The organism is Nocardioides pantholopis (assembly GCF_003710085.1).
Taxonomy (GTDB): Bacteria; Actinomycetota; Actinomycetes; order Propionibacteriales; family Nocardioidaceae; genus Nocardioides; species Nocardioides pantholopis.
Genome location: NZ_CP033324.1, coordinates 679270 through 1588138, shown reverse-complemented (window position 1 = coordinate 1588138; position 908869 = coordinate 679270). Strand labels below are relative to the sequence as shown.

Below are 908869 nucleotides of genomic sequence, written 5' to 3'. Positions count from 1 at the left end.
CCGAGCGCCGCGCCCGGCGGCGTACGTCGCTGCGGATCCAGCACCTCGGCGACGGCACCGCGCTGATCAAGGCCCGGGTGCCCGACGCGGTCGCGCTGCGGCTCACGACCTCGCTCGAGGCATTCACCAGTCCCCGTCGCTCCGGAGACGGCGCGGAGAAGCAGCCCTACGACCGCCGCATGGGCCAGGCGTTCTGCTCCCTGCTCGAGGTCTTGGATCCTGCGAGGCTGCCGCTGCACGGCGGCGACGCGACGACGATGATGATCACGATGGACCTCGAGGCGCTGACCACCGGCCTCGGGACCGCGGCCCTGGCCGACGGGTCCCGGATCACGGCCGGCGAGGCGCGTCGGATGGCGTGCACGGCGAACCTCGTCCCGGCCGTCCTGGGGACCCGGTCGGTGCCCCTGGACCTGGGCCACACGGCGCGGCTGTTCACGCCCGCGCAGCGCAAGGCGCTGGCCCTGCGGGACCGGGAGTGCCGCGCTGATGGGTGCTCGATCCCCGCGGCCTGGTGCGAGGCACATCATCTGCAGCCCTGGCTCCTCGGCGGGCGGACGGACCTCGCGAACGGGATCCTGCTCTGCTCCCGGCACCACCATCTGGTCCACGACGACCGCTACCTCCACGACCGCCTGCCCAACGGCGACGTCCGGTTCGCCAGGCGGCGGTGAGCCGGAACTCCAGATCATCGGGACGACGGCAGCACGGCGGTGGGCCGCGCCTCGGGCTAGGTCTCTCACGCGAACACGGCGTGGATTACGTGATCCTTTCGAAGACCATCGTCGCCTGAATCCGATCACCGCCACCGAAGCCCTTGCTGCCGGAAGACGCCGACGGCCCCGCAGCTCCGGGCTACCGTCCACCCAGGGGCGTAGTGATTGCTGAGCGACCTACCCCCGTCGGGGTACGACGGTCGCGACCGTGGGTGGATCTGGAACGCCCGTCGAGATTCCTAGCCTTTCCGAGCGTGAGCCCCTCCTCGCTGCGTGCCGTCCATCCCCGCAGACCCGGCCAGCCGTCCGTCGTACCGGGCGGCACACGCGTCGCCTGGGCGCTCGGTGGTCTCTTGGCGCTCTTGTCCGCAGCGACCTCCTTCGCGCGCGACGACCTGTATGCGTCCGTGGCCGCGGCTGCGTCCGGCTCGGAGTGGGAGGCAGTCGTCGGCATGGTCGCCGAGGTCGGTGTGCTCGCTCTGGTCGGCAGCGCTGCTGTGCTGGCTGCCTGGAGTTGGCTGCGAGATCGGCGCGCGTTCCTGACACTCGCGAGCGCGGGTGTGGGCGTCGCTGGGGCCTATGCCACCAGTGAGCTGGTCAAGCTCCTGGTCGAGCAGCAGCGTCCGTGTCGAGCCGTTGACGTCCAGACGGTCCTGGCCTGCCCTGGGGTGGGCGACTGGTCATGGCCGTCCAACCACGCAACGATCGCCGCCGCCATCGCGGCCGCCTGCTTCTTCACACTCCCCCGCAGCGCATGGTTCGTGGTACCGGTTGCCGCGCTCATCGCTGCCTCGCGGGTCGCGGCCGGCGTCCACTACGTCCACGACGTGCTCGCCGGCCTGGCCCTCGGCCTGGTGGGGGTCACGATCGCCGTCGCCCTGCTGCGGCGCATCTGCGATCGGCTCGTTCACCGGGCTCCGTCTCAGCGACCCTAGTGTCGAGGAGATCCAGCGGATCGGCGGCCCTGCGCGCTCCCACCAGGACTCGGCCCCGTGCTCCCGCTCAGGTGCTGGGCTCGAACGGCCCGACCCGCAGCGTGGTGAGCATGCCGACATCGAGGTCGGCCTCCCCTTCCGGGACACCGGTGATGCTGGCCGGCACCCGGACCGGGACCTGGCCGGCGGCCAGCTGGACCACCAGGAGCGACGCGCGCTCGGCGTCGTGGCCGGCGAGCTCGCCGGTCCACTCCACGAGCGCCTGCGCCTCCTCGCCCGGATCGAGGTGCACCGGTCCGGTGGAGCCCGAGACCGACGTGCCCGGCTCGACGGTCAGGGTGAAGCGGTGGCCCCAGCTGCCGCGCGCCCCGACGCCGGGCACCCCCTCGACGATGCACGCCCGCGACGCCGTGTTCCTCACCACCAGCGTGGTGTAGCGGTGACCGAGCGCAGCGTCGATCCCCGACAGCCGGGCAGCGACGTCCCCGGGGCCGCAGCTCCGGGCGCCGTCCGCCGACGAGGCGCGACTACGCAGCAGCTCTCTCAGCGCGGCGTCGGGAAGGTCGGAGTCAGGCGTCGGCGGCGGGCCGTCGGGCGTCTCGTCCCAGCCCGGCGAGAGCTCCTCCTCGCTCGGCGGACCAGCGCTGAGCGGCGGCTGCGTCGGCGCCGATGTCGCCCTCCCCGCAGGCGCAGCAGGATCGTCGACGCCACAGGCGCTCACAGCCAGCGCCGCGCCCAGCACGGCGGCCGCCAGGACGCCATGAGACACGGCGGCCGCCAGGACGCCATGAGGCACGGCGGCCGCCAGGACGCCATGAGATCCGTGTTCGAACACGCCTGCGACCCTAGAGCAGGGTGTGGGGATCGGGCAGGAACAACCGGAAGGCGTCACGTTCCGATCACGGTGGAATGGGGCAGGTCGAGAAGGCGCCGCCTGCGACATGAGTGTGCCGACCGCTCAGTCGTCGGCATGGACCACGCGAAACTCGTTGCCGGCCGGGTCTGCCCAGGTGTTCTCGTCGACCTGGCTGGCTCCGAGCGAGAGCAGCCTCTCGATCTCGCTTCCGGCGTCGCCGTCGGTGATCGTGAGGTGGAGCCGCTGTCTGGGGGGTGTCACGGGAGGGCTCGTGGACGGACCTCCCCACGCGATCTTGGTGCCCCCGAATGGGGACTGGATCGCAGTCTCCTGATCCTGGTCCCACACCAGTGGCCAGCCCAGCGCCTGGCTCCAGAACAGGCCCGCCTCCCGGGCCCCGTCACATGCGAGCTCACCGAGAAAGCCGCAGCCGGCCAGGAAGGAGCTGTTGGGCGGGATCACGCAGAACTCGTTGTCGCCTGGGTCAGCGAGGACGACGTGCCCCTCTTCGGGTCGCTGGCCGACGTCGAGGTGGCGGGCACCGAGGCCGAGCGCCTTGTCGACTGTGCGCTGCTGGTCGGCCTCGGTGGTACTGGTGAGGTGGAGATGCGCACGGTTCGGTTCGGTCGTCTCGATGTGGCAAGGAGCGAACCCGAGCCCGAGCTGCGCGCCGTCGCCTCTGAGGAGTACGCCGCTGCTCGTCTCGACGACGTTCCGATCGAGCATCTCGGCCCAGAAGCGTGCCACCCCGGCCGGGTCCCGAACATCGAAGGTCACCGCCAGCAGGCTCGGACGCATGGCACCCACGATAGGGCGTGTTGAGCCCTACGACGTCCGGCTTTTCTCTCCGTCGCCACACACCGCACGCTCGCTGAGCATGGTCAGGCACGTCCCCCGTAGCCGCCTGCCCCAGCCGCCCGCCGTACTCCGCGCGGAGTACGGCGAGGTGTCTGCCGTGGCCAGACGCGTCAGCCCGGCCGGCTTGACAGCGTGATCGCCATGACTACTCAACTAGCGGCGCCCGACCACACCGGTGCGGACCAGAGACCGAAGAGATCACGGACGAAGACCCTGCTGCCCTGGCTCATGGTGGCCGTGTGGGTCGGGCTGGTGGTGGGCGGCTACTCACTCGCCGGCAAGCTCGACTCGGTGACCCGCGATGGGCAGGCCGACTACCTGCCGGCCAGCGCCCAGTCGACCAAGGTGCTCCAGGCCGAGGCCGGCCTGCCCGGCGGCGAGAACGGCCTGCTCATGGTCGTGTACGAACGGCCGGGCGGCCTCCAACCGGGCGATCGGGAGGCGGTCGAACGCGGCCAGGCCGAGCTGGCGGAGCGATTCGGCAACGACACCGACGCACTGCCCGAGATCGTCGACTCCGACGACGGCACGGCAGTGATGTACGCGCTTGCGCTCGACCGTGATGCGGTCGCCGAGGAGGCCGGCGCCACCGCGGATGCGCGTGCCCTTCTCGACGACCGGCCGAGTGGCCTGAACGCCTATGTCACCGGTCCGACCGCCCTGGGGGCCGACATGGACGAGGTCTTCGACGCCGTCGACGCGACGTTGATGCTCGCTACTGCCGTGGTGGTGGCGCTCCTGCTGATCCTGACGTACCGCAGTCCGCTGCTGTGGCTGGTCCCCCTCGCCTCGGTCGGGGTCGCGGCGATCACGTCGATGGGCACCGTCTACGCACTCACCCAGATCTTCGACTTCACCATCACGAGCATGAGCTCGGCGCTGCTGATCGTGCTGGTCTTCGGCGCGGGCACCGACTATGCATTGCTTCTCGTGTCTCGCTACCGCGAGGAGTTGCACCGACACGTTCGACCGATCGACGCGATGCTGCCGGCGCTGCGTGGCGCTGGCCCGGCCATCCTCGCTTCGGCGGCGACGGTGGTCGCCGGCTTGTTGTGCCTGTTGGCCGCGGATCTCAACAGCATCAGCAGTCTCGGCCCGGTGGGTGCGGCGGGCATCGGGGCGGCACTGCTGGTCATGCTGACGCTTTTCCCGGCCTTGCTGGTGGTGCTCGGGCGCCGGGTCTTCTGGCCGTTCGTTCCGCGACTCGGGGGTGAGGCACACCAACCCCGTTCTGGGTGGGCTCGACTCGGCGAGCTGGTCGCGCGCCGCCGCGTCGTCAGCTGGGCGGCTCCGCTGGTGATCCTGGGCGGTCTCGCGCTGGGCACCGTGGGTGCCAGCGGCTCGCTTCCGCAGCTGGACCAGTTCGCCCGGTCGACACCGGACTCGGTGACCGGGGCGAAGCTGATCGAGGCGCGCTACCCCGACGAGAGCGGTCAGCCGCTCACCGTGATGAGTCGGCCGGACCAGAGCCGCGAGGTCCTGGCCGCCGTCGAAAGTACGCCGGGGGTCGCCCAGGCCGAGATCGGCCGGGCCAGCGACGACTGGGTGGAGATCTCCGTGCTCCCGGTCGACTCTCCAGACAGCGCGGGTGAGACGGCAACGATCGAGCAGCTGCGGGAGAACGTGCACGAGGTCGCCGGTGACGCCGCGCTGGTCGGTGGTACGAGTGCCGAGAGGCTCGACGAGGCCGAGACCAACAAGACCGACCGCAATCTGGTGATGCCGCTGATCCTGCTGGTGGTGCTCGCCATCCTCGGGCTACTGCTGCGGGCGATCGTGGCTCCGCTGGTGCTGGTCGCCACCGTCGTGGTGTCGTACTTCGGAGCCCTCGGACTGTGCAACCTGTTGTTCGACCAGGTGCTCGGATTCGCCGGGTTGGAGCCGTCAGTGCCCCTGATCGGGTTCCTCTTCCTGGTCGCGCTCGGTGTCGACTACAACATCTTCTTGATGACCCGGGTGCGTGAGGAGGCCGTCCGGCACGGCACTGTCGCTGGCACGAAGCGCGGCCTCGCGGTGACCGGTGGCGTGATCACCTCGGCCGGCGTCGTGCTGGCGGCGACGTTCGCGGTGCTCGCCTCGCTGCCGCTGGTCATGCTCGTCGAGATCGGGATACTGGTCGCCGTCGGCGTGCTCATCGACACCTTGCTGGTGCGGTCCATCGTGGTTCCCGCACTGACGATGTCGCTGGGTTCGCGGATCTGGTGGCCCAGCAAGCTCTCGCGGGCGAGTGAGGACAGTGTCGATGACCGTCTGTGAACGATGAGGGCGCTCCGTCCGTCAGTGGCCGATTGGCTGCTGGCGGCGGCGGCGTTCGTGCTCGGCGTCGTCGTCGCGATCACGCTCGAGGCGGTCGATTTCGACGGCGAGCGAAGCGTGGATCTGTGGGCGATCGCGCTCCTGGGCGCGATGTCGGCGCCGTTGCTGGCCCGCCGGCGCTGGCCGATCCTCGTCGTCCTCGCGGTCCTCGCCGTGTCGACGCCGTACCACCTCCTCGACTATCCCCATGAGGCCACGATGCCGGCCTCGCTGGTGGCGGCGTTCGCGGCGGCGCGCTACAGCCAGCCACGGCGGCGGGCAGCCGCCGCCCTGGTGGCGGTGGCCGCGGTGACCGTGCCGGTCCTCGCCGACGAGGCGTCGGGGGCACCTGGAGATGCTCTCCTCGGCGTCGGCTGGCTGTTCATGGCCTTCTTTGCCGGGCTGGCGGTCCGCTTCCATGAAGCCTGGAAGGCCGCCGTCACCGCGCGGCTCGAGCAGGAGCGCGCCGACGAGGTCGAGCGGCGGGTCGCCGAGGAGCGGGTAGTGATCGCTGCTGAGCTGCACGACGTCCTGGCGCACGGCCTCGCGGTCGCGAACGTCCAGGCGTCCGTCGCTGCGCACCTGATCGACCAGCTGCCCAGCCGCGGGGACTCCTCACTGCGGGAGCTGTCCAGCACGCTGCATCACCTGGCGGACACGAGCCGGGCCACACTCCATGAGCTGCGTGCCGTTCTGGACGTGCTGCACGGTGGCGAGGCCGAGCCGACCGAGCCAGCGCCCCACCTCGGCGAGCTGCAGCGTCTGGTGGAGATGGCCGAGGCGGCTGATGTCCGGGTCGACGTGGAGGCTGACGGGCTCCCGGACGAGCTACCGTCCACGGTGTCCATCGTGGCCTATCGGATCGTCCAGGAGTCGCTCACCAATGTCGCTCGACACTCGATGGCCAAGCACGCGACCGTCCGACTCGACCAGAACGGCCACCGGCTCCGGATCGCGGTCCTCGATGACGGGCCCGCGCGACCGGACTCGACCGTGACACCGGCCGGCTTCGGGATCGCCGGGATGACAGGGCGAGCACAGGCCGTCGGTGGTGAGCTGTCCGCCGGGCCGAGCGAGTCCGGAGGATTCGAGGTGCGGGCAAGCCTGCCGCTACCGGAGATCTGGGGGGTGCCGTCGTGATCCGGGTCCTGCTCGCCGACGACCAGACTCTGGTGCGCGGCGCGCTCGCGCTGCTGGTCAACTCAGCTGCTGACATGGTGGTTGTCGGAGAGGCCGGCACCGGCGACGAGGCGGTGACGCTGACCCGGGACCTACGCCCCGACGTCGTCTTGATGGACATCAGGATGCCGAGCACCGACGGCATCGAGGCGACTCAGCAGATCTTCGCTGCCGATGGACCGAGCGGCAGCAAGGTGCTGATCCTGACCACGTTCGAGACAGACACCAACGTGCTGCGCGGCCTTCGCGCGGGGGCGTGTGGGTTCCTGCCCAAGGACACCCGTCCGGACGCGCTGCTGGACGCCATCCGCACCGTCGCGGCCGGGGAGGCGCTGCTGTCGCCCGGCGCGACCAGGGCGGTCATCACCCGTGCCCTGAGTCGCCCGGACGCGCCTGCGCCCGAGCGGCTGGCCAGCCTGACGGCGCGCGAACGCGAGGTGCTTCGGCTCATCGCCGCGGGCCGAAGCAACCAGGAGATCGCGGACGAGCTGGTCGTCAGCCCGCTGACTGCCAAGACTCACGTGGCCCGCATCCTCGCGAAGATGGGCGCTCGCGACCGGGTCCATCTCGTGATCGCCGCGTACGAAGCCGGGCTCCCCTAGGCGCTTCGCCGAGCATTGACCCGCCCGGGCGAGTCCGGAGATCTCACCCCGCGTCGAGCACCTCGAGGCTCCGGCCGTCGGCCGTCGGCCGTCGGCGGTCGTGCCGGTGGTGGTCAGGACCGCCCTCCTCGGCGGCTCCCCCGCAGCCGCTCGACGACGCCCGCGGCCGCGTCCCGGGCCTCCCTCGCCGAGCCGGCGGCCCCCTCGGCCTCGGCGCGGGCCTCCTCCGCCTCCGCGAGGTCCTCCTCGACCTCCTCGGCGCTCGTCTCGAGCTCGGCCAGCCGGCGGCGTACCTCGTCGAGCTCGGCCGCGACCTGGAGCTCGCGGGCCCGGAGGTCGTCGACCGCGCTGGCGACGATGGCCAGCGACTCCTCGGCCGCCGCGACCTCCGCGTCGGCCTCCGCGAGCCGCTCCTGCGCCGCGGCCAGCGCCTTGGCGTCCGCGTCCGGGTCGGGTACGACGCGCAGCTCGGGCCGGGCGGCGGGCTCGGCCGCCCGGGGCTTGGCGGTGAAACCGAGCGCGGCGGGCAGCGCGACCGACTTGGTCAGGTCCACCTCGTCGACGCCGGTCGCGGCGAGCGGCGCGACCAGCAGGCCGCTGCGGACCGCGGCGGCGCAGTCGGCGTCGACCATCGCCGCGGTCAGCGTGGCCTCGACCTGGTCGGCGACCGCCTCGGTCACCCGGACGCCCGCGTCCCGGGCCACCGCCCGGGCCGTGGTCGTGACCGCGGCGGTGAGCTGGCGGCGCTGCCGGGTCAGCGCCCGCAGGTCGTCGGCCGACATCGTCGCCTGGGCCTCGCGCAGCGCGGCCCCGAGCGCGAGCACCTGCTCGACCTGCTCGCTCTCCCGCCGCACCAGCAGGTTCACCACCCACGCGGCCGTCGACGGCTTGCGCAGCTTGCGGACCGGGGCGGCGAGGTCGGTGCCCTTGAGCTCCTTGGCCCGGGCGTCCCGGGCCGGTGTGAACTCCCCGAGCCCGAGCCCGTAGACCTCCTCGGCGATCTTGAGGATCCCGGCGGGATCCTCAGTCGGCATCGAGGCCCCGCTCGATCGCCCACCGGGTGAGCTCGACGCGGTTGTGCATCTGCAGCTTGCGCAGGGTGTTCTGCACGTGGTTCTGGACCGTGCGGTGCGAGAGCACCAGCCGCTCGGCGATCTGTCGGTAGCCCAGCCCCTTGGCCACCATCTTCAGCACCTCGGTCTCGCGCGGGGTCAGCTCCGGGTGGTTCGGCTCGCCGCCCGGCTCCCCCAGGCGCCGGTACTCGCCGAGCACCAGGCCCGCCAGCCCAGGGGTGAACACGGTGTCCCCGGCCGCGACCCGGCGTACGGCCGCGACCAGCTCGGCCCGCGACGCGGACTTCACCAGGTAGCCGGTCGCGCCGGCCTTGACCGCCTCCAGGACGTCGGCCTGCTCCCCGGACGCGGAGAGGATCAGCACCCGGGCGGCCGGGTCCTGGCGCAGCACCTCGGCGGTCACCGCGACGCCGTTCGGCTCCGGGATCTGCAGGTCCAGCACCAGCACCTCGGGGCGTACGGCGGGAAAGCGGGCCAGCGCCTGGCGCCCGTCCGCGGCGACCCCGACCACGTCGAAGCCGGCCTCGGCGAGGTCCCGCTCGACCGCGTCGCGCCACATCGGGTGGTCGTCGACCACCATCACCCGGATCCGCGGCTCGTCCATGGCGGGACCCTAGGGCATGTCCTCGACCGGCCGCCGGTAGCGACCGCGGCGGTGCTCCAGCGGCTGCGCCTCCTCACCGACGACGACCTCCTCGATCGTGCAGGTCAGCAGGGTGGACCAGCCGGTGGGCCGCGCCGACTCCAGGCGTACGCCGGTCCAGGTGCTGGCCGTGGCGAGCCGGGGCCCCCAGGGGGTCTGCTCGAACTCCGCCTGCCGGAACAGCCCGCCGGGCGCGGGAGCCGTCCCGGCGAACATCTCGGCCAGGTCCCGGTCCGGCCAGGAGAGCAGCTGGACCACCGCGGCGCCGGTGCGCTCGACGGCCTCGGCGAGGTCGGAGTCCGGGTCGACCAGCCCCAGGAGCCGGGCCGGCTCGCCGTTCGCCACCATCACCGAGCTCAGCGTGAGCCCCGCCCGGCCCGCGCCCTCCCCGGCGGTCCACAGCGACACCGCGCCGCCGAGCCGGCCGCGCAGCCGGCGCACCGGGTCGTCGTCGGTGGGGAACGGGTGCCCGGCGTGGATGGTCACGGCCGCGAGCCTACGCAGCCGGCGCCCCGGGGCACCGTGAGCTCCCACTCGGTCCCGAAGGGCCCGGTGCTGAGCTCGGCCGTCCCGCCGAGGTCGGCGATCCGGCCCCGGATCGAGCCGGACACGCCGAGGCGCCCCTCGGCCTGGGCCTGCTCGAGGCGGCCGGGCCGGATGCCGGGTCCCTCGTCGCGGACCGCGACCGCGATCCGGTCGCCGACGGCCTCGAGCAGCACCCACGCCGGCGCCTGGGGGCCGACGTGGACCGCGACGTTGTCCAGGCAGGCCCGGACCACGGCGACCAGCTCGGTCGCGACGGGCTCGGCGACCTCGACGACGGTGCCCGGCCCGGCCACGGTGACGGTGGCCGACTCCAGGGCGCCGAGCGCCGCCGCGAGGTCCACCACACCGCCGGGCGTCTCGGGGTCGACGGCGTCCTGGGCCCGGATCAGCCGGCGCAGCGACGCCTCCTGCTCCCCCGCCAGCCGGCCCAGCTCGGCGGCCTCGCCGCCGAGCTCGCTGCCGCGCCGCTGCACCAGCGAGAGCACCTGGAGCACGCCGTCGTGGACGGCCCGGCCCAGCCGGGCCCGCTCGGTCGCCGCGGCCGCCGCCCGCTCGGCCCGGTCCCGCTCGACGGCCATGGCCCGCAGCGAGGAGGCCATGAAGCCGACGATCGGGCCGCCGATCAGGATCAGGAAGACGTTGCCGTACTGGGCCTGGCTGATCCCGTCGCGGATCAGCAGGTCGGTGGCCCCCAGGCAGACGCTGGCCGCCAGCCCGCCGAGCACGCCGTACTGGACCGCCCAGGCGAACAGCGCCGCGGCGACCCAGAACCCCGGGACCGTGGCGTTGAACCCGTCGCCCTTGAGCAGCGGCGAGGAGGCCATCGCGGCGACTGCGACCGCGAGGTCGGCGACCAGGAGCCACCGGGTCCGCCGGGCGGGGTCGGCGTAGGCGTAGGTGGCGAACGCCGTCCAGCCCACCATCGCGGCCACCACGAGCGCCCCGGCGAGCGGGCGCTGGAAGTTCTCGGCCCGGTAGAGGTTCATCGCGACCGCGTTGAGCAGCACGACGATGCGCAGCACGGCCAGGGCTGCGAAGAGCCGGTCGCCGACGGTCGCCCCGGGGCGGCGCCAGTCGACCGGAGGAGTCAGGATGCCTTCTTCTGCTCGCCGGGCTCGCCGGGCTTGCGGGGCTGGTCGACCCCGTCCCCCGAGCCGTCCGCGGCCGCCTCGGCCTTGCGGGCCGCCCGGGCGTCCTCCTTAGCCTGGCCTGCGTAGACGTCGACGTACTCCTGGCCGGAGAGCCGCATGATCTCGTACATGATCTCGTCGGTGATCGAGCGCAGGATGTAGCGGTCGTTCTCCATGCCCTCGTAGCGGGAGAAGTCCAGCGGCTTGCCGAACTTCACCAGCGGCTGGTGGAAGCGGCCGAACTTCTTGCCGGGCGGGGCCACGACGTCGGTGCCGATCACCGCGACCGGGATCACCGGGGCGCCGGACTCGAGCGCGAGCCGCGCCACGCCGGTCTTGCCGCGGTAGAGCCGCCCGTCGTGGGAGCGGGTGCCCTCGGGGTAGATGCCGAACAGGTGGCCCTCGTCGAGGATCCGCTTGGCCGCGCTGAGCGCGCCCTCGGCCGCCGAGCCGCTGGTCCGGTCGATCGGCACCTGGCCGGAGCCGCCGAAGAAGCCGCGCTGCAGCCAGCCCTTGACGCCCTTGCCGGTGAAGTACTCCGCCTTCGCCACGAACGTGACCCGGCGCGGCAGGCGCAGCGGCATGAACAGCCAGTCGGCGTACGAGAGGTGGTTGCTGGCCAGGATCGCCGGCCCTTCGGCGGGGACGTTCTCGGCACCCTCGAGCCGGGGCCGGAAGACGAGCTTGAGCCAGGGGCCCAGCGCCACCCACTTCAGGAACCAGTACAACACCGCAGCACCCTCTCCGAACACGACCGAGTCACCGGAACTCTAGACCTACAGTGCACCCATGACGGCACCCATGACGATCCATCCGCTGGCCGCCCCGCTCTCGGTACCCGCGCAGCCCGACCTGACCGGAGGCCGGCGCGTCGGCGTGCTGCTCAGCCACGGCTTCACCGGGCAGCCGGCCTCGATCAAGCCCTGGGGCGAGCACCTCGCCGGCCTGGGGTACGCCGTGGAGGTGCCGCGGCTGCCCGGGCACGGCACCAGCTGGCGGGAGATGAACGCCACCACCTGGGAGGACTGGTACGGCGAGCTGGCGCGGGTCTTCGACGGGCTGTGCCTGGACAACGACGCAGTGGTCGTCGGCGGCCTGTCGATGGGCGGGGCGCTCGCCCTGCGGCTGGCCGCCGAGCATCCCGACCGGGTCGCCGGGGTGGTCGTGGTGAACCCGGCGGTGGCCACTCGGCGCCGCGACATCAAGCTGCTGCCGGTGCTCAAGCACCTGCTGCCCTCGATGCCCGGGATCGTCAACGACATCGCGCTCGAGGGCGCCGACGAGCACGGCTACCCCCGCACCCCGCTCAAGGCCGCGCACTCGATGGTCCGCGCCTGGCCGGACCTGGTGGCCGCGCTGCCGCGGGTGACCGCGCCGCTGCTCTACCTGCGCTCGACCGTCGACAACGTCGTCGACGACCTCTCCGAGCCGCTGATCACCGGCTCGGTCTCCTCCACCGACGTCGAGGTCGTGCGCCTGGCGCGGAGCTTCCACGTGGCCACGCTCGACCACGACGCGCCCCGGATCCACGAGGAGAGCGCCCGGTTCCTGGCGCGGGTGCCCGCCCACCCGGACGGGTTGCCGCGCGACGCCGTCCCGGGCACCAGCAACTAGGCTCGTCCTGTGCCGCGCGAGGAGGACGACGAGGCCTGGAAGGCCATCGTCGAGAACTACGGGGACCGCCCCGCGATCGACCCGACCCCGCAGCCCGAGCCCGAGCCGCCGGAGCCGTTCGCGGCGTACCTGGAGGGCCCCGCCGAGGAGCCCGCGGAGGCGTTCGTTCCGCCCGAGCCGCTCCCGGTCCCCCGGCCGAGCCGGGACCGGCTGCTGGCCTGGCTCGGGGTCTTCGGGGCACCGGCGGTGCTGCTGGTCTGCCTGGTCCTCGGCATCGACCTGCCGCGGCTGCTCTCCTACGCGCTGGTCGTCGGGTTCGTGGGCGGCTTCCTCTACCTGGTCTGGAGGATGCCCGGCGGCCCGCGCGACCCCTGGGACGACGGCGCCCAGGTCTGACCCGGCCCAGGCGACCCAGCTCAGTCGACCCAGCTCAGGCGACCCAGCTCAGTCGACCCGGCTCAGGCGGCCCGGGCCGCCGCGGCGCGGGACAGGTCGGCGGCGCCGACCACGCCGGCCTCGGGGCCGAACCGGGCCCGCACCAGCCGCGGAACCTCGCGCTGGGCCGCGCCGACCAGGCTGCTGCCCAGGGCTTCGCGGGCCGGGCCGAGCAGAAGCTCGCCGGCGGCGGAGACCCCGCCGCCGACCACGACCAGCTCGGGGTCGAAGGCCGCGACGAGGTTGGCCACGCCGACCCCCAGCCAGTGCCCGACCGACGCGAACGCGGCCAGCGCCACGGGGTCGCCCGCCTCGGCGGCGCGGGAGACCATCGGCCCCACGACCCGGTCCGGGTCGGCGCCGCACAGGTCCCGCAGGACGCCCGGCCCGGAGCCGAGGTGGGCGCGCGCGTGCCGGACCAGCGCGTTGCCGCTGGCGTACTGCTCCCAGCAGCCCCGGCGGCCGCACTCGCAGGGCTGTCCGTCCGGCACCACCTGCATGTGCCCGAACTCCCCGGCCATCCCGTTGCGTCCGCGGTGCATCGCGCCGGCCAGCACCACCGCGCCGCCGATGCCGGTGCCCATCGTGACCACCAGCGCGTCGGTCGCGGCCCGCGCGACCCCGAAGCGCAGCTCCGCACGCGCGGCGCAGTTCGCGTCGTTGTCCAGCGCGACCGGGTGGCCCCACAGCTCCTCCAGCCGGGCCCGCACCGGTTCGCCCGCCCAGGGCAGGTGCGGTGCGAACATCACCCGCTCGCCGGCGGCGTCGACGAAGCCGGCGGCCGCCAGGCCGACGCCGGCGACCGGGCGCCCGCCCGCGACCTCGCGGACCGCGTCGGTCAGCGCCTGCTCGACCAGCGCCACCTCGACGCGCCGTCCCGGCGTGGACCGGCGCGCCGTACGACGCACGGTGCCGTCCGCGTCGACCTCGGCGGCGAGCACCTTGGTCCCGCCGACGTCCACGCCGATGTGCAGCGCCGTCGTGGGCGGTGCCGGGTGCCGGTCCGTCACGGCTACCGCCGGGCGAGGTCGGCGGCGCCGATGAGCCCCGCCCGGTTGCCGAGGGTCGCCCGGCGGATCTCCAGGGCGGGCCGGTAGCCGCGCCCGGTCAGCTGCTCGCCGAACGCCCTGCGCACCGGGTCCAGCAGCAGGTCGCCGGCCTCGCTGACGCCGCCGCCGAGCACTGTCACCGCCGGGTCGACCACGGCCGCCAGGGAGGCGATCGCCTCGCCGAGCCAGGTGCCGATCTCGGCGAACCGATCCCGGGCGAACGGGTCGCCGGCCCGGGCCGCCTCGTGCACCATCGGGCCGGTGATCAGCTCCGGGTCTCCCCCGGCCAGCTCGAGCACCGGGCGCGCCGCCGGGTCCCCGTCGCGGGCCCGCTCGCGGGCGTCGCGCACCAGCGCCGAGCCGCTGGCGTACTGCTCCAGGCAGCCGAGGTTGCCGCAGCCGCACAGCCGGCCGTTCGGGACCAGGCGCAGGTGCCCGATCTCCGCGCCGACCCCGAAGGCGCCGCGGTACAGCTCGCCGTCGAGCACCAGGCCGCCGCCGACGCCGGTGCCGATCGTGAGCATCAGCAGGTCGTCGATGTCGTGCGCGGCGCCGTAGCGGAACTCGCCCCACGCCGCGGCGTTGGCGTCGTTCTCGATCACGAACGGCAGGTCGACGCGCTCCTCGAGCTCGGCCTTCAGGTCGACGTCGCGCCAGGCGATGTTGGGCGCGAACAGCACCCGGGCCCGGTCCTTGTCGATGTAGCCGGCCGCCCCGACGCCCACCGCGGAGATCTCGTGGCGGGTCCGCAGGGTGCGCACCAGGTCGGTGATCGCGTCCTCGATGGCCTCGACGTCGGTGGCCGGCGACTCCACGCGCAGCTCCTCGACGACGGTGCCGTCCTCGTCGACGACGCCACCGAGGATCTTGGTGCCGCCCACGTCGACCCCGCAGGCCAGGCTCATGCGTCCGCCCCCGGCTCGTCGTTCTGGTCCGGCTCGTCGAGGTCGATCTTCTCCACCTTGGAGGCCCTGGGGGGATTGCCGGTCCCGCGGCCGGAACCCGGGGCGGGGTCCGCGACAGTGGTGGCCAGCAGCCCCGCGGCGGCCTGGAGCAGCGACGAGGCAGCTGTCGCGAGGTGCGCGCGGACCTCCGGGCTGGTCCGGCGTACGACGTGCGCGGCGCGGCACACCGGGCACCAGGCGCAGTCCTCGCCCGCCCCGGTCCCCTCGGGCCCGGTCCCCTCCGGCCCGGCACCGTCGGGTCCCGGCCGCGCCAGGTGCTCCTGGGCCTGCCCGACCCGGCCGGCGGCCTGCGCGAACAGCCCGGACAGGCCGGAGCCGAGACCGGCCTGCTGCTGACCGGCGGCGTCGGCGAGCGCGCCGAACAGCTTGGCCGCCTCCTCGGCGACGCTGCCGACCGGCTCCTCGGCGTGCCCGTCCTCCGGGCGGTTCTGCGACCCGCTCACTGCTGCTCCTCACGTCCGTCCCCGGCGAACCGTACTTGGAGCTCCCCCGCGACCACCCCCGCGCCCGCCACCGAGAGCCGGGCCAGCCCGGCCGGCAGCGTCAGCAGCCGACGGTGCGCACCCAGGGTGACGACCAGCTCGTCGCCGGCGCGGGCGACGTCGACGTCGGCCCGCTCGACCAGCGGCAGGGCGAGGTGCAGGGTCGCCCCCGACCCGCCGCGGGTGATCCGGAACGGACCGGCGCCGGCGGGCGGCGCCAGCGGGTCCGCCCCGGCGTACAGCTGGGCGGCCATCGTGCTCAGCGCCTCGAGGCCGACCGGCTCCTCGGGCCGGTAGACCGAGCGCCAGACCGGCAGCCCGACGAACGACTCCTCGACCTGGGCCAGCACGGTGGCCTGGGCCCGCACCCAGCCCGCGCGCCAGTCGTCGGCGTCCTCGGCCGGGAAGACCCGGTTCGCGACGACGCCGTCCACGCGGTAGCCGTACAGCGACAGGTTCGTCCAGGAGCGCCGGGCCTCGGCCAGCACCACCTGCTCGGGGGTGAGCACCAGCCGCACGCTCGCCCCGGGGCCGGTCAGCAGCGCGCGGACCTCGTCGAGCTCGGCGTGCAGGCGCTCCACGGCGTCGAAGAACGTGTCCCCGGGCATCGGCACGCCGACCGAGCGCGACAGCACCGGGCGCAGCGCCTTGACGATCCGCCGTTCGGCCGGCAGCACCCGCTGCATGTACCAGCCCAGGGCCTCGGGGAGCGCGAGCAGCCGCAGCGTCTCCGCGGTGGGCGCGCAGTCCACGACGACCACGTCCCACTCCCCGGAGAGCACCCGCAGCCGCAGCTCGAGCAGGGCCAGCACCTCCTCGGCGCCGGGCAGCACCGTCAGCTCCTCGGCCGCCACGGCGTCGACGCCCACGGTGTCGAGGACCGAGAGCAGGTAGCCCTGGATGTCGGCCCAGGACTCTTGGAAGCGCCGCTGGGCGTCGACCTGCTGCACGAACAGCAGCGGCGCCACCTCGGTCGGCTCCGGCCCCACCGGCACCCCGAACGCGTCCGCGAGCGAGTGCGCGGCGTCGGTGGAGAGCACGAGCGTGCGCTGTCCCAGGGCCGCGGCCAGGGCCGCGGTCCCGGCCGAGACCGTGGACTTGCCGACGCCGCCCTTGCCGGTGAACAGCAGGATCCGCACGCTGGTCAGCGACCCGTCAGCCGAGCGACTCGACGCGCTTCTTCAGGCCCTTCAGGGCGGTGTCGATGAGGATCTTCTCGCCCTTGCGCTTGAGCATGCCGATCAGCGGGATCGAGACGTCGAGGACCAGCCGGTAGGTCACCTCGGTGGTGCCGTCGCCGAGGTCGCGCAGCACGTAGGCGCCGTCGAGGGCGCGCATCATCTTGCCCTCCACCAGCGTCCAGGTGACCTCGTCGGTGCCGTCCCACTCGTAGGCCAGCGTGTACTCGTCCTTGATCGGCGCGACGTCGAGGACGAAGGAGACCTGCTCGGCCCAGCCGTCCTCGTGCTCGGAGAGCACCTCGACGCGCTGCATCCCCTTGGCCCACTCCGGGTACGCCGGGAAGTCGCCGATCACGGCCATCACGTCGGCCGGTGCGGCCTCGATGACGATCGAGGACGTGGTCTGCTCGGCCATGGACTGCCCCCTCGGGCTCGGGCGTGCGGGCGGGTGGTCAACGGCTGGGAGCGTACCGGATGCGAAGGCCACCCGAACCCGGCGGTAACCTGCAGGAAATGTGTCCGTTCCGGACCGTAACAGGAGGAAAGACGTGCGGGAGTTCTCCAGCCCGGTGACCATCGAGGTGCCGACGACCGGCAACCTGACCGACGACGTGGTGACGAACGCCCGGGAGGCCGGTCAGTACGTCGCGTTCAGCCGCCAGGGCCCCGAGGGATGGCAGGACGTCACCGCGGCCGAGTTCCTCGCCGAGGTCAGCGCCGTGGCCAAGGGCCTGGTGGCGGCCGGCATCGAGGTCGGCGACCGGGTCGCCCTGATCTCGAAGACCCGCTACGAGTGGACGCTGCTCGACTACGCGATCTGGTTCGCCGGCGCGGTGTCGGTGCCGATCTACGAGACCTCCTCGGCCTCCCAGATCGCCTGGATCCTCAAGGACTCCGGCGCCCGCGGCGTGGTCGCCGAGACCGCCGACCACGTGGCCCGGGTCGCCGACGCCCGCAGCGAGCTCCCCGAGCTCAACCACGTCTGGTCGATCGGCGACAACGCCATCGACGTCCTGTCCCGGCTGGGCGAGGACATCTCGGACGACGACCTGGAGAAGCGGCGCACCGCGGCCGGTCCCCAGGACCTCGCGACGCTGATCTACACCTCCGGCACCACCGGGCGGCCCAAGGGCTGCATGCTCACGCACGCCAACTTCATGGTCGAGCTGGGCGTCGCCGTCGACGAGCTCGAGGTGATCTTCAAGGGCAAGGACGCCGCCACGCTGCTGTTCCTGCCGCTGGCCCACGTGTTCGCGCGGATCCTCCAGATCGGCGCGATCAAGGCCCGGGCGCGGATCGGGCACACCCCCGACACCAAGAACCTGCTGCCGGACCTGCAGAGCTTCAAGCCGACGTTCATCCTCGCCGTCCCGCGGGTCTTCGAGAAGGTGTTCAACACCGCCTCGCAGAACGCCGCGGCCGACGGCAAGGGCAAGATCTTCGACCGCGCCGCCGCCGTCGCGATCGCCTACTCCAAGTCCCTCGACGAGGGCCGCGTCCCGCTCGGCACCCGCCTGCAGCACGCGGTGTTCTCGAAGCTGGTCTACGGCAAGCTGCTGACCGCCCTCGGCGGCCAGTGCGAGTACGCGATCTCCGGCGGCGCCGCGCTCGGCGAGCGGCTGGGGCACTTCTACCGCGGCATCGGCCTGACCGTGCTGGAGGGCTACGGCCTCACCGAGAGCACCGCCGCCCTGTCGGCGAACATGCCCGGCGCCATCAAGATGGGCACGGTCGGCCGACCGTTCCCCGGTGCCGCGGTCCGGGTCGCCGGGGACGGCGAGCTGCTCTTCAAGGGCGGCCAGGTCTTCCGCGGCTACTGGGCCAACGACCCGGCGACCGCCGAGGCGTTCGACGAGGACGGCTGGTTCTGCACCGGCGACCTCGGCGAGGTCGACGACGAGGGCTTCATCAAGGTCACCGGGCGCAAGAAGGAGATCATCGTGACCGCTGGCGGCAAGAACGTCGCCCCCGCGGTCCTCGAGGACCGCCTGCGCGCCGCAGCCCTGGTCAGCCAGTGCATGGTCGTCGGCGACGGCCGCCCGTTCGTGGGCGCGCTGGTCACGATCGACCCCGAGGTCTTCCCGGTCTGGGCCCAGCAGCACGGGAAGTCCCCCGACATCGCGGCGAGCCTCACCGACCCGGACCTGCACGCGGCGGTCCAGCTCGCTGTCGACGAGGCCAACGAGGCCGTCTCCAAGGCCGAGTCGATCCGCAAGTTCCGGATCCTCGCCGAGGACTGGACCGAGGAGGACGGACTGCTGACCCCGAGCCTGAAGCTCAAGCGGCACGTGGTCCTCGCCCAGTTCCGCGACGAGGTGGACGCGCTCTACAGCTGACCGGTCACGGCCGGCCGCTCCCGACCGGGGCGGCCGGCCGGCTACCGGTCCAGCCGCTCGGCGACCCGCTGGGCCAGCGCGATCCGGTCCAGCCCGGTCGGGTGGCTGCCGAACCAGAACTGCGACCACGCGTACGGCGTGGGGTCGGCCAGGGAGCGCAGCATCAGCTGACGCTGCATCTCCACGAAGGCGGCGGGGTCGCCGGTCGTCTCGAGCGCGTCGACGTCGGCGCGGGTCTCGATCTGGCGGCTGACCGTGTTCTCGACCGGGCTGGCCAGCAGCGAGCCGACCGCGAACAGCGCGAGCAGGACCGGGACCACCGCAGGGTCGGCCATCGACCAGGTCCGGCCGCCCCGGCGCCCACCGAGGGCGAGCACCACGGCGAGCAGCCCCACGGCCAGCCCGCCGCCGAGCGCTCCGAGAACCGAGCCGACCAGCACGTCGTCGTGGCGGGCGTGGGCCAGCTCGTGGGCCACCACCGACAGCGCCTGCTCCGGGGGCAGGTCCTCGACCAGGTTGTCGTAGACGACCACGCGCCGGGTGCCGCCGAAGCCGGACACGTAGGCGTTGAGCGTCGTCGTACGCCGCGAGGCGTCCGCGACGAGCACCTCGTCGACCTCGACGCCCTCCTTGTCGGCCAGGTCCAGGATCTCGGTGCGCAGCGACCCCGCCGGCAGGGTCTCGAAGGAGCTGAACAGCGGCTCGACGAGCACCGGATAGGCGAAGGACCCGGCCAGCACCAGCGCGGCCACCAGGGAGCCGGCGACCGCCGGCCACCACCGCCGCCACCGGCGCGCGCAGGCCATCACCACGAGCACTGCGAGCGAGGTCACCACGATGTCGAGCGCCTCGCCCTTGAGCAGGTCCAGGGCGTAGCCGGCCCAGGACTGGGTGGAGAGCCCGTACCCCCGGAGGTGCTGGCGGTGGGCCAGCCCGAGCGGCAGCGTGACCAGGCGCCCTGCGACGGTGAGGACCGCGACGGCCTGCACGACCCGCAGCCACCACGGCCCGCGCTGGAACCGGGCGACGACGGCTCGGCCGCGCCGGCTGAACCCGAACCAGCACGCGAGGAGGGTCGAGACCGCGAGAGAGCTCCAGCTCCAGACCCGGGCCCACCGGGAGAACTCCTCGGCACGCTCGACCTGCCCGGCCGTGAAGACGCTGAGCGGGTCCGGCGGCACCAGCGGCCCCCCGGGCACCGGGTCCCACGGGACCAGGAGCGCACCGAGGACGACCAGCGCCGTGCCCGCGACCAGGGTCACCCCCAGGCCGACCCGCAGCGCCGCGCCGGACGCCGGGTTTGGGCTCGGGTCCGGGCTCGCGGCGCCGGTCATGACGCCACCTCGCGCAGCCGGTCGCGCCAGGCCGCCACCAGGTCCGCCTCGGACCAGCCGAACAGGTCCGTCAGCGCCTCGCCCAGGGGCTCGCCCCGATCCGCGCGCTCGTAGAGCTCGACCAGCGCGTCCTCGCCGCCCCGCTCGACCAGCACCGTGCAGGCCAGCCAGGCGCTCTCGTAGACGGCGCCGAGGTGCGGCCCGCCGACGTCGAACTCCGCGGCCCCGGGAAGCGCCGCGGGCGGGCCGTCGCGGCGTACCTGGCGGATCACCTGGGCGGCCGTGCGGCGCAGCGGCAGGTCGACGTCGCGCAGCGCGACGTGGTCGGCGAAGCCCTCGAGCAGCCACAGCGGCACCGGGCTGGTCGCCCCTCCGGTCGCCAGGTGGGTGACCTCGTGGCTCATCACCACCCGGGCGCCGACCGCTCCGAGCGAGGCGAACTCCTCGGGGTTGGCCAGCACGTGGACCGGCGCGTCGTCGTCGACCGAGCCGTCGACGGTGGTCGTGACCGCCGCGATCGCGGCGTAGGTGCCGGGCTCCGCGGCGAGGGCCCGGTCCAGCTCCGCCGCGGAGCGGGGCACCTCGAGGACGAGGGCCGGACGCCAGCGCGACAGGACCGCCGACACGACCGGGACCGCCTCCAGCGCGAGCCGCTCGAACCGCCGGGCGACCGGCGCCCCGCCCGCGGCCAGCACCAGCGTCTGCGGGGTACGCCGGACGGCGACCGGCCCCGCGAGCCACAGCGGCGTGCGGTGGGCGCCGCCGCCGATCGTCGTGATCCGCACCTCCCCATCGTCCTGCACGAACCCGAACCGGACCTCGGCGGAGGCGGGGGTCGCGTCCATCCCGGCGAAGCGCCAGGTGGTGGCGACGCTGGCGGTCCAGGCGCCGGCCCGGGTGGGCCCGGCATCGGCGTCGACGTAGCGCAGCGAGAAGTCCGCCAGCCGCAGCTCGGCGGCGTTGGCGACGACCGCCGTCAGCAGCGAGCCGGCGTCGGCATCGCCGGCGAGCGCCGCGGCCGCGTCGGGGTCGCGCTCGCGCACCGCCTCCTGCAGCGCCCGGACCGCACCGGCGGCGCCGGCGGCGCCGGCGGCTTCCGGGCGCGGGGCGCGTCCGGGCGGCGCGGTGGCGACGTACGGGTCGTCGGTGAGGACCAGCCAGGCGACGACCCCCGCGAGGAGCGCCAGGAACGCCGAAAGGCCGGCCACCCACCAACGGGGGCGACCGGCCTTCGTGGTCGGTGCGTCAGCCAGGGCGGACGGCGCCGACGTACGGCATGGAGTGCAGCGCGCCGGTCACGACACCGGTGCCGGGGTTCGCGGCGTGCACGATCATCCCGTTGCCGATGTACATGCCCACGTGGCTGATCGGGCTGTAGTAGAAGACCAGGTCGCCGGGCTGCAGGTCGGACTCCGCGACCCGAGCGCCGGAGGAGAACTGGGCGCTGGAGGAGTGCGGCAGCGACACGCCGGCCTGCGCCCAGGCCATCATCGTGAGGCCGGAGCAGTCGAAGGCGCTGGGCCCGGCCGCACCGTAGACGTAGGCGTCGCCGACCTGGGCCATGGCGTACTGGATCGCCGCGCCGGCCCGGCCGGAGGCCGCGGGGGCCTTGACCTCCGTGGGCGTCCGAGTGGTGCCGCGGGACAGGATCGACTCGCGCTCCTCCGCCTTGAGCCGGTCCAGGAGGCCCTCGGCCTCCTCCTTCTTCTTCTCGATGGCGGCCTGCTCGGCGGCCATCTGCTCCTCGGTGGCGCTGACCTGGGCGACGCGCTTCTCGGTGGCCTCGCGACGGATGTCGAGGGCCTCCAGCTCGGTGCCGTAGGTGCCGAGCAGCTCGCCCTGCAGGTCGTTGTAGGCCGACATGGTGGTCAGCTGCTCGAGGAAGGACCCGGGGTCGTCGGAGACGAGCACCTGGCCCGCCGCCGAGACACCCTGCCCGGTGTACTGGGAGACGATCGAGTCGGCGACGTCCTCGCGCACCGAGGCCAGCTCGCTGCCCTGGCGGCGCTCGTCGGCGCGCAGCGCCTTGAGGTCGCGCTCGAGGTCGGCGAGCTCCAGGCGGGCGTCGTTGTAACGCTCCGAGGCCTGCTCGGCCTGGTGGAAGAGCCGGTCCACCTGGGCCTGCACGTCGTCGATGTCCGGCTCGGCCTGGGCCGGGGAGGAGGGGACGATTCCGATGGTTCCCGCGAGCGCGAGCCCGGCGAGGCCAGTGACGATTCGCTTTCGGCCATTCAGCACGTGCGAGCGGTCTCCTTGGTGTCGTACGCCTGCCGGGTGAGCTGACGGATTCGGGCACGACCTGCCCTACGCCCGCTCCTCGGCGACACCTGCGTGCCGCCGCCTTGCGGGAGATTCACCCCAGAAAAGAGTTGGTTCCCCGGCTCCCGGGCCACCCGGAGGCGACTCGGAACTCAGCGCGGCGCCCGCGCGGACCGGCTGGTCCACTCCCACGAGCACCTGAGCCAGTCACGATAGTCGCGCCGGTCGCCGCCCGCCAAACCTCTGGCACATTCGGTGCAGAAGTTCTGCGCCGGGGTCTCAGGCGGACTCGACCTGGGGCGGGTCGAGCTGCTGGACCAGGCGCAGCGGCGGCACCAGGCCACCGGACGCGAGCACCTCCAGGGCGCGCCGCTCGTCGTCATCGAAGGTGAGCTCCGGGGGCGGCCCCAGCAGCACCGTCACCACGCAGTCGTGGCAGGCCAGACCCCGCACCACGCAGCTGTCGCAGTCGATTCTCGTCGTCATGGCGGGAACGCTCGCACCGGCCACCGACATCGGCGCCCGCGACGGGCCGGTCCGGCGTGTCGCCCGCAGTTCCGCCCGCGGTTCCGCCCGCAGCTCCGCCCGCACGCCGCAGGAACTCAGCCGGTGCGGGTGAGCAGCTCGACCAGCGTCTGCGCCGGTACGCCGCGGGCGCCGGCGCGCACGACGTCCTCGACGACCGCCCGGTCGCTGGTGACCACCACGGTGGCCCGCCCCGGCGGCTCGGCGGCCACCAGGTCGCGGATCACGTCGTCGGCGATCACGCCCGGCGGGCTGAAGAGCACCTTGACCCCGCGCGGCGCGGCCACCACGGGCCGGACGCTGGCGGCGGCGGCGTCGAAGACGACGGTGGTCTCGGCACCGCTGCGCGCCACCACGGGCGCCAGCGAGTTGAGCAGCCGGATCCGCTGGGCCTCGAGGGAGGACTCGGGCCACGCGGTCTTGCTCACGTTGTAGCCGTCGACCACCAGCCGGGCCCGCGGCATCGAGAGCAGCTGCTCCAGCATCGCCGGGCTCAGCCGGCCCGCGACGCCGGCGGCCGCCGGGCCGCACGTCGCGGCGACCGCGGCCTCGACCCGGTCCCCCGGCGCGCCGGTGAGCGGCGGCAGCCCGAGCTCGCGCTGCAGGCCGGCCGCCGCCTCCAGGACCGTGTCGAGCAGCACCCGGGCACGCAGGCCGGCCTCCTCCCGCTCCACGCGCCGCCCGGCGCGGTCCGCGCTGCGGGCAGCCGCCAGCTCGCCCTCCAGCTGCGCGACCTGGCCGCGCAGCCGGCGCAGCTCCTTGTCCTGGGTCGCCGCGAGCGCCTCGGCGGCGGCCCGGGCGCCCTGCGCCTCGCGCAGCGCGTCCTCGTCACCGGCGCGGGCGGTGCGCGACTCCCCCAGCTTGCGCCGCAGCGTCGCGACCTCCGCCTTGTACTCCTCGACCGCGGCCCGGTGCGCGGCCCGCTGCTCCCGGGTGGCCTGCTCGACCTGCTCGAGCCGGTGGCGCAGCCGCTCCACCTCGTCCCCGGCGCGCAGGTCCTCGGGGACGGGGAGCTCCTCGACCACCTCGGCGAGCCGGTCCTCCCAGCCGGCCGGCCGGAGCAGCCAGAGGCGGACCGCCTCGTCGACCGGGTCCGGGTCGGGCTCCGCGGCGGCCGCGGTCCCCAGCTGCACCGACGCCCGGTCCCGGAAGTCGTCGTCGGCCAGGGCCGCGAGGATCGCCCCGGCCCCGAGCCGGGCCCGCCGGGCCGGCGCGAACGACGCCACCCGGCGCAGGGCGGGCGGCAGCCGCGGGACGTCGGGCAGCGCTGCGGCCACCCGCGCGACCAGGCGGGACCGGACGGGCGCGGGCAGCGCCTCGACGCGCTCGAGGCGCGTGCGGGCGGGGTCTCCGGCACTCGTGGTCACGCCTCCACCCTAGGCCGCGCCCGCGGTGGGCCCGGGTCACGTTCCGCGCGTGCCTGCCGGGAGATGTCGGTGCGCCGCTCTACCTTCGCCCCATGAGCAGTGCCGCCAGTGCCCTCGGGGGGCGCCGCACCCAGTGGGAGTCCCAGCGCAGCTTCGACGAGCTCGGCCGGCCGCTGCGCGACGTCACGTTCTGCGTGGTCGACCTGGAGACGACCGGCGGCTCGGCCGCGGGCGGCTCGATGATCACCGAGATCGGCGCGGTCAAGGTGCGCGGCGGCGAGGTCCTCGGCGAGTTCCAGACCCTGGTCAATCCGCACACCGCCATCCCACCGTTCATCGCGGTGCTCACCGGCATCAGCAACACGATGGTCGCCGACGCCCCGAGCATCGAGTCCGCGCTCCCCGCGTTCCTGGAGTTCGCCGCCGGCTGCGTGCTGGTCGCCCACAACGCGCCGTTCGACGTCGGGTTCCTCAAGCACTTCGCCGCTGCCCAGGAGCGGCCGTGGCCGGCCTTCGAGGTCGTCGACACCGCCCGGCTGGCCCGGCGGGTGCTGACCCGCGACGACACCCCCAACTGCAAGCTCGCCACGCTGGCCCGGGTCTTCGGGGCCGCCACGACGCCCAACCACCGCGCGCTCGCCGACGCCCGCGCGACCGTCGACGTGCTGCACGGCCTCACCGAGCGTTTGGGCGGGCTGGGCGTGCACACGCTGGAGGAGCTGCAGACCTTCTCCTCCCGGGTCAGCACCGCCCAGCGCCGCAAGCGGCACCTCGCCGAGGCGCTCCCCCACGCGCCGGGTGTCTACCTCTTCCGAGACGACGGCGACCGGGTGCTCTACGTCGGCACGTCCCGCGACCTGCGCACCCGCGTCCGGTCCTACTTCACCGCCTCGGAGACCCGGTCCCGGATGGGCGAGATGGTGGGGCTGGCGACGTCGGTGACCGGCATCGAGTGCGCGACCACCCTGGAGGCGCAGGTCCGCGAGCTCCGGCTGATCGCCGAGCACCAGCCGCGCTACAACCGGCGCTCGCGCAACCAGGCCAAGGTGACCTTCCTCAAGCTCACCCGCGAGACCTGGCCGCGCCTGTCCCTGGTCAAGCGGGTCCTCGACGACGAGGCCGACTACCTCGGCCCGTTCTCCTCGCGCCGGACCGCCGAGAAGTGCCTGGCCGCGCTGCACGAGACCTTCCCGATCCGCCAGTGCTCCGGCCGGCTGCCCCGGCTGCCCTCGCGGGCGCCGTGCGTCCTCGCCGAGCTGGACCGGTGCCTCTCACCGTGCGACGGCAGCGTCGACGAGACCGCCTACGGCTCGGTCGTGCGGCAGCTCCGCGACGCGCTCGTACGTCGCCCCGACGCGGTCGTCGAGGCGATCAACCAGCGGATGTCCACCCTCGCCGCCGACGAGCGCTTCGAGGAGGCCGGCGCCCACCGCGACCGGCTGGCGGCGTTCGTGCGCGCCGCGTCCCGGACCCAGCGGCTCTCCGCGCTCTCCCGCTGCCCGGAGGTGGTCGCGACCCGCCGCGAGGACGACGGCCGCTGGGCGGTGCACGTGGTCCGGCACGGCCGACTCGCCGCGGCCGGGGTGATCCCGCTCGGCGCCGACGCCCACCAGTACGTCGCCCAGCTCCGGGCCACCGCGGAGACCGTCGCCGACGCACCGGGCCCGGTCCCCGCCGCGAGCGCCGAGGAGACCGAGCAGGTGCTGCGCTGGCTGGAGGCGCCGGGCATCCGCCTGGTCGACATCGACGGCGAGTGGGTCTGCCCGGTGGCCGGGGCCACCCGCCACCTCGCCCTGCACGACGCGGTCGCGCAGTCCCGGCGCGACCTGGTGCCGTTCGACGAGCGCCGGGAGCTCACGCCGGTGCACCGTCCGGTGCGGTGACCGGCAGAGCGCGCCGACCGGTGCGCTGACCGGCAGAGCGCACCGTCCGGTGCGCTGAGCGGCCCGCGATACCGTCGCCCCATGATCACCGCCATCGTGTTCGTCAAGGCCGACGTCGCTCGGATCCCCCAGGTCGCCGAGGAGATCGCTGCGCTCGCGGGCGTCAGCGAGGTCTACTCCGTGACCGGCCAGATCGACCTGATCGCGATGGTCCGGGTGCGCGACCACGACGACGTCGCGTCGGTCGTGGCCGACCGGCTGAACAAGGTGCCCGGCGTCACCGCCACCGAGACCCACATCGCGTTCCGGGCCTACTCGCGCCACGACCTCGAGGCCGCGTTCTCGCTCGGGCTCGACTGACCCGCGTGCCCGGGCGGCCGGGCCCGGCTCAGGAGGCCTGCGAGGCCGCCACCCACCGGTCCAGGACCGCGCGGGCGGCGCCGGAGTCGATAGCGGTCCGGGCGCGCTCGATGCCGGCGGCCAGGGCGACCTCGGGCTCCTCGCCGGGCGCGTCGTAGACCGCGAGCGCCGCGCCGGCGTTGAGCAGCACGGCGTCGCGCACGGCGCCGTCCTCGCCGTCCAGCAGGCGCCGGACGACGCCGGCGTTGTGCCGGGCGTCGCCGCCGCGCAGCGCCTCCAGCGGGGCCCGGTCCAGGCCGAGGTCCCGAGGGTCGACCGAGAACGTCGTGACCGCGCCGTCCCGGACCCGCCACACCGAGGACGTGGTCGAGAGCGTGAGCTCGTCGAGCCCGTCGTCACCGCGGAACACCCAGGCGTCGGTGCCGCGGGAGGCGAGCACGCCCGCCATCTGCGGGGCCATCGCGGCGTCGGCACAGCCGACCGCCTGCACCTGGGGGCGGGCCGGGTTGGCCAGCGGGCCGAGCAGGTTGAACGTGGTCGCGATGCCGAGCTCCCGGCGCGGGGCCGCTGCGTGCCGCATCGCGGGATGGAAGGCCGCCGCGAAGCAGAACGTGATGCCGACCTCCTCGACGATCGCGGCGACCCGCGAGGCGGGTAGGTCCAGGCGGATGCCGAGCTCCTCCAGCACGTCGGCCGAGCCGGACTTCGAGGACGCCGAGCGCGAGCCCTGCTTGACCACGCGCGCCCCGGCCCCGGCCGCGACCACCGCCGACATCGAGGAGATGTTCACCGAGAACGAGCGGTCGCCCCCGGTGCCGACGATGTCGAGGAGCCGGCCCGGTACGTCGAACGGCGTCGCCGCGGCGTACATCGCGTCGACCAGCCCGGTGATCTCGGCGATCGTCTCGCCCTTCGCCCGCAGCGCGACCGCGAAGCCGGCCACCTGCGCGGGACTGGCGGCGCCGGCGAGGATCTCCCCCATCGCCCAGGCGGTCTGGTCGCCGTCCAGGTCAGCTCCGGCCACGAGCGCTCCGAGCACCTCCGGCCAGCTGGACCCGGGCGCGGACGTTCCGCTCACGCGCTCCTCGCTCAAGACACGGCCGGGACGCGCTCGCGCAGCAGCGCGACCACTGTCTCGGCGAGCTGGACGGGGTCGATCGGGTGCGGGACCGCGGCCTCCGCACGCGACCAGGTCGCCAGCCAGGCGTCCTGGGGCCGTCCGGTCAGCACCAGCACCGGCGGGCACTGGTAGATCTCGTCCTTGAGCTGCTTGGCGATGCCCATGCCGCCGGCCGGGACCGCCTCCCCGTCGAGGATGGCTAGGTCGATGACGCCGGCGTCCATGTTCGCGAGGACGACCGGCTCGGTCGCCACCTCGACGTACTCGACCTCGGGAAGGTCCGGGTGCGGACGCCGCCCCAGGGCGAGGATCACCTGCTGGCGGGTGTTCACGTCGTCGCTGTAGACGAGCACCTTCAACGGAGCGGTCTTCGAGTCGGTCACGGTCGCGATGCTAACGCCTCGACTCCTCGGGCGGAGCGGCCGTCGCCGCTCGGGCAGCCCGCGCCTCCAGGAGGTCCAGACGGCGGTCCTCCCGCTTGGCCTCCTTCATCGACGAACGCACCCACTGGACGAAGAGCACCCCGAAGAAGGCCAGCGCGATCAGGTCCCCGGAGCCCCACAGGATCCCGCCGGCCAGGTGCTGGTCGTCGATGGCGGGCGGCAGCCAGGACGCCATCGGGCCCTCGCGCAGCTCCTGGTAGTGCTCGGCGCCGATCAGCTCCTCTTGGCCCATGATCGTGACGCCGAGGAACGCGTGGAACGGCAGCGTCAGCGCGACCAGCAGCATCCGGGCCGGGTAGCCGACGCGGCCCGGGACCGGGTCCACGCCCATCAGCGGCCAGAAGAACAGCGCACCGACGAGCACGAGGTGCAGGTGCATCATCTCGTGGACGTACGTCGAGGCCAGGGAGGCGTCGTACCAGCCGGTGAAGTACAGCGCCCACGGCGAGATGACGTAGAGCACGAAGGCCAGCGGCGGGAACGACAGCACGCGGGCGAACCGCGAGTGCACGACGGCGAGCAGCCAGCGCCGCGGCGTACCGGGCAGCGTGCGCAGCGCGAGGGTCACCGGCGCGCCCAGCGCGAGCGCCAGCGGGACCAGCATCGAGAGCACCATGTGCTGGACCATGTGCACGCTGAGCAGCGTCGTGTCGTAGGCGCCGAGGCCCGAGGCCGTCGCGACGTAGAACGAGCCCATGCCGACGACCACGAACGCGATCGTGCGACCGATCGGCCAGTGGTCCCCGCGCCGGCGCATCTGGGCCACGCCGAGCAGGTAGAGACCCGCCACCCAGACCGTCACCACGAACGAGAACGGGGCCAGGGACCACTCGCTGAAGAACGACTCCAGCGTGAACCGGGGCAGTACCTCCGCATCGCCGGCAGCGCCGGCGGAGATGGTGGTCAGGAGGGAGAACGTGGGGCTGGAGGACACCCGATGAAGTCTAGAACTCGCCTGGGAGGGGACCCGGGGTGGCCATGACAACCAGCCGCGACATAATGCTCTGGTGGCCACAGCAGCTTCCATCCCGGCATCCCGACTTCACGGGCACCACGACCGTCCGAGCATGGTCAGCGTGGGGACGATCATCTGGCTCTCGAGCGAGTTGATGTTCTTCGCGGCACTGTTCGCGTCGTACTTCACGATCCGATCGGTCGGTCCCGACCTGTGGGACCAGAACACGGTGCTGCTGAACGTGCCGTTCGCCTCGATCAACACCACGATCCTGGTGCTCTCCTCGGTGGCCTGCCAGCTCGGCGTCTTCGCCGCCGAGCGCGGCCAGGTCGGACGCACCGGCTCGATCTTCAAGGTCAAGGGCTGGGGTCTGCGGGAGTGGTTCATCCTGACCTACCTCATGGGTGCGGTCTTCGTGGCCGGCCAGGCGGTCGAGTACGCCGTTCTCGTCCAGGAGAACGTCACGATCCAGGCCTCCGGCTACGGCACGATGTTCTACCTCACCACCGGCTTCCACGGGATCCACGTGATCGGCGGTCTGATCGCGTTCCTCTTCGTCCTCGGGCGCACCTACATGGCCCGCCGCTTCACCCACGAGCAGGCCGTCAGCGCCATCGTCGTCTCCTACTACTGGCACTTCGTCGACGTCGTCTGGATCGGCCTGTTCGCGACGATCTACCTCATCAAGTAGCCAGCCCGCCCCCCGCAGACTCGATTAGGACTTCCACCGTGCGTCTTCTCAACCGCTCCGCCGGTCGACTCTCCCGCCACCGTCGCGGGCCGGTCGCCGGGCTGGTGCTGCTGCTGCTCGGCCTGGTGCTCTCCGGAGGCCTCTACGCCGCACTGTCCCCGGCTCAGGCCGAGAACACCGAACCCACCGCCGCCCAGGTCGAGAAGGGCCGCGAGCTCTTCCTGGTGGGCTGCGCCTTCTGCCACGGGCAGAACGGCCAGGGCATCTCCACCAAGGACGGCGACAACCAGCTCGGCCCCTCGCTGGTCGGCGTGGGCGCGGCGGCCGTCGACTTCCAGGTCAGCACCGGCCGGATGCCGATGACCCAGCCGGGCGCCCAGGCCCCGCGCAAGCCGGAGGTCTACACCGACGAGGAGGTCGACGCCCTCGCCGCGTTCGTCGCCTCGCTCGGCCCCGGCCCGGCGATCCCCGACGAGCAGGACTACAGCACCGCTGACCTCAGCGACGAGGAGCGTCAGGAGGCCATCGTCCGCGGCGGCCAGATCTTCCTGACCAACTGCACCGCCTGCCACAACTTCGACGGCTCCGGTGGCGCCATGCCGCGCGGCGGCTACGCGCCGACCATCCGGGGCGTCGACCCCAAGCACATCTACGAGGCCATGCTGACCGGCCCGCAGAACATGCCGACGTTCTCCAACGGCAACCTGACCCCGGACGAGAAGCGCGACGTGATCGCCTACCTCGAGTCCACCGACGAGGAGCCCAGCTACGGCGGGTTCGGCCTCGGCGGGCTGGGCCCGGTCTCCGAGGGCATGTTCGCCTGGCTGCTCGGCCTCGGATCCCTCGTGGCCTTCGCCATCTGGATCGCCGCCCACACCACCCGTACGACGAAGAAGAAGGTGGAAGCGTGAGCGACCACGACAAGCTCCCGGCGACCCCGGTCGCCCAGGAGCCCATCGCGGACCCGGGACTCCCGGAGCACACCTGGCGGCCGACTGACGTCGACCCGAAGGCGGAGCGGCGCGCCGAGCGACAGGTCGCCACCTTCTTCGGCCTCTCGGCCGTGTGCGCGGTCCTGTTCGTCGTCGCCTACTTCGTCCTCGACGTCGGCGCCAACCACGACACGATCGGCTACATGGGCGCCTCCACCGTCGCCCTCGGTGTGCTGCTCGGCCTGGCCACGCTGCTCATCGGCATCGGCATCATCCAGTGGGCCCGCAAGCTCATGTCCGACCACGAGCTGGTCGAGATGCGGCACCCGATCCGCTCCTCCGACGAGGACCGGGCCGCCACCCTGGCGGCCCTCGACGAGGGCCTGGCCGACTCCGGCATCGCCCGTCGCCCGCTGGTGCGCAACTCGCTCCTCGGTGCGGTCGGCATGCTCGGGCTGCCCGCGATCGTGCTGATGCGCGACCTCGGCGACCCCGACATCAAGGCGCTCTCCCGCACCATCTGGGCGCCCGGCATGCGGCTGGTCCGCGACGTCGTCGGCACCCCGATCCGGATCAGCGACTTGGAGATCGGCGACCTGGTCAACGGCCTGCCCGAGGCGCTGTTCCCCACCGAGGAGAACGGCTACCCCGAGGACGAGGCCCACGGCGTCAAGCTCCAGATCAACAAGTCGAAGACGGCCATCGTCATCGTCCGCATGGAGCCCGACGAGATCATCCCCGCCAAGGGCCGGGAGAACTGGACCGTCGAGGGCATCACCTGCTACTCCAAGATCTGCACGCACGTCGGTTGCCCGATCTCGCTGTACGAGCGGACCACCCACCACCTGCTCTGCCCCTGCCACCAGTCGACCTTCGACCTCGCGGACTCGGCGCGGGTCGTCTTCGGGCCGGCTGCTCGTGCCCTCCCCCAGCTCCCGCTGGCGGTGGACGAGGACGGCTACCTGATCGCACAGAGCGACTTCACCGAGCCGGTCGGACCTAGCTACTGGGAGCGTGGCTGATGAGCATCGACACCAGCAAGGTGGCGTCGAGCAACGGCAAGGACGCCGCCGTCGCCAAGAAGCCGGGCAAGGCGGGAGTCGTGGCCAACTGGGCCGACGAGCGCACCGGCCTCGCCTCGATGATGAAGAAGAACCTGCGCAAGGTCTTCCCCGACCACTGGTCCTTCATGCTCGGCGAGATCGCGCTGTGGAGCTTCGTGGTCCTGCTGCTCTCGGGCGTGTTCCTGACCCTGTGGTTCAAGCCCAGCATGGCCGAGATCGAGTACATGGGCTCCTACGACCAGTTCCGTGGGCTGCACATGTCGGAGGCGTTCGCCTCCACCCTGGACATCTCCTTCGACGTCCGCGGCGGCCTGCTCATGCGGCAGATGCACCACTGGGCGGCGATGCTGTTCATCGCCTCGATGATGGTCCACCTGCTGCGCGTGTTCTTCACGGGCGCGTTCCGCAAGCCGCGTGAGATCAACTGGGTCATCGGCGCGCTGCTGCTGCTCCTGGGCACGCTGGAGGGCTTCACCGGCTACTCCCTGCCCGACGACCTGCTCTCCGGCACCGGCGTCCGCGCCGCTGACGGGTTCATCAAGTCGATCCCGGTCGTGGGCAGCTACCTGTCGTTCTTCGTCTTCGGTGGCGAGTTCCCCGGCGACGACATCATCTCCCGCTTCTACATCGTGCACGTGCTGCTGCTCCCGGGCCTGCTGCTGGCCCTGATCGCCGCGCACATGCTGCTGCTCGTCTACCACAAGCACACGCAGTGGCCTGGCCCCGGCCGGACCGAGCAGAACGTGGTCGGCTTCCCGATGCTCCCGGTGTACGCCGCCAAGGCGGGTGGCTACTTCTTCATCGTGTTCGGTGTCAGCGCGCTCATGGGTGGTCTGATGACCATCAACCCGGTGTGGAAGATGGGTCCCTACGACCCGACCAAGGTCACCGCCGGCTCGCAGCCCGACTGGTACATGGGCTGGCCCGACGGCGCGCTGCGGATCATGCCCGGCTGGGAGACCACGCTCTGGGGCTACACGATCCCCTGGAACGTGTTCCTGCCGATCATCGTCCTGCCCGGGCTGATGTTCACGATCCTGCTGCTGCTGCCGTTCCTGGAGGCCTGGATCACCGGCGACAAGCGCGAGCACCACCTGCTGGAGCGCCCGCGCAACGCGCCGACCCGGACCGCCGTGATGGTCTCGCTGATGACGTTCTACGGGCTCATGTGGGCCGCAGGCGGCAACGACATCATCGCGATCGCGCTGGATCTGAGCATCAACCAGATCACCTACTTCCTCCGGGTAGCGGTGTTCGTGGGTCCGGCCATCGCCTTCTTCATCACCCGACGCTGGTGCATCTCGCTGCAGCGTCAGGACGAGGAGCGGCTGCTCCACGGCTACGAGACCGGCATCATCATGCGGTCGCCGGAGGGTGGCTACAGCGAGCGGCACCTGCCGATCTCGGAGGCCGAGGCGTACACGCTCACGGCCCGGGACCGCGACGAGATCCACGCGATCGAGGCGCCGGCCGACGCCAACGGCGTACCGGCTCCGCAGAGCCGCAAGGAGCAGCTGCGCGCGAAGCTGTCCACGCTGTGGTTCGCCGACAACGTGCAGAAGCCGACGGCCGAGGAGCTCGAGGCGGCCCACCACCACGCCGAGGAGGAGCACGAGCTCGAGGCGGCGCTGGACGGGCACGCGGCGGACGGCCACCAGTTCGACGGCGTGCACGCGGTCGAGGGCGAGCCGCTGCGCGAGCACTGAGTCACCGCACCACACAAGCCCGTGGGCCCCGGACATCGTCCGGGGCCCACGGGCTTTTCCGTCCTCTCCCCCGCCCACCCCTCATGACGCCGACCCGGCACTTCTGGTCGCCAGGAACACGCCGACCCGGCACTTCGGGTCGCGAGAAAGACCTCGACCCGGCACTTCTGGTCGCGCGAGCGCGACCATTCCTGCCGGGTCGGCGGCGTGGGCGCGACCATTCCTGCCGGGTCGGCGGTGCGGGCGCGACCATTCCTGCCGGGTCAGCGCAGGGCGGATCCCCGGCGGTACTGGGCGAAGTCGACGTTCCAGTCGCCGTAGCCGTTGTCGAGGGTCATCTGACGGTCGGTGCCGGTGTACTCGACCACGTCGCCGCGGCGGCTCAGCTCGTAGAGCCAGCCGGCGTCCTCGGTGCTCAGGCCGGTGCAGCCGTGGCTGACGTTGTCGCGCCCCTGGGAGCCCACCGACCAGGGGGCGGCGTGGATGAACTCCCCCGACGTGGTCAGGCGCATGGCCCAGCGGACGTCGTCGATGTCGTAGGCGTCCGCGCTGCCGGCGGCGATGCCGACGGTCTCCGAGCTCATCCGGCGGGTCTCGTCCTTGCCCATGATCACCTTGGTCCCGGACCGGGTGGTGAACCCCTCCTTGCCGAGGGTGACCGGGATGGTGCGGAGGAGCTCGCCGTTGGCGAAGACCTTCATCTGGTGGCTGCGGCCGTCGACGCGGTAGATGTGGGCGTCGCCGACACGGAAGGACAGGCTCCGGCTCTCCTGACCGTAGATCCCGTTGCCGGCGGCGACGCCGTTGATGCCCAGGTCGACCTGCACGCGGGTCCCCGGCTGCCAGTACGCCTTGGGCCGCCAGTGCACCTCGCTGTCGGAGAGCCAGTGCCAGCTGCCGCGCTGTGCCGGGGTCGAGGTGACCTCGAGGTGCTGCTCGAACGCGGCCCGGTCCGTGACCGGCCGGTCGAACGTGACCGCGACCGGCATGCCCACGCCCACGGTCTCGCCGTCCAGCGGCGCCACCGAGGCGTAGGTCTGCTGGTCCAGCGTCAGGTCGGCGGTGCTGAACCGGGACCTGAGCACGGTGCGCTCCCCCTCGGCGCCGAGCGCCACCGCGCGCACGCGGTACGTCGTACCCGGCTCGAGCAGGTCCGCGGCGGTGAAGCGGGTCCCCTCCAGCGCACCGGCGAGGTCGCCGGCGGGCGAGGTGATCTCGACGGCCTTCAGCTCGCCGTTCCTGGCCGATGCCGTGACCCGGGTGTCGACCGGGACTCCGCTGGCACCGCGGCGCACGTTGAGGTCGATCGTGGGCGCCGGGCCGGCGCTCTCCGGGGCGCCGGAAGCCTCCCCTGGTCCGTCGCCCGGACCGTCGCCGGAGCCGGCGCCGGTGCTCCCGCTGCAGCCGAGCAGCGTGAGGGCCAGGACGGCGGTCGAGCCCGCCGCGAGCAGGGGGCGGGTGGCGGTCTTTCCGGCGCGGGAGGTGCGGACGCGGCGTGCGGACATGCTTCAGCTCCAGGTGGGACGACGGCGCCCGGACCTGTCCGGGCGCCGAATCAGAGTAACGGCGCGCCGGCGGAGACGACGAACCCCCGCGGGCAGTGCCCGCGGGGGTTCGGATGTCGAGCTCGTGCGTGCCGACTCGCGTCGGCCGCCCGGTGGGTCAGTGGGCGTACTCGCCCCGGTAGTACTCGAAGACCAGGCCGCACACGGCGACGAAGCCGAGCGCCGCACCGATGATGGCGAGCCACCACGCGCCGAGCGCGATGCCGGTGACGACCACCGACGCGGTGGCGGCGCACCACAGCGGCCACCAGGAGTACGGCGGGAAGAAGCCGAGCTCCCCGGCGCCCTCCACGATCTCCGCCTCCTTGCGGTCCTCCGGCCGCGGGTCCATGCGCTTGGCGTGGAACCCGAGGTAGAGGGTGACCATGAACGCCAGCAGCGAGGTCATGGCGAGCGCGGACGTGCCCGTCCAGTCCGCGCCGGTGCTCCCGGCGTCGGTGATCAGCCAGTACGCCGGCGTCACCAGCACGAAGAAGATCGTGCACGCCGCGAAGATCCAGGCTTCGGCCTTCATCAGGACCTACCCTCCGGGTTGTCGGTGCTGGTGCCGGCCGCCGGGTCGTCGGTGCGCTCGGCGAGGAGCTCACGACGCCCCTCCATGTCGGGCGCGTCCGCGCCGTCACCGTCGCGGGCGGCCTGGTTCTGCTCGAGCTCCATCGCCGCGATCTCCGGGTGGTGGAGGTCGAAGGCGGGCGACTCCGAGCGGATCCGCGGCAGGCTGTGGAAGTTGTGCCGCGGCGGCGGGCTGCTGGTGGCCCACTCCAGGGAGCGGCCCCAGCCCCACGGGTCGTCGGTGCCGACCATCGGGCTGCGCAGGGTGATGTAGATGTTGTAGAAGAACGGCAGCATCGAGAGGCTGAGCAGGAACGCGCCCACCGTCGAGACCTGGTTGAGGAAGGTGAAGCCGTCCTCGGGCAGGTAGTCGGCGTAGCGACGCGGCATGCCCTCGACCCCGAGCCAGTGCTGGACCAGGAAGGTCATGTGGAAGCCGACGAACAGCAGCCAGAACTGGATCTTGCCGAGCCGCTCGTCGAGCATCCGACCGGTGAACTTCGGCCACCAGAAGAAGAACCCGGCGAACATCGCGAACACCACGGTGCCGAAGACGACGTAGTGGAAGTGCGCGACCACGAAGTAGGAGTCGGTGACGTGGAAGTCCAGCGGCGGGCTGGCCAGGATGATGCCGGTCAGGCCACCGAACAGGAAGGTCGTGAGGAAGCCGATCGTCCACAGCATGGGAGTGTCGAACGATAGGGACCCTCCCCACATTGTTCCGATCCAGTTGAAGAACTTCACTCCTGTTGGCACCGCGATCAGGAACGTCATGCCGGAGAAGAACGGCAGGTCGACCGCGCCGGTGACGAACATGTGGTGGGCCCACACGGCGACCGAGAGGATCGCGATGCCGAGCGTCGCGCCGACCAGGCCGACGTAGCCGAAGATCGGCTTGCGGCTGAAGACCGGCAGGATCTCGGTCGCGATGCCGAAGAACGGCAGCGCGATGATGTAGACCTCCGGGTGGCCGAAGAACCAGAACAGGTGCTGCCAGAGGATCGGGCCGCCCGTGGCGGTGTCGAAGACGTGCGCCCCGAGCTGCCGGTCGGCCTCCAGGGAGAGCAGCGCGCCACCGAGGATCGGGAACGCGATCAGCACCAGCAGGCTGGTGATCAGCGCGTTCCAGGTGAACAGCGGCATCCGGAACATGGTCATGCCCGGCGCCCGCATGCAGATGATCGTGGTGATGAAGTTGACGGCACCGAGGATCGTGCCGATACCGGCGAGGTAGAGGCCCATGATCCACAGGTCGCCACCCACGCCCGGGGAGCGCACGGCGTCGGAGAGCGGCGTGTAGGCGAACCAGCCGAAGTCGGCAGCACCCTGCGGGGTGAGGAAGCCGGAGGCCGCGATCAGCCCGCCGAACAGGTACAGCCAGTAGCTGAGCATGTTCATCCGCGGGAACGCCACGTCGGGCGCGCCGATCTGCAGCGGCATGATCACGTTGGCGAAGCCGAAGAACAGCGGCGTTGCGAACAGCAGCAGCATGATCGTGCCGTGCATGGTGAACAGCTGGTTGTACAGCTCGTCGTTGACGACCTGACTGCCCGGGAACGCGAGCTCGGTGCGGATGACCAGCGCCATGACGCCGCCGATCAGGAACCAGATGAACGCAGTGCCGAGGTAGAGCTTGCCGATCAGCTTGTGATCGGTCGTCGTCATGATCTTGACGAGCTCTCGGCCCAGCGGCTTACGCGCCGGGACGGAGACGACTCGTGCTGCCGTCGTGGTCAATTACCTTCTCCCTCAGGGTCTTCCTCGGTGACGAGACCCGTCTGCGTGTCGGAGTTCTCTCCTCCGAGCAGCGGGCCGTCGCTCACTCGCTGCGCGGCGAGGCTCTCGACGTACGCGTCGTACTCCTCGGGGCTCACGATCTCGACGTTGAACAACATGCGCGAGTGGTAGACACCGCACAGCTCGTAGCACTTGCCGGCGTAGGTCCCCTCGCTCTTCGGGGTGATCTCGAAGTGGTTCACCCGGCCGGGGATGACGTCCATCTTCATCAGGAACCCGGGCACGCCGAAGTCGTGGATGACGTCGGGCGAGTGCAGGTTGAACCGGATGGTCTCACCGACGGGCAGGTAGAGCGTCGGGATGGTCGAGGCGTCCCCGACCACGCTGGCGTACTCGGCGTAGGGGAACTTGTCGTCCGCCGGGTCGTCGACGTTGGCGTAGTCGATCTTGCCGACGCCGTAGTTGAACGTCCACGACCACTGCTGGGCGGTGACCTCGATGACGTTGTCCGGCTCCGCGGACTCGTGGAGCACCTCGTTCTGGGTCTTGATGGTGTGGGAGAAGAACACCACGACCATCAGGATCGGGGCGATCGTGTAGAAGATCTCCAGCGGCAGGTTGTAGCGCGTCTGGACCGGGATCTCGTCGGCGCGGCGGCGCCGGTAGCGCCAGACCACGAAGAAGATCAGGCCCCAGACCAGCAGGCCGACGAGGAGCGCGGCGGTCCAGGCTCCCTGCCACAGGCTGAGGGTGTGCTCGCCCTGCTCGGTGGCAGGCTCGGGCATCGCCAGCCGCTCCCACTCGCCTCGGGACTGCGATGAACAGCCGGCGAGCGCGAGGGCGCCGGCGCCGAGCGCAATGGGCAGGAGGACCCGGCGTACGGCACCGGTGGTTCCGCGCCTGGGGGATTGCAGACTCACCGTCTGAGCCTTCCTCTTGGACGAACTCGAATAGGCCCAAACACTATCGCGCGCTGGCGTCGCGATCGGGGGCGGGTCGCCCGGGAGGTTCCCGGTGTGACAAATGCCGCGGGCCCCGACCAGGTACCCCGCGCACCGGCCCGGGAGACCTGTCTCGACGCCGCCTCGGCGGAGCCGCTGCACCCGGCCGCGCGCGAGGTGCTCCTTGCTGCGCTCGGCCGGGTCCGGGTGCCGGAGCCGGTGACTACCTGGTGTGGCGGCTCAGCTGAGCGCGTTCAGGTGCGGCGCGACGTCCTGGGCCGCCTCGGCGCCGTAGGAGTCCTCGAGCCGGGCCAGGAACTGCTCGGCGGTGAAGACGTACTCCTGGGTGCCGACGGTCTCCACGACGTACGCCGCGAGCACGCAGCCGACCTGGGCCGCCCGCTCCAGGCTGACGCCCCAGGTGGCGGCCGCCAGGTAGCCGGCCCGGAACGCGTCGCCGACGCCGGTGGGCTCCACGGCCGTCACGTTGCGGGCGGCGGACAGCACGATGTCCGGCTCGCCGGCGCGGCGCACGCGGACTCCGTCGGCTCCCAGCGTGGTGACCTGGACGCCGACCCGGGCCAGCACCTCGTCGGCGGACCAGCCGGTCTTCTGCTCGATCAGGTGCGACTCGTACTCGTTGGAGAACAGGATCGCGGCCCCGTCGACGAGCTGGCGGATCAGCTCGCCCTCCCCGAACGCCAGCTGCTGGCTGGGGTCGGCGATGAAGGGGTAGCCGCGCTGACGGCACTCCTCGGTGTGGCGCAGCATCCCGTCGGGGTCGTCCGCGCCGATCAGGACGTAGGTGGGCTCGCCCGCCTCGGCGACGATCGGGCCGAGCTCGATCAGCCGGGCCTCGCTCATGGCACCGGGGTAGAACGAGGCGAACTGCGCCATCGTCGCGTCGGTCGTGCACACGAAGCGCGCGGTGTGCTTGCTCTCGGAGATCCGCACGTGCGCGCAGTCGACCCCGTGACGCTCCAGCCAGGAGCGGTAGTCCGCGAAGTCCTCACCGGCCGCACCGACCAGCACCGGGCGCAGCCCGAGCCGGGCCAGACCGAAGCACATGTTGGGGGCGACGCCGCCGCGGCGGATCTCCAGGTCGTCGACCAGGAAGGACACCGAGAGCTTGTGCAGCTGCTCGACGACGAGGGAGTCCTCGAACTTGCCCGCGAAGGTCATCAGGTGGTCGGTCGCGATCGATCCTGCGATCAGGAGTGACATGGTCGCGAAGACTACCGGTCGGTACCGCTGGGGCTACCTCTCGGTAGCCCTTAGCGTCGTCCCCATGACCGATCGAGCACCCGTGTCGGCCCCCTCCGGGCGCCTCGCGTACGACGACCTGAGCAGCCCGCGCGACCTGCACGCCGACTGCGAGGCCGTGGGCCGCGAGCTCCGGCTCGAGCGGGTTCGGCGGGCCGTGCGCCGGCCCGCTCCGAGCATCCGGTTCGAGGACTACCCCCGAGATGTCCCCAAGCGCGAGATCCGGGTCTCGGCCGCCGCCCAGCGGCTGGCCAACGCCCTGCACCTGCACCTGGACTGACCGTCCGGCTGCACCGAGTTCGGCGGCCCATCCCTCCCAGTTCGGGCCGTTCGACGACAACAGCCCCCGCCTCTCGGCGGGGGCTGTTGCGTTGTTCGCGAGGTTGCCAGGCTGCCAGGTTGCTACGGCTGCCGGACCCGGATCGGGTCCTCAGGGCTCGGTCCTAGTGGAAGGAGTCCCCGCAGGCGCAGGAGCCGGTGGCGTTGGGGTTGTCGATCGTGAAGCCCTGCTTCTCGATGGTGTCGACGAAGTCGATCATCGCGCCGTTGAGGTACGGGACGCTCATCCGGTCGACGACGACGCTGACGCCGTCGAAGTCGGTGACGACGTCACCGTCGAGCGTGCGCTCGTCGAAGAAGAGCTGGTAGCGCAGGCCGGAGCAGCCGCCGGGCTGCACCGAGATGCGCAGCTGCAGGTCGTCCCGCCCCTCCTGCTCGAGCAGGGTCCTGACCTTGGTCGCGGCCACCGTGCTCAGGTTGATCTGGTCGGAGCGACGCTCCGTGGTCGTGTCCACCTGCTCGGTCATGTGCGTGCTCCCCAGGAAGAATTGGTTGGTCCGGGGTCAATCGTCGCACACCCGCGGTTATTCCGGACCGCGGTCCGGCGTGGGCCGCGGAGGCTCAGCGCGACCAGGTGCGCGCCACCCGGGCGGCCAGATCGGCCAGGGCACCGGACGGGTCGGCCAGCGCCCGCTCCTCCCCCACCAGGTCCACCAGCGAGTACGCCGACTCCACGCCCAGGACCCGCATCTCCCGGGCTCCGACCAGGACCTGGCCGGCCAGGGCGAGGCAGGGCCGCATGGCCTCGGCCGCGACCGACGCCACCCCGTAGGGGACCTTGCCCGCGCCGCTGGAGAAGTCGAAGGCACCCTCGCCGGTGACCACGAGGTCCGCGCCCCGGGCCCGGTCCGCGAGCCCGACCACGCCCGCGACCAGCTCGAAGCCGGAGCGCCGCTGCGCGCCGAGGCACAGCAGCGCGTGGCCGAGACCGCCTGCGGCGCCGGCGCCCTTCGCGAGCGCTGTGCGTCGGTCCGTGGCGACGGCGAGGTCCTCCAGGGCCGCGTCCAGGGCCACCAGGCGGTCCTCGGCGATCCCCTTCCGGGCGCCAGCGGTCTTGGTGGCCCCGAACAGCCCGGTCAGCGGGCCGACCACGTCGCTCGCGGCGACCAGGCTAACCCCGGCGACCCGGTCCGCGGCCGCGGTGAGCTCGACCCGGCGCACCCCGGCCAGGGCGGCCCCGCCCCGGTCCAGCGGCACGTCGGCGCGGGCGCCCAGCGCCGCGAGGAGGCCGGCTCCGCCGTCGTTGGTGCCGCTGCCGCCCAGGCCGAGCACGACAGTGGTCGCGCCGGTCTCGAGAGCGGCGAGCAGCAGGTCGCCGACCCCGGCTGTGGAGGCCTCCTCGGCCCGCTGGGCGCCGGTCAGGTGCAGGCCGCACGCCTGGGCCGTCTCGACGTACGCGACGTCGCCGACGCGCAGCACCGCGCCGGGCACCGGGTCGCCGAACGGGCCGCGCACCGTCACCGCGCCGAGCTCGCCGCCGAGGGTCGCGTGCAGGACGTCGACGAAGCCCGGGCCGCCGTCCGACATCGGCGCGAGGTCCAGCTCGTCGTCGGGGGCCTGCCGGCGCCAGCCCGCGGCCATCGCCGCGGCCGCCTCCACCGCGGTGAGCGTCCCCGCGAACTTGTCGGGGGCGAGCAGGATGCGCATGGGCCACACCTTAGGGTCGGCGGTGTGGTGAACAGGCAGGCCGTTGTGGACATGGCGAATCCGATCGACCTGGCGGACCCGATAGGCACGGCGTACCCGGTAGCCACGGCGAACCCGGTAGGCACCGATGGCGTGGCGATCCGGCCGATGCGGGCCGAGGACGTGGCGGTGGCGGAGCAGATCAGCGACCAGGCGTTCCACGTCCTGGACCTGCGCCAGCACCGGCCCGACCGGCCCGAGCCGCAGTCCCGGTCGGCGGAGCAGTCCGCGCGGTGGATCGCCCGCACGGCACGGTTCCTCGACACCGACCCCGGCGGGTGCTGGGTCGCCGAGGACGAGACCGGCGTGCTCGGGTTCGCCACCTCGGTGGTGCGCGAGCAGGTGTGGGTGCTGGTGACGTTCGCGGTACGCCCGGGTCTCCAGGGCCGGGGCCTCGGCGCCCGGCTGCTCGCCGCCGCCACGGCGTACGGCGCCGGCTGCCCGCGAGCGATGCTCTCCGCCTCCGACGACCCCGCGGCGCTGCGCCGCTACTGGAGCGCCGGCTTCGCGCTGCACCCCCAGCTTCTGCTGCACGGCCCGCTGGACCGCTCGCTCCTGCCGGCGGTGCCCGGGCTCCGCGACGGGACCTCGGAGGACCTGGCGTGGATCGACGACCTGGACCGGCTGCACCGCGGCGGCCCGCACGGCCCCGACCACGAGTCGCTGCTGGGGATGGGCCGCCTGGTCGTCGCGGCCGACCGCACCGGCTACGCCTACGCCGGCCCGACCGGACCCGCCCTGCTCGCGGCCCGCTCGGAGGAGACCGCCTGCTCGCTGTTGTGGGAGTGCCTGGCCTCGGTCAGCGGAGAGGTGGAGCTGGGCCACGTCACGGCGGCCAACCGGTGGGCCGTGGACCTCGGGATGCGGGCCCGGCTGTCGCTGGCCACGGCCGGCTTCCTCGGGGTCCGCGGCCTGGAGCCGCCCACGCCGTACCTCCACAACGGCGCGCTGCTCTGAGGTGAGGACGGGGCCGGCGCCCTCCGACCCGGTCCTGGTGGCGCGCGCCGGCGCCGCGACGGACGCGCTCGGTCACCCGGACTTCGCTGAGCGCCGAGTAGTGCTGGTCGCCCTGCAGCGGATGCTGGCGGCTCAGAGGCCGGGGGCGCCCCAGACGGCCAGCCAGCGGGAGAGGTCCTGCTCGATCGGCAGCTCCGCCGCGAGCAGGTCGCGCAGCTGGAGCTCGAGCAGGTTGTCGCGCTGCTGCCGCCCGCCCGGCGCCGGCGCGAACGGGTAGAACGTGCCCTGCTTGTAGAGGTAGACCAGGCCCACGCGGCGCCCGGTGGGGTCCTCGAAGCCGACCAGCGTGCACAGCAGCGCGGGGCCGAAGCCCTGCGCCTCCAGGCCGGTGTTGACCGCGTGCAGGCCGGTGCACAGTCCGTCGACCGAGGAGCCGGGCTCCCGGTCGACCTCGATCCAGGTGAAGCCGTAGTCGTCCTGGGTGACCCGCACCTGCGGGCTGTCCCCGGTCGAGCGGAGCAGGTCGAGGACCTCCTGCTGGGTGTTCGCGAACGCCGGTCCGGCGGCGGCCCGGTAGCAGACCGAGCCGTCCCCGGTCGGCCGCAGCCCGAGGGAGGCCTCGAGCGTGACGGCGGCGCTGGGCACGGAGAACAGCGCGTCGAGGTTGGCCTGCTTGGGCTTGGTGCGCCCCAGGACCGAGTCCCAGAATCCCATCGTCGCCCCGCTCAGACCGACGGCCGGCCGAGCTCGGCCTGGATCCGGGCGAGCTGCTCGAGACGCTGCTCCAGCGACGGGTGGGTGGAGGTGAGGGTCTTCAGCGAGACACCCTTGACCGCCGGCGCGATGAAGAACGCGTTCATCGACTTCGAGGCGCGCAGGTCGTTGGTCGGGATCGTGTTCATCTCGCCGGTGATCTTCTGCAGCGCGGAGGCCAGGGCCTGCGGCTTCATGGTCAGGTAGGCGCCGGCCCGGTCGGCCGAGAGCTCCCGGTAGCGGGAGAGCACCTTGATCAGCAGGAAGCTGATCACGTAGGTGACCACGCTGACCAGCAGGATCAGCAGCCAGACCGGCAGCGCGCTGTTGTTGTTGTCGCGCCGGCCGCCGCCGAACATCGCGCCGTACTGCGCGCCCTGGGTGAGCATGCCGGCGACGATGCCGGCCGAGGAGGCCGCGGTCATCACCAGGACGTCGCGGTGGGCGACGTGGGAGAGCTCGTGGGCGAGCACGCCCTCGAGCTCCTCGGCGGTCAGGGTGTTCAGGATCCCCGTGGTCACGCAGACCACCGAGCGCTCGGGCGAGCGGCCGGTGGCGAACGCGTTGGGGATCGGCATGTCGGCGATGCCGACCCGCGGCTTGGGCATGTCGGCGAGGGCGCAGAGCCGGTCGATCATGCCGTGCAGCTCGGGGGCCTGGGCCGGGGTGACCTCCCGGGCCCGCATCGCCTTCATGGCGACGGTGTCCGAGGAGTACCACTGGTACCAGACGATGCCGAGGCCGACCAGCCCGATGACGATGCCGAGACCGGGGCTGCCGGACTGGGCGAAGATGCCCATCACCGCCGCGATGAAGACGACGAAGAGGAGCCCCAGCAGGAACATCACCAGGGTCATCCGGGCGGTCAGCCCGCGGTCGGGCAGGAAACGGCTACGGCTCATGGCCTCATTGTCCCGTGCGCTGCCAAGAGGAACCTGAGCACGCTCAACCGGGGATCAGACCCTCGTCGCCGAGAATCGCCCGCACCTCGTCGATGGTCGCGTCGGCCGGCGGCAGGATCAGGTCCGAGGGATCCAGCGCGTCGAGCTCGTGGAGGGCGCCGTGGGAGCGGACCGCGTCCAGGAGCGCGGCGAGCGCGGTCTCGAAGGCTGCCTGGTCGCCGTTCTCGACGGCGGTCTCCACTGCCGTGTCGAGCTCGTTGAGCCAGTCGAGGTCGGCGTCGGTGAGGTCGAACTGTCCCTCACCCAGAATCCTGACGATCACGCCTGGCCCTCCCGGTTCTCGGTCGCCTTCTGGGCCTCCGGGGAGAGGATGTCGCCGCCCTCGATGGCCTGGGGCTGGCTCGGCTGGGAGAGACCCTTGAGGGCGGCCAGCTCGGCCTCGACGTCGGCCTGGGAGCTCATCGACTCCAGCTCGCGGCTGATGTCGTCGCCGCGGTTGAGCGAGCTCGCGTCGTCGAGGGCACCGGAGGCGATCAGCTCGTCGATGGCGCCGGCGCGGGCCTGCATGTTCGCGGTCTTGTCCTCGGCGCGCTGGATCGCCATCCCGACGTCGCCCATCTCCTCGCCGATGCCGGACATGGCCTCGCCGATCTTGGTCTGCGCCTCGGCCGCGGTGTAGTTCGCCTTGATCGTCTCCTTGCGGGTGCGGAAGGCCTCGACCTTCGCCTGCAGCCGCTGCTGGGCGAGGGTGAGCTTCTCCTCCTCGCCCTGGAGCTGGGCGTGCTGCGCCTTGAGGTCGGTGATCTGGCCGGTGAGGCCGGACTTGCGAGTCAGGGCCTCGCGGGCGAGGTCCTCGCGATTCATCGAGATCGCCTTCTGAGCCTGGTCGCTCAGCTTCTGGGACTGCTGCTCGAGCTGGTTGACCTGCAGCTCGATGCGCTTGCGGCTGGTCGCGACGTCGGCGACGCCGCGGCGGACCTTGGACAGCAGGTCCAGCTGGCGCTGGTAGCTGTAGTCGAGGGTCTCGCGGGGGTCCTCGGCCCGGTCGAGTGCCTTGTTGGCCTTCGACTGGAAGATCAGGCTGATGCGCTTCATCATGCTCATGCGGTGCGGTCCCTCTCGGACTTCGGTGTTCCTGCGGCGACGTCTCTCACTCTAGGCCACGGCGGGCAACCACGGTCTGGACCGACACCGCCGGTAGACTCGGGCCGTCCCGAGTTCCGCACGTCAGCAGCAAGAAGGCCGCCTTGTTCCGTCGCACGAAGACCGAGACCGCCCCGCCTCAGCCCGTCGAGGTCAAGCCGGGCGGGAAGGGGCGACCCACCCCCTCGCGCAAGGAGGCGGAGGCAGCAGCGCGGGCCCGCGCCAAGGGCGCACCGCGCAACCGCAAGGAGCAGGCCCGCGCCGATCGCCTGGCCCGCGCGGAGTCCAGCCACAAGGTCCGCCAGGCGATGAAGACCGGCGACGAGCGCTACTACATGCCCCGCGACAAGGGCCCGGTGCGCCGGTTCGTCCGCGACTTCGTCGACTGCCGGTTCTCGTTCATCGAGCTGCTCATCCCGCTGCTGCTGTTCTCGATGATCCTCGGCTACTCCGGCAACCCGACCCTCGCCAACCTCAGCAGCCTGGTGCTGCTGGCCTCGATCGTCGTGATCGTCCTGGACATGGTGTTCCTGCGGATCCGGCTGCGCCGCGAGCTCGCGCGCCGGTTCCCCGGCGAGAGCACCAAGGGCACCACCTACTACGCGATCACCCGGGCCCTGCAGATGAAGTTCATGCGGCTGCCGAAGGCCCAGGTCAAGATCGGGCAGCGCCTCCCCGACACCTACCGCTGAGCGCCTGGTGACCTCCGACCAGGTCTGGGGCCTGGCGGCCGCGCTCGGGAGCGCGCTCGTCTTCGGGCTGGCCGCGGTCGCGCAGGCCCACGGCGTACGCCGGGGGCAGGTGCCGGTGCACAGCCTGGTGCGGTTCGTGGCCACCTCGGTGCGCGACCCGTGGACCTGGGCGGTGCTGGTCGCCTACCTGGTGGGGTTCGTCCTGCACGCGGTGGCGATCTGGTGGCTGCCGCTCTACCTGGCCCAGGCGACGATCGCGATGTCGCTGCCGGTGACGGCGCTGGCCTCACGGCGGATCGCCGAGCGCCTGGACCGGCGCGCCTGGGGCTCGGTCGGCCTGGTCAGCGTCGGCCTGGTGCTGCTCGCGGCCGGCTCGGGCAGCGCCGGCGCCGTGGTCACCGACCGCGCCTTCGTGCTGAGCCTGTGGGCCGGGGTCGTGCTGCTCGGACTGGCCTCGCTGGCCGGCGGACGCCTCGGCGGCGGCGGCCTGGGCGCGCTGGCCGGCCTCGGGTACGCGGGCTCGGCCATCGCGGTCCGCGGCGTCGGGACGCCGGTCGACGGCGACGTCGTCCTGGCCGCCCTGGCCGTCCCCTCCTTCAGCCTGGTGGCGTTCTGGATGTACTCCCGCGGCATGCAGAGCAGCGCCGTGTCGGCCGCGACCGCCCCGATGATCGTGGGCCAGACGTTCATCCCGGCCGTCGTCGGCGTGGTCCTGCTCGGCGACGGGGTGCGTACCGGCTGGGAGTGGTCGATCGTCCTGGGGCTGCTCGTCTCCACGCTGGGCGCGGTCCGGCTGGCCCGCACCCAGGCCATCGAGCCCGCTCCCCCGGTCCCCACGGCGGGGTGAGCGGGCCCGCCCCGCTCAGGTGGCGGGGCGCGGCGGGGACTTGGTGAGCGCCGGGTCGCGGGTGACGACCGGGCCGACGGCCTCGTCGATCGCCGCCAGCACGTCGGCCTCGAGCCGGACCCCCGCCGCCTTGACGTTGTCGCTGACCTGGTCGGGGCGGCTCGCGCCGATGATCGCCGAGGACACGTTCGGGTTCTGCAGCACCCAGGCCACCGCGAGCTGCGCCATGGACAGCCCCAGGTCCGCGGCGATCGGCGCCAGCAGCTGGACCCGCTCGAGCACGTCGTCGCGCATCCAGCGGCCGATCATGTCGGCGCCGCCCTTGTCGTCGGTCGCACGCGAGCCCGCGGGCGGCGCCTGGCCGGGCCGGTACTTGCCGGTCAGCACGCCCTGCGCGATCGGGGACCAGACGATCTGGCCGAGGCCGAGCTCCTCGCAGGTCGGGACCACCTCGTCCTCGATGACCCGCCACAGCATGCTGTACTGCGGCTGGTTCGAGACCAGCGGCACGTGCAGCTCGCGGGCGAGCTCGGCGGCGGCCCGGATCTCCTCGGCCCGCCATTCCGAGACGCCGATGTAGAGCGCCTTGCCGGCCCGGACGACGTCGGCGAACGCGAGCATCGTCTCCTCCAGCGGCGTCTCGTGGTCGAAGCGGTGCGCCTGGTAGAGGTCGACGTGGTCGGTGCCCAGCCGGGTCAGCGAGCCGTCGATGGCCTCCAGGATGTGCTTGCGCGAGAGCCCGTGGTCGTTGTGCCCGCCCGGCCCGGTCGGCCAGAACACCTTGGTGAAGATCTCCAGGCCCTCCCGGCGCTCGCCGGCCAGCGCCCGGCCGAGCACGCTCTCCGCCGCGGTGTTGGCGTAGACGTCGGCGGTGTCGAAGGTCGTGATGCCCTCCTCGAGGGCGCGGTGCACGCAGGCGGTCGCCGCGTCCTCCTCGACCTGGGAGCCGTGGGTGAGCCAGTTGCCGTACGAGATGGCCGAGATCTTCAGGCCGCTCGCACCGAGGTTGCGGATCTCCATGGGGGTGAGGCTAACGACCGCCTGGGCGGCGCCTGCGAGGATGCCGCCCATGACCTCTCCGAGCGCCGACGTCTCCGTGCGCATCGCCTGGGCCGACGACGCCCCGGCGGTCGCCGCGGTCCAGCTCCGCGCCTGGCCCCAGATGTACGGCGACCTCGTCCCCGCCGACGCGTTCCCGTCCGGGCCGGAGGCCGAGGCGGCGGTGGCCGAGGCCTGGCGGGCGACGCTGGGCCGACCGGGGGACGCACGCCAGCGCGTCCTGGTCGCCCTCGAGCGCAACCTGGTGGTGGGCTACGCCCTCACCGCGCCCGCGGCCGACCCCGACACCGACCCGGTCGCCGACGCGGAGCTGAGCGACCTCACCGTCGACCCGGGCGCCCGCGGGCGCGGCCACGGCTCGCGGCTGCTCCAGGCCGCCGTCGACACCGTGCGCGCGGACCGCTTCACCCGGGCGGTGCTGTGGGCGGTCAGCACCGACGACGTGCTGCGCTCGTTCCTGGTCGCGGCCGGCTGGGCGCCCGACGGCGCGCACCGCGAGCTGGACCTCACCGGGGACGCCACCACCGTGGTCCGCCAGGTGCGGCTGCACACAGCGCTGGGCTGACCGGAACTGGGCGACCGGAACTGGGGAGCGGACCGCCGCGGCGGCGACGTAAGGTCCCAGCGTGCCGAGCGACTCCGACACCCTGCCCGCGGCGGAGCGGGCCGCGATCGTCCGCGACAGCCTCGGCGTCGGGGTCGCCACCGGCGTGTACGGCGTGTCGTTCGGCGCGGTCTCGGTCGCCGCGGGCCTTGACGTCTGGCAGACCTGCGCGCTCTCGCTGCTGGCCTTCACCGGGGCCTCCCAGTTCGCCCTGGTCGGCGTGCTGGCCTCGGGCGGGGCGCCGCTGTCCGGGGCGGCCGCCGCACTGCTCCTCGGCACCCGCAACACCCTCTACGGGCTCCGGGTGGCGGGCCTGCTGCGCTGGACCGGGTGGCGCCGGGCTGCCGCCGCCCACCTGCTGATCGACGAGTCCACCGCGATGAGCGTGACCCGCGGCACGACGCCCGCGGCCCGGCTGGGCTTCCTCACCACCGGCGTCACGATCTTCGTGCTGTGGAACGTGTTCACGCTGCTGGGCGCGATGGCGGGCACTGCCATCGGCGACCCGCGCAGCTACGGCCTCGACGCCGCCGTCGGCGCGGCGTTCCTGGCACTGCTCTGGCCCCGGCTGCGCGACCGGCGCGCGCTCGTGGTCGCGCTCGCCGCGGCCGCCGTCGCCGTCGTCGCCGTGCCGCTGAGCCCGGCCGGCGTACCCGTGCTCGTCGCGGCCGCCGTGGCCCTGCTGGCCGGCCTGCTCGGGGAGCGCCGATGACCTGGGTCGCGGTGCTCGTGGCCGCCGGCGGCTGCTACCTGCTGAAGCTCGGCGGGCTCTCGGTGCCGCCGCGGGTGCTGGAGCGGCCGCTGGTGAGCCGGGTGGCCGACCTGATCCCGGTGGCGCTGCTGGCGGCGCTGGTGGCCGTCCAGGTCTTCGCGGACGGCCGGCACCTGGTGCTCGACGCGCGGGTCGCCGGGCTCGCCACGGCAGTGGTCCTGCTCCTGCTGCGCGCGCCGTTCCTCGTGGTGGTCTTCGGCGCGGCCGCCGTCGCCGCCGGGCTGCGGCTGCTCTGAGGCCGGCCGGGGAGCCGGGCCAGCCCGACCCGGGCCCGGGCCGGCGGCGGCCTCAGGCGATCTTGCCCCGGCCGCTGCCGTCGACCCGCTTGGCCTCCAGCGGCTGACCCGCGGCGTCGACCGGGACGATCTCCGCCTCGAAGCCGATCGGGGAGCCCGGCTGGTACCGGAAGTTGTGCGCGATGGAGTAGGTCTCGCCGGTCCCGAACGTGAACACCGGCGGCTCGCTGAACTTGGTGTAGTCGATCGCCTCGACCGTCAGCCCGTGCTCCTCGTACAGCGCGGTGTCGAAGCTGCCCTCCATGCCGATCAGCTGCTCCCAGTCGTCGTAGCGCTCGGTGATCTTCACCAGGTTCGGCCCGAGGTCGACCGGGGCGCCGTTGTTGGTGACGACGTAGTTCACGAACACGAGCTCGTCGCCCTTGGCCAGCAGCGGCTCCTTGGTCTCGGAGTCCACGAAGGTGCCGTCGTCGGTCGCGATGCTGGTGCCGACCTGGTAGGCCTCGATGGTCACGTCGCCGACCGTGAAGGTCGAGATCAGGTCGCCGTCGGTCTTCGCCGGGAGCGCCCACTCGGGCTGCCCCTCGACCGGCGCGGACTCCGACTCCTCCTCGGACGGCTCCGCGGCCGGGACCTCGGACTCGGTCTCGCTGGTCGTGGCCGACTTCGGCTCCTCGTCCTCGGAGCAGGCGGTGAGCGAGAGCAGGCCGGCGCAGGCGAGCGCAGCGACGGACAGCCGGACGGAACGTGCGAGGCTCATGGAGATCTCCCGAGAAGTGGGAAGGTCGCGACCCGACGGCGCCGGGAGCTCACCGACCTTCGCCGAACTGTCTGCCTCGCCCCGGGCCGCGACAAACGCCTCCGGACCCGAGTGTGACGCGCCCAACACGCCGGTCGCCGCCGGTCGCCGCCGGTCGACGCTGGCAGCCGCTGGCAGCCGCCGGTCGAGGGAGGTCCGGCTCAGGGCAGGTCGAGGACGTGCTCGAGCCCGACCGTCAGGCCGGGGCGGTCGACGACCGCGCGCAGGCCGGCGAGCACGCCGGGCGTGAACGAGACCCGGTCCAGGGAGTCGTGCCGGACGGTCAGGGTCTCCCCCACCCCACCGAGCACCACCTCCTGGTGCGCCACGGCCCCGCGGATCCGCAGGCCGTGCACCCGGATCCCGTCGACCTCGGCCCCGCGGGCCCCCTCGAGCCCCGTGGACGTCGCGTCCGGGACCGGCCCCGCGCCGGCCGCGCGGCGCGCCTCGGCGACCAGCTCGGCGGTACGCCGGGCCGTGCCGCTCGGCGCGTCGACCTTGTCGGGGTGGTGCATCTCGACGATCTCGACCGACTCGTAGAACGGGGCCGCGGCGGCGGCGAAGCGCATCATCAGGATCGCGCCGATCGAGAAGTTCGGGGCGATCAGCACCCCCGTCCCCGGCGCCTGCTCGAGCCAGCCGCGCAGCGTGGCGAGCCGCTCCTCGTCGAAGCCGGTGGTGCCGACGACCGCGTGGATGCCGTGGCGCAGGCAGAACTCCAGGTTCCCCATCACCGCCTCCGGGCGGGTGACGTCGACCACGGCCTGGGCGCCGGCCTCGACCAGCTCCTCGATCCGGTCACCGGAGCCGATCCGGGCGACCAGGTCGGTGTCCGGCGCCGTCTCGACCGCCTCGCAGATCACCGAGCCCAGCCGTCCACGGGCGCCGAGGACTCCGACCTTGATCACGTCTGCCACGGGTTCACCCTAGGAGGTAGCCCCTTGGAGCGATCCGGTCGCCCCACCGGGTGCGGGCGTCTGGCAGGCTGACCCCATGGTGGTGCAGACAATTCCTGCGCGGATCCGCTGGGCGGTGGAGTTCATGGACATCCAGCCGTCGGACCATGTCCTGGAGATCGGGTGCGGGCCGGGGGCCGGCGCCGAGGCGATCTGCTCCCGGCTGACGAGCGGCAAGCTCTTCGCGATCGACCGCTCGGAGTCGGGGGTCGACCGGACCAAGCGCCGCAACGCCCGCTTCATCCAGGCCGGTCGGCTGACCGTGCGGCAGATCGACCTCGCGACGCTGCGGGTCCCGGTGAAGCGGCTGAACAAGGTCTACGCGTTCAACGTGAACCTGTTCTGGGTCCGCGACTGCGCGGACGAGGTCGCGCTCCTGCACGAGCGGGTGGTGCCCGGAGGAGCTGTCTACCTGTTCTTCGAGGCGAAGTTCCCCGAGCAGATGCCCACCGTGATCGAGAAGGCGTCGGCGGCCCTGGCCGACGGCGGGTTCCGGGTCTCGGTGGTGGAGCAGAAGAATCCGGCCGTCGTGGGGATCATCGGCCGACGGTAAGGCCAGGACCTAATACTGGTCTCCTATAAGGTGATTTCCTGATGTAGCCTGAGCATCAGGAAATAGCCGAGAGGAGAGCACATGGCCGTCCTGGTGCTCACCGTCGACCAGCGCGACAGCCGCCGCAGCCCGGACCGGGTGCCGGCCGCGCTGGAGCTGCTCGACGACGTCCCGGCCCTGCGCGGCTTCCAGCGCACCGCCGGCGACGAGTTCCAGGGGGTGCTGGACGACCCGGCGTCCCTGCCGCGGGCGGTCGAGCCGCTGCTGCGCGCGCAGGCCTGGAGCATCGGGATCGGCATCGGGCAGGTCGACCTGCCGCTGCCCGAGCACGCCCGGGCCGGTGGCGGGCCGGCGTACCTGCACGCCCGCAGCGCGGTCACCGCCGCGAAGACCGGCCCCTGGCACCTCCGCGTCGTGGGCGACTCCCCCGACGCCCGCCAGCTGGAGTCCGCGCTCTGGCTGTGGGCGGCCGTCCTCGGACGCCGCACCCTGCGCGGGTGGGAGGTCGCCGACCTCGTGGACGCGGGCCTCTCCTACGAGCAGGCCGGCGCCCGACTCGGGATCAGCCAGTCCGCGGTCAGCCAGCGGGCCCAGGCCGCGGGCATCGTCGAGGGACGGCGCGCCCGGGAGCTCGTCACCCACCTGGCCGTCGGCGCCCTGCGGCAGGATGAGGCGCCGTGAGCACCGACACCGCGGGTCTCGTCGTCCTGGTCCTGCTGGGCGCCACCCTCGTCGCCGCCGCCCTCGGCTGGACCCCCGCCGGGCGCCGGGTCTGGGTGCCGTTCTCGGCCGGCCTGCTCGCCGTCACCGCCGTCACCGCCGCCGCCGTGCCGGAGGTGCTGGTCGACGGCCGTGGCGGGACCACCCTGCTGATCCTGCTCGCCGGGCTGGTCGCGGTGATCGGCGGCGGCCCCGCGACCACGCTGGTCTTCGCCTGGGTGGACCGGGAGGACCACCCGGCCACCGGCGACCAGCAGCCGCTGCGGTCGGCGGCCGAGGTGCTGCGCGGCGGCGCCTGGATCGGGGCCCTGGAGCGCACCGCCGTCTTCGTCAGCCTCCTCGCCGGATCGGTCGAGGGGCTCGCCGTCGCGCTGGCTCTCAAGGCCCTGGGCCGCTATCCCGAGCTGCGCAGCGGCCAGTCCGCGGGCGCCGCCGAGCGGTTCATCATCGGCACCTTCACCAGCGTGCTGTGGGCCTGCGCCTGCGCCGGCATCGTCCGGCTGGTCCATCCGGGCTGAGCACGGGCCGGCGTGCCGGTGGCTCAGGCCGGGCCGACCACCGCGAGGATCTCGCGGCGCCCGAACACCTCGGCCGCCACCTGCGCGACCTCGTCCAGGGTCACGGCCTCGATGCGTCCCAGCACGTCGTCGATGCTGAGCAGCTCGTCGTGCACCAGCTCGGCCTTGCCGAGCCGCGACATCCGGGACCCGGAGTCCTCCAGGCCCAGCACCAGCCCGCCGCGCAGCTGTCCCTTGCCGCGGGACAGCTCGTCCTCGGTGATGCCGCCGGAGGCGACCCGGGCCAGCTCGGCGCGGACGACCTCGAGCACCTCGTCGACCTTGGCCGGCAGGCAGCCGACCGAGACCCCGACCAGGCCGGAGTCCGCGTGGTGGCTGGCGAAGGAGTAGACCGAGTAGGCCAGTCCGCGCCGCTCCCGGACCTCCTGGAAGAGCCGGCTGGAGGTGCCGCCACCCAGGGCGGTGTTGAGCACGCCGAGGGCGAAGCGACGCTCGTCGTTGCGGGCCTGGCCCTCCATGCCCAGCACCAGGTTGACCTGCTCGAACGGGCGGGTCGCGCGGACCACGCCGGGATGGACCCGCCGACGGGTGCCGCCGGCGCGCGGGGGCGCCGGAGCCTCGTCGCCGTCCAGGAAGCCGTTGCGCCCGAAGGACTCCTCGACCTGGCGCACCAGGCTGGCGTGGTCGACGTTGCCGGCGACCGCGACGACAGTGGTGGCCGGGCGGTAGTGGCGCCGGTAGAAGCGCCGGATCTGCTCGCGGCTCAGCGCCGAGATGGACTCGACGGTGCCGGCGATCCCGCGGCCCAGCGGCGAGGTCGGGCCCCAGGCCTGCTCGGCGAAGAGGTTGTGCACGACGTCGTCGGGATCGTCGTCGTGCATGGCGATCTCGTCGAGGATCACGTCGCGCTCGGCCTCGACGTCCTCGGCGCTGAGGACCGAGTCGGTGATCATGTCGCCGAGCACGTCGACCGCCAGCGCCAGGTCCTCGTCGAGGACCCGGGCGTGGAAGCAGGTGTACTCCTTCGCGGTGAACGCGTTGACCTCCCCGCCGACGGCGTCGAGCTCGATGGAGAGGTCGAAGGCCGATCGGCCGCGGGTGCCCTTGAAGAGCAGGTGCTCGAGGAAGTGCGAGCAGCCGTGCAGCTGCGCGGACTCATCGCGCGAGCCCACCCCGACCCAGACCCCGATGCTGGCCGAGCGCACCCCCGCGAGGTGCTCGCTGACCACGCGCAGCCCGCCGGGCAGCACGGTACGGCGCACCTGCGAGGTGATCTGACCGTCGGCCCCGCGCACGGTCTGCAGGGTGCGGGTGGTCCCGACCTCCTGCTGGGACGCGGAGTGCTGGGCGGGAGCCGGGGTGTGGGAACGGGACGACCGGCCAGCAGCGAGCTGCTGGCCGGTCGTCTCGATGGCTGGAGCCACGTTGGAGGTCAGTCCTCCTCGGTGGTGGCCTCGGCCGACTCGGCCTCCGCGGAGCCCTCGGACTCCTCGACCACCGGAACCAGCGACAGCTTGCCGCGGTCGTCGATCTCGGCGATCTGGACCTGGATCTTCTGGCCCACCGAGACGATGTCCTCGACCGCGTCGACCCGCTTGCCGCCGGCGAGCGGACGCAGCTTGCTGATGTGCAGCAGGCCGTCCTTGCCGGGCATCAGCGAGACGAACGCACCGAAGTTCGTCGTCTTCACGACCGTGCCGAGGTAGCGCTCGCCGATCTCGGGCATCGTCGGGTTGGCGATGGCGTTGACAGCGGCGCGGGCGGCCTCGGCGGCCTCCCCGTTGGACGCACCGATGTAGACGGTGCCGTCGTCCTCGATGGACAGGCTGGCGCCGGTGTCGTCCTGGATCTGGTTGATCACCTTCCCCTTCGGGCCGATGACCTCGCCGATCTTGTCCACGGGCACCTTGACCGAGATGATGCGCGGCGCGAACTGCGACATCTCCTCGGGCGCGTCGATGGCCTCGGCCATCACGTCGAGGATCGCGTGGCGGGCGTCGCGGGCCTGCTGGAGCGCGGCGGCCAGGATCTCGGCGGGGATGCCGTCGAGCTTGGTGTCGAGCTGGAGCGCGGTCACGAACTCGCGGGTGCCGGCGACCTTGAAGTCCATGTCGCCGAACGCGTCCTCGGCGCCGAGGATGTCGGTCAGCGCGACGTACTTCGTCTGGCCGTCGACCTCGCCGGAGATGAGGCCCATCGCGATGCCGGCCACCGAGGCCCGCAGCGGGACACCGGCCTGCAGCAGCGAGAGGGTCGAGGCGCAGACCGAGCCCATCGACGTCGAGCCGTTGGAGCCCATCGCCTCGGAGAGCTGACGGATCGCGTAGGGGAACTCCTCGCGGGTGGGCAGCACCGGCAGCAGCGCGCGGCGGGCCAGCGCACCGTGGCCGACCTCGCGGCGCTTGGGCGAGCCCACGCGGCCGGTCTCGCCGGTGGAGAACGGCGGGAAGACGTACTTGTGCATGTAGCGGCGCGACTTCTCCGGAGAGAGCGTGTCGAGCTGCTGCTCCATCTTGAGCATGTCGAGGGTGGTGACGCCCAGGATCTGGGTCTCGCCGCGCTCGAACAGCGCCGAGCCGTGCACCCGCGGGATCACGTCGACCTCGGCGTGCAGCGGCCGGATGTCGGCCAGGCCGCGCCCGTCGATGCGGACCTTGTCGCGCAGCACCCGCTCGCGCACGAGCTGCTTGTTCACGGCGCGGAACGCGGCGCCGAGCTCCTTCTCGCGGCCCTCGAACTGGGCGCCGAGCTTCTCCAGCACGGCGGCCTTCAGCTCGTCGGTGCGGGCCTCGCGCTCCTGCTTGTCGCCGATCGTCATCGCGGCGGCCAGGTCGGCCTTGACGGCCGACTCGACGGCGGCGTACGCGTCGTCCTCGTAGTCGAGGAAGATCGGGAACTCCTGGACGGGCTTGGCCGCGACGTTGGCCAGCTCGACCTGCGCCTCGACCAGCTGCTTGATGAAGGGCTTCGCGGCGTCCAGGCCGCTGGCCACGATCTCCTCGTTCGGCGCCGCGGCGCCGTTCTGGACGAGGTTCCAGGCCTGCTCGGGCGCCTCGGCCTCGACCATCATGATCGCGACGTCGCCGGAGTCGGTGACCCGACCGGCCACGACCATGTCGAAGACGGCGTTCTCGAGCTGGCTGTGGCTCGGGAACGCGACCCACTGGCCCTCGATGAGCGCCACCCGGACGCCGCCGACCGGGCCGGAGAACGGCAGGCCGGAGAGCTGGGTGGACAGCGACGCCGCGTTGATCGCGAGCACGTCGTAGGGCGCGTCGGGGTTGAGCGCCATGACCGTGATGACGACCTGGACCTCGTTGCGCAGGCCCTTCTTGAAGGTCGGGCGCAGCGGGCGGTCGATGAGGCGGCAGGTGAGGATCGCGTCCTCGCCCGGGCGACCCTCGCTGCGGAAGAACGAGCCGGGGATCTGGCCCGCGGCGTACATCCGCTCCTCGACGTCGATCGTCAAGGGGAAGAAGTCGAAGTGGTCCTTGGGGTGCTTGCCGGCCGTGGTGGCCGAGAGCAGCATCGTGTCGTCGTCGAGGTAGGCGGTCACCGAGCCGGCGGCCTGCCGGGCCAGCAGCCCGGTCTCGAACTTGACGGTGCGGGTGCCGAACTTGCCGTTGTCGAGAACGGTCTCGACGGCGCTGATGATCGGATCAGTCAAGGGGTGTCCTTGTTCTGTCACGGAGCGACCTGCTGCGTCCCGCTGCGGTGGCGGGCCTCAGGTCCGAGTGCCCGCCGGTGACCTCCGCCATGGGTGCGGAGGGGCCGGTCTTCGATCGAGGCCCGCAGATCCGTAAGGATCCTGAGAGCCACTACCGAGGACCGGGCCGGAACGCGCGGTCGCTCCTGGAGTGGACTTGCTTCGGTGGTGCGATTCAGTTGTGCCGGCCGGTCGCCCGGCCGTTGGTGCCGAGCCTAGCGAAGAGACCGGGAAATACGACGAACGGCCGCCCCGTGGGGCGGCCGTTCGCCCGTGTCACGGGGACGTCAGCGACGCAGGCCGAGGCGCTCGACGATCGAGCGGTAGCGCGCGATCTCGGTCTTCTGCAGGTAGTTCAGCAGACGACGGCGCTGGCCGACGAGCAGCAGCAGACCACGACGGCTGTGGTGGTCGTGCTTGTGCTGCTTGAGGTGCTCGGTGAGGTGCGCGATGCGGTGGCTCAGCAGCGCGATCTGCACCTCGGGCGAACCGGTGTCGCCCTCGGTCGTGGCGTACTCGGCGATGATCTTCTTCTTGGTCTCCGCGTCGGTACCGATCGACATGCGGGCTCCTTCCGGCCCTCGCGGGCACTCTCGCTGCGCGGCGCGCCGGGGCCTGTTCTCCCGGGCACTCTGGATCCGCGGCCGTTGTACGGCAGATGACTCAGCTGGGTGCTGCCCGTCGGTGAGCACGAGATGTGCTCCGGGCAACCGGCAGAGCGTATCGCGAGCCGGGTCCGCCCCCCAAATGCGGCGGGGCGGACCCGGGAGCACCTCAGGTCAGGGCGTACGCCGGATCGTGCTCCTCGACCTGCTCCCCCGCCGGCCGGTCGGGACGGCCCGGCCACCAGGCATGCTCCCCCAGCAGGATCAGCGCGGCCGGCAGCAGGACCAGGCGGACCAGCGTGGCGTCGAGCAGGATCGCGGCCGCGAGGCCGACGCCCATCATCTTCATCTCCAGCATGCTCAAGGTGGCGAAGATCGAGAAGACCGACACCATGACGGCCGCGGCGCTGGTGACGACGCCAGCGGTCTCGGCGATGCCGCGCTCGACAGCCACCCGCGTCGGCAGGCCCCGCGCGACGTGCTCGCGGATCCGGCTCACCACGAAGACGTGGTAGTCCATCGAGAGACCGACCAGCACCACCAGCACGAACAGCGGGATCCACTGGATCACGAACCCCGGCGAGGTGAAGTCCAGCGCACCGCTCCCCCAGCCGTGCTGGAAGACCAGCGCGAGCATGCCGAACGCGACGCCGACGGAGGCCAGGTTCAGTGCCGTCGAGACCAGCGCGAGCGGGACGCTCCGGAACGCCGAGAGCATCATCAGCATGGTCAGCAGCAGCACCGTGCCGATCACCAGCGGGAGTGCGAACCTCTGGTCCTCGTCGTAGTCCAGCCCCTCGGCCACGCCCCCGCCCACGACGTACTCGCCCTCGAGGCCGGCGAGGGCGGCCGGGGCCAGCGACTCGCGCAGCTCGGTGACCGCGGCACCCGCGCGCGCGTCGGTCTCGGCCCAGGGCATGCCCAGCTCCAGGACGGCGGTGCTCCCGTCCTCGGAGAGGCGGGTCTCGCCGGCCCCGGTGAACGCCCCGGCCTCGAGCGCGTCGGCCTCGAGGCGCTCCAGGGCACCCGTCAGCGCCGTCTCGCCGTCCGGGGAGGCGACGACGACGCGCGCCGAGGCCCCCTCGGTCGGGAACTCCGCGCCGATCGCCTTCATCGTCGCGACCTCGGGGATGTCGGCCGGCAGGGTCTCGAGGTCGGCCCAGCCGGTCTTCATGCCGAGCGCCGGCACGGCCAGCGCGGCGACGACCAGGCCCGAGGCGACCAGGGCGACGAGCGGGTGCCGGACCACCGGCGCGAGGACCCGGCTGCTGATACCGCCGCGGCCGATCCGCGCGTTGAGCCGCCACAGCAGCGGCAGGCGGGGCCGGTCCACGAAGCGCCCCAGCTTGGCGAGCAGCGCCGGCAGCACCGTGATCGAGCCGAGCACCGCGACGGCCACGACGACGATCGAGCCGGCCGCCAGGGAGTTGAAGGTCGCGTCGCCCATCACGAACAGGGCGGCCACGGAGGCGATGACCGCGCCCCCGGAGACGAGGATCGAGTGCCCGGAGGTCTGGGCGGCGATCTCGATCGCGTCGAGCGTGGTCCGTCCGGCCGCCCGCTCCTCGCGCTCCCGCTTGAGGTAGAACAGCGAGTAGTCGACCCCGACGGCCATCCCGATCAGCACGATCATGCTGCCGACGGTCGCCTCGGTCGGGACCAGGTACGACAGCGGCGCCATCAGCCCCATCGTCGCCGCGACGCTGGTGCCGGCCAGCAGGACCGGCAGTCCGGCGGCGATCAGCGCCCCGAACGCGAGGAGCATCAGCAGCAGCGTCACCGGCACGCTGATCAGCTCCGCGGAGCCGAGGTCGTCGGCGACCCGCTCGTTGATGGCCTCGTCCAGGGTGTGGTCACCCGCCTGGCGGACCTCGAGGCCGGCGTGGTCGGCCCGCACCGAGGCGGTGGCGTCCGCGAGCCCCTCCGCGAGCCCGGCGGAGACGCCCTCGGCGTCGTCCTCGAGCTCGATCGAGACGAGGGCCGCCGTGCCCGCCTCGCTCCACTGCACCGGCGAGACCGCCGTGACGCCGCTGAGGGCGTCGGCGCGCCGGGACAGCTCGGCGGCCGCGGCGTCGACCTCGGACCGGTCGAGCGGGCCCCCGCCCCGGGCGGTGAGCAGGACGTGCTCGGTGTCCGGGGCGCCGAGGTCGGCGGCCTCGACGAGCTCGTCGGCGCGCCCGGACTCGCCGACGCGGTAGTCGGCGTCCGAGGTCTCCTGGGCGGGGATCAGAACGGCGAGCCCGACGGCGACGACCACCAGGGCGAGCCACCCGAGGATCGCCCGCCACGGGTGGGCGGCGCTCCAGCGGGCCGCCCGCATCGGCACGGCGGTGAGGGGGTTGGACATGGCTGGCTCCTGGCTCCTGGGACTGACGGGATCGGCGACCTCCAGCCTCGCGAGCGCCTCCCCGCCGGTCAGGGGCGCGCGCACCCGTCTGCGGGTGGTGCCAGCACCACTGCCGCAACGGCGCGGATCGGCGAGGATGGGGCGGTGAGCATGCTGACCGCCTCCGGTGCGACGCCGGCCGAGCCACCCGGCCGCCTGCGGCTCACGGCGTACCCGGCCGCACAGGTGCTGCTCGCGCTCCCGGCACTGCTGGTCCTCGTGCTGCTGGTCCTCGGCAGCGCCCTCACCGTCGTGTGGATCGGGCTCCCGGTGCTGCTGGTAGCGGTCCCCGCCTGTCGATTGCTCGCCAACCGGCACCGCCGGATGGCCGGCGAGGTCCTGGGCACGCCGATCCCCGACCAGTACCGGCCCACCGACGCACGCGGCCCCGTGCGCCGGGTGCTGGGCTGGGCGGCCGACCCGATGACCTGGCGGGACCTGGTCTGGCTGCTGTGGACGACCACCTTCGGGCTCGTGCTGTCGCTGGTCGTGGTGCTGCTGCTGGTGCTGGTGGTGACCGGTGGGCTGTGGTACTTCGGCACCGAGCCGCTGATGCGGGCCCGCAGCATCGTCGACCGGTGGCTGCTCAGTACCGGTCACACCGAGCTTCTCGAGCAGCGGGTGCAGGTCCTCACCGAGACCCGGGCCGAGCTGGTCGACCACTCCGCGGCGGAGCTGCGCCGGGTCGAGCGGGACCTCCACGACGGCGCCCAGGCCCGTCTGGTCGCGGTCTCGATGAACCTCGGCCTGGCCGAGTCCGCGCTGGCCACGGACCCGGAGGCCGCGCGCCGACTGGTGGCCCAGGCGCGGACCTCGGCGTCGACCGCGCTCGGCGAGCTGCGCTCGGTGGTGCGCGGCATCCACCCGCCGGTGCTCGCCGACCGCGGCGTGGCCGGTGCCGTCGCCGCGCTGGCGCTGGACATGGCGGTGCCCGTACGGGTGGACGCCCACCTGCCCGGGCGGCCGCCGGCCCCGGTGGAGTCCGCTGTCTACTTCGCCGTCGCCGAGTGCCTGGCGAACATCGGCAAGCACGCGGCCGCCCGGCACGCCTGGGTGGAGCTGCGGCACGTCGACGGCGCGCTGCGGGTGCTGGTCGGCGACGACGGGCGCGGAGGCGCCGACCCGTCCGCCGGGAGCGGGATGCGGGGGGTAATGCGTCGTCTTGCCGCCCTCGACGGCACCATGATGGTCTCGAGCCCGGTCGGCGGGCCGACCCTCGTGACCCTGGAGGTGCCGTGCGTCTTGTCCTCGCCGAGGACCATGCACTCCTCCGGGCCGGCCTGACCCAGGTCCTGGAGGCGCACGGCTTCACCGTCCTGACGGCCGTCCAGGACGAGGGGTCACTGACCGCGGCGCTGCGCGACCCGCGCGCCGAGGGGGCCGTGCTCGACGTACGCATGCCGCCCACGCACACCGACGAGGGCCTGCGCGCGGCGGTCGCGGTCCGCGCGACGCGGCCGGGCTTCCCCGTGATGGTCCTCTCCCAGTACGTCGAGCAGCTCTACGCCCGCGAGCTGCTGGCCAGCGGCGAGGGGGCGGTCGGCTACCTGCTCAAGGACCGGGTCGCCGACGTGGCGGACTTCGTCGAGGGGGTGCGCCGGGTGCTCGCCGGCGGCACGGTCCTCGACCCCGAGGTGGTCGCGAGCGTGATGGCCCGGCACCGCGACGAGCCGCTGGACCGGCTCAGCCCGCGGGAGCGGGACGTGCTCGCCCTGATGGCCGAGGGCCGGTCCAATGCCGCGATCGCCACCGCGCTGGTCGTCACCGAGAAGGCGGTGGCCAAGCACATCAACAGCATCTTCACCAAGCTCGACCTGCCGCAGGACACCGACGCCCACCGGCGGGTCCGCGCCGTGCTGACCTGGCTGCGGGTCTGAGCACGACTCCCGTCCGGGCGCCTACGCCTACGCGTACGCATCACACCTGGGCCACCGTCACCGGGTGCCGGACGACGGCGTCGAAGAGGTAGCCGGCGTCGTTGAACGGCGTGGTGTCGGGCTGGGTGCGGCCGGCGGCGTCGGTGGCGCGGGCCAGCAGCTCGTGCGGCCCGGCGGCCGGCCGGCGCCACTGGTAGGACCACCGGGTCCAGGACCGGTCGCGATGGCCGCGGCGTCCGAGTCCGCCGTGGCGCTGCGCTCCCCGAGCCGAATGCCGGTCCTGGAGGTCCGCGGCCCGCCAGGTCGCGCCCCCGTCCACGCTGACGTCGACGCGCACGATCGGCGCCGCCCCGCTCCAGGACCGTCCGGTCAGGGTCACCGAGCGGGCGGCCGGGAGCACGGCGTCCCAGTCCAGCTCGAACGCGGAGCGCACCGGGTTCAGCGTCAGCGGCGGGGCGTCGGCCGGGTGCTCGCCCCCGGTCATCCGGTACCACTTGGTGCTCCACGGGGAGCTCAGCTCGGTGGTCGAGATCTCCAGCGAGCCGAGCCACTTGATGCTGGCGATGCCCACCCAGCCCGGGAGCACCAGCCGCAGGGGGAAGCCGTGGTCGGGCAGCAGCGGCTCGCCGTTGGCCGCCCAGGCCAGCAGCGCGTCGTCGAGTGCCTTGCGGACCGGGAACGGCCGCCGGACCCGGCCGTAGTCGACGCCGCCGGTCACGTAGGGGTCGTCGAGGCCGGTGGCCAGCACCGAGACGGCGTCGCGCCGGATCCCGACCCGGGCGAGCAGGTCGCGCAGCAGCACGCCCTCCCAGCGGACCGCCCCGACCGCGCCCAGCGCCCACGGCGTCCCCGCGGCCGGCGTGCCCTGCTGGTCGGCGAAGAACCGCCGCCCGTTCCCGGTGCACTCGTGGGTGGCGGTGATCGTCGTGCGCGGCAGCCGCCTCAGGTCGGCCAGGCGGAGCGTCAGGGCCTCCTGCTCACCACGAGGCCGGGCCAGCCCGTCCCCGTGGACCCGCAGCGTGTACGTCGCGGCGTCGAGGACCGGCGTGCGGGTGTGGTTGCGCACGAATAGGTCGGCCTGTGGGGTCAGTGCGGCCCGGGCGCGGACCGAGCCCCACCGCATCTCCGCGTTCGTGCCGTGCACCACGAACCGGTCCAGCGGGAGCGGCTTGAGGATCGGTCCGGCCGGGACGGCGGCCGGGACCGGCGCCCGGCCCGGGGCGGACGGGGCCCGGGTGCCGCCGGCGGCCGGGGCGGCGCTGAGCACCGGCGCCACGGCGGCGGTGGCGAGGGACAGCTTCAGGACGGCGCGGCGGCTCGTGGGCCGCTCCGGGATCGGAGTCATGGCCCCTTAATATCAGTAATTCGCTGGACTTAGGAAGACCCGGCTGCCGTGTCGAGCGCCCGCGCCGCCGCGGCCCGGGCGGCGGCAGGATCGGCGGCGGTGAGCGCGACGGCGGCCGCGGACGCGCAGGCGTCCAGGTCCACCGCGGCCAGCCGGGCGCCGACGGACCGGGCGGCGGGGGCGGCGAGCGACAGCGACGTCGCACCCAGACCCACCAGCACGCAGGCGAGGAGCGGGTCGGCGGCCGCCTCGCCGCAGACCCCGACGGGCTTGCCCGCCCGGCGGCCGGCCGCTGTCGCCATCGCAACCAGCCGGAGCACCGCCGGCTGCCAGGGGTCACACAGGTGCGCGAGGTCCGGCGCGTTGCGGTCGGCCGCCATCGCGTACTGGGCCAGGTCGTTGGTGCCGATCGAGAGGAAGTCGACGACCTCGAGCATCCGGTCGGCCAGGAGGGCAGCCGCCGGCACCTCGACCATCACCCCGGGGCTCAGGCCGCGACGGCGGACGGCCGTCGCGAACCAGGCCGCCTCCGCGACCGTCGCCACCATCGGGGCCAGCACCCACGCCTCGGTCCCGGTCCTGGCCGCCGCGGCGGCCACCGCGTCGAGCTGCCGCTCCAGCGGCCCCGGGTCCACCAGGGACCGGCGCAGCCCGCGCACCCCGAGGGCCGGGTCGACGTGCTCGGCGCCCGGCGGGTACGCGACCGGCTTGTCCGGCGCCGCGTCGAGGGTGCGGACGACCACCCGCCGGCCGCGGAACGGTCCGAGCACCTCGGCGTACATCACGGCCTGCTCGGCGACTGTCGGCTCGACCCGGTGCCCGGCCAGGCACAGCTCGGTGCGGAACAGCCCGACGCCCTCGACCGGCTCCCGCGCCGCCCGGGCCGCGGACGCGGCGTCGGAGACGCTCGCCAGGAGCGGCACCGGCGTCCCGTCCGCGGTCCGGCCGGGACCGGTCCACGCCGCCGCGGCCGGCCGGCCGGAGTCCGCCCGCCGCTGCTCGTCCTCGCCGGGGGCGACCAGGACGACGCCCGCCGTCGCGTCGAGGAGGACCGGGGTGCCCGCTGGGATGCGGGTGGCCCCGGCGACGCCGACCAGGCACGCGATGCCGAGCTGCCGGGCCACGATCGCGGTGTGCCCGGTCGGGCCGCCGCGCTCCAGGACCAGCCCCACCACCAGGTCCGGGTCGAGCCCGGTGGTGTCCGAGGGCGCGAGGTCGTCGGCGACCAGGACCACCGGCCCGGACGGACGCGGCGCCGCCGGCTCGGGGGCGCCGACGAGCCGGGCCACCACCCGCCGCTCGATGTCGCGCAGGTCCGCGACCCGCTCCGCCGTCGGTCCCCCGCGTGCGGTGAGCGCCTCGGCGAGCTCGCCGACCGCGCCCGAGACCGAGGGCAGCACCGGGGCGCCGGCGCGCAGCCGGGCCCGGACCGCCTCCCGCAGGGCCGGGTCCGTGGCGAGGACCGCCCCCGCCCGCAGCACCTCGGCGGCCGCCCCGGTGGCACGCTCCGCCCGGCCGGACAGGTCGGCGGCCACGCCGGCCGCCGCCGCGTCGTACGCCGCGAGGGCCGCGGGGACGTCCCGGTGGCCGCCGTCGCCGTACGCCGCCAGCGCCTCGGCCGACACCTCGGCCCGGCCCGAGGAGCCGGCGAGCAGCACGGGGCCGCGCGCGACGCCTGGCACGACCGGGATGCCGGTGAGGACCGACGGTGACGCGGTGGTGTCGGTCATGACCGCAGTAGACGCTGCGGTGCCTTGACGGTCAACCGGCCCGGGCATAGAACTGCACCACCGCCGATCGCGACCAGGAGGCCCGATGGACGCCCACGAGCCTCGTCCGACCGGGCCGCCCGGACCCGGGCCCGGCTGAGCCCGTGCCCACCCGGTCCGCACTGGTCGGCTCGGCAGTCGGCCTGCACGCCCGGCCCGCGGCGATCATCTCCGAGGCCGTCCGCGAGCTCGGGGCCGAGGTGCGCATCGGACTGCCGGGCGCCCCGCCGGTGGACGCGGCCTCGGCGCTGCTGATCCTGACCCTGGGCGCCGGCCCGGGCAGCACCGTGGAGATCTCGGGGGCCGACCAGGGGGCCGTGGACCGGATCGCCACGCTGGTCGAGCGGGATCTCGACGGCTAGCTACCCGCCGAGCGCGGCGTCCCTCTCGCGCAGCGCGCGGTAGACCGCCCGCACCCCGACGGCCCGCTCCATCTCCCGCATCACGCTGCCGAAGAACTGCTCGCGGTAGGTCTCGTCGGTCACCGTGGAGACGGTGAGATAGAGCGCGGAGAACGCGGCGAGGAACGTGGAGACCTGCAGCAGCGGGACCGAGACCCGGTCCAGCAGCGGGGCGGCGTCGACCTCCCCCGGCTCCAGGCCGATCCAGGAGGCTTGCACCTCGATCCCCATCACGAGGCCGCCGAAGACGAGGAAGAACGCGAAGACGCCCGCGGCCATCAGCGCCACCTGGACGCCCTGGATCACCACCAGGACCAGGATCAGGTTCCAGCGCTCGAAACCGCGCACCTCGGCGTACGCCGCCGGGTCGGCGTCCGGGTCCGCGACCAGGTCGCGCGCGGCGTCCGCCAACGGCGTGCCGGTGCTGGCCCGGAGCAGGAAGTCGTCGTCGACGGCGTCGTCGACCCTGTCCACCTCCTCCGGGAGCCGGACCAGCAGGAAGCCGGTCGCGAGGAGCGCGAAGAGGAGCACGGTGAGCCACAGGGTCCCGGTGGACAGACCGGCCGCGACCTGCCAGACCTCGGCGTTGATGAACAGGAAGGTCACGAACAGCAGCAGCAGCGGCAGCGCGCGGCTCATCATCGGCAGCAGCGTGCGCAGGCTGCCGAAGGTCCGGGCCAGCGCCCAGCGCAGGATCGGCCGGGCGCGCAGCGCGGTGAGCGCGTAGCCGAGCACCGCGACCATGCCGGCCGAGATCATCAGGGCCGGCGCGACGCTGGGCTGGCCGGTGAGCCACGCCAGCGCTGCTCCGAGACCGGCGGCCACGGCCCCGAGCAGCAGCGCGAGCGGCACCGTGCGGCGCCCGCGCAGCGCCTCGCGCGCTCCCCGGCGCTGCTCGGGCACGAAGTAGGAGAGGCCGTGGGTGAGGAACCAGGCATCGGTGGCCGCCAGCGGGTCGCCGGCGACCGCAGGTGCGCCCACCGGTCAGCCGCCGAGGATCTCGCGGGCGCGGCGCACGTCGTCGGCCATCTGCTCGACCAGCGCGTCGGCGGAGTCGAACGCCACCTGGCCACGCTGCCTGTGCACGAACGAGACCTCCACCTCGACGCCGTACAGCTCCAGGTCGGTGCGGTCCAAGACGTGGCTCTCCACCCGCCGGGCGCGGACGCCGTCGAAGGTGGGGTTGGTGCCGACGCTGATCGCGGCCGGGTACCGCTCCCCGGTGTCCAGCCGACGCAGCCAGCCCGCGTAGACACCGTCCGGCGGGACGGCTGTCATGCCGTCGGTGGGCACGTTGGCAGTCGGGTAGCCGAGCCCGCGGCCGCGCTGGTCACCGCGGACCACGACGCCGCGCACGGCGTACGGGCGCCCGAGGGCCTGGGCGGCGCCCGCGACGTCGCCCGCGGCCAGGCAGGTGCGCACGTAGGTGGAGGACCAGACCATCGGCCCGCCGTCCAGCGGGATGCCCTCGGCGGTGAAGCCGTGCCGCTCCCCCGCCTCCCGCAGGGTCGCCACGTCGCCGGCGGCGCGACTGCCGAACCGGAAGTTGGCGCCGACCACGACGACAGCCGCACCGAGGGCGTCGACGAGGATCCGCTGCACGAACTCCTCCGGCGACCAGCCCGCGACCCCGCGGTCGAACGGCACGGCGAGCACGGCGTCCGCGCCGGCCTCCCCGAGCAGCTCCGCGCGGGCCTCCACGGTGGTCAGCGTCGTGGGCGCGTGCTCGGGCCGCAGCACCGCCATCGGGTGCGGGTCGAAGGTGATCGCGACCAGGGTCAGGCCCTGCTCGTCCGCGAGCGCCCGGGCCCGGCTCAGGACCCGCCGGTGCCCGAGGTGGACGCCGTCGAAGTTGCCGATGACCACGGCAGTGCGGCCGAGGTCGGACGGCACCTCGTCGAGCGTTCGCCAGATCTGCACGCGAGCACCCTACTCAGGGCGGCCTCAGACGAAGACGGCGACCGGACGGGAGCGGCCCTCCCGGGTCTCGTAGAGGGCCAGGAAGGCGCCGTCGGGATCGAAGACCGCTGTCAGCCCGGGGAGCGCGACGTCGAGCGGACGACCGACGCGGACGTCGGCCGCCGCCTGCTCGTCGAGGTCGACGGCCGGGAACGCCGCCCGCGCCGCGTCGGCGATCGGCAGCATCGCGAACTCCTCGCCGAGCTGGTCCAGGGTGCGCGCCACGGAGAGGTCGTAGGGCCCGACGGCGGTGCGCCGCAGCGCGGTCAGATGACCCCCGACGCCGAGCCGGGCACCGGCGTCGCGGGCGATCGCCCGGACGTAGGTGCCGCTGGAGCAGCGCAGCGAGATGTCGACGTCCAGCGAGTCGCCCGCGGGCCGGACGTCGTGGACGACGAGCTCGTGGACGGTCACCGGCCGCGCCTGGAGCTCGACCTGCTCGCCGTCGCGCACCCGCTGGTAGGCGCGCTTGCCGTCGACCTTGATCGCCGAGACGGCGGTCGGGACCTGCTCGATGTCCCCGACGAACTCGCCCAGGACCTGGCGCACGGTGGCCTCGTCGATGCCGGCGGCCGGCGTGGTCGCGAGCACCTCGCCCTCGGCGTCGTCGGTGCTGGTCGCCACCCCGAGCCGCACCGTCGCGTCGTACGCCTTCTGGGTCAGCATCAGGTGCCCCAGCAGGCGGGTGGCCCGGTCCACGCCGAGCACCAGGACCCCGGTCGCCATCGGGTCCAGGGTGCCGGCGTGGCCGACCTTGCGGGTGCCGGCGAGCCGCCGGACCCGGGCCACCACGTCGTGGGAGGTGATCCCGGCCGGCTTGTCGACGACGACCAGGCCCGGTGCGGGACTCACGCCCCGGTGCGACCGGTGTCGTCGGCCTCGCCGCTGATGTCGGCCGCTGTGTCAGTGTCGGTGTCAGTCTCGGTGTCGGACTCGATGTCGGTGCCGGACTCGAGGTCCGGCTCGTCGTCGGGGATCTCGCGGGGCTTCTTGTACGGGTCCTCCTCGGAGGCGTACGACGCGCCCTCGCGGGCCGCGGCCACCTGCTCGTCGGAGAGCCGTGCCTTGGCCAGCACCTCGTCGAGGTGGCGGGCGGTCTCGGGCAGCGCGTCGTGGACGAACGCCAGCGTCGGCGCGGTGCGCATCTGCAGCTGCTTGGCGACCTCCGAGCGGATCAGCCCGCGGGCCGACTCCAGCGCGGCGGCGGTGCCGGCCATCTCCTCCTCGCCGCCGAGCACCGTGTAGAAGACAGTGGCCTGCTGGCTGTCCCCGGTGACCCTGACGTCGGTGACCGTGACGAAGCCGAGCCGCGGGTCCTTGATCCGGCGCTCGAGCATCTCCGCGACGATCACCTGGATCCGGTCCGCGATCTTGCGCACCCGTGGGTTGGTCATGGCTTCCTTCCTACCGTTTCTGTGGTGACCCGTCACAACTGGTCCCCCAGAGACGGGCGACCCGTCACTCCTGGTCGCTCAGGGCGACCAGGAGTGACGGGTCAGCGTGCTTGTCCCGACCATTCCTGCCGGGTCGGCGAATCAGCTGCGCGGGATCTCGCGCATCTCGAAGGCCTCCACGACATCGCCTTCCTTGATGTCCTGGAAGTTCTTCAGCACGAGGCCGCACTCGAAGCCCTCGCGGACCTCCGACGCGTCGTCCCGCTCCCGCTTCAGCGAGGCCAGGTCGAGGTTGTCGGCGATCATCTTGCTGTCGCGGATGATCCGCACCTTGGCGTTGCGGCGGAGCAGGCCCGAGGTGACCATGCAGCCGGCGATGTTGCCGATCTTCGAGGAGCGGAAGATCGCCCGGATCTCGGCCTGGCCGAGAACGGCCTCCTCGTACTCCGGCTTGAGCAGACCCTTGAGGGCCGCCTCGATCTCCTCGATGGCCTGGTAGATGACCGAGTAGTACCGGATCTCCACGCCCTCCTTCTCCGCCATCTGGCCCGCCTTGCCCTGGGGCCGGACGTTGAAGCCGATGATGATGGCGTCGGAGGCGGCGGCCAGGTCGACGTTGGTCTCGGTGATCGCACCGACACCGCGGTCGATGACCCGCAGGCTGACCTCGTCGCCGACGTCGATCTGCGCGAGGGCGTCCTCGAGAGCCTCGACCGAGCCGGACACGTCGCCCTTGAGGATGAGGTTGAGCTCCTGGCTCTCGCCCTTCTCCATGGAGGCCATGAAGTCCTCGAGGGTACGGCGCACGCGACGCTTGGCCTGCATGGCCGCACGCTCGCGGGCCTCGCGCTTCTCGGCGATCTGGCGGGCCATCCGGTCGTCGTCGACGACCAGGAAGTTCTGACCCGCACCGGGCACCGCGCTGAGGCCGAGCACCATCGCCGGACGCGCCGGGGTGGCCTCGGTGAGCTCGGTGCCGAACTCGTCGAGCATCGCCCGGACCCGGCCGTGGGCCGGACCGGCGACGATCGAGTCGCCGACGCGCAGCGTGCCGCGCTGGACCAGCACCGTGGCGACCGGACCGCGACCGCGGTCCAGGTGCGCCTCGACGACCAGACCCTGGGCGTCCTGCGTGGGGTTGGCCCGCAGGTCCAGCGACGCGTCGGCGGTCAGGACGACCGCCTCCAGCAGCTTGTCGAGGTTGAGCTCGGACTTCGCGGAGACGTCGACGAACATCGTGTCGCCGCCGTACTCCTCGGGGACCAGGCCGTACTCGGTCAGCTGGCCGCGCACCTTGGTCGGGTCCGCGTCCGGCTTGTCGATCTTGTTGACCGCGACCACGATCGGCACGCCGGCGGCCTTGGCGTGGTTGAGCGCCTCGACCGTCTGCGGCATGACGCCGTCGTCGGCCGCGACCACGAGGATCGCGATGTCGGTCGCCTGGGCACCACGGGCACGCATGGCGGTGAACGCCTCGTGACCCGGGGTGTCGATGAAGGTGATCCGGCGCTCCTGGCCGTCGACCTCGGCACCCACCTGGTAGGCGCCGATGTGCTGCGTGATGCCACCGGCCTCCTTGGCGACCACGTTGGAGCTGCGCAGCGCGTCGAGGAGCCGGGTCTTGCCGTGGTCGACGTGACCCATGACGGTCACGACCGGCGGCCGGACCACGAGGTCGCTCTCGTCGCCCTCGTCCTCACCGAACTCGATGTCGAAGGACTCCAGCAGCTCGCGGTCCTCGTCCTCGGGCGAGACGATCTGAACGTCGTAGTTCAGCTCCTCGCCGATCAGCTCGAGGGTCTCGTCGTTGACCGACTCGGTCGCGGTGACCATCTCGCCCAGGCTGAACAGCATCTGCACGAGCTGGGCGGCGTCGACGCCGATCCGCTCGGCGAAGTCGGTCAGCGAGGCACCCCGCGGCAGGCGGACGGTCTCGCCGTCACCCTTGCGGACCCGCACGCCACCGATCGTCGGGGCCTGCATGGCCTCGAACTCCTGGCGACGGGCGCGCTTGGACTTGCGACCGCGACGCGACGGTCCACCGGGGCGACCGAAGGCGCCCTGGGTCTGACCGCGCTGGCCGGGACGACCGCCACCGGGGCGACCGCCGCCGGACGGGCCGAACCCACCGCCGGGACGACCCGGGGCACCGCCACCGGGACCACCGCGACCGGGGGCACCGGGGCGACCCGGGGCTCCGCCGCGAGCGGGGGCACCCGGACGACCGGGACCGCCACCGGGGCGGGCACCGAACGCGGCTGGGCTCTTCGGCATCATCGCCGGGTTCGGACGCGGCGGCATGCCGGGGCGCCCGGGGGCACCGCCGTCACGCGCGGCCGGGGGCCGCGGCGGACGGTTGTCACCGGCGCCGGCACCAGCACCGGCGGCCGGGCTACCGGTCTCGCGCGGCGGGGACGGACGCCGGCCCATGCCCTGGCTGGGTGCGAACGGGTTGTTGCCCGGACGCGGCGAGCCGCCACCGGGGCGACCCACGGGTCGCGGAGCCGGGGTCGGGGCCTTCGGCGCCGGAGCCTTGGGGGCAGCGGCGGCGGGTGCCTCGGGAGCCGGCGGCTCCTCGGCAGCGGGCTTCGGGGCGGACGGACCGGGCCGGGGGCCGGGTCGCGGGGACGCCTTGGCGGGGGCGGCAGCCTCCGCGGGAGCGACAGCCTCCGCGGGAGCGGGCTCGGCGGGCGCCGGTGCCTGCGCAGCGGGCTCGGGGGTCGTCTCCGGCGCCGCAGCGGCCGGAGCCTCGGCAGCGGGAGCCGACGGGGCCGGGGCCGACCTCGGGCCGGGCCTGGGGGCCGGCTTCGCAGCCGGCTTCGCGGACGCCTCGGCCGGGGCGGAGCCCTCGGCGGTCTTCAGCTTCTCGCCGTACTCCTTGCGGAAACGCATCTCCGCAGGCAGCTCTACGGTGGAGCTCGCCGACTTGACGAACTCCCCCATCTCCTTGAACTTCTCGAGAACAAACTTGCTCTCGACGCCGAACTCCTTGGCGAGTTCGTGAACTCGGGTCTTGGCCACGCTTCTCCTTCTGGCCTCGAGACCCGGTTCTGGGTGTCTCTCGAGACCGTTAGTGGTTGTGCAAACTCATCGGGAAGTACTCATCGAGTGCTCATGAGCTGCTGCTCCAGTTTCTGTCGGTCGAGTACGTCTGGTCGGTGCTCGGGTTGGTGCTGTTCTGCAGCAGGTACGCCCCCACCGGCTCGGTGGAGAGCCCCGGCGCTCCCCCGGTGGTCCGGAGGGCACGGGCGAAGGCTCTTCGCCGCACCGCGAGGTCGTAGCACTCGGTCGTGGGATGCAGGTGCGCCCCGCGACCGGGAGCGGTGGCCACCGGATCGGGCACGACGGCCGGTCGGCCGTGCGGGTCCGAGCCTGCGGTCACCCGCAACAACTCGCTCTTCGTGGCCCGCCGCCGACATCCCACGCAGGTCCGGACCGGTCCTGGGACGGAGTCGGTGCCGGGGTGTGCGGAGGAGATGCGTTCGCGAGCCACTGGTGGTCAACCTTACCCGCTACGGGCCCCGGTTATCGAACCGGGGCGCGTGCGCGGCCGCCGTTGCGGCCGGCCGGAGCGGGCTCAGGCCTCCGCGGCCGGCTCCTCGTCGGAGCGGATGTCGATGCGCCAGCCGGTCAGCCGGGCGGCGAGCCGGGCGTTCTGGCCCTCCTTGCCGATGGCCAGGGAGAGCTGGAAATCCGGCACGACGACGCGGGCCGAGCGGGCCGCCTCGTCGAGCACCTCCACCGAGGTCACCCGGGCCGGGGAGAGCGCGTTCGCCACCATCCGCGCGGAGTTCTCCGACCAGTCGACGATGTCGATCTTCTCGCCGGACAGCTCGGCCATCACGTTGCGCACCCGCTGGCCCATCGGGCCGATGCAGGCGCCCTTGGCGTTGACGCCGGGAACGGCCGAGCGGACCGCGATCTTGGTGCGGTGACCGGCCTCGCGGGCTATCGCGGCGATCTCGACGGTGCCGTCGGCGATCTCGGGCACCTCGAGCGCGAAGAGCTTCTTGACCAGGTTCGGGTGCGAGCGCGACAGCGAGATCTGGGGGCCGCGCATGCCCTTGCGCACCGAGACGACCAGGCACTTGATCCGGGTGCCGTGGGAGTAGTCCTCGCCCGGGACCCGCTCGCCGACCGGGAGCAGCGCCTCGATCTTGCCGAGGTCGACCAGCACGTCGTCGGGGTTGCGGCCCTGCTGGATGACACCGGAGACGATGTCGCCCTCCTTGCCGGAGAACTCCCCGAACCGGATGTCGTCCTCGGCGTCGCGCAGCCGCTGGAGCATGATCTGCTTGGCGGTCGTCGCGGCGATCCGGCCGAAGCCCTGGGGGGTGTCGTCGTACTCCTCGCCCTCCGGCTTGCCGTCCGCGTCGGCCTCGCGGGCCAGCACGCTGACGTGGCCGCTCTTGCGGTCCAGCACGACGCGCGCGTGGTCCTGGGCACCGGGGGACTTGCGGTACGCCGTGAGCAGCGCCTGCTCGATCGCCTCGACGAGGACGTCGAAGGAGATCTCCTTCTCGCGCTCCAGCATCCGCAGGATGCTCAGGTCGATGTCCATCAGGACTCCTCGTTCTTCCGGTTGAACTCGATCTGCACGAGCGCCTTGACGACCTCGGGGTAGGGGATCTCGCGACGGGAACCGGCCTCGTCGAGAACGGCGCCGTCCTCGTCGGACTCCAGGATCCGTCCGGTGACGACCGTGTCGTCGCTCAGCGTCACCTTGACCAGCCGGTCCTGGTTGCGCCGCCAGTGCCGCGGCAGCGTCAGCGGCCGGTCCACGCCCCGGGAGGTGACCTCCAGGGTGTAGGGGTGCTCGCCCATGACGTCCGAGTCGTCGAGGACCCGGTTGATCTCGCGGGTCGCCTCGGCCACGTCGTCGAGGGTGACCCCGCCGTCGGTGTCGACGGCGATCCGCAGCACTCGGCGCTTGCCGGCAGGAGTGATCTCGATGGCCTCGATGTCGAGTCCCAGCACGCCCAGGGGATCGACGAGCACAGCCTCGATCTGCTCCCGGACGGCGTCCTGGCTGGATCCGGTCACAGCTGGTCGACCTCCCTGTTCTGTTGTCTCTGTTGTCCGATACGACGGTGCATCCCAACGTCTCGGCACACGATAGCCGCTGTCGCGGGTGTCCTCATCCGCCGCGGGCGGGCCCGGTAAGGTCACGCCGTGCCTGCCCGCCTCCCCACCACCCGCCGCGCCGCGCTGGGCGGCACGCTGGCGGGCGTCACGGCGCTCGCGCTAGGCACCGCGGGGTGTGACGTCGACGACCTCGACCCGCGCTCGCAGCCATCCACCGAGTCCCCCGCGGCCCCCGATCCGCCCGACGCCGCGCTGGTGCGCGAGGTCGCCGGCTCGGTCCGGGAGACCGCGACCCTGGTGCACGCGGCCGGGCCCGAGCGGTCCGCGGCGCTCGCCGGCCTGCTCGCGCTCCACGAGGCGCACCTGCTGCTGCTCGAGACCGAGGGCGGCGACCAGGATGCCGGGGAGACCGGCGCCCCCTCCCCCTCTGATCCGTCGGACCCGTCGGGCCGGCCCGCTCCCGCGCAGCGGCAGGTGGTGGCCGCCGAACAGGCGCTGCAGGGACAGCTCGCCGACGCCGCCCTGCGCGCATCCAGCGGCGAGCTCGCCCGGGTGCTCGCCGCGATGTCCGCAGCTGTCGCCCAGCAGCTCGCGACCCTGTCCGGATTGCGGCCCGCCCCGGCCGGTGAGCCCGGATGAGGGCCGCGACCGAGCTCGAGGCGCTCCAGCAGACCCTCGCCGCCGAGCACGCCGCCGTGCACGTCCTCGGCGTGCTGGGCGCCCAGACGTCCCGCTCGGCCACGCCCGCGCTGGCGAGCGCGGTCGGGGCGGCGTACGCCGCGCACCGCGGCCGGCGCGACCAGCTCGTTTCGGTGGTCCGGGCCGCGGGGGGCACCCCGGTCGGGGCCGAGCCCGCCTACCGGCTGCCCGAGGACCTCGGCACGACCGGCGACCCCGCGGCCGCGGTGACCCGGGAGGCCCGCCGGGTCGAGGCGGACTGCGCTGCGACGTACGCCTGGCTGGTCGGCACCACCACCGAGCACCGGGCCTGGGCGGTGACCGCCCTGACCGACGCCGCGGTCCGCGGTCTCGGCTTCGGCGCGACCGCCGAGACCCTGCCCGGGGTCACCTCGGGCAGCCCCACCACCTGAGCCGGGCCGGCCCGGGACCGGACATGCGGCGGCCCGTGCACACGACGGGCGCGGGGAGCTCCGAGGTGCTTCCCGCACCGACGTGCGCACGGGCCGCCGGTGGCCTGGACACGAGGCCGGAGGACCGTCAACTGAGGGTGGGGGACCGACGGAACCTCGTTCCTCAGGATGCCGCACCGCACCGGCGCGCCGGCCCCTCACGTTCGTGCACTGCACGAACCTGCAGCCCAAGCGCGTGACCCGACGGCGGGACGGCTCAGGCCCAGGCGTCGAGCACGTCGAGGAGCTCGGAGAGCGAGCCCACGACCGCGTCCGGCTCGCCCTCGGTGTGGCCGACCTGGTCGGCCGGGATCGTGCTGTGCGGGACGTGGACCGCGCGCAGCCCGGCGTTCCGGGCACCCCACACGTCGTCGTAGAGCCGGTCCCCCACGTAGACGCAGCGGGCCGGGTCCGTGGCGCCGACGGCGTCCATCGCCGCGCGGAACGCCAGCGGGGACGGCTTGGTCCACGGGATCTCGCTGGTGTAGACGTCGCCGTCGATGAGGTCCGCGACGCCGTCGCGCTCGAAGAAGCCGACGTGCCAGGCCCGCGGCCAGATCGTGTTCGACAGCACGCCGACCTTGACCCCCGCCGCCCGCAGCGCCTCCCACAGCGGACGCACCTCGGGGTCGGTGGCGGTGTGCGGCTCCCAGAACTCGTAGTACGCCGCGAGCAGGTCCGGGTCGTGGTCCAGGCCGGCCTCGGTGAACAGGTCGGCGATCGTCGCGCTGCGCTGGTGGTCGCGGCTGCGTCCCCAGATCACGCTCCCGGCCCGGTGCAGGCGGGCGGCGTGGGCGTGGTGGTCGTCCTCCCGGGTGGGCGTGGCCAGCACCGCCTGGGCCAGCGCCACCGACTCGGCGTGGAAGTCCACGTCGTGCCAGCGGGTCAGCGTGCCGCCCCAGTCGAAGATCACCGCCTCGACCGGCCCGGCCCCGCTCACATGTGTCCCGTCTCGAGGTAGCGGGCGTGCCACGACAGCGCCTCGGTGAGCAGGTGCGGGGTGTGCCGGGCCGTCGGGCGGGCGACCTTGGCGCGCTCGACGTAGTCGGTGAGCGCGTCGCGGTAGTCCGGGTGGGCGCAGTTGGCGATCACCCGCTCCGCACGGTCGGTCGGCGAGAGCCCGCGGAGGTCGGCGAGTCCCTGCTCGGTGACCAGCACGTGCACGTCGTGCTCGGTGTGGTCGACGTGGCTGGCCATCGGCACGATCGCGGAGATCGCACCGTCCTTCGCGGTCGACGGGGAGACGAAGAAGTTCAGGAACGCGTTGCGGGCGAAGTCGCCGCTGCCGCCGATGCCGTTCATGATCGCCGAGCCCATGACGTGGGTGGAGTTCACGTTGCCGTAGATGTCGGCCTCGATCATCCCGTTGATCGCGATCACCCCGAGCCGGCGCACCAGCTCGGGATGGTTGGAGATCTCCTCGCTGCGCAGCAGGATCTTGCCCTTGTAGGCGCCCACGTTGTCCAGGAATCGCTGGACGCCGGTGGGCGAGAGCCCGAACGAGGTCGCCGAGACCGAGCGCAGCGTGCCGCTGTCGATCAGGTCGAGCATCCCGTCCTGGATCACCTCGGTGAACGCCGTGAGGTTCTCGAACTCGCTCACGCGCAGGCCGGCCATCACCGCGTTGGCGACGTTCCCGACGCCGCTCTGCAGCGGCAGCAGGTCGGCCGGCATCCGGCCGCGCTTGACCTCGTGGCGCAGGAAGTCGACCAGCAGGTCTGCCATCGCACGCGAGGCCTCGTCGGGCTCCTTGAACGCGGAGTTGCGGTCCGGGGCGTTGGTCTCGACGACCGCCAGCACCTTCGCCGGGTCTACGCGCAGGTACGGGTCGCCGATGCGCTGGAAGGAGTGGGTCAGCTGGAGCGGGAACCGGTGCGGCGGGAGCGCCGTGCCGTAGTAGATGTCGTGGAAGCCCTCGAAGTCGCGGGGCTGCCAGCTGTTGACCTCGAGGATGACCCGGTCGGCCTGGTCCAGCCAGGTCTTGTTGTTGCCCACCGAGCTGCCGGGGACCAGCAGCCCGTTCGGCAGGATCGCGGCCACCTCGACCACCGCGACGTCGAGGTTGCCGTAGAAGCCGAACCACATGTGCTGCGCGGAGTGGCTCAGGTGGGAGTCGACGTAGTCGACCTCGCCGGAGTTGATCAGCGCGCGCAGCGTCGGGTCGGAGTTGTAGGGCAGCCGCTTGTCGATGCCGTGGACCTCGGCCAGCGCCCCGTCGACCTCGGGCGCGGTGGAGGCGCCCGACCACAGGCCGACCGTGAACTCCTCGCCCCGCGCGTGGGCGGCCTCAATGCGCCGCGCCAGGGCAGCCGGGACTGCCTTGGGGTAGCCGGCGCCGGTGAAGCCGCTGATGCCGACCGAGTCTCCGGGCCGGATCAGCTCGGCCGCCGCCTCGGCGGTGGTGACCCGGTCCGCGAGCACCGGGCAGGTGATCCGGGGCATCTGCCCGTGCTCAGCCACGGACCCGACCCACCAGGTGAGCGACCACGTGGTCGGCGGGCACCTCGGTGCGCTCGCCGCTGCTGCGCTCGCGTACCTCGACGGTGCCGGTCTCGGCCAGCGCCTTGCCCACCACCACGATCGTGGGCACGCCGATCAGCTCGGCGTCCTTGAACTTCACGCCGGGGCTGATCCGGCCGGCCCGGTCGTCGAAGAGGACCTCCACCCCGGCCGCGGCCAGCTCGTGGGCGATCCGCTCCGCGGCGGCCACGACCGCCTCGTCCTTGCCGGCGGCGACGAGGTGCACGTCGGCGGGGGCGACGTTGCGCGGCCAGGACAGGCCCATCTCGTCGAGGGTGCCCTCGGCGATCGCGGCCACGGCCCGGGTGCAGCCGATGCCGTAGGAGCCCATCGTGACCGTGACCAGCTTGCCGTTCTCGTCGAGCACCCGCAGGTCCAGCGCCTCGGCGTACTTGCGGCCGAGCTGGAAGATGTGCCCCATCTCGATGCCGCGGGCCGTTCCGAGCACGCCCTGCGCGCAGACGGGGCACGGGTCGCCGTCGCGGACCTCCGCGGCCTCGATGGTGCCGTCGGGTGTGAAGTCACGCCCGGCGACCAGGTCGAGGACGTGGCTGCCCTCGGCGTCGGCGCCGGTCACCCAGCGGCTGCCGGTGACGACCCGGGGGTCGACGACGTAGCGGATCCCCGAGGCGTTCTCCTCCCCCAGCACGCCGGGGCCGATGTAGCCCTTCACCAGGCTCGGGTGGTTCTTGAACTCCTCGTCGCCGAACGGCTCGACCTCGATCGGCTCGAGCTGGCCCTCGAGCCGCTTCGCGTCGACCTCCCGGTCGCCGGGCAGGCCGATCGCCAGCGGCTCCCGGGTGCCGTCGGGGTGCTTGAGCACCACCAGGACGTTCTTGAGGGTGTCGCCGGCCGTCCAGGGCCGGTCCGCCCGCGGGAGCTCCCGGTTGAGGTGGTCGACCAGGGACTCGATCGTCGGGGTCTCGGGGGTCGCCTCGGCGTGCGCCGCGGGCGCGTCGTCGTACGGCACGGCCTCGGGCGGGCGGACCTGGACGGCCTCGACGTTCGCGGCGTAGTCGCACGAGCTGCAGCTGACGTAGGTGTCCTCGCCGACGGCGGCCTTGGCGAGGAACTCCTCGGAGCGCGATCCGCCCATGGCGCCGGAGGTGGCCCGGACGATGACGTACTCGAACCCGAGCCGGTCGAAGATCCGCACGTAGGCGTCGCGGTGGGCCTGGTAGCTCTCGTCCAGGCCGGCGTCGTCGACATCGAAGGAGTAGGAGTCCTTCATCGTGAACTCGCGCCCGCGCAGCAGCCCCGCACGGGGGCGCGCCTCGTCGCGGTACTTGGTCTGGATCTGGTAGATCGAGAGCGGCAGGTCCTTGTAGGAGGAGTACAGGTCCTTGACCAGGAGCGTGAACATCTCCTCGTGGGTGGGGCCGAGCAGGTAGTCGGCACCCTTGCGGTCCTGGAGCCGGAAGATGTTGTCGCCGTACTCGGTCCAGCGGTTGGTCGCCTCGTAGGGCTCGCGGGGCAGCAGGGCAGGGAAGCTCACCTCCTGCGCGCCGATCGCGTCCATCTCGTCGCGGACGATGCCCTCGACCTTGCGCAGCACCTTCAGGCCCAGCGGCAGCCAGGTGTAGATGCCCGGCGCCGCGCGGCGGATGTAGCCCGCGCGCACCAGCAGCCGGTGGCTGGGCACCTCGGCGTCCGACGGGTCGTCGCGCAGGGTGCGGAGGAACAGCCGCGACATCCGCAGGATCCGCGGACTGCCGGCACTCCCGGTGACCGAGTGGCTGGAGCGTGCGGTCCCGTGCGTTGAGCTCATGCGGGCCAGCCTAGGGCGGGCCGGCCGCGGGCTCGCAACCGACTAGGACCGAGAGCCCCGGCCGCGGGCCGAGCTCAGAACATCACCGTCGAGAACCGGGCGGTCTCCCGGAACCCGACCGCCTCGTAGGCCCGACGCGCGGGGGTGTTCCACTCGTTGACGTAGAGCGAGACCACCGGCGCGATCTCGCGGCGCACCAGCTCGGCCACCGCTGCCATCCCGCGCACGGCCAGACCCTCGCCCCGGCGGTCCGGCGGCACCCAGACCCCCTGGACCTGGGCGGCGTACGGCGACGCGCAGGCGACCTCGGCCTTGAAGACGAGCCGGCCCCGGTCGAACCGGGCGAAGGACCAGCCCCGCGAGACCAGCTGCGCGACCCGGGCCCGGTAGAGCTCTCCCCCGCCGCCCTCCTCGGGCGAGACCCCGACCTCCTCGGTGTACATCGCCACGCACGCCGGGAAGAGCAGGTCCAGGTCGGACCGCTCGGTGACCCGCACCTCGGGGTCGGGCTCGACGAGCGACGGGCCGTCCAGCTCCAGGTGCGGCTGCTCCCACCGGGCCTCCCGCGGCGGGCCCCAGGTCGGGCCGACGCCCTCCCAGAAGGCGCGCACGGCCTCCTGTGGCCCCACGATCGTGGAGATGCTGCGGGTGCGGGAGACGGCACGCTCGGCGAAGAGCCGGGCGTCGTCGTACGTCGTGCCGACCGGCACCAGGTTGGCCCCGACGTGGCAGGCCGAGACGAGCTGGCCGTCGGCGAAGCGGCCCCACATCTCACCGCCGAGCCAGCGCGGCTCGAGGTTGGTGGTGCGGGCGCGGTACTCGGCGAAGACGTTGACGACCGGGTCGCGGGCGGTCAGCTCCAGGAACGCGCCGAGATCCGGGGCCCCCAGGGGCCGCACTCCGTGGCGCGTCGTCAGCACGGTCGCAGCCTACGTCGGTCCGGAGCGGGACGCGTCGCGCTCAGGAGACCGTGACCTGGGCGGCGGCGCCGTCGACGGCCTCCATGCCCTCGGCGATGCGCATGGCCTCCTCGATCAGCGTCTCGACGATCTGCGACTCGGGCACGGTCTTGATGACCTCGCCCTTGACGAAGATCTGGCCCTTGCCGTTGCCCGAGGCGACGCCCAGGTCGGCCTCGCGCGCCTCGCCGGGACCGTTCACGACGCAGCCCATGACCGCGACCCGCAGCGGCACCTCCATGCCCTCGAGTCCGGCGGTCACCTGCTCGGCCAGCGTGTAGACGTCGACCTGGGCGCGCCCGCAGGACGGGCACGAGACGATCTCGAGCTTGCGCGGGCGCAGGTTGAGCGACTGCAGGATCTGGATGCCGACCTTGATCTCCTCGACCGGAGGTGCGGAGAGCGAGACCCGGATGGTGTCGCCGATGCCCTTGCTGAGCAGGGCGCCGAACGCGGTAGCGGACTTGATGGTGCCCTGGAAGGCGGGGCCCGCCTCGGTGACGCCGAGGTGCAGCGGCCAGTCGCCGCGCTCGGCGAGCATCTCGTAGGCGCGCACCATGACCACCGGGTCGTTGTGCTTGACCGAGATCTTGAAGTCGTGGAAGTCGTGCTCCTCGAAGAGGCTGGCCTCCCAGACCGCGGACTCGACCAGCGCCTCCGGCGTGGCCTTGCCGTACTTGTCCATGATCCGCTTGTCGAGGGAGCCGGCGTTGACGCCGATCCGGATGCTGGTCCCGTGGTCGCGAGCGGTCCGCGCGATCTCCTTGACCTGGTCGTCGAACTTCTTGATGTTGCCGGGGTTGACCCGCACGGCCGCGCAGCCCGCCTCGATCGCGGCGTAGACGTACTTGGGCTGGAAGTGGATGTCGGCGATGACCGGGATCTGCGACTTGGTGGCGATCGCCCGCAGCGCCTCGGCGTCGTCCGCGGACGGGCAGGCGACCCGCACGATGTCGCAGCCCGACGCGGTGAGCTCGGCGATCTGCTGAAGGGTGCTGTTGATGTCGGCGGTGAGCGTGGTCGTCATCGACTGCACCGAGATCGGGTGGTTGCTGCCGACGCCGACCGATCCGACCTGGATCTGGCGGGTGGGGCGGCGGGGGGCGAGCACCGGCGGCGGGGCCTCGGGCATGCCCAGGTTGATCTCGGTCATGGGTGAAAGGCTACTTCCCGGCCCCGGCGGCCGGTCACAGCACCTGGATGGGGACCACCAGGTCGCCGACGATGAGGACCAGCCCCATCACCAGCATCGCGGAGGCCACCACGTAGGCCACCGGCAGCAGCTTCGCCGCGTCGACGTAGCCCGGGTCCGGGCGCCGGCGCACGCGCGCGGCGCCGCGGCGCACCGCCTCCCACAGGGCGCTGGCGATGTGGCCGCCGTCCAGCGGCAGCAGCGGCACGAAGTTGAACATGCCGATGAAGAAGTTGAAGCCCGCGATCAGCCCGACCAGGAACACTGTCTTCTCGACGACCGGGATCTCCTCGTGGGAGGTGGTCTCACCGGCCAGCCGGCCGCCGCCGACGATGCTCATCGGCCCCTCCGGGTCGCGCTCCTCCACGCCGACGACGGCCTGCGCGACGTCCCAGACCTTGACCGGCAGCGTGGCCAGCGCCTCGACCGTGTCGGCGGCCATGTGCCCCATCTGCCCCAGGGTGTAGAGCGGTCCGCCGGTCGTCACCTCCACATGGGTGGCCGGCACCACGCCGAGGAACCCGACCTCGCGGACGGCCTCGCCCTCGGAGTCGGCCGGGCGCGCCTCGACGGTGGTGCTGGTGGTGCCGCTCAGCTCGCGGCCGTCGCGCAGGTAGCCGATCACCGCCTCGCCGTCGGAGTTCTCCCGGATCAGCGAGCGCAGCTGGTCCCAGCCGGTGATCTCGACGCCGTTGAACGACGTGATCGTGTCGCCGGGTCGCAGGCCGGCCTCGGCGGCGGGGCTGGGCGGGTCGTCGGCCGTGCAGGCGCGGCCCTCCTCGGCGTACGGGATCACGCACTCGGAGACCGAGTCGATGACCGGGCGTCCCTCGTCGGCGACCGCCTCGCGGGTGCCGTAGGTGCCGAAGATCACCCAGAACAGGAAGAACGCGATGAGGATGTTGACAGTGGGGCCGCCGGCCATCACGACGACCTTCTTCCACCAGGTCATCTTGTAGAACAGCCGGTCGGAGTCCTCCGGCCCGACCAGCTCCCACTCGGCGGCGCGGGCGTCGGAGATCAGCTGGGTGAACATCCCGGTGTTGGACTTGCGCACCCGGGTGACCTGGGTGCCGTCCTCGTCGTAGGTCACCTCGTCGGCGACCGCCGTCGCCCCGGGGGGCAGCATCCCGACGATCTTGACGTAGCCGCCCAGCGGGATCGCCTTGACGCCGTACTCGGTCTCGCCGACCCGCTTGCTCCAGACCGTGGGACCGAACCCGATGAAGTACTGGGTGACCTTGCCCCCGAACCGCTTGGCGGGGATCAGGTGGCCGAGCTCGTGCAGGCCGATCGAGACCAGGATCGCGACGACGAAGACGACGACACCGAGGAGGTAGAGCAGGGCGGTCATGCGGTTCCTTCGACGATCGTGCGGGTGGCCTCGGCGCGCGCCCAGGTGTCGGCGGCGAGCACGTCGTCGACCGTGAGCGACACCATCGAGGGTACGTCGTGCCTGCGAAGCACGGCCTCGATCGTGGGCACGATGTCGACGAAGCGCATCCGGCCGTCGTGGAACGCCGCGACGCAGACCTCGTTCGCGGCGTTGTAGACAGCGGGCGCCGTCCCGCCGCGCTCGCCGGCCTCCCGGGCGAGCCGGACGGCGGGGAACGCGTCGTCGTCGAGCGGCTCGAAGCGCCAGTCGGAGGCCCGGGTCCAGTCGACCGGGGTCTCCGCGTCGGGTACGCGGTCGGGCCAGGCCAGGCCCATCGCGATCGGCACCATCATCGTCGGGAGGCCGATCTGCGCGACGACGGCGCCGTCGACGAACTCCACCATCGAGTGGATGAACTGCTGGGGGTGGACGACCACGTCGATCCGGTCGAACGGCACGTCGAAGAGCAGATGCGCCTCGATCACCTCCAGCCCCTTGTTCACCAGGGTCGCGGAGTTGGTCGTGATGACCGTGCCCATCGCGAAGTTGGGGTGCGCCAGCGCCTGCTCGGGGGTGACCTCGCGCAGCTGGTCGGGGGTCCGGCCCCGGAACGGCCCGCCGCTGGCGGTCAGCACCAGGCGACGCACCTCCGCTGTCCGGCCGGCGCGCAGGCTCTGCGCGATCGCGCTGTGCTCGCTGTCGACCGGGACGATCTGCCCGGGCCGGGCGCGCTCGCGCACCAGGGGCCCGCCGATGATCAGTGACTCCTTGTTGGCCAGCGCGAGCACGTTGCCGGCGTCCAGCGCGCTCAGCGTGGGCCGCAGCCCGACCGCGCCGCTGACTCCGTTCAGCACCACGTCGCAGGGCCGTGCGGCCGCCTCGACCGAGGCCTCCTCCCCCAGCCCGGACCAGGCGGGGGCGAACTCGGCGACCTGCTGCTCGAACAGGTCCGGGTTGGACCCGCCGGCGGTCAGCGCGACGACGCGGAACCGGTCGGGGTTGCGCCGGACCAGCTCCAGGGCCTGGGTGCCGATCGAGCCGGTGGAGCCGAGGATGACGACGTCGCGGATGCTCACCGGGGCATTCTCCCCCGGCAGCGGCCCGGGCCGGGGATCGGGCCGGGCCGTGGTCCGGAGCCGGCCTAGAGACCGTTCGCCGCGGTGCGGGCCGGGCGGGCGGGGGTGCGCAGCCAGGCGTCGAAGAACCCGTCGAGGTCCTCGCCGGAGACCTGCTCGGCGAGCGCGGTGAACTGCGCGGTCGAGCCGGTGCCGCCGGCACCCCGGGCCACCCAGGTCCGCAGCAGCGTCGCGAAGTCGGCGGCGCCGATACGGGTGCGCAGCGCCTGGAAGGTCATCGCCCCGCGCAGGTAGACGGCCTCGTCGAAGATCCGGGCCGCTCCGGGGTCGTCGATGCGCAGCCTCCAGAACGTCGACTCCGCGGGCTCGACGTCGTAGGCCGAGGACAGCCACTGCGCCGCGCTCGGACCGCCGTGGGTCTCCGCCCAGAGCAGCTCGAAGAAGGTCGCCGCGCCCTCGTTGAGCCAGATGTCGCGCCAGGCGTCGACCGCCACCGAGTTGCCGAACCACTGGTGGGCGATCTCGTGCACGACCGTGGGCACCGCATCGGCGCCGAGGACGGGGTAGGTCGGCCGGGTCTGGTTCTCCAGGGCGAACCCGGGCTGGAGCGCGGTGGTCAGCCCGCCGGTGCTGGAGAACGGGTACTCCCCGAGGATCGAGGCCGCCCAGGCCGTGATCGGCGCCGAGCGCCGCATCAGCCGCATCGACCGGGTGCGCTGCCTGGCCGGCAGCTGCCGCGACACCGCGGCGTACCAGGACACGCCGGCGGTGCGCCCGCTGTCGACCTGGAAGGGGCCGGCGGCGAAGAACGCGAGGTAGGGCGCCATCGGCTCCCGCGAGCGCCAGCGGGTGGTGGCCAGCGCGCCGTGGACCCGGCGACCGACGAGCTCGCCGTTGGCGACCACCCGCCGCGCCCGGGGCACCGTCACCGAGACGTCGACCTGCGCCTTGTCGCTGGGGTGGTCGTTGGCCGGGAACCACCAGGGCGCCATGTGCGGCTGGTTCATCGTCACGACCTCGCGCTCGTCGGCGAGCCAGTTGCGCTCCCCCGCGTAGGCGATGCCGGCCGGTCGGCCGGCGTACCGGACGGTGACCGTGAACCTGCTGCCGGCCGCGATCGGGCGCGCCGGCGAGACCTGGAGCTCGTGGCGGCGGGGCTTGCGGAACGACGCCGGGCGGCCGTCGACCCGGACCTCCTCGACCGGCAGCAGCAGGTCGAGGTTGAACCGGGCGAGCGCCCGGGTGGCCCGCACCGTGAGCACGGCGCGGCCGGTCAGCCGGCCGGTGTCGAAGTCGTACCCGACGTGGATGCGGTAGCGCCGCACGTCGATGCCGCCGTTGCCGTCGAGCGGGAAGTACGGGTCGCCGATGCCGGAGGAGCCCGCGACCGGGCCGGCCCGGTCGGCGCTCAGGTCGGCGCTCGGGGCGGCGCTCGGGGCGGCCGGCGCCGGGCCCGCCAGGAGCGCGAGGGGCAGGGCGGCGAGGAGCCCCGCGAGGAGCATGGCGCGGAGCATGGCGAGGACCGGCGCGCGGCGCGCGGACCGAGGCAGGCGGAGCATCGGGCGACCGTAGCCCACCGGACGGGGGTCCGGAGGCGGTCCGCCGATCCCGGCCGCGCAGATGGCCGACGCCGTCCGGGCGGCCACCACGCCGCCGGAGGCCGGCCGTGGCGGCGCCGTGGTAGGAACGCCGGATGATCGAGACCCCATCTCCCGCCGGCATCGAGCAGGCGCGCGCGCTGGCCGAGCGCTGGCTCCCGGCCTTCCTCCAGGGGCGCCGCGCCGAGGAGGACGTGTACGCCGACGGCGTCAGCACCTGGCACAACATCGGTGAGCGGGAGACCGAGATCCAGCGCACCCCCTCCCGGACCCGCCAGGTCCAGGGCGGCGCCGACCTCCGGGTCGAGGACGTCCGGCTGCGGGTCTTCGACGGCGGCTGGGTCGTCCAGGCCACGACCACCGGCACCGGCCCGGCCGGCGGTCCCGTGCGGGTCCCGTCCTGCGTGGTGGTCACCCTGCGCGAGGGCCGGATCGCCCGGTTCGAGGAGTACGCCGACTCCCGCGCGGCCGAGGCGCTCTTCCCCCCGGAGGCCTAGCCCCTCGGGCCATCCGCCCCAAACCGGTTGCCCCCGGGCGAGCGCGTCCCCGATCGTGGGACGAGATCGCGTCGGCAGCGTCGCCGGTGCCCGTCGAGAGGAGCGTGACATGTCCAGGACTGTCGTCGGCCTGTCCGCAGACCGCGCCCCCCTCTTCCGATGGAGCACCGACCGCGATGACGCACGACCGCACCGCACCGCCCGCCGAGGAGCACTCCTCCCCTGAGCACCCGGCCCCCGACCCGGGCCCCAGCACCGACCCCGGCACCGACCCCCTGGACGGGATCGACGACGCCTTCGTCATCGACTTCCGGGCCTACGACGATCTGGCCGAGGGCCAGCGCTGGAGCACCTGGCCCGACGTGGAGCCGCTCTCCCGAGGACCCGAGCCGCGGCCCGACTGGGTGGTCACCTCCCGCGGCGCGGTCGACACCGAGCTCGGCATCCTGGAGACCGGCAAGGAGGCCGAGGTCTTCCTGCTCGAGCGCGGCGACCCGCACCAGCCGGAGGCGGCGGTCGTGATGGCCGCGAAGCGCTACCGGAGCCCGGAGCACCAGGCGTTCCGCCGCGCCGCGACGTACGCCGAGGGGCGCAGCACCCGGCGCTCGCGGGACCGGCGCGCGGTCCAGCGCCGCTCCACCTTCGGCCGCGAGCTCGCCGCGACCCAGTGGGCGCTGGCGGAGTGGGAGGCGCTCACCCGCTGCTGGTCCGCCGGGCTCCCGGTCCCCTACCCGGTGCAGATCGACGGGACCGAGCTCCTGATGGAGTGGATCACGGTCGAGGACGACGAGGGCGTGCGGACCGCACCCCGGCTGGCCCAGACCCGGCCCGCGCCCGACCTGCTGGCGGCGTGGTTCGAGCAGCTCCGCGAGGCGCTGGCCACGCTCGTCGGGCTGGGCCTCGTCCACGGCGACCTGTCGGCGTACAACATCCTGGCCGCGGGCGAGCGGCTGGTGATCATCGACCTGCCCCAGGTCGTCGACCTGGTGGGCAATCCCCGCGGGACCGAGTTCCTGATGCGCGACTGTGCCAACGTCTGCGCGTGGTTCCGGGCCCGGGGGCTGCCGGCCGACGAGCAGGAGCTGATCGGCGACCTGCTGGCCCACGCGTTCTGAGCCGGTGCGGCTACTCGCTGGCGGCGAGCTGCCCGCAGGCGGCGTCGATCTCGTTGCCGCGGGTGTCGCGGATGGTGGTGCTGATGCCCTTGGCCTCCAGCCGCCTGACGAACTCGTCCATGTCCTCGTCGCGGGACCTCGTGAACCGGGACCCCCGCACCTCGTTCAGCGGGATCAGGTTCACGTGCACCCACCCCCAGTCGCCGCGCATCAGTACGTCGCCGAGCAGGTCGGCCCGCCAGGCCTGGTCGTTGATGTCGCGCATCATCGCGTACTCGATCGAGACCCGCCGCTTGGTCCGCTGGGCGTACTCGAAGGCAGCGTCGACGGTCTCGGCCACCGAGAAGCGGGTGTTGATCGGGACCAGCTCGTTGCGCAGCTCGTCGTCGGGGGCGTGCAGGCTCAGCGCGAGCGTGACCGGGATGCCCTCCTCGGTCAGCTGCCGGATCCGCGGGACCAGGCCGACGGTGGAGACCGTGATGCCGCGCGCGGACATGCCGAGGCCGTCGGGCGTCGGGTCGGTCATCCGGCGTACGGCGCCGATCACTGCCTTGTAGTTGGCCAGCGGCTCGCCCATGCCCATGAACACGACGTTGGAGACCCGGCCGGGACCGCCGGCCACCTCGCCGCGGGTCATGGACCGCTGCGCGGCGACGACCTGCTCGACGATCTCGGCGGTCGACATGTTGCGCTGCAGGCCGCCCTGGCCGGTGGCGCAGAACGGGCAGGCCATCCCGCAGCCGGCCTGGCTGGACACGCACACGGTGGCGCGGTCGGGGTAGCGCATCAGCACCGACTCCACCAGCGCGCCGTCGAACAGCTTCCACAGCGTCTTGCGGGTGGTGCCCTTGTCCGCCTCGAGCGTGCGCAGCGGCGTCATCAGGTCCGGCAGCAGCGCGGCGACCAGGTCGGCGCGCTGACCGGCCGGGAGGTCGGTCATCTGCTCCGGGTCGTCGACCAGCCGGCCGAAGTAGTGGGTCGAGAGCTGCTTGGCCCGGAAGCCGGGCAGCCCGTGGCTCTCCAGCAGCTCCTTGCGGCCCGCGGGGTCGAGGTCGGCGAGGTGCCGCGGCGGCTTCTTGCGCCCCCGGGGCTCGTCGAAGACCAGGGGCAGGGTCGCGGCGCCGGCGGGGGCGGTGGGCGTGGGGGGCGTCTCGGACATCAGGAGGCCCATTCTCCCACCCGCCGCCAGGCGGGGCGAAAACGACGAGCGGCCGGGGCTCAGGACTCGGTGGCGTAGAGGTACCAGAGGACCAGCGCGGCCGAGCCGACCACCACGACCGCTGTCGTGAGGATGCCGATCAGCATGTAGCGGCCGAACCGGCGGGTGCTCGGGGCCGCGGTGAGGCCCAGCGGAACGGCCAGCGAGACCAGTACCAGGGGGAAGAGCTGCTCGGCGGTGTCGTTGTCGACGAAGACCCGCAGCAGCGCGGCGTACGTGCCCGGCACCAGGATCACGAAGGCCAGGCCGGTGAAGAACCCGGTGAGGGCGGTGAACGTCGTGTGCTCGCCGCCCGGGGACCGCTCGGCCCCCGGCCCGGTCGCTGCTGACGCGTCGACGGCGCCGCCGACCTGCTCCTCCGCGCTCACCGTTCCGAGGCTAGCGGCTCCGGGAGCGTCAGGACGTCTGGCGTGCCGAGGACGGGCACCGGATCCAGCCCCGGCGCCAGGTCCCGCAGGACCGCCTGCCAGGTGCCGGGCTCACCGACCAGCACCACGTCCTCCCCCGGATGGCTGTCGAGGACGCCGCGCACGCCCCGCAGCACCCGCTGCCGGGCCGTCTCGGCGTCCTCGCGGGCCGGGCCGTGCCCGTGCAGGTGGGCGGCGATGCCGACCTCGCCCTCGGTGAGGAGCTGGCAGGTGGCGACGGCCGCCGGGTGCGGCGTGCAGAACCAGGCAGCCCCCTGGGGAAGCCGGTCGCGCAGGGCCCACACCTCGTCGAAGCCGGCGGGGTCGAGCTCGGCGCCCGCCGCGGAGCCGACGAGCCGGCCGTGGGTGACCAGGAAGAGGGCCACCGGGTCAGAAGACCGCGTAGTGCAGCAGCAGCCAGACCGGCGCGATCGTCGCGAGCAGCGAGTCCAGACGGTCCATCAGCCCGCCGTGGCCCGGGATCACCTGGCTCATGTCCTTGATCCCGAGGTCGCGCTTGATCACCGACTCGCACAGGTCGCCGAGCGTCGCCATGACCACCGCGATCAGGCCCAGCGCCACCCCGACCCACCAGTCGCCCTCGAGGAGGTGGACCACCAGCAGGACGCCCGCGACGATCGTGAACACCAGCGAGCCGGCGAACCCCTCCCAGGACTTCTTGGGCGAGATGACCGGCGCCATCGGGTGCTTGCCGAACAGGACGCCGGCGGCGTACCCCCCGGTGTCGGAGGCGACCGTGACCAGGATGAAGGTGAGGATGCCCTTGACGCCGGCGTCGTCGAGCCCGCCGCCGGTGGTGCCGCCCTCGGCGAGCATCAGCGCCACGAACGAGCCCAGGAACGGCACGTAGATGACGCTGAACACCGCCGCGGTGGCGTTCATGACGTAGCCGTCGATGCCGCGGCGCAGCAGCCACAGCATGATCGCCAGACAGGTGACGGCGGTGGCCGTGACCAGCGCCGGGGCGCCCCAGAAGTAGGCGACCAGCACCATCACGGCGCCGCCGAGCATCATCGGCTGCTCGGGCAGGTCGATGCCGCGGGTGGCGAAGGCGCGCTGCAGCTCCCACACCGCCACCAGCACCGCGGCGACGACGACCAGCATGAACGCGGTCTTCTCGAAGGCGAGGCCGAGCGCGACGGCGGCGAGCAGCACGAACGCGGACGCGAAGGCCGCCGGCAGGTCGCGGCCGGCGCGACCGTGGTTGCGGGGCGGCGCCGATTGGGTGGACGACATCGACGATAGGAGCGAAGGAGGCCTCAGACCTCGATCAGCTCGGCCTCCTTGTTCTTCAGCATCTCGTCGATGGCGTCGGTGTGCTTCTTGGTGATGCCGTCCAGACGCTTCTCCGCGCCGGTGACGTCGTCCTTGCCGACCTCGCCGTCCTTCTCGAGCTTCTCGAGGTTCTGCTTCGCGGTGCGCCGCAGGTTGCGGACCGCCACCCGACCGTCCTCGGCCTTGCTGCGCGCGACCTTGATGTACTCCTTGCGGCGCTCCTCGGTGAGCTCGGGGAACACGCACCGCACGACCTTGCCGTCGTCGGCGGGGTTCACCCCGAGGTCGGAGTCGCGGATCGCCTGGACGATGTTCTTCATCGCGCCCTGGTCGTAGGGCGCGACCAGGATGACCCGGGCCTCGGCGGCCGTGAACGAGGCGAGCTGCTGGATCGGCGTCGGCGTACCGTAGTAGTCGACCATGATCTTGGCGAACATGCTGGGGTGGGCGCGCCCGGCCCGGATCGCCGCGAAGTCCTCGCGCGTCGCCTCGACCGACTTGGCCATCTTCGCGTCGGCCCCGTTGAGGATGTCGTTGATCACGGCTGCTCCTGGTCTCGTTGCTGGGTGGTGCGGTGGGTGCTGTGCCGGCCCGGTGGGGCCGGCGGGGTGCGTACGTCGCGCCGGTGCGCGGCGGGCCTCAGCCCGCGCTCACCAGCGTCCCGATCCTCTCACCCTCGACCACGCGCAGGATGTTGCCCTCCGGCTCCATCCCGAACACGACCATCGGCAGCTTGTTCTCCCCGCACAGGGCGAACGCCGTCTGGTCCATGATCTTCAGCCCGCGGGAGATCGCCTCGTCGTAGGTGAGGTCGTCGAACTTGGTGGCGCTCGGGTCGACGTTGGGGTCGGCGGTGTAGACGCCGTCGACGCCGTTCTTGGCGACCAGGACGACGTCGCACCGGCTCTCCAGCGCGCGCTGGACCGCGACGGTGTCGGTGGAGAAGAACGGCATGCCCATCCCGGCGCCGAAGATCACGACACGGCCCTTCTCCATGTGCCGGATCGCGCGCCGGGGGATGTAGGGCTCGGCCACCTGGCCCATGGTGATGGCGGTCTGGACCCGGGTCTCGATGCCGAGCTTCTCCAGGAAGTCCTGCAGCGCCAGGCAGTTCATCACGATGCCGAGCATGCCCATGTAGTCGGCGCGCACGCGGTCCATGCCGCGCTGCTGCAGCTCGGCGCCGCGGAAGAAGTTGCCGCCACCGGTGACGACCGCGACCTGGACGCCGGCGCGGGCGACCGCCGCGATCTCGCGGGCCACCTTCTGCACGACGTCGGGGTCGACCCCGACCTGCCCGCCGCCGAAGACCTCGCCCGAGAGCTTGAGGAGCACACGCTTGTAGCCCGTCATGCCGGGTCCTTCCGTGGGTGGGTGTTCGTGACGAAGGCCGGTCCGATGGTCATCGTCTGATCCATCGAACCGGCCTCCTTCGAAGTGCTTGCCAGCAACCTAGCGGCTCAGGCGCCGACCTCGAAGCGGGCGAAGCGACGCACGGTGGTGCCGGCCGCGTCCAGGACCGCCTTGACGTTCTTCTTGCTCTCGGTCACCGACGGCTGCTCCAGCAGGACGACGTCCTTGAAGAAGCCGTTGAGGCGCCCCTCGGTGATCTTGGCGATCGCCTGCTCGGGCTTGCCCTCCTCGCGGGAGGTGGCCTCGGCGATCTCGCGCTCCTTGGCGACCACGTCGGCGGGCACCTCGTCGCGGGTGAGGTACTTCGGGCGCATCGCGGCGACCTGCATGGCGGCGGCCCGGGCGGCGTTCTCGTCGCCCTCGTAGGCCACCAGCACGCCGACGGCCGGCGGCAGGTCGGCGGCACGGCGGTGCAGGTAGACGACGACGGGACCGTCGAAGTAGGCAACCCGGCCCAGCTCGATCTTCTCGCCGATGGACACGGCGAGCGCCTCGACGATCTCGCCGACGGTCTTGCCGTCGAGCTCGACCGCCTTGAGCGCCTCGGTGTCGGCCGCCTGGGCGGCGTTCGCGGCGTCGGCGATCTTCTGGGCCGTGGTGACGAACTGCTCGCCCTTGGCCACGAAGTCGGTCTCGCAGTTCAGCTCGACCAGCGCGCCACCGGAGGTGGCGACCAGGCCGGCGGAGGCCTCGCGCTCGGCGGCGCGCTCCGCCATCTTCTTGCCGCCCTTGATCCGCAGCAGCTCGGCGGCCTTCTCGAAGTCGCCATCGGCCTCGGTCAGGGCCTTCTTGCAGTCCATCATGCCGGCGCCGGTGAGCTCGCGGAGCTTCTTGACGTCGGCGGCAGAGATGTTAGCCATGGTCCTACTTCCCTGTATCCGGTCGGGGGGAGTCAGTGGTGCGTGGGACGGGCCGGGGCCCGGCGCGCAGCGGACCGCGGGCCGAGGCCCGCGGTCGCTGCGGCGTGGTGCTGGCTCAGGCCTTGGCCTGGTCCGCGGCGGGCTCAGCGGCCTCGGGAGCAGCCTCGGCCTCGGGAGCAGCCTCGGCCTCGGGAGCAGCCTGGGCCTCGGGAGCCGGCTCGGCGGCCTCGGCGACCTGGGCCGCCTCCGCACCCTCGGTGGAGGCGCCGGTGGCCTCGGAGGCCGCGGCGCCGTCCTCGGTCGAGGCTCCGGTCGCGGTCTCGGCAGCCTTCTCCGCGTCGCCGGTCAGGAGCTCGCGCTCCCACTCGGCGAGGGGCTCGGCCGGAGCGGCGGTCTCGCCCTCACCGGTCTTCGCCCCGGAGCGGGAGATCAGGCCCTCGGCGACCGCGTCGGCGATCACGCGGGTGAGCAGGCCGACGGCGCGGATCGCGTCGTCGTTGCCCGGGATCGGGAAGTCGACCTCGTCGGGGTCGCAGTTGGTGTCCAGGATGCCGATGATCGGGATCCGGAGCTTGCGCGCCTCCTCGACGGCGAGGTGCTCCTTCTTGGTGTCGACGATCCACACCGCCGACGGGGTGCGGCCCATCTCGCGGATGCCGCCCAGGGTCTTCTCCAGCTTGTCGCGCTCGCGACGCATCTGGAGGAGCTCCTTCTTGGTGCGGCCCGAGGCGGCGACGTTGTCGAAGTCCAGCTCGTCGAGCTCCTTGAGCCGGTTGATCCGCTGGTGCACCGTCTGGAAGTTGGTGAGCATTCCACCGAGCCAGCGCTGGTTGACGTACGGCATGCCGACGCGGGTCGCCTGCTCGGCGATCGCCTCCTGCGCCTGCTTCTTGGTGCCGACGAACATGATCGTCCCGCCCTTGGCGACCGTCTCCTTGATGAAGGCGTAGGAGCGGTCGATGTAGGCCAGCGACTGCTGCAGGTCGATGATGTAGATGCCGTTGCGCTCGGTCATGATGAAGCGCTTCATCTTCGGGTTCCAGCGACGGGTCTGGTGTCCGAAGTGGACGCCGCTCTCGAGGAGCTGGCGCATGGTCACGACTGCCATGAGGTTCTCTTCTCCTGTGTGGAGGCACCCACCGTGCCGTGGCCCTTGACCTGCTCGCGCAGGAGGACGCACCGGGGGTGTCTCCGGCTGTTTTCAGTTCCGTGCGAGCCGACGGGTGCCGGTCGCCCTGACGCCTGCGCGCGACCCCACCCGAGGTTCCGGGACCGAGGGTCGTCGCCCGCGAGGAGCCGGGGCCCGGAGGAGGGCCCCGTCGCGGAGAGCCGACGTGCGATGTCAGCCGGGGTGCGGACACACCGACTGCATCGGTCAGCCTACGCGACCGGCGGCCCGGTGGGCCAATTGCGCTCCCGGTCCCGGCTCGCGGACCGGCTCCTCGTGCGGTGGGCGGCGGGCCGGTCGCCGTCCACAACCGCGTCTCGCGCAGGCCCCGTCCCCAGCCGGGCGACCGACGGCCGCCCGGGCGGGCGCGCCGGGCCAGGCTCTCTGCCATGCCCCGATCCCCACGCATCCGGTCCCGCAGACGGTCCGGCCGCCCCGCGGGTCGCCTCCGAGCCGGCCTCGCGGGCCTGGTGCTCGGCCTCGCCCTGACCGCAGCGGTGCCGGTCGCGGCGAGCGCGGACGAGACCGACCCCGTGGGCGTGTGGCCGCTGGTCCCCGAGCCCCCGGTGGTCGCCGGCTTCGACCCGCCGAGCGACCCCTGGGGTGCGGGCCACCGCGGCGTGGACCTCCGTGGCCGACCGGGGCAGCCGGTCCGCGCCGCCCTGCCCGGGACCGTCACGTTCGCAGCCAGGCTGGCCGGGCGAGGCGTGGTCGTCGTCGACCACGGCTCCACGCGCACGACGTACGAGCCGGTGGCGGCGTCGGTGGCCGTCGGCGACGCCGTCGGCGCCGGCGCCCGGCTGGGGTCCCTGGAGTACGCCGGGTCCCACTGCCCGCCCGCCGCCTGCCTGCACTGGGGCTGGATCGAGGGCGAGCGCACCTACCTGGACCCGCTGCGGCTGGTCGGCGGCGGGCCGGTGCGGCTCCTCCCGCTCTGGCGCGCCGAGCCGGTCGGCGGGCGTGGTGCCGAGTCGACGCGGCCCGGCGCACCGCTGCCCTGGCCGGAGCCCTTCCTGCTCGCGCGGGCCGCCGCCCTCGCCGGGCCGCCGACGTGTGCCCTCCCGGGCCCTCAGGCGCGGGGGTGGGCCTGCCGATAGGCCCGCCGCAGCCGGTCGGTGGTCACGTGGGTGTAGCGCTGGGTGGTGGCCAGGGAGGCGTGGCCGAGGAGCTCCTGGACCGAGCGGAGGTCCGCGCCACCCTCGAGCAGGTGGGTGGCGGCGCTGTGCCGCAGCCCGTGCGGTCCGATGTCGGGGGCTCCGGGCACCTCGGCGATCCGGCGATGCACCAGGGTGCGCACCGCCCGCTGGTCGATGCGACCGCCGCGGGCCCCGAGGAACAGCGCCGGACCGGAGCCGGCCCGGAGCAGCTGCGGCCGCCCCTGGCGCAGCCAGAACTGCAGCGCCCGGGCAGCGGGCCGGCCGAACGGCACGGTCCGCTCCTTGCGTCCCTTGCCCAGCACCCGGAGCACCGACCGGTCGTGGTCCAGGTCGTCGACGTCGAGTCCGACCAGCTCTCCCACCCGGATCCCGGTGGCGTAGAGGAGCTCGAGCATCGCGACGTCGCGCAGCCCGGTGGCGCTGCCGTCGTCGGCCAGCTCCGTCGCCCGGGTGATCAGGTCGCGCGCCTCGTCGGCCCGCAGCACCGCGGGCAGCTGGCTGTGCGCCTTGGGCGAGCCGAGGCTGGCACCGACGTCGGCCGGCAGCCGGCCGGTGCGGGTCAGCCAGGCCGTGAAGACCCGGGCCGCGGTGGCCCGGCGGGCCAGCGTCGTCCGGGAGCGGCCCAGGGTCTGCTGCTTGGCCAGCCAGCTGCGCAGCGTGCGGAGTTCGAGCTGGCCCGCGTCGGTGCCGCCGAGCCGGGCGGCGTGCTCGAGCAGGCCGGCGATGTCGGCCACGTAGGCCCGCACGGTGTGGGGAGTCAGGTCGCGCTCGGAGACCAGGTGCCGCTCGTACTCCCCCAGCAGCCGCGCCATCGGCTCGGGGAGCTCGGGCTGCTCGGGGGCGTCCGGCGGGTCGGCAGGCACTGGGGACTCGGACACATGCGGAGTCTAGGAAGCCCGGGTCGCCTCAGTCGTGAGCGAGGGCGGCGAGCCGCCACCCGTCCTCGTCCTGGTCGACGTACCCGCTGCGCTGCAGGGCCGCCAGGGCGGAGCTGACCTCCAGCAGACTCAGCCCGGCGGTGCGGGCCACGGAGTCCGCGCCCGCGCCGCGGGCGAGCGGCACCGCCTCGAGGACCCGCTGGTGGCGGCGGCTGAGCCGGTCGCGGGAGCGCTCCCGGCCGCGGGGCTCGTCCAGGAGGTGCTCCCCCGCGGTGCCGAGCACCTCGAGCACCTCCTGCCCACTGGTCACCAGCGTCGCCGCACCGGTGCGGATCAGCTGGTGGACACCCGCCGAGGGGGCGCTGGTGACCGGGCCCGGCACGCCCATCAGGTGCCGGTGCAGGCGAGCGGCCCAGTTGGCGGTGTTGAGGGCTCCGCTGCGCACGGCCGCCTCGACCACCACCGTGCCCTGGGTGAGGGCGGCGATCAGGCGGTTGCGGCTGAGGAACCGGACCCGGGTGGGCGCGCCGCCCAGCGCCGCCTCGGAGACCACCGCACCCTCGCGCGCCAGGAAGTCCAGCAGCTGGCGGTGCGCGGCGGGATAGATCCGGTCCGCCCCGCAGGCCAGCACCGCGACGCTGGCACCTCCGGCCGCCACCGCGCCGCGGTGCGCTGCCTGGTCGATGCCGAACGCGGCCCCGGACACCACGCACAGGCCCTCCCGGGCGGCGGTCGCGGCGAGGTCGGAGGCGACCGCGCCGCCGTAGGTCGTGGCCGACCGGGAGCCGACCACGGCGACGGAGCGGCCCAGCTGGTCCAACCGCAGCGGCCCGCGGACCCAGAGCCCGAGAGGCGCGCCGCCGAGGGCCTGGAGCGGCTCGATCGCCGCCAGGTCCGCGAGCGAGGCGGGCCACTCGGAGTCCCCGGGGACCACGAACCGGATGCCGAGCTCGTGGGCCCGCGCCAGCTCGCGGTCCGGGCCGCACCCGGGCAGCCGCACCGCGAGCTCGGGCAGCAGGCCGTGCAGGTCCCGTCCGGCCCGGGCATGGGCGTAGACCTCCTCGGCCCCGAGCTCCGCGACCAGGGCCGCGACCCGGGGGTCCCCGGGCTCGGTGAGCCGCGAGAGCGCCGCGCGCGCCACCCGGTCGGCACCGTCCGCGGTCCCGCTCATCCGGCCCGCTCCCGCAGCGTCGCCAGCGCCAGCGGCTCACCGGTCCGCAGCTGGAGCGCGACCACGGCCTGTGCCGCTCCGGGCCGGACCTCGTCGCTGCCGGGAGCGGCGAGGTCGAGCAGCGTCATCGCGAGCCGGTGCACCCGCACCGCGCCACGGGAGGTCAGCCGGCCGTCGTAGACCTGCCGGTCCACGACCTCCCGGCCCTCGTCGGTCCACGGCCACCGCTCCCGCAGGACGGCGCTCGGCACCTGGGCGTTGAGGCGCCACGGGCAGCCGGCGTACCGGGCGGCCTGACGGGCCCGCGCCGCCGCCACGCGCTCGCGCACCGCCGCCGAGGACTCCCGGCACGCGAACGGGTCGCGCCCCTCGTGCGGCCGATGTGCCTCGACGTGGCGCACCACGTCGACCCGGTCGCCGACCGGGCCGGTGATCTTGCGGCGGTAGTCACGGCGCTTCACCTCCAGGCACTGGCAGCGGTTGCTGCGGGCGTCCGCCGTGAACTCGCCGCAGGGGCAGGGGTTGCAGGCCAGGACGACCATTCCCCGCGCCGGCAGCCGGACCTGCTCGTCGGTGCGCGCGATCACCACCTCGCCGTTCTCCAGCGGCTGGCGCAGCGCCTCGATCACGTCGTGGCGGAACAACGGGAACTCGTCGAGGAACAGGACGCCGGCGTGGGCCAGGCTCACCGCTCCCGGACGCACCTGGCCGGACCCGCCGCCGATCAGGCTGGCCTTGCTGGCGTCGTGGTGCGGCGCGACGAACGGGGGCCGCACCAGCATTCCCTCGGCCGGGTCCAGCACCCCGGCCAGCGAGTGCAGGGCGGTGAGCTCGAGGGCCTCCTCGGCGTCGAGATCGGGCAGGATCGTCGGGATCCGCTCGGCGATGCTGGTCTTGCCGGACCCTTTCGGGCCCGAGAGCAGCAGGTGGTGGCCGCCGGCGGCCGCGACCTCCACGGCGAAGCGGGCGTCGTCCAGGCCGATCAGGTCGGCGAGGTCCACCTCCTCCAGGCGGTCCTCGCCGCGCCAGGAGAGCAGCCGGCTGCTCGAGGACGCGGCCACCGGCGCCGCCTCCGGCACCTCGTCGCCGCGCAGCAGGGCGACCACCTGCCCCAGCGACCGGACGCCGAGCACCGCCATGCCGGGCACCATCGCGGCCTCCCGCGCCTGGGGCTCGGGCACGAAGACCTGGCGGATCCCGCGGTCGGCGGCGGCGAGGACCATCGGCAGGACGCCGGTCGCGGGGCGCAGTCCCCCGTCGAGGCTGAGCTCGCCGAGAAACGCGACGCCGTCGAGCGCGGCGCCCGGGATCCGCCCGTCGGCCGCCAGGACCGACACAGCGATCGCCAGGTCGAAGTGGGTGCCGCTCTTGAGCAGGTGGGCCGGTGAGAGCAGTACCGTGATCCGCTTGGTCGCGGGCCAGGTCAGCCCCGAGTTGATGATCGCCATCCGGCAGCGGTCCCGGGACTCGTTGAGCGAGACGTCGGGGCGCCCCACCAGGGTGGTGCCGACCATCCCCGGCGAGACGTCGCTCTGCACGTCGATCAGGTGGCCCAGGGCGCCCCGCAGCGAGACCGTGCGGGCGGTGGCGAACGGCATCAGCCGACCCCCACCACGTGGTCGAGCACCGAGGGCCCGCGCGGCGGGCGCAGCACCGCGACCAGGTCGACGCGGACCTCGACCGGACCCAGCCCGTGGGCCTCGCGCCAGCGCTCCGCGAGCCGGCGCAGGCGGTCGAGGCGGGTGGCGTCCACGGCCTCGTGCGGGACGCCGCACCCGGTGCTGGACCGGGTCTTGACCTCGCAGGCCACGAGCACGTGGCCGTCGCGCAGTACCAGGTCGAGCTCACCGACCTCGCAGCGCCAGTTGCGGTCGAGCAGGATCATCCCGCCCGCGGTGAGGTGGCGGGCCGCGAGGGACTCCCCGTAGCGGCCGAGGGCCTGGCGGTGTGCTGCAGTCGTCGTCATCGGCTGACCTCCTGGAGGCCAGCGTCGGGGACGGTGCCGACGCCCGGGGCGGCCGCGACGCCACCTGTGGACAAGCAGTCAGCGGGCCCCGCCTGTGGACGGCAGGTGGCCCGAGCCGCGTCAGGAGGGCTTGGGCGGGTCGATCTCGGAGGGCTGGAGCTCCTCGACGTTGACGTCCTTGAACGTGAGCACCTTGACGTTCTTCGCGAACCGGGCCGGGCGGTACATGTCCCAGACCCAGGCGTCGCTCATCGAGACCTCGAAGAAGACCTCGCCCGCCTCGGTGCGGGCCTTCACGTCGACCTGGTTGCACAGGTAGAAGCGCCGGTCGGTCTCCACGACGTACTTGAAGATGCCGACGACGTCGCGGTACTCGCGATAGAGCGTCAGCTCCATCTCGGTCTCGTACTTCTCGAGGTCCTCGGCGCTCACGCGCTCGACTCTAGCGGCGTCTCCAGCCCGGCGGCGCGGCGCACGTTGACGAACCGCATCCGGTGCACCGGCGAGGGTCCGTGCTCGAGCAGCGCCGCCGTGTGCACGTCGGTGATGTAGCCCTTGTGGGTCTTGAAGTCGTACGCCGGCCACGCGGTGTCGAGCTCGGCCATGATCCGGTCCCGGGTCACCTTCGCGAGCACCGAGGCCGCCGCGATGCAGGCGGCCACCCGGTCGCCCTTCCAGACGGCCAGGCCGGGCACGCCGAGGCCGTCGACGGGGAACCCGTCGGTGAGCACGTACGCCGGGGGCACGTCGAGCAGCGCGACCGCGCGGCGCAGCGCCTCCACGTTGGCCACGTGCATCCCCAGCCGGTCGCACTCCTCGTGGGAGACCACCACCACCGACCAGGCCACGGCGCGGCGCACGACCTCGTCGTAGCACCGCTCGCGGGCCTTCGCGGTGAGCAGCTTGGAGTCGGCCAGCCCCGGCACGATGCCGGCCTTGCCGGCGGGCAGGATCGCGGCCCCGGCCACCAGCGGGCCCGCACAGGCGCCGCGGCCGGCCTCGTCCACCCCGGCGACGGGCTCGATGCCGTGGCGGCGCAGCGCGCGCTCGTAGCCGTAGAGCCCGGCGTCGCGCCGGACCGCGGCGCCGCGGGGCAGCTCACTCACGGGGTGCCTCCGGGGCGTCGGGGACGGCGTCGAAGGTCCCCGGTCGGTGCAGGAGCCGCGCGTGCCCGGCCGGCCAGGCCAGCGCGACCACCCGGCCGACCACCAGGTCGGCGGGAACGAACTCCTCACCCGGCGCGCACCCGGCGCCGGTCCCGGTTCCGGTCTCGGCTCCGGTCTCGGGGCACAAGTGCATGGTCGAGTCGTCGGAGTTGCTGCGGTGGTCGCCCATGACGAAAAGATGGCCCGCAGGCACCGGTCCGGCCGACCAGGAGCAGGTGCGGGTCATCGGGCCCGCGCATGGGGCGCCGTCGAGGCGGGTGTAGCCGGACTCGTCGAGCGGCTCGCCGTTGACCGAGATCCGGCCGCGGTCGTCGCAGCAGACGACGACGTCGCCGGCGACGCCGACCACCCGCTTCACCAGGTGCCCGCCGCCGGGACGCAGGCCGACCTTCTCCAGGGCCCGGCCGAGCGCACCGGGCGCGGGCTCGGGGAGCAGCCAGTCGCCGGGGTCCTGGAAGACCACGACGTCGCCGCGCCGCGGGCCCCGGTCGCCCCACGAGCTGACCTTCTCGACCACGATCCGGTCGTCCTTGACCAGGCCGGGCTCCATCGACGCCGACGGGATGTAGAACGCCTGCAGGAACAGCGACTTCACGACGACGGCGAGGGCCACGGCGGCGCCGAGCAGCAGCACGCGTGCGCGCCATCGCCGCGTGCCCGGAACGTGCAAGGACCGCGACCCCGGCTGCTCGTCGACGGGGTCGACGGTGCTGGGGTCGCGGTCCTCGGTGCTCACGCGAGTGAGTCTAGGAAACGCCGGGGCGTCTCAGCTCTCGCGGCGCTCCTTGATCTTGGCGGCCTTGCCGCGCAGGTTGCGCAGGTAGTACAGCTTCGCGCGGCGCACGTCACCGCGGGAGACGATCTCGATCTGCTCGAAGATCGGGGAGTTCAGCGGGAAGGTGCGCTCGACGCCGACGCCGAAGGAGACCTTGCGGACCGTGAAGGTGCGGCCGACGCCGGAGCCCTGCACGCGGATCACGACGCCCTGGAAGATCTGCACGCGGGAGCGGGTGCCCTCGATGACCTTCACGTGGACCTTGACGGTGTCGCCGGCGCGGAAGGCCGGGACGTCGTCGCGCTTGATCGCATTGCCGAGCTCGGTGATGACGTTGTTGGTCATGTCTCTCCTCACGGGTGCCACAGGTCAGCCGTGGTACTGGATGGGTGTTCCGGTGTGGCCAGTGCTCCGCGCGGAGGCGAAGATGGTCGGCGGCGCAGGACTCCCCCTGTGGCAGGGGCCCGACGCGGGTCCTCCGTGCGATCCTCGGAGCGACCCTTCGACCGACTGGCCGGTGGCCAAGTCTGCCACAGCCGGCTCAGCGCCCAGAAATCCGCTTGCCGAGCACGACGGCGCCCGGCGGCGCCTCCCGGTCCGGGCGCGGCCGGAACCCGGCCTTGCGGTACATCCGGATGTTGTCGGCACTGCCGGCCCCGGTGAACAGCACGCAGCTGCGGGCGTCGGGGTGCGCGAGGGCCTCGGCGTGCTCGAGCAGCACCCGGCCCAGGCCGCGGCCCTGGAGGTCGGGGACGACCATCAGCCGGCCGATGTCCCACTCCCCGTCCTGCAGCCGGCACCGCACGCCCGCGACGAGCCGGCCCGCCACCCGGACGACGTACCAGTCCCAGGTCTCGAGGTCGCGCAGCACGTCGTCGAGGGACTCGTGCAGCGCGGGGATCGCCAGCGACTCGTTGGCGATCGCCTCCTGCACCCAGCAGGCGCGCTGGAGGACCAGGATCTCGGGGGCGTCGGCGCGGGTGGCCGGGACGACCGACCACTCCCCCGCGACCGCACTGGCGTGCAGCAGGTCCGGGCGGCGCTCCGCGGTGCGGCGTACCGCCTGGTCCCGGCGCCACCGCGCGATGGCGCCGTGGTTGCCGCCGAGCAGCACCTCGGGGACCGACAGCCCGCGCCAGCTGGCCGGCTTGGTGTAGACGGGGTACTCCAGCAGCCCGTCCTCGTGGGACTCCTCCACGAGCGAGTCGGCGTTGCCCATGAACCCGGGCAGCAGCCGTACGACGGCCTCGGTGACCGCCAGTGCGGCGACCTCGCCGCCGTTGAGCACGTAGTCGCCGATCGAGACCTCGCGGACCTCGGTGCGGGAGCCGGCGTGGTCGAGCACCCGCTGGTCGATGCCCTCGTAGCGCCCGCACGCGAAGACCAGCCGGGAGCGCGTCGACAGCTCCCGGGCCAGCGCCTGGGTCAGCGGCTCCCCCGAGGGGGTCGGCACGACCACTGTCGCGTCCTCGATCCCGAGGGCGTCGAACGCCTCGCCCCAGGGCTCGGGCCGCATCACCATCCCGGCGCCGCCGCCGTACGGCGTGTCGTCGACCGTGCGGTGCCGGTCGTGAGTGAAGTCCCGCAGGTCGTGGACCCGCACCTCGATCAGGCCCGAGGCGGCGGCCCGGCCGGGCAGCGAGAGCTGCAGCGGCGCGAGGTACTCGGGGAAGATCGTCAGGTAGTCCAGGCGCACGTCAGTCGGCGTCCTCGGGCAGCGGAGCCACCAGCCCGGGCCGGTCGGCGACGACGACCCGGCCGGCGGCCAGGTCCACCTCCGGCACCAGTGCCTTGACGAACGGCACCAGCGTGTCCCGGCCGTCCACGGCCCGGACGGCGAGCAGGTCCTGGGCGCCGCCGTGCACGAGGCCGGTGACAGTCCCCAGCGCGGTCCCGTCGACGTCGTGGACCGCGAGCCCGACCAGCTGGTGGTCGTAGAACTCCTCGGGGTCCTCGGGCGTGGCGTCCGCCGGGATCGTCGCGTGCAGCACGATGCCGCGGGCGGCCTCGGCGGCGCTGCGGTCGCCGAGCTCCTCGAACGTCACCAGCAGCACCGACTGGTGCCAGCGGGCGCGGGCGACCGTGAGGCTGCGCAGGGTCGAGGCCGACCCCTGGGGCGGCTGGGCGCGCAGCACCGCGCCGGCGGCGTACCGACGCTCGGGCTCGTCGGTCCGGACGTCGACGGTGACCTCGCCCCGGATGCCGTGCGGCTTGCCGATGCGCCCGACCACGAGCTCGATCGTCTCCACCTAGTTCTCCTCCACCAGAGCCGAAACGGGTGCCGCCCCGAGGGGCGACACCCGTGTCAAGCGGTTGACGCGTTGGCTGGGCTCAGCGACGCCGGTCGACGTCGACGAAGTCGACCCGGGCGCCGTCCTTGCCCGCGAGGGCCGAGACGACGGTCCGGAACGCCGAGGCGGTCCGGCCACCGCGGCCGATCACCTTGCCGAGGTCGTCGGGGTGCACGCGCACCTCGAGGACCGAGCCCCGGCGCAGCTCCTTGTCGCGCACCCGCACGTCGTCGGGGTTGTCGACGACACCCCGCACGAGGTGCTCCAACGCGTCCGCGAGCATGGTGCTCAGGCCTCGGTCTCGTCGGCCGGCTTCTCGGCGTCGGCAGCGGGCTCGCTGGTCGCCTTCGGGTTGCCGGTCTCGGCGGCCTCGGCCTCCACGACGGCGGCCTCGGGGCTTTTACCAGCGGTCACCTCGGCCTCGCCGGACTTGTCAGCCTGCTCCGACTTCTCGGCCTTGTCAGCCTTGTCGGACTTCTTGGCGGCGGCCTTCTTCGTGACGGCCGCGCCCTTCAGCTCGCTGTGCGCGTCCTTGAGGGCCTCGTTGAAGGCCTCCAGCTTGTCGCGCTTGGCCTCGGCGTGCCGCAGGGTGCCCTCGGCACCCGGGAGGCCCTTGAACTTCTGCCAGTCGCCGGTCACCTTGAGGATGGCCTCGACGGCCTCGGTCGGCTGCGCGCCGACGCCCAGCCAGTACTGCGCCCGCTCGGAGGTGACGTCGATGTACGACGGGTCCTCCTTCGGGTGGTACTTGCCGATCTCCTCGAGGACCTTGCCGTCGCGCTTCTTGCGCGAGTCGACGACGACGATGCGGTACTGCGGCACCCGGATCTTGCCCAGGCGCTTCAGACGGATCTTGACGGCCACGTTTGTGGTGTCTCCTTGGATTCGTGGTGGGTGAGGTCCGCGCCGACCAGGTGGGGAACACCGGGAGACGGGCCTCGATGGGCTCTGCGACGCCCGGCTGAGAGGGTCCGGGCGCACAGGACTCAGCCGCCCATGATGCCAGACGTCCGCGCGCCGGTCGAAATCGGGCGTGCGAGGCGGCGGCCGGGGTCCGACCAGACTAGGCCCGGCCGGTTCCGCGGCTGCCCGGCGGGCGCCCAGACTGGCACCCCGACTGGCACCGAGTGGCGGGCGACACGGTCCGCACGACGACCCGTATCCGCATTTCCACGCCGCCCCGTCCCGGGATTTGTGAAGATTCTCCGGTGCCCACCGACCAGGACCTCCCCGTGCGGGCCGCCGCCCCCAGCGGGCTGCCGCTCGCGCTCGTGGTGGAGGACGACGAGGATGTCGCCTACCTCCTCAGCGTGGTGCTGACCCAGGCCGGTTTCGACGTCGTCACCGCCCGCGACGGCCTGGAGGGCACCCGGATGGCGCGCGAGCACGACCCGGTGCTCACCACCATCGACATCGCGATGCCGAACCTGGACGGGCTCGAGACCACCCGGCGGATCCGCGAGTTCAGCGACAGCTACATCGTCATCGTCAGCACCCGCTCCGACGAGCTGGACATCCTGGCCGGCTTCGACGCCGGGGCGGACGACTACGTGCCCAAGCCGATCCGGCCGCGCGAGCTGCGAGCCCGGCTGACAGCTGTCACCCGCAGGCCGTCCCTGCGGCTGCCGTCCACGCCCGTGCCGCCCGAGCAGGAGGGCGCCGCCGATCCGGGGCCGCCCGAGCAGCCGGTGCAGCCGGTGCAGCCGGTGCAGCCAACGCAGGCAGGCCAGCCCGGGGAGGAGGCCGCCGCCTCCGAGCCGGCGCAGGGCCAGGAGCCCGGCACCGAACCCGGCACCGAGTCAGGCACCGAGCCCGGCACCGAGTCGGAGGAGCAGGCAGCCGATGAGGGCGAGGACGGCAAGGCCGGCATGCTCCGCGTCGGCATGCAGTTCGTCGGCAGCTGGATCGAGTTCCGCGGCCTGCGGATGAACCCCGCCCGCGGCCTCGTGGTCGTCGACGACCGGCTGATCGACCTGCACCCGCAGCACCTGCAGCTGCTCGAGCTGATGCTCTACTCCGGCACCCGCACCCGCACCTCGCGGGAGCTGGCCCTGGGGCTGCGCGCCGAGACCGAGGAGGGCGCGACCTCCAGCGCGTCGCAGGACGCGGCGTGGGTGGAGTCGCTGATGCTCAGCATGCTCGGTCGCCTCGACGAGCTCGCGCGGCCGGTGCCGCGGTGGATCGACGCGATGCCCAACGGCCGGTTCCGGCTGGTCCGGCCCGAGTAGCGGGCGACCCGCTCAGGCCACCACGCGACCGCGCAGCACCACGCGGCGCGGCTCGTAGAGCACCCCGAGGTCCGCGCGCGGGTCGCGGTCGTAGACCACGAAGTCGGCGGGCGCGCCCTCGTCGAGCCCGGCGTTCCAGCCCAGCCACGCCCGGCCCCGCCAGGACGCGGCGGCCAGGACGTCGGCCGACGGGAGCCCGATCTCGGCCATCGCCAGCGCCTCCCCCGCCAGGTGCCCGTGCCGCTGTGGGCCGCCGCCGTCGCTGCCGACGTACATCGCCACCCCCGCCTCGTGGGCGCTCATCACGACCTCGCGGCGCCGGGCGTAGAGCTCCTCCATGGTTCCCGAGTACGCCGGGAACCGCGCCCGCCCGTCGGCGGCGAAGCCCGGGAACTTCGCGGTCTGCATCACGGTCGGCACCAGCGCCACACCCGCCGCGGCCATCTGCTCGACCTGGTCGGTGCCGAGGCCGGTGCCGTGCTCGATGCAGTCGATGCCGGCGTCGAGCAGGGGCTGCAGAACCTCGCGGCCGAAGCAGTGCGCGGTCACCTTCGCCCCGTGCTCGTGCGCCACCCGGATCGCCTCGGCGAACACCTCGGGCGGGAACGACGGGGCGAGGTCGCCCTTCTGCCGCGAGATCCAGTCGCCGACCAGCTTGACCCAGCCGTCCCCGGCCCGGGCCTCCTGCGCGACGTACGCCGGCAGCTCCTCGGGCTCGATCTCGTGACCGAAGTTGCGGATGTAGCGACGGGTCCGGGCCAGGTGCCGGCCCGCCCGGATCAGGCGCGGGAGGTCCTCGCGCTCCTGGACCCAGCGGGTGTCGGCCGGGGAGCCGCAGTCGCGCAGCAGCAGCGCTCCGGCGTCGCGGTCCGCGACCGCCTGGCGCTCGACCTCGTCGTCGTCGACGGCTCCCCCGTCGTCGAGCCCGAGGTGGTTGTGGGCGTCGACCAGGCCCGGGACGATCCAGCCGGTCGCTGCCGTCTCGGCGCCCGCGGGCCGCTCGTAGGTGATCCGGCCGTCGACCACGAACACGTCACGGTGCTCGCCCTCGGGCAGCACGACTCCGGGAAACCTGAGCGCCGTCATGGCCCGGACGTTATCGCGCCCGGGCCACGACGGCGTTCCTCAGCGGTGCTGGCGCCGGGTGGTCAGCCCGAAGCCGTAGCGGTACAGCGGGTCGTAGTCCTCGTCGCCGATGTTGACCGGCTCCTGGTCGACCGTCCGCGGCCAGCTGACCGGCAGCCGGCCGGTGAACGGGCGGCGCCCGAAGAGCACGTCCGCGACGCCCCTGCCCTCGCTGCCCGGCAGCCAGGACGCGACCAGCGCGTCCACCCGGCGCAGCAGGTCGGGCGCCAGGGCCATCGGCCGGCCGGACACGACCACGACCGTGCAGCTGCGGGCCTGGGCGCACACCGTGCGCACCGCCGCCTCGTCGGCGTCGGTGAGCTCCATCGTCTGCGGCGGCCGCAGCACCCCGTTGTCCCCGGGGTCATAGCCCCAGCGCGGTCCGCCGACGTCGCCGAAGCCCTCGGCGTACGGCGTCTCCCCGACGACCACGACCCCGTCGGCGCCACGCGGGACCCGCGCGGTCGCGGTCTCGCTGAAGGTCACCCGCGCGCGGGAGGCCCCCCGGATCCCGTCCAGGATCGTGTCCCCGGGGATCACGTTGGTCGAGCCGCCCTGCCAGGTGAGCGTCCAGCCGCCGGCCTGGTTGCCGATGTTGTCGGCGTTGCTGCCCGCGACGTACACCGGCCGCGCGCCGTGGCGGTGACCGCGACGCCCGTGCTTGACGTGCTTGCCGTGCTTGCCGGGCTTGAAGTGCTTGCCGGGCCTGCCGTGGTGGCGGCCGCCCAGCGGCAGGGTCCGCTCCCGGTTGCGCAGCAGCACCTGGGACTCGGCGACGGCCTGGCGGGCCACCGCCCGGTGCCCACGGCTGCCGATCTCGTCGAGGTTGCGCCGGTCGGTGAACGGCCGCTCGAACAGCCCGAGCTCGAACTTGGCGGTGAGGATCCGGGAGACCGCCTCGTCGATGCGGCCCTGGCTGACGGTGCCGGCCTCGACCAGCCCGATCAGCGTCGGGACGAACTCGCGCCAGGCGGGGTCGGTGCCGGAGGCGGGCTCCATGAACATGTCCACGCCGGCGTTGACCGAGGTCGCGACCTGGGTCGCGAGGTCACCGGGGATCTGGTGGATCGCGCGCCAGTCGGAGATCACGAACCCCTCGAAGCCGAGGTCACCGCGCAGCACGTCGGTGAGCAGCTCCTCGTGGGCGTGCATCTTGACCGGGTTGCCGAGCCCGTCCTCGGTCCAGTCGACGCTGGAGAAGGACGGCATCACCGACCCGGCCGCGTCCCGGCCGCGGACCACGGCGCGGTACGGCGCGAGGGCGAGCTCGTCGAACTCCTCGCGGCTGGTCTGGGTGATGCCCTGGTCGATGGTGTAGTCGCCCTCGCCGGTGCCGAACGTCGTCAGCCCGTCCCCGGCGTAGTGCTTGGCCGTCGCCAGCACCCGGTCGGGGCGGTCCAGCTGGCCGCGCGGGCCCTGGAGCCCGCGGACCGCGGCGGCGCCGAGCACGGTGGCCAGGCGCGGGTGCTCGCCGAAGGACTCATAGGTCCGGCCCCACCGGTCGTCGCGGGCCACGCAGACGCAGGGCGCGAAGTTCCACTGCGGGCCGCTGGCCCGGGTCTCGGCGGCGGTGATGTGGGCGATCCGCTCCACCAGCCGGGCGTTCCGGGTGGCACCGAGACCGATGTTGTGCGGGAAGACGGTGGCCCCCTGCAGGTTGGCGTGCCCGTGCACGGCGTCCACGCCGTAGAGCAGCGGGATCCCCAGGCGGGTGTCGAGGGCGGCCCGCTGGAAGGTGTCGACCATGTCGGCCCAGCCCTCCGCGGTGTTGTTCGCGGGCACCGAGCCGCCGCCGGACAGCACGCTGCCCAGGCCGTACTCGGTGATCAGCGACGGGTCGGCCGTCACGTCGGCGCGCTCGGCCTGGGTCATCTGGCCGACCTTCTCGGCGAGGGTCATCCGGCCGAGCAGGTCGGCGACGCGGGCGGCGGTCGGAAGGGAGGCGTCGCGGTAGCGCGGGCCGGTCTGGGCGGCGGCGTCCGCGCCGCGCTCGAGCGCGGTCGCGCCCGGTGGCGCGGCGGCGGGGGCCGCGACCAGCGCGGCGGTGAGCGCGACGCCGGCGAGCCGCCGGCCGCGCGAGCTGGGAAGCAGGATCATCTGGACCTCCTTGGCCAGGATCAGGCTGCGCGGGCCGGGTGGCCGGCGCGGAACGGCCAGCCGTCCCGCTGTCACCCTCGGCCGGGGTTCTGCCGGGGTCAATGCGCAACCGGCGCGCCCCGGCGGCCTATTTACTCCGCAGCCCGCACATAACTACGGTCCGACCATGGCACCCGGCACGCCTCCCGGGCCGCTCTCGGGGATGCCCCGGGTCGCGGCCCCGCGGCCCGCCCGAGCGGGCCCGCTGGACCGGGTCCGCGCGGCGAACCGGCGCGCGGTGCTGGCCCTGCTCGTCGGCGGTCCCCAGAGCCGGGCCGACATCTGCCGCGGAACCGGGCTGTCGCGCTCCACGGTCTCCGGGCTGGTCGCCGAGCTGCTCGCGTCCGGACACCTCGCCGAGAGTGCCGCCCGCGGGACCCCGCACAAGGGCGGCAGCGGCCGGCCGCCGGTCCTGGTCGCCCTGGCCACCCCGCCCGGGCTGGTCGCCGGGGTCGACGTCGGCCACCACCACGTCCGCGCCGTGCTGGCCGACCGCTCCGGGCGGGTCCTCGCCCAGCAGCACGCCGAGGTCGACGTCGACGCCAGCGGCCGCGGCTCGCTCGACGTCGCCGCCGACCTGGTACGCCGCACGCTGGCCGGGTCCGACCGCACCGCCGGTCCGGAGCACCGGCTGCTGGTGGCGGGGATGTGCGTGCCGGCCCCGGTCGACCGGCGGTCCGGGACCGTGCGGGGCGGGATCCTGCCGGGCTGGCGCGGGCTGGCCCCGGCCCAGGAGCTGACCCGGCGGCTCGGGGTGCCGACGGTGGCCGACAACGACGCCAACCTCGGGGCGCTCGCGGAGCTGCACCGCGGCGCCGCCCGCGGCCTCACCGACGTCGTCTACATCAAGCTGGCCGGCGGGCTCGGCTCCGGGATCGTGCTCGGCGGCCGGCTGCACCGCGGGGCGACCGGGAGCGCCGGGGAGATCGGCCACGTCCAGGTCGCCGAGGACGGCGAGGTGTGCCGGTGCGGCAACCGGGGCTGCCTGGAGACCCGGGTGGCCGCGCCGCGGCTGCTGCGGCTGCTGCGGCCGGCGTACGACGAGGAGCTCGACGTGGCGGGGGTGCTGCGCCTGGACCGCGAGGGCGACTCGGGGGTGCGCCGGGTGCTCGGCGACGCGGGCCGCACCATCGGGCGGGCGCTCGCGGACCTGTGCAACAGCCTCAACCCGCAGGCCGTCGTGGTCGGTGGCTCGCTCGGGTCCTCCCCCGCCCTGGTGGCCGGCGTGCGCGAGGCCGTCACCCGCTACGCCCAGCCCGACACCGCCACCGCGGTGCAGGTGCTGCCCGGGCAGCTCGGCGACCAGGCCGAGGCGCTGGGTGCCGTCGCGCTCGGCACGGCCCGGCTCGCCGCCACCTGAGCCGACCCCGGGCCGCTCAGAGCTGGTCGAGCAGCCAGGACGGCCCGAGCGCCACCGCGCCGGCCCCCTGGACCCGGGCCTGGAGCATCCGGTCGGCGGTCACCACGGCCACCCGCTCGCCGCGCGCGATCGCGGCCCGGGTCTCGGCCACGATCGTCGCGTCGCCGTCGGCCTTGGCGTGCACGGTCACCACGTGGGCGTCCCGGCCCGGCCGGGCGCCGCCCTTGGCCGCACCCTCCAGCACCAGCACCACGACGTCGTACGGGACGTCGGCGACCAGCAGCTGCTCGTGCAGGCGCCGGGCCGCGCCGGCCCGGTCCTTCCACCAGCCGTCGGGGCGGCTGCCGACGACGTTGGCCCCGTCGACGACCAGCGTCGTGCTCACGCCCGCCGCCCCGAGGCAGGGACGAGCGGGCTCACTTGAGGAACTTGGAGAAGTCCTTGGGCAGGTTCAGCGCCGCGGCGGCCTGCTCGTAGTCGAGGTCCGCGCCCGGCGTGGCGAAGGGGTTGGCGGGCTCCGCCTTCGACCCAGCCTGGGCCGACTTCGCCTGGGCGGCCTTCGCGGGGTTGCCCGAGACCCGCTTCTTGCCCTTCTTGGCCTGCTGCTTGGCCTTGCCCTTCTTGCCGGGCCCGCCGCCCAGCCCCGGCATCCCGGGCATCCCCGGCATGCCGGGCATTCCGCCGCCGCGGGCCATCTGCATCATCATCTTGCGGGCCTCGAAGAACCGGTCCACGAGCTGGTTGACGTCGGAGACCTGGCGGCCGGATCCCCGGGCGATGCGGGCGCGGCGGGACCCGTCGATCAGCTTGGGGTTGTCGCGCTCGGCCGGCGTCATCGAGCGGATGATCGCCTCGATGCGATCGATCTCGCGCTCGTCGAACTGGTCGAGCTGCTCGCGGAACTGGCCCATCCCGGGCAGCATCCCCATGACCTTCTTCATCGACCCGAGCTTGCGGATCTGCTGCATCTGCTGCAGGAAGTCGTCGAGGGTGAACTCGCCGCCCTGGCCGCTGAGCTTCTGGGCGGCCTTGAGGGCCTCCTCCTGGTCGAAGGCCTTCTCGGCCTGCTCGATCAGGCTGAGCATGTCGCCCATGTCCAGGATCCGCGAGGCCATCCGGTCGGGGTGGAACAGGTCGAAGTCGGTCATCTTCTCGCCGTTGGAGGCGAACATGACCGGACGGCCGGTGAGCGAGGCGATCGACAGGGCGGCGCCACCGCGGGCGTCACCGTCGAGCTTGGTCAGGACGACGCCGTCGTACCCGACCCCGTCGAGGAACGCCTGCGCGGTCGAGACCGCGTCCTGGCCGATCATCGCGTCCACGACGAAGAGGACCTCGTCGGGCTGGACGGCGTCGCGGATGTCCGAGGCCTGCTTCATCAGCTCGGCGTCGACGCCGAGCCGGCCGGCGGTGTCGACGATGACCACGTCGTACAGCTTGCGCTTGGCCTCCTCGATCGACTCCCGTGCGACCCCGACCGGGTCGCCGACGCCGTTGCCGGGCTGCGGCGCGAAGACCGGGACGCCGACCCGCTCGCCGTTGACCTGGAGCTGGTTGACAGCGTTGGGGCGCTGGAGGTCCGCGGCCACCAGCATCGGGCTCTTGCCCTGGTCCTTGAGCCACAGCGCGAGCTTGGCCGCCAGCGTGGTCTTGCCGGCGCCCTGGAGGCCCGCGAGCATGATGACGGTCGGCCCGGACTTGGCGTAGCGCAGCCGCCGGGTCTCGCCGCCGAGGATCCCGACGAGCTCCTCGTTGACGATCTTGACGACCTGCTGGGCCGGGTTGAGGGCCCCGCTGACCTCCTCGCCGCGGGCGCGGTCCTTGACCGCGGCCACGAACTCCTTGACCACCGGCAGCGCGACGTCGGCCTCGAGCAGCGCGATGCGGATCTCGCGCGCCGTGGCGTCGATGTCGGCCTCGGAGAGCCGGCCCTTGCCCCGGAGGTTCTTGAAGGTGTCGGCGAGCCGGTCGGAGAGTGTGGCGAACACAGGTGGCGTCCGTTCGTGGAGTCGTGCGTGCGTGGACCAGCAAATCCTAACCGGCCGCCGCGCCGCATCCCTCGCCCCCGCGTCGTGAGCACCCTGGCGCGCCGGGCGCTCTCGGCCGATGCTGTGACGTACGCCGCACGCCCGGTGCGACGCTCGGCCCAGGAGGACCTCGATGGCGACCACCACCCGTACTCCCGGAAGTCCCGGACCAGCGCCCTCGCGCGGGCGGCCGCGCGCGGTCTCGATCGCCGTCTGGTCGGTCGTGGCCCTGGTCGGCGCCGTCTGCTGGGCGGTGCTCGCGCTCTCCCGCGGCGAGGAGGTCTCCGCGCTGTGGATCCTGTTCGCCGCCCTGTGCTCCTACGCGATCGCCTACCGGTTCTACTCGCGGTTCATCGCCCGGCGGGTGCTCGGCGTCGACGACACCCGGGCCACCCCCGCGGAGCGGCTCGGCGACGGCGTCGACTTCGAGGTCACCGACCGGCGGGTGCTCTTCGGCCACCACTTCGCGGCGATCGCGGGCGCCGGCCCGCTCGTGGGCCCGGTGCTCGCCGCCCAGATGGGCTACCTGCCCGGCACGATCTGGATCATCGTCGGCGTCATCCTGGCCGGCGCGGTCCAGGACATGATGGTGCTGTTCTTCTCGATGCGCCGCGACGGCAAGAGCCTGGGCCAGATGGTGCGCGAGGAGATCGGCGTGGTCGGCGGCACCGCCGCGCTGATCGCGGTCTTCGCGATCATGATCATCATCCTCGCGGTCCTCGCCCTGGTCGTGGTCAACGCGCTCGCCGAATCGCCGTGGGGCGTGTTCTCGATCGGCCTGACCATCCCGATCGCGCTGTTCATGGGCGTCTACCTGCGCTTCCTGCGGCCCGGCCGGGTGCTCGAGGTGACCGCGATCGGGGTCGTGCTGCTGCTGCTGGCGATCATCGGCGGCGGATACGTCGACGGCACCGCGCTGGGCGACTCGCTGACGCTCTCCCCCGAGACCCTGACCCTCTGCCTGGTCATCTACGGGTTCATCGCCTCGGTGCTGCCGGTGTGGACGCTGCTGACCCCGCGCGACTACCTCTCGACGTTCATGAAGGTCGGCGTGATCGTGCTGCTGGCCGTCGGGGTGCTCATCGCCCAGCCGACGCTCTCCGCGGAGGCGGTGACGAGCTTCGCCACCGACGGCGACGGCCCGGTCTTCGCCGGCAAGCTGTTCCCGTTCGTGTTCATCACGATCGCCTGCGGCGCGCTCTCCGGCTTCCACGCGCTGATCTCCTCGGGCACCACCCCGAAGATGCTCGCCAAGGAGAGCCAGGTCCGGATGATCGGCTACGGCGGCATGCTGATGGAGTCCTTCGTCGCGATCAGCGCGCTGATCGCCGCCTGCGTCATCGACCAGGGCATGTACTTCGCGATGAACAGCCCCGCGGGCGCCACCGGCGGGACCTTCGCCTCCGCGGCGGAGTACGTCAACGGACTGGGCTTCTCGGTCACCGCCGACGAGCTCGCGAGCGCGGCGGCGGCGGTCGAGGAGCAGACGCTGGTCTCGCGCACCGGCGGGGCCCCGACGTTGGCGTTCGGGATCTCCCAGATCTTCGAGTCCGCCTTCGGCGGCGGGCTCGCGGCGTTCTGGTACCACTTCGCGATCATGTTCGAGGCGCTGTTCATCCTCACCGCCGTCGACGCCGGCACCCGGGTGGGCCGCTTCATGCTCCAGGACACGATCGGCAACCTGTGGCCGCGCTTCGGCGACACCTCGTGGCGCCCGGCCGCCTGGGGCGCCAGTGCCGTCGTGGTCGCGGCCTGGGGCTACATGCTCTACGTCGGGGTCACCGATCCGCTGGGCGGGATCAACCAGCTCTTCCCGCTCTTCGGCATCGCCAACCAGCTGCTCGCCGCGATCGCCCTGTGCCTGTGCGTCACGCTGCTGCTCAAGCACGGCAAGCTGCGCTGGGTGTGGGTGCCCGGGGTGCCACTGGTCTGGGACCTCATCGTCACGATGACCGCGAGCTGGCAGAAGGTCTTCTCCGACAACCCCGCCATCGGGTACTTCGCGCAGGCCGACCGCTACCGCGACGCCCGGGACGCCGACGAGCTGCTCCCGCCCGCCGCGGACGCCGGTCAGATGGACCAGGTGGTCAGCAACTCCACCCTCAACGGCGTCCTCCAGCTGGTCTTCGCCCTGCTGGTGATCGTGGTCGTCGCGAACGCCGCCGTGGTGTGGGTGCGCGCGATCCGGGCGGGCGGCCTGCCGACCACCGAGGTGCCGCCCACACCGTCCCGGATCGTGGCACCCGCCGACTTCTTCGCCACCGCCGAGGAGAAGGCGGCGGTCCGCGAGTGGGAGGAGTCCCAGCGGCTCACGACCGGAGGCCGCCGATGAGCGCGACGAGCGTGCCGGGACCCGTGGCCCGGGCCGTCGCCGGCGTGCGGTGGTACCTGCACCAGATCAGCGGCGAGGCCCGCTGGGAGGAGTACGTCGACCGGTGCCGGGAGGACGGGCGGGAGCCGATGAGCCGCCGGGCCTACGAGCGACACCGGGCCGACGTACGCGAGCACCACGCGTCCTCAAGGTGCTGCTGAGGTGCTGCTGAGGGCCGCTCAGCCGTCCGCGCCGGAGAGCGCGGCGCGGACGGCGTGGGCGGCGTCGGCGGCCCGGTGGTCGGAGAGGGCGCCCGCGCCCGACTCCTGGAGGTAGAACACGTCCACGGCCTGCGGCCCGAGGGTGTCGACGTGCGCGGAGCGCACCGCGACGTCGAGGCGGGCCAGCGCGGCGCAGACCAGGTAGACCACCCCGGGCCGGTCGGCGGTGCGGACCTCGAGGACCGTCGCCTGGGTCGAGGCCCCCGGCCGGACCGCCACGCTGGGGGCGAGGGTGCGGGCGTCGGCCGGGGCCAGCCGGGCCGCGGGATCCAGCCGGCCGGCCAGGATCGCGTCGTAGCGCTGCCGCACCACGGCCGGGTCCACGGCGGCGCCGAGCTCCCACACCGAGACGCCGTACTGGTCCTGGGACCAGGCCCGGGCCGCCCGGACCGGGAGCCGCATCAGCGCGTAGGTCGCGGCGAGGTCGGCCAGCAGGCCGACCCGGTCCGGGGCGAGCGCCGTCACCCGGGCCCCGTCCGCGACCGGCTCGACGTCCAGGGCGAGCCCGCCACGGCGGGCCTGGGTCGGCACGGGCAGCTCCTCGGCGACGACCGGTGGCGCCGGCTCGCCGCTGTCCAGGGCGGCCCGGACCCGGCGGACCAGGTCGCCGACCAGGCCGGCCCGCCACGACGACCAGGCCTGCGGCGAGGTCGCCCGCGCGTCGGCCTGGGTCAGCGCCGCGAGCAGTGCCAGCGCCTCGGGGCTGCCGACCCGCGAGGCGACCAGGTCCACGGTGGCGGGGTCGTCGGGGTCCCGCGTGGTCGCGGTCTCCGAGAGCAGCAGGTGCCAGCGGACCAGCCGGGCCACCAGGTCGACCGCCTCGGCGTCGAAGCCCATCCGGGCGGCGACCCGCCGCGCGATCGGCTCGCCGGCCACGCTGTGCTCGGTGAGGCTGCCCTTGCCGATGTCGTGGAGCAGAGCGGCGACCATCAGCACGTCGGGACGGGCCACGTCGCGGATCAGCGAGCCGGCCTCGATGCAGGTCTCGACGACGTGCCGGTCGACGGTGAACCGGTGGATCACCGACGCGTGCGGCAGCAGCCGGATCCGCTCCCACTCGGGCAGCAGCAGCCGGGTGGCGCCGGTCTCCTCGAGGGTCTCCCAGACCGGCAGCAGCCCCGGCCCCGAGGCCAGCAGCCGGACCAGCAGGTGCCGTGCCTCGTCGGGCCACGGGTCCGGCAGCGGCGCGCTCTCGCGGGCCAGCCGGGCAGCGGTCGGCGGGGCCAGGACGGCGTCCCGCTCCGCGGCGACGGTCGCGGCCCGCAGCAGCAGCACCGGGTCGTCGGCGGGCCGCGCCCGGCCGTCCAGCACGACCTCCGCCCCCGAGAGCGCGACGCCGGGCGCCAGCGGCGTCAGGGCCGGGCGCCGGGCGCCGACGCTGCGCGGACGGGCCAGGCGGTCCTCGACCCGGCGCCAGGTGAGCCGGGACAGGTGCGTGATCCGGCGGCCCAGCTCGCGGACGTGCACCTGGGCGCTGCGCGCGTCGGGCAGCTCCAGGCCGGTGGCGAGGTCGCTCCACAGCTCCGGTGCGATCCGGTCGGTGCCCCGGCCCGCGGCCTCGTGCAGCAGGTCGCGCACGTCCAGCAGCGCCAGGCGGCTCTTCTCCAGCTCGACGTGCGGCACGTCGACCAGCCAGGTGGCGACCAGCGCCTTGAGGGTGGTCGCGTCCCGCAGGCCGCCGCCCGCCTCCTTGAGGTCGGGCACCGAGAGGTGGGCCAGCTCGCCCACGCGGCGGTGCCGCGCGCGCACCATCTCGTGCAGGTCGGGCAGCCGCTCCAGTGCGGTGCGGCGCCAGTGGGCGAGGACCGTGGCGCGCAGCCGCAGGGTCAGCCCGGGGTCGCCGGCGAGGTGCCGGACGTCGAGCAGGCCGAGCGCGACCCGGAGGTCCTGCTCCGCGGCGGCGAGCACCTGCGGCAGGGACCGGACGGCGTGGTCGACCTGGGCGCCGGAGTCCCACAGCGGGTACCACAGCCGCTCGGCCACCTGCCCCAGCTCGACGCCCTCGTCGCCCACGAGGAGCACGTCGAGGTCGGAGCGGGGCGCGAGCTCCCCGCGGCCGTAGCCCCCGACGGCGACCAGCGCGGCTCCGCTCTCCGGCCCCGCGCACCCGTCGTACGCCGCCGCGCAGAGCCGGTCCGCCTCCGCCGTGCGGTGCTGCCGCTCCTCGGCGCTCACGCCGCGCTGCCTCCCGTGGCCGGGCTCCCCGCGTCTGGCTCGATCCCGTTCCCCCGAGGTGTCCGCATGGGTCCGCATCCTGCCCGACGTACGGCGACGGCCCGGCCCCCCACCCCGGGGAGCCGGGCCGTCGCCGGCCTCACAGCGCTGCTTCGTCGCGGTCGCCGGTGCGGACCCGCACGACCGTCTCCACGGGACTCACCCAGACCTTGCCGTCACCGATCCGGCCGGTCTGTGCGGTCTTGACGACGATCCCGACCACGTCGGTGACGTCGCCGTCGTCCACGACGATCTCGATGCGGATCTTCGGCACCAGCGCGATGTCGTACTCCGCGCCCCGGTAGACCTCGGTGTGGCCCTTCTGTCGGCCGTAGCCGCTGACCTCGCTCACGGTCATGCCGGTGACGCCGAACGTCTCGAGGGCCTCCCGGACGTCCTCCCACTTGTGCGGCTTGATCACCGCGGTGACGAGCTTCATGCGTTCGCTCCTTCCGTGCTCTTGGTCGCCGTCGCCAGGACCCCGGTGCTGCCGCTCGGCGAGAGGCTGGTGTGCAGGTCGTACGCGGACTCGCCGTGCTGGTCGAAGTCGATGCCCTCGACCTCGGCCTCCTCGGTGACGCGCCAGCCCAGGGTGAACTTGATCGCCAGTGCGATGACGGCGGTCAGGATGCCCGAGTAGGCGATCGCCACCAGGACGCCGAGGGTCTGGTCGACCAGCGAGTCGACGCCACCGCCGTAGAAGAGCCCGTCGATGCCGCCGGCGCCCGCGGAGGTGGAGAACAACCCGATGAGGACGGTGCCGATGATGCCACCGACCAGGTGGACGCCGACGACGTCGAGCGAGTCGTCGTACCCGAGGCGGAACTTCCAGCTGACCGCCCAGGCGCACACGGCGCCGGCGACGACGCCGATGGCCAGGGCGCCGCTGATGTTGACAGCGCCGGCCGCCGGGGTGATGGCGACCAGGCCCGCGACGATGCCGGAGGCCGCTCCGAGCGAGGTGGCCTTGCCGTGCAGGAGCCGCTCGATGATCAGCCAGCCGAGGATGGCGGCCATCGTGGCCATGGTGGTGTTCGCGAAGGTGCGCCCGGTCTCGGAGAAGAACTGCGCCATGTTCTCCTCGTCGTTGGAGCCGGTGAACACGATCGAGCCGACGTTGAAGCCGTACCAGCCCATCCACAGCATCCCGGCGCCCAGCATGGTGAGGGTCAGGTTGTGCGGACGCATCGGCTCGCGGCGGAAGCCCAGGCGCTTGCCCACGACCAGCACCAGCACCAGCGCCGCGACACCGGCGTTGATGTGGACAGCGGTGCCACCGGCGTAGTCCTGCGCGCCGATCTTGGTGCAGATGAGCGCCTCGTCGGTGCAGCTGAAGACCATGTGGGCCATCGGGAAGTAGACCAGGAACGCCCAGATGGGCAGGAAGAGCAGCCAGGCCGAGAACTTGACCCGGTCGGCGATCGCGCCGCTGATGAGAGCGGCCGTGATGACCGCGAAGGTCATCTGGAACATCACGAAGATGTAGTCCGACGTCGCGACGCCGTCGAGGGCGAAGAGCTCGAACGGGTTGGCGAAGAACACGCCGTCGCCGCCGAAGCCCATCGACCAGCCGACCAGCACGTAGAGGATGCCGACGATGGCCGCCGAGACGAACGACATCATCATCATGTTCAGCACCGACTTCGAGCGGGACATGCCGCCGTAGAAGAGTGCCAGCGCAGGAACGGTCATCATCAAGACCAACAACGTGGCCACCAGCATGAAGGCGTAATAGCCGTCCACGAAACCTCCAGGGTTTGCTCTCGGAAGGCCGTCCGCACGTGGTTGACGTCGCTGTCAGGTACGGGGCGGCCGTTGTCGAGAACCCTCGGCGGCCGAGGTTTCGCCGTCCGCCATGGTGTGTTGCCGTCAGGAAACGAGTCCTGGAGTTTTGTTGCGTCCGGGTTACGCGGGTCGGGTGTCCGGCGCCGGCCCTAGCCCGGTCCTAACCCGGCCCGGTCCTAGCCCAGCAGCGCGTCGACGAACGCCTCGGCGTCGAACGGCGCCAGGTCGTCGGCACCCTCGCCGAGGCCCACGAGCTTCACCGGGACGCCGAGCTCGCGCTGGACGGCGACCACGATCCCGCCCTTGGCGGACCCGTCGAGCTTGGTCAGCACGATGCCGGTGACGTCCACGACCTCGCTGAAGACGCGGGCCTGGATCATCCCGTTCTGGCCGGTGGTGGCGTCGAGCACCAGCAGGACCTCGGTGACCGGGGCCTGCTTCTCGATGACCCGCTTGACCTTGCCGAGCTCGTCCATCAGCCCCGCCTTGTTCTGCAGCCGGCCGGCGGTGTCGACGATGACCGTGTCGACCTCGCGCTCGGTCCCGTCCTTGACGGCCTCGAAGGCGACACTGGCCGGGTCGGTGCCCTCCGGACCGCGCACGACCTCGACGCCGACCCGCTCGCCCCAGGTGGCCAGCTGCTCCACGGCGGCGGCGCGGAAGGTGTCGGCCGCGCCCAGGACCACGCTGCGGTCCTCGGCGACCAGGATCCGGGCGATCTTGCCGACAGTGGTGGTCTTGCCGGCGCCGTTCACGCCGACGACCAGGACCACGCCCGGCTTCCCGTCGGCGCCGCTCACCTGGAGCCGGCGATCCATGGTCGGGTCGACCAGCGCGAGCAGCTCCTCGCGGAGCACGGCGCGGGCCTCGCTGCCGCTGCCCTCGACCCGCAGCCGGTCCCGGAGCCGGCCGACCAGCTCCTGGGTCGGGGCGACGCCGATGTCGGCGGTCAGCAGCGTGTCCTCGATCGACTCCCAGGTGTCCTCGTCGAGCCGGTCCCGGCTCAGCAGGGCCAGCAGCCCGCGGCCGAGCGTGCCCTGCGAGCCGGCGAGGCGCTGACGCAGCCGCACCAGCCGCGACGCCGTACCCTCCGGCCGCTCCAGGACCGGGACGGCCTCCGCGTCGGGCTCGATCGTCGCCGGCGGCGAGCTGAGCTCGACCGGCGGGGCGTCGGGGTCGGCCGGCGGGGTGCCGAGGACGTCGGTGTGGGTGTTCGGCAGCGGCTTGGGCTTGCGCCGGCCGGTGGCCACCAGGCCCGCGACCACCGCGACCAGGGCGATGCCGACGGCGGCGATGATCAGGATCAGCAGGGCCACGGTCTCCATGGGAACCATCCAACCAGAGCCCTCCGGCGCGCGGTCCCCGGCCACCCGGGAGCCCCGGCCCAGCTCGCGACGGGCGGCACTCCTCGGCCACCTCCCGCGCTTCTAGGGCCGTGCAAGGGCCGAGAAGCGCGGGGATCCCCGGTGCGCCGGGGATCCCCCGGCGGCGGGGTCAGCTACCGGCGATCCCGGCGGCCGGGGTCAGCGGTTGGTGTCGCGGCGCAGCGACTCGGAGAGCAGCGGGCCGTGCCCGTGGTCGCGGTGCTCCTCCTCGGGCAGCACCGGCGCGGCGTCCGCGGCCCGGCCCATCGCCTCGCCCAGCCACGGCACCGCCGGGACCTTGCGGCCCCGGTGCGGGTAGGCGGCGTAGACCACGACGGCTCCGGCGACCAGCAGGATCACCACCATCGAGATGACGATGTAGACCACGTTCCAACTCACTTCCCGAGACTGACGACACAACAGCGTTCCGAGCGTGGCAGATCAGGCACCGGAACCGCCGCACCGTACCCGCGCGGCGGGTCGCCGACCCAGCCGGCGGCGCGCCGGGCACGCCCGACACGACCGCGCCCGGTCAGGGACGCGCGGGGCGCAGCAGCGGCTCGACGGCGGCCCGGATGACGTCGGGCATCGGGGTGACCGGGCGGGCCGGGTCCTCGTCGTCGACGTAGACGTGGACGAAGCGGCCCTCGGCGGCCGCCTCCTCCCCCGGCCCCTGGAAGAGCCCGATCCGGTAGACCACCGAGGAGGTGCCGACCCGGTCGACGACCAGGCCGGTCTCGACGGGGTCGGGGAAGCCGATCTCGCGGAAGTAGCGGCACGAGGTCTCCGCGACCACCCCGATCTGGCGCAGCCGGCGCACGTTGGTGCCGGTGGCCTCGAACAGGTGGGCGTTCACAGCGGTGTCGAACATCTCGTAGTAGGTCGCGTTGTTGAGGTGCCCGTACGCGTCGTCGTCGCGCCAGCGGGTGGTCACGGTGCGCCAGGCCACGTAGTCGGCCCGGGTCGGGCGCTGACGATCGGTGCTCACGCCGGCGCCTCCCGCAGCCGCTGGCTGATGACGGCCGAGACGCCGTCGCCGCGCATGGTCACGCCGTAGAGCGCGTCGCCGACCTCCATCGTCCGCTTCTGGTGGGTGATCACGAGCAGCTGGGAGTTCTCGCGCAGCTCCTCGTAGATCTCCAGCAGCCGGCCCAGGTTGGTGTCGTCCAGCGCGGCCTCGACCTCGTCGAGGATGTAGAACGGCGAGGGTCGGGCCTTGAACAGCGCCACCAGGAAGCAGACCGCGACCAGGGAGCGCTCGCCGCCGGAGAGCAGCGAGAGCCGCTTGACCTTCTTGCCGGCGGGCCGGGCCTCGACCTCGATGCCGGTGGTGAGCATGTTGCCGGGATCGGTGAGCACCAGCCGGCCCTCGCCGCCCGGGAACAGCCGGGTGAACGTCGCGTCGAAGGCCCGCTCCACGTCGGCGTACGCCTCGGTGAACACCTGCTCCACCCGGGTGTCGACCTCGCGGACGATGTCGAGCAGGTCCTTGCGGGTCTTGCGCAGGTCCTCGAGCTGCTCGGTGAGGAACTTGTGCCGCTCCTCCATCGCCGAGAACTCCTCGAGCGCGAGCGGGTTGACCTTGCCGAGCTGGCTCAGCGCGCGCTCCGCGCTGCGCAGCCGCTTCTGCTGCTCCTCGCGCACGAACGGGACCGGGGCCGGCTCGGGGTCCTCCTCGGTGGGCGCCATCGGCACCGGCTGGTCCGGCCCGTACTCGGCGACCAGGGCCTCGGCGGCCAGCCCGAGCTCGTCGAGGGCGCGCTCCTCGAGCTGCTCGACTCGCATCCGCTGCTGGGCCCGGGCCAGCTCGTCGCGGTGGACGGTGCTGACCAGCTCGTCGTGCTCGCGGCCGAGCTCGCGCAGCTGGGTGCGGACCGCGAGCAGCTCCTGCTCCCGCGCGGCCCGGGACCGCTCGACCTCGCTGCGGGCCTCGGCCGCTCGCTGGACCGAGACCTCCAGGCGGGTGAGGACGTGGGCGACGGCGATCCCGACCGCCCGCGCTGCCCGCCCCTCGCGCAGCAGCCGCTCCCGGCGCGCGGCGGCCTTCGCGCGGGCCTCCCGCTCGGCCCGGGCGGTGCGCATCAGCGCGTCGGCGCGGCCGTGCATCGCCCGGGCCCGCTCCTCGGAGGTGCGCAGCGCCAGCCGGGCGTCGGTCTCGGCCTGGCGTGCCGTCCTGGCCACCTCGACCAGCCGCTCCCGCTCGCCGGTGTCGGGCTCCTCCTCGGGGGCCTCCTCGGCCCCGGCGAGCCGGGCCTCGAGGTCCGCGAGCCCGGCCACCGCCTGCTCCCGGGCCGCCTCGGCCTTCTCGATCGCCTGGGCCAGCCGGTCGGCCTCGCCACGCGCGGCCCGCGCCTGCGAGCCGTGCTGACCGAGCTCCTCGGCGACGGCCGCGAGGGTGGCGTCGGACTCGTGCAGGCGGGCCAGCGCGACGTCGGCCTCCTTCTGCGCCTCCAGCCGCTCGGCCTCCAGGCGACTGGTCTCGAAGGCCAGCCGCTCCCCCGCCGCGGTCGCCTCCGCCAGCTGGGCGGCGGCCTCGTCGACGGCGGCCTGCACCTCGATCAGGCTGGGCTGGCTCCCGGAGCCGCCCGCGGCGAAGTGGGTGCCGAGCAGGTCGCCGTCGCGGGTGACTGCGGTGACGTCGGGGACGCGGTCGAGCAGGTCCCGGGCGGCGTCGAGGTCCGGCACGACGGCGACCTTGAACAGCAGCCGGGCCAGCGCCGGGCGGAGCTCGGCGGGGCAATCGACCGCGTCCACGGCGTACGCCGGGTCGCCGGGGACCGCGCCGAGGGACGGCCAGTCGGCGCTGCCGGTGCCCGACCCGGGCCCGGCGGCGTCCCCGAGCAGCATCCCGGCGCGGCCCAGGTCCTCGTCCTTGAGGTGCCCGATCGCCGCGACGGCGGCGTCGGCGCCGGTCACCGCGACCGCGTCGGCGGCCGACCCGAGCGCGCTGGCGACCGCCGTCTCGTAGCCGGCGCGGACCGAGACCAGCGCGGCGACCGAGCCGAGCAGGCCGGAGAGCTCGTCGCTGGCCGCCAGCAGCGCGCCGGTGCCGTCCTTGCGGCTCAGGCCCATCTCCAGCGCGTCCTTGCGGGCGGCCAGCGCCGAGCGGTCGCGGTCGGCCTGCCGGGCCGCGTCGCGGACCTTGGCGAGCCGCTCCTCGATGTCGTCGAGGGCCTGAACGGCGGCCTCGTGCGCCGCGTCGAGCCCCTCCTCGCCGGCGTCCAGGCCGGCGACCTTCGTCTCCAGGGCGGTGAAGTCCCGCAGCGCCCGCTCGGCGCGCGCCTGCGCGTCCTCGCGGGCGAGCCGGAGCCGGCCGACCTCGTCGTCGGCCGCCGCGGCGCGCGAGCGCAGCGCGTTCACCTGGCCGTGCAGCCGGGCCAGCCCCTCGCGCCGGTCGGCGGCCGCCCGCTGCAGGCCGGCCACCCGGCGCTCCTCCTCCGCGGCGGCGTCCTCGGCGGCCTTGCGCGCGGTCACCGCGTCCTCCAGCGCCCGCCGGTGGGCGTCGACCTCGGCGCCGATCTGCTGCTCGCGCTCCCGGGCCTGGGCGGCCTGGGCCTCGAGCTCGTCGGGGTCCCGGCCGGAGCGGGCCTCGGCCTCGCTCGTCCCGGCCGCGTTGCGGACCCGCTCCGCGGCCAGCGACTCGGTGCCGCGCAGCCGTTCGCGGAGCCCGGACAGCGCGAACCAGGTGTCCTGAGCCTGCGACAGCGCCGGGAGGTCCTCGCGCAGCGCCGCCTCCAGGGCGGACTCCCGCTCCCGGGTGAGCCGGACCTGCTCCTCGACCTGCTCGCGGCGCTGCACCAGCAGCGTCTCGTCGGCCAGCTCCTGCTCGAGGGTGGTCCGGACCGTGACGAGCTCGTCGGCCAGCAGCCGCGCGCGGGCGTCGCGGACGTCGGCCTGGACCGTCGCGGCCCGCCGGGCCACCTCCGCCTGCCGGCCCAGCGGCTTGAGCTGGCGGCGGATCTCGCCGAGCAGGTCGTGGAGGCGGTTGAGGTTGCCCTCGGTGGAGTCCAGCTTCCGCAGCGCCTTCTCCTTGCGCTTGCGGTGCTTCAGGACGCCGGCGGCCTCCTCGATGAAGCCGCGCCGGTCCTCGGGGGTGGCGTGCAGGATCGCGTCGAGCTGGCCCTGGCCGACGATGACGTGCATCTCCCGGCCGATGCCGGAGTCGGAGAGCAGCTCCTGGACGTCGAGGAGCCGGCAGCCCTGGCCGTTGATGGCGTACTCCGAGCCGCCGCTGCGGAACATCGTCCGGCTGATCGTGACCTCGGCGTACTCGATCGGCAGCGCGCCGTCGGAGTTGTCGATGGTGAGGACCACCTCGGCCCGGCCCAGCGGGGGTCGCCCGGAGGTGCCGGCGAAGATGACGTCCTCCATCTTGCCGCCGCGCAGCGACTTCGCGCCCTGCTCGCCCATCACCCAGGCGAGCGCGTCGACGACATTGGACTTGCCGGAGCCGTTGGGCCCGACGATGCAGGTGATGCCGGGCTCGAGCTGGAGGGTCGTCGAGGAGGCGAAGGACTTGAAGCCCCTCAGGGTCAGGCTCTTGAGGTACACCGTGGGCCTCCCGGACCGTCGGACACCGGTGCTGGGCACCGGGCTGGCTCCTCGCAGGGCGCGCGCGGGGAGGCCAGCGCGTGCAGCGTACCGGCCGGGGCGCGCCGAGACCGGGAACCGCGGCGGCGGGGGCAGTCCGTCAGGCGGGCTGCATGTCCTCGGACTGCATCGTCACGTCGAGGTCGAGGAGGGCGGCCGCGCGGGAGGCGAGCTCGTCGTTCTCCTGGGAGAGCCTGAGGACGAGGGCCTCGAGCTCGCCCACCCGGGTCCGGAGCCGCCGGTTCTCGGCCGCCAGGTCGGCGGTCGCTCGCAGGTCGCTGTTCAGGTAGCCGATCAGCGCCTTAGCCATGAGGTGCCTTCCGATGCGTGGAGTGAGCTGGACAGAGTCGGTGCGACGGGTGGTGCATGGAGCCGAGTCCCGCAGCGGGACCATCTACCAGAGTCCCACCGGCGGCGAACAGGGTCAATCTGGGAGCGGCATCCCGCCGACGGGCGCGTCGGCGACCGGGGTCGGACGGGCGCGACGCCGCCGCGGGGCGGGCTGGCAGACCGGGCAGAAGTACGACGAGCGGTTCATGAACGCCACCCGTCGCATCGGGGTCCCGCACCGCTCGCAGGGCTCCCCCTCGCGGCCGTAGGCGTGCAGCGAGCGGTCGAAGTACCCGGACTCCCCGTTGACGTTGACGTAGAGGGCGTCGAAGGAGGTCCCGCCCTGGCCGAGAGCCTCGGTCATCACGTCCCGGGCGTGGCCGAGCAGGTCCCGGACCTGCGCCGCGCCGAGCCGGTCCCCCGGACGCTCGCCGTGGATGCGGGCGCGCCACAGGGCCTCGTCGGCGTAGATGTTGCCGACACCCGAGACGAGGTTCTGGTCGAGCAGCTGGCGCTTGATGCCCGAGCTGCGACGGCGCACCCGGCGGACGAACTCGTCGTCGTCGAACTCCTCGTCCAGCGGGTCGCGGGCGATGTGCGCGATCTCCGGCGGCAGCTCCGCGCCACCGGTGGAGACCGACAGGCCGCCGAACATCCGCTGGTCCACGAAGCGCAGCTCCCGGTCCTCGGCCGCGCCGTCGAGCGCGATCCGGACGCGCAGGTGCCGTTCCGCGGGGGCGCCGGGCGGCTGCACCAGGAGCTGGCCGCTCATCCCGAGGTGGGCCAGCAGCGCGTCACCGTCGTCCAGCGGGAGCCAGAGGTACTTGCCGCGGCGCCGGGCGCCCACGAACCGGCGGCCCACCAGCGCCTCCGCGAAGCCGGCGGGGCCCCGCAGGTCACGCCGGACCGGCCGCTCGTGGAGCACGTCGACCCGGGTGATCCGGGCGCCGAGGACATGACGCTCGAGTCCGGCGCGGACCACCTCGACCTCGGGGAGCTCGGGCATGAACGCTCAGCCGGTGGGGTCGGTGCCCGCGCCCACGTGCGCGAGGATCTCGCCGTACGCCGTCTCCGCGGCGGCCTGCTCGGCCTCCTTCTTGGAGCGGCCCACGCCGTTGCCGTAGAGGCGCTCGCCGACCCGGACCTGGGCCCGGAAGGTCTTCAGGTGGTCGGGACCCTCGTCCTCGATGACGTACTCGGGGACGCCGAGGGAGTGCTCGGCGGCGATCTCCTGCAGCGAGGTCTTCCAGTCCAGCCCGGCGCCGAGGCCGGAGGCGGCCTCGATCATCGGGTCGAAGAGCAGATGGACGACGGCGGCGGCCGCCTCGAGCCCGCCGCTGAGGTGGACCGCCCCGATGACCGCCTCGACAGTGTCGGAGATGATCGAGGCCTTCTCGCGCCCGCCGGTGGACTCCTCGCCACGGCCCAGCTTGACGTGCTCGCCCAGCCCGATCGCGCGCCCGACCTCCGCCAGCGCACGGGCGTTCACCACGGCGGCGCGCAGCTTCGCCAGCCGGCCCTCGGAGAGGTCCGGGTGGCGCAGGTAGAGCGTCTCGGTGACGACCACGCCGAGCACGGAGTCCCCGAGGAACTCCAGGCGCTCGTTGGTCGGCAGCCCGCCGTTCTCGTAGGCGAAGGAGCGGTGGGTCAGGGCGCGCTCGAGGAGCTCGGCATCCAGCTGGGGATCACCGAGCGCCTCGCGCAGCCCCGGGTAGTCGGTCCGTGGACCGCTGCCCGTCGACCTGAGCGTGCTCAGAGGACCTGGCGGCGCTCTGCGCGGGCGCCGTACTGGCCGCACGAGCCGCACGCACGGTGCGGGAGGTGCTTGGCGCCGCAGGCGGGGTTCGCGCACGTCACCAGGGTCGGCGCCACGGCCTTCCAGGCCGAGCGACGGTGACGCGTGTTGCTGCGCGACATCTTCCGCTTCGGGACAGCCACAGTTCTCTCCTCATGCCGTGACCGGATCTGATCCGGCCATCGTGGTGGTCGGCGCCGGGTGGATCACCCGGCGTCGGGGTCTTCGTCCTGCTTCAGCTCAGCCAGCTCTGCCCAGCGCGGGTCGATCGCAGCCTCGTGCTGGTGGTCCGGGTCGTCCTTGAGCCGGGCCCCGCAGTCGGGGCACAGTCCGGGACAGTCGTCCTCACACAAAGGCTGGAACGGCAGTGCAAGCACCACCGCGTCCCGCAGCACAGGCTCAAGGTCGAGCAGGTCGTCCTTAAGCATGCTGACCTCGTCGTCCTCCGCGGCGATGTCGCTGTCGCGGGAGTCGTCGTAGACGTACAGCTCCTGGAGTCGAACCTCGATCTCGTCGCGGATCGGCTCCAGGCACCGTGCGCACTCGCCCTCCAGCACGGCTCGCGCCGTACCTGTGACCAGGACACCCTCCATGACCGCCTCGAGGCGCAGGTCCAACTCGACCGGCGCACCCTCGGGGACACCAAGGACTTCGATGCCAAGCTCTGCGGGCGCCGGAACCGTCAGCGACCCCTGTCGTTGGGACCCCGCGCGTCGGCCGAGCTCGCGGGTGTCGAGCACGAGCGGCGCTCTCGGGTCCAGGCTGAACAGGTCAATCACTCCCAGCTCCGGGCACAAACAGAACGTCGGAATCGTAACGGTCGCGGGACCTGACGGCCAAACCAGGGCGTCCGCGCGCGGGCTCAGCCTTCGGCGCGGGCGGCAGCCCGCTCCGCGAGCCGGGCCAGCAGCCGGTCGTGCACCGCGGGCGGCACCAGCCCGGTGACGTCGCCGCCGAAGGCCGCGACCTCCTTGATCAGGCTCGAGGAGACGAACGCGTTGCGGGTCGCCCCGGGGACGAACACGGTCTCGACGTCGGTGAGGTGGGAGTTCATCTGCGCCATCGGAAGCTCGTACTCGTAGTCGGTGGCGCCGCGCAGGCCCTTGACGATCGCCACCGCGCCGATGTCGCGGCAGAACTCCACGATCAGGCCCTGGAACCCGGCGATCCGCACGTTCGGCAGGTCCGCCATCGCCTCGGTGAGCATCTCCAGGCGCTCCTCGGGGGCGAAGAGCCGGCTCTTGGAGACGTTGGTCCCGACGGCGACCACCACCTCGTCGAAGAGGCGGGCCGCGCGCCGCACGATGTCGACGTGCCCGTTGGTGACCGGGTCGAAGGACCCCGGACAGACCGCTGTGCGCACGTCACTCCCCCTCTGGTGGTCCGGCGGCGGAACCGTACCAAAGCACCGTCTCGCCGTAGCTCTTGCGCCGGACCCCGGTGATCTCGTCCGGCCAGGACGGCTCGGGGCTGCGCGCGGAGCGCTCGACCACGACCAGGGCCCCCGGCACCAGCCAGTCGTGGTCCACCAGGGCCCGCAGGTCGGCGCCGAGCGCCTCCTCGGTGAGCGGGTACGGCGGGTCGGCGACGACCACGTCGTACGGCGCGGCCGGCCGGCGGGCCAGCGTGGTCGCCACGCTGGCCGCCACGACGTCGGCACGGGCGAAGCCGATGGTCCGGGCGTTGGTGGCGATCAGCGCGGCGGTGCGCCGGTCGGACTCCACGAGCGTGACGACGCCGGCCCCGCGCGACCACGCCTCGAGGCCGATCGCCCCGGACCCGGCGTACAGGTCCAGGAACCGCAGGCCGCGCAGGGACCCGCACCACGACTCGATGGCGGAGAACAGCGCCTCGCGCACCCGGTCGCTGGTGGGGCGGGTGGTGGTGCCACGGGGCGTCGCCAGCCGCCGGCCGCCGGCGGCCCCGGCGATGATGCGCGTCATCGGACCCTCACGACTTCTCCAGGTAGTCCGACTGCGCGGACTCTTCCATCTCGGCCACCGCCGCCGCCAGCGCGGGCGCCGTGGCCAGCTCGGGGTCGGCGTCGAGCAGGTCGGTGGCGGCCTGGCGAGCGGCCAGGATGGTCTCCTCGTCGCGCAGCACGCGGAGGTTCTGGAGGCTGGAGCGATAGCCGGACTGCGACTTCCCGAGCACGTCGCCCTCGCGCCGCTGCTCCAGGTCGACCCGGCTCAGCTCGAACCCGTCGGTCGTGGCGGCGACCGCGTCGAGCCGCTCCCGGGCCGCACTGCCGGGCTCGGCCTGCGAGACGAGCAGGCACAGCCCGGGGTGACCGCCCCGTCCGACCCGTCCGCGCAGCTGGTGGAGCTGGGAGACGCCGAACCGCTCGGCGTCGAGGAGCACCATCGCCGTGGCGTTGGCGACGTCGACGCCGACCTCGATGACGGTGGTGGCCACGAGGACGTCGACCTCACCGGCAGCGAAGGAGCGCATCACCCGGTCCTTCTCGTCCGGGGGCAGCTTCCCGTGCAGCGCCGCCACCCGCAGTCCGGCCAGCGGCCCGGCGCTCAGCTCCGCCACGACGTCCTCGACGGCGCTCAGCGCCCCCGGCGGCCGGAGCGGGTGGCCGGCGCCGTCGAGGTCGAGCTGGTCGCTCTCCCCCTGCTCGAGGACGTCGCCGCTGATCCGCGGGCACACGACGTAGGCCTGATGGCCCTTGCCGACCTCCTCGCGCACCCGCTCCCAGACCCGCTGCACCCAGCCGGGGTGCTCGGCGAGCGGGACGACGTTGGTCTGGATCGGCGCCCGCCCGGCGGGCAGCTCGCTGAGCGTGGAGGTCTCCAGGTCGCCGAAGACCGTCATCGCGACCGTGCGCGGGATCGGCGTGGCCGTCATCACCAGCACGTGCGGAGGGCTGCCGGCCTTGTCGGTGAGCGCGGCGCGCTGCTCGACGCCGAAGCGGTGCTGCTCGTCGACGACCACCAGACCGAGGTCGGCGAACTGGACCTTCTCCTCCAGCAGCGCGTGGGTGCCGACCACGATGCCGGCCTCGCCGCTGGCCAGCCGGCTCATCGGCGCGGTGCGCTGGGCCTTGGTCATCGAGCCGGTGAGCAGCTCCACGGCGGTCGCCTCCGGAGCCCCGCCGAGCATCCCGCCGGACGCCAGGTCGCCGAGCATCGCGGTGATCGAGCGGTGGTGCTGCTGGGCGAGCACCTCGGTGGGCGCGAGCAGGGCCGCCTGGCCACCGGAGTCCACCACCCGCAGCATCGCGCGCAGCGCGACCAGTGTCTTGCCGGACCCGACCTCGCCCTGCAGCAGCCGGTTCATCGGGTGGTCCTGGGCCAGGTCCTGCTCGATCTGGGCACCGATCTCGACCTGGCCGGCGGTGAGCGTGAACGGCAGCCGGGCGTCGAACGCGGCCAGCAGCGAGCCGTCGGCGCCGGCGCGCGGACGCGCCCCGAGGGCCCGGACGGCGCGGCGCCGGCGACCGAGGACCAGCTGGGTGACCAGCGCCTCCTCGAACCGGTAGCGCTGCTGTGCGCGGGTCACCTGTCCGTAGTCGGCCGGGGCGTGGATCCAGTCCAGGGCGGTGCGGGCGTCGACCAGCCCGTGCGCGCGGCGTACGTCCTCGGGCAGCAGCTCGGGGATCTCCTCGACGATCGTGCGGGCGAAGGTGATCGCGCGCTGGAGGTCCCAGGACTCGACGCCGGCGGTGAGGGGATAGATCGGGTAGAGCTCCCCGATGGCGTCCACGCTCAGCTGCGCGGTGTCGGCGTCGCTGTCGCCGAAGAGCACCATGTCGGGGTTGGTCAGCTGCCACTGGCCCCGGAAGGTGCCGGCCTTGCCGACGAAGATCCCGCGGCGCCCGACCGCGAGCCGGCGCTCCTGCCAGTCCACGACGTGCTTCTGCTTGGCGAAGAACGACATGGTCAGCGACGGCCCGTCGGTGCGCAGCACCACCTCGAGGCGGTAGGACAGCCCGCCCCGGCGCTTGTCCCCGAAGGTCGCGACCCGGCTCTTGACGATCTCGCCGACCAGGACCAGCTGCTCGCCCTCGCGGAGCTGGCCGAGCTCGGTCAGCTCCCCGGTCTTGACGTAGCGCCGGGGGTGGTGGTGCAGCAGGTCGCCGACCGTCACGATGCCGAGCCCCTGGCCGATCTTGTCGACCTTGTTCTTCTTGGCGTCGCCGAGCACCGTCGCGACCGGCGAGTCGAGGTCGATCACCACCGCTGTGCCTCTCCTGTCCAGCGCCCCGTCCGGCGCCCTCCCCAGCCCCCGGCCCGGCCGCGGGTCCTGCGCGCGCTCACTCCACCGAGACCAGCAGCGGGTAGCGCTCCTGGCCACCGTCGTACACCACGACGTCGACAGCGGGGTGCCGCCGCTCGACGTACCCGGCGCATCGGGTCGCGAGCGCCCCGTCGGCGTCGTCGGTGCCCGCGACGATCGTGACCAGCTCACCGCCGCCGCCGAGCAGTCGCTCGAGGACCTCGGTCGCGACGGCGTACAGGTCCTCCCCGACCACCGCGAAGTCGCCCGCGATCACGCCGAGGGCGTCGCCGGGCTCGCATGGCCCCGCCATCGTCATCGCCCGGCGAGCGGCCACCGTGACGGCACCGTGGCGCGCGTGCCGGGCGGTGGCGGTCATCTCCAGCACGTCCAGCTCGAAGGCGCGGCCCGGCTCGTGGACGGCGACCGCTGCCAGACCCTGGACCTGGGCCTGGGTGGGGATCACCGCCACCCGGATCCCGGACAGGTCGGGGTCGCTCTCGGCCGTCGAGGCCGCGACCTGCGCGACCCGCACGGACTCCGCGTCGTTGGGCAGCAGCACCACCTCGCAGGCGCCGCAGCCCGTGATCGCGTCCAGGACCTGACCGGCCGAGGGGCTCCGGCCGGGGCCGCCCGGCACCACCACTGCGCCGGCCTCCTCGAACAGGCGCCGGAGCCCGGGCCCGGCCGCGACCGCGACGATTCGGCGACCGCTGCGGCCCGCCTGCCGCTGCTGGGCCTCCCCCACCTGCTCGGCGAAGTGCGTCACCCGGATCCGGCTGGGCCGCCCGGCCTCGATGCCGGCCTCCACGGCCGCGCCGACGTCGTCGACGTGCACGTGCACGTTCCAGAGGCCGTCGCCACCGACCACCACGAGGGAGTCCCCCAGCTCACCGAGCCGCTCGCGCAGGGCGGGCACCCGGTCGTCCGCCGCGTCCAGCAGGTACATCACCTCGTAGGCGGGCCCATCGGCCGTGAGGTCCTGCCCGTCCGCGGCGGCCGACGGCACGTGCGGGACCGGGATGGTCCGGGTGCCGATCCGCGTGGTCACCGGCACCGGCCGCCGTCCGGTGAGCACGTGCTCGGCAGCGTCCAGGATCACGCTCAGGCCGCGGCCGCCGGCGTCGACCACCCCGGCGTCGCGCAGCACCGCGAGCTGGTCGGGGGTCCGGGCCAGGGCGGTGCGGGCCGCCGCGGCGGCGACCGCGAAGACGTCGCGGGCCCGACTGCCCGGTCGTGCGGCGCGCTCCATGGCGGCGTCCGCGGCGTCGCGCAGCACCGAGAGCATGGTGCCCTCGACCGGCACGCCGACCGCGGCGTACGCCGCATCGCTCGCCTGGCGCAGCGCCTCGGCCATCACCACGGCGTTCGACTCCTGCTCATCCGCCTGCGCGATCCGCCGGGCGATCGCCCCGAGCATCTCGCTGAGGATCACCCCGGAGTTCCCGCGCGCGCCCAGCAGCGCTCCGCGCGCGAACGCCGCGAGCGCCGCGGGCAGCTCGGCCGCGCCGTCGCGGGCCGCCTCGCGGATGGCCTCCCGCGCCGCCGACACGGTGAGGTACATGTTCGTCCCGGTGTCGCCGTCGGGCACCGGGTAGACGTTGAGCGCGTCGATCTCCTCGCGCGCGCCCGCCAGCGCGTCGGAGGCGATGTCGACGAACCGCAGCACGACGTCCAGTGAGATGCTGGCGCTGCGCGGTACCTCCATCGCTGTCCTCTCGCGGGTCCGGCCGGTCAGGCGAACAGGCTAGGGCATGGTGCCGAGCCGCCGGCGGGGTTCCCGATTGGCCCCGGAAGTACGGCGTCGGCTATTCTTCTTCGGTTGCCTGGCGCGTCCGGGCCCCACAGTTCCCAGTTGTTCAACAACCTCGATCCACAGGAGTTCACGGTGGCTGCCGTCTGCGACATCTGCGCCAAGAAGCCGGGCTTCGGCAACAACCGACCCTGGTCGCGCAAGATCACGAAGCGTCGCTTCGACCCCAACATCCAGCGCGTCCGTGCCAAGGTCAACGGCACCCCGAAGCGCATGAACGTGTGCACCGGCTGCCTGAAGGCCGGCAAGGTCACCCGCTGACCCGCTGAGATCCGTCCCGACGGCCGCCGTCCCCTCGTGGGGCGGCGGCCGTCGGCATTTCCGGGGACCGGAGACCGGCCGGGCCGGAGCACTGCCGCCGGCTCCGGCCGGTCCGCCTCAGAAGTGCGACCACCCGGTCGGGCCGTCGTACGGCGCCCCGTCCACCGTGACCGCCGGCTCCCCCGCAGCCACGGACCCGACCACCTGCCACCCCGCGGGCACCGAGGCGTCGTCGGGGAACGTCGCGAGCAGCGCGTGGTCGTCGCCGCCGCCGAGCACGAACTGCAGCGGGTCGACGTTGAGGGCCGCGGCGACCGCGTGCAGCGGCTCGGCCAGCTCGAAGGCCCCGGTCCGCACGTCGATCGCGACACCGGAGGCGCGCGCCAGGTGGCCGGCCTCCGAGAGGAGACCGTCGGAGATGTCGATCATCGAGGTCGCCCCGGCCTCGGCGGCGACCCGTCCCTCGGCGTACGGCGGCTCGGGGCGGCGGTAGGCCTCCACGAGCGCGCGCGGCGAGCGGAACCCCCGCCCCAGCACCGCGAGCCCGCCGGCGGCCCAGCCCTGCCGGCCGGCGAGCGCGAGCACGTCGCCCGGCCGCGCCCCCGAGCGGAGCACCGGCGCCTCGGTGCAGGCGCCGAGCACGGTGACGGCGACCACCACCTGGTCGGCGGTCGTGAGGTCGCCGCCGACCACGCTGGCACCGACCAGCGCGCACTCCTCGGCGAAGCCGCGCGCGAAGTCCAGCGCCCAGCGCACCGGCAGGTCGGGCGGCGCGGCCAGGCCGACGGTGAGCGAGGTGGCGGTGCCGCCCATCGCGTTGATGTCGGAGAGGTTCTGCGCGCCGGCGCGGTGGCCGACGTCGGCGGCCTGCACCCAGTCGCGGCGGAAGTGGCGTCCCTCGACCATCAGGTCGCTGGACACCACGACGTGACCGGTGCGGATCCGCAGCACTGCCGCGTCGTCCCCCGGGCCGACCAGCACGTGCTCGCCCTGGGGGAAGAGCGCGGTCAGCTCGGAGATCAGGCCGAACTCCCCGGCGTCGGCGAGGGTGGCGTCGGGTGCGAGGCTCATGCGACCAGTCCATCAGATGCGCGGCCCGGGGTCGCCGAGCGCCCGCCCTATCCGGCCTGCCGCGGGCCACGGTAGGTTGAGCGACGCACGCTGTGCGGCAACGCAACCTGACACGAGGGAGAGCCCGATGGTCGTCCAGGCCTACATCCTGATCCAGACCGACGTCGGCAAGGCCGCCGAGGTCGCTCGGGCCATCGGCCAGGTCAAGGGCGTCACGCTCGCCGAGGACGTCACCGGTCCCTACGACGTGATCGTCCGCGCCGAGGCCCGCAACGTCGACGAGCTGGGCAAGCTGGTAGTCGCCAAGGTGCAGACCCTGGAGGGGATCACCCGGACGCTGACCTGCCCGGTCGTCCACATCTGAGTGGCACCACCGCTGCTGCGTCGACGCCCCGGGTCCGGTCGGACCCGGGGCGTCGCGCCGTCCACCGCCCTACTCCCCGCGGTGCTGGCCGTGGTGCTGGCGACCGCCGGATGCGGCGGTTCGGTCGAGCTGGCCACTCCCGACCTGTCCCCCGGCGAGTCCCGCGCGTGCGCGGCGCTGGTGGCGGCACTGCCGGACACCCTGGCCGGGGAGTCGGCGACCGAGACCGAGCCCGAGGGCGCCCCGGGCGCCGCCTGGGGCGACCCGCCGCTGGTCCTGCAGTGCGGCGCGCCGATCCCCGAGGAGTTCGTGGAGACCTCCGAGTGCCTCGTCGTCGACGACGTCGGCTGGTTCGTGCCGCCCGAGCAGGAGGCCGACCCGGATGCGGACGTGGAGTTCACAGCCGTCGGCTACGAGCCCGCCGTACGCCTGAGCATCCCGGCCGAGCACCGCGGCGCGACCAGCGCCGCCGCGCTCGCGGAGCTCGCCGCGCCGGTGACCGAGCACCTCGAGCTGGTCCAGCCCTGCCTCTGAGGTCCGGGCGCCGGGGCGGGTGTGGGAATCTGGTGCCATGACGATCGAGGACTTCGCAGGACCCGTGGCGGTCATCGCCGGCGGCCTCAGCCATGAGCGGGACGTCTCCCTGGCCAGCGGCCGGAACCTGGTCCGCGAGCTGCGCGGGCTCGGGGTCGAGGCGCACGCCTACGACTTCGACCGCAACCTGCTGCACGCGCTGGAGCGCGACAAGGTCGTCGCGGCGCTCCCGGCCCTGCACGGCCAGTTCGGCGAGGACGGCGAGATCCAGACCCTGCTGGAGCTGATCTCGATGCCGTACGTCGGCACCCGCAGCCGCTCCTGCCGGCTGGCCTACGACAAGGGCACCTCCCGCGAGCTGCTGCGCCGCGCCGGCATCCCGGTCCCCGACAGCGTCGGCCTCTCCGCCCAGACCTTCCGCGACATCGGCGCGACCGCGCTCATGGAGCACGTCATGGAGCGCCTCGGCACCCGCGTCGTGGTCAAGCCGGCCCAGGGCGGCAGCGCGCTCGGCGTCACCGGCGTCGACGGGCTCGCCGCGCTCCCCTCGGCGCTGGTCGGCACCTACGCCTACCACGAGGACGCGCTCATCGAGCGCTTCTACGACGGCCTCGACGTGAGCGTGGTGTGCCTGGAGAATGACGAGGGCCTGGAGTCGCTGGCGCCGATCGCGATCGAGTACGAGAAGGGCCACGAGTTCGACTTCAGCGCGCGCTACACCGCCGAGTTCGTCTCGCTGCACCAGCCGGACCTGCCCGCCGAGCAGCTCGCCCGGCTCGGCGAGGTGGCGCGCGAGGCGCACCGGGTGCTCGGCCTGGACGACGTCTCCCGCTCGGACTTCATCGTCTCCACCGACGGCAGCTTCGTGCTGCTGGAGACCGCGATCACGCCGGGGACGACCGAGACCTCGGTCTTCCCCTACGCGTGCACCGCGAGCGGGACCTCGCTGGGCGAGGTGGCCCGCCGGCTGCTCGTCCGCGCGGTCGCCGCCGGCTGAGCCCAACCAGCGGGGCCCAACCAGCGGGGCCCAACCAGCGGGGCCCAACCGGCAGGGCTCGGCCGGCCGGGCTCAGCGCAGGCCGGTGGGTCGCTCGAGGGCGAGCTGGATCAGCTCGTCGATGAGCTCGGCGTAGGGCAGCCCGCTCGCCGCCCACAGCTTGGGGTACATCGAGATCGGCGTGAAGCCCGGCATCGTGTTGATCTCGTTGAGGACCACCTCGCCCTCGGGCGTCACGAAGACGTCGACGCGCGAGAGACCCTCGGCGCCGACCGCCTCGAAGGCCCGGATCGCCAGCTCCCGGACCCGCTCACCGACCTCGTCGGGCAGGTCGGCCGGAGCCTCGGTGCGGCTGTGCGAGCCGCTGAGGTACTTCTCCTCGAAGTCGTAGAACGCCGCGGCCTCGTGGTCGACCACGACCTCGCCGGCGACCGAGGCGCGCGGCGGCCCGCCGGCGCGCCCGCCGAGCACCGCGCACTCGATCTCCCGCCCCTCGATGCCCTGCTCCACGAGCACCTTCGGGTCGTGGAAGCGAGCCTCCTCGATGGCGTCGGCCAGCGCGCCCACGTCGTCGACCCGGGTCACACCGAGGGAGGAGCCGGCACGCGCCGGCTTCACGAACACCGGGAACTTCAGCTCCAGCACCCGGTCGACCACCTCGGCCCGGTGCTGCTCCCACTCCCGCGGCTGCACCACGACGTACGGCCCGACGGGCAGGCCGTGGCCGGCGAAGACCAGCTTCATGTACTGCTTGTCCATTCCGACCGCGGAGGCCAGCACACCGGCGCCGACGTAGCGCATGCCGGCGACCTCGAGCATGCCCTGGACCGTGCCGTCCTCGCCGAAGGGGCCGTGCAGCAGCGGGAAGACGACGTCGACCTCGCCCAGGTCCGGGAGACCGACGAGCTCCTTGCCGGACTCGGGGGTCACCTCGGCCAGGCCCCCCGCGGTGAGCTCCCACCGGCTCGCGTCGCCCGAGGTCAGCACCCACTGCCCCTCGCGGGTGATGCCGACCGGGACGACGTCGTACTTGTCCTGGTCGATGGCCTTCATCACGCCGGCCGCGGTGGCGGCGGAGACGCCGTGCTCGCCGGAGCGGCCGCCGAACAGCAGGGCGACCCGCACCTTCCGGGAGTGCTGGACGGGGGGCTCGGGGGAAGCGTCAGACACGGTGGACCACCCTACTGAAGGGCTGCGGCGACCTCGTCGAGGCGCGCCCCGCGGGACGCCTTGAGGAGTACTGCGTCACCCGGACCGACGTGCTCGCGGAGCCAGGCGACGGCCTCGGCGTTGTCGGCGACGAAGGTGGTCGCCGGGTGCCCCCGGCCGGCCAGGCCGCGCTGGATCCCGCGTGCGGGCTCGCCGACGACCAGCACCTGGGCGATGCCCCGGTCGGCGGCGTGCTCCCCCACGGCGACGTGCTCGTCGTCGCTGGTCGCGCCCAGCTCCCGCATCTCGCCGAGGACCGCGATCGTACGGCGCACCGCGGGGTCGGCGCCGATGGCGGCCAAGGCGTCCAGCGCCGCCCGCATCGAGTCCGGGTTGGCGTTGTAGGAGTCGTTGAGAACCGTCACGCCGCTCGCGAGCTCGCGCAACTCCATCCGCCACTGCGACAGCGTCGTGACGGCGTCGAGCGCCCTCCCGACCTGCGCGGGGAGGACGCCGAGGGCGAGCGCCGCGGCCGCGGCCGCGGCGGCGTTGAGCGCCTGGTGGGCGCCGACCAGCTGGAGCGTCACCGGCACCCGGTCCTCCGCGGTCGCCAGGACGAACGACGGCCGGCCGAGCCGGTCCAGCCGCAGCTCCTCGACGCGCACGTCGGCCGGCTGCTCCCGCCCGAAGGTGACGACGCGCTCCCGGGTGCGCGGGGCCATGGCGACGACCCGCACGTCGTCGGCGTTGAGCACCGCGGAGCCGCCCTCGACGACCGCCTCGACGAGCTCGCCCTTGGCGAGCGCGATCGCCTCCTGGGACCCGAACTCGCCCAGGTGCGCCTGCCCCACGTTGAGGACGACCCCGACGTCGGGCGGCGCCAGCCGCGTCAGCTCGGCGATGTGACCGGCGCCGCGGGCGCCGAGCTCGAGCACCAGGAACCGGGTGTGGGCCTCGATGCCCAGGGCCGTCAGCGGCATGCCCAGTTCGTTGTTGAACGATCCGCGGGTCACCACGGTGGGACCCACCTGACCGAGCACCGCGCCGAGCAGGTCCTTGGTCGAGGTCTTGCCCTGGGAGCCGGTGATCCCGACGACGCGCAGCGCCCCGGCTCGCCGCACCTGGGCGACGACGTGCGCCGCGAGCCGCTGGAGCGCACCGCGGACGTCGTCCACCACCACCGTCGGGAGCGAGGTCGGCCGGCTGCCGAGCACCGCGACGGCGCCGAGCCCCGCCGCCTGCTCGGCGTGCTCGTGGCCGTCGCTGTGCTCGCCGACGAACGCGGCGAAGAGGCTGCCGGGCCGCGCCTCGCGGCTGTCGATGACGACCGGGCCGGTGACCCGGACGGCACCGTCGCCGACCACCTCGCCGGAGACCACGTCGGCGATCTCCGCCAGCGTCAGGGCGATCACAGCGACACGCGACGGGGCAGACTGGGCAGGCAGGGGAAGGGCACCACGACCTCGCTCATGGGCGCCCACCTTAGTCTGTGGTCCATGGCAGACCACCGCTCGCCCGCCACCGTCGCCGTCCACGCCGGCCGCCCGCCGCACGAGGCCGACGAGCCTCTCAACACCCCGATCACGATGGCCTCCACGTTCGTCGCCGGCGGCGACCGGGAGTACGGCCGCTACGGCAACCCCACCTGGCAGGCCTTCGAGGAGGCGCTCGGCGCGCTCGAGGGCGGGTCGGCGCTGGCGTTCTCCTCCGGCCTGGCCGCGGTCTCGACGGTCCTGGACCTGGTCGGGCAGGGCATGAAGGTCGTCGCGCCGCGACACGCCTACAACGGCACGGTGCTCCAGCTGGCCGACCTGGAGGCGCGCGGGCGGATCACCACCGAGCTCGTCGACGTCGCGGACACCGACGCCGTCGTCGCGGCCTGCCAGGACGCGGCACTGGTCTGGCTGGAGTCCCCCACCAACCCGGCCCTCGAGATCGCCGACATCGAGACCATCGCCACCGCCGCCCGGGACGCCGGCGCCCACGTCGTGGTCGACAACACCTTCGCCACCCCGCTGCTGCAGAAGCCGCTGGAGCTGGGCGCCGACATCGTCGTGCACTCCGCGACCAAGTACCTCGCCGGCCACAGCGACGTGCTGCTCGGCGCGATCGTCGTGGCGGACCCCGAGCTGCTCGGTGTGCTCAAGGGACGCCGGGACCTGATCGGGGCGGTGCCGGGCACCTTCGAGGCGTGGCTCGCCCTGCGCGGGATGCGCACCCTGCACCTGCGCGTGGAGCGGGCCCAGGCGAACGCCGCCGAGCTCGCCCGCAGGCTCGCCGAGCACCCGGCGATCGGGGAGGTCCGCTACCCCGGCTTCGGCGCGATCGTGTCGGTGGTCGTCGCCCAGGGCGCGCTGGCCGCGGACCTGTTCACCCACGGCACGGCCCTGTGGGTCCACGCCACCAGCCTCGGCGGGGTGGAGTCCACCCTGGAGCGGCGCCGCCGCTGGAAGGGCGAGCCCACGACCATCCCCGAGGGCCTGGTCCGTCTCTCGGTGGGCATCGAGGACGTCGAGGACCTCTGGGCCGACCTCGCCCAGGCGCTCGACACCATCCCCTGACCCAGGGCCGACCCGGCAGTTCTGGTCGGCGAGACGGGCGCGACCCGGCGGTTCTGGTCGGCCAGGAGCGGGCGAGCCGTCACGTCTGGTCGGTCAGTCGGTCTCGGCCTTGGTCTCGCGGGCGATGAAGGAGTCCATCATCTCGTTCGCGGTCATCCGGCCGGCGACCACGTCGTCGACGTGCTGGGCGATCGGGGCGTCCACGCCGTGCCGCTCGGCGAGCTGCATCAGCGAGACGCAGGACTTCGCCCCCTCGGCGACCTGCCGGGTCGAGGCGTAGATCTCCTCGGTGGTCATGCCGCGGCCGAGCTTCTCGCCGAAGGACCGGTTGCGGGAGAGCGGCGAGGAGCAGGTGGCCACCAGGTCGCCGAGCCCGGCGAGCCCCATCAGCGTCATCGGGTTCGCACCCAGGTGCATGCCGAGGCGGGCGGTCTCGGCCAGCCCGCGGGTGATCACCGATGCCGTGGTGTTGTCCCCGAAGCCCAGCCCGACCGCCATCCCGACGGCGAGGCCGACCACGTTCTTGTAGGCGCCGCCCAGCTCGCAGCCGAGCACGTCGACAGAGGTGTAGGGGCGGAACGCCGGGGCGTGGCAGCGGGCCTGGAGCATCCGCGCGACGTCCTCGTCGGCGCACGCCACCACGGAGGCGGCCGGCTCGCGCCGGGCGATCTCGCGGGCGAGGTTCGGGCCGCTGATCACCGCGATCCGCTCCGGTCCCGCGCCGGTGACCTCGCCGATGACCTCGCTCATCCGGCTCAGCGTGCCGAGCTCGACGCCCTTCATCAGCGAGACCATCACCGCACGGTCGGGCAGGTACGGCGCCCACTCGGTGAGGTTCTCGCGCAGCGACTGGGACGGGACCGCCAGCACGACCACGTCGGCGTCGGCCATCGCCTTCTCGGGGTCGTGGGTCGCGGTCACCGTGCGCGGCAGCTCGACGCCGGGCAGGTAGTCGGCGTTCTCGTGCTGCTCGTTGATCGCGGCGCACACCTCCTCGCGGCGGCCCCAGATCGTCACGTCGTTGCCGGCGTCGGCCAGCACGATCGAGAACGCCGTCCCCCACGAACCCGCTCCCAGGATCGCGACCCTCTGCTCGCTCACGACGGGTCCTCCCCCGGTTGGTGACGTTGCGGGTTGCCGATCTGTCGGACCCCCGCCTTCCTCGGGTCGAACCGCTCCGCCGGAGCCGGCTCGTCCCTGATCTGTGCCACGAGGGCGGTGATCGCCGCCATGATCCGGTCGGTCCCCTCCTTGACCCGCATCGGGTCCTGCTGCTGGCCGACGAGGTCGGAGAGGTCGACCGGGTCGCCGACCACCATCCGGATCTCCTTGCGCGGGAACGGGTGCAGCCTGGTGGTGTACGGCGCGAGCAGCGCCTGCGCGCCCCACTGGCCGATCGGGATCACCGGGCAGCCGGTCGCGAGCGCGATCCGGGCCGCCCCGGACTTGCCGACCATCGGCCAGCCGGCCGGGTCGCGGGTGATGGTGCCCTCGGGATAGACCACGACGCACTCGCCGTTGCGCACTGCGGCCACCGCCGCGTCGTACGCCCCGGCGGCGTTGGCGGAGAGGCGCTCCACCGGGATCTGGCCGGCGGCGGTCAGGAAGAACCGCAGCGCCCGGTTGCGGAACAGACCGGACTTCGCGAGGTACCGCGGGATCCGGCCGTGGTCCCACACGATGTGGGCGGCCGTGAACGGGTCCACGTGGGAGACGTGGTTGAGCACGATGATGCAGCCACCGGAGGCCGGGATCTTCTCGCCGCCCACCCACCTGCGCTTGGTGGTGGCGAGCAGCACCGGCTTCACCAGGAGAACGGCGACGTGCCAGGCCCAACCCCGCTTCTGCTGCAGCTTGCGAACCTTCACGTTCCTCCTCCCCTCCCGGTACCCGTGCGCCGCGACGGCTCCAGTGATCGATCGACATGATCCGATCGACACAGATCGATCGACCGCAGGCTACTCGTTCCCGCCGCGACCACGGACCCGACGGCGCGCCGGACAGGCCCGCGTCCCGGCCGGGGACGGACCTGAGAGAATCACCGCGATGTCCACCCCCGACGCCTCCAGCCCCCGCGGGTACGCCGTGGTGGTGCCGGTCAAGCCCCCCGCGCGCGGCAAGTCACGGCTGCTCGGGCTGACCGACGACCAGCGCCGTGCCCTGGCGGAGGCGTTCGCGCTGGACACCCTGGCCGCGTGCCGGGCGGCGAGCCGCGTGGCAGCCGTGCTGGTGGCGACCGACGACGCCGGGCTCGCCGCCGCCCTGGCGGCCCTCGACGTCCCGGCGGTGCCGGACGGCGCCTCCGGCGACCTCAACGCGAGCCTGCAGCAGGCCGCGGCCGAGGCCGGACGCCGGTGGCCCGACCTGCAGCCGGTGGCGCTGTGCGCCGACCTGCCGGCGCTGCGCCCCGCGGACCTGGACGCGGCGCTGGCCACGGTCAGCGCGCGTGGCGACCAGCCGGCGTACGTCGCGGACGCTGCCGGCAGCGGCACCACGCTCTACACCGCTCCGCTCGCGCAGTTCGCCCCGCGCTTCGGTCCCGAGTCCGCCGCCCTCCACGACGAGGTCGCGCTGGCCGTCCGCGGGGAGCTCGCGTCGCTGCGCCACGACGTGGACGACCTGGCGGACCTGCGGACGGCGCTGACCCTCGGCGTCGGCCCCCGGACCGCCGCGCTCGCCGCCCGGCACGGCCTCCCCGCCGGGGCCTGAGCAGCGCTGCTCCCCGAACCAGGGGCTAGCCCGACTTCTTCGCGGACTTCTTGGCCGCCGCCTTCTTGGCGGTCTCGGCCGCCCGGGTGACGGTCTCGGCGGTGCGCTCGGGCAGCTTCCTGGCCCCGGACACGACGTTCTTCAGGTCCGCCCCGGGTGTGAACTTCGGGACCGCCTTCTCCTTGGCCTCCATCTGGTCGCCGGTCTGCGGGTTGCGGACCATGCGCGCGCCGCGCACCCGCTTCTCGAAGGAGCCGAAGCCGGTGATCGCGACCTTCTCCCCGCGCGCGACCTCGCGGGTGATGGTGTCGAGGACGGACTCCAGCGCGTGGGCGGCAGCCTTGCGGTTGCCCTCGTAGCGCGTCGCCAGGGCGTCGATGAGCTCAGACTTGTTCACGTGCTTACCTTTCCGACGGACCGAGACACCCGGGAACCCCCGGGCCCCTGCGAGGCACGCTAGGCACTTGTGGCGCGCGCCACAACGGCGCGACGGCCCGATCCCACGGATTTGTCGTCCGCGGGACCGGGCAGTCGGCTCAGGCAGTCGGGCTCGAGCAGTCGGCTCAGGCAGGTTGGGTCGTGGCCTTCCAGCTCGGCCGGCCGGCCTCGTACGCCGTGATGTCGGCCTCGTGGCTCAGGGTGATCCCGATGTCGTCGAGCCCCTCCATCAGCCGCCAGCGGGTGTAGTCGTCGATGTCGAAGGAGTCCTCGATGCGGTCCTCCCCTACCCCGGCGCTGACCGTGCGCGCCTCGAGGTCGACCGTGACGCTCGCCCCCGGGTTCGCGTCGAGGTAGTCCCACAGGCGCTGCACGACCTTCTCGTCCACGCGGGCCGTGAGCAGGCCGGCCTTGCCGGAGTTGCCGCGGAAGATGTCACCGAACCGCGGGGAGATCACCGCCTTGAAGCCGTAGTTCTGCAGCGCCCAGACGGCGTGCTCGCGCGAGGAGCCGGTGCCGAAGTTGGGGCCGGCGACCAGGACGGTGCCCGCGGCGTACGGCGGCTGGTTGAGCACGAACGTCGGGTCGTTGCGCCAGCTCGAGAACAGCCCGTCCTCGAAGCCGGTGCGGCTGACCCGCTTGAGGTACTCGGCGGGGATGATCTGGTCGGTGTCGACGTCGCTGCGCCGCAGCGGGACGCCGACGCCGGTGTGGGTGGTGAACTTCTCCATCAGGTGCTCCGATCAGACCGTGGCCGGCGCGAGGTCGGCCGGGGACGAGAGGGTGCCGCGCACGGCGGTGGCCGCGGCGACGGGGACCGAGACCAGGTGGGTGCGGCCGCCCTTGCCCTGGCGTCCCTCGAAGTTGCGGTTGGACGTCGACGCGCTCCGCTCGCCGGCCGCGATGGTGTCGGGGTTCATGCCCAGGCACATCGAGCAGCCCGCGCCGCGCCACTCGGCGCCGGCGTCCTTGAAGATCACGTCGAGGCCCTCCTGCTCGGCCTCGAGCCGGACCCGGGCCGAGCCCGGGACGACGAGCATCCGGGTCCCGTCGGCGACCTTGCGTCCCTTGATGACCTCGGCGGCCGCGCGCAGGTCCTCGAGGCGGCCGTTGGTGCACGAGCCGACGAAGACGGTGTCGATCGCGACCTCGCGCAGCGGGGTGCCGGGCTCGAGACCCATGTAGCGCAGCGCGTTCTCGGCCGCGGTCCGCTCGGTGGCGTCCTCGAAGTCGGCCGGCGACGGGACGGCCGCCCCCAGCGGGGCGCCCTGGCCGGGGTTGGTGCCCCAGGTGACGAACGGGGTGACGTCGGCGGCGTCGACGACGATCTCGGCGTCGAAGACCGCGTCGTCGTCGGTGACCAGCGTGCGCCAGTGCGCGACGGCGGCGTCCCACTCGGCGCCCTTCGGCGACTCCGGGCGGTCCTTGAGGTAGGCGAAGGTCGTCTCGTCCGGCGCGATCATGCCGGCCTTGGCGCCCCACTCGATGCTCATGTTGCACACGGTCATCCGGGCCTCCATGGAGAGCTCGCGGATCGCCTGGCCGCGGTACTCCACGATGTAGCCCATGCCCGCCCCGGTGCCGGTGCGGGTGATCAGGTGCAGGATCAGGTCCTTGGCGGTGACGCCCTCGGACAGGGTCCCGTTGACCGTGACCGCCATCGTCTTCGGCTTGGCCTGCGGCAGGGTCTGGGTCGCCAGGACGTGCTCGACCTCCGAGGTGCCGATGCCGTGGGCGATCGCGCCGAAGGCACCGTGGGTGCTGGTGTGGCTGTCGCCGCAGACGATCGTCATGCCGGGCTGGGTCAGACCCAGCTGCGGGCCGACGACGTGCACGATGCCCTGCTCGATGTCGCCGAGCGAGTGCAGCCGGACCCCGAACTCCTCGCAGTTGCGCCGCAGGGTCTCCACCTGGGTGCGCGAGATCGGATCGACGATCGGCTTGTCCCAGTCCAGGGTCGGGACGTTGTGGTCCTCGGTGGCCAGAGTGAGGTCGGGACGGCGGACTCCCCGGCCGGCGAGGCGCAGGCCGTCGAAGGCCTGCGGCGAGGTCACCTCGTGGATGAGGTGGAGGTCGATGAAGAGCAGGTCCGGCTCCCCCGGGGTCGACCGGACGACGTGCTCGTCCCACACCTTCTCCGACAGTGTCCTGCCCATGATCACTCCCTTGTGACGTGTCGCGCTCGTGCGCGAGGCCCCACACTAACCGGACAATCCCATCATCTGAGACTCGCGTCCTGCATCGCGAGACAAACGTCGGCCCGATGTCAGATGCGCCACACGGCTAGGGACTTGCATCCCATGATCTGAGACGCAAGTATTGCCATATGGACAACTCCAGCGGCGTGGGCGTTCTCGACAAGGCCGCCCTCGTGCTCACCGCCCTCGAGTCCGGACCCGCGACGCTGGCCGGCCTGGTCGCCGCCACCGGACTGGCCCGACCCACCGCGCACCGCCTCGCGGTCGCCCTGGAGCACCACCGGCTGGTCGCCCGCGACATGCAGGGCAGGTTCGTCCTCGGGCCCCGGCTCGCCGAGCTCTCCGCCGCCGCGGGCGAGGACCGACTGCTCGCCACGGCCGGTCCGGTCCTCGCCCGGCTGCGCGACATCACCGGCGAGTCCGCGCAGCTGTGGCGTCGCCAGGGCGAGCACCGCGTCTGCGTCGCCGCCGCGGAGCGCCCCAGCGGGCTGCGCGACACCATCCCCGTCGGCTCGCAGCTGACGATGCGCGCCGGCTCCGCCGCCCAGGTGCTGCTCGCCTGGGAGGACCCGGAGCGGATGCACCGCGGGCTGCAGAACGCCGCCTTCTCCGCCGCCGCACTCTCCGGCATCCGCCGCCGCGGCTGGGCCCAGTCCGTGGGCGAGCGCGAGCAGGGCGTCGCCTCGGTCTCCGCGCCGGTGCGCTCCCCCAGCGGCAAGATCATCGCCGCGGTCTCGGTCTCCGGCCCGCTCGAGCGGCTCTCGCGCCAGCCCGGCCGGATGCACGCGCCCGCCGTGCTCGCCGCCGCCGAGCGGCTCTCGGAGTCGCTGCGGCGGGCGGCCGCCGACTCGGCCTGAGTCCCGGCCTCAGAACAGCGCCGGCTGCTCCAGGGACAGCAGGGTCTGCTTGCGCTCCAGGCCTCCGGCGTACCCGGTGAGGGTGCCGTTGGCGCCGATCACCCGGTGGCACGGGATCACGATCGGGATCGGGTTGCGGCCGTTGGCGAGGCCGACGGCGCGGGAGGCCGCGTTGGTCATGCCCAGCCGCCGCGCGATCTCGCCGTACGACGCGGTGCGCCCGAACCCGATGCCGGTCAGCTCGGCCCACACCCGCCGCTGGAAGTCGCTGCCGACCGGGGCCAGCGGCAGGTCGAAGTCGGTGAGCTCCCGGGCGAAGTAGGCGCGCAGCTGACGCACCGCCTCCACGAGCACCGGGTCCGCGTCGTCGCGGTCGCCGACGACCCGGCCGTCGCGGAAGGGGGCGAACTCGATGACGGTGATCGCGTCGTGCTGGGCGACGAGCCGCAGCTCGCCGACGGGACTGTCGATGACTGTCCACATGTCAGGTCTCCTTCTCGGGTCCCGCTGAGGGTCCACGCGGGGCCGGGTGGGGCATCAGGGTGTTCCACAGGTGCATCAGGGCGTAGGAGCGCCACGGGCGCCAGTCCTCGGCCCGAGGGATGGTCGTCGCCGGGTCGTGGCCGAGCCGGGTGAGCGCGTTGCGCACCCCCACGTCGGTCGGCAGGAAGACGTCGGGGTCGGCGAGCGCGCGCATCGCGACGTAGTCGGCCGTCCACGGGCCGATCCCGGGCAGCGCCAGCAGCGCACGGCGTACGCCGTCCCGCTCGGGCCCCCGGTCCAGGGCCAGGTCCCCCGCGGCGAGCGCCACGGCCAGGCCGACCAGGGCCCGCCCCCGGCTGCGCGGCATCGGCAGCGCGGCCGGGTCGAGGGCCGCGAGCGTGACGGCGTCGGGGAAGAGATGGGTCAGGCCGGGGATGTCGGTCGGGACCCGCCGGCCGTGCGCGGCGACCAGCCGTCCGGTCACGGTGCAGGCGCCGGCCACGCTGACCTGCTGCCCCACCACGGTCCGGACCGCGACCTCCGCGCCGTCGACCTGCCCCGGCACCCGCAGGCCGGGGGCGCTCCGGGCGAGGGGTCCGATCACCGCGTCCCCGGCGAAGTGCTCCCCGACCGCGAGCGGGTCGCAGTCGGCGTCGAGGAGGCGCCGGGTGCGCTCGACGGCCGCGCCGACGTCGCGCAGGTCGTGCAGCACGAAGCGCGCCTCCACGCGTGCGGTCTGGCCCGCGCGCAGGTCGTCGGCGAGGTCCATGCGCACGGTCCCGGGGCCGTGCGGCAGGTCGAGCGTGCGGGCGTACCAGCCCGCCCCGGTCGCGTCGACGCCGGCCACCTCGACCCCGGGGATCAGGTGGTGGGCGAGGAACGCCAGCAGCGCCCGGCCGGCGAACGGCGTGCGCACCGCCAGGCGCATGGTCACCGACCCGGCGGCGGACCGAGCCGCCCGGGTCCCCCGCAGCTGGGTCGGGCTCGCGGCGTACACCTCGCGGACCGTGTCGTTGAACTGCCGGACGCTGGCGAACCCGGCGGCGAACGCGAGGTCGGCGAAGCCGAGGTCGGTGGTCTCGATGAGCACCCGGGCGGTCTGCGCCCGGCGGGCCCGGGCGAGGGCGAGCGGACCGGCGCCGAGCTCGGCGGTGAGGATCCGGCCGAGGTGGCGGGGGGTGTAGCCGACCCGCCGGGCCAGCCCGTCGACGCCCTCGCGGTCCACGACGCCGTCGGCGATCAGCCGCATCGCCCGGCCCGCCGCGGTCGCGGCGACGTCCCAGTCGGGGCTGCCGGGCGTCGCGTCGGGCAGGCAGCGCTTGCAGGCGCGGTACCCGGCGGCCTGGGCGGCGGCCGCGGTCGGGTGGAAGGACACATTCGCGTACGCCGGGGTGCGCGCCGGGCAGCTCGGCCGGCAGTAGATCCCGGTGGTGCGCACCGCCGTGTAGAAGACACCGTCGAAGCGGCGATCGCGCGACTTCACCGCGCGGTAGCACGCCTCGGGATCGAGCAGCGGCGTCGTCATGCGTCCATCCTGACCCATCCGCGGGCGCCCGGCTCGCGGGTATCGGACACGGCGGAGGACGGCGCCGGCGGAACGCCCGAGCACCGGTGACGCAACCTCCCGAAATCGCGCCGAGGCCCTGCGACGATGAGGCGTGCCCGCAGAGCAGCCGCCGGGGACCCGCCCCCGCCGTACCGTGCTGAAGGTCGTGATCGCGACCCAGCTGGTCCTCGCGCTGCTCACCGGCACCCTGGTCGCGGTGGCCTACCACCGGCTGAACGGCAAGATCGGTCCGGGCGCGCAGATCGAGCACGAGGTGCACAAGAGCGCCGGCGCCGAGGGGAAGCGGGAGCCGCTGAACATCCTGCTCCTGGGCTCCGACACCCGCGAGAACGGCAACGCCATCGACGACGAGGGCGGCGGCGGCTCGGACCTCACGATCCTGCTGCACGTCTCGGCGGACCGCTCCTCGGCGTACGGCGTGAGCCTGCCGCGGGACGCGATGGTGGCCCGGCCCGACTGCGAGGTCGACGGCCGGACCGTCCCGGGCGAGGACCCGGTCATGTTCAACACGGCGTACGCCGTCGGCGGCCCGCTGTGCAGCGTGCGGACCGTGGAGAGCCTGACCGGGATCTACATCGATCACTTCCTCGCCCTGGAGTTCGGCGGCTTCGTGGACATGGTGGACGCGGTCAAGGGGGTCACCGTGTGCCTGCCCCAGGAGGTCGACGACCCCGAGCACGGCATCTTCCTCGACGCCGGCACCCAGGAGCTGGACGGGCAGGACTCGCTGAGCTACGTGCGCGAGCGCACAGTGCTCTCGGCGACCGGCGACATCGGCCGGATGAAGCGGCAGCAGGCGTTCCTCGCCTCGCTGGTCAACAAGGTGATGTCGGCCGGCACGCTGACCCGGCCGACCCGGGTCTACGACTTCCTCGCCGCGGTCACCGAGTCGATCACCGTCGACGAGGACCTCGACTCGGTCAAGGCGCTGGCCGACCTCGCGATGCAGTTCCGCGACACCGGGATGTCGCGGATCCGGTTCGTCACGGTGCCGTTCGAGGAGTACCCGTCCGACCCGAACCGGCTGCAGTGGAGCCCGGCCGCCGACGCCCTGTGGCGGCGGATCATCGCGGACCGGCCCCTGGGCCGGGAGCTCGGCGAGGACAGCATCAACGCCGGCCAGCCGCCCAACACGGGGCCTCCCACCGGGCGGGGTGCCGGATCTGCGACATCTGGGTCTCCCAGGTCTCCCAGGTCTCCCGGGTCTCCCGGGCCGACCGAGGACGAGCGCGCCGAGGCCCTGGCCAACGGGCTGTGCGCCTGAGCGGCGCGCCCCGGCGGTGAGCCTGCCGCCGTTTTCGACGTCAGTTCGGTGGCCAGCTCACCGCTGACCCCGGGGCTGCTGACCCCGGGGCGAACCGGCGCCGGCGGGCTTGCCGTGCCGGTGCCGGGGTAGCGCCAGCGCGGGCAGGATGATGAGTGCGGTGAGACCGAACGCGAACCAGAACGCGTACCCGTAGGAGTCGGCCAGGAGCGGCCCGACGACCGGCATCTCGCTGGCGGGGATCGAGTGCAGCTCGGTGGCACCACCGCCACCTCCCCCGGTGTCCAGGCCGCGCGAGAGGAGCTTGGCGGTGAGCTGGTGGGTCAGCACGGTGACCAGGACGGCGCTGCCGAGGGAGGCACCGACCTGCTGGATGGCCGACAGGGTGGGGGCGGCCCGGGACGCCTGGTCCTTGCTGAGCGTGGTGTACGCCGCCGAGATGGTCGGCATCATCACCGACCCGATCCCGATGCCGCGCACGAACAGCGCCAGGCAGAGCCACACGTAGGACGTGTCGACGCCGACCTGGGTGAACGGGAACGTGCCGGCGAGCGCGAGCACGACGCCGACCGGTACGACGTACCCGGCGCCGATGCGGTCGGTGAGCCGGCCGGTGAGGAGCACGGCCACGATCGCGCCGAGGCCCTGGGGCGCGAGCAGCAGGCCGGCGTCCAGGGCGCCCTGACCGCGGACGGTCTGGTAGTACAGCGGCAGCAGCAGCATCCCGCCGAACATGCCGATCGCGACGAGGAACACCGCCACCGTGCTGCTGGCGAAGACCCGGTTGGCGAGCAGCCGGACGTCGATGATCGACGCCGGCCCGCGGGCCAGGCTGTACCCGGCGTACAGCGCCAGCCCGACGCCGCCGCCGATCAGCCAGCCCAGCACGCCCCGCTCGTCGAACCCGCCCCGGGAGCTCGCCTCGGAGAGGCCGTAGAGGAGGCTCGCGAGGCTGCCCGAGAGCAGGACGAGCCCGACGACGTCGAGCCGCCCGGGGTCGTCGGCAGGCGCGCCGGCCGGCAGCTTCCAGACCGCCAGCGCGATCGCGACGATGCCGACAGGGACGTTGACCACGAAGATCCAGTGCCAGCTGGCGTACTCCACGAGCAGGCCGCCGAGCACGGGGCCGAAGACCGGGCCGAGCAGCATCGGCACGCCGAGGATGGACATGGCGCTGCCCATCCGGTCCGACCCCGCTGCGCGGGCGATCATGGTCTGCCCCGCGGGCAGCAGCATGCCGCCGCCGAGGCCCTGGACGATGCGGAACCCGATCAGGCTCTCCATGTTCCAAGCGGTCGCGCACAGGGCGGAGCCGAGCATGAACAGGGCCACCGCCAGGATCCAGATCCGCTTAGACCCGAAGCGGTCCATGGCCCACCCCGTGATCGGGATGACCATGGCGACCGAGAGCAGGTAGCCCGTGACGACCCACTGCGTCTTGTTCAGCGACGAGTCGAGGTCCGAGCTCAACGTGTCGAGCGCGACGTTCACGATCGTGGTGTCCAGGACCGACATGAGCATGCCGGACACGATCACCAGGCCGGTCACGATCACCGTGCGGTCGAGCTTGCCGGAGCCCTGCGGGTCGACGTCCGGGTCGACGTCCGGATCGGCGCCGGCGACGGGATCCGGCTTCGCGTTCGGGGTGGTTGCCACGGCTGGCTCCAGTCACTGGAGGTTCCGAAGGGGGGACACCGGACCGAGCTCGGCCATGGTCACGCACGAAGGACCCCGTCCACGGTAACGGCCGGGGGCGCGGTGGCGAGAAATGCAGCAGGGCCCGGATCCGTGCGGATCCGGGCCCTGCCGAGACGTACCCCCGACCGGATTCGAACCGGCGCTACCGCCTTGAGAGGGCGGCGTGCTAGGCCGCTACACAACGGGGGCGTGCTCATGACCGTTCGTCCCAGACCCTCGCGGATCCGCTCCGAACGACCTGCGAAACCATATCTTTTGCCTGGCTTCGCACAAAATCGGGGCCTGCCGGCCTCGATCTCGCTGGGATACTAGGACTCGAACCTAGACTAACTGGACCAGAACCAGTCGTGCTGCCAATTACACCATATCCCAATTAATCCCACTGACTTAACAGTGTTCGAGCCCACCGCCGTGCTGGCCGGGGGCACGATCGAGAACCTTACACGCGCACTTTGCGGGCCGCCAAAACGGCCCCGTTCGTCGTGGTCCGCAGCCCCAGCAGCCGGGCCGCGCCGAGGACCAGGAGCAGGAACGAGAGCGACTGGGTGAGCGTGGTCGGCAGGCTCCACCAGCTGCCGCCGACCGGGTTCAGGACCGAGGACATGTCCCCGAAGGCCAGGGCGATGCCGAAGGCCAGCCAGTTGTTGAGCACGTGCATCGCGATGCCGGCCTCCAGGCCGCCGGTGAGCACCACCAGCAGCCCCGAGACGACGCCGAACGCGAACCGGTCGACGAAGACCGGCGGGTCCTGCGCGCCGTGCGCGAGCGCGAAGAGCAGCGCCGGGCCGAGCACGGCCAGCCAGGGCGAGGAGACCAGGCCGCCGAAGGCCTGGGTCAGGTAGCCGCGGAAGACGTACTCCTCCCCCGCCGCCTGGAGCGGGGTGAGTAGCACGACGATCAGCACGAAGTCGCGCACGGTGGTCGTCCACGGGTTGAGCCCGGCGTCCATGTCGGTCGACTCCCCCTGCTGGGGCAGGAAGACGGCCACCACCAGGGTCAGGACCAGCGCCAGGAAGGCGATCCCGAAGCAGACCAGCAGCCACCGCCACCGGATCCGGGGGCGCACCGAGGCGAGCCAGCCGGGGCGCAGCCCGTGCAGGACCCGCGCCAGCAGCCAGGTGACCGGGATCAGCGCCGCGATCGAGACGTTGAGGTACGCCAGCGCCAGCGGGGTCACCTCGTCGGTGTCGACCATCCGCTCCATGGCGCTCGGCACGTCGGCGCCGCTGACGGCGAGGCCGACCGTGAAGAGGACCAGCACCCCCAGCGGCACCACGAGCAGGAACGCGACGAACAGCACCAGCACGCCCACGACCGGACGCCACCAGGACCAGTCGCCCCCGCGCTGGATCCGGTGGTACGGCAGCCCTGGGCCGGGCCCGCTCACCGAGCGCCCGTCAGCCGACCGCGCCGAGCAGGCGCGCCAGGCTGCGCTCCCGACCGAGGAGCTCGAGGGACTCGAAGAGCGGCGGCGAGACCCGCCGCCCGGTCACGGCCACCCGCACCGGGCCGAACGCGACCCGCGGCTTGAGGCCCATCCCGTCGACGAGCGTCGCCTGGAGGGCCTCCTGGATCGACGCCGTCGACCAGTCCGGCAGGGCGGCCAGCGCGTCGTGCGAGGCCTGCACGACCGCGCGGCCCTGCTCGTCGAGGAGCTTGGCCGCGTCGGCCTCGTCGCGGGTGAAGTCGGCCTCGTCGACGAAGAGGAAGCCGAGCATGTCGACGGCCTCGGTGAGCTTGTTGATCCGCTCGCCGACCAGGGGCATCGCCAGCTCGAGCAGCTGGGCGTCGGCGTCGCTGACCGGGTCGGAGACGACGCCGGCGGCCTTGAGGAACGGCAGCACCCGGTGGGTGATCTCGTCGACCGGCAGCATCCGCATGTGCGCGCCGTTGATCGCGTCGGCCTTCTTCAGGTCGAAGCGGGCCGGGTTCGGGTTCACGTCCTTGATGTCGAAGGCCTCGACCATCTCCTCGAGCGTGAAGACGTCGCGGTCGGCGGCGATCGCCCAGCCCAGCAGGGCCAGGTAGTTCAGCAGGCCCTCGGGCAGGAAGCCCTGGTCGCGGTACATGAACAGGTGGGCCTGGGGGTCGCGCTTGGAGAGCTTCTTGTTGCCCTCGCCCATGATCAGCGGCAGGTGCCCGAACTGCGGCACCCCCTCGGAGATGCCGAGCTCGACCAGCGCCTGGTGCAGCGGGATCTGGCGGGGCGTGCTGGAGAGCAGGTCCTCGCCGCGGAGCACGTGGGTGATCCGCATCAGCGCGTCGTCGACCGGGTTGACCAGCGTGTAGAGCGGGTCGCCGTTGGCGCGACAGAGGGCGAAGTCCGGGACGAACTCGGTCTCGAAGGTCACCTCGCCGCGGACCAGGTCGGTCCAGGTGATCGAGCCGTCGGGCATCCGGAACCGGACGACCGGCTTGCGGCCGTCGGCCTCGAAGGCGGCCCGCTGCTCGGCGGAGAGGTCGCGGCAGAATCCGTCGTACCCCTGCACCTTGGAGCCGCTCGCCTTGCGCCGGGCGTCGACCTCCTCGGTGGTGCAGAAGCAGTCGTAGGTGAACTTGGAGTCGCGCAGCTTGGCCAGCACGTCGACGTAGATCTCGGTGCGCTCGGACTGCAGGTAGGGGCCGTAGGGCCCGCCCTTGCCCGGGCCCTCGTCCCAGTCGAGGCCGAGCCACCGCATCGACTCGACCATGGCGTCGTAGGACTCCTGGGTGCTGCGCTCCTTGTCGGTGTCCTCGATGCGGAACACCAGGGTGCCCTGGCCGCCGTTGAGCCTGGCGTGGCGGGCGAAGACCCAGTTGTAGAGCGCCGCACGGGCGAAGCCGACGTGCGGGGAGCCCGTGGGCGAGGGACAGAAGCGGACGCGTACGTCGGTCAACGGGTTGCCACCTTGTTCGTCAGAGTGCCGAGGCCGGCGATCGAGATCTCGACCTCGTCACCGTCCTTCATGGGACCGACCCCTGCAGGGGTGCCGGTGAGGATCACGTCGCCGGGCAGCAGCGTCATGCTGCTGGACACGTGCGCGATCAGGCTGGGGATGTCGAAGACCAGGTCGGCGGTCGTGCCGTCCTGGACCACATCGCCGTTGAGGAAGGTCTGCAGCTGCCGACCGTCGGCGAAGTCCTGCGGGTCCAGATCGGTCTCGATCCAGGGACCCAGTGGGCAGAAGGAGTCGAACCCCTTCGCGCGGGTGAAGTGCCCGTCGCGGCGCTGGAGGTCGCGGGCCGTGACGTCGTTGGCGATCGTGTAGCCGTGGATCACGTCGGTGGCTTTCTCGGCCGGGACGTCGCGGCAGATCCGGCCGATGACCAGCGCAAGCTCGCCCTCGTAGTGCACCTCCGCGCTCTGCGGGGGCAGGAAGATCGAGTCGTTCGGACCGATCACGCTGGTGTTGGGCTTGAGGAACATCAGCGGCTCGGTCGGCAGCTCGTTGCCGAGCTCCGCGGCGTGCGCCGCGTAGTTGCGCCCGATGCCGACGACCTTGCTGCGGGGCAGGACCGGCGCGAGCAGCCGGACGTCGGCGAGCCGGTACTCCTGCTCCAGCGGCTTGACGCCGACGTAGAGGGGGTCGCCCGCGAGGGCGACCACCACACTGTCCTCGTCGGGCTGGCCGAACTCGTCGAGCTCGCCCGTCACGACGCCATAGAGGGGGTCCTCGCCTGTGGTGAACCTTGCGATGCGCACCTCACGAGCCTATCGGCCCGTTCGGCGCCGCCCGACCGGGAGACCTACGATCTCCGGTGTGGAGGTGCTGGCGGCGGCGGACTGGCAGGCGCGCGCGGCGGCGCACGCCGAGCGCGTGGACGCGTTCGTGGCCCCGCACCTCGCCCGCCGGGAGGCGCGGGTCAAGCACCCGGTCCACGACTTCCTGTTCACCTACTACTCCCAGCGCCCGGCCCAGCTGCGCCGCTGGCACCCCGGGTACGGCGTGGGGCTGGCCGGGGCGGAGGCGCAGGCGGCCTACGCCGGCCTCAAGGGCTACGCAGGCGACGGCGACACCGTCGCCGTCACCCGGGACTTCGTGGACGCCCAGCGACCGCTGCTCGAGGCGACCCGGCGGCTGCTCGCGGCGACCGCCGGCCGGGCGCCCAACTTCGGCTGCTTCGGCCTGCACGAGTGGGCGATGGTCTACCGGCTCGACGAGGACGAGACCCGGCACGCGGACTGGCCGCTGCGCCTGGGCCCCGAGGGCACCGACGCGGTCGTGGAGTCGCACCGGGTGGCCTGCTCCCACTTCGACGCCTACCGGTTCTTCACCGGCCCGGCGCGCCCGCTCAACCAGCTCTCCCCCACGGCGTCCGACCGGCCGGCCTTCGAGCAGCCGGCCTGCCTGCACGCGGGCATGGACCTCTACAAGCACGCCTTCCGGCTCACCCCGATGATCGACTCCGACCTGGTCGCCGACTGCTTCGAGCTGGCCCGCGACATCCGGGTGCTCGACATGCGCGCCGCGCCGTATGACCTCACCGGCCTCACCGACCACGACGGCTCGCCGTTCACCCCGGTGCGGATCGAGACCGCCGCAGGCAAGGCGGAGTACGCCGCCGCGCAGCGCGGCTTCGCCGAGCGCGGCGCCCCGCTGCGGGCCCGGCTGGTCGGCGAGTGCGAGCGACTGCTGTCGCTCGCGCGCGACGAGCAGGTCACTCCTCTGCGGGCGCACGATCCCCATAGGTGCGCCTGACCTCACCCATCAGCAGACTTCCAAGACCGATGACACTCCAGGCGAGTCGCTCAGCGTCCGCCCGATCCTGCACTCCGTGGCGATGTCCGTTCCCAATCGCCTTGACGAGCCCCTGCCCGAGATCGTGCCAGCCCTCCTGCTCGCTCAGATCCGACCCAAGCGTCAACGCACCGCCGGGACGCAGGAGCTCGGAGAACAGGCCGCGGCCATACAACTTGCCGCCACTCTTGTTGGACGGGTTGCCTCCTCGACTCCGGAACCAGTGCTCGACGAAGGTGACGACGACGGCCGGAACCTTGTCCCACATCCGACCTTCAACCAGGCCCTCGATATGCGCCCAGAGTTCAGGGTCGCAAGGAGGCGACATACTCGCCTGGGCCTCCCCAGACCCGATTAGCGCCACTGCGGCATTCAGGTACCCGCAGAACTGATCGACTGGACTGCCTTGTCGATATCTCCCCGTGGCGGCGAACGGCGTCCATTCATCCAACTTGGCGACCAGGTAGTGCTCGCGCCCAAGACATGACGCGACCAAGGCCGCGGCCTCGACCCGGAGGCCCTCCGAGTGCGAGCCACTCATCAAGGAGATGCCACCGTCACTCCGGGCCATCCAGGCGATCTCACCCAGACGCTCAACAGCCGCATGTGAATCCATCACCCGATGCACCTTCATTCGTCCCGACCGATGTTCCTCGGCCTCGATGGCGCGAGTCTCCCGGCGAGGATCGGTCGCAGCGCAAGAACGGCCGACCAAGGGACGTGACACGCTCAGGAAACTGATCCGCCCGCGCCTATTCGGGCACGCTCGGCCACCGAATCCGAGCGACCACCCGGGATGCAAGGAGAGGCCGCGACGACGGCGCCGTGCAATTGAACGCTCCGACCTCGTGGCCCACCGTCTCGCACGCACGGAAACTAAACAGCCCCCGGGTCACCGCCGCCGCGCGAATCGAATATCGCCATTCGGCAGACGGTCGTGGAGATATCGGTCGTCGTGGATCAGATGATGGTGACGAGAGCAGAGCAGGACCGCGTTCGCCAGGTCGGTCCTGCCGCCACGGGACCAGGGCTCGAGGTGGTGCGCCTCGGTCCAGGTCGAGGGGATTGAACAGCCCTGGGCGCGGCACTCCCGATCCCGGAGGGCGAGGGCCTTGCGCTGCCCGGGACTGAACAGCCGGGCGGTGCGGCCCAGGTCGAGCGGCACCGACCGGGTGCCGAGCACGGCCGGGACGAGGTCCGCGGTGCAGGCCATCCTCCGGGCCTCTCTGGCGGTGATCCTCGACCCGTCGGCCAACGTCGCGGCCCCGAGCCCCTCGACCAGGGCCGCGAGATCCATGGTGATCACCAGCGTGGTCGCGTCACCCCCGTGCAGCGGCAACCGGGCCGGATCCAGGCACTCCAGCAGCGAGCAGAAGGCCTCACCCAGCCGCCGGTCGTAGGGCACCGTCTCCCCGTCGGAACCGCAGCGACCCTCCGCGCGGCGTGGATTCGTGAACGCCTCCAGCGAGGTCGTGAGCCGCAGCGCCACCGACTCCGGAACCCGGGCCCTGATCAGCGCGGTCCCGTCGCCGAGGTGCTGGATCCGCAGCGAGGTACGCCGCCGGGCGCGCCGCTCGGCGGCCTCCAGCTCCTTCTCCTCCAGCTGCTCGGCCAGCTCAGGGGCCACGACCGCGAGGATCCGCTCCCCCAGGCGCCGCAGCTCACGAGGCCCGAATTCCGCGGCCTGCTCCACCAGGTGCGCCTCGGCGAGCGCCAGGACCCGGCCCCACTCCTCGGCCCCGACGTCGACCAGAGTGGCGGCCGCCGCCAGGTCGTCCAAGGCGGCCACGATCACGTGCCCCTGGTCCACGTCCACACAACCGGTCACCAGGACGCGGCCCAGGTGCTGCCAACGCCGGTCACACGCATCACCGAGCCGCTGCGCCCGACGACCGGCCGCCAACGAGGCATGGGAGCGGTGCGCCAGCCACGCGGCCACGTCACGGTGCCCGTCCGCCTCCGCGACCCCACCCGCGGCCGCCATCAGCATCGCCTCCATCGCCAGCGCCCGCGACGCGACCGCCCGCATCACCTGCAGGGCGCGACGCTGGTCGGCCTCCGGCAGGAACGCCGGCTGCAGATCGACCATCGAGTCCAGGACCGCCACCAGCGACTCGGCGCCCGCCAGATAAGGGTGATGAGCCAGCTCCGTCACTGCGGCCCCCGAAGGTCACCAGGCGTGACAACCATTGCCGCGAAACCCTAATCGTACACCTGTTCGAATTGCACAAAAAGCAGTCAGAGCCTTTTTCTTGAATCTGTGGATAACGATCAGCAGGCAGGCGCGGGGCCCGACAGGCGCCCCTTGGTCGACATCACCGACCAGGCGTCCTCGCTGATGTACGCCGGGACCCTGGTCAACCCGGTGGCGGACGCCTGAGACCCTGGGCCCATGAGCTGGCCCGGACATCCCGTGCTCCAGGTGCCCGTGCCGCCGCTGGAGCCGTTCGTCCGGGCCCGCACCGCCCACTACGACGCGGCGTACCTGTCCGCGGCGCCCTGCCACGTGCACGCCCACGTCACCGCGCTCGGCCCGTTCCTCCCCGACCCCGACGAGGAGGACCTGGCGCTGGTCGCGAAGGTCGCGGCCTCGGTCGAGCCCTTCGACTTCGTGCTGGACCGGCTCGCGACCTTCCCCGACGGGATCATCCACCTGGCGCCGGAGCCGGACGCGTCGTTCCGGGAGCTGACCCGGCGCCTGGTCGAGGCCTTCCCGCAGTGCCCGCCGTACGGCGGGGCGTTCGGCCGGGTCGAGGACGTGGTGCCGCACCTGACAGTGGACGCAGCCTCGAACGCCCCGGGGGCGGCGGTCACCCAGGCCTCCACCCGGCGGCTGCTCGGCGACCTGGTGCCGGCCCGGTGCCGGGCCGAGCGGCTGGACCTCGCGTGGTACGAGCCGCACCGCTGCCGGGTGCTCGCCTCCTGGCCGCTGGGCGGCTGACTCCCCGCCGGCCCGCGGGCGGATCGGGCCCGCGCCGGACTAGCGCGCCGGGGCGCCGAGCAGGGCCCGGATGCCGTCGACGACGATCGCGAGCCCCAGCTCGAAGTCCGAGCCCTCCCGGGGCCCGTCGGCGATCGCGCCGGCGCTGCCGGCCTGGAGGTGGATCTGCTCGTCGGTCGCGTGCCCGAGCACGAAGTGCAGCAGCGTGCCCGCCGCGGTCGCCGCCCGGTCCGGGGGCAGGCCGGCGCCCGCCAGCTCCCGCACCAGCGCGTCGTACGGCGCGGTGGCGCCCAGGCCGAACGCGCGCACGGTGGCGACCAGCTCGGCGCCGTCGCGGTAGGCCAGCATCGACTCGCGAAGTCCGGTGCACACCGCACTCACCCGCTGGTCCCACGACCCGGCCGGGACCGGCCGGGCGCCCCGGGCCAGCAGCTCGTCGGCGACCGCGGCGAGCAGCGTCTGCTTGTTCGCGAAGTGGTGGTAGAGCGCGCTGGGCTGGACCCCGAGCTCGGTGCCGAGCCGGCGCATGGACAGGTCGGCCAGACCGTGCCGGTCCAAGACGTCGAGGGCCCGCTCGACGACGTCCTCGCGGCGGTTGCGCATCCGGTCCTCCTGGTCCACGGTCGGCCGGGGCGGCATTGACCTGCGGCGACGCCCACCCTAACCTGAACGCCGTTCAGCTGACCACCGTTCAGGTCCGACCCCGAGGACGCCCGATGACGACCACCGCCCGGCCCGTGACCGCCCCAGCGCGGCGCCGCCTCAGCACCACCGACCTGGCACTGGTGGCGGCCTTCGCCGCGCTGATCGCGGCCTGTGCGGTGGTCGGCGGCATCCCGGTCGGGGGCGCGGGCGTCGACATCACCTTGCAGGGCTTCGGGGTGCTGCTGGCCGGCTGCGTGCTGGGCCCGCTGCGCGGGTTCCTGGCCGTGGCCCTCTACCTCGGCCTCGGCGCGATCGGCCTGCCGGTCTTCTCCGACCACGCCTCCGGGCTGGGTCCGTTCACCGGCGTCAGCGCCGGCTACCTGTGGTCGTTCCCGCTGGCCGCGGCCCTGGCCGGCTTCCTGGTCACGCACGTCGCGGGGCCGGCCCGCAAGACCCGCGCCCTGTTCGTGTTCGCCTGCGCGATCGCCGCGAGCGTCCTGGTCGTCCACACCCTCGGCATCGCCGGCATGAAGCTCTACCTCGATGTCTCCTGGGGCGACGCGCTGCGCTTCGACATGCCGTTCTGGCTCGGCGACGTGGTGAAGATGGCGCTCGTGGCACTGGTCGCCGCCGAGGTGCACCGCGCGTTCCCGCAGCTGCTGCACGGCCGCTGAGCGTGCCCGTCATCGAGCTCCAGGACGCCGGCGTCGCCGTCGCCGCCCCGGACGGCGAGCGCACGATCCTCGCGCCGACCACCCTCACCCTCACCGAGCACCGGGTCGGCCTGATCGGCGGCAACGGTTCGGGCAAGTCCACCCTGGCCCGGCTGCTCAACGGCCTGGTGACCCCGTCCTGCGGCCGGGTGCTCGTCGACGGGCTGGACGTGGCCCGCGCCGGCGCCCGGGTCCGGCGCCGGGTGGCGTTCTCCTTCACCGACCCGGCTGCCCAGCTGGTGATGCCGACCTGCGTGGAGGACGTCGAGCTCTCGCTGCGCCGCCAGGTCCGCGATTCGCGCGAGCGTCGTCGGCGCGCACTGGAGCTCCTCGACCGGCACGGCCTCGGCGCCCACGCCGACGTCTCGGTGCACGCGCTCTCGGGCGGCCAGAAGCAGCTGCTCGCGCTGGCCGGCGTGCTGGCCACCGAGCCCGCGCTCCTGGTCGCCGACGAGCCGACGACGCTGCTCGACCTCGCCAACACCCGGCGGGTCGGCGACCTGCTCCTCGGGCTCCCCCAGCAGCTGGTGCTGGTCACCCACGACCTCGACCTGGCCCGCCGCTGCGACCGGGTGCTCGTGGTCGCCGACGGCGCGGTGACCTACGACGGCCCGGCCGCGGCGGCCGTGGACCACTACCTGGCGACGGCGGGCGCGTGAGCGGCCCCCTGCTGATCGGCGTCTACCAGCCGGGGGCCACCGTGCTGCACCGGCTGCCGGTCGGCCCCAAGGTCGCCGGGCTCGCGGCGTTCAGCCTGGCCGTGGTGCTGGTGCGCAGCATGCCGGCGTCGTTCTGCTGGCTCGCGCTGGCCGCGCTCGGCGCCGCGCTGGCCCGGGTGCCGCTGGCCGCGCTGGTCCGCTCGGCGCGCGCGATCCTGCTGGTCGCCGTCGTCCTCGCCGCCCTGCAGTGGTGGCTGGAGGGCCGGGGCAAGGCGGTCGAGACCCTGGTCGACCTGCTGGCGCTGGTGCTGGCCGCCCTGGTCGTCTCCGCCACCACCCCGGTGCACGCGATGCTGGACGCGATCGTGCGCTGGCTGGGGCCCGCGCGGCGGCTGGGAGTCGACCCCGACCGGGTGGCGCTCACGTTCTCCCTGGCCATCCAGGCCCTCCCCGGCACTGTCGCGCTGGCCGTGGAGACCCGGGACGCGGCCCGCGCCCGCGGCCTCGGCCGGCACCCGCGGGCCTACCTCACCCCGTTCGTGATCCGGGTGGTGGCCCGGGCCCACGAGACCGGCGACGCCCTGCACGCCCGCGGCCTCGGCGACGAGGACCCCGACGAGGGGCTCACCACGGATCGCCGTCGCGCCAGTCGCAGGTGAGCGGGGCGTCCAGGTCGAGCGGCACCGTCCCGGGCCGCACCAGGACCGCCCCGTCGTCGTCCGGGGTGGGGCGGATGCCGTCGGGGGTCAGCACCGAGGTCGGCCCGCGCCAGGGCAGCCAGCCGCGGGCGGCGTACAGCGGCAGGCCGGCGTCGGAGGACCCGAGCGCGAGCAGCTCGTAGGCCGAGGACAGGCCCTCGAGCGCGGTCAGCACCGTCGAGCCGTGGCCACGGCGCCGGTGCTCGGGGTGCACGGCGACCGCCTCGACGTACCCGCAGCGCAGGGCGCGGCCGCCGTGGAGTAGCCGGCGCAGCACCAGCGACCCGTGTGCCAGGACGTCGTCGCCGTCGACCACGAGCGCGTGCATCCCGCCGAGCGCGTGGTCCCAGTCGGTGTCGTCGAAGCCGCCCTCGGCGGCGGGGAAGGCGCGGCCGAGCAGGCCCCGGACCGCGGCGAGCTCGTCGCCCGCGAGCTCCCCGGAGTGGGCCATCACCAGCCGGCTCACCATCCCGGCGCCGTCCGTCCGGCCCACGGCGCCGCGGCCTCGATCTGCGCCGAGAGCGCGAGCAGCAGCTCCTCCTCGGCCGGCCGGGCGGCCAGCATCACCCCGACCGGCAGCCCGTCCGTGGTCCAGTGCAGCGGCAGCGAGATCGCCGGCATCCCGGTCACGTTCCATGCCGAGGTCCACGGCGTGAACGCCATCTGCGCCCGGAAGTCCGCGGCCGGGTCGGCGTCGTCGCGCAGCGCCCCCACCGGGACGGGCGGGGCCGCGAGCGTGGGCGTCAGCACCACGTCGTACGGCGCCAGCGCGGCCAGGGCGGTGGCGGCGAAGCGCCGCATCGCCCCGATGGCCAGCCCGAACTCGGGGCCGGTCGCGGCCCGGCCCCGCTCGGTCAGCCACCGGGTGAGCGGGCGCAGCTGGTGCTCGCGGCCCTCCGGCGCGGTGGACAGCGCCGTGAGCACCGCCCAGCAGGTCTCGAAGACCGGCACCGCCTCCGGCGGCAGCGGGACGGCGACGTCCTCCACGTCGTGGCCGAGCGACTCCAGCAGCTTGGAGGCGTCCTCCCAGGCCTCGACGCAGGCGGGGTCCACCGCCACGTCGGCGAGGATCGGGGTGACGAACCGGGCCACCCGCAGCCGCCCGGGCTCCCGGTCGCAGGCCTCCAGGAAGGTGCCCGGCGGCGCCGGCGCCCAGGAGGGGTCCTCCGCGCGGCGCCCGGCCAGGACGTCGAGCAGCGCGGCGGTGTCGCGGACGGTCCGGGCGATCGGCCCGGCGGTCGCCAGGCCGATCGGGTCGCCGTACAGCGGGAACCCGCTGACCCGGCCCCGGCTGGGCTTGAGCCCGACGAGCCCGCAGCACGACGCCGGGATCCGGATCGAGCCGCCGCCGTCGGAGCCCTGCGCGAGCGGGACCAGGCCGGCCGCCACCGCGGCCGCGGCGCCCCCCGACGAGCCGCCCGCGCCGCGACTGCGGTCCCACGGGGTCACCGCCGGTGGCGCGATGTCGGGCTCGGTGTAGCAGGGCGAGCCGAACTCGGGCGTGTTGGTCTTGCCGAGGCTGACCAGCCCGGCCGCCTCCATCGAGAGCACCACCCCGTCGGAGACCCGCGGCACGAAGTCGTCGTACGCCGCGGACCCCAGGGTGGTCCGCACCCCGGCGGTCAGGTTCAGGTCCTTGATCGCCGTGGGCACCCCGTGCAGCGCCCCCGCCCCCGGCGCGGGACCGAGGGCGGCGGCGCGCTCGCGGGCCAGCTCGGGGGTGAGCGTGACGAACGCGCCGACCGAGTCGAGTCGGTCGGCGCGTTCGAGGTAGTGCTCGGTGAGCTCCAGCGGCGAGACCTCGCGGCGCCGCACCAGCTCGCCCTGCTCGAGGGCCGTCAGGTCGTGCAGGTCGGTCATGGGACCGACGCTAGGGCATCAGGCCGCGGTGGAGGGCGTGGCGTCGTACTCGACCAGCGAGCGCAGCGCGCCGCGGAACTTCTCCTGGACCTCGGCGTCGGCGAGGACGTCGACCTCGACGCCCGGCTGGGAGACCGTGACGTCCTCGAGCACGACCGCGCCGGCGATGTTGGCCGAGCGGGCGGCGTCCGCGTGCGCCCAGCGGCCGCCGTACGGCGTGGGGGTGGTGCCGATGACCGCGACCGGCTTGGCGGTCAGGGCGCCGGCGCCGTACGGGCGGGAGAGCCAGTCGATGGCGTTGTTGAGCACGGCCGGCATCGTGCCGTTGTACTCGGGGGTGACGATCAGGACCCGGTCGGCGCCGGCGACCCGCGCGCGCAGCGACGCGGCGGCCGCGGGGACCTCGTCGGCGTCGAGCTCCTCGTTGTAGAACGGCAGCTGGTCGAGGCCGTCGAGAATCTCCACCGAGACTCCCTCGGGCGCCTCGGCTGCGAGCCGCTCGGCGATCCGGCGGTTGACGGAGTCGGCGCGGAGGCTGCCGAGCAGCACGGCGACGCTGGTCTGGGACATGGGTGCTCCTGGGGGTCGGGACGAAACAGGTTCGCGAGGTGAACCGGACCATAGTCCGCTTCTATTCCCGCGCCGCCCGCAGACGTTCCCCCTACGCTGGGCCCACGATGTCCGAGCCCCTCCTGCTGCCGCTCCTGGGCGACCAGCCGCCCGAGCGCAGCGATGCCGCGCGCAACCGGGAGCGGCTGCTGCGCGCGGCCCGCGACCTGATCGGCGTGCACGGCATCGACGCGGTCACGATGGAGGCCGTGGCCGCCCGGGCCGGCGTCGGCAAGGGCACTGTCTTCCGCCGCTTCGAGTCCCGCGAGGGCCTGATGGCCGCCGTCCTGGACCACTCCGAGACCGAGTGGCAGGCAGCGGTCCTCTCCGGCCCCCCGCCGCTGGGCCCCGGCGCCCCCGCCCTGGAGCGGCTGCTCGCCCTGGGTCGCACCCGGCTGGAGTCCACGCTGCTGCACGCCGACCTGATCCGGGCCGCCGGCCGGGCCGGCTCCCGCTCCTACGCGGCGTACTCCTTCACCGCCATGCACGTGCGCCTGCTGCTCTCCGAGCTCGGCGTCATCGGCGACCTGCCGCTGCTGAGCACCGCCCTGCTGGCCCCGCTCGAGCTCGCGATCGTCGAGCAGCAGGTGCGCATCGAGCACTTCCCCGTGGACCGGGTCTACGTCGGGTGGGTGGACCTCGTGCACCGCGTGATCGGGCCCGCCGCGCGCGGCGACTGAGCCCCCGATCCGGGTGCGCGGATCAGCGGACCGACTGGAAGGGCCGGGCGTCGTCGGGACGCCAGTCAGTGCCGTGCTGGTCGACCTGCCAGCCCAGGGCACCGACCAGCGCCACCAGGACCACCAGCGCGACCAGCCAGCGCCGCCCGTCCCGGGCCAGCGGGTTCACCACGCGGGACAGCGGGGACCGGACCCGGCTGCTGCCGGGGCCGCACCACAGCGCCACCGCGAGCACGACGCCGCAGCAGCCGAGCGCCACCGGCAGCGTGGTCGCCACGGCGTAGCAGACCAGGGCCCCGGCCGTGGCCAGGCCGGCGCTCCACAGCACCAGCAGCGCGGTGGTCGGCACCGAGCGGACCAGGTGCCAGGGCGCGCCGAGCAGGAACTGCGCGCCGTCGTACCAGCGCCGGCCGCGGCGCAGCCGGCGGTCGCCCGCGGCGCTGGCCGCCAGCGAGCCGCTGCGCAGCAGCCAGACCGCCAGCACCACCAGCACCGCCACGACCCAGGGGTACGCCGCGAGCCCGGCGCCGACCGCGAGGGCACCACCGGCCCAGAGCACCGCACGGGCGGCACGCTCGGCCATCCCCGGGGCGGCCGGCCCGGCCGGGAGCGGCTCGGGGGCGAGCTGCCACGGCAGCGCGCTGGTGGCGGGCTCGGGGTCGTACTGGGTCTCGTACTCGGGCTGGTAGCGGGTCGGTGTCTCGTCCGCCACCACGTCCCGGGCGTCGACGGGCGCGCCGGTCCAGTGGTCGGTCGGCTCCACGGCGGCGGCCAGCGCGGCCGCGGCGAACGGCTGGGTGTGCACGTCCTCGGCCTGCGGGGGCGGCGGGACCGGTCGGTCGACCCGGGTGGTCTGCGGGCGCAGCCAGCCCAGCAGCTCGGCGAGGGTGGGGCGCTCCGCCGGCTCCGGGTCGAGGGCGAGGTCGACGACCTCGCGCAGCCGGCCGGGCAGGCCCTCGAGGTCGTGCTCGCCGCGCCGGACCCGGTCCATGATCGCCATCGCCGGACCCCGACCGAAGGGCGGGCCGCCGGTGCCGGCATAGGCGACCGTGGCCGCCCAGGAGTGGATGTCGGAGGCGGCGGTGGCGTCCTCGCCGTACAGGATCTCCGGCGCGAGGTAGCCCGGCGTCCCGAGCAGCCAGCCGGTGTGGGTGAGCCGGGGGTCGTCGGCGACCCGGGCCAGCCCGAAGTCGATGAGGATCGGGGTCCGACCCTCCATCAGCACGTTGGAGGGCTTCACGTCACGGTGCAGGACGCCGACCTCGTGCACCGAGGCCAGCCCCTCCGCCAGGCAGGCGGCGAACCAGAGCAGGTCGCGGCCCGTGATCGGGCCCTCCTCCACGACGTGGTCGTGCAGGGAGAGGCCGGGGACGTACCGGGTGGCGACGTAGGGCACCTCGGCCCACGGGTCGGCGTCGATGATCTCGGCGACCCAGCGGCTGCGGATCCGCTCCAGGGACCCGACCTCGCGGGCCAGCCGGGCGCGGGCCTGGTCGTCGCCCACGATGTGGGGGCGCAGCACCTTCAGGGCGACCCGGGAGCCGTCCTCGTGGCGGGCGAGGTGGACCACGCCCATGCCGCCCTCGCCGACCTTGGTCAGCAGCGTGTAGGGCCCGACGGTCCGGCCGGCGCCGACAGGGCGCGAGGGACGGGAGACCGGAAGCTCGGACACGGGACGAATCTACCCGGGTCCGCCGGTTTCCCGCCCCTCGCGGCGCGGTACGGCGCGGCTCAGCGGGCGCCCTGGGTGGCCGTCGCGAGGGACTCGACGAACGTGTCGAGGCCCCAGGTCAGCGACAGCGCGGTCGGCGGGGAGACCGAGGAGACGATGTCCTCGCCCACGACGTTGGCCACGGTGCCGGCGCGGAACTGCTCCATGGCCGAGAAGGTCTTGTCGCCCTCGATCTCGGCGAGCCGCTCCTCGTTGGGCACGTAGGAGAGCAGCACGTCCGAGGTCAGCTTATCGACCTCCTCGGTGCTGATCGTGTAGAAGAACGTGTCCTCCTCGGTGTCCAGCTCGCCGACGCTCGGCGCCAGCGTGAAGCCGAGGTCCTCGAGGAACTGCACGCGCGGGTCCGCGGCGCGGTAGACGTAGAAGGCGCTGGGGTCGATCGCGACCGCGGCGATGGTCTTGCCCTCGAACTCGGGGTGGTCGGTGGCGGCCTGCGCGACCTCGCCGTCGATCTCCTCGAGCAGGGTGTCGGCCTCCTCGGACTTGCCGAGGGCGTCACCGACGGTGGTGATCACGTCGCGCCACGGGGTGGCCCACGGCTGGTCGGGGTAGGCGACGGTGTCGGCGATCTTCGAGAGCTTCTCGTAGTCGGCCTCGGTGATCCCGGAGTAGTTGGCCAGGATCAGGTCGGGGTTCGCGGCGGCGATCTCCTCGAACGGCGGCGCCTCGGCGTCGGTCAGCAGCGTCGGCTCCTCGTCGCCGGAGGCCTCGATGGCCTCCTTCTGCCAGGGCATGTAGCCCTCCTCGGTGGCGCCGTAGGAGTTCGTCGGCATCGCGACCGGGGTGACGCCGAGCGCGAGGGCGGCGTCGGCGCTGCCCCAACCCCAGGTCACGACCCGCTCGGGGCGCTCGTCGATCTCGGTCGTGCCGAAGACGTGGTCGATGCTGACCGTCTCGAACGACCCGGCGTCGCCGCTGCCGGCGTCGTCGTCGGAGTCGTCGGAGCCGCAGCCCGCCAGCGGAAGCGCGAGCAGCAGCGCGCCGAGCGGCAGCGCGAAGCGGCTCAGCCGACGGCGCCGGGCGGGGTGGGAGCGAAGGGGCGACACGGAGTCTCCTCGGGTGCGGGACCGGCGGGCCGGTCGGTGTTAGGCAAGCCTAACCTACACCTACCCTCAGGCTGGGTCCATGCCCCGGACCCCGGGGCCGGAATAGCGACCGACCGGCACGACGAGCGGGCGCCCGGTGACCGGGTCCGGGATCACCCGCGCCTCCAGCCCGAAGGCCGCCCGGATCTGCTCGGCGTCCAGCACCTCGGCGGGCGGCCCCTCGCAGAGCACCCGCCCCTGCGCCATCACCACGAGGTGATGGGCGTAGCGGGCGGCGAGGTTCAGGTCGTGCAGCACCATCACGACGGTGGTGCCGCGGGTCTCGTTGAGCTCGGCGAGCAGATCCAGGACGTCGACCTGGTGGGCGATGTCGAGGTAGGTCGTGGGCTCGTCGAGCAGCATGATCCGCGGGTCCTGGGCGAGCATCATCGCGACCCAGACCCGCTGCCGCTGGCCGCCGGAGAGCTCCTCGACCCGGCGGGTGGCGAGCTCGTGGGTGTCGGTCAGCGCGAGCGCCGCGGCGACCGCGTCGGAGTCGGTGCTGCTCCAGCGCCGGAACGCGCCCTGGTGGGGGTGCCGGCCGCGCCCGACCAGGTCGGCGACCGTGATCCCCTCGGGGGCCACCGGCTGCTGGGGCAGCAGGCCCAGCACCGCGGCCACGTCCCGCGGGCGCAGCCGCTGGAGGTCCTCGCCGTCGAGCTCGACGGTGCCGCCGACCGGCTTGAGGATCCGACCCAGACCGCGCAGCAGCGTGGACTTGCCGCAGCCGTTCGCCCCCACGATCACTGTCACCTCGCCGGCGCGGACGTCGAGGTCGACGCCGTGCACCACCGTGCGCTGGTCGTAGGCCAGCTGCACGCCGCAGGCGCGCAGCGAGACCGCACGGGGCTGCTCGCCCGCACCGGCTGTCCGGTCGGCCGTCAGGGTCATCCGCACGTTCCTTCTCACGTCCCTACCCACGTTCCTACTCACGTCCCTGGTCACGCGCTCGTCACGTCGGCTCACCTCGGCGCTGCCGGTCCGGTCAGCTCGCCCGGGGCCGGGCGCTGACCATCAGCCAGATCAGGTACGGGCCGCCGATCGCGCCGGTGACGACCCCGACCGGGACGGACAGGTCGGCCGGCAGCAGGTGCTGGGCCACCACGTCGGCGCCCACCACCAGCACCACGCCGACCAGCGCGGACTGCACCAGCGCCAGCGCGCCGTCGCCGAGCAGCCGCCGGGCGACCGGGGCGGCGATCAGCGCCACGAACGCGACCGGGCCCGCAGCCGCGGTCGCGACGGCGGCCAAGGCGACACCCAGGGCGACCACGACGCCGCGGGCCAGCTCCGGTCGTACGCCGAGGCTGCCGGCCTGCTCGTCGCCGAGCAGCAGCAGCCCCAGCGACCGGGCGACCAGCGCCACCATCGGCACCAGGACCACCACCGCGACCGCGAGCGTGCGCACCAGCTGCCAGTCGGCCTGCGCCAGGCTCCCGGTCATCCACCGCAGCGCGGTCTGGGCCTCCTTGACGTCACTGCGGGTCAGGAAGTAGCCGATCGCGCTGGTGCACACGTAGGCCACGCCAATGCCGGCGAGCACGAAGCGGTTGCCGGTCATGCCGCCGCGCCAGGCGACGGCGTACAGCAGGAGGCCGACGGCGGCGCCGCCGCCCAGCGCCGAGAGCGAGACCCAGGTGCCGCTGAGCCCCCCGGCGAGGATCGCGGCCACGGCCGCGGCGCTCGCACCCTGGGAGATGCCGATGATGTCGGGGCTGGCCAGCGGGTTGCGCAGCACTGACTGGAACAGGGCCCCGGCCAGGCCGAAGGCGGCGCCCACCAGGACGCCGAGCAGGAGGCGCGGCAGGCGCAGGTCCCGGACGATGAAGCCGGCGGCGCCCTCGTCGCTGCCGGCGAGCGCGCCGAGCACCTCGCCGGCCGAGAGCCGGTAGTCGCCGAGCATCAGCGCGGTCACGGCCAGCGCGCCCGCCACGGCGAGGAGCACGGCGGTGACCGTCGCCCGACGGCGGCGGCGCCGGCGACGCGAGTCGCGCAGCCCGGCCCCCGCGACCGCTGTCCGCTCGGCCGGCGAGAGGACGGTGGCGCTCACGCGGTCACGCTCCGGGAGCGGCGCACCAGCACGAGCAGGACCGGGGCGCCGACCACGGCGACCACGAGCCCCGCCTCGAGCTCGGCGGGGCGGACGACGAGCCGGCCGACGAGGTCGGCGGCGAGCAGCAGCACGGGCCCGGCCAGCGCCGAGAGCGGCACCAGCCATCGGTAGTCGGGTCCGACCACTGCCCGCGCGAGGTGGGGCACGACCAGGCCGACGAACGCGATCGGGCCGACGAGCGAGACCGCCGAGCCGCAGAGCAGCACGACCGCGGCCACCACGAGCAGCCGCCCGCGGGTCACGTCCTGACCCAGGCCGCGGGCCACGTCGTCACCGAGCGCGAGCGCGTTGAGGACCCGGCCGGCGGCCAGCGCCAGCACCAGCCCGACGCCGGCGAACGGCGCCACGGTCGCGAGCACGTCGAGGTCGCGGTTGGCCAGCGAGCCGACCTGCCAGAAGCGGTACTCCCCCAGGGTGTGCCGGTCGCTGAGCAGCACCACGGTGATCAGCGAGGTCGCGGTCGCGGTGAACGCCGCCCCGACCAGTGCCAGCTTCACCGGGGTGACGCCCTCCCAGCCCAGCGACGCGGCGCCGTACACGACCAGCGCGGCGACCGCCGCTCCGGCGAACGCGAACCACAGGTAGCCGCCGACCGAGCCGACCCCGAAGCCCGCGATCGCCACGACGACCGCCAGCGAGGCGCCGGAGTTGATGCCGAGGAGCCCGGGGTCCGCGATCGGGTTGCGGGTGACGCCCTGCATCAGCGCTCCCGCCGCGCCCAGAGCAAGACCGGCGACCAGGCCGATCAGCGTGCGCGGCACCCGTTGGTCGCGGACCACCAGGTGGTCGTTGTCGCCGCCGACCGGCGACCACAGCGCGTCCCACACCGTGCCGGCGGGGATGTCGCGGGCGCCCCACATCAGGCTGGCCAGCGCGCAGGCAGCGATCAGGAGCAGCAGTGCGGCCGCGGCCGTCGCACCCCGCAGGCCGACCCGGCTGCGGGCCGGTGCCCGCGGCGACCTGGCGGTCGGCCCCGCGGGGTGATCGAGCACCGAGCTCACCAGCCACCTCCCGGATCGGTCCGCCACGGCGCGACGAACAAGGGGCCGGCATGAGGGACGGCGCCGGCAACTTAGGTGAGCATAACCTCAGTCACGCACCGCGCGGTCAGACGATGCGGTGCATCCAGCCGAACGGGTCCTCGGCGCGGCCGTACTGGATGTCCACAAGGGCCTTGCGGATCGCCATCGTCACCTCGCCGCCCTCGTGGGCGCACGGCACCTCGCCGCCGTCCCACTTCAGGCTGCCGACCGGGGTGACCACCGCGGCGGTGCCGCAGGCGAAGATCTCGACGATCTCGCCGCTGGTGACGCCCTCGCGCCACTCCTCGATGCCGAACCGGCGCTCCTCGACCGGGTGTCCCATCTTCTGGGCCAGCTCGATGATGCTGGACCGGGTGATGCCCTCGAGGATCGTCCCGGTCGCCGGAGTGACGATCCGGCCGTCCGCGTAGACGAAGTACATGTTCATCCCGCCGAGCTCCTCGACGTACGTGCCCTCCTGGGCGTCGAGGAACACGACCTGGTCGCACCCGTGCGCCGCGGCCTCCTGCTGGGCGACCAGCGAGCTCGCGTAGTTGCCACCGGTCTTGGCCGCGCCCATGCCGCCGCGGCCGGCGCGGGTGTACTCCTCGGTCAGCCACAGCGAGACCGGCTTCAGGCCGCCCTTGAAGTAGGAGCCGGCCGGGCTGGCGATGACCATGAACGTGACGTGCTGGGAGGGCCGCACGCCGAGGAACTTCTCCGAGGCGAACATGAAGGGCCGCAGGTAGAGGCTCTTCTCCCCCGCGCCCGGCTCGGTGGTGTCGGGCACCCAGCGCTGGTCGATGCGGACCAGCTCCTGGACGGCCTGGAGGAAGTCGGGGACCTCGAGGACCGGCAGCGCGAGCCGGTGGCTGGAGGTGACCATCCGCTCGGCGTTGGCCTCGGGGCGGAAGGTCCAGATCGACCCGTCAGCGTGCCGGTAGGCCTTCATGCCCTCGAAGGTCTCCTGGGCGTAGTGCAGCACCGCTGTCGCGGGGTCCAGGGTGAGCGGGCCGTACGGCTCGATCCGGGCGTCGTGCCAGCCCGCGTCGGGGGTCCACTCGACAGTGAACATGTGGTCGGTGAAGTGGTTGCCGAAGCCCGGGTCGGCCAGGATCTCAGCGAGCCGCTCGTCGCTGACCGGGTGGGTGTTCACGGTGGCGCTGATCTGCATGGGATTCACGGTAGTCCTCTCGCTGGCGACCTCGCCAAAAGGGGCCAGGGGCCAACGGGGTCAAAAGGGACGGCGCCGGGCACCCGTGGGGTGCCCGGCGCCCGGGGAACGGGTGCGGGCCTCAGCCGGCTACTCGCGCGGCGATCGCGTCGCCGACCTCGCTGGTACGCCGGGGGGCGCCCGGCGTGCGGGCGGCGAGGTCCGCGACCACCGCGTCGTCGATGGCCCGCGCGGCCTCGGGGTGGCCGAGGTGGTCGAGCAGCAGCGCCGCGGAGAGGATGGCCGCGGTGGGGTCGGCCTTCTGCTGGCCGGCGATGTCGGGCGCGGAGCCGTGGACCGGCTCGAACATCGAGGGCGCGGTCCGGTCCGGGTTGACGTTGCCGGAGGCGGCCAGGCCGATGCCGCCGGTGATGGCGGCGGCGAGGTCGGTGATGATGTCGCCGAAGAGGTTGTCGGTGACGATCACGTCGAAGCGCGACGGGTCGGTGGCCAGGAAGATCATCACCGCGTCGATGTGCAGGTAGTCGGTGGTGACCTCGGGGTACTCCGCGGCCACCTCGTTGAAGATCCGCCACCACACCGAGCCGGCGTGGACGAGCACGTTGGTCTTGTGGACCAGTGTGAGCTTCTTGCGCGGCCGGCGCTGGGCGCGGGCGAACGCGTCGCGGACGACCCGCTCCACGCCGTACGCGGTGTTGACCGAGACCTCGGTGGCGACCTCGGCCGGGGTGCCGACCCGCAGCGCGCCGCCGTTGCCGGTGTAGGGGCCCTCGGTGCCCTCGCGGACCACCACGAAGTCCACCTCGCCCGGGTCGGCGAGCGGCGAGACCGCACCGGGATAGATCTTGGAGGGGCGCAGGTTCACGTAGTGGTCGAGGTCGAAGCGCAGTCGGAGCAGCAGGCCGCGCTCGAGCAGGCCCGGCGGCAGGTTCGGGTCGTTCGGCTTGCCGCCGACGGCGCCGAGCAGGATGGCGTCCTGCTGGCGGATCTCGGCCAGCACGGAGTCCGGGAGCACCTCGCCGGTCGCGAGGTAGCGCTCGGCGCCGAGCTCGTAGTGGGTCTGCTCGAACTTCACGCCGCTCGGGGCGGCCGCCTCGAGGACCTTGAGGGCCTCGGGGGTGACCTCCTGGCCGATGCCGTCGCCGGGGACGACCGCGAGCCGGACGCTGCCGGACGCGGGTGCTGGGGTGCTCGAGCTGCTCATGGGGTCAACGCTAGTTGTCGTCGGGACGCTGGCCGCCGTTGTCCCGCAGGTCGAGCGAGCGCTGCACAGCGACCCGGACGTTCTCGTGGCTGCGCGGGTTCTCGGGGTGGTGGCTGGCCGGTCCCCACTCGGGATACATGTCGTACATCGTCTTCTCCCCTGTCCTGTTCCGGCGTCCGGACCTGGTGTCGCGGACGGCTCGCGGGTCGTGCTCGGCGGGTCTGGACACCGCCGGCAGATGTCCCGCGGAGGGACGGACCGCCCGGGGATCGCCCGGGTCGGGGATGCGTCAGAGGCTGCGGATCGCGCGTGCTGCTGAGGGCGTACCGCCGCGGAGACATCTGCCGATGTGCCGAGAGGCCGCCCAACGCCGAACACCGCGGCGAGGTGGCCTCTCGATCAGCAGGTCTGCTGCTGGGCCTCGCCGCGGCACTCGATAAGTACGAGGACGCTCCGCATGATGGCCGCGACCCTACGCCGCTCCCCCGCCCCGTGGCGCGGGGTTTCACGGATCGTCCGCGATCCGAGACCGGTGGCCCGGGGTGGAACACTCGACCCATGAGTGCTCCGCCCGACCTTCCCGACGTGGTCGCCCGTGCGTTCGACGTCTCCCGCAAGGCCGGGTACGTCTCGTTCTGCCGCAACGAGACCGGTCGGCTGCTGGCCACCCTGGCCGCGACCCGCGGCGGCACGATGGCCGAGTTCGGGACCGGCTGCGGGGTCGGCACCGCCTGGCTGCGCTCCGGCGTACGCGGCACCGGCACCCGGATCCTGACCGCCGAGCTGAACCCGAAGCTGGCCCGGGCCGCCGCCGACATCTTCACCGACGACCCGCAGGTCGAGGTGCTCGCCGCCGACTGGTCGACGCTGCTCGACAAGGGCCCGTTCTCGCTGCTGTTCCTGGACTCCGGCGAGCCCACCGAGGTCGGGGTCGACGCGATCGCCGACCTCGTCGAGCCGGGCGGGATCGTCGTGCTCGACGACTTCACCCCCTGCGAGGTGTGGCCCCCGGTCGCCTACGGCCGGGTCGACACCCTGCGCGAGCAGTGGCTCACCGACGAGCGCTTCACCGCCGTCGAGGTGATGGTGGCCTCCGACGCGGCCACGGTCATCGCCACCAAGCACTGAGGCTCCCGGGGATACCCACGCCGCTGGCGGCCCCGCCCCACGTGGGGCCGCCAGCGGCGTACTCCTCGGGCAGCTCCCGCGCTTCTCGGCCCTGGCAAGGGCCGAGAACCCTGGATCCCCGGTGTACCGGGGATCCTCGGGGGGCGGGTCGGCCGCCCTCAGATGTCGGTGGGCATCAGGTTGGTGCCTGACTTCATCCGCTCCCGGAAGCTTCCCGTGGGGAACTCGCGGTCCTTGAGCTTCTCCATGAAGCCGCGCAGGGTCCGGGTGCCGTACGCCGGGGCGACGTGGTCGACGACCGACCAGTACTTGGCGGCCTCGAGGTAGTAGGCGACCGGCTTGAGCTGCTTGCTGATCCTGCCCATCCGGGTGAGGCGGGCGATCTTCTTGTCCCACGAGGCCATCGTGACGACGTTCCAGCTCTCCGGGCGGCCGGTGACGTCGAACATCATCTGCCCGGCGCCCTTGAGGGTCACCACGTTGTCGTCGGTCCACGGTCCACCGACCGGCAGCACCCGGCCGTAGGACTCCTCGCGCAGTACGTGGTTGACGATGAACTCCGCCAGGTCCTCGCGGGCGATCGGGTTCACGACGCTGTACTCGCCGTGGTCGAAGATCCGGTAGGGCTCGCCGTTCTTCACGTCGCCGAAGGTCATCGCCAGGTAGGGGAAGTACGACGTGGGACGGATGATCGTCCAGTCCAGGGCGCCGTGGTGCTGGCCCATCAGCTCGCCCTCGACCTGCAGCTTGTAGACCTGCGGGATCAGCTCGGGCCGGTAGGCGCCGAAGTCGCTGATGTGGACGAACTGCTGCACCTCGTGGGCGACCGCCGCCTGGATGCCGTGAACGATCGCGTCGTGGTCGACGAGCCGGCACTCCTCGGCGTCGTTGGGCCGGCGGCCGCTGAGCAGCGAGATGACCACGGCGGTCGGGGCGGCGGCGACAGCATCCAGAACATCCTGGGCGCGGGTCGGGTCGCCGACCACGATCTCGGCGTCGGCGAACTCGGCGTCGTTCTTGGCCTCGGCGTTGCGGGCCAGGACGGCGGGCCGGTAGCCGCGGCGGGCCAGCTCGGGCACCAGCGCCCGGCCGATGTAGCCGGTGCCGCCCAGGACCAGCACGCGCTCGCCGTTCCCGGTGCCGTCGGCCCCGGTCGTGTACGTCGTGGACGTCGAGGTGAGCAGCCGGGAGCGGAGCTCGGAGCTGTGCCGCTGGGCCGCCGCGACGTCGAGGTCGGTGATGGTGCTGAAGGCCATGGGGGCTCGTTCCTCCGTCCGGGCCGACCACACCGATCGACCTGGACTAGATCATATATCTTCTGCCCCGACTTGTCTCTCAGGCCCGGCCGCGACAGCGCGTCGACCCCCGCGGTGGCCGACAACTCGGATGCGGCGGTCGCCGCCGCGGCGTACCGTCGACGGCGTCCCAGCCCCGTCCGTAGGCAGGTCCCGTTGCTCCACTGAGGTCGCCGCCCCACCCGCACCTCACCTCGGAGCACAGCTATGCCCGCGACCCCTGCTGTCCTCAGCTTCTCCTCGGTCGGCTTCTCCTGGCCCGACGGGTCACCGGTCCTCGCCGACCTCGACCTGCTGCTCCCGCCCGGCCGGGCCGGCCTGGTCGGCGCCAACGGCGCCGGCAAGTCGACAGTGCTCCGGCTGGCAGCCGGTGTCCTCGCCCCCACCAGCGGCCACGTGCAGGTCGGCGGGGAGGTCGGCTACCTGCCCCAGGACCTGACCCTGGACGTGGCGCAGCCGGTCGAGGAGTTCCTCGGCATCGCACCGGTGCGCCGCGCCGTCCGAGCGATCGAGGCCGGATCGGTCGACCCGGCCGACTACGACACGGTCGGGGACGCCTGGGACGTCGAGGAGCGCGCCGTCTCCGAGCTGGAGCGCCTCGGCCTGCCCGGCGAGCTGCTCGACCGCCGGCTCGGCGAGGTCTCCGGCGGCGAGGCCGTCCGGCTCGGGCTCGCCCGGCTGCTGCTGGCCCGCCCCGACGTCCTGCTGCTCGACGAGCCGACCAACAACCTCGACGCCGCGGCCCGCGCCCGGCTGTACGACGTCGTGGCGAGCTGGCCGCGGACGCTGCTGGTCATCAGCCACGACCGGGAGCTGCTCGAGCGGGTGGACCGGATCGGCGAGCTGCGGGCGGGCGGGGTGCGCTGGTACGGCGGCGGCTACCGGGCGTACGCCGAGCAGGTCGCCGCAGAGCAGTCCGCCGCCGCCCAGGCCGTGACCGCGGCCCGGTCCGACCTGCGGCGCCAGCCCGCGGACCGGGTCGAGGCCGAGCGGGTGCTGGCCCAGCGGCGCCGGTACGGCGCGAAGATGAACGCCACCAAGCGCGAGCCCAAGATCGTCATGGGTGCCCGCAAGCGCTCCGCCCAGGAGTCCGCCGCGAAGTACCAGCGGGTCCACGAGGCGCGCCTGGTCGAGGCGCACGAGCGGCTGGAGTCCGCCGAGAGCCGGGTGCACGAGGACCGGACGATCCATGTCGACCTCCCGGCCACCGCGGTCCCGCGCGGCCGGGAGGTGCTGACGACGCGGTCCCTGGTCCTGCGCACCGGCGCCGCCGTCGACCTCGACCTGCACGGCCCGGACCGGGTGGCGGTGGTCGGACCCAACGGGTCCGGGAAGACGACGCTGCTGGAGACCGTCGTCGGCCATCTCCCGCCGGCGTCGGGCTCGGTCCGCGTCCACGTGCCCGTCGGGTACCTCGCCCAGCGCCTGGACCTGCTCGACGACGACCGCACGGTCTACGAGAACGTTGCGGCCCGCGCCCCGCAGGCGGACCCGACGGCGGTCCGGGCCCGGCTGGCCCGGTTCCTGTTCCGGGGCCGGGTCGCGGACCGTCCGGTCGGGGCGCTCTCCGGCGGCGAGCGGTTCCGCGCGACGCTGGCCGCGCTGCTGCTCGCGGAACCGGCCCCGCAGCTGCTGCTGCTCGACGAGCCGACCAACAACCTCGACTTCGCCTCCTACGACGCGCTGGTCGCCGCGCTCGCGGCGCACCGCGGCGCGCTGGTCGTCGTCAGCCACGACCCGGTGTTCCTGGCGGACGCCGGCGTGGACCGGGTCGTCGACCTGGGACCGGGTCAGGACACCGAGGGCCAGATGTAGGGCAGGTCGTCGGGGTCGTCGGGGAACCGGGGCCGGTAGAAGTCCGGGTCCTTGCGCAGCAGCGAGGAGCGGTGGCTGCGGTGGAAGTCCTCGTCGCCCAGCCAGGGCGGCAGCGCGGCGGCCCGCGCGAGCTCGGCCTGGGTGCGGATCCTGTCCACGCCCGCGGCGGCGAGATCGGCGGTGATGGTGGCGGCACACGTGTCCGCACGCCCCGCCTCGACCCAGACCTCGCAGCAGGTCAGCGCGTAGCGGCCCAGCGCCTCGACGTACCCCAGCCACATCTTCACCGCGGGGTGGTGGCGCCAGCCGTAGCCCGGCACGATCTGACCACGGATCACCTGGATCCCCTCGACCCGCTGCTTGCCGAGCCGGCGGGGGTCCAGGGCGCGGGCGGAGGCCTCGAAGTCGGGGAAGGGCAGGAAGGTCTGCACGGACATCCGGTGTCCCACCGGCGGCGTTCTCACCGGCGCTCCGGCGTCCATCCGGGTGCGTCGGGACGGCTTCGGTGGCAGGCTCGGGGGGTGGACATCCGCACCGAGCGCCTGCGCATCCGGCCCTGGCGCCACGACGAGGCACAGCGGCTGCTCGACATCCAGAGCCGCGTGGAGGTGATGCGCTGGCTCGGCGACGGGGAGCCGGTGCTGATGCGGGACCTCGATCAGGCGCACACCCGCATCGAGACCTACGCCGCGCGCAGCGTGGTGCCGCCGCTGGGGGCGTGGGCGGTCGAGGTCCTCGAGACCGGGCAGGTGGCCGGGACCGTGCTGCTGCTGACGGTGCCGAACGCCGAGGCCGGCGAGGTGGAGATCGGCTGGCACCTGCACCCCGACTCGTGGCGGCACGGCTACGCCACCGAGGCGGCCGGCGCCGTCCTCGGCCACGGCTTCGGGTACGGCCTGCCCGAGGTGCTCGCGCTCACCCACCTCGACAACGGGCCGTCCCAGGCCGTGGCGCGGCGCCTGGGCCTGCGCTCCCGGGGCGTGGTCGACAAGTGGTACGCCGGCCCCTCGGCGCTCTTCGCGATCACCGCCGAGGAGTGGCGGGCCGCCCGCTCGTGAGCACCCGGGCCGCCACCTGCACGGTCCTGCGGGCCGACGGGACCGCGCTGGTCGCGCGGGTGGAGGCGGTGCCGCTGGCCGACGGGCGGGTGGGCTTCCGGGTCGGGCCGGACGGCGACCTCGGTGAGCTGGCCGCGCTCGTCGGGGCCGGTCGCCCGGTCGCGCTCGGCCCGGGCAGCCCGCGCCCGGCCCGGGTGGTGCGCTCGGGCCGCTGGCACGCCGAGGTCCTGGACCGCAGCAGCCGCTCCCTCGGACCGCTGGGGCGCTGGCCCCGGCGCGACCAGGATCCGGTGGTGCTGGTCGACGCCGGCTGAGCCGCCCAGGGGCGGCCCCCGGTCGGGCGCCGGATCAGACCGCGCAGCCGTCCGGCCCGCAGGCCGCGGCGTCGTCGCCGCCGGCCATCTGCAGGACCGGGTGCGAGGCGGCCCAGGCCTGCTCGAGCGCCTGGGTGAACACCTCGACCGGCTGGGCGCCGGAGATGCCGAAGGCGCCGTCGAGGACGAAGAACGGGACGCCGGTCGCGCCGTAGGCGCGGGCCTGGGCGGCGTCGGCGGCTACCTCGTCGGCGTACTCCTGGCCGGCGAGGACCGCGTCGACCCGGTCCCCGTCGAGGCCGGCCTCGAGGGCGACGGACCGCAGCACGTCGGGGTCGCCGACGTTCTCGGCCCGGATGAAGTACGCCGCGAGCAGCGCCTCCTTCAGGTCGCGCTGGAGCGCCGGCCCGCCGGCGTCGAGGGCGAGGTGCAGGAGCCGGTGGGCGTCGACGGTGTTGGTGTGCACGTTCTCGAAGATCCGGAACGCCAGGTCCTCGCCGGCGGCGGCGTCCACGACGCCCTGCATCATCTGCCGCATCTCGTCCTCGCTGCGGCCGTACTTGCGGGCCAGCGAGACGACCGTCGGCTCGGTGCCGTGCCGCGGAGCGCTGGGGTCGAGCTCGAAGGAGCGGTAGACCACCTCGACCTGGTCGGCGTGCTCGAAGCCGTCCAGGGCCCGCTCCAGGCGGCGCTTGCCGATGTAGCACCACGGGCAGACGACGTCACTCCAGATCTCGATGCGCATGCTGGTCGAACCAGGCGCCGGGACCCGGCATTCCCCCGACCCGGGCCTCGGGGTCCCGGGGTCACCCGTCGGGGTCCCCTCAGGGGCGGGTTCAGCGGCTTCCCCGATGTGCCCGGGCCGGCTGCGACGGCACGCTCGTGGTCATGATCACAGTCGAGTCACTCACCAAGAGGTACGGCGCCTTCACCGCCGTCGATGACGTGTCCTTCACCGCCGAGCCCGGCCGGGTCACCGGCTTCCTGGGGCCGAACGGCGCGGGGAAGTCCACGTCGATGCGCGTCATGGTCGGCCTCACGCCGCCGACCTCCGGCCGGGCGACGATCGCCGGGCGCCCGTACGCCGCGCTGCCGAACCCCGGCCTGGAGGTCGGCGTCCTCCTCGACGCCTCCGCCCAGCACGCCGGCCGCACCGGACGGGAGATCCTGACCATCGCCCAGCAGACGATGGGGCTGCCCCGCAGCCGGGTCCAGGAGATGGTCGACCTGGTCAGCCTGACCGGCACCGAGGCCGACCGCCGGGTCCGCAACTACTCCCTCGGGATGCGCCAGCGGCTCGGCATCGCGACCGCCCTGATCGGCGACCCCGAGGTGCTCGTCCTCGACGAGCCGGCCAACGGGCTCGATCCCGCGGGCATCCGCTGGATGCGCGACCTGCTGCGCGACTACGCCAATCGCGGCGGCACCGTGCTGCTCTCCTCGCACCTGCTGCACGAGATCGAGGTCATCGCCGACGACCTCGTCGTGATCGGCAACGGCCGGATCGTCGCCCAGGGCACCAAGGCCGAGCTGCTCGAGGCGGCGGGGACCGTCGTCCGCGCCGCCGACCCGGCCCGGCTGGAGCGGGCCCTGCACGGCTCGGGGATCGCCGCGACCGCGTCCCCCGACGGCGCCTTCCGCACCGACGCCGACACCGACCTGGTCGGCCAGGTCGCCCTCGCCGCCGGCATCGCGCTGACCGAGCTGCGCAGCGCCGACGGCGCCGGCCTCGAGGAGATGTTCCTCGAGCTCACCGCAGAGACCCAACGAGAAGGAGCAGCGGCATGAGCGCCGTCACCGCCACCACCGCCACCGACCCGGCCGACCAGGCCGCCCCGGCCACCGCCGGCCGGGCCACCCCGAGCCCGATCCCGCTCTCCCGCGTCGTCGGGGTCGAGCTGCGCAAGATGTTCGACACCCGGGCCGGCTTCTGGCTGCTGGCCAGCATCGGCATCCTCTCGGTGCTGGCGACCGCGGCGACGATCCTGTTCGCTCCCGAGGAGGAGCTGACCTACGAGGCGTTCGCCTCCGCCATCGGGTTCCCGATGGCGGTGATCCTCCCGATGATCGCGATCCTCGCGGTCACCAGCGAGTGGAGCCAGCGCAGCGGCCTCACCTCGTTCACGCTGGTGCCGAACCGCAGCCGGGTGATCCTGGCCAAGGCGATCGGCGCGGTCGCGATCGGCGTCGTGTCGATGTTCGTGGCGCTGGTCATCGGCGCCCTCGGCAACGTGGTCGGCACCGCGATCACCGGCACCGACGTGGTCTGGGACGTCTCGGTCACCGAGTTCGCGTTCATCGTGCTCGCGAACGTCCTCGGCCTGATGGTCGGCTTCATGCTCGGGGTGCTGTTCCGCAGCTCGGCGGGGGCGATCGTGGCGTACTTCGTCTACTCGCTGCTGGTGCCCACGCTCGCCGAGCTGCTCTCCTCGATGCAGGACTGGTTCGCCGACCTGCGCCCGTGGGTGGACTTCAACTACGCCCAGGGCCCGCTCTTCGAGGGTGTCGTGTCCGGCGAGCAGTGGGCCAACCTCGCCGTCACCGGCGTGCTGTGGCTGGTCCTCCCCCTGGCCGCCGGGATCGCCCTGGTGATGCGCTCCGAGGTCAAGTGATCCCTCCCCCGGACCCCGGACGCAGCGAGCCGGCACGGACCACTGGTCCGTGCCGGCTCGTCGTACGTCGTGCGGCTGGGATCAGCGCGCGGCACTTATTTGCTCCGCACTTGCGGGGCTCGGCTCCGGCACACCTCGCTACGCTCGGCGTACCTCCGCCTCACTCCTCAGCGCGTCGCGGTGCCCTCGGTGTAGTCCGAGTCGTGGCTCTTCACCCAGGCCATCAGCTTGCGCAGCTCGCGCCCGGTCTTCTCGATCGGGTGCGCCTCGCCCTGCTCGCGGAACTTGGTGAACTCGGGGTTGCCGTTGTCCATGTCCGCGATGAAGCGGTCGGCGAAGGCGCCGGACTTGATGTCGGCGAGCACGGCCTTCATGTTCTCCTTCACCTCGGGGGTGATCACCCGGGGGCCGGAGACGTAGTCGCCGAACTCGGCGGTGTCGGAGACCGACCAGCGCTGCTTGGCGATGCCGCCCTCGTACATCAGGTCGACGATCAGCTTCAGCTCGTGCAGGCACTCGAAGTAGGCGACCTCGGGCTGGTAGCCGGCCTCGGTCAGGGTCTCGAAGCCGTACATGACCAGCTGCGAGGCGCCACCGCAGAGGACCGCCTGCTCACCGAACAGGTCGGTCTCGGTCTCCTCGGTGAACGTGGTCTTGATGCCGCCGGCACGCAGGCCGCCGATGCCCTTGGCGTAGGACAGCGCGAGGTCCCAGGCCTTGCCGGAGGCGTCCTTCTCCACCGCAACCAGGACCGGCACGCCGCGGCCGTCGACGTACTCGCGACGGACCAGGTGGCCGGGGCCCTTCGGGGCGACCATGAAGACGTCGACGCCCTCGGGCGGGGTGATGTAGCCGAAGCGGATGTTGAAGCCGTGGCCGAAGACCAGGGTGTCGCCGTCGTTGAGGTTCGGGGCGATCTCCTCGGCGTACAGCTTCCGCTGGTGCTGGTCGGGCGCGAGGATGACGATGACGTCGGACTCCGCCGCCGCCTCGGCGGGGGTGAGCACGCGCAGGCCCTCGGCCTCGGCCTTGGCGCGGCTCTTCGAGCCCGGCTGCAGGCCGACGCGGACGTCGACGCCCGAGTCGCGCAGCGACAGCGCGTGGGCGTGGCCCTGGCTGCCGTAGCCGATGACCGCCACGCTCTTGCCCTGGATCAGGGACAGGTCGGCGTCGTCGTCGTAGAACATCTCAGCCACGGGGGCTTCTCCTTCTGGTTGGTTCTCTCGAGGGGTGGAGCTGTGGTGCGGGTGTTTCGGACGGTACGCCGTCAGCCCGCGGCCGGCGGGGCCGGGATCGCGACCGGACGCAGGCTGCGCTCGGAGACCGAGCGGGCTCCGCGGCCGATGGCGACCATCCCCGACTGCACCTGCTCGCGGATGCCGAACGGCTCCACGATGCGCAGGAAGTCGGCCAGCTTGCCGGCGTTGCCGGTGATCTGGATGGTCAGGGCGTCCGGGGCCACGTCGACCACCTTGGCCTTGAAGAGCTGGACGGTGTCGAGGACCTGGCCGCGGGTGTCCGCGGTGGCCGCGACCTTGACCAGGAGCAGCTCGCGGTGGACCGAGGCCCCCGACTCGAGCTCGACGATCTTGATGACCTCGACCAGCTTGTTGAGCTGCTTGGTGACCTGCTCCAGCGGAGAGTCCTCGACGTTGACCACGATGGTCATCCGGGAGACCTCCTCGTGCTCGGTCGGGCCCACGGCCAGCGACTCGATGTTGAAGCCGCGCCGGCTGAACAGCCCGGCGATGCGGGCCAGGACGCCGGGCTTGTCCTCCACGAGGACCGAGAGGGTGTGCCGGGTCATCAGACGTCGTCCTCGTCGAAGTCGGGCGCGAGGTCTCGCGCGTACTTGATGTCGTCGTTGCTGGTGCCGGCGGCGACCATCGGCCAGACCATGGAGTCGCGGTGCACCCGGAAGTCCACGACCACCGGGACGTCGTTGATCTCCATCGCCTTCTCGATGGTCAGGTCCACCTCGGCGGGGTTGTCGCAGGACAGCCCGACGCAGCCGTAGGCCTCGGCGAGCTTGGGGAAGTCCGGGATCCGCACCGGACCGCCGTGGCGCTGGAGGTTCGTGTTGGAGTAGCGCTCGTTGTAGAACAGCGTCTGCCACTGGCGGACCATGCCGAGCGAGTCGTTGTTGATGACCGCCACCTTGATCGGGATGCCCTCGATCGCGCAGGTCGCCAGCTCCTGGTTGGTCATCTGGAAGCAGCCGTCGCCGTCGATGGACCACACGGTGGAGTCCGGCATGCCGACCTTGGCGCCCATCGCGGCCGGGACCGAGTAGCCCATGGTGCCGAGGCCGCCGGAGTTCAGCCACGTGTTGGGGCGCTCGTAGCCGATGAACTGCGCCGCCCACATCTGGTGCTGGCCGACCCCGGAGGTGTAGATCGCCTCGGGGCCGGCGATGGCGCCGAGCCGCGAGATGACGTGCTGGGGGGCGAGCGAGCCGTCCGCGGGGCGCTCGTAGTCCAGGGCGTACTTGGCCTTCACCCCGGACAGGAACTGCACCCAGCCCTCGTAGTCGCCGGTGCGGCCGGCGTCGGCCTCGACCTTGAGCGCGACGACCAGGTCGCTGATCACCTCGCGGCAGTCCCCGACGATCGGCACGTCGACGGCGCGGTTCTTGCCGATCTCGGCGGGGTCGATGTCGGCGTGGATCACCTGGGCGTGCGGGGCGAACGAGTCCAGGTTGCCGGTGACCCGGTCGTCGAAGCGGGCGCCGAGGCTGATGATCAGGTCGCTCTTCTGCAGCGCGGCCACCGCGGCGACGGTGCCGTGCATCCCGGGCATGCCCAGGTGCTGGGGGTGGCTGTCCGGGAACGCGCCGCGCGCCATCAGCGTGGTCACGACCGGGATGCCGGTCAGCTCGGCCAGCACCCGCAGCTCGCGGTGCGCCGCGGCCCGGATCGTGCCGCCGCCGACGTAGAGGACCGGACGGCGCGCCTCCAGCATCAGCCGGGCGGCCTCACGGATCTGCTTGGCGTGCGGCCGGGTCACCGGGCGGTAGCCGGGCAGGTGCAGCTCGGTCGGCCAGGCGAAGCTCGTCATCGACTGCAGCGCGGACTTGGCGATGTCGACGAGGACCGGGCCGGGCCGGCCGGTGCTCGCGATGTGGAAGGCCTCGGCGATCTTCTGCGGGATCTGCGCCGGATCGGTGACCAGGAAGTTGTGCTTGGTGATCGGCATCGTGATGCCACGGATGTCGGCCTCCTGGAAGGCGTCGGTCCCGATCAGCGAGGAGCCGACCTGGCCGGTGATCGCGACCAGCGGGACCGAGTCCATGTGGGCGTCGGCCAGCGGGGTGACCAGGTTGGTCGCGCCGGGTCCGGAGGTGGCCATGCACACCCCGACGCGGCCGGTCGCCGCGGCGTACCCCTGCGCGGCGTGGCCGGCGCCCTGCTCGTGGCGGACCAGGATGTGGCGGATGCTGGAGTCCATCAGCGGGTCGTACGCCGGGAGGATCGCGCCGCCCGGGATGCCGAAGATGTGCTCCACCCCGGCCGCCTCCAGCGACGTGACCAGGCTCTGCGCGCCGGTGATCTGCTCGCTCATTCCTTGCTTTCCCTATCCCGAACCCGTGCTGCACGGGGATCTGCTCGAGGTCTGCGTGGCAACAAAAAACCCCTCGGTTGCGTGGGCAACGAGGGGTGACGCGCTGGCTGACGGAGGTGGTGTCAGCGGGCGCGTCGCGTGCGTACAAGAAGGTCCTGGCGCATGCTCACCACCGTAGCCGGTCGGGCTCGGTCCCGTCAGCCCAGTCTCCCATGTCGTCCCAGCATCCGGGACGCGGGTCCCATCATGTGGCCATCCACCGGCCGTTCCCGCCGCTCACGGGGCGTCGCGGCCCTGCCAGGTCGTCAGGCACACCCGGTTGCCCTGGGGATCGGCCAGCACCCAGAACCGGGGCGCGTCGGCGTCGCTGACCAGGACGCCGCCGGCGGCCAGCGCGGCCCGCATCCGGGGAGCGACGACCTCGGGCGGCACCCGCAGGTCCAGGTGGAAGCGCTGCGCCGGGACCTCGGCGTCCCGCTCGGCCTCCTGGAACCACAGCGTCGGCAGCACGCCGAGCGGGTCGGTGAGCTCGACCGGGTCCGTGGCGGACGGCTCCAGGCCCAGGACCGCCGCCCAGAACGGCAGCACCTCGCCGCGGTCGGCGGTGTCCAGCGCGATCTCGAGCACGCTGAGCGCCTCGGGGGTCGCGGTGGCGCCGTGCCGGGCGGCGATGTCGGTGGTCGCCCGGGCCAGGCGCACGTCGCGAGCGGTGACGCCGCCGACGTCGTGGCTGGACACCCGCACCCGCACCTGCCCCCAGGACAGGTCGAGGTCAGGGTGGTGGTCCAGCTCGTCGGCGACGGCGCCGACCTCGGTGACGATCGCGAGCGCGGTCGCGAAGTCCGGCGTGCGGTAGCGCGCGTGCAGGCGGCCGAACAGCACCCGCCAGTCGGCGAGCCCCGCGGCCTCGATCTCCGGCCCGCTCAGGAGCCGGCGGTCCTCCTCGCTCGGTCGGCCGCTCACGGGAGCACCTGCCGGCCGATCGGCCCGGGGTTGGTCGCGATCTCCCAGCGGTAGCCGTCGGGGTCGGCGAAGTACCCGGTCCAGCCGCCCCACTCCCGCCGCTGGGCGGCCTGGACCGGATCGGCGCCGGCCGACCGGGCCAGGGCCAGCACCTCGTCCACCTCCGCCTCGGTCCGCACGTTGTGGGACAGCGTGAACGGCGCGACCCCGGGGCCGGACGCGATCGGTCCCACCTCGGCCTCGAAGTGCGGGCGGGCCCACAGCGAGAACACCAGCCGCTCCCCCGCAGAGATCATCAGCACCTCACCGGGGACCAGCAGCGCCGGCTCCCAGCCCAGGCCGTCGACGTAGAAGGACCGGCTGGCGTCCAGGTCGGCGACGGCGAGGGTGACAAAGCTGATCCGCTGGTCCATCGTGACAGCGTGGCAGAGCCCGCCGACAGCGACCACCTGCCGGCGCCCGGCGCGCCGGGTCGCCGGATCGACCCACCCTGTTTGTGCCGATCCGGCCCGCCACCGCGCCGTGCCGCCTAGAGTTCCCGCCGTCATGAGCCCCGCGACCCCGAACCGGCCCCCGGACCCCGTTCCGGCGACCGCGGGCAGCGAGCCGGACCTGACCGCGGCGCTGGCCGAGCTGGTCGGCCGCTACGTCGGCGCCGAGCCGCGGGTGGTGCTGCACGCCGAGCCCCTGGGCCGGCTGGACCCGGCGGTGGCGGCCGCGGCGTACGACATCGCGGGCGAGGCGGTCGCGAACGCGGTGCGCCACGCCGGCGCCGAGGTCTGCGACGTCAGCGTCCGGCTCACCGGCGACAGCCTGGTCGTCGAGGTCTCCGACGACGGCGCGGGGCTGCCGCAGCCGGCGGTCGCCGGGGGCGGCACGCGCACCATGCAGGCGCACGCCCTCGACCGCGGCGGCCGGCTCGAGGTCCTCCCCTGCGCCGGCGGCGGCACCGTCGTACGCGCCGTGCTGCCGCTGCCGCCCGCCCCGCGCGGCTGAGCCGGCCCGACCTCAGCCCGCGGCGCCCCGGCGGCCGGCCGGTGCCCGCAGCGGCTCGCGCTGGCGCCCGTCGGCGTCGAAGTTCGCCGGGTCCAGCCAGCGCTCGTGGGCCGCCCGGACCTCCGGCCACTCGTGGTCGAGCAGCGAGAACCAGGCGGTGTCGCGGGCGCGGCCCTTGATCACCAGGTGCTGGCCGAAGATCCCCTCGTGGGTGAAGCCCAGGCGCTGCGCCGCCCGGCGCGACGGCTCGTTGAGCGCGTCGCACTTCCACTCCACCCGGCGGTAGCCGAGGTCCTCGACTGCATGGCGCAGCATCAGGTGCAGCGCCTCGGTGGCGGCGGCGGTGCGCTGGAGGGTCCGGGCGAACAGCACCCCGGAGATCTCGATGACCCCGTGCTCCGGCTCCACCCGGGAGTAGGTCACCAGTCCCTCCGCGGCGCGGCCGTCGGGGACGATCGCGAACCCCACCTGCCCGGTCGCCCCGGCCAGCGGCGCGACGACGTCGCGCGCCATCCCGGTCACGTCCGCGGGCTGCCGGTCCGGGCGGTAGGTCCACAGCCCGGCGTCGGCCGGATCGCCCAGCGCGGCGTGCAGCGGCTCGGCGTGCCCGGCCGCCACCGGCTCCAGGCGCACGTAGCGGCCCGTCAGCTCGACCGGCGCCGGCGGCTCGGCGCCGTGCCAGTCCGACAGCTCCGGCCCGACCGGCTGACCGTGCTCGTTGCGGGACCCGGCAGCCCCCGTACTGGCGCCCGTGTTGGTGCTGGTGCTCATGGCCACTCCTGGGTCAGCTCGGCGCGGTCCGCGTCGACGACCACGTGGCCGAGGGCTCCGTTGACCATGGGCAGGTAGGGCCAGACGTGACCGAAGTCGACGTCGACCACGAGGGGGACGTCGAGGGGACCGAGGGCGTCGACGACGGCCTCGCGCTGACTGTAGCCGGGCGAGTCCGGGGCGCTGGTGCGGCCGACCAGGACCGCGTTCGCCTCCTCGAACCAGCCCGCCAGCCGCATCCCGTGCAGGGCGCGGCCGATGTCGAAGGCGTTCGACTCCGCGGCCTCCAGGTAGACCAGCAGCCCGTCGTCGGTCAGCGAGCGGCCCAGCGCCGGCACGTCGGCGTACGGCGTCCCGACCAGCGGCGCGAGCACCTCGATGCAGCCGCCGACCAGGCGGCCGGTGAGGTCGATCCCGCCGCCGCCGACCACCTCCCAGCGGCCCGGGGTGTCGAGGTCCCGCGCGGTGACGCCGGGCTCGGCCTCCCAGTCGTCCCAGCTGCCCGAGCGGAAGCGCCCGGGCGAGCGCTGGGCGACCCGGCCGCCTGACTCGAGCACGTCGAGCCAGTGCGCCAGCCCGTCCGGCTGGGCGTAGGGCGTGTCCATCAGGTTCGCGCCGTGCAGCGAGGCCCAGCCGAGCCGGGTCGCCAGCGGAAGCATCAGCGTGGTCAGGTCGCTGAATCCCACCAACCAGGTCGGCTCGGCGGCCGCGATCGCGTCCCAGTCCAGGTGCTCGAGGACCTGGATCGCCAGCTCGCCGCCCCACGGCGGCACCACCGCGCGGATCTCCGGGTCGACGAGCATCGCGGTCAGCTCGGCGGCCCGCTGCCGCGCCGGGCCGGTCACGCCACCGCCCTCCACGACGTTGCACTCACCGAGCCGGGTCTCGTAGCCGCGCGCACGCAGGTGCTCGCGGGCCACCTCCAGCCTGGGCAGGTAGGACGGCGCGATCCCCGAGGACGGGGAGGTGACGCCGATCGTGTCGCCGGGACGCAGGGGGCGGGGGAATCGCATACCGGTCAGGGTGTCAGGTCCCGCATCGTGTCGCGAACCACGTCGAGGCCGCGCGCGACCTCGGCGTACGACGTGGACAGCGGGGAGAGCCCCAGGCGCAGGCCGCCCGGGTCGCGGTAGTCGGGGACGACGTCGCGGCGCCACAGGGCGGCGGCGACCTCGCGCATCAGCGGGTGCTGGAGCGTGACGTGCCCGCCGCGGCGCTCGGGGTCGCGCGGTGAGGCGAGGGTCACGCCGAGGGGCCCCAGCAGGTCCTCGGCCACCTCGACGGCGTACGCCGTGAGGCCGCGGGACTTGGCCCGGACCGCGTCGATCCCGACCTCCCCGAGCAGCGCCAGCATGTCCTGGAGCGCCAGCATCCCGAGCACCGGCGGGGTGCCGGAGAGCATCCGGCGGATCCCGGGGGCGGGCTGGTGCTCCGGACCCATCGCGAAGGAGTCGGCCGTGCCCATCCAGCCGCGGATCGGCTGGACGACCTGGTCGAGCAGCCGCGCGGCGACGTACCCGAAGGCTGGCGAGCCGGGGCCGCCGTTGAGGTACTTGTAGGTGCAGCCGACGGCCAGGTCGGCGCCCCACGCGTCGAGCTCGACCGGGACCGCCCCGGCGGAGTGGCACAGGTCCCACAGCACCAGCGCGCCCGCGTCGTGGGCGATCCGGGTCAGCTGCGGGGCATCGGCCAGCCAGGCGGAGCGGTAGGCGACGTGGCTGAGGACCACCAGCGCCGTGTCCGGCCCGACGGCCTCGGCGAGCTGGTCGGCGGTGACCCCGGCGGCCCGGTCCACCTCGATCCAGCGCAGCCGGAGCCCGCACTCCTCGGCGACCCCGGCGGCCACGTAGCGGTCGGTCGGGAAGTTGTCGCGGTCCACGACGATCTCGCGGCGGTCCGGGCGCAGCGCCACCGCGGCGCGCATCGCCTTGTAGAGCAGCACGGTCGTGGAGTCCCCCACGATCGTCTGCCCGGCGGCCGCGCCCAGGCAGGTGCGGCCGAGCTCGTCGCCGATCGACTCCGGGAGCGCCAGCCACCGCTCGTCCCAGGCCCGGATCAGCCGACCGCCCCACTCCTCCTCGACGAACCGGGCCAGCCGCGGGCCGGTCTCGCGCAGCGGGCGGCCCAGCGAGTTGCCGTCGAAGTAGACCAGCGGGGTCTCGGCGCCCACGAACCGGTCGCGGTACGCCGCGAGCGGGTCGGCGGCATCGAGGGCCGTGGCGTCGAGGTCGGTGGGCGTCACGTCCGCCTTCCTACCGCACCGGTGGCTGACCGACGCCGGCTCGGGTCAGGTAGCCGATGACCAGGCCGACCGCCACGCCGATGACGGTCTCCAGGCCCCGGTCCAGCAGCAGAGCCTGCCGGTCGCCGCCGGCGACCAGGTAGACCATCAGCAGCGCCAGCGGGGTGACGCAGGTCAGCGCGAGCGCGTAGTTGCGCCCGATCAGCAGCTCAGCGCCGACCTGGAGCAGCGTGACCAGCGCGATCAGGGCCAGCGCCGGTGGGTCGACGGCGAGGACGACCGCCGCGACGGCCAGCCCCAGGGCGGTGCCGACCAGGCGGTGCAGGCCGCGCACCAGCTGGTCGCGGAACTCGCGGGCCACCAGCGGCACCACCGCCGAGACCATCGCCCAGTAGGGGTGGCCGATCCCGACGCCGGTGGCGACCGTGCCGGCGACGAGCACGGCCAGCCCGCTGGGCAGGACGTGCCAGCCCAGGCTCGCCGCCCAGTCGCCGCGCCGCCACGGGGTGCGGCCCTCGCGGTCCCGGGGCCGGCGGCGGGCGCGCCAGAACGCCCCGAGGTTGCCGACGACCACCGCGAACGCCGCCGCGGCGGCGGCGACCGCCAGCGCGACCGGCACGTCGCGGGGCTGCGCCGGCAGGGAGGCGCAGGCGGTGAACGCGAACACCGGGAACAGCGCCCCGGGCGGGTGCCAGTCCTGGACGTCCGAGAGCAGGGCGGCCCCCGAGGCCAGCAGCGCGGCCAGCGGCACCGCCAGCCAGGCCCGGTGCTCGCTGGTGCCGACCAGCACCCCGCCGGCGGTCACCAGCGTGAGGAGCACCCCGACCTGGACCTGCAGCTGGAGCCGCGGGACGTGCACCCGGTTGCGGCCGTAGAGCGAGGTCATCGCGCCGAAGACCGCGAAGATCGACCAGGTGAGGTGGCCGGTCGCCCAGAGCACCAGCAGCGGGACCAGGACGCAGATCCCGGCCCGCAGCGCCACCCAGTGGGCGTCGCCGTGGGGCCGCACCGTGAGCAGGTCGCGGGCGAGCCGGTCCCGGCGGGACGCGCTCGGTGCCGCCCCGCCCCCGGTCACTGGTAGCTCACGAAGCCGACCCGGGGCCGGATCCGGTGCACCGCAGGCGCGCCCATCCGGCGCACGTCCTCGTCGTAGAAGACCTTCATGCCGAGCCGGAACTGCCGCGGGCGGGCGACGGCCCGGAAGGTCGCCATCTTCTCGGTGCGGGTCCCGAACCCGTCGACGTGCTGGACCGCCGCCAGGCCCGGTCGCTGCCGGATCCGCTCGATGTCGGGCAGCATCGCGGTCCGGAACTGGTGGAGCACGAACAGCTTCTCCGGCAGGTCGTGGCGCCGCACCAGGCGGGCCAGCCAGGCCGAGGTGCGGTTGACCTCCGCGGCCCGAACGTGGCCGATCACCTGACCCGGGTCGGTCCCCCGCGGCATCCGCCACTCGGGGTCGAGCGCGAGTCCGACGTACGGGTCGCGCAGCGCCCAGGCCCAGCGCTTGGCGACCTGGAGGAAGTCGGCACGGCCGGGCTGGATGTCGAGCAGCAGCAGCGCGCCGTGGCGGTGGGCGGCGCGCAGGTAGCGGCGTACCTCGGCCCGGGCGAGGTCGTGATTGTAGTCGCCGTCGCGGCCGGGCGCCCGGTCCGCGATCGTGACGATCAGCTCGTAGACCGGCTGCACCGGACGGCCCGGCCGGGCGTACGCCGCGGCGGTGCGGCGCAGCCGGCGATCCATGACCGCGGGCCGGTCCTCGCCGAGCACCCCGAGCGCGCCGGACCCGGCCGTGCCGTAGTAGGCCACCAGGAACCGGCCGTCCTCGAAGACCCGGCGCCCGCCGTGCGGCAGCGTGGTCGGCCCCGGGGCCTCGGGTGCAGCGTCCGGCGCGTCGTCCGGCGCCGGGGCGGGAACCTCGGCGGCCGACTCGGTCGGCCCGCTCGGCTGAGTCGCCTCGGCGGCCCCGGCCGGCGCGCCGACCCTCGGGCCGTGGGCGCCCGCGCCCCACGCGACCACCAGCAGCCCGACGAGGGCGAGCAGGAGCAGGGTCAGCACCGGCCCGCGCTGGTCCGCCGGCTGCGGACTCACGCGGGCACGGGGTCGCCGTACGGCCGCCCCACGGCTCTCAGCTGGTGACCGCGCCGTGCGCGGCCGACTGCACGGTGCGGGCGTACTTGCCGAGCACGCCGCGGGTGTACTTGGGCGGGTTCGGGACCCAGCCGTCCTGGCGGCGCGCCAGCTCGTCGGCGTCGATCTCCACCTCGAGGGTGCGGTTGAGCACGTCGAGAGTGATCGGGTCGCCGTCGCGCACGAACGCGATCGGCCCGCCGTCGACGGCCTCGGGCGCGACGTGGCCCACGCACAGGCCGGTCGTGCCGCCGGAGAAGCGGCCGTCGGTGAGCAGCAGCACGTCCTTGCCGAGGCCGGCGCCCTTGATCGCACCGGTGATCGCGAGCATCTCGCGCATCCCCGGGCCGCCCTTGGGGCCCTCGTAGCGGATCACGACGACGTCGCGGGCCTGGATCTGCCCGGCCGCGAGGGCGTCCATCGCGGCCCGCTCGCCGTCGAAGACGCGGGCGGTGCCGGCGAAGACGGTGTCGTCGAAGCCGGCCGACTTCACGACCGCGCCGTCGGGGGCCAGCGAGCCCTTGAGGATGGTCAGCCCGCCGGTGGCGTGGATCGGGCGGTCGAGCTTGCGGATCACGTCGTCGTCGAGGTCCGGCGGGGACAGCTCGGCGAGGTTCTCGGCCATCGTCTTGCCGGTCACCGTCAGGCAGTCGCCGTGCATCAGCCCGGCGTCGAGCAGGGCCTTCATGACCACCGGGATGCCGCCGATCTTGTCGACGTCGTTCATCACGTAGCGGCCGAACGGCTTGAGGTCGGCGAGGTGCGGGACCTTCTCGCCCACCCGGTTGAAGTCGTCGATGGTCAGGTCGACCTCGGCCTCGCGGGCCATCGCGAGCAGGTGCAGCACGGCGTTCGTGGAGCCGCCGAGCGCCATCACGACGGTGATGGCGTTCTCGAACGCCTCCTTCGTCATGATCTGCCGGGCGGTGATGCCCTTGCGCAGCAGGTTGACCACTGCCTCGCCGGAGCGCTCCGCGAAGCCGTCGCGGCGCCGGTCCACCGCCGGCGGGGCGGCCGAGCCGGGCAGCGACATGCCGATCGCCTCGCCGACCGCGGCCATCGTGTTCGCGGTGTACATGCCGCCGCAGGCGCCCTCGCCGGGGCAGATGTTGCGCTCGATCTTGTCGACCTGCTCGCGGCTCATCTTGCCCGCCAGGCAGGCGCCGACGGCCTCGAAGGCGTCGATGATCGTGACGTCGTTGCCGTCCACCTGGCCCGGCAGCGTCGAGCCGGCGTACAGGAAGACGCTGGAGAGGTCCAGGCGCGCGGCGGCCATCATCATGCCCGGCAGCGACTTGTCGCAGCCGGCCAGCAGCACCGAGCCGTCGAGGCGCTCGGCCATCATCACGGTCTCGACCGAGTCCGCGATGACCTCGCGGGAGACCAGCGAGAAGTGCATCCCCTCGTGGCCCATGGAGATGCCGTCGGAGACCGAGATCGTGCCGAACTCCATCGGGAAGCCACCCGCCGCGCTCACGCCCCGCTTCGCGGCCTTGGCCAGCCGGTCCAGGGAGAGGTTGCAGGGGGTGATCTCGTTCCAGCTCGAGGCCACGCCGATCTGGGGCTTGGCGAAGTCCTCGTCGCCCATGCCTACCGCGCGCAGCATTCCTCGCGCGGCGGCCTTCTCGAGGCCGTCCGTGACGTCGCGGGAACGGGGCTTGATGTCGGGCTCGGTCATGGCTGCAGCGTAATCCCGGCCCTCGCCGCTCCCGGGACGGGTCTCATGGTCCGCGGCTGGTCACCACCATGCCGACCCGGCACTTCTGGTCGCCGGCAACCGGCCCATCCGGCACTTCTGGTCACCCAGAACTGCCGGGTCGGCGCCTTTCGCACGACCAGATCTGCCGGGTCGGCGCCTTTCGCACGACCAGAACTGCCGGGTCGGCGTGAAGGGGGCGGCGGATCAGATGGTGGCGGCGCGGACCACCATCACGTCGGGGAGGTTCGCGACGACCTGGCGCCAGGTCGCCCCGGAGTCGGGCGATGCCCACACGGCGCCGTTGCGGGCGCCGACGTACACACCGGCGGAGGGGTGCTGGTCGGTGCACATCGCGTCGCGCATCACCCCGACGTAGAACCAGTCCGGCAGGCCGGCGCCGAGCTCCTCCCAGCTCTCCCCCGCGTCGCGGGAGCGCCACACGCGGGCCCGGCCGTCGGTCGGATACCGGCCCTCGCCGGCGTTGAGCGGGAAGAGGTAGACGGTGTCCGGCTCGTGCGGGTGTACGACGACCGGGAACCCGAAGTCCGCGGGCAGGCCGGCGGCGATCGAGTCCCACGAGGCGCCGTGGTCCTCGGAGCGGTAGACCCCGCCGTGGTTCTGCAGGAACAGCCGCTCGGGCCGCGCGGGGTGCCGGGCGACCTTGTGCACGCACTGGCCGAACTCGGGGTACTGCTCGCCCTCGGGCAGGAACTCCGCGCGGATCCCCTGGTTCCGCGGCTCCCAGGACTTGCCGCCGTCCGCGGTCTGGTAGACCCCGCCGGTGGAGATCGCCACGGTCACCGAGCCGGCGTCGCCGGGATGCGGCAGGATCGTGTGGAAGGCCTGGCCGCCGTAGCCGGCGCCCCACTGCGGCCGGTGCGGGTGGTTCCACAGCCCCTCCTCGAGGGCGAAGGTCTCCCCGCCGTCCACCGAGCGCCACACGGCCCCCGGCTCCGTGCCGGCCCAGACCTCCCCGGGCCGGGACCCGGCGGCCAGCTGCCAGACCCGCTCGACCGACGCGTCGTATCCCTCCGGGAAGCGGACGGCCCCGGACGGCGACTCCTGCCAGGTGCGCCCGAGGTCGACCGAGCGGCGCACCTGCGGGCCCAGCCAGCTCGAGGAGGCGCCCGCGAGCAGGACGGGTACGTCGCCTCGGGTGTCGACCAGGCAGGAGTAGACCTCCTCCATGTCCATGTGCGGACCGGTGAACTCCCACTCCTCGCGGGCGTCGTCGGACGTCCCCACCCACAGGCCCTTGCGGGTCCCCACCATCAGCACCGTGCCCATCCGCCGCTCCCATCCTCGTAACCGGGTGCGTCCGACCCGGTCCGGTCTCCTACATTGACCCCGTGACAGCCGCCAACTCATCGGTCCGGCTGCTCTCGCCGGTGTGGCTGGTCCTGGCCGGCATCGCCTCGGTCCAGCTGGGCGCCGCCATCGCCAAGAGCCTCTTCGACGAAGTCGACCCGACGACGGTCGTGTGGCTGCGCCTGATGACCAGCGCGCTGGTGCTGGTCGCCCTGGCCCGGCCCCGGCTGCGCGGGCGGACCCGCCACGACTGGCTCGCGATGCTGGCCCTCGGCGCGAGCCTGGGTCTGATGAACTGGGCGATCTACCAGTCCTTCCAGCGGATCCCGCTCGGCGTCGCGGTCACGATCGAGTTCGCGGGACCCCTCCTGATCGCGGTCCTGGGATCGCGGCGGGTCCGGGACCTGCTCTGGGTGGGGCTCGCGGCGCTCGGCGTGCTGCTGCTCGGCTTCGAGCGGACCGAGCTCGACCCGGTCGGCGTGCTCTTCGCCCTGGTCGCCGGCGCGGGCTGGGCGGCGTACATCCTGCTCAGCGCGGAGACCGGACGCCGCTGGCCAGGCCTGGACGGGCTCGCACTGGCGAGCGTGGTCGCCGCGCTGCTGCTCACCCCGCTGGCGCTGGGCCGGCACGCCGACGAGATCGCCGACGGCCGGATCCTGCTGCTCGGCGCCGCGGTCGGGCTGCTCAGCTCGGTGATCCCCTACGCGTTCGAGATGGTCGCCCTGCGCTCGATGCGCCCCGCGGTGTTCAGCATCCTGATGAGCGTGGAGCCGGCCGCCGCCGCACTCGCCGGCATCGTCGTGCTCGCCGAGTTCCTCTCCCCGGTGCAGTGGGTGGCGATGGCCTGCGTGGTCGTCGCGAGCGTGGGCGCCACCCGCTCCGGTCGGGCGCTCGCCGAGCCGGCACCGGACTGACCCTCGGGCCGGACTCCGTGCACCGCGATGTTGACCGCGATGTTGACCGCGGTGTTCACCGCGATGTCACCTGGCGGTGATCGCCACGAGCCGGTCCGCACCCTAGGCTCGCAGCTCCCGCGACAGTCCTGGAGCCTCACCATGACGCTGCCCCGTACGACGCGCGCCCCCCGCGTGCCCCGCCCCCGCGACCTCCTCCGCCCGGTCCTGGCCTGGCCGGTCACCGCCCAGGCCACCGCCTGCCGCAACGCCCTGGGAGCCACCACCGTCCTCGCCCGCGAGCGCGCCGAGCGGGAGGAGGTGGAGGCGCTGCTCGCGGCCCTGCATGCCGAGCGGGCCCGGGCCTGATCCGTACCCTCGGAGCATGACGTCGTCGGCGCCGCGGCTAGCGGCCCTGCTCCTGGCCGCCCCACTGCTGCTTGCCGGCTGCTCCTCCGACGACGGCGGCGGCGGCGAGGAGAACGACGCGCGCGCCACGCCGAGCACGACCCCCGATCGGTCCGACCCACCGGCGCCGACCACCGACGCACCGTCCACCCCGGCCGACACCCCGGCCGGGAGCGCGACCACGGTCTCGGGCCCACCCCGGGTGGTCGACACGATCGCGACCGGGCTCGAGGTGCCGTGGGGCCTGACGTTCCTGCCCGACGGCGACGCGGTGGCCACCGAGCGCGACTCCGGCCGGGTCCTGCGGATCGCCCCCACCGGGCAGATCACCGAGCTCGGCACCGTCACCGAGGCCGCGCCGGAGGCCGAGGGCGGACTCCTCGGGGTGGCGGTCTCCCCCGACTTCGCGACCGACCAGCGGCTCTTCCTCTACCTGACCACAGACACCGACAACCGGGTCGTGCGGACCACGCTGCGCGACGACCGCCTGGGCGACCTCGACCCGATCCTGACCGGCATCGTGAAGGGGCCCATCCACGACGGCGGCCGGCTCGAGTTCGGCCCGGACGGCTACCTCTACGTCTCCACCGGCGAGGCCGGCGAGCCGGACCGCGCCCAGGACCGCGACGACCTCGGCGGCAAGATCCTGCGGATCACGACCGACGGCGACCCGGCGCCCGGCAACCCGAACGGGTCGCCGGTGTGGTCCTGGGGGCACCGCAACGTCCAGGGCCTGGCCTTCGTCGGTGACCAGCTGTGGGCCTCGGAGTTCGGCGACTCCGACTTCGACGAGCTGAACCGGATCGAGCGTGGCGCCAACTACGGCTGGCCCGAGGTGGAGGGCACCGGCGGCCCCGACGCCGCAGCGGCCGGGTACGTCGACCCGCTGGCCACCTGGGACACCGACGAGGCCTCCCCGTCCGGCCTGGCGTACGCCGCCGGCCACCTGTGGATGGCCGCGCTGCGTGGGGAGCGGCTGTGGCGGGTCCCGGTCGACGGGGACCGGCTGGGCCGTCCCGAGTCGTTCCTGATCGGCCGCTACGGCCGGATGCGCACCGTGGCGGTCGCCCCCGACGGCCGGCTGTGGCTGACCACCAGCAACCGCGACGGGCGCGCGGAGCCGAAGGACGGGGACGACCGGATCCTGCTCATCGCTCCCTGACCGGGTCGGTCCCCTCGACCGTCCGGTCGATCCGGGCCCGGCGCGAGGCCCGGCGCAGCGTGCTCAGCACGGCCGGGCCGAGCAGCCCGATCGCGAGCGCGTTGGTGATCGCCCGGCCGGTGTCCCAGCCACCCGTCGAGGTGAGCAGCGTGTAGATGCCGAACCGGTGCAGGTTCTCGGTGAGCGGGGCTCCGGCGACGTAGGACAGCTCGGTCTCGGTGTGCCCCGGCACCGCGATGCCGAGCACGAACGGCCAGCCCCACAGGTTCATCAGGATCCCGTAGGCGTAGGCCGCCAGGATCCCGTAGCCGATCAGTGCGGCCAGCTCGGCGCGGCCGGTGAGCCGGCGCGGCAGCAGTCCGGCACCCAGCCCCACCCAGCCGGCCACCAGCATCTGGAACGGCAGCCAGGGCCCGACCCCGGCGGTGAGCAGCGCCGAGGCCAGCAGCGAGGTGCACCCCAGCACGAAGCCGAAGCCCGCTCCGAAGACCCGGCCGCCGAGGATCAGCAGGAAGAAGACCAGCTCGATCCCGGCGGTGCCGGCGCTCACCCCGCGCAGCACCCCGTTGATCGCGCTGAGCACGCCCAGGATCGCCAGCACCCGGGCGTCCATGCCGCCCTCGCTCATCTCGGCGAGCACCACGCCCAGCACCAGCGGCAGCAGCAGCAGGAACAGGAACGGCGGGTCGGCGCGGGTGCCGTCCCCGACGTCGAGGAACAGCGGCCAGCAGATCATCACCAGCCCGATCACCGACGCGGCGCCGAGCACCAGCCGGGACCGGCGGCCCAGCGGCAGCGCGGCGCCGTACGCCGCAGCCCGCCCGGCGCTCATGCGGTCGGCTCCAGCGCGGCCGCCACCTCGTCGACCCGCAGCCACGCCGGGCCGAGGACCTTGGTCACCTGCGGCGCGAACGACGGCGACTCCGCGACGACCCGGCGCACCGGGCCGTGCGAGACCACCTCGCCCTCGGCGAGCACCACCACGTCGTCGGCGACCTGGGCGACGAACTCCACGTCGTGGGTCGCCACCAGCAGCGCGTGCCCGTCGGCGGCGAGCGCGGTCAGGGCGGCGGCCAGCTCCCGCTTGGCCGGGTAGTCCAGCCCGCGGGTCGGCTCGTCGAGCAGCAGCACCGGCGGCCGGGCGGTCAGCACCACGGCGACGGCCAGGGCCAGGCGCTGGCCCTCGGAGAGGTCGCGGGGGTGCATCGGGCCCGGGATCCCCGGGGCCAGCCGGTCCAGCAGCCCCCGGCAGGTCCCGCCCGCCGCCGCGACGGCCCGGTCGGCGGCGGCGCACTCCTCGGCGACCGTCTCCAGGTAGAGCAGGTCCGCGGGGGTCTGCGGCACCAGGCCGGTGTGCTCCCGCCGCTCGGCCGGCTTGAGCCGGGCCGGGTCCTCCCCGGCCACCCGGACCGTGCCCTGCGCGGGGGCGTGGCGGCCCTGGAGAGTCCACAGCAGCGTCGACTTCCCGGAGCCGTTGCGGCCCATCAGCGCGGTGACCCGGCCGGGGTGCAGCGTCAGGTCCACCCCGCGCAGCGCGACCCGGCGGCCGTGGGCGACCACGACCCGGCTGGCCGTGACCACCGGCGGGGCGGGCGCCGGCGCGGGCGGCGCCGCCGGCGGCGTGACCCGGGCGGTCAGCTCGCCAGCGCGCCGGCGCGCGTCGCGCACGGTCAGCGGCAGCGGCCGCCAGCCGGCGAGCCGGCCGAGGTCCACGATCGGCGGCGCGATCGGCGAGTCGGCCAGCACCTCGGCGGGGTCGCCGACGACGAGTCGGCCGCCCCGGCCGAGCAGGCACATCCGGTCCGCGAACGGGACGACCCGCTCAAGGCGGTGCTCGGCGACCAGCACGGACAGGCCGAGGTCGTGGACCAGCCGGGTCATCGTCGAGAGCACGTCCTCGGCGGCCGTGGGGTCCAGCGCGGAGGTCGGCTCGTCCAGGACCAGCAGCCGGGGGTGGGCGGTCAGCACGGACCCGAGGGCGACGCGCTGCTGCTGGCCGCCGGAGAGCGTGCGCAGGTCGCGGTGGCGCAGGTCGGTGATGCCGAGCAGGTCCAGGGTCTCCTCGACCCGGCGCCGCATCGTGCCCGGCTCGAGGCCGAGCTGCTCCATCGCGTAGGCGAGCTCCTCCTCGACCGTGTCGGTGACGAACCAGGCGGCGGGGTTCTGGCCGACGTACCCCACGACGTGGGCCCGCTCGCGGGCCGGCGCCTCGATCACGCTGGCGCCGTCGAGCAGGACGTCGCCGCGCAGCGCCCCGCCGGTGTACGCCGGCACCAGCCCGGCGAGCACGCCGAGCAGCGTGGACTTGCCGACGCCGGTCGGGCCCGCGAGCAGGACCAGCTCGCCGGGCTCGATGGTGAGGTCGACGTGGTCGAGGACCGGGGTGTCCCCGTAGGAGAAGCAGATGTCGCGCAGCTCGATCATGCGGCGGTCCTCTCGGCGACGGGGTCCTCGACCGGGGCCGGGTCGGGCTCCCGGGAGGCGGCGGTCAGGGGCGGCGGTGAGGTCAGGGCGGGCACCAGGGCGAGCAGCACCACCGCCAGCGCGATCAGGCTGACGGTCGGGGCGTCGACGACCCCGGGGTGGGCCACCCGCTGGTCGGAGCGGCCGACGTACCAGGTCCCGAGGGCGACGAGCAGGCCGCTGAGGATCGCGGCCGCCTCCGGGGCGCGCCACGGGTCCGGCCGGTAGCGGGTCCGCTCGACGCGCCGGCCGGCGGAGACCAGGCCGAGCACGGCCAGGGCCACGCCGAGCCCGAGCATCGGGCCGGCGAGGTAGCGCGGCGCGGTGCCGTCCAGGACCGCGTAGGCGCCGACGCAGATGCCGATCAGCCCGACCAGCATCAGGGCGCCGGTCCCCCGGCGGCGCGCCGCGGTGAGGCCGCCGGTCCGGCCGTAGCCGCGCGCGTCCATGCCGGCTGCCATCGCCAGCGAGCGATCCAGCGCGTCCTCCAGGATCGGCACCAGCAGCCGTCGCAGCCCGCGGACCCGGCCGCCGGGGCCGCCCCGCAGCTGCTGCGCCGCCCGGACCCGGCGGGTGCTGTCGACCAGCTGCGGCAGCACCGTGATCGCGACCACCAGCGAGGTGCCGATCTCGTAGAGCGCGGGCGGCATCGACTTCATCAGCCGCTTCGGGTTCGCCAGCGCGTTCGCGGCGCCCACGCAGATCAGCAGGGCCGCGAGCCGCATCCCGTCGTAGAGGCCGGCGAGGAGCGCCTCGCGGGTCACCGGCCCCAGCAGCGTGATGCCGGCCGCGAACGACGGCAGCGGCACCTCGGGCAGGCTGAGCAGCACGTGACCGTCCGGCACGCCGCCGAGCACGACCCGGAACAGCACCCGGATCACCACCACGGCCAGCCCGACCCACAGGTAGAGCCGGAACGCCCCGGACCACGGCTGGTCGGAGCGGCAGGCGACGACCACCAGCCATGCCGAGGCGACGAGCAGCGCGAGCAGGAGCGGGTTCGTCGTCATGCTGGCCGCGGCGCCGAGCCCGACGGCCCAGCACCACCAGGCGACCGGGTGCAGCTCCCGGGGGATCCGCACCCGGCCCCTGGCGGCGCTCACGGCGCGCTGCGCCGGCGTACGGCGACCACGGCACCCGCCCCGAGGACTGCCACCACGAGCGCGACCGCGAGCCAGGCGGGCACGCCGCCGTCCTCGTCCGGGGTGTCCGCGGACTCCGCGACCCCGTCTGGCGGCGGGCCCTCGGTGATCTCCCCGATGCCCGGCACGTCGGTGCTGCTCGCCGCCGCGGACGGCGACCCACCGGCCGGGGCCCCGGGTGCGGCGGGTGCGGCGGATGCCGACGGAGCAGCGGGCCCGCTCGTCGGGGCGTCGGGGTCGGGCGTGCCGGCCGGCGGGAGGGTCGAGCCGGTCGCCGGCTGGCTCGGCGAGGCCGCCGGGGCCCGGGTCCCCGCGGTCCGCCCGGGCCGGGCCGGCTGGCCGGGTGCCGTGGCCGGAGGCTCGGCCGCGGCTCCGGACGGCTTCGCCGGCTTCGCGGGCTTGGCGGGCTTGCTGGTGGTCTTGGTCCGCGGGGTGGGGGCGACGTCCGGCCCGGTGGCACGGCCGGAGCCCTCGTGCCAGGCGAACGCGACGTATCCGCCGTCGGGGACCTTCAGGCCGCTGACGCCCATGCTGGCGTAGGTCCACGTGCCCGACTTCCCGTCGGACCACCACAGGCTCCAGTGCCGGTCCGAGGGGGCGGTGTCGGTGCACGGGTCCGCCGCCGGCACGCCGCTGACCCGGCACACGAACCCCGGCGAGCGCTGGGCGTAGGCCAGCGGAAACCCGGCGTCCGGGAACAGGCTGGAGGCCCGGTCGCCCCCGCCGCCGGCCACGCAGCCGGCCTGGAGCCCGTCGCCGAGCTCGTTGTAGTCCACGACCACGCTGACGCCGGTGGCGGCCGAGCAGCCGGCGGCGTACGCCGGGGCGGCGCCCGGGCCGAGGACGGCGAGGCCCGCGGCCAGGGTCGTCACGAGGGCGGCGAGCAGGCCCGCGGCGGGCCGTGCTGCACTCATCGGCCGGCTCATCGGACCCGGAACGACGTCGTGGCGGACCGGTGCGCGAACTGGCCGGTGACGCGGACCTTGACCGCACCGCGCCGGGCGCCGACCCTCGTCGCGTCCCGGAACGTGCCGGCCCTGGTGGCCCGGCCCTTCGCCACGACCCGGCCGCGCAGGGCGACCCGCACCGACTCCCGGGGCGCCAGGCCCCGGACCGTGACGACCTGCCGGCCGCCCGGCCGGACGGCACGGACCCGCAGGGCGACCTGGAGCCGCTTCCTGCCGAGCGCCTGGACCGCGGTGGTGGCCGAGCCGTCGGCGGTCGAGACCCGGACCGTCCGGTTCCGGGTTCCGCCGGGCACCGTGACCCGGACCTTCGCGGCCGCGCCGCTGCCGAGGACGGCGACCCGTCCGGCCCCGGTCACGCAGGCCCGCTCGCCGGCGGCCAGACCGCGCACGGTCAGCACCTGCCGCGATCCCGCCCGGACGTAGCCGCGCGGCGCGGCGATCGACCGGGCGGCGGTCGGGGCCGGGGCGGCGAGCAGGGCGGGCAGCGCCTGCACGGTCGCGCCGACCCACGGGGTCCGGTCCAGCGGGTCGGCCAGGCCGTAGGTCCGCGCAGCGCTGATGCCGGCGTCGTCGTAGGCCACCGCACCGGCCTCGCGGGCCAGTCCGGGCTCGCACTCCCCGGCCAGCTGGCGGGCCCGCAGCCAGGTCGCGGCCCGGGTCGCCGCGGCGTCGGCGCCGAGCACGTCCAGCGCCCAGCCGGCCAGGCCCGTGGTGTTGGCGTTGACGCCGTTCTGGGGGTCCGCGAACGACCCGTCCGGGCGCTGCTGCGCGAGCAGCCAGGCCTCGGCGCGGTCCAGCGCGCCGGCGATCTCCGCGTCGTTCCCGGCGAGGTCGGCCAGTTGCAGGGCGACCAGCGCGGTGGTGTCGGCGGCCTGGTCGGTGGGCAGCGCGGGGTCGGCGCCGTCGCAGGTCTGGTCGGCCGCGGTCTTCTCCGCGAAGTAGAGCCGGAAGAAGCCCGCGCCGCACTGCTGGTCGAGGAGGTAGCCGGTCACCTCGTCGGCGAGCCCGCTGCCGGTCTGGGTGAGCGCCCGGGCCGCGAACGCCTGGCCGATCGTGTTGGCGTAGTCCGCTGCCCACTCGCTCGTCGGGTCGTAGGCGTCCTGGAGCCGGCCCGCGAGTCCGGGCTCGGTGGAGACCGTGCCCTCGACCAGCTCCAGCAGGTCGGTCCCGCCGCGCACCGTCGGCGGGGTGCGCCCCTCGTCGACCAGCAGGGCCAGCGCCTTGGCGGCCGACCCGGAGTAGACGTCGGTGGCCGTCGGCGCGGCGTACGCCGCGATGCTCGCGCCGATCGCGTCGGTGATCCTGGCGACCGTGGCCTGGTGGCCCCCGACCGCGCGCAAGGCGTTGGCGGCGTCGATCGAGCCGCCGTAGGAGGGGCCCTCGTAGCGCTCGCCGGCGTACTCGCTGGTGGTGTGCAGCAGGCCGTCGGCCTGGATCTCGCCGACCAGCCAGCGGGCGGAGAGCGCGGCGGATCGCGGATCCGAGGTCGCCGCGGTGGCGGGCGCGGACGGCCCCGCCAGGGTGAGCCCGGAGGCGACGAGGACGCCGCCCGCGAGCAGGGCGCCTGATCGGCGCCGACGTGGGGTGCTCATGGATTCCTTCCAGCTGCACAGCGGAAGGGAGACAGACCCCGAACCGCTGCATTCCTCGGCAGCATGTGTTCTGGAAAACGCATCCGACAGGTGTTCCGGCTCGCCCTCCCCAGCACGACGGGGACGGCCTACGGTTGCGGGTCAGCGCCGGACTTGGACCGGCTTCCCCTGCAGGGCGCGTGTTCAAATGTGGTGCTCCCGCGTGGGAGCCTGCTCAATCTAACAGTGCCCCGGCCCGGCGGCGGCGCCGGCGAGACTGCACCGCCGGCGAACGGCACCGCCGGCAGCGCCGGCGAAACAGGTGGTGTCGGGAGGATTCGGCGCCCCGATCCCGGCCCGTCCCCACCCGTTCTTCCGATCGGCCGGTCAGACCCACCCGTTTTCTCGGATCGGCCTGCGGTTCAGCCGGGAGGCCGGCGGTTCAGCCCGGGTCAGCCGGCGGCCGACACCGGCACCTCGCCGGCGAGCCGACGCAGCACCAGATCGTCGGAGCCGGGGCCCTCGACGGGCACCTCGACCTCGGACCCGGCGCCCTCGACGGGTACCGCGATCCCGGGTCCGACGACGCAGCCGCGCTCGCCCTCGTCGAGGCCGCGGACCAGCACCGTGTCGCCGGTGCGCTCCGCGGTCACGCTCGCCGCCGGCTCCCCGGTTCCGGCGAGCACGGCGACGGCCTGGGCCGTCGCCCGCAGCCACTGGCCCCGGTCGGCCGGCTCGGCCAGGTCCCGCGCGGCGAGCGCGGCGTCGTCGTACGCGACGGCACCGGTCTCGGGCGTGGTCCCGGCCTCACAGCCCAGGTCGGTGAGCTGCCGGGCGGCCAGCCACCGGCCCGCGCGCTCGGCCTGCTCCTGGTAGCCCACCTGGAGCAGTGCCTGCCCGGCCAGGCCGGTGCTGTTCGCGTTCTCCACCTCGGTGCCCTCGGCGCCGGCGAAGCCGCCGTCCTCGCCCTGGGTCCGCGCCAGCCAGGACACGGCATCGTCCACGACCTGCTCGTGGCCGGGCACGCCGTCGAGGGCGGCCACGGCGAGCGCCGTCACGTCGGTGTCCGGGGGGTCGTCCGAGCCGCAGCCCTGGTCCGCGGCATCGGCCGGGGGGAAGTACAGCCGGAACCAGCCGTCCGGGCACTGCTGCTGCGCCAGGTACGCCGCGGCGGGGTCCGCCTCCGGCGAGTCCGCGGCGGCGAGCGCCTGGACGGCGTACGCCTGGCCGAGCGCGTTGGCGTAGTCGGTCCCGCCGGGGTCGCTCAGGCGGTCCGCGAGCCGCCCGGCCGTGGGCCCGTCGTCCGTCACCAGCTCCTCGAGCTGGGCGACCAGGTCGGTGCCGCCGACATCGGCGGGGTCCGTCCCGGCGGCCTGGGCCAGCACTGTCGCCTTGGCCACCGGGCCGGCGTACACGTCGTCGGTGCCCATCGCGGCGCCGGTGGTGTAGGTGTCCAGGTCCGCGGCGACCGCGGCGCCGATCGCGCGCACCGCCTCCGCCTGGCCCGGGACGCCGGCGAGGCCGAGGGCGGCGTCGATGCTCAGGCCGTGGTCGGGCCCGTACTCCCCCACCAGCAGCCCGTCCTGGAGCTCGCCCGCGAGCCAACCCGCCGCGCCGAGACCGGCCGCGGACGGCCCCTCGGCCGCCTCGGGACGCAGCGGCGGACCCTCCTCCCCACCGGAGCAGCCGGCGACCAGCGTCAGCAGCAGGGCACCGGCGGCGAGGCGAAGCGGGGTCAGGACAGCTTCTCCAGGATCAGCTCGCGCACCCGGCCCGCGTCGGCCTGGCCGCGCATCTCCTTCATCACCGCGCCGATGAGGGCGCCCGCGGCGGCGACCTTGCCGTCGCGGATCTTGTCGGCCACGTCGGGGTTGGCGGCGATCGCCTTGTCGACGGCGGCGGAGAGCGCACCCTCGTCGGAGACGATGGCGAGACCGCGCTTCGCGACGATCTCCTCCGGGGTGCCCTCGCCGGCGAGCAGGCCGTCGAAGACCTGGCGCGCCAGCTTGTCGTTGAGCGAGCCCGCGTCGACGAGCTTCTGCACCCCGGCGACGTCGGCCGGGGTGACTCCGAGCGCGGTCAGCTCCACGCCGGCGTCGTTCGCCCGGCGCGCCAGCTCCGAGAGCCACCACTTGCGGGCGGCCTGGGGAGCCGCCCCGGCGGCGATGGTCTCCTCGACCAGGCCGAGCGCGCCGGCCCCGACGGTGTCGCGCATCTCGAGGTCGGAGAAGCCCCACTCGGCCTGGAGCCGGGCCCGCTTCTCGGTCGGGTTCTCCGGCAGCGTGCCGCGCAGCTGCTCGACCCACTCCCGCGACGGGGCGACCGGCACCAGGTCCGGCTCGGGGAAGTAGCGGTAGTCCTCGGCGTCGGACTTCTCCCGGCCGCTGGTGGTGACCCCGGTGTCCTCGTGCCAGTGCCGGGTCTCCTGCAGGATCGTGCGCCCGGAGTCCAGGATCGCCGCGTGGCGCTGCATCTCGTAGCGCACCGCCCGCTCGACCGAGCGCAGCGAGTTGACGTTCTTGGTCTCGGTGCGGGTGCCGAGCACCCCGGAGCCCTTCGGCGCCAGCGAGAGGTTCACGTCGGCGCGGATCGAGCCCTGGTCCATCCGGGCGTCGGAGACGCCGAGGGCCACGATCAGCTCGCGCAGCTGCGCGACGTACGCCTTGGCGATCTCGGGTGCCCGGGCCCCGGCGCCGACGATCGGCTTGGTGACGATCTCGATGAGCGGGATGCCGGCCCGGTTGTAGTCGACCAGCGAGTGCGAGGCGCCGTGGATGCGGCCGGTGGCGCCGCCGACGTGCAGCGACTTGCCGGTGTCCTCCTCCATGTGGGCGCGCTCGATCTCGACCCGGAAGGTCTCGGTCCCGCCGGCGCCGTCGTCGACGCTGACGTCCATGAAGCCCTCGAACGCGATCGGCTCGTCGTACTGGCTGGTCTGGAAGTTCTTCGGCATGTCCGGGTAGAAGTAGTTCTTCCGGGCGAACCGGCACCACTCCGCGATCTCGCAGTTCAGTGCGAGACCGATCCGGATGGCGGACTCCACCGCGCGGCCGTTGACCACCGGCATCGCGCCGGGCAGGCCCAGGCAGGTGGGGCAGACCTGGGTGTTCGGCTCGGCGCCGAACTCGGTGGGACAGCCGCAGAACATCTTCGTCGCGGTGTTGAGCTCGACGTGGACCTCCAGGCCCAGCGCCGGGTCGTACGCCGCGAGGACGTCGTCGAAGGCGACGAGGTTGTCGCCGGTGGTGGTCGCGGTCATGCCGTCGCTCCCTCTCGGTCCAGGTTGTCCAGGCTCGGGGCGCGGTCCAGCAGGGGCCCGCCCCACTTCCGCTCCAGCGCGGCCTCCAGCGCCGCACCGACCCGGTAGAGCCGGTCGTCGGCGAGCGCCGGGGCGAGGACCTGGAAGCCGGCCGGGAGGCCGTCCTCGTCGGCCAGGCCGCTGGGCACCGAGATGCCCGGCACGCCGGCCAGGTTGGCTGGGATCGTCGCCAGGTCGTTGAGGTACATCGCCAGCGGGTCGTCGAGCTTCTCCCCCAGCTTGAACGCAGTGGTCGGCGAGGTGGGCGAGACCAGCACGTCGGCGGACTCGAAGGCCTTCTCGAAGTCCCGCGTGATCAGCGTGCGGACCTTCTGGGCGGTCCCGTAGTAGGCGTCGTAGTAGCCGCTGGACAGCGCGTAGGTGCCGAGGATGATCCGGCGCTTGACCTCGTCGCCGAAGCCGGCGTCGCGCGAGGCGCGCATGACGTCCTCGGCCGACGGGTCGTCGATCCCCTCGGGCAGCACCCGCAGGCCGTAGCGCATCGCGTCGAACTTGGCGAGGTTGCTGGACGCCTCGCACGGCATGATCAGGTAGTAGGTCGCCAGCGCGTGCACGAAGTTCGGGCAGGACACCTCCACGACCTCGGCGCCGGCCTCGACCAGCAGGTCCAGCGACTCCTGGAACCGGGCCAGCACGCCGGCCTGGTAGCCCTCGCCCTGGAGCTCGGTGACCACGCCGATGCGGACGCCGGAGAGGTCGCCGGCCGCGCCCTGGCGGGCCGCGGCGACCAGGCCGCCGACCGGCTGGTCGACCGAGGTGGAGTCGAGCGGGTCGTGGCCGCCGACAAGCTCGTGCAGGAGCGCGGAGTCCAGCACGGTCCGGGTGACCGGGCCGACCTGGTCCAGGCTGTTGGCCATCGCGACCAGCCCGTAGCGGGAGACCCCGCCGTAGGTGGGCTTCACGCCGACGGTGCCGGTGACCGCACCGGGCTGGCGGATCGAGCCGCCCGTGTCGGTGCCGAGCGCGAGCGGCGCCTCGAAGGCGGCGACCGCCGCGGCCGAGCCGCCCCCGGAGCCGCCCGGGATCCGCTCCTGGTCCCAGGGGTTGCGGGTCGGGCCGTAGGCGGAGTGCTCGGTGGAGGAGCCCATCGCGAACTCGTCCATGTTGGTCTTGCCGAGGATCGGCAGGCCGGCGCGCTTGAGGCGCGCGACCACCGTCGCGTCGTACGGCGGGATCCAGCCCTCGAGGATCTTCGACCCGCAGGTGGTCGGCAGCCCCTCGGTGGCCAGCACGTCCTTGACGGCGATCGGGACCCCGTCGAGGTCGGAGGCCGGGGTGCCGGCGGCGCGGCGGGCGTCGGACTCGCGGGCGGCGGCCAGCGCACCCTCGGCGTCCACGTGCAGGAACGCGTGCACGCCGGACTCGGCGCTGCCGTCGACCTCGGCGATGCGGTCCAGGTGGGCCTGGGTCAGCTCGACCGAGGTGACCTCGCCCGCGGCGAGGGCGTCGGCCAGCGCGGCTGCGGACCGGCGGGTCCAGTCGGTGGTGCTCACTGCTCGTCCCCCAGGATCCTCGGCACGGAGAAGCGCTGCTGCTCGGACTCCGGCGCCCCGGCGAGCGCCTGCTCGGCGGTCAGCGACGGGGTCACCACGTCGTCGCGGAAGACGTTGGTCAGCGGCAGCGGGTGCGAGGTCGGCGGCACGTCGTCGCCGGCCACCCCGCTGATCGAGGCCACCGACTCCAGGATCACCGACAGCTGCGGTGCGAGGTGGTCGAGCTCGGCGTCGGACAGGTCGATCCGGGCGAGATCGGCCAAGTGCGCGACCTCGTCTCGGGAGATCTCAGGCATGGGCTCATCCTAGGTGCCGGGCCGCCCCACCCGGTGAGTTGGGGCGTGCGGAGGGCCCGACCCGGCCGGGAGCGGGACCCGGTCCTCGTAGGCTGAGCCGGTGCCGAGCCTGCCCGACGCCCCCGCTCCCCCGCGGCGGGTGCTGGTGGCCGGCCTCAGCGGCTCCGGCAAGACCACCCTGGGTGGTCGGCTGGCGGCCCTGCTCGGGGTCCCGCACCTCGAGCTCGACGCGCTGCACCACGGACCCGAGTGGACCCCGCGCCCGGAGTTCCTCGCCGACGTCGACCGGCTCACCGCGGGCGGCGGCTGGGTGGCCGAGTGGCAGTACGCCGCCGCGCGGCCGCTGCTGGCGGCGCGCGCCGACCTGCTGGTCTGGCTGGACCTGCCGTTCCCGCTGACGCTCGCGCGGCTGGTCCGGCGTACCGTCCGGCGCCGGGTGCGTCGCGAGGTGCTGTGGAACGGGAACGTCGAGCCGCCGCTGCACACGATCTGGACCGATCCCGAGCACGTCGTGCGCTACATGGTCGCCCACCGTCACCGGTACGCCGAGATCGTCCCCGTCGCCCTCGCCACCCACCCCGGGCTGCGCCTGGTCCGGCTCCGCTCGCCCCGCCAGGTCGAGTCCTGGCTGGCCGACGTCTCGGCTCAGCAGCTCACAACGCGTCCGGACCGCCCTCGAGGAGGGTCGTGAAGCCGGCCTCGTCGAGGATCCTCAGGCCGAGCTGCTCGGCCTTGTCGGCCTTGGACCCGGCGTTCTCGCCGATCACGACGTAGTCGGTCTTCTTCGAGACCGAGCCGGACGCCTTGCCGCCCCGCGCCAGGATCGCCTCCTTGGCGGAGTCCCGGCTGTAGCCCTCCAGCGAGCCGGTCACCACGATGGTCAGCCCCTCCAGGGTGCGTGGCGTCGACTCGTCGCGCTCGTCGGCCATCCGGACCCCCGCGGCCGTCCACTTGTCCACGATCTCGCGGTGCCAGTCCACGCCGAACCACTCGATGACAGCCTCGGCGATCGTCGGCCCGACCCCCTCGGCAGCTGCCAGCTGCTCCTCGCTGGCCGCCCGGATCGCCTCCATCGAGCCGAACTCCTGGGCCAGCGCCCGGGCCGCGGTCGGGCCCACGTGGCGGATCGAGAGCGCGACCAGGACCCGCCACAGCGGGACCTGCTTGCGGGCGGCGAGGTTGTCCAGCAGCTTCGCGCCGTTCGCGGTCAGCTGCGGGCCCTCCTCCCCCTTCTTCGGGGCGCGGGTGAACAGCGGGGCGGCGACGATCGCCGCGGCGTCGAGGTCGAAGACGTCGCCCTCGTTGTCGATCACGCCCGCCTCGAGCAGCGCTGTCGCGGCCTCGTAGCCCAGGCCCTCGATGTCGAAGGCGCCGCGGCCGGCGACGTGGAAGACCCGCTCGCGCACCTGGGCCGGGCAGTGCTGGTGGTTCGGGCAGCGCAGGTCCTTGTCGCCCTCCTTCTGCTGCACCAGCTCGGTTCCGCAGGCGGGGCACGCGGTCGGCATCACCCACTCCGCGAGCCCCTCGGGCCGCAGCGGCAGGACCGGACCGACGACCTCCGGGATCACGTCGCCGGCCTTGCGCAGCACCACCGTGTCGCCGGGACGGACGTCCTTGCGGCGCACCTCGTGGGCGTTGTGCAGGGTGGCCATCTCCACGGTGGAGCCGGCCACCCGGGTCGGCACCATCACGGCGTACGGCGTGACCCGGCCGGTGCGCCCGACGTTGACCCGGATGTCCAGCAGCTCGGCGTTGACCTCCTCGGGCGGGTACTTGAACGCGATCGCCCAGCGCGGGGCCCGGCTGGTCGACCCGAGCCGCCGCTGGAGCGTGACGTCGTCGACCTTGACCACCACCCCGTCGATCTCGTACGGGACGATCGAGTGGCGGTGGCTGCCGGCGTTCTCGATGAACGCCTCGACCTCCTCCAGGGAGGCGACCACCCGGGTCTGGGTGGAGGTCGGCAGGCCCCAGGCGGCGAGCGCCTCGTATGCCTGGGACTGCGCCTGCGGCTCGAAGCCGCGCCGCTCCCCGATGCCGTGGCAGACCATGTCGAGGGCGCGGGTCGCGGTGACCCGCGGGTCCTTCTGGCGCAGCGAGCCGGCAGCGGCGTTGCGGGGGTTCGCGAAGACCGGCTTCCCGGCTCCCGTCATCGTCTCGTTGAGCCGCTCGAACGCCTCGACTGGCAGGAACACCTCGCCGCGCACCTCGATCAGCGCCGGGACCGGGAACTCCTCGCTCGCGCGCAACCGGTGCGGGACCGACTCGATGGTCCGTACGTTGGGCGTGACGTCCTCGCCGGTGCGACCGTCGCCGCGGGTCAGGGCCCGGACCAGCCGGCCGTCCTCGTAGAGCAGGTTGATCGCCAGCCCGTCGACCTTGAGCTCGCAGAGCAGTGCCGGGTCGCTCACCCCGTCGCGGCCCAGCCGGGAGTACCACGCCTCGAGCTCCTCATAGGAGAAGGCGTTGTCGAGGCTCTCCATGCGCCGCAGGTGGTCCACGGCCGTGAACTCGGTCGAGACCGCGCCGCCGACCTTCTGGGTCGGGCTGTCCGGGGTGCGCAGCTCGGGGAACTGCTCCTCGAGCTCCTCGAGCCGGCGCATCCGCTGGTCGAAGTCGGTGTCGGAGAGCGTCGGGGAGTCCAGCACGTAGTAGCGCCAGCGCGCGTCATCGATCTCCTCGGCGAGCCGGCGGTGCTGCTCGCGGGCCTCCTCGGTCGCGGGCGTCGGGTCGGTCATGGCGGCAATCTTGCCTGCTCCCGCCGACGCCCGCGCCGCCACCCGGCCGGCGGCCCGGGCCTCGCCCGGACGGTCCGCGGACGGAGCAGAAAAACCCGTTGGCGGATCGAGACCCGAGACCTACGCTGGACATCGATGAAACGAAACGGTTCCGTTTCATCACGCGACCCCGCTGGAGTGCAGATGACCCCGACCGAAGCCGGCACCTGCCGGCCACGCGTGGAGGGCATCCGCGAGCTGGAGATCCTGACCGCCACGCTCGAGGTGCTCGCCGACGTGGGCTACGACCGGCTCACGATGGACGCCGTGGCAGCGCGCGCCAAGGCGTCCAAGGCCACGCTCTACCGGCGCTGGTCCAGCAAGGTCAGCCTGGTCATCGAGGCCCTCTCGCACGCCAAGGGGCCGCACGAGGCGCCGGACACCGGCAGCCTCCGCGACGACCTGGAGGCGGTGTTCTGCGGAATCGGCGGACTCACCGACTCCAACGGCGTCGCCACGTTCGGCGCGATCCTCACCGCGCTGACCCGCGACCCCGAGTTCGCCGAGGCCTTCCGCCGCGACGTCCTCGGCCCCAAGCTCGAGGCCTCCCGCGCCGTCTGGCAGCGGGCTGCTGCCCGCGGTGAGCTCCGCGACGGCCTCGACCTCGACCTCTTCGAGCCGGCCCTGGTCGGCATCGTCCTGCACCGCGTCTTCGTCATGGGCGAGGCGCCCGACCCCACCCTGGTCGGCCGCGTGATCGACCAGATCATCGTGCCCGCAGCGACCCGCTAAGCCCCACCAGGTCATCGGGCCACAGCGACGCTGTGAGCCCGACCGGATCCGCGCGCGCCCGCAGCACGCCTCTGCATCCTCAGCACCCCCTCAGCACCCCCTCTGCAGCCCTCGGGGTGCCCGACCCGACCGTCCCGGCAACCCCGGAAACCAGAGAAGGAAACCGTCCATGACCGACACCACGCGCATTCCGGGGCCGACCGCCCCTACCGCAGGCAGGCACCTGGGCTGGGCACTGGTGCTCATCTCGGTGGCCCAGCTCATGGTGGTCCTCGACGCCACCATCGCCAACATCGCCCTGCCCTACATCGGCAACGACCTCAACATCGACGACGCCAACCTGACCTGGATCGTCACCGGCTATGCACTCGCCTTCGGCGGGCTGCTGCTGCTCGGCGGTCGCCTCGGCGACCTCTACGGCCGGCGCCGGATCTTCATGATCGGCCTGGTCACCTTCGCGGTCGCCTCGCTGCTCGGCGGTCTCGCCACCAGTGAGGGCCTGCTGCTCGGGGCGCGCGGCCTGCAGGGCTTCGGCGCCGCCCTCGCCTCCCCCGCGGCCCTGGCGCTGATCACCACGACCTTCCCCGCCGGCCCGAAGCGCAACCGTGCCTTCGCGGTGTACGCCGCGATGTCCGGCGCCGGCGCCGCGGTCGGCCTGATCCTGGGCGGCTGGCTCACCGGGCTCGATCCCATCATCGGCCTCGAGGGCTGGCGCTGGACGTTCCTGATCAACCTGCCGATCGGCGTGGTCGCCGCGATCCTCGCGCCGCGCTTCCTCCCCGAGTCCGACGCGCACCCCGGCCAGCTCGACGTGCCCGGGGCGGTGGCCGGCACGCTCGGCCTGCTCGGGCTCGTCTACGGCTTCAGCCGCGCCGGCGAGGAGGCGCACGGCTGGGGCGACCCCTGGACGATCGCGTCCCTGGCCGCCGGGGTGGTGCTGCTCGGGGTCTTCGCGCTCGTCGAGTCCCGGGTCGAGCACCCGCTGCTCCCGGTCCGGGTCTTCGCCAACCGCACCCGGGCGACCAGCTTCCTGGTGATGATGATCGTCCCGGCGGCGATGTTCGCGATGTTCTACTTCCTGAGCCTGTTCATCCAGCTCGTGGTGGGCTACAGCCCGCTGCGCGCGGGCTTCGCGTTCCTGCCGTTCTCGGTGGGCGTGGTCTTTGGCGCTGGACTGTCCTCGAACCTGATCAACCGCATCGACCCGCGCTACATCGCCGGCGTCGGCACCCTGATGGCCGCCGGGGCGCTGCTGGGCTTCTCGCGGCTCTCGGTGCCGAACTCGGCCGCGGACCTGCTCGCCCTGGGGCCGGAGGGCAACCTCGGCGGCGACGTGAGCTACTGGACCTCGATCCTGCCGTTCATCCTGCTGATGTCGGTCGGCATGGGAGCGGTGTTCGTGCCACTGACGCTGACAGCCGTGCACCACCTGCGGCCCGAGGACTCCGGGATCGGGTCGGGAGTGCTGAACACCATGCAGCAGATCGGCGGCGCCCTCGGCCTCGCGATCCTGAGCACTGTCTCGCTGCACTTCGCCGAGGAGTCCAAGACCGGCCTGGCCCGGGACCTGGCCGCCCAGGGACTGCCGCCGGAGCAGGTCGGCGCGATGGCCTTCGTCGGCTCGTTCACCGAGGGAGCGTCCGCGGCGTTCCTGGTCGGGGCGATCATGATCGCGGTCGGCTCGCTGGCGGTCTGGGCACTCCTCGACGTCAAGCACGAGGAGCTCGCCACCGACGCCCCGGAGGGCGTCCACGCCGGCTGAGCTGCGACTCGGCCCCGCGTCGGCGGGACGGGCCGAGCGGCCCGTCCCGCCGAATCCGGTGCGACTTCCGTATATGATCTATCGTTCGCTCGGAAGTACGCCACCAGCCGCAGGAGCACCGTGACCGACCAGACCACCGCCGGCCCGTCGACCGCGGACGCCGCCCTCGGCGCCCACCGGGGCCGCGCCCTCGTCCTGATCTCCGTGGCCCAGCTGATGCTGGTCCTCGACGGCACGATCACCAACATCGCGCTGCCCCACATCGCGCGTGACCTCGGCATGACCCCCGCCGGCCTCACCTGGGTGGTCACGATCTACTCCCTCGCCTTCGGCGGGCTGCTCCTGCTGGGCGGCCGCCTCGGCGACCTGCTCGGCCGGCGGCGTACCTTCGCGGCGGGCCTCACGGTGTTCGCCGCCGCCTCCCTGCTGGGCGGATTCGCCACCGACGGGTGGATGCTGCTCGCCGCCCGGGCCATCCAGGGCATGGGCGCCGCCCTGGCCTCCCCGGCCGCCCTGGCGCTGATCACCACGAACTTCCCCGCCGGCCCGGCCCGCAACAAGGCGATGGGCGTCTTCGCCGGCATGTCCGGCATCGGTGCCGCGACCGGCCTGCTGCTCGGCGGCTTCCTCACCGGCCTGGACAGCATCCTCGGCGTCGAGGTGACCGGCTGGCGGCTCACCCTGCTGATCAACGCCCCGATCGGCCTGGTCGCCGCCGCGCTGGCGCCCCGCTGGCTCACCGACTCCGAGCGCAGCCGCAACCGGCTCGACGTCCCCGGCGCCATCTGCGCCACGCTGGGCCTCTTCGGCCTGGTCTTCGGCCTCTCCCGTGCCGGCGAGGCCGACCACGGCTGGACGGACCCGGTCACGCTGGCCTCGCTCGTCCTGGGCGTGCTGCTCCTCGTCGGCTTCGTGGTGACCGAGCGCCGGGTCGCGCACCCGCTGCTCCCGCTGCGCCTGGTCCTGGACCGCACCCGCGGCACCAGCTTCGGCGCCATGGTCTTCGCCTCCGCCGCGATGTTCGCGATGTTCTACTTCAACGGCCAGTTCGTGCAGCGGATCATGGGCTACGAGCCGCTGCACGCCGGCGTCGCGTTCCTGCCGTTCTCGGTGGGCGTGATGACCGGCGCCGTGCTCGCCTCGAAGCTGGTCACCCGCATCGGCGTCCGCTTCATCACCGGCACCGGCACCCTGCTGGCCTCGGTCGCGCTGTTCGGGTTCTCCCGCTACGACGTCGACGACTCCCCCGCGGCGGTGCTGCGCAGCCTGGCGCCGGGCGGCGACGCCCTCGGCGCCGACGTGTCCTACTGGACCAGCGTCTTCCCGTTCCTGGTGCTCATGGCCGTCGGGATGGGCATGACGTTCGTCCCGATGACGCTCACCGCCGTCCACGCCGTACGCCGGGAGGACTCCGGGGTCGGCTCGGGCGTGCTCAACACCGTCCAGCAGGTCGGCGGCGCCATCGGGCTGGCCGTGCTCGGCACGATCTCGCTGCACTTCATCAACGCCCGCACCGACGAGGTGGCCGGTCCGCTGCGCGAGGGTCTCACCGGGATGGGCCTGGACCCGGACGCCTCGGTCCCCGGCGGCAGCCTGAGCTACCTCGACTCCGCGCTCTACACAGCCACCTACACCGAGGGCGCGAGCAACGCCTTCCTCGGCGCCTCGGTGCTGATGCTGATCGCGTCGCTGGTGATCTGGACGTTCCTCGACGTCACGCCGCGCGAGCTCGGCTCCGACGAGGAGACTCCGGCGGTCCCGACCATCTAGCGTCCGCGGACGCTAGCCGAGGTTGCGGGCGGTCGTCCGCGCCAGCACGAGGGACTGCCGGGCCCAGGCGTACGACGCGCCGGCGAGCCCGCACGCGGGGCTGAGCACCAGGTGGCCGCCGACCTCGGCGGGGTCCAGGCCGAGCATGTCGAGCCAGCGCAGCACCGACTCGGTCAGCTGGACGTCCGACGTCGGCGAGCCGGCGTCGAGGGACGGGACCACCCCGAGGGCGACGGTCTCCCCCGCCTCGAGGGCCTCGGCGAGCGCGTCGTGGTCGGCCGCGGTCTGCACTGCGAGGTCGACCGCGAGACCGCGGGCACCGGCCCCGCGCAGCAGCCCGAGCGGGGTGCCGGGGGCGCAGCTGTGCACCCACGGCTCGGCGCCCTCCGCCGCGACGGCGGCGAGCACCTCCTCCAGCGCGGCGGAGGCCTCGGGGAGGTCCACGCTGCGGTGGCGGTGGAAGCCCGACGACGTCGGCACCGCGCCGCCCAGCACCGCCGCGAGCGCCGGCTCGTCGACCTGCACCACCAGCCGGGTCACGTCCGGCAGCCGCCGGCGTACGTCGCGCACGTGGCCGCGCAGGCCCTCGGCGAGCGCCTGGGCCAGGTCGGCACGGGCGCCCCGGTCGGAGAGCAGCTTGTCGCCGCGCGGCTTCTCGACGGTCGCCGCGAGGGTCCACGGCCCGGCGACCTGGATCTTGAAGGCACCGGCGCGTCCCTGGGCCTGCTCCTCCAAAACGTCGAGGTCCTGCGCGAGCAGGCTGCGGGCCCGGCGGTGGTCGGCCCCGGCGCCGCCGCCGGTGAGCCGCCATCCGGCGGGCTGCAGGTCGGCGCCCAGGTCGGCGAGCACGGCCAGGGCGCGCCCGGTCATGGTCGCGGTCACCCCGCGGCCGGGCACCTCCGGCAGGTGCGGCAGGTCAGGAAGCTCGCCGAGCACCGTCCGCACGGCCTCGGGGTAGTCGTGCTGCTCGGTGCCGGGCATGGACCCGATCCCGGTGGCGATCGTCATCGGACTCCTTCGTGGTCCGCGGCGCGGCGCGTCGCGGAGATGGTGGCGGAGCCGACGACGCGGGTGCCGTCGTAGATCACGGCCGCCTGCCCCGGGGCGATGCCGTGGGCGCTGTCGAGCAGGTCGATGGCGACCTCGTCCCCGGTGACGGTGACCTCGGCGCGGTGCTCCCGGCCGTGGGCGCGGAGCTGGACGGTCACCTCCGGCCCGGCGAGCCGGGTGGGCACGGTGCCGCACCACCGGGGCCGGATGCCCGCGAGGTGGTCCACGGCGAGCCGCGCGTGCGGGCCGACCCGGACGGTGCCGGTCACCGGCTCGATGTCGAGGACGAACCGCGGCTTCCCGTCCGGCGCGGGCCGGCCGATCCGCAGCCCCTTGCGCTGCCCGATCGTGAAGCCGTAGGTCCCCTCGTGGCGGCCGAGCTCCGCGCCGGTCGCGTCGTCGACGATGGGGCCGCCGTGGTTGGGGGCGCGCTCCCCCAGCTTCTCGCGCAGCCAGCCGGCGTTGTCGCCGTCGGCGACGAAGCAGATGTCGTGGCTGTCCGGCTTGTCCGCGACCAGCAGCCCGCGGCGGGCGGCCTCCGCGCGGACCTCGGACTTGGGGGTGTCCCCGAGCGGGAACAGCGAGTGCCGCAGCTGGTCCTGGTCGAGGACGCCGAGGACGTAGGACTGGTCCTTGCCCGCGTCGGTGGCCCGGTGCATCTCGATTAGGCCGTCGGCTCCGGTCCGCAGCTGCGCGTAGTGGCCGGTGGCCACCGCGTCGAAGCCCAGCGCCAGCGCCCGGTCCAGGACGGCGGCGAACTTGATCTTCTCGTTGCAGCGCAGGCACGGGTTGGGCGTGCGGCCCGCGGCGTACTCGTCCATGAAGTCCTCGACCACGTCGGCGTGGAACCGCTCGGAGAGGTCCCAGACGTAGAACGGGATGCCGATCACGTCGGCCGCCCGGCGGGCGTCGTTGCTGTCCTCGATCGTGCAGCAGCCGCGGGCGCCGGAGCGGTACGACGCGGGGTTGCGCGAGAGGGCCAGGTGGATGCCTGTCACGTCGTGGCCGGCCTCGGCGGCGCGCGCCGCGGCGACCGCCGAGTCGACCCCGCCCGACATCGCCGCGAGGACCCTCATGCCCGCGACCTCACCGGCGCACGGCCCGGGCCCGCTCGACGCACGGGCCGATCGCGTCCACGACCGCTGCCACGTCGTCGGAGGTGCTGGTGTGGCCCAGGGAGAAGCGCAGCGAGCTGCGGGCGTCGTCGTCGCCGCGGCCCATCGCGAGCAGCACGTGGGAGGCCTGCGGCACGCCGGCGGAGCACGCGGAGCCGGTGGAGCACTCGATGCCGCGCGCGTCGAGGAGCATCAGCAGCGAGTCGCCCTCGCAGCCGGGGAAGGACAGGTGCGCGTTGCCGGGCAGCCGGTGCGTCGGGTGACCGTTGAGGGTGGCGTCCGGGACGACCCCGCGGATGCCCTCGACGAGCTCGTCGCGCAGGGCGGCCATCCGGGTCGCGTGGTCGGCCTGGTGCTTCACCGACAGCTCCACGGCCGCCGCCAGCCCGGCGATGGCCGGCGGGTCCAGGGTGCCGCTGCGGATGTCGCGCTCCTGGCCGCCGCCGTGCACCAGCGCGGTGACCTCCAGCTCGCGGCGTACGACGAGCGCGCCGACGCCGTACGGCCCGCCGACCTTGTGGCCGGTGATCGTCAGCGCGTCGAGCCCGGACGCCGCGAAGTCCACGGGGACGGCCCCGAGGGCCTGGACGGCGTCGGAGTGCACCGGGATGCCGTGCGCCGCCGCGAGCGCGACGACGTCCTCGACCGGCTGCAGGGTGCCGACCTCGTTGTTGGCCCACATCACCGAGATCAGCGCGACCGAGCCGGGGTCCTGCTCGATGCAGGCCCGCAGGGCGTCGAGGTCGACGACCCCGTGCCGGTCGACCGGGAGCAGGTCGACCTGGGCGCCGGCGGACCCGGCCAGCCAGTGCAGCGGGTCGAGCACTGCATGGTGCTCCACCGCGGAGGCGAGGATCCGCACCCGGCGGGGGTCCGCGGCGCGGCGGGACCAGAAGACGCCCTTGACCGCGAGGTTGTCGGCCTCGGTCCCACCGGAGGTGAAGACGACCTCGCCGGGCCGGCAGCCCACCGCCTGCGCGATCGCCTCCCGCGACTCCTCCACGACCCGCCGGGCGTGCCGGCCGGAGGCGTGCAGGGAGCTGGGATTGCCGACCGAGCGCAGCTGCGCCGTCATCGCCTCGAGCGCCGCGGGCACCATCGGCGTCGTGGCGGCGTGGTCGAGATAGACGGTGTCGGACATGTCCCGGCCAAGACTACGGCGCGCCCGTGCGGCGCCGACCAGCCGGCTCTGCCACGGGCAGCACGACGGCCCGGTGCCGAAGCACCGGGCCGTCGGGTGGAGCTGGTGGTCAAGCTCGGATCGGGTCCTTACTTGGTGACCTTGATGCTCCCGAGCTTGGCGGGCGAGCCCTTGACCAGCGTGCACGGGGCCTTGGTGGTCAGCGCGCCGCCGGACTGGTCGGCGGAGCTGAACTTGAAGGACTTCGGGACGTTGATCGTGAACTTGCCGGCCTTCTTGAACTTCACCGGCGCGGTCTTGCCCTTGGCCTTGAACGTCATCTGGCCGCTGGCCGGGACCGGGGCGTTGGTGAACTTGATCCCGGAGATCTTGATAGTGGTCTTGCCGGCCTTGGCCTTCACGCCGGACGCCGAGCCGGACAGGCTCGAGATGCCCAGCAGGCGCAGCCCGTCGGAGAGCCCCTGAGGCAGCGTGACGGTGAGGGTGACCGGCTTCGCGCCGACCTTCTTGCCCTTCTTCACCTTCGCCGGCAGCTTGACCTTGGTCTTGACGGTGAGGACCTGGTCGCCGAAGTCGGTGGCGCAGCTGTAGCTGCTCTTCACCGAGCTGACCTTCGCCTCGGCGGCGGGTGCCGTCGTGACGAGGACGCCGGCGCCGAGTGCGAGTGCGGCGCCGAACGCCGCAGCCCGAGTGGAAAGAGTGGAATTCACGAGAACATTCCTCCTTGGTTCGTTGGACACGCCCTCCCGACGCGTCGCTGTGACGACCGTAACAGCAACGGTGACACAGACGACAGGGGCCTCAGCGGCCCCTGGCGTGTCAGCCGGGCGCAGGTCGGGGTCAGCCCGGGATCCCCGGCACACCGGGGATCCCCGGGGTTCTCGGCCTCCGCCAGCCCTAGGAGCGCGGGAAGTGCCCGAGAAGTCCCGGCCGCAAGGCGGCGAGCGGGTACGCCGTACCGGCGGTCAGAGCAGCACGAGGTCGTCGCGGTGCACGACCTCGCGGTCGTACCCGGCTCCCAGCTCCCGCTTGAGGTCGTGGCTGGACCGGCCGACCAGGGTCGGCAGCTCCTCGGCGTCGAAGTTCACCAGGCCGCGAGCGACGACGACGCCGTCGGGACCGGCGATGTCGACCGGGTCCCCCGCGTGGAACGCCCCGGTGCACCCGGTCACCCCGGCGGCCAGCAGCGAGGCGCCGCGGTCGACGACGGCCCGCACGGCGCCGGCGTCGACGAGGACCGTGCCCAGGGCCTCGGTGGCGTGCTCGAGCCAGAGCAGCCGGGTCGAGCGGCGCCGACCGGTGGCGTGGAACAGCGTGCCGACCGGGTCGCCGGCCAGGGCCCTGCCCGCGTTGCCGGCCGAGGTCAGGACCACCGGGATGCCGGCCTCCACCGCGATCCGGGCTGCCTCGACCTTGGTGACCATGCCGCCGGTGCCGACGGCCGAGCCCACCGACCCGATGTCGAGGCCGCTCAGGTCCGCGGCGGAGCGGACGTCACCGAGCAGCCGGGCGCCGGGGGTCCCGGGCTTGGCGGTGTACAGGCCGTCCACGTCGGAGAGCAGCACCAGCAGGTCCGCCTGCACCAGGTGGGCGACCAGCGCCGCCAGCCGGTCGTTGTCGCCGAACCGGATCTCGCTGGTCGCCACTGTGTCGTTCTCGTTGACGATGGGCAGCACGCCGAGGTCGAGCAGCTTGGCGAAGGTCTGGTGCGCGTTGCGGTAGTGGGCGCGGCGGGTGACGTCGTCCAGGGTGAGCAGCACCTGGCCCGCGGTCAGCCCGTGGCGGCGCAGCTCCTCGGTGTAGCGGTGCACGAGCAGCCCCTGGCCGACCGAGGCGGCCGCCTGCTGCAGCGCGAGGGCCTTCGGACGCCCCCGCAGGCCGAGCGGGGAGAGGCCGGCCGCGATCGCGCCCGAGGACACCAGGACGACCTCGGCGCCGCGACCCCGCGCCGCCGCCAGTACGTCGACCAGCCCGCTGAGCTGCGCGGGGTCGAGGCCACCGTCCGCCGCGGTCAGCGACGAGGACCCGACCTTGACCACGATCCGCCGGGCCGCGCGCACCGGCGTACGTGCCTGCGCCGAGGCGCCGCCGTTCACTCGCCGGGGTCCTGCTCGACGCGGTCCGGGTCCTCGCGCCCGCCGATCTCGTAGGACATCGGGCCGATCCCGCTGCCGCCCTTGACGGGCTGGTCGTGCCGACGGGCGACGTCGGCGCGGGTCTCGTTCTCGCCCCGGTCGTCCATGGCCTCGTCGATCGCCCGACGTCGCCGGGCGGCGGGGCGGGAGTGGTCGAAGCGCTGGTCCTCGCCGCGGCGGCCGAGCATCTCCGCACCGGCCTCGATGCCGGGCTTGAAGTCGAAGACCACGGCGTTCTCCTCGGCCCCGATGAGGACCGCGTCGCCCTCCTCGGCGCCGAGCCGGACCAGCTTCTCCTCGATGCCGAGCCGGTTGAGCCGGTCGGCGAGGAAGCCCACTGCCTCGTCGTTGCTGAAGTCGGTCTGGCGCACCCAGCGCTCGGGCTTGGTGCCGCGCACCCGCCAGCCCTGGTCGGTCTCGGTGATCGTGAAGTCGCCGGTCTCGTCGGCGCCGCGGGGACGCAGCACGATCCGCTCGGCCTCGACCACCGGGCGGGCGGCCCGGGCCGCGGCCACGATCTCGGCCATCGCGAACGTGAGCTCCTTGAGCCCGGCGCCGGACGCCGCCGAGACCAGGAAGACCCGCAGGCCGCGGCCGCGCAGCTCCTCGACAGTCATCTCCGCGATCTCGCGGCCGTCGGGGACATCGACCTTGTTCAGGGCGACCAAGCGCGGGCGGTCCTCGAGCCCGCCGTAGCGGGCAAGCTCGTTCTCGATGACGTCGAGGTCGTCGACCGGGTTGCGGCCCGGCTCGATGGAGGCGGGGTCGATGACGTGCACCAGTGCCGCGCAGCGCTCGATGTGGCGCAGGAACTCGTGTCCCAGGCCTCGCCCCTCGCTGGCCCCCTCGATCAGGCCGGGTACGTCGGCCACGGTGAAGGTGGTGTCCCCGGCCCGGACCACGCCCAGGTTCGGGACCAGGGTCGTGAACGGGTAGTCGGCGATCTTGGGCCGGGCCCGGCTGATCGCGGCGATCAGGCTGGACTTGCCGGCGCTCGGGAACCCGACCAGGCCGATGTCCGCGACGACCTTGAGCTCCAGGACGATCTCGAGCTCGTCGCCCGGCTCGCCGAGCAGCGCGAAGCCGGGTGCCTTGCGCTTGGCGGAGGCCAGCGCGGCGTTGCCGAGGCCGCCGCGGCCACCGGCGGCGATGACCAGCTCGGTGCCGGCGCCGACCAGGTCGGCCAGGACCTCGCCGTCCCGGGTGCTGACCAGCGTCCCGTCGGGGACCGGCAGCACCAGGTCCGAGCCGTGGGCGCCGTTGCGGTGGGCGCCGGCGCCGTGGCCGCCGTGCTCGGCCTGGCGCTTGGGGCTGTGGTGGTAGTCGATCAGCGTGGTCACGTCGGGGTCGACGCGCAGGATCACGGACCCGCCGGGTCCGCCGTTGCCGCCGTCCGGGCCGCCGAGCGGCTTGAACTTCTCGCGGTGCACCGAGGCGACGCCGTTGCCGCCGCGCCCGGCGCTGACGTACAGCGTCACGCGGTCGACGAAGGTCGGGAGGGCCATGAGGGTGTTACCGCCGATCAGGTGGGGCAGGAGACCGGAAGCCGGTCTGAAATGGTCGAAGGGCGCCCCGTGAACCGGGACGCCCTCCGTGAAGGAACTGCTTGGCGAGCGTCAGGTCACTCGCCCGGGACGATGTTGACGACCCGGCGCCCACGACGGGTGCCGAACTCGACAGCACCGGGGACCAGCGCGAAGAGGGTGTCGTCGCCGCCGCGGCCGACGCCGCTGCCCGGGTGGAAGTGGGTCCCGCGCTGGCGCACGATGATCTCGCCGGCGTTGACCAGCTGGCCGCCGTACCGCTTGACGCCGAGGCGCTGGGCGTTGGAGTCGCGGCCGTTCTTGGTGGACGCCGCGCCCTTCTTGTGTGCCATGTCGTGATCCTTGTGTCGTCGTGGTGCTCGGGGCCGCGAAGGCTCAGAGGGAGATGTCGGTGACCTTGACCTGGGTGTACTTCTGGCGGTGACCCTGGCGCTTCTTGTAACCGGTCTTGTTCTTGTACTTCTGGATGATGATCTTCGGACCCTTGGTGGCGCCGAGGACCTCCACCGTGACCGAGGCCTTGTCCAGCTTCGCGGCGTCGGCAGTCACCGTCTCGCCGTCCACACCGAGGACGACGGGGAGGGTCAGCGTCTCGCCGACCCCGGTCGTCACCTTGTCGATCTCGATGACGTCGCCCACGGCAACCTTCTGCTGCTTGGCGCCTGCGCGCACGATCGCGTACACCGCGGTCTCCTTCGTCGTCCTGCTGGGTCGTGGCTGAGGTCCGCCACGTCTGGTCTGCTGCGTCGTTCGTCCCGGGCGCTCCGCACACCAGCCGGAGGCTGCCGAGACAGCCATGCCGAGAAGTGGTGCGCCACACGGGGTTGGCACGTGTCCACGCACCGAGGCTCAATACTACGGACTCCGGGCACTCCCGGCAAAACGGGCGGCGCCCGGAGCCCCCAGCCTCAGCGCTTGCGGGTGCCCTTCCTCTTCACCGGCGCGGGTGCGGCCCCGTCGGTGTCGTCCGCTCCCCCGTCCGGGTCCGTGGACCGGGCGCTGCCGTCGGTGCTCGCCGGCGGGCCGGCGGGGCGGTTGGCGCTGCGGGTGCGCGTACGGGTGACCACACGCGGTGCCGCGGCGACCGGCTCGGCCGGCGCGGCGGCCGGCTCGGGCACGGAGACGGGCTCCGGCTCGGTCACGACCACCACCGTGGCGTCCTCGGGCTGCCCGGCCGGTCGGTTCGCGCTGCGCCGGCGGGTCCGGGTCACGACCCGGGGGGTCCCGGCGTCCTCCGTGACCGCGGCGGGCGCGGGGGCCTCAGGGACGGCGGGTGCCTCAGGGGCGGCCTGGGGCGCCTCCGTCGTCGGCTGGTCCACGGCGGACTGCTCCACGGCGGGCGCCTCCGGCTGCTCCGCCGGCCGACTGGACCCGCGCCGGCGAGTCCGGGTCACGACCTTCGGGGCGGAGGGTGCGTCCTCGCGGGCGGGCTCTGGGATCGACTGGGAGGCCGACTGGTCCCGCACCTGCTCGACCGGCTGGTCCGGCACCTGCTCGACCGGGGCGCTGGACTCCTCCGGCTGGTCGGACGGCTGCTCGTGGGGCTGCTCGTCGAGTTGCTCGTCGGCGGGCAGGGATGCGGACTCCGGCCGGGCCATCGCGGCCACGTCCTTGGGAGTGGGCGGCTTCGGCGGCGACTGCCGTCCGGACTGGCCCGACTGGCCCGACTGGCCCGACTGGGGAGCCGAGCCGGACTGCTCGTCCCCGCCGCGACCCTTGCCCCGGCGACGGCCCGCGGAGCGGCCGCGGTCCTGGTCGCCACCGTCGCGGCGCGGCTCGACCGGCTGGTCGGAGATGACGACGCCGCGGCCCTGGCAGTGCTCGCAGTTCTCGCTGAACGACTCGACCAGGCCGGTGCCGATCCGCTTGCGGGTCATCTGCACCAGGCCCAGCGAGGTGACCTCGGCCACCTGGTGCCGGGTGCGGTCCCGGCCCAGGCACTCCACGAGGCGACGCAGCACCAGGTCGCGGTTGGACTCCAGGACCATGTCGATGAAGTCGACGACGATGATGCCGCCGATGTCGCGCAGCCGCAGCTGGCGCACGACCTCCTCGGCCGCCTCAAGGTTGTTCTTGGTGACGGTCTCCTCCAGGTTGCCCCCGGAGCCGGTGAACTTGCCGGTGTTGACGTCGATCACCGTCATCGCCTCGGTGCGGTCGATGATCAGCGACCCACCCGAGGGCAGCCAGACCTTGCGGTCCAGCGCCTTGGCGATCTGCTCGTCGATCCGGTACTCGGCGAACGAGTCCCGGCCGCCGTGCGCCTCGGGGAAGTAGCGCTCCAGGCGCTCCTCCAGGTCCGGGGCGACCTGCTGGACGTACTGCTGCACCGTCTGCCAGGCGCTCTCGCCCTCGATGACCAGCCGGCCGAAGTCCTCGGTGAACAGGTCGCGGACGACCTTGAGGGTGAGGTCCGGCTCGCCGTAGAGGAGCTGGGCGCCGGCGCTCTTGTTGGCTGCCTTCTTCTCGATGTCCTCCCAGCGGGACTTGAGCCGCTCCACGTCGCGGGTGAGCTCGTCCTCGCTGGCGCCCTCGGCCGCGGTGCGCACGATCACGCCGGCGGACTCGGGGACGATCTCCTTGAGCAGCGACTTCAGCCGGTTGCGCTCGGTGTCGGGCAGCTTGCGGGAGATGCCGCTGGTGGTGCCGTCCGGGACGTAGACGAGGAACCGGCCGGCCAGGCTGATCTGGCTGGTCAGGCGGGCGCCCTTGTGCCCGATCGGGTCCTTGGTGACCTGGACCAGGATCGGCTGCCCCGACGAGAGCACGGACTCGATCTTGCGGGGCTGACCGTCCTTGTGGCCCAGCGCCGACCAGTTCACCTCACCGGCGTACAGCACCGCGTTGCGGCCCTTGCCGATGTCGATGAAGGCGGCCTCCATGGAGGGCAGCACGTTCTGGACCCGGCCGAGGTAGACGTTGCCGATCAGCGAGGTCTGCGACTCACGCGCGACGTAGTGCTCGACCAGGACCTTGTCCTCGAGCACCCCGATCTGGGTGAGGTCGTCGCGCTGGCGGATCACCATGACCCGGTCGACTGCCTCACGGCGGGCCAGGAACTCGGCCTCGCTCACGATCGGGGCCCGACGGCGACCGGCCTCCCGGCCGTCCCGGCGGCGCTGCTTCTTCGCCTCGAGGCGCGTGGAGCCGGCGATCGCGGTGATCTCGTCCTCGGCCGACCGGGGCTTGCGGACCCGGGTGACGGTGTTCTCCGGGTCGTCCCCGGCGTCGCCGCCACCCTCTCCGGAACGGCGGCGCCGACGACGACGACGCGAGGTGGCCTCGCCGGACTGCTCCTCGCCGCCCTCGTTCTCCGGGCCGGTGGAGCCAGCGGGGTCGGTGCTGGCGTCGGTCTCGGACTGGTCCTCGTCCGCACCGTCGCCGGCCTCCGCACCACCGTCGCCGGACTTGCGGCGGCGACGCCCGCCGCGGCGGCGGCGGCGACGGGCCCCGCCCTCGCGCTCCCCGTCGTCGCTGTCGTCACTGTCGTCGCTGTCGTCACCGGCACTGTCCTCGCCGGCGCCGTCCTCGGCGCCAGCAGCGGTGTCGATCTCGGAGATGTCGATCTCGGCGGTGTCCGGGTCGGCGTCCGCCGCCGGAAGCGCGCTGTCGGCCGCCGCGACGAGGGCTGCCTCGTCCTCGGCCGCCTCGTCCTCGACGGTCGTCGGCGGCTCGACGGGTGCGGTCTTCTTCGCCGCGCCCCGCCGGCTGCGGCGGGTCGTGGTCGTGACGGTCACCGGCGCCTGGAACAGCGGAGCCGCGACACCGGCCGCCTGCTCGGGGGCCTGCCCGGAGGTGGCTGCGGGGCTCTCGGCGGAGCTCTCAGCGGCCGGGGGCTCCTCGACCGGCTCCGTGGGCGCCGCGGCGGCGCGGGACCGGGTCGTGGCCTTCTTGGTGGCGGACTTCTTCGCCGGGGCCCGGCGCGCGGTCTTCTTCGCGGGAGCGGCCTCGGCGTCCGGCGCCTGGTCGGCCGCTGCGGGGGTGCTCTCCGCGACGGGGGCCTCGGCGACCTCGACGAGCATCGGATCGGCCTCCGCGGCGGCGGCCGCCTTCTTCGTCGTGCGCTTCGCAGCGGTCTTCTTCGCCGGCGCCTTCTTAGCAGCGGGGGCCTTCTTGGCGGCGCTCTTGCGAGCGGCGGCCTTCTTGGCCGGCGCCTCGTCGCTCGGGGCGGACCGCGCCCCGGCTGTCTCGCTCGCGGCGGCGGCCTCGGCGGCCGCGGTGGTGGGGTCGAGCTGGTCGTCGGGCATGTGCTGCTCCTCGGACCCGGCGCGCTGAGCGGCCGGGCGTGTCAGACGCCGGCGGCCCGGGTGATCAGAGCCGACGGCGCAAAGCCTTCGGTGGCGGCGACACCCTCCGCGGTGCGTCAACGAGGGCCGTTCATCACCTGCCGCGGTCGCCGGGCCCAGTCCGAGAACTGTGTGAAGGGCTCGCTGTCACCGAGCCCACCTGGCCGCGTCGCGGTCTGGCGACGAGTGGCTCCCGCTGTGCCGACCCCTGGCGGGGACCGGCGAGAACGTCGTCGGGTCGACTCCCGTGTCGTGCTCACGGACCTGACCTGTAGGCCCTTCCCGCGAGACCGTCATCGGTCGTCGACCGTGGCGAGTATCGCACACGGCGCGCAGAATGCCGTCATACCGACGGATGCAGCGGGTCGCCGACCGTCCCGGTCTCGGGGTCCAGGGGCCCCTGGGACACCCGGGTCAGCAGCGGAGCCGGGCCGGTCTCCAGTCCGCCCACGGCCCGCAGCCCGGTGAGCACGTCGTCGGGCCGCACGGCCGGGACGCCGTGGCGCAGGACCAGGTCCAGCCGGGACCCGTCCCCGTGCGGTACGGCGGACAGCGCCACGACCGCGCCCCGGCAGTCGAACTCCCGCAGCCCCTTCTTCGTCATCCGCTCGACGGTCACGGACTCGGCCTGGAGGAACGCCGCGACCGCGGCCTCGGCGGAGACCGGGTTCGCCGGCACGTCGAGCTGCCAGTGGCTGGCCTCGAGCAGGTCGGCGAGCGAGCCGCCCGGGGACTCCGCGACCTCGACGACGTCGAGCCCGTCGGGCAGGGCCTCCTCGAGCGCGGACGCCACGGCGGCGGGGTCCAGCACCTGCGCGAGCCCGATCTCGACGTACTCCGCCTCGCTGGCCGAGCCGGTGGGCGCGGCGTTGGCGTAGGAGATCCGCGGGTGCGGGTTGAACCCCGAGGAGTACGCCATCGGCACGCGGGCCCGGAAGATCGCCCGCTCGAAGGCCCGGGAGAAGTCTCGGTGGCTGGTGAAGCGCAGCCGTCCCCGCTTGGCGTAGCGGATCCGCAGTCGCTGGACGGGTGGGGCTTGCTGCTCTGGCTGCTCACGCACGGACCCCAGCGTACGGACCTCCGGCGGCGGGCTCAGGCGCGGGCGGCGACCAGCCCGGTGAACTGCTCGTAGTCCTCGACCCGGTCCCCCGGGTCGTCGGGCTCCGAGGCGAGCACGAGGAGCACGGCCCCCGCGGACTGTCGGTACGGCGCCGCCCAGGTCAGGGCCGGCAGGTAGAGCCCCTGGTCCGGGCGGTCGAGGGTGTGCTCGCGTCGCCGCACGCCGTCGTCGACCAGGACCCGGAGCGACCCGGACAGGCAGACCAGGAGCTGGCGGGTCACCCGGTAGGCGTGCGCGCCGGAGCCCTGGGCACTCGGCGAGTCGCCCACCACCTGGAAGCGGCGCGGCTGGAACGGCAGGTCCGGCCCCACCTCGCCCGCGGCCAGGGCCCCGGCCCGGGCGAGCGACACCGTGGCCACCGTGTCGGCGGCACCGTCGGATGCCCCGGGTCCCTCGGCCGTCGCGTCCGGGTCGCCTCGGCGGGCTCCGTGGTACCCCGTCACCCGTGCCGGGTTGCCGACGACGATCGCGTGGTCGGGCACGTCCCTGGTGACGACGCTGCCGGCGCCGACCATCGCGTCCCGACCGATGCTCAGCCCCGGGAGGATGGTGGCGTTCGCACCGATCGAGGCGCCGCTGCGCACCGTCGTCGCGCCGTACTTCTCCAGGTAGCGCCGGCTCCTCGGGAACGGGTCGTTGGTGAACGTCGCGTTCGGTCCCACGAAGACGTCGTCCTCCAGCCGGACCCCGTCCCACAGCTGAACGCCGCCCTTCACGGTCACCCGGTCGCCCACCACGACGTCGTTCTCGACGAAGACGCCGTCGCAGATGTTGCAGTCCCGACCGATGACCGCGCCGGGCAGGACGTGGGCGAAGGCCCAGACCCGGGTCCCCTCCCCCACCTGGCGGGACTCGCACAGCGACTGGGGGTGCTCGAAGAACGTCACGGGAACTCCCGGTCGGGCTCGGTGGGCCTCGGCGGCCGCCGCACGGGCGGTGCCGAACGTGAGGTCATGACAACACGGACGGCGCGGCGAGCGCCACGGTTCGCGCCCCGCGTGCGCGAACCGCCCCTAGGATGACGCGCAGCCGGCACCGACGAGAGGGAGTCCATGACCTCGGAGCCCGAGCACCTGCGTGCCCTCTACGCCCAGCGCTTCGCGAGCGAGGAGCGCCGTCGAACGGCCCTGTGGACGGTGCTGTGCTCGGACTTCTTCCAGGCCTGGATCCCCGAGGACGCCACCGTCCTCGACCTGGCCGCCGGGCACTGCGAGTTCATCAACAACATCCGGGCCTCGACCAGGATCGCCGTGGACCTCAACCCCGACGTCAAGCACCGGGCGGCGCCCGGCGTGACGGCGCACGTGTCGCGCTCGGACCAGATGGACGCGATCGCGACCGGCACCGTGGACCGGGTCTTCCTCAGCAACTTCCTCGAGCACGTCTCCCGGGAGACGATCGTCGCCACGCTCCAGGAGGTCCGGCGAGTCCTCGCCCCGGGCGGCAAGCTGCTCGTGCTCCAGCCGAACATCCGCTACTGCGCGAAGGACTACTGGATGTTCTTCGACCACATCACGCCCATCGACGACCGAGCGCTCGTCGAGGTGCTGCGCGCCACCGGCTTCCACGTCGACCTCTGCATCCCCCGGTTCCTCCCGTTCTCGACCAAGGGACGGCTGCCGTCGAACGCCGCTCTCGCCCGGCTGTACCTGCGAGTCAGACCGGCCTGGCGACTGCTCGGCGCCCAGGCGTTCGTCGTCGCCTCCCGCTGAGCCGGCCGGCCTACCCGCGTCGGGCCCGCAGGCGTCGGGCCACGGCGCCCCGCAGCCGCGCGGCCACCGGGACGTCGACCTCGGCGAGCCGGGCGCGCAGCCGTTCGTTGCGTCGGCGCAGCACCCGGACCCGCTGCCGCTCGGCCCGCAGGGAGCGGCGCACCTTGCGCAGCCGGTCCCGGGCCTGGACCTCGTCGGCGAGCCAGGACGGCACGTCGTCCGACACCGCGGGCTCCGCGGGGACCGACCGATCGCCGTCGCGCGGCAGGCGGCGCAGGACGGCCAGGAACTCCACGGTGCCGCGGCTCGGCTCCACGTGCTCGACGTACCAGTCGCACAGGCCGATCTCGCGCAGCTCCTGAACCTGCTCGAGCAGCGCCTCCGGTGTGAAGGTCCACACGTGGCAGTCGATGTACTCACCGGACCGGGCCCGCTCGACCTGGGAGCGGATGTAGTTCAGGTCGTGGATGCGGGCGCTGCGCCCGGGCGGGCGCCCACCGGCCCAGAGACCGGGCGTGTCCACGGAGACCACCGTGCTGAAGAAGTCGTAGACCGTGCCCGGGGTCGGGCGGGTGCGCTGCTCCTCGTAGGCGTCCAGGGCCTGCCCGATGGTCGTCGGCGGGCGGTGCCGGTCGAAGCAGTACCGGCGGTCGGGCACCGCCAGCAACAGCCGAGCCCCGTCGGTGGTGATCTGGGCGATCTGCTCCAGCCAGCCGATCACGTCCGGGACGTGCTCGATGACGTGCGAGGCGAGCACCCACTCGTAGGGGCCCCCGGGCTTGGCCGCCTCGCCCAGCGGCCGCGGCTCGCCGTCCTGGTAGATCGGGAAGTCGATGTGCGGGACCAGCTCGGGGATGACGTTGGGGTCGTCCGCGTAGTGCTCGACGATGCCGGCGGTGTCGAAGATGTCGACGTAGCGGACGTCGTGCACGTCGGGATCGGCGATGCCGGCATCCAGCGGCCCGATCTCCAGGCCGCGCCCCTGACTGAAGTCGTAGAGCCGGAGGAACTGGTCGCGGCGGGCCTTCATCGCCCTGCGCTGTACTTCCGCGCCGAGATCGCGTTTCGTGAGTGGCGTCCCTGGGGCCTTGTCCTCGCGCATGGGCCGACCCTAGCCGTGACGCAGGTCGCATCGGCGTCGGCCCCGCCGCCCGGCCACGACACTTCGGGTGACGACACCGGTGTACGCCGCCAGGCAGGCCGCGGAACCCAGCAGGAGCGGCACCGAGTACGTCGTGCCGCGCGGCGGATCGAACGACGGCACGTAGAGCAGGAGCTGGACCAACGCGTAGAGGGCCACCCAGGCGATCGCCACCCGGGGCAACACCGCGCGCAGCGCCGCCACGCACCCGCACAGCGCGAGCAGGGGCAGCAGCAGGCTGCCGGCGTGGAGGACGGACATGGCGGCCGGCGGCCCCCACTGCACCATCCCCCAGGCCAGGGCACCGACGGCCGCCAGCCCCAGCGACAGGACGGCGAAGTCTCGGTCCGCAGGCCGGCGGGAAGCTTCACGCCAGCCGACCAGGAGGGCCACGGGTCCCAGGAGCAGGAGGCCGAGGCTCGGCAGCAACCCGTACCAGGCTGAGGCACGACGCTCCTTGACGACTGCCTCGACCGGACCGACGCCGGGTCCGGGCTGGTAGCGGTCGGACGCGACGCCCGCCATCGTCCGCAGGTTCCACCACTTGTTCTCGAGTGCGCCGTCGAGCCCGACCCGGTGGTACGCGTCGATGACCGTCTCGACCGTCCCACGCTCGTCGACGTCCACCTGGCCGGCCAGGTGCCACTTCAGGACCCGGTTCCCCGGTGGGTCGACGTGCTGCTGGTAGAGACTCCACGGCGCCAGCACCAGCGCCGCGACCGCCGCTGCGGCGCCCAGCCAGCGCCAGCTCGGCCAGGGGCCGGCCAGCACGGTCCGGACCACGACGAGGACGAGGAGGGCGAGGAGCCCGAACACGCTGGAGCCGTGGCCCATCATGGCCAGGGTGGCCAGGGCGGCCACCAGCACCGCCCCCCGCCAGTCCCGCCGGATCCACCTCTGATGGCCGGTCGCCAGCACCGCCGTCAGGGCCAGCAGGAGCGCCACCGGCAGCAGCTTCGGCCACACGAAGAACCCGTTGGTGATCGTCAGGTCGCTCAGCAGAGCCGCGACCATGACGAGCGCGCGGGTGGTCGGCCCCACGCACGCGGAGAGCAGGGCCCACAACCCGATGATCCACAGCTGCTGGAGCACGACTCCGCCCACCTGGTACTGGAGCTCGGGGTCGCCCCACTCCCACAGCCGGTGCCCGAGGAGGTAGCCGGTCTGCAGATGCGGACGGTCGCTGGAGAGCCACTGACCGGGGAACTGCGGAGGCGGGCCGTCGAAGCCCTCGTAGAAGACCGTGGCGTAGAAGAAGGGAATCTGGCTGTCACCGGGCAGCTGATGGGTGAACCGCGTGGTGGCGGTCGCGATCGGCGTCGCGGCCCCACCATGGGCGAAGCCCAGGAGCAGCAGGAAGCACGAGCCCAGGGCCCAGAGCCCGAAGGGCACCCCGAGCGCGCGGAGCAGGTCGCGCGGCACCCCGCTGCCGCGCAGAGCGAGGCCGATCGTCATCAGCGACCCTGCGAGGGCAGCCACGCTGAAGACCTTCCCGACCGTGGGCGACAACGTGAAGGCCCAGAACGTCGCCATCGCCAGCCCGGCACCCGTCGCCAACCCCAGCGCCAGCAGCACCGGCACGGATCGGACCCCGCGTCGGGCCCAGCCCAGCGCTCCGGCCGCTATCGGCAGACCCGTCAGGGTCAGGTGCAGGAGCAGGGCGGCCAGCAGGTCCACGGGCGCTCACCCTCACGGCCTGCCGCAGACCGTCACCGGCCCGGGTTCGAGGAGGATTCGCACAGTCGTCTGCTCCGCGCTCACGCCCACATGAACCGCAGCGCCGGCCTGGATCGGCCAAGGCCGCGCCACGCTGGTCCTGCCGCCGACACTCAGCTGCGTGTTGAGGACCTCACCGCTCGCCGCCACGGCGAGCTGGCGGGGCGCTCGCGAGACCGCGAACTCCAACCGGGCGCCGGCCTCCGCCACCCGCGACGTACAGCCGGACAGCTGCTCCACTCCGGCGGCCTGCCGGCCGAAGCCGATCCAGGCGACCTCGGGAGCGAAGGGCAGGTCGAAGGCAGCCTCCCGCACGTCGACCTGGAGCACTCCGCGCGCGTCGAGCAGAGCCTGCGCGTCGACCTGGACCTTCGGCAGCGAGTCCCGAACCTCGGCATCGCGCAGCGCCGGCACCTGGATGTCGGGATTCAGCTGGGGCTCCGCGAACTCACCGAGGAGCCGCTGACCGCTCGAGACCACCTGGGTCGCCGCCACGACCCGCTCCTGCAGCGCGCCGATGGTCTGCACCCTGGCGTCGGCGAACTGGACCGCGTGCGCGACCCCGAGGGCGCCCGCCACCGTCGCGGCGACGGCCCAGCCGGCCGGCTGGGCCCACGACCGGCCACGCAGCCGGCGGGCGAGCACGTCGAACCCGGCGCCCAGTGCGGGCGCACTGAAGACGATGCCGAAGTACAGGTAGCGCTCCGCCATCGTCGCTCCCTCGCCGAAACCCGAGCGCGTGTAGCCGAAGAGCGCATAGGCGACGAACAGGGCGGCGAGCCCGGAGGCGGCCAGGGTGAACAGCCGCTGGCCGTGTCGCGGGAGCACCACGGCCGCCACCAGCGCGAGCAGCATCGCCGCCCCCGCACCCGGCATGGCCAGGGCGTCCGACCACACGTTGCCGAGCCCCTTCATGGCCGCCGCCGGAGCAGCGGAGGGCACCGGCGGCACGCCGTGCACAGCGCGGCCGTAGCCGAGGTACCAGACGGCGTACACCGCGGTCGGCACGACGACCACCAACCCGGCACGCCTGGGCCCGTGCCGCAGCAGGGTCAGGAGGCCCGCCCAGAACAGCATCACCAGCCCGATGCCGGCCGACATCAGCCCGAGCACGAGCGCGACGGCCGCCACCGGAAGCGACCAGCGTCGTTCCCGGTCCACGGCAACCAGCGCCACCAAGCCGAACACGCAGGCGCCGAGGAACCCGATCTGGAAGTCCCACAGTGTGTTCTCCGCCCCCGCGCCGCCGGCCAGGAACGCGACGACCAGCGTGGTGAGGACGGCCACCCACGGTGAGACCCGAGCGCTCCGGAGCAGCACGAACAGCAGCACGCAGACCAGCACGTGGGCGACGATCGGCATCAGCGCGTACGGCAGGTAGTGCTCGAGCCCGAAGACCACGAACAGGCAGCGGAACAGCACGATCGGCACCGTCGACCAGTGCTCGTTGTGCGGCTCCAGCAACGAGAGCTCCGGATCGCTGGTGAGGCCGCGCCGCAGCAGGAAGTCCCAGTCGTCACCGAAGAACCAGAGCCGGTCGGAGAGATGGACCAGGATCCCGGCCTGCACCAGCAGGCCGAGACCGAGGACGAGGATCGGCGCCCAGCGGGAGGCCAGCAGCCTCTGCGCCGAGCCTGGGGCCACTAGAGCCGACCGTCCCGGACCGCCTGGGTGACCCACGGGATGACCTCGTCGAGCATCTCGTCGAGCGACGTGGTGCACTCGAAGCCGAGGACGTCCTTGGCCTTCTGCACGTCCGGGACGCGCTTCTGGACGTCGTACTCGTAGGCCGGGTCGCTGACCAGGGTCAGCGGGGCGTCGCCCTTGATCTTGCGCCAGATCACCTCGGCCAGCTCGCGCACGCTCGTGGACTCCGGGGTCGAGATGTTGAAGTCCTCGTTGTACGCCGCGTCCTGGCTCATGCACTCCACGATCCCGCGGGCGAGGTCGCCGCCGTAGGTGTAGTGCCGGACCTGGTTGCCCTCGCCGAGGATGTGCAGCGGGTCCTGGCCCTTGACGATCTTCTGGACGAGGTCGGGAACCACGTGGCTCATCGCCAGCTTCACGTTGCCGGAGTCGACCTCGACGTCGCCGAGGGCCCGGCCCTCACCGATGCCGACGCAGTTGAACGGCCGCACGATCGTGTACGGCAGCTGGTACTGGTCCCAGGCGGCCTTGGCGAAGTACTCGACAGCGAGCTTCTGGAATCCGTAGGAGGACAGCGGCGGCGGGATCTTCCGCTCGTCGCCCTCCTTGGAGGGCCAGTGCTCCGTGGACTCGAAGACCATCGAGCTGGACAGGTAGGTGACCTTCTTCAGCTTGCCGCTGCGGTGCGCCTCGATCGCGGCGTCGCACTGCGAGGCCATGATCCGCTCGTTCTGCGCGAGCAGGTCGTAGGCGTAGGCGTGGAAGTAGGAGATGCCGCCGATCAGGGCCGCGCCGGCGACGAAGTGGTCGCAGTCCGCGAGCAGCTTGGTCATCAGCTGCACGTCGCGGGCGTCGTCCTCGACGAAGTCGTAGTCCGGGTGGCTGTCGTAGGACTTCTCCACCGGCCCGTACTTGGAGTAGTTGTCGATGCCGACGACCTGGTAGCCGCGGCTGAGCAGCTCCTCGACGACGTAGCCGCCGATGAAGCCGGCGGAACCGGAGACGAGGACCTTCTGGCGGTCTGCACTCATGTCAGTGGACTTTCGGTTGCGGTGACGGTTGCGGTCAGGACTTGTTGTTCAGGGCTTGTTGTTCAGGGCGGCGATGCGGTCGGCCTCGCGGCGTACCTGGTCCAGGGTGAGGGTTGGGCCGAAGGCGAAGCGGTACCAGCGCAGGTACTTGGGGACCCACGCCCGGAGCTGGAAGCTGGACTCCCCCAGCTCGCGGTCCAGCCAGATCGTCGGGAGCTCCGCGACCGGCCGGCGCAGCCGCCTTGCCTTCGCAGTGAGCTCCAACCCGATCTCGAAACCGCTGCGGCTGTGGATGCCCACCTCGCGGATGAAGTCGGTGGAGTAGGCCTTGAAGCTGTTGGTGGCGTCCTTGGTGCCGACCCGGCCGAGGAGGCCGAGGGACCGGCCCGCGCCCCGGGACAGCGCGCCCTTGAGCAGGGGGCCGCCCACCTGCTGGCCGCCTGCGCTGTAGCGGGAGGCGGCCGCGACGACCACCCCGCGGTTGACCAGGCGGGCCAGATCGTCGATCTGCCGCGGGTCGTCGCTGCCGTCGGCCATGGTCACCACGACGACCGGGTTCGTCACCTGGTCGATGCCGAACCGGATCGCGTTGGCGGGGCCCCGCCCGTAGGTGCTGACCGCCGTGCGCACCCGAGGGTTCCCGCGAGCGAACTCCGCCACCACCGGGACGGTGGTGTCCTCCGGGAAGTCGACGACCACGAGGACCTCGTACTCGGACTCCACGGAGTCGGTGATCCGCTCGAGGACAGGCAGGATCGCCTCACCCTCGTTGTAGGCCGGGATCACGACGGAGACGCCGAGACTCATACGAGGCTGCCCATCCCCCGCAGGTTCCAGACGTCGACCACGGGAAGCTCGGTCTCCAGCTCGCGGTACTCCGGGTGCGGCGCACCGATGATGAGCAGGTCGCACTCCGCGAGCACCTGCTCCATCGACGACAGGCTCTGGTCCACCGTGACGTACGGGTCCGTGGTCAGCACGTTCTTGGCCCGGAACTCCAGGATCCGCTTGAGCTTGTAGGACAGGCTCGAGCGGATATCGTCGCTCTCCCCCTTGAACGCCATGCCGAGGATGCCGACGGTGAGCTCGGAGAGGTCGCGGTTCTTCTCCAGGTGCGAGACCAGGTAGAGCGGGAGCCCCTCGTTGACCAGCATCGCGGAGTGCCCCAGCACGAAGGAGTTGTCGCTGAAGGCGGCCAGTTGCATGGTGTCCTTGAACAGGCACGGACCGGCGGCGAAGCCGGCACCGGGCATGTCCGCCGCACGCGGGTAGTCCTGGGCGAGCGCGCGGCGGATCCGGTCGAAGTCGAGCCCGTGGTCGTTCGCCATCACGTAGAACTGGTTCGCTGCGGCGAACTTGATGTAGCGCCAGGTGTTGGTGAAGAGCTTGGCGAGCTCGGCCTCCTCCGGGTCGAGCTCCACGACGCTCTCGGTGAGGTGGCCGAACAGGCGGGCGGCACGGTCGCGCACCTGTTGGGTGCGGCCCGAGACGATCTGCGGGAGCGTGAACAGCTCCTCCATGGCCTTGCCCTCGGCGATCCGCTCGGGGCAGAACGCGACGTCCAGGGCGATGCCGGCCTCGGCGAACATCCGCTCGACGCCGGCGGTGACCCCGGGATAGACGGTGCTGCGCAGCACGAGCAGCTGCCCGTCCCGGAAGTGCTCGGTCGCGTCGCGCAGCGCTCGGGCCACCGTGTGCGGGTCGGGGTTGAGGTGCTCGTCCACGGGGGTTCCGATGACGACGACGACGGCGTCGGCGTCGGCGATCACCGACGCATCGGTCGTCGCGGAGAGCCGGTCGGCGGCGAGGACCCGCTCCAGGACCTCGGTCGCGGATGGTTCCTGGAACGGCATCTGGCCGCTCTCGACGAGCTTGACCGCGTCGGCGTTCAGGTCATGGATGCCGACCTTCAGGCCGCGGTCGGCGAACGCGATGGCGAGCGGCAGGCCGACGTGGCCGCACCCGCCCACCACGACGACGTCGTAGATCGAACCACGCTTCATGAGCACCTCGCTCGTTGCAGGAGTCCTAACTTGCTGCGGGGACGATTGGGTGGATCCGTCGGTCAGGCCGTGGGGAGGTACGGGTCGGTCCTGGGGTGCCCCCAGCGCTGGGTGCACCACCGCTTCTCCGCCGGCGGGACCGGGTCCCGGCCCCGCGAGACCGACTCGAAGTGGAACAGCTCCACGTTCGCCAGCCAGACGATACGCAGACCGCGACTGCGCACCTTGTAGGAGAAGTCGACGTCGTTGTAGTGGGTGGGCAGCTGCTCGGTGAAGCCGCCGATCTCGAAGTAGGTGTCGCGTCGGATCGCGGCACAGGCGGCGGTCACCCCGCTGACCTCGCGGTTGAGCACGAGCGGGTTGAACGCGCCCAGCTCGTCGTGCAGGGCTCGGAAGTACGGATGGAAGTAGTGGTTGTGGGCGTACGCGTGCCCGGCGTGCTGGACGGTGGTGTCGCTGAGCAGGAGCTTCGCGCCCGTCATCCCCACGTCGGGCTCGTCCAGCGGCGCGACCAGCTCCTCGAGCCACCGGTGCGTGATCACCTCGAGGTCGTCGTTGAGCATGACCAGGCGTTCACCGGTGGAGTGCAGGACACCGACGTTCATCTTCTCGCCGTGGACGAAGGGCCGGTTGAACGGGACCAGCACCAGGCGATCGCCGGCGATGTCGCGCAGCTGCTGCAGGACCGAGGGCGGCGTCGGCGGGTCGTAGACCACCACCACCTCGAGGTTCTCGTGCTCGGTGTGGGACAGCATCGTCCGCACCGCATCGACCACGAAGTCGCGGCGCTGGCCCCAGACCAGCCCGCTCTGGCCCATCGTCGGCACGATCAGGCTGACCCGCACCTCGGGGTCCAGCCGGCGGCTGATCGCGTAGGTGCCGGGAGCGCGGCCGTGCTCGACGGTGCCGTCGATGCCGAGCCGGTCCAGGTGCTCCTGCAGCGCCTTCTTCGCGGCGACGTAGGCGTAGGGCTTGGCCTCCGAGTCGCCGGCCGTCGAGCCGGGCACGATCCGCCAGTGATAGAGAACCTCCGGGATGTGCACGATCCGGCGCGCCTTCTCGGTCACCCGGAGGATCAGGTCGTAGTCCTGGGAGCCGTCGAAGCCGTCGCGGAAGCCGCCGAGCTCGCGCACCAGGGAGGTGCGGACCACCGAGAGGTGGCAGGTGTACATGTGCCCCCGCATCCGCTCCGGCGACCACTCGGGCTTGCGGAACGGGTCGAAGTAACGGCCGTCCTCCGACAGCTTGTCCTCGTCGGAGTAGATGTAGTCGACGTCGTCGTACTCCTCGATCACCTCGGCGTTGCGCGCCAGCGCCTCGGGGTCGAGCAGGTCGTCATGGTCGAGCAGGGCGAGGAACTCCCCCCGCGCCCGGGCGATCCCGTCGTTGGACGCCGCGACAATGTGGCCGTTGGTCGCGCGTTCGACCACCGTGATCCGGTCCTCGCGCTCGGCGTAGCGCCACAGCACGTCGCGGACCGCCTGGTCGGGCGAGAGGTCGTCGACGAGGATGAGCTCCCAGTTCTCGAACGTCTGGGCGAGCACCGACTCGATCGTCTCCGCGAGCACCTCGACCGGAGTGTTGTAGACCGGTGTGATGACGGAGAACACCGGTGTGGTCGCGCCGGACCCGCTCACCGCTTGAGACCCCCGAGCGGCCCGACGATCGCCCGGCCCACGCGCCACGAGCGCGAGTCCCTGAGGGCCTCGACCTCCCGCTCGCGCTGCTGCAGGGCGCGCTGCAGCTTCCCGACCCGGGCCCGCGCCTGGGTGAGGCGCTCGCGGGCCTGGCCGAGCTTGCGACGGGTCTCGGCGTGCCTCTTGCGGTTCTGGACCAGTCGCGCCCGGCCCTCCTCGAGCTGACGGCGAAGCGTGGCGACCTGGGCCTCGAGACCGATCACGTTGTCCCGCGCCACCAGGGCTGCGTGCCGGGCGAGCAGGGCGTCGTCGTCGGGACGGGCCTGGGCCGCCTCGGTCGTCAGCCGGTCGATGCGACGGTGGGCCTCGAGCAGGGCGCGGCGCTTGTCCAGGACCTCGGCGTTGAGCGGCGCGAGCTGGGCCTCGTAGCGTTCGACGACCGTCCGCTTGCTGAGCTCCGCCCGCTCGAACAGGATCGACCAGGTCGTCAGGAAGCTGGTGTCGGCGTCCGTGCGTCGGTAGAAGCCGCGCTCCGCGAACCAGGCGGCCCACTGCGCGGTGGGGTGGACGTTGACGTGGGTGGACTCCGCGAAGTCTGAGGGCGTGGAGCTGAACAGGATCCGGTCCGAGGCAGCGCACATCGCGTCGATCGCCCGCTGGGCGTCCGCCGCATCCATGTGCTCGAGGACCTCGATGCAGGTGATCAGGTCGTAGCGACCCTCGATCGGCTCGGTCGCCGACGCGACCCAGAGCCGGTCCCGGACGTCCGGGTGGGCCGACTCGACAGCGAAGTCGGAGATGTCGAAGCCTCGGGCGTCGACCTTCAGCCCAGCCAGTGCCTGGACGAGGAGTCCCTTCGCGCACCCCACGTCGAGCACCGACGCGGGGTCGGCGAGACCCACGATGCGCTCGGCCACCATCGTGAAGAACCCGCGCCAGTGGTCGTTGCTCCAGTCGTACTCCCCCGCCCCGCCCAGGTGCGCCTCGTTGTAGTACGACAGCGCGTAGTCGTCGGCGGTCGTCCGCATCGCGGTCGAAGGTCGTTCGTCGGAACTCATCGAGGGGTGTTCTCCTGGTCACAGGCGTACGGACCGCCAAACGTTAACCCAAGCCCGCGATGTGTCGAAGGCAACGCGCAGGCGTCTTACGGTCCGACCGCTGGACCCGCGCCGTCCAGTCCACTACGGGTCCCGGGGGCCGGACCCACTCGAGCCGGGCCGACAACGGGTGGCACGATCACCGCCGTGCGTCGCTCCGCTCCCCTGGTCCTGCTCGGCATCCTGCTGCTCGCGCTGAACCTGCGCCCCGCCGCAGTGAGCGTCGGCCCGGTGCTCTCCGAGGTGCGCGACGCCCTGTCGATGTCCGCCGCGTCGGCGGGACTGCTGACCTCGCTGCCGGTGCTGGCGTTCGCCTGCTTCGGCGCGCTGGCTCCCCTGCTGGCGCGCGCGGTCGGCGTCCACCGGGTCACCCTGGCCGCCGTCGTCGCCGTCGCCGTCGGGCTCGCCGGGCGGGCCGCCGTCAGCCAGGAACTGCCGTTCCTGCTGCTCTCGCTGGTCGCGCTCGCGGGCATGGCCGTCGCGAACGTGCTGCTGCCCTCCCTGGTGAAGCTGCACTTCCCGGACCGGATCGGCCGGGTCACCGCCCTCTACACGACGGTGCTGGCCATCGGCCTGACCTGCGCGCTGGTGCTGACGGTCCCGGTCGCCGACGCCGTCGGCAGCTGGCGGGCCGGCCTGGGCGTCTGGGCCGGCCTGGCCGTGATCGCCGCCGTCCCTTGGCTGGGCCTGGTGGCGCACGACCGGAACCTGGACCGCACCGGCACCAGGATCCGGTTCACCGCCGTCGCCCGGACGCCGGTCGGGCGGGCGATGGCTGTGTTCTTCGGCCTCCAGTCGCTGCAGGCGTACGTCGTGTTCGGCTGGTTCGCGACGCTGTGGCGCGACCACGGGTACTCCGCCGGAACCGCCGGCCTGCTGGTCGGGCTGGTCGCCGCGACCTCCATCCCGTTCTCGCTGTGGCTGCCCGCGCTGCTGGCGCGCACCCCGCACCAGCGCCGGATCATGTGGGCGGTGATGCTGTGCTACCCGCTCGGCTACGCCTTCCTGCTGCTGGCGCCGCACGGGCTCGCCGTCCCGGCGGCGCTCCTGGTCGGCGTGGGGTCGACGGCGTTCCCGATCGTGCTCACCCTGATCGGGCTGCGGTCGCGGACCCCCGAGGGGACCGCTGCCCTCTCCGGCTTCACCCAGGCGACCGGCTACCTGATCGCGGGGGTCGGACCCTTCGGGATCGGGCTGCTCCACGACGTCACCCACGGGTGGACGGCACCGCTGGTGGTGCTGATCGTGCTGATCGTGCCGCAGCTGCTCCTCGGCGACTACCTGTCGCGCCCGGCGTACGTCGAGGACCAGCTGCCGACCGATAGCGTGCCCTCGTGACGCAGCCTCCTTCGGACCCCGGCACGCCCGGCGACGCGACGAACCACCCCGAGGGCGAGGCGGCGCCGCCGTCGTACCCCGGTCCGCCCCCGGCGAACCCGTACGGCGCCCCGCCCGCGGCTCCCTACGGCCAGCCCACGCCGTACGGGCACCCGGCCGGACCGCCGTTCGGGCAGCCGCCGGCGCCGTACGGGCACCCCTACGGCCAGCCGTTCCCCGGCGGGTCGGCCCAGCCGCGTCCGTCCCAGGCGATGGCGGCGACCGCGCTGGTGCTGGCGTTCCTCTCCTGCACCGGCGTCCTCGGCATCGCGGCCATCGTGCTCGGCGTGATCGTGCTGCGCCGGAGTCGACGCGACGGCCGCAATCACGGCACGGGCATGGCGATCGCCGCGATCGTGGTCAGCGTCGTGGGGATGCTCGCCACCGCCGCCCTGGTCGCGCTGATCGCCGTCGGGGTCAACTCGCTCGACGACGTCAACGACCTGTCGCGGGGCGACTGCTTCGACGCCCGCGGGCTGACCGCCGAGGACGCCGACGAGTTCACCAGCCTCGACATCGTCCCGTGCGACGAGAGGCACGACGCCGAGGTGATCGACACCGTCACGCTGAGTTCGGCCGAGGCCGAGCGGTACCGCGACGACAGCAGCTACGGCGGCCGGCTGTGCATGGAGGCGACCGACGGCTGGGTCCCCGACCCGACCGCCGACCTGCAGGCGATCCACATCACCGACCGCACCGACCCGGACGCCGGCGACAAGGTCGCCTGCGTGGTCGCCGCGACCGGGGGCGAGAAGCTGACCGAGCCGGTCGGCTGAGGGCCGGCCGCTCACCGGCTCCGGCGTACGCCTGCCAGCGGCCCCGGCGTACCTCTGCCAGCGGTGAGCCAGCCACCGAACCTCACGCCGTACGCCAGCCAGCGGTGAGGCAGCCACCGAACGTCCGACTGAAACGGTGGCTGGCTCACCGCTGTGTGGAGCGAACGGTGGCTGGCTCACCGCTGCGTGGAGCGACGGTGGCTGGCTCACCGCTGCGTGGAGCGGACGGTGGCAGCCCAGCTGGCCCCGGTTCCTCGGGCAGTTCTCGCGCTTGGGGCACTGCAATGCCCGAGAAGCGCGGGGATCCCCGGTTGACCGGGGACCCGAGCGACCCGAGCGCCCCGGCGACCAGGCCTCAGACCACGCTGAGCGGCAGCAGCTGCTTGCCGGTGGGGCCGATCTGGATCTCGGTGTTCATCTCCGGGCAGACGCCGCAGTCGTAGCACGGCGTCCAGCGGCAGTCCTCGACCTCGACGTCGGCGCCGTCGGCGACCGCGAGCGCGTCCTCCCAGTCCGACCAGAGCCAGTCCTTGTCGAGTCCCGAGTCCAGGTGGTCCCAGGGCAGCACCTCGTCGTAGCCGCGCTCCCGGGTGGTGTACCAGCCCAGGTCGACGCCGGTGCCCGCGAGCGCCGCGTCGGCCGCGGCGGTCCAGCGGTCGTAGGAGAAGTGCTCGCTCCAGCCGTCGAACCGGCCGCCGCCGCTCCACACGGCCTCGATGATGCGGCCGACCCGGCGGTCGCCGCGGGAGAGGAGTCCCTCGATGATCCCGGGCTTGCCGTCGTGGTAGCGGAACCCGATGGCGCGGCCGAACTTCTTGTCCTCGCGGACCGTGTCCCGCAGCTTCTTCAGCCGCTGGTCGGTGGTCTCGTGGTCCAGCTGCGCGGCCCACTGGAACGGCGTGTGCGGCTTCGGCACGAACCCGCCGATCGAGACGGTGCAGCGCACGTCGTTGCGCCCGGAGACCTCCCGGCCCTTGGCGATCACCCGGCGGGCCAGGTCGGCGATCTGGAGAACATCGTCGTCGGTCTCGGTCGGCAGGCCGACCATGAAGTACAGCTTCACCTGGCGCCAGCCGTGGGAGTACGCCGTGGCGACCGTGCGGATCAGGTCCTCCTCGGTGACCATCTTGTTGATCACCTTGCGCATCCGCTCCGAGCCGCCCTCCGGGGCGAAGGTCAGCCCCGAGCGGCGGCCGTTGCGGGAGAACTCGTTGGCGAGGGTGATGTTGAAGGCGTCCACGCGGGTGCTCGGCAGCGACAGCGAGACGTTCGAGCCGTCGTAGCGGTCGGCCAGCCCCTTGGCGACCTCGCCGATCTCGGTGTGGTCGGCGCTGGAGAGCGAGAGCAGCCCGACCTCCTCGAAGCCGGTGGAGCGGATGCCGTTCTCGACCATGTCGCCGATCGTCTCGATCGAGCGCTCGCGCACCGGGCGGGTGATCATCCCGGCCTGGCAGAACCGGCAGCCGCGGGTGCAGCCGCGGAAGATCTCGACGCTGAACCGCTCGTGCACGGTCTCGGCCAGCGGCACCAGCGGCTTGCGCGGGTACGGCCAGGCGTCGAGATCCATCAGCGTGTGCTTGCGGACCCGGAACGGGATGCCCGGGCGGTTGGGGACGACTGCCTCGATGGTGCCGTCCTCGGCGTACGTCACGTCGTAGAACTTGGGCACGTAGACGCCGCCGCTGACCGCGAGCCGGCGCAGCAGCTCGTCGCGCCCACCGGGTCGGCCCTCGGCCTTCCACTCGCGCACGACCTCGGAGATCGCCAGCACGACCTCCTCGCCGTCGCCGAGGACGGCGGCGTCGAGGAAGTCCGCGATCGGCTCCGGGTTGAACGCCGCGTGGCCGCCGGCGAGCACGACCGGGTCGTCCTCGCCGCGGTCCACCGCGTGCAGCGGGATGCCCGCCAGGTCGAGGGCGTTGAGCATGTTGGTGTAGCCGAGCTCGGTGGAGAAGCTCAGGCCGAAGACGTCGAAGGCGCCGACCGGACGGTGCGCGTCGACGGTGAACTGCGGGATCGGGCCCTGCTCGTCACCCTCGCGCAGCACCTTCTCCATGTCCGGCCAGACGGCGTAGGTGCGCTCGGCGAGGATCCAGTCGCGCTCGTTGAGGACTTCGTAGAGGATCTGCACGCCCTGGTTGGGCAGCCCGACCTCGTAGGCGTCGGGGTACATCAGCGCCCAGCGGACGGTCTCGCCCTCCGCGGTCGCGTCGCCGCAGTTCCAGTCCTTGACGGTCGAGTTGAGCTCGCCGCCGACGTACTGGATCGGCTTCGAGACCGACGGGAGCCGGGGCTCGAGCCGGGGGAAGACGCTCTCGGGCACGGCGGCGGACATCAGGCACCTCACTGTTGTTCTTCGGGGACTCCAGCCTACGGCCGACGCAGGCACCGGGCTGAATCCGGCGCCCCCGCTGCCCGCGCCGGTGGCTGACCGGGTGCCTCACCCCGATCGCTCCGGATGACTAGTCCGGCGGTCCCACCTCCGCGAATCCCGTCCCAGCGGAGCCGTGGACGGTAACGATTGCGCGGTCACGAGTCCGGACCGCGGACCTGACACCTCTGAAAGGAAAGCTGTATGCAGAGCAGGAAGTTCCTCCCACTCGTGGCCGCCACGGCGCTCGCGCTGATGGTTCCCAGCAGCGGGATCCCGGCTCACGCCGACAGCGACGCCGGATACGTGATCGGCACGGTCACCGACTCGGCGGGCCGTGCCCTGCCCAGCGCCTACGTGGACGTGCTGTGGTGCGACCTCGTCAACGACGGCGCCGACATCGCCGACGCGAACGGCTGCTTCGACACCGAGATCATCACCGAGGCCAGCACCGACCGCGCCGGGCGCTACGTCGTGTCCCTCCGTCGCGACACCATCGAGGGTCAGACGCGGTCCGGCCGCGCAGGCCGCTGGATCCTCGAGGCCGGCGCCTACGGATACGTCACGGCGGCGCCCGTGACCGCAGCGGTGACCCTGGGCGCCAACACCTCGGCGCCCACCGTCGCCCTCGTCGCCGAGACCCTGGCCCCGCCGACCGCGAACGTGGCTCTCTCCGGACTGGTCACCGACGCCGCCGGTGTGCCGCTGGCCGGGGCCGGGGTCACGGCGTACGACGCCGCCGGCCGTTCGGTCGACTTCACCCGGACCCTCACGGACGGGCGCTACTACTTCCAGGTCGAGGACCCGGCCGACTGGTCGACGCCGACCCAGTACGCCCGGAGCAACGTCACCGGCTCGGTGCGGCTGCAGGCCTGGGTGAACGGCCACCTCGCGGAGTGGTCGGGCAACACGCGGGCGAAGTCCCGCGCGAGCGCCGTCCCGGTGGCCGCGTACGGCGCACCCGCCGCTGCCGTCGCCCCGACGATGGCGCTGGACAAGCGCGGCTCCGTCACCGGCTCCGTGAAGCTCCCCGCCGCCGGCGGGAACTGGGGCGCCAACGTCACCCTGCTCGACGCGGACGGGAACGCGGCCGGCTGGGGCAGCACCGACGCGGCCGGATACTTCAGCATCGACGCCGACCCGGGCGTCTACTCCGTGCGCGCCGACGGTCACCGGTTCACGACCGTCTCGGAGGACGCCAGTGACTGCGCCACGTGCGTGGACAACATGGACTACTTCGGCTTCGTCGCCGGCTACTACGGCGGCGGCACCTCGCTGGCCACCGCCAAGACCCTGCGGGTCTCCTCGGCCGCGTCCACCTCGGCCGGGACCATCACGCTGACCAACACCCTGCGCGCCGTCGAGAAGCCGGCCGTCAAGGGCAAGCTCGCCAAGGGCAAGAAGCTGAGCGTCACCGCGGGCACCTGGAACCGCCAGACCAACACCACGACCACCTATGCGTGGAAGGTCGGCAAGCGCACGGTCGGCACCGCGAAGACGCTGAAGCTGTCCACGAAGCTCTGGAAGCGCGTGGCCAAGAAGCCCGGCAAGCTCACGGTCACCGTGACGGCCACCGACGCGCGTGGCGAGCTGGTCAGCGGCTCGACCACCGTCAAGGTGAAGAAGGCCCTGGCGAAGAAGGCCGGGAAGAAGTCCGGCAAGAAGGACAAGGCCGGCAAGAAGGACAAGGCCGGCAAGAAGGGCAAGAAGTCCGGCAAGAAGCCCGCTGGCAAGAAGGGCAAGAAGAGCAAGGCCAAGAACAAGGGCAAGAAGAAGAACTGACGCCCGTCTGACATCTGGTCGGCCCGCCCGGGAGCACCCGGGCGGGCCGATCGCTGTCCGGGGCGAACCGTGACGCGGCCGTCGGCGGGTGGGTGGGTGCCCGATAGGTTCGGGCCCATGAGCTCCACGGACGTCCGCGGTCCCTTCCAGTGGACCGTGGCCGTCCCCCTCGCCACCGTGGTGCTGCTCGCGGCCACCTGGGCCAACCACGAGCACTGGCTGGTCCTGGTGCTCATCGCCCTCGGGCTGGTCGGCGGCATCATCGCCGCGGTCCACCACGCCGAGGTGGTCGCGCACCGGGTCGGCGAGCCCTTCGGGTCGCTGATCCTCGCGGTGGCGGTGACCGTCATCGAGGTGGGCCTGATCGTGATGCTGATGACCAGCGGCGGCGACGGAGCCAGCACCTACGCCCGGGACACGGTCTTCGCGGCCGTCATGATCACCCTCAACGGGATCGTCGGCATCTCGCTGCTCGTCGGCGCCCTCAAGCACCACCTGGTCAGCTTCAACCCCTCGGGCACCGGCTCGGCGCTCACCACTGTCGTCGCCCTGGCCAGCCTGACGCTGGTCCTTCCCTCGTTCACCACCTCCGGGGCCGGCCTGGAGTACTCGCCCTCGCAGCTCGCCTTCGCCGCCGTCGCCTCGCTGGTGCTCTACGCCGGGTTCGTCTTCACCCAGACCGTCCGGCACCGCGACTTCTTCGTCCCGGTGTCCAGCGACGAGTACGGCTCGATGACCGGACTGCTCGGCGACGAGGACGGCGACGGTCACGCCGATCCGCCGTCGGGCCGGGAGGCCTGGCTGAGCCTGGGCCTGCTGACCGCCGCCCTGGTCTCCGTGGTGGGCCTGGCCAAGATGCTCTCCCCCACCATCGAGGACGCCGTGCGCAGCCTCGGGTTCCCGTACGCCGTCGTCGGCGTCGTGATCGCGCTCCTGGTGCTCGCCCCGGAGTCGATCTCGGCGATCCGCAACGCCCGTCGGGACCGGGTGCAGACCAGCCTGAACCTCGGCTACGGCTCCGCCATGGCCTCGATCGGCCTGACGATCCCGACCATCGCCATCGCCTCGATCTGGCTGGACGGACCACTGGTGCTCGGCCTCGAGCCGACCCAGATGGTGCTGCTCGCGATCACGGTCGTGGTCTCGGTGCTCACCGTCGCCCAGGGCCGCGCCAAGGCCCAGCAGGGCGTCATCCACCTGACCCTGCTGGCGGCGTTCCTGTTCCTGTCCGTCAAGCCCTGAGCTCAGCGCCCGGTCGGCACCCGCGCCGGCCGGACCGGCATCACGTAGCGGGTGGGCGCCGGGGTGGCGGTGCGCAGGTGGATGTTCTGCAGCAGTCCGACCGCGAGCAGGCTCGCGAACATCGAGCTGCCGCCGTAGGAGACCAGCGGCAGCGGGACGCCGGTGACCGGCATGATGCCCAGGCACATCCCGATGTTCTGGAAGGCCTGGAAGCCGAACCAGCAGGCGATGCCCGCGGCCGCGACCCGGCCGAAGACGTCCTCGGCGCGGTAGGCGATGACCAGCGCGCGCCACAGCACGATGCCGAGCAGCGCGATCAGCACGCCCGCGCCGACCAGGCCGAGCTCCTCCCCCGCGACCGTGAAGATGAAGTCGGTGTGCTGCTCGGGCACGAACCCGGCCCGGGTCTGCGAGCCGTCGAAGAGGCCCTGCCCGAAGAGGCCGCCGTTGCCGACCGCGATGCGTGCCTGCTCGACGTTGTAGCCCGCGCCCCGGGGATCGAGGTCGGGGTTGGTGAACGCCATGAACCGGTCGACCTGGTAGTCCTTGAGCACGCCGCCCAGGACCGCCGCGGTCGCGCCCAGGACCGCCGCGCCGGCCAGCAGCGCCAGCCAGCGCCGCGGGGCGCCGGCGATCGCGAGCACCCCGAAGACCGTCGCGGCGAGCACCAGCATCGTGCCGAGGTCGGGCTGGAGCAGGATCAGCGCCGCCGGGACCGCGGCGACCAGCAGCATCAGCACGACGTCGACCAGTCCGACCTCGGCCCGCCAGCGTCCCGCCGCCCGCTCCGCGACCACGAGCGCCATCGCCACGACGACCGCGAGCTTGGCGAACTCCGAGGGCTGGATCGACATCCCGCCCAGCACCAGCCAGGACTGTGAGCCGTTCAGGACCGTGCCCATCGTGAGCACCAGGACCAGGCCGAGCACCGAGATCAGGTAGACCGCCGGCGCCAGCATCCGGACCCACCGGTGCTCCGCGGCCGTCACCGCGATCATCAGGACCACGCCGATCGCCACGTTCACCAGCTGCTTGCGCACGTACGCCGTGGAGTCGCCGCCGGTGAGGTCGCTGCGGGCCGACGTCGCCGACCACACCAGCAGCGTGCCGAGCACCACCAGGGCCACGACGGCCGCCATCAGGAACCAGTCGATGCGGGGCGCCTGGAAGCGCGTCGGAGCCAGCGGCCGCGCGCCGCGCAGGGTGCTCATCGACCGCGTCCCTTCCGCTGCCCGGCCTTGCGCTGGCCGGCCTTCTCCTCGCCGGCGCGCTGGGCGGCCGGCGGCAGGATCGAGCCGTCCTGGGCGAAGACCGGCAGCCCCCGCGGCGGGGTCACGCCGACGATCGCCGCCTTGGCGGGGTCGGCCCGGTCGCCGCGCACGCCGTACAGGGTCTCGTAGATGGCGCGGACCGCGGGGCCGACGGTGCCGGAGCCGGTGCCGCCCTGGCTGACCATCATCACCACGACGTAGTCCTCGGTGTAGGACGCGACCCAGGAGGTCGACTGCTTGCCGTAGACCTCGGCCGAGCCGGTCTTGGCCCGGATCTGCACCTGGTCCAGCGGGAAGCCGCCGAGCCGCCACGCCATCGTGCCCCGGGTACTGACGCCCTTGAGGGCCTCGTCGATGTAGCTCAGCACCCGCTTCGGCACGTCCACGCGACCGACCTTCTTGGGCTTGAACGTGCGGACCACCGCACCGGCCGGGTCCACGACCGCCTTGGCGACCCGGGGGGCGTACAGGGTGCCGCCGTTGGCGAGCGCGGCGTACGCCCGGGCCACCTGGAGGGGGGTGGCGATCGTGTCGCCCTGGCCGATCGCGAAGTTGACAGCGTCACCGGCGCGGTAGGCGAAGCCCTCGACGCAGAACTCGCGGGCGAAGGTGTAGACGAAGTCGGAGGTGTCCGCGTCCTGCGGCTTCCGGGAGATCCCGCAGTAGTAGTCCTTCATCGACTCGTAGTAGGAGCGCTTCCAGGTCCGGTCGGCGATCCGGCCGGCGGCCTCGCCGGGCAGGTCGATGCCGGACTCGCTGCCGAACCCGAACTCCTTGGCCTCGGCGACGAGCGGGTCCTTGGCCTTGACGTCGGCGACGTCGGAGCCGAACCGCTGCCAGTAGTCCAGCCCGACCCGGTAGAAGAACGTGTTGCACGAGACCTCGAGGGCCCGGTCGAAGCCGATCGAGCCGTGGGCGCCGGACTCGTAGTTCTTGAACGCCCGGTTGCCGACCTGGAGCGAGGAGGAGCAGTTCAGGCGGGTGTCCAGCCCGTAGCCGTTGGTGAGCGCGCCGGTCGCCATGAACGGCTTCCAGGTCGACCCCGGCGCGAACTGGCCCTGGGTCGCTCGGCCGAGCAGCGGCGTGCCGGCCTTCTCGGAGTACAGCCGGGCGAGCTGCTTCTTGCCGATGCCGCCCACCCACACCTCGGGGTCGTAGGTCGGCTGGCTGGCCATCGCGACCACCCGCCCGGTGTCGGCCTCGAGCACCACCGCGGCGCCCGAGTCGGCGACGTAGTTCCTGCCGGTGACCTTGTCGTGGGTGCGGCGCGCGGTGGCGATGGTGTCGGCCAGCTGCCGCTCCACGACCGACTGGACCTTCGCGTCGATCGAGGTGACCAGCGTGTGACCGGGCTCCGCCTGGACCTCCCCGTCGTCACCCCGGACCCGCCCCATCGAGTCCACCGCGACCCGCTTGTAGCCCGGCATGCCGCGCAGCCAGGCGTCGTACTGCTTCTCGACCCCGGCGCGTCCGACCACCGAGGCGCCGTTGAGGGACGGGTCGTCGTCCTCGCGGGCCTGGTCGAACTCGTCCTCGGTGACCGGGCTGAGGTAGCCGAGCACGTGGGCGAGGTTGACGCCGTACGGCGAGGGGTAGCTGCGCACGCTCTGCTGCTCGGCGACCACTGCCGGGAAGTCCTCGGGCTGCTCGAGGATCCGCAGCACCACCTGCTGGTCGACGTCGGTGTCGACGGGCACCGGCTGGTAGGGCGAGCCGTTCCAGCACACGCCCGGCACGCTGCCCTCCTGCCCGCAGTTGACGAGCTTGCGGCGGATCACGGCGGGGCGCACGTCGACGACCTTGGCCAGCCGCGCGATCAGCCGCTCGGCCTGGTGCTCGCCGAGCTTCTCCAGCAGGGTCCGGTCCACGGAGACCACCCAGGTGGTCCGGTTCGCGACCAGCGGCCGGCCGACGTCGTCGACGATCAGCCCGCGCTCGGGCTGGACCACCACCTCGCGGACCGACTGGGAGGCCGCCTGGGCGGTGTACTGCTCGCCGCTGACGACCTGGATGAAGTAGAGCCGCCCGAGCAGGGTGGCGAAGAGCGAGAACACCAGGGCCTGGATCACCACGAGCCGCAGCCGGCTGCGGCGCGAACCCTCGACGGTCGCCGCCATCAGCGCACCCTCCCGCGGGTCATGCCGCAACCCCGTGCGGCTCCAGGCGCCGGAAGACGAGCATCACCGGCGGCAGCACGAACGGCGTCAGCAGCACGTCCCAGGCGAGCGCGACCACGACGACCTCGAGCAGCTGCCCGACGCCCAGGCCGGGGTCGCCCAGCAGCACGCCGGTGATCGCGAAGACGGAGGTGCCGACGAACGACGCGACCCCCACGGTGGCGACGACCGACGTCGCGGTGGGGCGTACGTCGGAGCGGACCCGGCCGACGAGGTACCCGACGACCACCAGCGCGAGGGCCCAGCGGCCGGCCACGTGGTCGGCCGGCGGTGCGAGGTCGAGCAGCACCCCGGCCGCGAGACCCAGCACCATCGCGAACTCCGCGCCGCGGACCAGGCCGGCGCCGACCACGACCAGCAGGCACAGGTTCGGGACGACGCCCGCCCAGGACAGGTGCGCGAAGAGCGTCACCTGGAGCACCAGCGCGACGACGACGGCCGCCAGGGCGACCAGGCCGCGGGCCGCGCTCACTGGATGGTCCCGTCGGCCTCGATGACCGCCCGGTCGCTGCCGGCGCCGGAGGGGACGACGACACCGACCACGTCGAGGGAGCCGAAGTCCACGAACGGCTCGACGACCGCGCGCTGGGAGCTGTCGCGCAGGCTGGAGTAGACGGCCGTGACCCGGCCGACCGGGATGCCCGAGACGTAGGGGGCACCGACCTTGCTGCCCCAGGTGACCACCGCGTCGCCCTTCGCCGGGACCACCGACTCGTCGAGGAGCTCGAGGTCCAGCCGGGCGTCGTCGCCGATGCCGCCGCGCCCGCGCAGGAAGCCGATCTCGAGGTTCCGGCCGATCCGGCCGCCGACTGTGGAGTCGGCGTCGACCGCGAGCAGCACGGTGGCGGTGGTGCGGCTGACCCGCAGCACCCGCCCGACCAGGCCGTCGTTGTTGATCACTGTCATGTCGGCGTCCAGCCCGGCGTCGGACCCGGCGTCGATGGTGATCGTGCGGGAGAAGGACTGGGACGGACCGAGCGCGACCATGCGCGCCGGGACCAGGGAGTGGCCGGTCTCCCGCGCCGCGGCCACGAGTCCGTCGTACTCCTCGAGGCGGTTGCGGTCGTAGTCCACCGTGCTGAGCTCGGAGCGCAGCCGGGCGTTCTCGGCCTCGAGGTCGGTGAGGTCCTCGCGCAGGGAGTCGTGGCTGCGGAACCAGGTCGGCACGGCCACGAACGGGCGCAGCGCGCCGGTCGTCGCGGCCTCCACCGGCCCCAGGACCTCGCCGAGCACCTGGCGGGCGGGCTCCATCGGGGAGTCCTCGCCACCCTGGTGGTCCAGCGTGATCAGCGTGGCGCAGGCCAGCCCCAGCGCCACGACCACCGAGGTGCGCGGTCGGCTGCGCCGGTCGTCCCCCTCCCCCGCGGGGCGCCACCGGCGCTCGCGGGAGCGACGCTCGCGCTTGGCCAGCGCGCTGCGGGGGCGGTCGAAGGCGCGCATCAGAACCGCCTCGACTCCGAGACCAGCACCTGCTGGAGGGCCTCGAACTCCTCCACGCACTTGCCGGCGCCCAGCGCCACGGAGGTGAGCGGGTCCTCGGCGACGTGCACGGGCATGCCGGTCTCGTGCCGCAGCCGCTCGTCGAGGCCGCGGAGCAGCGCGCCGCCCCCGGTGAGCACGATGCCGCGGTCCATGATGTCGCCGGCCAGCTCGGGCGGGGTCTGGTCGAGGGTGGCCCGCACGGCGTCCACGATCGCGTGCAGCGGCTCCTCGAGGGCCTGGCGGACCTCGGCGCTGGAGATCACGACCGTGCGCGGCAGGCCGGAGATCAGGTCCCGGCCGCGGATCTCGGCCTCGGGCTCGTCGGGCAGCGGGAACGCCGAGCCGAGGGTCATCTTGACCTCCTCGGCGGTGCGCTCCCCCAGCATCAGGGAGTACTCCTTCTTCATCCACGCCACGATCGCGGCGTCCAGGTCGTCGCCGGCGGTGCGGATCGACAGGCTGGTCACGATCCCGCCCAGCGAGATCACCGCCACCTCGGTGGTGCCGCCGCCGACGTCGACCACCATGTTGCCGGTGGCCTGGTGCACCGGCAGGCCGGCGCCGATCGCCGCCGCCATCGGCTCCTCGACGATGTAGACCCGGCGGGCGCCGGCCTGGTAGCCGGCCTCCTTGACGGCGCGCTGCTCGACGGCGGTGATGCCGCTGGGCACGCAGATGACCATCCGGGGCTTGGCGAAGTAGCGGCGGCGGTGCACCTGCTGGATGAAGTACCGCAGCATCTGCTCGGTGGCCTCGAAGTCGGCGATCACACCGTCCTTGAGCGGCCGGATCGCGGTGATGTTGTCGGGCGTGCGCCCGATCATCCGCTTCGCCTCGTGCCCGACGGCGAGGATCTCGCCGGTCGCGGCGTTGAGCGCGACCACGCTCGGCTCGTCGAGGAGGACGCCCTTGCCGCGGACGTAGACCAGGGTGTTGGCGGTGCCGAGGTCGACCGCCATGTCCCGGCCGAGGAAGCTGTTCGCCATGTCGCCGTCTGCTCCGCTGCTACTGATGCTGCTACTGATGGGGAGGAAGTGACAACAGGCTACGAAGGCGCGGCCCGGCGTCCGGGGAGGACACGCGGCGCGGGCCCCGGAATCGGGCGGCCGGAGGCTCAGTCTGCGAGCGGGCCGGGCTCCTCGCGCAGGATCCAGGTCTCACGCTGGCCGCTGGGAACGTCGAGGCAGGTGTCGGCCGTCACCCGGAGCAGCACGTGCCCCTCGACTCCCGGCGCGAGATCGGCCAGGTCCGCGGCCAGGTCGCTCTTGCGGCCGCGGACCCATTCCGCCCGCTTCGGCTCCTCGGCGTCGGCGCGCCGGCGGGGCCCGGGCTCGACGACCCAGCCGGCCTCCCGGGCGATCCGGACCAGCTCGGGTGCCACCCGGGCGCGCGGGGTCCGGACGTCGAGGCGGATGTTCGCGGTGTAGCGGGCGGCACGGAACCCGCTCTCCAGGACCATGGAGCAGCCCAGCCAGAGCCCCGAGTCGGTGCGCACCTCCTGGCCCAGGTGCGTGCCGACGCCGGCGAGGAGCTCACGCAGCTCCGCGTCGACCTGGTCGCGCTGGGCGAGCAGGGCCCGCTCGGAGCGCCCCCGATCGGCGTCCCGGGCGAGGAGCACGCACCCGGCGAGCACCGCGACGAGCACGCACCAGGCCAGGACCGGCCACCACCGGGGCCTCACGGCTCGTCGAGGGTGTCGGGGGTGGTCGGCTCGCGGTCCCACTCGGGGTCCTGCGGGCCGCCCCACCACGGATCGGTGACCGGCGCGGCCTCGAGCACGTCGCCGTGGTGGCCGCTGACGATCTGACTGAGGTTGTACAGCGACTCGGTGTCGTGTTTGAAGTACTTGCCGTGGTCCCCCAGCGCCGCGAGGCCGCCCTCGTCCGCCCGTGTGGTGGACTCGGCCCGGAACCGGGTCGCACCGAAGTCGTCCTCGACCGGGTCGTCGCCGAGCCCGGCCCCGCCGAGCGCCGACTCCAGGTGGAACCAGCCCCGGTTGCCCAGGTCGGCGACCGGGTCGCGGCTGTTCGCGCCCGCCCACACGTGGTCGGGATCGACGCCGATGTCCGCGACGCCGTCGGTGCCGCCGCCGGCGCCGGGGCTGCCGACGAAGACCAGGTCGTCGACGGGGAGCGCGTGCTCGGCGGCCGCCAGCCCGGCCGTGGTCGAGCCGTAGCTGTACCCGATGACTGTCAGGTGGGCCGGAGGGTCGTCCCCGGGGCGCGAGCCGCGCAGCCCGTCGACGAGGTCGGCCAGCCGCTCCCCACCGGCGCGGGCCATCCCCTCGCCGGCCACGCCCGCGGCGTCGGCGCCCTCGAGCCGCCAGGGCAGGTTGTCGGGGGCGTCGTACCCGATCCAGAGCAGGGCGGCGACCTCGCCGGCGCCGTCGACGCTGCGCGTCGCCTCGTAGAGGGTCACGGCCCGGGTCGCCTGGGAGGGGGCGCTGCCGGCGTCGGTGCCGAGGCCGGGCACGGTGACGGCGACGTCGGCGGCGGTGTCGAGGTCCCCGGCGGCCACCGCGACCGCGCCGTCGCCGTCGAACGCGGCCGGGTCGTAGGCGTAGAGCTGGGCGGTGATCGGGAGGCCGGTCTGCGGGTCGAGCCCCTCCTCGACCCGAGCGACGGCCCGCTGTGCCGCCCGGGCGTTCGAGAGCCACTGCGCCGCGTCCTCGGGGAGCAGCCCCAGGTCGTCGAGATGGCTCCACGCGGCGAGGTCGCGGTCGAGGGAGACGGTGTTGGCGGCGTGCCGAGCCCGGGCGGGCACCCCGTCCCGGTTGCCGATCGCGCCGGGCGCGGCCACCGGGACCGCCGCCTGCGCGGCCCGCGAGAGCCCCGCCCACCAGGCGCTCACCTCGGTCGCGGAGGCGCCCGGCCCGGGCATCGCACCCAGGGCGTCGTCGGCGGGGTCGCGGCGCCCCCCGTGACGGGCCTCCGCCTGCTGGACGGTGAGCGTCCGCGCGAACACCGCGAGCACCGCCTCCTCGGCGGCGATCAGGTCGGTGGACCACCGGTCGAGCTCGGCCTCGAGGACGCGCACCCGGCGGGCGCAGTCCTCGCAGGCGGCTCGGAGGTCCTCGGCGTCCTCGAGGCCGGAGGTGGCGAGGCGGAGCCTCAGGACGACGATCGTCGCCACCAGGGCATCGCGCTCCACCCCGAGTTCCAGGCGCCGGGCGTCGAGCGCCTCGAGGTCGTCGGCGTGCTGGTCGACACGGGCCGCCACCGACCGCAGCGCGAGGGACAGGGCGTCCGCCCGCCGGCCCAGCGACCGCACGGTCTCCTGGTAGGCCCGGGCGGCGACCCCCTCCCAGGAGGGCACCCGCGCGCTGCCGGCCGCGAAGGAGCCGAGGTCGTCGATCTGGGCCGAGGCGGCCCGCAGCTGCGCCGCGCAGCCGTGCACGCTCGCGGGGTCGGCGGTCAGGGGTGGGACCGGCCGCGGCTCCGGTGGCAGCGTGCTCACCGGGACCCTCCCAGCCGCCCGCCGAGCGACTGGTGCTCCCCGGCGACGGCGCCGTCGACGGCGAGGAGGTCACCCAGCGCCGCGCGCACCGCGGCGGCATGGTCCTCCGCCTCGGCGGCCAGCCCCGTCGCGTGCCGCTGCCAGGCGGCGACGAACCGGGACGCCGCGCCGGCGACCGGAGCGGTGAACCCGCCGGTCGGGGCGCCCGCCACCTGGCCGGCGGCCGCCTCGAGGTCGAGGGCCTGCTGGTCCCAGGCGCCGGCCGCCCGGAGCAGGGCGAAGGGCTCGGCCTCCATCACGGCACCAGCGAGCGGGCCCGGGCGACCCCGACCCGGATCGGCGCGGCGGTGGCGGTCACGACCAGCACGCCGGAGCCCTCGGCGTACGTCGCGACCAGCTCGACGCGGCCCCGACGGGCCACGAGGGGCCCGGTCTCCCCGCGAGGGGCCGCGAGGCCCCAGCCCGCGGCCAGGTGGGCGACCAGGGCCGGTCCCGGCGGCTGCGGCGGCCGGCCGTGGTGGCGGGCCCGGGCGACGACGGTGTCCTCGCGCGGGCCGAAGGCCGGCGCGGCGCGGACCTCGGACCGGACGCCGGTGACGGCCGCCCAGGCGTCCGCGACGCTGCCGGCGACGAGCTCGAGGTCGCCGCTCAGCCGGGTCGCGGCCCGCTCGGCGTCGAGCGAGTCCGCATCGACGGGCTCACCCGGGGGCGCCGGCGTCAGGACGATGTCGACGTCCGGGTGCCGGCGGTGCACCGGCGCGAACAGCTCCGGCAGCGGCTCCGCCGGCGGTCTCAGCTCCATGCCGGGACCCTGCCCGACCGGGCCGACCGCTCAAACGAGGGCGGTCGCGGCCTGTGGAGAAGCGCTCAGAGGTGCGGGAACCACAGCGCGATCTCGCGCGCGGCCGACTCCGGGGAGTCCGAGCCGTGCACGAGGTTCTCGCGGTTCGACAGCGACAGGTCGCCGCGGACGGTGCCCGGCGCGGCCTTGCGGCCGTCGGTGGCGCCGTTGATGGCACGCACGACCTCGATCGCCTCGTCGCCCTCGAGGACCAGAGCGACCAGCGGCCCGCTGGTGACGAACGCGCGCAGCGGCGGGTAGAAGTCCCGCTCGACGTGCTCGGCGTAGTGCTGGTCAGCCACTGCCGCGTCCACGTGGCGCAGCTCCATCGCGACGATGGAGAGGCCCTTGGCCTCGAAGCGAGAGAGCACCTCGCCGACCAGGCCGCGGCGGACGGTGTCGGGCTTGAGGAGGACCAGGGTGCGCTGCGTCATGTCGCAGACCCTACCGAGCGCGCCCGTGCCCTCCCGACACCGGCGCGGGCCGGACGCCGTACGCCGCCGCCCGGGCCGCGACGTCGCCGGGGACCCGGGCGTGGGAGTCCGGCGCCGACACCGGCCCGTCGCAGACCCGGCGCAGCGGGAGATGGCCGCCCCATACCCCGGCGGCGACGTCGTCCGGGTCGTCGACCGGCCCACCGTCGCGCGCCTTCATCGACGCCTCGGCGAGCGGGACCGCGAGCACGGCGGTCGCCGAGAGCTCCTTGCGCGTGCTGGGGCGCAGGGTCGCGGCGCGGCCCGGCACGAGATGGTCGACGATGAGGTCCAGCGCCCGGCCGCGCTCCGCGTCGTCGTCCACCCATCGGGCGCGGCCGATCACGACCGCTGAGCGGTAGTTCATCGAGTGGTGGAAGGCCGACCGCGCGGTCACCACCCCGTCCACCTCGGTCACCGTGACGCAGACGGTCGCGTCCACCGAGGCTCGCAGCCACCGCGCGGCCACCGATCCGTGCAGGTAGAGGCTGCCGCCGGCGTCCGGGCCGGCCAGGTCCACGGCGTACGCCGTCGGCAGCACGACCGGGTGCGCACTGGCACCGGCGCCGACGACGACGCCGAGATGGGCGACGAGACCCTCGGCGAGGAAGGCGTGCAGCACCTCGCGCTCGCTCACGGCACGGGTGCGACCCCGGACGACTGTGCTGCGGGCGGTCGGCGAGAGCGGGGCAGGGCCGGTCGAGGTGGTCACGGCACCAGCGTGACAACTAAGGTGGCCTGGGCGCACGGGCCACCGGCGCTCCAGATCGACAGGACACTCGTGACCACCTCCCCCGTTCTCCCCGTGACGCTGGATCGGGCCGCCGGCGGTCCGCTCGGCACCCAGCTGGCCGATCAGGTCCGCCGGCGCATCACCGCGGGGCGCCTGGGCGCGGGCGACCGACTGCCCAGCAGCCGCGCACTCGCGGTCGAGCTGGGAGTGGCCCGCGCGGTCACGGAGCAGGCCTACGGGCAGCTGGTCGCCGAGGGCTGGCTCGAAGGGCGCCACGGCTCGGGCACCTTCGTCGCCGCGGCCCCGCCGCTCTCGGCGCCGCGACCGATCCGCGCCGCGGCCCGGGCCACCGACCCGCCACTGCTACGACTGGGGGCCGGCACGCCGTGGATCGACCCCCGCCACCAGGCACTGTGGCGCCGCGCCTGGCGCGAGGTGTCGGTCGCCCAGCCGCCGGCGGGGTACGACGATCCCCGCGGCCTGCCCGAACTGCGCGCGGAGCTCGCCGACCGGCTGGCCAGGACCCGGGGCGTGGACTGCGACCCTGACGAGGTCATGGTGACCGGCGGCACCAGCGACGGCCTGCGTCACGCCTTGGGCGCGCTCCGCCCGGGACCGGTCAGCGTCGAGGATCCGGGCTACCAGGCGGCGGTGGCGGTCGTGCGCGCGACCGGACGCGAGGTGGTCGACGTGCCGCCGCTCGCCGTGCCCGACCTCCGGGGGCTCGCCGCGGCGTACGTCACCCCCGCCCACCAGCATCCCCTGGGCCCGATGATGCCGGGAGCGCTGCGCCTCGACCTCCTCGCGGCGTCGCGCGGCAGCGGCGCTGTCATCCTCGAGGACGACTACGACTCCGAACTGCGCTACGACGTCGCGCCGGTGCCGGCTCTGGCCGGCCTGGACCGCGACCGGGTGGTCTATCTCGGCACCGCCAGCAAGTCCGTCGCCCCGAGCCTGCGGCTGGGCTGGCTGGTCGCCCCGCCGGCGGTGCGCGAGCGGGTCGAGCGCCAGCGCGAGGTCACCCACGACGCCGTGTCCTGGCCGGTGCAGCGCGCGTTCCTCTCGCTGCTGCGCGAGGGGTACGTCGACCGGGTGCTGCGCTCGGCGCGCCGGGTCTATGCGCGCCGGGCGCAGCGGGTCGTGGCGGCGCTGGGACCGCACGGGGAGACCGCCGGCCCGGTCGCGGGGATGTACGCGACGTTCGAGATGCCCGCCGAGCGCGCGCGGGCCGCCCAGGTGGCCGCCCGGCGCGCGGGCTTCGACGTCCCGATGCTCGCCGACCACTGCCGCAGCGCGCGGCGCCATGGGCTCATCGTCGGCTTCGGCGGGGCGCTGGACGACGGCCAGCTCGACGCCGCGCTGGCCGCGATGGTGCGCGGGCTCGAGGGCTGAGCCGGGCGCTCAGCCGGGGCCGGTCAGCCGGACGAGCGCTGGGCGTCGTACGCCGCCCACGCCTGCGCCCGCTCGCGCTCGATCCGCTTGCCGAGGAAGTACGCAGTGCCCCACAGCAGCGCGAAGATCCCGCCGAGGAAGAACATCATCGGGATCACCAGGCCGAGCGCGATCGCGGCGACCTGGATCAGCCAGCCGACGCCGTAGGCCCACTCCGCACGCAGCATCCCGGCCAGCAGCAGGCACGCCAGCGTCAGCCCCAGGCCGATGCCGAGCGCCACCGGGAGGTCCACGTCGGCGACGGTGATCAGCACGGGCGTGGTCAGCCCGAGCGTGATCGCCTCGAGGGCGAGCACCGCTGCGCACATCCCGCGGCGGGGCGACTTGGTGCGCTCCCGCTCCTCGGGGGTCGGCCCCTCGGGGGCCGGGCCCTGGGGCGTCGGGGCGCTCATCGGCGGCCGCCCAGCAGCGCGCGGGCCTCGCCTGCGGTGACGACCGACCCGGTGACCAGCACCGCACCGGAGCCCAGCGGGTCCCCGAAGGCCTCCCCTACCTCGGCCAGGGCGGCCGCGGTGTCCAGGGCGTCGGCGAGCCGCGGCACGACAGTGACCCGCTCCTCGCCGTACATCTCCCGGGCGGCCTCGGCCAGCTGCTCGGCGGGCATCGCGCGCGGGGTGGAGTTCTGGGTGCAGACCAGGTGCGAGAGCACCGGCTCCAGGGCCGCCAGCAGGCCGTCGGCGTCCTTGTCGGCCATCACGCCCACGACGCCGATGAGCGGCGAGAACGCGAAGGAGTCCTCCAGGGCGGAGGCCAGCGCCTCCGCGCCGTGGGGGTTGTGGGCGGCGTCGAGGACGATCGTCGGCGAGCGCCGGACCACCTCGAGGCGGGCCGGCGAGGTCACCTCGGCGAACGCGGCGCGGACCACCTCGTCGGACAGCGGCTCCTCCCCCGTCACGAAGGCCTCGACGGCGGCCAGCGCGACGGCTGCGTTCTGCGCCTGGTGGGCCCCGTGCAGGGGCAGGTACAGGTCGTCGTAGCGGCCGCGCAGGCCCTGCAGGGAGACGACCTGGCCGCCCACCCCGGGCACCCGGGAGACGACACCGAACTCCATGCCCTCGCGCGCGACGGTGGCGCCGACCTCCGCGGCGCGCTCGAGCAGGACCTCCGCCACCTCCGGGCGCTGCTCGGCGAGCACCACCCGGGCGCCGGGCTTGATGATCCCGGCCTTCTCGCGGGCGATCGCGACCGGCGTGTCGCCCAGGTGCTGGGCGTGGTCCAGCGCGATCGGCAGCACCACCGCGACCGCGCCGTCGGCGACGTTGGTGGCGTCCCAGGTCCCGCCCATCCCGACCTCGACGACGGCGACCTCGACCGGGGCGTCGGCGAACGCGGCGAACGCCATCGCGACGATCGTCTCGAAGAACGACAGCGGGTGCGGCTGGTCCGCGTCGACCAGGTGCGTGTACGGCGCGACGTCGTTGAACGCGCGCACGAAGTCCTCGTCCGAGAGCGGCTCGCCGTCCACGGAGATCCGCTCGGTCATCCGCTCCACGTGCGGGCTGGTGAACCGGCCGGTGCGCAGCTCGAGGCCGCGCAGCAGCGCGTCGATCATCCGGGACGTCGTGGTCTTGCCGTTGGTGCCGGTCAGGTGGATGACCGGGTAGCTGCGCTGGGGATCGCCGAGCAGCTCGGTGAAGGCGCTGATCCGGTCCAGGGACGGCTCCAGCCGGGTCTCCGGCCAGCGGGACAGCAGCGCGTCCTCGACCTCGGCGTACGTCTCGGCAAGGCGGGGGATCTCGGGCGGCTCGGGGGTCTCGGTCATCGCGTCACGAGTCTAGGCGGGACGGTCGCCGCGCCGCTCGGGGGCAAGGCGCCTGGGCGCGGAGCCGGACGTCCGATGCGCGCCGGCGCAACTCGATAGGATATACGGATGAATGAGATGCGGATCGGCGTGGTTCTGGGCAGCGGGCACGGCACGGCCGGCACCACCGGCGCACTGGTCGACGACCTGGTCGCGCGGGTCCGGGCCCACGGGGCGGCCTCGACGCCCGGTGTCGAACTGAACGTCGACACGGTCGTGGTCGAGGACCTGGGTCTGGGCCAGTCCTGCCCGGCCTGCCTGTCCTGCATGACCGCCGGCGAGCAGGCCTGCCCCTCCTACGACCGCGCGGCGCCCGCCCGGCAGCTGAAGGACGCCGCCGACCTGGTCGTGTTCGCGACCCCGGTGCACTCCTTCCAGGTGTCGGCGGCCATGAAGCGCTTCGTCGACCACTTCGCCTACCTCATCCACCGGCCCGCGTACGTCGGCAAGCCGGCCGTGCTGCTCTCCACCGCGGCCGGCGGCGGTCACGACGCGGCCCTGGGGTACCTGCGCACCGCCGTGCGCCGATGGGGCTTCCACACCGTGGGGCAGCTCGGCGTCAACGGACCCGGCCTGCGCCGGCCGGCCTACCGCGGGCGCGTGGACGCGGCGCTCGACGAGCTCGCCGGCACCGTGCTGGCCGCACCGACCGCCGGCGAGCCGCGCCCCACCACCGCCGACCTGATCGGCTTCCGGGTGGCCCGACTGCTGGTCGAGGGCGGCCGGGAGGACGGCCCGGTCGACGCGGCCTACTGGGACGAGCGCGGCTGGTTCGACGCCGACTGGTTCTCCGACGCCACGGTGCCGTTCCTGCCCAACCGGATCGCCGCCACCGTGGAGAAGAGGATCCGCGCCGGCATTGAGCAGGGCTCGGCGAAGCCCTACCGCGGCTGAGCGACCGCGGGCGCGTCGCTCGCGGCGATGACGACGTTCGCGGTGTCCGCCAGGAAGGCGGCCGGGTCCTCGAGGAGATCGAGGGACAGCAGGTCGGAGGTCATGGCCGCACGGTGCTCGCGGAGTCCCGGCCGGCAACCGGTTTTCGCAGGTGAGCGCGCCGGCCCTAGGATTTCTCTTATGACCGAGACCCAGCACGACCAGGCTCCCGACACGACCAGCGCACCTCGCGCGGTCGTCGTACCGGAGAAGCCTGCCCTCGAGGGACTCGAGCAGCGGTGGTCCCAGCGGTGGAAGGAGCAGGACACCTACGCCTTCGACCGGACCCAGCCGCGGGAGAACGTCTACTCGATCGACACCCCGCCGCCGACCGTCTCCGGCAGCCTGCACGTCGGGCACGTCTTCTCCTACACCCACACCGACCTGATCGCCCGCTACCAGCGGATGCGCGGCAAGTCCGTCTTCTACCCGATGGGCTGGGATGACAACGGCCTGCCCACCGAGCGCCGCGTGCAGAACTACTTCGGCGTGCGCTGCGACCCCTCCCTGCCCTACGACCCGGACTTCACGCCGCCGGAGAAGCCGGACCCCAAGCGCCAGGTGCCGATCAGCCGGCCGAACTTCGTCGAGCTGTGCGAGCGCCTGGTCGTCGAGGACGAGCAGGTCTTCGAGTCGCTGTGGCGCACGCTGGGCCTCTCGGTCGACTGGAAGCAGCACTACACGACCATCGGCCCCAAGGCGCAGACCGCCAGCCAGCGCGCCTTCCTGCGCAACCTCGCCCGCGGGGAGGCCTACCTCCAGGAGGCGCCGACCCTGTGGGACGTGACCTTCCAGACCGCCGTCGCCCAGGCCGAGCTCGAGGCGCGTGAGTACGCCGGCGCCTACCACCGGGTGCACTTCCACCGGCCCGACGGCGAGGTCGTCGCGATCGAGACCACCCGCCCCGAGCTGATCCCGGCCGTGGTCGCCCTGATCGCGCACCCCGACGACGAGCGCTACCAGCCGCTCTTCGGCACCACCGTGACCAGTCCGGTGTTCGGGGTCGAGATCCCGGTGCTGGCCCACCCCGCCGCGGAGATGGACAAGGGCGCCGGCATCGCCATGTGCTGCACCTTCGGCGACCTCACCGACGTGCAGTGGTGGCGTGAGCTGCAGCTGCCGGTGCGCACGGTCGTCGGCCGGGACGGCCGGCTGCTGCGCGAGACCCCGGAGTGGCTCGCCGCCGAGCCCGCCGCCGCGGCGTACGAGGACCTCAAGGGCAAGACCACGTTCAGCGCGCGGGAGGCGATGGTCGCCAAGCTGCGCGAGTCCGGCGACCTGGACGGCGAGCCGAGGCCGACCCAGCGGATGGCGAACTTCTTCGAGAAGGGCGACAAGCCGCTGGAGATCGTCGCCACGCGCCAGTGGTACATCCGCAACGGCGGCCGCGACGCCGATCTGCGCGCCGAGCTGCTCGAGCGCGGCGCCGAGATCACCTGGGCCCCGGCGCACATGAAGCACCGCTACGACAACTGGGTGGGCGGGCTCAACGGCGACTGGCTGATCTCGCGCCAGCGCTTCTTCGGCATCCCGTTCCCGGTCTGGTACCCGCTCGACGAGCACGGCGAGCCCGACCACGATCACCCGCTGCTGCCCACCGAGGCCGAGCTGCCGGTCGACCCCTCGACCGACGCCCCGCGCGGCTACACCGAGGAGCAGCGCGGCAAGCCCGGCGGGTTCGTCGGCGACCCGGACGTCATGGACACCTGGGCCACCTCCTCCCTCACCCCGCAGATCGCGGGCGGATGGGAGTCCGACCCCGACCTGTTCGAGCGGGTCTTCCCGATGGACCTGGCCACCCAGGCCCACGACATCATCCGCACCTGGCTGTTCGCCCGGGTCGTGCGCGCCCACCTCGAGAACGGCGTCGCCCCGTGGCACCACGCGCTGATCTCCGGGTTCGTGATGGACCCCGACCGCAAGAAGATGTCGAAGTCCAAGGGCAACGTCGTCGTCCCGAACGAGATCCTCGACCGGTTCGGCGCCGACGCGGTCCGCTGGCGCGCGGCGATGTCGCGCCCCGGCCTGGACTCCCCGTTCGACGAGAGCCAGATGAAGGTCGGCCGCCGGCTGGCGATGAAGGTCCTCAACGCCTCGAAGTTCGTGATCGGCGGCGTCGGCGCCACCGAGCTGAACGCCTTCGAGGTCTCCGAGCCGCTGGACTGCGCGCTGCTCGGGCGCCTGGCCGTCGTCGTCACCCGCGCCACGGAGGCGTTCGAGGCCTACGACTACACCACGGCCCTGGAGTCGGTGGAGAAGTTCTTCTGGGAGTTCTGCGACGACTACCTCGAGCTGGTCAAGGAGCGTGCGTACGCCGAGGACGGCGGCGTGGCCACCGACTCGGCCCGGGCCACCCTCGCGATCGCGCTCCAGGTCCAGCTGCGCCTGCTCGCGCCGTTCCTGCCCTACGTGACCGAGGAGGTCTGGTCGTGGTGGCAGGAGGGCTCGGTGCACCACGCCGCCTGGCCGACCGAGCTCGACCTCGGCGCGGCGGCCGCCGCCGACCCGTCCACCGTCGACGCCGTGGCGGCCGCGCTGGCCGGCATCCGCGGCGCGAAGTCGCAGGCCAAGGTCTCGATGCGCGCGGAGCTCTCGCGGGTCGAGGTCCGCGGCCCGGAGCGCCTGGTCCGGGCGGCCGAGACGGCCGCCGAGGACCTGCGCAAGACCGGCCGGGTCGTGGGCGACCTGGTCTTCACCGTCGACGAGGCGGCGACGGAGATCGCCGTCGACGCCGAGCTCGCCCCGACCGGAGACTGAAACGCGCCTGAGCCCGGCCGGGGCACTCCCCCGGCCGGGCTCAGGCGGTCACGCTCACACGTTCGGGCTCAGGCGGACTTCTTCTTCTTCTCCGACGTCCGCTCCACCAGCGTGGGCGCGACGTCGCCGGTGACGACCTCACCGGTCACGATCACCTTCGCGATGTCGCCGCGCGAGGGCACGTCGTACATGACGTGGAGGAGGACCTCCTCGATGATCGCGCGCAGTCCGCGCGCGCCGGTGCCGCGCTCCATGGCGTTGTCGGCGATCGCCGCGATGGCGTCGTCGGTGAACTCCAGCTCGACGCCGTCGAGCTCGAAGAGCTTCTGGTACTGCTTGACCAGAGCGTTGCGGGGCTCGGTGAGGATCTGCACCAGGGCTGCCTGGTCGAGCTTGTTCACGCTCGCGATCAGCGGCAGCCGGCCGATGAACTCGGGGATCAGCCCGAACTTGGCCAGGTCCTCGGGGCGCACCTGGGAGAGCAGGTCCTCCGCGTCGCGCTCGGCCTGGCCGCGCACCTCCGCGGTGAAACCGAGGGTCTTCTTGCCGACCCGCTGCTCGACGATGTGCTCGAGGCCGGCGAAGGCGCCGCCGACCACGAACAGGATGTTCGTGGTGTCGATCTGGATGAACTCCTGGTGCGGATGCTTGCGCCCGCCCTGCGGCGGCACCGAGGCGGTGGTGCCCTCGATGATCTTCAGCAGCGCCTGCTGCACGCCCTCACCCGAGACGTCGCGCGTGATCGAGGGGTTCTCCGCCTTGCGGGCCACCTTGTCGATCTCGTCGATGTAGATGATGCCGGTCTCGGCCTTCTTGACGTCGTAGTCGGCCGCCTGGATCAGCTTCAGCAGGATGTTCTCGACGTCCTCGCCGACGTAGCCCGCCTCCGTCAGCGCGGTCGCGTCGGCGATCGCGAAGGGGACGTTCAGCATCCGGGCGAGGGTCTGCGCGAGGTAGGTCTTGCCGCAGCCGGTGGGGCCGATGACGAGGATGTTGGACTTGGCGACCTCGACGACCTCCTCCTTGCTGTGCTTGCCCGCCACGGGCTGGAGGCCGGCCTGGACCCGCTTGTAGTGGTTGTAGACCGCCACCGCGAGGGACTTCTTCGCCTGCTCCTGCCCGATCACGTAGGCGTTGAGGAACTCGAAGATCTCCCGGGGCTTGGGCAGCTCCTCGAGACCGACCTCGGAGCCGTCGCGGAGCTCCTCCTCGATGATCTCGTTGCACAGGTCGATGCACTCGTCGCAGATGTAGACCCCGGGGCCCGCGATCAGCTTCTTGACCTGCTTCTGGCTCTTCCCGCAGAAGGAACACTTCAGCAGGTCGCCACCGTCACCGATTCGTGCCACGGACGGTCATCCTCCTCAGCGTGGACCGACACGGCCCTGACGCGCTCGAAACTCTAGTGACGGTACCCCGAGCCCGGCCTGTTCGGGGGCCGGACACGGGGTGAACGTCCGAAGACCTGGCCGGCACCCGTGGGGGTGCCAGCCAGGACATGGTCAGGACGAGGCGAGCGCCGGGGCGCTCTTGCGGGACTCGATGACGGCGTCGATCAGGCCGTACTCGACCGCGCCGGCCGCCGTCAGGATCTTGTCGCGCTCGATGTCGCGGCTCACCTGCTCGCGGTCGCGCCCGGAGTGCGTCGAGATCATCGTCTCGAGCAGCTCGCGCATGCGCAGGATCTCGTTGGCCTGGATCTCGATGTCCGAGGTCTGCCCGAAGGTGCCCTCGGTGTAGGGCTGGTGGATCAGGATCCGGCTGTTCGGCAGCGCCATCCGCTTGCCGGGCGCGCCGGCGGCGAGCAGGACGGCGGCGGCCGAGGCGGCCTGGCCGATGCAGACCGTGTGCACGTCGCACTTGATGAAGTTCATCGTGTCGTAGATCGCGGTCAGCGCGGTGAACGAGCCACCGGGGCTGTTGATGTAGATCTGGATGTCCTGGTCGGGGTTCATCGACTCCAGGCACATCAGCTGGGCGATCACGGCGTTCGCGACGTCGTCGGAGATCGGCGTGCCGAGGTAGATGATGCGGTCCTCGAAGAGCTTGCCGTACGGGTCGATGCGCCGGAACCCGTAGGACGTGCGCTCCTCCCACTGCGGGATGTAGTAGTTCGCGGACGGGCTCAGCTCGGGAGCCATGGCGCCCTGCGGGAGCTGCGGAATCTGGGACATGGGGGTCAGTCCTTCGTGTGGGCCGGGCGGCCGTCGTCGGCGGCTTCGCGGGCACTCTTGACGACCTGGTCGACCAGGCCGTACTCGAGCGCCTGCTGGGCGGTGAACCAGCGGTCGCGGTCGGCATCCGCCTCGACCTGCTCGACGCTCTGGCCGGTGTGCTCGGCGATGAGCTCGAGGAGCACCTTCTTGATGTGCAGCGACTGCTGGGCCTGGATCTTGATGTCGGAGGCGGAGCCTCCCATGCCGGAGGACGGCTGGTGCATCATGATCCGCGCGTGCGGCAGGGCGTAGCGCTTGCCCTTGGTGCCGGCGCAGAGCAGGAACTGGCCCATCGAGGCCGCCAGTCCCATGCCCACCGTCGCGACGTCGTTGGGGATGTAGTTCATGGTGTCGTAGATCGCCATGCCCGCATCCACGGAGCCGCCGGGGCTGTTGATGTGCAGGAAGATGTCCGCCTCGGGGTCCTCCGCCGAGAGCAGCAGCAGCTGCGCGCAGATCGCGTTCGCGTTCTGGTCGCGCACCTCCGAACCGAGGAACACGATGCGCTCGCGGAGCAGGCGCTGGTAGATGTGGTCGTCGAGGACGTTGATGCCGCCGCCGCCGCCCATCTGGGAGTCGTGCGAGGGGCTGGAGTTCTGGGTCACGGGCCGACCCTAGCCCGTGGACCGGACACTTCCACGGACAATGCGCCCCTGTTCGCCAACAGCGGATTTCGCCCGCCGCGTCCGTGCCTTCCCGGCCCGGACGGGGCGCCGAGCGCCGTACGCACGACTGCGGCCCACCCGGAGATCCGGATGGGCCGCAGCGCACGAGCTCGGGCCTGGTGGCCCCGGTCGTCAGTCGTTCTCGGCAGCCTTCTCAGCAGCCTTCTTGGCCGGCTTCTTGGCGGCCTTCTTGGCCGGCTTCTTCGCGGCCTTCTTGGGCGCCTCGTCCTCGGTGGCCTCGTCTGCGGGGGCCTCGTCGGCAGCGGCCTCGTCGGCGGACTCCTGCCCGGCCTCCTCGGTCTCCGCCGCGGCGATGGTGCCGTCGGGAAGCAGGTTCTTCAGCTCGACCACATTGCCCGAGGCGTCCTTGACCACTGCCGACTCGACGATCGTCGCGAGCGCCTTGCCACGCAGGATCTCCTGGACCAGGTCCGGGATGTGGTTGTGCTCGAACATGTGGTTCGCGAACTCCTGCGGGTCCTGACCGGACTGCTGGGCGCGGCGGACCATGTGCTGGGTGAGCTCGTTCTGGTCGATCCCGAGCTCCTCCTTCTTCGCGATCTCGTCGAGGATGAACTGCGCGGCGACAGCGTCGCGGACCCGGCGGTCGAGGTCGGCCTCGAACTCCTCGACGGTCTGGCCCTCGTCCTCGAGGTACTTCTCCATCGTGATGCCGGCGAACGCGAGCTGCTGCTCGATGTTCTGGCGGCGCGCGTTCAGCTCGTCGGTGACCATGGTCTCCGGCAGCGGGACCTCGACCTTCTCCAGCAGCGCCTCGAGGACGGCGTCGCGCGCGGCGGCCGCCTGCTCGAGCCGCTTGCCGCGGCCCAGACGCTCGCGCACGTCGGCGGTGAGCTCCTCGATCGTGTCGAACTCCGAGGCGAGCTGAGCGAACTCGTCGTCGTACTCGGGCAGCTCCTGCTCCTGGACCTGCGAGACCGAGACGTGGACCTCGACGGACTGACCGACCAGGTCACCGCCGACCAGCTCGGAGGTGAAGGTCTTCGCGTCGCCGGCGGCCATGCCGGCCAGCGCCTCGTCGAGGCCCTCGAGCATCCCGCCGCGCCCGACCTGGTAGGACATCCCGGACACCTCGGCGCCCTCGACCGGCTCGCCGTCCTGGGTCGCCTGGAGGTCCATCACGACGAAGTCGCCCTCGGCGGCGGGACGCTCGACGTCGGTGAGCGTCGCGAACCGCTCGCGCAGCGCCTTGACCTGCTCGTCGACGTCCTCGTCGGTGACCTCGACGTCGTCGACCTGAGCCTCGAGGCCCTCGTAGGAGGGCAGCTCGATGGTCGGCTTGACGTCGACCTCGGCGGTGAACTCCAGCACGTCGTTGTCCTCGAGCTTGGTCAGCTCGATCTCCGGCTGGGCCAGCGGCTCGAGGGAGTTCTCCTGCAGCGCCTCGACGTACTTCTTCGGGAGCACGTCGTTGACGGCCTCGTCGAGGACCACGCCGCGGCCGACCTGGCGGTCGATGACCATCGCAGGGACCTTGCCCCGGCGGAAGCCGGGGACGTTGATCTGCTGCGCGATCCGCTTGTACGCCGCGTCGAGGCTCGGCTTGAGCTCCTCGAAGGGCACCTCGACGGTCAGCTTGGCCCTGGTCGGGCTCAAGGTCTCGACGGCGCTCTTCACAGGTTGTCTCCTGTCAATCGTTGTTTCCGGGGTGACCGGGGAGGGTCACCGTGAGATGGTCAGTGCGTCGGGGCGACAGGACTCGAACCTGCGGTCTCCTGCTCCCAAAGCAGGCGCGCTAGCCACTACGCTACGCCCCGCCAAGCAGCCGCCCCGAACTGCCGGGACGGCCCACCTGGAGCGGATGACGGGAATCGAACCCGCGTAGCCAGTTTGGAAGACTGGGGCTCTACCATTGAGCTACATCCGCGCGGCTGGTGCCCGCCCGTGAGGGCGCGCGAGAGCCGGGGTCATCGTGCCACACCGATCGGCCCGCGCCCCAACCGGGCCGAGCCCTCAGCTGCGGGTGACCACGACCATCGCCCGGTCGTCGTCACGGGACCCCAGGGCGGTGACGAGCCGGTCCGCGGCGCCGGCGAACTCGCCGCGCAGCAGCTGCTCGGCCGCACCCAGCATCCGGTCGATGCCGAGCTCGATGTCGCGGCGCGGCTCCTCGACCATGCCGTCGGTGTAGAGCATCACCGCGTCGCCGGGCTCGAGCACCCCGCTCACCGCGTGGAACTCGGCGTCGGGCAGCAGGCCCAGCACCGGTCCCTCGGAGCCCAGCACGCTCCACCGCCCCGAGCCGGCCGCCCGGCGGACCGCTGGCGGGTGGCCGGCGGTGCGCAGCTCGAAGCGGCCGTCGGAGAGGTCCAGGGCGAGGTGCACGGCGGTGGCGAACCCCTCGGCCCAGTCCTGGCGCAGCAGGTACTCGTTGGCCGCCGGGAGGAACGACTGCGGGGGCAGTGCCCCGATCAGGCCGCCGAAGGCACCCGAGAGCATCAGCGCCCGGGTGCCGGCCTGCTCACCCTTGCCCGAGACGTCCACGACCACGACGTCGAGCCGGTCGGGGCTCGGCTGGCTCGCGACCAGGAAGTCGCCCGCGAACGGCGTACCGCCGGCCGAGCGCAGGGCCGACTCCATCCGCCAGCCCCGCGGGAGGGCCGGGATGCCGCCCTGGTTCAGGATGCGGTCGCGCAGGTCGACGAACATCGCCTCGCCAGCGGCCCCGCCCACGCCCAGGCGGGAGCGCCGCCTGCTCGCCAGCAGCACGATCGCCGCCATCAGCAGCTCGATGCCGACGGTGACGACGACGCGGGGGGTGATCCTGACCTGGAAGACAGTCGCGATCAGGACCATGACCACGATCCACACGACGAACCACTGCAGCTGGCGCGGCCCGAGCAGCAGGCTGCCGACCAGCAGCGGGACCATCAGCCCGACCACCGGCACCGTGGCCGGCCACAGCGCCACGGCGAGGGTGAGCGCACCGGAGAACCCGACCAGCGCCGCGGCGAGGCCGTACTCCTGCAGCACGCTGCGGCGTACGACGTCCCGCACGCGCCCCGCGAGGCGGGACCGTGCCGGCAGCACCGGTCGGGCCGGGCGCTCTGATCGAGCCGTCGCGTCCATCGAGGGCCGACCCTTCGTCGGGAGGCCGCTCATCCTACGGCGCGGGAGCGGAACCGGGGCTGGCAGCGCGCGCACCAGAACAGGTTGCGGCCCTGGAGCTCCGTGGTGCGCACGGTGCTGCCGCAGACCAGGCAGGCCTGGCCGTGGCGGCGATAGACGTAGACCTCTCCCCCGTGGTCGTCGCGCCGCGGCGGCCGGCCCATCGCCTCCGGCGTGTGCTCGGGGCGCACCGTGTCGATCCGGCCGGTGCGCACGCCCTCGGCCATCAGCTCGACCAGGTCCGCCCAGATCGCCTGCCACTGGCCGCGGCGCAGGGTGTTGCCCGGCCGCATCGGGTCGATGCGGTGCCGGAACAGGACCTCGGCGCGGTAGACGTTGCCGACGCCGGCGAGCACTGACTGGTCCATGAGCAGGCCGCCGATCGGGGCCCGGCTGCGCCGGATCCGCTCCCAGGCGCGGTCGGGGTCGGCGTCGGGACGGATCGGGTCGGGGCCGGACCGGTCGACGACCGCGTCGCGCTGCTCGCGGGTGAACAGCTCGCAGGCAGTGGCGCCACGGAGGTCGGCGTACGCCCAGGTGTCCCGGCCGACGGCCGGGGGCCGCACCAGCCGGAGCCGGACCTGGCCGACCGGTTCGGGGACCTCCGCGACGCCGTCGTGGACGTCGAACTTGCCGTAGAGGCCGAGGTGGACGTGGACGAACCGGTCACCGGGGAACTCCACGAACAGGTGCTTGCCCCACGCCTCGGCGTCCTGGAGCACCTGGCCGTCGAGGAGCGCCGCGGAGTCGGCGAACCGGCCCTGCGGGCTGGCCACCCGCACGGCGTGCCCGGCGAAGGCGTCGCGCACCGCACCGGCCAGCCGGTGCAGGGTGTGACCCTCAGGCATTCGACTCCGGCTGGCCCTGTCCCTGGCCCTGGCCCTGTCCGTGGCCGAGCGCGGACTCCGGGAGCGGCGGCAGTTCGCGGGTGACCTCGTAGTCGGCGAGCTGCCCGATGCGGCGCACGTGCCGCTCGTCGCCGGGGAACGACGTGGTCAAGAAGACCTCGACGAATCGGGTCATGTCCTCGAGCGAGTGCATCCGGCCGCCGACCGAGACCACGTTGGCGTCGTTGTGCTCGCGGGCCAGCACGGCGGTCTCCTCGGACCACACCAGCGCGGAGCGGACCCCGATCACCTTGTTGGCGGCGATCTGCTCGCCGTTGCCCGAGCCGCCGATGACGACGCCGAGGCTGTCGAGCCCCTCGGCGCGCTCGGCGGCGACGGCCTCGGCCGCGCGCAGGCAGAAGACGGGGTAGTCGTCGAGCGGGTCGTGGACGAAGGGGCCGTGGTCGATGGGCTCGTAGCCGTGGTCGACCAGCCACCCCATCAGGTGGTCCTTGAGGTCGAGGCCGGCATGGTCGGATCCGAGGTGCACGCGCATGGGGCAATTCTGACAGCCCGGTCCGCGCGGGCGCTCAGCGGTGCAGCCCCAGGAAGCCGGTCACCTGCACCATCAGCGGGTCGGCGGACGGGAACACCCCGGGGTGGCGCCAGAAGCCGTGCACCTGGCCGAGGTAGCGGGTCGCGGTGACCGTGACCCCCTCCTGCGCGAGCCGCCGCGCGAGGTGCTCGCCCTCGTCGCGCAGCGGGTCGTGCTCGGCGGTGATGACCAGGGTCGGCGGCAGGGTTCCGAGCCGGTCCGAGCGCAGCGGCGCCAGGTCGGGATCCTCGAGGTCGGCCGGCGAGCCGGCGTACTGCTGCCAGTACCAGGCCGCCTCGCCGGCGGCGAAGCCCTCGGCCCCGCTGGCGTAGGAGTCGAAGGCCTGGGAGGGGTCGAGGAAGGGGTAGATGAGCGCGACCGCGGCGAACCGGCCGGGATGACGCAGCGCCGCGACCAGCGCGAGGTTGGCGCCGGCACTGTCGCCGTGGGCGTACGCCGGGCCGACCAGGCCTCGGGCCGGGCTCTCGCGGTCGAGCCAGCCGAGCACGGTGTCGACGTCGTCGGGCGCGGCCGGGAACCGGTGCTCCGGGGGACGCCGGTAGTCGACGCTGAGGACAGCGACGCCGCTGCGGTTCGCGAGGCGGCGGGCGGCCGGGTCGTGGACCTCGATGTCGTTGAGCACGAAGCCGCCGCCGTGCAGGTGCACGATCACGCCTGGACGGCGCTCGGCCGGCAGGTAGAGGCGGCACGCGACGCCGTCGGCGTCGACGTCGTGGACCTCGGCGACGTCCTCGCGTGGGGCGGCGAGCGCGGCGGCGCGGTCCCGCGCCCGCTCGGCCACGTGGTCGAACGCCGGATCGGTGACCGACTGCGCGTCGCGCGCCTCGGTCACCGCCCGCTGGGCTTCCGGGAAGAGCACCGCTCCCCCGCTCAGCGCTGCATCAGAGCGTCGAGCCCGACGGCGACGGCGGCCGCGACGCGGAAGTCGACCTCCGGGTTCGGGACCCGCACGGTGTAGCGGTCGCGGACCGACGCCTGGCGCTCCACGCTGAGGAGCGGACCGCCGGCGGCGTCGGCGAAGTCGAAGTGGATGGGCAGGAACGGGATGTCGGTGAAGCGGCGGATGATCGCGACCGCCTGGCTGCGCTCCTGCCCGGACCCGACATACCCGGGGCCCTCGATGTGGAAGGTGCTGCGCAGCAGGCTCTTGCCGAAGTCCTTGCGGAAGAACCCGAGCTGGTTGCCGGTCTCGTCGAAGATGTCGTAGCCGCTGTTGAGGTCCATCACCGCGCGCGCCTTGAACCCGAAGACCGGCCGGGTCTTGGTCTCGTCGGCGTAGAAGGTGACCTGCTCCTTGAAGGCGAGCCGCTTCTGCTCCGCGAACCCCATCAGCTGCCCCTCGCTGCCGTCGGGGTTGGCCGCGACGAGGCGGTAGCGGTTGGTGGTCATCGCGAACTTCTGGTGGACGTAGAAGGTCGGCAGGTACATCGCGGCTGTCATGTCCGCACCCTATTGACAGCACCGCGCCGTTTCGCACCCGGTGCTTGAAGCGTGGGAATGGTCAAGACCGGGCGGAGGGACGGCTGTCGAGCCGTGACGAGCGCAGCGACCGTCCGGTGGTCGAGCCGCGAGCGCAGCGAGCGTGTCGAAACCACGATCGGCACGCAGCGGGTCTCGACACCCTCAGGCGCCAGGGCGCCTTCGCGGCTCGACCACCGGGAGGGCCAGACGCCAGGGCGCCTTCGCGGCTCGATCACCGGGAGGGCCAGGCGCCAGGGCGCCTTCGCGGCTCGACCACCGGGAGGGCCAGACGCCAGGGCGCCTTCGCGGCTCGATCACCGGGAGGGCCAGGCGCCAGGGCGCCTTCGCGGCTCGACCACCGGGGCAGGTGGTCGAGCCGTGAGGAGCGCAGCGAGCGTGTCGAGACCCCGGTCAGGTGACGATGGTGGTGCCGGTGTGGTCGCGGCGCAGGTGGATGCCGTTCGGGGTGCGCCACAGGAACGTGGTCTCGTCGAGCTTGGTGTAGGTCCAGCTCGTGTGGGTCTTCGCCCGGTGATGGGTGCGGCACAGGGGTGCGAGGTTGGGGTCGGTGGTCTCCCCGTCGCCCGGTGGTCCCTCGCGCTCGTGCCGGTGCCGGATGACGTGGTCGGTGTCCGCGCGGCGGGCGGATCGGCCGCACCACGGGAAGACGCAGCACGGGTTGTTCAGGACGACCCGTTCTGCGATCCGGTCGGGGACCTCGTAGGTGTCGGTGTGCTCGACGTCGGCGAGATCGATCACCGGCTTCACGATCACCTGGGCGTCGGGGCTCGCGCACCAGGTCTTCACCTGGTCCGCGGACACGAACGAGCGGGTCTCCTCGACCCGGGCCAGATGCAGGCCGTCGGTGCCGGCGATTGCCGCCTCGGTGAGGTGGACGTGGATCACGACCTGGCGGGGCCGGCAGCGCTTGGACAGCGAGGCCACCTGGGTCGGGGTGGTGTCGAGGTCCAGGGCGAGCTGGCGGCGGGCCATCTCGCCCACGGCCAGGGACCGGCGGACGTCGAGGGACTCCGCACAGCCGAGCTCACCGAGCACCCGCGCCCCGCGGGCCACAGCGTCCTCGAGGTCGAGGGCGTCGGCGAGGTCCAACTCCCCGTCCACGACCACGGTCCCTCCGAACGAGACCCGGCCGGTGTCCAGGTCGAAGTGCCGCCGGTCGGCGGCAGCGCGACGCTTCTCCTCGGCGCCTGCGGGGTCGAACCGGACCCGGGCCTCCTCGATCAGCCGGTCCAGGGCGGCGTAGCCGATCTTGCCGGCCACCGCGTGGACGTGAGTGTCGACGTACGCAGCACCCTCGGCGGGCAGGGACAGGGTGTTCGCCGCGATCTTGCGGCCCCGCCAGGCGGGCACCGTCCCGGCCCGCACGGCGGCCCAGGTGCGCGGGAGCCGGTGCGCGAGCTCGACCGCCTCGCCGAGCATCGCCCGGGCCGCGTCCGAGGACATCCCCAGCGCGGCGCCCAGCTCGAGTGGCGCAAACTCGGTGACCAACGGAGCCCCCGGCCCCGCGATCGCGACCTCACCCTCCGCGCCCGGGAGGCAGGCCGCGTCGTCCAGGCAGTCGGTCGAGTGCATCGAGGCCCAGGCCACCGCAGCCTCGAGCAAGGCGACCTCGGCACGGTCGGCCACAGCTCGCTGGGACCGGGCGAAGGCCAGCACCGAGGCGGGGCTGTCGCACTCGCCCAGCGGGGCGGGGTTCGGGTCGATGGCCATAGCACATCCTAATCGAACAGGTGTTCGAAGCGCCAGGTCAAAGTGGGGAATGTGGAAGGAATCTTGGTAACGGAGGGCGGGACCGTCAGGCCCAGGCAACCGCCAGCGCGAGAGCCCGAAGGACCAAGACCCTCAACCCCCGCGGCGCTCAGCCGTCTCGTCCGGTGAACGCTGGTCTCGACACGCTCGTCGCTAGCGCTCCTCACAGCTCGACCACCGCGGGGCTCGACCGCCGACGGGGCGCCCGGGTCAGCTCTCCAGCCGGGCGAGCTCCTCCTCGACGATCACCGGGTCGAGCTTGGTGAAGATCGGGGTCGGCTTGGTGACGGGGGTGCCGGGGACGATCGGGCGGCGCTGCCAGGCGGGGACGTCGGTGTAGTCGCCGGTGATGATCGGGTACGGCGCGCCGCCGTCGAGGTCGTCGACCTCCTCGATGCGCGGCATCGGGGCGACGTCGCCCTTGCCCCCGAGGACCTTGTCGACCTCGTTGGCCGAGAACGGCAGGAACGGCGAGAGGACCAGGTTGAGGTCGGCGACGCACTGGGCGACGACGTGCAGGATCGTGCCGAGCCGCTCGGGGTCGTCCTTGATCTTCCACGGCTCGGAGTCCGAGACGTACTTGTTCACCTCGCCGACGGCGCGCATGGCCTCGCCGATCGCCTGCTTCTGGCGGTGCCTGGCGATCAGGTCGCCGACCGTGCCGAAGGCGTCCTCGGCGACGGCCAGGACTGCCTCGTCGGCCGGCGTCAGCGGACCGGCCGCGGGCAGCTCGCCGAAGTTCTTGGCGATCAGGTTCGCGGTGCGGTTGACCAGGTTGCCCCAGCCGGCGACCAGCTCGTCGTTGGTACGACGCACGAACTCCGCCCAGGTGAAGTCGGAGTCCTGGTTCTCCGGCCCGGCGGCGGCCACGAAGTAGCGGAACGCGTCGGGCTGGTAGCGGCTGAGCAGGTCGCGGACGTAGATGACGACCTTCTTGGAGGAGGAGAACTTGCGGCCCTCCATGGTGAGGAACTCCGAGGACACCACCTCGGTGGGCAGGTTCAGCGCGCCGTACTGCCGGGGCGTCCCGCCCTTGGACCCGCGGCCGTCGTAGGCCAGCAGCTCGGCGGGCCAGATCTGGCTGTGGAAGGTGATGTTGTCCTTGCCCATGAAGTAGTAGGACAGCGCCTCGGGCTCGTTCCACCAGGCGCGCCAGGCGTCCGGGTCGCCGGTCCGGCGGGCCCACTCGATCGAGGCGGAGAGGTAGCCGATCACCGCGTCGAACCAGACGTAGAGCTTCTTGGTGGGGTTCTCGCGCCAGCCGTCGAGGGGCACCGCGATGCCCCAGTCGATGTCGCGCGTCATCGCCCGCGGGCGGATCTCCTTGAGGATGTTCTGGCTGAACCGGATCACGTTGGGCCGCCAGGTGCCGGACTCCGCGCGCTCGTCGAGCCAGGCGGTCAGGGCCTCGGCCAGGGCGGGCAGGTCGAGGAAGAAGTGCTGGGTCTCGATGAACTCCGGCGTCTCGCCGTTGATCTTCGAGCGCGGATTGATCAGGTCCGCGGGGTCGAGCTGGTTGCCGCAGGTGTCGCACTGGTCGCCGCGGGCGCCCTCCGCGCCGCAGATCGGGCAGGTGCCCTCGATGTAGCGGTCCGGCAGCGTGCGGCCGGTCGAGGGCGAGATCGCGCCGTACGTCGTCTGCTCGACGAAGTAGCCGTTCTCGTAGACCCCGAGGAAGAGCTCCTGCACCACTGCATGGTGGTTGCGGGTGGTGGTGCGGGTGTAGAGGTCGTAGGAGAGCCCGAGCGAGGCGAGGTCCTCGGCGATCACGCGGTGGTTGCGGTCGGCGAGCTCCTGGGGCGAGACCCCGGCCTCGTCGGCGGCGATCAGGATCGGGGTGCCGTGCTCGTCGGAGCCCGAGACCATCAGCACGTCGTGGCCGGCCATCCGCATGTAGCGGCTGAACACGTCGGAGGGGACGCCGAAACCGGCGACGTGGCCGATGTGGCGGGGGCCGTTGGCGTACGGCCAGGCGACGGCGGACAGCACAGTGCTCATGAGCGAATCCTAGGAGGCACCTGCCGCCCGGCCGCGGCCGGGAGCGCTACGGTCCCTCCATGACCACGCTCATCGCGGAGGACCTGCTGCTCCTCTTCCTCGACGACGACAGCGGGGCGACCAACACCGTCGTCCCGATCCCGACGGTCCTCGGCGGCGCCATCCTCATCGAGCTCGCGGTCGCCGGCGCGGTGGAGGTCCCGGAGCGGACCAGCGTCTGGAAGACCGCGAAGGTCCGCCCGGTGCCGGGCGCGCGGGTCGAGGACCCGCTGCTGGTCGAGGCCCTCGCCACGGTCGCGGAGAAGGAGCGCACCGCGCAGGACCTGGTCGGGAAGCTCGGCCGCGGGACCCGGGAGCGGCTCGCGGCCCGGCTCGTCGAGCGCGGCATCCTCGAGCACCGCAAGGACCGGGTGCTCGGGCTGTTCCCGCGCACCCGCTGGCCAGCTGTCGACTCCCGCCACGAGGACGAGGTACGCCGCGCCCTCACCGACGTGCTGGTGCTGGACGCCGAGCCCGACCCCCGGACGGGGGCGCTGGTCGCCCTGCTGGCGGCCACCGACCGGGCGCACAAGGTGGTGGACCGCGGCAACCGGTCGGCCCGCGAGGTCCGCAAGCGGGCGAAGACCATCTCCGAGGGCGCCTGGGCCGCGAAGGCGGTGCGCGACGCCCTGAGCGCCTCGACGGCGGCGATCACGGCCGCGACCACCACCGCGGCGGTGGCGGGGACCTCCGGGTCCTGAGCGCCGCCCCGCTGGCCGCCCGGCTCAGCTGAAGCGGGTCATCCGCTTCTGCGCCACCCGCCGGATCCACGGGAGCCGCTGGTAGAGCAGCTCGCCGGGGCACGCGGTCTCGTTGCTGTCCCGGTGCCCGTCGACCACGGGCAGGCGCACCTTGACCCCGGCGGCGAACCGGTCGCTGCCGGTGGAGCGGACCCCGACCTTCCCGGTGGCCCGGGGACGGCCGTGCTTGTCGAGCTTCCAGGCCGCGATGTTGGCGACGGCTCGCAGGGACTTCTTGGTGGGCGCCGCCGAGGCGTAGTTCCCGATCATCGCGATCCCGACCGAGTTGTGGTTGAAGCCGAGCGTGTGCGCCCCGCGCACCGGCCTGGCCGCGCCGCCCGCGCGCCCGACCCAGGCGCGCCCGAAGCGGTCGACGAGGAAGTTGTAGCCGAGGTCGGACCAGCCCAGGCTCTTGGTGTGGTAGCTGTACATCCCGCGCACGATGCCGGGCACGTCCGCCTTCGCGTAGCCGTTGCCGGTCGCGCTGTGGTGGACGTGGACCTGGCTCAGGCCGGTGTTGTACGTCGGGCTCCCGTGCCGCCAGCCCTCGTTGGCGCTCCATGCCTTGCGCCCGTGCAGGGTGGGGCGCGGAGCCGCTGTCGCCTTCGTGCGCGCTGCCACGCGGGCACCGGAGGCCGCGACGACCGACGCGTTCGGCGCGGCCGGGGTCGCCGGCGGCCGCTGGTCGGCGGCGCGCCGCCCCGGATCGATGAGCACCAGCCGCACCCTCCTGGGCTTGCCGCTGCGGGCCGACGCGGGCCGGACCTGCACCCGGTCGGACGGCCCGGTCCACATCAGGTCGCTGCCGCGGACGGCGGAGCGGCGCTCGTCCGCCTCGGCCTCGTCGTGCATCGGCTGCACGGTGCGCCAGGCGCCCCAGCGCCCGGCCACGGCCCGGGTGCGCAGCTCGGCCCGCGGCTCCTCGCCGCGCCAGGTGAGCCCCACCATCGAGAACCGGGTGGAGCGCAGCACGCCGGTGCGCAGGCCGTCGAGCGGGACGCTCGCCGAGCGCACGCCGCCGTCGGCCTGCGCGAGTCGGATCGTCCCGGCGGGCGCCGCGCCGGCCCCGGCGGCCCCGGCGCCGGGAGCGGCGGCCAGGGTGCCGAGGACCAGCACGAGTGTGCCGAGGAGAGGAATGCCCGAGTTCTGCATGACTCAACATCATGCGTCACACCCGTCACATCCGTCGAACCCCCGGTCCGCCGCCCGGACGGGGTCGCCGCAGCGTCAGCTGAAGTCGAGCTCGGCCGTGCGCGAGCGCTTGAGCTCGAAGAAGTACGGGTAGGACGCGAGCGCGACGGCCCCGTCCCAGACCTTGCCGGCCTCCTCGCCGCGCGGGATCGAGGACAGCACCGGCCCGAAGAAGGCAGTGCCCTCGATCGCGATCGTCGGCGTCCCGACGTCGTCCCCGACCTGGTCCATGCCGAGGTGGTGGGACTTGCGGATCGCGTCGTCGTAGGACGGGTCGTCCATCGCGTCGGCGAGCGCGGTCGGCAGCCCGGCGTCGGTCAGGGCCGCCTCGATCATGGCCCGGTCGAGCTCCTCGCCCTGCACGTGGCGCCGGGTGCCCAGCGCGGTGTAGAGCGGCAGCAGCGCCTGCTTGCCGTGCTGCTGCTCGGCGGCCATCACGACCCGCACCGGCTGCCACGCGGTCGCGAGGAAGGCGCGGTACTCGTCCGGGATGTCCTTGCCCTCGTTGAGGTAGGCCAGGCTCATCAGGTGCCAGGTCACGGAGATGTCGCGGACCTGCTCCACCTCGAGGATCCACCGCGAGGTGATCCAGGCGAACGGGCAGGCGGGATCGAACCAGAAGTCAGCGTTGGTGGTGGTCATGTCCACCTCCAACAGCCGGCGCCCCGGCTCGATTCCGTCAGGAGCTCCGCAACCCGGACCTGACTAGCGCTTGCGCACCTGGAAGGTCACGGTGGCACGCGAGGAGGTGACGACCGAGTTGCCGGCGTAGGTGACCACGGCCTTGCGCTGACCGGGCCGCAGACCCGCAACGACGAGTGTCAGCTTGCCGCCCACGACCCGGCGCCGCACGGTCCGCCCGTTGGTCAGCACCGCGACCTTGCCCCGCGGCGCCGCCTGGCCGGGCACCCGGACCCGGATCACGAGCTTGACCTTGCCCCGGCCGGGGACCGCACGGCGTACCACCGTGCGCGAGCTCGTCGTCACCTTCGCCGGCGCGGCGAGCGTCTCGACGTGCGCCCGGTAGCCCGGCCGCTGCACGTCGACGCGCACCGCCAGCCGCCGACCGAGGTCGTTCGGACCGAGGCGGTACGCCGGGCCGGCCGCGCCGGCGATCGGCGCCCCGTCGCGCAGCCAGGTGTAGGTGGCCTGGCTGTCCGCCGGCTGGGCGGCCGGCGGCGTCACCCTCAGGGTCGCGCCGGGCCGGGTCTCACCGGACAGTGCCGGCGGGGCGACCACCTCCACGTCACCGGCGTACACCGGGCCGATCGGCGCCGACTCGACGGCGCTCGGGCCGTAGCCCGGCGCCGTGCCGGTCACCTGGACCGTGACCGTCTTGCCGAGCAGGCCCTCGCCGAGCACCAGACGGCGCCCGTTGGCCCCGGGGACGGCCACGCCGTCGGCGTACCACTGGACGGCGCGCTTGGACTCGGCCGGGACCCAGCCGACGAAGGAGGCCACGAGCGCCTGGCCCAGGTACCCCTGGCCCTCGACGGCCGGCACGCCCTGGGGCACCAGCGCGCCGGGGCCGATCGCCGCGGCCGCCGAGGTGACGGTGGCCGAGGAGTGCCCGGAGCGGCTGCCGGTGACCCGCACCGCGAGGCCCTTGCCGAGCTGCGCCGTCGTCGGCGTGTACGTCGCACCCGTGGCGCCGGCGATGGCGGCGCCGTCGAGCAGCCACTGGTAGCTCAGCGCGGTGCCGGCGGTCCAGGTGCCGGGGACGGCGGTGACCGGGACCCCGATCTGCGGCACCGAGCCGAGCGTCGGCGGCGCGAGGTTCTGGACGGTCTTGTCGGTGAAGTGGACGAAGCCGCTGGGCCAGCCGGTGCCCTTGGTGATCGTGCGCCAGTGGAAGGTGCCGCCCCAGCTGTCCTCGGAGATGACGATCTTGGTCGGAGAGATGACCTTCTCGACGACCGCGACGTGCCCGCTGGAGCCCGCCCCGGGCACGTTGGCCTTCCACCAGGCGACCGCGCCGACGGACGGCTTGGTGTCGGTGATCTTCTTCATCGCCACGCCCCAGTTGGACGCGTTGCCGCTGCCCGACCAGGGCCGGGCGGTGGACATGCCGGCCTTGACCATCCGGTAGGCCACGTAGTTGGTGCAGTTGTGGCCGGCGTACATCCGCCACCACATGGTCTTGTTGTTCTTCGCGTTGCCGTAGCCGAAGTGCTTGTAGCCCGCCGCCTTGCAGCCCGAGTACCCGCTGCAGTGGTAGGTCGAGGCGGCGCTCGCTGGTGGCGCCGGCGCCACCAGCAGGCCGGAGAGGAGCGCGAGCCAGCACAGCCACGCGACGGTCCGGCGCGGCCTCTGGGACCCCTGTGACTGCTGATGCACACGTGAACTGTAGTGACAGGATTGTCAAGGCGACACGCCGAGGGGATAATTACTTTGCTGTAATTCGTTTTGTCGGCGCTCTTCCCGCCTGAGAAGCCCGGCGCCGCGCGCCCGTTCGTGTCCGAATGGCAGGATGCGCTCCATGCCTGGAACCAACCTCACTCGGGACGAGGCCGCCACCCGCGCCGCGCTCCTCGACGTCACGTCGTACGCCGTCGACCTCGACCTCACCACCGGCGAGCAGACCTTCGGCTCGACCACCACGATCCGCTTCACCTGCACGGAGCCGGGGGCGGAGACCTTCGCCGACCTCGTCGACGCGACGGTCCACGAGATCACCCTCAACGGCTCGCCACTCGACCCCGCCACGGCGTACGCCGACAGCCGGATCGCCCTGAGCGGCCTGCAGGCGGAGAACGAGCTGGTCGTGCGCGCCGACTGCACCTACTCCCACACCGGCGAGGGGCTGCACCGGTTCGTCGACCCGGTCGACGACCGGGTCTACCTCTACTCCCAGTTCGAGGTGCCCGACGCCCGCCGGGTCTTCACGACCTTCGAGCAGCCGGACCTCAAGGCCCCGTTCACGTTCACCGTCACCGCCCCGGAGCACTGGAAGGTCGTCTCGAACGCGCCGACCCCGCAGCCCGAGCCGGCCGGCGACGGCACGGCCGTGTGGCACTTCCCCGAGACCGAGCGGATGTCGACCTACATCACCGCGGTCGTCGCCGGCGAGTACCACGAGGTCCTCGACAGCTACGAGGGCAAGTTCGGCACGATCCCGCTGGGCCACTACTGCCGCCAGTCCCTGGTCGAGCACATGGACACCGAGGAGCTGGTGAAGATCACGAAGCAGAGCTTCGCGTTCTTCGAGGAGCAGTTCGACTACCCCTACCCGTTCCACAAGTACGACCAGCTCTACGTGCCGGAGTACAACATGGGCGCGATGGAGAACGCCGGCTGCGTGACGCTGCGCGACGAGTACCTCCCCCGCAGCCGCCAGCCGCGCTCGTTCTACGAGTTCCGCTGCTCGGTGATCACCCACGAGATGGCGCACATGTGGTTCGGCGACCTGGTGACCATGAAGTGGTGGGACGACCTCTGGCTCAACGAGTCGTTCGCCGAGTGGGCCTGCTACTGGTGCGAGGCCGAGGCCACCGAGTTCACCGACGCGTGGACCGGGTTCGCGAACGCCCGCAAGCAGACCGGCTACCGCGCCGACCAGCTGCCCAGCACCCACCCGATCGCGGCCGACAACGTCGACCTGCACGCGGTCGAGGTCAACTTCGACATGATCACCTACGCCAAGGGCGCCTCGGTGCTCAAGCAGCTCGTCGCGTGGGTCGGCCTGGAGCCGTTCGTCGGCGGCCTGCGCCAGTACTTCAAGGACTTCGCCTTCGGGAACTCCGAGTTCAGCGACCTGCTGGCCGCCCTGGAGAAGTCCTCGGGCCGCGAGCTCCAGGGCTGGGCCCAGGAGTGGCTGCAGACCGCCGGCGTCAACACGCTGCGCCCGGCCTTCGAGCTCGACGCCGAGGGCGGCTACTCCTCCTTCGCCGTCCTCCAGAGCGCCGCGCCCGAGCAGCCCACGCTGCGCCGGCACCGCCTCGGCATCGGCCTCTACGACGAGGTCGAGGGCCGCCTGGTGCGCCGCGACTACCTCGAGGTCGACGTCGCCGGCGAGCGGACCGAGATCCCCGAGCTGGTCGGGGTCCGCCAGCCGGACCTGCTGCTGCTCAACGACGAGGACCACGCCTACGCCAAGATCCGGCTCGACGAGCGGTCCCTGGCGACCGTCACCAACGGGCTCTCGAAGCTCGACGAGTCGCTCCCCCGCGCCCTGGTCTGGGGCGCCGCCTGGGACATGACCCGCGACGCCGAGATGCCGGCCAGCGAGTTCGTACGCCTGGTGCTGGCCAACGTCGGGGCCGAGACCGACGCCTGGGGCGTCACCCGGATCCCGTCGTACGCCGCGACCGCCGTGGAGTTCTACTCCGCCCCGGAGCACCGCGCCGGGCTCCAGGCCGAGTGGGAGGCCGGGCTGCGCGAGCTGATGCTCGCCGCCGAGCCGGGCAGCGACCACCAGCTCACCTTCACCCGGTCCTACGCCGCCGCGGCACACAGCGACGGGGCGCTCGCCGACGTCCAGGGGCTGCTCGACGGGACCTTCGCCGTCGAGGGCCTCGCGGTCGACCAGGACCTGCGCTGGTCGCTGCTGACCGCGCTGGCCGCCGCCGGCCGGGCCGGGGACGCCGAGATCGACGCGGAGCTGGAGCGCGACCACACCATCGCCGGCCGCGAGAAGGCCGCGGGCGCCCGGGCGGCGCAGCCCACCGCCGAGGCGAAGGCGCAGGCCTGGGCCGCGATCATGGACCCGGCCACGCCCAACGAGACCTCCCGGACGATCGTGTTCTCGATCTTCCGCTTCGGCCAGGAGGACGTGCTCGCGCCGTACCTGGAGAAGTACCTGGAGGCGGCCGACACCGCGCTGGACTCCCTCGGGTTCCACAAGGGCTCGGTGGTCCTGGAGTACGGCTTCCCCAAGCCGCTGGGCTCCGCCGCCGTCCTCGAGCGCCTTGACGAGTGGCTGGCGTCCAGCACCGCCTCCCGCGGTGCTACCCGGTTCGTGCGCGAGGGGCGGGCCGACGTGGCCCGGGCCCTGGCCGCCCAGGAGCGCGACGCCCGCGCCTGAGCCGGGCCGAGGAACGGGTCCGGGGCGGGTCCGCCGCGCAGGTCGCGGCGGGCCCGCCCCGGGCCTTCTCCGTCAGCACGAGGCCGAGGCAGGGCTCCAGCCGGCTCCAGAGCGGCTAGCTAGCCGGCGTGCAGGGTCGGCGGTGCCGTGGCGTGCTCGCCGAGCATCGAGATGCCCCGGCGCAGTCCCCCGACCAGGTCCGCGGCGGCGAACGCCGAGCGCATCTGTACGGCGACCAGAGCGACCTCGCGGTCGGTGAGCCGGCGGCGCACGTCGCCGCCGGTGACGATCTCCAGGACCCGGCGCAGCGGGTCGACGAGGATCAGGACGCTGCGCGCGGGCGCGACCAGCGTGTTGTGCAGCCGGGTCGCGAAGGTCCGCGGGTCGCCCTCGGCGCTGCCGAGGAAGACCGAGAACTCGAACCTCGAGAGCTGCTCGGCCTGGCGGATCGCCAGGTCGAGCTCGAAGCGGTGTGCTGCGTTCAGCTCACCAGCGGGCACTTGCTCCGCCCGCCTGCGACGCCTCGCCGTCGGGGCCGGCGAGCTCGTCGGTCTTCTTGCTCGGACCGCCGAGCCACTGGCCGTCCACGGCGGCCGGGCCGGAGGTGAGGCCCTCGCCGCGCAGCAGCCCGGGCAGCGCCACCGCGAGCGTGATCAGGATGCCGAGCACCACGGGGATCCCGGCGATGATCATGAACATCTCGACGCCGTTGATCGCTTCGGGGTCCGACCAGCCCTCAGGCACGTCGGCGCCGGCACGGCCCGGCAGGGTCACCAGCGCGGCGGTCGTGGCCAGGACCAGCGCGGTCCGGCGGGCGCGGAAGGTACGGCGGGCGGGCGCGGGCTGCGCGGGCTGCGTGGTCACCACCGCAGGATATCGCCCCGTCGATCCGGCCGGCTCCGGGGTCTGACGCATCACAGCGCCCGCGCGGAGCGGTGCGCCCGGTTCGCATTGCCCGGCTCGATCTGAATACTGGGGCCCATGCGTGCCCTGGAGACGACAGCCCCCTGCGATGACGGCGAGCAGGTGTGCCGGGCGGCCCTGGAGCTGACCGGCAACGACACGGTCGCCGAGGTCGCCGACGTGCTGATCGGCACCCCGCTCTCGATCGCCGGGCTGGTGCTGCTGGCCATGGTGATCCGCTGGGTCCTGCACAAGCTCGTGGACCGCCTGGTCGCCCGCGCCGAGGACGGGATGTTCCCCCAGGGGGTCAGCCGGTTCGCGATGCGCCGCACGCGCGCCGAGGCGACGATGAGCGAGGTGGGCCTCGCCGGCGCGGCCGCCACCCGGCGCGTGCAGCGGGCCAAGACGATGGGCGACCTGCTCAAGAGCATCATCACCGGCGTCCTGGTCGCGATGTTCGGCACGATGGTCCTCAGCGAGCTCGGCGTGAACATCGCCCCGATCATCGCCAGCGCCGGCATCATCGGCCTGGCCCTGGGCTTCGGCGCCCAGTCGCTGGTCAAGGACTACCTCTCCGGCATCTTCATGATCTTCGAGGACCAGTACGGCGTGGGCGACGTCGTCGACGTCGGCGAGGCCAGCGGCACGATCGAGGCGGTGACGCTGCGGGTGACCCGGCTGCGCGACCTCAACGGCACTGTCTGGTACGTCCCCAACGGCGAGATCATGCGGGTCGGCAACATGAGCCAGAACTGGTCGCGGGCGGTCATCGACGTCAGCGTCGGGTACGGCGAGGACCTCGCCCGGGTGCAGCGGGTCCTGCACGACATCGCGGTGGACCTGTGGCGCGACGACGACTTCCGGCACCTGATCATCGAGGAGCCGGAGGTCACCGGGGTGGAGATGCTGGCCGCGGACGCGGTGCACCTGCGGGTCCTGGTCAAGACGCTGCCGCTGGAGCAGTGGGCGGTGGGTCGCGAGCTGCGCCAGCGGATCAAGGCCCGCTTCGACCACGAGGGCATCGAGATCCCCTTCGCCCAGCGGGTCGTGTGGCACCGCCAGGAGCAGGCCGACCACCAGCGCGCCGCCGCCGAGGACTCCCCCGCGAGCTGAGCGCCCCCGGCAGCCAGCCCGCAGGCAGCCCGCAGCCAGCCGACAGACAACCCACAGACAGCCCACAGACAGCAGGGCCCGGACCGATCGGTCCGGGCCCTGCTGCGCGTGGTGCGTCTCAGCCGAGCGAGGCGTCCAGCGTGATCGTCGTGCCGGAGAGCGCCTGGCTCACCGGGCAGCCGGCCTTGGCGGCCTCGGCCAGCTCGACGAACTTCGCCTCGTCGAGCCCCTCGACCGTGCCGACGACTGTCAGCTTGATGCCGGTGATGCCGGTGCCGGGGGTGAGCTCGACCTCGGCGGTGGTGCGCAGCGAGGTGGCCGGGGTGTCGTTCTTGGCCAGTCCGTTGGACAGCGCCATCGAGAAGCAGGACGAGTGCGCGGCGGCGATCAGCTCCTCGGGGCTGGTCTTGCCGTTGGCCTCCTCCGCGCGCGAGGGCCACGACACGTCGTACGTGCCGATCCCGGAGGACTCGAGGGTGACCTTTCCGGAGCCCTCGAAGAGGGTGCCTTCCCAGTTCGTGGTCGCCTGGCGAGTGGTGGGCATCTGCGGATCACTCCTCGTGAGATGGGGTGCGGTGCCGGTACGTCGCGAGTCTTGCACGCCGCTGTGCGCTCCGGTTGGGGGCGTTGCGAGAATGGGCAGGTGAGCACCTTCTACGACGACATCGGCGGCTACGACACGATCCGGCTGATCGTGGCGAAGTTCTACGAGGGCGTCGCCACCGACGAGGTGCTGCGCCCGATGTACCCCGAGGACGATCTCGGGCCCGCCGAGGAGCGGTTCCGCGACTTCCTGGTGCAGTACTGGGGCGGACCGTCGACCTACTCCGAGCGTCGTGGTCACCCGCGGCTGCGGATGCGGCACGCGCCGTTCCAGGTCACCCCCGAGGCGGCCGAGCACTGGCTGACCCACTTCCGCACCGGCCTGGACGCCGCCGACCTGACCCCGGAGCAGGAGGCGCAGTTCTGGGACTACGTCACCCACGCCGCTCAGTTCATGGTCAACACCCTGGAGTGAGGCTCAGCCGCCGGGTCGGGGCTCGGCCGCCGCGAGCCCGGCGAGCAGCTCGCGGTAGCCCTCCGGCGGGGCGGTCGAGCGCTGGGTCTTCAGGTCGAAGAAGACGATGACGACCCGGGCCCGGGCCAGCACGGTCGTCGCGTCGCAGATCTCCGACTCGATGGTCATCGACCGGTTGCCGACCCGGGTGACGGCCGACCAGACGTCGTACGGCTCGCGCCGGAACAGGATCGGCAGCCGGTAGTCCACGTCGGTCTGCGCGACGACGATGGAGAGGTCCGGGAGCGGGTGCGGCGCCGCGCGGCGCAGCTTCTCCATCAGCCAGATCCGGGCCTCCTGGAGATACTCGAAGTACTTCACGTTGTTGACATGGCCGTAGACGTCCACGTCGGAGAACCGGACCTGGACCGGGTAGTGGCCGGCCTCGCCGTGCGGGACCGGGCCGATCGCCGGGGTCCGCTCCAGCGGTGCCTCCAGGTACGGCGCCAGGGCCTCCTTCTCCTCCGCCGTCAGCCGGCGCGGGTGCTCACCGCCGAAGACGTACGGCGCGAGCACCGTGGTCGCGCGCAGGTGGACGCGGCGTCCCTCGGCGGCCTCGGGGTCGTCCTGAAAGACCTCGTAGGCGAGCGTGAACGAGCCGGTCCGGATCTCGGTGACCCAGCACTCGATCTTCACGGCGCGGAACGAGAACGTCAGCGGCGCGACGTAGGAGACCTCGTGGCGGACCACGACGACTCCCTCGGCCAGCTCGCCCAGGCGCACCGGACGGACCGCGGCGCGCAGCAGGTCGACCCGCGCCTCCTGGAGATAGTCGACGTAGACGACGTTGTTGACGTGCCCGAGCAGGTCCAGGTCGGCCCACCGCATCGGGCACTCGTAGAGGTGACGCACCCGGGCGATGCTGCCAGAGCCGGCCGGGGCCCGGCGCAGTGGGCGCACCAGTGGGCGCACTGCACAGGCCCGCCCGGCACCGCGCCCGGAGACGTTCGCAGACGTTCGCAGACGACCTGCCGGAGTCTAGGGTGAGCAGTCCAGCACCCCCGAGACGCAGGAGAGTCCTCATGCCCGAGGCAGTCATCGTTTCCGCCACCCGCAGCCCCATCGGGCGTGCGAACAAGGGCTCGCTCACGGACTTCCGTCCCGACGACCTCTCGGCGCTCGTCATCCAGGCGGCCCTGGACAAGGTGCCCGAGCTGGACCCGACCACGATCGACGACCACTACCTCGGCTGCGGCCTGCCCGGCGGCGAGTCCGGCAACAACATGGGTCGCGTGGTCAACGTGATGCTCGGCCTGGACGGGGTCCCCGGCGCCACGATCACCCGCTACTGCTCCTCGTCGGTGCAGACCACCCGGATGGCCTTCCACGCGATCAAGGCCGGCGAGGGCGACGTCTTCATCTCCTCCGGCGTCGAGACCGTCTCCCGCTTCGCCAAGGGCACCTCCGACCACCTGCCCGACACCAAGAACCCGCTCTTCGAGGACGCGCAGACCCGTACCGTCCGGGCAGCCGAGGGCGGCCAGCAGTGGGACGACCCGCGCCAGAGCGGCGCGCTGCCGGACATCTACATCGCGATGGGCCAGACCGCCGAGAACGTCGCCCAGTTGCGCGGCCTGGACCGCAAGGAGCTCGACGAGTTCGCCGTGCGCTCCCAGAACCTGGCCGAGAAGGCCATCGCCGACGGCTTCTGGGCCCGGGAGATCACGCCGGTCACGACCCCCGACGGCGTGATCGTCTCCCAGGACGACGGCCCGCGGGCCGGGGTCACCTACGACAGCCTGGCGCAGCTCAAGCCCGTCTTCCGCCCCGACGGCGTCGTCACGGCCGGCAACTGCTGCGCCCTCAACGACGGCGCCGCGGCGGTGGTCATCATGTCCGACACCCGCGCCGCCGAGCTCGGCATCACGCCCCTGGCCCGGATCGTCGCGACCGGCGTGTCCGGCCTCTCCCCCGAGATCATGGGCCTGGGCCCTGTCGAGGCGACCCAGCGGGCGCTGGCGTCGGCCGGCATGAGCATCGGCGACATCGACCTGGTCGAGATCAACGAGGCGTTCGCCGCCCAGGTCGTCCCGTCCTACCAGGAGCTCGGCATCGACCTCGACCGGCTCAACGTCAACGGCGGCGCGATCGCGGTCGGCCACCCCTTCGGGATGTCCGGCGCGCGCCTGCAGAACACGATGCTGAACTCGCTGGAGTGGCACGACAAGACCACGGGCCTGATCACGATGTGCGTCGGCGGCGGACAGGGCATGGCGCTGATCCTCGAGCGCGTCTGAGCGGCCCCCGGGCCGGGCGGCAGCCTAGACTGCCGCCGTGACCGACTCGGACGTGCGATGGCTCGACCCGGACCAGCAGCGCTCCTGGCGGGCGCTGCTGGTCGCCACCACGCTGCTGTGGTCGCGACTCGACGACGAGTTGCGCCAGCGGTTCAACCTCTCGCTGGCCGAGTACGAGATCCTGGTCCGCCTCTCGGAGGCCGACGGCCAGATGCGGATGGCCCGGCTGGCCGACGCGCTGGCGCACAGCCGCAGCCGGGTCACCCACACGGTCGCCCGGATGGAGAAGGCCGGTCTGGTGCGCCGCTCGACCTCGCCGGACGACGGCCGCGGCATCCTCGCCAACCTGACCGAGCGGGGCCGCGAGCTGCTCGTGCGGGCCGCGCCGGTCCACGTCACCGGGGTGCGCGAGCACCTCGTCGACCTGGTCAGCGAGGCCGACTTCGCCGCCATGGGCAGGGTGATGAACGCGGTCGCCGACGACCTCGTCTCGGCGCACCCGGAAGTGGACATCCGCGGCCTGCCCACGTCGTGATCGACGCCTGAGCCGGCCGCGGACGCCCTTCCGCGGATCAGGACCTGCTCAGTCGCGGGTCAGGCGTCGGTGCGTCACCCGGTGCGGGCGGGCGGCGTCGACACCGAGGCGCTCGACCTTGTTCTCCTCGTAGGCCGCGAAGTTGCCCTCGAACCAGAACCAGCTGGCCGGGTTCTCGTCGGTGCCCTCCCAGGCCAGGATGTGGGTGGCGATCCGGTCCAGGAACCAGCGGTCGTGGGAGGTCACGACGGCACAGCCCGGGAAGTCGAGCAGGGCGTCCTCGAGCGAGGAGAGCGTCTCGACGTCCAGGTCGTTGGTGGGCTCGTCGAGCAGCAGCAGGTTGCCGCCCATCTTCAGGGTGAGCGCCAGGTTGAGCCGGTTGCGCTCACCGCCGGAGAGGACGCCGGCCTTCTTCTGCTGGTCGGGGCCCTTGAAGCCGAACGACGCGACGTAGGCGCGCGAGTTCATCTCGAAGTTGGCGACCTTGATGAAGTCCAGGCCGTCGGAGACGACCTCCCAGACGTTCTTGTTCGGGTCGATGCCGCCGCGGCTCTGGTCGACGTAGGACAGCTTCACGGTCTGCCCGACGTTGAGCTCGCCCGCGTCGGGCTGCTCGCTGCCGGTGATCATCCGGAACAGCGTGGTCTTGCCGACGCCGTTGGGGCCGATGACGCCGACGATGCCGGCGCGGGGCAGCGAGAACGACAGGTCCTCGATCAGGGTGCGATCCTCGAAGCCCTTGGTCAGGCCCTTGGCCTCCAGCACCACGTCACCCAGGCGCGGTCCGGCCGGGATGTTGATCTCGGAGGTGTCGATCTTCCGGGCGCGGTCGGCCTCGGCGGCCAGCTCCTCGTAGCGGGCCAGGCGCGACTTGCTCTTGGTCTGGCGAGCCTTGGCGTTGGAGCGGACCCACTCCAGCTCCTTCTCGAGCATCTTGGCGCGCTTGGCGTCCTTCTGCCCCTCGATCTTGAGCCGGTCCTTCTTGGTCTCGAGGTAGGTCGAGTAGTTGCCCTCGTAGCCGTGGATCTGGCCGCGGTCGACCTCCGCGATCCACTCGGCCACGTTGTCGAGGAAGTACCGGTCGTGGGTGATCGCCAGGACGGCGCCCGGGTAGGACTTCAGGTGCCCCTCGAGCCACTGCACCGACTCGGCGTCGAGGTGGTTGGTGGGCTCGTCGAGCAGCAGCAGGTCGGGCTGCTGGAGCAGCAGCTTGCACAGCGCGACCCGACGGCGCTCACCGCCGGAGAGGTTGTCGACGATCGCGTCCGGCGGCGGGCAGCGCAGCGCGTCCATGGCCTGGTCCAGCCGGGAGTCGAGGTCCCAGGCGTTGGCGTGGTCCAGGTCGGTCTGGAGGTCGCCCATCTCGGCGAGCAGGGTGTCGAAGTCCGCGTCGGGGTTCGCCATCTCCTCCGAGATCGCGTTGTAGCGGTCGAGCTTGCCCTTGATCTCGCCGACCGCCTCCTCGACGTTCTCCAGGACGGTCTTGCCCTCGGTGAGCGGGGGCTCCTGCTGGAGCATGCCGACCGTGGCCCCGGGGTCCTTGATGGCGTCGCCGTTGTTGGGCTGGTCGAGCCCGGCCATGATCTTCAGCAGCGACGACTTGCCGGCGCCGTTGGGGCCGACGACGCCGATCTTGGCGCCGTGCAGGAACGAGAGGGTGACGTTGTCGAGGACGACCTTGTCACCGTGGGCCTTACGGACATTGCGCAAGGTGAAGACATATTCCGCCATGGTCCCCGAGCCTAGTTGCCGAAACCCCTGAGACCTATCGCGGGGTCGCGGCGTCTGGGAAAGGAGAGGCCACCCGGCCTCCCGACACCGAAGGAGGACCGGTGCGACCCATCTCCCCCAGGGATGCGCAGTTCTCGGAGTTCGTGGTGGCGCGCTCGCCGCAGCTCTACCGCAACGCGCTGCTCCTCACCACCTCGCCCGACGCGGCCGAGGACCTCGTCCAGACGGCGCTCGCCAAGGTGTACGCCGCCTGGTGGCGGGTCCGCGGCGCCGAGGACCCGGTCGCCTACGCCCACGGGGTGCTGATCAAGGCGTTCCTCTCCGAGCGGCGCCGGCGCAGCAGCACCGAGGTGCCCGTCGCCGAGACCCCCGACGTCGCCGCCCGGGACCCCGACGTCGCCGAGCGGCTCGCGCTGATGGCCGCCCTGGCCACGCTGGCCCCCGTCGACCGGGCAGTGGTCGTGCTGCGCCACTGGGAGGACCGCACGGTCGCCCAGACGGCCGACGCCCTGGGCATCACCGAGGCGGCGGTGAAGAACCGCAGCCTGCGCGCGCTCCGGTCGTTGCGGGGCGTGCTCGAGCCGCGCCCGGCCCCCGTCACCACCCCCGAGATCGCTCAGCGGAGGACCCGATGACCAGTCCCGAGACCAGCCCCGAGACCAACCCCGGAACCAGCCCCGAGCAGGACCTGCACGACCTCTTCGACCGCACCATGCGCGGAGTCTCCCCCGACGTGGCAGGCCTCCACGACCACGCCGTGACCGCCGGACGTCGGCTGCGTCGACGCCGCAGGATCGAGGCCGCCGTCCTGGCAGCCACCACCGTGGCCGTGGTCGCCCTTCCCCTGGCCGGGAGCGGGGACGACACGCCCAGCCGGGGGGTCCCGGCCACGTCCACCGACGTCTCGGTCAGCCCCTCCCCCGACGGCAACGCCGAGCCGACCCCCGATGCGAGCGCGACGGCCACCCCCACGCCCGGCGGGGCCCTGGTCGTGCCGGAGCCGGAGGCGACACCGTTCGCCGCCCGGCCGGGATGGTGGGACATGCCGGTCGGCCCGATGCTGTCGCGCCTGCGGGCCCGACTGCCCGAGGGCGTCACGATCGCGTCGTACGAGCGGCGCGCCACCGACGCCGCCCCCGGAGAGCCCACGAGGCTCCAGGGCACGCTGAGCGCCACCCTCGCCGACGCCGACGGAGTCCTCGGCAGCATCGAGGTGATGCTCGTCCAGCTTCCGGACGACCCGGACGCGCGGGCCGCCCAGCTCGCGCAGGACCTCGGCTGCGACCTGTCCGGGTGGGACTTCCAGGAGCTGGCGGGCCCGCCCCGGTGCGAGAACGACGGACCCGACACCCGGTCGGTCTCGTTCACCGACCGGGGCGTGACCTACCACGAGGCTCGCCGACGGGTCGGTGACGGCCAGATCTATGTCGCCGTCGCCAACTCGACCGAGCGCAAGTGGGGTCCGCCGGCCTCGGCAGGACCGCCGGCGCTGCGGCCGAGCCAGGTGGCCGCCATCGCCGCCGACCCGGCCTGGACCAGCTGGACGCCGTCGCGCCGCTGAGGTCAGGCGGCGGCCCCGGGGGCCGCGGACGCCGACTGCCCCGACGGCCCCGCGCCGTCGGCGGCGGCGTCCGCGGCCTCCCGCGTCGGTCGGGGGGTGCGGGTGAACGCGCTGGTGCCGCGGCTCAGGTCGTGGCCCACGTGGACGGCGTCGACCTCGAACGTCGTGACCTCCTCCCCCTGGGCGTTGACCCAGACGCTGAGGTTGAGCCGGCCGTGCAGCACCACCGGGTCGCCGCGCCGCAGCGAGCGCGCGGCGTTCTCGGCCAGCCCGCGCCAGACGTTGACGGTGTACCACTGCGTCGGTCCGTCACCCCAGGTGTCGGTGCTGCGCTGGTAGCGCCGGGGCGTGCAGGCGACCCGGAAGCTGGCGACCGGCACGCCGGCCGCCTGCCTCAGGGTCACGTCGCCGCCGAGCCAGCCCTGGAGAGTGACGAGGGTGTCGGACATGGGTGCGTCTCCTGTCTCGATGCAGTGGATGCCTCGAGACTCGGCGACGTCGCCGACCGGGCGTCCGGACCCGGTGCCCGGCTGTGGACCGCCCCGGCCCGGGGCGTGCCTGTGTGCGGTGGCCGGCCCGGGCCCACCCGGGAACCGGCTCAGCGCAGCGCGGTGGCCAGGCCCCGGTGGCAGGTCTCGTAGGCGGCCAGCTCGGTGCGCACCGGCGTGACGACCAGCTCGGAGCTCACCGCCGCGATCGACTCCCGCAGGCGCACCTCGGCCCGCTCGGCCTGACGGCGCGCGGCCCCGCGCACCAGCCCGGCCGAGACCAGCCACAGCACCAGACCGAGGAGGACACCGCCGCCCAGGAGCAGCAGCGGCACGGAGATGCCCGCGACCTCCGGGGCGTCCTCGACCGTGCCGGTCGCGTCCAGCAGCGCCCACACGCCGCCGCCGACGGCGGCGAGCAGGAGCAGCCACTGCAGCACCCGCACGAGCTGCACCCAGCCGGGCAGCCGGGAGGCGCCCAGGTCGGTGGCGCGCAGCGACTCGTCGAGGCGGTCGCCGAGGGTGCCGAGCGCGGCGACCGGCTCGCGGCGCACCGCCACCGCCCAGGGCTCGGCCAGCCCGTCGGTGACGTCGTCGAGCAGCGAGCGGACCTCGCTGTCGACCCGGGACCGCTGGACGGAGGCGGCCTCCGGCCCACGGCCGGAGCGGCCGCCGAGGGTGGCGGCCTCGTCGCCGAGGTCCAGGCCCAGCTTCGCGAGGGGGTCGGGGCGCAGCGCGGAGACCCAGGCCACGGGCGGCCAGCCGGTGGCCCGGCGAGCCCTGCTGCGCGTCGAGCGCTCGACCGCCTCGGCGACGGCGGGCACGCCCGCCGCCTCCGCGAGACCGTCCTCGAGGCGCTGGACCCGCTCGTCGGAGAGGCTGCGCGGCGCGGCCGTACCGCTGACCTCCTCGACCCGCTCCGCCGCGGCGCGCACGTCGGCCTGGAGCCGGGCGCGCGACATCCGCTTCTCCTCGACCCGGCGCCGGATCAGCGCCCGCAGGTCGTCGAGGCCGATGCCCTCCCGGGCGCTGACCGCGACGACCGGCACGTCGGGGAGGCCGTCGGCCTCGAGCAGGCGGCGCACGTCGTCGACCATCGCCTGGCGGCGCTCCGGCGGCACCGTGTCGATGTGGTTGAGGACGACCACCATGACCTCGCCGTGGGTGCGCAGCGGCTCCAGGTAGCGGTGGTGGATCGCCGCGTCGGCGTACTTCTGCGGGTCCAGGACCCAGACCATCATGTCGGCCAGCGCGACGAGCCGGTCGACCTCGAGGTGGTGGGAGACCTCGGTGGAGTCGTGGTCGGGGAGGTCGAGGAGGACCACGCCATCGAGGGCGTTGTCCTCGCGGCGGGTGTCGAGCATCGAGTCGCGGGTGGTCTGGTGGCGGGCCGGGATGCCGAGCCACTCCAGGAGCTCGTGGGCCCCGTCGGAGCCCCACACGCAGGCGGTCGCCCACGACGTCGTCGGCCGACGGACGCCGACGGCGGAGAGCTCCAGGCCGGTGAGGGCGTTGAAGGTGGAGGACTTCCCCGACCCGGTCGCGCCGGCGATCGCGACGACCGTGTGGTCGGCGGAGAGCCGCAGCCGCGCCGCGGCACGGTCGGTGACCGTGCGGGCGGGCGCGAGAACCCGGTCGTCGAGGCGGCCGGTCGCGGCGCCGACAGCGGACTCCAGCGCGGCGACCCGGGCACCCACCTCGGACCCGTCACCCACCCCTGCAGACGCAGGAACGGTCGCGGCCTCGGGCCCGGCCTCAGGCGAGGATGTCATCGTCTCCCACTCAGTCCGACTACAGATCGTGCTCCGACCACCCTAGGGCGTGTGGGCATCGGGGCTGACCTCGCCCGTGCGCCGGGCCGCAGCGAAGCGGACGTCGTCGACGCGGCGGGCCGCCTGGCGCAGATCGTTGGCGGCCTCCTCCTCGATGCCGAGCCCGTCGAGGAAGGCGTCCCAGCGGCGACGCTCGCCGGCGAGCAGGTCCGCGAGCCGGAACTCCAGGGCGTCCCGGGCGCGCTGGACCAGCGCCGGCGCGGTGTCGAGGCCGAAGACGGCCTCCAGGAGCCGCCGGCCGGCCGCGGTCGCGTCGCCGTCGGCCTCGTCGAGAGCGACGACCGAGAGCGCCACCGAGAGACCGGGCACGCCGTAGACCAGGAACCGCGCGGTCGTGCGCTTGTCGGCACCGGCCAGGCGCACCAGCTCGGCGACGTCCTGCTGCCAGGCGCGGACGGCGTCCTCGGCCTGCCGGCTCAGCCCGCCGGAGACCCGGCCGAGCGGCCCGGACCCGCGCTCCTCGGCCAGGCTCAGCGCCGCGGCGCCCTCGGGACGCTCGCGCCACTGCGCGGCCGCGGCCTCCGCAGCCCGCGCGCCGTGCTCGAGGACCGCGCCCTCGAGCGCGGCCTCGACCGTGAGGGCCACCCGCTCCGCCTGCTGGGGCTTGCCCTTGACCGCGTTGACGACGCGGTCGCGCAGCCAGCCGACCTTGTCCTCCAGGCTGCGCAGCAGCTCACCGGTGCCGACGAACTCCTGCCAGCGGGTCAGCAGCTCGCCGCTGACCAGGCTGCCGTCGGTGGCCCCGGACAGCAGCGCCGCCGCGGCCTCGTCGTACGCCGTCTCGGCGGCGCCCTGCAGCCGGGTCCGGGCGGCGGCCTGCTCGGCGGCGGCGTCCGCGAGCGGGTGCACCCGGAGCGTGAGCGCCCGGACGGTGCCCTCGAGGGTCTGGCGCACGACCTCGCTGCGGGCGCCGCCGTCGTGGGCCAGCGACTCCAGCCAGAGGCGGATGTCCTCGACGTGGGCGGCCGGGAGCAGCCCCTCCGGCGTCACGGTGCCCTCGTGGACGATGAACAGCGGGGAGTCCTTCAGGCCGCGCGAGGCGAGCATCCGGGCGAGGTGGGTCGAGACCGTCTGGACGGCGTCCGGGGCGGTGCGGTCCAGCACGACCGCGACGGCTGTGGAGCGGTCGGCGGCCTCCCGCAGGTACTCCCACGGCACCTGGTCGGCGTACCGCGCGGCCGAGGTGACGAAGAGCCACAGGTCGGCGGCGGTCAGCAGCTGGGCGGCCAGCTCGCGGTTGCGCTCGTCGACCGAGTCGACGTCGGGGGCGTCGAGCAGCGCGATCCCGGCGGGAACCGTGTCGGAGGCGATCAGCTGGAGGGCGTCCTGGTCGGTGGTCTCGTGGTCGACGCGGCGCAGGTCGGGCAGCAGCCGGTCCTGGCCGAACCAGGTCCGGTCCGCGGGGTTGTGCACCAGCACCGGCGACTTCGTGGTCGGGCGCAGCACGCCCGGCTGGGTGACCCGGCGCCCGACGAGGGAGTTGACGAGCGTGGACTTGCCGGCCCCGGTCGACCCGCCGACGACGACGAGCATCGGTGCCTCGAGGGTCGTGACCCGCGGGATGATGTAGTCCTCGAGCTGGTCGACGACGTCGCGCAGCGCCGCGCGCTGCTCGTCCGCTGCCGGGGTGTCGAGGGGCAGCGTCGTCCTCTGCAGCGCGCCGTGGAGGCGGACCAGGGCGGTCAGCATCTGCGCGCCGTCGCTCGAGCTCGCGCCCAGCGTGGGTGTCATCTGGCGGGTACCACCTGTCCGGGAAAGGCGATGAACGGGCGCACGGCACCGATCCTCGCGACGTACTCCTGACCACGGGCCGCGTAGTCCGGCGGCGCGGTGCCGCGGAGGTAGCGGTGGTGCAGGAAACCAAGCTCGACCGCGGCCTGCTGATAGTCACGCATCGCCTGCTCCGCGGCGGGACCGAAGGTCGCGCGGGCGTAGGCGCGGGCCTGTCGGCGGGCGCGCAGGTCGACGACCCAGCCGATGTCGGTGGCGGGCACCAGTCCGCGACGGGCGGCGTCGCCGAGGGCGGCCGCCAGCATCCGGCGCTCGGAGTGACGGGCCCAGACCGCGAAGGCGATCAGGCCGACGAAGGCGGGGACCATCAGCACGACGTACACGACCAGGAAGCCGCCGAACCCGAAGGTCGTGGAGCCGTTCCAGAGGCCGTGGGCGATCACGGCGACGACGTACCCGGCCAGCGGCGCGACGACGCGGACCGCCCGGCTGCGCGAGCCGACGGCCACGCCGATGCCGATGCCGATGAAGGTCGTGAAGAAGGGGTGGGCGAACGGGCTGAACAGGCAGCGCACCACGAACGTGGCGGTGAGCTCTCCGGCGCCGCCCGGCACCAGCCCGTCGGTGCCGTCGTAGGCAGCGACGAGGTAGAGGATGTTCTCGGTGAAGGCGAAGCCGATGCCGACCATGCCGGCGTAGACGATGCCGTCGAGGATGCCGTCGAGCTCCGCGCGGCGCCACCACAGCAGCAGGAGCAGGAACGCGCCCTTGCAGAGCTCCTCGGTGACCGGTGCGACGACCGCCAGGTCCGCGGCCTCGCTGAAGCCGGCGACCAGGCCGCCGACACCCTGCAGCAGGATCGCCGCGGCGGTGGCGACGAAGCCGCCCCACAGCAGGCCCAGGACCAGCAGCACGCGCGGCTCGGGCTCGTAGCGGTCCAGCCAGAGGTAGCAGCCGACGAGCGGGCCGACGGGCAGCGCGGCCAGGACGGCGGCCAGCGCGAGCGAGCCCGGTCCGCCGGAGAGCGCGATGAGCAGCAGCATCACGGCGGCGCCGAGCAGCACCAGCACGGTCACGACGACCGTGAAGGCAACACTGTCTCGTCGGGCTCCGGGCACGGCCGCAGCCTATCGGCCACGGTGCCTCGCACCCCGATCCCCGACGTACAGTGAGGAGCGTGAGCGAGGAGATCAAGACCGAGTCCCACGATCCGAGCGTCCCCGAGGCGTACTCGCAGTTCATGCGGACCGGGTGGGGCGATCGCGAGCTGGACCTCCCGCCGCACCCCGTCGCGGCGTACGCCGCGGCCCGGCGCGAGCGGCTGGTCGAGTCCTTCCCGGGCGAGCGGCTGGTGCTGCCCGCAGGCGGCTACCAGGTGCGGTCCAACGACACGAACTACCGCTTCCGCCCCGACACCGCCCACACCTACTTCACCGGCAACCAGACCAGCGACGCGGTGCTGGTGGTCGAGGACGGCCGGTCGATCCTCTACGCACGGCCGCGGTCCTCGCGGGAGACCGACGAGTTCTTCCGGGACCGGGAGTACGGCGAGCTGTGGGCCGGCCGCCGCCCCTCGGCGCGCGAGCTCTCGGACTCGCTCGGCATCGAGGTGCGCCACGTCGACCAGCTCGCCCAGGACCTGACCGGCCCGGCGCCGACCAAGACCCGGGTGCACCGCGGGATCTCCGCCCACGTCGACCGGCTGGTGCCGGGCGACGCCGCGCTGGACGCCGACCTGGCCCGGGTCGTCTCGGAGATGCGGCTGGTCAAGGACGACTGGGAGGTCGCGCAGCTGCAGGAGGCGTGCGACATCACCGCGCTCGGCTTCGAGGACTCGGTGCGCGAATGGCCGCGGGTTTTGGAGTTCGGGGAGCGGTGGATCGAGGGCACCTTCTTCCGCCGGGCGCGGGCGATGGGCAACGACCTGGGCTACGACTCGATCGTCGGCGGCGGCAGCCACGCCACGACGCTGCACTGGATCGACAACACCGGGCCGATCGTCCCGGGCCAGCTGGTGCTGCTGGACATGGGTGTCGAGGGGCGCAACCTCTACACGGCCGACGTCACCCGGACCCTGCCCATCGACGGCACGTTCACGCCGCTGCAGCGCGACCTCTACGACCTGGTCCTCGCCGCCCAGGAGGCTGGCATCGCCGCCGTACGCCCGGGTGCGCCGTGGGCGGCGACCCACGACGCGGCCATGACAGTGCTCGCGCACGGGCTCGCGGACCTCGGACTGCTGCCGGTCCCGGTCGAGGAGGCCCTCTCCCCCGACAGCAAGATCTACCGGCGCTGGACCCTGCACGGCACCAGCCACATGCTCGGCATGGACGTGCACGACTGCGGCGCCGCCTCCACCGCGGCGTACACCGAGGGGACGCTGGCGCAGGGCATGGTCCTCACCGTCGAGCCCGGCCTGTACTTCCAGGAGGACGACCTCCTGGTGCCCGAGGAGCTGCGCGGCATCGGGATCCGCATCGAGGACGACATCCTCGTCACCGCCGACGGCAGCCAGAACCTCTCCAGCACCCTTCCCCGCACCTCCTCCGACGTGGAGGAGTGGATGGGCGCGCTGATCCGCTGAGCCTCACCCCGGCGGTCGACCGGGAAGTTCGGTGGTCGAGCCGTGAGCGCAGCGAGCGTGTCGAGACCATCGGCTGCGGCCGGGACGGCGGGTGCCTGCGGGGGGTCTCGACACTCTCAGGCGCCAGGGCGCCTTCGCGGCTCGACCACCGTCCGGTGGTCGAGCCGTGAGCGCAGCGAGCGTGTCGAGACCCAGGGTCAGCCGACGATGGTGGTGCCGGTGTGGTCGCGGCGCAGGTGGATGCCGTTCGGGGTGCGCCAGAGGAAGGTGGTCTCGTCGACCTTCGCGTACGACCACCGGGTGTGGGTCTTGGCCCGGTGATGGGTGCGACACAGGGGCGCGAGGTTCGGGTCGGTGGTCTCCCCGTACTCACCATCATCCGGTGGCGGGCCTTCGCGTTCGTGGCGGTGGGTGACGACGTGGTCGTTGTCGCCACGTCGGGCACTCCGGGTGCACCACGGGAAGACACAGGTCGGGTTGTTGAGCTGGACGCGCTCGGCCATCCGGTCGGGGACCTCGTAGGCGGTGGCGTGGGTGACGTCGGCGAGGTCGATGACCGGCTTGACGATGACCTGGGTGTCGGGGCTCGCGCACCAGGTCTTGACCTGGTCGGCGGAGACGAACGAGCGGCTGTTCTCGACCCGGGCCAGATGTAGCCCATCCGCGCCGGCGATGGCCGCCTCGGTGAGGTGGACGTGGACGACGACCTGGCGGGGCCGACACCGCTTGGACAGCGAGGCCACCTGGGTCGGGGTGGTGTCGAGGTCCAGGGCGAGCTGGCGGCGGGCGATCTCCCCGACCGCCAGGGAGCGGCGGACGTCCAACGACTCCGCGCAGCCCAGTTCGCCGAGGACCCGGGCGCCGCGGGCGACCGCGGAGTCCAAGTCGAGGGCGTCGGCGAGGTCGAGCTCACCGTCCACGACCACTGTCCCGCCGAACGAGACCCGTCCGGTGTCCAGGTCGAAGTGCCGCCGGTCCGCCGCGGCGCGGCACTTCTCCTCCGCTCCGGCGGGGTCGAACCGGACCTGGGCCTCCTCGATGAGCCGGTCCAGGGCGGCGTACCCGATCTTCCCCGCGACGCTGTGAACGTGCTGGTCGACGTACGCAGCGCCGTCGGCGGGCAGCGACAGGGTGTTCGCCGCGATCTTGCGGCCCCGCCACGCCGGTACCTCGCCGGCGCGGACCGCAGCCCAGGTCTTGGGGAGCCGGTGCGCGAGCTCGACCGCCTCGCCGAGCATCGCCCGGGCCGCGTCCGAGGACATCCCCAGGGCGGCGCCCAGCTCGAGCGGGGCGAACTCGGTGACCAGCGGCGCACCCGGCCCCGCGATCGCGACCTCACCCTCGGCACCCGGGAGGCAGGCCGCGTCGTCCAGGCAGTCGACCGAGTGCATCGACGCCCACGCGACCGCGGCCTCCAGCAGCTCGACCTCAGCCCGATCCGCAACAGCCCGGCGAGACCGCACGAAGGCCAGCACCGCAGCGGGGCTGTCGCACTCGCCCAGCGGGGCGGGGTTCGGGTCGATGGCCATAGCACATTCTACTCGAACAGGTGTTCGAAGAACTAGAGGTGGAGCGAGGAATGTGGAAAGAAAATTCTGCGACGGAGGGCGGGACCGTCACCTCAAGAAACGGGAGCGGGCGCGCCGCGGGACCAAGACCCTCGACCCCAGCGGCGCGGAACCGCCTTGTCCGGCGAACGGGTGGTCTCGACGCGCTCGTCGCTAGCGCTCCTCACGGCTCGACCACCGGCACGGCTCGACCACCGGAGCGAGGCGCCACCGCGTTGTCCGGTGACCGGTGGGTCTCGACGCGCTCGTCGCCAGCGCTCCTCACGGCTCGACCACCGGCCGCTCGACCAGCGGGCCTACGTCCGCCGGGCGGTGAGCAGCAGGTACTCCCAGCGCATGGTGCCGTCGGCGTCGGCGGAGCGCGCGGCGAGCGCGTCGAGGGCGTCGTCCAGCTCGGCGGCGCGCTCGGGGGTCTCGGCGAGGGAGCGGTAGATGGCGATGGTGGGGCCGTAGCGGTCCTTGAAGTACTGCCGGAACTCCGCCGGCGTCGCGAACCGGTCGATGACGACCTCACGGCGCACCGCCTCGATGTCGGCCACCCGGTCTCCCAGCAGGTCCCGGACGTGGGCCTCGTCGCCCCACAGCGGCGGCGGCTGCCCGCCGGGAGGCGGGGGCGGGGCGTAGGGCTTCATCGTCGCGAACATCTGGCCGATAAAGCCTCCGGGGGTCCAGCTGGCCAGGCCGATCGTGCCGCCCGCCCGGCAGACCCGGACCAGCTCGTCGGCGGCGGCCCGGTGCTGGGGCGCGAACATCACCCCCACGCAGGAGAGCACCGCGTCGAACGACGCATCGGGGTAGGGCAGCTGCTCCGCGTCGCCGACCTCCCAGCTCAGCGTCACGCCGTCGGACTCCGCCGCCGCGCGGCCGGCGTCGAGCAGCTCCGGGGTCAGGTCGCTGGCGACCACGTCGGCCCCCGCCAGCGCGGCAGGGACCGCTGCGTTGCCCGAGCCGGCGGCGACGTCGAGCACGCGCTGGCCCGACCGGGGCCGCACCGCGTCGACCAGGGCCTGGCCGAGCTCGGGGATCAGCTCCTCGGCCACGGCCGGATAGTCGCCCGAGGCCCACATCGCCCGGTGCCGGGCCTTCAGCGCGGTGTCCGTGGGGTTGCCCGTGGGGTTGCCCGTGGCGGGCTCACGCAGGGAGTCCTGACTGGCGCTCATGGTGGCGCTCCTCTCGGTGTACGTCGGAGCTCCACCGTCGCGCCGCCGGGCGGCCCCCGGCCAGTGCCGAGTCTGAACCGGTGCCGCTTCAGGTTCAGTACTGGCGCCCCGGTGCGCGCGGGCGTCTACTGGAGGGCGGGGATGCACTCGGAGGCACGATGTCGACGTACGGCCAGTTCTGCCCCGTGGCCAAGGCCATGGAGGTGCTCGACGAGCGCTGGACCCTGCTCGTGGTGCGCGAGCTGCTCTACGGCAGCACCCGCTTCAACGAGCTGCGCCGCGGCGTCCCGCGGATGTCCCCCGCCCTGCTCAGCAAGCGGTTGCGCAGCCTGGAGCGGGCCGGCGTGGTGGAGCGCCGCGAGGCCGGTGGGCGTACGTCGTACACGCTGACCGAGAGCGGGCGGGAGCTGTCCGGGGTCGTCGAGGCCCTCGGCAGCTGGGGGGTGCGCTGGATCGGGACCCTCGGCCGGGCCGACCTGGACCCGCACCTGCTGATGTGGGACATCCGACGCAAGATCCCGCTCGCGGCCTGGCCGCGGGGCCGGACCGTGCTCGCCTTCTGCTTCCCCGACGTCGAGCCGCGCCAGGGGCGCTGGTGGATGTGCGTGACCGGCACCGGGGTGGACGTGTGTGACGACGACCCCGGCTTCGAGGTGACGGCGACGGTCCGCGCCGACCTGCGGGTGCTGACCGAGATCTGGCGCGGCGACCTCTCCTGGGAGCGTGCGCTGGCCACCGGGCTGGTCCGGGTCGACGGTCCCACGGAAGTACGCCGCGGGCTCCCCCGCTGGCTCGGGCAGTCCGAGGCAGCCCTCGTGCCGCGGCCCTGACACGGCCCAGCGAGCACCCGCCCCACGCCGGCACGACGGCGGTGGGCCGTCTCGCCCGTCGGCGCACGGGTTCCCAATGTCACCAAAGTCATATATGACATAGCGGACACTGTTTCTCTACGTGAAACAGCCGACGAAGGGCGCCCGCCATGACCACCTTCGAGACGCTCCCGAACCTGTCCCGGCGCGGCCTGCTCGGCCTCGGCGCCGGCGCGACGGCGGTCTGGGCCCTCGCCAGCTGCGCCACGGATGACAGCAGCGGGGGAGGCGGCGGCAAGGCGCTCACCGGAGCGACCATCACGCTGGGCTCGACCGCGATCACCAGCGCCATCGACCCGCACGCGGCGACCTCGAACGTCGGCCGCACCTACGCGATCAACGTCTTCGACGCCCTGGTCGCATTCGACGGCGACGGCAAGATCGCGCCGTCCCTGGCGACCGAGTGGAACCGTGCCGACGACACCACGCTCGAGCTCACCCTCCGCGACGGCGTCACCTTCCACAGCGGCGCCGCCTTCGACGGCGCGGCGGTCCAGGCCAACGTCGAGCGGATCCTGTCCGGCGACCCGGCGTACTCGCTGCTGGTCGGGCGGCTCGGACCGATCACCGGAGTGGAGGTCGTCGAGCCGCTCAAGGTCCGGATCTCCACGTCCAGCCCGGACCCGATCCTGCTGAACCGCCTGACGATGATCGACATCGTCGACCCGGCGATGATCGGCGCCGACGTCAGCGTCGAGACGATCTCCGGCACCGGCCCGTTCCGGGTCGTGGGCTACACCCCCTCCCAGGAGGTTCGCCTGGAGCGCTTCGAGGAGGCCTGGCAGCCCTCGGAGAGCATCAAGTCCGCGACCCTGGTCGCGATCTCCGACCCCAGCGCGCTGGCCATCGCCGCGCGCGCCGGCGATGTCGACGCCGCCTTCGGCCTCCCCCCGGACCAGGCCAACCAGCTCGCCAGCAGCCACGAGGTGCAGACCCCGAGCGCCGGGTCCTGCGCGATCTGCTCGCTGATCCCGGACGTCGAGCCGAAGCTGGCCGACCCCCGCGTCCGGGAGGCCCTGAACATGGCGATCAACCACGAGGAGTTTGTCGAGGCCGGCCTCGGCGGCCACGGCACGGTGAGCACCGGCCAGCTGCTGCAGCCGGGCTACCAGGGCTACGACGAGGCGCTGGAGGGGTTCGCCTACGACCCCGACGCCGCCAAGGCCCTGCTGGAGGAGGCCGGCGCGACCGACCTCGAGCTGCCGATCGTGACCACGTCGTTCTTCAAGGCCCAGGCCGAGATCGTCGTCGGCTACCTCGCCGCGATCGGTGTCAAGAGCCGCGTCGAGCTCCAGGACATCTCGGCGTTCCTCGGCACCCTGCTCAGCAAGAGCGACTTCCCGCTGGTGTACTGGCAGACCGACTACTTCGACCTGCAGGACATCCTCAGCGTGACCCGCTTCGGGCCCCAGGCACCCGGGACCCAGCTGCACTTCGACAGCCCCGAGTACGCCGCGCTCTACGAGCAGGTGGCCGTGGAGCTCGACGAGACCAAGCGCGCCGAGCTGATCCGGCAGATGGCCGGCATCCTCCGCGAGGAGGCCGGGGTGCTCTTCCTCGGCTGGCCGAAGCTCGCCTTCGTGCACGCGAAGAACGTCGACCTCCGCCTGGGCGGCTCGTCGCTGATCAACCTGCAGCAGGTCGTCCGGACGGCATGAGCGAGGTCGTCTCGACGGCACCGGAGACCCGCGGACCGGGTGTCGGCGGGTCCCTGACGGCCACCGTCGCCCGCTGGCTGATCCGGCTGGTGGCGGTGACCCTCGGGATCCTGACCATCCTGTTCTTCCTGCTGCGGCTCTCCGGCGACCCGGCCGCGGTGGTGGCGGGCGCCGGGGCGACCGACGAGCAGGTGCAGCAGGTGCGGGTCTCGCTGGGACTGGACCAGCCGCTGCTGGAGCAGTACCTGCACTTCCTGGCCGACACCGCGCGCCTGGACTTCGGCTCCTCGCTGATGACCGGGGAGCCGGCGCTGCGGCTGGTGCTGGACCGGATGCCGGCCACCCTGCTGCTCACCGCCGTGACCGTGGTGGTCTCGGTGCTGGTCGGGGTGCCGCTGGGGGTGCTGGCCGCCGCCCGGCACCGCCGGCCGACCGGCCGGGCCGTGTCCGCGCTCGCCGGCCTGGTCCAGGCGGTCCCGAGCTTCCTGCTGGGCATCCTGCTGCTGCTCCTGCTGAGCCTGAAGCTGGGCTGGCTCCCGACGTACGGGTCCGGCACGCCGGCCCACCTGGTCCTCCCGGTGCTGACGCTGGCGGCGCTCACCGTCGCCCGGCTCGTGCGGCTGACCCGCTCGGGGATGCTCGAGGCCCTCGGGCAGGACTACACCCGCGCCGCGCTGGCCCGCGGAGCCGGCCAGGGCCGGGTGCTGTGGCAGCACGCCCTGCGCAATGCACTGGTCCCGCTCGCGGCGTTCCTCACCATCGAGATCGCACACCTGATCTCGGGTGCGGTGATCGTGGAGTCGCTCTTCGCCTACGACGGGATCGGGCGCCAGCTGGTCGACTCGATCTTCCGCCGGGACTACCCGGTGGTGCAGGCGACGGTGTTCGCGATCGCCGTGGTCGTGATCCTGATCAGCGCCGCCGGCGAGCTGCTGCTGCGTCGCCTGGACCCCCGGATCCGGAGGGCGGCGTGATCACGATGCTGCGGCGCCCCGCCGTCGCCATCGGGCTGGGCGGACTCGTCCTCCTGCTGCTCCTGGTGGCCTTCCCCGAGCTCCTCACCCGGCACGATCCGGACGCCCAGGACCTCGCCCACCGGCTCGCCCCGCCGTTCTGGCTGGACGGCGGGACGGGATCGCACCTGCTCGGCACCGACCACCTCGGTCGCGACGTCCTGGCACGCACCCTGTACGGCGGTCGAGTGTCCCTCCTGGTCGGCTTCGTCTCGGCGACGGCCGCCAGCGTCCTCGGCATCGTCCTGGGGCTGCTGGCCGGCTACCGCGGCGGGTGGTTCGACCGGCTGGTCATCGAGACCAGCAACGTCTGGCTGGCCTTCCCGTTCCTGGTCCTGGCGATCGCCACGGTCGCGGTCGTCGGCTCCGACGTCACGGTGCTGGTGGTGCTGCTCGCGATCGCCGCGTGGGTCACGCCGACCTCGATCACCCGGGCCACGACGGCGAGCCTGCGCGGCGAGGACTACGTCCAGGCCGCGATCGGGATGGGCGCCTCCGACGGCTGGATCCTGCGCAAGCACGTGCTGCGCAGCGTGCTCCCGGCCAACCTGGTCGTGTGGACCCTCACCGTCGGGACCCTGGTCGTCATCGAGGGTGCGATGAGCTTCCTCGGCCTCGGCGTGCGTCCCCCGACCGCGTCGTGGGGCAGCATGCTCAACGACGGCCGCGCCTATCTGGAGACCGCGTGGTGGCTGGTGGTCTTCCCCGGCGCTGCCCTCACCGCCACCGTCGCCCTGACCAACCTGCTCGGCGACGGCCTGCGCGACGCGCTCGACGTCCGGACGGAGACCCGATGAGCGGCACCCGACGGCCCGAGCCGCTGCTGGAGATCCGCGACCTGCGCCTGGAGACCGGGCCGGGCCCGGACCCGGTGCGCCTGGTCGACGGCGTCGACCTCACCATCGGCGCCGGCGAGGTGCTCGGGCTGGTCGGCGAGTCGGGGTCGGGCAAGAGCCTGACCATGCGCTCGGTCCTCGGCCTGCTGCCGACCGGCGTCCGGGTCGGGGGCGGCGAGGCGCTCTGGGACGGCAGCGACCTGCTGGCGTACGACGAGAAGCGGCTGCGACCGGTCCGGGGCGGCGAGGTGGGCATGGTCTTCCAGGACCCGTCCCAGGCGCTGGACCCGCTGATGCGCGTCGGCGACCACATCGTGGAGACCCTGCGGCTGCACGACCGGGGACTGTCGCGCTCCGCCGCCCGGGAACGGGCGGTGGCCGCGCTGGCCGGGGTCGGGGTGCCGGACCCGGCCCGCCGGGCCCGGCAGTACCCCCACGAGTTCTCCGGCGGCATGAAGCAGCGCGCGATGATCGCGGTGGCGCTCGCCAACCGGCCCCGCCTGCTGATCGCCGACGAGCCGACGACGGCCCTCGACGTGACGATCCAGGCCCAGATCCTCGACCTGCTGCGCACCGCCCGCGACGAGCTCGGCACGGCAGTCGTGCTGATCACCCACGACCTCGGCCTGGTCGCCGAGATCGCAGACCGGGTCGCGGTGATGTACGCCGGGCGGATCGTGGAGACCGGCCCGGTGGAGCGGATCTTCCGCGAGCCGGCACATCCCTACACCCGCGGCCTGCTCGCCAGCCGACCGCACCTGGCCGCACGCGGCACCGACCTGCCGGCGATCGGCGGCCAGCCGCCGGCCCCGGCCCAGCGGCCGTCCGGGTGCGCGTTCCATCCGCGCTGCGCCCTGACGCTCCCCGAGTGCTCCGTCCAGGTGCCGACGCTGACGATCCGCGGCGCCGGCCACCTCGCGGCCTGCCACCTCGAGGCCCCGCCCGAGACCACCGCCGACACCACCTCCGAAGGAGTGCTGCGATGAGCGCCCCCGTGCTGCGCGTCGATCGGCTCGTCCAGACCTTCCCGGTCGCGGTGGGCCGTCGGCGCGCGACGCTGCGTGCGGTCGACGAGGTCTCCTTCGAGGTGGGTGCCGGCGAGACCTACGCGCTGGTCGGCGAGTCCGGGTGCGGCAAGTCCTCGGTGGCGCGGTGCGTCACCCGGCTGCACGAGCCCACCGGGGGGCGGGTGGAGGTGCTCGGCACCGACATCACCCACCTGTCCCGGCGTGCGCTGCGGCCGCTGCGGCCCGGCTTCCAGCTGGTCTTCCAGGACCCGTACTCCTCGCTGGACCCGGCCGGAACCGTCGCGTCGCTGGTGGCCGAGCCCTTGCTGGTGCAGGGCCGCCCGGCCGACCGAGCCCGGCTGGCCGGGCTGCTCGCGGAGGTCAGCCTCGGCCCCGAGCTGATGGACCGCCGCCCGCACGAGCTCTCCGGCGGCCAGCGCCAGCGGGTCGTCATCGCGCGGGCCCTGGCCCTGGAGCCGGACCTGCTGGTGCTCGACGAGCCGGTCGCCGCCCTGGACGCCTCGGTGCAGGCGCAGGTGATCAACGTGCTGCGCGACCTGCAGCGCCGCCGGGGGCTCTCCTACCTCTTCATCGCCCACGACCTCGCTGTCGTCGCGAACGTCGCGGACCGGGTCGGGGTGATGTACCTGGGCCGGATCGTCGAGGAGGGCACCGTCGAGCAGGTGCTCGGCGACCCGCGGCACCCCTACACCCGGGCCCTGGTCTCCGCGATCCCGGCGGCCGACCCCGCCGAGCGGGGCGGCGGCACCCGGATCCGGCTCCACGGCGAGCCGCCCAGCCCCGTCGACCGGCCGCCCGGCTGTGCGTTCGCACCCCGCTGCTGGCTGGCCGAGGACCGCTGCCGCAGCGAGGTCCCGGCGCTGGTGCCCCGCGGCGAGGACGACCGGCCCGTCGCCTGCCTGCTCGCCGGTACGCCGGCGCCCTGAGCCCTGCGGCACCCGGGCCCAGGACGCACGTTCGCCCCCGAGCCAGCGGCTCGGGGGCGAACGTGTCGGTGCCGGTGGTCGGCCTCGCTCAGGCGTCCTTCTCGGACTCCAGGGCGCCGGCGACGCGGCGGTGCGCCTCCCAGATCTGCTCGGGGAGGTTCTCGAACTGCTTGAGGTGCTCCTCGCGGAAGCCCATCTCCTGACGCCAGCGGGCGTTGTCGATGGTCAGGACGGTCTCGAGGTCCTTCTCGGAGATCTCGACGCCCTCGAGGTTGAGCTCCTCCTTGGTCGGGATGATGCCGACCGGGGTCTGGCGACCCTTGACCTCGCCGTTCTTCAGCTGCAGCAGCCACAGCAGCGGGCGCAGGTTGTCGCGGTATCCGGGCCACAGGAAGTGGCCGTCCTCCGGGTCGCGCTGGAACCAGTTGACGTGGGCGAAGATCGGCAGGTCCTTCGCCGCACCCACGATGTCGAGGTAGTGCTGGGCGTAGTCACCCTCGCCGTAGGCCATGAACGGCCGGTTCGACATCGGGTCGTAGCGCAGCTGGCCGTCGACACCCTCGGCCGCGAACGTGGCCTCGGCGCCGAGCGTGAGCCCGTCGTACACGCCCTCGGCGAGGTCGGTGATCGCGCGGATCAGCGGCTCGCGGTCGCGGGTGCGGCCACCGAAGATGATCGCGTCGATCGGGACACCGGCGGGCTCGTCGTAGTCCGGAGCGATGTTCGGGACGTTGTCGAGCGTGGTGGTGAAGCGGCTGTTCGGGTGCGCCCACGGGGCGGTGTCGCCGGGCTCGCGGGCCGCGATCGGGTCACCCTTCCAGTCCAGCCAGCCGGCGAGCTCGGTGGGCGGGTTCTTGGTCTTGCCCTCCCACCACACCTCCTGGGTGATCTCGTTGTAGGCCACGTTGGTGAAGATCGCCTGGGTGCCGGCGTCGACCGAGTGCAGGGCGGTCGGGTTCGTGGTCTCGTTGGTGTCCTTGGCGACCCCGAACACGCCGTACTCGGGGTTCATGCCGTAGAGCTTGCCGGTGGCCTCGTCGACCCACAGCCAGGCGATGTCGTCGCCGTAGAACTCGACGTGGTAGCGGTCCCCGAGGGCGTCGGGAGCGAGCATCATCGCCAGGTTGGTCTTGCCCGAGGCGCTCGGGAAGCCACCGCAGATGTGGTAGGTCTTCTGGGTCTGCTTGTCCCGGATGCCGATGAGCATGTACTGCTCGGCGAGGAACTTCTTCGACGCCCAGCCGTCGTAGGCGCCCTGGCGCAGGCCGTGGGCGATCTTGCCCAGCAGCGCGTTGCCGCCGTAGGAGCTGCCGTAGTGCAGGATCGTGCGCTCGTCGGCGACCGTGACGAAGTAGCGCTGGTCGTCGGGGGTGCCCTGGCCGAGGTTCTCCAGGTCGCCGGTGACGTGCACGCCGCGCACGAAGCTGTCGGGGTCCTCGAGGTCGTTCACGAACTCCGCGCCGACCCGCGACATGCGGATCATGTGCAGCACCACGGTGCGGGTGTCGGTCAGCTCGACGCCGGCGGCCCAGGGGGCCAGCGCGTTGCCGGGAGGCGCCATCAGGTACGGGATGACGTACATGGTCTTGCCCTTCGAAGCGCCGCGCATGCGCTCCTCGAGCATCGGCTTCATCTCCGAGGCCGGCCGCCAGTTGTTGTAGACGCCCTTGTCCGCGGGGTTGTTCGTGGCCACGATCGTCCGCTCCTCGGAGCGGGCGGTGTCCTTGTGGTAGCTGCGGGAGTAGTACAGCCCCTCGCCTGCGGGCAGCAGCTCTCCCGCGTCGAGCGACTCCTGGACGAGCCGGGCGTCATCCGATGCACTGACCACCTCGACCCGGTCCGCGCCGGTCAGCGCGGCCCAGTGCTCGACGTACTCTCGTACCTTGGGGTTGGTCAGGCCTGCAGCATCGAGCGCCGACTGCACATCAGCCATGTGAACTGTCCTCTCCGGAGCGCTGGCGACCCGATCGTGATCGCCTGCCTTGCCGAGTTTGGTCGATCGCGTGGCTCGAGGCCACACTTGAACAATCATTCAAGTCAGATGATCCCATCCTTCGGCCGCACGCGGACGACTGGGTCACATCTCGACCACAGGAGGGTGCCCGGTGGCTGTACCGCTGCACCGACAGAAGGCCGACTTCTTCAAGACGTTGGGACATCCGGCCCGGATCCGGATCCTCGAGCTGCTCTCCGAGCGCGACCATGCCGTGCACGAGCTTCTCGAGCAGATCGAGATCGGCCCCAGCAACCTCTCCCAGCAGCTGGCCGTGCTGCGCCGCCACTCGCTGGTGGTCTCGCGACGGGTCGGCACCGAGGTCATCTACTCGGTCAGCGCCGCCGAGGTCCGCGACCTGCTGGAGGCCGCGCGCGGCATCCTCTCGATCCTGCCCACGAGCGACTCCGAGGGGCACACCGACGGCGAGGCCCCGGGCGGCGGCGGCCCCCGGTGAGGCAGGCGCGGCACCCCGCGTCGATGGCCTAGGGTCGGCGCAGCCGGGTCCAGACCGCCGGCGACGATCCTGGGAGGACACCCGTGGCGCAGGCAGACCGCACCCGACAGCGGGGCGCCGCGCGCCTGCTCCCCGGCGCCCGGGCCCGAGCCCGCCTGGCGCAGGTCGAGGCCGAGCTCGAGGCGACCCGCCGGGCCCTGGGCCGGGCCCGCGCCCAGATCACCGAGGCCTCCTTCGACCTGCCCGAGGACGTGGAGCGGACCATCGAGCGGGTCCGCCGGGAGAAGCTGTCGTTCCTGCGTGCCGACCAGCTGCGCAACCTCGCCACGCTGGTCCGCGACCTCGACGCGACCGGCGTACCCGGGGCGATCGTGGAGGCCGGGACCGCACGCGGCGGCTCGGGGATCGTGCTCGCGGCCGCCAAGGCCCGCGAGCGGCCGATGAAGGTCTACGACGTGTTCGGGATGATCCCGCCGCCCTCGGAGCACGACGGCACCGACGTGCACGAGCGCTACCAGGCGATCACCGCCGGCCAGGCGAAGGGCCTCGACGGCGAGGTCTACTACGGCTACCGCACCGACCTGTACGCCGAGGTCACCGAGTCGTTCCGCCGGCTGGGCTTCCCGGCCGAGAAGAACACCGTGGAGCTGGTGCAGGGGCTCTTCGAGGACACGATCCACCTCGACGAACCGGTGGCTTTCGCCCACGTGGACGGCGACTGGTACGAGTCCACGATGACCTGCCTGGAGCGGATCGCGCCGCGGCTCTCGGTGGGCGGGCGGATCGTCGTCGACGACTACTACGGCTGGTCGGGCTGCCAGCGCGCGGTCGACGAGTACTTCCGGGGCCGGCCCGGCTTCCGGCTGCTGCGCCGGCGCAAGCTGCACGTGCTCCGCGAAGCCGACTGATTCCAGCAGAGGAGGCGGCGCCGGCCGTCCGTGGATCCGGGGGGACGGTGGCCGGCGCCGAACCGTCGGACCGCGGAGGGAGCCACGCGGGACGCCTCCGGGGGGATGGGGCGTCCTGATGGCGGTCTGACGGGGTGCTGCCCCTCCCCGATCGGCGGCCGGCACCGAGGGCTGAGCGAATCCCCACGGACCGGTCGCAGCGGTCTGGACCAGCCGTGACCGCCCGGGCCGCGCCCGCTCAGACCCGGGCGCCGCCGGTGAACCGGGCGATCTCGTCGCGCAGGGTGACCGCCAGCCGGCTCAGGCCCGGCTCGCCGCCGGAGCCGGTCGCGGCGGTCTCCACCGCCTGGGCCCGCTCCCCCATCTCCGCCACCGCACCGGTGACCTGGCCGATCGAGGCGACCGCGGCGGCCACCCCGGCGCGCACCTCGTCGACCCGTGCGGTGATGTCGTCGGAGGACCGGGCCGAGGTCGCCGCGAGGTTCTTGACCTCGTCGGCCACGACCGCGAACCCGCGGCCGGCCGCCCCGGCCCGGGCCGCCTCGATCGAGGCGTTGAGCGCCAGGAGGTTGGTCTGCTCCGCGACCTTCTTGATCAGCGCCACGGAGGTCTGGATCTGCTGGGACGACTGCTCGAGGGTGTGGATGACGTCGCGGGCGGACACGGCTCCGGCGCCGGCCTCCGACACCGCCCGGGTGAGCTCCTCGGCGGAGGCGGCCAGGTCGGCGGAGGTGTCGGCGACCCGGTCGGAGATGGCGGAGACCGCAGCCTCGAGCTCGGCCCGGGTCCGCGCCTCCCGGCGCGCACTGCTCGCCTCGTTCTCCTGCATCGCGGTGCGGGCCGTGTTGATGGTCTCGGCCGCCGCCCGGAACGCACCCGGGAGGCCGCGGACCAGCAGCCGGCGGTGGTAGCGGCCCTCGCAGGCGGCCGCGAGCGCCGCGGCGGCCTCGCGCACGAAGGCGTCGTTGCGGTCGGCGAGCAGGTTCGCGGCCCGCCGCAGCCCGGCGAGCTCCTCGGCGTCACCGAGGCGGGGCACCCGGGCCTCGAGGTCGCCGTCGGCGAGCGCACCCAGCGCACCGGTGGCCAGGCGGACGGCGTCACGGTGCGCAGCCAGCTCGGCCTCCAGCTCGGCGATCCGGGCGGCCGCGCGGCGGGCGCGCCTCACGCCGTCGCCTCGTTGGTGATGGCCCACACGAGCTCGTCGTAGGTCTGGCCGCTCGCGGCGAGCGCGTCGTCCAGGGCCCGCACCGAGGCGTCCACCGCCGCGCGGCCGTGTGCCTGGCCGGCCTCGGCGGCGCGCATCCGGCCGTAGAGCTCCTCGGCTCGCGCCACGGCGTCGCGGCGCGGGGCGCGGCGGTTGGAGTGGTAGCCCACCAGCCGGCCCGCGGCGTCGTAGGACGGGGTGACGTGCGCGAGCACCCAGTAGTGGGCGCCGTCGGCGGCCAGGTTCACGACGTACGCGAACAGCTCCTGGCCCGAGCGGATCGTCTCCCACATCAGCCGGTAGACCCCGCGCGGCATGTCCGGGTGCCGGATCAGGTTGTGCGGCGCGCCGACCGCCTCGTCCTCGGCGAGCGCGGACATCCGCAGGAATGTCTCGTTCGCGTAGGTGATGATCCCGGCCGGATCGGTCTTGGTCACGATGATCTCGTCGACCCCCAGGACCCGTTCCACTCCCGTCGGTCGAACGTCGCGCTCGCGCACCCGTGTCCTCTCAGTTGTCCGGCCCCGCACCCGAGCAGAGGCCTTCGCAGGAGGACTTCGGCCGCCCCGGGGGCGACCTGAGCGGAAAAGGCTGGTCCGGCCCGGTCAGTACGGCGTGGTCCGCACGAGCCGGAGGGCCCGCTTGGTGAGGAACGGGTCGGCCTGCATGAACAGCCACGGTCGACCGAACCACAGGTAGGCGTCCACGTGCGCCGCGGCCCGGGCGCTGTCGGCGGCGGAGAGTCCCCAGCGGGGGCTGGTCACGTCCGTGGTCGGCGGGATGCCGAGCGTGACGCAGTGGGAGTCGCTGCGGCTGCGGCAGACCTTGGCATGGTCGGGGTGCTTGCCCCGGGCCGTGCCGAAGTCGAACCCCTTGCCGTTGGAGGAGGTGTTGATGACGAAGTGGCGCCCGGGGACGCCGCGACGGGCCAGCTCCTCGACCAGGCGGGTCCCGAACCCGATCTCGACGCTCGTGGGCGAGTAGTGCGTGGAGTTGAGCGCGAAGCCGCGCACGTACTCGATGCCGGCCGGCATCAGGAAGCGGGCGGCCTCGTCGGGGCGGTCCTTGGGCCAGTCCCCCGCGCCGGCGTCGATGTAGACGCTGGTGTTCGGCAGGGCGGCGAGCCGCTTGGCGGCGTACCGGATCATCCGGGAGGGCACCTTCGAGCCCTTCGGCACACACAGCGCGAACGGCCCGTCGGGCTGGAGGATGAGGGCCGCGTGGGCGTTGCCGACACCGCGGGCGAACCCGCGGATCCACCGGCGGTAGCTCTTCTTCTGGGCCTTGCTCGGCAGCCGCTTGCACGCGTCGTGCTCCCACGGCACCATCCGGAAGACCGCCATCTGCACCAGCACGTTCGGGTCGCCGCCGGTGGCGTTCGCGATGTAGTCCTCGACCTTGCGCTCGATGTCCGCGTCGCGCACCCAGGCCCCGAACCACTTCGCCTTGGGGCGCAGGGCGATCTTCGCGAGCAGCTCCTTCTTCGCGCCCGTGGCCCGCTGGTACGGCGCCCAGGACTGCTCCATGGGACCCCGGTAGACCCCCATGGTCCGCCCGGCGAGCGGGTTGCCGGCGCCCGCGCGCGCCGCCGGTGCCGCAGCGGTGGCCGCGGCCGGGGCGGCCGGCCCGGCGCCGGAGACGCCGGCGGCCAGGACCGCCGGGGCGAGGACGGCGAGCGCGAGCAGGCCGAGCCGGGTCCGGAGCGGGTGCACGGCTGGGCGGTGCCGCACTGCTGTCCTCCGGCGACGGTGGGGGGCGAGGCGGGGGGTGTCCACGTCGTCGACATCGGCCCCGCGACCGTTCTCCTGAGGCATTCAGGCCGGTACCCCGAGCCCGTGGCGGCACCTCCCCGAAGTGACGCACGCATCGCCGCAGGGGCGTCGGTCGCGCAGATCGGGCATGCGATCCGGCATCCTTGGGAACGGTTGACGCACCATCCGGCCCTCCGGGTCGTCGGTGCGCAGCCCCGACCGGCTGTAGGTTCAGCCCTCGACCCCAACCTAAGGAGCAGCATGAAGAAGGACGAGCTCGTCCAGGCCATCGCCGAGAACGCGGACCTGAGCAAGGCTGACGCCGACCGCGCCCTCAAGGCCGTCGCCGAGGTCATCACCCAGCAGGTCGCCTCCGGCGAGAAGATCCAGGTCCCCGGCCTCGGCACGTTCGAGCCCCGCGACCGCAGCGCTCGCGAGGGCCGCAACCCGCAGACGGGCGCCACCGTCCAGATCGCCGCCACGACCGTCCCCGGCTTCAAGGCCGCGACCGCGTTCAAGCAGGCCGTCGCCGGCAAGTGACGCCCGGGTCCGTCCCGGACCCTGCTGTCGCGCAAGAGCGCCCGCCCCCCGTTCGGGGGCGGGCGCTCTCGCGTTCCGGGGTGTCCTCGCTCAGGAGGCCCGCTCGAAGTCCTTCGGCGAGAACTTGCCGTCCGCCAGGTGCTTCTCGATGTCCTCGAGGCTGTGGCCGGTCATCTCCGGCATGAAGCGCAGCACGAAGAAGAACGCAGCGACGTTGAACCCGGCGTAGATCCAGAACGTCTGCCCGACGCCGAACGTCTCGATCATCGTGAGCAGGGTCAGGGTGATCAGCAGGTTCGTGCTCCACAGGCTCGCCGACTGCACGCTCGTGCCGGCGCTGCGCACCGCGAGCGGGTAGGTCTCCGAGCCGGTCAGCCAGCCCATCAGCTGCAGGCCGCCGGCGTTGAAGGCCATGAAGATGATGAGCGTGGCGATGATGAAGGGCGTCTGGTCGTGACCGTCGTTGCCGGAGACGAAGAACCAGCCGAGCACGATGAGGCTCACCGCCGCGCCAGGGACCATCACCAGCGTCAGCCGGCGCCGACCGACCCGGTCGACGATGGCGAGCCCGATGATCTGCATGACCAGGTAGGTCACACCCAGCCCGACGCTGACGTTCAGCGCGGTGCTGGTGGCGAACCCGTTGTCGGTGAGGATCGTCGGCGAGTAGTAGATGATCATCTCGATGCCGCTGAGCTGGGTGAAGATCGCGATGCCGCAGCCGACCACCAGGGCGGGCCGCACCCAGGGGCGGCGCAGTCCCCGCCAGCCGCGGTCCCGGGACCGGGTCTCCTGCTTGAGCTCCTCGACCTCGATGATCTCGTCCAGCTCGGGCTGCACGTCGTAGCCGTCGGCGCGCACGTTCGTCAGCACCTCGCGGGCCTCGTCGACGCGGTCGCGCTTGACCAGCCAGCGCGGGCTCTCCGGCAGCCGCAGCATCAGCAGGCCCATCACCACCGGCGGCACGGTCGCGGCGGCGATCGCGATCCGCCACGAGACCGCCTCGGTGGCGCCGACGATCGTGGAGATCACGATGCCGACACCGATCGCGAGCTGGAAGGCCAGCACCAGCCGGCCCCGGTGCCGCGCGGGCGCCAGCTCCGCGACGTACATCGGCACGGTCTGGGTGGCCCCACCCACCGCGAAGCCCAGCACCACCCGGCCCGCGACCAGCAGCCAGGGGTTCGGCGCCAGCGCGCTGGCCAGCGACCCGACGACGAAGACGGCGCAGACCACGAGGATCGTGCCCTTGCGGCCCAGGCGCTCGGAGAGGAAGCTGCACGCCAGCGCCCCGATCACCGCGCCGAGCAGGATCGAGGCGGCGATCGTCTGCTCCATGCCGGTCCCGATGTGGAAGTCGTCGGTGATCTGGAGCAGTGCGCCGGAGATGATGCCGGTGTCGTAGCCGTAGAGCAGGCCGGCCACCGCGGAGACCAGCGCCGCCGTGAGCATCGATCCCGTCAGCCCCGGTCCCTGGACCTCCCCACCGGCGTCCGTGGTGTCAGAGGATTTCGTGGCATCGGACATGGGTGGCCTCTCCTGTCGGTGTGGGCGGCCCTTTGTACCCGCGGCCGTACGGCGTACACACGGGTCGTGGTGGGGTTGCCGTTCCGGGGCCGCGAGCTGCGGTGAGCTGGCCACCGTTCCGGGGCGGAGCGGTGAGCTGGCCACCGTTTCCGCGCGACAGACGGTGGCAGGCTCACCGCTCGATGGGTGGGCGACCCGCACCGGGCCGTACCGGCCCGCGCCCGATCCCCCGCCGACCCGGCACTTCTGGTCGCGGCAGGTACGCCGACCCGGCACTTCTGGTCGTTCGGTGGCGACCATTCCTGCCGGGTCAGCCCCTCCCGCGCGACCATTCCTGCCGGGTCGGCCCCTTCCGCGCGACCATTCCTGCCGGGTCAGCGATGGGTGATGGGGAGGGCGGCGAGGAAGGCGCGGGCGGCGGGGGTGGGGTTGAACTCGCTCCACACGAGGTACTCGACGCGCCGCGGGCCGTCGGCCACCGGCACGGTCCGGGTCCCGGCGGCGGCCGCCGCGACCGGCTCGGGGAGGAAGGCGACGGCCAGACCGCGGGCCACCAGCCGCAGCATCAGGTCCACCGAGGAGACCTCGTAGGCGACGTCGCGTTCCAGCCCCGCCGCTCCGAACGCCTGGTCGCTCTGGGCCCGGCCCGGGGTGCCGGCCTGGAAGTCCGCGAACGGCGCGAGCGCGAGGTCCGCGAGGGTCACCTCGGAACGGCCGGCGAGCTCGTGCGCCGCGGGGACGACCGCGACCAGCTGTTGGTGGGCCAGCACCCGCGCCTCGACCCCGCGGGGCGGCTCCCCCTCCGGGAGCCCGAGGATCGCCGCGTCCAGGGTGCCAGCCGCGACCTCGGCGGCGAGCTGGTCGCTGGCGCCGGCGCGCAGCCGCACCCGCACCTGCGGATGCAGCTCCTTGAACTGCTGCAGGACGGCGGGCACGTCGAGGACGACAGCCGTCGGGATCACGCCGAGCCGCAGCCGGCCGCGGATCTGGCCACCCGCCGCGGCCGCGTCGGCCGCGGCCCGCTCGGCGGCCTCCAGGCACTGGCGGGCCGTGGCCACGAAGGCCTCGCCGGCGGCGGTGAGCTCGACGCGGCGACTGGTGCGCGCGAACAGTGCCACGCCGAGCTCCTGCTCCAGGCTCTTGATCTGGTGGCTCAGGGCCGACTGGGCGACGAAGCACTGGGCCGCGGCCCGGGTGAAGTTCCGCGTCTCCGCGACGGCGACGGCGTACCGCATCTGGCGAAGCTCCATCCGGTCATCATCCAACACGATCGGTCCCATGCAAACCATGTGTTGGACAGATCGATGACGACGCCAAACGCTGGTGTCGTGCCCCTCTCCGAGACCCTGAGGACGGCCCGGCCGGCCCGGCCACCGGCTCCCCGCAGCCCGGCCCTCCTCGTGATCGCCTGCACCGCGCTGGCGCCCGCGGCGTGGGGCACCACCTACGCGGTGACGACCGAGCTGCTGCCGCCCGACCGCCCGCTGCTCGCCGCCCTGCTGCGCTCGCTCCCCGGCGGTCTTCTGCTCGTCGCGCTGACCCGGATCCTGCCCCGCGGTGCCTGGTGGTGGAAGGCAGCGGCTCTCGGCACCCTCAACTTCGGCGCCTTCTTCCCTCTGCTGTTCGTGTCGGCCGAGCGGCTTCCCGGCGGGGTGGCTGCCACCGTGGGAGCGATCCAGCCGGTGATCGTCGCGGGCCTCGCCGTCGCGGTCCTCCACGAGGCCCCGTCGGCCTGGCGGACCGGCTGGGCCCTCGCCGGCGCCGCCGGGGTCGGGCTGGTCGTGCTCGGACCGACGGCCGCGCTCGACCCAGTCGGCGTCCTCGCCGGGCTCGCGGGCGCCGCCTCCATGGCCCTCGGCGTGACCCTCACCAAGCGCTGGGGCCGACCGGCGGGCGTCGGGCCGCTGACCCTCGCCGGGTGGCAGCTCTCGGCCGGCGGCCTCGTCCTGCTCCCGCTGGCGATCGCGGTCGAGGGGCCGCCCCCGCACCTCGACGGACCGGCGGTCCTCGGCTACCTGTGGCTGGGCACCGTCGGCGGCTTCGTCGCGTACGCCGTGTGGTTCCGCGGGATCGGCCTGCTGCCGGTCACCGCGACCGCACTCCTCGGCCTGCTCTCCCCGCTCGTGGCCGCGGCCATCGGCGTGGCGGCCCTGGGCGAGTCGCTGACGGCCGTCCAGCTCGCCGGCTTCGCCGTGGCGCTGACCGCGCTCGTCGCCGGGCAACGCACCGCACCGGCCACCCGGCCACCCGGCCCGGCCCGCTAGCGTGCCGGGTCCTCGCAGACCCGCCACGACAGGAGCACGCGTGAGCACGATCCACACCGGACGCATCGACTACCAGGGCGACACGGGCCTGCGCGGGCGGGAGTCCTTCTCGATCACCTGCGCCGACGACGGCACCCGGACCCTGCAGGCGCACTGCCGGATGTTCGACAGCCGGGTGGAGCGGTGGGTGGTGCACACCGTGGACCCGCGGATGCGCCCGCTGCGCTCCTTCGTCAGCCAGCGGATCGCCGGGGAGTTCCTCGGCGAGGGCTGGTTCACCTTCGCCCCGGGCCGGCTCACCGGCCGCAGCGTGGTGCGCGGGCGGGGTGAGGTGCACCAGGAGGTCGACATCGAGGGCGAGCTGGACTACTTCGTGCCGCACGCCGTGGCCGGGGACTCCTGGATCACCCCCTGCCACGACCGGTCAGTCGAGGGCTGGCAGGACGTGCGCAACGGGTTCACGTCCTCGCTGCTGCCGGACGGGTCGACCGGGCCGATGATCGAGCAGCACCGTGGACTGCGCCAGATCCTCCTCGGCGAGGAGACGGTCCAGGTGCCGGCCGGCGAGTTCCGCACCGAGCACTTCGTGGTGAGCGCACGCCCGGGGGTCGAGGAGCACCTGTGGGTCACGGCCGATGACATCTCGATGCTGGTGAAGCTGCGCTCGGACCGGCTGGCGACGACGTACGTGCTCGCCGAGCACCGGGTGGACGACGCCTGGCAGTGATCGGGCCTCGATCAGGTGGTTGACGCAGATCACACCGGCCCCCTAGCCTCCTTCCGCAAGATGGAACATCGTTCCACCAGCAAGAACAACTGAAGGAGTGGTCCATGCGCTCTCAGCGCAGGTGGCGTCGTCTCGGGCGCATGGCGGTCGTCGGGAGTGCACTCGCGCTCGTCCTCGCGGGCTGTGGTTCCGGCGGCAGCGAAGGCGGCGGCAGCTCCGAGTCCGACGGGACGCCGCAGCGCGGCGGCACGGTCACCGTGGACTGGGTGGCGAACCCCACCAGCCTGGACCCCCTGAAGTACAACGTCTTCGGGACCTACAACCTGGTCGGGCTGGTCTACAACACGCTCTACCGCTGGACCGAGGACGGCGGGCTGGAGAACGAGCTGGCCACCGCCGAGCCGACCGTGAGCAAGGACGGGCTGACCGTCACGATCCCGGTCCGCGAGGGCGTGAGCTTCCACGACGGCTCCGCGCTCAGCGCCGAGGACGTCGCCTTCACCATCGAGACCGTGCTGGACCCCGCGAACGCCTCCATCTGGTTCGCCGGCCTCTCCCCGATCACCGAGGTCGCCGTCCCCGACGAGCGGACCGTCGTGCTCACGCTCTCGCGTCGCCACGACGTGCTGGCCGGCATCCTGGCCCAGATCCCGATCCTCTCCAGCGAGCAGGAGTACCTGCCCTCGGACACCTACGCCCAGACCATGATGGGCACCGGACCGTTCAAGTTCGTGACCTGGGACCAGGGCGTCCAGGTGAAGCTGGAGCGCAACGACGACTACTTCGTCGCCGAGCAGCCCTACCTCGACGGTGTCGTGATGCGGACCGTCACCGAGGACGCCGGCCGGATGGCGAACGTCGCGACCGGCAGCGCCGACATCATGCCGATGGTGCCGTTCAACCAGGTCGAGAACCTCAAGGGCCGCGGCGTCCAGGTCGAGGTGACCCCGCGCTCGGCGCTGATGCCGACGATCTTCCCCTCCCTCAAGGAGGGCAAGCCCACCGCCAACGCGGCGTTCCGCCGGGCCGTGGCCTGGGCCATCGACCGCGGCAAGCTCGTCGACACCGTCTTCAAGGGCGTCGCCGAGCCGGCCTCGACCGTGCTCGCGGACGGTACGCCGAACTGGGACGCCGAGCTGGGCGGGACGTACGGCGACTCCGCCGACCTCGACCAGGCCAAGGCGGCCCTGGCCGAGTCCGGCGTGAAGGAGGGCACCGAGATCGAGCTGATCGTGCGCAACGAGCCGCTCAGCGTCTCGATGGGCACCGTGATCCAGGCGAACCTGCGCGAGCTCGGCCTGGACGCGACCCTCTCGCCCCAGGAGTCGGCCGCCTACCTGCCCAAGCTCGTCTCCGGCGACTTCGACCTGATGATGCTCAGCATCGAGGCGGGCCTCTCCTCGGGCTACACGCCGATGTACGCGTTCTCCGCGATGCACTCGGAGTCCAGCGCGAACTACACCGGCTTCGCGGACGAGGAGCTGGACCGCCTGCTCGTCGAGGCCATCGGCGCCCCGGCCGACCCCGCGGCCGCGTGGCGTGCCGTCCAGGAGCGCGAGCTCGAGGTCGTCCCGCTGATCCCGACCGTCACCGCCCGGTACGTCGAGGCGTACTCGAACCGCCTGAAGGGCCACACGGCCTCCTCCCTGTTCAGCCTCCGGGACCTCGACCGGTCCTGGATCGAGGACTAGCGGGGAGCCGGGATGCAGCACCGGACCAGCCGCGGCCGGCTCGCCTACCTCGGCCCCGACGGGGCCGAGCGGGGCCGGGAGTGGTTCCACGTCACCCACGCGGCCGATGGAAGCCGGACCATGCGCACGGTGAGCGAGATCGACGACGCGCAGATCCTGCGGGACGTCACGCTGACCGTGGGCGCGGACTGGCGGCCCCGGGACAGCTACGTCCGGGTCGTGGTCGCCGACCGTCTGGTCGGCTCCGGGTGGTTCCGCTTCACCGACACCGAGGCCACGGCCGAGGTGGACGGCGTCGGGGTCGGCCGGCTCAGCCAGCGCCTCGCCACGCCTGGGCGCGCCCCCATGTTCGGGGCGCACCAGGTGGCCGGCGACGGCTGGCAGGCCGGCCTGCTCGCCGCGGACGACCAGGGCCCGACCCGGTTCGAGGGGATCCTGCTCTCCTCGGCGCTGCCCAACGGCGCCTCCGGGCCGATGCTGGCCACCACCGCCATGACCGTGGAGCGGATCGGCACCGAGCGGCTCCGGGTCCGCGCCGGCGAGTTCGACACCGTGCACTACCGCTGCTCCCCCGACGGTCTCGACGCCGAGGACGTCTGGGTCCTGCCCGAGGACCTCACGCTGGTCCGCTCCGTGTGGGGCCACTACGGCACGACGTACGAGCTGGCGGAGCTCCAGCACTGATCCAGCACCGAGATCCAGCACTGACATCCCTCGGGCGACGACCGTCGCCCGACCGTCCCTCCCCCGCCCGAGAAAGGCACCCCATGATCGGCTCGCCCGACCGCACTCCCCTCGACACCGCGACCCTGATGCTCGACTCGCTGCGTGACCGCAGCCTCGAGGGCGTGCTGGACTGCTTCGACAAGTCCGAGGACACCTACGTCTTCGTGGAGGGCCCGCGCTGGACCAACCGCGGCGGCGAGCGCATCCACCAAGGCTGGCGCGACTACTTCGAGGCCCCGATCCTGCTGCTCGACTGGCGCTGGACCGACGGTCCCGACGTCTTCGAGAGCGGTGACCTGGCCACCGTCTGCGGCGTCATCGAGTACCAGTTCGAGGGCGCCGGCCAGCCGCGGCCGCTGCCGATGCGGATGACCTGGGTCGTGCGCCGCAGCGAGGACCGGGTCTGGCGCATCGTGCACGAGCACGGGTCCCAGCCGCTCGAGGACCCGTACGGCACCGGCGACTGGCTGGTCGAGGCCGTCCAGGCCTGACCACACCGGGGCCGGCTGGGTCGCCAGCCGGCCCCGGGCGGCGAGCACGCCACCCGGGCCCCGTCTGCCGAGCGCCCGGATGGCGCCCATCTGGTGTTCGGCGCCCGGACCCCAATCGGATTGCACGTCCGCCCTCAGGCCGCGCTCAGGCCGCCGACCGGGCGTCCTGCCACTGCTGCCAGACCTCGTCGTCCACCCGGCGGCGGCGCCGGAGCGCCGCGGGCAGCCGCCGCAGGAACTGCGGCATCTGCCGGCGCACGACGGGGTCGGCGACGGCCTGGCGCACCAGCTGCGCCGTCTCCCGGAGGGCTGTGCGCCCGGGCAGCCGCATCAGCGCGGTCAGCGTGTCGTTGCGCCGGTAGAGCGCCCACCGGGTCGGCCAGTCCTCGCGGCTCGAGGACGGCGCGTGGTGGGCCACGATCGTGTCGACGTAGCACTGGGCCCAGCCGTGCGCGGCCAGATCCAGCGCCAGGAGCGCCTCCTCGCCGCCGAAGCCGAGCACGGCGCTGTAGCCGCCGACCTCCAGGTACGCCGCGCGCCGGACGACGGCGCCGCAGCCGAGATGGCCCATGATCGACGGCCCGGGCAGGCCCGGGTGCTGCGGACCGGTCGCCAGCTGGGCGCAGGCGGCGTCGTCGGTGCCGGCCGGCTCGACCACCAGGCGCCCGTGGACGAGCCCCAGCGCGTCGTGCTGACCGAAGAGCCGCGCCGCCGCGGACAGCGCTCCGGCGTCCCACCAGGAGTCGTCGTCGGCGAAGGCCACGACCGGCGAGCGGCTGGCCTCGACGCCGACCGTGCGCCCGACCGCGCCGAGGTTCCTCGGCTGCACCAGGAGCCGGGCGCCGGGCATCCGCTCGCGGACTACGGCCGCGGTGCCGTCGGTCGAGGCGTTGTCCACGACGATGAGCTCGGCGATCTCCCCCGAGTGCACCAGGGGCCGCAGCCGCTCCAGGGTCCGCAGGAGGTCGTCTCGCCGGTCCCGGGTGATGATCACGACCGAGACCTGCGGGAGACCGCTCATGCGCGCGGCGGTACCCCCGACCCCGGGGTCCAACCGTGCCGCCGGCGCTGCGCGGTCCCCGGTGGTGCGCGGTGGTGCTCGGGGGTCCCCCGGGTCAGTGCCCGCCGAGGACTCCCGCGGCTCCGGCCTGGAGCCGCTCCATCAGCGCCCGGATCGCGGGCACGTCCTCGGCCCCCTGGCGGTGCACCATCCCGACGTGCCGCTCGCCGAACGCCGGCGCACGGCGCACCTCGACCTCGGGGTGGCGGAAGGCGGTGAGCGCGAGCTGGGGCAGCACGGTGACGCCGAGCCCGTGCGCGACCAGGTTCTGCACGACCACGTAGTCGTCGCTCTCGTGCAGCAGACGCGGCTCGAACCCGGCGGCCCGGCAGCTCTCGACCAGGTGCTGGCGGCACCGCTCGCAGCCGGCCACCCAGTCCTGCTCGGCGAGCCAGGAAGGCGCCGGCCGGGCGGGTGCGTCGCGGTCCGGAGCGAGGACCAGCGAGAGCGGCTCGACGCCGAGCGGCACCCACGCCAGCGAGCCGTCGTCGGCGGGCGGGCCGTCGTACCCGAAGACCAGGGCGACATCGATGTCGCCGGCGAGGACAGCCGCCCAGGCCTCCGGCGGCTCGGTCTCGACGAGCGTGACCTGGACGCCGGCGTGGTCGTCGTAGAGCGCGCGGACCGCGGGCGGCACGAGCGTCGCGGCCGCGGACGGGAACGCGGCCAGCCGCACCGTCCCGGCGCGCAGGTTCGCGAGTGCCCCGAGCTCCTCGCGCGCCAGGTGCAGGGCGCCGTGGACGGCGTCGGCCCGGGCCAGCAGCGCCGTGCCGGCCTCGGTGAGCCGGGTGCCGCGGGTGGTGCGCACCAGCAGCGGCCCGCCCGCCTCGCGCTCGAGCTGCCGCAGCTGCTGGCTGACGGCCGACTGGGTCGACCCGAGCTCCCGGGCGGCGGCGCTCAGCGAGCCGGACCGGGCGACGGTCCGGAACAGCAGCACGCGTCGAGGATCCACTTGTCCATTAGATCCGCTAAGGGCTGCCTTCGGCAATCGCAGGCTACCTATGAATCCGGGGTGGCCGGAGGATGGTGGCCATGGAGACCTTGGGCCTGATCGGCGGCATGAGCTGGCACTCGACCGCGACCTACTACCGGATCATCAACGAGATGGTCTCGGCCGCGCGCGGCGGCCACGCGTCGGCGCGGATCGCGCTGCAGTCGCTGGACTTCGCGGAGGTCCGCGAATGCCAGGTGCGCGGCGACTGGGACCGGGCCGGCGAGCTGCTGGCCGAGGCCGGGCAGCGCTGTGTGGCCGGGGGCGCGAGCGCCGTGGCGATCTGCACCAACCTGATGCACAAGGTCGCGCCCCAGGTCGAGGCCGCGCTCGACGTGCCGCTGCTGCACATCGGCGACGCGGTCGCGGCCGAGGCCACCCGGCGCGGCTGGCGGACGCTCGGCATCCTCGGCACCCGCTGGGTGATGGAGGAGACGTTCTACGCCGACCGGCTCGCCCGGCACGGGGTGGCCGCGGTCGCCCCGGACGCCGCCGACCGCGAGATCGTCGACGCGATCGTGTTCGACGAGCTCACCCGCGGCATCATCAGCGACGCCTCCCGCGCGACGTACGTCGAGGTGATCCGGCGGCTGGCCGACCAGGGCGCCGAGGCGGTGGTGCTCGCGTGCACGGAGATCGGCCTGCTGGTGAGCCCCGAGGACAGCCCGCTGCCGGTGATCGACAGCGCCGAGGTGCACGCGCGTGAGCTGGGCCGGGTGGCACTCGGGCAACTCAGCGACGCCCGGTAGCCGGCCCTCCTCGGGGTCCGCGGCTACCGGCGCTCCTCGAGCAGCTCCACGACGACGTCGAGCTGGCCGGCGTGCCGGGCGTACTCGGCCAGGACGTGGAAGCAGATCCACTCCAGCGTGGGCGGCTGCGCCCCGAAGCGGCCACCGGAGCGGCCCGGCTCCCCCAGGTCGTGGTCGCGCAGCACGGCCCGGGTGCGCTCGCCCTGGGCCCGGAGGCGCTCGGCGACGGCCTCGGCCGTCAGGCCCTCCGGCACCCGCCAGCGGGCCTCCGCGGCGACCACGTCGGTGTCCTCCCACGGCTCCTCACGGTTCCAGTCGCCCCACGGCTGCGCGACCTCCTCGCCGAGGAAGCCCCAGACGAACCAGCGCTGCTCCATGTGGACCAGGTGGTGCAGCAGCTCCAGCGGGGTCCAGCCGGACGGCAGCAGCGCCGCGCGCTGCTCCTGCTCGGAGAGCGACGTCACCGCCCCGATGCAGTCCTCGCGGACCCAGTCCAGGTAGTCCGACCACCGGCGCGCGCCGGCCGCGCCGGTCTTGGGCGGCTCAGCCGGGTTCCGCGACACCCGGTGGTCCTCGCTCATCGGCCGGTCCCCGCTGACCCGTCCCGGAAGCCGGCCGGGTCGGCGACGTACACCTGCTGCCCGACCTCCGCGTCCCGCGCGTGCAGGACGTGGAAGGACGGGGAGAACGGCCCACCCAGGTCGACCACTGTCGCGCCGGCGCCACGGACGGCGCGGACCACGTCGGACGCCGCGGTCAGGTCGATGCGGGTCACCACGCCGGGCGTCACCCACACCGGCACCCCGGCGAGCTGCCCGCCGAGCTGCAGATGGAAGTGGCCGCAGAGGACGGCGACCACGTCGGTGCCCGCGATCACCTCGGCCAGCTCGTCGCGGTTGTGCAGCCCGCCCGGGCGCATCCAGGGCGCGGACTGGGTGTGGATGGGCGGGTGGTGCAGGGCGAGGACGGTCCCGGCCGGGGCCGGGTCGCGCAGCAGCCCGCGCAACGCGCTGAGCTGCCGCCGGCTCACCACCCCGTGGACGGCGCCGGGGACCAGGCTGTCCAGGGTGACCACGCGCAAGCCGCCGACCATGCTCACCGCCGCGCGCTCCCCCTCGGACCCGCCTGGCCCGTCGAGCCCGTCGAGCCCGTCGAGCATGACCCCGACGTCGGCGCCGGTGTCGTCGAGGTGCCCGGTCCCCAGCGCCAGCGTGAATCCCGGGCGCCGGTCGTGGTTGCCGGTCGTGTAGACGTGTGGGATGCCGCGGGAGGCGGCGAAGCGGCCCACCCGCTCGCGGACCGCGGCGCACCCCTCGGCCGAGCCGTCGTCGGCGACGTCGCCGGTCACCAGCACGAGGTCGAGGTTCGGCAGGTGCCGGCAGTCGTGCAGGAGCCCGTCCAGCGCGGCGAGGGCGTCGACATCGTGCTGGTCGCGGCCGGTGGCGCCCGCATGCGTGTCGGAGAGGTGCAGGATCCGGTGCGGCACCACGGTCTCCTGTCCACGCCCGTCGTCCCCGCCCGTCCGGGCCGGTGTGCTGCCGAGGCTAGGCGCATGTGGCCCTCGTGCCCACTAGATTCCGAGACGGGCCGCCCTCGATGTCGAGGACCGGCCGACGGCTCCGTCCCAGCAGTGAGCGCGGCCATCCGGGGCCGCACCGCATCGAGGAGGACACCATGGCCAAGTACCTGCTGCTCAAGCACTACCGCGGCGGACCCGAGCCGCGCTTCGACGTACCGATGGACCGGTGGACCGAGCAGGAGATCTCCGACCACGTCCAGTACATGAGCGACTTCGCCGCACGCCTGGAGAGCACCGGCGAGTACGTCGACGGGCAGGCCCTCTCCCCCGCGGGCACCTTCGTCCGCTACGACGGCGAGGGGCGGCCGCCGGTGACCGACGGCCCGTTCGCGGAGACCAAGGACCTGATCGCCGGGTGGATGGTCATCGACGTCGACGACTACGACCGCGCCCTGGAGCTGGCCGGCGAGCTCTCCGCGGCCCCGGGCGCCGGCGGGAAGCCGCTGGAGGAGTGGCTGGAGATCCGCCCGTTCCTCACCCAGCCGCCCACCGTCACCCCGTGACCTCGGGCCTGGGACCCGGCGAGGTGGACGAGCCGCTGGTGCGGGCGCTCACGCCGTCGGTGATCGGGGTCCTCGTCCGCCGCGGAGCCGACTTCGCGGCGGCCGAGGACGCCGTCCAGGACGCGCTGCTCGAAGCCGTCCGCACCTGGCCGCCGAGCCCGCCGCGCGACCCGAAGGCCTGGCTGGTCGCGGTGGCGTGGCGCCGGTTCCTCGACGCCACGCGCGCCGAGGCCTCCCGGCGCCGGCGTGAGGAGCGGGTGGAGGACGAGCCGCCGCCCGGGCCGGGCAGTCCGCGCGACGACACCCTGCAGCTCTACTTCCTGTGCGCCCACCCCTCGCTTTCCCCGGCGTCGGCGGTCGCGCTGACGCTGCGGGCCGTGGGCGGCCTGAGCACCCGGCAGATCGCGCAGGCCTACCTCGTCCCCGAGGCCACGATGGCGCAGCGGATCAGCCGCGCCAAGCGGACCGTCTCCGGCGTCCGGTTCGACCAGCCCGGGGATGTCGCCACGGTGCTGCGGGTGCTGTACCTCGTCTTCAACGAGGGCTACTCCGGCGACGTCGACCTGGCCGCCGAGGCCATCCGCCTGACCCGCCAGCTGGCCGGCACCATCGACCACCCGGAGGTCGCCGGGCTGCTCGCGCTGATGCTGCTCCACCACGCCCGGCGACCGGCCCGCACCGCGCCCGACGGCAGCCTGGTGCCGCTCGCCGAGCAGGACCGCGACCGGTGGGACGTCCGGCGGGTCGCCGAGGGCATCGCCATCCTCCAGGCCGCCCTGGCCCGGGACCGGCTGGGCGAGTTCCAGGCCCAGGCGGCGATCGCCGCCCTGCACGCCGACGCCCGCACCGCCGAGGAGACCGACTGGGTGCAGATCGTGGAGTGGTACGACGAGCTGGTCCGGCTCACCGGCAGCCCGATCGCCCGCCTCAACCGCGCGGTGGCCCTCGGCGAGGCGGACGGGGCGCGCGCCGGGCTGGCGGCATTGGCGGAGCTGGACCCGGCGCTGCCCCGGTACGCCGCCGTCGCGGCCCACCTCCACGAGCGCGACGGCGACGTCGCGGGCGCCGCCCGGCTGTACGCCGAGGCCGCCCACCGGGCGGCCGACCTCGCCGAGCGCGACCACCTCACCCGGCAGGCGGCCCGCCTGAACGCCGGTCAGCCCGGCCGGGACGGGCCGGGACCCGCTCGGCGGCGCGGGTGAACCGGGCGGCGGTGCGGGCGAGCTCGGCGCGGAGCTCGGGCGGGCCGACCACCTCCAGCTCGGCGTCGTACCGCCCGATCAGCGCCACCAGGCCGGCCCAGGACCAGGAGCCCACGACCAGACGGCACCGATCCGGGCCCAGGGCCTCGACCAGGCCGTCGTGGGCGTACGGCGCCACCTCGCCGGCGGGCAGGTCGATCAGGACCTCGCCCCGGCAGGGCCAGTCGTCGCGGCGGGTCGACCCGCGGAACCGCCCGGCGAGGAAGGTGCCGACGTCGACCCCGTCCGGGAGCTCGCGGGGCGCGAACCGGGGACCGAGGGGCGTCCGCGGTGAGATCCGGTCGGCCCGGAACACCCGCCAGCCCGCTCGGTCCGAGTCCCAGCCCACGAGGTACCAGCGCCCAGCCCGGGTCACGACGTGGTGCGGCTCGACCCGGCGCGGCGGCCGGCCGGCGTCCGGGTCGACGTCCGGGTCGGGGGAGCCGTCCGCCGAGACGTCCGCGGGTGCGTAGTCGAACCGGACCACCTCGCGGCTGCGCACGGCCCCGGCGAGCGTGACGAGGACCTGCGGATCCACCCGGGCCGCCGCCGCACCGGCACGCGGGCCCACGGCCGAGACCTGCACCGCGTCGATCCGGTGGCGCAGCCGGGACGGCATCACCTGGCGCACCGTGGCCAGCGCGCGGGCGGCGTCCTCGCCGACCTCCGCGCCGGAGCCGGCGGCGGTCCGCAGCGCGACGGCCAGCGCGACCGCCTGGCCGTCGTCGAAGAGCAGCGGCGGCAGCTCGGCGCCGGCCTGCAGCCGGTAGCCGCCGTCGGGACCCTTGACGGCCCCGATCGGATAACCGAGCTCCCGGAGCCGCTCCACGTCACGGCGCACCGTGCGCTCGCTGACCTCGAGTCGCTCGGCCAGCAGCTGGCCGGGCCAGTCGCGGCGCGACTGGAGCAGGGACAGCAGCGCCAGCAGTCGTCCGGAGGTCGTCGCCATGGCTCCAGAGTGCCCGAAGTACAGGACACATCCTGTCCGTTACTACCGGCAGTGTCGGAGCAGCAGGCCGACCGGCCGCGACCGACCCGGGTCCCTAGACCCGCAGGACAACAGAGGAACGTCCATGACCATCAGCACCGTCCCCCACCTCAACTTCCGCGGCCAGGCCCGCGCCGCGCTGGAGTTCTACCGGTCCGTGTTCGGCGGCGACCTGGTCGCCGTCACCTACCAGGACGCTCACAGCGTCGAGCGCCCCGACGAGGCCGACCAGGTCATGTGGGGCCAGGTCGTCTCCGGCGACGGCTTCCACGTGATGGCCTACGACGTGCCGTCCTCACGGCCGTGGAGCCCGGGCCAGGCGCCGTACTTCGTCTCGGTGCGGGGCCAGGACGCCGAGGAGGTCGCGGCGTACTGGCACCGGCTGGCCGCCGGAGCGACTGTCGTCGTCCCGCTGGCGCCCGCCGGCTGGGCACCGCTCTACGGGATGCTGACCGACCGGTTCGGCGTCACCTGGGTCCTCGACGTCGCCGCCGAGCACGTGCCCGTCTGAGCGACACGCTCGACCCCGCTCGACACCGCGCGACATCAGGGGGTGCCGCGCTGCCGCCGGGTCAGCCCAGCGGCAGCGTGGCCACCTGCATGAAGTGGTCGGAGGCGACGTCCTTCTTGTGCCGGTAGGCCATGTTCCACAGGCCGCAGGAACCCTGGACCGGGCCGAGGCTCATCACGTAGTCGCGGCGGTACGGCGAGGGTCGGACCGGGAAGTTGAACCCGTGGCCGGTGCCGTACTTGGAGTTCACCAGGTTCCGGGTCGCGAACGCGTCGTAGAACCCGGCCGCGAGCATCGCGCGGTGCACGTTGTTGCTCGGCTTGGTGTTCACGGTGGAGTTGAAGTCGCCCGCGACGAAGACCTGCCCGCCCCCGGCGGCCAGGCTCCGGGCCAGCGCGATCACCTTCTGGGTCTGCCGGCCCCGGATCTTGTAGGCCTTGCGGCTCTCGCCGACCATGAGGTGGACCGAGACCAGGTGGAAGGCCCGGCCGCTGGCGCGGTCGCGCAGCTGGACCCACGGCGTCCACGCGTTCGGCACACCGCTGGGGTCGGTGACGCTGGCGACGCCCGTGCCCAGCTGGTCGAAGCGGGCGGCGTCGTAGATCAGCCGGGTCCCGACGTAGCCGCGGCCACCCTCGGAGTACGGGTCGTCGGAGGCGGCGCGCCACTGGCCGGAGGACCCCGCGGCGGCGTTGAGCCGGCTGACGATCCACTGCCACTGGCGCTGGGGGCCGTAGCCCTGGCCCCCGTTGCTGCCGGCCTCCTGCAGGGCGACCGCGCCGGACCCGCTGCGCAGGATGGTCGAGACGACGCGCGGACCCCGGTGCTGCCAGGTGAACCCCGCGCCGAGCTTCTTGTCGTGGCGCCAGCCGCGGACGTTGAAGGTCCCGACCTTGACCTGCGGCCCGGCCGGGCACTCCGCCCCGAGCGACGCCTGGATCCACTTGGTGGGGCTGTTGCCGGTCCGCCCGTTGGTGCGCTTGACCAGGACCTGCACGAACGTGAAGTTCCCCGACGCCGGCGTCGCGTTGACGTTGTGCGGGACCACGACCGACTGCTTGGTCCGCTTCACCTTGAAGCCCCGCACGGTGTTGTACTTCTGCCGGTTGCCGGAGGTGCGCACCACGAACCGCTTGATCTTCTTGGCCTTCGTGGGCCGCTTCCAGGAGACCCGGATCCGGTTGCCCTCGACGTTGCTCAGGCTCACCTTGAGGAACCCGGAGCCGTTCGCGGGACTGCCCGCGGCCCGGCCGGTGGGGTTGCGCTGCTTCGCGCGAGCGTCCGCGCGCTCGGCGGCCTGCTGGGCCGACCACGACGCCGACGACGCCGCCGACGACGCCGCCGACGACGACGGGGCGAGCGGGGCCGCGCCGGCCGGGGAGGCCGCGAGCAGGCCCAGGCCGAGCGCTCCGGTGAGCATCGGCGCGGCGAGGCGGACGAGGACCGATCCGGTCATGGGGGTGCTCCGTAGGTGGGGGGCCGGGGGGCGGACATACCGAAGTTGGAGGAGAGCAGCCGAGATTAGCCGAGCGTTTCGACGCACCCCAGCCGATGCTCGTCGCATGCCACCGATCCGGCGACAGATCGTGACAGCATGAGGCCAGTCATGCGACCAGGTGACTCGGCATCTGCACCCACCTACCGTCCCGACATCGAGGGCCTGCGGGCCATCGCCATCGGGACCGTTCTGCTGTACCACGCCGGGCTGCCCTGGGTGCCGGGCGGCTTCGTCGGCGTCGACGTCTTCTTCGTGATCTCCGGCTTCCTGATCACCTCGCTGATGGTCCGCGAGGTGGACCGCACCGGGCGGATCAGCCTGCCCGCCTTCTGGGCGCGCCGGGCCCGGCGACTGCTGCCCGCCGGCACGCTCGTGCTCGCGTTCTGCGCGGTGCTGACCTGGCTGGTGCTTCCGGTGACCAGCCGGCGCGAGTTCGGCGGCGACATCGTGAGCGCCGCGACGTACGTCGTGAACTGGCGGCTGGCCTACCGCGAGGTCGACTACCTCAACGCCGACCTCGGCCCCTCCCCCGTGCAGCACTTCTGGTCGCTGGCGGTCGAGGAGCAGTTCTACCTGGTCTGGCCGTGCCTGCTCGCAGCCCTGGTGCTGCTGGCCCGGGCCCGGTGGCGGGCCGCCGCGGTGGCGCTCCTGACGCTGGTGACCATCAGCTCCTTCGCCTTCGCCGTGTACTACGCGGAGGTCCAGCCCGGTCTGGCGTTCTTCGTCTCCACCACCCGCGCCTGGGAGCTCGGGGTCGGGGCGCTGCTGGCGCTGGGCCTGCCCCGGCTCCAGCAGCTGCGCGGGGCGCTGCGGGCCCTGCTGGGGTGGGTCGGGCTGGCCGCCATCGCCGCGGCGGCGCTGGTCCTCGACGACGCGACCACCTGGCCCGGCACCGCGACGGCGCTGCCGGTGCTCGGCACCGCCGCCCTGATCCTGGCCGGCGCCGGCCCGGCCTCCCGGGCCGTGCCCTGGGGCCCGCACCGGCTCCTCGGCATCGCGCCGGCGGTGTGGATCGGCGGGCTGTCGTACTCGATCTATCTGTGGCACTGGCCGTTCGTGGTGGCCGCCGATGCCCTCGCCGGCGAGCACCGGATCCGCTGGACGGTGCTGGCGGCCGTCCTGTCGCTGATCCCGGCATGGCTGTCCTACACCTTCGTGGAGAACCCGATCCGGCGCGGCCGCCTGGTCCGCTCGACCCGCGCGGCGCTGTCGATGGGGCTGGTGGTCTCGGCGGCCTCGGCGGTCGCGGGCGCCGCGGTGATCACCTCGGTCACGCTCGCGTCGCCGGTGGACCGGGCCTCGGCCGGGGAGGCCCCCGGGGCGGCGGCCCTGCTCGAGCGCGACGCGCAGCGGACCCGCTGGTCCCAGGTGCGCTCGGTCGACAGCATGCGCCCCTCGCCGCTCGACGACGCCGTGAGCGACACTCCCGCGGTCTACACCGAGACCGACTGCATCGTCGGGCTCACCGACTCCGAGGTCCGGCGCTGCGAGCTCGGCGACGTCGACAGCGAGCGCACCATCGCCCTGGTCGGCGACTCCAAGGCGGCGCAGTGGACCGGCCCGGTGGACGCGCTCGCGCGCGGCGCGGGGTGGCGGGTGCTGCTGATGGTGAAGAACGGCTGCACGTTCGCCAACGCCCCCACCCTGCACCAGGGCAAGCCCAAGCCGTCGTGCAACGAGTGGCGCGAGCAGGTGATCGACGAGCTGATCGAGCTGCAGCCGGACTACGTGCTGACCTCGACCCGGGCCGACGACGCGCTCCCGCCGGGCGGGGAGACCGAGGAGGACGCCACCTTCGACGCGTTGGTCGACGGCCTCAGCGACTACTGGTCGACCCTCGAGGACAGCGGGGTGCCGGTGCTCGCCATCCTCGACAACCCCTCACCGGGCCTGCAGGTCACCGAGTGCATCGCCGACAACCTCGACAACCTGACCGCCTGCACCTTTCCCAAGCAGACGGGCATCCAGCGCTCCGGTGCGCCCGCGCAGCGCGCCGCCGCCGAGCGCGTCCCGGGCGTCGAGCTGCTCGACCTGACCGACACCGTCTGCCCCGACGAGGACACCTGTCCCCCGCTGGTCGGCAACGTGATGGTCTACCGGTCCGGCTCCCACGTCGGCAACACCTATGCGATGACCGCCCAGCGGCAGCTCGCCGAGGCCCTGTGGGCGGCCACCGACGGCGATCTCGGCACCGCCCCGGCGAACCGCGCCGCGCCCGCCGGCAGCGACTCCTGACGACAGCCGCCCTGGCGGCCGCGACCGGGGCCTGACGGCCGTTCCACGTGGACGACGTCCCCGGGGGGGCTTGCCGGAATCCGTCGCGGCTGGGTCCGCGATGCCCTACGGTCGTCCGCAGTCCACCGGCGGCCCGCACGTGCCCCTACCCCCGAAGGCCTGGCGATGACCCACCCCCACGGCCCCGGCCGCGTGTCCCGGTGGACGCCACGGCTCGGACGAACTGCTGTCCTCGCGGGTGCGCTCTTCACGGCCGCGGCCGTGGCCGCCGTGGCCGTCGCGAGCCTCGGAAGCGGTGCCGGCTCCCACGGGGTTCCCGAGCCGCCCCCGCCCGGGCCGACGCCGGCGGCCGTGACGGGCGCCCCCGCCCAGCAGTTGTCCGCCGACTCGGTGGTCGACCACCCCGAGGCCCAGCTGCTCGAGCTGGTCGTGGCCCCGGGCAGCGCGGCGGCTCGCGCGACCGTGTGGCAGGTGTGCCTGGACGACGGCTGCCAGCGCAGCCAGCGGTCGATCGCGGTGACCGGCGACGGCTTCCGGACGAGGTGGGTCACGGCCGTGCCGAGGGGCGCCCAGCCGACCCTCGCCGCCCTCTCTCGCCGGGCCTTCTACGTCGGCTGGAGCCGGCGGGCCCAGCTGGTGGTGCACACCGACGGCCGCACGGTCCCGGTCCGCGACGACGGCACGCGCGGGCCGGTGACGGACCGCGAGACGCTCGTGCCCACTCCCGACGGGCAGCCTCGGGCGCTGGATCCACGTACCGCCCGGATGCACCGGGTGCCGACCCCGCGCGGGACGGTCTCGCTGGCGCACCAGCCGGACGGCACGCTGCTGGGCGTCGTTCCCGGCGGGCCGGCGAGGACGAGCCGTGCTGTGTGGTCGTCCGACGGTGGGGCCAGCTGGCGCGACGAGGTGCTCGCGACGGAGCCGGGCGCTCTGCTGGCGCCGGTGCCGACCGCGCGGCCCGGCGTCCTGGCCCTCGTCGAGGGTGGGGACGGGGCGACGCTCTTCCCGTTCGAGCGGCTGCACCGCTCGCAGGACGGGGGCGCCAGCTGGGAGAGCGTCGATCTGCCGGGCGAGCCCCGGGCCTACCTGACGGGCGCGGCCGTCCTGCCGGACGGCCGCCTGCTGGCCGGCATCGAGGCCTGGAGCGACGACCGCCTTCACCGGCCCAGCGCCCGGCCGCTGGGGCTGTACCTCAGCGCGGGCCCGGACTGGGCCCGCCTGGCCCCGGCGCGCGTCGGCGCCCCGTTCACGGCCAGGAACGAGCCGGGCACCTATCGGCAGGTCGCGATGGACACGACCGCGGACGGGGTCGCCGTCTACGCCCAGCCCGGCACCGCGGACCAGCTGTACGTCTCCCGTGACGGCGGGCGGCGGTGGCGGGAGCTGGCCGCCCGATAGCCCCCTCGCGGCCCCGCCCCCGCCGCCAGCCTCACAGGCGCGGCGCGACGGCCAGGTGGATCTGCCGCGCGACGTCCGCAGCGCCGTGGGTGCCGGTGTCGATCACCAGGTCGGCGCTCGGAGCGAGCCAGTCGAGCGCCGTCTGGTAGGCGTCCACGTGCCGGTGCCGCCAGGGCCGGATCCGCTCCGGCTCGTCCTGGTCGGCGTCGATGCGGGCGTGCAGGGTCTGGGCGTCGGCGTCCAGGACCACGTGGAAGACGTCGTGCCCGAGCCCGGCCAGTCCGGCGCGGATCTCCTGCCAGTACTCCTCGACCAGCACCGACTGCGCGGCGACGAGATGCTGCCCGGTGACCCGGACCAGCTCGTCCGCGACCACCGGGACGAGCCGGCGCCAGGACGGGTAGTGCTGGAAGTCGCTCACCTCGTGGTCGGCCAGGTTGGTGGCGAGCAGGTAGCCGACCCACTCGGGGTCGAAGGCACGCAGCCGGTCGCTGAGCGTCACGAGCCGGCCGCTCGTCGTCGTCTTGCCCGCACCGAACGCCCCGTTGAGCCACACGATCATGGCCGAGAACCTAGGGCCATCGGTGCCGGTCCCGGGTTCCGCCGACGGCGAACCGCCCGGCGTACCAAATGGTACATTCGATCGAACGGGCCGTCCGCGCCCGCCATCCACCGAGAGCAGCGAGGCGAACGATGAAGCCCACCCGAAGACTCTTCCCCGCCGCCCACCAGGTCCGGCCCTGGCTGATCCACACGGTCGCGCCCGACTTCGCGCTCGAGGACGTGTGGGCCATCGAGACCCACGGCTCGGACGCGGACTTCGCCACGCTGCTCGACGCCTTCGTCGACGACGACTTCCCCGACAGCGCGCCAGCCGTCGTGCGCGCCCTGTGGAACGCGCGCTGGGCGATCGGCCGGGCGTTGCGCTGGGACCGTCCGGACGCCGGGGTCGGCGCCCGGGTCGCATCGCTGCGCGACCGGCTCCCCGACGATCTGCGGCACGCACCGCCCGGCCGCGAGCTTTCCGGCGTGCCGTTCTCCACGCTGTACGAGACGAGCGACGAGTGGGCCGCCGAGATGGCGAACCACACGGTCCACACGGTCATGCACCTCGGCTGGGTCCCGGACGGGGCCGGGGGGCACCGGGGCCAGATGGCGGTGCTGGTCCGCCCCAACGGGCTGCTCGGACGGGTCTACCTCGCGCTGATCAAGCCACTGCGCCACTGGGTGGTCTATCCGGCACTGCTGCGCGGCATCGAGAGGCGCTGGCAGGCCGGTCGCCGACGTCCCGCAGACCCGACGCCGTGGGCGTCGGGACCGGCGATCCGGACGACCCGCTGATGAGCACCTCCCCCACGTACGACGAGGCGAGCCAGGTCCTCGGCGCGCAGCCGTTCAGCCGACTCCTGGGAGCCCGGCTGTCCCGGTTCGACGAGGGCCGGGCGACGCTCGAGATCCCCCTGCGCCCCGAGCACCGACAGCAGGACGGCTTCGCGCACGGCGGCCTGGTCGCCTACAGCGCCGACAACGCGATGACCTTCGCCGGCGGCTCGGTGCTCGGAGCCCGGGTGCTCACGGCGTCGATGACTATCGACTACCTGGCGCCGGCCCGGGGCGACGTCCTGCGCGCCGAGGCGGAGGTGCGGCACCGCAGCGATCGCCAGGCGATCTGCGACTGCACGGTGTCCACGCGGATCGACGGCGAGTGGGCGGTCTGCGCGGTGGCGCGCGGCCGGATCCGAACGACGTCCCCCTCCCCCAGCAGCTGACCCGAACCCACCTTTCACCGGAGGCCACCATGGCGACGCAGTACCGCACGAGAACCCGCATCGACGCGCCGATCACCACCGTTTGGGGGCTGCTCGCCGATGTCGAGCGGATGCCCGACTGGACCCCGTCCATCAAGAAGGTGACACTCCTCGCGGGCACCGGGCTGGCGGTGGGCACGAGCGTGGAGATGCGCCAGCCGCGGATGCCGGCGATGACCTGGACCATCGACGAGGTCACGCCGATGCGGCACTTCCGCTGGTGGGCCCGGATCGGCGGCGTCGCGACGTACGCCGACCACTGGCTGGAGCCCCGCGCGGACGGCAGGAAGGTCGAGGTGCGGTTCGCCGTCCGGCAGACCGGGCCGATGGCCGGACTGGTGGGCGCCCTCACCATGCGCCGTACCGCCCGCTACGTGGACCAGGAGATCAACGGCCTGAAGCAGGCGAGCGAGGCGGCTGTCGCCCGCGACCTGCGATGAGCGTCAACTACCCTGACGGCGTGCCGGAGACCGAAGGGACCCCAGGGTCGGAGGCCGGGTTGGAGGCGGGGTCGAAGGCAGGGTCGCAGGCAGCGAGCCCCCGACAGCGTCTGCTGACCGCGACCGTCGAGCTGATGGCCGAGCAGGGCAGCAGCGGGTGGACCCTGCGCCGCCTGGCCGAGGCCATCGGCACCAGCCACCGCATGGTCATCTACCACTTCGGCTCCCTGGACGGCCTGCTGGTCGCGGTCGTGCAGGAGGTCGAGGCACACCAGCGGGAGCGGCGGGCCAAGCTCGCCGTCGAGCACCCCGACCCCATCGCCGCCGCCCGGGTGCTGTGGCAGGAGCTCTCCGCTCCGGAGACCGGGCCGCACGAGCGGCTCTTCTTCGAGCTGTACGCCGCCGGGCTCCAGGGCCGCGGGGCCACGGCAGCCCTCCCGCAGGCCTCCGTCGAGGAGTGGCTCGAGCCGCTGACCGGCATGTTCGCGACAGCCACCGGGGACGAGCAGAACGCCGCCGTCGACGCGCGGCTCGGGATCGCGGTCGTCCGCGGGCTGCTGCTCGACCTGCTCGCCACCGGGGACCGGAGCGCCGTGACCGCGGCGCACGAGCGCTACCTGAGCCTGTACGCGCCCCTGGCGGAGCCCGACGGCAGCTGATCCGCAACCGCCGGTCGGCTAGGTCCGCCGCGCTACGTTCGAAGACTGTGCCGTGAGCCGGGTGCACGACGCTCGCCATGGCCTTCCGTCCGGCCTGGCAGCCGCCAGGTGTCCCCACCGAACGAGGTCTGACTCTTGCGCGTCCGACATACGTCCCGCACCACCACCAGCAGCACGACCAACAGCTCAACCAGCACCACCAGCACCAGCGACCGCCGCAGCCGCGGCCGGCTCGGCCCGGTCCCCGCGATCGTCGTCGCCGTCGCCGCGACCCTCTCCCTCGGCTCCGCCCCGGCGTACGCCGAGGAGCCGGCCGCACCGGCCCCCGCATCCACCGCCGACGCCGGCAAGCAGGTCCGGCTGGTCGTCGGCACCGAGCCCGCCCGAATCGTGACGACCACCGCCACCCGCCCCGTCGCGGTCGCGCGCGGCGCCGGCGTCCGGGTCAGCCGCCTGGACAAGGTGGCACTGCGCCGCAACGGCGACAAGGTCCGGGCCCAGAGCAAGAAGCGGGTCCGCGACGCCGACACCGTGAAGGTGATCCGGATCAAGGCCCACGTCAAGGTCGCCCGGCACGAGATCAAGCCGCGCACCGTGACCCGGAAGACCACCAAGCTCGCCCCCGGCAAGCGCAAGGTCGTCGCCCAGGGCCGCCACGGCGTCCGCCAGGTGCGGATCGTGCGCTGGACCCGCAACAGCGAGCGCTTCGACACCACCGTCAAGCGCCGCGTCGTCAAGCAGCCCGCCCCGCGGCGGGTCCTGGTCGGCACGAAGGCACGCTCCGTGCCCGGCACCGGCCACCTGAACTGGGGCGCGCTCGCCAACTGCGAGTCCTCCGGGAACCCGCGCGCGGTCAACCCGGCCGGCTACTACGGGCTCTACCAGTTCAACGTCGCCACCTGGCGTGGCGTCGGCGGCAAGGGCATGCCCCACCAGGCCGCCGCCGGCGAGCAGACCCACCGCGCCAAGATCCTCTACTCCCAGCGCGGCCGCTCCCCGTGGCCGAACTGCGGACGGCTTCTCTAAGGCAAGCCGCTCGACCAGTCGCCCTCCCCGCTCCCTGGAGCGGGGAGGGCGACTGTCGTTCGGGGGCGTGACGCAGGACACGCCAGCGAACTTCCGCGAGGTTATTGTCAGATTGACAGTATCTAGTTATTGTCATCATGACATCAACCCGTAGGAGGCCCCGATGCCCACCACGATCGCCGCTCCGGCCGGACGCCGGCTCCCCGACGTCGCTCCCGCCGCCAGCACGGCCCTGCTCACCGACCAGTACGAGCTGACGATGCTGCGCGCGGCCATCGCCAACGGGACCGCGCAGCGGCACTGCGTCTTCGAGGCCTTCGCCCGGCACCTGCCCCGCGGTCGCCGCTACGGCGTCGTGGCCGGGCTGGACCGGATCCTGGAGGCCGTCGAGGCGTTCACCTTCTCCCCCGACCAGGTCCTCTCGCTGCTCGAGCGCGAGGTCATCGACATCCCGACCGCGAAGTGGCTGTCCGGCTACCGCTTCACCGGGACCATCCACGCCTACCCCGAGGGCGAGCTGTACTTCGGCGGCTCCCCGGTCCTGCGCGTCGAGGGCACCTTCGGCGAGTGCGTGCTGCTGGAGACGCTGATCCTCTCGATCCTCAACCACGACGTCGCGATCGCCTCCGCCGCCTCCCGCATGGTCAACGCCGCCGGCGGCCGCACGCTGCTGGAGATGGGCTCGCGCCGCACCCACGAGGAGGCGGCCGTGGCCGCGGCCCGCGCGGCGTACGTCGCCGGCTTCGACGCCACCAGCAACCTGCAGGCCTGCTACCGGTACGGCGTGCCGGCCGTCGGCACCAGCGCCCACGCGTTCACGCTGGCCCACGACACCGAGACCGAGGCGTTCGCGGCCCAGGTCGCCACGCTCGGACGCTCGACCACGCTGCTCGTCGACACCTACGACACCGAGCAGGGCATCCGCAACGCGGTCGCCGTCGCCGGCACCGGCCTCGGCGGCGTCCGCATCGACTCCGGCGACCTGGAGGTCGAGGCGGTCCGCGCCCGGCGCCTGCTCGACGAGCTGGGCGCCACCGGCGCCCGGGTGGTCCTCACCGGCGACCTGGACGAGTACCGCATCGGCGACCTCGCCGACGCCCCCGTCGACGTCTACGGCGTCGGCACCCGCCTGGTGACCGGGTCGGGGCACCCGACGGCCTCGATGGTCTACAAGCTGGTCGCCATCTCCCCCGACGAGACCGACCGCGACCTGCGTCCGGTCGCGAAGAACGCACCCGGCAAGGCCTCGGTCGGCGGTCGCAAGACCGCGCGCCGCCTGCTCAACGAGAACGGCATCGCCACCCGCGAGGAGGTGCTGCCCGAGGACGCCGTGCGCACCCCGCAGGCTCCCGGCCGCGACCTGCAGGTCCTCGTGTACGCCGACGGCGTGCGCCTGCACCGGCCGACGCTCGAGCAGAGCCGCGCGCTCCACCGGCGGGCGCTGGCCGAGCTCGACCCCGCCGCCCTGGACATCACCGACGGCCCCGCCGCCCTCAGCGCCTGACCCACTCCCGAGAGGATCACTCCCATGCCCACTCTGCCCATCGCCCCGAGCACCGCCCTGATCATCGTCGACGTCCAGCCCACCTTCTGCGAGGGCGGGGAGCTGCCCGTCGAGGGCGGCAACGAGGTTGCAGCGGCCGTCGCCGCGTACCTCCACGCGTCCCGCCCCGACTACGAGCTCGTCGTCACCACCCAGGACCGGCACATCGACCCCGGGGCGCACTTCTCCGACGCCCCCGACTTCGTCGACAGCTGGCCCGCGCACGGTGTCGCCGGCACCGAGAACGCCGAGATCCACCCCGCGACCGCCGAGGCGCTGGCGACTCTCGGCGGCGCGGACCTCACGATCCACAAGGGCGCGTACGCCGCGGCGTACTCCGGCTTCGACGGCACCGACCAGGCCGGCACCCCGCTCGCCGAGGCGCTGCGCGAGCGCGGGGTGGAGGCGGTCGACGTGTGCGGCATCGCGGAGAGCCACTGCGTCAAGGAGACCGTGCTGGACGCCGTGCGGGCCGGGCTGCGCACCCGGCTCCTGGTCGACTTGACAGTCCCGGTGACCGCCGAGCTCGGCGCCGCGGCCCGCGCGGAGATGCGCTCGGCGGGGGCCGAGGAGATCCGCACCGGCCACGGCCTGGACCGCTGAGCGGACCGGGACCCGGGCACCATGGGACCGACGACCGCACCATCCACCGCTGAGGAACCCACCATGTCCCCGACCGACCGGCTGCCGGCGTACGTCCCCGAGAGCGAGGAGGAGGCCGAATACCTGCGCGGCTACGACCCCTCGGCGTACCCGAGCACGTTCACGACGGCCGACATCATCGTCCTCACCATCCGCAACGGCGAGCTGAGCCTGCCGCTGGTCAAGCGCAAGGGGTTCCCGTACCGGGGCAGGTGGGCGCTGCCCGGCGGCTTCGTGGAGCCGGACGAGACGCTGTACGAGGCCGCGCTGCGCGAGCTGCAGGAGGAGACCGGGATGACCAGCCCGCGCGGTCACCTCGAGCAGCTCCAGACCTACGGCGACCCGCACCGCGACCCGCGCGGCCGGATCATCTCGGTGGCCTACCTCGCGATGATCCCCCACCTGGAGACCCCGACGTTCGGCTCCGACGCCGAGGACGCCCGGTTCTGGGCGGTCCGGGACCTGGTCGAGGAGCAGGTCCCGCTGGCCTTCGACCACGCCCGGATCCTCGCCGACGCCCTCGAGCGGGCCGCCGCGAAGCTCGAGTACACGACGCTGGCGACGGCGTTCTGCGAGCCGACGTTCACCAAGGGCGACCTGCGCCGGGTCTACGACATCGTCTGGGACACCAAGCTCCCGGCCTCGAACTTCCACCGCAAGGTGTCCAAGTCCCACGGCTTCGTCGAGGAGCTCGACGACAAGCGCCCCTCGGGCCCCGCCGGCGGCGCTCCCAGCACGCTGCTGCGAGCCGGCGGCGCGGCGTCGCTCCACCCCCCGATCATGCGGCCTTACCGCGGCCGGCTGTACGAGGGCCGGCTGGACACCGGGACCCTCGTGCGCACGGACCACAGCACTGGCAACAGCACTGGCAGCCCCGACCCGACCGAGACCGAGGACCCCTCATGAGCACCCGGCAGCAGGAGATCATCGACGCGCTCGGCGTCGCGGAGTCCATCGATCCGCAGGCCGAGGCCGAGCGGCGCATCGGGTTCCTCGCCGACTACCTGGCCCGGTCCGGGGCCGGCGGCTACGTGCTGGGGATCAGCGGCGGGGTCGACTCGACGGTGGCCGGCAAGCTGGCGCAGGAGGCCTGCCGCCGCGCCGGGGCGGCGTTCACCGCCGTCCGGCTGCCCTACCACTCCCAGCGTGACGAGGCGGACGCCCAGGCCGCGCTGGCGTTCATCGCCCCCGACCGCACGGTCACCGTCGACATCGGCGCCTCGGTCGACGCGATGCAGGACGCCGTCACCGACGGCATCGCCGGGGTGCTCCCGCCCGTGACCCGGGCCGCCGAGGACTTCAACCGCGGCAACGTGAAGGCCCGGGCGCGGATGATCGCCCAGTACGCCGTCGCCGCCCACGCCTCCTCGCTCGTGGTCGGCACCGACCATGCCGCGGAGGCGGTGATGGGGTTCTTCACCAAGCACGGCGACGGGGCCTGCGACGTCACCCCGCTCGCCGGGCTGACCAAGTCCCAGGTGCGCGCGCTCGGCACGTTCCTGCGGGCCCCGGCCGCGCTGGTCGAGAAGACGCCGACGGCCGACCTCGAGGACGACCGCCCGGGCCTTCCGGACGAGGTCGCCTACGGGATCACCTACGCCCAGATCGACGCTTACCTGACCGGGCAGGACGTGGGCGAGGACGTGGCCACGGTGATCGAAGCCGCCTACGGCCGCACGATGCACAAGCGCCAGCTCCCCGCGGCCCCCTGACGCCGACCCGGCAGTTCTGGTCGGTGGATGGGCGCCGACCCGGCAGTTCTGGTCGCGCCCGTGGCGCCGACCCGGCCGTTCTGGTCGCGCCGGTTGCCGACCCGACTGGTCCCGCCGGGTTGTTGTCCACAGGGGGTCTGACCTGGGCAAACAGGCGATCAGAACTGTCGGCGGTCGGTGGTGTAGTAGGTCACATGACGGCAGCGTTCGCACCCCGGTCCGGGCACCCGGTGGCCCGGGCGGTGGCGTGCGTGCACGAGGCGCTGGACGTCGTTGCGGACGCCCCGGTGTGGTCGCTGGACGCCGCCGAGGCGGGGGCCGCGCTGCTGGACCTGACCGCCGAGATCGCCCGGCTCCAGGAGCTGCGGCTCCGGGTCGCGGCCCACGCCCACACCGTCGAGGTGGGTGGCACGGTGGGTGCGACGAGTACGGCGAACTGGTGGGCCCACGAGGCCCGGCTGACCCGCCCCGAGACCCACCGCATGATGCGGCTGGCCCGGTCGTTGGACACCCCGCGCCACGACCCGGTCCGGGAGGCGCTGGCCACCGGCCGGGTCCATCTCGATCAGGCGCAGGTGGTCGTGGACGCGGTCGACGACCTGCCTGCGGAGTACGTCGACGGGGACACTCGACTACGGGCCGAGGAGTTCCTCCTCGGCCAGGCGCGCCATCACGACGCCATCGCGCTACGCAGACTGGGCAAGCGGCTGATCGAGGTCATCGCCCCCGAGCACGCCGACGCCGTTGAGGCCGCCCGGCTGGAACGAGAGGAGGCCGCGGCCCGGGCTGCCGCCCGGCTCACGATGACTGATGACGGGCACGGCAAGACCCACGGCCGGTTCACGATCCCGACCCACCACGCGGCAATGCTCCGCACCGCGCTCCTCGCGCTCGCGGCCCCGAAGCACCAGCACGCGGTGAACGGCGCCGGCACGTCAGCCGAGCGGCGGCCGGGTCCGGAGCGGATGGGCCAGGCGTTCTGCGAGTACCTCGAGCGCTACCCGACCGACCGGCTCCCCGACGCTGGCGGGACGGCCGCGACGATCGTGGTCACGATGGAGATGGAGTCGCTGGTCGGCGGACTGCGGGCCGCGCAGCTGCACACCGGCGAGACCATCTCCGCCAGCGAGGCCCGGCGGCTGGCCTGTCAGGCCGGGATCGTCCCCGCCGTCCTCGACGGCGCCGGTCAGCCCCTCGACGTGGGCCGCACCCGGCGGCTCTTCACCAAGGCCCAGCGGATCGCGATGGCACTGCGTGACGGCGGCTGCACCGCGGAGGGCTGCGACTGGCCACCGGGACTGTGTCACGGCCACCACGTCATCCCCTGGCACCTGGGCGGCGACACGAGTCTGACCAACGGCCGGCTGCTCTGCCCCCGCCACCACGCCCGCGCCCACGACCCGGCGTACGAGACCCGGACCCTGCCCGGCGGGAAGATCGCCTTCCACCGACGGTGCTAGACCGACGACGACGGCCCGCTCAGCGCTGGCGGTTCGTCGATCCCGCTAGCGTGGTTGCGTGAGCCACGTCACCTCGGTCCCGGTCCGGCCCCATGTTCCGGGACCCGTCATCGTCCTGAACGTGACGGCCAAGGCCTTCCTCCTGGTCCTGCTGTTCACCGCGATCCGGCACCCCGAGCTCGGCCACCTCGAGGGCAAGGGCGCCACCGCCCGGGCGGTCGGCTATCCGCTGATGGCGTTCGTGATCCCGGCCGCCTGGTTCCTGCGATGGCGTCGCCGGATGACGTTCCCGTGGGTCGTGGACCTGATGGCGACCCTGACCTGCTTCACGGACACGCTGGGCAACCGGATGGACCTCTACGACAGCTTCCGGTGGTTCGACGACATCATGCACTTCGTCAACACCGGCGTGCTGACCGCTGCGTTCATCCTCCTCACCCTGCCGCCACGCGCGACCCTGGGACAGGTGCTCGAGCGCTCCCTCGCCTTCGGCGTCACCGCGGCGCTCGCCTGGGAGATCGCCGAGTACTACGCGTTCCTCAGCACTTCGGGCAACGTGGACCGGTACGCCGACACGCTGGGCGACCTCGCGCTCGGTTCGCTCGGATCGGTGGCCGCCGGGCTGCTCGTGCACTGGGCCTGGCAGCACCACCGCCTCCTGACGGCGGGGCCCCAGCCCCTGGCGGGCGCTGCGGCGGCCGACGTACGCCCACCGGACAGCCTGGAACCGTGGCGCTGAGCCGGGACCAGCACGAGCGCGCGCCGTGTCTAGCAAACAAGGCGCCGCGCTGCCCGACAAGGACTGCCATTCCCGGGATACGACTTCGGGACAACGGCCGCTCTTCCTGCGGCTGCCTTCGACTCCTCAGCCGATCAGGTGACCAACCGACCGGGCAGGTCAAGGTGTCACCTATCCGTGCAGCAGACCCAACTTGCCTAGAGCAGGGACAGACTGCTCGACACGTTCAACCGTCGACCACGCGCCCAGTCCTGGCGGGCCCGGTGACCTTAAACGTCTGCCAAGAGCCGTCAGCGTAGAACAGAGCGGCCTCACGTGCGTCGCTTCGGTCTTGGCGCTGGGTCAGTGGTTGCCTCATGCCCACCAGCGCCTTGCCGATGGTGATGTGCTCGGGAAGTGGCCCGTTGACCAGCAGGCCCGGGTATGTCAAAACAGGAGACTCCTGACAGTCGTCACCGGCATCGACATCGTGACGGTTGCTGCGGGCGTTGAAGTGCGCCTTCGCTGCGATGCAAAACATCGCAGCGTAGGTGTGTGCGATGAGAGCTGCTTGGGCCAGGAGAACATCGGGACTCAGCCGTAGGGTGGTGCTCTCCAGTGCAGATCCTTGCTTGCGTGGCCCGGGGGTGGCGAGAAACTGCAGCACGGTGCGGTCGAAGAGGTTGACTGCTCCGTCCCCTTTAAGAGCGGATTGCGGTATGTATCCGCGCTCGTCGGGACCGCCGGTCACCAAAGTGACGAGGTAGTCGTCGCGGATGCGAACGCCCAGACCGTGCTTGAACTTGTTGTGCGCCGCAGATACGTCAAGTGGACCCTGCTCAAACAACTGAATGGAGAAGTTGAACCACTCCGCGAACGTAGTGACACCCGAGATGATGTTCGGATCGTCTCTGTTGGTCGCATCGGCCGGGTACACGAGGTCGCGGAACTGCTCCCACCTATCGGCGTTAATGCTGAAGCCTTCGCGAATACCCTTCAAAACATCACCCATGGCGGTGGGGGTGGCTTCCACGTCTGCCCAGACGCTCGGTCTCCCGAGACCGTTGCGGCGCCGGATAAGAACGTAGGCCAGACGGAGAAGCGTCTCGGCGGCGTGGTGGCGGACGGCGAAGGCGTCGATAGCGGTCTGTAATCTGCGGGCCTGCAAGGTGGGGCTGCGGTATGTCTTGGCGACCTCACCAACCAGCTTATCGAACTGTGATGGCTCCGAAGCCGGTTGCGGTTCGTCGTCGACATGCTCGGAGATCAGTCCGTTGAGGAGGCTGGAGATACGCGCTGTGAAGTATCCGAGGGGGTCTGCGGCGAAGTAAATGTCATCGAGCCGTCGGGCGACGTCTGGGGCGAGCTCTGGTCCAATTGGCGGCGGGAACATGTCGAGCAGGCTAGGTCACACCTCAGACATCAACAGGCTGCGGAAAGACACGATCCCAGAGAGGAGGCTTCGAGTTCGTCGTTCGCGGATGCGACCCCTACGCGAACAAGCCCCATGTTCGGGAGGGTGACCCACGCCGAGTCCGCGTGCTTACTAGGACCCGCTCGGCCGGTTTGCATCCCAGGTCGTCATAGAACTCGTACGGTTGAAGCGTGGCCATGCAATGGACTGACACACTCGTTATCGGCGTCGCGTCGAGCGCGCTCTTCGACCTGACTGAGTCACACGCAGTCTTCGACGAGCAGGGAGAAGACGAGTACAGGGCGTTCCAGGAAGCACAGTACGAGGAGCAACTCGCACCTGGCATTGCGTTCCCGTTCATCAGGAGGTTGCTCGGCCTGAACGACTTAGCTACCGGGCCATCCCCGGTCGTTGAGGTCATCGTGCTGTCGCGGAACGACCCCGAGACTGGGGCGCGGGTCATGCGTTCGATCGAGACCCACGGTCTGCCGATGACACGGGCGGTCTTCACGCAGGGGCGCTCGCCGTACAAGTACATACCGGCGTTCGGAATGAAGCTGTTCCTGTCGGCGAACCCGAAGGACGTCGCCGAAGCCACCGAACTCGGCTTCCCGGCAGGACAAGTCGTCGGTTCGGTGGCGGATCTTGAGGCGGATGATCCCGAGGACCGTGATCTGCGGGTCGCGTTCGACTTCGACGCGGTACTGGCTGATGACTCCGCGGAACGGGTGTACGCCGCTGAAGGCATAGAGGGCTATCACGAGCATGAGACGACGATGGCTGAGGTTCCGCTGCCCCCGGGTCCCATGAAGGATCTTCTTGGCGCGATCAACCGGATCCAAGATCTCGAGGACGCGAGAGCGAAGGACGACGCCCGTTATGCGCGACGCCTGTTCGTCTCAATCGTGACTGCTCGCAACGCTCCCGCGTACGCCCGCGCCATCAAGTCCTTGAAGTCCTGGGGTCTGCGAGTGAACGACGGCTTCTTCCTAGGTGGTTGGGAGAAGAGCACTGTGCTCGGAATTTTGAAGCCCCACATCTTCTTCGATGACCAGATGTCGCACCTTGAAGGAACGCAGAGCTTGGTTCCGAGCGTCCACGTTCCATTCGGCGTCAAGAACCTGTAGAGCGAGGATGCTGCCCCCCGGATCGTCTTAGACCCCGACGCAGTGCGAAATAAACAGGCGAGCGATTCTTACGCCGACTAGCGACGAATGCAGCGGCTCCGAGCGCACGGCAAATCGAGCAACCGATGCCACGCGTCTGGCATTCATCCGGTGTTCTTGGCTGCCAGCTCACGAGCTCGATCGAGCCGCTCGGCCAGCTTGCCCTGCAGCGCGCCAGGGCCGCGCTCCTCCGGAGGGCAGGCATTTATCCACCGCTCCACGGCAGCGATCTCGGCGACATAGTCACGTCGCTTGCGATGGATGATCGCTGCTCGCTCCGTGTATGCGGGCGCTGGCTCCCGCCCGCTGATACTCGCTTCCTGCTCGGCGGCGATAATCAGGGCCTCGAGCAGTGCCAGCGCCTCATCGGCGCGGCCGTCCTTTTCGAGTGCCTGGGCGTGCTTGAGCCAGTCCCAAAGTGGCTGACCGGCGAACGTCATGGCTTCAACCTCGGCCCTAGTGCGCGACCGGACGTCCCGGATTGCGGCACCGAGGTCGATAGTCGCGATGGTGCGCGCCATGCGTCGCTCGTCTGCTGCCTTCGACTGCCGATCGCGTTCGCGATACCAATGCTGCCCGATCGACTTGAAGGTTGGGGCCTCGTCAGGATCGCGGCCTAGTTCAGCGGAGAGGTTGTAGGCGCGCCACCAGACGTTCCCGTTGTGATCGGCGGCCTTGATCCCTGCTTCACCGGCAGCGGGCGGCAGGGGATCGAAGCCATCTGGGACACGGTCGATCAACGGACGGTCGACTGGCAGGCCTGCCGCGCGGCGGGCGAGGTCCAGCCACGCGTGCGATGGGGAGTCGCGTCGCTGTTGCGCGGCCACGACTTCAAGGGGCGAGATCAGGCGGCTTAGCGCCTTCAGTTCCATGCCTCTGGCTTGGGCAGGCATTCCCAACGCGCCCACGACCACGCTGCTCTCTCCCTCCCAACCGTCGGCGACTGCCCATTGCCCGATCTGCGGCGGTAAGGGAAACGGCCACGTGTACGCGTAGCCGTGATCGGGTGAGAAGTTTCTGAGTGGATCTCGGGAGCCGAGTTCACGGAAGGCAACCGTCACGATTGTCGTCGGGACGGCGCTCTTCGGGGGCGGGGCGGCATTGCGGGATTGGCGGGAGAACAGACCCATGCGCTCAGGCTTGCACGCACTCGAGACACCCGCACGCCAATCGTGGCTACTAGGCGGCTCCCGTGAGACCGATGCTGTGCCACCGCGTCTATCTGGGCGGTGCACCGGATCGCGCCAGGAGTGCGGCGGCCGGTTGCGCTCACCGCGCTGGCGCACAGTCAGATGAGCTCGCTGGCACGGATCCGCCGACCGGCGCAGGACGTGACCGACGATTGGCGCGGCAACGCGGGGAGGATCTGGCCTGCCGCAAGTGCAGCAACAGTCCGCGGACAAGACCCCCTAGACTGACCCGCGGGTCGGCGCTGCAAAGTCGGGTGGATCGCACGGGTGTTATCCCGAGGGTTCTCCCGACTGCAATTCCGATCCCCAGCCTCCGTAGCTCAGCTGGATAGAGCAGCGGCCTTCTAATCCGCCGGTCGCAGGTTCGAGTCCTGCCGGGGGCGCACCGGGTCCCGCCAGCGGTGACCCCACCCTGGGTCGCGCGGATGCGCCGGCCGGCGCCGGCTCCCACCCCGGAAGGTGTGACGGAGGGGGTTTGACCGCCGCGATACTGGAGCGGTCGGCGCCCTCGCCTCGGCATGAACCGAGAGGTCCGACCCATGCTCCCTGTCACCGCCGCTTCCCGACCCCCGCTCCGCGAACGTCGTACGCCGCTCAGGCGGTCGGTCAGATGACCGCCACGACGCCGCAGGCCGCGACTCCGCGGGTCCTTGAGCTCGAGGGCGATCTCGACGAGCTGGAGATCGAGAACCTGAAGGCGGTGCTCGACGACTACGGCGACGAGCCGCTCCTGGTGCTGGACCTGTCGCGGGTCACCTACCTCTCCAGCCTGGCCGTCAGCGCGATCGTCAACGCCCTGCGCCGGGCGCGGGCCCGCGGCCACGAGCTCACCGTGCAGGTGAAGCGGGACACGATCCCGGAGCGGGTCCTGTTCATCACCGCGATCCCCTACCGGGCGATCTGACCCGTAGGACGCGTCGGCCGGCGGCCCGGGGCTGCGCTAGGAGTTGTAGCGCAGCAGCGTGATGACCGCGAAGATCACCACGACCACGATCACCAGGCCGAGGACCGCGAAGGCCGGCCCGATGGCACCCTTGCGGGGCCCGTTCAGGGGCTTGTTGGTGGTGGGCCTCTCCTGGTGCTGATCATCCATGCCGCCCCGGTCCCCCGCCGGGCCGCCCCGCATGCGTCCCGCCGGCTGGGTACCGGGCGCCCACCAGCGAGGAGGAGTACGCCGTGGCCGTGACCAGCTTCCAGGACCTGCCCCTGGCCGACCGGGACCGCGCGTGGGACGGCGCCGCCGCCGAGAAGCGGGTGCGCGCCTGGGCCGACGCCGAGGACGGACCCAACCCGAAGTACCGCGACGCCCACGTCTGGTACGACGCCGAGAACAAGGAGAACTTCACGGCGTACAAGCTGCTGGTCGCCGACGTCGTCGACGGCCGGCTCCGGGCCGTCCCCCGCGGCGTGATCGCCGCGGGCAACGTGATGCAGGGCTCCCGCGGCGGCGTCGACCTGCCGGCCAAGGACATCGACCGGGTCAAGAGCCACCTGGCGAAGTACTACGCCAAGATGGGCGACTCGGCCCCCTGGGAGGACTGACCATCGGCCCCTGGCGCATTCGCCGGAAACCGTCGACCGGGCCCGTCCACGCCATTACTGTCGGCGACGTCGTGAACCCGGCAGTTCGACCGCGGAGGTCGCCGTGACCCGCTCGCTCCAGCCCGACTTCCTGATCATCGGCGCCCCCAAGGCGGGCACCACCGCCCTGCACGCCGCGCTCGCCCAGCACCCCCAGGTCTTCTCCACGACCCCGAAGGAGCCGAAGTACTGGCTCTGCGACGACGCGCCGCCGCCCGCGTGGAGCGGACCCGGCGACAAGCACTCCCAGCAGGAGTGGTTCTGGCGCCGCCGCGACTACGAGCGGCTCTTCGAGCCCGCCCGGCCCGACCAGGTGCGCGGCGAGAGCACCGCGTTCTACCTGTGGAACACCGGCGCCCACCGCCGGATCGGCGAGGCGCTGCCCGAGGTCCGGCTGATCGCGCTCCTGCGCGACCCCATCGACCGCGCGTACAGCAACTGGATGCACCTGTGGTGCGACGGGCTCGAGCCGGTCGCCGACTTCGAGGCCGCCTTCGCCCTCCAGGACCAGCGCGTCGAGGACGGCTGGGCGCCGTTCTGGCGCTACGCCGACCTCGGCCGGTACGGCGAGCAGCTCGAGCACCTCTACCGGTACGTCGACCCCGCGCGGGTCCTGGTGCTGCGCTACCGCGAGCTCGTCGACGAGCCCACCGCGACCCTGGACCGAGCCTGCCGCTTCCTCGGCATCGACGAGGGCGTGGTCGACTCCGTGCCGCGCGACAACCTGCGCAACTTCGTGGAGCCCGGCCTGCGCTCGGACGTCCTCGGGCCGGTGGTCCGGGCCGGGGCCCGGCTCGGGCAGTTCGCGCCGCCCGAGGTGTGGCGGCGGGCCAGCGCGCCGCTGGTCCGCCGGCTCCAGGCCGGGGGCGGCCACCGTCCCAAGCTCTCCGCGGAGGCCCGCGAGCGGCTGGTTCCGCACTTCGCGGACGACGTGGCGCTGCTCTCCCGGCTCACCGGCCAGGACTTCGCCGACTGGATCTCCACCGAGAGCCGCGGCTCGTTCAGCGAGCGCAGCGCCTGACCGGCGTCCGCCCGGGAAGGCCGGGAAGGCCGGGAACGCCGGGAACGCCGGGCCGGGTCAGCGGACCACTGTCACCAGGTCGTGGGCGCCGTCGGGCCGGGCGGCCTCGATGTAGAAGCGGGTCTCTCCCGACGGCAGCGGCACCGCCGCGGCGTACCGGAACGCGCCGTCGGAGTGCGGCGAGCGGATCGGCGCCAGCGCCTCGTCGGCGACCAGCCGCTCGCCGTCCCACCGGGCCACGCCGGTCGTCTCGTGCCAGTTCGAGGCGGCGTCCGGGCGTCCGTCGTACAGCACGCTGAGCGGCTCCTCGGTCAGCACCGCGGTGACCCGGGCGCCGCGGGCGTCCCAGCTCCCCGGACGGCCGACGAGCACCTCGCCGCGGTCGGTCCACCTCAGGCCGTCGTCGCTGGTGAGGTGCCGGGTCGTCATCCGGTCCTCGGCGCCGGTCTCGGTCAGCGGGTGGCAGCACAGCCACATGTCCCAGCCGTGCTCGCCGCGGAGGATGACCGGGTCCTTGACAGCGGTGCGCTCGTCGCCGGGCAGCACGATCCGTCGCTCCCCCAGCGGCAGCCCCTCGACGCTCGCGGCGGTGAGGCTGTCGACCCACCAGTGCTTCGAGCCCGGGGTGGCGCAGGAGAGGTAGAGCCGCCAGCCCCCGCCCGGCAGCGGGACCAGGACCGGCCGCTCGAAGGACTCCGCGCCGAACGCCTCACGGCGCACCTCGACGACCGGCTCGAAGCGCTCGCCGTCGTCGGAGCGCGCCACCACCACCGAGACCCCGCGGCCGTCGGTCAGCGGCCGGCGCACCCGCCAGGTCAGCCAGAACACGCCCTCGTGCAGCACCGCGCTCGCGGCGCCCGCCCAGTTGCCGGGGCCGGCGGCGGGCGCGGGCACCACGACCCGGGCGTCGTCGTAGGTCGGGAGCGCGAGGGTGTCGGCGGTCATGAAGCCATGTTAGTCCACCGACCCACTGGATAATCGGGTTCGCCGCGGCTCCGCCGGTCGGGAAGAATGGGGGCGTGCCCGCCACCGACGCTCCGCTGCTCCCGACCGACCTGCTCGGCACCTGGACGCTGGAGCGGGAGGTCGACGACCGGCTCGGCGGCGAGGTCCGCCGGGTCACCGGCTCCGCGAGCCTGGCCCGGCTCGCCGAGGACCACGTCCGGTGGACCGAGGAGGGCGTGATGACCTGGTCCGGCGGGTCGGTCGAGGTCGGCCGCACCCTCGACGTCGTACGCCGGGGCGACGAGGGCTGGTGGGTGCTCTTCTCCGACGGCCGGGACTTCCACCCCTGGTCGGTCGGCAGCGAGGTCGACCACCCCTGCGGCGCCGACCACTACCGCGGCCTGGTCGCCGGCGACGCCCGGGCCTGGACCGTGACCTGGCGGACCACCGGCCCGCACAAGGACTACGTGATGGTCACCCGGCACTCCGACCGGCGCTGACCCGCTCGGCTGTCCGCACCCACCGGCCGGCACGCTGCTCCACCAGCCCGAGCCGTTCGAACTCGCTCAGCCAGCCGCCCATCGGCCATCCGCCCCACCGGTCGTGGAAGAGCGCGGCGTTGCGCAGGATGTCGTCGAGGTGCTCGACCGGCGGGTCGGAGACCGGGTGCCACTGGTGGTAGGCGCGAGCGGCTCCCACCCAGCCGAGGCCGACGCCCGCGGCCCCGAGCCGGCGGCCGAAGTCGGTGTCCTCGCCGCCGTAGCCGACGTACGCCTCGTCGAACCCGCCGGCAGCGGTCCAGGCCTCGGCGGAGAACCCGAAGGACAGCGACCAGAACAGGTCGGGGTTCGCACCGTCGACCTCCTCCCCCGGCGCCGGGGCGGGCCGCGCCGGGTGCGGGGCGTCCAGCGCCGGCAGGCGGTCCAGGGGGTAGCCGGCCGGGCCGGGCGGGTCGAGGTAGGTGACCGGCCCGGACCAGACCGTGCCGGGGCGCCGCCCGACCACGTCGGCGTACGCCGCGACGAGGTCGGGACCCGCGAGGCAGTCGACGTCGAGGCAGACCACGACGTCGCACCCCACGTCGAGGGCGGCCGCGACGCCGGTGTTGCGGGCCCGAGCCAGCGGGAGCCCGTGCGGCTCCCGCGCGACCGGGTGGACGGCGGGGCGTAGGCCGTCGCGCTCCGGCCAGGTCGCCAGCTCGCTGTCGTCCATCGCCACCAGCACCCAGGTGTCCGGCCGCCGGCTGCCGGCGGCGAGCGACGCGTGCTGCGCGGCCAGGTGCTCGTGGCGCCCGGACGCGATCGTCACCACCCCGACCCGGACGGGCCCGCTCATCGGGTCCCCTGCAGCAGCGCCGCGAACCGGTGTGCAGCAGCGCCGTCGCACCACGGCGCCCAGGCCTCGCCGTCCAGGGCGGCCGCCTCCGCGAGCCGCCGCTCCCAGCCCTGCGCCGGGAACACCGGCTCCACCAGCGCCGGCCACGGCCCGGCGGCCAGGACGTCGGCGGTCGTCACCTGCTCGTCGTGCGGGCGCGGCTGCGGCACCACCACGGCGGGCCGGCGCGCCGCGGCCACCTCGGCCAGCGCGTTCTGGCCGGCGTGGGTCACCACGACGTCCGCGTCCTCGACGACGGCGCGGGGGTCGGCCACCCAGGAGCCGTGCTGCCGGCTCAGCACGCTCCACTCCCAGCCCGGGGTCTGGGCGCGCGCCGCGTCCAGGGCGTCGTCGACCCGGCCGCCCGTCCCGGCCAGGTAGGCCACCCGCGGCGGGCCGGGCCGCCGCGGCCGGGGACGGCGTACCGGGAAGCGCGAGAGCCCGCCCAGCGCCCGCACCCGGCCCGCCACCTCGGCGGGGACGTCACGCAGCATCCCGGCCGCCTCGGGCGGCCACAGGCCGACCAGCTCGGCGGAGACGTCGAAGCCGAGCCGGTGCGCGGCGTCGCCCCGGCAGCCGGGCACCACCACCGTCACGACCGGGACGCCGTGCAACCGGGCCAGCAGCGCGATCTCCACGGAGACGTCGGCGACCAGCAGCCGCGGACGGGCCGCGTCGAGCCACCGCGCGACCCGGGCGGTACGCCGGCGCAGGCCGGCGTCGCCGAGCGGGACCCAGTGCAGCCGCCCGGCCGCGGTCGGGTCGAGGGCCGTCCCGCCCTCGTCGTCGCGGTCCAGGTGCAGCCACTCCCCCGGCCAGTCGGCCGGGCGCGGGGCTGAGGAGATGCCCACGACGGGCTCGTCCAGCGCGCGCGCCAGCGCCGCCGCCCGGTGCTGGTGCCCGGCGCCCTGGTGGTGGACGTAGTAGCCGATCACGGTCCCGGCCTCACGCGGCGACCGGGCCGGCGACCAGCTCGGCGTAGCAGCGCTCGTACTCGCTGACCATCCGGTCCAGCGAGCAGTGCCGCACCGCGTGCTCGCGCACGGCCGCTCGGTCCAGTCCCGCGGCCTCGCGGATCGCGGTCGCCAGCGCCGCGACGTCCCCGGGCGGCGCCAGCCGACCCGCCTGCGGGGCGACCACCTCGGGCAGCGCGCCGCGGGCGTAGGAGGCGACCGGGGTCCCGCAGGCCATCGCCTCGGCGGCGACCAGCCCGTACGGCTCGTCCCAGGCGGGCGTGACCACCGCGACCGAGGCCGCCGCCAGCAGCGCGGCGATCCGGTGCTGGGGCAGGTGGCCGGCGTACTCGACGTCGCCACCGAGGCGGGGCGCCACCTCCCGCGCGAAGTACGCCGGGTCCAGCACCGGGCCGAGCAGCACCAGCGGCATCCCGGCCTCGCGGGCGGCGTCGATCGCGACGTGCGGCGCCTTCTCGGGCACCAGCCGCCCCGACCAGACCGCCCGGCCGCCGCCCTCCCCGAGGCGCCAGACGTCGGTGTCGACGCCGTTGTGCACGGTGCGGCTGCTCACCCGGTGCCGCCACGCGTCGGCGGTGAAGCGGCTCACCGCGATGAAGCGGGACGCGTCGGGGTCCAGGGCGATCGCTGACTCCAGCCACGGCACCGGCGGCGTGTGCAGGGTGGTCACCATCGGGACCGGAACGGCCGAGGCCATCGCGACCGGCAGGTGGTGCAGGCTGTTGTTGTGCACGACGTCGAAGCGCTCGGCGCCGGTGCGGGCCAGCTCCAGCATCAGGCCCAGGTAGGCGTGGTGCTCGGCCATCCAGGCCTCGGGCGGGGCGCCGACGTCGGCGCGGGCGGCGGGGCTCGACGCGAAGACCGGCAGCGGCAGCTCGGTCACCGGCAGGTCCGGGTCCGACCCGGGGGCGGCGAAGACCGCGACGTCGTGGCCCCGCCGCACCAGCTCGCGCGCGAGGTGGGCGGTCATCGCCTCCAGCCCGCCGGCGAACGGCTCACGGACCGGGAACCTGCTCGACGCGATCAGGCAGATCCTCATCGGGCGGCCACGGCGCGGTAGAGCCGCTCGTGCGCCGCCGCGACCTCCGCCCGCTGGGTCCGGCGCTCCTCGACCCCGACGCCGAGCCGGGGCCGGCTCCGGTGGGCCTCGACGATCGCGGCCGCCAGCGAGTCGGGATCGAAGCCCCGCTCCTCGTCGTGGACGTAGCCCAGCACCGGGCCCTGGTCGGCGAAGTAGCCGCAGCTGGGCGCGACCACGGTGGTGCCGAGGTCGCGGCAGGCCTCCAGCCACCCGGAGTGGGTGCCGAAGCGGTAGGGCAGCACCGAGACGTCGAGGGAGCTCAGGTAGTCCCACAGGTCGGCGTCGGGCAGGAAGTCGTGGACCGCCAGCTCCAGGTCGCCGCGCGCCTGCCCGGAGTCCAGGTACGCCGTGAGCTCGGCGTCGTGGCGCGCCCCGTCGCGGTCGTGGACGTCGTGGTGGACGTTCACCTGGAGCACCGCACCGGGCAGCCCGCGCACCGTGTCGACCAGGGTCGGCAGGATCCGCAGCGGGTCCATGCTGGCCCGCAGGCTCTTGGCGTGCACCCCGACCCGGAACCGGTCGGTGCGGCGGTGGGCCCGGGCCTGCTGCGCGAGCACCATCGTCGGGAGGTCCACGACGTGCGGGTGCGGCAGCACCAGCGCCTCGCGGTCCCAGCGCCGTCGGATCTCCGCCGCGGCGCCCCGGGTCAGCGTCACCACGGCGTCGGCGGCCGGCACCAGCACGTCGAGCTGGGCGTCGTGCACGCCCCGCTCGAGGTGGTGCGGGTTGCGCAGGTCGTGCACCGTGAAGACCAGCGGCTTGCCGCGGCGACGCAGCGTGGCCACCAGCTCGTGCAGCTGCTCCAGCGAGCAGGAGTCGAAGCCGAACTGCAGGTGCATCAGGTCGAAGTCGGCCTCCGCCGCCCACCGCGGGTCCAGCATCACCGGCGGCCACCACTTCTCGACAGCGGAGCGCTCCGGGGAGTCGGGGTCGGGGTCGGGCAGCCGGACCGCTCCCGGCCCGGTCTCGGGGGCCAGGTGCCGGACGTAGACGTGCCCGGCCGGGACCGAGGCGACCACCAGCTGGTCGGGGCGGGAGCTATCGGTGCCCGCGGGCGCGCTGAGGGTGGTCACGGCCCGTTCTGTACCCGGACCCCTCGGCGGACACCATCACCCCTCCGGGCGTGGCCGCTCAGCGCACGAGGGCCTGCGTGGCGGCGTACTCGTCGATCTCGGCGAGCACCCGGCGGCGTACGTCGTCCTCGGCGAAGGACACCCGGACCGCGGTCCGGGCCAGCTCGGCCACCCCCGCCTGGTCGAGCTCGAGCAGCTCCGCCGCCACGGCGTACTCCTGGGTCAGGGAGGTGGCGAACATCGGCGGGTCGTCGGAGTTCACGGTGATCGTGACCCCGGCGTCGCGGAAGGCGCGGATCGGGTGCTCGGCCAGGCTCGCGACCGCGCGCGTGGCGACGTTCGAGGTCGGGGCGACCTCGAGCGGGATGCCGTGCTCTGCCAGGTGCGCCAGCAGGGCGGGGTCCTGCGCCGCGGACGTGCCGTGGCCGATCCGCTCGGCGCCCAGCACCCGCACGGCGTCCCAGATGGTCTCCGGGCCGGTGGTCTCCCCGGCGTGCGGCACGCTGTGCAGCCCCGCCGCGCGCGCCGCCTCGAAGTGCCGCCGGAACTGCGCCCGCGGCACCCCCGTCTCGGGCCCGCCGAGCCCGAACCCGACCAGCGCGTCGGGCCGGTGGTCCAGCGCGTAGCCCAGGGTCGCGTCGGCGGCGGGCAGCCCGAACTCGCCCGGGATGTCGTAGATCCAGCGCAGCACCAGCCCGAAGTCGCGCTGCACCGCCACCCGGGCGTCCTCGAGGGCCTCGGTGTAGGCCTCGATCGCCATCCCGGCGCCCTCGTCGTACGGACGCACCGAGGTGTACGGCGTGCAGGTGAGCTCGGCGTAGCGCAGCCGCTGCCCCTCGGCCATCTCCCGCCCGATCTCGTAGGTCAGGTAGCGGATGTCCTCCGGCGTGCGGATCAGGGCGACGACCGCGAGGTAGATCTCGATGAAGTGCGCGAAGTCGCGGAACTCGAAGAACCGGCGCAGCTCGTCGAGGTCGCTCGGGACGGTCCCCGGGTGCCGCGCCGCCAGCTCGCTGACGATCCGCGGCGACGCGGACCCGACGTGGTGGACGTGCAGCTCGGCCTTGGGCAGCCCGCGGATGAACGCGCTGAGGTTGGTCTGGTCGCTCATCCGGAGCAGTGTGCCCGGCCGCCCAGCGCCTGGCCAGCCGTTTAGCCGTCCAGCTCCTCGACGAGCGCCTCGCCGAGCTCCTCGGCGGTTCCGCCGGCCTGGAAGACCTCACCGTCGACGAGGACCGTCGGCGTGGACCGCACGCCGGCGTCCTCGGCGGACTGCGTGGCCCGGTCCACCCACTCCTGCTGGGTGCCCTCGGTGATCGCGTCCCGGACCGCCTCCTCGTCGGCGCCGGCGGCCACTGCCCACTCGACGAGCTCGTCGTCGTCGGGGTACGGGCCGCCCTCGTCCGGCTGCTCCTCGAAGGCGATGTCGTGGAACGCCTTGGCCTGCTCGGCGCCGGCCTCCTGCAGCACGACCGCGAACGCGTTGGTCACGCGGGCGGAGTAGTCGCCGATCCCGCCCAGCAGCTCGAAGGGGCGGAACTCGACGAAGACCTTGCCCTCGTCGGCGAGCCGGACCAGGTCCTCGCGGGTGGCGGCCTCGAGGTCACCGCAGAACGGGCACAGGAAGTCCTCGTAGATGACGACCTTGCGGGGGGCGTCCGGGTCGCCGATGCTCACGCCGTACTCCTGCACCCCGGAGCTCGCGGCCCCGGCGGCGGGCGCCTCGACGTCCTTGGTCGGGTCGGTCGCCCGCAGCGCGAACGTCCCGGCGACGACGATCGCGACCAGCGCCACCACGACCCCGCCGATCATCAGCCACCGGCGGCGGCGCTCCTCGCGCTCCTGCTCACGCACGGCCTCGGCCGCTCGCTTGCTGCGTGACGCCGTGGCGTTCTTGTTCGACATTCAGCTCTGACCTTCCAACGAGACGGTGCTGTGTTCATCCTGAAGCTGGTCCGGGTCCTGGTCCTGGTCCCGGCCCTGGTCCCGGCCCTGGTCCGGGGAGTCCTCGGCCGGCCGCCGCTGCGGCAGCAGCACGTTGTCCACGGCGTACCTGCTGCGCGGCCAGCGGACCAGGAAGAGCGAGACCGCGAGCAGGACCGCGTCGCGGGCCAGCTCGACGGGGTACTTCGACGCGGCGTCGGGGTCGTACCCGCCGCCACCGAAGCAGCCGCAGTCGATCTGCAGGCCGCGGCTCCACGCGGAGGCGATGCCGATGATGAAGGCCACGAACAGCAGCGCCGAGAGCACCGCGGAGGCTCGCACCAGCACGCCGAGCACCAGGGTCGCGCCGACGACGACCTCCAGGACCGGGAGGAGGTGGCCGACGGTCGGCACCACCGCGTCCGGCAGCAGGTCGTAGGCACGCACGGCCTGCACGCTCGCTGCGGGGTCGGTCACCTTGGCGGCCCCGGCGGCGATCCAGACGCCCCCGACGACCACCCGTGCCAGCAGACCCAGCCACTCCCTCACGCAGGACACCCTAGGGCCGTCGCCTGAGTCGGCGCTGAGAGGCGAAGGTCCCGAGGACCCGGGACCTGAGGTACGCCGTAGGGTGGCTCCTCGTGAACGAACGACTGGTCTGGATCGACTGCGAGATGACCGGGCTCGACCTCGGTGCCGACGCCCTGATCGAGGTCGCGGCCCTGGTCACCGACTTCGACCTGAACGTGCTCGGCGACGGCGTCGACATCATCGTCCGTCCCCCGGACGAGGCGCTCGAGCAGATGGGCGACTTCGTGCGCTCGATGCACGAGAAGTCCGGCCTGCTGCCCGAGCTGGCCAACGGGGTCACCCTGGCCGAGGCCGAGGAGCGGGTGCTGGCCTACATCAAGCAGCACTGTCCCGACGGCAGCCGCCCGCCGCTGGCCGGGAACACCGTCGGCACCGACCGCGCGTTCCTGGCTCGCGACATGCCCGACCTCGAGTCGTTCCTGCACTACCGCATCGTCGACGTCTCCTCGATCAAGGAGCTCTCGCGGCGCTGGTTCCCCAAGGCCTACTTCCAGGCCCCGGCGAAGCGCGGCAACCACCGCGCGCTGGCCGACATCCAGGAGAGCATCGAGGAGCTGCGCTACTACCGGGAGGCGGTCTTCCTGCCGTCCCCGGGCATCGACAGCGACGCGGCGCGGGCCCTGGCCCAGAAGCACGGCGGCTCGCTGACCGGCATCCCCGACCCCGATGCCGGGGCCGATTCCGCGAGCGGCGAGTAGTTCCCGTACACTTCTGCCCGGCTCCCGCACTCCGGGAAGCCAGCCTTGGTGGGTATAGCTCAGCTGGTAGAGCGCTGCGTTGTGGTCGCAGATGTCGCGGGTTCAAGTCCCGTTACTCACCCCAACAGATCGAGCCCCTGACCTGGACCAGGTCAGGGGCTCGACTGCTCTGCGGGCAAGGCCGGGTCGAGAGCACCCCTCACGGCGAGCGCGGGCTCTGCCGCGGGTCCTCGACCCCGAAGGCGTGCTGGAAGCCCCAGGCGACCGCCTGGGCGCGGTTGGTGAAGCCGAGCTTGCGGTAGCAGGAGCGGATGTAGGTCTTGACGGTGTTGATGCTCAGGTAGGTCTGCGTCGCGATCTGCTGGTTGGTGAACCCCTGCACGACCAGGGCCAGGATCTCGGCCTCCCGCGCTCCCAGCCCGTACTCGGCACCGGACCAGCCCGCTTCCCCGTCCGGCGCGGTCCCCGACCGAGACCGAGGCAGGCGGCTGCCTTCGTGGATCGCGACCAACGCGTCGGCGAGCTCCGCACCGCTGATGCCCTTGTGGACGGTCCCGGCGACGCCGTACGCGCGTGCGGCGCCGGCGGGGTAGCTCTGCCAGCTGAAGATCACGACCTTCGCGTCGTTCTCGCGCACCAGCCGGCGCAGCTTCTCCTCATCGCCTGGTGGCCGGCCGAACATGTCGACGAGGATGATGTCGACGTCGGCCGCCACCCCGGTCGCGGTGGTCGACTCGACGACCTCCACCCGGTCGGCGTGATCATGGAGGATCGCGGCGAGGCCGCGCATCACGACCTCGTAGTCGTTGGCAAGGGCAACTCGGACAGGCACGACGGCCACTTCCCGATCCTTCTGGCGTCGATCACCGCATTGCTTACGGCCGACGACGCGTCACACCCCCAGTCAACCACCCCGCGCCACCCCGGCCGACGCCCACCGAAGCGGCCCGTCGACAAGTTGGTCGGTCGCGAGAAGGAATCGTCCGCGACGGGGTACAAGGCCGCGTGGAGCTCATTCCGGAGAGTGCTCAGGCGGCCGAGTTGTTCGGGCCGTTCCTGACCCCCGACAACGAGGACCTGCTCGACCAGCTGGTCGAGCGGGTCAGCCAGGTGCAGGATCTCATCCCCGACTGCGTCGGCGTCAGCGTCGCCTCGATGCAGGAGGGCATCACGTTCACGGTCGTCGCGAGCCACCGGGAGGTGGCGGTGCTGGACGCCGTGCAGTACATCGCCGGGCGGCCCCCGATGGAGGGCGCCGACGACCCGGGACGGCTCGAGGACGACGAGAGCAACCCGCTGGACGAGACCCGCTGGCAGGTCTTCGCCCAGGCGACCGCCGCCCACGCCGTGGCGAGCACCCTGACCCTGCCGATCATCACCGGGAGCGACGTGCTCGGCTGCGTCAACCTGTACGCCGCCACGAAGCACGCCTTCACCGGCCACCACGAGGAGATCGCCCACATCTTCGAGGCCTGGGCCCCCGGGGCGGTCACGAACGCCGACCTCGAGTTCAGCACCCGGCACACCGCCCAGCAGGCGCCGACGGTGCTGCGGGAGAAGGTGCGCATCGCGATGGCCGTGGGCTGGCTCGCCGAGAGCCACCGCCTCGAGGTCGACGAGGCGCGCGAGCTCTTCGACCAGGCGGTCCTCCGCACCGGCGTGACACCCGCCGAGCTGGCCGAGACCCTCCTGGCGGGGCGGGCCGCGGAGGACGAGCAGGACTGACGGCTCGGCGCCGTACCGCCCGCTGGGGATCACGCAGGGGCGCAGACCCGTCCCACGAAGTCCTCGAGGTTGGCCAGGAGGCGGGCGGCCCGGTCCTCGACGCTCAGCGTCTCGTGGATCCCGGGACCACCCGTGTGCAGCTTGCCGGGTAGGGCTGTCCGGGGCTCCGAGAACAACTGGTGGGGTCGGGAGGATTTGGGGGCCCCGATATCGCCCCGACCCCACCCGTTCTTCGAGAACGTTGACCCCACCCCACCTGTTTTTCCGGACAGCGCCGAGGCGAGCCGAGCCGCCTCCACCCCACCGGTCTCCCGCACGAAATGACCCCTCCGGATGATGCTGGTCCCTGGCTGCGAGGGCACCGGTGGTCCCAGGCGGGTGCTCGGACCGCCCGCCCCGAGAAGGGGGGAGCCATGCTGACACTCGTCCTGATTCTCGCCGCGCTCTCCAGCGCGGCAGTGGTCGTCCAGCTCGTGGTGCCGATGCTGCAGTACCGGCGCCAGCGGCGCATCAGCCTGCGCAGCACGGTGGCCACCTGGATCACCCGGCGCTAGCCGGGACCCCGACCGGAACTGTCGGGTCTAGCCCCGACGGGGCGTGGGCTGCTGCTCGTCGACGTCGAAGCCGTTGCGCAGACCCCACACGACCGCCTGCGAGCGGCTGACGACGCCGATCTTGCGGTAGCAGGAGCGGACATAGGTCTTCACGGTGTTGATGCTCAGGTAGGTCCGCTCGGCCATCTCCTGGTTGGTCAGCCCCTGCACGATCAGCGAGAGGAGCTCCGCCTCCCGGGGGCTGAGGCCGTGCTCCCGACCGGGCCAGGCGGGCATGGTCTCGCTCGCGGGGTGCGGCAACGAGAACGGACGGCCCTCGTGGATGGCGACCAGCGCCGCGGCGAGCTCCGCACCGGTCAGGCCCTTGTGGATGATGCCGACGGCGCCGCACTCCAGGGCCAGGCTCTCGGGATAGGACTCCCAGCTGAAGACCACTACCTTCGCGTCGTTCTCCCGCACCACCCGCCGCAGCTTCTCGTCGCCGGCGACGAGGCGCCCGAAGGTGTCGAAGAGGATCACGTCGGCCTCGGCCGCGATCGCCGACCCCACCGTCGCCTCGACGACCCGGACCCGGTCGGCGTGCTCCTCGAGCATCGCCCGCAGACCCTGGGTGACGATCTCGTAGTCGTTGGTGAGCGCGACGCGGACGGGCACGATGACACTTCCAGAGGCTCCATGGCGGAGCTCTGGTCCCGCACCATCCGCGGGCAGCGACGCCTAGACATTCCAGTAGACCACGACCAGCGGCCTGCGGTCGTCGTCCAGCGCGGACCGGGGTCAGCCGGCGGCCAGGCTCAGGAACAGACGCACCACCGACCACAGCACGGCACCCACCACGCCGGCCACGAGCGCGGCCAGGAGCACCGCCGCCAGGACCCCCGCCACCACCGGGCGGGCCCGGCCCGGATCGAGGCGGCGGGCGGCTCCGCCGCCGGCCGCCAGCACCTGGGGCGGACGCGCGTGCCGCCGGGTCCGCAACGCGTCGGATCGTCTCATCGCCGAGCTCCTCCCTGCGGTGGCGCCCGAGCGGCCCCAGCAGAACCTCAGCGTGCGCCGGGACGGCGCTGCGCGCCCCACCCGTTTCGGGCGAGCGTCACCGCCGGGAGGCGGCGCGGCGCGCTACGGGATGAGAACGCGGTCCCGCACGGGCGCTGGCTGCTCGGGCTCGGGAGCCGGGTCGGCGGGCTCCGCCGGGCCGGACCGGGGCTCGGGCAGCGCCCCGAAGCTCCGGTTGCAGGAGGCTCCGACGCAGCTCGAGAGCAGCTCGGCACGACGGCGCAGCTCCGCCCGGACGGCCGCGTAGCGGGGGTCCCGGTGGACCGAGGTCAGCTCGGCGGGGTCGGTCATCCGGTCGAAGAGCACCTCCTCCTCCGGCGCGAACCACGAGACGCCGTACACGTAGCGCTCGGTGCGTACGCCGCGGAAGCCCCACTGGTCGGCGGCCCGGCTCTGCGGCGCGCCCGCCAGCAGCAGTGTCGTGTCCCGCCAGGCGGGCTCCCCCGACCCCGAGGCGGACCGGAGCTCGGGGACGAAGGACCGGCCGTCGAGCACGTGCGTCGGCGTCGCCCCGGCCACGTCGAGGATCGTGGCCGCGAGGTCGGCGAGGTGGACCGGCAGCGTCGAGGAGCCGGCGCGCACGCCCGGACCGGAGACCAGCATCGGGACCGTGAGCGCCTCGTCGTAGAAGACGTTCTTGCCCATCGAGGCGTGCTCGCCCAGCGTGTAGCCGTTGTCGGAGGTGACCACGAGGTAGGTGTTGCTCAGCTCCCCGAGCCGGCGCAGCTCCTCGACGGTGGCCGCGATGCCGTCGTCGACCGAGCGCAGCGCCGCGGCGCGGTGCACGAACTGCTGCTGCACGTAGTCGCGGGAGTCCGCGCGACCCTCCGAGGACAGCCAGGACGCCGGCTTGTCGCTCAGGTCGGCCTCGGCGAAGGCCGGGTCGGACAGGGACGGGGCCTGGCGCCCGGCGTACGCCTTGACGTACTTCGGCTTGCCCACGGGCGGGTTGTGCCTCGCCGCCCAGCTGGGGCCCCACGCGTAGTGGGGGGCCGGGTGGCCGGCCAGCACGAAGAACGGGTTCTGCCGGTCGGCGTCGCGGCGGATCGTGGCGATGCTGCGCTCGGTGATCCGGTCGGTCACGTAGTCGTCGCGGAACCGGTCGCCGTTGACGAAGCCGAACGTCTTGTAGTCGTAGGTGCCGCGCACCAGCGCGTCCCAGGTGGACCAGCCCGGCTCGGTCGGCTGGGCGACCGACCCGCCGTAGCCGTTGAGGTACTTGCCGTGCAGCGCGGTCCGGTAGCCGGCGGCGCTGAGCATCGTGGCCAGGGTCGAGGCCGGGGTGTAGGACGCGTAGCCGCCGTGTACGCCGGAGTTGTGGCGCACCCCGTTGTTCTGGGCGTACTGCCCGGTGAGCAGCTGGGCCCGGGCCGGGCAGCACAGGGGGTGGGCGGAGACCGCGTCGGTCAGCTCCAGGCCCGAGCCGGCGAGCAGCTTGCGGGTCTTCGGCAGGTGGTTCAGCTCGTCGGCGCGCATGTCGTCGAGCAGGAAGACCACGACGTTGGGCTTGCCCAGCGGGCGGACCGCCCGCAGCTTGGCCTCGGCGGTCCGGACGGCGTTGCGGGCGCGGGTGCGGGCGCGTAGGGCGCGGCGCACCTTCGCCTTCCCGGTGCGCACGGCCGTCCGCTTGGCCTTGACCAGGCGCGCCTTGCGGGCCCTCGGCGCCCTGCTCTTGCGAATCTGGCGCAGCTGGCGCTCCGCCTTCCGGACTCCGGACCGGGCCTTGCGCAGCCGCTTGTCGACCTTCGCCAGCTTCGCCCGGGCAGCCTTCACCGCGGCGACCGCCGCCGGCACCGGCTGGGCTGCACGGTCGTCGGCCGGGCTGGCCGGGCTGGCCGGGGCCGCGGCGGCGGCCGGGCGGGCGCCCGTGTCGGGGACGACGCTCACTGCGCCCGCGACCGCCAGGGCGAGGGCCACCGCGGCGGTGACCAGGGCAGCGAGAACGCGACGCATCAGCAGGCTCCTTGGATCTTCTCCTCGGCGTGCCTCGAGGCGGCACCGCACCCGCAGATCGTGTCACGGGCGACGCCCGGTTCTTTACCTTTTTTCGGGCCCGCGCGCGTCGCGCGGGGCTCGCGGTCAGCCGACGATCGGGAGCCGGACCCGGAAGGTGGTGCCCTCCCCCGCGGCCGACTCCACGGCGATGGTCCCGCCGTGGCGCTCGACGATCGCGCGCGCGATCGACAGGCCCAGCCCGCTGCCCTGGATGGCGTTGCGGCGGGCGAGCTCGGAGCGGAAGAAGCGCTGGAACAGCAGGTGCTGCTCGGAGACCGGGATCCCGATCCCGGTGTCGGCCACGCTCAGCTCCACCGCGTCCCCCGAGAACACCAGCGCGACCCGGACCCGCCCGCCCGGCGGGGTGAACTTCACCGCGTTGCCGACCAGGTTGACCACCACCCGCTCCAGCAGCTCGGGGTCGCCGAGGAACGGCACCGGGTCCGGTGGCAGCGTGAGGTCCAGCTCCAGGTCCCGGCCCCGGACCGCAGGCACCGCCACGTCGTACCCGGCCGCGACGACGTCGCGCAGGTCGAAGGCCCGCTCGGCCTCCAGGACCGCGCCGTCCTGCATCCGGGAGAGCGAGAGCAGGTCGTCGATGAGCCCGAGCAGCCGGCGGCTGTTGGCGTCGATGCGGCGTACGGCGTCCGCCTGCGGGCCGGAGAGCTCGCCGAAGTCGCCGTCCTCGAGCATCTCCAGGTAGCCGCGGATGCTGGTGATCGGGGTCCGCAGCTCGTGGCTCACCGTCGAGACGAACGCGTCCTTGACCGCGTCCACCTCCTGGAGCCGGTCCACCGCCTCCTTCAGGGCGCTCTCCGCCAGCAGCCGCTCCGTGACGTCCTCGGACGTGCTGACGTAGCCGACCACCCGGTCCACCTCGTCGGTGATCCGCGAGATCGTCATCAGGTGGCTGCGCTCCTCGCCGTCCCCGCGCCGCAGCCGCAGCTCGCTGGCGCCCACCTCGGGGCCGACCAGGGCGCTCAGCACGTCGGCGAACCGGTCGGTGACCCCCAGCTCGGTGGCCTTCTCGCTGATCGCGCCCGCGGTGTGCAGCAGCTGCGAGTCGTGCCCCAGGACGTCGCTGGCGCGGTAGCTCAGCAGCCGCTCCGCGCCGGGGTTGAACAGCGTGATCCGGCCGGTCTCGTCGGTCCCGATGATCGCCACGCCGGGCGTGCCGCGCACGATGTTCTCCAGGCGGTCCCGCTCGGCCGCGGCCTCGCGGGCGGTGACGACCTGCTGCCCGACCCGCAGCAGCAGCGGGACCACGACCAGCACGCAGGTGATCGCGAACGCCGCGAGCAGCACCCCGCGGGCGTCGCGAGGCAGCTCGAAGGCGTCCGGGGCGGCCGCGAAGGGGCCGCGCTGGAAGGTCGTCATCGTGATCGCGAAGAACATCACCGCGCACACCTGGACCAGTGCCTCGAAGGGGCGGATCCGCAGGGCGCTCCACACGAGCACGGGAATGATGAGGAAGGTCAGCGTCGGGAAGTGCACCGGCGTGAAGATCAGCGGGGTGACCACGAGGATCGTGAGCCACTGGAGGATCCGCTCGCGGGTGCTGGCCACCGCGCCGTGGTCGGGGAGCCGGCAGAAGAACGGCACGATCGCCAGCTGGGAGGCCAGGTGGGCGGTGCCGAGCGCCAGGGCGACGAACCACGGCGAGCCGAACCCGGTCACCGCGGAGGTCAGCGCGCCGGCGAGCGCCATCGTCGCGCCGCCGGCCAGGCAGGCGCCGAGGTAGCGGGCCAGGTCGCCGTCGGTGCGCAGCCGCGGCAGCGTGGCCGCGGCGCCGCCCAGCATCCGCCACACCACCCAGACCTCCACCGCGGTGCCGAGGCCGTAGCCGACCGCGACCGCCGTCGGGCGACCCGCGAGGTCGATCGAGACGATCGCGGAGGCCGCCACCACACCGAGCAGGAGCGGGACCCGGCGGCCGCCGGAGGCCAGCAGCGCGGCCGTGGCCACACCGACCGGCCAGATGCCGATGACGTGGCCGTCGTCGGGTGCGCTCAGCACCGCCGCGAACCCGGCCGCCACCATCACCAGCATCAGGACCGCCACCCGGACGCCCGCGGGCACTCCCAACACCTGCTCCCCTTCCGAGACCTTCGCCACGACTGCGCCAGCATCGGGCCAAACCGGCCACCGGCGCCGGAAGTTGGGCCACTGGCTCGCCGGCCCGCGCGGATCGGGGGCCCGGGTGGGGCGCCGGTCCAGACCAGTAGCCGTGCCCTAGGTTGGGTCGGTGAACTCGCTGACTTCCCCCGCCCGGACGCACTACGACGCGGTGGTCGTCGGCGGCGGGCACAACGGCCTGGTGTCCGCGGCGTACCTGTCGCGGGCCGGCCTCTCGGTCCTGCTCCTCGAGCGCCTCGACCACACCGGCGGGGCGGCCGTCTCGGCCACGCCGTTCGCCGGTCACGGCGCCCGGCTCTCGCGCTACTCCTACCTGGTCTCGCTGCTCCCGACCCGGCTGGTCGACGACCTCGGCCTGGACCTCGCCCTCACCTCCCGCAGCACCGCGTCGTACACGCCCTGGAGCCGTGGGGGCCGCACCGGCGGCCTGCTGGTCGAGCGCCCCGAGGGCGAGGCCACCCGGGCGTCGTTCCGCGAGCTGACCGGCGGCGAGGACGAGTACGCCGCCTGGCAACGCTTCTACGCCGAGGTCGGGGACCTCGCCGGCGTGGTGGCGCCGACCCTGATGGAGCCGCTCCCCCACGAGCGGGCGATCCGCGACCAGGTCGACGCGGCCGTGTGGCGCGACCTCGTCGAGCGTCCGCTGGGCGAGGCGCTCGAGGCCCGGTTCGCCGACGACACCGTGCGCGGCGTCGTGGCCACCGACGCCCTGATCGGCACCTTCGCCTCGCTGCGCGACGCCTCCCTGGTCCAGAACCGGTGCTTCCTCTACCACCTCATCGGCAACGGCACCGGCGAGTGGCGGGTCCCGGTCGGCGGCATGGGCGCGGTCACCGACGCACTGGCCGGCGCGGCCGTCGCGGGCGGCACCGAGATCATCACCTCGGCCGGGGTCAGCGCGATCCGCGGCTCCGACGACGGGGCCGAGGTGACCTGGCACGCCGGCGGCCGCGAGCACACGGTCTCGACGCGCCACGTGCTCGCGAACGTTGCCCCGTGGGTGCTGCGGATCCTGCTCGGCGAGGAGGAGGACCCCGGGACCAAGCCGGTCGGGTCCCAGCTGAAGGTGAACATCCTGCTGGACCGCCTCCCCGCGCTGCGCTCGGGCGTGGACCCGGCCGTCGCCTTCGCCGGCACGCTGCACCTCGGCGAGGAGTACGCCGCCCTCGAGGCGGCGTACGCCCAGGCGGCCGCCGGCGCGGTCCCGACCCGGCTGCCGGGCGAGGTCTACTGCCACACCCTGAGCGACCGCTCGATCCTCGGCGACGCGCCGTCCGGCACCCACACGCTGACCTACTTCGGGCTGCACACCCCCGCGACCCTGTTCGAGGCGAACCCGGCGGCGACCAAGGCGGCCGCGGTCGCCCGGGCGATCGCGTCGCTCAACGAGCACCTCGCCGAGCCGATCGAGAACTGCGTGGCCCGCGACGCCGACGGCAACCCTTGCATCGAGGCGAAGATCCCCCAGGAGATCGAGGCCGACCTCGCGATGCCGGGCGGCCACATCTTCCACGGCGACCTGGACTGGCCGTGGGCGGCCAACCGGGCGCGGCTGGACACCCCCGCCCAGCAGTGGGGCGTGCAGACGGACCTCGCCTCGGTGCTGGTCTGCGGCTCCGGCGCCCGCCGCGGCGGCGCCGTCTCCGGCCTGGGCGGGCACAACGCGGCCCAGGCGGTGCTGGCCGCCCGCTGAGCGGGCTCCCCCGGGTCTCGACGGCCCCGATTTTCCGCCAGCGGGAGGCGCTGGTAGTGTTCCTCTCGCTTCACCGGGCGCCATTAGCTCAATTGGCAGAGCAGCTGACTCTTAATCAGCGGGTTCGGGGTTCGAGTCCCTGATGGCGTACAGATACAGCCCCTGACCAGCGGAAACGCTGGGCAGGGGCTTTGTCGTTCTCATGCAGATTCCCCCGAGGTGCCCTGAGGCTGGGGGTCGTGTGCCTGAGGACGCGCCCGGACCAGCCCTCAGGCACACGACTCGGCGCCAGCGCGCCAGCGCCGGTTCCAGCCGGGTTCCGCAGGGGACGCCGAGGAAGCCCATCCCAAGCGGCCGGCTGCTCGCAGGGATCTACGCCGAGCACCGTCGCGCGGGTCGTGCGCGCGCCGCCCGCAGGACCGCTGGATCCGTTCGAGCTCCTTCGCTGTCCTGATCAGGAGAAGTCCGCGCCCGGGCACCGTGGTCGTCGAGCGGCCCGCCGGACATCGGCTCCGGCACGACTGGCATGCTGCTCCCCCCTGGTATGCCGTGGATCACTCCGGCGCCGGGCCCTCACCCCGCACCCGATCGGAGCCCTCCATGTCTCTCTCCACCACCGACACCGCCCTGCTCGTCATCGACATGCAGAACGGCTTCCTCGACGCGGAGGGGTCGATGGCCCGCATCGGCATGCCCCACGAGGCCCTCCAGCCGGCCGTCGCCGGCTGCGAGCGCCTGGTCCGGGCCGCCCGCACCGCCGGGGTCCCGGTCATCTACACCCGCTACGTCTACCAGCCCGGGTACGCCGACGGCGGTCTCCTCCCCCACGCGCTGATGCCGCAGATGACCGAGGTGGACGCCCTGATCACCGGGACCTGGGACGCCGAGATCGTCCCCGCGCTGTCGCCGCAGGCCGGCGAGGTCGTCATCGACAAGGCCCGGCCGAGCTCGTTCTACGGGACCTCGCTCGAGCCGGTGCTGACCAGCCAGGGCATCCGCTCGCTGGTCCTGTGCGGCGTCACCACCAACATCTGCGTGGAGACCACCGCCCGGGACGCCGGCCAGCGCGACTACCGGGTCCACGTCGCCACCGACGCCGTCGCCGAGTACGACCAGAACCGCCACGAGGTCGCGCTCTCGACGATCGGCTTCACGTTCGGATGGCTGACCAGCGTCGACGACGTCGAGGCCGCCTGGGCCTGAGCCGGCCCCGGACGACGAAGGGCTCCTCCCGACCGGGAGGAGCCCTTCGTGCGCGTGCGGGGGGTCAGCCCTTGAGGGAGTCCACGAAGTCGGGGTTCTCCTCGAGCCAGGCCTCGACGGCCTCCTCTTCCTTGCCGTCGCCGTACTCGTTGACGACGAGGTTCTCCAGCGAGCCGTACTGGGCGTCGTCGAGCTTGAAGTTGCCGAACATCTCGGCGAGCTCCGGGTTCTCGTCGGCGAAGCCGGCGGTCGCGATCGCGTTCAGCGTCTCCGCCTCGCCGAGCGCGCCCTCGGGGTCCTCCAGGTCGCGGACCGGGAACTCCGAGTTGGCCCAGAACGGCTTCCAGAGGGTGACGACGATGTCGTCCTCGGCCTCGGTCGCCTTCTTCAGCTCGGTGAGCATCGCGGTCGTGGAGGACTCCACGAGCGTGTACTCGTCCTCGAGCTCGTAGGCCGGCAGCACCGACTCCTTGGTGACCTTGGTCAGCCCGGCGCCCGGCTCGATGCCGATGATCTTGCCGTCGTAGTCGTCGCCGGCACCCTTGAGGTCCGCGATCGAGGTGAGGTCGCTGTACTCCGGCACCGCGAAGGTCAGCTTGGCGCCCTCGTAGTAGGCGCCCAGGTCCTCCAGGTCGTCGCCGTACTCCTCCAGGTAGGACGCGTGGGTCACCTGCGGCCAGGCCGACGGGAAGACGTCGATGTCGCCCTCGGCGACGCCGGTGTAGAGCGGGGCCGCCTCGGAGAGCTCCTCGATCTCGACCTCGTAGCCCTCCTCCTCGAGGATGGCCTTCCACAGGTACGCCGAGCTGAGGCCGTCGGTCCACGACGGGATGATGCCGAGGGTGATGGTGTCGCTGCCGCCGCCGTCACCGCCGCCGCTGCCCTCGTCGTCGGACCCGCAGGCCACCAGGGAGGTCGCCAGAGCGGCCAGGCCGAGCGCCGTGCCAACGGCGCGGGTCACCTTCGTGCGCTTCATTCGTCGTTTCCTCTCGTTCTTCGTGTCCGGTCCTCGCGGACCGCCCTACCGCCTCGCTGCGGGCTCAGCCCGTGGAGACGACGACGTCCTCGGGGGACGTAGGTTCGGTGGTCGAGACGTTGCGCGCCGCCCGGCGTCGCGGGAGCCGGATGCGGCCCCGGCGCCCGGCGCCGATGGAGGCCGTGAGCCGGTCGAGGTAGATCGCGAGGATCACCACGGACAGGCCGGCCTCGAAGCCCAGGCCGATGTCGAGCCGGGAGATCGAGCTGGTCACCTCGCGTCCCAGTCCGGGAGCGCCGACCAGGCCGCCGATCACGGCCATCGACAGCGCCAGCATGATGACCTGGTTGATGCCCGCCATCACGGTCGGCAGCGCCAGCGGGAACTGGATCCCGCGCAGGATCTCGCGCGGGGTCGCGCCGAACGCGTGCCCGGCCTCCACCACCTCCGCGTCGACCTGGCGGATGCCGAGCTCGGTCAGGCGTACGCCGGGGGGCAGCGCGAAGATCACGGTCGCCACCAGCCCGGCCGAGACGCCGATGCTGAACAGCGTCACCACGGGCACCAGCCACACGAACGCCGGCATCGTCTGCATCAGGTCCATCACCGGCCGCACGACACGGCTGACCCGGTCCCACCGGGCCGCGGCCACCCCCAGCGGGATCGCGACCACCAGGGCCACGAGCGTCGCGACCAGCACCAGCGCCAGGGTCTCCATGGCGTTGTCCCACTGGTCCATGCCGATGACCACGACCAGGCCGACCGCCGAGGTCAGCCCCAGCTTCCAGTCCTTCAGCAGCCAGGCGAGCAGGGCCAGGACCAGCGCCAGGACCAGCGCCGGCGGCGACATCAGCAGGCCGGCGAGCCCGTCGACGGTGGTCTCGATCAGGTCGCTGACCGTGTCGAAGAAGTCGCCCAGGTGCTCCTTGACCCAGTCGAACCCGGAGTCGATCCACTCGCCGACGGGGATGCGCGGCACCCCGGACTCGACGGTCTCGGCCCGTGCCACGGCGTCCGCCGGAATGGTCGTGGTGCTCATGCCTGGGCTCCCGTCTGGTCGAGCAGTGGATCGGCGATCGCCGGGATCGAGCCGGTCGTCTCCGCGGCGCTGGCGCCGCCGAGCGCGGCGAGCAGGGTGACCCGCGGGATCACGCCGAGCAGGCGGTCCTGCTCGCCGACCACGGCGAGGGCGACCGGGCTCTCGGCCGAGGCGCCGAACAGGTCGGCGACGGCGACGTCGGGGCCGACGGTGACGGCGGGCTCCAGCAGGCCGACGAGGTCGTCGCCGCCGCGCTCCAGCGCCGCTGCCACTGTCTCCTCGCGGACCGTGCCGCGCAGCCGGCGGTCCCGGTCCACGACCATCAGCGCCGAGAGCTGGTGCTCGCGCATCAGCCGGTGCGCGGCCCGGGGGCCCTGCTCGGCCCCGAGCACGGCGACCGGAGGCTCCATGACCGAGCTCGCGGTCAGCACCCGGGTCCGGTCGACGTCCTGGACGAACTGGGCGACGTAGTCGTTGGCGGGGTCGTTGAGGATCTGCTCGGCGGTGCCGACCTGGACGATCCGTCCGTCGCGCATCATCGCGACCCGGTCCCCCAGGCGCATCGCCTCGTTGAGGTCGTGGGTGATGAAGAGGATGGTCTTGCCCAGCCGGTGCTGGAGCTCGACGAGCTGGTCCTGCATCTCGCGGCGGATCAGCGGGTCGAGGGCGCTGAACGCCTCGTCCATCAGCATGATGTCGGTGCCCGCGGCGAGCGCCCGGGCCAGGCCGACGCGCTGGCGCATGCCGCCGGAGAGCTCCCCGGGCATCGAGCCGCCCCAGCCGCCGAGGCCGACCAGGCCGAGCGCCTCCTCGGCACGGCGTTCGCGCTCGGCGCGGTTCACGCCCTGGATCTTCAGGCCGTACGCCGCGTTCTCGCCCACGGTGCGGTGCGGAAGCAGCGCGAAGTGCTGGAAGACCATGCTGACCTTCTCGCGGCGCACCGCGCGCAGCCGGCGGGCGTCCAGGCGGGTGAGCTCCTCCCCGCCGACGGCGAAGGTGCCGGCGGTCGGCAGCAGCAGGCCGTTGGCCATCCGGATCAGCGTGGACTTCCCGGAGCCCGAGAGGCCCATGACGACGAAGATCTCGCCCTCGGCGACCTCGAAGGAGGCGTCGATGACGGCGGCGGTGAGCCCTTCGGCCCGGAGGTCCTCACGGGTGGCCCCGGCGCGCATCCGTTCCACGGCGCGTTCGGGTCGGCGCCCGAAGACCTTGTAGACCCCGTGCGCTTCCATGACTGACACCTTCGACGAGCTCCTCGCGTCCCGCGCCGGCGTGTTCCGGCGTCGTGGCATGCGACTGTCGCTCGTTCTGCCCGTGCCCTTTGCGCCGCGGACGGCGTCCCAGGTGCCCCGTTCGATCTGCGGCACTACACGGACTGAACGCACCGAGCCGAGTCGTCGGGGGGCGCCAGCCGCCCGTCGACCCTAGCGGGGGTAAAGAACCATGCTCAAATTGGCTCCGGGCCCGGGCGCGCCTCAGCGGTCCCGGCGGCCCGTCATCCGGCGCCCGACGGCGAGCGCCAGGCCGGCTCCCAGAGCCACCACGGCCCCGGCTGCGGCGGCGATCAGGCTCGCGGTGCGCAGGTCGGCGGTCGCGGCCCACCAGACCTGCTCGACGACGTCCTGGTCTAGCGCGGGAGCCCGCCCCGCGAGATAGCCGCGCAGCAGCCACACCGCCCCGATCAGGGCCAGCGAGGTCAGCGCGCTGCCGACGCCGAGCCGGGCCAGCGCCCCCATCCGGCGCCGCGCCAGCAGCAGCGCCAGCACGACCAGCACCACCCAGACCACCGGCAGCACCCGGCCCAGCCGGTCCACGAGCCGGTACGCCGCGCTCGCCCGGTCCAGCTCCTCGGCGTCCAGCACCTGGATCGAGACGTCCACCGGGGTCGCCGGGGCCGGCACCCCGAGCTCGCGCAGCACCGCGCGGGCGACCGGGGCCAGGGAGATCGACATCCCGCGGCTGGCGTCCTGGTCGTCCTCGAGCTCGCGCACCACCTGCTCGTGCGCCGCCCGGTTCGCCTCCGCCCAGGCGTCCTCGAAGGCCGGGCTCTCCAGCACCCGGCGGACCGCCGAGCGGGCGACGGTCCCGAGCGTGTCGCCGAACCGGTCGCCGAGCGCGGTGCCGTCGACAGCGGCCAGGACCCGTCCGGTCAGCCGACGCTCGACCGCCCGCTGGACCGCCTCGTCGGCGGCCAGCGGGCGGACGGTGTCGACGTACCGGTCGGTGTCGGTCGCGACCGACGCCGTCCAGGTCGAGGCGATGGCCACGGGCAGCAGGAGGCAGGCCAGCACTCCCGCCAGACCGCTCAGCACCGCCCTCATGGCGCCGACCCTAGGGCATCGCTCAGCGGGTCCGAGCCAGGACGAGGCGCGCCTGGCGCAGCACCGCCTCGTCGACGAACCGCCCGTCGGCGTCCACGCCCACGGCCTCGCCGCCGGAGAACCGCTCCAGCAGCGCCTGCGCCTTCTCGACCTCGGCGGCCGACGGCGTGAAGACCTCGTTCGCGACGGCCACCTGGGCGGGGTGGATGCAGGCCCGGCCCACGAAGCCCAGCCGCGCCAGCGCCTCGGTGGAGGCACGGAACGCGTCGAGGTCGCGGAACTCGGTGGAGACCGGGGCGATCGGCGGCGCGATGCCGGCCGCCGAGGAGGCGAGCACGACGTGGCTGCGCACGTGCAGCAGCTCGCGCTCGTCGGGACCGGTGGTCACGCCGATGTCGGCGCGCAGGTCGGCCTCGCCGATCTGGAGCCGCTGGACCCGCGGACCCGAGGCGATCTCCAGCGCGCGCAGCACAGCGGCGGCGCTCTCCAGGAGCGGCACGACGCGAGCGTCCGAGCCCTCAGCGGCGAGCAGGCCGTCGAGCTCGACGAGCTCCTCGGCCGACTCGGTCTTGGCCAGCATCACCCCGGCGAGGTTCGTCGCCCCGCCGATCGCGCGGACGTCCTCGGCCATCGGAGCGCCCGGGTTGATCCGGACCCAGATGGTGGTCTCGGTGTCCGGCAGCCCGTCGAGCCAGGTCGCGACGATGTCGCGGGCCAGCTCCTTGCGGTCCACGGCGACAGCGTCCTCGAGGTCGACGATCAGCTCGTCGGCGCCCCGGTCCAGCGCCTTGCGGAGCTTGTCCGGCGCGTCGCCGGGGACGTAGAGCGCGGAGCGGGCCAGGCGCGGCTGCTCAGCCAACGATCGTCTCCTTCTTCATCAGCGACTTCGCCACGACCGTGCGCAGGATGTCGTTGGTGCCCTCGCCGATGCTCATCAGGATCGAGTCGCGGTAGAGCCGCTCGACCTCGAACTCGGTGGAGTAGCCGTAGCCGCCGTGCACCTTCAGCGAGTCGATGGCCGCCTGCAGGGCCACCTCGGAGCAGAAGATCTTGGCCATGCCGGTCGCGCCGTCGGCGCGGCCGGTGCGCACGGCGTCGGCGGCCCAGTAGGCCATCAGCCGGGCGGCCTGGACCTGGGTGCCGAGCTCGCCGATCTTGGCCTGGATCAGCTGGAACTCGGCGATCGCCTTGCCGAACGCCTTGCGCTCCTGGGAGTACGCCAGCGCCTCGTCGTACGCGCGCTGGGCGATGCCGACCGAGCGGGCGGCGATGTTGACCCGGCCCCACTCCAGTGCGGAGAGCACCTGCTGCATGCCCCGGCCCTCGACGTTGCCGACGAGCTGGCTGACCGGGACCTTGACGTTGTCGAGCAGGATCTCGCAGGACTCGGTGCCCTTGTAGCCCAGCTTCGGGATGTCCTTGGTGACCTCGAAGCCGGGGGTGCCGGCCTCGATCAGCAGCACGCTCATGCCCTTGTGCGCCGGCGAGGCGGTCGGGTCGGTCTTGACCAGGACCGGAAGCGGGTCGGCGTACCGGGCGTTGGTGATCCACATCTTCGCGCCGTTGACGACGTAGTGGTCGCCCTCGAGGCGGGCGGTGGTGCGGATGCCCTGCAGGTCGGTGCCGGCGTCGGGCTCGGTGAGGCCGATGCCGGTGCGGCGCTTGCCGGTGGCGAGGTCGGGCAGGTACTTGTTCTTCTGCTCCTCGGTGCCGTGCATCGCGATCAGGCGGCAGGCCAGCGAGTGGCTGCCGAGGATGCCGGCGATGCCCATCCAGCCGCGGGCCAGCTCCTCGAAGACCAGGGCGAACGAGACCGGGTCGAGGTCGAGGCCGCCGTACTCCTCGGGCACCGTGATGCCGAACAGGCCCATGTCCTTCATGCCGTCGACGATCTCGGTCGGGTAGCGACCGGCCTGCTCCCACTCCCGGGCGACCGGGATGATCTCCTTGTCGACGAACTGGCGCAGCAGCGCCTTGAACTCGCGCTGGTCCTCGTCGAGCTTGAAGTCCATCAGTGCTCCTTGGTGGTGTCGGGAGAAGTGCTGCCGAGAGAAGGGGTGAAGTAGGGAAGGGCGCGCCCGTCGGGCAGGTCCGCCCAGGCGACGGCGACCGGGTCGCCGATGGTCCAGGCTCGCTGGTCCGGGACAGCCGGCTCCAGGCGGGTCAGCACGACCGGGCCCTCGGCCAGCCGCACCCGGGCGACCGTGTACGGCGCGTCCAGCTCCGGGCGCGGGGCCCGGTGGACGGTGGTGAAGGTGTCGACGGCGCCGGTGCCGGCGGCGTCGACCTGGCTCAGGTGCTCCATCGACGAGCACGCCGTGCAGACCGCGCGGGGCGGGTGCTGCACGTGCCCGCAGGCGCCGCAGGACTGCACAGTGAGCCGGTGCTCGCGGGTCGCGTCCCAGTACGGCGTCGAGACGTCGTCGGCGGGCGGGACCTCGGGCGGGTCCCAGGTCGCTTCGCTCATCGGGCTCCTCCCAGGACGACCGTCGCGTGCGTGGACAGGATGCCCCCGGTGCCGTGGGCGACAGCGATCTCGGCGCCCGGGACCTGCCGGTCGCCGCACTCGCCGCGCAGCTGGCGCACGGCCTCGACGAGCAGCAGCACGCCGTACTGGCCCGGGTGGCAGTAGGACAGCCCGCCGCCGGCGGTGTTCAGCGGCAGCGCGCCGCCGGGCCGGATCCGGCCGTCGGCGATGAAGTCGAGGACCTCGCCGGGGCCGCAGAAGCCGAGCCCCTCGACGCTGAGCGCCGCGGTGATCGTGAAGGAGTCGTAGACCTCGAGCACGTCGACGTCCGCGGCGGTGATCCCCGCGCGGCCGAAGGCGTCGGCGCCGGAGCCGGCAGCCCCCGGGACGGTCAGGTCGGCCACCGCGGTGAACGAGGTGTTGGTGGTGCGCTCGCCGTAGCCGAGCACCTCGACGGGCTTGCGCTTCAGGTCGCGGGCCCGCTCCAGCGAGGTGACCACCACCGCTCCCCCGCCGTCGGTGACCAGGCAGCAGTCGGCGGCGGTCAGCGGCGAGGAGATCATCGTGGAGCCCAGGACGTCCTCGACGCTGAGCGAGCCCTTGCCGTAGCGGAACGCCTTCGGGTTCAGCAGCGCCCACTCCCGGGCCGCGATCGCGACCTCGGCGAGCTGCTCGCGGGTGCCGCCGTACTTGTGCAGGTAGGCCTGCGCCGCCATCGCGTAGTACGACAGCGGGTAGAGCATGTCGTAGGGCTCCTCGAACTGCGCCTCGGGGATCCACGGCTCGTGGACGCCGCCGAGCTTGCGCGAGCGCGCCGAGCGCTGGTTGGAGGCGAACGAGATGACCACCGTGCTGCACTGGCCGGCGGCGATCGCCTGGGCCGCGCGCCCGACGTACATCTCGTAGGCGCTGCCGCCGGCGAACGTCGAGTCGGTCCAGGTCGGCACGATCCCGAAGTAGTCGGCGAGCTGGGTCGCGGAGAACCGGGAGACGCCGGCAGTCGCGATGCCGTCGACGTCGGCCAGGGTCAGCCCCGCGTCGGCCAGCGCCCGGGTGACCGCCTGCGTCTGCAGGGTCATGATCGAGGAGTCGGTGACCCCGAGGTCGGACTCGGCGGCACCGACGATCGCGACGCCGGTGCTCATGCCGGGGCGCCCGGACCGTCGGGGGTGCCCAGCAGCACGACGGCGCTGGCCGGGGCGGCGGCCGCCCGGCCGTCCGAGCCGTCCTCGGCCACGACGACGACGCTCATCGACACCGAGATCCGGTCCTCGCCGACCTCGGTGACAGTGCCCGCGCAGCGCAGGGTCTCCCCGGCGAAGACGAGGTTGCGGAAGGTGAACTCCAGCTCGCGCACGAACGACTGCGGGCCGAGCCAGTCCTGGAGCATCTCGACCAGCAGCGCGCCGAAGACCTGGCCGTCGACGATGGGGCCGGGCAGCTTCTTCTCCGCGACGTACGCCGTGTCGTAGTGCAGCTTGTGCCAGTCCCAGGTGGCGCCGGCGTAGGCGACCATGTCGGTGAGCGTGATCGTGCGCTCCAGCGGCGGGATGACGTCGCCGACCGCGATCGCGGCGTGGTCGGCGAAGGATGCGGTGGCCTCGCTCATGCCTTCTTCTCCAGTCCCACGAAGATGATCGTCTCCGCGTTCTCGGCCAGCAGCTCGTCTTCCTGGTTGGTGTAGGTGGCGGTCGAGCCGACGATGAGCATCTGGTTGCCCGAGCCGGTGACCTTCTCGGTCACCGAGGTGATCCGCCAGGTCGCGGTGACGACGTCCTCGGGCCGGATCCGGCGGTGGAAGGTGTACTTGTTGCCGCCGCGGACCTGCCGGGTGCCGGGGATGTCGAGTTGCCAGGTGTGGCCGGCGTACCCCTCGGCGTCCATCGGGAGCCCGGCGTACTGGTTGGTCTCGCAGACCAGTGTCAGCGGCGCGGTGACGCCGGCCAGGCCCTGAGCGCGGGCGTAGTCGGGGTCGGAGTAGAGCGGGTTGTCGTCGCCGATGGCGAGCCCGAAGTAGCGGCCCGCCGCGGCGCCGAACGGCTCCGGTGCTGTGTAGACCCTGGTCTGGCCCTCGAGGGCGCGGACCTCGTCGGTCAGCAGGCTCATGCCCGGTCCTCCGGGTAGAGCGCCAGCGGGAAGACCTCGAGCAGGAACTCGGGACGCAGCAGGCCCTGGCAGATCGCGCCGGTGGAGGCGGGCCACGGCGCCTGGAGCAGCCGCTCGCGGACGCCGGCGACCGCCCGGTAGTCCGGGATCGCCGACTCCACGCAGTACTCGGTGGTCTCCAGCAGGTGGCTGGCGTCCAGGCCGGCGTGCTTGAGCAGGTGCAGGATGGCCTCGAAGGTCACCTCGGCCTGGGCCCCGATGTCGCCGGGGTGCAGCGCCTCCTGGGTCTCCATGTCGAGGGCCGCGAAGCCCGACATGAACAGCGTGCGGCCCGCCTTCACGCCCGGGGCGTAGGTGAGCGTGTCGTAGCGGCTCCAGCCCGGGTTCACCAGCTCCAGCGGGTGCCGCGAGGCGGTCACGTCGATGGCGACCAGCTGGCCCGGCTTGTGCAGGCTGCTCATCAGGATGCCGCCGGCGCCGGGGTAGACGCCGCCCTCGTTGTTGCCGAGCAGCTCCTTGCGGACCCGGTGGGTCTTGCGGTACTCGGCGCGGGTGTCCGGGGTCGAGTAGTCGTAGGTGGTGACCGCGTTGTCGAGGCTGAGCCCGACCTGCTTCAGGAGCACGTCGGCCTGCTCCAGGCAGTAGCGGTACTGGGCGGCGAAATCGCCCGGGTGCACCACGTCGCCGGCCGCGTCGACGGGGATCATCGTCGGCAGGTAGACGGTGCCGTCGTGGCCCTCGGTGATCGGCGAGGCGACCCAGTTGCCGGCGTCGCGGACCTCGCTGGCGACGCGGAGCTGGTCGCCGCCGCCCTTGACCGCGTGCAGCTCGACCTCGAGCCAGGCGGCGCGGCGGACCAGGCGCTCGACGACGACCGTGCGCACGGTCGGCTGGTGGGCGCCGAAGACCTCGCGGCGCACGGCGGCGGTGGTCTCGTACTCGGGGAGACCGGCGAGCGTGACGTTCTCGGTGACCCGGGTGACGTCCTCGGGGCCGAACCCGGCGCCGGCCAGGATGGCCAGGCACTTCTCGTAGGCGATCCGCGACTGCTGCTCCATCGAGCCGGACACGGTCATCTTGCCCACCGCGGGGTCGTGGCGCGCGGAGGTGTGGCCCGAGGTCCAGGCCGCGTCGCCCTCGCTCAGCCCGAGGCAGAACGTGAACCCCTCGTAGGGGAACCAGGGGAACTCGGCGGGCTTGATCGCGGAGAGGGTCATGCGGGGACCTCCAGGGGAGCTTCGGCCGCAGCAGCGGCACGGGACAGGAGCAGGGTCAGGTCCGGCGCGTCCGGGAGGGCGTGCAGGGCCTCGGCCAGGGCGGCGGCGCCCGGACCGGCGTTGCCGGTGAACTTGGCGAGCAGCGCCTCCTCGGACAGCGGCGCGGAGCCGCCGCCGGGGCTGCGGTCCACGTGGCCGTGGACGGTGCGGCCGCCGGTGAGCGTCAGCACGACGTCGCCGGCCGCGTCGGCGGCGACGCCGCCGTCGGGACGCACGTCCCAGCCGATCCGGGCGGCGAGCCCGGTGATCTCGGGCCGGCCCAGGTTGTCCGGCGCGTAGGTGTCGACGCCGACGTGGCCGTCGACCAGCAGCGCCGCGACGCTCCACGGCAGGCTGAACTTCGCGGCGTACGGGCTGACCGGGCGGGTCAGGTCGCGGCCGTCGGCGCACACGACGCTCGCCGAGTCCGGGTGGACCTGGGCGTGCAGCGCCTCGACCTCGTCGACGCCGGCGCCGGCCGCGTCCAGGGCGGCGGTCGCGGCGGCCATCGTGGCGTGCGCGAGCTGGCAGGTGGGCCAGGGCTTGATGCCGATCCGGGTGGTCTCCCAGGTCTCCCCCAGGCCGCGCAGGATCACGCCGGTGTCGACCGGGCCGGTAGCCAGCGCGTCGTACACGCCGTGCGGCCCGTCGAAGACCGTGTCCGGGCCGGTCGCGCCGGCCGCGGCGAGGCGCGCCGCCAGGATGCCAGCCTGCGAGGCGAAGCCGGGGTGCAGCTGCTTGGTGCTCGCGCCAGTGGCGAGGAAGGCGAGCAGCCCGCCCGCCTGGCTGCCGGCGATGCCGAGCGCGTGCGTCGTCGTGGCGGCGTCCAGGCCCATCAGCCGGGCGGCGACCGCCGCCGAGGAGAAGACCCCGGCCACCATCGTCGCGTGCAGGCCGCCGGCGTGGAACCCGTTGGGGGCCGCTGCGGCGACCCGGCAGGCCACCTCGTAGCCGACCACCGCGGCGTCCAGCACCGCGCGCCCGTCGGCCCCGACCTGCTCCCCGACCGCGAGCGCGGCCGGCAGCACGACGGCGGTGGCGTGCACCAGGCCGCCGGCGTGGGTGTCGTCGAAGTCGAGCGCGTGCACCAGGGTGCCGTTGGCCAGTGCGGCCGCGGGGGCGGAGAGCCGGGTCGTGGCGCCGAGGATCGTCGCCTCGGCCGGTCCGCCCAGCCCGGTCGCGACAGTCACCGCCGCGGCCGCGGCGTCGGAGCGGGCCGCCGCGACGGCGTTGCCGAGCCCGTCGAGCAGGTGCCGCAGCGCCGCCGCCTGTACGTCGGCCGGCACGGTCAGCGGCCCGGTGGCCCAGCGGGCCAGCGCGGGTGCGGTCAGGGTCTCGGACTTCTCCGCCATGGGGGCTCAGGCCTCCGCGGCGCCGGACGCCTGGGCGACGTCGACGACCTCCGCGGCGTGCTCGGCCACGGCCGGGGTGCCGAACGCACCCTGGGCGGCCAGCGCGGCGATCCGCTCCTGGTCCAGGCCGAGGATGCCGCCGACGATCTCCTCGAAGTGCTCGTTGCGCTGCGGGGCCCGCACGTACTCGGGCAGGTCCGCACCGACGCGCACCGGCGAGGCGAGCTGACGGACGGTCCCGTAGCGCGGGTGGTCGGTCTCCACGATCAGGTTGCGCGCCAGCGTGTGCGGCTCCTTGAGCGCGGCCTCGACGTCGTTGATCGGGCCGCACGGGATCGAGGCGGGGTAGCACTTCGAGAGCCAGTGGTCGACGGTCTCGGTCTTGAAGATCTCCTCGAGCAGCCCGGTCAGCTCGGCCTGGTTCTGCTGGCGCAGCGAGAACGTCGCGAACTTCGAGTCGGGCGTGGCCCACTCCGGGTGGCCGATGACCTCGGCCAGCCGGACCCAGAACTTCTCCTTCGCGCAGCCCACGATGAACCAGCCGTCGGAGGCCTCGAATGCCTGGAACGGCACCAGCGAGGGGTGCGCGGAGTGGCTGATCCGGCGCGGCGTGTAGCCGGCGTTCATGTGCCAGGTCGCCGGGTAGGTCAGCATCGACATCGCGGTGTCGTAGAGGCTGACGTCGCAGTCCATGCCGACGCCGTCACGGCGCGCGGCGTGCAGGCCCGAGAGCAGCGAGAGCGCCGCCACGTAGCCACCGGAGAAGTCGACCAGCGACAGCCCCGACTTGGTGGGCGGGCCGTCGGGCTCGCCGGTCAGCTCCATCCAGCCGGCCAGGCCCTGGAGCACGTAGTCGTAGCCGGGCTCCTTCTGGCGCGGGCCGGTCATGCCGAACCCGGTCAGCGAGCAGCACACGATCGCGGGGTTGAGGTGCTTGAGCTGGTCGTAGGTGATGCCGATCTTCGCCGGCACGTCGCCGCGCAGGTTGGAGTAGACGGCGTCCGCGTTGCGCACCAGGTCCTCGAAGACCTCGCGCCCGGCGGGGGTCTTGATGTCCAGCGAGAGCGACTTCTTGTTGCGGTTGAAGGTCTCGAAGAAGAGCGAGTCCTCCTCCTCGAAGTACGGCGGCACGTACCGGCCGACGTCGCCGCCGACGCTCGGGTCCTCGATCTTGATGACCTCGGCGCCGAGGTCGGCGAGGTGCACGCTGCCGAAGGGGCCGGCGCCGTACTGCTCGAGGGAGATGATCCGGACGTCTTGGAGCGGCTTCACTGACGGCCTCCTGTGAGGGTCGCGATGAGTTCGATGATCCGGTCCTGGGCCGCGCGGGTGTCTGCCGCCGCGATGCCGTGGGTCGGCGGGCTGAGCTTGACGGCGTCGGCCTTGCCCTCGTAGGCGCTGATCTGCTCGGCGACGCGGTCCTGGTCGCCGTTGAGGGTGAGCGCGTCGACCATCTCGTCGCTGACGGACTCGGCGAGGTAGTCGGCGCCCTGGCCGGAGCGGAACGCCTCGATCACACGCTGCTGCTGCTCGCCGAGGCCGTGGAACTCGAAGAAGTCCGCGTAGGTCCGGACGCTGGCGTAGAAGCCGACCAGGCCGGCGACGCGGCGCTTGGCCACCGTCGCGTCTGGGTCGACCGAGCAGCAGGCGGAGACGACCAGCTCGATGTCGGAGCGGCTGCGGCCCTCGACCGCGGCCAGGCCGGCGTCGATCTCGGGCAGCACCCGCTGCTCGAGGTACGACGGCGAGCACAGCTCGTGGCTGATCCAGCCGTCGGCGATCCGGCCGGCCAGGCGGGTCATCGCCGGGCCCATGGCCGCCAGGTAGATCGGGATCCGGGTACGGCGCACCGGGAACGGCCGCTCGTAGCCGCGGATCCGCATCGGCTCGTACTCGCCCTCGAGGTCGATCTGCTCCCCGGTGGTGCAGGTCTCCCAGAAGTGCCGCACGTTGCGGACGGTCTCGCGCAGGTGACCGACCGGCTTGCCCCACTGGGCGTTGTGCCAGTCCTCGTTGAGCCGCTGCACGCCGGTGCCGAGGCCCAGCAGGAAGCGGCCGTCGGACATCTCATCGAGGTCGAGCGCCTCGAGTGCGGTCACCATCGGGCTGCGGGTGAAGGCCAGCGCGATCGCGGTGCCGACCTGCGCGGTCGTGGTGGCCTGCGCCAGGACCGCGGCGCTCAGCGTGGCCGAGCGGTGCAGCTCGGGCACCCACAGCACCTCGGCGCCCGCGGCCTCGGCGCGGGTCGCGGCGTCGGCCAGCTCCGGCAGCGTCTCGCCCCAGGGGGCGTAGGTGATCCGCATCCGCTCAGCCCTCGGCGAGCGGGGTGCCGTCGGCGAGCGCCTTCTTGCCCTCGGGGAAGAGGCCCTCGAGCTGCTCGGCGCCACGCTTGTAGACGTAGAACGTGCGCTTGAACGAGCAGACCTCGTCGCCGCTCTGGTTCAGGGTGCGGGTCTTCACGGTCACGATGCCGGCGTGCGGGCGGCTGCCCGACTCACGCTTCTCCAGCACCAGCGACTCGCTGAAGAGCGTGTCGCCCGCGAAGACCGGGTGGGTCATCCGGATCTCGTCCCAGCCCAGGTTCGCGAAGGCGTTCTGGGTGATGTCGGTGACGCTCTGGCCGACGGCGATCGCCACGGTCAGGGTCGAGACGACCAGCGGCTTCTTGAACTCCGACTTCGCGGCGTACTCGCTGTTGAAGTGCATCTGGTTGGTGTTCATCGTCAGCAGCGAGAACGAGATGTTGTCCTGCTCGGTGACGGTGCGACCCAGTGGGTGCTGGTAGATGTCTCCGATCTCGAAATCCTCGAAGTACCGTCCCTGCCAGCCTGGCACCTTGGCCATCTCTACACCTCTCACGCACGTCGTCGGACTCCGCCGACCCTAAATGTCTGACATATCGAGTGTCAAGCGTCATACGCCCCGTCATTTCGGGGCTGCACGGCTTTCGTTCGAGGCTATATCACGGTTTCGGAACGCGGTTTCGGCGTCCGCCCCCCGGGCAGTGGCGGTCAGGGCCGGGCCGGGCCGGGCGGAGGGGCCTCAGTCGCGGTACGCCGGGCGGAGGCCGACGAGGTGGTCGTGCATCGCGGCGGCCGCGGCCTCCTCGTCGCCGCTCTCGATCGCGGCCAGGATCTGCTGGTGCTCGTGGTCGACCCCGGTCCAGAAGCTCGGCGGCACGTCCGGGGAGAGGAACTTGGCCTGCAGGACCCGGTAGACCGGCTCGGTCACCATCGCCAGCAGGGTGTTGCCGGCCGCCTCGACGATGACCTGGTGGAAGGTGCGGTGCTCGGTGAACCGGGAGCCGCGGCCCCGGCTCGCGGTCTCCCGCTCGATCGCCTCGCGCAGCGCGTCCAGGTGCTGCGGCTCCCGGCGGGCGGCGGCCAGCCGGGCCGCCGGCACCTCGAGGACCTCGCGAGCCTCGAGCATGGCGGCGACGGTCACCCCCTCGCTGCCGGACATCAGCCCGATGCTGGTCTCCAGGTAGTCGCTGACCTTGTCCATCTGCACCTGGCTGACGAAGGTGCCGCCGGTGGTGCCCCGGACCGTGTGGATCAGGTCCCGGGATGCGAGCACCCGCAGCGCCTCGCGCACCGTGCTCCGACTCACCCCGAAGGTGGCGGCCAGCTCGGCCTCCGGCGGCAGCCGGTCCCCGGAGGAGAGCGAGCCTCCGAGGATCAGCTCCCGCAGCTGGTCGGCCACCTGCTGGTAGGCGGGACGGACCTTGCTGACCGTCAGGAGCTCGGCCGCTCCGGTCCGCGGGCGTCCCGTGGGACGGGGCTCATTCCCGGTCGGCATGCTTCTCTCCCTGTGGTGGCGCCGGTGGCACCGAGACGTACTCGTCCCGGATCTGGCGCTTGAGGATCTTGCCCCCGGCGTTGCGGGGCAAGGCGTCGACGACGTGCCACTCGCGCGGCACCTTGTAGCGGGCGATCCCCGAGCGGACGTGCTGCTCGAGGCTCGCGGTGTCCACGGTCCGCCCGGCTCGGGGCACCATGAACGCAGCGATCCTCTCACCGTACGTCGGGTCCGGCACCCCGATGACTGCACATTCGTCGACGTCGTCGTGGCGGACCAGGACCTCCTCGATCTCGCGCGGGAAGATGTTGACGCCCCCGGCGATGATCATGTCCTTGAGCCGGTCCACGATCGAGATGAAGCCCTCCTCGTCGCGCACGGCCACGTCGCCGACGGTCACGAACCCGTCGGCGTCGGTCGCCTCGGCGGTCGCCTGCGGGTCGCCGAGGTAGCCCTTCATCAGCATCGGCGAGCGCGCGAACAGCTCGCCCGGCTCGCCGGCCGCGACCTCGGCGCCGTCGCTGCCGAGCAGCTTGACCTCCTGCATGAACCACGGGTGCCCGACGCTGCCGGCCTTGCGCAGCGAGTGCTCGGGGCGCAGGTCGGTGACGATCGAGCACTCGGTGGAGCCGTACAGCTCGTGCACCCCGACGCCGGGGAACGCCTCGTGGACCCACTCCTTGAGCTCGACCGGGAGCGCGGCGGCGTTGAAGTAGAGCGTCTCCAGCGCCGAGAGGTCGTACGCCGCGGCCGGCGACTCCACGAGCCGGCGGATCTGCTGGGCGTGGGTCGGCACCAGGAACACGGTGCTGGTGCGCGAGTCCTGGACCATCCGCAGGAACTCCTCGGGGTCCCACTTGCGCAGCACGGAGGTCGTGCCGCCCAGCTGGGGACCGGCATAGCCGAAGGAGAACCCGGCGCCGTGGTAGAGCGGCGCGACCGCCATCGTGTTGCGCGAGGGGCCCAGGCCGTACTCGATCGCGGCGCCGTACGCCGTCAGCACCCGGCCGGCGTGGGTGAGCATGACGCCCTTGGGCCGACCGGTCGTGCCGGAGGTGTAGGTGAGGCAGAACAGGTCGTCCCCGCCGACGTCGACGCCCGGGTCCCGGGGGGTGCCGGCGCTCAGGAACGCCTCGTAGTCACGGCCCGCGTCGCCGCCGCCGTCGAAGCCGAGCACCAGCGGCAGCGTCTCCAGCACGGTCTCGGCGTTGGCGGCGATCGCCGGGTCGAGGATCAGCGCCCGGGCGCCGGAGTGCCCGATGATGTACTCGTTGTCGGCGGCGTTGTTGCGCGAGTTCAGCGGGACCATCACCAGGCCGGCCTTGGCCAGCGCGGTCGCGATCTCGAAGTACTCCAGGCGGTTGCCGGAGAGCACCGCGACCGTCTCGCCGGTGCGCAGCCCGGCGGCCAGCAGCCCCGACGCGAGGCGGCTGGAGCGCTCGTCCATCCCGGCGAAGGTCAGCGAGCGGTCACCGTCGACCGCGGCGACCTGGCCCGGCGCCGACCGGGCGAACTCCCTGATGCCACTCGCCATGTTCAGCTTTCGACCCATTGCTCAAGAACCTTCCATCGACTCGTTCATCAACATCACGACAGTGGCCTCCGCCACGGTGGTCCCCGCGCCGGTGCGGATCTCCCAGCCGAGCTCCTGCACCACGCGGCCCCGGCTGGCCGGCCGGGCGGGGCCCGGGGTCAGCCGCACCACGAGGGAGTCGCCGGGGCGGACCATGTCCAGGAAGCGCACCGAGCGCATCTCGAGCATCGCCACCGCGGCGTCGAGCGCGCCGGACTGCTCCACGAGGCCGCCGGCCAGCAGCAGCACCGCCTGGCCGGGCAGCGGCACGTCCGCCCGGCTCCCGGAGGCGGGCCGGAACAGCGGGTGGGTGAACCCGCCGCGCTCGACCAGCGTGGTCACCAGCTCCTCGGTGACCTCGACGGTCGGGGTCTCAACGAACCTCGCGGACATCGGCACTCCCCCAGCTCGGCGCCCGCTGCTCGACCCAGGCGGTGTAGCCCTCGGCCGCGCCCGGGACGCGCAGGAACTTCTCGAACAGCGCGCGCTCGTGGCGCAGGCCCTCGGCCAGCGGCAGGTCCTGGGCCGCGCCGATGCCCAGCTTCGTCGCGGCGATCGCGGCCCGGGAGCGTCCGCGCAGCGTGCCGAGGAGCCGCTCGACCTCGGCGGCGAGCTCGGTCCGCGGCAGGACGGCCAGGGCGAGGCCCCAGGCGAGCATGGTGTGGCCGTCGAGCCACATCGAGGTCAGCATCAGGGCCTTGGCCCGCTGGTCGCCGAGCTTGCGGGCCGCCCGCTGGCTGGCGCCCGCCCCCGGCGGCACCCCGAAGGCCAGGTGGATGTCGCCGACCCGGGCGCCCTCGGCGACGACCACGAGGTCGCAGGCCAGGAGCAGCTCGAAGCCGCCCGCCCGCGCCAGGCCGTTGACCTGCGCGATCACCGGGACCGGCAGCAGCTCCAGGCGGCGCAGCACCGCGTGGAAGCGGTCCAGGAACGGCAGGAAGACCCCGTCGGGGTCGGCGAAGCACTCCCCCAGGAACGTGATGTCCATCCCGACGCTGAAGGCCTTCTCCCCCGCGCCGGTGATGACGACGGCCCGCAGGTCCTCGTCCTCCTCGGCGCGGGTCAGCGCCTCCTCCAGCCCGGTCAGGGTCTGCGGCGAGACGCTGTTGAGCGTCTCGGGGCCGTCGAGCAGCAGGTGCAGCACCTGGTCCTCGACCCGGGACCGGACGACTGTCATCGCGGGCACGCGCCGCTCACCTCGAGGGCGAAGTCGCGGATGTGGGCGGCGTACTCCTGCGGGGCCCGCAGGTGCGGCTGGCCCGGCAGACCCGGCAGCACCGCCAGGCGCCCGAACCGGGCCAGAGCCAGCGCCAGCGGGTCCTTGTCGGCGAGCATGTCGTGCTCGGCGTCCAGCAGCAGCACCGGGACCCGGAGGTCGGCGAGCGGCTGGGCGGGGTCGTGCCGGAACGCCGCGTTGTAGCCCCAGTTGTAGCGCTCGGCGACCCGCATCACCTCGACCACGGCGGTGTGCAGCATCGGGGCGGTGAGGTCGGGCCAGATCCGCCGGTAGCGCTCGACGGCCCAGGCGAACTGGGTGCCGTCGAGGTCCTGCGCGACGTCCGGCGCCCAGGAGGCGAGCATCTCGGCGCGCTCGTCGGCGCTGAACAGCGCGACCCCGGAGAGGAAGACGCCGGCCGCGAGGCCGGGGACGGCGTGGGCGGCCTCGATGGCCAGCGACGCACCGGTGTGCACGCCGCCGAGGACCGCGTCCCGCATCCCGAGCGCGTGGGCGGCCTCGCCGAGCACCGCCGCGTAGTCGGGGATCTCGAACCGGTCGTGGACCGGCGGCTCGGAGGCGCCGTACCCCGGGGTGTCGAAGGCGACCGCCCGGCAGTGCGTGCCGAGCTCCCGGAGCACGTCGTCGTAGACCCGGCACGAGAGCGGGGACTCGTGGAACAGGGCCACCCACGGCCCGCTGTCGCCGGCGGCGCGGTAGTGGACCTGGCCCCAGGCCGCGTCGACGTAGCCGCTGCGGATCCTCATCGCGGGCCGCCGACCTTGACCAGCAGCTCGGCGCCCTCGGGCGCGCCGAGCTCCGGCACGCTGGCCCCGGCGGGGACGTGCACCAGGCCGGTCTCGACGAGCAGGTGCCCGTCGACCAGCAGCGGGCCGGTCGTGTTGACGACGAACCGCTCCCGGTCCGTGACGGCCGGAGCGGCCGTCCATCCAGCGGGCGCGCCGACGAGCAGCGAGCACGCCCCGGTCACGGCGTTGCTGCTGAGCACCTTGGCCCGCAGGCCGGTGCCGCCGAGCGCGGCCACGGTGTCGTCGTGCGGGCGCCACGGCATGAACCGGGTCTCGGTGCGCCGGACGTAGCCGCGGGGGCCGATCGCGCGCTCGCCGTCGCTCAGCGCCTGGCTCCCGGCGTCCTCGTCCGGGCGGACCACGCGGGTGACCCGCTCGCTGGCCTCGCCGGGGTCGGTCCCCTCCATCATCAGGATCGCCGCGAAGCCGCCCTCGCTGGCGGCGGAGTGCACCCAGCCCGGGGGCCGCCAGAAGTAGTCGCCCCGCTCGAGGTCGCCCTCCGCGGAGAGCCGCACCCGCCCGTCCAGGACGTAGCACTCCTCGACGCTGTCGTGGAAGGCCTCGCTGAGGTCGACGTACCCGGGGTCGGCGCGCACGTGGTCGATGCGCCGCGAGCTGGCGCCGTCGAGCCACAGCGAGCGCGCGTGGTACCGGGAGAGCAGCTCGAGCGCCGCCTCACGGCTCGCGCCGATGTGGTCGCGGAAGGCGGGCTCCATGGTCTCGAAGACCTCCGCGCCGTTCACCCAGGGCAGCGCCGCCCCGTCGACGACCGTGGTCGATCCGCTCACCCGGCGACCTCGTCGGTGCTCTGCTGGCGCACGGCGGTGTCGCCGGCGAACGCCTGGTAGGCGTGCCGCTCGCGCGGGTCGGCGGAGAGCCGGGCCGAGAGCAGGGTCTGGGTGTAGGCGTGGCCCGGGCGGTCGAAGAGCTGCCGGGTGGGCGCGGTCTCGACGATCTCGCCGAGGTACATCACCGCGATCCGGTCGCTGACCCACTCCACGGTGTGCATGTCGTGGGAGACGAACAGGTAGGCCATCGAGAACTCGTCCTGCAGCTCCGCGAGGAGCGCGAGGACCTGGGCCCGGATCGAGAGGTCCAGCGACGACGTGGGCTCGTCGAGCACCATGAAGCGGGGCCGGCTGATGATCGCCCGGGCGATGCCCACCCGCTGCTGCTGGCCGCCGGAGAGCTCCCCGGGCAGCCGCCGCGCGGCGTCGGCGGGCAGCCCGACCCGGTCCAGCGTGGCGAGCACCTGCGCACGGGTCTCGGTCGTGCCCAGGCCCGGCTGGTGGATCTCCAGCGGCTCGGCGACGATCGAGCCGACCGAGAGCCGCGGGTTGAGCGACTCGTACGGCTCCTGGAAGACGATCTGCATCTCGGCGCGCTTGGCCCGCATCGCCTTGTCGTCGAGGCCGGAGAGGTCGGTCCCGTCGAAGGACACCGTGCCGCTGTCGAGGTCGAGCAGCCGGAGCACCGCACGGCCCAGGGTGGACTTGCCCGACCCGCTCTCGCCGATCACCGCGAGCGTCTCGCCCTCGTCGATGTGCAGCGAGACGCCGCGCAGCGCCCGCACCGGGTCGGCCCCGCGCAGGCGCGGGGCGAACGTCTTGACCGCGCTGTCGACCTCAACGAGTGACACTGAGCTTCTCCCCTGCCTTGGGCACCGAGCCGATGAGCTTCTTCGTGTACGGGTGCTGCGGGTCGACCATCACCTGCATGACGTCGCCGGACTCGACCACCTCGCCGGCGTACATCACGACCGCCTTCTGGCAGTACTGGGCGATCACGCCCAGGTCGTGGGTGACCAGCACCATCGAGCGGTTCTCCGAGCGCACCAGCCCGGAGATCAGGTCGAGGATCTGGGCCTGGACCGTGGCGTCGAGCCCGGTCGTCGGCTCGTCGGCGAACAGCAGCCGCGGCCCGAGGGTCGTGGCCAGCGCGATCACGACCCGCTGGGCCATGCCGCCGGAGAGCTGGTGGGCGTAGCCGTGGAGCACCCGCTCGGGCGCCACGATCCCGACCCCGCGCAGCATCTCCACCGCGATCTCGCGCGACTCCTTCTTCGACACCCCGGTCCGGTGCGCCTTCTGCAGCTCGTAGAACTGCCGCTCGATCGGGTAGATCGGGTTCAGCGAGCCGAACGGGTTCTGCGCGACGAAGCCGATGTGGCGGCCCCGGATCCGCCGGATCTCGCGCTTGTCGATCGTGGCCAGGTCGGCCTGCCCGACCAGGTCGATCCGGTCCGCGGTCACCGTGCTGTTGGAGCCCAGCAGCCGCAGGATGCCCTTGATGGTCGTGGACTTGCCGCAGCCCGACTCCCCCATGATGCCCACGATCTCCCCGGCGTGGGCCTGCAGGTCGACGCCCTTGACGGGGTTCACCTGGCCGTCCGGGGTGTCGATGGTCACCGCGAGGTTGCGGACGTCGAGCACGAGGTCGTCGCTCACCGGTGGCTCCTGGCGGTCGTGTCGCCGATCGCGTCGGCGAGCTGGTTGAAGGCGAGGACGCACAGCAGCACGACCAGGCCGGGGAACGTCGCGATCCACCACTCGCCCGAGGACATCGAGCCAGCGCCGTCGCGGATCATCGAGCCCCACGACGGCGTCGGCGCGCTGACGCCGACCCCGAGGAAGGAGAGCGAGGCGATCACGACGATCGCGTTGGCGATCGTCAGCGAGGTCTGCACGAGGACCACGCCCCAGACGTTCGGGAGGAGGTGGCGGAAGGTGACCCGCCGCGGCGGCGCCCCCATCGCGATCGCCGCCTCGATGAAGCGCGACTGGCGCAGGGCCAGCACCTCGCTGCGCAGCAGCCGCATGTAGCGCGGGATGTTGATCAGCGCGATCGCGATCACGACCATGTAGAGCTTGTTGCCCGACAGCGAGACCAGCGCCAGCGCGAGGATCAGCAGCGGGAACGCCTGGAAGGCGTCCAGCCCGCGCACCAGGCGCTCGCTGCCCTTGCCCTTGGTGCTGGCGGCCAGGCCGAGCAGCACGCCGAGGACCAGGGAGAGGACGGTGCCGCCCAGCGCCAGGGACAGGTCCACCCGGGCGGCGTCGATGACCCGGCTGAACACGTCGGCGCCGGCGCCGTCGGTGCCGAACCAGTGCGCCCCCGAGGGGGCCTGCAGGGTGGCGGTGCTGTCGGTGTCGCTCGGGTCGTGGGGCAGCGGCGCGACCAGGCTCGCGAGCAGCAGCAGGACGATGAACCCCACCCCGATCGCGGCCGCCTTGTGCTGGCGGACCAGGCGCAGGGCGGCGCTGCTGCGGGTGGGCGCGAATACCTCAGGCATGCGAGATCCTCGGGTCGAGAAGGCCGATGACGATGTCGAGCACGGTGTAGACGATCAGCGTGATCGCACCGGCGACCAGGACCATGCCCTGCACGACCGGGATGTCGAGCTTGATGATCCCCTCCAGCGACCAGCGGCCGATGCCGTCCCAGGAGAAGATCCGCTCCACGATCGCCTCCCCGCCGAGCAGCGAGGCGAAGATGACCCCGGCGTACGTCACGATCGTGGTCCGGGCCTCGACGAACGCGTAGCGCACCACTGTCCGCTCGGGCAGCCCGAGGGCCCGGGCGAACTGCGCCTGCTGGGAGTTCAGGGCCTTGCCGATCGTGGTCCGCGCGGTCTTCGCGAAGTACGCCGCGTAGACCAGCCCCAGCGTGATCACCGGCAGCATCAGGTGCTGGAGCACCGACACGAACAGGCCGAGGTCCCCGGCGATCAGCGCGTCGACGGTGTGGAAGCCGGTGACCTTCTCCGGCGCCTGCTCGAGCAGGCCCACCCGGCCGGTCGGCGCCGGTGCGACGCCGAGCAGGAAGAACAGCGTGTAGATCAGGATCAGGCCCAGGAAGAAGTCCGGGATGGCCTGGAAGACGCCGACCACCAGCCGGCTCGCCTTGTCGGCCCACCGGCCGCGCAGGTAGGCGCCGAGGGCGCCGACCGCGACGCCGAGGACCCCGGCCAGGAGCACGGCCAGCAGGATCAGCTCCAGGGTGGCCGGCAGCTTCTCCGCCACCTCGTCGAGCACCGGGCGCTTGGAGAAGTACGACGTGCCGAGGTCGCCCTGCAGCAGGCCGCCGAGGTAGTCGACGTACCGGGCGCCGATGGAGTCGTCCAGGCGCAGGTCGGCACGGATCTGCTCGACCTGCTCGGTGGTCGCCATCGGGCCGGCGATCAGCTCAGCGGGGTCTCCGGGGGTGACGCTGACCAGCAAGAAGGACAGCGTCACCAGCCCGAAGAGCGCCGCGGCGAGGAAGCCCAGTCGCGACAGCACCAGCCGGAGCGGGCCGGAGGCCTTCGACGGCTTCTTGGGGGCGACCCCCGGGACTGCGCTCAGGGCCATGGGTCACCCCCGCTTCAGGTTGACGTACGGGACGCCGCCGGAGGGCACGGAGATCCGTCCCTCGAGGTCAGCGGCCTCGCCGGTGATGTCGGGCATCTCGACCAGCGAGAAGATCGGCTGGTTCTCGCGCAGCACGTCCATGGCCTCGTCCACGACCGTGTCGCGCTCCTCGCCCAGGTCCAGGCGCAGGGTGCGGCCGACGAGCTCGTCGAACTGCGGGTTGGCGAAGCCGACCTTGTTCAGCGCCGAGCCGGTGCCGTTGTAGAGGTACATCGAGAAGCCCGGGTCGGGCTGCGAGGGCCGGTCGGAGTACAGGTAGGCCTGCATCGACTGGCTGGAGACGGCCTCCTCGAAGTCGGCCGGCGACGGGACGTTCTTGATCGTCACCTCGACGCCGATCTCCTTGAGGTCACTCTGGATCAGCCGCGCGATGTTCTCGGCGTACGGGCCGGGACGCTCGGAGCTGATCGAGATCTCGATCGACAGGCCGTCGGCGTAGCCGGCGTCGGCGAGCAGCTGGGCCGCCTGCTTCGGGTCGTACTCGATCATCGGCTCCTGGTCGGCCATCATGCTGCTCGGCACGGGCGTCCAGGCCGGCTTGGCGTAGCCCTGGTAGACCGACTCGACGATGCCCTCGCGGTCGATGGCCATGTTGATGGCCTTGCGGACCTCGGGCTTCTTCAGGTCCGGGTCCTTCATGCTGAGGTTGAGGTTGTGCCGGTTGGCGTCCGGCTGCACGTTGACCTTGGTGGCGCTGTTGTCCTCGATCTTCTTCAGCTGGTCGATCGGGGGCTCGGAGATGATGTCGACCTCGCCGGCCATCAGCAGCTGCGCGCGGTTGGCGCCGTCCGGGACGCTGCGGATCACGACGTCCTCGAAGTAGGGCTTCTCGTCCCAGTAGTTCGGGTTCTGGGACATCCGGATCTCCTCGCCGGGGGCGATGGAGTCCAGCTGGTAGGGCCCGAAGCCCGCGGAGTTCTGCGCCAGCCACTCCCCGGCGTAGGGGTCGGCGTCGGTCGCGTGCTTCTTGGCCTCGGTCGAGTCGAGGATGCCCATCAGCGGGTAGGCGACCACCGAGAGGCTGATCGAGGACGGCGCGGTGAGGTTGTAGCGCACCGTGTAGTCGTCGATCTTCTCCATCGGGTTCTTCAGGTCGACGTTCGCCGGCTTCATCAGCGACGCGGCCTGGATGCTCGCCGGGTTGGAGACGAACCGCTGGTAGGTCCACACCACGTCGTCGGCGGTCATCTCGTTGCCGTACTGGCTCTTCACGCCCTTGCGCAGCTTGAACGTGAACTGGGTGCGGTCCGCGTTGGGCTCGAAGGACTCGGCGAGGGCGGGGACCAGCTCGTCGGTCGCGATGACCGTGTCGTCACCGGCCTTCGAGTAGTCGTACTCGAGCAGGCCCGAGAGGAAGGCGTCGGTGGAGTACACGACGGTGTTGCCCGTGTAGACCATCGGGTCCAGCTGCGGGGGCACCGCCGACCAGGCCATCACCAGCGTCTTGTCGCGGGCGCCGGAATCACTGTCGGAGGACCCGCCGCCACAGGCGGCCAGCACGCCGGTGGCCAGCGTGGCGACCGCGGTGACCGCGATCCGGCGCTTCACAGTTGAACGCATCTCGACTCCATCTCCCGAGCACGGGACAACCGGCTCGCTTTATATGTCAGACATAAGGTACGAGCCAGGTGATCCAGAGCACAAGACACTCACCAACTATTTCACCTTGCGAGCCTGGACTGGGTAGCCAACCGGCGGTTGCCCGGCCTACGCTCCCCAGGAATCCGGGTCGGCAGTTCCGCCTGTCACGGTCGTCGGCGCTCCATGGCCGATCAACCTGACATATCGATCCCGGCCCTGCCGACAGTGAGGTAGCCGTGCTGAGCGCAGCACCGTTCGACGAGCCCGCCACCCGCAGCGACGTCCGCGCGATGACCGCCGACCTGCTGGCCCGGCACCTGCCCGCCGAGGAGGCCGCGCGCACCGACCGCGAGGGCGGCTTCGGCCGCGGCGTCTGGCGGGCGCTGGGCGAGGCGGGGCTGCTCGGCCTGGCGGCCGACGAGGACGCCGGCGGCAGCGGCGGCACCGTCGGGGACGCCGTGGCGGTGACCGAGGAGATCGCCCGGGTGCTCCCCAGCCTGGCCGTCGACTACGTGCTCAGCGGCATGGCGATGCGGATGCTCGCCGATCCCGCGTGCGGCGTCGTCGCGGACTGGCTGCCGTCGGTCGCCGCCGGCGAGCGGATCTGCAGCTTCGGCCTGAGCGAGCCCGGCGTCGGGACCGATCTGCTCGGCCTGCGCAGCCGGGCCACGCTCGTGGACGGCGAGTGGCGGGTCAGCGGCCAGAAGACCTGGATCTCGCTGGCCGGCGAGGCCGACCACGTGTTCGTGCTGTGCCGCACCGACCCGGCCGAGGACGGGCGCAGGGCCCGCGGCCTGAGCCTGATCGCCGTACCCACCGACCAGCCGGGGGTGAGCGTGCGCCGCGTGCACCTGGCCGGCATGCGCGCCGCGGGGACCTGCGAGGTGTTCCTCGACGAGGCCCGCGCCCCCGAGGACCACCTCGTCGGGCGCCGCGGCCGCGGGCTGCAGATGATCTCCCAGGCCCTCGACGTCGAGCGGGTGATGGCGGCGGCGATCAGCCTCGGCATCGGCCGCGCGGCGCTCGACCTGCACGTCGCGTACGCCGGGGAGCGGGAGGCCTTCGGTGCGCCGATCGGCGCGCTCCAGGCCGTCCAGCACCCCGCCGCGGACAGCGTCGCCGAGCTGAGCGCGGCCCGGGCGCTGGTCAACTCGACGGTCGGCCGGATCGAGCGCGGCGAGGACGCGCTCGCCCACTCGGCGATGGCCAAGCTGGTCGCCGCCGAGACGACCGCGCGGGTCACCGACCGCGGCATGCGCGCGCTGGGCGCGATGGGCCTGGCCGAGGAGTCGGCGATGCAGATGTACTTCCGCGACGCCCGGCTCCAGCTGTTCAGCCCGATCAGCAACGAGATGATCCGCAACCTGCTCGGCGAGGCCCTGGGCCTGCCGCGGAGCTACTGATGTTCGACGGCATCGACGAGCTGGTCCTCCCGGTGGCCGACGCCGGCCCGCTGACCAGGCTCTACCGCGACCTGCTCGGCTTCACCGAGCTCGCCGACGACACCGACCCCGACCCCCGGCTGCAGGAGCTGTGGGGCCTGCCGCTGCCGCCGGCCCGCAGCGTGCTGCTGGGCAAGCCGCGCAGCGCCGGCGGCTGGATCCGGCTCGTCGAGGTCCCCGGTCTGCCGCCCGCGACCCCCGCGGGGCGACCGGACCGGGTCGGCCCCTATGCCCTGGACTTCTACCTGCGCGACGCGGACGCTGTCGAGGACCGGGTCGAGGCGGGCGGCGGCAGGTTCCGCACCCCGGCCGTGCACTACCCGTTGCCGGGCACCGACCTCCCCGTCCGGGAGCGGATGCTGGTCCAGCCCGAGTCCGGGCTGCTGCACGCGTTCGTCCAGTACCGCCCCCGCGGCACCCGCTGCGTGATCGACCACGACCCGGCCGAGGACACCAGCGAGGTCGTGGCAGCGGTCTTCCTGACCGACGACCTGGACGGGGCGACCGCGTTCGCCCGCGACGTCCTGGGCGGTCAGCAGTACTTCACCGGGCGCTTCGACGGCCCCGGGGTCGAGCAGATGCTCGACCTGGGACCGGGCGAGGGGTTCGAGGCCGCACTGTTCCGCGGGCCCCGCTCCCGCAACGCGCGCCTGGAGTTCGCCGCCGCGATGCCCGGCGGCACCCGGCCGCCGGACCCGGTGCCCCGGGTCGTGGCCGTGTGCGACGTACCCGACCTGGACCGCCTGCGGTCGCTGGTGCAGGACCGTCCCGGGCACGGGGAGCTCACCTCCGAGCTCGTGCTGGACGGCGTGCGCCACCTCGGCCTCGCCTCCGCGTACGGCGCCCGGCTGGTGTTCCGGGAACGGGACCGGTGAGCACCGCGGTCCCCCGGCGCTCGCCCGGGCTGCTGCTGGCGGGGACCGTCGCGCTGCTCCTGGTGACGATGATCGCCAGCTTCACCCCGACCCCGCTCTTCCCGACCTACCAGGACCGGTGGGGGCTCACCGAGGCCCAGGTCAGCCTGGTCTTCGCCGGCTACCCGGCGGGGGTCGTCGTGGTCCTGCTCGGCCTCGGCGGCCTCTCCGACCGGATCGGCCGCCGCCCCACCCTGCTGCTCGGGGCCGCGGTGCTCGTGGCCGCGATGCTGGTGCTCACCAGCGCCGGCAGCCTGGCGCCGCTGCTGGCCGGGCGGCTGCTCCAGGGTCTCGGCGCGGGCCTGATCACCGGCGCCGCCGCGGCGGCGCTGATGGACCTGCACCCGGGCGGGCCGGACAGCGGCTCGTTCGTCAACACCCTGGCGATCAGCCTCGGCGCCGCCCTCGGACCCGTGGTGGCCGGCACGCTGGCGGACGCCTCCTCGCGCCCCCTCGCCGTGCCGTACCTCGCGGTCGTGCTCCTGATGCTGGTCCCGGTGGCGCTGCTGCTGCTGCGCCGCGGGCAGTCCGCCCCGGCGCCGGGCCGCGGCCGGATCGTCCAGCCGGCCCGGGTCGCGCGCCGGATCTGGCTGCCGTTCTCGGTCGCCGCCGGCGGCGTCGTGGTCACGAACACCTGCATGAGCCTCTACGGCGCCTTCGGCCCGCTGGTCGCGCACGCCGTCGGCTGGACCAGCGAGGCCGCGGCGGGCCGGCTGGTCTCGCTGTGCCTGGGCGCGGTGGCCGTGGCGCAGGTGGCCGGCCGCCGCCTCGAGCCGCTCCCGGCGGTGCGGGTCGGCGCGGTGATGGCCGCGCTGGGCTGGGCGCTCACGGCGTACGGCGCCTCGGCCGGCCTGCCCTGGCCGGTCCTGGTCGGCACCGCGCTGCTCGGCAGCGGCGCGGGCCTGTGCCTGCTGGGCGGTGCCAGCCTGATCGGGCGGATCGCCGCGCCGGAGCGGCGCGCGGAGACCTACTCGGCGTTCCTCGTCGTCGCGTTCGGCACCCTCGGCGGGGCGGCCCTGCTCGCCGGACCGGTCCTGGGCCACCTGAGCCTGACGGTCGTCCTGCTCGGCGCCACGACCCTCACCGCCGCCGTGGCCGTGCAGGTCTCCGCGACCGCGCTGGCGCTGGCCCGGCGCGCCGCGGCCGCCTGAGCCGGCCCGCTCGCCCGCGGACCGGTTGATCAGTCGGGCAGGCAGCGCAGCGTGTCCGCCAGCTCGGCCTCGTAGCGCCGGGCGGCCCGCTCCCGCTCGCCGTCGCCCCAGCCGGCCCTGGCCAGCCCGAGCGCGGTCGGGTCCAGGCGGCGCAGGGCCGCGGCGCCCGCGCGAGCGGCGTCGGCGAGCCCGGCGCGCGAGACCACGGTGGCCGCACCGGCCCGGGCGATCTCCTCGGCACTGGCCCGGGCGCCGGTGAGCATCATCCGGCGCACCTGCGGCTCCGGCAGGATCCGGGCCGCGACGGCGGCACCGAGCGGCAGCCCCAGCTCGAGCTCCGGCAGCGCCAGCCAGGCGTTGTCGGAGAGCACCAGCACGTCGGCGCTCGCTGCGAGCAGCGCCCCGGCGCCGACCGCGGCGCCCTGGGCGGCGACGACGACGGCGCCCCGGCACCGCAGCAGCGCCAGCACGGTCGCCGCGCCCTGCTGCACCGTCGCCCGGACCGTCCCGGCGGCGACTGCGGCGGCGTGCTCCTCGAGGTCCTGGCCGGCGCAGAAGTGCCGGCCCTCCGCGCGCAGCACCAGCACCTCGCCGGCGGCCACCGACTCGGCGGCCGCCCGGATCCCGGCGTACCGCGCCTGGCCGAGGGCGTTGCCGCGGCTGCCGTCGAGGACGACAGTGACGACGCCGTCGGCCCGGGCGACCTCGAGGCCGCTCACCGGCCCACTCACCGGTAGGACCGCGGCAGCCGCAGGGCCTTGTGCGCGATGTGGTTGAGCAGCATCTCCGAGCTGACCGGCGCGATCCGGAAGAGCCGGACCAGCCCGGACAGCGTGGCCAGGCCGTACTCGCGCGCCATCCCGTTGCCGCCGTGGGTCTGCATCGCGGCGTCCAGCGCCAGCGATGCGGTCTCCGAGGCCTCGAGCTTCGCCATCGCCGCCGCGACCCCGCCGGTCTCCCCGCGGTCCGCAGCCCGGGCCGCCTCCAGCGTGAGCAGCCGTGCCGCCGTCAGCCGGGTCTCGGCGCGGGCCAGCGGGTGCGCGATCGCCTGGTGGGCCCCGATCGGCTCGCTCCACACGACCCGGTCCCGGGCGTACGCGACTGCCTTGTCCACTGCATAGCGGGAGATCCCGTTGAGCAGCGCGGCGCTCAGGATCCGCTCGGGGTTGAGCCCGCTGAACAGCACGCCGAGCCCGCGCTCGCCGCCGACGATCGCGTCGGCCGGCACCCGGACCCGGTCCAGGAACAGCGAGTACTGGCGCTCCGGGGAGATGATCTCGACAGCGATCTCGGAGCGCGAGAGGCCCTCGACCTCGGTCGGCACGAGGAACGCCTTGGGCCCGGGCGGCAGCTGGTCCGGACCGCCCTGCGCGTCGGCGATCACGACCATGGCGTCGGCGTTGTCGACGTGGGAGACGTAGTACTTCTGCCCGCTCAGCACCCAGGCGCCGTCCTCGAAGACGGCCCGGGTGGAGATGTTGTGGGCGTTGGACCCCGCATCGGGCTCGGTGATCGCGAACGCGAGCACCTTGGACCCGTCGGCGAGCCCGGGCAGCCACTCCTGCTGCTGCGCCGGCGAGCCGTGGTCGGCGAGCATCGTGGCGCACACCGCCGGGGAGAGCGCGATCAGCATCAGCGGGGACCCGCACGCGGCCACCTCCTCGGCGACCACCGCCAGCGCCTCGATGCCCTGCCCGCCGCCGCCGTGCTCCTCGGGGATCGCGACGCCGAGGGCCCCGATCTCGCCGAGTGCGGTCCACAGCTCGCGGGCGTTCCCGCCCTCGGCACTGGTGCGCACGTAGTAGTCGTGGCCGAACCGGCTGCACACCTGCCGGACCGCCGCCCGCAGCGCGGCGAGCTCCTCCGCCCCGGCGGTCGCGGTGGCCCGGGGGCTGGACGTCGTGCTCATCAGAGTTCCTTCCCGGCCCGGCCGACGCCGGGACGATCTCGCTCGGTCAACGGTCGCTCAGCGTCATAGGTCCGAGGTATGAATGATGCGGCGGTTCTGCCGCCCCTGCGCCAGCACCTCGCCGGTGCGGGCGTAGAGCGTGACGTCCTCGAGGCAGAAGTCCTCGGTGGCCCACACCAGCCGTCCCTCCGCGAGGCACCAGCCGTCCTCGGGAAGGGCAATCCCGGGTCGCAGGTGCAGGCTCAGGTCCAGCGTGGGGACGAACGCCGGAGCCCGCTCGTCGAAGAACAGCGCCGGCGGGACCGCGTCCACCAGCACCGCTACCCGGCCCGCGTGGTCCAGCTCGGCGACCTCCGGCGCGGCGGCGTCCAGGCGCAGCCACACCCGGGTCCGCCGCTCGAGACCCCGACTCGAGTGGTCGACCAGACGCAGGTCGAGCAGTCGGCAGTGCGGCAGGTGCCAGTACGCCGGCTCGAACGGCGCCAGCTCCTCCGGCGGGCGTACGCCGCGCAGGTCGGCACCCAGCGCGGCCGCGCACCGTCCGTCCACCCGGGCGAGCTTCGCGGTGGCGCGCGCCCGGTCGTGGCCCTGGCGCAGGGCCACCACGACCGAGGCCGACACCCGACCGACGTGCCGCGGCAGCACCTCGACCACGGCGGCCCCCGGGCGCGCGGCGCCGAGGAACTCGGTCGTCAGCGAGAGCAGGTCGAAGCCCTCGGCGCACTGGGCGGCCGCGGCCAGCTCGGCGATCACCTTGCCGCCGAACGTGCCGTCGTACCCGTCCCACTGGGGGCTCAGGAGCACCTGCCGGACGTGCGGCTCAGCCATCGGCAGCCGGTTCGCGCAGGACCAGGTCGCCGGGCAGCCCGGACCCGGGCCACAGCTCCGGCGAGCGGGACCAGCCGGTCCCGGCCAGGTCGAACCCGTCGACCCCGACCCGCCAGTGCGCGGTCCGGCAGCGCCGCCAGGACGCGTCGGCGGTACTGACGACCTCGTCCTCGCCGAGCGCGGCGAGGTCCCAGCTGCGGATCGGCTCGTCGCTGTGCGGAGCGATCTCGGCCGGGTCCCGGAACACGGCCGGGCCGCCGAACCAGGCGAGGACCGTGCAGCCCTGCGGTGCTGCCATCCGGGTGCGCAGGTGGCGGGCCGGGACCGAGGTGAGTCGGCCCGCGCCGTAGCGCTCCCCCTCCAGCTCCAGGTGGCCGGCGAGGACGACGAAGTCCTCGGCGGCCAGGTAGCCTCCGGGCTCGTCGCGCACGAAGCCGACCGGGAAGCGTCCCAGGATCGCGAACGTCTCGCCGGTCGACGCCAGCGGCACCAGGTCCAGGCCGAGGTTCGCGCCCGGCATCGGCACCGTGCGCCACGACAGGTCGGCGGCGCGCAGGTCAAGACTCTGGGGGCGGGGCATCAGGACACCTGCCGAAACGGGCTCACCTCCGCGACCCTAAATGTCAGACATATGGAGGTCAAGGGTCTGCCCAGCAGCGGACAGCAGCAGGTCGGCCACGAGCTCCGGCGCGGTCAGCGGGGCGTCGTGCCCCGCGGCCAGGACCGTGTACGGCGTACCGCGCGCGTCGAGACGGGCGCGGGTGACCTGCGAGGGGTAGCCGGGCGGCGTCCGGTCGCAGAAGGCGTAGATCTGCCGGACCCCGTCCGGCACGGCGGGAACCGGGTCCAGCGAGGGGGCGACCGGCGTCGGCGTGAGTCGGGCGCTCGTCCAGGCGGCGGTCGCCGCGTCGAGGTCGCCGCCGTCCGCGGTGTCCGCCGCCAGCGGGCGCGGCGGGACCAGCAGGTCGCGCTCCGGCACCGGTCCGCCGGGGCCCAGGTCGAGCGCCCGCTCCCCGGGCTCCGGCACGGCGGCGTCCAGGTGCACCACGCAGCGCAGCCGCTCGGGCACCCGGGCGGCCAGCGCCGTCGTCACGATGCCGCCCTGGCTGTGGCCGACCAGGACCACGTCGGTGAGGTCCTCGGCGACCAGGAGCGCCTCCAGCTCGTCGACCCAGCTGTCCAGACCGGTCACCGCGGCCGCCAGGGCGACCCGCTCGCCGGCGCCGAGCAGGCTGGGCGCGTGCACGTCGTGGCCGGCGGCGACCAGGTGCGGGCGCACCCGCCGCCAGGCCCAGCCGCCCCGGAAGGCCCCGTGCACCAGGACGAACGTCGTCACGGCGCGACCGCGCCCGGCTCGTCGATGACCATCTCGAGGAACTCCCGCGGATAGGAGTCGTAGGGCTGCAGGTGCTCGTACATGAGGACCGTGTGGTCGGCGTACCCCTCCGCGCAGGTGCACTCCTCGTAGCTCTCCACCGAGTCGAACCAGCGCAGGTGGGTGAAGTGCGTGCGGTCCTCGACCCCGCGCACCAGGCGCCGGCCGCGGAAGCCGGGGTGGTCGCGCCAGAACCGGCCGAACTGCTCGTTCAGCGCGATGTAGGCCTGCGCATGCTCCTCGCCCGGCTTGGTCCAGGCCTGGCTCACCACGACGATCATTCGCAACTCCTCTGGATTCGTAGATCATATATCTATAGGGTGCGGGACGTGAGCGGAAGCAGCGCGCAGACCAAGACCATCCACGAGTTCCTCGCCGAGTCCCCGGACGTCGACAGCTCCGAGCTGTGGGCCCAGTTCTGGGAGATCCTCAGCGAGGCCAAGGACCGGATCACCGCAGAGCTCCCGGTGCAGCCGCACCCGAGCAGCGCCGGCCTGGACTACTGGGCCACCGACGACGCCAGCTACGAGGGGGCGATGAACACCTTCGCCGGCGAGCCCGCGGCCGACGGCCCGCACGCCGAGTGGCTGGTGCACTCCTGGATCGGTAACCGGAAGAACTCGATCCTGGACATGAACCTCCAGGTCTGGCTCGGCCCGGAGGTCGACGTACCCCACCTGATCATCGTGTTCGGCACGATCCCGCAGATCTTCTTCTACAGCGAGTTCGTCTCCCGGCGCGACCTGATGGTCGAGACCGACTACCTCGCGAAGTACTACGAGCCGCAGAACGAGTCGTTCCTCCAGCTGCGCGGCGACGACCGCTTCACCTGGTCGGTCAGCCACGGCACGTACATGCGCGCCTTCCTCTCCCCCGTCGCCCACTCCTACGTCGCCGAGCGCACCGAGGACGTCGTGGAGACGCTGCGCGAGGTCGTCCGCGAGCGCGTCGACACCTGGCTGGGCTGGGTGCGCGAGGCGACAGCGGTCCCCGAGGCCGAGCGCGCCGCGCTCCGCCAGCGTGACCACCAGGTCCGCACCTACGGCTACACGCTCGACCCGATGAACGAGCTGTCGAAGAAGTTCCTCGGCGCCGAGCGCGTCGAGGAGCTCGTCGCGGTCCGCGCCGGGTTCCAACAGATGGAGGAAACAGCATGAAGGTCCTGATCATCGGCGCCGGCTTCGTCGGGTCGGCCACGGCCGCCCGGCTCCAGGAGCTCGGCCACGAGGTCACGGTGACGACCACCACCGAGGCGAAGGTCGAGGGGCTCACCGAGCGCTTCGGGAACGCCGTGGTGGTGCGCGGCAGCGACCGGGACGCCGTCCACGCGGCCGTGGCCGGCCAGGACGCGGTCGTCATCAGCGCCGGACCGTCGGCCCAGCAGTCGATGACGCCGGAGGGACGGGCCAAGACGTACCGCGAGATCCTCGTGGACACCGCGGAGAACGTGATCTCCGCGCCCGGGTCGCCGTACCTGGTCGGACTCTCCTCGCTGTCGGTCTACGGCTCCGCGGCCAACCACCTCGACGCCGTCGACGAGGACTCCCCCACCACGGACTCCGACGACCCGAGCCCGAGCAGCTTCCTGCTGATGGAGCAGACCTACCTCCAGGCCGCCGACCGCGCCGCGGTCTTCCGCTGCGGCGACATCTTCGGCCCCGGCGACCCGCCGATCGCGGAGAAGGTCAAGATGGCCCACCAGTACCTCCACGGGTCGGTCCCGTTCGCAGGCGACGCGCTGCTCTACCGCCTCTACGTCGACGACGCCGCCGACGCGGTCGTGCACGCCGTCCAGCAGCGCCTCACCGGGCTGTTCAACCTCACGCACGCCGAGGTCCCGCCCACGAACGCGACGCTCTTCGACACGATCTCGGCGGAGAACGACCTGCCGCCCCTGGAGTACCGCGGCGAGATCGCCGGCCCCACCAAGCCGATCTCGGTCCAGCGCCTGATCGACAGCGGCTTCACCCCCTCGCGGTCCTTCGACCCCGCGCTCACCAAGCTGGTCACCCCCGCCAGCTGATCCCCCACGACCGCCGGCGGCCCTCGGGCCGCCGGCGGTCCGAGGTTTACAGGCACCCGAGGAAAGCCACAGTCCTCAGAGACACCACCAGGAGGCGCCCGTGATCAGCGCTCGCGGAAGATCCGTCCGGCTCGCCGTCGCCGGCGTCGGCCTCGTGCTCGCCGGCGCCGTCCTGGCCGGCTGCAGCGACGACGGCTCCGCCGCCGACCAGGCTCCCGGCGCCTCGGCTCCGCCCTCGGCTCCATCCTCGGGGGCCCCGAGCGGGCCGGCGACCGACGGCGACCCCTGCCCCGCGTCGCTGCCCGAGGTCCCGGACGACCAGGGCGATGACATCGAGCCCGTGGCCGAGACAGCTCCTTCCCTGCCCGCCCCGGAGGAAGCCTGGGCGTGCCGCTACGACCCCGTGGAAGCCGGCCCCGGGCCGGGCGGTCAGGGCACCACGTGGGGCTGGGAGCTCGCCGGGGCCGCCACCCCCGTCGGCGCCGAGGACCTCGCCGCCCTCGCCGACCACCTCCCGCTCCTCAGACCGGCAAACCCGGCCCGCATCTGCACGCTGGAGCTGGGACCGCGGTGGATGCTCGTCTACCGCACCGGCCAGCACCGCACCGGCGTGCTGGTCGACGGCTACGGATGCCGGGACGTCCGTCTCACCGACGACCCGTTCACCACGCCCGCAGGCGAGGCGACCCGACGAGGAACCGTCCCCGGAATCCTGACCGGTCCCCTGCAGCTGCCCAAGGACCTGGCAGCGGTGGTCAAGTCGCAAGGGCACACTGGCGCCTGAGCGCATCGCGACCCGCTCCGGTGGTCGACCCGCTCCGGTGGTCGAGCCGCTCGGTGGTCGAGCCGTGAGGAGCGCCAGCGACGAGCGTGTCGAGACCCTCGGTGGTCGAGCCGTGAGGAGCGCCAGCGACGAGCGTGTCGAGACCAGCGTTCACCGGACCAGATGGTTGCGCGCCGCTGGGGTTGAGGGTCTTGGTCCCGCGGCGAGCCCGCTCCCGTTTCTTGGGGTGACGGTCCCGCCCTCCGTCGCAAGATTTCCTTCCACATTGTTCATTCCACGCCTAGCGTCTCGAACACTTGTTCGAGTAGAATGTGCTATGGCCATCGACCCGAACCCCGCCCCGCTGGGCGAGTGCGACAGCCCCGCCGCGGTGCTGGCCTTCGCGCGGTCGCGCCGGGCTCTCGCAGATCGGGCTGAGGGCGAGCTGCTGGAGGCTGCGGTGGCCTGGGCCTCGATGCACTCGGTCGACTGCCTCGACGACGCGGCCTGCCTCCCGGGTGCCGAGGGTGAGGTGGCGATCGCGGGGCCGGGTGCGCCGCTGGTCACCGAGTTCGCCCCGCTGGAGCTCGGCGCCGCGCTCGGCATGTCCTCGGACGCGGCCCGGGCGATGCTCGGCGAGGCGGTCGAGCTCGCGCACCGGCTCCCCAAGACCTGGGCTGCGGTGCGTGCCGGCGAGGTACCGGCGTGGCGGGGCCGGAAGGTCGCGGCGAACACCCTGTCGCTGCCTGCCGACGGTGCTGCGTACGTCGACGCTCACGTCTGGTCGGTGGCGGGGAAGATCGGGTACGCCGCCCTGGACCGGCTGATCGAGGAGGCCCGGGTCCGGTTCGACCCCGCCGGAGCGGAGGAGAAGCGCCGCGCTGCCGCGGACCGGCGCCACTTCGACCTGGACACCGGCCGGGTCTCGTTCGGCGGGACAGTGGTCGTGGACGGCGAGCTGGACCTCGCCGACGCCCTCGACCTCGACGACGCGGTCGCCCGCGGGGCCCGGGTCCTCGGCGAGCTCGGCTGTGCGGAGTCCCTCGACGTACGCCGCTCCCTGGCCGTGGGCGAGATCGCCCGCCGCCAGCTCGCCCTGGACCTGGACACCACCCCGACCGAGGTCGCGGGCCTGTCCAAGCGCTGCCGGCCCCGCCAGGTCGTCGTCCACGTCCACCTCAGCGCCGCCGCCCTCGGCAGCCCCAGCGACGGGAATCTGCACCTGGCCCGGGTCGAGAACACCCGCTCGTTCGTCTCCGCGGACCAGGTCAAGACCTGGTGCGCCAACCCCGACGCCCAGGTCATCGTCAAGCCGATTCTCGACCTCGCCGACGTCGACCACACCGACGCCTACGAGGTCCCCGACCGGATCGCGGAACGCGTCTCCCTGAACAACCCGACCTGCGTCTTCCCCTGGTGCGGCCGCTCGGCCCGCCGCGCGGACACCGATCACGTCGTCCGCCACCGGCACGAGCGCGAGGGACCACCGGGCGACGGCGAGGACTTCGGCGAGACCACCGACCCCAACCTCGCACCCCTGTGCCGCACCCACCACCGAGCCAAGACCCACACCAGCTGGACCTATACCAAGCTCGACGAGACCACCTACCTGTGGCGAACCCCCAACGGCATCCACCTGCGCCGCGACCACACCGGCACCACCATCGTCACCTGACCGGGGTCTCGACACGCTCGTCGCTGCGCTCCTCACGGCTCGACCACCTGCCCCGGTGGTCGAGCCGCGAAGGCGCCCCGGCGCCTGAGAGTGTCGAGACCCCCGCAGGCACCCGCCGTCCCGGCCGCAGCCGATGGTCTCGACACGCTCGCTGCGCTCACGGCTCGACCGCCGGACGCTCGCTGCGCTCACGGCTCGACCACCGGACGACCAGCGGGCGCCACTGTGCGGGAACGACAAGGGCCGAGGCGAGGGTCCTCCAACCCCGCCTCGGCCCCGTCCGGCCAGCCCATGAGGTCAGACCTCGGGCTGTCCGTCAGCGGCGCGTGATGGCCCCCGCAGGCCCGCGCCGCAGTCTGTGCTGCGCCTCGCGGCTCAGCTGTGCCTCCCGGCACGCACCCGCACCGGGGTGCCCGGCACGAGCACCAGGATCGCCGCGCCCAGCAGTGCCAGGCCGCCGGCCCACAGGCCGATCACCGGGATCGAGTCCGCGCCGCCGGTCTTCGGCAGCACGCCGCCAGTGCTCGAGCCACCGCTGGAGGCAACCGGCGTGGCGCTACCGCCGGCGCCGCCGGACCCGTCCGCGTCGCCGTCACCGCCGCCGGCCTCGTCCAGGGAGCCCACGCCGATCTTCATCTCGCTCAGCGCACCGCCGGACGCGACAGTGCACTTCGCGGTGATGGTCAGACCGCCGAGCTCGTCCATGTCGAAGCTCAGGCCCTTCACCTCGACCTTGGCGTTGGTCGCGTCGGTGGTGACGCTGCCGGAGAGCGGCGGCATCTTCACCGGCGCGTTCGCGGCCGCGGACACCGGCGCCTCACCGCTCAGCGTGGTCGCCTTGCCGTCGATGGTCACGTCGACCTTGACGCGCATCGGAAGGGCGTCGATCGCCACCGGCGAGACGCCCGGCATGTCGCCGAGCGTGCCGGCGAGCTTCACCTCGGTCCCGTCCTCGGTCGCCCGAGCACCGGCGATCGTGAGCTTCGCCGGGTAGTCGAACGGGCTGTTGAACGGCGAGAGCGTGCAGGCGAACTTCGGGTTGCCCGTCGCCGGGGACCCCTTGGCGCCGCCGGGGGCCTTCGTCGGACTGGGCGACGGCGTCGGAGTCGGGGTCGGCGTGGGCGTGGGCGTGGGCGTGGGCGTGGGCAGCACCCCGCCCTTCGGCACGCAAGCACCGCTGAGAGCGAATGCCGTGAAGGTGTTCTCGAAAGCGACGATCTTGAAGGCGGTCGGGTCGGTGGCGGAGGCCAAGGTCCCCTTCACGTCAGGGACCGGCACGGGCGTCTTGGAGGGGGCCGTGACCGGACCCGAGCCAGTGAGCTCGACTTCCTTCCCATCGATCTCGATCGTCAGCGTGGCCTCTTGCGCAGCGTTGGACAGCGGCACCGGGACCACACCGGGTTGGTTGCTGATGGTCGCGGACAGCGCGATCGTGGAAGCGTCGACCCGGGCCTGGCTGAGCACCACCTCGGCATCCCAGTCGAACCGGGGGAACGTCGCGAACTGGCAGTCCATCTTGGTGGTGACCGAGATGTCCCCAGGAGCCGCCGACGCCGGCGAGGCCAGCATCGGCAGCGAGAGCAGCGCCAGGCCTCCGGCCGCGAACGTTGCGGCCGCGGCGCGGCGCAGCGTACGGGCGCTCATCGGGCGGCCTGCTCGCGGCGACGGGCCGGCACCACGAACAGCACACCGAAGCCACCGAGCAGCAGCGCCGACCCGGCGAGGAGCACGACGGGCAGCGAGTCGCCGCCGCCGGTCTGCGGCAGCGTGGAGGTCGCGGTGGTCGCGGCGACGGCAGGCGCGGCCGGCGCGGCGGGGGCAGCAGGCGCGGCGGGGGCCGCGGGGGCCTGCACGGCCTCGGCGGCCGGCTCGGCGCCGAAGCTGATGTCGTGGAAGACCATGTTCGCGTTGATCGTCGCGTCATCCTGCGCGCCCGGCAGCGGCTGGGCGCCGATCACGCACTTGACCTTGGCGCAGTCGTTCGCGCCGAACTTCTCGTTGACGACGATCGTGAACTCACCGATCGACCCGGAGGCGTCCGCGTTGCGGAACGTGGAGCCGGACGGCAGGTTGCAGTCCGACGGCCCGGTCATGCCCTCGATGCACTGCCCCACCGCGATGCTGCTGAGCCCGGGCTTGAAGCCGGTTCCGCTGATCGTGATCGTCTGGCCGTCCTTGAGCCCGGTGAGCTGGCTGACCTCGAGGGTGGGGCCGGCGGCCATGGTGGGCGGTGCGCTGAGGATCGTCACGATCGTCATGGCTGCGCCGGCCGCCAAGGCCTTGGCGAGCGTCGGGAATCTCTTCACGGTCTCTCCTCATGGTGCGGATCGTGGTGCGGATCGTGCTGGGGATCGGGCTGCGGATCGGTGAGTGGTCGTTCAGCGGGTCGTCACGGGCTGGATGTGCTCGGGCGCGACGTCCGTGCCGTTCACGCCGGACGGTGCCACGGGAACGGGCGCCGGGACCCCGGAACGGTTGATCGCGGCCTCGTCGCCGCCGAGGTAGGAGCGGACGACTGCCTCGTCGTTGCGCACCTCCTCCGGCGTGCCGGAGGCCACGACGCGGCCGAGGTTCATCGCGATCATCCGGTCGGAGATCTTCGACAGCAGCGGGAGGTCGTGCTCGATGACGACCATCGTGGTGCCGAGCTCGCGCCGGATCCCGAGCAGCAGCTCGCCCAGCGCCTCGCTCTCGCTCTGCGCGATGCCCGCCGACGGCTCGTCGAGGAGCAGCACCCGCGGCTCCAGCGACAACAGGCAGGCCAGCTCCACGACCCGCCGGGTCCCGGTCGAGAGCTCGGAGATCGTGCGGTGCACGTACGGCGCCAGCGCCATCCGGTCGATGATCTCGTCGGCGGCCTCGGCCTTGGCCAGCTCCGCGGAGCGGACCCCGATCGCCGACCACCACAGGCTCGTCGGAGCGGTCCGCTCCTGGGCGACCATGAGGGTCTCGCGAACCGTCAGGGTCGGGAACAGCGCCGCGTCCTGGAAGGACCGGACCAGGCCGACCTCGGCCCGCTTCTCCGGCGTGAACGCCGTGACGTCCGCGCCCTCGAAGAGCACCCGGCCGGCGTCGGGCTTGGTGAAGCCGGCCACCATCTCGAACATCGTCGTCTTGCCGGCGCCGTTCGGGCCGATCACGCCGAGGATCTCGCCGCGCTGGAGGTCGAAGCTCGCACCGTCCACCGCGACCACTCCCCCGAACCGTCGGGAGATGCCCTCCACGCTCAGCACCGGGCCGGGGCGGGTGACCTCGTCGGCGGGCCGCTCGACCAGGCCCTCGAGCCGCATCCGCTGCTGCAGCGGCGAGCCCGTGGGCTCCACGGCCCCGTGCCGCGCCTCCACCGGGTCGATGCCGGCCCGCCTGGCGAGCGCGTCGTAGAGCCGGTCGCGCAGCCGGATGAAGACCCCGCCGAGACCGTCGGGAAGCAGGATGACGACCAGCAGCCAGAAGATCGAGAGCCCGGCCTGGCCCAGGGTGCTCATCGTGGTCATCGCCGGGATGCCGATCAGGATGATCGCGCCGATCAGCGGGCCCGAGGTGACGGCCAGGCCGCCGATCACCGTGAGCGCGACGACGTCGATGCTGGCGTCCGCGGGGAACGAGTTGACTGTCAGCTGGGTCTGCCCGTGGCCGATCACCACACCGCCGGCGCCGGCGATCATGCCGGCCACGGCGTAGAGCTGGAACTTGCGCAGCTGGGTCGGCACGGTGAACGCCCGGCCGGCCTCCTCGTTGTCGCGCAGCGCCTGGAGGGAGCGGCCGAAGCCGCTGTGCCGCAGGTTGTTGGTGAACCAGATCGCGATCGCGAGCATCACCAGCGCGAAGAGGTAGTAGCGCACCGCGAGCTCCATCGGCTCGCCCCACCAGGTCGGCTTCGCCGGGGAGACCCCGGCGCCGAGGAAGATCTCACGGCGCAGCAGCCAGTCGCTGGTGACCAGCGCGAACGCGAGTGTGGAGACCGCCAGGGCCAGGCCCTTGAGCCGCATCGCGGGGATGCCGACGACCACGGACGCGATCGCCGCCGAGAGCATGCCGGCGAGGATGCCGAACAGGAAGCTCCCGGTGGCGTCGGCGACGTGCATCGAGCCGGCCGCCGCGATGCCGGCGTACGCGAACTGGCCCAGCGAGAGCTGGCCCGCGACGCCGGTCACCAGGCCGACGCTGAGGCCGACCAGTGTGTAGCCGATGACGCTGGTGAACACCGAGGCCGTCTCGTTGGTGACGGCGTAGGCCAGGCCGATCAGCACGCAGCCGAGCACGGTGACCGTGACCCGCGGCAGCCACTTGATCGAGGCGACCTTCTGGTACGCCGCAGGCAGTGGCGGCACCACGACCCGGCGCAGGCCGATCCGCTCCTGGCCGGCGCGGCCCAGGATCGGCTGGCGCAGCAGGGCGATGAGGATGACGACGCCGATGAAGACGATGTCGAGGTCGGCGGTCTCGGGGTTGGACAGCAGCAGCTGCTCGAGCAGGCCGATGCCCAGCGAGGCCCCGACCGCGATCGGGATCGAGGACATCCGGCCGATGACGGCGCCGGCGAGGCCCTTGAGGAGCAGGTCGGCGCCGAGTCCGTCCAGGCCCTGGCCCGACGTGGTCGGGGTGACCAGGATGGCGGAGAAGGCGGCGATGCCGCCCGCGATGCCCCAGGCCAGGGTCGCCATCCGGCGCGACGGGATGCCCTCGAGCTGGGCGGCGTCGGGGTCGTCGGCGGCGGCCCGGATCGCCATGCCGAGGCGGTGGTGGCGCAGCCACCAGGTGAGGCCTGCCAGCAGGCACGGCCCGAGGATGAACATCGCGATGTACGGCGGGCCGATCGGCAGCGAGTCGACCTCCCACGTCGGAAGGAACGGCGGCTGCGGGAACGTGAAGCCGCTGACGCCGTCGCTGTTGATCACCAGCGCCATGATCAGGATGAACTGGGAGAGCCCGAGCGTGGCGATCATGCCGATCAGGCTCGGACGGCCGGCGAGCCGGCGTACGACGAGCACCTCGATCCCGGCCGAGAGGCCGCCGGCGACCAGGATGCCGATCACGAAGGCCAGCCAGTACGGCGCGCCCCAGTCGGCGACCAGCAGCGCCAGCAGCGAGGCGCCGAAGGCGCCCACCGAGCCGTGCGCGAAGTTCACGAAGCGGCTGGACCGGTAGACCAGCACCAGGCCGATGGCCAGCAGGCCGTAGGTCAGGCCGGTGAACAGGCCGATGACGATCCGGTCCGGGCCGAAGTCGAAGTCCGAGAGCGCCAGGAGCGGCGTCAGCAGCGGGCTCATCGGGCCACCTCCGCGTGCCCGCCGAGCATCAGCGCCCGGATCCGGTCGGGGTTGGCGGCCAGCTCCGCGGCGCGCTCCTCAGCGATGATCTCGCCCTTCTCCATCATGTAGGCCCGGTCGACCAGCGACAGGGCGACGTTCACCGACTGCTCGACGAGCAGCACGGCGGCGCCACGTTCGTTGAGCCGGCGCAGCAGGTCCATCAGGCCGCCCACGACGACCGGGGCGAGACCGAGCGAGAACTCGTCGATGACCAGCACCTTGGGCTCGGCGACGATCGCCTTCGCGATCGCGAGCATCTGCCGCTCGCCGCCGGAGAGGGTCGAGGCCTGCTGGTTGCGGCGCGCGTTGAGCCGGGGGAAGACCCCCAGGGCGGCCTCGACGGCCTCCCGGGCCCACCGGCGGTCGGTGGCGGTGAAGCCGTGCATCGTGAGGTTCTCGGCGACGGTGAGCGAGCCGAACGCCGACTGTCCGACGACCTGGCACAGCCCCTGCTCGACCCGCTTGCGGGTGGCGACCCCGGTGACGTCGACGCCGTTGAGCCGCACCGTGCCGGCGGTCGGGCGAAGCAACCCGCCGACCACCTTCAGCAGCGTGCTCTTGCCGACCCCGTTCGGCCCCATGAGCGCGACCATCTCGCCCTGGCCGACGGTCAGCGAGACATCGAAGAGCACCTGCATCGGCCCGTAGGAGGCGCGGATCCCGGCGCACTCCAGGACCGGTGTCGTGGGGCTCATTCGAACGGCACCTCGTCGCCCTCGTAGACGAAGCAGGAGCAGCCGTCGTCGTACTTCAGCACCCGGTAGCCGCCGGCGCCGGCGAAGCCGCCGTCGCCCAGCGCGCCACCGAAGCCGGCGGCGGTGCGGAACTCGGAGCCGTTGGCGTGCACCGCCTCCGCCCAGGTGCCGGCGTTCAGGTCACCGGAGGCGTTGTCGGCGCCCATCTTGAGCACCTTGACCGCGTCGCAGTACGGCAGCGCCACCCGCGCCGACTCGCGGGTCTCGAAGGTGACCCCGGCGTCCTTGAACACGTCGAGGCACTCGACCTCGGTCTCGCCGGTCGGGAAGGGCATCTGGTCGTCTGCGACGTCCTGCGGCGGGTGGAACCCGACGCCGACCATGCCGTCCATCGTGTTGTCCGGGATCAGGGTCGGGTTGTTCACGAAGAACGAGGGGTTGTCGAAGCTGGAGATCGCGTAGCGCGCCGTGAACTGCTTGGACGCGGCGACGGTCGCGAAGATCGAGGCGAGCCGGGAGCCGCCGAAGAAGGTGACCCGGTCGACCTTCTTGCTGCGGAAGGTGTCGATCGCCTGCTCGTGGCCGGCGTACAGGGTGCCGATGTCGGTGGTGTCGACCCAGCCGACCTCGACGTCGACGCCCGCCTCCTTCAGCAGGGGCAGCGCGACGTCGGTGACCGTGCGCCGGTTGGCGTCGGTGTCGGCGCCGACGATGCCGATGCTCTTCTCACCCTCGAAGAACCCCTCGTCGTCGAGGACCTTCACGAACGACTTGATGAACGTGGCGTACTCGGGGAAGCTCGCCGACCACAGGTAGGGGCTGAGCTCCTCGTAGTACTCGACGTCGCTGGCCACCAGCGAGGCGTCCAGCATCAGCGTCTTGCGCTGGGCGTAGCAGGGCCGGGCGTTGGTCTGGTACTGCCCGGTGAGGACCACGGCGAACGCGCGGTCGTCCTGGGTGATCTGGTTGCACAGCTGCTCCTCGGCAGCCGGCGAGTCGGCCTGGGCGTCGTAGAGGCGGAAGACCGCCTCCATCTTGCGACCGCCCAGCCCGCCGTTGTCGTTCACCCAGGTCTCGAGCGCCTTGATCTGCTTCTTCTGGTCGCCGACCGAGGCCGTCTTGAAGCCGGTGGTCTCCTGGACCGCGTCGAGGTCGACCGCGACGAAGACGACCTTGACCGAGTCCTCGGTGACGCCCGGCCCGGGTCCCTGCGCGGCGGCGCTCGCGCCGTCGGACACGTCGCCCGGGAGCAGCGCGCCGCACCCGGCCAGGGCCAGCGAGACCCCGGCGGCGATCACACCGGTGCGGATCGAGGCCGCCTTGTCGCGCCACCAGGGGGTGCGCTGGGACCGCGCACGCGGCAGCTGCTGCCGGTGGCTGACGTCGGCCTTCTTGGATGTCATCCGGATCACAGATAGAGAATATAGGATATTAGGCACGGGTGGAAGCACCTCCCCGAGACTGGGACCACCACTTCTCCGCGGCGTCGAGGTCGACGACCGCGTCCTCCAGGGCGGCTCCCGGGGTGTCCAGCTGGCGGCGCCACCACAGGTCCGCGGCGTCGAGGTCCACGACGGCGTCCTCGGCCGGTGCGGCGGGCCGCCCGCCGGGGATCGCGAAGGCCGGAAGCGCCGCAGCCAGGGCCGGCAGCACCGGCTTCGCCGGCGGCCGGACCCCCTTGTCCTTGATCTGCCACCACGCCTCGAGCCGGGTCAGGTCCACCACGGCCTCGCTGGTCAGCGCCGGCACCTCGCGGGCTGCCAGCACCGGCGCCGGGAGCAGCCGGGGCGAGGGGCGCGAGCGCAGGCGGCGGCGTACGCCGTACCCGAGCAGGCCAGCTCCGAGGAGGTTGAGCAGGAACAGCCCGTAGGGGTAGGTGACCCACGGCAGCGTGAAGGCGCCGTCGTCGCCCTCGCCGACCTGGCCCACGACGTGGTAGGTCCCGAACGACGCGGCGGGCAGCGCCACCGCCACCGTCACGGTCGCGGTCTCCCCCGGCTCCAGGGCCGGCACCTCGGCCTCGACCTGGCTCGGCTCCAGGTCGCTGGAGCGCCCGATCGCGATCGCGATCACCGGCTCGGTGACCGTCGCCTCGCCCCGGTTCTCGATGTCGAAGGTGAGGGTGCGCTCGGGCGCCCCGCCGAACAGCTCCCCGAAGGAGACCGAGCCGTCGAGCCGCGGGTCGCTGACCACGAGGTCGAGCGGCGTCGGCTCGGGCGGCACGGGCGCGGGCAGCGGCGGCTGGTCGACCATCTCGAACGGCAGCGGGAGCGGCTGCGGGATCGCCAGCGGCGGGATCACGAGCGGGGTCGCGGCGGCGGGCGGCAGCGTGGTGGTCGCACCCGGGTCGGCGGGGGTCTGCGTGTCGCCGCCCTCGGCGTTGCCGTCGTCGTTCCCCTTCTCGTCGCCGTCGTCGACCGGGCCGTCGCCGGCGGGCAGCGGCCCCTCGACCGCGGCCAGCGCGACCAGGCGCGAGCCGTCGGGCCGCTGCTGGGTGGCCCGCAGCGACCGGATGTCCCGGTCGGAGACCACGAACCTGGACTCCAGGCTGCCGTCAGACCCGGGCGTCGCCGCGACCTTCTCGTCGTCGCCGACCCGCGCGGTGATGCTCCGGCCAGTGAGCCCCTGGAGCGTCACCTCGCGCCCGGGATCCCACCCGGTGCCGGTCACTGTCACGATGCTGCGCCGGGTCCCGGAGCGCTCCTCGCCGCCGATCGCGGGGCCGCCCAGCACCGTCAGCGGGATCTGGACGATCTGGTCGCCGTCGCTGAGCCGCAGGTCGACCGGGCCGACCGGGGCAGTGCCGGGTACGACGTACCGCCCGCCGCCGACGCCGTCGACGTTGGTCGGGAACGTCGTCGGGTCCGTGCAGGTCCCGTCGGCGCCGCACAGCTGGGCGCTGCCGAGGGCGCTGCCCTCCGAGCCGGAGGCGAAGCCGGTGGTGGTGAACAGCAGGGTGTCGCCGGGCCGGGCCGCGGTGGTGAGCTGCTGGCCGGTGACCGAGGTCAGCGTGCCGCCCGAGGTCGCGACCGAGGTGAAGGCGGTGGTGAGCTTGGTGTCGAGCGGCGTGGTGGCGGGGTTGATCGCGCCCGGAACGCCCTCGGTCTGGCCGTTGCAGGCGACGCGTCGAAGCAGCAGCGGCGCGTCGAAGAAGGCCGCCCGCAGCGTCACGACCTGGGCGCCGGAGGTCGCGATCGGGAAGGTGCCCGTGGCGACCAGGTCGGTGATCGGCTCGCCGGCCTCCACCGTGAAGTCGGCCTCGATCGGCTCAATGTCGGTGCCGTTGACCGCGAGGTGGAAGGTCGCGGTGCCGGAGGTCAGCAGCGTGGGGCTGACCACCGGACCCTCGGGGATGGTCAGCGTGACGGTCCGCTCCCGGCCCACGACGGTCGGACCGCCGGTGGTCAGAGCGAAGTCGACGTCGGGATTCAGCGACCAGGGCTCGAGCTCGGTGGAGTGGTCCACCACCGGGTCCTCGGAGAGGTCCGCGGACTCAGGCGGGACGGTCGGAGGCGTCGGCGGGACGGTCGGCGGCACCGGGACAGGCGGAACCTGGCCCGTCGGGGCATAGCTCCAGCACCCGCCCTCGGGCGGCGCCGCGGCGGCGGGCTCGGCGAAGCTCGAGAGGCCGGCGGCCGCGGTGGCGGCCACGACCAGAGTGGCCATCGCCAGGCGTGCTCTCGAACGCATCGAGCAGTTCCCCCTCGGTCGCCGGACGGGCCGCAAGGACCCGTGGTCCGGCGATGATATATTATTCCTCGTGTCGGCGACGTTACATTCAGCGTTCACCTCGGGCATTCGTCTGGTCGCCGAGCTCGCGGTCACCGCGGGCCTGGTCCTGGTCGCGTTCGCCTTCTACCTCCTGGTGTGGACCAATCAGCAGACCGCTGCCGCCCAGCGCGGCCTCCTCGACGACTTCCACGACCAGTCCAAGGGCGTCGCCAAGGCCGAGAAGCCCGGCGAGCTCCAGCAGCCGGACGCCGGCGAGGGGTTCGGCGTCCTGCACATCCCCCGGCTCGGCGAGGACTGGGAGTGGGTGGTGGTCGAGGGCGTCACCGACGACGCGCTGAGCCAGGGCCCCGGGCACTTCCCCGGCACCGCACTCCCCGGACAGGTCGGGAACTTCGCGGTCGCGGGCCACCGGGCCACGCACGGCGAGCCGTTCGCGGACCTCGACCGGCTCGAGGTGGGCGACCAGGTCGTCGTGGAGTCGGTCGGCGAGTGGCTGACCTACGAGGTCACCTGGGAGCGGATCGTGAGCCCCTCGGCCACCGAGGTCGTCGAGCCGGTGGCCGGCTATCCGGGCGCCACCCCCGAGCAGCGCACACTGACACTGGTCACCTGCCACCCGAGGTGGGGGTCGAGCGAGCGGCTCGTCGTGGGCGCCCAGCTCGTCGAACGCCGGACCGCCGCGTCCGGACCGCCCGCCGCCATCGCCTGAGGAGATCGAGACGTGTACGCAGCCCTGTGGCGCATCCTGCCCGGCCCCCGGTGGCTCAAGATCGCCGAGGCGCTCATCCTCGTGCTGCTCGCGCTGGCGCTGCTGATGACAGTCGTCTTCCCGGCCGTCGAGCCGCTGCTGCCCTTCGACGACATCACCGTCGGCCCCTGACCCACGACAGCGACGCACGACAGCGCCCCCGCGGGACCCGCGGGGGCGCTGTCGTGAGGCTCTGCTAGTTCTGGCTAGTGCTGGCTAGTTCTGGCTAGTGCTGGCTAGTGCTCGCGCAGCAGCGAGCCGAAGCCGTGCAGCTGCTCGTCGATGCCGTTCTCGCGCAGCGCCATCCACCAGGTGGCGGCGTTGATCGCGATCACGGGCTTGTCCAGCCAGCGCTCGGCCTCGTCGGCCAGCTCGGTCATGCACAGGTTCGTGCCGCACTGGACGATCGCGTCGACGTCGGAGTCGTTGATCTCGACCAGCGACTCGCGCAGGGTCTTCTCCGAGACCTGGGCGATCTCGACGGCACTGTTCACGCACAGCCCCTTGATCTGCCCGACCTCGAAGCCGATCTCGGTGAAGAACTTGCGGACGTTCGCGTCCCCGATCGGCGTGTACGGCGTGACCACGGCGATCTTCTTCGCGCCGTACAGCTTCAGGGCCCGCTCGCACGCCTCGGCGCCGGTCGCGACGCCCAGCCCGCCGGAGAGCTCCTGGATCTGCCGGACGAACTCGCGGTTGCCCTCGACGCCGTCCCAGAAGGTCTCCGCGCTCATGCCCATGACCATGTAGTCGGGCTGCATCGTCATGATGCCCTCGACGCAGTCGGCGAGGGAGGCACGGATCTGGACCAGCAGCTTCTCCATCCCCTCGTCGTCGGCGATCCGACCGTCGCGGATCAGGATCCGGCCGTAGTGCGAGGTGACGCCGGGGACCCGCATCATGTCGAACTCGGGCTGGACGATGGTGTTCGTGCTGGGGGCGATGACGCCGAACTTGCGGCGCCAGCCCAGGCGGTCCGCGCTCACGCGGTGACTCCCGTCTGCTTCTCGGCGGCTGCGAGTCCCGCATGGGCCGCCTTCGTGGTCAGGTGCTCGCGCAGCCAGAGCGCCCCCAGGAGGAAGCACAGCTGGACTGCGGAGTTGGTGAGCTGCTCGGCCCACTGCAGCTCGGCGGACTGGTTCGGCTGGGCCGCCAGGGGCGGCAGGACGTTCGTGCCGAGCGTGTAGAACACGAAGAGCGCGCCGACCGAGGGCTTGCCCGCCTTGAACGCGGTCACGGCCAGCGTGATGCCCAGGAAGGTGGCACCCACGGCGGCACCGATGAGCAGCGGCCAGTTCTGGTACTCGCCCGCCGAGATGCTCATCCAGGCCGACCCCACGCCCGCGGCGAGCGGGAACAGGACGAACCACAGCGGCTTGACCTCGCGCCCCTTGACGGCGCTGAGCACCGCCCACGCGACGGCGGCGAACCCGAAGGACAGGCACGGGAACAGCAGCGCCTCGAGCCAGGGGTACTCCCAGCAGCCGGTGGCGACCAGGAGCTTCCAGGTGGCCTTGCCGAAGCCGCCTGCGGAGATCACCAGGCCGCCGAGCAGGGCGACGCGGTACGCCCTCGGCACCCTGATCCGGACCGCCCGGGCCAGGACGATGAGCGCCGCGAGGGCCAGCACGCAGGGGACGAAGTCCTCCACGGCCAGCGCCACGTCGTACTCGGCGCAGACGTCGATCGCCTGGGCGGCCAGCATCAGTCGGCCTCGGGGGCGAAGATGTCGCGCTTGGTGAAGCCGGCGCCCATGAAGCGGCGCATCGCCTTGGTCTTGGTCAGCCACGCGACGCGGGTGCCGTGCTTGCGGGCGGCGAGCACCTGGTCGGCGAGCCACGGGGTGACTGTCTCGACCCGGTCCCCGAGGATGTTGAAGACCTTCTTGACCTTGTCGAACCCGTCGGGGTCGTCGGTGTAGTCGCCGACCAGCAGGTCGGTGGCCACGATGCCCGGGGAGAGGAAGCCGACCTTCACCTCGGTGTCCTTGGTCTGCTTGACCAGGGCCTCGGTGAGGTACTGCACGGCACGCTTGGAGGCGCCGTACACGGCCATGCCGGGCTGGTGCTCGCCCCGGGAGCCGAAGCCCTCCATGTTCCAGATCCAGCCGCCGCCGGACTGCGCGGCCATCGCCTGCGAGGCGACCGCGCTGCCGTTGAGGGCACCGACCAGGTTCACCGCGACGACGTCGCGCACCGCGCCCGTGGGCACCGTGTGCAGCGGGCCGCGAGGAGCGGAGAGTCCGGCGTTGTTGATCCACACGTCGACGCGCCCGAAGGTCGCGACGGCGTGGTCCCACAGGGCCTGGACCGCCTCGCGGTCCTGGACGTCGGTGGCCAGGCCGGTCGCCCGGTCGCCCTGCCCGAGCTCGGCGAGGGCCTTGTCGACGGCGCCGGTCGTGCGGCCGCAGATCACCACGCGGCAGCCGCGGGCGAGGAACTCCCGCGCCAGGCCCAGCCCGATGCCGCGGGTGCCGCCGGTGACGACGACGACGCGGCCCGACCCGGCGCTCATCGGGGCTCCCAGGTCAGCAGGCCGTGCACGAAGTGGCTGGTGCGGTCGCCGTGGAAGAGCCGCCAGACCACCGCGAGGTCACGGGTCTCGGGGTCCACGACGTACTCGCGGCCACGGATCTTCTCCACGCCGGTCGCGTCCGGGCCGACGAGGTGCTGGTTGGTGAAGATCGCCCGGCCGAAGGTCATCGCGTTGCCGTAGACCTCGGGGCCCTCGTAGAGCACCCGGGCCCCGTCGCGCTGCCGCTCGTAGGTGTAGGAGCGCTCCAGCGCGCCCGACCAGGTCACCCGGTGCCGGACCGTGCGCAGGCCGACCGGCTCGTGCTCGATGCGCACCGCCACCTCGCCGACCGGCTTCTGGTCCTCGCCGACCACCGCGAGGACGCCCGCGTAGCTGCCGGCCTCCTTGGTGGGCAGCACCTGCGGGACCGGACCGCGCCGGGTCTCGGCGGCGATCCAGTCCTCGACGTAGGCCTGCGTCTCGGGGTTCGACTCGTGGTCGAAGGTCCGCTTGTAGACGCCGTTGAACAGCGCCACGACCGACCAGCCGTCGTACAGGATCGAGGAGTAGACCTGGGTCTCGCCGTCGGGCAGCACCTGGTTCCAGGTGTGCATGTCGGCCTGCCAGGCCGGCGAGTAGTAGTTCGCGTCGACCAGCGTGCCGTACGGCTGCCCGGTGCCGAAGAAGTCCGGCCCGACGTAGACCCGGTTCTCGCCGGAGTCCACGATCCCGAAGTTGAACGTCGCACCCACCTCGAGGCGGTTGCGCAGCGGTCCGCTGCCCTCGAGCTGGCTCTTCATCCAGTAGCTGGTCTCGCCGTTCTCGACCACGCTCGCCCGGGCGATCCGCTCGAAGCCGACGTGGTTGCCCTCGGCGTCGAACAGCGACGGGCGGCCGTGCCACTCCCCCGCGATCCGCTTCTGCCAGTCGCTGGCCTGGGTCTCGCTCATCCAGGGATCTCGTTGTTGACCAGCTGGAGGCGGATCGACTCGGCCACCGGCTCGGTGAGCAGGCGCGAGATCTGGGCCCAGACCTTGTCGACCGCCGGGCTGAACAGCAGCGCGCGGTTCTTGGCGTCGCGGTCGGCCAGGTCGGTGTCGGCCAGGTCGGCGGCCACCTCGGCCGGCACCTCGCCCTCGACGAGGGAGAACCAGTGGTCGAGGTAGGCGCGGACCGGCGCGTCGAGCTGGCCGAAGGCCTCCTCGGTGGCGCGGCTGGCCACCATCCACGACGACATGACAGTGAGCTGGCGCGGCTCCAGGGCCGCCTTGGAGAGGCCCTCCATCGCGTTGATCTGCTCGTAGGTCTCGGTCAGCGGCGTGTGCGCCCAGTCGTTGTAGACCATGTGCGTGCCGGCGTCGGCGCGCTGGATCAGGTCGAGGTGGAAGGCGAAGTGCCCACCGGCGTGGACCGAGTCCAGCGTGTAGTGCGGGACCGGCGAGCCGTCCGGCATGAACGCGAACACCATGTGGCTGTCCATCTGGATCTGCGGCACCACAATGCCGACGTAGACGACCTTGCCGATCTTCTCCCCGGAGAAGATCCGGACCGACCCGACCGGGTCGGGTCCCATGACGGACCCGAGGACCTGGAAGGGCCCGCCGTCGGCGCCGGTGACCTCGGTCAGGTTCCCGCGCTTGACGATCTCTTCCAGGGTGCCGACACACAGTGCTTCGGGCAGGCTCATGCCTTGACGTCCTCGTTCTTGGTGGGGGCAGCGGTGGGGGTGGCGCCGTTCTTGGCGCCGTTGGTGCGGGACTTCGCGACGTCCTTGGCCGCGGCCTCCTTCTCGGCGAGGCCGGCCTTGATCTCGCGGCTGCGGACCTCCTTGAAGTTCCAGGCGCTCGCGAGCTCGGGGACCTCCTTGCGGATCGGCGAGGGGATGACCCGCGCCTCGACCCGCGCCGGGCCCTCGCCGACGATCGTGTTGCCCTCGACCGACCAGCCCATGTCGATGAGCTGCTGGCGACGGCGGCGGTAGAGGACGGCGTTGTAGTCGCTCTTGACGTGCAGCTCGTCGGAGAGGTCGAACGGAAGCAGCTCGGGACGAACGGCGTCCACGATGCTCTGGTCCTCGTAGAGCACCTTGAAGACGCGGCGCTTGGCGTCGCGGTCGGCCCACTTGCCCTTGAAGAACGTGCGCAGCGCGATGAACTTGACCATCGTGGTGTCTTCGTCGATCGGGATGTTGACGTCGAAGATCTTCATCGCACCCATCGGGGTGTCGACCTCGAGCAGGATCATGTTCGGCAGCCACCAGGTGGTGGAGACCGGCACCTGCGGGCGGTTCTTCAGGTCCTGCTTGTTGGGGTTGATGACGCCCCACAGGCCCTTGGACTTCGGCGGGTTGAGCTTGACCGACACCTTGCAGTGCCAGGGGCTCTCCTCGATCTCGAACTCGGGGACCTCGGGCTTCTCCGGGTTGCCGAAGACGCCGCCGTGGACGAACGGGGTGTGCGCGACGTCCACGCCGTTCTCGAGGATGCGCTCGTAGTTCGACTTCCACAGGAAGCTGCCGGTGACGGCGGCGTAGGTCTCGGTGTCGTCGACAGCCGACCAGTCGGGGATCGGCGGGCGGTCCTCCTCGGGGAGGTCGCCCATGTAGATCCACACCATCTTGTACTTGTCCTGCACCGGGTAGGAGTCGATGCGGGCCTTGCGCGGGATGCCCTTGTCGGGGTGCGCGGGGATCTTGGTGACCTCGCCACCGGCGTTGTACTCCCAGCCGTGGTACGGGCAGACCAGGCAGTCGCCCTTGACCTTGCCGTCGGAGAGCGCGGCACCGCGGTGCACGCACAGGTCCGACATCGCGACCAGGGAGTTGTCGCTGGTCTTGCGGTAGACGACCAGCTGCTGGCCGAGCAGCTTGACCTTCTTGGGCTGGCCGGCAACCACATCCGAGCTGAACTCGACGGCGTACCAGAAGTTCTTGAACATCGGTGGTCCTCCTAGCGTCGCCGAAGATCGGCGAATACGGGTGCGGGGTTGGTGCAGAGGTCGTCCAGGGATGCCTTCGCGGCCGGGTCGTCGCGAAGGCGTGCGTGCAGGAAGGTCGTGACCAGGTCGACCAGCACGACCCGCAGGGAGTCCTGGTCGGCGGTCAGCGGCTCCTCCAGGAAGCCGCGGGCCGAGGTCGGGTCGTCGGGGTCGATCGGGAGCATGTGCCCGGCGCCGGCGAGCACCGCGAGCCAGGCCTCGGTGCCGTCGGGGAACGCCTCGGCCCAGGTGCGGGTGACCGGGTCGTGCGCGGGCGCGCCGGCGTCCTCGCCGTACCGCACGGCGCTCGCGGCGACCACGCCGTCCAGCTCGCCGGTGACCATCAGGACCGGCGCCTGCGCCGGGGACGGCAGCAGGGTGCCGGCCGGGAAGCCGAGCTGTTGGGAGGCCATCGTGTGGGCGCCGTAGGTGACGACCGCGCGGACGCCGGGGAACCACGCCGGGCTCGCCGACTGCAGCGCCACGGTGCCGCCGGCCGAGTGTCCCAGCAGGGCCACCCGGTCCAGGTCGAGCAGGCCGGCCAGCACGCCGTCGGCGCCCAGGCGCGCGAGCGCCTCGAGCACCGGCGCCAGGGCCGGGGTGGTGGGGCGCTGGCCGTACGCCTCGGGCGTGACCGCCGCCAGGTCGACCCCCGGCGTGAGCCCGTGCTGGCCGGGGAAGAGCTCCCCCACCCAGTCGAAGGTCGCGCAGACGTAGCCGGCCTCGACCAGCGCGGTGGCCAGCCACCGGTAGCCCTCGGCCGCGACGTTGACGCCGGGCAGCACCACCACGACCGGGTACGGCGCGCCGTCCGCGTGGGCGGGCAGCACACCGCTCATCCGCTCGGCGGTGGTCTCCGCCGGACGCGCCGGGTAGCGCACCGTCAGGTGGACGGTGTCGTAGGGCGCGACGGCACCCGGGACGCGCACGGCGTCCCGCAGTGCCCGGACGAGCGGTGGCTGCGCCATCAGCGCTCGAGCGGCCGCGGCAGCACCCGGCCGCCACCCCACAGGGCGCGGACCAGGTCCTGGGTCATCTCGGGGCCGAAGAACCGCTCGCCCATCACGTTGGCGGGGTCCCGCTCGGCGATGTTGCGACGGATCGCCTCGTCGGTGGCGGCCAGGGCGGCCTGCTCCTCCTCGGGGACCCGCTCGGCCTCGTCGACCCACTGCAGCCAGCGGTCGAGGTGGCGCTCGGCGACGTCGGTGACCAGCTCGGTCAGCCGGCCGTCGCCGGGGGCCATGAAGCACATCGCGGTCGGCGAGAGGCTGGCGCGCACGAACGCGCTGCGGCTGACGAACGGCTCGATGAAGTCGTTCTCGGCCTGGACCCGCTCCCACTCGGCGTTCAGCGGCTCGTAGTACTTGTCGTAGGACTCGGTGTCCTCCATCAGGTACGAGCGCGGGACGCTGTCGAGGAAGAGCCAGCCCTGCGGGAAGGCGCCCAGCGCCATGCCGAAGTGCGGGACCTTGACCTGCGGGCCGAGCCAGATGGTGAGGTGCACGTTGACGAAGCCGGCGGCGGCGTTCTCCATGTGCGAGTGGATCATCCAGTCGATCTCGGGACCGGTGTAGCCGCGGATGCTGCCCTTCGGCCCGTTCTCGGCGGCGAAGGACTCCAGCGCGTCGGTCGACGGGTCGCGGTGGAGCTCGAACCGGTCCTTGACCTTGGCGGCCAGCCGGTCCACGAGAGCTGTCCAGTCGGCGAACGTCGCCGAGACATCCGTGGGTCCGGCCTCGTCCAGGAACTCCTGGACGAACTTGAGGTTCTGGCTCATGACGTCCTCTGCAGTCGGTGGGGCTGACGCCCCGAACTATATATTATATCCCGCACCCTGAGTCGGGACTTTGGTCCTCATTTGCCTCAGCCCGGATAGGCGTTCGCCGCGAGGCCCGCGGCCCCGGCGCGGAACACGGCCGGGGCGTGCACGACGCAGGGCTGGACGTACTCCATGAGCCCCTCGTCGCCGTACTCGCGGCCCCAGCCGGAGCGCTTGACCCCGCCGAAGGGCGCGTGCAGCGCCATGCCGGTGCGGTTGTGGGTGTTGACGAACGCGAAGCCGGCCTCGAGGCGGCGGGCCACGTCGAAGGCGCGGTCCTCGTCGGCGGACCACACCGACGCCCCCAGGCCCAGCTCCCCGGCGTTCGCCCGGGACACGACCTCCTCGACCGAGTCGAAGGCGAGCACCGGCAGCGTCGGGCCGAACTGCTCCTCGGCGACGATCCGGGACTCCTCGGCCGCCCCGAGCACCAGCGTCGGACGCACGTAGTAGCCGCGGGAGAGGTCGGTGTCGGGGTCGACGACGCCCAGCGGCAGCACCGAGGCGCCCGCCGCGCGGGCCTCGTCGACCAGCCCCTCGACCCGCTCCGCGGAGGCCGCGCTGACCACCGGGCCCGCGCTGGAGCCCGCGTGCAGCGGGTCCCCCAGGCGCAGCACCCGGTCGGCGGCCGCGCAGAACGCGTCCACTGCCTCGTCGAGGCGGGACCGGTGCACGTAGAGCCGCTTGACCGCCATGCAGACCTGGCCGCTGGTGGCGAACGTCGCCATCACCAGCCGCTCCATCGCCGCCTCCCCCAGCTCGACGTCGTCGAGCAGGACCGCCGGGTCGTTGCCGCCGAGCTCGAGCACGCTGGGGGTGAGCGCGCGGGCCGCCAGGCCGGCGATCGCCCGGCCGGCGGCGTCGCCGCCGGTGAAGGCCACCCGGTCCACGCCCGGGTGGGCGACCAGCGCCGAGGCCGTCTCCGCTCCCCCGTGGACGACCTGGACCAGGCCCTCGGGCAGGCCCGTGGCGACCAGCTCCAGCAGCCGGCTCACGCCGAACGGTGCCAGCGGCGAGGGCTTGACGACCACTGCATTCCCGGCCACCAGGGCGGGCGCCAGCTTGAGCATGGTCAGGATCAGCGGGGCGTTCCACGGCGTCACGGCCGCGACCACGCCGAAGGGGCGGTGCCGAACCACCATCCGGCCCCGCTGGTCGTCGTACCCGCCGTCGGTCAGCAGCGCCTCGCCGCGGTCGGCGTAGAAGCCGAGCACGGTCGCGGCGAAGCCGGCCTCGCCGCGCGCGTCCGCGAGCACCTTCCCGGTCTCCCGGGCGGTGAGCTCGGCCAGCTCCTCGAGGTGTTCGCGCAGCCGGGCGACCCCCTGGCGCAGCAGCTCCGCGCGGTGGGCGAGGTCGGTGTCCGCCCAGGCGGCCTGCGCCGAGCGCGCGCGGCGTACGGCGGCGTCGACCGCGTCGGCGTCCGCCACCGCGACCGTGCCGACGACCTCGTCGGTGCGGGCCGGGTTCTCGCGCTCGATCCTCACGCGGAGGCTCCCCCGGCCCCGGCCCCGGCCCCGGCCCCGACGCCGACCATGTCCACGACCTTGCCGTCGCGCAGCGAGTTGATCATCGAGGTGTTGAGCAGGTGGCGGCGCATCTTCGCGGTGTCGGAGGCCAGCGCGCGCAGCTCGTCGTGGTAGGCCCGCTGGGCCTCCGGGTCGTCCTGGCGCAGCTTCTCCCAGTTGTCGTGGGTGATCGTCTTGACGTACGACAGCGCCACCTGGCGGCGGGCCTCGCAGACCTCGTCGAGGTCGTCGAGCGAGGCCGAGCCGTCGAGCACGCCGACCAGCGCCAGGGCCTCGAGCATCGCGTCGTGGACGCCGCTGTTCATGCCCATGCCGCCGAGCGGGTTGTTGATGTGGGCGGCGTCGCCCATCAGGATCAGCCGGTCCTTGCGGAAGGTGTCGGCCACCCGCTGGTGCACCCGGTAGAGCGTGGTGTGCAGGACGTCCCAGGCACGGCCGAGGTCGGCGACGCCGGCGAGCCGCTCCTGGATCCGGGCGGGGTCGATCTCGACCTCGTCGGGGGTGTCCTGGTCGGTCGGGAACAGGATCCGCCAGTGCTCCGGGGTGCGGAGCAGGACCAGCCACTCGGTCGGGTCGAAGACGTAGTTGACGGCCGAGATGCCCGGCAGGATCGTCTCGAGGTCCTCGGTGGTCGAGGCGACCAGGAAGCGCTCGGGGTAGGTCATGCCCTCGAAGCTGAAGCCAGCGGTCTGGCGCACCTGCGAGTTCGAGCCGTCGGCGCCGAGCACCCAGTCGGCGGTGAACACGTCGCCGGCCTCGGTGGTCAGCGTCGCCGACTCCGCGGTGGTCTCGGCCCGCACCACCCGCTGATCGAAGTGCACGGTCACGTGGTCGAGCTGCTGCAGCGCCTCGAGCAGGATCGGGGTGAGCTTGGACTGCTCGCACTGGACCCGGAACGGGAACCGGGTGTCCTCCGCGAGGACGCCCAGGTCCAGGTCGGCGATCGGGCCGGTCCGCCGGTCGCGGTACTGGAAGCCGGTGGACACGATGCCGCGCTCCATCAGCGGCTCGAGGACGCCGAGGTCGTCGAGCATCTCCAGGCTCGGCGGGTGGAAGGTCGAGGCCCGGGACTCGGTCGAGAGGCCGGAGCCGGCCTCCAGGACGGTCACCGGCACACCGGCCCGGGCGACGACCAGGGCGGCGGTCAGGCCGACCGCACCGGCGCCGGCCACGAGGACGGTGGCGTGGTCGGGGGCGGGGGTGCCAGGGGTGCTGGTCATCGGGTTCCCTTTCAGACGTGCTCAGAGGTGCGCCGAGGACGGGTCCTCGGCGACGGCGTACTGCAGCTCTTCGTCGAGCAGCTCGGGCTGGCCGACCAGCCCGGTGAGGGCCGACCACTCCCAGCGCTCGGTGCCGGCCGCGGAGCCGGACTCCGCGATCGCGGCGTAGACGCGCTCCATGGCGCGGGCGGCGGCCAGGAGCGCGGACACCGGGTGGATGACCGCCCGGACGCCGACCTCGGCCAGCTGGGCCGGAGTCGGGCCGGACTCGACCGGCCCCGCGGCCTCGGACCGGTTCCAGACCAGTGGCAGCCGGTGGCCGGCCGCGTCCAGGGCGGCGCGCACCTGCTCCAGGTCGGCCAGCGCGGCCCCCTCGGGGAAGACCGCGTCGGCGCCGACGTCGGCGAACGCCACGCAGCGCTCGACCACCGAGCCGAGACCCTCCACCGACAAGGCGTCGGTGCGGGCCACGACCACGAGCGCGGTGCCGGCGTCGACAGTGGCGCGGACCTTCTGCACCGCCTCGGCGCGCCCGATCACTGCCTTGCCGGCCAGGTGCCCGCACCGCTTCGGCGAGGCCTGGTCCTCCAGGTGGAGGCCGGCCGCGCCAGCGGCGGCGTAGCCGAGCGCGGTGTGGCGCGCCTGCAGGGCGTTGCCGTAGCCGGTGTCGGCGTCGGCCAGCACCGGTACGCCGTCCAGCGAGGCCGCGACCAGCGCCGCCCGCCGGGCGATGTCGGTGCCGTGCACGAAGCCCAGGTCGGGCACGCCCAGCTCGGAGATCGAGACCGCGGCCCCCGAGAGGTGCACGGCGCGGGCTCCGCTGCGCCGGGCGAGCCGGGCGCTGACCGCGTCGTGGACTCCCGGCAAGTGCACCAGGTCGTCAGCGGCCAGCAGGGCCCGCAGCCGGTCGGGAGCCCCGGCCGGGGCGGCCCGGAGCGGGCCGCTGGTCACCGGCGGTGGAGGGCGAAGCCGCCCTCGACCCCGACGACCCGGGCACCGGTGAAGATCCGGATGGTCTCGACCGTGCCCTCCTCGCCCATCCCGGACCAGCCCCACGCCGGGCGGGGCGTCATCAGGTGCAGGCTCATGATCGTGGAGCCGTTGACCTTCACCTCGCCCGCGCGGACCCGTCGGGCCACGGCCAGCGCGGCGTCGGTGTCGGCTCCGAGCACGTAGCCCTCGAGCCCGAACGGCGTCGCGTTGGCGAGCTCGATCGCCTCGTCCACGGAGGTGTAGGGGTGCACGGTCGCCAGCGGACCGAACATCTCCTCGGTGGCGGCCTGCGAGGGCACGCCGGTCACCAGCGTGGGTGCCAGGAAGTGGCCGGGGCCGTCGGGCAGCGTGGTGGCGCTGCGCGCGGTGCCGCCCGCGCCCTCGCGGATCGTGAGCTCCTCGCGCAGCCGCGCCAGGTGCCCCGAGTGCACGATCGGGCCGAGCTCGGTCGCCGGGTCGAGGGGGTCGCCGGCGCGCAGCTGCGCGAGGTGGCCGAGGGCGAGCTCGACGATCTCGTCGGCGAGCTCCGCCGGGACCACCAGGCGACCCAGGGCGCGGCACCACTGGCCGTTGAGGGTGGTGAGCAGGTCGACCGCCGCGCGCGCGGCGTCGGCGGGGTCGGCGTCCGGCATGACGACCAGCGGGTTGTTGCCGCCGAGCTCGAGCTGGAGCGCCGTGAAGTTCGCCGCGCAGGCCGCCGCGATCGCCCGGCCGCCGACGAGCCCGCCGGTGAACGTGACAGCACGGATGCGCTGGTCGGTGACCAGCGCGCCGCCCTGGTGGGCGCCGCCCTGGACGACCTGGAGCGTGCCGGCCGGGGCGCCGTGGGCGGTGAGCACCCGGTCGACGACCCGGGCGAGCTCGGTCGTGCCGTACGGCGCGTACTCGCTGGGCTTGAGGATCGTGGGGGCACCGGCCGCCAGCGAGCTGGCGATCTTGTGCGCCGCCATCGGAGCCGGGGCGTTCCACGGCACCAGCGCCAGGGCGGGGCCGAGCGGAAGACGGTGCACCTCGACCGGCTGGCCGTTCTCACCCTGGAGGGTCTCCAGGAGCACGCCGTTGCGCAGCATCTGCGCCGCGAGCCGGAAGGCGCCCGGCACGATCACGCCGACGATGCCGGTCTGGCTGACCGGGACCCCGGTCGCGAACGCCTCGAGGGCCGCCAGGCGCGGGAGCTCGGGCTCCAGGGCGTCGGCGACCGCGTCCAGGATCTCGGCGCGCCGCTCCACGGGGACGTCGGCCCAGGCGCCGCTGGTGTGGACGGCGTCGGCGGCGGCCGCAGCCGCCTCGACGTCCGCGTCGGTGCTGGCCACGGCGTTGCCGAGAGGCACGCCGAGGTAGGGGTCCTCGAGCACCATGTCGAGCCGGGCCCCGGGCACGCTCCAGGTGCCGGCGACCAGCTGCTCGACGGCGGGCAGGTCGATCCGCTCGCCCCGCACCGGCGCCTCGGAGGCGGCGGTCATGCCGTGCCTGCCGCTGCCGTCGCCGCGGGCGTGGTGCCGTTCGAGGCGGGCTTCCCGAGGTTGTCGGCGGTGGTGAGGCCCTGCCAACCCTCGTTCTCCACGACCATCTTGGCCAGGTCCAGCTTGCCGCGCTCGGACGGGAACGCCTGGACCAGGCCCATGGCGGTGTCGCGCATCGAGCGGCCGATGATGTTGTCCATCAGGGCGCCGGAGGTGCCGCACATCTTCAGCGCGAGGCTGGCCACGGTGAAGGCCCGCTCGCAGATGGCGCCCTTGGCGAGCTTCCAGCTCTGGACGACCTCGGGCTTGGGCAGGATCGGCGGGTCGCTGGCCTCGAGGTCGACCTGGCGGCGCAGCCACAGGTGCGCCTCGGCCAGGGTCTCCTCGGCCTCGCCGATGAGCACCTGGTGCATCGGGCTGGAGGCGATCGGCTTGCCGGTGTCGGCGAACGTGGCAGCCATCGTGCGGGCCAGGGCGTACTCCCACACGCCGCGGGCGATGCCGGCGTAGATCGCCGCGATCGCGACCTGGTTGCCGACCCACGAGCCGCGCGACATCTGGGTGGCGCGGGTGAAGCCGCCGGGGACCGTCAGCGCGAGGTCGTCGGGGACGAAGCACTGCTCCATGACCAGGCCGTCGTTCGCCGAGGCGCGCATGCCGAGGCCGTTCCACTTCGTGCGCGGGCGGGCGGCCTCCGAGCGGCGGTCCACCAGGAACAGGCTCAGCCCGTCCACACCCTCCACGTCGTCGCGCTTGGCGGTGACGAGGTAGTAGTCGGCAGTGCCGGAGAGGCAGCCGAAGGACTTCTCGCCGTCCAGCAGCCAGCCGCCCTCGGTGCGGGTGGCGCTGGTGCGGATCAGCACGTTCGCGTTGCTGGCCTTGACCGCCTCGCTGGCGAAGTTCGCCAGCAGCTTGCGGTCGCGCCCCATGAAGAAGAGGACCTTCTCGGCGAAGGCCCGGATCTGCGGGGCCTCCTCCTCGGTGTAGAGGCCCGCCTCGAGCGCCGCCAGCGGCAGCATCCCGCGCGAGGACGCCGAGCAGTGGAAGAAGAACGCGAGGGCGGTCGAGCCGCACACGGTGCCCAGCGCGTACGTCGTCGCGGCGAGGTCGCGCAGGCCGCCGCCGAGGCCGCCGTACTCCTCGGGGACGACGAGACCGAGGAGGCCGGACTCGGCCAGGATCTCGACGTGGCCGGGCGGGAACTCGCCGAGCTCGTCGGCCTCGGCGGCGGCGGCGGCGATCGCCGGGAGCACCGCCTCGACCCGCTCGGCGCGCCGGCGCTCGGCCTCGCTCATGTCGGGGAGAAGCTTCTCGGCGGTCAGCTGTGCCGTCATCCTGCGGCTCCTACGTTCTCGGGGGTGCCCGATTCGGGCTCGGTGGTGGTGTGGTCCGGAGCAGAGCCGTCGCGGTCCGGCACCGACGCCGGCCCGACCCGTCCGGGTGCGGTCTCGCCGCGCAGCTGCTGGGCCAGGACCGTGAGGGCGTGGGTGTCGGCCGGGGTGGTGACGTCGAGGGTCTCCAGGAGCCGGATCAGGTCCTCGGTCGCGACCGCCTGGTCGAGGCCGGCCAGGGTGCTGTCGAAGTGGGTCACGCCGCTCTTGAGCGCGGTCAGCGCCTTGACCAGGCCGAGCCGGTCACGGTCGTGCAGGCGCACGCGCAGCGCGACCGGACGGGCCAGGGCGACGGTCTCCTGGAGCACCGCGCGCACCTGGAGCGGGGTGGCCCGGCCGCCCTCGTCGGGCAGGCAGATCTCCAGCACGCCGCGGGCGCGCAGCTCGGCGACCAGCGCGAGCACCGCGTCGGTGCGGCCGGGGCCGAACGGGTTGACCAGGTGCACGGCGCAGCGGTCCTCGATGCCGTCCACCGTGGCGAGTGCCTGGTTGACGCTGTGCTCGTCGGCCGGGTCGGCGACGATCTCAACCACGCCGACGCCGAGCTCGAGGACCCGGTGGGCCTGGACGCGGTCGGCGACCAGGCCGCTGGTCGCGGCGAGCTCCACGCCCTCGGGGACTGTGGCGAGCTCGCGGTCGACGTCGGTCGCGGCAACGAGGTCGAGCACCCGGGCCCGGACCCCGGCGCGCCCGACGGCACCGACGGTCGCGGCCAGGCCGGACCGGTCGCCGCACTGGTCGCGCAGCACGCTGACCAGCCCGGTGTCGGCGAGCGTCGCCACCTCGGGGAGCACGTCGGCGAACTGGCCCCAGCCGCGGGAGTGGAACAGCAGCGGCGCGGACCGGCGGGCGGCGCGGGCCGCGACGACCTCACCGACGAAGATCGTGTGGTCGCCGCCGTCGTACGCGTGGACGACGCGGCAGTCGAGCCAGCCCAGGGCGGAGTCCAGCAGCTTCACCCCGGTCTCGGCGGTCGACCAGGTCTCCCCCGCGAAGCGGTCCGGGCAGTCCTTGACCATCCCGGCGAACCGGCGGCCGACCTCGATCTGGTCCTTGGCCAGCACGTTGATGCCGAAGACCAGGCTGTCGGAGACCAGCTGGTGGGTGTAGAGCCTGCGGTCCAGGCAGATCGAGACCAACGGCGGCTCGAGGCTCACGCTGGAGAACGAGCTCGCGGTCATTCCGTGGGCGGAACCGTCGGCAGCCAACGTCGTCACCACCGTGACACCGCTCGGCCATTGGGCCATCACACCCCGGAACACGTCGGGCTGGACCATGCGCTCACCTCCTCAGTCGTGTCAGAATATACAATATCTTTTCACCGGGCGCACCGGTCCGGCGGCACAAACCCGCCGAGCCGTCCGGACGGGCGACCGGGCGCGCCGGGGACGCGGCAGGGAACCTGGCCGTCTCGATATATGATCGCGAGGTGTACTTCTCCCTCTCGATCACCCAGGAGCCGTCATGAGCAGAGCGGGCGCCTCGACATCGGTCCGTCCGATCGCCCACCAGTCGCTCGTCGACCGGGTCACCGACGAGCTCCACCGGGCGATCCTCAACGGCGACATCGCGCCCGGGTCCGCGGTCTCGATCGTGGACCTGTGCGAGCAGTTCGCGGTGAGCCACATCCCCGTCCGCGAGGCCCTGCGCCGCCTGGAGAGCGAGGGCGTCATCAGCCTGCGCCCCGGCCGCTCCGCGCTGGTCGCCTCGCTCAGCGCCGAGGACCTCACGAACATCTACGAGCTGCGCAAGCTCATCGAGGGCGAGATGACGCTGCGCGCCACGGCCACGATGACCGAGGAGCGCCTCGCCGACGCCGAGCGCGCGCTGGCCGAGTACGTCGACATCGTCCGGGAGCCCGCCGCCCTGGCCGCGAAGCACCACGCGTTCCACGCGGCGATGCTGGCCGACGTGCTCGGCACCGCCGACCGGCGCGTGCTCGAGCTGCTGTGGAAGTCCTCCGACCGGTACCTCCACCTGCTGATGGACAACATCGACCGGGAGCCGGAGACCCAGCAGATCCGCATCGAGGAGCACCGCAAGCTCCTCGACCTGGCCGCCGCGCGCGACGCCGAGGGCCTCAAGGCCGCCTGGATCGCCCACCTGGACAGCAGCCAGCAGGCGATGCTGACCGCGCTCGCCAACCGCGAGGGCTCCGGCGCCGCCTAAGGACGCCGTACGGCCTGACGGGCGCCCGGGCGCCCCGGCGGCCGGACCGCCTGTCAGACCGGCGCGACCGCGGGCGTGACCAGCGGCGCCGCGAGCGCCCACGGGCGCCCGTCGACCAGGTCGGTGCCCTTGCTGACGAAGCGGTTGGTCGCGCACTCCGGACGCAGCACCACCCGGGTCAGCGACTCGGTGGCGACGACAAGCTCGGGGCGGCTGATGACGCCGGCGAACTCGCCCTCCCAGCCGTCGCCCCACAGCGTGAAGTCCGGGGAGAGCGGCACCGCTCCCCCGGTGAGCCCGGACGCGGTGCGCCGGGCGCCGGCGACCAGGTTGACCCGGTTCTCGGCAGCCCGCTCCAGCAGCAGCAGGTCGAGGTCGTGGGGGGCGGCGACCGTGAACGGGACCGCCACGACGTCCGCGTCCTGCAGCGCCGCGAGCCGGAAGGCCTCGGGGTAGAGCGCGTCGTCGCCGACCAGCACGGCCAGCCGGCCGAACGGCGCGTCGAGCACCGCTACCGCGTCGCCGAGGTCGGTGTGCCAGGCGGCGTGCCGGGCGCTGCGGTGCAGCTGCGGCTGCTCGAGCATCACGCCGTCGGCGCCGACGACCACGCCGAGGTGGCGCCCGCCGTCGACGACGCTCGTCACGACGAGCGTCGGGGAGCCGGCGAGCAGCGCGGTGAGCGCCTCGATCGAGAGCTCGGGTGCCGGGGCCGCGTCGGCGGTCCCGCCGTCGTGGGCAGCGAGCTCGGGGAGCACGACCAGGTCGGGCCGCTCAGCCACCGCTGCGGCCAGAAGGGCGGCGACGTCCTCACCCTCGGCGGGCGCGACGACCACCGCCTGCGCGCGGGCCGCGCCGGCGGGTGCCACCCGGCCCCGCGGCGCCGCGGCGATCGGGCCGTAGATCTCGGGACGGCGGGCCGCCATCACGTCGGTGCCGTCGGGGCGACGCTTGTCGTCGGCGGCCGCCAGGTCGATGTCGGCGAGGACCACTGCCTCGCCGGTCAGCGGGCCCTTCGCGACGACTGTGCCGTCCGGCGCGACGACCTGGGCCTCGCCCGCGCCGTGCAGGCGCTCCACCGGGACCCCGACCCGCTCCGCGACCGCGGCGATGCTGTGGCCGGGCACCAGCGGACCCACCTTGTTGCCGGCCACCACCCACACCTTGTTCTCGACCGCGCGCACCGGGACGTGCAGGGTCGCCTCGTCCAGGGCGAAGGAGTTCACGCTGTTGAGCAGCAGCTGGGCGCCCTCGACGGCCAGCATCCGCGGCGTCTCGTTGATGACCCCGTCCATGCAGGAGTAGAGGCCCACCCGGCCGACCGGGGTGTCCACGACGGTGGAGCGCTCGACGGCGGAGTCGATGTGGTCGCGCTCGCTGCCCATCAGCACCTGCTTGTCACTGACGGCCAGCACCGTGCCGTCCGGGCCGAGCAGGATGTTGCTGCCGCTCACCCGGCCGTCCTCGCGCAGCAGCGTGCAGTTGGCCATCAGGTGGATCCGGTGCCGAGCAGCGCGCTCGGCGAGTGCTGCCACGAACTCGCCGTCCAGCGTCACGGCCTTCTCGCGGGCGTGCTCGCGTCCGGCGTACCAGGAGACGTGGTTGCAGAACTCCGGAAGCACCACGACCTCGGCGCCCCCCGCGGCGGCCTGGTCGACCATGCGCAGGCAGGTCGCGAGGTTCTCGGCGACGTCCTCGGTGACGGCGAACTGGAGCGCGGCGACCCGGACCTGCGGCACGATTCCTCCTGAATATATCTTGTACGATGTACGTCACAGCCTGACACATCCGGTCCCGCGGCAGGAGCACATCTCATGACCGACACCTACGACGTCGCCCCTCCGGAGCCGCCCCCGTCGGCGTCGACGGTGGAGATGACAGTCTTTCCGAAGCGCCCGGCGCAGGCGGTCGATCTCTCCAAGCCCGCGCCGCTGGGCTGGTGGCCGGCGATCGTGGTGGCCCTGGTGGCCTTCATCGACCGGGTCGAGATCAACCTGATCTCCGGCGCGCTGCCGGCCATCCAGGACCACTTCGGCTTCAGCGACACGGTGGGCGGCGCGATCCCGACCGCTGCCAGCATCGCCGCCGCGCTGCTGCTCCTGCCGGCCGGCCGGCTGGCCGACCGGGCACCCCGCGTCGTGACGATCGCTGTCGTCGTCCTGGTGTGGTCGATCTGCTCGGTGCTCAGCGGCATCGCCACCACCTTCGTGATGTTCTTCGCCGTCCGCGTCCTCATCGGCGCCGCCGGCCAGCTCTACAACCCGCCGGCCTCCAGCCTGCTCGCCGACTACTACCCCGCCCGCAGCCGCGGCAAGGCGTACGGCTTCGAGCGGGCCGGCTACTACATGGGCCTGCCGACCGGCGTCATCCTCGGCGGCGCCATCGCCGAGGCGCTGGACTGGCGCGCGGTCTTCTTCATCGCCGCGATCCCCGGCCTGCTCGTCGCCGTCCTGGTGCTGACTGTCAAGGAGCCGATGCGCGGCCTCGGGGACCAGATGGACCGCCTGCGCACCGGGTCGGTCGACCCCGAGGGCGGGCACGTCGCCCTGACCGACACCGCCTCGCTGCTCGCCTCCGCGCGCGAGCTGCTCAAGGTCAAGACCCTCAAGGGCATCATCCTCGGCCAGGCGCTGCTCTCCCTCGGGGTGGCCGGGCTGTTCTACTGGCTGCCCACGTTCCTGGAGCGCACCGAGGACCTCGGCTACGACGCCGCGTCCGGCCTCGCCGGCGGCGTCGGCGGCACCGGCATCGTGATCGGCATCATCCTCGGCAGCCGGATGGGCGACCGCCACCACGGCGTCCGCCCCGGCTGGCGGATCAAGGTCGCCACCTGGTTCCTGCTCGTCGGCGCCGTCGGCCTCACCGGTGCCGTCCTCGTGCCCGGACTGCCGGTCCGGGTGACGCTGATCGCTGTCGCGTGCGCCGGCTTCGCGGCCGCCATCCCGAACCTCACCGCCGCCTCGGCCGACGTCGTCCCGGCGCACCGGCGCGGCATGGGCTTCGCGCTGCTGACGTTCCTGGTCACGCTCGGCGGCGCCCTCGGCCCGTTCCTGATCGGGCTGACCTCGGACATCGTCGGCGCCACCAGCTACGACGGCGAGCCGCTCGCCCTGGCCATGCTGGTGCTGGTCCCGGCCATGTTCGCAGCGGTGCTGGCGCTGCTGTGGATCCGCGACACCTTCGAGGACGACGCCGCCCGGGCGCAGGTCGGTCCGGCGGGCGCCGGCGAGGTCGAGTAGCCGGCCCGGGGGCTGCGGCGTGGCGACTGGCGCCGATCGCCGGAACCCGGTCGGCGGACGTGCGAGAGTTTCCCCCGTGGCTGAATCCGCAGGTCCCTCGAGGAAGTCCCAGACCGTCCCCCAGGGGGCACCGAGCTCGCCGAGCGCGGCATTGGTCCCCGGGGTGGTGCTGGTGTTCGCCGGCCTGTGGATGGTCACCGACAACGGCCCGCTGGCGCTCGGATGGGCGTCCTTCGCCGTCGGTGCCGCCTTCCTGCTGGTCGGCGCCGTGGCCCAGGGCGTCGCCTGGGGCATGGACCTGCACCGACGGGGCGGGCTTTGAGCACCCGCCCGAGTCCAGCCAGGGCATGACAGGCGCGCTGGCGCCGGTCCTTCGCGGTGAACGCGTGACGCTGCGCCCTTGGGAGGACGGCGATCTGAACGTCGTGCTGTCGCTCGCCTCGGACCCCCTGATCCCACTGGTCAGTGAGGTTCCGAACCAGCTCGGCCCGGCCAGCGCGCGTGCCTTCATCGCCAGCCAGCGCGGCCGCTGCGAAGCAGGAACCGGGTGGGCTTGGGCGATCACGGTCGGGGGCGGACCTGCTCTCGGGTATGTCGGAGCACTGTGGACCGCTCAGTCGGCCGGGCGCGCCTCCATCGGCTACTGGGCTCATCGCGACAGTCGCCGAAGCGGCGTCACCTCCGAGGCGGTGACCGCTGCAGCCACCTGGCTGCTCAGCGCGGGCAACGTGGCCCGGCTCGAGGCATACATCGAGCCAGGGAACGTCGGCTCGATCCGCGTTGCCGAGCGAGCCGGGTTCGAACGGGAGGGGCTGATGCGGTCCTTCGCGCCAGTGAACGGCGTACGGCGGGATGCGTGTCTGTATGCGCGTCTCCCGGGCGCGCAGGGCCAGCGCCCTGCGCTGCGCGGGCGTGAACAGCCGGGTCGTGTGGCCGAGGTCGAGCGGCACCGACCGGGCGCCGGCGAGTAGCCGGCCGGGGCCGGTCGGGGCTCATTCCTCGGGCAGGGCGGCGAAGGCATGCTTCATGTCGCGGTACCACCCCAGCGACTTCTTGGGGTGGCGCCAGCGGCCCTTCATGGCGTCGCGGGCCTCCTGGTGGGTCGCGTCACCGGCCCGCTCCGCCTCCTTGAGGTGGCGGTCCTGGGCGTTGATGACGTCGTCGGCGGTCTCGCCGCGGTGCTCGAGGTCGCAGGGGCCGCCCAGGGCCCGACAGGTCATGGTCTTCATGGTGGTCTCCTCGTGTGGTGGTGGGTCACTTCCTTGACGATCGGGGCGGGCCGGATGTGACCGGCTCAGCCGCGCCGCGCGGCACCGGCGCGGCGTACGACCTGGGAGAGCACGTCGGGGGCGGCCCGGAAGGTGATCGACCGGACGAGGCCGCCCTCGACGGTGAAGTCGAAGACGACCTTGGCGGCGCCGAGGTGGAACCAGGCCGCGCCCGGCCGGTCGCCGACGAAGACCGGGAGGGCCGACTGGGCACTGCCGTCGAAGAACGCCGCCACCTCGCCGCGGCCCGCGATCCGCTCGGGGGTCCCGGCCCGCAGCGCCGCCTCGTCGGCGCTCACCAGGGCGTCGGGAGCGAGCAACCGCAGCAGCCGGTCGAGGTCGCCGGTCCGCGCGGCAGCCAGGAAGGCGTCGACGACCTCCCAGTCGGCCAGCGGGTCCTCGGGCGCGGGCTGGGCGACCTTCGCCCGGGCCCGTGAGGCGAGCTTGCGCGCGGCCGCCGGGGTGGTGTCCAGCACCGCCGCGATCGTCGCGAACTCGAACGCGAAGCTGTCGTGGAGCACGAAGGCGACCCGCTCTCGCGGGGAGAGCCGGTCCAGCACGACGTGGAGGGCAAGGCCGACGGTGTCGGCCAGGGCCGCGTCCTCGGCCGGGTCACCCGCGGCCTGCCCCGCCTCGAGGTGGTCGGCGGCCTCGACGGGCTCCGGGGTGCGCGAGCGCAGCCGGTCCAGGCACAGGCGCGTGGTCACGGTCGTGAGCCAGGCCGGCAGGTTCTCGATCTCGGCCTGCGTCCCGTGCAGCCGCAGCCAGGCCTGCTGCACGATGTCCTCGGCCTCCGCATGGTCCCCCAGCACCCGGCTCGCTATCCCCACCAGCCGGGGTCGCTCGGCCTCGAACAGGTCCGTCTGGTCCACGTGTCCCACCCTTCCACCTGTGCCGGTCACCCGTCCGACGCACTGGCCGAGCCGGGTGTGACCAGGCTCGGCGGCGGGACCGCCGTCGGACAGGTAGAGGCGCCGGCGATCGCTCAGCCAGCCCGGCGGGCCTCCATCGGCTGCTGCACCCACAGGGACCACAGCCGAAGCCGAGCGACGCCGGAGGCGGTGATCCTCGGCGTCGACGATGCTGGGTTCATCGGCTGACGAGACGGGAGGGTGGTGGAGCAGTCATCTCAGATCTGCAGCAGTGCGTGCGTCCAAGTTGGGGGTCCTCACCCGGCGTGATGCAAGTGCGGGATGGGTCAGCGCGGCCGCCTCATGGGGAACCGCGCAGGTCGGCTCCCGCGGGTTGCCAGAGCTGGATCCCGTTGCCCTCCGGATCGCGAAGCCCGGCGAACCGACCGTTTGGGTACTCCTCAGTGTCGACATCCACCTCGATTCCCGCCTCACGCAGTTGGCGCACCATGGCGTCGAGGTCGACGACCCGAAAGTTGATCGACCAGGAGTTCGCTGCGGCGCCGAAGTGCTCTGAGTCGGCGGGCATGGCGGCAAACACGGTCGGTCCTGGCTGTTGCCACCAAGGCGAGGTCTCATACGACAGCGGCGGCGGGTCGACGCCCAGATGCTCGGCATACCAAGCCGTGAGCTTGCTGGGATCCTCTGCTCTGAAGAACACCCCGCCGATGCCGGTGACCCGCTCCATGAGGCTCCTTCGCTGCACGCTGGTGACGCATCATGTGCCCCGACGATCGCGTTGCAATCGAATTCTGTCTACCCGGCGAACAACCCGCGCCGCCGTTGCTCTTCGTCGGCAAGGGCCAGCATCCGCCGCCTGAGGGCCATCTCACCCACGTATCCCGCCATCCGGATCTCGGCAGGGGTGAGCGCATCGCGATAGATCCGTACGGCCGCCCGCACGGCGCCAGATCCGGGCGGTCACGTCCGGGCTGGATCCCCTGCACGCGCTTCGGTGTCGTTGCGAAGCAGATCCTGGTTCATGCGGAGCGCGTCGCTCATCCCGTAACGCACGGCCAGACGGATGACCCAGAACAACGCCCAGGTCGACATCAGCGCGAGGACCACGAAGTAGATGATCGTGGCGACTGACTCGGGCTGCATGGGCCCAAGGTACGTGCGTGGTGACCGGCGCGGCACGTTTGTCGAACTTCGACCTGTACGCGGAACGCCGTCCTTCTTGCGCCCGCCAGATACGGCGGACCGCGCGAGGAGCACGCCGGGACGCCTACCCGTTTGCGCGCGCATTGCTCAGCAATTCGCAATTACGGCTTAGCTGCGGCGAGCGAACCGAATATCGCCGTTCGGCAGGCGGTCGTGGAGATAGCGGTCGTCGTGGACCAGATGGTGGTGCCGGGAGCAGAGCAGGACCCCGTTCGCGAGGTCGGTCCGCCCGCCGAGGAGCCAGGGCTGCAGATGATGTGCCTCGCACCAGGTCGCGGGGATCGAGCATCCGTCGGCGCGACATTCCCGGTCCCGCAGGGCCAGCGCCTTGCGCTGCGCCGGGGTGAACAGCCGGGCCGTGTGGCCCAGGTCGAGCGGCACCGACCGGGTCCCCAGGACGGCCGGGACGAGGTTCGCCGTGCACGCCATCCGACGCGCCTCGCCGGCCGTGATCCGGGACCCGTCCGCGAGCGTGGCGGTCCCCAGGCCGGTGGTCAGCGCCTCGAGGTCCATCGTGATCATCATCGTCGTGGCGTCGCCGCCGTGCAGCGGCAGCCGGGCCGGGTCCAGGGCCTCGAGCAGTGAGCAGAACGCCTCCCCCATGCGCCGCTCGTACGGGACGGTCTCCCCGTCCCTCGCACAGCGCCCGTCTGCCCGGCGCGGGCTCGTGAACGCCTCCAGCGAGGTCTTGAGGCGCAGCGCGACGGCCTCCGGCAGCCGCGCCCTGATCAGCGCGGTCCCGTCGCCGAGGTGCTGGATGCGCAGCGACGTACGCCGACGGGCGCGGCGCTCGGCGTCGGCGAGCTGGTCCGCCTCCACCTGCTCGGCCAGCTCCGGCGCGACCACCTCCAGGATCCGCTCCCCGAGGCGCCGCAGCTCACGCGGCCCGAAGTGCGCCGCCTGCTCGACCAGGTGCGCCTCCGCCAAGGCCAGGACGTGTCCCCACTCCTCGGCGCCGATCTCCACCAGCGCGGCAGCCGAGGCCAGGTCGTCGAGCGCGCCCGCGATCACGTGGCCCTGGTCCACGTTCACCTGCCCGGCGAGCAGCGCTCCGCCGAGACGCTGCCAGCGGCGGTCGCACGCGACCCCGAGCCGCTGAGCCCGCCGGGCCGCCACTCCCGAGGCGTGGGTCCGGTGTGCCAGCCACCCCGCCACGTCGCGGTGCCCCTCGGCATCGGCGACGTCCTCGGCACAGGCGATCAGCTTCGCCTGCAGAGCCTCGACGCGCGAGGACAACCGCGCCAGCGCCATCAGCGCCTCACGCTTCTCCGTCACCGGCAGGAAGACCGGCTCCAGGTCCACGAGCTTGTCCAGGACGTCCTCGATCGACGCGGCGCCCGCCAGCAACGGGTGAACCATCTCCGCCATCGCAGCCCCCGGAAGTCCCCTGCGGCAACCTCTGCCACTGCCGCAATCGTGCATCTGTTCGATTCCGAGGAATAGGGCCGCGTTGGGATATTTAGGATCTGTGGATAACTTGCTCGGCGTAGAAACACGTGGCATTCGACGTTCTTCATTGGCTACGAGAGCCGCCGTTCACCGGGCGACCCAGGCCCCGCCGGCTCGCCACTCCCGGCGGATGAACCACTGATTCCCCGGACCGTCGCCCGAGAGGGCAGGCTGGGCAGGTGACCAACCCGACCGAGCCCGCGCGCACCCTCGTCCCCGTGCCCGCCGCCGAGCGTCCGCGCCGCGTACGCCGGACCGCGCGGGTCCTCGTCGTCGACGACCGGGACCGGCTGCTGCTCTTCGGCGACACCGACCCCGGGCTGCCCGGGTCGCGGTGGTGGATCACCCCCGGCGGCGGCGTGGATCCCGGCGAGAGTGACCTGGCGGCCGCCGTACGCGAGCTCGAGGAGGAGACCGGCCTCGCCGTCGCGCCGTCCCAGATGGTCGGCCCCGTCCTCGTTCGGCGGGTCGTGCACGGCTACACCGACGTCGTCCTGGACCAGGAGGACGTCTTCTACGCAGTCTGGGTGCCGGCCTTCGAGGTCTCCGACGCCGGTCACACGCCCGAGGAGCGGATCACGATGACCGAGCACCGCTGGTGGAGCAGGGACGAGATCGCCGGCACCGGCGCGGAGATCTGGCCCGCGGCCGTCCTCGACCTCTGGGCCGAGGCCGAGGTACGCCGTGCATCCGCCGCCGCCGGCGACCCGGCACCGCCGCCTCTGGACGGCGGACAGGTCGAGGAGTCGACAGTTCCGGCCTGAGCCGGGTGGTCCGGTCAGCGGTGAGCTGGCCACCCTTCGGCGCACCCGAACCGTGGCAGGCTCACCGCCGGCACCCTGGCGGCAGTTCAAAACGGTGGCAGGCTCACCGCTCACCCGCAGCCACCCGGCCGCTCACCCGCACCGACCCGCCCAGTCAGCAGGTCAGCACGTCACCCGACCCGGCGGGCGGCGCCGGTCAGTCCCAGAGCCGGACGACGACCCGGCCCGCGATGGCGGGGGCGGGGGTGCCGGCCGGCAGGTGGGCGTACTTGCGGCTGTCGGGCCACACCAGGTCGGCGGCGCAGTCGAAGGTCTCCCCCACGACGTCGGTGCGGACCTCGACCGAGCCCGGGAAGGCGGCGCGCGGGCCGCGCACGGCCCCCGGCTCCAGGACGACCACGTCCAGGGCGCCCGGCTCGGACGCCGGGCCCTCGGCCCAGCCGCCGGGCTGGCCGGTGAACCACACGACCGCACGGGTGTCGTCGTCGGTGGAGGTCGCAGCCCGGGTCGCGTGCGGCTCGGCGACCAGGAGCTCGCCGGTGCTGCAGGTGCGACCGCTGATGTGCAGGGCGCCGGAGATGACGACCATCTCCTCCCCCGCGGGCTGGTTGCCGGTGGCGTCGCGACGCCAGCCGGACGGGAAGCCGACGAGCACGGCCCGGTAGGGGCGCTCGGGATCCGCGTGCAGCATCACCATTCCGGCGGGCACCTCGGCGCCGGCGACGGGGTGGTGGCCCCAGGCCAGGTCGGGCGAATCGAGGTCGATGACGCTCATGCGGTTCCCTTCGTCGGAGTGCCCCGGCCGGGGGCGGGCGGAGTGCCGCGACCAGGGGCGGCTGGCGTGGCGCGGAGCAGCTCGAGCGCCTCCTCCTCGGAGACGACGTCGGCGTACTTGGCGTCGAGGTCGAACAGGTTCTGCTCGTGCGTGGTCGCGTCCCGGTCGCCGCAGGCCTCCCGCACGACGAGCGGGCGGAAGCCGTGCTGGAGCGCGTCGAGCGCGGTGGCCCGCACGCAGCCGCTCGTGGAGAAGCCCAGGACGTAGGTGGTGTCGACCCCCAGCGCGCGCAGGGTGGAGGCCAGGGAGGTGCCGAAGAACCCCGAGGCGTACTGCTTGGTGACGACCACCTCGCCCGACAGCGGCGCCGGCGCCGCGGGCGGCTCGGCCCAGGGCGAGCCCGGCTCGAAGGCGGTCAGACCGGGGACCTTGACGGCGAACCAGCCGGCGTCCGCGCCGCCGGCGGCGATCCGCACCTCGGTGAAGAGCACCGGGTGCCCGGCCTCGCGGGCGGCGGCCACGACCCGCTCTGCGCTGACCCGCGCCGCCTCGAAGCGGCCGCCCTCGTCGGTCAGCGGGCCGCCCTCGAGGTAGGCCCGGCACACGTCCACGACGACGACGGCCGGGGCGCTGCCCGAGCCGACGCGGCCCAGGAAGCCGGCGGAGGTGTAGTCCTCGGAGCGCTCGGCGGCCATGGTCAGATCACGCCGCGCTCGGCGAGCTCGGCGCGCCGCTCGACGGAGAGGCCGAGCAGCTCGCCGTAGACCTCGTCGTTGTGCTGGCCCATCTCGGGGCCGGACCAGCGGACCGAGCCCGGGGTGGCGGAGAGCTTGGGCACCACGTTCTGCATGGCCAGGGACCCGAAGTGCGGGTCCGGGACCCGCACGATGGCCTCGCGGGCCTGGAAGTGCGGGTCCTCGAGCATGTCCGCGGCCTTGTAGATGCGACCGGCGGGGACGCCGCCGTCGTTCATCAGCTCGAGGAGCTTCTCGGCCGGCACCGTCGCGGTCCACTCCGAGATGAGCTCGTCGAGCACTGTCTGCGCGCGGCCCCGGCCCACGTGGGTGGAGTACTCGTGGCCCGGCGCCGACCACTCGGGCCGGCCCATGGCGGCGGCCAGCCGGGTGAAGACCGAGTCCTGGTTGGCAGCGATCAGGATCAGCTGCCCGTCGCTGGTCGGGTAGACGTTGCTGGGCGCGACGTTCGGCAGGATCGCGCCGGTGCGCTCGCGCTGGTAGCCCGCGGCGTCCCACTCGGTGACCAGGCTCTCCATCATCGCGAGGACCGCCTCGTAGATCGCGCTGTCGACGACCTGGCCCTCACCGGTCAGGTGGCGGTGCTGCAGGGCGGACAGTGCGCCGACGGTGGCATGCATGGCGGCCAGCGAGTCGCCGATCGAGATGCCCGCGCGGGCCGGCTGCCGGTCGGGGTCGCCGAGGACGTAGCGCAGCCCGCCCATCGCCTCGCCGATCGAGCCATAGCCGGCGCGCTCGGAGTACGGGCCGGTCTGGCCGTAGCCGCTGACCCGCACCAGGATGATCCCGGGGTTGACCTCCTTGAGCCGCTCGTAGGAGAGGTTCCACTTCTCCAACGTGCCGGCGCGGAAGTTCTCGACCACGATGTCGGCCTGCTTGACCAGCTCGAGGAAGAGCTCCTGACCCTCGACCTCGCGCAGGTTCAGCGTCACCGCGCGCTTGTTGCGGCCCACCACGGGCCACCACAGCGACTTGCCGTCGGTGCGGCCCCACTGACGCATCGGGTCGCCGGTGCCGGGCGCCTCGATCTTGATCACGTCGGCGCCCTGGTCGCCCATCAGCGTGGCGGCGAACGGGCCGGCGAGCAGCTGGCCGGCCTCGAGGACGCGCACCCCGCGGAGGGGGCCGGACCCGGTCTCGGAACTCGTCATGCGGCTGATCGTATATCCGATATCCTGGGCGTCGCACTGCCCCCGACAAGTTTGGACGGTACCCCGTGAGCCCTGACGAGCCCGGCTCCCCCGCCGCAGACGTTCCGAGCCTCGTCCCCGCTGTCGAGATCGTCGAGGTCGCCCCGCGCGACGGTCTGCAGAACGAGGCGCGGGTGCTACCGACCGACGTCAAGGCCGAGCTGGTACGCCGCAGCCTGGACGCCGGCCTGCGCCGCATCGAGGTCACCGCGTTCGCGCGCCCGGACCGGGTGCCGCAGATGGCCGACGCCGAGGCGCTGCTGGCCGAGGTGGTCGGCGACCCGCGCCTCACCGCGATCGGCCTGGTGCTCAACCGCAAGGGTCTGGAGCGCGCGGTCGCGGCCGGCTGCGACGAGATCACCGCGGTCGTGGTCGCCTCCGACGGCCTGGCCCTGAGGAACCAGGGCGCGGACACCGCTGCGCAGATCGAGGCCTGGCACACGATCGCCGCCGACGCGCGGGCCGCCGGGATGAAGGCGAGCGTGATCATCGCGGCCGCGTTCGGCTGCCCCTTCGACGGCGAGGTGTCCACCGAGCGGGTGCTCGAGGTGGCCAAGGGCTGCCTGGACGGCGGACCGGACGAGCTCGCGATCGCCGACACCATCGGGGTGGGCGTCCCCCGCCAGGTCACCGCGATCGTCGGCGGGCTGCGCGCGCTGGCGCCCGAGGTTCCGCTGCGCGCCCACTTCCACAACACCCGCAACACCGGCTACGCCAACGCCCTGGCCGCGATCGACGCCGGCGTCGGCGTGCTCGACGCCTCCGCTGGCGGCATCGGCGGCTGTCCGTTCGCGCCCGGCGCCACCGGCAACATCGCGACCGAGGACCTGCTCTACCTCCTGCACCGCTCCGGCCTGCCGACCGGCATCGACCCGGCGGCCGTCGCGGCGACCGGCACCTGGATCTCCGAGCAGCTCGGGCTGGACCGGGCCCCGGCGATGCTGGGCCGGGCCGGCTGGTTCGGCTCCGCCCTCGGCTGAGAGCCGGCACCCGTCCCCCCGGCAGCCCACCCCGGCACCCGCCGACCCCGGCACCCACCGAGCAGGAGAACCAGATGGCGATCAACCCCGGCGGCGCGCCCCTCTCGATCGTGGCCGGCGTGCGCGAGTTCGCCGCGGCCACGCCGTCCGGGACCGCGGTGATCGACGGCGACCGGACGCTGAGCTTCGCCGACCTCGACGAGCGCGCCAGCCGGCTCGCCCAGCACCTGCTCGGCACCGGGCTCGCCCGCGGCGACCGGGTCGCCGTGCTGCTCGGCAACCGGCTGGAGTATCCCGAGGTCGCCGCCGGCATCGCGAAGGCGGGCCTGGTGATGGTGCCGCTCAACCCCCGGCTCACCCCGCCGGAGGCGCGCTACATCCTCGAGCACAGCGACGCCCGGGCGGTCGTGCTCGACGACCTGCTCGCGCCGATCGTCGACGACACCGTGCGCGACCGCGCGCTGCCCTGCCTGGTCCTCGACGGCACCACCCTGGGTCCGGCGTACGAGGAGGCGCTCGCCGCGGCCCCCGCGGACGACCCGCTGACCGAGGTCGCCGAGCAGGACCCGTTCTGCATCACCTACACCTCCGGCACCACCGGGCGCCCCAAGGGCGTGCTGATCTCCCACCGCAGCCGGGTGCTGACCTTCTCGATGAGCGCCCTGGAGTGGGGCCTGGGCGCGGGGCGGGTCTCCGCGGCCGTCGCCCCGATGTACCACGGGGCCGGGTTCGCGTTCGGCTACGCTCCGGTCTTCACCGGCGGCACCGTCACGATGCTGCGCCGCTGGGACGCCGAGGCGTTCCTCGACCTGGTCGAGCGCGACCGGGTCCAGTCGGCGTTCCTCATCCCCACCCACGCGCACGCCCTGCGGGCCCTGGGACCGGACGCGATCGCCCGGCGCGACCTGAAGTGCCTCGACACGCTCTACTTCAACGCCGCCGCGCTGCCGTGGGCGCTCAAGCAGTGGGTGATGGACACGTTCCCCGCCTGCGGCGTGCACGAGCTCTACGGCTCCACCGAGTCCGGGATCATCACGAACCTGCGCCCCGCGCAGATGCGTGCGAAGCCGGGTTCGGTGGGCCACCCCTGGTACCTCACCGAGGTGCGGATCGTCGACGACGCGGGGATCCCGGTGCCGGCCGGCACCCCCGGCGAGCTGTTCAGCCGCTCGCCGTACCTGATGAACGGCTACCTCGACGACCCGGAGGCGACAGCCGCCTGCACGACCGAGGACGGCTTCGTGACCTGCGGGGACATCGCGGTCGCCGACGAGGCGGGCTTCATCTCGATCGTGGACCGCAAGAAGGACCTGATCATCTCCGGCGGGACGAACGTCTACCCGCGCGAGGTCGAGGAGGTGCTGGCCCAGCACCCCGCCGTGGTCGAGGCCGCTGTCGTCGGCGAGCCCGACGAGCGCTGGGGCGAGACCGTGGCCGCCCATGTGGTGCTGCGTCCCGGCTTCGAGCTGGACGCGGTGGGCCTGGAGGCGCACTGCCGCGGGCAGCTGGCCGGCTACAAGGTCCCGCGGCGTTGGTACGGCGCCGCGGCGCTGCCCCGCAACGCCGGCGGGAAGGTCGTCAAGCGGGAGCTGACCCCCGGCTGACCACGGGCCCGCCCGGGTCGGCCCGCGCCGTCGCCGGCGTCCGATCCGCGGAACTGGGCCGACGCGGGGACGCCGGGCACTGGCGCTCGTGCGCCATCCCGCCCTATTCTGAGCAGAATTGGAATACCGTTCCACAACATGGAACAGATGCAGGAGGAGCTCGTGACCGCAGGACCGCTCGACGGCATCAAGGTGATCGACGCCTCGACCATCCTCGCGGGCCCCCTCGCGTGCCAGATCCTGGGCGACTACGGGGCCGAGGTGATCAAGATCGAGCACCCCACCAAGGTCGACGGGATGCGCGGTCACGGCCCAGCCAAGGACGGCACCCCGATCTGGTGGAAGGAGATCTCGCGCAACAAGCGCACGGTCGGCCTGAGCCTGAAGGACCCCGACGGCGCCGCGCTGTTCCTCCGGCTGGCGGCCACCGCCGACGTCGTGGTGGAGAACTTCCGCCCCGGCACGCTCGAGAAGTGGGGCGTCGGCCCCGACCGGCTGCACGAGGTCAACCCCGGCCTGGTGATCGCCCGGGTGACCGGCTTCGGCCAGACCGGGCCGTACTCCTCCCGGGCCGGCTTCGGCACGCTCGCGGAGTCGATGAGCGGCTTCGCCCACCTGACCGGCCAGCCCGACGGGCCCCCGACGCTGCCGGCGTTCGGCCTCGCGGACTCGATCTGCGGCATCGCCGCCTCGTCCGCGATCTCGATGGCCCTGCTGGCCCGCGAGCGCAACGGCGGCAAGGGCCAGGTCATCGACCTGGACCTGCTCTCCCCGATCATGACCGCGGTCGGGCCCGGCCCGACGGTCTACCAGCAGACCGGCGTCGTCGGCATGCGGCACGGCAACCGGTCCACGAACAACGCCCCGCGCAACACCTACGAGACCTCCGACGGCCACTGGGTCGCGATCTCGACCAGCGCGCAGGCGATCGCCGAGCGCGTCATGCACCTGGTCGGCCACCCCGAGGTGCTCGACGAGCCGTGGTTCGCCGCCGGCAACACCCGCGCCGAGCACGCCGACGAGCTCGACGGGTACGTCGGGGGCTGGATCGGCGCGCGCACCCGCGACCAGGTCGTCACCGCGTTCACCGAGGCCGGCGCGGCCATCGCCCCGATCTACTCCGCGAAGGAGATCGTCGAGGACCCCCACATCCGCGAGACCCAGATGCTCACCGAGGTCGACGACGCCGACCTCGGCCCGCTGCTGCAGCACAACGTGATGTGGCGGATGTCGGAGACCCCCGGCTCGATCCGGTTCACCGGCCGGGCCCACGGCGAGGACACCGAGACCGTGCTCGGCGAGCTCGGGCTCTCCGCCGACGAGCTGGCCGACCTGCGCAGCCGCGCCGTCATCGGCTGAGCGCCGCCAGACCAGCCGAGCCGACCCCCGATCCCGGGCAGACCCGGATCCGCAACGAAGAGGACAGATGACCGAGAACACCACCGACCAGCTGCTCGCCGCGATCGCGGCGGGTGTGCGCGTGGTCGACATGGGCCGCACCCTGACCGTGGGCATGCCGCAGTCGCCCAACCACCCGGCGTACTGGCACTCCCTGCCCCGCCGGCACGGCGACATGGTGCGCTCCGACGGCGGATCCGCGGCCAACGACATGATCACGATGGGCACTCACGTCGGCACCCACATCGACGCGCTCTCCCACGTCTCCCAGGACGGGAAGATGTACGGCGGCCTGGACGCCGGCGACGCCCTCGAGGGCGGGCGCTACGTCCAGCTCGGCGCGCACACGATCGCCCCGATGGTGCGCCGCGGCGTGCTGCTCGACGTCCCCGCCGCCCTCGGCGTCGGCCGGCTCGAGGCCGGCCAGGAGATCACCGTGGCGGACCTGGAGCGCACCTGCGAGCAGCAGGGCACCGAGATCCGCGAGGGCGACGTGGTCCTGGTCCGCAGCGGCTGGGGCCAGCACTTCGACAACGGCGACAACGACCTCTACCGCGGCCTGAGCACCGGCGTCCCCGGCGTCGGCGCCGCGGGCGCGACCTGGCTGGCCGGGCACGGCATCCACGCCACCGGCGCGGACACGATCGCCTACGAGCGGCTCGCGCCCGGCGCCGGCCACGGGCTGCTCCCGGCGCACCGGGTGCTCCTGGTCGAGCGCGGCATCTACATCATCGAGGCACTCGACCTGGAGGAGATGGGCCGCGACAGCGTCCACGAGTTCCTCTTCGTGCTCTCGCCGCTGAAGTTCTTCGGCGCCACCGGCTCCCCCGTGCGCCCGATCGCGGTGGTCGGGGCATGAGCGAGCCAACCCTCGGCGCCCAGCTCGCGGCGTTCGCCGTCCGCAGCGCCAAGGACGGCGTGCCGGCCGACGTCGCCGCCAGCGTGCACCAGCGCACCCTCGACGTGCTCGGCCTGTGCGTCGCGGCCCACCGGCTGCCGACCAGCGCCGCGGCGATCGCGCACGTGCTCGACCAGGGCGGCCACGAGCAGGCCACGATCGTCGGCTCCCCGACCCGGGTGACCGCTGCCCAGGCCGCGTTCGCCAACGGGGTGCTCGCGCACTCGCTGGACTACGACGACACCCACCTGCCCTCGGTCCTGCACCCCAGCGCCAGCGTGGTCCCGGCCGCGCTCGCCGCCGCCGAGCACGCCGGCGCCAGCGGGGAGCTCACGGTCCGCGCGATCGCCGTCGGCCTGGAGGTGGCGGTCCGGCTCGGCATGGCCGGCTACGACCAGGAGCTCGGCAACTCGGTCTTCTTCGAGCACGGCCAGCACGCCACCTCGATCACCGGCGCCATGGGCTCGGCGGTCGCCGCCGCCCTGGCGTACGGCCTCGACGAGCAGGGCGTCCTGGACGCCCTCGGGCTCACCGCGTCGATGGCCTCCGGCATCATCGAGGCGAACCGCACCGGCGGCACCGTCAAGCGGCTGCACTGCGGCCTCGCGGCCCAGGCCGGCGTGAACGCCGCGCAGCTGGTCCGGCGCGGGTTCACCGGCCCGCCGACCGTGCTCGAGGGCCGGTTCGGGTTCTTCCAGGCCTGGCTGCACGGCCAGTTCTTCCCCGACGCGGTCACCGACGGCCTCGGCTCCGACTGGTCGGTCCCCGGCATCTTCTTCAAGCCCTACCCGGCCAACCACTTCACGCACACGACCGTCGACGCCGGCCGGGCCTTCCGCGAGCGCGGGATCACCCCCGACCAGGTCGCGAAGGTCGTCGTCGGGGTCGCCGGCTCCACCGTGCGCACCATCGGCGAGCCGATCGAGGTCAAGCGGACCCCGGAGACCGGCTACCAGGCCCAGTTCTCCGGCCCCTTCGCGTTCGCCACCGGCCTGCTCGGCGGCGGCGGGCTCGGCGCCGCGCTGGACGACTACAGCGACGCCCTGGCCACCGATCCCGCGCGGCGGGAGCTGATGGCCAAGGTCGACGTGGTCGCCGACGAGCGCTGCAACGAGATCTACCCGTTCCAGTTCCCGGCCGTCGTCACGCTGACGACGACCACGGGCGAGGTCCTGGTCGAGGAGGTCCTCACCAACCGGGGCGGACCCGCACGACCGCTGAGCGACGAGGAGCTGGCCACCAAGTTCAGCGACAACGTCACTGGGCGCCTCTCCGACACCGCCGCGGCCGCCGTACGCCGTGACGTGCTCGACCTCCAGGGAGCGGGCGACGTCGCCCGAGTCCTGTCCCCCCTGGCTGCCCCCCTGGCTGCCCCCCTGGCTGCAATGTCCACCCTGATCCCTGCTGAGGAGTCCAAGTGAGCGAGCTCGACCTGATCATCACCAACGTCGCGGTCGTGCTGGCCGGCGAGTCCGAGCCCCAGCGCGTCGACATCGGCATCAAGGACGGGAAGTTCGCCCGCCTCGAGGCCAACCTCTCCCCCGAGCTCGCCGAGACCGTCGTCGACGGACGGGGCCGCACCGCGTTCCCCGGCGTCGTGGACGCCCACCAGCACTGGGGCATCTACAACCCGCTGCCCGAGGACGTCGTCAGCGAGAGCCGCGCGTCGGCCCAGGGCGGCGTCACCACCGCGCTGTCCTACATGCGCACCGGCCAGTACTACCTCAACAAGGGCGGCGACTACGCCGACTTCTTCCCCGAGGTCCTCGAGCTGACCGACGGCAAGGCGGTCATCGACTACGCCTACCACCTGGCCCCGATGAGCAAGAAGCACATCAGCGAGATCCCGTCGCTGGTCACCGACCACGGCGTGACGTCGTTCAAGGTCTTCATGTTCTACGGCAGCCACGGCCTGCACGGGCGCAGCACCGACCAGAGCTCGTTCCTGATGACGCCCGAGGGCGAGCGCTACGACTACGCCCACTTCGAGTTCGTGATGCGCGGGGTGCAGAAGGCCCGCGAGGAGAACCCGGAGATCGCCGACCAGATCTCGCTGTCGCTGCACTGCGAGACCGCCGAGATCATGAGCGCCTACACCAAGATGGTCGAGGAGGAGGGCACGCTGACCGGCCTCCCGGCGTACAGCGCCTCGCGCCCGCCGCACTCCGAGGGCCTCGCGGTCACGATCGCCTCCTACCTGGCGCACGAGACCGACCTGCCGACGATCAACCTGCTGCACCTGACCTCGCGCAAGGCCGTCGAGGCGGCGCTGACGATGGCGGCCGCCTTCCCGCACATCGACTTCCGCCGCGAGGTCACCGTCGGGCACCTGCTCGCCGACTGCGACACCGCGCACGGCGTCGGCGGCAAGGTGAACCCGCCGCTGCGCCCGCGCGAGGACGTCGAGGCGCTGTGGGGCTTCCTGCTCGACGGCAAGATCGACTGGGTCGTCTCCGACCACGCCTGCTGCAAGGAGGAGCTGAAGTTCGGCGACCCGAAGGACGACGTCTTCCTGGCCAAGTCCGGCTTCGGCGGCGCCGAGTACCTGCTGGCCGGCATGGTCACCGAGGGCTCCAAGCGCGGCCTGTCCTTCGGCCGGATCGCCGAGCTGACAGCCACCAACCCCGCCGAGCGCTACGGCCTGGGCGCGACCAAGGGCGCGATCAAGGTCGGCATGGACGCCGACGTCGCCCTGGTCGACACCGACCACACCTGGACGGTGCGCGCCGAGGAGTCGGAGTCGACCCAGGAGTACACCCCGTTCGAGGGCGCCGAGCTGAAGGCCAAGGTCACCGACACCTTCGTGCGCGGCCAGCAGGTCATGACCGACGGCGTCGTCACCACCGAGCCCGTCGGCCGCTACCTCTCGCGCCCCACCGCCTGAGCGTTCGCGCCTCGTACGACGAGGGGGTGGTGACCGGGATCCCCGGTCACCACCCCCTCGTCGCACGTCCGGCCCCACCGGGGCCGGGGCTCAGGCTCGGCGCACCGCCCAGGCCGCTCCCCGGCCGGCGGCCGGGTCCAGCTCGACGAACGTGACAGGCTCCCCGGCGCTCGCCTCCTCGCTGCCCTGGCGCAGCATGTCGTCCGGGGCGGCGCAGACCAGGACCGGGACCTCGGCCGCCGCCAGCCGCGCCTGGGACTCGAACAGGAACGCCGCGCGGTAGGAGTCCTGGTACGTCGGCCCGCTCTTGAGGAACTCGAGCACCAGCCGGTGCAGGTGCTCGGTCTCCCCCGGGCCGGTGGGCCGCACGTGCGCGGCGTCCTGGCGGTACCACGGCCAGAAGAGCATCACGTCGCGGATCGTGTGCCAGGCGCGGAGCAGGTGCTCCCCGTGCCGCTCGGGCGCCATCGAGATGAAGTAGTTCTCGAGCAGGTCGGCGCGCTCCTCCTCCGCGAGGACCGGCAGGCCGTCGGCCACCACCGAGGAGACCAGGTCCGGGCGCCGGACGGCGAGCTCCAGCGAGATGCAGGCGCCGGTGTGGCTGCCGTAGGCCTGGACCCCGGCGAGCCCGAGCGCCTCGAGGACCGCGCCGGTCGCGTCCGCGAAGTCGCCGATCCGCGGGTCCTCGGCCCGGCTCGGGGTCGAGTAGCCGTTGCCGAGCGTGTCGGGCGCGATCACCAGGTGGTCGGCGGCCAGGTCGCGGACCAGCGCGTCGAAGCTGTCGGCGGAGCCCGGGGAGCCGTGCACGAGCAGCAGCGGCGGCGCGGCGGGGTCGCCGTCGATCCGGACGTGGCTGACGCCGTGCTCGGTGGTGACGTAGCGGCGGGTGGTGCCGCCGGCGTGCTCGACCACCGGGGACGGCGGGGCGTCCGGCAGTCCGAGGTCGCGGTCGAACGCGGCCATCAGCCGGTCCAGGTGCTCCTCGTTCCCGACGCTGTGCACGGTCATCGTCGGGGCCTCGACCCGGAGCCGGTCCAGGTGCTCGTGGAGCGGGTCGGCGTGCTTGGCGATCAGCAGGGCCGGGACCCGCAGGCCGCCCAGCGCGGCGCGCGCGTCGTACCGGAACGCCGCGCGGTAGGCCACGCCCCAGTCCAGGCCGGCGCGCAGCATGTCCATGGTCATCAGGTGCAGGTCGGCCAGCGACGGCATCGACTCGTCGAGCCGGCGCTCGCCCTCCTGGCGGTACCAGGGCCAGAACGTCCACATGTTCCGCATCCGGTGCCACGCCTCGACCAGGTGGCCGCCGTGCCAGACCGGCACCGTCGGCGGGGTGTAGCGCTCGAGCTGCTCGGCCATCTCCTCCACGGTGTAGAGGCCCAGCCCGTCCATGACCAGCTGGGCGACCCGCTCGGGGGCGGCCACGGCCGTGGCGAGCGCGATCTTGGAGCCGGTGTGGGTGCCGCCGAGCACGAACCGGTCCAGGCCGAGGGCGTCGGCGAACTCGACCACCCGGCGGGCGTAGTCCGGGATCTCCGGGTCCGGGCCGCCGTAGGGCAGCGGGTCGGACTGGCCGTAGCCCGGGGTGTCGAGGGCGTAGACGGTGAAGTCCGCCGCGAGCCGCTCGATCCACGGCACCATGGCCGCGGAGGACATCGGTGAGGAGTGCAGCACCACGACCGGCGGCCCCTCCCCGGCCCGCCGGTAGTGCAGCTGGCCGCCCGGGAGATTCACGTAGTGCCGTTCGATCATGCGCTCGCCTCACATTCGAAACAATGTTCCTGATGGCGGAATCATTCTCGCACCGACGACGTCCGGGGGCTGCCGCGGTCCGCCGCTCGGGTCGGCCGACTTCCGGGTTCTCGGGCCAGCCCCGCCCGACCTCAGTCCGGCCCCGAGTCCCAGCCGAGCAGCGCGGAGAGGGCGCCGGTCGCCGCGAGCAGCCGGTCGCGGCAGTCCCCCAGGCTGCCGGCCAGCCGGGCCGCGGGGCCGCACACGCTGAGGACCGCGACCGGACGCCCGTCGTGCTGGAGCACCGGGGCCGCCACCGACGCCGCCCCGTCCTGCCGCTCCCCGGTCGAGGTCGCCCAGCCGCGCGCCCGGACCTGAGCCAGGTCGCGGCGCAGCTGCGGCAGGTCCGGGCCGTCGACGAGCACTCCCGAGCGGAGCCGGCGCGGCGTCGGAGCGAGGTGCCGCTCCAGGTGGGCCTCGGGCAGGTACGCGAGGAAGGCGCGCGAGGACGCCCCCACGTGCAGCGGGTAGGGCTGGTCGAGGGTCACCGACACGATGACCTCCCGGTCGGGGGTCACCTGGTCGACGTACACGCGGGCGCGCTCGCCGAGCAGCACCGAGAGCGTGGCCGTCTCCCCGGTGTCGGCGGAGAGGTCCTCCAGCGCCGGCCGGGCCATCCGCCGTACGTCGATGCGGTTCAGGTAGCTCACGCCCAGGCGCAGCGCCCCGACCCCCAGGACATAGCGGTGCGTGCTCTCGTCGACCTCGACGAGGCCGCTGGCCCGCAGGGAGCCGAGCGTGCGGCGGGTCGCCGAGCGCGACATCCCGATGGCGGCGGCCAGCTGCGGCACCCCGAGGCCCTCCCGCGGAGCGCGGGTCAGCTCGAGGAGCACGTCCGCGGCCCGCTCCACCGTGGCGATCGTGACACCGGTGGCGCCCGGACCGGCGGGCGTGCCACCGTCCTCGTCGTCGGCGGTCGCCGGCTGGACCGGCACCGTCGCCGGGTCGATGGAGATCGTCATGGTCGCCTCTCTGGGGTTCCGCATGCCGGAACGACATTCCTATAATGTGCGGTCACTGCTGCTCCACTCTCGGAAGGGGACGACCGATGTCGGACCGCCGCTCCGTCGGGCCCGCGGGCCCGTCCTCCTCCGACGCGGTCGGCGACGGGGGTCCGCCTGCTCCGCACCGGGTCCCGGCCGACCCGGCCCAGCTCTCGAGCATGCACGGGCGGGTGGTCGAGCGCCTCGGCAGCCTGATCGCGACCGGCGAGCTCACCGGCGTCCTCGACCCCGACCGGATCGTCGCGGAGCTCGGCGTCTCCCGGTCCTTGCTGCGCGAGTGCCTGCGCACCCTGGGCGCCAAGGGCATGGTGCAGGCCCGCCAGCGCTCGGGCACCACCGTCACCGACTCCACCCAGTGGGCCCTGCTCGACGAGCAGGTGATCCGCTGGCGCGCCTCCGGCCCGCGCCGGTTCGCCCAGCTGCGGGAGTCCCTGCAGCTGCGCGCCCGGCTGGAGCCGCTGGCGGCCGGGCTCAGCGCCCGGCACCAGGACGCCGCGGCGCTGGACGCACTGGAGGCGGCGGCCGTGCGGATCGACCGGGCGACCCGGGCCCGGGACCCGCGCCTGATGATCGAGGCCGACACCGCGTTCCACCGGCTGCTCTACCTCGGCTCGGGCAACCAGATGCTCGCCCGGCTCGCCGGCACTGTGCACGCCTGCCTCCAGGTCCCCGACTTCCAGCGGTACCAGCGCTTCAGCACCGACACCGCCGCGCGGCACGAGCGGCTCGCCGTCCTGGTCCGCAACCAGGACGTCGAGGGGGCCGAGCGGCTCTCCGGCGAGCTGATGGACCTCACCCAGGAGCTGTTCCTGAACGCCCACGACGAGGTCCTCGGCAGGTCGGCCGCGACGCCCCGATGACCGGCTGCCGCTCCCCGGGTCCCGGGGAGCGGCGGCAGGTCAGAGCCACCGGCTCAGGACGACCGGCTCAGGACCACCGGCTCCGGCCGACGACGTAGTCAGCGGTCTCGGCCAGGGTGGCCGGGCGGGTCTGCGAGAACAGGTTCGGCGGGAACCTGCTGACATAGCCGTCGAAGACGTCGCGGTAGAGGTCCCAGTGGACGTCGGGCTGCAGGTGCCGGGCCCGGAACTCCGCGATCGGGATCCGTGCCTGGAGCAGCGTCTCGTGCTTGCTCTCGGCCCGCGCCAGCACCCGGCCGTCGGGTCCGTAGATCGCCGAGCCGCCGGCGCCGGTGTCCTCGAAGTACGGGCCCTTGCGCAGCAGCAGCGCGTTGTTCGCGACCGCCACGTAGACCCGGTTGTACAGCGCCGAGGCCGCGATGTCGGTCTCGGTGAAGCTGCCGCTGGCGGTCCGCAGGATGACCTCGGCGCCCTTGATCGCGAGGGCCCGCATCAGCTCGGGCTCCAGCTGGGTCGAGGAGAGCGTGATGTTGCCCAGCGGGGTCTTCGCGATGGGCAGCACCGCGTCGGCACCGTAGCGCGCGACGTACTCGTCGAGCACGTCGTAGATCGCCGTCGTGAACAGCTCGAAACCGGGGAACAGCCCCCGGACGTTGCGGGCCTTCCAGTGGCTCGCGACCAGCTCGCCGTCCGGGCCGACCAGGTTGGTCATGCTCAGCACGTGGCCGGGCCAGTCGACGTCGTCCTTCACGTAGGCGCCGAAGGCGATGTAGGAGCCGTACTGCCGGGCCTTGGCCGCGATCGCCGCCACCTCGGGACCGTCCAGGGTGATACAGCGCTCCAGCGCCTCCTCCCGGGTCCAGGTGTCCCAGCCGCTGATCGGGAACTCGTGGAAGAGCAGCAGGTCCGGGCCGGCGCCGTAGTGGAAGGCGTTGTCGATGAGGTGGAGCATGTGCTGGAGGTTGTCCTCCATCTCGGCGCGATCCGCGGCGGGATGGATCCGGGACTGTGCCACCCCGAGGGTCCAGGCGTCCTGCGCCAGCGGGGCCACCGGATAGCGCCCCGGGTTCGTGTCTGCGTGCATGGCTCGCTCTCGTTCGCTCGGTCGGGGATCGACTCGGTGGAGGTACGGCGGGCCGGCGCCGGGAGGCATCGGCCCGCCGACGGGGGTCAGGCGGTCTTGCGCTCGCGGATCACCGTGCGCTTGACCAGGCGGTCGTCCTCCATCCAGTGCCAGGTGCGCACCTTCTGCTGGCCGTCGCGGCTGAGCTGGATCAGCTCGTAGAGGTAGTTGCCCTCCTTGAGCAGCTCCTTGTAGGTCCAGGTCAGCAGGATGTTCTGCTCGTCGGCCTGGTGCATGTGGCCGCTGATCCGGTCGGTCTCGAAGAGCACGTCGCGGCCCTTGAGCATGCCCGGGAACTCCACGGCCTCGACCCGGCCGTCGGGCCAGGTGTAGGTGTTGATCTGCTTGATGTCGCACGAGCCGTCCTCGGGCACCCACATCTTCAGGTGCGAGGCGTGCCGGTCGATCTCGTTGCCCTCGGGGTCGAGGTGGACGTACTCGCCCTCCCACTCGCCCAGGTGCTTGCTGAGGATCGGGAATTCGGCGTCCCAGGAGTTCATTGCGGGTTCCTTCCGGAGGTGTCGCCGCCGGCGCGGGTGCCGGACAGCTCGTCGATGCGCACGCAGGCGACGGTTCGACCGTCCGGCTGCGTGCTGAGAATGGGGACCTCGGTGCGGCACTTGGCCACGGCGGCCGGGCAGCGGGTGTGGAAGCGGCACCCGGACGGGATGTCCACCGCCGAGGGCACCTCGCCGACCAGCCCGTCGCCGTGCAGCTCGCCCACGACGAGCTCGGCCGGCGAGGCCGCCAGCAGCGCCCGCGTGTACGGGTGCTCGGGGGCGGTGAAGACCTGCTCGGCCGAGCCGTTCTCCACGACCACGCCGAGGTACATCACCGCGACCCGGTCGACCAGGTGCCGGGCCACGTCGAGCTCGTGGGTGATCAGCAGGTAGGTCAGGCCGAGCTGCTCGCGCAGGTCCTTGAGCAGGTTGACCAGGGTCGCCTTCACGCTGACGTCGAGGCTCGCGGTCGGCTCGTCGAGCACCAGCAGCTCGGGCTCGGCGGCCAGGGCCCGCGCCACGGTCACCCGCTGGAGCTCGCCGCCGCTGAGGTCGCGGGGCCGGCGGTCCAGGTACTCCACCGGCAGCCCGACCAGGCCCAGCAGCTCCTGGACCCGGCGCTCCACGGCTTCCTTGCCGGAGGCCAGGCCGTGCAGCAGGATCGGCTGGCTCAGGATGTGGCGCACCGACCGGGAGCGGTTCAGCGCCGACCACGGGTTCTGCGAGACCAGCTGCACCCGCCGGCGGGCGGCCAGGTCCTTGACGGTGACCGTGACGACGTCGCGGCCCCCGACCTGGACCAGGCCCTCGGTCGGCTCGACCAGCCCGACGAGCACCTTCGCGACAGTGGACTTGCCGCAGCCGGACTCCCCGATCAGGGCCACCGACTCCCCGCGCTCGATACGCAGGTCGAGGCCGTCGACCGCGTGCACGACTGGCGCGTCGGCACCACGGCTCCCCCGGCGGCGCCCGCCGCGCAGCGGGTAGTGCTTGACCAGGCCCTCGACGGTGACGACGGGGCCGGGCGCGCTCTGCTCGGCGATGGTCATGCCATTCCTCCGGGGTGGTGGCACCGGACCGTGTGGACACCGATCAGGCGGGGCTCGGGGTCGACCTCGCGGCACCGGTCGTCGGCGCGCGGGCAGCGTGGCGCGAACGGGCACCCGGGCAGCCGCTGCGCCCCGCTGACCGTCCCCGGGATCGGCCGCAGCCGCTCGCCGGGGAGGTGCTTGCTGGGCATCGCCGCGAGCAGCGCGGCCGTGTACGGGTGCTGGGGGTCCTCGAACAGCTGCCGGGTCGGCGCGACCTCGACCAGCCGCCCGCCGTACATGACGCCGACCCGGTCGCACACCTGGGCCACGACGTTGAGGTCGTGGGTCACCAGCACGACGGTGTTGCCCAGCCGCTCGCGCAGGTCGACCAGGAGCCGGAGCACCTGGGCCTGCACCGTCGCGTCGAGGGTCGTGGTCGGCTCGTCGGCCAGCACCAGGCGCGGCTCGCGCGCCAGGACCGCGATCGCGATCAGCATCCGCTGCAGCTGGCCGCCGGAGAACTGGAACGGGTAGTCGCCCAGTCGCTGCCGCAGCCCGCCGAGCCCGACGCTGGTCAGCAGCTCGTGCAGCCGCTCGTCGCTCACGGTCCCGCCGGTGAGCCGGCGCAGCTGGGTGGCCACCGGGGTGACCGGCGACAGCGAGGTCATCGGCCGCTGCGGCACCAGCCCGATCTGGGTGCCCCGCAGGGCGCGCAGACCGGACTCGTTCAGGCCCAGCAGGTCCTGGCCGTCCAGCTCGAGCCGGGCCGCCGTGAGCTCGGTCCCCCGGGCCAGCAGCCGCATCAGGGCGGAGAGCAGCGTGCTCTTGCCCGATCCGGACTCCCCGACCAGGCCGAAGACCTCACCTCGGCCCACGGTGAAGGACACGTCCCGCACCGCGGGCAGCGGACCGGCCGGGGTCCGGTAGGTGACCCCGAGCCGCTCCACGTGCAGCAGCGGCCCGGTGGCCTCCTGGTCCGCTCCGGCCGGACCGGGGAGCGAGCTCACGACGGCGGCCATGCTCAGCCCAGACGCCGCAGCGCGGCCGCGTCGATGCGGCCCACGGCGAGCTGCGACTCGTCCAGGGCGGTGACGTCGCGGCGCTGCGCGATGAGCATCCGCGGGTAGACCGGCGGGATCGCGACGGCGTCCTCGGCGAGGATCCGGTCGACCTGCTTGGTCAGCGAGGCGCGCTCCGCGGGGTCGGTGGTGGCCCAGGCCTGGGTCATCAGGCCGTCGGCCTCCTTGTTCGCGTAGCCGAAGTTCATCGTGTTCGTCGACGCGTAGGAGGTGAACAGCGGGAACGCCGAGTCGCCGGCGCTGACACCGGTGATGTAGTTGGTCATCGCCATCTCGTAGTCACCCTCCATCCAGCGGGTGATCCAGGTGCCGGCGTCGGTGGTGTCGAGGCGGCAGGTGATCCCGGCCTTGGCCCAGCCCTGCGCGAGCACCTCGGCCATCTTCACCGTGGCCTCCGAGGAGCTGCTGATCGTCAGGGTGAACTCGACCTTGTCGACGCCGGCCTCGGCGAGCAGCTCCTTGGCCTTCTCGATGTCGGGCGTGGTCGGGTAGAGGTCGAGGTCCGGGTCGTGGGCCTCCAGCGCCGGGCCGGCCGGGCCCTGGGCGGGGGTCGCGGTGCCGCCGTACACGAGCTCGGCGACGCCCTCGCGGTCCATCGAGTGGGCCAGCGCCTGGCGCACCCGGACGTCGTCGAACGGCGCCTTGGTGGCGTTGAAGTAGGTCAGGATCGAGATCGGCGCGTCGACGACCTGGACGCTCAGCGCCTTGTCCTTCTTCAGGGTCTCCACGTTGCTGGCCGGGACGTCGGTCATCACGTGGATCTTGCCCTCGCGCAGGTTCACCAGTCGGGTGCCGGCGTCCGGGATGGCCTTGAACTCCAGCGTGTCCGGGCCCGGCGCGGTGCCGTGGTACCCCTCGTTGCGGCGCAGCAGCACCGACTGGCCCTGGGTGACCTTGTCGATCACGTAGGGGCCGGTGCCGATCGTGGTGTCGGTCTTCTTCAGGGTGTCCGCGTGCACGATCGGCAGGCTCGTCAGGTGCGAGCGCAGCACGCCGTAGGGCATGGCCAACGAGATGACGACAGTCTGCTTGCCCTTCGCCTTGGCGCCGGAGACGAAGTAGGCGAAGTAGCTGGTCCAGTCGGTGTAGGCGCTGGGGTCGCTGACGTGGTTGATCACCGCGGCGACGTGGTCGGCGGTGAGCGGGTCGCCGTTGGAGAAGGTGACGCCGTCGACCAGCTCGATGGTCCAGGTCAGGCCGTCCTCGGAGATGGTCGGGTCACCGGCGGCGAGCAGCGGGACCGAGTTCATCTCCTCGTCGTAGGTGTAGAGCGACTCGACGATCGGGTCGGTCACCCAGGCCAGCGAGTTGGTGGTGGCGACCAGCGGGTTGAGGTAGTCCGAGAGCGAGGGCAGGCCCAGGACGAGCGCGCCGCCGGCCACCGGCTTGCCGCCGGTCTTCCCCCCGGAGCTGCTGCTGTCGCTGTCGCCGCAGCTGGCCAGGGCCAGGCCGGCGGTGAGCACCCCGAGGCCGCCGAGCAGGCCGCGGCGGGAGAGGGCGAAGGAACCAGACGTCATGAGGAACTCCTAGAAGAGAAGAGAGGTTGGAGCGGACCCGAGGATCAGGGGGGGCGGTGCGGGCGAGCGGACCGGGTAGCCGGTCGGTCAGTGGCGGCCGCCGAGGCGCTGCTCGACCTCGTCGCCGAGCAGGTTGACGCCGATGGTGACGAGCAGGATCGCCAGGCCGGGGATCACCGAGAGCCACCAGCCGCCGATCATCAGGGCGCTCGTGGCGTCCGAGAGCAGGTTGCCGAGGCTCGCCTGCGGCGGCTGGACCCCGAGGCCCAGGAAGGACAGGGCGCTCTCGGCGAAGACCGCAACGCCCACCCAGAGGAAGGCCTGGACCAGCACCGGGGGCAGCACGTTGGGCAGCAGCTCGCCCAGCATGATCCGGCGCCGGGAGACGCCCACGACGCGCAGTGCGTCGACGTACTCCTCCTGGACCTCGACCAGGGTGGCAGCCCGGGTGACCCGGGCGAAGAACGGCAGGAACGAGATCGCCAGCAGCGCGATCACCTTGGTCCCGGCGGAGAGCGTGATCGGGCCGACGTCGGTGGGACCGGTGCCGATCATGCCGACGACGAACAGCGCCAGGACGAAGACCGGCAGGGCCTGGAGGGCCTCCATCACCCGCATCAGCGCGTCGTCGACCCAGGTGCCGCCCCGGTAGCCCGCGAGCAGGCCGATGGGGACCGCGACCACGAGTCCGGCGGCGACGCTGCCGAGCGCGACGAACAGGGAGAGCCGGGCGCCCACGGCGGTGCGGGCGAACACGTCGCGGCCCAGGTCGTCGGTGCCGAACCAGTGCGCCATGCTCGGCGCCTCGAGGGCCCCGCCGGTCCGCTCGTCCGGCGGCAGCGAGAACAGCGGGCCGACGATCGCGAGCAGGCAGAAGGCGGTGACCAGGACCAGCCCGACCCACCCGAGGACCGAGAGCCGCGGCAGGCTGGGCCGCCGGCGAGTGGGAGCGGCGAGCGCGCTCATCGCGAACCTCCGACGAACTGGGCACGGATCCGCGGGTTGATCGCGAAGTAGAGCAGGTCGACCACGAGCGTGCTGACCAGGAAGGTGCCGGCGGTCCAGACGGTCGCCGCGATCGCCACCGGGTAGTCGTGGGTGAGGAACGAGGTCACGACGAGCTGGCCGATCCCGGGGACGTTGAAGACGTTCTCGACCAGCACCGCTCCCCCGATGAAGGTGCCGAGCATCATCCCGAGCACCGTCAGCGTCGGGATCACCGCGTTGCGCAGCGCCAGCCGGGACAGCACCGTCCGCTCCGGGAGGCCCAGGGCCCGCCCGAACGCGACGTGGTCGGCCTCGAGGGCGTCGATCATCGAGGCCCGCAGGGTCCGCGCGATCACCGCCGAGGCGCCGATGCCCAGCGTGAAGGCCGGCAGCACCAGCGACCGCAGGTTCTCGACCGGGTCCTCGCTGAACGGCACCCAGCCGGAGCTCGGCAGCACCCCCGGGAGGTAGAGGCCGAAGATCATCACCAGCACCAGGCCGAGCCAGAAGCTGGGGATCGAGAGCGCCACGACGCTGCCGACCCGGACCACCCCGTCCAGGGTGCGACCGCGGCGGGCCGCGGCCAGCGCACCGGCGAGCATGCCGATCGCGGTCCACACGAGGAACGAGACCAGGCCGAGCTCGAGCGTGACGAGCATCCGGTCGCCGAGGAGCTCGGTCACCGGCGCGCCGGTGGTCAGGGAGCTGCCCAGGTCGAAGGTGAGCACGCTGGCGACGAAGGAGAGGTACTGCGCCCACAGCGGCTGGTCGAGGCCGAGCTGGGCCATCACGGCCGCGCGCTTCTCCGGGGTCGGGTTGCTGCCGAGGTAGGCCGTCTCGGGACCACCCGGGGTCGCGTGCAGCATCAGGAACACCATGGTGAGGACGAGGACGAGGACGACCAGGACCCCGCCGAGGCGTCGGAGCACGTATGACAGCATGGGCACCTCCCTTCCGTGAGATCGACCGCACATCGCGTTCCGCTATGCGCAACGTGGTTTCGCTCACAGTAGGCGGGCGACCGCCCGGCGGGAATAAAGTCCGACTTAACGAGGGCAGGCCCGACCTCCGGAACGCCCCCGCTGCCCCGGTTTCTGGGGCGGAACTCGCCGCACGACCGACCCCACCCTTGACAGTGGATGCCCGCCGCAGCAGGATCGAAACACTGTTTCCAATAACGGAACAAAGGGGACGTCCATGTTCAGCGAGATCCGCGTGGCGACGGTCGGGGTCGGCGACCTCGAGCGGTCGCAGGAGTTCTACTGCGCCACCTTCGACTACGCCGTCCTGGGGACGGGCACCGTCAGCGGTCCCGCCGCGGGCCAGCTGTGGGGGCTGCCGGAGGGCATGAGCGCGGAGACCGTGCTGCTCGGTCCCGCGGGCGCCACCAGCGGACTGCTGCGCCTGGTGCAGTTCGACCGCCCGGGCGAGCTGTACTGGGGCGACTACTCCCGGATGCAGGACTACGGCCACTACGCGCTGAACGTCCGGGTGCCCGAGATCCAGTCGGCGGTCGCCGCCATCCGCGCCCACGGCGGCTCGAGCAGGTCCGGCCCGACCCACTGGACCGTCACTCCCGACCTCTCGGCCTGGGACTCGCTGTCCTACGACCCGGACCGGGTGCTGCTCGACGTCTTCGAGCTCGAGCCGGCCCCCGGCTCGCTGCTGGCGGAGTACGACGGCCGCCCCTCGCCGCTGCAGACCGTGGCCATCCACAGCAGCGACGCGCGGCGTTCGGCGCTCTTCTACGCCGCCCTCGGCATGCGCCCGCTCTACGACAAGGTGCTGCGCGAGATGGAGTCCTTCTTCGGGCTCCCGGCCGGGACCGAGCTGCACAACATCAACATGATGAACCCGGCCGCGCCGGACCTGGGCCGCCTCGAGATCGCCCAGTACGTCGGCTTCCCGGGCCGCTCCCAGCGGGACCGGGCGGTGCCGCCCGCCCTGGGCATCCTCAGCGCGGCCCTCGAGACCGACGACCTGGCCGCGGCCGAGCTGCTGCTGCAGGCGATCGGCGCGGAGCCGGCCGGCGAGCGTGTCGAGCTCGACCTCCCGGGGCTGGGGACTGTCGCGACCCGCAGCTACTTCGGGCCCGACGACGAGCGCCTCGAGTTCTACGAGCGCCGGTGAGCACCGCTCCGCGCGGCGTGGCCCTGGTGACCGGGGCCGGCACCGGCATCGGCCGGGCCGTCGCCCTGGCGCTCGCCGACCGCGGCCACCGGGTGCTGGCCGTGGGCCGGCGCTCCGAGCCCCTGGAGACGCTCGCCGCGGAGGCCGGCGCCGGCGTGATCAGCGCGCACGCCCTCGACGTGGCCGACGAGGGAGCGGTGAGCGACCTGCTGGCCAGCACCCCCGGCCGCCTGGACGTCGTGGTCGCCTCGGCCGGGGTCTTCGCCCGGGGCCCGGTCGCCGACCTCGCCCTGGACGACTGGGAGCGCCAGGTCCGGGTCAACCTCACCGGCGCCTTCCTGACCCTCCAGGCGGCGGTACGCCGGATGCGCGACCAGGAGCGCCTCGACGACGGCCGCGGCCACGTCTTCACGCTGAACTCCGGCGCCGGCGTGGTCGGGTTCCCGACCGGGTCCGCCTACGCGGCGTCCAAGCACGGCCTGCGCGGGCTCGTCGAGAGCCTGCGCGGCGAGGTCGCCGGGACCGGCATCAAGCTCACCGACCTGGTCGTCTCGGCCACGGTGGAGAGCGAGATGAGCGCCGGTCGTGACGTCGCGACGATCCCGCCGGCCACCGTCGCGCACACGGTGCTGAGCTGTCTCGACCTCGGCGGCGCGGCCACCTGGGACCGGGTCGACCTCGGCCAGCTGCGCGACTGAGCGCGCTCCACACACCGACGGCCCCGCTCCGAGGAGCGGGGCCGTCGGTGTGTCCGGGTCAGACCACCGTGACCGGGAGGACCGTCGCCCCGGCAGGGACACCGGCCGGCGGCACCGCGTGGCAGGCCGCCTGCTGACCGTTGGCCTTGACCTCCAGGGCCGGGTACTCGACCTTGCAGATCTCCATGGCCAGCGGGCAGCGCGGGTGGTAGTGGCACCCCGAGGGCCGGTCGATGGCGCTGGGGACCTCGCCCAGCGGCGCGGCCTCCTTCTTGCGCAGCCGGGGGTCCGGCTTCGGCGCCGCCTCGAAGAGCGCCCGGGTGTACGGGTGCTGGGGGGCGGACTCGAGCTGCGCCTTGGTGCCGACCTCGACGATCCGGCCGAGGTACATCACCGCGATGTGGTCGGCGATGTAGGAGACCACCGCCAGGTCGTGGCTGATGAACATCAGCGTCAGACCGAGCTCCTCCTTGAGGTCGGCCAGCAGGTTCATCACCTGCGCGCGGACGCTGACGTCGAGGCTGGCGGTCGGCTCGTCGGCGACCAGGAAGTCCGGGCCGGTGGCCAGTGCCCGGGCGATCCCGATCCGCTGCAGCTGGCCGCCGGAGACCTCGTGCGGATAGCGGTGCAGGAAGTCCGGGTTGAGGCCGACCAGCTCCAGCAGCTCGGTGGCGCGGGCGCGGCGCGAGGCGGCGTCCCCGATCCCGTGCACCCGCAGCGGCTCGGCCACGATGTCGATGAGCCGGTTGCGCCGGTTGACCGAGGAGTACGGGTTCTGGAAGACCATCTGCATGTGCTGCCGCTCGCGGCGCAGCTCCTCGCGGGAGAGCGAGGTGACGTCCTTGCCGCGGAACGCCACCGACCCCGAGGTCGGCTCCTCCAGGCGCAGGATGCTGCGCCCCATGGTGCTCTTGCCCGACCCGCTCTCGCCGATCACGGCGAGCGTCTCGCGCGGGTGGATGTCGACGGTGACGCCGTCCAGCGCGTGCACCACCCGGCGGCTGCCGCGCAGCCGGGCGAGCGCCCCGCCCCCGACCGGGAAGTGGGTGCGCAGGTCGCGCACCGAGACGAGCGGCTCGACGACGTCGGACGAACCGGTGCCCAACGAACCAGGGCTCGACGGATCAGAGTTCGACGGATCAATGCTCATGGTCAGCTCATCTCCCTGTGCGTGGCGGTGGAGAGCCCGTCCGCGGCCCAGTGGCAGGCGGATCGGCCTCCGAGGTCGGCGACCGGGTACAGCTCGGGGCGGTGCGTGTCGCAGACCGCGCCGATCTTGGAGTCGCACCGGTCGGCGAAGGGGCAGCCGGTGACCTGGGCGTCCAGTCCGGGCACGGCACCACGCATCGCGTAGAGACGCTCGCCGTCGTGGGGGAAGCCCGGGATCGCCTGGAGCAGCTGCTTGGTGTACGGGTGCTGGGGCCGCTCGAAGAGGTCGTAGACGTTCGCGACCTCGACGACGCGGCCGGCGTACATCACGACGACCTTGTCGCACATCTCCGCCACGACCGAGAGGTCGTGGGTGACCAGGACCATCGCGAGGTTCCGCTCGGCGCGCAGGCCCCGGAGCAGCTCCAGCACCTGGGCCTCGATGGTGACGTCGAGGCTGGTGGTGGGCTCGTCGGCGAGCAGCACCTTCAGCTCGCGGCTCGCGCAGGCGACAGCGATCATGATCCGCTGCAGCTGGCCCTGGCTGAACTGGAACGGGTAGGACTTCAGCTTGCCGCGGCCGTCGATGCCGACGCCGCGCAGCAGCCGGATGATCTCCTCGTCGTACTCCTTGCGCTTCAGGTCCGGCCGGTGCAGCGCGAGCACCCGGCGGAATTGGCTGCCGATCGTCCAGGCCGGGTTGAAGGAGTTGATCGGGTCCTGGAAGATCATCGACATCTCGCCGCCGCGGACCCGTCGGGCCTCCTCCTCGGAGAGCTCGCGCAGATCGCGGCCGTCCAGGACGATCTCGTCGGCGACCACCTCGGCCGGCGGCCGCAGCATCCCGAGGATCGACTTCAGCGCGGTGCTCTTCCCGGAGCCGCTCTCCCCCACCAGGCCGACGATCTCGCCGGGCTGCACCGAGAGCGAGAACTCCTGGACCGCCGGGACCGGCGTACCGCGGAACTGGTAGCTGGTCTGCAGGTTCGTGACGCGCAGCACCTCGGGGGCCTGCGTCGGCGCGACGGCGCCGGTGCTCGGAACGGACTCGGTGCTCATCGCTGATCTCCCTCGTCGACGGGCTCGACCGGTCCCGGGGCGGCGCCGGGCACCGGGGTGGCGGAGCCGGCGTGGGTCTCGGTCGCGGGAACGCTGTCGGCGTTCGCCTCGGTGCTGGCGGCATCGGCCGGCTTGGCCGGCTTGCGCTTGGCGCCGGTCTTGGCCCGCGGGTCCAGCTCGTCGCGCAGCTGGTCGCCCAGGAGGTTGAAGACCAGCACGAACAGCGCGATCGCCACGGACGGGAAGACCACCAGCCACCAAGCGCCCAGGGTGACGTACTGGCGGGCGTCGGCGAGCATCGTGCCCCAGCTGGCGCCGGGCGGCTGCACGCCGAGTCCCAGGAACGAGACGGCCGCCTCGACCGTGATCGCCATCGCGAGCCCGAAGGCGGCCTGCACCACGAGCGGCGCCGCGATGTTCGGCAGCAGGTTGCGGACCAGGATGTCGCGGCCGCGGCCGCCGAAGGAACGCACCGCCATGACGTAGTCCTCGCGCATCTCGGCGAGCACGCTGGCCCGGGCGATCCGGGCGAAGACCGGCGTCAGCACCACGCCGATCGCGGTGGCCACCAGGACCTCGGGACCGATCGTGAAACGCCCGATCGAGAGGTCGCGCTGGCCGATGATGCCGGTGATGACCGGCACCAGGACGAGCAGCGGGAACGCCAGGACGACGTCCATGAGCCGCATGATGACGGTGTCGCGCCACTTCCCGGACTTCATGCCGGCGAGCATCCCGAGCAGGCTGCCGAGGACGAGCGCGACCAGGACGGCCAGGAAGCCGACCAGGATCGAGACCCGCGACCCGTAGAGGAAGCGGGAGAACACGTCGCGCCCGACGGCGTCGGTGCCCATCCAGTGGGCGCCGCTGGGGGCGGCCATCGGGTTGTCCCCGAGGGCGGCCGGGTCGTGCGGGGCCAGGAACGGGCCGACCAGCGCGAGGAGCAGGAACAGCGCCACGCCGATCAGGCTGAACAGCGAGAGCTTCTTCGAGGCGAGGCGGCGCACGAGGCCGATCTCGTCGGCCCGGTGCACCGAGGCGGGCGACACGGACATGCTGCTGGTCATCGCACTCACTCCTTCCCGGTCGCGTAGCCGACCCGGATCCGGGGGTTGATGACGCCGTAGAGGAGGTCGACGACGATGTTGATGAGGACGAAGACAGCGGCGATGAACATCATCACGCCGATCGTCACGGGGTAGTCGCGGATCGTGAACGACTCCACGAGCAGCCGGCCGAGGCCGGGGATGCCGAAGACGGTCTCGACGACCACGGAGCCACCCAGCAGGAACCCGGTCTGGACGCCGAGGACCGTGACCACGGGCAGCAGCGCGTTGCGCAGGGTGTCCTTCCAGATGATCACCCGCTCGCGCACCCCCATGGCGCGCGCGGCGGACACGTAGTCCTGGCCCAGCACCTCGAGCATGCTGGAGCGGGTCAGCCGCGCGACCAGGCCGATCTGGGGGGCCGCGAGGGCGATGGCCGGCAGCAGGGTGGTCTTCAGGCTCATCACCCAGTCGTCACCGAGCCGGACGAAGCCCTGGTAGGGCATGATCCCGGGGAACCACCAGCCGAACGCCAGCACCAGGAACAGCGCGACGACGAAGTTGGGCACCGAGATCCCGGCCAGCGACAGCACCCGGATCACCTGGTCGGTGGCGCGGTTGGCGCGCAGCGCGGAGATCACGCCGAGCGGGACGCCGACGAGGACCATGAGCAGCAGCGCGAGGACCGCGAGCTGGAGCGTCACCGGCAGCCGGTCGGCGAGGGCGTCGGTGACCGGCGCCTTGTCGGAGTAGGAGACCCCGAGGTCGCCGCGGACCAGGTCGGTCATCCACGTCCAGTACTGCAGCCAGATCGGGTCGTCGAGGCGCATGTCGGCGCGGGCCTGGGCCAGCGCCTCGGGCGGCGCCTCCATGCCGACCGAGAGCAGCGCCGGGTCACCGGGCGCCAGCCGCAGCAGCGTGAAGGCCACCAGGGAGATCAGCAGCAGCACCGGCACGGCCGAGGCCAGCCGCGAGAGCGTCATCCGCACCATCAGCTGCTTCCCTCCGTCGCCGGGTCCCTGGGTGTCGGTGTCATCGTCGGCCTCCTCCTGTCCCCCCGTGGGGAGACCGTCCCGGCCCTGGTGCGCCGCGACGAGTGTCAACTTGGTTCGCAACCTCCGACGACTGTGTCGGAGGTCCTGTCACGCCGGCGCCGCAGCGCCGACGGCGGATCAGCCCTGGCGTTCCAGCACCAGGTGCGGTACGGCGTGCGGCGGGGTCAGCACGGCGGCGCGCCCCCCTCCGAACGGAGCCAGCGCAACCGGGCACACCGGGCCCGCCGAGCCCGGGACGGCTGCCGCCGCGGCGGCCACGGTGGCGTCGAGGTCCTCGACGCTCACCGCCACGCCGAGCAGGCCCCGGCGCGGAGCGACGGCCCGTCCGAGCAGCGACCCGCCGACCTCGGGCGGGAGCCCGTAGTCGATGAGCCCCACGTAGGGCTCCCGGGTGCTCGCCCCGACGTTGCGCGAGCGCAGCCGCAGCGGCTCGTCGATGCCGAGCAGCTCGGCGAAGCTCGGGTCGTCGATCGCGTACTCGTAGACGACGTCCCAGCCGAAGACGGCCCGGTAGTAGTCCACCGCCGCCTGGCCGTCGCTGAGCGGCGCCGAGATGCTCTGCACCTCGCTGGTGCGGCGGTCGAGGACCTGGGCGAAGTCCGCGAAGAACTCCGCGGGTCCGCCGAGGAAGGCCGTCACCACGTTGTCCGGGGCCCACAGGTGCGCCTCCCGGAACACGCCCTCGGGCAGCTCGTACTCGGCCTGGGCCTCGACGACCTCGTAGCCCAGCGAGCGGGCATGCCGGATCGCGCCCTCGTAGTCGGGGGCGTAGAAGTCGATGACCTTGAGCGCGTCGCGGTCCACGCGGGTCTCGTAGCTGCGCACGGTCTCGGCCGAGGCCGGCTCGAAGCTGACCAGCACCGCCCCCGACGCGACTCCGGGAGTCTGCAGCACCGTCAGCTGCGCCGCCTCGATCCCGGCACCGAAGAGGTCCGAGGCGACCGATGCGTCGAGCGCTGTCCGGTCGACCACCGCCATGCCGAACACCTCGGTCAGCAGGCGCACGTGCGCGTCGACCTCACCGGTCGAGATCAGCGGGCCGTACACGGCAGGCCGCTGGGTCATGGCTTCCTCGATCCTGTGGTGCGCCGAGCGCTCGGCACCTCGGCTCCCCGGTAGTTTCACCTACAGGAACAGCGTTCCACAAGAGGAACTGTGGACAAATCTCGGGTCGGTCAGTCGTCGATCCAGCCGAACTGGCGGGACAGGGTGCGGGCGGCGTGGAGGAGGGCGTCGCGGCAGCCCTCGAACTCCGCGGAGAAGCGCTCGGCCGGGCCGCACACGCTGACCACGGCGATCGGATAGCCGTCATGGCTGCGCACCGGCGCCGCCACCGACGCCGCACCGCTCTTCCGCTCCCCCGAGGACCGCGCCCAGCCATGCGCCCGGACCTCGGCGAGATTGCGGCGCAGGGTCTCCACGTCGATGATCGTGCTCGCGGTCAGCGGCTCCAGCGGCGCCTCGCTGACGTACTTCTCCAGCTGCTCGTCGGGCAGGAACGCCAGGAACGCGCGGCCCGACCCGCCGGCGTGCAGCGGGTAGGGCTCGCCGAGCGAGACCGACATGATCACCTCGCGGTCCGGGGTGACCTGGTCGACGTAGATCCGCTCGCGGCCGCCGAGGAGCACCGAGAGCGTCGCGGTCTCGCCGGTGCGGGCGGAGAGCTGCTCCAGGGCCGGGCGGCCCATCCGGCGTACGTCGATCCGGTCCAGGTAGGCGAGGCCCAGGCGCAGCGCGCCGACGCCGAGCGAGTAGCGCCGGGTGCGCTCGTCGACGTCGACGAGGCCGCGCCCGCGCAGCGAGGCCAGGACCCGGTGGATCGCGGCCTTGGACATGCCGAGCTCCTCGGAGAGCTCGGTGATGCCGAAGTCGGGGCCGCGGGTGTTGGCGAGGTGCAGCAGGATGTCGGCTGCCCTCTCTACCGTGGCGATGGTGGCACTGCCGCCACCGTCGGTCTCGGTCTGCTTGGGCCTCGTCGGCATGGCGAACTCCTCGGCGAGCGTGGGGGGTCTCGGTCGTCGTGCGGATCTGCGACCCTCGGCGACGGGCCCGCGGAGGCCGAGCGCGGTCACCCGGCGCGGCCTGTTCCACAATCAGCAAACACGTTTCTCCCATGTTCTCGATCCCAGTGCAAGACATTGCGGATCCACCCCGGCGTTTCACCGGAAGCTGACCAGACACCATCGGGAATCGACGTCCGTACCGTGGCGATCGCTGGACGCTCGGCCCGCGTTGTGGAACGCTGTTTCGAATTCGAAGCAGAGGAGTCCCATGCCACTCGCCACGGGCGGTGCCCCGCTCAACATCGCCAACGGCGTCCGGGAGTTCGCCCGGGCCACGCCGACCGCGGTCGCGGTCGTCGACGGCGACCGGTCCCTGACCTACGCCGAGCTCGGCGAGCGCGCCGCCCGCGTCGCGAACGTCCTGCTCGACCTGGGGCTGGCGCCGGGCGCCCACGTGGCCGTCGGCCTGGGCAACCGCCTCGAGCACCCCGAGATCGCCTGCGGGATCGCGATGGCCGGCATGACCATGGTGCCGGTCAACCCCCGCTACACCGCGGCGGAGGCCGGCTTCATCCTCGAGCACTCCGAGGCCCGGGCGGTGCTCGTCGACGCCGCCCTGGTCGACGTCGTCGCGCCGGCCGCGCGGGCCGCCGACCTCCCGGTCATCGTGCTCGGCGAGCACGCCGAGCTCCCGACGTACGACGAGGCGCTGGCCGCCGCCTCGCCGGTCGACCCGCGTCGCCCGGTCGCGGAGACCGACCCGTTCTGCATCGCCTACACCTCGGGGACCACCGGCCAGCCCAAGGGCGTGATGATCAGCCACCGGTCCCGCTCGCTGACCTTCTACCAGGCCGCGGCCGAGTGGGGCCTGGGCAACGGCCGGACCTCGCTCGCGGTCGCCCCGATGTACCACGGCGCCGGCTTCGCGTTCGGCTACGCGCCGGTCTTCACCGGCGGCACCGTGGTCATGCTGAACAAGTGGTCGCCCCGCACCATGCTGGACCTGGTCGCGCAGCACGCGATCCAGTCGGTCTTCCTGGTGCCCGCGCACGTGCAGATGCTGCGCGCACTGGGCGAGGACGCGATCGCGGCCACCGACCTCTCCAGCCTCGACACCATCTACATCAACGCCGCAGCCCTGCCCTGGGACCTCAAGCAGTGGCTGATGGGCGCCCTCCCCCACGTGGGCGTGCACGAGCTGTACGGCTCCACCGAGAGCGGCATCATCACGAACCTGCGGCCCGTGGACGCCGCGACGCGGCCCGGCTCCGTCGGCCACCCGTGGTTCATGACCGAGGTGCGCGTCGTCGACGAGACCGGCGCCGAGGTCGGGCCGGGCGGCACCGGCGAGCTGTTCAGCCGCTCGCCGTACCTGATGAACGGCTACTTCAAGAACGCCGAGGCCACGGCCGCCTGCACCACCGAGGACGGCTTCGTGACCTGCGGCGACCTGGTCGAGCTCGACGCGGACGGCTTCCTGCACATCGTCGGGCGCAAGAGCGACATGATCGTCTCCGGCGGCATCAACGTCTTCCCGCGCGAGATCGAGGACGTCCTCGCCGAGCACCCCGCGGTGAGCGAGGCCGCCGTCATCGGCGTCGCGTCGGAGCAGTGGGGCGAGGAGGTCGCCGCGGTGGTCGTCCTGGCCGACGGCGCCACGCTCGACGCCGACGCGCTGGACGCGCACTGCCGCGACCGGCTCGCCGGCTTCAAGATCCCGCGCCGCTGGTCGACCACCGCTGCCCTGCCCCGCAACGCCGCGGGCAAGGTCGTCAAGCGCGACCTGATCCTCTGAGGGCTCGCCCTCCGAGGGCTCGCCCGCCCCTTCGCTGACCGCGCGTCTCGGGACGCGCCCCACCCCTGCCCGTTCCTGATCGGAGACCCATGGACCTCGCTGCCACCCTGGAGCCAGCAGTCGGACTCGACCTGCACAGCTTCGCGATCCTTCTGCACATCCTGCTGCTGACCTACTGGCTCGGCAGCGACATCGGGGTCTTCTACTCCAGCAAGTTCGTCGTCGACCCGAAGGTCTCGCCGCAGGGCCGGGCCACGGCGATGAAGATCATGCACATGGTCGACCTGGCGCCGCGGATCTGCCTGATCCTGATGCTGCCCAGCGGTGTGACGCTGATGGCCGCCGGCGAGATCGGCAAGGACGTGTTCTCCGGCTGGCTGCTCGCGCTGGCCTGGATCGGCGGCCTCGCCTGGCTGGCGATCATGCTGGTCTCGTTCTTCCGCTCCCCCGCCAAGCACGCCGACCTCGCCGCCAAGGCGGACTGGGTCGTCCGGATCGGCATCACCGTCGCCCTGCTGGTCGCCGCGGCGTACACGTTCTTCGCCGACGAGCCGTTCGGCGTGGACACCAACCCGAAGTGGCTGGCGGGCAAGGTCGCGGCGTACGCGCTGTGCATCTTCTGCGGCGTGATGATCCGGATCTCGCTCAAGCCGTTCGGCCCCGCCTTCGGCAAGCTGATGAGCAACGGCTCCACCCCCGAGGTCGAGGCTGCCATCGGCGGCTCGATGCGCCGCGCCGTGCCGTGGGTCTACGCGATCTGGGTCCTGGTCCTGATCGCCTCCTTCCTCGGCGTCGTCAAGCCGGGCACGCTCGCCGGCTGAGGTCCGCCGTACGACCGTCCACCGGGTCGTGTGCCTGAGAACGCGCTGGAGCGCGACCTCAGGCACACGACCCGTTTTGGCGTGGGCCCGGTCAGGGTTGGTGGAGGTCGGACGGCGTGCTGTCGGCGACCACCGCGCCGCGCTCGCCCTGCGGCCGCTCGGGACCGGTCGTGGAGTCGCGCAGGGTCTGCCGCTCCGACTCCCCGTTGACGGCTGCCCCGAACAGGACGAGCAGGACGGTGAGCCAGAGCCAGAACATGCTGATCGCCACGCCGGCCAGGGAGCCGTAGGTGGTCCCGTAGGTGCCGAGGTTCTGGACGTACGCGAACAGCGCTGCGGAGGTGGCCGCCCACAGCACGGTGGCACCCGTGGCTCCCCACGTCGTCCACCGCCACTGCGGGTTCCTGCGGTCCGGGGCGAACCGGTAGAGGACTGCCAGCATCGTGCTCATCAGCACTGCCAGCACCGGCCAGGCGACCACCGCCACCACGGCTCGCACGTAGCCCGGAGCGTCGTCGGTGGCTCGGGAGATCACCCCGGCGAGGGCGATCACCGCGCCCAGCAGGAGCGCGCCGCCGAAGACGAACAGCAGGCCCAGGAGGGTACGCCGGAGGAAGCCCCTGGTCTCCGTCTCGTGGTAGGCCACCGTCAACGCGTCGATGAGAGCCACCACGGCAGTCGTGGCGGTCCACAGCGCGAGCACGAGCCCGACCAGGCCGCGCACCGTGAGCACCTCGGTCGAGGCGGTCGTGATGCTGGTCAGCTGGTCGGTGACGAGCGCGTGCACCTGCGGTGGCAGCACCTGTGCCATCTGCGACAGCTGCCGGCGCGCCTGGCCCGGGGTGTTGAGGGCCCCGTAGACCGAGAGCGCGGTCACCAGCACCGGTGCCACCGACAGGACCGCGAAGAACGCGACCCCGGCACTGAGGTAGGGAAGACGCGCGTCCATCAGATGACCCGCGGCACGACGTAGGAGCTGTCGCCAGTCCCGCGCCGACAGCTGCGCCGGGGCGACCGCATCGTCGGCCCCGGTGCCCGTGCGTTGCTCCGAGCTCCGCGTCACCGGTCTCATCATTCGCCGCCGCGGGGCGGGTGTCGATGTCGAAGAACCGGCTGGCCGTTCGACGTCTGTGCGAGAAGCATCTCCCAGCAACCAGTAGGAGTGATCAAGATGCCGCGTTTCATGGGATTCGTGAGGATGGCCGAGGGCATCGGCATGCCGCCGCAGGCGCTGTTCGACGCCATGGGCGCCTACATCGGCGAACGGGCCGCCAACGGCGTGTTCCTCGACGGCGGCGGCCTGTACGGCACCGAGGACGCCGTGAACTTCGTGGTCCGCCAGGGCGACGTCAGCCGGGTCGACGGACCGTACGCCGAGGCCAAGGAGGTCGTCGGCGGCTGGTCCCTCCTGCAGTACGACAGCCTCGAGGAAGCCGTGGCCGACCAACGGGAGTTCGCCGAGCTGCACGCGAAGCACTGGCCCGAGGTCACCGTGGTCTCGACCCTGCGCCAGATCTCGGAGGCTCCGGACGCGCCGGGCGAGTGAACGCCGGCCTCCTGACGACCGGGACTCACTACGCTGGCATCGTGCCGGCAGCGACCAGCTCAGAGGACCCCGGCGAGGCCATCGTCGCCGCGTGGCGGGCCGAGTCGGCCCGCCTCGTCGGCGCTCTGACCCGCATGACGCGGGACGTGGAGCTCGCCGAGGACCTGGCGCAGAACGCCCTCGTCGCCGCGCTCGAGCAGTGGCCCGCGGCCGGCGTACCGGCGAACCCGGGCGCGTGGCTGATGACCACCGCGAAACGGCGCGGCATCGATCACTTCCGGCGCGCCGACGTCCTGCGCCGCAAGGTCGCGGAGCTCGGGCACGCCGGCCAGGGAGGGGAGGCTGCGATGGCCGATCTCGACGCCCAGGTCGACCACATCGAGGACGACGTGCTGCGGCTGATCTTCCTGACCTGCCACCCCGCCCTGAGCGCCGAGACCCGCGCGGCGCTGACGCTTCGACTCGTCGGCGGGCTCACCACCGCCGAGATCGCCCGCGGGTTCCTGGCCTCCGAGACCGCCATGGGCCAGCGGATCTCGCGGGCCAAGAGGACCCTGTCCGAGGCGCGCGCCGAGTTCGAGCTGCCCACCGGGGCGGAGCGGACCAGGCGCCTCGACGACGTCATGGCCGTGATCTACCTGATATTCAACGAGGGCTACACCGCCACCACCGGCACGGACTGGATGCGTCCCGACCTGTCGAACGAGGCGATGCGGCTCGCGCGCATGCTGGCCGCGCTCGCGCCCGACGAGCCCGAGGTGCTCGGGCTCCAGGCGCTGCTGGAGATCCAGGGCTCCCGGATGGCAGCCCGGCTCGACGAGTCCGGTGCACCGGTGCTGCTGGAGGCACAGGACCGGACCCGCTGGGACCCGTTGCTGATCGGGCGCGGGATCGCCGCGCTGCGACGGGCCGAGCAGCTCGCCGCCCGCGGGAAGCCGGTCGGCAAGTACTTCCTGCAGGCCTCGATCGCCGCTCAGCATGCCCGCGCCCGGCGTGCCGAGGACACGGACTGGCGCCGGATCGCGGCGCTGTACGACGTCCTGGCCGGCGCCGCGCCCGGACCGGTCGTCGAGGTGAACCGCGCCGTCGCGCACGGCCGCGCCTTCGGCCCGGACGCAGGGCTGGCCGTGCTCGAGGCGCTGGACGCCGAGGCGCTCGGTGCCTCACCCCTCGTGCCGAGCGTGCGCGGGGACCTGCTCGAGCGGGCGGGGCAGTACGAGCAGGCGAGCCGGTCGTTCACGGAGGCGGCCGCGCGCTCCAGGAACGAGAGCGAGCGTGCGTTGCTGCACCGTCGGGCGCAGCGGAACCTGGATCGGGTGCCGGGGTCGGGGTGAGCCCCGCCCCTGGTGCCGACGTCGTCCTCGGGCAGGCACCGTGGCGGCGCTCCCGTCGCCCAGGGACTGCCCAGTGTCCCGCGCACTGGAAGTCCGTTCCGCGATGGGCGACAAACCCCGCGATTCGGAGTACTTTCGGCGGAACCCCGTTCCGCGTGACGTGGATCACTGTCGAAAGGTCTCCCATGGCTGCACCCAGAGATTGGCGCCTGACCACGACCGCTGCCGTTGCCTGTTTGGCACTCGCCGGCTGCTCCTCAAGTGGAAGCGACGAGGATGGCGCCGGGCCGGGCAACAGCGTCCGCGACCTTGTCATCGACACGTTGAACGCACCTGACTCGCTCGACCCGCTCTACCGCGACACCCCGGAAGCGGAGCAGGTCTATCGGCTCACGCACAGCACCATCCTGCGCTGGAAGGAGGACCAGTCCCTGGCTCCCGACCTTGCCGCGGAGATGCCGGAGGTGAGCGCCGACGGCCTCACCTTCACGGTGCGACTTCGAGAAGGGGTGACCTTCCACGACGGCACAGCGCTGACAGCCGAGGACGTCGTGCACACCTTCGCGGAGGCCGCCGAACCAGAGAACGGGTCGGTCTGGCTCTCCTCCACGACGTTCATCGATTCAGTGGAGGCCGCTGACGAACTGACCGTTGAGATGAAGCTCTCCAAGCCCTACGCATATCTCGATTCGCGTTTGGCAATGATTCCGATCCTCTCCTCCGAGGAGAAGTACGTTCCCAACGAGACGTGGGCGCGACGGAGTAACGGATCCGGCCCTTACCGGTTGGAGTCCACCGAGCGCGGCGAATCGATCAGCCTCGCCCGGAACGACGACTACTACTCCGAGCTCCCTCCGTACGAGACCATCAAGCTCGCCGTGGTCCCCGAGAACGCCTCCCGCATCGCCCGCCTTGTCAATGGCGAGACGCATATCGTCCCGGACCTGCCGGCGGACCAGATCGATCTCGTCACCAGTCGAGGTCAGCGCGCCGAAACGGTCGAGGGCAACACCTCACGGTTGTTCGCCTGGCCGTCGCAGCAGGCGGGGCGCCCAACGGTCAACCCAGCCTTCCGCCTCGCTCTGGCCTGGGCCATCGATCGCACAGCGATCGTCGACCAGGTCTTCCACGGCGCCGGACGCCCAAACAGCACCTATTTGACCTTCGGCACGCAATATCACAATGAGGAACTCGGAACGCACTTCGGGGAGCGACCCAACATTGAGAAGGCGAAGCAGCACCTGGCCGCCTCTGGCGTCGACCTGGACCGCAAGTTCAATATCATCGCCTACAACCAGCCGGCCATCGTCCAAGCCGCAACGATCATCCAGGCGAACCTCGCCGAGCTCGGCATAGAGGCGACGGTCGACGCCGAGGAGGTCGCGGCATTCTTCCCGAAAATGGTGTCCGGTGACTACGACCTGATTCTGTACAACAGCCCGTCCTCGATCTCGACGGGCTTCGCCCCGGACTATGTCAACGGCGGCCTCAACAGCACGTCGTCCAGTAACTTCAACGCGTTCGCGGACGAGAGTCTGGACCAACTGCTCAACGCCGCGATGGTGGCCGGCCCGGCGGAGCAGGAAGCGGCATGGCACGCGGTGCAGAACCGGGACCTCGAGATCCAGGGCAACATCCAGATCGTCGTCTCACAGAACAGCCAGGCATGGTCGAAGGAGCTCGGCGACTATCGACCTTCTAACCTGGCGTGGTTCAACACGCTCTTGCCCGGCTACTAAACGCGAAAAGGGACGGGACCACCGCAGCCGCTGGCTGCGGTGGTCCCGTTTAGCACGCCTGTGGACGTCAGTCGTCCCACGACCATCGAGAGCGGCCATGGTAGGAGTGCGCGAGCCCGGTCTCGACGTTCATACGCTCAGCGGCTGCATCACCGCCACGGACGACTTCCTCGTGATCCCACATTGTCAGCCGCCCTTCATCGACGAGCACCTCTCCCTCGACCAGCACCGTGCGCACGGCGTCCGGGTTTCCCGAGTAGACGAGGTTCGACGGCCAGGTGCTCCGCGGCACGAGATGCGGACGAAGCAGATCAACCACCACGAGGTCGGCGCGTTTCCCCACCTCGAGCGACCCGATCTGCTCATCCAGGCCGATCGCTCGTGCGCCGCCGATCGTCGCGAGTTCCAACGCCAGCTCCGCGGAGCCCCATGCCGCGCCGAACCGCGACTTCTGGAGGAAGATCGCGCTCTTCATCACCTCCCACATGTTCTGACCGTTATTCGTCGACGCCCCGTCCGTTCCGAGCCCTACCCGGACGCCCGCGTCGATCATCTCGGCGAGCGGGGCCAGGCCGGAGGCGTACATCAGATTGGCCACCGGGTTGTGGGAGACGCCCGTGAGCGACTCCGCGAGCAACTTCCTCTCGTTCTCGTTCGGCCACACGCAGTGGGCGATGAGGAGGTGGGGTCCAAGCGCATCCAAGTCAGCAAGGCGCTCGATGGAGCCCTTCCCGAACCGCCGCAGAGCCTCGTCGCGCTCATCTGGTGAACTCGCCACGTGCATGGTCATCCGGGTGCCCTCAGCACGGGCGAACGCCGTGAACTCCCGGACCATCTGCGGAGTGCAGCGAAGCACTCCGAGCGCCTCGGGAACGACCTCAACCAGATCGCTGCCGAAGATGCCGCGGAGCCGACGAACCTCCGACAACGCCTCGTCGATGCTCTCTCTGACGTCCGGCGCGGTGGCCTGGCTCGGGTCGTGGTCGTCGGCCGAATCGACCGAGATGCGTGCAACGACACTGCGTGACCGAGACTCCGTCACGGCGCGGAGCACACCCTCGATACTGTCCTTGTTCGGGCTCCCGAACTCACCGACCACAGTGGTGGTGACCCCGTTGAGAAGGTTCTCCGCGAGCGAGACGCGGGCGCCCTCATAGGCCGTATCCGCCCGACTTGCTCGCAGTGAAGGCCACATGCCGCGCTCCACCCAGTCGGCGAGCGGCAACTCGTCGAAGAGTCCCCGCGAGATGCCGTTGGACAGGTGGGTGTGGCCATTGACCAGGCCAGGCAGCACCGCAGAGTCGGACAGCTGCCGAGTCACGGCGGCTTGGAAGTCGCAGTCACGCGCAGCGCCCACCCCGACCACCCGGCCGTTCGTGATGGCAACGTATCCGTCCTGATAGACGCGCCGCGCTGCATCCATCGTGACCACGGTGCCGCCGGTCAGCACCAGGTCCGCGGGCCTCACGACACCCTCCGTCGGTAGTGGGCGGCTGCGCCGCAGCCGCGCATCCAGGGTGCGTCGAGCATCAGCCAGGCCCCTCCGAATAGCGAGCGCTGAGTGGACTTGGTCATCGTTCGTCTCCCATCCGCACCGAAGTGCGTAGGTGGGCCCCCGCGGCAGGTCCGCTTGGTGCCGGTACGCGGCGCCAGACCGACTGCCCGCGCCTCAGTCCGTGTCGGCCGACACGAAGACATCACTCCAAAGCCGGGACATGCCCGGCGGCAGGGTCCAGCACGCGTCCTCGGGCGTCCCACACAGTGGAATAACGTTCCAATGCGAACCTAGGGCCCATGAGCAGCGGCGTCAACGGACGGGAACCAATCTCTTTCGGGCTCCGGGCTCACGACGACGTACGACTGCCTGGCGGTGAACGAGAAGCCCGGCGGTGGCCGGGTCAGCGGCTGGGCGTTCACCGCCACCATGAACTGGGACGAGGCCAGCGGGAGGCTCGGCAGCTGACGCCGGATCGCTGATGCACGCCAAGATGACTCCGTTCACCAGCGGCCGCCAGAGCGCCTGGCACGGCGTCGACAGTTCTCCACAGGTGGTCTGACCTGCGGGAACAGTCGAACTGAACTGTCGGTGGTCGGTGGTGTAGTAGGTCACATGACGGCAGCGTTCGCACCCCGATCGGGGCATCCGGTGGCCCGGGCGGTGGCGTGCGTGCACGAGGCCCTCGACCAGGTGGTCGATGCGCCGGTGTGGTCGCTGGACGCGACCGAGGCCGGTGCCGCGCTGCTGGAGCTGACGTCCGAGATCGCCCGGCTCCAGGAGCTGCGGATGCGGGTCGCGGCCCACGCCCACACCGTCGACGTGGGTGCGGCGGTCGGGGCGACGAGCACCGCGAACTGGTGGGCTCATGAGGCGCGGTTGACCCGCCAGGAGACGCACCGGTTGATGCGGCTGGCCCGGGCGTTGGACACCCCGCGGCACGACCCCGTCCGGGAGGCCTTGGCCGCGGGCCGGGTTCACCTCGACCAGGCGCAGGTGATCGTGGACGCGGTCGACGACCTTCCTGCGGAGTACGTCGACGAGGACACCCAGCTACGGGCCGAGGAGTTCCTCCTCGGGCAGGCCCGCCACCACGACGCCATCGCGCTACGCAGACTGGGCAAGCGGCTGATCGAGGTCATCGCCCCCGAGCACGCCGACGCCGTCGAGGCCGCCCGGCTCGAGCGCGAGGAGGCCGCCGCCCGGGCCGCAGCGAGGTTGACGATGTCGGATGACGGCCACGGCAAGACCCACGGCCGGTTCACGATCCCCACCCACCATGCAGCCATGCTCCGCACCGCGCTGCTGGCGATCGCTGCCCCGAAGCACCAGCAGGCCGTGAACGGAGCTGGGTCCGGTGAGCGGCGACCGGGTCCGGAGCGGATGGGTCAGGCCTTCTGCGAGTACCTCGAGCGCTACCCGACCGACCGGCTCCCCGACGCCGGCGGCGTCGCCGCCACCATCGTGGTCACGATGGAGATGGAGTCGCTGGTCGGCGGACTCCGCGCCGCGCACCTGAGCACCGGCGAGACCATCTCCGCCAGCGAGGCGAGGCGCCTGGCCTGTCAGGCCGGGATCATCCCCGCCGTCCTCGACGGCGCCGGTCAGCCCCTCGACGTGGGCCGCACCCGGCGGCTGTTCACCAAGGCCCAGCGCATCGCGATGGGCCTACGAGACGGGGGCTGCACCGCCGAGGGCTGCGACTGGCCACCCGGCCTATGTCACGGCCACCACGTCATCCCCTGGCACCTCGCCGGCGACACGAGCCTGACCAACGGCCGCCTGCTCTGCCCGAAACACCACGCCCGAGCCCACGACCCGGCCTACGAGACCCGGCCCCTGCCCGGCGGGAAGATCGCCTTCCACCGAAGGTGCTAGTCCGACCAGCAGACCCGGGCAGACCCGCACCAACCCCTAGCCGGGCACCCGGATCGCAGGCCATCCGGCCACGTCGCACTGACCGTGCTCGTTGCCTCCCGTGGCCAGCACCGACCCATCCGCCCGCAGCCCTAGCGTGTGGGTGGCCCCGGCCACCACCGCGACCACGTCGCGCCAGCGGGCCACGTCGCACTGACCGTGCTCGTTGCTGCCCGCTGCCAGGACGCGGCCGGCGGTGGTGACGGCGACGGTGTGGGAGCTGCCGGCGGACACGGCCACGACGTCGCGCCAGGCACCGACGTCACAGGCTCCGGTCGATCGATCTCCGGCCGCGAGGACCCGTCCGCTCCTCGTCAGGGCGACCGTGTGCAGGTAGCCCGCCGCGATGGCGCTCACGTCACGCCACGCATCGACTGCACACTGTCCACGGCGGCCGTTCCCCACGGCGACGGCGGTCCCGTCCGCCCGGAGGCCCACCGAGTGCCAGTCCCCGCACGCCAGCGCGACGACCTCCCGCCACCCGCTCACGTCGCACGCTCCGTCACCGCGCCGTCCCACCGCGCGCACGGAGCCGTCGGCACCCAGACCCAGGGTGCGGCGCCAGCCCGCGGCGACAGCTGTCACCTCCCGCCATCCGGTGACGTCGCACTGCCCGTCGCCGTTCCAGCCCGTCGCCACCACGGTGCCGTCGCGCCGCAGCCCGACGCTGTGGGAGCGTCCGGTGTTCGGCGCCGCGTGCACGTTGCCCGCCGCCACCGCCACCACACCTGCCCAGTCGGCCCAGTCGGTGACGCGACACTCCCCCGCCGTACCCTTCCCGGCCGCGACGACAGTGCCGTCGCTGCGCAGCCCGAGCGAGTGCCGCCGGCCGGCGGCGATGACGGGACTGCTCACAGACGCGCCGCCGTGCGCACCAGGCCGGCCACGCCGGGCGACGTGCTGTGCGGGGGCCAGGCGATGACTGTCGTCACCTGCGGCGCGTCCACGAGCGGTACGACGGCCAGCCCGTCGCGCAGGTTGGCTCGCACCGACTCGGGCAGCACGATCGCGGTGCGGCCCAGGCGCACCAGCTGCAGGACCTGGGTCAGGTCGCGGAGCTCGGGGCCCGGCCCGTCGGGGTAGCTGCCATCCAGATGCGGCCACCGCGGCAGTGGCAGGTCCGGGATCGAGCCGGCCTCGGCCACGGACATCGAGGTCCGGGTGCTCGCCGGATGACCGGCGGGCAGGATCAGCATCTGGTCCTCGACCATCAGCGGGTCCACGTCGAACCCGCTCGTGTCGTCGAACGGCCGGTGCAGGATCGCGACGTCGGCGCGCCCGTCGCGCAGCATCGGAGCCTGGTGGCGCGGCGGGCTCAGCACGACCTCGATGTCGACCGCATCGGGCTCGGCGGCGTAGGCGTCGAGCAGCTTGGCCATCAGCTCGCTCGACGCGCCCGCCTTGGCGGTGAGCACGACGGGGGCTCGGGCGCCGGCCGCGGCGGTGCGGCGGGTACGCCGCTCCGCCGCCTCGACCGCGGAGAGCGCCGCGCGCCCCTCGCGCACCAGGGTCTCGCCAGCGCTGGTGAGCGTCACCCCGCGCGGCGTACGCACGAACAGGTCGGCGCCGAGGCGCCGCTCGAGCCGGGCGATCGCGCGCGACAGCGGCGGCTGGGCCATCCCGAGGCGCTCGGCGGCCCGGCCGACGTGCGCCTCCTCGGCGACGGCGAGGAAGTAGCGCAGCTCCCGGGTCTCCACCTGGTGGACGTTACCCCGGCCCACCTGGGGCGATACCTGGTCGGTATCGGCCGGCACCCGATCGGTCTTGGACCCGCCCGGCGCGTGGCGCCCAGGATCGAGGCATGCCAGAGAACAGCACCCAGACCACGAACGACACGAAGACCGCGCTGGTCACCGGCGCCAACAAGGGCATCGGCTACGAGATCGCCGCGGGCCTCGCCCGCCTCGGGTTCCGCGTCGGCCTCGGCGCTCGCGACGCGGGCCGACGCGAGGAGGCCGTGGCCAAGCTCCGGGCGGAGGGACTCGACGTGTTCGGCGTCCCGCTCGACGTGACCGACGACGCCAGCGTCGCCGCCGCAGCCGCCCAGCTCGAGGCGGAGGGCGGACTCGACGTGCTCGTCAACAACGCCGGCATCACCGGCGGGATGCCGCAGGAGCCCACCCGGGTCAGCCCCGAGCAGGTGCTCGCGGTCGTCGACACCAACGTCATCGGCGTCATCCGGCTGACCAACGCGGTGCTGCCGATGCTGCGCCGCGCGAGGTCGCCGCGCATCGTCAACGTCTCGAGCACTGTCGGCTCGCTCACGCTGCAGACCGCGCAGGCCGGTGCCGTCGGCCCGATCTCGGCGGCGTACTCGCCGACCAAGTCCTACCTCAACGCGGTCACGATCCAGTACGCCAAGGAGCTCGCCGGCACCGGCATCCTGGTCAACGCGGGCTGCCCCGGCTACGTCGCCACCGACCTCAACGGCTTCCAGGGCCACCGCACGCCCGAGCAGGGCGCCGCGATCTTCCTGGAGCTCGCGACGCTGCCCGACGGCGGACCGACCGGGACGTTCCGCGACGACGAGGGCATCCAGCCCTGGTGAGGTCGGTGAGGCGAGGCGCGGCGCCGCCGCTCAGGCCTGGTACCACCACGGCTGGAGCTTCGGCTCCTCGCGGGTGAGCAGCACCCGCTGGCGCAGGAACCGCCGCACCGAGGCCGGCCCCATCCGGCTCGGGCCGAGGCCGGAGAGCTTGAACGCCTGCTTCTCCCCCTCCGGCACCAGCCCGGTCAGGCACACGTCGTTGATGCTGACGCCGCCCGCCTCCAGGCGGGCGGCGACGGCCTCGGCGACCTCGCGGCTGCCGAAGACCGCGCCGGAGAGCCCGTAGCGGGTGTCGTTGGCGAGCTCGACCGCCTGGTCGAGGTCGTCGACGGCCATCACCGGGATCACCGGGCCGAAGGTCTCCTCGGTCATCACGGTCATCGTGTGGTCGACACCCGAGAGCACGGTCGGGCGCAGGTAGGGCCGCCCGCCGTGCTCCTCGACCTCCCCGCCGTGGCGCACGACCGCACCGCGCTCCACCGCGTCGCGGACGTGCTCCGCGACGACCGCTGCCTGTCGGGCGTCGATGAACGGGCCCATCTCGCCGTCGGCGGGCGTCGGCACGGCCAGCCGGACCGCGGCGGCCTTGCGGACGATCAGCTCGACGAGCTCCTCGGCGACCGAGCGCTCGGCGTACACCCGCTCCAGCGACATGCACGACTGACCGGTGTTCGCGGTCGAGCCCCACAGGATCGCGGAGCTGGCGATGTCGAGGTCGGCGTCCGCGGCGACGATCGCGGCGTCCTTGCCGCCCAGCTCGAGGAACGACGGCACGAACGCCTCCGCGGCGGCGACCGCCACAGCCTGGCCGGTGCGCACGCTGCCGGTGAAGCAGACCGCGTCGACCTGCGAGACCAGCTCGCGGCCGGCCTCGGGCCCGCCCTCCACGACCACCAGCACCTCGGCGAGCGCCGGGACCGCGGCGATGCTCGCCTGCAGCGCGGGCACGAAGCCCGGGGTGACCTCGCTGGGCTTGACCACGACCGGGCAGCCGGCGAGCAGGGCCGGGACCGCGTCGATGAGGGCCAGCTGGAGCGGGAAGTTCCACGGCGAGATCACCCCGACCACGCCGAGCGGCACCGGGGCGTCGGTGATCAGCACGCTGCCGTCGGTGCTGGGCCGGCTCGCCGGTCCGCCGAGCAGGTCGCGGGCCCATCCCGACTGGCGCTCGATCGAGGCCAGGACCGAGTCGATCTCCATGTCCGAGAGCGCGATCCGGCCGGTGTCCGCCACCAGGCCCGCCCGCAGCTCCGACCGACGGGCCCGCAGCTCCTCGGCCCACTGCGCGAGGACCTCGATGCGCCCCTCGATCCCGCGCGCCACCCAGTCGGCGACCCGCGCGCGTACGTCGCTCACCGCGGTGACGATCTCGTGCTCCACTGTCCTGCTCCTCTTCGCGTTTCGCGTTCTCTGCTGGGGCGGGCACCCGGTCGGGCCCCGCCGACGGGTCAGGCCCGACCGACCCGCTCCGGGGCGGGCTCGGGCTCGGGCTCCGGGGCGGGCTCCGGCTCGAGCTGGGTGAGGTCGACGCGGCTGATCGTCGCCGCTCCCGGCATGGCCAGGACGTCGGCGACCACCCGGGCCACGGCGTCCGCCGGGAGCCGGCGCAGGTCGGTCCGCCCGGACAGCACGCTCTCGACAGCGGTGGCCACCACGACGTCGGTGACCTTGACCAAGGACGGGCCGACCTCCTGGCGCAGCGCGTCGGAGAGCCCGAGCAGCCCGAACTTCGACGCGGAGTACGCCGCGCCCTGCTCGTAGCCGCGCAGTCCGGCCCCGGAGTTGATGTTGAGCACCTGCCCCCGGCACCCGTCCTGCGGCGACTGCCGGCACATCTGCCGCACCGCCGCCTGGGCCGCGTGCAGGGCACCGGTGAGGTTGACGCCCAGGGTCTGGTCCCAGTCCTCGGCGGTCACCGTCGTGGCGGTGCCGCGCCGGAAGACGCCGGCGTTGTTGACCAGCACGTCGAGCCGCCCGGAGCCGGCCACCACGTCCGCGACCACCTGCGCGCACGCCTCCGCGTCGCGGACGTCGAGCAGGTGGGCGTGGGCGCGGCCGCCCGCGCCGACCACGCCCGCGACGACCGTCTCCAGCGTCGCGGCGGTGCGGCCGGCCACGTGCACGTCGTACCCGCGGGAGGCGAGCAGCCGGGCGGTGGCGGCGCCGAGGCCGGTGCCGCCGCCGGTGACCAGGACCGTAGGTGCCACCGGACTCAGACCGGGTTCTGCTCGGGGTCCCAGCGGACCGCCTCGGCGCCGGGGACGCGGCGCTCCTCGATGATCGTCAGCTTCGCCAGCTCGCCGCCGACGAAGTGCTGCCAGACCCGGGTCCGGTAGTCGCCATCGGGGCGGGTGACCTCGATGATCCGCTCCTCGGGCCGGTCCTTCCAGCCGAACGAGAAGATCACCGCCTCCGCGCCGACCCGGCTGGTCTCACCCCACATGTTGGAGTTGTGGAAGTTCACCGAGTCGCCGTCGACGGTCGCGTGGTAGTAGTGCTCGTAGGGCTCCTGCCCCTCGCGCAGGTAGGTGACCCGCTCGGTCCAGGTGGTGCCCTCCATCCGGCCCTCCTGGCGGCTGTCGAACCGCTCGAGGAGCGTGCCGTCGGGCTGGAGCACCGTGTAGGTCCCGGCCCAGACCCCGGCGACCTTCTCGCGCAGGATCTCGTTGATCGTCGTGCTCATGTGCGGACTCCTCGTGGGCTCAGATGATGCCGCGGGCCTCGAGGCCGCGGATGACGCTCTCCTGGGTGCTGCGGAAGTGCGCGCGGTCCGGGACCCCGTCGACGGTGTTGGCCGGGTGCACGCTGGTGCCGGCGTACGTCGGGGCGTAGAGCTCGAAGCGCTGGCGGGCCAGCACGTTCTCCATCGCCACCCGGCGCCGGAACGCGCGCAGCGAGGCGAGGTCGATCTCCGCGTTCGCGGCCATCGAGGGGCCCTGGGCCGCCTCGGCCAGCACCAGGCCGCGGTGGTCGACGATCTTGCTGCTGCCGTCGCCGGACTGCGGAGGCAGCGCGGTGCCGTAGAGCCCGGCGGTGTTGGCGGACACGACGTACGCGCTGTTCTCGAGCGCGCGGGCCAGCTTCGCCACGTTCTTCGGCGTCATCAGCGCGCTGGCGACCTCCGAGGAGCTGTGCACGAAGACCTCCGCGCCCCGCATCGCGAAGCAGCGCGCGATCTCGGGGTAGAGGATCTCCTCGGAGGCGATCGGCGCCAGCCGGCCGATCTCGGTGTCGGCCACCGGGAACAGCGCGTCCTCGCCGTAGATCTCCAGGTAGCGGTCCAGGACGTCGTGCGGGGTGACCGCCCACATCGAGTTCAGCCGCCGGTAGCGCAGCAGCACCTGGCCGGTGGGCCCGAAGATCACGCAGGCCTGGAAGTACACGCCCGGGAAGTGCTCGTCGGACTCGTAGTTGTTGACCGCGAGGAAGACGCCCGCGTCCTGGGCGATCTCCGCCAGCCGCCGGTACTCCGGGCCGTCGGGGTCCAGCGCGGCGCGCTCGGCCCAGACCGGGAGGGGCTCCCCCGCCGGCGGGCCGGACAGGACGTACTCGGGCAGCACCACGAGCTTCACGTCCTGGCCGGCGGTGGCGCGCGAGGTCAGCACCTCCGCGTGGATCCGGTCCACGGCCGCGAGCATCGCCGAGCGCGCCGAGGCGGTGTCGGGGCAGCCGTTGATCGCGTGGCAGGCGGTCTGCAGGGCCAGGGCGCGGTAGCGCGGCGGGGCCACCGGGCTCACAGGAGGGCCTTGGCCTCGGCGAGGAGGTCGGGGTAGACGACCTGGGAGAGGTCGGCCTCCTTGGTGATCAGCTTCGCGCCAAGCAGCGCGGTCTGCATCTGCTCCCACTCCTGGGGGTGCAGCTGCATCAGCTGGTCCTCGCCGCGGGCGAGGTACAGCGGACGGACCAGGTCGAGCTGCACCTGGGCGTCCTCGGGGGTGATCTCGCGGTTGTACTTGCGCACCCACTCGATCGTCTGCTTGTCGTTGGACTCGTCGCAGACGTACTCCAGGGCCTGATGGAACCCGGCCAGCACCTTGACCACGACGTCGCGGTGCTTCTCGAGCTCCTCGCGGCTGGTGAGGTAGGTGTCGGCCGGGACCGGCATCACGTCGTCGAAGTTCCAGGCGTGCACGCTGCTGCCGGCCTCCTCGAGCGCCTCGCGCTCGGCGGCGCTGCCCACCCAGGCAGCGACGTCGCCCTTCTCGGCGAACTGGTAGGCGGACGTGCCCAGGCCGGTGACCTTGCGCTCGATCGACTTCGGGTCGACCCCCGCCTGCACGGCCATCAGGTCGATGAGCTGGTCGGTGGTGCCGCCGGCCGAGACCACGCCGACGGCCTTGCCCTCGAGGTCGCCGATCTCCTTGACCGGGGACTCGGCCATGGACTGCAGCTCGAACGCCGTGCGCTGGACCGGCATGCCGATCGCGACGAACGGCGCGTCCTCGTTAGCGATCGTGATCAGCGCGCTGATCGACTGGAACCGGGTGTAGGCGGTCGACCCGGCGATCAGGCCGGACATCGCCTGCGGCGTACCGGTCGAGGAGATCACCTCGCAGTCGACCCCGAGGTCCTTGAAGAACCCCGCCTCCCGGGCCACCATCTCCGGGCAGTTCCCGACGTTGTAGCCGAGCGCGGTCTGGTACGTGCGCCGCACGCCCGAGCCGCCGCTGCCGTCGTCGCCGCCGCAGGCGCTCAGCAGCGAGGCGGCGGGGACCGCGATCCCGAGGCCGGCGGCCCACGAGAGGACGCTGCGGCGGCTCAGTCCGTTCTGGTTCATCGGGTTCTCCTGTGCTCGGGTGGTCACTGGGTGGGCCTGGTGAGCCGGACCGACTCGTGCCAGGGGATGAGGAAGCGCTTGAGGGAGGCCACTGCCAGGTAGAGGACGAGCCCGTAGAGCGCCATCAGCACGATCGCGCCGAAGAGCAGGTCGATCTGCAGGTTGTTCTGGAGGTTCAGCGCGTAGCGCCCCAGGCCCTTGTCGCCGCCGAGGTACTCCCCGACGATGGCGCCGATCGTGGCCAGCACGACCGCCTGCTCGAGGCCGGCCAGGATGAAGGCCATCGTGTGCGGCACCTCGACGCGCAGGAACCGGAACGTGCGCCCGGCCCCGATCGAGGCGGCCATGTCCTGGTGGCCCTGCGGGAGCGACTGGATGCCGAACGCGGTGTTGACCATCAGCGGGAAGAAGCAGACCAGCGCCGCGAGCGCGATCTTGGACTCCTCGCCGAAGCCGAACCAGAGCACGAAGAGCGGCGCGAGGGCGACCTTCGGGGTCACCTGGAGGAGCACCAGGAACGGCTTGAGCACCAGTGCCAGGATCCGCGACTTGCCGATCGCGAAGCCCGACCCGATGCCGATGGCGGCGCCGATCAGCAGCCCCAGGACCGTCTCGACGAAGGTCGTCCAGACGTGCTCCTTCCAGATGAAGGGGTCGGTGACCTGGCCGCGCAGCGCGGTCCACACGTCCGCCGGAGCGGGCACGATGAACGGCGAGACGTCGCTGAGCTCGATGTAGAGCTGCCATCCGCCGATCAGCGCGATCGCGAGCAGCGGCGTGGTGACGAAGACGAGGTAGCGGTCGACGAACCGACCGGCGGCGCTGCTCCTCATGCTGCGGCTCCGTTCCCGCCGGCGGGCTTCTCGTGGTTGAGGGCGTCGCGCAGCACGCCGGTGTAGCGGGCGAACTCCGGGGTGGCCAGCACGTCGATCCCGCGTGGCCGCTCGAGGTCGATGGTCACGTCGGCCACGACCCGCCCCGGGCCGGCCTGCATCACGACGACCCGGTCGGCGAGGAAGACCGCCTCCTGGATCGAGTGGGTCACGAAGACGACAGTCTTCTTCTTCTCCAGCCAGATCTGCTGGAGCTCGAGGTTCAGGTTGTCCCGGGTCTGGGCGTCCAGGGCACCGAAGGGCTCGTCCATCAGCAGCACCGCCGGGTCGTAGGAGAGCGCCCGGGCGATCGCCACCCGCTGCCGCATCCCGCCGCTGAGCTGGTGCGGGAGCTTGCCGCTCGCGGCGCCGAGCCCGACCAGCTCGAGCATCCGCTCCCCCGTGGCCCGGCGCTCGGCGCGGGAGATCCCGCGCGACTCCAGCGGCAGCAGCACGTTGGCCAGGGCCGAGCGCCAGGGCAGCAGGTTGTGCTCCTGGAAGACGAAGCCCACGTCGCCGAGGGCCCGGCGCCGCGACGCCGCGGTGTTGCCGAGGTCCTTGCCGGCCACGCTGACCCGGCCGCTGGTGGCGGTCTCGAGCCCGCCGACGATGCGCAGCAACGTGGTCTTGCCGCACCCCGAGGAGCCCAGCAGGGCGACGAACTGGCCCTCGGGGATCTCCAGCTCGATGTCGCCGAGCACGGGCGCGGAGCCGGGGGGTCCGAACGTCTTGGACACGTGGGCGATCGAGATGGCAGTCACTGCGCAGCCTTTCGGGGTCGAGGCGTGCTGGGTCCGGGTGCGGGAGCAGGCCCGACCGGACGCGGACGCAGGCCTCAGTGCATTCCGAAGTGCGGAACGGCATTTCGGTACGGTGATGGAATCCTCCCGAGATCACCGCGGCTTGGGAAGGCCCTGGGCATTTGTCGGATTAATCCCGACCGGGCCGAGCGGGCCGGCCGGCCGGGTCGAGCCGAGCCGGGTCTGGGCGGCTCAGGCCCAGGTGCGCACGTGCAGCGGCCCGGTGCCGGCCGGCAGCGGGGTGCCGGCCGGCACCCACGCCCAGGCGCGCGCCGCCGGGTCCAGCACGTCGGCGTCCACCGGCAGGGGGTCACGGCCTGCGGCGTCGCGCAGGACGGCGTACTCCCCCGCGACCTCCGGGGCGTCGGCGCGCAGCACGCCGGCGACGTCCGCCGCTGACACCGTCACCGGCGCGGTGGCCGGCTCGGCCGCGGCCGCACCCGGCACCCATTCCGGGAACCCGGAGAACCAGGCGATCACCAGCGCACCGCTCGTCGAGACGCTGTCGGTGCGGTCCGTGCGTGGCGGCAGGTAGACGTAGTCGCCCGGGCCGTGGCTGCCGACGACATCGATCGACCCCTCCAGCACCACGAACTCCTCGGCGGGCAGGTAGTGCCCGGAGCCGGGCCGGCGCCAGCCCGGAGGGAACCGGACCAGGGAGACGCTCGCCCTCGTCGTCGGGTCCGAGCCGAGCCGGGCCAGCCGGACCGCCGGGCTGGACCCCGCGATGCTGAGGTCCAGCCACTGCGTCTCGGGAAGGTCCAGCGACGCCAGGTCGGTCACCGGGCCTCGGCCAGCCTGGTGCCGAGCAGCCGGCCGAAGGTCAGCGCGGGGGTGACCAGCATCCCGCCGCAGAAGCTGTTGCCGCAGGTCGCGCCGGCGCCGATGACCTCGCCGACCGCGTACAGGCCGGGGATCGCGGTCCCCTGCTCGTCGCGGACCGCGAAGTCCGCGTCGATGTCGAGGCCCTGGAAGGTGACCAGCGTGATCGCGTGGTTGCGGATCGCGTAGAACGGGCCCTCGGCGATCGGGGCGGGCAGATGCTGGCGCCCGAACTCCGGGTCGACACCCGCGGCGACGGCGTCGTTGTACGCCGCCACCGTGGCCTCGAGGCCGGCGGCATCGATCCCGGCGAGCGCCGCGACCTCGGCGAGCGTGGCGGCGGAGTGCACGCCGGGGCGGGTGTTGGCCATCGCCCGCACCTGGTCGGGGTCCTTGCCGACGACCATCTCGTTGAGGGTCCCCGTCGAGAGGGACAGGGCGGCGTCGTCGAAGATCGTCCAGAACGTCTGGTCCTGGATCTTCGTGAGCGCCCGCTCCTTCTGATCGATCGACTCCTCGTCCTCGGCGACCCAGCGCTTGCCGTGCACGTCGACGTAGATCTCGCGCGGCGGCCGCTCGCTGGTCAGCCGCTGCCGGTCGTTCCAGTTGGCGCGGGTCGGGCTCTGCGGGTCCGGCAGGCCTCCGAAGGTGGGCAGGTAGGTGCCCTGGCCCTGCAGCCGCGCGCCGACCGAGAGACCGAGGTGGATGCCGTCGCCGGTGGAGGTCTTGTTGGCGGCCGAGACCAGCGGGGCGCCCTCGAGCTCCTGGAACAGCTCGGCGTCCGCGCCGTAGCCGCCGGTGGCGAGCACGACGGAGCGGGCGTCGACCTCGACCTCGTCGCCGCCGCGCAGCACGGAGACGCCGATGATCCGGCCCTCGTCGTCCTGGCGCAGCTCGGTGACGGGCGCCTGGGTCCACACGGTGAGGTCGTACGCCGCGACGGCGCGGTCCAGCTCGGGGCGCAGGACCTCGAGCAGGGACATGCCCTCGTCCTTGCCGTAGACGGTCCGGGCCACGCCGTACGGCTCGTGGCCGTAGACGATCCGCGGGGTCTCCGGCGCGAACGGGAAGTCGCGGTCGTGCAGCCAGTCGACGGTGGCGGGGGCGTGCTCGGCGACGATCGTGATCAGGTCGTCGCGGGCCGTGCCGGCGCTGATCCGGCGGATGTCGGCCAGGTGGGCCTCGACGGAGTCCTCGATGCCCTTCTCGGCCTGGCGCTTGGTCCCCGCGGCGGCCAGGTGGCCGCCGGTGATGTAGAGCGTGCCGCCGATGCGCGACTCCTTGTCGACGAGCAGCACCCGGGCACCGCCCTCGGCGGCGTGGATGGCGCACGGGATGCCGGCCGTGCCGGCTCCCACGACGACGACGTCGTAGCTGGTCTCGCTGGCGATCGCTCTTCACTCCTCAGGGGGCCTCGCGCGAGGCGAGGAAAAACGGGCGCCCCCGGGGATCCGGGGGCGGGGGGTGGTGCACTCCCGCCGGAGGCGGGCGTGGTGCGCCCCACGCCACAGGGACGTGGGGCGCACCAGGGGATCACATCCCGTCGCCGTCCCAACGGCCGCGCGAGCGGCTGCGGACCGGCAGGGAGGAGATGATCGGGGCGGGGACGGGGTCCCCGTCCTTCCAGTCCACCCGGGTGCCCCAGTTGTGCGCGTGCTTGTTGGTGCGCTCGTCGGGGTGCTCGGTGTCGCGACCCGACCAGCCCCAGTCGAGGTTGATCGACTCGCGAGCCGGGGTCTCCTCGGCGTCGTGGCTGTGACCGGCCTCGTCGTGCGAGTGGTCGTGGTCGTGGTCGTGGCTGTGGCCAGCGTCGCCGTGACCGCCCTGCAGGTTCGCCGCGTCCATCGCCTTCATGAACGCGAGGATCGACGGGTCGGAGCCCGTGCCGTGGTGCTTGACCGGGGTGTTGTTCTGGCCCTGGTCGATCTGGAACTGCCAGGCGTTGGTGAGCTGGCGCATGTCCTCGTCGGTACGCCACGGCTCGGCCATGTCGTGCGTCGAGTGCGAGTGGCGGGCCGGGGTGTGCGGCTCCTCCACGACACCCTGCGGGGTGTAGTTGACCCCGTCGCCGCCCCAGCGCACCCACTCGTTCTGGGTGTACCAGTTCTTCAGCTCACCGTCCGAGCGCAGCAGCCAGGTGGCGCCACCCTCCATGGTGGTGAAGTGGCCGTGCTTGACCCGCGCCGGGCGGAAGAAGTACGTGCCGAGGTCCAGGGTGCCGAAGTTGTACTCCATGTGGCCCTGGGTCGTGTACGCCTCCTCGTAGCACGGGTGGTGCGCGAGGCGGTGGTCCGACCAGCCCTGCTGGGCGTGCACCAGGCGGGTGTAGAAGCCGGTGACCGGGTCCACGTGCAGGTACTTGATGAACAGACCCGGCATCGGGCCCGGGTTCGGGACCGCGTCCCAGTTCATCGCCTCGGAGTCGATGACGATGACCTCCTCGCGGGCGTCGTCCCAGGCCTTGGCACCGGCGAGGGAGTCGACCGCGTCGAAGCCGGCGTCGCCGTACTCGCGGTAGTGCAGGATCTTGGTGCCCTCGGCGACCTTGAGGTAGTCGACCGGCACGCCCTTGGGCGCGTAGACGTAGCCGCCCTTGCCGATCTTCCGGCCGCCGTAGTCGATCTCGCCCTCGAGGACGTAGTACTCGGTGTTGGCGTGGTGGATGCCGGCGCTGCGGCCCCACCCGGTGTGGAAGTCGACGCGCAGCGAGGACGAGCCGTCCTCCTCGTCGACCGAGAGGCGCCGCTCGCTCGCGCGGCCCTCGGCGCCCGGCAGCTCAGCGGCGTGCCAGACGTAGTCGTCTTCCTGGATCAGTTCCACGTGCGGTCGCAAGTCGCGCCTCTTCTCTTCTCGGTTGGTCTGTTGAATCGGGCTCGGTGACGGGGTGCCGCCGAACCGGACAGGTAGGTCTAGTCGGACACCTCGACGAAGGTGACGGGGAGTCCGTTGGGGGTCTCGACGAACGCCACCGGGCACCCGGCGAAGAGGGCCGGTGCGCCAGCGCGGGGCCCGGATCGGACGGTACCCCCCAATTGCTCAGTGCGGAACAATGTTTCAGAAAGGTCCCGAACCTTGAACAGCCAGCCGGTGTGGCCCAGGTGCCGACCGGTGCGCTGCTGGTCGCGCCGGTCCGTGCCGAGGGTGCGGTTCTCCAGCCGGGTCACCTCCAGGCGGGCCGTCGTGGGACCCGCGAGGAAGCTCAGGCGCATCACCGAGCCGGCAGGGAGCAGCGCCATCTCGTCGAGGCCAGGGTGGGTGAAGGACACGTCGTACCAGCTCTGCAGGCCCAGCCCCTCGGCACCCCAGAAGGCCGTCTCCGCCTCGAAGTCGGGGACGTGGCACACGACCGAGGTGAGCTCGGTGTAGTGCCGGTCGGGCTCGGCGTCCCACGCGGCGGTGCCGCGTGCCTCGGCCGGCTGCACGAAGACGATGTCGGTGGCCTCCGGGGCCAGCAGGAAGCCCTGCGTCACCGAGACCAGCTTCTCCCCCAGCGGCACCGCCCACGTGGCCGGCGGGGTGCGCCAGCGCTGCCCGGCGTCGGCCAGCGTGGTGTGGCTGACCTCGATGTCGCGGGTGTACATGTTGATCGCGACCAGGCCGGTGTCGGCCTGCAGCGGGTGCTCCGGGACCTCCTGGGTCGGGACCTGGAGGAGGATCAGCCGGCCGTGCGGCGACCCGGCGGCGGTGAGCACGGTGACCGGCAGGTCGCCGATCCCGTCGCCCCACAGCGCCGAGGCCTCGGCGGCGGGGATCACGCCCTGCTCGGCGACCTCCCAGCCGAGCTGGCCGACGTACAGCTCCAGCTGCGCGTCGAGGTCGTTGACCCCGAGAAAGGCGGCGTCGACGCCACCGACCAGACAGGGCTCGCTCATCGGCTCTCCTTCACGGGGTGGGACTCGGCCTGCGTCTCGGGCTGGGCGGCGGCGAGCCGGCTGCCGAGCAGCCGGCCCAGGGTCATGGCCGGGGTGATGCTCATGCCGCCGACGTAGTTGTCGCCGGCGAACTTGTTGTTGCCCAGGACCTCGCCGACGGCGTGCAGCCCGGAGATGGGCTGCCCGTCGGTGTCGAGGACCCGCATCCCGGTGTCCACGGCCAGGCCGTCGCGGGACAGGATCGAGGCGGCCACGGTCGTGATCGCGTAGTACGGCGCCTGGTCCAGGCGGCGCGGCAACGTGGTGCGGCCGAGCTCGTCCTGCCCGCTCTCGACCCCCGCGTTGTACGCCGCGACGCTCCGGCCCAGCGCCTCGGCGTCGACACCGAGCCGCTCGGCGAGCTCCTCGAGGGAGTCGCCGCGAGTCACCCAGGGACTGGTCTCGCAGGCCGCGGCGAACCGCTCGGGCGTCCACTCGTCGGCAGGGTTGCGGATCAGGCTGACCGGGGCGTGCTCGACGACGCCGGCGTCGAAGACCACGTGCATGGTGTTGTCCGGCTGGCGCAGCAGCTCGCGCTCGCGGCGCTCGGGGCTGGTGGTGTCCTCGGCGACGAACCGGCGGCCGTCCTTGTTGACCCAGATCTCGTGGGGGGTCCGGTAGGCCGGGGCCATCTCGACGAACGCCTCGCGGTAGTCGACCGCGTGCCGGGGCCGCTCGGGGTCCGGGATCAGGCCCATCACCGGCAGGAAGATGCCGTCGGCGGAGACCGCGGCGCCCAGCTGCTCGGCGAGGACCAGGCCGTCGCCGGTCGCGTGGTCCAGGCAGCCGACCAGGACCGAGTGGCAGTGCTCGGGCAGGAACCGGTTGCGCAGCTCGAGGTTGGCGTCGTAGCCGCCGGTCGCGAGCACGACGGCGTCGCCGCCGATCACGCCCGCCTCCCCGTCCCGCTCCACCTCGACGCCGACGACCCGGTCGCCGTCGCGGCGCAGGCCGGTCATGGTCGTGGACAGGTGCATCCGGATCCGGCCGGCGCGCACCTGGTCCAGGAGCAGCCGCTCCAGGACCGTGATCACCGAGCGGCCGTGCTCGACGCCCCAGTAGGTGCGCGGCACGTCGTACACCTCGTGGCCGTGGATCAGCCCGGGGCAGTCGGGGTGGAACTCGAAGCCCAGGTCGTCGAGCCAGTCGACGAGCTCGCCCTGGTGGCGCACGGAGAGCTCGGCGAGGTCGGCGTCGACCCGGCCGTGGGAGATCCGCTGGACCTCCGCGAGGTGCCGCTGGGGGCTGTCCTCGATGCCGCGCTCGGCCTGGCGGCGGCTGCCGGCACCGGAGAACTCCCCGTTCGCGATGTGCAGCATCCCGCCGATGGCCGCCTGCTTGTCGACGAGCTCGACGCGCGCCCCGCCCTCGGCCGCGGCGATCGCGGTGGCCAGCCCGGCGCCGCCGGTGCCGACGACCACGACGGTGCGGGTCACGCCGGAACCTCGGCGACGACCTCGATCTCGACGCCCACCGGCCCGCGCACGACGCCCTCGGCGACCGGCTGGGCGCCGGCACCGGTCAGGGTCTCGAGGGTGCCGGCGGGATCGTCGGAGACGAAGACCAGGCGCCGGATCCCGACGGCGTCAGCGCTGCGGTCCACGGTCGGGACGCCGGTGAAGGACATGATCTCCAGGCGCGCCGGCAGGTGCCGGGGGCCGACCATGAAGGCCAGGCGCAGCGAGGCGTCCAGGGGCATGCCGACCAGCTGGTCGAACGGGTCTCCGGTCATGGCGCCGTCGAAGAGCGTCGTCAGCCCGGCCGCCTCGAAGAACGCGACGGCCGCGTCGTGGTCCTCGACCACCAGGACTGCCGTGTGCAGCTCGGAGTGCAGCCGCTCGGCGTCCGCGTCGTACGCCGCGCTCGGCCGGTGGGCGCCGGGGACCGCCAGCGGGACCGTCCACCAGGTGCCGTCGACGCCGCGGCCGACGAGCTCGGAGAGGCTGGCGGCGCCGTACGGGTAGGTCACCGGCGGCCGGGGGGCGCCCCCGGCGCGAGCCATCGCGGCGTGGGTGGCGTCCAGGTCGTGGGAGTAGATGCCCAGCAGTCGGGCGCCGAGGTCCCAGACCGCGGGCGGCTCGGCCATGGTCTGCGTCGCGGCGTCGGTCGAGGCGGGCACCAGACGCAGGTGCCCGGCGGGGGCGCCCGCGACGCCGAGCAGCACGCCGCCCTGCTCGTCGCGGTCCAGGACCTCCAGGCCGAAGGCCTCCTGGTGGAAGCGCACGGAGGCCGCCACGTCGGCACTGGCGACCACGACCTCGCGGAGGTACTGCAGGCTCATCCGGGTCTCCCTCAGGGCGGCGCCGCACGGGCGCATCGAGTGATCGTCCAGCTGGTTCGGCAGTGGAGACCGCTCTGTTCCACTGTGCGAAACGCTGTTCCAGAGACATTACTGACGTTCCCCGAGGCCGTCAATGGTCTGCCCACGCCTGTCCACACTGCGCGGCCGAGCGGGGCCGAGCGGGGCCGAGCAGCACGGAGCGGACCAGTCCGTCGGGGCGTCGGTGCCCACTTCCGACGCCTGTTACGCGTAGCGTAACGCTGTTCCAACAGTCTCAGGAGGATCTGCGTGGCTTCGAGCGCCCCCCGCGACGCCGCCCCGGCGACGTCCCCCGCCGGGCGCTCGCCCGTGGTCGTCGCCCTGATGTGCGCCATCGGCGTCGGTTGCGTGATGTTCGACCAGACATCCCTGGTCGTGGCCGCCCCCACGATCGGCGCCGACCTGGGCGCCGGCCTGAGCGGCCTGCAGTGGCTGACCGCGATGTTCCCGCTGGTCGCGGCGAGCGCCATGCCGGTGAGCGGCATGCTCGGCGAGCGCTGGGGCGCGCGCACCACCCTCCAGGTCGGCCTGGCGGTCTTCGCGCTCGGCGGCGTCGCGGCCGCCCTGTCCGCGAACCTCGGCATGCTGCTCGGGGCGCGCATCGTCCAGGGCATCGGCGCGGCGCTGGTGCTGCCCAACGGCGCCACGCTGCTCGGCGCCAACCTCGCCCACGGTCCGGTCCGGGCCCGCGCGGTCGGCTACTGGATGATGACCAGCTCGACCGGGCTGCTGCTGGGGCCCATCCTGAGCGGCGCGCTGGCCGAGCACTACGGCTGGCGCTCGACGTTCCTCGTCGTGGTCCCGGTCGCCCTGCTCGCCATCGCGGTCACCTCGCGGCTGGGGACCACGCCGCGGCGCAGCCCGGGCCCGCTCGACCTCGCCGGCCTGGTGACGGCCTGCACGACGCTGGCCCTGCTGTCCTGGTCGCTGATCGCCACCGGCCGCGGCTCCGCCCCGGTCCCGCTGGTCGTCGCCGGGTACGTCGCAGCGCTGCTGCTCGCGCGGGTGTTCCTCGCCATCGAGCGCCGCGCCACGCGACCGCTGCTCGACCTGGAGCTGTTCGCGTCGCGCCGGCTGCGCACGGTGCTGCTCGCCTGCCTGGCCTACAACGCCGCCATCAACGGCACCGCGTTCCTGATCTCGGTGCACTTCCAGGACGGCCGGGGGTTCAGCTCGACCAGCACCGGCTGGCTGCTGGTGATCGCGAACGCCGGGATGCCGCTGGCCGGGATGCTGGTCAACGCGCTGCGCCCGTTCCTGGCCCCGGCGACGCTGATGGTGCTCAGCCTGCTGACGCTGGCCGCGGCGTACCTGTGGCTGGGGCTGGGCAGCGAGCTGCCGGTCGCCGCCCTGCTGGTGCCGCTGGTGCTGGTGGGCGTGGGCGCGGGGGTGCTGTACTCCGTGGACACCGGGACCGTGCTGGACTCCGCGGACGGGCACCAGTCCGCCCCCGCGATGGCCTCGCTGGCGCTGATGCGCCAGATCGGCTCGGTGCTCGGCATCGCGACCCTGGCCTCGGCCGGTCAGGTCGCGGTCGCTGTCGACCTGACCCCGCGGGGCGAGGCACCCGCGTTCGTGCTGGCCGCGGTGGCGCTCGCCGTCCTCGGCCTGGTGGTCCGCCGGCAGCTCGCCCGCTCCTGAGGACCGGCTGGGCGCCGGCCCGGGCCCAGCGGTGAGCCTGCCACCGTTTCCGGCCGGGCTTCGGTGGCTGACTCACCGCTGCTCCGGCGGACCCGGGACTGGCGGTGAGCCTGCCACCGTTTCCGGCCGGGCTTCGGTGGCTGACTCACCGCTAACCCGAAGCCGCCGGCGGCCGGGCGCAGCGGTGAGCCTGCCACCGTTCGAGCGACTCATTCGGTGGCCAGCTCACCGCTAACCGGAGCCGCCAGCCCCGGAGGGCCCGGGATCACGACGCGTCGGAGTGCTCCCGCACCAGCGCCGCGACCTCGGCGGTCCGGGTCACCATCATCTGGTGGCCCCACTCGGGCAGGTGCAGGAACCGGCCGGTGGCGATCAGGTCCCGGGCGCGCAGCGTCGGCTCCTCGAGGTCGTCGCCCGGGCAGAGCAGGAGCACCGGCTGCCGGACCCGAGGCAGGTGGTCGGCGTGCCGGTAGGCGAACGCCGCCAGGTAGCCCCAGTGCGCCTGCTCCCCCGCCCGCTGCTGCTCGGCGAACTCGCGCTGGAGCAGCTCCAGCGGGGTGCCCGCCGGCGCCCACCGGACCAGCTCGGTGAACTGGCGCACCAGGTGCGACCCGTCCGGCTCGGGCCGCCGGGGCACCGCGAGCTGGCGCTCCTGGGCGGCGAGCTCCTCGTCGGTGTAGTGCGGCGCCGAGACCAGGATCAGCGAGCGCACCCGGTCGGGGGCGGCCAGCGCCAGCTCCACGGCGATCTTGCTGCCGGTGTGGTAGCCGAGCACGTCCACCTCGGGCAGCCCGTAGTGGTCCAGCAGCGCGAGCATCGTGCGGGCGTACGTCGCGATGGCGGGGCCGTCACGCGGCGGGTCGGAGGCTCCGAACCCGGGAGTGTCGGGGGCCAGCGCGAAGCGGCCGGCACCCAGCTCGGCGAGCAGCTCCTCGTACATCCGTCCCGAGCCGGGACTCAGGTGCAGGCACAGCAGCGGCCGGCCACCCTCGCCCGGCCGACCGGCCCGGCGGACGTGGACCTGCCCCTCGGGGCCGTCGACGTACTCCCTGCGGACCTCGTCCATGCAGTTCCTCCTCGAGATCGCGCCCGGCACGCACGACGGCGCCGGCCCGGATGTCCGGACCGGCGCCGCCGTGGGAAGACGCGGTGGTGAGTGCCGCTCGACTACTTGACGTCGCGCAGCGTGTTGAGCCAGAGCGTCGCGGACGGCTGGTAGCCGGCCAGCTGGTTCGACCACGCCTCGCTGATCTGCGAGACCGCGATCTGGATGTTGCCCTGCGTCTGCACGTCGCGCTCCTGCACGGCGCGCCAGGCCTCGGCCTGGGCCTCCTCGCCCTGCGCGGTCATCGCGGTGTCGAGCAGCGCGTCCATCTGCTCGTCCTTGAACTTGGCGAAGTTGTTGGCCGCCTTGCTGTTCAGGCCGCCGTTGACGTAGTCGGGCGCGAAGCCCGTCGAGGTCGAGGCCGGGCTGTCGAACAGGATCAGGTCGTAGTCGCCGGAGACCAGGTTGGCGTAGAACCCCGCCACGTCCTGGGAGTCCACGGTCGCCTCGATGCCGAGCTCCTTGAGGTTGGCCTGGACGATCGTCGCCGCGCTGACCACGTTGGGGTCCTTGACCGCGATGATGTTCAGCTTGCGGTCCAGGTCGACGCCGGACGCGGCGAGGTGCTCCTTGGCCTTGTCGAGGTCGGGCTTCTCGCCGAACGACTCGCCGAGCTCCTCGTCGTGGTGGAGCGTGCCGTAGGTCAGGTAGGTGCTGTTGGGGCGACCAGCCCCGCCGTAGACCTGGTCCACGATCCGCTGCCGGTCGATCGCGTTGGCGATCGCCAGCCGGAAGTCGACGTTGGAGGTCGGCCGGTCGGCGTTCATCGACGGGTAGGCGAACAGCCGCGAGACGTTGTTCTCGACCGTCTCCGCCTTCGCGCCGCGCTTGCTGACCAGCTCGACCTGGTCGGTCGGCAGGTCCGGGACGATGTGGGACTCGCCGTTGGTCAGGCGCGCGATGCGGGAGGCGTCCTCGGGGATCACCTTGAAGGTGACCGTCTCGAACTTGTAGGCGTCGCCGTAGTAGTCCTCGTTGCGGACCAGCTTCAGCGCGTCACCCCGCTTGAGGGACTCGAAGCGGTACGGGCCGCTGCCGTTGCCCGTGGTGGCGTAGGTCTTGTTCGGCGCGTACTCGTCCTCGTCGGAGATGATCGGGATCATCGCGAGCTTGCTGTCCAGGTAGGCGTAGGGCTCGGTGAGCTCGATGACGACCGTGTCGTCGCCCTGGGCCTTCGCCGACTTCACGTAGGCGACGCCGGAGAGCCAGACCGCGCCGTTCTCGGGGTCCTGGGCCTCCTCGATCGTGTGCACGACGTCGGCGGCCGTCAGCGCGCTGCCGTCGTGGAACGTCACGTCCGGGCGCAGCTTGATCGTCCAGGTGAGCCCGTCCTCGCTGACCGAGGGGAGCTCGGCGGCCAGATCGGGAGCCAGGGTCCCGTCCTCGTTCCACTGCAGCACGCTGCTGTAGACGAGGCGGTAGTAGCGCTGGGCCTCCGCGGTGTTGCGGTAGAACGGGTCCAGGGAGTCGGGCTCCGCGAGGACGTCGACGACCAGGTCCTTGATCGTCGTGCTCTCCGGAGCGTCGTCCGAGGAGCCGGATCCTCCGCCGCAGGCGGTCAGGACACCGAGGCTGAGGGCCGTGACGGCAGCCAGTCCCAGGCGGTGGCGCCCGGTCCCCGTGCCACGCCGAGTGAACAACATGTGTGCTCCATTCTGCTCCCGGCACCGGAAGAGAAGCACCCGTCGAGACGGGGTCAATTCCGTCACGCGGAACGCTGTAACTAATTGCGGATCAAGGTAGGTCGTCCGCGAATCCAGCGTCAAGGGACCTCCGCCCCTCGGACCATTCTTTGCTCAGGCCGTTCCCCGGGGGGCTCACCGATTCTGTGCTCGCGGTCACCCTAGGGAGGTGCCCGCGGAGCCGATCAGCCGGCCTCGACGACCAGCAGCCCCACGCCGGTCGGCAGCTCGACCCGGCAGGCCCGGGTGGAGCCGAACGCGGCCAGGTCCAGGGTCACGGCGGGGCCGGCCGCCGCCTGCGCGCGCCGGCGTACGCCGTCGAGGTCCGTGGTGGCGACGACGGCACCGAGCAGCCCGCGCCGCGGCGCGACCGCGCGCCCGGCCAGCGAGCCCCCGGCGTCGGCAGGCAGGCCGTAGTCGACGAGGTTGAGGTAGGGCTGGTTGCGCGCCGGCCCGACCATCCGGGCAGTGACCCTCAGCTGCTCCCCCGCCCCGAGGAGCTCGCTGAACGAGGGGTCGTCGAAGGTCAGCTCGTAGACGACCGACCAGCCCAGGACCTGCTCCAGGAACGCGACCGTCGCCGCGCCCTCGGTCAGCGGCAGCGAGATGCTGACGACCTCGCTGGCCAGCCGGTCGCGGACCTGCACGAAGTCGGCGAAGAAGTCCGCGGGAGCCCCGAGGAACGCGGCCACGACGTGGTCCGGGAGCCGCAGGTGGGCCTCGCGGAACCCGGCGTCCTCGCCCTCGTACTCCGCCTCGGAGCCCTCGATCTCGCACCCCAGGGCCCGGGCGTGGGCCACCGCCGCGGCGAAGTCGGCTGCATAGAAGTCGACGACCCGCAGCACGTCGCGGTGGATCCAGGTGCTCTCGTCGCGCACGGTCTCGGCCGACCCGGGCCGGAAGTCGGCGAGCAGCACCCCGGCGTCCACCCCGGGGGTCCGCAGGGCGACCAGCTCGGCCCCGTCGACCGCGGGCCCGAACAGCGCCCGGGCGGCGGCGGCGTCGAGCCGGGTGCGGCCCTCCTCGACCAGGCCGAAGACCTCGGTGAACGTGCCGAGGTGGGCCGACAGGTCGTCGGTGGAGATCAGGGGCCCGAACAGCCGGGAGCCGGCCCCAGTGGGTCCAGTGGGTCCGGTGGGTCCGATGGGAGAGTGTGCCTTCGCTCCAGCGCTCACGGCGGCGACTGTAGATCATATACGCTGCGCCCGTTCGTTCGCCCCACCCCAGCCCCCATCCCAGCCCGAAATCCCAGGAGGTCCCGTGGCCACCACGCGTGCCGTCGTGCTCGCCCGCATCCCCGAGGGCGCGCCGCGCCCGGAGGACTTCGCCCTGGCGACGCTGCCCGTCGCCGAGCCCGCGGAGGGCCAGGTCACCGTGCAGGTCCAGGCGCTCTCGCTCGACCCCTACATCCGCTCGACGCTGGGTGGGCGCCACCTCGGCGACGCCCCCGTCGGGGTCGGCGACCTGATCCCCGGCCGGGCCATCGCGACAGTCGTGGACTCCCCCGACGGCGCCCTGCCCGCGGGCACCCTGGTGCTGGCCGAGACCGGCTGGCGCGAGTGCGCCGTCGTGCCGGTCTCCGGCGCCACGGTCGTGACCGTCCCGGACGGCGTCCCGGCCACGGCCGCCCTCGGCGCGCTCGGCATGCCCGGCCTGACGGCGTACGCCGCGCACGAGCGGCACCTGCGCCCCCGTCTCGGGGACACCGTCGTGATCTCCTCGGCCACCGGCGGCGTCGGCGCGGTCGCGGGCCAGCTCGCCCGGCTCGCCGGGGCGCGCGCCGTCGCGATCGTCGGCAGCGAGGCCAAGGCCGCGATGGCCGTGGAGCACCTCGGGTACGCCGCGGCAGTGGTCCGCGGCGCGGACGGCTGGGCGGAGCGGCTGCGGGAGGCCTGCCCGGACCGCATCGACGGCTACCTGCACATGGGCGACCAGACCACCCTCGACGTCGTCGCCGAGCAGCTCGCCGTCGGCGCGCGGGTCTCGCTGTGCGGCCTGATGGACCAGTACAACAACGGCGCGCCCACCACGATGCGCGCCGGCGCGATCATGGCCGCCCGCGCCGAGGTGCACGGCATGGTCGTCTACGACCACCACGACCTCGCCGCCAAGCACGCTGCGCGGGTCGGCGTCCTGATCGCCTCCGGCGACCTCACCCTGCACGAGGACCGCTACGTCGGCCTCGACCGCGCGCCCGAGGCCTTCGCGCGGCTGATGAGCGGCCAGAACAACGGCAAGGTGGTCGTCCAGGTCGGCGACTGATCCCGGGGGATCGCCGGGCTCACCTCACAGGTAGAGCCCGGTGTCTTCGCCCCCGCTGACCCGCTCGGCGGCGACGGCGTGGACGTCGCGCTCGCGCATCACGACGTAGACCTCGCCGTGCACCTCGACCTCGGCCTTGTCCTCGGGGTCGAAGAGCACGCGGTCGCCGATCTCGACGGCGCGGGCGTTCGGGCCGACCCCGACCACCTTCGACCAGGCCAGCCGACGGGCGCCCATGGCGGCGGTCGCGGGGATCACGATGCCGCCGGAGGAGCGCCGCTCCCCCTCGTCCCGGTCGACCTCCACGAGAATGCGGTCGTGCAGCATCTTGATGGGGGTCTTGTCGCTCACGGGACTAGTTGACGACCTTGCGGAGCACGACCAGGGCCGCGACGACGCCGACGACGATGCCCGCGGCCTTGAGGATGTTGTCGGTGCGCGGCTGACCGGTCACCGGGTCCACGAAGTGGGCCTTGATCGTCGTGACCTGCCGGTTGGCGATCGTCTTGGGGCTCGATCGGTACAGGAGCTGGTCGATGGTGCCGGCGAGACGCTCGCGGGTCTCCTCGATCTCGCGCTCGAGGGCCGTGGTGTCGTTGGCCTTGCTCACTGGCCTTGTCTCCTGAGTCGTGGGCGGGTGACCCGGTGGATGCTGCGTGGAGGCTATCAACCCGCGCCCGGCGCGGCCCTCGTGGTGCGCGGGTCGAAACCGAACGGCAGCTCCAGGCGGTGCGAGCGCATCAGCTCCTCGTCGGTCAGCAGGTCGTACGTCGCACCGTCCGCCACCACCACCCCATCGGCCAGCACGACCGAGCGCGAGCAGAGCTCCAGCGCGTACGGCAGGTCGTGGGTGACCATCAGCACCGTCACGTCGAGGCTGCGCAGGATGTCGGCCAGCTCGCGGCGCGAGGCCGGGTCCAGGTTCGACGACGGCTCGTCGAGCACCAGGATCTCCGGCTCCATCACGAGCACCGTCGCGACCGCCACCCGCCGGCGCTGGCCGAAGGAGAGGTGGTGCGGTGGCAGGTCGGCGTGCTCGGCCATCCCCACCTGCTCCAGGGCCGCCAGCACCCGGTGCTCCAGCTCGGCGCCCCGGATCCCCTGGTTGGCCGGCCCGAAGGCGACGTCCTGGCGCACGGTGGCCATGAACAGCTGGTCGTCGGGGTCCTGGAAGACGATGCCGACCCGCTGCCGGATCTCGCGGAGGTTCTCCCGGACGACCGGCAGCCCGCCGACGCTCACCGTGCCGGCTCCCGCGGCGAGGATGCCGTTGAGGTGCAGCACCAGCGTGGTCTTGCCGGCCCCGTTGGGTCCGAGCAGCGCGACCCGCTCCCCGCGGCGCACCTGCAGGTCCACGCCGTAGAGGGCCTGGCGGCCGTCGGGGTAGGCGTACGCCAGGCCGCGGACGTCGAGGGTCGGGTCGCGGTCGGCCGCGGTCATCGGCGGTGCTCGGGGGGCTCGGGGTGCTCGCGAGCCGGGGCTGGGTGGACCGGCGCGGCGAGATCGGGCAGCACCCCGGTGTAGCCGCGCGAGACCATCGCCAGGTGCACCCGCTCGCCGCGCTCGTAGGAGCGGATGAACAGCGACCCGAGCGAGCGCGCCAGCGCCGGCCAGTGCCGCGGCGAGCGCGGGTCGCAGCCCCGTGAGCGCATCGCGGTCAGCATCCGCCCGAGCTCCGCGGTGACGACGTCGAGGTAGCGGATCATGAAGCCCATGATCTGCACGATCAGCTCGGGCATCCGCAGCCGCTGCAGCCCGGCGAGCACGTCGGTCGCCTCGGTGGTGGCGGCGAGGGTGAGCGAGGCGAGCACGCCGAGCGTGCCCTTGGCCAGCAGCCCGAACGCCGCGACCAGGCCGGGCTCGGAGAGCTCCACCCCGAGCACCTCGACCCGCGGGCCGGTCGCGACGAACGGCACCAGCACCGCGAACACCACGAACGGGACCTCGACGACCAGCCGCCGCAGCAGGTAGCGCAGCGGGACGCCGGAGACCGCGACGACGCCGAGCAGCACCAGCAGCCAGCCCGCGTAGGCGGCGTACCACTCCCGCGGCGTCGCCACGACGAGCAGCACGAAGGCCAGCAGCGCGAGCAGCTTCAGGTGCGCCGGGGCCCGGTGGACCGGGCTGTGGCCGTGGAAGTGCAGCCGGTGGCCGTGGCCGGAGCCCATCAGCCAGGGCCCGTCGTCCGGGCGCTCACCGGTGGGCGGGCTCGTCGGAGGCGGGCTCGTCGGAGGCAGGCTCGTCGGAGGCGGGCCCGGACCCGCGGCGCCGGACCAGCCAGGCCAGGCCCCCGGCCAGGACCAGCACGAGCAGCACGCCGAGGACGCCGGCCAGGCCGCCGCTCACGCGGGCGTCGTCGACCCCGGTGGTCTGGTAGTCGGCCAGCGGGCTGTCCGCGACCGGGGACTCCTCCGCGGTGTCGATGAAGCCGGTCTTCTCGGCGACGTGCTCCAGGCCGTCGGGGTGCGCGCTGGCGTAGTAGCTGGCCACCCCGGCCACGAGGAGCGCGACGACGAGGGCGGTGACGAAGAAGGTGCGGTTCCTCATGCGCCGGCCTTCCGGATCTCCAGCGGCCGCTGGGAGACCAGGTCCCGGGCTCCGTGCACCAGGTCCGGGCGCACGGCGATCACCGCACCGAGGACCAAGCCGGTGATGGCCGCCTCGCCGATGCCGATCGCGACGTGCCAGCCCAGCATGGCCACGAGCACGTCGCCGGTCTCGACCGGGGCGGTGCCGCCCACGGCGAAGAGCAGCGTGAAGACGGCCGCGGCCGCGGGGACCGAGACCAGGGCGGCGACCACGGCGGCCGGCGCGACCACCGCTGTACGCCGGGGCAGCACCGCCCGCAGCCCGCGGAAGACCGCCCAGCCGACGACTGTCGTCACGATCGCGATCAGCGTGATGTTCGTGCCGAGCGCGGTGACGCCGCCGTCGGCCATGAACAGGCCCTGGACGAGCAGGACGACCGAGAGGCAGAGGATCGCGGTCCACGGGCCGACCAGCACCGCCGCGAGGACGCCGCCCATCAGGTGTCCGCTGGTGCCGGCGCCCACCGGGAAGTTGATCATCTGGGCGGCGAAGACGAAGGCGGCGACCAGCCCGGCCATCGGCGCGGTGCGGTCGTCGAGCTCGGCGCGCGCCTTGCGCAGCGAGATCCCCACGGCGGCCGCGGCCACCACGCCGGTGGCCACGGAGGTCGGCGCGTCGAGGAAGCCGTCGGGGACGTGCATGGAGTCGCTCCTGCCCGTGCGGGGTGCCGGCGCTACCTTGTGGGCACCACGTGGTGCGGCCAGCCGGCCGCCATCAGCCCACCGTACGCTGTTGCGTCCTCATGGCAATAGAGCCGCAGAGCGGCGCACCAGAGCTGCACCCCCACCGAGGAGACCGAACCTTGAGCGAGCCCACCCGCCTCGTCCCCGGCGACACCGCCCCCGAGTTCACGCTGCCCGACGACACCGGCACGCCGGTCGCGCTCTCGGACTACCTGGGCCGCAAGGTGATCGTGTACTTCTACCCCGCCGCGATGACCCCCGGCTGCACCAAGCAGGCCTGCGACTTCAGCGACTCGCTGGAGGCGCTGCGCTCCGCCGGCTACGACGTGCTGGGCATCTCCCCCGACGCGCCCGAGAAGCTCGGGAAGTTCCGGGAGCGGGACGGGCTCACGATCACGCTGCTCTCCGACCCCGACAAGCAGGTCCTGCGCGACTACGGCGCCTACGGCGAGAAGAAGCTCTACGGCAAGGTCGTCGAGGGCGTCATCCGCTCGACAGTGGTCGTCGACGAGGACGGCAAGGTGTTCCTCGCCCAGTACAACGTCAAGGCGACCGGCCACGTCGCCAAGCTGCAGCGCGACCTCGAGCTCAACAGCGCCGGGCCCGAGTCGCCGCACGCCGGGAAGAACTGAGCGCACGCCTACACTGCTGGGCGTCCACGCGCCCGTAGCCCAACGGCAGAGGCACCAGGTTTAGGTCCTGGCCAGTGAGAGTTCGAATCTCTCCGGGCGCACCAGGGGCGGCTCAGCCGGCCGAGCGGTCCTCCTCCTCGCGCAGGCGGGGCGGGGTGGCGTCGTCGGGCCGGAAGCCGCGCTTGTCGGCGTAGAACTCCCGGACCCGGTCCATGTCCGCGCGCACGTCGCCGGACGGGTGGAAGGTCGGGCCCCAGCCGACCCGGCGGGAGGGCACGTCGAGGAACGCCAGCGTGATCGGGAGGCCGGTCTGCTGGCTGATCCGGTAGAAGCCGGACTTCCAGCGCTCGGCCCGGCCCCGGGTGCCCTCGGCCGCGATGCCGAGCAGGAACGGCTCGTCCGAGGCGCCGGCCTGCTCGACGAGGGCCCGGACGGTCTCCCCCGGGTTCTCCCGGTCCAGGCGCACCGCGCCCGAGGCGCGCAGCACCCAGGCCAGCGGGCCGCGGAAGAGCTCCTTCTTCACGAGCAGGTGGATGGTCACGTTGCTGTCCCACGCGAGCAGCATCGTCAGCACCCAGTCCCAGTTCGAGGTGTGCGGCGCCCCCACGAGCACGCCCCGCTCCGGGACGGTCCCCTCGGTGCGCCAGCCAGCGACCCGCAGCAGCAGGCGGGCGAGGGTGCGGCGGACCAGGAAGTGGCGTGCGGGCAACGAGTGCATCTGAGGAAACTACCGCCGTCGGCATGGCGCCCCCGCCGCCGGGTACCCGCGCGCATGAGCCCCACCGCACCAGCCGGCCTCGCCCTGGTCACCGGCGCGTCCTCCGGGATCGGCCGCGCCCTGGCCCGCGAGCTCGTCGACCACGGCTACGACCTCGTCGTCAGCGCCGAGGACCAGCGCATCCACGAGGTGGCCCCCGAGCTCGGGTCCGGCGGCCGGCTGGTGGTGCCGGTCCAGGCCGACCTCACCGTGCCCCGGGAGATCGAGCACCTGTGGGACCAGGCCACCGGGCTGGACCGCCCTGTGGACGTCGCGGTGCTCAACGCCGGGGTCGGCGTCGGCGGGCCGTTCGCCAGCACCGAGCTCGCCGACCACCTCCGGCTGGTCGACCTCAACGTCCGCTCCACGGTGCACCTGGCCAAGCGCGTCGTCGACGCCATGGTCGCCCGCCGTCAGGGCCGGATCCTGCTGACGTCCTCGATCGCCGCGGTGATGCCGGGCCCGTTCCACGCGACGTACGCCGCGTCGAAGGCGTTCGTGCACTCCTTCGCCGAGAGCATCCGGCACGAGCTCCAGGACGACGGCGTCACGGTCACCTCGCTGATGCCGGGGCCCACCGACACCGAGTTCTTCGCGCGCGCCGGGATGCTCGACACCGCCCTGGGCCGCTCGCGGAGCAAGGACGACGCCGCCACTGTCGCCCGGGCCGGGTACGCCGCGCTGATGGCCGGCAAGCCGCACGTCGTGCCGGGCTCCTGGAGGAACCGGATGATGGCCGAGCTGGGCACCCACCTGCCGGACCGCCTGGCGGCCCCGGCGATGGCGCAGCAGACCAAGCCACGCCGGAGCACGGGGTCCCAGGGCCCCGAGGGCGGGGCCTGACCCGGCCGATCAGCCGGTCAGCCGGCCGCGAGCAGCCGCGCCACCTGGGGCGCGATCTCGCGCAGCGCCCGGCCCCGGTGGGACACCGAGTCCTTCTCCTCGCGGCTGAGCTCGGCGGTGGTGCGGCCGGGCAGGTCGTCGGCGACGAACACCACGTCGTAGCCGAAACCGCCGCTGCCGCGCACCTCCCGGATCACCGAGCCGTCCATGCGGCCCTCGACGACCAGCTCGCCGCCGTCGTGGACGAACGCCACGGCGCAGCTGAAGTGGGCGCCCCGGCGCTCGTCGGGCACGTCGGCGAGCTGGGCGAGCAGGAGCTCGTTGTTGCGCTCGTCGGACTTCGGGGGGCCCGACCAGCGCGCGGAGAGGACCCCGGGCATCCCGTTGAGCGCGTCGACGCACAGTCCGCTGTCGTCGGCGATCGAGGGCAGACCGGTGACGGCGTGCCCGGCGCGCGCCTTGAGCAGCGCGTTGCCGGCGAACGTGGGCTGGTCCTCGACCGGCTCGTCGTAGGACGCGACGTCGTCGAGGCCGAGCACGCTCACGCCGGGCAGGTGCTCGGCGAGGATCCGCTCCATCTCCTGGAGCTTCTTGGCGTTGCGCGAGGCCAGGAAGACCCGGGGGGCGGTCACCGGGCCAGCGCCTCGGCCTGCAGCCGGGTCAGGTCGACGCAGCCCTTCTCGGCCAGGGCGAGCAGCGCGTCGAGCTCGGCGCGGTCGAAGGCGGCGCCCTCGGCGGTGCCCTGGACCTCGACGAACTTGCCCTGGCCGGTCATCACGACGTTCATGTCGGTCTCGGCGCGCACGTCCTCCTCGTAGGGCAGGTCCAGGCGCGGCACCCCGTCGATGATGCCGACGCTGATCGCGGCCACGGAGCCGGTCAGCGGCTCGCCCTTGAGCGCGCCGGAGGAGCGCAGGGAGGCGATCGCGTCGGCGAGCGCGACGTAGGCGCCGGTGATCGCGGCGGTGCGGGTGCCGCCGTCGGCCTGGAGCACGTCGCAGTCGAGCTGGATGGTGTTCTCGCCGAGGGCCTGGTAGTCGATCACCGCGCGCAGCGAGCGGCCGATCAGCCGGCTGATCTCGTGGGTGCGGCCGCCGATGCGGCCCTTGACCGACTCGCGGTCCGAGCGGGTGTTGGTGGCGGCGGGGAGCATGGCGTACTCCGCGGTGACCCAGCCCAGGCCGGAGCCCTTGCGCCAGCGCGGGACGCCCTCGGAGGCCGAGGCCGCGCAGAGCACCTTGGTGCGTCCGAACTCGACGAGGACCGAGCCGGCGGCGTGGTCGAGCCAGTGGCGGGTCAGGGTGATGGGGCGCAGCTCGTCGTCGGCGCGACCGTCGGCACGTGTCATGGCCCGAAGGCTACGACCCGCCGCCGACGGCCGCCCCGGTGGTCCTACTTGGGCTCGGAGGCCAGCACCCGGCGGATGCCGAGCACCGTCGGCAGCACGACCCAGATCGTCACCGCGACGACCAGCCGGGCCCAGTCGACCCCGACGAGGTCGTTGCTGGTCTCCAGGAACGGCATGAACGCGAAGCTCAGGTCGATCCACGGGATCAGGTCCCGGGCCCACTCGAAGAACCCGTAGAGGATCGAATAGACCATGAACGGCAGCATGATCGCGACGACGTAGAAGACAGCGATCGCGGTGGGGCTGCTCAGCAGCAGCATCGCCAGGCCGAACGCCATCAGGAAGTACACCAGCTGGCTGACCACCGTGAGCGCGAGCGTGCTGACGTCGAGGTCCCACCGGACGTCGTACCCGCCGAGGGCGGCACCGACCGGGTTGGTGATCGCGCCGAGCACGACCGCGAAGGCGATCGTCGCCACGGCGAAGAGGATCACGGCGCAGAGCTTGGCCAGCAGCACCCGGAGCCGGTGCGGCTCGAGGCTGAACGTGACCAGGCCGGTGCGCTGGCTCCACTCGCTGGTGACCGCGAGGATCGGGAAGACCGGCAGCAGCAGCGAGAGCGGGATGATCAGGATCTGCGAGATGTCGTTGGCGCTGATCGAGGCGTTCTCGTCGAGGGCCACGACGAGCAGCACGAGCCCGATGGTGAGCGCGAGCAGCAGGCCGGTGATCAGCATCAGCCAGAAGCCGCCCCGGGTGTCGAGCATCTTGCGCCACTCGACCGAGACCAGGCGCCCGAAGGGCACCCGGGCGGTGCCGGAGATGTCCAGGGTGCGTCGGGGCGCGGCGGGGGCGCCGACGTGGTCGGTGGTGCTCATGCGGTGGCTCCTTGCTGGGTCGGCTGGGTCGCCGCAGCGGGGTGGCCCTCGCGCTGGGTGTCGGCGGTGAGGTCGAGGAAGAGGTCCTCCAGCCCGGCGCTGCCGGTGCGGAGGTCGGTGAGGACGATGCCTGCGTCGAGCGCGGCGCGGCCCACGTCCTCGGGCGAGGCCGAGACCCGCAGGCCGGTGCCGGCGGGCTTGGACTCCACGCCGCGGGCGCGCAGCGCGGCCGCCAGGCCGTCGTTGTCGAGCGAGGTCACCAGCGCGGACGCCGGGCCGGTGTTCGCCAGGAGCGACTCGCGGTCGCCGCGGGCGACGATCTTCCCGCGGCCGATCAGGATCATCTCGTCGGCGATCTGCTCGACCTCGTGGAGCAGGTGGCTGGAGAGCAGCACGGTGCCGCCGCGCGCGGCGTACCCCTTGAGCAGGCCGCGCATCCAGCGGATGCCGGCCGGGTCGAGGCCGTTGGCGGGCTCGTCGAGGATCAGCACGGAGGGGTCGCCGAGCAGGGCGTGGGCGATCCCGAGGCGCTGCTTCATGCCGAGGGAGTAGTCGCGCAGCCGGCGCTTGGACTCCGCCTCGCTCAGCGAGACCAGCGCGAGCATCTCCTCGACCCGCGACATCGGCAGGCCCATCGTCTTCGCGCCGATGGTGAGGATCTCGCGGCCGGTGCGCCCGCCGTGCTGGGCGTGGGCGTCGAGGAGGACCCCGACGTGCCGGCCCGGGTTCGGGATGTCGCGGTAGAGGTGTCCGCCGATCGTGGCGCGCCCCCGGGTGGGCGGGGTCAGGTCCACCATCGCCCGCATGGTCGTCGTCTTGCCAGCTCCGTTGGGACCGAGGAAGCCGGTGACCCGCCCTGGCTGGCACTCGAAGCTGACGTCGTCGACGGCTGTGAAGCCGCCGTAGGTCTTGGTGAGGCCCTCGACTGTGATCATGCCCCTACCCTGCCGCATCCCGGCCCGCCGCGCATCGGACGCGCGGCGCCGTCGCGCTGACGAAAGTAGGGGGTACGCCGCGACCGGCGCCGCTGCCGGCGAGGACGGGCCCGGCCCTAGCCTGGGGCGGTGGACCAGGCCAGCCCCGAGGAGTTCCAGCCGCCGGTGACGTGGTGGGGACGGACCTGGCGGCTGGTGGCGATGCTGGGCATCAGCGCCGCGGTGTGGCTGCCGGTCGCCGAGGTCCAGCTCCGGAGCGCGCCGTGGCTGTTCTGGCTCGATCTCGCCCTGGGCCTGTGCTGCTACGTCCTGATCCACCTCCGGCGGCGGTGGCCGCTGCCGGTCGCCCTGGCCACCAGCGTGCTGGCGGCCGTCTCGGGCACCGCCGCGGGCCCGGCAACCCTGGCCGCGGCCTCGCTCGCGACCCACCGACGCTGGCGGCAGCTGGTGCCGCTCTTCGTGGTCGGCTTCGCGGGGGCGCAGGTCTACACGGTCACCCAGCCCGCCGAGGCCGAGGAGCCGCTGTGGCTGCTCAGCGCCCTCAACGCGATCGTGCTCGCCGCCTGCATCGGGTGGGGCATGTACCTCGGCTCGCGCCGCGAGCTGGTCTGGACGCTGCGGCGGCGCGCCGAGCGGGCCGAGGCCGAGCAGCAGCTGCTGGCCGAGCGGGCCCGGGACAACGAGCGCTCGCGCATTGCCCGCGAGATGCACGACGTGCTCGCCCACCGGATCTCGCAGATCTCCCTGCACGCCGGCGCGCTCAGCTTCCGCGATGACCTGACGGCCACGCAGATGCGGGAGAGCGCCGCCGTCATCCGCGAGAAGGCCCACGAGGCGCTGGTGGACCTGCGCGGGGTCCTCGGGGTGCTGCGCGACGGTGCCGGCGAGGCCCTGGTCGCCCCGCAGCCGACGTACGCCGACCTGCCCGCCCTGGTCGCCGAGGCCCGTTCCTCCGGCGTCCAGGTCGAGTACGACGACCAGGTGGCCGCCACCGAGCCGGTGCCGGACGCGGTCGGCCGCACGATCTACCGGATCGTCCAGGAGGGGCTCACCAACGTGCGCAAGCATGCGCCCGGGGCGCGGCTCTCGATCCGGGTCTGCGGCTCCCCGGCGGACGGCATCGAGGTCCGGCTGCGCAACCCCCTCGGCTTCGGGACCACGGAGCTGCCCGGGTCCGGGCTGGGACTGGTGGGGCTGGCCGAGCGCGCCGAGCTGCGCGGCGGGCGCCTGGAGCACCGGCGAGACGGCGCGGACTTCCTCCTGCGCGGCTGGCTACCGTGGGCGGCATGAGCGGCTCCCCGGTCCGGCCGATCCGGCTCCTGGTCGTCGACGACGACCCGCTGGTGCGCTCGGCGCTCGCGCTGATGCTGGGCGGCCAGCCGGACCTGGAGCTCGCCGGCGAGGCCGCGCACGGCCGCGAGGCCCTGGACCTGACAGCGACGCTGCGCCCCGACGTGGTGCTGATGGACATCCGGATGCCCGTGCTCAACGGCCTGGACGCCACCCGCGAGCTGCACGCCCGCCCGGACCCTCCGCACGTGATCGTCCTGACCACCTTCGACGCCGACGAGCACGTGCTGGCGGCGCTGGCCGCCGGCGCCGACGGGTTCCTGCTCAAGGACACCGCGCCGGCGCAGATCCTGGCCGCGATCCGCGCCGTCGCCGCCGGCGACCCGATGCTCTCGCCCTCGGTGACGCGCACGCTCATGGAGCGGTTCCGCACCGGCGCCACCACCGACCGGGCCACGCACGCGCGCCGGCGCCTGGACCTGCTGACACCACGCGAGCGCGAGGTCGCGATGGCCGTCGGCGCCGGCCTCAGCAACGCGGAGATCGCCCGCTCCCTGTACCTGTCGGTGCCGACGGTGAAGGCCCACGTGTCCCGGCTCTTCGAGAAGCTCGGGACCACTAACCGGGTCCAGATCGCGATCTGCGTGCACGACGCCCGCGCGCTCTGAGCCGACCGGGGCGGCGCCTCAGCCGCGCAGGTCGTACGTCGCGCCCGCGCGGGCCAGCTCCAGCGGCCCGTCGTAGGCAGCCCGCGCCTCGCCGAGCGCGATCTGCGGGTCGTGCCACGGCGGCACGTGGGTGAGCACGAGGCGGCGGACGCCGGTGCGGGCCGCCATCTCGCCGCAGTCGGCGCCGGTCAGGTGCAGGCGCGGCGGGTTCGGGTCGCCGACGCGGAACGACGCCTCGGCCAGCATCAGGTCGGTGCCGGCGGCCACCCGGTCCAGCCCCTCGCAGGGCCCGGTGTCCCCGCTGTAGCCGAGCACCGCCCCGTCGGCGGCGATCCGCAGCCCGTAGGCCAGCACCGGGTGGTCGACCTCGATGGGCTCGACCGCGAACGGACCGATCCGGACCGGGCCGGACCACTCCCGGAAGTCGAACTCCTCGGTCATGCCCGGCTCGGTCGGCAGGTCGTAGGCCCGGGCCATCCGGTCGGCCGTGCCGGCGGGGCCGAGCACCGGGATCCGCGGCTGGTGGCCGAGCGGGTGGTACTTGCGCATCACGTAGTAGCCGCACAGGTCCAGGCAGTGGTCGGCGTGCAGGTGGCTGAGCAGCACCGCGTCGACCGTGAGCGGGTCGACGTAGCGGTGCAGCGCGCCCAGCGCCCCGCTGCCGAGGTCGAGCAGCACCCGCCAGGTGCGCTCGCCGGTGCCGTCGTCGTGGGTCGCCTCGAGGAGGTAGCAGCTCGCCGGGGAGTCCGGACCCGGGTAGGAGCCCGAGCAGCCCACGACCGTCAGTCGCACGGCGCAGCCCGGTGCGGCCGCCGCGGGGCGGACGGGGCGGAGCGGCGCAGGACGGACACGATCGGACACGTTAGATGCTCAGGCCCCGCTGCGCACCCAGTCGCGACACACGTCACGCTCGACCCTCGTCACCGTCCCGCGGCGTACGCTGCGGGCATGCGTCCCGGGGCCCGGTCTCGTCCCCTGCCCGCCCCGGTCCTGGCGGTGGCAGTGGCAGGACTCGCGATCGCGCTGGTCCTCGTCCTGGCCCTGACCCTGGCCCTGGTGGCCGCGCCCCCCGCTACCACGCCGGTCGCCAGCCCGCTGGCCGCCTCGGCGCCGGCCGGCGGGACCCGGGTCCTGGCGATCTCGGTGGACGGGCTGAACCCGACCGCGCTGCGACGCCTCGGCGTCGAGCGGGCGCCGACCCTGCACCGGCTGGTCGCCGAGGGCCGCAGCACCCTCAACGCCCGCACGGCGCGGGAGCTCACCCAGACCCTGCCGAACCACACCTCGATGGTCACCGGCCGGCGCATCGACAGTCGTCGCGGCGGGCACGGCGTCGACTGGAACGACCACCGGCGCGGCACCACCGTGCGCCGTGCCGCCGGCCGACCGGTCGCGTCGGTGTTCACGGTCGTGGACCGGGCGGGCGGGTCGAGCGCCGTGTTCGCCGGCAAGGAGAAGTTCACGCTGTTCCGGCGCTCCTGGCCGCGCGCGATCGACCGGTTCCGGTTCACCGAGGACGACGCCGCACTGGTGCGGGCCGCCCAGCGCGACCTGGTCAACCACGACCGCGCGCTGACCTTCCTGCACCTGCGCACCCCGGACACCGCCGGGCACGCCGACGGCTTCGGGTCCGCCACCTATCTCGACGCGGTCGCCCGTGTCGACAGGCTGGTGGGCACCCTGGTGGCCACGATCGAGCGCGACGAGCAGCTGCGCCAGCGCACGGTGGTCGTGCTGACCTCCGACCACGGCGGGTCCGGTCCCAGCCACCTCCCCCGGGCCAGGCTGGGCAACTACCGGATCCCGTTCCTGGTCTGGGGCGCTTCGATCACGGGCGGCGACCTCTACGCCCTCAACCCGCAGCGCCGCGATCCCGGCCGCGGGCGCCCGACGTACGGCGCGCGGCGCCAGCCGGTCCGCAACGGCGACCTGGCGAACGTCGTCACCGCGCTGCTCGGGCTGCGGCCGGTGCCGGGAAGCCGGCTCAACCCCCGGCAGGACCTGCGGGTGCGCTAGCTCAGCGGGTGCTGCGCAGCTCCGCGGCCGTCGGCCACGGGTTGAAGCGGCAGCCGTCGCGGCCCTTGGACTGCTGCATCATCACCGGGGCCGGGCGGCCGCGCCCCGGGCAGCTCGCGTGGCCGTGGCCCAGCCAGTGGCCGGTCTCGTGGTTGAGGACCATGTGCCGGTAGTCGCGCAGCGACCGGCCGGCCCGGTTCCAGGCCGGCGAGGCATGCTGCCAGCGGGTCTGGTTGAGCACGACGTAGCGGCCGACCCGGCAGCTCCACTGGACGCTGCACACCGGGCTGAACGACGGCATCGTGGCGGCGTTCGCGAGCACGACGCTGAACGAGCCGCCGCGGCGCACCGGCCGGAACCGGACGCCGGCGCCGCGCCAGCCGCGCGGGTCGTCATAGGTCTGCTGGACCAGGCGGCGCAGCGCGCGCAGGTCGGCGCTCACCCGGCCCCGGGTCTCGACCCGGTAGGTCACCGTGCGCCGGACCCCGACCCGGTGGTCGACGGGCCCTGACCGCTCGGAGACCGCGGCGGTCGGGGCGTGGCCCTCGGCCCGGGCGGTGACCCGGACCCGCAGCCGGTGCCCGACGTCGGCCGGCCGGATCCGGTGGCTGCGCCCCCGCGCGACCGGCTCGCCGTCGCGCAGCCACTCGTAGCGGACGCGGCTCGGCGCGGGCGACCAGCGGCCCGGCGTGGCCCGCAGGGTGCGCCCGTAGCGCGCGGTGCCGCGGACGACGGGCGGCCGCTTCGCGACCAGGGCGGGCGCGGCGGCCGACTCCTCGCCCACCGCCACCGCCACCGCCACCGGCTCGGCGCTCGCGGCGGCCGCAGGGCCGCCGACGGGAAGCAGGCCCGCCCCGAGCAGGCAGGCGAGGAGGAGGGCGACGAGGGCCCTCAGGCCCACAGCTGTCCCTCCAGCCGGTCCTCGGCCTGGTCGACGGTGCCCTCGTAGGCGCCGGTGGAGAGGTACTTCCAGCCGGCGTCGGGCACGACGAACGCGATGTCGGCGCTCTCCCCCGCCTTGACCGCCTTGACCGCCTGGCCGAGCGCGGCGTGCAGGATCGCGCCGGTGGAGACCCCGGCGAAGATCCCCTCCAGCTCCAGCAGCTCGCGGACCCGGCGGACGGCGTCCCGGGGGCCGACCGAGAACCGGGCGTCGATCAGCTCGGCGTCGTACAGCTCGGGCACGAAGCCCTCGTCGAGGTTGCGCAGGCCGTAGACCAGCTCGCCGTAGCGCGGCTCGGCGGCGACGATGCGCACGTCCGGCTTGGCCCGGCGGAAGTAGCGGGAGACGCCCATCAGCGTCCCGGTGGTGCCGAGCCCGCCCACGAAGTGGGTCACGCTGGGCAGGTCGGCGAGGATCTCCGGGCCGGTGCCCTCCTCGTGCGCGAGGGCGTTCGCGGCGTTGCCGTACTGGTAGAGCATCACCCAGTCGGGGTGCTCCGCGGCGACCCGCTTCGCGACCCGGACGGCCTCGTTGGAGCCACCGGCGGCGGGCGAGGAGACGATCTCGGCACCCCACATCCGCAGCAGCTGGCGGCGCTCCTCGGAGGTGTTCTCCGGCATCACGCACACGATCCGGTAGCCCTTGAGCTTCGCGGCCATCGCCAGCGAGATGCCGGTGTTGCCGGAGGTCGGCTCGAGGATCGTGCAGCCCGGGCGCAGCACGCCGGCCTTCTCGGCCTCCTCGACCATCTTCAGGGCGGGGCGGTCCTTGATCGAGCCGGTGGGGTTGCGGTCCTCGAGCTTGGCCCACAGCCGGACCTCGGGCGACGGGGACAACCGCGGCAGCCCGACGAGCGGAGTGTTGCCGACCGAGGCGAGCAGGTTGTCATAACGCATGGGTCCAGCATGACATCCACCGATCGGCCGACCCGAGCGGCCGCCGGTTGCCCGATGTGCGAGACGTCGCCGCCGGCCAGGCTCGAGCCGTGCCCACACCCGCCCCCGAGCCCCCCGCCGACCCTCCTGCCGACCCTCCTGCCGAGCCGGCCGTGCAGGTCGACGGCCTCCGCAAGACCTACGGCGCGAAGGTCGCGGTCGACGGCGTCGGCTTCACCGTGGCGCGCGGCGAGGTCTTCGGCATCCTCGGCCCGAACGGCGCGGGGAAGACCACGACTGTCGAGGCGGTCGCCGGCCTCCGGGTCGGCGACGCCGGCCGGGTCCGGGTGCTCGGGATCGACCCCTGGACCGAGCGGGAGGCGCTGACCCGTGTGCTGTCGATCCAGCTCCAGGAGAGCCGGCTGCAGGCGAAGATCACCGTCCAGGAGGCGCTGGAGCTCTGGTCGGCGCTGTACGACGACCCCGTGCCGTGGCGCCAGGTCGCCGGGCGGCTCGGTCTGGGCGAGCACCTCCGGCGCCGGTTCGGCGACCTCAGCGGCGGCCAGCAGCAGCGGCTCTCGATCGCGCTCGCCCTCGTCGCGCGCCCGCAGGTGGTGATCCTCGACGAGCTGAGCACCGGGCTGGACCCCCGCGCCCGCCGCGACGTGTGGCAGGTGGTGCGCGACCTGCGCGACTCGGGCGTGACAGTGCTGCTGGTCACCCACTCGATGGAGGAGGCCCAGGCGCTGTGCGACCGGGTCGCGATCATCGACGGCGGGCGGATCCGCGCCCTGGACACCCCCGCGGGGCTGATCCGCACCGCTGGCGAGGCGACGACGATGACGTTCGTGCCGTCGGCGCCGGTCGACCTCGCGGCGCTGCGCTCGCTGCCCGGCGTGCGCGCGGCGTACGCCGAGGCGGGCGCCGTGGTCGTGACCGGCGACGAGGAGGTCGCCGTCACCGTGGTGACGACGCTCGTCGCCCAGGGCGTCGTGCCGAGGCAGCTGGACGTGACGTCCGGGTCCCTGGACACGGCCTACCTGGACCTGACCGCCACCGACCGGGCGGAGGAGCCCGCATGAGCGCCCTCGTCGCCCCCGGCGCCCGGGTCGTGCTGCGCACCGAGGCGAGGCTCTTCGGCCGCGAGCTCACCTCCCTGTTCTGGATCCTGGTCTTCCCCACCGCGCTGCTGTGCATCCTCGGGGCGATCCCGAGCTTCCGGGACCCGGACCCGGAGCTGGGCGGGCTGCGCGACGTCGATCTCTATCTCCCGGTCGCGATCCTGCTCTCGATGATCATGGCCGCGGTGATGTCGATGCCTCCCGTCGTCCTCGCCTACCGCGAGAGCGGGGTGCTGCGCCGGCTGAGCACGACGCCGGTCGGCCCGGGTGCCCTGCTCGGGGCCCAGGTGCTGCTGCACGCCGCCGCCGTCGTCACCTCCTCGCTGCTCGCGCTCGCGGTGGGCCGGCTGGTCTTCGCCGTCCCGTTCCCCGGCTCGCTGCCCGGCTACGGGCTGGCGTACCTGCTCGCCCTGGCCGCGGCGTTCTCGATCGGCGCCGTCCTCACCTCGGTCTCCCCCGATGCCCGGACCGGCAACGTGGTCGGCATGCTGGTGTTCTTCCCGGCGATGTTCACCGCCGGCGTCTACCTGCCGGTGCAGGCGATGCCGGACCCGCTGCGCGACGTCCTCGGCTTCACGCCGCTGACCGCGGCGGCGGAGGCGATGACCGAGGCGCTGGCGGGCGGGTTCCCCGCGGGCCAGCACCTGCTCGTGGTCGCCGTGTGGGCGGTGGTGCTCTCGCTGCTGGCGGTGCGCACCTTCCGCTGGGAGTGAGAGGGTACGACGCATGAGCGCGACCGTCCCCGGTGAGCAGGCCTGGGAGCGCTCGTACCGGCACCTCCCCCTGGCGCTCCTCGTCGTGGCCACGGTCGCGGCTCTCGCGACCGGGCCGGCGACCGACGGGACCTCGCCGGCCTGGCGCCTGGCCGCCCAGCTCGCGCTCGTTGCGGCGACCGCTGCATGCCTGGCCTGGTGGGCCTACGGCCGGCCGCTCCCGACGGCCGCGGCCAGCACCCCGTTCCGCTACGTGCTGCGGACCCTCCTGGCCTTCGCGCTGACACTGCTCAACCCGCTGTTCTGCGTCTTCGGCTGGATCGGGTTCGCCGACGCGACTGACACCTTCCGCGGACGCGGGGTGTGGCTGGCGTTCGGCGCGACAGCGGTGGTGATGGCCACCGGCCAGTCGGGCGGCCTGCCCGTCGGCTCCACCGGGCACGTGGTGCTCTTCCTGGCGCTGTTCGCGCTGAACTTCGGCCTGGCGGCCGCGATGGGCCGGTACGCGATCCACGTCGAGCGGACCAGCGAGGACCGCGCGAGCGCGATCACCGAGCTCGAGCGGGTCAACGCCAGCCTGGAGGAGGCCATCGCCCGCAACGACTCGCTACAGCAGACCGTCGTGGCCCAGGCCCGCGTCGCCGGGGTGCAGGAGGAGCGCCAGCGGCTCTCGCGCGAGATCCACGACACGATCGCCCAGTCCCTCGCCGCGGTCCTGGCCCAGCTCCAGGCGGCTGCCCAGGACCCCGACCCCCGGCCCCGGATCGCGCGGGCCACCGAGCTGGCCCGCGCGGCGCTGGCCGAGGCCCGGCGCTCGGTGATGGACCTGGCGCCGGTGCCACTGACCGAGGCAGCGCTGCCGGAGGCGCTGGACGGCATCGTCCGCGGCTGGGCGGCCGACCACGCGGCGCGCACCGACCTCGTCGTCACCGGCGACGTCCGGCCGCTCCATCCCGAGGTCGAGGCGACAGTCCTGCGGGTGACGCAGGAGGCGCTCGCCAACGTCGCCCGGCACTCCGGCGCGGCCCGGGTCGGGGTGACCCTGTCCTACGACGGCGAGGAGGTCCTGCTCGACGTCCGCGACGACGGCGTCGGCTTCGACCCCGAGCAGCCGGCCGGCGGGAGCTCGTTCGGCCTGCGGGGCATGCGGGCCCGGGCCGAGCGGCTCGCGGGCACGCTGGGCGTCGAGTCGCGGCCCGGGACCGGGACCGCCGTCTCGGTGCGGCTGCCCGCGCTGGCCCGGGAGGCGGCGTGATCCGGATCGTGGTCGCCGACGACCACCCGGTCGTCCGCGACGGGATCCGCAGCATGCTCGGCGCCGTCGCCGACTTCGAGGTGGTGGGCGAGGCGGCCAGCGGCCCCGAGGCCGTCGCCCGGGTCCGGGAGACCGACCCCGACGTCGTGGTGATGGACCTGCGGATGCCCGGCGGCGGTGGCGTCGACGCGGTGCGCGCCCTGCGGGCCCAGGGGTCCCGGGCGGCGGTGCTGGTGCTGACCACCTACGACACCGACGCCGACACGGTCGCGGCGATCGAGGCGGGCGCGACCGGCTACCTGCTCAAGGACACCCCGGCGGAGCGGATCTTCGAGGCGGTGCGCGCCACGGCCGCCGGCGAGACAGTGCTCTCCCCCGCGGTCGTCGCCCGGCTCACCTCGCACGTGCGTCGGCCCCCGCCCGGGGCCGCACTGACCGTCCGCGAGCGGGAGGTGCTCGCGCTGGTCGCCCGCGGCACGACGAACCGGGCCATCGCGCAGCAGCTCTTCGTCAGCGAGGCGACCGTCAAGACCCACCTCACGCACGTCTACGAGAAGCTCGGGGTCGGCGACCGAGCGGCCGCCGTCGCGACGGCGTACGAGCGCGGGATCCTCGGCGGCTGAGCGGGGCTCAGCGCAGGAAGGCCTCGGGGTCGAAGTCCTCGAGCGCGATGATGCGGACCCGCGGCAGCGGGACGTTGAACGCGCGGACGTCGTCCTCGAGGTCGTGCAGCTCGATGCCGAGGTTGTCGTACTGGATGCTGGCGTACTCGCGCAGCGCCAGCACGCCGACCCGGCGGTGGCCGTCGAGCAGCGGCCGCAGGTGGTCGACGAAGTCGGCGTCGTGGCTGCACAGCAGCACGTCGGCGTCGCGCTCGGCCAACGCGTCCAGCGTGCGCTGGATGCCGATGTCGACGACCTTCTCGTCGCTGCGCCCGGCCAGCGGCACCGGCCGATAGTCCATGGCCAGCAGGGCCTGGACGAAGCTCGCGGGCAGCTGGCCGTGGGAGGCGTTGAGGAAGAACAGGCCGGTGACCGGCTGGTCCCACAGCTCCTCGGCGTACGCCGTCACGCGCTCCCAGCGCGGCCGCTCCTCGGGCTGGGGACGCCGCCCGAGCAGGGAGTTGCCGAGCGTGGCGTCGATGTTCTCGCCGTCGACGAGGACGAACGTGCGCCGGCCCGGCTCGGGGCTCCCTGACCCTGGGTGCATCGCGCTCAGCAGCCGCCGGCCACGGCGGGCAGCACGACGACCTGGTCGCCGTCGGACAGCGGCGCCTCGAGGCCGCCGATGAACCGGACGTCCTCGTCGTTGATGTAGACGTTGACGAACCGGCGCAGGTCGACCTTGCCGTCCTTGGTGTCGATGAGGCGGTCCTTGATGCCCGGGTGGTTGGCCTCGAGGTCGTCGATCAGCGCGCTGAGGCTGGCGCCGTCGGCGTTCACGGCCTTCTCGCCGCCGGTGTAGGTGCGCAGGATGGTGGGGATTCGGACCTCGATGGCCATGGCGGGACTACTCCTCGGGTTGGGCTGCGTCGCCGTGCGAGTCGGTCGGGCGACGGGGTCGAGCGGGTCTGGTGCGAGCCGGCCGGTCAGGCCGGAGGGGGCAGCGTCGCGACGACGGCGACCTCTTCCTCGGTCACCTCGCCGTCGACGATGCGATACGACCTGAACTCCACCGGGCCGTCGTTATTCCCGTGCTCGCGGGTGCTGACCAGCACGTAGTGGGCGTTCGGCTCGCTGGCCAGCCCGATGTCGGTGCGGCTCGGGTAGGCCTCGGTGGCGGTGTGGGAGTGGTAGACGACGACCGGCTCCTCGTCGGCGGCGTCCATCTCCTTGTAGAGCGCGAACAGGTCCATCGAGTCGAACTCGTAGAACGTCGGGCTCCCGGCGGCGTTGACCATCTCGACCAGCCGCTCCGGGCGGTCGCTGCCCGCGGGGCCGGCGACGATGCCGCAGGCCTCGTCGGGGTGGTCCCGCTTGGCGTGCGCGACGATGGCGTCGTGGGTCGCCTGATCGATGGTCAGCACGCCTCCAGCCTAGGCCGTGGCCTCGCGGCCCCCGGCACCCGCCCGGCCCGCGGACCCGGGACGGCGGCCGGGCACGGCGGCACCCGGGTGTGGTGGGGCGCACGGACCGACCTAGGGTTCTGCCATGAACGAGCTGTCCTCCGACCTGGAGCCGCACTACGCCACGGTCCTCGCCCGCAACCCCGGTGAGACCGAGTTCCACCAGGCCGTCGCCGAGGTTCTGGAGTCGCTGGCGCCGGTGGTGCGCAAGCACCCCGACTACCTCCACCACGCAGTCATCGAGCGGCTCTGCGAGCCGGAGCGGCAGCTGATCTTCCGGGTCCCGTGGACCGACGACCAGGGCCGGGTGCAGATCAACCGCGCCTTCCGGGTCGAGTTCAACTCCGCCCTCGGCCCGTACAAGGGCGGCCTGCGCTTCCACCCCTCGGTCTACCTCGGCATCGTGAAGTTCCTCGGCTTCGAGCAGATCTTCAAGAACGCGCTGACCGGCCTGCCGATCGGCGGCGGCAAGGGCGGCTCGGACTTCGACCCCAAGGGCCGCAGCGACAACGAGGTCATGCGCTTCTGCCAGTCGCTGATGACCGAGCTCTACCGCCACCTCGGCGAGTACACCGACGTCCCCGCGGGCGACATCGGCGTCGGCGAGCGCGAGATCGGCTACCTGTTCGGGCAGTACAAGCGGATCACCAACCGCTACGAGTCCGGCGTGCTGACCGGCAAGGGCCTGGCGTACGGCGGCTCGCAGGTGCGCCGCGAGGCCACCGGGTACGGCACCGTCTTCTTCACCGAGCAGATGCTCGCCTCCACCGGCAGCTCACTCTCGGGCCGGCGGGTCGTCGTCTCCGGGTCGGGCAACGTCGCGATCTACGCCGCCCAGAAGGCTGCCGAGCTCGGCGCCCAGGTGGTGGCCTGCTCGGACTCCTCCGGCTATGTCGTCGACGAGGCCGGCCTCGACCTGGCACTGCTCAAGCAGGTCAAGGAGGTCGACCGCGCCCGCCTCACGGCGTACGCCGCGGAGCGCGGCAGCGCCCGCTTCGTCGCCGGCGGCAGCGTGTGGGACGTCCCCTGCGAGGTGGCACTCCCCTGCGCGACCCAGAACGAGCTCGACGACGCCGCGGCGCTGAAGCTGGTCGAGAACGGCGTGCTGGCCGTCGCCGAGGGCGCGAACATGCCCTGCACGCCCGACGCCGTGCGGCTCTTCCAGGAGCGCTCGGTCCTGTTCGCGCCCGGCAAGGCCGCTAACGCCGGTGGCGTGGCGACCAGCTCGCTGGAGATGCAGCAGAACGCCTCGCGGGACTCCTGGTCCTTCGAGCACACCGAGCAGCGGTTGCACGAGATCATGGTCGGCGTGCACGAGCGCTGCGCGAGCGCCGCCGACGAGTACGGCTCCCCCGGCAACTACGTCGCGGGCGCGAACATCTCCAGCTTCATCCAGGTCGCCGACGCGATGCTGGCCCTCGGCGTCGTCTGAGCACCCGCCCTACCGGACCAGGGCGTCCCCGACCTCGCGGCCGGGGGCGCCCTGGTCGTCCGCCGGGGGTCCGACCAGGGTCGCGGCGACACCCGCGCCCACCGCGAGCACGCCGGCCGCGGCCAGCAGGCCGGTGCCGAGGGTGGTGGCGCTGGCCAGCGGCACGAGGACCGCGAGCCCGACCGCCCCGCCGAGCTGCTGGGTGGTGGCGACCACGCCGGACGCGGCGCCGCCGTCCGCCTCGCCCGCGACCGCCATCGCCATCCCGATCACCTGCGGCATCGCCAGCCCGAAGCCGGTGCCGAGCAGGAGCATCGGGAAGGCCACGTCCCGCCAGAAGGCGCCGTCCGCGGGGAAGGCGGAGAGCACCACCAGCCCGACGACGAAGAGCACCAGGCCCGCCACCGCCACCCGCTCCGGCCCGATCGAGGCGGCCAGCCGCGCGGAGAGGCCGATCGAGGCCACCGCGATGGCCGCGGTCACCGGCAGGTACGCCAGCCCGGTGCGCATCGGCGACCAGCCCAGCTGCTCCTGCAGGTAGAGGCCGCTGAGGAACTGGAAGGAGAAGCCGGCCACCGTCACGCTCAGCAGCACGGCGTTGGCCAGCGCGAAGCGCCGGTGCGTCAGCAGTCGGCGGGGCACCAGCGGGACCCGGGCCGCGAGTCCCGCCCGCAGGCCGATGCCGGGCTGCTCCGGCACGGCCAGGAGCACGCCGGCGAGGACGGCGAGCGCGAGCGGCACGTTGACCCCGAAGACCCAGCGCCAGGACCCGAGGTCGGTGAGCGCGCCGCCGAGCAGGGCACCGGCCGCGCCGCCCGCGGCACCGACGAAGGCCAGCGCCCCGAAGGCCCGGGCCCGGCCCGCCGGCTCCGGGAAGAGTGCCGCCACCATGCCCAGCACCACGGCGCTGGCCAGCCCGCCGCCGACGCCTTGGAGCGCCCGGGCCGCGAGCAGGGCGGCCGGGCTCTCGGCGAGCCCGCACAGCGCCGTCGCGACCACGAAGACCGTGAGCCCGGCGGTCAGGACCCGCCGTGGTCCCACCAGGTCCCCCAGACGGCCGGCCGGCAGCAGCACCAGCGCGAAGGCGACGAAGAAGGCGTTCACGACCCAGGCCAGGCCGACCTCGGAGAGCCCGAGGTCGGCGCGGACGGCCGGCAGTGCGACGTTCACGATCGTGCCGTCGAGGATCACCATCAGCTGCACCGTGGCGAGCACGATCAGGGCCGGGAGCCGGGCACGGGTCGACGTCATGGAACGACCGTACCGAATTGTTTCGTGCGGGACTATCTTGTTTTGACCTACTACTCGGTCGGGCGTGGTTGCCGGCGGCGTACCGGAGCGGTGTGGGAGGGCGTCGCCCAGGGCCCCTGGGTGAGCACGGTCAGCGCCTCGAGGAAGGTCCGGCGGGTCGGCTCGTCGAGGACGCCGAGGGACGCCTCGACCGCCTCGTCGACCACGTCGTACGCCTGGGCGAGCAGGTCCAGGCCCTGCGCCGTGACCACGACGACGCGGGCCCGCCGGTCCGCGCTCGAGACCCGACGCTCGGCGAGGCCGGCGCGCTCGAGGCCGTCGAGGGTGACCACCATCGTGGTCTTGTCGAGCGAGGCGAGCTCGGCGACCTGGTTCTGGGTCCGCTCCTGCTCCGCGGCCTTCATCAGCACGCAGAACTCGCGCACGCTGATCCCGAGGTCGCTCAGCGCGTCGCCCAGCCGGGCGGCAAAGGCGTACGACGCCTGGTTGAGGAGGAAGGACAGGTCGACCCGGTCGACGCTGGTGCTCATAGGCCAACCGTAGGCGATCGGTCCGTCAGGGATGATCCGGACGCGGACCGAATCCGCCCGCTCAGCGCCCCGAGCGGTAGCGGGCGGCACACTCTCCGGAGAGCGCCGCCTCCAGGCGCGCACGCAGGTGCTCGTCCATCGGCGGCAGCGCGTCGAGCGGCCACCAGCGCGCGTCGGTGTTCTCGTCGTCGGCGGCGTACGGCGTGCCCGCGACCCACGAGCAGGCGAAGGTCAGGTCGAGGTAGCTGGCCCGGTCGCCGTTGGCGTAGGTGACCGGCGGGATCACGCCCACGGAGGCGAGTCGGTCCACGCTGATCTCCACCCCGGTCTCCTCCAGCGCCTCCCGGCGGGCGGCGAGCGCCGGCTCCTCCCCCGGGTCGATGATCCCGGTGACCGGCGCCCACTCGCCGTTGTCCGCGCGCAGGGTCAGCAGCACCGCGCCCTCGTGGACGACGACCGCGGTGACGCCCGGCAGCCAGAGCTCGTGGTCGCCCACCATCCGGCGCAGGTCGGTGACGAAGGGCGGGATCGGCACGGGGGCTCCTAGCGGGTGAGGGCGTTGACGAGGGTCTCCTGCAGGTAGCCGATCCACTCGTAGATGTCGTGGGTCTGCGCGCGGGGGTCCTCCTCGGGCAGCGACTCCCAGAACTCCTCGTCGTCGTCCTCGACGGCGAGCCGCGAGGCCAGCGCCAGGCGCAGGTCGTTGAAGCAGCGCAGCCAGCTCTCGGCCGCGGCCTCGTCGAGCTCGACGTCGATCATCAGGCGCTCGTCGGGCTCCGCCGGCAGGCCGGCCTCGGTGAGCGTGTCGATCACCGTGGCCGCCGAGCGGGCCTTGCCGTCGCGCAGCGCGCCCTCGGTGAAGCGCCGGAACTCCGCGGCCGCCTCCGGATCGTCGGGGTACGCCGTGGGGAACAGCCGGGCCAGCACCGGGTCCTCCGGCTCGGTGGTCGGACCGGAGAAGTCCAGGAGCACCTCGAGCGGGTCGCGCCCCGTGGTCGGGACGGCCTCCTCGTTGCGCAGCAGCTCGACCAGCTGCTGGGCCAGCGAGCGGATCAGGTCGGCCTGGAAGCCGGTGAAGTTCGCGATGATCCGCCGGCTGCGCCGGTGCCGGGCGAAGCCGCTCACTGCTTCTCCATCGTCGCCCACAGGCCGTACTCGTGCATCGCCTGCACGTCGCGCTCCATCTCCTCGCGGGTGCCGGTGCTGACCACGGAGCGGCCGTCCTCGTGGACCTCCATCATCAGCTTCTCCGACTTCTGCTTGGAGTAGCCGAAGTACTTCTGGAAGACGTAGGTCACGTAGGACATCAGGTTCACGGGGTCGTTCCACACGATCGTCACCCACGGCGTCGCCGGGAGGGTGACCTCGTCAGGGGTGAGGATGGGCTCGACCTCGGCCGGGGCGGACACGTCCCCCATGTTGGCACACCGACTTGGCACACTGACGCCGTGGCTCCCCCGACGGCACCCTCGACGGCCCTGCTCACCGACCACTACGAGCTGACGATGCTCCAGGCCGCCCTGGCGGCCGGCACCGCCGAGCGGCACTCGGTCTTCGAGCTGTTCCCCAGACGGCTCCCCGAGGGCCGCCGCTACGGGGTCGTGGCCGGCGTGGGGCGGGCGCTGGACGCGATCGAGGCGTTCCGGTTCGACGAGCCGGTCCTCGAGGCGATCAGCGAGATCGTCGACGCCCGGACCCTCGACTGGCTGGCGTCCTACCGGTTCTCCGGCGACATCTGGGGCTATCCGGAGGGCGAGATCTACTTCCCGCACTCGCCGCTGGTGGTGGTCGAGGCGCCGTTCGCCGAGGCAGTGCTCCTGGAGACCGTGCTGCTCTCGATCTACAACCACGACAGCGCGGTCGCCTCGGCCGCCTCGCGGATGACCCAGACGGCGCACGGGCGGCCCTGCATCGAGATGGGCTCGCGGCGCACCCACGAGGAGGCCGCCGTGGCGGCCGCGCGCGCGGCGTACGTCGCCGGCTTCGCCGGCTCCTCCAACCTCGCGGCCCGGCACCGCTACGGCGTACCGAGCAGCGGCACCAGCGCGCACAGCTTCACGCTGCTCCACGACAGCGAGCAGGACGCCTTCCGCGCCCAGGTCACCTCGCTGGGCCGCGGGACCACCCTGCTCGTCGACACCTACGACGTCGCCGAGGCCGTCCGGCTCGGGGTCGAGGTCGCCGGCCCGGAGCTGGGCGCCGTACGCCTGGACTCCGGCGACCTGGGCGCGCTCGCGCACGAGGTCCGCGCCCAGCTGGACCGGCTCGGGGCGCACGACACCCGGATCATCGTGACCAGCGACCTCGACGAGTACGCGATCGCCGCGCTCGCGGCGGCGCCGGTGGACGGCTACGGCGTGGGCACCCAGCTCGTCACCGGCTCGGGCCACCCGACGTCGGGCTTCGTCTACAAGCTGGTAGCCCGCGCCGACGACGCCGGCGAGATGGTGGCGGTGGCGAAGCGCAGCAAGGACAAGGTCTCGGTCGGGGGCCGCAAGTACGCCCTGCGCCGTCGCCGGGCCAACGGGGTCGCCGAGGCCGAGGTCGTCGGCGTCGGGGCGACCCCGACCGACGACGGCAACGACCGGCCGCTGCTGGTCCCGCTCGTGCGCGACGGGAAGGTCGTGGGCCGCGAGCCGCTGGAGGCGGCCCGCGAGCGGCACCTGCGCGCCCGCGCCGAGCTGCCCCGCGCGGCCCAGCAGATGTCGCGCGGCGAGCCGGTGATTCCCACGCTGTCGGTCTGAGGGGCCCGGCTTCCGGCTGGCCGGTTCGAAAAAACAGGTGGGGTGAGCCGACTCGGGCTGCTCACTTCGAAAAACAGGTGGGGTGGGCCGGCCCTTCTGGAACAACTGGTGGGGTCGGGGCGATTTCGAGCCCCGAAATCGCCCCGACCCCACCAGTTGTTCGTCGTGCGCCGGCGAGAGGCTGGCCCGGGGTCAGCCGGAGCCGGCCGCCCGCCCCAGCCGAGCCCGGAACCGGGCGGTCCCGGCCGGGGTGAACAGCGACTCGCGCAGCAGGTCGTGCCAGCGGGTGATCGTCCCCGGGTCGTGCGGCCGCCCGACCGCGGCATCGGCGTCGCGGAGGATGAGCACGCCCTGGTGCAGGACGTCCTCGCGGGTGTAGCCGTGCCGGCGGCATCCGGCCCGCTCCAGCCGCCGGTCCCGCTCCAGGTCGCGGCGCTGCTCGGCCCGCTCCAGATGGTGAGCGCCGTCGTACTCGTGGAGGACCCGGGAGCCGGTCAGCAGCAGGTCGGCCCGCGCCACGAACGCGCCGTCCTCGTCGCGCAGCACCCGCTGCGGCTCGACCCGGATGCCGCTCACCACGTGCAGAAGCCGCAGCAGCGTCTCCCAGGGCGACTCGGCCCGGCCGTCGGCGAGCGCCAGCGCCTCGCGCAGCCGGGGCGCCCCGCGCCGGTGCTGCCGGGCCACCCGCGCCAGCTCGGCGTACGACGCCTCGCGCCGCTGCAGCACGCAGTCGACGAGCACCACCAGGTCGACCAGCCCCAGGTCTCGGGCACAGGCCAGCAGCGTCTCGCCGGGCAGAGCCAGCCGGATGCCGTCGACCAGCTCGCTCTCGGGGATCGCCCGGTGCCGGCTCACGATGAGCCCGGCCCGCTCGGAGGCGTTCTGCGAGGTGATCTGCGCCGCCCAGAACGGCAGCGGCTCGGGCAGCGGCGGCAGCCACCAGCCGCGCGCCCGCGCGCTGGTGAGGTGCGTGAACGCCGCGAGCCTCGGCAGCAGCTCCGCGCAGGCCGCGAGGTCGGCCGACGGCGACGGACCGCCGCGGCGGTGCAGCCCCCACGCGACGCGCGACCAGCCCGCGCCCGGGCTGCGGCCGCGCACCACCTCCCGGGTTTCTCTCATCCCGCCACGGTCGCGGCGGGCGCCGACCCCCGCACCGGCCGGGCCCGCGCCTGGGGAGAAGCCCGGCCCCGAGGGCGCCGGTGGACGGCCGGCGGCCCGCTTCCGTGCCGGCACGGGTCCGGTCCGACGAGAAACTGGTGGGGTCCGCCGGCCTCCCCGGAACAACTGGTGGGGTCGGGGCGATTTCGAGCTCCGAATTCGGCTCGACCCCACCAGTTGTTCGCCGTACGCCACCCACCCCACCTGTTTTTCCTCGACGGTCGGCGCACGGACACCAGCCCACTAGGCTCACGCGCATGAAGCGGGCCCTGATCGTCGTCGACGTCCAGAACGACTTCTGCGAGGGCGGCTCGCTGGCCGTCACGGGCGGCGCCCAGGTCGCCCGGGACATCAGCGCGCTGCTGCGCGGCGGTGCCGGATACGACCACGTGGTCGCCACCAAGGACCACCACCACGACCCCGGCGGCCACTGGTCAGCGGAGCCGGACTTCGTCGACTCCTGGCCGGTCCACTGCGCGGTCGGGACGCCCGGCGAGGAGTTCCACCCCGAGCTGGACCAGGGCCCCCTGGAGGCGGTGTTCCGCAAGGGCGAGTACGCCGCGGCGTACTCCGGCTTCGAAGGGGCCGACCCGGACGGCACCGGGCTCGCCGACTGGCTGCGCCGCCACGAGGTGGGCGAGGTCGACGTCTGCGGCATCGCGACCGACCACTGCGTGCGGGCCACGGCGCTGGACGCCGCCGCGAACGGGTTCGGCACCCGGGTGCTCCTCGACCTGTGCGCCGGGGTGGCGCCCGCGACCACAACCGCGGCCCTGGAGGAGATGCGCGGCGCCGGGATCGACGTTGGCTGACCTCGAGGTCCGCCTCGAGGACGGCGCGCTCTGGCTGACCCTGAACCGCCCGGAGGTATTCAACGCCCTCAGCGCGTCGATGGCCGCCGACCTGGCCGCTGAGCTGGAGGGCGCCCGGGCCCGCGACGACGTGCGGGTCGTGGTGCTCACCGGGACCGGGCCGGCGTTCAGCACCGGGGCCGACCTGTCCGGGGAGGACGCCCCCGAGCGCTTCGACGTCCGCGCGCTCGACGCCGCCAACCGGATCATCCGGGCGATCGTGAACCTCGACAAGCCGGTGGTCGCCGCTGTCAACGGCGTCGCCGCCGGCGTGGGCTGCTCGGCCGCGCTGGCCGCGGACCTGGTGATCGCCGCCGAGTCGGCCTCGTTCCTCCTCGCGTTCGCCCGGGTCGGCCTGATGCCCGACGGCGGGGCCACGGCCACCGTCGCGGCCGCGGTCGGGCGGGCCCGGGCGATGCGGATGGCGCTGCTGGCCGAGCCGCTCTCAGGGCGGGAGGCGCACGAGGCCGGGCTCGCCACCCACGTGGTCGCCGACGACGGCTTCGCCGACCTGGTCGCGACCGTCGTACGCCGGCTGGCCGCCGGCCCGCCGCTGGCCCTCGCCGCCGCCAAGAAGGCAGTCAACGCGGCCACCCTCGACCAGCTCGAGGCGGCGCTGGAGCGCGAGCGCACCGGCCAGGCCGTCCTGCTGCGCACCGCCGACGCCGCCGAGGGCATCCGCGCCTTCGCCGAGCGGCGGCGGCCGGGGTTCCGCGGGGCCTAAGGGTCACCACCCTCCCCAACACTTGCTTGTCAGTGTGGCCGGACACCCGGCAGGCTCGCCAACAGCCCTGGGGAGGTACGCCGTGGACGAGCCCACCCGATCGCTGCGGGCCACCGCGCACCCGCTGCGGCTGCGGATCCTGTCCCTGCTGACCGGCGCAGACCTGAGCGCCGCCGAGGTGGCCCGGGAGCTGGGGGTCACCCATGCCAACGCCTCCTACCACCTGCGGCTGCTGGCGCGGGCCGGGGAGGTGATGGTCTCCGGGGAGGAGAAGGTCCGCGGCGGGGTGGCGAAGCGGTACCGCCACCGCTGGCGCGAGGTGGCCGCGCAGGAGGCCGAGCTGCCCGGGACGCGCAGCCTCGACGTCCGGGCCCTGGCCCAGGAGCTGGTACGCCGCCACGCCCTGCGCACCCCGGAGCACGGCCGGGGGTACTACTGCGACGCCGAGCTCTGGGTGGACGACGAGGTCTGGTCGCAGGCCCTGGCCCTGGTGGAGCAGGCCGGCGCGCTCGTGCACGACGCGGCGCGCCCGCCGCGCACCGAGGGGACGCGGCGGGTGAACCTGAGCATCGCGGCGTTCGGGATGCAGCCGTGAGCGAGCGCGGCCGGGCGCTGGCCCCGCTGCGCGAGCGCGGCTTCCGCTACTACTTCCTCAGCCGGGGCGTGAACATGCTCGGCTCGACGATGGCCGGTGTCGCCACCGCGTTCGCGGTGCTCGAGGTCAGCGACTCCCCCGGCGCGCTCGGCACCGTGCTGGCCGCGCACTCGATCCCGCTGGTGGTGTTCCTGCTCGCCGGCGGGGTGATCGCCGACCGGTTCGGCCGCACCCGGGTGATCCAGACGAGCAACGTGATGGCCGGTCTGTCCCAGCTCGTGATCGCCGGCCTGGTCGTCACCGGGACCGCCGAGATCTGGCAGCTGGTGGTCCTGACCGCGGTGAACGGCACCGCCGCGGCGATCAGCCTGCCCGCCCTCGGCAGCGTGGTCCCGGCCCTGGTCCCGCGCGAGGAGCTCCAGGCCGCCAACGTGCTGCTCTCGCTGATGCGCAGCAGCCTGACCGTCCTGGGCCCGTCCGCCGCCGGGGTCCTCGTGGTCACCCTCGGCCCCGGCTGGGCGCTCGCGATCGACGGGACCACCTACCTGCTCGCCGCGCTGCTCCTGCTCGGCGTGCGGATCCCCGCCCGCGAGCGCACCGGCGCGGAGGAGTCGATGCTCGTCGAGCTGCGCGACGGCTGGCGGCTCTTCGTCAGCACCACCTGGCTGTGGGCGGTGGTGCTCGGCTTCGCGCTCATCAACGCGCTGGAGAGCGGCGCCTTCTACACGCTCGGCCCGGTGCTGGCGAAGGCCGGCGACATCGGCGAGCGCGGCTGGGGCCTGATTCTCTCCGCGGAGGCCGTCGGGTTCCTGGTGATGGGGCTGGTGCTGGCCCGGGTCCGCCTGGAGCGGCCGCTGCTGTGGGGCATGCTCGGGATGCTCTGCGGGGCGCTGCCGCTGGTCGCGCTCGGCGCGACCGGCCACGTCGCGCCGGTGATCGTCGCCGCCTTCCTCGCCGGCATGGGGGTCGAGGCCTTCTCGCTGGGCTGGAACCTGGCCATGCAGGAGAACGTCCCCGAGGAGATGCTCTCCCGCGCCTACTCCTACGACGCCCTGGGCTCCTTCGCCGCGATCCCGGTCGGCCAGCTCGCCGCCGGCCCGATCGCCGCGGCGTACGGCGTGCAGCGCACGATCCTCGCGGCCGGGATCGCGTACGCCGTCGTGGTCGCCCTGGTGCTGACCTCCCGGGCGGTGCGGACCCTCCCCCGGGTCAGCTCGCCCACTTCGCCACGATCGCCCGCAGCACCGTGAGGTTGCGGTTCGTCGAGGGCCCCAGGGCCCTCTCAACGGTGGCGTTGGTCAGCCTCGCCTGGTGGTAGTTCTCGCCGAGCATCAGGTGCACGGCCCGGCCGCCCACCTTCGCGACCTCCTCGGCGGTGCTCCCCGCCTCGAGCTGCGCGACCAGGTCGGCCGACGGCTCGGCCTTGAGGAACGAGACGTAGTGCCGCCCGCCGTGCCCGAAGGCCTCCGCCTCGGCGAGCACCGCGCGCAGCTCGGCAGGGGTGAACACCATCGTCGGCACCTCGAACCCGGCCGCCTCGCGGAACGCGTCCTCGAGCGTGGTCTCGATCCGTGCCCGCGAGCGCATCGCTGTCTCGAAGCGGACGTTGCCGGTGTTGATGTGGGTGGCCACCCCGGTGAACCCGGCGCCCTCGGCCGCCGCCACGATCGCCTCCTTGGGGAACTTCCGGGTGGCACCCAGGTTGATCGCGCGCAGGAACCCGATGTACGTCGCCATGCCAGGCATTCAACCGCAGCGGGACCGCCGGCTCAGCCCCGACGCACCCGCTCCTCGTACGCCGCCCGGGCCGCCGGGTCGGCACCGGAGAGCGCAGCGTCGGCCCGGAACGCGTGGGCGAGCACGGACTGCACCCGCCGGGGCAGCAGCTGGGAGCCCTTCGCGACCGCCTGCGCGTAGCGCGGCACCCACACCTCGGCGCGCGGGCGACGCACGGTCGCCTCGATCACCCGGGCGACGTCGTCGGCGCTCACCGGCCGCACCCCGCGGGTGGCCGGGACCCCGGCGGCGAGCTCGGTGCGCACGATCGTCGGCAGCACCACGCTCACCTCCACGCCGTACGGCGCCAGCTCGGCGCGGGTGGCCTCGCTGAACCCGACCGCTGCGAACTTCGAGGCCGAGTACGTCGCGCCGTCGGCGAGCGCGACCCGGCCGACCGCCGAGGCGACGTTGACGACGTGGCCCCGGCCCCGCTCGACCATCCCCGGGACGACGAGCTTGGTGCCGAGGACCAACCCGTGCAGGTTCACGTCGACGATCCGGCGGGCCAGCTCGTCGGGCTCGGCCAGCACCGGGCCGAGCGGCATGATGCCTGCATTGTTGATCAGCACGTCGACCGGCCCGACCGCGGCCGTCGACGCCAGGAACGCCTCCCAGGAGCCACGCTCGGTGACGTCGAGCCCGGCGGCCACCACCCGCGGGCCGAGGGGCGCGGCGACCTCACGGGCCAGGTCCGCGTCGAGGTCGCCGACCGCGACCCGGGCGCCACGGCGGGCGAGCCGCTCGACGGTGGCCCGGCCGATGCCCCGGGCGCCCCCGGTGACGACGAAGGACAGGGTGCTGAGGTCCCGCTCACGCTGGCTCATGCGGCGCGAGCCTAGGGCACCGGGGCGCCCCGGGGGCCGCTCAGAGGTTGCCGCGTGCCGCCTGCTCGCGCTCGATCGCCTCGAAGAGCGCCTTGAAGTTGCCCTTGCCGAAGCCGAGCGAGCCATGCCGCTCGATGAGCTCGAAGAAGACAGTGGGCCGGTCGCCCAGCGGCTTGGTGAAGATCTGGAGCAGGTAGCCGTCCTCGTCGCGGTCCACGAGGATGCTGCGCCGCTTGAGCTCCTCGATCGGGACCCGGACCTCGCCGATCCGGCGCCGCAGCTCGGGGTCCTCGTAGTAGGAGTCCGGGGTGGCCAGGAACTCCACGCCGTTGGCGCGCAGCGCGTCGACGGTGGCGAGGATGTCGTTGGTCGCCAGCGCGAGGTGCTGGGCTCCGGGGCCGCGGTAGAAGTCGAGGTACTCGTCGATCTGGGAGCGCTTCTTGGCCACCGCCGGCTCGTTGAGCGGGAACTTCACCCGGTGGTTGCCGTTGGCGACCACCTTGCTCATCAGGGCCGAGTAGTCGGTGGCGATGTCGTCGCCGATGAACTCGGCCATGTTCGTGAAGCCCATGACCCGGCGGTAGAAGTCGACCCACTCCTCCATCCGGCCCAGCTCGACGTTGCCGACGATGTGGTCCAGCGCCGAGAAGAGCCGCCGCGGCTGGCCCGGCCGGGGCTGCCAGCGGCCGCGCCGGGCGACGTACCCGGGCAGGTAGGGGCCGTCGTAGCGGGACCGGTCCACCAGCGTGTGCCGGGTCTCGCCGTACGTCGCGATCGCGGCGGTCCGCACGGTGCCGTGCTCGTCGGTGCGGTCCTCGGGCTCGCTCAGGATCGTGGCGCCGGCGCGGCGGGCCTGGGCGATGCACCGGTCCACGTCGGGGACCTCCAGCGCGATGTCGACGACCCCGTCGCCGTGCCGGCGGTGGTGCTCGACGAGGTCGCTGTCGGGGTCCACCGCCCCGTTGAGGACGAAGCGGATCGAGCCGGAGCGCAGCACGAACGAGACGTGGTCGCGGTTGCCGTTCTCGGGGCCGGAGTACGCCTCGAGCTGCATCCCCCACGCGGACTGGTAGTAGTGCGCGGCCTGGGTGGCGTTGCCGACGACGAAGACGATCGCATCCCACCCGGTGACCGGGAAGACGTCGGCATCGGCGTCGTACTCCACGAGTCCGACGAGCTGGCGCAGCTGGTCGAGGGTCAGGTCGGCCTTGAGCTCGGCAGGGGTCAGCGACATGCTCGCAGGATGTGATCCGGGCGACATGCTGTGCAAGTGTGAGCTCCGACGCTGGGCAACCTGTCCAGTTCCGGCCGACAAGGGGAGCCCCGGGATGGACGATCTGGACGCCAGGCTGATCGAGCTGTTCGCCACCGAGCCGCGGGTGGGGGTGCTCGAGGCGTCCCGCCGGCTCGGCGTCGCCCGCGGCACCGTCCAGGCGCGGCTGGACCGGCTCGCCGGCAGCGGGGTGGTCACCGGCTGGGGGCCCGAGCTCTCCCCCGCCGCGCTGGGCCATCCCGTGACCGGGTTCCTGACCCTGGAGATCCGCCAGGAGCCGCGCGCCGGCGGGCACCAGGCGGTCGCAGACCATCTCGCCGCGATCCCGGAGGTCCTCGAGGCGCACACGATCACCGGCGCCGGCGACCTGTGGGTGCGCGTGGTCGCCCGGTCGAACACCGACCTGCAACGGGTCATCGACGCCGTGCTGGCCGAGCCGAGGATCGTGCGCTCCTCGACCGTGATCGCGCTGGCGACCCAGGTGCCCTACCGGGTGCTGCCGCTGGCCCGCGCCGCCGCGGCCGACTGACCGGCGCCCGAGCCGGCCGCCTGGCCCCTCAGGAGGTACGCCGGGCCGCCCACTCGCGGACCCGGTCGATCCGCGCCCGCAGCTGCTCGGCGTTGGCCACCGCGGCCGCGGGGCCGCCGCACTCCTTGCGCAGCGTCGCATGGGTCATCCCGTGCGGCTGGCCGGTGCGGTGGTGCCAGGCGCCGACCAGCCCGTTGAGCTCGCGGCGCAGCACTGCCAGCTGCTCGTGGGTGGTCACCTCGGCGACCGAGTCCGCGGACTGGCGCGCCTCCTCGCCGCGCGCGGTCAGCGCGGACTGCTGCTTCTGCGCGCGGTCGCTCTGCCGGCGGCGCAGCAGGTCGCGCATCTGGTCGGGCTCCAGGAGCCCGGGGATGCCGAGGAAGTCCATCTCCTCCTCCGAGCCCACGTGCACCTCGCCGGCGTGGCCGAACTCGCCGCCGTCGAAGAGCACCCGGTCGAAGCGGGCCTCGGAGCCGAGCGCCTCGAAGGACAGCCCCTCCAGGTCCGAGGACGCGGCCTCGCCCTGGTTGGCCTGGCGCAGCAGGTCGTCCTCGGGTGCGAACAGGTCGCCGTCCTCGCTGACCTTCTTGCCCAGGACGTGGTCGCGCTCGACCTCCATCTCCGCGGCGAACGTGAGCAGTCCGGGGACGCTGGGCAGGAACACCGAGGCGGTCTCGCCGCGGGCCCGGGCCCGCACGAAGCGGCCCACCGCCTGGGCGAAGAACAGCGGCGTGGAGGTGGTGGTCGCGTAGACGCCCACCGAGAGCCGCGGCACGTCGACGCCCTCGGAGACCATCCGGACCGCGACCATCCAGCGACTCTCGCCGGCGGAGAACTCCGAGATCTTCTTCGAGGCCAGCTTCTCGTCGGAGAGCACCACGGTCGCCGCCTCGCCGGTGATCTGGCGCAGCGTCTTGGCGTACGCGCGCGCCGAGTCCTGGTCGGTGGCGATCACCAGTCCCCCGGCGTCCGGCACGTGCCGGCGTACCTCCGAGAGCCGGGTGTCGGCAGCGGCCAGCACCGACGGGATCCAGGAGCCGTGCGGGTCCAGGGCGGTGCGCAGCGCCTGGTTGGTCAGGTCCTTGGTCAGCGGCTCGCCCAGCCGGGCGACCACCTCGTCGCCGGCGCGGGTGCGCCAGGTCATGTCGCCGGAGTAGGCCATGAACAGCACCGGCCGCACCACGTGGTCTGCCAGCGCCTGCCCGTAGCCGTAGGTGAAGTCCGCGACCGAGCGCGGCACGCCGTCGTGCCCCGGGGCGTAGGTGACGAACGGGATCGGGTTGATGTCGGAGCGGAACGGCGTGCCGGTCAGCGCCAGGCGCCGCGACGCCGGCTCGAAGGCCTCCCGCACGCCCTCGCCCCACGACAGCGCGTCGCCGGCGTGGTGCACCTCGTCGAGGATCACCAGGGTCTTGAAGCGCTCGGTGCGGATCCGCATCGCCAGCGGGTTCACCGCGACGCCCGCGTAGGTGACAGCGATCCCCACGTAGTCCCCGGAGGTGCGGCCCTTCCCGGCGGCGTACGTCGGGTCGATCGGGATCCCGGCGCGGGCCGCGGCCTGGGCCCACTGGAGCTTGAGGTGCTCGGTGGGCGCCACGATCGTGATCCGGTCCACGATCCGGCGCCCGAGCAGCTCGGCGGCCACCGAGAGCGCGAACGTGGTCTTGCCGGCCCCGGGCGTGGCGACCGCGAGGAAGTCGCGCGGGTGATCGGTGAAGTACTTCTGCATCGCGGCGGTCTGCCACGCACGCAGGGACGTGGCCGTGCCCCAGGCAGCACGCTCCGGCCAGGCCGGAGTCAGTGCGTTGGGCTCGGGGAGCGGCTCGTCGGCCGCAGTCACTCCTCGCCCTCGGGGCCGTTCAGGCTCTCCCAGACTTCCTTGCAATCCGGGCAGACCGGGAACTTCTCCGGCGCCCGGCTGGGCACCCAGACCTTCCCGCACAGCGCCACGACCGGGGTGCCCATCACCATCGCCTCGGTGAGCTTCTCCTTCTCGACGTAGTGCGAGAACCGCTCGTGGTCACCGTCGTCGGTGGGGACGGTGCGCTGGTCCTCGCGCACTCGCTCGTCGAGGGACGTGCCGGTGCCGAATCCGATGCTGCTCACGTCGTCAAGGGTACGCGAGGCCGTCCCGATCGGGTGAGCCGAGAGGAGGTGCGCCGCGATCAGTTGAGGTCCGGGTCCACCGGACGGGTGGCGTGCCAGGCCAGCTCGCCCGGCTGGCGGCGCAGCACCTCGCGCCACAGGTCGGTCGGGTCGGCGCGGAAGACGTCGGCGGCGGTGCCGGGCACGACGTACCAGCTGCCCTCCTCGATCTCGGCCTCCACCTGGCCGGCGCCCCAGCCGGCGTACCCGGCGAAGATCCGCAGGCCGTCGAGGCCGCCCGCGACCAGCTCGACGGGGGTGTCCAGGTCCAGGACGCCGAGGGCGGCGTGCACGGGCCGGAAGCCGACCGGGGGCTCGATGCCGGCCTTGAGCAGGCCCACCGCGAGTGCCCCCTCCGGCCCGACCGGGCCGCCCTGGAAGAGCACCTCCGGCTCGGCCACGACCTCGCCCCAGCCGGCCAGCACCTCGGCGACCGGGACCGGCGAGGGCCGGTTCAGCACGACGCCGACGGCACCGTCGGAATCGGCGTCGAGGACCAGCACGACGGCGTCGGCGAAGTTCGGGTCGAGCAGCGCCGGGGACGCGACCAGCAGCATCCCCGCCGCCGGTTCCGGGGCCGTGCCCGGCCGTGGTCCCACCGATGCCATGGCGCCATCCTGACACCCGCCCCGGGCCGGCCGCACGATGCCCGATCGCACCCGCCCATACCGACGGTCGGTCCTATGCTGTCGGAATGTCGACCTCGCGCGTGCCGCAGCCGGCTCCGGCGGGCCCGGGCCGCGCCGGGCCGAGCCGGCGCCAGCAGTACTCCGCCTCGACCAAGCGGGCCCTCGTGGACGTGGCCGAGGACCTCTTCACCCAGCACGGGTACGCCGCCACGTCGCTGGACACGATCGTGGCCGGCGCCCGGGTGACCAAGGGCGCGCTCTACCACCACTTCACCGGCAAGCAGGCGCTCTTCGAGGCGGTCTTCGAGCGGGTCGAGTCCGACGCCTCCCGGACCATCCAGCGCGCCGTGCGCGGCAAGGCCGACCCGTGGGAGAAGGCGGTCGCCGGCCTGCGGGCGTTCCTGGCCGTCGTGCAGGAGCCGCGCTACCGGCGCATCGTCGTCCAGGAGGGACCCGCCGTCCTCGGCCACGAGCGCTACCGGGAGCAGGAGGAGCGCTCCACCTTCGCGAACGTGGTGGAGATCGTGCGCTCGGTGACCACGGCCGGCACCTGGGAGGTCGAGGAGGAGATGCTGCAGACCTTCTCGCGGATCTTCTTCGGCGCGATGTCCTCGGCCGGCGAGTGCGTCGCGACCGCCACGGACCCGCTCGCCGCGGCCCAGCGCGTCGAGACCGCTATCACGTTCATCCTCCAGGGCTTCCAGGTCCTCGCCGACACCGGCGTGGACGTGCCGACGCCCGGGTCGGTCCCGCAGGACCGCCCGGGCGTCGGATAGCTCGCTGCTACTTGCCGAACGTGACGTTGCCGCCGGAGTTCGGGACCAGCTCGACCCAGGTGTGGCCGGCCGGGACCGTGAGGTCCCCGGCCTTGGTGGCCAGCCGGATCGGGGCGTCCAGCCCGTTCTTGGTCCAGGTGCCGCGCACCAGGCGCCCGCCGTGGAAGAGCAGCGCCTGGCCCTTGCCGTCGAGCTTGGTCTCCGGCACCGGGTTGCCGGCCGGGTCGGTGTAGCCCGCGTCGCCGACCGGGACCCGCAGCACCAGGACGGTGTCGGCCTGGAACTGGTCGCCCTCGGCGGCGTGGGTGTTGACGTTGCTGTAGGTCTTGCCGTCGTAGGACCACTCGGTGGTGTGGCCGCCGGAGAAGCTGGCGGTGATCCGCTTGGCGGGCTGGCCCTTCGGCAGGTCCTCGGCAGTCCCCCACTCCAGGTAGTCGTCGGGGCGGGACTCCTCGACCTTCGCGAGCGTCGCGGTCTGGGGCAGGTTCGAGAACAGGTTGTACGGCGCGCTGCGCGAGCTGTCGCGGCTGATGCCCTTGGCGCCCTCGGCGAAGAACTCGATCCCGGCCTTCTTGATCCGGTCGATGGTGACCCCGGCGGCGCCGCTGGTCACCATGGCGCCCTCGGAGGGGGCGACGATGCCGATGTCGCTGGCGCGCATCGAGCGCACCGGCCCGACCTTGCCCGGCAGCTCGGAGTAGAAGAACGCCGCGAGCCGGGTCATCCCGCCCTCGACGAGCTCCTCGACGACCAGGTCCGCCTTGCCGAGGCCGACCTGCGGCGCGCTGGAGGCGGTGTTGTCGATCTTGACGACCATCACCGGGTGCTCCTGGGAGGCGCTGTCGTCGCCGGTGACCGGCAGCCCGGTCAGGGGCCAGGTGGAGTCGAGCACCGAGCCCTCGGCGACGTCCTGGGACGCCGGCTTCTTCGGGTCCTCCTCGCCGCCACAGGCGGTGAGGACGAGGCACGCAGCCAGGGCGGTGGCGGTGAACAGGCGGGTGCGGCGCACGAGGCGGGCTCCGTTTCGAGATCGGGACATGGTGCAGTGAACTGGTCGACTTCAGTGTGGGGCGCGCGCGGCCCGGAGGCCGGGAGGCGCGCCAGGAGCGGCCGGGCCGCGATGGGCGGGTCCCGATGAGCGGGTCACCGCACCGGCGGCCGCCGGTGGCGCTCTCAGACCAGGGTAGCGCCGCCGTCGACGTACAGGGTCTGGCCGGTGATGTAGGAGGCCTCGTCGCTGCAGAGGAACGCCGCGGCCGCGGCGATGTCCTCGGGGAAGCCGACCCGCTTGACCGGGTTGGCCTCGGCGTTGAGCTTGCGGAAGTCCTCGACGTCCATCTTGAGCCGGGCGGCGGTGGCGTCGGTCATCTCGGTGGCGATGAAGCCCGGCGCGATCGCGTTGGCGTTGATGCCGAAGGGGCCCAGCTCGATGCCGAGCGTGCGGGTGAACCCCTGGATGCCCATCTTGGCGGCGGAGTAGTTGGCCTGGCCCCGGTTGCCGAGCGCGGAGACGCTGGAGAGGTTGAGGACCTTGCCGTACTTCTGCTCCACGAAGTGCTTCTGGGCGGCCTTGGTCATCAGGAAGGCGCCCTTGAGGTGCACGTTCATGACCAGGTCCCAGTCCTGCTCGGACATCTTGAACAGCAGGTTGTCGCGGGTGATGCCGGCGTTGTTGACGAGCACGTGCAGCCCGCCGAGCTCCGCGACGACCCGCGCGATCGCGGCGTCGACCGAGGCGGCGTCGCTGACGTCGGCCCCGATCCCGATCGCCCGGGCGCCCTCGACGACGGGCAGCTTGGCGGCGGCCTCGGCGGCAGCTGTCTCGTCGAGGTCGACGATCGCGATCGAGGCGCCCTCCTCGGCGAACCGGGTGGCGGTCCCGAAGCCGATGCCTCGTGCGGCGCCGGTGATGACGGCGACGCGCCCGTCGAATCGACCCATGTTCCTGTCTCCTCTGCTCGGTGGGACGCTGCCCTCAGCATCCGGCGATCACTGTAGGGCCGCGCGCAACCGCGCGGCGTACTCGCCACGCTCGGCGTCGTCGGCGTAGCCGGTGCGCGGCCAGAAGAACCCGCGCAGCCCGTCGCCCTTGGTCCGGGGCACGACGTGCAGGTGCAGGTGCGGCACCGACTGGCTGACCACGTTGTTCAGCGCCACGAAGCTGCCCTGGGCTCCCAGCCCGGTCACGACAGCGGTGGCGAGCCGCTGCGCGGCGGCCAGGAAGCCGTCGCGCAGCCCGGCGGGCAGGTCCGGGAGCGTGACCACGTGCTCGCGCGGCACCAGCAGCACGTGCCCCTTGAAGACCGGCCGCCGGTCCAGGAAGGCCACCAGGTCGTCGTCCTCGAGCACCAGGTCGGCCGCGGCCGTCCCGGCCACGATCGAGCAGAAGGCGCAGTCGGGCACGGACGGCACGCTACTCGCAGATGAACCCGGTGCACTGCGGGTGCAGGTGGGCGACGGACCGGCCCGCACCGGCCGTGCCCGCGGGGCCGACGTAGTCGAAGTGCTGGGTGTCGCCGAGCCCGTAGGTCCAGCGCAGCCCGTGGCGCGCCATGATCCGCACCACCGCGTGGTTGCGCGAGCGCCAGGCGACGTTCGGGTGCGAGCGGGCCTGCCAGAACCGGTTCGGCACGATGCCGCGCGCGGAGCGGTAGGGGTTCTCCCAGGTGTTCACGTCCAGGGCGGTGCCGTAGGAGTGCGGCGAGCGGACCCCCGGCCGGCCGACGACGTGGCGGCAGTTGAACGCCGAGGTGTTGCCGGCCGCCATCGAGCGGTAGTCGTCGGCGCCCCTGAGCCGCTTGGACCAGCCGAACCGGTCGACCCGGTACATGGAGCGGACGGCGTGCCCCGCGGCGTACATCTCGGCCAGCGCGCCGCCCATGGCCCGGGCCGCGCGGGCATTGGCGACCAGCTCCCCGCGGTAGCGGTAGCCGTCGTAGCCCCAGTAGTTGACGCGGACCAGCCGCAGGCCGGCGCGGCCGACCGGGCAGCCCCGGCGCCAGCTGCGCCCGGTCATCTGCCGCCAGACCCCCGCGGGGATCCGGGTGACTGCCAGGTTGGCGCCCTCGTCGACCGCGCGCCGCTGCCGCGGCAGCCGGACCCGGGGCCGCGGCGCCCGCTTCGGCAGCCGGACCCGGTCGCCCGGCGGGCGGTTGTCCAGGCTGCGGATGCCGCTGCGCGCCGCCTCGACCCAGGCCAGCGCCGCGGCCCGGGCACGCCAGGCGGTGTCCACCCGCGGGCGGACCCGGAGCCGGGCCGTGCCGTCGGGCCCGGTGCGCAGGGTGGTGACGGTGCGCCACTTCCCGCCCGCGTTGCGCCGCTGGAGCCGCACCGGGCCCGCGACCGGCTGGCCGTCGACGGTCCGCCAGGTCACCTGGAGGTCAACGCTCGCGCCGTCGGTCACGCTGCCCGGGCCGGTGACGGCCAGGCTGCTGCCCAGCCGGGTGAGGCGGACCTGGGTGGCGGCGGCCGCCCCGGCGTACGTCGTGTCGCCGGCCCAGCTCGCCCGGAAGGCGTTCCGGGCGGGGACCCGGTCGATCGTGGCCGGCAGGGTGGCCCGGCCCGCGGCGTCGGTGCCGACCGTGCCCACCGGCGCCCATCCCCCGCCGCCCGACGCCCGCTCGACCAGGACCGTCGCGCCGGCCACCGGCCGACCGTCGGTGGTGCGCAGCTCCAGCGCGAGCGTCGTGGTGGCACCGGCCGTGCCGCCGGTGCCGCTCAGCACGAGGGTCGTCGCGGCCGGCGCCGCGTGGGCGGGCAGAGCGACCATCGCGACCGTCCCGGCCACGCCCAGGATCAGGGCCAGGACCACAGTCAGCACCCGGCCGGCGCCCCCTCCTTGCGGTCGGTGCGCGGCGGCGCGGCGGACGGGGACGGAGTAGGGCGACCCGAGAGGCATGGGCGTCAGTGTGCCCGGCCGGGACCGGCCCCGGCGACCCAGGTGAGGCCGGTCACCCGGCCGGTCGCGGATGCCCACGGCACCCCGGAGGGCGGCTAGCATCCTCGGCGCACAGGGTTCGGCGCGTTCTTGGTGGTGGGTACGGCGCGCGGTCCGCGCCTACCCTGAAGGAACCCACCTGTGTCACCCCTCGCCTCGTACGCCCGACTGCTCGACCTGGTCGGACCGATGTACGTCGCCGTCGCCTTCGTCGGGCGACTGCCGCTGAGCATGAGCCAGATCGGCACGATGCTGCTGGTCTCCAGCGCCACCGACAGCTACGGGACCGGCGGCCTCGCCGCCGGCGCCCTCGCGGTCGCGAACGCCGTGGGCTCGCCGTTCGCCGGCGCCCTCGCGGACCGGATCGGCCAGCGCTCGGTGGTCCTGGTCCAGTCCCTCGCCGGTGCCGCCGGGCTGGCCGCCCTGGTCGCGCTCACGTCCTCCGGGGCGCCGGGCGGCGCGCTCGTCGCCACCGCCGCCGCGGCCGGGCTGGTGCTGCCCACGGTGGGTCCCCTGGCGCGGGTCCGCTGGCGGCCGATCACCGCGCCCGCCGGGGCCCAGCAGGGCCGGCTGATGGGCGCCGCCTTCTCCTACGAGGGCGCCGCCGACGAGGCGTCGTTCGTCCTCGGCCCGGCCGTGGTCGGCGCGCTGGTGGCCCTGGTCTCCCCCAGCGCGGCGATCCTGTTCGCCGCCGGCCTGCTGGCCGTCTTCGGGTGCGCCTTCGCCCTGCACCCCACCGCGCTGCTGACCGGCGGCGGCGGCCGCGCTGCGGGTGGCGGCCGGGTGGTCACCGGGCTGTTCGTCGCGCTGTTCGGCGCCCAGCTCTGCGTGGGCCTGCTGTTCGGCTCGATCCAGACCGGCACGACCGCGCTCACCACCGACGCCGGTCAGCCCGGGCTCGCGGGCCTCGTGCACGCGCTGCTCGGGATCGGCAGCGTGGTCGCCGGGCTCGCCACTGTCGCGCTGCCGGAGCGGTTCGGCCACGAGCGCCGGGTCCTGGTCTCGGCCGCGTTCCTGCTGGTGCTCTCGGTGCCGTTCCTGCTGGTCGACTCGGTCCCCACGCTGGTGCTGGCGGTCCTGCTGATCGGCTTCGGCGTCGCGCCGTACATGATCGCGAACTTCTCGATCGCCGAGCGCGCGGTGCCGCTGGCCCGGGTCGGGCTGGCGATGACGCTGCTGGCCGGCGCCACCGGGATCGGGTACGCCATCGGCTCGACCACCGCGGGCCGGCTCGCCGACCTGCACGGGTACGGCGCCGCGTTCATGGTCACGGTGGGCGCGACCGTGCTCGCGCTGGCCCTGGCGGTGGTGCTGCAGCGGCCCGCACGGCAGGCCCTGCGGGAGGCCGACGAGCGGTCCGCGGCGGCGGGCGCCGGCGACCCGGTCATCGCCTGACCCTCGCCCGGCCCCGTCCGGCCGCTCAGGCCGGGCCGGGGCGGGCCAGCCGGCAGCGGGACAGGAACGCCTCCGGGCTGCGGCTCTCCAGCAGCTCGACGAGCACCCCGTCGGCGGTGGTGCCGTAGCAGACGGCGGCGATGCCGCCGCTGGACTCGGTGACGTCGTGGTGCCAGCGCACCCCGTCGAGGTGGGCGCGGACCGCGGCGATCCCGGCGACGTCGAGGCAGACGTGGTTGACCCCGAGGTCGACCGGTCGGGCGGGCGGCGCGTCGGCGCCGCCGACCACCTCGTGGGCGACCGGTCCCAGCACCTCCCGGACGACGTGCGCCGCCGGGTCCGGCACCCGCACCGTCACGCCGACCAGCCCGGTCGGGCCCTCGGGAGCGGCGACCAGCCGGACCGGCGTGCCGTCCGGGCAGCGCAGGGCGGCCGGGTCGCGCGGGTCCGCTGCCCCTCCCGCTGCGAGCCCCCGCTCCCGGGCCGCGGCGACGTCGGGCACTGCCCAAGCCAGCGCGGCCACGCCCGGCGCGCGGTCGGACCGGGGCTCGGGCCGTGGTGCGGAGAACGCGAACAGCTCCAGGAACGCGGTGTCGGTGCGCAGCAGTGCCACGTCGGCAGCGGTGCCCGGTGTCGCCAGGGACTCGTCAGCGGGCGCCGTCCCCACCGGCCAGCTCCAGCCGCCGTGCTCCAGCGCGCCGAGCCCTCCGACCCAGAAGGCCCGGGCCCGGTCGAGGTCGGCGACGCTGACGCCGACGTGGTTGAGCGCGACGATCCGGGGCTGGTCCACGGTCGGTCAACCTAGCGGTCGGCCGGCCCGGGCGGGCCCGAACTCGGCACCCCGGCGACAGCGCCGGGCCCGAAGGCTTCGGACCGTCAGCGCACCCGGATGGTGCTCCTGCACGCGGGGGCCCCGCCGATCCGCTTGACCCGGAGCTTGAAGGTGTCGCGCCCCCGGGTGTTGGGCCGGTTGCGGTCGACCTCGACGTCTCCCTCGCGGTCGGCGACCCGGACCCGGTGGTAGAACCGCTTCCCGTTCTGGCGCAGCGTGACCCGCCACCGGCTGCCGGCCGGAGCCCGGTCGATGTCGACGGCCACCTCGTACCTGCCGTCGTCGCGCTCGACGTCGAAGTCGACCCGGGCGCCGCTGCACCGGAAGTTCCGGTCCGCGGCCTGGGCGGGCGTCGCGCTGAGCGCGACGAGCGGGGTGGCCAGGAGCACGGCGGCTCCGACCGTGGCGGTGGTCCTGCGCAGGTTCAACATGGTGGTACCTCTCGTGGGTCGGATCCAGTTTGCGAACCCAGACCGGTATCCATCCCCCCACCGAGAAACCCGGCGGCGAGCCGGAGCCCCCGCCTACCCCCGAGCGTCGACGGCCTCCGCCTCGCGGCCCTTCGGGACCTTGGTGAGGAACGTCAGCGCGACGGCGGCCACGGCGACCACGCCGATGACCGTGTACGCCGTGGTGTAGGCCTCGTCCTCGCCGATCAGGGCCGAGGCGAGCAGCGGCCCCGCGACGCCGCCGATGCTCCAGCCGATCAGCATCAGCCCGTAGATCGCGCCCGCGTGGCGCACCCCGAAGTAGTCGCCGGCGGTGGCGGGCATGGTGCCGAAGGCGCCGCCGTAGCAGAGGTAGATGACCGCGGCGAGCAGGGCGAACAGCACGGCGCTCTCCGCGTGCGGGATCGCGATCAGGCACAGACCGGACAGCGCGAGCATCGCGGCGAAGGCCCGCATCCGCCCGATCTTGTCCGAGGCCGCAGCCCACACGATCCGCCCGGCGCCGTTGAAGATCGCCAGGGCGCCGACCAGCGTGGCCGCCCCGGCAGCGGAGTACCCGGCGATGTCGGTGGCGCTGGCCGCGGCCTGGGAGATCAGCGAGATGCCGGCCGCGACGTTGAGGGTGAGGATCGCGGTGAGCAGGTACCACTGCGGGGTGCGCAGGGCCTCGCCCTGGGTGTAGTCGCGGGTGGCGGCGTCCGCGCCGGAGCCGCCGACCGCCTCGTGGCCGGCCACGGTGTAGCCCTCGGGCGGGTTCTTGAACAGCGAGGCGCCGATCAGCGACATCACCAGGTAGGCGATGCCGAGCGGGATGAACGCCTTGGTCGGGATGTCCGGGTCACGGTCGATCAGCCAGTTCGCCACCGGCGAGGTGAGCACCGCACCGAAGCCGAAGCCACCGACCGCCAGCCCGGTGATCAGGCCGCGCTTGTCGGGGAACCACTTCTGCAGCATCGCGATCGGCACGATGTAGGCCACGCCGAGCCCGAAGCCGCTGATCACGCCGTACCCGAGCACGACCAGCCAGAAGTCGTCCTTGCTCTCCGCGAAGCCGGCCAGCAGCACGCCCAGGCCGTAGATCACGCCGCCGGCCATCGCCACCACCCGCGGCCCGCGCCGGTCCTGGATCCGGCCGCCGATGTAGGTGCCGATGAAGATCATCCCGATCGTGACCTCGAACGGGATGGCCGCCTCGACCGAGCTCAGCTCGAACGCCGAGGCGTCCTGGAGGGCCTTGGAGAAGACGCTCCACGCGTACACGGCGCCGATCGAGAACTGCAGGAGCAGCGCCGCGGCCACGAGCAGCCAGCGGTTCGTCCCGGTCTCGCCCCCGGCCTCCGCGCTGGCGGCCCCACTGTTCGTCCCGGTGTTGCTCATGCCGACACCTCACTCCTCGTAGCGAACGGGGCCCTCGCGCGCCAGGCGCTCGCGCTGCGGTACGACGATGTACTTCGGGTCCAGGGCCGACGCCTGCCCCGCCTCGAAGATCCCGAAACGGGTGCACGCCGAGCCGGCCATCAGCGCGGCGCCCGAGAGCGCCGAGAGGGCGCGGCTGCGACCGGAGACCGCCGCCCCGATCGCGCCGACGACGGTGAGGGCCTTCGCGGCCCGCATCAGCCGCCCGGCCTTGCCCTCGTGCAGCGGCTCGGCGGTGATGCCCATCGACCGCTCCATCTGCTGCTCCGCGGCCAGCTCCAGCACCGCGCCGCCCACCGCCAGCCGGCGCGCGGGTCCGGTCTCCGCGACCGGAGCCCCGACCAGGCCCAGGCCGGCGGAGGCGGCGGCGGCCGACCCGACGAAGACGAACGGGAGCTCCTTGAAGGCCGCGTGCCACGACGGCGTCGCGGTGTCGGCGAGCAACACCGCGGTGTACGCCGCGACCGGGGGCGCGGCCAGCCCGGCCATCAGCCCGGCCGGCCGGTGCAGGAGCGGAAGCAGCCGCAGCGGGCCGACCCGGCGTCCCGGCGGCAGCATCGCGACCGCCTCCGCAGCCGCCGCCGCGCCGGCGAACGGGCCGTAGATCGACAGGATCCAGGTGCCGACCGACATCGGGGAGGTCAGCTTCGCCACCCGCAGCATGTTGAGGAACCGGGAGGGCTTGCCGAGGTCGTGGACCAGCGCGACCATCGAGACGCTCAGGGCGGCCAGCGCGCCGAACCGGCCGGTACGCCGCAGGGCGGGCCGCCCGGTGAGGTCCGCGCCGGCGGCCAGCAGCGAGGAGCCGGCGGCCAGACCGCCGGCGAACAGGTAGATCGGGATGTCCTTCTCCCACGGCGACGGCTTGACGATCGGCCGCCCGTAGTAGGAGGTGAACTCCGCCTCGGGGACCATCTGCTGCTCTGCTCCCGGGCCGTGCTTGCGTCGCCCGCCGGGCCGCCGTCCGCCCCGGCGGCCGCCGCCGATCCGTCGGCCACCGGCGGACCCGATGACGGCGGTGGTCTGCCGCTCGTCGCGGGCCGCGGCCGGGCCGGTCCCGTTGCGGTCGGTGGTCTCGCTCATCGCCGCCTCCCCACAAACGCCAGCGCGGCACCGGCCAGCAGCGTGAACGCGGCGGTCGAGGCGCGGTTGAACATCTGCGGCAGGTCCTTGGTGGTCACCACCGGGTCCGGCGGCAGCCCGTAGACCTCGGGCTCGTCGAGGAGCAGGAAGAACGCGCCGGCGCCACCGACGCCGTCCTCGGGGTCGTTGCCGTAGAGCCGAGCGTCCATGATGCCGGCCTCGTGCAGCTGCGCGACCCGGGTGCTGGCCCGCTCCCGCAGCTCCTCCACGTCGCCGAACTGGATGGACTCGGTGGGGCACGCCTGGGCGCAGGCCGGGGTCTGCCCGGCGCCGAGCCGGTCGTAGCACAGCGTGCACTTCTGGGCGATCCCGACGTTCTTCGCCCCGTCCGGCGCGCGGCGGCGCTCGATCACGCCGTACGGGCAGGCGGCCACGCAGTAGCCGCAGCCGTTGCAGATGTCGTCCTGGACCACGACCGTGCCGAACTCCGAGCGGAACAGCGACCCGGTCGGGCACACGTCCAGGCACGCGGCGTGGGTGCAGTGCTTGCACACGTCGGAGGACATCAGCCACCGGAAGTCCGGCTTCGTGTCATCCGTCTGCTCGCCCTCCTCGACGGTCAGGGTGTCGGACGGGCGGGCGGTCGGCATCCCCAGGTCCGTGACCTGCGGCGCCCGGAGCCCGGGGTCCTGGGCGCCGAGCCGCTTGGGCTGCTCGATGAAAGCCACGTGGCGCCACTGGTTGGCGTTCAGCGAGTGGCTGTTGTCGTAGGAGCTGGCGGTCATGTCGAAGTGGTCGGCAGGGACGTCGTTCCACTCCTTGCACGCCACCTCGCAGGCCTTGCAGCCGATGCAGATGCTGGTGTCGGTGAAGAACCCCTTCCGCGGCGGATGGTCGTCGCCGTACCCGGAGTTGGCGGTCGCGTCGACCGGGCCGAAGAGGCTGTTCTTGCCACCGATCATCAGGATGCTCCGCTTCCCTGGTCGTGGTCGGGCTCGCCCTCGGGGTTGGGCGTCTCGTCGCCGGCGTCGGCGGTGAAGGCACCCGCCCCCGTGGTCACGATCGGCCGCTCCAGGTCGTGGTCCACCCCGGCGCGGTGCTGGTACCCCGCGACCAGGGCGGTCAGCGCCACACCGGTCGGGCGCCGCCCCGGCCGGACGTCGCAGGTGCCGACCTTGGACTCCTGGATCAGCACGTTGGGGTCCAGCGAGATGCCGAGGAGGTCGTTGGCGGAGTCGCCGGTGACGATCCCGCCCTGTCCCCAGTGGTAGGGCAGCCAGACCTGGTGCACGGTCCGGTTCTCGACCCGCAGCGGCGAGAGCCGGTCGGTGACCATCACCCGGGCCTCGATCGCGGCGCGCGCGGTGACGATCGTGGCCCAGCCGCCGTTCTCCAGCCCGCGCTCGCCGGCCAGCTCCGGGGAGACCTCGACGAACATCTCCGGCTGGAGCTCGGCCAGCCGCGCGACGTAGCGGCTCATCCCGCCGGCCGTGTGGTGCTCGGTGAGCCGACTGGTGGTGAAGACGAACGGGAAGACCTCGCTGTGGTCCTCCGGCGGGCTGGGGTTCATCCGGTTCTCGGCCCGGGTGTACTCCTTGCGGATGGGGTTGGCCTGCTGGCCGTACATCGGGTTCGGGAACGGCGACTCCACCGGCTCGTAGTGCGTGGGCATCGGGCCGTCGAGCAGCCCTTGGGGCACGTAGAGCGCGCCCTTCCCGTCGCCCTGCATGATGAACGGGTCGTTGCCGGCGATGCCGGCCACGCCGTCGTCCTCGGGACCGGGGCGGTACGACGGCGGCTTGGTCTTCTCGAAGTCCGGCACGTCGTGCCCGGTCCACTCCTGGGCCGCCTCGTCCCACCACACGTAGGCCTTGCGCTCGCTCCACGGCCGGCCCTCGGGGTCGGCCGAGGCGCGGTTGTACAGCGTGCGGCGGTTCGCCGGCCACGCCCAGCCCCACTCGGGCGCCACCCAGGACTGCTCCTTGCCGGGCTTGCGCCGGGCCGCCTGGTTGACGCCGTCGGCGAAGACGCCCGTGTAGATCCAGCAGCCGCCCACGGTGCTGCCGTCGTTGCGCATCTGGGTGAACGACGACAGCGGACGCCGGGTGGCGATCTCGTAGCCGTTGATCTCCATCAGCACGTCCTCCGCGCTGGGCTCGGCGTGCAGCCCGTGCGTGGAGTAGTCCCACGCGAGGTCCAGCAGCGGCCGGTCCCGCTCGTCGGTGGAGTCGGCCAGCCGCTCGCGCAGCATCCGGCCCAGGTGGTAGAAGAACCACAGCTCCGAGCGGCAGTCCCCGGGCGCCTCCACGGCCTTCTCCCGCCACTGGAGCATCCGCTGGGTCTGGGTGAAGGTGCCCTCCTTCTCGACGTGCGAGGCCGCGGGCATCAAGAACACCTCGGTGGCGCACTCCTCCGGCACGATCTCGCCGGTCTCCACCTCCGGGGAGTCCTTCCAGAAGCTGGCGCTCTCGATCTCGAACAGGTCGCGCACCACCAGCCAGTCCAGGTTGGCCATGCCGAGCCGCTGGGCGCGCCCGTGGGCGGACCCGACGGCCGGGTTCTGGCCGAGCAGGAAGTAGCCCTTCACCTTGCCGTCGATCATGTCCAGCACCGTGCGGTAGGTGCCGTGGTCGCCGGTGATCCGGGGCAGGTAGTCGTAGCAGTAGTCGTTCTCCGCCGTCGCCTTCTCCCCCCAGTAGGCCTTGAGCAGGCTGACCCCGTAGGCGTCGGCGTTCGACCAGAACCCCTTCGCCCCGGGCTGGCGGACCGCGTCGAGCCACTCCTCCAGGGAGGTGTGCTCCGCGGCGTTCGGCATCGGCAGGTAGCCGGGCAGCAGGTTGAACAGCGTCGGGATGTCGGTCGACCCCTGGATGCTGGCGTGCCCGCGCAGCGCCATGATCCCGCCGCCGGGCCGGCCGGTGTTGCCGAGCAGCAGCTGGAGGATCGCGCCGGTGCGGATGTACTGCACGCCGACGCTGTGCTGGGTCCAGCCCACGCTGTAGACCAGCGCGGTGGTGCGGTCCCGCCCGGAGTTCTCGGTCCAGGCCCGGCACACCTCGAGGAACGCCTCCTCGCTGACCCCGCAGGTGCGCGCGACCATCTCCGGGGTGTAGCGGGAGTAGTGCCGCTTGAGGACCTGGTAGACGCAGCGCGGGTCCTGGAGCGTCTCGTCGCGCGGCGGCTCGCCCTTCACCTGGACGCCGTGCGTCTCGTGCTGCATGGCGCTGGCGGTCTCGCGCTGCATCGGCTCGTTGTCGTCGGCCGCGTCCCCCTCCTGGGTGGCGTACTGCCAGCTCTGGGTGTCGTAGGTGCGGGTCTCGGGGTCGAACCCGGAGAACAGCCCGTCGAGGTCCTCGGTGTCCTCGAAGTCCTCGCTGAGGATCGTGGCGGCGTTGGTGTACGCCACGACGTACTCACGGAAGTCCAGCTCGTTGCTGAGCACGTAGTTGACGATGCCGCCGAGGAACGCGATGTCGGACCCGACCCGCAGCGGCACGAACGTGTCGGCCAGCGCGCTGGTGCGCGTGAACCGGGGGTCGACGTGGATCACCTTGGCGCCGCGCGCCTTGGCCTCCACCACCCACTGGAAGCCCACCGGGTGGGCCTCGGCCATGTTCGACCCCTGGATGATGATGCAGTCAGCGTTGGCGAGGTCCTGCAGGAACCCGGTGGCGCCGCCACGCCCGAAGCTGGTCCCCAGACCGGGGACGGTGGCGGAGTGTCATATCCGGGCCTGGTTCTCGATCTGGATAGCGCCCATCGCCGTGAAGAGCTTCTTGATGAGGTAGTTCTCCTCGTTGTCCAGCGTGGCGCCGCCGAGGCTGGCGATGCCCATCGTGCGCCGGACCCGGCGGCCCTTCTCGTCGAGCTCCTGCCAGAAGTCGCGGCGGGTCTTCACGACCCGGTCCGCGATCATCTCCATCGCCGTGGAGAGCTCGAGGTCCTCCCACTCGGTGCCGTAGGGGCGGCGGTAGCGGACCTTGGTCTGGCGCAGCGAGCTGGTGACGAGGTTCTTGCTGGCCGAGCCCTTGGGGCACAGCCGGCCGCGGGAGACGGGACTGTCGGGGTCACCCTCGATCTGGGTCACCTCGCCGTCCTTGACGAAGACCTTCTGACCGCAGCCCACCGCGCAGTAGGGGCACACGCTGCGGGCGACGTGGTCGGCCGTCGTGGTGCGGGCGGTGAGCTCCTCGGTCTGCTGCGAGCGGGCAGCGACGCCACGGGCGAGGACGTCGTCCCCGCGGAACTGGCGCAGCACCGGCCAGTCCAAGAACGCCTTGGCCATGGGCTCTCCTCCGTACTGACGCGCTTACCTCAGGACCGGGCTGTACCCGGGTGTGGGGCCTTCATGCCCGGACCACCACCGCCGTGTCTCCGGCGGCGACGAACTCGCCCACCACGGGGTGCCCGGGCAGCTCGCCGGCCACCAGCAGTCCCCCGGAGGTCTGGGCGTCGGCGAGCAGCACCAGCTCGTCCTCGCCGACGTCCGCGGCGAGGTGCGGGCGCACCCAGTCCAGGTTGCGCCGGCTTCCGCCGGGCACGTAGCCCGCGGCGTACGACGCGCGCACGCCGTCGAGGTAGGGCACCGCGGCGCTGTCCACCACCGCGGTGACGCCGCTGGCCCGGGCCATCTTGAACAGGTGGCCGAGCAGCCCGAACCCGGTCACGTCGGTCGCGGCCGTGTGTCCCGCCGCGAGCGCGGCGCGGGAGGCGTCCCGGTTGAGCATGGTCATCGTCGCCACCGCCTCCTCGAACCGCTCCCCCGTCGCCTTGTGCCGGTTGTTCAGCACGCCCAGGCCGAGCGGCTTGGTCAGGGTGATCGGGGTCCCGGGGCGGGCCGCGTCGTTGCGCAGCAGCCGGTCGGCGTCGCCCAGCCCGCTCACCGCCAGGCCGTACTTGGGCTCGGGGTCGTCGATGCTGTGCCCGCCCGCGAGGTGGCAGCCGGCCTCGACGCACACGTCCGCGCCGCCGCGCAGCACCTCGCGGGCCAGCTCGAACGGGATCCGGTCCCGCGGCCACGCCAGCAGGTTGACGGCCAGCACCGGCTCCCCGCCCATCGCGTAGACGTCGGAGAGCGCGTTCGCCGCCGCGATCCGGCCCCAGTCGTACGGGTCGTCGACGACCGGGGTGAAGAAGTCGGCGGTCGCGATCAGAGCCCGGCCGCCCTCGATCCGCACCGCCGCGCCGTCGTCGCCGTTCTCCAGGCCGACGACGAGGTCACCCGCCGCGTCGGTCCCGGCGCCGGCCCGGCCGCCGGGCAGACCGGCCAGGACCCGCTCCAGCTCGCCCGGCGGAACCTTGCACGCGCACCCGCCGCCCGCGGCGAACTGGGTGAGCCGGATCTGCGCGGTCGCGGTCATGAACCGACACTAGCCACGCCCCGCTCGGGCGTCGATGCCTCTACAGTGGTCGCGACGTTGCGGGGAGGCGTTCCTCGTCTGGTGACGGGCGCGGTCCTCAAAACCGTTGTGGCCGAGCATCTCGGTCAGGCGGGTTCGATTCCCGTCCGCCTCCGCCAACGTCGCCAGCACCGCTTGGAATCAACCGCTTGGAATCAACCGCCTCGAAGTCCACGGTCGGGAGGACCTGCGTGCCGGACCAGGACACCGAGGCGGACCGGCGCCGCGCCACGCCCCGCACCGACGCCGTGCTGGCCGACCCCGCACTGCGGGAGGCCGCCGAACGGGTGGGCGACCGGCTGGTGAAGCTGGCCGTCACCGCGGCCCTGGACCGGTGCCGGGCCGGGGAGCTCGAGCCCGCGGACGTGGTCGCCGCGGCCCGCGCTGCGGTGCCGGCCCACGCCACCGGCCTGCGCCGGGTCCTCAACGCCACCGGCGTCGTGGTGCACACCAACCTCGGCCGCGCGCCCCTCTCCGCGGCGGCCGCCGACGCCCTGGCGGTCGCGGCCGGGGCCACCGACGTGGAGCTGGAGCTGGCCACCGGCCGTCGGGCCCGCCGTGGCCGCTCGGCGCTGGCGGCCCTGGCGGCGGCCGTCCCGGACGCCGGCGGGGTGCACGTGGTCAACAACGGCGCCGCCGCACTCGCGCTGGCCGCCTGCGCGCTGACGTCGCCGGACGGCGGCCGCGAGGTCGTGATCGCCCGCGGCGAGCTGGTCGAGATCGGCGACGGCTTCCGGATCCCCGAGCTGCTGGAGTCGCTCGGCGTGGCCCTGCGCGAGGTCGGCACGACGAACCGGGTCCGGCTCGAGGACTACCGGGCCGCCGTCGGCGACCGGACGGCGTTCGTGCTCAAGGTGCACCCGTCCAACTTCGTGGTCTCCGGCTTCACCTCCTCGGTCGGCGTGGCCGAGCTCGCCGGGCTCGGGGTCCCGGTCGTCGCCGACATCGGCTCGGGACTGCTCGCGCCGCACCCCCGGCTGCCCGGCGAGCCCGACGCCGCGAGCGCCCTGCGCGCCGGCGCGGACCTGGTCACGGCCTCCGGCGACAAGCTCCTCGGCGGACCGCAGTGCGGGCTGATGCTCGGCGCCGCCGAGCTGGTCGACGGGCTGCGCCGGCACCCGTTCGCGCGGGCGCTGCGGGTCGACAAGCTCACGCTCGCGGCGCTCGAGGCGACGCTGACCGGCCCCCGGACCCCGGTCGCCGCCGCGCTGGCGACCACCCCGGCCGCCCTGGCCGCCCGGGCCGCGCGGATCTGCGCCGACCTCGGCCCGGAGGTCGGGGCCGAGGTCGCCGAGAGCGTGGCGGCGGTCGGCGGCGGCGGGGCACCGGAGGTCCCGCTGCCCAGCGCGGCGGTCGCCCTGCCGGCCGGTCTCGCCGAGCCGCTGCGCCGGGACGCCGAGCTGCCGGTCGTCGGCCGGGTCGAGCGGGGCCGGCTGCTGCTGGACCTGATCGCGGTGGACCCCGAGGACGACGCCGCTCTGGCGCACGCCGTACGCCGGGCGGCGGCCCGGGCGCGGGACTGAGCATGCACGTCATCGCCACCGCCGGCCACGTCGACCACGGCAAGTCCACGCTCGTCGACGCCCTGACCGGCATGCACTCCGACCGGCTCGAGGAGGAGCGGCGGCGGGGGCTGTCCATCGAGCTCGGCTACGTGTGGACGACACTGGCCGGCCACGGCGAGGTCGCATTCGTCGACGTGCCGGGCCACGAGCGGTTCGTGACCACGATGCTGGCCGGCGTCGGGCCGGTGCCGGCGGCGCTGCTGGTCGTCGCCGCCGACGATCCCTGGATGCCGCAGGCCGCCGAGCACCTGGCGGCGCTGGACGCGCTCGGGGTGCGTCACGGCGTCGTGGCCGTGACCCGCTGCGACCTCGCCGACCCGGGGCCGGCGCTGCGCCGGGCCACCGAGGAGGTGGCGCGCACCTCGCTGCGCGGGGCGCCGGTGGTGGCGGTCTCCGCCCGCACCGGCGAGGGTCTGGACGCGCTGCGCGACCACCTCGGCGCGATGGTCGCAGCCCTGCCGGAGCCCGACCCCCGGGCCGACGTCCGGCTCTGGGTGGACCGGCGGTTCAGCGTGAAGGGCGCCGGGACCGTGGTCACCGGCACCCTGCCGGCCGGCCGGGTCGCCCGCGGCGACGAGCTCGCCTCCACGGGCGGGCTGCTGCGGGTGCGCGGCGTGCAGGTGCTCGGGCGTCCCGCGGACGCCGCCACCGGAGTGGCCCGGGTCGCCCTCAACGTGACCGGCGACGGGGTCGACGGCCTGGACCGCGGCGGCGTGCTGGTCACCCCCGAGGCCTGGCACCACACCGCGATCGTCGACGTCCGGGCAGTTCCCGGCCGCGAGGGCCCGGGACACCCGGATAACTCGGACAGCTCTGGCAACTCGGGCGGTGCCGTCAGTGGTCCAGCGTCGCTGCCGGCCCACCTCCAGCTGCACGTCGGCGCCACCTCGCTCACCGCGCGCACCCGGCCCCTCGGCCCCGACCTGGTCCGACTCACCCTCGAGCGGCCGCTGCCGCTGCGGGTCGGCGACCGGGCCCTGCTCCGCGACCCCGGCAGCCGCGCCGTGTGGGGAGCCCGGGTGCTCGACCCCGACCCGCCGCCGCTGCGCCGCCGCGGTGCCGGCGCCGCCCGGGCCCGGGCGCTCGGCGCGGTCTCCGGGGACCCCGACCTCGCCTCCGAGCTCGCCCGCCGCGGCCTCGCGGACTCCGCGCAGCTGCGCCGGATCGGGGTCCCGACCGCGGAGCCGCCACCGGGCGCCGTCCGCGCCGGCCGGTGGCTGCTCGACGCCGAGCGCGCCGAGCGGCTCGGCACCGAGGTCGCCCGACTGGTCTCCGAGCACGACGCCGCCGACCCGCTCGACCCCGGGCTGCCGCTGACCGCGCTGGCCGATCGGCTCGGGCTTCCCGCCGCCGAGGTGGTGGCCGCCGTCGTACGAGCGCCGCTGCAGGTGGCCCGTGGCCGGGTCCGGGCTCCGGCGGCGACGGCCGCCCTGCCGGCGGAGGTGGAGCGCGCGGTGGCGGCGCTGGAGGCCGACCTCGCCGGGGCGCCGTTCGCGGCCCCCACCGCGGACCGGCTCGCGGAGCTCGGCCTCGACGTACGCCGGGTGGGCGCGGCCGCGAAGGCCGGTCGGCTGCTGCGAGTCGCCCCGGGCATCGTGCTGCTCCCCGGGGCGGACCGGACCGCCGCAGCCTGGCTGGCCGAGCTGCCGCAGCCGTTCACGACCAGCGAGGCCCGGCAGCGGCTCGGCACCACCCGGCGGGTGGTGCTGCCGCTGCTCGACCTGCTCGACCGGGCCGGGCTGACCCGCCGGCTCCCCGACGACCGGCGCGAGGTCCGCTGAGCCCGGTGGTCGAGCCAGGAGCCCGGTGGTCGAGCCAGGAGCCCGGTGGTCGAGCCGCGAGCCCGGTGGTCGAGCCGCGAGCGCAGCGAGCGTGTCGAGACCCCGCGGCCATCAGCGCAGCGAGCTCCGGACCGCGAGGCTGAGCAGGTCCACGAGCAGGCACACCGCGATCAGGGCGAGCACGGTGCCGGCCATGGCCGGGTAGTCGAAGCCGGCCCGCTGCTCCTCCAGCAGCCGGCCCAGGCCCCCCGCGCCGACAACGCCGACCACCACGGTCTCGCGGGCCGTCACCTCCCAGCGGTAGAGGGTGAACGAGACGAGCTGGCCCAGCGCGGCCGGCAGCGAGGCGTACGCGAACGACGCGGTGCCGGGGGCGCCGAGCTGGGTCAGTGCCTGCCGCGGCCGCGGGTCCAGCTCCTCGACGGCCTCGGCGAAGAGCCGTCCGAGGATCCCGAACGTGTAGATGCCGAGCGCGATCGCGCCCGGCAGCGGACCCGGGAACACCACGAACAGCACCAGCAGCGCCCACACCGGCGGCGGCACCGCGCGGGTGACCAGGAGCAGCTGGCGGGCCGCCCAGGCGGCGACCCGCCGGGCCGGGGAGGTCGCGCCCCGGGCCGCGACCAGCGCGACCACGACTCCGAGCGTGGCCGCGATCGAGATCGCGAGCACCGACATCTGCAGCGTCTCCACCGACCGGGAGACCAGCTCGGGAAGCCCGCCCGCCGGCAGCGCCGGCGGCACCAGGTCGTCGACCAGCCGGCCGAGCCGGTCCACGGTGTCCGCGGAGAACCACGCCGCCGGGTCCGGCCGCAGATGCCCGACCGCTGCCACTGCCAGGACCAGGCCCAGCACCCCCGAGATGCCCCACCGGCGCGGGTTCGCCCCGCGCCGCAGCCAGGCGCCCCAGCGGTCGATCACGGCACCGAGCACGATCAGCGCGTAGATCGAGGTCCACATCTGGCCGTACTGCAGGCCCGCGAAGGCCAGGCTCAGCTGCAGGCCGAGTCCCCCGGCGCCGATCATCCCGAGGATCACCGCCGAGCGCAGCGAGCACTCGAAGCGGTAGAACGCGTACGACGTCGCGGCCGGCACCAGCCCCGGCAGCAGCCCGTACGCCGCAGCGGAGACCCGACCCGCCCCGGAGCGGCGCAGCATCTCGTACGGCGCGTGGTCGGCCTCGTCGAGCAGCTCGGAGTAGACCTTGGCAGTGATCGCGCCGAACGGGATCGCGATCGCCAGCACCCCCACCAGCGGGTCGCGGCCCAGGACGCCGATCAGCAGCAGCCCCCACACCGCCTCGTGCACGCCCCGCGGCAGCGCGACCGTGACCCGGGTGAGCAGCAGCCCCGCCCCGCGCAGTGCCCGGGCCACCGGGGAGCCGGTGGCCGGCGCCCACCAGGTCTGGCTCATCACCGGCGCCAGCACCAGGCCGATCACCACCGAGGCGAGGGTGCCGAGCACGCCGAAGGCGACAGTGGTCAGCGTGGCGTCCAGGGTGTCTGCCAGGAAGTCCGCCGAGAGCTCCGGGCGGGCGGCGTGCGCCCAGAAGTCGGCGAAGAAGGACCAGCCGCCCGGGTTGACGACCTCGCCCTCGGGCAGCAGCCCCAGCACCGACCAGACCAGGACGACCAGCCACAGCACGGCCCAGGTCCGCCCCGTGGGCCGGCGGCCCGGCCTCGGGCGGCGGCCGCGTCCGGGCGCCGCGCGCTGGGGCGGTGCGGCACGCGGCCCGCTCCCCTCCAGGGAGGTGATGCCGGCCAGGTCCGTCATCGGCCGGAGAGGGAGTAGAGCTCCTCGCGCAGCCCGGCGTCGACGCGGGCGGCGGGCAGGTCGAAGAGCACCCGGCCGGCCCGCAGCCCGACCACCCGATCGCACCAGCGGACCGCCAGCTCGAAGTCGTGCAGGCTCACCAGCAGCGTCCGTGCCGGCGTCGCGACCGTCTCGCACAGCAGCCGCATCACCTCCTCGGCCCGGCCCGGGTCGAGGCTGGAGACCGGCTCGTCGGCGAGCACCAGGTCCGGGTCCTGCACCAGCACCCGGGCCAGCGCGACCCGCTGCTGCTCCCCGCCGGAGAGGTCGCCGGTGCGCTGGTGCAGCCGGTCCGCGATCCCGACCCGCGCCAGGGCGGCCCGGGCGGCCTCCGGCTCGCGCGGTCGGACCAGGGAGCCGAGCGCCCGCCAGGTGCCCCATGAGCCCAGGTGGCCGGCGTTCACGTTGTGCACGACCCGCAGCCGGTCGACCAGGTGCAGGCGCTGGTGCACGGTCCCGATCCGCCGGCGTACGCCGGCCAGGTCCCCGGCACCCAGGCCGGCCAGCGAGCGGCCGAAGACCTCGACGTCGCCCCGGTCCGCCCGGACGCCGGCCGAGCACAGCCCCAGCAGTGTCGACTTCCCGGCTCCGCTGGGGCCCACCAGCGCCACCCGCTCACCGGAGCGGACCGCGAGGTCGACGCCGTCGATCGCGGTGCCGCCGGGGTAGCTGACGCCGACGCCGCGCAGGCGCACGACCTCGCCGGACGTGCCGGGCATCAGGAGACGAGCCCCAGTTGCCGCGCGATCTCCTCGACCTGGTCGTAGTTCTCCGGCTCGGTGGGCACCACCGCGGCCGCGCCGTACCCCTCGAGCACGGTGCGCTCCTCGTCCGTGGAGCCGTCGAGGGCGATCAGCGCCGCACGGAGCTCCTCGGTGAACCCGGCACCGAACCGGTCGTCGGTGCTCGGGCCGGCGATCCAGTGGTAGTCGTGGTAGCTGGGGGTGCGGAAGATCTCGACGACCTTCTTCTGGTCGACGGTGCCGGCCGCGAGCCGGTCGTCCCAGACCTGGGTGTTGAGGACGCCGGCCTCGTAGGAGCCGGCCTGCACCAGGTCGATGGTCTTGTCGTGGGACCCCGAGAAGCCCGGCTCGCCGGCGAAGTCGCCCGCGGGGTCGACCCCGGCCTGGTCCAGGAAGTACGCCGGCATCATCCGTCCCGAGGTCGAGGACTCGCTGCCGAACGTGAACCGGGTGCCCGCGAGCGAGTCCAGGCCGTCCACGTCGGCGATCGGCTCGATCCCGGCGTCCGCGTTGGCGATGAATACGGAGTGGAACTCCGCGTCGATGTCGCGCTGGGCCAGCACTGTCGCGCCGGGGGTCTGCAGCCGCGCCTGGACCCCGGTGAGCCCGCCGTAGAAGACCAGGTCGAGGTCGCCGGAGCCGAACAGGGTGACCGAGGCGGCGTAGTCGGTGACCGGGACGTACTCCACCTCGACGTCGAGGGTCCCGCCCAGGTAGTCGGCCAGCGCCTCCTCGCGTGCGGTCAGCTCGGCGGGGTCCTGGTCGGGGATCGCGCTGATCGTCAGCACCGGGCGGTCGCCGTCGCCTTCGGCGCCCGCGTCGTCGCCGCCGCAGGCCGCGAGGGTGCAGGACACGAGGCCGGCCACCAGCAGGCTGCCCAGGCCGGACCGGGCCCGGTGGTCGGAACGCATCGGGTGGCCTCCCGGTGGACGAAGGTACGTCTCGGGGCCTGGTGCGTGACCAGGCCCCGGGACGTGACGGGGGACCCGTACCCCGAAAGCGCCGCTCATATGCGCGGCGCCGTTGACGCGCTCTGGACCAGCCAGGCGCGCAGGCTCTCGATCTCGGCGTCGACGGCGTCGCGCGTCGCCGCGTCGAACGGCTCGTCGCGGTGCACGGCGTGCACCAGCAGCTCCCCCTCGTCCCGGTCGAAGCGGGCGTCGAGCTTCCCGACCAGGCGGTCGCCGTACAGGATCGGCAGCGCGTAGTAGCCCCAGCGGCGCTGCACGGCCGGCTTGTACATCTCCAGGATGTAGTCGAACTCGAAGAGCTCCGCGACCCGCTTGCGGTCATAGAGCAGCCGGTCGAACGGCGAGAGCAGCACGGCCCGGCCCGCGAGGGGCTCCGCGACCCGGTCCAGCTGGCCCGGCTCGACCCACCACCGGCCCCGGACACCCTCGACGACCGCCGGCTCGCCGATCGGGCCCACGTCGACCGGCTCCCCCGGCATCTCTGCGGCCGCCGCGCGCGCCAGTCCGAGCGCCGCCAGCCGGCGCTCCGCGCGCAGCCGACGGGCGGTGGCCAGGTCCGGCACCGGGTCGTCGGGATAGACCCGGTCGGCGAGGTCCCAGAGCTTGTCGCGCCCGTTCCGCCCGGCGACAGCGACCTCGCCGTTCTCGACCAGCAGCCCGAGGAGCATGACCAGGTTGCGCTGGTTGTTCCAGCCCGAGGAGCGCCACGGCTGCACGCACGTGTCGGGGAGCTCGCTGGTGGGCAGCGGACCGTCGGCGCGCAGCCGGCCCAGCACGTCGCGACGGCACTCGTCGTTCGTGAGCAGCCAGTCGCGCCGGCGCTCCTGCCAGTCCCGGAGCGGCTCCTCCCCCGGCCAGATCGCCATCTCGGCACGGTGGGCGGCGAGGTCGTCGGGGTGGCGCACGGTGCCGCGGAGCTCGACCAGCCGCTGCTCGTCCAGGGCGTCGCGCAGGTCCTGGGGGTCGTACGCCGCCCCGATCCGGCTCCACAGCACCAGGTCCGCGCTGGGCGCGATCGCGCTGGTGGGCTCGAGCCGCACCAGCCACAGCCGGCGGACGGTCTCGGCCAGGTCGGTGGACCGCTCCTGGGTCAGCAGCTGCGCGCGGACGGCGATCCGGCGGGCTTCCGCGCGGCTCAGCCGGTGGATGGTGACCATGCCTGACCCTAGGGCGGCGGCGCCGCTCCTGCGACCGGCGCGGGTCAGCGCCCGGACGGCTCCGGTCCGGGACCGCCGTGCTCGAGCACCAGCTCCCGGGCCCAGGCGAGATCGTCGGCGTGGCCGCCGGATGCCGAGGCCGCCCGGCGGCAGGACAGGCAGGCCGCCCGGTCGCCACCCGCGTCGACGTGCAGCAGCCCGGCCGCCCAGCCCGCGAGCCCGTCGAGCAGGGCGCCCGCGTCGGCGACCTGCTCGGCGATCAGCATCTCGATGGCGTCCAGCGCCGCGAGCAGCTCCTCCTCCCGCGACAGCAGCCCGTCGCGGTCGCCGTGGGCGCCCGTGGCGGCCAGGCTGCGGGAGAGTCCGAGCCAGCGGGCGACCAGGTGCGCCTGGCGCTCCAGGTCACCGGAGCGCGCGCCGCGGACCCGGACCTGGGTCGGCTCGGCGGCCGGCTCCCCCGACGCGGCGGCCGGCCACGGACCGCGCAGGACCACGCCGGGGCGGTCCGGGACGGCGCGTGGTCCGGGGAGCGGTCTCGGCGGTCTGCGCGAGGACCTCTTCGTGCCGACCTGCCTCCTGAGGAAGTCCGGCGAGATCAGTGTCGCCACGAGCGCCCGCCGGCGCTGGCTGCTCACCTCGTGCGAGCGCCGGGTCCGCTGGGTCGGGCAAGCGTGCACCGTACGGCGGCAGTCGGGGTCGGGTTCGGGCTCAGGTCCGGCATGGTCGTACCTCTCGTCGGGGAAGCGCCCTCCCCGTCGCGAACCCCGTCCGAGGGGATCCGCGAGGGTGCCGGGAAGCGCGGAGTTGAGGAACTCTCGAACGAACCGGTCCCCCCTAAAGGGTGAAAACACGCGGGTCCGCTCGGCGCTTTTCGAGGACGCCGGCCCCGCACGGGATCCGATCAGTGCGGGCCCACCCGGAAGACCGGCCAGCCGATCTCGGTGCGCCAGGCGGTCGGATCGGCGGTGTCGCGGGGGCCGACCAGGTAGCCCGGACCGGTCCGGCCACCGGATGATCGACGAGGCCGCCCGCGAGACCACCACGTCCTGAGGAGGCCGGTGACGCCTCTGGACCACCCATGATCACCAGGGGTTCTCGCGGCGGGCGGAGGCGGGGCTCAGGACGAGCCGGTGTGGTCCGACCCGCCCGAGGACCAGGTGTCCGTCCAGCTGTAGGCGTCGTCCTGCGACGAATGGAACCGCGATTCGGAGCGTGGGCTGCGAGCCTGGAGCTCGCCGCGGCGGAACTTGAGGATCACCCACACGAACAGCCCCAGGACGCAGCCGACCACGACAGCGGCGAGGAAGCCGACGAGGGCGAGCAACGGCATCACCTCCCCCATGATCAGGCCCTCTCGGCCGGGTGACCGGCACTCGCAGTAGCCATCAGGTGCTCCCGGGGCTCGAGGGGATGGGCCTGGCTGGGTGCGCCGCCGGCGGCTTCCCGGCAGCACCCTCGCTCACACCATGCCCCGTGGGACGCGCCCTGAACCTGCGCCGGCTCAGGCCGGAGCGCGCCACGAGATGCACTCGCCCTCGCCTGCGGGCGTGGCGCGTCGGTCAGCGCCGGTTGCGAGGATGCTGGCGAGCCACCCGCTCGTTGCCGTGCCGGTAGTTCCCGGTCCAGCGGGCCATGGCCAGCTGGGGATCGTCCTCGACCTCGGCGAGGAACTCGGCGGCCCGGCCGCCCCGCAGCTTCGCGGCCGTCCGGCCGTGGTGGGTGATGAGCACGCTGCCGTCGGCGCGAACGACGTACGCGAATCCCTCCGGCCGACCACCCACCCGCCGGATGCTACGACACTTCCCCGGGCTCGCACCGCGACCAGATGGCGCCCACCGGGTCTGGACACCCGACCGCATCCGGCCGCGATGATCGGGCGCAGCTTCCGGCCGCGCTCGGCCAGTCCCGGGCGACGATCAGGACGGGCTCTGGCGGCGGGCGTAGGCGCGCTTCATCTTTACGTGGTTGCCGCACCCGGCCATCGAGCACCAGCGCCGCACCTTGTTGCGCGAGGCGTCGACGAAGGCCCACCGGCAGGTCTCCCGGACGCAGACCTTGAGCCGGTCCCAGGTCTGGTCCTCGTGGCAGCGCCGGACCGCGTCGAGCAGACCGCGCATGGCCTGGTCGAAGGGGTCCCGGGCAGCCGCGTCGAGCGCGTAGCCCTCGGCGTCGAAGCGCAGCACGACCGGGAGGTCGGCGAGCGTCCGGTTGAGCTGCTCGATCGCGGCGGTGTCGACGGGGTCGACGGCATCGACGTCGGCTCCACCGCGGGCCTGCAGCACCGCGCGCAGGCCCTCGCGGACCTCGACGGCACGCCGGAGGTCGGAGTCGCGCAGGTCGGCGTCCACCGGGAGCAGGCCCCGGTCGACCAGCCAGGTCCGCAGGGCCGCGGCGCTCGTCAACTGGTCGGTGCCCTGCTGGGGCTCCCGGGTGTTGACGAAGTCCCGCAGCAGGCCCAGCGCCGGGGGCGGCTCAATCTCCAACGAGGTCATGACGCCTCCCTTCTTCACACCAACATAGGCACTTGACCGGTGTGAGTCCAGGAGTGCACGCTGACAACACCGGCAAACCACTTTGACCGGTGTAGGCGGGAAGGGTGGTGGCGTCATGCCTGACGCGCTGAAGGACCCGGACCCCGAGGAGCAGCGCAGCCTGCTGGACCGGCTGAGCGAGCTGCTGGTCGCGATCGGCTGGGCGCGGCTCTTCGGGTAGCGGTCGGGTGCCCGCTCGCGGGCCCGCACCGGTCCGGACACACGCGACCGCATCGAGCCGCAATGATCGGGCGCAGCGCGCCTCGAACCCCGCAGGCTGGAGCGCGGAAGGAGGGACTCCAGATGATCGCCGATCTCAACCTCGTCGTCGATGACATCGAGGCACAGCTCGCAGCCGACCCCTCGACCCCCGTGGATGTCGCCGGCCTCGCCGCGCGGACGGGCACGACCGAGCACCATCTGCGCCGGATGTTCGCGTCGCTGGCAGGCATGCCGCTCTCGGAGTACGTCCGGCGGCGCCGGATGGCTGCGGCGGCCGCCGACCTGGTGGGCGCGGACGACAGCGTGCTCACCGTCGCCGTCCGGTACGGCTACGGCTCGACCGAGGCATTCGGGCGCGCGTTCCGTGCCGTCCACGGTGGCGGCCCCGGCGACGTACGGCGTGACGGAGGCCCGCTACGCACACAACCGCGGATCAGGTTCCACCTGACCGTCGAAAGGGAGTGTCCCCATGGACACCCGGATCGCCACCCTGCCCGCCGTGCGCCTCATCGGGCACGCGGTCCGCGTCCCGCTGATCCACACCGGCGAGAATCCCCACATCGCCGCGCACGTCGCCGCGATCCCGGCTGAGGAGACTCGGCGACTCAAGGACCTGAACGACACCGAGCCATCCGGGGTGCTCGCCGTCAGCGACGACCTCGACCCGGACCGGGCCGAGGGCAGCGAGCTGACCTACCTGCACGGCGTGGCGACCACGGCCGACCCGCCAGCGGGGCTCGACGTGATCGAGGTCCCGGCGGGCACCTGGGCGGTGTTCCGCACCGAGGGCCCGCACCCGGCCGCACTGCAGGAGGCCTGGGCGGCGACGGCGACGACCTGGTTCCCCTCCCAGCCCTGGCGGCTGCGCCCCGGGCCGGAGATCGTGGCGATGCTCGCCTTCGACGCCGCTGCAGGGACGGCGACCTGCGAGCTGTGGCTGCCGGTGGAGCCCGCGTAGGGATTCTGCACGCGCAGACAGAACACGAGAGCCGGCCTGACGATGTCAGGCCGGCTCTCGTTCAAGAGGGCTGGCTCTCGATGGGGTTTCGAGACGATCGCTGCGCGACCTCCTCAACCACCGTCACCGGGACCGGCAATTCTGCGAAGATCTCCGCTGAATTCTGCGAAGACCTCGAGGTGGAGCTGGCGGGAATCGAACCCGCGTCCTCGAGCGTCGAACCAGGTCTTCTCCGGGTGCAGTTCGTGATATCGCTTTTCTCGGCCCCAGGGCTCGCACGAACACGTCCCCGACAGGCTCAGTCACGGAATAGTCCCGCTCACCCTCCGCGACGCGGGATGAGCAGCAAGTCTCCTAGATGACGCCAGGGTCCGGGACGGAGACGGATGCCCGGTCTGACGCTTCGATCACCGCTCAGGCGGCGAGAGCGAAGGAACTGCGCTTAGCGTTGGCAGTTATAGGTTTCCAGCGAGCGTTTACGAGATGACGCTGGCTCCTCGACCCGCTTCCCCTGGAACTAACGTCCCAAGTCGAAACCGATCAGCCCCTCTTGAGTTGTACGACGACCGAGGCCGCCTGCGCCTCAGTCTAGGGGGTCCAACCAGCCCGACGCACCAGGCATTCCCCCGGACCCCGTCCGGTCCCTCACCTCGCGGACTCCCGCGGGGCCTCCTGACCGGCCTCCGGCTCGGCGGGGGGAGCCGCCGTCGACCAGACCGCGACCCGGGTGATCCGGTGGTCCACGACCTCGGCGACCTCCAGAACCACCCCGTCGACCGCGACCCGGTCGCCCTGGGCCGCCATCCGCTCCAGGCGCTCCAGCAGGTAGCCGGCGACGGTCTCGTACGGGCCGTCCTCCAGCTCGATGCCGGTGCGGTCGGCGAAGTCCTCGAGGCTCAGGCTGCCCTCGACCGTGAGCTCCTCCCCCGGCCCCAGCGACGGCGGCGGCGCCGACTCGTCGTACTCGTCGCGGATGTCGCCGACCAGCTCCTCCACCAGGTCCTCGAGGGTGACGATGCCGTCGGTGCCGCCGTACTCGTCGACGACGACGGCCAGGTGTACGCCGTCGCGGCGCATCCGGTTCAGCGACGGCAGCACCCGGTTCGTCGCCGGCAGCAGCAGCACCTCGCGGCGCAGGTCGGCCACCGTGTGCTCCTGGTCCTCCCCGTGGCCCAGCACGTCGCGCAGGTGCAGGTAGCCGAGGATGTCGTCGAAGTCGCGCCCGGTGATCGGGAAGCGCGTGTACGGCTGCCGGGCGAGCACCCGGGCCGCCTCGGCCAGCGTCATCGCGCCCTCCAGGAAGACCACGTCGCCGCGCGGGCGCATCACCTCCTTCACCGAGCGGTCGCCGGCGGCGAAGACGTCCTCGACGATCTCCCGCTCCTCGGCGGGGATGCCCTGGTGCCCGGAGATGAGGCCGCGCAGCTCCTCCTCGTCGATCTCCTCGTTGGTCGCGTCCGGGTTCCCGCCCAGCAGCCGGACCAGCGCGTTCGTGGAGATCGAGAGCAGCCAGATGACCGGGGTCATCACGGTCGCGAACCTGCCCAGCGGCGGGGCCAGGATCCGCGCGAAGCCCACGGACCGCTGCAGCGCCAGTCGCTTGGGGACCAGCTCGCCCAGCACCAGCGACAGGTAGGACACGACCAGCGTCGTGACCACCAGCGAGACCGTCTCGGCGGCCGGCAGGCCGAGGCTCTCGAACGTCGGCGCGAACTGGGGCGCCAGCGTCGAGGCGCCGAACGCCGCCGAGAAGAAGCCGGCCACGGTCACGCCGATCTGCACGGCGGAGAGGAACCGGTTCGGGTCCCGGGCCAGCCGGGCCACGGCCGCGCCACGGCCGCCCTCCGAGTCGAGCCGGTCCACCTGGCCGACCCGCAGCGACACCAGGGCGATCTCGGTGGCCGCGAAGACCCCGCCCATCAGGATGAAGGCGATGACCAGCAGGATGTCCACAGCGGTTCCGGAATCCATGCCGCCACCGTAGCCAGGAGCCGTCGAGAGCGAGTACGCCGTGCCCCCGGCGCCGAGGCGGTCAGGCCGTCGCCCAGTCCCGCATCGCGGGGACGCCCGGGCCGGTCAGCTCGTCGACCAGCGCGGCCCGCCCGGCGAGGGCCGGGCCCAGCGCCCCGGCCGGGCCGGCCACCTCCGGGCCCGCCCCGTGCTGCCACCCGACGTCGGTGGCCCGGTAGGTCGCCGCCGGGAAGCCGCGGCGCAGCACGCCGAGCATCGGGGTGTGCCCGACGAGGAAGTCCAGCACTGGGACCCAGGAGCGCGGCGGCCGGTCCAGGGCGATCCCCAGCGGCACCGCGATGTCGACCCGATGCACCATGACGTCGGTCAGCGGCGCCCGGGGCCCCATCCCCGGTGGGGCGAACCGGCTGTCGACGTGGGCGCGCACCCACGCGACCAGCTCCCCGGGCGACCGGTCGGCGTACTGCTCGGCGAGCAGCTCGGTGGTGCGGGCCGGCGAACCGCCGGCGCGCACCGCTGCGAGGAGCTTCTGCCGGACCCCGCTGTCCTGCGCGCTGACGAGGTGCGCGAGGACCCCGTGCACCGTCCACGCCGGGCACAGGCTCGCCACGTCCCACTGCTCGGGGCCCAGTCCCTCGAGCAGTGCGACGAACGCGAGCCGCTCGTCGGCGACGGTCCGCCACAGGTCGGTCATGGCCCAGTGTGCGCCTACTCGCCGAGCAGCCGCACCCCGTTCTCCCAGCACACCGCCCGCAGCCAGTCGTCGCCCAAATCGAGGCGGGCCAGCGACTCCAACTGGTGGGCGTAGGGGTAGGGGATCGTCGGGAAGTCGGTGCCGAGCAGGACCCGCTCCTGCAGGTCGAGCAGCCGCGGGCGGAGCTCGCGCGGGTACGGCGCGTCCGCCTCGAAGAAGTCGGTGAACACCATCGTCGTGTCCAGGTGCACCCGGTCGTGGCGCTCCGCCAGCGCCAGGAACTCGGCGTACTCCGGGGCACCGAGGTGGGCGATCACCAGCGTCAGCCGCGGGAACCGGGCCAGCAGCCGCCGCACCGACGCGGGGCCGGTGAAGTCGTTGCCGACCGGGCCGGAGCCGGCGTGCAGGACGACCGGGGTCCCGGCGTCCTCGAGCACGCCCCAGACCGGGTCCAGCAGCGGGTCGTTGGCCAGGAACTCCCCCACCTGCAGGTGCACCTTGAACACCTCGACCCCGCCGGCGACCAGGTCGGCGACGTCGGCACCCGCTCCGGGCTCGGGGTAGAACGTCGCCGACCACAGCGCCTCGGGCACCGTCACGGCGAAGTCGCGGGCCCAGTCGTTGAGGTACGCCGCGACGCCGGGCTTGTGGGCGTAGGGCAGCGTCGGGAACCGGCGTACCCCCATCGCGCGCAGCGTCGCGACCCGCTCCTCGTGGGAGCCGCGGTAGCGGATCGGCCAGTCCCGCCCGATCTTCGGGCCGGCCGCGTCGAAGACCGCCCACACCGCCCGCTGGATGGGCGGCGGCAGGAAGTGGACGTGCAGGTCGATCAGGCCGGGCAGCCCGAGCTCGTTCCAGAACGCCCGGACCGGCTCGACGTCCCCGTCGGGGGCGCCGGCCGGATCAGTCACGCATGCCCTTCAGGTGCCGGCCCAGGGCCTGCTCCTTCTCCCGGTTGGCGGTGCGCTCGGCGATGCTCTGCCGCTTGTCCCACGACTTCTTGCCCTTGGCCAGGCCGATCTCGATCTTCGCGCGGCCGTCCTTGAAGTACAGCGCGAGCGGCACGACGGTCAGGCCCTTCTCGTTGACCCGGCGCTCGATCTTGTCGATCTCGACGCGGTTGAGCAGCAGCTTGCGCTTGCGCCGGGCGGCGTGGTTGGTCCAGGTGCCCTGGGAGTACTCCGGGATGTGGACGCCGTGCAGCCAGGCCTCGCCGCGGTCGATGTCGACGAACCCGTCCACCAGGGACGCCCGGCCCTGGCGCAGCGACTTCACCTCGGTGCCCTGGAGCACCAGCCCGGCCTCGAAGGTGTCCTCGATGGCGTAGTCGTGACGCGCCTTCCTGTTCTGGGCGATCAGCTTGCTGCCCTGCTCCTTGGCCATGGCGTCATTCTCGCAGCCGCGCGCAATTCGAAAACACCTGCCGACGGCACGGGCCGCGACCGGGTGCGGTCACAGGTAGTTCATCGGGTTGGTCGTGTCGCCGTTGGCCAGCGTGGTGAAGTGCAGGTGGCAGCCGGTGGACCAGCCGGTCGAGCCGACGTACCCGATCACCTGGCCGCGGCGCACCCGGTCGCCGGGGCCCACTGTGTAGTGGGTGGCGTGGTTGTAGACCGCGGTGATGAAGCGGCCGTTGACGTTGCCGACGTTGAGGTGCAGCCGGTTGCCGTAGACGGCCGAGAAGTACTTCGAGGCCACGGTGCCGGTCGCGACCGCGTGCAGCGGGGTGCCGCACGCGGCGCCGAAGTCGGTGCCGTCGTGCAGGCCCCAGTAGCCGTAGATCGGGTGCTTGCGGTAGCCGTAGGGCGAGGTGACCGAGCCCGCGACCGGGTGGTCGAAGAACCCGCCGGACTTGCCCCGGTAGCCGGCGCCGGCACGGCGCGCCTGGGCGAGGATCTTCGCCCGGATCGTCTGCTCCTGGCGCTCGAGGCGAGCCAGCACCGCCTGGTCGCGCTCCCGGGCCCGGTCGGCGACCTCCCGGACCGACTTCGCCTGGACCACGTAGGTGCGCACCTCGGCCCGGGCCTGGGCCGCGGCGTCGCGCAGCTGGGCCATCTCGCGCAGGTGGGCGGCGGCGGCGGCGCGCTGCTCGGCGACGGCCACCTTGGCCTTCTCGACCCGGTCCTCGCGGACCCGCAGCAGCACCTCGGTGGCGCGCAGCTTGTCCAGGTCGGCGGCCTCGCGGTTCACGAGCACGTCACCGACCTCGGTACGCCGGATCAGGTCGGTGGAGTCGGCGGAGTCCAGGATCGAGGACAGCGCCATCATCCGCGGGTCGCCGTCCTGGTAGATCGTGGTGACGGTGTCGACGACGGACCTGCGCTGCTCCGCCACGGCCTTCTGGCCGGCGACGACAGCGGCGCTCGCCTCCACCAGCGCCTGCTCGGCGGCGGCGAGCTTCTCGCGCATCGAGATGTCGACCGCGCGGGCGGCCTGCACCTGGGCCCGGGCGGAGGCGAGCCCGGCCCGGCGCTCGCGCAGCTTGCCGAGCGCGACCTCCAGACGGCGGGTGGCGCGGCGGGCCTGCGCGCTGGAGTGCTCCAGCTCGTCGTGGGCCGCCTCCACCTGCTTCTCCACCTGGTGCTGGCGTTTCTTGAGGTCGTCGTCGGCGTGGGCCAGGGGAACTGCCGCGGAACCCGTGGCGAGCGCGCAGGCAAGTGTGACTGCGGCCAGCCGAGGGCGCGAGGCGCTGGGGAAGAAGCGCACCGGGTCAACCTTCGGTGTTCGGGGGTGGTGAACTCTTCAACCGTAGGTGCCGCGGATCAGACTTTGAGGTATTTGCGCGTCAGCAGGAGTGTCGGAATCAGCGTGAGCAGCGGACCGAGGACCGCGACCACGAGCACGGCGGTCGTCAGCTCGCTCCAGCCGATCCAGGGCAGGAACTGCAGGGACTCCTGGAGCTTGTCGCGTACGCCGAACTTCATCAGCGCGACCAGGGCCCCGCCGGCCAGCACCACGCTCACCAGGGCAGTGACCAGCGCCTCGAGCAGGAACGGCAGCGTGATGTAGAGCGTGGAGGCGCCGACCAGCCGCATGATGCCGATCTCCTTGCGCCGGGCGAAGGCGGTGAGCCGGATCGTGTTGGCGACCAGCATCAGCGCGGCGAGCACCAGGAACGCCGCCACGACCAGCGCACCGGTCTGCAGCACGTCCAGGGTGTCGTAGATCTGGCTGACGTACTCCCGGTTGTCGACCACCTTCGAGACGCCGTCCAGGCCCGCGACCGCGCTGGTGATGCCCTCGAACTCGTCGGGGTCCTTCAGCGTGATCCAGATGGCCTCGGGCATGTCCTCGGGGGTCAGCACCGGGTCGGAGCCCTCGAAGTAGTCCTCGGGGAACCCGTAGAGCTCCTTGACCTTGTCGAAGGCCTCGGCGCTGCTCTCGAACCGGGAGGACTCGACCTCGGGGTTGTCGTCGACGGTCTGCTGCACGAGCTCGCGCTGGGCGTCGGTGACCGCCGAGGTGCAGGCCGCCTCCGGGTCGTCGTCGCGGCACAGGTAGACCACCACCTGCAGCGCGTTGCCGTACCGCTCCGCGGCGCGGTCGGCCTGCTGGTTGAGCAGCACCCCGAGCCCGACCAGGGTCAGGGACACGAACAGCGTGAGCACCACGGCCAGATGCATGGACAGGTTGCGGCGCAGCCCCTGGCGGAGCTCGGAGAAGACATAGCGCAGCTGCATGGAAGTGAGGTTCTCCTGGGATCGGGAAGCGTCGAGGTCCGGCGGTGGGTCAGTGCTGGAAGCCGTAGCTGCCCTGGGCCTGGTCGCGCACCACGCGACCGTGGTCCAGCTCGATGACCCGCTTGCGCATCTGGTCGACGATGCCGTGGTCGTGGGTGGCCATCAGCACGGTGGTGCCGGTCCGGTTGATCCGGTCGAGGAGCTTCATGATGCCGACCGAGGTGGTCGGGTCGAGGTTGCCGGTGGGCTCGTCGGCGATCAGGATCATCGGCCGGTTGACGAAGGCCCGCGCGACCGCGACCCGCTGCTGCTCGCCACCGGAGAGCTCGTCGGGGAGCCGGTCCCCCTTGCCCTCCAGGCCGACCAGCTCGAGGGTCTCGGGCACCAGCCGCCGGATCTCGGCGCGCGGCTTGCCGATCACCTGGAGCGCGAACGCGACGTTCTCGGTGACCGTCTTGTTCTGCAGCAGTCGGAAGTCCTGGAAGACCGTGCCGATCTGGCGGCGCAGCCGCGGCACCTTCCAGCCGGCCAGCCGGTTGATCTCCTTGCCCGCGACGTAGACCCGCCCGCTGGTGGGTCGGGTCTCGCGCAGCACGAGGCGGAGGGCCGTCGACTTGCCGGAGCCCGAGGTGCCCACCAGGAAGACGAACTCGCCCTTGTCGACGTCCACCGAGACCTGGTCGAGGGCTGGGCTGCCGGTCCCGGGATAGCTCTTGGTGACCTTCTCGAAGCGAATCACCCGAGCGACGGTACGCGAGGCGCCTGAGAGCGCGCGGACGCGCTCCGTATCTTGTGCTCATGCCCACGCTGCGTCTGCTCCTCGCCGCGTCCGCGGTGACGGTCGTGGCGGTCGCCGTCGGCGTCGCCGTTCTGGTCGACCCCGGCGAGGACGAGGGCCCGGTCGCGGTCCCGAGCATCCCGCTGGCCGAGTTCGACACCACCGGCCTGGCAGTACGCCGAGACGGCTTCTGCGACCGGGTGGATCCGGACCGGGTGGTCGAGGCGGTCGGCGGCGACCCGGTCGACGAGCTGTCCTGGACCCCGGGCGACCAGGGGCCGCCCGGCGTCGACGACATCGTCCACGAGTACGGCTGCTCCTGGACCGGTCCGAACGCCCGCACCGCCACCGCCTGGGTCTTCGCTCCCCCGGTCACCGCGAAGCGCGCGGCGCAGCTGAGCCGCAGCGCCGCCCGGGCGCGGGGCTGCACGCCGGTCGCGGGCGCCCCGGCGTACGGCGCGGAGTCGAGCGCCCTGGTCTGCACCAGCGAGGCGCAGTCGGTGGTCTCCTTCCGCGGCCTGTTCGGCGACGCGTGGCTGGTCTGCAGCCTCGGCGAGCCGCCCACCGCCGACCCGGTCGCGGTCGCCGACCTGGAGGACCGGGCCGGCCGGTGGTGCGTCGCCGTCGCCAGCGCCGCCGCCGCGGACTAGGCGGGAGCTAGGCGACCCGGCGGTCGGCGAGCAGCTCCTGGAGCGCCTCGGCGTCGTGCGGGGCGAAGCCCTTGGCGTCGTTGTCGAAGTAGACGACCACGTCGCCCGAGCGCGCCCAGTCACGGCACTTGGCGGCCCACTCCTCCAGCGCGGCGCGGGAGTAGCCGCTGGTGTAGAGCTCGGTGTCGCCGTGCAGGCGCACGTAGACCAGGTCGCTGGTGACGACCTCGGCCTTCGGGAACCGCCCGGCGGTGTCGGCGACCACGCAGCCCACGTCGTGGGCGCGCAGCAGGTCGAAGGCCTCCTCGGTGCAGAACGACTCGCTGCGGAACTCCAGCGCGTGCCGTACCCGCCGGTCCCCCAGCCCCGGCTCGACAGTGGTCAGCGCCCGGTCCTGGGCGAGTTTGCCGTCGTGGCGGGTGGCCAGCTCGGCGACCTGGTCGTGGGTCCGCGGCAGCCGGGCCAGGAAGTCGGCGAGCACCGCGGCGTCGAAGGCGAGGTTCTCCGGCAGCTGCCAGAGCACCGGCCCCAGCTTGGGCCCGAGCGCCAGCACGCCGCTGGCGAAGAAGTTCGCCAGCGCGGTCTCGACGTTGCGCAGCCGCAGCATGTGGGTGACGAACCGGCCGCCCTTGACCGCGAAGACGAAGTCGTCGGGGGTCTCCGCGCGCCAGCGGGCGTACGACGTGGGGCGCTGGAGGGAGTAGAAGGAGCCGTTGATCTCGATGCTGCCCAGCCGCCCGGCGGCGTACTCGAGCTCGCGGCGCTGCACCAGCCCGGCGGGGTAGAAGTCGCCGCGCCACCCGGCGTAGGTCCAGCCGGAGATGCCGACCCGGATCTCACCCATGGGCAGGCAGTAGCCCGGCCCGGGTGCGGGGAAACGCCCCGCCCGGGACCGGCGCTAGTTCTGCTCGGCCTTCTCGGCGCCGCGGCGCCAGCGGATGCCGGCCTCGAGGAACCCGTCCAGGTCGCCGTCGAAGACCGAGCTCGGGTTGCCGACCTCGTAGCCGGTGCGCAGGTCCTTGACGACCTGGTAGGGGTTCAGCACGTAGTTGCGCATCTGGTCGCCCCAGCTGGCCTGCACGTCGCCCTTGAGGTCGTCGAGGTGCGCCTTCTCCTCGGCCTTCTTGCGGGCCAGCAGCTTGGCCTTGAGCACCACCATGGCGCTGGCCTTGTTCTGCAGCTGGCTCTTCTCGTTCTGGCAGGAGACGACGGTGCCGGTGGGGATGTGGGTCAGCCGGACCGCGGAGTCGGTGGTGTTGACCGACTGACCGCCGGGGCCGCCGGAGCGGTAGACGTCGACGCGGATCTCCTCGTCGGGCACGTCGATCTCGTCGGTCTGCTCGAGCACCGGGACGACCTCGACGGCGGCGAACGACGTCTGGCGGCGGCCCTGGTTGTCGAAGGGGCTGATCCGGACCAGCCGGTGGGTGCCGGCCTCGACGCTGAGGTGGCCGTAGGCGTACGGCGCGTGGATCGCGAAGGTGGCGGACTTCAGGCCCGCCTCCTCGGCGTAGGAGGTGTCGAAGACCTCCACGGGGTACTTGTGCTGCTCGGCCCAGCGCGTGTACATCCGCATCAGCATCTCGGCGAAGTCGGCGGCGTCCACGCCCCCGGCGCCGGCGCGGATGGTCACCAGCGCCTCGCGCGCGTCGTACTCACCGGAGAGCAGGGTGCGGACCTCGAGGCCCTCGACGGCCTTCTTGATCTTGCCGAGCTCGCGCTCGGCGTCGGCGAGGGTCTCCGCGTCGCCCTCCTCCTGGCCGAGCTCGACCATCAGGCCGAGGTCCTCGATCCGGGTGGAGAGCTCGGTGAACCGGTCCACCTGACCCTGGAGGTCCGAGAGCCGCCCGGTCACCCGGGTGGCGTTGGCCTGGTCGTCCCACAGGTCCGGCGCGGCCACCTGCTCCGCGAGGTCGGCGATCTCCACGCGCATCGCGTCCACGTCCAGCACCTGCTCGATGGTGCGCATGGTCGCTTGGAGCTGCTTGATCTCTACGTCGTAGTCAGGGCCCGCCACAAGGAACAAGGTTACGGCGGTCGTACAGGCCTGTCGAAAGGGCGCCGCGGAGCGGGCTCAGCGGCGGGCCAGGACCTGCGAGGCGTACCGGGCACCGTCGGCGCCGCGGTGCGACCCGATCGCCTGGATCCGGTACTCCCCGCGCAGGATGTTCGCCCGGTGTCCCGGCGACCTCATCCAGCCCTGGTTCACGACCGCGCGGCCGGTGGGATAGCCCATCGCGACGTTCTCGCCGACAGCCCGGAGACCGCAGCGGCTCAGGATCGGGCCGAGGTCCTGGTGGTAGATCCGCTGCTGGCGGGCCATCCGCCGGGCGTGCCGGTCGGCGAACCGCTGCAGGCAGCCGTCGCGACGCACCTTGACCAGCCCGCGCTTGGCGCGCTGCTTGTTGGTGGCGCGGTGGGTCTGCTTCTCGTAGGCATTGGGCGCGGCCCGGGAGTCGCCGGGCGCGGTCGCGGCAGGCTCGTTGGGCTCGTGGGGCGCGGCGGCGCTCGGCGTACCGGCGAGGACTGTCAGCGGGAGGGCAAGGGTCAGGAGCGCGGTCATCAGCCTGGCGAAGGGGGTCATCCGAGAGATCCTCCGGTTCCGGGGGGGGAAGGACCGGGCCACGGTATGCGGGGCGGTCCCCCGGGTCGTAAGCGACCCGTGACGCAGGCCACTGCGCGGGTCTACCGTGCCGGCATGGCCATCGCACGCTTCCCGAGCTTCGTCATCGACTGCCCCGATCCCATGGCGCTCGCCGGGTTCTACGGCGAGCTGCTCGGCTGGTCGGCCCAGCCCGAGCCGGACTGGGTCGACCTCCGCTCCGAGGACGGCCAGCAGTGCATCTCCTTCCAGCAGGTGGAGGACTACCGGGCCCCGGCCTGGCCCAGCCAGGACGTCCCCCAGCAGGTCCACCTCGACGTGGTCGTCGAGGACCTCGACGCCGCCGAGCAGGCCGTCCTGGCCCTCGGCGCCACCCGTCACGAGCACCAGCCGGGCGAGACCTTCCGGGTCTTCCTCGACCCGGCGGGGCACCCGTTCTGTCTGTGCGTGGACTGAGGCCCCTCCCCTCCCCTCCCGGGCCTGCCCCGCCCGGCCTGTCTGCAGGGGCGTCCGCAGGCCCGACCTCTCCTGCGGGGTCTGCGCTCACTCGACGGTGGAGACGGCCGAGCCGGTGGCGCCGATGCTCGCGGTGTCGGGGCCGCCGGGGACCCGGAGCGGCAGGTCGAGGGGTGCGGACAGCTCGACGGTGACGCCCTGGTCGGCGCTGACGCCGACGGTGAAGGTCAGGCCCGGGTACTTCTGGTGCGCGCCGGTCGAGCGCAGGTAGGCCGCCACCGAGGCGTGCACCTGGGCGCTGGTCAGCCGCAGCCGCTCGGCCGGCACGCCCTCGGTGTAGACGTCGCGGCCGGTGGCGCCGAGGTCGGCGCCGTGCAGCGCGGCGCCGTCGGCGAGGCTGTCGAGCCCGGAGCGCTGCAGGTACGCCGCGGAGGCGTCCACCACCACGGCGACGCCGATCGCGAGCACCAGCGCGAACCCGATGATCAGCACCGAGACCTGGCCGCGCTCGTGCGGCGCCCGCGACGCGGGTCGGGCCGGCCTCATCGGACCTCCTGGTACTGGCCGATCGGCACCGTGTGGGTCGCGTCGAGCGCGAAGCGCGGCTCCCCGGCGCCCAGCACGTCCGGCAGCACCCACAACCACGGGTCCTCGATGAAGGACGACCTCCACGGCCTGACCGTCGGCTACGGGGTCCTGGCCCGGCAGGTCGACGACATCGAGGACCGGCTCACCACCCACCTCAACGAACGGAGAGACCCGTGAACGTCCCTACTCGCCTCGTCATCGGCTTCGTCGGCACCGCGACCCTCGTGGCCCTCGTGCTCGTCGGGATCCTCGCCATCCGCGGTGCCTCCGTGCCCTCCGAGCTCGGCGCGATTGCGCCGGCCGGGATCACCGGGTTGCTGGGGCTGCTGGTGAACACCAGGGGTGTGGAGACCAGCTAGATCCGTTCGCCAAGACGTGCTCGTGGGCCCAGCCCAGCGCCACGGGAGCGGCCTACATCGCCATCAACCGCTCCTAGGTCCTGGACTAAAAGCATCCTGTCACGAGCGCAATCCTTCGCCGAGGCCCGGCGCCACTGGATACTCTCCGCAGGTGACGTCGTCGGAAGCGGCATACTGGACCGCTATTGCCCAAGTGTTGCCAGTCCTAGGCGTGGGCCTTGTGCTGGAAGTCCGAACGCTCGCCTCGACATTCGCCTTCCAATATTCCAAGGCGTTTCGAGTGTTCAGTTCCTTTTTCTGGACACTCGCAGCGATCGGACTCGCGACCGGGACTTCAACCGCTCTCGGCGCCCTGCTGTACGACCGTCCGCCAGGACGCGCTTGGGCCCATGTGACGCAGATTTCGGCAACATACGCCGCAGTAATCATCATTTTCGGGCCCATCTCCGCCCTCGCCATCTCCCGCAATCCAGGTCTTCTGGCCAACGCTTTGGCCTGGTCGCCCCGGCGCTGGTGGGAGTATCGGACACTCATACGCCTCCTAAACCGAACGCAACGAGCGATTGAAATTCAGCGCTCCCTACGGTTCGAGCAGTATGCGTTAGTTACCGGAATGGTCAGGGAGCTCGACGACGCCTTCTCGCTCGCCTCTGAGGTGCGCTCGGCTTCTGCGGAACTGGATCGCAAGGTCGCACAACTGCGTGTCCGAGCTCTCGACCTTGAGGAACGACTGCCGGCGGCGGTCGCAGGTTACCGCCGCGCTATTCGAAACGAACTGAACTACCGAACCTACAAGGCGCACGCTATCACCCGCCTAAGGGAACTCCGTGCGGCGAGTTCAGCCGAATCTAGAGCCGTCAACCGCGCCGCTCTGGCTGCTCTTGATTCGACGCGAGCGGCAGCCCCGGTCCTCTCGGGCATTGGTCCGGATGACGGTGGGTTCTTTCCTGACCCTGAGCCCGGACCCCCGTTTCCGAGGTATCGCGAGTATCCCTTCATCGTTACGAATCCGTCCCTTTTTGAGTCGCCCCTCGAGCCCCTGCCCCCAACTGATCGCGACTCCCGCACCACCTAGGATGGCCAACCGGCACAGGCGCTCTCTCACCGTCGGCCCGAGAATCCGCGCGATGTCCGCAGCTTGTTCTTGGGTCATTTCCGGCCGGCCTTCGTCGTCCCGTGCGGCCAAGTACTTGATGCGGGCGGTTCCAAACTGACCAGGAGGGGCAGCAGGTCCCGGATCTAACTGGGGGTCACGAGACGGCGACTTTCTCATCTGTCCGTTCACGTGGGCGTCGAGCTTGCAACGAAGTGGTTGCGCACGTCGGCGGCGGACGGCGTGGTTCAGCCATGCCCTCGATAACGAGGGCGGCCCCGCCCGGTGCGCCAACACCGAACGGGGCCTAGGAACCGACGCTGTCAGAAGCGCCAGACCATGAACGCATCTTCGCGTACCCGCACGACCCCGGCCACCACCCAGACGGACTACTCGGCGAGGTGGTCCAACAGGCTCGATATTGCCCGCATCGCGCCGCTCTCCGCCGAGCCATGGGACGGACCGGAGTTCACCCTGGCGCAGGCGACCGCTGTCGTCCGCATCTTCGGCGGTGAAAACACACGCCTCCTCGACTAGTTGAGGAGGCGTGGTCTTCCCGGTCTGGGTGCCGCCGGCGACGAGGATGTTCAGCCCGGCGCGCACTGACGCCTCCAGGAAGGCTGCCGCCCGCGCCGACATGCTGCCGAGCTCGACCAGGTCGGAGGCCCGGCTGGCGCGCAGCACGAACTTGCGGATGTTGGCCGCCGAGAAGCCACGGCTGATGCCCTCCAGCACCACGTGCAGCCGGTGGCCCTCGGGCAGCATCGCGTCCAGGAAGGGCTGGCTCAGGTCGACCCGCCGCCCGCTCGACTTCAGCACTCGCTCAACCAGCTCGGTCACCTGCGCCGAGGTGAGCATCAGGTTGGTCAGCTCGTGGCAACCGTTACGGGCGACCAACTCCCCCACGAGAGCGGACTCGGTCAGGGGATTGAACCGCGTTGGGGTCACTCGACGGTGGAGACGGCAGAGCCGGTGGCGCCGATGCTCGCGGTGGACGGGCCGCCGGGGACGTGGAGGGGCAGCTCGAGGGGTGCGGAGAGCTCGACCGTGACCCGCTGGTCGGCGCTGACGCTGACGGTGAAGGTGAGGCCGGGGTACTTCTCGTGCGCCCCGGTGGCGCGCAGGTACTCCGCCACCGAGGACCGCACCTCGGCGCTGGTCAGCCGCAGCCGCTCGGTCGGCAGCCCCTCGGTGTAGACGTCGCGGCCGGTGGCGCCCAGGTCGGCGCCGTGCAGGGCCGCGCCGTCGGCGAGGCTGTTGAGCCCGGAGCGTTGCAGGTACGCCGCGGACGCGTCCACCACCACGGCCAGCCCGATCGTGAGCACCAGCGCGAACCCGATGATCAGCACCGAGACCTGGCCGCGCTCGTCGCGGCGTACCCGCTCCCCCGAGCGCGGCGGCCTCACCGGACCTCCTGGTACTGCCCGATCGGCACCGTGTGCGTCGCGTCCAGCGCGAACCGCGGCTCCCCCGCGCCGAGCACGTCGGGCAGCAGCGGCAGCCGCACCGAGGAGTCGATGCTGACCGTGATCACCGAGGTCCCCTGGTGGCAGTCGGCGGGGTACGGCGTACAGGTGACCCGCAGCGTGAGCGGTACCTCCGCGATCCCCTGGTCCGCGAACGCCTGCCGGGCCGCGGCCAGCGCCCGGCGCTGGCCCTCGGCGTCATCCGGCGCCAGCGCGTAGGCGCGTCCGGCGGCCCGAGCCGCCGAAGTCGTGGCGTAGGCCCCGCGCTGGACCTCGAAGACCGACAGCACGATCCACAGCAGCGGCACCAGCAGCAGGATCCCCAGCCAGACCACCTCGACCAGGGCACTGCCGTCCTCCCCGCGCCGACGGGGGCGCGCGATCACGGCGGCTCCTCCACGGCCCGGCCGGCCACCTCCAGGTCGACCCCCGGTCCGCCGAGTCCCAGAGCCGGGACCGTGGCCCGCACCGTGACGACCACGACCTGCTGCCCGCCGACGCCCTCCTGGCGGGCGGTGACGTCGCCGGCGAACCGGCCCGAGACCGCGTCGTCGATCTGCCGTCGGGTCAGGGCGGCCCCCTCCTCTGGGCCACGGTCGGCCGTGGCGGCGTACCGGGCCCCCTCGGAGGCCGCCGCGGCCAGCGTGTTGCGGACCAGCAGCACCAGCGCGACCTGCAGGATCCCCAGGAACAGCGGCACCAGGATGACCAGCACCAGCACGAAGTCGACGACGGCCGCGCCGCCCTCGCCCCGGCGGCGCCGCGGCACTACTTCACCGAGTTCAGCGCGCTGGTGAGCATCTGCTGCAGCGCCGGGCCTGCCACCGCGGTCAGCACCGCGACGAGACCCGCGGTCATCACGGTCACCATGACCCAGCCCGGCACGTCGCCGCGGTCGTCGCGGGGCCGGTGCCGCATTCCGGTGACTGCGGCGTGGAGACGGAGGAGGGAGTGGAGGAGGGAGTGGAGGAGGTGTTCCATGGAGTGCTCCGTTCGGGTGTCCGGATCTGAGTGGATCGGGGGGTCAGGGGGTGGTCAGGGACAGGCCGACGACGCCTGGCCAGAACGCGAAGAGCACAGTGATGGGAAGCACCAGGAACACCACCGGCACCATCATCACGACCTCCTTGCGGGCGGCGACCTCGATCAGCTCGCGGCGTCCCGCCTCGCGCACGTCGGCGGCCTGGGCGTGCAGCACGTCGGCGAGCGGGGTGCCGCGCTCCACCGCGACGGCGATGCCCTGGGCGAACCTGGCCACCAGCGGCAGCCCAGTGGTGGCCGCGAGCGACTCGAACGCGGACGCCACCGGCTCGCCGGTGCGTACGGCGGCCAGCACCCGCGCCAGGTCGGCCGACAGCTCGCCGCCGCTGCGGCGTACGACGCGGTCCAGCGCCGCGACCGGGCTCTCCCCCGCCGCGACCGCGAGCGCGAGCAGCTCGGCGACGGTGGGGAACTCGGCCAGAATCCGCCGCTCGCGGGCCCGGACCTGGCCGGTCAGGTGCTGGTCGCGGGCCAGCACCCCGACCGCGAACGCGATCGCGCAGACCACGAGCGCGGCACCGAGCTGGCCGGGGTCGGTGACCGCGCGGAGCAGGGCGTACGCCGCGGCGAGGGCGAACGCCGCCAGCCCCCACACCACCTGCTCGACCCGGAACTCCTGGACGGTCCGGTCCAGGTTGGCGCGGACCAGCCGGCGGCGTACCGACGCGGAGCCGCCCAGCACCCGCTCCACCGACTCCGCGGCCGAGCGCAGGACCGGCCCGAAGACGCCGGCCACGGCCGAGGTCGGCCGCGGGTCCACGCCCAAGCGCGGGGCCGCGCCTCCGGCCGGCGGCAGGTCCCGGACGTAGGGCAGCACCCGGTCGGCAAGCGGCGTACGCCGCAGCGCGAGCACGCGAACCCCGGCCAGGAGCAGCCCGGCGCCGGCGGCGGCGCCGAGGACCGCTCCCCACATCGCGAGCGTCACGACAGGATCCGCTGCTCGACCGGGAGCCGCCCCAGGCGCATCATCAGCCGGTAGGCGGCCACGCAGGCGACAGCGCCGACCGCCAGGACCAGCACCCCGGCCGGCGAGGAGTAGCGCCGGATCACCTCGGTCTGGAACGACATCATCAGCAGCACCAGCCAGGGCGCGGCGACGGCGAGGCGGGCGCCGTTGACGGTCCAGGACTGGCGCGACTCGAGCTCGGAGCGGGTCCGGGCCTCCTCGCGCAGGTAGCCCGACAGGTTGCGCAGCAGCCGGCCGAGGTCGCCGCCGCCGACCTCGCGGGCCACCCGCAGCCCCTCGACCACCCGGTCCCCGACGGGGTCGGCCAGCCGGTCCTTGAGCCGGTCCAGGGACTCCCCGAACCGGCCGGTCACCTGGTGGTCCAGCGCGAACGCCGCGAACGCCGGCCGCAGCGGCTCCGGGCCGCGGGTGCCGAGCGCGGACAGGGCATCGGGCAGGGACATGCCGGCGCGCACCGCCGAGGCCAGGTTGTCGACCGCCTCGGGCCACACCTCGGCGAGCTCGCGCTGCCGGCGCCGCGCCCGCCCGGCGACCAGCGCCACCGGGAGGTAGGCGCCCATCAGCCCGAACGCCACCGCCACCGGCGGCGTGCGGGAGACGACCTGGAGCACCGCGCCCGCCACGGCGCCGGTCGCCAGGCACAGGGCGACGAAGCCCGGCAGGGACACCTCCGCCATCCCGGCCCGGGCCAGAAGCACTGCCGTGCGGCCCTCGCCCCGCGGTCGCGCCGGCGGACGGGGCAGCGCGAACGCCGACCACACCAGGAGCAGCCCGACCCCCACGCCGAGCCCGACCAGGGCGCCCATCAGACGGCCTCCCGCGGTCCGGGCGCGGGGTCGCTGAGCAGGCCGTGCACGTCGATCCCGATCCGCTCGTACCGCTCCACCCGTGGCGGCACCCCCGGCGTACGCCGCAGCTCCCCGCCGTGGCGCTCGAAGAGCGGCTGGGTCTCGATGACGTCGCTCTCCACCCGGCCCGGGACGCCGACGATCTCGTTGACCCGGCGTACGCCGTGCTCGTCGATGCCGAGGTGGACGACCAGGTCCAGGGACGCCGCGACGGTGGGCACCACGAACCGGGCCGAGATGTTCTCGCCTGCCAGCAGCGGCAGCGTGCAGACCTTGACCAGCGCCTCGCGGGCGCTGTTCGCGTGGATCGTGCACATCCCGGGCAAGCCCGCGTTGAGGGCCAGCAGCAGGTCCAGGCACTCCTCGGCGCGGACCTCGCCGACGATCAGGCGGCTGGGCCGCATCCGCAGGCTCTCCTTGACCAGGTCGCGCAGCCGGATCTCGCCGGTGCCCTCCAGCCCGGCCTGCCGGGTCTGCAGCGGCACCCAGTCGGGGTGCGGGAAGCGCAGCTCGTAGACCTCCTCCGCGGAGACCACCCGCTCGCCGCCAGGGATCGCGGCGGCGAGGCAGTTGAGCATCGTGGTCTTGCCGGTCTGGGTGCCGCCGGCGACGAGGATGTTCAGGCCCGCGCGCACCGAGGCCTCCAGGAACGCCGCGGCTCGCGCCGAGAGGCTGCCGAGCTCAACCAGGTCGGTGACCCGGCTGGCGCGGAGCACGAACTTGCGGATGTTCACGGCCGAGAACCCCCGACTGATGCCCTCCAGCACCACGTGCAACCGGTGCCCCTCGGGCAGCATCGCGTCCACGAACGGCCGGCTCAGGTCCACCCGCCGCCCGCTCGACTTCAGCATCCGCTCCACCAGCTCGGTCACCTGCGCCGCGGTGAGCATCAGGTTGGTCAGCTCGTGGCGCCCGTTGCGGGCGATGAAGACCCGGGACGGATCGTTGATCCAGATCTCCTCGACCTCCGGGTCCTCGAGGAACGGCTGCAGCGGCCCGAACCCCGAGATCCGGGCCACCAGCTCCCCGACCACTGCCTCCGGCTCGGCCACCGGCGCCACCTGGCCGGTCAGGCTCCGCTCGTCGTGGGCGCGCACCTCCGCGGTCGCGATCCGGCGTACGACGCCCGGCTCGCGCTGCGGGTCGACCCCCTCGCGGCGGATCGCGTCGCGGACCCGCTCGGCCAGCTCGTCGACGAGCGCGTCACGGCTCGCCGCGTGATGGTGGCGGGTCAGCGTCATGTGGTCCCAGTCCCGGGTCGAGTCCTGCCTCAACGTAAAGGAATCTCCGGACGCCGGGCAGGCCCCGCAGCGAATCTGTGGACAACCTGTGAGCAGTGGGACGACTGAGCCGGATGGGGCATTCCTGAGCGGGAAAGTCCCCCTGGGGACAGGCGCGACCGGCCGTCAGCGGCCCGGCTCGGCGCCGGCCACCTCGGCCCGGAGGCCGATATCCTGCGGCCGTGGCGGGCGAGGTCGGAGTCGAGCTGGGCGCGATGCTGTCGACGCTGCTGCGGCGCGTGGCCGCTGCCGAGCAGGCGGTGCTCGACGAGCACGACCTCGGCATGTGGGACCACGCGGTGCTCTACGCCCTGCGCGCCGGGGCCGCCGCGTCGCAGGCCGAGCTGGCCGAGGCGACGGGGCGTGACAAGACCCGGCTCATCCGGCACCTGGACGCCCTCGAGGCCCGCGGCCTGATCACCCGGACGCCCAACCCGCAGGACCGCCGCCTGCACGTGGTCACGCTCACCGAGGCCGGGCGCGCCGTCCTGGGCCGCTGCCACGAGCGGATCACGGAGGCCGAGGACACGGTCCTCGGCGGCCTCTCGACCGATGACGCGCAGCAGTTCCGGCGGCTGCTCACCAGCCTCACCCGGGACTGAGCCGGAGCAGCCGCCGCCCCAAGCCGTCGATTCACGGTTGCCATTTCGTCTACATATGTAGACGATCTACGGATGGCTACGAATCGCGGCACCGCTCCCATGTTTTCCGCCCGGCCCTGGACGGCGCGAGCCCTCGGGTACGGCGAACGGCTCGCGCCGGACCTGGCCGCCCGGGTCGCGGAGCGGCTGTGGTGGCGGATCCCGACGCCCCCGCCCCCCGCGCGCCGGAACCGGCACGTCCACCAGCGCGGGCAGCCCCTCCGGGTGCGGCCCGAGGGGCTCGACCTCGCCGTCCACGTCTTCGGCGCCCCGGACGCGCCGACCGCCTACCTCGTGCACGGCTGGGGCGGCTGGTGGCAGCAGTTCGCGTCCGTCGTACCCGTGCTCGTCGACGCCGGCTACCGCGTCGTGGCGTACGACGCGCCCAGCCACGGCGACTCCGGGCCGGGGCGCTACGGCGCCAGCACCCGGGTGATGGAGATGGCCCGGGCGCACGAGCTGATCGTGGAGCGGTTCGGCCCCAGCCACCTCACCCTCGCGCACTCCGTCGGCGCGATGGCGGTGATGTGGGCGCACGAGTCCGGGACCCCGGCCCGGGCCTTCCTCCTGTACTCCCCCGCGGTGCGGACCGAGCCGATGATCGAGTTCCTGGGGCGAGCGGTCGGCGCGGGTCCGCGCACCATCCAGCGCCTGGGAGCCCGGATCGAGCGCACCCTGGGTCGCTCGCTGCGGGACTTCGATGTCACGGACATGCTGGGCCGCCTCGACCCCCGCGATCCCCCGCCGATGCTCGCCGTCCACGACCGCGGGGACGTCCAGACGCTGGCCCGGGACACCGACGAGCTCGTCCGCGGGTGGCCGGGCTCGCGGCTGATGCTGCGGGACGGCTCCGGGCACGCCGGCGTGCTGCGGGACGGGGAGGTCCTCGCCGCGACCCGGCGGTTCGCCGAGGCAGTCCATCCGGCCGGATCGCCCCGGCGTACGACGGACCGCGTCACGATGCCGCCAAGTCCGCGACAACTGGCGGAAATGGGGGTGTCCTCCTCCGGGCTCCGGCGACAGGATGCCTGGGAGACCCCGGGCCCCAGCGAACGGAGCGCACGATGAACAGGGACCACCGCTACGCCGTCGCCCTCGCCTGGACCGGCAACCTCGGCACCGGCACCCAGGGCCACGGGTCCTACAGCCGCGACCACGAGGTCACCGTCGAGGGAGTCGCCCCGATCGCCGGGTCCTCCGACGTCTCCTTCCGCGGCGACCCGGCGCGCTGGAACCCCGAGCAGCTGCTGCTCGCGTCGGTCGCCCAGTGCCACATGCTCTGGTACCTCAGCCTGGCCGTCTCGGCGGGGATCACCGTCGTCGAGTACGCCGACCAGGCCACCGGCCTGATGACCGAGCACGCCGACGGCGCGGGTCAGTTCGTGTCGGTCACGCTGCGCCCCGAGGTCACGATCACCGACGCGGAGGACTCCACCCGGGCCCACGAGCTCCACGACCAGGTGGGCTCGTACTGCTTCGTCGCCCGGTCGGTGAACTTCCCCATCCGCCACGAGGTCACGATCCGCGCAGCCGGGGACGGGAGCTGACCGGCTCGCGCTCGGCCTCGGCGTCGGTCCGAAAGGCGGGTGGGGCCGCACCACCCCACCAGTTTTTCGGCGGACAGTCGCGGCTACTCCACCGGCTGCCGCAGGATCGTCCGCAGCCTCGAGGCCTCCACCTTCCGCGGGTCGCTGAGGTAGATCTCGTGGTGCCGGCCGGTCATCCGCAGGCCGGCGCCGGGGAGGAACTCGTCGTGCAGCTCGGCGAGCACGCTGGCCTCGTCGTCGTAGGACCCGATGTGCAGCGTCTGCACGCAGCGCCCCTCGTGGAGCGTCTCCAGGCGCACCCGGTCGAGCCCGGGCGGGCGCTTCTTCTCGGCCACGGTGGCGAGCGCACCGTCGACCATTTCCGCGGAGATCCAGTCGGGCACCAGGAGCATCACGGTCCAGTCCCACTGGGACTTGTCCCGCGCCGACGTGAACGCCGCCATGCTCGCCGCCCACCACAGCGCCTCCAGCGGCGGCACTACGTAGTCCCGGCCGAGGTCCCGCTTGCTGGCGAACTTCAGCGTGTAGGCGACCGGGTAGAGGGCCGCGACCGCCTCGGCGTACTCCGGCGCCGAGTTCGGGTCGCCGTGCCCGTCGACCATCAGGTACTGCTGCGGCGGGACATCGAGGACCCGGAACTCGCCCGGGCGCGCCCGGTAGCCGTCCAGGGTCTTCTTGAGGTCGACCTTCACCGCGCCACTCTCGCACGCACGCGGGGCCGGTGACGGCGTCCGCGGACGCCGTCACCGGCCCTTGCCGGACTCAGCGGCGCACCCGCAGGCGCACGACCGCGCGGTCGCCCTCGAGGTTGTCGTTGCCGCGGAACACCACCCGCAGCACCTTCAGACCGGGGCTGGCGAAACGCGGCAGCCGGAACGTGATCCGGCCCCGCGGGTTGACGGTCCCCGCGGCCAGCACCCGGTTGCCCTGCTGCACCAGCACCTGGCCGCGCACCGGTACGCCGGAAGCGCGCACCGCCGCGACCAGGCGGGCCCGGGTCCGCGCGGGCGGACCGCTGGTGCGGACCGGGTTCGGCCGGACCGAGATCACCCGGACGGTGGCCGCGGCCTTGGTGACCCGCAGCCCGACCGGCGTCGACGTGCTCGGCGCCAGCGCCGCGTCACCGCCGTACGCCGCGGTGATCAGCCGGGTGCCAGCTGTCTTGAACGCGTCGAGCCGGACCGTCGCCCGCCCGGACCCGTCGAGCCGAGCCGAGCCGACCCGGACGCCGTCGGCGCGCACGTCCACGACCCCGGTCGGGACCGGCTGGTCGCCGGCGCCCGTCGCGGTCACCTGCACCTGGGCGCGCACCCCCGCCTTGCCGGCGGTGACGCGCTTGCGGTCGAGCTTCAGCGTCACCGCGGAGCCGGCGAGCGGCGGCTCCCACCCGACCTGGGCGATCCAGGTCCGGTAGTTGCCCTCCCGGCCCGGGACGAAGTTCCGCTCCACGTTGCCGGCGCTGTCGACAGTGATCCAGCGGATCTCGGTGCCGATCGGCACCCGGATCCGCTCGCCGCCCTCGCGCACGCCGGCCGCGGCGTACATGGTCGAGCTCAGGTTCGGGACCGTGCCGTCGAGTGTGTAGAACACCGCCGCCGGCTCGTTGGTCTCGAACTCGACGTTGACCTTGCCGGCCTCGGAGCTCTCGGTGACCTTCACCGTGCTGAACGGGTCGACCCGGTCGGTGTCGAGGTCCCGGGCGACCCGGAGCATCTCCACCAGGCCGTTGGCGTACTCCATCGTCTCCTCGTGGGCCGAGGCGCCGTTGGGGTCCGGGCTCTCGAACGGCGGCTGGAACTGGGTGCCGACCTCGAAGTTCCAGGCGTAGATGCCGTGCTTGTACCAGTTCATGTCACCGGAGTTTCCGGCCGCGGAGTAGAGCACGTCCGCGACCGGACCGGTGCGGGCCGGGGTCACCGACATGCCCCGGTGCCGCTTGATAGCGGTGAGGATCCGCGACGAGGCGCCCCAGAAGAACTCCTCCTCCTCCAGCGTCGGGCGCGGTGCCGTGACCCGGCCCTCCTGGCGGTAGGCACCCGGGGACCACATGAAGTAGTTGCCCGAGCTGTGCACGTTCATCGAGAACGTCATGTTCGGCCGCGCGGCGACCCAGTCGACGTTGCGCGACTCCGACTCGGAGAGCTCGCCCGGGCCCGCGAAGGTGCCGCTGGTGCAGAGCGGGGAGGCTCCGGCGTACCCGTCGAAGAGGCTGTACTGGTCGTAGTTCCGGTTGACGTCGACACCCCACGAGGTGCGGGCGTTCGCGTCGTTGGCCTGCCCCTCGCCGCAGTAGCGCACCAGGTTCTTGCGCTGGGAGGCGAAGTCGTAGAAGGAGTAGTGCCCACCGTCGGGGTTGACCGACGGCATGATCCAGACCTCGAGGTTGTCCAGCAGCTCGCGGGTGGGCTCGTGGGTCGCGTAGTTGCGCAGCAGCCGCTCGGCGGTCTCGATGCTGACCAGCGGCGGCACCCACTCCCGGGCGTGCTCCTGGGCGTAGAAGAACACCCCCGGCTTGGAGCCGTCCCGGACCTTGCCGAGCTTCAGGGCGTAGACCGGGTGCGGGTCGCGGGAGACCGTGGCCGGCGCGTTCAGCCCGTCGCTGAGCTGCACCGCACCCGCCGGCACAATGCCGGTCCCGGTCGAGCCGCGGTAGGTGTAGGCGTTCACCAGGGCGGCGGCCGCCGGGTTCGCGTCGATGGCCGCGACCACCTGCGCCGCGGTGCTGGTCGCGGCACCGGCGGCGTCGGTCGCCGAGGAGACCGTGATCTCCGAGCCGCTCACGGTCACGGTGAGCGGCGCGTCGGGCGTTCCGGGGTGTACGACGGTCACGCGCACGTCGTTCCCGCCCTGGTGCCCCCAGGCCACCGAGTCCAGGCCGACCCGGTCGGCGTCGGTGGTCCCGAGCAGCCCCTGGGCCTGCCGCCGGTAGCCGTTGGTCTGGTGAGGCAGCGTGACGCGCTCGGCGAGCTGCGGGAAGTCCGCGGCGAGCTGCCCGATCCGGTCGTAGAGCTCGGTCGGGGTGAGGTAGGAGCGGACGAAGTCCTGTTGGTAGCCGGGCCCCTTGAACGGGTCGTCGCCCGGCGCGGGCAGCCACTCCTCGACCTTGGCGATGGCCACGTCGCCGCTGGGGCTGGTGATCCGCACCCGGTCGGGCCTGGTCGTCACCGGGCTCGCGCCGCGGTGGTAGAGGTAGACCCCGGCGTCGACGAACCGGTCGATGGTCTGGGTGCCGCCACTGCCGAGCTCGGTGCCCGGCCCGCTGTCGCGCTCGACGGTCAGGGGCGCGGCGTCGGTCTGACCGGAGGCCCACTTCGCCTCGACCGAGAGCATCGGGGTGCCGAAGCTCGTGTAGTAGTCCGCGCGGATGATCCGGACGTCGGAGACGTCGGGGTTGGTCGCGTCGGCGGCGAAGGCCCGGTTCTCGGCGCGGTTCGCCTGGATCGTCGCCCGCCGCTCGGCGAGCGCGTCCTGGGTGTCCTGCTCGGTGTGGAGCACCTTGCCGATGTCGAACCCGAGGCCCTCGAGGGTCGCGACCTCGCTCGGGGTGACGACCGCGCGCACCTGGAGGCCGTCCGCGTCCTGGCGCACGCCGTGGTCGAGGTCGACGCCCGTTGCGACCAGCCGGTCGAGCTCCGCGGTGCCGGAGAGCCGGACCTCGACGACGTCGGGGGTCTCACCGGCGTCGCGCTGCAGGACCGGCGGGTCCTGGGCCGAGGAGGAGCTGCCGGGGGCCGCCGCGGAGACCTGGCCCGGGACGCCGGCGGCCGCGAGGCCGGCGAGCGCCATCGCGGTCACGGCGAGTCCGAGGCGGGACCGGCGGGCGGGTCGGTGCGGGGAACGGTGAGGGAGGGAGGAAGGAGACATGCCGAGCCTCTCGCTTCGATGAGTGTGACCCGGATCACACTCGCTAAGCGCACCGAACCCCATCGGGGCCGCGCACGTCAAGGCCGAGATATCAGCATTGCTGATACCTCCCCCGGCCGGGGTGCTCTACCGCCGTCCTGCGAAGCATGGTTCCCTCGACCCTCGTCACGGCCGCCGACGGGGCCGCCAGGTGATCGAGAAGGAGCCTCATGACCATCCTGCACGCCTGCATCGCCATCGCCGCGGTGCTGGTCCTCATCATCTGGGTCAAGGTCGAGCCCGTCATCGCGCTGGTGGTCGGCTCGCTCTACCTCGGCCTCGCGGCCGGTGTCGGCCTGACCGGGACCCTGGACGCGATCGCCCTCGGGTTCGGCGAGATCATGGCCGAGGTCGGGCTGCTGATCGGCTTCGGCGTCCTGGTCGGGTCGCTGCTCTTCGCGCTCGGCGCGCTGCAGAACCTCGTCGGCCTGCTGCTGCGCCTGCTCGGCGCGCGCCGGCTGCCGTACGCGATCAGCGCGGCGCTCACCACGCTGTTCCCCTCGATCTACGTCGACGTCCAGCTGGTCCTGGCCGCGCCGCTGGCCCGGTCCGCCGCGCCGCAGCTGGGCAAGAACGGCCTGCCGCTCCTGGCCGGCTCGCTCACCGCCGGCATCCTGGTCGGCTACGTCTTCATGATCCCCGGCCTCGGGACCCTCTCGATCGCGGGTCTGCTCGACATCCCGCTCGGCGAGATGCTGCTCTTCGGCCTGATCGTGGCGCCGCTGACCGCGGTCCTCACGACGTTCGCCTTCAAGCTGATCCTCGACGCCGGCTTCTGGAAGCCCGAGCGTGACGAGCACGCGAGCGCCGCGCTCCTGGAGGAGGAGCAGGTGCAGGCCGAGCAGGAGGAGACCCGCGCCTCCACCCCGCCGCTGGCCGTGTCGCTGCTGCCGATCCTGGTGCCGCTGCTGATGATCGCCTTCGGCGCGATCGCCGAGACCGCCGGCTTCGACAACGAGGTCACCGCGTTCGTCGGCAACGCGGTCTTCGCGCTCTTCGTCGGCCTGGTCGGGGCCTACGTCCTGTCCCGCACCAGCCTGGGCCGCGAGCGGACCGACGACGCGATCGGCCGTGGCCTCAACACCACCGGCCAGATCCTGCTGATCACCGGCGTCGGCGGCTCGCTGGGCGCGGTGATCGGCGAGACCGACCTGGCCGACGTGCTCGGCGACCTGTTCTCGGCCGAGGCGGGCGCCCCCGTGGTGCTCACGATCCTGCTGGCCTGGCTGATCGCGGCCCTGCTGCACTTCGCGATCGGCTCGATCTCGGTCGCCGCGATCGCTGCCGCCGGCATCATCACGCCGGTCCTGGGCTCGCTCGACGTGGCCCCGGTCGTCGTCGCCCTGGCCATCGGCGCCGGCGCCCTGTTCGCCCTGCAGGTGAACAGCAACTTCTTCTGGATGTTCCAGAGCCTGCTGGGCGTCTCGACCCAGGGAGCGCTCAAGGCCCTGACGCTGGTCACCGGCCTCGCGTCGCTGATCGCGCTGCCGATCATCATCGTGCTGGGGTTCCTGGTGCCCGCATGACGCGGCGCCGGTACGCCGCCGGAGGCCGGGCATGGACATCGGCCCGCTGAGGGACTTCATCCGGGTCGTCGACGCCGGCAGCCTGTCCCGCGCCGCGGTCGGGGCCGGGGTCTCCCAGCCGGCGATGAGCCAGCGGATGGCGCAGCTGGAGAAGGAGGTCGGCCGCCGGCTCCTCGAGCGCGGGCCGCGCGGGGTGGAGCCGACCGCCGCCGGGCTCGAGCTCTACCGCGGCGCCCAGCAGATCGTGCGTCAGGTCGACCGCCTCGGCGAGTCCCTCGGGGGCGGCACCCGCGACCTGCGCGGCAGCGTCTCGGTCGGGCTGCCGGCGACGGTGGCCGCCGGCCTGGTCCCCGAGCTGGTCCCGCTGGTGCGCGAGCGGCACCCCGGCGTCCGCCTGGAGCTGTTCGAGTCGATGAGCGGCTACATCCAGGAGCTGCTCGGCCGGGGCCGCCTGGACCTCGCGGTGCTCTTCCGCGACGACGACCGCGAGCGACCCGGCGAGGTAGCCCTCTACGAGGAGGAGCTGTTCTGGGTCAGCGCCGCCGCGGCCGACCCCTCGCTCGAGCCGGCGCACCCGCGGGACCTGGCCGGGCGGCCGCTGGTCGCCCCCGGGGAGCGCAGCAACCTGCGCGACCTGGTCGAGCGGTCCTTCGCCGCTGCCGGGGTGGTGCCGAACGTCGTGGCCGACGTCGAGTCGCTGGCCGCCATGGTGCGGATCGCCCAGCGCGGCGAGGCCAGCGCCGTCCTGCCGCGCTCGGCCGCATCGGCGTACGCCGGTCCGCCGCTGGCCTTCCGGCCGCTGGAGCCCGCCGTACGCCGCACCGTCGCGGCCTGCGTGGCCCCCGAGTTCTACGAGCCCCGCCTGGCCGTGCTGGCCGTGCGGGACGCCGTGGTCGACGCCGTCCACCGGATGGCCGACCGTGGCGACTGGGCCGGCATCACCCCGGTCCGCCGCTGACGCCCCCGACCCCTGAATCACTGCAGCACTGAAGAGAGGAACCACTCCCCCATGAACGACTCGTCCCGGGCGCCGCTGGCCGGCCTGCGGGTGCTCGACCTGTCCACGATGATCGCGGCTCCGCTGGCGGCGACGCTGCTCGCCGACTACGGCGCCGAGGTCGTCAAGGTCGAGATGCCCGGTCCCGGCGACCACGTGCGGCGCTTCGGCGCCCAGAAGGACGGCCACGGCCTGTACTGGAAGGCGCTGAGCCGCGGAAAGAGGAGCGTCTCGCTCGACCTGCGCCGCCCCGAGGGCAAGGACCTGCTGCGCCGGTGGATCGAGCGGTTCGACGTGGTGGTGGAGAACTTCCGGCCGGGCACCCTCGAGCGGTGGGGCCTGGCCCCGGACGACCTGCGGGCGATCAACCCGCGGCTGATCGTGCTGCGGGTGACCGCCTACGGCCAGGACGGGCCGTACGCCGCGCAGCCCGGCTTCGGCACCCTGGCCGAGGCGCTGGCCGGCCTCGCGTCGGTCTCCGGCTACGAGGACCGTCCGCCGCTGCTGCCGGCCTATCCGCTCGCCGACATCATGGCCGGGAACCTCGGCGCCACCTCGGTGCTCGCGGCGGTGCAGCGGCGCCATGCCACCGGCACCGGTGACGTCATCGACCTGGCGATCTACGAGGCGGCACTCAAGCTCGTCGAGATCAACATCCTGGAGTACCAGCAGCTCGGCACCGAGCACGGCCGCACCGGCAACCGGTACGGGCCGGCCGCGCCGCGGGGCAGCTACCAGTGCCGCGACGGGCTGTGGATCGCGCTGTCCGGCAGCACCCAGGCGATGGCCGTGAACGTGCTGCGCACGATCGGCGGCGAGGAGCTGGTCGCCGACCCGCGCTTCGCCACGAACGCCGAGCGGCGCGAGCACGTGGAGGCCCTGGACACGCTGATCTCGGACTGGTGCGCCCAGCGGGACCGCGAGACCGCACTGAGCGAGCTGACCGCCGGCGGCTGCGCGGTGGGGCCGCTGGAGTCGGTCGCGACGATGCTGGACAACCCCCAGGTCGTGCACCGCGGCTCGATCGCCACCGTCGAGGACCCCGACCTCGGCCCGATGGCGATGACCGGGATCTACCCCCGCTTCCAGGAGGCGGAGACCAGCATCGGCCGCCTCGGGCCGGCCGACGTCGGCGCCGACACCGACGAGGTGCTCGGCCGTGACCTGGGCCTGGACGCCGCCGAGCTCGCCGAGCTCCGCGCCGCCGGCGTCACCGACGGCCCGGCCGGCCCCGCCGCCCCGATCCCGGGCGCCCCGTGAGCCCCGCGAGCCCGGCGGGCCCTGCGAGCCCCGCGAGCCCTGCGGGCACCGAGGCCGCGCTGACGCGGCGGACCCAGCTCTTCGTGCCGGCCAACCGGCCCGAGCGGGCCGCCAAGGCCGCGCTGGCCGGGGCGGACGCGGTGATCGTGGACCTCGAGGACAGCGTGGCACCGGCGGCCCGCCCCGCCGCCCGGGCGGGCCTCGCGGACGCGGTCGCCGCGATCCGGGCGGCCCGCGCCGGCCTGCACGTGCTGGTCCGGGTGAACGCGGACGCCGACCTCGCGGTCGACGTCGACGCCGCCGTGGCGGCCGGCGCGGACGGCGTGCTGGTGCCGAAGGTCGAGTCTGCCGACCGGGTGGGCGAGGTCGACGCGCTGCTCGACCGGGCCGAGGACGACCACGGCGTACCGCCGGGCCGCACCGAGGTGCAGCTGCTGGTGGAGACCCCCCGCGGCCTGCTCGCGGTCGCCGACATCGCCGCCGCTGGAGCCCGGACGGTCGCGCTGATGCTCGGCACCGAGGACCTCTCGGCGGAGCTGGAGATCGATCCGGCCGCGCCCGACTTCGACCTGCGCTGGGCGCACGGGCTGGTGCTGTGCGCGGCGCGCGCCCACGGCCTGGCGCCGTACGGGCTGCTCGGCACCCTGGCCAACTTCCGCGACCTGCCGGCGCTGGAGCGCGACGCGCAGCGCTCGCGCGCGTTCGGGTACGTCGGCGCCCTGTGCATCCACCCCGCCCAGGTCCCGGTGCTCAGCGAGGCGTTCGGGCCCACCCCCGCGGAGGTCGAGCACGCCCGCGCGGTGCTCGCCGCGCTGGCCGAGGCCGAGCGGGCCGGGACCGCCGCCGTGCAGCTGGACGGCCGGATGGTGGACACCCCGATGGCGCACCGCGCCCGCCGGCTGCTGGCGCGGGCCGAGCGGGCGTAGCGCCCGGCCGCGTCGGCCTTACTTGAAGCGCAGCGTCCCGGGGAACCAGGAGTTCGTCCAGATCGGGGCGCGCTGCACCCGCTGGTTGCCGTACGGCGCGTGCACGATCATCCGGCGGCCGCGCTCCCAGCCGGTGAACACGCCGACGTGGTAGACGCCGCCGCTGCCGGTGAAGAACACCATGTCGCCCTTGCGCATGCTCTTGCGCGCGATCCGCTTGGCGAAGCCGGCCTGGGCCGAGGAGGTCCGCGGGATGCCGCGGAAGCCGGCCCGGCGGAACGAGTAGTACATCAGTCCGGAGCAGTCGAACGCGTTCGGCCCGGAGGCGCCGTACTGGTAGCGGTCGCCCTTCTGGCGACGCGCGGTGTTGACCGCGTTGCTGATCTTGCGGGCCACCTGGCGGCGGTGGGTCTGGCGGGCCGCGGCCCGGCGCTGGGCCTTGGCGCGCTGGGCCTTGGCGCGCTGGGTCTTGGTGCGCTGGGCCTGGGTGCGCTGGTCGGCCGCGGCGGGAGCGACCGCCGGGTTGGCCGAGGCGGCGGTGGCGGTGGCGGTGGGAGCCGGGGCTGCGGTCATCAGACCGGCGGCGAGGGCGCCGGCGCCGACGACGCGGACGCCGGCGCGCAGGCAGGAGGACAGGTACGTGGACATGAGAATCCCTTCCCACGCCTGTGAGGTGAGCTGTCGGGTTCGGGCGAGGAAGGTGCCCGGCCGCCTCTCGGCGGCTTCACCCCGAGCGGTCCGTGGACCGCGTGGAACCGGTGGGTCCCCCACTCCTGCCCGTGAAGTGCTTCTGGTGGCCGGGGGCGGTCGGGCAGGACTCGGCGTACCCGCCCCCGGGGTGCTGGTTGCAAACGAAGCGTCGACGGTAATCCCGAACCCGGGACCCTGCCAAGTCCCGACCGGGTGAGACGACGCTCACGCGCCGACCAGGTCCACCAGGTCCGCGATCGAGTCGACCACCCGGGTCGGCCGGTACGGGAACGTCTCGACCTGCTCGGGGCGCGTGGAGCCGGTCGTCACCAGCACCGTGCGCAGCCCCGCCTCGAGGCCGCTGATGATGTCGGTGTCCATCCGGTCCCCGACCATCACCGTGGTCTCCGAGTGCGCCTCCAGCCGGTTCAGCGCACTGCGCATCATCAGCGGGTTCGGCTTGCCGATGAAGTACGGCGTGCGCCCGGTCGCGGTGCTGATCAGGGCCGCCACCGACCCGGTCGCGGGCAGGGTTCCGTGCTGGCTGGGCCCGCTGGGGTCGGGGTTCGTCGCCAGGAACCGCGCCCCGCCCTCGATCAGCCGGATCGCCCGGGTGATGGCCTCGAAGGAGTAGGTGCGGGTCTCCCCCAGCACCACGTAGTCGGGGTCCCGGTCGGTCATCACGTAGCCGATGTCGTGCAGCGCGGTGGTCAGCCCCGCCTCCCCGACGACGTACGCCGTGCCGTAGGGCCGCTGCTCGGCGAGGAACTGGGCGGTGGCCAGCGCCGAGGTCCAGATCGACTCCTCCGGGACGTCGATGCCGCTGCCGAGCAGCCGGGCGCGCAGGTCGCGGGGCGTGTAGATCGAGTTGTTGGTGAGCACCAGGAAGCGCAGCCCGGACTCCTTGAGCGCCTCCACGAACTCCTTGGCGCCCGGGATCGGGACGTCCTCGTGAACGAGCACCCCGTCCATGTCGGTCAGCCAGGTCTGCACGCGTGCGGTGTCCAGGTGCGGGCTCATAGGGCCATCATCGCGCCCCGGGCACACCGCAGGGGCGGGTCTCCCGGGACCCGCCCCTGCCTGTGGTGCCTGCGACCGGCGGCCGCGCTCAGCGGGCCCCGAGCTCGGTGCCCGCCACGTGGTGCCGGCCGTGGCCGGACCCCGCGGCGAACTGCTGCACGCCGGCCGACTTGTCGTGCTTGGCCCCGTGCTTCTTGCCGTGCTTGTGCCCGTGCTTGTGCCCGTGCTTCTTGCCGTGCTGGTGGCTGCGCACCCCGTTGACCGCCTCGGTGCTGCGGGCGAAGGTGACCACCGCGGTGGCGATCGCGTCGGAGTTCACCGACAGCGCGCCCATGTTGATGTTGCCGCGCAGCCAGTAGTCCTCGTCCAGCTGGTCGTAGAGCTCCTCGTCCTGGCCCTCACCGGTGAAGTTGTCGCAGGGCTGGTGGTAGCACGGGTCGTACGCCGCGCCCGCCACGCCGCCGTACCGCGCGGCCTCCTCCTCGGTCTTCACGCCCTCGGCACCGGTGAACAGCCCACCGGCCGGGATGCCGACCGCGATGAACGGCCCGTAGTCGGAGCGGCCGGAGAACTCGCTGTCCTGGAACGGCTCCCCGCGGCGGGTGTAGAACCGCTCGAAGACGTCCTCGATCTCCGCGGACCCCTCCGGGATGAACCCGTCGGGCGCCGTGCCCCCGGAGTTGTCACCGTCGTAGACGCCGAAGATGTAGTTGGGCGAGGCCACCATGTCGAAGTTCAGGTAGAGCGCGATGTCCTCGGCCTGGTCCTCGGACAGCTGGCTGACGTAGTACTCCGAGCCGAGCAGCCCGTTCTCCTCCGCACCCCACCAGGCGAACCGGACCTTGTTGGCGGGGCGGATCTTGAGCTTGGCCATCTTGCGGGCCACCTCGAGCAGCGCGGCGCTGCCCGAGCCGTTGTCGTTGATGCCGGCGCCCTCCTGGACGCTGTCGAGGTGCGCGCCGGCCATGACCACGTTGTCGGAGCGGCCCCGCCGGGTCTCGGCCGTGACGTTCCAGGTGCTCCGCTCCTCGGTGGTGTAGTCGACGGTCACCGACACCGTCGCCCCCGGCAGCGAGGCCAGGTCCACGCCGGTGTCGTAGGTCGCGAAGACCGCCGGGATGGTCAGGCCGGTGGCGTCGCCGATCATGCCGACCAGCCCGGTGCGGCCCGGCTGTCCCTCGTTCATCACGATCACTCCGGCCGCCCCCGCCGCCTGCGCGTTGAGGATCTTGATCGTGAAGTCGCAGGTCCCGCGCTGCACCAGGGCGATGCCGCCGGCCGGGAAGCCGGCGAAGTCGGTGGTCTCGCAGCCGCTGCTGCTGGAGTTCGGCGGACCCGCCGGGTTCAGCACCAGGTCGACCGGGGTGATCGGCCCGCTCGCGGTGCCCTCCGGCACGCCGGTGTCGAAGTTCCCGCGCAGGAAGTCCTGCTCGTCGACCCAGGTGGTCGGCTCCCCGGTGGTCCGCTCGAGCGCGGAGTTCTCCTCGAAGTAGTCGAAGGTGAACTCCTGCACCCGCGGGCGGTAGCCGGCGCGGCGTAGCTGGTGGGCGACGTACCCGACCGAGGCCCGGTAGCCGGGCCGGCCCGCCGCCCGGTCGCCGTACCGGTCGGTGATGCGCTGGAACGCGCTCAGGTGCCGGGCCACGCCCTGCGCGGTGACGGCCCTGGTGATCTGGTGCACGGAGTTCTTCGGCGGGCCGTGGTGGCCCCGGTCCGCCTCGGCCGGGACCGCGGTGGCGGTCCCGAGGAGCGCCAGCGTGGCACCCGAGGCGACGACCGCGCGGAGGGATCTGGACATCGTTGTCACTCCTTCGTCGGACCCGGAGGAGGGTCGCACCGGGTCCCGCGAATCTAGGACGGGGCCGGGGTGTTGAACAGGCCTCCGCGGCCCCGCGCCCGCCGACTCGCCCGACTCCGGGCGAAGATCCCCAATGTTGCGGATCCGGGGCACGAGAGGATGGCCCGATGCCCGCCGAGATCGTGCCCGCCGACCACCCGAACGCCTATGTGCTTCGCCTCGACGGCCACGACCAGTCCCACGTCGATCTCGCCGACCCCACCCGCCTGGCCTTCGACTACGTGCGCCGGATGGGCGACGTCCTGGACGCCTGGGGCCGACCCGGTGAGCCGGTCCGGGTGGTGCACGTCGGCGGCGCCGCGATGACCCTGCCCCGCTACGTCGCCGCGACCCGCCCGCGCTCGGCGCAGGTGGTGCTGGAGCCGGCCGCCGACGTCACCGAGCTGGTCCGCGAGGAGCTCCCGCTCCCCCGGCGCAGCGGGATCAAGGTCCGGCCCGTCGACGGGCGCACCGGGCTGGCGGCCTTCCGCGCGGAGTCCCTCGACGTCGTGCTCGTCGACGCGTACGCCGGGGGCCGGGTGCCCGGCGACCTGGTCACGGCCGAGCACGCCGCCCTCGCCGCCCGGGTGCTCGCCCCGGGCGGCCTGCTGCTGCTCAACCTCGTCGACCGGGCGCCGTTCGCCTGGACCCGGCGGGTGGTCGCCGCGGTCCGCACCGCGTTCCCCGAGACCATGATCAGCGCGGAGCCCGCAACCCTGCGCGGACGCCGGGCCGGCAACCTGCTGCTGGTCGCCGGCCGCGACGGCGTCCCGCTCGCCGACCTGCGGGCCCGCGCGGCGAGCTCCCCCGCGCCGTACCGGGTCCTGGACGACCGCCAGGTCAGCGACTCGATGGGGGCGGGGAGCCGTTCACCGACTCCGACACCGCGCCGTCCCCGGCCCCATGACACCGCGCCGTCCCCGGCGCCATGACACCGCGCCGTCCCCGGCGCCATGACATCCGCGCCGTGACATCCGCGCCTGAGCCCCAGGCGTCCGGTCACCGGCGCGGCAGCAGCAGGACCATCCCGTCGGCCGGGGAGGCCGCGACCAGCCGGCCGCCGAACGACTCGCAGGTCTCCCGCACCCGACCCCACCGGTCGTCGCGCTCCCGGAGCCGCCGCGAGCGCCGCGCCTCGGCGGGCGCCGCGGCGGTGACGGTGATCCGCAGGGTCCCGTCGTCGTTGCCGTCGAGGACCAGCCGCACCTCGCCCCGAGTGTCGCGCACGACCGCCTCGAGCAGCAGGTCGAGCACCTGCTCGACCGGCCCGGGCGTGTAGGGCTGCTCCAGGGCGCCCTCGACCGCAGCGGTGACCAGCCGGTCGCGGCGGACCAGCACGTCGGCCCAGCGCTGGGCGGACTGGCTGGCCAGCTCGTGCAGCGGCACCACGGCATCCTCGATCAGGGTCCCGCGGTGCAGGGCGACCAGGTCGCCGGCGACGCCCTCGACCTGGTCGACACCGGCGACGCAGCGGGTCACCGCGTCCCGGGCGTCGGCCGGCAGGTCCCCGCGCTGCGCCAGGTCCTCGAGCTCCAGGCGTACGCCGGTCAGCGGCGAGCGCAGCTCGTGCGAGGCGTACGCCGCGAACTGCCGGTCCCGGGCCACCCGGTCGCGCAGCTGCGCCGCGCTGGCGCCCAGGGCCTGGCCGATCGCCCGCGCCTCGGGGACCCGGGTCCGCGGCAGGTCCAGGTCGAAGCGGCCCCGGCCGAGCGCGGCCGCGGCCACCGCGAGCCGGCGGAACGGCGCGGCCAGCAGCCGGGACACCACGAGCCCGAGCACGACCGCGCACAGGACGCCGACGACCAGCATCGCCAGCACCGACCACCACTCGTCACGGACCAGGGCGACCATGCTGCGGTCGGCCCGGGCCACGCTCACCTGGCCGCGGCCCGCCAGGCCGGTGGCGCTGAGCTCGCCGGTGGCGTCGTTGTCGTACTCGGGGCCCGTGGCGACCACCTCGGGGCCGGCGGCCGGCGCCCAGCGGATCTGCTCCTCGGGACGGACGAGGCCCTCGAGGAAGTCCGCGTCGACCCGCCGGCCGGCCTCGAGCCGGTCCTCGACGAGCAGCCGTGCCACGTCCGCGTCGTGGCGCAGCAGCCGGCTGTCCTGCTCGCGGAGGTTCTCGGTGACTGTCCAGCACTGGACCAGCCCCACCCCGGCCAGCAGCACGACGGCCAGCAGCGCGAAGGCGAGCGAGAGCCGCTCACGCATCGGGGGGACCCTCGAGGCGGAATCCCACGCCCCGAACGGCCACCACCTTCTCGGTCACTCCGACGCTCTCGAGCTTCTGGCGCAGCCTGCCGATGGTGACGTCGAGGGTCTTGGTCGAGCCGTACCAGTTCTCGTCCCAGACGTCGGCCATCAGGCGACCGCGGGAGACCACCTTGTCGCGGTTGGCCGCGAGGATCGCCAGCACGTCGAACTCCTTGCCGGTCAGCGGCACCTCGGCGTCCCCGGCGTACACGCGGCGGGCCCCGACGTCGATGCGCAGCCCGCCCGGGGCCACGTCCTCCTGGCCGTACCCGCCTCCGGGGAGGGTCCGGCGCAGCAGCGCCCGCACCCGGGCCTGGAGCTCGGCCAGCCCGAACGGCTTGGCCAGGTAGTCGTCGGCGCCGTAGTCGAGCCCGACCACCCGGTCGAGCTCACCGGCCCGGGCCGTCACGATCATGATCGCGCCGGCGAACCCGTTGTCGCGCGCCTTGCGGCAGACCTCGAGGCCGTCCATGTCGGGCAGGCCCAGGTCGAGGATCACGACGTCGGCCGGCGCGGTGGCGAGCTCGACGAGGGCCTTCTGGCCGGAGTCGACCCACGAGACGGCGTAGCCCTCGCGCTCCAGGGTCCGGACGAGTGGGAACGCGATGTCCTCCTCGTCCTCGACGACCAGGACTCTCTGCGCCATGGCCGAAGCATAAGGCTCGGGGGTGCGACCCACGGCCGCTTTGGTCCGTTGTGACACGGCCCGCACCGGTCCCGCGCGGCCGGTCATGCGCGGGTCCGACCGGCGGGGGTCGTACGCCGCAGCGCCGCCGGCCCGCTGCGGTCGCGGCGGGGTCGGCGCGACAGGCCGGCGGCCGCCAGCACCAGGCCCCCGGCGGCGCCCCACGCCAGCAGGTGCCCCGCACTCAGGAACGGGTGCCCGACGTACGGCACGGCGAGCACCATCCGGCTGGCGGTGGCCCCGTCCAGCGGCACCACCCAGGGGTCGGCCCCGACGTTCGCGTCGCCGCGGGTGCGGGCGCTGTCCAGGCCCAGCTCCACGATCCGGTGCCCGATCGGCCGGGAGTCCGCCGCCGCGCCGGGCGGACGGGTCACGAGGACGTCGCCGACCTCGAGGGCGCTGACCGGCACCTCCCGGGCGAGCAGCACGCTGCCGCGGCCGAACGCCCCGGTCATGGAGTCGTCGGCGACCAAGTGGCGCTGCAGACCGAGCACCGTGGGCAGCAGCGCCAGCACCACGAGGGTGCCCAGCGTCGCGCCGAGGACGACGAGGCGGCCGGTGGTCAGCAACGGCCGGGGCCGCGGGACGGGCGCGAGCTCCACGGCCTTCTCGTTCTCTGTCGGGCCCGGGCAGTCGGTCCGGGCGGGGGTGGGTTGGACGAGGGGCCGGCCGGCCGTCCCCCCCGGAACTACCGGGCGGCCCCTCATCCAGCCCCGGGGAGACGAGCTCCCCGGTCGACCGGTCACCGGACGCCCCCCGGCATCCGGCAGCCGGCCGAACTGGCTGCGCGCTCACGCTAGGCCGCCCGGCGCCACGCTCGGCCCACGCGTGCTCCACGCCGGGGCCACGGCTCGGTAACGCCGGCGAGCACCCGGCTCCGGGCGGGGCGTCAGGCGAACAGGTCGCCCTGGTCCGCGACCCGCTCGAGGACCTCCTCGAAGCGGAACTGGTCCAGGCCGAGCTCGTCCTCGGCGCCCGCCTCGACCTCCGCCCAGGTCACCGGCGTGGCCACGAACGGGCGCTCCTTCCCGCGCAGCGAGTACGGCGAGATCGTGGTCTTCGAGCCGGAGTTCTGCGACCAGTCCAGGAACACCTTGCCGCCGCGGCGGGCCTTGGTCATCGTCGCCGTCACCAGGGTCGGGTGCTCGCGCTGGAGCTCCTCGGCCAGCTCCTTGGCCAGCGCCGTGGACCCCTCCGGCGGCAGCCGCCGCGGCAGCTCGGCGTACAGGTGCAGGCCCTTGCTGCCGCTGGTGACGGGACGGCCCTCGAGGCCGCGCTCGGCCAGCTTGTCCTGAACCATCAGCGCGACCCGGCAGCACTCGTGCAGCCCGGCCGGCTCCCCGGGGTCGAGGTCGATCACCAGCCGGTCCGCGTCGGCGGGACGGCCGTCCGCGTCGACAGTCCACTGGTGGACGTGCAGCTCGAGAGCCGCGAGGTTGACCAGCCAGGTGAGCGTCGCCAGGTCCTCGACGACCGGGAAGACCAGGGTGTCCCCGTTGCGCGAGGTCCCGCGCGACCCGGTCGTCGGGACGGTGACCGTGCGCACCCACGACGGGGTGCGCGGCGGGACGTTCTTCTCGAAGAAGCTCTGGTCCTGCACGCCGTGCGGCCAGCGGATCCGGGTCACCGCCCGGTCGGCGAGGTGCGGCAGCAGCGTGGGCGCGATCTGGGCGTAGTAGTTGAGCACCTCCCCCTTGGTGGTGCCGGTCGCCGGATAGAGGACCTTGTGGAGGTTGGAGATCGTCAGGGTCCGGCCCTCGACCTCGACCCGCACCTCCTCGCGCTGCGGGCTCATCGCGCTCTCACAGGTCCTCCGGGGCGAGATCGGTGCGGACTCCCTGGTACGACGGCTGGCGCAGCCGCTGGGCCCGCGAGGTGTGGTGGGTGTCGACGTCCACGACGACGACCGGGTCGACCCAGCGGGTACCCAGCGCGTCGACCCGGGGCACCTCGTCGGCGAACGGGCTGTCCGTGCGCTCGTGCGGCGCCAGCAGCTGCGCCAGCTGGGCGCCCACCTTCGGCCCGATCCCGCTGCCGACCCGGCCGCGGTAGAGCAGCCCGTCCGCGGTCGGCTCGCCGACCAGCAGCGCCGCCAGCCGGTCGCCGGTGCCCTCCTGGGGGCGCCAGCCGCCGACGACGTAGGAGAGCCGGTGCCGGTGGGCGAACTTCAGCCAGTGCGGGGTGCGCGTGTCGAAGGCGTAGCGCGAGGTGCGGCGCTTGCTGACGATGCCCTCCAGGCCCTGCTGGAGGGTCGCGTCGAAGAGCATCGGGCCGTCGTCGTACGACGCGGGCACCTGCCAGGCGCCGAGCGCCCCGTCGGCGGCGAGGCCGGTGAGCAGCTCGCGGCGCCGCTCCAGCGGCTCGTCGGTGAGGTCGCGGCCGTCGAGGCGCAGCAGGTCGAAGACCATGAACGTCGCGGGGACGGTGCGCGCCAGCCGGGCGGCGGCCGGGCCCTTGCGCACGTGCATCCGGTCCTGGAGCACCCGGAAGTCCGGCAGGCCGTCGTCGTTGAGCGCGATGATCTCGCCGTCGACGAGCAGGTCACGGCCGGGGATGCCCGGCCCCGCGACGTCCGGGCCCGCGACGTCGGGCCAGGCGATCGTGACGTCGTTGTCGTTGCGGCTGGTCAACCGGATGCGGTCGCCGCCGCAGTCCGCAAGGATGCGGACGCCGTCCCACTTCACCTCGTGGGCCCACTCCGCGCCGATCGGCACGGAGGTGCCCTTGGTGGCCAGCATGGGACGCATCCGCACATCCTGTCCCACCCGCACCAGGAGCACACGTGGAGAAGACGTACGCCGTGATCGGCGCGGGACCCTCGGGGCTCGCCGCCGCGCGGAACCTGCAGCGCTACGGCCTGCCCTGGCAGGGCTACGAGCTCGGGGCCGGGGTGGGCGGGCTGTGGGACATCGGCGGGCCGCGGTCGACGGTCTACGAGTCCGCGCACCTGATCTCCTCCAAGCGCACGACGGAGTTCGCCGAGTTCCCGATGCGCGAGGAGGTCGCCGACTACCCCTCGCACCGGGACCTGCTCGGCTACTTCCGCGACTTCGCCGACGCCTTCGACCTCACCTCCGGCTACTCCTTCGGCACCGAGGTCACCTCCGTCCAGCCGCGCCCCGACGGCGGGTTCACGGTGCGCACCGACTCCCCCGACGGCCCCCGCGAGGCCCACCACGCCGGCGTCCTGGTCGCCAACGGCACGCTCAGCGAGCCGGCCGTGCCCGACCTGGCGGGCCGCTTCGACGGCGAGCTGCTGCACACCAGCGCCTACAAGAGCCCGACGATCTTCGCCGGCAAGCGGGTGCTGATCGTGGGCGCCGGCAACTCCGGCTGCGACATCGCCGTCGACGCAGTCCACCACGCCGCGTCGGTGGACATCTCGGTGCGCCGCGGCTACTACTTCGTGCCGAAGTACATCCTCGGCCGGCCCGCCGACACCCTCAACCAGGGCCGGCCGCTGCCGCCGCGGATCAAGCAGGCCATCGACTCCCGTCTGCTCAAGCTGTTCACCGGCGACCCGGTCCGGTTCGGCTTCCCGAAGCCGGACTACCGGATCTACGAGTCCCACCCGGTGGTGAACTCGCTGGTCCTGCACCACGTCGGGCACGGCGACCTCACGGTCCGGCCCGACGTCGAGCGGCTCGACGGGGACGGGGTGGTCTTCCGCGACGGCGGGCGCGCGGCGTACGACGTCGTGGTGCTGGCGACCGGCTACCACCTGCACTACCCGTTCCTCGACCCCCGGCTGCTGCGCTGGGCCGGACGCGGCTCGGCGCCGGACCTCTACCTCAACATCTTCACCCAGGAGCACCGGGACCTGTTCGTGCTCGGGATGATCGAGGCCTCGGGGATCGGCTGGCAGGGCCGCTACGAGCAGGCCGAGCTGGTCGCGGCGTACCTGCGCGCGCGGTCCGCGAACCCCGCCGCCGCGACGGCGCTGGAGGACCGGGCCCGGGGACCGCGGCCCGACCTCTCCGGCGGCTACCGCTACCTCGGGCTGGAGCGGATGTCCTACTACGTCAACAAGGACGCCTACCGGTCAGCGGTGCGCTCCGAGACCGAGTCCCTGGGAGTGCGCCCGTGAACCCGCTGCTGACCGTGCTGGCTACCGACGTCGACGGGATCCGGATCGCGTTCGAGGAGGGGTCGCTGACGACCCTGAAGATCGTGATCGGGGCGATCCTGTTCGGGGTCGCGCTGGACACCCGGCTGGAGGACTTCGCCGCGGCGGTGCGGCGGCCGGTGGTGATCACGATCGGCGTGGTCGCGCAGTTCCTGCTGCTGCCGGCCCTGACCTTCGCGCTCACGCTGCTGCTCGACGTGCGCGGGTCGGTGGCGCTCGGGATGATCCTGGTCGCCTGCTGCCCGCCCGGGAACGTCTCCAACATCCTCACCCACCGGGCCGGGGGCGACGTCGCGCTGTCGGTGTCGATGACCGCGATCAGCAACGTGCTGGCGATCTTCCTGATGCCGCTGAACATGGCGTTCTGGGGATCCCTGCACCCCACCGGGGACGCCCTGCTGCGCGAGATCGATCTCTCGGCGGTCGACATGCTCGCCGAGATCGCCTTCGTGATCGGGGTGCCGTTCGTCCTCGGCATCACGATCGCGCGGCTCTGGCCGCGGGTCGCCGCGGTCGGCCACCGGGTGGTCGGCCCGCTGTCGTTCCTCGCGCTCGGCGCCGTGATCGCGATCGGCGTCGCGAACAACTGGAGCATCTTCGTCGACCACATCGGCGTCGTCCTGCTCGCGGTGCTGCTGCACGATGCGCTGGCGCTGCTGCTCGGCTACGTGATCGCCCGCGGGACCCGGCTGCCGGAGGCGAGCACCAAGGCGATGACCTTCGAGGTCGGGATCCGCAACGCCGGGCTCGGGCTGCTGCTCGTGTTCACCTACTTCGACGGCCTCGGCGGGATGGCCCTGGTCGCCGCGTGGTGGGGCATCTGGGACATCGTCGCCGGGCTCGCCGTCGCGCAGTGGTGGCGCCAGCGCGCCGGCCGCGGCGTCCGCGCCGAGCCGGAGCCGGTCGCGTGAGCGCCGCACCCATCCGGGTGCTGGTCACCGGCGGCAGCGGGTTCCTCGGCTCCTCGGTCGTCCGCGGCCTGGCCGCGGCGGGCCACGACGTGGTGAGCGCCGACCTGCGGGCGCCGGCGGCGCCGGCGGACGGCGTGCGGCACGTCGTCATGGACGTGACCGACCGCGCCGGGGTGCTGGCCGGGGTCGCGGAGGCCGCGCCCGACGTGGTGGTGCACCTGGCCTCGATCGTCACCCCCGGGCCCGGCTCCACCCGGGAGAGGGAGCGGGCCGTCGACGTCGACGGGTCCCGGCACGTCCTCAAGGCGTGCCTGGCCTCCGGCGTACGCCGGGTGGTCGTGTCCTCGAGCGGGGCGGCGTACGGCTACCACCCCGACAACGGGGCGGCCCACGGCGGCTGGCTGACCGAGGGCGACCCGGTCCGCGGCAACGTGGAGTTCGCCTACAGCGACCACAAGCGCCAGGTCGAGGAGCTGCTGGCCGAGCTGGGGGCCACCCACCCCGAGCTGGAGCAGGTGGTGCTGCGGATCGGCACCATCCTGGGCGAGACGGTCGACAACCAGATCACCGCGCTCTTCGAGCGGCCCCGGCTGCTGAAGATCCGGGGATCGGACTCGCCGTTCGTGTTCATCTGGGACACCGACGTGGTGGCGATCATCGAGCGGGCCGTGACCGGCCCGGTGACCGGGATCTTCAACGTCGCCGGGGACGGGGCGCTCACGGTCGACGAGATCGCGGGCATCCTGGGCAAGCCGGTGCTGACCGTCCCGGAGCCGGTCCTGCGGGCCGCGCTGGCAGTGGCGCGCCGGCTGCGGCTCACGGCGTACGGACCCGAGCAGACCCGGTTCCTGCGGTACCGGCCGGTGCTGGCCAACGACCGGCTCAAGACGGTCTTCGGCTACACGCCCTCGCGCAGCTCGCGGCAGGCCTTTGACGATTGGCGGATGCGTGAGCGTCGCTGAGGTCGGATACTGACGGTCATGCGAGCGATCTGGAAGGGCGCGGTCTCCTTCGGGCTGGTCAGCGTGCCCGTGAAGCTGTACGCCGCCACGGAGTCCCACGACGTCTCCTTCCGGCAGGTGCACGCCAAGGACGGCGGCCGGATCAAGTACCAGCGGGTCTGCTCGATCGACGGCGAGGAGGTCCCGTACGCCGACATCGCGAAGGGCTTCGAGACCGAGGACGGCGAGATGGTGGTCCTCACCGACGACGACCTCGCGGAGCTGCCGTCGACCTCCTCGCGCGAGATCGCGGTGGAGAAGTTCGTGCCGACCGACCAGATCGACCCGCTGCTGTTCGAGAAGAGCTACTACCTGGAGCCGGAGAAGTCCGGCGCCAAGCCGTACGCCCTGCTGCGCCAGGCGCTCCAGGACGCCGACCGGATGGCGGTCGTGACGGTGGCGCTGCGGCAGCGGACCTCCGTGGCGGTGCTGCGGGTGCGCGACGACGTGATCGTGCTGCAGACGATGATGTGGCCCGACGAGGTCCGCACCCCCGACTTCTCGGTGGAGACGGGCGAGGTCAAGGACGCCGAGGTCAAGATGGCGAACATGCTCGTCGAGACGCTGGCCGGCGACTTCGACGCCTCGGAGTTCGAGGACGACTACGCCGAGGCCGTCGAGTCCATGGTGCGCGCGAAGGTCGAGGGCGGCGAGGTGCGCCGCACCCCCACCTCGACGAAGTCCTCGGGCGAGGTCGTGGACCTGCTCGCGGCGCTCCAGCGCTCGGTCGACGCGGCGAAGAAGGGACGCGGCGAGGAGCCGGACTCGGGGTCGAACGCCGACACGGGTGACCAGGAGTCGGGCGAGAAGTCGGACGGGGAGTCGGGCGAGGAGAAGCCCGCGAAGAAGCCCGCCGCGAAGAAGTCGACAGCCAAGAAGACCCCCGCTGCGAAGAAGTCCGACGCCAAGGCACCGGCGAAGAAGAAGGCCGCGCCGGCGAAGAAGTCGACAGCCAAGAAGACCCCTGCCCGCAAGGCCAGCTGACCCGGGCAGGCGGGGCCCGGGGGGCGCCGAGGATCCCCCGTGCACCGGGGATCCTCGGGGTTCTCGGTGCATTGCAGTGCCGTAGGAGCGCCGGAAGTGCCCAAGGAGTCGACCGCGTCGGCGGTCGAGCCGCGAGTGCAGCGAGCGGGTCGAGGCCGTCCGTTGCGGCCGGGACGGCGGGTGCCTGCGGGGGTCTCGACACTCTCAGGCGCCAGGGCGCCTTCGCGGCTCGACCACCGGGAGGGCCAGGCGCCGGGGCGCCTTCGCGGCTCGACCACCGCCGCAGGTGGTCGAGCCGTGAGCGCAGCGAGCGTGTCGAGACCCCGGTCAGGTGACGATGGTGGTGCCGGTGTGGTCGCGCCGCAGGTGGATGCCGTTCGGGGATCGCCACAGGTAGGTGGTCTCGTCGAGCTTGGTGTAGGTCCAGTTGGTGTGGGTCTTGGCCCGGTGGTGGGTGCGGCACAGGGGTGCGAGGTTGGGGTCGGTGGTCTCGCCGAAGTCCTCGTCGTCGCCCGGTGGTCCTTCGCGTTCGTGGCGGTGGCGGATGACGTGATCGTTGTCCGCGCGGCGGGCCGAGCGGCCGCACCAGGGGAAGACGCAGGTCGGGTTGTTGAGCTGGACGCGCTCGGCCATCCGTTCCGGCACCTCGTAGGCATCAGTCCGGGTGACGTCGGCGAGGTCGATCACCGGCTTCACGATCACCTGGGCATCGGGGCTGGCGCACCAGGTCCTGACCTGGTCGACGGAGACGAACGAGCGGCTGTTCTCGACCCGGGCCAGATGTAGCCCGTCCGCGCCGGCGATGGCCGCCTCGGTGAGGTGGACGTGGACGACGACCTGGCGGGGCTGGCAGCGCTTGGACAGGCCCTCGATCTCGCTCGGGGTGGTGTCCAGGTCGAGGGCCAGCTGGCGGCGGGCGATCTCGCCGACCGCTAGGGAGCGGCGTACGTCGAGGGACTCCGCGCAGCCGAGCTCCCCGAGGATCCGGGCGCCGCGGGCGACCGCGCCTTCGAGGTCGAGGGCGTCGGCCAGGTCGAGCTCGCCGTCGACGATCACGGTGCCTGCGAAGGAGATCCGTCCGGTGTCGAGGTCGAAGTGGCGCCGGTCGGCGGCTGCCTTGCGCTTCTCCTCCGCGCCGGCCGGGTCGAACCGGACCCGGGCCTCCTCGATGAGCCGGTCCAGGGCGGCGTACCCGATCTTTCCGGCCACCGCGTGGACGTGGGTGTCGACGTAGGCCGCGCCGTCGGCGGGCAACGAGAGGGTGTTCGCCGCGACCTTCCGGCCCCGCCAGGCCGGCACCTCTCCGGCCCGCACGGCAGCCCAGGTCTTGGGGAGCCGGTGCGCGAGCTCGACCGCCTCGCCGAGCATCGCCCGGGCCGCGTCCGAGGACATGCCGAGCGCGGCGCCGAGCTCGAGTGGCGCGAACTCGGTGACCAGCGGCGCACCCGGCCCCGCGATCGCGACCTCACCCTCGGCACCCGGGAGGCAGGCCGCGTCGTCCATGCAGTCGACCGAGTGCATCGAGGCCCACGCGACCGCCCCTTCGAGGACCCGCACCTGAGCGGCCTCCGCCGCAGCCTGCTCTGCCCTGACAAACCCCAGTACCGCGGCGGGGCTGTCGCACTCGCCCAGCGGGGAGGGGTTCGGGTCGATGGCCATAGCACATTCTAATCGAACAGACGTTCGAATCGCTAGACGTAGAGCGAACACTGTGGAAAGAAATCCTGATACCTCGCGGCGGGACCGTCAGCCCAGGCAACGGCAACGCGAGAGCCCCGAGGACCAAGACCCTCAACCCGAGCGGCGCCCAGCCGCCTCGTTCGGTAACCGGGGTCTCGACACGCTCGTCGCTAGCGCTCCTCACGGCTCGACCACCGGACCGGCTCGACCACCGGACCGGCTCGACCACCGGACCGGCTCGACCACCGGATCGGCTCGGCGACCGATGAGTCCGACCGGGCGTGCGAGTCAGCAGGGCTGACCCCGGACCCGAGGAGCCTCCGATGCGCGTCGACCACCACTCCCCCGGCAACCCCTGCTGGATCGAGCTGTTCACGCCCGACCCCGCAGCAGCGCGGACCTTCTACGCCGATCTGTTCGGGTGGGAGGCCGGCGAGGCCAGCGAGGAGTTCGGCGGCTACTTCATGTTCTTCCACGACGGCGCGCCCGTGGCTGGCTGCATGGACAACGACGGCGGCCGGATGGGGCCGGCGGCGTGGTCGGTCTACCTGCACACCGACGACGTCGCAGCGAGCCTCACCCGAGCCGCGAAGAACGGGGCCACCGTCGAGGCGGGACCGATGCAGATCGGGGACGTCGGCCACATGGGCTTCCTGACCGACCCGACGGGAGCCGGGATCGGGCTGTGGCAGCCGCTGGCCCATCCCGGGTTCGTCGCTCGCGCCGAGGACGGCGCGCCCGGGTGGTTCGAGCTGTCGACCGGCGACTACCCGGCCGCCCTGGCCTTCTACCGCGACACGTTCGACTGGGACCTGCACACCCTCAGCGACACCGACGACTTCCGCTACACCACGTACGGCGAGGACGAGGCGGCGTACGCCGGGATCGAGGCCGCCACCGGCCTCGGCGAGCCGGACCAGTGGCGGCTCTACATCCAGGTCGACGACACCGACGAGGCCACGAGGAAGGCGCTCGCCGCTGGCGGCACCCAGACGCTGGCGCCGGAGGACACGCCGTACGGCCGGTGTGCCGGGCTGCGCGACCCCGCAGGGGTCCCGTTCCTGCTGATGGGTCCCAACCGAGAGGGCTGAGCACGGGTCCGACCGGGCCCGACCCTAGGATCTGCCGCATGTCCGGCCTCGAGCAGCTCGCAGTGCTCGCGGCGGGACTGGGCGCCGGAATCCTGACCTCGACGGTGGGGGTCGCCTCGCTGCTCAGCTTCCCGGTCCTGCTGGCGATCGGGCTGCCGCCGGTCACGGCCAACGTCTCCAACACCCTCGGGCTGACCCCGGGCGGGCTCAGCGGCTCCTTCGGCTACCGCGCCGAGCTGCGCCAGCACCCGCGGCTGGCGGCCCTCATCCTCGGGGTCTGCGCGGGCGGGTCAGTGCTCGGCGCGGCGCTGCTGCTCGGCCTCCCGCCGGGGGTCTTCGAGGTGGTCGTGCCGTACCTCATCCTCTTCACCTGCCTGCTCGTCGGCGTCCAGCCGACGATCTCGCGGCTGCTGCGCCGCGGCCGCGAGCCGGGCCCCGACCGGATGTCGCTCTCGCCGGTCGCGACCGGCTTCGCCGCCCTCGTGGGCGTGTACGGCGGCTACTTCGGCGCCGGGGCCGGCGTGATGATGGTGGCCGTCCTCGGGTTCGGCACCGACCTGCCGCTGGCCTCCGTGAACGCGCTGAAGACCCTCGCGCTGATGGCCGGGAACGTCGTGGCGTCGCTGATCTTCGTGTTCGTCGCCGACGTCGACTGGGCGGTCGCCGGGCTGCTGGCCGCCGGCTCCGTCGTCGGGGGGTACGTCGGCGCACGCATCGGCAGGCGCCTGCCGCCGGTGGTCTTCCGGGTGCTGGTCGTGCTCGCCGGCGTCGTCACCGCCGCGACGATGCTGGCCTGACTGGCCTGACTGGCCTGACTGGCCTGACGCTCGCCCGCGCCGCCCTGACGGTGCGGCGGTGCTCGGTGGGTACCGCGAGGCGGTGCGGCGACGCACCACCCCGGACGCGACGAGAGGACGACATGAGCGAGACCCCCGACGGCGCCAGCTCCGAGCGCGACGACGCTGACGCCGACGAGCGCCAGCAGATCGCCGACGTACAGGAGCAGCTCGACGCCCAGGCGGACGGTGACGGACTCGCCGCCGAGGCCGGCGCCGGCGAGGAGACGGGCCTCACGGAGGGCTGACCGCGCCGGCTCGGGGCCCTTGCCCCGGCCGCCCGGGGACGCGGATCATCGACGGATGGACGTCGGCCTCCTGGTGCAGCTCGGGGTCATCGCGGCCGTGCTGGTCGTCTTGTGGGTGCTCCCCGACTGGGAGGTCCACCGCCGCCGAGCGCGGCGCTGGGGACGACGGCTCGGCGTGGTCGCGGCCGAGCCCCCGGGGCAGTCCGGGCCGCCGATCGAGCGACTGGCCGCCGACGCCACGCGGATCCGCTCCGCGATCCGACAGGCTCCGAGTGGAACTCCCGCCGCCCGGATCCGAGGCTGGCTGAAGGCCTACGACGACGTGCTCGTCCAGGCGTGCCGGGCCCTCGACCTCGAGCAGCGGCTGGACCGCCTGCCGCCCGGTGTCGAGCGGGACTTCGAGCGGGAGCGGGTCGAGCGGCTGCTGGTGCGGGCCGGGCTGCTGGGCGACCCGCGGCGCTGAGGGCCCCCGCCCGCGCGGGGACGCTCACGCCTCAGTGCGTCTCCCACCGGAACAGCCGCGCGGCGACGAGCGTGACCACGACCGCGAACGCGGCCAGGATCGCCAGCGGCGCCAGCACCGCGCCCGGCCCCTGGCCCCGGACCAGCACGTCGAGCATGCCCTCGTTGAAGTGCTTGAGCGGCAGCAGGTTCGCGATCCCGTTCAGCCACGCGGGGGCGCCGTCGAGGGAGAAGAACGACCCGGACAGGAACGCCATCGGCAGCACGATGAAGTTCGCGGCGTTGACCGCGCCCTCGGCGGTCTTGGTGATCGCGCCGGCGAGCAGGCCGATCGCCATGAAGCACAGCGTGCCGACGACCAGCAGCGGCACCGACATCCACCAGGACCCGTTCAGCTGCAGCCCGAACGCCACGACCCCCAGGCCCACGAAGATGACCATCTGAACCAGCGCGATCGCGAGCGTGACAGCGACCCGGGCGCTCACCAGGGTCCGGGTCGGGACCGGCGCGAGCTGCAGGCGCCGCAGCAGCTTGGTCTGGCGCCAGCCCTGCAGGGTGGCCGCTGCCCCGAACGCGGCGCTCATCGCGACCGCCCACCCCAGCAGGCCCGGGGTGACGAACTGGATCGTGTCCAGCGAGTCGTCCTCGACCCGCTCGGCGGCCAGCTGGAAGCGCGGCGGCCCGCCGCTGAGCTCCACGTTGGTGCCGTCGACGAACGAGCGCAGCGCGCCCTGGGTGATCGCCGCCCGGGTCTGGTCGGTCATCGTGTAGTGCGCGACCAGCGTGTCGCCCTGCATCTCCACTGCCACGTCCACGTCGCCCTTGCGGACCTCGTCGATCGCCGCGTCGAGGTCGTCGGACTCCTGGACGTCGAAGGTCTCCTCGAACGCCGCCCGGGCGTCGGGCGACATCTCCTCGAGCAGCGCGACGTCGCCGACCTGGACCAGGTCCACCTTGGACTGGCCCTGGTCGGCGAGCAGACCGCCGAAGAGCACCAGGAACATCAGCGGGAAGACCAGCGAGAAGAAGACCGAGGAGCGGTCGCGCAGGAAGCCGAGCAGGATCGCCCGGGAAAGCGCCGGGAACGGGGCGCTCATGCGCGGTACTCCCGCCCCGTGAGGTCGAGGAAGACGTCCTCGAGGGTGCCGGTGCGGACCCGGACGCCGCCGAGCCGGTCGTCAGCTGCCAATCGGCCGACCACCACCGCGGCCTGCCGGGTCATCAGGACCACGCCGTCCGGTGTCTCCTCGACCGCCACGACGCCGGGCAGCGCCCGGCCCTCCTCGACGCTCAGCTGCCCCGGGGCGACCTCGATCCGGGTCGGCGCGTCGAGTCCGCGGACCAGCGCGGCCGGGGTGTCCATCTGCAGCAGCCGGCCGGCGTCCATGATCGCCACCCGGTCGCAGAGCTCCTCGGCCTCGTCCATGTAGTGCGTGGTGAGCACGACTGTGCGGCCCGAGTCGTTCAGGCCGGAGAGGAGGTCCCACAGGTTGCGGCGGGCCTGCGGATCCAGCGCTGCGGTGGGCTCGTCGAGGAAGACCACCTCGGGGTCGTGGACCAGCGCGCACGCGATCGAGAGCCGCTGCGCCTGGCCCCCGGAGAGGTCCTCGACCCGGGTGTCGACCTTGCCGGACAGGCCGACCCGCTCCAGCCACTCGTCGCCGACCCGGGGGCGTACGCCGTACAGCGCGGCGAATGTGTGGATCTGCTCCCGGGCGGTCAGCCGCTCGAAGAACGACGAGGCCTGCAGCTGGACGCCGATGCGCGGCAGCAGGCGGGGGTTGCGCGGCCACACCGGCTCGCCCAGCACGGTGGCGCTGCCGGAGTCGGGCCGGCGCAGGCCCTCGATCATCTCCAGCAGCGTGGTCTTGCCGGCCCCGTTGGGCCCGAGCACGCCCACGAACTCGCCCTCGGCGACGTCGAGGCTGACGTGGTCGACGGCGGTCAGCGTCCCGTAGGTCATGGTGAGGTCGCGGACCTCGATCGCCGCCATGCTCAGCGCCCCAGCACCGGGAACGGGCGGGCCCGCTCCAGCTGGGCCGAGAGCGAGAGCAGCGTCGGCTCGTCGTCGGTGCGCCCGACCAGCTGGACCGCGACCGGCAGCCCGTCGCCCGCGAGGCCGCACGGGACCGAGGCGGCGGGGTTGCCGGCGACGTTCCACAGCGCGGCGTACGCGATCGAGGGCAGCGAGGCCAGCGCGGCGCGCGCGGGGCCGATGCCGTCGAGCGCACCCACCCTCCGGGGCCGGTGCGCGACCGCGGGGGTGAGCAGCACGTCCACGTCCTGGAAAACCCGGTTCGCCTGCTTCGAGACCCGCTCGGTGCGCTCCAGCGCCCACTCCCGCACCCGCGGCGTCACCCACGACCCGAGGCGGTACGTCGCCCGGGTCCGGCGCTCGAGCCGGTCGAAGTGCTCCACCGCGTCGGCCTCCGCCCGGATCCCGGCGAAGAACTGGGGCACGAACGCCGGCGTCGGGTCGGGGTACGCCGGGTCGACCGGCCGGACGTCGTGGCCGAGGTCGGCGAGCAGCCGGGCGGTGTCCTCGACCGCCCGCACGTGGATCGGGTCCGGGCGCACGCCGACGCTCACCGGCTTCGTGGACCACCCGATCCGCAGCCGGCCGGGCTCCCGGCCGGCCGCCTCGACGAACGACTCGGCCGGACCGGCCCGGAACAGGTCACCCTCGACGTCGCCGCGCACCACGTCGTAGACGACCGCAGCGTCCAGGACGGTGCGGGCCAGCGGACCGGCGGTGCCGAGCGCCCACCACAGGTGCGGCTCGGGCGCCGTCGTGACCCGGCCGCGCTGCGGCTTGAGGCCGAACAGCCCGCAGGCAGCGCTCGGGATCCGGATCGAGCCGCCGCCGTCGCCGCCCAGGCCGACCGGGACCATGCCGGCCGCCACCGCGACCGCCGTACCGCCGCTGGAGCCGCCGGGCGTGCGCGTCGGGTCCCACGGGTTGCGGGTCACCCCGCGGGAGACCGACTCCGTGAACGGCCAGGCCCCGAACTCCGACATCGTGGTCTTGCCGACGATCACGGCGCCCGCCGCCCGCAGCCGCCGGACCACCTCGGCGTCGGCCGGGGCCGGGATGGAGTTCCCGTCGCCGCCGAAGGTGGTCACGGCGCCCTCGACCGCGATCTCCTCCTTGATGGCCACCGGAACGCCGTGCAGCGGCCCCGGGGTGCCGCCTCCGGCGAGGTGCCGGTCCCGCTCGTCGGCCTCGGCGCGGGCGCGCTCGGCCAGCACTACCGAGAAGGCGTTGAGGCCCGCATCGAGCTCAGCGATGCGGGCCAGGGAGTCCTCCAGCACCGCCCGGGCCGTGCGCGTGCCGGCCCGGGTGGTCTGGACCGTCTCGACGACGGTGGGCGCGGGCCAATCCGATCCGGCGGGCATGTCCGAACAGTAATCAGAATGCCTGCCACGTGCCCGGGGTACACGCCCTACCTGCGCGGCGGCAGGCCCGACGACAGAGGGGGACGGTTGCCCGAGACGACCGACGACGGAGCCGACCACGACCTCGTGGTCCTCCTCAGCGAGGACGGCCACCCCTGCGGGACCGCGCCCCGGACCGGCGTTCACACCACCGACACCCCGCTGCACCTGGCGTTCTCCTGCTACGTCCGCGACGACGAGGGACGGGTCCTGCTGACCCGGCGCGCCGTCACGAAGCGCACCTGGCCCGGCGTCTGGACCAACTCCTTCTGTGGCCACCCGCGCCCCGGGGAGGACCCGGCCGCCACCGTGCACCGGTACGCCGAGCACGAGCTGGGGCTGACGATCGACGAGCTCCGGCTGGTGCTCCCGGACTTCCGCTACCGGGCCGTCGACCCGGCCGGCATCGTCGAGAACGAGCTGTGCCCGGTCTACGTCGCGCACACCTCGGCCCAGCCGGTCCGCAACCCCGACGAGGTCGAGGAGAGCCGCTGGCTGGAGCCCGACGAGCTGCGGCTGGCGCTGGCGGCCGCCCCGTGGGCGCTCAGCCCGTGGCTGGTGCTCCAGCTCACCGAGCTCGAGCGCGCCGGCGCCTTCGCCGACCTGCCCAGCGGAGCCCGGCCATGACCCGGCGCCCGAGCCCGCTCGGCGGCGCCGCACCCGGGCCCGACGGCGCACCCGGTCCGGCCGGGCCGGGCGGTGCCGACGGTGCGGTCCTGGCGGCCGCCCTCCTGGAGGCCGGTCGCGGCGGCAAGCGCTTCCGCCCGGCGCTGCTGGCGCGCACCCACGAGCTGCTCGGCGGCGACCCGGCCGACCCTGCCGTGGCGATGGTCGCCGAGGCGGTGGAGCTGCTGCACACCGCGTTCGTCGTCCACGACGACGTCATCGACGGCGACGACGTGCGCCGCGGCCGGCCGAGCGTCCCCGGCGCCTTCCGCACCGAGGCCACCGCGCTCGGCGCCCGGCGCGCCGACGCCGCGACGTACGCCGTCGCGGGTGGCGTGCTCGTCGGCGACCTCGCGCTGGTCGGCGCCCTGCGTGCGGTCGCCACGGCCCCCGCTCCCCCGCACGTCGCCCGCCGCCTGCTGGACCTGGTCGACCACGCGCTGCGCATCTCCGCGGCCGGCGAGCTCGCCGACGTGCGGTTCTCGATGGGGGTCGCGGAGCCGTCGCTGGCCGAGGCGCTGAGGATGGCCGAGCACAAGACTGCCGTCTACTCCTTCGGGCTTCCCCTCCAGGCCGGCGCCGTGCTGGCCGGCGCGGACGACGAGCTGGTCGCCGGGCTCGGCGAGGTCGGCCGGCAGCTCGGGCTGGCCTACCAGCTCCACGACGACCTGCAGGGCGTCTTCGGGGACCCCGCCCGCACCGGCAAGAGCGTGCTCTCGGACCTGCGCGAGGGCAAGCGCACCCCGCTGGTCGTGCACGCCCGGGCCACGTCGGCCTGGCCGGTCCTGCGCCGCCACCTCGGCGACCCGGAGCTCACCGCGGCCGGGGCCGCCCGGGTCCGCGACGCGCTGGAGGCCGGCGGCTCGCGGGCCTACGTGGAGGACCTGGCTGCGGGCTACCTCGCCGCGGCCACGGCCGAGGCGACCGACCTCGGGCTTCCCGAGCTGGTCGGCTGGCTGCGCACCCGGCTCCACGCCGGCGGCCCGCACCCGGTCGAAGGAGCAGCATGAGTGCCGAGCAGCCCGGACCCGCCCCGGAGCGCGAGCCGCACCTCGAGCCCGGGGCGGTGACCGGGCCGGCGGGCGCCGGCAGCACCGGGTACCAGGACTACGACCGGGTCGCCGAGGAGAGCGCCGCGCTGGTGATCCGGCGCTACTCCACCTCGTTCGGGATGGCCAGCCGGCTGCTGGCCGAGCCGGTCCGCACGCACGTGCGCAACGTCTACGCGCTGGTGCGGGTCGCCGACGAGGTCGTCGACGCGCCCCGTCCCGGTGGCACCCGCGCCCAGCAGGCAGTCGTCCTCGACGAGCTGGAGGCCGAGGTGCGCCAGGCCCTGATCCGCGGGCACAGCGCCAACCTCGTCGTCCACGCCTTCGCCCGCACGTCCCGGCACTGCGGCATCGGGCACGAGCTGATCGACCCGTTCTTCGCCTCGATGCGCACCGACCTGTTCCGCACCGAGCACGACGAGGAGAGCTTCGCCCGCTACGTCCACGGCTCCGCGGAGGTCGTCGGGCTGATGTGCCTGCGCGCGTTCCTGCGCGACGAGGCCGACCCGGCGGGCTCCTACGCGGCCCTGGGCGACGGCGCCCGACGGCTGGGGGCGGCGTTCCAGAAGATCAACTTCCTGCGCGACCTGGCCACCGACGACCAGCACCTGGGCCGGCACTACTTCCCGGGCCTGGACCCGACCCGCCTCGACGACGTCACCCGCGACCGGCTCCTCGACGACATCGACGCCGACCTCGTCGCGGCCGCCGCGACGCTGCCGTTCCTTCCCCTCGGCAGCAGGCGGGCGGTCCGGGTGGCGCACGGGCTCTTCGCCGAGCTCTCCGCCCGGATGCGGCGCCTGCCCGCCGAGCGGATCGTGACGGAGCGGGTCCGGGTCCCGGGGCCGGTCAAGGCCCGGATCGTCGCACGCTGCCTGGTCCGAGACGCCCGATGAGGCCCCGCACCCGACGCAGCGACGGGCCGGTCCGCGACCAGCGCAGCGGGAGGGAGGACCGGCGGGTCGTGGTCGTGGGCGGCGGCATCACCGGCCTGGCCACCGCCGCCCTGCTCGCCGCCGACGGCTGGTCGGTCGACCTGCTCGAGCAGCGCCCGGAGGTCGGCGGCCGGGCCGGACGCTGGGAGAGCGACGGCTACCGCTTCGACACCGGCCCCTCGTGGTACCTGATGCCCGAGGTCTTCGAGCACTTCTTCGCGCTGCTCGGCACCACCGCCGCCGAGCAGCTCGACCTGGTCGGGCTCGACCCGGGCTATCGGGTCTTCTTCGAGGGCCACGGCGAGCCGCTGGACGTCCGGGCCGGGCGCGAGCGCAACCTCGCGCTGTTCGAGTCCGTCGAGCCGGGCGCCGGCGCGCGCCTCGCGGCGTACCTCGACTCCGCCCGCGAGGTCTACGACCTCGCCGTCCAGCGCTTCCTCTACACCGGCTTCGAGTCGCCGACCTCGCTGCTCAACGGCCCCGTGCTGCGCAGCGGCCCGCGGCTGGCCCGGCTGCTGACCCGCTCGCTGGCCGCGCACGTCGCCGCGAGCTTCGAGGACCACCGGCTGCGCCAGGTGCTGGGCTACCCGGCGGTGTTCCTCGGCACCTCGCCCGACCGGGCCCCGAGCATGTACCACCTGATGAGCTCGATGGACCTCGACGACACGGTGCTCTACCCGCAGGGCGGCTTCACGACGCTGATCGACGCGGTCGCCGGGTTGGCGCAGGCCCGCGGCGTGCGGATCCGCACCCGCTGCACAGTCGAGCAGATCCGCACCACCGCGGCCGCCGGCGGCCGGCGTCCGACCGTCGCCGGCGTCTCCTACCTCGACCCCGACGGCGTACGCCGGGAGCTGGACGCCGACGTGGTCGTCGGCGCCGCCGACCTGCACCACCTCGAGACCCGGCTGCTGCCGCGCCCGCTCCAGACCTATCCCGAGTCGTGGTGGCGCCGCCGCGACGCCGGCCCCGGAGCGGTCCTGGCCCTGCTCGGCGTGGACGGCGAGCTGCCCGGGCTCGCGCACCACTCGCTGTTCTTCACCCGGGACTGGCAGCAGAACTTCGACGACATCTTCGGCTCCTCCACCCGGGTGCCGGACCCGGCGTCGGTCTACGTGTGCCGCCCCTCGGCCACCGACGCCACCGTGGCGCCGGCCGGCAAGGAGAACCTGTTCGTGCTGGTCCCGGTGCCCGCGGACCCCGGCATCGGGCGCGGCGGCGTGGACGGCGCCGGCGACCCGCTGGTGGAGAAGGTCGCGGACGCCGCGATCGCCCAGGTCGCGAGCTGGGCCGGAGTGCCCGACCTCGCCTCCCGGGTCGAGGTGCGCCGCACCATCGGGCCGGCCGACTTCGCCACCGACCTGGGGTCCTGGAGCGGCGGCGCCCTCGGCCCCGGCCACGTGCTGCGGCAGAGCGCGTTCTTCCGGGCCGGCAACGCCTCGCGCAAGGTCGACGGGCTGCTGTACGCCGGCTACGCCACCCGCCCCGGCATCGGCCTGCCGATGTGCCTGATCAGCGCCGAGCTGGTGCTCAAGCGGCTGCGCGGGGACCGATCCTCGGGCCCCTCGCCCGAGCCCGCGGCACCGATCCCGACGGGGACCGCATGAGCCTGGCGTACCTGCTGAGCATCCTGGGATCCACGTTCTGCATGGGCCTGGTCGATCACCGGTGGCGGCTGTTCCTCTTCGGCCGACCCCGCCGGGCGCTGGTCGTGGTCGCCGTCGGCATCGGCTACTTCCTGGTCTGGGACCTGGTCGCCATCGCCCTGGAGATCTACCGGCGCGGCGAGTCCGCGGCGATGACCGGGATCGAGGTGACCCCGGAGCTGCCGCTGGAGGAGCTCTTCTTCATCACGTTCCTGTGCTACGTCACGATGGTGCTGCACGGCCTGTTCAGCATGCTGCTGCGCCGGTCCCCGGCCGAGCGGCCCGAGGTCCAGCACGGGAAGGTGGCGCGGTGACCTATCTCGCCCTGTCGGGGCTGTTCCTGGGAGTCGCGGTGCTCGCGCTGGCCCTGGCCGCGGTCGTCCGCCGGCCGCCGGCCGCGTGGTGGGCGGCCACCGGCCTGACCGCGGTGGCGCTGCTCGTGCTCACGGCGGTCTTCGACAACCTGATGATCGCGGTGGACCTGTTCCGCTACGAGGGCGACCAGATCTCGGGGGTGCTGGTGGGCCGGGCGCCGATCGAGGACTTCGCCTGGCCGCTCGCCGCGGTGGCCGGGCTGCCGGCGCTGTGGCTGCTGCTGGGCCGGTCCCGGTGAGCCCGGCGGAGACCGTGCCGGCGCCGGTGGCCCCGTCCCGGCGCGGCGGGGTGCTGGGTCACGTGCTGGCCTCCTCGCGGCCGCTGAGCTGGGTCAACACCGCCTACCCGTTCGCCGCGGCGTACCTCCTCTCGGTGGGCGGCTCGGACCGGATCGACTGGTGGGTGCTCGCGCTCGGCACTGTGTGGTTCCTGGTGCCCTACAACCTGCTCATGTACGGCGTCAACGACGTCTTCGACTACGAGTCCGACCTGCGCAACCCGCGCAAGGGCGGGGTCGAGGGCGTGGTGCTGGACCGCGCCGTGCACCGCACCACGATCGCGGCCGCCGTGCTCTCGAACCTGCCCTTCGTGGTCGCGCTGGCGCTGCTCGGCGACGCGGTCTCGACGCTGGTGCTCGCGGTGAGCGTCTTCGCGGTGGTCGCCTACTCCGCGCCCGGGCTGCGCTTCAAGGAGCGGCCGTTCCTCGACTCGCTGACCTCCAGCACCCACTTCGTCTCCCCCGCCGTGCTGGGGCTGGCGATGGCCGACGCGCCGCTGACCTGGACCGCGTTCGCGGCGCTCGCGGGGTTCTTCTGCTGGGGCATCGGCTCGCACGCCTTCGGCGCCGTCCAGGACATCGAGGCCGATCGCGCCGGCCAGATCGGATCGGTCGGCACGGTCCTGGGCGCCTCGCGGACCACGGCGTTCGCGCTCGCGGCGTACGTCGTGGCGGGGGTGCTGCTGCTGACCCTGCCCTGGCCGGGGCTGCTGGCGGCGGCGCTGGTGCTGCCCTACGTCGCCAACGTCGCGCCGTACCTGCGGCTCAGCGACGCGGAGTGCGAGCGGGCGCACGCCGGGTGGCGGCGGTTCCTGTGGCTGAACTACCTGACCGGGTTCCTGGTCACGCAGCTCTTCCTCTGGATGACGATCGGCTGGTGACCCGGCCGGCGGCGATCCGGTCGCGCCAGCGCAGCCAGGGCGGCGAGACCGCCCAGTTCACCTCGAGGGTGCGCCAGGCCCGGTCCAGGCGCCGGCGCAGCTGGTCGGCGCCGCGCAGGGAGCGGGCCGAGACCCCGACCCGCAGCGTCCGGTCGTGGCCGATCCGGCGCCCCGGCCCCAGCACGAAGGCCAGGTCGAGGTCGTCGTGCAGCTCGGCGTCGTCGCGGTGCACGCCCCCGCGCACCTCCTCCCAGGCCGTGCGCCGCAGGCCCATCGAGGAGCCCCACAGCGACCGGTGACCCAGCGCCAGGTGGGTGAGCGCGTAGTAGGAGCCGAGGTACGCCGCGGCGACCGGGCGTCGCAGCCCGCGGGGCAGGTCGTAGAAGAAGCCGGTGCCGGTGACCGCCGCGAGGTCGTCGTCGGCGAGCGCCCGGGCGACCCGCTCCACCCAGTCCGGGCCGGGCCGGGAGTCGGCGTCCAGCCGGGCGATCACCTCGCCCCGCGCCGCGTCGTACCCGGTCGCGGCGGCCTGGGGGATGCCCCGCGTCGGCTCGCGCACCACCACGGCGCCGTACCGGTGGGCGACCTGGGCGGTGTCGTCGCTGGAGTCGTTGTCGACGACCACGACCTCCAGCGGCGCCAGCGTCTGGGAGGCGAGCAGGCCGAGACAGTGCTCGAGGGCCCGGGCGTCGTTGCGGGCCGGAATCACTACTGACACGGCCGGCAGGCCGACCGACGGCCTGGTCCCTCTCACCGGCGGGTCCCGGCCATCAGCACGCCGGCACCGAGCGCGACGCCCGCGACCGTCGCCCCGGCGGCCCCCGCCGCCAGGTCGCCGACGGTGTCGGCGTACCCCACCTGGATCCGCTCGTCGACGAACGTGTGCCCGAACCACTCCCCGAGCTCCCACACCACCGCCAGCGTCGTCCCGAGCGCCGCCGTCACGACCGCCGCCCCCGACCGGTGCACGCCCTGCGGGAGCATGCCGACCCGCACCATCGCGACGTACCCCATGGCGGCGACCAGGCCGGTGACCGTCGCGTGCACCACGACGTCGAGCCAGCCGATCCGGAGGTACCAGTCGAGCTCGGCGGCCCAGGCTCCCAGCAGCAGGCCCGAGCAGTACGCCGCGTCCAGCGCGAGCGGCGCTCCCAGCGCCCGCGGCACCATCGTGCCGCCGAGCACGAGCAGGAACAGCGCGAACCCGACGAAGCCCCACCCGAGCGCCCCCAGCACCACGCTGACCAGCGCCACGGCGCGCAGCAGGTCGGTCACCACCAGCGGCCGCGCGGCGGCGAGGCGGAGCGGGGTCGTGGTCACGCCGCGCCGGTATCCATCCTCCCCCGGCCCCACGCCCGCCGGGGGTGGTCTCGACGCGCTCGCTGGGCTCCCGGCTCGACCACCGACCAGGGCCGGACTCTCGGGCAGCTCCCTCAGGCCTCCGCAGCCCATCTCAGGACAGCAGCGAGCGCACCACCCGCAGGCCCACCGACAGCCGGGCGAGGTCGGGCCGGTCGTCGGAGCAGATCTCCTCGAGGGTCCGGGCCGCGCGGCCGATCCGGGTCGCGTCCTGGTCCTCCCAGGCGGCGATCCGGGCGGCGGCGGACTCCTCGCCCGACGTCGCGGCCAGAACCTGCGCGGTCAGCTGCGCGTGGACGCCATGCAGGTCGCTGCCGAGCGCCACCCGCGCCATCGTCTGCCAGCGGTCCTGACGGGGCAGCGCCAGGATCCGCTGCACGAGCACCGGCAGCCCGAGCCGCTCCCCCAGGTCGAAGTGGACCCGCGCCACCTCGACCGGGTCGAGGTCCTCCCGCATCGCGATCTCCACCACGCCCAGCAACATGTACGACGGCGGCAGCGCCGCCACCCGGGACGCCAGCTCCTCGGCGACCCCGGCGGACTCCAGCTCCTCGCGCCGCGCGTGGTAGGCCACCAACTCGCGTCCGCTCATCAGCTCGGGGAGCTGGGCGGCGATCTCCTGGACCGGCCCGCGGAAGTACTCGACCGTCGCGGCGCTGTCCAGCGGCGCCCGCCGGTTCGTGACCAGCCAGCGCGACGCCCGCTCCACCAGCGTGCGCATGTCCAGGCGCATCCGGGTCTGCACGGCCGCGTCGAGCACGTTGTCGAGCGCCGCGACCTCCTGGCGCAGCGACAGCGACCCGAAGATCTCGCGCGCCACGAAGTTGGCGCGGGTCAGGTCCGCCGGCGCGGCGCCGGTCTCCCCCGCCAGCCGCGGCCAGAACGTGGTCCCGGCGCCGTTGACCAGGTCGCCCACGACCTGGGTCACGATGATCTCGCGCCGCAGCGGGTGGTCGGCGATCTGCTCGGCCAGCCGCTCCCGCACCGCCGCCGGGAAGTAGCCGGACAGGTCGGTCTCCAGGTACGGGTCGTCGGGCAGGTCGGTCGCGAGCAGCTCGTCGGCCAGCACGATCTTGGTCCAGGCCATCAGCACCGCCAGCTCCGGCGGCGTCAGCCCCTCGCCCCGCTCCGCGCGGCGGCGCACCTCCTGGCTGCTCGGCAGGCCCTCGACCTCCCGGCTCAGGTGCCCCTCGCGCTCGAGGCGCCGCATCCAGTCCTCGTGCACGTGCAGCATCGAGGAGGCGTGGTCGACGGCGTTCGCGAGCGCCAGGTTCTGCTCGTAGTTGTCGGCCAGCACCAGCGCGGCCACGTCGTCGGTCATCTCCCCGAGCACCGCGTTGCGCTGCTTGCGGGTCAGGTCGCCGGCCGCCACCACCCGGTCGAGCAGGATCTTGAGGTTGACCTCGTGGTCGGAGGTGTCGACCCCTGCGGAGTTGTCGATGAAGTCGGTGTTGATCCGGCCGCCGCCGCGGGCGTACTCGATCCGGCCCGCCTGGGTGAGGCCGAGGTTGCCGCCCTCGCCCACGCAGCGCGCCCGCAGGTCGCGGCCGTCGACCCGCACCGCGTCGTTGGCCTTGTCCCCCGCATCGGCGTGGGTCTCGGCGGAGCCCTTCACGTAGGTCCCGATCCCGCCGTTCCACAGCAGGTCCACCGGCGCCGCCAGGATCGCCCGCATCAGCTCGGCGGGCGTCATCGTGCGCACCTCCGGGTCGATGCCCAGCGCCGTGCGGATCGCGTCGTTGAGCTCGACCTTCTTCAGCGACCGCGAGAACACGCCGCCGCCCTCGGAGATCAGGTCGCGGTCGTAGTCGCGCCAGCTCGAGCGCGGCAGCTCGAAGAGCCGCTTCCGCTCGGCGTACGACGCCGCCGCGTCCGGGGTGGGGTCGAGGAAGATGTCGCGGTGGTCGAACGCCGCGACCAGCCGGATGTGCTCGGAGCAGAGCATCCCGTTGCCGAACACGTCGCCGCTCATGTCGCCCACGCCGACGCAGGTGAAGTCCTCGGCCTGGCAGTCCAGGCCCATCTCGCGGAAGTGCCGGCGCACCGAGACCCAGGCCCCGCGAGCGGTGATCCCCATCGCCTTGTGGTCGTAGCCGACCGAGCCGCCGCTGGCGAACGCGTCGCCGAGCCAGAACCCGTAGTCGTTCGCGACCTCGTTGGCGATGTCGGAGAACGTCGCGGTGCCCTTGTCGGCCGCCACCACCAGGTAGGAGTCGTCCTCGTCGTGGCGCACGACGTACGGCGGCGGCACCGTCCGCCCCTCCACCCGGTTGTCGGTGAGGTCGAGCAGGCCGCTGATGAACGTGCGGTAGCAGCCGATCCCCTCGGCCAGCCAGGCTTCGCGGTCCGAGGCGTCCGGCAGCTGCTTGGCCACGAAGCCGCCCTTCGCGCCGACCGGCACGATCACGGTGTTCTTCACCATCTGCGCCTTGACCAGCCCCAGCACCTCGGTGCGGAAGTCGTCGCGCCGGTCCGACCAGCGCAGACCGCCGCGCGCCACGGAGCCGAAGCGCAGGTGCACGCCCTCGACCCGCGGCGAGTGCACGAAGATCTCGAAGCGCGGCCGGGGCTGCGGCAGGTCCGGGATCGCGGAGGGGTCGAGCTTGAACGCGAGGTACGGGCGCGGGCCACCGTCCGGCCGGTCGTCGACCGGCCGGAAGTAGTTGGTCCGCAGGGTGGCCCGGATCAGCGTCAGGTAGGAGCGCAGCACCCGGTCGTGGTCGAGGCTGACGACGTCCTCCAGCGCCCGCTCGATGCGACGCTCGAGCTCGGCCGCCCGCGCCCCCCGCGCCTCGGCTCCGGTGTCCCGTCCGTCCGGGCCGGGCTGGAACCGGGTCTCGAAGAGCTCGACCAGCAGCCGGGCGATGTCGACGTTGCGGCGCAGCGACGCCTCCATCGTGGCCCGCGAGAACGGCGAGCCGCCCTGGCGCAGGTACTTCGCGTACGCCCGCAGCACGGTGGTCTGGCGCCAGGTCAGCCCGGCCGCCAGCACCAGCGCGTTGAAGCCGTCGCTCTCGTTGTAGCCGTCCCACACCGAGCGCACGGCGTCCTGGAACAGCTCGCGAGCGCCCTCGGCGAGGGTGCCGAGACCGCGCAGGCCGAAGTCGTAGACGAAGACCTGCCGGTCCAGGCCCTCCAGCCGGTAGGGCCGCTCGTCGACGACCTCCACGCCCATCGAGGAGAGCATCGGCAGCACCGTGGACAGCGACAGCGGGGCACCGACGCGGTACACCTTGAGCCGGCCCTCCCCGGGCCCCGCGTCGACCGGCTCCTGCAGCGACAGGTCCAGGCCGTCGTCGGGGATCCGCTCCAGCCGGCCGACGTCGACGGCCGCGGTGCGCGGCGCGAAGTCCTCCTTGTACGCCTCCGGCCAGGCGTCCAGGTAGCGACGGCCCAGCTCGGCGCCCGCCTCCTCGCCGTACTCCGCGTGCACGGCGGCCACGAAGTCGTCGCGCCAGGATCGGGAGGCGTCGGTGAGCCGGCGCTCCAGGTCCGCGGTGTCGACCTCGGGCAGGTCCGCCCCCTGGGCCAGGTGCACGACGAAGTGCACCCGCGCGGTCGTCGACTCGTTGATGCCGACCGTGAACTCCACCGACTCCGCGCCCAGCCGGTCGGTCAGGATCGCGGCGAAGCGCTCACGGACTGTCGTGTTGTAGCGGTCCCGCGGCAGGTAGACGAGCACCGAGACGTAGCGACCGTAGGTGTCCTGCCGGGTCAGCACCCGCACCGCGCGCCGCTCGCGCGCGTGCATGGCCGCCTCGACCATCGGGGCCAGCTCGTCGACCGGGGTGTGGAACAGCTCGTCGCGCGGATAGCTCTCCAGGGTGTCCATCAGGGCCCGGCCGGCGTAGCTGCGGGGGTCGAAGCCGCTGCGGCGCAGCACCGCGGCGGCCCGCTCGCGCAGCAGCGGGATCCGGGTCAGCGACTCGGCGTACGCCGAGCTGGACAGCAGCCCGAGGAACCGCCGCTCGCCGACGACCTCGCCGGCCTCGTCGAAGGTCTTCACGCTGATGTAGTCCAGGTACGCCGGCCGGTGCACGGTCGCGCGCGAGTTGGCCTTGGCCAACACCAGCAGGTTCTTCTGGCGCGCCAGGGCCTGCACCTTCGGCGGCAGCCGGCCCGCCTCCGCGGACATGTCGGGGTCCGCGCGCAGGATGCCCAGGCCGGTGCCCGGGACGGCGCGCAGCAGGTCGTGCTCGCCGGCGCGCTGGAGCTCGTACTCCCGGTAGCCCAGGAACGTGAAGTGGTCGTCGGCCAGCCAGCGCAGCAGCTCGCGGCCCTGGCGGACGTCCTCGGGGTCCAGACCGGCCGGTGGGGCGCTGCCGAGCTCCTCGACGATCTCCAGCATCCGGCCCCGGGTCCGGCCCCAGTCCTCGGTGGCGTCGCGGACGTCGCCGAGGACCTGCTGGACCCGCTCCACGAGCCGGGCCGCGTCCGGGCCCTCGGGGATCCGGCTGACCTCGACGTGCATCCAGGCCTCGCGCACCGCCCCCTCCTCGGACTCCCCCGAGCCGTTGGCGACCGGGGCGATCGAGCGCAGGCCGCCGGTGATGTCGCGCACCACCTCGAACTGCGGGTGCACCACGACGTGCACCTCGCGCAGCTGGCGGGAGAGCTCCATGGTCAGGGAGTCCACGAGGAACGGCATGTCGTCGACGACGACCTCGACCACCGAGTGCCCGGCCGCCGACCAGCCGTGCTCGGCCAGCGTCGGCGTCAGCACCCGGACCGCGGCGGTCCCCTGCGGCCGCTGCCGCGCCAGCCGGTAGTGGCTGGCGAGCGCGCCGTACACGTCGACGGCTGTGCGGCCGACGAGGTCCTCGGGCGCGACGTGGCGGTAGTAGTTCGCCAGCAGCGCGTCGATCTCCTCGTGCGGCGGGCCCCCGCTCCCGCGGCCGCTGCGCGCGAGCTCGGCTGCCTGCTCGATCAGCTCTGACTTCTGGACCATCCGCGTCGTCTTTGACACGCCTCGACCATAGGCGCACCGGTGTGACGCGGCCAACGGGACACCCCCGGGAGCCGGTCTCCGGTCGAGTCAGAGGGTCGGGTCACAGGGTCGAGCGCAACTCCCACAGCAGCGGGTAGTACTGCAGCGGGACCCGCGAGCGCAGGTAGCTCGCGCCGCTGGATCCCCCGGTGCCGGACTTCGCGCCGATCATCCGCTCCACCATCACGACGTGCCGGGCCCGCCAGGCAGCGGCCAGCTCGTCGTGCTGGAGCAGCGCCTCGGCCAGCGCCCACACCTCCGGGAACGCCGAGCGGTCCCGCGCCGCGGTGCGCACCGAGTCCGCGACCTCCTCCTCGCTGCCCGCCGCGAGGCCGTGGCCGCGCAGCACGCCGAGGAACGCGTCCCACAGGGTCGGCTCGGAGAGCCGGCGCTCCAGGCGCGTCCGCTCGTCCGCGGTGAGCCCGCGGAACCGCTCGACGTACGCCGGGTCCTGCGCGCCGGAGAGGAACTCCAGCTCGCGGAACTGCACGGACTGGAAGCCGCTGGCCGGGGCGAGCCGCTGGCGGAACTCCAGGAAGTCCTGCGGGGTCATCGTCTCCAGCACGTCGACCTGCGAGACCAGCAGCCGTTCGATGACGTGGACCCGCGCGAGCAGGTGCTGGGCCCACCACAGCCGGCCGCCCGCCGGGCCGACGACCATCGCGTCGCGCGCCGCCTCCACCTCGTGCAGCAGCTGCTTGAACCACAGCTCGTAGACCTGGTGGATCGTGATGAACAGCAGCTCGTCATGGGCGGGCGGGTCGGACTCGAGGTGCTGGGCGTCGAGGAGCTGCGGCAGCCGCAGGTAGCTGCCGTAGGTGAGCTGGGCGCCCTGCTCGCCGAAGGAGACGAAGGACTCGCGCGACTCGGGCATACCCGGCACGGTACGCCCCGCGCGTCCCCGCGCCTGCGCTCCTCGAGCGGGCACAATGCCGCCCATGGCGACCCGGATCACCCACGACCTGACCTACGACGCGCCCGCCGGCGCGGTCCTCGCGATGCTGAGCGATCCGGCGTTCCGCGAGGAGGTGTGCGAGCGGATGGCGGTGACCCGGGCCACCGTGCGCGTGGAGGAGACCGACGCCGAGACCACTGTCACCGTGGAGCAGGAGCAGCCCTCCGAGGGGCTGCCGTCGTTCGCGACCGCCCTGGTCGGCGAATCCATCCCGATCGTGCGGGTGGAGCGCTGGACCGACCCGACCCGCGCGGACGTCGAGGTCACGATCCCGGGCAAGCCCGGGGAGATGGTCGGCACCGCCACGCTCACCGAGTCCGGCGGCACCACCACCGAGCGCGTCGAGCTCGAGATCCGGGTGCGGATCCCGCTGGTCGCCGGCCGGATCGAGAAGCTCGTGGCCGAGATGCTGCTCAAGGCGCTGCGCACCGAGAACGAGACCGGGCGCGACTACCTGTCGCGCTGAGGGTCGCGCTGAGGGTCGCTCGGCTCGGCGTTCTCCTCGAGGCGCCGGTCCTGGCGCCGGCGGATCATGATCGCGACCCCGAGGAGCAGGAACGGCCCGAACGCCAGCGCGATCGTGATCGCCTGCTCGACCGGGTGCAGCGGTCCGAGGTGCAGGGGCCCGAGGTGCACGGACGCCAGCAGGCCGAGGAGCTGTCCAGTCACCCCACCATTCTCACCCCTGGTAGGGGTAGCGGTAGTCGGTGGGGGGAACGAATGTCTCCTTGATCGACCGGGGCGAGGTCCAGCGCAGCAGGTTCAGCGCGGCCCCGGCCTTGTCGTTGGTGCCGGAGGCCCGGCCACCGCCGAAGGGCTGCTGGCCGACCACGGCCCCGGTCGGCTTGTCGTTGACGTAGAAGTTGCCGGCCGCGAACCGCAGCCGCTCCATCGCCCAGGCGATCGCCCGCCGGTCCCGCGCGATCACCGCGCCGGTGAGGGCGTACGGCGCGAACGACTCCATCTGGTCCACGACCCGCTCGAAGTCGGCGTCCTCGTAGACGTGCACCGCCAGGATCGGGCCGAAGTACTCGGTCCGGAACATCTCGTCGGTCGGGTCGCCGCCGACGACGACCGTGGGGCGGACGAACCAGCCCACCGAGTCGTCGGTCTGGCCGCCGGCGATCACCTCGAGGGTGTCGCTGGCCTGGGCCCGCTCGATCGCCGTACGGTGCTTGGCGAACGCGCGCTCATCGATGACCGCGCCCATGAAGTTCGTCATGTCGGTGACGTCGCCGACCGCTATCGACTCGACCTCGGCGACCAGGTCGTCGCAGATCCGCGCCCACAGCGACCGGGGGACGTAGGCCCGCGACGCCGCCGAGCACTTCTGGCCCTGGAACTCGAAGGAGCCCCGGACCAGCGCGGTGCGCAGCACGTCGGGGTCGGCGGAGGGATGGGCCACGACGAAGTCCTTGCCGCCGGTCTCCCCGACCACCCGCGGATAGGCGCGGTAGGACCCGATCCGGCTGCCGACCTCGCCCCACAGGTGCTGGAAGGTCGGCGTGGACCCGGTGAAGTGGATGCCGGCCAGGTCCGGGCTGGCCAGCGCCACCTCGGAGACCGCGATCCCGTCCCCGGGCAGCATGTTGATCACGCCCGGCGGCAGGCCGGCCTCCTCGAGCAGCTCCAGGGTCAGCGAGGCGGCGAGCTGCTGGGTCGGTGAGGGCTTCCAGACCACCGTGTTCCCCATCAGCGCCGGCGCGGTCGGCAGGTTGCCGGCGATCGCCGTGAAGTTGAACGGCGTGATCGCGTAGACGAAGCCCTCCAGCGGCCGGTGGTCGGTGCGGTTCCACACCCCCGGGCTGTTCGCGAGCGGCTGGTCGGTGAGGATCTGCTTGGCGTAGTGCACGTTGAAGCGCCAGAAGTCGATGAGCTCGCAGGCGCTGTCGATCTCGGCCTGGAACGCGGTCTTGGACTGGCCGAGCATGGTCGCGGCGTTGAGCCGCTGGCGCCACGGCCCGGCCAGCAGGTCCGCCGCCCGGAGCAGCACCGCGGCCCGGTCGTCCATCGACAGCGCCCGCCACTGGGGCCCGGCCGCACGGGCTGCCTCGACCGCGGCGGCCGCGTCGTCCCGGGTGGCGGCGTGGGCGACGCCGAGGACGTGCCCGTGGTCGTGCGGCTGGACGACCTCGAACCCGGACCCGCCGCTGACCCGCTCGCCACCGATCACCGCCGGCAGCTCACGGGTGCCCGCCTCCTGGCGGGCCAGCTCCGCCACCAGCGCGTCGCGCTCCGCGCTGCCGGGGGCGTAGGTCAGGGTGGGCTCATTGACGGGAGTCGGCGGGAACGAGATCGCGTCCATCCCCCGACCTTGTCAGACCGGACGCCCGGGCCCAAGGGTCGGCGGCCCACCCCTTGTAACGCGACGTTCGCACCACTAGGCGCACGTTGCAGCGGGCGCCCAGTGCATCGGACATCGCGTTACAAGCCGCTCAGGAGCCGAACGCGGACCCGTCGAGCAGGTGCGGGATCTCCTGGGTGGCGAACCAGCCGAGGTCGTCGTCGGGGTCGGCGCCCTCGACGGCGTCGACGTGGACGGCGACCACCCGGCGCAGCGGCACCGCCGCGTCGGGGTCGTCGACCTCACCGACCAGGACCACCCGGCGGCCCGGCCCGTCGAGCAGCGCCGCGGACGCCTCGGCCGCTGCCGCGAGGGCGGCGTACTCGCCCTCCTCGGTCTCGTCCGGTGCCTCGAACCGCTCCGCGCTCGCCGGAACCGACCCGGATCCGACGTAGGCCGCCAGGTCGGCGAGCGTGGCCGGGACGTAGACGCGGCTGGTCACGAGCGGCTCTGCTTTCCGCTGCCTGACTTGGCGCTGGCCGACTTCGCACCGGCCGACTTGGCGCCGGCCGACTTGGCACTGGCTGGCTTGGCACCGGCCCGGCGCCCCCGGGGCGCGCGCTGCCGACTGCCGACAGCGCTGTCCAGCAGCTCGTCGAGGGCCTCGGTGAAGCACTCGGCCAGCACGTGGGCGTCCGGCACCAGGTCCCGGTCGGCGGTGAGCCCGTAATAGACCGACCCGTCGTAGGACGTGACGCCGATGGCGATGGCGTGGCCGGGCAGCAGCGCCGGCACCGGGAACGTCGTCACCATCCGGGCGCCGGCGGCGTACAGCGGCGACTGCGGCCCGGGGACGTTGGTGACGGCGAGCTGGAAGCCGCGCCGCTGCTGCTCGGCGAAGGCCACCCGCGCCCCGAGGGCGTGGAAGGTCGTCGGCGCGAAGCCGGCCAGCCCGGCGAGCCGGTCGGCCGCGACGCCGCGCCCGGTCTCGCGGTGGGCGCGGAAGGAGTAGGACACCTGGTGCAGGCGCACCACGGGGCTGGCCTCGCCCACGGGCAGCTCGACGTAGTGGGGGGCCACCTGGCTGCCGAGCGAGGTGGCCTCCAGCTCGTCGTCGATGACCGAGACCGGGGCGAGGGCGCGGACGTGCCGCAACCCGGTCAGCGACTCGCCACGGGTCATCAGCCAGGCCCGCAGCGCGCCGGTCACCGTCGCCAGCACCACGTCGTTGACGGTGCCGCCGTGCGCCGCCCGGATCCGGCGGTGGTCCTCGAGGCTGGTGACCGCGCCGTCGACCCGACGCTGCTGGGACAGGGTGCCGCTGATCGCGTCGCGGCGCTCGGTGTGCCGGCCCGCGAACCCGCTGGTCACCCGGCCGACCCCGCGCAGCACGTCGTCCGCCCCGCGCCAGGTCGAGGCCACCCGGGAGCGGGCGGTGTCCACGACCACGGACGGCTGGGAGGTGAGGTCCCGCAGGGCGTCGCGCACCAGCGCGGTCGAGGACGGACGGCGCCGGGCCTGCCAGGCGTCGTCGCCCAGGGTCTTGACCTCGGGGGTGGTGTCGAGCAGCACCTGGCCCAGGTCGAGGGTGTCCAGCCCGTCCACGAGGACCCCGTGCGCCTTGTGCAGCAGCGCCACCCGACCGTCGGCCAGGCCCTCGATGAAGTAGACCTCCCACAGCGGGCGGGAGCGGTCCAGCGGCCGCGAGACGATCCGCGCGACGAGCTCGCGCAGCTGGCTCATGGAGCCCGGAGCCGGCAGCGCCGAGCGGCGGACGTGGTAGCCGAGGTCGAAGTCGGGGTCGTCGACCCAGACCGGGTTGGCGAGCCGTCCGGGCACCGGCCGGATCCGCTGCCGGTAGCGCGGGACGAACGAGAGCCGCTCGGAGATCAGTGCCACCAGGCGGTCGTGGTCGAAGCCGGAGCCCGACGGCTCGAAGATTTCCACCGTCGCGTTGTGCATCGGCGTCGAGGGGCTCTCGGCCGCCAGCAGGGCCAGGTCACGGGCGCGCAACCGCTGGCTCATCCGCCTGCCTCCTCATGCTTTTCGTGGGTGCGGCGCCCCGGTGCCCCGCGCCGCCTGCAGGGATTCTGGCAGACGCCACGCCCCGTCCGGGCCACCCTCGTCCGTCAGCGCCGCCGGGTACGACGTCGGCGTCCGGTCGCCGGTGCGGCGGTGGCCCCGGGGCCGGCGACGGCGGCCGCCAGCGCGTCCAGCGCGCGGGCCAGCGGGGAGTCCCCCACCTCGGGCAGGGTGCGCCCGGCGACCAGGGCCCGGTCCGCGGCCGCCCGGTCCTCGGGCAGGAAGTGCAGCGGCGCCGCCGGGGCGAATCCCGCGACCATCGCGGCCACCTCCTTCTCCGACCAGCCCAGCGTCGGCCGCATCCGGTTGACCACGACCCGCACCGGTGCGGACCCCGCCCGATCGGCCAGCTCAGCCAGCTCAACCAGGCCCCGGGCCAGCCGTGCGAGCCCGACCGGGTCGGCCGAGCCGACGACGACCAGCTCGTCGGCCACCGCGAGCGCTCCGAGGGTCAGCCGATGCCGACCGGCCCGAGCCCCGAGGTCGCCCGCCGCGTCGTCCTCCAGGGACGCGCCGGTGTCGACGACGACGTGCCCCTGCCCGGCGGCGACCTCCAGCAGATGCTCGACGGCACCGGCCCGCACCTCGGTCCAGCGGTCCGCCCGCGGGAGCCCGGTCACCACCGTCAGCCAGGGGTCGAGACCGCGCTGCACCGAGGCGAAGCGCTCCTCGAGCCGCCCGGACCCGGCTAGGCGGGCCGCGGCGAGCACGCCGGAGACCTCGTCGAGCACCCCGAGCTGCTGCGCGACGCTGGGCGCCTGGGGGTCGGCGTCGACCAGCACGGTGCGCATCCGCCGCCGGGACAGCTCCGCGGCGAGCCCGATCGCGACGGTGGTCCGGCCGGGTGCGCCGGCCGGGCCCCACACGGCGATCACCCGCCCGGCCTCGCCGGCCTGCTCCGCGTCCGGGCCCGGCGGGGCCGTGCCGTCCGGCGCCGCGGGCGGACCGGCGGGCGGCGCGGCGACCACCGAGACGGCCGCGCCCGGCAGCCGGTCCAGGGTCGCCTCGGTGACCAGGGCGCCCACCCCGATCCGGGAGGCGTGCAGCCGGGCGGCCTCGCCGGGCACCGCGGTCGCGGCGACCGCGACCGGCTCCACACCGTGGGCGCGCAGGTGGTCGACGGCCGCGGCGTCGAAGCCCGGGGCGTCGATGCCGACCACCGCCACGTCGGCCTGTCCCGCGGCCGCTGCGGCCATCAGGTCGTCGACGTCGACGCAGCGCTTGAGGACGACCACCCCGGCGGCGTCGGTGAGCAGCTGCATCGCGCGCTGCTCCCACGCGGCGCCGGCGGCGACCACCAGCACCACGACCGGCGAGCCGGGCACCGGTCAGCTCCGCCGGACGACGGTCAGCGCGGCACCCTCGGCGGCGCCGACGAGCTCGAAGAAGTCCGCGGCATCGTCCTCCGGCACCGCGACCACCAGCTGGCGGCGACCGGACGATCCGAGGCCGGCTGCCGGGTCCGGCGCCTCGACCACTGTCACGGCCGCGAGGGCGGGTCCGGGGCCGGCGTCCAGGGGCGGGCGTGCGCCGGCGGCGGGCAGGACGTGCACGTCGACGACCGACCCGGCGGCGACGCTCGGCGGGACCTGCTCGGCCTCGACCGCCAACGGCACCTGCACCGTCCCGGAGTCCGCAGCCGGCCCGAGCGCGGTGCGGGGCAGCAGCTCCCCCGCCCCGACGCCGCGGGTCAGCTGCAGGTCGCCGTCGAGGACCTCGTCGGTGCCGAGGTAGCGGTCCAGCTCGCCCTCGTCGGCGAAGCGCACCCGGGTGGCGACCAGGTCCTCGTCGGTGACGAGGTCGCCCTGACCCATGTCGGCGGCCACGGCCCAGACCGTGACGGTGTCGTCGGCAGCGGCCAGCAGCCGGGCGCCGGCCACGACCGAGGCGGCCACGATCGCGAGCCCGACCCACAGCCGCGGGTCGCGCCATCCCGGCGTACGCGTCCGCGCCGCGGGCGGCACCTGCGGCGGCGGGGACGGGACCGGTGTCCTCGGCACGGCGACATCATGCCCACCAGCGCGGCCGCCACGCACCCGATCGTCCACAGTCGCCGAGTGGCGGCGCCGGGGCGCGCGGCGCGGGTGTCACGATGGCCCCATGTCCGGCACTCCCCGCTTCCTCACCCTCGCCGACGTCGCGGAGGTGCTGAACACCTCCAGCGCCCAGGTCTACGCGCTGGTGCGGCGCGGTGAGCTCCCGGCCATCAAGATCGGCGGGCGCGGCCAGTGGCGGGTCGAGGCGGCCCAGCTGGAGGAGTTCATCCAGCGGATGTACACCGAGACCCGGACCTTCGTCGACCAGCACCCGTTCCTCGATGCAGATTCCGGGGCAGACTCCGGGGACGACGCGCTGCCGAAGCCCTGAGACCGGTCAGCCGACCTCGGAGTCCAGCGTCACCTCGACCGTGCGCTCCTTGCTGCCGCGCCGGACCGTGAACTCGATGGTCTCGCCCGGCTGGTGGGAACGGATCGAGACGATCAGCGCGATGCCGTCGGTGACCCGGCCGCCCTCGACGGCGGTGATCACGTCGCCGCTGCGCAGGCCGCTGTCGTCGGCGGGAGTGCCGGACGCGACCTCCTCGATGCGGGCGCCGCCGCCTCCGCGCTCACCGGTCTGCACCTGGGCGCCGATCACCGGGTAGCGCGCCTCGCCGGTGCGCAGGATCTGGTCGGTGGTGATCCGGACCTGCTCGATCGGGATCGCGAAGCCCACCCCGATGTTGCCGGACTCGCCGCCGAGCGCGCCGCCGCCGGTGGTGGCGATCGCGGAGTTCACGCCGACGACCTGGCCGCGCAGGTTGACCAGCGGCCCCCCGGAGTTGCCGGGGTTGATGGCGGCGTCGGTCTGGACCGCGTTGATGTAGGAGGACTCGTTGGCGGAGTCGCCGGTGCTGACCGGGCGCTGCAGCGCGCTGACGATGCCCGAGGTCACCGTCGAGCTGAGCCCCAGGGGCGATCCGATCGCGATCGCACCGTCGCCGACGCGGAGGGTGGCGGAGGCGCCGAGCGCCGCCGGGCGGGCGTCCTCGAGGTCGGGAGCGAGCAGCACGGCGAGGTCGTAGACCGGGCTGCGGCCCACGACCGTGGCCTCGTGCCGGTTGCCCTCGTGGTCGACGACCTCGATCGCGCCCTCGGACTCCGCGGCCTCGGCCACGACGTGGTTGTTGGTGACGACGTGTCCCTGCTTGTCGAGCACGAAGCCCGACCCGGTCGCGCCACCGTCCTGGCCCTCGAACTCGGCCAGGATCTGGACGGTGCTGGGCAACAGCTCCTGCGCGACCGCCGCCACGCTGCCCTCGTCGACGTCCAGCGGCGGCAGCTCGACGGTGTCGACGCCGCTGAGCCCCTCGCTGACCAGCTCACCGCCCTCGTCGTCGAACCGGTCCCAGGTCAGGGAGCCCGCGACGCCGCCGAGCGCACCGACGACGAGCGCGAGGGCCAGGACGCTGGCCCAGACCCAGCCGCCGACCCGGGCCCGGCCGGGAGTCGGCTGGGGGTACGGCGCGAGCGGCCGGGTGCCGGGCGGCGGATAGCCGGCCCAGGCGCCGGGCGGCGGCCCCGGAGGCAGGCCCTGCTGCGGTCCGGGCCGACCGGCGGGCGGCAGCCAGGCGTCACCGGGGCGCGGTCCGGCCGGTGGGGTGGCCGGCCGAGTCGGCGCGAGCGGCTGGGTCGACTCGGCGTCCGGGTGGGGCGCGTCCTGCTCCTCGTTCACGTGTCCATCATCCCAGTCGCTCCCAGCTCTACACGTTCGCCTCGGTCCCGACCGCTCCGGTCGGTGCTCAGCGCTGGCTCGGGGTGAGCGCCGAGTGCCGCGAGGTCGGCGTGGGCGACGGCGTGGTGGGCGTCGGGGTCGGCGTCACGCGGGTGACCGACGACGGCGGGACGGGGGCACGCCGGTCCAGACCGGGCGCGTCCGCGGGCGCCGTACCGAGGGCGAGCACGCCGACGACGGCCGCGCCGATGGCGCCGCCGCCGATCGCGACCAGCCCGGTGCGCGCCCGGGACCGGGGCCCGACGTCGGCCCGCGCGCCGAGGTCCCCGGGGGGCAGGCCGGACGCCGCCCCGAGGAGTGATCCCTTGAGCCCGGCAGGCGCGGCGTCCGCGCCGAACGAGAGCCCGGCGAGCCGGGTCTTGACCCAGCCCTCGCGCTCCACCTGGTCGCGGCACGCGTGGCACTGGTGGACGTGCGCCCAGGCCCGCTCGGTCTCCTCGGCCCCGAGCTGCCCGTCGAGGAGCGCACTGACCCGAGCGCCGCCGAGGTGTCCGATCACTGAGCGCCCCCGCCGGCGAGCACGGCGCCCTCGGCCCCGGCCGGGCCGGAGTAGCGCAGCCGGCCGGCGCTGGGCGCGCGGTGGGCCAGGGCGGTGCGCAGCATGGTCCGGCCCCGGTGGATCCGGGAGCGGACGGTGCCGAGCTTGGCACCGAGGATCTCGGAGATCTCCTCGTAGGTCAGTCCCTCGACGTCGCACAGGACCACCGCCGCACGGAAGTCCGGGGGCAGGGTGGCCAGTGCCTGCTCGACGTCGTCGTCGAAGCGCTGGTCGGCGTACGCCGCGTCCGGCGCCGGGGAGGCGCTGGTGAGCCGGGCCGCGCGCTCGTCGGAGAGCGCGTCGAAGCGGATCCGCTGCTTGCGGCGTGCCTGGTCGAGGAAGAGGTTGGTCGTGATCCGGTGCAGCCAGCCCTCGAAGGTGCCCGGCGAGTAGGTCGAGAGGGACCGGAAGACCCGGACGAAGACCTCCTGGGTGAGGTCCTCGGCGTCGTGACGGGTGCCGGTGAGGCGGTAGGCCAGGCGGTAGACGCGGTCGGAGTGCTGCTCGACGATCTCGTCCCAGCTCGGCACGTCGGCCGAGACCGCGCGCTCAGGTCCGGCGCCGTTCGCACCTGCATTCATGAGGGTCCCCTTCGAGCGGCGCACCTGGTCGTCCTCTCACCGTAGGCGTGGTTGCTGAAAGAACTCTGAGCCGGCGGCCTCTCGCGGGCTCCCTGCACAGAACGCACGGATCGGCCGTTCCGTTCCCGCCCCTCCCCGCGTCTCCCCCACGGCCCGGCGCCGCCAGGGCCGCGGCCACGGTAGGTTGAGGACGTGACGACGCCGATCAACGCCACGAGCTGGAGCTTCGCCGAGTCCTTCATCCCCGAGGACGAGGTCCTCGCGGCCGCCCGGTCCCGGGCCGAGGAGGTCGGGGTGACCCCGATCGGGCCTGGAGGCGGCGCCGCCCTGCGGTTCCTCGCCTCGGTGCTCGACGCCCGGTCGGTGGTCGAGATCGGCACCGGCACCGGCGTCTCCGGGCTGTGGCTGCTGCGCGGGATGCGCTCCGACGGCGTGCTGACCACCGTCGACATCGAGACCGAGCACCAGCGTCTGGCCCGGCAGTCCTTCACCGACGCCGGCATCCCCACCCAGCGCGCCCGCACCATCGCGGGCGCCGCGCTCGACGTGCTGCCGCGCCTGACCGACGGTCACTACGACCTGGTCTTCTGCGACGGCGACAAGGCCGAGTACTCCGCCTACCTCGCCGAGGCGCTGCGGCTGCTGCGCCCCGGCGGCGTCGTGGCGTTCGACAACGCCCTGTGGCACGACCGGGTCGCCGACCCCTCCCAGCGCGACGAGGACACGGTCGCGATCCGCACCCTCGGGCGCACGATCGCCGAGCACGACGAGCTCGTCTCGGTGCTGCTGCCCGTCGGCGACGGGCTGCTGGCCGCCAAGAAGGAATGGTCCCCCGGCTCCGACTGACGGCTCCGACTGACGGCCAGCGCGGGCCTCAGCCCGCGCTCGCGCCCACCGGCTCTGGCCGCTCCTGGCCGTGCGCCACCGGCCCGACCCGGCTCGGCCACCAGAACCGGTCGCCGAGCAGCAGCGCCAGCGCCGGCACCAGCACGGTGCGGACGACGAGCGTGTCCAGCAGCACGCCGATGCAGATGACCGTGCCGATCTGGGCCAGCACCACCAGCGGCAGCACGCCGAGCACCGCGAAGACCGCGGCGAGCAGGATGCCGGCACTGGTGATCACGCCACCGGTGGCGGTCAGCGCGCGCAGCATCCCGACCCGGGAGCCGTGCTCGCGGGCCTCCTCCCGGGCGCGGCTGACCAGGAAGATGTTGTAGTCGACGCCGAGGGCGACCAGGAACAGGAACGACAGCAGCGGCGTGCCGTTGTCGAGCGCCTCGAAGCCGAGGGGCCCGGTGAACAGCCACCAGGAGGCGCCGAGCGCCGCGGCGTACGTCGCCAGCACGGTGAGCACCAGCAGCACGGCGGCCACGACGGCCCGCAGCAGCAGGAGCAGCGCGCCGAGCACGAGCACCAGGATCAGGGGCAGGATCACCATCCGGTCGCGCTGCGCGGCGGTGTTCTCGTCCAGGGCGTCCGCCTCGGTCCCGCCGACGTGGGTGTCGTCGAGCCCGTCGAGCTCCTCACGGAGGTTCTCGATGGTGTCCCGGGCCTCCTCGCTGCCCGGGTCGGCCTCCAGGATCGCGTCGATCTGCGCGACCCCGTTGCCCTCCTCGCTCACCTGGGCCATCGCGACGCCGGGCGCGTCGCCCACGATCCGGGCGACCTCCTGGGGGTCGTCGCGGGTGACGACGATGGTGGGGTCGACCATGCCGGCCGGGAACGACTCCACCACCCGGTTCAGCGCGGTGATGGCCTCCGGCTCCTCGAGGAACTGGTCATCGGTGTCGAGGCCCGAGCGCAGGCCGAACAGCCCGGTCGAGAGCACCGCCAGGCCGGCGAGGGTGGCGACCACGAAGACCGCCGGACGCCGGGAGACCTGACGGCCGACCCGGGCCCACACCGAGGTGGTGCTCTCGACCAGGGCCGGGTCGCCGACGTGCGGCACCTTCGGCCAGAAGATCCAGCGCCCGAACAGGACCAGTGCGGCCGGGAGCACGACCAGGGCCGCGAACGCCGCCACCACGATGCCGACCGCCGAGGCGAGCCCGAGCCCGCGGGTCGTCGGGGTCAGCGAGAGCAGCAGGGTCAGCACGCCGAGGACGACGGTGGTGGCGCTGGCCAGCACCGCCCGCGACGTACGCCGCAGGGCGATCGCCATCGCCTCGTGCCGCGAGTCGCGGTGGCGCAGCTCGTCGCGGTAGCGCGAGATCAGCAGCAGTGCATAGTCGGTGCCGGCACCGAAGACCAGGACCGAGAGGATGCCGACCGTCGACTCGTCCCACGGCACGTCGACAGCGGCGAGGACCTGGGTCGCGAGGATCGCCGCGACCCGGTCGGCGAGACCGACGACCACGATCGGCACCAGCCACAGGATCGGGCTGCGGTAGGTGATGACGAGCAGCACCGCGACGATCGCGACAGTGGTCAGCAGGAGCCGCACGTCGGCCCCCGCGAAGACCTCGGCGAGGTCGGCGCGGACCGCCGCCGGACCGGTCACCTGCTCCTCGACGCCGTCGGGCACCTCGTCGGCGAGCCGCTCCCGCAGCTCCTCGACGACCTCGGAGTTCTCGTCGGAGGTGGCGGCGTTGACGGGGACGACCGCGATCGCGGCGGTGCCGTCCTCGGCGACCTGGAGGCTGCCGCCGGGGCCGAGCGGCACCGCCTCGAGCTCGTCGGCCAGCCCCTGGAGGTCCTGGACCGCGGCAGGATCCAGCGTGCCGCGCTCGGCGGCGAAGACGACGACGGCAGTCGTGGCGCCCTCGTCGGGAAGCTTGCCCTGGAGCTCGGCGGCCGCGGTGCTGTCCTTGCCGACCGGGACCTGGTCCAGGTCGCTGCGCGCCCGCTCGCCCTCACCGACCAGGCCGAGGAGGAGCACGCCCACCAGGATCGGCAGGAGCGCGACGACCGCGGCCGTGCGCCGGCCCGTGATCAGCCGCACCAGCCGGCCCACGGCGGAGGAACCGCGGTCCTGGGCGTGAGCGCCGTCGGGAGCGGTGTGGGGCATGGTGTACTCCTGCACGATCCGAGTAGTTCGGTAACTTAGATGCTAAGGAGGTTAACAATATGGCCAAGCCACCACCGTCGCCCGCACCGGTACCCGCCCTGCGCGACCTGATCTCGACCGGATCCCAGGTGCGCCACCACCTCGCGCGCACCGCCGGGCTGACCGAGAGCGAGCTGCGGGCCCTGGACCTCCTCTCGACCCAGACCCGCGGTCCGGCGGAGCTGGCGCGGCTGCTGGAGGTCAGCACGCCCGCCTCGACCGGCATCGTCGACCGGCTGGTCACCCGCGGCCACGCCGAGCGCCGTCCGCACGCCGGCGACCGGCGCCGCATCGAGCTGCACCTGACCGAGAGCGGGCGCACCGAGCTGCGCTCCCGGCTGACCCCGATGATCGCCGCGCTGCGGGACCTCGACGCGCGCTTCAGCGAGGACGAGCTCGCGGTGGTCGAGCGCTACCTGCGCGGAGCCACCGAGGCGCTGCGGGTCGTGCTGAGCGACGGCGCCGAGAAGCCGCGGGCCGGGTCAGCCCCGGGCTGAGGCGGCGAAGCCCTCCCAGCCCTCCGCGATCGCGACGACGTCGCAGGCCTCGATGAGGATCGGCGGGCTGCCGATGATCCGCGAGCCGGGCGCGTCCGCGGCCCCGGCGGCGAACGTCGCCTGGAACTCGGCCCGGGCCTCGTCGGTGGCGAAGACGTAGCAGCCCTCGAACCACTCCCCCGGGACCTGCCGCCAGGTCTTGAAGCGGAGCCCGGCCAGGCCGGTGAACCGGGCGTGCGAGGTGCCCTCGACGTACGCCGCGAGCCGCTCCTCGACGCCCGCGGGCGCGTCGGCGAGCGACCAGCGCACGGTCAGGCCCTTCACCCGATCCCGTCCAGGGGCCGGTCCTGCCCGAGCCACTGCAGCAGCGCGCGGGCTCCGAAGCCGGTCGGGCCGGTGGACCACTCATAGCGCTCCTCGGGGGCGTCGCCGACCGACGCGACGTCGAGGTGCGCCCACGGCACGTCGCCGACGAAGTGCTGCAGGAAGAGGGCGGCGGTGATCGCGCCCGGACCGCCCGCGCCGTTGTCGGCGTCGGCGATCTTCGAGGCCAGCTTCTCCTCGTACGCCGCGGCGAGCGGGAGGCGCCACAGCGGCTCCCCGGCCTCCTCGGCGGCGGCGAAGAGCCGCTCGGCGAGCAGCTCGTGGTTGGCGAAGTAGCCGCCCACCTGCTGGCCGAGCGCGACCTTCATCGCCCCGGTCAGCGTCGCGACGTCCACGACGACCGTCGGCTCGAGCTCGGCCACGGCGTACGCGAGGGCGTCGGCGAGCACCAGGCGGCCCTCGGCGTCGGTGTTGGTGACCTCGGTGGTGCGTCCGCCGCGGTGGCGGATCACGTCACCGGGGCGCATGGCGTCGCCGGAGACGGCGTTCTCGGCGGCGGGGACCAGCCCGACCACGCGGACCGGGCAGCCCACCTCGGCCAGCGCCGCGAGCGTGGCGATCACGACGGCGCCGCCGGACATGTCGCGCTTCATCGTGCTCATCGCCTCGCCGGGCTTGATCGAGAGCCCGCCGGAGTCGAAGGTGATGCCCTTCCCGACGAGGACGACCGTCGGGGTGCGGCGGTCGGCCTGCTTCGGGGTGTAGTCCAGGCGGATCAGCCGCGGCGGGGTGGCCGAGGCGCGGCCGACGGCGAGCACGCCGCCGAAGCCCTCGGCGGCCAGCCGGGTCTCGTCCCAGACCGTGCACGCCAACCCGGTGGCGGCGGCGACCTCCTGGGCCTGGCGGGCCAGCCAGTCGGGGTTCTTCAGGTTCGAGGGGACCGTGGCGAGGGTCCGGGCCCGCCAGCCCGCACCGGCGATCGCCACCGCGCGGCGCAATGTGGCCTCGCGGGAGTCGGGGACGCCGGCCAGCACCACGCGGGGCGCCGCCGGGCGCTCCGGCGCGGTGGAGCGCCAGGCGAAGGAGAAGGAGCCGAGCACCACGCCGACGGCGAAGGCCTCCAGGCCGGCGTCGTCGGTCGCGGACGCGATCGAGGTGGCCACGGCCGAGCGGCCCCGGGTGTGGCGGGCCAGCGTGGCGCCGGCACGGCGGAGGTCGGTGCGCCGCTGCGCACCGACCCCCACCATGACGACCGAGCGGAGCGAGGTGTTCCCCGGGACGCCGGCCGGCACGGCGTACGCCGTCACCTCACCGACGGCCCCCGACGCGCCCTCCGCCTCCAGGACGCCGAGCAGGTCGGCCCCGACCAGCTGGGCCACCTGCTCCCCGCCGGGCCCGAGCAGCACCGAGCCGCTCGGACCGTCGGCGGGCAGCACCGGAAGCGCCACGACATCGACGTCGTGGACCAGGTGCGGCGCGCGCTCGGAGAGCACGAGCCGCGGGGGCGCGAGCTGCGCGGGGAGCCGGGGTTCGTCCCGAGTCACGGACCTCGTCACCGAGCTCAGCCCACAACATCCTTGAGTGCGTCGCCGAGAGCGCCGGCCTCTTCGGCATTGAGCTCGACTACGAGGCGACCACCACCCTCGAGAGGAACCCGCATCACGATGCCGCGCCCCTCCTTGGTGACCTCCAGCGGACCGTCGCCCGTCCGCGGCTTCATCGCCGCCATCCGGCACCTCTTCCCTCTGTGTGTCCGAAGACGTCGGGACCAGAGCGATCCCGACGTCAGTGCGAGGACCCATTATCCCCTATGGGGCCAGTGACCGGGGCCACATGGCCGCAGACCGGCTCCGAGTGCCGTCCGGAGGGGCTCCGCGTCGTCCCCCGCAGCCGCCCCGGGTCCGCCCGCCGGCGGGTGCGGCAGACTGCGCACCATGACCGACGCTCCCGTCCTCCTCGACCTGACCGACGGCATCGCGACCGTGACCCTGAACCGGCCCGAGGCCATGAACAGCCTCGACATCGCCGCCAAGGAGCTGCTGCGCGACACCCTGCAGGCGGTGGCCGCGGACCCGGCCGTCCGCTGCGTCGTGCTGACCGGGACCGGCCGCGCGTTCTGCACCGGACAGGACCTCAAGGAGCACGTCGGGCTGCTGAACGACGGGGGCAGCGACGCACTGTTCACCACCGTCGAGAAGCACTACAACCCGATCGTGACCGCGCTCGCGACCATGCCCAAGCCGGTCATCGCCGCTGTCAACGGCGTGGCCGCCGGCGCGGGGGCGAGCATCGCGTTCGCCTGTGACCTGCGGATCGTGGCCGACACCGCGGGGTTCAACCTGGCCTTCGCGAACGTCGCGCTCTCCTGCGACACCGGGGCCAGCTACCTGCTGCCCCAGCTGATCGGCAAGGCCCGCGCGATGGAGCTGCTCTACTTCCCGCGCACCGTGCCGGCCGAGGAGGCGCTCGAGCTCGGGCTCGCCACCCGGGTCGTGCCGACCGGCCGGGTCGCCGCCGAGGCCGGCGCACTGGCCGCCCGGCTGGCCGCCGGCCCGACCGTCGCCCTGGGGTCGATGCGCCGGGCCGTGGAGTACTCCTCGGGGCACTCCTTCGCCGAGTCGCTGGCCTTCGAGGGCACGCTGATGAACGCGACCGGCGCCACCGCCGACCACCGAGCGGCCGTCGCGGCGTTCCTCGCGAAGGAGCGGCCGGTCTTCGAGGGTCGCTGAGCGCTCAGCGCCTCGCGGCCCGGGCACGACGGGCGCCGAAGATCGAGAGCACCTGGCCTGGCGCGACCGAGCGCATCCGGTGCCGTCCCGGGCGGGCGCCGTACTCGACGGTCAGGGCGGCGCCGCGGAAGCGGTCGTTGTACCAGCCGGTCATCGTGCCGTGGCACACGCCGCCGCAGTCGAAGCGCTTGCGGGGCAGGTGCAGGCGGCGCGCGACGCGCCGAGCGAAGCGCGGGCGCTTGGTGTCGGTGTCGACGCCGTGCAGGGGCTGGTGGAAGCTGAGCACGTGGTCGGGGCGCACCCGGCGCAGGAACCGCATCACGGCGCGGGTCTCGGGCTCCGAGGCGGCGCGCGGCCCGGACTCGTAGTTGCCGTCGAGGTTCGCCCAGCGGTACGGGAAGTTCCGGTTCAGGTCGACACCGCGGGCGTTCTTGCGGGTGCCGCGCGCCAGGCCGTCCGGGTTGTACTCCGGGAGCACCCACAGGTCGACGCCCCGGACGGGCGGGCCGTCGCGCAGCGCGTGCAGGATCTGGCGGGTGGCCGACTCGTTGCCGTGCATGGTCGCGATCAGCACCACGGTCGGCACGCCGTCGCGTGCGGGCTCCCCGAGCCGCCAGGCGCGGATCGCCCGGCCGCGCACCGAGCGGCCGACCAGACGCTGCTCGACCACCGCGGGCCGCGACGCCGCAGCGGGCGCGGCCACCGGTGCGGCGGGCGCGGCGGCAGAGGCGCCGGCGGCCGGACCGGCGAGGGTGCCGAGGCCGAGCACCGCGCTGAGGAGGACTGCGAGAGGGACGGCGAGGAGGACGGGCTGCCCGGGGGTCGACAGGCGAGGCACCTCAGACCGCCGAGGTGAGGTAGGCCCAGGTGAAGACCGCGACGCCGGCCAGCATCCCGAGGTGGGCGAGCAGCGAGAGGCCGGGGCCCCTCGACCAGGCGTCGCCGCCCCCGGCCGTCGCGTGCCGGCCGCGGCTCGGCAGCCAGCGGACCAGGATCATCAGGCCGGCCGCCACGACGATCCACCACAGCCCGATCGCGACGATGCCGGCCACCGACCCGCCGAGGGGGGTGTCCTCGCCCGCGACGAGGAAGGCGACCCAGAGCACGAGCGCGAGGACGCCGGCACCGGTGTGCAGGTTCAGCAGGCCACGGCCCACCTCGACTCCCCCGGCGCGGTCGCTGCGGGAGAGACGGACCCGGGTGAGCACCACGACGACGGCGGCGAGACCGGTCAGGACGTAGACGACGACGGGGATGGACACGTCAGGAGTGTGCCCTATCCGCGGGGTGGCTCGGTGCCGTCGGTCCGGCCGGTGTCGCCGTCGGCCCCGGCAGCGGGCCTCGGTGCCGGCTGATCCTGATCTGGCTCCCGCTCGTCGGCGAGCCGGTCCAGCAGGTCGTCGACATCGGCCATCCGGTAGCCGCGGAAGGCGAGGGGGAACCGGACGGTGCGCAGGTCCTGCGCGGAGAGCGGCCCCGTGCGCGGCAGGCCGGACGGCGTACGCTCCGGCGCCGGAGGCGTCATCGGCTCCCCCCGGCCGGCGGCGACGACGGCCACCGCGCCCAGGGCGAGCACGATCACGACCGCGAAGAACCACATCATCGCGGCCTCACTTCGGGTGCTCCGCCCGCGCGGCGACCATCAGCTCGACCGCCTCGGCGACGTCGTCGGTGAGCGTGAGCATGTCCAGGTCGTCGGGCCCGATCGTGCCGGTCGCGAGCGCGGTGGCGCGCAGCCAGTCCAGGAGCCCGGTCCAGTAGTCCACGCCGAGCAGCACGATCGGGAAGCTGGTGACCTTCTTCGTCTGCACCAGCGTCATCGCCTCGAACAGCTCGTCGAGGGTGCCGAGGCCGCCGGGCAGCACCGCGAAGCCCTGGGTGTACTTGACGAACATCGTCTTGCGGACGAAGAAGTAGCGGAAGTTGATGCCGATGTCGACCCAGTCGTTCAGGCCGGCCTCGAAGGGCAGCTCGATGCCGAGGCCGATGCTGGTGCCGCCGGCCTGGGAGGCGCCCTTGTTGGCGGCCTCCATCGCGCCGGGGCCGCCGCCGGTGACGACGGCGAAGTCGGCCTCGGCGAGCCCGCGCCCCAGCTGCTCGGCCATGGCGTACGCCGGGTCGTCGGCCGCCGTCCGGGCGGAGCCGAAGACGGCCACCGCGTGCCCGAGCTCGGCGAGCGCGCCGAAGCCCTCGACGAACTCGGCCTGGATGCGCAGCACCCGCCACGGGTCGGCGTGCACCCAGTCGCTGGGGCCGCGCCGGTCGAGCAGCCGCTGGTCGGTGGTGGTGCCGTCGATCTGTCCGCGGCGCTGGATGATCGGGCCCTTGAACTTGGTCACGCCGCACCTCCCCCGACGCCGGGGGTGGTGAGCCAGGTGCGCAGCTGGTCCTCGCAGCGCAGGATCTGGGCGATCGGCACGTGCTCCTCCTGCTTGTGGGCGAGCATCGGGTCGCCGGGCCCGAAGTTCACAGCGGGGATGCCGAGGGCGCTGAAGCGGGCCACGTCGGTCCACCCGAACTTCGGGTTCACCTCGCCGCCGACCGCCGCCACGAAGGCCTGCGCCGCGGGACGGTCGAGCCCCGGCAGGGCGCCCGGCGAGGTGTCGGTGAGCCGGATGTCGTAGCCGGCGAAGAACTCCCGGACGAAGGCCAGGGCCTCGTCCTCGGAGCGGTCGGGGGCGAAGCGGTGGTTGACGGTCACGACGCACTCGTCGGGGATGACGTTGCCGGCGACGCCGCCGCTGACGAATACCGCGTTGAGACCCTCGTGGTACTCCAGCCCGTCGATGACCGGCCGGCGCGGCGTGTAGGCCTCGAGCCGGCGCAGGATCTCGCCGGCCTTGTGGATCGCGTTGTCCCCGCGCCAGGAGCGGGCGGAGTGCGCCCGCTCGCCGGTGGTGCGGACCTCGACCCGCAGGGTGCCCTGGCAGCCCGCCTCGACCCCGCCGTTGGAGGGCTCCATCAGGATCGCGAAGTCGGCGGCCAGCAGGTCGGGGTCGCTCTGGGCGAGCAGCCGCAGGCCGTTGTGCTCGGCCTGGATCTCCTCGGCGTCGTAGAGGACGTAGGTGACGTCGCGGACCGGCTCGGTCACGGTGGCGGCCAGCCGGAGGATGACCGCGTCGCCGCCCTTCATGTCACAGCTGCCGAGGCCGTGCAGCAGGTCGCCCTCGAGCCGGCTGGGCAGGTTGTCGTTGACCGGCACCGTGTCGAGGTGGCCGGCGATCACTACCCGCTCGCCCCGGCCGAGGTCGGTGCGCGCGACGACGGTGTTGCCACGGCGTACGACGTCGAGGTGGGGCAGGGCGCGCAGCGCCGCCTCGACCGCGTCCGCGATCGGCTGCTCGCGCAGGCTGACCGACTCGATGTCGACCAGCGCCGCGGTCAGCGCCACGGCATCCAGGGTCAGGTCCAGGGTCGGCGCCGCGGTGGTGCTCGTCATGGGAGCAGTCAACCACCCGGCGCTCGGCTGCCCCGGCGAGGTCGGGGGTGGGCTCCCCGGGGATCCCTGAGGACCCCGAGGATCCCCGGTTCACCGGGGATCCTCAGGGTTGTCGGTCAGTGCAGTGCCGTAGGAGCGCGGGAAGTGCCCGAGAAGTCCCGCCGAGCCCGGGCAGTGCCGAGCCCGGGCGGTCCCGAGCCCGCTCAGGCGCGGGCGACCGAGACCGTGGCCTGCTCGTTCTCCCCGACGGTGACGTCGACCCCGCCGCCGGCCCCGTCGGTGACGGCGTACGACGTCGCGAGCGTCTCCCCGGCGATCAGGGCCTCGTGGGTGCGGGCGGCTTCCTGGACTGCGGCGGAGCCGCCGACGGTCAGCGAGATCCGGTCCGAGACCTCGAGCCCGGCGTCGCGGCGGGCCTGCTGCACCGCACGGACCAGGTCGCGGGCCAGACCCTCGGCCGCGAGCTCGGAGGTCACGGCGGTGTCCAGCACGACGAAGCCGCCGCGGGGCAGCACGCCGACCGCGGTGTCGTCGCCGCCGGCGCCGGCCACGGTCTCCAGGGTGTACTCCCCCTCCTCCAGGGCCAGGCCGCCGGCGGTGACGGTGCCGTCCTCGGCCACCGACCAGTCGCCGGACTTCGAGCCCTTGATCGCCAGCTGCACGCCCTTGCCGAGGCGCGGACCGGCGGCGCGGGCGTTGACTGTGAGCTTCTGCTCCACGCCGTACGACGCCGCCTCCGGCGCGTCCGCGTCGAGCAGGCGGACCTGCTTGACGTTCACCTCGTCGGCGACGATCGCCTCGAAGCCGGCCAGCGCGGCCGCGTCCTCGACGACCACGGTGAGCGTCGCCAGCGGGAGCCGGTTGCGACGATGGGCGGCCTTGCGCAGCGCGGACGTGGCCGAGCAGATGTCGCGGACCTGGTCCATCGCGGCCACCAGCGCGGAGTCCTCGGGCAGCTCCTCGGCGCGCGGCCAGTCGGCCAGGTGCACCGAGCGGCCCCCGGTGAGCCCGCGCCAGATCTCCTCGCCGGCCAGCGGGAGCAGCGGGGCGACGGTCCGACACACCACCTCGAGCACCGTGTACAGGGTGTCGAAGGCGTCGGTGGAGCCCTCCCAGAAGCGGTCCCGCGAGCGCCGGATGTACCAGTTCGTCAGCACGTCGATGAAGCCGCGCGTGGTCTCGCAGGCGTCGGCGATCGCGTACTCGTCGAGCTGGGTGGTCATCGTCTCGACGAACTGGCGGGTCTTGGCCAGCAGGTAGCGGTCCAGCGGGTCGGTGGACGCCGTCGACCACCGGGCGTCGTACCCGGCGCCGTCGCGGGCGGTGTTCGCGTAGAGCTGGAAGAAGTACCAGCTGTTCCACAGCGGGATCATCACCTGGCGCACCGAGTCGCGGATGCCCTGCTCGGTGACCACCAGGTTGCCGCCGCGCAGGATCGGGCTGGCCATCAGGAACCAGCGCATCGCGTCGGCGCCGTCGCGGTCGAAGACCTCCGAGACGTCGGGGTAGTTGCGCAGCGACTTGCTCATCTTGTTGCCGTCGCTGCCCAGCACGATCCCGTGGCTGATGCAGGAGCGGAACGCCGGCTTGTCGAACAGGGCGGTGGCCAGCACGTGCAGCGTGTAGAACCACCCGCGGGTCTGACCGATGTACTCGACGATGAAGTCGCCCGGGAAGTGCGCCTGCTTCTCGGCGGTGCCGTCGAACCACTCGGCGTTCTCGAACGGGTAGTGCGCCTGGGCGAACGACATCGCCCCGGAGTCGAACCACACGTCGAGCACGTCGGTGACCCGGCGCATCATGCTCTTGCCGGTCGGGTCGTCGGGGTTCGGGCGCACCAGGTCGTCGACGTAGGGCCGGTGCAGGTTGGGCTCGCCGTCGGTGCCGCGCGGCAGCCGGCCGAAGTCCCGCTCGATCTCCTCGAAGGAGCCGTAGACGTCCAGGCGGGGGTACGCCGGGTCGTCGCTCTTCCAGACCGGGACCGGGCTGCCCCAGAAGCGGTTGCGGGTGATCGACCAGTCGCGGGCGTTCTCCAGCCACCGCCCGAACTGGCCGTCCTTGATGTGCTCGGGCACCCACCGGATCTGCTGGTTCAGCTCGACCATCCGGTCCTTGAACGCGGTGACCTCGACGAACCAGGAGGAGACGCCCTTGTAGATCAGGGGCTCGCGGCAGCGCCAGCAGTGCGGGTAGGAGTGCTCGTAGGTCTCGCGGCGCAGCAGGACGGTGCCGGGCGTGACCGCGCCGGCCCCGCCCGCGCCCCGGGTGGCGGCCTTGAGGTGGTCGATGACGTGCAGGTTCGCGTCGAAGACCAGCATCCCGGCGTACTCGTCGACGGGGTGGGTGAACCGGCCGTCCTTGCCGACCGGCATCACTGCCTCGATGCCCTCGCGGTCGGTGACCTCCTTGTCGACCTCACCGAAGGCGCCAGCGGTGTGCACCACGCCGGTGCCGTCGGTGGTGGTGACCGCATCGTCGGCGGCGACCACGCGGAAGGCGTTCTCGTGGCCCAGGTAGTAGGAGAACGGCGGGGTGTAGCGGCGACCGACCAGGTCGGCGCCCCGATAGCGGCCCAGGACCGTGAACTCGCCGTCCTCGCCGGCCAGCTCGCGGGCGTACGCCGGCAGCCGCGCCTCGGCGAGCAGGTAGCGCGCCGTCCCCTCGGTGCCGGGCACCGGCGCCTGCACCACGACGTAGTCGATGTCCGAGCCGACCATGACCGCGAGGTTGGAGGGCAGGGTCCAGGGCGTCGTGGTCCACACCAGGACGTGTGCGCCGTCCAGCACCGGGTCCTCCCCGGTCGCCTCGAGGGTGAAGCCGACGGTGACCGCGGGGTCCTGGCGCTGCTGGTAGACGTCGTCGTCCATCCGCAGCTCGTGGTTGGACAGCGGGGTCTCGTCGTTCCAGCAGTAGGGCAGCACCCGGAAGCCCTCGTAGACCAGGCCCTTGTCGTGGAGCCGCTTGAAGGCCCAGATGACGCTCTCCATGTACGAGGGGTTGAGCGTCTTGTAGTCGTTGTCGAAGTCGACCCAGCGGGCCTGGCGGGTCACGTACTCGCGCCACTCGTCGGTGTAGCGCAGCACCGACGCCCGGCACAGCTCGTTGAACTTCTCGATGCCGAGGTCGTTGATCTCGTCGGTCGTCTTGATGCCGGCCTGGCGCATCGCCTCCAGCTCGGCGGGCAGCCCGTGGGTGTCCCAGCCGAACCGGCGCTCGACGCGCTTGCCGCGCATGGTCTGGTAGCGCGGGACGATGTCCTTGACGTAGCCGGTGAGCAGGTGGCCGTAGTGCGGCAGGCCGTTGGCGAACGGCGGCCCGTCGTAGAAGACGAACTCGTTCGACCCGTCCGGTCCCGGGTCGCGCGCCTCGACGCTGGCCGCGAAGGTGCCGTCGGACTCCCAGTAGGCCAGGACCTGCTTCTCGATCTCGGGGAAGCGTGGGCTGGACGGGACGGCGTCGCCGGCGGTCGAGACCTGGGGGTACGTCATGGGGTTCCTTCGGTGGTCGAGTTGTTCGTGACCACGAGGACGAGCCGGAGCCCGCGGTACCACCCCGCTTGCCCGACCCCGAGGGACCGGACCTCTCAATTGCGGCTGTGACGGGCCCACCCGTCCGGTTCTACTGAGCCCGGACCCGCTCACCTCGAGCAGATCAGGACGGTTCTTCCGGAGGCTCGCCGCTGATGACGGCTCGAACGCCTGTACTCGTGATGGTACGGCGCGCCGTCCAGCGCCCGCCAATCGGTTCGGCCCGGCCACCCGGGCATGACAGGATCCCCCGATGAGCAGCGCGCGCGTGGCCCCCGGCCTGTGGATCGATCCGGCCGAGGACCCGCGCGAGACCGGGACCCAGCCGGTCGGCGAGAAGGACACGCTCTGGGACTACCTGCGCCGCTACCGGCTCACGCTCGAGCTCAAGTGCGGGGATCTGGACGCCGAGCAGCTGGCGCGTCGCTCGGTGCCGCCGTCGACGCTGTCGCTGCTCGGACTGGTCCGCCACCTCGCCCGGGTCGAGCACAGCTGGTTCCGCCGCATCCTCCAGGGACATCCGGAGCTGCCCAAGCTGTACCGCACCGCCGAGGACCCGGACCTCGACTTCACCGGCGCGGTCGCCGACCCGGCCGTCGTCGAGGAGGCCTGGGCGCGCTGGCGCGCGGAGGTCGAGTCGGCCGACGCGTGGCTGGCCGGGTGGGACGACCTGGACGCGACGGTGGACTGCGACGGGCAGCCGGTCGCGGTGCGCGACATCCTGGTCCACCTCGTCGAGGAGTACGCCCGCCACGTCGGTCACGCCGACCTGCTGCGCGAGTGCATCGACGGCCGCACCGGCCAGTGAGCCGGTGGGCACTGCCTGCCTGGGCACTGCCTGCCCGGCTCAGACGCCGGCGGCGTCCAGCGCCTCGCTCGCGAGCCGGTGCCCGAGGTCGATCAGCTCGCCGGCCCGGTGGAAGTCGAGGGTCCGGCACGCGTCGACCGGCACCGTGACCAGGACGTCGGCCGGCACCGCCGCCATCCGGTAGCGGGCCACCAGGGCCTGCATCGCCTCGAACGACTGGGCCGTGACGTCGCGCATGGTCAGCTCGTCGGGCAGCTCGTCGGTGCCCCAGCCGGTGCGGGCCGGCTGCGCGGGGAGGGCCTGGTCCTTCTCCTCGCGTCCGGTCAGGTTGGCCAGGGTGCGCCGCAGCCGGCTGCGCCACTCCTCGAACCGCTGCGGGGCGGCGGACTCGTGCGTGGGGACCACCGGCTCCCGGACCCGCTGCCGGGGGCCGGTCAGCGAGACGGCGACGGTCAGGTCCGAGGCGATCCCGGCCAGCGGGTCGATCGGCACCGGGTTGGTCAGACCCCCGTCGACCAGCACCCGGCCGTTGATCATCACCGGGGTGAACAGCCCGGGGATCGCTATCGAGGCCCGGACGGCTGCGCGCAGCGGTCCGTGCTGGAACCAGACTTCGCGGCGGGCGGCCAGGTCGGTCGCGACCGCGGTGAACGGGACCGGCAGGTCCTCGATGGCCACGTCGCTGAAGATCTCCCGGATCGCGTCCAGGAGCCGGTCGGCGGTCATCATCCCCGGCCCGGTGATCCGCGGGTTGAGCAGCCGCAGGACGTCGAGCTGCCTCAGCGAGGTGGCCCACTGGGCGAACTCCTCGAGCCGGCCGGCTGCGGCCAGGCCGCCGACCAGCGCCCCCATCGACGTGCCGGCGACGGCGACCAGCTCGCAGTCCCGCTCCTGCAGCGCCCGGACGGCGCCGATGTGGGCGTAGCCCCGGGCACCCCCGGAGCCGAGGGCCAGCGAGACGCGGGTGGGCATGGCCCGACGCTAGAGCACGCTCGCCGCTGACCAGCCGACGGGCGGCTGGTCAGCGGCGCGCCCTCACAGGCTGGTGGTCACCTGCCACGACGAGTGGATGGCGCCGTGGATGTAGTTCACCTCGCCGGCGTCGCCGACGACGTCGACGCTGAACCCGGCCTCCCGCAGCTCCTCGGCGAGGGGTGCGGCCGACGTCGTGCCGTCGGCGTAGATCACCATGTCGGCGGCTGCGGAGAAGCTCTGGTCGCCCTCGGTCCACTCGACGCCCGACTCGGTGATCCGCTCGATCGAGACGTTGCGGTGGATCTGCACGCCGTGCGCGATCGAGTCCTTCACCGCGGTCCAGCGGCGCGGCATCGCCAGCGGCAGGCCGAGCTGCTGCTGCTCGTGCAGCAGCGTCACCCGGCGGCCCCGCTCGGCCAGGAACTCGGAGAGCTCCAGCCCGACCAGGGAGCCGCCGATGACCACCACGTCCTTGCCCATCGGCAGGAAGGTCTTGGTGACGCGCCGGACGAACCCGGGGCTCTTGGTCAGGCCGGAGAGACGGCCCAGCTTGCCGAGGGTCCGCAGCACCGGGCCGGCCTCGTCGGCGCTCGCGGTGCCCAGCATCAGCGCGCGCAGGGTGTCGCCGGTCTGCACGATCGGCAGGTCGCCGCCGGGGAAGTCGGGCTTGGGGCGGACGGCGCCGGTGGCCACGACGACGTGGTCGGGTCGCAGCGCGCGGATCGTCTCGACGTCGGCCGGGGTGTTCAGCTTCACCGCGATCCCGAGGCGCTTGATCTCGGACTTGAACCACCGCAGCAGGCGCTCGTTGTCCGGGGTGGTCATCGTCGAGAACCACATCGTGCCGCCGAGGCGGTCGGACTTGTCGACCACCGTGACCCGGTGGCCGCGCTCGGTGAGCACCCGGGCGCTCTCCAGGCCGCCGGGGCCGGCGCCGACGACCACGACGTGCTTGGTCGCGGAGGCGGGCCGCAGCGGGAGCAGCGTCTCGTTGCCGAGCGCGGGGTTGACGGCGCAGAACGGGGTGTCGTCGAAGAAGTTCTCCGCGACGCAGAGGTAGCAGTTGATGCAGGGACGGACCTGGTCGGCCCGGCCGTCGCGGAGCTTGTTCGGCAGCTCGGGGTCGGCCAGGAGCTGGCGCCCCATCGCCGCGAAGTCGATCTGGCCCGCGGCCAGCGCCTTCTCGGCGACGTCGGGCAGCATCCGGCCCACGGCGATGACCGGGACCGAGACGTGCTTCTTGATCTCGGCCGCGTTCTCCACGTAGGCCCCGACCTTGTTGGGCAGCGGGCCGTCGGTGAAGTTGTCGAACGGGTTGCGTCCCCATCCGGTCACGTGGATCGCGTCCGCGCCCGCCAGCTCGAAGAGCGCCGAGGCCTCGACCGACTCCTCCAGCGAGAGGCCGCCCTCCTGCCCGTACTCCTCGCCGGAGACCCGGACCAGGACCGCCAGCCGGTCGCCCACCCGCTCCTTGACGGCGCGGATGACCTCGCACGCCAGCCGGGCCCGGTTGACCAGCGGGCCGCCGTACTCGTCGGTGCGCTGGTTGTCGCGCTGGTTGAGGAAGACGCCGAGGATGTAGCCGTGCGCGACGTGGATCTCGATCGCGTCGCAGCCCGCCTCGGCGATCCGCTCGGCCGCGTCGGCCCAGGTGGAGACCAGCCAGGCGATGTCCTCGGCCGTCATCTCCTGGTAGACGGTCGGCTTGCCGGCGGTGGCGGCACCCATCCGGCCGAGCTCGGACGGGGTGCTGTCGGCCAGGGCGGACATGTCGTAGCTGTAGTTCGGCTGGTTCGGGGCGAGCACCGGCCGGTCGTTGGCGACGTCGACGCGGGCGACCTTGCCGTGGTGCGTCGACTGGATGCACAGCTTGCTGCCGGCCGCGTGCACCGCGTCGGCGAGCGCGCGCAGGCCGGGGATGTACTTGTCGTCCGAGAGGCCCGGCTCCTTCATGGAGGCCGCTCCGTGGGGGAACGCGATCGCGCAGGCACCGGTGATGATCAGGCCGGCGCCGCCCGCGGCCCGGGCGACGTAGTGGTCGATCTCCGTCTGCTCGATCTCGCCGTGCTCGGAGACGTTCATGTCCATGGCGGGCAGGACGATCCGGTTGTCCAGCTGGAGGGAACCGATGGTTCCCGGCGACATCAGGTGCGGGTAGGAATGGCTGCTCACTCTTCGCACGTTAGTTCCGATCATCCAGATGCTGGACACTCGCGCCGATGTGTTCCTGCCGACACCCGACAGTGGCGTCGAGACGCCGGCCGGCCGGGCGGCGTCCGTAGACTTCGACCTCGTGACTGCGACCTCTGCCTGGGGCTACGGCCTCGCGACCCTGACCGCCGACGGCACCGTCCTCGACACCTGGTTCCCCTCCCCCGCGCTCGGCGCGCGGCCGGCGGACGCCGAGACGCCGGCGGAGCTGGCAGCGCTCGAGGGCAGCGACGAGGCGCGCGGCGTACGCCGGGAGGTGCGGCTGGTCGAGATCGCCGACCTGCAGGCCGCCCCGACCAGCACCGAGGAGGTCTGGCTGCGCCTGCACCTGCTCTCGACCCGGCTGGTGGTGCCGCACTCGATCTCCGTCGAGGGCGTCTTCGGCCTGCTCACCAATGTCGTGTGGACCTCGGCGGGCCCGTGCGCCGTGGAGGGCTTCGAGCTGACCCGGGCGCGGCTGCGTGCGGCCGGCCAGCACGTGAGCGTCTACGGCGTGGACAAGTTCCCGCGGATGGTCGACTACGTCGTCCCCTCGGGCGTCCGGATCGCCGACGCCGACCGGGTCCGGCTGGGTGCCCACCTGGCCGAGGGCACCACTGTCATGCACGAGGGCTTCGTGAACTTCAACGCCGGCACGCTCGGCGCCTCGATGGTCGAGGGCCGGATCTCGGCCGGGGTCCTGGTCGGCGACGGCTCCGACGTCGGCGGCGGCGCCTCGATCATGGGCACCCTCTCCGGCGGCGGCAAGCAGGTGATCAGCATCGGCGAGCGCTGCCTGCTGGGCGCCAACGCCGGGCTCGGCATCTCCCTGGGCGACGACTGCGTGGTGGAGGCCGGCACCTACGTCACGGCCGGCACGAAGGTCACCGTCTCCGACGCCTTCGTCACCGAGGGCAAGCCGAAGATCGTCAAGGCGCTGGACCTCTCCGGGGTGAGCAACGTGCTCTTCCGCCGCAACTCGGTCACCGGCGCGATCGAGGCGGTGCCGTGGCGCAGCGAGGGCGTCGAGCTGAACGCCGCGCTGCACGCGAACTGACGTCCCCACCCCCACGGGATACTCGACCTGTGAAGACCCGTACCGCGTTCGCCGTCCTCGGCGTCGCGGTGGTGGGCGCCGCGGCGCTCACCCTCGGCGTGCACACGCTGCGTGAGGTGACCCCGTTCCTGCGCTCCGAGGAGTGCACCGCGACCGTCGAGGACCACACGGTGCGGCTCGACCTGGAGCAGGCGGAGAACGCCGCGCTGATCACCGCGGTCTCGGTGCGGCGGGGCCTGCCGGCGCGGGCCGCGTCGATCGCGCTGGCCACGGCCTACCAGGAGTCGAAGCTCGAGAACATCGAGTACGGCGACCGGGACTCGGTGGGGCTCTTCCAGCAGCGGCCGTCCCAGGGCTGGGGCACCGTCGGCGAGCTGACCGACCCGCTCTACGCCACGAACGCGTTCTACGACGCGCTGGAGAAGGTCGACGGCTACCGGTCGATGGAGATCACCGAGGCCGCGCAGGCGGTCCAGCGCTCGGCGTTCCCCGACGCGTACGCCGACCACGAGGAGGACGCCCGGGTGCTGGCCTCGGCGCTGACCGGCAACTCGCCGGGCTCGTTCTGGTGCGAGATCGACGACGACGCCGAGGAGGCCGCGGACGGCCTCACCCCGAGCGGGCTGGTCGAGCGCGCCCAGACCGTCCGCGAGGAGGTCGAGGCCGTCTTCGGCGACGTGTCCCTCGGCGGCTTCGAGCCCGGCGGCGTCGGCACCGGCCACATGGAGGGATCGGCGCACTACGAGGGCCGGGCTGTCGACATCTTCGTGCGGCCGATCTCGCCCGCCAACAAGACCCGCGGCTGGGCGATCTCGTCGTACCTGGTCGCGCAGGCGGCCCGGCTGGACATCCAGACGGTGATCTTCGACGACCGGATCTGGCAGGCCAAGGACTCCGAGGACGGCTGGGAGGACTACGACCCGCCGTCCCGCTCCGGTGACCGCAGGATCCTCGAGCACCGCGACCACGTGCACGTGGACGTCTTCGACTGAGACGGGCGCCTGGGTCCGACTCCACCGACTCCGCCGACTGCGCCGCCGCCTCGCCCCGCCGTCGCCCCGGAAAAACTGGTGGGGTGGCGGACGGGTGGAGCGAAAACTGCCGACAACGGCTCCGTTCTGGGCTCAATTCCGGCCCCGAACCCACCAGTTGTTCCAACCCCACCAGTTTTCCGGGGGGTCTCGCTGGTCGAGCCGTCCGAGCCCCTGGGCGAGGACGTGTCGAGCCCTGAGTGGTCTCGACACGCTCGCTGCGCTCGCGGCTCGACCAGCGGGTCGGCTCAGGCCAGGCGGGCCAGCGCTGCGTCGACGCGCTCGTCGGTGGCGGTGAAGGCCACGCGGACGTGCCGGCTCCCGGCGGCGCCGTAGAAGATGCCGGGAGCGGCCAGGATGCCGCGGTCGGCGAGCCAGGCCACGGTCTCCCAGCAGTCCTCGTCGCGGGTCGCCCAGAGGTACAGCGACGCCTCGGAGTGGTCGATGCGGAAGCCGGCCCCGAGCAGCGCCTCGCGCAGCTTGGCCCGGCGCGCGGCGTACCGCGCGTGCTGCTCCAGGGCGTGCGCGTCGTCGTCGAGCGCGGCCTTCATCGCCACCTGCTGCGGGCCGGGCATCTGGAGTCCGAGGTTCTTGCGCACCGCGAGCAGCTCGCCGACCACTGCCGCGTCGCCGGCGACGAACGCGCAGCGGTAGCCCGCGAGGTTCGAGCGCTTCGAGAGCGAGTGGACCGCGAGGATCCCCTCGGTCGAGCCGCCGCAGACATCGGGGTGCAGCACCGAGACCGGCCAGCCGTCCTCGGTCTCCCAGGCGCACTCCAGGTAGCACTCGTCGGAGACCAGCAGCGTGCCGCGCTCGCGGCACCAGTCGACGACCTTGCGCAGGTGCTCGACCGGCAGCACGCGGCCGGACGGGTTCGACGGGGAGTTCAGCCACAGCAGCGCCGGGACCTGCGGGCCGAACGCCGTGAGCGCGTCCGTGGCCAGCGCGTCGGCACCGCAGAGCACCGCCCCGACCTCGTAGGTCGGGTAGGACAGCTCCGGGTAGCCGATCAGGTCACCGGGACCGATGCCGAGGTGGCCGGGCATCGAGGCGATCAGCTCCTTGGAGCCGATCACCGGGAGCACCTGGTCCAGCCCGAGACCGGTCACGCCGTGCCGGCGCTCCAGCCAGTCGATGCAGGCCTGCCGGGTCGAGGCCAGCCCGATCGTCGTCGGGTAGCCGGGCGAGTCCGCAGCCCCGCGCAGCGCCTCCTGGACGACCGACGGGGTCGGGTCGACCGGGGTGCCGACCGACAGGTCGACGATGCCGTCCGGGTGCGCCCGAGCCCGTGCGGCGTACGTCGTGAGCCGGTCCCAGGGGAACTCCGGAAGTCGCTCGGAGACCCGGGTGCGAGCCACGGGCGTCAGTCGCCCTGGTTCTGCGGAGGCAGCGCCGCGATCATCGGGTGGTCCTTGTCGATCTCACCCATCTTGGCGGCACCGCCGGGCGAGCCCAGGTCGTCGAAGAACTGCACGTTCGCGTCGTAGTAGGCCTTCGACTCCTCCGGGACGTCGTCCTCGTAGAAGATCGCCTCCACCGGGCAGACCGGCTCGCAGGCACCGCAGTCGACGCACTCGTCCGGGTGGATGTAGAGCATCCGCTTGCCCTCGTAGATGCAGTCGACGGGGCACTCGTCGACGCAGGCGCGGTCCTTCACGTCGACACACGGCTGCGAGATGACGTACGTCACCGGTTCCTCCTGGGGAGCCCACGATGGGCGCGGATCGGGGTGGGCGAACGACGACAGCCTAGTATCCCGCCGTGCCCGACGAGCCGGAACCCCAGCATGCGAACACCGGCCGCCACGGCCTGGGCCCCCACGTCGTCGGCCAGCGGATCGTCGTACGCCGGCTGCTGCCCGGCGAGACCGGCCCCACCGGCGGACCGGCGATGACCGATCTGCTCGGCACCTGCACGTCCTGGGACGCCACCGCGTGCACCGTGCAGCCCGAGGACGGCGCCCCGGTGACCATCCCGCTCGCCGAGATCGTCTCCGGCAAGCCGGTCCCCCCACGACCCTCGGTGCGCCACCGCACCAGCGCCCGCGACGCCGAGCAGCACGTGCTGGCCCTGTTCCCCGGCATCGAGGTCGCCCCGCTGGGCGAGTGGCTGCTGCGCAGCGACCCGGCCCCCCGGGGCCGGCCGCGCAAGCGCGCCAACTCCTGCCTGGCGCTGGGCGACCCCGGCGCGCCGTACGACGAGGCGATCGAGGCCGTGCTGCGGTTCTACGCGGAGCGGGACCGCCCGGCGCTCGCCCAGGTCGAGGCCGACTCCGAGATCGAGGAGGCCCTGCTGGACCGCGGCTGGCAGCACCTCCCGCACGGCGAGGCGGAGCTGCGCCTGGCGGCGCTGTCGCGGGTCCGCCGGTCCCGCCGCGCCCGCCGGGACCGGACGTCCGGCGCGCCCGACCGCGAGGCGCGGCTCGAGGTCTCGGGCGACCTGGCGCAGGCCGTCGTGCGGGACCCCGATCTCGACGACGCCGTCGTGGCCGCCGGGCGAGCCACCCTCGACGGGGACTGGCTGGGCCTGCACGAGCTCAACGTCGCCAGCGACCATCGCCGCCGCGGCCTGGCCGGCGTCGTCCTCGACGAGCTGCTGGAGTGGGGCGCCGAGCGCGGCGCGACGACCGTGTGGCTGCACGTGGAGACCGACAACGCGCCGGCCCTGGCGCTGTACGGGGGCCTGGGCCTGGAGCGGCACCACACCTGCCGCTACCTGACCGCCCCGGGCTGAGGGCCGGCCCGAGAGCCGACCCGAGGGCCGACCCGGGGCCCGCGACCCGCGCGCGGTCCACCTGCTGAATCAACCCTACTTTCTTTGTATGGTTACAGCATGTCTCCCGAGCCCGCCCCCGCCCAGGGCACCCCGTCCCCCTCCAGCACGCTCGCCCACGTGGGCAGCCCGCGGTGTGCGGACCTGGTGGTGCTCCGCGGCCGGGCCTGGTCGGCCGGCGCGACGATCAGCGTCGTCGAGCTCAGCACCGACGGCGGCGAGACGTGGGAGGAGACCACGCTCACCGGCGCCAACGAGACGTCCGCCGGGCTGGAGTGGGAGCACCCGTGGCGTCCCGCCGCGGCCGGCACCTACACGCTGCTGACCCGGGCCCGGGACAGCGCTGGCGGCATCGAGGACCCCGGCGTCACCCGCGTCGAGGTCGTCGCCGGCACCGTGCGCTGCTGAGGGCCCGCCCCAGGAAGCAGGCCCCAGGAAGCAGGCCTCAGCCTCGGCCGCGTCGGGGACTCGGAGCCTGCGGCGGCTTGCAGACGATCGTGTCGGAGGGGATGTAGGTCGTGTGGAACTTCTCGGTGCGCACCACCCGGTCCTCGCCGACCGGGGTGAAGAACCGCTTCACGTCGACGTCGAACCCCTGGTAGCCGGTGTTCGGCAGGCAGCTGTCGGTGCGCAGCACCTGGGTCGCCGGAGCGGTGTAGTTGTAGCGCTGCGAGGTCGTGGTGGTGATCTTCCAGACCTTCGTCGACCACATCCGCACCGTCACCACGCCCTGGGACCGGCCGGCGCTCTTGGCGACCTTGGCGTCGATGAGGATGCCGTGGTCGGTGTCGTTGCGGAAGCGCAGGTCGACGGCGCCCCAGGCCACGGTGGCCTCCCGGCCGACCGGGTAGCGGTCGATGTAGACCGAGTGCGGCTTGTGCTCGACGTCCTCGAGGCCCGCGAAGAACGCGGCGTTGAACAGCGTCGTGGCCATCTGCGAGACCCCGCCGCCGAGGTCCTCCTTGAAGATCCCGTTGCTGATGATCGTGCCGGTGGTGAAGCCGTTCTCGGCCGTCCGCTCGCCGACCGTGTCGTTGAGCGAGAAGGTCTCCCCCGGCTTCAGCACGGTGCCGTCGATCAGCTCGGCGGCCCGCCCGATGTTGGTGTCGCGGTAGGACGCGGGCGGGTAGTAGGTCGTGAACTTCGAGACCTGCTCCTTGATGCCCAGCGCGCGGGCGTCCTCGGTGGTGAACTCGGGCTCCGCGACGCTCGCCTCGATCTCCGTGCGCCGCTCGCCCTCGGGGGCGGTGACCAGGCCGAGGAAGCTGGCGGTGATGCTCGCCGGGTCGTAGGTCACGCCGGGCTTCGCCGGTACGACGCGCGGCTTGTTGCCGCGCAGCTCCACGGTGGCGTCCACCGGCGCGTCCTCCTTGCCGACCGCACCAGCGACCAGCGCGCCGAGGGCCTTCTCGTCGACCGCGCCCACCAGGACGCCGTCCTCCGCCTTCATCCGGAGGGTGGGGCCGAACTGGCGCGGCGCGAGCTCGACCGGGGACTTGCCGAAGACCAGCGTGACCGGCGCCGACATCGCCGGGTTCGCGAACTCGTCGAGCGCCCGCTGGACGTCCGCGTCGTCGATGTCGGGCTCGGTGGTGTGCAGCTCCAGGGTGGCGACCGGCTCGGGGTCGAGGTACGCCGCGACCAGCGCCGCCTCGGCCTCGGCCGGGTCCACCTGCTCGCCGGCGCGCGGCTCGACGATCTCGACCTTGCCGTCCTCGAAGCGCAGGTCGCCGTCACGCGGCGGCGTCCCGACCTCGCCGGTCAGCCGATCCAGCAGCTCGGCCATCGCGCCGGGGTCGACGTCGACCACCGGGTCCAGGTCGTCGCCGCCGGTGTAGTGGTCCCACAGGTCGGCCGGGTTCCAGCCCCGGCCGCCACCGGCGGCCCGGACCGAGCCGGCGTAGTCGACGCTGAGGCCGGCCTCCTGGGGCGAGACCTGCTCCTCGCCGCCGTCGACGCGGACGGTGATCGGGTCGGCGACCCGCTCGGCGAGCTCGTCCTCGAGGGTGCGCCGCGCCTCGTCGGGGGTCTGCCCGCCGATGTCGACACCCGCGATCGTGGTTCCGTGGGGCACCTCGTCGCCGGCGAAGGCGTACGCCGCGGCCCAGCCGCCACCCACCAGCAGCACCAGGGCGAGCACCACGAACCAGACGACGCGTCCGCCGGCCTTCTCGCGAACGGGGGGCGCCTCGGTCTTCGTCACCGGGACATCTTAGGGAGAACCCGGCTGTTCTCCGGCCTCGCCGGGCCGCGGGAGCGTCACGAGCGCGGCCACGACCAGCAGCAGGGCCGCCACCAGCAGCGTGTACCCGGGCACATTGCCGCCCACCGCGTAGTCGCCCTCGCCCCGCGGGACCACCAGGTAGCCCAGCATCGCCGCCCACCCCACGGCGTACGCCACCCGGCAGCGCCCGGGGGGCAGCGCGACCGCGGCCGCGACCGTGGCGGCCAGACCGAGCGCGAGCCCCCACCAGCGGCCGTGCACGGCCACGGTGGCCAGCGCGGTGGCGAGGCCCAGGACCAGCGCCAGCAGCGGCACGAGCACCCGCCCCGCGGAGCGGAGCGCCGGGGCGGGGTCCACGCCTACAGGCCGGCGAACAGGTCGGTCTCGAGCCCGTTCTCGTCCAGCTCGCCGCGCCGGCCCTTCGCGATCCGGTAGAACTCCAGCGCCCACGCGGTCTGGCCGACGTTGTTGCTCAGCGCGAAGAAGGGGCCGTCGGTGGTGATCTGCGTGGCGTGGGCGGCCAGCGCCGCCATCTTCGCCTCGGACTGCTCGGCTCCGTCGACGACGGCGGAGAGCTGCTCGTCGGGGGTGACGAAGTGCGGCAGCGGGCCGTCGGGGTCCATGCCCTCGAAGCTGGTCTCGTCGCCGGCGTCCCGCAGCGCGCGCAGCCCCTCGCGCATCCGGCTCTCGGACATCGCGTTCCAGTAGATCTTGGCGATCTCCCAGGGCTCCCCGAGGTCGAGGCGGTAGGAGGGGACCGCGGCCAGCTGGGCGGCGTACATCGCGACGCGGTGGGCCTGGATGTGGTCGGGGTGGCCGTAGCCGCCGAACTCGTCGTAGGTGACCAGCACCTGCGGACGCACCTCGCGGATGATCTCCACCAGCGCGTTGGCGGCCTCGGTCAGGTCGGCGGCCCAGAACGCGTTCTCGTGGAGGTCGTCGGCGGCGACCGCATGGCCGTCCTCGTGCCACTTCATCCCGGAGTCGCGGTAGCGACCGAAGCCGCCGAGGTAGCGGTGGTCGGTGACCCCGAGCGCCTTCATCGCGTCGGCGAGCTCGCCGCGCCGGTGCTCGCCGAGTCGGTCCTCCCGGTCGGCGCCGAGGTGCTCGAGGTCGGGGACGAGGATCTCGCCCATCTCGCCGCCGGTGCAGGTCACCAGCGTGACTCCGCGGCCCTCCGCGACGTAGCGGGCCATCGTCGCGCCGTTGCCGATCGACTCGTCGTCGGGGTGGGCGTGGACGAGCAGGAGGCGCTGGTCGGGAGACTGATCGGCAGGGGGCGCAGCGGTCATGGGCTCGATCCTAGGGACGGTGGAGGCGGCGGGGCTCCGTCGGGAGCTCCAGGGGGTCGTGCCTGGTCGAACCACCCGCCGGGTCCTGGTGTTCCCGGTCCAGCCAGCCGTCGTGCTCGTCGACCAGCAGCTCGAGCACCGGCTCGGGGGCGTCGCTGAGCACCGCCCACGGGTGGTCCTCGTCGTCGTCCTCCCCGGCCAGCCGCTCCCGGACCAGCTCGGCGTCGTACCCGTCGGCGCGCAGTCGGGCCAGGACCGCGCGGGCGTCGTCCTCCTCGAACAGGATCGCGCGCAGGCCGGTGCCGGCCGGGCGGTCCCGCAGCAGCGCGGCGAGCTCGGTGAGGAACGGCCGGTCCGGCTCCAGCCAGTCGACCGCGTCGGGGTGGGCGGGGTCGAGCTCGTCGGGCCCCAGCCAGCGCAGGGCGTCGTGCTCGCCCGGCGCGGGCTCGACACCGGTCAGCCGCGCCGTCGCGACCCGGAGCACGTGGGCGCTGCCGATGGGCACGGCCCCCGCGAGCCACCCGGTCACCTCGATGCCGCAGCCGAGCTCCTCGGCGATCTCGCGCTCCACGGCGTCGTCGGGCCGCTCCCCCGGCTCGACCTTGCCGCCGGGGAGCTCCCAGCGCCCGGCGAGCTCCGGGGGCGCCGTACGCCGGGTCGCGAGCACCCGGCCGTTCTGCATGATCGCCGCGGCCACCACGGTCCTTGTTGCAGCCTCCACGAGGTCCGAGGGTAGTGCCGGGTGGATACCGTGCCCCCATGGGCGGAACTCCAGCCGGCGTGCGCCTGAGCCGCACCGCCGAGAACGCCGCGCAGATCGACGCGCTGGCCCGGGCGGTCGGCGGCCGGGTCGCGCTGCCGACGCTGCTCGGCGACCTGAACCGGCGGGCCCGGCGCGGCTGGGCCCCCGGGCTGGCGGTCCGGCGGGCCCTGACCTGGGACGCCGCCGACCGCCGCGACCTCGGTTGGTGGCCGCAGGGCATCACCTCCTCGGCCGAGGCCGGCCGGAGCGACGTGCCCCCGCTGCTGCTGGTCAGCTGGTACTCCAAGCGGCAGGAGGGCGCCCGGATCTCGGTCCTCGACCTCGACACCCGCCGCTACCGGCACGTGCTGCTCATGCAGCCGACCCTCGAGGACGGCGTCCCCGGCGTGGCCCCGCTGAGCGTGCACGCCGGCGGGATCGTCTGGGACGGCGAGCATCTGCACGTCGCGGCGACCGGGCGGGGCTTCCACACCTGCCGGATCGACGACCTGCTCCGGGTGCCCGACGGCAGCCCGCTGGCGGCCTCCGGCTACCGCTACCTGCTGCCGGTGCGCTACTCCTACCGCGCGGTTCCGGAGGAGGGGGCCGACGAGGGGGTGGAGCGGCTGCGCTTCTCGTTCCTGTCCCTGGACCGCGAGACCTCGCCGCCGGCGCTGGTCGTCGGCGAGTACGGCAACCGGAGCCAGACCCGCCGGCTCGCGCGGTTCGCCGTCGACCCGGAGACGCAGACGCTGGGCGTCGACCCGGACGGGTTCTCCCGGCCCGACCTCGCCGCCGAGGCGCTGCCGCCGCGCAGCCAGGGCGTCGTGGTCGCCGCGGGCAGGCACTACGTGACCACCTCGCACGGGCCCACCACGCCCGGCTCCGTGCATGTGGGCGGGCCGGGGGCGCTGCGCCGGTTCCGGTGGGCCGCCCCGATGGGCCCCGAGGACCTCACCTGGTGGCCCGAGACCGACCTGCTGTGGTCGGTCACCGAGCACCCGCACAAGCGCTGGATCTACGCGATGCCCCGCACCTGGTTCGACCGCTGAGGACCTCGGTGGTCGAGCCGCGAGGAGCGCCAGCGACGAGCGCGTCGAGACCCCGACGGGCGCGGCCGGGCCTCAGCCCTGCCGGGGCGCCAGCGCGAGCTGACGGCTCTGGGCGACCAGGCGACCGGCGGAGTCCCAGACCTCGGCGTCCTCCTCGAACAGCCCGCCCGCCAGCACCCGGCTGCGGTGGCAGACCTTCAGCCAGCCCGGAGCCGGGCGCGCCCGCACGTGGGCGGTCAGCTCGAGGGTGGGCGCCCAGCCGGGCAGCCCGAGGTCGAAGGTCACCGGCGGCAGCGCGTCGACGACCAGGAGCAGCGCGAGCGGGTCGGGCTCGCGGTCGGGCAGCCGGAACCAGGCGCTGAGCACGCCGTTGCGGCTGGGCCGACCGACCGTCCAGCCGACCTGGTCGGGGTGGAAGAGCATCTCGAAGCGGTCCATCAGCGGCGCGACGGCCCGCAGCTCCGGCGGCGCGAGGGTGTTGGGCACGCACTGCTCGCGCGGCGGCAGGTCCGGCTCGGTCGCGGTCACCCGCTCGGGGCCGCTGAGCCGGCCGAGGTCGCCGCAGGTCACGAGCGCCGTGATCCGGGGGGCGCCGTCCTGGCTCAGGTCGGCCGCGACCGTCGCGGTCGTGCCGCCCTCGCGGCGTACGTCGACCTCGATGGCCGCCGGCCCCGCGACGGAGGCCGAGACGTAGTGGGCGCTGATCGCGAGCGGGTCCGGCTTGTCCGGCACCGCAGCGCGCACCGCGGTCCCGATCGTGGCCAGCAGATAGCCGCCGTTGAGGCCGCCGCCGACCTCCCAGCCCGACGCCAGCTCCGCGGCGTACCGTCCCGGGCCGTCGGGGCGGACGGCGGTGTGGGTGTCGAACTCGGACGACGTCGTAGCAGGCACGACGCGACGATATCGACCCCGGGTCCCGCGGCGGACCCCGCGCGGACCGAGACCCCGGTCACTTTGACAGGCCAGCGCACGGCCGGATTGGGTATGCGACGGCCGCCACACCGGTGCGCCTCTTCCCAGAACGGAATCTCGGTGTCACACGAACTGATCTCCCTCGCCGTCTTGGCGGTCGTCTTCCTCGTCGCCACGATCCGCGGCGTGAACATGGGTGCGCTCGCGCTCGTCGCGGCGTACGTCGTCGGCCTGACCGTCTACGACCTCGAGGTCGACGACATCCTGGCCGGCTTCCCCAGCGAGCTCTTCGTGATCCTGGTGGGCGTCACCTACCTGTTCGCGCTCGCCAAGAACAACGGCACCGTCGACTGGATCGTGCACGGGGCGGTCCGGGCCGTCGGCGGCCGCGTGGCGCTGGTCCCGTGGGCGATGTTCCTGGTCTGCGCCGCGGTCACCGCGATCGGTGCTGTCAGCCCGGCCGCGGTCGCGATCGTGGCCCCGGTCGCCATGGGCTTCGCCATGCGCTACCAGATCCACCCGGTGATGATGGGCATGATGGTCGTGCAGGGCGCGACCGCCGGCAGCTTCTCCCCCATCGGCATCTTCGGCAGCATCACCAACGGCGTCGTCGACGGCAACGACCTGCCGGGCAACCAGCTCTTCCTGTTCTGCTCCACGTTCCTGGCGGCCACCCTGATCGCGGTGATCACCTACCTCACGCTCGGCGGCCGGCAGCTGATCGCCCGCGGGCGCGAGGACGTCCAGGTCGGCGAGATGGCCGCCGAGGCGGAGGCCGTGAGCCGGCAGGCCACCCACGCGCGCACCCCCGGCACCCCGCACTCCGCGGTCGAGGCCACCCGCACCGTCGGCGCGGACGACGCCGAGGACGACGTCACCAGCCTCAACCCGCAGCGCATCGTCACCCTGCTCGGCCTGCTCGCGCTGATGGTCGGCGCCCTCGGCTTCGACCTCGACGTCGGCTTCACCGCGCTCACGATCGCGGTCGTGCTGACCCTGGTCTTCCCGACGTCCGCCAAGGGCGCTGTCGAGAAGATCAGCTGGGGCACCGTGCTGCTCATCGGCGGCATCGTCACCTACGTCAACCTGCTGCAGAACCAGGGCGTCGTCGACTGGCTCGGCGACCGGGTCGCCGAGGTCGGGGCACCGCTGGTCGCGGCGCTGCTGATCTGCCTGATCGGCGCCGTGGTCTCCGCGTTCGCCTCCACCACCGGGATCATCGGCGCGCTGATCCCGCTCGCCGTGCCGTTCCTGCTCACCGACCAGGTCAACGCGATCGCGCTGATCGCCGCGCTGGCGATCTCCAGCTCGGTCGTCGACTGCAGCCCGTTCTCCACGAACGGCGCCCTGGTCGTCGCGAACTCCGAGCCCGCCGACCGGGAGATGGTCTTCAAGCGGCTCATGCAGTGGGGCATGACGATCGTCGTGGTCGCCCCGATCGTGGTCTGGGGCCTGATGGTCGTGCCGACCGCCTAGAGCTCCTCCAGCACCGCCAGCAGGTCCGCGGCGTCCTCGATCTCGAGCGGCGGCCGCGGACCTGCTGCGTCCAGGACGTGTCCGGGCCGCACCAGCCGCACCGTCGCCAGCCCGGCCTCCAGCGCCCCCCGGACGTCGCGGCCGGAGGCGGCGACGTGCACGAGCGGCTCCGGCGCGACCGCCCGGGCCGCCGCGCGGTAGATCTCCGGGTCCGGCTTGTAGGCGCCCAGCCGCTGCGAGGTCAGCACCAGCTCCGGGTCCACGAGCGCGTGCGCGCGGGTCCGGCGCGCCAGCGGGTCATCGACGTTCGAGAGCAGGCCGACGCGGTGCCGCTCCGCCACGGCCCGCACCGCCGGGGCGACGTCGGGCCACAGCGGCCAGTCGGCCACCGAGTCCTCGAGGGCGGCCAGGTCCGCGCCGGCCCGGTCGACCGGTAGCCCGAGCTCGGCGTACGCCGCGGTGAGCGCGCGCAGCGACACCTCGTGGAAGGTCTCCGGGGCCCGGGCGGTGCGCTGGAGCGCCTTGTTGTGCCGGTCCCAGCGGTCGTAGGCCTGCTCGCCGGTGAGGTCCCACCCGTGCCGGGCGGCGAGGTCGGCGAAGAACGCGGAGCCGCCGCGGCGGCTGTCGGTCAGCGCGCTGAACAGGTCGAAGGTGACGATCATCGGTGGCTCCTCAGACGTCCTGCGCGGCGGCCCGGCCGGCGGCGCGCCCGGAGAACAGGCAGCCGCCGAGGAAGGTGCCCTCGAGCGCGTTGTAGCCCATCATCCCGCCGCCGCCGAAGCCGCTGACCTCGCCCGCGGCGTACAGGCCGGGGAACGGGGTGCCGTCCGCGCGCAGGCAGCGCCCGCCGAGGTCGGTCTCGAGCCCGCCGAGGGTCTTGCGGGAGAGGATGTGCAGGCGCACGGCGATCAGTGGCCCGGCCTTCGGGTCCAGGATCCGGTGCGGGGTGGCGACCCGGATCAGCTTGTCGCCCAGGTAGTTGCGGGCGCCGCGCATCGCGGTGATCTGGGCGTCCTTGGTGTAGGCGTTGTCGATCTCGCGGTCGCGCTGCTCGATCAGCGTGCGCAGCGCGGACTCCTCGATCAGCTCGGCGCCGTCGGGTCCGGGGTCGCCGACCTTGTTCATGCCGACGACCAGCTCGCTGAGCGTGTCCGCGACGACGAAGTCCTCGCCGTGCTGCTTGAACGCCTCGACCGGTCCGGGAGCGCCCTTCTTGAGCCGGGACAGCAGGAGCGGGAGGTCGCGGCCGGTCAGGTCCGGGTTCTGCTCGGAGCCGGAGAGCGCGAACTCCTTCTCGATGATCCTCTGGGTGAGCACGAACCAGGAGTAGTCGTGGCCGGTCTGCCGCAGGTGGCGCAGGGTCCCGAGGGTGTCGAAGCCGGGGAAGTACGGCGCGGGCAGCCGCCTGCCGGTCGCGTCCAGCCACAGCGAGGAGGGCCCCGGCAGGATCCGGATGCCGTGGTTCTCCCAGACCGGGTCCCAGTTGCGGATGCCCTCGACGTAGTGCCACATCCGGTCGGGGTTGATGACGTTCGCGCCGGCGTCGTCGGCGATCTGCAGCATCCGGCCGTCGACGTGGGCCGGGACTCCGCTGATCATCCGCCGCGGCGGCTCGCCGAGCCGGGCCGGCCAGGCCTTGCGGACCAGGTCGTGGTTGGCCCCGATGCCGCCGCTGGTGACCACGACGGCCGAGGCGCGGACCTCGAAGCCGCCGACCTCGGTGCGGCTGCTCGGCCGTCCCCGCGCGACGTCGCTGGGCTCGAGCACCGCACCGTGCACGCCGACCGCTGTGCCGTCCTCGACGACCAGGCCGTCGACCCGGTGCCGGAAGGCGAGCCGGATCCGTCCCGCCTCGGCGTGCGCGCGCACCCGACGCTCGAACGGCTCGACCAGGCCGGGCCCGGTCCCCCAGGTGATGTGGAAGCGCGGCACCGAGTTGCCGTGGCCGTCGGCGCGGCCGTCGCCGCGCTCGGCCCAGCCGACGATCGGGAACAGCCGGTGGCCGTGGTCGCGCAGCCAGGCCCGCTTCTCGCCGGCCGCGAAGTCGACGTACGCCTCGGCCCACGCGCGCGGCCAGCGGTCCTCGTCCCGGTCGAACTGCGCGCTCCCCAGCCAGTCCTGCCACGCGAGCTCGCGGGAGTCGCGGACCCGCATCCGGCGCTGCTCCGGACTGTCGACGAGGAAGAGGCCGCCGAAGCTCCAGAACGCCTGGCCGCCCAGGGACTGCTCGGGCTCCTGGTCGAGCAGGATCACGGACCGGCCGGCGTCGGCCGCCTCGGCCGCGGCGACCAGCCCCGCGAGGCCGGCTCCGACGACCACGATGTCGGCGGCGTGGGTGGTGCCGGTGCGGCTGGCAGGGGCGGAGCTGTCTGCGGGATGCACGGCGGCGATCCTCGCACGGCCGGGGTGGCCGGGCCCGCGCTGCACGATCAGCTGGCGATCAGCGGGCGATCAGCTGGTGATCAGCCGGCGTGCAGCGCGGCCGGCTCGCGCTCAAGCTGGGAGCCCGGGGCGTCGACGAGGGCCAGCGGCAGCTCCACGGAGAAGGTGCTGCCCTCCCCCGGCTCGCTGACGACGTCCACCGTGCCGTCCATCAGCTCGGCGAGCTGCTTGCTGATGGCCAGACCCAGCCCGGTCCCGCCGTACTTGCGGGTGATCGACGCATCGGCCTGGCTGAAGGAGTCGAACAGGTTCGCCATCTGGTCCTCGGTGATCCCGATGCCGGTGTCCTCGACCCGGAACACCACCCGGGTCACGGCGTCGTCCTGCTCGAGCACCTCGACGAGGACCGAGACGGCGCCGGCATCGGTGAACTTCAGGGCGTTCCCGACCAGGTTCGCGAGCACCTGGCGGATCCGCTCCCCGTCCCCGAGGACCACCGCTGGCAGCCGCTCCGCGAACGCGAGCCGCAGCGCGATGCCCTTGCGGTCGGCCTCGCCCCGGAACGGGTCGAGGCAGTCGCGGACCAGCGCCCGCAGGTCGACCTCGGTGCGCTCCATCCGGATCTGGCCGGCCTCGATGCGGGAGAAGTCCAGGATGTCGTCGACGAGCCGCAGCAGCCGCTGCCCGTTGCGCGTCATCATGTCGAGGAACCGGCGCTGGCCGGGCTCGGCGTCGCCCTCGGCCATCAGCTCGGTGATCGCCATGATCGTGGTCAGCGGCGTGCGGATCTCGTGGCTCATGTTCGCCAGGAACAGCGACTTCGCCTCGCTGGCCTCCTCCGCACGGCGACGGGTCCGCGCCAGCTCGCGCTGCATCAGGTTCCGCGCGGTCACGTCCTCGGCGATGCCGTAGACGCCGACCACCTCGTCGTCGACGACCATCGGCATGCCGGTGATGCTCAGCTCGACCCGGGACCCGTCGCTGCGCTGGATGGTCGCGTCCACGTGCTCGGCGCTGCGCTCCAGCACCCGGAGGAACCCCTCGGCGACCGGCTCCACGCTCTCGGGCACCAGCAGCGCGGCGAACCCGGACAGCGCGCGCAGCTCGTCGCCCGTGCGGCCCGTCAGCTCCTGTGCAGCGGCGTTGAGGGTCAGGAACCGGCCGTCCAGCCCGAGGGAGAAGACAGCGCTGGGGTGGTAGTCGAACAGCGACCGGTAGCGCTCGTTGGCGACCACGACCCGGCGCTCGGCGAGCTCGAGGTTGGAGGCCTCGGCGCGGGCCTGCCAGTAGCGGCGCCACGAGAACCAGCCCAGCCCGAGCACGCTCAGCACCAGCACGATCATCAGGTCGTCGGCGCGGTAGTGCTCGTGGCGCGCGGACCAGTCGTCGAAGCGCGCGGCGAGGTCCGCCCACTGGGCCAGCAGGGAGCCGCCGACCACGAACACGGCGGCGCCACCGAGGTCCCACCACCACGTGCGGTAGCGCGTCAGGGCCTGCCGGACCCGGGCCGGGCGCGGACTTCTCCGGCGGGCGACGTCGATCATGGCGGCAGCAGTCTCTCGGTGGTCGGGCGCCCGGTTCCGGTGCCGGGTGCAGAGCACTGATCGGCACCTGAGGACCACACCTGAGCGAACCTGCAGGCGGGTTTCGGACCGCCGTCCGGTCGCTCAGGCCTCCGGGACCGACCCGAGGTGCCGGACCAGGCCGGCGAGCGCGTCGCACCACACCGGGGCGAGGTCGGCCGCGCGCAGCATCGGCCAGAAGCCCGGGCCGTCCGGCGGCCGCCGGGAGGCGAGCTCGGCGGCGGCCAGCCCGTGGCACAGGCTGTGGAAGGCGAGCACGCACTGCTCGTCGGACCGGTCAGGGTGGACCAGGCCCGCGGCCCTGGCGCGCTGGACCCGGCCGCGCAGCGCCTCGTAGCTGCCCAGCGCGGCACGGGCCACCCGTTCCTGGCGCAGCACCTCAGCGGAGACCTGCTCGAAGGTCAGCCGGAACAGCTCGGGCTGTTCCAGGGCGAAGCACCGGAACGCCTCGGCCCCGGCCTGGACCAGGTCGCGGCCGGCGTCCTCGGTCAGCGGCAGGTCGCCGACCCGCGCGGTCAGGCTGCGGTATCCGCGCTCGGCGAGCGCGTCGACCAGCGCCTGCTTCGAGCCGAAGACCGCGTAGACGGCCCGGAAGCTGGTCCCGGACCTCGCAGCGACAGCCCGCACCGAGACCCCGGAGATCCCGGACTCGCGCAGCAGCGCTCCGGCCGCGTCGAGCAGGGCCTCGGCGGTCGCGTCGTCGTGGATCCGAGGCCTGGCCATCTTGACAGGCTAACGGTACGGCGTAACGTTACAACGCAACGAAACTCGGAACGAGGGAGGCCGTCATGGCCACCAACACTCCCCTGGACCGCATCGTGGTCATCGGCGGCAGCATCGCGGGTCTGGCCGCTGCGGCCACCGCGGCGGGCCGGGCCCGCGAGGTTCTCGTGGTCGAACGACGCGAGCCGCCCGCCACCGGCAGCATCGCTCCCCAGGGACACCTGCCCCACGTCATGCTCGCCGCCGGGTCCCGGGTCCTGGAGCAGCTCTTCGCGGGATTCGCGCAGGACCTCCTCGACCGCGGCGCCAGCTCCGGCGGGGCCGACCCGGTGCGGCTCCCCTGCCACTGGGTGGCCAGCGGATCGACCCGGACCCACCTGCAGCTGCGCGACCTGGGGTTCCCCCGTGCGCTGTGCAGCCGCTCGCTCGTGGAGTCCCGGCTGCGGGCCGCCACGCTCGCGCTCCCCGGCGTCCGCTCCGTGCGCGCCAGCGTCGAGGGGCTGGCCCTCGAATCCGGGCGGGCCCGCGGGGCGGGCGTCGCGGGCGTGCGGCTGCGTGGGGTGGTCGACCCCCTGGACGCCGACCTGGTCATCGACGCCAGCGGCCGCGGTAGCCACACCGAGCGCTGGCTGCCGTGCCCGCCGCCCGCCACGGAGGTCGTCGTGGACCTGCGCTACACGGCGTACGTCGTGGAGCGGCACGCGGGCGACCTCGACGGCGCGGCGTTCGCGATCATCCAGAACACCCGGGACCTCCCGCGCCTGGGTGTCGCTCTGCCGATGGAGGGCCAGCGCTGGCAGGTCGTGCTCGGCGGCTACTTCGGCACGGCCGCACCCCGGGACGGGGACGGCGCCCGCAGCTTCGCCCGCACCCTGGCGGATCCCGTGCTGGCCACGCTGCTGAGCCGTCCCGCCCTGGAGGAACCGGCCGGCTACTCGTTCCGGTCGAGCCGGCGGCGGCACTGGGACCGGCTCGGTGAGCATCCGCGGAACCTCTGCGTCCTGGGCGACGCGGCCGCCAGCTTCAACCCGGTCTACGGGCAGGGCATGAGCGCCGCCCTGCTCCAGGCCGAGGCACTGGGCCGGGTCCTCGACCGGGCGGGGACCGGCCCGGAGCTGGCGGGCGACCTGGCCCGGGAGGTGGCATCGGTCGTGGACGGACCCTGGCTGATCGCCACCGGCGCCGACTTCGTCTATCCGGCGACCCGCGGCCGCCGGCCACCCGGGAACCGGCTGGTCAACCGGTACGTCGACCGGGTCACCCGGGCGGCGGCCGTGGACGATCACAGCAACGCCGCGCTCACCGACGTGCAGCAGCTGACCGCCCCGCCGGCCAGCCTGTTCCGGCCCGGCGTGCTCACCCGCACCCTGCGACACGGAGCCCGGCCGCCTCAGCGCGGGTGATGGTGCCGATGCCGGGGGTCCCCCGCCCGAAGCTGCAGCCCGGCGACCACGCCCGCGTGGTCCGACGCCCAGCGGGGCGGCGGGTCGGCGATCGGCCGTGCGCCGACGACCACTGCCCAGCGGGCCCGCCGGATGCCGCGGGTCAGCACCAGGTCGATGCGGGTCCGCAGGGTCGAGGTCGGGTTGCTGAGCGCCCCACCCTGGCAGCAGGTGAACCCGGGACGGGTGCGGTTGATCCACCACGCGTCGTCGAACCAGCGTCGGGTCAGGTCCGCGTAGGTGCTGGTCGTGGAGCTCGCCCGGTCCGCGGGCGAGTTGAAGTCCCCGACCGCGACCAGCTGGCGCCGGGTCCGGGCCGGGCCGGCCAGCAGCTCGCGCGCCTGGGCCTCCTGCACGGCGGCGAACCCGGCGACCTCGAGGTGGGTGTTGAGGAACCGGAACCGGGCGCCCCGCAGGCTGCCGTCCACGTGGACCCAGCCGCGGCCGAAGTCGAGCGTGGCACCGCCCGCGTCCGGGATCGGGACCGACTGCTGGGCGGCGTACCGGCCGGTGACCGGCGGCCCGAGCCGCAGCCCCGGGGTCCGGGTGTTCTCGAGGATCACGTCCCGGTCCTGGAGCGAGACCACGCAGTCGGCGGAGGTCGGCGAGCTGACCGTCCGGCAGCCGAAACCGGGCGCGACGAGCGGCACCGGCCCGATGTCGGCGTTGTCGGAGACCCCGGCCACCCGGTAGGACAGGCCCCGCTCGGCGAGCTCGGAGAGCAGCAGCGCCAGGAAGTCGTACGACGGCGGGCTCGCGCCCGCGGCCACCGGGACCGCCGTCCACCTGCTGACCTCCTGGAGCCCGACCAGGTCCGGCCGGGTGGCCGCGATCGTGTCGGCGACCGCCGCGAGGCGGCGCGGCGGGTCGCTGGCGACGGCGGTGCCGTAGATCTGCGCGGTGGCGGCGACGAACTCCACGCCGGTCGTCGCGTCCAGCGCGGGGTCGAGCGAGGACCCGAGGTAGAGGTTCTGGGTCAGCACCTCCAGCGTCGGCCCGTGCTTCGAGCCGTGCTTCGAGCCGGCGTGCCCCGGTGGCCGGCCGCCGGGGTGCTCGGCCCCCACGGGCGGCGCGACCAGCAGCGCGGCGACCAGGGCGCCGAGGGCGGGCAGGACCAGCAGGCGGGACGGGAAGGACCTGGAGGGCATGGCGCGTCCGATCGGGACCGGGACGGTCGCCGTCGACCGTCGGTGCCGACACTCTGCGCCGCCGGGCCCGGGTGTGCATCCCCCATCTGCGCCTCGGGGGCGGGAGGCGGAGCTCAGCGCCGCATCAGCACCCGCGGGAACCCGCCCGCGACCGAGCCGGTGTCGGCCACCTTGGTGAACCCGGCCCGCTCGAAGAGGCCCCGGGTCCCGACGAACGCCATCGTCAGGTCGACCTTCGCGCCGGCGTTGTCGACCGGGTAGCCCTCGACCGCCGGGGCGCCGCGGTCCACGGCATAGGCGGTCGCGCCCTCGAGCAGCGGCAGGGAGTAGCCCCGGCCGCGCCGTCCGGGGCGCACCCGCAGGCACCACACCGACCAGACCGGCAGGTCGTCGACCTGGGGGAACCGGGGCGACCGCTCGAAGGGCAGCCCCGCGCGCGGGGCGACCGCCGCCCAGCCGACGACCTCGTCGCCGTCGTAGGCGAGGACGCCGGGCGCCACGTCACGGGCGCAGAGGTCCCGGACGTACTCGCCCCGGGCGGGGCCCGCCAGCTCGCGGTTGGTGCGCGAGTCCAGCCGATGGCTCAGGCACCAGCACACGTTCGCGTCCGGCCGCTTCGGGCCGATCATCGTCGCGACGTCGTCGAAGCGGCCCAGCGTGGCGGGCTGGACCGTGATGCTCACCGGCCCAGCGTAGGCAGGGCGGTGGACTCAGAGCCGGATCCGGTACGGCGTGGTCGTCGAGACCCGGACCATCCCGGAGCGCTCGAGGATCGGGCGCGAGTCCTCGGTGCAGTCGCTGTGCAGCAGGGTCCGCCCCCGGGCGAGCGCCGACCGGGACCGGACAGCGGTGAGCGCCCGGTAGATCCCCCGCCCCCGCCACCCCGGCAGCGTGGCGCCACCCCACAGCCCCGCGAACGCACTGTGCTCGACCACCTCGAGCCGGCCCGCGGCGACCACCGCCCCCGCCGCCTCGGCGACCCAGAGCTCGGTCGTGTCGGCCTCCCGGAGGCGGCGCAGCAGCCCCTCCACGGTGTCCCCGGACACCTCTGGGCCGAAGACCTCGTCCTGCATCGCGCACATCGCCCGGACGTCCGCCTCGTCGCTCACCCGGCGCAGTGCCACCCCGGCCGGCGGCTCCGCGTCGACCGCGAGCCGTCGGGTCTCGCCGACCATCACCGACTCCGGCTCGCCCGGCTCGAACCCGTGGGTCACCAGCGCCTCGTGCAGCCCGGGTGCGTGGTCGTGGCCGCGCGTCTTCCACTCCAGGTCGCGTACGACGCCGTGGCGCCGGTAGTGCGCCAGGGTCTCCCCGACCCACGCCCGGACCTGCTCGGCGTCCGCGCCGTCGAGGTCCCGGTAGCTGACGTGGCCGCGAGCGCCGTCGAAGGTGCCGAGGTGCAGCGGCCCCAGTCGGGTGAGCGCTGTCGCGCCCGCCATCTCGGCGTCGGTCCGGAGCTGGCTGTCGTAGTCCGCGAGCAGGGGTGCCTGGGTCACTCCGCCATTCTCCGCGATCCCGCGCCGAGCCGGTCCGCGCTACAGCGTGAGCAGGACCTTGATCGCGCGCCGCTCGTCCATCGCGCGGTATCCCTCGGCCGCCTGCTCCAGAGGCAGGGTCAGGTCGAAGACCCGGCCCGGGTCGATCTCGCGATCCCAGACCAGCCGGAGCAGGTCCGGGAGGTAGCGCCGCACCGGGGCGGGCCCGCCGAGGGTGTGGATGCCGGCGAAGAAGAGCTCGAGCCCGGGGATCATCACCTCGTGGTCCACCCCGACGAACCCGAGGTGCCCACCGGCGCGGGTGGCGCCGACGGCCTGCATGAAGGACTCCTGGGTGCCGACGGCCTCCACGACTGAATGCGCGCCGAGGCCGTCGGTGAGCTCCTTGATCCGGGCGACGCCGTCGGCCCCGCGCTCGGCCACCACGTCGGTCGCGCCGTAGGAGCGGGCGAGCTCCTGCCGGTCGGGGTGACGGGACATCGCGATCACCCGCTCCGCCCCGAGCTGCCTGGCGGCGAGGACTGCCATCAGCCCGACCGCCCCGTCCCCGACGACCGCGACCGTCCGGCCCGGTCCGGCCTGGGCGGCGTCGGCCGCGAACCAGCCGGTGCCGAGGACGTCGGAGGCCGCGAGCAGCGACGGGACGAGGTCCTCCTCCGGAGGCCCGGGGGTGGCGACGAGGGTGCCGTCCGCGTAGGGGATCCGGGCCCGGTCGGCCTGGGTGCCGATCTGGGCGACGAACTCGGCGTGCACGCAGTGGGACTGGAACCCGGCGCGGCAGAGCTCGCAGGCGTTGCAGGAGATGACGAAGGACCCGACCACGAAGTCGCCGACCCGGACAGTCCGCACCTCGGTGCCGACCTCCTCCACGACCCCGACGTACTCGTGGCCCATCACCTGGTGGTCGGCCGGTTCGACGCCGCGGTAGGGCCACAGGTCCGACCCGCAGATGCAGGTCGCGCTCAGCCGGATCACCGCGTCGGTCGGCTCGACGATCCGGGGCTCCGCGCGCTCCTCCACCCGCACGTCGCCCGCGGTGTGCATCACCACTCCACGCATCGGCTCCCCCGGCTCCCGCCCGACTCCGGCACAGTCGCCCGCCGTGAGCGGGCCGTCCGGGCCGGTACCCCGCGGGCCGGACGGCAGGCGCGCCGTCCGGCCCGGTGCCTCAGAAGTGCGAGGCGGGCCGCAGCGTGGCCTCGGCGCCGCCGTCGACGTAGATCACCTGGCCCGTCACATGGGTGATCTCGGGCGAGAGCAGGAACCCGATGACCCGGGCGATGTCCTCGGGGGCGGAGTAGCCGTGCAGCGGCATCGGCACGGCGGAGTCCATGACCTGCTTCATCTTCGGGTCCTTGACCAGGTTGGCGGTCATCGGGGAGAGGACGACCCCCGGCGAGACCACGTTGATCGGGATCCCGGCGTCGGCCCACCCCGGCGCCACCGCCGTACGCCGCGCCCACTGGGCGACCGCCGACTTCGACGACGGGTAGAGCTGCTGCGGGCGGCCGTCGGCGATCGCGGCCTCGGTCAGCCGGGCGGCCTCCTCGGCGTCGCCGGCGAGCAGCGCGTCGACCAGCGCCTGGTCGACCGGCTGGGTCGCAGAGATCGATCCGACCAGGACGACGCGGGGCGCCGGCGCGGCGGCGAGCGCGTCCCGCAGCCCGCTGACGAGCTCGGTGGTGCCGAAGTAGTTGACCGGCGGCAGGGCCGGCGACGGGTTCGAGAGCCCCGCACAGGTCACGACGCCGTCGACCACGCCACCCGAGGCGTCGAGGATCTCGGCCACGGCCTGGGCCCGGCCGGCCGCGGTGCCGAGGTCGGCGGAGACCTCGGTCCCCTTCAGGTCGACGCCGAGGACGCGGTCACCGCGCTCCTCCATCAGCTGGCGGACGGCTGCGCCGATGCCGGAGGCGGCGCCGGTGATGACGATGAGACGGGACATGGGTGCTCCTCGAGAAAGCAGGGTCAGGGATGGGCGCCGCCGTCGACATGCACGGCCGGCACCGGAGGGGTACCCCGTGTCCTCGCCAGGCGGCGCGGGCGATGACGCCGGCGACCGGCCGGAAGGTCGCCAGGGGCTAACTCTCTGGCGTGAACGGCGTGATGCAGAACGGATGACCAGCCGGGTCCAGCAGCACCGTCCATCGCCCATCGGGCTGGTCCGCAGCCATCGAGGCTCCTAGTCCGAGAGCCCGCTCCACGGCAGCAGAGTTGGCGTCGCCGGACCGCCCGGCACTCAGGTCGAGGTGCACCAGGGAGGAGCCGGGCCACCGCGGAGGGCGGTAGCCGTCAACCCGCTGAGCCACGAGCGTCACACCAGGGGTGCGCACTGCGGCGCTAGCTGGCGAGCTCCACAACAGTTCGCCGCCGAGCAAGGACACGTAGAACTGAGCGAGTGCGTCCGGGTCCCCGCAGTCCAGTGACACGGCGACGAACCTCAGTGGTCCGTCACCAGAGTCAGCGCCATCGCGGTCGAGGCTGCTGCCGTCGGCCTCCGTCATGAACGAACGCTATCCACGTTCCGCCTCGCCCGACCATGCCGGATCCGCTCGGTCCTGCCGATGTGCGGAAGGTCGTGGGCGATTGATTCCTGACGACGATTGGTACCAGATGTACGGCCGCTCGTCGCCGGGAAGAGCGAGACAGACCTTCCGTAGGCTCAGCCGGTCGAGCGCCGCGCAAGAGGACCGCTCTGCCGGTAGGACGCGAAAGTGGTGCTCGGCCAGCGGCCACTCGTCGATGATCCATTCGTTCACGGTCTCGACCACGATCTCGGCCAGGTCGGTGTTCTGTTGATCCTGGCGGAGCCAGAAAGTGACCATCGCAGAGTCGAATGGAGTTTTGTCGACGAGATGTCGGGGTGCCTCTGCACGTGAGAGGTATTCGCGCAGAGGATTAAAGTACAAGCATCCGAGCGCTTCGGCCCCCGATGGGGCGATGAGCACGAACGCGAACGAGCGGCGGCTCTTGTGGTCGGCCTCGTGCTGCGCGACGAGCTCAAGGTCCTCAGAGAAGGTGAACCCTTGTACAGGCCATCGGCCATCGCTGTGCACTCGGATGACGTCCGGGCTCGCCATATACGACGCGTAGTCCAAGGCGGCTGTGTCCATGGTGAGCGGAGTCAAGACGAAGCGCTCATGGCGAAGCCCCGATGGAACAACAGCGTCGTCGTCTAGCATCGATTCCTCTTCGGTTCTGGAGTAAGTGCAGGTTATCGGGCAAGCAGGACACGTCCGGATCTAGCTCGTTGAGGGCGGCTACGCTCGCCCGACCATGCCCGGATTCCGCGCACGGACGCGCGATCGGACTGACTGTCACCCTGCAACCGCATGGCCCCTCATGGGCGGATCCCGGCCGCTGTGGGCGACTCACCGCCGCCGGGCGAAGCGGACGTCGCCGTTGGGCATGCGGTCGTGGAGATAGCGGTCGTCGTGGACCAGATGGTGGTGCCGGGAGCAGAGCAGGATCCCGTTCGCGAGGTCGGTCCGCCCGCCGAGGAGCCAGGGCTGCCAATGATGTGCCTCGCACCAGGTCGCGGGGATCGAGCATCCGTCGGCACGGCACTCCCGGTCCCGCAGGGCGAGGGCCTTGCGCTGGGCGGGCGTGAACAGCCGCGCCGTGTGGCCGAGGTCGAGCGGCACCGACCGGGTCCCCAGGACGGCCGGGACGAGGTTCGCGGTGCACGCCATCCGACGCGCTTCGCCGGCGGTGATCCGGGACCCGTCGGCCAGGGTCGCGGTCCCGAGGCCGCTGGTCAGGGCGGCGAGGTCCATCGTGATCATCATCGTCGTGGCATCCCCGCCGTGCAGCGGCAGCCGGGCCGGGTCGAGGGTCTCCAGCAGCGAGCAGAACGCCTCACCCATGCGCCGGTCGTACGGAACGGCCTCTCCGTCCGTCGAGCAGCGACCGTCTGCCCGGCGCGGGCTCGTGAACGCCTCCAAGGAAGTCTTCAGCCGCAGCGCAGCCGCCTCCGGCACCCGCGCCTTGATCAGCGCGGTCCCGTCGCCGAGGTGCTGGATGCGCAGCAACGTACGCCGACGGGCGCGGCGCTCGGCGTCGGCCAGCTGCCGGCCCTCCAGCTCCTCGGCCAGCTCCGGCGCGACGGCCTCCAGGATCCGCTCCCCCAGCCGCCGGAGCTCCCGCGGCCCGAAGTGCGCCGCCTGCTCGACCAGGTGCTGCTCGGCGCGGGCCAGGACCTGTCCCCACTCCTCGGCACCGATGTCCACCAGCGCTGCGGCCGAGGCCAGGTCGTCGAGCGCGCCCGCGATCACGTGGCCCTGGTCCACGTTCACCTGCCCGGCGACCAGCGCCCCACCTAACCGGTGCCAGCGCTGGTCGCACGCGACCCCGAGGCGCTGGAGGCGGCGCGTGGTCACCAGGGAGTCGTGACTGCGGTGGGCGACCCAGGCTGCGACATCGCGGGAACCCTCGGCCTCGGCCACGCCGCCGGCGGCCGCCATCAGCATCGCCTCCATCGCCTGCACCTGCGTCGACAGCCGCCGCATGGCGAGCACCGCCCGGCGCTGGTCGCTCACCGGCAGGAACGCCGGCTCCAGCTCGACGATCTGCTCCAGGGCAGCCGCCGCGGTGTCGACACCCGCCAGATAGGGGTGGGTCACCTCGGTCATCGCAGCCCCCGAATGTCAGAGGTGTGGCAGCCATTGCCACTAACCCAATCGTACGTGTGTTCGAATTGGATGCATAGGGTTCGGGCCACGTTTATTAAAGCTGTGGACGAATTCCACAGCCCAAGACACGTCGGCACATTTATCGACATGCAGACCTGGCAGACTCCGGTGCGTGGTTGCTGCCGACCGACCTTTCCGGACCACCATCGGCGGGTGTCAGCTGGTCCGTGAGAGCCTCGTCGCCGAGGGCTGCGACCTTTCCCTGCGCTTTCGCTCATCGGGCCCCGGCGCGTCGATCCGATTCCCGAAGGACCACGTCGCGGTGTTTCCGGACGGCGCCACCGAGAAGCTGACGAGCCTGGGCGGCTACGGGCGGAAGGACGAGGGGATCGGTGCTCTTCCAATGGCGATTTGCCCGAGGCACCGGCTGACCGCTGCGGATCGTCCATCTGGAGGGCTCATCGGATCCATCCTGGCCGACGACGCCCCGCGGTGCTTCCATGGCAACGTGGAGACCAGCCGATCTGCGCCGCTGCTGCTCGTGACCATGTCAGCCTTCCAGGCCGCCCTCGCCGCAGGCGCGCCCTGGGGACGTGTGTCGTACGGCGGGAGGTGGGAGGGCAGGCTCCCGACGCCGCTCCGGGTCACGAGCGGAGTCGCGTCCCTCGGGTACGCCGCCAGCGCGGCTGCCCTCGCCTCGCCGCGCACGTCGTCGCGCGTACGCCGACGGGTCGGCCGCGGCTGCGTGGCGGTCGGAGCCATCGGAACCGTGGTCAACGCCATGTCGCCCTCACCACCCGAGAGGCTGTGGAGCGTCTGGTCCGTCGCGCTGGCTGTGAGCTCCTGGCACGAGCTGGCCCGAAGCGGGGTGGGGACACGACCAGATGACCGGATGTCGAGGCTGACCCAGAGGCGACCTCAGATCCGTCCCCGCTCCTCCACCGGGCGAGCGCGATAGTCCCGCCAGGCGGCAAGAAGCTCCTCCCGGGGCCCGCCCGGATGGGTCTCGTGCCAGGCCCGGGTGAACCGGTTGAACTCGAACTGCTCCCCGATGCTCTGCGCGCCCTGACCTCTGGTCGCCCGCCAGTGATCCAGCGCGTCCTGCAGCGTCTGGGTGCCGTCGGTGCCGACGAAGAACGCCCGCATCTCAGCGTCGAAGTGGAACGCCGATCCCAGACGCTCGCTGAACCAGGCCCGGAGCACCTGGCTGCATCGCTGACCTCGCGGGATAACCGTCTCAGGGCCGAGGCAGCCACTCAGCTGCGCGGATCCGGAAGAGTGGCGCGGGGCCGGCTCGGCGAACTCGACCCCGTCGAGGAAGGCCACGATCCGGCGGGTGAGCAGGTCCTTGCCTCCGGTGGCCCGGACGCCCAGCTGGCGGGCGAAGCCGGCGAGCTCGTCCTTGCGCCAGTACCAGCGCTGCAGCTCGGCACCGCTGATCCCCCGATCGAGGGCGGGGCGCTCGTCGCTCACGGAACGGGTCGGTCGGCGACGCGGGTGGACCTCAGACGTTGAACCGGAACTCCACCACGTCGCCGTCGGCCATGACGTAGTCCTTGCCCTCCATGCGCACCTTGCCGGCCTCCTTGGCCTTCTGCATGGAGCCGGCCTCGACAAGGTCGTCGAAGGAGACGATCTCGGCCTTGATGAAGCCGCGCTGGAAGTCGGTGTGGATCACGCCGGCGGCCTCCGGGGCGGTGGCGCCCTTCGGGATCGTCCAGGCGCGGGTCTCCTTGGGGCCGGCGGTGAGGTAGGTCTGCAGGCCGAGGGTCTCGAAGCCGACGCGGGCGAGCACGTCCAGGCCGGGCTCGGTCACCCCCATCTCGGCGAGCATCTCGCGGGCCTCGTCCTCGTCGCCGAGCTCGACCAGCTCGGCCTCGAACTTCGCGTCCAGGAAGATCGCCTCGGCCGGGGCGACCAGCGCACGCATCCGGTCCTTGAGCTCCTCGTCGGCGAGCTCGTCGGCGTCGCAGTTGAAGACGTAGATGAACGGCTTGGCGGTCAGCAGCGACAGCTCGCGGATCAGCTCGCGGTCGACGGCGGTGGCGATGATCGGCGTGCCGGCCTCGAGGTGGGCCAGGGCCTCCTTCGCGGCGGCGAGGTTCGCCGCGAGCTCCTTCTTGCCCCGGGCCTCCTTCTCCAGCCGCGGGATCGCCTTCTCCACCGTCTGCAGGTCGGCCAGGATCAGCTCGGTCTGGATCGTGGAGATGTCGTTGGCCGGGTTGACCTCGCCGTCGACGTGGGTGACGTCCTCGTCGCGGAAGACCCGGGTGACCTGGCAGATCGCGGCGGACTCGCGGATGTGGGCGAGGAACTTGTTGCCCAGCCCCTCCCCCTGCGAGGCGCCGGCGACGATCCCGGCGATGTCCACGAACTCCACGGTCGCCGGCAGGATCTTGGCGCTGCCGAAGATCTCGGCGAGCCTCGGCAGCCGGTCGTCGGGCACGCCGACGACCCCGACGTTCGGCTCGATGGTGGCGAACGGGTAGTTCGCCGCCAGGACGTCGTTCTTCGTGAGCGCGTTGAAGAGCGTTGACTTGCCCGCGTTGGGGAGACCGACGATGCCGATGGTGAGAGCCACGGGCGGGAAGTCTACGGGCGCCCGACCCGCCTCCCGAATCCGTGCCGGAGCCGGGGCGGTCAGCCCTCGCCGGTCACCAGCGCGGCGCGCGCACCCCGGGTCCGCTGGGCCGTGCGGGCGGTCAGCCACAGGCTCTCGGCGAGGTAGACGATCGGATAGGCGAGCGAGACCACCACCAGCGCCAGCGGCGGGTCCGGGAACTGCCAGGTGATCAGGCCGAAGAGGACCAGCCAGATCGTCGCCAGGGTCATGTTCAGCCCCCACAGGGTGGCCGTGCGCGAGGGGTAGACGTACTTCACCGGCACGAAGACGAGCACCGCGAAGGCCAGCAGCACCGCGGTGGTGGTGGCGACCGACAGCTCCAGCACGATCACGTAGAACGCGACCACGTTCCAGTAGCTGGGGAAGCCGAGGAAGTAGTGGTCCTCGGTCTTCGCGTCGCTGCGGCAGAACTGGTAGCAGGACGCGAGGAGCGGGATGCAGGCCACGACGCCGCCGGCGGCGCCCCCGGGCAGGTAGCCGCAGGACCAGAGCAGCACCATCGGCGCGAAGGCGTAGGTCAGGTAGTCGACGATGTTGTCCAGCAGCGCCCCGTCGATCTCGGGCACCACCTCCTTGACCCGCAGCCGGCGGGCGAGGAAGCCGTCGGAGCCGTCCACGACCATCGCGACGAGGAAGAGCCACAGCACGGCCTCGACCCGGCCGTCGTAGGACAGGTGGACCATCAACAGGGCCAGCACGGACCCGGCGGCGGTGTACGCGTGCACCGACCAGGCGGCAAGCCTCTCCATGGGGCGCAACCCTAGGCGGTCGCCCTCGCCGGTGGGCCTGCGCCCGCCGGACGGGCGGACCCTGCGGACCCGGGGCGGCCCGACGGGCAGCGGCACCTAGGCTCTGTCGGGTGCGCATCGCCACCTGGAACGTCAACTCCCTCCGCTCCCGCATCGACCGCGTCGAGGCCTTCCTGGAGCGCCACGACGTCGACGTCCTCGCCATCCAGGAGACCAAGGCCAAGGTCGACCAGCTGCCGCTGATGGGCCTGCAGGCCCGCGGCTACGAGGTCGCGGCGGCCGGCACCAGCCAGTGGAACGGCGTGGCGATCGTCAGCCGGGTCGGCCTCGAGGACGTCCAGGTCGGCTTCGAGGGCATGCCCGGGTACGGCGACCCGGTGGCCGCGGAGGCCCGGGCGATCGGCGCGACCTGCGCCGGCGTACGCATCTGGAGCCTGTACGTGCCGAACGGCCGGAAGCCCGACGACCCGCACTACGTCTACAAGCTGGACTGGCTGGCCCGGCTGCGCGAGGCCGCGCTGGACTGGCGCGACGGGGAGACCGCCCTGGTCGGCGACTGGAACATCGCCCCGCTCGACGAGGACGTCTTCGACATCAAGCAGTTCGCCAAGTCGACACACGTGACCGCCCCGGAGCGGGCGGCGTTCCAGGCATTCCTCGACGACGGGTACGTCGAGGTGGTCCGGCCGCACACGCCGGGCCCGGAGGTCTACACCTACTGGGACTACTACCGCCAGCGCTATGAGCGCAACCGCGGGCTGCGCATCGACTTCGTGCTCGCCTCCGCGAGCCTCGCGTCCCGGGTGACCCACGCCTTCATCGACCGCGAGGAGCGAGCCGGCACCGGAGCCTCGGACCACGCCCCGGTCGTCGTCGACCTGGCCTGACCCGCCGCGAGGCGGCGGCTCAGCCCACCACCTCGTCGTCGACGATCAGGTAGCCGTCGCCGCTGCGCTCGACCTCGATCCGGCGCACCTCCTGCTCGCCGCCGTCGTAGGTCAGCGTCACCTCGACCGCGCCGGCGCCGCCCGGCGCGGTGTCGTCCACGCTGACCGAGTCGATCGTGGCCCAGAAGCCGGCGTAGTCCTCGTAGCTGCCGACCGTCTCCTGCACCCCGGGCCCGAGCAGCGCCCAGGCGCTCTCGGTGTTCGCCGGCAGCAGCGAGTAGTAGTCGGCCACGAAGCCCTGCGGCCCACCGCGCCCGGAGCCGGCCGGCGCGGCCTGGGTCGAGTCGGGGGTCGCCTCCGGGGCGGGCGTCCCGCTGCCGCCCTCCCCGCCGTCCTCCTCGCCCGAGGGCGGGGACGGCGACCGCCGGTCCGACGGGGAGGCCCCGGCCGAGCGCTCGGGGGCGCCCGCCGACGGGCCCGGCCCGTCGTCGTCCGCCAGCGGGCCGGTGAGCAGCGCCAGGCCGCCGACCACGACCACGGCCAGCGCGGCGACGAGGGCGGCGAGCAGGACCGGGCCGCGGCGGCGTACGCCGGGCTCGGCGGGAGCCGGACCGGAGCCCGATGCCGGTGCGGGGGCCGGCGCGGAGGCCGGTGCGGGGGCCGATGAGGGGGCCGGTGCGGGCGCGGGGACCGGGGCCGGTACCGGCGTCTCCGTCGTGTCGGCGGGAAGCACGCTGGTGTCCGGCTCGGTGTCGGCGGCCCCGCCGTCGGCCCTGGCGACCCCGTCGGCGATCGCGTGCAGCTGGCGCGCGACCTCGGCCATCGAGGGCCGGGCGTCCGCGTCGGGGTTCATGGTCCGGCGCACCACCGTCGCGAGCGGCCCGCCCGCCCGGGGCACCGGCGCCGGCTGGTTCGCGATCTGCACCAGCATCGCCAGCGAGTTCGTCTGCTCCGGCCACGGCTGACGGCCCTCGAGCCCGGCGAAGATCGTCGCGCCGAGGGCCCAGACGTCGTCCTGCGGCGTGGGGTCGCCACCGCGGGCCAGCTGCGGGGAGAAGTAGAGGGGGGTCCCCGACAGCATGCCGGTCTGGGTCAGCTGCTGGTCGCCCATCGTGCGGGCGATGCCGAAGTCGGAGATCTTCGCGGTGTCGTCGTCGGCCACCAGGATGTTGCCCGGCTTGACGTCGCGGTGGATCGTGCCGCGCGCGTGGGCCGCGGCGAGGCCGTCGGCCACCTGGGCCATGATCCGGGCCAGCCGCGCGGGCGGCAGCGCCCCGTCCTCGGCGATCACCTGCGAGAGGTTGCGCGAGGGCACGTGCTCCATCACCAGCCAGACGTGGTCACCGTCCTCGACCGCGTCGAACATCGACACGACGTTCGGGTGGTTCAGCGCGGCCGAGGACCGCGCCTCGCGCAGCGCGCGGGCGACGTGCATGCTCGACTCCCCCGGCAGCCCGCCGACCTGCTTGACCGCCACCTCCCGGTCCAGGCGCTCGTCGTGGCACAGCCACACACTGCCCATCCCGCCGCGGCCGATCTCGCGCAGCACGTGGTAGCGACGAGCGATGGTCTGGGGCGGCATGAGGTCCTCACTGTGACCGACTGGGGGCGACTGCGTCCTACCAACTACCCCGCCTGCGCCCGGGTCACGCGTCCGGGCGCTCCGGACGGTCCCGCCCCGCAGCCCTTGAGCCCGCAGCACTGTCGGCGCCGCGGTCCATGCTGTGGCCATGGACACGACGACGCTCCTCGCCCTGGTCCTCACCCTGGCGGTCGGGCTGGCCCTGGGCGCGCTGGTGGGGGTGCTGTGGGCCCGCAGCCGTCCGACGTACGTCGAGGGCGTCGGGCAGGGCATGGTCGACCAGGCCGAGGTGATGCAGGGGCTGGACCGGCTCAGCGACCAGGTGCACGCCCTCGAGCACGCCCGGGCCACCTGGCAGGGCCAGCTCGCCGCCCAGGTCGACGACATGCGCCACACCACCGACACCCTGCGCCAGGAGACCCGCTCGCTGTCCACCGCGCTGCGCAAGCCCCAGGTCCGCGGCCGCTGGGGCGAGATGCACCTGCGCCGGGCCGTCGAGCTCGCCGGGCTGGTCGACCGCTGCGACTTCAGCGAGCAGGTCCGCCTCGACGACGGCGCCCGGCGCCCGGACCTGGTGGTCCGCCTGGTCGGCGGCCGGCAGGTCGTCGTCGACGCCAAGGTCCCCCTCGACGCCTACCTCGACGCGACCGGCGCCGGGGACGACGCCGAGCGCGACCACCACCTCGCCCGGCACGCCCGCCAGCTGCGCACCCACATCGACGGGCTCTCGTCGAAGGCCTACTGGCGCTCGCTGCCGCAGACCCCGGAGTTCGTCGTCCTCTTCGTGCCGGCGGAGTCGTTCCTGGCCGCCGCGCTGGAGGCCGACGGCGGCCTGCTCGAGTACGCCGCCGCGCGCGAGGTCGTGCTGGCCAGCCCCACCACGCTGATCGCGCTGCTGCGCACGGTCGCCCAGGGCTGGACCCATGAGGCGCTCGCCGAGCAGGCCCGCGAGGTGCACCGGCTCGGCCGGGAGCTGCACACCCGGCTCGGGCACCTGACCGGCCACCTGGACTCGGTCGGCCGCTCGCTGAACGCCGCTGTCGGCCACTACAACTCCGCGGTGGGCTCCCTGGAGTCCCGGGTGCTGGTCGCGGCCCGGCGCTTCCAGGACCTGGCGGTGACCGAGGCCGAGCTGCCCGCCCCGCGGGCCGTCGAGCTGCACGCCGTGGACCGGCGCGTCGCCTCGGACGGACCGGAGCGGGACTCTACGGTGGCGCTGTAGAGGAGGTGGGCGGTGAGCCAGGGCCGCACTCTGTGGGAGCAGGGCCATGAGCCCGGCCGCGGTGTCGTCGCGCTCGCGCTCGCCCTCGGGCTCAGCGCCGCGGTCCTCGACGTCTGGCTCGGCGGCGACCTCGGCTGGCTCTTCGACCTCGCGTTCGTGGCCGCGAGCATCGCCGCGGCGCTGCTGGTGCGGGTCTCGGACTTCTTCACGGTCGGCGTGCTGCCACCGCTGGTGATGGTCACGGTCTTCGTGCTGCTCGCCGCCACGACCCCCGGCGCGATCGCGCACCCGCAGGACGGGGCCGTGCAGGCGGTGGTCTCCGGGCTCTCCCACCACAGCCTCGCGCTGCTGGTCGGCTACGCCCTGTGCCTGGGCTGCCTGGCGATCCGGCACCGGGTGCTGGTCCAGGGGCGCCCGCTGATCACGCCTCGAAGCGCTCCGGGTCGCCCGCGCCCCGACGCAGCACCTCCGGGGAGCCCTCCGACCAGTCGATGACGGTGGTCGGCTCCGCCGGGGTCTCCCCGGCCTCGATGACGACGTCGACGTCGTGGTCGAGGTCCTCCTTGATCTCCCAGCCCAGCGTGCGCGGCTCGGTCTCGCCGGGGAGGATCAGGGTGCTGGACAGGATCGGCTCGCCGAGCTCGGCCAGCAGCGCCTGCACGACCGGGTGGTCCGGGATCCGCACACCCACCGTCTTCTTCTTCGGGTGCAGCAGCCGGCGCGGCACCTCCGGCGTGCCCGGCAGGATGAACGTGTAGGGACCCGGCGTCGCCGCCTTGATCGCCCGGAACGCCGCGTTGTCGACCTTCACCAGCTGTCCGAGCTGGGCGAAGTCCCGGCACACCAGCGTGAAGTGGTGGCGCTCGTCGAGGCCGCGGATGCGCAGGATCCGGTCGCGCCCGTCCCGGTTGCCGACCCGGCAGCCCAGCGCGTAGCCGGAGTCGGTGGGGTAGGCGATCAGCGCGTCCTGGTCGCGCATCACCGCGACGATCTTGCCGACCAGGCGCGGCTGGGGGTTGTCGGGGTGCAGGTCGACGTAGCGGGCCACGATCAGGCCTTCGCTGCCGCCGCAGCCGCCTTGAGGTCGCGACGCAGCTGGGTGGGGAGCGCGAAGATCAGCGACTCCTCGGCGCTGTGCACGGCCTTGGCGTCGGGGTAGCCGCGCTCGGCGAGGAACGCCAGCACCCCGTCGACCAGCGACTCGGGGACGCTCGCGCCGCTGGTGACGCTGACGGTGCGGACCCCCTCGAGCCAGGCCTCGTCGATCTCGCTGGCGTCGTCGACGCGGTAAGAGGCCTTCGCCCCGGCCTCGAGGGCGACCTCGACCAGGCGCACGGAGTTCGAGGAGTTGCCGGACCCGACCACGATGACCAGGTCGGCGTCCGGGGAGATCTCCTTGACCGCGAGCTGGCGGTTCTGCGTGGCGTAGCAGATGTCGTCGCTGGGCGGGTCGAGCAGCTCGGGGAAGCGCTCGCGGATCGCGGCGACGGTCTCGAGCGTCTCGTCGACCGACAGCGTGGTCTGCGAGAGCCAGGCGACCCGGGACGGGTCGCGGACCACGATCTTGTCGACGTCCTCGGGCCCCTGCACGAGCTGGATGTGCTCGGGGGCCTCCCCAGCGGTGCCCTCGACCTCCTCGTGCCCGGCGTGGCCGATCAGCAGGATGTCGTAGTCGTCGGCGGCGAACCGCTTGGCCTCGTGGTGGACCTTGGTGACCAGCGGGCAGGTCGCGTCGATGCTCCGCAGGCCACGCTGCCCGGCCTCCTCGTGCACGGCGGGCGAGACGCCGTGGGCGGAGAAGACGACCGTCTGGCCCTCCGGGACCTCGTCGAGCTCCTCGACGAAGATGGCGCCGCGGGACTCCAGGTCGCGCACGACGTGCTTGTTGTGGACGATCTGCTTGCGGACGTAGACCGGCGCGCCGTACAGGTCCAGCGCCTGCTCGACCGTGACGACCGCCCGGTCGACGCCGGCGCAATAGCCCCGGGGAGCCGCCAGGAGGACTGCCTTCTCGGCCTCCTCGGGGCTCAGGACCGGCGGCATGCCCACGTGGGTACTCATGCCTCCAGTCTAGGGATGTCGGGCCCGTGCCCTAATCTCGCGGCCATGGCCATGGAGACCTCGCCGAGCTCGCCGGCTCCCGTGCGCCAGATCGCGAACGCGATCGCGGGCTGGATCGACAGGCTCGGCGCCGTCTGGGTGGAGGGACAGGTCGCCCAGGTCAGCCGCCGCCCGGGGCTGAACACCGTGTTCCTGACCCTGCGCGACACCGTCGCCGACATCTCGGTCCCGGTCACCTGCTCGCGGGTGCTCTTCGACGGCCTCAACCCGCCGCTGGTCGAGGGCGCCAGCGTCGTCGTGCACGCCAAGCCCTCCTACTACGCCAACCGCGGCACGATGTCGCTGTTCGCCCGCGAGATCCGGATGGTCGGCCTCGGCGAGCTCCTCGCCCAGCTCGAGCGGCGCCGGCAGCTGCTGGCCGCCGAGGGCCTGTTCGCCGCCGAGCTCAAGCGGCCGCTGCCGTTCCTGCCCGGGGCCGTGGGGCTGGTCACCGCGCCGAACTCCGCCGCGGAGCGCGACGTCCTGGAGAACGCCCGGCGCCGGTGGCCAGCGGTGCGCTTCGAGGTCGCGTACGCCGCGATGCAGGGGACGCGCTCGGCCGCCGAGGTGATCGAGGCCGTGGAGCGCCTGGACCGGCACCCGGACGTCGACGTCATCGTCGTCGCCCGCGGCGGCGGCGCCGTGGAGGACCTGCTGCCGTTCTCCGACGAGGCGCTGATCCGCGCGGTCGCCCGGGTCCGCACCCCGGTCGTCTCCGCGATCGGCCACGAGCCGGACAGCCCGCTGCTGGACCTGGTCGCCGACGTGCGCGCCTCCACGCCCACCGACGCCGCCAAGCTGGTCGTCCCCGACGTGGTCGAGGAACTGCGCGGCGTCGTGTGGGCCCGCGACCGGATCCGCGCCACCACCCGCGCGATGCTGGAGCGCGAGCAGTCCGGACTCGACGCGCTGCGCTCCCGGCCGGTGCTCGCCGACCCCCGCCATCTCCTCGACGTACGCCGTGACGAGGTGCTCGCGCTGCGGGGCCGGGCCCGGCGTACCCTCTCCCACGCGCTGGACCGGGCGGCCGACGACGTCGGCCACCAGCGCGCCCGGGCCCGGGCGCTGTCCCCGCTGGCGACGCTGCAGCGCGGCTACGCCGTGCTCCAGGACGCCGAGGGGCACGTGGTCACCTCGGTGGCCCAGGTCGCCGCCGGGGCCGCGATCAGCGTCCGGGTGGCCGACGGCCGCGTGCACGCCACCACGACCGAGACCGAGCCCCTGACCGAACCCCACACTGAACCGGGAGACACCGATGGCTGACCGCGGGGCCGACCCGAAGCCCTCCTACGAGGAGGCCCGCGAGGAGCTCGTCGAGGTGGTCCGCCGCCTCGAGGCGGGCGGCACCACCCTGGAGCAGTCGCTCGCCCTGTGGGAGCGCGGCGAGCAGCTCGCCACGCTGTGCCAGGAGTGGCTCGACGGCGCCCGCAAGCGCCTGGACGAGGCGCTCGACACCCCCGACGACTGAGCGGCGCTCAGCGCACGGGTGCGGTCGTGAGCTCCTCGATGAGCTCCTCGAGGTCCGCCTGCGATGCGGAGCCGAAGACCAGCACGGTCTCCTCGCCCAGCTCGGCCGCGTAGGCGTGGTCGCCGCCCTCGTCGGCGTACCCCTCCCACCGCGGCGCCACCGAGCCGGTCACGGTGATCGGCTCGGTCTCGGTGGTCTCCTCGTCGACGTAGACGTCGAGCAGCTGGACCAGCGACTCCTCCTGCTGGCGCAGGCCCGCGAAGGTGCCGTCGTCGGTCAGGATGCCCATCCCCCAGCCGGGGCGGTCGCCCGGCGTGTAGGTGATCGAGGTGACCACCCAGCCCTTCGGCAGGCTCGCGGGATAGACGACTGTCCGTCCGGCCCGCTGCTGGTCGGCGACCGCGCCGAGGTACTCGACCGGCTCCACCTCGAACTCCGGGTTGTCGCGGGTGACCTCCCGGAACACCACGAACCCGGCGACGGCGAGCAGCAGCACGACCATCGCCCCGATCAGGCCGCGGATCGAGGTCTGGTACCGCCCCGGTCGTCCGGCTCCGCCCGCGGGTGCGCTGCCTCCGGTGCCCTGGTCGCTCACGCCTCCATCCTCACAGGTCCGCCCGCGCGAGCCACGTCCGGGTGGACAGAAGGGCGGGATCGGCAGATGCGGGCCCAGAGGCCCGATCCGGCCGCAGATGCGGCATAGTGACGGCGGTGACGACGTACCGGATCTCGGAGGCTGCCGACCTGATCGGCGTCAGCGACGACACCCTGCGCCGATGGGCGGAGGCGGGCCGGGTGCCGACCAGCACCCTCGGCGGCCGGACGGTGGTCGCGGGCCGGGACCTGGCCGAGCTGGCCGAGTCCCTCGCGCGCCATCCCGACCGCGAGCAGAGCCGCGCCGCCTCGGTCAGCGCCCGCAACCGGCTGGAGGGCATCGTGACCCGGGTCGTCAAGGACACCGTGATGGCGCAGGTCGAGCTGATCTGCGGCCCCTACCGGCTGGTCTCGCTGATGAGCACCGAGGCCGCCGAGGAGCTCGGCCTGGAGCCCGGCGTCCGCGCCATCGCCTCGGTGAAGTCCACCAACGTCGTGGTCGAGCGACCATGAGGTCCCGGGGCGCCCTGGGGGCGGCGGCCCTGCTGCTGGCGCTGACCGGCTGCTCCGGCGACGCCGAGGCGCCCACGCTGCGGGTGTACGCCGCGGCGTCGCTGGCCGCCACCTTCGAGGAGATCGCGACGCTCTTCGAGGCCGACCATGACGGCGTCGAGGTCGAACTGGTGCTCGGCGGGTCCTCCGACCTGGCCGCCCAGATCGGCGAGGGCGCCCCCGCGGACGTGTTCGCCGCTGCCGACGAGCCGACGATGGGGACGCTGGTCGAGGAGGACCTGGCCACGGGCACGCCGGAGGTGTTCGCCACCAACGCCCTCGAGATCGCCGTGCCGCCCGGCAACCCGGCCGACGTCCGCTCGGTCGCGGACCTCGCCCGTCCCGGCCTGCGCCTGGTGCTCTGCGCCCCCGAGGTGCCCTGCGGCGCGGCTGCGGCCCGGGCCGCCCGCGCCGCCGGCGTCGCCCTGGAGCCGGTGAGCGAGGAGCAGTCGGTGAGCGACGTGCTCGGCAAGGTGCGCTCCGGCGAGGCCGACGCCGGCCTGGTCTACGTCACCGATGTCCTCGCCGCGGGAGGCGCCGTGGCCGGGGTCGACGTGCCGGCGCCGGGCGCGGCAGCGAACCGCTACCCGATCGTCCCGGTCGCCGGGTCCGCCGAGCCCGACCTGGCCGCCGCCTTCCGCGACCTCGTCCTGGGACCGGAGGGCCAGCGGGTGCTGCGGGCCGCCGGGTTCGCCCCCGCGCCATGAGCCTGCCCCGCTGGCTGTTCGTCCCCGCCGCGCTCGGTGCCGCGTTCGTGCTGCTCCCGCTCGTGGCGATCCTCGCGCGAGTGCCGTGGGCGGACTTCCCGACGCTGATCACCTCCGAGTCCTCCCGGGCCGCCCTGGGCCTGAGCCTGCGCACCTCCGCGACCAGCACGGTGCTCTGCGTGCTGCTGGGGGTCCCGATGGCCACGGTGCTGGCCCGGACCCGGTTCCGCGGCCAGGGGCTGCTGCGCTCGCTGGTGCTGCTGCCGCTGGTGCTGCCGCCGGTGGTCGGCGGCATCGCGCTGCTCTACACCTTCGGACGGCGCGGGCTGCTCGGCGAGCACCTGGAGGTGCTCGGCATCCAGGTCGCGTTCTCGACCACGGCGGTCGTGCTCGCCCAGACGTTCGTCGCGCTGCCGTTCCTCGTCGTCAGCCTGGAGGGCGCGCTGCGCACCGCCGGTCAGCGCTACGAGGTGGTCGCGGCCTCGCTGGGCGCCGGCCCGACGACCGTCTTCCGACGGATCACGCTGCCGCTGGTGCTGCCAGGGCTGCTCTCGGGGACCGTGCTGGCGTTCGCGCGCTCGCTGGGCGAGTTCGGGGCGACGATCACCTTCGCCGGCAGTCTCGAGGGCGTGACCCGCACGCTGCCGCTGGAGATCTACCTGCTGCGCGAGACCGACGTGGACGGCGCCGTGGCGCTCTCGCTGGTGCTGGTGGTCGTCGCCGTGCTCGTCATCGGGCTGGCCCGCCAGGGGCGGGCCCAGTGACCGGCCCGACGACGAGTCCGCCCGGCCCCGTCGCCGGCCCCGGGTCCGGCCTGGCGGCGCGGGTGGTCGTCCCCGACCGCGGCGTCGACATCGACCTGCGGGTGGCGCCCGGCGAGACCGTGGCACTCCTGGGGCCCAACGGCGCCGGCAAGTCCACGGTCCTGGAGACGGTCGCCGGCGTGCTGCGGCCCGACGGCGGCCGGGTGGCGCTCGACGGCCGCGAGCTCGCCGGCCGCGCCTGGGTGCCGGCCCACGATCGCCAGGTGGCGATGCTCGCCCAGGACCCCCTGCTGTTTCCCCACCTCACGGTCCTGGACAACGTGGCGTTCGGCCCTCGCAGCGCGGGCGTACGCCGCGGGACGGCACGCGAGCGGGCGCGGCACTGGCTGGCCGAGGTCGACGCCGACGCCCTGGCCGATCGCCGGCCGGGCGAGCTCTCCGGCGGCCAGGCCCAGCGGGTCGCGGTCGCCCGGGCCCTGGCCGCCATGCCGCGGCTGCTGCTGCTCGACGAGCCGATGGCCGCGCTCGACGTCGGCGCGACACCGGCCCTGCGCCAGATGCTGCGCCGGGTGCTGGCCGAGCGGACCGTGCTGCTGGTGACCCACGACGTCCTCGACACGCTGCTCCTGGCCGACCGGGTGGTCGTGGTCGAGGGCGGCCGGGTGGTCGAGGAGGGGCCCACCGCCGAGGTGCTCCGGCGCCCGCGCAGCGCCTTCGCCGCCCGGATCGCGGGGCTGAACATGGTCACGGGCCGCTGGGACGACGGGGTGCGCTCGCCCGACGGCCTGCACGTGCACGGCATGGTCGCGGGACCCCCGCCCGGCCCCGGCCAGGAGGCGGTCGCCGTCTTCGCTCCGCACGCGGTCGCGGTCTTCGCCACCGCGCCCGGCGGCAGCCCCCGCAACAGCCTGCCGGTCGTCGTCACGGACCTGCAGCCGCTCGGCGACCGGGTCCGGGTCCGCGCCGGCGACCTCGCCGCCGACGTGACCGCCCACGCGGTCGCCGATCTCGACCTGGTCCCTGGCCGGGCCGTGACCTTCAGCGTCAAGGCCACCGAAGTCTCGGTGTACCGGACCTGATCGGCGGGCCCCGCACGGACCGATAGGGTTCGGGCATGCCCGAGGACCTGAGCACCGACCCCCAGACGCCCGATCGCAACCTGGCCCTCGAGCTGGTACGCGTCACCGAGGCAGCCGCGATGGCCGCCGGCCGCTGGGTCGGCCGCGGGGACAAGAACGGCGCCGACGGCGTCGCTGTCAACGCGATGCGGGTGATGATCTCCACCATCGGCATGGACGGCGTGGTCGTCATCGGCGAGGGCGAGAAGGACAACGCCCCGATGCTCTACAACGGCGAGCACGTCGGCGACGGAACCGGCCCGGAGTGCGACGTCGCGGTCGACCCGATCGACGGCACCACGCTGACCGCCAAGGGGATGACCAACGCCGTCTCGGTGCTGGCCGTGGCCCCGCGCGGCTCGATGTACGACCCCTCCTCGGTCTTCTACATGGAGAAGCTGGTCACCGGCCCGGAGGCGGCCGACGTCGTCGACATCCGGCTCCCCGTGGCCGAGAACATCGCCCGGGTCGCCAAGGCCAAGGGCTCCAACGCCTCCGACGTCACCGTGATGGTGCTCGACCGGCCCCGGCACGCCGACCTGGTCGAGGAGATCCGCGCGACCGGCGCGATGATCAAGTTCATCTCCGACGGCGACGTCGCCGGCGCGATCATGGCCGCGCGCCCGGAGACCGGCATCGACCTGCTGCTCGGCGTCGGCGGCACCCCCGAGGGCATCATCACCGCCTGCGCGATGAAGTGCCTCGGCGGCACCATCCAGGGCCGGCTGTGGCCGCAGGGCGACGAGGAGCGGCAGCGGGCGCTGGACGCCGGCCTGGACCTCGACCCCGACAAGGTGCTCACCACCGACGAGCTGGTCACCGGCGACGACTGCTTCTTCGTCGCCACCGGCATCACCGACGGCGAGCTGCTCCGCGGGGTGCGCTACCGCGCGGGTGGGGCCACCACGCACTCGCTGGTGATGCGCTCGCGCAGCGGCACGATCCGCTCGATCACCTCCGAGCACAAGCTGGAGAAGCTGCGGGCGTTCTCGGCCATCGACTTCGACCACTGAGGCCGGAGGCCGGTTCTGGCACTGAGGCCGGAGGCCGGTTCTGGCACTGAGGCCGGAGGCCGGTTCTGGCACTGAGGCCGGAGGCCGGTTCTGGCACTGAGGCCGGAGGCCGGTTCTGGCACTGAGGCCGGAGGCCGGTTCTGGCACTGAGGCCGGAGGCCGGTCTTGCACGCCGAACCGCGCGCGGCACACTGACCCCATGAGCTCCGTGACCCCCGGGACGACCGGATCCACCGTGCCCGACGAGCCGGACGCCCGGGTCCCGGAGTCCGGCGAGCTGTTCGCCCCCGTGGGACCCGGGGTCGAGCTGTGCTACCAGACCTTCGGCGACCCCGACGGCGACCCGCTGCTGCTGGTGATGGGTCTCGGGGGCCCGATGACCTGGTGGCCGACGTCGCTGTGCCGGCTGCTGGCGGAGCAGGGTTTCTTCGTGATCCGCTTCGACAACCGCGACACCGGGCGCTCGAGCCGCCTCACCGGCCGGGTCACCCGCTCGATGGTGGTGCGGGCCTTCCTGGGCCGCCCGGTGCGCGCGCCGTACACGCTCGACGACCTGGCGGCCGACGCGTTCGGGCTGCTGGACCACCTGGGCCTGCCGGCCGCGCACGTCTTCGGCGTCTCGATGGGCGGCATGATCGTCCAGACCATGGCGATCACCGCCCCGGAGCGGGTCCGGTCGATGACGACCATGATGTCCACGACCGGCAAGCGCACGGTCGGCTGGCAGCACCCGGCGCTGTTCCCGATGCTCCTGGCGCCCCGCGGCACCGAGCGCGAGGTGTACGTCGAGGCCAGCGTGCGCGGCAGCAGCCGGATCGGGTCGCCGGGCTACCCCGAGCCCGAGGAGTCGGCGCGGCGGCGGGCCGAGGAGACCTTCGACCGCGGCCTGAACCCCGCCGGCGTGCTGCGCCAGATGCTCGCGATCCTGACCCAGCCGGACCGCAGCGCCCGGCTCCGCTCGCTGCGGATGCCGGTCCTGGTCGTGCACGGACTCGCGGACAAGATGGTGCACGTCTCCGGCGGCCGGGCGACCTCCCGGTCGGTGCCGGGGTCCGAGCTCCTGCTCGTCCACGGGCTCGGGCACGACCTCCCCACCGAGCTCCACGAGACCCTCGCGCGGGCCGTACGCCGGACCGCAGACCGGACCTGAGGCACCCCGCTGCGGGTTGTGACGTTTCCCGCACGGACCCGTCGGTTATGGACAAATAGCCACAAGGGGACTAGACCCATGTGACGGGAGCCACAGGAACGGGGAGGGTCGCATCATGCATCTGTCTGCTCGACCACAGCGACGGGGACGCCGACGGGCCAGGCTCCGCAAGGGGCTCGCGACCGCAGCGACGCTGACCCTCGGCTCCGCGCTGCTGGCCGCCTGCTCGGAGGCCTCGGCCACCCCGACCCTGAACTGGTACATCAACCCCGACGGTGTCGACACCCTCACCGCGCTCGCCGCGGAGTGCAGCACCGACGACTACAACATCGAGGTGCAGCTGCTGCCCTCCAGCGCCACCGACCAGCGCACCCAGCTGGCCCGGCGGCTCGCCGCGGAGGACTCCTCGACCGACCTGATGAGCCTCGACCCGGTCTTCGTGCCGGAGTTCGCGAACGCCGGCTGGCTGGTCGAGGTGCCCGAGGAGGTCGCCTCGGAGCTCGCCGACGGCGGGGACGTCCTCGCGGGTCCCCTCGACACCGTGACCTGGGAGGACAAGATCTACGCGATCCCCCAGTGGGCCAACACCCAGGTGCTCTGGTACCGCAAGTCCCTCGCCGAGGCGGCCGGGCTCGACATGACGCAGCCGGTGACCTGGGAGCAGATCATCGACGCGGCGGCCGACAACAACGGCACCGTCGGCGTCCAGGCCAACCGCTACGAGGGCTACACGGTGTGGCTCAACGCGATGATCCTCGGCGCCGGCGGTGACGTCGTCAGCGACACCGAGGCCGGCAAGGACGCCAGCGTCGACATCGACTCCGAGGCCGGCCGGAAGGCCGCCGAGATCGTCGAGAAGCTGGTCGACTCCCCCGCCGCCCAGAGCGACCTCACGGTCGCCAACGAGGGCACCGTCCTCGGGCAGATGTTCCCGCCGGACCCGGAGGCTCCCGGCGGGGCCGGGGAGTTCATGGTCAACTGGACGTTCGTCTACAAGAACTACGAGCCGAATCCCGACGCCAACGACTTCACCGAGGAGCAGTTCAGCGACCTCGGCTGGGCGCGCTACCCGCGGACCGTGGAGGACACCCCGTCCGCGCCGCCGCTCGGCGGCATCGACATCGGGGTCGGCGCCTACAGCGAGCACCCCGAGTTCGCGATGGAGGCCGCGCAGTGCGTGACCACGGCCGAGGCGCAGACCCAGCTCGCGGTCACCGACGGGCTGATGCCCTCGCGGGCCTCGGCGTACGACGCGCCGGAGCTGACCGAGGCCTATCCGGCCGACCTGCTCGACCTGTTCCAGACCAGCGTCGACGAGGGCGGCCCCCGCCCCAAGAGCGCCTACTACTCGCTGATCTCGAGCGCGATCCAGGCACGGTGGCACTCGCCGATGTCGGTCGACCCCGAGTCCACACCCGAGGAGTCCGCGAAGTACCTCAAGGACGTGCTCGAAGGGAAGGCCCTGCTGTGACCACCAGCTACGTCGCCACCGCCGGAGAGGACACCTCGACCCCGAGCGGGAAGCCGCCCACCAGCGATCGCAGCCGCGCGGAGGCGCGGCTCGGGCAGAAGCTGGTCGCTCCGGCGATCATCCTGATGCTGCTGGTCACGGCGTTCCCGATGCTCCGGGCGATCTACCTCTCGACGTTCAACTACTCGCTGACCGCCCCCGACGACCGGGAGTTCATCGGGCTCAACAACTACATCACCGCGCTGACCGATCCGCTGTTCTGGCAGACCACCGGGATCACCGTGCTCTACATGGTGGTCACGGTCGCGGTCGAGCTGGTCATTGGCTTCGGCTTCGCGATGGTGATGCACCGCATCATCTTCGCCCGCGGCGTCATCCGGACCTCGATCCTGATCCCCTACGGCATCATCACGGTCGTCTCCGGCTTCGCCTGGCAGTTCGCGTTCAGCTACCAGAACGGCTTCGTCAACGACTGGCTGCCGTTCATCGACTCCACGTTCAACTGGTTCGGGGAGACCACGCCGGCCGTGATCGCGATCATGGTCTCCGAGATCTGGAAGACCACGCCGTTCATGTCGTTGCTCCTGCTCGCCGGACTGGCGCAGGTCTCGGAGGACATGATCGAGGCCGCGAAGGTCGACGGGGCCACCTGGTGGCAGCGGCTGTGGAAGGTGATCCTGCCCAACATGCGGGCAGCGATCATGGTCGCGGTGCTGTTCCGGGCCCTGGACGCCTACCGGATCTTCGACAACATCTTCGTGATGACCGCCGGCGCCCAGAAGACCGAGTCGATCAGCTTCCTGACCTACCGGCAGACGATCGAGCAGTTCCAGCTCGGGATCGGCTCGGCGCTGTCGGTGCTGCTGTTCATCTCGGTGGTGCTGATCGCGTTCTTGATCGTGAAGCTGTTCCGAGTCGACCTGGCCCAGGCCAGGCAGGAGGGTTGAGATGAGGAAGCTCGGAACGGTCCTGGGCTGTGCGCTGATCCTGGTCTGGTGCCTGCTGCCGGTCGCCTGGATCATCTCGCTGTCCTTCAAGTCCCAGTCCGCGATCACCAACGGCAGCCCCGGGTTCCTGCCGGCCGAGGGCGCGAACGCCGGCTGGCAGAACTACATCGATGTGTGGAACAACGAGCAGTTCCGCCGGGCGATCATCAACTCGATCGGCATCTCGCTGATCGCGACGCTGCTCTCGGTCATGATCGCCACGCTCGCGGCGTACGCGATCGCGCGCCTGGAGTTCAAGGGCAAGAAGCTGGTGCTCACGATGGCGCTGGTCATCGCGATGTTCCCGGTGGTCTCGCTGGTGGGGCCGCTGTTCGACATGTGGCGCGCCTTCGGCCTCTACGACACCTGGCCGGGCCTGATCATCCCCTACATGTCCTTCACGCTTCCGCTGGCGATCTGGACCCTCTCGGCGTTCTTCCGGGAGATCCCCTGGGAGATGGAGCAGGCGGCCCAGGTCGACGGCGCCACGTCCTGGCAGGCCTTCCGGCGGGTCATCGTCCCGCTGGCCGCCCCCGGCGTCTTCACCGCCGCGATCCTGACGTTCTTCTTCGCCTGGAACGACTTCGTCTTCGGGATCTCGCTGACCTCCACCGAGGCGGCACGACCGATCCCGGCGTCACTGTCGTTCTTCGTGGGGACCGACCCGTTCAACCGGCCCGCCTCGCTGCTGGCCGCGGGAGCCGTCGTCGCGACGATCCCGATCGTGCTCATCGTCCTGATTTTCCAGCGCAAGATCGTCGCCGGGCTCACCTCCGGCGCTGTGAAGGGGTGACCCCATGGCTGCCATCAGCATGAAGAACATCGTCAAGAAGTACGGCGACGGCTTCCCGGCCGTCAACGACGTCTCGATCGACGTCGCCGACGGGGAGTTCGTCATCCTCGTCGGGCCCTCGGGCTGCGGGAAGTCGACACTGCTGCGGATGATCGTCGGCCTGGAGGACATCACCTCCGGCGACATGATCATCGGGGACCGCAAGGTCAACGACCTCGCACCGCGCGACCGCAACCTCGCCATGGTGTTCCAGAACTACGCGCTCTACCCGCACCTGACCGTGTACGAGAACATCGCCTTCCCGCTGCGCCTGGCCGGGGTGAGCAGCGACGAGATCGACCGCAAGGTCCGGGAGGCCTCGGCGACGCTGGAGCTCGACGAGCACCTCGACCGCAAGCCCGGCAACCTCTCCGGCGGTCAGCGCCAGCGGGTGGCGATGGGCCGCGCGATCGTGCGCGAGGCCGACGCGTTCCTCTTCGACGAGCCGCTGTCGAACCTCGACGCGAAGCTGCGCGGCCAGATGCGCACCGAGATCTCCCGGCTGCAGAAGAAGCTCGGCATCACCACTGTCTACGTCACCCACGACCAGACCGAGGCGATGACCCTGGGCGACCGGGTGGCGGTGCTCAAGCGTGGCGTGCTCCAGCAGCTGGCCTCGCCGCGGGAGCTCTACGAGAACCCCGGCAACCTCTTCGTCGCGGGGTTCATCGGCTCCCCGCCGATGAACTTCCTGCCCGCCGAGGTCGACGGCAACACCGTCAAGCTGCCCTTCGGCGCGGTCCAGATCCCGGAGGAGAAGGCCCGGCGGGCGGCCGGCAAGGGGCTGCTGATGGCGGGGCTGCGGCCCGAGCACTTCGAGGACGCCTCGGTCACCGGCCGCAACGACCCCAACTCGACCTTCCGCGCGAAGGTCGACGTGGTGGAGTGGCTCGGCAACGAGACCTACGCCTACGTCCCGTTCGAGGCGCCCCCGCAGGTCGAGGAGCAGCTGCGTCAGCTCGAGCGTGACCTCGACGGCGAGTCGCTGCGCACCCAGCTGGTGATCTCCCTCGACGGCGCCAGCCGGGTCCGCGAGGGCGAGGAGGCCGAGATCTGGGTCGACGCCGCGAAGATGCACCTCTTCGACCCGTCGACGGGCGAGAACCTCACCGTGGACCGCGAGCACGCCGGCGAGATCCCGGGCCTGGCGATGGCGGCTGCCGCCGAGCAGCCCGCTGCCGCCGGCTGACCTCCCGGACCAGCGTCAGGACAGATCAGGACGGTGCCCGGCCGAGGCGTTTGCGCCCCTGGCCGGGCATCGGCTTGCGCACGACGGTCACGGCGCCCATCAGCGCCATCCCGCGCACCCGCACCAGCGGGGAGTCCGGGCCGATCTCGGGATCGACCTTGGCGCGGCCCTCCTCGAAGGCGCCCATGATGCCGATGCCCTCGACCTGGACCCGGGTGCGGGCGTTGACGATGATGTCGATCCCGCCCATGACGACGTTGGCGTTGATCACGACCTCGGGGCTGCTGAACACGGCCTCGCGCAGATCCACGTCGATGCCGCCCATCAGCGTGAACGCCGTGTGCACCGGCGGGACCACCCACACGCCCTTGCGGTCCTGCCCGCCCATGATGGCCAGGCTGCTCGTGTGGCGCGGCAGGTGATCGATCGGCCCCGGATAGGCGGGAGTGCCGGCCCGACGTACGACGGGGGCCGCCTGCGGGAGCGGCGAGGCACCGGGCAGGTCCGCGAGGAGCGGCACCAGGTCGGCGTAGACCTTGGCGGCGTACGTCGCCTCGAGTCGCTCCTCGAGCTCGTCCACGTCCAGGCGACCCTCGCCCGCGGCCTCGCGCAGCACCTCGGCCACCGCGTGCCGGTCGGTGTCGGAGACGCGCAGCCGCATCGGGTCGGCGGGGTCGAGGGGTCCCTCCATGCCACCAACCCTAGACGGGTCGGACTCCCGCGCGCTCACGCCTCTGCGGCGACGACGAGCACCGGGGTCGGCGTCACCGCGACCCGGACCCGCTGCCCCGGGGCGAGCTGCTCGCCGAGGCTGCTGCGCACCTGGGCGACCAGCGAGATGCCGTCGGGCATCGTGACCGTGACCCGGGAGAGCGCCCCGAGGAAGGAGACCGACACGACGCTGCCGCTGCCGGCGGGGTCCGGCTCCACGACCAGCGACTCCGGGCGCACCAGCGCGTGGCCGGCGCCGCTCGCCGATCCGGCCAGCACGGGCAGGTCGGTGTCGAGCACCCGGGCGGTACCGCCCTGCACGCGCGTCGGCATCCGGTTGGAAAGACCCACGAACTGGCCGACGAACGCGGTGGCCGGGGCGTCGTAGAGCGCGGCCGGCGTCGCGATCTGCTCCAGGCGGCCGGCGTTCATCACACCGACCCGGTCGGCGACGGCCAGCGCCTCCTCCTGGTCGTGGGTGACGAAGAGCGTCGTGGTCCCGACGTCGAGCTGGACGCGACGGATCTCCTCGCGCAGCAGCACCCGCACCTTGGCGTCCAGCGCCGAGAGCGGCTCGTCGAGCAGCAGCACCGCCGGCTCGATGGCGAGCGCCCGAGCCAGCGCGACCCGCTGCTGCTGGCCGCCGGAGAGCTGGGTGGCGTAGCGGTCGTGGTGCTCCCCCAGCCCCACCAGGTCCAGCATGTCGCCGGCCCGGTTGCGGCGCTCCTTGCGGGAGCGGCCCCGCAGCTTCAGCCCGAAGGCGACGTTCTCCAGCACGGTCAGGTGCGGGAAGAGGCTGTAGGCCTGGAAGACCATCCCCATGTCCCGCTTGTTGGCGGGGACGCCGGAGACGTCGCGACCGCCCACCCGCACGGTGCCGGCGTCCTGCCCCTCGAGCCCGGCCACGATCCGCAGGGCAGTGGTCTTGCCGCACCCGGAGGGCCCGAGCAGCGCGACCAGCTCGCCGGGCTCGATGCGCAGGTCGAGCCCGTCGAGCGCGCGGACCTGCCCGTAGTGGCGCTGCAGCCCCTCGAGCTCGACGGCGACACCGCCCGCTCCGCCCGTGGAGGCGGGCTGGGTTGCGACGTCGGAAGATCCGGCGCGGGGGTCGGACATGGGTGGTTACCTCCGGGTGGGGCGACGGCGGTCGAACGCCGACAGGACGAGGAGCAGGGCGGCGGCCAGGAGCAGGGAGCCGAGGGACGCGGCCATCGACAGCGGCGCGTCGCTCTTGCTGAGCAGCACGATCACGACCGGCAGCGTGTTGTAGTTCATCAGCGACGCGACAGTGAACTCGCCGAGCACCAGCGCCACCGAGATGAACGCCGCGTTCAGCACGCCGCCGCGGATGTTGGGCAACACGACGCGCACGATCACGGTGAACCACCCGGCCCCGAGCGAGCGGGCCGCCTCGGCGATCGTCGTGGTGTCGATCGCCGAGAGCGCGGTGTCCAGTGCCCGGTAGGCGTAGGGCAGCACCAGCACGACGTAGACGAAGGTCAGCGTGAGGGCGGAGTCGCCGAGGAAGTAGTCGACCCACGAGTAGACGTTGCGCAGGCCGACCACCACGACCAGGGCCGGGATCGTGAGCGGCAGCAGGCAGAGGAACTCCACCATCCGGGAGGCCCGCGGCACCCGCAGGCGCACCCAGACCATCGTCGGCACCAGCAGCACCACCATCCCGACCACCGTCAGGCCGGCCAGCAGCAGCGAGGTGGTGATCGCGTCGGTGAGTGTCGGGTCCTGCACCAGGCCGGCCCAGGCGTCCCCGGTGCGCTCCTCGGTGCCGGGGACCGTCGTGCTGAAGTCCAGCAGCGCCAGCAGCGGCAGGAAGAAGAACACAGCGAAGACCAGGAGCAGCAGCACCCGGGTCGCCGACCACACCCGCGCGCCGCCCCGGGTTCCGGGAGGCCGGGTCATCCCAGCCACCGGGAGGTACGCCGCAGCAGCCACGCGTAGAGCGACATGACGACAGCGACCACGACCACCATCTCCAGCGCGAGCGCGTAGGCGAAGTTGGCCTGGCCGAGCACGATCTCGCTGGTGAGCGCCGCCCGGATCAGCAGCGGCGTGATCGGGGAGCCCTGGCTGACCAGGGCCGCGGCGGTGGCGTAGGCCGCGAAGGCGTTGGCGAACAGCAGCAGCGCCGACCCCAGGAAGGCGGGGCGCAGCAGCGGGAACGCCACCTGGGTCCAGTACTGCCAGGTGCTGGCCCCCAGGCCCACCGCTGCCTCGCGCCACTGCGGGCGCAGGCCCTCCAGCGCGGGCAGGAAGACGATCACCATCAGCGGGATCTGGAAGTAGGTGTAGACCAGGATCAGGCCGGGCAGCTCGTAGAGCCAGCCGGACCCGGTCGCGTCCAGGCCGAACGCGTCGGCCAGCAGGTCGGTCAGCAGCCCGCCGAAGCCGAGCGTGGCCATCCAGGCGAAGGCGAGCGTGACGCCGCCGAACTGGGCGAGCACGCCGCAGACGGCGGTGGCCACCCGGCGCAGCAGGCTGGTCGGGGGCGCGGCCAGGATCAGGTAGGCCAGCACCGCGCCGAGCACCGCGCCGATCGCCGCGGAGCTCAGCGAGAGCAGCAGGCTCTGGCGCAGCGCCCGCATCGGCGTCTCCTCGAAGAGCGCCGAGACCCGGTCCAGCGAGAACCCTCCGGCGTCGTCCTGGAAGGCCCCCACGACCACGGTGACCGTGGGCACGACCAGGAAGATCGTGAGGAACCCCAGGAACGGGACCAGCCCGACGGCCGGACCGATGCGTAGGCGCCGGCCCGGCCGCGACGGCGGCTGGGCGGTCGCGGGGACCGCCAGCGGCGCGGTGGTGGTCACGTCAGCCGACGGCCTTCGCCCAGTTCTTCGACAGGTACGCCGCCATCGACTCGGTCTGCTCGTTGGTCGGGATGACCGGCTTGCCGGTGACCGCCGGGAGCGCCGCGTAGAGCTCCTCGTCGATGGTGCCGGCCTCGGCCATCTCCTCGGCCCGGACCGGGCGGGCGCCGCCCGCGAGCCAGAGGTTCTGGCCCTCGTCGCTGTAGAGGAACTCCTGCCACAGCCGCGCGGCGGCCGGGTGCGGAGCGTCGGCGTTGATCGCCTGGAAGTAGTAGCCGGCGATCGGCGCCTCCTCGGGGACGTAGACCTCCCAGTCGTCGAGCTTCTCGGACTCGGCGGCGTTGAGGTAGTCCCAGTCGATGACGACAGGGGTCTGCCCGGAGGCGATCGTGGCGGGGGTCGGGTCGACCGGGATGAAGTTGCCGGCCTTCTTGAGCTTGGCGAAGAACTCCACCCCGGGGGCGATGTCGTCGGCCGAGCCGCCGTTGGCGACCGAGGCCATCACGACGCCGCTGAATGCCGCGCCGGCCTGGGTCGGGTCGCCGTTGAGGGCGACCTTGCCCTTGAACTCCGGGGCGAGCAGGTCGTCGAGGGAGGAGATCGCGGGGACCTTGCTCGCGTCGTACCCGACCGACATGTAGCCGCCGTAGTCGTTGACCCAGGCGCCGTCGGCGTCCTTGAACTCCTCGGGGATCGTGTCCCAGGTCTCGACCTGGTACTCGGCGAACTTGTCGGTGTTGGCCAGCGCCACCGACTGCCCGAGGTCGAAGACGTCCGGCGCCCGGTCGGTGCCCTTGAGCTGCTCGGCCGCGTTGATCTCGTCCTGGCTCGCCGCGTCGGGCTGGGCGGAGTTGACCTTGATGTCGTACTTCTCCGAGAACGTCTTGATGACCTCGCCGTAGTTGGCCCAGTCCGGCGGCAGGGCGATCACGTTGAGCTCGCCCTCCTCCTGCGCGGCCTCGACCAGGCCGTCCAGGTCGCCGAAGTCCTCGACCGAGGTGGCCGTGGCGGCCTCGCCCTTGCCCCCGGCGCTGTCGTCGTCGTCCTCGGGGGCGGCGCAGGCGGCGAACGAGGCCACCGTAGCGAGGGCGGTGAGCGACACGAGCGTGCGACGGATCTTCACTCAGACCTCCAGGGGCTGGGATAGGTGGACCAGGGTGCAACATAGCGTGCAGCGACCTCGCCGCCGTACGTCGTCCCCCGGCCGCTGGCGGGCCGTCGCGAGACGCCGGCAGGTCTAGCACCCGGTTTTCGGAGTCCGGCCCGGGGAACATGGGCCGACATGCTTCCGCGTCGCTCGTCCCGGTCATCGGTCCGCTGGCGCCCGTCCTCGGCGGTCGGCGTCCTGGCGGCCGCGCTGCTGCTGGCCGGCTGCTCGGTGCTCGACGACGAGGCGGCTGGGCCCGAGTCGGTCCGCGTGCCCGACCCGGTCCCGCGGGAGGCGGCGACCAACCCGGACCGCGACGCGGACGTGGTGGCCCGGCGCCTGGCCGCCCTCGACCCGTGCGCGCTGGGGCGGGCGGGGGCACCGCCCGGCGCGACCGCCCGGGCGCTCGCCCCCACCCGCTGCCAGGTCACCGCGGGCCCGTCGTACCGGGCCGTCCAGGTCACGGTCGGCGCGGGACTTCCGCAGGACACCCGCTACCACCGGACGCGGCGCATCCTGGCCGGGGTGGTGGCCTATCGGGAGAGCCCGGCACTGAGGCCCACGTGCGGGTGGTACCTGCCGGTCTCCCAGGAGCTCGCCATCGAGGTGAGCTCCTCCGATGGCGCGTGCGCCCAGAGCCGGCGGATCGCGCGTGGAGTCGCCACGCTGCTGCGACGGGACCCCGCAGCGGCAGCGGCCGAGCCGTCGCCCGCGATGGTGCCGCCCTGCGAGTGGGTGCGGCTCGGCCACGGCGGGCTCACCGAGGACCAGACCCTGTCGCGCTCCCTGTTCGGCGACGGCGAGGAGGCCGGCCGGTGCTCGGTGCGCGGACCCCGGACGGGAGTCCTGCCGAGCCCGCTGGTCCTCGGGGTCGCCCTCGACCACGTCGTCGAGGAGAACCTGCGCCACCCGGCCGCGCCCGCGCGGCGCGTCAGGGTCGCCGGCCGGGTCGCGGCGCAGCACCGCCAGCAGGGCGAGTGCGAGCTGGCCGTCGCGGTGGCGCCCCTGCCCGGACCCGCGGTCGGGCCCGCCGACGTCCTGCGGGCCCGGGTGCTCGCGCCCACCTGCGCCGAGGCCCGCCGAGCCGCGACGCGGATGCTGACCGCGGTCGACGCCCGGGACCACAGCGCCCCCGACCTGGGTGGGGAGCCGGTGCTCTACCCCGCAGCGAAGTCGGACCTCGCCGCGGTCGGCTCGTGCGCCGACATCCGGACGGCCGTCGAGCGCGAGTGCGCCCCGGCCGGCGACGCGGAAGTTCCCTCCGACCCCGCCGAGCTGCTCCTGGCGGCCCAGGCGGACCCGGCAGTCACCTGCGCCGCCCTGTTCCCCTACGTGCGGGAGCACTTCGGCGCGCAGATGGTGGCCGGGACCGGCACCGTCGAGCACGACTCGGCCGTAGCGCAGCTGAGCGGCGAGCAGGGGCAGCAGGCCCCGGCCTGCCTCTTCGGAGAGCCGACCCACGCGCTGCACCTGACGGTCGGCGCCTCCTGGGCGACGCTGCGCGACGTGGCCGGCGCAGGCAGCCGGGAGGCCTCGGTGGCCGGCCACCCCGCCAGGGCGCTGGCCCGGCTCGACCAGGACCTCCCGACGCTGAGCTGGGCGGTCGCGCTCGACGAGGCGGATCAGCCCGGCGTGCTGACGGTGGACGTCCAGGTGACGCAGGACCGCGACCGGGGGCTGTGGCTCGGGGAACCGGTGGACCGGTCACTGCTCGACCCGGCGCTGGGTTTCGTGGAGGACGTGACCGTCGGGCTGCTCGGCTGAGCACGCTCGTCCATCCGCCGGGCCGTCCCCGGGGTACCCTCACCCCCCGTGAGCACCGCTGCGCCCGGACCCGAGTTCCGCTACTCCGACCTGCTGCCCACCGGGCGTGACGAGACGCCGTACCGGCTGATCACCACCGAGGGCGTGTCCACCTTCGAGGCGACGGGCAGCGACGGCGAGACCCGGACCTTCCTCCAGGTCGCGCCGGAGGCCATCGAGCGGCTGACCAGCGAGGCGATGCACGACATCAGCCACTACCTGCGGCCCGCGCACCTCGCCCAGCTGCGCAAGATCATCGACGACCCCGAGGCGTCGGGCAACGACCGCTTCGTGGCGCTGGACCTGCTCAAGAACGTCAACATCTCCGCCGGCGGAGTGCTCCCGATGTGCCAGGACACCGGCACCGCGATCGTGATGGGCAAGAAGTCCGAGGGCGTGCTCACCGGAGCCGACGACGGCGAGGCGATCAGCCGGGGCGTGTACGACGCCTACACCCGGCTGAACCTGCGCTACAGCCAGCTAGCGCCGCTCACGACGTACGAGGAGAAGAACACCGGCACGAACCTGCCGGCGCAGATCGAGATCTACTCGACCCCCGAGAGCTCGGGGCGGCCCGAGTACAAGTTCCTCTTCATGGCCAAGGGCGGCGGCTCCGCGAACAAGTCGTTCCTGTTCCAGGAGACCAAGGCGATCCTGAACCCGGAGCGGATGCTCCAGTTCCTCGACGAGAAGATCCGCTCGCTCGGCACCGCCGCCTGTCCGCCGTACCACCTGGCCGTGGTCATCGGCGGCACGTCGGCGGAGTTCGCGCTCAAGACCGCCAAGTACGCCTCGGCGCACTACCTGGACAACCTCCCCACCGAGGGTTCCATGAGCGCCCACGGCTTCCGGGACCTGGAGCTGGAGCAGCAGGTCTTCGAGCTGACCCAGTCCTTCGGCATCGGCGCCCAGTTCGGCGGCAAGTACTTCTGCCACGACGTCCGGGTCGTGCGGCTGCCGCGGCACGGCGCCTCCTGTCCGGTCGCGGTCGCGGTGTCGTGCTCCGCGGACCGGCAGGCGCTGGGCAAGATCACCCCCGAGGGCGTCTTCCTCGAGCAGCTGGAGACCGACCCCGCGCAGTACATGCCGGACGCCGGGGTCGCCGACGACATCGCCGGCGGGGCGGTGGTCCCGATCGACCTCAACCAGCCGATGGCCGACATCCTCGCGGAACTGCGCCGGCACCCGGTCAAGACCCGACTCTCGCTGACCGGTCCGCTCGTCGTCGCCCGCGACATCGCCCACGCGAAGATCAAGGAGCGCCTCGACGCCGGCGAGGAGATGCCGGCCTACCTCAAGGACCACCCGGTCTACTACGCCGGTCCCGCCAAGACCCCCGAGGGCATGGCCTCGGGCTCGTTCGGCCCGACCACGGCCGGCCGGATGGACTCCTACGTCGAGCAGTTCCAGGCCGCCGGCGGATCGATGGTGATGCTGGCCAAGGGCAACCGCTCCGCGGCCGTCACCGACGCCTGCCGGACCCACGGCGGGTTCTACCTCGGGTCGATCGGAGGCCCCGCCGCCCGGCTCGCCCAGGACTGCATCCGCAGCCAGGAGGTGCTGGAGTACGCCGAGCTCGGCATGGAGGCGGTCTGGAAGATCGAGGTCGAGGACTTCCCGGCCTTCATCGTCGTCGACGACCAGGGCAACGACTTCTTCACCGACCCGTCCGGATCGGTCACCGTGCCGCTGTCCGGGATCCGGATCCGCTCCGCCCAGCCCCGCTGAGCAGACGGCTGCCGGCCCGGCGGACCGGGCCGGCAGCTCCTGGACAGGTGTTCGCGGCTGTGTGTTCGCCTGGCTCCGGGTTCGTCTAGTACGTGTTCTCGCTCCGGTTGTCGCCGGGCTTGGCGTTCGGGCCGGCCTCGTCGGGCTCGTCGGCCCCGCCGCTCTCGCTGTCGGGGTAGCCGGCGACGGCCTGGTCGTCGGAGATCGGGGTGTCCGCGGCGGCCGGGTCCATCGAGGCGACCTCGGAGACCTGGCCTCCGCTCTGCTCGGCGTCGTGCTCGGACTTGGTGGTGTCGTCAACCATGGGCGGCCAGTACCCCGGAACGCCTGGAGGAACCCGGTCGTTGACCCGGTGACCCCAGGAGGTAACCATGCAGTGCCCCACCGACGGAACCACGCTCACGATGAGCGAGCGCAGCGGCATCGAGATCGACTACTGCCCGACCTGCCGCGGCGTGTGGCTCGACCGCGGCGAGCTCGACAAGCTCATCGAACGCTCGCTGACCTACCAGGCGCCCGCCCCGCCCCGGGCGCAGGAGTACGACCGCGGGCGGGAGCAGCGGTCCTCCCAGCCCTACGCCCAGCCCCACTCCCAGCACGGCTCCCAGGGCCAGCACCCGCGCAAGCGCAAGGACAGCTGGCTCAGCGAGCTGTTCGACTAGAAGCGTCCGGACGTGCGTCAGGGGCACGACGCGAGCATCGCGTCGTGCCCCTGCGCGTGGCTCAGGAGCCGGGCTGGACGTCGGACTTGACCGACTGGGCCGCGGACTGGCCCTCTTCCTGGACCCGACCCGCGGACTCGGTCGCGGTGGTCTTGACCTGCTGGGCGGCGTCGGTGGCGGACTGCTTGAGGCTGTCCCCCATGTCCTGGCCGACCGAGCGGGCCTCGTCGACGAGCGGCTGGCCCTTCTCCTTGGCGGTCTCGACCGCCGCGGACGCCGCTGCGGCCTCGACGCGGGTGGCCGGGAACATTCCGGCGATCACCATGCCGGCGCCGAAGGCGACCAGCCCCGCTGCCAGCGGGCTGCCCTCGAACCGGTCCTGAGCCGCGCCGACGGCGTCCTGGGCGCCGCCCTTGACCGAGTCGGCCATGCCCGACGCGGTGGAGCTGCCGCTGTCCTTGGCGCTCGACGCCGTGCCCATGACCCGGTCCCGCACGCCCAGCACGCGGTTGCGGGCCGCCTCCTTGCGGCGGTCGATGATGGCCGTGGGGCTCACCTTGTCCTGGAGGGCGTCGAGATCCTCGGCGAGCGACTGCCTGGTCCCGGCGATGTCGGTGCTCAGCTCTTCTGTGCTTTGGCCCATTGCGCGTCCTCCTTGAGTGTCTGCTGCGTCTTCGGCAGCTGCGGGTTGCTCTGCTGGATCGCCTTCTTGCCGGTCAGCGCCAGGACGGCGGCGACCACTGCCCACAGGACGGTGACGATGAGCGCGGCTGCCCACGCCGGCATCGCCTCGTCCAGGGCGAAGACGATGGTGAGGGAGAGGAAGATCAGGAGCAGGTGACCGGCCACGCCGGCCCCGCCGAGCAGGCCGGCGCCCTTGCCGGCCTGCGAGACCTCCTCCTTCAGCTCGGTCTTGGCCAGATCCATCTCCTGCTTGATCAGCGTGGAGAGGTCCGTGGTGATGTCACTGACGATGTCGCCCAGGCTGCGCTCGGACCCGGTCGGCTCCGCCGGGACCGGTCCCGGCCCTGGTTGCTGGGGGGTGCTCACTGCACCCCTCGCTCGCCGGACGGCTCGTCGAACGCCCCCCGCTCGCCGTACCCGGCCTGCGGGCCGCCCATCGGCCCGGGGGCGTCCAGCGGCGGTGCGACGGTGGGCTGACCCGGGGTCGTCGACGGCATCGGCGGGTTGGTGGTCCCGGCGCCCCCCGTGGTTCCCTCCCACGCCGTGGTCTGGCCGCTGCCCACCGGAGTCGCCATCCCGGAGGTGCCGGTCGAGGGCGGCATCGAGGCCGAGGCCGAGCCGACGCCCGAGCCCGAGCCCGTCGCGGCGGCGATCCCGTCCGCGGTGCCCCGGGCCAGCCGGCCGGCGACCACGCCGGCCGTCAGGGCACCCAGGAGGAAGGCACCCGGACGGCGTCGGGCGAAGCCCCGCACGTCCTCGAGCAGCTGGCTCGGCTCGCGGTCCTGGAGCTGGGAGGCGAACCCGCGGGCCCGGGTGGCCACCTCACGGGTGAGGTCGGTGGCGAGGCCGGGCGATCCCTGGCCCGCCATCTGCTCCAGGTCGTCCCCGAAGGTCTGCAGCGTCCCCGCGAGCCGCTCCTGCTGGGCGCGGGACTGCTCGCTGACCTGTCCCAGGGCGTCGTTCAGCACGCTGCGGGCCTGGCCGGCCGCCTCCGCCGCGACGTTGCGGGCTTCCTCGGCCGCCGTCCCGGCGACATGCTTGCCTTCTTCTGCCGCGGTCCCTGCGGCATCCTGAGCCCGTTCCTTGGCACTTGGACTGCTGGTCATGTGTCCTCCGTGAAATTGTCGGGAACGATCCCGGTATCCCCGATGCGTCCACCCACACACGCCCGAAAGGGTGCGTTCATGAACCACGTCGAGGTCGCCCGAGCCGTCTCCGAGCGCGGCGAGCTGGTCCTGCGCCGGTGTCAGGAGGGGGCCGCTCCGGCCGTGCTGGAGCTGCGGGCGAACGGGATCTTCGTCATGGACAGCCGGGAGACGAGCACGGAGCGCGCGCTCGCGGGCGCCGCGCTGGACGTCGTCGCCCGGCCACGCGACGTACTGGTCGGCGGGCTCGGACTGGGGTTCACCCTGGACCAGGTCCTCGCCGACCCCCGGGTCGAGCGCTGCGTGGTCGTGGAGATCGAACAGGCGCTGGTGGACTGGATGCGCGACGGCACGGTGCCGCACGGGCCGGCGCTGCTGGCCGACTGGCGTGCCGACGTGGTCGTCGCCGACATCGCCGCCGCGCTGGCCGGGGCCCGCCCGGCGTCGTACGACCTGGTGCTGCTCGACGTCGACAACGGGCCGGGCCACCTGGTTCACGACGCCAACGCGCGCCTCTACCAGCGGGAGCTCCAGCACACCGCCCGCGCGGTGCTGCGTCCCGGCGGTGCGCTGGTCGTCTGGTCGGCCGCCGCGGACCCGGCCCTGGAGGCGACGCTGCGCTCGGTGTACGGCGAGGTCGAGGCGCGGGCGCTGCCCGTCGTCCTCCAGGGGCGCGAGCTCCACTACTGGCTCTACGCCGCGCGGGTACCGTGCCCGGCGTGACTGACTTCCGCATCGAGCACGACAGCATGGGCGAGGTCCAGGTGCCCCGGGACGCCCTGTGGCGGGCCCAGACCCAACGGGCCGTGGAGAACTTCCCGATCAGCGGCACCCCCATCGAGCCCCGGCTGGTCCGCGCGATCGGCCTGGTCAAGGGGGCGGCCGCCACCACGAACGGCGAGCTCGGCGTGCTCGGGGAGGAGCAGGTCGCCGCGATCGTCACCGCGGCGGCGGCCGTCGCCGCGGGCGAGCACGACGCGGCGTTCCCGGTCGACGTCTTCCAGACCGGCTCGGGGACCAGCTCCAACATGAACGCCAACGAGGTCATCGCCAGCCTGGCCGGGCGCGCCGGCACCGAGGTGCACCCCAACGATCACGTCAACGCCAGCCAGTCCTCCAACGACACCTTCCCGACCGCGATCCACGTCGCCGCCACGCTCGCGGTGGTCGAGGACCTGCTCCCCGCGCTGAACACGCTGGCGACCTCCCTGGAGGGCAAGGCCGCGGAGTTCGCCGGGGTCGTGAAGTCCGGTCGCACCCACCTCATGGACGCGACCCCGGTGATGCTCGGCCAGGAGTTCGGCGGGTACGCCGCGACCGTCCGCTACGCCGCGGAGCGCCTGGAGTCGGTGCTCCCCCGGGTCCGCGAGCTGCCGCTGGGCGGCACCGCCGTCGGCACCGGCATCAACACCCCGAAGGGGTTCGCCGCCCGGGTGATCGAGGTGCTCGGCGAGCGCACCGGCCAGTCGTTCACCGAGGCCCGCAACCACTTCGAGGCCCAGGGCACCCGCGACTCGCTCGTCGAGCTCAGCGGGGTCCTGCGCACCTACGCCGTCGGGCTCACCAAGATCTGCAACGACCTGCGCTGGATGTCCTCAGGCCCGACCACCGGGCTGGCCGAGATCCACCTGCCGGACCTGCAGCCGGGCTCGAGCATCATGCCCGGCAAGGTGAACCCGGTCCTTCCGGAGGCGACGCTGATGGTCTGCTTCCAGGTGGTCGGGAACGACGCCGCGGTCGCCGCCGCCGGGGCCAGCGGGTCCTTCGAGCTCAACGTCGCGATGCCGGTGATGGCCCGCAACGTCCTGGAGTCGGTCCGGCTCCTGGCCGCGTCGTCGCGGGTGCTGGCCGCCCGCACGATCGACGGGATCACCGCCGACGTGGAGCGGATGCGCGGCTACGCCGAGTCCTCGCCCTCGGTGGTCACGCCGCTGAACAAGTACCTCGGCTACGAGAACGCCGCCAAGGTTGCCAAGAAGGCTCTTGCCGACGGCGCCACGATCCGGGAGACCGTGATCGCGATGGGGTACGTCGAGCGCGGCGAGGTCACCGAGCAGCAGCTCGACGAGGCCCTGGACGTGGAGTCGATGACCCGCCCGTGAGGAACCTGACGCCCCGCCGGGTCGGTGACCGGCGGGGCGTCGCCTTACCCTTGGCGCTCGTGCCCACCCCCACCTCCCCCGGCGTGCTCGATGCGCTCCGCTCGCCGCGGCTGCTGCGGGTCGAGGTCCTGGCGGGACTGGTCGTCGCGCTGGCGATGATCCCCGAGGCGCTCTCGTTCTCGGTGCTGGCCGGGGTCGACCCCCGGGTCGGCCTGTTCACGAGCTTCACGATGGCGATCTGCGCCTCGGTGCTCGGCGGCCGCCCCGGCATGGTCTCGGGCGCCGCGGGCGCCACGGCGCTGGTCATCGCGCCACTGGTCGCCTCGCACGGGATGGAGTACCTGATCGCGACGGTGCTGCTCGCCGGCGTCCTCCAGCTGGTGCTGGGCGTGGCCGGGCTGGGCCGCCTGATGCGGTTCATCCCCCGCTCGGTGATGGTGGGCTTCGTCAACGCCCTGTGCGTGCTGATCTTCGCCGCCCAGGTCCCGCACCTGGTCGGCAAGGGCTGGGCGGTCTACGCCCTGTCCGCGGGCGGCATCGCGCTGCTCGTGCTGCTGCCCCGGGTGACCCGGGCGGTGCCGGCCCCGCTGGTCACGATCGTGCTGCTCGCGGCCCTGGTCGCAATCGGTGGCCTCGACGTCCCGGTGCTGGCCGACGAGGGCGCGCTGCCCGACAGCCTGCCGGGCCTGGTCTGGCCGAACGTTCCGCTCACGCTGACCACCTTCGAGACGATCGCGCCGTACGCCCTGGCGGTGGCGCTGGTCGGCCTGATGGAGTCGCTGATGACCGCGAAGCTGGTCGACGACATCACCGACACCCGCTCCGACAAGACCCGCGAGGCCCTGGGCCAGGGCGGCGCGAACATCGTCACCGGCCTCTTCGGCGGCATGGGCGGCTGCGCGATGATCGGCCAGACGATGGTCAACGTGAAGGAGGCAGGCGCCCGCACCCGGATCTCCTCGTTCATGACCGGCATCTGGCTGCTGGTGCTGGTGGTCGGGCTCGGCGAGACCGTCGGCCGGATCCCGATGGTGGCGCTGGCAGCGGTGATGGTCGTGGTCGCGGTGACGACCTTCGACTGGCACAGCGTGCGTCCGGCGACCCTGCGCCGGATGCCGCGCAGCGAGACCGCGGTCATGGTCGTGACCGTCGCGGTGGTCGTGGCCACCGAGAACCTCGCCATCGGCGTGATCGCCGGGGTGCTGGTCGCGATGATGCTCTTCGCCCGCCGGGTCGCGCACCTGGCCGAGGTGACCCGGACCCTCTCCGCGGACGGCGGCGTCGCGACCTACCGCGTCACCGGTGAGCTGTTCTTCGCCTCCAGCAACGACCTCTACACGCAGTTCGAGTACGCCGCGGACCCGCCGCGGGTCGTCATCGACCTGACCGCCTCCCACGTGTGGGACGCCTCCACCGTGGCCGCCCTGGACGCCGTTCAGACCAAGTACGCCGGCCGGGGCGTCGACGTGGAGATCATCGGCCTCAACGAGCCGAGCCGGGCGATGCACGAGCGGCTGACCGGCCAGCTGCCCTGAGGGTCGGTCGTCGAGGAACTGGGTCTCGACACGCGCCGTCACGGCCTCGCGGGCTCGGCCGTGGTCGCTGCTCGACCACCATCGAGCGGAGCCGCTGACGCGGCTGCGCTCAGTACCAGTTGTGGGCCTGGCTGTGGGCCCAGGCGCTGCACGGGCTGCCGTAGCGGTCCTCGATGTAGCCCAGGCCCCAGCGGATCTGGGTGACCGGGTTCGTGGCCCAGTCCGAGCCGGCGCTCGCCATCTTCGAGCCGGGCAGGGCCTGCGGGATGCCGTAGGCCGAGGACGTCGGGTTGTCCGCGTCCACCGTCCAGTTCGACTCCTTGGTCCACAGGGAGTCCAGGCAGCCGAACTGGTCGGAGGAGAACCCGAACTCCGGCAGCATCGCCCGCGCCGCGGTGCGGGGGTCGGCGTCGGAGAGGTCCTCGGTGCGCGTCATGGCGCGGCCGCTCTCCTGGGAGAGTGCCGCCTCCTTGGCCGGGTCGGCGGCCGCGCGGCGGTCGGAGCGGGAGACGAGCTGCTCGCGCTCGCCCGCAGCACCGGCCGGGGCCTCGCTCGTGGGAGCGGCCTCGGGGCTCGCCGGGGTCTCGGCGGCCGACGCCTCGGGCGCCGACGCTGCGGAGGTGCCGGCGTCGTCGGAGCCGGTGGTCGCCGCGGGGCCGAGGTCCGCGGAGACCGTGGTCGCCCGGTCCGGCTCCTGGGTGGCGACCCCGCCCGCTACTGCGGCGCCGGTCGCGGACACGGCCAGCGACGAGAGCAGCAGCGAGGTGCGCAGCGCCTTCTTCGGCGCGTGGACCGCGATGGTCCGGCTCTTGGCGTGGTTGCGGTGCTTGGGGGCGTACGCGGCGTGCTTCGGCAACAGTTTTACTCACGGGTAGGTGACGAGGGCCGGGGCCAGACTGCCTCAGGACTCGAGGGCAGGCAAACCAAACGGCCGAGAACGCCCGCGCCAGTGCTGGCGCAGGCGTCTCAGCAGTCACAGCGACCTCTCTCGGAACACCCGTCCCAGTGAGAGTGGTCACCGGCGCGCGGCTCAGAGCGTGACGTTCTCCAGCATCTCGGTCACCAGGGCCGCGATCGGGGAGCGCTCGGACCGGGTCAGCGTGACGTGGGCGAAGAGCGGATGGCCCTTGAGCTTGTCGATCACCGCCACCACCCCGTCATGGCGTCCGACCCGCAGGTTGTCACGCTGGGCGACGTCGTGGGTGAGCACCACCTTGGAGTTCGCGCCGATCCGGGACAGCACGGTGAGCAGCACGTTGCGCTCGAGCGACTGCGCCTCGTCCACGATCACGAACGAGTCGTGCAGCGAGCGGCCGCGGATGTGGGTCAGCGGCAGCACCTCGAGCATCCCCCGGGCCAGGATCTCCTCGATCACCTCCCGGGACGTGATCGCGCCCAGGGTGTCGAAGACGGCCTGCGCCCACGGCGACATCTTCTCCGACTCCGAGCCCGGCAGGTAGCCCAGCTCCTGGCCGCCCACCGCGAAGAGCGGGCGGAAGACCACCACCTTCTGGTGCTGGCGACGCTCCAGGGCGGCCTCCAGACCGGCGCACAGCGCCAGCGCCGACTTGCCGGTGCCGGCTCGCCCGCCCAGCGAGACGATGCCGATCTCGGGGTCCAGCAGCATCTCCAGCGCCACCCGCTGCTCGGCGGAGCGACCGTGGATGCCGAAGGCCTCCTTGTCGCCGCGGACCAGGTGCACCTGCTTGTCGGCGCCCACCCGGCCCAGGGCCGTGCCGCGCTCGGAGAGCAGCACCAGGCCCTGGTGGCAGGGCAGCTGCCGGGCGTCGGCGAGGTCGAGCACCCCGTCGTCGTACAGCTCGTCGACCTCGGCGGCGCTGAGCTCGAGCTCGGCCATGCCGGTGTAGCCGGTGTCGGACTCGCTGATCGCCTCCCCGCGGTACTCCTCGGCGGCGAGGCCGACCGCGGAGGCCTTGATCCGCAGCGGCAGGTCCTTGGAGACCAGCGTGACCTGGTACCCCTCGTCGGCGAGGTTGCGGGCCACGGCCAGGATCCGGGTGTCGTTGTCGCCCAGCCGGAACCCGGAGGGCAGCGCGGCCGGGTCGGTGTGGTTGAGCTCGACGCGCAGCGTCCCGCCCTCCTCGGTGACCGGCACCGGCTGGTCGAGCCGGCCGTGGCGCACGCGCATCTCGTCGAGCGTGCGCAGCGCCGAGCGCGCGAAGAACCCGAGCTCGGGGTGGTGACGCTTCCCCTCGAGCTCGGTGATCACCACCACGGGCAGCACGACCTCGTGCTCGGCGAAGCGCCGCAGCGCCCCGGGATCGGCGAGGAGGACACTGGTGTCCAGCACGTAGGTGCGCGCAGCAGTGTTGGATCCGGTGTCGGACCCGGTGTCGGAACTGGCGGTGGAGCTCTGGGACTTCTTGGCCTGGGACGGCACGGTTCACCCCTCACGGGCCGATGCGCGCACTCCTCGCCCCGGGCCCTGGTTCAAGCGGACGGACCGGGGAGCCCGCGGCGGGAGTGCCCGCCTGCGTCCGCACGGCGGACCAGCCGTCGTGCGGTGCTGTCGTGAGTGCTCACGAGCGGACCTCCCGGTGCCGGCGAGCTTCCCCACTCGCCGATGCTGCGAACGTACGCCGCCGCAGCGGCCGTTGCGCCGACCTCCGCCGGCGACACGCCGATGTGCGGGGGCCGGCTCAGGTGCCGAAGCGCCGCTGGCGCTGGGCGTAGGCCCGGATCGCGCGCAGGAAGTCCACCCGCCGGAAGTCCGGCCAGTAGGCCTCGCAGAAGTAGAACTCCGAGGTGGCGCTCTGCCAGAGCAGGAAGCCGCCGAGCCGCTGCTCCCCGGAGGTGCGGATCACCAGGTCGGGGTCGGGCTGGCCCTTGGTGTAGAGGTGCGCCGAGATGTCGTCGACGTCGAGGGTCTGGGCGAGCTCCTCGAGCGAGGTGCCCCGCGCGGCGTGCTCGGCGAGCAGCGAGCGGACGGCGTCGGCGATCTCGCGGCGGCCGCCGTACCCGACGGCGATGTTGACCAGCATGCCCTCGACGTCGCTGGTCGCGTCGCCCGCGGACTTCAGCTTCTCGGCGGTCGAGGCCGGCAGCAGGTCGAGGGCGCCGACCGGGTGCAGCCGCCAGCGCCGCTCCTCGGCGAGCGCGGCGACGGAGTCCTCGATGATGCCCAGCAGCGGGGTGAGCTCGGCCTCGGGGCGGTTGAGGTTGTCGGTGGAGAGCAGCCACAGCGTGACCACCTCGATGCCGACCTCCTCGCACCAGCCGAGCATCGGCTCGATGTTCGCGGCGCCGGCGCGGTAGCCGTGCGCGGTGTCGCGGCCGACCGAGCGCGCCCACCGGCGGTTGCCGTCCAGCAGGACGGCGATGTGCTGGGGCCGGTTGTCGGGAAGCCGCCGCAGGAGCCGAGCCTCGTAGGCCGGATAGAGCACCCTGCGCAACCCGCGCTTCCAGTCCGCCACGGCCCCAGGATAGCCAAGGCGGACCTCCCGCCGGGACTCGCCGCCCCGGTCGCGCGGCGGCCGCGTGACCTTCACCGCGTTGTGTTTATGTCGATGCTTCCAGCGGGTAACTTCGACATATGAACCAGGCGATGGACGACGTGCGCGCTGGGCTCGACCATCTCGGCGAATCCCTCCACGACAGCTTCGACGAGATGAAGCCGAAGCTCCGCGGCTGGCTGCACCTCTCCGTCGCCCCGCTCATCCTGATCGGCGGGATCGTGCTGGTCGCGCTCTCCCCCGACACCACGACCCGGATCGGCTCCGCGGTCTTCACCGGATCCGGCCTGATCCTCTTCACGGTCTCCGCGATCTACCACACCGGCACCTGGTCGCCCCGCACCTGGGCGTTCCTGCGGCGCTTCGACCACTCCAACATCTTCCTGCTCATCGCGGGCTCGTACACGCCCTTCGCGCTGATCCTGCTCGACGGCACCCAGCGCAGCGCGCTGCTGATCACCGTCTGGACCGGCGCCGTGCTCGGCGTGCTGTTCCGGATCTTCTGGACCGACGCGCCGCGCTGGCTCTACGTGCCGATCTACCTCGCCCTGGGCTGGGCGGCGGTCTTCTTCATCCCCGGCTTCTTCTCCGGTGCGACCGCCCTCGGCGTCGACGTCGGCGTCACGATCTTCACGATGATCGTGGTCGGCGGCGCCCTGTACACCTTCGGCGGCCTGGTCTACGGCCTCAAGCGCCCCAACCCCTCGCCGCGCTGGTTCGGCTTCCACGAGGTCTTCCACTCGTTCACGGTGCTGGCCTTCGCGGCCCACTACGTCGGGGTCTCGCTCGCGACGTACTCCCTGCGCTGACCCTGCGCTGACCTGCACTGACCCGGCCGGCGGCTCGGCTCAGGCGACCAGCGCGACAGTCGTACGCCGCCGGGCGGTGCGGGCGGCCAGGGCCGCGACCAGGCACCCGCAGCCGGCGAACACCGCGGCCAGCGCCGCCCAGCCGACGGTGCCGTGCTCGATCGCGGTGGCGGTGATCACCAGCGGCGCGACCATGCTGGCGACCGCGTAGCCCATCTGCGAGACGCCCTGGTAGGCGCCGGCGCTGAGCGGGTCGGCCAGCTCGAAGGCCAGGCCCCAGCCCCCGGCCTCGGTCAGCACCTCCGCCAGGCTGCCGACGAGCTCGGCCAGCAGCAGCAGCGCGACGGCGCCCACGACGCCGACCCCGCCGGCGCCGGCGCCGGCCAGCAGCAGGCAGGACAGCGCGATCAGCAGGCTGCCGCGGCGGACCGCCCGGCCGGCGCTGCCGATCTCGTGGGTGCCCCGGGAGGCCCGCACCTGGAGCAGTGCCACCAGGACCGTGTTGAGCAGCATCATCACCGAGACCATCACGGTCGGCGCCTCGGTGTGCGAGGCGATCCACAGCGGCACCCCGACGCTGGTCAGCCCGAACTGCATCGCGATCACCGAGTTCAGCACGGTGCTGGCCAGGTAGGTCCGGTCCCGCAGCGGCGAGCGCCCGCGCGCGACGTCCACGGCGTGCCGGCCCCGGGTCGGGCGCAGGGCCGGGGCCAGCTCCGGCACCCGCCCCCGCAGCCGGGCCAGCGGGACGGCCGCCGCCAACGCGCACAGGCCGACCAGCACCATCGTCACCCGGAACGCGTCGGGCGTGCCGACCAGCAGGGCGACGGCGGCCAGCGCGGTGCCGAGGCCGATGAAGACGTTGGTCACCACCCGCAGCCGGGCCCGGACCGCGATCCGGTCGGGTCCGGTGAACCAGCGGGCCAGCAGCGCCTGCTTGGCCGTGCCCTGCATGCTGCGAGCGCCGACCGCGACACAGGCGGTGAGGACGAACGAGACCACGCCGTCGGCCAGGACGTAGGCCAGCATCGCCAGCCCCTGGACCACCGTGCTCGCGATCTGCACCCGGTCCGCCCCCAGCCGGTCGGACAGCCCGCCGCCGGCGTACGCGGCCAGCACGCCCGCCGCTCCCGCAATGGTCAGGCCCAGTCCGACCGTGGTCGCCTCCAGCCCCACGACCATCGTGAAGTAGAGGGCGGAGACGGTGTAGAAGAGCCCGGTCGCCAGCGAGGCGGCCATCGTCGAGACCGAGAGCGCCCGGGCGACCGGGTCGGCGGGGAAGAGGGTCCGGCGCAGCACCCGGAAGTTCTCCCACGCCCGGGTGGCGCCGGACCAACGATATAGCGTGTGGCTTCATGATCGAGTACGACCTGACCGGCCTCGAGCTGGCCGACGTGCGCTTCGCGATCTCCCCGCTCAACGACCTGGCGCTCTCGGTGCGCACCTTCCGCGACCCGGGCCGCTACCCGCTCCACCTGCCGTGGCTGCGGATGACCGAGGCCGACCGGGCCGGGCTCGACGTCGACGTGCTCCGCGCCCTGACCAACGACCGGCTGTGGACGCCGGACTTCCTGCACCCCCGTCCCGCGAGCCCGTTGACCCGGATCGGCGAGGAGCTGGACCGGGTGGCCGCGCTGCCGCTGCCAGTGGTCCGGGCGACGCTGGCCGAGGTGCACGGCGACCGGCTGCCGGCGGCGCTCTCGGGTCGCACCGACCGGGTGCTGCGCCGGGTCGTGCGCGCGCTCGGCGACTACTGGGACGCCTGCTTCGCGCCGTACTGGCCACGGATGCGCGCGGTCCTCGAGGCCGACGTCACCCACCGCGGCCGGGTCACCGCCCAGCGCGGGCTCGCGGCGATGTTCGCCGACCTCAGCCCCAAGATCCGCCTCGTCGACGGCGTGGTCCAGGTGACCAGCAGCCCGCAGGGCGGCTTCCGCCGCACCACCACCGGGGCGGGCCTGACGCTGGTGCCGTCGCTGTTCTCCCGCGGCGGGTCCACGCCGATCACCCCCGAGCAGGAGCCCCAGATCCTGTACGCCGCCCGCGGGGTCGGCACGCTGTGGCAGAGCGAGCGGGTGGCGGCGCCCGGGAGCCTGACCGCGCTGGTGGGGGCGGCCCGGGCCCGGCTCCTGGTGATGCTCGACGCGCCCGCGTCCTCCACCGAGCTCGGGGTGCGACTGGGGGTGACGACGACCGCTGTGAACCAGCACCTGCGCGCGCTGCGCGCCGCCGGGCTGCTGACCTCGGCCCGGCACGGCCGGTCAGTGCTCTACCTGCGCTCCGGGCTGGGCGACCGGCTGCTCGCCGCCCAGGCGGGCTGAGCCCCGCCTCGGCGCGCCCTCAGAGCACCAGCACCCGGCCGGCGACGACGAGGTGGACCTCGTCGCACCCGGCCGCGACCCGCTGGTTGACGATTCCGAGGAGGTCGCGGAAGAGCCGGCCGGAGCGGTGCTCGGGGACCACGCCGAGCCCGACCTCGTTGGTGACCAGCACCGTGGGCCCGGCGGCGGCCGCCAGCGCCGGGATGAGCGCGTCGAGGTGGCCCAGGACCAGCGCATGGATCTCGTCCGCCGCGGCGTCCCAGGCGTTCGCGGCGTCGATCTGCGCGGTCAGCCAGGTGCCGAGGCAGTCGACCAGCACGGCCCCGTCGGCCGCCGCCACGGCGCCGGCCACGTCGCCGGTCTCGACGGTGCGCCAGCCGGCCGGGCGGCGCGCGCGGTGGTGCGCGATCCGGGCCGCCCAGTCCGGGTCGGCGGCCGGGTCCGGCACCGGCCCGGGGGCGACGTACGTGACCGCCGGGTGGTCGCGCAGCAGCCGCTCGGCGTGCGTGGACTTGCCCGAGCGGACGCCGCCGGTGACCAGGTAGCTGCGCGTCGCGGTCTCCACGGCGACAGCCTCGCACGGTGCGGCTCGGCCCCGCACGCCACGGGCGCCTGGGCCGGGGTGCGCCCGGGTCGTACCGTGGAGCCATGGCGACCATCGAGCTGACCGGTGAGAACTTCGTGTCCCACGTCGAGGGGGACGACATCCTGCTGGTCGACTTCTGGGCGGGCTGGTGCGGGCCGTGCCGGCAGTTCGCGCCGACCTATGAGGCGGCCTCGGAGCAGAACCCGGACATCACCTTCGGGTCCGTCGACACCGAGGCCGAGCAGCAGCTCTCGGCCGCCGCCGGCATCCAGTCGATCCCCACGCTGATGGCGTTCCGCGAGGGCATCCTGGTGTTCTCCCAGGCCGGCGCGCTGCCGGCGCCCGCCCTGGACCAGCTGATCGAGGGCGTGCGCAGCCTGGACATGAGCGACGTGCGCCGTCAGCTCGCCGAGCAGGAGGCGCAGGAGCCCGGCGCCTGACCGGAACCGAGGACCCGCAGGTCAGCCGGAGGTCGGCCCAGGGTCAGCCCAGGATCAGCGTGGCGCCGGGTCGTCCGGGCGGTGCCCCTCGTCGGCGGCCTGCTCCTCGGTGATCTCCACGGGAGTCTCGGCGGGTCCGTTCTCGACCGGGCCGAAGACGCCGGCGTCGCGGTTGCGCTCGGTGCGGCGCAGCTGCTTGGTGAGCGCCCAGCCCAGGAACGCCAGGGCCACGCAGAGGCCGAGGAACACCCCGAACCCGGTCCAGCCGGCCTTCACGTCCTCGGGCTCAGGAGCCTCATCGGTCGCCGCGACCAGGAGCGGCAGGACCTCGTGAACGACGACGGCGTAGAGCTGCATGTCCCCCAGTCTCTCAGGCGGGGTCGACGATGCCGGCGAACAGGTCGTCCTCCGGGACCTGGGAGGGGACGTGGCTCACCACGAGCTCGTAGTCCTCGGTCGGCCAGACCTTCTCCTGCAGCTCGCGCGGGATCGCGAACCAGGACCCGTCCGGGTCGATCTGCGTCGCGTGCGCCAGCAGCGCCTGGTCGCGCACGCCGAAGTACTCCCCGCACGGCACCCGGGTGGTGATCCGGGCGTCCCACTCGGGCTCGGGCTCCCACTTCTCCAGGCGCTCGGCGTAGGGCGACTCCAGTCCGTGGTCGAGCATCGCCTGGTGCAGCGCGAGGGTCTTGGGGCGGTTGAAGGAGTGGTGATAGTAGAGCTTCTGCGCCTGCCACGGCTGCCCCAGCTCGGGGTAGCGCTCGGGGTCGGCGGCGGCGTGGAACGCCTCGACCGAGATCTCGTGACACTTGATGTGGTCGGGGTGCGGGTAGCCGCCGCGCTCGTCGTAGGTGGTCAGGACGTGCGGCCGGAACTGCCGGATCAGCCGCACCAGCGGAGCCGCGGCCTCCTCCAGCGGCGCCTGGGCGAAGCAGCCCTCCGGGAGCGGCGGCAGCGGGTCGCCCTCCGGCCAGCCGGAGTCCACGAAGCCGAGCCAGTCCTGGGTGATGCCGAGGATGTCGCGGGCCCGCTCCATCTCCTGGCGCCGGATCTCGCTGATGTTCTCGAGGATGTCGGGACGGTCCATCTTCGGGTTGAGGATCGAGCCCCGCTCCCCGCCGGTGCAGGTGACGACGTGCACGTCGACCCCCTCGGCGACGTAGCGAGCCGTCGAGGCGGCCCCCTTGCTGGACTCGTCGTCGGGGTGGGCGTGCACGTGCATCAGGCGGAACCCGGCACGGGGCCCGGAGGGGTGCTGCGACATGGGGTGGAGTCTAGGGCGTGGGCCCGGAGTGGGAGGATGGCGAGGTGACCTCGCAGGACACCCTCCAGCAGCGCTACGGCTCTCCGGCGCCGTGGCGACGCCGCGCGACGTGGGCGGTATCGGTGGTCGTGATCGTGGCCGCACTCGGCTGGGTGGTCTGGGCGATGACCTCGCACGCCGAGCCGCCCGTCGACTCCGAGATGATCGCCTTCGACGTCGTCGACGAGCACACCGCCACCGCGCGGGTGCAGGTCCGGGTCCGCGAGGACGCCGAGGACGTGCAGTGCCTGCTGCGCGCCTTCGCCGACGACCACGTCACCGTCGGGGAGCACTCGTTCACCGCGGCCCCCGGGGACGACACCCTGGTCGAGCAGGTCCGCACCGAGCGCCGGGCCACCTCGATCGAGCTGGTCGGCTGCACCGCCGAGGGCCAGCCCCGCCCCAGCTGAGCGCTCCCCCGGCCCGCGTCGCGCGCCGAGATTGACGTGACTTGTTAGGCTGGACGTTCTGACCGACCCGCTGGGCCGTCACGAGAAGGGGCCCCGCGCGATTCGGCGTACGGCCACACTCTCCGGCCGCCCGAACGAGACGGTCCCCGGTGCATCTGGTGCGGAACGCCCGCATCCCGAGCAACAACGCAGGAGTATCCATGACGCAGTCGACCGAGCAGGGCACCATCTGGCTGACCCAGGACGCCTACGACAAGCTCCACAAGGAGCTCGAGGAGCTCAAGGGCCCGACCCGTCAGCGGGTGGTCGAGGAGATCAGCGCCGCGCGCGACGAGGGCGACCTGAAGGAGAACGGCGGCTACCACGCCGCCCGCGAGGAGCAGGGCCGTGTCGAGGGCCGGATCCGGCAGCTCGAGGACATGCTCCGCCGCGCCGAGGTCGGCGAGACCCCGCCGAACGACGGGGTCGTCGAGCCGGGCATGGTCGTGACCTACAAGTTCGTCGGCGACAGCGACGACGAGGTCGAGACGTTCCTCCTCGGCGCCCGCGAGATCGAGCCCGAGGGCCTGACCGTCTACTCCCCGCAGTCGCCGCTGGGCTCGGCCATCAACGGCCGCAACAAGGGCGAGACCGTCAGCTACGAGGCGCCCAACGGCAAGCAGCTCGAGGTCGTCATCGTCGACGCGGTGCCCTACAGCGGCTGAGCAGTCACCCGACCGGGCCCCCGCCCGGCTGCACCACCCGGTAGCCCCGCGCACGGAGCCGAGCCAGCAACAGCTCCGCGTGCGGGGCTCCGCGCGTCTCGAGCTGGAGGTGCACCTCGACCTCGTCGAGGTGCAGGGTCGGCGAGATCCGCTCGTGGACGACCTCCAGGACGTTCGCGCCCTGCTCGCTGACCTCGCCGAGCAGGCGGGCCAGGCCGCCGGGGGTGTCGGGGATCGTGACCTGCAGGTTCAGGTAGCGGCCCGCCGCGGACATGCCGTGGCGGATCACCTTGCCGAGCAGCAGCGGGTCGATGTTGCCGCCGGAGAGGACAGCGACCGCCGGGGTCGCGAACTCCCGGGACCGGTCCATCAGCGCCGCGACCGCGGCCGCACCGGCCGGTTCGACCACCATCTTGGCGCGCTCCAGCAGCGCCAGCAGGGCCCGCGAGAGCTGGTCCTCCGAGACCGTGACTACCTCGTCGACGTGGTCGCGAACGGCGGCGAAGGTGAGCTCGCCCGGCAGCCCGACGGCGATCCCGTCGGCCATCGTGGCCATCGCCGTCAGCGCCGTCGGCGCACCGCGCTCCAGCGAGCCCGGGAAGGCCGCGGCCCCGGCCGCCTGCACCCCGACGATCCGGATGTCGGGGCGGGCCTCCTTGACCGCGATCGCGACGCCGGCCAGCAGCCCGCCGCCGCCCGTGGGCACCAGCACCGTGGCCGCCTCGGGTGCCTGCTCGAGGATCTCCAGGCCCACCGTGCCCTGCCCGGCGACGACGTCGGCGTGGTCGAAGGGATGGATCAGCACCGCGCCGGTCTCCGCGGCGAACCGGGCGGCCGCCACCAGCGCGTCCTCCAGGTAGCGGCCGGCGAAGACCACCTCGGCGCCGTACCCGCGAGTGGCGTTCTCCTTCGGGATCGGCGCGCCCTCCGGCATGAACACCGTCGCCCGGGCGCCGAGCTGCTGCGCGGCGAGCGCGACGCCCTGGGCGTGGTTGCCGGCCGAGGCGGCGACGACGCCGCGGGCCCGCTCGGCCTCGGAGAGCCGGGCGATGCGCACGTAGGCGCCGCGCGCCTTGAACGAGCCGGTGCGCTGGAGGTTCTCGCACTTCAGGAGCACCGGGCCGCCGACCAGCGCCGAGAGCCAGCGGGACTCCTCCATCGGCGTCGTGATCGAGACGCCCGCCAGCAGCTCGCGCGCGGCGCGCACGTCGGCCAGGGTCACCGCGGGGCTCACCGGCCCTCCTCGGGGTCCTCCGCGGTCTCGGCGGGGCTGCGCGGCTCGTCGGCCAGGGCCGGCCGGTCCGGGTCGTGCACGGGCTCGGGGCGGGTGCCGTCGCGGGCGTAGTCCCCCGCGAGCTCCTCGGCCGGGTCGTCACCGGGGTCGGCCCGGCTCGCGAGGTGCATGACCACCGCGTTGCCGGCGGCCACCAGCGGTACGGCGACCAGGGCTCCGGCCACGCCCGCGACGATGACGCCGCAGGCGATGGCGACCAGCACCGCGAGCGGGTGCACCGAGACGAAGCGGCCCATCAGGAACGGCTGCAGCACGTGCCCCTCGACCTGCTGGACCACGATCACGCCGACCAGCATCAGCAGCGCGGTCCAGGGGCCCTGGTCGACCAGGGCGACCAGCACCGCGACCGCGCCGGCCACCGTGGCGCCGACCATCGGCACGAACGCGCCGATGAAGACCAGGACGCCGATGGCGAGGACCAGCGGGACGCCCAGGACCGCGGCCCAGACCGCGATCCCGATCGCGTCGACCAGCGCGACCAGCACCGTCGCCCGGACGAACTGGGTCAGCGAGACCCAGGCGACCCGGCCGGAGCTGTCGACGCGCTCCCGCGCGGCCCGCGGCGCGATCCGGACGAAGAAGGCCCAGATCCGGGCGCCGTCGGCGAGGAAGAAGTAGGTGGAGAACAGCACGATGAACAGCCCGGTCACCACGTGCGTCAGGGCCGTGCCCAGCTCGGTCACCTGGCTGTAGGCGCCGCCGTTCTTGGACCAGGTGGAGATGGCCTGCTGGACCTGGCCGATGTAGCTGTTGATCTGGGACTCGCTGGCGTTCAGCGGCCCCTCGCGCAGCCAGACCCGGATCTCGTCGAGCCCCTTGACCACCTGGTCGGCGAGCTTTGAGGACTCCTCGGCCACCTGCTGGCTCACGAAGGTGACCATCAGCACCATCAGCCCGATCGCGGCGATCTCCACGACGAACGCGCTCATCCCGTGCGGGATGCCCGCGCGTCGCAGCCCGCGGACCGCGGGGGTGGCCAGCGCGGCCAGGAGCAGCGCGATCGCGAGCGGCACGGTCACGACCGCGAACTTCGCCAGCAGCCACAGCAGCACGTAGCCGGCGCCGCAGACCACCAGCAGGCGCCACGACCAGGCGGCTGCGAGGTCGAGACCCCACGGCACCTGCGCGCGGCTGAAGTTCGACCGGCCGCCGACGATGGCCACCGGGGTCGGCTCCTGACGCCGCTCGTCGCGCAGCTGCGACCACTGATGGGCCAGCCGGCGGGCGATGGTCTCCTCCTCGCGGGAGAGCGGCGGGGCCGAGATTCGCAGCCTCCGACGAGGTCCATGATCACCCTGGGCGTCGTCCACGTCGGTCACTGCCACAGGTTATCCGCCGGCCCCCTCCAGCATGCCTGTCGTGCCTGTCATGCCTGCCAGGAGCCGGTAGGCCGCCTCCGGATGGTCCGCGGCCAGCAGCCCCGCGGCGGCCAGCACGTAGTCCCGGTCGACCACGACCCGGGCGGCGCGCGGCAGCTGCCAGCCCGCCGCCGCGTCCTCCTCCAGCCGACCGAGGACCCGCTGCGCCACGCCGGGGCGGCCGTGGCGCAGGACGCCGCCGGAGCCGACCAGCAGGTCGACCTCCCGCAGGTCGGTGCCGGTGCGCTCCACCACCCGCCCGTCCGGGCCGACCACCACCCGGGCGCGCCCGGCGTGGCGGCGCAGGGCCAGCCCCGCCGCCGCCCGGGCGATCGCCTCGTCGACGTCCCCCTCGGCGGCGCCGTCGGGGAGGAACGCGGGATCCGCGGCCCGCCGGGCCGCGGCCGCGGCGTACTCCTCGAGGCCGGCGGCCGCGACCGTCGCCGGTGCGGACCAGCGCATGCCGAGGTCGCCCTCGACGGTGCGCGAGACCGGCGCCGCGGCGACCACCTCCCGCGACTGCCCGCCCTCGGGATCGGGGGCCAGCACCGAGTGCACGTCGGTGGTGGCGCCGCCGACGTCGACCACCGCGACGTCGCCCGCGCCCGGGTGCCGGCCGCCCAGGCCCCGGGCCAGCAGCTCCACGCCGGTCAGGACGACGTCCGGCGTCGCTCCGCGGACCATCTCGGTGAGCTCCGGACGGCTGCTGAGCCCCTTGCCGCCGATGACGTGGGCCAGGAACAGCTCGCGGACGGCCGCCCGGGCCGACTGCGGCGCGAGCTCGCCGATCCGGGGGACGACGTTGTCCGCCAGCACGTGCGGTACGCCGGCCAGGACCGCCGCCACCTCCTCGCGCGCCTCGACGTTGCCCGCCACCACCACCGGGCCGCGCCAGCCGGCGGCGACCAGGTCCCGGGCGGCCTGCACGAGCACCGCGCGGTTGCCGCCGTCGGTGCCGCCGGTGAGCAGCACCAGGTCGGCCCCACCGCCGCCCCCACCCCCGCGCTGCGGGGTCGTGTGCCCCACGACGCGCTCCCACGCGTCCCCAGGCACACGACCCGCCGCGGCCAGGACCTCGACGACCCGGCCGCCGCTGGAGAGGGCCACCCGGCGGCCGGCCTCGGCCGTGACCAGCTCCTCGTTGCCCACCACCGCGATCCGCAGCCCGCCGCCGGCGCTGGAGCAGGCCAGCACCTCGGCGTCGGCGGCCCGGGGATCCGCGGCGAGCAGCTCGGCCCGGCACGCGTCGTACCCGTCCAGGACGTCGGTGCCGGCCGTCGTGGGGTGGCTGGCCGAGGCGGCCACCCGCCCCTGGTCGAGGTCGACCAGCAGCGCCTTGGTGAACGTCGAGCCGATGTCGACGCACAGCGCGGTGCCGCGGCCGGTCACCTCAGGACAGCGCGCGGTCGAGGTCGGCGAGCAGGTCCTCGGCGGTCTCGATGCCGACGCTGAGCCGGACCAGGTCGGCCGGGACCTCCAGGTCGGTGCCGGCGACGCTGGCGTGGGTCATCCGGCCCGGGTGCTCGATCAGCGACTCGACGCCGCCCAGCGACTCCGCCAGCGTGAAGACCTCGGCCCGCTCGCAGACCTTCAGGGCCGCCTCCTCACCGCCGGCGCAGCGGAACGAGACCATGCCGCCGAAGCGCTTCATCTGCCGGGCGGCCACCGCGTGGCCCGGGTGCGACTCCAGGCCGGGATAGATGACCTCGCTGACGGCGGGGTGCGCGGCCAGGAACTCCACGACCCGCTCGGCGTTGTCGCAGTGCCGGTCCATCCGCACCCCGAGGGTCTTCAGCCCGCGGTGGGTGAGGAACGCGTCGAACGGACCCGCGACCGCGCCGATCGAGTTCTGGTGGAACGCGACCTGCTCGGCGACCTCGAGGTCCCGGACCACCAGCGCACCGCCGACGGCGTCGGAGTGGCCTCCGGCGTACTTGGTGGTGGAGTGGACGACGACGTCGGCGCCGAGGGTCAGCGGCTGCTGGAGGTACGGCGAGGCGAAGGTGTTGTCGACGACCAGCAGCGCGCCGGCGTCGTGGGCCACCGCGGCCAGCGCCTCGATGTCGCCGATGTTGAGCAGCGGGTTGGTGGGGGTCTCGACCCAGACCAGCTTGGTCTCACCGGGGCGGACCGCGGCCCGGACCGCGTCGACGTCGGAGACCGCAGCGGCGCTGTGCGCCAGGCCCCAGTTGCGCTGGACCTTGTCGAAGAGCCGGTAGGTGCCGCCGTACGCGTCGTCGGGGAGGACCACGTGGTCACCGGGGCGGCACAGCGCCCGGACCAGGGTGTCCTCGGCCGCCAGGCCGGAGGCGAACGCGAAGCCGCGCTCGCCCTCCTCCAGCGCCGCCAGGACGCCCTCCAGGGCGGTCCGGGTCGGGTTGGCCGAGCGGCTGTACTCGTAGCCGCCGCGCAGCCCGCCGACCCCGTCCTGCTTGTAGGTGGAGGTGGCGTAGATCGGCGCGATCACCGCGCCGGTGGTCGGGTCCGGCTCGAAGCCCGCGTGGATCGCCCGGGTCTCGAAGCCTGCCTTGCTGCCGTGCTGCTGCTCGCTCATCCCGCGAGGCTATCCCCGCCGGGAAGGGACCGCCCACCGACGTTGTTGCAGACTGTGACGTCAACCCCCTGGAGTGATCACGTGTCCTTCTTCTCCCGCACCACCCCCGAGCTGGTCGCCCCTGAGCAGGCCCTGCCCGGCCGCACCGAGCGCCCCTGGCCGCTCGCCGAGCGGCACCTCGTGCTCGGCACCCCGCTGGTCACCGACGAGGCCCCCGAGGGCTACCAGGTCGCCGTCTTCGGCCTCGGCTGCTTCTGGGGCGCCGAGGAGATCTACTGGCAGCTGCCCGGCGTCTGGTCCACCTCGGTGGGGTACGCCGGCGGCACCACCCCGAACCCCTCCTACGAGGAGGTGTGCAGCGGCCGCACCAACCACACCGAGGCCGTCCGGGTGGTCTTCGACCCCGCCGTCGTCTCCTACGCCGACCTCGTGAAGCGGTTCTTCGAGGTCCACGACCCGACCCAGGGGATGCGCCAGGGCAACGACGTCGGCACCCAGTACCGCTCGGCGATCTACTACACGACGCCGGAGCAGGAGCAGGTCGCCCGCGAGCTGACCCGGGTGTACGGCGAAGAGCTGGCCCGGCGCGGTCTGGGCGAGATCACCACCGAGATCCGGCCCGCCGCCGAGACGCCGTACTACTACGCGGAGGACGTGCACCAGCAGTACCTGCACAAGAACCCGCACGGCTACCGCTGCCACTCCAACACCGGAGTGCGGTTCCCCGAGACCGCCTGAGCTGCACCAGTGGGCCCCGCGCCCGAGAAAACAGGTGGGGTTGGCCGGCCAATCTGAGAAACGGGTGGGTTCGGGCCGAGAACAGGCGCCCGAACTCCCCCGACCCCACCTGTTCTTCTCGAACGTCGCGCTCCTGGTCACCAGACCGGCCGGGCGGCCGTCACCCGGTGGTGAGCGGTCCCCCGGCGGCCCGCCAGTCGATCAGGCCGCGGCTCATGTTGACGGCGTCGAAGCCGTTCTCGACCAGCAGGTTCGCGGCGTTGGCGGAGCGGATGCCGCCGGTGCAGAACGTGACGATCAGCCGGTCCTCGGGCAGCTCCAGGCAGCGCTCGGGCAGCTGGTCGAGGGGGATGTGCACCGCGTCCGGGATGTGGGTGCGGTTCCACTCGAAGTCGCGACGCACGTCCACGACCAGGGCGCCCTCGGCGACCAGGCGAACGGCCTCGGCGGCACTGACGGCCGGCGGGCGGCGCAGGTAGTGACGGAAACTCATGATGCGCGCGCCTCCCTTCGTACGTTGAGGACGGTGAGCGGGCCGCTGAGCCCGGGCAGCACCGCGCCGATCCGGGTCCGGGCCGTGAGGCGGCGGGCGAGCAGCGCGTTGGTCGCGACCGAGAGGTAGAGCGCGCCGTGGACCGGGCCGAGGACGCTCGTCACCGTCGGGTCGTGGACGGTGGCGAGGTTGCCGAGCAGCACCAGCACGCTGGCCAGCTCGAGGACCGAGAGCACGCCGAGCACACGCAGCGGGCCACTCACGGATAGCTCGATCCGGGCCGCACGATCATCAGCACCACGACCAGCGCCCAGAGCAGGTTGAAGACCCCGGTGAGCATGCCGAGCCGGCGCAGCTGGGCGCCGTCGTCGGGGGCGTCCAGCGCCTCGCGCTGCCGGGGTGCGATCTGGAGGGCGAGCAGGCCGCCCGCGACCGCCGTGAGCACCATCGCGACGATGACCCACACCTCGGTGGTGCGCCCCTGTACGCCGGCCAGCGCGAGCCCGACGACCGGCACCACGAGCGCCGCGGCGCCGTACCCGCGGGTGACGCGGTGCAGGAGCCGGGCGATGTCCGCGTTGCGGTGGGTCTCCCCCGTCGTCGCCGACACCGGCGCGTAGCGCGGGAAGAGGCTGGCCGTGACGGCGACCGGCCCCACGAGCAGGATGCCCGCCAACACGTGCGCGGAGAGCAGCAGGGATTCCATAACCTTCAGGCTACCTGAAGGTCAGGCCTACTGCCCACCCATCGCGCGCAGCATCTGAGCGCGCAGCGCCTCGGTCAGCTCCGGGAGCTGGGCTGCGAACTCCTCGTCGAGGCGGGCCACCGCCTCGGCGGCCCGGGACAGCAGCGCCTCCCCATCGGCCGTGACGTGCAGCGTCGAGGCGGCGCCGGCGTGGGCGGTCCCGTCATCGACCAGGCCGGCCTCGACGAACCCCGCCACCGTGGCGTGCGCGCTCTGCACGGTGATGCGCGAGCGCCGGGCCAGCTCGCTGAAGGAGATGCCCGGAGTTCCGCGGACGTGCCCGAGCAGGCCGTACTTGCGGGTCGTCAGCCCGAGCGGCTTCAGCGCCTCCGCGAACGCCACCTCCCACACCCGGCTCACCGTCAGCAGGGTGACGGTCGGGCTGAACGGCGGCGGCTCGGACATGGGGGCAGGCTAGCCAGCGGGGACCGACCGGGTCGCAGGCGCTGGCCGGGATCGGACGGGTGAGGCCGCCCGAGCCTCGTCACGCTCAGGGGCGACTGCGCCGTCGTGGTGGACCTAGGATCGCTCGTCGTGGCGGACCCACTGAGCCGGCTGAGCCCCGAGCAGCGCGAGCTGCTGCTGCGGTGGCTGCCCGACGCGCGGGTCCTCGAGGACCTCAGCTGGGGACTGGTCGAGACGACCGTGCTCTCCCTGGCCAGCGGCCAGGGCCGCTTCATCGTCAAGGCGGGCGGCGTCACCGACAGGCACATCGCCCGGGAGCTCCGCGCGCACCGGGAGTGGCTGGAGCCCTGGGTCAGCACCGGGCACGCTCCCGAGCTGGCGTACGGCGACGAGGGGGCGAGGCTGCTGGTCACCCGCTACCTCCCGGGCAGGCTGGTGGAGGGGACCGGCGCGCAGGACGACCCGGACACCTATCGGCAGGCGGGCGCGCTGCTCGCCGCCTTCCACGGCCAGCTCTCGGTCGTCGACCAGGGCTGGAACGACCGCTTCCGGGCGCGCGTCGAGCACCAGATCGGGCTGCCGCACCGCATCGACCCCCGGATCGAGCGGCGCGTGCGCGCCGAGGTGGCGAGCTGGACCAGCGGCGGCGCCCGGGTCCTCCCCACGCACGGTGACTGGCAGCCGCGCAACTGGCTGATCGACGACGGCGTCGTCCGGGTGATCGACCTCGGACGCGCCGACCTGCGCCCGCAGAGCGAGGACTTCGTCCGCCTCGCGGGTCAGGACTTCGCACGCGATCCCGGCCTGGAGGAGGCGTTCCTCGAGGGGTACGGCGAGGACCCCCGCGAACCGGACGAGTGGCGGCGCGCCCTGGTGGCGCAGGCGGTCGGCGCCGCGGTGTGGGCCTACGGAGTCGGCGACGAGGGGTTCGAGGCGTCCGGGCACCGGCTGCTGGACGGGCTGTACCCGGAGGGTGCCGGTCAGGCGGGCTAGCTGACGGCGTACGCCGCGCGGGCCCGTCACCCCAGCGGTGAGCTGGCCACCGTCGGCCGGACCCAAACGGTGGCAGGCTCACCGCCACCCCGGCGGACCGGGCCCAAACGGTGGCAGCCTCACCGCCACAGGTCCGCAAGCCGGCCGCTCTCAGGCACCGGAGGTCACAATGGTGGCGTGAGTGACCTCCCGCGCAAGGCCGTCTCCCGCACCGCGCGCCTGGCGGCGCTGCCGCTGGGGTACGCCGGACGCAGCGCGATCGGCTTCGGCAAGCGCCTCGGCGGGCGCCCCGCCGAGACCGTGATGACCGAGATCCAGCAGCGTACGGCCGAGCAGCTGTTCCGGACCCTGGGCGAGCTCAAGGGCGGCGCGATGAAGCTCGGCCAGACGCTCTCGGTGCTCGAGGCGGCGCTGCCGGAGTCGCTGGTGGCGCCGTACCGCCAGGAGCTCACCCGGCTCCAGGACTCCGCGCCCCCGATGCCGACCCGCACCGTGCGGGAGGTCATCGCCCGCGACCTCGGCCCGGACTGGGCCGACCGGCTGGTCTGGCTGGACGGCGGCCCGGCCGCGGCCGCCTCGATCGGGCAGGTGCACCGCGGCCGCTGGCACGACGGGCGCGAGGTCGCGGTCAAGGTGCAGTACCCCGGCGCCGGGGACGCGCTCCGCTCCGACCTGCGCCAGCTCTCCCGGCTGGCCCGGAGCATGGGGCCGCTGATGCCCGGGCTGGACCTCAAGCCGCTGATCGAGGAGCTCCAGGCGCGGGCCGAGGACGAGCTGGACTACCAGCTCGAGGCCGACGCGCAGGCGGCGTTCGCCCGGGCCTTCCGCGAGGACCCCGAGCTCGGCCGGCAGATCGTGGTGCCCGACGTGGTCGCCGTCGGCGAGCACGTGCTGGTCACCGAGTGGGTGGAGAGCCCGGCCTCGCTGGCCTCGATCATCGAGGCGGGGACCCGCGAGGAGCGCGACCACTACGGCGAGCTGTTCGCGACGTTCCTCTTCGCCGGCCCGGAGCTGACCGGGATGCTGCACGCCGACCCGCACCCGGGGAACTACCGGGTGCTGCCGCAGGAGGACGGCTCCCCCGGCCGGCTCGCGGTGCTGGACTACGGGGCGGTGGCCCGGCTGCCCGAGCGCGGCCTCCCGGACGCGATGGGCCGGCTGATCAGCATCTGCCTGATCGAGGACCGCGACGACCTGGTCGAGGGGCTGCGCGCCGAGGGCTTCGTCAGGGACCGGATCGCTGTCGACCCCGACCTGCTGCTGGACTACCTCGCGCCGTTCGTCGAGCCGATGCGCCAGGCGCGGTTCCGGTTCTCCCGGGCATGGATGCAGGAGCAGTTCCGGCGCATCAACGACCCCGCCGACCCGGCGTACACGATGGCGACCCGGCTGAACCTGCCGCCGTCCTACCTGCTCATCCACCGCACCTGGCTCGGTGGCGTCGGGGTGCTCAGCCAGCTGGAGGCCGAGGCGCCGTTCCGCGAGATCCTGGAGCGCCACCTCCCGGGCTTCTCGCCGCCCTGAGGGGCCGCGTCCGCCGGCGCGCTCAGTCCAGCGGCAGGTGCATGACGTGCAGGCCCACCAGGCCGTGGGCAGCCGAGTCGAAGGCCTGTGGCACCGTGCCGATGATCCCGAAGCCGAGCGCCTGCCACAGCCGGACGGCGACCGTGTTGGTCTCGACGACGGCGTTGAACTGGATGGCGTGGAACCCCTGGTCGCGGTGCCACTGCACGACGTGCTCGCCCAGCGCCCGGCCCACGCCGCGCCCGCGGGCGGCGGGGGCGACCAGGAACGACGCGGTGCCGACGTGGCTGCCGCGGCCGGGCCGGTTCGGGCCCATCGTGCCGCTGCCCAGGACCTCCCCGTCCTCGACGAGCACGACGGTGCGGCCCGGCGGCTGGCGCATCCACAGGTCCCGCCCGGAGTCCGCTGTCAGGTCGAGGGGGTAGGCGTAGGTCTCCCCCGCCAGCACCGTCTCCTGGAGGAACGGCCAGATCCGCGGCCAGTCCGCGTCGGTGGCCGTGTGGATCACGTCCCGGTCTGCCCGTCGATGGCCTCGCGCAGGAGGTCCGCGTGCCCGTTGTGGCGGGCGTACTCCTCGATCATGTGCAGCAGGATCCAGCGCAGCGACGGCCGGCGGCCGTGGCGCGTGCCCGCCGCGAGGTCGTCCAGGTCGGGATGCGCGGCCAGGACCTCGTCCGCGTCGGCGACGGCCCGGTCGAAGAGCGCGAACAGCTCCTCGGGCTCGTCCTCGAGCGCCGTGTGGAACTCCCAGTCCCGGTCGGCGCCCCAGTCGACCGACGCCCAGGGCTCGCGCGGCTCCCCGCCCCGCATGACCTCGCCGAGCCAGTCGTCCTCGACCAGGGCCAGGTGCTTGAGCAGCCCGGCCAGGGTGAGCGTGCTGGGCGGGTGCGGGGTGCGCAGCTGCTCGGCGGTCAGGCCGCTCGCCTTCAGTCGCAGGGTCTGGCGCTGGAGATCCAGGAACGCCAGCAGCATCGTGCGCTCGTCGGCGGCCAGCGGCGGCTCTGTCCGCTCGGTCTGGTCGGTCCCGTGGCTCATCGTGGCTCCTTGGTCAGGTGGTCGGTCGGGTCGGTCGGGGTTCGGCCGGTGACGCAGTACGCCGTGCCGGCCGGGTCGGCGAGCACTGTCCACCACTGGCGGCGGGCCAGCACCCGGCCGCCGAGCGCCTCGTGCCGGGCGACCTCCGCGGCCCGGTCGTCGGCGGCGAGGTCCAGGTGGGCGCGGACCCGGCCGGTCGGCTCCGCCAGCCGCTGGAGCAGGATTCGCACCGGCAGGCCGGGCTGGTGGCGCAGCCGGCGGAACTCCGCCCCGGCCGAGGCGGTCAGCTCCCACGCGGTCAGCGCGGACCAGAACGCGGTCTCCCGCTCGTAGCCGTCCGCCGGGATGTCGAGGCAGACCTGGTCGACCATCGAGCGGCCGCCGGGCCACGCCGCCGGCGCCGCGGCCCGGCCCTGCGGGTGGGAGACCAGGCAGAAGACGAACCCGCCCGGCGACTCGAGCACGACGTACCCGTCCGTGGGGCGGGCCAGCACCCGGGCCCCCAGCCCGACGGCCTCCTCGGCGGCCGCGGCCGGGTCGGCGACGTGGAGGTCGAGGTGCAGCCGGCCGGGCCCGCTGCCGAGCCGCTGCACGGCCAGGTGGTCGTCGGCGCCGCCGGGCGGCAGCAGGCTGGCGTACTCGTCGTGGCGGCCGCGGGCCGGGGAGACGGCGTAGCCGGTGAGCGCCGACCAGTACGCGACCGACGGCGCGAAGCTCTCCGGGGGGAGGTCCAGGTAGACAGTCAGCCAGCCGACCCGCACCCGGCTCACCCGACCGGTCGGCAGTCGGCGCCGCAGCCCTCGGGCGGGGGCGGTCCGTCGGCGTGCCGGCGGGGCCGGTGCAGCACGGCACCGGTCGGGGTGACCGTGACCCGCTCGCCGTCGCCCCCGGTGAGGGCGGCAGTGCCGTCGACGAGCAGCGCGTAGCCGTGCTCCTCGCGCGGCGGGAAGAGCAGCGTGACCGCCGGGTTGGCCGCGATGTTGGCGCAGGTGCGCCGCCCGGCGTCCTCGATGAGCAGGACGCCGTCGGTCACCTCCGGCTCGGCGCTCACCGCGCGGACCGCGCCGTCGGTGGTGGTCAGCAGGTAGCCGGGGGCCTGGTCGGCCAGGGCCCGCGCCAGGTCGGCGAGGTCCACGGGGATGCTCATGCAGGGACCCTACGACGCGACGTCGGTCCAGCGCTCGCCGATTGCCCGCGCCTGCGAGCGGCCCCCGGTCAGCTCCGCGACGAGCGCGTGCAGCCGCGGCTCCTCGGCCGGCGGCACGCCGAGCAGCAGCCCGACCCGAGCGCCGTACGTCGTGTCGAGCACGGCCACGCCGCGCTGGCGCAGCGCGGTCTCGATGCGGCCCGCGTCGGTGTGGTCGACCTCCAGCAGCTCCTCGCGCAGCAGCTCGCGACGCAGCGTCCCGGCGACCTCCAGGCCGGCGCGCACCGCGTCGCCGTACGCCCGGACCAGGCCGCCGGCGCCCAGCAGCGTGCCGCCGAACCAGCGGGTCACGACCGCGACCACGTCGCTGACGCCCTCGCCGTGCCAGCCGCGCAACACCTCCAGCATCGGGGCGCCCGCGGTGCCGGCCGGCTCCCCGTCGTCGCTGGAGCGCTCGACCGGCGCCGGCGGCGGGCCGAGGACGAACGCGGTGCAGTGGTGCCGGGCGTCCCAGTGCGTCGCGCGCAGCCGGTCCACGACCGCGCGGGCGGCCGGCTCGTCCTCGACCCGGGCGAGCGTGCACAGGAAGCGGGAGCGCCGGACCTCGATCTCGGCCTCCGCATCGCGGGCCACGGTGCGGTAGCCGGTCACCACACGCCCAGCACGTCGCCGCCGATCCGGACCACGAACCCGGCCACGACGAGCACGAAGAAGACCCGGATGAACCCGGCCCCGCGGGCCACGGCGGTCCGGGCCCCGACGTACCCACCGACCAGGTTGGCCACCCCCATCAGCACCGCGACGTGCCACAGCACCGCGCCCTGCGGGACGAAGACGCACAGCGCTGCGAGGTTGGTGGCCCAGTTCGCGAGCTTGGTCTTCGCGGAGGCCTCGAGGAAGTTGTAGCCCATCAGCCCGACCAGGGCGATCGTGAAGAAGCTCCCGGTGCCGGGGCCGAGCGCGCCGTCGTAGAAGCCGACCAGCAGCCCCACCAGCATCGCCACCCGCAGGTGCCGGCCGCCGCCGAAGCGCAGCGCGGTGGTCTCCCCCACCGACGGCTTCAGCACCACCCACGCGCCCACGACCACCAGGACGACGAGCACCAGCGGGTCGAACAGCGACCGCGGGATCCAGGACGCCACGAACGCGCCGCCCACGGAGCCCACGAAGGCCAGCAGCATCAGCGGCCCGAAGGTCCGCGGGTCGGGCCGCACCCGCCGGTAGTACGTCGCCGCGCTCACCGTGGTGCCGCAGAACGAGGCGAACTTGTTGGTCGCCAGCACCTGCACCGGGCTCGCCCCCGGCAGCCCCAGCAGGAGCGCCGGCAGCTGGATCAGCCCCCCGCCGCCCACCACCGCGTCGACGAACCCCGCCGTCAGCGCCGCCAGTCCGAGCAGGGCCAGCACTGTCAGGCTCGGGTCGTCCACGGAGGCGATCGTAGGTGGCGGGCGCAGTCCCGGATGCGCGGCCCGTCAGCCGACCCAGAACCCCCGGCCGCCGAACCAGTCGCCGTAGGAGCCACCGGGGTCCGAGCCACCCGAGCCGCCGGGGCCGCGGCTGCCCAGGTAGGAGCCGACGACTGCCGCGCCGAGGTCGTCGAGCTCGGGAGCGACCACCCGGCCCTCGGCCCGCTTGGCCATCGAGTCCACGAACCGGGCCAGGCCCGGGTCGTCGCCGAGCCGGAAGAACGTGGTCTGGGCGCCGAGGCGGCGGGAGACGTCGAGCTCGCGCACGGCGTACGCGACCGTCAGGGGGTGCGGCGGATAGGCGAAGAAGACCTCGCCGTCGGCCTCGAGGTGGGAGGTCGGCTCACCGTCGGTGACGATCAGCAGCACCGGCTGGGCGTTCGGGTGCTTGCGGAAGTGCCGGTTCGCCAGCAGCAGCCCGTGGTGCAGGTTGGTGCCCTTGTCCCACATCGCGTCCAGGGCGGTGAGCTGCTCGATCTCCATCACCTCGGCGTAGCGCCCGAAGCCGATCAGCTGCAGGTGGTCGCCACGGAACCGGGAGCGGATCAGCGTGTGCAGCGCCAGCGCGGTCCGCTTCATCGGCACCCACCGGCCGTCCATCGCCATCGAGAACGAGGTGTCCACCAGCAGCGCCACCGCGGCCTGGGTGCGGTCCTCGGTCTCGTGCACCTCCACGTCGCCGATCTCCATCATCGGCCCGGCCGGGTCGCTGGCCCGCCGCAGCACGCCGTTGAGCACCGAGCGGGGGATGTCCCACGGCTCGGTGTCGCCGTAGGCCCACTCCCGGGTGGACCCGGACAGCTCCCCGGCGGCGCCGGCGCGCTGGGTGTCGCGCTCGCCGCGCCGTCCCGAGAGCCGCTGGGCCACGTCGCGCAGCAGCGACTGGCCGAGCTGGCGCATCGCGCGGGGGGTCAGCTGCAGCTGGCCGGTGGAGTCGCGGCGCATCGTGCCCTGCTCGCGCAGCGCCTTCTCCAGCTGCTGGAGGGTGCGGGCGTCCACGGCCGCCTGGTCGCCGAGCTGGCGTGCCAGCGCCTCGAGGTCGACGTCGTCGAGCTGCGAGCCGGCGTAGGACTGGGTGAGCTGCTCGGAGAGCGTGTCCAGCTCGGCCAGGTCCTGGAAGACCCCGGTGCCGTCGCCGAGGCCGACGCCCTCATCGCCGCTCATCTGCTCCGAGCCGCCCCAGTCCTCCCCCGGCCGCAGCGACTGGAGGTTGGCGTCGAGCCGGGCCAGGGAGTCCATCAGCGCCGGCGACCCGAAGGCCTGCGCCGAGAGCTGCATCAGCTCCTCGCGCTGCTCGGGCGTCATCGAGTTCAGCATCCGCTGCGCCGCGGCGGCGCGGGCGGCCAGCGCGTCGAGCAGCTGGTCGATGTTCTCGGGGCGCTCGGGGAAGAAGTCGCCGTGCTCGTCCATGAACCGGTCGAAGTCGTCCTGGGTGTCGACGCCCTGCTGGTGCTTCTCCAGCAGCTCGTTGAGGTCCTGGAGCATCTCGTTGACAGCTGCCCGGTCCTCCTCGCCGGCGTTCTCCAGCGCCTGCTTCATCCCGGCGAAGCGCTGGTCGAGCAGCTCCCGGCCGAGCAGGTCCTTGATCTTCTCGTAGTCCTCCCGGGCCTCCCGGCTCTGCCAGTCGTACGCCGCGAGCTCGCTGACCGCCGCCGCCGGGCTGGGCGGGAGGCTCTCCAGCTGCATCTCGCGCAGGGCCCGGTCGCCGTCGTCCATCATCGCGTCGCGGGCCAGCTGCTTGCGCTCCTCGAGCACCGCCCGGTCCAGCAGCTCGCGGATCTCCTGCAGGGTGCCGTCCAGGTTGTGCCGCTGCAGCAGCTCCTGGCGCCGCTGGGCCACCTGGCGGGCTAGGTCGTCGAGGCCGCGCTGGTCGCGCCCGCCGCGGCGCAGGAACTCCCGCATCGCCCGCTCGGGGCTGTAGCCGGCCATCACGTCCTCGCCGATGGCGTCCAGCGCCTCGGCGAGGTCGACCGGCGGCGCCAGCGGGTCGCCCCCGTCGTAGCGCCGGAACCGGGTGCCGCGCCTAGCCATAGACGGTCTCGCTCCCGTCGGTGTCCTTGCCGATCTTGCGCGCCAGGTAGAGACCCTCGAGCGCCAGCTCGATCGCGCCGGCGAGCTCGCCGTCGCTGGTGGCGTCGAGCCGGTCGCCGATGTCGGTGTAGAGCTCGGACTCCCCCAGCACCGGCAGCCCGGCCAGGAACTCCCGCGCCGGCACCTGCTCGCCGGTGGTCACCATCGCGCCCGCCTCGATCGCGTCGACGAGCAGCGCCAGGTCGAGGCCGCGCAGCCGCTGGCGGACGGTCTCGGCGACAGCGGTGCGCAGCAGGTGCGTGAGGACCTCGCTCTCGCGGCCCTCCTCGCCGGACTCGAACTCGATCTTGCCGCCGAGCACGTCGACGGCGGTCTCCAGGTCGACGACCCGCGCGACCGCCTGGTCCTCGCCCTGCCGGGTGGCCCGGTGCAGGGCGGCGGCGGCGACCGTCTCGGCGCCGGCGATCGCGAACCGCGCGCTCACCCCCGAGCGCTGGTCGACCGAGCTGGAGGCGCGCAGGTTGCGGGTGAACCGGGCCAGGATCTCCAGCAGGTGCTCGGGCACCTCGGCGACCAGGTGCGCCTCCTGACGGATCACCGCCATCTCGGCGTCCAGCTCCAGGGGGTAGTGGGTGCGGATCTCGGCGCCGAAGCGGTCCTTCAGCGGGGTGATGATCCGGCCCCGGTTGGTGTAGTCCTCCGGGTTGGCGCTGGCCACGACCAGGACGTCGAGCGGCAGCCGCAGCACGTAGCCGCGGATCTGGACGTCGCGCTCCTCCATCACGTTGAGCATCGCGACCTGGATCCGCTCGGCGAGGTCGGGGAGCTCGTTGATCGCGACGATGCCGCGGTGGCTGCGCGGGACCAGCCCGAAGTGGATGGTCTCGGGGTCGCCGAGCGAGCGGCCCTCGGCGACCTTCATCGGGTCCACGTCGCCGATCAGGTCCGCGACCGAGGTGTCCGGGGTGGCCAGCTTCTCGGCGTACCGCTCGTCGCGGTGCTTCCAGGAGACCCGCAGGTCGTCGCCGTACATCGCGGCGGCGGCCCGCGACGCGTGGGTGACGGGCTCGTAGGGGTGCTCGCCGAGCTCGGAGCCGGAGATCACCGGCGTCCACTCGTCGAGCAGCCCGACCATCGTGCGCAGCAGCCGGGTCTTGCCCTGGCCGCGCTCGCCGAGGAGCACGATGTCGTGGCCGGCGATCAGGGCCCGCTCGATCTGCGGGATGACGGTGTCCTCCAGGCCGTGCAGTCCCGGCCAGGGGTCCTCACCCGCGCGCAACTTCGCGAGCAGGTTCTCGCGCATCTCGGTGCGCAGCGGCTGGTGCTGGTGTCCGGCGGCCCGCAGCTCGCCGACCGTCGAGATCGTGGGTGCGGGGGTGGAGGCGGGAGTGGGAGTGCTGGCGGGGAACGAGGCGGCAGTCACATCTCCACGCTACTGCCGGACTCCACGACCCGGGCCGGGCTGCGGCTACGGTTCCCCGGTGACCTCGCTGCGTGCCGACTGTCCCTGCGGGAGCGGGACGGCGTACGACGCGTGCTGCGGGCGGCTGCACCGCGGCGCCGCCCAGGCCGCGACCCCGGAGGAGCTGATGCGCTCGCGCTACGCGGCGTACGCCGTCGGCGAGACCGACTACGTCTGGCGGACCTGGCACCCCCGCACCCGCCCCGACTCGGTGGCGCAGGACCCGGACCTGCGCTGGACCGGCCTGGACATCGTGGCCACCGGCCCGGACTGGGTGGAGTTCGTGGCGCGCTACGAGACGCCGTCGGGGCCGGGCGAGCTGCGCGAGCACAGCCGGTTCGCGCGGCGCGCCGGGCGCTGGTTCTACCTCGACGGGGACGTCGGGTAGCGAGCGCGCCGCCGGACCCGCTCCCGACCGTTGCGGCCGCGTCCGGACGGGTCGATGCTGGGCCCATGGAGCCGGGAGACCTCACCAGTGCCCACTCAGCGGTCACGACGCTCGTCCGGAGCCTGGACGCCGCCGACTGGTCGCGGCCCACCCCGTGCCCCGACTGGGACGTGGCGGCGGTCGTCCGCCACGTCGTCGTCGGCGAGCGCGCGTTCACCACGTCGCTGGCCGGCCTGCCCTACGACCTCCCCGCGCTGTCCGCCGAGGTCGCCGACCTGCCCGAGGCGACGCTGCCCGACGTCCTCGAGTCGACCGGCGCCGCGCTGCGGGAGGCACTGGCCGCGTCCGGGCCGGGCGAGTACCCGACCGGCATCGGCCCGCTGCCCGCTCCCGCCATCCTCGACCTGCGCACGATCGAGGCGCTCACCCACGGCTGGGACGTCGCCCGCGGCACCGGGCGACGGCTCGACGTACCGGAGCAGGTCGCCGAGCGCGCCCTGGAGGCGAGCCGGCTCCTGATGGCGCGGCTGCCGGCTGATCGCACCCCGTTCGCGCCGCCGCAGCCCGTCGACGATGCGGCACCGGCGGTGGACCGGCTCGCGGCGCTGCTCGGGCGCCGCCCGGCCTGACGGCTGTGGAGGAGCGGCGCGGACGACGAGCCGGGCCGGCATGCTCGGGTCCGTGCCTGACGTCGTCGAGCTGCTCGCCGACCTCGGCGGGGTCGCCCGCGCGGGCCTGGTCGACGAGCGGCTGCGAATCGTCTGCGAGGCCGACTCGTTCGCCTGGCACGCAAGCCGGGCCGGCTTCGGGCGGGCTCAGCCCAGGGCGAGGTGGGCGAGCAGGTCGTGGCGGGTGACCACGCCGACCGGCTTGCCGTCCTCGTGCACCAGCAGCGCGTCGGCGCCCTCGAGCGCACCCACAGCGTCGCTCGCGGCCTCGATCGAGCCGATCGTGGGCAGCGGCTCCGACATGTGCATGTCCACCCGGTCGGTGAGGCGGGCGTGGCCGGTGAAGAGCGCGTCGAGCAGCGCTCGGTCCGAGACCGACCCGACGACCTCGGCCGCGACGATCGGCGGCTCGGCGCGGACCACGGGCATCTGCGAGACGCCGTACTCCTGCAGGATCGCGATCGCCTCGGCGATGGTCTCCCCGGGGTGGGTGTGCACCAGGTCGGGGACCCGGCCGTCCTTGCCGCGCAGCACCTCCCCGACCGTCCGGCCGGGGGCGGCGCTGCCGGTGGGGAAGCCGTACTGCGCCAGCCACTCGTCGTTGAAGATCTTGGTGAGGTAGCCGCGCCCGGAGTCCGGGAGCAGCACGACGATCACCGCGTCCTCGCGGCCCTCCTCGGCCAGCTCCCGGGCCAGCTTGGCCGCGGCGAAGGCGGCCATCCCCGACGAGCCGCCCACCAGCAGCGCCTCCTCGCGGGCCAGCCGGCGGGTGAAGGCGAAGGAGTCTGCGTCGGAGACCTCGATGACCCGGTCGGCCACGCCCCGGTCGTAGGTGTCCGGCCAGAAGTCCTCGCCGACGCCCTCGACGAGGTAGGGGCGGCCGGAGCCGCCCGAGTAGACCGAGCCCTCCGGGTCGGCGCCGATCACCTGGATGTCGGGGTTCTGCTCCTTGAGGAACCGCCCGACGCCGCTGATCGTGCCGCCGGTGCCCATGCCGGTGACGAAGTGCGTGATCCGGCCCTCGGTCTGCTTCCAGATCTCCGGCCCGGTGGTCTCGTAGTGCGAGCGCGGGTTGTGCGGGTTGGAGTACTGGTCGGGCTTCCAGGCGCCTGGCTGGGCGGCCAGCCGGTCGGAGACGTTGTAGTAGGAGTCCGGGTGCTCGGGCTCGACGGCGGTCGGGCAGACGACCACCTCGGCGCCGTAGGCCTTGAGCACGTTGCGCTTGTCCTCGCTGACCTTGTCGGGGCACACGAAGACACAGCGGTAGCCCCGCTGCTGGGCCACCATGGCCAGCCCGACGCCGGTGTTGCCGGAGGTCGGCTCGACGATGGTGCCTCCGGGCTGCAGCGCGCCGGAGGCCTCCGCGGCGTCGATCATCCGGGTGGCGATCCGGTCCTTCACCGACCCGCCCGGGTTGAGGTACTCGATCTTGGCCAGCACCAGCGGACCCGGCCGGCCGGCCAGTCCGTCGAGGCTGCGGCCGAGCCGGAGCAGGGGGGTGTCGCCGATCAGGTCGAGGAGCGAGTTCGCATACTGCACCGGGCCAATCTAGGACGGTTGTCGAGACCAGCGGCAAACCCCGAAGCCAATCGGGGGGTGACCAACCGTAGAATCGGCCTGTGGGGAAGGCAGCGGCGGCACGCAAGCTGGCCTCGGCTGCGGCGTACGGCGGCGGGGGCCTCACCATGCTGGGCGGCGCCCTGTACGGCGTCCTGACGGCCGAGGCGAAGCTCGCCCGCAAGGCGATCGGGCCGCTGCGCGACGACCCGCCCCCCGACCCCTCCGGCTGGTACGGCCGCGGCCGCCCCGGACCGGCGGCCAAGCTGGTCGTCCTCGGCGACTCCAGCGCCGCCGGGTACGGCGTCGACCGGGTCGAGGAGACCCCGGGCGCGCTGCTCGCGAGCGGCGTCGCCGAGCACGCCGACCGGCGCGTGTACCTGCGCGACCTGGCAGTGGTCGGCGCCAAGTCCTCCGACCTCGCCGGGCAGGTGGACAAGGCGCTGCCGCTCGAGCCGGACGTCGCGGTGATCCTGGTCGGCGGCAACGACGTCACCCACACGGTGCTGCCCTCGGCCTCGGTGCGGCACCTGCAGGAGGCCGTGCGCCGGCTGCGCACCGCCGGCGTCGAGGTCGTCGTCGGCACCTGCCCCGACCTCGGCACGATCAAGCCGATGGCGCCACCGCTGAAGCAGCTGGCCCGCGCCTGGTCGCGCCGGCTCGCGGCCGGCCAGACCATCGGCGTCATCGAGGAGGGCGGCCGGACCGTCTCGATCGGCTCGATCCTCGGCCCCGAGTTCGCCGCGGCACCCGCCCTGCTCTTCGGCCCCGACCAGTTCCACCCCTCCGCCGAGGGCTACCGCGCGGCCGTCGGCGTGCTGCTGCCCTCGGCGCTGGCCGCCCTCGGCGCCGTCCCCGACGACGAGGAGCGGCTCGAGGTGATGCGCGGAGAGGCGATCATGCCGATCAGCCAGGCCGCGATCAGGGCGGTCAACAACCCCGGCACGGAGCTGGACGGCACCGAGGTCGGCGGCAACCGCCTCGGCGTCCGCGGCCGGTGGGTCGAGCTGCGGCACCGCCGCCGGCGCGCGCAGTCCACCACCGAGGGACCGGAGCAGGCCGAGGCCGACGCCGGCGAGCTCGAGCCCGCGCCCCGCTGACCCGCCCCCGGCACGGACCGGGAGCGCCCGGGGTGGGGATATACCCACCCCGGATCCGGGTGTGCGCACCATCGAGCGTCGCGCCGCACGCTCCTAGCGTCGAGATCACCGACGATCTCACCTGGAGCAGCCATGGAACTCTCGACCCGCCCAGCCCTCGCGGTCCGGGGCCTGACCCGCACGTACGGCGAGGGCGCCGCGGCCGTCCACGCCCTGGCCGGCGTGGACCTGGCCTTCGCGCCCGGCTCGTTCACCGCCCTGATGGGCCCTTCGGGGTCGGGCAAGACCACCTTCCTCAGCTGCGCCGCCGGGCTGGAGCGCCCGGACGCCGGGAGCGTGGAGGTCGAGGGCGTCGACGTGACCGCGTGGACCGAGGCCCGCCGCACCCGGCTGCGGCGCGACCGGATCGGCTTCGTCTTCCAGTCCTTCCACCTGATGCCCTACCTCACCGCCGCGCAGAACGTCGCACTGCCGGTGCGGCTGGCCGGCCGGCGACCCGCCCGGGGCCGGGTGGGCTCGCTGCTCGACCGGATGGGACTGGGCGAGCGGGCCGAGCACCTGCCGGCCCAGCTCTCGGGCGGCCAGCAGCAGCGGGTGGCCATCGCCCGCGCGCTGGTCACCGACCCGGCGGTGGTGCTCGCCGACGAGCCCACCGGGGCGCTGGACTCGGCGAGCGCCGCGGGGGTGCTGGCCCTGATGCGCTCCTGCGTCGAGGACCTGGGCCAGACGGTGGTGATGGTGACCCACGACCCGGTCGCCGCGGCGTACGCCGACCGCGCGGTCTTCCTGGTCGACGGCCGGGCCGCCGGGCACCTGGACTCCCCGACCGCCGCCGCCGTGGCCGGCCGGCTGGCGAACCTCGACGACCTCCTCGCCGGCACCCGGTCCGCGCGAGCGGGGGCCAGGTCATGATCGGCCTCGCCGCCCGGTCGGTCCGGCACCGCGGCACGTCGTTCGCCGCGACCTTCGTGACCCTGCTGCTCGGCACGGCGCTGATGGGCTCCTTCGCCACCCTCGCCGAGACCGCCGGCGGGCCCGTCTCGGCCGCCGACGCCGAGACCCTGCGGATCATGGGCCTCGTCGTCGGCGGGTGGGGGACGCTCATCGTGCTCTTCGCGGCCGCCTCGACCCTCGGCATCACCGTGCGCCAGCGCGAGCTCGAGCTGGCCGCGCTGCGCATCGTCGGGGCCACGCCCCGCCAGGCCCGACGACTGGTGCGCCTGGAGACCCTCGCGGTCGCCACGCTCGCCTCGCTGGGCGGTGCCCTGCTGGCGGCCGGGGGCGGCCGGGTGCTGCTCGCGCTGCTGCGCGAGGGCGGCCTGGTCGCCGACGACGTCGCCTTCGCCGGCGGTCCTGCCTCGCTGGCCGTGACGGCCGCCGTGGTGCTGGCCACCGGCCTCGGCGCCGCCACCGTGGCCGGCCGCCGGGCCACCCGCGGACCGGCCCGCGGCGTGCTCACCGAGGCCGCGACCGACGGCGGCCGGATCCGCCGGTGGCAGGTGCTGCTCGCGGTCGTCCTGATCGGCTACGGCCTCGCGATGGCAGTGGTGACGATGACTGTCACCGCCGACGCCGAGGACCCGTACGCCGCGATGCAGACCTCCGGCTCGAACGCGATCCTGGTCTCGGTCGGCCTCGCCCTGCTGGCCCCGGTCCTGCTGCGCCGGATCGCGCTCCTGGGGCGCCCGGTGCTGCGGCGCTGCGGCGTCGCGGGCCAGCTCGCGGCGTTCCAGACCACCCGTCGCGCCCACCAGCTCGCCGGCGTCCTCGGCCCGGTGGTCGTGCTCAGCGGCGCCGCGACCGGCATCCTGATGCTGGTCGGCATCGACGACCGCACCATCCGTGCGGCCGGGACCCCGCCCGACGACGCCGACGCGATCAACCTGCTCAACAACGTGGTGATGGGCATGATCGTGGTCTTCGCCGCCATCCTCGTGGTCACCTCGTTCGCGGCCGCCGTCGCGCACCGTCGTGGCGAGCTGCACCGGCTCTGGCTCCTCGGGGCGACCCGGCGGCAGGTCCGATCCTCGGTGCTCGCCGAGTCCGCGGTCGTCGCGGTCACCGGGGTGGTGCTCGGATCCCTGGCCTCGCTGGCGACGATCGTGCCGTTCGCCGTGGCCCGCGACGAGGGCCTGGTGCCCGACGGCCAGCTGTGGCTGCCGCCGCTGGTGGCCGTGGGCACGGTGCTGCTCACGCTCGCCTCCGCCCGCTCCGCCGTACGTCGCGCGGACCCCGTCGGGACGGTGCGCGCGGGGGCGCTGCGATGACAGACTCGGTGACGATGCCGACGCTGCTCGCACCCGTTCGCTCCGTGCGGCCCTCCCCGGTGGACACGGCGGGGCTGGTCGAGCGGCTGCGGCTGACGCTGGTGTCGGCGGGTCAGTTCCTCCTGTTCGTGCCGGCGGTGGTGCTCTTCGTGCTCACCGTCGTGGCCGTCCCGACCGGCGGGATGGCTGTCGGGTTCGTGCTGGCCGCCGTCGCCGTCCCGGCCACCGAGCTGCTCACCGGCGGGCACCGCCGGCTGGCCGGCGGCCTGCTCGGGGTCGAGGTGCCGTCGGCGTACGCCGACACCACCGGCCGCGGCTTCCTCGGCCGACCGCTGGTCTGGCTGCGCGACCCGCACCGGTGGCGCGACGTCGCGTTCCTGGCCTGGTCGGCGACCGGTGGCGCCGTCCTGTCCGGCCTGCCGCCGCTGCTGCTGCTGGCCCCGCTCGTGCACCTCGGCGGGCTCCTGCTCGACCCGGGCCTGACCTGGGCTCTGCTGCTCGCGGGCGCGCTGGTCTGCCCGCTCGTGTGGTGGCTGGTCACCCCCGCACTGCTCCGGGCGCGCGCCGTGGCCGACCGGGGCATCCTCGGGCACACCCGGGTCGCGGCGCTCGAGCGCCGGGTCGAGCAGGTCGAGGAGAGCCGGACGGAGTCCCTGGACCACTCCGCCGCCGAGGTCCGGCGCATCGAGCGGGACCTGCACGACGGCGCCCAGGCCCGGATCGCGGCGGTCGGCATGAACGTCGGGCTCGCCGAGAAGCTGCTCGCCACCGACCCCGAGGCGGCGGCCGCGCTGCTGCGCGAGGTGCGCGAGACCACGGTCTCGGCGCTGGAGGACCTGCGCTCGGTCGTCCGCGGCATCCACCCGCCGGTCCTCGCCGACCGGGGCCTCGCGGGCGCGGTCGAGGCGCTGGCGCTCGCCCTGCCCGTCCCGGTCACGCTGCGGCTCGACGTCCCCGAGGAGCTGCCCGCCCCCGTAGAGTCCGCGGCGTACTTCGCGCTCGCCGAGTGCCTCGCCAACGTCGCCAAGCACGCCGCGGCGGGCCGGGCCTGGGTCACCGCCCGCCAGCACGACGGCGTGCTGCGCCTGGTGGTCGGCGACGACGGCCGCGGCGGGGCGGACCCGGAGGGCTCCGGGCTGCGCGGGATCGCTCGACGGCTGGGCGCGTTCGACGGCACGCTGGTCGTCGACAGCCCGCCCGGCGGGCCCACCGTCGTGACGCTGGAGGTGCCGTGCCGGGCGGAGCCGACCTGACCCTCCTGCGGGTCGTCCTCGGGGAGGACCAGGCGCTGCTGCGGGTCGGCCTGACCCGGATCCTCGAGGCCAGCGGCTGCGCGGTGCTCGAGGCCGCCGAGGACGCCGCGTCCCTGGAGCGGGCCCTGGCCCGCCCGGACGCCGACCTCGGCCTGGTCGACGTCCGGATGCCCCCGTCGTACACGAACGAGGGCCTGCTCGCGGCGATCGCCGCCCGCCGGGCCCGGCCGTCCTTCCCGGTCCTGGTGCTCAGTCAGTACGTCGAGCCGCTCTACGCCCGCGACCTGCTCGCCGACGGGGCGGGCGGCGTGGGCTACCTGCTCAAGGACCGGGTCGCGGAGGTGGACGGGTTCGTCGCCGCGCTGCGCCGGGTGGCCGCGGGGGGGACGGTGCTGGACCCCGAGGTCGTGGCCGGCCTCGTCGGCGGCGCCGGCCGCGAGCACCCGGTCACCCGACTGACGCCGCGCGAGCGGGAGGTCCTGACGCTGATGGCCGAGGGCCGCTCGAACGCAGCGATCGCCGGGCGCCTGCAGGTCTCCGAGAAGGCGGTCGGCAAGCACAGCAGCGCGATCTTCACCAAGCTCGACCTGCCGCAGGACACCGACGACAACCGCCGGGTGCTGGCCGTGCTCGCCTGGCTCGAGGGCGGCGGGTAGGGCGGGCCGGACGCGCCGAGGGCCCCGGGAGCAGTGCTCCCGGGGCCCTCGTGACGTGCGGTCAGTCCTGGTTGAAGATCGCCAGGATGCGCAGCAGGTTGGTGTAGATCCAGACCAGGCTCACGGTCATCGCGAACGCCGCGCGCCACGACTCGCGCTCGGGGATCCGGTTGGCCACGCCCTGCTCGACGAAGTCGAAGTCCATGATCAGCATGAACACACCGAGCACCAGGCCGGCGACCGCGAACAGCAGGCCCATGGCGCCGAAGCCGAACAGGCCGAACTCGCTGCCGAACATGCCGAGCACGAGCTCGAGCACGCTGAGGGCGACCATGCCGAAGACCGCGGCGGTGACGAAGGTGCGGAACTTGTTCCCGACCTTGATGTTGAGGACCTTGTACGCCGCGAGCGTGCCGGCGAAGGCCGCGAACGTGCCGATGACGGCCTGGGTGACGATGCCGTCGCCGAACTGGGCGTCGAAGAGCTTGCTCAGGCCACCGAGTGCGACACCCTCGAGCGCGCAGAACGCCAGCACCAGCGCGGGGCTGATGTTGCGCTTGAACGAGTTGACCATCGACAGCACGAACGCGCCGAGGCTGCCGATCGTGACGGCCCCGATGAGCGGGCCGATGTCGACGTTGGCGTCGTCGAGGTTCGGGGTGAGCATCCAGGTGAGCGCCGCGAAGACGATCACGACACCCAGCGAGATGCCGGTCTTCTGGACGACGGAGTCGATGGTCATCGGCCCGCCGGTGGCGACCGGGGTGCGGCCGAACTCCTGCTCCTGGCCGGCGGCACCGGTGCCCCAGGTGGACGGGTCGGCGTAGGTCTGGGTGCCGTAGGCGTTCGCGCCGGGGCGGTTGAACTCCTCCGACCGGCGGAACACCGGGTTGTTGCTCTGCATGGTCTCTCCTTGGAGGCCGAGGATGGCCGTCGCCCTGACGGCCACAGCTGAGGTCAGCGATGAGGCCAGCCTAGTGACCTCACCGCCTTCAACGCCCGGAGCATCCCCAGCGTTCCCGGTCTCGAATCCCGGACCTGGGCGCCGGTCTCAGCGACGGACGGCCAGCACCACCGTGTCGCTGACCGAGATGGTCTCCCCGTCCTTGACGACCTCGCGCGGGAACCGGCCGGCGACCCGCACGTCCCAGTCCGCGGGGTCGAGCAGCGCGGTGACCTTCTCCGGTCCGAAGAGCAGGTGCGACAGCTCGGGGTTCCGGAGCCCGGTGGCGGCGTCGGCCGGGTGGTGGGCACCGACCAGCAGCGCGCCGCCGGGCAGGACGGCGTCCGCCAGCGCGCCGTACACAGCTGTGAAGTGCTCGTCGGGGACGTGCAGGAACTGGGCGCTGACCAGGTCCACGCGCGGGAGCTCCGGGTCGGCGAGCAGGTCCACCCGGGCGAAGGTGCACCGCTCGGCGACCCCGGCCTCCTCGGCGTGCCGGGCGGCCTTGTCCAGCGCCACGCGGGAGATGTCGATGCCGGTCACCTGCCACCCCGCGCGGGCCAGCCAGACGGCGTCGGCGCCCTCGCCGCAGCCGACGTCGAGCGCCGTTCCCGGTGCCAGCCCGGTGGCGTGCTCGACCAGCCGGGGGTTGGGGTTCCCGGACCAGATGTGGTGGGCGGCGGCGTACCGCTCGTCCCAGAACTCGGCGCTCCAGTGGCTCATGCAGGCCACCGTGCCACTTCAGGTCGACCTGAGGTCAACTGGAGCCGACCGGCCGACTCACGCCGACGTCGTGAACCGGCTCACCTCGGCCCGCAGCTTCCCGGCCATGCCGGCGAGCTCGGCGACCGCGGCCTGGGACTGGCTCATCGCCTCGGTCGTCGACACCGCCGCCTGCGAGACACCCGCAATGTTCGCCGCAATCTCATGACCCCCCGTCGCCGCCTCCGCCACATTGCGCGACATCTCGTTCGTCGTCGCCGTCTGCTCCTCCACCGCCGACGCAATCGTCAACTGATAGTCATTGATCGAGGCGATGATCCCCGCAATCTCCCCGATCGCCGCCACCGCACCACCCGAATCCGACTGAATAGCCTCCACCCGCCGCGCAATATCCCCCGTCGCCCGCGCCGTCTCCTGCGCCAGCTCCTTCACCTCGTTCGCCACCACCGCGAACCCCTTCCCAGCCTCACCAGCCCGCGCCGCCTCGATCGTCGCGTTCAACGCCAACAAATTCGTCTGCTCCGCAATCGAGGTGATCACCTTCACCACATTCCCGATCTCCACCGACGACTCCCCCAACCGCGACACCGTCACATTCGTCGACTCCACCGACGCCACCGCCAACGACGCCACCCGCGCCGCCTCATTCGCCGAATGCGCAATCTCCCGAATAGACGCACCCATCTGCTCCGCACCCGCCGCCACCGTCGACACATTCCGCGAGACCTCACCAGCAGCCCCCGCCACCACCCCCGCCTGCACCGACGTCTCCTCCGCACCCGCAGCAATCTGCTGCGTCCCCACCGACAACTCCTCAGCAGCACCCGCCACCGCCTCCGCCGACTCCCCCACCGACGCCACGATCCGCGCCACCGAGTCGATCGACTTGTTGAACGCGACCTCGAGGTCGCCGACGCAGCCGGTCGAGCGCTCGGGCAGCCGGTGCGTCAGGTCGCCGCCGGCGAACTGCTGCAGCGCGGCGATGGCGGCCTTGAGCGGGCGCACCAGGCTGCGGGTGATCGCGAAGGACAGCGCGGCCAGGAGCACCGACCCGACCAGGCCGGTCACGAGCACCAGGGTCCGCATGCCCGCGCTCGCGTCCAGGACCTCCTGGCTGTCGACGTCGGTGGCCACCGCCATGTCCTCGCCCGCGACGCCGAGAACCTCGTGCACGGCCCGGTTGCGCTCCAGCACCTCGGCCACGGCGGCGCCCTCGGAGCGCCCGCCGCGCCTGTTCCCGGCGTCACCCACGACGGCGTCCAGGCCGGCGACGTACTCGTCGAAGGCGGCCTCGACCCGCGCGACCTCCGCGAGGTCCCGCTCGCCGAGGCCGAGCCCGCGCAGCTCGGCCACCAGGTCCTGGACCCGACCGGCGTCCTCGGCGAGCGCCGCCTCCAGCTCGGGGGTCGCGGCGGAGGCGGCCGCCAGCAGCGCGGTGGCCTTGAGCTCGCTGGCCCGGGTGTCCAGGGACTGGTAGAGGCCGCGGGCGGCGGCGTGCCGCCCGGCCTGGGCCGCGCCGTCCTCGACGGTGCCGGCCCCCTGCCAGGCCACCATGGCCACGACGGCGGTCGTCAGGATCCCGATGGTGGTGATGCCGGCGAGGCGTCGCCCCACGGTCCAGCGGATCTTCGGCACGGATCTTCTCCCGATGTCGGACCCACCGGGTCCCCGGTCGGGACCGGCGACGGGCGACGTTCCCGAGAGCCGGCGTCGCATCCGGTTGGTGTCTGCTCGCCCATCGGCCCGGGCCGCCGGGACCTGAGCCGCCGATCTCAAGGTTCCCGCAAGATCGGACCCGTCCGGTGCCCCCGCTGGGATTCGAACCCAGACTGTGCCGCTTTTAAGGCGGCTTCCTCTGCCGGTTGGGATACGGGGGCCGCAACCTCGAGCGCCCGAGGCTACAAGGGCTGGGGAGGTCTGCGCGGAAGCCTCAGAGGTAGGTCTTGCGGGCGTGGATCGCGTGCGCGCCGGCGACCCGGTCCAGGAACACGAACCCGTTGCAGTGGTCGATCTCGTGCTGCAGGCAGCGGGCCTCGAAGGCGTTGGCGGTGATCTCGACCTGCTCCCCGGTGCCCGGCAGCGCGCCCCGGACCACGAGCCGGGTCGCCCGCTTCACGTCGCCGGTGAAGTCGGGCACGCTCATGCAGCCCTCCCGCGCTTTCTCGTTGCGGCTGGCCTCGAGCACCTCGGCGTTGCACAGCACGAACGTGCCGTGGTGGTCGCGGGTCTTGGGGTGGGCGGAGACGTCGACGCAGAACACCTGCGCCGAGACCCCGACCTGGGGGGCCGCCAGCCCGACGCACCCGGGGCTGACCCGCATCGTCGCGACCAGGTCGGCCGCGAGCTGCACGGTCTCGGGCGCGGTCGGGTCGACGAGCGGGCCGGGCGTCGAGAGCACCGGCTCGGGCACCCGGACCACCTCCAGGACCCGTCCCTCGACAGCCAGCTCGGCCTCGGTCCAGGCCGCGACGCGTGCGTCGGGCCCGGCAGGTCCAGCGCTCACAGCTCGTCGGCCTCCGCGGGCCGCAGGGTCGCGCCGACGCCGAGCGCGGTGGCCGCCGTCCGGATCGCGGACTCGAGCGCGTCGACGTCCGCGGCGGCGGGCAGGTCGATCTCGGCGAGGAGCAGGTACAGGTCACCGGCCAGGCGGGTCGTCAGGTCGGTGATGTTGCCCCCGACCCGGGCGACCTCCGCGATCACGGCCGAGACGATGCCCGGCCGGTCGCCGCCGTGGACGGTCAGCACCCAGGAGCTGCCGGTCGTCGTCGGGGCGGTCTCCTCGGGGACCTCGCGGACGGTGACGGTCAGCGTGCCGTCGGCGGCCAGCGGGGCCAGGGCCTCCTCGATCGCGGGGCCCGCGGCGGAGCCCGAGCACAGCAGCATCATCGCGAAGTGGCCCCGCAGCAGGGTCATCGTCGAGTCCTCGAGGTTCAGCCCGAGGCCGGAGAGCCGTCCGGTCGCCTCGGCGATGATGCCGGGGCGGTCGTGGCCCAGGACGGTGATGGCGTGCAGGGTCGGGGTGCTCACCCGGCCATTCTCGCAGCGGCCGCCGCGCGGCCGAGCACCCCGTCCAGCATCTCCTCGGTGAGCGTGCCGGTGAAGGTGTTCTGCTGGCTGGGGTGGTAGCTGCCCAGGAGCAGCACGTCCCGACCGGGACCACCGGGACCCGCGGGGGCGCTCAGCAGCGCCTCGGCGCCGTGGCCGAACCGCGGGCGCGGCCGGGGTACGGCGTACCCCCGGGCCGCGAAGGCGCGCAGCGCCGCGTCCCAGCCGAACCTGCCCAGCGCGACAGCCACCCGCAGCCAGGGCTCGACCAGCGCCAGCTCGGCGTCCAGCCAGGGGGCGCAGGTGTCCCGCTCCTGCGGGGTCGGCTTGTTCTGCGGGGGCGCGCAGCGCACGGCGGCCACCATCCGGGTGTCCACCAGCTCCAGGCCGTCCGCGGCGTGCAGCGAGGTGGCCTGCGTGGCCAGCCCGACGCGGTGCAGGCTGGCGACCAGCCAGTCCCCGGAGCGGTCCCCGGTGAAGATCCGGCCGGTCCGGTTGCCGCCGTTGGCAGCCGGGGCCAGCCCGACGATGAGGACCCGCGGCCGGGGAGCGCCCCAGCCGGGGATCGGGCGGCCCCAGTAGGGCTCGGCCGCGAACGAGGCGCGCTTGGTCGCGGCGACATCCTCACGCCAGGCGACCAGCCGGGGGCAGGCCCGGCACACGCTCACCCGGGCGTCGAGCTCGTCGAGCAGCACCCGGCGGGACAGACGCCGCACCCCGGCCGCGGTGGTCGCGACCGGGGTGTCGGCGTCGGCGGGGTCACCGGGCCAGCCGGTGCCCGGGGGCACCGGCGACGGGAACGGGTCGCCGGTGGCCGGATGGGGCAGGGTCAGGGCGCGACCTGGACGGGCGCGTCGCTGTTGGTGCCGCCGACGCCCGTGGTGCCGCCGGCGCCGGTGGTGGGGGTGGAGGTGCCGGCGTCGTCGCTGCTGTTGCCGCGCACCTTGCCGGCGGCGCTCGAGGCGACGTCGCTCGCCTTGTCCTTGGCCACGCCGGCCGCGGCGGTCGCCTGGGCGGCGACGGCGTCCTGGGCCTTGTGGGCGGCGTCCTGGACCTTGGGGTTGCCGGCGACCTTGCGGGCCTGGGTCTTGATCTGCTCGTAGCGCTCGCGTCCGGCGCGCGCGCCGAGCACGTAGCCGGCACCGGCAGCGACCAGCAGGGACAGCTTCTTGACCATTGAGGAACTCCTTCGTGGAGGTTTCGGGTGGATCGGGTGGGTTCGGTAGGGCTTCGGGTGCCGCCGGCTCAGGAGTCGCGGCGGCGGAGGTAGACCAGGCCCCCGAGGGCGAGCAGGGCGACCACGGCCGCACCGAGCAGGTCCGGACGCGGCTTGCCGTCGGCAGTGGTGGCGCGGCCCCGGAGCTCGGCCACCTTGCCCTGGGCGCGGGCCTTCACGTCGAGCTTGGCCTGGAGCTGGTCGACGGTCTCGGCGAGCTGCTCGCGCTGGCGCTCGATGTCCGCCTCGATCGCCTCAGGGCTGCCCGGCTCGGGCGGGGCGTCGGAGGAGCCGTTCTGGGTGCTCACGGGTGCTCTCCCTTGATCGTGGCGACGTCCTCCTTGACACCGGCGATGGCCCGCTCCGGAGCCGCGGGCGTCGCCTGCTGGACCTCCTTCTTGCCGACCAGGGCGGCGACCCCGGCGATGAGGAGGAGCACCCCGGCGACGATCAGGGCCGCGGCCCAGGCCGGCAGCACCAGGTCGAGCGCGAGAACGGCAGCGGTCACCAGCGCGCCGATGCCGTAGAGCGCGACCAGGCCGGCGGCGCCGAAGGCGCCGAGCCCGAGGCCGGCGCGCTTGCCCTTCTCCGTGAGCTCCGCCTGGGCGAGGCGGATCTCGCTGCGGATCAGCTGCGGGACCTGCTCGGTGAGCCGATGGACGACCGCGCCCAGCGGCTCGTCGGTCGGCGTCCCTCCTGGATGGCTCATGGCTGCCCGGTGCCCCGTCCGCAGCGGGGCAAACCGGAGCCGCCGGCTGGCCGGGGCCGGTTCAGCGGCCGGCGACCGACCAGGCGATGCCGTCGAGGATGTCGGCCTCGGAGACGACCAGCTCGGTGACCCGGGTCCGGCGCAGCACCCGGGAGAGGATCAGCGCCCCGGCGTCGATGACGTCGGCGCGGCCCGGGTGCATCCAGGGCAGCGCCAGCCGCTCGTTGACGGTCATCGACACCAGCCGGTCGACCATCGCGTGCACGTCGTCGACCCGGAGCCGGGCCTGGTCGATCGCGTCGCGGTCGTACGCCGTCAGCCCGAGCACCCCGGCGGCGATCGTGATCGTGGTGCCCGCGACGCCGACCACTGTCGCGGCCGCGGCCGGGCACACCGGGCAGGCGTCCAGCTGGGCGTCGATGTCGGCGACGCACGCGTCGACCTCCGCCATCGTCGGCGGGTCCGAGCGCAGGTGCCGCTCGTGCAGCCGCACCGAGCCGATGTCCATGGAGTGGGCGGCCTCGGGGGCCGAGCTGCCCAGGATGAGCTCGGTCGAGCCGCCGCCGATGTCGACGACCAGGACCGGCAGCTCCGGAGGCGTGCGCAGGTGGCGCACGGCGCCGGCGAAGGACAGCGCGGCCTCCTCGCCGCCGGAGAGGACCTCGGGCTCGACACCGAGCCGGGCCCGCACGCCCGCGGCGAAGACGTCGGCGTTCGCCGCGTCGCGGGTGGCCGAGGTCGCGCAGAACCGCACCCGCTCGCTCGGCACGTGGTGCGCGCGCAGGATCGCGGCGTACTCGTCGAGGGCGGCGAAGGCCCGGTCCAGGGCGGCATCGGAGAGGCGGCCGGTCGCGTCGACCCCCTGGCCGAGCCGGACCATCCGCACCTCGCGGACGGCGACCTCCGGCAGCGTGCCGATGAGCAGCTTGATGGTGTTGGTGCCGCAGTCGATGGCGGCGATCGGGGCGCTCACTCGCTGCCGGCACCCACGCACGGGCCCGGCTGCCACCACTCGCCGAGCAGCTCCAGGACCTCGTCGCCGAGCGGGTTCACGCCCGGGCCCATGGCCAGCGACTGGGCGGCGAGCACGTGCAGGCACTTGACCCGGTCGGGCATCCCGCCGGCCGAGATGCCCTCGATCTCGGGCACGCTCTGGCCGGCCTCCCGGCCGACCTCGCCCCGGAAGGCCAGGTAGCGCTCGTGGGCCTGCGCGTAGGCCCGGGCCAGGTCCGGGTCCTCGGCCAGCCGGTCCTGCATCTGCCGCATCACGCCGGTGCCCTCCAGGGTCCCGATCCGGGAGGCGGCCCGCGGGCAGGTCAGGTAGAAGGTGGTGGGGAACGGCGTGCCGTTGGGGAGCCGGGGCTCGGTCGTCACCACGTCGGGGTTCCCGCACGGGCAGCGGTGCCCGACCTCGTGGATCCCCCGCGGCTCGCGGCCCAGCTGCGCGGCGATCGCCGCCTCGTCGGCCGGAGAGGTCACTGGCCCTGGTTCTCCTTCTGGGGGTTGCCCTTCGGGTCCGTGGACCCGTCGATCGTGGTGGAGGGGACTGTGTTGTCGCGCGGCGGATCGCCCGCGGCGAGCACCGAGCCCCACGCGTCGGTCCACCATGCCTCGGGCTCCTTGCGGTCGACCTCGGTGGGGTCGCTGAGCGTGGCCTGGCTCTCGATCGGGTTGCCGTCCTCGTCGAGGGCGACGTAGGGGACCTCGCCCGGCATCACGTAGCCGAGCCGGTCGCGCGCCTCCTGCTCGACGTACGCCGGGTCGGACCAGCGCCGCTTCTCCCGCTCCAGCTCCTCGATGCTGGCCTGGCGCTCGGCGATCGTCGACTGCAGGTCGTCGAGGTGCTCGCGCTGCTCCAGGAACGCCCGCATCGAGGAGGCGTAGGAGACCGCGAGGACCACCAGGACCAGGACCAGGACGCCCGCCCGCCCGGTCAGCCGGGGCCGGCGGGCCCGGGGCTCGGCCGCCGCGGGCCGCGACGGGACCGGCCGGGCGCCGCGCGCCGCGCCGGCGCCGCGGCCCGGGCCCGCGGGTCCCCGGGCGGCGGCGCCACGACGCGGCGTACGACGGTTCTCCGGCACTGTCAGCCGAGCCCGGTCAGCCCTGGTAGCGCGGGAACGCGGCCGCGCCGGCGTAGCGGGCGGCGTCGCCGAGCACGTCCTCGATGCGCAGCAGCTGGTTGTACTTCGCCACCCGCTCGGACCGGGCCGGGGCGCCGGTCTTGATCTGGCCGCAGTTCGTCGCGACGGCGAGGTCGGCGATCGTGGTGTCCTCGGTCTCGCCGGAGCGGTGGCTCATCATGCAGCGGTAGCCGTTGCGGTGGGCCAGCTCGACGGAGTCGAGGGTCTCGGTCAGCGACCCGATCTGGTTGACCTTCACCAGCAGGGCGTTGGCCTGGCCGCCGCTGATGCCGCGCTGGAGGCGCTCGACGTTGGTGACGAACAGGTCGTCGCCGACCAGCTGGGTGCGGCTGCCGAGCTGGTCGGTGATCGCCTTCCAGCCGTCCCAGTCGTCCTCGTCCAGCGGGTCCTCGATCGAGACGATCGGGTAGGCCGAGACCAGCTCGGCGTAGTAGGCGGTCATCTCCTCGGCCGACTTCGAGCCGCCCTCGAAGGCGTAGGCGCCCTGGTCGAAGAACTCGCTCGCGGCGACGTCGAGGGCCAGCGCGATGTCGCGGCCCAGGGTGAGCCCGGTGGCGGAGACGGCCTCGGCGATCAGGTCCAGCGCGGCCCGGTTGGACTCCAGGTTCGGCGCGAAGCCGCCTTCGTCGCCCAGGCCGGTGGCCAGGCCCTTCTTCTTCAGCACCGACTTCAGCGCGTGGTAGACCTCCGCGCCCTGGCGCAGCGCCTCGCGGAACGTCGGGGCGCCGATCGGCGCGATCATGAACTCCTGGATGTCGACGTTGGAGTCGGCGTGCGACCCGCCGTTGAGGATGTTCATCATCGGGACCGGCAGCAGGTGCGCGTTCGGGCCGCCGACGTAGCGGAACAGCGGCAGCTCGGCGGAGTCCGCGGCGGCGCGGGCCACAGCCAGCGAGACGCCGAGGATCGCGTTGGCGCCCAGCTCGGCCTTGTTGGGGGTGCCGTCGAGCTCCAGCATCGTCTGGTCCAGCAGGCGCTGGTCGTCGGCGTCGAGGCCCTCGACCGCGGGGCCGATCCGGTCGACGACGCCGGCGACGGCCTTCAGCACGCCCTTGCCGGCGTAGCGGTCGCCGCCGTCGCGGAGCTCGACGGCCTCGAAGGCGCCGGTGGAGGCGCCGCTGGGCACGAGCGCGCGGCCGAAGCAGCCGTCGTCGAGGTGGACCTCGACCTCGACTGTCGGGTTGCCCCGGGAGTCGAGGATCTCGCGGGCGTGGACGGCTTCGATGGATGCCAAGGGACCTGCTCCTGAACGGGACGGCGGACGATCGACGTGCGAGCCAGCCTAGACCGCGGCGGGCCCGCATCCGGGGAGCACCCGCGCGGATGGACCCGCGGCGCCGGCCGGCACCGCCGGGCCATGCAACCGGGGTCAGGAAGTCAGCCGGCGGACCGTGTCCCGCAGCGCCTGCTCGGCGTCGACCCCGGCGGCGTGCGCCTCGGCGACGAGGGCGAGCAGCCGCTCGCCGATGTCGCCGTCCGGGTCCGGGGTGACGGGTGCGCCGGCCCGCTCGAGACGGTCGAGCATCTTGTCGGCGTACAGCAGCGCCGGCAGCGTGGGCGGGATCCCCTCGTCGAGGGTGGCGCGGGGCCGCTCCCGGGCCTTGATCTCCTGCCAGGCGTCGTTGACGGCGGCCGCGTCCCCGGCGGCCGGGGCCTCCTCCCCCGGCGCCGCGAAGACGTGCGGGTTGCGGCGGACCAGCTTCTCGGTGATCCCGCGGGCCACGTCGTCGAGGTCGAACGCGCCGGCCTCCTCGGCGATGGCGGCGTGGAAGTACACCTGGAGCAGCAGGTCGCCGAGCTCCTCGCGCAGGTGGTCGGCGTCGCCGGTCTCGGCGAGCTCGTCGATCGCCTCGAGGGTCTCGTGGGTCTCCTCGAGCAGGTAGCGGGCCAGCGAGCGGTGGGTCTGGGCGGCCTTCCAGGGACACTCCGCCCGCAGCCGGCGCATCACCGTGCGCAGCTCAGGCAGCTCAGGCCCGTCAGGCTGAGTCATCGGCGGGCTCTCAGGACTGGCAGCGCTGGTCCGCCGGGAGGTCGGCCGTCGCTGCCGCGGCCTCCCCCGCGTTCTCGGGTGCCGCGGCGCGGCGCGCCCAGTCGCTGGCCGGCACCGAGAGCTCGTCGCGCGCCGCCTCGACGGCGTCCTCGCCGAGCGTGAGCTGCTCGAACGCCGGGCTGGACTCCAGGCCGTTCTCCTCGGCCCAGGCACGACCGAGCTCGTAGCCCCGGGCCCGGGCCGCCTCCTGGTCGGTGCCGGCGCCGAGGTCCTGCTCGCCGATCGCCACCAGGACCAGGTCGAGGTGCCCGTCGCCGACGAAGGCCGGCAGCGCGGCCTCGAGCTGGTCCGGCTCGGCGTTCGGGTACGCCGCGCGCACCGACTCCGTGCCGGCCTCGAGCTCGACGGAGACGTCGACGTCGTACTCCTCGGCGAGCTGGTCGGCCATCAGGTCCAGGGCCAGCCCGCGCTGGACGGCGGTGCGCAGCACGCCCAGCGGGTAGTCGGCCGGCTGCTGGGCCACCTGCGGGGCGGTGACGAGCACCGCGCACAGCTCGTCGGTGCGCTCGTCAACGTCGGCGAGGCTGACGGTCCGGTCCCCGACGACCGCGGCCGCTCCCGGGTGCAGCTCGACCCCCGCCGCCCCGCAGCCGGCGAGGGCGGCCACGCCGACGGCGCAGGCGAGCAGGGAGGTCAGCGGGCGTCGGGTCGGACGCTGGGTCACGGGGGCTCCTAGGCGGGGGTCTTCGCGGCGGCGTGCTCCGGGTCGAGCACGGTGTCGATCACCGTGCGGGCCCATTGAAGCAGGGCGACGCCGTCGATCGGGCGACCTCCGACCACCGCAGTCTGCGGCCGGGGCACCAGCACGGTGTCGATCTGGGACTTCACGATCGACTTCGGGTAGACCCGCATCAGCCGGACGACTCGGGACTCCGGCAGCGACACCGGGGCGAACCGCACGTTCTTGCCCGCGATCGTGACCTCCCCGATCCCGGCCTGGCGGGCGCGGGCCCGGAACCTCGCGACCAGCAGCAGCGAGGTGACCACCTGCGGCGGCTCGCCGTACCGGTCCAGCAGCTCCTCGTGGATCGCGTCGACGTCCTCGTCGCTGCGCACCTCCGCGAGCCGCTTGTAGATCTCCAGGCGCAGCCGCTCGCTGGGGATGTAGTCGTGCGGCAGGTGCGCGTCGACGGGCAGCTCGATGCGGACCTCGTTGAGCTCGGGCTCCGCGTCGCCCTTGAACTCGGTGACGGCCTCGCCGACGAGCCGGACGTAGAGGTCGAAGCCGACGTCGGCGATGTGCCCGGACTGCTCACCGCCCAACAGGTTGCCGGCGCCGCGGATCTCCAGGTCCTTCATCGCGATCGCCATGCCGCCACCGAGGTCGGAGTGCTGGGCCAGCGTCGCCAGCCGCTCGTGCGCGGTCTCGGTCAGCGGCTTCTCGGCCGGGTAGAGGAAGTAGGCGTAGGCCCGCTCGCGGGAGCGGCCCACCCGGCCCCGCAGCTGGTGCAGCTGGGAGAGGCCGAGGGTGTCGGCGCGCTCGATGATCATCGTGTTGGCGTTGGAGACGTCGAGGCCGGACTCGACCAGCGTGGTGCAGACCAGGACGTCGAAGCGCTTCTCCCAGAAGTCCAGCATCACCTGCTCGAGCTGCTTCTCCCCCATCTGGCCGTGCGCGGTGGCGATCCGGGCCTCCGGCACCAGCTCCTTGAGCCGGGCGGCGGCCTTCTCGATCGAGTTCACCCGGTTGTGGATGTAGAAGACCTGGCCGTCGCGGAGCAGCTCGCGGCGGATCGCGGCCACGACCTGCCGGTCCTCGTAGGCGCCGACGTAGGTCAGCACCGGGTGCCGCTCCTCCGGCGGGGTGGTGATCGTCGACATCTCCCGGATGCCGGTGATCGCCATCTCCAGGGTCCGCGGGATCGGCGTCGCGGACATCGACAGCACGTCGACCGAGGTCCGCATCCGCTTCATCAGCTCCTTGTGCTCGACCCCGAAGCGCTGCTCCTCGTCGACGATGATCAGGCCGAGGTCCTTGAACCGGATGTCGGGGTTCAGCAGCCGGTGGGTGCCGACGACGATGTCGACCGACCCCTCGGCGAGCCCGGCCACGACCTCCTTGGCCTCCTTGTCGCTCTGGAAGCGGGACAGCGCCTTGAGCACGACCGGGAAGTTGCTCATCCGCTCGGCGAACGTGGACAGGTGCTGGGTGACCAGCAGCGTCGTCGGCACCAGCACCGCGACCTGCTTGCCGTCCTGGACGGCCTTGAACGCCGCCCGCACCGCGATCTCGGTCTTGCCGTAGCCCACGTCGCCGCAGACCAGCCGGTCCATCGGCACGGTCTGGCGCATGTCGGACTTGACCTCGTCGACAGTGGTCAGCTGGTCGGCGGTCTCGGTGAACGGGAAGGCGTCCTCCATCTCGCGCTGCCAGGGGGTGTCCGGGCCGAAGGCGTAGCCCTTGGTGGCCTGGCGGGCGGCGTAGAGCTTGATCAGCTCGGCGGCGATCTCGCGCACCGCCTTGCGGGCGCGGCTCTTGCGCTTGGCCCAGTCCCCGCCGCCGAGCCGGTCCAGGCTCGGCTGCTCGCCGCCGACGTAGCGGGTCACCTGGTCCAGCGCGTCGGCCGGGACGTAGAGCCGGTCCGCGGGGGCGCCGCGCTTGGAGGCGCCGTACTCGAGGACGAGGTACTCGCGCACCGCGCCGCCGGCCTCGCGCTGCTTCATCTCCACGAACCGGCCCACGCCGTGCTGCTCGTGGACGACGTAGTCGCCGGCCTTGAGCTCCAGCGGGTCGATCTGCTTCTTGCGCCGGGCCGGCATCTTGCGCATGTCCCGGGTCGAGGAGCGCTGGCCGGAGATGTCCTCGCCGGTCAGCAGCGCGAGCTTGGAGCCCTCGTCGACGAACCCGTGCACCAGACCGCCGCAGACGACGGTGACCTGGCCCAGGGCGAGGTCGTCGGCGCTGTCGAGGGAGCCCGCCAGCCGGGCCGGGACCTCGCGCTCGGTGAGCACCTCGACAGTGCGCTGCGCCGGGCCGTGGCCCGGGTGCATGACGACTGTCCGGTAGCCCTCGGAGCGCCAGCGGTCCAGGTCGGCCGTGGCCTTCGCGGTGTCGCCGCGGTACGCCTCCGCGGGATGCATCGGCACGGTCCGGCTCGGGACGCCGGCGTCGGCAGCGGTCCCCGGGGCGGGCGCGCCGTCGTCGTCGATGCCGAACGGGCTGATCGTCCACCACGGGAGGTCGCGGGCCAGTGCGTGCTCGCGGACGTCGGCCAGCGTGCGGTACGACGCGGCACCCAGGTCGATGGGGGCGGTGCCCCCGCTGGCCGCCGCCGCCCAGCTCGCCCCGAGGAACTCCTCGCTGGTCGCGACCAGGTCGTGAGCCCGGCCGCGGGCGCGCTCGGGGTCCAGCACCAGCACGTGGGAGCGCGCCGGCATCAGGTCGACCAGCAGCTCCATCTCGTCGACGAGCACCGGGGCCAGCGACTCCATGCCCTCCGCGGCGATGCCGGCCGCGATCTTGTCGGTGATCTCGAGCAGCTGCGGGTGGGCGCGGCCGAGGGCGGCCGCGCGGGCGCGGACCTCGTCGGTGAGCAGCAGCTCCCGGCACGGCGGCGCCCACAGCCGCTCGGCGGGCTCGAGGGTGCGCTGGTCGGCGACCGAGAACGACCGGATCTGCTCGACCTCGTCGCCCCAGAACTCCACCCGCAGCGGGTGCTCCTCGGTCGGCGGGAAGACGTCGACGATGCCGCCGCGGACCGCGAACTCCCCGCGCCGCTCCACCAGGTCCACGCGGGAGTACGCCGCGTCCGCGAGCCGGCGGACGACGTCCTCCAGCGACGCGGACTGACCGGGCACGAGCTCCACCGGCGCCAGCTCGCCGAGGCCCTTGACCTGCGGCTGCAGGACCGAGCGGACCGGGGCGACGACGACCTGGAGCGGCCCGTTGGTGGCGTCCTGGCCGGGGTGGCACAGCCGGCGCAGCACGGCGAGCCGGCGTCCGACCGTGTCGCTGCGCGGGCTGAGCCGCTCGTGCGGCAGCGTCTCCCAGCTCGGGTAGTAGGCCACGGTGGCCGGGTCGATCAGGCAGCCCAGCGCCTCGACCAGGTCCTCGGCCTCGCGGGAGGTGGCGGTGACCGCGAGGACCGTGCGGCCCTCGCGGACCAGGCCGGCGATCGCGAACGGCCGCAGCCCCGGGGGCCCGGTGAGGTCCAGGGAGCGCAGCGCGCCACCGCGGGCGTCGGTCATCGCCTGACCGAGGACGGGATCGGCAAGGACGGCGTCGACCAGGCCGGTGAGGCTCACGGGACTCCTCGGAGAGAACAGCACGAACACCCCCGGCCGACGAGACGACGGGGGTGGAAAACGGACGCGTCCAGTCTACGGGGGGTACGGGAAGCGAGCGCGGGGCGGAACTTCTCCAGATTGGGTGATGCCGCGGCGGCGTCCGCAGGGCCATGCTGGGCGCGCGCCGGGACGGGGTCGGGACCGCGCCGGCAGGCGCGCGCCGTGACCGACTACTCAAAATCCGGTATAGCCACCCGAACGGCTGTGCGCCCCTGCGACCCGAGCCTACGTTGCCAAGTGCCGGGGCCTCGGGGCCGCCGGCACCGGCGGCACTCGGGTCCGCCGGTCGAGGACACGGTCCGTGCGACGGCCTGGGGGGGACGCCGACGGGATGGGTGGGTCGTCCGCCGCGTGCGGGCGACCCCGGACGGGGCGGGGACAAGATGAGCTACGAGCGTTATCCGACCGACGCATGGAGCTGGCGCGGCACCCTGATCGTGGTGCTCACCTCGTGGTTCGCCCCCTTGGCAGTGACCGCGTGGCTGGCGCCGTCGACCAGGACCTGGGTCGGGCTCACCATGGTCTCCCAGGCCACGGTGTCGGCCAGCCTGCTGCTGGCCGCGGTGGTCACCTACTTCCACTACCGGCTCAGTGGCACCGCACCGCTCGGCTGGCTGAGCGCGAGCCTGGCCCTGATCGCCACCCAGAGCATCGCGCTCACCGGGCTGCGCGCCGACCAGCCCGGCGCCCTCGCCGAGGGCACCGCGTGGATGCTGGTCACCGACCTGCTCCTGGTGCTCGCGGCCCTGGCCCTCGTGCCGGTCGCCGGTCGCACCGAGGTCCGGGTCGACCCGCTGGCCGCGGGCCTCCTGACCGGCCTGGGCGTCACCGGCCTGCACCTGCTCCTGGTCACGCACGCGCCGCGGATCGACCCGGCGGGCGTGCCGGTCGCCCTGGTCGCCTCGGCCCTGGGCGCTGCCGGCCTCGGGGTCGCGGTGCTGGGCTCCCGGATCACCGCGCTGCCGCCCTGGATGACCAGGCGGCTCTCGGTCGCGATCGGGCTGGCGACCCTGAACCGGATCCAGACCTGCCTGCCCTCGGAGAACGCGGTCGCCTCCGCGCTGATGACCGTCACCGGCGTCGTCGCCGCGGTCCTGCTCGTGAGCACGGCGGTCGCCGCGCTGCGCTGGGCGATCAGCGAGCACGGCCGCCGGTTCCTCCGGCTGGGCGAGCGGGTCGCGCAGATGGAGGCCCTCGAGCGCGACAGCCGGGCCCGGATGCACGAGGTCACCAACACCATCGCGGGGATCGCCTCGGCCTCGACGCTGATCCACCGCGGGCCGGACCTGCCGGTCGTGCACCGGCACCGGCTGGAGGAGATGGTCGAGCACGAGACCGCCCGGCTGGCCCGGCTGCTCGCCGGCAAGGGCGGGGGGAACGTCGTGCACCCGGTCGGCTCCGCCGGCGCAGCGCAGGCACCCGCCGAGGTCGTCGACCTCGACCGGCTGCTCGAGCCGCTGGTGGTCGCCCAGGAGGTGGTCGGCAACCCGGTGCGCTGGGAGCCGGCCGGCCTGTGCGCCCTCGGGCGCCCCGACGAGGTGGCGGAGGCCGTCAGCATCCTGCTCGACAACGCCCGCAAGCACGGCGGAGGGTCCAGCACCTGCCTGGAGACCCGGCGGGTCGGCGCCGCTGTCGAGGTGGTCGTCGCCGACTCCGGGCCCGGCATCCATCCCGAGGTCGCCGCGCGCCTGTTCGACTGGGCCCAGCGGGGCCCGCGCTCGCACGGCCAGGGCATCGGCCTGCACCGGGCCAGGCGGCTGCTCGCGGCGTCCGGGTCGAGGCTGCGGCTCGAGCGGACCGCGCACGGCACGACGTTCGTGATCACGCTGCCCGTCGCCGACCGGGTGGCGTCGTGACCCGCGTCGGTCCGGCCGGGACCAAGACGGTGCTGATCGAGGACCACACGCTGTTCGCGGAGTCCCTGGAGATCGCGATGACGATGGAGGGCTACGACGTGCGCCGCCTCCCGATCCCCGAGGCAGCCGCGTCCGCACCCGCCCTGCTCGCGACCGTGGCCCGGATCCGGCCCCGGATCGTGCTGCTCGACCTCGACCTCGGCGCCCTCGGCGACGGCGTCCCGCTCATCAACCCGCTGGCGCGGATGGGGGCGAACGTCGTGGTCGTCACCGCGTCGATGGATCGGGCCCGCTGGGGCGAGTGCGTGCGCTACGGAGCCCGCAAGGCGATGTCGAAGACCCAGCCGCTCAACGAGATCCTGGCCACCGTGCGCCGGATCAACCGCGGGCTGTCGGTGATGGACGCCGCCGAGCGCGAGGAGCTGCTGCGGCTGTGGGCCGAGCACCGCCAGGAGCTCCAGGAGCACCGGCAGCGCCTGGACGCGCTCACCACCCGGGAGCGGGAGGTGCTCGGCCACCTGATGGCCGGGCGCGCGGTCCGCGACATCGCACGGATCAGCGTCGTCTCCGAGGCCACCGTGCGGACCCAGGTCAAGTCCATCCTGGCCAAGCTCGAGGTCAGCTCCCAGCTGGCGGCGGTCGGCATGGCCTTCCACGCCCAGTGGCAGCCGCCCAGCACCCCTCGGGTGTCCTGAGTGCTCGCAGGCGGGAGCCGGGAGGACCGCCACCGCCGGCGCGGCGGCGCGGCGCTCCCGGCTCTCGCTGCGCGCGCTGTGCTCGCTGTGCTGCTCGCCCTGCTGCTCGGGCTGCTGCTCGCCGGGACCGACGACCCGAGCGGGGACCGGGCCGCTCGAGACCGGTCGGACCGCGACGGCCCGGCGGCGACCGGGTCCCCCTCCCCGGCCCCGGGCACCGGCCCGCTCCCGCGGCCGCCGGCCGGCTCCCCGCCCCCCGGCGGCGTGGAGGTGCCGAGCGCGGACGCCGCCGCGCCGGCCGCGGCCGGCGGCGGGCCGGAGACGGTGCCGCAGCCCGTGCGCAGGCCGCTGGTCGCCCTTCCCCTCCCCGGGCCACGCAGCGCCCAGGGACGGCTGGTGGCCGGCTTCCCGGGCGCGTCGCTGCCGCTCCCGCCGGGCTCCCGGGTGGTCCGCAGCAGCGTCGCGCCCCAGGCCCCGCTCCTGCAGGTCACGCTCGAGGCGGAGGGCGTCGGCTCCGCCGCCGACGTGCTGGGCCACTACGCGGCGGTGCTGACCGGGCTCGCCTTCGAGGAGCGCCTCGGCACCCCCACGGGCACCGCCGAGTTCCACCGGGGCCGCGAGTCGGTGCTGGTGCAGGCGGGCGGCGGACGGGGCCGGACGACGTACCTGCTCGTCGCGGTCCTGCGCGCCCGGGGATGAGGCCGTGTACCTCTCCCTGCGCGACCGGCCGCCCACGCCTGCCCCACCGGCCGACCCGCAGGCCGCGCCCCGGGTTCCCCGGGTCCCCCGTGTCCCCCGTGTGGTGGTCACGCTCGGCTTCGTCAGCCTGCTGACCGACATCTCCTCGGAGTCCGCCGCCGCCATCCTGCCGCTCTACCTGACAGCGGTGGTGGGGCTCTCGCCGGCGGCGTACGGCGTGGTCGACGGCCTCTACCAGGGTGTCTCGGCGCTGGTGCGGATCCTTGCCGGCTGGGCCTCGGACCGCACCCAGCGGCCCAAGGAGGTGGCGCTGCTCGGATACGCCGGCTCGGCGGCGGCCCGGGCGTTCCTGCCGTTCGCCACCGGCCTGGCCGCCGTGTCGGCGGTCGTGACGGCCGACCGGATCGGGAAGGGCGTGCGGACCGCGCCGCGGGACGCGATGATCGCCGCCGGGACCGATCCGGCGCACCTCGGTCGGGCCTTCGGGGTGCACCGCATGCTCGACGCCGTCGGGGCGCTGCTCGGGCCGCTGATCGCGTTCGCCGTGCTGTGGGCGATCCCCGAGGGCTACCGCACGGTGCTGGTGGTCTCGCTCGGCTTCGCCGTGCTCGGGGTGGCGCTGCTCGCGCTGTTCGTGCCCGGCTCGACCGGCGCTCGTCCCCCGGGCCAGCCGGGGAGTCCGACCGAGCCCCGGCCGCCCCGGCCCACCCGGCCAACCCGGCCAACCCGGGGAGTCCTGGCCGCGCCGGGCCTGCTGCGCCTGAGCGCGACGGCCGGCGGGCTGGGGCTGCTGACGATCGGCGACGGCTTCGTCTACCTGGTGCTCCTGGACGCGGGTGGCTTCGCCGCGCACTGGTTCCCGGTGCTCTACGTCGGCACCGGCACGGCGTACCTGCTGCTCGCGGTGCCGTTCGGCCGGCTCGCCGACCGGCACGGCCGGGTCCGGGTGATGGTGCTGGGGCACCTGGCCCTGGCCGCGGCGTACCTGTGCGCGACGGCGGTCGCCGGCCGCTGGGTCGCCCTCGGCACCCTGGCCGCCGTACTGCTGCTCGGCACGTTCTACGCCGCCACCGACGGGGTGCTGGCGGCGGCCGTCGGCCGGCTGGCGCCGCCCTCGGCCCGGGCCAGCGGGATCGCGGTGGCCCAGACCGCTGTCGCCGTCGCGCGGCTGCTGTCCGCGGCCGGCTTCGGCGTCCTGTGGCTGCTCCTCGGCCCGGGCGCCGCGGTGTCCGGGATGGCGGCGCTGCTGGTGCTCGCGGTGCCGGTGGCCCTGCTCGCCGTGCGCGGCCTGGACCGGTCGTGAGCACCCGGGCCCGGATCGCCTGCTTCGTGGTGCTGACAGCTGTCGTGCTCACCGGGACCACCGTCTACGCCCTCCAGGAGCTGGACCGGTCCCGCACCCGGGAGCGGGCGGCGCCGAGCGTGCCCGGCACCGACCTCGCGGCCCCGGGTCCCGTGATCGCCTTCCGCCACACCGGCGCGGACCGGGAGCACGGCGTGGTGGCGACGGTCCCGCTCGCCGACCCGGACGGCCCCCGGGCCTACACCGACGTCGTCTGCGACCGGGTGGACGCCTCCCCCACCGGAGCCTCCTGCCTGACCACCGAGCGCGGCGTGGTGACCCGGTACCGGGCCCGGGACCTCGACCGCGACTGGCGCCAGGTGCACGCCGCCGCGCTGCCCGGCCCGCCCAGCCGCACCCGGCGCTCGCCGGACGGCTCCCTGGTCGCGACGACCTCATTCGTCACCGGGCACTCCTACCTCGCGCAGGGGTTCTCCACGGCCACCGTGGTCCGGTCCACCGACGGCACCCGGAACTGGGGCAACCTCGAGGGGTTCCGACTGCGCATCGACGGCGAGCAGGCCGCCCCCCGCGACCGCAACCTGTGGGGGGTCACCTTCGCCGCCGACGACCGGACGTTCTACGTCACGCTCGCCACCGGCGGCCGGACCTACCTGGCCCGCGGCGACCTGGACGCCCGGACGCTCAGCACGGTCGCCGTGGACGTGGAGTGCCCCGCGCTGTCCCCGGACGGCGCCCGGATCGCGTTCAAGCACGCCACCGGGAGCGGCTCGTCGCGGCGCTGGACCCCGGCCGTGCTGGACCTGGCCACCGGCCGGCGCACCGTGCTCGCGGGCGAGGAGCGCCACGTCGACGACCAGCTGGCCTGGCTCGACGGCGACACAGTCCTCTACGGGCTGCCCCGCGCCGACGAGGCGGGGGTCAGCGACGTGTGGTCCCTCGACGTCGACCCGGCGGCCGAGCCGCGGCTGCTCATCGAGCAGGCCTGGTCCCCCGCCGTGGTGCGGTGAGCGGCTCAGGACTCGGCGGCGAGGGCCGGGCGGCCCAGCGCGCGGTAGGACCATCCGGCGGCGCGCCAGCGCGCCGGGTCGACGGCGTTGCGGCCGTCCAGCAGGCGACGGTGGCGCACCACCCGGCCGAGCGCGCGCGGGTCGATCCCGACGTACTCCGGCCACTCGGTCAGCAGCAGCACCAGGTCCGCGTCGGCCGCGGCCTCCTCGGGTCCGGCGGCGAACTTCAGGTCCGGCCGGCTGCGCCGCGCGTTCTCCACGGCCTGGGGGTCGGTGACCACGACCTCGCCGCCCTCCAGCAAGAGCTGCGCCGCCACGCTAAGTGCCGGGGAGTCCCGCACGTCGTCGCTGTGCGGCTTGAACGCCGCCCCCAGCACCGCGATCCGGCGTCCGGCGACCGAGCCGCCACACTCCTCGCGGGCCAGGTCGGCCATCCGGACCCGGCGCCGCAGGTTGATCGAGTCGACCTCGCGCAGGAACGTCAGCGCCTGGACGGCGCCCACCTCGCCGGCCCGGGCCATGAACGCGCGGATGTCCTTGGGCAGGCAGCCGCCGCCGAAGCCGAGGCCGGCGCTGAGGAACTGGCGCCCGATCCGGGCGTCGCGGCCGATCGCGTCGGCGAGGTCGGTGACGTCCCCGCCGGTCGCCTCGCACATCTCGGCCATCGCGTTGATGAACGAGATCTTGGTGGCCAGGAACGCGTTCGCGGCGACCTTGACCAGCTGGGCGGTGGTCAGGTCGGTCTCCACCACCGGGGTGCCGCGGTCCAGCGCCGCGGCGTACACCTCGTGGAGCAGAGCCCGGGCATGGTCGCGCGTCCCGTCGTCGGCGAGCCCGAGGACCAGGCGGTCCGGCTCCAGGGTGTCGCGCACGGCGTGGCCCTCGCGCAGGAACTCCGGGTTCCACGCCAGCGTGGCCCCCGGGCAGCCGGCGACCACCTGCTCGTGCAGCCGCTCGGCGGTGCCGACCGGGACCGTGGACTTGCCGACGACCACGTCGCCGGGTCGCAGGTGCGGAAGCAGCGCGGCGACAGCGGCGTCGACGAAGCGCAGGTCCGCGGCGTGCTCGCCGGGCCGCTGCGGGGTGCCCACGCACAGGAAGTGCAGCGCGCAGCCGGCCGCCTCGGCCGGGTCGGTGGTGAACCGCAGCCGTCCCGTGGCGCGGGCCTCGGCGAGCAGCTCGGGCAGCTGCGGCTCGTAGAACGGCGCCCGGCCGCGGTCCAGCTGCTCGACCCGGTCCGGATCCAGGTCCACGCCGACGACGTCGTGCCCGAGGGCGGCGAGGCCGGCGGCGTGGACGCCGCCCAGGTAGCCGCAGCCGATCACCGAGACGCGCATCGCCAGCCTCCTCAGACACCGAGCCGGTGTCGCGCCGCGGCCCGCGGGCCGCGGTCCAGGACGAAGCGCCGCAGCTCCTCGTCGTCGTCGACGTCGACGTAGTCGAGCCCGGCCTGTCCGGCCAGTCCGGCCAGTCCGGGGAGTCCGGTCGGCGCCGACAGCCCCGCGTCGCGGTCCGCCTCGGTGCCGGTGAGCCGGTCGAAGACACCGACGTACGCCACGGCCTGCGGACGCCAGTCGAGCACCCCGCTCACCCGGCGCCGGGCCCGGCGGGCCATCGTGCAGCGCAGCTCCGGGTCGTCGAGCAGCGCGGCCACGGCGTCGGCGAGGGCCCCCACGTCCCCGGAGGGCACGTAGAGGCAGGAGTCCTCCCCCGAGACCCGGGTCTCCATCAGGTCGAACGCGACCGACGGCAGCGCGTAGGCCATGTACTCCATGGTCTTGTTCATCGTGGACAGGTCGTTGAGCGGAGTCTTGCGGTCCGGGCAGACGCCCACGGTGGCCGCGCTCAGCTGCTCCGCGATCACCTCCGGCCCGACCCGGCCGGTGAACGTCACCACGTCGTCCAGGCCGAGCTCGCTGCTGCGCCGGACCAGGTCGTCGTAGCAGTCGCCGAACCCCATCAGCACCGCCTCGACGTCGTCGCGGCCGCGCACGTGCACGAGCTCGTGCATCAGCTCCAGCACCAGGTGGACGTCGTCCTGCGGGCCCATGATGCCCAGGTAGGCCACCCGGTGCCGGGTGGGCGGGGGCGACCCCGCAGGCACCCGGACCGGGCGCATCACGCTGGTGTCCGGGCCGCTGCGCACGACTGTCACGGCGTCCTCCCCGAGCTCGCCGCGGTGGAGGGCGATCCGCTCGTAGGAGCAGTTGGTCGAGATCACGTGGTCGGCGGTGCGGTAGGTCCGCCGCTCCAGCCAGCGCAGGCCGGCGAGCTCGAGCCTGCCGCCGAGCCCGGTGGGCTGGCCGAAGCGGGACAGGAACAGCTCGGGGTTGAGGTCGTGCTGGTCATAGACGAACAGCACCCCGCGCCGCCTCCACAGCCGGGCCAGGGCCCAGTAGGTGTCCGGCGGGTTGCAGGCCTGGAGCACGTCGAAGGGGCGGTGGCGCCAGACCGACGCCGAGAGCCAGGCGGTGCGCAGCCAGCAGTAGACGAACTCCACCAGGTAGCCGAGGGCTCCGTCGGCGACCGGCGCGGGCCGGTAGCGGTGGATGCGCACCCCCTCGATCGTCTCGCGGGCGGCGTCGCCGGGGCCCTTCGGGCAGATCACGCTGACGTCGTACCCGGCCGACCGCAGGGCGCGGCACTCCATCCAGACCCTGCGGTCCAGCGGCACGGGGAGGTTCTGGACCACGATGAGGACGTGGGTCGCATTCGCCATGCCTCAGACTCACCGCGGGTCCGCGGGCCCACCGGCCGCACCCCGCCCAGTTCCCCAAATTGGGGGTCGGGCGGTGTCAGGGCCGGATCGGCGTGCCGTCCTCCCAGGTGTTGTTGCTCCACACGTTGCCGGGCGCGTCGGGGTCGAAGTCCATGACCGGCGCCCAGATCCCGCAGTTGCCGGTGCGCCCGCGCTGGAAGACGTTGTCGAGGAACCGGATGTTGGCCGCCTGGCCGGAGTACGGCTTGCCGCCCGACGAGCCGCCGTAGGCGCAGGTGCCGCCGGTGCTCGCCAGGAACAGGTTGCCCTGCACCAGCACGTCGCGCACGGCCGCGAAGTCGCCGTACCCGGTCAGCCCGGCGGAGCACCCGGCGTTCGGGGGCACGTCGGGAGCGTCGCAGGTGATGGTGTTGCCGACGATCGTGCTGCGCGCGCCGACCCGGATGCCGGACTCGTGATAGGTCCCGCTCTGGTCGCGCATCTGCCCGTGCACGTAGGAGTCCCGCACCGTGCAGTCCATCCAGCAGTGGATCGAGCGGTTGCCGCCGGTGACCTCGACCCGGGTGGCGACGAAGTCGCGGGCGCCGATGCCGGTGCCGGCGACCTGGCCGGCCCGCACCTCGCTGTCGGTGATGACGAAGCCCCGGCCGGGGACGTTCTCGTCGTTGGCGACGGTGCCGAGGACCACCGAGTCGCGGATCACCACCCCCGGCGCCCGGATCGCGAGGCCGCAGCCCACGGTGCGGGCCTCGATCACGGTCCCGGGCTGCGTGATCGTGCACGGACCGGTGTACGCCGTGAGCGCGGTGCCGGGCGGCACGCCGGTGCTGGCCGCGTCCGGGAAGGACCCCGACGGCTCGCTCGGAGCCGGCGCCGGGGGCTCGCTCGGAGCCGGCGCGGGGGGTCCGCTCGGGGCCGGGGGCTCGCTCGGGGCGGTCGTGGGCTCGAAGACGACGTCCACGAAGTAGTTCGACTGCAGGTAGGTCTGGTCGGGTCGCCCCTCGCCGCGGGTGTAGACGCCCTGCCAGGCGGTGAGCGCGCGGCTCACGACCGGCTGCGCGAGGCCGTCGTTCTCGGCGGCGTACCGGCCCTGGGGGGCCCGGTAGGACGCGATGTAGCGACGTCCGGGCCGCAGGGTGACCGGCTCGGAGAGCTCCGCGGTCAGCCAGCCGGTCGCGCGCGGCTCGCCGAAGTCGGCGACCGCCAGGACCCGCCCGCCCGGGGACCAGATCGTGCCGTCCTCGGGCACGGCGCCACCGGCACCGCGGTAGATCTCGATCGCGGTGACCCGGCCCGCGACGGAGGTGGAGAACACCACGCCCAGGGTGGTCGCGAGGGGATCGGGATCGACCGGCGTGGCGGGCACCCGGTCGTCGGGCCACACGCTGTAGCGGACGGGCTCGGCCGCGGCGGCCGGCGCGGCCGGACCGCCGATTCCCGCGGTGGTGGCCACGGCGGTCGCGGCGGTCACGGTGGTCAGCGCGACCGCGACCGCGGCGACCAGAACCGCCGGGCGGCGCGGCCGCGGCCGGTCAGGCCGATCGGGCCGGCCTGACCGGTCGGAATGGCCTGGCCGGTCGGAACGGTCGGGGTGCTGGGACGAGCTCATGGACGGACCCTCCTGCCGTCGGTCCACCGGTTGCCGGTGAACTGGTTGCCGGGGGCGCGGCGGTCGAAGTCGAGCACCGGCGCCCAGTAGCCGCAGCGGCCGGTGCGGCCGCGCTGGAAGACGTTGTGGACGAAGCGGATGCGGGCGGCCTGGCGGGAGTACGGCTTGCCGCCCGACGAGCCGCCGTACGCGCAGGTGCCGCCGGTGGTGGCGACGAGGAGGTTGCGCCGGATCAGGTTGTCGCGGACCGGACCGAAGTCGCCGTACCCGGTGAGCGGGGCCGAGCAGCCGGCGTCGGGCGGCACCGTGGGGGCGTCGCAGGCGATCCGGTTGCCGATGATCCGCCCGCGGGTGCCCATCCGGATGCCGGACTCGTGCCAGACGCCGGTGCGGTCGGTGTCCTGCCCGTGCACCCACGAGTCGCGGACCAGGCACCGGTGCCAGCAGTTGATGCCGCGGTTGCCGCCACGGACCTCGGAGCGGAGCACCCGGAAGCGCACCTCACCGACCCCGGTCGCCATCCGCGACCCCCGTGGCGAGACGTCGACGGTGGACCGAGCGAGCGTGAACGAGCTGCGGCCGGAGCGGTCGGTGCCCGAGCTCACGGTGCCGTGCACCAGCGAGCGGCGGACCACCACGCGGGGCGCCAGCACCCGCAGGTCGCAGCGGACCAGCCGGCCCACCAGGACGGTCCCAGGCCGGGTGATCGTGCAGGGGCCGCGGTAGGGCCGCAGCCGCTGCGAGGCCGGCACCCCGGTGCTGCGCCGGGTCGGGAACCGCGACTCCCGGGCCCCGCGCTCCCGGGCCCCGGTGCTGGTGCTGGTGCTGGCGGGCGCGTCCGCCGCGACGGTGGCCGCCTGGACCGCGACGGGGCCGATGCCCGCCGGGACGGGTCCGGCCAGGGCCGGTGCGGCGAGCACGTGGCTCAGCAGCGCCGCGGCGCCGAGCGCGAGCGGCAGCGTGTGTCTCGAGAACATCTGGCTCCAGGGCCGCGCGGGGTGCGCAGGCCGGTCGGGGGTCACCGCCACCAGTCGGCGGGGAGTCGGCGGGGAGTCGGCAAGAGGTCGGCGGGGAGTCGGCAAGAGGTCGGCGGGGAGTCGACGGGAGGTTGGTCGACGAGAGGTTGGTCGACGGGGCGGCCGACGGTGACGACGTCCGGATCGCGGCGCGGGTGCCGGCCTTCCTGCGGAGGGGTAGCCACCGCTCCGTCTCCCTAGCCCGGCCATCCCTCAAATGGGTGAGCTGCCAGCCGGTTCCCCGGGGCGGGCCGGCGCCCCGGTCGCCACGAGGTTGACCAGCAGCGCGGCGGTGGCCGGGTCGGGCTCGACGGCCCCGGAGACGACTGCGTCGAGCCACGCGGACCGGAACACCCCGGTCGCCGCGACCGGCTCGACCAGGTCGCCGCGACCGCGCAGGTACGCCGTGGCCCGCCGGGCCAGCAGCGGACCGCCCGCGGGCGCGCGCCGGCCGCCGGCGGCCCGCTGGAGCACCTTGCGGCCCCCCTGCGCGGCGCCCACGCGGGACCGGCTCGCGAGGGCTGCCCATCCGGGCTCGGCGTAGCTGCGCGGCGGGGGCCGGCCGTCCAGCGGCAGGTCGGCCAGCTCGGGGTCCAGGGCCACCTGCAGCCGAGCCAGGAACCGCGATCCCCGCTTGTCAGCGGGTGCCAGCGCGCGCACGGCCGCCAGGAACCGGTCGTCGAGCATCGGGTTCGCGACCGCTGTGCGCGAGCACACGGCCGTCTCGGTGGCTCCGGCCCAGCGCTGCATGCGGTGCTCGAGGTAGAGCCGGTCGGTGGCGGCGAACCAGGTGTCGCCGGAGGCGGCCAGGGCGAGGTGCGTCTGGGTGAGGGCGACCTCGCGCGCCCACTGCGCGAACGCCGGCTCCAGGGCGGCCGCGGCCACCGCGTCGTTCGCGACCAGCCGCCAGGCCGCGAGCCGGCGCGCCCGGCGCTCGGTCACCGGCCCCTCGCCCCGGACGCCGAGGTAGTAGAAGCCCCGGGCGACCTCGCCGCCGAGGCCGGAGATCCGCGGCCCCGGGAGGGCCCGCTCCTCGGCGGTGTCGAGGGCGGCGCGGGCCACCGGGTCGGCGGCGAGCTCGAGCCGTCGCGCCGCCGCCACGCACCGCGCCCACGCCTCCTCGGGGTCGAGACCCTCCAGCCCGCCGAGGTCGAGGACCTCGTGCCGCATCCCGTAGCGCTCGGCCAGCGCCGCCGCGATGGCGGTGTCGGGGCTGCCGGGCACGCCGAGGGTCATCACCCTCAGCCCGCGACGGCGCGCGGGGTCGATGGCGGAGAGCAGCAGCCGGGAGTCCTGGCCGCCGGTCAGCTGGAGCACGGGATCGGGGTGGTCGGCCAGGTACGCCGTCAGGTAGTCGCGCAGCAGGTCGCGGGTCCGGTCCACGGTGGCGGCCAGCTCGGCCGGGCCGTCCGGGCCGCCCGGCTCCGGGGCCTGGAAGGAGGTGGTGGCGACCCGCCCGTCGCGCAGCGTCACCACGGAGCCGGCCGGCACCTGCTCGACCCCGAGGAACAGGGTGCGGTGCCCCAGCTGCCAGCCGAGCTGGCTCTGCACCGCGACCGCTGTGAGGTCGGGCTCGCACCCGGGCGCCAGGGCCGCCAGGAGCCGCGCCGACGTCGAGACCGCCGCCCAGCCCGGAGCCTGACGGCAGTAGAGCTGGCGCATCCCCAGCCCGTCGACGCAGGCGAGGACCGTGTCGACCCCGGTGCCCGTCCCGGTGAGCGTGGCTGCCGCGAACGGCGGCAGCATCCCGGCGAGCAGGTCGGGGTCCGCGGCGAGCAGGCCGCGGCGTACCTCCTCGGCGGAGACCGGCCGGTCGCGGTGCCGCCGCTCGAGCGCGAGCGGCAGCGCGGTGCCGGCGGACAGGCCGCCGTCGGACAGTTCGCCGGCGGCGCCGCCCCAGGTGGCGGTCCGGACCGAGCCGTGCCGGACCGGGTCGGCGCGCAGCCCGGTGGCGATCAGGGCCCGGCACACGACGTCGGTCAGCAGGTCCGGGCCGCCTGGGTCCGGGCCGCCGGCCGGCTGTCCGGAGATGGCGACGAACCCCGGGTCCGGCTCGGCGCGGAGCATCCTCAGCCGGCCCGGGCGGCGACGAAGGCGGCGAGGCTGCCGACTGTCTCGAACACGTCGCCGGTGAAGTCGTCGTCGTCGACGACGATGTCGAAGCGCTCCTCGAGGGCCACGGCCAGCTCGACGACCCCGAGCGAGTCGAGCTCGGGGAGCTCGCCGAGCAGGGGCGTCGCGGCGTCGAGCGTCGGGGCGCGGTCCTCGATCCCGAGCGTCGCCACCAGGACCTCGAGGACGGCGGCCGTGACGCGGGGGTCGGTGCGGGTCTCGGACACGGGTTCCTCCGGGGGCTGGTCGGGCTGGGTCTGGGGTGTGGCGTCAGACGAGCACCTCGGCCGGGGCCGGGTGCCCCAGGAACGCCTCGGGGCTCGCGGTCCGGCCGTAGGCGCCGGCCTGGAAGACGACGACCAGGTCGCCGATGTCGGCGGGCGGCAGGTCGACCCGGTCGCCGAGCAGGTCGAGCGGGGTGCACAGGCACCCGACGACGGTGACCTCGCCGGCCGCGGCCTCGGCGGGGCGGGTGCCGACGGTCAGCGGGTAGTTGCGCCGGATCACCTGGCCGAAGTTGCCCGACGCCGCGAGCTGGTGGTGCATGCCGCCGTCGACCACGAGGTAGGTCTGGCCCCGCGACGTCTTCCGGTCCACCACGCGGGTGACGTACACTCCGGCCTCGCCGACCAGGAACCGGCCCAGCTCGATCACCACGTGCGCCTCGGGGTGGGCGGGTCGGACGAAGTCGGCCACCAGGCCGGCCAGCTCGGTCCCGACCCGGTCCAGGTCCAGGGGCCGGTCCTGCGGGAAGTACGGGATCCCGAACCCGCCGCCGAGGTTGAGGTAGCTGGTCGCGGTCCCCACCTTCTCGGCCAGGCCGAGCAGCAGCTCGACGGTGCGCCGGTGGGCCTCGACCAGGATCTCGGCCTGCAGGTTCTGCGACCCGGCGAAGAGGTGGAAGCCCTCCATCGCCAGCTGCAGGTCCGCGACCAGGTCCAGCACCTGCGGGACCTGCTCGACGTCGACGCCGAACTGCTGCGGACCGCCGCCCATCCGCATCCCGGAGCCCTTCACGGCGAAGTGCGGGTTGACCCGCACCGCTACCCGCGGGCGCAGCCCGAGCGACTCGCCGGCCGCGGCCAGGCGCAGCGCCTCGTGGGGCGACTCCAGCTCGACCAGGACGCCGGCCGCCACCGCCCGGCGCAGCTCGGCGTCGGTCTTGCCCGGGCCGGCGAAGCTGATCCGGGCGGGGTCGGCCCCGGCGTCGAGCGCGACCGCCAGCTCGCCGCCCGAGGCCACGTCGAGCCAGTCGACCCGGCCGGCCAGGTGGCCGAGCACCGCCGGCATCGGGTTCGCCTTGACGGCATACCCGAGCTCCACGGACCGCCCCAGCGCGGCCCGCACCCGGGCGACGGCCGCCGTGATCGCGGCCCGGTCGTAGGCGAAGAACGGCGTGCCGCCCACGCGCGCCGCGAGCCGCTCCAGCGGCACCCCGCCGACGAGGAGCTGGCCGGAGGGGTCCACGCCGAAACGCTCGACGTGCGGGCGTGCCTGCTCGGTGGCGGGCACCGGCGTCCCGGCCATCAGGAGACCTCCTTGCGCAGCAGCACCCGGTCCAGCTTGCCGTTGGGCGAGCGCGGCAGCCGGTCCATCAGCCGGACCTCCGCGGGGACCATGAACAGCGGCAGCCGGCGGCGCAGGTGGGCAGTCAGGGCCCGGGTGTCCACGTCGGCCGGGACGGCGCCGGCGGGCGGGCCCGCCACCAGCACGATCCGCTGGCCCAGCCGGTCGTCGTCGACGCCGACCGCCGCCACGTCCCCGACCAGCCCGCTGTCGTGGGCGGCCTCCTCGACCTCGGTGGGGCTGACCCGGTAGCCGGAGGTCTTGATCATGTCGTCGTCGCGGCCGACGAAGTACAAGAAGCCCTCCTCGTCGGCGACGACCGTGTCCCCGGACCAGACCGCGAGCTCCGGAGCCCGCCAGAGCTCGTGCCGGCCCGGCAACGGACGGAAGCGCTGCGCGGTGCGCTCGGGGTCGTTCCAGTAGCCCAGCGCGACCAGGGGTCCGCGGTGCACCAGCTCGCCCTCCTCCCCGGGGGCCGCCGGCGTGCCGTCGGCCCGGACCACGAGGATCTCCGCGCCGGGGATGGCGCGCCCGATCGAGTCCGGGCGGCGGTCCACCTCGGCCGGGTCGAGGTAGGTGGAGCGGAAGGCCTCGGTCAGCCCGTACATCAGGAACGGGCGCGCCTGCGGGAAGAGCTCGCGCAGCCGGGTCAGCGTCGCGCGCGGCATCCGGCCGCCGGTGTTCGCGAAGTAGCGCAGCCGGGTCGCCTCCGGCGGCCAGTCCACCCCGGCCAGCTGCAGCCACAGCGGCGGCACGCAGGTGAGCCCGGTGACGCCGTGCCGGGCGCACAGGCGGACCACGTCGGCGGGGAGCAGGTAGTTGACCAGGACCACGTGGGCGCCGACCGCGAGCGCGGTGGTGACCTGGCTCAGCCCGGCGTCGAAGCTGAGCGGCAGCGCCGCGAGCAGCACGTCCTCGGCGGTGTTCTCGAGGTACTCGCTGACCGACTCGGCACCGACCAGCAGGTTGCGGTGGCTGAGCACGACGCCCTTGGGCCGGCCCGTGCTTCCGGAGGTGTACAGGATCGCCGCGACGTCCAGGTCGACACGGGGCTCGAGACCCGCCCCGACCCGGGGGTACGCCGCGCGACGGGCCGCCGCGCCGGCGGCCCGGACGTCCTCGAGGGCGACCTGGACCGGTCCTGGCGCGTCCCCCGCCGGGTCGGCCCCGGCCGCGACGAGCAGCACCTGCTCGAGCGCCGGCAGCCGGTCCGCCTCGCCGGCCAGGGTGGCCCAGCGCTGAGGCGTGGTGACCAGGACCCGCACGTCGCAGTCGCCGAGGACGTGGGCCACCTGGGCGGGCTTGAGGAGCGGGTTGACCGGCACGAAGACCCCGCCGGCGGCGGAGGTCGCCAGGATCGACTCCACGGTCTCGAGCCGCTTGTCCAGCCAGATGCCGACCCGGTCGCCGCAGGCCAGGTCGCGGGCCCGGAGCCCGGCGGCCAGGTCGTGGACCCGACGGGCGAGGGTGGCGTAGTCCAGCGTGACGTCCTGGGAGGTCAGGGCCGGCCGGTCTCCGTGGACGCGGGCCTGCTCGTCGAGCAGGTCGTGCAGGTGGACGCGCATGCGGAGGTCTCCTCGGGCGGGTCGGGAAATCACCGGGCTCACCAGCTGACGAGCGCGAGCTCGCTGTAGAGGCTGTCCACGGCGGCGGCCGGGACCGCGCTGCCGCGCACCATCTTCGGGCGGGGGTGGCGCAGCAGCACCGAGCCACCCGGCCGCTCGCCGACCACCCGCAGCTCCGCCAGGGTCAGCGGCAGGCCCCGGGCCAGCAGGTGCCGGGCCAGGTCGCCGCGCCAGCGCCGCAGCAGGTCCGGGTCGCTGACGTGCAGCAGCGACGCGAAGAGCCGCAGCCGCCGGCGCCGGTCCCGCCGGTAGACGACGTAGCAGTGCTCGGTGCCGTCGGTGAGCAGCACGTGGTGGGCGGCGGCGGCCGCACGGTGGTCGCGGAAGATCTGCTGCTCGACCCCGGTCAGCGCGGCGTCGATGGCGTCGGCGTCGGTGACCGCGCGGGCCCGCGGGGGTCCCGGGAGGTTGGCGACCAGCGCCGTCTCGGTGTCCAGCGCCCGGAACCGGAGCCGCTCGTTGAGCGCGACGACCGAGCCGCTCGGCGACAGGTCGGTGAACTGGTAGCCCCGCTGGGCGAGCACCGCGCGCAGCAGCCGCAGGCCGTGGGCGCGGTGCTCCTCCAGCACGCACCAGGCGGCCAGGTTGCAGAACCGGACCACGGTGCCGGCGACGTCCCGGTCGGCGTAGAACGCGAGCTGGACGCCGAGGACCTCCCGCCCCGCGGCGCCGGCGCGCTCGAGCAGGAAGCCGTGGTTGGGGGCGTCGACGGCCCAGGTGGGCACCGCCGCCGCGGCCCACTCCTGCGCGCTGAGCCGGGGGTTGAGGTGCGCGTGCAGGAAGCGCCCCACGGCCGGGAGATCTGCCGACCGAATGGGCGCCACGCGGACCGAGCCGTCGTCGACCATCCTCCGACCGTAGGAGCGGCCCCGGCCGGCCGGGGCGGGTGCGCCGCGGCGTACCCAATGCTGGGGAGCGGGCCGCGGGAGCTCCGCGGGCCCCCCGCCGGCGGCCGGAGGCTGAGCCGCATGGAGCCCACGAGCCCAGCCAGTCCAGCCAGCCCGGCCAGCCCAGCCAGTCCGGCCAGTGTGGTGATCGCCGCCCACGACGAGGAGGCGGTGCTCGGCCAGTGCCTGCGCGCGCTCACGGCCGGCGCGGCGCCGGGTGAGCTCGAGGTGGTCGTGGTCGCCAACGGCTGCACCGACCGGACCGCCGAGGTCGCGCGGCGCGTCCCCGGGGTCCGGGTGGTCGAGGTGGCGCGGCCGAGCAAGACCGCCGCGCTGAACGCCGGCGACCGGGTGGCGACCGGCTTCCCGCGCATCTATCTCGACGCCGACATCCCGGCCACGGTCGCCACCGTCCGCGCCCTGCGTGCCGCGCTGGCCGGCCCCGGCGGGCCGCTGGTGGCGGTGCCGGGACGGCACCTGGTCGTCACCGGGCGGCCCTGGCCGGTGCGGGCCTGGTCGGCGATCCACCGCCGGCTGCCGGCCTTCGAGGAGGGGCTCTTCGGCCGCGGCATGATCGCGCTCTCCGAGGCCGGGCGGGCCCGCTTCACGACCTTCCCCGAGGTGGTGGCCGACGACCTGTTCCTCGACGCGATCTTCACAGCCGGCGAGCGGGTCCAGGTCGCCTCGGTCGCGACCCGGGTGGAGGCGCCGCTGCGGACCGCCGACCTGCTGCGCCGCCTGGAGCGGGTACGCCGCGGCAACGCGACGCTGCGGGCCGCCGGGCGAACCCAGCCGCTGGGCACCGTGCGGCCCGCCGACCGGACCGCCTGGCTGCGGCACGTGGTCCTGCGCCGGCCCTGGCTCGCCCCGGCCGCGGTCGTCTACCTGGCGCTGACCGCGACGGCCGCCGCGGCGGCCCGCCGGCCGGCGCCGGCCGGGGCGGCGTCCTGGGGACGCGATGCGACCACCCGCGCCGCCGACCCCAGCGCGACCCGGGGCTGAGTCGTGCGCGGCGAGTTCCTGGTGAACCTGTGCTTCCACGGCATCGGGCGCCCGGCCCGCGAGCTCGAGCCCGGCGAGGCGGCGTACTGGATCGGGACCGGGACCTTCCACGACGTCCTCGACGCGGTCGCCGGCGACCCGCGGGTCCGGCTCAGCTTCGACGACGGCAACGCCTCGGACGCCGAGGTCGCGCTCCCGGCGCTGGTGGAGCGCGGCCTGCCCGCGACGTTCTTCGTGCTCGCCGGCCGGCTGGACCGTCCCGGCAGCCTGAGCCGCGAGCAGCTGCTCGCCCTGCACGAGCACGGGATGAGCGTCGGCAGCCACGGCATGGACCACGTCCCGTGGCGCCACCTGGACCGGGCCACCGCGGACCGGGAGCTGTGCCGGGCCCGCACCGAGCTCGAGGATCTGGTGGGGAGCCCGGTCCGCGACGTCGCGCTGCCGCTGGGCCGCTACGACCGGCGGCTGCTCGGCCTCCTGCGCGGCCTGGGCTACCGCTCGGTGCACACCAGCGACCGCCGCTGGGCCCGGTCCGGCGCGTGGCTCCAGCCCCGGTTCAGCGTCCGTGCCCAGGACACGGTCCCGGGCCTGCACGACGCCGTGCTGCGCCGCCCGCCGCTGCCCGGCCGCACCCGCAGCACCCTGGTCGGCGTGGCCAAGCGGCTGCGCTGAGCAGGCTCAGCCCAGCCACCCCGGGCCCGGGGCGGCGCGCAGCCGCGCCGGGTCGAGCAGCGCCCGCAGCGCGGCCCGGGAGGGACGGCGGCCCAGGCTGGCGCGGCTGCCCTCGCGCAGCACCACCGCGGCCCAGAACAGGACGGTCGCCGGCAGGCCGCGGCGCCGCCGGAACAGCCGGACCCGGTTGACCACCAGCAGCGGCCACAGCCGCGGGGAGGCCGCGGAGTCGCCCTCGAGGTGGACCGCGGCGGCCGTCGGGACGAACCGGGTGGCCAGGCCCGCGTCCCGGGCGCGCAGGTCGAAGTCGGCCTCCTCGGAGTAGAGGAAGAACGACTCGTCCCACGGCCCGACCCGCGCCCAGCACGCGGCGCTGACCAGCTGGGTGGAGCCCTCGGCCCAGTCGGTGTCGCACGCGTGGCGGTACGCCGCGTCCGCGCTGACCACCTCCCCCAGCCGGCCCAGCCGACCGGCGCGGTCGGCGCCGAGCACCGCGTCGGCCAGCGCGCGGCGTACCGACGGCTCGCGGCGCAGCGAGTCGATGCGTACGCCGTGCGCGTCGCGCAGCAGCGGCACCGCGATGCCGACCCCGGGCTCGCGGAGCGCGGCGAGCAGCGTCGGCACGCAGCCGGGCTCGAGGCGCACGTCGGGGTTGAGCACCAGCACGGCCCTGTGCGGGCCGCCGGCCGCGACCGCGGCGTTGATGCCGGCGGCGTACCCGGCGTTGCGTCCCATCGGCACCACCACCGCCTCGGGCGCCAGGCGGCGCACCACCGCGACGCTGTCGTCGCGGGAGTCGTTGTCGGCGACCACGAGCTGCCAGGGCACCGGGCCGAGCCCGGCCGGCAGGCTGGCGATCAGGTCCGGGAGCACCGGTGCGCTGTTGTAGGCGACCACGGCCACCAGCACCGAGTCCTCAGCCGCGGACATCGACGGTCTCCCGCGGTTCCGCGGCGGCGGCCGCCGCGTCGGCCCGGGCCAGGCGGCGGGCCGCACCGGCCATGCCGGCGGCCAGGAAGCCCACCCCGGCGGCCATCGGGAACCCCCAGGCGTCGAAGGTCAGCATGGCGACCGCCCCGCCCGCCACCGAGGCCGCCAGCGCGAGCCCCAGGTGCCGCGCCCGGGGCTCGGGGGCACAGCGCGCGGCCAGCCCCCCGAGGAACGCGACGGCGAGGAAGACACCCGTCGCCAGCAGCCCGAGCAGCCCGATCTCGACCAGGATCATCAGGTACTGGTTGTCGAGGATCCGGTAGTGGCGGGGCACGAACGTGAACAGCCCCCGCCCGATCAGCCAGTGGTCGTCGTAGAGGTCGAGGACCACGTCGTAGTCGCCGGTCCGCCCGGTCACGCTGGGGTCATTGAAGAAGTTGGTGAACATCGACACGAGCGTGCCGACCAGGCCCGGGATGGCCAGGCGCAGCGCGACCACGGCGACCGGGGCGATCAGCAGCGCCCGCAGCCGCCAGCGCCACGGCCAGCCGAGGAACAGCACCAGGCCCGCGGCCAGCATGACCAGGACCGCGGAGCGCGAGATCGACACGTTGGCGCCCACGAAGATCAGCACCGTGGGCACTGCCGCGCCGCGACGGCCCCAGGCGTGGATGGTCCGGTGCACGGCGAGCGGCAGCAGGCAGGCCAGGACCACCCCGAACTCGATCGGGTGCACCGCGGTGGCCGAGACCCGGTTGAAGATCGACCGGGTGTGCAGGGCCCCGATCTCGCTGTTCGGGCTGAGCCCCGGCAGCAAGATCGACGCGGCCAGGTTGTAGCCGGTCGCGAACTGCACCAGCCCGATCGTCGCGACCACCGCGCCCAGCCAGGACAGCCAGGTCACGATCCGCTCCAGGTCCCCCCAGGACCGGATCCCGTCGGCGACCACGAGCGTGATCCCGACCCAGGCGGCGAACGCCAGCAGGCCGCGGTCGCCGGCGCTGACCATCGTCGCGGTGACCTGGTCGACCGTCTGCGGCACCAGCGTCCACAGCTCGTCGGTCTGCTGCCGGACCGTGAGCGGGGCGTACCAGCCGGCCGCGTTGCCGTTCGCGTAGGCCGCGGCCACGCACAGGGTCAGCCCCAGCACGGCGACCCGCACCGGGCTGAGCCCCCGCGCCGGGTTCTGGCCGGCGACGGTGCTGGCGCACCACCAGATCAGCGCTGCGACGCCGAGCAGGCTCGCCGGGGACCCGGCCGCCCCGAGCGGCCCCACCACCAGCTGGGAGGGCATGCACAGCAGCAGGACCGCGTAGCCAAGCGCGACCGCCAGCGGCGCGCGGCCGTCGTCGGCGAGCGCGGGGAGCCGGCGCCGGACCCGGGCGAGCATCCTCAGCTGGCCCGCCGGGTCCGCTTGTCCCCCGGCGCCCGGGGCGACAGGGCGCTGGGCGGCCGCGGACCGCCTCCGACGTCGTCCGGCTCCCCCGCCCCGGCCTCGCCCGGCGCCTCGGGCGCCTCGGGAGCGGGTCGCCGACGGGTCAGCACCCGGTCCAGCAGCAGGGTCGCCAGCAGCGTCGCGAGCAGGCCCGCGGCCGCGGCCCCGGCCAGGGCCCGGATCCGGCTGCCGCCGAGGGCCTCGGCGCGTGCGCTCACCGCTGTGCGGTCGCCGCTGAGGACCTGGCGCTCCGGCACCTGGGTGCGGTCCTGCAGGGCGGCGAGCTGGGTGTCGATCTCGGCCATCACCGCGTCCCGGGTCGCCACGGCGTTCCCCGGGTCGTCGTCGTTGCTGGTGATCACCAGGATCGGCCCGGCCCCCGGGAGCACCGCCACGTCGTACTCCGCTGTGTGGCCCGCCTTCGCGAGCGCCCGGCGTACGTCGGGCGTGGCGACGTTGCCGGCGACCAGCGACGCGACGGTCTCCTGCCCGCTCTGCACGTTGAGGAACGGGTTGGTGGGGCTCTCGGTGCCGCTCGCCTCGGGCGGCAGCAGCAGCACCATCTGGCTGGAGGCCTGGTACTGGGTGTCGACGATCTGGAGCACCTGGTAGCAGCCGGCCGCGGTCAGGGCCAGGCCGATCAGCACCACCACCCAGCGGCGGGCCAGCACGGTCAGCAGGTTCAGCAGGGACATCTCGGATCCCCTTCCCACGCGTCGGATCGCGGCTCGGTTCGGGACTCGGCGCCTCGCCAGCCGGCCGGGTCGCCGCACACCTGCGCCCGGACCAGCCGGGCCACCTCGCGGCCGGCGATGCCCCAGTCGTCGCGGCGGACCGTGCCGGCCGCGGCGGCGGCCTGCGCGGCCGGGTCGGCGGCGCTCACCACGAGCGAGAGCGCGTCGGCGAGGCCTCCGGGCGTCGGGGTCGCCCAGATCACGGCGGGGCTGGTGAGGTCGACCCGGGCGTCGACGGAGTCGTTGACGACCGGGACGCAGCCGCTGGCCAGCATCTCCTCGGCCACCAGGGAGATGTTGGTGAACGAGAGCGCGAGGCCCGCCCGGCACCGGTTGTAGAGGGCGTCGAGCTGCGCCGGGGTCAGCCCGCCGTGCTGGGTGGCGGGTACGCCGAGGTCGGGCACCACCGCCCCGTAGGTGTGGATCTCCTGGTCGGGGTGGCGGCGGTGGAACTCGCGCAGCGCCAGGACCGCCGTGCGGAAGCCGCGCCGCGGCACGCCCGGCTTCGCGTAGGCCACGACGCCCGTCCGCGGCCCCTCCCCGCGCAGGCCGTAGACCGAGGTGTCGCAGGAGAACGGCACCAGCGCGGCCCCGACGCCCACCTCGGAGCGGAGCCGGTCTCGGACCATGTGCCCCAGGGCGATGTTCGTGAACCCGAACCGGTAGCTGTCGACGGCCAGCTCGTAGACCGACCCCCGCGGATAGAAGAACGGCTCGAAGTCCTGGATGAAGTAGAACCGGTGCAGCGGGTCCCGGCAGCGCGAGGCCAGCACGTGCGCGGTCTCCCAGCCGGTCGCCACGCAGGCGTCCAGGGACCCGAAGCCGTCCTCGACGGAGCGGATCTCGGCGCGCACCCACGGCCACCCGGCCCGGATCACCTGCGCCTGCTGCTCGACCCGGCCGCTGCCGTGGCGGTCGTAGAGCAGGACCACGCACTGGTGGCCGGCCTCCTCCAGCGCTCCCACCATCCGGAACATCGTGGTGTGCCCGCCGGAGCCGGCCGCCGACGGCGTGCTCAGCCAGCCGACCCGCAGCGGGCCTCCGGGCGCGCGGCTCGGCGCCCGCGTCGGCTCGAGCCGCAGCGAGTCGGCGACGTCACCGGGCAGCAGCCCGAAGTCCAGCTCGGCGGCGCCCACCCGCTGGTGGAGCCACCGCACCGCGCGCCGGGTCGAGTCCTGGGCGCCGTTCGAGCGGAGCCGGGAGGCCAGGTGGGCGGCCCGCGCCACCCGGCTCATGTCCGCGCCCCGTCCGGACGCCGGGACACCGCGCTGGCGAGGGTCTCCGCGACGCGGCGCTGCTGACCAGCGGTGATGCCCGGGAACATCGGCAGCGAGAGGATCTCGCCGGCCGTGCGCTCGGCGCACAGGAAGCTGCCCGGCCCCAGCCCGAGGGAGGCGAAGGCCGGAAGCAGGTGCACCGGCGTCGGGTAGTGCAGCCCCGCACCGATCCCGGACTCCGTCAGCTCGGCCAGCACCCGGTCCCGGTCGGGCACCCGGACCACGTAGAGGTGCCACACGTGGGCGTTGCCCGGCAGCACCCGGGGCAGCCGCACCTCCTCGACCCCGCCCAGCAGCTCGGCGTACCGCGCCGCGGCCGTGGCCCGCGCCGCGTTCCAGTCCTTGAGGTGCGCCAGCTTGGTCGAGAGCACCGCCGCCTGCACCGAGTCCAGCCGGGAGTTGGTGCCGACCAGCTCGTGGCGGTACCGCTCGACGCCGCCGTGGTTGCGCAGCTGGCGCACCCGGTGGGCCAGGTCCTCCCGGTCAGTGGTGACCGCGCCGGCGTCCCCGAAGGCCCCGAGGTTCTTGCCCGGGTAGAAGCTGGTCGTCGCGATGTCGCCGAGGGAGCCGGCGACCCGGCCGTGCCGGGTGGCGCCCTGGCTCTGCGCCGCGTCCTCGAGGAGGACGACGTCCGGGCCGACGGCCGCCCGCAGCCGCTCGAGCGGCGCGGCCTGGCCGTAGAGGTCGACGCCGACCACCGCCCGGGTGCGCGGGCCGACCCGGGCCGCGACCGCGTCGACGTCGATCATCAGGTCCTCGTCGCAGTCCACCAGCACCAGCTCCGCACCGGCGCGGACCACCCCCTCCGCGGTCGCGACGAACGTGTTGGCCGGGACCAGCACCTCGTCGCCGGGACCGACCGAGGCCGCGCGCAGGGCGAGCTCGATCGCGTCGGTGCCGTTGCCGACCCCGACGCAGTGGGCGGTGCCGCAGAACGCGGCGTACTCCTCCTCGAAGCGGGAGACCGCCGGGCCCAGCACGAAGGCCCCGCTGTCGAGCACCGCCGCGATCGCGCGGCGCACGTCGACCGCGACCCGGTCGTGCTGGGGCCGCAGGTCGACGAGCGGGATCGGGAGCCGCCGCGGGGCGGGACGCGGGCTGGTGGTCATGCGGAGATCCCCTCGTTCAGGTCGGGACGGGAGCGGTTCGCCGGAAGCGAGCGGTACAGGCCGGTGCGGTGCCAGCTCCGGGCCGCGGCCCGGTCCCGCACGATGCGGCGCAGCGGGTGCAGCAGCCACCACGGGTGCCGCTGGGTCCAGGACCGGCCGGCCCGGACCCGCCGCCGCAGCGCACGCCACTCCGGCAGCCGCTCGGCGTGCGGGCAGGTCGCGAGCGCGAACGCCTGCAGCGGCGCCACGCTGCGCGCCGGGGCCCGCCGGCGGTCGTACTCGTAGCTCGCCCGGCGCAGCGCCTCGCGGGCCAGCGTCTCCCGGGCGACCTCGCGCAGCCGGGCCATCCCCGGGAGCTCGCCGGCGACGCCGGAGAACAGGGTCTCGAACGCCGCCCGCCGCTCCTCGAGGATGGTCAGCCCCAGCGGGCTGTCCGCCGCGGCCGACAGGCTCGCCGGGTGCTCGCGGTGCCAGGCCTGGTCGGCGCCGCCGACGTAGGCGACGTCGGAGAACGCCGCGAGCCGCATCCACATCTCCATGTCGTGGGTGTGCGCGAGGTCGCGCTGCCCGCCGACCAGGTCGACCACCGACCGGCGCATGAGCGCCTCCGGGGAGGTGATCACGTTGACCCCGCTGCGGCACCGGTCCTCCAGCCAGGCCCGGCCGGGCCACACCGTCCAGGTCACCGGCCCCGAGCGCGCCGGGGGCCGGCGCCCGGAGAAGTGCAGCGGGTGGCCGTAGACCAGCCCCACCTCCGGGTGCCGCCGACACAGCGCGGCCGAGCGGGCCAGCGAGCCGGGAGTGAGCAGGTCGTCGGCGTCCAGGCGGACCAGGAACTCGCCGGTGGCCACCGCCAGCCCGTCATTGAACGTCCGCACCGGACCGCGGTTGGTCTCGTGGGCCAGCACCCGGACCCGCGGGTCCGCCGCCGCGAGCCGGCGCGCGACGGCGAGGCTGTCGTCGGTGGAGGCGTCGTCGACGACCACCACCTCGACCTCCACGCCGGCCTGGCCCAGCGCGCTGCCGACCGCCTCCGGGAGGTAGCGGCCGTAGTTGTGGCACGGCACGACCACCGAGACCCGGGGCGGGCCGTCCGCCTCGGGCGCCGGCGCGGCCGCCGGCTCCGGAGCCTGCGGGAGCGAGATCGAGCGCACGGTGCGGCGCAGCCAGCGGCCCACGAGCAGCAGGTACGTGCCGCCGGCCGCCGCCGCGCCGAGGAGCAGCTCGAGCCAAGCAGGACCGAGCAGGGCGATGACCGCGGCCGCCGCGCCCGCGGCCGGCGCCGTCGCCAGGACCGGAACGACGCAGTGCCGCGCCAGGGCGCCGAGGTCGGCTCCCGCGCGCCGCATCGCGACGGCGTACGCCGGGAGCACCACGCCGGCCGCGACCGCGACATGCGCCCAGCCGGCGCCCACGATGCCGCCGAGCCGGGTGCCGACGACGACCGCCGGCAGCAGCGTCACGAACCACAGCACCTGCACCAGCAGCACCGCCCGGGCCGCGCCCCGGGCCAGCAGGAACGCCACCCACAGGTCGAAGAGGACCCGGGCGGTGCCGAACAGCGCCAGCGCGGCCAGCACCGGCGCCGCGAGCAGCCAGCGCGGGCCGTAGACGACGGCCACCAGCGGGGTCGCCAGGACCGCGAGCAGCACGCCGGCCGGGATCGCGAGCGCGGCGGTCAGGCCGGTGCCGAGCGCGAGTCCGCGGTCCCCGGCGGCGGTCGACGCCCGGGCGAAGGCCGGCAGCGCCACCGACCTGACCACCTGCCCGATCGCGGTCATCGGCCAGGTCGAGATGTTGAAGGCCAGCACGTAGAAGCCCAGCAGCACCGCCCCCGACATCCGGGCCACCACGAGGTTGTCGAGGTTCAGCAGCGCCCAGGAGAGCACGTTGGCCCCGCCCACCGGCAGCCCGAAGGCCAGCACCGAGACGGCCACCGAGCCGTCCACCGCGTAGCGGGGCCGGTGCCGGGCGATCAGATGCAGCAGCACCAGGGTCGTGGCCTGGCCCGCGATCCGTCCCAGGGCCAGGGCGACCACGCCCGCCCCGCCCAGCACGAAGGTGAGGGTCACCGTCGTGGAGACCACGAAGTCGACGGCGGCCACCGTGAACAGCGCACGCTGGCGGAACTCGCGCTGGAGCAGCGCGAGCGGGACCACGCCCGCGCCGGCGAGCACCAGCGTGAGACCGAGCAGCGCGATCACCCGGCTCGCCTCCGGGGTGCCCACCAGCCGCGCCACCGGCCCGGCCGAGAGGACCATCGCGACTGCCATCACGGTCCCCGCGGCGAGGCCGAGCGCGGCCACCGTGGGCGCCCGCCGGCGCGGGTCCGGGCTGCGCACCAGGTCGGCGCTGAGTCCCAGGTCGGCCACCGTCATCAGCACTGCCTGGACGGTGAGCGCGACGGCGTACACGCCGAAGTCCTCGGGGCTCAGCAGCCGGGCCAGGACGATGCCGACCGCGAGGGTGCCGACCCGGAGCAGCACGTTGTTCAGGACGCTCCAGACCAGGCCGGAGCGGACCTGGGCGCGCAGGCCGCTCACGTGCCCCACCGCCGCCACCGGCGCCACCGGACCTTCCAGCGCAGCTCGTCGGCCCCGGCGAGCAGGAGCCGCTCGCCCGGACGGAGACCGCGCCGGGCGCGGCGCTCGTTGACCTGCCAGGAGCGGGTGCCGACCACCGGCGGCCAGCAGGTCACCGCGAACGCCGCCAGGTCGACCGGCGAGGGGTCCGCCGAGGCGCCGAGCCGGTGGGCGTTGGCGGCCAGGTACAGCGCCTCCCGCGCCAGCGCCGAGCGGGCCCGCTCGCGCAGCGCCGTCACCCGGGCCGGCGCCAGGCCGGGCTGGGCTGGCTGGGCTGGCTGGGCGGCCAGCTCCTCGAAGAACTGCTCGAAGACCCGCCGCGACTCGCGCAGGTCCAGGAACGCCCCCGCGAACTGGGTGTGGTGCATGTTCGCGCCGTGGTCGCGATAGCAGGCCTGGGCCGGCCCGTTCACCCGGCCGACCTTGGCGATCGCCGCGGCCCGCATCCACAGCTGCATGTCGGCGGCGTGCGGGTGCGCGGGGTCGTAGCCGCCGATCCGGCGCAGCACCGAGGTCCGCATCAGGGCCTCCGGGTTCACGATGATGTTGCGGCCCCGGCCGCAGACCCGGGCCAGCCACTCCTCGCCGTCCCAGACCGTCCAGTGCTCGCGCGCCGGCGCCGCGGCGGGCGGCTCGTCGCGGAAGGTCTCCGGATAGCCGTAGGTGAGCCCGACCTCGGGGTGCGCCTCCATCAGCGCCACCGCGCGGGTCAGCGACCCGGGCGTCAGCAGGTCGTCGGCCGACAGCAGCGCGACGTACTCGCCGCGGGCCAGCGCCAGGCCGTCGTTGTAGGTGCGGATGTGACCGCGGTTCTCCTCGTGCACCAGCACCCGGACCCGGGGGTCGGCGGCGGCCAGGGCGTGCGCGACCGCCGCGCTGTCGTCGGGCGAGGCGTCGTCGACCACGATCACCTCGACGTCGACGCCGGGCTGGTCCAGCGCGCTGGCGACGGCCGCCGGCAGGTAGTGCCCGTAGCGGTAGCAGGGCACCACGACCGACACCGTGGGCCGGGTGCGAAGCGGGCGCGGCCGGTGCAGGCGCATCAGTCCTCCACCGGGACGCGGACCGCCGCCGGCCGGGCCGGCAGGCCCACCCAGGTCTCGCCGGCGGGGAGCGGGGACAGCAGCCCGGCCCCCATCCCGAGCACCGCCTCCTCACCGACCCGCAGGCCCTCGCGGACGCACGAGTTCATGCCCAGGTACGCCGCCGCGCCGACGTGCACCCCGCCGCCGAGGCTGACCCCGGCGCACAGCGTGCCGAAGTCCTCCACCACGCAGTCGTGGGTCAGCGTCGCGCCGGGCATCGCCACGACGTGGCGGCCCAGCCGGACGTCGGCGGTGAGGGTCACGTGGGCGAGCAGGATCGTCCCGGCACCGACGTGGCAGGTGGGAGGCACGTCCACGCTCGGGTGCACGACCCGGGCGTACCGCTCGGCCGGCACGCCGAGCGCGTCCAGGCGGGCCACCAGCGCCCGCCGGGTGGTCCCCGAGCCGGCGCAGACGACCAGGTCCGCGTCGCCGAGGTCCCCGACCCGGTCGATGCTCCCGATCACCGGCACCCCCGCGACCTTGCTCCCCCACAGCAGCGGGTCGTCGTCCGACATCAGCAGCCGCTCGTAGCGCCCGGTGGCCTGCTCCAGGGTGGCGACCTCCCGGGCCAGCCCCCCGGCCGTCACCAGGAGCAGGGTCCGCACGGCACGGCGCATCAGTGCCTCCCGGCGCGCACCAGCACGTCGAGCACCCGGTCCTGCTGGGCGGTGGTCAGCTCGTGGAAGAGCGGCAGGATCACTGTGCGGTCGGTGAGCCGCTCGGTGACCGGCAGCGAGCCGGGCCGCACGCCGGCGTCGGCGTAGGCGGGCTGGCGGTGGATGGCCATGATCCCCCGGCGCGCCGAGATGCCGGCCCCGGCCAGCGCGGCCATCAGCCCCTCCCGGTCCAGCGGGTACGCCGGCTGCACCTCGACCCAGTAGGACTGGAAGTTCGAGGTGCCGTACGCCGGGTCCGCCACCGCCCGCAGGCCGGGCACGTCGGCCAGCCCCGCGGCGTACCGCGCGGCGAGCTCGCGCCGGCGGCGCACTGCCTCGGGCAGCCGGCCCAGCTGGACCAGGCCCACCGCCGCCTGGAGGTCGGTCATCCGGTAGTTGAACCCGACCTCGCCGTACTCCTCCGGCGGGGCGAGCACGCTGGTGTGCCGCTCGGCCGCGGAGACGCTCATCGCGTGCTCCCGCAGCCGCCCGGCCCGCACGGCCCACCCCTCGTGGGGCGTGGTGAGCATCCCGCCCTCGCCGGTCGTCAGCACCTTGCGGGGGTGGAAGGACCACGCCGACACGTCGGCGCCGGCGCCCACCGGGGCGCCGCGGTAGGTCGACCCGGCGGCGCAGGCGGCGTCCTCGACGACGACGATCCCCCGCGGGTCGCACAGCGCCCGCACCTCGGCGAGGTCCGCCGGGACGCCGCCTTGGTCGACGAGCACCACGGCCCGGGTGCGCGGGGTCAGCGCCCGCTCCACGGTCGCGGCGGTGAGGTTGCCGGTCGCGGGGTCCACGTCGGCGAAGACCGGTCGCGCCGCGGCGTGCACCGCGGCGTTGGCGGTCGCGACGAACGAGAACGAGGGCACCACGACGTCGTCGCCGGGCCGGACACCGGCCACCAGCAGCGCGAGGTGCAGCGCGGCCGTGCAGCTCGAGACCGCGCGGGCGTGCGGGACCCGCTGGTCGCGGGCGAACGCGGCCTCGAACGCCGCCACCCGGGGGCCCTGGGCGACCCAGCCGGAGCGGAGCACCTCCGCGACCGCTGCCACCTCCTCCTCGCCCAGCCACGGCTGCATCACGTGGACCCGGTCCAGCGCGAGCGGCGCCTCGGCGCTCATCGCCGGCCCGCCAGGTCGCGGCCGCCCGCGATCTCCGCCCGCAGCGGGCGCCACCAGGCGACCAGCTCGCGCAGGCCCTCCTCGAGCCCGATCTCCGCGGTGAAGCCGAGGTCGGCGGCGGCCGCGCGGGTCTCGGCGAGGCGCCGGGCGACGCCGTTCACGTCGCGCTGGGGGCCGTGCTCGACGGGCAGCGGGCTGTCCATCGCCTGCAGCAGCGTGCCCGCGAGCTCCAGCAGGCTGGTCTCCACGCCGCTGGCGACGTTGTAGACGCCCTCCTCCACCGGCGCGATCGCGGCGAGCACGTTGGCCCGGGCCACGTCGCGGGCGTGGACGAAGTCCATCGTCTGCGCGCCGTCGCCGAAGATCAGCGGCGGCCGGCCGTCGGCGATCCGCTCCATCCAGCGCACCAGCACCTCGGTGTAGAGACCGTGCACGTCCATCCGCGGGCCGTAGACGTTGAAGTAGCGCAGCGCCACGTAGCGCAGCCCGCTCATCGCGCGAAAGCTGCGCAGCATGCCCTCGTCGAACGACTTCGCCGCGCCGTAGAAGGTGTCGTTGGCGTGGTGGTGGTGGCGCTCCGGGGTGGGGAACTCCTCGGCCAGGCCGTAGACGGAGGCCGACGAGGCCGCCACCAGCTTCCCGACCCCGGCGGAGGCCGCGGCCTCGACCACGTTGAAGGTGCCGTCGACCAGCACCTCGAGGGCCAGCCGCGGCTCCTCGGCGCACTGGGTGATCCGGATCGCCGCCTGGTGGAAGACCAGGTCCCGGTCCCGGCACAGGTCGTGGACCAGGTCGCGGTCGCGGATGTCGCCCTCGACCAGCCGGGCGCGCCCGGTGGCGAGCGCGTCGTCGAGGTTGGCCAGCCGGCCGCGCACCAGGTTGTCGAGCACGTCGACCCGGCCGGCGCCGGCCGCGAGCAGCTGGTCGACCAGCGTGGACCCGATCGTGCCGGCGCCGCCGGTGACCAGGACGTCGGCCCCGTCCAGCGCGCTCACCGGACGATCTCCAGGGGCTGCTCGACGGGCTCGAGGGTGACCAGGGCGCCCCGGGCGCGCAGGCTGGTCGCCGCGGCGTCCAGCACCGAGAGCACCCGCAGGCCGGACCGGCCGTCGGTGCGGGCCCGGCGCCGCTCCCGGATGCTGCCCGCGAGCTCGGCCACCATCGCCGCCAGCGCCTCCTGCTCGGGCAGCGCGGGCGACCAGGTGTCGCCGAGCCGGTAGGAGATGGAGGCGCTGCGGCGGTCGGCGCTGTCGACCGACTGCTGCACGAGGTCCACGCCCCGGTCGTAGATGCTGATCCGCTGCTGCGGGTTCAGGTCGTCCCAGACCAGGGTCCGGCTGCTGCCCCCGATCACCATCCGGCGGATCTTGGTGGGGCTGAGCCAGTTGACGTGGACGTGCGCGACCGCGCCGCCCGCGAGCGGCAGGGTCAGGTAGCCCACGCACGCCGAGCCGGCGCCGAGCGGGTCCGCGCCCTGGGCGGCCACCCCGAGCGGCCGCAGCCCGCCGGGGAGCACGTGGTCGAGGACCGAGAGGTCGTGGGGCGCGAGGTCCCAGAAGACGTCCACGTCGGGCTGGACCAGGCCGAGGTTGATCCGCACCGAGTCGACGTAGAGGATCTGGCCCAGCGCGCCCTCCTCGACCAGCTCGCGGATCTTGCGGACCGCCGGGGTGTAGCAGTAGGTGTGGTCGGCCATCAGCACCAGCCCGAGCCGCTCGGCGGTCTCCACCATCTCCCGGCCGGCCGGGACGCTGTCGGCCAGCGGCTTCTCCACCAGCACGTGCTTGCCGGCCCGCAGGGCCTCGAGGGCGATCGCGTGGTGGGTGGCGGCCGGCGTGGCGACCGCGACCGCGTCGACGTCGTCGCGGGCCAGGGTCTCGCTCAGCGAGGTCGAGACGTCCGCGGCCCGGTGGCCAGCGACCTCGCGGGCCCGGTCGGCGTCGAGGTCGCAGACCACCCGCAGGTCCCAGTCCGGGGCTGCGTCGAAGTTCCGCACCAGGTTCGGGCCCCAGTAGCCGGCCCCGACGACGGCGACCCCGAGTGGCGTGGACGTGGCGGCTTCCTGCGGTGCTGGCATGGTGGCGGGCTCCCCTCGGTAGCACCGGCTGCTGTCTGGACCATCGAAGGTGGCCGCGGCACCCGCCGGGACCGGCTCCGGGGGCTATCCCGCAATTTGGGGAACACAGCGGCGCGGGGCGGCCTCAGGGAACACAGCCGCGCGGGGCGGCCTCAGGGCACCCGGAGCACCACGTCGACGAAGTAGTTCGTCGCGTCCCAGCTGCCGTCCGGGAACCCGCCGCCGGCGCCGTACCGGAAGCGCCCGTTGCCGGCCGCCGGCACCGTCATCGCACCAGCGGTCCAGGGCTGCCCGAAGAACCCCGGCGTCGCCGCGTGCTGCCCCCGCGGCGCGTAGTACGAGACCACGTAGGTCTCCCCCGCGGTCACCGGGTACGGCGTCGCGAGGTCGGCGGTCTGCCAGCCGCTGGCCGACTCCTCGGCGAAGGTGACCTCGGCCAGCCGGCGCCCGTCGGCGGACCACAGGCTGCCGACGTGGACACCGGTGTTGGCGGCGCCCTTGAAGAACCGCACAGCCGTGACCGCCCCGTCGGCCGCGGGCACGAACGAGACACCGACCTCCACCGGCGCCGGGTCCGCGACCGCCGCCGACTCCGGCGTCATCGAGGCGAACAGCGAGCCGAACGCGACAGGCGCCGGGTCGGTGCGGAAGCTCCAGGTCAGGTCCGCGAGCGCCGCGCCGTCGGTGGAGACCACCCCCGAGACCTCGACGACCACCTGCTCGTCGGCCGGCAGCGACGCGGTCGGCGTGAAGGTGAGCCGGCGCCCGTCGGTCGACAGCGCGGCCGCGCCGGGCACCGGCGCGCCGCCGGCGAGCACCCGGACGCTCGCCCCCGGGCGGATCGGCACGCTGAGGGTGAGCGCCGGGCGCACGCCCGCCGAGACCCCGGTGGCACCGGGCGCCGGCACCTGCCCGGTCACCGCGACCGCTGGCAGGTCGGGCAGGTACTCGACGTCGGCGAAGTACGCCGTTGCCGCGTGGCTGAACCGCGGGAAGCCGCCACCGGTGCCGTAGCGGAACCGGCCGTTCTCCTGGGCGGGGGCCAGCAGCCGGCCCGACGTCACCGGCTGGGCGAAGAAGCCCGGCGAGTAGGAGTAGTGGCCCTGCGGCGCCAGGTACGACACCACGTAGCGCTCGCCGGCGCGAACCCGGACCGGGGTCGAGAGCCGCACCCGCTGCCACCCGTCCGGCGTCTCGTCGGTGAAGGTCGCCTGGGCGAGCACCTCCTCGTCGGAGCCCCACAGCGTGCCGACGTGGGTGCCGAGGTTGCCCGGGGCCTTGAGGAAGCGCAGCGCCCGCACCTCCCCGTCGCGGGTGGGCTCGAAGACCGTGCCCAGCTCGACCGGCGCGGAGGAGTCGTCGCTGGCCACGTCCGGCACCGCGTCGCCGAAGATCGTCTGCACCGCGTCCGCGCTCGGGTCGGCGGTCCGGAACGTCCAGGTCCGGTCCGGGAGCACCGCCCCGTCGGTCGAGCGGACGCCGGCCAGCCGGACGGTCACCACCGAGTCCGCCGGCAGCGGCGCGTCCGGGGTGAGGGTGAGCCGGGTCCCGTCGGCGCCGGAGGCCAGCGACGCGGGCACCGGGTGGCCCCCGACGCTCGCCGTGAGGCTCGCTCCCGGCTGGAGCGGCGCACTGAACCAGACCCGGATCGGCGCGGAGCGGGGCACCTCCAGGGCACCGGGCGGCGGGGCCTGGCCGGTCACCGCGATCGCGGGCGCGGCCTTCTCGAAGACCACGTCGACCCCGTAGCTCGACGAGCTGCGGGAGTCGGGGAACCCGGTCCCGTAGCTGAACCGGCCGGCGGTCGGGCCGACCCGCAGCGGGGCGCGCGAGAGGTCGGCGGCGGCGAACGCGCCCGGGCTCAGCGAGTAGCGGCCCACCGTCGTGCGGTACGACGCGACGTACTCGACCCCGGGCAGGATCGGCTGCGGCTCGTCCAGCACCAGGGTCTGCCAGCCCGCCGTGGACTCCGCGGTGAAGGTGCCGGCGGCCAGCTCCCGAACCTGGGGGCCGTCGGCGGACCACAGCGTGCCCCGGTGCGGGCCGGTGTTGCCGGGGCCCTTGTGGAAGCGGATCGCGGTCACGGTCCCGGCGACGTCGCTGCGGAACCCGACGCCCAGGGTGACCGGCAGGGTGTCGGCCGCCTCGGTGATCGCCGGGGCGCTCTCGTCGGAGAACAGCGAGCAGGGGCAGGCGCCGGGCGGGCCCTGCGGCAGCGCCGCGGTGAAGGTCCAGCTCGCGGGCCCGCTCACCGGCCCGCTCACCGGCTGACCGGCGGCGTCGGTCGCGGCGGCGGTCGCGGTGTAGGCGACCCCGCCGGCCAGCGGTGCGGCCGGGACCAGGGTCACCGTCCGGGTCGCGGCGTCGTAGCTGCGCGAGCCCGCGACCGCCGCGCCGGTGGCGTCGACGAGCGACAGGGTGGCGCTGGCCGGCGCGACCGCCTTCGAGAACGTGGCCCGGATCGGGGTGGTGCGCGGGACGCTGGTGGCCCCCGGGAGCGGGAACCGGTCCACGAGCGTGAGCGGCGAGGTGTCGACGCGCGAGAACACCGGGTCGACGAAGTAGCCGGTGTTGCGGTGCGACCGCGTCGGGAACTGCCCGGCGGTCCCGAAGACGCCGGCCGGCGCGGCGCCGTACCCGCCGGCGACCAGGAACGGCGCCCGGCGCAGCGCGCCGCTGCTGAACGCGTCGACCTCGACGCTGTAGCGGCCGGCCGGCGCGGTGTACGACGCGACGTAGGTCTCCCCCGCCCGGACCGGCACCGCGCTGGTGAAGTCGGCGCGCTGCCATCCGGTCGCGCTCTCGTCGGTGAACGTGGCGCGCGCCAGCCGGTCGCCGTCGGTGCTCCAGAGCGTGCCGGTGTGGGTGCCGGCGTTGCCGGCGCCCTTGTGGAACCGGATCCCGGTGAGGAACCCGTCCTCCCGCACCGAGAAGCGGAGCCCGAGCTCGGCGGCGGAGTCGTCGTCGGCGGCCTCGATCGCCGGCCTCCGGGCGCCGTACACCGAGCAGGGGCAGGACACGGCGGTCGGCCGGGCCGCCACGCTCCCGATGTTGCCGCTGTCGTCGACGGCCCGGACCCGGATCCGCTCCGACCCGATCCCGTGCTGGACGTAGCTGTGGCTCCAGGTCTCGCGGCCGGTCGCCGGGTGCCAGGTGTCGCCCTCGTCGGTGCTCACCTCGACCCCGGCGACCCGCCCGCCGCCGGCGTCGGCAGCGGTCCCGGACACCGTGACCCGCTGCCCGTTGGCCAGCGACGCGGGCGGCGGGTCGATCGTCGCGGTCGGGCCGGTGGTGTCGGTCGACGCGCTCGCCGGCACCAGGTCCGGGGCCAGCGAGCGGGGCTGGGCCCTCATGTCGGCCAGCAGGTTCACCTGCGCCTGCTGCATCCGTCGATCGGGCGGCTCGGGGTCGTAGGGGCTGTCGTGCTGTCCGTCGAGGCCCCAGGTCCACTGCACGCTGCCGGCGCTGAAGACCAGCGCGCCGCTGGCCGCGCGGTACATCGTCAGGTGGTGCGTGGTGGTCCCGGGCCGGGTCGTGTTGCCGTAGTCGGTGAGGTACTCCGGCGTCGGCCCGGTCGTGGTGGAGAGCCGGACCAGGCCCGGCGGGCGGTGCCCGTTGTCGACGTCCTCGTTGGACTCGTAGCCGATCGTGTGCGGGGCCAGCGTGGCCGTCTGGCCGGGGGCGAGATCCTCCAGCCCGGTGTCGCGCCACAGCCGCAGGCGGCCCTCCTCGGCGTCCACCCGCACCGGGAGGTCGTCGTGGTTGACCTGGTACTGGGTGCCGGTCAGCGCGTTCTCCGGGCGGCCGGCGCCCTGGGCGGTGCCGGCGTACCGCGGATCGCGCCAGGTGCCGGTCCACTGCGGGGACGGGTCGACCTTGCCGTAGTCCCAGGTCTCCTTGTACGACACCAGTGTCCGGTACGGCGTGTGCGCGTCGTCGGCGGAGGGCTCGTACCTGGTGCGCCAGTAGACGTCGTTGCCGCTGAGGAACTGCAGGTTCACGCCCGCGTCGCGGGCCGCCTCGACGTTGGCGCGCTGGGCGCCGCTCCAGTACTCGTCGTGCCCGACGGAGAGGAACACGTCGTGGTTGCGGAGCAGGTGTCCGCGCCGGTCGGTGTCGACGCCGGCCTGGTAGCTCACGTCGTAGCCGTTCTTCTCCAGGAACCGGACCAGCGGGTACTCGTTGGCGAAGAAGAAGTCCCGGCCGCCCACGCCGTTGCGGGTCAGCATCGGGCGGTTGTAGCTGACCTTGTGGGCCCGCCCGTTCGCGCCGCCGACGTAGAAGCTCGACCCGCCGTAGGCGTTGTAGGCCTGCCAGGTCGAGTCGGAGGTCTGGAAGATGATGTCGGCGTCGCTGTCGTCGTCGCGGACCACGAACGTGATCTGGCTGGCGTCCCCGGTGGTCGGGATCTCGAGCCGGGCGACGTACACCCCGGAGACCGCGGTCGGCGGCACCTGCCAGGAGGCGGAGACGTCCCAGACCCCGCAGTCGTAGAGCTCGGTGGCGACGTCGCGGAAGCACTCCGGCTGGTCCTGCGGCTCCTCGGGGACCGGCACGGACGTGATCCGGCGGGCCCCGGCGCCGTCGTAGTAGCCGATCCGGTAGATCGTCACCGTGTAGTCGGCGGTGTCGGCGTCGATCTTGAAGTCCACCCGCTCGCCGGCGTCGACGCTGATCTCGGTGGCGAACCCCTGGATCTCCCCGCTGCCCGCCCCCCACATGTCGTCCCAGGTGGTGCTCGGGGTGCCGTCCTGGTCGTTCTCGCAGGTGATCTCGTTGCCGCCCGGGCCGCACGGGTCCGCGATCCCGGCCCTGGCCGCGGCGGCCGCCGGCAGGGCCGGCCCGGTCGCTGCGCCGCTCCCGGGGACGGCGGTGAGCAGCACCGCCGCCGCCAGGACCGCACCGACGAGCGCGCGGCACGGCGCCGCCGGGCGCCGGGGGGTCCTGGGGTCGGTCACGGGGGGCCTGCCTGTTCCTGCCTGTCTGCGGCGGGTCAGGGGTCCTGACCCAGGCGGCGCAGCTGGGCGTACGCCGCCACCGCCGCGAGCTGGGAGTTCACGTCGAGCTTGCGCAGGATCGCGCGCACCTGGCTGCGCACGGTCCCGGGCGAGATCTGCAACCGGGCGGCGATCGCCTGCACCTGCACGCCCTGGTAGAGCAGCTCGAGGACCTCCTGCTCCCGCGGGCTCAGCGAGGCCACCCGCTCGGCGAGCTCATAGCGCCGCCGCAGCATCGCGCGCCAGGAGCGGGTCAGCCGCTCGCGCACCTCCGGGGCGACCCGGTGGGTGCCCGCGGCGGTGGCGCGCAGCACCCGGGCGACCTCGCGCAGGCCCTGGGAGCTGGACAGGACCGCCTGCGCGCCCGCCTCGAGCACGGCGCCCCACAGGGCCAGGTCCTCGGTGCCCGCGAGCACCACGGCGGGCTGGTCCAGCTCCTCGATGAGCGAGCAGGCGCCCTCCAGCCGGCTCGGTCGGTCCAGGTCGGAGATCACCAGGAGCACGTCCGGGGCGAGCGCCGCGATCTGACCGACCTGGTGCCCCGAGACCGGACCACGCGGCACCGGGGCGGCGGCAGCCTCGAAGCCCTGACTGACCAGTGCGGTGCGGACCGACTCGGCCACCAGCGGCTGCTCGGCGGCCACCAGCACCCGCAGCCGCTCGGAGGTCTCCTCGGCGCTGGCCGCGCTGGCCGTCTCGGCGTCCCCGGGCCGCTCCTGGGCGGACCGGGTCGGCGGGCGGACCGGGCTCGTCACCGGCATCGTGCCTCCGATGGGGTCTGGAAAGGGCTCCACGGCTTTCGGGGCACCTGGCGTACTCGTCGACGTCACTGTGCGAGCGGCCCGCGGCCCGGTGGTCCGCGAGCGGCGACCTTCCCCGACTTTGGGGATGCCGGCCGGTCGGCGCGAGCGGCAACCGCCGTCCGGGCGCGGCCCGACCAACGGCGCGTAGGGTCGCCAGGGGGACGATCGGGCGGCACCCGAGGCGTCCCGTCCTGGGCGCCGGTCGACCGGCCACCGAGGAGTCCACATGCAGGGTCCCCGCCGGACCGAGGCCCCGCCGGACCTCACCGACGCCGACCGCAGGGTCGTCGTCATCGAGGACCACGTCCTGCTGGCGGAGTCCTTGACCGGCCAGCTCCGGACAGCAGGCTGGGAGGCCCGCCTCCTGCCCGTCCCCGACACCGTGCCGGCCCTGGGCGAGGTGGTCGACCGGGTGGCCCGGCTCCAGCCGCGGGTCGCGGTCCTCGACATCGACGGGCAGCGCTTCGGCGACGGCCTGCGGCTGGTCGCGCCCCTGGTCCGCAGCGGGGTCGGGGTCGTCGCGCTGACCACCGCCGAGGAGCGGACCCGGCGCGGGGAGGCGCTGGGGTACGGCGCGGGCACGGTCCTCACCGGGGAGACGCCGCTCGCCGACCTCCTCGCGGCGGTGCGCGCGGTCGCCGTGGGACAGCCGGCCGTGGACCCCGAGGAGCGGCACGAGCTGGTGGCCGCGTGGCGGCTGCGGCACCGCGAGCGGCGCGAGCTGCTGACCCGTTTCGCGAACCTCACCGGACGGGAGCGCGAGGTGCTCTCCGGCCTGCTGCGGGGCCGGGCGGTGCGCCAGATCTCCTCCGACATCGGGGTCACGGAGGCGACGGTCCGCACCCACGTGAAGTCGATCCTGGCCAAGCTGCGGGTCGGCTCGCAGCTGGCGGCGGTCGGCCTGGCGCACCGGATCGGATGGCGGCACCGGGGCAGCTGAGCGGGGTCGTCGAGGGACATCCCCGAATTGCGGCATGCCCTGCCCCCGCCCCGCTTCCTACGGTGAACGCACTTCGCCGGAGGGAGACGTCTCGTGAGCTCGGTCCCCGTGCCGACCTCGGGCAGCACCGTGGTCGCAGACACAGCGTCGGTCCTGGACGTCGCGCCCCGGCTGCTGCGCCCCGGCCTGCAGCTGGCCACCGCCGTCGCCGCGGACCTGGCGGTCGCCGTCGGCGCCCTGGGCCTGGCCACGCTCGCCGGCGGACCGATGGCCCCGGGCCTGGTCCTCTGCGTCCCGCTGGTCTGGCTGCTGCTGCTCGCCGTCGCCGGTGACCACACCGCCCGCCGGCGGCGGCTGATGCCCGCCCTGGGCGACGCGGTCCGCCCGGTGCTGCGGGCCGGTGCCGTGGCCGGCCTGGCGGGCTGGGTCGTGTCGGTCCGCGCCCCCGACGCCGCGGGGTCCGAGCAGCTGATGCTGCTGGCCGCGCTGCTGGTCGGCGGCACCCTGCTCCTGCGGACCGCCCCCGTGCTGCCGGTCCCCGGCCCGGTGACCGCACTCGGTCGCCGGCTGGGTGCCGTGGGCACCCCGGCGACCCCGGTGGTGGTCCTGGGGCACGCCGGCGACGTCGCCCCCGTGCTCGACGAGCTGCGGCGACCGGGCCGGCCCCTGACGCCGGTCGGGGTCTGCCTGGTGGAGCCGGCCGCGCACACCGCCGGGGTCGTGACGATGATCGGCTGCGAGCGCACGGCCGAGCTGGTCGACCGGACCGGGGCGCAGGCCGTGGTGGTCGTCCCCGGGCCGGGCCTGGACCCGTCCGTCGTACGCCGCCTGGGCTGGGAGCTGGAGGCCCGGCGGGTCGAGATGCTGATGGGCACCGGCCTGGTCGACGTCTCCTCGGCCCGCACCTCGGTCGCCTACGCCGGCGCGCTGCGGCTGCTGCGGGTCCGCGACGCGGGGCGGCACGGCGCGCGCTGGGCGGTGAAGGTGGCCTGGGAGCGCCTGGCCGCGGCCGCGGCGCTGATCCTCCTGGCCCCGCTGCTCCTCGCGGTGACGCTCGCGGTCCGCACCACCAGCCCGGGACCGGCCCTGTTCCGCCAGACCCGGGTCGGGCGCGACGGCCGGCCCTTCACGATGCTGAAGTTCCGCACGATGCGGCAGGGCACCGAGACCGTGGACCAGACGTTGGCCGCCCGCAACGAGGTGGCGGGCGGCGTGCTGTTCAAGCTCCGGCAGGACCCGCGGATCACGCCGGTCGGCCGGGTGCTGCGGCGCTACTCCCTCGACGAGCTGCCCCAGCTGCTCAACGTGGTGCGCGGGGAGATGTCGCTGATCGGGCCGCGGCCGGCCCTGCCGCAGGAGGTCGCCCGGTACGACGCGGACCCGCGCCGCCGGCTGGCGGTGCGGCCCGGGCTGACCGGCCTGTGGCAGGTCTCCGGCCGCTCCGACCTCTCCTGGGAGGAGACCGTCCGCCTCGACCTCAGCTACGTCGACAACTGGTCGCTGGGCCTGGACCTGGCCATCGTGGCCCGCACCGTCGGCGCGGTGCTCGGCCACCGCGGGGCGTACTGAGCGCTCCTGCCCGGCCCGGCCCGGTGACCCCCGAGGTCCCCTCCCTCCCTGTCCTGCCCGGAGCGCCTCCGCCGGAGCCGCCGAGCCCCTACTGTGGAGACGTTCGGCTGACGGGGAGTCCACAAGCATCGGCGGAGGCAGCGCGCACGACGGCAGCAGGGGGTCAGATGGCGAGGCTCACCCACCCTCCGGGCGCGTGGGGGCACCCGAGCACGCTGGTCGTGGCCGTCGTGCTGCTGGCGCCGATCGCGGTCCTGGCGGCACTGGTCCCCGGGCTGCGCGACCCGGAGCGGCTCGCCGCCGCGGGGGCGCTGGTGTACGCGACCGTCTGCCTGGCCTCGTCGGTCTTCCTCTACCTGCACTGGCGGCTCACCGGCGCGGAGACCACCGCCTGGCTGAGCGCCGCGACCGCCCTGGTCGGCTGCCACGGCCTGTCCGTGACCGCCCTCGAGGAGGGGGCGGGGAGCACCGACCTGGCGGCCTACCTGGTGGCGAGCGCCCTGCTCGTCGGCGTGCTCCTGGTCGCGATCTTCCGCTTCCTCGCGGCGCGTCAGGACACCCACCACGTCGACCCGTTCGTGCTCGGCCTCGGCACCGGGCTGCTGGTCACGACGCTGCACGTCGTGGTCGGCAGCCGCGACGTGCCGGCGGGACTCTCCGGCGCCGGCACGCTCGTCGCCGCGGTCGGGATGCTCGGCTGCGGGGTGCTGGGCGCCGCGGTCCTGGCCCGGGCCGCCACGCTGCCCCGGTGGGTGCTGCCGCGGTTCCAGGGGGCGGCGGTGGGGTTCTGCGCCGCGCAGGCGCTCGCGCTGCTCGCCGAGGACGGCGCGCCGGCGAGCGGCGCGACCCACCTGGCCGAGCTGGCGGTCGGCTTCGGCGCGGCCCTGCTGGTCACGACCGGCTCCCTGGCGCTGCTCGCCCAGGCCATCCGGGACGACCGGATGCTGACGGTCGGGCTGCGGGCCCGGCTCACCGCCCTGGAGGCGGCCAGCAGCGCCGACCGCGAGCGCCTGCACGAGGTGAAGGGCACGATCGCCGGCATCGGCACCGCCCTGGAGCTGTTCAGCTCCGAGGAGGCGGTGCCGGCCGAGCAGCGGCCGAGCCTGGCCCGGATGGCCGCCCGGGAGGCCGGCCGCCTGGACCGGCTGCTGCAGGGCGGCCTCCCGCCCCGTCCCACTGTCGTCGACCTGGACACCGTGCTCGAGCCCGTGGTCCTGCGCCACCGCACCCAGGGGGCGGACGTGCGGTGGGAGCCCAGCGGGCTGGTGGCGTGCGCGGTCGCCGACACGCTCGCCGAGGCTGTCAACATCCTGCTGGTCAACGCCGCGACCCATGCCCCGGGCGCCGCGGTCGAGGTCCGGTGCGGCCTCGCCCCGGGTTGGGTGACGATCCGGGTGAGCGACTCCGGGCCCGGGGTCCCCGAGCGGCTGCACGGCCGGATCTTCGCCCGCGGCGTGCGCGGTCCGGACTCCCCCGGCAGCGGCATCGGGCTGCACCTGGCCCGGCGCCTGCTCGCGGAGGTCGGCGGCCGGCTCAGCCACGACCCCCTGCCGGAGGGGGCGTGCTTCGTGATCTCGCTGCGCGACCCCCGGGGAGACGCCCATGCGACGCCCGGCTGACCCGTCCCGCGTGGCCATCATCGACGACCACGACCTGTTCGCGGAGTCGCTCGACCTGGCCCTGGCGATGCAGGGCTACGAGGTGCACCGGCTGCCGGTCCCGGAGAGCCCGGGGCGGGCCCAGGACCTGCTGGACGCGGTGCACAGCACCGCGCCGGGCATCGTCCTGCTCGACCTGGACCTGGGGCCGTTCGGCAGCGGGATCGACCTGGTGGCTCCGCTGGTGCAGCGGGAGGCGGCAGTGCTGGTGGTCACCGCCGAGACCGACCGTGCGACGTGGGGTGCGTGCCTGGCGCGGGGCGCGGCGCGGGTGCTGGCGAAGAGCAGTCCACTGCGCGAGATCAGCGTCGCCGTACGCCGGCTCGCGCAGGGGCTGCCCGTGCTGGCCCCCGAGGAGCGTCAGCAGCTCATCGAGGAGTGGCAGCGCCGGGAGCGGGAGCTGCACCAGCTGCTCGCCCGGTTCCGCGCGCTCACGGCGCGGGAGCAGGAGGTCCTCACCCAGCTGGCCCTCGGCCGGACGGTGCGGGAGATCGCGCACCTCAGCGTGGTGTCCGAGGCGACGGTCCGCACCCAGGTCCGCTCGATCCTGGCGAAGCTGGGAGTCTCCTCGCAGCTCGCCGCCGTCGGCCTGGCCCACCAGCTGGGCTGGTCGCGCGACCGCTGAGCCGCGCGGGCGCGACGTACGCTGGACGGAGTGAGCCTGGCTTCCTTCCCGACAGTGGTCCTCGACGACCGGTTCGCCCGCGAGCTGCCCGAGCTGGCAGTCCCCTGGGAGGCCGCGGCGGCCCCCGAGCCGCAGCTGCTCGTGCTCAACGCCGAGCTGGCCGCCGACCTCGGCCTGGACGCCGCCGCGCTGCGCAGCCCGGACGGCGTCGGGCTGCTCACCGGGACTCTGGTCCCTGACGGCGCCCGGCCGGTCGCGCAGGCCTACGCCGGCCACCAGTTCGGCGGCTTCTCGCCCCGGCTCGGCGACGGCCGGGCGCTGCTGCTCGGCGAGCTCGTCGACCAGGCGGGACGCCCCCGCGACCTGCACCTGAAGGGCTCGGGCCGCACGCCGTTCGCCCGGGGCGGCGACGGCCTGGCTGCGGTGGGGCCGATGCTGCGCGAGTACCTGCTCAGCGAGGCGATGCACGCGCTCGGCATCCCGACGACCCGGTCCCTGGCGGTGGTCGCCACCGGACGGCCGGTCCAGCGCGAGACGGTGCTGCCCGGGGCCGTGCTCGCCCGGGTGGCCGCCAGCCACCTGCGGGTCGGGTCCTTCCAGTACGCCCGTGCCACCGGCGACGTCGACCTGCTGCGCCGGCTCGCCGACCACGCGATCGAGCGGCACCACCCGGCCGCGGCGCAGGCCGAGCAGCCCTACCTCGCGCTGTTCGAGGCCGTCGTCGCCGCCCAGGCGGCGCTGGTCGCGCAGTGGATGCTGGTCGGCTTCGTGCACGGGGTGATGAACACCGACAACATGACGATCTCCGGGGAGACCATCGACTACGGGCCGTGCGCGTTCCTGGACGCCTACGACCCGGCCACCGTCTACAGCTCGATCGACGAGGGCGGCCGCTACGCCTACGGCAACCAGCCCGGCATCGCCCAGTGGAACCTCGCCCGGCTGGCCGAGGCGCTGCTCCCGCTGCTCGCCGAGGACCAGGACGCCGCGATCGGGGTGGCGACCGAGGCCCTGGGCCGGTTCGCCCCGGCGTACGCCGCCGCCTGGACCGGGGGGATGCGGGCGAAGCTGGGCCTGCCCGCCGCGCCCGCCGGCCCCGCCGACCCGGAGGTGCTCGACCTCGCCGAGGAGCTGCTCGGCAGCCTGCAGTCCGGCCACGTCGACTGGACCACCGCCTTCCGGGCGCTCGGCGACGCCGCCCGCGGGGACGCCGAGCCGGTGCGCGGCCTGGTCCTCGACCTGCCGGCCCTGGACGCCTGGCTCGGACGGTGGCGCGCGCTGGAGCCCGACGGCGCGGCGATGGACCGGGTCAACCCGGTCTACGTGCCCCGCAACCACCTGGTCGAGGAGGCGCTGGACGCCGCGACCGCCGGCGACCTCGCGCCGTTCGAGCGGCTGCACGAGGTGCTCGCCGCGCCGTACCACCCGCGGCCCGGCCTGGAGCGGTACGCCGCCCCCGCCCCGGAGGACTTCGCCCGGGCGTACCGGACGTTCTGCGGGACCTGACCTCAGGACCCGCCCGGGGGCTGGATGTCCACGACCACGTTGTCGAGGAGCCCCCGGAACGGGTCGGGACTCTGCGTCACGACGGCGCCGCGGTCGTTGAGCTTCGCGCCGACCGCCAGCGGCTCGGTGCCGGGCTCCCACACCAGGGGCCCGGTCGCGCCGGTCCGGGTCCAGGAGGTCCAGCTCTCCGGGGCGCCGGCGCGCAGCGGGGCCACGAAGAGCGAGACCCGGGCGCGGTCGCGCTGGCAGACCGCGCGGTACCAGCGCCCGGCCGACACCGGCGCCCCCGAGACGAGCACCGCCCCGCTGGTGCCGGCGACCCGGCACGACGGGACGCCCCCGTCGAGCTGGAGCTTGAGCTGGGTCTCCCCGCCGAACAGGCCGCGCTGGAGCAGGTTCGCCCCGGCGCCGTCGGCGCCCTCGGTGCCCTCGGTGCCCTCGGTGCCCTCGTTGCCCTCGTTGCCCTCGTTGCCCTCGTTGATCGAGAAGTCGGCGCCGAAGCGGATCACGCCGGTGCCCGGCGAGAGCGGCTCCGCGCCGCCGGTCGTCACCAGGAGGGCGGAAACTCCCCCCGCCTCGGCGTCGCCGAAGAGCGCGGCGGACCCGACGGGCTCCCCCGGCGCCGCCAGCACCCGCGCGGCGCCGGAGCTGGCCTCCGCGCCGACCAGCCCGGCAGCGACCTGCTCCGGGCCGTCCAGCAGCGGGCCGCCCGCGACCGGCGCGTCATCGAAGCCCCACGCGAGCCGCCGCCAGCCCGGGCCGGGCTCCGCGGGCGGGCGGTGCGCGACCCGGGGGCCCGGCGGGTCCTCGGTCGTCGCACCGCCGCTGGTCCCGCAGCCGGCGCCGGCCCCGAGCACCCCGGCGAGCACGGCTGCGCCGAGCAGCCGGCGGGCCGCGCTCATCGGGCCGGCCCCGTCGCCTCGGGGAGCCGGGCGACCTCCGGCCGGTCCGCGACCGCGGCGAGGGCGGCGGTGCGCTCGGCGTCCAGCCGGTAGGAGGCGTCGCCGTCGAACTCGGCGTCGAAGTACGCCATCGCGACCACGTCGTTGAGCAGGCAGAACTCGAACGCGGTGCGGATCCAGTTCCCGGCCCGCAGCGGGTCGGCCGGGTCGGCCCGGCACCCGATCTCGGGCGCGACCAGCGGCAGGTCGGGCACGAGCGTGCGGACCCGGCCGACCAGGGCCGCGAACTCCTCCCAGGGCGCCCGGCCGTCGGGGCGCCACTGGTTGTAGACGTCGACCCCGAGCACGTCGGCCTCGGGGATCAGCCAGTCCTCGGGCCTGCGCCCCGACGCGGGGCTGAACGTCCACTGCATCAGCACCGGTACGACGGTCACGCTGGGCGCGCGCCGCCGGGCCCGGGCGATGACGTGGCGCTGCATGGCCCGCCAGTCCGCCGGCTGGTGCCGGGCCGAGACGTCGTTCTCCGGCTCGTGGTGGACCGCCAGCCACACCGGCGCACCGGCCGCATCCAGCAGGTCGAGCAGCCGGTCGAGCCAGGCCCGACCGGGGCGCTGCACGACCCGCGCCCAGGAGCCCGGCACCTTGCAGGAGACGAACGGCAGCACCCCGGCCTCGAGGTCCCGCGCCACGTCGGCGGCGAGCACGTCGAGCTGGTGCGGGCGGTAGAACCGGCGGCTCATCGAGAGCCGCGCCGCCGTGAACGCCGGGGTCCGCTCGAGCGCGACCCCCAGCGGCGCCGTGGCGCCGACGTACGCCCGGCCCGGGCCGGGGTCCCCCGGGAACCGGCCGGCGGGGGCGTCCCGGATGCGCGCCGGCTCGGCGGTGCTGCAGCCCGCCAGCGCGGAACCGGCCAGACCGCTGCCGAGCACCCCGGCCACCGCGCCGAGACCGGCGCGCCGGGTCAGGTACCTCGGCCGTTCGGGACCGGGGTCCGCACCGGCCCCGCAGTAGCCTGGGGAGGCAGCGTCCGGTTCGTCTCGTCCCCGGTCCCATCGCCGGACGTCCCCCCCGATGCACTCGCCGGAAGGCGTCGCCATGACGATCTCCCGCCGCGCCCTGCTCGTCTCAGGCACCACGGCCCTCACCCTGTCCCCCCTGCGGACGATCCTGCCGACGGCAGTTCCGACGGCCATTCCGACGGCTGGGGCCGCCGGTGTCGAGGCCGCCGCCGGGATCCGGCCACGCTTCCCCGGCGACCCCGGCCGGGGTCGCGTCTACTACGGCGCATTCGTGCAGTTCCCCCGCAACGTCGAGCGCTACGAGCGCCGCCTGGGCCACCGGCTCGGCGCCCGGCGCAGCTACTTCCTCCCGCACCAGGCCGAGGGCCTGGTACGCCGGGCCCGCCACGACGTCGCGGCGCGGCGGCTGCCGCTGGTCTCGACCAAGGTGCCCGGGAGCTGGCGCGACGTCGCGACCGGCGCGAGCGACGACTGGCTGCACCCGATGCTCGACGGCCTGGCCGCGATCGACCGGCCGGTCTTCCTGACCCTCCACCACGAGCCCGAGAACGACGTCGCGGGCCCGGGCAACCTGCCCGGCTGGTTCGTCGAGATGCAGGAGCATGCACTCGCCGCCGCGGCCGCCCGGGCGCCGCTGGTCAGCATCGTGCCGATCCTGATGAGCTGGACCTTCGACCCGGCCTCGGGCCGCACCCCCGGCCAGTGGATCGCCCCGTCGCCGGCGCTGTTCGGCTTCGACGCCTACAACTGGTGGTCGCCGCGCACCAACGCCCCGTGGACGGGCTTCGGGACGCTGCTGCGCCGGGCCGAGCGGTACGCCGGCGGCCGGCCGCTGGTGGTGGGCGAGTTCGGCGTACGCCGGGACCCCCGCCGCCCGCAGCGCTCGGCCCGCTGGCTGCGCAACGCCTACCGCCAGGCGGTGCGCAACGACGTCGTCGCGATGACCTACTTCGACCAGCGCATCGGCGACCCCGACGGCGACTTCCGGCTCACCGGGCCGCGCCTGGCGGCGTTCCGGCGCAACCTGCGGCGCCCCCGCTCGGTGCTGCTGCGCTGAGCGCAGCGCCGCCACGGCGCCCACCCTCGGAATGCGGCTCACGGTTCCCCCCACAGTGCCTGACCGCCCGGACCCGCCGCCTCGGTGCGGCACCCCGTCGACGCTAGGGACGAGCACGGCCGCGCCCCCGTCAGGACCGGCTGACTACCCCGTATTGGGGACGTTGCGCCGTCCCGCGGCGACGCCGCCGCCGAGCGCCCGACGCTGGAGCAGCACCAAGTGCCGCCCCCTCGGCGGCATCGACCAGGGGGACACGGGGATGGCACGCACCACCGTCGTGTACCTGGGCGGCTTCGGCCGGTCCGGGTCCACGCTCATCGAACGCACGCTCGGGGCGGCGCCGGGCTGGACCAACGTCGGCGAGCTCGTCGACCTGGCCCGCTCGGTCGCGCCGGCCGACGAGCTCTGCGGCTGCGGCACGCCGTTCTCGGCCTGCCCGCTGTGGTCCGAGGTCGGGGCCCGCGCCTTCGGCGGCTGGGACCCCGGGGTGCTGTCGCGGCTGACCGCGCTGCACCGGGCCGCGGCCCGGCAGCGGCACCTGCCGGGGCTGCTCGCCCGGGGCGGGGCCAGCACCGGGACCAGCACCGAGGGCAGCACCGGGAACAGCACAGCGCTGGGCGAGCTGCGCGCGGCGTACACGCGGATCTACCGGGCGGTCGCCGAGGTGACCGGGTGCGCCGTCGTGGTCGACGCCTCGAAGGGCCCGGCCCTGGGCCAGGCGCTCGCCGGCGCGCCGGAGCTCGACGTCCGGGTGCTGAACGTGGTGCGCGACCCCCGCGCCGTGGCCTGGTCGTGGGTGCGCCGCACGGAGCGCCCGCACTCCCGCGACGGCGAGGCGATGTGGCGGATCCCGGTGCACCGGGCGGCGGTCCAGTGGACGGCCCTGCAGCTGGAGATGGAGGCCGTCGCCAGGTACGGCGGCGCCCCGTTCGCCCGGCTGCGCTACGAGGACTTCGTCGCCGACCCGGTCGGCAGCCTGGTGGCCGCCACGGCCGCGCTGGGCCTGCCGCTGGCCCCCGCGGACCTGACCCAGGTCGCGGCCGGACGGGCGACGCTGGACGCCAGCCACGGGCTCTCCGGCAACCCGTCCCGGTTCCGGTCCGGGACCCTCGCCGTCCGCGCCGACGACCAGTGGCGCACCGCGATGCCGCAGGCGCACCGCACCGTCGTCACCGCGCTGACCCTGCCGCTGCTGGGCGCCTACGGCTACCCCACGGGCGTGCGGCCAGCACCCGTCCGCCCCGAGACCAGGAGCACGCCATGAGCGACCCCGATCCGACTCGCCCGACCCGCCCGGCTCCCGACTCGGCCCCCGACCCGCTGGTCAGCGTCGTGATCCCCACCCGGGGCCGTCCGGAGCTGCTCGGCGAGACCCTGGCCAGCATCGTCGGCCAGGACTACGCCGGCCCCCTGGAGATCCTCGTCGTCCACGACCGCGAGGAGCCGGACCCCGGGCTGGCGCGGTTCTCGGCCCCCGGCCGGGAGGTCCGGGTGCTCGCGAACACCCGCACCGGCGGCCTGTGCGGGGCCCGCAACACCGGGGTCCTGGCCTCGGCCGGCGCGTTCCTGGCCAGCTGCGACGACGACGACCTGTGGCACCCCGCGAAGGTCCGGCTCCAGGTCGGGCGGCTGCTCGCGGACCCGGACCTGCTCGCCGTGGGTGCCGGCATCCGGCTGCTGATGGGACCCGACCGCACCGTCGAGTGGCCCGCCCGGCAGCCAGTGGTCCCCTACGAGCGGCTGCTGGTCAACCGGGTCAAGGAGCTGCACAGCAGCACGCTGATGATGCGCCGCTCCGCCTTCGCCAAGGCCGGGCTGTACGACGAGGCGCTCCCGCACGGCTACGGCGAGGACTACGACTGGCTGCTGCGGGCGGGCCGGGTCGGCTCGGTCGGGGCGGTGCAGGAGGTCCTCGCCGACATCCGCAAGGACGTGCCGTCCTGGTTCCGGGACCGCTCCCGCAACACCGCCGCGGCCCTGGAGTACCTGCTGGACAAGCACCCGGACCTGCGCGGCCGCCGCCGCGGGCACGCGCGGGTCCTCGGACAGATCGCCTACGCCCGGGCGGCCGCGGGCGAGCGCCGGCACGCGGCCCGGCTCGCCGCCCGGGCCCTGGGTCGCTATCCGGCCGCCCCGCACGCGTGGCTCGCCCTCGCGGCGGCCGGGCCGGGGCTCGAGCCCGGCCGGATGCTCGCCGCGGCCCGCCGGCTGGGCAGGGGCCTGTCGTGAGCCGGCTGCCGAACTTCCTCTACGTGGGCCCGGACAAGGCGGGCTCCTCCTGGCTGCACGAGGTGCTGCTCAAGCACCCCGACGTCTACCTGACCCCGGCCAAGGACCTCTACTTCTTCGACCGCTACTACGACCGCGGCCTGGCCTGGTACGCCGACCAGTTCCGCGACGCGCGGGCCGAGCGGGTCGTCGGCGAGATCTGCCAGGACTACCTGTTCCATCCCCGGGCCGCGGAGCGGATCCACGACACCCTCGGTCCGGTCCGGGTGATGGTCTCGCTGCGCGACCCGGTCGAGCGGGCCTGGTCCTCCTACCTCTACATGCGCAAGCACGGCATCGGTCCGGACACGTTCGCCGCGGCGCTGCGCAGCCACCCCGAGCTGCTCGAGCACGGCCGCTACGCCACCGGGCTGGACCGCTTCCTGCAGCGGTTCCCGCGCGAGCTGGTCCATGTGGCCCTCTTCGACGACCTGAGCGCCGACCCCCAGTCCTTCCTCGACTCGGTCACCGACTTCCTCGACGTCGCCCGGCTGCCGCTGGCCGCCCGGGACCTCGCCGCCCGGCTGCCGGCCGCCCGGGCCCGCTCGCTGCGGGTGGCCTCGGTCGCGCGCCGCGGCGCCGACTGGGTCCGCGAGCACGACGGCGCCCGCCTGGTCGGGCGGGTCAAGCGCTCCGCGCTCGTGCAGCGCGCCCTGTACCAGCCGATCGACCGCAGCGCGGTCCGGCCGGATCCGGGGGACGTGGCAGTGGTCCGGACCGCGCTCGGCCCGGAGGTCGACGCCCTGGAGCGCACCTTCGGGCTCTCGCTGCGCGAGTCCTGGGGCTGGTAGCCGTGGCCGTCCTGACCCGCGAGCCCCCTCGGGCACCGACCTTCCGGGCGTCGGCCGGCTCCTGGCGCCCGGGTGGCCTGCGGCTGCGCGCCCGCCTGGACGAGCACTGGCCGCTGCAGCTGTTCTTCTACCTCTTCCCGCTGTGGTGGGTGCTCGGGCTCTCCCACGTGATCCTCTTCGTGCTCGCCGTGCCGATGCTCGCCCAGCTGGCCGCCTCCCGCCCGGTGCGGGTCCCGGCGTCGTTCGGCCTCTACGCGCTGTTCCTGGTCTGGGTGCTGCTCGGCGCGGCGGTGCTCTGGGCCCCCGCGCCCGGCACCGAGCCCCGGACCGGGCTGGGCCCGCTGGTCGGCTTCGCCTACCGCGGCCTGTGGTACGCCGCGATCACGATCGCCTGCCTCTACGTGCTCAACGCCTCGCGGCGGCACCTGAGCGCCCAGCGGCTGGGCCGGATGATCGCGTACCTGTTCCTGGTGACGGTGGCCGGTGGGTGGGCCGGCCTGCTCGTCCCGCACGTGGACTTCCCCTCGGCCATCGAGCTGGTGCTGCCGCAGGGGTTCACCGAGCGGGAGTTCATGAACGCGCTGTTCCACCCGCGGATCGCCCTGGAGTCGGACTTCCTGGGGCGCGACCAGGCCCGGATCACCGCGCCGTACTCCTATCCGAACACCTGGGGCAACGCGTTCGGGGTGCTGCTGCCGTTCTTCGTGGCGACCTGGTTCGGCCGGGCGGCCGGCTGGCGGCGCCACGTCGCCCCGCTGGTGCTGCTCGCCGCGGTGGTCCCGGCGGTGTACTCGCTCAACCGGGGCCTGTGGCTGGGGCTGGCCGTGGCGGCGGCGTGGGTGGTCGGGCGCCGGGTGCTCGCCGGCGACCTGCGCGCGCTGGTCGCCGCGGCCGTGGGCGCGGCCGGCGTGGCGGCGGTGCTGGCCGGCACCCGGCTCGGCGAGCTGGTGCGGCTGCGGCTGGACAACCCGCACAGCGACGACCGCCGCCAGGACACCGTGGCGGAGGTGCTCCGGCTGACCTGGGAGGGCTCCCCCGCCGTCGGCTACGGCAGCACCCGGCAGATGGTGGGCAACTTCCGGTCGCTGGCCGGGAGCACTGTCGCGGACTGCCACCAGTGCGCGGCTCCCCCGCTGGGCACCCAGGGGTTCCTGTGGGGGCTGGTGTTCATGACCGGGATCGTCGGCACCGCGCTGCTGCTGGGGTTCCTGGCCCGGCACCTGTGGCTCAACGCCCGCCGACCCACGTCGGTGGCGCTGGTGGCCTCCACGGTGCTGGTCAGCAGCCTGTTCTACTTCCTCTTCTACGACTCCCTCGACGTGCCGCTGCTGATCACGATGCTCGCGCTGGGCCTCGCCGCCCGCGAGCACGCCCCCGAGACGCAGGTGCACCGATGACCCGCGGCCTGCACCTCGCCCCGCACCGGGCACCGGACCCCGGCCCGGGCCAGGTCGGCGCCGGCCTTCCGGCACCGCTCGCCGGAGTGCTCGGCGACCTGCGCCTGGACCCGGCCACGGCGACGTGGAGCCGGCGCCCGGGCCGCGGCGACGCCTGGCTGGTGCTGCCGTCGGCCGCCCGGCCCCGCCTGCTGGTGCCCGCCGGCCCCGGCGGGGCCCGGCTCACCGCGCAGCGGCTGGCGCGCGGTCCGCGCGCCCGGGTGACGCGCGCCGCCGCGACCGCCGTGGTCCGCCGCGGGGCGGCGCTGCCGCTGCCCCGGCTCCGGGTCGCCGACCCGGGGCTCGCGGAGCTGCGGCGCTGGCTGGCGCCCGCGGGGGCGGACCCCGAGCGCTGTGTCCTCGGGGTGCTCCTCGGCCCGCCCCGGGCCAACCGGAAGCCGGTGCTCGTGCTGCTCGACGGCACCGGCCAGCCGCTGTGCTACGCCAAGGCCGGCGTGGGTGCGCTGAGCACGGGCCTGGTCCGCGCCGAGACCCGGGCCCTGGCCTCGGTGGCCGCGATGGGGCTCCGCTCGCTGCGGGTCCCCCGGGTCCTGCGAACCGGACGGTGGCGCGGGCTGGAGCTGCTGGCCACCAGCCCGCTCGCCGGCCGGGGCAGCCTGCGGCACCCGGCCGACCTCCCGGTGCGCGCCACCCGCGAGCTGATGGCCCACGGCGTACGCCGCGACCGGCCGCTCGGCGCGAGCGCCATCCTCGCCCCGGACCGGATCGCCGCCCCGCCCGTCCCCGGCCTGCCGGCGCTGGCGGGGCTGCGCGAGCGGCTCCTCGCGGTCGCCGGCGACCGGCGGCTGCCGCTGGGAGCGGCGCACGGCGACTGGACGCCCTGGAACCTGGCCCGGTCCGGGGACCTCGTCGAGGCGTGGGACTGGGAGCGGTTCGAGACCGACGTGCCGCAGGGCCTCGACGCCGTCCACTTCGCCGCCTCGGCCGTCGACCACGACGCCCCCGCCCGCGCCGAGGAGCGCCTGCTGCGCGACCTGCCCGGGCAGCTCGCGGCGTGCGGCGTGGACCCGGCGCTCGCGCGCACCCTGCTGTGCACCTACCTGCTGCACATCTGCGGCCGCTACGTCCGCGACCTGGCGCTGGAGCCGACCGCGTCGGTCGAGCGCCGGACGCGGTGGGCGGCCCGCCTGCTGACCGACCAGGTCGGCCTGCTCGAGCACGAGGAGTCCCCATGACGATCCGCTCCGCCGTCCCCGCCGAGCTGCGCGTCGCCGGCCGCCGGGCCGCCGTCCAGGTCGGCCGGGCCAGCGCCGGCTGGCGCCCGCTCCCGGACTTCCTGGTCATCGGCGGGCAGCGGTGCGGCACCACGTCGCTGTTCCGGGCGCTGATGGACCACCCGCAGGTCCGGCGGCCGAACCTGCACAAGGGCGTGAACTACTTCGACGTCAACTACTCCCGCGGTCAGCGGTGGTACCGCGGGCACTTCCCGGTGCGCGGTCCCGGGTCGCAGACCCGGGTCTTCGACGCCAGCGGCTACTACATGGTGCACCCGCTGGCGGCTGCCCGGATCGCCCGGGACCTGCCGCAGGTCAAGGTGATCGCGCTGGTGCGGGACCCGGTGGAGCGGGCCTGGTCGGCGTACAAGCACGAGCTGGCGCGCGGGTTCGAGTGGGAGCGCTCCTTCCTCGACGCCCTGCGGCTGGAGGACGAGCGGCTCGACGGCGAGGTCGACCGGATGCTGCGCGACCCGGACCACCAGAGCTTCAACCACCGCCACCACGCCTACCGGCGCCGAGGCGAGTACGCCGACCTGCTCGCGCCGTTCGTCGCGGGCCTGTCCGCCGAGCGCGTCCTCGTCGTGGAGAGCGAGCGGTTCTTCGCCCGGCCCGCGGAGCAGTACGAGCGGGTCACCTCGTTCCTCGGGGTGCGCCCGCACCAGCCGGCCCGGTTCGACCGCTGGAACGCCCGTCCTGGGTCCGAGATGCCGGACCCGGCCCGGGACCTGCTGCGCCGCCACTTCGCCGAGCACGACGAGCGGCTCGGCGCGCTGCTGGGCCGGCCGCCGGCATGGCGGGTGACGGCATGAGGACCGGCCGCACCGCCCCGTCCCCCGGCGACGCCCTGCCGACGCTGGGGCACTACGTCGCGCACGTGCGCCGGCACCTGGGCCTGCTCCTGGCGCTCTGCCTGGTCGGCGGCGCCGTCGGGGCGGCCGTGCACCTCACCGGCCCGCGCAGCTACCACGCGACGTCGAGCATCGCTCTCGCCCCGCGGCTGGTCTACGTCCCGGGCGAGACCGAGCAGGCGGCCGACCGCGAGGTCACCCTGGACACGGTGGCCGGGCTCGCCCGCAGCGACACGGTCGTGAATGCGGTCCAGGAGATCACCGGGCTGACCGCGGACCAGGTCCGCGCCGGCCTCACCCTGGCCGCGCGCCCGGCCAGCCGGGTGCTGGTGATCGGCTTCCGGTCCGAGTCGCGCGCCACCGCGCTCGCCGCCGGCCACGCCGCGGTGGAGGCGCTGCTGGCCGTCCAGGACCGGGCCCTGGCGCTCAGCGCCGAACAGGTGCAGCTGCTGCGCAACCGCGTGAACGTCCTGGCCGCCCAGGCCCAGGAGCGGATCCAGGAGGGCACCGACGCCGCGGCCGTGTTCGAGAGCCAGGTGCTCCTCCAGCGGCGCCTGGACCGCACGGTCGCCTCCGCCGAGGCCACCAGCACCGTGCTGCGCCGCAGCGAGGTCGTGGCGTCCCGCTCCGGGGACCCCGCCGTCCACGTCACCACCGGGCTCGGCCTGGGCCTGCTGCTGGCCCTGACCCTGGCCGGCCCCCTCTCGGGCGGGGCTCCCGCCCGCCTCGACCCCCGCGAAAGGCAGACCCACCCATGAGCCAACGCACGTCAGCTGCCGAGCCGCCGGGCGCCGACCTCCCCCCGGACGCGGCCCAGCCGGCCCAGCCGGCCCAGCCCGCCCCCGGCCCCGCCCCCGCCTCGCTGCGCCGGCGCACCCGCGCGGCCGCGGCGGGCTGGCACCCGTGGCTGGCCGTCGCCGGGCTGCTCCTGGGGCTGCTGGCCGGGCTGCTGCTGCCCGGCCTCCTCCCGAGCGGCTACCGGGCCACCGCCTCGCTGCTGATCCACCCGCTGGACGGCAACCCGTACAGCCCCACCACCCAGGGCAGCGACCTGGTCAACCTCGAGACCGAGGCCCAGGTCGCGCGCTCCGACGCGGTCGTCGCGGCCGTCGCCCAGCAGCTCCCCGGAAGCACCGGCCGCAGCGGTCTGGAGTCCGGGCTCAGCGTCAGCGTGGTCCCGAACACCCAGGTCCTCGAGCTGACCTTCAGCGCCGAGGACGCCGACCGCGCCGGCGAGGTGGCCGCGCTGTTCGCGGCCAGCTACCTGGAGCATCGCTCCGCGCAGCGCGACACCCGGCTGGACAGCGAGCGGGGCCGCCTCGAGGAGCGGATCCAGGAGCTCACCGGCCAGCTGGACGAGCTGCGGGCGACCGACGCCGGCAACCAGGACCCGGAGGTCCGCGCGATCGGCGGCCAGCTGCTGAACCTGCGCCTGCAGTCGGCGGCCCTGAGCGCGGCGGCCACCAGCCCCGGCCGGGTGATCACGGCGCCCGCGGCCCGCGCCAGCGGGCTCCCGGTGCCGACCTGGCTCGGCGGCGCCGCCGGCGGGCTGCTCGGGCTGCTGGCCGGGCTCGGCCTCGGGCGGCTGCGCGAGCAGCGCGCCGGCCTGGTGCGCACGGTCGAGGACGTCGAGGCGCTCGGGCTGGTCGTCGTCGCCGACCACCGCGGCCACGCCGCCGAGGCGGGGCCGTCGGGGCCGGCCGGGCCGTCGGAGGCCGCGCGAGCGGCCGCGAACCTGGTGTCCCGGCGTGCCGAGCCCCCGCGCACGATCGCGGTCGCCGCCCTCGGCGGCACCGACGGCGCCCGCCGGCTCTCCCTGGAGCTCGCCGACGTGCTCTCCCAGGACTCGGAGTCCACGCTGCTCATCGACGGGCGGCGCGGGAACGGTCCGGTCCGCGACGGGCTCTCCGAGATCCTGCTGCGCAGCCGCTCGCTCGCGGCTGTCGTCGCACCGGGCGGGGAGGAGGTCAGCTACCTCGGCGCGGGCCGCGACCCGGACGCCGCGGCCCGGCTCTACGCCAGCTCCCGGATGACCAGGCTGCTCGACGACGCCGCCGCGTCCTACTCCTGGGTGGTCGTCGACTGCCCGGCCGGGACCACCACCGACGGCCGGTCGATGGTCAGCGCCTGCCGCTACTGGATCCCGGTCGTGGTGCCCGGCCGGACCACCCGGCACGACGTCACCCGGGCCCTGGTCTGGGCGGAGTCCGCCGGCGTGACAGTGCTGGGCTGCGTGATCGTCGACGCGGACCGGCCCGGCCCGCGGCGCCCGGCCGTCGAGCGTGCGGAGGCCTCCGAGCCCGGCCATGGATGAGACCGCCCAGCTGCGCGGCCTGGCCCGCGGCGGCCTCGGTGGCCTGGCCGGGGCCGGGGTCAGCGGGCTGGCCGGGGTCGCCTTCGTGGTGGTCGCGGCCCGGGGGCTCTCGGCCGGCGAGGTGGGGGCGGTCTTCGCCCTCACCTCGCTGTTCCTGGTGACGCTGGCAGTGGTCGAGCTGGGGTCGGACGTGGCGCTGGTGCGGTTCCTCGCCCTGCGGCTCGGTCAGGGCGACCCGGCCGGCGCCGCCGCGGCGGCCGTGGTCCTGCTCGGCCCCGTGCTGCTGCTGGCGACCCTGGCAGGGGCGCTGCTCGCCGTCGTCGGCCCGGGGCTGGCGGTCGCGGTCGTCGACGTGCCCGGGGTGTCCACGGCGGCCCTGGTGCTCGCCCTGCTGGTGCCGGTGGCCGCGGCCTCGGACCTGATGCTCGCCGCCACCCGCGGCCTCGGCACCGTCCGCCCGACGATCGTCGTGGACGGCCTGGTCCGCCAGGGCTCGCAGCCGGTGCTCGCGCTGCTGGCGCTCGCGGTGGCGGACGGCGCGGCGGTCGGGCCGGGAGCCGGGGTGGTGTGGGTCGTCGCCGCCTGGGGTGCGCCGTACGTCGTGTCGTGCCTGCTCGCCGCGCGGGCCCTGCGCCGCCTCGCGCACGCCCACCGACTGCCGTCGGCGCTGGGCCCGCGCACCGCGCTGCTGACCGCTGCGGCCGAGGTGTGGCGCTTCACCGCCCCGCGGAGCCTGACCCAGGTCGCCCAGACCGCCATCCGGCGCGCCGACATCCCGCTCGTGGCCGCGCTGGCCGGTCCCGCCGCGGCAGCTGTCTACACGGCCGCGTCCCGGATCGTCGCCCTCGGCCAGCTCGGCATCAAGGGGATCCAGCAGATGGTGGGCCCGCAGATGGCCCGGCTGCTGGGCGCGGGCCACCGCGAGGCCGCCGTGCTCACGCTGCGCAGCGCCACCACCTGGAGCGTCACGATCGCCTGGCCGGTCTACCTGGCCTGCCTCGCCGTCCCCGAGGCCGTGCTGGCCGTCTTCGGCAGCGGCTACACCGGGGCCACGACCGTCGTCGTGGTGCTGGCCGCGGCCATGCTGGTCGGCACGGCCGCCGGCCCCGTCGACACCGCACTGCTGATGACCGGCCGCAGCGTCGCCAGCCTGCTGAACAACCTCGCGGCGCTGGCCACCAACCTGGTCCTCAACGTGCTGCTGATCCCCCGGTGGGGCGCCGAGGGGGCAGCGGTCGCCTGGGCCGCCTCGATCGTGGTCAGCAACGCGCTGCCGACCTGGCAGGTGCGCGCCGAGCTCGGGGGCACGCCGGCCGACCGCCGCACGCTCACCGCGATCGCGCTGCCGGCCCTCAGCCTGGGCCTGCCCGCCGCGATCGCCTGGTCCCTCGGCGCCCCGCCCGCGGTGCGCGGCGGTCTGCTCGTCGCCGGGCTGGTCGTCCACGCGCTGCTGCTGCTGCGCTTCCGCGACGTGCTGCGGCTCCCCGAGCTGCTCGGGGCCGTCAGGGGTGGCCGGGGTGGCCGGGGCGGGGCCCGGGAGCCCCGCCCCGCCCTCTCCCGAGCCGGCCGGCGCGGGCCGGTCAGCCGGTGACCGTGACCGTGCGGGTGACGGTCGTCGCCTTGCCCCACCCGTCCGTCACGGTCAGGGTCACCGTGTAGGTCCCGGCCGCGGGGAACGCGTGCGCCGGGCTCGCGCTGGTGCTGGTCGGGGTCCCGTCACCGAAGTTCCACAGGTAGCCGACGGTGTCGCCCGGGTTCGGGTCCGTGGACGCTGCCCCGCTGAGGTTGCAGCTCAGCCCCACGCAGGTCGGCGGGCTGATCACGGCGGTGGGCGCCGCGTTGCCGGTCGGCTCCGCCACCGTCACCGCCACCGTGGTGGTGCCGGACGCGCCGTACTCGTCGGTGACCGTCAGCGTCGCCGTGAACGTCCCGGGGGTCGAGTACGTCTGGCTGGAGACCGCCCCGGACCCGGTGCGCCCGTTGCCGAAGGCCCAGGCGTAGGAGAGCGTCGGCGCGTTCTCGTCGGTGCTGGTCCGGCCGTCGAACGTGCACACGTTCTGCGCGCAGGACACCGTGGCGCCGGCCACCGGGGCGAGGTTGCCAGCGGGCGCGGAGACGACCACGTTCACCGCGTGCGCCGCCGGGTACTGCCCGCGGCCGTCGACCGGGCGGACCCGGACCTGGTAGGCGCCGGCCGGGATCGCCGGCGTCGTGAAGGAGTAGTTGGAACCCGGCGAGCCCGGGCTGTTGAGGAACGCCGAGACCCAGCGCTCGGTGGCGCCGAAGGTGCCGTTGCTGCTCATCCACTGGCCGGCCGCGTTGACCACGCCGACCTCCACGCGGCCCATGGCCAGGTCGTCCTCGGCGCGGCCGCTGACCACGATCCGCGACTCCGTGAAGGCGGTGCCCTCGGTGGGCGCGGCCAGGCCCAGGTTGAGGTGCGGGTCCTCGTCCCCGGGGTAGACCAGGTAGCGGGCCGTCGCGCCGCTCGTCGACGTGTCGAGCTGGCCGGCGGTGTCGACGGCGTACGCCGTGACGCTGTAGTCGCCGGCCGCCGGCAGGTCGAGGGACAGCGACCAGGCGGTGCTCACCCCGCCCGGCGTGGCCAGCACCGCGTCGATCGTGCCGAAGCCGGCCGACATCGTGCCGTCGGACCGGACGTAGCGGCCGGTGTCGTTGTCGAGGACGGCGAGCCGCACCGCCGCGACCCCGAGGTCGTCGGTCGCGGTGCCGGCGAGGTCCAGGTGCAGCGCCTCGGGGGTCATGTCGGTGCCGGTGAACGCGAGCAGCCCGTTGGGGGGCGCGTCACCGGGCACGCCCACGTTGATCGTGAGCCGGCCCTGGAAGCTCGAGGACGTCGACAGGTCCAGGTCGTCGGTGGCCCGCACCGAGAACGAGTACGTGCCCGGGCGCAGGTCGAACGGCGTGGTGTAGCTCCAGGCGTAGGACGTCCCGGCGATGTCGACCGGCGAGATCCGGTGGGACCCGGCCTGCACGTCGGTGCCCCAGGTGCCGTCGGCGGCCAGGCTCTCCCGGGTCACCGAGTTGCGCAGGCTGATCTCGACGGTGGCCAGGCCCGCGTCGTCGGACGCGGTCCCGGCGAAGGTCACCCGGCCGCCGGGGGCCATCGTCAGGGTGGGCGCGGCCGTCGGTGGCGTCACCGCGATCGGGCTGGTCATCGTGACGGTGGGCGGCTGCCCGGTCGAGGAGACCGTGTAGTCCCGGGTCGCCCAGCGCAGGTCGGACTGGCCGGCGTTGTCGACGGCCATCGCGCCGAAGCGCCACTCCCCCTCGTGCGGCAGCGTCACCTCGTACTGCCAGGTCGCATTGGTGGCCCCCACCACGTCCGGCTCGATGCGGATCGTGGCGTAGCCGTCGGCGAGCGTGCCGTCGGCGGTGAGGTGGCGGTTCGAGGCGTCGCGGAAGTAGAGGTTCACCGCGTTGACGCCCTTGTCGTCGCTCGCGGTCCCGCGCACGACCACTGTCGTCGAGCTCAGCACGCTGCCGCTCGGCGAGCTGAGCCGGGTGTCGGGGGTGGCGTCCTCGACGCTGAACGTCTCGAACTTCTTCGACGCCCGGCTGGGGTCGCTGGCGCCGTTGGTGCCGAACGCCTTGGCGAAGACCGTGAGCGTGCGGGTGCCGGGGATCGTGAGCGGCAGCGACCACGGGGTCACCCCGCCCGACGGCGCGCCCAACGGCGCGTTGATCGAGTTGGCGGCGCCCCAGGTGGTCAGGTCGTCCTGCAGGTAGCGGCTGCCGCTGCGGATCTCGACCTGGACCCGGGAGACGCCGGCCGGGGACTTCGCGGTGCCGCTCACGGCGTACTGCTGTCCGCCCTGCCAGACCCGCCCCTCGATCGGGCTCTCGATCGTCGTGTCGGTCGTCGTGGCGGCGGGCAGCTGGGCCTTGTCGAAGAACGCGACCCGGCCCACGTTGTAGCCGCCCTGCGTGGTGGCGTCGCCGCCGGTGAGCAGGCCGCGGGACGTCGCCTCCAATGCCTTGTTGCCCTCGTAGGAGTTCGACCCCGGGTTCCACTCCAGCGCCTTGCCGTCGGCCGGGCTCAGCGCGCCGAGGTGGTCGCGCCGGACCACGCCGTCGCCGAGGGAGTAGCCCGAGAGGCCCTGGCCGGTGCCGTAGCCGACGTTGTCCAGGCCGGGCCAGGGGTCGGGGGCGGTCGGCGACTCGTTGAACTGGAAGTGACCGCCGATGTAGACCGCGACCTCGGTGATCGCCACCGAGTAGATGCTGTCGAAGGCCCGCGAGACCCAGCGCGGCTCCCGGTGGTCGGCCCCGTCGAAGGAGAACGCCACAGCTGTGTCGTTGATCGGCGGCCGGTCGCCGCCGGAGCCGCTGGTCACCACGAAGTAGCTGTCGTCGGGGGCGATGTCGGCGCCGTAGACGCGCTGGATGCCGCCGACGAACTGGAGGTTGTCGTCCCACAGCCGGGTGCGCCAGGGCAGCAGCTGCTTGCTGGCGGTGTCGATGAGGCCCACGCCGTACCGGTCCTGGCCCGCGATCTTGCGCCCGGTGTGCACGACCAGGAGCTTCGACTCGTCGTGGGTGAGCTTGAGCTGCTGCACGGTGAGCGCGCCGTTCGGCCCGAGCCCGCCGGAGATCTGGTTGTCGAACCCGGGCACCAGCGCCCCGGTGGCCCCGTCCACGGCGGCCAGGCCGACCTGGGGGGTTCCGTTGATCGCCGTGAACCGGCCGCCGACGTAGAGCGTGGTGTTGGTCGCGGCCAGGGCGTTCGCCTGGTTGTTCCCGTTCGCCCTGAAGCCGGCCACCGGGCTTCCGGTCGCCGGGTCCAGCAGCGCCACCTTCTTCACGCTCGCGCCGTTGACGGTGTTGAACGTCCCGCTGGCGTAGAGCCGGCGCCCGTCGGGCGAGGCCTCGACCGCGTTCACCCCACCGCCGCCGAACACCGGCCGGAAGGCGGTGTCGACGAGGCCGGTGTCGAGGTTGAACGCCGCGAGGCCGCTCTGGGCCACCGTGGCGCCGCCGCCGGTGGTGTTGGTCAGCGAGCTGAATGTCCCGGCGACGAACGCCCGGTTGCCGACGACCTCGATGTCCCAGATCTCGCCATTGCTGATCCGGGGGGTGTTGGTACGAGGCGTCGCCGGCATCAGCGAGGTGTGGCCGGGGCCGCCGGTGGGCGCGGAGACGGTCACGGCGCGCGTGGTCGTGCTCGTCGTCGTCCCGTCGCCGACGCGCAGCGTCACCGTGCGCTGGCCGGCGGCGGCGTAGGTCCGCGAGGGCGAGACGCCGGTGCCGCGGCCGCCGTCACCGAACTCCCAGTCGTAGCTCAGCGGGTCGCCGTCGGCGTCCGAGGAGCCGGCGGCGTCGAAGCCGCAGGTCAGTGCGGCACAGCTGGCGGTGAACGACGCGACCGGCGCCGTGTTGGTGCGGACCCCGGGGTTGAGCACGACCGAGAACTGGATCGAGCGGGTCACGTCCACGCTGGTGGTGGCGCTGCGGGCGGCGGCGGTGCCCACCGGCACCGGGGCGCCGGAGTCCGCCACCACGTTGCTGACCCGGCCCGGGCCGGTCGCCGCGCCGCCGCCGCGGCGCACGACGGTCCCCGGGAGCGCCCACTCGGCGGTCGTCGAGGACTTCTCGCTCCAGACGCTGACCAGCCAGGAGCCGGCGTCGGCCACCGCCACCGGCGGCGTGGCGTGGGTGCTGGCCCGGGAGTTCTGGGCCGCGCTCGCGGAGACGTCCACGGTCGGTGTGGTGCCTTCGCCGCGGTAGACGGCGCTCGAGAGCACCCACTTCACCGCCACCGGCGTGGTGACGCGGACATTGGCGCCGGCGTCGCCGGCGGTCGCGACCCGGGTCCAGGCCCGGCCGCTGGTGCCGTCGCCGTCGCGGACCTGGATCTCGGTCCAGCCCGCCGGGGGCGTGGGCGTCGTGGTGGTGTTCGCCGTGAGGAAGACCAGCAGCCGGTCCCCGGCCTGGGTCCCCGCCGGCAGCCGGACGGCCTGCGCCGTGCCGTTGCCGGCCCCGGTGGTGCTGCCGACGAACGCGAGCTCGCCGACGGCGGCCGCCGCGGGCGGCGCGGCCGCCCAGGACGTCAGCCCGCTCAGCACGAGCGCGCCGACCAGGGCGAGGAGGATCCGGGCGGGGCCGCGCCGAGCGCGGGCGGAACGACGGTGGATGGACACAGGAACCCCCGCGGCTGGACGGACGGTCCCGTCTCCGGGACCCTGCCGCGACCCTCGCAGCGGCGGCGCGTGCCAGCGGCCCCACGGCCCGCAGTTGCCCGAATTTAGGGACCCCGCGACGGGCCGGCCCAGAACGGGCTCAGCGGGCCGCCCGGGCTCCCCGTGCCCAGCGGCGCGGGCGCGCGGACAGCAGCGCGTCGAGCTCGGCGGCGAGCAGCTCGCGGGCGGCCCGGGCCGCGACACCGTCCTGCTCCGCCCGCCCGGAGACCGCGCCTCGGGGGGCCGCGAGCAGCAGGTCGAGCTCGCGGTCCAGCTGCGGCAGGCTGCCGACCGCGCGGACCACCCCGGCCGCGGCGACGACCTCGGCGAACCGCAGCTGGTGGCCGTCGACGTGCTCGCCCCGGCGGGGGTCGCGGGGCACGCAGAGCGGCCGGTGGCCGGCGTCGCGGGCGTCCATGATGGTGCCGGGGCCGCCGTGGCAGATCACCGCGCTGGCCTGGGCGAGCAGCTCGACGAGGTGGTCGTGGGCGAGCGAGGCGTGCCCCTCGGCCACCTCGGGGGCCCGGCTCGACCCGTGCTGGAGGACGAACCGGACGCCGGGGCGGCACGCCGCGGCCGCGTCGACCCACTGGACCAGCCGCTCGAAGGGGTGGTGGTCGGTGCCGACCAGCGCCACCACGAGGCCGCTCACAGGAGGGGTCCGACCAGGCGCGCGTCCGGGTAGAAGGCGAGCTGGCTGTCCCACTGCACGATCCGGCGGGTGGTGAACGGGCCGCAGAGCCGCCCGGTCATCGTCGGGGTGTCGACCCGGTCGTAGACCTCGATGAACACGGTCGGGATGCGCAGCAGCCAGGCCACCGCGAAGAACGGCACCGCCACTCCGGCCCCGGCGCTGACGACCAGGCACGGCCGCTCGCGCCACAGCACCCGGGCCCCCAGCACGGCGTTGCGCAGCAGGTTCGGCAGGTTGCGGGTGGTCGGGGCGTGCGAGTGCACGACGCGCTCGCCGCAGAGCCGGTCCGCGACGTCGGCGGTGTCGGGACAGACCCACAGCCGGTCCCGCTCCCCCCACCACGACCGCAGCGCCAGGAGCTGGGCCAGGTGGCCCCCCTGGCTGCTCACCATCAGCACGCACCCCGTCATCGCACACCCCTTGCACCCCGTCCGAGAGCGACCACGGCCACCTGAGCAACGCGGGCCATCGCTGAGCAGAGCGTGCGTCGCCGCCGGGTCCGGGAGACTCCGTCAACCGGGCGTTCACCAATATTGGGGGGTCGCTCAGCCGGTCCGCTCCGCGTAGTCGGTCGCCGCGGCGTGCACGTCGTCGACGTACACCTGCGCGTGGTTGTAGGAGAACACCGCGTCGGCCCACCCCTGGCCGGTCGTCAGATCGTGCCCGTCGGCGCACAGGTAGCGGGCCGCCGCCAGGGCGGCGTCGTCGAGGTCGTTGGGGTCGGCGCGCCCGTCGCCGTCGCCGTCCGCGGCCCAGGTCCGCCAGGTGGACGGAATGAACTGCATCGGCCCCACGGCGTGGTCCCACCGGTCGTTCCCGTGCCAGGCCGAGCTCTCCGGCGTCGCCGGGATCGCGGCGAAGTCGCCGCTGCCGTCCAGCGCCGGCCCGAGGATCGGGCGGTCCGACGTGCCGTCCGCACCCAGCACCCGGCCGTCGATGGTGCCGTGCTGGGACTCCACCCACCCGATGCCGGCCAGCGTCGTCCAGCCCAGGGCGCAGGACCGGTCCACCGCGAGCTGGGCGGTGGCGTAGGCCCGCAGCGCCGGCTCCGGCACGCCCGAGGACGCCGAGGTCGCCGACAGCCAGGCCGGGTCCAGGCGGGGCACGCCCACCGGCTCACCCGGCGGTACGACGGGCTCCAGCGCGCGCGCCGGGGCGGGCGCCGCGACGTACTGCGGGCGCACGGTCGCGGGCGGAGCCGGCTCGGCCAGCACGGTCCGGGACGCGAGGTGGCCCAGGCCCGCGACTGCGACCAGCGCGAGCGCCAGGGCGCCGAGGAGTCGCTCGGTGCTCACGGGTGGCGGACTGCTCAGCCGGCGGAGGTGACGCCGTGCCGGGCGACGAAGTCGAGGATCGTGTCGGCGAGCTCGGGACGGCACACGATCAGGTCCGGGAGGTAGACGTCCTCCTGGTTGTACTGCAGCGGGCTGCCGTCGATCCGGGACGTGAACAGCCCGGCCGCCCGGGCGACGGCCACCGGCGCGGCGGAGTCCCACTCGTACTGGCCCCCGGCGTGCACGTAGGCGTCGGTGAGGTCCCGCACGACCGACATCACCTTCACCCCGGCCGACCCCATCGCCACCAGCTCGGCGTCGATCTCCTCGGCAAGCACCGGCACGAACGCCGGCGGGCGGCTGCGCGAGACCGCGATCCGGGGCCGCGGCGAGGTGCGCGGCGCGAGGACGGGAGGCGTCCCGGTGCCGAAGGTCTCCCCCAGCGCCGGCTGGGCGACCGCGCCGGCGGTCAGGTCCCCGCCCTCGGCGGTGCGCTCCCACAGCGCGACGTGCACGGCCCAGTCGTCGCGCGGCACCTCGGAGAACTCCCGGGTCCCGTCCAGCGGGTCGACGATCCAGACCCGGTCGGCCCCGAGGCGGACCTTGTCGTCCTTGCCCTCCTCGGAGAGCACGGCGTCGTCGGGGCGGTACTCGGCCAGCAGCCGCATCAGCAGCTCGTGCGCCGCCTGGTCGCCGGCGTCCTTGAGCTCGCGGCCCTCCAGGCCCTCGCCGCGCACCTCGAGCAGCCGCCCGCCGGCGGCCTCGGCGAGCCAGGCCGCGAGGGCGTGGTCGTCGCCGGCTCCGGCGAGCCCCGATCCGGCGAGCCCCGATCCGGCGAGCAGGGCGTTCGGGGGCGGCGTTCCGGGGTCGAAGGTCACGGGCGCCACCCTAACCGGGCAGCAGACCCTCGCCCGCGAGCAGGGACCGCAGCAGCCGCTCCGGATCCAGGCCGCGGCCCGGTAGGCGTGCTGGTGCCGACCAGGTGGCAGGGGTGCCGGCCGCCCGGCCCGCCATCAGGAGTTGAACTGCTGCTGGGTGCGCTCGAGGCCGTGGCTGACCAGCGACTCGACCGCGTCGGCGGCCGTGTCCACGCAGAACGGCAGCACCTTCCGCTCGGCTGCGGAGTAGTTCGACAGCACGAAGTCGGCGACGTCCTGTCGGCCCGGAGGCCGGCCGATGCCGACCCGGACCCGGTGGAAGTCGCCGGTGCCGAGGGAGGACCGCATCGACTTCAGCCCGTTGTGCCCGTTGTCGCCGCCGCCGAGCTTGACCCGCATCGTGTCGAAGGGCAGGTCGAGCTCGTCATGGACGGCGACGATCCGAGCGGGCGGGACCTTGTAGAACGTCGCCAGGGCCTTGACCGGGCCACCGACCTCGTTCATGTAGCAGCGGGGCCGGGCCAGCACCACGCGTGGCGCCCCGGTCCCCGGCGCGCCGAGCCGGCCCTCGACCACGTCGGCCCGGCCGGTCTTGTGGGCCCGGAAGCCCGAGCCCATCCGCTTGGCCAGCTCGTCGTTGACGAGGTAGCCGATGTTGTGCCGGTGCCCGGCATAGGTCGGGCCGGGATTCCCGAGCCCGACAACCAGCCAGACGGCAGTGCCGTCGGTGTCGTCGGACATGGGGTCCCGGCCCTTCCTGGGGTTCGTGCGCCAGCGGAGGAGGGTCACTCCTCGGTGGCGGCCTCGCTGTCACCCTCGGTCTCGGGCTCGTCCTTCTCGATGCCGGCCTCGGCCTCGGCGACCTCCAGGTCGGCCTCCAGCGACGCGGCGCTCTGCTGCTCGGTGACGTTGACCATCAGGGTCTCGGGGTCGACCAGCAGCGTGGAGCCCTTCGGCAGCTGCAGGTCGGAGGCCAGGATCTGGGTGCCCGCCGCGGCGCCCTCGATCGAGACCTCGATGGCCTCGGGGATGTGCGTGGCCTCGGCCTCGATCTGCACGGTCGGGTTCTCGGTGACGACCAGGGTCTCCCGGGCGGCGTCGCCGACCAGCAGCAGCGGGACGTCGACGGTGACCTTCTCGCCCTTGATGACCGCGACGAAGTCGACGTGCTCGAGGTGGCGCTTGATCGGGTCGATCTGGACCTGCTTGGTCAGCGCCAGGTGGGTCTTGCCGTCCAGGTCGAGCTCGAGCAGCGCGTTCGCGCCGCCGTGCTTGAGCGCCATCATCGTGGCGTGGCCGGGCAGCTTGATGTGGATCGGGTCGTTGCCGTGGCCGTAGATGACGGCGGGCACCTTGTCCTCGCGGCGGATGCGGCGCGCGGCGCCCTTGCCGAACTCGGTGCGGGTCTCGGCGGTGATCTTCTCGGCGGACATGGTTCTCCTCGGTGCGGGGCAGACGACAGATGATCGGTGATGGCCCGCAACGAGGAACGCCGCACGCTCGTGCTCGAGCAGTGCGGCGCAGTGGTCTGGCCCGCCCTGTCGATCACGGAGCAACCGGCCGATCCGGCCGGGCGCGCTCCCTCGCCGAGGCAACCACAGCAGTCTAACCGGCCTGCGGCGTACGCCGCGAATCGGCCGTGGTCTGGCCCCCGCGGAAATTAGTCGCAGGGAGGTTTCATCGGCGCGGCGAAGGGTGATGGTGTGTCTGTCGACACCCCCGGTGCCGGCGCCGCCGAAGAGCAGAACCGACTTCCGAGGAGTACCACCGTGGCGAATGTGAACGTTACCTACGACCAGATGCGCGACCAGGCGACCAAGCTCAACAACGGCCGCATCGAGATCGAGAACCAGCTCACCGCACTGAAGGGCCAGGTCGAGGCGCTGGTCAGCGGCGGCTTCGTCACCGACACCGCCTCCGCCGCGTTCCGTGGCTCCTACGAGGAGTTCAGCACCGGCGTCAGCAAGACCCTCGAGGGCCTCGACGGCATGGGCACCTACCTCAACAAGGCCGCCGAGGCCTTCCAGAACGTCGACACCGAGCTGGCCAACGCGCTGAAGTGACTGACCGCCGCTGATGGCGGCGTCCGTGACCGGTTGGGGTCACCGCACCTGCGGTGACCCCTTCCGTGCGTCCGGGGCCGCTCAGGCGAGGACGGTCTCAGGCGAGGACCGTGGCGACCTGGGTCAGCACGCCGTCACCGAAGTGCAGCCAGCCGCGGCCCGGCTGCACGGTGCGGCCCAGCGCGTTGCGCGGGATCCGCACGCCGACCAGGTCGCCGTCGCTGATGCCCTGCGGCGAGAGCAGCAGGCCCTGCCGGGCCTTCTTTGCCTCGACCTGCCAGCCGCTGAGCCCGGCCGCGACGCCGTCGGCGTTGCCGCCCAGGAGCAGGAAGCAGCCCTCGACCTGGCCCTTGACCACGCGGGCGAAGAACTCCGACGCCGCGGCGTCGCGCAGCCCCTCCCCGTCGTCGATCACCAGAACGACCGGGCGTCCCGCCCCGGCCACCAGCTCCTCGATGGTCGCGGCCGGCGTCGCCGGGTCGGTGAAGACCCCGAGCACCCCGGCGGTCCCGTCGAGGTCGCGCACCGGGCTCGGGCGGGGCGCGAGGCCCACGACGCAGGCGCCGGTGGCGATCGCGGCCCGCGCGGCGGCGACCAGGACCGTGGACCGGCCCGAGCGGCCGGGTCCGGCCACGATGAAGCTGCTGCTGCGCCCCAGGTCGGGGGCGTACGCCGTGAGCTCGTCGCCGCCGACGCCCACCAGCACGAACGGGTCCGCGGCCCTCTCCGGGCGCAGCGCGAGCGCCTGCTCCAGCTCCATCCGGGTCGGCAGCACGTCGACGCGGAACGGCTTGCGGGTGGTGGCGTCGACCCGGGACCGGGCCTCCTGGCCCAGGGCCTGCAACGCCGCAGCCTGGGCCTGCCCGGACTCGTCGGCGGCGAGCAGCATGACCTGCATCTCGGTGCCGTCCGCGGCGACGTAGCCGCGGCCCGGCGGCACCCGGTCCGGGACCTGCTTGGGGTTGACCCCCACCAGTGAATAGTCGCCCTTGTCGGCCATCTTGAGAGCGATCTTGTTCTCGGTCGTCGTCGACATCCGCGAGGAGCTGACCAGTGACCGGTCGCCGGTGATCACGAGGTGCACGCCGGCGCTGGCCCCCTCGCGCAGCAGCTTCAGCACCACGTCGGTGAGCGGGTCGATCTCGCCGAGGGTCGTCACGAAGCCCTCCCAGCGGTCGATCATCACCACGACGTGGGGCAGCGGGTCGGCGTCCGCGGCGCGCTGCTCGCGGATGTCGGCGTACCCCTGCTCGGCGAGCCGGCGCTGCCGGTCGTCGACCTCGTTGGCCAGCTTGGTGAGCAGCCGGGTGGCCCGCTCGGTCTCGGCGCGGCCGACCACCGCGCCGCAGTGCGGCAGCGCGGTCAGCGCGTTCAACGCCCCGCTGCCGCAGTCCAGGCCGTAGACGTGCACGTCGGAGGGGTCCGCGAGCCGGGCGATGGAGCCGGCGATCGTGCGCAGCGCCTGGGAGCGGCCGCTGCGCGCGGAGCCCACCAGGAAGAGGTGGCCGTCGCGGTCGAGGTCGAGGTCGGCGACGACCTGGCGCTGCAGGGCGGGCAGGTCGCGGCGGGCGAACGGCAGGGCCGGCACCTCGCCGCGCCGGGGCGAGTCGGTGACCCACTCATCCCACAGCACCCGCGTGGGCAGCGGTGGCAGCCAGGGCTGGCGCTGCGCCGGCACGCCCTCCTGGGTGGAGGCGTCGGCGACGGCCCGCACCAGCGCGGCGAGATCGGTGTCGACGACCTCCTCCTGCTTGACCCGCGGCGGCCGGGGGCTGGCGTAGCCCAGCGCGCGCCAGCCGACCTGGGCCACGAACGGCGCGGGCAGGTCGACCGCGACCGCGCCCGGACGCCGCCCGCCCACGCGGCCGGACTGGAACGCGAGCAGCGCGCCGGCCCCGAGCCGGGCGTAGGCCCGGCCCGGTGCACTCTTCGGGATCCGTGCGGCGTCCGCCGTCTGGAGCACGTCGGTGCTGTCGGCGGAGTCCGCGACCCGCAGCGCGATGCGCAGGTTGGTGTTGGCGCGGATCGCCGGGGAGACCACGCCGCTGGGGCGCTGGGTGGCGAGCAGCAGGTGTACGCCGAGGCTGCGGCCGAGCTGGGCGATGCTGACCAGGCCGGTCATGAAGTCGGGCAGCTCCTTGGCGAGCTCCGCGAACTCGTCGATCACCAGGACCAGGCGGGGCAGCGGCGGCCGGTGCGGCTCCCGGGAGTACAGGTCCTGGTAGTCCTCGATGTCCTTGGTGCCGGCCTCGGCGAGGAAGTTCTTGCGCACGTCCATCTCGGCCTCGAGCGACGCCAGCGCGCGCTCGACCAGGTAGGGGTCGAGGTCGTTGACCTTGCCGACCGTGTGCGGCAGGTTGACGCAGTCCTTGAAGGCGCTGTCGCCCTTGTAGTCGATGAGCACGAAGTTCAGCCACTCCGGGCGGTTCGCGATCGCCAGCGAGGCGATGATCGTCTGCAGCAGCTCGGTCTTGCCGGAGCCGGTCATGCCGGCGATCAGGCCGTGCGGGCCGTCGGAGCGCAGGTCGAGGCTGAACGGCCCGTCCAGCCCGACGCCGAGGGTCATCGTGGTGCTGCGCGGCTCCATCATCCAGCGCGCCCGGACCGCGTCCGCGGTCGGCGGCTCCATGCCGGTGACGTCGAGCAGCCGGGCGCTGTCCGGCAGGCTCTCGCCCTGCTGCTGGGCGCCGACGTCGCGCAGCGGCGAGAGCTCCCGCGCCACCCGGTCCGCCCAGCCGGCGCTGACGCCCTCGGCCAGGACCCGCGGCAGCGGCGCCTGCCCGCTGCGGCGCAGCGCGGCGTACGACGGGTTCGCGGGGTCCAGGACGAAGGTGGCCGTGCACCGCTCCGGCAGGGACTTCTCGCTGTCGTCGGTGCAGATCGCGTAGACGCCGACCGACGGCCCGTCCTCGAGCACCTGGCCCAGGCCCAGCACGCCCCGCATGGCGCGGTAGCCGTGCAGCACCGCGACGTGCGCCGGGAAGCTGTCGGCGGTGACCGCGCGGTTGTCCCCGGCGATCTCCTTGCGCGCCTTGACCAGCGCGGTGAGGGCGGCGACCTGGGCGGTGAGGGTCTCGGTGTCGTTGCCGACCATCGCCAGGCAGCTGTCGGCCTCCTCCGGGCGCAGGTGCGGCAGCCACCGCAGCCAGCTCCACTCCTGGCCGCCCCGGGTGGTCAGGAACGACATCGTGAGGTCCCGGGGGGCGTGGTAGGCGGCGAGCTGGGCCACGGTCCAGCGCAGCGCCCCGTCCACGGCGTCGTGCGGCCCGGCGATGCCGACCACGTGCGCCTGTCCCAGCCCGAACCCGACCGGGACCGCGTGCAGCTCGTGGTCGGCCCCGGACTTCTCGCCGGTGACGGTCACGGTCGAGGGCAGGTCGCTGGTGCCGAGGCGGACCAGCAGCGCGTCCGGGTCGTGGCGGCGGCGCTCCCAGAGCCGACGGCCCGGCAGCACGCAGGTGAGGAACGTGTCGGCGGCGTCGGGCTGCTCGGCCCGCAGCCGGGCCTGCTCGCTGCGCACGCCCTCCTCGAGGCGGCGCTGCGCCTCGGCCAGGTCCTTCTCGTACTGCGCGACCGCCTCCCGGTGGTCCCGGGCCTCCCCGCGCCGGTCGGAGATGAAGTTCGCCCCGAGCATCACCGGGCTCATCAGCGCGAAGAGCAGGAACGTCGGCGTCTTGAGGATCAGCGCCATGCTGATGCCGAAGACCATCGGGACCAGCATCGCGATCAGCGGGATCTTGCGCCGCTGCCGGCTCTTCGGCGCGCTCGGCACCTCGACGCTCGGGGAGGCGTGGAACGGCACGATCCGCGGCGGCCGCAGGAACCCCAGCCATCCCGGGTCCCCGGTCTCGACAGTGGCGTCGGAGGGCCGGGCGGGCCGCAGCTCGACCAGCGAGTCGCCGATCTCGAGCACCTGGCCGAACCCCCACGGGCGCGGCTCGTGCGGCTCGCAGTCCTCGCCGTCGACCCGGGTCCCGTTGCTGGAGCCGAGGTCGGTGACGGTGGCGGACTCCGGGCTCACGACGACCCGGCAGTGCCGGCGCGAGAGCGAGTGGTCCCGCCAGGACACCGGCCCGCTGCGGCCCACCTCGTGGACCCCCAGCGGCAGCGCGAAGACCGCGCCGCTGTCCGGGCCACCGACGACGTGCAGCTGCACGCCCCGGTCGGACGGGAGCGGTACGGCGGGCTGGTGGGAGCCGAAGCCCACCCGCATGCCGTCGCGCAGCCCCAGGTCCGCGATGGTCCCGGTCGTCGGGGCCGGCCGGGAGTCGGTGCTGCGCGGCGCCACCACCATCGAGCCCGCGGCCATGCCGACCTGCCCGCACAGCGTGGCGTCGAGCGCGGCCGCCGGGGTCGCGTCGTCGCAGTCCACGAGGACGTCGGCGCTGGCGCTCGGGGTCTCGAGGGTGACGGTGATGCGCAAGTGCGTGCTCCTAGCTGCCGGAGGGGAGGATGTCGAAGCTCGTCTCGGCGCTGAGCTCGCCGATCGTCACGCCGAGCGTGCAGCCGCGGAAGGCGAAGTCGGCCTCCAGGTCGACCCCGCCCACGATGGCGCCGCGGCAGGCGTCGACGTCGACGGCCTCGAGCCCCCCGCCGGCCACGTTGCGCAGGGCGTCGGTGGGCGGGGCGCCCTTGGACGGGCTGCGGTAGAGCGGGTTGACCGGGTCGGGACCACCGGGCCACACCGGCAGTACGGCGTACGGGATCGGCTGGCGGCTGGAGCGCCGGGTGACGCTGCCGACGGAGATCGAGATGCCCTGCATCCGCTGCACTGCGTAGTCGTAGCCGGCCGGTACGGCGTCCAGGGCCGCGCCGGTCGCCTCCTCGGCGCTGTCGAGCCACTGCTGCAGCGCGTCGCTGGAGGGCTCCAGGTCCACGTAGACGTCGGCCGTGACCTCGACCGGCTGGTCGATGGTGCCCGGGTCCACCCGCCAGCCGCAGCGCACCGACAGGCCGGACACGGTCGGGTTGATAGCGGTCACCCGGGCGCCGCCGGCCCACTCCGCGGCCGGGCAGGTGGTCTCCCCCGGGCTCGCGGGCAGCACCTGCATCAGCTCCCCGGAGAGCGGGGTCCGAGAGGTCTCGTAGGTGAAGGTGACCCGGGCGACCCCGCCCACCGGGTCGTACTCCGCCGCGCTCTCGACCTCCAGGCCGGTCGCGTAGCGCTCGCCCTGGCCGGTCGCGGTGATCGCCGCGTCCTGCCCGGGACCGGGCGTGTCCTTCTTCGCGCCGTCGTCGTCACCGCCGCCAATCACGCCGGTCAGCAGCAGCACGACCGTGAGCACCGCCAGGACCCCCGCCACGCCGGCCACCCACGGCCAGCGGCGCCGGTGGCCGCCCTCGGGGCCGAGGTCGGCCGAGGTCACCCCCGGCACCAGGCGGGCCGGCGCGTGCCGGGGCGCCGGGGCACCGATCTGCGTCATCGACGACGCGTCAGGGTCGGCGCCGGGGACCAGCGCCTCGACCTGCCCGGGGGCGGCCAGCAGCTCCGCGAGCGACTCGGCGGGTACGGCGTGCAGGTTGGTCTGGCCGACGTCCAGGTCGGCGGGAGCGGCCTGCACCCGCAGCGGCGCGGCGCGGATCGAGGTCCGCTGGGCGTCCTCCCACTGGTCCGGGGCCGGCTGCACCGGCAGCGCCTCGGCGGCGAGCACCTCGGGCGGCAGGTCCCGCAGCGCCTGCGCGGTCGCCCGGGCAGAGAGCCGCAGGGTGGGGTCCTTGGAGAGCATCGTGGACACCACGTGCCACAGCGGCGGGGCGACCGGGAGCCGGGGCGGCTCGACGTTGACGTGCCGGTAGCCGACGGTGTGCGCGGTGCCCTTGCCGGAGAACGGCGTCCGGCCGGCCAGCAGCTCGTAGAGCAGGACCCCCGTGGCGTAGACGTCGGAGGAGGCGTTGAAGGTGCCGTGCACGAACAGCTCGGGCGGCATGTAGCCAGGGGTGCCGAGCAGACCGGTGGCCTGCACCGTCGACTCCTGGGCCAGCCGGGCGATGCCGAAGTCGGAGAGCTTGACCCGCTCCCCCGCGAGGTCCTCGGTGCTCGCCAGCAGCACGTTGTCGGGCTTGACGTCGCGGTGCAGGCAGCGCTGGTCGTGCGCGGCGGCGAGCGCGTCGAGCACCGCGATCGTGACGCTGATCGCGTCGCCGGCCGCCAGGGTGCCGCGCGAGCGCAGATGGGTGCCGAGGTTGGGCCCGTCGACCAGGTCCATCACGATCGCGAGGTCCTCGCCCTCCACGACCAGGTCGTGGACCCGCACGATGCTGGGGTGGCGCAGCTCGAGGAGGATCGAGCGCTCCTGGATGAACCGGGTGACGATCTCCGGGTCCCGGGTCAGGTCCCGGCGCAGCAGCTTGGCGGCGACGTACGTCTCGCCGACCCGGTCCCAGGTGCGCCACACCTCGCCCATGGCGCCCGCACCGAGCCGTGCGACGAGCTCGTAGCGGCTCCCGAGGGCGCGGCGGTCCGCCACGTCCATGACCTCAGCCGGTTTCGGTGTCGTCGACCGGCACGGCGAACCAGAAGAGCCGAGCGGCGTCCTCGGTCGGTGCGGCCGCGGGACGCACGCCCGGGTCCTGCAGGGTCGCCCGCAGCGTGACCACGGACTCCGGGGCGAGCGCCTCGGCGCTGCCGAAGTCCAGCGGAGCCCCGGCGAGCCCGTCGCCGCCGTCCAGGGTGAGGCCCTCGAGGGCTCCGGCGACCTCGGACGGGTCGGTCGATCCGGCCGCCTCCGCGGCGCGCACCAGCGCCACCACCGCGTCGTGGCTGGCCGTGTCCGCGCCCGACGCGACGTCAGCGAACGCGCCCGCGTCCAGCAGGTCCCCCACGGCCTCGTCGCCAGCGGCGAGACGCAGGGCGGCGAAGTACGACGCGACGCTCTCCGCGTGCGGGGCCGAGGTGAGCGTGGTGGGGTCCGAGGCGTCCACGCCGACGGTCACGAACTGGCCCGCGGCGGTGCCGCCGGCCTCGATCAGCTCGCTGGCGAAGACGGGGCTGAGCGCCTCGGGGGTCAGCAGCACCGGGAGCTCGGGGAGGGCGCCCTGGAGCCGGCTGACGACCCGCGCCTGGCTCGCGGCCGACGCGGCGACGACCACGCTGTCGACCGAGCCCGCCTCGACGGCCCGGCGGATCCGGCGCACCACGGCGTCCGCGTTGCCGCCGGTCAGGGTCGCGGCGTCGGCCGAGCCGATGCCGTCCGCCGTGACCCCGTCGCCGCTGACCACGAACGGCTTGCCGAGGCCGTCGGTCTCGAGGGCTGCGAGCAGCTGCTGCTCGACGGCGGGGCCGGAGGGGCCCGTCATCCAGACGCCGGACGGCGCACCCTCGGAGCGGTAGTAGGGCAGCAGCACCGGCACGCCGGACTCCGCCGCCTCCGCGAGCGCACCGTCGAGGTGGTCGCCGCTGGAGGCCGCGACGATCCCGATGACGTCGTCGGTGAGGAAGTCCTCGACCGCAGCGCTCGCCCGGTCGACGTCGCCGCCGTCGTCGACGACCTCGAGCTGGACGTCGGCGCCACCCAGGTCCAGGCGGTACTCCGCGACCCGCGCACCGGCGGCGCCCAGGCGCTGCTCGGCGCCCTGGCCGGGCTCGGAGGAGAGCGTCATCAGCACGCCGATGCGCAGCGGCTCATCGGTGCCGTCCACGGCGAGCTCGACCGGCGCCGGCTCGCGCGGGGTCGTCTTCGGCGCGTCGTCGTCCTTCTCGGAGTCCGAGCAGCCGGCCAGGGCACCCAGCGCCAGGACCGCCACCAGGGGGATCAGGGACGTCCTCGTGCTCACGATCGTCACTTCCCCTCGAGGTGGAACGTGAAGACGGTCAGCACACTGCTGCCGCCGGGGACCTCGAGCCCGAACGCCGGGAACTCCTGCTGCATCTCCAGCGAGCGGGTCAGCTGCTCCTGCTGCAGGTAGATGTCGTCGAGCGCCTCGGCGCGGACGTTGCCGAACGACGACGCGCGGGTGTTCGCCGCTGTCACCTGGCGGGTCGAGAGCGCCGTCTGGCCCGCGTTGGTGCGCAGGGCGCCGAGCAGGCCACCGCTGCCGCTCTCGGGGTCACCGAGGTCGACCAGGACCGCCTCGAGGTCGCGGGAGAGCTGCTTGTCGGTGTCCCCCAGGCTGCGGTTGGCCGAGCTCACAGTGCGGGAGATGTTGCCGACGACCTTGCTGACGCTGCCGTCGAGCCGGGTGCCGAACACGTCGACCTGCAGGTCGAGCTGCTTGTTGCTCGAGGAGATGCTCCGCTCGCCCTCGACGAGCAGGTCGGTGCCGGCGTCGCTCATCCGGGTCCCGAGGGCCTCGGTCAGGCGCTGGACGTCGCCGACGGCGTCGGTGCGGGCCCGGTCGACGTTGCCGACGGTCTTCTCCAGGTCCTCCTGGGTCTCGACCAGGGAGGCGCCGAGCTCGTCGATCTGGGTCTCCAGGTCGCTCGGCCGGTCCGGGTCGAGCACCACGAGGCCCGCCGCGCACAGCACCCGGTTCATGGGCTGCTGCGGAGCCGGGTTCTGGTCGTTCCCGCAGTTCAGCCCGTTGGGATTCAGGATCGCCCGGGCCCGTTCGGCGACCTCGATGAGGTCCGCCTTCACCCCGGCGGTGGGGTCGGCGGCGAGCTCGTCGTCGATCTCGTCGAGCCGGTCCGCGATCGTGTCGAGGCCGGTGTACAGCGCCTCGACGTCCACCCCGACGTCGAGGCGGGTGGCCAGTCGGGTGAGCACGGTCTGGGCCTCGGTCAGCGCCGTCACGGTGGCCTCGCCATCGAGGTCCGACCCGCACGCGGTGCGGACCGCGTCGACGTACAGCTGCTGGGCCGGGGTCAGGTTGTCGTCGGCGGGGTCGTCGAAGGCGGCCGGGAGCGGGCACGCCGTCTCGGCCAGCCGGCCCAGCCGGCGCACGTCGCCCTCGGCGAGCGGATCGGTGTCGACCAGCGCACCGATGGCGCTCGCCTGGGTCGCGGCCTGGTCGCTGAGTCCGGGGAGATCGGCGAGCAGCTGTCGCAGCCCGGGAGCGTTCAGGGCGTCGCGGACGGTGGTCACTGCCACGGACAGCTCGCCGAGCAGCGCGATCTCGTCGTCGAGGAGCGTCGTGGCCGGGTCGGTGTCGTTGGCCCGGGCGGGGGCGAGGTTGTTGGTGCGGATCTGCAGGGCCCGCATGTCGGCCGCCATCTGCAGGGCGCTGAGCGGCAGGTCCCGGAGCAGCTCGTCGTAGTTGGCGAGCTGGGCCTTGATGGCGGCCAGCGTGGCGGCCTCGTCGCCGATGCCGTTGCGGGCAGCGTCGAGCACGCAGATGGCCGAGGTGCTCTCGGCGGTGCAGGCGGCGCGGTCGTCCGCGACGCCGAGGTCCTCCACCAGGCTGGTCTCGATGACCTGGCCGCACTGCGCGGACGCGGACTTGAGTGCCTCCAGCCGGGCCTGGACCTGCAGGATGTGCTGGAACACGCTGAGCTGGGTGCCGGCCTCGTAGCCGGGCAGCTGGACGTCGCAGCCGCGCTGCGTGACCTTGCCAGGCGCCTTGGCCCTCGTGGGGTCGCCCAGCAGCGACTGGACCCGGACCAGAGTCCCGTCGAGCTGGCCCAGCAGCTTGCTGCTGGTGCCGTCGAGGGTGCCGGAGATCTCGGTCTGCAGGCTGCTGATGTCGCTGGCGACGCCGCTCAGCGACCCCGAGAGCGCACTGGTGCTGCTCTCGAGGTCGGTGATCGCGCGCCGGCCGAGGTCGCCGGCGGTCGCGGCGAGGCTCTCCTGGATGTCGGCGAGGACGCCGGCCGCTCCGGTGAGCGTGGTGTTCACCTCGCCGATCAGGCCGATGGTCTCGGCCTCCATCCGCAGCGTGCTGCCGGCGTCCTCGGCGAAGGCCGAGCGCAGCAGGTTCTGCACCGAGCTGTCGGTGACCAGGCCCGGCTGCACGGAGACGTCGAGGTCGGGGACCTGGAAGTCCTCGGTGTCCTGGACCAGCCGGAACGTCGCGCTGGGGGCCAGCCGCGGCGGCGCGAGCATCGCGGCCCACTGCACCTGCGTGCCCCCGTCGCTGGCGCGGCTCAGCACGCCGTTGGTCAGGGCGCCGGCCTCGTCGGCGGTGACCACCTGGCCGAGGTCGTCCTTGCCGAGACCGGCGGAGGCGATGACGGTGAGCGGAGTCCCGACCAGGGCGTACTGCTGCTTGCGGACGCCGGCGGAGTCGTAGCTGAGCAGCTCGGGGCGCACCGTGGTGTTCTGCACGGTGACGTCGACGATGACCCGGCCGCTCTCGCCCTCGATCTCCTCCAGGTCGGTGCCGACCCGGTCACCGAGGCGGTAGGACGTGAGGACCCGGACCGGCAGGTCGCCGGCCACCTTGCTCGGGTCGAAGGAGTCCTCGTCGGTGCTGGTCTCGGCCCCGGAGGCCTTGCGGACCGAGTCGCTGGTGATCGCGGTGATGGTGCCGTCGCTGCGGAGGTCGACCGCCACGGACTGCAGGACCTGCTCGGGGGCGGCGTCGGCACGCACGCCCACGCCGACGACCACCGCGATCAGCGGGATCACCGCTCCCCTGGCCAGCCATGTGCGGCGCTGGGTCGCCGAGCCCGCGCGCGTCCCCGTCGTGTTCGTCCCCGTTGCCATGAACATCCTCGAGCTCGTGGGCGCCCCTCGGCGCTCCCTGGCCGCACCCCGCGCACAGCCGGCGCACGTAGATTAGGACACATCCCCACCGCGGCGTGAGTTGGACCACGGGCGGGTGCCGGTGGTCCTACCCCACGCACGGCCTTCCGACCCACGTGGCATAGACCACCGCACCGCACCCTAGGGCCGCGGCGGCGGGATTTCTCGCAGTTGCCGGGTTTGGTCGCCCTCGGCCGCCGCCGAGGGCGGCTCCTGGACCGGAGGGGTCCCTCAGGCCTGGCCGTCGAACATCGAGGTGACCGAGCCGTCCTCGAAGACCTCGCGGATGGCGCGGGCGACCAGCGGGCCGATCGAGAGCACTGTCAGCTTGTCGAACTCGCGCTCGGTCGGGATCGGCAGCGTGTTGGTCACGATGACCTCGACCGCCGAGCAGTTCTTCAGGCGGTCGACGGCGGGGTCGGAGAGGATCGCGTGCGTCGCGGCGATGATCACGCCGGCGGCGCCCTCGTTCATCAGGGCCTCGGCGGCGTTCACGATGGTCCCGCCGGTGTCGATCATGTCGTCGGTCAGCACGCACATCCGCCCGGCGACCTCGCCGACCACGCGGTTCGCGACGGTCTCGTTGGGGCGGTCCGTGCGCCGGCTCTTGTGGATGAACGCCAGCGGCACCCCGCCGAGCTTGGCCGACCAGCGCTCGGCGACCTTGATCCGCCCGGCGTCCGGCGAGACCACGCACAGCTGCTCGTGGCCATACTTCTCCTTGACGTACGTGGTCAGGATCGGCAGCGCCATCAGGTGGTCGACGGGGCCGTCGAAGTAGCCCTGGATCTGGTCGGCGTGCAGGTCGACGGCGATCAGCCGGTCGGCGCCGGCGGTCTTGAACAGGTCAGCCATCAGCCGCGCGGAGATCGGCTCCCGGCCGCGGTGCTTCTTGTCCTGGCGGGCGTAGCCGTAGAAGGGCATGACCACGGTGATCCGCTTGGCGCTCGCCCGCTTCAGGGCGTCGACCATGATCAGGTGCTCCATGATCCACTCGTTGATCGGAGCGGTGTGGCTCTGGATCACGAACGCGTCGCAGCCGCGGACGGACTCCTCGTAGCGCACGTAGATCTCGGAGTTCGCGAACGAGTACGCCGAGGTCGGCACGAGCTCCGTGCCGAGGATCCCGGCGACCTCCTCGGACAGCGCCGGGTGGGCCCGGCCGCTGAAGACCATCATGTTCTTCTCGGTGGTCTTCTTCATGCCGCTCACGCGGTGCTCCCTCGATCGGGCCGGCTGGGGGGTCAACTCGAACAATTCTGCTCCCCCGGTGGGGCTGCTCCCAACCCAGGGGTCGTTGTTGTGAGACTCCTCATGCTTCCGCGGGTCGCTGCGGGTCCTCCGCGCCGGCCGACTCGGCCGCCGCAGCCTGGGTCGTGCCGGCACGTCGGCGCAGCACCCAGCCCTCGAGGTCGCGCTGCGGACCCGAGCTGACCGTGAGCGCGCCCGCCGGGACGTCGTGGCGCACGACCGTGCCGGCGCCGGTCGCGGCGCCGTCGCCGATGGTGACCGGGGCGACGAACGTGTTGTTCGAGCCGGTGCGGGCGTGCCGCCCGACCGTGGTCCGGTGCTTGGCCACGCCGTCGTAGTTGGCCACGATCGTGCCGGCGCCGATGTTGGTGCCCTCCCCGATCTCGGCGTCCCCGACGTAGGAGAGGTGCGGCACCTTGGCACCCGGGCCGATGCTGGCGTTCTTGGTCTCGACGAACGCCCCGATCTTGCCGTCGGCGCCGAGCTCGGTGCCGGGCCGCAGGTAGGACCAGGGCCCGACGTTCGCCCCGGCGCCCACCACTGCCAGCTCGCCGTGGGTGCGCACGACCCGCGCGCCGGTGCCGACCTCGCAGTCCTTCAGGGTGGTGTCCGGCCCGACGACGGCGTCCTCGGCGATCACGGTGGCGCCCAGCAGCTGGGTGCCCGGCAGGATCGTGACGTCCTCGGCCAGGACGACGTCAGCGTCGATCCAGGTGGTGGCGGGGTCCATCACCGAGACGCCCGCCCGCATCCAGCGGGTGACGATCCGGCGGTTCAGCTCCCGACCGAGCTCGGCGAGCTGGGCCCGGTCGTTGGCGCCCTCGGTCTGGGCGACGTCGTCGATCGCGAACGCGCCGACGCTCAGCCCCGCGTCCCGAGCGAGCCCGACCAGGTCGGTCAGGTAGTACTCGCCCTTGGCGTTGTCGTTGGTGAGCCTCGGCAGGGCCTCGCGCAGGAACGCCGCGTCGAAGGCCAGGATCCCCGAGTTGATCTCGTCGATGGCCCGCTGCTCGTCGGTGGCGTCCTTCTCCTCGACGATCGCCTCGACGTCGCCGTCCGGGCCCCGCACCACCCGGCCGTAGCCGGTGGGGTCGGGGACGACGCCGCTGAGGATGCTGACCGCGCGCCCGGCGGCCAGGTGGTCGGCGGCGAACGCGCGCAGGCTCTCGCCCTCCAGCAGCGGGGTGTCGCCGGCCGCGACCAGCACGGTGCCGGTCGGCTCGCCCACGGCCGCGATCGCGACCCGGACGGCGTCGCCGGTGCCGAGCAGCTCCTCCTGGACGGCCAGGACGGCATCGGGGACCAGCTCGTGGATGTGCGGGCCGACCTGCTCGCGCTGGTGGCCGACGACCGCGACGATCCGCTCCGGCTCCAGCGCCTGCACCGCGGCCAGGACGTGCCCGACCATGGTGCGGCCACCGATCGAGTGCAGGACCTTCATGGTCTTGGACTTCATGCGGGTGCCGCCGCCAGCGGCAAGGACGACGACGGTCAGCTCGTTTGCCATGCTCCCCGGGTAGGAGTCGAACCTACGTCGCTAGTCCTGATTCAAAGTCAGGCGGGCCCTGCCGGCAGACCAACCGGGGATAGGAGCCTCACTTTAGGGCCACCCCGGCAGGTCGCCGCGGTCTACCCTCGGTCGGGTGGACCTGCCCGTGCTGCCGCCGCTCCAGCCGATGCTCGCCAAGTCCGTCTCCGGGATCCCGGATCCGGCCGCCCACGGCGGCCTGGTCTTCGAGCCCAAGTGGGACGGCTTCCGCTGCCTGGTGTTCAAGGACGGCGACGAGGTCGAGCTGACCTCGCGCAACACCAAGCCGCTGACCCGCTACTTCCCCGAGATCGTGGCCGCCGCCCGCGAGCAGCTGCCCGAGCGCTGCGTCCTGGACGGGGAGATCTTCGTGGCCGTCGGCGACCGGCTGGAGTTCGAGGTGCTCCAGGAGCGGATCCACCCCGCGGCCTCCCGGGTGCAGCTGCTCAGCGAGCAGACCCCGGCCGGCTTCGTCGCCTTCGACCTGCTCGCCCTCGGCGCGGACTCCTGGCTGGACCGGCCGTTCCGCGAGCGCCGGGCCGGGCTGGAGGAGGCACTGGCGCACCTGGTCGGGGGCGGCGGCCCCTGCCACCTCACCCGCACCACCACCGACCCCGTCGAGGCCGAGCGGTGGTTCGGGGCGTTCGAGGGCGCCGGGCTCGACGGGGTGGTCGCCAAGCCCCAGGACGCGCCGTACTCGCCGAACGGGCGCACGATGCTGAAGATCAAGCACGAGCGCACCGCCGACGTGGTCGTGGCCGGCTACCGGGAGCACAAGACCAGCACCCCCGAGCGCCCGCTGCTCGGCAGCCTGCTGCTCGGGCTGTACGACGACGGGCGGTTGCAGCACGTCGGCGTCAGCGCCAGCTTCACCGAGAAGCGCCGCGCCGAGCTGCTCGAGGAGCTCCAGCCGCTCGTGTGCCCGGTCGAGGGGCACCCGTGGGGCGAGTGGAGCGACTGGGCGATCGCGAACCCCGACCGGGTGCCCGGGACCCAGAGCCGCTGGAGCGCCGGCAAGGACCTCTCGTTCACCCCGCTGCGCCCCGAGCGGGTGCTGGAGGTCAAGTACGACCACATGGAGGGACGGCGGTTCCGGCACACCGCCCACTTCAAGCGCTGGCGGCCCGACCGGGACCCGGCGTCGTGCACCTACGACCAGCTCGAGGAGCCGGTCGGCTACGACCTGGCCGAGGTCCTGGACGGGGTCCGCCGCGGCGGAATCGGACTAGCATGAGCCCATGTCCGACTACGACGTCGTGCTGCTCATCGAGCAGGCCCTGACGACCGCTGACGCCCGCCAGGTGCGCTCGCTCCACGAGGGGCTCGAGGAGCCGGTCCGCTACCACGTGCTGCTGCCGATGGAGGACGCCGCGGCCCGCATCGAGGCGGCGATGGGGTCGCTGACCGGCGGCGAGATGCTGGCCTCCCCCGCCATGACCCTCACCGACGTCGACCTCGACGCCGTACGCCAGGACTGCCGGGACCGGTCGGTGGCCGACCTCGAGGCGACCCTGGCCGCCCTGCGGACCGCGGGCATGAGCGCGGAGGGCCGGCTCGTCACCGACGCCCCGATCGACGCGCTCGCCGCCACGATCACGCAGGTCGACGGCCGGGAGGTCATCATCCTCACCCGCCCGCACGTCGTCGCCGAGTTCTTCCACCTCGACTGGACCTCGCAGGCGCGTCGCCGCCTCGGCGTCCCGGTCCTGCACCTGCTCGAGCACGAGACCTTCGACGAGCAGGCCGGCGGCGGCGAGGGAGCCTTCGGAGTCTGAGCCCTCGACCGGGCGTTGTTACTCAACACTGGATCTTCTGTGGATCGGCTGTTACCGCTCGGAGCGGGCTCGATCCCTACGCTCTTCCTTGTCAGCAGCCTGGACACATCAGGACCTGCAGGGTGACGTGAGATTCCGGGGGGAATTCCGCGCCGCTCGACAGTTTCATGGGGCACGAGAGTCCATGGCTTCCTGGAAGCCGGGCGGTCGGGGGACCGCCCACGGACTGTCGGAAAGGACCCGCACGAAGCGCATCCGGGGGGACTGCGCCAGTGCGGGTCCTTCTGCATTTCCGGCTGCATTTCCGGCTGCATCTCCGGCTGCATCTCCGGCTGCATCTCAGTCCGGACGCCGCTGGCCGTCCTCGTCCCAGTGCTCGGCGACCTTCTTGCTCGGCTGCACCCGCGGCGGCTCGCCGGGCATCTTCGGGTAGTCCGGCGGGAAGCTGAGCTCGACCGCGCCCTGCTCCTCCCACAGCGCCAGCAGCGGGTCCAGGGAGTACGCCGTCTCGTCGATGCCGGCCCACGGGTCGCCGTCGGCGAGCCGGTCCGGCACCGTGAACAGGTTCAGGCCGCGGGGGTCGTCGAGCTCGGCCAGCTCGGCCCAGGTGAGCGGGGTCGAGACCGGGGCCCCCGGCTGCGGCCGCAGGGAGTACGCCGAGGCGATGGTCCGGTCCCGGTTGTTCTGGTTGTAGTCGACGAAGATCCGCTCCCCGCGCTCCTCCTTCCACCAGTTCACCGTCACGGCGTCGTCGCGCTTCTCCAGCTCCCGCCCGAGCCCGATCGCGGCGTGCCGCAGGTCGGTGAACTCCCAGCGCGGCTCGATCCGTACGTAGATGTGCACGCCGCGGTTCCCCGACGTCTTCGGGAAGCCGACCAGCCCGAGCTCCTCGAGCAGCTCCTTGGCGACCCCGGCGACGCGCACCGCGTCGGTGAAGGCGGTGCCCGGCTGGGGGTCGAGGTCGATCCGCAGCTCGTCGGGGTGGTCGACGTCCCCGCGCCGGACCGGCCACGGGTGGAAGGTCAGCGCGCCCATCTGCGCGCACCAGACCGGGACCGCGATCTCGGTCGGGCAGATCTCGTCGGCGGTCCGGCCGGAGGGAAACGTGACCTGCACCGTCTCGAGGTAGTCGGGGGCGCCCTTGGGGACCCGCTTCTGGTAGAACGCCTCGGCGTCGCGGTCCTGCGGACCGGTGGCCAGCCGCATCCCCGGGCGTACGCCGGAGGGCCACCGCTCCAGGGCCGTGGGCCGGTCGCGCAACGCCCGCATCAGGCCGTCCTCGACGCTCGCGACGTACTCCGCGACCATCAGCTTGGTGACCTCGGGCGTCGTGTCGGTGGCCTCGTAGATCACCCGGTCCGGGCTCGAGACGCGGACCGCGCGCCCGCCCGCCTGCACCTCGGCCGCTGCGGTCTTCGCCATGGCGACACGCTAGGGCATCGCCCCGGACGCCGGCATGACCAGCGGCACGGTCAGCAGCGGAAGCCCCGGACCAGCCCGTGCAGGTGCGCGGTGACCTCGGCCAGCTCCCGGGCGGCGGCCTGGGAGTCCCCGGCGGACCCGCTGGTGGCGTGCGCGGACTGGGCGAGCCCGCCGAGGTGCTCGGCGATCTGGCTGACCCCGGTGGACGCCTCCGCGACATTGCGCGACATCTCATTCGTCGTCGCCGTCTGCTCCTCCACCGCCGACGCGATCGTCAACTGATAGTCATTGATCGAGGCGATGATCCCCGCAATCTCCCCGATCGCCGCCACCGCACCACCCGAATCCGACTGAATAGCCTCCACCCGCCGCGCAATATCCCCCGTCGCCCGCGCCGTCTCCTGCGCCAGCTCCTTCACCTCGTTCGCCACCACCGCGAACCCCTTACCAGCCTCCCCAGCCCGCGCCGCCTCGATCGTCGCGTTCAACGCCAACAAATTCGTCTGCTCCGCAATCGAGGTGATCACCTTCACCACATTCCCGATCTCCACCGACGACTCCCCCAACCGCGACACCGTCACATTCGTCGACTCCACCGACGCCACCGCCAACGACGCCACCCGCGCCGCCTCATTCGCCGAATGCGCAATCTCCCGAATAGACGCACCCATCTGCTCCGCACCCGCCGCCACCGTCGACACATTCCGCGAGACCTCCTCGGCGGCCGCAGCCACCACTGTCGCCTGGGTCGAGGACTCGGCGGCCGTGCTGCCCAGGGCCGCCGCGACGCTGCCGACGTCGTCGCTGGTGCGGCCCAGCCGCCGGGCGCTCTCGGAGAGGTCGCCGATCACCGCGGCCATGCTGTCCAGGGCGATGTTCACCGAGGTCGCCATCGCCCCCACCTCGTCGTGGCGGCCCACCTCGATCCGGCGGGTCAGGTCGCCGGTGGCGACGTCGGCGAGGACCGCGCGGGCCTCGGCCAGCGGCCGGACGACGGTCCGGGTGGTCCGCCAGCCCGCGACCAGCGCGACCGCGACCGCGAGCAGGAAGAGCAGCGTGATCGTCACGAAGAACCCGCTGGCCTCGTCGCGGGCCGACGCGGTCTCAGCAGCGCTCAGGTCGGCCTCGACGTCGAGGAACGCGTTGATGGCGCCGAGCCACTCCACGAACGCCGGCTTGGCCTCCCGGGCGAGCAGCCGCGCCGCATCGTCCTGGCGCCCCTCGGCGCTCAGCTCGACCACCGCGTCGATCAGCGGGAGGGTCCGCGACTGGACGGCGTCGATCTCGGCCAGCGCCTCCCGCTCCGCGGCGCTGCCGCTGCCGGACTCGGCGAAGAGCGCCGCCATCGGCGCCTCGGCGGCGCGGTAGTCCGCCGCGAGCGCGTCGATCGTCGTCACCTCCCGCCGCCGGGAGGCGGCGTCGGGGGCGAGCACGACGTCGCGCAGCGCGATGGCCCGGTCGTGCACGCTGCCCCGCCAGTCCATGGCGTGGCGCTGCTTGACGGCGTTCTCGTCGTTGATGACGGCGAGATGGTCCTCGATGCTCGCCACCTTCACCACGGCGACGCCCACGACGGCGACCATGGCGAGCACGACCACGAGGAATCCCAGGCCGATCCGGCGTGCGACAGTCAGGTGCTGGTCCATCGGGCTCTCCTCCGTGCCGGCGCACCGAGGCGGTCGCCGACGGCCGCGCAGGAGGGCACACCCCTCCTCCGACGCTCCCGATCGGCCGGCGCCGGCCGAGGCTGAGCGGATTCGCCGGCGCCCGCCACCGGACTAGTCTGGGGGCCATGGCCTACGACGTGGAGAAGACCGACGAGCAGTGGCGCGAGGAGCTCTCGCCCGAGGAGTACGCCGTCCTGCGGCAGGCCGGCACCGAGCGGCCGTTCACCGGCGAGTACAACGACACCGAGACCACCGGCATCTACCGCTGCAAGGCCTGCGAGGCCAAGCTCTTCGAGTCCGACACCAAGTTCCACTCCGGGTGCGGCTGGCCGTCGTTCTACCAGCCGATCACCGACACGATCGAGTACATCGAGGACACCTCGCACGGGATGAAGCGGGTCGAGGTCCGGTGCGCCAGCTGCGGCTCCCACCTCGGGCACGTCTTCCCCGACGGCTACGGCACGCCCACCGGGGACCGGTACTGCATCAACTCGGTCAGCCTGACCCTGGAGCCCGCCGACCGGTCCTGACCCGGTCGCGCCACCCTCGGTAAACGGGATGCGCCGCGCGCCAGCGGCGACTGACACTGCTGGTGCCAGGTCGCCAGCGATCCCGAGGCCTCGAGGGAGGCACCATGACCGAGACCGATCCCGCCACCCGCCTCCGTAGCTCCTGCGAGCTGTACCTGCCCGGAGATCCCGGGTACGACGCCGCCCGCACGCCGTGGAACCTCAGCGTCGACCTGCGACCGGCCGTCGTCGCGGTGCCCCGCACCGTCGAGGAGGTCGCAGACCTCGTCGGCGACGCCGGCCGCGCCGGGCTGCGCGTCGCCCCGCTGAGCACCGGCCACGGGGTCGGTCCGCTCGCCGAGCAGGACCTGGACGACGTGGTGCTGCTGCGGCTCTCCGAGCTCTCCGGGGTCAGCGTCGACCCGGTGGCCCGCACCGCCCGGGTGATCGGCGCGACCCCGTGGCGCGACGTCGTCGCGGCGACGGCCGAGCACGGGCTGACGGCCCTGCACGGCAGCGCCCCCGACGTGGCGCTCCCCGGCTACGTGCTCTCCGGCGGGCTGTCGTTCTACGCCCGCCGCCACGGCCTCGCGGCCGGCTCGGTGCGCGCGGTCGAGCTCGTCACCGCCGATGGCGAGCTCGTCCGGGCCGACGCCACCGAGCACCCCGACCTGTTCTGGGCACTGCGCGGCGGTGGCGCCGCCAACTTCGGCGTCGTCGTCGCGATCGAGCTCGACCTGCTGCCCTACGCGGACGTGTACGCCGGCATGCTGCTGTGGGACCGGGAGCGCGCGCCCGAGGTGCTCGCGGCGTGGGCCGCGTGGACGCGGACCGCCCCGGAGACCGCGACCACCGTGCTGCGGGTGCTCAGCCTGCCGCCGCTGCCGCAGCTGCCGCCGTTCCTGTCCGGACGGGACCTGGTCATCATCGACGGCGCCGTGCTGGAGGACGACGAGCACGCCGCGTCGCTGCTGGCGCCGCTGCGCGCGCTGGAGCCCGAGATCGACACCTTCGGACGGATCCCGGCGGCGGAGCTGCTCGACGTGCACCTGGACCCGCCCGGCCCGACGCCCGCCGTCTCCGACCACACAGTGCTGGGGCCCCTCGACGACGCGGCGCTCGCCGCGCTCCTCGGGCAGGTCGGCCCCGGCACCAGCTCGGGGCTGACCGTCACCGAGGTCCGTCACCTCGGCGGGGCCCTGGCCCGGCCGGGCCCGGCCGGCGGGGCGCTCTCGGCGCTGCCCGGCGACTACTCCGTGTTCTGCATCGCGACGGCCCCGACGCCCGAGGCGGCGGGCCCGGCCCGGCAGGCGGCGGCCACTGTCGTCGCAGCACTGGCCCCCTGGTCGGTCCCCGGCCTGGTCGCGACCTTCACCGAGCGCCGGGTCCAGGCCAGCCGCCTGGTCGACGGGGAGGACTGGGCACGCCTGGCCGCCCTGCGCGACCGGTACGACCCGGCTCGGCGGTTCGTCCCCAACCACGCGCTCTGAGGCGCGGCCCGCTCAGGGCAGCCGGTCGACCAGCTCGGTGATCGAGGCGAGCGCGCCGGTGTAGAACGGCACCTCCTCGCGGACGTGGCGGCGCGCCTCGGAGCCGCGCAGGTGCCGCATCAGGTCGACGATCCGGTACAGCTCGTCGGCCTCGAAGGCCAGCATCCACTCGTAGTCGCCGAGGGAGAACGACGCCACGGTGTTGGCCCGCACGTCGGGGAAGCCGCGCGCCATCTTGCCGTGGTCGGCCAGCATCCGGCGGCGCTCCTCGTCGGGGAGCAGGTACCACTCGTAGGAGCGCACGAACGGATAGACCGACACGTGCCGCTTGGGCTCCTCGTCGGCGAGGAAGGCCGGCACGTGGGACTTGTTGAACTCCGCCGGGCGGTGCAGCGCCATCTGCGACCAGACCGGCTCCAGGCGCCGGCCGAAGGCGGTCCGGCGGAACCGGTGGTAGGCCGACTGGAGCTCCTCGGAGGTGGTGGCGTGGGTCCACACCATCACGTCGGCGTCGGCGCGCAGGCCGCTCACGTCGTAGGTGCCGCGCACCACGACGTCGGCCTCGGCCAGGTCGGCGAAGAGCTTCTCGACCTCGGCGGCCTCGGCCGCACGGTCGGCGTCGTCGCCGAGGACGTCGCGCAGCCGGAAGACCGACCACATCGTGTAGCGGATGGCGTCGTTGATCTCGCGGACCCGGGCGGCGTTGGACGTGGAGTCGCTCATGGCTCCATTGTCCCCCCGCGCTCGGAGCAACCGAACCCGGCGTCCTCCAGCACCTGGGCCGCGGCCCGGCGGGCGGAGCCGATGACGGCCGGGATCCCCACGCCGTCGTACGCCGCGCCGCACACCGCCAGCCCGGGAACGCGGCCCACCTCGGACCGGATCCGCTCCACCCGGTCCAGGTGGCCCACGGCGTACTGCGGCAGACCGCCGCCCCAGCGCTGCACGTGCACGTCGACGGGGGTCGCCGTCAGGCCGGTCGCCGCGGCCAGGTCGGCCAGCGAGACCGCTAGCAGCTCCTCGTCGTCGGCCTGCAGGGCGACCTCCTCGCGGTGCCGGCCCAGGGAGGTGCGCAGGTGCACCACGCCCGACTCGGCGCCGGCCCGGCGCACCCAGCCCCACTTGGCGAACGAGAACGTGGCGGCCTTGATCCGGCGCCCGTCGACCGGCGGGACCAGGAACCCCGACGACCCGGACCGGTCGACCACCGCGGCGTCCTCGACCCGGAAGGCCAGGCTCACCACCGCCATCGAGGCGTACTCGACGCCGGCGAGCTCGGCGGCGGCGCCCGGGGCGAGGCCCGAGAGCAGCCGGGCGGTCGGGGCGGCGGGGGTGGCGAGGACCACCGCGTCGACCTCGATCGCCTGCTCGGCGGTGGTCGGCCCGGTGAGCAGCCGGAAGCCGCCCGGCGTCCGCTCCAGCGCGCGCACGGTGGTGCCGGTGCGCACGTCGAGGCCGCGGGCGACCGCCTCCGCGAGCTGGCCCATGCCGCCGGGGATCCCGGCGAAGACCGGCACGTCGTAGGTGGTGGGGATCGCGGCCGCCTGCTCCAGCACCGAGCCGCGGGTGGCGAACGCGACCAGCTGCGGAACGGCCGCCCGGGCCGACAGCTCGCGGGCGTGTCCGGCGTACACGCCGCCGAGCAGGGGCTCGACGAGCCGGTCGGTGACCTCCGGGCCGAAGCGCCGGTCGACGAGCTCGCCGACCGAGAGGTCGGCGTCGAGGACCTCGGGCGGCAGGCCCGGCTCCTGCCGGACCCGGGCCAGGCCGGCCTCGCTGAGCACTCCGGACGCCGCGAGCTGGTCGAGGTCCAGCGGGACCCCCATCAGCGAGCGCGGCAGCGGCCGCAGCGCATCGCGGGTCCAGATCCGGGAGGATGCGGTGGTCGGGTGCTCCAGCGGCAGGCCGAGCGAGCGGGCCAGGTCGACGCCCTCCGGGCGCCGGTTGAGCATCGCCTCGGCACCGACGTCGACCACGGTCCCGGCGACCTCGGCGCGGCGCACCTTGCCGCCGACCCGGTCGGCGGCCTCGAGCACGACCACGGCGCAGCCCGCCTCGGCGAGCTCCCGGGCGGCGGCCAGTCCGGCCAGACCGGCACCGACGACGGCGACCCGGGGCTGCGGTGGCGTCGACACCCGATCAGCGTAGGCGGCGGCCGGGCGGCGGCGGGCGAGGGGTTGCGCAGCCGCCCCCGCCCCAGCGGTGAGCCTGCCACCGAACCCAGGCCCCAGACGGTGGCTATCTCACCGCTCCCCGGGGGCACCTGCCTCAGGAGACCTCGAGCCGGCCGAACCCGCTGCGGTGGAAGACCAGCGGCAGCGAGGCGTCGGTGTGCTCGCTGCGGTGCTGCACCCCGTGCAGCCGCAGCAGCACGATCGTGTGGTCGCCGGCCACCACCTCCTCGTGGATCGAGGTGTCGTAGCGGACCAGCGCGTCGTCGAGGGTGACGGCGCCGTCCTCGGTCCGGGTGACGTCGAGGCCCGCGAACCGCTCCGCGACCGGGCCGGCGAGCTGGCGGCAGGCCTGGCCGTGGTGGTCGGCCAGCACCGAGAGGCCCAGGTGCGCGGCCCGGCGCAGGTCCGGCCAGGTCTTCGAGGTGTTGGCCACCGAGAACGACACCAGCGGCGGGTCCAGGCTCACCGAGGTGAACGAGCTCGCCGCGAGCCCGACCAGGCGGCCCTGGACCTCGGCGGCCACGGCCACGACGCCGGTCGGGAAGATCCCGAACGCCTCCCGCAGCCGCGCGGGGTCGAGGTCCTGGTTGGTGGTGAGCGGGGTCAGGCTCATGCCGGTGCTCCAGTCGTGAGGTGGGGAGTGATCCGGAGCCGGGCCAGGTGCAGCCAGTCGGCGTACGCCGCCGGGTCGTCGTGGCGGGAGTCCAGGACGTACAGCGCGGGCGCCGGGATCGTCGCGCCGAGCTCGCTGAGCACCGGGCGCAGGGTCAGCTCGGGCGCCAGCGCGTGCCCCGGGCCCGCGCCGAGCATCAGCGGCACGGCGACCCCGCGGAGCCCGCCGGGCCCGAACCTGTCCAGGAAGACCTTGAGCAGGCCGGTGTAGGCGGCCTTGTAGGTGGGGCTGGCGACCACGACCAGGTCGGCGGCGCCGACCTCGGCGACCAGCGCACCCACCCCGGCGTCGGACCAGTCCAGGACCGCCGGCCCGAGCGTGGCCAGGTCGACCACCAGGCCGGGCTCCGCGCCGACCAGCTCGCGCGCGACGTACGTCGCGGCGGCGAGGGTGCGGCTGCCCGGCTTGGGGTTCCCGACGACGACCGCGACGCTGGTCACGAGGCGGCCCGGGTGCCGGCCCCGAACGGCACCGCCGAGGTCACCCGCCCGGTCGGCGCGGGGTGCTCCCACAGGCCGCGGCGGGCCAGCTCGGGCAGCACGCCCTCGCCGAACCAGTACGCGCCCTCCAGGTGCGGGTAGGCCGAGAGCACGAACTCCTCGATGCCCGCCGCGGCGTACTCCTCGACGAGGTCGGCGATCTCGTCGTGGCTGCCGACCATGGCGGTGCCGGCCCCGCCGCGCACCAGCCCGACCCCGGCCCACAGGCCCGGGTGGATCTCCAGGCCGTCCTTGGACCCCGAGTTCAGCTCGAGCATCCGGCGCTGGCCCTCGGACTCGCTGCGCCGCAGGCCGGCCTGGACCCGTGCGATGTCCTCCTCGCCGATCGCGGCCAGCAGCCGGTCGGCCTCGGCCCAGGCCTCCGCGGAGGTGTCCCGGGCGATCGTGTGCAGCCGGATGCCGAACCGCGGCCGGCGCCCGTGCTCCGCGGCCAGGGCGCGGACCCGCGCCACCTTCTCCGCCACCGCGGCGGGTGGCTCGCCCCAGGTGAGGTAGACGTCGGCATGCCGCGCGGCCACGTCGAGCGCGGCGGGCGAGGAGCCGCCGAAGTAGATCTCGGGCAGCGGGTCGGGGAGCTGGGCCAGCACGGCGTCCTCGAGCCGGAAGTACCGCCCGGCATGGTTCACCCGCTCCCCCGCCCACAGCGCCCGCACGACCCGGAGGAACTCCTCGCAGCGCTCGTAGCGGGCGTCCTTGTCCTCGAAGTCGCCGAACATCCGCTGCTCGTGGCTCTCGCCGCCGGTGACGACGTTGAGCAGCAGCCGCCCTCCGGAGAGGTTCTGGAACGTGCCGGCCATCTGGGCGGCCAGGAACGGCGCGGTGAGCCCGGGCCGGAACGCGACCAGGAACTTCAGCCGCTCGGTGAGCGTGCTGAGCATCGCGGTGGAGATCCAGGCGTCCTCGCACCAGGTGCCGGTGGGAGTGAGCGCTGCCTCGAAGCCGAGCTGCTCGGCGCTGCGGGCGATCTGCCCGAGGTAGGGCACCGACGCGGGCCGGCCGGAGGCGCCGGCCTCGACGCCGTGCCCTCCCCCGACGACCTGGCGGCCGTCACCGCCGTTGGTGGGGAGGAACCAGTGGAACTTCAGGGTGCTCATCGTGGTGCCTTTCGCGTGCTCGCCGCCCTCGGATAACCATTTATGTCGATAAGATTGCTGCACATTGTCGACGGATGCAAGCCGCCCCGCCGCGGGCGCCGCGGAGCCCGCCGGCCGCGAGACCGGGCAGAGGGCCGCCTAGGCTGGCGCCGTGCCTCTCACCGACCCCACCACCCGCGCCGTCCGTCTGGCCGTCCTCATCGACGCCGACAACACCTCCGGGAAGCACGCGAGCGCGCTGCTGGCCGAGGTGGCTCGGTACGGCGTCCCGACGGTCAAGCGCGCCTACGGGGACTGGACCACCACCCGGCTCGGGAGCTGGAAGGACGAGCTGAACCGCAACGCGATCCAGCCCGTGCAGCAGTTCTCCTACACGACCGGCAAGAACTCCACCGACTCCGCGCTGATCATCGACGCGATGGACCTGCTCTACACCGGCAACCTGGACGCGTTCGCGCTGGTCTCCAGCGACAGCGACTTCACCCGCCTGGCCACCCGGCTGCGCGAGTCCGGGAAGACCGTCTACGGCTTCGGCCGGCGCCGGACCCCCGAGGCGCTGGTGGCGGCGTGCGACCGGTTCGTCTTCCTCGAGGTGCTCGGCACCGACGCGGCCGCGGCCGAGCCCGTCGCCGACACCAACGACCCCGACGACCCGGAGGACCCCGCCGGCACCGAGGCGGCCGCCGCCCCGCTGCCCGACCTGCGCGAGATCCTCACCGCCGCTGTCGACAACACCTCCGCGGAGGACGGCTGGGCCCTGCTGGGCTCGGTCGGCAGCTACCTCAACACCCGGCACGCCTCGTTCGACCCGCGCAACTACGGCTTCGGCAAGCTGATCTCGCTGGCCCGCGCCCAGGACTACCTGGAGCTGGCCCACGAGGACGGGAACGCGCCGCGGGTGCGGCTGAAGCCGGTCAAGGTGCCCCCGAAGGTCACCACCCGGCGCCGGACCGCGAAGAAGGCCGCGACCGACTGAGCCGGGCTCAGGCCAGGTCGTAGCCCTGCACGAACTCGGTCAACCGCTTGAGCTGGTCGGGGTCGGTGGAGGGGATCACACCGTGCCCGAGGTTGAAGATGTGGCCGCGGGCGGCGCGGCCGGCCTCGATCACGTCCGCGGCCCGGGCGGTCATCACCTCGGTCGGGGCGAAGACCAGGGTCGGGTCCAGGTTGCCCTGCACGGCCCGCTCGCCCACCCGGCCGATCGCGTCGCCCAGCGGGGTGCGCCAGTCGACGCCGACGACGTCGGCGCCGGCCTCGCCCATCAGGCCCAGCAGGTTCGTGGTGCCGACCCCGAAGTGGATGCGCGGGACGCCGAGCTCCCCGGCGGCCGCCAGCACCCGGGCCGAGTGCGGCATCACGTGCTCGGCGTAGTCGGCCGGGGTGAGCGCGCCGGCCCAGGAGTCGAAGAGCTGGACCGCGGAGGCCCCCGCCTCGACCTGCACCCGCAGGTAGCCGGCCGCGATGCCGGCGATCTTGCGCATCAGCGCGTCCCAGACCTCGGGAGCGCCGAACATCATCGCCTTGGTCTTCGCGTGCTCCTTCGACGGTCCGCCCTCGACCAGGTAGGAGGCGACCGTGAACGGCGCCCCCGCGAAGCCGATGAGCGGCGTGCCGCCGAGCTCGCCGACCAGGCCGCGGACCGCCTCGGTGATGAACCCGACGTGCTCGGGGAGCAGGTCCGGGATCGCCTCGACGTCGGCGAGCGTGCGCACCGGCTCGGCGACCACCGGGCCGACGCCCGGCACGATGTCGAGGTCGACGCCGACGGCCTTGAGCGGGAGCACGATGTCGGAGAAGAAGATCGCCGCGTCGACGCCGTAGCGGCGCACCGGCTGCATCGTGATCTCCACGACAAGCTCGGGGTCCATGCAGGCGTCGAGCATCGCGACGCCCTCGCGGACCTTGAGGTACTCCGGCAGCGAACGGCCCGCCTGGCGCATGAACCAGACCGGCGTGTGGGGCACGGGCTCGCCCCGGGCAGCCAGGAGGAACGCGCTCTGGGACAGGTCGGCCGAGGTGCTCACCGGACAAGCCTCGCACCCGCCCCGGCGTGTTCGCACATCGGTTCGAGGCTGCGGACCTACTGTGAACCCATGGTCGTGCGTCAGGAGACGCACCCGGGAACGGGTGCGGAGAGCCCCCGGGAGTTCCGTGAGGCGGTCGCCAGCATGCGCGCCGCCCGGTTGCGCCCGGAGGTGCTCTGCGAGGAGATGCCCGCGCCGCAGCGGATCGCGCCGTACGCCGCGGCGCTCTCGGCCGACGTCACGGTCGACGACGTCGACCTCGGGACCGGCCGGATCATCCTGCTCCACGACCCCGACGGCAACGACGCCTGGAACGGCACCTTCCGGTGCGTCACCTACGCCCGCGCCGAGATCGACGCCGACCTGGTGGCCGACCCGATGCTCGCCGCCGTCGGGTGGTCCTGGCTGACCGACGCCCTCGACGCCCACGGCGCGGCGTACGCGGAGGCCTCGGGCACCGTGACCTGCGTGTCGACCGAGAGCTTCGGCGGGATGGCCGAGGAGACCGGCACCGCCCAGATCGAGATCCGCGCGTCGTGGACCCCCCAGGGCCTCGACCTCGCCTCCCACGTCGAGGCGTGGGGCGAGCTGCTGTGCACCGCGGTGGGTCTCCCGCCGGTGCCGGAGGGCGTGGCGGTCATGCCGAGCCGGCGAGGACAGCGAGGCACGCCGACCTGATGGTTTCCCCCGAGAGCGCCCCGTCCGGCGACCCCGAGGTCGCGGAGGAGGCGGAGACCGCCGCGGAGCCGGCCCCGCTGCTGACCCTGCGCGACGGCCTGCCCGACCTGATCGACACCGAGCCCGCGCTGGTCGCCTACTGCGAGCGGCTCGCCGCCGGCACCGGCCCGGTGGCCATCGACGCCGAGCGCGCGTCCGGCTACCGCTACTCCGGCCGCGCCTACCTGGTGCAGCTGCGCCGCGAGGGCGCCGGCACCGCGCTGGTGGACCCGATCGCGTTCGACGTGGACCGGCTCGCACCGCTCGCGGAGGCGCTCGAGGGCACCGAGTGGATCCTGCACGCCGCGACCCAGGACCTGCCCTGCCTGACCGCGATCGGGCTCTACCCCACCGACCTGTTCGACACCGAGCTCGCCGGTCGCCTGCTCGGGCACCCGCGGGTCGGGCTGGCCACGCTGGTCGAGACCGTCCTGGGCTACCGGCTGAAGAAGGAGCACTCGGCGGTCGACTGGTCGACCCGGCCGCTGCCGAAGCCCTGGCTGGAGTACGCCGCGCTGGACGTCGAGGTGCTGGTCGAGCTGCGCGACGCGCTCGCGGCCGAGCTGGAGGAGTCCGGCAAGGCCGAGTGGGCGCGCCAGGAGTTCGACGCGCTGCGCAGCTTCCAGCAGACCCCGCGGGTGGAGGCGTGGCGGCGTACCTCCGGGATGCACCGGGTGCGCGGGCGCCGCGGCCTGGCCGCGGTCCGGGCGCTGTGGGAGGCCCGCGACCAGATCGCCGAGCAGCGCGACGTCACCCCCGGCCGGGTGCTGCCGGACGCCGCGATCGTCGCGGCCGCCCAGGCGCTGCCCACCGACCGGGCCGCCCTGCTGGCGACCCGCGGCTTCCACGGCCGCGGCGCCGAGCGGTACGCCGCGCGCTGGGTCGCCGCGCTCACCGAGGCCGCCACGATGGACGAGAGCGAGCTGCCGGCTCGCTCGCCGCGCACCGACGGCCCGCCGCTGCCGCGGGCGTGGGCCGAGAAGGACCCGGTCGCCGCCCGCCGCCTGGCGATCGCCCGTGAGGCGATGGCCGCGCTGGCCGAGGAGCGGCACCTCCCCGTGGAGAACCTGCTGACCCCCGACTACCTGCGCCGGACCCTGTGGACCCCGCCGGCCACCCGGGAACCGGCCCAGCTGGCGACCGCGGTCGCGGACGCGCTGAGCGCCCTGGGCGCCCGCCCGTGGCAGGTGGAGCTGGTCGGCCCGGTGCTGACCGAGGCGATCCTGCGTGCCGACACCGAGCCGGACCCCGAGCCCGACCCGGCGCCCGACGACGCGGAGCCGGGCTCCGAGCAGGCCTAGGGCCTACTCGTCCCCCTCGGGGGACTCCTCGGCGGACTCCTCCAGGCTCTCCGGGTCGAGCACGGTCCGCGACGCCTCGTCGATCCGCTCGGTCGCCTCGCCGAGGTCCTCGATGATCGAGACGTTCATCAGCTCGGCGAGCATCGGGTTCACTGTCGCGTCGAGCTCGGGCCAGGTGGTCAGCAGCGGCGGCAGCACCATCGAGGAGACCCCGCCGGTGAACACGGTGGCGTGCTCCGGGGCCCGGTCGGGCTGGAGGAACGCGTCGTTGAGGGCGACGGTCTGGTTGGCGGGCGCCAGGAAGCCGGCCTCGGTGACCTCGGCGACCGCGTCGGTGGACAGCGCGTGGACCAGGAAGTCGGCGGACTGCGGGACGCTCGCGGAGCGGGCGGAGATGCAGATGCCGGTGACGTCGCCGACGGTCGCGGGGGTGTCGAGCACCGGCATCGAGATCACGTCGAAGTCCAGGCCGGGCACCGCCCGCAGCTGGGGCACCAGGTCGCGCTGGCCGGTGATCATGCCGAGCTTGCCGGCCTTGAACCACTCCAGCGCGCTGCGCCGCGACAGCTGCTTCTCGGACAGGGTGACGGTGGGGTCGCGCAGCAGCGTGAGGGTGCGCTCCAGCGCCGCCCGGGACTCGTCGCCGGCGAGCGCGAGCGAGCGCGGGTCGTCGGCGTCGTCGAAGACCTTGCCGTCGCCGGAGTAGATGAACGGCGCCAGGCCCTCGAGGGTGGCGGGCACGTGCACGCCCTTGGTCCCGCGCCGCTTGCGCGAGGCGAAGGCGGCGGCCTCCGCGAACTGGTCGAAGGTCCAGCGGACCCGCTCCCCGCCGGGCACCTGCAGCCCGCGGCGCTCCATCCGGTCGAAGTCGACGAGGCGCTTGTTGTAGTAGACGACCTCGGGCGAGACGCCGTACGGCATGCACTGCAGGCGCAGGTCGTCGGAGAAGGCCTCGAGCGCCGAGCGCGAGTAGTTGTCACCGAAGTTGACGCCACGCTCGTCGAGCAGCTCGTCGACGGGGACGTTGCGTCGCTCCTCGCGCAGCCAGGCCAGGTCCGTGCGCGGCAGCATGTAGACGTCCGGGGCCGCCGCGCCGCCCTTCTGCACCGCGGCGACCAGGCCCGCTGCGTCGGCGTACGGCTCGATGGTCACCGGCTCGGCGCCGCTGGTGGCGTTGTAGGTGTCCACCATCGCCTGGTAGGCGGCGATCTCCTCCGGGCCGCCCCAGACCCCGAAGGTCAGGGCCGCCGTCGGTGCCGGCGACGAGGGCGCGGGGCTGCGCCGCGGCTCCGGCTCGGAGTCGCCGGTGCACGAGCTGGCCGTGAGGGCGAGGGCCAGCGCCGCGGCCACGAGGCCGGTGGCCCGCCGTGCCGCTCGAACCCGACCGTTACCCCTGTTACCCACGACACCACCCGTTCTCTGCGGCGTCCCGGGCATCCGCCGGGACGGCGTCACCCTACCGAGTGCTCCCGCGGCGGCGCGCAGCACTCGGGCTCCGGGGCGGTGCCCGGAACGCGGAGAACGAAGAACGAGCACGCCGGACCGGGAGCGCCTCACGGCGCGTGGCCGCTCGTAGCGGCTTAATTTGGGACCCGGGGCTGCCACGGCCCGACGTGCTCGGCTCCAGTGTAACGCCCGACCGTCTGCGGCGCGGCCCTCCGCGGCCCGATTCGGGCCCCGGTCAGGACAGTGGTCAGGACAGTCGGGAGGCCAGCTCGATGTGTCCCGCCGCCTCGAGCTGCTCGGCCAGCCGGAGCACCCGCACGACCGCCTCCTCGGTCCCGTCGGCCAGGGCCGCGCGGCCCGCCGCCACCACCCGCGCGAAGCCAGCTGCCCGGAACAGCACGTCGGCGAAGTCGCCGGTCGCGATGCCGCGCAGCACCTGGTCGACCATCGCCTTGAGCTCCTCCGGGCCGGGCGGGTCGGCGACGCCGGCCACCACCCGGGCGACCTGGGCGTGGGAGCGCCCGGCCTCGAACTCGCGCGCGACGGCCACCGGGTCGGCGTACACCCAGGAGCGCAGCAGGTAGAGCCGCCACAGGCAGCCGGCCACCGAGTCTGCGGGCGAGCCGGCCCACACCTCGGCGATGGTCTCGATGCCCTCGGTGTCGGCGAGGTGCAGCAGCCGCTCCGCCACCCCGGCGTCGCCGCGCTCGCGGGCACCGCGGACCAGGAGCCGGGCCGCCCGGTCGGCGGCCTCGGTGACGAGCGCCGGATCGGCACCGCCGACGATGTCGTCGAAGAAGGCGTCCCCGGGCTGCATCGGGCGGTGGTGGGGGCGGTCGCTCACCCGGCCACTCTACGAGGCCGGGGTCCGGCCGGACCGCTGTGGCGAGGCCGCCACTACCCCAGCGCCTTCCGGATCCGCTGGTCGCTGACCGGGGTCGGGGTGCCGAGCTGCTGGGCCCACAGCGAGACCCGGTACTCCTCCAGCATCCAGCGCACGGCGCGCAGCCGCTCGCCGGGCGGCCGGCCGGGAGGCAGGGCGTCGAGCTGGTGCAGGTAGGCGGCCTGCAGGTCGGAGACCCGGTCCATCAGCTGCCGGTCCCGGTTGACCGCGCCGCCGCCGTCGTCGAGCCGGGCCCGGCGCTGCCGCAGCGCGGTGAGGTACGTCGGATAGCGGCGCAGCTGCGCCGCTCCGGCCTCCCCCACGAAGCCGCGGTGGACCAGCCGGGCGAGCTGGGCCTGCATGTCGGAGAGCGCCGGCAGCTGGGTCATCTCGGCCCGCCCGGACAGCGCCTTGTCCGCCGCCCGCCAGCCGTCCAGCACCCGCAGCACGTCGCCGAGCACGCCGCGCAGCCGCGCCTCCTGGTCCCGCTCCGCCTCGGCGAGCAGGCCGGCGTACTCCTCCTCGGTGCGCACCGCCGGGCGGGCGTCGACCAGGTCGCCGAGCACCGCGGCCCGGCAGTCCTCGAGCAGCTCCGCCACCGAGGGGTACGGCGTACCCGCGAGGGCCAGCTTCTCGGCGTTGCTCAGCCCGTCGAGGACCTGCTTGACCGGGGACCGGGTCCCGAGCAGCAGCAGCCGGCGTACGCCGAGGCGGTGCCGGGCCGCCGCCTCCTCCTCCGCGCCGAAGACCTGCAGCCCCACGGTGCCGCCCTCGTCGACCAGGGCCGGATGGACCTGCACCTCGTGGCCGGCCCGCTTCTGGGTGAACGAGCGCTCGATGGTCCCGAACACCCAGCCCGTCTCGCCGGTGCGGCTGACCCCGCTCGCGGTGGCGACCTCGGCGATGGCCTGCTCGAAGGAGCCGCGCAGCGGGGCCTTGAGCGCCTCGAGGTCCTTCCCGCGGGCCTGCTCCCGGCCGGTCTCGTCGACCACCCGGTAGGTCGGGCGCAGGTGCTCGGGGACCTTGGACCAGTCCCAGGCAGCGCGCGGCACCACGACCCCGGTGGTCGAGCGGCACCACCGCTCCAGGGCGTCCAGGAGCGGCTCCTCCCCCGCCGGCACCGTCGCGAGGAACTCCCGCGCCTTGTCGGGTGCGGGGACGAAGGAGACCCGCAGGTTCTTCGGCAGGCTGCGGATCAGACTGGTGACCAGCTCCTGGCGCAGCCCGGGGACGTTCCAGGAGAAGTCCTCGTCGCTGACCCGGTTCAGCGTCGCCACCGGCACCTCGATGGTGAGGCCGTCCTCGGCGGTGCCCGGCTCGAAGTGGTAGCTGATCGGGAAGGTCAGCCCGGCTCCGGTGTCGCCGTGCCAGCGCTCGGGGTAGTCCTCCTCGCGGACCTCCTCGACCGTGTCGTGGGTGAGCATCTTCGGGTCGAACGTGAGCAGGTCCGGCTGGTCGCGGCGAGCCTGCTTCCACCACTGGTCGAAGTGGGCACCGCTGACCACCTCGGGGCCGACCCGGGCGTCGTAGAAGTCGAAGAGCGTGTGCTCGTCGACGACGAGGTCGCGGCGCCGGGCCCGGTGCTCGAGCTCCTCGGCCTGCTCGAGCAGCCGCTGGTTCTCGGCCAGGAACCGGTGCCGGGTCTGCCACTCGCCGTAGACCAGCGCATGCCGGATGAACAGCTCGCGGGAGAGCGCGGGGTCGACCTTGCCGTAGTTGACCAGCCGGTCGGCGACCAGCGGTACGCCGTACAGCGTGGCCCGCTCGCGGGCCATCACCGCCGCCCGCTTGCGCGACCAGTGCGGCTCGGACCAGGTGCGCTTGACCAGGTCCCCGCCGAGCTGCTCGGCCCACTCCGGCTTGATGGCGGCGTTCTGGCGGGCCCAGAGCCGCCCGGTCTCGACGAGCTCGCCGGCCATGACGTACTGCGGGTTCTTCCGGGCCAGCACGCTGCCGGGGAAGATCGCGAACCGCGCACCGCGGGCGCCGAGGTACTCCCGGGGCCCCCGGCGGCGCCCGTCCCGGCCGGCGTTCGGCCCGGAGGCGGCGTCGCGCTCCTCGAGCATGCCGATGTGGGAGAGCAGCCCGGAGAGCAGGGCCTGGTGGATCCCGTCGGCGTCGGGGGTGTCGGCCGGGTGCCCGGCCTGGACGCCCATCTCCTTGCAGACCTGGCGCAGCTGGGACTCGAAGTCCTGCCACTCCCGCACCCGCAGGTAGTTGAGGAACTCGCGCTTGCACATCCGCCGGAAGGCGCTGCCGGAGAGCTCGCGCTGCTGCTCCTTGAGGAAGCGCCACAGGTTCAGCCAGGTCAGGAAGTCGCTGCCCTCGGCCTTGAAGCGCGCGTGCAGCTGGTCGGCGCGGGCCTGCTCGGCGGGGTGGTCGGCTCCCGGCCGCTCGCGGGGGTCCTGGAGGGAGAGCGCGGCGGCGATGACGACGACCTCGCGCACGCAGCCGAGCCGCTCGGCCTCCAGGACCATCCGGCCCAGCCGGGGGTCGATGGGGAGCCGGGCGAGCCGGCGCCCGAGCTTCGTGAGCGCCTCGCCGCCCGCCCTGGCCCCGGCCCGCAGCGCGCCGAGCTCCTCGAGCAGCTGCACGCCGGCGCTGACGTTGCGCTTGTCCGGGGGCTCGACGAACGGGAACCGCCCGACGTCGCCCAGGCCCAGGCTGGCCATCTGCAGGATGACGCTGGCCAGGTTGGTGCGCAGGATCTCGGGGTCGGTGAACTCCGGGCGGCCCTCGAAGTCCTCCTCGGAGTAGAGCCGGATCGCGATGCCGGCCTCGACCCGGCCGCAGCGCCCGGAGCGCTGGTTGGCCGAGGCCTGGCTGATCGGCTCGATCGGCAGCCGCTGCACCTTGGTGCGCACCGAGTAGCGCGAGATGCGCGCCACGCCGGTGTCCACGACGTACCGGATGCCGGGGACTGTCAGCGAGGTCTCGGCGACGTTCGTCGCGAGCACCACGCGGCGGCCGGTGTGCCGGGCGAAGACCTTGTGCTGATCGGCCGCGGAGAGCCGGGAGTAGAGCGGGACGATCTCCACCGGGTTGCGCAGGTTGAGTCCCTCGAGCACCTCGGCGGTGTCGCGGATCTCCCGCTCGCCGGGGAGGAAGACCAGGATGTCGCCGGGTCCCTCGGCGACCAGCTCGCGCACCGCGTCGGCGATCGCCTCGGTCTGGTCGCGGACGACCGGCTCGCCCTCCTCGTCCTCCTCGGGCAGCTCCATGAGCGGGCGGTAGCGGACCTCGACCGGGTAGGTGCGCCCGGAGACCTCGATGATCGGGGCCGGCTCGCCGGTGCGTACGTCGGCGAAGTGCGCCGCGAAGCGCTCGGGGTCGATGGTGGCGGAGGTGATGATCAGCTTCAGGTCCGGGCGCTTCGGCAGCAGCTGACGCAGGTAGCCCAGGAGGAAGTCGATGTTGAGGCTGCGCTCGTGCGCCTCGTCGATGATGATCGTGTCGTACTTGCGCAGCATCCGGTCCCGCTGCAGCTCGGCCAGCAGGATGCCGTCGGTCATCAGCTTGACCCGGGTTGAGCGCGAGGTGCGGTCGGTGAAGCGGACCTGGTAGCCGACGACGCCGCCGTCAGCTCCCAGGTCCGTGCCCAGCTCGCTGGCGATGCGCTCGGCCACGCTGCGGGCCGCGATCCGCCGGGGCTGGGTGTGCCCGATCAACCCCCCGCCGGACCGGCCACGGCGACCGCGACCGAGCTCGAGGCAGATCTTCGGCAGCTGGGTGGTCTTCCCCGAGCCGGTCTCGCCGGCCACGATCACGACCTGGTGGTCGCGGATCGCGGCGGCGATGTCGTCACGGCGCTGGGTGACCGGCAGCTCCGGCGGGTAGGTGATCGGGAGCTCGTCGGTCATGGCAGCGCCATTGTGCCAAGACCGGCGAAGGAACCGCTCAGGCCGTCGAGCCGGGGGTCTCCGGGGTGACGTCCTCCTCGGTGTCCGGCGTGTCCGGCGTGTCCGGCGTGGTGTCCGGCTCGGTGTCCGGCATGCCGTCCTCACCGGGGAACCCGTCGGGCCAGCCCTGGGAGTCCTGGTCGGATCCGCCCGGGCCGTGGTCGAAGCCCCGGTCGGAGTCACCGTCGGGGCCACGGTCGCCGAACCCGCCGGAGCCACCGCCGGGGAACTGGTGCTGGCCGTGGCCGGGGCCGCCCATCTGGTCCGGGCCCGGGCCGTCGTCGTCAGCGGCGACCGCGCCGATCAGGCCGCCGAGACCGCCGCCGACGAGCAGCGCGACGACAGCCACGATGCCGGTCGCGCGGGCCCCGAACGAGCGGTCGCGCAGCTTGGTCTTCTGGGCCGCGGGGGCGACCGGTGCGGTGCCGGGCGCCTGGGCCGGCGGCGGGGTGGGGGCTCCGGCCGGGCCCGGGCCCGGGTTGGGGGCGGCGGTGGGGGGCGTGCTGGGGGGCGTGGGGGACATTCTCTGGCTCCTTTCCTTGACGTCCACCACGATGGCTCCGCAGCCTGTGCGGTGCCTGTGACCGAGCCGTGCAGCACCTACCAGTTCCTTCGCCGAGCGCCGGTCGGTGCTGGTCCCTAGCATTCGAGGATGCGGGCCAGGACCAACGCGACCTCGACCGGCGCCGGGATCCTGCGCCCGACCGAGTTCGCGCGGCACGCCTCGGTCGAGCGGCTGCTGCCCGCTCCAGGGCTGGACCGCTGGGTGGAGAACCACTGGTGCCTGCGCTGGGACCTCCCGCCCGGGACCGTCTTCCACAGCCAGACGCTGCCCCACCCCGCGTGCACGCTCAGCGTGGAGCTCGGTCGTCCCCGGCCCGGCGTGGGGGCGGAGCGGGTGCTGGTCACCGGCGTCGTCACCCGGCGCTTCGAGGTCCCGGTCGCGGACCGCGGCTGGGTGCTCGGCGTGAAGTTCCGCCCCGGCGGCCTGGCCGCGCTGGCCGGGCTGGAGGCCCGTGCCCTCACCGACCGGCTGCGGCCCGCCGCCGAGCTGCTGCCGGCGCCGGTGGTCGACGCCCTGCGGGTCCTGGACGGCCGGCAGGCCCCGGCGGCGGCCGCCGGCGTCGCCGACCGCGCTCTGCTCGGGCTGGCCGAGCGCCGCGGCGCCTCCCCCGACCCCGGCTACGACCCCGGCTACGACACGGTGCTGCGCCTGGTCACGGACCTGCTCCGCGACCGGTCCCTGGTCCGGGTCGCCCAGCTGGAGGAGCGCCACGCCGTCTCCCGGCGCCAGGTCGAGCGGCTCTTCGCCCGCTACGTCGGCGCCAGCCCCAAGTGGGTGCTGGCCCGCTACCGGATGCACGACGTCGTCACCGCCCTCGACGCCGGGTACGCCGGCTCGCTGGCCGACCTGGCCGCCGAACACGGCTGGTACGACCAGGCCCACTTCACCCGCGACTTCACCCGGCTGGTCGGGGTGCCGCCCCACCGCTACCGCCAGGGCCGCCCCTGACACCGGGCCGGACACCGGCCACAGGACATCCACAGCCGACGCAGGCACAGTGGAGTCATGGCTGCTTCCGACCTCACCCGCGCCGACGGGTCCCCGCTGCGCATCCTGGTGGTCGACGACGAGGAGAACCTCGCCGAGCTCGTCTCGATGGCGCTGCGCTACGAGGGCTGGCGGGTCGAGACCGCGCACACCGGCGCCCGGGCCGTCGCGATCGCCCGGGAGCTGCGCCCCGACGCGGTAGTCCTCGACATCATGCTGCCCGACCTGGACGGGCTGGAGGTGCTGCGCCGGATGCGGGCCACCGACCCGAACCTGCCGGTCGTGTTCCTGACCGCGCGCGACGCCGTCGAGGACCGGGTCGCCGGCCTGACGGCGGGCGGCGACGACTACGTCACCAAGCCGTTCTCGTTGGAGGAGCTGGTCGCCCGGCTGCGCGCCCTGGTCCGCCGGGCCGGTGCCCAGCAGGCGCAGTCCTCCTCGGTGCTGGTGGTCGGCGACCTCACCCTGGACGAGGACAGCCACGAGGTCTTCCGCGGCGGCGAGGAGATCAACCTGACAGCAACCGAGTTCGAGCTGCTGCGCTACCTGATGCGCAACCCGCGGCGGGTGCTCAGCAAGGCCCAGATCCTGGACCGGGTCTGGAACTACGACTTCGGCGGCCAGGCGAACGTCGTGGAGCTCTACATCTCCTACCTGCGCAAGAAGATCGACGCCGGCCGTGCGCCGATGATCCACACCATGCGCGGTGCCGGCTACGTCCTGAAGCCGGCCACGTGAGGGTGCCGGGACTGATGCGCTCGCCGCGCTCGCTGGCCTGGCGCCTGGTGGTCACCACCGTGGCGCTGGTCGCGGTCGCCGCCCTGCTGATGGGAGGCGCGACGGCGCTGGCGATGCGCGACTACCTGACCGACCAGCTCGACGACCGGGTCGAGCGCGGCCTGGACCGCACCGTCGCCGCGCTGACCGAGGACGGACCGGGTCCGCACGGCCCGGGCCGGGGCTCGGGGCGGGACGAGGACGGCCCCGGCCGGGGTCCGGGCCTGGGCCAGGACGTGGGCACGGTCTGGGCGGTCTACCTCGACTCCGGGGACCGCGGTGGCAGTCGGATCTCGACGACCACCGAGGGCGCCCCCATCAGCACCGCCCTCGACGACGACCTGCTCGACGAGCTCGCGAAGGTCGATGGCGCGCCGCGCTCGGTCGACCTCGGCGGTCTGGGCGGCTACCGCACCGCCGCGGAGGACGTCGAGGGGGGCCGGGTCGTCTACGCGCTGCCGTCCGACGAGGTGGACCGGACCCTGCGCAGCCTGGTCGGCTGGGAGGCCGTCCTCGGCCTGCTCGCGGTGGCCGCCGCGGCGGTGCTCGGCCTGCTCGTCGTACGCCGCCAGCTGCGGCCGCTCAACGAGGTGGCCAGCACCGCCCACGCGGTCGCCGCGCTGCCGCTGGCCTCCGGCGAGATCCACCTGACCGAGCGGGTGCCCGAGCGCCTCACCGACGCGCGCACCGAGGTGGGCCAGGTGGGCGCTGCCCTGAACACGCTGCTCGACCACGTCGAGTCCGCGCTCGCCGACCGACAGCACAGCGAGCAGCAGGTGCGCCAGTTCGTCGCCGACGCCTCCCACGAGCTGCGCACCCCGCTGGCGACGATCGCCGGGTACGCCGAGCTCGCCCGCCGCCGTCCCGACGACGCAGCGGCGGCGCGGACCGCGCTGGCCAAGGTCGAGGAGGAGTCGCGGCGGATGACGTCGCTGGTCGAGGACCTGCTGCTGCTGGCCCGCCTGGACTCCGGGCGGCCGCTGGAGCGGACGCCCGTCGACCTGACCCGGCTGCTGCTCGAGGCGGTCGCCGACGCCCAGGTGGTGGCACCCGAGCACCGCTGGCGCCTGGAGCTGCCGGCGGAGTCGGTGGAGGTGCTGGGCGACGAGCACCGGCTGCACCAGGTGGTGACCAACCTGCTGACCAACGCCCGCAAGCACACCCCGGCCGGCACCACCGTCACCGTGACGGCGTACCGGGGCGCGGATCCCGGAGGGACCGGGTTCGCCGTCCACGACGACGGCCCGGGGTTCCCTCCGGAGCTGGCCGGGCGCGCGTTCGAGCGGTTCGTCCGGGGCGACGCCTCCCGCAACCGCGCCGGCGGCGTCGGCCTGGGGCTGGCCCTGGTGCAGGCGATCGTGTCCGCCCACGGCGGCCGGGTCGAGCTCACCAGCAGGCCGGGCGACACCACCGTGCGGGTCTCGCTGCCGCCCGCGGCCCCGCGCTGAGGATCCCTGGGAACCCGTCGGCCCAAAGGGGTCGGCTTCCGGGCGCCCGACGGCTACGCTGACACCGCAGATTGTCTGACAATCCTGACCATCCTGCCGAGCCCGGACGGGCCGGCGACGAGGAGGCACGCATGAGGGCACCCGGGGTCGACATCCTGAGCACGGCCGGCTCGATCGAGTCGGTGAGCTCGGCGGGGCCGGTGGGGTCGGCGAGCTCGGCCGGCGAGTTCCGCCGAGCCGAGGCGCGCACCGCGCACAACTACCACCCGCTGCCGGTGGTGGTCGAGCATGCCGAGGGCGCCTGGATGACCGACCTCGAGGGCCGCCGCTTCCTCGACCTGCTCGCGGGCTACTCCGCCCTCAACTTCGGCCACGGACACCCAGCGCTGCTGCAGGTGGCGCACGAGCAGCTGGACCGGCTGACGCTGACCAGCCGCGCCTTCGTGCACGACCGGTTCGCCGCGTTCTGCGCCGCCCTGGGCGACCTGTGCGGGAAGGACCTCGTGCTCCCGATGAACACGGGCGCCGAGGCGGTCGAGACCGCGATCAAGGTCGCCCGCAAGTGGGGCTACGAGGTCAAGGGCGTCGCGCCCGGTGCCGCCGAGATCATCGTAATGTCGGGCAACTTCCACGGCCGCACGACCACGATCGTCGGGTTCTCCGACGACCCGGACGCCCACGGGGGCTTCGGCCCGTTCACCCCCGGCTTCGTGATGGTGCCGTACGGCGACCTGGCCGCCCTCGAGGCCGCCGTCACCGAGAACACCGTGGGGGTCCTGGTCGAGCCGATCCAGGGCGAGGGCGGCGTCGTCATCCCGCCGGACGGCTACCTGCGCGGCGTTCGCGAGGTGTGCACCCGCGAGTCGGTCCTGCTCCTCGCCGACGAGATCCAGTCCGGCCTCGGCCGCACCGGGCGCACCTTCGCCTGCGACCACGAGGACGTGGTCCCGGACGTCTACATCCTGGGCAAGGCGCTCGGCGGCGGCATCGTGCCGGTCTCCGCGGTCGTGGCCGACCGCGACGTCCTGGGCGTGCTGCGCCCCGGGCAGCACGGGTCGACGTTCGGGGGCAACCCGCTGGCGTGCGCGGTCGGGCACGCGGTCGTGGGGCTGCTCGCCACCGGCGAGCACCAGGCCCGCGCCGCCGAGCTGGGCGTGCTCATGCGCCGGCGGCTCGAGGCGCTGGTCGGGCACGGCGTGCTCGCCATCCGCACCCGCGGGCTGTGGGCCGGCGTCGACGTCGACCCGGCGATCGGCACCGGCCGGGCGGTCTGCGAGGCACTGATGACCCGGGGCGTGCTGGCCAAGGACACCCACGGCTCCACGATCCGGCTGGCGCCTCCGCTGGTGGTCGCGGCCGAGGACCTCGACTGGGGCCTGGACCAGCTGGCGGCGGTCGTCAACCGCTGAAGCCGCGAGCGGGCCGGATCCGCCCCCTCACCGCGCCAGGGCCGCCACGGCCGGCAGCGAGCCGGCGATCAGGTCGAGCAGCTCCTCGCGGGTGACGCCGGCGGGGTCGTCGGCCCAGGTGAGGACCAGCTCCTCGGTCAGCGCCGACCAGCCGCGGACCAGCAGCCGGGCGGCGGGGGTGTCGAGCAGGATGTGGCCCTCGGGGTCCTCGCGGAAGACCCGGTCGGTGAGGACCGCGCGCGCCTCCTCGTAGATCTCCCGCAGCCGGTCGTTGCCGCCGGCGGCCGCGCGGACCAGGGAGAGGTAGCCCTCGCGGTTCGCGATCACGTAGTCGACGTACGCCGTGACCGAGGTCAGCAGCCGCTCCAGCGGCGGGCCGCTGGCCGGGGGCGCGGTCTGGGCGATGAGGTCGTCGGCGGCGTGCCGGACGACTGCCTCGTGGAAGGCGTGCTTGTTGCCGAAGTAGTGGTAGAGCAGCCCCCGGGAGATCCCGGCCTCCTCGGCCAGGACGTCGATGCTCAGCTCGTCGAGCGGCCGGGTCGCGAGCAGCCGCACCCCGAGGTCGAGGAGCTGGCCGCGCCGCTGCTCCGGGGTCAGGCGGGTCCGGGTGCTGGTCACGTCACCGATTCTATTGACACATGTTCAATAACGGCAATACGGTCGCCGGATGAGTGATCGTTCCCTGCCGGAGACCGTCGAGCACCTCGTTGTCGGCGCGGGCTTCGCCGGCCTGTGCACCGCCGTCAAGCTCGACGAGGACGGCGAGCGCGACTTCCTCGTCGTCGAGAAGGGCGCCGACGTCGGCGGCACCTGGCGCGACAACACCTACCCCGGCGCCGCCTGCGACGTGCCCAGCCAGCTGTACTCGTTCTCGTTCGCCCCCAACCCGGACTGGACCCGCTCCTACTCCTTCCAGCCCGAGATCCAGGCCTACATCCAGCGGGTCGCCCGCGAGTCCGGGACCCTGGACCGGTTCGTCTTCGACACCACCGTCGAGGACGCCTGCTGGGACGAAGGGCAGCAGCGCTGGGTGGTCACCACCTCGGCCGGCACCGTCCGGGCCCGCAACCTCGTCGTCGGCTCCGGCGGCCTGTCCGCACCGAAGCTGCCCGACATCCCCGGCATCGAGGACTTCGGCGGCGAGGTGTTCCACTCCGCCCGGTGGCGCCACGACGTCGACCTCACCGGCAAGCGGGTCGCGGTCATCGGCACCGGCGCCTCCGCGATCCAGATCGTCCCCGAGATCCAGAAGGTCGCCGGCCACCTCGACGTCTACCAGCGCACGCCCCCGTGGGTCATCCCGCGCAGCGACCGCCCCTACACCCGGCTCGAGCGCCTCGGGCTGCGCCACCTGCCGGCCCTGCGCCGGCTCTACCGCACGGGGGTGTACTGGGCCCGCGAGACCTACGTCCCGGCGTTCACCGTCGCGCCCCGGATCGCCTGGCCGGCCCGCCGGCTGGCCGAGGCCAACATCGCCCGGGGCATCAAGGACCCCGGGCTGCGCGACAAGGTCACCCCCGACTACGAGCTCGGCTGCAAGCGGGTGCTGATCTCCAACGCCTACTACCCGGCCCTCGCCGCGGAGAACGTCGAGCTCGTGACCGACCGGATCGCCGCTGTCACCCCCACCGGGATCGTCACCGCCGACGGCACCGAGCGGCCGGTCGACGTCCTCGTCGTGGCCACCGGCTTCCACACCACCGACCTGCCGATCGCCGCGCAGGTCACCGGCCGCGAGGGCCGGTCCCTGGCCGAGGTGTGGGCCGAGCGCGGGATGACTGCATACAAGGGCACCACGGTGCCCGGCTTCCCCAACCTCTTCCTCATCGTCGGGCCCAACACCGGGCTCGGGCACTCCAGCATGGTCTTCGTCATCGAGTCCCAGGTGCGCTACATCCGGGAGGCGATCCGCACCATGCGCGAGCACCGGTACGCCGCGGTCGAGCCGCACCAGGACGCCACCGACGCCTGGAACCAGCGCCTGCAGCGCCGGATGGCCCGCACCGTGTGGAGCACCGGCGGCTGCTCGAGCTGGTACCTCGACGAGCACGGCCGCAACACCACGCTGTGGCCGCGCTCGACCTTCAACCTGCGCGCGGTCCTGGCCGAGTTCGACGTCGCGGCGTACGACGTCCGCGCGCCGCGGCCGGCCCCCACATCCGGCTCCACTTCCGGCTCCACTTCCGGCTCCACTGCCGACGAGTTCCTCGAGGAGATGCCCGCATGAAGACGCTCGACGCCAAGGTGGTCGTGATCACCGGTGCCGGCTCCGGGATCGGCCGCGCGCTGGCGGTGGCCTGCGCGGGCCGCGGGTCGCTGCTGGCGATCTCCGACGTCGACGAGGCGGGACTCGCCGAGACCGTCGAGCTGGTCAAGGCCGCCGGGGCCCGCGAGGTCCGCAGCGACCGGCTCGACGTGGCCGACCGGGCCGCGTTCGCGGCGTACGCCGAGGCAGTCGTGGGCCAGTTCGGCCGGGTCAACGTGATGGTCAACAACGCCGGCGTGGCCCTGGCCGGCGACTTCGTCGACCTCGACTACGACGACATCGACTGGATCATCGGGATCAACCTGACCGGGATGCTGCACGGCAGCAAGGAGTTCCTCCCGCACCTCATCGCCTCCGGGGACGGGCACCTGGTCAATCTCTCCTCGCTCTTCGGGCTGGTCCCGATGCCGGGTCAGAGCATCTACAACGCCACGAAGTTCGGGGTCCGCGGGATGACCGAGGCGATCCGCATGGAGATGCTGTCCGCCGGCCACCGCGTCGGCGTCACTGCGGTGCACCCCGGCGGCATCCGGACCGCGATCGCCCGCAACGCCCGGGTCTCCTCCCGGGAGGACAAGGACAAGACCGCCTCCTTCTTCGACGCGAAGCTGGCCAAGACCACCCCGGAGCAGGCGGCCGAGGTCATCGTGAAGGGGATCCTCACCGACAAGGCCCGGGTCCTGATCGGCGCGGACGCGCACGCGCTGCACCAGCTCGGCCGGCTCCTCGGCTCCCGGTTCCAGGACGTCGCCGCGCGGGTCTCCCGCAGGGTGATGCCGCCGAAGACCACTGTCGTGTAGCCGTGCCCGTCCCGGGCGAGCGCGTGCGGGTGGTGATGACCAAGTGGGGCGACCGGCCGCACTGGGAGTTCGACGGCGTCCTGCTGGGCCGCGACGAGCACGGCGAGTGGCTCGGGTTCCCTGCCGGCACCCCGCAGTCCCGGCCCGGGCTCGACCTGGTCTCGGAGGTGGACTCGGTGACGCTGGTGCCCGCGACGGGCGCGTGCCTGCCCACCTTCCACGCCCCGGGCATCTGGTGCCTGGTCTACGTCGACATCGCCACCCCGGCGGTGTGGGACGGCCCGGTCCTGCGCTCGGTCGACCTGGACCTCGACGTGATCCGCGACGCCGACGGGCGGGTCTGGGTCGACGACGAGGACGAGTTCGCCGAGCACCGGGACACCCTGGGCTACCCCGCCGAGGTGGTGTCGATGGCGCAGCAGGCCTGCGCCGCCGTCCACCGGGCCGTCGCGGCCGCCGAGGCGCCGTACGACGGAACCGCGCAGGCCTGGCTGGACCGGCTCCGCGACCGCCGCCCCGCCTGAGCGCGGGCCGCTGCTCCGTCAGTGGCGCTCACGGCGGCGCCGGCTGCGGGTGCGGGTGCGCAGCGGACCCACCAGCCGCGGGCCGGCCAGTCGCGACTCGACGCGTCGGGCCTCCCGCTTCAGCGGCTGGGCGACGTACTCACCGAGGATCACGCCCGCCGCGAGCGCGATCGCGACCGAGGCGGCCGTGACCATGGCGAGCAGGCCTGCGGAGGTGTCGCCGGGACCGCCCTCGGCGAGCAGGGTCAGGCCCCGGTAGATCGAGAGCCCCGGCAGCATCGGCACGACGGCCGAGACCACCACGATCAGCGGCGGCACCCGCATCCGGCCCGCGACCGAGAACGCGACCAGACCCACGAACAGGGCAGCCATCGCCACCGACCAGGTGCGCCCGATCCCCGGCAGCGCGATCGACTGGGAGATCGCGATGGCCGCGGCCGCCACCACCGCGACCGGGGCGATGATGCGTCCCGGGGCGTAGGAGGAGTAGGCGAAGGCCGCGGCGCACACCGCGGCGCCCACCATCAGCATGCCGAAGCTCTGCAGGTCGCCGCGCCCGGGGTCCAAGGGCGGGATCCGCACCGAGAGCACATCGGCGACCGCGAGGCCGCCGCTGACCCCGCCGATGATCCCGGCGGTGGCCAGGATCGCCTCGGTGAGCCGGGCGGTGCCGGTGATGTAGAAGCCGCTGAGCGCGTCCTGGAGCGCGCCCATGAAGCCGATGCCGGCCAGCAGCATGACGATGTTGGCGGTCACGACCAGCGACACGTTCACGTCGAGCGGGGTCAGCGCGGCGAGGAGCGCGATCAGCGTGGCGAGACCGCCGCCGGCGACCTGCTGGTAGAAGACCGGGAGGCGCTGCCGCGAGAGCCGCTGCTGGAGACGGTCGATGAGGACCGCCGCGACGAAGGCCAGGCCCACGACCAGCAGGTCGCCACCGAGCTGCAGGGCGACGCCGGCGCACATCGCGCCCCAGCCGAGGGTGACCGCCCACCGCGGCCGGATGTGGCCCGAGGAGGTGATCCGCGCCAGCTCGGTGCGGGCCTCCTTGAGGTCCACCTCGTCCAGTACGACGGCGCGGACCAGGTGGTCCACGCGGGTCAGGTGCTCGTAGTCGATGGTGCGCTGCTTGACCAGCCGGGTGGCCAGGATCGCCGGGTCCTCGGGGTGGGCTGGTGACTCATCGACAGCGACGTGAACGTGACGTCGATGTCGGCGTTGCGCAGTCCGAGGTGGCGCGAGACCAGCTGCATCGTGGCTGCCACGTCCGCGGCTCCGGCCCCCGAGGACAGCAGCAGCTCGCCGACCCGCAGGCAGAAGTCCAGGGTCAGGTTCACCTCGCGCGTGTCCAGCATGCGGCGATGGTCCCAGAGGTCCGGGCCGGATCGGAAAAGCGGCGTCCGGGCGCTGCGCGCGACCGGCCGTGTGGTTCGCTGTGCCCCGTGCGCATCGACTTTCGGGGGTCCCCCGAGCCCACGCTCGGTGTCGAGTGGGAGCTGGCGCTGGTGGACCGGCGTACCCGTGATCTGCGCAACGACGCCTCGCACCTGTTCGCCCGGGCTCGGCCCCGGCTGCCAGACCAGGACCGGCTGCACCAGGAGCTGCTGCGCAACACCGTCGAGATCGTCACCGCCGTGTGCCACACGGTCGGGGAGGCGATGGCCGACCTGCGCCAGACCCTCGCGGCGGTGGTCCCGGCCGCCGACGAGCTCGACATCGACCTGTACGGCGCCGGCACCCACCCGTTCGCGTCCTGGACCGGGCAGCAGCTCACCGAGGGCCACCGCTACCGGGAGCTGATCGACCGCACCCAGTGGTGGGGCCGGCAGATGCTGATCTGGGGCGTCCACGTCCACGTCGGGCTGCCCGAGAAGGACCGGGTGCTGCCGGTCCTCTCGGCGCTCCTCAACTACTACCCGCACCTGCAGGCGCTCTCCGCGTCCTCGCCGATCTGGGCGGGTGTGGACACCGGCTACGCCTCGAACCGCGCCCTGATGTTCCAGCAGCTGCCGACCGCGGGCCTGCCCTTCCAGTTCCGGCACTGGTCGGAGTTCGAGGCCTTCGCCCAGGACCAGCTCACCACCGGGGTGATCGACGACCTCTCCGAGATCCGGTGGGACCTGCGCCCGGCCACCCACCTGGGCACCCTGGAGAACAGGATCTGCGACGGCGTCTCCAGCCTCGCCGACCTCGAGGCGCTGGTCGCGCTCATGCACTGCCTGGTCGTCGACCTCGACACCCGCCTGGCGGCGGGCGAGGAACTGCCGACGATGCCGCCGTGGCACGTGCAGGAGAACAAGTGGCGCGCGGCGCGCTACGGGCTGGACGCGATCGTGATCCTCGACGCCGAGTCCAACGAGCGGCTGATCACCGAGGACCTCGCCGATCTGCTGGTGCGGCTGGAGCCGGTGGCGGAGCGCCTGGGGTGCTCGGCCGAGCTGGACGCCGTCCGCGCGATCCCGGCCCGGGGCGCGTCCTACCAGCGCCAGCGGGCGATCGCGGCGGAGTCGGGCGGCGACCTGGTCGCCGTCGTGGACTCGGTGGTCCGCGAGCTGCGGGCCGGCCTGGACGGCTGAGCCGGCTCGAGCTCAGTAGCCGCCCTCGGGCGGCACCATCTCCAGGCGTACGCCGAGCAGGCGCACCGGGCGCTCGGCGGCCATCGCCTCGAACCGGTCCAGCAGCTCGACCGCGGTCTCCTCGAGGACCGCCGCGTCGTTGGTCGCAGCCGGCAGGGTGCGGCTACGGGTGAGAGTCGTGAACGGCCGGAAGCGGACCTTGAGCGCGACCCGGGCCGCCGGCCGGCCCTCGGCGTCGATGTCGGCCAGCACCCGGCGGGTCAGGGCCCGCACCTCGGCCTCGATCCGGCCCCGGTCCTCGAGGTCGGTCTGGAAGGTGGTCTCGCGCCCGTGCGCCCGCGGCACCCAGGCGGTGGCGTCGACCGGCGAGGTGTCGACCCCGCGGCCGAGGCGGTGGTACCACGGCCCCATCGTCGGGCCGAGCTCAGCGGCGAGCATCCCGGCGTCGGCTGCGGCCAGCTGGGCGACGGTCTCCAACCCCAGCGCGGCGAGCTTCGCCGCGGTCTTGCGGCCGATCCCCCACAGCGCGTCGGTGGGCCGGTCCCCCATCACCTCGAACCAATTCTGCTCGGTCAGCGTGAAGGTCCCCCGGGGCTTGCCGAGGTCCGTGGCGATCTTGGCGCGCAGCTTGTTGTCGCCGATGCCGACCGAGCAGTGCAGCCGGGTGGCGGCCAGCACCTCCGCGCGCAGCCGGTCGGCGTACGCCTGCGGGTCGCCCGGGCCCCGGTCGCCGAGCCCCGGGACGGCGACGAACGCCTCGTCCCAGCCGAGCACCTCCACGACCGGGTCCGCGTCACCCCAGCGCAGACCGCGCAGGGTCTCCATCACCTGCACCGAGGCGGCGTCGTACGCGGCGGCGTCCACGGGCAGGAAGACCGCGTCGGGGCACTTGCGCGCCGCGACCCGCAGCGGCATCCCGGACCCGACCCCGAAGGCCCGCGCCTCGTAGGAGGCCGTCGAGACGACACCGCGCTCCGTGGGGTCCCCGCGACCGCCGACGACCACCGGCAGGCCGGCGAGCTCGGGGCGCCGGAGCACCTCGACCGCCGCGACGAACTGGTCGAGGTCGACGTGCAGGACCCAGGTCATCGCGGTGTCGGTGGCAGGGCGTCGGAGGACTCGGCCTGGCTCAGGCCGGAGAGCAGCAGCAGGTCGACCACGACCGAGCGCAGCTGCAGCAGGATGCCCTCGGCGGTCATCTCCGAGGCCCGCTCGACGTGGCCGGTGGCCGCTCCGATCTCCATCAGCGCGGGCCGGGCGGCAACCGCCATCCGGTCGGCCGCGAGCTCGTTGGCCACGAGCTCGGCGGCGTCGGCCAGGTCCAGGGCGATCCGGGAGTACGACGACGGCACCGGCCGGCGGTGGTAGGCCGCGACCGCCGTCTGCCGGACCAGGACGCGGGTGCTGCGCAGGGCTCTGTCCAGCGGGTCGACGAGGTCGGCCATCCGTCGCACGCTGCGTCGGTGTCGATGTCGGAAGGGGGAGGACGCCACCACCGACATGCCCTCGTCGGCGGCGTCCTGGAGCTCGCGGATCAGGTGGTCGGTGGCGCGCGCGTCGGCGAGCAGGTCGAGCGCCTTCTCGACCTCGCCGTCCTCCATCACCTGCCCGGCGGTGCGCAGCAGCGTGGCGATCTTGCGCATCACCACCGCCGCCTGCTCCCGGGGCCGGCGCAGCGGAGCGGCCGGCACCAGCGTCGCGGCGGCCAGCGCCACGCAGCCGCCGATCACCGCGTCGGTCCAGCGGGTGAAGGCCTGCCCGGGCTCGGGTAGCAGCGCGCTGACCACAATGCCCTGGATCGCCGCCTGGTTGACGAAGAGCTGGCCGCCGTCGAGCAGGAACGCGGCCGACATCGACAGCGCCACGATCACCAGGATCTGCCACCCGCCGGAGCCGAACTCCAGCACGAAGAGGTCGGCGATGAAGACGCCGATCGCGACGCCGATCGTGATCTCCGCGACCCGCCGCAGCCGTTGGCCGTAGGTGGTGCCGAGGCCCAGGAGGGCCGCGGTGGAGGCGAGGAACGGGATCTCGTGGCCGAAGATGTCGGCGGCGATGAACCACGCCAGGCCGGCGGCGACCGCGGCCTGGCCGATCTGCCAGCGTTTCGACGCGAGCCGCTTGAGCCGGAATCGGACCGACGTCCGGCCGCGGGTGACGGCGCGGTCGAATGGCCCCTCTTCCATGGCTGAATCGTGCCAGAGTCTCCGGGTCGTGCGGACCCGGCTCAGTCGGCATGGGACCACTCCAGCGCCTGCCGGAGGTCGGCGAGGTCGCGGTACCAGATCCGCACCTCCGTGCGACAGCGCACCCGGGCCACGCGGGCGTCGTACTCGCCGCACTCGCCGACCGCCTCGGACCGGGTCGGGGGAAACAGCGCGGAGCCGTCGTAGCGGTGGATCTCGAAGCCGTTCTCGGCGTCGCCGGTGACGTCCACGATCGTGTCACCGGCCGGGGCCCGGAGACTTCCGGCGGCGCCGGGCGGACCGAGGACCAGCAGGCCGAGCGGCACCAGGAGCAGTGCGGAGACCAGCACGGCGAGCAGGACGAGGATCTTGGAGGAGGGGACGGACATGGGGCGCTCCCTGGCATCGACGCGCCGGCGGGTCCGACGCATCCGCGACGCTAGGAACGCGCCCCGACGGCCGACGGCCGCCACCGCCGGGCCTGGGGAGGAGCACGCCCGGATCCCCGCCTGTGGACGGTAGGCGGCGCGGGCCGGCGTGCTCAGGGTTCGAGCAGTCCCCCGCCGACCCGCTCGGCGACGGCCCGCAGCCGCGCCCGGGTGATGTCGGCGACGGTCGCGTAGCCGGCCAGCTGGGCGTTGGAGCCGATCCGGGTGGGCTCCGCGGAGTTGATGCTGACGCACCGGCGGGTGCCGCCGTCGGCGGCGTTCTGCAGGGCCACCGCGTGGCCGGTGGTGCCGCTCCCGGCGAAGAAGTCGAGGACCCGGACGTCGTCGGGCATGGTCTGCAGGATCCGGCGCAGCAGACCCGTGGGCTTCGGGGACTCGAAGACGTGGCCGAGGATCTCCTTGAGCTCGGCGACGGCGGTGTCGGTGCTCCCGACCTCCTCGGCGAGCCAGATCGTGCGCAGCTTCTTGCGCCGGCCCTCGTGCAGCCAGTCGCGCTGGTAGACGTCGACCCGCTCCCCCTGGCGCCCCTGGACGACGCGGCAGACCAGGTCGCCGGGGCGCTCCTCGATCAGCGGCCGGCTCCACCGCCACACCGCCGGGGTCCCGTCGCCGAAGACCGGGGCGATCTCGACGGCGCCCGGGAAGTCCGCGGTGCGGACGGTCCCGGACCGCGGGTCGCCCCACACCGGGAAGTGCAGCGTGCGGGCGGTGGTCGGGTTGAACTTCTTGTTGGTGTTGCGCAGCGGCAGGTGCCGGTAGCGGCGGCCGTCCGGGGCGGTCAGTGGGAAGTCCCGCTCGTTGACGGCCTCGGTGCTGCTGGCGTCGAGGACGCAGCGCCGGGCGTCGCGGGCGTAGACCAGCAGGTACTCGTGGCTGGTCGCGAAGCCGCGCCCGAGCTGGCGGCCCTTGGGGTTGAGGTTGACCACGATCTGGGCGAGGAACTGCGCCTCGCCGTACACCTCGTCCATCAGCAGCCGCAGGTGCGCCGCCTCGTTGTCGTCGATGCTGACGAAGATCGCGCCGGTCTCGGCGAGCACCTCGCGCGCCGCCTCGAGCCGGGGCCGCATCATCGCCACCCACGCCTGGTGCCGGCTGACCCCGGCACCGCGCGCGACCTTGTCGCGGTAGGCGAAGTCGTTGCCGGTGTTGTACGGCGGGTCGATGTAGACCAGGTCGACGGGTCGGGAGTCGCCGCTGAGCTGCGCCAGCCGGGGCAGGACGTCGAGGTTGTCGCCCTCGAGGAAGACGTTCCACGCCTCGTCGCGACTCACGCCGCGACCTTAGCGACCGCTGCGCACCGTCCGGTGGACGCCGGGTCGGGCGAGGCGCGGGTCCGCCGTCACGTCAGGTCGGCGACGACGAGCGCGGCGAGAACTCCGGTGAGCGTGCCGAGGGCCATCAGCAGTACGCCGTTCGCCGCCGCCGCGTTCGCTCCCTTGGCGATGCGGCTGCGGCCTGTCAGGAGCGCTGCGGCAGCGACCAGGATGAGCAGCCCGACCAAGAGCGAGACGTCCATGGCGGCCACCGTAGGGGATCCGCCCGATGCGACGTGGAACCCGCATCACCGCCCCCGGCCCCTGCCTCGCTGCTGGAGCGCCGGGTTTGTTTGACGCTCCGTGAGCCGTGTGCAGCGTCAACGACCCCGCATCACAGCTGCTCCGAGTGCCGACTCGAACGTCAGAACTCCCTACTCAACGGTCACATGTCCCGACTCGACAGTTCAGCGGTAGCCCACCAGGGTCGGGGAGGCCGTCAGCACCTGGAGACCCACCGACTGACCGGCCATCGTCACCGTTCCCTCCACTGCCTGCCACGGACCTCCGTTGACCCGGAAGTCTGCCGAGTACGTCGTGTCCACCCGCGCCCCGACCGCACCACGGCGCCGGTAGGAGTGGGTCACCTCCAGGTCCGGGAACGGCGACCCCGCACTCGTTGTGCTCAGCGACGCACCGTCGCCGAAGTGCCACCCGAACCCGCTCGGCCGAATCCGCAGGTCCACCCGCTGCCCCGCCAGCCGCACCGTCCGCGTGAACTCCTCCGCCTCGGTGTAGAAGTTCGTCTCGAAGTTCACCAGCGTCCGGCCACCCGGTGGCTGCACCACCAGCACCGACTCCGGGAGCGGCACCTCCCGCAACGCCCGCAGCACCATCGCCGACGTGATCACCACCGGCGGCGCGGCAGCAGCAGCCTCGGGCTCGGTCGGGCAGACGAAAGTACTGGGGGATTCGGTCCCGCTTTCGGCCTCAAACCAGGTTTCGGTCATGGCCGAGCCGTCGCTGCACGTCGCGGGAACCGCACAAATTGCGGCGCCGCCGAGCTCGCAGGCCGGCTTGGAGTGCCAGACACCCGGAACCGATTGAGTCGGGTCAGCGGCCTCCTGTCCTGCTACGCAGTTGGACTGGCTTTCCTTGTACACCTTTACAACTAGGCCGTTGCCTGCGACTTGCGCCGTTCCGCCCCCCGAGGATGTCGGGTCGCACGCCCCGGTGGACAACGCACTAGCACTGGGCAACCCCACGATGCCTGCCAGACCAACAACAACTGCTGCCACAGCAGCGCGCACACGGGCAGTCACGAGACCTCCCAGTACGAGACGAGCCACTGTCCGCTGTCCCGGGTGACCACGAAGCTGGCACGAACGGTGCCCCCCGGATAGCGATCGTCCGGCCTATTTCCCGGATAGTCCACTACCTGATCGGTGCTAGTGACCTTCAGCTTTACCTGCGTCGCCGTTCCAGTTCGAGTCTGCAACTCAGCGGAATTGATGGCCGAAAGGGTGGTCTCACCTCCGCGAACCTGACCCTCGTCTCGGTACGCCTCCTCTACGAAGGCAACCGCCGTCCTACACGGTTCACAGGTATCGGCTCCAAGCCGTTGTAGTCCCTGTGCGTCGCCCGTTGCCTGGGCATAGTCGGCCATCTCCCAGTAGAACTCCACGAACGCCTTTGCAGCGGCGGCGTCGGTGCCCTCCGCCTCGGCCGGCAGGGTGGGCTCGACGGGGGCGGTGGAAGTCGGGGTCGGCGTGGCCGCCGCCGACGAGGAGTCGCCCGGGTCGATCTTCGGCGCCGGGTCGTCCTCGGAGCACCCGGTCAGGGCCAGCGCCGCGCAGGCGGCCGCGAGCAGGAGCCGTAGGGGACCGGGCGTTCTCGTCATGGGCTCTCCAGCGAGGTCGACGCTCAGCAAACTACCCATCACCGCAGTGATTCGTCACCCACCAGCCGGAGGCTGTGGACGGAGCGGGCACCACCCCCGGGCCACAATGGTGCCCATGAGCAGGAGCAGGCGCGAGCGCGGACCGGTCGTGCCGGGCGTGCTGGTGGTCGCGGTGATCATGGCCGGCGTCCTGCTGCTCGACCCGACCAGCTCCGGTCAGCGGCTGCGGCAGCTGATCGGCCTCGACGACCGGGTCGTCGACGCGGTGACGGTCCCCGACGGCGGTGGCAGCTACTCGTTCGCGGTCACCCAGCCCGGCAGCGAGGACCCGGTCGGCTGGAACCCGTGCACCTCGATCACCTACGTCGTGAACCCCGAGGGCGCGCCGGAGGACTGGCCCGCCCTGCTCGAGGACTCCGTCTCGGTGATCGAGGACGCGACCGGCCTCGACTTCGAGGACGGCGGCACGACCGAGGACCGCCAGTTCGAGCGCCGGACCACCGCCCTGGGCCGCGGCGGGCCGGTGCTGATCGGCTGGGCCGACGACGAGGAGATGGGCAGCCTCTCCGGGGACGTCGCCGGCGTCGGCGGCAGCGCGTACGTCGAGCAGGGCGGGCGCCGCCGCTTCGTCACCGGCTCGGTCGCCCTCGACGTCGAGGTGTACGACGACCTCGCCGAGCGCCGCGACGGGCGTGAGCAGATGCGCGCGATCCTGATCCACGAGCTCGGCCACGTGGTGGGTCTCGGACACGTGGCCGACCCCGGCGAGCTGATGTACGGGCAGAACCTCGCCCGCACCGACCTCGGTCCCGGAGACCTGGAGGGGCTCGCCCGCCTGGGCTCCGTGGATTGCGGCTGAGGTCCGGACGCCGGGCCGGCCGAGCCTTTACCATCCTGAGGTGCCCCTTCGACCTCTGCTGCCCGCGGGTGCGCTGGCGTTCGCCGTCGCGTTCGCCCCGATCTCCCCCGCCACCGCCGACGAGCCCCGGCCCCGGCACTCCTCCGACGGCGTCGTCGGCGAGCTCGCGACGCCGCTGTCGCAGCTGCCCGCGGACGCCCGCCGGGTGGCGCCGCGGACCACGACGAGCACCTCGCGACTGGGCCCGGGCGTCAAGCTCACCCGCCTCAAGCGCACCGACGCCCGCGGCCGGATCGCCGCGACCGTGCTGGCGGTGAAGTGGCGCAACCCCCGGGTCCGCATCGACTACCTCAACGCCGGCAAGGTGGCGCGCACCCGACCGGTCTCGCAGATGGTCAAGGGCTCCAAGCGGGTCGTGGCCGCGATCAACGGAGACTTCTTCGACATCGGCGACACCGGGGCGCCGTTCGGCCTCGGCAAGGAGCTCGGGGCCGACCCGCTGCACGCCCAGACGCAGGGCTTCAACGCGGCGTTCCACCTGGTGCGCGGCCGGGCGCCGGCGCTGACCGAGCTGCAGCTGGTGGCGCAGGTCCGGCAGCACCCCGACTGGGTGGTCACGAACGTGAACTCCCCGAGCGTCGCGCCCGACGGGATCGGGGTCTACACCAAGGACTGGGGCAGCACGGTCGGCACCGGCGTGACCGACGGGCAGACCAGCGACGTCCGCGTCGCCTACATCCGCAAGGGCCGGGTCCAGATGGTCCGCAAGAAGCTGTCCGCCAAGCACCGGATCGAGGGCAAGGTCCTGGTCGGCCGCGGCGCCGGCGCGGACCTGCTCCGCACGCTGCACAACGGCGACCCGATCTCGGTGCGCTGGGCGCTCCCCGGCGGGGTCAAGATGGCCATCAGCGGCAACAAGATCCTGGTCCGCAACGGAATCGTCGAGACCACCGACGACGGCGAGATGCACCCCCGCACCTCCGTCGGCATCGACCAGGACACCGGGACCGTGCTGATGGTCGTCGTCGACGGCCGCCAGCGGCCCCGCAGCCGCGGGCTCACGATGCTGGAGCTGGCGAACTTGATGGTCGAGCTGGGTGCCGAGCAGGCCCTCAACCTCGACGGCGGCGGCTCCTCGACGATGGTCGCCCGCGGCGCCGAGGGCCGGATGAAGGTCCGCAACAAGCCCTCCGACCGCCGCGAGCGGGCGGTGCCCAACGGCCTCCAGGTCCGGATCCTCAAGCGCTGAGCCTCACGGATCCGGGACCCTCACCACGGCGACCGTCGTGATCGGGGCGTAGCACTCCGGCGGCCGTCCGGTCGGCTTGTCCGGCGTCACCAGCACCTGCGCTCCCTCCCGGCTCACGGTCACGCCCGCGGGCACGTCGCAGCCGACAGCCACGATGGCGCCGTACAGCGCCTCACCCGCGGGTACGTCGGCGCCGGAGACCGCGTCCGCCACCTTCGCGGCCAGTCGCCCCCCGAGCTCCGCCGTCAGCGTCTCCACCCCCTCCTGCCCGTCGAGGCGGGTGGCCACCGGGGACGAGCTGCCGCCGGCGACCGGCTCCGAGAGCAGCGCCACCTCCGCGCCGGACGCCGGGGCGGCGGTGGAGCCGGTCGTCGGCGCGGCAGTCCCCGTCGGGGAGACCGGCGGCGTCGTGGGGCTCGCGGACGGTGGTGCGGGCGGGCGGGGGGACCCGGCCGGGTCGTCGGACCCGCAGGCACCGGCGAGCAGGACGGCCACGGCGGGGACGGCCAGGGCGATCAGTCGCATGCCTCTGGGACGCTACCGCTGCGGACCCGGTTCCGGTACCCGTGGCAGGCTGGCGCCGTGCCCGAGCCCACCACCAGTCCCGGCACCGTGCGCCGTCGTTTCACCCGCGAGGAGCTGGCGTCCTTCCGCGACGCCGAGGTCCCCGACCTGATGCCCGAGCCGGGCGAGCTGCGGCTGCTGTTCGTCGGCATCAACCCGGGGCTGTGGACCGCGGCCACCCGCACCCACTTCGCCCACCCGGTCAACCGGTTCTACCCCGCCCTGCTGCGGGCCGGCATCCTCGAGCGGCCGATCGACCCGGCCGCCGGGATGACCGACGCCGACCGCGACTACCTGCGCAGCCGCGGGATCGGCATCACCAACGTGGTGCGCCGGGCGACCGCGAAGGCCTCCGACCTGACCAACGCCGAGCTGCGCGCCGGCGGCGAGCAGCTGGTCCGCACCGTGCGCCGGCACCGGCCCACGGTGGTGGCGGTCGCCGGCATCACGGCGTACCGGGCCGCGTTCGGGCTGCCGAAGGCCGTCCCCGGCCGCCAGCCCGAGCCGCTCGCCGGCGCGGAGCTGTGGGTGGTCCCGAACCCGAGCGGCCTCAACGCCCACGAGACCGTCGCCTCCCTGGCCACGGCGTACGCCGCGCCCGCGCGGGCCGCCGGGATCACGGGAGTCGTCGCGGGCTGAGCCTGTGGAGAGCCGGTCGCGCCCCGCGACGGACCGGGGCACCGTGATCGCCATGACCCAGATCCCCGATCCTCCCGACCTTCCCGTCCTGCGCACCCAGGCCGACCTCGCGGACCTGTGGCTGGCAGTGCTCGAGCCCGCCGGTCACCTGGAGCCCGCCCTGTGGCTGCTGCTCGTCGAGCCCGACGGCCGGCCGACGCCGGCGCTGCTCCGGATCGAGGAGGTGCCGCTGGGCGCTCGCCCCGGGCCCGCGAGCCTGGCCGGGTTCGCGACGCTCCTGGCCGAGCTGGCCCGGTCGACCGAGCGGGCCGCCCGGGTCGCGCTGCTGCTGGAGCGCCCCGGCCCGTCCGTCCTGACCGCCCGGGACCGGGCGTGGGCCAGCAGCCTGTACGCCGCCTGCCGCTCGGCGAGCGTCCCCGCCGAGGTGATCCACCTCGCCGGGGACGAGGGCGTGCTGCCGGTGCCGCTGGACGAGCTCTCCGACACCGCCTGAGGGCCGGTCCCGCTGACCGCACCAGACGGAGCTAGACGAATATCGACACGAGCAGCACGAACCCCAGACCGCTGACCGAGAGCACGGTCTCCATCAGCGACCAGCTCTTGATGGTCTGGCCGACGCTGAGCCGGAAGTACTCCTTGACCAGCCAGAAGCCGGCGTCGTTGACGTGGGAGAAGAAGACCGACCCGGCGCCGACGGCCAGCACCACCAGCGACGTCTCGGTGCTGTCCATCCCCTCGACCAGGCCGAGCATCAGCGACGCGGCGGTGATCGTGGCGACGGTCGCGGAGCCGGTCGCCAGCCGGATCAGCGCGGCGACCACCCAGGCCAGCAGGTAGACGGAGATGTCCGCGTCCCGGGCCCAGTCGGCGAGCAGCGTGCCGACCCCGGTGCGGACCAGCACCTCCTTGAAGCCGCCGCCGGCGGAGACGATGAGCAGGATGCCGGCGATGCCCGGGAGCGAGGACTCCACGGTCGAGGAGACCTCCTTCATCCCCATCCCGACGCGCAGGCCGAAGGTGTACATCGCGACCAGGACCGCGAGCAGCAGCGCCACCAGTGGCTCGCCGATGACCGTCATCGTCTTCTGGAACGGCTGGTCCGGGTCGTCGATGACGATCTCGGTGACCGCGCGGCCCAGCATCAGCACCACCGGGAGCAGCACGGTCGCCATCGTGACCGCGAACGACGGCCGGCGTGCCCCGTCGGCAGCCATGCCGTCCTCGGCGCCCTCGCTTCCCGGCCCCGCCGGCTCGTCCACGGGAGCCGGCACGTCCACCCACCGGCCGGCCACGGACCCGAAGAGCGGCCCGCCCACGATCACGGTCGGGACCGCGACGAGCAGCCCGAGGCCCAGCGTCACGCCCAGGTCGGCGCCGAGGATGTCGACGGCGGCCACCGGTCCCGGGTGCGGGGGCACGAAGCCGTGCATCGCGGAGAGCCCGGCGAGCGCGGGGATGCCCACGGTGATCAGGGAGACCTGCGCCCGGCGCGCGACCAGGAAGATCACCGGCATCAGCAGCACCAGGCCGATCTCGAAGAACATCGGCAGCCCGATGATCGCCCCGACGGTCGCCATCGCCCAGGGCAGCCCGCGCCCGGTGGCGCGTCCCACGATCGTCTCGACGATCTGGTCGGCCCCGCCGGAGTCGGCGAGCAGCTTGGCGAACATCGCGCCGAGCGCGATCAGCAGCCCGACCCCGGCTGCGGTGCTGCCGAAGCCCTCGGTGAAGGTGTCCAGGACCTCGCCGAGGTCCTGTCCGGCGATGATCCCGACGGTGAGGCCGCCGAGCACCAGCGCGAGGAACGGGTGCAGCTTGGCGACGGTGATGAGGACGACGAGCAGCGTGATCGCGGCGAGCGCTGCCAGGACGAGCTGCCAGCCGGACGCGACCGGGTCGTAGATCATGAGCCGAGGTACCCGTCGACGATCGCCTCGACGCTCTGGTCGACGTCGAGGACGACCCCCCGCTCGTCGGGCCCGAGCGGCTCCAGCGTCGCGAACTGCGAGGTGAGCAGGGACGCCGGCATGAAGTGTCCGGGACGGGACGCCTGCCGGCGCTCGATCACCTCGCGGCTGCCCTCGAGCAGCACGAACTCGGTGGCGGGTGCGTGCCCGCGCAGCTGGTCGCGGTACTTCCGCTTCAGCGCCGAGCAGCTCATCACGCCGCCCTCGGGGTGCTCGGCGAGCCAGTCGCCGATCCGCTCCAGCCAGGGCCAGCGGTCGTCGTCGTCGAGCGGCTCGCCGCGGCTCATCTTCGCGATGTTGGCCTCGGGGTGGAAGTCGTCGCCGTCCGCGAACGGGACCCCCAGGCGCTGGGAGAGCGCCGCCCCGATCGTGGACTTGCCCGAGCCGGAGACGCCCATCACGACCAGCGGGTGCCAGACTCCGCGTGCGGCGGCCATCACCGGCTCCGATCGGCGCGGGCCTGCTGGTAGCCGGGTTCGCGCAGCCGCTCCACCCAGCGGTACTGCCCGAGTCCCGGCAGCCGGTTGCGGACCGGGTCGAAGGACAGGCGCTCGCCGTCGCCGTCGGCCACGGGGCCGGCGATCCGCAGGTCGGCGAAGTGCCGCCAGTCCCCGGCGGGTGCCCGCTCCCCCACGGCGCAGGACAGCTCCACGGTCTCGGGGCCGACCGCCCGGGCCGCGATCAGCACCGCGCCGGCCACGGTGCGGTAGGGCAGCAGAGTCGTCATCGGGCGACCGTACGTCGTCCGGCTCGGCGTGAGCAGGAACCGGGTCACCCGGCCGAGCCCGGTGCTGGCCAGGAGCAGGTCCCCGTGGCCGTCCCCGACCGGGATCCGGATCGCGAGGCCCTGGATGTCGGGCAGCGCGTCGGGCAGCCCGACCGCCCGCGACTCCCGGACCACCACCTCGTCGACGCCGGCCTCGTCGAGCCAGGCCACCCCCAGCGCCGGGTCGAGCCCGTGGCGGTGCAGGACAGCGTGGCGCAGCGTCCCGTCCGGGTGCAGCGGCTTGGCGGACGGGGTGACCGCGGACTTCGCCCGGACCCCCGCGGCGAGGACCGCGCCGCCCGTAGCGGAGGCCAGGTCCCGGACGCGGGTCAGCAGCGGCATGGGCCCCCGGTACCCGCACCCCCGCGGAGCTCTCGGAACAGATCCACCGCAGAAACCTGGAATGGATCCATTCCAGTTGGGTACCAGGAGGCATGAGTTCACCAGAGGACCGCCTGCGTTCCGCCGGCCTGAGGGTCACCCGTCCGCGGGTGGCCGTCCTCGAGGTGCTCGACGAGGCCCGGCTCACCGGCCAGCACCTGCTCGTCGCCGAGGTGGCAGCGCAGGCGCGGGACCGGATCGGGTCGGTCTCGACCCAGGCGATCTACGACTGCCTGGAGGCGCTGACCCGCGTCGGCGCAGTGCGCCGGCTGGAGCTTCCCGGCTCCCCGGCGCGCTACGAGACCCGGGTCGACGACAACCATCACCACCTGACCTGCCGCTCGTGCGGCGTCGTCGTCGACGTCGCCTGCACGACCGGCTCGGCGCCGTGCCTGACCCCGCCCGACGACCACGGCTTCGTCCTCGACGAGGCCGAGGTCGTCTTCTGGGGCCAGTGCGCCGCGTGCTCGGCAAGCCGAGCAACCGACGTCACACTCGAAGGGACCACCACATGACCGACCGTTCGCTCACCACCCGCCAGGGCCATCCGGTCTACGACAACCAGAACCAGCGCACGGTCGGGGCCCGCGGCCCCGCCACGCTGGAGAATTACCACTTCCTGGAGAAGATCAGCCACTTCGACCGGGAGCGGATCCCCGAGCGGGTCGTGCACGCCCGCGGCTTCGTCGCCTACGGCGAGTTCGAGGCGACCGGCAAGTGGGGTGACGAGCCGATCGAGCGGTACACCCGCGCGAAGCTGTTCAACACCGCCGGCAAGAAGACCGACCTCGCGATCCGGTTCTCCTCGGTCATCGGCGGGCGCGACTCCTCGGAGGCGGCCCGCGACCCGCGCGGCTTCGCTGTGAAGTTCTACACCGAGGACGGCAACTGGGACCTCGTCGGCAACAACCTGGGCGTCTTCTTCATCCGGGACGCGATCAAGTTCCCCGACGTCATCCACTCCCTGAAGCCGGACCCGGTCACGTTCCGCCAGGAGCCGGCCCGGATCTTCGACTTCATGTCGCAGACGCCCGAGTCGATGCACATGCTCGTCAACCTGTTCAGCCCCCGCGGCATCCCGTCGGACTACCGGCACATGCAGGGCTTCGGCGTGAACACCTACAAGTGGGTGAACGCCGAGGGCGTCTCGCACCTGGTGAAGTACCACTTCCAGCCCCGCCAGGGCGTCAAGAGCCTGACCGAGGACGACGCCGCGAACATCCAGGCCAACGACCTGGGGCACGCCTCGAAGGACCTCTACGAGGCCATCGAGCGCGGCGACCACCCGCAGTGGGACCTCTACGTGCAGCTGATGGAGGACCACGACCACCCCGAGCTGGACTTCGACCCGCTCGACGACACCAAGGTCTGGCCCGAGGAGATCTTCGAGCCGAAGCTCGTCGGCACGATGACGCTGAACCGCAACGTGGCGGACCACCACAACGAGAACGAGCAGATCGCGTTCGGCACCGGCGTGCTGGTCGACGGTCTGGACTTCTCCGACGACAAGATGCTGGTCGGCCGGACCTTCTCCTACAGCGACACCCAGCGCTACCGGGTCGGCCCGAACTACCTGCAGCTGCCGGTGAACTCGCCGAAGAACGCGACGGTGCGCACGAACCAGCGCGGCGGCGAGATGTCCTACCAGGTCGACCTGGCGGAGGGGCAGAACCCGCACGTCAACTACGAGCCGTCGACGATGAACGGGCTCACCGAGGCTCCCAAGCCCGGGCACGTCGAGACCGGCCCCGAGATCTCGGGTCGGCTGACCCGGTCCCGGCTGCCGCGGACCGACGACTACACGCAGGCCGGCGAGCGGTTCCGGCTGATGGAGGACTGGGAGCGCGACGACCTGGTCAAGAACCTGGTCGCGAACATCTCCGAGGCCACCCGCGAGGTCCAGGAGCGGATGGTCTGGCACTTCTTCATGTGCGAGGACGAGCTCGGGCAGCGCGTCGGCGACGGCCTGGGCATCACCGCGGACGACGTGCGCGGTCTGGAGCCGCTGGCCACCCAGACCCTCTCCCCGGCGGAGCGTGAGCGCGCGGCGAACCTCGGCAAGAACGGCCCCCGCGACGTCGAGGGCCACACCATGACGCACTGCGTCCCGAACGAGCGGGTCGTCGTCACCCGCTGACCTTCCCCGCACGCAGACCGGCCCGGCACCTGGTGGTGCCGGGCCGGTCTGCGTTCAGGGCCCGCTCAGCGGCGGGCCGCGCAGGCCACGCAGGTGGTCGCCGCGGGTCGGGCCTCGAGGCGCTCCGCGGCGATCGGCCGGCCGCACCCGGCGCAGGTGCCGTAGCTCCCCGCCTCGACCGAGGCCAGGGCGGCCTCGACCTCGGCCAGCCGCCGCTCGGCGAGCCGGATGTGGGTGTCGACCTGCGAGCGCTCGTAGGCGATCGTGTGCCCCTCGGGGTCGTGCTCGTCGTCGGCGTTGGAGTCCCGGGAGGCCTCGACCATCGCGGCGTGGTCCTCGTGCAGGTCCGTCAGCCGCCGCAGCACCGCCTCCCGCTCGGCCCGCAGCCGCTCGCCGGGGCTGCTCACGCCATCACTCACGGGGCCGCGGACCCGCCCTGGGACGGGACCGCCTCCCGCGGCTCCACCCCCTGGGCCGGCGCCTTCGGCGTCGAGCTCGGCTGGGCCTCGCGCGGCTGCGGTGTCGTCTGCTCACTGGGCGTTGCGCCGGTCGTCGGCGACGGGGTGCTGGGAGTCGGGGTCGGGTCGGTGTCCGACCCGGTGTCCGAGTCGGAGTCGGAGTCGTCCCGCGGCGTCGCCTCGTCGGACGGGGTGCTCGAGGCCGGCGACCGGGACGGCTCCGGCTTGTCGCGCTCCTTCTTCGGGGAGTCGTCTCCGCCGGAGCCGGTGAGCCGGCTGATCGAGGTCCGGCCGTCCTGGTCGGAGCCGCCGGTGTAGGAGGAGACCGGCTTGCCGGAGAGCGCCTCGAAGAGGCTGATCGCCACCACGGCGATCAGGAACACCCCGGCGCTGAGCAGGGCGATGCGCTTCCACGGCAGCCCCGCGAGGACCTGGCGCCACGACGACGTGCCGGCGGTGTCCTGCAGGTCGTCGAGGCCGTCCTTGGCCTCCGCCAGCTGGTCCTCGGCGTGCTCGAGGTGGGCCTGCGAGGCGTCCGGGCGGCGGCCGGCGCGGCGTACCTCGGTCTGGGCGATGCCGACCTTCTGCAGGGCCTGCTCCTGGACCGCGGCGACCTTGGCCTTGGACCGGGCCAGTCCCTGGCTGTAGAGCGCGGTCGTCACGGTCGCCGCGACGCTGCCCAGCGCGGCCCCGATCAGGGTGCCCGCAGCGCCCAGGGTCGAGAGGAGGACGGCGGAGGACACGGCGGCCAACGCCCCGGCGGCGGTCTTGACCCAGTCGATGTCGAGTTTGGGTGGGTTCTGATCAGTCATCTCCACCCAGGGTAGCGACCGACCCGAGCTCACCAGCGGTCGTGCACAGCCGACCTGATCCGCTCCTCGTAGATCGCCCGGACGCCGTCGAGCAGCGCCGGGGAGAGCGGCGGCAGGTCGCCGGCCGCGGCGTTCGCCCGAGCCTGCTCGGGGTTGCGCGCGCCCGGGATCACGGTGCTGACGCCGGGCTGCTGGGCCACCCAGGCGAGGGCGACCTGGGCCGGCGCCGCCCCGGCCGGACCGTGCTCGCGCACCAGCGCGCTGAACGCGCGGGCGGCCGCGACGCCGTCGTCGTACGGCACGCCGGAGAAGGTCTCCCCCACGTCGAAGGCGCTGCCGTCGCGGTTGAACGAGCGGTGGTCGTCGGCGGCGAACCGGGTCTGCTCGTCGTAGCGGCCGGCGAGCAGGCCCGAGGCCAGCGGCACCCGGGCGATGATGCCCACCCCGGAGTCCGCGGCGGCGGGAAGCACCCGCTCCAGCGGCTTGAGCCGGAACGCGTTGAGGATGATCTGGATGGTGGCGACGTGCGGTCGGGCCAGGGCGCTCAGCGCCTGGTCGGCGGTCTCGACGCTCACGCCGTACGCCGCGACCGCGCCCTCCTCGACGAGGGTGTCCAGGGCGTCGTAGGTGGCGTCGTCGTCGATGGTGGCGCTGGGCGGGCAGTGCAGCTGCACGAGGTCGAGGGTCTCCACGCCGAGGTTGCGCCGCGAGCGGTCGGTCCAGTCCCGGAAGTTCGCCAGCGTGTAGCTCTGCGGCACCTGCTCGGCGCGCCGGCCCATCTTGGTGGCCACGGTGAGACCGGGGTGGTCGCGCAGGAACCGGCCGATGATCTGCTCGCTGCGCCCGTCGCCGTACACGTCGGCGGTGTCGAGGAACGTGACCCCGGCCTCGACCGAGGCCTCGAGCACGGCCCGGGCGTCGGCCTCGTCGACCTCCCCCCAGTCCGCGCCCAGCTGCCAGGTGCCGAGCCCGAGGGCGGAGACGTCGCGTCCGGTGCGGCCGAGGGTCCGGGAATCCATGGCCCCATCATGACCGGCCGCGATCCGCTGTCAATTTTGGCGATGCGTCGGCCGGGACGCCTGCGTTTGAGTGAAGCGTCCGGGCCGAGACCTCGAACATCCCTGGGAGGGGCCATGCAGTCACGATTGCTCGCGTCCGTCGGCGCGGCCGCGCTCCTGCTGGGTGCGCTCGTCCCGGCGGCGACGGCCGGTCACGGCGACCGGCCGGGCCACCACGGCGCCCACCCGCGCTACGACCTGCGTCCGGTCACGACCCTGACCGACGCCCGGGGGCTCGACGCGCTCGGCGGCGGCCGGAGCCTGGTGAGCGAGGGTGACGGCACCTTCAGCCTGGTCGTGGAGCGCCGCGGCCGCCCCGCCCGGGTCGTCGAGCTCGGGTCGGTCGCGCCGGGGTTCGCCCCCGCGGTGGCGCTCGGCCGGCGCGGCACTGTCTACATCCTCATCGGGGCCGGCGAGCCCGGCACCGGCGCCGCCACCCTGTACCGCTGGCGGCGCGGCTGGGACGAGCCGCGGCCGCTGGCCGACATCGGGGCCTACCAGGCGAGCGATCCCGACCCGACCAACCAGGAGGGGGACCCGGCGGAGAGCAACCCCTTCGGCCTCGCGGTGCTGCCCGACGGGAGCGCCGTGGTCGCCGACGCCGCCAACAACGACGTGCTCCGGGTCACGCCGACCGGTGCGATCAGCACCCTCGCCCAGCTCTCACCGCGCACCGTCGAGGTGCCCGACGGGCTGCCCGCCACGGATCCGGAGGGCAACCCGCTGCCGCCGGCCGGCACCCCGATCCCGGCCGAGGCGGTCGCGACATCGGTCGCCGTGGGTTCCCGCGGTGAGGTGTACGTCGGTGAGCTGCGCGGGTTCCCCGCCACGCCGGGCAGCTCCCAGGTCTGGCGGATCCGGCCGGGAGCCGCGGGCGCGACCTGCGACCCCGAGCGCCCCGACGCCGGCAGCTGCACCCGGGTCGCCGACGGCCTCACCTCCATCGTGGACCTGGCGGTCGACCGCCGTGGCACGATCTACGCGGCCTCGCTGTCGACGATGAGCTGGCTGCAGTGGGAGCTCGGAACCGAGGGCGCCGAGGTGGGCGGGCTGTTCCGGATCACGCCGCGGCCCGGACGCCCCGGCCGCGCCCGGGTGAGCGAGATCCTGCCCGGCAGGTTCGTGCTCCCCGGAGGCGTGGACGCCGTCGGCACCCAGGTCTACGTCCTGGCGCCGACGTTCGGCCCCAGCACGCTGAGCAGGCTGGTGATCAGGCACCGGCACTAGCCCGGCCGATCGCACCCTGGCGATCAGCCACCCAGACCCCGCGCGGCCGACGAACCCCGTACGTCGGCCGCGCGGCCTGTCCGGGCTCAGGCCTCGGGCGTCGGATCCGCGGTGCGGCCGGCGTCGGTGAGCCGCCAGACCCCCGGCCCGGCGGCCGCGAGGAGGCCGTCGTCCATGAGCGCCTTGCGCGCCTTGCGCGCCGCGGCGCGCCAGCGCAGCTCACCCTGCGGGTTGGGGTCCCGGTCGCCGGGCCGCAGCAGGTCGCCGATCCGCTCCTCGAGCCGCTCGAAGACGTCGTCGCCGGCCAGCTCCCCGCCGGCCTCCTGGAGCGTCGCCAGGATCGCCGGGCGCAGCTCCTCGGGCGCGGTCCAGCGCCGAGCCCGGGTGGGCGCCGGAGCCGGTGCCGACGCGCGGGTCCCGGGCACCCGGGGCGGCGCCTTCACCCGCGGCGCCGGGGCCGGCCGCTCGGCCGGCACCGGCTCGGGCCGGCCGTGCACGCACTGGCTGAACGGCAGGTCACACAGCTCGCAGTAGTCCCCGGGATCGGCCACGAGACGGAACGCTACCCGGCGCGGACGAGGCCCCCGCGCTCAGGCCGGTCCGCTGCCGGCCGGCGCGGTCCGCTCCAGCAGCACGATCACCTCGTAGTGACCGGTCTGCGGGAACATGTCGAGCACCCGGGCCCGGACCGGGCACAGCGTCGGCATGGCCGCCAGGTCCCGGGCCAGCGTGGCGGCGTTGCAGCTGGAGTAGACGACGTGCTCGACCGTCGAGGCCTCCAGCCACCCGGCCAGCTCGGTCCCGATGCCGCGGCGGGGCGGGTTCACGACGACGAGCTCGGGAGTGGGCTCGGCGCCGGAGAGCGCGAACGCCGTCGCGTCGCCGACGGCGAAGCGGACCCCGTCCAGCCCGGCCTCGCTCGCGCTGCGGGTGGCGCTGGCCACCGCCTCGGCGCTGGTCTCGACGCCGAGCACCCGCCGCCCGTCGCCGGCCCCGTGGAGGGCGAAGCCGCCCACCCCGCAGTAGAGGTCCCACATCGTCCGCGGCCCGACCTCCTCGATCCAGGCGCGACCCTGCCGGTACAGCGCGGCGGCGACCTCGGTGTTGGTCTGGAAGAAGCTCTGCGGGCGCAGGTGCAGGTCCAGCCCGTTGACCCGCATCCGCAGCGTCTCCTCCGCGGTGAGCAGCACCTCCTGCTCGCCCTCGAGCACGGCCTTGTGGGCGGGCTGGAGGTTCACCCCGGCGACCCGCAGCGCCGGCAGGTGCTCGCGCAGCCAGGGCAGGTGCTTGCGGATCCGGGCCAGCGACTCGGTGGAGCGGAGCACGAAGCGGACCATCAGCTCGCCCTCGGGCGAGGCGGTCACCAGCAGGTGCTTGAGCTCGCCACGGCGCGCCGGCACGTCGTACGGCGCCAGGCGGGCGCGGGTCACGAACCCGGCCAGCACCGGCAGCGCCGCGCGGATCGGGGCCACGTGCAGCGGGCAGTCGCGCAGGTCGACGCCGCCGCCGACCGGGTCGAGGATGCCCAGGCTCGGGGCGTCGACCGACCCGGCGACGACCATCTTGGCCTTGTTCCGGAACCCCACCTCGGCGCTGGTCACCGGCGGCAGCCAGGTGACCTCCGGCCAGGGGGCGAGCAGGTCGCGGCAGTGCGCCTGCTTCGCGCCGACCTGTCCGACGTACGGCTGGTCGAGCCAGGTGCAGGACCGGCACCGGCCGGCCTCGAAGTGGTGGCACTGCATGATGCGCGCAGGCTACTTCCCGCGGTTGCGCCACCAGATCGCGGCGTTGAGCACCGTCGCGAACCCGCACCACACGGCGTACGGCGTCAGCGCCGCGGCGGCCGCCCGGTCCTGGCGCGCGGCCTCGCGGACCAGCGCGACGTTCAGGGTGTCGAGCACCGCGATCACCGCGAGCCCCGAGGCCGGCGAGCGGGCGGCGAAGAACGCCCAGTTCCACCCGGCGTTCGCGGCGAGGTTCGCGGTGGTCAGCGCCAGCACCCGCCGGTCCTCGCCGGTGTCGCGGGCCCGGTCCAGGGCGCGGCCGGTGCCCCAGCCGATCAGCACGTACAGCGGGGTCCACACCAGCGGGAACGCGGCGCCCGGCGGCTGCCACGCGGGCTTGTCCAGGCGGCGGTACCACCGCGTGTCGGTGCGCACCCCGGCGCTGCCGACCGCGGCCGCCGCCGCGGTGAGGAGACCGGTGACGGCGTAGGAGCGCATGCCCCCACTGTGTCTCGGCTCCCCAACCGCGCGCGGCTCAGGTCCTGCTGGTCACCGTGCTGTCACTGGCCCGTGCGGAGCTTGTCGGAGTCCTGCTGCGGCTCGCGGCCCGCGGCGGCGGCCTCGTCGTGGCTGGTGCGGCACCGGTCCAGCAGCTCCATCAGCTCGGTCTCGTCGCGCACCATCGCGCGGTACTTCGGACCGAGCGCCACGATCTGGTCGCGCTCCTCGAGGAGCTTGGCGAAGATCCGCTCCCGCTCCGCGGCGTCGGCGGTGTACTCCGCGTCGAGGTACGCCGTGGCGTGCCGGCGGGCGTTGCCGATGGCCATGCTCGCCTTGCCCTTCTTGCTGAACAGCGAGGCCAGGACGGTGATCACCAGGATCCCGACGATGACCGAGAGCGAGAGTGCGGTGCTGATCTCGACGACCGTGACGTGCTCGCCGTCGTTGATGAACGGCACGTTGTTCTCGTGCAGGGCGTGCAGCACCAGCTTCACGCCGATGAACGCCAGGATCGCGGCCAGCCCGTAGGAGAGGTAGATGAGGCGGTCCAGCAGGCCGTCGATGAGGAAGAAGAGCTGGCGCAGGCCGAGCAGGCTGAAGGCCGTGGCGGTGAAGACGATGAAGGTGTTCTGCGTCAGGCCGAAGATCGCCGGGATCGAGTCGAGGGCGAAGAGGATGTCGGTGCCGCCGATCGCCACCATCACCAGCAGCATCGGGGTCATCACCCGCTTGCCGTTCTCCATCGTGAACAGCTTGTCGCCGTCGTAGTGGTCGCTGGTGTGCAGGAACCGGCGGGCGATCTTGATGATGAAGTTGTCGGCGCCCTCGGCCTCGTCGTGGTCGCCCTTGAGCATGTTCCCGGCGGTCAGCAGCAGGATCAGGCCGAAGAGGTAGAAGACCCAGGCGAAGGAGTTGATCAGCGCGGCGCCGACGAAGATGAAGCCGGAGCGGGCGATCAGCGCGATCACGATGCCGACGAGCAGCACCTTCTGCTGGTCCTCGCGAGGCACCCGGAAGCTGGCCATGATGATGAGGAAGACGAAGAGGTTGTCGACCGAGAGCGCCTTCTCGGTGATGTAGCCGGCGAAGTACTCACCGCCCATCGTCCCGCCGCCGAAGACCAGCACGCCGATTCCGAAGAGGATCGCGATGCCGACGTAGAGCGCCGACCAGATGCTCGCCTCCTTCAGCGTCGGCACGTGCGCCTTGCGGACGTGGAAGAAGAAGTCGAAGGCCAGCAGACCGAGGATGCCCACGACCGTGAGGCCCCAGACCCAGGTGGGCACGTCCATCAGATGCTCCTCACGTCGCGCAGGGTGGTGCGCTGGGGGCAGGCCGCGCCGCGGCGCCGGTCACTGGTACCCGGAAGCGGCCGGGAGGCCACGAGTCCGATGATGAGGCTCAACATTTCTCCTGAAGTCTGGACGTCAAGACTTCAACGGTCGGGCGCGCCGCAGCGTTCCCGACGGCCGGCTCGAAGGGCCTGGACCACCCTGAACCGCTCTGAAATGGAGGTGACCCCGCTGGCGTCTCGGGTCGCCAGCGGGGTCAAGTACGAATCTACGTGGCCTGCGTCTCCGCGCTACCCGAATAGAGGTTCCTTGAGGATTTCTTGAGCAAGGCCGTCCGGGTCAGGACCACCACGGCCGTCGGTCCCACTCCTCGCAGGCCTGGGTGGAGCCGCGCCGGACGCCCGCGCAGCGCGGCGCCTCGGGCGCCAGCTCCTCGCCGTCCGCGTCGTAGCGGCGCCGGCGCGCGGACGCGGTGAGCCCGTTGAGGAAGATCTCGCAGTCGCAGAACGCCCCCATCGAGCCCAGCCGCTCGCGCAGCGCCGTCGCCCGGGGCGCGCGCAGGTCGCGGAAGCGGAGCGCGAACCGGGGGGTCTCGTCGCAGCCGAAGTCGTCGAGCATCCGCAGCACGAAGCAGGCCAGGCACTCGCCGGGCCGCGGGGTGGTCAGCTCCTCGGCGAGCGCCTGGACCAGCCCCTCGGCCTCGGCGGCGATCGTGGTGTCGGTCATCGGGGTCCCCCTCGTCGTCGGTTCCCCCTGTCCTACGCGGCGCCACCGACAGCTCTCACGCGTCGCGGTCCCGGGCGGCGCCGTCGGGCGGGGCCTCGCGGGCGGGCCGCTCCCCCGCCATCGCCTCGAAGTAGCGCAGCATCTCGACCGGGAACGGCAGCACCAGTGTCGAGTTCTTCTCCGCCGCGACCTCGACCATCGTCTGGAGCAGCCGCAGCTGCAGGGCCGCCGGGGTGTCGGCCATCGCGGTGGCCGCGTCGGCGAGCCGCTGCGAGGCCTGGAGCTCGCCCTCGGCGGTGATCACCCGGGAGCGGCGCTCACGCTCGGCCTCGGCCTGGCGTGACATCGAGCGCTTCATCGACTCCGGCAGCGCAACGTCCTTGATCTCGACCCGGTCGATCTCGATGCCCCAGCCCGCCGCTGGGCTGTCGAGCATCACCTCGAGTCCCTGGTTGAGCCGGTCCCGGTTCGAGAGCAGGTCGTCGAGGTCGCTCTTGCCGATGATCGAGCGCAGCGAGGTCTGGGCGACCTGCGAGATCGCGAACCCGTAGTCCTGCACTTCGACGATCGCCCGCAGCGGGTCGATCACCCGGAAGTAGACGACCGCGTCCACCCGGACCGTGACGTTGTCGCGGGTGATCCCGTCCTGGGCGGGGACCGGCATCGTCGCCACCTGGATGTTCACCCGGGTCATCCGGTCGACGACTGGCACCAGCCGGGTCACGCCGGGCGGCCGCAGGTCCGGCTGGGCGCGGCCCAGCCGGAAGACCACGCCACGCTCGACCTGCTTGACCACCCGCAGGCTCGAGGCGCCCGCCAGCCCGCCGAGCGCGACCAGGGAACCCACGACGTAGAGCACGACGTCCATGACGACCTCCGAGAGGCTGAGGCGCAAGCCACCCTGTCGAGCGTACGCCGCGGCGCGGCGACCGGGCAGCGCCCGGGAGCGGGGCCGTCCCGGCCGGGCCTACCGGCGCCGCCGCAGCCGGCCGTACACGAACGGCCCGACCAGCGCGAGCGCCGCCACGCACCACAGGAACACCGAGAGCCGGGTGTCCACGAGCGCCGAGAGGTCGCCCTCCGAGATCAGCAGCGCCCGGCGCAGCTGGGTCTCGAAGAGCGGCCCGAGGATCAGCCCGACGATCGCCGGGGCGACCGGGACGTCGGCCATCGTCATCAGCACGCCGAGCAGCCCGATGACGTAGAGCAGCAGCAGGTCGGGCAGCCCGCCGCCGGAGGCGAAGGTGCCGAGCGTCGCGAAGACCATGATCCCCGCGTAGATCGCGTACGCCGGGATCTGCAGCAGCCGCGCCCAGACCTTCGCCAGCGGCAGGTTGAGCACCAGCAGCATCACGTTGCCGATGTAGAGCGAGGCGATCAGCGCGTAGACCAGCGGCCCGGACTCGGTGAACAGCTGCGGGCCGGGCTGGAGCCCGTAGGACTGGAACGCGGTGAGGATCACCGCCGCCGTCGCCGAGGTCGGCAGGCCGATGGTCAGCAGCGGCACCAGGACGCCGGCCGCCGCGGCGTTGTTGGCAGCCTCCGGGCCGGCGACGCCCTCGATCGCGCCGTGGCCGAACTCCTCGGGGTGCTTGGAGAGCCGCTTCTCGGTCGCGTAGGAGAGGAACGTCGGGATCTCCGCGCCGCCGGCGGGCAGGGCGCCGATCGGGAAGCCGTACGCCGTGCCGCGCAGCCAGGCGGGCCAGGAGCGGCGCCAGTCCTGGCGCGACATCACGGCCCGGCCGTGCAGCGGCGTGACAGTGCCGCCCCCGCCGCCCTTGAGCGCGTGCGCGAAGACCTCGCCGATCGCGAAGAGCGCCACGACGACGATCACCACGTCCACCCCGTCCAGGAGCGTGTCCACCCCGAAGGTGAGCCGGGCCTGGCCGCTCTGGGACTCGATGCCGATCAGCCCGATGGTGAGGCCGATCAGCAGCGAGGCGATGCCCTTGAGCGGGCTCGCCCCGAGCAGCGTGGCGACGGTGACGAAGGCGATCGCCATCAGCGCGA

Annotated in this window: 882 protein-coding genes, 11 tRNA genes, 1 other RNA gene, 2 pseudogenes and 3 riboswitches (2 of these 899 running past the window's edge); of the genes and pseudogenes, 302 read left to right on the top strand and 594 right to left on the bottom strand. The window is 73.5% G+C overall.

Annotated elements, in window-relative coordinates:
• A protein-coding gene (locus tag EBO35_RS07605; RefSeq protein WP_122817181.1) for an HNH endonuclease signature motif containing protein crosses the window boundary here: on the top strand, positions 1–674 show its 3' portion. 574 nt of this gene lie to the left of the window's left edge; 674 of the gene's 1248 nt are visible here — the last part of the coding sequence; its start codon lies off the left edge, out of view; the stop codon is at positions 672–674.
• A 296-nt stretch (positions 675–970) separates the two neighbouring features.
• Complete coding sequence (locus EBO35_RS07595; protein ID WP_164477856.1) at positions 971–1651, top strand: phosphatase PAP2 family protein; 681 nt, start codon at positions 971–973, stop codon at positions 1649–1651.
• 67 nt (positions 1652–1718) lie between these two features.
• Here EBO35_RS07595 and EBO35_RS07590 read toward each other — a convergent pair whose 3' ends face one another.
• Together EBO35_RS07590 and EBO35_RS07585 are read right to left on the bottom strand one after the other, a co-directional pair.
• A complete protein-coding gene (locus tag EBO35_RS07590; protein ID WP_164477855.1) occupies positions 1719–2486 on the bottom strand; it encodes a DUF4232 domain-containing protein in 768 nt (255 codons plus the stop codon).
• A 123-nt stretch (positions 2487–2609) separates the two neighbouring features.
• On the bottom strand, positions 2610–3305 hold the full coding sequence (locus EBO35_RS07585; RefSeq protein ID WP_122819465.1) for a VOC family protein: 696 nt from the start codon (positions 3303–3305) through the stop codon (positions 2610–2612).
• A 201-nt stretch (positions 3306–3506) separates the two neighbouring features.
• Here EBO35_RS07585 and EBO35_RS07580 point away from each other — a divergent pair, with 201 nt between their 5' ends.
• Genes EBO35_RS07580 through EBO35_RS07570 form a run of 3 tightly spaced genes read left to right on the top strand, consistent with a single transcriptional unit; the run spans position 3507 to position 7441 of the window.
• Positions 3507–5621 (top strand): MMPL family transporter, encoded by a 2115-nt coding sequence (locus EBO35_RS07580; RefSeq protein WP_122817178.1) that lies wholly within the window; start codon positions 3507–3509, stop codon positions 5619–5621.
• Positions 5622–5645: 24 nt separating this feature from the next.
• Positions 5646–6800: a sensor histidine kinase gene (locus EBO35_RS07575; protein WP_241153910.1), complete on the top strand. Its 1155-nt coding sequence runs from the start codon at positions 5646–5648 to the stop codon at positions 6798–6800.
• The gene (locus EBO35_RS07570; RefSeq protein ID WP_122817176.1) at positions 6797–7441 is read left to right on the top strand and encodes a response regulator; all 645 of its coding nucleotides are present in this window, start codon (positions 6797–6799) and stop codon (positions 7439–7441) included. Before EBO35_RS07575 ends, EBO35_RS07570 begins: the two co-directional genes overlap by 4 nt.
• A gap of 113 nt (positions 7442–7554) precedes the next feature.
• Here the strand turns inward: EBO35_RS07570 and EBO35_RS07565 are convergent, their stop codons facing one another.
• From EBO35_RS07565 to EBO35_RS07545, 5 genes are read right to left on the bottom strand one after another with little or no spacing between them, the layout of a single operon-like run.
• Positions 7555–8475 carry a hypothetical protein gene (locus EBO35_RS07565; RefSeq protein WP_122817175.1) on the bottom strand — a complete coding sequence of 307 codons (921 nt, stop codon included), beginning with the start codon at positions 8473–8475 and terminating at the stop codon, positions 7555–7557.
• Positions 8465–9118 (bottom strand): response regulator, encoded by a 654-nt coding sequence (locus tag EBO35_RS07560; protein WP_122817174.1) that lies wholly within the window; start codon positions 9116–9118, stop codon positions 8465–8467. Before EBO35_RS07560 ends, EBO35_RS07565 begins: the two co-directional genes overlap by 11 nt.
• Before the next feature lie 9 nt (positions 9119–9127).
• Positions 9128–9643 (bottom strand): flavin reductase family protein, encoded by a 516-nt coding sequence (locus EBO35_RS07555; protein WP_122817173.1) that lies wholly within the window; start codon positions 9641–9643, stop codon positions 9128–9130.
• Positions 9640–10794, bottom strand: coding sequence for a MacS family sensor histidine kinase (macS, locus tag EBO35_RS07550; RefSeq protein WP_206422782.1), 1155 nt, complete (start codon positions 10792–10794; stop codon positions 9640–9642). Before macS ends, EBO35_RS07555 begins: the two co-directional genes overlap by 4 nt.
• Entirely contained in the window at positions 10791–11564 is a 774-nt protein-coding gene (locus tag EBO35_RS07545; protein ID WP_122817171.1) for a lysophospholipid acyltransferase family protein, read from the bottom strand. The genes macS and EBO35_RS07545 overlap by 4 nt, the downstream gene beginning before the upstream one ends.
• Before the next feature lie 58 nt (positions 11565–11622).
• On the opposite strand from EBO35_RS07545, the gene EBO35_RS07540 reads away from it, so the two are divergent.
• Both EBO35_RS07540 and EBO35_RS07535 read left to right on the top strand, forming a co-directional pair.
• Complete coding sequence (locus EBO35_RS07540; protein WP_241153909.1) at positions 11623–12447, top strand: alpha/beta hydrolase; 825 nt, start codon at positions 11623–11625, stop codon at positions 12445–12447.
• A gap of 9 nt (positions 12448–12456) precedes the next feature.
• Positions 12457–12843 carry a hypothetical protein gene (locus EBO35_RS07535; RefSeq protein WP_122817170.1) on the top strand — a complete coding sequence of 129 codons (387 nt, stop codon included), beginning with the start codon at positions 12457–12459 and terminating at the stop codon, positions 12841–12843.
• A gap of 62 nt (positions 12844–12905) precedes the next feature.
• Here the strand turns inward: EBO35_RS07535 and EBO35_RS07530 are convergent, their stop codons facing one another.
• Genes EBO35_RS07530 through EBO35_RS07510 form a run of 5 tightly spaced genes read right to left on the bottom strand, consistent with a single transcriptional unit; the run spans position 12906 to position 16974 of the window.
• The gene (locus EBO35_RS07530) at positions 12906–13892 is read right to left on the bottom strand and encodes an ROK family protein (protein WP_122817169.1); all 987 of its coding nucleotides are present in this window, start codon (positions 13890–13892) and stop codon (positions 12906–12908) included.
• A gap of 2 nt (positions 13893–13894) precedes the next feature.
• Positions 13895–14836, bottom strand: a complete 942-nt coding sequence (locus EBO35_RS07525) for an ROK family glucokinase (protein ID WP_122817168.1) — start codon at positions 14834–14836, stop codon at positions 13895–13897.
• On the bottom strand, positions 14833–15339 hold the full coding sequence (locus EBO35_RS07520) for a hypothetical protein (protein ID WP_122817167.1): 507 nt from the start codon (positions 15337–15339) through the stop codon (positions 14833–14835). The genes EBO35_RS07525 and EBO35_RS07520 overlap by 4 nt, the downstream gene beginning before the upstream one ends.
• Positions 15336–16517, bottom strand: a complete 1182-nt coding sequence (locus tag EBO35_RS07515) for an ArsA family ATPase (protein WP_122817166.1) — start codon at positions 16515–16517, stop codon at positions 15336–15338. The genes EBO35_RS07520 and EBO35_RS07515 overlap by 4 nt, the downstream gene beginning before the upstream one ends.
• Before the next feature lie 16 nt (positions 16518–16533).
• Entirely contained in the window at positions 16534–16974 is a 441-nt protein-coding gene (locus EBO35_RS07510; RefSeq protein WP_122817165.1) for an SRPBCC family protein, read from the bottom strand.
• Positions 16975–17107: 133 nt separating this feature from the next.
• On the opposite strand from EBO35_RS07510, the gene EBO35_RS07505 reads away from it, so the two are divergent.
• Positions 17108–18895 (top strand): AMP-dependent synthetase/ligase, encoded by a 1788-nt coding sequence (locus tag EBO35_RS07505; protein ID WP_122817164.1) that lies wholly within the window; start codon positions 17108–17110, stop codon positions 18893–18895.
• A gap of 41 nt (positions 18896–18936) precedes the next feature.
• On the opposite strand, the gene EBO35_RS07500 is transcribed toward EBO35_RS07505, so the two are convergent.
• From EBO35_RS07500 to EBO35_RS07480, 5 genes are all read right to left on the bottom strand, one after another.
• Positions 18937–20229, bottom strand: a complete 1293-nt coding sequence (locus EBO35_RS07500) for a M48 family metallopeptidase (protein WP_122817163.1) — start codon at positions 20227–20229, stop codon at positions 18937–18939.
• The gene (locus EBO35_RS07495; RefSeq protein ID WP_122817162.1) at positions 20226–21437 is read right to left on the bottom strand and encodes a hypothetical protein; all 1212 of its coding nucleotides are present in this window, start codon (positions 21435–21437) and stop codon (positions 20226–20228) included. Before EBO35_RS07495 ends, EBO35_RS07500 begins: the two co-directional genes overlap by 4 nt.
• A 37-nt stretch (positions 21438–21474) precedes the next feature.
• Positions 21475–22467 (bottom strand): C40 family peptidase, encoded by a 993-nt coding sequence (locus EBO35_RS07490; RefSeq protein ID WP_122817161.1) that lies wholly within the window; start codon positions 22465–22467, stop codon positions 21475–21477.
• Positions 22468–22478: 11 nt separating this feature from the next.
• Positions 22479–22641, bottom strand: a riboswitch (cyclic di-AMP (ydaO/yuaA leader).
• Positions 22642–22767: 126 nt separating this feature from the next.
• Positions 22768–22974 (bottom strand): hypothetical protein, encoded by a 207-nt coding sequence (locus EBO35_RS07485; RefSeq protein ID WP_122817160.1) that lies wholly within the window; start codon positions 22972–22974, stop codon positions 22768–22770.
• Positions 22975–23090: 116 nt separating this feature from the next.
• Positions 23091–24380: an NYN domain-containing protein gene (locus EBO35_RS07480; protein WP_122817159.1), complete on the bottom strand. Its 1290-nt coding sequence runs from the start codon at positions 24378–24380 to the stop codon at positions 23091–23093.
• A gap of 92 nt (positions 24381–24472) precedes the next feature.
• Between EBO35_RS07480 and EBO35_RS07475 the strand changes: the two genes are divergently transcribed.
• Positions 24473–26263 carry a DEDD exonuclease domain-containing protein gene (locus EBO35_RS07475; protein ID WP_122817158.1) on the top strand — a complete coding sequence of 597 codons (1791 nt, stop codon included), beginning with the start codon at positions 24473–24475 and terminating at the stop codon, positions 26261–26263.
• An 81-nt stretch (positions 26264–26344) separates the two neighbouring features.
• Complete coding sequence (locus EBO35_RS07470) at positions 26345–26623, top strand: Lrp/AsnC family transcriptional regulator (RefSeq protein WP_122817157.1); 279 nt, start codon at positions 26345–26347, stop codon at positions 26621–26623.
• 28 nt (positions 26624–26651) lie between these two features.
• On the opposite strand, the gene trpD is transcribed toward EBO35_RS07470, so the two are convergent.
• The 3 genes from trpD to EBO35_RS07455 are packed head-to-tail and all read right to left on the bottom strand — an operon-like array spanning position 26652 to position 29120.
• Positions 26652–27701 carry an anthranilate phosphoribosyltransferase gene (trpD, locus tag EBO35_RS07465; protein WP_206422706.1) on the bottom strand — a complete coding sequence of 350 codons (1050 nt, stop codon included), beginning with the start codon at positions 27699–27701 and terminating at the stop codon, positions 26652–26654.
• An 11-nt stretch (positions 27702–27712) separates the two neighbouring features.
• Entirely contained in the window at positions 27713–28126 is a 414-nt protein-coding gene (locus EBO35_RS07460) for an Rv3143 family two-component system response regulator (protein ID WP_206422705.1), read from the bottom strand.
• A 10-nt stretch (positions 28127–28136) separates the two neighbouring features.
• Positions 28137–29120 (bottom strand): cytochrome c oxidase assembly protein, encoded by a 984-nt coding sequence (locus tag EBO35_RS07455; RefSeq protein ID WP_241153908.1) that lies wholly within the window; start codon positions 29118–29120, stop codon positions 28137–28139.
• Positions 29121–29193: 73 nt separating this feature from the next.
• On the opposite strand from EBO35_RS07455, the gene ctaE reads away from it, so the two are divergent.
• From ctaE to qcrB, 4 genes are read left to right on the top strand one after another with little or no spacing between them, the layout of a single operon-like run.
• Positions 29194–29832 (top strand): aa3-type cytochrome oxidase subunit III, encoded by a 639-nt coding sequence (gene ctaE, locus EBO35_RS07450; RefSeq protein WP_122817153.1) that lies wholly within the window; start codon positions 29194–29196, stop codon positions 29830–29832.
• Positions 29833–29870: 38 nt separating this feature from the next.
• Complete coding sequence (qcrC, locus tag EBO35_RS07445; RefSeq protein ID WP_122817152.1) at positions 29871–30743, top strand: cytochrome bc1 complex diheme cytochrome c subunit; 873 nt, start codon at positions 29871–29873, stop codon at positions 30741–30743.
• Positions 30740–31786 (top strand): cytochrome bc1 complex Rieske iron-sulfur subunit, encoded by a 1047-nt coding sequence (qcrA, locus tag EBO35_RS07440; protein WP_122817151.1) that lies wholly within the window; start codon positions 30740–30742, stop codon positions 31784–31786. Before qcrC ends, qcrA begins: the two co-directional genes overlap by 4 nt.
• Positions 31786–33534 carry a cytochrome bc1 complex cytochrome b subunit gene (gene qcrB, locus EBO35_RS07435; RefSeq protein WP_122817150.1) on the top strand — a complete coding sequence of 583 codons (1749 nt, stop codon included), beginning with the start codon at positions 31786–31788 and terminating at the stop codon, positions 33532–33534. The genes qcrA and qcrB overlap by 1 nt, the downstream gene beginning before the upstream one ends.
• A gap of 263 nt (positions 33535–33797) precedes the next feature.
• Here the strand turns inward: qcrB and EBO35_RS07430 are convergent, their stop codons facing one another.
• From EBO35_RS07430 to EBO35_RS07410, 5 genes are all read right to left on the bottom strand, one after another.
• On the bottom strand, positions 33798–35039 hold the full coding sequence (locus tag EBO35_RS07430) for a L,D-transpeptidase (protein WP_122817149.1): 1242 nt from the start codon (positions 35037–35039) through the stop codon (positions 33798–33800).
• Between the two features lie 157 nt (positions 35040–35196).
• A complete protein-coding gene (locus EBO35_RS07425; RefSeq protein ID WP_122817148.1) occupies positions 35197–35613 on the bottom strand; it encodes a cytochrome c oxidase subunit 4 in 417 nt (138 codons plus the stop codon).
• On the bottom strand, positions 35613–37388 hold the full coding sequence (gene ctaD, locus EBO35_RS07420) for an aa3-type cytochrome oxidase subunit I (RefSeq protein WP_206422704.1): 1776 nt from the start codon (positions 37386–37388) through the stop codon (positions 35613–35615). The genes EBO35_RS07425 and ctaD overlap by 1 nt, the downstream gene beginning before the upstream one ends.
• The gene (gene ctaC / locus EBO35_RS07415; RefSeq protein ID WP_241153907.1) at positions 37385–38308 is read right to left on the bottom strand and encodes an aa3-type cytochrome oxidase subunit II; all 924 of its coding nucleotides are present in this window, start codon (positions 38306–38308) and stop codon (positions 37385–37387) included. The genes ctaD and ctaC overlap by 4 nt, the downstream gene beginning before the upstream one ends.
• 261 nt (positions 38309–38569) lie before the next feature.
• Complete coding sequence (locus tag EBO35_RS07410; RefSeq protein WP_122817146.1) at positions 38570–39553, bottom strand: carbohydrate kinase family protein; 984 nt, start codon at positions 39551–39553, stop codon at positions 38570–38572.
• A gap of 64 nt (positions 39554–39617) precedes the next feature.
• On the opposite strand from EBO35_RS07410, the gene EBO35_RS07405 reads away from it, so the two are divergent.
• Complete coding sequence (locus tag EBO35_RS07405; protein WP_122817145.1) at positions 39618–39872, top strand: hypothetical protein; 255 nt, start codon at positions 39618–39620, stop codon at positions 39870–39872.
• 163 nt (positions 39873–40035) lie between these two features.
• On the opposite strand, the gene erpA is transcribed toward EBO35_RS07405, so the two are convergent.
• A complete protein-coding gene (erpA, locus tag EBO35_RS07400; protein ID WP_122817144.1) occupies positions 40036–40398 on the bottom strand; it encodes an iron-sulfur cluster insertion protein ErpA in 363 nt (120 codons plus the stop codon).
• A gap of 94 nt (positions 40399–40492) precedes the next feature.
• A complete protein-coding gene (locus tag EBO35_RS07395) occupies positions 40493–41578 on the bottom strand; it encodes a glycerate kinase family protein (RefSeq protein ID WP_122817143.1) in 1086 nt (361 codons plus the stop codon).
• 132 nt (positions 41579–41710) lie between these two features.
• Here EBO35_RS07395 and EBO35_RS07390 point away from each other — a divergent pair, with 132 nt between their 5' ends.
• A complete protein-coding gene (locus EBO35_RS07390; protein ID WP_241153906.1) occupies positions 41711–42574 on the top strand; it encodes a GNAT family N-acetyltransferase in 864 nt (287 codons plus the stop codon).
• Between the two features lie 132 nt (positions 42575–42706).
• On the opposite strand, the gene pspAB is transcribed toward EBO35_RS07390, so the two are convergent.
• Genes pspAB through EBO35_RS07370 form a run of 4 tightly spaced genes read right to left on the bottom strand, consistent with a single transcriptional unit; the run spans position 42707 to position 45333 of the window.
• Entirely contained in the window at positions 42707–43288 is a 582-nt protein-coding gene (gene pspAB, locus EBO35_RS07385) for a PspA-associated protein PspAB (RefSeq protein ID WP_122817142.1), read from the bottom strand.
• Between the two features lie 11 nt (positions 43289–43299).
• Entirely contained in the window at positions 43300–44229 is a 930-nt protein-coding gene (htpX, locus tag EBO35_RS07380) for a zinc metalloprotease HtpX (protein ID WP_122817141.1), read from the bottom strand.
• A 43-nt stretch (positions 44230–44272) separates the two neighbouring features.
• Positions 44273–44551 (bottom strand): PspA-associated protein PspAA, encoded by a 279-nt coding sequence (gene pspAA / locus EBO35_RS07375; protein ID WP_122817140.1) that lies wholly within the window; start codon positions 44549–44551, stop codon positions 44273–44275.
• Positions 44548–45333 (bottom strand): PspA/IM30 family protein, encoded by a 786-nt coding sequence (locus tag EBO35_RS07370; RefSeq protein WP_206422702.1) that lies wholly within the window; start codon positions 45331–45333, stop codon positions 44548–44550. The genes pspAA and EBO35_RS07370 overlap by 4 nt, the downstream gene beginning before the upstream one ends.
• A gap of 143 nt (positions 45334–45476) precedes the next feature.
• Here EBO35_RS07370 and EBO35_RS07365 point away from each other — a divergent pair, with 143 nt between their 5' ends.
• Complete coding sequence (locus EBO35_RS07365) at positions 45477–46064, top strand: DUF3043 domain-containing protein (protein ID WP_122817139.1); 588 nt, start codon at positions 45477–45479, stop codon at positions 46062–46064.
• A gap of 7 nt (positions 46065–46071) precedes the next feature.
• The gene (locus EBO35_RS07360) at positions 46072–46911 is read left to right on the top strand and encodes a hypothetical protein (protein WP_122817138.1); all 840 of its coding nucleotides are present in this window, start codon (positions 46072–46074) and stop codon (positions 46909–46911) included.
• A 15-nt stretch (positions 46912–46926) separates the two neighbouring features.
• Here EBO35_RS07360 and EBO35_RS07355 read toward each other — a convergent pair whose 3' ends face one another.
• Entirely contained in the window at positions 46927–47931 is a 1005-nt protein-coding gene (locus EBO35_RS07355) for an aldo/keto reductase family protein (RefSeq protein WP_122817137.1), read from the bottom strand.
• A gap of 49 nt (positions 47932–47980) precedes the next feature.
• On the opposite strand from EBO35_RS07355, the gene EBO35_RS07350 reads away from it, so the two are divergent.
• From EBO35_RS07350 to EBO35_RS07340, 3 genes are all read left to right on the top strand, one after another.
• Positions 47981–48535: a GNAT family N-acetyltransferase gene (locus tag EBO35_RS07350; protein ID WP_122817136.1), complete on the top strand. Its 555-nt coding sequence runs from the start codon at positions 47981–47983 to the stop codon at positions 48533–48535.
• A 61-nt stretch (positions 48536–48596) separates the two neighbouring features.
• Positions 48597–49286 carry an AzlC family ABC transporter permease gene (locus tag EBO35_RS07345; RefSeq protein ID WP_122817135.1) on the top strand — a complete coding sequence of 230 codons (690 nt, stop codon included), beginning with the start codon at positions 48597–48599 and terminating at the stop codon, positions 49284–49286.
• Entirely contained in the window at positions 49283–49582 is a 300-nt protein-coding gene (locus EBO35_RS07340) for an AzlD domain-containing protein (protein WP_122817134.1), read from the top strand. The genes EBO35_RS07345 and EBO35_RS07340 overlap by 4 nt, the downstream gene beginning before the upstream one ends.
• A gap of 52 nt (positions 49583–49634) precedes the next feature.
• Here the strand turns inward: EBO35_RS07340 and EBO35_RS07335 are convergent, their stop codons facing one another.
• Positions 49635–50342, bottom strand: a complete 708-nt coding sequence (locus EBO35_RS07335; RefSeq protein ID WP_122817133.1) for a hypothetical protein — start codon at positions 50340–50342, stop codon at positions 49635–49637.
• A 200-nt stretch (positions 50343–50542) separates the two neighbouring features.
• Positions 50543–51289: a 4-hydroxy-tetrahydrodipicolinate reductase gene (gene dapB, locus EBO35_RS07330; protein ID WP_122819454.1), complete on the bottom strand. Its 747-nt coding sequence runs from the start codon at positions 51287–51289 to the stop codon at positions 50543–50545.
• 85 nt (positions 51290–51374) lie between these two features.
• Between dapB and EBO35_RS07325 the strand changes: the two genes are divergently transcribed.
• The 3 genes from EBO35_RS07325 to EBO35_RS07315 all read left to right on the top strand — a co-directional run bounded on the left by EBO35_RS07325 (position 51375) and on the right by EBO35_RS07315 (position 53128).
• Positions 51375–51890, top strand: coding sequence for a class I SAM-dependent methyltransferase (locus EBO35_RS07325; protein WP_122817132.1), 516 nt, complete (start codon positions 51375–51377; stop codon positions 51888–51890).
• A gap of 81 nt (positions 51891–51971) precedes the next feature.
• Complete coding sequence (locus tag EBO35_RS07320; protein WP_122817131.1) at positions 51972–52571, top strand: transposase; 600 nt, start codon at positions 51972–51974, stop codon at positions 52569–52571.
• Positions 52568–53128, top strand: coding sequence for a hypothetical protein (locus EBO35_RS07315; protein WP_122817130.1), 561 nt, complete (start codon positions 52568–52570; stop codon positions 53126–53128). The genes EBO35_RS07320 and EBO35_RS07315 overlap by 4 nt, the downstream gene beginning before the upstream one ends.
• A 23-nt stretch (positions 53129–53151) precedes the next feature.
• Here the strand turns inward: EBO35_RS07315 and EBO35_RS07310 are convergent, their stop codons facing one another.
• The 4 genes from EBO35_RS07310 to EBO35_RS07295 form a co-directional block, all read right to left on the bottom strand.
• Positions 53152–54552: a M16 family metallopeptidase gene (locus tag EBO35_RS07310; protein ID WP_317983531.1), complete on the bottom strand. Its 1401-nt coding sequence runs from the start codon at positions 54550–54552 to the stop codon at positions 53152–53154.
• Between the two features lie 8 nt (positions 54553–54560).
• Positions 54561–56795 (bottom strand): polyribonucleotide nucleotidyltransferase, encoded by a 2235-nt coding sequence (locus tag EBO35_RS07305; RefSeq protein ID WP_122817129.1) that lies wholly within the window; start codon positions 56793–56795, stop codon positions 54561–54563.
• A gap of 326 nt (positions 56796–57121) precedes the next feature.
• Positions 57122–57397 carry a 30S ribosomal protein S15 gene (gene rpsO, locus EBO35_RS07300; protein WP_122817128.1) on the bottom strand — a complete coding sequence of 92 codons (276 nt, stop codon included), beginning with the start codon at positions 57395–57397 and terminating at the stop codon, positions 57122–57124.
• A 211-nt stretch (positions 57398–57608) separates the two neighbouring features.
• Positions 57609–59786 carry an MMPL family transporter gene (locus tag EBO35_RS07295; RefSeq protein ID WP_122817127.1) on the bottom strand — a complete coding sequence of 726 codons (2178 nt, stop codon included), beginning with the start codon at positions 59784–59786 and terminating at the stop codon, positions 57609–57611.
• A gap of 150 nt (positions 59787–59936) precedes the next feature.
• Between EBO35_RS07295 and EBO35_RS07290 the strand changes: the two genes are divergently transcribed.
• Both EBO35_RS07290 and EBO35_RS07285 read left to right on the top strand, forming a co-directional pair.
• Positions 59937–61109 (top strand): sensor histidine kinase, encoded by a 1173-nt coding sequence (locus tag EBO35_RS07290; RefSeq protein ID WP_122819450.1) that lies wholly within the window; start codon positions 59937–59939, stop codon positions 61107–61109.
• Positions 61061–61702 (top strand): response regulator transcription factor, encoded by a 642-nt coding sequence (locus EBO35_RS07285; RefSeq protein WP_122817126.1) that lies wholly within the window; start codon positions 61061–61063, stop codon positions 61700–61702. The genes EBO35_RS07290 and EBO35_RS07285 overlap by 49 nt, the downstream gene beginning before the upstream one ends.
• A gap of 40 nt (positions 61703–61742) precedes the next feature.
• Here the strand turns inward: EBO35_RS07285 and EBO35_RS07280 are convergent, their stop codons facing one another.
• Together EBO35_RS07280 and EBO35_RS07275 are read right to left on the bottom strand one after the other, a co-directional pair.
• Positions 61743–63047 carry a sulfite oxidase gene (locus tag EBO35_RS07280; RefSeq protein WP_122817125.1) on the bottom strand — a complete coding sequence of 435 codons (1305 nt, stop codon included), beginning with the start codon at positions 63045–63047 and terminating at the stop codon, positions 61743–61745.
• A gap of 29 nt (positions 63048–63076) precedes the next feature.
• Positions 63077–64777: a putative PEP-binding protein gene (locus EBO35_RS07275; protein ID WP_122817124.1), complete on the bottom strand. Its 1701-nt coding sequence runs from the start codon at positions 64775–64777 to the stop codon at positions 63077–63079.
• A gap of 143 nt (positions 64778–64920) precedes the next feature.
• On the opposite strand from EBO35_RS07275, the gene EBO35_RS07270 reads away from it, so the two are divergent.
• Positions 64921–65178: an HPr family phosphocarrier protein gene (locus EBO35_RS07270; protein WP_122817123.1), complete on the top strand. Its 258-nt coding sequence runs from the start codon at positions 64921–64923 to the stop codon at positions 65176–65178.
• Here EBO35_RS07270 and EBO35_RS07265 read toward each other — a convergent pair whose 3' ends face one another.
• The 8 genes from EBO35_RS07265 to rimP form a co-directional block, all read right to left on the bottom strand.
• Positions 65179–66198: a hypothetical protein gene (locus EBO35_RS07265; protein ID WP_122817122.1), complete on the bottom strand. Its 1020-nt coding sequence runs from the start codon at positions 66196–66198 to the stop codon at positions 65179–65181.
• 3 nt (positions 66199–66201) lie between these two features.
• Positions 66202–67137: a bifunctional riboflavin kinase/FAD synthetase gene (locus EBO35_RS07260; protein ID WP_122817121.1), complete on the bottom strand. Its 936-nt coding sequence runs from the start codon at positions 67135–67137 to the stop codon at positions 66202–66204.
• A gap of 24 nt (positions 67138–67161) precedes the next feature.
• Positions 67162–68028 carry a tRNA pseudouridine(55) synthase TruB gene (gene truB, locus EBO35_RS07255; RefSeq protein ID WP_122817120.1) on the bottom strand — a complete coding sequence of 289 codons (867 nt, stop codon included), beginning with the start codon at positions 68026–68028 and terminating at the stop codon, positions 67162–67164.
• A complete protein-coding gene (gene rbfA / locus EBO35_RS07250; RefSeq protein WP_122817119.1) occupies positions 68025–68570 on the bottom strand; it encodes a 30S ribosome-binding factor RbfA in 546 nt (181 codons plus the stop codon). Before rbfA ends, truB begins: the two co-directional genes overlap by 4 nt.
• Before the next feature lie 141 nt (positions 68571–68711).
• Positions 68712–71591 (bottom strand): translation initiation factor IF-2, encoded by a 2880-nt coding sequence (gene infB, locus EBO35_RS07245; RefSeq protein WP_122817118.1) that lies wholly within the window; start codon positions 71589–71591, stop codon positions 68712–68714.
• 91 nt (positions 71592–71682) lie between these two features.
• A complete protein-coding gene (locus tag EBO35_RS07240) occupies positions 71683–71994 on the bottom strand; it encodes a YlxR family protein (RefSeq protein ID WP_263457656.1) in 312 nt (103 codons plus the stop codon).
• 153 nt (positions 71995–72147) lie between these two features.
• Positions 72148–73131: a transcription termination factor NusA gene (gene nusA / locus EBO35_RS07235; RefSeq protein WP_122817117.1), complete on the bottom strand. Its 984-nt coding sequence runs from the start codon at positions 73129–73131 to the stop codon at positions 72148–72150.
• On the bottom strand, positions 73131–73613 hold the full coding sequence (rimP, locus tag EBO35_RS07230; RefSeq protein ID WP_122817116.1) for a ribosome maturation factor RimP: 483 nt from the start codon (positions 73611–73613) through the stop codon (positions 73131–73133). The genes nusA and rimP overlap by 1 nt, the downstream gene beginning before the upstream one ends.
• Positions 73614–73742: 129 nt before the next feature.
• Here rimP and EBO35_RS07225 point away from each other — a divergent pair, with 129 nt between their 5' ends.
• Both EBO35_RS07225 and EBO35_RS07220 read left to right on the top strand, forming a co-directional pair.
• Positions 73743–74294 carry a hypothetical protein gene (locus EBO35_RS07225; protein ID WP_122817115.1) on the top strand — a complete coding sequence of 184 codons (552 nt, stop codon included), beginning with the start codon at positions 73743–73745 and terminating at the stop codon, positions 74292–74294.
• Positions 74291–74746 (top strand): DUF4439 domain-containing protein, encoded by a 456-nt coding sequence (locus EBO35_RS07220; protein WP_122817114.1) that lies wholly within the window; start codon positions 74291–74293, stop codon positions 74744–74746. The genes EBO35_RS07225 and EBO35_RS07220 overlap by 4 nt, the downstream gene beginning before the upstream one ends.
• Before the next feature lie 256 nt (positions 74747–75002).
• Here the strand turns inward: EBO35_RS07220 and EBO35_RS07215 are convergent, their stop codons facing one another.
• From EBO35_RS07215 to EBO35_RS07180, 8 genes are all read right to left on the bottom strand, one after another.
• Positions 75003–75725, bottom strand: a complete 723-nt coding sequence (locus EBO35_RS07215) for an HAD family hydrolase (RefSeq protein ID WP_122817113.1) — start codon at positions 75723–75725, stop codon at positions 75003–75005.
• Positions 75722–77227 carry an acetyl-CoA hydrolase/transferase family protein gene (locus EBO35_RS07210; RefSeq protein ID WP_122819446.1) on the bottom strand — a complete coding sequence of 502 codons (1506 nt, stop codon included), beginning with the start codon at positions 77225–77227 and terminating at the stop codon, positions 75722–75724. The genes EBO35_RS07215 and EBO35_RS07210 overlap by 4 nt, the downstream gene beginning before the upstream one ends.
• A 10-nt stretch (positions 77228–77237) precedes the next feature.
• Positions 77238–78998, bottom strand: coding sequence for a proline--tRNA ligase (locus EBO35_RS07205; protein ID WP_122819444.1), 1761 nt, complete (start codon positions 78996–78998; stop codon positions 77238–77240).
• A gap of 149 nt (positions 78999–79147) precedes the next feature.
• Positions 79148–79993: a GNAT family N-acetyltransferase gene (locus EBO35_RS07200; RefSeq protein ID WP_122817112.1), complete on the bottom strand. Its 846-nt coding sequence runs from the start codon at positions 79991–79993 to the stop codon at positions 79148–79150.
• Between the two features lie 40 nt (positions 79994–80033).
• Positions 80034–81185 carry a flavodoxin-dependent (E)-4-hydroxy-3-methylbut-2-enyl-diphosphate synthase gene (gene ispG, locus EBO35_RS07195; RefSeq protein ID WP_122817111.1) on the bottom strand — a complete coding sequence of 384 codons (1152 nt, stop codon included), beginning with the start codon at positions 81183–81185 and terminating at the stop codon, positions 80034–80036.
• Between the two features lie 34 nt (positions 81186–81219).
• On the bottom strand, positions 81220–82578 hold the full coding sequence (locus EBO35_RS07190) for a M50 family metallopeptidase (RefSeq protein ID WP_122817110.1): 1359 nt from the start codon (positions 82576–82578) through the stop codon (positions 81220–81222).
• Positions 82575–83669 carry a 1-deoxy-D-xylulose-5-phosphate reductoisomerase gene (gene dxr / locus EBO35_RS07185; protein WP_122819441.1) on the bottom strand — a complete coding sequence of 365 codons (1095 nt, stop codon included), beginning with the start codon at positions 83667–83669 and terminating at the stop codon, positions 82575–82577. The genes EBO35_RS07190 and dxr overlap by 4 nt, the downstream gene beginning before the upstream one ends.
• Before the next feature lie 71 nt (positions 83670–83740).
• The gene (locus EBO35_RS07180) at positions 83741–85234 is read right to left on the bottom strand and encodes a M1 family metallopeptidase (RefSeq protein ID WP_164477853.1); all 1494 of its coding nucleotides are present in this window, start codon (positions 85232–85234) and stop codon (positions 83741–83743) included.
• Between the two features lie 134 nt (positions 85235–85368).
• Between EBO35_RS07180 and EBO35_RS19730 the strand changes: the two genes are divergently transcribed.
• On the top strand, positions 85369–85770 hold the full coding sequence (locus tag EBO35_RS19730; RefSeq protein ID WP_206422700.1) for a nuclear transport factor 2-like protein: 402 nt from the start codon (positions 85369–85371) through the stop codon (positions 85768–85770).
• Between the two features lie 176 nt (positions 85771–85946).
• Positions 85947–86885: a serine protein kinase RIO gene (locus tag EBO35_RS07170; protein WP_122817108.1), complete on the top strand. Its 939-nt coding sequence runs from the start codon at positions 85947–85949 to the stop codon at positions 86883–86885.
• A 10-nt stretch (positions 86886–86895) separates the two neighbouring features.
• On the opposite strand, the gene rlmN is transcribed toward EBO35_RS07170, so the two are convergent.
• The 8 genes from rlmN to rpsB form a co-directional block, all read right to left on the bottom strand.
• Positions 86896–88044 (bottom strand): 23S rRNA (adenine(2503)-C(2))-methyltransferase RlmN, encoded by a 1149-nt coding sequence (gene rlmN / locus EBO35_RS07165; protein WP_122817107.1) that lies wholly within the window; start codon positions 88042–88044, stop codon positions 86896–86898.
• Positions 88045–88103: 59 nt separating this feature from the next.
• Positions 88104–88472, bottom strand: a complete 369-nt coding sequence (locus tag EBO35_RS07160; protein WP_206422699.1) for a hypothetical protein — start codon at positions 88470–88472, stop codon at positions 88104–88106.
• Complete coding sequence (locus EBO35_RS07155; protein WP_122817106.1) at positions 88469–88897, bottom strand: hypothetical protein; 429 nt, start codon at positions 88895–88897, stop codon at positions 88469–88471. Before EBO35_RS07155 ends, EBO35_RS07160 begins: the two co-directional genes overlap by 4 nt.
• A gap of 4 nt (positions 88898–88901) precedes the next feature.
• Entirely contained in the window at positions 88902–89768 is an 867-nt protein-coding gene (locus tag EBO35_RS07150; protein WP_122817105.1) for a phosphatidate cytidylyltransferase, read from the bottom strand.
• Between the two features lie 23 nt (positions 89769–89791).
• Positions 89792–90346, bottom strand: a complete 555-nt coding sequence (gene frr, locus EBO35_RS07145) for a ribosome recycling factor (protein WP_206422780.1) — start codon at positions 90344–90346, stop codon at positions 89792–89794.
• Between the two features lie 100 nt (positions 90347–90446).
• Complete coding sequence (gene pyrH, locus EBO35_RS07140; protein WP_122817103.1) at positions 90447–91160, bottom strand: UMP kinase; 714 nt, start codon at positions 91158–91160, stop codon at positions 90447–90449.
• Positions 91161–91267: 107 nt separating this feature from the next.
• Complete coding sequence (gene tsf / locus EBO35_RS07135; protein ID WP_122817102.1) at positions 91268–92080, bottom strand: translation elongation factor Ts; 813 nt, start codon at positions 92078–92080, stop codon at positions 91268–91270.
• Positions 92081–92195: 115 nt separating this feature from the next.
• Positions 92196–93188 carry a 30S ribosomal protein S2 gene (gene rpsB / locus EBO35_RS07130; RefSeq protein WP_122817101.1) on the bottom strand — a complete coding sequence of 331 codons (993 nt, stop codon included), beginning with the start codon at positions 93186–93188 and terminating at the stop codon, positions 92196–92198.
• 449 nt (positions 93189–93637) lie between these two features.
• On the opposite strand from rpsB, the gene EBO35_RS07125 reads away from it, so the two are divergent.
• Positions 93638–94345, top strand: a complete 708-nt coding sequence (locus tag EBO35_RS07125; protein WP_122817100.1) for a M23 family metallopeptidase — start codon at positions 93638–93640, stop codon at positions 94343–94345.
• On the opposite strand, the gene EBO35_RS07120 is transcribed toward EBO35_RS07125, so the two are convergent.
• The 13 genes and pseudogenes from EBO35_RS07120 to rpsP form a co-directional block, all read right to left on the bottom strand.
• Positions 94318–95217, bottom strand: a complete 900-nt coding sequence (locus EBO35_RS07120; protein ID WP_122819439.1) for a tyrosine recombinase XerC — start codon at positions 95215–95217, stop codon at positions 94318–94320. The genes EBO35_RS07125 and EBO35_RS07120 overlap by 28 nt on opposite strands.
• A 94-nt stretch (positions 95218–95311) precedes the next feature.
• Positions 95312–96454 carry a DNA-processing protein DprA gene (gene dprA, locus EBO35_RS07115; RefSeq protein ID WP_122817099.1) on the bottom strand — a complete coding sequence of 381 codons (1143 nt, stop codon included), beginning with the start codon at positions 96452–96454 and terminating at the stop codon, positions 95312–95314.
• Positions 96451–98052, bottom strand: coding sequence for a YifB family Mg chelatase-like AAA ATPase (locus EBO35_RS07110; RefSeq protein WP_122817098.1), 1602 nt, complete (start codon positions 98050–98052; stop codon positions 96451–96453). The genes dprA and EBO35_RS07110 overlap by 4 nt, the downstream gene beginning before the upstream one ends.
• Positions 98052–98420: a YraN family protein gene (locus EBO35_RS07105; RefSeq protein WP_122817097.1), complete on the bottom strand. Its 369-nt coding sequence runs from the start codon at positions 98418–98420 to the stop codon at positions 98052–98054. The genes EBO35_RS07110 and EBO35_RS07105 overlap by 1 nt, the downstream gene beginning before the upstream one ends.
• Before the next feature lie 120 nt (positions 98421–98540).
• The gene (locus tag EBO35_RS07100) at positions 98541–98852 is read right to left on the bottom strand and encodes a DUF2469 domain-containing protein (protein WP_122817096.1); all 312 of its coding nucleotides are present in this window, start codon (positions 98850–98852) and stop codon (positions 98541–98543) included.
• Positions 98849–99526 carry a ribonuclease HII gene (locus EBO35_RS07095; protein WP_122817095.1) on the bottom strand — a complete coding sequence of 226 codons (678 nt, stop codon included), beginning with the start codon at positions 99524–99526 and terminating at the stop codon, positions 98849–98851. Before EBO35_RS07095 ends, EBO35_RS07100 begins: the two co-directional genes overlap by 4 nt.
• Complete coding sequence (gene lepB / locus EBO35_RS07090; protein WP_122817094.1) at positions 99519–100322, bottom strand: signal peptidase I; 804 nt, start codon at positions 100320–100322, stop codon at positions 99519–99521. Before lepB ends, EBO35_RS07095 begins: the two co-directional genes overlap by 8 nt.
• A gap of 30 nt (positions 100323–100352) precedes the next feature.
• On the bottom strand, positions 100353–100706 hold the full coding sequence (gene rplS / locus EBO35_RS07085; protein WP_122817093.1) for a 50S ribosomal protein L19: 354 nt from the start codon (positions 100704–100706) through the stop codon (positions 100353–100355).
• 196 nt (positions 100707–100902) lie between these two features.
• Entirely contained in the window at positions 100903–101232 is a 330-nt protein-coding gene (locus EBO35_RS19940; RefSeq protein ID WP_241153971.1) for a GNAT family N-acetyltransferase, read from the bottom strand.
• A gap of 156 nt (positions 101233–101388) precedes the next feature.
• Positions 101389–102057 (bottom strand): annotated as a pseudogene (gene trmD, locus EBO35_RS19935) (tRNA (guanosine(37)-N1)-methyltransferase TrmD); the annotation flags it as partial.
• A 1-nt stretch (position 102058) separates the two neighbouring features.
• A complete protein-coding gene (gene rimM, locus EBO35_RS07075; protein WP_206422698.1) occupies positions 102059–102610 on the bottom strand; it encodes a ribosome maturation factor RimM in 552 nt (183 codons plus the stop codon).
• 82 nt (positions 102611–102692) lie between these two features.
• Positions 102693–102935 (bottom strand): RNA-binding protein, encoded by a 243-nt coding sequence (locus EBO35_RS07070; protein WP_122817091.1) that lies wholly within the window; start codon positions 102933–102935, stop codon positions 102693–102695.
• 5 nt (positions 102936–102940) lie between these two features.
• Entirely contained in the window at positions 102941–103516 is a 576-nt protein-coding gene (gene rpsP, locus EBO35_RS07065) for a 30S ribosomal protein S16 (RefSeq protein ID WP_122817090.1), read from the bottom strand.
• A 344-nt stretch (positions 103517–103860) separates the two neighbouring features.
• Here rpsP and EBO35_RS07060 point away from each other — a divergent pair, with 344 nt between their 5' ends.
• On the top strand, positions 103861–104880 hold the full coding sequence (locus EBO35_RS07060) for a response regulator transcription factor (protein ID WP_164477852.1): 1020 nt from the start codon (positions 103861–103863) through the stop codon (positions 104878–104880).
• A gap of 12 nt (positions 104881–104892) precedes the next feature.
• Here EBO35_RS07060 and EBO35_RS07055 read toward each other — a convergent pair whose 3' ends face one another.
• Together EBO35_RS07055 and EBO35_RS07050 are read right to left on the bottom strand one after the other, a co-directional pair.
• Positions 104893–105966 (bottom strand): amidohydrolase family protein, encoded by a 1074-nt coding sequence (locus EBO35_RS07055; RefSeq protein WP_122817088.1) that lies wholly within the window; start codon positions 105964–105966, stop codon positions 104893–104895.
• Between the two features lie 39 nt (positions 105967–106005).
• Positions 106006–108102, bottom strand: coding sequence for a glycoside hydrolase family 3 protein (locus tag EBO35_RS07050; RefSeq protein WP_122817087.1), 2097 nt, complete (start codon positions 108100–108102; stop codon positions 106006–106008).
• A 166-nt stretch (positions 108103–108268) separates the two neighbouring features.
• Here EBO35_RS07050 and EBO35_RS07045 point away from each other — a divergent pair, with 166 nt between their 5' ends.
• Complete coding sequence (locus tag EBO35_RS07045; RefSeq protein WP_241153904.1) at positions 108269–109501, top strand: ROK family protein; 1233 nt, start codon at positions 108269–108271, stop codon at positions 109499–109501.
• A 16-nt stretch (positions 109502–109517) separates the two neighbouring features.
• Here EBO35_RS07045 and EBO35_RS07040 read toward each other — a convergent pair whose 3' ends face one another.
• Together EBO35_RS07040 and ffh are read right to left on the bottom strand one after the other, a co-directional pair.
• Positions 109518–109886 carry an NYN domain-containing protein gene (locus EBO35_RS07040; RefSeq protein ID WP_122817085.1) on the bottom strand — a complete coding sequence of 123 codons (369 nt, stop codon included), beginning with the start codon at positions 109884–109886 and terminating at the stop codon, positions 109518–109520.
• Positions 109887–109917: 31 nt separating this feature from the next.
• Positions 109918–111489, bottom strand: a complete 1572-nt coding sequence (gene ffh, locus EBO35_RS07035; protein WP_164477851.1) for a signal recognition particle protein — start codon at positions 111487–111489, stop codon at positions 109918–109920.
• A 172-nt stretch (positions 111490–111661) separates the two neighbouring features.
• Between ffh and EBO35_RS07030 the strand changes: the two genes are divergently transcribed.
• Together EBO35_RS07030 and EBO35_RS07025 are read left to right on the top strand one after the other, a co-directional pair.
• Positions 111662–113860, top strand: a complete 2199-nt coding sequence (locus EBO35_RS07030) for a carbon starvation CstA family protein (protein WP_122817084.1) — start codon at positions 111662–111664, stop codon at positions 113858–113860.
• Entirely contained in the window at positions 113857–114060 is a 204-nt protein-coding gene (locus EBO35_RS07025; protein ID WP_122817083.1) for a YbdD/YjiX family protein, read from the top strand. Before EBO35_RS07030 ends, EBO35_RS07025 begins: the two co-directional genes overlap by 4 nt.
• 18 nt (positions 114061–114078) lie before the next feature.
• On the opposite strand, the gene EBO35_RS07020 is transcribed toward EBO35_RS07025, so the two are convergent.
• The 16 genes from EBO35_RS07020 to EBO35_RS06945 all read right to left on the bottom strand — a co-directional run bounded on the left by EBO35_RS07020 (position 114079) and on the right by EBO35_RS06945 (position 132130).
• A complete protein-coding gene (locus tag EBO35_RS07020) occupies positions 114079–116295 on the bottom strand; it encodes a [protein-PII] uridylyltransferase (protein ID WP_164477850.1) in 2217 nt (738 codons plus the stop codon).
• A 139-nt stretch (positions 116296–116434) separates the two neighbouring features.
• On the bottom strand, positions 116435–116773 hold the full coding sequence (locus EBO35_RS07015; RefSeq protein WP_122817081.1) for a P-II family nitrogen regulator: 339 nt from the start codon (positions 116771–116773) through the stop codon (positions 116435–116437).
• Positions 116770–118077, bottom strand: coding sequence for an ammonium transporter (locus tag EBO35_RS07010; RefSeq protein WP_241153903.1), 1308 nt, complete (start codon positions 118075–118077; stop codon positions 116770–116772). The genes EBO35_RS07015 and EBO35_RS07010 overlap by 4 nt, the downstream gene beginning before the upstream one ends.
• 218 nt (positions 118078–118295) lie before the next feature.
• Complete coding sequence (gene ftsY / locus EBO35_RS07005) at positions 118296–119444, bottom strand: signal recognition particle-docking protein FtsY (RefSeq protein ID WP_206422697.1); 1149 nt, start codon at positions 119442–119444, stop codon at positions 118296–118298.
• Between the two features lie 198 nt (positions 119445–119642).
• Positions 119643–119882 (bottom strand): hypothetical protein, encoded by a 240-nt coding sequence (locus EBO35_RS07000; protein ID WP_127480323.1) that lies wholly within the window; start codon positions 119880–119882, stop codon positions 119643–119645.
• A gap of 133 nt (positions 119883–120015) precedes the next feature.
• Positions 120016–120471, bottom strand: coding sequence for an acyl-CoA thioesterase (locus EBO35_RS06995; RefSeq protein WP_122817079.1), 456 nt, complete (start codon positions 120469–120471; stop codon positions 120016–120018).
• Entirely contained in the window at positions 120468–124034 is a 3567-nt protein-coding gene (gene smc, locus EBO35_RS06990; protein ID WP_122817078.1) for a chromosome segregation protein SMC, read from the bottom strand. The genes EBO35_RS06995 and smc overlap by 4 nt, the downstream gene beginning before the upstream one ends.
• 139 nt (positions 124035–124173) lie before the next feature.
• Positions 124174–124383, bottom strand: a complete 210-nt coding sequence (locus EBO35_RS06985) for a hypothetical protein (protein WP_122817077.1) — start codon at positions 124381–124383, stop codon at positions 124174–124176.
• A gap of 114 nt (positions 124384–124497) precedes the next feature.
• Positions 124498–125409 (bottom strand): bifunctional DNA-formamidopyrimidine glycosylase/DNA-(apurinic or apyrimidinic site) lyase, encoded by a 912-nt coding sequence (gene mutM, locus EBO35_RS06980; protein WP_122817076.1) that lies wholly within the window; start codon positions 125407–125409, stop codon positions 124498–124500.
• A 6-nt stretch (positions 125410–125415) separates the two neighbouring features.
• Positions 125416–126159, bottom strand: a complete 744-nt coding sequence (gene rnc / locus EBO35_RS06975; protein WP_206422779.1) for a ribonuclease III — start codon at positions 126157–126159, stop codon at positions 125416–125418.
• Entirely contained in the window at positions 126156–126341 is a 186-nt protein-coding gene (gene rpmF / locus EBO35_RS06970) for a 50S ribosomal protein L32 (protein ID WP_122817074.1), read from the bottom strand. Before rpmF ends, rnc begins: the two co-directional genes overlap by 4 nt.
• Before the next feature lie 63 nt (positions 126342–126404).
• Complete coding sequence (locus EBO35_RS06965; protein WP_122819430.1) at positions 126405–126968, bottom strand: YceD family protein; 564 nt, start codon at positions 126966–126968, stop codon at positions 126405–126407.
• A 92-nt stretch (positions 126969–127060) separates the two neighbouring features.
• On the bottom strand, positions 127061–127561 hold the full coding sequence (gene coaD, locus EBO35_RS06960) for a pantetheine-phosphate adenylyltransferase (RefSeq protein WP_122817073.1): 501 nt from the start codon (positions 127559–127561) through the stop codon (positions 127061–127063).
• 1 nt (position 127562) lies between these two features.
• Complete coding sequence (gene rsmD / locus EBO35_RS06955) at positions 127563–128141, bottom strand: 16S rRNA (guanine(966)-N(2))-methyltransferase RsmD (RefSeq protein WP_122817072.1); 579 nt, start codon at positions 128139–128141, stop codon at positions 127563–127565.
• Between the two features lie 7 nt (positions 128142–128148).
• A complete protein-coding gene (locus EBO35_RS06950) occupies positions 128149–130383 on the bottom strand; it encodes an ATP-dependent DNA helicase RecG (RefSeq protein WP_241153902.1) in 2235 nt (744 codons plus the stop codon).
• Positions 130384–130459: 76 nt separating this feature from the next.
• On the bottom strand, positions 130460–132130 hold the full coding sequence (locus EBO35_RS06945) for a DAK2 domain-containing protein (protein WP_122817071.1): 1671 nt from the start codon (positions 132128–132130) through the stop codon (positions 130460–130462).
• A 180-nt stretch (positions 132131–132310) separates the two neighbouring features.
• Between EBO35_RS06945 and rpmB the strand changes: the two genes are divergently transcribed.
• On the top strand, positions 132311–132496 hold the full coding sequence (gene rpmB / locus EBO35_RS06940; protein WP_122819426.1) for a 50S ribosomal protein L28: 186 nt from the start codon (positions 132311–132313) through the stop codon (positions 132494–132496).
• A gap of 117 nt (positions 132497–132613) precedes the next feature.
• On the opposite strand, the gene EBO35_RS06935 is transcribed toward rpmB, so the two are convergent.
• On the bottom strand, positions 132614–133567 hold the full coding sequence (locus EBO35_RS06935) for a thiamine-phosphate kinase (protein WP_122817070.1): 954 nt from the start codon (positions 133565–133567) through the stop codon (positions 132614–132616).
• A 127-nt stretch (positions 133568–133694) separates the two neighbouring features.
• On the opposite strand from EBO35_RS06935, the gene EBO35_RS06930 reads away from it, so the two are divergent.
• The 3 genes from EBO35_RS06930 to EBO35_RS06920 all read left to right on the top strand — a co-directional run bounded on the left by EBO35_RS06930 (position 133695) and on the right by EBO35_RS06920 (position 135462).
• On the top strand, positions 133695–133931 hold the full coding sequence (locus EBO35_RS06930; protein WP_122817069.1) for an Lrp/AsnC family transcriptional regulator: 237 nt from the start codon (positions 133695–133697) through the stop codon (positions 133929–133931).
• A gap of 81 nt (positions 133932–134012) precedes the next feature.
• Positions 134013–134465, top strand: a complete 453-nt coding sequence (locus EBO35_RS06925) for a DUF3515 domain-containing protein (protein ID WP_164477849.1) — start codon at positions 134013–134015, stop codon at positions 134463–134465.
• Between the two features lie 37 nt (positions 134466–134502).
• A complete protein-coding gene (locus tag EBO35_RS06920; RefSeq protein WP_122817067.1) occupies positions 134503–135462 on the top strand; it encodes a D-alanine--D-alanine ligase family protein in 960 nt (319 codons plus the stop codon).
• A gap of 72 nt (positions 135463–135534) precedes the next feature.
• On the opposite strand, the gene EBO35_RS06915 is transcribed toward EBO35_RS06920, so the two are convergent.
• Complete coding sequence (locus EBO35_RS06915) at positions 135535–136632, bottom strand: D-alanine--D-alanine ligase family protein (protein ID WP_122817066.1); 1098 nt, start codon at positions 136630–136632, stop codon at positions 135535–135537.
• Between the two features lie 11 nt (positions 136633–136643).
• Complete coding sequence (locus tag EBO35_RS06910) at positions 136644–138023, bottom strand: UDP-N-acetylmuramoyl-tripeptide--D-alanyl-D-alanine ligase (RefSeq protein ID WP_122817065.1); 1380 nt, start codon at positions 138021–138023, stop codon at positions 136644–136646.
• A gap of 84 nt (positions 138024–138107) precedes the next feature.
• On the opposite strand from EBO35_RS06910, the gene EBO35_RS06905 reads away from it, so the two are divergent.
• Positions 138108–139172 carry a trans-sulfuration enzyme family protein gene (locus EBO35_RS06905; protein ID WP_122817064.1) on the top strand — a complete coding sequence of 355 codons (1065 nt, stop codon included), beginning with the start codon at positions 138108–138110 and terminating at the stop codon, positions 139170–139172.
• 93 nt (positions 139173–139265) lie between these two features.
• On the opposite strand, the gene EBO35_RS06900 is transcribed toward EBO35_RS06905, so the two are convergent.
• A complete protein-coding gene (locus EBO35_RS06900) occupies positions 139266–140273 on the bottom strand; it encodes an NAD(P)H-dependent glycerol-3-phosphate dehydrogenase (RefSeq protein WP_122817063.1) in 1008 nt (335 codons plus the stop codon).
• Positions 140270–141040, bottom strand: coding sequence for a lysophospholipid acyltransferase family protein (locus EBO35_RS06895; protein ID WP_122817062.1), 771 nt, complete (start codon positions 141038–141040; stop codon positions 140270–140272). Before EBO35_RS06895 ends, EBO35_RS06900 begins: the two co-directional genes overlap by 4 nt.
• Positions 141041–141218: 178 nt before the next feature.
• On the opposite strand from EBO35_RS06895, the gene cofC reads away from it, so the two are divergent.
• Positions 141219–141881, top strand: coding sequence for a 2-phospho-L-lactate guanylyltransferase (cofC, locus tag EBO35_RS06890; protein WP_122817061.1), 663 nt, complete (start codon positions 141219–141221; stop codon positions 141879–141881).
• A 25-nt stretch (positions 141882–141906) separates the two neighbouring features.
• Here cofC and EBO35_RS06885 read toward each other — a convergent pair whose 3' ends face one another.
• From EBO35_RS06885 to leuC, 3 genes are all read right to left on the bottom strand, one after another.
• A complete protein-coding gene (locus EBO35_RS06885) occupies positions 141907–142278 on the bottom strand; it encodes an HU family DNA-binding protein (protein ID WP_241153901.1) in 372 nt (123 codons plus the stop codon).
• Positions 142279–142444: 166 nt separating this feature from the next.
• Positions 142445–143050, bottom strand: coding sequence for a 3-isopropylmalate dehydratase small subunit (gene leuD, locus EBO35_RS06880; RefSeq protein WP_122817060.1), 606 nt, complete (start codon positions 143048–143050; stop codon positions 142445–142447).
• A gap of 12 nt (positions 143051–143062) precedes the next feature.
• On the bottom strand, positions 143063–144475 hold the full coding sequence (gene leuC / locus EBO35_RS06875) for a 3-isopropylmalate dehydratase large subunit (RefSeq protein ID WP_122817059.1): 1413 nt from the start codon (positions 144473–144475) through the stop codon (positions 143063–143065).
• Between the two features lie 170 nt (positions 144476–144645).
• On the opposite strand from leuC, the gene EBO35_RS06870 reads away from it, so the two are divergent.
• Positions 144646–145374, top strand: coding sequence for an IclR family transcriptional regulator (locus EBO35_RS06870; RefSeq protein WP_122817058.1), 729 nt, complete (start codon positions 144646–144648; stop codon positions 145372–145374).
• Between the two features lie 9 nt (positions 145375–145383).
• Here the strand turns inward: EBO35_RS06870 and EBO35_RS06865 are convergent, their stop codons facing one another.
• Together EBO35_RS06865 and EBO35_RS06860 are read right to left on the bottom strand one after the other, a co-directional pair.
• On the bottom strand, positions 145384–145857 hold the full coding sequence (locus EBO35_RS06865) for a methylated-DNA--[protein]-cysteine S-methyltransferase (protein WP_122817057.1): 474 nt from the start codon (positions 145855–145857) through the stop codon (positions 145384–145386).
• Position 145858: 1 nt separating this feature from the next.
• A complete protein-coding gene (locus tag EBO35_RS06860) occupies positions 145859–147382 on the bottom strand; it encodes an Ada metal-binding domain-containing protein (RefSeq protein ID WP_122817056.1) in 1524 nt (507 codons plus the stop codon).
• A 133-nt stretch (positions 147383–147515) separates the two neighbouring features.
• Between EBO35_RS06860 and EBO35_RS06855 the strand changes: the two genes are divergently transcribed.
• Complete coding sequence (locus EBO35_RS06855; RefSeq protein WP_122817055.1) at positions 147516–148688, top strand: LCP family protein; 1173 nt, start codon at positions 147516–147518, stop codon at positions 148686–148688.
• A 57-nt stretch (positions 148689–148745) separates the two neighbouring features.
• Here the strand turns inward: EBO35_RS06855 and EBO35_RS06850 are convergent, their stop codons facing one another.
• The 6 genes from EBO35_RS06850 to EBO35_RS06825 form a co-directional block, all read right to left on the bottom strand.
• A complete protein-coding gene (locus tag EBO35_RS06850) occupies positions 148746–150344 on the bottom strand; it encodes an MDR family MFS transporter (RefSeq protein ID WP_206422696.1) in 1599 nt (532 codons plus the stop codon).
• 158 nt (positions 150345–150502) lie between these two features.
• Positions 150503–150575 (bottom strand) — tRNA-Glu (locus EBO35_RS06845).
• A gap of 111 nt (positions 150576–150686) precedes the next feature.
• Positions 150687–150758, bottom strand: a tRNA-Gln gene (locus EBO35_RS06840).
• A gap of 67 nt (positions 150759–150825) precedes the next feature.
• A complete protein-coding gene (locus tag EBO35_RS06835) occupies positions 150826–151773 on the bottom strand; it encodes a CPBP family intramembrane glutamic endopeptidase (RefSeq protein WP_122817054.1) in 948 nt (315 codons plus the stop codon).
• Positions 151774–151783: 10 nt separating this feature from the next.
• Positions 151784–153262, bottom strand: a complete 1479-nt coding sequence (gltX, locus tag EBO35_RS06830; protein WP_122817053.1) for a glutamate--tRNA ligase — start codon at positions 153260–153262, stop codon at positions 151784–151786.
• A complete protein-coding gene (locus tag EBO35_RS06825) occupies positions 153259–154068 on the bottom strand; it encodes a fumarylacetoacetate hydrolase family protein (RefSeq protein WP_122817052.1) in 810 nt (269 codons plus the stop codon). Before EBO35_RS06825 ends, gltX begins: the two co-directional genes overlap by 4 nt.
• A 58-nt stretch (positions 154069–154126) precedes the next feature.
• Here EBO35_RS06825 and EBO35_RS06820 point away from each other — a divergent pair, with 58 nt between their 5' ends.
• The gene (locus EBO35_RS06820; protein ID WP_317983530.1) at positions 154127–155065 is read left to right on the top strand and encodes a 3-methyladenine DNA glycosylase; all 939 of its coding nucleotides are present in this window, start codon (positions 154127–154129) and stop codon (positions 155063–155065) included.
• Here EBO35_RS06820 and EBO35_RS06815 read toward each other — a convergent pair.
• Together EBO35_RS06815 and EBO35_RS06810 are read right to left on the bottom strand one after the other, a co-directional pair.
• Positions 155025–155732 (bottom strand): TIGR02391 family protein, encoded by a 708-nt coding sequence (locus EBO35_RS06815; RefSeq protein WP_164477848.1) that lies wholly within the window; start codon positions 155730–155732, stop codon positions 155025–155027. The two genes, EBO35_RS06820 and EBO35_RS06815, sit on opposite strands and share 41 nt — an antisense overlap.
• A gap of 264 nt (positions 155733–155996) precedes the next feature.
• Entirely contained in the window at positions 155997–157259 is a 1263-nt protein-coding gene (locus tag EBO35_RS06810; protein ID WP_122817050.1) for an HNH endonuclease signature motif containing protein, read from the bottom strand.
• Positions 157260–157496: 237 nt separating this feature from the next.
• On the opposite strand from EBO35_RS06810, the gene EBO35_RS06805 reads away from it, so the two are divergent.
• Positions 157497–158045 (top strand): 2'-5' RNA ligase family protein, encoded by a 549-nt coding sequence (locus tag EBO35_RS06805; protein ID WP_122817049.1) that lies wholly within the window; start codon positions 157497–157499, stop codon positions 158043–158045.
• A gap of 39 nt (positions 158046–158084) precedes the next feature.
• Here EBO35_RS06805 and EBO35_RS06800 read toward each other — a convergent pair whose 3' ends face one another.
• Complete coding sequence (locus EBO35_RS06800) at positions 158085–158648, bottom strand: TetR/AcrR family transcriptional regulator C-terminal domain-containing protein (RefSeq protein WP_122819421.1); 564 nt, start codon at positions 158646–158648, stop codon at positions 158085–158087.
• Positions 158649–158761: 113 nt separating this feature from the next.
• Between EBO35_RS06800 and EBO35_RS06795 the strand changes: the two genes are divergently transcribed.
• From EBO35_RS06795 to EBO35_RS06785, 3 genes are read left to right on the top strand one after another with little or no spacing between them, the layout of a single operon-like run.
• On the top strand, positions 158762–159364 hold the full coding sequence (locus EBO35_RS06795) for a biotin transporter BioY (RefSeq protein WP_122817048.1): 603 nt from the start codon (positions 158762–158764) through the stop codon (positions 159362–159364).
• A 2-nt stretch (positions 159365–159366) separates the two neighbouring features.
• On the top strand, positions 159367–160062 hold the full coding sequence (locus EBO35_RS06790; RefSeq protein ID WP_122817047.1) for an energy-coupling factor ABC transporter ATP-binding protein: 696 nt from the start codon (positions 159367–159369) through the stop codon (positions 160060–160062).
• A complete protein-coding gene (locus tag EBO35_RS06785) occupies positions 160059–160721 on the top strand; it encodes a CbiQ family ECF transporter T component (protein WP_122817046.1) in 663 nt (220 codons plus the stop codon). The genes EBO35_RS06790 and EBO35_RS06785 overlap by 4 nt, the downstream gene beginning before the upstream one ends.
• Here EBO35_RS06785 and EBO35_RS06780 read toward each other — a convergent pair.
• From EBO35_RS06780 to EBO35_RS06770, 3 genes are read right to left on the bottom strand one after another with little or no spacing between them, the layout of a single operon-like run.
• A complete protein-coding gene (locus tag EBO35_RS06780; protein ID WP_122819418.1) occupies positions 160687–161229 on the bottom strand; it encodes a GNAT family N-acetyltransferase in 543 nt (180 codons plus the stop codon). The genes EBO35_RS06785 and EBO35_RS06780 overlap by 35 nt on opposite strands.
• Positions 161223–162620 carry an amidase gene (locus EBO35_RS06775; RefSeq protein ID WP_122817045.1) on the bottom strand — a complete coding sequence of 466 codons (1398 nt, stop codon included), beginning with the start codon at positions 162618–162620 and terminating at the stop codon, positions 161223–161225. Before EBO35_RS06775 ends, EBO35_RS06780 begins: the two co-directional genes overlap by 7 nt.
• Before the next feature lie 18 nt (positions 162621–162638).
• On the bottom strand, positions 162639–163190 hold the full coding sequence (locus tag EBO35_RS06770; RefSeq protein ID WP_122817044.1) for an NADPH-dependent FMN reductase: 552 nt from the start codon (positions 163188–163190) through the stop codon (positions 162639–162641).
• Positions 163191–163297: 107 nt separating this feature from the next.
• Between EBO35_RS06770 and EBO35_RS06765 the strand changes: the two genes are divergently transcribed.
• The gene (locus EBO35_RS06765) at positions 163298–163909 is read left to right on the top strand and encodes a TetR/AcrR family transcriptional regulator (protein ID WP_122817043.1); all 612 of its coding nucleotides are present in this window, start codon (positions 163298–163300) and stop codon (positions 163907–163909) included.
• A gap of 22 nt (positions 163910–163931) precedes the next feature.
• On the opposite strand, the gene EBO35_RS20155 is transcribed toward EBO35_RS06765, so the two are convergent.
• The 8 genes from EBO35_RS20155 to EBO35_RS19410 all read right to left on the bottom strand — a co-directional run bounded on the left by EBO35_RS20155 (position 163932) and on the right by EBO35_RS19410 (position 172387).
• A complete protein-coding gene (locus tag EBO35_RS20155; RefSeq protein WP_122817042.1) occupies positions 163932–165581 on the bottom strand; it encodes a serine/threonine-protein kinase in 1650 nt (549 codons plus the stop codon).
• Positions 165582–165640: 59 nt separating this feature from the next.
• Positions 165641–166687 carry an iron-siderophore ABC transporter substrate-binding protein gene (locus tag EBO35_RS06755; RefSeq protein ID WP_206422695.1) on the bottom strand — a complete coding sequence of 349 codons (1047 nt, stop codon included), beginning with the start codon at positions 166685–166687 and terminating at the stop codon, positions 165641–165643.
• A gap of 66 nt (positions 166688–166753) precedes the next feature.
• Entirely contained in the window at positions 166754–167617 is an 864-nt protein-coding gene (locus EBO35_RS06750; protein ID WP_122817041.1) for an ABC transporter ATP-binding protein, read from the bottom strand.
• A 94-nt stretch (positions 167618–167711) separates the two neighbouring features.
• Positions 167712–168776, bottom strand: coding sequence for a FecCD family ABC transporter permease (locus EBO35_RS06745; RefSeq protein WP_122817040.1), 1065 nt, complete (start codon positions 168774–168776; stop codon positions 167712–167714).
• Complete coding sequence (locus EBO35_RS06740) at positions 168773–169840, bottom strand: FecCD family ABC transporter permease (protein ID WP_241153899.1); 1068 nt, start codon at positions 169838–169840, stop codon at positions 168773–168775. The genes EBO35_RS06745 and EBO35_RS06740 overlap by 4 nt, the downstream gene beginning before the upstream one ends.
• A 106-nt stretch (positions 169841–169946) precedes the next feature.
• Entirely contained in the window at positions 169947–171035 is a 1089-nt protein-coding gene (locus EBO35_RS06735; RefSeq protein ID WP_122817039.1) for a branched-chain amino acid aminotransferase, read from the bottom strand.
• Positions 171036–171156: 121 nt separating this feature from the next.
• Positions 171157–172239, bottom strand: a complete 1083-nt coding sequence (locus EBO35_RS06730; RefSeq protein WP_122817038.1) for a 3-isopropylmalate dehydrogenase — start codon at positions 172237–172239, stop codon at positions 171157–171159.
• A 10-nt stretch (positions 172240–172249) separates the two neighbouring features.
• The gene (locus EBO35_RS19410; protein WP_164477847.1) at positions 172250–172387 is read right to left on the bottom strand and encodes a hypothetical protein; all 138 of its coding nucleotides are present in this window, start codon (positions 172385–172387) and stop codon (positions 172250–172252) included.
• Between the two features lie 410 nt (positions 172388–172797).
• On the opposite strand from EBO35_RS19410, the gene EBO35_RS06725 reads away from it, so the two are divergent.
• Positions 172798–173367 (top strand): O-methyltransferase, encoded by a 570-nt coding sequence (locus EBO35_RS06725; protein WP_122817037.1) that lies wholly within the window; start codon positions 172798–172800, stop codon positions 173365–173367.
• Between the two features lie 158 nt (positions 173368–173525).
• On the opposite strand, the gene EBO35_RS06720 is transcribed toward EBO35_RS06725, so the two are convergent.
• Complete coding sequence (locus EBO35_RS06720) at positions 173526–174623, bottom strand: NAD(P)H-binding protein (RefSeq protein WP_122817036.1); 1098 nt, start codon at positions 174621–174623, stop codon at positions 173526–173528.
• 246 nt (positions 174624–174869) lie between these two features.
• On the opposite strand from EBO35_RS06720, the gene EBO35_RS06715 reads away from it, so the two are divergent.
• On the top strand, positions 174870–176477 hold the full coding sequence (locus tag EBO35_RS06715; RefSeq protein ID WP_122817035.1) for an ABC-F family ATP-binding cassette domain-containing protein: 1608 nt from the start codon (positions 174870–174872) through the stop codon (positions 176475–176477).
• On the opposite strand, the gene EBO35_RS06710 is transcribed toward EBO35_RS06715, so the two are convergent.
• Complete coding sequence (locus tag EBO35_RS06710; RefSeq protein WP_241153898.1) at positions 176453–176914, bottom strand: MSMEG_6728 family protein; 462 nt, start codon at positions 176912–176914, stop codon at positions 176453–176455. The two genes, EBO35_RS06715 and EBO35_RS06710, sit on opposite strands and share 25 nt — an antisense overlap.
• Before the next feature lie 84 nt (positions 176915–176998).
• Here EBO35_RS06710 and EBO35_RS06705 point away from each other — a divergent pair, with 84 nt between their 5' ends.
• Together EBO35_RS06705 and EBO35_RS06700 are read left to right on the top strand one after the other, a co-directional pair.
• Entirely contained in the window at positions 176999–177535 is a 537-nt protein-coding gene (locus EBO35_RS06705; RefSeq protein WP_122817034.1) for a GNAT family N-acetyltransferase, read from the top strand.
• Positions 177532–177849, top strand: coding sequence for a hypothetical protein (locus EBO35_RS06700; RefSeq protein WP_127480295.1), 318 nt, complete (start codon positions 177532–177534; stop codon positions 177847–177849). The genes EBO35_RS06705 and EBO35_RS06700 overlap by 4 nt, the downstream gene beginning before the upstream one ends.
• A gap of 34 nt (positions 177850–177883) precedes the next feature.
• On the opposite strand, the gene EBO35_RS06695 is transcribed toward EBO35_RS06700, so the two are convergent.
• Positions 177884–178594 carry a DsbA family oxidoreductase gene (locus EBO35_RS06695; RefSeq protein ID WP_122817032.1) on the bottom strand — a complete coding sequence of 237 codons (711 nt, stop codon included), beginning with the start codon at positions 178592–178594 and terminating at the stop codon, positions 177884–177886.
• Between the two features lie 143 nt (positions 178595–178737).
• Here EBO35_RS06695 and EBO35_RS06690 point away from each other — a divergent pair, with 143 nt between their 5' ends.
• Together EBO35_RS06690 and EBO35_RS06685 are read left to right on the top strand one after the other, a co-directional pair.
• Positions 178738–179637, top strand: a complete 900-nt coding sequence (locus EBO35_RS06690; protein WP_122817031.1) for an ABC transporter ATP-binding protein — start codon at positions 178738–178740, stop codon at positions 179635–179637.
• Complete coding sequence (locus tag EBO35_RS06685; protein WP_122817030.1) at positions 179634–180461, top strand: ABC transporter permease; 828 nt, start codon at positions 179634–179636, stop codon at positions 180459–180461. The genes EBO35_RS06690 and EBO35_RS06685 overlap by 4 nt, the downstream gene beginning before the upstream one ends.
• Positions 180462–180628: 167 nt before the next feature.
• On the opposite strand, the gene ilvC is transcribed toward EBO35_RS06685, so the two are convergent.
• The 5 genes from ilvC to EBO35_RS06660 all read right to left on the bottom strand — a co-directional run bounded on the left by ilvC (position 180629) and on the right by EBO35_RS06660 (position 185398).
• Entirely contained in the window at positions 180629–181657 is a 1029-nt protein-coding gene (gene ilvC, locus EBO35_RS06680; RefSeq protein WP_277601061.1) for a ketol-acid reductoisomerase, read from the bottom strand.
• A 71-nt stretch (positions 181658–181728) separates the two neighbouring features.
• Entirely contained in the window at positions 181729–182268 is a 540-nt protein-coding gene (ilvN, locus tag EBO35_RS06675; RefSeq protein WP_122817029.1) for an acetolactate synthase small subunit, read from the bottom strand.
• Positions 182268–184022, bottom strand: a complete 1755-nt coding sequence (locus tag EBO35_RS06670) for an acetolactate synthase large subunit (protein ID WP_122817028.1) — start codon at positions 184020–184022, stop codon at positions 182268–182270. The genes ilvN and EBO35_RS06670 overlap by 1 nt, the downstream gene beginning before the upstream one ends.
• A gap of 276 nt (positions 184023–184298) precedes the next feature.
• Positions 184299–184985 carry a 4a-hydroxytetrahydrobiopterin dehydratase gene (locus tag EBO35_RS06665; protein ID WP_206422694.1) on the bottom strand — a complete coding sequence of 229 codons (687 nt, stop codon included), beginning with the start codon at positions 184983–184985 and terminating at the stop codon, positions 184299–184301.
• Positions 184982–185398 (bottom strand): VOC family protein, encoded by a 417-nt coding sequence (locus tag EBO35_RS06660; protein ID WP_122817027.1) that lies wholly within the window; start codon positions 185396–185398, stop codon positions 184982–184984. The genes EBO35_RS06665 and EBO35_RS06660 overlap by 4 nt, the downstream gene beginning before the upstream one ends.
• 133 nt (positions 185399–185531) lie before the next feature.
• Between EBO35_RS06660 and EBO35_RS06655 the strand changes: the two genes are divergently transcribed.
• Entirely contained in the window at positions 185532–185981 is a 450-nt protein-coding gene (locus EBO35_RS06655) for a sensor histidine kinase (RefSeq protein ID WP_122817026.1), read from the top strand.
• A 12-nt stretch (positions 185982–185993) separates the two neighbouring features.
• On the opposite strand, the gene EBO35_RS06650 is transcribed toward EBO35_RS06655, so the two are convergent.
• The 7 genes from EBO35_RS06650 to EBO35_RS19725 form a co-directional block, all read right to left on the bottom strand.
• Positions 185994–186752 carry a GNAT family N-acetyltransferase gene (locus EBO35_RS06650; protein ID WP_122817025.1) on the bottom strand — a complete coding sequence of 253 codons (759 nt, stop codon included), beginning with the start codon at positions 186750–186752 and terminating at the stop codon, positions 185994–185996.
• Entirely contained in the window at positions 186749–187765 is a 1017-nt protein-coding gene (locus EBO35_RS06645) for a S66 family peptidase (RefSeq protein WP_122817024.1), read from the bottom strand. The genes EBO35_RS06650 and EBO35_RS06645 overlap by 4 nt, the downstream gene beginning before the upstream one ends.
• A gap of 5 nt (positions 187766–187770) precedes the next feature.
• Positions 187771–188994 (bottom strand): kynureninase, encoded by a 1224-nt coding sequence (locus tag EBO35_RS06640; RefSeq protein ID WP_122817023.1) that lies wholly within the window; start codon positions 188992–188994, stop codon positions 187771–187773.
• A 10-nt stretch (positions 188995–189004) separates the two neighbouring features.
• Complete coding sequence (locus EBO35_RS06635; RefSeq protein WP_241153897.1) at positions 189005–190069, bottom strand: FUSC family protein; 1065 nt, start codon at positions 190067–190069, stop codon at positions 189005–189007.
• Positions 190066–191082, bottom strand: coding sequence for a hypothetical protein (locus EBO35_RS06630; protein WP_164477846.1), 1017 nt, complete (start codon positions 191080–191082; stop codon positions 190066–190068). The genes EBO35_RS06635 and EBO35_RS06630 overlap by 4 nt, the downstream gene beginning before the upstream one ends.
• Positions 191083–191119: 37 nt before the next feature.
• A complete protein-coding gene (ilvD, locus tag EBO35_RS06625) occupies positions 191120–192799 on the bottom strand; it encodes a dihydroxy-acid dehydratase (RefSeq protein ID WP_122817021.1) in 1680 nt (559 codons plus the stop codon).
• A gap of 225 nt (positions 192800–193024) precedes the next feature.
• Complete coding sequence (locus tag EBO35_RS19725) at positions 193025–194107, bottom strand: WD40/YVTN/BNR-like repeat-containing protein (protein ID WP_206422693.1); 1083 nt, start codon at positions 194105–194107, stop codon at positions 193025–193027.
• Positions 194108–194169: 62 nt separating this feature from the next.
• Here EBO35_RS19725 and EBO35_RS06615 point away from each other — a divergent pair, with 62 nt between their 5' ends.
• From EBO35_RS06615 to EBO35_RS06610, 3 genes are all read left to right on the top strand, one after another.
• Complete coding sequence (locus tag EBO35_RS06615) at positions 194170–195042, top strand: EamA family transporter (protein WP_241153896.1); 873 nt, start codon at positions 194170–194172, stop codon at positions 195040–195042.
• Positions 195043–195183: 141 nt separating this feature from the next.
• Positions 195184–195390, top strand: coding sequence for a hypothetical protein (locus tag EBO35_RS19405; protein ID WP_127480286.1), 207 nt, complete (start codon positions 195184–195186; stop codon positions 195388–195390).
• A gap of 16 nt (positions 195391–195406) precedes the next feature.
• Positions 195407–196591 carry a PQQ-dependent sugar dehydrogenase gene (locus tag EBO35_RS06610; protein WP_122817020.1) on the top strand — a complete coding sequence of 395 codons (1185 nt, stop codon included), beginning with the start codon at positions 195407–195409 and terminating at the stop codon, positions 196589–196591.
• On the opposite strand, the gene EBO35_RS06605 is transcribed toward EBO35_RS06610, so the two are convergent.
• From EBO35_RS06605 to gatC, 9 genes are all read right to left on the bottom strand, one after another.
• Positions 196578–197423, bottom strand: a complete 846-nt coding sequence (locus EBO35_RS06605) for an ECF transporter S component (RefSeq protein WP_122817019.1) — start codon at positions 197421–197423, stop codon at positions 196578–196580. The two genes, EBO35_RS06610 and EBO35_RS06605, sit on opposite strands and share 14 nt — an antisense overlap.
• The gene (locus EBO35_RS06600) at positions 197420–199015 is read right to left on the bottom strand and encodes an ABC transporter ATP-binding protein (protein WP_122817018.1); all 1596 of its coding nucleotides are present in this window, start codon (positions 199013–199015) and stop codon (positions 197420–197422) included. The genes EBO35_RS06605 and EBO35_RS06600 overlap by 4 nt, the downstream gene beginning before the upstream one ends.
• Complete coding sequence (locus EBO35_RS06595; RefSeq protein WP_122817017.1) at positions 199012–200157, bottom strand: energy-coupling factor transporter transmembrane component T; 1146 nt, start codon at positions 200155–200157, stop codon at positions 199012–199014. Before EBO35_RS06595 ends, EBO35_RS06600 begins: the two co-directional genes overlap by 4 nt.
• On the bottom strand, positions 200154–201110 hold the full coding sequence (locus EBO35_RS06590) for a hypothetical protein (RefSeq protein WP_122817016.1): 957 nt from the start codon (positions 201108–201110) through the stop codon (positions 200154–200156). Before EBO35_RS06590 ends, EBO35_RS06595 begins: the two co-directional genes overlap by 4 nt.
• Before the next feature lie 8 nt (positions 201111–201118).
• Positions 201119–202756: a prenyltransferase/squalene oxidase repeat-containing protein gene (locus EBO35_RS06585; protein WP_122817015.1), complete on the bottom strand. Its 1638-nt coding sequence runs from the start codon at positions 202754–202756 to the stop codon at positions 201119–201121.
• A gap of 68 nt (positions 202757–202824) precedes the next feature.
• A riboswitch (cobalamin riboswitch) is annotated at positions 202825–202985 on the bottom strand.
• 202 nt (positions 202986–203187) lie between these two features.
• Positions 203188–204306: a prenyltransferase/squalene oxidase repeat-containing protein gene (locus tag EBO35_RS06580; protein ID WP_122817014.1), complete on the bottom strand. Its 1119-nt coding sequence runs from the start codon at positions 204304–204306 to the stop codon at positions 203188–203190.
• A gap of 164 nt (positions 204307–204470) precedes the next feature.
• Positions 204471–205994 carry an Asp-tRNA(Asn)/Glu-tRNA(Gln) amidotransferase subunit GatB gene (gatB, locus tag EBO35_RS06575; RefSeq protein ID WP_122817013.1) on the bottom strand — a complete coding sequence of 508 codons (1524 nt, stop codon included), beginning with the start codon at positions 205992–205994 and terminating at the stop codon, positions 204471–204473.
• Entirely contained in the window at positions 205991–207547 is a 1557-nt protein-coding gene (gene gatA / locus EBO35_RS06570) for an Asp-tRNA(Asn)/Glu-tRNA(Gln) amidotransferase subunit GatA (protein WP_122817012.1), read from the bottom strand. The genes gatB and gatA overlap by 4 nt, the downstream gene beginning before the upstream one ends.
• Positions 207544–207843: an Asp-tRNA(Asn)/Glu-tRNA(Gln) amidotransferase subunit GatC gene (gene gatC, locus EBO35_RS06565; protein ID WP_122817011.1), complete on the bottom strand. Its 300-nt coding sequence runs from the start codon at positions 207841–207843 to the stop codon at positions 207544–207546. The genes gatA and gatC overlap by 4 nt, the downstream gene beginning before the upstream one ends.
• A 100-nt stretch (positions 207844–207943) precedes the next feature.
• Here gatC and EBO35_RS06560 point away from each other — a divergent pair, with 100 nt between their 5' ends.
• A complete protein-coding gene (locus EBO35_RS06560) occupies positions 207944–208534 on the top strand; it encodes an adenylate kinase family protein (RefSeq protein ID WP_241153895.1) in 591 nt (196 codons plus the stop codon).
• Here the strand turns inward: EBO35_RS06560 and ligA are convergent.
• Positions 208497–210581: an NAD-dependent DNA ligase LigA gene (ligA, locus tag EBO35_RS06555; protein ID WP_122817010.1), complete on the bottom strand. Its 2085-nt coding sequence runs from the start codon at positions 210579–210581 to the stop codon at positions 208497–208499. The two genes, EBO35_RS06560 and ligA, sit on opposite strands and share 38 nt — an antisense overlap.
• Before the next feature lie 183 nt (positions 210582–210764).
• On the opposite strand from ligA, the gene EBO35_RS06550 reads away from it, so the two are divergent.
• The 3 genes from EBO35_RS06550 (at position 210765) to EBO35_RS06540 (ending at position 214884) form a co-directional block, all read left to right on the top strand.
• Positions 210765–211352: a TetR/AcrR family transcriptional regulator gene (locus EBO35_RS06550; RefSeq protein ID WP_122819395.1), complete on the top strand. Its 588-nt coding sequence runs from the start codon at positions 210765–210767 to the stop codon at positions 211350–211352.
• Between the two features lie 169 nt (positions 211353–211521).
• The gene (locus EBO35_RS06545) at positions 211522–213114 is read left to right on the top strand and encodes an MFS transporter (RefSeq protein ID WP_122817009.1); all 1593 of its coding nucleotides are present in this window, start codon (positions 211522–211524) and stop codon (positions 213112–213114) included.
• Positions 213115–213234: 120 nt separating this feature from the next.
• Positions 213235–214884 carry an MFS transporter gene (locus EBO35_RS06540; protein ID WP_241153894.1) on the top strand — a complete coding sequence of 550 codons (1650 nt, stop codon included), beginning with the start codon at positions 213235–213237 and terminating at the stop codon, positions 214882–214884.
• 12 nt (positions 214885–214896) lie between these two features.
• Here the strand turns inward: EBO35_RS06540 and EBO35_RS06535 are convergent, their stop codons facing one another.
• From EBO35_RS06535 to EBO35_RS20285, 11 genes are all read right to left on the bottom strand, one after another.
• Positions 214897–215892: a methionine synthase gene (locus EBO35_RS06535; protein WP_122817008.1), complete on the bottom strand. Its 996-nt coding sequence runs from the start codon at positions 215890–215892 to the stop codon at positions 214897–214899.
• Positions 215889–217010: a tRNA 2-thiouridine(34) synthase MnmA gene (gene mnmA / locus EBO35_RS06530; protein WP_122817007.1), complete on the bottom strand. Its 1122-nt coding sequence runs from the start codon at positions 217008–217010 to the stop codon at positions 215889–215891. The genes EBO35_RS06535 and mnmA overlap by 4 nt, the downstream gene beginning before the upstream one ends.
• A gap of 10 nt (positions 217011–217020) precedes the next feature.
• The gene (locus tag EBO35_RS06525; RefSeq protein WP_122817006.1) at positions 217021–218190 is read right to left on the bottom strand and encodes a cysteine desulfurase family protein; all 1170 of its coding nucleotides are present in this window, start codon (positions 218188–218190) and stop codon (positions 217021–217023) included.
• Between the two features lie 128 nt (positions 218191–218318).
• Positions 218319–218900, bottom strand: a complete 582-nt coding sequence (locus tag EBO35_RS06520) for a DUF6801 domain-containing protein (protein WP_122817005.1) — start codon at positions 218898–218900, stop codon at positions 218319–218321.
• A gap of 255 nt (positions 218901–219155) precedes the next feature.
• Positions 219156–220286 carry a glutamate 5-kinase gene (gene proB / locus EBO35_RS06515; RefSeq protein WP_122817004.1) on the bottom strand — a complete coding sequence of 377 codons (1131 nt, stop codon included), beginning with the start codon at positions 220284–220286 and terminating at the stop codon, positions 219156–219158.
• Positions 220283–221830 (bottom strand): GTPase ObgE, encoded by a 1548-nt coding sequence (gene obgE / locus EBO35_RS06510; protein ID WP_122817003.1) that lies wholly within the window; start codon positions 221828–221830, stop codon positions 220283–220285. Before obgE ends, proB begins: the two co-directional genes overlap by 4 nt.
• A gap of 116 nt (positions 221831–221946) precedes the next feature.
• Positions 221947–222201, bottom strand: a complete 255-nt coding sequence (gene rpmA, locus EBO35_RS06505; RefSeq protein ID WP_122817002.1) for a 50S ribosomal protein L27 — start codon at positions 222199–222201, stop codon at positions 221947–221949.
• Positions 222202–222244: 43 nt separating this feature from the next.
• On the bottom strand, positions 222245–222553 hold the full coding sequence (gene rplU / locus EBO35_RS06500) for a 50S ribosomal protein L21 (protein WP_122817001.1): 309 nt from the start codon (positions 222551–222553) through the stop codon (positions 222245–222247).
• Positions 222554–222777: 224 nt separating this feature from the next.
• Positions 222778–226116, bottom strand: a complete 3339-nt coding sequence (locus tag EBO35_RS20410) for an Rne/Rng family ribonuclease (RefSeq protein WP_122817000.1) — start codon at positions 226114–226116, stop codon at positions 222778–222780.
• Positions 226117–226498: 382 nt separating this feature from the next.
• A complete protein-coding gene (locus tag EBO35_RS06490; protein WP_122816999.1) occupies positions 226499–227215 on the bottom strand; it encodes a TIGR03936 family radical SAM-associated protein in 717 nt (238 codons plus the stop codon).
• Positions 227216–227247: 32 nt separating this feature from the next.
• On the bottom strand, positions 227248–228162 hold the full coding sequence (locus EBO35_RS20285; RefSeq protein WP_122816998.1) for a WxcM-like domain-containing protein: 915 nt from the start codon (positions 228160–228162) through the stop codon (positions 227248–227250).
• A gap of 165 nt (positions 228163–228327) precedes the next feature.
• On the opposite strand from EBO35_RS20285, the gene EBO35_RS06480 reads away from it, so the two are divergent.
• On the top strand, positions 228328–228987 hold the full coding sequence (locus EBO35_RS06480) for a methyltransferase domain-containing protein (RefSeq protein WP_206422692.1): 660 nt from the start codon (positions 228328–228330) through the stop codon (positions 228985–228987).
• Positions 228988–228997: 10 nt separating this feature from the next.
• Here EBO35_RS06480 and EBO35_RS06475 read toward each other — a convergent pair whose 3' ends face one another.
• From EBO35_RS06475 to EBO35_RS06435, 8 genes are all read right to left on the bottom strand, one after another.
• Positions 228998–230017, bottom strand: a complete 1020-nt coding sequence (locus EBO35_RS06475; protein WP_164477845.1) for a methyltransferase domain-containing protein — start codon at positions 230015–230017, stop codon at positions 228998–229000.
• A gap of 81 nt (positions 230018–230098) precedes the next feature.
• Positions 230099–231805, bottom strand: a complete 1707-nt coding sequence (locus tag EBO35_RS06470; RefSeq protein WP_122816996.1) for a hypothetical protein — start codon at positions 231803–231805, stop codon at positions 230099–230101.
• A gap of 12 nt (positions 231806–231817) precedes the next feature.
• Positions 231818–233488, bottom strand: a complete 1671-nt coding sequence (locus tag EBO35_RS06465) for a hypothetical protein (RefSeq protein ID WP_122816995.1) — start codon at positions 233486–233488, stop codon at positions 231818–231820.
• Positions 233488–234522, bottom strand: coding sequence for an NAD-dependent epimerase/dehydratase family protein (locus EBO35_RS06460; RefSeq protein WP_122816994.1), 1035 nt, complete (start codon positions 234520–234522; stop codon positions 233488–233490). Before EBO35_RS06460 ends, EBO35_RS06465 begins: the two co-directional genes overlap by 1 nt.
• Positions 234523–234570: 48 nt before the next feature.
• On the bottom strand, positions 234571–235329 hold the full coding sequence (locus EBO35_RS06455; protein WP_122816993.1) for a glycosyltransferase family 2 protein: 759 nt from the start codon (positions 235327–235329) through the stop codon (positions 234571–234573).
• Positions 235326–236525 (bottom strand): nucleotide sugar dehydrogenase, encoded by a 1200-nt coding sequence (locus EBO35_RS06450; protein WP_122816992.1) that lies wholly within the window; start codon positions 236523–236525, stop codon positions 235326–235328. The genes EBO35_RS06455 and EBO35_RS06450 overlap by 4 nt, the downstream gene beginning before the upstream one ends.
• Positions 236526–236587: 62 nt before the next feature.
• Positions 236588–238162 carry a glycosyltransferase family 2 protein gene (locus tag EBO35_RS19400; RefSeq protein WP_164477844.1) on the bottom strand — a complete coding sequence of 525 codons (1575 nt, stop codon included), beginning with the start codon at positions 238160–238162 and terminating at the stop codon, positions 236588–236590.
• Positions 238159–239220 carry a class I SAM-dependent methyltransferase gene (locus tag EBO35_RS06435; protein WP_122816991.1) on the bottom strand — a complete coding sequence of 354 codons (1062 nt, stop codon included), beginning with the start codon at positions 239218–239220 and terminating at the stop codon, positions 238159–238161. Before EBO35_RS06435 ends, EBO35_RS19400 begins: the two co-directional genes overlap by 4 nt.
• Before the next feature lie 186 nt (positions 239221–239406).
• On the opposite strand from EBO35_RS06435, the gene EBO35_RS06430 reads away from it, so the two are divergent.
• Both EBO35_RS06430 and EBO35_RS06425 read left to right on the top strand, forming a co-directional pair.
• A complete protein-coding gene (locus EBO35_RS06430) occupies positions 239407–240597 on the top strand; it encodes an MFS transporter (RefSeq protein WP_241153893.1) in 1191 nt (396 codons plus the stop codon).
• A complete protein-coding gene (locus tag EBO35_RS06425) occupies positions 240594–241412 on the top strand; it encodes a DUF4190 domain-containing protein (RefSeq protein WP_122816990.1) in 819 nt (272 codons plus the stop codon). The genes EBO35_RS06430 and EBO35_RS06425 overlap by 4 nt, the downstream gene beginning before the upstream one ends.
• 355 nt (positions 241413–241767) lie before the next feature.
• On the opposite strand, the gene EBO35_RS06420 is transcribed toward EBO35_RS06425, so the two are convergent.
• On the bottom strand, positions 241768–243747 hold the full coding sequence (locus EBO35_RS06420; RefSeq protein ID WP_122816989.1) for a TIGR03960 family B12-binding radical SAM protein: 1980 nt from the start codon (positions 243745–243747) through the stop codon (positions 241768–241770).
• A gap of 240 nt (positions 243748–243987) precedes the next feature.
• On the opposite strand from EBO35_RS06420, the gene EBO35_RS06415 reads away from it, so the two are divergent.
• Positions 243988–245565: a carboxypeptidase-like regulatory domain-containing protein gene (locus EBO35_RS06415; protein WP_122816988.1), complete on the top strand. Its 1578-nt coding sequence runs from the start codon at positions 243988–243990 to the stop codon at positions 245563–245565.
• 117 nt (positions 245566–245682) lie between these two features.
• On the top strand, positions 245683–246807 hold the full coding sequence (locus EBO35_RS06410; RefSeq protein WP_122816987.1) for a calcium:proton antiporter: 1125 nt from the start codon (positions 245683–245685) through the stop codon (positions 246805–246807).
• A gap of 2 nt (positions 246808–246809) precedes the next feature.
• Here the strand turns inward: EBO35_RS06410 and rodA are convergent, their stop codons facing one another.
• The 11 genes from rodA to EBO35_RS06355 form a co-directional block, all read right to left on the bottom strand.
• Positions 246810–248018, bottom strand: coding sequence for a rod shape-determining protein RodA (rodA, locus tag EBO35_RS06405; protein ID WP_122816986.1), 1209 nt, complete (start codon positions 248016–248018; stop codon positions 246810–246812).
• Positions 248015–250195 (bottom strand): penicillin-binding protein 2, encoded by a 2181-nt coding sequence (gene mrdA / locus EBO35_RS06400; protein WP_122816985.1) that lies wholly within the window; start codon positions 250193–250195, stop codon positions 248015–248017. The genes rodA and mrdA overlap by 4 nt, the downstream gene beginning before the upstream one ends.
• A gap of 19 nt (positions 250196–250214) precedes the next feature.
• Positions 250215–250727: a rod shape-determining protein MreD gene (gene mreD, locus EBO35_RS06395; RefSeq protein ID WP_122816984.1), complete on the bottom strand. Its 513-nt coding sequence runs from the start codon at positions 250725–250727 to the stop codon at positions 250215–250217.
• Entirely contained in the window at positions 250724–251695 is a 972-nt protein-coding gene (gene mreC / locus EBO35_RS06390; RefSeq protein WP_122816983.1) for a rod shape-determining protein MreC, read from the bottom strand. The genes mreD and mreC overlap by 4 nt, the downstream gene beginning before the upstream one ends.
• Positions 251695–252723: a rod shape-determining protein gene (locus tag EBO35_RS06385; protein ID WP_122816982.1), complete on the bottom strand. Its 1029-nt coding sequence runs from the start codon at positions 252721–252723 to the stop codon at positions 251695–251697. Before EBO35_RS06385 ends, mreC begins: the two co-directional genes overlap by 1 nt.
• A 128-nt stretch (positions 252724–252851) precedes the next feature.
• Complete coding sequence (locus tag EBO35_RS06380) at positions 252852–253418, bottom strand: hypothetical protein (protein WP_122816981.1); 567 nt, start codon at positions 253416–253418, stop codon at positions 252852–252854.
• Positions 253415–255193: an alpha/beta hydrolase gene (locus EBO35_RS06375; RefSeq protein ID WP_122816980.1), complete on the bottom strand. Its 1779-nt coding sequence runs from the start codon at positions 255191–255193 to the stop codon at positions 253415–253417. The genes EBO35_RS06380 and EBO35_RS06375 overlap by 4 nt, the downstream gene beginning before the upstream one ends.
• Complete coding sequence (locus EBO35_RS06370) at positions 255190–255489, bottom strand: hypothetical protein (protein WP_164477843.1); 300 nt, start codon at positions 255487–255489, stop codon at positions 255190–255192. The genes EBO35_RS06375 and EBO35_RS06370 overlap by 4 nt, the downstream gene beginning before the upstream one ends.
• On the bottom strand, positions 255489–255995 hold the full coding sequence (locus EBO35_RS06365; RefSeq protein ID WP_122816978.1) for a hypothetical protein: 507 nt from the start codon (positions 255993–255995) through the stop codon (positions 255489–255491). Before EBO35_RS06365 ends, EBO35_RS06370 begins: the two co-directional genes overlap by 1 nt.
• Before the next feature lie 65 nt (positions 255996–256060).
• A complete protein-coding gene (ndk, locus tag EBO35_RS06360; RefSeq protein WP_122816977.1) occupies positions 256061–256468 on the bottom strand; it encodes a nucleoside-diphosphate kinase in 408 nt (135 codons plus the stop codon).
• 10 nt (positions 256469–256478) lie between these two features.
• The gene (locus EBO35_RS06355) at positions 256479–257219 is read right to left on the bottom strand and encodes a pyridoxamine 5'-phosphate oxidase family protein (RefSeq protein WP_122816976.1); all 741 of its coding nucleotides are present in this window, start codon (positions 257217–257219) and stop codon (positions 256479–256481) included.
• A 69-nt stretch (positions 257220–257288) separates the two neighbouring features.
• On the opposite strand from EBO35_RS06355, the gene pdxR reads away from it, so the two are divergent.
• Positions 257289–258632, top strand: a complete 1344-nt coding sequence (gene pdxR, locus EBO35_RS06350; RefSeq protein WP_122816975.1) for a MocR-like pyridoxine biosynthesis transcription factor PdxR — start codon at positions 257289–257291, stop codon at positions 258630–258632.
• Between the two features lie 23 nt (positions 258633–258655).
• Here the strand turns inward: pdxR and EBO35_RS06345 are convergent, their stop codons facing one another.
• Together EBO35_RS06345 and folC are read right to left on the bottom strand one after the other, a co-directional pair.
• Positions 258656–259084, bottom strand: coding sequence for a DUF4233 domain-containing protein (locus EBO35_RS06345; protein WP_241153892.1), 429 nt, complete (start codon positions 259082–259084; stop codon positions 258656–258658).
• Positions 259081–260454, bottom strand: coding sequence for a bifunctional tetrahydrofolate synthase/dihydrofolate synthase (gene folC, locus EBO35_RS06340; protein ID WP_122816973.1), 1374 nt, complete (start codon positions 260452–260454; stop codon positions 259081–259083). The genes EBO35_RS06345 and folC overlap by 4 nt, the downstream gene beginning before the upstream one ends.
• Positions 260455–260562: 108 nt before the next feature.
• Between folC and EBO35_RS06335 the strand changes: the two genes are divergently transcribed.
• A complete protein-coding gene (locus EBO35_RS06335; protein ID WP_122816972.1) occupies positions 260563–261387 on the top strand; it encodes a flavodoxin family protein in 825 nt (274 codons plus the stop codon).
• 180 nt (positions 261388–261567) lie between these two features.
• Positions 261568–264183 carry a valine--tRNA ligase gene (gene valS, locus EBO35_RS06330; RefSeq protein ID WP_122816971.1) on the top strand — a complete coding sequence of 872 codons (2616 nt, stop codon included), beginning with the start codon at positions 261568–261570 and terminating at the stop codon, positions 264181–264183.
• Positions 264184–264251: 68 nt separating this feature from the next.
• Here the strand turns inward: valS and clpX are convergent, their stop codons facing one another.
• The 13 genes from clpX to metG all read right to left on the bottom strand — a co-directional run bounded on the left by clpX (position 264252) and on the right by metG (position 276865).
• Positions 264252–265532, bottom strand: a complete 1281-nt coding sequence (gene clpX / locus EBO35_RS06325) for an ATP-dependent Clp protease ATP-binding subunit ClpX (protein WP_122816970.1) — start codon at positions 265530–265532, stop codon at positions 264252–264254.
• Between the two features lie 153 nt (positions 265533–265685).
• Complete coding sequence (locus tag EBO35_RS06320) at positions 265686–266357, bottom strand: ATP-dependent Clp protease proteolytic subunit (protein ID WP_206422691.1); 672 nt, start codon at positions 266355–266357, stop codon at positions 265686–265688.
• 5 nt (positions 266358–266362) lie between these two features.
• On the bottom strand, positions 266363–266968 hold the full coding sequence (locus tag EBO35_RS06315) for an ATP-dependent Clp protease proteolytic subunit (protein ID WP_122819383.1): 606 nt from the start codon (positions 266966–266968) through the stop codon (positions 266363–266365).
• Between the two features lie 228 nt (positions 266969–267196).
• On the bottom strand, positions 267197–268702 hold the full coding sequence (gene tig / locus EBO35_RS06310) for a trigger factor (protein ID WP_122816969.1): 1506 nt from the start codon (positions 268700–268702) through the stop codon (positions 267197–267199).
• Positions 268703–268769: 67 nt separating this feature from the next.
• Positions 268770–268842: transfer RNA gene (locus EBO35_RS06305), tRNA-Pro, on the bottom strand.
• A 36-nt stretch (positions 268843–268878) separates the two neighbouring features.
• Positions 268879–268952 (bottom strand) — tRNA-Gly (locus EBO35_RS06300).
• 86 nt (positions 268953–269038) lie between these two features.
• Entirely contained in the window at positions 269039–270154 is a 1116-nt protein-coding gene (locus EBO35_RS06295; RefSeq protein ID WP_122816968.1) for a PP2C family protein-serine/threonine phosphatase, read from the bottom strand.
• A 29-nt stretch (positions 270155–270183) separates the two neighbouring features.
• Positions 270184–271041 carry an Fpg/Nei family DNA glycosylase gene (locus EBO35_RS06290; protein WP_122816967.1) on the bottom strand — a complete coding sequence of 286 codons (858 nt, stop codon included), beginning with the start codon at positions 271039–271041 and terminating at the stop codon, positions 270184–270186.
• A complete protein-coding gene (locus tag EBO35_RS06285; RefSeq protein WP_122816966.1) occupies positions 271034–271576 on the bottom strand; it encodes a ribose-5-phosphate isomerase in 543 nt (180 codons plus the stop codon). The genes EBO35_RS06290 and EBO35_RS06285 overlap by 8 nt, the downstream gene beginning before the upstream one ends.
• Before the next feature lie 34 nt (positions 271577–271610).
• Positions 271611–272495, bottom strand: a complete 885-nt coding sequence (locus EBO35_RS06280; RefSeq protein WP_122816965.1) for an alpha/beta hydrolase — start codon at positions 272493–272495, stop codon at positions 271611–271613.
• 11 nt (positions 272496–272506) lie between these two features.
• Entirely contained in the window at positions 272507–273076 is a 570-nt protein-coding gene (locus tag EBO35_RS06275; protein WP_122816964.1) for an LURP-one-related/scramblase family protein, read from the bottom strand.
• Positions 273077–273508: 432 nt separating this feature from the next.
• Positions 273509–274828, bottom strand: coding sequence for an HNH endonuclease (locus EBO35_RS06270; protein ID WP_122816963.1), 1320 nt, complete (start codon positions 274826–274828; stop codon positions 273509–273511).
• 249 nt (positions 274829–275077) lie between these two features.
• Positions 275078–276865 carry a methionine--tRNA ligase gene (metG, locus tag EBO35_RS06265; protein WP_122816962.1) on the bottom strand — a complete coding sequence of 596 codons (1788 nt, stop codon included), beginning with the start codon at positions 276863–276865 and terminating at the stop codon, positions 275078–275080.
• 59 nt (positions 276866–276924) lie between these two features.
• Between metG and EBO35_RS06260 the strand changes: the two genes are divergently transcribed.
• The gene (locus EBO35_RS06260) at positions 276925–277605 is read left to right on the top strand and encodes a GOLPH3/VPS74 family protein (protein ID WP_122816961.1); all 681 of its coding nucleotides are present in this window, start codon (positions 276925–276927) and stop codon (positions 277603–277605) included.
• Between the two features lie 24 nt (positions 277606–277629).
• Here the strand turns inward: EBO35_RS06260 and EBO35_RS06255 are convergent, their stop codons facing one another.
• From EBO35_RS06255 to EBO35_RS06245, 3 genes are all read right to left on the bottom strand, one after another.
• Positions 277630–278796, bottom strand: coding sequence for a peptidoglycan recognition protein family protein (locus tag EBO35_RS06255; RefSeq protein ID WP_127480238.1), 1167 nt, complete (start codon positions 278794–278796; stop codon positions 277630–277632).
• A gap of 75 nt (positions 278797–278871) precedes the next feature.
• Positions 278872–279477 carry a mycothiol-dependent nitroreductase Rv2466c family protein gene (locus EBO35_RS06250; RefSeq protein WP_122816959.1) on the bottom strand — a complete coding sequence of 202 codons (606 nt, stop codon included), beginning with the start codon at positions 279475–279477 and terminating at the stop codon, positions 278872–278874.
• A 63-nt stretch (positions 279478–279540) separates the two neighbouring features.
• Positions 279541–281172: a CHAP domain-containing protein gene (locus EBO35_RS06245; RefSeq protein WP_122816958.1), complete on the bottom strand. Its 1632-nt coding sequence runs from the start codon at positions 281170–281172 to the stop codon at positions 279541–279543.
• 142 nt (positions 281173–281314) lie between these two features.
• Here EBO35_RS06245 and pepN point away from each other — a divergent pair, with 142 nt between their 5' ends.
• Positions 281315–283858, top strand: a complete 2544-nt coding sequence (pepN, locus tag EBO35_RS06240; RefSeq protein WP_122816957.1) for an aminopeptidase N — start codon at positions 281315–281317, stop codon at positions 283856–283858.
• A gap of 119 nt (positions 283859–283977) precedes the next feature.
• Here pepN and EBO35_RS06235 read toward each other — a convergent pair whose 3' ends face one another.
• Positions 283978–284358, bottom strand: a complete 381-nt coding sequence (locus EBO35_RS06235) for a DUF5130 family protein (RefSeq protein ID WP_122816956.1) — start codon at positions 284356–284358, stop codon at positions 283978–283980.
• Entirely contained in the window at positions 284345–284722 is a 378-nt protein-coding gene (locus tag EBO35_RS06230; protein WP_127480234.1) for a hypothetical protein, read from the bottom strand. The genes EBO35_RS06235 and EBO35_RS06230 overlap by 14 nt, the downstream gene beginning before the upstream one ends.
• Positions 284723–284839: 117 nt before the next feature.
• Between EBO35_RS06230 and EBO35_RS06225 the strand changes: the two genes are divergently transcribed.
• Positions 284840–285874, top strand: coding sequence for a mechanosensitive ion channel family protein (locus tag EBO35_RS06225; protein WP_122816954.1), 1035 nt, complete (start codon positions 284840–284842; stop codon positions 285872–285874).
• Positions 285875–285992: 118 nt separating this feature from the next.
• Here the strand turns inward: EBO35_RS06225 and EBO35_RS06220 are convergent, their stop codons facing one another.
• Positions 285993–286418: an OsmC family peroxiredoxin gene (locus EBO35_RS06220; RefSeq protein WP_122816953.1), complete on the bottom strand. Its 426-nt coding sequence runs from the start codon at positions 286416–286418 to the stop codon at positions 285993–285995.
• 99 nt (positions 286419–286517) lie between these two features.
• Between EBO35_RS06220 and EBO35_RS06215 the strand changes: the two genes are divergently transcribed.
• A complete protein-coding gene (locus EBO35_RS06215) occupies positions 286518–286892 on the top strand; it encodes a globin (RefSeq protein ID WP_241153891.1) in 375 nt (124 codons plus the stop codon).
• Between the two features lie 3 nt (positions 286893–286895).
• On the opposite strand, the gene EBO35_RS06210 is transcribed toward EBO35_RS06215, so the two are convergent.
• Positions 286896–287783, bottom strand: coding sequence for an acyl-CoA thioesterase (locus EBO35_RS06210; protein WP_122816951.1), 888 nt, complete (start codon positions 287781–287783; stop codon positions 286896–286898).
• A gap of 170 nt (positions 287784–287953) precedes the next feature.
• On the opposite strand from EBO35_RS06210, the gene EBO35_RS06205 reads away from it, so the two are divergent.
• Complete coding sequence (locus EBO35_RS06205; RefSeq protein ID WP_122816950.1) at positions 287954–289168, top strand: acetyl-CoA C-acetyltransferase; 1215 nt, start codon at positions 287954–287956, stop codon at positions 289166–289168.
• A 37-nt stretch (positions 289169–289205) separates the two neighbouring features.
• Positions 289206–289703 (top strand): MarR family winged helix-turn-helix transcriptional regulator, encoded by a 498-nt coding sequence (locus tag EBO35_RS06200; RefSeq protein ID WP_122816949.1) that lies wholly within the window; start codon positions 289206–289208, stop codon positions 289701–289703.
• Between the two features lie 48 nt (positions 289704–289751).
• On the opposite strand, the gene ettA is transcribed toward EBO35_RS06200, so the two are convergent.
• Entirely contained in the window at positions 289752–291434 is a 1683-nt protein-coding gene (ettA, locus tag EBO35_RS06195) for an energy-dependent translational throttle protein EttA (RefSeq protein WP_122816948.1), read from the bottom strand.
• Positions 291435–291535: 101 nt separating this feature from the next.
• Between ettA and EBO35_RS06190 the strand changes: the two genes are divergently transcribed.
• Together EBO35_RS06190 and EBO35_RS06185 are read left to right on the top strand one after the other, a co-directional pair.
• Positions 291536–292069 (top strand): SigE family RNA polymerase sigma factor, encoded by a 534-nt coding sequence (locus tag EBO35_RS06190; protein ID WP_241153890.1) that lies wholly within the window; start codon positions 291536–291538, stop codon positions 292067–292069.
• Entirely contained in the window at positions 292066–292995 is a 930-nt protein-coding gene (locus EBO35_RS06185; protein WP_122816947.1) for a hypothetical protein, read from the top strand. Before EBO35_RS06190 ends, EBO35_RS06185 begins: the two co-directional genes overlap by 4 nt.
• Positions 292996–292997: 2 nt before the next feature.
• On the opposite strand, the gene EBO35_RS06180 is transcribed toward EBO35_RS06185, so the two are convergent.
• From EBO35_RS06180 to EBO35_RS06165, 4 genes are all read right to left on the bottom strand, one after another.
• Positions 292998–293444 (bottom strand): single-stranded DNA-binding protein, encoded by a 447-nt coding sequence (locus EBO35_RS06180; protein ID WP_122816946.1) that lies wholly within the window; start codon positions 293442–293444, stop codon positions 292998–293000.
• Positions 293445–293593: 149 nt separating this feature from the next.
• Positions 293594–295180, bottom strand: a complete 1587-nt coding sequence (locus EBO35_RS06175) for a GTPase (RefSeq protein ID WP_241153889.1) — start codon at positions 295178–295180, stop codon at positions 293594–293596.
• A 117-nt stretch (positions 295181–295297) separates the two neighbouring features.
• Entirely contained in the window at positions 295298–297046 is a 1749-nt protein-coding gene (locus EBO35_RS06170; protein WP_241153888.1) for a dynamin family protein, read from the bottom strand.
• Positions 297043–298122, bottom strand: coding sequence for a PrsW family intramembrane metalloprotease (locus EBO35_RS06165; protein WP_241153887.1), 1080 nt, complete (start codon positions 298120–298122; stop codon positions 297043–297045). The genes EBO35_RS06170 and EBO35_RS06165 overlap by 4 nt, the downstream gene beginning before the upstream one ends.
• 101 nt (positions 298123–298223) lie before the next feature.
• Here EBO35_RS06165 and EBO35_RS06160 point away from each other — a divergent pair, with 101 nt between their 5' ends.
• Positions 298224–299630, top strand: a complete 1407-nt coding sequence (locus EBO35_RS06160; RefSeq protein WP_241153886.1) for an aminopeptidase P family protein — start codon at positions 298224–298226, stop codon at positions 299628–299630.
• Positions 299631–299827: 197 nt separating this feature from the next.
• On the opposite strand, the gene EBO35_RS06155 is transcribed toward EBO35_RS06160, so the two are convergent.
• Both EBO35_RS06155 and EBO35_RS06150 read right to left on the bottom strand, forming a co-directional pair.
• A complete protein-coding gene (locus tag EBO35_RS06155; RefSeq protein WP_122816943.1) occupies positions 299828–301159 on the bottom strand; it encodes a DUF222 domain-containing protein in 1332 nt (443 codons plus the stop codon).
• Positions 301160–301494: 335 nt separating this feature from the next.
• Positions 301495–302358, bottom strand: coding sequence for a class I SAM-dependent methyltransferase (locus EBO35_RS06150; RefSeq protein WP_122816942.1), 864 nt, complete (start codon positions 302356–302358; stop codon positions 301495–301497).
• A gap of 158 nt (positions 302359–302516) precedes the next feature.
• Here EBO35_RS06150 and EBO35_RS06145 point away from each other — a divergent pair, with 158 nt between their 5' ends.
• The 6 genes from EBO35_RS06145 (at position 302517) to EBO35_RS06120 (ending at position 308688) form a co-directional block, all read left to right on the top strand.
• Positions 302517–303188, top strand: coding sequence for a winged helix-turn-helix transcriptional regulator (locus EBO35_RS06145; protein ID WP_122816941.1), 672 nt, complete (start codon positions 302517–302519; stop codon positions 303186–303188).
• Between the two features lie 149 nt (positions 303189–303337).
• Entirely contained in the window at positions 303338–304885 is a 1548-nt protein-coding gene (locus EBO35_RS06140) for an ABC transporter substrate-binding protein (RefSeq protein WP_122816940.1), read from the top strand.
• Positions 304882–305859, top strand: a complete 978-nt coding sequence (locus EBO35_RS06135; RefSeq protein WP_122816939.1) for an ABC transporter permease — start codon at positions 304882–304884, stop codon at positions 305857–305859. Before EBO35_RS06140 ends, EBO35_RS06135 begins: the two co-directional genes overlap by 4 nt.
• A 5-nt stretch (positions 305860–305864) precedes the next feature.
• Entirely contained in the window at positions 305865–306695 is an 831-nt protein-coding gene (locus EBO35_RS06130) for an ABC transporter permease (RefSeq protein WP_241153968.1), read from the top strand.
• Positions 306692–307720, top strand: coding sequence for an ABC transporter ATP-binding protein (locus EBO35_RS06125; protein WP_122816937.1), 1029 nt, complete (start codon positions 306692–306694; stop codon positions 307718–307720). The genes EBO35_RS06130 and EBO35_RS06125 overlap by 4 nt, the downstream gene beginning before the upstream one ends.
• Positions 307717–308688 carry an ABC transporter ATP-binding protein gene (locus EBO35_RS06120; protein WP_122816936.1) on the top strand — a complete coding sequence of 324 codons (972 nt, stop codon included), beginning with the start codon at positions 307717–307719 and terminating at the stop codon, positions 308686–308688. The genes EBO35_RS06125 and EBO35_RS06120 overlap by 4 nt, the downstream gene beginning before the upstream one ends.
• A gap of 88 nt (positions 308689–308776) precedes the next feature.
• On the opposite strand, the gene EBO35_RS06115 is transcribed toward EBO35_RS06120, so the two are convergent.
• A complete protein-coding gene (locus tag EBO35_RS06115) occupies positions 308777–310621 on the bottom strand; it encodes a phosphoenolpyruvate carboxykinase (GTP) (protein WP_122816935.1) in 1845 nt (614 codons plus the stop codon).
• Positions 310622–310793: 172 nt separating this feature from the next.
• On the opposite strand from EBO35_RS06115, the gene EBO35_RS06110 reads away from it, so the two are divergent.
• On the top strand, positions 310794–311138 hold the full coding sequence (locus EBO35_RS06110) for an ArsR/SmtB family transcription factor (RefSeq protein ID WP_122816934.1): 345 nt from the start codon (positions 310794–310796) through the stop codon (positions 311136–311138).
• Positions 311139–311221: 83 nt separating this feature from the next.
• A complete protein-coding gene (locus tag EBO35_RS06105) occupies positions 311222–312046 on the top strand; it encodes a TylF/MycF/NovP-related O-methyltransferase (protein WP_122816933.1) in 825 nt (274 codons plus the stop codon).
• 238 nt (positions 312047–312284) lie between these two features.
• On the opposite strand, the gene EBO35_RS19910 is transcribed toward EBO35_RS06105, so the two are convergent.
• The 3 genes from EBO35_RS19910 to EBO35_RS06090 all read right to left on the bottom strand — a co-directional run bounded on the left by EBO35_RS19910 (position 312285) and on the right by EBO35_RS06090 (position 314962).
• Positions 312285–313211, bottom strand: a complete 927-nt coding sequence (locus EBO35_RS19910; protein WP_122816932.1) for a methyl-accepting chemotaxis protein — start codon at positions 313209–313211, stop codon at positions 312285–312287.
• A complete protein-coding gene (locus tag EBO35_RS06095) occupies positions 313208–313687 on the bottom strand; it encodes a PAS domain-containing protein (protein ID WP_206422690.1) in 480 nt (159 codons plus the stop codon). The genes EBO35_RS19910 and EBO35_RS06095 overlap by 4 nt, the downstream gene beginning before the upstream one ends.
• A gap of 168 nt (positions 313688–313855) precedes the next feature.
• On the bottom strand, positions 313856–314962 hold the full coding sequence (locus tag EBO35_RS06090) for a glycoside hydrolase family 6 protein (RefSeq protein ID WP_122816930.1): 1107 nt from the start codon (positions 314960–314962) through the stop codon (positions 313856–313858).
• Positions 314963–315262: 300 nt separating this feature from the next.
• On the opposite strand from EBO35_RS06090, the gene EBO35_RS06085 reads away from it, so the two are divergent.
• Positions 315263–315541 (top strand): HU family DNA-binding protein, encoded by a 279-nt coding sequence (locus EBO35_RS06085; protein ID WP_122816929.1) that lies wholly within the window; start codon positions 315263–315265, stop codon positions 315539–315541.
• A 90-nt stretch (positions 315542–315631) separates the two neighbouring features.
• On the opposite strand, the gene EBO35_RS06080 is transcribed toward EBO35_RS06085, so the two are convergent.
• Both EBO35_RS06080 and EBO35_RS06075 read right to left on the bottom strand, forming a co-directional pair.
• Complete coding sequence (locus tag EBO35_RS06080) at positions 315632–317068, bottom strand: sugar porter family MFS transporter (RefSeq protein ID WP_122816928.1); 1437 nt, start codon at positions 317066–317068, stop codon at positions 315632–315634.
• Positions 317069–317442: 374 nt separating this feature from the next.
• The gene (locus tag EBO35_RS06075) at positions 317443–318318 is read right to left on the bottom strand and encodes a LysR family transcriptional regulator (RefSeq protein ID WP_122816927.1); all 876 of its coding nucleotides are present in this window, start codon (positions 318316–318318) and stop codon (positions 317443–317445) included.
• Positions 318319–318396: 78 nt separating this feature from the next.
• Here EBO35_RS06075 and EBO35_RS06070 point away from each other — a divergent pair, with 78 nt between their 5' ends.
• The 5 genes from EBO35_RS06070 (at position 318397) to EBO35_RS06050 (ending at position 322967) form a co-directional block, all read left to right on the top strand.
• Positions 318397–319332, top strand: coding sequence for an EamA family transporter (locus tag EBO35_RS06070; RefSeq protein WP_241153885.1), 936 nt, complete (start codon positions 318397–318399; stop codon positions 319330–319332).
• A gap of 40 nt (positions 319333–319372) precedes the next feature.
• Complete coding sequence (locus tag EBO35_RS06065; RefSeq protein WP_122816926.1) at positions 319373–320059, top strand: DUF3108 domain-containing protein; 687 nt, start codon at positions 319373–319375, stop codon at positions 320057–320059.
• Positions 320060–320163: 104 nt separating this feature from the next.
• Positions 320164–321750, top strand: a complete 1587-nt coding sequence (locus tag EBO35_RS06060) for an ABC transporter substrate-binding protein (RefSeq protein ID WP_122816925.1) — start codon at positions 320164–320166, stop codon at positions 321748–321750.
• A gap of 12 nt (positions 321751–321762) precedes the next feature.
• Positions 321763–322434, top strand: coding sequence for a hypothetical protein (locus tag EBO35_RS06055; protein ID WP_122816924.1), 672 nt, complete (start codon positions 321763–321765; stop codon positions 322432–322434).
• A gap of 83 nt (positions 322435–322517) precedes the next feature.
• Complete coding sequence (locus EBO35_RS06050; RefSeq protein WP_122816923.1) at positions 322518–322967, top strand: YybH family protein; 450 nt, start codon at positions 322518–322520, stop codon at positions 322965–322967.
• Positions 322968–323112: 145 nt separating this feature from the next.
• On the opposite strand, the gene EBO35_RS06045 is transcribed toward EBO35_RS06050, so the two are convergent.
• Positions 323113–323988, bottom strand: a complete 876-nt coding sequence (locus EBO35_RS06045; protein WP_122816922.1) for a glycosyltransferase family 2 protein — start codon at positions 323986–323988, stop codon at positions 323113–323115.
• A gap of 94 nt (positions 323989–324082) precedes the next feature.
• Entirely contained in the window at positions 324083–324979 is an 897-nt protein-coding gene (locus EBO35_RS19905) for a LysR family transcriptional regulator (RefSeq protein WP_127480218.1), read from the bottom strand.
• A gap of 80 nt (positions 324980–325059) precedes the next feature.
• On the opposite strand from EBO35_RS19905, the gene EBO35_RS06035 reads away from it, so the two are divergent.
• Positions 325060–325767 carry an aspartate/glutamate racemase family protein gene (locus tag EBO35_RS06035; protein WP_122816920.1) on the top strand — a complete coding sequence of 236 codons (708 nt, stop codon included), beginning with the start codon at positions 325060–325062 and terminating at the stop codon, positions 325765–325767.
• A gap of 23 nt (positions 325768–325790) precedes the next feature.
• Here the strand turns inward: EBO35_RS06035 and EBO35_RS06030 are convergent, their stop codons facing one another.
• Together EBO35_RS06030 and EBO35_RS06025 are read right to left on the bottom strand one after the other, a co-directional pair.
• Complete coding sequence (locus EBO35_RS06030; RefSeq protein WP_122816919.1) at positions 325791–326348, bottom strand: mycothiol transferase; 558 nt, start codon at positions 326346–326348, stop codon at positions 325791–325793.
• Positions 326345–327253 (bottom strand): metallophosphoesterase family protein, encoded by a 909-nt coding sequence (locus tag EBO35_RS06025; RefSeq protein WP_164477842.1) that lies wholly within the window; start codon positions 327251–327253, stop codon positions 326345–326347. The genes EBO35_RS06030 and EBO35_RS06025 overlap by 4 nt, the downstream gene beginning before the upstream one ends.
• Before the next feature lie 188 nt (positions 327254–327441).
• On the opposite strand from EBO35_RS06025, the gene EBO35_RS06020 reads away from it, so the two are divergent.
• Both EBO35_RS06020 and EBO35_RS06015 read left to right on the top strand, forming a co-directional pair.
• Positions 327442–327849, top strand: a complete 408-nt coding sequence (locus tag EBO35_RS06020) for a YciI family protein (protein WP_122816917.1) — start codon at positions 327442–327444, stop codon at positions 327847–327849.
• On the top strand, positions 327846–329051 hold the full coding sequence (locus tag EBO35_RS06015; RefSeq protein ID WP_241153884.1) for an RNA polymerase sigma factor: 1206 nt from the start codon (positions 327846–327848) through the stop codon (positions 329049–329051). Before EBO35_RS06020 ends, EBO35_RS06015 begins: the two co-directional genes overlap by 4 nt.
• Here the strand turns inward: EBO35_RS06015 and EBO35_RS06010 are convergent.
• Positions 328975–330039: a helix-turn-helix transcriptional regulator gene (locus EBO35_RS06010; RefSeq protein WP_122816916.1), complete on the bottom strand. Its 1065-nt coding sequence runs from the start codon at positions 330037–330039 to the stop codon at positions 328975–328977. The genes EBO35_RS06015 and EBO35_RS06010 overlap by 77 nt on opposite strands.
• 124 nt (positions 330040–330163) lie before the next feature.
• Here EBO35_RS06010 and EBO35_RS06005 point away from each other — a divergent pair, with 124 nt between their 5' ends.
• On the top strand, positions 330164–330589 hold the full coding sequence (locus tag EBO35_RS06005; protein ID WP_122816915.1) for a VOC family protein: 426 nt from the start codon (positions 330164–330166) through the stop codon (positions 330587–330589).
• 61 nt (positions 330590–330650) lie between these two features.
• Here the strand turns inward: EBO35_RS06005 and EBO35_RS06000 are convergent, their stop codons facing one another.
• Positions 330651–332045: an exonuclease/endonuclease/phosphatase family protein gene (locus EBO35_RS06000; protein WP_122816914.1), complete on the bottom strand. Its 1395-nt coding sequence runs from the start codon at positions 332043–332045 to the stop codon at positions 330651–330653.
• 150 nt (positions 332046–332195) lie between these two features.
• Between EBO35_RS06000 and EBO35_RS05995 the strand changes: the two genes are divergently transcribed.
• Together EBO35_RS05995 and EBO35_RS05990 are read left to right on the top strand one after the other, a co-directional pair.
• Positions 332196–334322, top strand: coding sequence for an acyltransferase family protein (locus tag EBO35_RS05995; protein ID WP_164477841.1), 2127 nt, complete (start codon positions 332196–332198; stop codon positions 334320–334322).
• A 351-nt stretch (positions 334323–334673) separates the two neighbouring features.
• On the top strand, positions 334674–335723 hold the full coding sequence (locus EBO35_RS05990) for a beta propeller repeat protein (RefSeq protein ID WP_164477840.1): 1050 nt from the start codon (positions 334674–334676) through the stop codon (positions 335721–335723).
• Positions 335724–335754: 31 nt separating this feature from the next.
• Here the strand turns inward: EBO35_RS05990 and EBO35_RS05985 are convergent, their stop codons facing one another.
• On the bottom strand, positions 335755–336285 hold the full coding sequence (locus EBO35_RS05985; protein WP_122816911.1) for an ATP-binding protein: 531 nt from the start codon (positions 336283–336285) through the stop codon (positions 335755–335757).
• Positions 336286–336416: 131 nt separating this feature from the next.
• Between EBO35_RS05985 and EBO35_RS05980 the strand changes: the two genes are divergently transcribed.
• From EBO35_RS05980 to EBO35_RS05930, 11 genes are all read left to right on the top strand, one after another.
• The gene (locus EBO35_RS05980) at positions 336417–337064 is read left to right on the top strand and encodes a DUF2867 domain-containing protein (RefSeq protein ID WP_122816910.1); all 648 of its coding nucleotides are present in this window, start codon (positions 336417–336419) and stop codon (positions 337062–337064) included.
• A complete protein-coding gene (locus tag EBO35_RS05975) occupies positions 337064–337492 on the top strand; it encodes a PaaI family thioesterase (protein ID WP_122819372.1) in 429 nt (142 codons plus the stop codon). Before EBO35_RS05980 ends, EBO35_RS05975 begins: the two co-directional genes overlap by 1 nt.
• Before the next feature lie 29 nt (positions 337493–337521).
• Complete coding sequence (locus tag EBO35_RS05970) at positions 337522–337971, top strand: SRPBCC family protein (RefSeq protein WP_122816909.1); 450 nt, start codon at positions 337522–337524, stop codon at positions 337969–337971.
• 20 nt (positions 337972–337991) lie between these two features.
• Complete coding sequence (locus EBO35_RS05965) at positions 337992–338630, top strand: TetR/AcrR family transcriptional regulator (RefSeq protein WP_206422688.1); 639 nt, start codon at positions 337992–337994, stop codon at positions 338628–338630.
• Between the two features lie 135 nt (positions 338631–338765).
• Positions 338766–339656 carry a resuscitation-promoting factor gene (locus tag EBO35_RS19895; RefSeq protein ID WP_122816907.1) on the top strand — a complete coding sequence of 297 codons (891 nt, stop codon included), beginning with the start codon at positions 338766–338768 and terminating at the stop codon, positions 339654–339656.
• Positions 339657–339819: 163 nt separating this feature from the next.
• Entirely contained in the window at positions 339820–341160 is a 1341-nt protein-coding gene (locus tag EBO35_RS05955) for a nicotinate phosphoribosyltransferase (protein ID WP_122816906.1), read from the top strand.
• 24 nt (positions 341161–341184) lie between these two features.
• Positions 341185–341802 carry an isochorismatase family protein gene (locus EBO35_RS05950; RefSeq protein WP_122816905.1) on the top strand — a complete coding sequence of 206 codons (618 nt, stop codon included), beginning with the start codon at positions 341185–341187 and terminating at the stop codon, positions 341800–341802.
• 63 nt (positions 341803–341865) lie between these two features.
• On the top strand, positions 341866–342747 hold the full coding sequence (locus tag EBO35_RS05945) for an NUDIX hydrolase (RefSeq protein ID WP_164477839.1): 882 nt from the start codon (positions 341866–341868) through the stop codon (positions 342745–342747).
• The gene (gene nadE, locus EBO35_RS05940; protein ID WP_122816904.1) at positions 342744–343553 is read left to right on the top strand and encodes an ammonia-dependent NAD(+) synthetase; all 810 of its coding nucleotides are present in this window, start codon (positions 342744–342746) and stop codon (positions 343551–343553) included. Before EBO35_RS05945 ends, nadE begins: the two co-directional genes overlap by 4 nt.
• A gap of 194 nt (positions 343554–343747) precedes the next feature.
• On the top strand, positions 343748–345013 hold the full coding sequence (locus tag EBO35_RS05935) for an HNH endonuclease signature motif containing protein (protein WP_122816903.1): 1266 nt from the start codon (positions 343748–343750) through the stop codon (positions 345011–345013).
• A 58-nt stretch (positions 345014–345071) separates the two neighbouring features.
• Positions 345072–345752, top strand: coding sequence for a hypothetical protein (locus EBO35_RS05930; protein WP_122816902.1), 681 nt, complete (start codon positions 345072–345074; stop codon positions 345750–345752).
• Positions 345753–345978: 226 nt separating this feature from the next.
• On the opposite strand, the gene EBO35_RS05925 is transcribed toward EBO35_RS05930, so the two are convergent.
• Positions 345979–347124 (bottom strand): hypothetical protein, encoded by a 1146-nt coding sequence (locus EBO35_RS05925; RefSeq protein ID WP_122816901.1) that lies wholly within the window; start codon positions 347122–347124, stop codon positions 345979–345981.
• A 218-nt stretch (positions 347125–347342) separates the two neighbouring features.
• On the opposite strand from EBO35_RS05925, the gene EBO35_RS05920 reads away from it, so the two are divergent.
• Entirely contained in the window at positions 347343–348272 is a 930-nt protein-coding gene (locus EBO35_RS05920) for a 5'-nucleotidase (protein WP_122819365.1), read from the top strand.
• Positions 348273–348415: 143 nt separating this feature from the next.
• Here the strand turns inward: EBO35_RS05920 and EBO35_RS19395 are convergent, their stop codons facing one another.
• The gene (locus tag EBO35_RS19395) at positions 348416–349441 is read right to left on the bottom strand and encodes a hypothetical protein (RefSeq protein ID WP_164477838.1); all 1026 of its coding nucleotides are present in this window, start codon (positions 349439–349441) and stop codon (positions 348416–348418) included.
• A gap of 369 nt (positions 349442–349810) precedes the next feature.
• On the opposite strand from EBO35_RS19395, the gene EBO35_RS05905 reads away from it, so the two are divergent.
• Positions 349811–349884, top strand: a tRNA-Arg gene (locus EBO35_RS05905).
• Positions 349885–350111: 227 nt separating this feature from the next.
• Positions 350112–350405, top strand: a complete 294-nt coding sequence (locus EBO35_RS05900; RefSeq protein ID WP_122816898.1) for an STAS domain-containing protein — start codon at positions 350112–350114, stop codon at positions 350403–350405.
• Positions 350406–350441: 36 nt separating this feature from the next.
• Here EBO35_RS05900 and EBO35_RS19390 read toward each other — a convergent pair whose 3' ends face one another.
• On the bottom strand, positions 350442–350594 hold the full coding sequence (locus tag EBO35_RS19390) for a hypothetical protein (RefSeq protein ID WP_164477837.1): 153 nt from the start codon (positions 350592–350594) through the stop codon (positions 350442–350444).
• A gap of 83 nt (positions 350595–350677) precedes the next feature.
• Here EBO35_RS19390 and EBO35_RS05895 point away from each other — a divergent pair, with 83 nt between their 5' ends.
• Positions 350678–351043 (top strand): hypothetical protein, encoded by a 366-nt coding sequence (locus EBO35_RS05895; RefSeq protein WP_122816897.1) that lies wholly within the window; start codon positions 350678–350680, stop codon positions 351041–351043.
• Between the two features lie 103 nt (positions 351044–351146).
• The gene (locus tag EBO35_RS05890) at positions 351147–352103 is read left to right on the top strand and encodes a sulfotransferase family protein (protein ID WP_241153883.1); all 957 of its coding nucleotides are present in this window, start codon (positions 351147–351149) and stop codon (positions 352101–352103) included.
• Positions 352104–352160: 57 nt separating this feature from the next.
• On the opposite strand, the gene EBO35_RS05885 is transcribed toward EBO35_RS05890, so the two are convergent.
• Positions 352161–353048, bottom strand: coding sequence for an immunoglobulin domain-containing family protein (locus tag EBO35_RS05885; RefSeq protein WP_122816896.1), 888 nt, complete (start codon positions 353046–353048; stop codon positions 352161–352163).
• A gap of 74 nt (positions 353049–353122) precedes the next feature.
• Between EBO35_RS05885 and EBO35_RS05880 the strand changes: the two genes are divergently transcribed.
• Positions 353123–353548, top strand: a complete 426-nt coding sequence (locus EBO35_RS05880) for a DUF6314 family protein (protein WP_122816895.1) — start codon at positions 353123–353125, stop codon at positions 353546–353548.
• Here the strand turns inward: EBO35_RS05880 and EBO35_RS05875 are convergent.
• From EBO35_RS05875 to EBO35_RS05845, 7 genes are read right to left on the bottom strand one after another with little or no spacing between them, the layout of a single operon-like run.
• Positions 353523–354383 (bottom strand): glycosyltransferase family 2 protein, encoded by an 861-nt coding sequence (locus tag EBO35_RS05875; RefSeq protein ID WP_122816894.1) that lies wholly within the window; start codon positions 354381–354383, stop codon positions 353523–353525. The genes EBO35_RS05880 and EBO35_RS05875 overlap by 26 nt on opposite strands.
• Positions 354380–355357 (bottom strand): glycosyltransferase, encoded by a 978-nt coding sequence (locus tag EBO35_RS05870; RefSeq protein WP_122816893.1) that lies wholly within the window; start codon positions 355355–355357, stop codon positions 354380–354382. Before EBO35_RS05870 ends, EBO35_RS05875 begins: the two co-directional genes overlap by 4 nt.
• Positions 355358–355367: 10 nt before the next feature.
• Positions 355368–356435 (bottom strand): glycosyltransferase, encoded by a 1068-nt coding sequence (locus EBO35_RS05865; RefSeq protein ID WP_122816892.1) that lies wholly within the window; start codon positions 356433–356435, stop codon positions 355368–355370.
• Positions 356432–357550: a glycosyltransferase family protein gene (locus EBO35_RS05860; protein WP_241153882.1), complete on the bottom strand. Its 1119-nt coding sequence runs from the start codon at positions 357548–357550 to the stop codon at positions 356432–356434. The genes EBO35_RS05865 and EBO35_RS05860 overlap by 4 nt, the downstream gene beginning before the upstream one ends.
• A gap of 58 nt (positions 357551–357608) precedes the next feature.
• Positions 357609–358661, bottom strand: a complete 1053-nt coding sequence (locus EBO35_RS05855) for an adenosine deaminase (RefSeq protein WP_122816891.1) — start codon at positions 358659–358661, stop codon at positions 357609–357611.
• 41 nt (positions 358662–358702) lie between these two features.
• Entirely contained in the window at positions 358703–359455 is a 753-nt protein-coding gene (locus tag EBO35_RS05850) for a DsbA family protein (RefSeq protein ID WP_122816890.1), read from the bottom strand.
• Positions 359456–360022 carry a MauE/DoxX family redox-associated membrane protein gene (locus EBO35_RS05845; RefSeq protein WP_241153881.1) on the bottom strand — a complete coding sequence of 189 codons (567 nt, stop codon included), beginning with the start codon at positions 360020–360022 and terminating at the stop codon, positions 359456–359458.
• 92 nt (positions 360023–360114) lie between these two features.
• On the opposite strand from EBO35_RS05845, the gene orn reads away from it, so the two are divergent.
• Both orn and EBO35_RS05835 read left to right on the top strand, forming a co-directional pair.
• Positions 360115–360762: an oligoribonuclease gene (orn, locus tag EBO35_RS05840; RefSeq protein WP_122816889.1), complete on the top strand. Its 648-nt coding sequence runs from the start codon at positions 360115–360117 to the stop codon at positions 360760–360762.
• Positions 360763–360810: 48 nt separating this feature from the next.
• Positions 360811–360886 (top strand) — tRNA-His (locus EBO35_RS05835).
• 75 nt (positions 360887–360961) lie between these two features.
• Here the strand turns inward: EBO35_RS05835 and EBO35_RS05830 are convergent.
• The gene (locus tag EBO35_RS05830) at positions 360962–361603 is read right to left on the bottom strand and encodes a response regulator transcription factor (RefSeq protein ID WP_122816888.1); all 642 of its coding nucleotides are present in this window, start codon (positions 361601–361603) and stop codon (positions 360962–360964) included.
• Between the two features lie 164 nt (positions 361604–361767).
• Between EBO35_RS05830 and EBO35_RS05825 the strand changes: the two genes are divergently transcribed.
• Both EBO35_RS05825 and EBO35_RS19385 read left to right on the top strand, forming a co-directional pair.
• A complete protein-coding gene (locus EBO35_RS05825; RefSeq protein WP_122816887.1) occupies positions 361768–362487 on the top strand; it encodes a hypothetical protein in 720 nt (239 codons plus the stop codon).
• Between the two features lie 413 nt (positions 362488–362900).
• On the top strand, positions 362901–363041 hold the full coding sequence (locus EBO35_RS19385) for a hypothetical protein (RefSeq protein ID WP_164477836.1): 141 nt from the start codon (positions 362901–362903) through the stop codon (positions 363039–363041).
• Between the two features lie 27 nt (positions 363042–363068).
• Here the strand turns inward: EBO35_RS19385 and EBO35_RS05815 are convergent, their stop codons facing one another.
• The 4 genes from EBO35_RS05815 to EBO35_RS05800 form a co-directional block, all read right to left on the bottom strand.
• A complete protein-coding gene (locus tag EBO35_RS05815) occupies positions 363069–363695 on the bottom strand; it encodes a response regulator transcription factor (protein ID WP_241153880.1) in 627 nt (208 codons plus the stop codon).
• A gap of 123 nt (positions 363696–363818) precedes the next feature.
• Entirely contained in the window at positions 363819–364037 is a 219-nt protein-coding gene (locus tag EBO35_RS05810; RefSeq protein WP_127480183.1) for a hypothetical protein, read from the bottom strand.
• 123 nt (positions 364038–364160) lie between these two features.
• Complete coding sequence (locus tag EBO35_RS05805; protein ID WP_122816885.1) at positions 364161–366050, bottom strand: sulfatase family protein; 1890 nt, start codon at positions 366048–366050, stop codon at positions 364161–364163.
• Between the two features lie 126 nt (positions 366051–366176).
• Positions 366177–368180 (bottom strand): ATP-binding protein, encoded by a 2004-nt coding sequence (locus EBO35_RS05800; protein WP_164477835.1) that lies wholly within the window; start codon positions 368178–368180, stop codon positions 366177–366179.
• Positions 368181–368337: 157 nt separating this feature from the next.
• On the opposite strand from EBO35_RS05800, the gene EBO35_RS05795 reads away from it, so the two are divergent.
• The 3 genes from EBO35_RS05795 to EBO35_RS05785 all read left to right on the top strand — a co-directional run bounded on the left by EBO35_RS05795 (position 368338) and on the right by EBO35_RS05785 (position 371124).
• Positions 368338–369921 carry a phytoene desaturase family protein gene (locus EBO35_RS05795; RefSeq protein ID WP_396954390.1) on the top strand — a complete coding sequence of 528 codons (1584 nt, stop codon included), beginning with the start codon at positions 368338–368340 and terminating at the stop codon, positions 369919–369921.
• 77 nt (positions 369922–369998) lie between these two features.
• Positions 369999–370071, top strand: a tRNA-Lys gene (locus tag EBO35_RS05790).
• A gap of 450 nt (positions 370072–370521) precedes the next feature.
• Positions 370522–371124: a cysteine hydrolase family protein gene (locus EBO35_RS05785; RefSeq protein WP_122816883.1), complete on the top strand. Its 603-nt coding sequence runs from the start codon at positions 370522–370524 to the stop codon at positions 371122–371124.
• Positions 371125–371188: 64 nt separating this feature from the next.
• Here the strand turns inward: EBO35_RS05785 and EBO35_RS05780 are convergent, their stop codons facing one another.
• The 26 genes from EBO35_RS05780 to EBO35_RS05660 form a co-directional block, all read right to left on the bottom strand.
• On the bottom strand, positions 371189–372100 hold the full coding sequence (locus EBO35_RS05780; protein ID WP_122816882.1) for a glycine betaine ABC transporter substrate-binding protein: 912 nt from the start codon (positions 372098–372100) through the stop codon (positions 371189–371191).
• Positions 372101–372164: 64 nt separating this feature from the next.
• Positions 372165–373139 (bottom strand): ABC transporter permease, encoded by a 975-nt coding sequence (locus EBO35_RS05775; protein ID WP_122816881.1) that lies wholly within the window; start codon positions 373137–373139, stop codon positions 372165–372167.
• Positions 373136–374371 carry a quaternary amine ABC transporter ATP-binding protein gene (locus tag EBO35_RS05770; protein ID WP_206422686.1) on the bottom strand — a complete coding sequence of 412 codons (1236 nt, stop codon included), beginning with the start codon at positions 374369–374371 and terminating at the stop codon, positions 373136–373138. The genes EBO35_RS05775 and EBO35_RS05770 overlap by 4 nt, the downstream gene beginning before the upstream one ends.
• Positions 374372–374614: 243 nt before the next feature.
• A complete protein-coding gene (locus tag EBO35_RS05765; protein ID WP_122816879.1) occupies positions 374615–375460 on the bottom strand; it encodes a hypothetical protein in 846 nt (281 codons plus the stop codon).
• Between the two features lie 22 nt (positions 375461–375482).
• The gene (locus tag EBO35_RS05760; RefSeq protein WP_241153879.1) at positions 375483–376319 is read right to left on the bottom strand and encodes an HpcH/HpaI aldolase/citrate lyase family protein; all 837 of its coding nucleotides are present in this window, start codon (positions 376317–376319) and stop codon (positions 375483–375485) included.
• Positions 376312–377472 (bottom strand): acyl-CoA dehydrogenase family protein, encoded by a 1161-nt coding sequence (locus EBO35_RS05755; RefSeq protein WP_122816878.1) that lies wholly within the window; start codon positions 377470–377472, stop codon positions 376312–376314. The genes EBO35_RS05760 and EBO35_RS05755 overlap by 8 nt, the downstream gene beginning before the upstream one ends.
• On the bottom strand, positions 377472–377927 hold the full coding sequence (locus tag EBO35_RS05750) for a Zn-ribbon domain-containing OB-fold protein (RefSeq protein WP_122816877.1): 456 nt from the start codon (positions 377925–377927) through the stop codon (positions 377472–377474). Before EBO35_RS05750 ends, EBO35_RS05755 begins: the two co-directional genes overlap by 1 nt.
• Positions 377924–379072 carry an acetyl-CoA acetyltransferase gene (locus tag EBO35_RS05745; RefSeq protein WP_122816876.1) on the bottom strand — a complete coding sequence of 383 codons (1149 nt, stop codon included), beginning with the start codon at positions 379070–379072 and terminating at the stop codon, positions 377924–377926. Before EBO35_RS05745 ends, EBO35_RS05750 begins: the two co-directional genes overlap by 4 nt.
• Positions 379069–379536: a MaoC family dehydratase gene (locus tag EBO35_RS05740; protein WP_122816875.1), complete on the bottom strand. Its 468-nt coding sequence runs from the start codon at positions 379534–379536 to the stop codon at positions 379069–379071. Before EBO35_RS05740 ends, EBO35_RS05745 begins: the two co-directional genes overlap by 4 nt.
• A complete protein-coding gene (locus EBO35_RS05735) occupies positions 379533–380033 on the bottom strand; it encodes an FAS1-like dehydratase domain-containing protein (protein ID WP_122816874.1) in 501 nt (166 codons plus the stop codon). The genes EBO35_RS05740 and EBO35_RS05735 overlap by 4 nt, the downstream gene beginning before the upstream one ends.
• Complete coding sequence (locus tag EBO35_RS05730; protein ID WP_122816873.1) at positions 380030–381250, bottom strand: RidA family protein; 1221 nt, start codon at positions 381248–381250, stop codon at positions 380030–380032. The genes EBO35_RS05735 and EBO35_RS05730 overlap by 4 nt, the downstream gene beginning before the upstream one ends.
• Complete coding sequence (locus tag EBO35_RS05725) at positions 381247–382641, bottom strand: MmgE/PrpD family protein (protein WP_241153878.1); 1395 nt, start codon at positions 382639–382641, stop codon at positions 381247–381249. The genes EBO35_RS05730 and EBO35_RS05725 overlap by 4 nt, the downstream gene beginning before the upstream one ends.
• A gap of 6 nt (positions 382642–382647) precedes the next feature.
• Positions 382648–383913 (bottom strand): CaiB/BaiF CoA transferase family protein, encoded by a 1266-nt coding sequence (locus tag EBO35_RS05720; RefSeq protein WP_122816872.1) that lies wholly within the window; start codon positions 383911–383913, stop codon positions 382648–382650.
• Entirely contained in the window at positions 383910–384944 is a 1035-nt protein-coding gene (locus EBO35_RS05715) for an LLM class flavin-dependent oxidoreductase (RefSeq protein ID WP_122816871.1), read from the bottom strand. Before EBO35_RS05715 ends, EBO35_RS05720 begins: the two co-directional genes overlap by 4 nt.
• A gap of 4 nt (positions 384945–384948) precedes the next feature.
• Positions 384949–385485, bottom strand: coding sequence for a MaoC family dehydratase (locus tag EBO35_RS05710; protein WP_122816870.1), 537 nt, complete (start codon positions 385483–385485; stop codon positions 384949–384951).
• 198 nt (positions 385486–385683) lie between these two features.
• Positions 385684–386439: a FadR/GntR family transcriptional regulator gene (locus EBO35_RS05705; RefSeq protein WP_122816869.1), complete on the bottom strand. Its 756-nt coding sequence runs from the start codon at positions 386437–386439 to the stop codon at positions 385684–385686.
• Positions 386423–387973 carry a class I adenylate-forming enzyme family protein gene (locus tag EBO35_RS05700; protein WP_241153877.1) on the bottom strand — a complete coding sequence of 517 codons (1551 nt, stop codon included), beginning with the start codon at positions 387971–387973 and terminating at the stop codon, positions 386423–386425. The genes EBO35_RS05705 and EBO35_RS05700 overlap by 17 nt, the downstream gene beginning before the upstream one ends.
• 21 nt (positions 387974–387994) lie before the next feature.
• Positions 387995–388405 carry a MaoC/PaaZ C-terminal domain-containing protein gene (locus EBO35_RS05695; RefSeq protein WP_122816867.1) on the bottom strand — a complete coding sequence of 137 codons (411 nt, stop codon included), beginning with the start codon at positions 388403–388405 and terminating at the stop codon, positions 387995–387997.
• A complete protein-coding gene (locus EBO35_RS05690; protein ID WP_241153964.1) occupies positions 388386–389189 on the bottom strand; it encodes an enoyl-CoA hydratase/isomerase family protein in 804 nt (267 codons plus the stop codon). The genes EBO35_RS05695 and EBO35_RS05690 overlap by 20 nt, the downstream gene beginning before the upstream one ends.
• A complete protein-coding gene (locus EBO35_RS05685) occupies positions 389186–389995 on the bottom strand; it encodes an alpha/beta fold hydrolase (RefSeq protein WP_164477834.1) in 810 nt (269 codons plus the stop codon). The genes EBO35_RS05690 and EBO35_RS05685 overlap by 4 nt, the downstream gene beginning before the upstream one ends.
• Positions 389992–390825, bottom strand: a complete 834-nt coding sequence (locus EBO35_RS19380; RefSeq protein WP_164477833.1) for a cupin domain-containing protein — start codon at positions 390823–390825, stop codon at positions 389992–389994. Before EBO35_RS19380 ends, EBO35_RS05685 begins: the two co-directional genes overlap by 4 nt.
• Positions 390822–391676: an ATP-binding cassette domain-containing protein gene (locus tag EBO35_RS05680; protein WP_122816864.1), complete on the bottom strand. Its 855-nt coding sequence runs from the start codon at positions 391674–391676 to the stop codon at positions 390822–390824. The genes EBO35_RS19380 and EBO35_RS05680 overlap by 4 nt, the downstream gene beginning before the upstream one ends.
• Complete coding sequence (locus EBO35_RS05675; RefSeq protein WP_122816863.1) at positions 391663–392484, bottom strand: ABC transporter ATP-binding protein; 822 nt, start codon at positions 392482–392484, stop codon at positions 391663–391665. The genes EBO35_RS05680 and EBO35_RS05675 overlap by 14 nt, the downstream gene beginning before the upstream one ends.
• Entirely contained in the window at positions 392481–393329 is an 849-nt protein-coding gene (locus tag EBO35_RS05670; RefSeq protein ID WP_122816862.1) for an ABC transporter permease, read from the bottom strand. The genes EBO35_RS05675 and EBO35_RS05670 overlap by 4 nt, the downstream gene beginning before the upstream one ends.
• Positions 393322–394386 (bottom strand): ABC transporter permease, encoded by a 1065-nt coding sequence (locus tag EBO35_RS05665; protein ID WP_122816861.1) that lies wholly within the window; start codon positions 394384–394386, stop codon positions 393322–393324. Before EBO35_RS05665 ends, EBO35_RS05670 begins: the two co-directional genes overlap by 8 nt.
• Before the next feature lie 3 nt (positions 394387–394389).
• Positions 394390–396006 (bottom strand): ABC transporter substrate-binding protein, encoded by a 1617-nt coding sequence (locus tag EBO35_RS05660; protein ID WP_122816860.1) that lies wholly within the window; start codon positions 396004–396006, stop codon positions 394390–394392.
• 257 nt (positions 396007–396263) lie between these two features.
• Here EBO35_RS05660 and EBO35_RS05655 point away from each other — a divergent pair, with 257 nt between their 5' ends.
• Genes EBO35_RS05655 through EBO35_RS05645 form a run of 3 tightly spaced genes read left to right on the top strand, consistent with a single transcriptional unit; the run spans position 396264 to position 399534 of the window.
• A complete protein-coding gene (locus EBO35_RS05655) occupies positions 396264–397430 on the top strand; it encodes an acyl-CoA dehydrogenase family protein (RefSeq protein ID WP_122816859.1) in 1167 nt (388 codons plus the stop codon).
• Positions 397430–398344: a VOC family protein gene (locus EBO35_RS05650; RefSeq protein ID WP_122816858.1), complete on the top strand. Its 915-nt coding sequence runs from the start codon at positions 397430–397432 to the stop codon at positions 398342–398344. Before EBO35_RS05655 ends, EBO35_RS05650 begins: the two co-directional genes overlap by 1 nt.
• A complete protein-coding gene (locus EBO35_RS05645) occupies positions 398341–399534 on the top strand; it encodes an MFS transporter (RefSeq protein ID WP_122816857.1) in 1194 nt (397 codons plus the stop codon). The genes EBO35_RS05650 and EBO35_RS05645 overlap by 4 nt, the downstream gene beginning before the upstream one ends.
• Positions 399535–399563: 29 nt before the next feature.
• Here EBO35_RS05645 and EBO35_RS05640 read toward each other — a convergent pair whose 3' ends face one another.
• The 6 genes from EBO35_RS05640 to EBO35_RS19375 form a co-directional block, all read right to left on the bottom strand.
• Positions 399564–400253, bottom strand: a complete 690-nt coding sequence (locus EBO35_RS05640) for an enoyl-CoA hydratase/isomerase family protein (protein WP_164477832.1) — start codon at positions 400251–400253, stop codon at positions 399564–399566.
• 8 nt (positions 400254–400261) lie between these two features.
• Complete coding sequence (locus EBO35_RS05635) at positions 400262–401443, bottom strand: acyl-CoA dehydrogenase family protein (RefSeq protein ID WP_122816855.1); 1182 nt, start codon at positions 401441–401443, stop codon at positions 400262–400264.
• A 63-nt stretch (positions 401444–401506) separates the two neighbouring features.
• Positions 401507–402271 (bottom strand): thioesterase family protein, encoded by a 765-nt coding sequence (locus tag EBO35_RS05630; RefSeq protein WP_122816854.1) that lies wholly within the window; start codon positions 402269–402271, stop codon positions 401507–401509.
• Positions 402264–402851, bottom strand: a complete 588-nt coding sequence (locus tag EBO35_RS05625; protein WP_122816853.1) for a hypothetical protein — start codon at positions 402849–402851, stop codon at positions 402264–402266. The genes EBO35_RS05630 and EBO35_RS05625 overlap by 8 nt, the downstream gene beginning before the upstream one ends.
• A 36-nt stretch (positions 402852–402887) precedes the next feature.
• Positions 402888–403607 (bottom strand): alpha/beta fold hydrolase, encoded by a 720-nt coding sequence (locus tag EBO35_RS05620; protein ID WP_164477831.1) that lies wholly within the window; start codon positions 403605–403607, stop codon positions 402888–402890.
• Positions 403604–403927, bottom strand: a complete 324-nt coding sequence (locus tag EBO35_RS19375; RefSeq protein WP_164477830.1) for an antibiotic biosynthesis monooxygenase family protein — start codon at positions 403925–403927, stop codon at positions 403604–403606. The genes EBO35_RS05620 and EBO35_RS19375 overlap by 4 nt, the downstream gene beginning before the upstream one ends.
• 48 nt (positions 403928–403975) lie before the next feature.
• Between EBO35_RS19375 and EBO35_RS05615 the strand changes: the two genes are divergently transcribed.
• The 4 genes from EBO35_RS05615 (at position 403976) to EBO35_RS05600 (ending at position 408107) form a co-directional block, all read left to right on the top strand.
• Positions 403976–404803, top strand: coding sequence for a hypothetical protein (locus EBO35_RS05615; protein WP_164477829.1), 828 nt, complete (start codon positions 403976–403978; stop codon positions 404801–404803).
• Complete coding sequence (locus tag EBO35_RS05610; RefSeq protein WP_122816851.1) at positions 404800–405669, top strand: NAD-dependent epimerase/dehydratase family protein; 870 nt, start codon at positions 404800–404802, stop codon at positions 405667–405669. Before EBO35_RS05615 ends, EBO35_RS05610 begins: the two co-directional genes overlap by 4 nt.
• 100 nt (positions 405670–405769) lie before the next feature.
• The gene (locus tag EBO35_RS05605) at positions 405770–406453 is read left to right on the top strand and encodes a hypothetical protein (protein ID WP_122816850.1); all 684 of its coding nucleotides are present in this window, start codon (positions 405770–405772) and stop codon (positions 406451–406453) included.
• Positions 406454–406769: 316 nt separating this feature from the next.
• The gene (locus EBO35_RS05600; protein WP_122816849.1) at positions 406770–408107 is read left to right on the top strand and encodes an HNH endonuclease; all 1338 of its coding nucleotides are present in this window, start codon (positions 406770–406772) and stop codon (positions 408105–408107) included.
• Between the two features lie 375 nt (positions 408108–408482).
• Here EBO35_RS05600 and EBO35_RS05595 read toward each other — a convergent pair whose 3' ends face one another.
• From EBO35_RS05595 to EBO35_RS05570, 6 genes are all read right to left on the bottom strand, one after another.
• Complete coding sequence (locus EBO35_RS05595) at positions 408483–409751, bottom strand: hypothetical protein (protein WP_122816848.1); 1269 nt, start codon at positions 409749–409751, stop codon at positions 408483–408485.
• Positions 409748–410413, bottom strand: coding sequence for a neocarzinostatin apoprotein domain-containing protein (locus EBO35_RS05590; protein ID WP_164477828.1), 666 nt, complete (start codon positions 410411–410413; stop codon positions 409748–409750). The genes EBO35_RS05595 and EBO35_RS05590 overlap by 4 nt, the downstream gene beginning before the upstream one ends.
• Before the next feature lie 72 nt (positions 410414–410485).
• Positions 410486–413377: a branched-chain amino acid ABC transporter permease/ATP-binding protein gene (locus EBO35_RS05585; RefSeq protein ID WP_122816846.1), complete on the bottom strand. Its 2892-nt coding sequence runs from the start codon at positions 413375–413377 to the stop codon at positions 410486–410488.
• Positions 413374–414114 (bottom strand): ABC transporter ATP-binding protein, encoded by a 741-nt coding sequence (locus tag EBO35_RS05580; RefSeq protein ID WP_122816845.1) that lies wholly within the window; start codon positions 414112–414114, stop codon positions 413374–413376. Before EBO35_RS05580 ends, EBO35_RS05585 begins: the two co-directional genes overlap by 4 nt.
• On the bottom strand, positions 414111–415526 hold the full coding sequence (locus tag EBO35_RS05575) for an ABC transporter substrate-binding protein (RefSeq protein ID WP_122816844.1): 1416 nt from the start codon (positions 415524–415526) through the stop codon (positions 414111–414113). Before EBO35_RS05575 ends, EBO35_RS05580 begins: the two co-directional genes overlap by 4 nt.
• A gap of 19 nt (positions 415527–415545) precedes the next feature.
• Positions 415546–417780 (bottom strand): COG1361 family protein, encoded by a 2235-nt coding sequence (locus EBO35_RS05570; RefSeq protein ID WP_122816843.1) that lies wholly within the window; start codon positions 417778–417780, stop codon positions 415546–415548.
• Here EBO35_RS05570 and EBO35_RS05565 point away from each other — a divergent pair.
• Positions 417773–418555, top strand: a complete 783-nt coding sequence (locus EBO35_RS05565) for a class E sortase (protein WP_164477827.1) — start codon at positions 417773–417775, stop codon at positions 418553–418555. The two genes, EBO35_RS05570 and EBO35_RS05565, sit on opposite strands and share 8 nt — an antisense overlap.
• Before the next feature lie 12 nt (positions 418556–418567).
• Complete coding sequence (locus EBO35_RS19370; RefSeq protein ID WP_164477826.1) at positions 418568–418726, top strand: hypothetical protein; 159 nt, start codon at positions 418568–418570, stop codon at positions 418724–418726.
• Positions 418727–418830: 104 nt separating this feature from the next.
• On the opposite strand, the gene EBO35_RS05560 is transcribed toward EBO35_RS19370, so the two are convergent.
• The 14 genes from EBO35_RS05560 to EBO35_RS05495 all read right to left on the bottom strand — a co-directional run bounded on the left by EBO35_RS05560 (position 418831) and on the right by EBO35_RS05495 (position 433743).
• Positions 418831–419580, bottom strand: coding sequence for a maleate cis-trans isomerase family protein (locus tag EBO35_RS05560; RefSeq protein ID WP_122816841.1), 750 nt, complete (start codon positions 419578–419580; stop codon positions 418831–418833).
• Entirely contained in the window at positions 419577–420299 is a 723-nt protein-coding gene (locus EBO35_RS05555; protein ID WP_122816840.1) for a hypothetical protein, read from the bottom strand. The genes EBO35_RS05560 and EBO35_RS05555 overlap by 4 nt, the downstream gene beginning before the upstream one ends.
• Positions 420299–421108, bottom strand: coding sequence for an SDR family oxidoreductase (locus EBO35_RS05550; RefSeq protein ID WP_122816839.1), 810 nt, complete (start codon positions 421106–421108; stop codon positions 420299–420301). The genes EBO35_RS05555 and EBO35_RS05550 overlap by 1 nt, the downstream gene beginning before the upstream one ends.
• Positions 421105–422058, bottom strand: coding sequence for a hypothetical protein (locus tag EBO35_RS05545; protein ID WP_122816838.1), 954 nt, complete (start codon positions 422056–422058; stop codon positions 421105–421107). Before EBO35_RS05545 ends, EBO35_RS05550 begins: the two co-directional genes overlap by 4 nt.
• Positions 422055–422795, bottom strand: a complete 741-nt coding sequence (locus tag EBO35_RS05540; RefSeq protein ID WP_122816837.1) for a hypothetical protein — start codon at positions 422793–422795, stop codon at positions 422055–422057. Before EBO35_RS05540 ends, EBO35_RS05545 begins: the two co-directional genes overlap by 4 nt.
• A complete protein-coding gene (locus EBO35_RS05535; protein WP_122816836.1) occupies positions 422792–424045 on the bottom strand; it encodes an aromatic ring-hydroxylating dioxygenase subunit alpha in 1254 nt (417 codons plus the stop codon). The genes EBO35_RS05540 and EBO35_RS05535 overlap by 4 nt, the downstream gene beginning before the upstream one ends.
• Before the next feature lie 11 nt (positions 424046–424056).
• Complete coding sequence (locus tag EBO35_RS05530) at positions 424057–425052, bottom strand: alpha/beta hydrolase family protein (protein WP_127480149.1); 996 nt, start codon at positions 425050–425052, stop codon at positions 424057–424059.
• Entirely contained in the window at positions 425052–425861 is an 810-nt protein-coding gene (locus EBO35_RS05525; RefSeq protein ID WP_122816834.1) for an oxidoreductase, read from the bottom strand. The genes EBO35_RS05530 and EBO35_RS05525 overlap by 1 nt, the downstream gene beginning before the upstream one ends.
• Positions 425862–425947: 86 nt before the next feature.
• Positions 425948–427387 carry an aldehyde dehydrogenase family protein gene (locus tag EBO35_RS05520; RefSeq protein ID WP_122816833.1) on the bottom strand — a complete coding sequence of 480 codons (1440 nt, stop codon included), beginning with the start codon at positions 427385–427387 and terminating at the stop codon, positions 425948–425950.
• On the bottom strand, positions 427384–428649 hold the full coding sequence (locus EBO35_RS05515; RefSeq protein ID WP_122816832.1) for an FAD-dependent oxidoreductase: 1266 nt from the start codon (positions 428647–428649) through the stop codon (positions 427384–427386). The genes EBO35_RS05520 and EBO35_RS05515 overlap by 4 nt, the downstream gene beginning before the upstream one ends.
• A gap of 21 nt (positions 428650–428670) precedes the next feature.
• Positions 428671–429600 carry an isocitrate lyase/PEP mutase family protein gene (locus EBO35_RS05510; RefSeq protein WP_206422685.1) on the bottom strand — a complete coding sequence of 310 codons (930 nt, stop codon included), beginning with the start codon at positions 429598–429600 and terminating at the stop codon, positions 428671–428673.
• Complete coding sequence (locus EBO35_RS05505) at positions 429597–431105, bottom strand: aldehyde dehydrogenase family protein (RefSeq protein ID WP_206422684.1); 1509 nt, start codon at positions 431103–431105, stop codon at positions 429597–429599. The genes EBO35_RS05510 and EBO35_RS05505 overlap by 4 nt, the downstream gene beginning before the upstream one ends.
• On the bottom strand, positions 431102–432439 hold the full coding sequence (locus EBO35_RS05500) for an acyl-CoA dehydrogenase family protein (RefSeq protein WP_122816831.1): 1338 nt from the start codon (positions 432437–432439) through the stop codon (positions 431102–431104). Before EBO35_RS05500 ends, EBO35_RS05505 begins: the two co-directional genes overlap by 4 nt.
• The gene (locus EBO35_RS05495; protein WP_241153963.1) at positions 432436–433743 is read right to left on the bottom strand and encodes a flavin reductase; all 1308 of its coding nucleotides are present in this window, start codon (positions 433741–433743) and stop codon (positions 432436–432438) included. The genes EBO35_RS05500 and EBO35_RS05495 overlap by 4 nt, the downstream gene beginning before the upstream one ends.
• 217 nt (positions 433744–433960) lie before the next feature.
• Between EBO35_RS05495 and EBO35_RS05490 the strand changes: the two genes are divergently transcribed.
• Complete coding sequence (locus EBO35_RS05490; protein ID WP_122816829.1) at positions 433961–434665, top strand: GntR family transcriptional regulator; 705 nt, start codon at positions 433961–433963, stop codon at positions 434663–434665.
• 53 nt (positions 434666–434718) lie between these two features.
• On the opposite strand, the gene EBO35_RS05485 is transcribed toward EBO35_RS05490, so the two are convergent.
• Positions 434719–436401 carry a carbon-nitrogen hydrolase family protein gene (locus EBO35_RS05485; RefSeq protein ID WP_206422682.1) on the bottom strand — a complete coding sequence of 561 codons (1683 nt, stop codon included), beginning with the start codon at positions 436399–436401 and terminating at the stop codon, positions 434719–434721.
• A gap of 75 nt (positions 436402–436476) precedes the next feature.
• Between EBO35_RS05485 and EBO35_RS05480 the strand changes: the two genes are divergently transcribed.
• The 3 genes from EBO35_RS05480 (at position 436477) to EBO35_RS05475 (ending at position 438872) form a co-directional block, all read left to right on the top strand.
• Positions 436477–437901: an MFS transporter gene (locus tag EBO35_RS05480; RefSeq protein WP_122816827.1), complete on the top strand. Its 1425-nt coding sequence runs from the start codon at positions 436477–436479 to the stop codon at positions 437899–437901.
• A 76-nt stretch (positions 437902–437977) separates the two neighbouring features.
• Positions 437978–438223: a hypothetical protein gene (locus EBO35_RS19365; RefSeq protein WP_164477825.1), complete on the top strand. Its 246-nt coding sequence runs from the start codon at positions 437978–437980 to the stop codon at positions 438221–438223.
• A 25-nt stretch (positions 438224–438248) separates the two neighbouring features.
• Positions 438249–438872, top strand: coding sequence for a GNAT family N-acetyltransferase (locus EBO35_RS05475; RefSeq protein ID WP_122816826.1), 624 nt, complete (start codon positions 438249–438251; stop codon positions 438870–438872).
• Positions 438873–438893: 21 nt separating this feature from the next.
• Here EBO35_RS05475 and EBO35_RS05470 read toward each other — a convergent pair whose 3' ends face one another.
• The 5 genes from EBO35_RS05470 to EBO35_RS05450 all read right to left on the bottom strand — a co-directional run bounded on the left by EBO35_RS05470 (position 438894) and on the right by EBO35_RS05450 (position 442603).
• Positions 438894–439130 carry a DUF1059 domain-containing protein gene (locus EBO35_RS05470; RefSeq protein WP_122816825.1) on the bottom strand — a complete coding sequence of 79 codons (237 nt, stop codon included), beginning with the start codon at positions 439128–439130 and terminating at the stop codon, positions 438894–438896.
• A gap of 65 nt (positions 439131–439195) precedes the next feature.
• Entirely contained in the window at positions 439196–440041 is an 846-nt protein-coding gene (locus EBO35_RS05465; RefSeq protein ID WP_122816824.1) for a sigma-70 family RNA polymerase sigma factor, read from the bottom strand.
• Between the two features lie 340 nt (positions 440042–440381).
• A complete protein-coding gene (locus EBO35_RS05460; protein ID WP_122816823.1) occupies positions 440382–440768 on the bottom strand; it encodes a VOC family protein in 387 nt (128 codons plus the stop codon).
• A gap of 233 nt (positions 440769–441001) precedes the next feature.
• Complete coding sequence (locus EBO35_RS05455) at positions 441002–441184, bottom strand: hypothetical protein (RefSeq protein WP_122816822.1); 183 nt, start codon at positions 441182–441184, stop codon at positions 441002–441004.
• A gap of 168 nt (positions 441185–441352) precedes the next feature.
• A complete protein-coding gene (locus tag EBO35_RS05450) occupies positions 441353–442603 on the bottom strand; it encodes an HNH endonuclease signature motif containing protein (RefSeq protein WP_164477824.1) in 1251 nt (416 codons plus the stop codon).
• A gap of 269 nt (positions 442604–442872) precedes the next feature.
• Between EBO35_RS05450 and EBO35_RS05445 the strand changes: the two genes are divergently transcribed.
• Positions 442873–443457: an NUDIX hydrolase gene (locus tag EBO35_RS05445; protein WP_122816820.1), complete on the top strand. Its 585-nt coding sequence runs from the start codon at positions 442873–442875 to the stop codon at positions 443455–443457.
• 196 nt (positions 443458–443653) lie between these two features.
• On the opposite strand, the gene EBO35_RS05440 is transcribed toward EBO35_RS05445, so the two are convergent.
• Genes EBO35_RS05440 through EBO35_RS05430 form a run of 3 tightly spaced genes read right to left on the bottom strand, consistent with a single transcriptional unit; the run spans position 443654 to position 446138 of the window.
• The gene (locus EBO35_RS05440) at positions 443654–444232 is read right to left on the bottom strand and encodes a hypothetical protein (protein WP_122816819.1); all 579 of its coding nucleotides are present in this window, start codon (positions 444230–444232) and stop codon (positions 443654–443656) included.
• Positions 444229–444927 (bottom strand): isochorismatase family protein, encoded by a 699-nt coding sequence (locus EBO35_RS05435; RefSeq protein WP_122816818.1) that lies wholly within the window; start codon positions 444925–444927, stop codon positions 444229–444231. Before EBO35_RS05435 ends, EBO35_RS05440 begins: the two co-directional genes overlap by 4 nt.
• Positions 444928–444929: 2 nt before the next feature.
• Entirely contained in the window at positions 444930–446138 is a 1209-nt protein-coding gene (locus EBO35_RS05430; protein ID WP_122816817.1) for a CaiB/BaiF CoA transferase family protein, read from the bottom strand.
• 65 nt (positions 446139–446203) lie between these two features.
• Here EBO35_RS05430 and EBO35_RS05425 point away from each other — a divergent pair, with 65 nt between their 5' ends.
• The 6 genes from EBO35_RS05425 to EBO35_RS05400 all read left to right on the top strand — a co-directional run bounded on the left by EBO35_RS05425 (position 446204) and on the right by EBO35_RS05400 (position 453941).
• Positions 446204–447157: a hydroxymethylglutaryl-CoA lyase gene (locus EBO35_RS05425; RefSeq protein ID WP_122816816.1), complete on the top strand. Its 954-nt coding sequence runs from the start codon at positions 446204–446206 to the stop codon at positions 447155–447157.
• A 74-nt stretch (positions 447158–447231) separates the two neighbouring features.
• Positions 447232–448761, top strand: coding sequence for a class I adenylate-forming enzyme family protein (locus tag EBO35_RS05420; protein ID WP_122816815.1), 1530 nt, complete (start codon positions 447232–447234; stop codon positions 448759–448761).
• Between the two features lie 138 nt (positions 448762–448899).
• Complete coding sequence (locus EBO35_RS05415) at positions 448900–450120, top strand: CaiB/BaiF CoA transferase family protein (RefSeq protein WP_241153876.1); 1221 nt, start codon at positions 448900–448902, stop codon at positions 450118–450120.
• 67 nt (positions 450121–450187) lie between these two features.
• Entirely contained in the window at positions 450188–451018 is an 831-nt protein-coding gene (locus EBO35_RS05410; protein WP_122816814.1) for a cyclase family protein, read from the top strand.
• A complete protein-coding gene (locus tag EBO35_RS05405; protein ID WP_122816813.1) occupies positions 451015–452478 on the top strand; it encodes an MmgE/PrpD family protein in 1464 nt (487 codons plus the stop codon). The genes EBO35_RS05410 and EBO35_RS05405 overlap by 4 nt, the downstream gene beginning before the upstream one ends.
• Positions 452475–453941 (top strand): dihydroorotase, encoded by a 1467-nt coding sequence (locus EBO35_RS05400; protein WP_122816812.1) that lies wholly within the window; start codon positions 452475–452477, stop codon positions 453939–453941. The genes EBO35_RS05405 and EBO35_RS05400 overlap by 4 nt, the downstream gene beginning before the upstream one ends.
• A gap of 90 nt (positions 453942–454031) precedes the next feature.
• Here EBO35_RS05400 and EBO35_RS05395 read toward each other — a convergent pair whose 3' ends face one another.
• Together EBO35_RS05395 and EBO35_RS05390 are read right to left on the bottom strand one after the other, a co-directional pair.
• The gene (locus EBO35_RS05395; protein ID WP_122816811.1) at positions 454032–455690 is read right to left on the bottom strand and encodes an alpha/beta hydrolase; all 1659 of its coding nucleotides are present in this window, start codon (positions 455688–455690) and stop codon (positions 454032–454034) included.
• Between the two features lie 131 nt (positions 455691–455821).
• Positions 455822–456691, bottom strand: a complete 870-nt coding sequence (locus EBO35_RS05390; RefSeq protein WP_122816810.1) for an IclR family transcriptional regulator — start codon at positions 456689–456691, stop codon at positions 455822–455824.
• 86 nt (positions 456692–456777) lie between these two features.
• Here EBO35_RS05390 and EBO35_RS05385 point away from each other — a divergent pair, with 86 nt between their 5' ends.
• Positions 456778–457593, top strand: coding sequence for a FadR/GntR family transcriptional regulator (locus EBO35_RS05385; RefSeq protein ID WP_164477823.1), 816 nt, complete (start codon positions 456778–456780; stop codon positions 457591–457593).
• Positions 457594–457660: 67 nt separating this feature from the next.
• On the opposite strand, the gene EBO35_RS05380 is transcribed toward EBO35_RS05385, so the two are convergent.
• The 7 genes from EBO35_RS05380 to EBO35_RS05350 all read right to left on the bottom strand — a co-directional run bounded on the left by EBO35_RS05380 (position 457661) and on the right by EBO35_RS05350 (position 464759).
• Positions 457661–458677: a nitrilase-related carbon-nitrogen hydrolase gene (locus tag EBO35_RS05380; protein WP_164477822.1), complete on the bottom strand. Its 1017-nt coding sequence runs from the start codon at positions 458675–458677 to the stop codon at positions 457661–457663.
• A gap of 86 nt (positions 458678–458763) precedes the next feature.
• Positions 458764–459216, bottom strand: coding sequence for a DUF3598 family protein (locus tag EBO35_RS05375; protein WP_122816807.1), 453 nt, complete (start codon positions 459214–459216; stop codon positions 458764–458766).
• Positions 459213–460265, bottom strand: a complete 1053-nt coding sequence (locus tag EBO35_RS05370) for an oligopeptide/dipeptide ABC transporter ATP-binding protein (RefSeq protein ID WP_122816806.1) — start codon at positions 460263–460265, stop codon at positions 459213–459215. Before EBO35_RS05370 ends, EBO35_RS05375 begins: the two co-directional genes overlap by 4 nt.
• Positions 460262–461254, bottom strand: a complete 993-nt coding sequence (locus tag EBO35_RS05365) for an ABC transporter ATP-binding protein (protein ID WP_241153875.1) — start codon at positions 461252–461254, stop codon at positions 460262–460264. Before EBO35_RS05365 ends, EBO35_RS05370 begins: the two co-directional genes overlap by 4 nt.
• Positions 461255–461268: 14 nt before the next feature.
• On the bottom strand, positions 461269–462843 hold the full coding sequence (locus EBO35_RS05360) for an ABC transporter substrate-binding protein (protein WP_122816804.1): 1575 nt from the start codon (positions 462841–462843) through the stop codon (positions 461269–461271).
• A gap of 87 nt (positions 462844–462930) precedes the next feature.
• Positions 462931–463809 (bottom strand): ABC transporter permease, encoded by an 879-nt coding sequence (locus EBO35_RS05355; protein ID WP_122816803.1) that lies wholly within the window; start codon positions 463807–463809, stop codon positions 462931–462933.
• Positions 463806–464759 carry an ABC transporter permease gene (locus EBO35_RS05350; RefSeq protein ID WP_164477821.1) on the bottom strand — a complete coding sequence of 318 codons (954 nt, stop codon included), beginning with the start codon at positions 464757–464759 and terminating at the stop codon, positions 463806–463808. Before EBO35_RS05350 ends, EBO35_RS05355 begins: the two co-directional genes overlap by 4 nt.
• 268 nt (positions 464760–465027) lie before the next feature.
• Here EBO35_RS05350 and EBO35_RS19360 point away from each other — a divergent pair, with 268 nt between their 5' ends.
• Both EBO35_RS19360 and EBO35_RS19355 read left to right on the top strand, forming a co-directional pair.
• Positions 465028–465960, top strand: coding sequence for a VOC family protein (locus tag EBO35_RS19360; protein WP_164477820.1), 933 nt, complete (start codon positions 465028–465030; stop codon positions 465958–465960).
• Positions 465957–466658, top strand: coding sequence for an SDR family oxidoreductase (locus EBO35_RS19355; RefSeq protein ID WP_164477819.1), 702 nt, complete (start codon positions 465957–465959; stop codon positions 466656–466658). Before EBO35_RS19360 ends, EBO35_RS19355 begins: the two co-directional genes overlap by 4 nt.
• Before the next feature lie 58 nt (positions 466659–466716).
• On the opposite strand, the gene EBO35_RS05340 is transcribed toward EBO35_RS19355, so the two are convergent.
• The 6 genes from EBO35_RS05340 to EBO35_RS05315 all read right to left on the bottom strand — a co-directional run bounded on the left by EBO35_RS05340 (position 466717) and on the right by EBO35_RS05315 (position 472949).
• Complete coding sequence (locus tag EBO35_RS05340; RefSeq protein WP_241153874.1) at positions 466717–467763, bottom strand: ABC transporter ATP-binding protein; 1047 nt, start codon at positions 467761–467763, stop codon at positions 466717–466719.
• A 47-nt stretch (positions 467764–467810) separates the two neighbouring features.
• Positions 467811–468866: an ABC transporter ATP-binding protein gene (locus EBO35_RS05335; protein WP_122816800.1), complete on the bottom strand. Its 1056-nt coding sequence runs from the start codon at positions 468864–468866 to the stop codon at positions 467811–467813.
• Positions 468863–469933, bottom strand: coding sequence for an ABC transporter permease (locus EBO35_RS05330; RefSeq protein ID WP_206422681.1), 1071 nt, complete (start codon positions 469931–469933; stop codon positions 468863–468865). The genes EBO35_RS05335 and EBO35_RS05330 overlap by 4 nt, the downstream gene beginning before the upstream one ends.
• Positions 469934–469938: 5 nt before the next feature.
• Positions 469939–471015 carry an ABC transporter permease gene (locus tag EBO35_RS05325; RefSeq protein ID WP_122816799.1) on the bottom strand — a complete coding sequence of 359 codons (1077 nt, stop codon included), beginning with the start codon at positions 471013–471015 and terminating at the stop codon, positions 469939–469941.
• Between the two features lie 69 nt (positions 471016–471084).
• Positions 471085–472032, bottom strand: a complete 948-nt coding sequence (locus tag EBO35_RS05320; protein WP_122816798.1) for a hypothetical protein — start codon at positions 472030–472032, stop codon at positions 471085–471087.
• Between the two features lie 110 nt (positions 472033–472142).
• A complete protein-coding gene (locus EBO35_RS05315) occupies positions 472143–472949 on the bottom strand; it encodes an IclR family transcriptional regulator (RefSeq protein WP_122816797.1) in 807 nt (268 codons plus the stop codon).
• 289 nt (positions 472950–473238) lie between these two features.
• Between EBO35_RS05315 and EBO35_RS05310 the strand changes: the two genes are divergently transcribed.
• Both EBO35_RS05310 and EBO35_RS05305 read left to right on the top strand, forming a co-directional pair.
• A complete protein-coding gene (locus tag EBO35_RS05310; protein WP_122816796.1) occupies positions 473239–474765 on the top strand; it encodes a class I adenylate-forming enzyme family protein in 1527 nt (508 codons plus the stop codon).
• Between the two features lie 89 nt (positions 474766–474854).
• The gene (locus EBO35_RS05305; RefSeq protein ID WP_122816795.1) at positions 474855–475586 is read left to right on the top strand and encodes a hypothetical protein; all 732 of its coding nucleotides are present in this window, start codon (positions 474855–474857) and stop codon (positions 475584–475586) included.
• 91 nt (positions 475587–475677) lie between these two features.
• On the opposite strand, the gene EBO35_RS05300 is transcribed toward EBO35_RS05305, so the two are convergent.
• The gene (locus EBO35_RS05300; protein ID WP_206422680.1) at positions 475678–476535 is read right to left on the bottom strand and encodes a YihY/virulence factor BrkB family protein; all 858 of its coding nucleotides are present in this window, start codon (positions 476533–476535) and stop codon (positions 475678–475680) included.
• Between the two features lie 234 nt (positions 476536–476769).
• Here EBO35_RS05300 and EBO35_RS05295 point away from each other — a divergent pair, with 234 nt between their 5' ends.
• The 3 genes from EBO35_RS05295 (at position 476770) to EBO35_RS05285 (ending at position 480205) form a co-directional block, all read left to right on the top strand.
• On the top strand, positions 476770–477132 hold the full coding sequence (locus EBO35_RS05295) for a YciI family protein (RefSeq protein ID WP_241153873.1): 363 nt from the start codon (positions 476770–476772) through the stop codon (positions 477130–477132).
• A 41-nt stretch (positions 477133–477173) separates the two neighbouring features.
• Positions 477174–478466 (top strand): RNA polymerase sigma factor, encoded by a 1293-nt coding sequence (locus EBO35_RS05290; RefSeq protein WP_122819337.1) that lies wholly within the window; start codon positions 477174–477176, stop codon positions 478464–478466.
• Positions 478467–478651: 185 nt separating this feature from the next.
• Entirely contained in the window at positions 478652–480205 is a 1554-nt protein-coding gene (locus EBO35_RS05285; RefSeq protein ID WP_122816793.1) for an ABC transporter substrate-binding protein, read from the top strand.
• Between the two features lie 67 nt (positions 480206–480272).
• Here the strand turns inward: EBO35_RS05285 and EBO35_RS05280 are convergent, their stop codons facing one another.
• Complete coding sequence (locus EBO35_RS05280; protein ID WP_122816792.1) at positions 480273–481673, bottom strand: amidohydrolase family protein; 1401 nt, start codon at positions 481671–481673, stop codon at positions 480273–480275.
• Between the two features lie 642 nt (positions 481674–482315).
• On the opposite strand from EBO35_RS05280, the gene EBO35_RS05275 reads away from it, so the two are divergent.
• Entirely contained in the window at positions 482316–483578 is a 1263-nt protein-coding gene (locus EBO35_RS05275; protein ID WP_122816791.1) for an HNH endonuclease signature motif containing protein, read from the top strand.
• A 36-nt stretch (positions 483579–483614) separates the two neighbouring features.
• On the opposite strand, the gene EBO35_RS05270 is transcribed toward EBO35_RS05275, so the two are convergent.
• Together EBO35_RS05270 and EBO35_RS20150 are read right to left on the bottom strand one after the other, a co-directional pair.
• Positions 483615–484472: an RCC1 domain-containing protein gene (locus tag EBO35_RS05270; protein WP_241153872.1), complete on the bottom strand. Its 858-nt coding sequence runs from the start codon at positions 484470–484472 to the stop codon at positions 483615–483617.
• Positions 484469–485314, bottom strand: coding sequence for a LysR family transcriptional regulator (locus EBO35_RS20150; RefSeq protein WP_122816790.1), 846 nt, complete (start codon positions 485312–485314; stop codon positions 484469–484471). Before EBO35_RS20150 ends, EBO35_RS05270 begins: the two co-directional genes overlap by 4 nt.
• Before the next feature lie 104 nt (positions 485315–485418).
• Here EBO35_RS20150 and EBO35_RS05260 point away from each other — a divergent pair, with 104 nt between their 5' ends.
• Positions 485419–486165 carry an SDR family oxidoreductase gene (locus EBO35_RS05260; RefSeq protein ID WP_122816789.1) on the top strand — a complete coding sequence of 249 codons (747 nt, stop codon included), beginning with the start codon at positions 485419–485421 and terminating at the stop codon, positions 486163–486165.
• 30 nt (positions 486166–486195) lie between these two features.
• Here the strand turns inward: EBO35_RS05260 and EBO35_RS05255 are convergent, their stop codons facing one another.
• The 13 genes from EBO35_RS05255 to EBO35_RS05200 all read right to left on the bottom strand — a co-directional run bounded on the left by EBO35_RS05255 (position 486196) and on the right by EBO35_RS05200 (position 499628).
• On the bottom strand, positions 486196–487617 hold the full coding sequence (locus EBO35_RS05255) for an aldehyde dehydrogenase family protein (protein ID WP_263457652.1): 1422 nt from the start codon (positions 487615–487617) through the stop codon (positions 486196–486198).
• Positions 487614–488372: an SDR family oxidoreductase gene (locus EBO35_RS05250; RefSeq protein ID WP_164477817.1), complete on the bottom strand. Its 759-nt coding sequence runs from the start codon at positions 488370–488372 to the stop codon at positions 487614–487616. Before EBO35_RS05250 ends, EBO35_RS05255 begins: the two co-directional genes overlap by 4 nt.
• 5 nt (positions 488373–488377) lie before the next feature.
• Entirely contained in the window at positions 488378–488848 is a 471-nt protein-coding gene (locus EBO35_RS19350) for a DUF3598 family protein (RefSeq protein ID WP_164477816.1), read from the bottom strand.
• A gap of 19 nt (positions 488849–488867) precedes the next feature.
• Positions 488868–489902, bottom strand: a complete 1035-nt coding sequence (locus EBO35_RS05245; protein WP_206422679.1) for a nitrilase-related carbon-nitrogen hydrolase — start codon at positions 489900–489902, stop codon at positions 488868–488870.
• Positions 489899–490942: an ABC transporter substrate-binding protein gene (locus EBO35_RS05240; RefSeq protein WP_122816786.1), complete on the bottom strand. Its 1044-nt coding sequence runs from the start codon at positions 490940–490942 to the stop codon at positions 489899–489901. The genes EBO35_RS05245 and EBO35_RS05240 overlap by 4 nt, the downstream gene beginning before the upstream one ends.
• 23 nt (positions 490943–490965) lie before the next feature.
• Positions 490966–491775, bottom strand: a complete 810-nt coding sequence (locus tag EBO35_RS05235; protein ID WP_122816785.1) for an ABC transporter permease — start codon at positions 491773–491775, stop codon at positions 490966–490968.
• A complete protein-coding gene (locus tag EBO35_RS05230) occupies positions 491772–492575 on the bottom strand; it encodes an ABC transporter ATP-binding protein (protein WP_122816784.1) in 804 nt (267 codons plus the stop codon). Before EBO35_RS05230 ends, EBO35_RS05235 begins: the two co-directional genes overlap by 4 nt.
• Positions 492576–492806: 231 nt before the next feature.
• Positions 492807–493397, bottom strand: a complete 591-nt coding sequence (locus EBO35_RS05225) for a cupin domain-containing protein (RefSeq protein ID WP_122816783.1) — start codon at positions 493395–493397, stop codon at positions 492807–492809.
• Positions 493394–494827, bottom strand: coding sequence for an FAD-dependent oxidoreductase (locus tag EBO35_RS05220; protein ID WP_122816782.1), 1434 nt, complete (start codon positions 494825–494827; stop codon positions 493394–493396). The genes EBO35_RS05225 and EBO35_RS05220 overlap by 4 nt, the downstream gene beginning before the upstream one ends.
• A gap of 142 nt (positions 494828–494969) precedes the next feature.
• Complete coding sequence (locus tag EBO35_RS05215) at positions 494970–496256, bottom strand: DUF4437 domain-containing protein (RefSeq protein ID WP_164477815.1); 1287 nt, start codon at positions 496254–496256, stop codon at positions 494970–494972.
• An 89-nt stretch (positions 496257–496345) separates the two neighbouring features.
• Positions 496346–497308 carry a VOC family protein gene (locus EBO35_RS05210; protein WP_122816780.1) on the bottom strand — a complete coding sequence of 321 codons (963 nt, stop codon included), beginning with the start codon at positions 497306–497308 and terminating at the stop codon, positions 496346–496348.
• Entirely contained in the window at positions 497305–498783 is a 1479-nt protein-coding gene (locus EBO35_RS05205; RefSeq protein WP_122816779.1) for an FAD-dependent oxidoreductase, read from the bottom strand. Before EBO35_RS05205 ends, EBO35_RS05210 begins: the two co-directional genes overlap by 4 nt.
• A complete protein-coding gene (locus tag EBO35_RS05200) occupies positions 498780–499628 on the bottom strand; it encodes a VOC family protein (protein ID WP_164477814.1) in 849 nt (282 codons plus the stop codon). Before EBO35_RS05200 ends, EBO35_RS05205 begins: the two co-directional genes overlap by 4 nt.
• 288 nt (positions 499629–499916) lie before the next feature.
• Between EBO35_RS05200 and EBO35_RS05195 the strand changes: the two genes are divergently transcribed.
• Entirely contained in the window at positions 499917–501308 is a 1392-nt protein-coding gene (locus EBO35_RS05195) for an MFS transporter (protein WP_122816777.1), read from the top strand.
• Between the two features lie 265 nt (positions 501309–501573).
• On the opposite strand, the gene EBO35_RS05190 is transcribed toward EBO35_RS05195, so the two are convergent.
• The 3 genes from EBO35_RS05190 to EBO35_RS05180 form a co-directional block, all read right to left on the bottom strand.
• Positions 501574–502374 carry an alpha/beta fold hydrolase gene (locus tag EBO35_RS05190; RefSeq protein ID WP_122816776.1) on the bottom strand — a complete coding sequence of 267 codons (801 nt, stop codon included), beginning with the start codon at positions 502372–502374 and terminating at the stop codon, positions 501574–501576.
• A 101-nt stretch (positions 502375–502475) separates the two neighbouring features.
• The gene (locus EBO35_RS05185) at positions 502476–504056 is read right to left on the bottom strand and encodes an ABC transporter substrate-binding protein (RefSeq protein ID WP_122816775.1); all 1581 of its coding nucleotides are present in this window, start codon (positions 504054–504056) and stop codon (positions 502476–502478) included.
• A gap of 224 nt (positions 504057–504280) precedes the next feature.
• The gene (locus EBO35_RS05180; RefSeq protein ID WP_164477813.1) at positions 504281–505270 is read right to left on the bottom strand and encodes a hypothetical protein; all 990 of its coding nucleotides are present in this window, start codon (positions 505268–505270) and stop codon (positions 504281–504283) included.
• A gap of 85 nt (positions 505271–505355) precedes the next feature.
• On the opposite strand from EBO35_RS05180, the gene EBO35_RS05175 reads away from it, so the two are divergent.
• Entirely contained in the window at positions 505356–506357 is a 1002-nt protein-coding gene (locus tag EBO35_RS05175; RefSeq protein ID WP_164477812.1) for an MDR family NADP-dependent oxidoreductase, read from the top strand.
• Positions 506358–506381: 24 nt separating this feature from the next.
• On the opposite strand, the gene EBO35_RS05170 is transcribed toward EBO35_RS05175, so the two are convergent.
• From EBO35_RS05170 to EBO35_RS05150, 6 genes are read right to left on the bottom strand one after another with little or no spacing between them, the layout of a single operon-like run.
• Positions 506382–506684, bottom strand: a complete 303-nt coding sequence (locus EBO35_RS05170) for a GroES family chaperonin (protein WP_122819331.1) — start codon at positions 506682–506684, stop codon at positions 506382–506384.
• A gap of 28 nt (positions 506685–506712) precedes the next feature.
• Entirely contained in the window at positions 506713–506967 is a 255-nt protein-coding gene (locus EBO35_RS05165) for a DUF3618 domain-containing protein (protein ID WP_122816772.1), read from the bottom strand.
• Between the two features lie 56 nt (positions 506968–507023).
• A complete protein-coding gene (locus EBO35_RS05160; RefSeq protein ID WP_122816771.1) occupies positions 507024–507797 on the bottom strand; it encodes an energy-coupling factor ABC transporter ATP-binding protein in 774 nt (257 codons plus the stop codon).
• A complete protein-coding gene (cbiQ, locus tag EBO35_RS05155; RefSeq protein WP_122816770.1) occupies positions 507794–508525 on the bottom strand; it encodes a cobalt ECF transporter T component CbiQ in 732 nt (243 codons plus the stop codon). Before cbiQ ends, EBO35_RS05160 begins: the two co-directional genes overlap by 4 nt.
• A 25-nt stretch (positions 508526–508550) precedes the next feature.
• Positions 508551–508904 carry a PDGLE domain-containing protein gene (locus EBO35_RS19345; protein ID WP_164477811.1) on the bottom strand — a complete coding sequence of 118 codons (354 nt, stop codon included), beginning with the start codon at positions 508902–508904 and terminating at the stop codon, positions 508551–508553.
• Complete coding sequence (locus tag EBO35_RS05150) at positions 508901–509587, bottom strand: energy-coupling factor ABC transporter permease (RefSeq protein ID WP_164477810.1); 687 nt, start codon at positions 509585–509587, stop codon at positions 508901–508903. The genes EBO35_RS19345 and EBO35_RS05150 overlap by 4 nt, the downstream gene beginning before the upstream one ends.
• A gap of 161 nt (positions 509588–509748) precedes the next feature.
• Here EBO35_RS05150 and bcp point away from each other — a divergent pair, with 161 nt between their 5' ends.
• Positions 509749–510261, top strand: a complete 513-nt coding sequence (gene bcp, locus EBO35_RS05145) for a thioredoxin-dependent thiol peroxidase (protein ID WP_122816769.1) — start codon at positions 509749–509751, stop codon at positions 510259–510261.
• A 28-nt stretch (positions 510262–510289) separates the two neighbouring features.
• A tRNA-Leu gene (locus tag EBO35_RS05140) sits at positions 510290–510365 on the top strand.
• An 8-nt stretch (positions 510366–510373) separates the two neighbouring features.
• Here the strand turns inward: EBO35_RS05140 and EBO35_RS05135 are convergent.
• The gene (locus EBO35_RS05135; protein ID WP_122816768.1) at positions 510374–510979 is read right to left on the bottom strand and encodes a 1-acyl-sn-glycerol-3-phosphate acyltransferase; all 606 of its coding nucleotides are present in this window, start codon (positions 510977–510979) and stop codon (positions 510374–510376) included.
• 54 nt (positions 510980–511033) lie between these two features.
• On the opposite strand from EBO35_RS05135, the gene EBO35_RS05130 reads away from it, so the two are divergent.
• Positions 511034–511861: an SDR family NAD(P)-dependent oxidoreductase gene (locus tag EBO35_RS05130; protein WP_122816767.1), complete on the top strand. Its 828-nt coding sequence runs from the start codon at positions 511034–511036 to the stop codon at positions 511859–511861.
• Positions 511862–511878: 17 nt separating this feature from the next.
• Here the strand turns inward: EBO35_RS05130 and rdgB are convergent, their stop codons facing one another.
• From rdgB to EBO35_RS05110, 4 genes are read right to left on the bottom strand one after another with little or no spacing between them, the layout of a single operon-like run.
• Positions 511879–512493 (bottom strand): RdgB/HAM1 family non-canonical purine NTP pyrophosphatase, encoded by a 615-nt coding sequence (gene rdgB / locus EBO35_RS05125; RefSeq protein WP_122816766.1) that lies wholly within the window; start codon positions 512491–512493, stop codon positions 511879–511881.
• Complete coding sequence (gene rph, locus EBO35_RS05120; protein ID WP_122816765.1) at positions 512490–513209, bottom strand: ribonuclease PH; 720 nt, start codon at positions 513207–513209, stop codon at positions 512490–512492. Before rph ends, rdgB begins: the two co-directional genes overlap by 4 nt.
• Before the next feature lie 44 nt (positions 513210–513253).
• Positions 513254–514087, bottom strand: a complete 834-nt coding sequence (locus EBO35_RS05115; protein ID WP_122816764.1) for an ABC transporter permease — start codon at positions 514085–514087, stop codon at positions 513254–513256.
• On the bottom strand, positions 514084–515022 hold the full coding sequence (locus EBO35_RS05110; protein WP_122816763.1) for an ABC transporter ATP-binding protein: 939 nt from the start codon (positions 515020–515022) through the stop codon (positions 514084–514086). Before EBO35_RS05110 ends, EBO35_RS05115 begins: the two co-directional genes overlap by 4 nt.
• Before the next feature lie 129 nt (positions 515023–515151).
• On the opposite strand from EBO35_RS05110, the gene EBO35_RS05105 reads away from it, so the two are divergent.
• Entirely contained in the window at positions 515152–516312 is a 1161-nt protein-coding gene (locus EBO35_RS05105; RefSeq protein WP_122816762.1) for a sensor histidine kinase, read from the top strand.
• Entirely contained in the window at positions 516309–516980 is a 672-nt protein-coding gene (locus tag EBO35_RS05100; protein WP_122816761.1) for a response regulator, read from the top strand. Before EBO35_RS05105 ends, EBO35_RS05100 begins: the two co-directional genes overlap by 4 nt.
• An 18-nt stretch (positions 516981–516998) precedes the next feature.
• On the opposite strand, the gene EBO35_RS05095 is transcribed toward EBO35_RS05100, so the two are convergent.
• The gene (locus EBO35_RS05095; RefSeq protein WP_122816760.1) at positions 516999–517772 is read right to left on the bottom strand and encodes an MBL fold metallo-hydrolase; all 774 of its coding nucleotides are present in this window, start codon (positions 517770–517772) and stop codon (positions 516999–517001) included.
• Between the two features lie 156 nt (positions 517773–517928).
• On the opposite strand from EBO35_RS05095, the gene EBO35_RS05090 reads away from it, so the two are divergent.
• Positions 517929–518996, top strand: a complete 1068-nt coding sequence (locus EBO35_RS05090; RefSeq protein ID WP_122816759.1) for an alkaline phosphatase family protein — start codon at positions 517929–517931, stop codon at positions 518994–518996.
• Position 518997: 1 nt separating this feature from the next.
• Here EBO35_RS05090 and EBO35_RS05085 read toward each other — a convergent pair whose 3' ends face one another.
• Positions 518998–519897 carry a DUF3152 domain-containing protein gene (locus tag EBO35_RS05085; protein ID WP_122816758.1) on the bottom strand — a complete coding sequence of 300 codons (900 nt, stop codon included), beginning with the start codon at positions 519895–519897 and terminating at the stop codon, positions 518998–519000.
• On the bottom strand, positions 519888–520835 hold the full coding sequence (locus EBO35_RS05080) for a PLP-dependent cysteine synthase family protein (RefSeq protein ID WP_122816757.1): 948 nt from the start codon (positions 520833–520835) through the stop codon (positions 519888–519890). Before EBO35_RS05080 ends, EBO35_RS05085 begins: the two co-directional genes overlap by 10 nt.
• Before the next feature lie 89 nt (positions 520836–520924).
• Between EBO35_RS05080 and EBO35_RS05075 the strand changes: the two genes are divergently transcribed.
• From EBO35_RS05075 to EBO35_RS05060, 4 genes are read left to right on the top strand one after another with little or no spacing between them, the layout of a single operon-like run.
• The gene (locus EBO35_RS05075; protein WP_122816756.1) at positions 520925–521896 is read left to right on the top strand and encodes an ABC transporter ATP-binding protein; all 972 of its coding nucleotides are present in this window, start codon (positions 520925–520927) and stop codon (positions 521894–521896) included.
• On the top strand, positions 521893–522648 hold the full coding sequence (locus EBO35_RS05070; protein WP_122816755.1) for an ABC transporter permease: 756 nt from the start codon (positions 521893–521895) through the stop codon (positions 522646–522648). Before EBO35_RS05075 ends, EBO35_RS05070 begins: the two co-directional genes overlap by 4 nt.
• A 13-nt stretch (positions 522649–522661) precedes the next feature.
• Positions 522662–523903: a sensor histidine kinase gene (locus tag EBO35_RS05065; RefSeq protein WP_122816754.1), complete on the top strand. Its 1242-nt coding sequence runs from the start codon at positions 522662–522664 to the stop codon at positions 523901–523903.
• Positions 523900–524526: a response regulator gene (locus tag EBO35_RS05060; protein ID WP_206422678.1), complete on the top strand. Its 627-nt coding sequence runs from the start codon at positions 523900–523902 to the stop codon at positions 524524–524526. The genes EBO35_RS05065 and EBO35_RS05060 overlap by 4 nt, the downstream gene beginning before the upstream one ends.
• 7 nt (positions 524527–524533) lie before the next feature.
• Here the strand turns inward: EBO35_RS05060 and EBO35_RS05055 are convergent, their stop codons facing one another.
• The 3 genes from EBO35_RS05055 to EBO35_RS05045 form a co-directional block, all read right to left on the bottom strand.
• Positions 524534–525112, bottom strand: coding sequence for an NYN domain-containing protein (locus EBO35_RS05055; RefSeq protein WP_122816753.1), 579 nt, complete (start codon positions 525110–525112; stop codon positions 524534–524536).
• A 5-nt stretch (positions 525113–525117) separates the two neighbouring features.
• Positions 525118–525405, bottom strand: a complete 288-nt coding sequence (locus tag EBO35_RS05050; protein ID WP_122816752.1) for a MoaD/ThiS family protein — start codon at positions 525403–525405, stop codon at positions 525118–525120.
• Positions 525406–525491: 86 nt separating this feature from the next.
• The gene (locus tag EBO35_RS05045; protein ID WP_122816751.1) at positions 525492–525929 is read right to left on the bottom strand and encodes a Mov34/MPN/PAD-1 family protein; all 438 of its coding nucleotides are present in this window, start codon (positions 525927–525929) and stop codon (positions 525492–525494) included.
• Positions 525930–526053: 124 nt separating this feature from the next.
• Between EBO35_RS05045 and gdhA the strand changes: the two genes are divergently transcribed.
• Complete coding sequence (gene gdhA, locus EBO35_RS05040; protein ID WP_122816750.1) at positions 526054–527400, top strand: NADP-specific glutamate dehydrogenase; 1347 nt, start codon at positions 526054–526056, stop codon at positions 527398–527400.
• A 9-nt stretch (positions 527401–527409) separates the two neighbouring features.
• On the opposite strand, the gene EBO35_RS05035 is transcribed toward gdhA, so the two are convergent.
• The 5 genes from EBO35_RS05035 to clpS all read right to left on the bottom strand — a co-directional run bounded on the left by EBO35_RS05035 (position 527410) and on the right by clpS (position 530590).
• On the bottom strand, positions 527410–528651 hold the full coding sequence (locus tag EBO35_RS05035) for an MFS transporter (protein WP_122816749.1): 1242 nt from the start codon (positions 528649–528651) through the stop codon (positions 527410–527412).
• 50 nt (positions 528652–528701) lie between these two features.
• Positions 528702–529181: a MarR family winged helix-turn-helix transcriptional regulator gene (locus EBO35_RS05030; RefSeq protein WP_122816748.1), complete on the bottom strand. Its 480-nt coding sequence runs from the start codon at positions 529179–529181 to the stop codon at positions 528702–528704.
• Positions 529182–529242: 61 nt separating this feature from the next.
• On the bottom strand, positions 529243–529716 hold the full coding sequence (locus tag EBO35_RS05025) for an NUDIX hydrolase (RefSeq protein ID WP_122816747.1): 474 nt from the start codon (positions 529714–529716) through the stop codon (positions 529243–529245).
• Positions 529717–529724: 8 nt separating this feature from the next.
• On the bottom strand, positions 529725–530306 hold the full coding sequence (locus EBO35_RS05020; RefSeq protein WP_122816746.1) for a DUF2017 domain-containing protein: 582 nt from the start codon (positions 530304–530306) through the stop codon (positions 529725–529727).
• Positions 530303–530590, bottom strand: a complete 288-nt coding sequence (gene clpS, locus EBO35_RS05015) for an ATP-dependent Clp protease adapter ClpS (protein ID WP_241153870.1) — start codon at positions 530588–530590, stop codon at positions 530303–530305. Before clpS ends, EBO35_RS05020 begins: the two co-directional genes overlap by 4 nt.
• 39 nt (positions 530591–530629) lie before the next feature.
• Here clpS and EBO35_RS05010 point away from each other — a divergent pair, with 39 nt between their 5' ends.
• On the top strand, positions 530630–531925 hold the full coding sequence (locus EBO35_RS05010) for a nicotinate phosphoribosyltransferase (RefSeq protein WP_122816744.1): 1296 nt from the start codon (positions 530630–530632) through the stop codon (positions 531923–531925).
• A 192-nt stretch (positions 531926–532117) separates the two neighbouring features.
• On the opposite strand, the gene EBO35_RS05005 is transcribed toward EBO35_RS05010, so the two are convergent.
• Positions 532118–533044, bottom strand: coding sequence for a hypothetical protein (locus EBO35_RS05005; RefSeq protein WP_164477809.1), 927 nt, complete (start codon positions 533042–533044; stop codon positions 532118–532120).
• Between the two features lie 296 nt (positions 533045–533340).
• On the opposite strand from EBO35_RS05005, the gene EBO35_RS05000 reads away from it, so the two are divergent.
• The 4 genes from EBO35_RS05000 (at position 533341) to EBO35_RS04985 (ending at position 536503) form a co-directional block, all read left to right on the top strand.
• Positions 533341–533895: a nicotinamidase gene (locus tag EBO35_RS05000; protein ID WP_122816742.1), complete on the top strand. Its 555-nt coding sequence runs from the start codon at positions 533341–533343 to the stop codon at positions 533893–533895.
• Positions 533888–534658: an enoyl-CoA hydratase-related protein gene (locus tag EBO35_RS04995; protein ID WP_122816741.1), complete on the top strand. Its 771-nt coding sequence runs from the start codon at positions 533888–533890 to the stop codon at positions 534656–534658. The genes EBO35_RS05000 and EBO35_RS04995 overlap by 8 nt, the downstream gene beginning before the upstream one ends.
• An 82-nt stretch (positions 534659–534740) precedes the next feature.
• Positions 534741–535253 (top strand): ArsR/SmtB family transcription factor, encoded by a 513-nt coding sequence (locus tag EBO35_RS04990; RefSeq protein WP_122816740.1) that lies wholly within the window; start codon positions 534741–534743, stop codon positions 535251–535253.
• The gene (locus EBO35_RS04985) at positions 535250–536503 is read left to right on the top strand and encodes an MFS transporter (RefSeq protein ID WP_122816739.1); all 1254 of its coding nucleotides are present in this window, start codon (positions 535250–535252) and stop codon (positions 536501–536503) included. The genes EBO35_RS04990 and EBO35_RS04985 overlap by 4 nt, the downstream gene beginning before the upstream one ends.
• Here the strand turns inward: EBO35_RS04985 and EBO35_RS04980 are convergent.
• From EBO35_RS04980 to hppD, 3 genes are read right to left on the bottom strand one after another with little or no spacing between them, the layout of a single operon-like run.
• Positions 536463–536990, bottom strand: coding sequence for a DUF1697 domain-containing protein (locus tag EBO35_RS04980; protein WP_122816738.1), 528 nt, complete (start codon positions 536988–536990; stop codon positions 536463–536465). The two genes, EBO35_RS04985 and EBO35_RS04980, sit on opposite strands and share 41 nt — an antisense overlap.
• A 32-nt stretch (positions 536991–537022) precedes the next feature.
• Positions 537023–537856: an SDR family oxidoreductase gene (locus EBO35_RS04975; protein ID WP_122816737.1), complete on the bottom strand. Its 834-nt coding sequence runs from the start codon at positions 537854–537856 to the stop codon at positions 537023–537025.
• Positions 537857–537896: 40 nt separating this feature from the next.
• Positions 537897–539090, bottom strand: a complete 1194-nt coding sequence (hppD, locus tag EBO35_RS04970) for a 4-hydroxyphenylpyruvate dioxygenase (RefSeq protein WP_122816736.1) — start codon at positions 539088–539090, stop codon at positions 537897–537899.
• A gap of 94 nt (positions 539091–539184) precedes the next feature.
• Here hppD and EBO35_RS04965 point away from each other — a divergent pair, with 94 nt between their 5' ends.
• Complete coding sequence (locus EBO35_RS04965; protein WP_122816735.1) at positions 539185–539658, top strand: Lrp/AsnC family transcriptional regulator; 474 nt, start codon at positions 539185–539187, stop codon at positions 539656–539658.
• 28 nt (positions 539659–539686) lie between these two features.
• Here EBO35_RS04965 and EBO35_RS04960 read toward each other — a convergent pair whose 3' ends face one another.
• The 3 genes from EBO35_RS04960 to EBO35_RS04950 form a co-directional block, all read right to left on the bottom strand.
• Positions 539687–541387 (bottom strand): DEAD/DEAH box helicase, encoded by a 1701-nt coding sequence (locus tag EBO35_RS04960; RefSeq protein WP_241153959.1) that lies wholly within the window; start codon positions 541385–541387, stop codon positions 539687–539689.
• 107 nt (positions 541388–541494) lie between these two features.
• Positions 541495–541719, bottom strand: a complete 225-nt coding sequence (locus EBO35_RS04955) for a DUF3039 domain-containing protein (RefSeq protein WP_122819329.1) — start codon at positions 541717–541719, stop codon at positions 541495–541497.
• 104 nt (positions 541720–541823) lie between these two features.
• Positions 541824–542411, bottom strand: a complete 588-nt coding sequence (locus EBO35_RS04950; RefSeq protein ID WP_122816733.1) for a YqgE/AlgH family protein — start codon at positions 542409–542411, stop codon at positions 541824–541826.
• An 86-nt stretch (positions 542412–542497) separates the two neighbouring features.
• Here EBO35_RS04950 and EBO35_RS04945 point away from each other — a divergent pair, with 86 nt between their 5' ends.
• A complete protein-coding gene (locus tag EBO35_RS04945; protein WP_122816732.1) occupies positions 542498–543208 on the top strand; it encodes a TetR/AcrR family transcriptional regulator in 711 nt (236 codons plus the stop codon).
• Positions 543209–543215: 7 nt separating this feature from the next.
• Here the strand turns inward: EBO35_RS04945 and EBO35_RS04940 are convergent, their stop codons facing one another.
• From EBO35_RS04940 to EBO35_RS04925, 4 genes are all read right to left on the bottom strand, one after another.
• The gene (locus tag EBO35_RS04940) at positions 543216–544217 is read right to left on the bottom strand and encodes a DUF3048 domain-containing protein (protein WP_164477808.1); all 1002 of its coding nucleotides are present in this window, start codon (positions 544215–544217) and stop codon (positions 543216–543218) included.
• A gap of 164 nt (positions 544218–544381) precedes the next feature.
• Positions 544382–545149, bottom strand: a complete 768-nt coding sequence (locus EBO35_RS04935; RefSeq protein WP_122816730.1) for an SDR family NAD(P)-dependent oxidoreductase — start codon at positions 545147–545149, stop codon at positions 544382–544384.
• A gap of 48 nt (positions 545150–545197) precedes the next feature.
• Complete coding sequence (locus EBO35_RS04930; RefSeq protein ID WP_122816729.1) at positions 545198–545611, bottom strand: HIT family protein; 414 nt, start codon at positions 545609–545611, stop codon at positions 545198–545200.
• Between the two features lie 10 nt (positions 545612–545621).
• Positions 545622–547028, bottom strand: a complete 1407-nt coding sequence (locus tag EBO35_RS04925) for a M15 family metallopeptidase (protein ID WP_122816728.1) — start codon at positions 547026–547028, stop codon at positions 545622–545624.
• Between the two features lie 258 nt (positions 547029–547286).
• On the opposite strand from EBO35_RS04925, the gene EBO35_RS04920 reads away from it, so the two are divergent.
• The gene (locus EBO35_RS04920; protein WP_122816727.1) at positions 547287–548540 is read left to right on the top strand and encodes an MFS transporter; all 1254 of its coding nucleotides are present in this window, start codon (positions 547287–547289) and stop codon (positions 548538–548540) included.
• 25 nt (positions 548541–548565) lie between these two features.
• Here EBO35_RS04920 and EBO35_RS04915 read toward each other — a convergent pair whose 3' ends face one another.
• The 7 genes from EBO35_RS04915 to selD form a co-directional block, all read right to left on the bottom strand.
• Positions 548566–549330, bottom strand: coding sequence for a VOC family protein (locus EBO35_RS04915; protein ID WP_122816726.1), 765 nt, complete (start codon positions 549328–549330; stop codon positions 548566–548568).
• 86 nt (positions 549331–549416) lie between these two features.
• Complete coding sequence (locus tag EBO35_RS04910) at positions 549417–549803, bottom strand: hypothetical protein (protein ID WP_122816725.1); 387 nt, start codon at positions 549801–549803, stop codon at positions 549417–549419.
• Between the two features lie 93 nt (positions 549804–549896).
• Positions 549897–551198, bottom strand: coding sequence for an L-lactate MFS transporter (locus EBO35_RS04905; RefSeq protein ID WP_122816724.1), 1302 nt, complete (start codon positions 551196–551198; stop codon positions 549897–549899).
• Positions 551199–551207: 9 nt separating this feature from the next.
• A complete protein-coding gene (gene nrfD, locus EBO35_RS04900; protein ID WP_206422676.1) occupies positions 551208–552320 on the bottom strand; it encodes an NrfD/PsrC family molybdoenzyme membrane anchor subunit in 1113 nt (370 codons plus the stop codon).
• A complete protein-coding gene (locus EBO35_RS04895) occupies positions 552317–553282 on the bottom strand; it encodes a 4Fe-4S dicluster domain-containing protein (protein WP_122816723.1) in 966 nt (321 codons plus the stop codon). The genes nrfD and EBO35_RS04895 overlap by 4 nt, the downstream gene beginning before the upstream one ends.
• A complete protein-coding gene (gene fdh, locus EBO35_RS04890; protein WP_263457644.1) occupies positions 553282–556605 on the bottom strand; it encodes a formate dehydrogenase in 3324 nt (1107 codons plus the stop codon). Before fdh ends, EBO35_RS04895 begins: the two co-directional genes overlap by 1 nt.
• A gap of 61 nt (positions 556606–556666) precedes the next feature.
• Positions 556667–557680, bottom strand: coding sequence for a selenide, water dikinase SelD (gene selD, locus EBO35_RS04880; protein ID WP_122816720.1), 1014 nt, complete (start codon positions 557678–557680; stop codon positions 556667–556669).
• 63 nt (positions 557681–557743) lie between these two features.
• On the opposite strand from selD, the gene EBO35_RS04875 reads away from it, so the two are divergent.
• The 3 genes from EBO35_RS04875 to EBO35_RS04865 all read left to right on the top strand — a co-directional run bounded on the left by EBO35_RS04875 (position 557744) and on the right by EBO35_RS04865 (position 561065).
• Positions 557744–557838 (top strand) — tRNA-Sec (locus EBO35_RS04875).
• Between the two features lie 30 nt (positions 557839–557868).
• A complete protein-coding gene (gene selA / locus EBO35_RS04870; RefSeq protein ID WP_241153868.1) occupies positions 557869–559242 on the top strand; it encodes an L-seryl-tRNA(Sec) selenium transferase in 1374 nt (457 codons plus the stop codon).
• A gap of 2 nt (positions 559243–559244) precedes the next feature.
• Positions 559245–561065 (top strand): SelB domain-containing protein, encoded by a 1821-nt coding sequence (locus tag EBO35_RS04865; protein WP_122816718.1) that lies wholly within the window; start codon positions 559245–559247, stop codon positions 561063–561065.
• 111 nt (positions 561066–561176) lie between these two features.
• Here EBO35_RS04865 and EBO35_RS04860 read toward each other — a convergent pair whose 3' ends face one another.
• The 8 genes from EBO35_RS04860 to EBO35_RS04820 form a co-directional block, all read right to left on the bottom strand.
• Positions 561177–562838, bottom strand: a complete 1662-nt coding sequence (locus EBO35_RS04860; RefSeq protein WP_122816717.1) for a PhnE/PtxC family ABC transporter permease — start codon at positions 562836–562838, stop codon at positions 561177–561179.
• Positions 562835–563596: a phosphonate ABC transporter ATP-binding protein gene (locus EBO35_RS04855; RefSeq protein ID WP_122816716.1), complete on the bottom strand. Its 762-nt coding sequence runs from the start codon at positions 563594–563596 to the stop codon at positions 562835–562837. The genes EBO35_RS04860 and EBO35_RS04855 overlap by 4 nt, the downstream gene beginning before the upstream one ends.
• Complete coding sequence (locus EBO35_RS04850; protein WP_122816715.1) at positions 563596–564531, bottom strand: putative selenate ABC transporter substrate-binding protein; 936 nt, start codon at positions 564529–564531, stop codon at positions 563596–563598. The genes EBO35_RS04855 and EBO35_RS04850 overlap by 1 nt, the downstream gene beginning before the upstream one ends.
• 95 nt (positions 564532–564626) lie before the next feature.
• On the bottom strand, positions 564627–565748 hold the full coding sequence (locus EBO35_RS04845; RefSeq protein WP_122816714.1) for a DNA glycosylase AlkZ-like family protein: 1122 nt from the start codon (positions 565746–565748) through the stop codon (positions 564627–564629).
• Between the two features lie 44 nt (positions 565749–565792).
• Positions 565793–566242, bottom strand: a complete 450-nt coding sequence (locus tag EBO35_RS04840; protein WP_122816713.1) for a hypothetical protein — start codon at positions 566240–566242, stop codon at positions 565793–565795.
• Positions 566243–566865: 623 nt separating this feature from the next.
• Positions 566866–567090: a hypothetical protein gene (locus EBO35_RS04830; protein WP_122816712.1), complete on the bottom strand. Its 225-nt coding sequence runs from the start codon at positions 567088–567090 to the stop codon at positions 566866–566868.
• Between the two features lie 217 nt (positions 567091–567307).
• The gene (locus tag EBO35_RS04825) at positions 567308–567529 is read right to left on the bottom strand and encodes a hypothetical protein (protein ID WP_122816711.1); all 222 of its coding nucleotides are present in this window, start codon (positions 567527–567529) and stop codon (positions 567308–567310) included.
• A gap of 135 nt (positions 567530–567664) precedes the next feature.
• On the bottom strand, positions 567665–568240 hold the full coding sequence (locus EBO35_RS04820) for a CGNR zinc finger domain-containing protein (protein ID WP_122816710.1): 576 nt from the start codon (positions 568238–568240) through the stop codon (positions 567665–567667).
• Between the two features lie 282 nt (positions 568241–568522).
• On the opposite strand from EBO35_RS04820, the pseudogene EBO35_RS20355 reads away from it, so the two are divergent.
• A pseudogene (locus EBO35_RS20355) lies at positions 568523–568843 on the top strand (helix-turn-helix domain-containing protein); the annotation flags it as partial.
• Positions 568844–568970: 127 nt separating this feature from the next.
• Positions 568971–569459, top strand: a complete 489-nt coding sequence (locus EBO35_RS19705) for a GyrI-like domain-containing protein (protein ID WP_241153867.1) — start codon at positions 568971–568973, stop codon at positions 569457–569459.
• Positions 569460–569636: 177 nt separating this feature from the next.
• On the opposite strand, the gene ssrA is transcribed toward EBO35_RS19705, so the two are convergent.
• From ssrA to ftsE, 8 genes are all read right to left on the bottom strand, one after another.
• Positions 569637–570007, bottom strand: a transfer-messenger RNA (tmRNA) gene (ssrA, locus tag EBO35_RS04810).
• A gap of 97 nt (positions 570008–570104) precedes the next feature.
• Positions 570105–571430 (bottom strand): hemolysin family protein, encoded by a 1326-nt coding sequence (locus EBO35_RS04805; protein ID WP_122816709.1) that lies wholly within the window; start codon positions 571428–571430, stop codon positions 570105–570107.
• A 61-nt stretch (positions 571431–571491) separates the two neighbouring features.
• Positions 571492–572124 (bottom strand): maleylpyruvate isomerase family mycothiol-dependent enzyme, encoded by a 633-nt coding sequence (locus EBO35_RS04800; protein WP_122816708.1) that lies wholly within the window; start codon positions 572122–572124, stop codon positions 571492–571494.
• Between the two features lie 14 nt (positions 572125–572138).
• A complete protein-coding gene (locus tag EBO35_RS04795) occupies positions 572139–573035 on the bottom strand; it encodes an amidohydrolase family protein (protein WP_122816707.1) in 897 nt (298 codons plus the stop codon).
• Positions 573028–573507 (bottom strand): SsrA-binding protein SmpB, encoded by a 480-nt coding sequence (gene smpB / locus EBO35_RS04790; protein ID WP_122816706.1) that lies wholly within the window; start codon positions 573505–573507, stop codon positions 573028–573030. Before smpB ends, EBO35_RS04795 begins: the two co-directional genes overlap by 8 nt.
• A gap of 69 nt (positions 573508–573576) precedes the next feature.
• Positions 573577–574830 (bottom strand): M23 family metallopeptidase, encoded by a 1254-nt coding sequence (locus tag EBO35_RS04785; RefSeq protein WP_164477807.1) that lies wholly within the window; start codon positions 574828–574830, stop codon positions 573577–573579.
• Positions 574831–574886: 56 nt separating this feature from the next.
• Positions 574887–575804 carry a permease-like cell division protein FtsX gene (gene ftsX / locus EBO35_RS04780; RefSeq protein WP_122816704.1) on the bottom strand — a complete coding sequence of 306 codons (918 nt, stop codon included), beginning with the start codon at positions 575802–575804 and terminating at the stop codon, positions 574887–574889.
• A gap of 49 nt (positions 575805–575853) precedes the next feature.
• Positions 575854–576543 carry a cell division ATP-binding protein FtsE gene (ftsE, locus tag EBO35_RS04775; protein ID WP_122816703.1) on the bottom strand — a complete coding sequence of 230 codons (690 nt, stop codon included), beginning with the start codon at positions 576541–576543 and terminating at the stop codon, positions 575854–575856.
• 59 nt (positions 576544–576602) lie between these two features.
• Between ftsE and EBO35_RS04770 the strand changes: the two genes are divergently transcribed.
• A complete protein-coding gene (locus EBO35_RS04770; protein WP_122816702.1) occupies positions 576603–577232 on the top strand; it encodes a hypothetical protein in 630 nt (209 codons plus the stop codon).
• Positions 577233–577239: 7 nt separating this feature from the next.
• On the opposite strand, the gene EBO35_RS04765 is transcribed toward EBO35_RS04770, so the two are convergent.
• Genes EBO35_RS04765 through EBO35_RS04755 form a run of 3 tightly spaced genes read right to left on the bottom strand, consistent with a single transcriptional unit; the run spans position 577240 to position 579816 of the window.
• Positions 577240–578076, bottom strand: a complete 837-nt coding sequence (locus EBO35_RS04765; RefSeq protein WP_122816701.1) for a DUF72 domain-containing protein — start codon at positions 578074–578076, stop codon at positions 577240–577242.
• A 54-nt stretch (positions 578077–578130) separates the two neighbouring features.
• Positions 578131–579249: a peptide chain release factor 2 gene (gene prfB, locus EBO35_RS04760; protein ID WP_122816700.1), complete on the bottom strand. Its 1119-nt coding sequence runs from the start codon at positions 579247–579249 to the stop codon at positions 578131–578133.
• A gap of 57 nt (positions 579250–579306) precedes the next feature.
• The gene (locus tag EBO35_RS04755) at positions 579307–579816 is read right to left on the bottom strand and encodes a CAP domain-containing protein (protein WP_122816699.1); all 510 of its coding nucleotides are present in this window, start codon (positions 579814–579816) and stop codon (positions 579307–579309) included.
• 114 nt (positions 579817–579930) lie between these two features.
• Here EBO35_RS04755 and EBO35_RS04750 point away from each other — a divergent pair, with 114 nt between their 5' ends.
• A complete protein-coding gene (locus EBO35_RS04750) occupies positions 579931–580290 on the top strand; it encodes a VOC family protein (protein WP_122816698.1) in 360 nt (119 codons plus the stop codon).
• Positions 580291–580377: 87 nt separating this feature from the next.
• Here the strand turns inward: EBO35_RS04750 and EBO35_RS04745 are convergent, their stop codons facing one another.
• The gene (locus tag EBO35_RS04745; protein ID WP_122816697.1) at positions 580378–580836 is read right to left on the bottom strand and encodes a pilus assembly protein TadG-related protein; all 459 of its coding nucleotides are present in this window, start codon (positions 580834–580836) and stop codon (positions 580378–580380) included.
• Positions 580837–581051: 215 nt separating this feature from the next.
• On the opposite strand from EBO35_RS04745, the gene EBO35_RS04740 reads away from it, so the two are divergent.
• Positions 581052–581237 (top strand): hypothetical protein, encoded by a 186-nt coding sequence (locus EBO35_RS04740; RefSeq protein WP_122816696.1) that lies wholly within the window; start codon positions 581052–581054, stop codon positions 581235–581237.
• A gap of 838 nt (positions 581238–582075) precedes the next feature.
• Here EBO35_RS04740 and EBO35_RS19880 read toward each other — a convergent pair.
• From EBO35_RS19880 to EBO35_RS04700, 8 genes are read right to left on the bottom strand one after another with little or no spacing between them, the layout of a single operon-like run.
• Positions 582076–583236, bottom strand: a complete 1161-nt coding sequence (locus tag EBO35_RS19880) for an ATPase, T2SS/T4P/T4SS family (RefSeq protein WP_241153866.1) — start codon at positions 583234–583236, stop codon at positions 582076–582078.
• 38 nt (positions 583237–583274) lie between these two features.
• Positions 583275–583736, bottom strand: coding sequence for a Tad domain-containing protein (locus EBO35_RS04730; RefSeq protein ID WP_122816695.1), 462 nt, complete (start codon positions 583734–583736; stop codon positions 583275–583277).
• Positions 583733–584182 (bottom strand): hypothetical protein, encoded by a 450-nt coding sequence (locus EBO35_RS04725; RefSeq protein ID WP_241153865.1) that lies wholly within the window; start codon positions 584180–584182, stop codon positions 583733–583735. Before EBO35_RS04725 ends, EBO35_RS04730 begins: the two co-directional genes overlap by 4 nt.
• Entirely contained in the window at positions 584179–584565 is a 387-nt protein-coding gene (locus tag EBO35_RS04720; protein ID WP_122816694.1) for a TadE/TadG family type IV pilus assembly protein, read from the bottom strand. The genes EBO35_RS04725 and EBO35_RS04720 overlap by 4 nt, the downstream gene beginning before the upstream one ends.
• On the bottom strand, positions 584565–584777 hold the full coding sequence (locus tag EBO35_RS04715; protein ID WP_122816693.1) for a hypothetical protein: 213 nt from the start codon (positions 584775–584777) through the stop codon (positions 584565–584567). Before EBO35_RS04715 ends, EBO35_RS04720 begins: the two co-directional genes overlap by 1 nt.
• A 43-nt stretch (positions 584778–584820) precedes the next feature.
• A complete protein-coding gene (locus EBO35_RS04710; RefSeq protein WP_122816692.1) occupies positions 584821–585762 on the bottom strand; it encodes a type II secretion system F family protein in 942 nt (313 codons plus the stop codon).
• On the bottom strand, positions 585759–586610 hold the full coding sequence (locus EBO35_RS04705; RefSeq protein WP_122816691.1) for a type II secretion system F family protein: 852 nt from the start codon (positions 586608–586610) through the stop codon (positions 585759–585761). The genes EBO35_RS04710 and EBO35_RS04705 overlap by 4 nt, the downstream gene beginning before the upstream one ends.
• Positions 586610–587926 carry a CpaF family protein gene (locus EBO35_RS04700; RefSeq protein WP_241153864.1) on the bottom strand — a complete coding sequence of 439 codons (1317 nt, stop codon included), beginning with the start codon at positions 587924–587926 and terminating at the stop codon, positions 586610–586612. Before EBO35_RS04700 ends, EBO35_RS04705 begins: the two co-directional genes overlap by 1 nt.
• Positions 587927–588114: 188 nt before the next feature.
• Here EBO35_RS04700 and EBO35_RS04695 point away from each other — a divergent pair, with 188 nt between their 5' ends.
• From EBO35_RS04695 to EBO35_RS04685, 3 genes are all read left to right on the top strand, one after another.
• Positions 588115–588534: a MarR family winged helix-turn-helix transcriptional regulator gene (locus EBO35_RS04695; RefSeq protein ID WP_241153863.1), complete on the top strand. Its 420-nt coding sequence runs from the start codon at positions 588115–588117 to the stop codon at positions 588532–588534.
• Between the two features lie 99 nt (positions 588535–588633).
• Positions 588634–589641, top strand: a complete 1008-nt coding sequence (locus EBO35_RS04690) for an alpha/beta fold hydrolase (protein ID WP_122816689.1) — start codon at positions 588634–588636, stop codon at positions 589639–589641.
• Positions 589638–590120 (top strand): OsmC family protein, encoded by a 483-nt coding sequence (locus EBO35_RS04685; protein WP_122816688.1) that lies wholly within the window; start codon positions 589638–589640, stop codon positions 590118–590120. The genes EBO35_RS04690 and EBO35_RS04685 overlap by 4 nt, the downstream gene beginning before the upstream one ends.
• An 83-nt stretch (positions 590121–590203) precedes the next feature.
• Here the strand turns inward: EBO35_RS04685 and EBO35_RS04680 are convergent, their stop codons facing one another.
• Together EBO35_RS04680 and EBO35_RS04675 are read right to left on the bottom strand one after the other, a co-directional pair.
• Positions 590204–590812, bottom strand: a complete 609-nt coding sequence (locus EBO35_RS04680) for a GyrI-like domain-containing protein (protein WP_122816687.1) — start codon at positions 590810–590812, stop codon at positions 590204–590206.
• A gap of 70 nt (positions 590813–590882) precedes the next feature.
• Positions 590883–593906 (bottom strand): M14 family zinc carboxypeptidase, encoded by a 3024-nt coding sequence (locus EBO35_RS04675; RefSeq protein WP_241153958.1) that lies wholly within the window; start codon positions 593904–593906, stop codon positions 590883–590885.
• Positions 593907–594193: 287 nt separating this feature from the next.
• Between EBO35_RS04675 and EBO35_RS04670 the strand changes: the two genes are divergently transcribed.
• The 4 genes from EBO35_RS04670 to EBO35_RS04655 are packed head-to-tail and all read left to right on the top strand — an operon-like array spanning position 594194 to position 598732.
• On the top strand, positions 594194–595549 hold the full coding sequence (locus EBO35_RS04670) for a GntP family permease (protein WP_122816686.1): 1356 nt from the start codon (positions 594194–594196) through the stop codon (positions 595547–595549).
• A 31-nt stretch (positions 595550–595580) separates the two neighbouring features.
• Positions 595581–596507: a LysR substrate-binding domain-containing protein gene (locus EBO35_RS04665; protein ID WP_122816685.1), complete on the top strand. Its 927-nt coding sequence runs from the start codon at positions 595581–595583 to the stop codon at positions 596505–596507.
• Between the two features lie 51 nt (positions 596508–596558).
• Positions 596559–597806, top strand: coding sequence for a CaiB/BaiF CoA transferase family protein (locus EBO35_RS04660; protein ID WP_122816684.1), 1248 nt, complete (start codon positions 596559–596561; stop codon positions 597804–597806).
• Positions 597803–598732 carry an HpcH/HpaI aldolase/citrate lyase family protein gene (locus tag EBO35_RS04655; RefSeq protein ID WP_206422673.1) on the top strand — a complete coding sequence of 310 codons (930 nt, stop codon included), beginning with the start codon at positions 597803–597805 and terminating at the stop codon, positions 598730–598732. Before EBO35_RS04660 ends, EBO35_RS04655 begins: the two co-directional genes overlap by 4 nt.
• 18 nt (positions 598733–598750) lie before the next feature.
• Here the strand turns inward: EBO35_RS04655 and EBO35_RS04650 are convergent, their stop codons facing one another.
• The 3 genes from EBO35_RS04650 to EBO35_RS04640 form a co-directional block, all read right to left on the bottom strand.
• The gene (locus tag EBO35_RS04650; RefSeq protein ID WP_122816683.1) at positions 598751–599380 is read right to left on the bottom strand and encodes a C40 family peptidase; all 630 of its coding nucleotides are present in this window, start codon (positions 599378–599380) and stop codon (positions 598751–598753) included.
• A gap of 1 nt (position 599381) precedes the next feature.
• Positions 599382–599529: riboswitch (cyclic di-AMP (ydaO/yuaA leader) on the bottom strand.
• Between the two features lie 118 nt (positions 599530–599647).
• Positions 599648–600442: an HAD-IIA family hydrolase gene (locus EBO35_RS04645; RefSeq protein ID WP_122816682.1), complete on the bottom strand. Its 795-nt coding sequence runs from the start codon at positions 600440–600442 to the stop codon at positions 599648–599650.
• Between the two features lie 88 nt (positions 600443–600530).
• Positions 600531–602240, bottom strand: coding sequence for a M20/M25/M40 family metallo-hydrolase (locus tag EBO35_RS04640; protein ID WP_122816681.1), 1710 nt, complete (start codon positions 602238–602240; stop codon positions 600531–600533).
• A 167-nt stretch (positions 602241–602407) separates the two neighbouring features.
• On the opposite strand from EBO35_RS04640, the gene EBO35_RS04635 reads away from it, so the two are divergent.
• Positions 602408–603211 carry a spermidine synthase gene (locus EBO35_RS04635; RefSeq protein WP_206422672.1) on the top strand — a complete coding sequence of 268 codons (804 nt, stop codon included), beginning with the start codon at positions 602408–602410 and terminating at the stop codon, positions 603209–603211.
• Positions 603212–603278: 67 nt separating this feature from the next.
• Here the strand turns inward: EBO35_RS04635 and EBO35_RS04630 are convergent, their stop codons facing one another.
• The 5 genes from EBO35_RS04630 to ligD (EBO35_RS04610) form a co-directional block, all read right to left on the bottom strand.
• Complete coding sequence (locus tag EBO35_RS04630; protein WP_122816680.1) at positions 603279–604490, bottom strand: histidine kinase dimerization/phospho-acceptor domain-containing protein; 1212 nt, start codon at positions 604488–604490, stop codon at positions 603279–603281.
• Positions 604483–605178, bottom strand: a complete 696-nt coding sequence (locus EBO35_RS04625; protein ID WP_122816679.1) for a response regulator transcription factor — start codon at positions 605176–605178, stop codon at positions 604483–604485. Before EBO35_RS04625 ends, EBO35_RS04630 begins: the two co-directional genes overlap by 8 nt.
• Positions 605179–605261: 83 nt before the next feature.
• A complete protein-coding gene (locus EBO35_RS04620) occupies positions 605262–605819 on the bottom strand; it encodes a S24/S26 family peptidase (protein ID WP_122816678.1) in 558 nt (185 codons plus the stop codon).
• Positions 605820–606106: 287 nt separating this feature from the next.
• Complete coding sequence (gene ligD / locus EBO35_RS04615) at positions 606107–607012, bottom strand: non-homologous end-joining DNA ligase (protein WP_122816677.1); 906 nt, start codon at positions 607010–607012, stop codon at positions 606107–606109.
• Positions 607013–607019: 7 nt separating this feature from the next.
• Positions 607020–607964, bottom strand: a complete 945-nt coding sequence (gene ligD / locus EBO35_RS04610) for a non-homologous end-joining DNA ligase (protein WP_122816676.1) — start codon at positions 607962–607964, stop codon at positions 607020–607022.
• A gap of 35 nt (positions 607965–607999) precedes the next feature.
• Between ligD (EBO35_RS04610) and EBO35_RS04605 the strand changes: the two genes are divergently transcribed.
• From EBO35_RS04605 to ku, 4 genes are read left to right on the top strand one after another with little or no spacing between them, the layout of a single operon-like run.
• Complete coding sequence (locus EBO35_RS04605; RefSeq protein ID WP_206422671.1) at positions 608000–609304, top strand: flavin-containing monooxygenase; 1305 nt, start codon at positions 608000–608002, stop codon at positions 609302–609304.
• On the top strand, positions 609301–610254 hold the full coding sequence (locus EBO35_RS04600; protein WP_206422670.1) for a bile acid:sodium symporter family protein: 954 nt from the start codon (positions 609301–609303) through the stop codon (positions 610252–610254). The genes EBO35_RS04605 and EBO35_RS04600 overlap by 4 nt, the downstream gene beginning before the upstream one ends.
• Complete coding sequence (locus EBO35_RS04595) at positions 610251–611216, top strand: SDR family oxidoreductase (RefSeq protein WP_206422669.1); 966 nt, start codon at positions 610251–610253, stop codon at positions 611214–611216. The genes EBO35_RS04600 and EBO35_RS04595 overlap by 4 nt, the downstream gene beginning before the upstream one ends.
• An 18-nt stretch (positions 611217–611234) precedes the next feature.
• A complete protein-coding gene (gene ku / locus EBO35_RS04590) occupies positions 611235–612239 on the top strand; it encodes a non-homologous end joining protein Ku (protein ID WP_122816675.1) in 1005 nt (334 codons plus the stop codon).
• Between the two features lie 327 nt (positions 612240–612566).
• Here ku and EBO35_RS04585 read toward each other — a convergent pair whose 3' ends face one another.
• Complete coding sequence (locus tag EBO35_RS04585; RefSeq protein WP_122816674.1) at positions 612567–613898, bottom strand: HNH endonuclease; 1332 nt, start codon at positions 613896–613898, stop codon at positions 612567–612569.
• Between the two features lie 344 nt (positions 613899–614242).
• On the opposite strand from EBO35_RS04585, the gene EBO35_RS04580 reads away from it, so the two are divergent.
• From EBO35_RS04580 to EBO35_RS04570, 4 genes are all read left to right on the top strand, one after another.
• Entirely contained in the window at positions 614243–615010 is a 768-nt protein-coding gene (locus EBO35_RS04580) for a VOC family protein (RefSeq protein ID WP_122816673.1), read from the top strand.
• A 38-nt stretch (positions 615011–615048) separates the two neighbouring features.
• Positions 615049–615807 carry a sulfite exporter TauE/SafE family protein gene (locus EBO35_RS04575; RefSeq protein ID WP_122816672.1) on the top strand — a complete coding sequence of 253 codons (759 nt, stop codon included), beginning with the start codon at positions 615049–615051 and terminating at the stop codon, positions 615805–615807.
• Positions 615808–615929: 122 nt separating this feature from the next.
• Positions 615930–616094: a hypothetical protein gene (locus EBO35_RS19340; RefSeq protein ID WP_164477805.1), complete on the top strand. Its 165-nt coding sequence runs from the start codon at positions 615930–615932 to the stop codon at positions 616092–616094.
• A 55-nt stretch (positions 616095–616149) separates the two neighbouring features.
• Positions 616150–616557, top strand: coding sequence for a hypothetical protein (locus tag EBO35_RS04570; RefSeq protein ID WP_122816671.1), 408 nt, complete (start codon positions 616150–616152; stop codon positions 616555–616557).
• A gap of 31 nt (positions 616558–616588) precedes the next feature.
• Here EBO35_RS04570 and EBO35_RS04565 read toward each other — a convergent pair whose 3' ends face one another.
• Genes EBO35_RS04565 through EBO35_RS04555 form a run of 3 tightly spaced genes read right to left on the bottom strand, consistent with a single transcriptional unit; the run spans position 616589 to position 619952 of the window.
• Complete coding sequence (locus tag EBO35_RS04565) at positions 616589–617653, bottom strand: ABC transporter permease (protein WP_122816670.1); 1065 nt, start codon at positions 617651–617653, stop codon at positions 616589–616591.
• Positions 617650–618549: an ABC transporter ATP-binding protein gene (locus tag EBO35_RS04560; RefSeq protein WP_122816669.1), complete on the bottom strand. Its 900-nt coding sequence runs from the start codon at positions 618547–618549 to the stop codon at positions 617650–617652. The genes EBO35_RS04565 and EBO35_RS04560 overlap by 4 nt, the downstream gene beginning before the upstream one ends.
• Positions 618550–618551: 2 nt before the next feature.
• Entirely contained in the window at positions 618552–619952 is a 1401-nt protein-coding gene (locus tag EBO35_RS04555) for an amidase (RefSeq protein WP_122816668.1), read from the bottom strand.
• 18 nt (positions 619953–619970) lie between these two features.
• On the opposite strand from EBO35_RS04555, the gene idi reads away from it, so the two are divergent.
• Genes idi through EBO35_RS04520 form a run of 7 tightly spaced genes read left to right on the top strand, consistent with a single transcriptional unit; the run spans position 619971 to position 625820 of the window.
• Positions 619971–620618 (top strand): isopentenyl-diphosphate Delta-isomerase, encoded by a 648-nt coding sequence (idi, locus tag EBO35_RS04550; RefSeq protein WP_122816667.1) that lies wholly within the window; start codon positions 619971–619973, stop codon positions 620616–620618.
• Complete coding sequence (locus EBO35_RS04545) at positions 620615–621667, top strand: polyprenyl synthetase family protein (RefSeq protein WP_122816666.1); 1053 nt, start codon at positions 620615–620617, stop codon at positions 621665–621667. The genes idi and EBO35_RS04545 overlap by 4 nt, the downstream gene beginning before the upstream one ends.
• Positions 621664–622602: a phytoene/squalene synthase family protein gene (locus tag EBO35_RS04540; RefSeq protein ID WP_122816665.1), complete on the top strand. Its 939-nt coding sequence runs from the start codon at positions 621664–621666 to the stop codon at positions 622600–622602. Before EBO35_RS04545 ends, EBO35_RS04540 begins: the two co-directional genes overlap by 4 nt.
• Positions 622599–624248: a phytoene desaturase family protein gene (gene crtI, locus EBO35_RS04535; protein ID WP_122816664.1), complete on the top strand. Its 1650-nt coding sequence runs from the start codon at positions 622599–622601 to the stop codon at positions 624246–624248. Before EBO35_RS04540 ends, crtI begins: the two co-directional genes overlap by 4 nt.
• Positions 624245–624601 (top strand): lycopene cyclase domain-containing protein, encoded by a 357-nt coding sequence (locus EBO35_RS04530; RefSeq protein ID WP_122816663.1) that lies wholly within the window; start codon positions 624245–624247, stop codon positions 624599–624601. Before crtI ends, EBO35_RS04530 begins: the two co-directional genes overlap by 4 nt.
• Positions 624598–624900 carry a lycopene cyclase domain-containing protein gene (locus EBO35_RS04525; protein WP_122816662.1) on the top strand — a complete coding sequence of 101 codons (303 nt, stop codon included), beginning with the start codon at positions 624598–624600 and terminating at the stop codon, positions 624898–624900. The genes EBO35_RS04530 and EBO35_RS04525 overlap by 4 nt, the downstream gene beginning before the upstream one ends.
• Positions 624897–625820, top strand: a complete 924-nt coding sequence (locus EBO35_RS04520) for a prenyltransferase (RefSeq protein ID WP_206422668.1) — start codon at positions 624897–624899, stop codon at positions 625818–625820. Before EBO35_RS04525 ends, EBO35_RS04520 begins: the two co-directional genes overlap by 4 nt.
• On the opposite strand, the gene EBO35_RS04515 is transcribed toward EBO35_RS04520, so the two are convergent.
• The 4 genes from EBO35_RS04515 to EBO35_RS04500 all read right to left on the bottom strand — a co-directional run bounded on the left by EBO35_RS04515 (position 625783) and on the right by EBO35_RS04500 (position 633040).
• Positions 625783–626538: a glycosyltransferase family 2 protein gene (locus EBO35_RS04515; RefSeq protein WP_206422667.1), complete on the bottom strand. Its 756-nt coding sequence runs from the start codon at positions 626536–626538 to the stop codon at positions 625783–625785. The two genes, EBO35_RS04520 and EBO35_RS04515, sit on opposite strands and share 38 nt — an antisense overlap.
• Before the next feature lie 32 nt (positions 626539–626570).
• Positions 626571–627140: a hypothetical protein gene (locus tag EBO35_RS04510; RefSeq protein ID WP_206422666.1), complete on the bottom strand. Its 570-nt coding sequence runs from the start codon at positions 627138–627140 to the stop codon at positions 626571–626573.
• 133 nt (positions 627141–627273) lie between these two features.
• Positions 627274–632145 (bottom strand): NAD-glutamate dehydrogenase, encoded by a 4872-nt coding sequence (locus EBO35_RS04505; RefSeq protein ID WP_317983529.1) that lies wholly within the window; start codon positions 632143–632145, stop codon positions 627274–627276.
• An 82-nt stretch (positions 632146–632227) separates the two neighbouring features.
• Positions 632228–633040 (bottom strand): tryptophan 2,3-dioxygenase family protein, encoded by an 813-nt coding sequence (locus EBO35_RS04500; protein ID WP_206422665.1) that lies wholly within the window; start codon positions 633038–633040, stop codon positions 632228–632230.
• Between the two features lie 64 nt (positions 633041–633104).
• On the opposite strand from EBO35_RS04500, the gene EBO35_RS04495 reads away from it, so the two are divergent.
• Positions 633105–633587 carry a DUF2505 domain-containing protein gene (locus tag EBO35_RS04495; RefSeq protein ID WP_164477804.1) on the top strand — a complete coding sequence of 161 codons (483 nt, stop codon included), beginning with the start codon at positions 633105–633107 and terminating at the stop codon, positions 633585–633587.
• Here the strand turns inward: EBO35_RS04495 and EBO35_RS04490 are convergent.
• From EBO35_RS04490 to EBO35_RS04465, 6 genes are all read right to left on the bottom strand, one after another.
• A complete protein-coding gene (locus EBO35_RS04490) occupies positions 633572–633790 on the bottom strand; it encodes a hypothetical protein (protein WP_122816657.1) in 219 nt (72 codons plus the stop codon). The two genes, EBO35_RS04495 and EBO35_RS04490, sit on opposite strands and share 16 nt — an antisense overlap.
• Positions 633791–633800: 10 nt before the next feature.
• On the bottom strand, positions 633801–635426 hold the full coding sequence (gene pruA, locus EBO35_RS04485; RefSeq protein ID WP_122816656.1) for an L-glutamate gamma-semialdehyde dehydrogenase: 1626 nt from the start codon (positions 635424–635426) through the stop codon (positions 633801–633803).
• 130 nt (positions 635427–635556) lie between these two features.
• On the bottom strand, positions 635557–635907 hold the full coding sequence (locus EBO35_RS04480) for a DUF6912 family protein (RefSeq protein ID WP_122816655.1): 351 nt from the start codon (positions 635905–635907) through the stop codon (positions 635557–635559).
• Positions 635904–637430 carry a WS/DGAT/MGAT family O-acyltransferase gene (locus tag EBO35_RS04475; protein ID WP_122816654.1) on the bottom strand — a complete coding sequence of 509 codons (1527 nt, stop codon included), beginning with the start codon at positions 637428–637430 and terminating at the stop codon, positions 635904–635906. Before EBO35_RS04475 ends, EBO35_RS04480 begins: the two co-directional genes overlap by 4 nt.
• Before the next feature lie 104 nt (positions 637431–637534).
• Entirely contained in the window at positions 637535–638812 is a 1278-nt protein-coding gene (locus EBO35_RS04470; protein ID WP_122816653.1) for an AAA family ATPase, read from the bottom strand.
• Positions 638813–638815: 3 nt separating this feature from the next.
• Positions 638816–639487, bottom strand: coding sequence for a hypothetical protein (locus EBO35_RS04465; protein WP_127480033.1), 672 nt, complete (start codon positions 639485–639487; stop codon positions 638816–638818).
• Between the two features lie 100 nt (positions 639488–639587).
• Here EBO35_RS04465 and EBO35_RS04460 point away from each other — a divergent pair, with 100 nt between their 5' ends.
• Positions 639588–639854, top strand: coding sequence for a helix-turn-helix domain-containing protein (locus tag EBO35_RS04460; RefSeq protein WP_122816651.1), 267 nt, complete (start codon positions 639588–639590; stop codon positions 639852–639854).
• Positions 639855–639860: 6 nt separating this feature from the next.
• Here EBO35_RS04460 and EBO35_RS04455 read toward each other — a convergent pair whose 3' ends face one another.
• The 3 genes from EBO35_RS04455 to sigE form a co-directional block, all read right to left on the bottom strand.
• The gene (locus tag EBO35_RS04455; RefSeq protein WP_122816650.1) at positions 639861–641201 is read right to left on the bottom strand and encodes a S1C family serine protease; all 1341 of its coding nucleotides are present in this window, start codon (positions 641199–641201) and stop codon (positions 639861–639863) included.
• Between the two features lie 67 nt (positions 641202–641268).
• Positions 641269–641760: an anti-sigma factor gene (locus EBO35_RS04450; RefSeq protein ID WP_122816649.1), complete on the bottom strand. Its 492-nt coding sequence runs from the start codon at positions 641758–641760 to the stop codon at positions 641269–641271.
• Positions 641757–642380 (bottom strand): RNA polymerase sigma factor SigE, encoded by a 624-nt coding sequence (gene sigE / locus EBO35_RS04445; protein ID WP_122819309.1) that lies wholly within the window; start codon positions 642378–642380, stop codon positions 641757–641759. The genes EBO35_RS04450 and sigE overlap by 4 nt, the downstream gene beginning before the upstream one ends.
• Before the next feature lie 192 nt (positions 642381–642572).
• On the opposite strand from sigE, the gene EBO35_RS04440 reads away from it, so the two are divergent.
• A complete protein-coding gene (locus EBO35_RS04440; RefSeq protein WP_122816648.1) occupies positions 642573–643226 on the top strand; it encodes an O-methyltransferase in 654 nt (217 codons plus the stop codon).
• Between the two features lie 28 nt (positions 643227–643254).
• On the opposite strand, the gene EBO35_RS04435 is transcribed toward EBO35_RS04440, so the two are convergent.
• Positions 643255–645387, bottom strand: coding sequence for an MMPL family transporter (locus EBO35_RS04435; RefSeq protein WP_122819307.1), 2133 nt, complete (start codon positions 645385–645387; stop codon positions 643255–643257).
• Positions 645388–645446: 59 nt separating this feature from the next.
• On the opposite strand from EBO35_RS04435, the gene EBO35_RS04430 reads away from it, so the two are divergent.
• Positions 645447–645923, top strand: a complete 477-nt coding sequence (locus EBO35_RS04430; protein WP_122816647.1) for a MarR family transcriptional regulator — start codon at positions 645447–645449, stop codon at positions 645921–645923.
• On the opposite strand, the gene EBO35_RS04425 is transcribed toward EBO35_RS04430, so the two are convergent.
• Genes EBO35_RS04425 through EBO35_RS04415 form a run of 3 tightly spaced genes read right to left on the bottom strand, consistent with a single transcriptional unit; the run spans position 645909 to position 647976 of the window.
• Positions 645909–646247, bottom strand: a complete 339-nt coding sequence (locus EBO35_RS04425) for a hypothetical protein (RefSeq protein ID WP_122816646.1) — start codon at positions 646245–646247, stop codon at positions 645909–645911. The genes EBO35_RS04430 and EBO35_RS04425 overlap by 15 nt on opposite strands.
• On the bottom strand, positions 646244–647791 hold the full coding sequence (locus EBO35_RS04420) for a leucyl aminopeptidase family protein (protein WP_122816645.1): 1548 nt from the start codon (positions 647789–647791) through the stop codon (positions 646244–646246). Before EBO35_RS04420 ends, EBO35_RS04425 begins: the two co-directional genes overlap by 4 nt.
• 17 nt (positions 647792–647808) lie before the next feature.
• A complete protein-coding gene (locus EBO35_RS04415) occupies positions 647809–647976 on the bottom strand; it encodes a DUF3117 domain-containing protein (protein ID WP_082574674.1) in 168 nt (55 codons plus the stop codon).
• Between the two features lie 205 nt (positions 647977–648181).
• Between EBO35_RS04415 and EBO35_RS04410 the strand changes: the two genes are divergently transcribed.
• Positions 648182–648976 carry an enoyl-CoA hydratase/isomerase family protein gene (locus EBO35_RS04410; RefSeq protein ID WP_122816644.1) on the top strand — a complete coding sequence of 265 codons (795 nt, stop codon included), beginning with the start codon at positions 648182–648184 and terminating at the stop codon, positions 648974–648976.
• Positions 648977–648980: 4 nt separating this feature from the next.
• Here the strand turns inward: EBO35_RS04410 and EBO35_RS04405 are convergent, their stop codons facing one another.
• The 6 genes from EBO35_RS04405 to ileS all read right to left on the bottom strand — a co-directional run bounded on the left by EBO35_RS04405 (position 648981) and on the right by ileS (position 655903).
• Positions 648981–649814 (bottom strand): M14 family zinc carboxypeptidase, encoded by an 834-nt coding sequence (locus EBO35_RS04405; RefSeq protein ID WP_122816643.1) that lies wholly within the window; start codon positions 649812–649814, stop codon positions 648981–648983.
• Position 649815: 1 nt separating this feature from the next.
• Positions 649816–650238, bottom strand: a complete 423-nt coding sequence (locus EBO35_RS04400) for a hypothetical protein (RefSeq protein ID WP_122816642.1) — start codon at positions 650236–650238, stop codon at positions 649816–649818.
• A gap of 14 nt (positions 650239–650252) precedes the next feature.
• Positions 650253–650579 (bottom strand): DivIVA domain-containing protein, encoded by a 327-nt coding sequence (locus tag EBO35_RS04395; protein WP_241153861.1) that lies wholly within the window; start codon positions 650577–650579, stop codon positions 650253–650255.
• A 7-nt stretch (positions 650580–650586) separates the two neighbouring features.
• A complete protein-coding gene (locus tag EBO35_RS04390; RefSeq protein ID WP_241153860.1) occupies positions 650587–651315 on the bottom strand; it encodes an LOG family protein in 729 nt (242 codons plus the stop codon).
• Positions 651312–652415 (bottom strand): succinyl-diaminopimelate desuccinylase, encoded by a 1104-nt coding sequence (gene dapE / locus EBO35_RS04385; protein WP_122816640.1) that lies wholly within the window; start codon positions 652413–652415, stop codon positions 651312–651314. Before dapE ends, EBO35_RS04390 begins: the two co-directional genes overlap by 4 nt.
• A 203-nt stretch (positions 652416–652618) precedes the next feature.
• On the bottom strand, positions 652619–655903 hold the full coding sequence (ileS, locus tag EBO35_RS04380) for an isoleucine--tRNA ligase (RefSeq protein ID WP_122816639.1): 3285 nt from the start codon (positions 655901–655903) through the stop codon (positions 652619–652621).
• A gap of 292 nt (positions 655904–656195) precedes the next feature.
• Here ileS and EBO35_RS04375 point away from each other — a divergent pair, with 292 nt between their 5' ends.
• A complete protein-coding gene (locus tag EBO35_RS04375; RefSeq protein WP_122816638.1) occupies positions 656196–656750 on the top strand; it encodes a DinB family protein in 555 nt (184 codons plus the stop codon).
• A 39-nt stretch (positions 656751–656789) separates the two neighbouring features.
• Here the strand turns inward: EBO35_RS04375 and EBO35_RS04370 are convergent, their stop codons facing one another.
• Both EBO35_RS04370 and EBO35_RS04365 read right to left on the bottom strand, forming a co-directional pair.
• A complete protein-coding gene (locus tag EBO35_RS04370) occupies positions 656790–657722 on the bottom strand; it encodes a patatin-like phospholipase family protein (RefSeq protein WP_122816637.1) in 933 nt (310 codons plus the stop codon).
• 63 nt (positions 657723–657785) lie between these two features.
• A complete protein-coding gene (locus EBO35_RS04365) occupies positions 657786–659897 on the bottom strand; it encodes an oxidoreductase (protein ID WP_206422664.1) in 2112 nt (703 codons plus the stop codon).
• 121 nt (positions 659898–660018) lie between these two features.
• On the opposite strand from EBO35_RS04365, the gene dapD reads away from it, so the two are divergent.
• Positions 660019–660972 (top strand): 2,3,4,5-tetrahydropyridine-2,6-dicarboxylate N-succinyltransferase, encoded by a 954-nt coding sequence (dapD, locus tag EBO35_RS04360; protein WP_241153859.1) that lies wholly within the window; start codon positions 660019–660021, stop codon positions 660970–660972.
• 29 nt (positions 660973–661001) lie between these two features.
• On the top strand, positions 661002–661964 hold the full coding sequence (locus EBO35_RS04355; protein WP_122816634.1) for a hypothetical protein: 963 nt from the start codon (positions 661002–661004) through the stop codon (positions 661962–661964).
• A 287-nt stretch (positions 661965–662251) separates the two neighbouring features.
• Here the strand turns inward: EBO35_RS04355 and dapC are convergent, their stop codons facing one another.
• Positions 662252–663361 carry a succinyldiaminopimelate transaminase gene (dapC, locus tag EBO35_RS04350; RefSeq protein WP_206422663.1) on the bottom strand — a complete coding sequence of 370 codons (1110 nt, stop codon included), beginning with the start codon at positions 663359–663361 and terminating at the stop codon, positions 662252–662254.
• 5 nt (positions 663362–663366) lie between these two features.
• Positions 663367–663693 (bottom strand): ferredoxin, encoded by a 327-nt coding sequence (gene fdxA, locus EBO35_RS04345; protein WP_122816632.1) that lies wholly within the window; start codon positions 663691–663693, stop codon positions 663367–663369.
• A 71-nt stretch (positions 663694–663764) separates the two neighbouring features.
• Between fdxA and EBO35_RS04340 the strand changes: the two genes are divergently transcribed.
• Both EBO35_RS04340 and EBO35_RS04335 read left to right on the top strand, forming a co-directional pair.
• Positions 663765–664736, top strand: coding sequence for a GNAT family N-acetyltransferase (locus tag EBO35_RS04340; RefSeq protein WP_122816631.1), 972 nt, complete (start codon positions 663765–663767; stop codon positions 664734–664736).
• Between the two features lie 99 nt (positions 664737–664835).
• Positions 664836–665183, top strand: a complete 348-nt coding sequence (locus EBO35_RS04335) for a molybdopterin-binding protein (protein WP_122816630.1) — start codon at positions 664836–664838, stop codon at positions 665181–665183.
• Positions 665184–665220: 37 nt separating this feature from the next.
• Here EBO35_RS04335 and EBO35_RS04330 read toward each other — a convergent pair whose 3' ends face one another.
• The 4 genes from EBO35_RS04330 to EBO35_RS04315 are packed head-to-tail and all read right to left on the bottom strand — an operon-like array spanning position 665221 to position 669012.
• Positions 665221–666978 carry a VanW family protein gene (locus tag EBO35_RS04330; RefSeq protein ID WP_122816629.1) on the bottom strand — a complete coding sequence of 586 codons (1758 nt, stop codon included), beginning with the start codon at positions 666976–666978 and terminating at the stop codon, positions 665221–665223.
• A 9-nt stretch (positions 666979–666987) separates the two neighbouring features.
• Positions 666988–667356, bottom strand: a complete 369-nt coding sequence (locus EBO35_RS04325; protein WP_122816628.1) for a hypothetical protein — start codon at positions 667354–667356, stop codon at positions 666988–666990.
• 2 nt (positions 667357–667358) lie between these two features.
• Positions 667359–668291 (bottom strand): N-acetyl-1-D-myo-inositol-2-amino-2-deoxy-alpha-D-glucopyranoside deacetylase, encoded by a 933-nt coding sequence (mshB, locus tag EBO35_RS04320; RefSeq protein WP_122816627.1) that lies wholly within the window; start codon positions 668289–668291, stop codon positions 667359–667361.
• 10 nt (positions 668292–668301) lie between these two features.
• Positions 668302–669012, bottom strand: coding sequence for a (deoxy)nucleoside triphosphate pyrophosphohydrolase (locus EBO35_RS04315; protein ID WP_241153858.1), 711 nt, complete (start codon positions 669010–669012; stop codon positions 668302–668304).
• A 38-nt stretch (positions 669013–669050) separates the two neighbouring features.
• Between EBO35_RS04315 and EBO35_RS04310 the strand changes: the two genes are divergently transcribed.
• The gene (locus EBO35_RS04310) at positions 669051–670085 is read left to right on the top strand and encodes a hypothetical protein (protein ID WP_164477802.1); all 1035 of its coding nucleotides are present in this window, start codon (positions 669051–669053) and stop codon (positions 670083–670085) included.
• A gap of 72 nt (positions 670086–670157) precedes the next feature.
• On the opposite strand, the gene EBO35_RS04305 is transcribed toward EBO35_RS04310, so the two are convergent.
• Positions 670158–670976, bottom strand: a complete 819-nt coding sequence (locus EBO35_RS04305) for a thioesterase family protein (protein WP_122816625.1) — start codon at positions 670974–670976, stop codon at positions 670158–670160.
• 141 nt (positions 670977–671117) lie between these two features.
• Here EBO35_RS04305 and EBO35_RS04300 point away from each other — a divergent pair, with 141 nt between their 5' ends.
• Positions 671118–672473: an SLC13 family permease gene (locus EBO35_RS04300; protein ID WP_206422662.1), complete on the top strand. Its 1356-nt coding sequence runs from the start codon at positions 671118–671120 to the stop codon at positions 672471–672473.
• Here EBO35_RS04300 and EBO35_RS04295 read toward each other — a convergent pair.
• From EBO35_RS04295 to EBO35_RS04280, 4 genes are all read right to left on the bottom strand, one after another.
• A complete protein-coding gene (locus tag EBO35_RS04295; RefSeq protein ID WP_122816623.1) occupies positions 672470–673135 on the bottom strand; it encodes an HAD-IA family hydrolase in 666 nt (221 codons plus the stop codon). The two genes, EBO35_RS04300 and EBO35_RS04295, sit on opposite strands and share 4 nt — an antisense overlap.
• A gap of 10 nt (positions 673136–673145) precedes the next feature.
• Positions 673146–674855: an FAD-binding dehydrogenase gene (locus EBO35_RS04290; RefSeq protein WP_122816622.1), complete on the bottom strand. Its 1710-nt coding sequence runs from the start codon at positions 674853–674855 to the stop codon at positions 673146–673148.
• A gap of 80 nt (positions 674856–674935) precedes the next feature.
• Positions 674936–676399, bottom strand: coding sequence for a PAS domain-containing sensor histidine kinase (locus tag EBO35_RS04285; RefSeq protein WP_122816621.1), 1464 nt, complete (start codon positions 676397–676399; stop codon positions 674936–674938).
• A 123-nt stretch (positions 676400–676522) separates the two neighbouring features.
• Complete coding sequence (locus tag EBO35_RS04280) at positions 676523–677161, bottom strand: TetR/AcrR family transcriptional regulator (RefSeq protein ID WP_122816620.1); 639 nt, start codon at positions 677159–677161, stop codon at positions 676523–676525.
• Positions 677162–677226: 65 nt separating this feature from the next.
• Here EBO35_RS04280 and EBO35_RS04275 point away from each other — a divergent pair, with 65 nt between their 5' ends.
• The gene (locus EBO35_RS04275) at positions 677227–678564 is read left to right on the top strand and encodes an FAD-dependent oxidoreductase (RefSeq protein WP_122816619.1); all 1338 of its coding nucleotides are present in this window, start codon (positions 677227–677229) and stop codon (positions 678562–678564) included.
• Here the strand turns inward: EBO35_RS04275 and EBO35_RS04270 are convergent.
• The 11 genes from EBO35_RS04270 to EBO35_RS04220 form a co-directional block, all read right to left on the bottom strand.
• Positions 678552–679751 carry an endonuclease/exonuclease/phosphatase family protein gene (locus EBO35_RS04270; RefSeq protein ID WP_122816618.1) on the bottom strand — a complete coding sequence of 400 codons (1200 nt, stop codon included), beginning with the start codon at positions 679749–679751 and terminating at the stop codon, positions 678552–678554. The genes EBO35_RS04275 and EBO35_RS04270 overlap by 13 nt on opposite strands.
• Positions 679752–679864: 113 nt before the next feature.
• Positions 679865–680434 (bottom strand): GNAT family N-acetyltransferase, encoded by a 570-nt coding sequence (locus EBO35_RS04265; protein WP_122816617.1) that lies wholly within the window; start codon positions 680432–680434, stop codon positions 679865–679867.
• Positions 680435–680461: 27 nt separating this feature from the next.
• Positions 680462–681247: a GNAT family N-acetyltransferase gene (locus tag EBO35_RS04260; RefSeq protein WP_122816616.1), complete on the bottom strand. Its 786-nt coding sequence runs from the start codon at positions 681245–681247 to the stop codon at positions 680462–680464.
• 39 nt (positions 681248–681286) lie between these two features.
• Complete coding sequence (locus tag EBO35_RS04255) at positions 681287–682306, bottom strand: zinc-dependent alcohol dehydrogenase family protein (RefSeq protein WP_122816615.1); 1020 nt, start codon at positions 682304–682306, stop codon at positions 681287–681289.
• 109 nt (positions 682307–682415) lie between these two features.
• Positions 682416–683192, bottom strand: coding sequence for an SDR family oxidoreductase (locus tag EBO35_RS04250; RefSeq protein ID WP_122816614.1), 777 nt, complete (start codon positions 683190–683192; stop codon positions 682416–682418).
• 136 nt (positions 683193–683328) lie between these two features.
• On the bottom strand, positions 683329–683751 hold the full coding sequence (locus EBO35_RS20350; protein ID WP_164477801.1) for a VOC family protein: 423 nt from the start codon (positions 683749–683751) through the stop codon (positions 683329–683331).
• 9 nt (positions 683752–683760) lie between these two features.
• Entirely contained in the window at positions 683761–684429 is a 669-nt protein-coding gene (locus tag EBO35_RS04240) for a hypothetical protein (RefSeq protein WP_122816613.1), read from the bottom strand.
• A gap of 189 nt (positions 684430–684618) precedes the next feature.
• A complete protein-coding gene (locus tag EBO35_RS04235) occupies positions 684619–685878 on the bottom strand; it encodes an HNH endonuclease signature motif containing protein (protein ID WP_122816612.1) in 1260 nt (419 codons plus the stop codon).
• Between the two features lie 918 nt (positions 685879–686796).
• On the bottom strand, positions 686797–687351 hold the full coding sequence (locus tag EBO35_RS04230; RefSeq protein WP_206422661.1) for a DUF6434 domain-containing protein: 555 nt from the start codon (positions 687349–687351) through the stop codon (positions 686797–686799).
• A gap of 31 nt (positions 687352–687382) precedes the next feature.
• The gene (gene ychF, locus EBO35_RS04225) at positions 687383–688459 is read right to left on the bottom strand and encodes a redox-regulated ATPase YchF (protein ID WP_122816611.1); all 1077 of its coding nucleotides are present in this window, start codon (positions 688457–688459) and stop codon (positions 687383–687385) included.
• A 59-nt stretch (positions 688460–688518) separates the two neighbouring features.
• Positions 688519–689250: a CDP-alcohol phosphatidyltransferase family protein gene (locus EBO35_RS04220; protein WP_122816610.1), complete on the bottom strand. Its 732-nt coding sequence runs from the start codon at positions 689248–689250 to the stop codon at positions 688519–688521.
• 110 nt (positions 689251–689360) lie between these two features.
• Here EBO35_RS04220 and EBO35_RS04215 point away from each other — a divergent pair, with 110 nt between their 5' ends.
• Positions 689361–690137, top strand: a complete 777-nt coding sequence (locus tag EBO35_RS04215) for an exodeoxyribonuclease III (protein WP_122816609.1) — start codon at positions 689361–689363, stop codon at positions 690135–690137.
• Positions 690138–690156: 19 nt separating this feature from the next.
• Here EBO35_RS04215 and EBO35_RS04210 read toward each other — a convergent pair whose 3' ends face one another.
• Complete coding sequence (locus EBO35_RS04210; protein WP_164477800.1) at positions 690157–691719, bottom strand: serine/threonine-protein kinase; 1563 nt, start codon at positions 691717–691719, stop codon at positions 690157–690159.
• A 148-nt stretch (positions 691720–691867) separates the two neighbouring features.
• Between EBO35_RS04210 and EBO35_RS04205 the strand changes: the two genes are divergently transcribed.
• Both EBO35_RS04205 and EBO35_RS04200 read left to right on the top strand, forming a co-directional pair.
• Positions 691868–692941 carry a DNA recombination protein RmuC gene (locus EBO35_RS04205; protein WP_122816607.1) on the top strand — a complete coding sequence of 358 codons (1074 nt, stop codon included), beginning with the start codon at positions 691868–691870 and terminating at the stop codon, positions 692939–692941.
• Positions 692942–692953: 12 nt separating this feature from the next.
• Positions 692954–693436, top strand: coding sequence for a DUF6542 domain-containing protein (locus EBO35_RS04200; protein ID WP_122816606.1), 483 nt, complete (start codon positions 692954–692956; stop codon positions 693434–693436).
• Here the strand turns inward: EBO35_RS04200 and EBO35_RS04195 are convergent.
• Both EBO35_RS04195 and EBO35_RS04190 read right to left on the bottom strand, forming a co-directional pair.
• On the bottom strand, positions 693363–693989 hold the full coding sequence (locus EBO35_RS04195) for an L-threonylcarbamoyladenylate synthase (protein WP_122816605.1): 627 nt from the start codon (positions 693987–693989) through the stop codon (positions 693363–693365). The genes EBO35_RS04200 and EBO35_RS04195 overlap by 74 nt on opposite strands.
• Positions 693990–693991: 2 nt before the next feature.
• Positions 693992–695002 (bottom strand): 4-hydroxy-3-methylbut-2-enyl diphosphate reductase, encoded by a 1011-nt coding sequence (locus EBO35_RS04190; protein WP_164477799.1) that lies wholly within the window; start codon positions 695000–695002, stop codon positions 693992–693994.
• A gap of 45 nt (positions 695003–695047) precedes the next feature.
• Here EBO35_RS04190 and xseA point away from each other — a divergent pair, with 45 nt between their 5' ends.
• Both xseA and EBO35_RS04180 read left to right on the top strand, forming a co-directional pair.
• A complete protein-coding gene (gene xseA / locus EBO35_RS04185) occupies positions 695048–696304 on the top strand; it encodes an exodeoxyribonuclease VII large subunit (RefSeq protein ID WP_122816604.1) in 1257 nt (418 codons plus the stop codon).
• Positions 696297–696509, top strand: a complete 213-nt coding sequence (locus tag EBO35_RS04180; protein WP_122816603.1) for an exodeoxyribonuclease VII small subunit — start codon at positions 696297–696299, stop codon at positions 696507–696509. The genes xseA and EBO35_RS04180 overlap by 8 nt, the downstream gene beginning before the upstream one ends.
• A 7-nt stretch (positions 696510–696516) precedes the next feature.
• Here the strand turns inward: EBO35_RS04180 and EBO35_RS04175 are convergent, their stop codons facing one another.
• Positions 696517–697104 carry a DUF4245 family protein gene (locus EBO35_RS04175; protein ID WP_122816602.1) on the bottom strand — a complete coding sequence of 196 codons (588 nt, stop codon included), beginning with the start codon at positions 697102–697104 and terminating at the stop codon, positions 696517–696519.
• Between the two features lie 116 nt (positions 697105–697220).
• Between EBO35_RS04175 and EBO35_RS04170 the strand changes: the two genes are divergently transcribed.
• The 10 genes from EBO35_RS04170 to EBO35_RS04125 all read left to right on the top strand — a co-directional run bounded on the left by EBO35_RS04170 (position 697221) and on the right by EBO35_RS04125 (position 706885).
• Positions 697221–697616 (top strand): TOBE domain-containing protein, encoded by a 396-nt coding sequence (locus EBO35_RS04170; protein ID WP_122819293.1) that lies wholly within the window; start codon positions 697221–697223, stop codon positions 697614–697616.
• Complete coding sequence (modA, locus tag EBO35_RS04165; RefSeq protein ID WP_122816601.1) at positions 697613–698362, top strand: molybdate ABC transporter substrate-binding protein; 750 nt, start codon at positions 697613–697615, stop codon at positions 698360–698362. The genes EBO35_RS04170 and modA overlap by 4 nt, the downstream gene beginning before the upstream one ends.
• Entirely contained in the window at positions 698359–699126 is a 768-nt protein-coding gene (locus tag EBO35_RS04160; protein ID WP_122816600.1) for an ABC transporter permease, read from the top strand. Before modA ends, EBO35_RS04160 begins: the two co-directional genes overlap by 4 nt.
• Positions 699123–700205: a sulfate/molybdate ABC transporter ATP-binding protein gene (locus EBO35_RS04155; protein WP_241153857.1), complete on the top strand. Its 1083-nt coding sequence runs from the start codon at positions 699123–699125 to the stop codon at positions 700203–700205. Before EBO35_RS04160 ends, EBO35_RS04155 begins: the two co-directional genes overlap by 4 nt.
• 35 nt (positions 700206–700240) lie before the next feature.
• Positions 700241–701257, top strand: coding sequence for a class II fructose-bisphosphatase (gene glpX / locus EBO35_RS04150; RefSeq protein WP_122816599.1), 1017 nt, complete (start codon positions 700241–700243; stop codon positions 701255–701257).
• A 199-nt stretch (positions 701258–701456) separates the two neighbouring features.
• Positions 701457–702407 carry an alpha/beta fold hydrolase gene (locus EBO35_RS04145; RefSeq protein ID WP_122816598.1) on the top strand — a complete coding sequence of 317 codons (951 nt, stop codon included), beginning with the start codon at positions 701457–701459 and terminating at the stop codon, positions 702405–702407.
• A 115-nt stretch (positions 702408–702522) separates the two neighbouring features.
• Positions 702523–703878: an extracellular solute-binding protein gene (locus EBO35_RS04140; protein WP_122816597.1), complete on the top strand. Its 1356-nt coding sequence runs from the start codon at positions 702523–702525 to the stop codon at positions 703876–703878.
• Positions 703875–704825 carry a carbohydrate ABC transporter permease gene (locus EBO35_RS04135; protein WP_241153856.1) on the top strand — a complete coding sequence of 317 codons (951 nt, stop codon included), beginning with the start codon at positions 703875–703877 and terminating at the stop codon, positions 704823–704825. Before EBO35_RS04140 ends, EBO35_RS04135 begins: the two co-directional genes overlap by 4 nt.
• Position 704826: 1 nt before the next feature.
• Complete coding sequence (locus EBO35_RS04130) at positions 704827–705657, top strand: carbohydrate ABC transporter permease (protein ID WP_122816596.1); 831 nt, start codon at positions 704827–704829, stop codon at positions 705655–705657.
• 4 nt (positions 705658–705661) lie between these two features.
• A complete protein-coding gene (locus tag EBO35_RS04125; protein ID WP_122816595.1) occupies positions 705662–706885 on the top strand; it encodes an ABC transporter ATP-binding protein in 1224 nt (407 codons plus the stop codon).
• A 25-nt stretch (positions 706886–706910) separates the two neighbouring features.
• Here EBO35_RS04125 and EBO35_RS04120 read toward each other — a convergent pair whose 3' ends face one another.
• From EBO35_RS04120 to EBO35_RS04100, 5 genes are read right to left on the bottom strand one after another with little or no spacing between them, the layout of a single operon-like run.
• On the bottom strand, positions 706911–707576 hold the full coding sequence (locus EBO35_RS04120) for a DUF1707 SHOCT-like domain-containing protein (RefSeq protein ID WP_206422660.1): 666 nt from the start codon (positions 707574–707576) through the stop codon (positions 706911–706913).
• A gap of 35 nt (positions 707577–707611) precedes the next feature.
• Positions 707612–708712 carry an ABC transporter ATP-binding protein gene (locus tag EBO35_RS04115; RefSeq protein ID WP_122816594.1) on the bottom strand — a complete coding sequence of 367 codons (1101 nt, stop codon included), beginning with the start codon at positions 708710–708712 and terminating at the stop codon, positions 707612–707614.
• A gap of 6 nt (positions 708713–708718) precedes the next feature.
• Positions 708719–709516 carry an ABC transporter permease gene (locus EBO35_RS04110; RefSeq protein ID WP_122816593.1) on the bottom strand — a complete coding sequence of 266 codons (798 nt, stop codon included), beginning with the start codon at positions 709514–709516 and terminating at the stop codon, positions 708719–708721.
• Entirely contained in the window at positions 709513–710421 is a 909-nt protein-coding gene (locus tag EBO35_RS04105; RefSeq protein ID WP_241153855.1) for an ABC transporter permease, read from the bottom strand. The genes EBO35_RS04110 and EBO35_RS04105 overlap by 4 nt, the downstream gene beginning before the upstream one ends.
• Position 710422: 1 nt before the next feature.
• Positions 710423–711544: an ABC transporter substrate-binding protein gene (locus EBO35_RS04100; RefSeq protein ID WP_122816592.1), complete on the bottom strand. Its 1122-nt coding sequence runs from the start codon at positions 711542–711544 to the stop codon at positions 710423–710425.
• Between the two features lie 159 nt (positions 711545–711703).
• On the opposite strand from EBO35_RS04100, the gene EBO35_RS04095 reads away from it, so the two are divergent.
• A complete protein-coding gene (locus tag EBO35_RS04095) occupies positions 711704–713332 on the top strand; it encodes a hypothetical protein (RefSeq protein ID WP_122816591.1) in 1629 nt (542 codons plus the stop codon).
• Between the two features lie 48 nt (positions 713333–713380).
• Entirely contained in the window at positions 713381–715099 is a 1719-nt protein-coding gene (locus EBO35_RS04090; RefSeq protein ID WP_122816590.1) for a fumarate hydratase, read from the top strand.
• 85 nt (positions 715100–715184) lie between these two features.
• Here the strand turns inward: EBO35_RS04090 and EBO35_RS04085 are convergent, their stop codons facing one another.
• On the bottom strand, positions 715185–715403 hold the full coding sequence (locus EBO35_RS04085) for a hypothetical protein (RefSeq protein WP_122816589.1): 219 nt from the start codon (positions 715401–715403) through the stop codon (positions 715185–715187).
• A gap of 67 nt (positions 715404–715470) precedes the next feature.
• Between EBO35_RS04085 and EBO35_RS04080 the strand changes: the two genes are divergently transcribed.
• The gene (locus EBO35_RS04080) at positions 715471–715761 is read left to right on the top strand and encodes a TFIIB-type zinc ribbon-containing protein (protein ID WP_122816588.1); all 291 of its coding nucleotides are present in this window, start codon (positions 715471–715473) and stop codon (positions 715759–715761) included.
• A gap of 61 nt (positions 715762–715822) precedes the next feature.
• Here EBO35_RS04080 and EBO35_RS04075 read toward each other — a convergent pair whose 3' ends face one another.
• From EBO35_RS04075 to EBO35_RS04065, 3 genes are read right to left on the bottom strand one after another with little or no spacing between them, the layout of a single operon-like run.
• The gene (locus EBO35_RS04075; RefSeq protein WP_122816587.1) at positions 715823–716404 is read right to left on the bottom strand and encodes a DUF3618 domain-containing protein; all 582 of its coding nucleotides are present in this window, start codon (positions 716402–716404) and stop codon (positions 715823–715825) included.
• Positions 716380–716811, bottom strand: coding sequence for a phage holin family protein (locus EBO35_RS04070; protein WP_122816586.1), 432 nt, complete (start codon positions 716809–716811; stop codon positions 716380–716382). The genes EBO35_RS04075 and EBO35_RS04070 overlap by 25 nt, the downstream gene beginning before the upstream one ends.
• Positions 716808–717551, bottom strand: a complete 744-nt coding sequence (locus EBO35_RS04065; RefSeq protein WP_127479991.1) for a hypothetical protein — start codon at positions 717549–717551, stop codon at positions 716808–716810. The genes EBO35_RS04070 and EBO35_RS04065 overlap by 4 nt, the downstream gene beginning before the upstream one ends.
• 78 nt (positions 717552–717629) lie before the next feature.
• Between EBO35_RS04065 and EBO35_RS04060 the strand changes: the two genes are divergently transcribed.
• Genes EBO35_RS04060 through EBO35_RS04050 form a run of 3 tightly spaced genes read left to right on the top strand, consistent with a single transcriptional unit; the run spans position 717630 to position 721227 of the window.
• The gene (locus tag EBO35_RS04060; protein WP_122816584.1) at positions 717630–718313 is read left to right on the top strand and encodes a spermine/spermidine synthase domain-containing protein; all 684 of its coding nucleotides are present in this window, start codon (positions 717630–717632) and stop codon (positions 718311–718313) included.
• Positions 718310–719692 (top strand): class II fumarate hydratase, encoded by a 1383-nt coding sequence (locus tag EBO35_RS04055; RefSeq protein ID WP_122816583.1) that lies wholly within the window; start codon positions 718310–718312, stop codon positions 719690–719692. Before EBO35_RS04060 ends, EBO35_RS04055 begins: the two co-directional genes overlap by 4 nt.
• A gap of 59 nt (positions 719693–719751) precedes the next feature.
• A complete protein-coding gene (locus EBO35_RS04050) occupies positions 719752–721227 on the top strand; it encodes a SulP family inorganic anion transporter (RefSeq protein ID WP_241153854.1) in 1476 nt (491 codons plus the stop codon).
• A gap of 109 nt (positions 721228–721336) precedes the next feature.
• On the opposite strand, the gene EBO35_RS04045 is transcribed toward EBO35_RS04050, so the two are convergent.
• The 3 genes from EBO35_RS04045 to EBO35_RS04035 all read right to left on the bottom strand — a co-directional run bounded on the left by EBO35_RS04045 (position 721337) and on the right by EBO35_RS04035 (position 724661).
• Entirely contained in the window at positions 721337–722083 is a 747-nt protein-coding gene (locus tag EBO35_RS04045; protein ID WP_122816582.1) for an aggregation-promoting factor C-terminal-like domain-containing protein, read from the bottom strand.
• A gap of 174 nt (positions 722084–722257) precedes the next feature.
• Positions 722258–723538 (bottom strand): PhoH family protein, encoded by a 1281-nt coding sequence (locus EBO35_RS04040; protein WP_241153956.1) that lies wholly within the window; start codon positions 723536–723538, stop codon positions 722258–722260.
• A gap of 349 nt (positions 723539–723887) precedes the next feature.
• Positions 723888–724661 carry an isoprenyl transferase gene (locus EBO35_RS04035; protein WP_122819280.1) on the bottom strand — a complete coding sequence of 258 codons (774 nt, stop codon included), beginning with the start codon at positions 724659–724661 and terminating at the stop codon, positions 723888–723890.
• 119 nt (positions 724662–724780) lie between these two features.
• On the opposite strand from EBO35_RS04035, the gene trhA reads away from it, so the two are divergent.
• Positions 724781–725509: a PAQR family membrane homeostasis protein TrhA gene (trhA, locus tag EBO35_RS04030; protein WP_241153853.1), complete on the top strand. Its 729-nt coding sequence runs from the start codon at positions 724781–724783 to the stop codon at positions 725507–725509.
• 39 nt (positions 725510–725548) lie between these two features.
• Here trhA and EBO35_RS04025 read toward each other — a convergent pair whose 3' ends face one another.
• Positions 725549–726808, bottom strand: a complete 1260-nt coding sequence (locus EBO35_RS04025) for an MFS transporter (RefSeq protein WP_206422659.1) — start codon at positions 726806–726808, stop codon at positions 725549–725551.
• 56 nt (positions 726809–726864) lie between these two features.
• Between EBO35_RS04025 and EBO35_RS04020 the strand changes: the two genes are divergently transcribed.
• Complete coding sequence (locus EBO35_RS04020) at positions 726865–727830, top strand: ArsR/SmtB family transcription factor (RefSeq protein WP_122816580.1); 966 nt, start codon at positions 726865–726867, stop codon at positions 727828–727830.
• Positions 727831–727849: 19 nt separating this feature from the next.
• Here EBO35_RS04020 and EBO35_RS04015 read toward each other — a convergent pair whose 3' ends face one another.
• Complete coding sequence (locus EBO35_RS04015; protein ID WP_206422658.1) at positions 727850–728395, bottom strand: bifunctional adenosylcobinamide kinase/adenosylcobinamide-phosphate guanylyltransferase; 546 nt, start codon at positions 728393–728395, stop codon at positions 727850–727852.
• A gap of 83 nt (positions 728396–728478) precedes the next feature.
• On the opposite strand from EBO35_RS04015, the gene EBO35_RS04010 reads away from it, so the two are divergent.
• Positions 728479–728856 (top strand): thioredoxin family protein, encoded by a 378-nt coding sequence (locus tag EBO35_RS04010; protein ID WP_122816579.1) that lies wholly within the window; start codon positions 728479–728481, stop codon positions 728854–728856.
• A gap of 54 nt (positions 728857–728910) precedes the next feature.
• On the opposite strand, the gene EBO35_RS04005 is transcribed toward EBO35_RS04010, so the two are convergent.
• Entirely contained in the window at positions 728911–729213 is a 303-nt protein-coding gene (locus EBO35_RS04005) for a hypothetical protein (protein ID WP_122816578.1), read from the bottom strand.
• A 13-nt stretch (positions 729214–729226) separates the two neighbouring features.
• On the bottom strand, positions 729227–730120 hold the full coding sequence (gene mca / locus EBO35_RS04000) for a mycothiol conjugate amidase Mca (protein WP_122816577.1): 894 nt from the start codon (positions 730118–730120) through the stop codon (positions 729227–729229).
• 44 nt (positions 730121–730164) lie between these two features.
• Between mca and EBO35_RS03995 the strand changes: the two genes are divergently transcribed.
• The gene (locus tag EBO35_RS03995) at positions 730165–730569 is read left to right on the top strand and encodes a DUF4307 domain-containing protein (RefSeq protein ID WP_164477797.1); all 405 of its coding nucleotides are present in this window, start codon (positions 730165–730167) and stop codon (positions 730567–730569) included.
• A 200-nt stretch (positions 730570–730769) separates the two neighbouring features.
• Positions 730770–731273: a transcription elongation factor GreA gene (gene greA / locus EBO35_RS03990; RefSeq protein WP_122816575.1), complete on the top strand. Its 504-nt coding sequence runs from the start codon at positions 730770–730772 to the stop codon at positions 731271–731273.
• A 4-nt stretch (positions 731274–731277) separates the two neighbouring features.
• Here the strand turns inward: greA and ilvA are convergent, their stop codons facing one another.
• From ilvA to EBO35_RS03970, 4 genes are read right to left on the bottom strand one after another with little or no spacing between them, the layout of a single operon-like run.
• Positions 731278–732507, bottom strand: coding sequence for a threonine ammonia-lyase (gene ilvA, locus EBO35_RS03985; protein WP_122816574.1), 1230 nt, complete (start codon positions 732505–732507; stop codon positions 731278–731280).
• Positions 732504–733886 (bottom strand): AI-2E family transporter, encoded by a 1383-nt coding sequence (locus EBO35_RS03980; protein ID WP_241153852.1) that lies wholly within the window; start codon positions 733884–733886, stop codon positions 732504–732506. The genes ilvA and EBO35_RS03980 overlap by 4 nt, the downstream gene beginning before the upstream one ends.
• A 9-nt stretch (positions 733887–733895) precedes the next feature.
• Positions 733896–735314 carry a glutamate mutase L gene (locus tag EBO35_RS03975; protein ID WP_122816572.1) on the bottom strand — a complete coding sequence of 473 codons (1419 nt, stop codon included), beginning with the start codon at positions 735312–735314 and terminating at the stop codon, positions 733896–733898.
• Position 735315: 1 nt separating this feature from the next.
• On the bottom strand, positions 735316–736479 hold the full coding sequence (locus EBO35_RS03970; RefSeq protein ID WP_122816571.1) for a cystathionine gamma-synthase: 1164 nt from the start codon (positions 736477–736479) through the stop codon (positions 735316–735318).
• Positions 736480–736560: 81 nt separating this feature from the next.
• Between EBO35_RS03970 and msrA the strand changes: the two genes are divergently transcribed.
• Entirely contained in the window at positions 736561–737217 is a 657-nt protein-coding gene (gene msrA, locus EBO35_RS03965; RefSeq protein ID WP_122816570.1) for a peptide-methionine (S)-S-oxide reductase MsrA, read from the top strand.
• A 160-nt stretch (positions 737218–737377) separates the two neighbouring features.
• Here the strand turns inward: msrA and EBO35_RS03960 are convergent, their stop codons facing one another.
• The 4 genes from EBO35_RS03960 to EBO35_RS03945 are packed head-to-tail and all read right to left on the bottom strand — an operon-like array spanning position 737378 to position 738860.
• Complete coding sequence (locus tag EBO35_RS03960) at positions 737378–737710, bottom strand: rhodanese-like domain-containing protein (protein ID WP_122816569.1); 333 nt, start codon at positions 737708–737710, stop codon at positions 737378–737380.
• Positions 737707–737973, bottom strand: coding sequence for a hypothetical protein (locus tag EBO35_RS03955; RefSeq protein WP_122816568.1), 267 nt, complete (start codon positions 737971–737973; stop codon positions 737707–737709). The genes EBO35_RS03960 and EBO35_RS03955 overlap by 4 nt, the downstream gene beginning before the upstream one ends.
• Complete coding sequence (locus EBO35_RS03950; protein ID WP_122816567.1) at positions 737970–738416, bottom strand: hypothetical protein; 447 nt, start codon at positions 738414–738416, stop codon at positions 737970–737972. The genes EBO35_RS03955 and EBO35_RS03950 overlap by 4 nt, the downstream gene beginning before the upstream one ends.
• Before the next feature lie 27 nt (positions 738417–738443).
• Positions 738444–738860 carry a MarR family winged helix-turn-helix transcriptional regulator gene (locus tag EBO35_RS03945; RefSeq protein ID WP_122816566.1) on the bottom strand — a complete coding sequence of 139 codons (417 nt, stop codon included), beginning with the start codon at positions 738858–738860 and terminating at the stop codon, positions 738444–738446.
• Between the two features lie 129 nt (positions 738861–738989).
• Here EBO35_RS03945 and EBO35_RS03940 point away from each other — a divergent pair, with 129 nt between their 5' ends.
• Positions 738990–739853, top strand: coding sequence for a phosphotransferase family protein (locus tag EBO35_RS03940; protein ID WP_122816565.1), 864 nt, complete (start codon positions 738990–738992; stop codon positions 739851–739853).
• A 177-nt stretch (positions 739854–740030) separates the two neighbouring features.
• Complete coding sequence (locus EBO35_RS03935; protein WP_122816564.1) at positions 740031–741377, top strand: ABC1 kinase family protein; 1347 nt, start codon at positions 740031–740033, stop codon at positions 741375–741377.
• A 22-nt stretch (positions 741378–741399) separates the two neighbouring features.
• Here EBO35_RS03935 and EBO35_RS03930 read toward each other — a convergent pair whose 3' ends face one another.
• Genes EBO35_RS03930 through EBO35_RS03895 form a run of 8 tightly spaced genes read right to left on the bottom strand, consistent with a single transcriptional unit; the run spans position 741400 to position 748479 of the window.
• Positions 741400–741885, bottom strand: coding sequence for a GNAT family N-acetyltransferase (locus tag EBO35_RS03930; protein ID WP_122816563.1), 486 nt, complete (start codon positions 741883–741885; stop codon positions 741400–741402).
• Complete coding sequence (locus EBO35_RS03925; protein WP_122816562.1) at positions 741882–742412, bottom strand: DinB family protein; 531 nt, start codon at positions 742410–742412, stop codon at positions 741882–741884. The genes EBO35_RS03930 and EBO35_RS03925 overlap by 4 nt, the downstream gene beginning before the upstream one ends.
• Entirely contained in the window at positions 742409–743182 is a 774-nt protein-coding gene (locus EBO35_RS03920) for a VOC family protein (protein ID WP_206422657.1), read from the bottom strand. The genes EBO35_RS03925 and EBO35_RS03920 overlap by 4 nt, the downstream gene beginning before the upstream one ends.
• On the bottom strand, positions 743179–743559 hold the full coding sequence (locus EBO35_RS03915) for a pyridoxamine 5'-phosphate oxidase family protein (RefSeq protein ID WP_122816561.1): 381 nt from the start codon (positions 743557–743559) through the stop codon (positions 743179–743181). Before EBO35_RS03915 ends, EBO35_RS03920 begins: the two co-directional genes overlap by 4 nt.
• A 9-nt stretch (positions 743560–743568) precedes the next feature.
• Complete coding sequence (locus EBO35_RS03910) at positions 743569–744210, bottom strand: YigZ family protein (RefSeq protein WP_122819270.1); 642 nt, start codon at positions 744208–744210, stop codon at positions 743569–743571.
• A complete protein-coding gene (locus EBO35_RS03905; RefSeq protein ID WP_122816560.1) occupies positions 744207–744986 on the bottom strand; it encodes a sulfite exporter TauE/SafE family protein in 780 nt (259 codons plus the stop codon). Before EBO35_RS03905 ends, EBO35_RS03910 begins: the two co-directional genes overlap by 4 nt.
• Before the next feature lie 45 nt (positions 744987–745031).
• Positions 745032–747056 (bottom strand): vWA domain-containing protein, encoded by a 2025-nt coding sequence (locus tag EBO35_RS03900; RefSeq protein ID WP_122816559.1) that lies wholly within the window; start codon positions 747054–747056, stop codon positions 745032–745034.
• Positions 747049–748479 (bottom strand): AAA family ATPase, encoded by a 1431-nt coding sequence (locus EBO35_RS03895; RefSeq protein WP_122816558.1) that lies wholly within the window; start codon positions 748477–748479, stop codon positions 747049–747051. The genes EBO35_RS03900 and EBO35_RS03895 overlap by 8 nt, the downstream gene beginning before the upstream one ends.
• A gap of 58 nt (positions 748480–748537) precedes the next feature.
• Here EBO35_RS03895 and EBO35_RS03890 point away from each other — a divergent pair, with 58 nt between their 5' ends.
• Together EBO35_RS03890 and EBO35_RS03885 are read left to right on the top strand one after the other, a co-directional pair.
• On the top strand, positions 748538–748906 hold the full coding sequence (locus tag EBO35_RS03890) for a YchJ family protein (RefSeq protein ID WP_317983528.1): 369 nt from the start codon (positions 748538–748540) through the stop codon (positions 748904–748906).
• Between the two features lie 65 nt (positions 748907–748971).
• Positions 748972–749535 carry a TIGR03086 family metal-binding protein gene (locus EBO35_RS03885; RefSeq protein ID WP_122816557.1) on the top strand — a complete coding sequence of 188 codons (564 nt, stop codon included), beginning with the start codon at positions 748972–748974 and terminating at the stop codon, positions 749533–749535.
• 186 nt (positions 749536–749721) lie between these two features.
• Here the strand turns inward: EBO35_RS03885 and EBO35_RS03880 are convergent, their stop codons facing one another.
• A complete protein-coding gene (locus EBO35_RS03880) occupies positions 749722–751113 on the bottom strand; it encodes a cystathionine beta-synthase (protein WP_122816556.1) in 1392 nt (463 codons plus the stop codon).
• An 80-nt stretch (positions 751114–751193) separates the two neighbouring features.
• Here EBO35_RS03880 and EBO35_RS03875 point away from each other — a divergent pair, with 80 nt between their 5' ends.
• The 5 genes from EBO35_RS03875 (at position 751194) to EBO35_RS03855 (ending at position 756407) form a co-directional block, all read left to right on the top strand.
• Entirely contained in the window at positions 751194–752231 is a 1038-nt protein-coding gene (locus EBO35_RS03875; RefSeq protein ID WP_206422655.1) for an SGNH/GDSL hydrolase family protein, read from the top strand.
• Between the two features lie 132 nt (positions 752232–752363).
• Complete coding sequence (locus EBO35_RS03870; protein ID WP_122816555.1) at positions 752364–753143, top strand: ABC transporter ATP-binding protein; 780 nt, start codon at positions 752364–752366, stop codon at positions 753141–753143.
• Positions 753140–754498: an ABC transporter permease gene (locus EBO35_RS03865; protein ID WP_122816554.1), complete on the top strand. Its 1359-nt coding sequence runs from the start codon at positions 753140–753142 to the stop codon at positions 754496–754498. Before EBO35_RS03870 ends, EBO35_RS03865 begins: the two co-directional genes overlap by 4 nt.
• Before the next feature lie 14 nt (positions 754499–754512).
• Positions 754513–755751, top strand: coding sequence for a sensor histidine kinase (locus EBO35_RS03860; protein WP_122819263.1), 1239 nt, complete (start codon positions 754513–754515; stop codon positions 755749–755751).
• 5 nt (positions 755752–755756) lie between these two features.
• Positions 755757–756407, top strand: coding sequence for a LuxR C-terminal-related transcriptional regulator (locus EBO35_RS03855; protein ID WP_122819261.1), 651 nt, complete (start codon positions 755757–755759; stop codon positions 756405–756407).
• A 61-nt stretch (positions 756408–756468) separates the two neighbouring features.
• On the opposite strand, the gene EBO35_RS03850 is transcribed toward EBO35_RS03855, so the two are convergent.
• From EBO35_RS03850 to mfd, 17 genes are all read right to left on the bottom strand, one after another.
• The gene (locus EBO35_RS03850) at positions 756469–757311 is read right to left on the bottom strand and encodes a Bax inhibitor-1/YccA family protein (protein ID WP_122816553.1); all 843 of its coding nucleotides are present in this window, start codon (positions 757309–757311) and stop codon (positions 756469–756471) included.
• 147 nt (positions 757312–757458) lie between these two features.
• Positions 757459–758073 carry an SAM-dependent methyltransferase gene (locus tag EBO35_RS03845; protein ID WP_122816552.1) on the bottom strand — a complete coding sequence of 205 codons (615 nt, stop codon included), beginning with the start codon at positions 758071–758073 and terminating at the stop codon, positions 757459–757461.
• 57 nt (positions 758074–758130) lie between these two features.
• Positions 758131–759708 carry a methyl-accepting chemotaxis protein gene (locus EBO35_RS03840; RefSeq protein ID WP_241153851.1) on the bottom strand — a complete coding sequence of 526 codons (1578 nt, stop codon included), beginning with the start codon at positions 759706–759708 and terminating at the stop codon, positions 758131–758133.
• 168 nt (positions 759709–759876) lie between these two features.
• A tRNA-Leu gene (locus tag EBO35_RS03835) sits at positions 759877–759950 on the bottom strand.
• 53 nt (positions 759951–760003) lie between these two features.
• Positions 760004–760576 (bottom strand): peptide deformylase, encoded by a 573-nt coding sequence (gene def, locus EBO35_RS03830; RefSeq protein WP_241153850.1) that lies wholly within the window; start codon positions 760574–760576, stop codon positions 760004–760006.
• The gene (locus EBO35_RS03825) at positions 760573–761100 is read right to left on the bottom strand and encodes a glycine cleavage system protein R (RefSeq protein ID WP_206422654.1); all 528 of its coding nucleotides are present in this window, start codon (positions 761098–761100) and stop codon (positions 760573–760575) included. The genes def and EBO35_RS03825 overlap by 4 nt, the downstream gene beginning before the upstream one ends.
• Positions 761097–761951 (bottom strand): uracil-DNA glycosylase, encoded by an 855-nt coding sequence (locus EBO35_RS03820; protein ID WP_122819253.1) that lies wholly within the window; start codon positions 761949–761951, stop codon positions 761097–761099. Before EBO35_RS03820 ends, EBO35_RS03825 begins: the two co-directional genes overlap by 4 nt.
• Positions 761948–762295 (bottom strand): hypothetical protein, encoded by a 348-nt coding sequence (locus EBO35_RS03815; RefSeq protein ID WP_206422847.1) that lies wholly within the window; start codon positions 762293–762295, stop codon positions 761948–761950. The genes EBO35_RS03820 and EBO35_RS03815 overlap by 4 nt, the downstream gene beginning before the upstream one ends.
• 68 nt (positions 762296–762363) lie before the next feature.
• Complete coding sequence (locus tag EBO35_RS03810; protein WP_206422653.1) at positions 762364–762642, bottom strand: DUF3618 domain-containing protein; 279 nt, start codon at positions 762640–762642, stop codon at positions 762364–762366.
• Entirely contained in the window at positions 762639–763043 is a 405-nt protein-coding gene (locus tag EBO35_RS03805; protein ID WP_122816551.1) for a phage holin family protein, read from the bottom strand. Before EBO35_RS03805 ends, EBO35_RS03810 begins: the two co-directional genes overlap by 4 nt.
• A gap of 61 nt (positions 763044–763104) precedes the next feature.
• Positions 763105–764016, bottom strand: a complete 912-nt coding sequence (locus EBO35_RS03800) for a Ppx/GppA phosphatase family protein (RefSeq protein WP_122816550.1) — start codon at positions 764014–764016, stop codon at positions 763105–763107.
• Positions 764013–764522, bottom strand: coding sequence for a DUF501 domain-containing protein (locus tag EBO35_RS03795; protein ID WP_206422846.1), 510 nt, complete (start codon positions 764520–764522; stop codon positions 764013–764015). The genes EBO35_RS03800 and EBO35_RS03795 overlap by 4 nt, the downstream gene beginning before the upstream one ends.
• Positions 764519–765124, bottom strand: coding sequence for an FtsB family cell division protein (locus tag EBO35_RS03790; protein ID WP_122816548.1), 606 nt, complete (start codon positions 765122–765124; stop codon positions 764519–764521). The genes EBO35_RS03795 and EBO35_RS03790 overlap by 4 nt, the downstream gene beginning before the upstream one ends.
• 16 nt (positions 765125–765140) lie before the next feature.
• Entirely contained in the window at positions 765141–766418 is a 1278-nt protein-coding gene (gene eno, locus EBO35_RS03785; RefSeq protein ID WP_122816547.1) for a phosphopyruvate hydratase, read from the bottom strand.
• A 135-nt stretch (positions 766419–766553) separates the two neighbouring features.
• A complete protein-coding gene (locus tag EBO35_RS03780; RefSeq protein WP_122816546.1) occupies positions 766554–767174 on the bottom strand; it encodes a MazG family protein in 621 nt (206 codons plus the stop codon).
• A 10-nt stretch (positions 767175–767184) separates the two neighbouring features.
• Positions 767185–767898 carry a hypothetical protein gene (locus EBO35_RS03775; protein WP_122816545.1) on the bottom strand — a complete coding sequence of 238 codons (714 nt, stop codon included), beginning with the start codon at positions 767896–767898 and terminating at the stop codon, positions 767185–767187.
• 8 nt (positions 767899–767906) lie between these two features.
• Positions 767907–771479: a transcription-repair coupling factor gene (mfd, locus tag EBO35_RS03770; protein WP_122816544.1), complete on the bottom strand. Its 3573-nt coding sequence runs from the start codon at positions 771477–771479 to the stop codon at positions 767907–767909.
• A gap of 425 nt (positions 771480–771904) precedes the next feature.
• Between mfd and EBO35_RS03765 the strand changes: the two genes are divergently transcribed.
• The 5 genes from EBO35_RS03765 to EBO35_RS03745 all read left to right on the top strand — a co-directional run bounded on the left by EBO35_RS03765 (position 771905) and on the right by EBO35_RS03745 (position 777084).
• Positions 771905–773377 carry a sensor histidine kinase gene (locus tag EBO35_RS03765; RefSeq protein WP_164477796.1) on the top strand — a complete coding sequence of 491 codons (1473 nt, stop codon included), beginning with the start codon at positions 771905–771907 and terminating at the stop codon, positions 773375–773377.
• Positions 773374–774072, top strand: a complete 699-nt coding sequence (locus EBO35_RS03760) for a helix-turn-helix transcriptional regulator (RefSeq protein ID WP_241153849.1) — start codon at positions 773374–773376, stop codon at positions 774070–774072. Before EBO35_RS03765 ends, EBO35_RS03760 begins: the two co-directional genes overlap by 4 nt.
• Before the next feature lie 78 nt (positions 774073–774150).
• Positions 774151–774771: a hypothetical protein gene (locus EBO35_RS03755; protein WP_164477724.1), complete on the top strand. Its 621-nt coding sequence runs from the start codon at positions 774151–774153 to the stop codon at positions 774769–774771.
• A 4-nt stretch (positions 774772–774775) separates the two neighbouring features.
• Complete coding sequence (locus EBO35_RS03750; protein WP_122816541.1) at positions 774776–776074, top strand: MFS transporter; 1299 nt, start codon at positions 774776–774778, stop codon at positions 776072–776074.
• Complete coding sequence (locus EBO35_RS03745) at positions 776071–777084, top strand: TolB-like translocation protein (protein ID WP_122816540.1); 1014 nt, start codon at positions 776071–776073, stop codon at positions 777082–777084. The genes EBO35_RS03750 and EBO35_RS03745 overlap by 4 nt, the downstream gene beginning before the upstream one ends.
• Before the next feature lie 5 nt (positions 777085–777089).
• Here EBO35_RS03745 and EBO35_RS03740 read toward each other — a convergent pair whose 3' ends face one another.
• From EBO35_RS03740 to EBO35_RS03700, 9 genes are all read right to left on the bottom strand, one after another.
• On the bottom strand, positions 777090–778421 hold the full coding sequence (locus tag EBO35_RS03740; protein WP_122816539.1) for a UDP-glucose dehydrogenase family protein: 1332 nt from the start codon (positions 778419–778421) through the stop codon (positions 777090–777092).
• 11 nt (positions 778422–778432) lie between these two features.
• On the bottom strand, positions 778433–779803 hold the full coding sequence (locus EBO35_RS03735) for a glycosyltransferase family 4 protein (RefSeq protein ID WP_122816538.1): 1371 nt from the start codon (positions 779801–779803) through the stop codon (positions 778433–778435).
• Positions 779804–779879: 76 nt separating this feature from the next.
• Positions 779880–781274 carry a DUF4082 domain-containing protein gene (locus EBO35_RS03730; RefSeq protein ID WP_164477795.1) on the bottom strand — a complete coding sequence of 465 codons (1395 nt, stop codon included), beginning with the start codon at positions 781272–781274 and terminating at the stop codon, positions 779880–779882.
• Between the two features lie 134 nt (positions 781275–781408).
• Positions 781409–782389, bottom strand: a complete 981-nt coding sequence (locus tag EBO35_RS03725; protein WP_122816536.1) for a hypothetical protein — start codon at positions 782387–782389, stop codon at positions 781409–781411.
• A gap of 252 nt (positions 782390–782641) precedes the next feature.
• Positions 782642–784495 (bottom strand): asparagine synthetase B family protein, encoded by a 1854-nt coding sequence (locus EBO35_RS03720; RefSeq protein ID WP_122816535.1) that lies wholly within the window; start codon positions 784493–784495, stop codon positions 782642–782644.
• Positions 784496–784497: 2 nt separating this feature from the next.
• On the bottom strand, positions 784498–784767 hold the full coding sequence (locus EBO35_RS03715; protein ID WP_122816534.1) for a phosphopantetheine-binding protein: 270 nt from the start codon (positions 784765–784767) through the stop codon (positions 784498–784500).
• A 43-nt stretch (positions 784768–784810) separates the two neighbouring features.
• Complete coding sequence (locus tag EBO35_RS03710) at positions 784811–786067, bottom strand: pyridoxal-dependent decarboxylase, exosortase A system-associated (RefSeq protein WP_122816533.1); 1257 nt, start codon at positions 786065–786067, stop codon at positions 784811–784813.
• Positions 786067–787671: an acyl-CoA ligase (AMP-forming), exosortase A system-associated gene (locus EBO35_RS03705; protein WP_122816532.1), complete on the bottom strand. Its 1605-nt coding sequence runs from the start codon at positions 787669–787671 to the stop codon at positions 786067–786069. Before EBO35_RS03705 ends, EBO35_RS03710 begins: the two co-directional genes overlap by 1 nt.
• A gap of 38 nt (positions 787672–787709) precedes the next feature.
• Positions 787710–788579 carry a hypothetical protein gene (locus EBO35_RS03700; protein ID WP_164477794.1) on the bottom strand — a complete coding sequence of 290 codons (870 nt, stop codon included), beginning with the start codon at positions 788577–788579 and terminating at the stop codon, positions 787710–787712.
• A gap of 120 nt (positions 788580–788699) precedes the next feature.
• Here EBO35_RS03700 and EBO35_RS03695 point away from each other — a divergent pair, with 120 nt between their 5' ends.
• Together EBO35_RS03695 and EBO35_RS03690 are read left to right on the top strand one after the other, a co-directional pair.
• Entirely contained in the window at positions 788700–789620 is a 921-nt protein-coding gene (locus EBO35_RS03695; protein WP_122816531.1) for a glycosyltransferase, read from the top strand.
• Positions 789621–789623: 3 nt separating this feature from the next.
• A complete protein-coding gene (locus tag EBO35_RS03690; RefSeq protein ID WP_122816530.1) occupies positions 789624–790292 on the top strand; it encodes a polysaccharide deacetylase family protein in 669 nt (222 codons plus the stop codon).
• A gap of 6 nt (positions 790293–790298) precedes the next feature.
• Here the strand turns inward: EBO35_RS03690 and EBO35_RS03685 are convergent, their stop codons facing one another.
• The 13 genes from EBO35_RS03685 to EBO35_RS03625 form a co-directional block, all read right to left on the bottom strand.
• Entirely contained in the window at positions 790299–791222 is a 924-nt protein-coding gene (locus EBO35_RS03685) for a glycosyltransferase (RefSeq protein ID WP_122816529.1), read from the bottom strand.
• Entirely contained in the window at positions 791209–792612 is a 1404-nt protein-coding gene (locus EBO35_RS03680; protein ID WP_122816528.1) for an O-antigen ligase family protein, read from the bottom strand. The genes EBO35_RS03685 and EBO35_RS03680 overlap by 14 nt, the downstream gene beginning before the upstream one ends.
• Before the next feature lie 2 nt (positions 792613–792614).
• A complete protein-coding gene (locus EBO35_RS03675; protein ID WP_122816527.1) occupies positions 792615–793352 on the bottom strand; it encodes a hypothetical protein in 738 nt (245 codons plus the stop codon).
• Positions 793340–794626, bottom strand: a complete 1287-nt coding sequence (locus EBO35_RS03670) for a rhamnosyltransferase WsaF family glycosyltransferase (RefSeq protein WP_122816526.1) — start codon at positions 794624–794626, stop codon at positions 793340–793342. The genes EBO35_RS03675 and EBO35_RS03670 overlap by 13 nt, the downstream gene beginning before the upstream one ends.
• Positions 794623–795777, bottom strand: coding sequence for a DegT/DnrJ/EryC1/StrS family aminotransferase (locus EBO35_RS03665; RefSeq protein ID WP_122816525.1), 1155 nt, complete (start codon positions 795775–795777; stop codon positions 794623–794625). The genes EBO35_RS03670 and EBO35_RS03665 overlap by 4 nt, the downstream gene beginning before the upstream one ends.
• The gene (locus tag EBO35_RS03660; protein WP_164477793.1) at positions 795774–798320 is read right to left on the bottom strand and encodes an oligosaccharide flippase family protein; all 2547 of its coding nucleotides are present in this window, start codon (positions 798318–798320) and stop codon (positions 795774–795776) included. The genes EBO35_RS03665 and EBO35_RS03660 overlap by 4 nt, the downstream gene beginning before the upstream one ends.
• Positions 798317–799402 (bottom strand): glycosyltransferase family 2 protein, encoded by a 1086-nt coding sequence (locus EBO35_RS03655; protein WP_122816523.1) that lies wholly within the window; start codon positions 799400–799402, stop codon positions 798317–798319. Before EBO35_RS03655 ends, EBO35_RS03660 begins: the two co-directional genes overlap by 4 nt.
• Positions 799402–800064 carry a PglD-related sugar-binding protein gene (locus EBO35_RS03650; RefSeq protein ID WP_241153848.1) on the bottom strand — a complete coding sequence of 221 codons (663 nt, stop codon included), beginning with the start codon at positions 800062–800064 and terminating at the stop codon, positions 799402–799404. The genes EBO35_RS03655 and EBO35_RS03650 overlap by 1 nt, the downstream gene beginning before the upstream one ends.
• Positions 800064–801227 carry a DegT/DnrJ/EryC1/StrS family aminotransferase gene (locus EBO35_RS03645; protein ID WP_122816522.1) on the bottom strand — a complete coding sequence of 388 codons (1164 nt, stop codon included), beginning with the start codon at positions 801225–801227 and terminating at the stop codon, positions 800064–800066. Before EBO35_RS03645 ends, EBO35_RS03650 begins: the two co-directional genes overlap by 1 nt.
• Positions 801224–802222, bottom strand: a complete 999-nt coding sequence (locus EBO35_RS03640) for an NAD-dependent epimerase/dehydratase family protein (protein WP_122816521.1) — start codon at positions 802220–802222, stop codon at positions 801224–801226. Before EBO35_RS03640 ends, EBO35_RS03645 begins: the two co-directional genes overlap by 4 nt.
• Positions 802219–803304 (bottom strand): Gfo/Idh/MocA family protein, encoded by a 1086-nt coding sequence (locus EBO35_RS03635; RefSeq protein WP_122816520.1) that lies wholly within the window; start codon positions 803302–803304, stop codon positions 802219–802221. Before EBO35_RS03635 ends, EBO35_RS03640 begins: the two co-directional genes overlap by 4 nt.
• 152 nt (positions 803305–803456) lie before the next feature.
• Positions 803457–808262, bottom strand: a complete 4806-nt coding sequence (locus EBO35_RS03630) for a DUF4082 domain-containing protein (protein ID WP_122816519.1) — start codon at positions 808260–808262, stop codon at positions 803457–803459.
• Positions 808263–808297: 35 nt separating this feature from the next.
• Positions 808298–809062 (bottom strand): helix-turn-helix transcriptional regulator, encoded by a 765-nt coding sequence (locus EBO35_RS03625; RefSeq protein WP_127481240.1) that lies wholly within the window; start codon positions 809060–809062, stop codon positions 808298–808300.
• Between the two features lie 268 nt (positions 809063–809330).
• Here EBO35_RS03625 and EBO35_RS03620 point away from each other — a divergent pair, with 268 nt between their 5' ends.
• The 5 genes from EBO35_RS03620 (at position 809331) to EBO35_RS03600 (ending at position 815402) form a co-directional block, all read left to right on the top strand.
• Positions 809331–810044 (top strand): response regulator transcription factor, encoded by a 714-nt coding sequence (locus EBO35_RS03620; RefSeq protein WP_122816517.1) that lies wholly within the window; start codon positions 809331–809333, stop codon positions 810042–810044.
• A gap of 93 nt (positions 810045–810137) precedes the next feature.
• Positions 810138–811613: an exopolysaccharide biosynthesis polyprenyl glycosylphosphotransferase gene (locus tag EBO35_RS03615; protein WP_122816516.1), complete on the top strand. Its 1476-nt coding sequence runs from the start codon at positions 810138–810140 to the stop codon at positions 811611–811613.
• A gap of 167 nt (positions 811614–811780) precedes the next feature.
• Complete coding sequence (locus tag EBO35_RS03610; protein WP_164477792.1) at positions 811781–813232, top strand: sensor histidine kinase; 1452 nt, start codon at positions 811781–811783, stop codon at positions 813230–813232.
• A complete protein-coding gene (locus EBO35_RS03605) occupies positions 813216–813896 on the top strand; it encodes a response regulator (protein ID WP_122816514.1) in 681 nt (226 codons plus the stop codon). The genes EBO35_RS03610 and EBO35_RS03605 overlap by 17 nt, the downstream gene beginning before the upstream one ends.
• 30 nt (positions 813897–813926) lie before the next feature.
• The gene (locus EBO35_RS03600) at positions 813927–815402 is read left to right on the top strand and encodes a protein adenylyltransferase SelO (RefSeq protein ID WP_122816513.1); all 1476 of its coding nucleotides are present in this window, start codon (positions 813927–813929) and stop codon (positions 815400–815402) included.
• Between the two features lie 2 nt (positions 815403–815404).
• Here EBO35_RS03600 and EBO35_RS03595 read toward each other — a convergent pair whose 3' ends face one another.
• Positions 815405–816304 carry a hypothetical protein gene (locus EBO35_RS03595; RefSeq protein WP_122816512.1) on the bottom strand — a complete coding sequence of 300 codons (900 nt, stop codon included), beginning with the start codon at positions 816302–816304 and terminating at the stop codon, positions 815405–815407.
• Complete coding sequence (locus EBO35_RS03590) at positions 816301–817233, bottom strand: hypothetical protein (RefSeq protein WP_164477791.1); 933 nt, start codon at positions 817231–817233, stop codon at positions 816301–816303. Before EBO35_RS03590 ends, EBO35_RS03595 begins: the two co-directional genes overlap by 4 nt.
• A 166-nt stretch (positions 817234–817399) precedes the next feature.
• Between EBO35_RS03590 and EBO35_RS03585 the strand changes: the two genes are divergently transcribed.
• From EBO35_RS03585 to EBO35_RS03540, 10 genes are all read left to right on the top strand, one after another.
• Entirely contained in the window at positions 817400–818380 is a 981-nt protein-coding gene (locus EBO35_RS03585; RefSeq protein ID WP_122816510.1) for a hypothetical protein, read from the top strand.
• 259 nt (positions 818381–818639) lie between these two features.
• On the top strand, positions 818640–819644 hold the full coding sequence (locus EBO35_RS03580) for a sulfotransferase (protein WP_122816509.1): 1005 nt from the start codon (positions 818640–818642) through the stop codon (positions 819642–819644).
• Positions 819641–820609: a glycosyltransferase family 2 protein gene (locus EBO35_RS03575; RefSeq protein WP_122816508.1), complete on the top strand. Its 969-nt coding sequence runs from the start codon at positions 819641–819643 to the stop codon at positions 820607–820609. Before EBO35_RS03580 ends, EBO35_RS03575 begins: the two co-directional genes overlap by 4 nt.
• Complete coding sequence (locus EBO35_RS03570) at positions 820606–821439, top strand: sulfotransferase family protein (protein ID WP_164477790.1); 834 nt, start codon at positions 820606–820608, stop codon at positions 821437–821439. Before EBO35_RS03575 ends, EBO35_RS03570 begins: the two co-directional genes overlap by 4 nt.
• A 2-nt stretch (positions 821440–821441) precedes the next feature.
• Complete coding sequence (locus EBO35_RS03565) at positions 821442–822836, top strand: hypothetical protein (RefSeq protein WP_122816507.1); 1395 nt, start codon at positions 821442–821444, stop codon at positions 822834–822836.
• A complete protein-coding gene (locus EBO35_RS03560) occupies positions 822833–824071 on the top strand; it encodes a hypothetical protein (protein ID WP_122816506.1) in 1239 nt (412 codons plus the stop codon). Before EBO35_RS03565 ends, EBO35_RS03560 begins: the two co-directional genes overlap by 4 nt.
• A complete protein-coding gene (locus EBO35_RS03555; protein ID WP_122816505.1) occupies positions 824068–824922 on the top strand; it encodes a sulfotransferase family protein in 855 nt (284 codons plus the stop codon). Before EBO35_RS03560 ends, EBO35_RS03555 begins: the two co-directional genes overlap by 4 nt.
• Positions 824919–825719, top strand: a complete 801-nt coding sequence (locus EBO35_RS03550) for a hypothetical protein (protein ID WP_127481252.1) — start codon at positions 824919–824921, stop codon at positions 825717–825719. Before EBO35_RS03555 ends, EBO35_RS03550 begins: the two co-directional genes overlap by 4 nt.
• Positions 825716–827275, top strand: a complete 1560-nt coding sequence (locus tag EBO35_RS03545; RefSeq protein ID WP_122816503.1) for a tyrosine-protein kinase family protein — start codon at positions 825716–825718, stop codon at positions 827273–827275. Before EBO35_RS03550 ends, EBO35_RS03545 begins: the two co-directional genes overlap by 4 nt.
• Positions 827268–828866: a polysaccharide biosynthesis C-terminal domain-containing protein gene (locus EBO35_RS03540; protein WP_122816502.1), complete on the top strand. Its 1599-nt coding sequence runs from the start codon at positions 827268–827270 to the stop codon at positions 828864–828866. The genes EBO35_RS03545 and EBO35_RS03540 overlap by 8 nt, the downstream gene beginning before the upstream one ends.
• Here EBO35_RS03540 and EBO35_RS03535 read toward each other — a convergent pair.
• The 7 genes from EBO35_RS03535 to EBO35_RS03505 form a co-directional block, all read right to left on the bottom strand.
• Positions 828856–833436: a PKD domain-containing protein gene (locus tag EBO35_RS03535; protein WP_317983526.1), complete on the bottom strand. Its 4581-nt coding sequence runs from the start codon at positions 833434–833436 to the stop codon at positions 828856–828858. The genes EBO35_RS03540 and EBO35_RS03535 overlap by 11 nt on opposite strands.
• A gap of 139 nt (positions 833437–833575) precedes the next feature.
• A complete protein-coding gene (locus tag EBO35_RS03530; protein ID WP_164477789.1) occupies positions 833576–834127 on the bottom strand; it encodes a glycosyltransferase in 552 nt (183 codons plus the stop codon).
• Positions 834124–834579: a glycosyltransferase family protein gene (locus EBO35_RS03525; RefSeq protein ID WP_122816499.1), complete on the bottom strand. Its 456-nt coding sequence runs from the start codon at positions 834577–834579 to the stop codon at positions 834124–834126. The genes EBO35_RS03530 and EBO35_RS03525 overlap by 4 nt, the downstream gene beginning before the upstream one ends.
• A 135-nt stretch (positions 834580–834714) precedes the next feature.
• Complete coding sequence (locus EBO35_RS03520) at positions 834715–835464, bottom strand: lytic transglycosylase domain-containing protein (protein WP_122816498.1); 750 nt, start codon at positions 835462–835464, stop codon at positions 834715–834717.
• 14 nt (positions 835465–835478) lie between these two features.
• Complete coding sequence (locus tag EBO35_RS03515) at positions 835479–836321, bottom strand: 3'(2'),5'-bisphosphate nucleotidase CysQ (protein ID WP_317983525.1); 843 nt, start codon at positions 836319–836321, stop codon at positions 835479–835481.
• 135 nt (positions 836322–836456) lie between these two features.
• Positions 836457–837062: an aminoacyl-tRNA hydrolase gene (gene pth, locus EBO35_RS03510; RefSeq protein ID WP_122816497.1), complete on the bottom strand. Its 606-nt coding sequence runs from the start codon at positions 837060–837062 to the stop codon at positions 836457–836459.
• Between the two features lie 44 nt (positions 837063–837106).
• Positions 837107–837754: a 50S ribosomal protein L25/general stress protein Ctc gene (locus EBO35_RS03505; protein WP_122816496.1), complete on the bottom strand. Its 648-nt coding sequence runs from the start codon at positions 837752–837754 to the stop codon at positions 837107–837109.
• 345 nt (positions 837755–838099) lie between these two features.
• Between EBO35_RS03505 and EBO35_RS03500 the strand changes: the two genes are divergently transcribed.
• On the top strand, positions 838100–838384 hold the full coding sequence (locus tag EBO35_RS03500; RefSeq protein WP_241153847.1) for a WXG100 family type VII secretion target: 285 nt from the start codon (positions 838100–838102) through the stop codon (positions 838382–838384).
• 97 nt (positions 838385–838481) lie between these two features.
• On the opposite strand, the gene EBO35_RS03495 is transcribed toward EBO35_RS03500, so the two are convergent.
• The 7 genes from EBO35_RS03495 to EBO35_RS03465 form a co-directional block, all read right to left on the bottom strand.
• Positions 838482–842807, bottom strand: a complete 4326-nt coding sequence (locus tag EBO35_RS03495; RefSeq protein WP_122816494.1) for an FtsK/SpoIIIE domain-containing protein — start codon at positions 842805–842807, stop codon at positions 838482–838484.
• Positions 842808–842817: 10 nt separating this feature from the next.
• Positions 842818–844857 (bottom strand): serine/threonine-protein kinase, encoded by a 2040-nt coding sequence (locus tag EBO35_RS03490; protein WP_122816493.1) that lies wholly within the window; start codon positions 844855–844857, stop codon positions 842818–842820.
• A 4-nt stretch (positions 844858–844861) separates the two neighbouring features.
• A complete protein-coding gene (locus EBO35_RS03485; protein WP_164477788.1) occupies positions 844862–846157 on the bottom strand; it encodes an ABC transporter substrate-binding protein in 1296 nt (431 codons plus the stop codon).
• Positions 846158–846162: 5 nt separating this feature from the next.
• Positions 846163–848967 carry a hypothetical protein gene (locus tag EBO35_RS03480; RefSeq protein ID WP_164477787.1) on the bottom strand — a complete coding sequence of 935 codons (2805 nt, stop codon included), beginning with the start codon at positions 848965–848967 and terminating at the stop codon, positions 846163–846165.
• A 270-nt stretch (positions 848968–849237) separates the two neighbouring features.
• On the bottom strand, positions 849238–850209 hold the full coding sequence (locus tag EBO35_RS03475; protein WP_122819245.1) for a ribose-phosphate diphosphokinase: 972 nt from the start codon (positions 850207–850209) through the stop codon (positions 849238–849240).
• Positions 850210–850318: 109 nt separating this feature from the next.
• Positions 850319–851764: a bifunctional UDP-N-acetylglucosamine diphosphorylase/glucosamine-1-phosphate N-acetyltransferase GlmU gene (glmU, locus tag EBO35_RS03470; RefSeq protein ID WP_122816490.1), complete on the bottom strand. Its 1446-nt coding sequence runs from the start codon at positions 851762–851764 to the stop codon at positions 850319–850321.
• 1 nt (position 851765) lies between these two features.
• Positions 851766–851844, bottom strand: a tRNA-Gln gene (locus EBO35_RS03465).
• A gap of 56 nt (positions 851845–851900) precedes the next feature.
• Between EBO35_RS03465 and EBO35_RS03460 the strand changes: the two genes are divergently transcribed.
• Together EBO35_RS03460 and EBO35_RS03455 are read left to right on the top strand one after the other, a co-directional pair.
• Entirely contained in the window at positions 851901–853019 is a 1119-nt protein-coding gene (locus EBO35_RS03460; protein ID WP_122816489.1) for an ATP-dependent DNA ligase, read from the top strand.
• A gap of 4 nt (positions 853020–853023) precedes the next feature.
• A complete protein-coding gene (locus EBO35_RS03455) occupies positions 853024–853560 on the top strand; it encodes a hypothetical protein (RefSeq protein WP_122816488.1) in 537 nt (178 codons plus the stop codon).
• Positions 853561–853899: 339 nt separating this feature from the next.
• Here the strand turns inward: EBO35_RS03455 and EBO35_RS03450 are convergent, their stop codons facing one another.
• Positions 853900–854982 carry a DNA polymerase domain-containing protein gene (locus EBO35_RS03450; protein ID WP_122816487.1) on the bottom strand — a complete coding sequence of 361 codons (1083 nt, stop codon included), beginning with the start codon at positions 854980–854982 and terminating at the stop codon, positions 853900–853902.
• Between the two features lie 50 nt (positions 854983–855032).
• Complete coding sequence (locus tag EBO35_RS03445; RefSeq protein ID WP_122816486.1) at positions 855033–856628, bottom strand: methyl-accepting chemotaxis protein; 1596 nt, start codon at positions 856626–856628, stop codon at positions 855033–855035.
• Between the two features lie 146 nt (positions 856629–856774).
• Here EBO35_RS03445 and msrB point away from each other — a divergent pair, with 146 nt between their 5' ends.
• Complete coding sequence (msrB, locus tag EBO35_RS03440; RefSeq protein WP_122816485.1) at positions 856775–857179, top strand: peptide-methionine (R)-S-oxide reductase MsrB; 405 nt, start codon at positions 856775–856777, stop codon at positions 857177–857179.
• Positions 857180–857283: 104 nt separating this feature from the next.
• Complete coding sequence (locus EBO35_RS03435; protein ID WP_122816484.1) at positions 857284–858648, top strand: FAD-binding oxidoreductase; 1365 nt, start codon at positions 857284–857286, stop codon at positions 858646–858648.
• Between the two features lie 12 nt (positions 858649–858660).
• Here the strand turns inward: EBO35_RS03435 and hemQ are convergent, their stop codons facing one another.
• From hemQ to EBO35_RS03410, 5 genes are all read right to left on the bottom strand, one after another.
• Entirely contained in the window at positions 858661–859371 is a 711-nt protein-coding gene (gene hemQ, locus EBO35_RS03430) for a hydrogen peroxide-dependent heme synthase (RefSeq protein WP_122816483.1), read from the bottom strand.
• Positions 859368–860783, bottom strand: coding sequence for a protoporphyrinogen oxidase (gene hemG, locus EBO35_RS03425; protein ID WP_241153846.1), 1416 nt, complete (start codon positions 860781–860783; stop codon positions 859368–859370). The genes hemQ and hemG overlap by 4 nt, the downstream gene beginning before the upstream one ends.
• Positions 860784–860916: 133 nt before the next feature.
• On the bottom strand, positions 860917–861435 hold the full coding sequence (locus EBO35_RS03420; protein WP_206422652.1) for a flavin reductase family protein: 519 nt from the start codon (positions 861433–861435) through the stop codon (positions 860917–860919).
• Positions 861432–861935: an NADPH-dependent FMN reductase gene (locus EBO35_RS03415; protein ID WP_122819243.1), complete on the bottom strand. Its 504-nt coding sequence runs from the start codon at positions 861933–861935 to the stop codon at positions 861432–861434. Before EBO35_RS03415 ends, EBO35_RS03420 begins: the two co-directional genes overlap by 4 nt.
• Complete coding sequence (locus EBO35_RS03410) at positions 861932–863089, bottom strand: LLM class flavin-dependent oxidoreductase (protein WP_122816481.1); 1158 nt, start codon at positions 863087–863089, stop codon at positions 861932–861934. The genes EBO35_RS03415 and EBO35_RS03410 overlap by 4 nt, the downstream gene beginning before the upstream one ends.
• Positions 863090–863240: 151 nt before the next feature.
• Between EBO35_RS03410 and EBO35_RS03405 the strand changes: the two genes are divergently transcribed.
• Positions 863241–864065: an NYN domain-containing protein gene (locus tag EBO35_RS03405; protein WP_122816480.1), complete on the top strand. Its 825-nt coding sequence runs from the start codon at positions 863241–863243 to the stop codon at positions 864063–864065.
• Between the two features lie 7 nt (positions 864066–864072).
• Here the strand turns inward: EBO35_RS03405 and hemE are convergent, their stop codons facing one another.
• On the bottom strand, positions 864073–865113 hold the full coding sequence (gene hemE, locus EBO35_RS03400) for a uroporphyrinogen decarboxylase (protein WP_241153845.1): 1041 nt from the start codon (positions 865111–865113) through the stop codon (positions 864073–864075).
• A 69-nt stretch (positions 865114–865182) separates the two neighbouring features.
• Here hemE and EBO35_RS03395 point away from each other — a divergent pair, with 69 nt between their 5' ends.
• Both EBO35_RS03395 and EBO35_RS03390 read left to right on the top strand, forming a co-directional pair.
• Positions 865183–865791: a DUF3000 domain-containing protein gene (locus EBO35_RS03395; RefSeq protein WP_122816478.1), complete on the top strand. Its 609-nt coding sequence runs from the start codon at positions 865183–865185 to the stop codon at positions 865789–865791.
• Positions 865791–867131, top strand: a complete 1341-nt coding sequence (locus EBO35_RS03390; RefSeq protein ID WP_122816477.1) for an HRDC domain-containing protein — start codon at positions 865791–865793, stop codon at positions 867129–867131. The genes EBO35_RS03395 and EBO35_RS03390 overlap by 1 nt, the downstream gene beginning before the upstream one ends.
• A gap of 3 nt (positions 867132–867134) precedes the next feature.
• On the opposite strand, the gene EBO35_RS03385 is transcribed toward EBO35_RS03390, so the two are convergent.
• From EBO35_RS03385 to EBO35_RS03370, 4 genes are all read right to left on the bottom strand, one after another.
• Positions 867135–868481, bottom strand: a complete 1347-nt coding sequence (locus EBO35_RS03385) for an ABC transporter substrate-binding protein (RefSeq protein ID WP_164477786.1) — start codon at positions 868479–868481, stop codon at positions 867135–867137.
• A 343-nt stretch (positions 868482–868824) separates the two neighbouring features.
• The gene (locus EBO35_RS03380; protein WP_241153844.1) at positions 868825–869421 is read right to left on the bottom strand and encodes a hypothetical protein; all 597 of its coding nucleotides are present in this window, start codon (positions 869419–869421) and stop codon (positions 868825–868827) included.
• Positions 869422–869474: 53 nt separating this feature from the next.
• A complete protein-coding gene (gene hrpA, locus EBO35_RS03375) occupies positions 869475–873320 on the bottom strand; it encodes an ATP-dependent RNA helicase HrpA (protein WP_122816475.1) in 3846 nt (1281 codons plus the stop codon).
• A gap of 37 nt (positions 873321–873357) precedes the next feature.
• A complete protein-coding gene (locus tag EBO35_RS03370; RefSeq protein WP_164477785.1) occupies positions 873358–873882 on the bottom strand; it encodes a hypothetical protein in 525 nt (174 codons plus the stop codon).
• A gap of 129 nt (positions 873883–874011) precedes the next feature.
• Between EBO35_RS03370 and EBO35_RS03360 the strand changes: the two genes are divergently transcribed.
• The 4 genes from EBO35_RS03360 (at position 874012) to rocD (ending at position 878545) form a co-directional block, all read left to right on the top strand.
• Complete coding sequence (locus tag EBO35_RS03360; RefSeq protein ID WP_206422651.1) at positions 874012–874872, top strand: AraC family transcriptional regulator; 861 nt, start codon at positions 874012–874014, stop codon at positions 874870–874872.
• Positions 874873–874929: 57 nt separating this feature from the next.
• Positions 874930–875649 carry a response regulator transcription factor gene (locus tag EBO35_RS03355; protein WP_122816473.1) on the top strand — a complete coding sequence of 240 codons (720 nt, stop codon included), beginning with the start codon at positions 874930–874932 and terminating at the stop codon, positions 875647–875649.
• On the top strand, positions 875646–877136 hold the full coding sequence (locus tag EBO35_RS03350; protein WP_241153843.1) for a sensor histidine kinase: 1491 nt from the start codon (positions 875646–875648) through the stop codon (positions 877134–877136). The genes EBO35_RS03355 and EBO35_RS03350 overlap by 4 nt, the downstream gene beginning before the upstream one ends.
• A gap of 131 nt (positions 877137–877267) precedes the next feature.
• Positions 877268–878545, top strand: a complete 1278-nt coding sequence (rocD, locus tag EBO35_RS03345; protein WP_122816471.1) for an ornithine--oxo-acid transaminase — start codon at positions 877268–877270, stop codon at positions 878543–878545.
• Positions 878546–878572: 27 nt separating this feature from the next.
• Here the strand turns inward: rocD and EBO35_RS03340 are convergent, their stop codons facing one another.
• Positions 878573–879163, bottom strand: a complete 591-nt coding sequence (locus tag EBO35_RS03340) for a TetR/AcrR family transcriptional regulator (protein ID WP_241153842.1) — start codon at positions 879161–879163, stop codon at positions 878573–878575.
• 49 nt (positions 879164–879212) lie between these two features.
• Here EBO35_RS03340 and EBO35_RS03335 point away from each other — a divergent pair, with 49 nt between their 5' ends.
• Genes EBO35_RS03335 through EBO35_RS03325 form a run of 3 tightly spaced genes read left to right on the top strand, consistent with a single transcriptional unit; the run spans position 879213 to position 882135 of the window.
• Positions 879213–880772 carry a flavin-containing monooxygenase gene (locus EBO35_RS03335; RefSeq protein WP_122816469.1) on the top strand — a complete coding sequence of 520 codons (1560 nt, stop codon included), beginning with the start codon at positions 879213–879215 and terminating at the stop codon, positions 880770–880772.
• The gene (locus tag EBO35_RS03330; protein WP_122816468.1) at positions 880769–881611 is read left to right on the top strand and encodes an SDR family NAD(P)-dependent oxidoreductase; all 843 of its coding nucleotides are present in this window, start codon (positions 880769–880771) and stop codon (positions 881609–881611) included. Before EBO35_RS03335 ends, EBO35_RS03330 begins: the two co-directional genes overlap by 4 nt.
• 2 nt (positions 881612–881613) lie before the next feature.
• Positions 881614–882135 (top strand): DUF402 domain-containing protein, encoded by a 522-nt coding sequence (locus EBO35_RS03325; protein ID WP_122816467.1) that lies wholly within the window; start codon positions 881614–881616, stop codon positions 882133–882135.
• Between the two features lie 18 nt (positions 882136–882153).
• On the opposite strand, the gene EBO35_RS20145 is transcribed toward EBO35_RS03325, so the two are convergent.
• Together EBO35_RS20145 and EBO35_RS20140 are read right to left on the bottom strand one after the other, a co-directional pair.
• Entirely contained in the window at positions 882154–883239 is a 1086-nt protein-coding gene (locus tag EBO35_RS20145; protein WP_263457649.1) for a threonine/serine exporter family protein, read from the bottom strand.
• Complete coding sequence (locus tag EBO35_RS20140) at positions 883236–883490, bottom strand: threonine/serine exporter family protein (RefSeq protein ID WP_263457643.1); 255 nt, start codon at positions 883488–883490, stop codon at positions 883236–883238. The genes EBO35_RS20145 and EBO35_RS20140 overlap by 4 nt, the downstream gene beginning before the upstream one ends.
• Before the next feature lie 87 nt (positions 883491–883577).
• Between EBO35_RS20140 and EBO35_RS03315 the strand changes: the two genes are divergently transcribed.
• A complete protein-coding gene (locus EBO35_RS03315) occupies positions 883578–884711 on the top strand; it encodes a glutamate--cysteine ligase (protein ID WP_206422650.1) in 1134 nt (377 codons plus the stop codon).
• A gap of 12 nt (positions 884712–884723) precedes the next feature.
• On the opposite strand, the gene EBO35_RS03310 is transcribed toward EBO35_RS03315, so the two are convergent.
• The 6 genes from EBO35_RS03310 to EBO35_RS19860 all read right to left on the bottom strand — a co-directional run bounded on the left by EBO35_RS03310 (position 884724) and on the right by EBO35_RS19860 (position 889513).
• The gene (locus EBO35_RS03310) at positions 884724–885800 is read right to left on the bottom strand and encodes a DNA polymerase IV (protein ID WP_122816465.1); all 1077 of its coding nucleotides are present in this window, start codon (positions 885798–885800) and stop codon (positions 884724–884726) included.
• Positions 885797–886897, bottom strand: a complete 1101-nt coding sequence (locus tag EBO35_RS03305) for an FUSC family protein (RefSeq protein WP_122816464.1) — start codon at positions 886895–886897, stop codon at positions 885797–885799. The genes EBO35_RS03310 and EBO35_RS03305 overlap by 4 nt, the downstream gene beginning before the upstream one ends.
• Before the next feature lie 41 nt (positions 886898–886938).
• Positions 886939–887286, bottom strand: a complete 348-nt coding sequence (locus tag EBO35_RS19695) for a hypothetical protein (RefSeq protein ID WP_206422649.1) — start codon at positions 887284–887286, stop codon at positions 886939–886941.
• A 152-nt stretch (positions 887287–887438) separates the two neighbouring features.
• A complete protein-coding gene (locus tag EBO35_RS03295; protein WP_122816463.1) occupies positions 887439–888617 on the bottom strand; it encodes a site-specific DNA-methyltransferase in 1179 nt (392 codons plus the stop codon).
• A 68-nt stretch (positions 888618–888685) separates the two neighbouring features.
• The gene (locus tag EBO35_RS19335) at positions 888686–888862 is read right to left on the bottom strand and encodes a hypothetical protein (protein WP_164477784.1); all 177 of its coding nucleotides are present in this window, start codon (positions 888860–888862) and stop codon (positions 888686–888688) included.
• Positions 888863–889066: 204 nt separating this feature from the next.
• On the bottom strand, positions 889067–889513 hold the full coding sequence (locus EBO35_RS19860; protein ID WP_127479001.1) for a hypothetical protein: 447 nt from the start codon (positions 889511–889513) through the stop codon (positions 889067–889069).
• Between EBO35_RS19860 and EBO35_RS19855 the strand changes: the two genes are divergently transcribed.
• A complete protein-coding gene (locus tag EBO35_RS19855) occupies positions 889503–889706 on the top strand; it encodes a hypothetical protein (RefSeq protein ID WP_241153841.1) in 204 nt (67 codons plus the stop codon). The genes EBO35_RS19860 and EBO35_RS19855 overlap by 11 nt on opposite strands.
• Positions 889707–889917: 211 nt before the next feature.
• On the opposite strand, the gene EBO35_RS03285 is transcribed toward EBO35_RS19855, so the two are convergent.
• Positions 889918–890499: a DUF6318 family protein gene (locus EBO35_RS03285; RefSeq protein WP_122816461.1), complete on the bottom strand. Its 582-nt coding sequence runs from the start codon at positions 890497–890499 to the stop codon at positions 889918–889920.
• A gap of 115 nt (positions 890500–890614) precedes the next feature.
• On the opposite strand from EBO35_RS03285, the gene EBO35_RS03280 reads away from it, so the two are divergent.
• Together EBO35_RS03280 and EBO35_RS03275 are read left to right on the top strand one after the other, a co-directional pair.
• On the top strand, positions 890615–891358 hold the full coding sequence (locus EBO35_RS03280; RefSeq protein ID WP_164477783.1) for a matrixin family metalloprotease: 744 nt from the start codon (positions 890615–890617) through the stop codon (positions 891356–891358).
• A gap of 40 nt (positions 891359–891398) precedes the next feature.
• On the top strand, positions 891399–892607 hold the full coding sequence (locus EBO35_RS03275; protein ID WP_122816459.1) for a phosphodiester glycosidase family protein: 1209 nt from the start codon (positions 891399–891401) through the stop codon (positions 892605–892607).
• Between the two features lie 3 nt (positions 892608–892610).
• Here EBO35_RS03275 and EBO35_RS03270 read toward each other — a convergent pair whose 3' ends face one another.
• A complete protein-coding gene (locus EBO35_RS03270) occupies positions 892611–893132 on the bottom strand; it encodes a hypothetical protein (protein ID WP_122816458.1) in 522 nt (173 codons plus the stop codon).
• Between the two features lie 57 nt (positions 893133–893189).
• Here EBO35_RS03270 and EBO35_RS03265 point away from each other — a divergent pair, with 57 nt between their 5' ends.
• Both EBO35_RS03265 and EBO35_RS03260 read left to right on the top strand, forming a co-directional pair.
• Positions 893190–893810, top strand: a complete 621-nt coding sequence (locus EBO35_RS03265) for a mismatch-specific DNA-glycosylase (RefSeq protein WP_317983522.1) — start codon at positions 893190–893192, stop codon at positions 893808–893810.
• Between the two features lie 52 nt (positions 893811–893862).
• On the top strand, positions 893863–894303 hold the full coding sequence (locus EBO35_RS03260) for a hypothetical protein (RefSeq protein WP_164477782.1): 441 nt from the start codon (positions 893863–893865) through the stop codon (positions 894301–894303).
• A 31-nt stretch (positions 894304–894334) separates the two neighbouring features.
• On the opposite strand, the gene EBO35_RS03255 is transcribed toward EBO35_RS03260, so the two are convergent.
• The 3 genes from EBO35_RS03255 to EBO35_RS03245 are packed head-to-tail and all read right to left on the bottom strand — an operon-like array spanning position 894335 to position 896885.
• Positions 894335–895717 (bottom strand): GntP family permease, encoded by a 1383-nt coding sequence (locus EBO35_RS03255; protein ID WP_122816456.1) that lies wholly within the window; start codon positions 895715–895717, stop codon positions 894335–894337.
• Positions 895714–896214 carry a gluconokinase gene (locus EBO35_RS03250; protein WP_164477781.1) on the bottom strand — a complete coding sequence of 167 codons (501 nt, stop codon included), beginning with the start codon at positions 896212–896214 and terminating at the stop codon, positions 895714–895716. The genes EBO35_RS03255 and EBO35_RS03250 overlap by 4 nt, the downstream gene beginning before the upstream one ends.
• Positions 896214–896885: a hypothetical protein gene (locus EBO35_RS03245; protein WP_122816455.1), complete on the bottom strand. Its 672-nt coding sequence runs from the start codon at positions 896883–896885 to the stop codon at positions 896214–896216. Before EBO35_RS03245 ends, EBO35_RS03250 begins: the two co-directional genes overlap by 1 nt.
• A 92-nt stretch (positions 896886–896977) precedes the next feature.
• On the opposite strand from EBO35_RS03245, the gene EBO35_RS03240 reads away from it, so the two are divergent.
• Positions 896978–897439 carry a Fur family transcriptional regulator gene (locus tag EBO35_RS03240; RefSeq protein WP_122816454.1) on the top strand — a complete coding sequence of 154 codons (462 nt, stop codon included), beginning with the start codon at positions 896978–896980 and terminating at the stop codon, positions 897437–897439.
• A complete protein-coding gene (locus EBO35_RS03235) occupies positions 897436–899061 on the top strand; it encodes a catalase (protein WP_122816453.1) in 1626 nt (541 codons plus the stop codon). The genes EBO35_RS03240 and EBO35_RS03235 overlap by 4 nt, the downstream gene beginning before the upstream one ends.
• 65 nt (positions 899062–899126) lie before the next feature.
• Here the strand turns inward: EBO35_RS03235 and EBO35_RS03230 are convergent, their stop codons facing one another.
• The 3 genes from EBO35_RS03230 to EBO35_RS03220 are packed head-to-tail and all read right to left on the bottom strand — an operon-like array spanning position 899127 to position 901350.
• The gene (locus tag EBO35_RS03230) at positions 899127–899468 is read right to left on the bottom strand and encodes a TraR/DksA family transcriptional regulator (RefSeq protein ID WP_241153840.1); all 342 of its coding nucleotides are present in this window, start codon (positions 899466–899468) and stop codon (positions 899127–899129) included.
• 8 nt (positions 899469–899476) lie between these two features.
• Positions 899477–900331 (bottom strand): hypothetical protein, encoded by an 855-nt coding sequence (locus EBO35_RS03225; protein ID WP_164477780.1) that lies wholly within the window; start codon positions 900329–900331, stop codon positions 899477–899479.
• Between the two features lie 29 nt (positions 900332–900360).
• Positions 900361–901350, bottom strand: a complete 990-nt coding sequence (locus EBO35_RS03220) for an aldo/keto reductase (RefSeq protein WP_122816451.1) — start codon at positions 901348–901350, stop codon at positions 900361–900363.
• Between the two features lie 114 nt (positions 901351–901464).
• On the opposite strand from EBO35_RS03220, the gene EBO35_RS03215 reads away from it, so the two are divergent.
• Positions 901465–902616, top strand: coding sequence for a ScyD/ScyE family protein (locus tag EBO35_RS03215; RefSeq protein ID WP_164477779.1), 1152 nt, complete (start codon positions 901465–901467; stop codon positions 902614–902616).
• 86 nt (positions 902617–902702) lie between these two features.
• Here the strand turns inward: EBO35_RS03215 and EBO35_RS03210 are convergent, their stop codons facing one another.
• The 7 genes from EBO35_RS03210 to EBO35_RS03180 form a co-directional block, all read right to left on the bottom strand.
• On the bottom strand, positions 902703–903167 hold the full coding sequence (locus EBO35_RS03210) for a hypothetical protein (RefSeq protein ID WP_122816449.1): 465 nt from the start codon (positions 903165–903167) through the stop codon (positions 902703–902705).
• A gap of 39 nt (positions 903168–903206) precedes the next feature.
• Positions 903207–904358, bottom strand: coding sequence for a 23S rRNA (uracil(747)-C(5))-methyltransferase RlmC (rlmC, locus tag EBO35_RS03205; RefSeq protein WP_122816448.1), 1152 nt, complete (start codon positions 904356–904358; stop codon positions 903207–903209).
• 12 nt (positions 904359–904370) lie between these two features.
• The gene (locus tag EBO35_RS03200) at positions 904371–904838 is read right to left on the bottom strand and encodes a TspO/MBR family protein (RefSeq protein WP_122816447.1); all 468 of its coding nucleotides are present in this window, start codon (positions 904836–904838) and stop codon (positions 904371–904373) included.
• A 62-nt stretch (positions 904839–904900) separates the two neighbouring features.
• On the bottom strand, positions 904901–906133 hold the full coding sequence (locus EBO35_RS03195; protein WP_122816446.1) for a TerC family protein: 1233 nt from the start codon (positions 906131–906133) through the stop codon (positions 904901–904903).
• 339 nt (positions 906134–906472) lie between these two features.
• Entirely contained in the window at positions 906473–906859 is a 387-nt protein-coding gene (locus EBO35_RS03190) for a DUF2695 domain-containing protein (RefSeq protein WP_122816445.1), read from the bottom strand.
• A 55-nt stretch (positions 906860–906914) separates the two neighbouring features.
• On the bottom strand, positions 906915–907727 hold the full coding sequence (locus EBO35_RS03185; RefSeq protein WP_122819237.1) for a slipin family protein: 813 nt from the start codon (positions 907725–907727) through the stop codon (positions 906915–906917).
• A gap of 99 nt (positions 907728–907826) precedes the next feature.
• Positions 907827–908869, bottom strand: partial view of a tripartite tricarboxylate transporter permease gene (locus EBO35_RS03180; RefSeq protein ID WP_122816444.1) — the 3' portion only. Its footprint extends 442 nt past the window's final position; only the last 1043 of its 1485 coding nucleotides appear in the window; its start codon lies beyond the right edge, outside the window — the gene reads right to left on this strand; it ends in the stop codon at positions 907827–907829.

Bases quoted from the DNA above. Each gene is read 5' to 3' on its own strand.
- EBO35_RS07585 (WP_122819465.1), bottom strand. From the start codon at position 3,305: ATGCGTCCGAGCCTGCTGGCGGTGACCTTCGATGTTCGGGACCCGGCC.
- EBO35_RS07580 (WP_122817178.1), top strand. From the start codon at position 3,507: ATGACTACTCAACTAGCGGCGCCCGACCACACCGGTGCGGACCAGAGA.
- EBO35_RS07565 (WP_122817175.1), bottom strand. From the start codon at position 8,475: ATGCCGACTGAGGATCCCGCCGGGATCCTCAAGATCGCCGAGGAGGTC.
- EBO35_RS07560 (WP_122817174.1), bottom strand. From the start codon at position 9,118: ATGGACGAGCCGCGGATCCGGGTGATGGTGGTCGACGACCACCCGATG.
- EBO35_RS07540 (WP_241153909.1), top strand. From the start codon at position 11,623: ATGACGGCACCCATGACGATCCATCCGCTGGCCGCCCCGCTCTCGGTA.
- EBO35_RS07525 (WP_122817168.1), bottom strand. From the start codon at position 14,836: ATGAGCCTGGCCTGCGGGGTCGACGTGGGCGGCACCAAGATCCTCGGT.
- EBO35_RS07510 (WP_122817165.1), bottom strand. From the start codon at position 16,974: ATGGCCGAGCAGACCACGTCCTCGATCGTCATCGAGGCCGCACCGGCC.
- EBO35_RS07500 (WP_122817163.1), bottom strand. From the start codon at position 20,229: ATGACCGGCGCCGCGAGCCCGGACCCGAGCCCAAACCCGGCGTCCGGC.
- EBO35_RS07485 (WP_122817160.1), bottom strand. From the start codon at position 22,974: ATGACGACGAGAATCGACTGCGACAGCTGCGTGGTGCGGGGTCTGGCC.
- EBO35_RS07475 (WP_122817158.1), top strand. From the start codon at position 24,473: ATGAGCAGTGCCGCCAGTGCCCTCGGGGGGCGCCGCACCCAGTGGGAG.
- EBO35_RS07470 (WP_122817157.1), top strand. From the start codon at position 26,345: ATGATCACCGCCATCGTGTTCGTCAAGGCCGACGTCGCTCGGATCCCC.
- qcrB (WP_122817150.1), top strand. From the start codon at position 31,786: ATGAGCATCGACACCAGCAAGGTGGCGTCGAGCAACGGCAAGGACGCC.
- EBO35_RS07430 (WP_122817149.1), bottom strand. From the start codon at position 35,039: ATGTCCGCACGCCGCGTCCGCACCTCCCGCGCCGGAAAGACCGCCACC.
- EBO35_RS07425 (WP_122817148.1), bottom strand. From the start codon at position 35,613: ATGAAGGCCGAAGCCTGGATCTTCGCGGCGTGCACGATCTTCTTCGTG.
- EBO35_RS07410 (WP_122817146.1), bottom strand. From the start codon at position 39,553: ATGTCACTCCTGATCGCAGGATCGATCGCGACCGACCACCTGATGACC.
- EBO35_RS07405 (WP_122817145.1), top strand. From the start codon at position 39,618: ATGACCGATCGAGCACCCGTGTCGGCCCCCTCCGGGCGCCTCGCGTAC.
- erpA (WP_122817144.1), bottom strand. From the start codon at position 40,398: ATGACCGAGCAGGTGGACACGACCACGGAGCGTCGCTCCGACCAGATC.
- EBO35_RS07395 (WP_122817143.1), bottom strand. From the start codon at position 41,578: ATGCGCATCCTGCTCGCCCCCGACAAGTTCGCGGGGACGCTCACCGCG.
- pspAB (WP_122817142.1), bottom strand. From the start codon at position 43,288: ATGGGATTCTGGGACTCGGTCCTGGGGCGCACCAAGCCCAAGCAGGCC.
- htpX (WP_122817141.1), bottom strand. From the start codon at position 44,229: ATGAGCCGTAGCCGTTTCCTGCCCGACCGCGGGCTGACCGCCCGGATG.
- EBO35_RS07370 (WP_206422702.1), bottom strand. From the start codon at position 45,333: ATGAGCATGATGAAGCGCATCAGCCTGATCTTCCAGTCGAAGGCCAAC.
- EBO35_RS07355 (WP_122817137.1), bottom strand. From the start codon at position 47,931: ATGGAGATCCGCAACCTCGGTGCGAGCGGCCTGAAGATCTCGGCCATC.
- EBO35_RS07350 (WP_122817136.1), top strand. From the start codon at position 47,981: ATGACCTCTCCGAGCGCCGACGTCTCCGTGCGCATCGCCTGGGCCGAC.
- EBO35_RS07340 (WP_122817134.1), top strand. From the start codon at position 49,283: ATGACCTGGGTCGCGGTGCTCGTGGCCGCCGGCGGCTGCTACCTGCTG.
- EBO35_RS07335 (WP_122817133.1), bottom strand. From the start codon at position 50,342: ATGAGCCTCGCACGTTCCGTCCGGCTGTCCGTCGCTGCGCTCGCCTGC.
- EBO35_RS07325 (WP_122817132.1), top strand. From the start codon at position 51,375: ATGGTGGTGCAGACAATTCCTGCGCGGATCCGCTGGGCGGTGGAGTTC.
- EBO35_RS07320 (WP_122817131.1), top strand. From the start codon at position 51,972: ATGGCCGTCCTGGTGCTCACCGTCGACCAGCGCGACAGCCGCCGCAGC.
- rpsO (WP_122817128.1), bottom strand. From the start codon at position 57,397: ATGTCGATCGGTACCGACGCGGAGACCAAGAAGAAGATCATCGCCGAG.
- EBO35_RS07295 (WP_122817127.1), bottom strand. From the start codon at position 59,786: ATGTCCAACCCCCTCACCGCCGTGCCGATGCGGGCGGCCCGCTGGAGC.
- EBO35_RS07290 (WP_122819450.1), top strand. From the start codon at position 59,937: ATGCTGACCGCCTCCGGTGCGACGCCGGCCGAGCCACCCGGCCGCCTG.
- EBO35_RS07280 (WP_122817125.1), bottom strand. From the start codon at position 63,047: ATGACTCCGATCCCGGAGCGGCCCACGAGCCGCCGCGCCGTCCTGAAG.
- EBO35_RS07275 (WP_122817124.1), bottom strand. From the start codon at position 64,777: ATGACCGACACCACCGCGTCACCGTCGGTCCTCACCGGCATCCCGGTC.
- rbfA (WP_122817119.1), bottom strand. From the start codon at position 68,570: ATGACCAACCCACGGGTGCGCAAGATCGCGGACCGGATCCAGGTGATC.
- nusA (WP_122817117.1), bottom strand. From the start codon at position 73,131: ATGGACATCGACCTGAGCATCCTGCGGATGCTGGAGCGCGAGAAGGAG.
- EBO35_RS07220 (WP_122817114.1), top strand. From the start codon at position 74,291: ATGAGGGCCGCGACCGAGCTCGAGGCGCTCCAGCAGACCCTCGCCGCC.
- EBO35_RS07210 (WP_122819446.1), bottom strand. From the start codon at position 77,227: ATGCCCCGGATCACCTGCCCGGTGCTCGCGGACCGGGTCACCACCGCC.
- EBO35_RS07205 (WP_122819444.1), bottom strand. From the start codon at position 78,998: ATGTCGCGGCTGTTCCTCCGCACCCTGCGCGACGACCCGTCGGACGCC.
- ispG (WP_122817111.1), bottom strand. From the start codon at position 81,185: ATGACCGAGATCAACCTGGGCATGCCCGAGGCCCCGCCGCCGGTGCTC.
- EBO35_RS07190 (WP_122817110.1), bottom strand. From the start codon at position 82,578: ATGACCGCCCTGCTCTACCTCCTCGGTGTCGTCGTCTTCGTCGTCGCG.
- EBO35_RS07180 (WP_164477853.1), bottom strand. From the start codon at position 85,234: ATGCTCCGCCTGCCTCGGTCCGCGCGCCGCGCGCCGGTCCTCGCCATG.
- EBO35_RS19730 (WP_206422700.1), top strand. From the start codon at position 85,369: ATGATCGAGACCCCATCTCCCGCCGGCATCGAGCAGGCGCGCGCGCTG.
- EBO35_RS07170 (WP_122817108.1), top strand. From the start codon at position 85,947: ATGACGCACGACCGCACCGCACCGCCCGCCGAGGAGCACTCCTCCCCT.
- rlmN (WP_122817107.1), bottom strand. From the start codon at position 88,044: ATGTCCGAGACGCCCCCCACGCCCACCGCCCCCGCCGGCGCCGCGACC.
- EBO35_RS07150 (WP_122817105.1), bottom strand. From the start codon at position 89,768: ATGTCGTCCACCCAATCGGCGCCGCCCCGCAACCACGGTCGCGCCGGC.
- pyrH (WP_122817103.1), bottom strand. From the start codon at position 91,160: ATGACGGGCTACAAGCGTGTGCTCCTCAAGCTCTCGGGCGAGGTCTTC.
- tsf (WP_122817102.1), bottom strand. From the start codon at position 92,080: ATGGCTAACATCTCTGCCGCCGACGTCAAGAAGCTCCGCGAGCTCACC.
- rpsB (WP_122817101.1), bottom strand. From the start codon at position 93,188: ATGGCAGTCGTGACCATGCGCCAGCTCCTCGAGAGCGGCGTCCACTTC.
- EBO35_RS07125 (WP_122817100.1), top strand. From the start codon at position 93,638: ATGCCCCGATCCCCACGCATCCGGTCCCGCAGACGGTCCGGCCGCCCC.
- EBO35_RS07120 (WP_122819439.1), bottom strand. From the start codon at position 95,217: ATGGCGCGGCTGCTGGGGGAGTACGAGCGGCACCTGGTCTCCGAGCGC.
- dprA (WP_122817099.1), bottom strand. From the start codon at position 96,454: ATGAGCGGGACCGCGGACGGTGCCGACCGGGTGGCGCGCGCGGCGCTC.
- EBO35_RS07110 (WP_122817098.1), bottom strand. From the start codon at position 98,052: ATGCCGTTCGCCACCGCCCGCACGGTCTCGCTGCGGGGCGCCCTGGGC.
- EBO35_RS07105 (WP_122817097.1), bottom strand. From the start codon at position 98,420: ATGACGACGACTGCAGCACACCGCCAGGCCCTCGGCCGCTACGGGGAG.
- rplS (WP_122817093.1), bottom strand. From the start codon at position 100,706: ATGACCAACAACGTCATCACCGAGCTCGGCAATGCGATCAAGCGCGAC.
- EBO35_RS07070 (WP_122817091.1), bottom strand. From the start codon at position 102,935: ATGCTCGCGGACGCGTTGGAGCACCTCGTGCGGGGTGTCGTCGACAAC.
- EBO35_RS07055 (WP_122817088.1), bottom strand. From the start codon at position 105,966: ATGACGGCGCTCAGGTTTCCCGGAGTCGTGCTGCCCGAGGGCGAGCAC.
- EBO35_RS07050 (WP_122817087.1), bottom strand. From the start codon at position 108,102: ATGATCCTGCTTCCCAGCTCGCGCGGCCGGCGGCTCGCCGGCGTCGCG.
- EBO35_RS07045 (WP_241153904.1), top strand. From the start codon at position 108,269: ATGGCACCCGGCACGCCTCCCGGGCCGCTCTCGGGGATGCCCCGGGTC.
- EBO35_RS07030 (WP_122817084.1), top strand. From the start codon at position 111,662: ATGGCGACCACCACCCGTACTCCCGGAAGTCCCGGACCAGCGCCCTCG.
- EBO35_RS07025 (WP_122817083.1), top strand. From the start codon at position 113,857: ATGAGCGCGACGAGCGTGCCGGGACCCGTGGCCCGGGCCGTCGCCGGC.
- EBO35_RS07015 (WP_122817081.1), bottom strand. From the start codon at position 116,773: ATGAAGCTCGTCACCGCGGTGATCAAGCCGCACAAGTGGGAGGACGTC.
- ftsY (WP_206422697.1), bottom strand. From the start codon at position 119,444: ATGGAGACCGTGGCCCTGCTGATCCTGATCATCGCCGCCGTCGGCATC.
- EBO35_RS06985 (WP_122817077.1), bottom strand. From the start codon at position 124,383: ATGGCTAAGGCGCTGATCGGCTACCTGAACAGCGACCTGCGAGCGACC.
- mutM (WP_122817076.1), bottom strand. From the start codon at position 125,409: ATGCCCGAGCTCCCCGAGGTCGAGGTGGTCCGCGCCGGACTCGAGCGT.
- rsmD (WP_122817072.1), bottom strand. From the start codon at position 128,141: ATGACGCGCATCATCGCCGGGGCCGCCGGCGGCCGGCGGCTGGCGACG.
- EBO35_RS06945 (WP_122817071.1), bottom strand. From the start codon at position 132,130: ATGGAGGTACCGCGCAGCGCCAGCATCTCACTGGACGTCGTGCTGCGG.
- EBO35_RS06935 (WP_122817070.1), bottom strand. From the start codon at position 133,567: ATGAGCCTCGCACCCGACGCCACCCTCGCCGACGCCGGGGAGTTCGGC.
- EBO35_RS06930 (WP_122817069.1), top strand. From the start codon at position 133,695: ATGGTCGTCCAGGCCTACATCCTGATCCAGACCGACGTCGGCAAGGCC.
- EBO35_RS06920 (WP_122817067.1), top strand. From the start codon at position 134,503: ATGACGATCGAGGACTTCGCAGGACCCGTGGCGGTCATCGCCGGCGGC.
- EBO35_RS06905 (WP_122817064.1), top strand. From the start codon at position 138,108: ATGGCAGACCACCGCTCGCCCGCCACCGTCGCCGTCCACGCCGGCCGC.
- cofC (WP_122817061.1), top strand. From the start codon at position 141,219: ATGTCCACCCCCGACGCCTCCAGCCCCCGCGGGTACGCCGTGGTGGTG.
- leuD (WP_122817060.1), bottom strand. From the start codon at position 143,050: ATGGAGAAGTTCACCACCCACACCGGCGTCGGCGTCCCGCTGCGGCGC.
- leuC (WP_122817059.1), bottom strand. From the start codon at position 144,475: ATGGGCAGGACACTGTCGGAGAAGGTGTGGGACGAGCACGTCGTCCGG.
- EBO35_RS06870 (WP_122817058.1), top strand. From the start codon at position 144,646: ATGGACAACTCCAGCGGCGTGGGCGTTCTCGACAAGGCCGCCCTCGTG.
- EBO35_RS06865 (WP_122817057.1), bottom strand. From the start codon at position 145,857: ATGTGGACAGTCATCGACAGTCCCGTCGGCGAGCTGCGGCTCGTCGCC.
- EBO35_RS06860 (WP_122817056.1), bottom strand. From the start codon at position 147,382: ATGACGACGCCGCTGCTCGATCCCGAGGCGTGCTACCGCGCGGTGAAG.
- EBO35_RS06805 (WP_122817049.1), top strand. From the start codon at position 157,497: ATGAGCTGGCCCGGACATCCCGTGCTCCAGGTGCCCGTGCCGCCGCTG.
- EBO35_RS06800 (WP_122819421.1), bottom strand. From the start codon at position 158,648: ATGCGCAACCGCCGCGAGGACGTCGTCGAGCGGGCCCTCGACGTCTTG.
- EBO35_RS06795 (WP_122817048.1), top strand. From the start codon at position 158,762: ATGACGACCACCGCCCGGCCCGTGACCGCCCCAGCGCGGCGCCGCCTC.
- EBO35_RS06780 (WP_122819418.1), bottom strand. From the start codon at position 161,229: ATGGTGAGCCGGCTGGTGATGGCCCACTCCGGGGAGCTCGCGGGCGAC.
- EBO35_RS06775 (WP_122817045.1), bottom strand. From the start codon at position 162,620: ATGACCGACCTGCACGACCTGACGGCCCTCGAGCAGGGCGAGCTGGTG.
- EBO35_RS06770 (WP_122817044.1), bottom strand. From the start codon at position 163,190: ATGTCCCAGACCAGCGTCGCCGTGCTGCTCGGCAGCCTCCGCGCCGAC.
- EBO35_RS06765 (WP_122817043.1), top strand. From the start codon at position 163,298: ATGTCCGAGCCCCTCCTGCTGCCGCTCCTGGGCGACCAGCCGCCCGAG.
- EBO35_RS06750 (WP_122817041.1), bottom strand. From the start codon at position 167,617: ATGACCCTGACGGCCGACCGGACAGCCGGTGCGGGCGAGCAGCCCCGT.
- EBO35_RS06735 (WP_122817039.1), bottom strand. From the start codon at position 171,035: ATGCAGATCAGCGCCACCGTGAACACCCACCCGGTCAGCGACGAGCGG.
- EBO35_RS06730 (WP_122817038.1), bottom strand. From the start codon at position 172,239: ATGAGCAGCTCGAGCACCCCAGCACCCGCGTCCGGCAGCGTCCGGCTC.
- EBO35_RS19410 (WP_164477847.1), bottom strand. From the start codon at position 172,387: ATGTACGACATGTATCCCGAGTGGGGACCGGCCAGCCACCACCCCGAG.
- EBO35_RS06725 (WP_122817037.1), top strand. From the start codon at position 172,798: ATGAGTGCTCCGCCCGACCTTCCCGACGTGGTCGCCCGTGCGTTCGAC.
- EBO35_RS06720 (WP_122817036.1), bottom strand. From the start codon at position 174,623: ATGGCCTTCAGCACCATCACCGACCTCGACGTCGCGGCGGCCCAGCGG.
- EBO35_RS06715 (WP_122817035.1), top strand. From the start codon at position 174,870: ATGCCCGCGACCCCTGCTGTCCTCAGCTTCTCCTCGGTCGGCTTCTCC.
- EBO35_RS06710 (WP_241153898.1), bottom strand. From the start codon at position 176,914: ATGTCCGTGCAGACCTTCCTGCCCTTCCCCGACTTCGAGGCCTCCGCC.
- EBO35_RS06695 (WP_122817032.1), bottom strand. From the start codon at position 178,594: ATGCGCATCGAGATCTGGAGTGACGTCGTCTGCCCGTGGTGCTACATC.
- EBO35_RS06690 (WP_122817031.1), top strand. From the start codon at position 178,738: ATGATCACAGTCGAGTCACTCACCAAGAGGTACGGCGCCTTCACCGCC.
- EBO35_RS06685 (WP_122817030.1), top strand. From the start codon at position 179,634: ATGAGCGCCGTCACCGCCACCACCGCCACCGACCCGGCCGACCAGGCC.
- ilvN (WP_122817029.1), bottom strand. From the start codon at position 182,268: ATGACCCGGCACACCCTCTCGGTCCTCGTGGAGGACAAGCCCGGCGTC.
- EBO35_RS06670 (WP_122817028.1), bottom strand. From the start codon at position 184,022: ATGAGCGAGCAGATCACCGGCGCGCAGAGCCTGGTCACGTCGCTGGAG.
- EBO35_RS06660 (WP_122817027.1), bottom strand. From the start codon at position 185,398: ATGGACCAGCGGATCAGCTTTGTCACCCTCGCCGTCGCCGACCTGGAC.
- EBO35_RS06655 (WP_122817026.1), top strand. From the start codon at position 185,532: ATGAGCCCCGCGACCCCGAACCGGCCCCCGGACCCCGTTCCGGCGACC.
- EBO35_RS06650 (WP_122817025.1), bottom strand. From the start codon at position 186,752: ATGAGCACCAGCACCAACACGGGCGCCAGTACGGGGGCTGCCGGGTCC.
- EBO35_RS06645 (WP_122817024.1), bottom strand. From the start codon at position 187,765: ATGCGATTCCCCCGCCCCCTGCGTCCCGGCGACACGATCGGCGTCACC.
- ilvD (WP_122817021.1), bottom strand. From the start codon at position 192,799: ATGACCGAGCCCGACATCAAGCCCCGTTCCCGCGACGTCACGGACGGC.
- EBO35_RS19725 (WP_206422693.1), bottom strand. From the start codon at position 194,107: ATGGGCACGGTGCTGATGGTGGGGACCCGCAAGGGCCTGTGGGTGGGG.
- EBO35_RS19405 (WP_127480286.1), top strand. From the start codon at position 195,184: ATGACGCTGCCCCGTACGACGCGCGCCCCCCGCGTGCCCCGCCCCCGC.
- EBO35_RS06610 (WP_122817020.1), top strand. From the start codon at position 195,407: ATGACGTCGTCGGCGCCGCGGCTAGCGGCCCTGCTCCTGGCCGCCCCA.
- EBO35_RS06605 (WP_122817019.1), bottom strand. From the start codon at position 197,423: ATGAGCGCCGGGCGGGCTGCGGCGTACGGCGCCGCGCTGCCGCTGGGC.
- EBO35_RS06600 (WP_122817018.1), bottom strand. From the start codon at position 199,015: ATGATCGAGCTGCGCGACATCTGCTTCTCCTACGGGGACACCCCGGTC.
- EBO35_RS06590 (WP_122817016.1), bottom strand. From the start codon at position 201,110: ATGAGTGCAGCACGGCCCGCCGCGGGCCTGCTCGCCGCCCTCGTGACG.
- EBO35_RS06585 (WP_122817015.1), bottom strand. From the start codon at position 202,756: ATGAGCACCCCACGTCGGCGCCGATCAGGCGCCCTGCTCGCGGGCGGC.
- gatB (WP_122817013.1), bottom strand. From the start codon at position 205,994: ATGACCGCGACCACCACCGGCGACAACCTCGTCGCCTTCGACGACGTC.
- gatC (WP_122817011.1), bottom strand. From the start codon at position 207,843: ATGCCTGAGATCTCCCGAGACGAGGTCGCGCACTTGGCCGATCTCGCC.
- ligA (WP_122817010.1), bottom strand. From the start codon at position 210,581: ATGACCGACCCGACGCCCGCGACCGAGGAGGCCCGCGAGCAGCACCGC.
- EBO35_RS06550 (WP_122819395.1), top strand. From the start codon at position 210,765: ATGACCCCGACCGAAGCCGGCACCTGCCGGCCACGCGTGGAGGGCATC.
- EBO35_RS06545 (WP_122817009.1), top strand. From the start codon at position 211,522: ATGACCGACACCACGCGCATTCCGGGGCCGACCGCCCCTACCGCAGGC.
- EBO35_RS06535 (WP_122817008.1), bottom strand. From the start codon at position 215,892: ATGACGATCGCCACCGGGATCGGGTCCATGCCCGGCACCGAGCAGCAC.
- mnmA (WP_122817007.1), bottom strand. From the start codon at position 217,010: ATGAGGGTCCTCGCGGCGATGTCGGGCGGGGTCGACTCGGCGGTCGCC.
- EBO35_RS06525 (WP_122817006.1), bottom strand. From the start codon at position 218,190: ATGTCCGACACCGTCTATCTCGACCACGCCGCCACGACGCCGATGGTG.
- obgE (WP_122817003.1), bottom strand. From the start codon at position 221,830: ATGGCCCTCCCGACCTTCGTCGACCGCGTGACGCTGTACGTCAGCGCC.
- rpmA (WP_122817002.1), bottom strand. From the start codon at position 222,201: ATGGCACACAAGAAGGGCGCGGCGTCCACCAAGAACGGCCGCGACTCC.
- EBO35_RS20410 (WP_122817000.1), bottom strand. From the start codon at position 226,116: ATGCCCGACGACCAGCTCGACCCCACCACCGCGGCCGCCGAGGCCGCC.
- EBO35_RS06480 (WP_206422692.1), top strand. From the start codon at position 228,328: ATGACCTCGGAGCCCGAGCACCTGCGTGCCCTCTACGCCCAGCGCTTC.
- EBO35_RS06475 (WP_164477845.1), bottom strand. From the start codon at position 230,017: ATGAAGGCCCGCCGCGACCAGTTCCTCCGGCTCTACGACTTCAGTCAG.
- EBO35_RS06460 (WP_122816994.1), bottom strand. From the start codon at position 234,522: ATGAGTGCAGACCGCCAGAAGGTCCTCGTCTCCGGTTCCGCCGGCTTC.
- EBO35_RS06455 (WP_122816993.1), bottom strand. From the start codon at position 235,329: ATGAGTCTCGGCGTCTCCGTCGTGATCCCGGCCTACAACGAGGGTGAG.
- EBO35_RS06450 (WP_122816992.1), bottom strand. From the start codon at position 236,525: ATGAAGCGTGGTTCGATCTACGACGTCGTCGTGGTGGGCGGGTGCGGC.
- EBO35_RS06435 (WP_122816991.1), bottom strand. From the start codon at position 239,220: ATGAGTTCCGACGAACGACCTTCGACCGCGATGCGGACGACCGCCGAC.
- EBO35_RS06420 (WP_122816989.1), bottom strand. From the start codon at position 243,747: ATGTCCGCCGCCGTGCCCGAGAGCGTCTTCCCCCGGCTCGAGCCCCGG.
- EBO35_RS06415 (WP_122816988.1), top strand. From the start codon at position 243,988: ATGCAGAGCAGGAAGTTCCTCCCACTCGTGGCCGCCACGGCGCTCGCG.
- EBO35_RS06410 (WP_122816987.1), top strand. From the start codon at position 245,683: ATGAGCTCCACGGACGTCCGCGGTCCCTTCCAGTGGACCGTGGCCGTC.
- rodA (WP_122816986.1), bottom strand. From the start codon at position 248,018: ATGAGCACCCTGCGCGGCGCGCGGCCGCTGGCTCCGACGCGCTTCCAG.
- mrdA (WP_122816985.1), bottom strand. From the start codon at position 250,195: ATGGCGGCGACCGTCGAGGGTTCGCGCCGCAGCCGGCTGCGGCTCGTG.
- mreC (WP_122816983.1), bottom strand. From the start codon at position 251,695: ATGCGCGCCTTCGACCGCCCCCGCAGCGCGCTGGCCAAGCGCGAGCGT.
- EBO35_RS06385 (WP_122816982.1), bottom strand. From the start codon at position 252,723: ATGGCGAACAGCTTCCTCGGCCGGGACATGGCGGTCGACCTCGGCACC.
- EBO35_RS06370 (WP_164477843.1), bottom strand. From the start codon at position 255,489: ATGGAGGCCGAGCCCTTCGCCCTGCTCCGGGCGGCCGGCGCCTGGGAC.
- EBO35_RS06365 (WP_122816978.1), bottom strand. From the start codon at position 255,995: ATGGAGCTGAGACCGCCGGCGGAGCCGCTGCCGGAGCTGTTCGCGCCG.
- ndk (WP_122816977.1), bottom strand. From the start codon at position 256,468: ATGACGCAGCGCACCCTGGTCCTCCTCAAGCCCGACACCGTCCGCCGC.
- EBO35_RS06345 (WP_241153892.1), bottom strand. From the start codon at position 259,084: ATGAGCGCCCCGACGCCCCAGGGCCCGGCCCCCGAGGGGCCGACCCCC.
- folC (WP_122816973.1), bottom strand. From the start codon at position 260,454: ATGACCGAGACCCCCGAGCCGCCCGAGATCCCCCGCCTTGCCGAGACG.
- EBO35_RS06335 (WP_122816972.1), top strand. From the start codon at position 260,563: ATGAATGAGATGCGGATCGGCGTGGTTCTGGGCAGCGGGCACGGCACG.
- valS (WP_122816971.1), top strand. From the start codon at position 261,568: ATGACCGAGACCCAGCACGACCAGGCTCCCGACACGACCAGCGCACCT.
- EBO35_RS06320 (WP_206422691.1), bottom strand. From the start codon at position 266,357: ATGTCCCAGATTCCGCAGCTCCCGCAGGGCGCCATGGCTCCCGAGCTG.
- EBO35_RS06315 (WP_122819383.1), bottom strand. From the start codon at position 266,968: ATGGGCGGCGGCGGCGGCATCAACGTCCTCGACGACCACATCTACCAG.
- EBO35_RS06295 (WP_122816968.1), bottom strand. From the start codon at position 270,154: ATGGACGCGACGGCTCGATCAGAGCGCCCGGCCCGACCGGTGCTGCCG.
- EBO35_RS06290 (WP_122816967.1), bottom strand. From the start codon at position 271,041: ATGCCTGAGGGTCACACCCTGCACCGGCTGGCCGGTGCGGTGCGCGAC.
- EBO35_RS06285 (WP_122816966.1), bottom strand. From the start codon at position 271,576: ATGCGCGTGCACCTCGGATCCGACCATGCCGGCCTCGACCTCAAGGAC.
- EBO35_RS06275 (WP_122816964.1), bottom strand. From the start codon at position 273,076: ATGACAGCCGCGATGTACCTGCCGACCTTCTACGTCCACCAGAAGTTC.
- EBO35_RS06270 (WP_122816963.1), bottom strand. From the start codon at position 274,828: ATGGCCATCGACCCGAACCCCGCCCCGCTGGGCGAGTGCGACAGCCCC.
- metG (WP_122816962.1), bottom strand. From the start codon at position 276,865: ATGAGCACTGTGCTGTCCGCCGTCGCCTGGCCGTACGCCAACGGCCCC.
- EBO35_RS06260 (WP_122816961.1), top strand. From the start codon at position 276,925: ATGACCACGCTCATCGCGGAGGACCTGCTGCTCCTCTTCCTCGACGAC.
- EBO35_RS06255 (WP_127480238.1), bottom strand. From the start codon at position 278,796: ATGCAGAACTCGGGCATTCCTCTCCTCGGCACACTCGTGCTGGTCCTC.
- EBO35_RS06250 (WP_122816959.1), bottom strand. From the start codon at position 279,477: ATGACCACCACCAACGCTGACTTCTGGTTCGATCCCGCCTGCCCGTTC.
- pepN (WP_122816957.1), top strand. From the start codon at position 281,315: ATGCCTGGAACCAACCTCACTCGGGACGAGGCCGCCACCCGCGCCGCG.
- EBO35_RS06225 (WP_122816954.1), top strand. From the start codon at position 284,840: ATGCGTGCCCTGGAGACGACAGCCCCCTGCGATGACGGCGAGCAGGTG.
- EBO35_RS06220 (WP_122816953.1), bottom strand. From the start codon at position 286,418: ATGCCCACCACTCGCCAGGCGACCACGAACTGGGAAGGCACCCTCTTC.
- EBO35_RS06205 (WP_122816950.1), top strand. From the start codon at position 287,954: ATGCCCGAGGCAGTCATCGTTTCCGCCACCCGCAGCCCCATCGGGCGT.
- ettA (WP_122816948.1), bottom strand. From the start codon at position 291,434: ATGGCGGAATATGTCTTCACCTTGCGCAATGTCCGTAAGGCCCACGGT.
- EBO35_RS06185 (WP_122816947.1), top strand. From the start codon at position 292,066: ATGACCAGTCCCGAGACCAGCCCCGAGACCAACCCCGGAACCAGCCCC.
- EBO35_RS06180 (WP_122816946.1), bottom strand. From the start codon at position 293,444: ATGTCCGACACCCTCGTCACTCTCCAGGGCTGGCTCGGCGGCGACGTG.
- EBO35_RS06170 (WP_241153888.1), bottom strand. From the start codon at position 297,046: ATGACACCCACGCTGGGCGCGAGCTCGAGCGACGGCGCGCAGATGCTG.
- EBO35_RS06155 (WP_122816943.1), bottom strand. From the start codon at position 301,159: ATGGCCATCGACCCGAACCCCGCCCCGCTGGGCGAGTGCGACAGCCCC.
- EBO35_RS06150 (WP_122816942.1), bottom strand. From the start codon at position 302,358: ATGAGCGCCAGTCAGGACTCCCTGCGTGAGCCCGCCACGGGCAACCCC.
- EBO35_RS06145 (WP_122816941.1), top strand. From the start codon at position 302,517: ATGTCGACGTACGGCCAGTTCTGCCCCGTGGCCAAGGCCATGGAGGTG.
- EBO35_RS06140 (WP_122816940.1), top strand. From the start codon at position 303,338: ATGACCACCTTCGAGACGCTCCCGAACCTGTCCCGGCGCGGCCTGCTC.
- EBO35_RS06135 (WP_122816939.1), top strand. From the start codon at position 304,882: ATGAGCGAGGTCGTCTCGACGGCACCGGAGACCCGCGGACCGGGTGTC.
- EBO35_RS06130 (WP_241153968.1), top strand. From the start codon at position 305,865: ATGCTGCGGCGCCCCGCCGTCGCCATCGGGCTGGGCGGACTCGTCCTC.
- EBO35_RS06125 (WP_122816937.1), top strand. From the start codon at position 306,692: ATGAGCGGCACCCGACGGCCCGAGCCGCTGCTGGAGATCCGCGACCTG.
- EBO35_RS06120 (WP_122816936.1), top strand. From the start codon at position 307,717: ATGAGCGCCCCCGTGCTGCGCGTCGATCGGCTCGTCCAGACCTTCCCG.
- EBO35_RS06115 (WP_122816935.1), bottom strand. From the start codon at position 310,621: ATGGCTGATGTGCAGTCGGCGCTCGATGCTGCAGGCCTGACCAACCCC.
- EBO35_RS06085 (WP_122816929.1), top strand. From the start codon at position 315,263: ATGAAGAAGGACGAGCTCGTCCAGGCCATCGCCGAGAACGCGGACCTG.
- EBO35_RS06080 (WP_122816928.1), bottom strand. From the start codon at position 317,068: ATGTCCGATGCCACGAAATCCTCTGACACCACGGACGCCGGTGGGGAG.
- EBO35_RS06075 (WP_122816927.1), bottom strand. From the start codon at position 318,318: ATGGAGCTTCGCCAGATGCGGTACGCCGTCGCCGTCGCGGAGACGCGG.
- EBO35_RS06060 (WP_122816925.1), top strand. From the start codon at position 320,164: ATGCGCTCTCAGCGCAGGTGGCGTCGTCTCGGGCGCATGGCGGTCGTC.
- EBO35_RS06055 (WP_122816924.1), top strand. From the start codon at position 321,763: ATGCAGCACCGGACCAGCCGCGGCCGGCTCGCCTACCTCGGCCCCGAC.
- EBO35_RS06050 (WP_122816923.1), top strand. From the start codon at position 322,518: ATGATCGGCTCGCCCGACCGCACTCCCCTCGACACCGCGACCCTGATG.
- EBO35_RS06045 (WP_122816922.1), bottom strand. From the start codon at position 323,988: ATGAGCGGTCTCCCGCAGGTCTCGGTCGTGATCATCACCCGGGACCGG.
- EBO35_RS06035 (WP_122816920.1), top strand. From the start codon at position 325,060: ATGGAGACCTTGGGCCTGATCGGCGGCATGAGCTGGCACTCGACCGCG.
- EBO35_RS06030 (WP_122816919.1), bottom strand. From the start codon at position 326,348: ATGAGCGAGGACCACCGGGTGTCGCGGAACCCGGCTGAGCCGCCCAAG.
- EBO35_RS06020 (WP_122816917.1), top strand. From the start codon at position 327,442: ATGGCCAAGTACCTGCTGCTCAAGCACTACCGCGGCGGACCCGAGCCG.
- EBO35_RS06010 (WP_122816916.1), bottom strand. From the start codon at position 330,039: ATGGCGACGACCTCCGGACGACTGCTGGCGCTGCTGTCCCTGCTCCAG.
- EBO35_RS06005 (WP_122816915.1), top strand. From the start codon at position 330,164: ATGACCATCAGCACCGTCCCCCACCTCAACTTCCGCGGCCAGGCCCGC.
- EBO35_RS06000 (WP_122816914.1), bottom strand. From the start codon at position 332,045: ATGACCGGATCGGTCCTCGTCCGCCTCGCCGCGCCGATGCTCACCGGA.
- EBO35_RS05995 (WP_164477841.1), top strand. From the start codon at position 332,196: ATGCGACCAGGTGACTCGGCATCTGCACCCACCTACCGTCCCGACATC.
- EBO35_RS05985 (WP_122816911.1), bottom strand. From the start codon at position 336,285: ATGATCGTGTGGCTCAACGGGGCGTTCGGTGCGGGCAAGACGACGACG.
- EBO35_RS05980 (WP_122816910.1), top strand. From the start codon at position 336,417: ATGAAGCCCACCCGAAGACTCTTCCCCGCCGCCCACCAGGTCCGGCCC.
- EBO35_RS05975 (WP_122819372.1), top strand. From the start codon at position 337,064: ATGAGCACCTCCCCCACGTACGACGAGGCGAGCCAGGTCCTCGGCGCG.
- EBO35_RS05970 (WP_122816909.1), top strand. From the start codon at position 337,522: ATGGCGACGCAGTACCGCACGAGAACCCGCATCGACGCGCCGATCACC.
- EBO35_RS05955 (WP_122816906.1), top strand. From the start codon at position 339,820: ATGCCCACCACGATCGCCGCTCCGGCCGGACGCCGGCTCCCCGACGTC.
- EBO35_RS05950 (WP_122816905.1), top strand. From the start codon at position 341,185: ATGCCCACTCTGCCCATCGCCCCGAGCACCGCCCTGATCATCGTCGAC.
- EBO35_RS05945 (WP_164477839.1), top strand. From the start codon at position 341,866: ATGTCCCCGACCGACCGGCTGCCGGCGTACGTCCCCGAGAGCGAGGAG.
- nadE (WP_122816904.1), top strand. From the start codon at position 342,744: ATGAGCACCCGGCAGCAGGAGATCATCGACGCGCTCGGCGTCGCGGAG.
- EBO35_RS05935 (WP_122816903.1), top strand. From the start codon at position 343,748: ATGACGGCAGCGTTCGCACCCCGGTCCGGGCACCCGGTGGCCCGGGCG.
- EBO35_RS05925 (WP_122816901.1), bottom strand. From the start codon at position 347,124: ATGTTCCCGCCGCCAATTGGACCAGAGCTCGCCCCAGACGTCGCCCGA.
- EBO35_RS05920 (WP_122819365.1), top strand. From the start codon at position 347,343: ATGCAATGGACTGACACACTCGTTATCGGCGTCGCGTCGAGCGCGCTC.
- EBO35_RS19395 (WP_164477838.1), bottom strand. From the start codon at position 349,441: ATGGGTCTGTTCTCCCGCCAATCCCGCAATGCCGCCCCGCCCCCGAAG.
- EBO35_RS05900 (WP_122816898.1), top strand. From the start codon at position 350,112: ATGACCGCCACGACGCCGCAGGCCGCGACTCCGCGGGTCCTTGAGCTC.
- EBO35_RS19390 (WP_164477837.1), bottom strand. From the start codon at position 350,594: ATGGATGATCAGCACCAGGAGAGGCCCACCACCAACAAGCCCCTGAAC.
- EBO35_RS05885 (WP_122816896.1), bottom strand. From the start codon at position 353,048: ATGACCGCCGACACCCTCGCGCTCCCGACCTACGACGACGCCCGGGTC.
- EBO35_RS05875 (WP_122816894.1), bottom strand. From the start codon at position 354,383: ATGAGCGGGCCCGTCCGGGTCGGGGTGGTGACGATCGCGTCCGGGCGC.
- EBO35_RS05865 (WP_122816892.1), bottom strand. From the start codon at position 356,435: ATGAGGATCTGCCTGATCGCGTCGAGCAGGTTCCCGGTCCGTGAGCCG.
- EBO35_RS05855 (WP_122816891.1), bottom strand. From the start codon at position 358,661: ATGAGCGACCAGACCAACCTCAGCGCGTTCATCCGCGGGCTGCCCAAG.
- EBO35_RS05850 (WP_122816890.1), bottom strand. From the start codon at position 359,455: ATGTCGAACAAGAACGCCACGGCGTCACGCAGCAAGCGAGCGGCCGAG.
- EBO35_RS19385 (WP_164477836.1), top strand. From the start codon at position 362,901: ATGCTGACACTCGTCCTGATTCTCGCCGCGCTCTCCAGCGCGGCAGTG.
- EBO35_RS05810 (WP_127480183.1), bottom strand. From the start codon at position 364,037: ATGAGACGATCCGACGCGTTGCGGACCCGGCGGCACGCGCGTCCGCCC.
- EBO35_RS05805 (WP_122816885.1), bottom strand. From the start codon at position 366,050: ATGCGTCGCGTTCTCGCTGCCCTGGTCACCGCCGCGGTGGCCCTCGCC.
- EBO35_RS05785 (WP_122816883.1), top strand. From the start codon at position 370,522: ATGTCTCTCTCCACCACCGACACCGCCCTGCTCGTCATCGACATGCAG.
- EBO35_RS05780 (WP_122816882.1), bottom strand. From the start codon at position 372,100: ATGAAGCGCACGAAGGTGACCCGCGCCGTTGGCACGGCGCTCGGCCTG.
- EBO35_RS05775 (WP_122816881.1), bottom strand. From the start codon at position 373,139: ATGAGCACCACGACCATTCCGGCGGACGCCGTGGCACGGGCCGAGACC.
- EBO35_RS05770 (WP_206422686.1), bottom strand. From the start codon at position 374,371: ATGGAAGCGCACGGGGTCTACAAGGTCTTCGGGCGCCGACCCGAACGC.
- EBO35_RS05765 (WP_122816879.1), bottom strand. From the start codon at position 375,460: ATGAGGGCGGTGCTGAGCGGTCTGGCGGGAGTGCTGGCCTGCCTCCTG.
- EBO35_RS05755 (WP_122816878.1), bottom strand. From the start codon at position 377,472: ATGGACTTCAAGCTCGACGAGGACCAGCGCGAGTTCAAGGCGCTGCTG.
- EBO35_RS05750 (WP_122816877.1), bottom strand. From the start codon at position 377,927: ATGAGCGAAGCGACCTGGGACCCGCCCGAGGTCCCGCCCGCCGACGAC.
- EBO35_RS05745 (WP_122816876.1), bottom strand. From the start codon at position 379,072: ATGAGCACCGGCGTCGCGATCGTCGGTGCCGCCGAGTCCGACCTCGGG.
- EBO35_RS05740 (WP_122816875.1), bottom strand. From the start codon at position 379,536: ATGAGCGAGGCCACCGCATCCTTCGCCGACCACGCCGCGATCGCGGTC.
- EBO35_RS05735 (WP_122816874.1), bottom strand. From the start codon at position 380,033: ATGAGCCTGCTGACCGACGAGGTCCGCGCCCTCGAGGGCCAGACCAGG.
- EBO35_RS05730 (WP_122816873.1), bottom strand. From the start codon at position 381,250: ATGACCCTCTCCGCGATCAAGCCCGCCGAGTTCCCCTGGTTCCCCTAC.
- EBO35_RS05725 (WP_241153878.1), bottom strand. From the start codon at position 382,641: ATGGCGGAGAAGTCCGAGACCCTGACCGCACCCGCGCTGGCCCGCTGG.
- EBO35_RS05715 (WP_122816871.1), bottom strand. From the start codon at position 384,944: ATGCGGATCACCTACGCCCCCTGGGGCGAGACGCTGCCGGAGCTGGCC.
- EBO35_RS05710 (WP_122816870.1), bottom strand. From the start codon at position 385,485: ATGGCCAAGGTGCCAGGCTGGCAGGGACGGTACTTCGAGGATTTCGAG.
- EBO35_RS05705 (WP_122816869.1), bottom strand. From the start codon at position 386,439: ATGCCGACCGGGAATGAGCCCCGTCCCACGGGACGCCCGCGGACCGGA.
- EBO35_RS05700 (WP_241153877.1), bottom strand. From the start codon at position 387,973: ATGGCGAGTGGCATCAGGGAGTTCGCCCGGTCGGCGCCGGGCCAGGTC.
- EBO35_RS05695 (WP_122816867.1), bottom strand. From the start codon at position 388,405: ATGTCCGCGAGGTTCGTTGAGACCCCGACCGTCGAGGTCACCGAGGAG.
- EBO35_RS05690 (WP_241153964.1), bottom strand. From the start codon at position 389,189: ATGACAGTCGTCCGGTCCCGGGTCGAGGACCAGGTGCTGCACCTGCTG.
- EBO35_RS05685 (WP_164477834.1), bottom strand. From the start codon at position 389,995: ATGAGGATCCGCAGCGGCTACGTCGACGCGGCCTGGGGCCAGGTCCAC.
- EBO35_RS05670 (WP_122816862.1), bottom strand. From the start codon at position 393,329: ATGCCTGAGGTATTCGCGCCCACCCGCAGCAGCGCCGCCCTGCGCCTG.
- EBO35_RS05665 (WP_122816861.1), bottom strand. From the start codon at position 394,386: ATGGCCCTGAGCGCAGTCCCGGGGGTCGCCCCCAAGAAGCCGTCGAAG.
- EBO35_RS05660 (WP_122816860.1), bottom strand. From the start codon at position 396,006: ATGCGTTCAACTGTGAAGCGCCGGATCGCGGTCACCGCGGTCGCCACG.
- EBO35_RS05650 (WP_122816858.1), top strand. From the start codon at position 397,430: ATGTTCGACGGCATCGACGAGCTGGTCCTCCCGGTGGCCGACGCCGGC.
- EBO35_RS05635 (WP_122816855.1), bottom strand. From the start codon at position 401,443: ATGAGCACGACGTCCAGCCCCCGGGCCACCGCGACCGCCGGGGCGGAG.
- EBO35_RS05630 (WP_122816854.1), bottom strand. From the start codon at position 402,271: ATGGCTGAGCCGCACGTCCGGCAGGTGCTCCTGAGCCCCCAGTGGGAC.
- EBO35_RS05625 (WP_122816853.1), bottom strand. From the start codon at position 402,851: ATGCCCCGCCCCCAGAGTCTTGACCTGCGCGCCGCCGACCTGTCGTGG.
- EBO35_RS19375 (WP_164477830.1), bottom strand. From the start codon at position 403,927: ATGATCGTCGTGGTGAGCCAGGCCTGGACCAAGCCGGGCGAGGAGCAT.
- EBO35_RS05610 (WP_122816851.1), top strand. From the start codon at position 404,800: ATGAAGGTCCTGATCATCGGCGCCGGCTTCGTCGGGTCGGCCACGGCC.
- EBO35_RS05600 (WP_122816849.1), top strand. From the start codon at position 406,770: ATGGCCATCGACCCGAACCCCGCCCCGCTGGGCGAGTGCGACAGCCCC.
- EBO35_RS05595 (WP_122816848.1), bottom strand. From the start codon at position 409,751: ATGAGCGCCCGTACGCTGCGCCGCGCCGCGGCCGCAACGTTCGCGGCC.
- EBO35_RS05585 (WP_122816846.1), bottom strand. From the start codon at position 413,377: ATGAGCCCGCTGCTGACGCCGCTCCTGGCGCTCTCGGACTTCGACTTC.
- EBO35_RS05580 (WP_122816845.1), bottom strand. From the start codon at position 414,114: ATGAGCCCCACGACACCGGTCCTGGAGTGCGCCGGGATCCGCGCCTCC.
- EBO35_RS05570 (WP_122816843.1), bottom strand. From the start codon at position 417,780: ATGGCCACTCTGGTCGTGGCCGCCACCGCGGCCGCCGGCCTCTCGAGC.
- EBO35_RS05555 (WP_122816840.1), bottom strand. From the start codon at position 420,299: ATGCTGGCCGCCCAGGCGATCGACGTCTGCGCCGAGTACGACGTGGCG.
- EBO35_RS05550 (WP_122816839.1), bottom strand. From the start codon at position 421,108: ATGAGCGCCGGGTCGGGCCGCGTCGTCGTCGTCACCGGCGGCACCCGC.
- EBO35_RS05545 (WP_122816838.1), bottom strand. From the start codon at position 422,058: ATGAGCGAGACCCAGGCCAGCGACTGGCAGAAGCGGATCGCGGGGGAG.
- EBO35_RS05540 (WP_122816837.1), bottom strand. From the start codon at position 422,795: ATGAGCCTGCCCGAAGCACTGTGTGTCGGCACCCTGGAAGAGATCGTC.
- EBO35_RS05535 (WP_122816836.1), bottom strand. From the start codon at position 424,045: ATGTTCAAGAACTTCTGGTACGCCGTCGAGTTCAGCTCGGATGTGGTT.
- EBO35_RS05530 (WP_127480149.1), bottom strand. From the start codon at position 425,052: ATGGCGCAGCCACCGCTCGTCCGGGCACTGCGGGACGCCGTGCGCGTC.
- EBO35_RS05525 (WP_122816834.1), bottom strand. From the start codon at position 425,861: ATGAGCCAGAACCTCAAGTTCGTCCAGGAGTTCCTGGACGAGGCCGGA.
- EBO35_RS05515 (WP_122816832.1), bottom strand. From the start codon at position 428,649: ATGACCAGCACCCCTGGCACCCCCGCCCCCGACCACGCCACCGTCCTC.
- EBO35_RS05505 (WP_206422684.1), bottom strand. From the start codon at position 431,105: ATGACCGCCGCCTCCGAGGCGCCGGTGCGGGGCGAGCGGATCGACCTG.
- EBO35_RS05500 (WP_122816831.1), bottom strand. From the start codon at position 432,439: ATGACGGCACAGCTGACCGCCGAGAAGCTTCTCCCCGACATGAGCGAG.
- EBO35_RS05495 (WP_241153963.1), bottom strand. From the start codon at position 433,743: ATGGCCCAATGGCCGAGCGGTGTCACGGTGGTGACGACGTTGGCTGCC.
- EBO35_RS05490 (WP_122816829.1), top strand. From the start codon at position 433,961: ATGAGCAGAGCGGGCGCCTCGACATCGGTCCGTCCGATCGCCCACCAG.
- EBO35_RS05480 (WP_122816827.1), top strand. From the start codon at position 436,477: ATGACCGACACCTACGACGTCGCCCCTCCGGAGCCGCCCCCGTCGGCG.
- EBO35_RS05475 (WP_122816826.1), top strand. From the start codon at position 438,249: ATGACAGGCGCGCTGGCGCCGGTCCTTCGCGGTGAACGCGTGACGCTG.
- EBO35_RS05470 (WP_122816825.1), bottom strand. From the start codon at position 439,130: ATGAAGACCATGACCTGTCGGGCCCTGGGCGGCCCCTGCGACCTCGAG.
- EBO35_RS05460 (WP_122816823.1), bottom strand. From the start codon at position 440,768: ATGGAGCGGGTCACCGGCATCGGCGGGGTGTTCTTCAGAGCAGAGGAT.
- EBO35_RS05455 (WP_122816822.1), bottom strand. From the start codon at position 441,184: ATGCAGCCCGAGTCAGTCGCCACGATCATCTACTTCGTGGTCCTCGCG.
- EBO35_RS05450 (WP_164477824.1), bottom strand. From the start codon at position 442,603: ATGGTTCACCCGTTGCTGGCGGGCGCCGCGTCGATCGAGGACGTCCTG.
- EBO35_RS05440 (WP_122816819.1), bottom strand. From the start codon at position 444,232: ATGAGCGTCATCGACCTCGATTCGCCCGACCTGGCCTGGGGCCACCAC.
- EBO35_RS05435 (WP_122816818.1), bottom strand. From the start codon at position 444,927: ATGGCCGCCGAGCGCTCCGAGGACTACACCTCCGCCGGCTTCCTGGGC.
- EBO35_RS05430 (WP_122816817.1), bottom strand. From the start codon at position 446,138: ATGACGAGTTCCGAGACCGGGTCCGGCCCCCTCCGCGGGGTGCGCGTC.
- EBO35_RS05420 (WP_122816815.1), top strand. From the start codon at position 447,232: ATGGCGATCAACCCCGGCGGCGCGCCCCTCTCGATCGTGGCCGGCGTG.
- EBO35_RS05415 (WP_241153876.1), top strand. From the start codon at position 448,900: ATGGAACAGATGCAGGAGGAGCTCGTGACCGCAGGACCGCTCGACGGC.
- EBO35_RS05410 (WP_122816814.1), top strand. From the start codon at position 450,188: ATGACCGAGAACACCACCGACCAGCTGCTCGCCGCGATCGCGGCGGGT.
- EBO35_RS05405 (WP_122816813.1), top strand. From the start codon at position 451,015: ATGAGCGAGCCAACCCTCGGCGCCCAGCTCGCGGCGTTCGCCGTCCGC.
- EBO35_RS05395 (WP_122816811.1), bottom strand. From the start codon at position 455,690: ATGATCGAACGGCACTACGTGAATCTCCCGGGCGGCCAGCTGCACTAC.
- EBO35_RS05390 (WP_122816810.1), bottom strand. From the start codon at position 456,691: ATGACGATCTCCATCGACCCGGCGACGGTGCCGGTCCAGCCGGCGACC.
- EBO35_RS05385 (WP_164477823.1), top strand. From the start codon at position 456,778: ATGTCGGACCGCCGCTCCGTCGGGCCCGCGGGCCCGTCCTCCTCCGAC.
- EBO35_RS05380 (WP_164477822.1), bottom strand. From the start codon at position 458,677: ATGCACGCAGACACGAACCCGGGGCGCTATCCGGTGGCCCCGCTGGCG.
- EBO35_RS05375 (WP_122816807.1), bottom strand. From the start codon at position 459,216: ATGAACTCCTGGGACGCCGAATTCCCGATCCTCAGCAAGCACCTGGGC.
- EBO35_RS05370 (WP_122816806.1), bottom strand. From the start codon at position 460,265: ATGACCATCGCCGAGCAGAGCGCGCCCGGCCCCGTCGTCACCGTCGAG.
- EBO35_RS05360 (WP_122816804.1), bottom strand. From the start codon at position 462,843: ATGACGTCTGGTTCCTTCGCCCTCTCCCGCCGCGGCCTGCTCGGCGGC.
- EBO35_RS05355 (WP_122816803.1), bottom strand. From the start codon at position 463,809: ATGAGCGCGCTCGCCGCTCCCACTCGCCGGCGGCCCAGCCTGCCGCGG.
- EBO35_RS19360 (WP_164477820.1), top strand. From the start codon at position 465,028: ATGTTCAGCGAGATCCGCGTGGCGACGGTCGGGGTCGGCGACCTCGAG.
- EBO35_RS05335 (WP_122816800.1), bottom strand. From the start codon at position 468,866: ATGAGCACCGAGTCCGTTCCGAGCACCGGCGCCGTCGCGCCGACGCAG.
- EBO35_RS05330 (WP_206422681.1), bottom strand. From the start codon at position 469,933: ATGACCAGCAGCATGTCCGTGTCGCCCGCCTCGGTGCACCGGGCCGAC.
- EBO35_RS05320 (WP_122816798.1), bottom strand. From the start codon at position 472,032: ATGACCCAGCGGCCTGCCGTGTACGGCCCGCTGATCTCGACCGGTGAG.
- EBO35_RS05315 (WP_122816797.1), bottom strand. From the start codon at position 472,949: ATGCCGACGAGGCCCAAGCAGACCGAGACCGACGGTGGCGGCAGTGCC.
- EBO35_RS05310 (WP_122816796.1), top strand. From the start codon at position 473,239: ATGCCACTCGCCACGGGCGGTGCCCCGCTCAACATCGCCAACGGCGTC.
- EBO35_RS05305 (WP_122816795.1), top strand. From the start codon at position 474,855: ATGGACCTCGCTGCCACCCTGGAGCCAGCAGTCGGACTCGACCTGCAC.
- EBO35_RS05300 (WP_206422680.1), bottom strand. From the start codon at position 476,535: ATGGACGCGCGTCTTCCCTACCTCAGTGCCGGGGTCGCGTTCTTCGCG.
- EBO35_RS05295 (WP_241153873.1), top strand. From the start codon at position 476,770: ATGGGATTCGTGAGGATGGCCGAGGGCATCGGCATGCCGCCGCAGGCG.
- EBO35_RS05285 (WP_122816793.1), top strand. From the start codon at position 478,652: ATGGCTGCACCCAGAGATTGGCGCCTGACCACGACCGCTGCCGTTGCC.
- EBO35_RS05275 (WP_122816791.1), top strand. From the start codon at position 482,316: ATGACGGCAGCGTTCGCACCCCGATCGGGGCATCCGGTGGCCCGGGCG.
- EBO35_RS05260 (WP_122816789.1), top strand. From the start codon at position 485,419: ATGCCAGAGAACAGCACCCAGACCACGAACGACACGAAGACCGCGCTG.
- EBO35_RS19350 (WP_164477816.1), bottom strand. From the start codon at position 488,848: ATGAGCACGACGATCAACGAGATCCTGCGCGAGAAGGTCGCCGGGGTC.
- EBO35_RS05240 (WP_122816786.1), bottom strand. From the start codon at position 490,942: ATGAACCAGAACGGACTGAGCCGCCGCAGCGTCCTCTCGTGGGCCGCC.
- EBO35_RS05235 (WP_122816785.1), bottom strand. From the start codon at position 491,775: ATGAGGAGCAGCGCCGCCGGTCGGTTCGTCGACCGCTACCTCGTCTTC.
- EBO35_RS05210 (WP_122816780.1), bottom strand. From the start codon at position 497,308: ATGAGCGAGCCCTGTCTGGTCGGTGGCGTCGACGCCGCCTTTCTCGGG.
- EBO35_RS05200 (WP_164477814.1), bottom strand. From the start codon at position 499,628: ATGAGCCTGCAGTACCTCCGCGAGGTCGTGGTCGCCAGTGCCGACGTG.
- EBO35_RS05190 (WP_122816776.1), bottom strand. From the start codon at position 502,374: ATGGACGAGGTCCGCAGGGAGTACGTCGACGGCCCCGAGGGGCAGGTC.
- EBO35_RS05185 (WP_122816775.1), bottom strand. From the start codon at position 504,056: ATGTTGTTCACTCGGCGTGGCACGGGGACCGGGCGCCACCGCCTGGGA.
- EBO35_RS05170 (WP_122819331.1), bottom strand. From the start codon at position 506,684: ATGCTGCACGACCGCATTCTCGTGGAGGTCGACCGGGACGAGGGGGAG.
- EBO35_RS05160 (WP_122816771.1), bottom strand. From the start codon at position 507,797: ATGACCGCGGCCGACCGCGACCCGACCCTCGACGTCCGCGGCCTGGCG.
- cbiQ (WP_122816770.1), bottom strand. From the start codon at position 508,525: ATGGGCTCCGGCCACGGCCACCGGCTGCACTTCCACGGCCACAGCCCG.
- EBO35_RS19345 (WP_164477811.1), bottom strand. From the start codon at position 508,904: ATGAGGAACCGCACCTTCTTCGTCACCGCCCTCGTCGTCGCGCTCCTC.
- EBO35_RS05150 (WP_164477810.1), bottom strand. From the start codon at position 509,587: ATGCACGTCCCCGACGGCTTCCTCGACGCGCCGACCTCCGTGGCCACC.
- EBO35_RS05135 (WP_122816768.1), bottom strand. From the start codon at position 510,979: ATGCACTCGTTGCCCGCACGCCACTTCCTGGTCCGCCGCACCCTCGCC.
- EBO35_RS05130 (WP_122816767.1), top strand. From the start codon at position 511,034: ATGAGCCCCACCGCACCAGCCGGCCTCGCCCTGGTCACCGGCGCGTCC.
- rph (WP_122816765.1), bottom strand. From the start codon at position 513,209: ATGACACGTGCCGACGGTCGCGCCGACGACGAGCTGCGCCCCATCACC.
- EBO35_RS05115 (WP_122816764.1), bottom strand. From the start codon at position 514,087: ATGAGCACCACCGACCACGTCGGCGCCCCCGCCGCGCCCCGACGCACC.
- EBO35_RS05110 (WP_122816763.1), bottom strand. From the start codon at position 515,022: ATGATCACAGTCGAGGGCCTCACCAAGACCTACGGCGGCTTCACAGCC.
- EBO35_RS05100 (WP_122816761.1), top strand. From the start codon at position 516,309: ATGAGCGGCTCCCCGGTCCGGCCGATCCGGCTCCTGGTCGTCGACGAC.
- EBO35_RS05090 (WP_122816759.1), top strand. From the start codon at position 517,929: ATGCGTCCCGGGGCCCGGTCTCGTCCCCTGCCCGCCCCGGTCCTGGCG.
- EBO35_RS05080 (WP_122816757.1), bottom strand. From the start codon at position 520,835: ATGCGTTATGACAACCTGCTCGCCTCGGTCGGCAACACTCCGCTCGTC.
- EBO35_RS05070 (WP_122816755.1), top strand. From the start codon at position 521,893: ATGAGCGCCCTCGTCGCCCCCGGCGCCCGGGTCGTGCTGCGCACCGAG.
- EBO35_RS05065 (WP_122816754.1), top strand. From the start codon at position 522,662: ATGAGCGCGACCGTCCCCGGTGAGCAGGCCTGGGAGCGCTCGTACCGG.
- EBO35_RS05055 (WP_122816753.1), bottom strand. From the start codon at position 525,112: ATGCACCCAGGGTCAGGGAGCCCCGAGCCGGGCCGGCGCACGTTCGTC.
- EBO35_RS05050 (WP_122816752.1), bottom strand. From the start codon at position 525,405: ATGGCCATCGAGGTCCGAATCCCCACCATCCTGCGCACCTACACCGGC.
- gdhA (WP_122816750.1), top strand. From the start codon at position 526,054: ATGAACGAGCTGTCCTCCGACCTGGAGCCGCACTACGCCACGGTCCTC.
- EBO35_RS05035 (WP_122816749.1), bottom strand. From the start codon at position 528,651: ATGACGTCGACCCGTGCCCGGCTCCCGGCCCTGATCGTGCTCGCCACG.
- EBO35_RS05030 (WP_122816748.1), bottom strand. From the start codon at position 529,181: ATGAGCACCAGCGTCGACCGGGTCGACCTGTCCTTCCTCCTCAACCAG.
- EBO35_RS05005 (WP_164477809.1), bottom strand. From the start codon at position 533,044: ATGAGAGAAACCCGGGAGGTGGTGCGCGGCCGCAGCCCGGGCGCGGGC.
- EBO35_RS05000 (WP_122816742.1), top strand. From the start codon at position 533,341: ATGAAGCGGGCCCTGATCGTCGTCGACGTCCAGAACGACTTCTGCGAG.
- EBO35_RS04980 (WP_122816738.1), bottom strand. From the start codon at position 536,990: ATGGCGACGTACATCGGGTTCCTGCGCGCGATCAACCTGGGTGCCACC.
- EBO35_RS04975 (WP_122816737.1), bottom strand. From the start codon at position 537,856: ATGAGCCAGCGTGAGCGGGACCTCAGCACCCTGTCCTTCGTCGTCACC.
- hppD (WP_122816736.1), bottom strand. From the start codon at position 539,090: ATGTCGCTGACCCCTGCCGAGCTCAAGGCCGACCTGACCCTCGACCAG.
- EBO35_RS04965 (WP_122816735.1), top strand. From the start codon at position 539,185: ATGGACGATCTGGACGCCAGGCTGATCGAGCTGTTCGCCACCGAGCCG.
- EBO35_RS04960 (WP_241153959.1), bottom strand. From the start codon at position 541,387: ATGCAGAAGTACTTCACCGATCACCCGCGCGACTTCCTCGCGGTCGCC.
- EBO35_RS04950 (WP_122816733.1), bottom strand. From the start codon at position 542,411: ATGGCATCGGTGGGACCACGGCCGGGCACGGCCCCGGAACCGGCGGCG.
- EBO35_RS04945 (WP_122816732.1), top strand. From the start codon at position 542,498: ATGTCGACCTCGCGCGTGCCGCAGCCGGCTCCGGCGGGCCCGGGCCGC.
- EBO35_RS04935 (WP_122816730.1), bottom strand. From the start codon at position 545,149: ATGGGTCGATTCGACGGGCGCGTCGCCGTCATCACCGGCGCCGCACGA.
- EBO35_RS04910 (WP_122816725.1), bottom strand. From the start codon at position 549,803: ATGTTGAACCTGCGCAGGACCACCGCCACGGTCGGAGCCGCCGTGCTC.
- EBO35_RS04905 (WP_122816724.1), bottom strand. From the start codon at position 551,198: ATGAGCAACACCGGGACGAACAGTGGGGCCGCCAGCGCGGAGGCCGGG.
- nrfD (WP_206422676.1), bottom strand. From the start codon at position 552,320: ATGAGCGAGACCACCGACCGCAACGGGACCGGCCCGGCCGCGGCCCGC.
- EBO35_RS04895 (WP_122816723.1), bottom strand. From the start codon at position 553,282: ATGATCGGTGGCAAGAACAGCCTCTTCGGCCCGGTCGACGCGACCGCC.
- selD (WP_122816720.1), bottom strand. From the start codon at position 557,680: ATGACCGCGACCGCGCAGATCCGGCTCACCCAGTTCGCCGCGGGCGGC.
- EBO35_RS04865 (WP_122816718.1), top strand. From the start codon at position 559,245: ATGCACGTCATCGCCACCGCCGGCCACGTCGACCACGGCAAGTCCACG.
- EBO35_RS04860 (WP_122816717.1), bottom strand. From the start codon at position 562,838: ATGACGGACCTGGCCGGCATCACCTCCCTGGAGGGGAGCGGGCCGCGT.
- EBO35_RS04855 (WP_122816716.1), bottom strand. From the start codon at position 563,596: ATGCCCGGCACGTCCGGCGAGGTCGTGCGCCTGCGCGGCGTCGGCGTC.
- EBO35_RS04850 (WP_122816715.1), bottom strand. From the start codon at position 564,531: ATGCGTTCCGACCACCGGGCCCGGTCCGGCCTGGGCAGCCTGCTGGTG.
- EBO35_RS04845 (WP_122816714.1), bottom strand. From the start codon at position 565,748: ATGGTCACCATCCACCGGCTGAGCCGCGCGGAAGCCCGCCGGATCGCC.
- EBO35_RS04830 (WP_122816712.1), bottom strand. From the start codon at position 567,090: ATGGGGGAGGTGATGCCGTTGCTCGCCCTCGTCGGCTTCCTCGCCGCT.
- EBO35_RS04820 (WP_122816710.1), bottom strand. From the start codon at position 568,240: ATGACCTCGTTGGAGATTGAGCCGCCCCCGGCGCTGGGCCTGCTGCGG.
- EBO35_RS19705 (WP_241153867.1), top strand. From the start codon at position 568,971: ATGGACACCCGGATCGCCACCCTGCCCGCCGTGCGCCTCATCGGGCAC.
- EBO35_RS04805 (WP_122816709.1), bottom strand. From the start codon at position 571,430: ATGGATTCCGGAACCGCTGTGGACATCCTGCTGGTCATCGCCTTCATC.
- EBO35_RS04800 (WP_122816708.1), bottom strand. From the start codon at position 572,124: ATGACCGACCTGTGGCGGACCGTCGCCGACGAGCGGCTCGCGTTCGTC.
- smpB (WP_122816706.1), bottom strand. From the start codon at position 573,507: ATGGCCAAGGAGCAGGGCAGCAAGCTGATCGCCCAGAACAGGAAGGCG.
- ftsX (WP_122816704.1), bottom strand. From the start codon at position 575,804: ATGCAGCTGCGCTATGTCTTCTCCGAGCTCCGCCAGGGGCTGCGCCGC.
- EBO35_RS04770 (WP_122816702.1), top strand. From the start codon at position 576,603: ATGCCCACGCTGCGTCTGCTCCTCGCCGCGTCCGCGGTGACGGTCGTG.
- EBO35_RS04765 (WP_122816701.1), bottom strand. From the start codon at position 578,076: ATGGGTGAGATCCGGGTCGGCATCTCCGGCTGGACCTACGCCGGGTGG.
- EBO35_RS04755 (WP_122816699.1), bottom strand. From the start codon at position 579,816: ATGACCCCCTTCGCCAGGCTGATGACCGCGCTCCTGACCCTTGCCCTC.
- EBO35_RS04750 (WP_122816698.1), top strand. From the start codon at position 579,931: ATGGCCATCGCACGCTTCCCGAGCTTCGTCATCGACTGCCCCGATCCC.
- EBO35_RS04745 (WP_122816697.1), bottom strand. From the start codon at position 580,836: ATGAGGCCGGCCCGACCCGCGTCGCGGGCGCCGCACGAGCGCGGCCAG.
- EBO35_RS04715 (WP_122816693.1), bottom strand. From the start codon at position 584,777: ATGGAACACCTCCTCCACTCCCTCCTCCACTCCCTCCTCCGTCTCCAC.
- EBO35_RS04705 (WP_122816691.1), bottom strand. From the start codon at position 586,610: ATGGGCGCCCTGGTCGGGCTCGGCGTGGGGGTCGGGCTGCTCCTGGTG.
- EBO35_RS04690 (WP_122816689.1), top strand. From the start codon at position 588,634: ATGTTTTCCGCCCGGCCCTGGACGGCGCGAGCCCTCGGGTACGGCGAA.
- EBO35_RS04685 (WP_122816688.1), top strand. From the start codon at position 589,638: ATGAACAGGGACCACCGCTACGCCGTCGCCCTCGCCTGGACCGGCAAC.
- EBO35_RS04675 (WP_241153958.1), bottom strand. From the start codon at position 593,906: ATGGCGCTCGCCGGCCTCGCGGCCGCCGGCGTCCCGGGCCAGGTCTCC.
- EBO35_RS04670 (WP_122816686.1), top strand. From the start codon at position 594,194: ATGACCATCCTGCACGCCTGCATCGCCATCGCCGCGGTGCTGGTCCTC.
- EBO35_RS04665 (WP_122816685.1), top strand. From the start codon at position 595,581: ATGGACATCGGCCCGCTGAGGGACTTCATCCGGGTCGTCGACGCCGGC.
- EBO35_RS04660 (WP_122816684.1), top strand. From the start codon at position 596,559: ATGAACGACTCGTCCCGGGCGCCGCTGGCCGGCCTGCGGGTGCTCGAC.
- EBO35_RS04650 (WP_122816683.1), bottom strand. From the start codon at position 599,380: ATGTCCACGTACCTGTCCTCCTGCCTGCGCGCCGGCGTCCGCGTCGTC.
- EBO35_RS04645 (WP_122816682.1), bottom strand. From the start codon at position 600,442: ATGAGCCCGCACCTGGACACCGCACGCGTGCAGACCTGGCTGACCGAC.
- EBO35_RS04640 (WP_122816681.1), bottom strand. From the start codon at position 602,240: ATGTCCAGATCCCTCCGCGCGGTCGTCGCCTCGGGTGCCACGCTGGCG.
- EBO35_RS04635 (WP_206422672.1), top strand. From the start codon at position 602,408: ATGCCCGCCGAGATCGTGCCCGCCGACCACCCGAACGCCTATGTGCTT.
- EBO35_RS04630 (WP_122816680.1), bottom strand. From the start codon at position 604,490: ATGCGTGAGCGGCTCTCGCTCGCCTTCGCGCTGCTGGCCGTCGTGCTG.
- EBO35_RS04625 (WP_122816679.1), bottom strand. From the start codon at position 605,178: ATGGCGCAGAGAGTCCTGGTCGTCGAGGACGAGGAGGACATCGCGTTC.
- ligD (WP_122816677.1), bottom strand. From the start codon at position 607,012: ATGAGCCCGCAGCGCGAGGAGGTGCGGGTCGAGGTCGAGGGCCGGACC.
- ligD (WP_122816676.1), bottom strand. From the start codon at position 607,964: ATGCGTCCCATGCTGGCCACCAAGGGCACCTCCGTGCCGATCGGCGCG.
- ku (WP_122816675.1), top strand. From the start codon at position 611,235: ATGCGAGCGATCTGGAAGGGCGCGGTCTCCTTCGGGCTGGTCAGCGTG.
- EBO35_RS04585 (WP_122816674.1), bottom strand. From the start codon at position 613,898: ATGGCCATCGACCCGAACCCCTCCCCGCTGGGCGAGTGCGACAGCCCC.
- EBO35_RS04580 (WP_122816673.1), top strand. From the start codon at position 614,243: ATGCGCGTCGACCACCACTCCCCCGGCAACCCCTGCTGGATCGAGCTG.
- EBO35_RS04575 (WP_122816672.1), top strand. From the start codon at position 615,049: ATGTCCGGCCTCGAGCAGCTCGCAGTGCTCGCGGCGGGACTGGGCGCC.
- EBO35_RS19340 (WP_164477805.1), top strand. From the start codon at position 615,930: ATGAGCGAGACCCCCGACGGCGCCAGCTCCGAGCGCGACGACGCTGAC.
- EBO35_RS04570 (WP_122816671.1), top strand. From the start codon at position 616,150: ATGGACGTCGGCCTCCTGGTGCAGCTCGGGGTCATCGCGGCCGTGCTG.
- EBO35_RS04565 (WP_122816670.1), bottom strand. From the start codon at position 617,653: ATGAGCGCCCCGTTCCCGGCGCTTTCCCGGGCGATCCTGCTCGGCTTC.
- EBO35_RS04560 (WP_122816669.1), bottom strand. From the start codon at position 618,549: ATGGCGGCGATCGAGGTCCGCGACCTCACCATGACCTACGGGACGCTG.
- EBO35_RS04555 (WP_122816668.1), bottom strand. From the start codon at position 619,952: ATGCCCGCCGGATCGGATTGGCCCGCGCCCACCGTCGTCGAGACGGTC.
- idi (WP_122816667.1), top strand. From the start codon at position 619,971: ATGCCTGCCACGTGCCCGGGGTACACGCCCTACCTGCGCGGCGGCAGG.
- EBO35_RS04545 (WP_122816666.1), top strand. From the start codon at position 620,615: ATGACCCGGCGCCCGAGCCCGCTCGGCGGCGCCGCACCCGGGCCCGAC.
- EBO35_RS04540 (WP_122816665.1), top strand. From the start codon at position 621,664: ATGAGTGCCGAGCAGCCCGGACCCGCCCCGGAGCGCGAGCCGCACCTC.
- crtI (WP_122816664.1), top strand. From the start codon at position 622,599: ATGAGGCCCCGCACCCGACGCAGCGACGGGCCGGTCCGCGACCAGCGC.
- EBO35_RS04530 (WP_122816663.1), top strand. From the start codon at position 624,245: ATGAGCCTGGCGTACCTGCTGAGCATCCTGGGATCCACGTTCTGCATG.
- EBO35_RS04500 (WP_206422665.1), bottom strand. From the start codon at position 633,040: ATGCCCGAGTCGCGCGAGTCCTTCGTCTCCTTCGGCGAGCAGGGCGCC.
- EBO35_RS04495 (WP_164477804.1), top strand. From the start codon at position 633,105: ATGGCGACCCGGATCACCCACGACCTGACCTACGACGCGCCCGCCGGC.
- pruA (WP_122816656.1), bottom strand. From the start codon at position 635,426: ATGGACGCGATCTCGTTCCCGCCGACTCCCGTCAATGAGCCCACCCTG.
- EBO35_RS04475 (WP_122816654.1), bottom strand. From the start codon at position 637,430: ATGAGCCAGCGGTTGCGCGCCCGTGACCTGGCCCTGCTGGCGGCCGAG.
- EBO35_RS04460 (WP_122816651.1), top strand. From the start codon at position 639,588: ATGTCCGGCACTCCCCGCTTCCTCACCCTCGCCGACGTCGCGGAGGTG.
- sigE (WP_122819309.1), bottom strand. From the start codon at position 642,380: ATGAATGCAGGTGCGAACGGCGCCGGACCTGAGCGCGCGGTCTCGGCC.
- EBO35_RS04435 (WP_122819307.1), bottom strand. From the start codon at position 645,387: ATGCCCCACACCGCTCCCGACGGCGCTCACGCCCAGGACCGCGGTTCC.
- EBO35_RS04430 (WP_122816647.1), top strand. From the start codon at position 645,447: ATGGCCAAGCCACCACCGTCGCCCGCACCGGTACCCGCCCTGCGCGAC.
- EBO35_RS04415 (WP_082574674.1), bottom strand. From the start codon at position 647,976: ATGGCGGCGATGAAGCCGCGGACGGGCGACGGTCCGCTGGAGGTCACC.
- EBO35_RS04410 (WP_122816644.1), top strand. From the start codon at position 648,182: ATGACCGACGCTCCCGTCCTCCTCGACCTGACCGACGGCATCGCGACC.
- EBO35_RS04395 (WP_241153861.1), bottom strand. From the start codon at position 650,579: ATGATGTGGTTCTTCGCGGTCGTGATCGTGCTCGCCCTGGGCGCGGTG.
- dapE (WP_122816640.1), bottom strand. From the start codon at position 652,415: ATGACGAGCACCACCGCGGCGCCGACCCTGGACCTGACCCTGGATGCC.
- ileS (WP_122816639.1), bottom strand. From the start codon at position 655,903: ATGACGTACCCCCAGGTCTCGACCGCCGGCGACGCCGTCCCGTCCAGC.
- EBO35_RS04375 (WP_122816638.1), top strand. From the start codon at position 656,196: ATGAGCAGCGCGCGCGTGGCCCCCGGCCTGTGGATCGATCCGGCCGAG.
- EBO35_RS04370 (WP_122816637.1), bottom strand. From the start codon at position 657,722: ATGCCCACCCGCGTCTCGCTGGCCCTCGGCTCCGGGGGTGCCCGGGGC.
- EBO35_RS04335 (WP_122816630.1), top strand. From the start codon at position 664,836: ATGTCTCCCGAGCCCGCCCCCGCCCAGGGCACCCCGTCCCCCTCCAGC.
- mshB (WP_122816627.1), bottom strand. From the start codon at position 668,291: ATGACCGCTGCGCCCCCTGCCGATCAGTCTCCCGACCAGCGCCTCCTG.
- EBO35_RS04310 (WP_164477802.1), top strand. From the start codon at position 669,051: ATGGGCGGAACTCCAGCCGGCGTGCGCCTGAGCCGCACCGCCGAGAAC.
- EBO35_RS04295 (WP_122816623.1), bottom strand. From the start codon at position 673,135: ATGATCGTCACCTTCGACCTGTTCAGCGCGCTGACCGACAGCCGCCGC.
- EBO35_RS04285 (WP_122816621.1), bottom strand. From the start codon at position 676,399: ATGATCGACGTCGCCCGCCGGAGAAGTCCGCGCCCGGCCCGGGTCCGG.
- EBO35_RS04280 (WP_122816620.1), bottom strand. From the start codon at position 677,161: ATGGCCAGGCCTCGGATCCACGACGACGCGACCGCCGAGGCCCTGCTC.
- EBO35_RS04275 (WP_122816619.1), top strand. From the start codon at position 677,227: ATGGCCACCAACACTCCCCTGGACCGCATCGTGGTCATCGGCGGCAGC.
- EBO35_RS04270 (WP_122816618.1), bottom strand. From the start codon at position 679,751: ATGCCCTCCAGGTCCTTCCCGTCCCGCCTGCTGGTCCTGCCCGCCCTC.
- EBO35_RS04255 (WP_122816615.1), bottom strand. From the start codon at position 682,306: ATGCGTGGAGTGGTGATGCACACCGCGGGCGACGTGCGGGTGGAGGAG.
- EBO35_RS04250 (WP_122816614.1), bottom strand. From the start codon at position 683,192: ATGTCCCGTCTCATCGTCATCACCGGCGCCGCCTCCGGCATCGGCGCA.
- EBO35_RS20350 (WP_164477801.1), bottom strand. From the start codon at position 683,751: ATGACGGAGGCCGACGGCAGCAGCCTCGACCGCGATGGCGCTGACTCT.
- EBO35_RS04240 (WP_122816613.1), bottom strand. From the start codon at position 684,429: ATGCTAGACGACGACGCTGTTGTTCCATCGGGGCTTCGCCATGAGCGC.
- EBO35_RS04235 (WP_122816612.1), bottom strand. From the start codon at position 685,878: ATGACCGAGGTGACCCACCCCTATCTGGCGGGTGTCGACACCGCGGCG.
- EBO35_RS04220 (WP_122816610.1), bottom strand. From the start codon at position 689,250: ATGGAGAGGCTTGCCGCCTGGTCGGTGCACGCGTACACCGCCGCCGGG.
- EBO35_RS04210 (WP_164477800.1), bottom strand. From the start codon at position 691,719: ATGCCGCCCCAGACCATCGCTCGTCGCTACCACGTGCTGCGCGAGATC.
- EBO35_RS04205 (WP_122816607.1), top strand. From the start codon at position 691,868: ATGGACACGACGACGCTCCTCGCCCTGGTCCTCACCCTGGCGGTCGGG.
- EBO35_RS04190 (WP_164477799.1), bottom strand. From the start codon at position 695,002: ATGAGTACCCACGTGGGCATGCCGCCGGTCCTGAGCCCCGAGGAGGCC.
- xseA (WP_122816604.1), top strand. From the start codon at position 695,048: ATGGCCATGGAGACCTCGCCGAGCTCGCCGGCTCCCGTGCGCCAGATC.
- EBO35_RS04180 (WP_122816603.1), top strand. From the start codon at position 696,297: ATGGCTGACCGCGGGGCCGACCCGAAGCCCTCCTACGAGGAGGCCCGC.
- modA (WP_122816601.1), top strand. From the start codon at position 697,613: ATGAGGTCCCGGGGCGCCCTGGGGGCGGCGGCCCTGCTGCTGGCGCTG.
- EBO35_RS04160 (WP_122816600.1), top strand. From the start codon at position 698,359: ATGAGCCTGCCCCGCTGGCTGTTCGTCCCCGCCGCGCTCGGTGCCGCG.
- glpX (WP_122816599.1), top strand. From the start codon at position 700,241: ATGCCCGAGGACCTGAGCACCGACCCCCAGACGCCCGATCGCAACCTG.
- EBO35_RS04145 (WP_122816598.1), top strand. From the start codon at position 701,457: ATGAGCTCCGTGACCCCCGGGACGACCGGATCCACCGTGCCCGACGAG.
- EBO35_RS04140 (WP_122816597.1), top strand. From the start codon at position 702,523: ATGCATCTGTCTGCTCGACCACAGCGACGGGGACGCCGACGGGCCAGG.
- EBO35_RS04130 (WP_122816596.1), top strand. From the start codon at position 704,827: ATGAGGAAGCTCGGAACGGTCCTGGGCTGTGCGCTGATCCTGGTCTGG.
- EBO35_RS04125 (WP_122816595.1), top strand. From the start codon at position 705,662: ATGGCTGCCATCAGCATGAAGAACATCGTCAAGAAGTACGGCGACGGC.
- EBO35_RS04120 (WP_206422660.1), bottom strand. From the start codon at position 707,576: ATGGAGGGACCCCTCGACCCCGCCGACCCGATGCGGCTGCGCGTCTCC.
- EBO35_RS04115 (WP_122816594.1), bottom strand. From the start codon at position 708,712: ATGTCCGACCCCCGCGCCGGATCTTCCGACGTCGCAACCCAGCCCGCC.
- EBO35_RS04110 (WP_122816593.1), bottom strand. From the start codon at position 709,516: ATGACCCGGCCTCCCGGAACCCGGGGCGGCGCGCGGGTGTGGTCGGCG.
- EBO35_RS04095 (WP_122816591.1), top strand. From the start codon at position 711,704: ATGCTTCCGCGTCGCTCGTCCCGGTCATCGGTCCGCTGGCGCCCGTCC.
- EBO35_RS04085 (WP_122816589.1), bottom strand. From the start codon at position 715,403: ATGGTTGACGACACCACCAAGTCCGAGCACGACGCCGAGCAGAGCGGA.
- EBO35_RS04080 (WP_122816588.1), top strand. From the start codon at position 715,471: ATGCAGTGCCCCACCGACGGAACCACGCTCACGATGAGCGAGCGCAGC.
- EBO35_RS04075 (WP_122816587.1), bottom strand. From the start codon at position 716,404: ATGGGCCAAAGCACAGAAGAGCTGAGCACCGACATCGCCGGGACCAGG.
- EBO35_RS04065 (WP_127479991.1), bottom strand. From the start codon at position 717,551: ATGACCAGCAGTCCAAGTGCCAAGGAACGGGCTCAGGATGCCGCAGGG.
- EBO35_RS04060 (WP_122816584.1), top strand. From the start codon at position 717,630: ATGAACCACGTCGAGGTCGCCCGAGCCGTCTCCGAGCGCGGCGAGCTG.
- trhA (WP_241153853.1), top strand. From the start codon at position 724,781: ATGAACCAGGCGATGGACGACGTGCGCGCTGGGCTCGACCATCTCGGC.
- EBO35_RS04020 (WP_122816580.1), top strand. From the start codon at position 726,865: ATGATCGAGTACGACCTGACCGGCCTCGAGCTGGCCGACGTGCGCTTC.
- EBO35_RS04010 (WP_122816579.1), top strand. From the start codon at position 728,479: ATGGCGACCATCGAGCTGACCGGTGAGAACTTCGTGTCCCACGTCGAG.
- EBO35_RS04005 (WP_122816578.1), bottom strand. From the start codon at position 729,213: ATGCAGCTCTACGCCGTCGTCGTTCACGAGGTCCTGCCGCTCCTGGTC.
- mca (WP_122816577.1), bottom strand. From the start codon at position 730,120: ATGTCGCAGCACCCCTCCGGGCCCCGTGCCGGGTTCCGCCTGATGCAC.
- greA (WP_122816575.1), top strand. From the start codon at position 730,770: ATGACGCAGTCGACCGAGCAGGGCACCATCTGGCTGACCCAGGACGCC.
- EBO35_RS03970 (WP_122816571.1), bottom strand. From the start codon at position 736,479: ATGAGCGAGCAGCAGCACGGCAGCAAGGCAGGCTTCGAGACCCGGGCG.
- EBO35_RS03960 (WP_122816569.1), bottom strand. From the start codon at position 737,710: ATGAGTTTCCGTCACTACCTGCGCCGCCCGCCGGCCGTCAGTGCCGCC.
- EBO35_RS03950 (WP_122816567.1), bottom strand. From the start codon at position 738,416: ATGGAATCCCTGCTGCTCTCCGCGCACGTGTTGGCGGGCATCCTGCTC.
- EBO35_RS03945 (WP_122816566.1), bottom strand. From the start codon at position 738,860: ATGTCCGAGCCGCCGCCGTTCAGCCCGACCGTCACCCTGCTGACGGTG.
- EBO35_RS03925 (WP_122816562.1), bottom strand. From the start codon at position 742,412: ATGAGCCACGGGACCGACCAGACCGAGCGGACAGAGCCGCCGCTGGCC.
- EBO35_RS03915 (WP_122816561.1), bottom strand. From the start codon at position 743,559: ATGAGCATCCCCGTGGACCTCGCCGACCTGGCGCGGGCCCTGGCCGAC.
- EBO35_RS03900 (WP_122816559.1), bottom strand. From the start codon at position 747,056: ATGGCTAGGCGCGGCACCCGGTTCCGGCGCTACGACGGGGGCGACCCG.
- EBO35_RS03885 (WP_122816557.1), top strand. From the start codon at position 748,972: ATGGAGCCGGGAGACCTCACCAGTGCCCACTCAGCGGTCACGACGCTC.
- EBO35_RS03870 (WP_122816555.1), top strand. From the start codon at position 752,364: ATGGAACTCTCGACCCGCCCAGCCCTCGCGGTCCGGGGCCTGACCCGC.
- EBO35_RS03865 (WP_122816554.1), top strand. From the start codon at position 753,140: ATGATCGGCCTCGCCGCCCGGTCGGTCCGGCACCGCGGCACGTCGTTC.
- EBO35_RS03860 (WP_122819263.1), top strand. From the start codon at position 754,513: ATGCCGACGCTGCTCGCACCCGTTCGCTCCGTGCGGCCCTCCCCGGTG.
- EBO35_RS03850 (WP_122816553.1), bottom strand. From the start codon at position 757,311: ATGCAGAGCAACAACCCGGTGTTCCGCCGGTCGGAGGAGTTCAACCGC.
- EBO35_RS03845 (WP_122816552.1), bottom strand. From the start codon at position 758,073: ATGAGCCACTGGAGCGCCGAGTTCTGGGACGAGCGGTACGCCGCCGCC.
- EBO35_RS03815 (WP_206422847.1), bottom strand. From the start codon at position 762,295: ATGGTCAAGAAGCTGTCCCTGCTGGTCGCTGCCGGTGCCGGCTACGTG.
- EBO35_RS03805 (WP_122816551.1), bottom strand. From the start codon at position 763,043: ATGAGCCATCCAGGAGGGACGCCGACCGACGAGCCGCTGGGCGCGGTC.
- EBO35_RS03780 (WP_122816546.1), bottom strand. From the start codon at position 767,174: ATGACTCAGCCTGACGGGCCTGAGCTGCCTGAGCTGCGCACGGTGATG.
- EBO35_RS03765 (WP_164477796.1), top strand. From the start codon at position 771,905: ATGAGCTACGAGCGTTATCCGACCGACGCATGGAGCTGGCGCGGCACC.
- EBO35_RS03740 (WP_122816539.1), bottom strand. From the start codon at position 778,421: ATGCGCGTCTCGGTGATCGGCTGCGGCTACCTGGGCGGCGTCCACGCC.
- EBO35_RS03735 (WP_122816538.1), bottom strand. From the start codon at position 779,803: ATGGCGAATGCGACCCACGTCCTCATCGTGGTCCAGAACCTCCCCGTG.
- EBO35_RS03725 (WP_122816536.1), bottom strand. From the start codon at position 782,389: ATGTTCTCGAGACACACGCTGCCGCTCGCGCTCGGCGCCGCGGCGCTG.
- EBO35_RS03720 (WP_122816535.1), bottom strand. From the start codon at position 784,495: ATGCTCCGCGCCGAGCCGGACCCGGGGTTCGTCGCCATCTCCGGACAG.
- EBO35_RS03710 (WP_122816533.1), bottom strand. From the start codon at position 786,067: ATGGCCGGGACGCCGGTGCCCGCCACCGAGCAGGCACGCCCGCACGTC.
- EBO35_RS03705 (WP_122816532.1), bottom strand. From the start codon at position 787,671: ATGCGCGTCCACCTGCACGACCTGCTCGACGAGCAGGCCCGCGTCCAC.
- EBO35_RS03700 (WP_164477794.1), bottom strand. From the start codon at position 788,579: ATGGTCGACGACGGCTCGGTCCGCGTGGCGCCCATTCGGTCGGCAGAT.
- EBO35_RS03695 (WP_122816531.1), top strand. From the start codon at position 788,700: ATGGAGCCCACGAGCCCAGCCAGTCCAGCCAGCCCGGCCAGCCCAGCC.
- EBO35_RS03685 (WP_122816529.1), bottom strand. From the start codon at position 791,222: ATGTCCGCGGCTGAGGACTCGGTGCTGGTGGCCGTGGTCGCCTACAAC.
- EBO35_RS03680 (WP_122816528.1), bottom strand. From the start codon at position 792,612: ATGCTCGCCCGGGTCCGGCGCCGGCTCCCCGCGCTCGCCGACGACGGC.
- EBO35_RS03675 (WP_122816527.1), bottom strand. From the start codon at position 793,352: ATGTCCCTGCTGAACCTGCTGACCGTGCTGGCCCGCCGCTGGGTGGTG.
- EBO35_RS03670 (WP_122816526.1), bottom strand. From the start codon at position 794,626: ATGAGCCGGGTGGCGCGGGCCGCCCACCTGGCCTCCCGGCTCCGCTCG.
- EBO35_RS03665 (WP_122816525.1), bottom strand. From the start codon at position 795,777: ATGACCACCAGCCCGCGTCCCGCCCCGCGGCGGCTCCCGATCCCGCTC.
- EBO35_RS03655 (WP_122816523.1), bottom strand. From the start codon at position 799,402: ATGCGCCTGCACCGGCCGCGCCCGCTTCGCACCCGGCCCACGGTGTCG.
- EBO35_RS03650 (WP_241153848.1), bottom strand. From the start codon at position 800,064: ATGCGCCGTGCCGTGCGGACCCTGCTCCTGGTGACGGCCGGGGGGCTG.
- EBO35_RS03645 (WP_122816522.1), bottom strand. From the start codon at position 801,227: ATGAGCGCCGAGGCGCCGCTCGCGCTGGACCGGGTCCACGTGATGCAG.
- EBO35_RS03635 (WP_122816520.1), bottom strand. From the start codon at position 803,304: ATGCCAGCACCGCAGGAAGCCGCCACGTCCACGCCACTCGGGGTCGCC.
- EBO35_RS03625 (WP_127481240.1), bottom strand. From the start codon at position 809,062: ATGCCGGTGACGAGCCCGGTCCGCCCGCCGACCCGGTCCGCCCAGGAG.
- EBO35_RS03620 (WP_122816517.1), top strand. From the start codon at position 809,331: ATGCAGGGTCCCCGCCGGACCGAGGCCCCGCCGGACCTCACCGACGCC.
- EBO35_RS03610 (WP_164477792.1), top strand. From the start codon at position 811,781: ATGGCGAGGCTCACCCACCCTCCGGGCGCGTGGGGGCACCCGAGCACG.
- EBO35_RS03605 (WP_122816514.1), top strand. From the start codon at position 813,216: ATGCGACGCCCGGCTGACCCGTCCCGCGTGGCCATCATCGACGACCAC.
- EBO35_RS03595 (WP_122816512.1), bottom strand. From the start codon at position 816,304: ATGAGCGCGGCCCGCCGGCTGCTCGGCGCAGCCGTGCTCGCCGGGGTG.
- EBO35_RS03585 (WP_122816510.1), top strand. From the start codon at position 817,400: ATGACGATCTCCCGCCGCGCCCTGCTCGTCTCAGGCACCACGGCCCTC.
- EBO35_RS03580 (WP_122816509.1), top strand. From the start codon at position 818,640: ATGGCACGCACCACCGTCGTGTACCTGGGCGGCTTCGGCCGGTCCGGG.
- EBO35_RS03575 (WP_122816508.1), top strand. From the start codon at position 819,641: ATGAGCGACCCCGATCCGACTCGCCCGACCCGCCCGGCTCCCGACTCG.
- EBO35_RS03560 (WP_122816506.1), top strand. From the start codon at position 822,833: ATGACCCGCGGCCTGCACCTCGCCCCGCACCGGGCACCGGACCCCGGC.
- EBO35_RS03555 (WP_122816505.1), top strand. From the start codon at position 824,068: ATGACGATCCGCTCCGCCGTCCCCGCCGAGCTGCGCGTCGCCGGCCGC.
- EBO35_RS03550 (WP_127481252.1), top strand. From the start codon at position 824,919: ATGAGGACCGGCCGCACCGCCCCGTCCCCCGGCGACGCCCTGCCGACG.
- EBO35_RS03545 (WP_122816503.1), top strand. From the start codon at position 825,716: ATGAGCCAACGCACGTCAGCTGCCGAGCCGCCGGGCGCCGACCTCCCC.
- EBO35_RS03540 (WP_122816502.1), top strand. From the start codon at position 827,268: ATGGATGAGACCGCCCAGCTGCGCGGCCTGGCCCGCGGCGGCCTCGGT.
- EBO35_RS03525 (WP_122816499.1), bottom strand. From the start codon at position 834,579: ATGACGGGGTGCGTGCTGATGGTGAGCAGCCAGGGGGGCCACCTGGCC.
- pth (WP_122816497.1), bottom strand. From the start codon at position 837,062: ATGTCCGACGACACCGACGGCACTGCCGTCTGGCTGGTTGTCGGGCTC.
- EBO35_RS03505 (WP_122816496.1), bottom strand. From the start codon at position 837,754: ATGTCCGCCGAGAAGATCACCGCCGAGACCCGCACCGAGTTCGGCAAG.
- EBO35_RS03490 (WP_122816493.1), bottom strand. From the start codon at position 844,857: ATGGACGTGGCGGACCGCCGCGCCCTCGGGAGCCGCTACGAGCTCGTC.
- EBO35_RS03480 (WP_164477787.1), bottom strand. From the start codon at position 848,967: ATGGCAACGGGGACGAACACGACGGGGACGCGCGCGGGCTCGGCGACC.
- EBO35_RS03475 (WP_122819245.1), bottom strand. From the start codon at position 850,209: ATGAAGAAGACCACCGAGAAGAACATGATGGTCTTCAGCGGCCGGGCC.
- glmU (WP_122816490.1), bottom strand. From the start codon at position 851,764: ATGGCAAACGAGCTGACCGTCGTCGTCCTTGCCGCTGGCGGCGGCACC.
- EBO35_RS03455 (WP_122816488.1), top strand. From the start codon at position 853,024: ATGTCCGACTACGACGTCGTGCTGCTCATCGAGCAGGCCCTGACGACC.
- EBO35_RS03450 (WP_122816487.1), bottom strand. From the start codon at position 854,982: ATGGCGAAGACCGCAGCGGCCGAGGTGCAGGCGGGCGGGCGCGCGGTC.
- EBO35_RS03445 (WP_122816486.1), bottom strand. From the start codon at position 856,628: ATGGACCAGCACCTGACTGTCGCACGCCGGATCGGCCTGGGATTCCTC.
- msrB (WP_122816485.1), top strand. From the start codon at position 856,775: ATGGCCTACGACGTGGAGAAGACCGACGAGCAGTGGCGCGAGGAGCTC.
- EBO35_RS03435 (WP_122816484.1), top strand. From the start codon at position 857,284: ATGACCGAGACCGATCCCGCCACCCGCCTCCGTAGCTCCTGCGAGCTG.
- hemQ (WP_122816483.1), bottom strand. From the start codon at position 859,371: ATGAGCGACTCCACGTCCAACGCCGCCCGGGTCCGCGAGATCAACGAC.
- EBO35_RS03420 (WP_206422652.1), bottom strand. From the start codon at position 861,435: ATGAGCCTGACCCCGCTCACCACCAACCAGGACCTCGACCCCGCGCGG.
- EBO35_RS03410 (WP_122816481.1), bottom strand. From the start codon at position 863,089: ATGAGCACCCTGAAGTTCCACTGGTTCCTCCCCACCAACGGCGGTGAC.
- EBO35_RS03395 (WP_122816478.1), top strand. From the start codon at position 865,183: ATGGTCGTGCGTCAGGAGACGCACCCGGGAACGGGTGCGGAGAGCCCC.
- EBO35_RS03390 (WP_122816477.1), top strand. From the start codon at position 865,791: ATGGTTTCCCCCGAGAGCGCCCCGTCCGGCGACCCCGAGGTCGCGGAG.
- hrpA (WP_122816475.1), bottom strand. From the start codon at position 873,320: ATGACCGACGAGCTCCCGATCACCTACCCGCCGGAGCTGCCGGTCACC.
- EBO35_RS03370 (WP_164477785.1), bottom strand. From the start codon at position 873,882: ATGTCCCCCACGCCCCCCAGCACGCCCCCCACCGCCGCCCCCAACCCG.
- EBO35_RS03360 (WP_206422651.1), top strand. From the start codon at position 874,012: ATGCGGGCCAGGACCAACGCGACCTCGACCGGCGCCGGGATCCTGCGC.
- EBO35_RS03355 (WP_122816473.1), top strand. From the start codon at position 874,930: ATGGCTGCTTCCGACCTCACCCGCGCCGACGGGTCCCCGCTGCGCATC.
- rocD (WP_122816471.1), top strand. From the start codon at position 877,268: ATGAGGGCACCCGGGGTCGACATCCTGAGCACGGCCGGCTCGATCGAG.
- EBO35_RS03335 (WP_122816469.1), top strand. From the start codon at position 879,213: ATGAGTGATCGTTCCCTGCCGGAGACCGTCGAGCACCTCGTTGTCGGC.
- EBO35_RS03330 (WP_122816468.1), top strand. From the start codon at position 880,769: ATGAAGACGCTCGACGCCAAGGTGGTCGTGATCACCGGTGCCGGCTCC.
- EBO35_RS20140 (WP_263457643.1), bottom strand. From the start codon at position 883,490: ATGCTGGACACGCGCGAGGTGAACCTGACCCTGGACTTCTGCCTGCGG.
- EBO35_RS03310 (WP_122816465.1), bottom strand. From the start codon at position 885,800: ATGACCTGGGTCCTGCACGTCGACCTCGACCAGTTCGTCGCGGCGGTC.
- EBO35_RS03305 (WP_122816464.1), bottom strand. From the start codon at position 886,897: ATGGAAGAGGGGCCATTCGACCGCGCCGTCACCCGCGGCCGGACGTCG.
- EBO35_RS19695 (WP_206422649.1), bottom strand. From the start codon at position 887,286: ATGTCCGTCCCCTCCTCCAAGATCCTCGTCCTGCTCGCCGTGCTGGTC.
- EBO35_RS19335 (WP_164477784.1), bottom strand. From the start codon at position 888,862: ATGGACGTCTCGCTCTTGGTCGGGCTGCTCATCCTGGTCGCTGCCGCA.
- EBO35_RS03285 (WP_122816461.1), bottom strand. From the start codon at position 890,499: ATGACGAGAACGCCCGGTCCCCTACGGCTCCTGCTCGCGGCCGCCTGC.
- EBO35_RS03280 (WP_164477783.1), top strand. From the start codon at position 890,615: ATGAGCAGGAGCAGGCGCGAGCGCGGACCGGTCGTGCCGGGCGTGCTG.
- EBO35_RS03270 (WP_122816458.1), bottom strand. From the start codon at position 893,132: ATGCGACTGATCGCCCTGGCCGTCCCCGCCGTGGCCGTCCTGCTCGCC.
- EBO35_RS03260 (WP_164477782.1), top strand. From the start codon at position 893,863: ATGACCCAGATCCCCGATCCTCCCGACCTTCCCGTCCTGCGCACCCAG.
- EBO35_RS03255 (WP_122816456.1), bottom strand. From the start codon at position 895,717: ATGATCTACGACCCGGTCGCGTCCGGCTGGCAGCTCGTCCTGGCAGCG.
- EBO35_RS03250 (WP_164477781.1), bottom strand. From the start codon at position 896,214: ATGGCCGCCGCACGCGGAGTCTGGCACCCGCTGGTCGTGATGGGCGTC.
- EBO35_RS03245 (WP_122816455.1), bottom strand. From the start codon at position 896,885: ATGCCGCTGCTGACCCGCGTCCGGGACCTGGCCTCCGCTACGGGCGGC.
- EBO35_RS03240 (WP_122816454.1), top strand. From the start codon at position 896,978: ATGAGTTCACCAGAGGACCGCCTGCGTTCCGCCGGCCTGAGGGTCACC.
- EBO35_RS03235 (WP_122816453.1), top strand. From the start codon at position 897,436: ATGACCGACCGTTCGCTCACCACCCGCCAGGGCCATCCGGTCTACGAC.
- EBO35_RS03225 (WP_164477780.1), bottom strand. From the start codon at position 900,331: ATGACTGATCAGAACCCACCCAAACTCGACATCGACTGGGTCAAGACC.
- EBO35_RS03220 (WP_122816451.1), bottom strand. From the start codon at position 901,350: ATGGATTCCCGGACCCTCGGCCGCACCGGACGCGACGTCTCCGCCCTC.
- EBO35_RS03215 (WP_164477779.1), top strand. From the start codon at position 901,465: ATGCAGTCACGATTGCTCGCGTCCGTCGGCGCGGCCGCGCTCCTGCTG.
- rlmC (WP_122816448.1), bottom strand. From the start codon at position 904,358: ATGCAGTGCCACCACTTCGAGGCCGGCCGGTGCCGGTCCTGCACCTGG.
- EBO35_RS03200 (WP_122816447.1), bottom strand. From the start codon at position 904,838: ATGCGCTCCTACGCCGTCACCGGTCTCCTCACCGCGGCGGCGGCCGCG.
- EBO35_RS03195 (WP_122816446.1), bottom strand. From the start codon at position 906,133: ATGGACGTGCCCACCTGGGTCTGGGGCCTCACGGTCGTGGGCATCCTC.
- EBO35_RS03190 (WP_122816445.1), bottom strand. From the start codon at position 906,859: ATGACCGACACCACGATCGCCGCCGAGGCCGAGGGGCTGGTCCAGGCG.
- EBO35_RS03185 (WP_122819237.1), bottom strand. From the start codon at position 907,727: ATGGACGTCGTGCTCTACGTCGTGGGTTCCCTGGTCGCGCTCGGCGGG.